The following is a 900,389-nucleotide window of genomic DNA, read 5'->3' as shown; positions in this document are numbered from 1 at the left end:
CGCAGCTCGGCCAGCGTGTCCTCGATGGGCTCGGTCCACACCTGCAGCTGCATCGCGAACCGGTAGCGGGACAGCGAGGTGAACGGCTCGTAGTCGCGGCTCTCGCCGACCCGCAGGATGTGCCGGCCGATCCGGGTGCCGGCCCGGTAGTCGCCGGTGTTCTGCAGCAGCATCATGCCGATCGAGGTCATCGTCGCGCCGAGCTGGGCCGACGGGCCGTAGCGGACCCACATCCGCCAGCTCTGGATCAGCACCCACGCGCCCATCAGCCGGTCGCCGAGCAGGAAGCACATCGGCATGAGCTTGCCGTAGACGCGGGTGCGGGCCAGCACCAGCGGGTCCCCGTCCTCGGGCCGGGACAGGTCGGCGGACAGGTCGAGGCGTTCGCTCCAGGCCAGCAGCTCACGGCTGAGCCCGGGGACCAGCCGGCCGAACTCGGGGCCCGGCAGCTCGTCACCGAGCCTGGTCAGCAGCTCCTTGCCCAGGTCGAGCGCCTCCTGCTGCCGGGACCGCTGGGCCAGGCTGCTGAGCTGGACTACGGTGACGGCGGTCAGGCGTACGGGATCCGTCTGGGCCCGGGCGATGCGGGCGTAGACGGCGTCACCCTCGTCGAGCCGCCCCAGCAGGTGCAGCGCCCGGTGCCGGCGGGCGTACGCGTCGAGCAGCGCCGGGTCGTCGTCGGCCACGCCCAGCCCCGCGTACGTCTCGATCGCGGTCGCCGCGAACCGCTCGGCGGCCTCGTGGTTGGCGGCCGCGGCGCCGCTCTCCGCCGCCACCCGGAACAGCGCCGCCATGACCCGGCCCTCGACGGGATCGGTGACCAGACCGGCCGCTTCCAGGTACTGCTCGGCCGCCAGCACCTCGGTGCCGGGCTCGGCGGCCAGGCGGCGGGCCATGTCGAGCCGCATCCGCCGCCGCTCGTCGTCGGACATCCCGGCCAGCACCGCCTGGCGGACCCGCTGGTGCCGGAAGACCGAGTGGGCCGGCGCCGCCGCGTTGCCCGGCGACGTCGCGATGACGACCAGGTCGTCCTCCAGCGCCGGGTACATGAGCGCCATCAGCGCTGCCGGTGGCAGGCCCGCGGCCAGGGCGAACACAGTATTGAGGAGCTCGTTGTCGGGCAGCAGGGCCAGCACCCGCAACACCCGCCGGGTCTCCGGTGGCAGGTTGTCGACGCGGTCCCGCAGCAGCCCGGTCACGTCGCTGCGGGACGCCTGCCGCCGGATCAGCTCGTCGTCCCAGCGCCAGCCGTCCTCGCCCAGCACCAGGGAGCCCCCGCGGCGCAGCGCGTTGACCAGCTCCAGGGTGTCCGACGGGTTGCCACCGGTCCACGGGTGCAGCAGTCCGGCCAGGCGGTCGGCGTCGTCGGCGGGCAGCCGCAGCATCTCGTGCAGCATCTCACCGGCCGCCGCGAGCGGCAGGTTGTCCAGACGCAGCAGCGGCACGTCGTCGCCCCAGCGGGTCACCGCCGCGGCGTCGGCCTCGTCCGGGCGGTAGGTGGCCACGACCAGCACGCCCTCCAGGCCGGGCTCGGTCAGCATGCCATCGAGCAGGTCGAACGACGTCGGGTCGGCCCACTGCAGGTCCTCGACGGCCATCAGCAGCGGCCGGCGGCGGCTCACGACGGTGGACAGCAGAGCCACCACGGCCTGCCGGAGCCGTACGCCGACCTCGGTGTCCTCGGCCCCGGCGGGCTCGGGGGCCGCGCTCCCGCCGAGCAACGTGCCGAACTCGGGCAGCGCGACCGCGATCAGCGCCGTGTTCGGGCCGAGCGCCGCCAGCAGCGACGTGCGCAGCGAGTCGAGGGCGTCCCGCGGCTCGGCCAGCAGCAACCGGCCCAGCCGGCGCAGCGCCCGCAGCACCGGTCCGGCCGCGGCGCCCTGGCGGACCGGGTCGGCGCGACCGGTCACGAACCAGCCGCCGCGCGTCGCCACCGGCCGGCGCAACGCGTTGATCAGGGCGGACTTGCCGGAGCCGGGCGGGCCGGCGACGAACAGGCCGCGCTTGCCGCCGAGCACCGCCTCCTCCCAGGCCGCCCGCAGCGCGACCACCTCGGTGTCCCGGCCGACCAGCAGCGAGGGTGCGGTCAGCCGCAGCGGGAAGTCGCGCTCGCCGAGCGGGAACGTGGTCTCCGGCCATTCGCGCATCCGGGCCAGGTCGTGGGCCAGGCCCTCGGCGCTCTGGTAGCGGCGGTCGGGCTCCTTCTCCAGCAGCCGGGCCACGATGGCCGACAGCATCGGCGGGGTCTCCGGGCGCACCTGGGTCAGCGGGACCGGCACGCGCAGCAGCAGATCGCGCACGAGCTGCAGGTCGTCGTCGTGGGGGAAGGGCGGGTGCCCGGCCACCAGCTCGTAGAGGGTCGCGCCGAGCGAGTACAGGTCGGCGCGGTGGTCGACCGGCAGCCCCGTACGCCCGGTCTGCTCCGGGGGCAGGTAGGCCAGCGTGCCGTCGATCTCCCGCAGGTCGCCGAACCCGGTCTGGTCCTCGCTGAACAGGCTGGCCACGTCGAAGTCGACGAGCACGGGCCGGCCGGTGTCGTCGAGCAGGATGTTGGCCGGGTTGATGTCCTTGTGCACCACTCCGCGCGAGTGCATGCCCGCGATGATCCGGGCCAGCCGGTGGGCCAGCCGCGGCACCTCGGTCAGGGCGATCTCGTGGGCCGCCGCGGCGTAGGCCAGGGTGCGGCCGCCCACGTCGACCAGCAGTTCGGCGTCGGGATGGGTCCAGGGCGCGAGCCCGCCGATACCCGGCAGCCCGGCCAGGCGCATCAGCAGCGCGTGCTCCCGCCGCCGGCGCATCGGGCCGGCGGCACCGCGGAACTCCTTCGAGATGACCGTCGTCTCGTCGTCGGCCAGGTAGATCCGCTTGACGCGGGTGCGGTCGGTCGAGGAGAGCACGGCGAAGTGCGCGTCGGCCGTGGGCAGCTCGGGCAGCTGTGGCCCCGTGCTCTCCACGCCCATCGTCACCGTCCGCCTCATCTGTCCCGCTCCGGCCGCGGGCTTCGCTATCCCCCTGTTCGGCCCGGAGCGGCGGTTCGTGAGGCAAACACCCTAGGGCTGCGGGCCCTCGCCCGGCTGCGCGGCCGGCTCCTCGGCCGGGGTGTGCTCGTCCTTCTTCCGACGGTGCAGGGTGTATGTCAGCACGACCACGATCAGGGCGCCCACGATCAGGCCCAGGACGGCGCTGAAGATCGTGTTGACCAGCCAGCCGACCACCCCGCCGAGCGGGCCGGTGGCGTCGTGGGCCGCCTCCTCCACGTGGTGCACGGTCTCGTAGAGGAAGTGCAGGCCCAGCTCGTCGGTGCCGACCAGCAGGATGTGCCCGCCGACCCAGAGCATGGCGGCCGTGCCGACCACGGTCAGGAAGGTGAGCACCTTGGGCATGGCCTTGACCAGCCCGCGGCCGAAGGCGGCGACCGCCCCCGGGCCGTCCGAGAGGCGCAGGCCGGCGTCGTCCATCTTCACGATCAGCGCGACCGCGCCGTAGACGACCACGGTCATCAGCAGCGCGACCACGGCCAGGATGGCCAGCCGCGACCAGAACGGCTCGTCGATGACCTCGTTGAGCGTGATGACCATGATCTCGGCCGACAGGATCAGGTCGGTGCGCACCGCGCCCGAGATCAGCGTCTTCTCGTCCTTGGCCGCCTCGTCACCGTGCCCGCCGTGGCCGGAGACCTTGGCCCAGACCTTCTCGGCGCCCTCGAAGCACAGGTAGGCGCCACCGAGCATCAGGATCGGCGTCAGCAGCCACGGCACGAACTGGCTGAGCAGCAGGATCACCGGCAGGATGATCAGGAACTTGTTGCGCAGCGAGCCGAGCGCGATGCGCTTGATGATCGGCAGCTCGCGCTCGGCGGCCAGGCCCCGCACGTACTGCGGCGTGACCGCGGCGTCGTCGATGACCACACCCGCGGCCTTGGCGCCGGCCTTCGCGGCGGCCACCCCGACGTCGTCGATGGAGGCCGCGGCCGCGCGGGCCAGCACCGCCACATCATCCAGCAGGGCTACGAGTCCACCGGCCAAGGCGGGCGTCCTTTCAAAGGTCGGTCAATGTCCGTGCCGGCTCATTGTCGCGTACCTTCCCGGGGAACGGCATGTCAGGTCGCGAAGCGTGCCTCCAGGGCAGGCTCCGAGAACGACGATCCCGCCGGTACGGACCGCGGGGGAGCCGGAAAGGAATCGGTAGGGTGAGCGGCATGCAGCCTCGCGTGGACCACGGTGTCGTGTCCGGCACATTCAGCCTCGACGGTCAGACCTTCGACGTGGACAACAACGTCTGGGTCGTCGGCGACGACACCGAGTGCGTGGTGATCGACGCGCCGCACGACGTCGACGCGATCCTGGCCGTGACCGGTGCCCGCACGGTTCGCGCCATCATCTGCACCCATGCCCACGACGACCACGTACGGGTGGCGCCCGCACTGCGCGACCGCACCGGCGCGCCGATCCTGCTGCACCCGGCCGAGCGCCCCCTGTGGGAACTGACCCACGGCGCCGGGGTGACGTGGGACCGTGACCTGACCGACGGCGAGCAGCTCCCGTTCGGCCTCACCGTGCTGCACACCCCCGGCCACGCCCCGGGTGCGGTCAGCCTGTACGCCCCCGCGCTGGGCTGCGTCTTCACCGGCGACACCCTGTTCCAGGGCGGCCCCGGCGCCACCGGCCGCTCCTACTCCGACGCCGAGGTGATCGTGGCGTCGATCCGGGCCAAGCTGTTCACCCTCCCCGACGACACGGTCGTGCACACCGGTCACGGCGACGACACCACGATCAAGGCCGAACGCGACGCTCTCGGCAGCTAGCGCCGGTCTCGTAACCGGGGCGGGGTCCGCATCGAGGCCGGGTCAAAAACTTGATCTGTTCCAGAAAAGGGGTCTAAGGTCTTCCCGTGACGTCCGACCTCGCAGCGCGTTTGCGGGCGGTATCGTTGCGCGTGACCCGGCCCCGGCTGGCGGTGCTCGCGGCGCTTCGTGACCACCCGCACGTCGACACCGAAACGGTGATCGCGCTGGTCCGGGCCGACCTTCCCACGGTCTCCCATCAGGCGGTCTACGACGTGCTCCGCGCGCTCACCGACGCCCGGCTGGTGCGGCGCATCGAGCCCGCCGGCGCGACCGCCCGTTACGAGACCCGGGTGGCGGACAACCACCATCACGTCGTGTGCCGCTCCTGCGGCGCGATCGCCGACGTCGACTGTGCGGCCGGCCACTCGCCCTGTCTTACCGCCTCGGACGCTCACGGCTTCGTGATCGACGAGGCGGAGGTCGTCTATTGGGGCACCTGTCCCGACTGTTCGGAAGGAAAATCATGAGCGACGCCCAACTCGGAGACGCGGCCGGCTGTCCGGTCGCCCACGACTCCGTGACCGCCCACGGCAGTGAGAGCGAGAACCCGGCGATCGATTCGCCGACCCCCAAGACCGGCGGCCGCCCCCGTACGAACCGGGACTGGTGGCCCAACCAGCTCGACCTGTCGGTGCTGCACGCCCACTCGTCGAAGGCCAACCCGCTCGGCCCGAGCTTCCAGTACGCGCAGGAGTTCGCCAAGCTCGACGTCGAAGCCCTCAAGGCCGACATCATCTCGGTGCTGACCACGTCGCAGGACTGGTGGCCGGCCGACTTCGGGCACTACGGCGGCCTGATGATCCGCATGTCCTGGCACGCCGCGGGCACCTACCGCATCCAGGACGGCCGCGGCGGCGCGGGTGACGGCGGGCAGCGTTTCGCCCCGCTCAACAGCTGGCCCGACAACGCCAACCTGGACAAGGCCCGCCGCCTGCTGTGGCCGGTCAAGGCCAAGTACGGTCAGAAGATCTCGTGGGCCGACCTGCTGGTGCTGGCGGGCAACGTGGCCATGGAGTCGATGGGCTTCAAGACCTTCGGCTTCGGCTTCGGCCGCGTCGACACGTGGGAGCCCGAGGAGATCTTCTGGGGTCCCGAGGACACGTGGCTGGGCGACGAGCGGTACGCCTCCGAGAAGACGATGTCCGAGGGCGTCGGCGCGACGGAGATGGGCCTCATCTACGTCAACCCCGAGGGCCCCAAGGGCAGCGCCGACCCGGTTGCGGCGGCTCACTTCATCCGTGAGACGTTCGCCCGCATGGCGATGAACGACGAGGAGACCGTCGCGCTGATCGCCGGCGGCCACACCTTCGGCAAGACCCACGGCGCGGGCGTCGCCGACGGCCACGTCGGCCCCGAGCCCGAGGGCGCGCCGATCGAGGCGCAGGGCCTGGGCTGGCTGAGCACGTACGAGAGCGGCAAGGGCAAGGACACCATCACGTCCGGCCTCGAGGTCACCTGGACCGACAAGCCCACCCAGTGGAGCAACCGCTTCTTCGAGATCCTCTTCGGGTACGAGTGGGAGCTCACCACGAGCCCCGGCGGCGCCAAGCAGTACGTCGCCAAGACCACCGACGAGATCATCCCGGACGCCTTCGACCCGGCCAAGAAGCACAAGCCGACCATGCTCACCACCGACCTGGCGCTGCGCATGGACCCGGCGTACGAGAAGATCTCGCGGCGCTTCCTGGAGAACCCGGACGAGTTCGCGCTGGCCTACGCCAAGGCCTGGTACAAGCTGCTGCACCGTGACATGGGCCCGGTCAGCCGCTTCCTCGGCCCGTGGGTGGCCGAGCCCCAGCTGTGGCAGGACCCGGTTCCCGCCGCGTCGGGCGCCCAGGTCAGCGAGGCCGACGTCACCGCGCTCAAGGCCAAGGTGCTCGACTCGGGCCTCACGGTGGCCCAGCTGGTGCAGACCGCGTGGGCCTCGGCCGCCTCGTTCCGCTCGACCGACAAGCGCGGCGGCGCCAACGGTGCCCGCATCGCCCTCGAGCCGCAGCGCAGCTGGGAGATCAACGCCTCCGCCGCGCCGGTGGTCGAGAAGCTCAAGGGCATCCAGCAGGAGTTCAACGCGGCCGGCGGCGCCCAGGTCTCGCTGGCCGACCTGATCGTGCTGGCCGGTTCGGCCGCGGTCGAGAAGGCCGCGCTGGACGCGGGCGTCAAGGTCACTGTGCCGTTCCACCCCGGCCGCGGTGACGCCACCCAGGAGCAGACCGACGTCGAGTCGTTCAAGGTGCTCGAGCCGCGGGCCGACGGCTTCCGCAACTACCTGCGCCCCGGCGAGAAGACCCAGCCCGAGATCCTGCTGGTCGACCGCGCCTACATGCTCAACCTGACCGCCCCCGAGATGACGGTCCTGGTCGGCGGTCTGCGCGCCCTCGGCAACAACTTCGGCGACGCGTCGCACGGCGTGCTCACCGACAAGCCGGGCGTGCTGTCCACGGACTTCTTCGTCAACCTGCTCTCCCCGGGCACCCGCTGGAAGGCCGCGGAGTCCGGCGAGCACGTCTACGAGATCCGTGACCTGGCCACCGACGAGGTGAAGTGGACCGCCACCGCGGTCGACCTCATCTTCGGCTCCAACTCGCAGCTGCGGGCCCTGGCCGAGGTCTACGCCAGCGCCGACGCCACCGAGAAGTTCGTCACCGACTTCGTCGCAGCGTGGACGAAGGTCATGGACGCGGACCGTTTCGACCTGGTCTGATCCACCAGAAAAAGACGGAGCAGTTCCCGTACGGGGGCTGCTCCGTTTTTCTTCCTGCTCGGCGTTCTTACTGCTCCCCCCAGGTGGCCGTCTCACCGCCGGCCAGGCACACGATGAGGAAGCCGTCGGGTGAGGTGACGGCCCACGACTCGACGTCGGCGTGCGGGCAGATCAGCAGTTCGGCGCCGCTCGTGAAGGTCAGCAGCAGCTCACCCACGTCGCCCGTGCGGGCCGCGACGACCTCGTCGCCCAGCAGGGTGGCCAGGGCGTCGGACGGGTGATCGCCCGGTTCGGCCACGATGCGCCCGGCGCCCGGCGTGGCCAGCTGGATCGCGGTCTCGGCCAGCACCTGCCCGCCCCCGGCGAAGCTCAGCACGAAGGCGTGCCCCAGGCGCACGTACTCCAGTCGCCGGCCCGCCAGCATCTCGAGCGACCGCCCCCGGCGCGGGTGCCGCCCCGCGCCCATGTCGGTGACCATGACCGGCAACATGCTGTACCTCCCCGGCTCGTCCGTCTGTCGAGCAGGAAACTAACCGGGGTTGTCATAACAGGGCCTTAAAGGTGTCGAAAAGATTCCTACCCGGCCGAGGCGCTGAGCAGGCCCTCCAGGCGGCGCAGCAACTCCTGCGGGTGGAACGGCTTGGTCAGGTAGTCGTCGGCCCCCGCGCCGAAGCCGGACTCGATGTCACTCTCGTTGACGCGGGCGCTGAGCATCAGCACCGGAATGGTGGCTGTGCCCCGCTCACTCCGCAGGTTCTGACACACTTCGAGCCCGTCCATGACCGGCATGGTGATGTCGAGGACGGCCGCGTCCGGCTGGTGCTCGGCCGCCAGCTCGACCGCGGTCCTGCCGTTGCCGGCGTGCAGCGTCCGGAATCCGGCCACTTCGAGCTTCCAGGCGATCAGGTCCCGGATGTCCTCGTCATCCTCGGCGATCAACACGACGGGGGCGTTGGCGGTGGCGTTCACTGGAACTCCTTGGTCGGGGGCGTCTCGCTACGCCCGGTAGATCGACGCCTCCCCGCCCCGGATCAGCCATCTCCCGGTTGCGGAAAAGGTGCTGCACTACACGTTCAGTAACGACTACGCAAGGTCACCAGAACTCGAAGCGTTCGTAAAGTTACGGACAGTCACTGCTTCGACACGGCAGGACCTGCAGACCCGACCGGCGCGACCACGGGCGTCGCGTTCGTACGTCACACCGGCGGGGACGGGTCCGGCTGGCAGAACGGGCACCACCACGTTTCCCGGTCGTACGGTCCGGGGCCGGCCGGGACGAACGCGACCGGGGTGGCGCAGCGGCGGCACGGGCGCCGGTACCGGCCGTACACCCAGTGCGTCCGGCCGCGGCGCAGGTCGCCGGTGGTGCTCTGCGAGCCGTTGCGCAGGCCCAGTCGCATCATCCGGCCGATCAGTTCGAGCACCCGGTCGGCGTCGACGGCGCCGGCCGGCGTGTGCGGCCACACCCCCGCCACGAACAGGCCCTCGACGGCCCACAGGTTGCCGATCCCGCACACGTTGCGCTGATCGAGCAACGCCTCGCGGATCCGCCGGCCGGGATCGGCGGCGACGGCGGTGGCCGCGGCCGGGCGCTGCCGGGGCCACTGCTCGGCGAGGATGTCCGGCCCGAGGTGGCCCACCGCCAGGTCCTCGCGGGCGGTGGGCAGCAGCTGCAGCACCGGCATGGCGTGCGCCGCGAGCACCCCGGCCGGGCCGAAGTCGAACCAGGCGCGGATCCGGTCGGTGGCCGGTCCGGGCCGCCAGCCCGGCCGGTGGATCCGCCACGATCCCTGCATGCGCAGGTGACTGTGTACGGTCTGGCCGCCGCTGAACCGCATCAGCAGGTGTTTGCCGGCGGCGGCGACGGTGAGCAGGCGGCCGCCCTCGAAGCCGCCCCGCCAGAACTGGGCGGCCACCACGTCACGCCCGCCGAGCGAGGCGTTCAGCCGCGCGGCGAGCCGCCGGATCGAGTCGCCCTCGGCCACATCTCATGATCGCAGCCATCGGGGACAACGCGGTGGTGGGGAGGCTGTGCGGGAGCCATGAAGGCTCCCGCACGACGTACGGGGGGTCAGGCCTTGGCGTCGGCCTCGGCGCCGGTGATCTCCTCGGCGCGGTGCCGGGCGGAGTTGCGGCGGCCGGTGGTGACCATGACGAGGCCGATGATGAGCAGCAGGGCGCCGAGGACCGCGAGGCCGATCGGCAGGTAGCGGCTGATCAGCAGGACGCTGCTCTTGGTCTCGCCGGCGGACTTCACGTTGTTCGCGACCGTCTCGTCGGTGTAGATGAAGTTGCCGTCGAGCAGGGCCGTGGGCGCGCCCGTCTCGGGGATCAGCGTCTTCTTCTGCTGCTCCTGCACCTTGATGAAGGTGCCGGAGACCGGCTCGACCCAGATGGTCCGGGTGTTGCTGTAGTTGACCTGGCCGCCGGCCGCGTCGGGGGCGAACGTGGCCAGCAGGCCCTTGAGCCGCTCCTCGGTGAAGTTCAGCGGGGTGTCGGGGATCGTCTGCTGGAACTTGTAGGTCTCCAGGCCGTCGATCTCCTCGGTGCCCTGGTACTGGATCGGCGCCGCCTTGCGCAAGTCACGGTCGAAGTACTCGTAGTCCTTCTTCTCCGTGCCGAACGGGAACTTGTAGAGCTGCCCGGCGAAGTTGACCTCGGACGGCGCGTCCTCACCGGCGTCCTGCAGGAACTGATCGGACCAGTCGACGGCGGCCGCGGTGTCCCGGTCGATGGCGAGGCCGGCCTTGTACTGGCTGACCATCTCGTCGGTCTCGACCCACTTGACCGTGCCGTAGCCGTTCCAGATGACCGTGTCGTCGTTCTTGATCTCCTCGGCGGTCAGGTCGACCTGGGGAGAGATCTCGGTGGTGGACCGCAGCGTGCCGGTCTGCACCGCGACGACCGGCGTGGGCACGTCCGGCCCGCCCTTGGTCTGCAGGAACTTGGCGTCCTTGGCCTCGGCGACGCTCGGACGCAGACAGTCCGACGACTGGTCCGGCTTGCACAGCGCCAAATCGTAAGGCAGACGCGCCACCGAAGGCGCGACGTAGAACGCACAACCAGCCGCAATGACCACGGCGAAGACGCCGATGCCGAACAGCACGGCACCCCAGCGAGCCCTCACTGAGCCCTCCCATCGTTATCAATCGGCCGGTATCCCCGCACGGCCCGATCACCCATAATGGGCGCAGGTTACTCGCCAGTTACATTGTTGCGCGACCCCCTGGGACGGTTTATGTCTGCGCCCGTTACGAACAGGTCCCTCCATCGACTCCCGCCACTGGATGCGGTACGGGTCGTGGGAGCGCTCGCGGTGGTCGCGCACCATGTGGGGTTCGCTACGGGGATCAATGTAGGCGATGGTCCCTGGGCCGGTTGGCTGGCCCGGCTGGACGTCGGGGTGGCCGTGTTCTTCGTGCTCTCCGGCTTCCTGCTCTACCGTCCGTGGGCGCACGCGCGGGCCACCGGGCAGCCGCTGCCGGGCGCCGGGATCTACCTGTGGCGGCGGGCTCTGCGCATCCTCCCGGCGTACTGGCTCACGGTGGTGGTCTGCCTGCTCGTCGTGCCGCGCAACGCCGACGCCACGGCGGGGGACTGGGCGCGTCACTTCACGCTGACGCAGATCTACGACGCGTACGGGCTGCGGCACGCCTTGGGGCACACGTGGAGCCTGGCCACCGAGGCCGTCTTCTACGTGCTGCTGCCGATCCTGGCCGTGCTCGCGCTGAGCGGCCGGCGGCGCGCGGGGCGGCCGGTGCTCATCCTCGCCGTGGCCGCCCTGATCACGGCCACGTGGGTCGCCTTGCTGAGTACGGGGGTGCTCTCGCTGAGCCGGCACACCACCTGGCTCCCCTCGTACGCGATCTGGTTCGGCGCCGGCATGGCGCTCGCCTCGGTGCACGTGTCGCTGAGCAACGGGCACCTGCCGCGCTGGCGGTTCCTGGACGACATGGGGCGTGCGCCGCTGGCCTGCTGGGGGACGGCGCTGGCGCTGCTGGGCGTGGCCACGACGTCGATCGCGGGGCCGCGCACGCTGGCCGAGCCGACCGCGGCCCAGTTCGGACTCAAGATCACCCTGTACGCGATGATCGCCGTGCTGGTGCTCGTTCCGCTCGCGTTCGGTCCGCAGACCCGGACGAAGGCGGCCTTCGGCTCCGGTTTCGCGCGCTGGCTCGGCCTCGTCTCGTACGGGCTGTTCCTCTGGCACCCCTTCGTGCTGGAGATGCTGTACGAGGTCACCGGCCGGCAGGAGTTCACCGGCGACCTGCTCGAGACGTACGCGATCACCGTGGCCGGCGGGCTGCTGCTCGCCTCGCTGAGCTATTACCTGGTCGAGAAGCCCTTACTGCGGCTCGGTCACTTGCGCCGGCGACGCCCGCCGGGGAACAGCACCGAGAGCCAGAGCGCGACCCCGGCGGCCACGGCGGCCAGCTGAGGCAGCGCCGCCGTGTGGCCGTTCCCCGCGGTCACCGAGGCCCAGCCGGCCAGCGCGAACAGGGCCGCCGGGAGCAGGAACCGGGCCCACCCCAGGGCCCCGCGCAGCCACTTGCGGTCGCGGCTGTCCAGATGCGGCCGCAGTGCGCGCAGGGCCACCACGACGGCCAGTCCCAGCGCGATCAGCCCGGCCGCGGTCACCCCGCCCACGATCAGCAACGCGGCCCCGCCCACCAGCGGCGGCAGCAGCCAGCGGCGCCGCCGCCGGACGGGCACCGCCGCGAGCACGGGCCGCCGGGAGGGGATCACGGCGGCCACGGCCACGCCGGTCAGCAGCACCGCGCCCGCGCCCAGGGCGATGCCGAAGGTCTGATCGGGCGCGAACCGCAGCGTCACGTCGCCGGCCGGGCCCGCGGGCACGATCCAGCCCTGCTGCCACCCATCGACGATCAGCGGTTGCAGCGCCTCCCCGCCCAGCGTCGCCGTCCACCCCGGATTGGTGTTCTCGCGCATGGCCAGCACCCGCTGCGACGGTGAGGCGTCCAGGTGCACGCGGCGCGTCGTCGAGGTCCACTCGTCGACCCGTACGGGGCTCTCGCGGCTCGCGGTCGTCTCGGTCTCGCCGCCGCCCTGGCCCGCCTCGGGCCCGCGCAACGGGGTCAGGTTGAGCCGCAACGGGTCGGCCGTCGACGAGGCGACCGCCACCACCCGGGCCGGGCCCGTCGCCACCCGCACCGGGCCGGTGCCGCCGGGGCCGCACAGCCGGGTCGCGACCTCGCGCCCCTCGACCAGTTCGCGCCGGCTGGCCACCAGGGCGGTCGAGCGCTGCACGCCGGCCACCGACACGGACGGGCCGGTGCCGCAGCGCAGATAGAGCTTGCGGTCGGGGTCGTTGCGGGCCGGCGGCGGATCGTCCAGCACGCTCAGTTCACTGACGCCGATGGGCAGCTCGCGCGTGGTGTCCCGGTAGGGGTCGAGCGAGCGGGACGGGAAGGCGTTGGCGAACAGCACCGTGAGCGTGCCGGTGCGCAGCGGCGGGTCGAACCGCAGCGAGCCGCCGTCGTCCAGGTAGCCGGTGCGCACGCCGGTGTCGCCGAGCACGGTGACCTGCCAGATGCGCGAGGCCGCGACCCCGTCCGCGAGCCGGACCCGGATGCCGTTGACCTGCCGCGGTTTGAGGAAACCGAGCCGCAGCCACGGATGGGAGTCCTCGTCGGAGGCGTACCAGGTGGTGGCCGGGTCGCCGTCGGCGACCGCACCGGGCCGCGCCGCGGGGTCGGGCACCGCGCTGCTGGAGGCGGTCACGCTGGGCACGATGCCGCTCGTGACCGAGGCGGTGCCGCCGGGGTCGAGCATCGCGTTGAGCGCCGCGCCGGGCTTGGGCCGGGCCCGCACCGAGACCGTGTAGAGCGCCGCCTGCGGCACCTCGGCGGTGCGGTCGATGTAGCCGCCGTCCTCGGAATCGCGCGCCTTGCCACCCGAACAGTACGGCCGGCCGTCGGCGAAGTAACAGGCCGGAGTGGACGGGGCGGCGCTGAAGACCATGCCCACGGGCCGCCCGGCGACCGGCGACGCGGGCACGGCCAGGGTGCGCTGGGCGACCACGCCGGGGATGCTGAGGTCGGTGAAGCCCACGCCGCCGTAGCCGAGCCGCACGTCGCGGACCGCGTCCACGGTGACCCGTACGGTGTCGGCCGGGATGTCGCCGGGCAGCGGGATCGTGAAGGTCGTGCCGAAGACGTCGCGGGTGATCGGCTCGTTCGGGCCCACCCGTACGGTGATGCGGGTCGGCACGGAGTCGGTGCCCTGGTCCAGGGTGAGCCCGATGCTGCTGATGACGCGCTTGCCGGGCAGTTCGACCTCGAGCCACTGCCCGGCCGAGGGCACGCCGGGGGCGGAGCGCCACGAGGTGGCCGGGTTGCCGTCGAGCGCCGCGAACGGCTGGTGCGCCGGGCGCGAACCGATCAGCGCGTTCGCCTCCGAGTACGCCGATGACGCGCGCACGGTCTTGATGCCCAGGTAACGCACGACGGTGTCCTGCTCGTCGCCCCAGGCCGGCAGGTAGTCGCGGGCGGGGGCGCCCAGCCGCCCGTCCTGGCCCGCCTCCAGCGTGGCCGAGGCCCGGTCGGCGGCCATGCCGAACGCGACCTCGCGGCGGCGCATGCCGTCGGTCAGCACCACCGGGCCGGGGCCCAGGTCGTCCGGCCGGTCGCCGGCCAGCACCGTGGGCCCGTCGGGCAGCTTGCCCGCCGCGGCCGCGTCGAGCAGCGACTCGGGCCCGCCGACGACGGTGGTCAGGCTGCTCGAGTCGTAGGCGGCGATCGCCTTGCCGGGCTCGTCGACCCGCCACACCTCGAGCGCGGGCACCTGCACGTCGAGGCCGTCGTCGATGAAGAAGCCGGGCAGCACGCCGCCCCCGACCGCGGGCCCGAACGTGGCCACCGGGGTCAGGCCGGGCGAGCGCAGCAGCGCCTGGCGGGCCACGATCGGTTCGGTGGCCTGGGCCCGGCCGTAGTTGAGGTCGGAGCGCAGCAGCAGGTAGCGCACGCCGGAGCGGGACAGCAGGGGCGCCAGGCCGGGCGAGCCGGAGCCGGTGGACAGCGCCTCCTCCACCGAGTCGAGCAGGCGGATGGTGCCCGGCGGGGTCAGCGGGATCGAGTTGCGCACGCCCCAGTTGCCCTTCATCAGGGCCTGGGTGATCTCGTCGCTGGGCCGGCCCCACAGGTACTGCGGGAACCGGGCGCCCGGCACCACCAGCACCTGCTCGTGGCCGAGGTTGCGGTCGAGCCAGGTGGCGGCCTGCCGCCAGTAGCCGGGCACCTCGGCGAAGCTGCCGGGCGGCACCACCCCGCCGGCCAGGGCGGGACTGGCCACCCCGGCCATCGCCACGAGGGCGGCGCCGGTGACCGTGGCCGCGCGCAGCCGGGCCGGCCGGCGGTCGCGCTCGTGGGCCGTGCGGGCGGAGCGCAGGGCCAGGCCGAGCAGGTGGGCCAGGCCGAGCACGAGCGGCAGGCGCAGCACGACGTCGAACTTGTGCACGTTGCGCAGCGGCGCGCCGGGGCCGTCGAGGAAGGCGCGCTGGGCGTCGGCGAACAGCCCGTCGATGGCGCCGACATGCCCCAGCCCGACCAGCGCGAGCCCGGCCAGCATGCCGCTGACCAGGAACCAGCGGTGCGGCACGCCGCGGCGGGACAACCCGGCCAGGCCGAGCCCGGCCACGACCAGGGTGGCCACGACGATCACGGTCTCGGTGGCCAGGCGCCACCCGGCCGGCCACAGCGGGCCGAACGCGCCGGTCAGGTAGGCGTGCCAGTGCGAGGCGCCGCGCAGCACGGTCGTGGTGTCGGTCGGCGCGGTGGTGACGGCGGCGGTCTCGATGTAGTCGAGGAAGGGCGGGCTGTACCGGCCGAGCAGCAGCAACGGCACCAGCCACCAGGCCGTGGCCGCGGCGACGGCGGCACCCCAGGCGACCAGCGCCCGCCAGCGCAGCCGGGCCGGGCGCAGACCGGCCAGCCACAGCACGGCCAGCGGCACGACGGCCAGCACGGCGGTCGCGTTGACGCCGCCCGCGCACGCCACGACCAGCGCCGACCGGGTCACCGCGCGGCGGATCGGCACCGGATGCCGCAGGCCGATCAGCGGGATCAGCACCCACGGGGCCAGGGCGGTGGGCCAGGCCTCGACCGAGATCGGGCCCAGCTCGGTGAGGATGCGCGGGGACAGCGCGAACGCGACGCCGGCGATGATCCGGGCCCACGGCGTGCCGATCCGCAGCCGCTCGGCCAGCAGCACCAGGCCGGTGAAGGCCAGGCTGAGCAGCAGCGCCCACCAGAGCCGCTGGACCACCCAGGCCGGGATGGCGAGCAGCTTGCCGAGGAGGAAGAACGGGCCCATCGGCCAGAGGTAGCCGTACGCCTGATTTTGCAATTGCCCGAAAGTGCCGGCCGGGTCCCACACGTGCAGCGCCCGGCTCAGCCAGCCCGCCGGGTCGATCACCAGGTCCACCTTGGTATCGATGGCGGTCGACCCGGGGCTCTGCAGGAAAGCGATGGCGGTCAACCCGGCGCAAACCGCCAGCAGGCGCAAACGCCAGACCGTACGCGGAACGCCATCGTCGACTGACGATTTCAGTGCCGGCGGCATGTCGCTCCCGATTGACCGTTGCGGAGTCGCCGGGCGACCCCATATCGTGACCCGACCGCGAATGCTACTCGCGAGTAGGGGTGATTGTGGACACTTTCGTCGCCGGGAACCGGCATGTGCTGTTCCTCAACTGGCGCGACACCCGGAACCCCCAGGGGGGCGGCTCCGAGGTGTACGTCGAACGCATCGCGGGCGAGCTCGTGCGGCGCGGTCACCGTGCGACGCTGCTCTGCGCGAAGCACGCGTTCGGGGCCGCCGAGGAGCGTACGGCCGATGGGGTGCGGGTGCTGCGCCGCGGTGGCCGGCACACGCTCTATCTGCGCGCGGCCCTGCTCTACCTGCTGGGATTCGTCGGCCTGGGCCCGCTCAGCCGCCGCCACGGCCGGCCCGATGTGATCGTCGACGTCGGCAACGGGCTGCCCTTCCTGGCCCCGCTGTGGGCCCGCTGCCCGGTCATCGCGCTCGTGCACCACGTGCACCGCGAGCAGTGGCCGGTCGTGCTGACCCCGCGGCTGGCCCGGTTCGGCTGGTGGATCGAGTCGTCGCTGGCGCCCCGCGTCTACCGCAACTGCCGCTACGTGACCGTCTCGGCCGCGACCCGCGACGAGCTCGCGGTGCTCGGCGTGGGCCCGGAACGGGTGTCGATCATTCACAACGGCACTCCGGACATGACGGTCACGGCTCCGGTGGCCCGTACGGCGCATCCGTCGCTCGTGGTGCTGGGTCGGCTCGTCCCGCACAAGCAGGTCGAGGTGGCGATCGACGCGGTGGCCGCGCTCGCCGGGGAACTGCCCGGGATCACGCTGACGGTGGCCGGGCAGGGCTGGTGGGAGCCCGCGCTCAAGGACTACGCGGCCGGTCTGGGCGTGGCCGGCCGGGTGCGCTTCGCCGGATTCGTGGACGAGCCGGAGAAGCGGCGGCTGCTCAGCGAGGCCTGGGTGGCGCTGACCCCGTCGCTCAAGGAGGGCTGGGGCCTGACCATCGTCGAGGCGGCCGCGGTGGGCACCCCCAACGTGGCCTTCGCCGGCGCCGGGGGAGTCGAGGAGTCCCTGGTCGACGGCCGGACCGGCCTGCTCGCGAACGACTGGTCCGACTACACCGAGAAGGTGCGCCGGCTGCTCACCGACGATGCTCTGCGCCTGGCCATGGGCGTCGCGGCCCGGGCCCACGCGGCACGGTTCACCTGGCCGGCGGCGGGCGAGCGCTTCGCCGCCCTCGTCGAGGGGGCCGCGCACGTCCCGGCGCCGGCCGAGGTGGACCGGACCTACCTGGTGCCGTAGACCCCGGGCACGACCGTCGTGTCGTCGGCGGTCTTGGCCGCCTCCGACGACGAGCCGGTCAGGGTCGAGGCGATCGCCACCGACCCGAGGGCGCCGAGGGCCAGGGCAATCACCCCGGCCAGGACCAGAGGAAGGGCCTTACGCATGTGGGGACTCCTTCTGAGCAGCGACATCGACTGGCTTGCGATGTGCGCGGGACGTTACCACCTAGTAACTTCTTTGCGAAGACCCGTTCTCGTACAACTGGAGGTCGGTTCCCGCATGCACCATTCTCAATCCGGCCAGCGCGCCGGGCGGGACCGGGGGCTCCCCGTCGACACGTTGGACCACGACCCACCGCATGCCCAGCGGGGCCAGCGGTTTCCCCAGCGCCAGAGCCGTACGGATCTCGTCGGCCCGCCGGTTCTCGCCCGCGATCACCTGATCGCCCACCAGCAGCCGGTCGTCCCGCACCACCTCGGCGTCCACGTAGCGGGGCAGCGGGTCGATCACAGTTCGGGAACGGTTCCAGGAGTACGTGTGGTAGCCGCGGAACGGCAGCGAGACGACCTCACCCGGCGACCGCTCGATCGTGCGCGCCACGACCTCGAAGTCGGCCGGATACTGCACCGGCACCAGCCGCCCCAGGGCCCCGTAGGCGAGATCGGGCATCACCACCAGCGGCAGCAGCAAGGCCCCGGCCAGCACCTCGCGCCGCCCGGTCCGCTCGGCGCCCAGGGCCACGCCCAGGCACAGCACCAGGGCGTACGGGATCAGGAACTTCTGCCCGTCGCGCAGCACCCCGGCCCCCGGCACCTCGGTCACCGCCCACTCCAGCAACGCCCGCCCGCCGGGCAGCACGGCCAGCGCGGCCAGCAGGAACCCACCCCCGGCCAGGATCAGCAGCCGGACCGCCGCACCGCCGGGCAGCCGGTCGCGCAGCAGCCGCCAGCCGAGGACGGCCAGCGCCAGCAGCAGCAGCGTGCCCACCGGGGCCAGCGGCGAGGTGCGGCTGGGCAGTGTCGTCTGCGCGTTCCAGACGCCGCCCGTGCCCAGCAGCGCGCCGATCGGCCCGGTCCAGTCGGCCCCGCGCGCGGCGAAGGCGGCCACCCCGCCCGGGTCGCTGCGCCCGTCCGCGCTGCTCAATGCGGTGGCCAGCAGCCAGGGGGCGTTGAGCAGGGCGGGCAGCCAGGCCTTGCGGGGCGCCAGCACGAGCACGCCGGCGAAGGCGATCAGCCCACCGGTCGGCGTCACGGCGGCCGGTGCGCAGGCAGCGAGCAGGCGCCACAGCGAGCCCCGGTCGCGCAGGCACGCCGTGACGATCCACGGCAGACTCCCGTACGCCAGCAGCAGCCCCCACTGCCCGAGCAGCAGACGCTCGGCCAGCAACGGCGTCCACGCGTAGGCGACCGCGGCGATCAACCGGGGCGCGAGCCGCTCGGTGGGCACCAGCCGGCCCGCGCCCAGGGCCGCCAGCAGCAGGATCGCGACCAGGGCGACGCGCTGGACCAGCCAGCCGGGCGCGATCACCGAGGCCAGCGAGACCAGTGCGTCCTGCGGGACGGCGCGGGGCAGGGTGGCGCTCGGGACGATCAGGTCGGCACGCAACGGCTGGTGCGGCACGAACACCATGTCGTACGAGAGGACATAGCCCGGCGCGGCGAGCGGCGCCAGCACGGCCGTGGCCACCAGGATGGCGGTCGCGGGCAGCGCCCAGCGCTTGACTCGGCGCACGGCCGACACTGTATGCGACGAACGGCGGGAAGCAACCCATGAGCAAGGGAACAGCCGGGATCGGGGTGGCGGGGCTCGCGGTGACCGCGGCCGGGGTGCTGACCAACCTGCTCGGCTACGTGGTGCCGCTGATCGGCGCCCGCAAGCTGAGCGCGGCCGACCTCGGCGCACTGGCCACCATCCTCGCCATCACCGCGATCGCCGGCGTGGCCAGCACGGGCCTGCAGATCGCGGTGGCCGTGCACCGGGCCCGCCACGGCGCCTCCTCGGTGACCCGCTCGGCGCTGCTGACGGTGCTGGTGATCGCGGGCGCGCTGGCCGTGGCCCTGCCGGTCGCCGTGCTGGTGCTGCACCTGCCCTTCCTGGCCACCGTGCTGGCCGGCGTCTCCACCGTGGGCGTGGTGGCGGCCGGGCGCTGGCTCGGCGAGATGCAGGGCGACCAGCGGTTCATGTCGCTCGCCGTGGGCCTGGCCGTGCTGGCCGGCGGCCGCTACGGCGGCGTGGTCATCGGCCTGGCCGCCGGGCTCGGGCTGACCACGGCCCTGCTGCTGGGCGCGGTCACCGCCGTGCTCGTGCTGCCCGTTCTGCACCTGCTGGCCCGCCGCCCCGGCGTGGTCGCGGCGGGGGAGCCGCTGGCCGCGCGGGCGGTGCTGACCGCGGGTGGCGCCACCCTGGCCATGCTCGTCGTCTCGTACGCCGACCTGCTCCTGGCCCGCCGGTTCCTGCCGGTCGACGCCTCCGGGGCCTACTCGGTCGGCACCGTGCTCACCAAGGGCGCGCTGTGGGCGCCGCAGGTCGTCACCATCCTGGCCCTGCCCCGGCTGGCCCAGTCCGACCGCCGCACCCTGCGGATCGCGCTGGCGCTGGTCACCGCGTGCGGGGTCGTGCTGGTGGCGGGGGCCGCGGTCGCCGGTGGGCTCGCGTTCCGGCTGGCCGGCGGCCCCGACTACGTCGAGCTGGGCCGGTACGCGCCGATCTTCGCGGCCACCGGGGCCGTCTACGGCGTGCTCTTCGTGCTGGTCAACGCGCAGGTCGCGGCGGGCGCCAAATGGCCCTCGGCGCCGCTGTGGGTCTGCGCCGCCGGGTTCGTCCTGGCCGCCTGGCTGGTGCTGCCGCACACGCTGCCCGGCATCGCGTGGGGCGCGCTGGGCACCGCGGTGATCTGCCTGGCCTCGACGTCCGTCCTGGTCGGACTGCGGCTGCGGACCGCCGTTACCGCGCCGCGACCCGAGCATGCAACGCTGTCGATCGATTGAACGGGTGGACGGGGGTCCCTGGGTGCGGTTCGCGATGCGGTGGCTGCTCGCCGCCTGGACGGTCGTGGTGCTGCTGGCGGTGGCGGCCGCGGCCGGCCCGCGGGTCGCGCCGGAGGATCCCGGCGGCACGTCCGCGGCCGGTCTGACGGCGCTGTTCCAGCGGTACGGCGACACCTCGGGCGACTGGCTCGGCGCCGACCGCACGGCCTCGGTGCCCCTGCCCGACGGTCGCCGGCTGTGGCTGTTCTCCGACACCTTCCTGGGCCGCCCCGATCCCGGCGGCGCCCGGCCGCGCTCGGCGTCGCTCGTGCACAACTCGGCTGTGGTGCAGGACGGCGGCAAGCTCACGACGCTCACCGGCGGCAGCCCGGGCCGCCCGGCATCGCTGTTCTCCACCGGCGACGACGGCGAATACCACTGGGTCGGCGACGCGTCGGTGCTCAGCGACCAGGTGCAGGTGCTGGTCAACCGGATCAAGCGAACCGGGCCGGGCCCGCTCGACCACGTGCTGGCCGCCACCGACCTGGCCACCCTGGCCCTGCCCACCTTCGCCGCCGGACGGGTGCGCCCGCTGCCGGTGGGCGACAAGGTCTCGTGGGGCTCCGAGGTGATGACCGACGGCGCCTACACCTACATCTACGGGTCCGAGGCGGCCGGTCAGATGAAGTTCGCCCATGTGGCCCGCGTGCGCGGCACCGACCTCGGGCAGCCGTGGGAGTTCTGGACCGGCCGGGCCTGGTCCGCGGCGGCCGGCGAGTCGGGGCGGCTGCTCAGCGGCGTCGGCACCAGCTTCGGCGTGCGTAAGGTGGGCGACCGGTACGTGCTGGTGACCCACGAGAACAACCTGATGTTCAGTGCGGACTTCGTGGCCTACACGGCCACCGCGCCGACCGGGCCGTTCGAGGGGCCGCACTACCTGTTCCGCGCGCCCGAGCCCGACGCCGGGCACATCGTCTACGACGCGGACCTGCACCTCGACCTGAGCCGGCCGGGCTCGCTGCTGGTGTCGTACAACGTCAACGACCTGGACGAGGCCGTCGCGTACGCCGACGCGTCGATCTACCGCCCCCGGTTCTTCGAGGTGCCGTGGCCGCCCCGCGTCGCCGGACAGCTGCCCCCGGCCCCGGCCGAGGTGGCCGCGGCCCCGGACGGTTCCGGGACGGCCCGGGTGACGTGGAAGACCGAGGGCGGGCGGGACTACCGGGTCTACCGGCGCGACGTGACGGCCGGGCAGACCCATTTCGTCCGGCTGCCGGGCAACGCCCCCGGCAAGTTCGAGTTCCTGACCAACGGTCACCGGTACGAGTTCGCGGTGTCCGCGGTGGACAAGCGTGGCGAGGGCGCGCTGTCCCCGGTGGCCGGCATGACCGCGACCGTGCCGCCACCCCCGGCGCCGGCGATGGTGCGGGCCGAACCGGACAACGCCGGCAAGGTGACGCTGCACTGGACCGAGGTGCCGTTCGTCCAGCTCTTCAAGCTCTACTACCGCGACCTGACCACCGGGCAGCGCGGTCGCACGGCGGCCGGCGCCTACCCGGGGCAGAGCGCCACGATCGGGCCGCTGCGGCACGGCCACGAGTACGAGTTCACCGCCGTGGCTGTGGGCGGCGGCGGGGACAGCGTGCACTCCAAGGGCGTACGGGCCACGGTCGTGGTGGCCACCCCGCCCGCGCCCGGGACGCCCAGCGCGCAGACCCGCCCGGACGGCACCGTGCTGCTGTCCTGGCCGCAGGTCGCGCCCGGGCTGGCGTACAAGATCTATCAGCGGGACGCGACCGCCGGCACCACCGACTGGGGTGTGCCCGGCATCTCCCGGACGACGCAGTTCCGGTCCCGGCCGCTCGAGCACGGGCGCGAGTACGAGTTCGTGGTGGCGGCGGTCAACGACGGCGGGGAGGGCACGCGGTCACCCGTCGTGCGGGTGCGGGCCCAGCTGGCGCCGCCCGGCGACGCGCCCACCCGGCTGCGGGCCGAGCCGCGCGGCACGGCCGTCGAGCTGAGCTGGCGGTCCCGGCAGACATGGCACTGGATCTACCGGCGCGACGTCACGGCGGGGGAGAAGGACTTCACCCGCGAGGAGGTCGGGGCGCAGGGGCGCGAGGCCACCCTGCGCAACCTCGTCGCCGGCCACGAGTACGAGCTCAAGGTGGCGGCCTTCAACCCCGGTGGGGCCGGTCCGCAGTCCTCGCCCGTACGGGTGCGGGTGGGTTCGGCCCTGCCGACCGGCCTCGCGGTGGTGGCCACCGGCCCCGGAACGGCCCGGCTGACGTGGCAGGAGATCCGCTCGGACGTGCTCTACCGGATTCAGGTGCGCGACGCGTCGGCGGGCGAGCAGTGGCGCACCGATCCCTATCCGGTCGACGGCAGCACCTACGAGGCCATCATGCTGATCGCCGGGCATCAGTACGAGTTCCGGGTGCAGCTCGACGACCTGACCACCGAACCGGTGTCGGTGACGGCCCGTTAGTTCTTGCGCAGGACGAGCGCGAGGTTCCAGGAGAGGACCTCGCGCGCGGCCGGGACCCGGAGGATCCACTGCGCCCACGAGGGGTGATAGCGGGCCAGGGCGTCGAGCTGGGTGGCCTGCCGGGTGGTGCGGGCCCACTTCAGGGCGGCGCCGACCGAGTACGGGTGCAGGCTGTGGCGGTACTTGTTCTTCGGCGGCTTGCCGTGGCGGCGCTCGTAACGGCGGGCCGCGTAGTGGCCGCCGAAATAGTGCCAGGGAGCCGTCTCGTGGCCGCCCCACGGCGAGAGCCACGGCGTGAACGAGGCGTAGATCAGCCCGCCGGGGCGCGTCACCCGGACCATCTCGTCGAGCATGCGCGGCGGGTCGGGCACGTGTTCGAGCACGTTCGAGGAGTAACAGACGTCGACCGATCCCGTACGGATGGGGAGCTCCATGCCGCTGGCCCGGAGCGCGCCGACCGCCGTGTCCTCGCCCCCGACGCCGGACGCCATGTCACCGGCGTCGGGCTCCAGCCGGACGTAGCGGGCGCCGGCCTTGCTGAACGCGTCGGCGAAGTAGCCGGGGCCGCCGCCCACGTCGAGCACGAGTTGATCCCGCAGCGGGCCGTACCGGCCGAGCTGGCCGACCGAGTCCCGGGCGAGCGCGGTGTAGAACCGGTCGGGGTCGGTCTGCTCGACGAGGAAGGCCTGGAAGAGCGTGATCGAGCGCTGGAGGGTGGCCTTGTGCGGCTCGGTCACCTGCGGTCTCCTCTGGTTGGCGGCTCACGCAATCTACCGGCGGGTAACTACGGTGACAACCGTCCGCGCCGACGAAAAGTCCACTGTTGACGGAAACGTCTGGCGGGACACACGGGCTCGGCCGGCGTGGGTAGGCTCCGGCGCCTCAAGTCGATCCCTGTCGTTCTGAAGGAGCCTCCCCACCGTGTCAACCGTTCGCCGTCTGCTCGGCCTGGCCTCGGCGGCCGCTCTTGCCGCCGCGCTCGTCCCGGCGCCCGCCCACGCCGCGCCGCCCACGGACCCCAACGCCATCCTGGCCGCCGGTCCTGCGCCCAAGACCTTCCAGGCCGAGGCGAACAAGTGGGTCAACGAGACGATGGAGGTGCGCAACGACGGTGACAAGCCGCTGAAGGTCGTGCTCCACGTCGAGACGCGGGGCCTCTGGTTCGCCTCGAGCTACATCACCTGCAAGTACACCGAGAGCATCCCCGGCGGCAAGATCCCGGACCTGACCGACACCGGGGAAGCGCTCTGCGAGGTGCCGAACCCGATCGAACCGGGCGGCTCGTACAAGCTCAGCGGGGGCTTCATCCGGGTCCACCCCAAGGCCCCGGCCGGCGCCGAGTACTCCTACCGCTTCACCTGGTACACCAGGGACTACGCGGACGCGCAGGGCCCGACGTGGCTCGGCCGCGACTAACTGACCCGGGCCGGCTTCCACACCCTGCCCATGATGGTGAAAGCGACCCCGGAGACGCCGTACACCGGCGACAACAGCAGCTCGGGCAAGGTCGTCGTCATCCCCACCGTCGAGACCCCGCCCACCACGCCGCCGGCCACCCCGACGCCGACGGCCACCCCGACGCCGACGGCCACTCCCACCACGACGGTCGCGCCGACCCTGCCGCCCGGCGACGGCGAGGAGGAGCCCGCGAACCCCACGCCGACGAGCAGCTCCCCGGCGGCTCCGACGGCTGTCCCGGCCACTCCGGCCCCGGGCGGCGCGGGCGGCGGTGACACCGGTGGCGGCCTGCCGCTGACCGGCACCAACGTGGCCTTCATGGGTGGCGCGGGTGCGCTGCTGCTGATCGGTGGCGCGGTGGCCTTCCTGCTGGCCCGTCGCCGCCGGACCTCGTTCTCGGCCTGACGTCGCTAAGATCGCCGGCCATGCGTCCTGAACGAATCCTGGCCGGCGTGGCGGCTCTGGCGGCTGTCCTCGGGTTGGCGGCGGTCACCCTCCCCGCGGGGGCGGAGACCGCCGCTGCCCCGTCCGCGGGGGTGGCGGCCGCCGCCGATCCCTACGTCTTCTCCCGAGCCGACGTCGGGTTCTCCGAGGGCGCGGCCACCACCGGGCTGGTCGGCCGGCTCGACGCCATGGACGCGTACGCCGGTGACCGCAAACCGGTGCTGCGGCTCGACCTCGACTGGTGGGGCGTGCAGGATTGTGCGACCTGCGCGCCCGACTTCGGCCGGCTCGATCCGATCGTCGACGCGGCGAACGCGCGGGACATGCGGGTGCTGCTCATCCTCGGCTACGCGCCGCCGTGGGCCAACGGCGGGCACGCCGGCGACAAATGGTTCCCGGTGGCCGACACGACGTGGCGGTCGATCGTCGACGCCACCGTGACCCACTTCGCGGGCCGGGTGCAGGCGTACGAGGTCTGGAACGAACCCAACCTCACGGACAAGGCCAACTACGGCGACGGCAGCGCCGCGGCCCGGCGCCTGCGGTACTGGCAGCTGACGAAAATCGCGTACGAGCAGGTGCAGGTGCGGTGCGCCTCCTGCACGGTGCTGGCCGGCGCGTCCGGTGGGGCCGGCGGGGCGGACGAGCCGGCGGCCTGGCTCGACTGGGCCTACGCCAACGGCTACGGCAAGACGTTCCACGCGGTCACCCACCACCCGTACCCGGCCTGGAGCAACGGCCGCAGCCCGTCCCGGCCCGAATGCGCGAACCGGTGGTGGGCCATGTTCGGGCCGCCCGACGAGAAATGCGGTGAGCTGGCCGCCGTCCGGGCCGTGATGGTCAAGCGCGGCGACGGCTCGAAGAAGATCTGGGGCACCGAGTACGGCTACCCCTCGAACGTCGTTCCGGCCGCTGACCGCCGGGATCACCTCGAGGAGGGCGTCCGGATGTGGCGTGCGCTCGACTACACCGGACCGCTGTTCGTCTACTCGTACGCCGACAGTCCCTCCTGCGCCGCGGGCTCGGCCGACCCCGAGTGCCACTTCGGCCTGACCGACACGGCCGGCCGGCCCCAGCAGCCCGCTTACGACGCCGTGAAGCTCGCCCTGACCGACAGTTTCCAGCGCACCCTGGCCCCCGGCCGGTCGCTGCACCGCCAGTCGGCCCTGCGCTCCAGCGACGGCCGCTTCCAGCTGTGGCTGCAGGGCGACGGCAACCTCGTGCTCTACCTGGGCAGCACGGTGCTCTGGTCGAAGACGGGCCTGAAGGCCATCCGCCTGACCAACCAGAACGACGGCAGCCTCGCCCTGTTCGACGGCGCCGGCACCAAGGTCTGGTCGACGCCCACGGCGGGCCGGGGCCCGTCCGACCTGAACCTGCAGAACGACGGCAACCTGGTCCTCTACCCCCGGTCGACCCCGCTGACGGCATCCTGGTCAACCGGCACGTGGGGGCACAAAGCCTGATCCATTGGCGCCGTGGCCGGCCGGTCGTTGACAGACGGCAGGCGCTGCCCGGGGCAGCCCGGTCGGTGAACGCGGTCAGGTGAGGGCCGGCGCCGGCTCGGATCTGCCGATCAGCTCCGCGGCCGTGCGGTCGGCAGTGGAGCGGGCCCAGCGTCCGGTCGTGAGCAGGCCCAGCGCGAGGACGGAAAGGCCGCAGCCGACGACGATCCACCAGCCTGCGTGGCTGGCCCGGGCGAACTCGTCGGCCACGGGCCCGGTGATGCCGGAGATCACGGCGGCGCCGATCACGGCAACGCCCAATGATCCGCCGACCTGGCGCGACGTCGACGCGATGGCGGCGGCCACCCCGGCCTGGGAACGCGGCATGCCGGACACCGCGGTGTTCGTGATGGGCGCGTTGACCAGGCCGAAACCGATGCCGAAGAACAGGTAGCAGCCGATCAGCAGGCCGGCGGGGGTGGTCTCGGTCAGCTGGGTCAGGGGCAGCATGGCCAGGGTCATCGCGGTGCCGGCCAGAATCAGCGGCAGCCGGGTGCCGCGGGTGCCGACCAGGCGGCCCGACAGGGGAGCGCAGACGGCGGTCATCGCGGCCATCGGCAAGGTGTAGAGGCCGGCGTGCAGGGCCGACAGACCCCGTACGTCCTGCAGGTAAAGGGTGTTCAGGAACAGGAAACCGGCCAGGGCCCCGAACGCGGAGACGGCGATCAGGGTGGCCCCGCTGAACGGGACGCTGCGGAAGAAGCGCAGATCGAGCAGCGGTTCGGCGCGGCGGGGCTCGTAGGCCAGCAGGCCGGCCAGGGCGGCCGCACCCACGGCGAAGCACGCGATGATCTCGGGCGAGCTCCAGCCCGCGCCGGGGCCCTCGATGATCCCGTACGTGACCGAGGCCAGCAGGATCAGCACGAGCGCCTGACCCAGCGGGTCGATGCGGCGCGGCTCGGGGGCGCGCGACTCGGGGACGAACAGGGCGGTCAGCGCGATCGCGGCGATGCCGACGGGGACGTTGAGCCAGAAGATCGAGCGCCAGCCCAGCGACTCGACCAGCACGCCGCCGACGAGCGGGCCGAGGGCCATGCTGAGGCCGACGACGCCGCCCCAGACCCCGATCGCGCGGGCCCGCTCGCGGGGCTCGGTGAACGTGTTCGTGATGATCGACATGGCGACCGGGTTGAGCATCGAGCCGCCGACCGCCTGCACCATGCGGAAGGCGATCAGCCAGCCCAGGCCGGGTGCGACGCTGCACAGCAGGGAACCGAGCGTGAACAGGGCCAGCCCGGTCTGGAACGTGCGCCGCCGGCCCACCCGGTCGGCCGTGCTGCCCGCGAGGATCAGCAGGCTGGCCAGCACGAGCGTGTACGCGTCGATCACCCACTGCAGGCCCGACACCGACGTGTCGAGATCGGTCCGCAACGCCGGCAGCGCGATGTTCACGATGGTGTTGTCCAGCCCGACGATGAACAGGCTCAGACAGCAAATGGCCAGAACAAGCGCACGGCGGCGAGGGCTGAGGTCGGGCACTCTGCATTACTACCGCTCAGCGGCCGCTTCCACCCCGAGCCTGGCAGGTACTTAACGTCACAATCTATTTCGCCGTACGGCCCGGACGGCCATGTAGACGAAGAAACCGCCCACCAGGAGGCCACCCACGCCGCCCTGACGGGCGTCGTCGTCGAGCGGGCCGCTCAGCACAAGGACGCCGCCCGCGAAACAGGCCAGGGCCAGCAGTGCCCACAGCGCGGCGACCAGGAGCTGGCGGCGGCGCTGCGGGGCCACGGTGGCCCGGCGGGGCTGCGGGATCGACCGGGGGTCGCGGGCGGGCATCGGGACGCGCAGGTGAGGCGGGACGTGATCGTCCAGGGCCCGGACGGCGTCGGCGCCGTTGCGGTAGAGAGTGGGCTCGAGCGTCACCGACGTGGCGTCCAGCCCCACGAACAGGCGGCGGCCGTCCGGCCAGGACAGCACGGCGGCGCAGGCGTCCAGCCGTACGGTCGCGGAACCGGAACGGCCCACCGCGCTGATACCCTCCGGCCCGGCCAGGATGGTCTCGGCGTGCCCGGCCCGGGCCCGGTACGACACCCCGGCCACGGGGGCGGGACTGGTCTCCACGGCGGGATAGACGCCGGTGGCGGCCCCGCCGTGCGCGTGCGGCGGCGTCATCAGCAGGCCGGTGCGCTCGGCGGCCTGGCCGCAGGCGACGACATCGGCGACAGTGACGGCGGCCAGACCGGCGGCCAGCTCGTCGGTGGTGCGCAGCGGGCGGCCGGTCAGCACCTCGCGGGCGAACCAGGGCAGCCGGGCCGCGTCGACGCCGGGGTGGCGCAGCGCCTCGAGGCGGCGGGCGACGGCACCGGTGACGTCGCCGGGCTCGATCCGCCCGGCTCGCACGGCCCGCAGCACCTGGGCGAAACCGCCCAGCACGGCGTCCTGCTTCTCGGGCAGCGCGTCGGCCAGCGCCGTGATCACCGCCCCGCCGTCGCCGCGCGGGCTGTACTCGGTGCGTACGGTGTAGGAAAGCCCGCTGTCGTGGCGCAGCTCGCGATACATCACCCGCTCGAGCGCGTCGCTGAAGACGGCCGCGGCGTCGCTCTCGGCGACCACGCTGTCCCACGCCACCGCGTCGGCCGCGCCGCCGTACGACGCCGGTGTCACGGGCAGGGCGGACGACGGCGTGGGCATCGGTTCCCGTACGCCGGAAGGAAGCCGCAACCGCAGGCCGCCCGGCACGTCACCCCCGGTCACCCAGAGCACAGCGTTGTCCCGCGTGAAGAAGCGGGCCGTCCACCGGCGCACGTCGTCCGCGGTGATCGCGTGCAGGCCCCACTCGGGCATGCCGGGCAGGCCGTAGTCGTGAGCGCCGTGCCGCCACACCGCCAGCGAGCCCAGGACACCGGTGCCGTGCGTCGCCGCCTCCGTACGGAGAACGCCCTTCTCCGCCTCCAGCCGGGCCAGCGGCGGCGCGGCCAGCGAGTCGCACACCGCGGTCAGGAAACGGGCCACCTCCTGCTCGCTGCCCTGCACGTGGAACGACGTGAAAGCCGCGGCCGTGCTGCCGTTGTGGTGGTAGTCGCCGTGGCCCAGCGGGTGCAGCACCAGATGCTCGATCAGGTGGGTGATGCCGCTGCGGGGCAGAGTCTCGTCGGCCTGCCCGACCCGGAAGACCAGCCCGGCCCGCACCGGCCCACCCGTCGCCGGGGCGACCACCGCCGGGATGCCGTCGACCTCGGTCCGCCGGATCATCGCCACGCCCCCGCACGCTTGCGGTACTTGCGGATCTGCCACGTGGGGACACCCAGGTACTCCCACGGCTGCGTGGTGGCGACGTTGCCGAGCAGGCCGAACAGATGCCCCGCGCCGCGGTCGTCGCCGAGCAGAGCGAACACCATCGCGAACGAGCTGGCCGCCCACTCCCAGCCGTACCACCGGCGGAACTCGGGACTCCACACCGAGCGCTGCGCGGCGTCGTACAACTCAGCCCGTACGGCCTCTTGCTGCAGATATTTGCGGAAGGCGCCCGCCGTCATCGCCTCGTGCTTGACGCCGGCGTAGCCGTGCTCGATGTGCGCGTCGGCCACCAGCCCCGCCTGCGGGAACCCGGGCGGCGCAGCCAGCATCTGCTCGCGGGCGAAGGAGTGCACCAGCTCCCACGAGCCGCCCCACTTCGGGCACAGCTGCTGCACCATCGACTGCTGGGCGGGCAGATGATGCGGGTCGGCCAGCCGGCACCGGTCGTAGCGCCGCAACACCTCGCTCCGACCCACCTGCAGGCCGCGGCCCGAGATCAGCAGCTCGTGCCACACCGCCGGGTCGCGCGGGTTGACCACCGACGCCTCCAGCAGCACGGCCTCGGCCTGGCGCAGCCACTCGTGGAACTTCGCGAACTGCCGCCGGCTGACCTGATCGGCCGAAGCCGCCGTACGGATCCGCCAGCCCACGACGATCAGATGCGCCCCCAGCATCGCGGCGGCCGTCGTGTCGGCCGGGTCCGCTCGGACCACGGCGGTCAGGAACTCGGCGTCCTGCTGCTCCTCGCCGCACGTGTGAATGATGCCGCTGCGCAGACCGGGCGGCGTCGCGTCGAGCAGCCGGCGCACGCCCGGCCAGTCGCGCGCCTGCATCGCGGCCCGCGCCGGGGCGAACTCCGGATAAGCCGCGCCCGGGTCGAGAAGAACTTCGGGCCCACCAGACACGGCGGCAGCATAATCGACGTCCGCCGATCATTGGGGGCACGTGTCTAGACTGCGGGCTCCTATGAAGATCCTCCCGCCCGAGTGGACCGGGCACCGCCGCCCCCGCCGCATGCTGTTCGGCGTCCTGTACCTCGGCGCGCTGGCCGCGCTGGCCCTGACCGCCGCCGGATGGCAACTGCTCTACGACGACGCCGGGCAGGCCGTCTTCTTCGGTGCCCTGGCCGTGTTCCTGGGGCATCTGGCCGCGCTGTGCCTCTTCGGCTACCGCGGCACCCGGCGCCGCCCCGGCACTTCCGGCATCCGGCGCACGGCCGCGGGCCTGATCTTCCCGTACGCCGGGGGAGCGACCTACCTCGTGGCCGCCACCCTGTTCCTGACCACGGCGGCCGCGGCCGGGTACGCGACCGTGGCCGCCCAGCGCGGCACCTGGCTGATCGCGGCCCTGTTCGGCGTGATCGCCCTACCACTGCTGGTGCTGCTGATCGTCATCCTGCGGATGGTCCCGGGCGAAGTCGTGATCGGACCGCGGGGCGTGCACCACCGCGGACTGACATTCACCCACTTCATCCCATGGATCGCCCTGACCTCGGCCACCCCGGTGTGGCGGCGCGGCCCGATGATCGCGGTCAGCTTCGTGGGTTCCCCGGACACCCGCTCCCGCGACTTCCTGGGCCGCCCCATGACAACCCCCGAAACCATCAGCGGGCGCTGGCTGGCGGCGGACCCCGGGATGGTGCTGGGGGCGTTGAAGCATTACATCGCACACCCGGAACATCGGTGGGAGCTGACGACCGACGCCGCCATGGAACGCATCACCGGCGAAGGCGAACAGCGGCCCTGACACGGCGCGCAGGGCCTGTACGGCGGTTCGCTCTTGCTCGTACGGTCCGGACTTGGCTCGCCCGGCCGGCGCTCCGATCGCACCGCCTCGCTCCGGTTGTGCAGTCAGCACGGGGCGCCCGGCCCGCGCTCTGCTCCGACGGTCCGCTCCGCTCCAACGGCGCCCTGGTCCGCTCGTCCGGTTCGCTCCGAGGGCGGTCCGCTCCGACAACGGTCCGCTCCGCTCCGACGGCGCTCCGCTCGTCCGGTTCGCTGCGATGGCGGTCCGGTCCGCTCGTCCGGTTCGCTGCGATGGCGGTCCGCTCCGACGACGGTCCGCTCTGTTCCGACGACGGTCCGCTCTGTCCCGACGACGGTCCGCTCCGGTTGCGTGGTCAGCGCTCTGTGGCGTAGTCCGCTCCGGTCGCATAGCCCGCCCTCCCAGGGGGCCACCGCCAGTCTCCATTGTTCCGGATGTTCGCGATCTTCGGGAGGACGTCTGATGCTCCTGTAAGTCAAGTTGTGGATAACTGGTGCGGGAGTGTTGTTTTTTGCAGGGCGTGGTGGCGCAGGGCTTGTTGGACGTGGGAGAACATGTCGCGGGCTATGTAGCGTTTGAGGCAGCGTTTGATGTCGCGTGGGCTCAGGCCTTGGGTGGTTCTGCGTTCGATGTAGGCGCGGGTGGCTGGGTGGTGCTGATACCGGCTCAGGGCGATGGTGTGTAAGGCCCGGTTGGCGTGGCGGTCTCCGCCGCGATTAAGGCGGTGCCGGTCGGTGCGTCCGCTGCTGGCGGGTAGGGGTGCGGCGCCGCAGAGCATCGCGAAAGCGGCTTCGGAGTGCAACCGTTGTGGGTTGTCTGCGGCGGTGATCAGTAGTTGCGCGGCGCTGACCGGACCGACTCCGGGCTGCTCGAGCATGCGTGGGGCGAGGTCACGCAGGATCAGTTGGAGGTCGAGGTCGGCCTCGCGGATCTCGGTCGCCAGGTGCTGGCAGCGGCGGGCCAGCCGGCGTAGCGCCAGGATGGCTCCGCTGGTGGGGTTGGTCATGTCGAAGCCGGGCTTCAGCGCAGCCGCCACGGTGATCAACCGGCCGATGGGTAGCCCGGTGAATTGGCTGCGTAACGGCTCGGGTGCGGTCCGGGACATGGCGATCAGCGCGTTCTTGGCCGCGGTGTGGGCGCGAACCGCGCCGGCACGGGTGACGGTGATCGCGCGCAGTGTCTCGACGATGCCGTTGCGAGTTTTCGCGATGGTGGTCGCGGTGCCGGCCAGCACTGATCGGGCGGCGGCCTCGGCGTCAACAGGGTCACTCTTGCCGCGCCGGCGGCGGGTCCTGCGGTCGCTGCGGTCGACGTCGAGCACGGTGACAGCTTCCTGGTGCAGGTGACGCGCCAAGCCTGCGCCGTAGCTGCCGGTGCCTTCGACGCCGACTGCCCGGATCGGTCCGTGGCTGCGCATCCAGGCCAGCAGTGTTTGATAGCCGGCCACATCGGCAGGGAACTGCTCACGGCCGAGCAGCCGCCCGGTCTGGTCGATCAGCGCGGCGGTGTGGGTGTCAGCATGGGTGTCGACACCACCGATGACCTCGATGGTTTGTTCTGGCATCGTGGATCCTGCTGCCCTTCATTGGTGTGAACCGGGTGGCACACCGCCGGGCAGGGGTGGACAGCACGTTGACGGGGCTTCTAGCCAAGCTCCTGTTAAGTCACATTCCCTGCCTGGTGGTGGCCTCGGCGACGGCCGACAGCTCAGCCGAAAGGCAGCCGTACGGACGCCTGGGGAACACGGGTCAGACCATCACCGAAGACCCACCCAGTTCTACCGCGGACGCCATGTGGACAACGAGTCAAGACCCGCCGCCGAGGCCCATCCAGCATCTCAACGTGGACAACCCGCCATTGTGGATAACCGCATGATCGGCCGGGCTCGGTCCACGCTGCCGATTCTGAAGCCAGGGGAGCGGTCGAGTACACGTGGGCGGGAGAGGGCAGGCGCAGCCCGGGGTCGCGCGCCCGCGATCGAGAACGGTCAGCGAGCCGCAGTCAGGCGCTGAGTCGACCGCAGGACGATTCGCCGAGCTGGCCGCGGCCGGGCAACCAGCGGCCAATCTGTCAGCCTAGCCTCCTAGGATGCCCAACACGCTGTGCGGAGTGCCGCTGCGAGCCGGGCCGCGGCAAGCAAACAGCTGATCTGATCGTCTGCGACAACCACTGCCGAGCGGCAAACCGGCCTCAGCAGCCCCCGAACTGAGGCTGCCGCCGGCGGGCCGCAGGTGAATCCGCGCAGCAGATCGGTGGGTGTGCGCGCCGGCCGAGGTCAGCGGTCGAGCAGCTGGGCCAGGTGGACCGCGGGGCGGTGGCGGAGGTCGGCGACCTGGGTGCGGCACGAGAAGCCGTCGGCCAGGACCAGGGCGTCGGGGGCGGCGTCCAGGGCGGGTAGCAGCTGTTGTCCGGCGACCGCTACGGAGACCTCGTAGTGACCGATCTCGACGCCGAAGTTGCCGGCCAGGCCGCAGCAGCCGGAGAGGCGTTTGATCCGGGCGCCGGAGGAGGCCAGCAGGTCGGCGTCGGCTTTCCAGCCCAGCACGGCGTGGTGGTGGCAGTGGGGCTGGGCGATCAGGGACACGTCGGAGAGGTCGGGCGGGGTCCAGCCGGGGGTTTCGGCGAGGAGTTCAGCCAGGGTGCGCACCGAGCCGGCCACGGCGGCGGCCGCGGGGTGGCCGGGCAGCAGCTCGTGGATGTCGGAGCGCAGGACGGCCGTGCACGAGGGTTCGATGCCGACGATGGGGATGCCGGCCCGGGCGTCGGGGGCCAGTGCATCGACCGTACGGGAAAGAATCTTTTTGGCCGAGTCCAGCTGGCCCGTGGTGATCCAGGTCAGGCCGCAGCAGACCTGGCCGGAGGGGAGGCGGGGTTCGTAGCCGGCGGCGCGCAGGACGCGGACCGTGGCCTCGGCGACCTCGGGGGAGAAGGCGTCGGAGAACGAGTCGGCGAACAGCACGACCGGGGTGCCGGTGCCGGCCGGCTTGAAGGTGCGGCGGAAGGGGCGCCGGGCGAAGGCGGGGACCGAGCGCCGTTTGTCGACGCCGGCCAGCCAGAGGGCGAGGCGGCGGACACCGGGCAGGCGGGTGCCCAGGTTGGCCAGGCGCGGGGTCCAGCCGGCCAGGCGGGACCAGAACGGCAGCCGGCCCAGCGTGTAGTGCGATCGGGGGCGCAGGCGGCCGCGGTATTTCTGGTGCAGGGCCTCGGATTTGTAGGTGGCCATGTCGATGCCGGTGGGGCAGTCGGAGGCGCAGCCCTTGCAGGACAGGCACAGGTCGAGCGAGTCGTGCACGGACGGGTGCGACCAGGGCAGCTCGCCGCGGACGACTTCTTGCAGCACGCGGGCGCGGCCGCGGGTGGAGTCCTTCTCCTCGCGGGTGGCCAGGTAGGACGGGCACATCACACCGCCCGCGGCCGAGTTGTCGGCGCGGCATTTGCCCACGCCGGTGCAGCGGTGCACGGCCTGCGCCAGGTCGCCGCCGTCGTGCGGGTAGGCCAGTGCCAAGCCCCGGAGCGGGTACGAGGCGGGGCGCACGGAGGCGTCGACCGGGTCGGGGTCGACCAGGACGCCGGGGTTGAGCAGGTTGCCGGGGTCGAACGCGTGCTTGATGCCGGCGAACAGGGCGATCGCGTCCGGCGAGTACATGTGCGGCAGCAGTTCGGAGCGGGCCCGGCCGTCGCCGTGCTCACCGGAGAGGGAGCCGCCGAACTCGCCGACCAGTTTGGCCGCGCCGACCAGGAACTCGCGCAGCACCTTGGTGCCGCCGGGCTGGTCGAGGGGGAAGTCGAGCCGCACATGCATGCAGCCGTCGCCGAAGTGGCCGAAAGGCGCCGAGCTCATCCCGTACGTGGCCACAAGCTCGTCGAAGCGGGACAGGTACGCGCCCAGCTTCTCGGGCGGGACGGCCGCGTCCTCCCAGCCGGGCCAGGCGGGACGGTCGGCGGGGGAGCGCCCGGCCAGGCCCGCGCCGTCCTCGCGGATGCGCCACAGCCGGGCCTGTGTGGCCGGGTCGGTGACGACCAGCGCGTCGTCGGCGATCCCGTCGGCCGCGAGCTTGCGCGCCCGCGCCTCGACCTCACCCAGGTCGTCGCCGGCCAGTTCGACGAAGAGCCAGGCGCCGCCGCGGGGCAGCGGGGGCACGGCGGCCGGGCCGCGCCGGGCGCGCAGCACGTCGAGAAGCCGCGAGTCGAGACCTTCGCACGAGGTGGGGCCGTGGGCCACGACGGCGGGGGAGGCCTCGCCGGCGGCCACGATGTCCGGGAAACCCAGGACCACCACGACCCGTACGGGGGAGTCGACGACCAGACGCACGGTGGCCCGGGTGATGACACCGAGCGTGCCTTCGGAGCCGACCAGGGCCTGGGTCAGGTCGAAGCGTTCGGGCAGCAGATGCTGGACGGCGTAACCCGAGACCTGGCGGCCGAACGTGTCGAACTCCGTGCGCGCGGTGGCCAGGTGTTTCTGCATCACGTCGCGGACGTTCTGCACGACGACGCCGTCCGGCTTCGTCGTGTCCAGCCGGTCACCCGCCGCGGTGAGCATCTCCAGCGCGACGACGTTGTCGGAGGTGCGCCCGTACGCCAGTGACCGCGACCCGCAGGCGTTGTTGCCGATCATGCCGCCGATCGTGCAGCGCGGGTGGGTCGACGGGTCGGGCCCGAACCGTACGCCGTGCGGGGTGGCCGCTTTCTGCAGCACAGCGTGCACGGTGCCCGGCTCGACCACCGCCGTGCGAGCAGCGGGGTCGATCTCGAGCACCCGGTTGAGGTGGCGGGAGAAGTCCAGCACGATGCCCGGCCCGATGGCGTTGCCCGCCACCGACGTACCCGCGCCGCGCGAGGTGAACGGGGTGCCGGTCTCGCGGGCGATCGCCAGCGCGGCGGCCACCTCGTCGACGTGCCGGGGGCGCACCACGGCCAGCGGCGGGATGCGGTAGAGCGAGGCGTCGGAGGCGTACATGCCCCGCGTGCCGGCGTCGGACCGCACTTCGAGCCCGGCCTTCTCCAGTGCACCCACCACGTCGCTCATAGGTAACATGTTACTCGTGCCGCAACTGAGCCTGCCGCCCGAGGTGCCGAGCCGGGCCGTGCCGCCCGAGGGACCGGGAAGCGGTGGGCCGGTGCAGGGCGTGCCGTCGGAGGGACCGGGAAGCGGTGGGCCGAGGCTGAGCCTGCCCGCCGGCGCCCCCTCCCTCGCCGACGCCGTCGCTAAGGCCGTGCGCGACGGGGTCGCCGCGGGTCAGCTCGTGCCCGACCGGACGTATTCGGTGTATCAGCTGGCCGACCTGCTCGGCGTCTCGCGCAGCCCGGTCCGCGAGGGCATGTTGCGGCTGGCCGAGGCGGGCCTGGTCGAGATCCGGCGCAACCGCGGCTTCCGGGTGCTGCGTCCGCGGGCCCACGACGTCGAGGAGATCGTCGAGATCAGGTTGGCCCTGGAGCCCGCCGCAGCCGCCAAGGCCGCCCTTTCCGGTACGGACGAGGAGCACGCGACGGTGCGGGAGGCGCTGGCCGCGATGGCGTCGGCGGTGGCCCGCGGGGATGAGGCCGCGTTCTGGCCGGCCGACCGGGCCCTGCACGACCTGCTGCTTCGTACGGCCGGGAACAACCGCTCGGCCGCGATCGTGGCTCAGCTGCGTTCGGCCACGGCGCTGCTCGGCCCGCCCACCACGGCCAGCGGCCGCACCCTGGCCGAGATCCACGCCGAGCACGAGCCGGTGGTGATGGCCGTGCTGCGCCGCGACGGGCCCGCGGCCGAGGCCGCCATGCGCGCCCACCTGGAGTCGACCGGCCGCCTGCTCGTCGCGCGCATCGGCAACGAGCCTCAGGGCGTGAGGTAGCCCCGGGAGAACGCGGCGGCCACCGCGGTCACCGCCTCCGCGCCGTCGCCGGCCTCGCCAGGTGCCGCCGCCGGGTCGCAGTACGGCAGGAGTTCGAGGACCGGCGTGGCCTTGCTCTCCCAGCGGTCGAACTCCTTGCGCAGTTCGGCCTCGATGCTCGCGGGTCCCCACTTCCCGGCGTCAGGAGCGGGGTCCCGTCATGGTGGCATGTGCGCCAGAATGAGGAATGCCTCGCCTGAACAAGAACATCCTGTCGTACAAGTCGAGCAATTCCGTTCTCAGCGCGTATTCCAAGGATTCCATTCTGTCGCTCGGCTCGTACGGGTCGATCCTCTCGGTGCTCTCGTACGCGTCGGTGCTGTCGGTCGCGTCGCTCGCATCGTTCGGGTCCGTGCTGGCCATCGGCTCGTTCGGCTCGGTGGTGGCGATCGGCACGGTCGGGGCGTTCCGGGCCACCGGCTCGTACACAGCGGCCGGGGTCGTCTTCGTGGTCGCGTCGGCCGTGGTGGTGCTGGTGGGCGCGATCATCCGGAGGCGCTGATCCGCGCGGTCAGGAACGCCGCGACGTCGGCGTCATCGGTGAGAGCGGCCGCTTCGCGGTAGGCGGCCGTGGCGTCGCGGCCCGCCCGGGCGAGCAGGTCGGCGCGGGCCGCCCAGTAGGGCTGGAACTGTCCGGCGCCGCCCGGCAGTGCGGCCAGGCCCGCCTCGGGGCCGTCGAGCCGGCCCACCACTGTGGCCGCCGCGACCCGCGCACCAAGGCTGGGTGCGACCGTGAGCAGGGCCGCGTACAGGGTGCGCAGGGCCGGCCAGTCGGTGCCGCCGGTCCGGCCGCGGTCACAGTGGACGGCCTGGATCGCCGCCTCCAGCTGGAAACGCCCGGGCGGGCCGCCGGGCCGAGCGCGCCGCAGGTAGGTCTCGGCCTCGCCGATCAGGGCCGCGTCCCAGTCGGCCGGGTTCTGCTGGTCGAGCGGCACGAACGAGGACCGGCGCCGGGCCAGTGTGAACGTGGTCAGCGCGGCCAGGCCCCACGCCTCGGCCTCGGCGCCCAGCAGCGCGGCCAGGGTGACCGCCAGGTACTGCGCCTCACCGATGTCACCGCGCCACGCGATGGCGGCGCAGCCGTAGACCGCCTCCAGCACCGGGGGCAGCCGCTCGGGCATGGCCCGCCGGTCGGGCACGGCGAACGGGATGCGGGCCTGTTTGATCCGCTTCTTGGCCCGGACCAGCCGTTGCGCCATCGTCGCGGGCGGCACGGCGTACGCGCGGGCGATCTCGGCGGCCTCGAAGCCGAGCACGGTCTGCAGCATCAGGGGGGTACGGGCGGGTTCCTCGATGGCCGGGTGCGCGCACACGAACAGCAGCTCGAGCCGCTTGTCGCCGATCGCGTACGGGTCGTGCTCCTCGAGCGGGCCGGTGAGCGAGCTGTCCTCGGTGAGCGGGGCAGTGGCGGGCTTGCGCCACGCGTCGCGCCGGCGGTTGCGGGCCACGGTGAGCAGCCATCCCTCCGGGTTGGCGGGCACGCCGGTCGCGGGCCACCGGCGCAGGGCCTGCTCGAACGCCGCGGCCAGCGCGTCCTCGGCCTGGGCGAGGTCGCCGTCGGGCGCGGCCAGCAGGGCGACGAGTTTGCCGTACGAGGCCCGTGCGGCCCGTTCCGCGGCGGCGCGCGCCTCGTCCGAGCTCACCTCCACACACCGTCCACGAGGTGGGTGGCACCGGGGCGGATCTCGACCGTGCCCCACTGCGCCTGCGGGGCCTGCCCGGCCCACGCGATCGCCGCGTCCAGGTCGGGCACGTCGATCACGATCGTGCCGCCGAGCTGCTCCTTGGTGTCGGCGAACGGCCCGTCCTGCACCTGCGTGACACCGTCCCGCACCCGTACGGTGGTGGAAAGCTCGGACGTGTGCAGCACCTCGCCGCCGAGCAGGACGCCCGCCGCGTGCAGGGTCGCCGCGTAGGCCGACATCGCCCGCTGCCCCTCGGCCAGGACCTCGGGGCCGAGCTCGTCGGCGGTCGCCTCCTGGTAGTGAAAAAGCAGCGTGTAGCGCATGTCGGCCCCTTTTCAGCGAACAGCGTACCGGGCGATGATCACGCCGGTGGTGGTCGGAATCGAGCGTTCCAGCGTCAGGTTCGCGGGCTCGCCGTCCGCGAACAGTTTCGTGCCCGAGCCCAGGACGATCGGGTGGATCTGCAGCACGTACGTGTCGATCATCCGCGCGGCGTGCAGAGCGCGGATCAGCTCCCCGCTGCCCATGATCGTCAGTCCGGTCTCCCGGTGCGCGGCCACGGTCTCGACGGCCTCGCCGACCAGCAGTTCGGTGCTGGGGTAGGCCGCGGTCGTGCCCGCCGAGCGGGTGACGACCAGCTTGCGCGCGCCGACCAGCACGTCGGTGAACGGGTTGGGCCGCTCGGTGCCGGTCCAGAAACCGAGCAGGTCCTCGTACGTGCGGCGGCCGAACAGCAGCGCCCCGTCCCGGCGGCTCATGCCCTCGGCCGCGAAGGACATCGACACCTCGTCGGCGTACCCGTCGGCCCACCCGCCGTGCGCGAAGCCGCCCCGGTCGTCCTCGCCTTTGCGGCCCGGCGCCTGCATCACGCCGTCGAGGGTGACGTTCTGAAAAACGGTGATCATGGGGTGTCCTCTCGTCGGTGCCGGGAGATGACGCATCCGCCCGCCGCCGATCGACAGGATCTACACACGAAGGTGTTCGAGCACTGCCTCGAGGTGTTCGGCGGGCATCGGGCGGGCCAGCAGGTCACCCTGCCCCAGCCGGCAGCCCGCGGTGCGCGCCGTGTCGAGATCCATCGCGTCCTCCAGGCCGTGCGCGATGACCTCCATGCCGAGCCGCCGCCCGAGCGTCACGGCCACGTCCATCACCGCGCCGGCCTGCCGGAACGTCTCGACCGGGTCGGCGAACACCGCACGGTCGATCTTCAGCAGGTCGATCGGCAGGATCCGCAGCCGGCTCAGCGACGTGGGCCCGGTGCCGAAGTTGTCGACCGCGGTTCGTACGCCGGCCGCGCGCAACCGGCCGAGCTGGGCGGCGATGTCCTCGACCGGTGGCTGGTGGGCGTCCTCCCGTACGTCGGACAGGTGTTGCTCGGCGATCTCGATGACCAGCGCGGAATGGGGCAGGTCGTGGTCCTCCAGGGTGGTGTCGAGGGTGGCCTGGAAGGCCGGGTCGACGAGCTGGCGCGGGCGCACGTTGACGGCCAGCCACAACGTGTCGTTGAACTGCCGCCACCGGGCCAGCAGCCGGCACGAGCGCTGCAGCACCGCCTGCTCGACCTGGCTGTGCAGTCCCAGATCCTCGGCCACGGCCTGCAACTCGTCGGCCGGCACCGCGCCGAGCTGGGGGTGCCGCCACGTGGGCAGGGCCTCCACCCCGACCGGGCGGCGCCCGTCCAGCTCGAGCACGGGCTGGTAGTGCACGTCGATCTCGCCCCGGTCGACCGCACCCGGCAGGTCCTGCTCCAGCGTCGAGCGGCGCAGCAGGCGCGTCTCCATCTCGGCCTCGTACCACTCCACGGCGCCGGGCGGCCCCGACCGTACGGACCGCAGCGCGAGCGCCGCCCGGCGGATCACCTCGTCGGAGTCGTGCTCGTCGCTCACGTCGGCCAGCCCGCCCCACGCGGACAGGTGCGACACCGTGCCGGCCGTCATGTAGGGCGCCGACAGCGCGTTGACCAGCTGACCGGCGAGCAGGTGGGCCCGTACGGCGCCGCTGTGGGTGAGCACCGCGAACCGGGTCTCGCCGATCCGGGCCGGGATGTCGGCCCCCGCCACCTGCAGGCGCAGTCGCCGGGCCGCCTCCACCAGCACCAGCTCGGCCAGGTCGCGGCCGCGCACGTCACCGATCGCGGTCAGCCCGCCCAGCTCGACGACGATCATCGCGCCGGCGTCGGGGATCAGCTCGGCCGCGCGGACCAGGCCGTCCCGGTTGGCCAGCCCCGTCTGGTGGTCGAGGTGCGCCGACTCGCGCAGTGCCTGTTCCAGGTCGCGCATGTTGGTGACGTCGCGGACGTGCACGACCAGCGTGTGCCCGGCCTCCGCGGGGTCGGCGCCGCTGGTCGTCCACTCGGTCTCGCGCCACCGGCCGAAACCGTCACGCAGCCGGACCGGGAGGCCGTCGTCGCCGTCGGACTCGGGGCCGGTCATCCGGGTCAGCAGGTACGCGTGCACGTCCTCGACCTGGTCCGGGTGCACCAGCGCGGACACCGCCCGGCCCAGCACCTCCTGATCGGACAGTCCGAACTGGCGCGCCGTGGCAGCCGACTGCCAGCGCACGGCCAGGTTGGAGTCGAGCACCAGGGCCACGTCGGCCGAGCCGAACATCAGGCTGCGCAGCCGGTTGCCCTGATCGGCGAGATGCCCGGCCTGGCGGCGCAGCGCCACCGACGACACCCACTCCCGTGCGGCCACGGCCGTGATCGCCACCGAGCCCAGCGCGATCGATGTCGCGTCCAGCCCGCCGCCCTGCAGCAGGTGATAGACGGTGACCAGGGCCGAGCCGAGCACCGGGAGCGCGAGCAGCGGGAAACCGGCCGACGGTTCGCTGCCCGGCGGCGGCAGCGGGCTCTCGTCGGGCGACAGTCGCACCGAGCCGTGCCAGAGCAGCACGGCGGCCACGTTGATGGCGGCCGCGGCGACCACGGCGGCGATTCCGGCGTTCGCCTCGTCCGGGTAGTCCATGCCGATGACCAGCGCGGTCAGACCGATCAGGGCCAGGGCCGCGGCCGGGCCGCACCACTGCAGGGCGGCCCGCTGCCGCAGCGCGTGCACGCCGTTGACCGCGGCCGTGGCGGCGGCGCTGCCCCCGCAGATCAACGCGGTGATCGAGGCCCCGCGGCGTTCGCCGTCGGAGTTGAACAGCAGCATCCACGACGCGAAGAGCAGGCAGCCCGCCACCGCCAGCACGTCCAGCCCGATCCGCAGCTGGGCCAGCGAGTCGCGGCGCTGGTGCGGCCGCAGGATCGCGGGCAGCAACGTGATCGCCACCAGGAACAACGCCACCAGCGGGATCTCGGCCGGCAGGGGCACCCCGCCCACCAGCACCCCGGGCGCCACGAGCGTGGCGACCCCACTGGCCGCACCGGCCACCGCGGTCAGGCCCAGCCCGCCGGCCAGGGCCAGCACACGCAGCCGGGGGCCGGCCGCCCGGCCCGTCCGGGCCGCGCGCACCATCACCGCGGCCGTCACGGCCACGCCGGCCGTGAGGAAACCGGCCACGGCGCGCGGTTCCAGCAGGATCAGCGCGGCGATCACCGACGCCGTGACCACGAGGGCGCCCGTGGCGAGCACCACCGGCCGGGATGCCATCAATGTCGTCCAGATAGTTCTCGGGGGTGAACTGGTCCGTACCCGCTCAACGAGCCGGCACCGAAGAGGTTACGGCCATCCTGTCACTCCCGTCCCGCGCGTCCTATCCCCCGTCCCGCCGACACGGGCGCACCCCATTGGCAACCCGTACGGCACTCAAACGCGGGGGCGGCAAGCCGATGGGTCCGGGCGTAGGACGCTTGACTCTTGGGGGGACACGAGCATGCATCACATCGCCGCATATATTCAGGCCCGGCTGCGCACCCGCGACGACGAGGGCGCCACCGCCGTCGAGTACGGCCTGCTGGTCACGCTCATCGCCATCGCGCTGATCGCCGGGGCCACGATCTTCGGCGGGAAGATCAGCGACCTGTTCACGACCGTCGGCAACAAACTGGTCGTGCCCTGACCCGTGCACCCTCAGCCGGTCGTCCTTCGGGGCGGCCGGTTTTCTCATCACCGATTGTGCAGATCGCCGAGAACGTCAACGCGGCCGCCATCGGCCTGGACGACGCCCCGCAGGGCTACCAGGACTTCGACCGGGGCGCGGCCAAGAAATACGTGCTGGACCCGCACGGCATGGTGCGCTCGCTGATCAGTTGCTGTAGACCCGGGTGGGGCCGAGCAGCACCGCCGTGCGCCGCTGCTCGGCCATCACCCGGTCGTACTCGTCCCAGTCCTCATGCGTGCCCCCGGCCGCCGTGAACACCTCCCGCAGCAGCAGCCGCACATCGACGCCGTCGACCGGGTCGTCCGGCCCGATCAGCTCGGCCTCACCCTCCACGGTGGCCCACTTCCACCCCGACCGCACCGACACGGCCAGCTGGGGGCGCGCCCGCAGGTTGCGCAGCTTCACCCGGCCATAGGTCACGAAGGCCAGACCCCGTACGCCGGTCAGCGGGTGCGCCAGCACGCCCGCGTTCACCAGCGACGCCTGAATGGTCCCGTCCGCCCGCAGCGTCGAGACGGTCACCAGCCCCTGCTCGGCCCGCGCCAGCTCCGCGAAGTCGTCCAACGTCGTCATACCGGAAACCTAGCCCGTCCGCGGACGAGCCGGTCGGTAGCTGGAACAGAGGCCCGCCCCACCGGGGGACCCCCGCCCTCGCCCATTTTATCGAGGCAGGGCGATCTTGGGACGCGGCGACGGCTCGGGCTGATGCTCCTGTAAGTCAAGTTGTGGATAACTGGTGCGGGAGTGTTGTTTTTTGCAGGGCGTGGTGGCGCAGGGCTTGTTGGACGTGGGAGAACATGTCGCGGGCTATGTAGCGTTTGAGGCAGCGTTTGATGTCGCGTGGGCTCAGGCCTTGGGTGGTTCTGCGTTCGATGTAGGCGCGGGTGGCTGGGTGGTGCTGATACCGGCTCAGGGCGATGGTGTGTAAGGCCCGGTTGGCGTGGCGGTCTCCGCCGCGATTAAGGCGGTGCCGGTCGGTGCGTCCGCTGCTGGCGGGTAGGGGTGCGGCGCCGCAGAGCATCGCGAAAGCGGCTTCGGAGTGCAACCGTTGTGGGTTGTCTGCGGCGGTGATCAGTAGTTGCGCGGCGCTGACCGGACCGACTCCGGGCTGCTCGAGCATGCGTGGGGCGAGGTCACGCAGGATCAGTTGGAGGTCGAGGTCGGCCTCGCGGATCTCGGTCGCCAGGTGCTGGCAGCGGCGGGCCAGCCGGCGTAGCGCCAGGATGGCTCCGCTGGTGGGGTTGGTCATGTCGAAGCCGGGCTTCAGCGCAGCCGCCACGGTGATCAACCGGCCGATGGGTAGCCCGGTGAATTGGCTGCGTAACGGCTCGGGTGCGGTCCGGGACATGGCGATCAGCGCGTTCTTGGCCGCGGTGTGGGCGCGAACCGCGCCGGCACGGGTGACGGTGATCGCGCGCAGTGTCTCGACGATGCCGTTGCGAGTTTTCGCGATGGTGGTCGCGGTGCCGGCCAGCACTGATCGGGCGGCGGCCTCGGCGTCAACAGGGTCACTCTTGCCGCGCCGGCGGCGGGTCCTGCGGTCGCTGCGGTCGACGTCGAGCACGGTGACAGCTTCCTGGTGCAGGTGACGCGCCAAGCCTGCGCCGTAGCTGCCGGTGCCTTCGACGCCGACTGCCCGGATCGGTCCGTGGCTGCGCATCCAGGCCAGCAGTGTTTGATAGCCGGCCACATCGGCAGGGAACTGCTCACGGCCGAGCAGCCGCCCGGTCTGGTCGATCAGCGCGGCGGTGTGGGTGTCAGCATGGGTGTCGACACCACCGATGACCTCGATGGTTTGTTCTGGCATCGTGGATCCTGCTGCCCTTCATTGGTGTGAACCGGGTGGCACACCGCCGGGCAGGGGTGGACAGCACGTTGACGGGGCTTCTAGCCAAGCTCCTGTTAAGTCACATTCCCTGCCTGGTGGTGGCCTCGGCGACGGCCGACAGCTCAGCCGAAAGGCAGCCGTACGGACGCCTGGGGAACACGGGTCAGACCATCACCGAAGACCCACCCAGTTCTACCGCGGACGCCATGTGGACAACGAGTCAAGACCCGCCGCTGAGGCCCATCCAGCATCTCAACGTGGACAAGCCTGGATTGTGGATAACCGCGGGGCGCCGCACGGGTTCGCCTATGCTGCCCGGACGACCGCGATCCGAGGGGGAGCAGATGCAGTTCACAGCGATCGGCATGGTGGCGGCCGCCGAGAAGCCGAGCGACAGTCCGGCCTGGTTCGTGGAGCACTTCGGGTTCCAGGTGGGCATCGACATCGGGTGGTATGTGAACACCCAGCACGCGGGGCATCAGAACGTGAGCCTCGACTTCGTGCAGCGCGACCACGAGTCGTGGCCCGAGGCGACGCGCGGCAAGGCCGTGGTGGGCACCCTGCTGGCCTTCGTCGTCGAGGATGTGGACGCCGAGTTCGCGCGCTTGAGTGACGCCGGTCTCGAGGTGGTCATGCCGCTGGTGACCGAGCCGTGGGGCCAGCGCCGGTTTCAGGTCGCCGGCCCCGGCGGGCTGCTGGTCGAGGTCCTGCAGCAGGTCGCGCCCGATCCGCAGTGGCTGGCCGACAACGGCTTCGGCGGCCAGTAGGGGGCGCCCGGGAGCGGGGAGCCGCCGGTGGAGGTGGCGCGATCGGCGAGTGAGGTGGCGTCTTCAGCTAGTGAACCGGCCCGCGCGGCTCCCTAGCGTGAGAGTCATGAAAACAGTGCTGGTGACCGGGGCCTCCTCCGGAATGGGCAAGGCCGCGGCCGTGAAACTGCTGGCCGAGGGGCACACCGTGTACGCGGTGGCCCGGCGGGTCGAACGCATGCGCGACCTCGAGCAGAAGGGCGCGGTGGTGGTGGCGGTCGACGTCACCCGGGACGAGGACGTGGTCCGCCTGGTCGAGCGGATCGAGGCCGAACACGGCGCGGTCGACGTGCTCGTCAACAACGCGGGTTTCGGCCTGTACGGCGCGGTCGAGGACATCACGCTCGACGAGGCCCGCCACCAGTTCGAGGTGAACCTGTTCGCCCTGGCCCGGCTGACCCAGCTCGTGCTGCCGGGCATGCGCAAACAGCGGTCGGGCACGATCGTCAACATGTCCTCGATGGGTGGCAAGGTCTACACCCCGCTCGGCGCCTGGTATCACGCCACCAAGCACGCCGTGGAGGGCTGGTCCGACTCGCTGCGCCTGGAGCTGGCGCCGCTGGGCGTGTCAGTGGTCGTCATCGAGCCCGGCATCATCGACACGGAGTTCGGCGACGTGGTCGCGGGCCCGATGCTGGAGCGTTCGGGCACCGGTGCGTACGCGGAGCTGGCCCGCAAAGTGGCCGACGGCACGAGCCGGAGCTACTCGCGGGGCGCCACGCCGCCGTCGGTGATCGCGGACGTGATCGCGCGGGCGATCGTGGCCCGGCGGCCGCGCACCCGCTACGTCGCCGGCCGGTACGCGAGGATGCTGATCACCATGCGTAAGTGGCTCGGCGACCGGGTCTACGACCGGGTGATGATGGGCCGGCTATGACCGCGGACCGCTTCACCGTCGGCCCGCCCGGGCGCGCGCTGCTGGCCGACCTCGGCGTCGACCTGGCCGCGGTGCTCGACCGTGCCCGCTTGCCGATGGTGGTCTACACCCACGAGACCGCCGAGCTGACCACGGCCGAGTTCTACGCGTTCTGGCGGGCGCTGGACGAACAGGCGGCCGACCCCCTGCTGCCGATCCGCATCGGCCGGCTGATCCGGGCCGAGATCTTCGACCCGCCGCTGTTCTCGGCGTTCTGCAGTCCCGACCTGAGCGCGGCCGCGGCCCGGCTGGGGACCTACAAGAAGCTGATCGGGCCGCTGCGGCTGGAGGTCGACGCGGGCGGCGGCGACACGACGATCGCGATGCACTGGCCGGACCCCGAGCACGCCCCGGCCGCCCTGATCCTGATGGAGCTGATCTTCTGGGTCGCGCTGGCCCGGATCGCCACCCGCGACGACGTACGCCCTCTGCGGTTCGCGGCGCCCGTGCGCCCCACACCGGAGCAGGCCGCGGCCTACCGTGATTATCTGGGCACACCCCTCGAACACGGCCCGGTTCCGGCAGTCACCTTTTCCCGTACGGACGCCGAACGCCCGTTCCTGACCGCGAACGACCGCATGTGGGAGTACTTCGAGCCCGGCCTGCGCCGGCGGCTCGACGACTTCGAGGCCGAGCCGTCGACCACCGAACTGGTGCACCAGGCCTTGCTGCGTTTGCTGCCCGCGGGTTCGGCCGCCGTCGACGCCGTGGCCCGCGAACTCGCCATGAGCGGCCGCACCCTGCAACGCCACCTGGGCGCGGAGGGCACCACCTTCCAGGCCGTGCTGCGCAACACCCGGGAGAACCTGGCCCGGCACTACTTGTCCACATCCCGGATGAGCGCAGGCGAGATCTCCTACCTCTTGGGCTACGACGACACGAACTCCTTCTACCGGGCGTTCCACTCCTGGACCGGCAACACCCCCGACCAGCTCCGCTCGACCACCTCCGCCTGACCAGGCCACCGGTCAATGACCGGCCCTTGGTCCCGAACCGGCCGCCTCCACGCACACGTAGAACGCATCCGGATCTCGACAGCGACCACATCACAGCCACATCCGCGATCGCGGCAGATCCGGATGTCTGCTGCTGCTATCTGCAGTCCTGTGAGCGTGCATGAGGATCGTCGCTGTCCGTGTCGTCGATGGACGGCGACTCCGGCTGTACGCAGACGTCGGCCGATCCGGAATTCTGTCATGTGCTGACGTACGTCCCGGCTCAAGATTTCTGGTCTCCGATGAACCCCGGCGGGCGCCGATCGGGCCGTTCACCTGAACTACTGCGCCGGCCATTCGCCAGGCCCTAGGTCGAGGACGGCGGACGGCCCGCCATTCGCGCTGACCCACGGCTGACGACGTATGCCGCCTAGAGGTACGGCCGATCGACGCTCTCGGCCTTACCGGTTCCTCAACACGCGTCAATGACCGGCCGCGACGATCAGCCCCGGGCTATAGATACCGCTATTGCTCTATACCCAACGCTGCCGCGAATCGTGGTCCGATCGCGGCCGCTGCTCCATGCCCAGGCAACCAGCTGCAAGCGATACCTACGGCAGCGACCCGCCCGGTGTTCACCAGAGACCTCAGCGCATTGGCGACCTCGGCGGCGGACGGGCCGCCAGGTGTCGGGAATCGCAGGCCCGGCAGGTCGGCCGGCCGGACGACGTCCATGTCGAGGTGAACGTACAGTGGCCCGTCCGGAAGTCGGCCGTCGATAAGGTCTGCGATTTCGCACTGGCGAATCTGCGCTCCGCTCAGGTAGGCCGCCTCGGGCGGATCCAGATCCCGCACGCCGGTCAGCACTATCTGCCGTTCCGCGACGGCTTTCAGGCCAAGCCGCTCAGCGATCAGCTCGGGCCGGTAGCCCGTCAGTATGCGCAGCGACATACCGGCCAGATAGCCGGACGTTGTCGTCTCCGGCGTCTGCACATCGCCGTGCGCGTCGAACCACACGATGCCCGGATCGATTCCCGCCCGTTGAAGACCCGCGACAGTTCCTAGCGCTGTGAGGCAGTCGCCCGCGGCGACCACAGGAGGAACCGCTCCGCCGCCCGTCTCAGCAGCGGTAGCTGACGCAGCCACCGCGGCGGCGACCGCCGAGTAAAGCGGGACCAGGCGCGCCCACAGGTCACCAACGGCGAGCTGCGCGTGCACAATCTCGCCAGGCGGCACCACAAAGTCCATGCCGGGCAGGTATTCGTCGAGGTGGTAAGGAACGCCGATCACCGACATGTCGATACCGTAACAACGGCCGTCCACCCCACGAATCGCAGCAGATCGCGGTTTCCGGGCCGGCGTCGCCGGCGGACGGTGCGCCTCTCAGGTGTCCGCGGACATGGTCGCCCAGCCTGGCTGCGCCGGGATCTTCAGGCCACCGCCGTCCACAAGGGAAGGTGCCTGTCGGCGTGCCACATGCAAACCACCCGGGCCCTTGGCTGAGGGGCGGCCAGGTTCTCGGCGCGCAACTTCTAGGGGTTCAGGATGGCGCCCGCTGCCCCGGGATGGTCGGGTAAACACTCCCTGCGGCGGCAGGATGGTCGCGAGACGCCCGCTGAGGCGCGGTAGCGGGATGGTCGGTCAGCGCGCGGAGCGGGTGGCGTGCAGGGCGGCCAGCAGTTGCAGGCGGTCGGCGTCGGGGGTGCCGGGCTCGGCGGTGAAGGCCAGCATCACCGGGCCGGGGCTGCCCGGCAGGGGATAGGTGTCCCAGGTCAGCATGATGTCGCCGACCTCGGGCACGTGGAACGTCTTGACGCCGCTGACCGATTCGCGGACGTCGTGGCGGGCCCACAACCGGCGGAACTCGGGGCTGCGGATGCTCAGTTCGCCCACCACGGCGGTGGCGCGGGGGTGGGTGGGGTCGGCGGCGACGGCGGCTCGCATCATGCCGATGTATTCCAGCGCCTGCCGCTCCCAGTCGGCGCACTGCCGTTCCTTCGTACGGTCGTCGTCGAACATCAGCATGAGCATGTTGAGGCGGTCGGGCGGGTAGTCGGCGGGGTCGCCCAGCAGCGCCTCGGCCATCGTGTTCCACGCCAGCACGTCGAGGTGCCGGCCCAGCACGACCGCCGGGGTGGCCATCACGGCCAGCAGCCGCCGGGTGCTCCCGGGCACCACCTCGGGCGCGCGCGGGACCCGGCCCGGGCCGGGGCGGCGGGCCGCGCGGGCCAGCGCGAACAGGTGCCGCCGTTCCTCCGCGCCCAGCTCGAGCGCGGCGGCCAGGGCGTCCAGCACGTCGTCGGACGGGCGCAGGTCGCGGCCCTGCTCCATCCGCTGGTAGTAGTCGGTGCTCAGGCCGGCCAGCAGGGCCAGCTCCTCGCGGCGCAACCCGCTCACGCGGCGCCGCCCGCCGGGCTCGAGGCCGACGTCGCGCGGGGTCAGCCGGCCGCGCCGGGCCCGCAGGAAATCGCCCAGCTCACGAGCGTACGGGGAACTCATGGCGTCCAGTCTGCCGCGCCCGCCGGGAATCAGGGTAGGTCTGCTGGACCTAGGTAACAGCGTGCGACGGAACCCCCGCAAAACGGTCCTAGCGTCGGTCGCATGACTACGAACCTGAACGGCCGCGTCGCCGTCGTCACCGGCGCCAACTCGGGCCTCGGCCGGGTCACCGCGACGGAACTGGCCCGGGCCGGCGCCCGCGTGATCCTGGCCGTGCGCAACACCACGGCGGGAGCCGAGGCCGCCCGTACGATCGGCGGCGACACGGAGGTGCGCGAGCTCGACCTGGCCTCGCTCGCCTCGGTGCGTGCCTTCGCGGGAAAGCTCAACGCCGACCACCCCGTCGTCGACCTGCTCGTCAACAACGCCGGCCTGGTGCTGCTGGGTGAGCGCCGCACCACCGCGGACGGCTTCGAGATGCATCTGGGCACCAACATGCTGGGCCACTTCGCGCTGACCGGGCTGCTGCTCGACGCCTTGGCCGCCGCGCCCGCGGCTCGCGTGGTCAGCCTCAGCTCGATCACCCACAAACCGGCCCACCTCGACTTCGGCGACCTGATGGCCGAGCGCAACTACAGCGCCAACCGCGCGTACGGGGCCTCGAAGCTGGCCACCACCGTCTTCGGGCTCGAACTGGACCGCCGTCTGAAGGCGGCCGGCTCGCCGATCGTCAGCACGCTCGCGCATCCCGGCATCACCCGCACCAACCTGACCCCGCGGGCGTGGGAGGACCGGGGCCGGTTGGGGCGGTTCGCGGCCCGGGCGGGCCTGCTGTTCACCCAGTCGGTCGAGCGCGGCACCGAGCCTCAGCTACGGGCGGCGACCGATCCGGCTCTGCGCGGCGGCGAGTTCTTCGGCCCGTCGGGCTTCCTGGAGATGCGCGGCCGGGTCGTGCCGGTCAAGCCGAGCCGTGAGGCCGCCGACCCGGCGGTGGGTCAGCGTCTGTGGTCGGCCGCCGAGAAGCTGACCGGTGTTCGCTACCTGTGAGGGTCGTGGGGCAGCGCCACCACCGGCTCGACGACCCGGCGGCCTCAGAACGGCGTTTCGAGCAGCGCGATCCGGTCGTAACGGACCACCAGCACGCGGCCGTCCTCGGAGACCGCGAGCAGCTGCGAGCGTTCGCCGTTGTCGTAGGCGTCCATGGGCACGCTGTCGCAGTGCCGGTCGCGGCAGCGCCACACGGTCTGCCGCCAGTGCGGGACGGACTCGCCGACGCTGAACCGGAAGCCGGCCGGGCCGTCGCCCGGCTGGGCCGCGGCCACGTACACCGACGAGCCGGCCACGGCGATCGCGGCGTGCCCGGCCGAGGAGCTGCCGGCCACCGAGGCGGTGGTCTCACCGTCGCGCAGCTCACCGCCGAACAGGACGACCGTCCGGTCACCGGCCACCGCCCACGCCGCGCCGGGCGGACCGGCATCAGGGGCCGACTGCTTCGGATTCGCGCACGTGACGGGCTCACAGCCGTACCGGAGGATCGAATACCCCAGCCAGAACGACGCCTCGGGCCTGCCGTCGGCCCCGATCGTCAACCGGGCCCGGCTTCCGTCGGGGTAGCCGTCCTGCGGTGTGCGCGCGACCGTCCCGACCTGATGCCGCTGCGGCGCGGCGCACGCGGGGTCGGCGCACCGGATCAGGGAGAACCGGTACTGCCCGTGCTCCCCGCCCGCGACCGGCACGGCCACGAAGAACCAGAGCGCGCCGTCGGGGGCGGCCGCGCCCGCCGCCTCCACCCGCGCGACCTCCAGGTCCAGCTTCTCGGCGGCCGATGCGCGCACCGGCAGCCAGGCCTGGCTGCAGCCGGCCCGGACGCACCGGCCCAAGTGCACGAACGGCCCACCGGTCGCCGGCCCGCCCCGCACCGCGGTCTTGACCACCGTCCCGTCGGCGCCGACCGTGGCCGCGCCGTAGCCCTCGACCGTCGCCGGTCCGCCGTTGACGTCGGTGAAGTCCCGGCACAGATCGTCGTCGCAGAACCGCACCCCGCCGTTGGTCACGATCACCGGATGCTGCCCGGCGGGCCAGGCCACCGCCATCGGACCCGCCGGGCCGGCGCCGTGGGTGCGCACGACCGGGGCGCCGTACGGGTTCGTCAGCACCACGCCCGCCGCCACCACAACGGCCGCGGCCAGGGCGGCGGCTCCGGGCCAGACCCGCGTCCTCCCGCTGCCGGCCGCTCGCGCATGCTTCCGCGTGGCCAGCCGCACCTGCAGCACCAGCGCCACGGCGAGCAGCACGACCTCGCTGCCCGGCAGGCCGGCCCGCGCCCAGCCGTACGCCGCCAGCACCGGCACGCCGGCCCCGCCCACCAGGAACAGGGCCGCCTCGCCCCATGCGGGCATCGGCCCCGCCCCGGTCCACTCCGAGATCCGGCTCACCTCCGCCGGCCGGTGCGCTCCGACGCTGCGGTTGATGCCGTTCAGCAGCAGACGGGCCGCAGCCAGCGCGACCGTGAGCAGGACACCGAGGACGAGCACGACTCCCGCGTCACCGCGCCCGATCCCGGCCGCCGCCCAGACCGCGAGGAACGCGCCCCCACCCACGGCGATCAGACCCACCCCGTACGAGGGAAGGCTTTTGACCCCCTCCCACAGCGCTTCGCGCGGCCCCGCCGCCCGCGTGACCGCCCACGCCCCGCCGACCAGCCCCACCACCCAGAACGCCACCGAGGCGACCGCTTTGAGCCCGGCCGGCAGGTCACCGCTCAGCGCCTGCGGCACCCCGTCGACGACCACGAGCCGTCCCGCGCCGAGGCCCACATCGAGCAGGGTCGAGACCAGCAGCAGGCCCGCCACGACCGGCAGCACGACCGCCAGCAGCCGCCGCCACTCTCCGCCGGAAACGTGGCCACCCAGCTCGTCACGCGAGCTCACCGCCAGGGTCGAGGACATCGCGCCAGGATAGGGCCCCGCAAGATCCCCGGCGACCCCGCCGCCGGTCACCTTGACAGGCCGCCACCCGGCACTATTCTGATTGCGAATTGCAACCGGTGTCACCAGGGGAGTCCGATGGGCCGATTCGCGTACTGGATGAACGTCTCCCTCGACCTGCGGATCGAGCACGAGCCGGGGGAGCAGGGCGGCGGCGACTGGATGCGCATCGACGACGAGGTGCACCGGGAGTTCAACGCCCGGGCCCGCGCGCTGTCGGCCCTCGTCCAGGGCCGGGTCATGTACGAGATCATGGAGTCCTACTGGCCGCAGGCCCGCCACGACGACTCGCTGCCGGACGTCGCACGTGAGTACGGCGAGATCTGGACCGGCCTGCCCAAGGTGCTGGTCTCCCACGTCCGCGACGAAGCCGCCCACAACACCCGGATCATCGGCGGGAAAGACGCCATCGAACAGCTCGCCGCGCTTCGGGCCTCGACGGAAGGCACCATCGGCGTGGGCGGGGCCACGCTGGCCACGCAGCTGCTCCGCGCCCGCCTGCTCGACGACCTGCTGCTCTTCGTCCACCCGGTGATCGCCGGCGCCGGCCGGCCGCTGTTCGACGAGCTCGATCACCCGCTCGAACTGGACCTGGCCGACCATCGGACGTTCACGAACGGCGTCGCCCTGCACCGCTACACCGTCCGGGGAGCGATCCCGTGCTGACCCAGGTCGCGGACGCCGTGTGGGTCCACGAGAGCGCCTTCCTCCGGAGCAACACCACCGTCGTGCAGGGCCCGTCCGGGGTGCTGCTCATCGACCCCGGCCTGCAGGAGCACGAGATGACCTGCCTGGCCGACGACCTCGCGGGCCGCCCCGTCGTCGCCGGCTTCTCCACCCACCCGCACTGGGACCACCTGCTCTGGCATCCCCGTTTCGGCGACGCCCCACGCCACGGCACCGCCCGCTGCGCCGCCGCGGCCCGGGAGCAGCTGACCCCCGAGGCCAAAGCCGAGATCATCGAACACCTGGAGCCCACCGGCATCGCCGAGCACGTCCCGCTCGACCTGTTCGGCCTGATCACCGCCCTCCCCGGCGACGCGACGCACATCCCGTGGGACGGCCCCCGCGCCCGGATCATCCCGCACGAGGCCCACGCCCCCGGCCACGCGGCGCTCCTCCTCGAAGACAGCGGCGTGCTCGTCGCCGGTGACATGCTCTCCGACGTACTCATCCCGATGGTCGGCCTCGCCGAGACGCCGGACCCCGTCGGCGGCTACCTGGCGGCGCTGCAGCTGCTGGAATCCACGGCCGGCGACGCCACCGCCGTCATCCCCGGCCACGGTTCGGCCGGCGGCCCCGGCGAGACCCGCGCCCGCATCAACCGTGACCGCGCGTATGTGCTCGCCCTGCGCGACGCCCGCACCCCCGACGACCCACGCATCGGCCCCGCCGCCGCGCCGGGCTGGGAGTGGGTCGCCGACGTGCACGCCGGCCAGGCTCACCGCCTCACCGAAGCATCCGGACGCGGCCCGAACTGACCTGCGCCGGGCCGCGACTTGCACCGCCCGGCCCGGCTGAGCTCGCCGTCGCCGGCCTCGCCGCGGGCACGGTCCCGCCGCGGACGAGATAGCGTGCCGGGTGTGGATCGAGATCTGAACGCCGCCCGGGACCTGGCCGCCGAGCTTGCCGTCCGCGCCGGTCAGCTGCAACTGGACAGGCGCAGCACGCTGAAGATGGGCGCGCCCAAGGCGCACGCCAACGACGTGGTCTCCGACGTCGACATCGCCAGCGAGGAGCTCATCGTTGACGCGATCCACGCCGCCTGGCCGGCCGACGCCGTGCAGGCCGAGGAGGGCCACGGCCGGGAAGGTTCCAGCGGGTGGAACTGGGTCGTGGACCCGCTCGACGGCACGCGCAACTACGTCAGCCGTACGGGGCCCTGGTCGGTCTGCATCGCCCTGTACGAGGGTGACCAGGCCCGCGTGGCCGTCGTGCACGAGCCCGTGGCGGGCGAGACGTTCAGCGCGGTCGCCGGCGGGGGAGCGTTTCTCAACGGCGAGCGGCTCCCGGTGCCGGCCGGCGCCACGCTGGACACGGCGCTGGTCGGCGTGAGCTTCCAGCCCAACCCGGCCACCAAGGAACGGGCAGCCCGGGTCGTCCGCGACCTGCTGCCGGTCACCGGTGACATCCGGCGCCTGCCCGCCGCCCTCAACCTGGTCCACCAGGCCGCCGGCCGGCTCGACGGCGGCTTCTGCCTCGACACGAACCTGTGGGACATCGCGGCCGGGGCCTTGATCGCCCGCGAGGCCGGCGTGGTCCTCGGCGGGCACGGGCCGGAGTTCACCACCGAGCTCACGATCGGGGCCGCGCCGGCCCTGTGGCCCGACCTGGCCGAACGGATCCGCACGGTCGGGATCGCGCACACTTAGGACGGACGGGTGGTCCGGTGTCAACGATCGAGCGCTTAGAGGTCCTGGTGACGTCGCCCGGCCGCACCTTCGTGACGGTGCGGATCACCACGTCCGACGGCGTGACCGCGACCCGGCCCGCATCAGGACACCTGGCCGTACTTCTACAAGGGCGCCGACTGGCGGCGCGGCCCGGTCACCATGACGGCGATCGCCGCCGTGGACGTGCGCTCGGTGGCGCGGCGCCTCGACGGCTCCGTGCACGACTGGTGACCACGTCCCGTCAACGGCCCGGGGGAGGTCCGGCCCCGAGGTGCTGATCGAAGAAACCGGCGACGTAGTCCCACGACAGCTGGACCGGGCGGTCCCGGCCCGCATGCCATTCGTGGGCGCCGGCGCTGATCGCCGGGTCCGTCAGGAAACCGTTCCACTGGGCGTGGTGGCCGTTCGGGAGCAGGACGAGGGTGGCGTCGTGGGCGGCCTCGTAGAGCAGACGGCCCTGCTGCCAGGGGACCAGCGTGTCCTGCCGGCCGTGCAGGATCAGGATCGGCGGGTCGGCCGGGGACACGTACGACAGGGGGCTGGCCTTGGCCACGAGGTCGGGGCGCTCGCCGATCGGGTGACCGAGCAGGCGTGACTCGGGGGAGCGGGCGTCGGCGTGGCAGCCGGTCAGGCCGAACGGCTCGTTGAACGGGCGGCAGTCGCCGAGCATCGCCTCGTCCATGCGCAGGAAATCGGTGGGCGGGTAGAAGGCGACCGCCGCGCCGACGCGGCTGGCCGGGTCGCCGGTGCCGGTGACCGCGGCCATCGCGGCCGTCCAGCCGCCCGACGACTCACCCATGATGCCGATCCGGGCCGGGTCGAGGTGGAAGCGGGCCGCGTTGGCGCGCAGGAACCGGATCGCGGCCTTGATGTCGTTGAGCTGGCCGGGGAACTGGGCGTGCGTACTGGACCGGATGGCCACCCCGGCCACCGCGTACCCACGCGGGTTGAGTTCGGCCGCCACCACGTCGGCGCCGTCGCGGCCGTTCTCGCTCAGCCAGCCCGACCCGTGCGACCAGATGATCAGCGGGGCCGGTTTCCCGGTCCTGCGGGGCAGATAGAGGTCGAGCAGGTGCCCCTTGCTCGCGGCGGGTTCGGCCGGCGCGTACGCGATCCGCTTGATCACCCGGCCCCCGCCGGCGGCCGGTCCGGGGGCCGCGACCAGCACCGACACGGCCAGGCCAAGCCCACCGACCACACCCAGGATTCGCCGCACGCCCTCATGGTGCGGTTCCCGCGCAAATCCGGAACATCCCCCGGAGCGGTGGACGCGCCTGCCTGAACGTCGCGTGACGGTCTCGTAACGGAGCGATCTCGGGCGTAGCTTGAGGACGGCAGGTCGTTCCCCAGCGGTGAGGAGCCACCATGAAGAAGCTCATCAACGATCCCGCGGACGTCATCTCCGACGCGCTGCACGGCTTCGCGGCCGCCCACCCGGAGCTGCGCGTCGACTTCGAGAACCGGGTCGTCGTGCGCGGCGATGCCCCCGTACGGGGAAAGGTCGGTCTGGTGTCGGGCGGCGGCTCGGGTCATGAGCCGTTGCACGGCGGCTTCGTCGGGCCGGGCATGCTCGATGCCGCCTGCGCCGGGGAGGTGTTCACCTCGCCCGTACCGGATCAGATGGTCGCGGCCACCCGGGCGGTCGACGGCGGCGCCGGGGTGCTGCACATCGTCAAGAACTACACCGGCGACATCATGAACTTCGAGCTGGCGGCGGAACTGGTCGCGGCCGAGCAGGGCACCGAGGTCGTCTCCGTGGTCGTCGACGACGACGTGGCCGTGCAGGACAGCCTCTACACGGCCGGGCGCCGCGGCGTCGGGGCCACCGTGCTGGTCGAGAAGATCGCCGGGGCCGCCGCCGAGCAGGGCCGGCCCCTGGCCGGGGTGGCGGACGTCGCGCGCAAGGTCAACTCGTCCGCCCGGAGCATGGGTCTGGCCCTGACCTCGTGCACCGTGCCCGCGGCCGGACGCCCGACCTTCGACCTGCCCGGCGACGAGATGGAGGTCGGCATCGGCATCCACGGCGAACCCGGCCGCCGTCGCGTGCCCGTCGCGCCCGCCCACGAGATCGCCGAGATGCTGGTCAGCCCCATCCTGACCGACCTCGACTTCACCGGCGGCGACGGGGTGATCGCCTTCGTCAACGGCATGGGCGCCACCCCGCTGATCGAGCTGTACGTGATGTTCCACGAGGTCGCCCAGCTGCTGGCCAAGAACGGCATCACCGTCGCGCGCTCGCTGGTCGGGCCGTACATCACGTCGCTCGACATGGCCGGCTGCTCGGTCACGCTGCTCAAGGCCGACGAGGAGCTGCTGCGATTGTGGGACGCCCCGGTCAGCACGCCGGCCCTGCGGCGCGGGGTCTGACGCCCATGGACGCGAAGGCTCTCAGCGCGTGGCTGCGGGAGTTCGCCCGGCTGGTCGCGGAGAACAAGGACGACCTCACCGCGCTCGACTCGGCCATCGGGGACGGCGACCACGGCACCAACATGGACCGCGGCCTGACGGCGGTGGTGGCGGCGCTCGACGCGGAACCGCCGGAGACGCCGTCGGCGCTGTTCAAGAAGGTCGGCATGACCCTGATCAGCAAGGTCGGCGGGGCCGGCGGGCCGCTCTACGGCACGGCGTTCCTGCGCATGGCCGCGGCGGCCGACTCGGTGCTCGACGGGCCCGGCTTCGCCAAGGTGCTGCGGGCCGGTCTGGACGGCGTCGTGGCCCGGGGCAAGGCGGCGCCCGGCGACAAGACGATGCTCGACGCGCTGGTCCCGGCCGTCGAGGCACTGGACTCGGCGCTGGCCGCCGGCGCGTCGTTCCCGGCCGCCCTGCGAGACGCCGCGGCCGCCGCCGACCGGGGCCGCGAGGCGACGATCCCGCTGGTCGCGCGCAAGGGCCGGGCCAGCTATCTGGGGGAGCGCAGCGCCGGGCACGCGGATCCGGGCGCGACCTCGGTGACCCTGCTGCTGCGGGCCGCGGAGTCGACGCTGGGCGCCGCCGGATGACCGTGGGGCTGGTGGTGGTCAGTCACAGCCGCCCGCTGGCCCGGGCCGCGGCCGCCCTCGCGTCCGAGATGACGCAGGGGCGGCCGGTGCCCATCGAGATCGCGGCCGGGCTGGACGAGACGACGTCCGGCACCGACGCGGTCGCGATCAGCGAGGCCATCGCGGCGGCCGACGGTGGTGACGGCGTGGTCGTGCTGATGGACCTGGGTAGCGCCGTGCTGTCGGCCGAGACAGCCCTGGAACTGCTGGACGACGACGTGCGCGAACGGGTCGTGCTGTGTCCGGGACCGCTGGTGGAGGGACTGGTCGCGGCCGCGGTCACGGCGGGCACGGGCGGTTCGCGTGAGGACGTGGCGGCCGAGGCGTTGTCGGGGCTGGCGGGCAAGACCGGCCATGTCGAACCGTCGGTTTCCCGTACGACGTCAGGGCCGTCCGCCGTCGTGCGGGTGCTCGATCCGCACGGGTTGCACGCGCGGCCGGCGGCTCGGCTGGTGAGTGAGATGCGGGGCTTCGATGCGCTGGTCGAGCTGCGCAACGAGAGCACGGGGTCGGGGTGGGTGCCCGCGTCGAGCCTGACCCGGGTGGCCACGCTGGGGGTGGTGGAGGGCCAGGAACTGGGCGTACGGGCTTCGGGGGCGCAGGCGCGGGAAGCCGTGGACCGGGTGGTGGCGCTCGCGGCCGACGCGTTCGGGGAGGCCTCACGCGGTCCGGGCCGGTCGGCGAACGCCGCCGCCTCCTCGCCCGGCATCGCCGTCGGCCCCGCGTTCCGCTTGCGCCGGGCGACGCTGGACGTCCCCGCCGAGCAGTTCCGGGGGAGCGCGGCGGAGCGGCGCCGCCTGGACGACGCCCTGGTCGCAGCCCGCCAGGCGATCGGCGGGCTGCGGGGCGACATCTTCGAGGCCCACCTCGTGCTGCTCGACGACGCCGACCTGCTCGGCGACGCCCGGACCCGGATCGACGCGGGCGCGACGGCCCCCGCGGCCTGGCGCGACGCCACCGACCGGGTGGCCGCCGAGTTCGACGCCCTCCCCGACGAGTATCTGCGGGCCCGAGCCGAGGACGTACGGGCGGTCGCGGCCCAGGTCCTGCGGGCGCTGCTGGGTGTGGCGGCCGCGACGATCGAGGGCGACGGCGTCCTGATCGCCGACGACCTGACCCCGGCCGAGGCGATCCTGCTCGATCCCGCGCGCGTGGCCGGTGTCGTGCTGGCGAACGGCAGCCCCACCTCGCACGCCGCGATCCTGCTGCGCACCCGGGGCATCCCCGCGGTGGTCGGCGCCGGTCACCTCGAAGCCACGGTGATCGCCCTGGACGGCGGCACCGGCGAGGTGGTGGCCGATCCGGCCCCGGAGGTCCTGGACGACTTCCGCGAGCGGGCCGAGCGGCAGAAGGCCGTCCGCGACGACGCTCGTGCCGTTGCGGCCGAACCGGCGGTGACGACGAAAGGCGTCACGATCCACGTGGGGGCCAACATCGGCTCCGTGGCCGAGGCCCGCGCCGCGGCGGCGAACGGCGCCGACCTCGCCGGTCTGGTCCGCACCGAGTTCCTCTTCCTCGATCGCGACGAGGCTCCCGGCGAGGACGAGCAGGTGGCCGTCTACCGCGCCATCGCCGACGCCCTCGGCGGCCGCCGCATCGTCCTGCGCACCCTCGACGCGGGCAGCGACAAACCACTGCCCTACCTGCCCGCGCCGCCCGAGGCCAACCCTTTCCTGGGTGTACGGGGGATCCGCCACTCGCTGGCCCACCGCGCGATGTTCGCCGAGCAGCTGCGGGCGATCGTCCGGGTCGCCCGCGAGACCCCGGTCAGCGTGATGTTCCCGATGATCACCAAGGTCGAGGAGTTGATCGAGGCGCGCCGGATGCTGGGCGACGCCGCGGGCCTGAGCGTCGGCATGATGGTCGAGGTCCCTGCGGCCGCGCTCCGGGCGTCCGACTTCATCCCGTACGTGGACTTCCTGAGCATCGGGACCAACGACCTCACCCAGTACACGCTGGCCGCCGAGCGCGGTAACGCCGGCCTGCTCACCCTCTCGGCCGGGCTCGACCCGGCGGTCGAGCAGCTCATCCAGCAGGTGTGCCGGGCCGCGGGAGATCGGGTGACAGTCGCGGTCTGCGGTGAGCTGGCCGCGGACGCGGCTGTTGTGCCGCGTCTGCTGGCCGCGGGCGTACGGGAGCTCAGCGTCGCCCCGGCCCTCGTGCCGCTGATCAAGCAGGCCGTCCGCGGCACGTGACCGAAGGCTCACCTCGGCGCCGCCGCTGGGAACTGTCGTACCCGTGAGAGAGGATGGGTGCAGGCTGTTGATCTGGAGGGTTTCATGACGTCACGCACCGAGGTCGTCGAAGATCTGATGGGGCGGTTCCCGCACGTGCCGCGGGAGGCTGTCATCAAGGAGGACCTGCTGCGCGGCGGGCTGTCCTTCGACGATTCGGCTCTGACCGACAACGAGCACGGCGACGTCAAACCCAAGTCGTATTTCATCTTCTCGTTCGACCACCGCACCCTGCCCGAGCTGGGCACGGCCGCGCTGCGCCGCCCGCCGGAGGAGATCGTGCTCACCGGCGGCCCGTACGAGCTGCGCCGGACGGTCGTGTCGGTCCGCACCAACCCGAGCTCGCCCTATCGGGTGAAGACCGGCGACGACGGCCGCATGCGGCTCTACCTCGACGACAAGCCGATCGCCGACGTCGGCCTGCCCCCGATGCCGGATTACTACCGGCACACGCTGGCCAACGGCAAGTCGGTCATGGAGGTCGCCCCGACGATCCAGTGGGGTTATCTGATCTACCTGACCGCATTCCGGGTCTGCCAGTACTTCGGCGCCAAGGAGGAGTGCCAGTACTGCGACATCAACCACAACTGGCGCCAGCACAAGGCGGCCGGGCGGCCCTACACGGGCGTCAAGCCGGTTGACGAGATCCTCGAGGCGCTGGAGATCATCGACAAGCACGACACCGCGCGCACGTCGCAGGCCTACACGCTGACCGGCGGCAGCATCACGTCGCACGTGCAGGGCAAGGCCGAGGCCGACTTCTACGGGCAGTACGCGCAGGCCATCGAGGAGCGCTTCCCCGGCCGCTGGATCGGCAAGGTCGTCGCGCAGGCGCTGCCCAAGGCCGACGTGCAGCGCTTCAAGGACTACGGCATCCAGATCTACCACCCCAACTACGAGGTGTGGGACAAGAAGCTGTTCGAGCTGTACTGCCCGGGCAAGGAGCGCTACGTGGGCCGCGAGGAGTGGCACCGCCGCATCCTCGACTCGGCCGAGATCTTCGGCCCGCGCAACGTCATCCCGAACTTCGTGGCCGGCGTCGAGATGGCCGCCCCGCACGGGTTCACCACCGTCGACGAGGCGATCGCGTCGACCGCCGAGGGCCTCGAATATTTCATGTCGCGCGGCATCACGCCCCGGTTCACCACGTGGTGCCCCGAGCCGACCACGCCGCTGGGCCGCAGCAACCCCGAGGGCGCCCCGCTGGAATACCACGTGCGCCTGCTCGAGACCTATCGCGCCGTCATGGAGGCCAACGGCCTGACCAGCCCGCCCGGGTACGGTCCGGCCGGCGCCGGGCGTGCGGTGTTCTCGGTCAGCTCGTTCATGGATTCGCTGGCCCCCAACGATGAGACCGTCAACGTCTAGAGACGGGTTCCCGCTCGCCGTCCGGACGAGCGGGCTCACCGACGGCCCGGTGCTGCTCCTGCTGTCCGGCCAGGCCAACTCGCACGACTGGTGGACGGGGCTGCGCGAGACGTTCGAGAACCAGTTCCGCGTGGTGACGTTCGACTACCGCGGCACGGGCGGCAGCCGGGGCCCGGTCGCCGAGTGGACGACGGAGACCTTCGCCGAGGACGCCGCCTTCGTTCTGCGCGAGGGCGGCGTCAGAGGAGCTGCCGTCTACGGCACGTCGATGGGCGGGCGGGTGGCGCAGCATCTGGCGGCGCGTCACCCCGAGCTGGTCGACCGGCTCGTGCTGGCCTGCACCTCACCCGGTGGCCCGCACGCGGTGGAGCGCTCACCGGCCGTGCGGCGCCGGCTCGCGGACGACGCGGAGCGTGGCCGGGCGCTGCGCGAACTCTTCTACACCGACGCGTGGAGCGGCGAGAGCCACCTCTTCGGCGACCCCACCATGACGGTCGAGGAGAGCCGCGCCCACCTGCGGGCCAGCAACCGGCACGACGCCTGGGACGTGCTGCCCCTGATCAAGGCGCCGACCCTTGTGCTGCACGGCACCGACGACCTGATGGTGCCCTCGGCCAACGCGCCGCTGCTGGCCCGGCGCATCCCCGGGGCCACCATGCACCTGCACGAGGGTGGCCGGCACGGCTTCTTCGACGAGTTCTCGGAGGACATCGCGCCCGTCCTCGACGCTTTCCTGGAGGCTTGAGGCTTTTGCGCTTTTGCGCTGCGTGTTGTAGACACGGAGTACTAGCCCCGGCGCGGTAGCCCTCAGTAATCGGCACAAGATCGTGACGAAGAGTCACCTCGGGGCGACAGCTCGCCTCTCGATTGCCCGGGCATCGCCGGTGTGACCTGCCGTTTCCGTAGGCAACGAGATCGTTTGTCGCCGAGCGCGGCCGAATACGTCCTGAGCTGCGGAAACAGGCGTCCCGGAACAAGTCAAGTGTGCATCCGTGCGCACGTACGGAGCGTGTTGACGGCCGCTGCAAGATGTGGGTCGTGGCAGCCGAATCACCTGACCTCACCCGACCGCGACGACGGCATCGGCACCTCCAGGCCTCCCCGCAGGGTCACCCGCCGTCATCACCGCGCCATTCGTACATGATCCCCGCCGAGGCCCCGCCCGCGGGCGCCGTACGCGGCGACGGCATCCAGGCCCTGAGCCACGACGTGCTGGTGCGGCGCTCGCTCGAGATCTCCCCGGGCGGCTTCATCACGATCGTCAGCATCATCCAGGGTGTCGCGCTGGCGCTGCTGGCCGAGAACACGTTCGAGAAGCCCAGCCTGCTCGCCGGTGTGCAGAGCATCGCCACCCTGCTGCTGTTCGTGGTCGTCTTCTACTGGTACCTGACGATGAGCGTGCTGCTGCGCTGGGCGCCGTCGTTCCTGGACTCGTTCCTGCCGTTCGCGATCGCCGGCCTGGAGATCCCGCCCGCGTTCTTCCTGGGTGACGCCCGCGCCTGGAACCTGTGGCTGGCCCTGTTCTGGTTCGGCACGATGACCGGCATGATGATCACCAAGAAGTGGTCTCCGCAGTCCCACTTCGGCGAGCACGTCGAAGCCCACCGGGTCCTGCACCGGCTGCTGCGCGAACTGCAGACGATGACCGGCATCACGGCGCTGGGCGTCGGCCTGTGCGGTCTGTTCGCCTTCCTCGACTGGACGAACCAGCTGTTCTGGGGCCTGAGCGGCGCCATCATCGTGCTGTTCACGGTCGGCATCATCGTGGCCCGTACGGAGGTCTGCTCGTCGCAGATCCACGCCCACTTCGGCGTGAACCGCCCACCGTTCAACTGATCTCCGTCGAAACGCGGGGTCCGCAGACAGGGTCTCGGGTTTTCATCAGCGGTTGTCGCCGCTGCCGCCCAGGACGCCGCGGCCCTGGCGGTCGGCCAGCTTGGCCAGGTTGGCCGAGGCGATGTCGTCGAGCGACAGGTCGAGGTAGTCGGCCAGCACGGCCACATACCAGAGCACGTCGCCCAGTTCCTTGGCGATGCCGTCCCGGTCGATGCGGGACTCGTCGCTGCCGAGGTCGCGCACCCACTTCTTGAACTTCTCGGCGACCTCGCCGGACTCGCCGACCAGCCCGAGCACCAGGTGCAGCAGCTCGTTCTTCGTGTCACGGGGCGCGGCGGTGCGCAGGGCGCCGCGCTGGTAGTCGTCGAACTCCATGGCAGGGATTATGCGGCCGAGGGGACAGCCTCCAGCGAGCGGCTGATGTGGGCGGCCGTGGTCCAGAGGGCGCGGACCACCTGCTGGTCGTCGTGGCGGCTCACGGCCAGGGTGGCCGAGACGGCCGCCACGACGTGCTGCGGGCCGTCCAGGGTGACCGGCACGGCGTACGACTTGTAGCCCTCGACGCACTCCTCGTACTCGGCCGACCAGCGCCGTTCGCGTACGGCTGCGAGCTGACCGCGCAGCTGGGCCGCGCTGCGCACGCTGTGCCGGGTGCGGGGCGCGGCCTCACGGTCGAGGGCGGCCACCAGGTCGTCGAGGTCGGGGCTGTGCGCCAGGAAGAGCTTGCCCGAGGCGGCGTACCAGAGCGGGATCCGGTTGCCGACCGCCGTGTGCAGGCGGGCGTCGCGCCGGCCGGCCAGACGCTCCAGATACAGGGTGTCCGGCCCGTGGGGGACGGCCAGGTGCACCGCGGCGCGGGTCGCCGAGTGCAGGTCCATCAGCGCGGGCCGGGCGACGTGGCGCAGGTTGGCCGGGCCGGGCACCAGTTGCCCCAGTTCGTACATGCGCCAGCCGAGCCGGTAACCGGACTCGGCCCGCTCCAGCAGGTTGAGGTCGACGAGCTCCTGGGCCAGCCGGTACGCGGTGGCCTTCGGGATGCCCGAGCGGCGGCTCAGGTCGGTCAGCCCGAGCGTGGTGCGGGCGCCGTCGAACGCGGAGAACAGCAGGAACGCCTTGCCCAGCACCGATGACGGATGGTCCTGCACGACCGGCCTCCCCTCGAATTGTCCACGTGGACAATTCACATTCTGTGGCCGCCGGACGTGACAAGTCCAGACCGCGCTGTAAATTCTGTGCAATGAGCGCTCCCGTACGCGATCGCCTGCTCGACGCGGCCATCCACATCGCCGGCGCCGAGGGCCACGACAAGGTCACCTACCGGTCGGTGGCGGCGCTCGCCGGCACCTCGCACAGCCTCGTGCGCTTCTACTTCGGCACCCGCGAGGCGCTGCTCACCGAGGCTTTCGAGCGCGCCGCCCGCCGGGACGCGGCCGAGGCCAAGCTGCGGGCGGGCACGGTGGAGGAGTTCGGGTCGAACCTCGTCCACCTGATCACCGAGGCCCGTGACCGGCAGCTGCTGCAGTACGACTTCCTGCTGCGCGCGGCCCGCGGCGACGGGGAGATGGCACCGGTGGCGCAGCTTTACGAGCACTACGTCGCCCAGGTCGCGGCCACCCTGTCCGCCCTCGGCATCGACGACCCCGGCGACTCCCGGGCCGCGCTCGTCTTCGCCGCGCTCGACGGGCTCGTGCTGCAGCATCTCGTTCACTCCTCGGCCGCCCGTACGGAGGAAACGCTTTTACGGCTGCGCGAGGTGCTGACCCTTTGGAAACCGGCCCACTGAGCGGACCGAAACCCGGAATCTCTTACGAAAAGCATGTTTCGCTGAGGTCTGCGAAAAGAAAGGACCTCACCCCATGCGCAACCCTTTGTTCGACTCCCTGACCGCGGACGAGATCCGCCGGGTCGCCGCGGTGATCCGGAGTGAGAGGATCGGCGGCGACCGTCCGGGCTTCAGTGCCGTGTTCACCCACGAGCCGGACAAGTACGCGCTGCGCGCCGGCGAGACGGTCACCCGCCGGGCCCGGGCCATGATCCTCGACCGCGACACCGCCCGGACGTACGACGTCGTTGTTGATCTCGAGGCGAACAAGCTGGTCACCTCGATCGAGATCACCGACGGCTCGGCCCCCGTGCTGCTCGAAGAGTTCGAGCTGGCGCCGACTCTGATCAAGCAGGACCCGCGCTATGTCGAGGCGCTGGCCAAGCGGGGCATCACCGACCTGCGCAAGGTGCAGATCGACCCGTGGGGCGTGGGCAACATGGCCGACGTGCCGGTCGACGGCCGGCGCATGTGCGGCTCGGTGTCCTACTACCGGGAGTTCCCCGACGACAACGGCTACGCCCACCCGATCGAGGGCGTCATCGCGATCGTCGACCTGACCAGCGGCGAGGTCGTCGACGTGCACGACTTCGGGGTGCGGCCGATGAACCCCGACCTGTGCAACTACACCGCCGACGCCAATCAGCCCATGCGTACCGACGTCGCGCCGCTGGAGATCACACAGCCCGAGGGGGTCGGCTTCACGCTCGACGGACCCGAACTGACGTGGCAGAAATGGCGCTTCCGGATCGGCATGCACCCGCTCGAGGGCCTGGTGCTGCACGCCGTGGAGTACCAGGACGGCGAGGACTACCGCTCGGTCATGCACCGCGGCTCACTGTCCGAGATGGTGGTCCCGTACGGGGATCCGTCCCCGGAGCATTTCTGGCGCAGCGCCTTCGACGTCGGCGAGTTCGGGCTGGGCAAGCTGGCCAACTCGCTGCGGCTGGGCTGCGACTGCCTCGGCGAGATCGTCTACATGGACGCTGTGCTGGCGGGCGAGGACGGCGAGCCGGCCACCATCGAGAACGCGATCTGCATCCACGAGGAGGACGACGGGATCCTCTGGAAGCACACCGACTGGGTCACCGGCCGGGTCGACGTGCGCCGCTCGCGCCGGCTGGTGGTCAGCTTCATCGCCACCGTCGGCAACTACCACTACGGCTTCTTCTGGTACTTCTACCAGGACGCGTCGATCCAGATGGAGATCAAGCTGCTCGGCATCGTGCAGACCCGCGCGGTCGAGGCCGGCCGGCCGGCTCCGCACGGTACCCCGATCAGCACCGACCTGGTCGGAACCTACCACCAGCACCTGTTCTCGTTCCGCCTCGACATGGAGGTCGACGGCTGGCAGAACACGGTGGTGCAGAACGACGCGTACGCCGTGCCGGTGGGCCCGGAGAACCCGCAGGGCAACGCCATCGGCGTGCGGAAGACCGTGATCGACCGGGAGAACGCGGGCGACTGGGTCACCAACACGCAGAGCTCGCGCAACTGGACCGTGGTCAACCGCGGCAAGACCAACGCGTGGGGGGTGCCGGTCGGCTACAAGTTTCTGCCCGGCTGGACCTCGGCCACCATGCTGGCCCAGCCGCCGTCGCTGATCGCGCAGCGGGCCGGCTTCGCCACCCGCAACATGTGGGTCACGCCGTACCGGCAGGACGAGATGCGCTCGGCGGGGGAGTACCCCAACCAGAGCCGCTCCGGCGACGGCCTGCCCCGCTGGACCGCCGCGGATCGGCCGACCGAGGACACGGACGTGGTGCTGTGGCACACGCTGGGCGTCACCCACATCCCGCGGGCGGAGGACTGGCCGGTCATGCCAGTCGAGAAGGCGGGCTTCCACCTGCTGCCGGTCAACTTCTTCGACAAGAACCCGGCCCTCGACGTGCCCGCCTCCGCGCCCTCGGCGGCGACGCATTGTCACTGATCGCGCGGGCCGCCGCCGCACTGGCGGCGGCCTGCCTCATCGTGCACGTCGCCCTGGTCGCGACGGCGGGCGCAGCGGCGGCCCCGATGCTGGCGGTCTCGATCGTCTGCGCGGTCTGCTCCCGGGACGGCTGGCGTGGCCGCACCGCACCCGGGGAGCGCGCGACGATGATCGCCCTGAGCTGCCTCATGCTCCTGCTGCACAACGGGAGCCATGCGAGTCACAGTGCCCTGATGCCGGCGCTCGCCGTCGGGCAGATCGTCCTGGCCCTGATTTCCGGACCACTCACCGGACCGGCCCATCGGCCCAGCTCAACCCGTCTGCCACGGTGACCGCATGGCGACCACCACGCATACTCCCGGCGCGCAGAACGAGGGTCTGGCCGGCGGCACCCTCGGCGCCGGCCACCTCGTCTTCATGGTGATGGCAGCGGTGGCCCCGGCCGCCGGCGCCGTCGCGCTCATCCCCCTGTCGATCGCGCTCGGCGTCGGCGTCGGCACCCCCGGCGTCTTCGTCATCGTCGCGCTGATTCTGCTGCTGTTCGCGGTCGGGTTCACGCGCATGGTCCCGTACGTGCGCAACGCCGGCGCCTTCTACGCCTTCATCACCAAGGGCCTCGGCCGCCTGGCCGGCCTGCCCGCCGCGTACGTGGCCCTGACCGCCTACCTCTGCGTCGGCACCGCCACCCTGGGCGCGCTCGGGTTCTTCGCCAACCTCACCCTCGATCAATTCTTCGGCATCGACGTGCCGTGGTGGCTGTGCTGCCTGATCGCCATGGTGGTCATCGGGCTGCTCGGCTACTTCCGGATCACCGTGGCGGCCGGGGTGCTCGGGGCCGCCCTCGTCGCCGAGGGTGCCGCCGTCCTCGTGCTCGACGTGGCCATCCTGATCCGTCAGGGTGCCGGCGCCTTCACCCTCGACGCGTTCGCGCCGTCGAGCGTGCTCACCACCGGCTCGCTCGGCGTCGCGCTCATCTACGGCTTCTCGTGCTTCCAGGGGTTCGAGGGCACCGCGATCTACGCCGAGGAGGCCCGCGACCCCGACCGTACGGTGCCCCGGGCCACCTACGGTGCGGTGCTCTGCGTCGGCTTGTTCTTCGTGCTCACGTCGTGGGCCTTGATCGCCGGCGGCACCGTCGAGCAGGTGGCCGCCGACCCCGGCACCTACGCGTTCACCCTGAGCACCGACTTCGTCGGGCCGCTGTGGACCGATCTGCTCCAGGTCCTGATCGTGACCAGCGCCTTCGCCGGTGTGCTGGCGTTCCACAACGCGGCTTCGCGCTACCTGTACGCCTTGGCCCGCGACGGCTTCATGCCCGGCCCGCTGACCCGCACCCACCCGCGCTTCAGGTCGCCGACCGTGGCCGGCCTGACCAGCTTCGGCGTGATGACGCTGGTGATGCTCGGGTTCGCCGTGGCCGGGCTGGACCCGCTGACCAACCTGTCGACGTCGCTGACCGGTGTCGGGGCCGTCGGCATCCTCACCCTGATCACCGTCACGTCGCTCGCCGTGTTCGTCTTCTTCCTGCGCCGCCGGCAGTACGGCTGGCGGTACACGGTCGCCCCCGCGCTGGCCACCCTCGGCGTCGGCAGCGCCACCGGGCTGGCCCTCTCGAACTACGAGGCCATCACCGGCACGACCTCGACGGTGATCAATTCGCTGCCGTGGATCCACCTCGTGGTCATCGCCGTCGCGGTGGGGCTCGGCCTGTGGACGCGCGCCCGCCGGCCCGACGTCTACGCGACCATGGGAACCACCCGCGTCGATTGACGCATACTCAGATCATCTTTATATTGCCTCGCATGGCGAAAGCGAAGGCGATGCGGGAGCCGACCTTCTGGATCCTGACCGCGCTGGTCAAGCAGGCCCGGCACGGTTACGGCATCATCCAGGAGGTCGCCGCTCTCTCCGAGGGTCAGGTCACCCTGCAGGCGGGCACGCTCTACGCCGCGCTCGACCGGCTGCACGCCGAGGGCCTCGTCGCGGTCGACCACGACGAGAAGGTCGGCGGCCGCGATCGCCGTTACTACTGCCTGACCGAGGGCGGGGTGGCCGCGCTGGAGGCCGAGACGGCCCGCCTGCAGCGCAACGTGCGGACGGCCTCGACCCAGCTCGCCACCCGGCCGGCGACGGCATGAGCCGGGGCTACCGCCTGCTCGTGCGGGCCTATCCGCCCGGCCGGCGCCGCGGCGAGCTGCTCGACACCTTCGCCGAGGCGGGCCGCGCCCGGCCGACGGCCCGCGAGGCGCTCAACCTGCTGCGGCACGGCCTGCGGGCCCGCCTGGGCCGCCCGGCCGGTCGCGGCGTGGTCGTCGTGGCCACCCTGGTCGCGCTGATCACCGGTTTCGTGGGCGCGGCCGTGGCGTCCCGCATCGCGTGGGAGTTCGCGTCCGCCTACCCGGGCGGCGCCCGCCTCGAGGCGATCGAGGAGTCGCTGTTCCCGGGGCTCCACCCGAGCTCCGAACGCACCGGCGAGGGGCTGTTCCACGACCCCCTGGGCCGGTCGTACGCGGAGGTTCTCCTGTTCGGCCACGACGAGGACTTCGGCTTCTCCACCATCTTGATCGCCCCCGAGGGCTCCTTCGTCAAGGGCGACTACCCGGCCTGGACCGCCGAGACCCAGCGGCGCCTGGTCGCCCAGGGCTGGCAGGTCGGCGAGGCCGAGGTCACCGGGGCCACGTGGATCGCCACCGGCGAGATCGACGACAGCGGCCGCGCGTTCTCGGCCACCCGTGGCGGGCTGGCCCTGAGCGTCCAGGCCCAGACCGACGTCGTCGACACCCCCGCCGGCTCCTTCTACGCCACCGCCGAACTCGACCGGCTCACCCCCGGCTGGGTCACCGCCGCCGCCCTGCCCGGCCTGCTGGTCTTCGGCCTGGCCGGCTGGCTGATCACCGGCTGGGCCTCGCGCCGCACCCAGGATGCCCGCGGCACCGTCCGCTCGCTGACCCGCGAACCCGCCGTGCTGGCGCTCGTCCTGCTGCTGCCGCAGGCCCTGCTCGGCCTGACCGGCATGGCTCTCGAACCGTTCGCCGGCGGGCCACCGGTCGCGCCGTTCTGGTCGCTCTCCCTCACGTACGGGTTCGGCTGCGGCCTCCTCGGCTTCCTGCTCTTCGCCGTCTCGCTCATCACCGCCGCCGTGGCCGGCCGTCCTGCCCGCGTGGAGGTGTCCGCATGAAGCTGATTGCCGTCGCTGCGGCCGGCCGCCCCGCCGGTGTGGAGGTGTCCGCGTGAAATACTTCCTGGCCCTGCTGGGTGCCGTCCTGTTCGGACTGCCGGGCGCCCTGCTCGCCCATACCGGCGCCGAGACCCGGCAAGCCGACCCCGATCCCCGCGCGGCGGCCGCGGTCGTCTATCCGGGGCAGGCGCTCGCCGTCGAGGAGGACCCGTTCCGCGTCGACCAGGCAGCCTGGTTGCGTTTCATGATGGCTCGCGAGACCCGCGCCCCCATGGTCGGCCCGGCCCCGCCCGCGACCGCCGACGTGGCCGCCGCCCGGGCCCGGGCCGACGCCGCGGGCTGGCACACCGCCGACGGGCCGCCCGACATGTACGACTTCGAGGCCACCAAGGGCGATGTCCGGCTGCTCGTTTACCGCGACTTCACCAATGTGGTCAAGCAGGACGCCTGGTGGGTCACCGCGCTCACCGTCCTGGGCGGCCTGGCCGGGGCCGCGCTCGGCGCCTGGCTCACCCTGGCGGCGTGGCGCTCGTCCCGGCGGAGAACCCCGCGTTCCCGTACGGTCATCCGCGAGACCGCCGTGGTCGGCGCCGCACTGCTGCTGCCGTTGCTGGCGCAGACGGGCCTGAAGCTGTTCAGCGTGACCGAGCCGGACCTGCCCTACTCGGCCCAGCTGCTGATCGAGCTGGCCCGCTGGCCTGCCGTCCTCGGTCTTCTGCTGCTGGCCGCGGCCGTGCTGACCCTGCGTTACGCCCCGGTGCGAAACGCGGCCCGATAGGTCTCCGGCCCCACCCCGCGGACCCGCCGGAACTGCCGCCGCAGGGTGTCGGCGCTGCCGAAACCGCAGCGCCGGGCCACCGTCGCGATCGTCGCGCCGTCGCGTTCGAGCAGCCGTTCGGCCTGGCGCACCCGTTCCGCCCGCACCCACGCGGCCGGGGTGGTGCCGGTGGCCGCGGCGAAGTGCCTGACGAACGAGCGGGCCGACATCGCAGCCCGGGTCGCCAGAGCCGGTACCGACAGGTCGTGGTCGAGGTGGTCGGCGGCCCAGTCGAGCAGCTCGGCCAGCCCGCCGTCGCGCCGCGGCGTCACCGGCTGCCGCGAGAACTGGGCCTGGCCGCCGCTGCGGTGGGCCGGCATCACCATCTCGCGGGCGACCCGGTTGGCCACGTCGGCGCCGTGCTCGCGGCGCACCAGGTGCAGGCAGAGGTCGATCGCCGCGGTGGCGCCGGCGCTGGTGGCGATCGAGTCGTCGGCCGTGTAGATGCGGTCCGCGTCCACGGTGAGCTGCGGATAGCGGGTGGCCAGCTCGTCCGCGTACGCCCAGTGGGTGGTCACCGTGCGGCCGTCGAGCAGACCGGCCGCGGCCAGGGTGAACACGCCGGTGCAGAGCGAGGCCAGGAACGCCCCGCGTGCGGCGGCCCGGCGCAGCCCTTCGACCAGCTCGGCCGGGGGCGGCGGCACCGGTGGCGCCGACCCGGTGACGATGATGAGGCCGGCCCGGTCGAGCCGGTCGAGGCCGTCGCTCGGTGTCATGTGGAAGCCGGTCGAGGTGCGCAACGGCCGGCCCGGCTCGGCGGCGCAGACCGCGTAGCCGAAACGGGGCAGCTCCGGGTCGGCCCGGCGCACGCCGAACACCTCGCTGGCGATGCCCAGCTCGAACGCGGGCACCGGCTCGGCCACGACGACGGCCACCTCGACGGTCACGACCCCAGCATGGCACGAAATGCCGGTGGAGTGGCAGAACTGCCAACGCGGAGCGGGTATGGCCAGATCGTGACGTTTCTCGGGCCGCTGCTGATCGTCTATGTCGTGTGGGGCTCCACCTATCTGGCGCAGAAAGTGGGCCTCGAAGGACTGCCCCCGCTGACCATGAACGCGATCCGCTTCCTGATCGCCGGCGCGCTGCTCTACGCGTACTGCCGATGGCGTCGGATGCCCCCGGTGACCCGGCCGCAGTGGCGCGCCGGGGCGATCCAGGGCCTGCTGCTGCCCGCGGCGGGCACGGGCGGCGCCGCCTGGGCCGAGCAGTGGCTGTCCTCCGGCATCACGGCGTTGTTCCTGGCCACCATTCCCCTGTGGATCGTCCTGGGCCGGCGGGTGGCCGATCACGAGCCGATCAGGTGGCCGGTCGCGCTGGGGCTGGCCGCGGGTTTCGCCGGTGTGGTGGTGCTGGCCCGGCCGTCGGGCGGCGGCGACGCGGTGGCGATCGCGGTCGCCCTGGGCGGGGCGATGTGCTGGGGCCTGGGCACGGTCTACGCCGGGCACGCGCCCCGACCGGCCTCGGCCCTGGCGGCCAGCGCCGTCGAGATGCTGTGCGCGGGGGCGATCCTGGTCGTGCTGTCCGGCGTCACGGGGGAGTGGACCCGCATCGACGTCACCGGCCGGTCGGTGATCGCGGTGGGCTATCTGGTCGTCTTCGGCAGCCTGATCGCCTACACCGCCTACACCTGGCTGCTCGACCACGCGCCGCCCCGCATCACCGGGACGTACGCCTTCGTCAACCCGGTGGTGGCTGTCCTGCTGGGCTGGTGGATCCTCGCCGAACCGCTCACCGTCCGCACTCTGCTCGCTACCGCCGTCATCGCCGTCGGCGTCGCCCTGATCGTCCTGGCCCCGGACGGCAGGCCCGGTGGCCCGGACACAAGCATGGCTTGCCAAGATCCGGGTATAGGGCCACCCGCCCGGAGGACGTCGGACCGCCGCGTGTTCAGTATCCTGCGGTGGGACAGGGAGCCGGGCCTGGTCAGCGGTCGGACGGAACGGGAGAGCTCGCACCATGGGTGGGGAGGAGACGGCCGCCGGCGCCGAGGTGTTCGCCGGAGGCGGTGACGTCGGGCGCGACCTGACGGCGGTGGATTGGGAGCGCACGCCCCTCGGCCCGCCCGCTCAGTGGCCGCAGAGTCTGCGCACCGCGGTCAGCATCCTGCTGTCCTCCCGGTTCCCGATGTGGATGGCCTGGGGCCCCGAGCTCACGTTCTTCTGCAACGCGGCCTACCGCGACGACACGCTGGGCAGCAAATATCCGTGGGCGCTGGGCCGCCCGGCCGGCGAGGTCTGGGCCGAGATCTGGGACGACATCGGCCCGCGCATCCTCAGCGTGCTCGACACCGGCCGCGCCACGTGGGACCAGGGCCTGCTGCTGTTCCTGGAACGCTCCGGTTACCGCGAGGAGACGTACCACACCTTCTCCTACAGCCCGCTGCGCGACGACGAGGGCGCCCTCGTGGGCATGCTCTGCGTCGTCAGCGAGGACACCGTACGGGTCATCGGTGAGCGTCGCATGGCCACGCTGCGCGACCTCGGCTCCGACCCCACCGTCATCCGCACCGAGGAGCAGGTGCTCGCCTTTGCCGGCACCCAGCTCGCCCGCAACCGCCACGACCTGCCGTTCACGCTCACCTACATGCTCGACGACGGCGTGGCCCGGCTGGCCGCCAGCACCGGCATCGACGCCGGGCACCCCGCCACCGACCCGGCGCGGTGGCCCACCGAGGCGGTCGCGGCGGGCGAGCCGGTAGTGGTCGAGCTGGACGGCGAGTTCCCGGCCGGCGACTGGCACGAACCCCCCACCCAGGCCCTGCTCGTGCCGCTGCTGCAACAGGGCGGCATCCCGTACGGGTTCATGGTGGCCGGCCTCAACCGGTTCCGCGCCCTCGACGACGGCTACCGCGGCTTCGTCGAGCTGGTCGCCGGGCACGTCGCCGCGGGCATCGGCAGTGCCCGCAGCTATCAGGCCCAGCAGCGCCGGGCCGAGGAACTGGCCGAACTGGACAGCGCCAAGACAGTGTTCTTCTCCAACATCAGCCACGAGTTCCGCACCCCGCTGACCCTGATCATGGGCCCGCTCGACGACCTGCGCAGCCGGCCCGACCTCGCCGGCGACGGCGTGCGGGCCGACCTCGACGTCATCCACCGCAACGGGCTGCGGCTGGGCAAACTGGTCAACACGCTGCTCGACTTCTCGCGCATCGAGGCCGGTCGCATGCAGGCCAGCTTCGCCCCGCTCGATCTCGCGGCCACCACGGCCGAGCTGGCCAGCGTCTTCCGCTCGGCGATCGAACGGGCCGGGCTGACGTTCGAGGTGGACTGCCCGCCGCTGCCCGAGCCGGTGTTCCTCGACCTCGGCATGTGGGAGAAGGTCGTCCTCAACCTGCTCAGCAACGCCCTCAAGTTCACCTTCACCGGCAGGGTGCGGGTGGCCGTACGGGCCGAGGCCGGCGCGGCCGTGGTCACCGTGACCGACACCGGGGTCGGCGTCTCCGCGCAGGAGCTGCCGCAGCTGTTCGAGCGTTTCCACCGCATCGAGAACACCCGGTCGCGCTCCAACGAGGGCAGCGGCATCGGTCTCGCGCTCGTCAAGGAGCTGGTCGAGCTGCACGGCGGCACGATCACGGCGGCCAGCACCCCGGGCCGGGGCACCACGTTCACGATCCGGCTGCGGTTCGGCGCCGAGCATCTGCCGCCGGAGTCGGTCACCGCCGCGGGCCGCCAGGCCGCGGTGTCATCGGCCGTCGACCCGTACGTCGAGGAGGCCCTGCGCTGGTTGCCCGGTGCCCCCGAGACGCCCGGCACCCCGGAGAACCCGGCGCCGGGACGGCCGGCCACGGTGCTGGTGGCCGACGACAACGCCGACATGCGCGACTACCTGACCCGGCTGCTGCGCTCGGCCGGTCACCGGGTGCAGGCGGTCGGCGACGGGCAGGCCGCGCTCGAGGCGGCCCGTGTGCGCAACCCCGACCTGATCGTCAGCGACGTGATGATGCCCCGGCTCGACGGGCTCCAACTGGTCGCCGCCCTGCGCGCCGATTCCCGTACGGCGGGAACTCCGGTTCTGCTGTTGTCGGCGCGCGCCGGGCAGGAAGCGTCGATCGAAGGCCTGGAGGCGGGCGCCGACGACTATCTGGTCAAGCCGTTCTCGTCGGCCGAGCTGCTGGCCCGCGTCCGCGCCAACGTGGAGCTGTCCCGGCTGCGCAACCACCACGCCCGCTGGCGCACGGCGCTGATCGACTCGTTGCAGGAGGCGTTCTTCGTCTGCGACGAGGACGGCGCAGTCATCGAGATCAACTCGACGTTCACCGACGTCATCGGCTACGGCCCGGAAGGGCTCCCGTACGCGCCGGTCCATCCGTGGTGGCCCGACCAGGAGTCCGACCCCGAGGGCTTCCAGCAGGTCACCGACGCCTTCGGGCAGCTCATCGAGCAGACCCACGGCACGTACACGATCCCGGTCAAGCACCGCGACGGGCACCGGCTGTGGGTGGCGGCGTCGTTCAACCAGGTCGCCGACCCGGACACCGGCCGCCGGGTCATCGTGGGCACGTTCCGCGACGTCACCGCCGAGCACTACGCCGTGCAGCGGGAAAGCGCCGTGGCCGCCCTGAGCGTGCGGTTGTCCCAGGCCGAGAGCGTGTCGGCCGCGCTCACCGGTGTGCTGCCCGCGCTGCAGGAGCTGTGGCAGGCCAAGCGGGTGTTCGCGACGGTCTTCAACGGCGGCGCCGACCCCACGGTCCTCACCACCAACGGCCCGGCCCGCTGGGAGGGGCTGAGCGAGAACCGCCGCCGGTCGCTGACCTCGCTGCGTGACGAGCCGCTGCTCACCCCGGTCGCCGAGCCGGCCGGTGGGGTCGGGATCGCGCTCGAGCACCCCGACGGCGCGATGGTGCTCTGGCTCGAACTGGCCGAGAAGCGGCCGTTCACCGAGCAGGACCAGACACTGCTGTCGTTGCTGGCCGGTCACCTGGGTCAGGGTCTGCACCGCATCCACCAGATCGACCAGCAGCGCGAGACCGCCCTGGCCCTGCAGCGGGCCATCCTCGGCCCGGCGCAGCTGCCGGCCGGCTTCGCCGTCCGCTACTCGCCCGCCACCCGGCCCCTCAAGGTCGGCGGCGACTGGTACGACACCGTCACCCTGCCCGACGGGCGCATCGGCATCGTCGTCGGCGACTGCGTCGGGCACGGGTTGCGGGCGGCCACGGTCATGGGCCAGCTGCGCAGCGCCTGCCGGGCCCTGCTGCTGCAGAACACCGACCCCGCGCAGACGCTGACCGCGCTCGACCGGTTCGCGGTCCAGCTGCCCGGCGCCATGTGCGCGACGGTCTTCTGCGGGGTGCTCGACCCGGCGTCGGGCGAACTCACCTACGCCAGCGCGGGCCACCCACCGGCAGTCGTCACCCGCTCCGGCGGTGAGACGGACCTGCTCGATCAGGGCCGGTCACGACCGCTGGGGGTACGCTCGGCGGCCGCCCGCCCCGAGGCCCGCTACGTGGTGCCGGCCCGGGCCACGCTGCTGCTCTACACCGACGGTCTGGTCGAACGCCGCCGGCAGCCGCTGACCGCCGGCATCCAGAAGGCCGTCGCCACCGTGCAGCACGCCCGGTCGGCCTCGCTGGAGGACCTGGCCTCCGTCGTGATGGACAGCATGGCCCCCGAGACCGGCTACGACGACGACGTGGCGCTGCTGCTCTACCGCCACCCCGGCCCGCTCGAGGTCGAGTTCCCGGCCGAGGCGACCCGGCTGGCCCCCGTACGGTCGATGCTGCGGGGCTGGCTGGCGCGCTGCGGCGTCGACCCCACCACCGCGCAGAACGTGCTGGTCGCGGTGGGCGAGGCGTGCGCCAACGCGATCGAGCACGGGCACCGCCAGCTGCCCGGCGGCCTGATCCGCCTGCGCGCCGCGGCCACGGCCCAGGACCTGCACCTGACCGTCACCGACAGCGGCCTGTGGAAGACTCCGCAACCCGACGCCAACCCGCACCGAGGCCGGGGATTCACGCTGATGCGGGCGATGATGACCGAAGTGACCGTGACGACCGGCGCCGCCGGCACCATCGTCGGCCTGCAAACGAGGATTCCCCGATGAGCACACCGCTGACCCTGACCCCCGGCCGCGATCCGGACGGCGCCGTCGTGCTCACGGCCGTCGGTGAGATCGACATGAGCAACTCGGCCACGTTCGCGGCCGCCCTGAGCGACACCCGGCGCGACGCCGACGGTCCGTTCACTGTGGACCTGACCGCGGTCGAGTACATCGACAGCGCGGGTCTGGCCGCCCTCTTCCCCCACGTCGATCACCTGCGCCTGCTCTCCAATCAGCTGCTGGCGCCGGTGCTGACGATCGCGGGCCTGGACGACATCACCACGTTCCCCGCGCAGTCATAGCGTCAGGTGCCCTGACAACGCTTCGAGGAAGCCGGGAGCGTCGAACGCCGCGCCGGCCGAGAGCACACCGGTGCCGCGGACCCGGCCGGTGAGAACGCGGTCGACGGCCTCCACCGCGAGCGGTGCGCTGACGGCGTAGATGTCCTGCCCGGTGGCGGTGATGCGGCGTTCCGAGCCGTCCCGGCGGACGATCACGTCGACGACGAACGTCTCGGGGGCGCCGCCCCGCTCGCCGCCCGCGGCGAGGTCGCTCGCCGCGCGGGAGGTCATGTAGGTGCGGACCTCCGGCACGGCCAGGTGGCTGGGGACAGTGACGACATCGGCCATGGTGAACTCGGCCAGCACGGTCCGGGGGCCCAGCGGGGCCGGGAACGGCCACTGCAGGGTGGGTTGCACGTCGTCGTGATACCGCAGCCGGCCACCGGTGAAGCGAACCCGCCGGCCCGCGCGCCGCTGCGCCGAGACCGCGCCCGCGGCGAGCGTGCCGGCGGTCGGGTGCCAACTGCTCAACCCGTACGCGATGTGGACCTCGTCGGCGGCTGTCCATTCGTCCATCACGGCGGTGACCAGCAGATCGCCCAGACCGCCGAAGAAAGCCATGGCCGGCACCACCACGGTGCTCGCGCCGGCGTAGCGCGTGAACGTGTCGGTGCAGGCCTCGATCTCGGCCGCCACGTCCACGTACGGGATCCGGGCCCGCAGGGCCGCCTCGATCACCGGGCCGGCGGTGACCGCGAACGGCCCGGCCGTGTTGATCACCGCGTCCGCCCCGTCGAGCGCCCGGTCGAGGTCGTCGAGCGTCGCCGCCCGTGCCTCGGGACCCAGGGCTCGCAGCTTCCGTTCGTCCCGGCCGAGCGGGATCGGGACGTGTCCGCGCTCCCGGAGCTCGGTGACCACGAACTGCCCGGTGTGCCCGTAGGCGCCGTAAACCGCGATGTCAGCCATGTCCATGATCGTGGTCGCTCCGGCGGACCACTGACAGCGTCCGGAACGACAACACCCGTACAATTTCCGACATGGCCGCTGCCCCGCATTCCGTCGCTTTCGCCGCCACCGACGGGATGCTGCACTTCGAGCTCGGTCTGGCGTACGAGGTCTTCGGCTCGGCCCCGGACGGCGTGCCCGGCCCCTGGTACGACGTCACCGTGTGCGGTTCCCGCCCCGTACGGGTGGGAAGGTTTCTGGTCGAGCCGGACGGTGATCTGGACCGGCTGACCCGGGCCGGCACGGTGATCGTGCCCGCCCTGGCCGACGTCGACGGACCCCCACCGGTCGATGTGGTCGGCGCGGTGCGGGCGGCTCACGCTGCGGGCGCGCGGATCGTCTCGCTGTGCACCGGGGTGTTCGTGCTCGCCGCCGCCGGCCTGCTGGACGGCCTGCGCGCGACCACCCACTGGGCCCACACCGGCCTGCTGGCGGCCCGCTACCCCCGGATCACGGTCGACCCCGACGTGCTCTATGTCGACAACGGCCAGGTGCTCACGTCGGCCGGTAAGTCGGCCGCGATGGACCTCTGTCTGCACCTGATCCGCCGCGACCACGGCTCGGCTGTCGCCAACCTCGCCGCCCGCCGCCTGGTCGTGCCACCCCATCGGGCCGGCGGTCAGGCCCAGTTCGTCACCACCCCGGTGCCCCCGGCCGACGACCACCCCCTGGCCGCCCTGCTGCCGTGGGTGATGCGGCGCCTCGACCAGCCGCTCACCGTGAACGACCTCGCCCGCCGGGCCCATCTGAGCAGCCGCCAGCTGACCCGGCTCTTTCACGCCGCGACCGGTACCACCCCGCTGCAGTGGCTCCTGGCCCAGCGCATCCGCCGTGCGCAGGAACTGCTCGAAACGACCGACGACGGCGTCGACACGATCGCCGCAGCCGCCGGCCTCGGCACCGCGACCACCCTCCGCCGCCACTTCCATCGCGCGCTCGGGGTGCCCCCGGACGCCTACCGGCGGACGTTCCGCGGAGAGAACAACGATCGCTAGCGCCGCTAGATATCGGCGCGAGGAGGCGCTAGCATTGAACACATTCCTAGCAGCGCTAGATTGGATGTGTCATGCTCACGGTCGCCGCCTACGGGCTCGCAGTTCTGCTCAACCTTTTCATCCTCTTCATCGGCTTCCGGTTCCTGCTCAGCCCGCAGCAGGCCGCGGCGGGCTACGGCGTCCCGTCCCCGGCCGGGGCCTATCTGACGGTCAAGGGCGACCGTGACGTCACGTTCGGCCTGGTCGGCCTGGCCGTGCTCGTCGGGGCGGGCCTGCCGGGTGGGGCCTGGTTCATGCTCGCGGCGGCAGTGGCTCCTTTGGGTGACATGCTGATCGTGCTGCGCCACGGCGGCTCCAGGGCCACCGCTTTCGGCGTCCACTTCGCCACCGCGCTGATCGTGCTGCTCAGCTCACTTCTGCTGTTCCTCGCCGCGGCCCGGTCGTGAGCGGGCGAAAGGGCGGGGTGTCGGCTGACCCGGCCGGTGCGGTTCAATGTGACGGCTGAGCGGCCGCGAGCGGGCGCCCGGCCTGGTGAAAGCACCTGGGCTTGACAGCGTGGGGTGAAATAGACGGGGCTCGTTTCCGGTGAAGCAGGCGAGGCACGGGTGGGTGGTTCGGTGAGTTCCTGGATCCGCAGGCGTGATCACAACATCTTCTTCAACGTGTTCGCGTTGCTCACGTGCGGGCTGGTGGCGGGGGTCGTGGTGGCCGCGGCGGCGTTCCCGGTGGCGGCCATGTCGGGGCTGACGGCCAAGGCGGGCGGCGACGCGTTCGCCGGCCTGCCCGGCGAGCTCAAGGATTTCGCGTCCCCGCAGATCACCCGGGTCTACGCGTCGGACAACAAGACGCAGATCGCGCAGTTCTACGACGAGTTCCGCAGCGACGTGAAGCTCAAGGACATCTCGAAGCACATGGTCGGCGCGATGATCGCCGCCGAGGACCGGGATTTCTACAACCACAACGGTGTCGACCTCAAGGGCGTCGCCCGTGCGGTGGTCAACAACAGCGGCAAGTCGGACTCCAAGCAGGGCGCCTCGACGATCACCATGCAGTGGGTGCGCATGTCGCTGGCCTATTCGGCGACCAGCCCGACCGAGGTGGTCAAGGCGACCGAGGACACGAACAAGCGCAAGGTCACCGAGATCAAGTACGCCATGCAGGTCGAGAAGAAGTACAGCAAGGACGAGATTCTCGAGCGTTACCTGAACATGGCGCCGTTCGGCAAGGCGACGTACGGGATCTTCGCCGCCAGCAAGGTCTACTTCAACAAGAAACCCAAGGAGCTCACGATCGGGCAGGCCGCCCTGCTGGCCGCGATCGTCCGGGCACCGTCCTTCTACGACCCGACGACCAAGAACGGGTACGAGGAGATCCGGCAACGCCGCAACAACTACGTCATCCCGGGCATGGTGGAGGCGGGCGCGATCACCGCGGCCCAGGGCGAGGCGGCCAAGAAGGAAGCCATCCCGCGCAAGGTGCAGACCGTCGGCAACGGGTGCGTCTCGGTGGCCAACAACAACTGGGGCTTCTTCTGCGACTTCTTCTACCGCTGGTGGATGGGCCGCCCCGAGTTCGGCGCCACCGAGTTCGACCGGGAGCGGCGGCTCAAGAGCGGTGGTTACCGGATCACCACCACGATCGACCTCAAGGCGACCAGCCAGGCCCGCGGCCGGATCGCCGACCTGATCAAGGAGAAGGACAAGAACGCCCTGCTCCTGGCGGCGGTCGAACCCCGTACGGGCAAGGTCAAGCTCTTGTCCACGAACCGTAAGTACACCCTCGACAACTCGAAGAACCCGCTGTCCTCCGACCCGGCCAAGAAACGCCAGAAGGTCAAGGCGACCTACCCCAACACGGTGAACCCGCTGCTCAGCGGCGGCGGCGACATCACCGGTTACCAGGCCGGCTCGGTCATGAAGATCTTCACGCTGATCGCGGCGCTGGAGAAGGGCTATCCGCTGCACTACACGATCAAGGCGGAGAAGTTCTTCCGGTCGAAGTACGTCGTCGAGCGCAGCAGCGACTCGGCCTGCCCGGGCACCCACTTCTGGTGCCCGCAGAACTCGGGCGGGGGCGGCGAGGGCGTCTACAACATGTGGACCGGGTTCGGCCGCTCGATCAACACGTATTTCGTGCCGCTCGAGGAGCGGGTCGGCGCGGACAAGGTGGTCGACGTGGCCAAGCGGTTCGGCGTCAAGTTCCGCGACCCGACCGACGCCCGGTACGCCTCGCCCGGCTACTCCCAGCAGTGGGGAGCGTTCACCCTGGGCGTCTCGGCCACCACCCCGCTCGACATGGCCAACGCGTACGCCACGCTGGCCGCCGACGGCATGTATTGCGAGCCCACCCCCATCGAGCAGATCACCACGCGCGACAACGAGAAACTCGACATCGGCAAGCCGAACTGCAACCAGGCCACCAGCGTCGACGTGGCCCGGGCGGCCGTCGACGCCGCGCGCTGCCCGGTGGGCGACCGGGCCCGTACGGGCAGCTGCGGCGGCGCCACGGCCCGGCAGGTGCGAGGCGTGGTCGACCGCCCGGTGTTCGGCAAGACCGGTACGACCGACCGCGACCGCACGGCCTCGCTGATCGCCGGCACGACGTCGCTGGTGGTGGCGGGCTACCTGGTCAACCCCGACTATCAGGCCCACAAGGACAGGCTGCGCCACGACCAGGTCAACCCGGCGGTCTACCGCACCCTGGCCGACTACATGGAGAGCCGGCCCTACGTGCAGTTCAAGCGGCCCGAGAACCGCAAGCTGGTCTACGGCGACCAGCGGCGCATCCCCGACGTCGAGTGCGACTCGCTGCGCAGCGCCCGTAACCGGCTCGAGAACGCGGGCTTCTACCCGGTGACCAGTTCGACCGAGGTCGAGTCGGAGTGTCCGAAGGGCACCGCGGCGGGCACCGAACCCAGCGGCCGCACCGTCAAGGGTGGTGTCGTGGTCATCAACGTCAGCAGCGGCAAGGGCGCCGAACCCCCGCCGGGCACCCCGGGCGCGCCGCCGCCGTCGGGGGCGCCGCAGCCGCCCCGGCGGTGAGCACGAGCCGGCGCACCGCCGCGGTCGTGGCGCTGGCCGCGCCGCTGCTCGCGGTGGCCGCCGGGCTCGACCAGGCCGTCCGCCACTTCGGCACGTTCGTGACGTTCGTGCTGGCCGTCGCGCTCGTCACCGGCGCCGTCTGGTACGCGCTGACCCGGCGCGGGCTGCTGCGCGGGCTGGCCCTGCTGGTCGCCGCGACCGGCATGCTGCTCGTCGTGCTGCTGGGCCTGTCGCTGTTCGTCACCCAGGCCGCGATGCTCGTGGTGTTCGCCGTGGCCGGCAGGTACGCGCTGGGCGAGCAGCGGGCCCTGGTCGCCGCCGGGCACGCGCCGCGGCGGGCCGAGCACGGCGTCCTGCTGATCAACCCCAGGTCCGGTGACGGCGTGGCCGAGCGGACGGGCCTGGCCGCGGCGGCCGCCGAGCGTGGCCTCGAAGTGGTGACGCTGCGGCCCGGCGACGACTTGACCGCGCTGGCCGAGCAGGCCGTGCGCGACGGCGCCGACGTGCTCGGCATGGCCGGTGGGGACGGCTCGCAGGCGCTGGTCGCGGCGACGGCGATGCGGCACGGGGTGGCGTTCGTCTGCGTGCCCGCGGGCACCCGCAACCATTTCGCGCTCGACCTGGGCCTGAACCGCGCGGACGTGGTGGGTGCGCTGGACGCCTTCACCGACGGTGTCGAGCGCGCGGTCGACCTGGGTCTGGTCAACGACCACGTGTTCGTCAACAACGCCTCGCTCGGGGTGTACGCCGAGGTCGTGCGGTCCAAGGGCTACCGCCGGGCCAAGCTGCAGACCTGGGGGCGGCTGCTGCCCGAGCTGCTGGGCCCGGCCGCCACGCCGCCCGACCTGTCGTTCGACAGCCCCGACGGGCGCGCCTTCAGCGGGTTGTCGCTGGTACTGGTGTCCAACAACCCGTACGACCTGTCGCGTGTGGGCCGGGCCGGCGGGCGGCCCCGGCTCGACACGGGCCGGCTCGGAATCATCACCGCGCAGGGGCCCCGGCCGGTGGGGGAGTGGACGGCGGCCGCGTTCGAGGTGCGTTCCGGCGGCGCCGTGCCGGTCGGGCTGGACGGGGAGGCGCTGCTGCTGACGCCGCCGTTGCGCTTCACCTCGTTGCCGGGGGCGTTACGCGTACGGGTGCCTCGGAATCTGCTGCCGCCCGAGCGGGGCGCTGCCCTCACCCGCAGCGACCTCGACGCCCTGGTCCGGGTGGCGTCAGGCCTGCCAGCCGTGGGCTGAGCGCCGCCACTCGACGGCGGAGCGCTCGCGGAACGCGCCGTCGTGCCACTCCCGGACGGTGAGCGTCAGCCGGTCGCCGGCCAAATCGACCACCGTGTACGACTGGCTCTCACCGGCCCGCACGCGCCACGAGCAGGCCGTCCCGCTGAGCACGCCGATCATGCCGCCGGGCAGGGCCGCCTGCGCCGCCACATGGTCGTGCCCGCACAGGATCAGATCGGTGCGTACCGTGGCCGCCGCGCGCAGGGCCGCCCCGGCCCCGTGCACCAGCGCCTCGTGCGGCCGCTGCGGCGACCGGAACACCGGGTGGTGCAGCATCAGCACCTTGAGCCGGGCCTCGGGAGCCAGGTCGGTCCCGATCCGGCGCACCTGGCCCGCGTCGAGCCGTCCCCCTTTCCACAGGTACGGCCGGGGCGAGCTCAGCCCGAGCAGCAGCAACCCGCCGTCGCGCACCACGGGCTCGGCCCGCTCGTCGATCAGGCGGCGATAAGAGTCCAGGCCCCCGTACGCGCGGGAGGGCCGATCGAGCGGCAGGTCGTGATTGCCCGGCACGCTCGTCCATGGCGTGCCGATCGTGTCGAGCAGGTCGCGGGCGGCGCTGAACTGCTCGTCGCGGGCCCGCATGGTCAGATCGCCCCCGACCAGCACCCGGTCCACCTCGCGGGCGGCCAGGTCCTGGCGCAGCCCCGCCACCACCTCAGGCGCCTCGGCCCCGAAATGCAGGTCGGTGACGTGGGCCAGGCGCATCACCCGAGCTTAGGTCAACGAACTGGCCCGAGAATTCGATCGTGCCCGCGGCCGGAGCGGGGATCGTCTCCCTCCGGTCGGTGGGCGAATACCTGATCGTGCGGATCGACGACCGTGGCGCCTTCGCCGATCCGCCGGCCGGTCGGGTGCCACCGGCCGTGCACATCCGCGGTGGGCGCGGGCTGGGGCTCGTCAACCACCTGTGCGACCTCGTACGCATGCACAGCCGGCGCGACGGCACCAGCATCCGCGTCCACCTGCACGGGGTTCAGCTGTAGCTGAGCGCGAAGCTGTTCGTCGTGAAGTTCGACCGGCCCGCGGTGCCCGTGATCTCGAAGCCGAACTGCAGCTCACCCACTGTCACGTCGCCCCACCAGTTGTTGCTGCGCAGCCAGTTCATGACGGCCAGCAGGTCGATCGTGCCCGAGCCGGTGTTGGTGCGGATGAACGAGAACACCGCGTTGGCGCCGTTCGAGCCGCGGTAGACGTTCCACGTGTGGCCGCCCACGGTCAGGTTCCGCACGTTCGGCACGGCCCCGTTCGCGTCGTACTGCTCGGCGATCGGACCCACCGCGCCGTGCTGATTGGTCCAGATCATGACCTCGTACGCGTGATTGTCGGCCCAGATGTCGTACGTGGTCGCATAGTCCCCGTCCGCGGGCACGGAGACGTTGAACGAGCTGGTCACGCGGGACAGCGAGCTCAGCCTGCGGTTGAGCGTCCGGCCGGTGTTCGGGTACGACTTCACGCCGCTGGTGCGCGGGTGGTCGGCCACCACACCCCAGTTCGTGCCGCTGCGGGCCCAGATCGTCTGCGAGCCCGCGCCCCCGCCCCAGATGTTGTTGTAGAGCGTGTAGCCGCTGTTCTGCCACGTCGCCCACTGCCCCGAGTTGACCCAGACGGCATCCGACGGCACGCCGCCACCGGAGGGCGGGGGAGTGGTCACCGGCGGCGTGGTGGGTGTCGCCGACCCGGTGCAGGCCGTCCCGTTCAGGGTGAAGGCCGTGGGCACGGAGTTGGTGCCGCTCGCCGAGGCGTTGAACCCGAACGACACGGTCCCGTTCGTGGCCAGCGAGCCGTTGTAGCCGGTGTTGCGAGCCGTGACGGTCGAGCCGCTCTGCGTGAGGCTCGTGTTCCAGGCCTGGGTGACCGACTGCCCGTTCCCGTACGACCAGACGAGCGTCCACGAGCTGAGCGGATCGCCCAGATTGGTGATCGTCACGTTGGCGCCGAACCCGCCCGGCCACGAGCTGCTGACCGCGTAGGCCACCCGGCACCCGGCCGCGGCCGACGCGGGCAGGGCGGTGAGGACGGCCGCCCCTCCGGTCACGGCTACGGTCGCGGCCAGCCCGGCCGCAAAACTACGTCTGCGCATGTCTTACCTCCGTCCGAACGGCCATCGAAGCGCTTCGACGGTGGCGCGAAGGCAGCGAAGGCCGTCAATGTCTGATGGCCGCGATGCTAGAACCCCCGACCGCCCGGGGCAACCTCACCACGGCCCGCGCATACGCGCTCGGCGAAGCCGCCTGGATCCCGCCGCCCAGCTCCTGTCGCTCGTCTACGCCGCTCGGATCCCGTCGCTCGCCTACGCCGCCCGGATCTCGCCGCCCGTCTACGCCACCCGGATCCATCGTCCGCCTACGCCCCTATCCCGTCGCTCGGGCGCGCCGCCCGTATTCGTCACCCGATTCGGACCTTTGTCGGCGAACGCGAAGAATCGCGCCGCGGCATGCGGCGGCCCCTCCGTCCTGGCCGGCGGGTCCACTCCAGCAGCACTGGGCGCAGGCCGTTCGCTCGCGGCCGCGCAACTCGTACGAGGTGCACGACGGGATCGACCACCCCGCCCGCGGTCCAGCGCCGCGCCGCCTCCGGCGACTCCTGCGCCACATAGGACAGACGTCGCTCCCCGGCGAGTCCGGCGCGTCGATCGCCAGCCACTTGCGCTCGGCGGAGCCCAGCGCGCGGGCCTTCCCGCGACACCGTCTCAGGGCGCGCACGTTCGGCGCGTACCGGATCGCCGGGTACGAACCGGTGTGCCGCTACTGGTCAGCCCGCCCTCCCCCCGCGGCGTGCAGCGGCACCGGATTGAGCAGGCCCAACGGAACCAGCGTGACCACCCGGGCCCGCGCGTATGTCAGGAGGGAGGGAGGCCGCCACACTGCCGGCCCGCAGCGTGCACAGCGCATCTCCGAAGTCGTCCCCGCCGCCCGGATCCCGCACAAGCCGCCCGTCAGCCTGCGCCGAGCCCGACCCCGAATCGTTGGCCGACCACCCGCTGGCCACGGCCGACCCGGCATCTCGGCGGTGGAGTGCGAGGGAGGGGGTAGGCCGTCCTGGCCGGGCCTGGCATTTCGGCGGTGGAGTGCGGGGGAGGGCGGTGGGCCGTCCTGGCCGGGCCTGGCGTCTGGGCGGTGGAGTGGGGGCGGTGGGCCGTCCTGGCCGGGCCTGGCGTCTGGGCGGTGGAGTGGGGGCGGTGGGCCGTCCTGGCCGGGCCTGCCATCCGGGCGGTGGAGTGGGGGTAGGCCGTCCTGGCCGGGCCTGGCATCTGGGCGGTGGAGTGCAGGGGAGGCCGTGGCCGCTCTGGCCGGGCCTGTCGTCTCGACGGCGGCAGGCGCCACTCAGCCGCCTTCGGCGCGTGCGGTGTGCGTAGTGCTCTTCTCGCCGGCTGTGAGATGGCGGCGCCTGACCGCGTACGGCGGGAGTTGACGGCAGCGTTGTTATCGTTAACACTACGGCGAAACATGTTGGCAAACTTCGATACAACGGGAGTGCGCCGACATGGTCACGGTCATACCCCCGGATGGAGTGACCCGCCGATGAGCTCCGTGTTTCGAAGACTTCTCGCCCTCTTGCTCGCGGTCGCCGTCGTGTTCGTGCCGGCCTTGCCCGCGAGCGCCGCCCCCGGCCGTACGTATGCGAACCCCGTCAAGCCGGTCAAGGGCGCCGACCCGTGGATCCAGTTCCACGACGGCAACTACTACATGATCTCGACGTCGTGGACCTCCGAACTGACCATGCGCAAATCGCCGACCCTGGCCGGGCTGGCCACCGCGCCCAGCATCCAGGTCTATCGCGAGACCGTGGCCGACCGCTGCTGCAACATCTGGGCGCCGGAGATGCACTTCCTCAACGGCCGCTGGTATCTCTACTACACGGCCGGCGCGGGCGGCTCCAACTACGACAGTCAGCGCCTGCACGTGCTGGAAAGCGCCGGCAGCGACCCCTTGGGGCCGTACACGTACAAGAACCGCATCCAGGGCGGCGGCGCGACCGGCTGGCTGATCGACGGCAGCATCCTCAAGGTCGGCAGCGCGCTCTACGTGATCGCCAGCGCGTTCACCACCGCGACGCAGAACCTGGTCATCGCCCCGTTGAGCAACCCGTACACGGTCAGCGGCTCCTTCACGACGATCTCGACGCCGACCCTGGGCTGGGAACGTCAGGGCGGCGACGTCAACGAGGGACCGGCCGCGCTCTACCGCAACGGCCGCACGATGATCGTGTATTCGGCCAGCGCCTGCTGGGGCCCCGACTACAAGCTGGGCCTGCTCACGCTGACCGGCTCGAACCCGCTGAGCGCGTCGTCGTGGACCAAGGGCGGTAACCCGGTCTTCCAGCGCAGCGACGCCAACAGCGTGTACGGCCCCGGCCACCACGGCATCTTCAGTTCGCCCGACGGCACCGAGAGCTGGATCGTCTATCACGCGAACGACGGTGTGGGTGAGGGCTGCGACAACAACCGCACGACGCGCGCGCAGAAGTTCACGTGGAACAGCGACAACACCCCGAATTTCGGTACGCCGATGCGTCTGGGCACCACCGCACCGGGTCCGGCGGGGGAGACGGCGAGCACGCCGGCCTCGTACCGGGTCGTCAACCGGAACAGCGGGAAGTGCCTGGACGTGGCCGACGGCAACGCCGCGGACGGCACGAACGTGCGGCAATGGGCCTGTAACGGCGCGGCCGCCCAGCACTGGCGGATAGAGGATCAGGGCGACGACACGAATCGCCTGGTCAACGTGGCCACCGGCAAGGCGCTGGACGTGGCCGACTGCTCGTCCGCCGACGGCGCCGACATCCGGCAGTGGACCTGGCTCAACAACACTTGTCAGCGGTTCCGGCTGGTCTACACGGCCACCGGGGGCTGGGTGCGGCTGGTCAACGCGGCCACCGGCAAGGTCGCCGACGTGGCCGCCTGCGGCACCGGCGACGGCGCCGACGTACGGCAGTGGTCGTGGCTTTCCAACACCTGCCAGCAGTGGCAGGTGGTGCCGGCATGAGGAAGCTGATCATCGCGGTCCTGGCGGTAGTCCTGCTGGTCCCGGCCGCACCGGCGGTCGCCGCGCCGCCGGTGGGCTACACCAACCCGATCGCCAGCCAGCGGGCCGACGCCCACATCTGGAAGCACACCGACGGCTACTACTACTTGACAGCCACGGTTCCGGAGTACGACCGCATCGTGCTGCGGCGCGCTACCACGATCCAGGGCCTGAGCAGCGCCGCCGAGACCGTGATCTGGCGCAAGCACACCAGCGGCGAGATGAGCGCGAACATCTGGGCCCCGGAGATCCACTTCATCGACGGCAAGTGGTACGTCTACTTCACGGCCGGGCGCGCCGACGACCGGTTCCGCATCCGCATGTACGTCCTGGAGAGCTCGGCGGCCAATCCGCTCACCGGCGCGTGGACCGAGCGCGGCCGGATCGTCACGCCGTGGGACACGTTCTCGCTCGACGAGACCACGTTCGTGCACAACGGCGTCCGCTATCTGGCCTGGGCGCAGCAGGAGCCGGGCATCGCGACCAACTCGAACCTCTACCTGGCCCGCCTGAGCAACCCCTGGACCATCACCGGCACCCCCGTACGCCTGTCCGTGCCCACCCTTGCCTGGGAGACCCGGGGCTACGCGGTCAACGAGGGCCCGGCCGTGATCGTGCGCAACGGACGCGTCTTCATGACGTACTCGGCCAGCGCCACCGACGCCAATTACTGCCTCGGCATGCTCACCGCCTCGGCCTCGGCCAACCTGCTCAGCGCGTCGTCGTGGACCAAGGCGGCCGGCCCGGTCTTCGCGACCAGCGCGGCCACCGGCCAGTACGGGCCGGGGCACAACTCGTTCACCGTGGCCGAGGACGGGCAGAGCGACCTGATCGTCTACCACGACCGCAGCTATCGGGACATCGCGGGCGACCCGCTCAACGACCCGAACCGGCGTACGCGGGTGCAGAAGTTCTACTGGATCGACGGAGCGCCCACCTTCGGCATCCCGATTCCTGACGGCCTTCATCCCGTACGGCTGAGGTCGCACAACGCCCCCGATCGGTACATCCGGCACTGGGAGTTCCGCGCCCGCCTCGACCCGGACGTGACGGTACTGGCCGACTCACAGTTCCGGATCGTGCCCGGCCTGGCCGGCAACGGCTCGGTGTCGCTCGAATCGACCAACTACCCCGGCTACTACTTGCGCCACCGCAACAACGAGGCCTGGGTCGACCGGTCCGACGGCTCCGCGCTGTTCAGGTCCGACGCCAGCTTCGTACGCCGGGCCGGGCTGGCCGACGCGGCCGGCGTGTCGTTCGAGTCGGTGAACTTCCCCGGCCGCTACCTGCGGCACGTCAACTACCTGCTACGACTCGAGACGGCCGCCGACGCCACGAGCCGCGCCGACGCCACCTTCCACCTGGAGTGAGACCCGGCTCCGGCTGCGGTTAGGCTTTCCTAACCTTGGGGGAACGGGGTGGGGGATGACGCAGCCGGAGTCACTCGCGCAGCTGCTCAACGGGCGGCGAGCCGCGATCGACGCGACCCTGCCCACGATCGGATTCGTCACGGGCTGGCTGGTCTTCGGCCAGTCCATCGGGGCCGGCGCGGTCGTGGCCGTGGTCCTGGCGCTCGGCCTGTCCCTGTGGCGGCTGCGCCAGGGCGACAAGCCCCGCGCGGTCGTGATCGGCCTGCTCGGCGTGTGCGTGGCCGCGCTGATCGCGCTCTACACCGGCCGCGCCGAGGACTTCTTCCTGATCCAGCTGTTCAGCAACGCGGCCAGCGCCCTGGCCTGGGCGGTCAGCATCGTCGTGCGGTGGCCGCTGCTCGGCCTCGTGGTCGGCGGCGTGCTCGGGCAGAAGACCCGGTGGCGGCGTGACCCGGCCTTGCTGCGCTCGTACGGGCTGGCCAGCTGGGTGTGGGTGCTGCAGTACGTCGTACGGGTGGCGGTCTTCCTGCCCCTCTACGCCGCCGGGCAGGTCTTCGCGCTGGGCGTGATGCGCGTGGCTCTGACCTGGCCGCTGGTCGCCGCGTGCCTGGCCGTGAGCTGGTGGGTCATCCGCCGCACCCTGCCGCCCGGCCACCCCGGCCTGCGCCACCCGGTGGCCCCCGCAGCGCCGGAAGCCGCCGGGGAGAAGTCGCACCCGGCGGTATGACTTGTCACACGGCGATCAATGATTGCCGTTCGGCAAGTACGGGTATCACATCATCGTTCGCACGACGATGTGGAGGCTGTCATGGCATTCGACGACAAGGTCGACAACAAGGCCGAAGAGGTCGGCGGCAAGGTCAAGGAGGGCGTCGGCCGGGCCACGGACGACGAGCAGCTCGAGGCCGAGGGCCGGGCCGACCAGGGCAAGTCGAAGCTCAAGCAGGCCGGCGAGAACATCAAGGACGCGTTCAAGTCCTGATCTCGCGAGAACGACGACCAGGCCCCGGCCCGCGATCACGCGGCCGGGGCCTCGTTCACGACGGTGTAGAGCTTGACGATCCGGTCGTTCTCGACGATCGAGATGTCGATCCCCGTGACGACCGGGGGTGCGCCTGCCGGGCCGAGCTGCCACGACAGCATCGCCAGGTTGCCCACCGTCCGCACCGGCCCGACGGGCTGGAAGACGAAGCCCGGGGCCTGGTCGAGCAGTTTCTGCGCCTTGGCGGCGAGCGCGTCGCGGCCGGTCAGTTCCTCCTCGGCGTCGGTGAAGACGACGTCCTCGGCGTAGGTCTCGGCGACGGCCGCGGCCCGCGCCCGCGGGTCACGCTCCCCGAACACGCGCAGCAGGTTGTCGGTGGCCAGTTCCTCGAGGCGACTAGTCATGCGGTGATCGTCGCAGCCTTCGCCTGATCGCGCCGTCGTCTGGATCACGGTCGAAGTGGTAGGTTACTTGCGAGTTACTTATGGCCTGTTTTGACCAGCGTAAATACAAGATCACCCGTTCGTACCACTCCGCGTGGGACAAACGGACCTCATTGATGCTCGTCGTGATCTGCCGGGGCCGGGGATCCGTGTTGGCGGGCGAAGGGGCGACGCTCAGCGCCCCCAAATGAGGAGATCTCATGCTTGACACGAAGCGTTCCCGGGTCCGCGCCGCCGCTGGGGCCGGCATGGTGGCTGTCGTGGCCACCATCGGCGCGGTGACCTTCAACGCCTCCGCCGCGGAGCAGGCGCCCGTCGCGCCGGCCGCCGTGGGTGCCGACGCCCGCGCGGTCTCCATCCCGGGCATCCCCGCGGCCATCAAGCCGCCCAAGGGCGCCAAGCCGATCGGCGCTTACATCGTCGCGAGCGGCACCCAGACGTACACCTGCAGCGCCAACCTCAAGTACGAGGGCGGCTCCACTCCCGAGGCGCAGCTGATCGGCACCGGCGGCCGCGTCCACCACTTCGGCGGCCCGAGCTGGCAGTCCACCCGCGACGGTTCCAAGGTCACGGCCAAGAAGGAGGCCGAGAGCCCGCGCGCCGGCACGATCCCGGAGCTGCTGCTCAAGGTCGACACCAGCACCGGCGGCGGCGTGCTCGGCAAGGCCACCTACATCAGCCGGCTGCTCACCTCGGGCGGCACCGCGCCCACCGAGGCCTGCACCGCGGGCCAGACCAAGGCCGTGAAGTACGGCGCGGTCTACGTGTTCTGGACCAACTGACCCAACGCGATTCTTCCCGGGGCGTCGGCCGAGAAGGCCGGCGCCCCGCGTTGTGAACCGAACGAGCGGGTGCGTGCTCATCGTCCTCACCGTTCCCGTGACGGCCGGCTTCCCGGCCGTCGAGGCCGCTGTGAGGGCGTGGACGACCGCCCGTGACTGCGGCTGGGAACACGGCAACGTCCACGACGAGGACGGCAAGCCGCTCGACTGGTGGGCCGGGGAAGCGGGCTGAGTGTCAAAGGCAGGGCGGCGTGTAACGGTCGACCTTCAGCCCGCGGAACTCCAGCTTGTTCGGTGTCTTGCCGACGAAGACGAAGCCGCGCGCCTCGCTCAGCGCCGTGGCGAACGTGTGGGCCGGGGTGCCCAGTTCGGTCACCGGGCCCCACGCGGACGGGCGGAAGCTGAAGAACCGCGTCACCGTGCGGCCGTGGGTGGACGGGACGCGGGTGGCCCACTGCGCGCCGCCGCTCCAGTGCGAGGCCGGGCGCAGCTGCAGGTAGACGTCGTCGGTGGCGCTGTACGTGAGGCGGAACCCGTGCGATCGGGACAGGTCCACCTGGGCCTCGAACTCGTTGGCCAGCCACAGCACCGCGACGTGCCACTCGTCGTTCAGGAAGTTGATCTTCGCTGCATAACCGGGACCGTGGCGGGCCGGGACGAGCATGCTGCCGGTGGCGGGCACGGTGGTGCCTTCGCCGCTCGCGATCCACTGCTGGTAACGGTCGATCGACGGGGTCGCGCACTCGCGAGGGGAGTGGCCGGCGGGCAACGGACTGGCCAGCATCACCACGGACAACAGCGCCGCAAGCATCGGAAACCCCCACGAGACGAATTAGTAAGTCTTGTTCAGAGTTACCGGAGGATCCGGCGGGCAGTCAAGTTCATCGATGGAATTGGCCCAGTCGATCACGCCCGGATTGGCGTGCCGGAAACTTCGCTCAGCAAGTACTTTGGGACCGTGACGAAAGTTGACTTCTACTTCGACCCGGCCTGCCCGTTCGCCTGGATCAGCTCCCGCTGGATCCTCGAGGTCGAGCAGCAGCGCGAACTCGACCTGCGCTTCCGCGTGATGAGCCTGTACGTGCTGAACGAGAAGCGCGACCTCGACGACTGGTACCGCGACCTGATCAACCGTGCCCTGGGCCCGGTCCGCGTGCTGACGGCCGCCGCCCAGCAGCACGGCGAGGGCGTCCTGCGCGACCTCTACACCGCCATGGGCACCCGCATCCACAACCAGCAGCAGAAGGACTTCGAGATCGTCGTACGGGAGGCGCTCGCCGAGGTCGGTCTGCCCGCCGAGCTGGCCGAGGCCGCGAACAGCGCCGACTACGACGAGGCGCTGCGCAAGAGCCACCACGAGGGCATGGACCCGGTGGGTGAGGACGTCGGCACCCCCACGATCCACATCGACGGCGTGGCGTTCTTCGGCCCGGTGCTCAACAGCATCCCGCGCGGCGACCAGGCCACCAAGATCTTCGACGGCGCGGTGGCCCTGGCCGGCTACCCCGACTTCTTCGAGCTCAAGCGCACCCGTACGGGCGACCTCAACTTCGACTGAGCCCGCGCAACCGGCGGGTGGCGGATGCGCTCCGGCCGGGGCGCATCCGCCCGCTGTCAGGCCGCGAAGCGGTTCACCTTCTCCGGGTGCAGCACGAGGCGGGTCATGCCGCCGGCCTTCCACTCCTCGACCAGCTGCTGATGGGCCGGGACGCTCATGTCGTAGTAGCGGTCGGCCAGCCGGGCCGCCAGCTCCGCGCCGCCGTCGTCGTGCAGCGTGACCGTGCCCTCGACCGACACCCAGTGTTCCGGTTCGCCGACCGGGGCGGTGACGACGACGGAGGCCCGGGGCTGGTCGCGCAGCTGCGCCAGTTTGGGTGCCCCGGGGTCGGAGAACATCTGCAGGGTGCCGTCCGGGGCGGCCTCGAACCACACCGGGCGGGGTGCGGGCCAGCGCTCGCCGCGCGGTGCGACGGTCAGCAGGGCGTAGAGCGGACGGGCCAGCAGTTTCAGATCCTCGTCGCGAAACATGTGATCAACAATGACACGGCGGCGGCCCGCCCACGCGTCGCGCGGAACGGGCCGCCGCCTCGTACGGGAACCGGGGTCAGGGTTTCTCGGCCGTGTGCAGGGCCGCGACCTCCTCGTCGCTCAGCGCCCGGTTGTAGGCGTGCACCTGGTCGACCGCGCCCGACCAGTAATCGGTGCGGTTGCCGGCGTATTTGGCCCGGCCCACCGCCAGCGGACCGGTGCTGACCACGTCGGGACCGGCCGGCACGGCGGCCGCCCGTTGCCCGTCGACGTAGAGCCGCACCTCACCGGTGGCGTGTTCGCGCACGCCGACCAGGTGGTACCAGCGGTTCAGCTCGGGCGTGACGGCCAGCCGGGCCCGGTTGCCGCCGGGGGTGCTGAAGGCGAACGCGCCCTGCCCGTACTGCAGGTAGAACGGGTTCTCGGTGACCCGGCCGTCCTGGCTCACCGCCGACGCGTAGTTGCCCGGCAGCTTGTCCAGCGTCACCCAGGCCGCCACCGTGTAGTCCTTCGTGGTGTCGAGCACGGGCCCGGCGGTGTCGGCCGAGTCGCCGTCACCGTCGAACGTCAGAGCCTTCCCCCGTACGCCGCCGGTCCAGGCGGTGTTCCCGGAGAGCGTCAGATCGGCCTTGCTCCCGCTGGTGTCGCGGGCCGTGCCGCCGCTGCCCTCGTCCAGGCTCCAGTCGCCGCGACCGGGGTACGACGCCTCGGTCACCGGGTTCGCGCCGGCCGCGACGACTTCGAGGTTGATCGCCCGTACCGGAGCGGGGTTGACCTTGATCTCCCGGCGGTCGTAGGTCCAGAGCCCGTTGAGCTCCGTCTCCAGGTCGGTGATCTGGGTGTAGACCGAACCGGAGAGCTCGGCGGCGGCCGCCTCCAGGTAGAAACGCCGGGTGTTGTCGACGTACTTGGCGGTCAGCGCGGCCTTGTCGGCGACGCCGCTGTAGATGACGGCCGGGGGGCCGGGCCACATGTGCCCCGGCGTGCGCAGCGTGAAGCCGCCGTGCTCGCCGTCCATCGCGATGCGGGTCGCGTCCGGGAAGGCCGGGTCGGTGTTGTTGTAGTCGTGGTGGTCGATGACTTCGCCCTTGCCCGAGTCACCCTTGGAGGCGCAGCAGTTGACGCCGCTGTGCGCGTTGAGGATGCGGGACGGGTCGGCCGCCTTCATCTGCTCGGCGATGCGGCCGGTCTCCTCCCGGTTCCACTCGCCCCAGCCCTCGTTGAACACGATCCAGCCGATGATCGACGGGTAGCTGTGCAGCTGCTTCATCATCTCCCGGCCCTGGCTCAGGAACGCCTCCTGCCCGGCCGTGGAGGTGATGTCGGACGAGACGAAGTCCTGCCAGACCAGCAGGCCCAGCTCGTCGGCGTGGCGGTAGAAGCGGGCCGACTCGACCTTGATGTGCTTGCGGACGGCGTTGAAGCCCAGCTTCTTCGTCTCCACCAGGTCGAACTTGAGCGCCGCGTCGCTGGGCTGGGTGTAGAGGCCGTCCGGCCAGAAGCCCTGGTCGAGCGTGGCCAGCGAGAAGATCGGCTTGCCGTTGAGCACCAGCTTCGGATACGCGCCGACCTTCTTGACCTCGACCGTGCGCAGACCGAAGTAGCTGCGGACCTTGTCGGTCTGGCCCAGCTCGACGTCGAGGTCGTACAGGTAGGGGTTGTCCGGGCTCCACAGCTGCGGGTTGCTGATCTTGACGGTGAGGTCGGTGCCGGCCACACCCTTAGCCTCGCCGGCCTTCTTGCCCTTCTTGTCGCGGGCGGTGACGGTCACCGGGCCGGCGGCGCTCGCGTTGACGCGCACGGTCACCGAGTTCAGCGTCGGGGTGGTGACCACCTCGGTGATCGCGGCCGGGGCCACCGGCTCCAGCCACACCGTCTGCCAGATGCCCGAGGAGGGCTCGTAGACGATGCCGCCCGGGTTGAGCGACTGCTTGCCCTTGGGCTGGTCGGGCCCGGTCACGTCGGTGACGGCGACGATGATCTCCTGTTGCCCGCTGCGTTTGAGGGCGTCGGTGATGTCGGCCGTGAAGGCGTTGTAGCCACCGGTGTGCTCGGTGACCAGCTTGCCGTTGACCCAGACCTTGGCCTGGTAGTCCACGGCGCCGAAGTTGAGCTTGACCCGCTTGTTCCGCCAGCCACCGGGCACGGTGACCAGCTTGCGGTAGAACATGTGGTCCTCGCGCCGCTCGAGGCCGGACAGCTGCGACTCCACCGGGAACGGCACGGTGATTTTCTCGGCCAGCTTCTTGCCGAAGACCGGCTGCTCACCCGCCTCGGCCCCGGCGAACTCCCACGGCCCGTTCAGGTTGAGCCAGTCCTTGCGGACCAGCTGGGGGCGTGGGTATTCGGGCAGCGGGTGCTTCTTGTCCAGCTTGTCGCCCCACGGGGTGGTCAGGCGGTGCGTGGAGTTGTTGGTGGCCGAGCGCTGGAACTCCGGGACGGTCTCGCCGCCGGCGATCAGGCCGCCGGTGCCGTCGTAGCTGACCCGTACGCGCTGATTCCTCTGGATGGTGGCGCCGAGCATCAGGACGAGCTTCTTGCCCTCGCGCCGCACCGATGTGATCGGGAACGGGGTGGTGTCGACCTCGACCCTGGCCTTGGCGGCGAACTGCCCGATCGTGTCGACGCGCCCGTCGAACTCCGCGGTCAGCTTCGTGCCGCTCTTGTCGACAGTGAAGGCGACCGGGAAGACCTGGAAGCCGTCCGGCGGGGTGAACGCGGACTCGGGCACGATCTGCTTGGCGATGCCGGCTCCCGCCCACCGCAGGAAGAGGTTCGCGCCGCCGACGTCCTGGAACATCTCGATCCGTACGGCGTGGGCCTCGCCGGCCACCAGCCGCACGGGGGCGCTGGTCTGCTCGACGTCCCAGTCGCCGACCCAGTGGTCGATCACCGGCTGGTCGTCGAGGTAGAAGCGGAACCCGTTGTCGCCGATCATCGAGAACGTGTAGTCGCCGGTGGCCGGGGCGGTCAGCTTGCCCGTCCAGCGGGCGGTCGTGTGCTCGGTGCGGCCGGTCAGCGACTCGAACGATCCGGCCAGGCCGGGCAGGTCGATGTTGGGGTCGAGCACGGTGCCGCCGAGCTCCGCGAAGTCGCGGGCGCCGGGCGCCGACATCCGGAAGTACTCGCCCTTGAGGCCGTTGACGGTCACGGCGGCCTGGGCGGAGGCGGGAACCGCGAGGACGGAAGCTATCAGGGCGAGGGCCAGGAGAAGTGGTCGCACGAGCGATCGCGGCATCGAGTGTGTTTCCTTTCGATCAACAGCGCGTTGCGACCACATTGAGGCATCGAAATATGTGATGTCAACAGAAGGCAACACGACCGGACACGTTCGTACGTGTGACCGGCGTCACATGATCTCGTGATCCGTGGCGGTGGTCCCCGTCGTCTGACCGGATGTGAGAGTGACCGAGCTGGACGAGGAGCATCTGCTGCGGCGCGTCGCGCGGGCCGATCGGGCCGCGTTCGACGAGCTGTACCGGCGCACGTCGCCCTGGCTCGCCGTACGGCTGCGGCGGCGCTGCGCCGACGACGGCATGGTGGCCGAGGTCATGCAGGACACGTACCTGGCGGTGTGGCGGGCCGCCGGCTCGTTCGCCGGGGTGCAGGGCGGGGGCAGCGCGGCCGGCTGGCTCTGGACCATCGCGGCCCGCCGCCTCGTCGACGCCATGCGCAAACGGGCCCGTCACCCGGAGACCCCGGCCGAGGAGCTTCCCGTACGCAGCACGCCCGCCGCGGAGGACGAGGCGCTCGCCGGCTCGATCGGCGACGAGGTCGGCGCCGCCCTGGCCCGCCTCGCCCCCGAACTGCGCGAGGTGCTGCACGCGATGGTGCTGGACGGCCTGACCGTACGGGAGACCTCGATCCTCCTCGGCCTGCCCGAGGGAACCGTGAAGAGCAGGGCCCGGCGCGCCCGGACCACCTTGAAGGAGGCCCTGTCGTGAGCAAGCACATCCCGGCCGCCTCGCTGGCCGCCTACACCGCCGGGGACCCGGCCCTGGACGACACCGCGGTCTGGACGATCGAGGTGCACCTGGAGAACTGCGGCGACTGCCGCGCCCGGCTGGCCGCGGCGGCCCCGCCCGCGCTGACCACCCTGCTCGACGACGTGCAAGTGATGATCGACAGGGGGGTGCGTACCGGACCCGAGCCGGTCCGGCGACGCGCCTGGCGTCACTTCGCGCACCGCTGGGCCATGTGGGAGCTCGTTCCGTGGCTGGCGACCATCGCGGTCGCGGTGGCTGCCGCCTTCTTCCTCGACCGCACGTTCCCGCAGCGGCCGTCGCTGGTGCTGCTGCTGGCGCCGATCGCCCCGCTCGCGGGCATGGCCGTCGCCTGGTCCCGGCGCCGCGACCCGGGCTGGGAGATCGTGGCCGGCACCGCCCGGGCGGGCCTGGAACTGATGCTGCGGCGCACCACGGTGATCCTCGCGGTCGTGCTCCCGCCGCTGGCCCTGGCCGGGTGGCGGCTGGGCATGTCACCGGCGCTGTGGTTGCTGCCCGCCCTGACCTTCACCGCGGCCACGTTGCTGCTGGGCGGCCGGATCGGGGTGGTGCGGGCGGCCGCGATCCTGGGCGGCGCCTGGTTCCTGGCCGTCGTGACCCCCGCCGTCATCACCGCCGACATCCCGGTCCTGATCGAGCCGGCCAGCGCCCCCGGATGGGCCGTGGCCGCCCTCGCCGGCACCGTTCTCGCAGTCTGGCGCGCCGGCGACTACCGGCACGCCAACCCCCGATAACTGGAGGAAACAGTGGTACGCATGGTGAGTGCGACGGAGTTGCGTCCGTCGACCAACGCCTGGCCCATCGAGGCCGACCGGTTGAGCGTCAAGGCCGGCAAGCACCTGGCCGTCGACGGGCTCGACCTCAAGCTCGGCGTCGGCGTGCACGGCCTGCTCGGCCCGAACGGCGCCGGCAAGACCACGCTGATGCGCGCGCTCTCGACCGTCGAGCGCCCGTCCGGCGGCCGGCTGCGGCTGCTCGGCGAGGACGCCACCGACGGCCGGGCGCTGCGCTCGCTGCGGGCCCGGCTCGGCTACCTGCCCCAGCATTTCGGCTTCTACCCGCGGTTCACCGTGCGCGAATACGTTGAATACGTGGCCTGGCTGCGCGAGATGCCCAAGGCCGGCATCCCCGAGGCCGTGCAGCGGGTGATCGAGCGGGTCGGGCTGGCCGACCGGGCCGACTCGCGGCTCAAGACGCTGTCCGGCGGCATGCTGCGCCGCGTCGGCGTGGCCCAGGCCATCGTCAACAGCCCCGACGTGCTGCTGCTGGACGAACCTACTGTCGGGCTCGACCCCGAGCAGCGCGTCGAGTTCCGCACGCTGCTGCGCGACCTCGGCACCGACAGCTGCGTGCTCGTCTCGACCCACCTCGTCGAGGACGTGGTCGCGGCCTGCTCCGACGTGGTCATGGTCAACCTGGGCAAGCTCGTCTGGCAGGGCGTGCCGGCCGAGCTGATCAGCCTCGGCGAGCACGGCGGCGTCGGCGACAGCCCGGCCGAGCGCGGTTACAGCACCATCCTGGCCGGCCACCGGAGCGCGGCATGAAGCGGATGATCGCCATCGAGCTGCGCCGCTCCAACGCGCTGACCCTGGTGCTGCTGCTGATCGCGGCCAGCCTGGCCGGTCTGCTGCTGTCCGGCAACGACTGGACCGCCACCTGGATCCGGTTCTCCTACCTGCACGGGACATCGTTGTTCCTGCTGCTCCCGCTGGCCCTGGCCGGGGGCGCGGTGCTCGGACGGCGCGAGAAGCGCACCCACGCCGACGAGCTGATCGCCAGCACCGGGCGGCCCAAGGCCCAGCGGCTGCTGCCCGGACTGCTCGCCGTCGGTCTCGCGGCCGGTCTCACCCACCTGGTGGTCTTCGCCGTGGCCGGGCTCATGCCCGCGATGACGGGCAGCTACGTCGGCCTGACGGCGCTGCTGTGGCCGCTGACCGGCACCCTCGCGCTGATCGGCGGCGTCTGGCTGGGCCTGGCGGCCGGCCGGGCGTGGGCCTCCCCGCTGGTGCCGCCCCTGGTCGCGGTGCTCGCGCTGGTCGCGCAGATCGGCCTGTCCGAGGTGGGCGGGCCCGGCGGGACGTCGGCGCTGCGCAACCTGTCACTGTTCAGCCAGCCGCCGAGCTACGACTGGGAGACCATCACGCCCCGGACCCTGATCGGCTGGACGCTGCTCGGGCTGGGCCTGGCCGGCGGCGGCTATCTGCTCGCCACGGGCCGCAGCTGGCTGCCCCGGGTGGCCGCCGTGGCGGTCATGGCAGTCGCCTTCGCCGGCGCCGCCGTGGTGCCGGGCACGAAGCAGACCGACCACTACCGTATCGACGCCGGCGCGCAGAAGCTGGTGTGCGCCGACGGCGCCCCGCAGGTGTGTGTGACCGCGGTCCACGCGTACGTCCTGGACGACGCCGCACCCCAGGTCCGCAAGGCGATGAAGCTGCTCGCGAAGCTGCCCGGCGCCCCGACCAAGGCCGCCGAGTGGCGCGCCGACGAGGTCTACGGCTTCGAGGACGCCAACTGGATGAACGGCGGCACGACCCGGCCCGAGCCCGGCACGCTCAACTTCGACCTGGTGCTGGACGACAACAAGATCAGCGAGCAGCTGGTCGAGAACATCGTCGTCGGCGCGGGCACCTACTGGAACGGGTGCCAGCAGGGCTGGGACGTCGTCGCCGGGCACGCGGCCGGGGCCTGGCTGATGGGCACCGACGAGCTCACCGGCGTCGACGACGGCAGCGACCGCTACCCCGACATGCAGCAGCAGATGAAGGAGGTCCTGGCCGCCCTGCGCGCCGCGCCCGAGAAGGAGCAGATCCGCCGGGTTGCGGCGATGCGCGACGCCGCGCTGAGCTGCGGCGACACCGATCAGGTGGCCATCCTCACCGGCAAGGCGTCCGCGTGATGCGCTGGCTCACCCTGTACGTGCGGTCCCGGCGCCTGCCGCTGGCACTGCTGGTGTCGGTGGGCGCGGTCGTGCTGGTGTGGGGCGGCTGGGGTTTGTTCACCGACCGGCGCGACATCAACGAGAGCCTGGCGTTGATGACCGTCCTGCTGGCCCTGGCCCCGCTGATCCCGACGATGGCCGGCGACGACGACTCGCTGGAGTCGGGCGCCGCCCTGAACTGGCCGCCGCGGCGGGCCCTGCACGTGATCGCCTTCGCCGCCCTGACGTCGGTGCCGCTGCTGGCCAGCGCGGCCACCGGCGCCTGGTTCGGCCCGCCGGGCACGGTGCTGCGCAACGTGGCCGCGCTGACCGGGCTGATCGCCCTGGGTGTCGCCCTCTTCGGCATCCGGGTGTCCTGGCAGCTGCCGTTGTGCTGGGCCGTCCTGCAGATCCTGCTCGGCGGCCTGTCCGAGCCGGGCTGGAAGGAAGCGCCGTTCCTGCTGATCCAGCCGGCCGGCAGCGAGACCGCCGCGGTCACCGCGATCGTGCTGTTCGTCGCCGGGGTGGTGGCCTACGCCTGGCGGGTCGGCCCCCGCGTCGCCCCGGCCGAGGTCGCCTTCGGTCAGTAGTCGCTTCCGGCCTCACTGTTTGCGGCGGATCGTGTAGTGCAGCGTGAGGAACGGCATCCCGTACAGGGAAAAGGAATGCTCGGCCCGGAGCTCCTGACTCTCCACGAAGACGTCGAGCTGTTCGGCGAACCCGTGCACGGCGAGAGTGGTGAGCTCGCGGCTCCCCGGGTCGATGAAGGTCAGGTAGTGGCCCGGGTGGGCGAGCTCGCTGCGGCTGGTCAGCACGAGCCCGCCACCCGGGCGGGGCAACGGCAGCAGGGTGGCCGTGAAACTGCCCTGCGGCACCGGGAACCCGACACTGACGAAGCCCCGGTCCTCGTGCCGGTAGGTCGTGTAGATGCCCACATAGATCGGCTCGTCGGTGTCGGCGAAGGACCGGATCCACCCCCGTACGCCGATCAGGTCCGCGCCGTCCGGGGTGATCGTGTCGATGCGGCTGCGCACCCCGCGCAGCGTCTCCCGCTGATTCATCGGCACGTTGGCCTGCCCCAGCGGCCGCGCCACGAGCGTGCGGTACAGCAGATAACCCGGCCGCACCCAGAGCTTCCACTCGGGCACGATGTCGAGCTGGAACCGGGTGGTGTGCTCGTAGAACTCACGCACCAGCGGATCGACCCGGCCGGGCGCGAACTGCGGGCCCGCCAGGTCGTCGAGCGAGGCCACGATCCCCACGTCCGCCGCGTCGGCCTGATACTTCCCGCCCAGCACCTCGGCCAGCCCGCGCACGTAGCCGGTGCCGACATAGCCCGTACGGGCCTCGAGCGGCACGACGAACGGCAACTCCGCGGCCGCGACCCGCTCGGCCAGCAGATCGATCTGCGCGTCACGGAACAACAGCGCCGACAACACCCGGAAACCGACCACGGCCGTCGCCGCCACCGCGGCCGGGTTGGCGTCCCGCCGCGCCCGCCAGGCCGCGCCGGCAACCGCCCCGACCACCGGGCCGAGCGCCACCTTCTGCGGCCGCAGACCGATCGCGCCGGCCGCCGCGCCCGCCACCAGACCCACCGGCAGCGGCCCGGCCTTGGTCACCCACCCGGTCTGCGCCGCCACCGCGCCGCTCATGACCACCCGCGACCACCAGGGCGGCACCTCGCCGGGGCGCGGGCGCGCCCGGGCCACCCCCTCGACCGCCGCCAGCACGGCCGCCCCGCCCAACGCCCCGGCCACCCGGCGCCGCCTCGCCAGCGCGGCCCCGGCCAACGCCCCCAAGCCGGCTGCGAACGCGATCCCCGCGGGTCTGCTCATGCGCGCATGGTAGTGCCGCCCCCTATCCCCGGAACGCCGCCTCCACCACCCAGCCCCCGCCCGCCACCGGCCCCGCCGAAAAGCTGCCCCCCACCTCCAGCACCCGTTCCCGCAGCCCGGACAGTCCCCGCCCACCACCCCCGAGCTCCAACGGTTCGCGCCCCGGCGCCCCGTTCTCCACCCGTACGGCCAACCCCCGCTCCACCCCCGTGACAACGACACGGACCGCGGTCCCGGGCGCGTGCCGCAACGCGTTGGTCAGCCCTTCCTGCACCACCCGGAAGGCGATGTGCGCAACCGGCGCCGCCACCCCGTCCCGGGCGCCCTCGAAGCGGCACGTCACGTCGAGCCCGTGGCGGGCCGCCCGGGTCACCACTTCCTCGATCAGCGACAGGTCGGGTGCACCCACCTCGGTGCCGCCGAGCAGGTCGATCAGGCGTTGCAGGTCGGCTCGTCCTTGCCGGGCCGATGCGGCGATCGCGTCGAACGCCGCGGCCGCCCGTTCGGGGTCGCGCCCGACGAGCCGTTGCCCGGCCGCGGCCTGAATGATCATGACGCTGATCGCGTGGCCGACGATGTCGTGCAGTTCGGCCGCGATCCGCGTGCGTTCGTGCCGCAGGGCCAGTTCGGCGAACAGTTCCCGTTCCTGTTCCAGCTCGCGCCCGCGCTCGGCGAGCTGCCGCGCGGCTTCCCGGCGCAGACGCAACACGGTGCCCGCCACGAAGGCCGGCACGCTGAACATGGCCAGCGCCACCCACGACGAGTCCACGATCGACCAGAGCAGCCCGAGGTACGCCACCAGGCCCGCGCCCGCCGCCCAGGCCGCCCGCCCACCGAACGCCAGCGCCGCCACCCCGGCCAGCATCGCCATGATGACCAGCGCCGGATCGGGGAACCAGCGGTCACCGGCCACCAGCGCCCCGGCCAGCCACAGCGTGCCCCCGGCCGCCGTGACCAGCCGCGGCCGTTCACGCCATCCGAGCAGGGTGAGGCCTGCCGCGACCAGCAGCACGGTCAGCGGGCTCCAGCGCCCCGCGATCGCCGTCGGCACCACGACCACCCCGGTCACCAGGACCGCGATCGCCGCCTTCTCCGGCATTCAGCTCAGCACCGGCAGTTGGGCCACGACCAGCACCCGGCCGCGGGCCACCTTCACGTCGACCGAGCCGCCGAGCAGCCGGGCCCGTTCCCGCGCCCGTGTCACCGCCGCGCGGACCTTCCCGCCCCGGCCGGCGGCGCCGTTCACCCGGATCTGCAGCGCCTCGTCGGAGAACCGGATCGCCACGTCGAGACCGTGCAACGCCCCGGCCAGGGATTCGACGATCCGGAAGGCCGACAACTCCACCGTGGCCGGCAGCGCCCGCGGATCCCCGGTGACCGTCAGGCGGGCATCCGCGGCCAGCAGCGCCTCCAGGTGGGCGAACGTCGGCGAGGGGGTGAGGTCGGCTTCGCCGCCCCGCAGCAGGCCCACCGCTTCGCGCATGTCGTCCATGGTTTGCCGGCTGTCCGCCTCGATCTGCTCGAGCAGTTCCCGGCTGCGGGCCGGTTCCAGACCGCCGGCCGACTCGGCGGCCCGGCCGATGCGGTCGAGCCGTTCCTGCAGCAGCCCGTCGAACTGCCGCGACAACCGGGCCCGGTCGTCGGCCACCACCAGCGCGGCCCGCTCGTCGCGCAACTGCCGCAGCTCCTCGTCGCGGCGCTGCAACTCCCGGTTGAGCGCGCTGCGGTGCCGGGCCGCCCGGCCCACACCGAACACGAGCAGCGCCACCGGCACGGCCAGGACCATGGTGCCGGGCCCGGCCGACGCGTCGACCACCAGGACGGCGTAACACAGCAGCACGGTGACGGCCAAGACGAACCAGGCCTTCGTACGGGGGTGGGAAAGCGCACCGAGGAACGTGAGCACGAACGCCAGGGGCAGCCCCGCGCCGCACCGGGTCACCCAGCCGAACAGCAGGTCGTGCAGCACCATCACGGCCAGCGCGATCACGCTGACGACCAGCACGCTGCGCCGCCACCACAGCATCGGGACCGTGGCGGCGGCGAACAACGGGACCATCCACACCGAGTGCGAGTCGAGCGTGTGGACCGCCGCACCGGCCGCCACCTCGCGGGCGAACGCCGCGTCGTCGGTCGTGACTCCGTAGCCCATGAGCACGACACCGAGCGCGGTCAGCACGCCCGCGACCAACCAGTCGACGGCCTTCATGGTTTCAGGCCACCGCAGGCACCGGCGCGTTGGCAACCCGTCGATCGGCCCGTTTCTGCACGTAGAACCCGATGCCGTAGAACAGTGCGGCGCCCGGCAGGGCTATCTCCAGGCCGCCCGGCAGCCCACCGATCGACGTGTCCTGCGCCAGCACGAGCAGGATCAGCGCGGCCACCCCGGCCGACCCGATCGCCTGGTTCCGCCGATTCCCGGCGAAGCGCGCCACCGCGTACGACAGGGCGAACGCCAACGGCAGCCCGACGCCGCACCGGGTGACCCAGCCGAACGCCACCAGGTGGACCGCCATCGCGGCCACCGACGCTCCGACGACGGCCAGGACGTTCCGCCGCCGCCCCAGGATCGGCGCGGTGGCCAGCAGGAACACCGGCAGCATGAACTACGATCGGCTCTCCGTCGGATGGGCCAGGGACTCCTCGTCGAGCCCGTTGACGTTGCCGGCCATGAGCAGCGCGCCGGCCGCGGTGAGCAGTGTCGCCAGTATCCAGTCGGTCTTCTTCATCGCTTGCTCCCTCGTCGTTTTCCCGAACGCTAGGGATCGGCGGGGGTAGCCTTCGTCGGCCTCGAGGACGAAGTCGGCGGACGGCATCCTCCGCAGGGATGACCCGTCGGCGCCCGCCGGTTCGGCACAATCGCAGGTGTGATCCGGGTGCTGATAGCCGACGACCAGACCCTGGTCCGTACGGGGTTCCGCGTCATCCTGGAAGCCGAAGGTGACATCACAGTGGTGGCCGAGGCCGGTACCGGCACCGAGGCGGTCCGGCAGGCCCAGCTCGCGGAGCCCGACGTGGTGCTGATGGACATCCGCATGCCCGAGCTCGACGGCCTGGGCGCCACGGAGGAGATCCTGCGCCGGCCCGACCCGCCCACGGTCGTCGTGCTGACCACCTTCGACCAGAACGAGTACGTCTACCGGGCGGTGCGCGCGGGGGCGGCCGGCTTCCTGCTCAAGGACGCACCGTCCAGCCGGCTGATCGCCGCGGTGCGCGCGGCGACCACGGGCGATTCGCTGATCGAGCCGTCCATCACGCGCCGGCTGGTCGAGCGGTTCGCCGCCCCGGCCGCGCCTGCGGGGCCACCGCCCGAACTGGCGGCGCTGACCGACCGCGAGCGCGATGTGCTGCGGGCCATGTCGCGGGGGTTGTCCAACGCGGAGATCGCGGCCGAACTGGTGGTGGCCGAGACGACGGTCAAGACGCACGTCGCCCGCATCCTGACCAAGCTTTCCCTGCGCGACCGGGTGCAGGCGGTGGTGCTCGCGTACGAGTCGGGCTTCGTGGCGCGCCGCGGCCGCTGACCGGCGTACGGGGAAGTAGTTGTTCATCACGTGTTCTGGTCTGTGGGCACGCTCCCGGCATAGCTTGAGGTGGCAAAGCACCAACCGCGAGGGGGAGTCCCATATGCCTTACGTGACGACGAACGACGGCGTCGAGATCTTCTACAAGGACTGGGGGAGCGGGCAGCCCATCGTCTTCAGTCACGGGTGGCCGCTGTCGGCCGACGACTGGGACGCGCAGCTGCTGTTCTTCGTGCAGAACGGCTACCGGGTCATCGCGCACGACCGCCGGGGGCACGGGCGGTCCACCCAGGTCAGCGACGGTCACGACATGGACCACTACGCCGACGACCTGGCCGCGCTGACCGCGCATCTCGACCTGCACGACGCGATTCACGTCGGGCATTCGACCGGTGGCGGCGAGGTCGCGCACTACATCGCCCGGCACGGTGAGAGCCGGGTGGCGCGGGGCGTGCTGATCAGCGCGGTGCCACCGCTGATGGTGCAGACCGAGAGCAACCCGGGCGGCCTGCCCAAGAGCGTCTTCGACGACCTGCAGGCGCAGCTGGCGGCGAACCGGTCGGAGTTCTACCGGGCGCTGCCGTCCGGCCCGTTCTACGGCTTCAACCGCGACGGTGTCGAGTCGTCCGAGGCCATCATCGAGAACTGGTGGCGGCAGGGCATGATGGGCGGCGCGAAGGCTCACTACGACGGCATCGTCGCGTTCAGCCAGACCGACTTCACCGAGGACCTCAAGAAGATCACGGTCCCGGTTCTGGTCATGCACGGCGACGACGACCAGATCGTCCCGTATGCCGACTCGGCTCCGCTTTCGGCGGCCCTGCTGAAGAACGGCACGCTCAAGACGTACGCCGGTTTCCCGCACGGCATGCCCACCACCCAGGCCGACACCATCAACGCCGACCTGCTGGAGTGGATCCGCTCCTGACCCCGCGCGACAGGATCAGCGCGGTCCGTAATTTGCGGTTTGTGACTACCCTCGTCAACGATGAAGTCGCCGATGAGATCGCTGTCGAGGGTCGTCGTCGCGCTGGTGGCCGCGGTGGGCGCCGGGGCGTGGGGCACGCCGGCCCACGCGATCGCCAACGGTGAGGACGTCGCCGACGGACAGTACGAGTTCGCGGTGAAGCTGACCGACATCGGCATCCCCACCAAGGACGGCGGCAAGCGGAACAGTTCCTGCTCGGGCGGGCTCATCTCGCCCCGCTGGGTGCTCACCGCGGGCCACTGCTTCAAGGACGAGAACGATCGCCGGGTGTCGCGCCCGGTCGCGGACCGCACGGTCGCCACGATCGGAAGAGCGGACCTATCCGGTACGGCGGGTTTCAGCGCGAATGTCGTCGAGGTGCGTCAGCACGGGGACGCCGACATCGCGCTGGCCCGCCTCGACCGGCCCGTCACAGGCATCCCGCTGATGCGGCTCAACCGGAAGAAACCCGTCAAGGGCCAAGTGGTGCGGCTCGTCGGTTTCGGCCTGACCGACGGCAAGGCCAAGCAGACGACCCTGCGCCTGCAGACCGGCCAGTTCAAGATCACGTCGACGTCGAAGCTCGAGATGGGCGTCATCGGCGAGGCCCCGCGCGACGACACCAGCGCCTGCGAGCACGACTCCGGCGGGCCCTACTTCACCGGCGGCCCGACCGGCGCCCCCACCGTCATCGGGGTGGTCAGCCGCGGCCCCGACTGCCCGCACACCGGCGCCGACACCTCGGCCCGGGTCGACGCGGTCGCCCCCTGGATCCTGTCGGTGATCGGCGCCGACCTGCGCGCCGCCGCGGCCAAACCGTCCACCAAGCCCGCCGAGGCGGCGCCGGCACCGGCCCGCCGGGCCGGGTCACGGGCGAACGAGCCCGCCGACGAGCCGGTCTCGCCGCTGCTGTGGGTGGCCGCGCTGCCCATCGTGCTGCTGATCGGCGCGCTCGTGATGTGGACGGCGAAACCCCGCAAGGGCTCACACCGCCGCCGTTAGCTGCGAGAACAGCGCCGTGTCAGGCCGTGTCAGCGCCATGTGCGTGCGCTGTCAGCGCCAGGCGCGAGTCTTTGCGCCGAGGGCAGCCGTCACACTGCGCTGCCCGCGACGGAGGGGACGGAACCATCATGAGCGATCTCGTGGTGCGCGCGGAGGGGCTGCGCAAGCGATTCGGCCGGACGCAGGCGCTCGACGGGGTGGACCTGGCGATGCGGCGCGGAACGGTGCTGGGTGTGCTCGGCCCGAACGGCGCCGGCAAAACCACAGCCGTACGCGTCCTGGCCACCTTGCTGCGGCCCGATGAGGGCTACGCCGAGGTGGCCGGCATCGACGTGCTCAAACAGCCGGCGCGGGTGCGCCGGCGGATCGGCCTGACCGGGCAGTACGCCAGCGTCGACGAGGACCTCACCGGCACCCAGAACCTGGTGCTGATCGGCCGGCTGCTCGACCTGCCGGCCAGGGACGCGCGCAAGCGTGCGGCCGAACTGCTCGAATGGTTCGACCTGGCCGAGGCGGCGGGACGGCCCGCCAAGACGTACTCCGGTGGCATGCGCCGCCGGCTCGACCTGGCAGCGAGCCTGGTCGGCCACCCCGAGGTGATCTTCCTCGACGAGCCGACCACCGGTCTCGACCCGGCCAAGCGCGAAGACATGTGGGGCGTCGTACGCGACCAGGTCGCGCAGGGCGCGAGCGTGCTGCTCACGACCCAGTACCTGGAGGAGGCGGACGCGCTGGCCGACGAGATCGTGGTCGTCAACCACGGCCGGGTCATCGCGCACGACAACTCCGACGGCCTCAAACGGCGCGTGGGTGGGCTGACCCTGCGCGTACGCCCGGCCGACCCGGCCCGCGTGCCCGACGCGCTGCGGATCCTCGACGCCGTGGCCGCACCCGGCACCACCGCGTCCGCCGACACGGCCGCCGGCGCCCGCCCCGGCGCGGTCAGCGTGCCGGTCAAGGACGACCTGGCCCTCGACGTGGTCGTGCCCGCGCTGCGTCAAGCCGGGGTCGAAGTCGTCGACCTCGGCCTGCACCTGCCCAGCCTCGACGAGGTCTTCCACTCGCTGACCGAGGGCACCCCGGCCGGCTCCACCGCCAAGGAAGGTGAGCTCGTATGACCACCCTCGACGTGCCCGTTCGCACCATCACCGGCGACATCGACAAGCCCCGCGGCGGCGCGCTGGCCGCCCTCGTGCGCCACAGCGTGGCCCTGGCCCGGCGCAGCCTGATCAAGACCATCCGTACGCCCGAAGCCCTGATCGACGTCACCCTGCAGCCGGTCATCTTCCTGCTGCTCTTCACGTACCTGTTCGGTGGCGCCCTGGCCGGCGGCAACCGCGGGGCCTACCTGCAGTTCCTGCTGCCCGGCCTGCTCGCGCAGTCACTGGCGATGGGCGGCATCGCGCTCGGCCAGAACCTCAACGCCGACATCGAGAAAGGCGTGTTCGACCGGTTCCGCTCCCTGCCGGTGTCCCGCTCGGCCCCGCTGGTGGGCGCGGTCGCGGCCGACATCGTGCGCTACCTGACCGTGTGCGCGGTCATGCTGGGCTTCGGCTACGTGATGGGCTTCCGCGTCGAAACCGGCTTCGTGCCCGCCGTGGCCGCGGTCGCCCTGGCCGTCGGTTTCGGCCTGTGCTTCTGCTGGATCTCGGTCTGGGTGGGCATGATCGTCCGTACGTCGGGAGCCGTCCAAGGCGTGATGTTCCTGCTGGTCTTCCCGCTCGGCTTCGGCAGCAACGTCTTCGTCGGCACCGACACGCTGCCCGGCTGGCTGCAGGCCTTCGTCCACGTCAACCCGATCACGCCGCTGGTCGCCTCGATCCGCGGCCTGCTGATCGGCGGCCCGGTGGCCCACCACCTGCTGCTCACCCTGGCCTGGATGGCCGGCCTGCTGATCGTCTTCGTGCCCCTGGCCCTGCGCGCCTACGCCCGCCGCGCCTGACCCCCGCAGTGGCACACCGGCCCGGTTCCGCCGGCCCGGTGTGCCGCACGTGCCGGACGCGGGCAGCTTTCGATGCGCGCCGAGCGTCCCCGGCACCGCCCGGGCGGAGCCGCCCGACACCCGCCGCCCCAGCCCACCGGCCTGACCCCAGCCGGTCAGCCTGCGCGACGAGAGCTCGGCCGATATGAACACGGCGGCCCCCGGCGCGGATTATGTTCAGCCCATGAGCGGCGCGTCGTTCTGCACCACTTGTGGCACGGGTCTGCCGGTTCAGGCCGCGTACTGCTCCCGCTGCGGCGCCCCCGCGCAGGCGGTCACCTACCCGGCGCACCCGAACCCCGGCCCGCCACCGCCGTACGGGAGCCCCGGCCCACCGTCGTCGCCGTATGCGCCCGCCGGCTCGGCCCCGCCGTACGGGACCTCCGTCCCGCCGCCGCTGTACGGGAGCTCCGTCCCGCCCCCGCCGTACGCGAGCACCGACCCCTCGTCGGCCTTGGCGAGCGCCGGTCCGCCATCGCCGTACGGGAACCCCGGTCCGGCGCCGTATGCGACCGCCGGGCCACCCCCGCCGTACCTGAGCCCCGGCCCGCCACCGCCGTATCCGGGCTTACCGCCCCCGAGTCCGAGCCGTTCGTCACCGGCGGCCCGTCCCGGGGTCGGTGCCACGCCGAACGATCCTGTGCACTGGCTACTGCCGACGGGCCGGAGCTGGCAGTCGATCGCGGCCGGCTATCTCGGCCTGGTCGGGCTGGTCGTGTGGGTGCTCGGCCCGTTCGCGCTCGGCCTCGGCATCTGGGCGGTCGTCCGGTCGGCCCGTGAGCCCGGGGTGCACGGCCGGGGCCGCGCCGTCTTCGGCATCGTCGCCGGGGCCATCGGCACGCTGATGACGCTGGTGGTCCTGCAGAGCGTCGCCGGCTGAAGCAAGGCCGCCGTCACGGGCCGGAGACAACGTGTCGATCCGGAGGCACGCCAATGAGCCGCCGGCTTGCCTGAGACGCGGGCTTGCCCGAGCCGCCGGCTTGCCTGAGACGCGGGCTTGCCCGAGACGCGGGCTTGCCTGAGACGCGGGCTTGCCCGAGACGCGGCGCGGCGCCTACCGAGACGTGGGGACTGCCGAGACGCCTGAAGTGCTCATTCAGCCCGAGGCCCCCGTTCAGCTCGAGGCCCCAGGTCGGCCTTTGCTTTGACCCGCTCGAGGCGTCCGGCCCGCCCGGACGCCCGGCCTGAGGCGCACGAGCCGCCTGTGACACAGGCCCTCCTGAAGCGTCCGAGCACTCGAGGCGTCCGGCCCGCTCATGACGCCGCCTCCGCCCGAGACGTTTCGCTTAAGACCGCCTACCCGCCCCAGACCGCCGACCCGCCCCAAACCGCCGACCGCCCAAGACCGCCGCCCCGCCCAAGACCGCCTGCCTGCCCAAGACCGCCTGCCTGCCCAAGACCGCCTGCCTGCCCAAGACGCGGGCTCGTCCCGGAAGCCTCGGCTGGCTGGGGACACCCGGCCCGGTCTGAAGGTGGGCGGGCGGGCGGAATATCGTTTCCGCGTGCGGAATGGGGATGACTCCCGGGTGCCGGATGGCGGCTTGGCGGACGATGTGCCGGAAAATGTCATGTTTCTCAGCCCGGAGCAATATGAGGCGCTGCAGAAGGCTCGTGAGGAACAGGGAAGCGACCTGACTCGGGAGCAATGGCAAGCCGTATTGAAGGCATTCGAGGTGGAGTCGGCGACTGAGATTCAGGGCCCGCGAAACGAAGAGAAATCGATGGAACAGTAAACTCAGGTATTGCGATGCGGGCCTCCTCAATGGACGTTGTGAGTGGCGTCTCAGGGAATTGGCCGAACGGACTACTCGCGAGCATCTTCGAGGCGGATTAGATGGGCCTCAAGACAGATGATCTTGGTCTTGGGCCAAGGATCATGCGCCATGTGATCAGTTCGTGAAAGAGTGCAATGTCGTATTCCAGTCCGCCGCCGAACGGTGATCCGGTCGGTCCTCAATACCCCTCGACGCCGTCGGACCACGGGTGGTCCCAGCCGCCGGGATATCAGCCGCCCGCGGCGTACGGTCAGCCCGTTCCGCCGCCGCCGGCCAAGAAGAAGAACGGGAAGGTCGTCCTGACCGTCGTCGGTGGCGTGCTCGGCCTCTGTTGTTTCGGCGGGGTCATCGCCGCCGCTTTCGGCGATGACGATGAGAAAGCCACAACCGGGGTCGCCGCGCCTGCGGCCACTCTCGCCGCCGAGCCCGAGTCAGTGCCCTCGTCCCCGGTCATTACCACGCCACCCGAGCCGGCCACCGTGACGACGCCGCCCAAGCCGGCCACCGTCACGACGCCGCCCGAGCCGGCCACCGTCACGACGCCGCCCAAGCCGGCCACCGCCACGGTGCCGAACCTGCGGGGCGAGAACGCCGCGGTGGCCGCCGACCGGCTCAAGCAGCTGGGTTTCACCCGCGTCGAGTTCGGCTCGGCCGACAAGGGCGACACCTGGGTGGTGCTGCCGCAGAACTGGACGGTCACGAAGCAGTCGGCGAAGGCCGGCACGAAGCTGGCCCTGGACACTTTGATCGTCCTCACCTGCACCAAGCAGGGCTGACCGTACGCATTCAGCGCAGTGGGGCGGGCTCCTCGTCGGCGGTGAGCCGCACGAGCCGGCGGGAGTCGTCCCACAGTTTCGCCGCGCGCTGTTCGTCGACGTCGGACGTGATCACGCCGATTCGTCCGGACACCGTTTTCGTTGCGGCGCTGGTCGGCAACCGCTGCACGGGCCGGGGCATTTCGCGAAGAAAACCGGTTTCCGGTACGGCCCCCGAGTCGTAAGCGACCGAGGAAATGGCGCTGCCGGCCTTGCGCAGCCGCCGATCCAGCCCGTACGCGTACATCGCCGTGCACAGTTTCGATGTCGAGTAGCGCTTACCGGCGGACAGCGTTCTCGCGTACGCCAAGGCGACGGCGCCCGGTTCGACAGTCTTGCCGGCGAGCCGCCCGTTCAGGGTGTCCGGGTCGTGGGTGCCGCTCGCGGTGAACACCACGCGGCCCCGGTCGGTGACCTGGGGCAGCAGCTGCACGAGCAGCAAGTGCCCGAGGTGAGCACGCACACCGGCACGTCGTGGAGGCGGGGCCGCCACGATCTCCTCGGACGGGTTGGCGCCGCGGCACTGCTCGAGGCACGCGTAGCAGTCGGTGGAGATGCTGGCCGGCTGGGCCACTTCGTCGCGGTGCAGGCCCGGTGTGCGCAGGCGGCTGCCGCCCGTGAGCCCGGCGTCGGCTGGGCGGAGCAGTTCGGTTGCTCGGGGTAGCGAGGCGATAGCCCTGAAGGAGGCCGGGATTGTCGGTTCCTGCCGCTGCCGGGGGCGTCCGGCCGAAGTGTCTTGGTGACCCGCAGTAACGGTGGTGGCAGGCGTACAGGTTGAGCAGGGCGCCGACCTCGGGCCGGCCGGAACCCCGGCGTGATCGCCCAGATTCGGCGTCTGTCGATGTTTTGTCCGGGCGCGTGCAGACGGTACCGTCTGCGGTCATGACCGAAAGCAACCAGCAGTCCGGCCGGCACGCCGCGAAGCCGGACGATCTCGGCGATCGTTCCACCGTCAACATCAAGAAGTATCTGTTGAAGGACGAGGAGCTGGAGCGGCGCGCGGCCGCCGAGACCAAGGGCCGGCACGCCGCGCCGGAGTCGCAGAGCTGACGCCGCACCTCCCCGGGTTGGGCGGACTCGGCCCGGCGCGGGAGGATCGACCATGTGGGTGAGCACGGGGACTCGGGCACGCGGCTGCGTGTGACGCTGCTCGGCGCCTTCGAGGTGCGGGTGGGCGACACCGTCGTGCCGGTGCCCGGGGCCCGGCTCCGAGGCCTTCTCGTACGGCTGGCGCTCGCCGGCGGCCGATCCGTCGAGCCCGCCGTCCTGGTCGGCGCGCTGTGGCCCGGCGCGGGGCCGTCCGACCCCGCCAACTCGCTGCAGTCGCTGGTCTCGCGGCTGCGCCGGGTGCTCGGGGCGGCCTCGCTGGTGGTGCAGAACGAGGCCGGCTACCGGCTCGACGTGATCCCGGACGACGTCGACGCGCTGCGGTTCGAGCGCCTCGCCGCCGACGGGCGGGTGTGCTTGCGGGCCGGCGACGTGCACCAGGCCGTACGGGTGCTCGGCCAAGCCGTCGAACTGTGGGCCGGTCCGCCGGTTCTGCCCGGGAAGGCGTGGCTGGAGACCATCCGGGCCGAGGCGACAGCCGACCTGGCCGAGGCCGAGCTCGCGCTGGGGCAACCGGCCGCGGCCGCCGCCCGCCTGACGGCCCTGCTGGCCGCGGATCCGGTGCACGAGCGGGCGGCCGCCCTGCTGATGGACGCGCTGGCCGCGCAGGGGCGGCAGGCCGAGGCCTTGGTCCTGTACGAGTCGGTGCGCGCGGCGCTGGCCGACCGGCTCGGCGCCGATCCGGGGGCCGCCCTGCGCGAACGGCACACGCGGCTGCTGCGGGCCGAACCGGCCGTGGGCGCGCGGGAACCCGTACGGGAGAAACGAAGCAACCTGCCCGAGCCGCTGACCAGCTTTGTCGGGCGCGACGACGACCTGGCCCGGATCGACGGGCTGCTCGCGGTCGGGCGCCTCGTCACGGTGCTGGGGCCGGGCGGTGCGGGCAAGACCCGGCTGGCGGTCGAGGCGGCCCGGCGCCGGCGGCACGAGTTCCGCGACGGCGTGTGGCTGGTCGACCTGGCCGCGGTCACCGAGCCCGCGAAGGTCGGTGCGGCCCTGCTGACCTCGGCCGGGCTGCGCGGGAGCGCTATGTTCGAGCCGGCGGCGCGGCTCCGGGTCGAGGCGGGCGACGTCGACCTGCTGGTCGAGCAGCTCGACGGGCGCGAGACACTGCTCGTGGTCGACAACTGCGAGCATCTGGTCGACGCGGTCGCCCACCTGATCGCCTCGCTGCTGCCGCGCTGCGCGGGCATGCGGGTGCTGGCCACCAGCCGCGAGCCGCTGGCCGTGGACGGCGAGGCGCTGGTGCCGCTGGGGCCGCTCGCGCTGCCGGGTCCGGACGACACCGTCGAACAGGCGCGGCGTACGGCGTCGGTGCGGCTCTTCACGGAACGGGCGGCCGCCGTGCGCCCCGGCTTCGACGTCGACGCGACCACCCTGGACGACGTCCGCCGGATCACCGTGGCGCTGGACGGCATGCCGCTGGCCCTCGAACTGGCCGCGGCCCGGCTGCGCACGATGTCGCTGCCCGAGCTGACCGCGGGCCTGTCCGACCGGTTCCGGCTGCTCACAACAGGTAACCGCACCGCCGCACCGCGCCACCGGACGTTACGTGGTGTGATCGCCTGGAGCTGGGATCTGCTCGGTGACCACGAGCGTACGGTGGCCGAAAGGGTCTCGGTGCTGCCCGGTGGTGTCACCCCGGCCACGGCGGTCGCGGTCTGCGAGGGCACCGACGTGCCCGCTGGTGACGTGCCCGACCTGCTGGCCGCGCTCGTCGACCGCTCCTTGCTGCAACTGGCTCCGGATGCCGGCCGGTACCGCATGCTGGAAACCCTTCGCGAGTACGGCACCGAACGCCTGTCCGAGCAGGGTGTCCTCGGCGAGGTGCGAGGGCTGGCCGCCCGGCACCTGGCCGCGCTGACCGCCCGGCTCGACCCCGAGCTGCGCGGCCCCGGCCAGGTCGGCGCGCTACGCGTGCTCGGCCCCGAGTACGACAACGTGCTGGCCGCCCTGCGCCACCTGTGCGACGTCGGGGACACCGGGGCCGCGCTCACCCTGGCCCTGGACCTGACCTGGTACTGGCAGATGTTCGGCCGGCACAACGAGGCCGCCTACTGGATCGGTGAGGCGCTGGCTCAGGCTCCCGCCCAGCCGTCCCCGCAACGCGACTGCGCCGAGGCGTTGCTGCTGCTCAACCGGATCAGCACCCGCTCGCTGATGACGGCCGACGAGATCCAGCAGCGCGAGGCCGAGATGCGCGCGCTGGCCGGACGGCTGTTGTCCTACACCGAGCTGCCCGGCCTGATGGGCGCGATGACCGGGATGACGCTGTTCTTCGTACGGGAGAACGACGCCGCGCTGACCGTGCTCAACCGCCTGGCTGAAGGCTCGGACGCGTGGGAGAGCGCTCTGGCCCACCTGATCCGGGCCCAGTTCGCCGAGAACGAGGGCAACCTGGAGCAGGTCCGCGTCGACCTGGCGGCCGCGATCGACCGGTTCGGCCGGGTCGGTGACCGCTGGGGCGTGGCCACCGCGCTGCCGATGCGGGCGTTGCTGCGCCAGTACGACGGCGACCTCGACGGCGCCCTGGACGACCTGAGCCAAGCCCGCGCGCTGGCCCGCGAATTCGGGTCGCTCAGCCTGACCGACGAGGTCTTCATCGATCTGCGCTGGATCGACCTGCACATGCGCCGCGGCGACGACGACCTGGCCGTCGCCATGCTCGACGCGACCCGCGAACGCATGGCCCGGTCGGCCTCGCCGGAACTGACCGTGCTGCTCAACGCGCTGGAGTCGGGCCTGTGGATCCGCTTCGGCCAGCTGGATCGGGCCGACCGGCTGCTCGACCGGGCCGAAGCCGAGATGGCCGCCCAGCCCGACCTCGGCGGCGACCACGGCCGGGCCATCGCCGGCGCCATGCGGGCCGCCCTCTTCGTCGAGCGGGGCGACGCCGAGGGCGCCGAGAAGGCCCTGGCCGCCGCGTACGCGGCCGGCCTGGAGACCCGCGACATGCCCATCCTGTCGCTGGTCGCGGTGACGGCGGCCGGGCTGGCCGAGATCCGCCACCGCCCCGCGGAGACCGCCCGCCTGCTCGGCGCCGCGGCCCGGCTCCGGGGCGCCCACGACCGCACGGACCCGCGCATCCGCGAGATGAGCGCCCGGGCCCGCGAGGTGCTGGGAGCGGACGGCTTCGACAAGGCGTACGGGCAAGGGTGGTCCCTGGACGGCAAGACCGCGTCCATCGAGGTCGGTCGCTTCGGCCCGCGCATCGGCCAGTGACCCGTCGCGACGGAGGTCATAGGACCGTCATGACGCTGCGCGGCCCGGTCGTCGTGGTGCGGGCCGGCGAGTCGTGAGGTCTGGTCCGGCGGCGCGGGCGGGCCTAGGCTCGGCGGATGACCGAGGCCTTTGACACGGGACGGCCGCATCCGGCGCGGGTTTACGACTATCTGCTGGGCGGCAAGGACAACTTCGCCGCGGACCGGGCCGCCGCTCAGCAGGGGGTCGCGGCCAATCCGAACGCCATCACCGCGCCCCGCCAGAACCGGGCGTTCCTGCAGCGTACGGTGCGCTGGCTGGCCTCCCGGCGCGGCGTGCGGCAGTTCCTCGACATCGGCACCGGGCTGCCCACCCGGCCCAATGTGCACGAGGTGGCGCAGAGCGTCGACCCGGCGGCCCGGGTGGTCTACGCCGACAACGACCCGATCGTGCTGGCCCACGCGCGGGCCCTGCTGACCGGCCGGCCCGAAGGGCGCACCGACTACGTACAGGCCGACCTGCGCGACCCCAAGAGCATCCTGGCCGCGCCGGAGGTGCGGGCCACCCTCGATCTCGACGAGCCGGTCGCGTTGCTGCTGTACGCGGTGCTGCACTTCGTGGAGGACGACCAGGACCCGTACGGGATCGTCCGGGAACTGCTGAGCGCGCTGCCCGGCGGCAGTTATCTCGTGATCTCGCACATCACGGCCGATCACGACCCGGAGTCGTGGGGCCGTTTCGCCGGCATCATGCGCGGCCAGGGCATCCCCACCCGGCTGCGCTCGCGCGAGGAGGTCGGACGGTTCTTCGACGGCCTCGAACTGGTGCAGCCGGGGGTCGTGCCGATCCTGCAGTGGCGGCCCGACCAGGAGGTCCCGTTCACCGACGCGCAGGTCGCGCTTTACGGCGGCGTCGCCCGCGTCTGATCGAGGCCGTCCAGAAGGCGTTGCAGACCGAAGTCGAGCAGGGTGTCCAGGTCGAAGGCGCGGTCCTCGGCGGAGATGAACCGGGCCATCAACGGCAGTTTCCCGGTGGCCAGCACGGCGGCCATCCGTTGCTGCTGGGCCCGCATCCACTGCTGATCGTCGAGTCCCGACTCCTGTTCGGCCCGGGCCTCCTCCTCGAGATTGACTGCGGTTCCCCGTACGTAGTTGGCCACCGTCACCGCCGCGCAGAACTGCGCGTTGTGGTCGAGTCCGAGACCCTCCAGCGCGCGCATCGTCCACTCGGTGTGCGCCATCGCGTGCGGCGCCAGCAGCGGGCGGGTGAACGAGACGGCCTGGGCCAGCCACGTGTGCCGGCGATACATCGACCACTGCAGGCGGGCCAGGGCCTCGACGCAGGCGCGCCAGCCGTCCCGTTCGGCCGACATGCCGGGCGGGGGAGGGTTGGCCGCCATCACCTTGTCCATCATGAGCAGCACGAGCTCTTCCTTGTCGGCCACATGCTTGTAGATCGACATGGTCGGCATGCTCAGTTCCCCGGCCAGGCGCCGCATCGACAGCCCGGTCAGGCCCTCGGCGTCGGCGATCGTGATGGCCGTGCGGACGAGCACGTCACGGCCGGGGGCGGAGCCGGCGGGCACGGCGCCGACCGCCACCACCGTGCCGACACCCGGCTTGGCCCGGACCAAACCCTCGTCGCGCAGGTGGGTGATCACCTTGGTCGCCGTGGCCATCGCCACCCCGTACTCCGCCATGATCTGACGGGTCGACATGATGCGCTGACCCGGGCCCGGTTCCCCGGCGGCGATGCGCGCGGCGAGCTCGTCGGCGATCCGGCGATAGACACTCATGCGACCCCCTCCTGGTGCACTAGAGCATGCCTGACCGGTGCACTAGCTGGATACGGGTGCTAGCACTACCGATTTCAGAATAGTGCGCTCGTACGGTGTATCCATGACCGACATCGTCAGGGTAGAAGAGCTTGACAAGACGTACGAGGGTGGCGTGGCCGCGCTGGACGGCGTCACCGCCGGGTTCGCCGCGGGCAGCTTCACGGCGGTGATGGGCCCGTCCGGCTCCGGCAAGAGCACCCTGCTGCAATGCGCGGCGGGGCTCGACCGGCCGACCGGCGGGCGGGTGTTCATCAACGGCACCGAGCTGACGGCCACGAAGGACACTGCGATGACCAAGTTCCGCCGGACCCGGGTCGGGTTCGTGTTCCAGGACTACAACCTGCTCCCGTCGCTCACCGTCGAGCAGAACACCGTGCTGTCGTTGCGGCTGGCCGGGCGGCGGCCCGACCGCGCGCGGGTGCACGCCGTGCTCGACCGGCTCGGTCTGGGCGACCGGCGGCACGACCTGCCCGAGCGCCTGTCGGGCGGCCAGCGGCAGCGCGTGGCCGTGGCCCGGGCCCTGGTCACCGAGCCCGCCGTGATCTTCGCCGACGAGCCGACCGGCGCGCTCGACCTGCGCAGTGCGCGCGAAGTGCTCACTTTGCTGCGCTCGATAGTGCACGAACACGGCCGTACGGTGGTCATGGTCACCCACGACCCGGTCGCCGCCGCGTACGCGGACTCGGTCGTCTTCCTGGCCGACGGCCGGCTCGCCGGGTCGCTGCGCGCGCCGACCGCCGACGCCGTGGCCGAGCGCCTGGCCCACCTCGGTGACCGGGTCGGCGGGGTGCTCGCATGATCGCCGTGGCCCTGCGCAACCTGCGCCACCGTCCCGGCGGCTTCGTCGCCACGTTCCTCACCGCCTTCCTGGGCGCGGCGCTGATCATGGCGTTCGCGTCGCTGCTCGACACCGCCTCCGGTGTGCCCACCGCCGACGGCAACGAGTCGCTGGTCACCACGGCCATGGTCGGCGGTGGCTGGTGCCTGGTCATCGTGGCGTTCGCGGTGACCTCGACGCTGAGCCTGGCCGTGCGGCAGCGCTCCGAGCAGATCGCCTTGCTGCGGCGGGCCGGCGCCACCGGACCGCAGATCCGGCGGATGGTGGTGGGGGAGGCCCTGGCGGTCGCCCTGCTCGCGTCGGCGGTCGCGGTGCCGGCCGGCTGGCTGCTCGGCCGCTTGCTGGTCTCCCTCCTCAAGGACACCGGGCAGGTCGTGCCCGCGGTGTCGCCCGCCTTCGGAGGGATCGCGCTGGCCCTGGGTTTCGGGGTCACCCTGCTCGGCTCGTCCGCGGCCGGGCTGGCCACCGCCCGGCGGATCCTGGCCTCCTCGGCGCGCCGCGAACGCCCCGTGCTGCGCCGGATCGCCGCCGTGTTCTTCCTGCTGGCCGGCGGTAACTGCGCGACGTTGACCGCGACGCTGATGGACGGCAAGGGCATCGACGCCATGCAGACCGCGGGGCAGGCCGGCATCTGGGCCTCGATCGGCCTGGCCCTGCTCGCCCCCGAACTGCTGCGCCTGGTCACGGTCGTGCTGGGCCCCCTCGTACGGGTCTTCGGCATCGCCGGTTCGCTGGCCGTGACGGGCGTCCATTCCCGTACGCGGCAGCTCGCGTCAGCGGTCATGCCCGTGCTGCTGTTCACCGGCATCGCCACCGGCACGGTCTACATGCAGGGCATCGAGGATCGGGCGGCGCAGGGCCGGATCCAGCCCGACTACGCGCGGGACATCCAGACCCTGAACTACGTGGTCGTCGGCATGATCACCCTGTTCGTGGCCGTCATGCTCGTCAACACGCTGGTCGCCGCCACCACCCACCGCCGCCGCGAGTTCGCCCAGCAACGCCTGGCCGGGGCGACGACGGGGCAGGTGCTGGCGATGGTCGCGCTGGAAGGCGTGCTGATCACGGTCACCGGCGTGCTCGGCGGGCTGGCCGCCTCGATGTTCACCATCCTGCCGTTCGGTTCGGCCCGCGCCGATCAGGTCTGGCCGTCCGCGTCACCGTGGGCGTTCGCGATCATCGCCTGCTCGGCCGTGGCCCTGACCGCGTTCGCCACGATCCAGACCACCAGCCGTACGGTCCGCGGCCCGGCCACCCCCGCCGTGCGCGCGTGACCCGGATCGAACGACGGGCCGCGAACGGGTACTGTTCGCGGCCCGTCGCCCGTCGCCCGTCGCCCGTCGCCCGTCGCCCGTCGCCCGTCGCCCGTCGCCCGTCGCCCGTCGCCCGTCGCCCGTCGCCCGTCGCCCGTCGCCCGTCGCCCGTCGCCCGTCGCCCGTCGCCCGTCGCCCGTCGCCCGTCGCCCGTCGCCCGTCGCCCGTGAGGAATACCTGTGACATCACCGAAGATCGTGTCCGTCGAGTGGGGCCACATCGAAGTGGAGGGCCTGGAGCCCGGCAAGGACTTCAAGCTCTACCCCGGCGGCGGCCGCGAATGGAACTGGTCGGAGACCGGCATGCGCCACAACCCCGGCATCCGGCCCGAAGACGTCGAGGAACTGCTCACCCACGGCGCAACGGTGGTGGTGCTCTCCCGCGGCATGGACCGGCAGCTCCAGGTCGACCCGGCCACGCTCGACCACCTCGAAGCCCGGGGCGTCGAGACCCACGTCGCCGAGACCACGCTGGCCGTCGAGCTCTACAACAAGCTGGCGGCGACTCAGCCGGTAGGCGGCCTGTTCCACTCCACCTGCTGACGCGTCGACGCCATCACGCGAGTGGGGCGATCGCGCCGGTTGGTCCACAGCTTGAACCGCCGGACCACGACGTCGTCGGAGCGCAGCCAGCAGTCGTACGGGCCGGACGCCTCGGACACCACGGACAAGTCACCGGCCTGCGCGTCGAGACGGCCACCGGCCCACGTCTCCAGCGCGCTGCCGCCGACGGGATGCCAGTCCGCGACTTCGTCCATCAGGGCGTGCCCCTCGATCAGGTGACAGATCGACGGACATGCCTCCAGGAACGCGCCACCGTCGGTCACCCCGAACCGTCCGTCGGTGTGCAGCACGTGCCGGACCGGGGACGACACCCCTTCACCGATCCACCCGAAGGTCCAGCCGTCCCGCTCCCGGCGGGTCCAGCCGTCCAGGTCGAACCGCCACTCCCGGGCGATGTCCCAGCGGTCGTGCCCTACCCGGGCACTTCGCCGCACGGTGTAGCGCAAGCCGCCGAACCGGGTGACGAAGTTCCGCCGGCGTACGGACAGTTCAAGCGGATCTCGTGCGCCGGTGCCGAGCCCCGTGTCGGCTGGTTCGCGCCGTGCCGTACGTGTCAGGAAGGCTCTTGCGCTGGGGGACAAGCCGTCGAGGTCGTCCAGGACGTGCACATGTGCTTCCCGCTGCCGGTGAGGCTCGCAGCCTAGCAGCCAGGGCCCGAGCCGGGTCGGTCACGCGGAGCCGGGCAGGAGTTCGATGTAGCCGTCGGTGCCGTGGACGCGGATGCGGCTGCCGTCGGGGATCAGGCGGGTGGCGTTGTCGACGCCGACCACCGCGGGCAGGCCGTACTCGCGGGCGATCACCGCCCCGTGGGTCATCTGGCCGCCGACCTCGGTGACCAGGCCCGCGACCGAGACGAACAGCGGGGACCAGCTGGGGTCGGTGTACGCGGTGACCAGGATGTCGCCCGCTTCGACGTCGGCCCGGGCCATGTCGAGGACGACCCGGGCCCGGCCCTCGATCGTGCCGGCCGAGACGGGCACCCCGACCAGCGCGCCCGGTGGCACGTCGTCGCGCCGGTACGCACCGTTGATGCCTTCGCCCTCCGACGTGAGGATGCGCGGGGCGGCCAGCGCGGCGTACGAGCGGAACTCCTCCTGCCGGTTGCGCACAAGTTGCTCGTCGACCGCCTGATGCCGTACGGCGTCGGAAAGCTCCTGGAACGTGAGGTAGAAGATGTCGTCGCGCGCCGGCAACGCGCCCGCCCGCACCAAACGATCAGCTTCGGCCAACAACGCGCACTTGTAGACGAAGTAGCGGCTGACGATGCCGTACTTGGGGAACTCGCGATAGCCGATGAAGGTGCGCACCCGATCGATCATGTGCTTGGTCTCGGTGGCCTTGGCCTCGCCGTCCGGCAGTGCGCGCAGGCGGGCGAGCACCTCCTGCTCCTTACGGGCGGCTGTCAGCCGGCCGTGCTCGAAACGCCGCGCCGCCTCACCGTGCTCGAAAGTGCGCACATTGTCGAGGATGAGCGGAACAAGCGTCGACGGTTGCTCACTCCAGCGCGGCCGGGTGATGTCGATCTCGCCCGCGCACCGCATGCCGTACCGCTCCAGATAGGACTCGATCGCCTCCCGGGCCTCGGCCCCACCCGCGAACCGCGGCAGCTCGTCGAGGAAGTCGTCGCCCACGCCGCGCTGCAGAAAGGCCACCACTTCGGTGTACGGGCGGATCACATCGGCGACGTCGAGAAGCGCGAGCCCCATCTCCGACGTGATGTTGCCGGGCGCGGACAGGGTGAGCGTGTCGGCCACGTTGCGTTCGCCCAGCCAATCGAGCAGGTGGTCGTTGAGCCACCAGGTGGCGCCCATGCCCGCCATCAGGGCTTGCATGCTGAGCGGGTCGGTGAGCAGACGTTTGTGCTCCTCGACAGCTTCGAGCAGAAACTCGAACAGGGCCGGCCCGCTCTTCGTGGCGATGTCACGCTTGAGGGCGGCCAGCGAGTCCTCCGTACGTCCGACCAGCTCGGCCACGATCTCCGGGTCGTTGGCGATCTCGTCGCCCTGCTGCCCACCCAGCGGCGGCGCGGCCGGGGCGGCCCGCGGATCGAGCGGCACGAAGTCGCGATCGAACACGGTCTGCAGCGCGTCGCCCACCAGCGGATCCGACTTGCCCGCCATGCCCTGCAGCCCGGCCCGGCCCGCGGGCGTGGCCAGCCGCGCGGTGACGTCGACGAACAGCCGCCCGCCGGCCGCGTGCATCGGGGCCAGCGCGGTCAGCTGCCACATGGAGATCCCGAGCGGTTTCATCGGGTCGGTCATCATCTGCTGATGCCCGACCGAGACGTAGACCCGGTTGCCCGGCCCGGCCGCCTCCGGGATCGGGAACAGCGTCGTGATCGGCCGGCTCTGCACGATCGCGAAGTCGTCGCCGGTCAGACACCATTCGATGTCCTGGGGGCGGCCCAGATGCGCCTCGATCGTGCGGCCCAGGGCGGCCAGCCGCACGACCTGGGCATCCGTCAGCGCGGGCAGCTCAGCCTGCTCGATCTCGACTTCTTCGGTACCGCCGGCGGGCAGTGCGCGAATGGCGCGCTTCTTGACCGAGATCGCGCGTTCGACGACAACCCCGTTGCGCACTTTGAACACATCCGGGTTGACCAGGCCCGACACCAGCGCCTCGCCGAGGCCGAAGCCGGCGTCGACCGTCGTGACATGCCGGTTACCGCTCACCGGGTCGGCCGTGAACAGGATGCCTGACGCCTCCGGAAACACCATGCGTTGGATCACGACAGCCATCAGCACCCGCCGGTGATCGAAGCCGTTGCGCAACCTGTACGTGACCGCCCGCTCGGTGAACAACGACGCCCAGCACCGGCGCACATGGTCGAGCACCGCGGCCGCCCCGAGCACGTTCAGATACGTGTCCTGCTGCCCCGCGAACGAGGCCGTCGGCAGATCCTCGGCCGTCGCACTCGATCGCACCGCGTAGGCGCCGTCGTGCAAAGCCCCCGTGATCGCCGTGGCCACGTCGGCGGGCACCGCGATCGCCTCGATCACCCGGCGGACCTCGGCGCTGACCGAGCCGACAGCCGCCCGGTCGGCCGGGTCCAACCCCGACAACCGGTCGAGCAACGCGGCCGGCACCTGCTCCAGCACCCGCCGGTAGGCGTCGGTGGTGACACAGAAACCCGCGGGCACCCGTACGCCGTCGATCCGCGACAACTCACCCAGGTGCGCGCCCTTGCCCCCGACAGCCGCCACCATCGTCCGGTCGATCTCGTCGAAGCCCGCAATCATGCGCAGAACCCTCCCGGTCAGTGGCCCGAGCCGACGATTTTGCGCCCCGGCCCCGGTCTTGCCGCAAGCCCCCGGGCGCGATATACGTTAGAAGCGGCAGGGAGACTTTTCTCCTTGCCTTTTGCATGTCACCCCTGCGGTGCGTCCCTCAGCCGGCCCAGATCACCGTTCCCGTTCCGAGATCGGGAAACTCCTGCTCAGGACCGACGGCAGAGCTCCCGGACGGCGCCGGCGAAGCCCTCATCCATTGGGGTGAGCTTGTAGTCGCCCCATGTGGTGTCGAGAGTCAGGCACGTGACTGACTGCCGGGCTTTCGCCGGCGGGCCTGGAAGCCCGGAGAATGATGGCGTTACCGCAGGTCTTCATGTCCTGCCGGCTCCGGGTGCTGTTGCGGGACAGGTCGTGGAACGCCGAGCCGCACGCCGGGTTCATGCACGACTTCGCTCGGCCCAAGGCGCCGGTGTGAGCGGCCGGCAGTGCCTCCAGCAGGGCCAGGGAGGCGGCAGCGGCAGGGCCTTCCCCGCGGGGCTCGTAGGTCAGCCGGCCGTCACGGAACAAGCCCGGCCCGGTCGCCACCGGACTGTTCACCCACATCCGCGCGGACGTTCTCGAGGCCGGCCGGGAGTCGTTCGCCGACGCCACTCTGCTGCAGGCCGAGAACAACGCCGGCAGATGCTGGTCCGGCCCGACGCCGGCCAGTGGTAGAGGAACTCGGCTGACACCGGCCGGCACCGCGCGCCGCTGGTCGGTGGATCAGTTCCGGGTGAAGATCGTGGGACGTCTGGTGCGGGGTGTCGGCCATACTGGGGCGATGACGCGGCGGTGGCTGTGGGCATCGATGACGATCGTCGGCTGTGGGGTGCTGCCGGCCGGGTGGATCGTGGTCCTGGCGCGCAACGAGCTCGACCGGGCCGACAAACTGTCCAGCATGGCCGGCGTCGTCGTGGCGGTAGTCCTCGGCCTGATCGGCGTGTGGACCTCGCTGCGCGCGGGCGGCGGCGGTTCCGGGCCGGTGCAGATCAACACCGCGTCCGGCCAGGCCACGGCGGACAACGTCCGGGGCGGCGACCTGAGGATCGGCGGGCCGGATGAGGCGTGAGGTCGCGCCTCAGCAGATCAACACCGCGGGCGAGGCCGCCACGCTGCTGGCCGTGCAGAACGGCGACCTGCACATCCACCAGCGGATCGGCACGCACTTCATCGACGAGCTGTCGTTCGGGGCCGTGGCCGTGCCGGACGGTGAAATGCCCAGCCGGCTGCTCAACGCGGGCAACCGGGTCGTCGACTTCACCGGCCGCACCCGCGAGCTGGCCGACCTGGCGGCGTGGCTCGAAGGCGGGGCGGCGATGGCGGTCCGGCTGCTGCACGGCGGCGCCGGGCAGGGCAAGACCCGGCTGGCGCACCGGTTCGCCGAGCTGGCCCACGGCGCCGGGTGGATCACCGTGCGGGCCCGGCACAGCCGCGACGCCGTGGTGCAACCGGTCGAGGTGGCCGCCGGCACCGCCCTCGTGGCGCAGAAACCACTGCTCGTCCTGGTCGACTACGCCGAACGCTGGCCGCTCTCCGACCTGCTGGCGTTGCTGCTCGACCGCCGGCTGCACACCGGCCGCGCGTTGCGCGTGCTGCTGCTGGCCCGGCCGCTGGGCAACTGGTGGGACTTGCTGACCTACCGGCTCTCGGACACGCTGGGCGTGCACGCCGACAGCCTCGAACTGGCCCCGGCCCAGGTCGGTGCGGCGGAAGTGTTCGAGGTTGCGCGAAGGTGTTTCGCGCGCGCCCTCGACGTGGCGGTGCCCGGTCATCCGGTGCCGGCGGTCGAGGGTTCGTTCCTGACCGTGCACATGGCGGCGCTGGCCCATGTGCTGGCCGTCCGGCACGGCGAGGAGCCACCGACCGACCCCGCCCAGTTGTCGGCCTACCTGTTGTCGCGCGAACGCCATCACTGGCAGTCGATGTACGACAACGACCGCCGCGTCGAGTCGCCCCCGCCGGTGATGGGCCGCGCGGTGTACGTGGCTGCGCTGATCCGGTCCCTCGACTACGCGTCCGCCCTGCCCGTGCTGCGGGCGTTGGCGGTCGTCGACGGGGTCGGCGACGCCGGCCGGCTGCTCGAGGACCATGCGATGTGCTACCCGCCGCTCGACCCCGACACCGTGCTGGAACCGCTCTACCCCGACCGGCTGGCCGAGGATTTCGTGGCCCTGCAGACCCCCGGTCACGACATCGGCGGGTTCCGGCCGGACCCCTGGGCCAAGGGCGCACTCGGCGAACTGCTCGCCCACGACGCGCGCAGTGCCGCCACGGCCCTGCCGATGCTGGTCGAGGCGGCCCGGCGCTGGCCCCACTTGGCGACCAGCCAGCTGGTGCCGGTGCTGCGGGAACGACCCGAGCTGGCCGTACGGGCCGGGTCGGCCGCGCTGTCGGCGATCGCCGGCGCCCCGGCCATGCCGCTGGACGTGCTGGCCGCGATCGAGTCCGCGTTCCCGCCCGAACCACCGGCCGACCTGCACGCGGGCATCGCCGCGATCACCGAGCGCCTGGCCCGCGAGCTGGCCGGCCACACCGACGATCCCGTACGGGCGGGGGCGCTCGCCGTCAAGCTGGGCTGGCGGCTCTGCGAATCGGGCCGGGTCCGCGACGGCATCAACCTGCTGCACGAGGCGGTCGGCCTGGCTCGGCGACCACCCGCCCGGGTTGCGCAACGGGAACTGGCGCTGCGCAGCCTCGGCCGGGCCTGTACCCGCGTCAAGGACTGGGCCGGGGCCGCGGACGCTCTCGGTGAGGCGGTCGAGCTGTGGGACGACGGTTGCACGCCGGCGGCCGAGGACATCGCCGGCTGCCTGGCCGACCTGAGCCTCGCGCTGTGGAACCAGGGCCGGGGCACGTCGTCGCTGTCGATCCGGCACCGGGCCATCGCCCAGCTGCGACGGCTGGTCGCGGTGGACGGGCGGCATCGGCTGACACTGATCCGGGTGCTGGTGCAGCAGGCCGAGCAACTGCGCCGCGGCGACCGCCGTCCGGACGCGCTCGAGGCCTTGACCGAGGCCTTGGACCTCCTGCAGGCGGTGGCCGGGAACGCGGGTGCGGGCCTCGAACGGGACTTCGCCGCGACGCTGCTCGGGCGGGCCATGACCGAGCATTCGCTGCGTCACGACCAGGAGGCCGCCTTCGCGGTGGCGAGCGCGGTGGCGGTGTACCGGCGACTGGCCGCGGTGAACGTCTGTTACGACAAGGAACTGGCTCAGGCACTCCAGACGGAGGCCCAGATCCTGGCCGATCAGATGCGGTGGCGAGAGGCGTTCGCGGCGCAGGCCGAGACCATCGCGATTCACCGGCGCCTGATCAGGATCAGCGCCGAACGCCACGAGCGCGACCTCGTGCAGGCACTGATCAAGTTCGCTCGGTTCTCGCTCCGGTCCGGGATGCACACCCAGGACGCGCTGGCGGCGCTGGACGAAGTGATCGAGAGAGCCCGCGCGTCTCGTTTCGACAGCGTTCGTGACCGGCTGATCCTGACCGCGCGCACACTCGGCGCCGAGATCCTCGACGTGGCCGGTAGTCAGACGGAGGCCAACGCGATGCGTGGTCAACGACGCCGGCCGGACCCGGCGCCACCCCGGCCTCCCTCGCCGCAGGCTTCGATCGATGTTGCGCAGACGGCCCGTTCGCTCATCAGCAAGCCGCCCTACACCGCTCGTTTCCGGCTGGAGAAGTTGTCTCCGGACGAGGCCGCCGCTGTCATCGTCGCGATGAGGCCTCAGCTCGACTGGTTCGAGCTGATGTTCAGCGGGTTCTATCCGGACCAGCGGCTCGCGATCGTCAGATGTCTCGTCGAGGACAACAAGCTGCTGGACAACACTGTGGTGGTGGGCTACATGGCACGCCTGATCCGGGACGCAGAGGTGGGTAACCTCGTGCGGATTCTGCGCTGGGCCACGCCGGAGGTCGCCGCGGTCGTTGTCGACTTCATCTCCCGGCCGAAGACCTACGAACCTGTCTACAGGGCGGAGATACGAACCCGGGAAGTTCTGCGGCGGCTCGGTTACGACCCACGCCGGGTCTGAGCCGTGGGAACAACGGCCCGGGCCACCCGCCGCGACTCGATGGCCAGCTGGCGCAGCATGCCGCCCAGGGTCACGTCGTAGCCCATGAAGTACAGCCCCGGCCGGGCCGCTGCACCTCCGTGCACGAGCGGCACTCCGGTCTCGTCGAACAGTGATGGGTCGTCGAACATCTCGCGCAATCCGGTGCCGTAGCCCGTGGCCGCCACCACGACGTCCGGCTCCGTGGTGGAACCGTCGGCCAGCAGCACGGAGGATTCCGTGAAGCCTTGCACTGCGGCGACCGGCTTCACCCGGCCGGACACGATGTCGCGGACGATTCCCACGTCTTGCAGCGGCACGTAGCGCTGCGTGCGCAGGCGCGTCTTGAGGCCCTCGGTGGGGCGTTCGAGCCCGTACGGGGAAAGGTTTGGCACCTCGGCTCTGGCCATGGTGGCGGCGATCGCGTTGAAGACCGGCTCGGGGAGGACGCCGCCCAGGAGCAGGCCGTTCAGCTGCGCCGGCCAGCCCGCGGTGGAGCGGCGGACGATGTGCGGTGGCGTGCGGATGGCCAGGCTGACCGAAGCGGCGCCGCCCTCGGCCAGGTCCGTGGCGATTTCGGCACCGCTGTTCCCGGGGCCGACCACGAGCACGTCGCGGCCCTGGAAGGGTTGCGCATTGCGGTATTCCGCGGAATGGATCAGCCGGCCCGTCCACGACGACAGGCCGGGCCATTGCGGCACCTCCGGCGTGTGCAGATAGCCGGTGGCGACGATCAATGTGCCCGTGACGTGTTCGCTGCCGTCGGCGAGTTGCAGCGACCAGCGGCCGTCGCCGGGTTTGATGTGTTCGACTGCCGTGCCGGTGCGCACGTCGAGACCGAAACGTTCCGCGTACGCCTCCAAGTAGCGCACCAAATCGTCGCGGCGCACCCAGCGGCCGTAGGCCCGGGGGATCGGCATGCCGGGCAGCCCGGACAGCCCGCGCACGGTGTGCAGGCGCAGCCGGTCGTAGCGGCCGCGCCAGCTGGTGGCCACCCCGGGGCCGCGCTCGAGCACGACGCAGCTGACGCCACGCCCCTTGAGCTGAGCCGCCACCGCGAGCCCCGCGGCCCCCGCACCGAGCACTGTCACGTCCGCCATGGGTGCAGTCTGCTGGATCGCGATCTCAGGCGGAACCCAGGATCCCCGCGGTGGCCAGGGAAACCCGGTGGCGCGCGCCCGCCTCGTCGTCGCGGAACCGGTCGACCGCCCACGACAGGGCCAGCACCAGCTCGTACACCTCGTCGGCGGTGACCGGCCCGGACGGCTGGGCCGCCGCGAGCAACTCGCCGGTCTTGACCAGCAGCGGGTCGGCGGCGGGCTTCATGGGGGAGTCGTCGTCGCAGTGCGCGGAGGCCAGGCAGTACGGCAGGTCGTGCCAGATGCGCAGCTGCCACGTGAGCCGGATCAGCCATTCGGCCAGCGCGTCGCGCGGGGTGCGGGTGCGGGCCAGCTCGTCGGCCTCGGCCAGCGCGTCGGCGATGCTCGACTGCATGACCGCGGCCAGCAAGTCGTCGCGGGTCGGAAAGTTGCGGTAGAGCGTGGCGTTGCCGACGCCGGCCCGCAGGGCGATGCCGTCGAGCGAGGCCAGCACGCCCTCGGCGTCGAACGTCGCGCGGGCCGCGGCCAGGATCGCGTCCCGGTTGCGCTGGGCGTCGGCGCGCAGCGGGCGGGCTGTAGCCATGAACACTCCTTCTTGACTATCTGGGGAGTGTCCCCACATAGTTCTTCCGGGGAAGCTCCCCACTTATTGAAGGAGTCTAGATGAACCAGGCACTCGACGGCCGTACGGTGCTCGTGACCGGGGCCAACGGCGGTCTCGGCGAGCACTTCGTGCGCCAGGCCGTCCAGCGCGGCGCGGCCAAGGTCTACGCCGCCGCCCGTACGGGGAAGGAATGGAATGACACGCGCATCGTGCCGCTCACCCTGGACCTGACCAGCCCCGACGACGCCGAGCGGGTGGCCGCGGAGGCGCGCGACGTCAACCTGCTGATCAACAACGCGGCCGTCGCGCCGGTGGGTGACTCCATCACCGGCCCGGAGGAGGCGCTGCGGCAGATCTTCGAGACCAACTTCTTCGGTACGGTCCGGCTCGCGCGCGCCTTCACGCCGGTGCTCGCGGCCCACGGCGGCGGCACGCTGCTCAACGTCCTGTCCTCGGCCGCCTGGGTGCCCGTCCCGACCGGTTACGGCGCCTCCAAGGCGGCCCTGTGGTCGGCCACCAACGCCCTGCGCTTCCAGTTGCGGGCCCAGGGGACCCAGGTCGTCGCCCTGCTCGTCGGCATGATCGACACTCCGATGTCGGCCCGCTGGGACGTGCCCAAGGTGAGCCCCGAAAGCGTGGTCGCGCAGGCCTACGACGCCGTGGCCGACGGCTCGATCGAGGTGCTGGCCGACGACCAGACCCGCTACCTCAAGTCGCGCCTCAACACCAAGGCCGAGGAGCTCTACCCGTGGCTCGGCGAGCAGCTGGCCGGCTTCGAGGCATAGCCACACAAAGGTGGGTACTAGGCGGCGGGCCGGCCAGAAGGTCACCGTCTGGAACCGCTCACCGGGCAAGGATCCGCACGGCATCGGCTACCTGGACGGCGCGTACGACATCGCGCTGCTCGACATCTTCTGGACCGCGATGGCCGGCTACGCCCACGCCCTGGCGGTGGCGCGGGCCGAGGGCATCACGGCCCGGGAGCTGGCGCCGTTCGCGGCCGGGATCGGCGCGATCCTGCCGCCGATCTTCCGGGACACCGCGGGGGAGGTCGACGACGGCACGTTCTCCGGCGCCGGCAACCCGATCACCTCGGCCGCCTCCCCGATGGCGCACCACCACCCTGCTCACTCCGGCTCCGGCGCGATGAGCGCGCCGACCACACGCCGGGTTGCTTACTCCGGCTCCCACGCGATGAGCCGGTCGACCACCCGCCGGTCGCCGTCGATCTTCACCGCGTCCGGGCCGATCCGGCCGTAACACAGCAACACCAGGTCGCTGGCCGAGCCGGTGACGGTGACGTCGGCCGGTTCGTCGCCGGGCGGCACCGCGCGGGCGCCATCGGCCGAGAAGGTGAGACGCCACGCGCCGCCCTCGGTGGCCCGGTAGTCGAGGACGGCGGGCTCGTGCGGCCACGGGCTCGTCGTCGCGACGCACGTGGTCACGAACTCGTCGACCCCGTCGAGCGCGACCGCCTCGGGCAGCGGTTGCGGGGCGCCCGCGGTGAGCTGGGCGTCGTACGTGTGCACGGCGATCTCCTGCAGCTGGTGCCGGGCGGCGGCCCCGGTGGTCTGCGGCGACTGCGAGTCACCCCACCACGTCCAGCAGGCCTTGTCCGGCCCGGCCGTCCGCAGCGCGTCCAGCAGTTCCCGGGTGGCCGGGGCCAGCGGACCGTCGCCCGCCCAGAGCTCGGCGGGCGGGGGAGCGTCGGCGGGGCCGGCCGCGACGATGACCGCCCACTTGCGCCGGCCCTCGGTCAGATGCCGCGACAGGTCGCTCAGCGTCCACCCGGGACAGCTCGGCACGGGCGCGTCGAGGCTCGGGGCGGAGGCGACGGCGGCGGTGAAGGCCGCCGACCGCTCGTCGATCAGGCGCAGCAGTTCAGGAAATTCCACCCGGGCTTTCTATCATCGTGGCCGGATCCCCGCCGCCCCCTTCAACCGTCAGCCGAAGGTGAAGACATACGCCCGGGCGCCCGGGGCGTGGAAGACGACCTCCAGGTGGCGTCCGGTGATCGCGCCGGGCTGCCGGATCAGCTGATACAGGCGGCCCTCGGTCACCGTGCCCAGGCCGTCGGGGCCGATGTCGGCGCCGTGGGCGTCGCCGGGCGGGCGGCCGTCCAGGAACACCCGGAACGGCACGGGGACATCGGCCGCCAGCACCAGGTTGGCGTCGCGGGCCTCGAAGCGGAACGCGACACTGCCGTCCTGGCGGTGCACGGCCGCGTATTCGCCGCTGCGCGTCCAGTCGCCGTCGAGCGCCCACTGGCCGGACTGCAGAAAAGCCGGATACCCGTACGCGTGGGAACCTCCGCCGGAGGCGAAGCGTTCACCCCGCGCGTAGCCCAGGTAGGTCTCCGGTGTCCTCAGGCGATCCCCGTCGGCCGGGGCCTCCACTCCCAGCGCCTCGGGCCGGGTCAGCGGTCGCGTCACGCCGAGCAGGCGCTGGATCGTGCGTTCGGACTCGGCGTACCGGCCCTCGCCGAAGTGGTGGTCGCGGATCACCCCGTCCCGGCCGGCCAGATAGAGCGCGGGCCAGTAGTGATTGTCGAACGACTTCCACACCGTGTAGTCGCTGTCGGCCACGACCGGATACGTGATGCCGCGCGCCGTCACGGCCCGGCGGATCAGCTCCGGGTCGTGCTCGAAGGCGAACTCGGGGGTGTGCACGCCCACCACGATCAGGCCGTCGTCGCGGTAGGCCTGCCACCAGGCCCGGCGCCAGGGTGCCGTGCGCAGCCAGTTGACGCAGGTCGACGTCCAGAAGTCGTACGCCACTACGTGCCCGTCGAGTGCGGGCGGCGCGGCGTCGAGCCACTCGGCGTCGTCCAGCGTGGGCGCCCTCACGAGCGACCCGGGGTCAGGAAGCCGGACAGGGCCGCCACCAGCGCCTCCGGGGCTCCTGTGTCTTCCGTGTCTTCCGTGGCGACGAACCGGCTGGTGAAGGTGCCGGCGAACCCCGCGGGGAGGTTCGGCGCACCGCGGACCGACAGCGGATCGGCGATGGTCATGGTGCTCCCTCCACGAAATGGTCGGAACCCGCCGAGCCAATAGCGCGGCGTCCCTTCGTGGCAAGCGTGCGAGGGATGAAAAACTACGCTCTGATTACTCTCGCTTACGTACTGGACCGGACCGGGAGGGCGGCGTAGCGTTTTCGGGCTGGCGCTCGGCGGGCAGCGCAGTGGGCTCCGGCCCGTGCCCGGTGGACGGCGGGGCGGGCGAGGCGCGCTCCGGCTCGTGCCCGGTGGACGGCGGGGCGGGCGGTGCCGGCTCCGGTGGGGCCGAGGGCAGCCGTCCGGGCCGGGGCGGTGACACCGGCCGCCGGCGGCGCAGCCGGGGCCAGCGCTTGCCGAGCAGCAGATAGGCCGCGTAGAGCACGGCGGCCACGGCCACCAGCAGCCCCCGCCAGCCCTCGTGGATGACCAGCGGCGGGGCGGTCGAGATCAGCGCCATCGCCAGCACCAGGCGGTGCGTGGGCAGGCGACCGGGACCACCGCCCGGACGCCTCGCCGATGATCTCGCGCCGTTACCCACCGACGCCAGGTTAGCCCCCGTCCCACCGGCCCCGGCACGTCGCCCCGGGCTCGGTACGGAACCCGGGGCGACACCGTTTCAGGCGGCGCGGCGGTACCCGGCCGGCCTCGTCGAGAAGGTCGCCCGGCCCCGTGTCCGGCTGCGCAGGTCGCTCGCGTAGCCGAACAGCTCGGCCAGCGGCACCACCGCCGTCACCGACTGTGACGTCGAGCCGGTGACCTGGCCCCGGCGGGCCGCGAGGTCGCCCAGCACCGCGCCCAGCGTGTCGGCGGGCGCGCTGACCGTCACGTCGGCCACGGGCTCCAGCCGCGCCATCGTGCACGCGGTCAGCGCCGCCCGCAGCCCGGCTCGGCCCGCCGTACGGAAGGCTGTCTCGGACGAGTCCTTCACGTGCGTGGCCCCGTCGACCAGCGTGACCCGCAGCCCCACCACGGGGTGGCCGTCGAGCGGGCCGTCGGTCAGCGCGTCGCGGCAGCCGGCTTCGACCGCCCGCACGTACTCGGCCGGCACCCGGCCGCCGGTCACCGCCGAGGCGAACACGAACCCGGTGCCCTCCAGCGGCTCCACGTCCAGCACCACGTGCGCGAACTGCCCGGCCCCGCCGTCCTGCTTGACGTGCCGGTGCACGAACCCGGTCACGCCCTGCAACACGGTCTCCCGGTACGCGACCCGGGGCCGGCCCACGTTCACGGCCACCCCGGCCTCGCGCAGCCTCGTCACGGCCACCTCCAGCTGCAACTCGCCCTGACCGGAGAGCAGAGTCTGCCCGTCGTCGTTCTCGACCCGCACGTTCAACTCCTCGGCCAGCGCGGCCAGCGCCCCGGGCAGCCGTTGCGCGTCGGCCCGCGTACGGGCCTCGACCGCCACCGACACCAGCGGAGCGGCCGCCCGCGGGGCTTCCAGCAGCACCGGATGCTCGCGGGTGGACAGCGTCGTCCCCGCCCGCGCGCTCCTGAGCCCGGCCAGCGCGACGATGTCACCGGCCACCGCCCGGTCCACGTCGGTGACCCGATCGGCCTGCACGCGCAGGATCCGGCCCGCGCGTCCGGTCCGCGCCGTGGCCGCGTCCCACACCGTGTCACCCTTGGTCAGCACGCCGTCGTAGACCCGTACGAAGGTCAGTCGCCCCTGCCGTGCCGTCTGCACCTTGAAGACCAGCGCCGACAGCGGGGCCGCAGGATCACCGGACGGCGCGGGCAGGTAGCCGACCACCGCGTCGAGCAGAGCCTGCACCCCCACGTCGCGGTAGGCCGCGCCGCCCAGCACGACCACCGCGGCGCCGCTGAGCGTGAGGTCACGCAACGCCGTACGGAGGGTGCCGTCCGACATGTGACCCAGCTCCTCCAGGGCGGCCGGGTGCAACTCGGCCACGGCTTCCTCGAGCCGCCGCCGGGCCGCGCGTACGTCGTCGCGATCGGGGCGCGGGCCGACCAGGTCGATCACGCCGCCGTCGACGGGGAGCTGCACGACCAGCGGGGTCACGCCCAGCCGTTCGCGCAACGACCGTACGGAGGCCTCGAAGTCCGCCCCGGCCCGGTCGAGCTTGTTGATGAAGGCGAGGCGCGGCACGCCGTACCGGTCGGCCTGCCGCCACACGGCCTCGCTCTGCGGCTCGACCCCGGCCACGCCGTCGAACACCACGACCGCGCCGTCGAGCACCCGCAGCGACCGTTCGACCTCGTCGGTGAAGTCGACGTGCCCCGGGGTGTCGATGAGGTTGAGCCGCTCGCCGCGCCAGTCGCAACTGACTGCGGCCGAGAAAATGGTGATGCCGCGCTCGCGTTCCTGCGGATCGAAATCGGTGACCGTGGTGCCGTGATGCACTTCGCCCTGTTTGTACGTGGCGCCGGTGGCGAAAAGGATGCGTTCGGTCAGGGTGGTCTTGCCCGCGTCGACGTGCGCGAGAATGCCGATGTTACGCATTTGCGATTGTCTTTCTCGACAGTTCTGAACGGTGGACTGCGCCGTTAGAAGGCACGTCCAGCCCCGGTGGCGCAGCCGAGGCTGGGCACACCGGACACGAGGAGCAGAGCGGTGCGGTGACGCATCACTGTCCTCCTCGTCAGGTCGTCGAGAAATCAAACTTTGTCGACCGTACGAGGGTCCGGTCGCTCTGTCGAAGCAATTTTTCCGGTCACGCCGATCAGGGCGACGGTGACCAGGCTGATGCACAGGTCGGAGAGCAGCGCCACGGCGGGCGTCGCAGGCGCGTAGGTCGGCACCAGATAGGCGATCGCCGCCGACACGACAAGTCCGGCGCCCCACCCGGCGAGCACGTGGGATTGCCGCCAGCCGTCTCGCCGGGACCACCGCACGACCGCGATCGTCACGAGCCCGGTCACCGCGATCTGCACGGCCAGCCCGGCCCAGCCCGCGACCAGGTCACCGCCGAGGTGGGGGAGGGCCGCCACCACGGCCACGACCGCCGCGTGCGGCACGCGGCCGGCGGATTCGCGCGGGCGCCGCGGAACGAGCGCCGCCGTGACCAGGACGAGCGCGACGACCACCGTGAACAGCACTTGCCGGGGCGCGGCGAAGAAGTGCTCGTCGGCGTACACGTCCCGGAAGATGAGCAGGCTGCCCAGCACGTAGACGACGGCCACCACGACCAGCCCCCGCGTGCGCAGCCAGGGGCCCGGACGGCGGGCGAGGGTCTCCACGACGGCGATCGGCGCGCAGATGCTCAGCGCGATGTGCCCACCGACGTACGAGAAAGCCTGTTGCGCACTGACATCCAGCCCCGGCACCCACGTCGCGCGGGCTGTCACGGCATCACCGGCGAACCCGGTGCCGTCGAGGAAGGCCGGGTTGAACAGCGACTGGTCGACCAGCCCGGCCTGCACGAACCCGAACGCGGCGGCCAGCAGCGCGATCGACGGCCACCCGCCACCGGTGCGGCGGGCCACCTCCCGGATCAGCACGGCCGCCCCGCCGTACTGCGGAGCCAGGAAGAGGAGCACGAACGGCCAGTCGACGACCGTGAAGCCACCCCAGACGCACTCGGCGGTCCAGGGCGCCAGCGCCATCAGCGCGAGAACAGCAGCCATGCCGTCGACGGTCGCGAAGCCACCCGGACGCGCGTAACGGCCGGTGGTCGGGGCCGCGACGACCAAAGTCTACGCTTGACGGCGTGCCGCCCCGCCGCCTCAACCGCGTCGCCGTGCTGGTGCTCGAGGGCGCCAAGCCGCTCGACGTGGGCATCCCGGCCCAGGTCTTCACCACCCGGGCCAGCATGCCGTACGAGGTGAGGGTCTGCGGTCCGGCGCCCGGCCTGGTGACCGGTGGGGACGGTCTGTCCTACCACGTGGCCGACGGGCTGGACGCGCTCGCCTGGGCCGACATCGTCTTCATCCCCGGCTATCGCCACCCCGACCGTGAGGACCCGCCGCCCGTCGTCGTGTCCGCGCTGATCGCCGCGCACGACCGCGGCGCCCGCCTCGCGGCCATCTCGACCGGCGCGTTCGCCCTCGCCGCGACGGGGCTGCTGGACGGCAAGCGGGCCACCACCCACTGGCACTACACGCGGCAGCTGGCCCGCAAACACCCGTCCGTGCTCGTCGACGAGAACGTGCTGTTCGTCGACGAGGGCCGCGTGCTCACCTCGGCCGGGGCCGCCTCCGGCATCGACCTGTGCCTGCACATTCTCCGCGGCGACCTGGGCATCGCGGCCTCCAACCACGCGGCCCGGCGGCTGGTGGCGGCCCCCTACCGCAGCGGCGGCCAGGCCCAGTACGTGCCGCGCAGCGTGCCCGAACCGCTGGGCGAACGGTTCGCGGCCACCCGGGAATGGGCCTTGCACCGGCTGGGCAAGCCGCTCACCCTGGAGATCCTGGCCCGGCACGCGGCCGTCTCCCCGCGCACGTTCTCCCGCCGGTTCGCCGAGGACACCGGCTACACCCCGATGCAGTGGGTCATGCGGGCCCGCATCGACATGGCCCGGGAACTGCTCGAACTGTCGCAGCTGCCGATCGAGCAGATCGCCGCCCGGGCCGGGCTGGGCACGGGCGCGAATCTGCGCCTGCACTTCCAGCGGATCCTCGGCACCACCCCGAGCCAGTACCGCCGTACGTTCGTGGCGTGATCCTTGCGAACGGTGGCGTGGCGGCCACTGTTTCCGGTGCCCGGCGTTGTTCAGGCTGGAGGCATGACACGCATCGCCATCAACGGATTCGGCCGGATCGGACGCAACGTGCTGCGCGCCCTGCTCGAACGCGACAGCAAGCTCGAAGTGGTGGCCGTCAACGACCTCGCCGAGCCGGCCGCGCTGGCCCGGCTCCTCGCCTTCGACACGACCTCGGGGCGGCTCGGCCGACCGGTCACCGCCTCCGCCGACGGGCTCGTCGTGGACGGGCAGCCGATCGCCGTGCTCGCCGAGAAGGACCCGGCCCGGCTGCCGTGGGCCGCGCTGGGGGTCGACATCGTGCTCGAGGCGACCGGGCGTTTCACTGCCGCCTCGGCGGCCCGCGCCCACATCGACGCCGGTGCGCGCAAGGTGCTGGTCGGCGCGCCCTCGGCCGGGGCCGACGTGACGCTGGCGCCGGGGGTCAACACCTCCGCGTACGACCCCCAGGCGCACACCGTCGTGTCGAACGCGTCGTGCACCACCAACGCGCTGGCCCCGCTGGCCAAGGTGCTGGACGAGCTGGCCGGCATCGAACACGGCTTCATGACCACGGTCCACGCCTACACGCAGGAGCAGAACCTGCAGGACGGCCCGCACCGCGACCCGCGCCGGGCCCGGGCGGCCGCGGTGAACATCGTGCCCACCACCACGGGAGCGGCCAAGGCGATCGGCCTGGTGCTGCCGCAGCTCGAAGGCAAACTGTCGGGCGACTCGATCCGGGTGCCGGTGCCGGTGGGCTCGATCGTGGAGCTCAACACGGTGGTGTCGCGGGACGTGACCCGCGAGGAGGTGCTGCAGGCCTACCGGACGGCGGCTTCCGGGCCGTTGGCGGGGATCCTGGAGTACTCGGAGGACGCGCTGGTGTCGTCGGACATCGTGGGGAACCCGGCGTCGTCCATCTTCGACTCCGCGCTGACCCGGGTCGACGGCCGGCATGTGAAGGTGGTCGCCTGGTACGACAACGAGTGGGGCTTCTCCAACCGCGTGATCGACACGCTGGAGCTGCTGGCCGCCTGAGCAAACGGTCGCCGGGGTGCGATCGACCGCACCCCGGCGAGGGCAGAACTCGATCGGGTTGTTCTCGACGCGGTCGCCCCGGGGGCCGCCGTGGAGGTCGGCCGAGGAGACGACGGCGTGGACGGTCGTCGTGACGTGGAGATACCAGCAGACGCTGCCTCAGGCGGTCAGAGCCTGGCCGGCGACGGCCGCGATCAGGCCTGCGACGACGCTGACGATCGCGTTGGTCAGGGCGAGAACCTTGGCTCCCGTACGGGCCAGGTGCACGGTCTCGTACGAGAAGGTCGAGTAGGTGCTGAGGGCGCCGCACAGGCCGGGCCCGATGAGGTGCGCGAGGGTGCCGGGGACGGCGGTGGACGCGCCTGTGAGCAGGCCCAGTACGGCGCACGCGGCGATGTTGACGGTGAAGGTGCCCCAGGGGAAGCCGATGTCGTGCCGCGATTGCACGGCCCGGTCGACCAGGTAGCGCAGGGGTGCGCCGACCCCTGCGCCCAGGGCGACCATGAGCCAGCTCATCGGCGCACCGCGACGCGGCGGGTCAGGGCGGCCGCGGCCTGTGTGGCGAGCAGCGCGGTGACGAGGGTGGCGACCAGGTAGAGCAGTGCGGTGACGAGCCGGCCCGCGTCCAGCAACTGCTGGGCGTCGACGATGTAGGTCGAGAAGGTCGTGTAGCCGCCGAGGACGCCGGTGCCCAGGAACGGGCGGACCAGCGGGTGCGGGGTCAGGATCTCGGTGGCGACGACCATGAGGACGCCCATGGCGGCGCAGCCGGTCACGTTGACCCAGAACGTCGTCCAGGGGAAGCCGCCGGCCGGGGTGGGCCACAGCAGGCTCGCGCCGTACCGCGCGCAGGCGCCGATGATGCCACCGAGGGCGATGGCGGCGATGATCCGGGTGCGCAAGGCCAAACAATACCGCGACCGCTCCGCCGGCACGGCATTGGCGACACATATCGACCTTGGTCGAAGTAGCGTAAAGTCTGGGGCCGGCTACTGATAGTGGAGGTCGACGGGGATGTTGCTGCCGGTGCCCGAGGAAGAAGTGCGGCCGTTCGATCCGCCGCCCGTGTACGCCGAGTTGCGCAAGGGGCCGCAAGTCGTGCGGGTGGCCTGCCCGACCGGCATCGACGCGTGGCTGGTCTCCGACTACGCGGGCGTGCGCGAGGTGCTCGGCGACGGCCGCCGCTTCTCGACCCGGCCGGGTCAGGCCGCCCACGTGCTGAGCGGGTTCGGGGCGGGTGACGGCGAACCGGTCGAGGGCAGCTTCGCCCAGACCGACGGCCCCGAGCACATCCGGATCCGGCGGAACTTCGCACCGCAGGTGTCGCACGCGCGCCGGCTGGCCGAGCTGCGGCCGATGGTCGAGCGGATCACCGACGAGGCGATCACCCGGATGCTCGCGTCGCCGCAGCCGTACCTGCTGCACAGCCAGTTCTCCACCGCGATCACCACCGCCGTGATCGCCGAGCTGATCGGCGTGCCGCCCGACCGCCATCACCTGCTGCACGACGCGGCCACGGCGTTGTTCACAACCTCCACCAAGCCGGGCGAGTTGCGGACCGCGCTGGAGCCGCTGTGGCGCTACCTGTACGAACTGATCGCCACGCGCCGTGCCCGGCCCGGTGACGACGTGCTCAGCCGCATGATCGAGCTGAGCGCGGACAGCGACCGCCCGCTGACCGACGCCGAACTGACCGCCATGAACGGTGCTCTGCTGATCGCCGGGTTCGACACCACAGCGTCCATGATCACGTACGGGCTGGTCTGTCTCTGGAACACCCCGGGGCAGTGGGAACGGTTGTGCGCCGAGCCCGGCCTGGCCGTGACCGCGACCGAGGAGCTGGTGCGCTATCTGGCCGCGGGCACCGGGCTGCTGCGTCAGGCGGTCGAGGACACGCAGGTGCACGGGCAGCCGATCCGGGCCGGTGACTACGTGGTGGTGGCCCTGCAGTCGGGCAACCGGGATCCGGGGCTGCACGCCGACGGCGACACCTTCGACGTGGCCCGCAAGCCCGGCCCGCACCTGGGTTTCGGGCACGGCGCGCACGCGTGCGTGGGCCAGCAGATCGCCCGCCTGGAGCTGACCGCGGTGCTGCGGGCGCTGGCCCGGCGGGTTCCCGCGCTGCACCCGGCCGTGCCGTTGGAGCAGCTGGAGTGGAAGAAGGACTCCGTCGTACGGGGGCCGGTCGAGCTGCCGGTGAGGTGGTCGTGAAGGTCGCCCTGGAGCGGGACTGGTGCATCGGCGCCGGGAACTGCGCGCTGACCGCACCCGCCGTCTTCGACCAGGACCCCGACGACGCGGTCGTGGTGCTGCTCGACGAGTCGCCGCCGGAGACCGAACGCGCGGCCGTCGAGCAGGCGATCGGCCGCTGCCCGGCCGCCGTGATCAGGTTGCTGAGTTGAACGCGGGCAGCCCGTCGATGCTGGTCTCGTTCTTCTTACGGCGATAGTCGGCCAGGTCGGCGTCGGAGCGGCGCTCGGTCCAGCGCAGCAGCACGTCGCGGTCACCCTCGTACGACATGAGCGGCACCGAATAGCCGCAGGAGTCGCTCACCCGCTCGACCGCGATGTCGATGACCGACCGTACGCCGTGGGTGTCGGGCGGCTCCGGGAACAGGCCGAGCAGGTCGGGGAACTCGGGGTCGGTGAGCGGCACCGACCGTCCCCGGCCGTGCAGCCGGACGATGTTGGGCGCGCCCTGGAACGAGCAGAACATGATCGTGATGCGCCCGTTCTCCCGCAGGTGGGCCATCGTCTCGGCGCCGCTGCCGTGATAGTCGAGGTAGGCGACCCGCAGCTCGTCGAGCACCAGGAACGTGCCGGACATGCCCTTGGGTGAGACGTTGACGTGCCCGCCCGGCCCGGTGGGCGCGGTGGCCACGAAGAACATCGGCTGCGCCTCGATGAAGCTACGCAGACGTCCATCGATGCGTTCATGTACCTTCATGCTCTGATGGTCGCACGCCCCGTCGCCGAGTCCGGTCCCCTCGCTCCGCTGCGCTACGGGCCGTTCCGCCTGCTCGCCGCGGGCCGCATGATCTCGATGCTGGGCAACGCCGTCGCCCCGATCGCGCTGGCCTTCGCCGTGCTCGACCTGACCGGCTCGGCCGGTGACCTCGGCCTGGTGGTCGGCGCCCGCTCACTCACCAACGTCGTGTTCCTGCTGCTGGGCGGGGTGATCGCCGACCGGTTGCCACGCCACCTGGTGATGGTCGGCTCGAGCGTCGTCGCCGCGCTCACCCAGGCCGCGGTGGCCGCCACCGTGCTGACCGGCACGGCCACCGTGCCCGTGCTGATGGTGTTGTCGGCGGTCAACGGCCTGGCCTGGGCGCTGGCCTGGCCCGCCGTCTCCGCGCTGCTGCCGCAGACCGTGCCCGAGGCCATCCGCAAGCAGGCCAACGCGATCAACCGGATCGGCGGCAACACCGCGATGATCCTCGGCGCCCCGGCCGGCGGCATCCTGGTCGCCACGGTCGGCCCCGGCTGGGGACTGGCCGCCGACGCGGTCTCGTTCGCGCTCAGCGGCCTGTGTTTCGCCCTCATCAGAGTGCCGGTTCTCTCCGTACGGAAACCGAGTGTGCTGGCCGGGCTGCGCGACGGCTGGAGCGAGTTCACCTCCCGCACGTGGCTGTGGGTGGTGGTGCTCGGCTTCATGTTCCTCAACGCGGCCTGGGCGGCCGCCATCGGCGTGCTGGGCCCGGTGGTCGCCGACGACACCATCGGCCGCCGCGCGTGGGGCTTCGTGCTGGCCGCCCAGACCGCGGGCATGATCGCCGGTGCGCTGCTGGCCATCCGGCTGAACGTGCGCCGGCTGCTGGCCTTCGGCGTCGTCGCGGTGGGCGGCCAGGCGCTGCTGCCGGCCGGGCTGGGCCTGGCCCCGGCGCTGTGGGTGCTGATGGTGTGCGCGTTCGCCGGCGGGGTGGCGTTCGACCAGTTCGGCATCGCGTGGGAGACGACGATGCAGGAGTACGTGCCGGCCGGCAAACTGGCCCGGGTCTACTCGTACGACATGCTCGGCTCGCTCGTCGCCATCCCGATCGGCCAGGTCGTCGCGGGCCCCGCCGCGCACGCCCTGGGCGCCCGGACGGCGCTGCTGATCGCCGCGGGCGTGATCGTGCTGGCCGTGGCGGGCATGCTGACGAGCCGCGACGTCCGCACCTTGGAACACCGTCCGGGCCGGGGTTGACACGTGCGTCCATAGTGGTCGGCGCAGGCGCTGCCGGCAGCTCGACCACGTCGCGATCGCGGCCGACTGCCGCAGCCCCGCCTCGGTCGCGAGACAGACCTGGGCCGGGGTCGGCTGCTCGACCGGCGCACGGAAACTCGTGGCGCGGGGGCCCCGACGGGACGCCCGGCGCCGCGCTCAGGAAAACAGCGATCTGCCGGGTGCTCGGTAGAATCTTGATCATGGACGTTGTCGTGGTCGGTGCAGGGATCGCCGGGCTGTCGTGTGCGCGCGCGTTGGCGGACGGCGGAGCCCGCGTGCGCGTCGTCGAGCGGGGCCGGGTCGTGGGCGGCCGGCTGGCCAGCAAGCGCTACGACGGCCGGTACGCCGATATCGGGGCCGCGTACCTGGTCGCCGACGACCCGGATTTCGCCGCGCAGGTCGCCGGGTGGGAGACCACCGGCCTGGCCCGGCCGTGGACCGACACCTTCCGGGTCTACCCGGGCGGCCGCGACGCCACCGGCCCGGTCCGCTGGGCGGCTCCCGGCGGTCTGCGCTCGCTGGCGGCCGACCTCGCCGCCGGGCTCGACGTGCGCCTGTCGGCCCCGCTCGACGCGGTGCCGGCGGACGCCGACGCGGTGGTGCTCGCCATGCCCGGCCCTCAGGCTCTGCGACTGGCCCCGCCGCCGGGGATCGCCGCGGCCGCGAAGGCGCAGGCCTGGCGTGCGGTGATCGCAGCCGTCCTCCGCTACCCGGTGCGCGAATGGAACGATCTGCGGGGCGCCTTCGTCAACGACCATCCCGTGCTCGCCACGATCTGCGACGACGGTGACCGGCGGGGCGACGGCGCCCCGGTTCTGGTCGCCCACTCGACCCCGGAGCTGGCCGGCCGCTACCTCGACGCTCCGGAGGCCGCCGGGCCGATCCTGGCCGGGGCCGTGGGCGAGGTGCTCGGCCTCTCCGCCCAGCCCGAGGTGCACGTGCACCGCTGGGCTTTCGCCCAGCCCGAGGGCGGCGACGACCCGTACGCCGTGGACGGCCGGGTCTGGCTCTGCGGTGACGCGTTCGGTCGTCCGCGGGTCCAGACCGCCTGGCTTTCCGGCCGCGCCGTGGCCCACGCCCTCCTCGGCTAGAACGGGCCTGACTGGTCGACCAGCGCCCGGAAGCGGTCGGCGCCGGGCGTCAGCCGCCGGTCCGAGCGCCAGGTCAGGCCGACGACACGCTCGGCGCCGGGGGCCGTGACGGGCAGGCCGTGCGTGCCGGTGGCGCCGACGAACTGGTCGGGGACCACCGCCACCCCCAGGCCCGCCCCGACCAGCCCCTCGACCGTGGCCAGGTCGCCGATCTCGAGCACGATGCGCACGGTCACGCCGGCCGCCGCGAACAGGTCGTCGACCAGCCGGCGGAACCCGAAACCGGCCGGAACGGTGATCAGATCCTGGCCGGCGACGTCGGCCAGCCGGGCGCGACGGCGAGCAGCCAGGCGGTGGCCTGGGGGCACGATCAGTGACAGGCCTTGCCGCTGCAGGGGCAGCCACCCGTACGGACCTTCGGGTTGCGGGGACACCAGAGCCAGCTCGGCCGTGCCGGAGTCGACGTCGCGCATGATCTCGTGGGCCGGCTCCTGCCGTAGCTCGACGCGCAGGTGCGGGGCCTGCCGCCGTACGGCGCGCAGGATTTTCGGCACCAGGGACGTCGCCATCGAGTCGAGGAACGCGAGCCGGACGGTGCCCGATTCGGGGTCGAGCAGCCCCGCGAGGTCACGCCGCAGCCGATCGTGACGACCGACGATGTCACGGGCCGCGGTCAAAACCATTTCCCCGTACGGGTTGGGATGCGCGCCGCGGGCGTCGCGCTCGAACAGCCGCGCCCCCAGTTCGCCCTCCACCCGGGCCAGCAGCCGGGACAACGTGGGCTGAGTCGTGCCGAGCGCGGCCGCCGCCTCGGTGACGTGTTCGTGCTCACCCAGCGCCAGCAGGGCCCGGAGATCCTCGATCTGCACGACCCGCATCATACGTTGGCCGTATCCGTTCGATGATTTCTATTCATTGGACGCATGGCTCAGCGCGGCGAACAGTGGGCCGCATGGAAACCGGATATCGGGCCGGGGAGGCGGGCTACCGCCGGGTCTGCCTGGCCCTGTTCGCGGCGGGCGTGGCCACCTTCGCCGCCCTCTACAGCACGCAGGCGCTGCTGCCCGAGCTGGCGACCGCCTTCGACGTCACCCCGGCGCAAAGCTCGTGGTCGCTGTCCGCGGCCACGATCGGCCTCGGCGCCACGCTGCTGATCACCGGGTCGTTGTCCGAGCGGATCGGCCGTACGCGTCTGATTCACCTGTCCTTGACCTTGTCGGCGCTGGTCGGCCTGGCCTGCGCGGCCGCGCCCGGCTGGCCTGCCCTGCTCGTCCTGCGCTTGCTGCAGGGTGTCGCGCTGGCCGGGCTGCCCGCCGTGGCCACCGCCTACCTGCGTGAGGAACTCGATCCCGGCGTCCAGGCCCGCGTGGCCGGTCTCTACATCGGCGGCACCGCGCTCGGCGGCATGTCCGGGCGCCTCGTCACCGGCGCGCTGTCGGACGCGTACGGGTGGCGGGTTGCCCTGGCGGCTGTCGCCGTGCTCGGGCTGCTCTGCGCCGCGCTCGCCGCCGTGCTGCTGCCCCGCTCGCGCAACTTCGTGCCGAGCCCGCCCACATTCGTCAGCCGCCGGGCGCTCACCGACCCCGCGCTGCTGAGCCTGTACGCGATCGGGGCCTGTTCGATGGGCGCCTTCATGGCCGTCTGCAACGCCATGGGTTTCCGCCTGACCGCCGACTTCGGCCTGGGCGTGGGGGCGGCCGGGGCCGTCTTCCTGGTGTACCCGGTCGGCTCGCTCAGCTCGACGTTCTCCGGGCGGCTGGCCGACCGGTACGGGCGCCGCGCCGTCATGCCGTTCGGCTGCCTGCTGACCGCGGCCGGTCTGCTGCTCACCCTGGCCGGTGCGCTGCCCGTCGTGGTGACTGGGCTGGCCGTGATGACCGCCGGGTTCTTCTGCGTCCACGGCGTAGCCAGCGGCTGGGTCCCGGTGCGGGCCCACGCCGCCGGCGTCGCCCCGGCCCAGGCGGCGTCGTTCTACCTGTTCGCCTACTACGCCGGGTCGTCGGTGCTGGGCAGCCTGGCCGGCGTCGCGTGGTCGGCGGGCGCGTGGCCCGCCGTGGTGCTGCTGTCCGCCCTGTTCGTGTCGGCCGGTGGCTACCTCGCCCTTCACCTGCGCCGGGTCCCCGTCCTGACCCGGACGAATGAGGTCCGCCCGGCTGGGTAAACGGTGATCTCGTGACAGAGCGCCGAATTGCCGTGGTGACCGGGGGAACCGCCGGAGTGGGCCGGGCCGTGGTCCGTGAGCTGGCCGGGAACGGCTGGGATGTGGCGGTGCTGGCCCGCGGCCACGCCGGGCTGGACGCGGCCACCGACGACGTGGCGGCCGCGGGCGGGCGGGCCCTGGGCATCGAGACCGACGTGGCCCGCCTCGACCAGGTGCGCCGGGCCGCCACCCGCGTCGAGCAGGAACTGGGACCGATCGACCTGTGGGTCAACGACGCGTTCTCGGGCGACCTGCGCTACTTCTGGGAGATCCCCGAGGACGAATACCGCCGGATCACCGACGTGACCTATCTGGGCCAGGTGCACGGCACCCGGGCCGCCCTGGAGCACATGCGCCCCCGCGACCGCGGCGTGATCGTGCAGATCGGCAGCGCGTTGTCGTTCCGCGGCATCCCGCTGCAGTCGGCCTACTGCGGGGCCAAGCACGCGGTCAAGGGCTTCACCGAGAGCGTGATCGCCGAGCTCAAGCACACCGGCAGCAACGTGCGGATCAGCATGCTGCAGCTGCCCGGCCTCAACACGGTGCAGTTCGACTGGAACGCCAGCGACTACGACCAGCACCCCCAGCCGGTGCCGCCGATCTTCCAGCCCGAGGTGGCCGCCCGCGCCGTACGTTTCCTGGCCGACCACCCGCGCCGCACGATGTGGGTCGGCTTCTCCACGGCCAAGACCATCCTGGGCAACCGGATCGCGCCCGGCTTCCTCGACTGGTACCTGGCCCGCAAGGTCGTGCAGGGCCAGCTCACCGACCAGCCCGGACCCCGCCACGGCAGCAACGTCTTCGAGCCCAAGGACGACACCGCCGACCGCGGCGCCCACGGCATGTTCGACGCCGAGGCCAAGTCGCGCGACGGCTGGTCCTGGGCCTCGATGCACCGCGTGGCGCTGACCGGAGCCGCCCTGGGCGCCGCCGCGGGCGCGGCCGTGCTGGGCTACCGGAGCCGCCGCTAGGGTCTCTCTCGTGACTGAGGTCGCCGCAGCCCCGCCTCAGTCACGAGACAGACCCTCGCCACGCCGGACCCAACACTTCGCACCCTCATCCGTAGTACAGGGTGAGAGGAGTGAGACAGATGATGGATGTGTATCTGCTCGCGACGGTGCGGATGAAGGAGTTGCAGCGCGAAGCCGCGCTCCGGCCGCGCTCGCCCCGCGACGAGAAGCCTCCGGTGGGCCGGCCCCGTATCGTGCTGGCACAGTGGCTGATGGCCGGGGCGCGGCGCTTGTGGCCGGAGGCCGGGCGCGACGTGGCGGGGGTGACGCGGTGACGGAGGAGCGGGGTGTCGTCGAGGAGCGGGCGGTCCTCGACCTGAGCCACCTGACCAGCCCCGACCAGCTGGCCGCGATCAGCCGGATCAGCGCGGTCGGCGCGGTCGTCCTACCCGAGGCGCTGGCCGGGGCGTACGCGGGAATCCCGGTCTCGGAGGTGGGGGCCACCATCTTCGTGCCGGACGGCCTGAAGGTCAGAGTGCACGTGGGGCCGCTGGTGGTCGGCGGGGACGGCATCGGGGCGGCCGGCGAGATGCTCGTCGTGGTCGGCGTCCTGGTCGTCACCGGCCTGGTCACCGGCGAGCTGCCGGGCCGGATCAGCGTCGTCGGCTCGGTGTTCGCGCCGCGGGGCAGCGAGGCGGCGCTGGGCCGGGTGCTCGGCGGCGGCGCCGGGACGGTCACCTACTACCGCTACCAGGAGGGCCAGTCCGGGCCGTACGTCAAGATGCTCAGCGGCCAGGTCCGGCTGACCGGGGCCGCGCTGGCCAACCCGGCCGGCGAGGCGACCGACATCCTGATCGTGGCGGGGCAGATCATCATCACCGGCGAGGTGGGGTCCGTCGGCTACGGCCAGATCTTCGCGGCCGGCCAGATCATCGCCCCCGAGGCGGCTCAGGCCGAGCTCGAGACCCGGATGGAGGCCCAGGGTCAGCTGATCTGGTACCGCTCCGGCGACCCCCGGGTGTTCTACGACGACACCGAGCTCGGCCCGGACTACTTCCGCCTGCTCGACCACCCGGTCAGCCTGATCGTGCTGGGCGACCTGACACTCGGCGCCGGGGTCACGCCCGGCCTGCTGCGGGAGAGCGTGACCGACATGGTCGTGCTGGGCGACGTGCACGCGCCGTCCGCGGCCGTGCCGGCCGTCCAGGTGCTGGCCACCGACCTGTACGGCGAGATCCGGGTCGCTGATGGACCGCGAGGGTGAGTTCCGCCGGATCTACGACGCGCACCGCGACGCCGTCCACGCCTATTTCACCGCGCGCACCGGCGACCGCTGGCAGGCCGCCGACCTCATGCAGGAGACCTTCCTGCGGGCGTGGCGCCGTTTCCCGCAGCTGACCGGGCTCTCCGCCGACGGGCAGCGGGCCTGGCTGTTCACTGTCGCGCGCAACCTCTCGATCGACGAGCACCGGCAGACCCGGACGCGGGCCGCCGCTGTTCGCCCCGAGCCGCCGGACGTGGCCGAGCCGGCGAGCACCTCCGTGATCGCCGCGGAACGGGTCGCCGTCGTGGCCGAAGCCATCAAACGCCTGCCCGAACAGCAACGGGTCACCCTCACCCTGGCCGCGGCCGGCGGGCTGACCAGCGCGGAGATAGCCACCGCGCTGGGCGTCCCGGCCGGCACGGTCCGCTACCGCCTGTCCCTGGCCCGCCGCACCCTGGCTGCGGCCCTGACCATCTACGACGACCTGGAGCAGCCATGAATCTGGACGACGCCTTGCAGGCGTGGGCGGCCCGGGAGGTCACCCTGCCCGCCCCGGCCGCCGACGGCATTTTCCGTCAGATAGTCGCCCCAACCGCCTCCGGCCTGGACCCGCGCTGGTGGACCCGCTTCTCCGGCCGCCTGGCGGCCACAGTGACAGCCAGCACCCGGGTGCCGCACAGACGGTTCGTCTAAGGCCTCCTCCGGGGTGCGCTGGGTTACTAGCATCGGCCGCAGTCTTCCGCCGGGGGGAATGATGGCGAGCGATGCGGCTGTGCCCGATCCGAGCGGCGCACGCGACCTTGACGACCTGGCCGCGGCGTTGCGGGCGTTGAAGGTGAGCGCGGGTAATCCGTCGTTCGACGAGATCACCAAGCGGGTCAACGCGGCCTGGACGGCCGCCGGGCGGCCGCCCGGGGAGCTGGCCCGGCGCGGAACCGTGGTGGACTGCTTCCACGACGGGCGCCGCCGCGTCAACAACGACCTCGTGCTGGCCGTGGTGCGGGCCCTGCACGACGACGCGGGATACGTGGCGCAGTGGCACCAGGTGCTCGGGGTGGTGCTGGCCGAGGTGGCCGCCGCGGGTCAGGTGCGCTGCCGGGACCATCTGCCGGACGACCTGACCGGGTTCACCGGGCGGGCCGGCGAGCTGGCCCGGCTGCGGGAGACGCTTGAGCCTCGCCGCGGGGCGGCGGTGGTCGTGACGATCGAGGGGATGGCCGGGGTCGGCAAGACGCGGCTGGCCGTGCACGCCGGGCATCTTCTGCACACCGAGCGGCCGTTCGATCAGGTGTTCTTCGCCGATCTGCGCGGCTTCCACCCCGATCCGGCGCAGCCACCGGTCGACCCGTCGGCGGTCCTCGACGGGTTCCTCCGGTTGCTGGCCGTTCCTGCGCAGCGCATCCCGTACGAGCGTGAGGCGAGGACGGCCCTGTTCCGCGCGCGGCTGGCCGGGCGGCGGGCCCTGGTCGTGCTGGACAACGCCGTCGATCTCGATCAAGTGGGGTCGCTGCTCCCGGCCGGTTCGGACACGACGACGCTGATCACCAGCCGGCGCCGGATCGCCGTGCCGGCCGCCGTCCACCTGACTCTGGGGTCGTACAGCACGGAAGAAGCCGTCGCGTATCTGACCCGGGCCGCCCCCGACGTGCCGGCCGGCCCCGACCCGCAGGCAGCCGCCCGGATCGCCGAGCGGTGCGGTCTGCTGCCGCTAGCCCTCGCGTTGGTCGCCGGGCATGTCCGCACGGCCACCGGCGCCTGGACCTTGACCGATCACGCCGACCGGCTCGATCGCCAGCACGCGGGGCAGCGCATGAACGCCGGTCTGGAAGTGGCGTTCGACCTGTCCTACCAGGATCTTCCCGAGCAGCAGCGCAGCCTGCTCCGGCGGTGCGCGCTGCATCCGGGTGCGGAGTTCGACGCCCATGCCGCGGCGGCGCTGCTCGACACCACTCCCGGCGCAGCGTCCGGCCTGCTCGAGGCGCTGCACGCCGAACACCTGGTCGTGCCGGCCGGTGGCGGCCGATACACACTGCACGACCTGGTCCGCACCTTCGCGGCGAACCAGGCTGAGGACGAGGAACCGCCGTCGGTCCTGCGGGCCGCGTCCGACCGGTTGGGTGACTACTACCTGGCTGCGGCGTCAACCGCCATGGACGCGCTGCACCCGGCGTACGCGGAGCTGCGTCCGCGGGTTGACGTGCCGGGTGTCCACGTGCCCGACGTGTCCGGTGCGGACACCGCGCTGGCCTGGCTCGACGCCGAGCGTCCGGCCCTGGTGGCGCTGGCCGCGCACGCCGTGGCGGCCGGCCGCCTGACGTACGTGACAGAACTGGCCGGCACGCTGGCGCGCTACCTCAACACGCACCCGGATGACGGCCTCACCGTGCACCGGCACGCCCTGCGTGCCGCCCAGCGCATGAACGACCTCGCCGGGCAGGCCGAGGCATTGGCCAACCTGGGCAACTTCCTCGGTCAGCTCGGCCGGTACCGGTCCGCGGGCGAACATCTGCAGCGGGCCCTGACAGTCTTCCGGCGGGCCGGCGACCCCCGAGGCGAAGGCCGCGCGCTGGCGAATCTCGGCGTCGTCGAGTCCCGGCTCGGCAACTACGAGAGGGCGATGGAGCGTTTCGTCGAGGCCTTGGCCCTCTACCGCCGCATCGGCTACCAGCTGGGCGAGGCCGCCATGCTGAACAACATCGGCGACACGGAGATCCAACTCGGCCGGTACGACGATGCGGAAGCCCACCTGACGGCGGCTCTTGAGCACCATCATCGGCTGGCCGATTCCGAGGGCATCGCCTGGGTGCGAGAGACCATGGCGATGCTGCACACGCGCCGCGGCTGCCCTCAGCGCGCCCTGGGGGAGCACGAGCAGGCCCTCATCCTCTTCCGGCGCGCCGGTGACCGGCAAGGTGAGGCGTGGGCGCTCAACGGCATGGGCGAGATCGCCACCGACCGGCAACCCCACGAGGCGGTGGACCGGCACGTGTCCGCGCTCGCCGCGGCGACCGAGATCGGTGACGTGGACCAGCAGGCCCGAGCTCAGGCGGGGCTCGGCCACGCCTACCGAACCCTCGGCGACGCCCCGGCGGCCCGGCGGCACCTGCAGCTCGCGGTCACGCTGTACACCGAGCTCGGTGCCCCGGAAGCCGGCGCGGTCCAGGAGCAACTCGCCGCCCTGGCGCCCGCGCGGAATTAGTAGATCCGCTTGTAGTCGCCGCAGGTCCACAGGCGAATGCCGCCACCCTTGCATTCCTTGACTTCCAGATGGGCCGCCTTGGTGGAGCTCAGGTCGACCGGGACGCTCTTTCCCACGCCCTTCTTGTTCGTGATGGCGTGGGCGCAGCACTCACCGCTGAAACGCACGATGATCTTGACCGCTTTGTCGTCGCCGGCGGTGTCCTTCACATTGCCGTAGAAATGCACACTGTTGCCGGTCCGGCTGTACTGCCCCTTGGCTTCGACGCCGCTGAGGCCCGAACTCACCCACGAAGGCCGGGCCGCCTGCGCGACACCCGGCAGCATCCCCACGGCGATCGTGGTCATCGCCACCGTGACTGCCAGCACTCTCTTCATTGTTCCCCCCGGTTCCCGGTTGTCGGCTGTCGACATCACTCTCTGCCGCCCGCCCACCCCGCGAGACGTTCCCAAACGATCCCGTACGACAGTTGCGGGTGGCAGTAATGATGTGCGGCATGAGACGCATATTGATCGCAATGATTTCGACGGTGGTGGCCCTGCTGGCCGCCACCGGACCGGCCGTGGCGGGCCCCCGGGGGATCCCCGACCGGTTCATGCTGCAACCGGCCGAGCTGGGCGGCGCGGTGCCGGGCCCCGTCGAGGCGGGCTTGGCGTGGTCGCTGCTGCCCCAGCCCTGCGCGGACCGGCCGATCCCGCGGCCGGTGGCGAGCCGGGCCCAGGCCGCCGACTACGACACCCGGTACCGCGTCTACCAGAACGTGACCCGCTTCCGGGGTGACGGCGCCCAGCGGTACCTCGCCGACCTGAAGGCCCAGCTGACCGACTGCGGTGCCGGCGGCGGCGACAACGGTTACGACCCGGTCGCCGAGGACCACCTCGGACCGGACACGGTGCTGTTCACCGGCAACTACGACCAGGGCGACCGCTGGGTCGCCTACGTGGCGGCGGCGGTGGGCCGCCACGTCGTGGTCATCATGGTCGCCGACTCCCGCCTCGGGGCCGGCGATCCGACCCTGGCCAACGGGCTCGCCCAGAGCGCCATGAACCGTCTCCGCTAGTCACCGTCCCTTAAGCTCGGCGTCATGCTGGACGCGGGGATCATCGGGAACGTCGTCGCCCAGCCCGGACTGCTGGCCGTCCTGGGCCTCACCGTCCTGCTCGCCTGGCCACTCGGCCGCCTGCTCGGCCGGGGCCCGTTCGGCACCGCGCTCATCGTCCTGGTGGGCGCGGTGCTGGCCGCAACCACGACGACGCGGACGCCGTACTACTCGCTCGACGGCATCGAGGTGTATCTGCGGGCCTTCGCCCACCCGGCCGACCTGCTGCACGGCTTCGCGAGCAGCCCCGAGAAACTGGCCAACATCGGCCTGTTCGCCCCACCCGCCACCCTCGCGGCGCTGCTGTGGCGACGTCCGGCCCTGATCGTGACCGCGGCCGCTTCGCTCAGCTTCCTGATCGAGGCCTGGCAGGCCTTCATCGGCCGCGGTGGCGATCCCGTCGACGTCGTCCACAACACAGCCGGCGCCCTGCTCGGCGCCTGCGCCGGCGTCGCCCTGCTCACCTTCCGCAACAGGCGGACCTTGGCGCCGATCGAGTGAAGACCTCCCAGGCGTCCGCGTCGATGTCGCTACCTTGTGGGGGTGGCCCGAACCAGAGTGTCGTATGTGGAAGCCGTCCGCCTCCTGCTCGGCGGGGCCGACGCCGTGACGATCGCCGGACGTGCCGGGGGAGGGCTGCTCCTGGCCGCCGCCCCGTTCGCCCCCGACGCGGTGCTCGGCCTCTTCGACGCCAAAGGTGAGGCCAACAACCTCCTGCGTGACCTGGTGGGCCGGGCGCCGGCCCGGATCCGCGCCGAACGCGGCAAGAGTCACCTCCAGCTGCTGGAATCTGCGCACGGGCTGCTCGTCCTCTCATCCTTCTTCGACGCGCTCGCCGAGAAGCACGGTGATCGCTTCGCCGCCTTGGAGCTGACCGACGACGAGAAACGCCGCATCGGCGACACGGTCGGGCTGCGCGCCCAGCTCCGCGAGGGCCAGGTCGCACCCATGCCCGGCGCGACCCGCGGCTTCGCCGAGAACGTGCCCGAAGTCGAGGCCTCCATGCGGGGGCTGGCCAAGGCTTTCGGCGGCTTCGTCTCGCAGCTCGCCGCCGGACGGGGCATGGAGGGCCTCGAGGCCAGCGCCGTGGACCGAGCTCTCGAGATCTACCGCGAGCGGTACACGCGCCTGGCGGCAGACGTTCCGGAGTTCGCCATCTGGAGCCAGCTCGACGAACACGCGGCGACCCGGGCGGAGATCCGGGACCAGAACCAGACGCTCGCCGACCTGTCCGAGACGCTGCGGCGCGTCGTGGACGCGCCGACACCGGCCACCGAGGCGGAACAGCGGCTCGCCAACCACGCGGCCGAAGTGCTCCGGCGGCCCATTTGGCAGGCGGAGAGCAGGGACATCACCTTCCCGACCGTCGAGCAGGGCTTCGTCAGCCCCCGATTCCGGCTGGCCGTTGTCGACGACAAATCCCAGCCGGCCGACGAGCAGTGGTGGGAGTCGCAGGAAGAACACGAGGACCTGGCCGGGTTCCTGACCGGCTATCTCACCGACCCGGCGAGCACCGAGCGGCCGCTGGTCATCCTGGGCAACCCGGGCGCCGGGAAATCGTTGCTCACCAAGGTGCTGGCTGCCCGTCTGCCGGCGGAAGTGTTCACCACGTTCCGCGTGCCGCTGCGGGCGGTCGACCCGGACGCCGACATCCATCAGCAGGTCGAAGCGGCAGCCGAGGAACTCATCCACGAACGGTTGCCGTGGGCCGACCTCTGCCGGGCCTCGGACACGACGAAGGTGGTAATGCTCGACGGTTTCGACGAACTGATCCAGGCCACCGGCGTCACCCAGTCCAACTACCTGCACCACACGGCCCGGTTCCAGCAACAGGAGTGGATCAACGGCCGCTCCGTCGCCGTGGTCGTCACCTCCCGCACCCTCGTCATGGACCGCACGGCGGTTCCTGACGGCACCCTGGTCATCAAGCTGGACCCGTTCGACGACAGGCAGATCGAGCACTGGGTCGAGGTCTGGAACGCCGCCAACGAGAGCCGGCCGACCGTGCGGCCGCTGACCGTCGAGGAACTGGAAGGTCACTCCGAGCTGGCCGAGCAGCCCCTGTTGTTGCTGATGCTGGCCATCTATGCCGCCTCCGGCGAGGCGCGGCTCGACGCCCAGCAACTGTCGACCGAGGACCTGTACGGACGGCTCCTGGACTCCTTCGTCCGCCGTCAGATCCGGGAAAAAGCCGAGGGCGAAGTGGATGAGGAGATCCTCGTCGCGCGCGAGACACAGAGCCGCCGCGACCTGGCGACCGTGGCCTTCGCGATGTTCAACCGGGGTCACCAATGGATCGGTGAGGCCGACCTGCAGGCGGATCTGCAAGCGCTGGAGCAGGGCGGTGGACCCGCCGGCACCGCCTCGAGCCGGTCGGTGACGTGGGCCCAGCGGACGATCACCAGTTTCTTCTTCGTCCACACCGCGCACACCGGCGACGAGACCCACGGGCCGGGACGCCGCACTTACGAATTCATGCACGCCACCTTCGGCGAATACCTCATCGCCGAGCAGACCGCCGCGCTGCTGGCCGACCTGGCGGAGGACTGGCGCCGGTCGCGCGGCCGGGCCTACGGATACACCCTGGACGACCGCGTCCTGCGGGCGCTCCTCTCGCACCAGCCACTGACGATTCGCGAGCAGATCATCCCCTTCGTGGGGGAGTTGATCGCCGACCTCGAACCCGGGGTGCGGCAGGACCTGCGCCACGCCTTGACCGCTCTGTATCGCGAGGCTCGCAGGACCGTTCAGGACGACCCGTATCGTCCGACGCCGTTCGACGCGGTCAGCCGTCTGGCGGCCTACACGGCAAATCTCGTATTGCTGGCCGTGCTTGTCGCGCGGCCGGACGGTCTGACTGTGACTGAATTGTCGGAGCCGGCAGATTCGCCCAACCTGGAGTCGACGGTCAAGCTGTGGCGGGCCGGCTTGGATGCGGAGGCGCAGCGCAGCCTTTTCGGGTGCCTTGTGCGCGACGACGATCGCTTCCGGGTGATGATCGGTAGCGAGCACGACTCGATCACCTTGTCGGAGGCACGACTGATCAGGGACCGTGGACAGGAAGTGGTGCAGATCACCGGAGAAATGCTCTCCCCTGCTTCCTATCCGAGCCAGGCCGCATCTGAATTCCAGATTGCATTTCACCGGGGCGTTCTCGGTATCATGGCGGCGAGATGGTCGACGCCATTGCTCGAACGTCTTATGCCTTATGACGAAAATTTGTATGTCAAGCTGGCCGAACTCATTGAGGGCGCAGGCGAGAACGCCCTGGTGGACAGCGCTTTTCTGCTGGTGCGCCTGCTGGTCGACGATGATTTACGGATCCCGGACAGCCTGCTTCACCGCCTCGTGGAGGCGGTCTTCGTCCCTGAATTGATCCCTCTCATGCAACCTCATATATCGGCTTTGGCCCTCCGCCGACCGGAGTTGCTCCGCCGGCAACCCGCGCTGCTGGAAGGCGCGAAAAACTGGGACCGGCCTGAATTCCTGTACGAGCTCGCTCGGTCCGCGCGCTCGGCGAATTCGCCCGACGTCGACAGCTTGCTCACCGTCCTGGCTGAACGGGTGACTGATGAGGAAGCCCCCAGCATCCTCGCGGTGGCGTCCATGGTGCGGAACCAAACCTTCGCGCCGCGCCTGCTTGCCGCCGCTGTCAGGGACCTGCGGCGCTATGGATCGCTGGCCTGGGAGCAGCTGCGCCCTTCGGAGATGCTCACCGCGTTGGAGACCATGGGAGACGACGAAGCAACCCGTGTTGTGGTGGCGCTCCGGGAGTATGTGGATTGCCGGTCGGGTGATGCCTTCGGCGAGGCCGACGCCCAGGCATTCGAGGAGCTTCAGAGACGATTTTCAGTTCAGGACGGGTCGGACGCGCGCCAGTCCGAAGCCGTCTAGGACCACGTCAGGCCCGAGCGGGTCTTCCAGTACTGGTCGGGCGGCTCGGCCAGGGCGGTGAGGCGGTCCAGCTGGGCCGGCGACAGTAACAGCTGGGCGGCCCGCAGGTTGGAGGCCAGTTGGGCCGAGGTGGCGGCGCCGGACAGGACGACGGGGGAGAAGGGCTGGTGCAGGGCCGCGGCCAGGGCGACCGCGTCCGGGGGGTGCGGAAGCTCGGTGTTCACCGTGGCCAGGCGGCCGTTGGCCAGGGCCTCCTTGACGATGACGGTGAGGCCCGCGGCGTGGGCCTCGGTCAGGGCCGGGCCGGCGCTGGTCTCCAGCAGGTTCCAGGTCGACTGGACGCTGCGGAACAGCCGTACGCCGTCGACCTCGATCGCCAGGGCGGCGCGGATCGTGTCGGCCTGGTGGGGGCCGCTGGTGGAGAAGCCGACGGGCACGTCCAGCGCGGCCAGGCGGTGGTGCAGCGCGCGGTCGGTGAGGGCGGGGCTGTCGGGGGTGACCGAGTGGACCTGGTAGAGGCCCAGGTGGTTGCCCAGCAGAGAGCGGGTTTCGGAGATCTGGTGGTCGAAGGTGGCGACGCTGTGATCTTTGACCTCGTGCACGTCGGCGGTGACGGACCAGCCGGCGGTGTAGGTGTAGCCCCATTTGCTGCCCACGAGCGCGCCGGAACGGCCGGGCAGCCACGAGGCCAGGAACTCCTCGGCGCGGCCGTAGGAGCGGGCCACGTCGAAGTAGCGGACGCCGGCCGTCCACGCGTCGGTGAGCAGGGCGTGGGCGCGGGAACGCATGGCTTCGACGGAACGGTCGGCGGGCAGGTCGGCCGCGCGGCCCAGGTTGATGTAGCCGGGGCGGCCCACGGCGGCCAGGCCGAGACCGATGCGGGCCACGCCGGACAGGTCGGCGAAGGGTTCCATGAGTCCTATCCAAGCAGGCCACGCCGGGCGTGCGGGGCCGGAGAGGCCCTCGATGGCGGCCGACGGTCTCTCCGGCGTGGGGAGCCCGCGCCCCGCCCACCGAACCGGCGGGCCGGGCGCGGACCCTGTGGGGAGGGTTCGTTCCCGGCCACCATGCTGGTGCGGGCCGATGGCGAACGCCCTCCGGGGATGTGACGGTTGGATGACGAAAGCCGGGTTTGGCAGCACATCCGTGTCGTCCGGGGTCCGGCGCGGCATCATGCGGATATGAGTGCCGTGCTGCTGATCGAGGATGATGACCGGATCCGGCTTTCGCTGGCCATGGCCCTGGAGGACGAGGGCTATGTGACCCATGCCGTGGCCACCGCCGAGGAGGGGCTCGAGCTGCAGCGCCGGCAGCCCGCGGACGCCGTGCTGGTCGACCTGATGCTGCCCGGCATGGACGGCTTCGAGTGCATCCGGCAGTTGCGCCGCACCGACGACGTTCCGGTGATCGTGGTCAGCGCCCGCGACGACACGCACGACATCGTGGCCGGGCTCGAGGCGGGCGCCGACGACTACGTGGTCAAGCCGGTCGCCGTGAAGGAGCTCGCGGCGCGGCTGCGGGCGCTGCGCCGGCGGGGGCGGTCCGCGCAGGCCGCCACCCCGGCCATGACCGTGCTGACCTTCGGCGACCTGGAGATCCGGCCCGAGGCGGGCGAGGTGCGGCTGCACGGCGAGCCGGTCGCGGTCACCCGGACGGAGTTCCGGCTGCTGTGCGAGCTGGCCGAGCACCCCGGCCAGGTGCTCTCGCGCCAGCAGCTGCTGAGCCGGGTCTGGGAGTACGAGATCGGCGACGAGCGCCTGGTCGACGTGCACGTGGGCCGGCTCCGGCACAAGATCGAGGACAACACCGGACGGCCGCGGCACCTGGTGACCGTGCGCGGTCTGGGCTACAAGCTGCAGCCGTGAGACGGGCCGGCCTGCGGACCAGGGTCAGCGCGGCGTTCGCGATCGGCGCACTGGCCCTGTCGGCCGGTGTGACGTTCGTGTCGTACGAGCTGATCAGCAACACGCTGTTCCGGGAGCGCGAGCGGGCGGCGGTCCGGGTCACCTACTTCGACGCCACGGTGATCAACGCGGGTCTGGGCGGCAGCGAGCCCGAGGTGGGCAATCTGCTGGAGTCGCTGGACATCGGGGCCGACCGGTACGTGCTGCTGTTCCGGCAGGGCCAGTGGTATTCGCGCACGGCGGGCGCCTCGGCCGACTCCGCGGTGCCGGAGAAGCTGCAGGAGCTGGCCGCGACCGGTCAGGCCGGCGCCCAGCGCATCCGCCGCGACGGCGAGGCCGCCCTGGTGGTCGCCGTGCCGGTGCAGGGCGGGTCGGTGTTCTACGAGATCGTGTCACTGGGCGAGCTGGAACGCACCTTGAACCTGCTCGCGCTGGTGCTGACGGCCGTGGCCATCATGGTGTCGGCCGGGGGCGCGGCGGTCGGCTGGTACGTCACCCGGCACGCCCTGCGCCCGCTGGCGGCCGTGGCCGAGGCGGCCAGCGGCATCGCCGACGGCGACCTGGACACCCGGCTCGACCCCGACGCCGAACCCGAGCTGGCCCGGCTCGCCGCCTCCTTCAACCACATGGCCGACGAGTTGTCGCGGCGCCTGCGGCGCGACCGCCGGTTCGCCGCCGACGTCAGCCACGAGCTGCGCTCACCCCTGCAGACCCTGGCCGCCGCGGTCAGTGTGCTCAACCGGCGCCGTGACGGCCTGGACGAGCGCTCGGCGGCGGCCGTGGGGCTGATCGCCGACGAGGTCGCCCGGTTCCAGGCCCTGGTCGACGACCTGCTCGAACTGGCCCGCAGTGACCAGCCGGTGCACCGCGAGCCGGCCGACATCGGGCTGCTGGCGGGGCGGGTGCTGCGCGACCGGGGGTTGCCGGCCGACCTGATCGAGCTGGTGCCGGGCACACCGGTGGACTGGCACGTCGACCGCCGCCGGGTCGAGCAGGCGCTGGGCAACCTGGTCGACAACGCCGTGCGCTACGGGGGCGGGCCGGTGGCCGTCCGTGTCGGCCCCGGGTTCCTCGAGGTCGACGACGCCGGGCCGGGGGTGCCGGCCGAGTCCCGCTCGACGATCTTCGACCGGTTCGTGCGGGGGCCGGCCGCGAACTCGCGGGGCGGCGGCGACGGCACCGGGCTCGGGCTGGCCATCGTGGCCGAGCACGCGGCGGCCCATGACGGCCGGATCGTGTTGCTAGACCGGCCCGGCGGGGGCGCCCGTTTCCGCCTCGAGCTGCCGGACGAGTAGCGCCGCGTCGACGTCGGGGTAGAGGGGGAAGACCGGGTGCAGCTTCATCGTGTGCAGCACCGTCACCACGTACCGGGAGGGCGCCGCCAGGCTCAGGGTGCCCCCGCGGGCCTTGGCGTCGTTGTGCGCGCGCACCAGCACGCTCAGCCCGGACGAGTCGATCGTCGGGGCCGCGCTCATGTCGACGATCACGTGCCGATGATCGTGGACGGCCACGGCCAGGGCCTCCCGCAGCAGGTCGCCGGACTCGGCGACGAGATCGTGGGACGGGGTGACGACCGCGACGTCGTGACGGACGGCAATCATCGCAGACCTCCCTTGTGCGCGGGGGAGTGACGATCGGGGTGGGAACGGCGGTCGGCGGTGGCCACCACGGCGGCGACCGCGGCCGCGGCGAGGAACACCTGCAGGCCGAACTCGGTGAGGCTGAACCCGGCGGGCAGGTCGGCCGCGATCCGGGCGACGGTCGTGGCGAACACGGCCGCGCCGACCCCGGCCGCCGGGGGCAGCCAGAACGGCACCCCGCGCCGGACGACCCAGCCCGCGGCGCCCAGGGCGACGCCGACGGCGACGGCGGTGACCAGGCTGGTGACCGTCATACGGATTGTCCTCACACGGGGTTGCTCGACCGGAACACCCCCAACGGTGCGCCCGCGAGTTGTCGGAAAATCCCCGGCTATGTGACAGTTCTGTGACGGACGCCGGAGGACGCCGGGGCGCGGGGCATCATTCGATGATGCGCTGGGCACGGGTGATCACGGCGACGGCCGCTTTCCTGCTGGGCGGCTGCGGGGTCGACGCCCAGGACGAGCCGCACGCCGTCAGCCTGCCCCGGCACGCGCTGACCAGCCCCGGCCCCGGCACGGCGGAACCGGTCGGCGAGGTGGCCCAGGTGATCTGCCTGGTCCGCGACGACAAGCTGGTGCAGCAGGTGCGCCGCACCCAGGCCTACCCCACGCCCCAGGCCCAGCTGAACAGCCTGGTCACCGGGCCCACCGCGCGGGAACGCAACGCGGGGCTGAGCACCCGGTGGTCCGGGCTGGTGCTCAGCGCGCGGGGGATCACCGGTTCGGCGGCCACGGTGGAGGTGCCCGACGCCGACGAGGACAGCGCCCGCAGCGGCGAGTCGCTCGCGTTCGGACAGATCGTCTGCACCCTGACCGCCCGCCCGGACGTCGCCGAGGTGCGGTTCGTCCGCGACGGGCAACCGCTCGACGTGCCCCTGCCGGACGGCACCCTCACCGGCGCCGCCCTGCGCAGCAGCGACTACGACGACATCATGCAGCCCGGCTAGCGGGCGCTGGCGGTCCGGGCCACGATCATCTGCTTGGCGGTGAGGGCGTCGCCGGGTGTGCGGCGCGGCTGCCGGCGCAGACCGCCGGCCTTCGTCCGGGCCGCGGCCAGCTCGGTGGTGTCGATCTTCGGGGCCTGCTCGCCGAGCGCCGGCCGGGCCAGCGCCGGGTGCCGCTTCTCCCACTCCTGCCGCACCTTGGCCGGCAGGTGCAGATGACGCCAGATCCGGCGCAGCACACCCGGGTTGAGCAGGTCGTTGATCTCGCAGCAGTCGGCCGCCCGGCACAGCACGGTCTGATAGGCCTGGCGCTGCTGGGCGGGATCCTCCAGGTCGAGCAGGCGGCGGCTGCGATGCCCGGTGGCCATGTGCCGGGGCAGTTCGAGCACGCCGACGCTGTGGCCGTGCAGGTCGTCGAGGCTGTCGGGGACGCTGGGGGCCCGGTCGGAGGGGCCGCGCTGCTGGCGGCCGTCCCGGGCGGCGACGTACGGCATGAGCCCAGGCTAGGCTCGCCGGGGCGCCCCGGTCGCCGGGTCGGCCGGAGAGGTGACCTGGGTGCCAAAAGGCCTTCTGAGGTGCCACGAGTGCTGCGAGGGAAACATGGACACACCGATGCTGCGGCGGCTGCGCGAGGGCTCGATCGGCACGGGCGCGACGCTCGACGGGCCGTACGGTCCGCGCCGGGTCACCTACGCCGACCAGACCGCGTCGGGGCAGGCGCTCGACTTCATCGAGGACTACATCCGCCGTACGGTCCTGACCGGCTACGCGAACACGCACACCGAGGCCTCCTCGACCGGGGCCCAGACCGGCGCGCTGCGTGAACAGGCCCGCGCGATCATCCACCGGGCGGTCGGCGGCGGCCCCGACGACGTGGTGCTCTTCTGCGGCTCCGGGTCGACCATGGCCGTCAACAAGCTGGTCGCGCTGCTCGGCCTGCGTATCCCGGAGAAGCTCGACGAGCGGTACGCGCTGACCGACCGGATCCCGCCGGCCGCGCGCCCTGTCGTGTTCGTCGGGCCCTACGAGCACCACTCCAACGTGCTGCCCTGGCGCGAATCGGTCGCCGACGTGGTCGAGATCGGCAGCGACGAGCGCGGCCACCCCGATCTCGGCGACCTGCGCCGCGCCCTGGAGGCGTACGGGAAAAGGCCTTTGCTGATCGGCAGCTTCAGTGCGGCCTCCAATGTGACCGGACTGATCACCGACGTCGCCGCGATCTCGGCGCTGCTGCGGGAGCACGGCGCTCTGTCCGTCTGGGACTACGCGGCGGGCGGGCCCTACCTGCCGATCAGCATGGCCGGCAAGGACGCGATCTTCCTGTCGCCGCACAAGTTCCCCGGCGGGCCGCAGACCCCCGGCGTGCTGGTCGTCGGCAAGCACCTGCTGGCCACCCGGGTGCCCACGGTCCCGGGCGGCGGCACGGTGGCCTTCGTCGACCCTGACAGCCACCGCTACCTCGACGACCCGGTGGCGCGCGAGGAGGGCGGCACCCCGGCCATCGTGGAGTCGATCCGGGCCGGTCTGGTGTTCGGGGTCAAGCAGACGGTCGGGGCCGAGACGATCGCGGCCCAGGAGCACCGGCTGTGGCAGCGGGCGCGCGAGCGCTGGGCGGGGGAGCCGCGCATCGAGATCCTGGGCGACCTCGAAAGCGACCGGCTGCCGATCGTGTCGTTCCAGATCCGGGCAGGCGAGCACTACCTGCATCACAACTTCGTGGTCGCGCTGCTCAACGACCTGTTCGGCATCCAGGCGCGCGGTGGCTGCTCCTGCGCCGGTCCGTACGGGCATCGCCTGCTCGGCATCGGGCCCGAGCTCTCGCGCCGGTTCTCCAGCGAGATCGAGGCCGGCTGGGAGGGCATCAAACCGGGCTGGTCCCGGCTCAACTTCGCGTATTTCCTCTCCGACGCGGTTGCCGACTACTTGACGTCGGCGGTGTCCCTCATCGCCGCCGGTGGCGCGCGCCTGCTCACCGACTACCGCTTCAACCCGATGACGGGCCAGTGGCGGCACCTGGCGGCCAAGGAGGCCCAGCCGTCCCTGGCCGACCTGCAGCTGGGCCACGACGGCACGGTCACCCAGCCCGGCGGCCCGGCCACGGTGGGGGAGGAGGCCCTGCCCGGCTACCTGGACCGTGCCCGCGAGCTGATGGCCTCGCGCCCCGAACCGGCCGACGGAGGCGCGCTGCTCCCCGAGAACTTCGAGAAGCTGCGCTGGTTCCTGCTCCCGTCCGAGTGCCTGAGCTAGTGCCGCCCCGACGATTTAGTTGACGAAACAAGTTTCCGGCGTACTCTAGGGAGAGCTTTAGGCTTCAACCTTTCTAGGAGCTCCCATGATCAGCACGACCTCGGCGGCCGACGCCCGGATCCCGGCCGCGCACCCGTTCGCGGCGCACGTTCGACGGGCGGTCGCGGCCGAGGCGGCCGACCCGCACCGCGAGTGGACCCCCGAGGACGGGGCGATGCCCAGCCTCTACGTCAGCCACGGCGGTGGCCCCATGCCGTTCGAGAGCCCCGAGTGGCTCAACCCGCTGCGCCGCTGGGCCCGGTCGCTGCCCAAGCCCAAGGCCATCCTCGTGGTCAGCGCGCACTGGGAGTCGGCCCCGCTGTCGGTCAGCGCCGCCCGCCCCGCCGAGCTGGTCTACGACTTCGGCGGCTTCAACCCGATCTACTACGACTTCCGCTACGACACCCCCGACGCGGGAGCGCTGGCCGCGCAGGTCATCGCGATGATGCCCGACCGCGAGCAGGTGCACGACCACAACAGCCGCGGCCTCGACCACGGCGCCTGGGTCCCCCTGAAGATCATGTACCCGCTCGCCGACGTCCCCGTGCTGCAGCTCAGCCTGCCCACCGAGAACCCCGACGAGCTGCTCGCCCTGGGCACCCGGCTGCGGCCCCTGCGCGACCAGGGCGTGCTGGTCATCGGCTCCGGCCACATGACGCACGGCCTGCCGTTCCTGACCCGCGAGATGTTCACCGAGAACAAGGTGCCCGGCTGGTCGGCCGACTTCGACGCGTGGGCCGCCGACGCCCTCGACCGCGGCGACGTGGCCGAACTGGCCCGCTTCCGCAGCGCCGCCCCGGGCATGCCGTTCTCGCACCCGACGGTGGAACACTTCACGCCCCTGTTCGTCACGCTGGGCGCGGCCACCGACCCGACCGCCCCGGTCATCACGAAGCTCGAGGCTACTCGGTCGGGCTGTCCCGCCGATCCTTTCAGGCGGCCTGAGCCGGAGTGACCGCTACTTCGTGGCGCGGCCGGTCAGCTTGTCGCGGAGCCGGTCGACCAGGCCGACGCCGGGGCCGACCAGCTTGTGGAAGAGCTCGCTGTTGGGCGCGCCCGGGTGGGGACGGGTCGGGGCCAGCCGCTTGGCCGTCTCGACCTTGCCCGCCAGCTCGACCATTTCCTCGCGCGGGATGTGCTTGCGCAGCTCGGGGAACTGGTCGGACTCCTCGTCCTGCACGTGGTCGGCCAGGACAGCCTCGAGCTCGCGCAGGGCCTCCTCGAAGGACGGACTCGACACCTCGGCGTTCTCGAGGCGCTTCATCAGCTCCTCCAGCTCCTTGTGCTCCTTGATGTCGTGCTCGACCGACTTCTCGCCGTCGGGCAGATGCTTGCGCATGGCGGGATAGACGTACATCTCCTCGGCCACCGCGTGCCGCACCAGCTCGCTGATGGCGGTGTCCATGAGATCGCGCCGGATCATCGGATCGGTGATCGTCCAGATCTCGCCGATCAGGGCGGTGACGTCGCGGTGGTCGGCGGTCAGGATGTCGACGACATCGGGTTCGGTGGCGCTGGTCATGACGGGCTCCTCGGGTGCATCGACACTGGCGGCGGGCCGGATACCCGGGGCCGGGCGATCTATGCGCCGTCAGTTCGCGACGTGCTCCAGAAACGCGTCGACCAGGGCCCGGGCTCGTTCGGCGGCCACGCCGCTCTGACCGCGGGTCTGCGCCAGCAACGCCTCGGGGTCGTGGCCGCGGGCCCGGGCGTCGGTGCCGGCGCCCTGAGCCAGCCAGCCCTGCAGCATGGCCGGGGTCAGTTCCGGGTGGAACTGCAGGGCCAGGTTGCGGCGCAGCACGAAGGCCTGTGACGCGGACGGGCTGCGGGCCACCTCGACCGCGCCCGGCGGCAGGGTCCAGCGGTCGTAGTGCCACTCGAACCAGGGGCCGGCCGGGATGAACGCGTCGGTCTCCAGCGTCGTCCAGCCGATCTCGGGCAGCGGGGAACGGGCCACCGCGCCGCCGTGGGCCGTGGCCAGGAGCTGGCCGCCGAAGCAGATGCCGAGCACGGGCACCCCGGCCGCGTCGGCCCGGCGCAGCTCCTCCAGCTCGGGTGTCACCCAGCTGCCGACCACGGAGTCGTACGTGGACCAGGGCGCACCCATCGCCACGACCGCGTCGAAGTCGGCGAACGGCGGGAACCGGCCGATCACGCCGGGGGAGTCGAACCGGGACGCGGGGACGACCGAGTGGTGGACGATCTCGTAGCCGTGCTCGGCGAAGCGGGCCGCCACCGGGCCGAGCGGGGAGACGTGGTCGTGCTGGACGACGAGCAATTTCACGGCGATGACTGTAGCTCGATCGTTCGGATCCAAACAGTCACTGATGCTGTGCGTACTCGCGGAACTCCCAATCGGTCACCCACCGGGAGAAACGCTCGAGCTCGTCGCGTTTGTAAGCCAGGAAAGCGGCCACGAAACGGGGCCCGAGCAGCTCCGTCAGCTCGGTGTCGGCCTCCAGCGCGGACAGCGCCGAACCCAGGTCACCCGGCAGGCGGGCCGCCTTCGTGACGTCGTAGCCGTAACCCTCGAGCTTGGCCGGCGGCTCCAGTTTGTCGCGCAGGCCCAGCGCGGCCGCGGCCAGCACTGCGGCGATTCCCACGTACGGGTTGGCCGACGCGTCGCCGAGGCGCAGCTCCAGCCGGGCGCCCCGCCCCCGCTCGGGCGGAATGCGCACGAGGGCACTGCGGTTGTCCAGCCCCCAGTCGATCAGCCAGGGCGCCAGCGTGCCCGGGCCGAACCGCTTGTACGAGGTGATCGTCGGGCTGAGCAGCGCGGCCAGCGCGGGCGCGTGAGCCAGCAGGCCCGCCACCGCCGACCGCGCGACCCCGGACAGCCCGTCCTCACCGGCCGGGTCGTCGAACAGCGCCTCCCCGCCGGGCGACCAGCACGAGAAGTGCACGTGGAAACCGGAGCCGCCCTCGTCATTGAACGGCTTCGCCATGAACGTGGCCCGCTTGCCGTCGCGCCGGGCCAGTTCCTGCACGGCCGTACGGAACCGGAACGTGCGGTCGGCCGCGTCCAGGGCGTCGGAGTGCCAGAGGTTGATCTCGAACTGGCCCGACGCGAACTCGTGGTTGGCCGACACCACTTCCAACCCGTACGCGTCGAGCTGGCGCAGCCAGTCGATCAGCAGGTTGTCCGGGTCGCCCCGGTAGCCGGCCGTGTAGACGTGGCCCGGGCCCTCGCCGTACCGCCGCCAGCCGCCCGGCGACTGCTCCAGCACGAAGAACTCGAGTTCGGGCCCCACCATCGGGCGCATCCCCAGCGTCGCGAACTCGTCGGCGACCCGCCGCAGCACGTGCCGCGGACTCTCCTCGCCAGGGCCGCCGCCGGGATCGGCGAGGTCGGCGATCATGTGCGCGGCGCCCGGTTCCCACGGGATCTCCCGTACGGTGGCCAGGTCGGGGATCGCCAGCATGTCCGGCAGCCCGGCGGACAGGCCGCCCTCGATGTCGACGACGTCGCCCAGCGGGGACGTGCCGTGGACCGACCGGCAGAACGCCACACCGTCGCCCGCCGTGCGCGCGAAATGCCGTACGAGAAGGTCTTTGCCTCTCTCGGCGCCGACGAGGTCGCTGTAACCGAGGCGCACCACGTCGATCTGCCGGGCCTGGAGCCGGGCCTGGGCCTCCTGCAAAGCCTGCGCGTCGACGGCCGGCATGGTTCGCTCCTCGATGGACGGCTGGGTCACGCCGATGGTAAGCAACCGGCAACAGGGGGCTCGTACCATCGTCGCCATGAAGGACCACCCGAACCTCGCCGAGACCGAGCAGGCCATGCGCCAGTACGTCGAGTCGCTCGGTCTCGACTTCGAGGCGGCCATGGCGGTGTCCAGCATCTACCGCGCCGCCAACGCCGTCCGGTCGTACGCGTCCAACGAGGTGCTCAGGCCGTACGACCTGACGTGGACCGGCTTCGTGGTGCTGTGGGTGGTGTGGATCTTCAATGGCATGGAGACCCGCCACGCGGCCGAGGCGGCGGCGATCTCCAAGGCCACGCTGACCGGGGTGGTGAAGACGCTGGAGGGCAAAGGCTGGATCCGCAAGCAGGGCCGCGAGGACGACCGGCGCCTCGTCGAGATCCACCTGACCGCTGCGGGCAGGCGACTGATGGAGGAGATCTACCCCCGCTTCAACGCGATGGAGGCCACACTGGTGGCCGGGCTGCCGCGCCCGAGCCAGGGCGAGATGACCGAGAGCCTGCGCGAGATCGTCAAGACCATCGAGCGCATCGAGCGCCCCTGACCATCCTTCTATGCCCTCGGGTATAGACCGTTCTCCGACCGCCGCCAGATCCGCCCGGGGCCCGTGAACGGCCAGACTTCAGGGCATGCAGAACGGATGGATCCGCCGCGTCGTCATCGGCCTCGCCTGCCTCCCTGTGGCCGCCGTCAGCATCCTGCACACGATGGGCCGCACCGGCGACTTCGGCGTCCTCGGCAAGTGGTACGTGATGCTCCCGCTGACCCTGCTCGGCGTGCTGGGCTGGCTGCTGCTGGAGAGGACGGTCACCGCTTCCGCGCCGTCGCAGGACGAGGACGTCCCGGACCGCACGAACGTCTGAGGCGGTGATGTCCTCGGTCATCGACCCGTAGCGGGCCACCGCTTCCCAGTCGTCGCCGGCCAGTTCCGCCACCTGGCCGGCCGTCCACGGGTGCGAGGCCACCACCTCGTCGACATGCCAAACCCCGTCAACCGCCATCCGTACGCGGGTCTGCTCGATTCCCGTACGCGGGTCGAAGGCGTCGCCCGGCACGCCCTATTGGGTGCGGACGGTCCGCCCGCCGGCCTCGACCGTCCAGTCGCGTCGGCCCGGGCGCACATGGCCGCCGACAGGTCGAGCGCCGTCGCGCCCGCCCCGCGCCGGGCGAACTCGCGGCTGTGGTCGCCGGGCCCGGCCGCGAGTTCCAGCACGGTCCCCGGACGGCCCCCGTGATGCCTCTCGAACCAGGTCAGCAGCGGGCCGACCTCGCGCGCGATGTCGCGATACCCGAACGCGGCCTCGTAAAGATCCGCGTACTCGAACAGCCCACTCATGGCCGATATTGTCGTGTCCGCCTGGGATGCTTTCGGGATGCAAGATGCGTTCGACGTTCTCCGCAGCGAGTTCGGCTCCGAGCCGGGCTCCTTCATGCTGGCTCTGTACGCGGATCGGGTCTGGGATCCGGGTGCGTTCAGCCGCCTGGAACAGGCCATGCGCGTCGCGTGCGAGGAGTGCGCGCAGCGGGAGTCGCTGGAGCGCTGGCTGGTCGAAGGCTTCCACTACGTCTCGACCTGGGTGCCCGACCACACCGGCCACCCCGCTTTCCCCCGGCCCGAGCCCGCGAGCTACTACGAGGCCTGCCTGATCCGGCTCACCGACCTGGCCGACTGGTTCTTCCACGGCTGGCACACCTACCAGGAGCCGCATTACTGGCAGCCGCTGTGAGCCCGTCGCGCCGGGCGGCGGTTTCGGCGGCACCGGGCCGGGTAGTCGTGCGCCCGTGGCTGAGCTGGATGAGGACACCCTCGCGTACGCGCATCGCATGTTCGACCTGGCCCGCTCCGGGGGCACCGAGGAGCTGGTCGGGAACGTGGTGGCGGGGCTGCCGGCCAACCTGACCAACGACAAGGGCGACACGCTGCTGATCCTCGCGGCCTACCACAATCACGTGGACACGGTGGCGGGGCTGCTGGAGCACGGGGCCGACCCGAACCGGGTCAACGATCGCGGGCAGTCGGCGTTGTCGGCCGCGGTGTTCCGGCAGAACGCGGCGACCGTGGAGACGCTGCTCGCGGCGGGGGCCGACCCGGACGGTGGCACGCCGTCGGCGCGGGCCACGGCCGAGTATTTCCAGCTTCCGGAGATGGCGGCCCTGCTCGGCGCGGCCTGAGCCGTCGCGCCCTGTTCGTCGCGGCCCCCGTCCGGCCGCCCCGGCGTACGGGCTTTGCCCTGGTCAAGGGATCTTTCATCGCGGGCAAGAAACACCGCCGAAACATTGACGCGATGCAGAATGCATTCTATGTTGTGGGCTAAGTCACGCACTGGTCACCGTTGGTGACGGAACACCATTGCCGTCCGGCGCCCCCGCCGGCACACCCCTCGGTCGTCCCCAGCCTCATCGCCGCCCCTCCCAATGTGAAGCGGGAGCGATGACCCGCGCCCGGAGGCGGCCATCAGCCAGGGAGCCAGCCCATGTCCCACAGCGTTCAGGAGACCGCCGAAGACCCTCGTAACGTGCCCCCCAGCGTCGACGCCGTCATCGTCGGCGCCGGCTTCTCCGGCCTGTACCTGCTGCACAAACTGCGTCAGCAAGGCCGCACCGCCGTCGTGTTCGAGGCCGGCGCCGGCGTCGGCGGCACCTGGTACTGGAACCGGTACCCGGGCGCCCGCGTCGACGTCGAGAGCCTCGCCTACTCGTACTCCTTCTCCGAGGACCTCGAGCAGGAGTACCCGTGGCAGGAGCGTTACCCCACGCAACCCGAGATCCTCAAGTACGCCAACCACGTCGCCGACCGCTTCGACCTGCGCAAAGACATCGTTTTCCGGACGCGGGTGACCGGCGCGACGTGGGACGACGACCAGAAGGTGTGGCTCGTGCGGACCGAGCACGAGGACGCCGTCACCGCCCGGTTCCTGGTCATGGCGACCGGCTGCCTGTCCTCGCCGAAGCTGCCCGAGATCCCCGGCATCGAGACGTTCAAGGGCACCTCCTACCAGACGTCGCGCTGGCCCCACGAGCAGATCACGTTCACCGGTCAGCGGGTCGGCATCATCGGTACGGGCTCCTCCGGCGTGCAGTCCATCCCGGTGATCGCCGAGACCGCCGCCGACCTGACCGTCTTCCAGCGCACCCCGTCGTACTCGCTGCCGGCCCGCAACCGGCGCCTGCGCGACGACGAGATCGCCGAGATGCGGGCGAACTACCGCGCGTACCGGAAAGCCCAGCGGGAATCGGGAGCCGGAGTACCGGTCGTGGTGCCCACGAAGTCGGCGCTCGAGGTCACGGCGGAGGAGCGGAACGCGGCCTTCGAGCAGGCCTGGGAGAGCGGCAGCCTGGTCAACCTGCTGTCCACGTTCACCGACTTCGCGACGAACCAGGACGCCAACGACACGGCCAAGGCCTGGATCCACGACAAGATCCGCGCGATCGTGCAGGACCCGCAGGTCGCCGAGGACCTGTGCCCGGACTACCCGGTCGGCACCAAACGGCCCTGCCTCGACACCGACTACTTCGAGACGTTCAACCGGCCCAATGTGCACCTGGTCAACCTGCGCCGGACCCCGCTGGTGGAGGTGACCGAGAAGGGCATCCGGACGTCCGAGCGGGAGTACGAGTTCGACGTCATCGTCTACGCCACCGGCTTCGACGCCATGACGGGCGCGCTGACCAACGTCGACATTCGCGGCCGCGACGGCATCTCGCTCAAGGAGACGTGGAGCGCCGGCCCCCGTACGTATCTGGGCATCGGCTCGGCCGGCTTCCCCAACCTGTTCATGATCACCGGACCGGGCAGCCCGTCCGTGCTGTCCAACATGCTCGTCTCGATCGAGCAGCACGTGGACTGGGTCGCCGACGCCGTCGAGCACCTCAGCCGCGAGGGCCTGCGCACGATCGAGCCGACCCCGGACGCGCAGGACGCCTGGGTCGACCACGTCAACGAGCTGGCCAGCTACACGCTCTACCCGCGGGCCGACAGCTGGTACATGGGGGCCAACGTGCCCGGCAAGACCCGCGTCTTCATGCCGTACTGCGGCGGCGTGGGCGAATACCGCAAGAAGTGCGACGACGTGGCCGCCCAGGGCTACGAGGGCTTTTCACTGGCTGCTTAGTTAGGAGATTTCCGTGTCCCGTCGTGAACTGATCGACCCCGAAGTCGCCGTCCCGCTCGACCAGCTGCTGGCGGCCCTGCCCGGCGGCTTCAACGCGGTGCCCGACATCGTGCAGCGCCGCGCCACCGTGCAGGCGATGCTGGCCGGCATCGAGATCCCCGAGAACCCGAACGTCGTCAAGGAGGACCGCACGGTTCCCGGCCCCGAGGGTGAGCCGGACATCACCGTACGGATCTACAAGCCCGCCCACGCCACCGGCACGCTGCCCGGCATCTACTACATCCACGGCGGCGGCATGATCCTGGGCAGCGTCGACGGTGAGGACCCGAACGCCACGTACATCTGCGACGAGGTGCAGGCCGTGGTCGTCTCGGTCGAGTACCGGCTGTCGCCCGAGCACCCGCACCCGGCCCCGGTCGAGGACTGCTACGCCGGGCTGGTGTGGATGGCCAAGAACGCGGCCGAGCTGGGCTACGACCCCCAGCGGCTCGCCGTCTACGGCGCGTCGGCGGGCGGCGGCCTGACCATCGCGACCGCGCTGCTGGCCCGCGACCGGGGCGGCCCGCAACTGACGTTCATGATGCCGATCTACCCGATGATCGACGACACCAACACGACCGCGTCCAGCCACGAGATCACCGACATCGGCATCTGGGACCGGTCCGGCAACATCGAGGCCTGGGCCTGGTACCTCGGCGGCAAACCGGCGGACCAGTACGCCGCCCCGGCCCGCGCCGAGGACCTGGCCGGGCTGCCGCCCGCGTTCATCGACGTCGGCACGGTCGACCTGTTCCGCGACGAGGACATCGCGTTCGCCAAGCGCCTGATGGCCGCCGGCGTGCCGACCGAACTGCACATCCACCCGGGCAGCTACCACGCGGCGGAGACGTTCGCGGGCGAGGCCGCCCTGTCCCGGCGGATCTGGGCGCTGCGCCTGGACGCGTTGCGGCGCGCCCTCACGTAGTTGGGCTGCCGCGGCGTCGACGGCTGTGAGCCCGCCGTACGTCAGTCGTAGTCGTACACGGTCGTGCCGATGCCGCGGGCGCACAGCTCGGCGACGATGAGGGGCTCGATCCGGCTCCACCGGCCCCCGGCGAGGCCGCAACCGATCCGCGGCATGTGGACGGTTGCGGCCAGCCGGTCGGCGTGCGCGGCCACCGTCCGCAGGCAGCGTTCGACGGCGTCGTAGCGGATCGGCGGACCGTTGCTGCCCGTGCGGGTGCCGCGCTGGCCGACCATGTTGGCCACCCAGACGTCCGGCCGCACCGGCACGACCTGGACGGCGCCCAGCCCGAAGTCGTTCGACGCGCGCTCGCGATGCCACTGCCGGTACGCTTTCTCCGGCTCGGGCCAGCGCCGCGACACGGCCAGCACGAAGCCCTTGCCCCAGCCGCCGAGGTCGTTGCACACGTGCGCGATCAGCTTCGGACCCTTGGTCTGCGGGCTCGTCGCATCCCCTTTGACGATCCGCAACGGCACCATGCCCACCATCGTGTCACCGCCGTCGAACGGTTTTAGACTGCCGCCGTGAATGTGGACGACTTCTGGACGTTTCTCGAGGCTTCCGGACGCGACGGGCGCGGGTGACGGGAGCGGGAGGCGTTCCTGGAGCACCGGCTCGCACGGATCGCGCGGGAGCATGTATTCGACTTCGCGCAACACCTGGCGGCCACCCGCGAGCCGGCCAACACCTACCGGCTGTGGACGGCGGCCGACATCATCATGGGCGGGTACTGCAGCGGCGACGCGTTCCACTACTTCCAGATGTGGCTCGTCGGGCTGGGCCGGGAGGCGTAAGAGAATGCGGTGGCCGACCCGGACAGCCTGGCCGGCCAGCCCGCCGTGCGCCGGCTGGCCGGTCTGCCCCGGCCCTGGGCCGACGACGACTATCCGATGTGGGAGTCGCTGGAATACGTGGCCGTGGCCGTGGGTGAGCAGCGGACCGACATCGGCGCGGACGTCCGCGAGGTGGGTGGCTTCTTCGCCCGTCAGGACCCGAATCCGGACGACGTCGACTGGGCCCGGCTGAGCCCCGCCGAGCAAGCGCGCCACTACCCCAGACTGACCGCGCTCTTCTAACCGACGTCGGCGCCGCTGCGGGCGGCGCGGGCGACGCCCCAGTCGTACAGGGCCTGCAGGACCGGGATCAGGGTGCGGCCCTCGTCGGTGAGCTCGTATTCGACGTGGGGTGGCGTCGTGCCCAGGTCGCGGCGGGTGATCAGGCCGTCGGACTCCAGTTCGCGCAGGCGCTGCGTCAGCATCTTCTCGCTGATGCCGGGCGTGCCGCGGCGCAACTCGCCGTAGCGGTGGACGCCGTCCTTGAGCCGGGCCAGCAGCACCGTGCGCCATCGTCCACCGACGACGTCGACGGTCAGTTCCACCGGGCAGCTGTATCGCTTGGGCACGCACAATTATGTGCGTACTTGCCGGTTCCGCGCGGCCCTGCTGAGCTGATCGACATGACACCGACGCTGTACGAGTGGGCCGGCGGCGCCGCGGCTTTCACACGGCTGACCGAGGCGTTCTACGCCCGCGTGGAGAAAGACGACCTGCTCGAGCCGCTGTTCGCCCACATGCCGCCTTCTCATGCCCGCCATGTGGCGACCTGGCTGGCCGAGGTGTTCGGCGGCCCGGCCGACTACACCGCCCACCACGGGGGCTATGCGCACATGCTCGGCAAACACCTGGGGATGGGCATCACCGAGCCGCAGCGCCGCCGCTGGGTCAACCTGATCCAGGACGCCGCCGACGAGGCCGGTCTGCCCGGCGACCCGGAGTTCCGCGCGGCGTTCCTCGCGTACGTCGAGTGGGGCACCCGCCTGGCCCGGCGCAACTCCCAGCCCGGCGCCGACGTGGTGCGCGAGGCCCCGGTGCCCCGCTGGGGGTGGGGCGAGGCGCCGCCGTACCAGCCCTAAGCTGGGGATCATGAGCTTCGACGTCGCCCGCATCCGGTCCGACTATCCCGCGCTGGCCGAGGGGTTCGTGCACTTCGACGGGGCCGGGGGCACCCAGCCCGCCGCGCCCGTGATCGAGGCGATCGCCGCGGCCATGCGGACGGCCGTGTCCAACCGCGGCACCGCGCACGAGCCGGCCCGCCGCTCCGGTGAGATCGCGGCGGCCGCCCGGTCCGCCGTGGCCGACCTGGTCGGCGGGGATCCGGCCGGGGTTGCGTTCGGGCCCAGCGCCACCGCCCTGACCTACCTGGTGGCCCGCACGCTGGCGCAGGGGTGGGGCCCCGGTGACGAGGTGGTGCTGTCCCGGCTCGACCACGACGCCAACGTGCGTCCGTGGGTGCAGACCGGAGCCACCGTACGGTGGGCCGACGTCGATCCGGCGACCGGTGAGCTGCCGGTCGCGCAGTACGCGGAGCTGATCGGGCCGCGCACCAGGCTCGTGGCGGTGACGGCGGCCAGCAACGCCGTGGGCACGGTGCCCGCCGTCCGCGAGATCGCCGACCTGGCCCATGCGGCGGGCGCCCAGGTCTACGTGGACGGGGTGCACGCCACCGCGCACCGGCCGACCGACGTGGCCGCGCTCGGCGCCGACTTCTACGTGACCAGCGCGTACAAGTGGTCGGGCCCGCACTACGCCGCGGTGATCGCCGACCCGGCCGTCTGGGAGCCGCTGCAACCGGTGAAGCTGATCCCGTCACCGTCCGTGGCGCCCGACCGGTTCGAGTACGGAACGTTGAGCTTCGAGCTGCTGGCCGGGGTGACCGCGGCGGTCGACCACCTGGCCTCGCTCGCGCCGTCCGGAGGCCCGCGGCGCGAGCGGGTGCTCGCGAGCATAGCGGCGGCCGAGGAACACGAGAACGGCCTGGCGGCGCGCCTGCTGACCGGGCTGCGGGCGAACGACAAGGTGACGCTCTGCCCGGCCGGCCGGGACCGGTGCCCGACGATCTCCTTCCGGGTCGCCGGCCAGACGCCCGCCGAGACCGCCCGCCTCCTGGGTGAGCAGGGCATCTGCGTCTCGCACGGCGACTACTACGCGGTCGAGTACTTCGAGGCGGCCGGGTTGCGCGCGACCGGGGGAGCGGTGCGGGCCAGCCTCTACCACTACAACACGGCGGAGGAGGTCGACCGGCTGCTGGCGGCGCTCGGCCGGTTGTGATGTCCAGCCGGCTGGTTGTGATGTCCAGCCGGCTGGTTGTGATGTCCAGCCGGCTGGTTGTGATGTCCAGCCGGCTCACCACTGCGGCCCGCGGGCCAGCCGGACCGGCCCGGTCGTCTCGGTCACGTCGACGTCAACACCCTTCTGCCGTACGGTGATGGTCCCCTCGCGGGCGAGCTCGGCCGCCACCTCGCGGGCGGTGCCCATCAGGTCGCGCCACTGCTCGCCCCCGGCGACCCGGGCCGCGTCGCTCGGGCAGATCGTCGACTCGGGTTTGCGGTGCCGCAGCAACGCCCGCATGGCCGAGGCCAGCCTGTGCTTCTGGCCGTCGGTCGTCGGCTCCCACCACGGGTCGCCGCGCTCGCCCAGGGCCACCTTGGCGTCCTGCACCCGGGGGCGGGCCGACTCGGGATCGGTGCGGACGAGCCGGCGGGCCGCCATGAGCTCGTCGACCAGTTCCTGACGCAGCTTCTCGGGAATGGCCGGATCGGTAGCCCGCCATTTGCGGCCGTTGACGACCAGGTAGCGGCCGTCCTCCGTCATCGTGCCCTTGTCGCCGGTGCCCATGCGGTGATGGTGCCCAGCCAGGCGGCTGCTATCCCTCAGACGCCCAGGTCACCGACGACAAGCATCAGCTGGAGGGCAGCTCCGGGTCGTCCTGGCCGGCCTCGACGACGATCCCGCGGTCACCGGCCCGCCAGAGGTCGATGTCGAAGAAGAAGTCCGTCATGTACCGGAACAGTGGCCCGCCCGGGTCGTCCAGCGAGCCGTCGCCGTCGAAGAAGTAGCGCCGGATGTCCCCTCTCCGCGGCGGCCCGTAACGGGCGGAGATCGCGCGGGCCAACGCGTCACGGTCGGCCCGGAACTCCGCCCATGCCCGCTGAAGATCCTGCTCAGCGGTCACGGTCTCGTCGTGGAACTGCCCCGGAAAGGGCTCACTCTCGCGCAGGTCGACGTGGTGGGGTTGCGGCCGGCCCGGCCCGTCCCGCTCGAACGGCTCGGCCAGCAACTCGTGGAGGGCTGTCATCCAGTGGTCCGTCAGGTGCGACGCCGCTTCCGGGGCACTTCGTCGCCGTCGGACCTGGCGCTCTTCTTGCCGATCGCGCCGTTGATCGGCAGCTGGTGGGTGCCGTCGCCGGGCGCCTCGAACGGGACCCCCGTCGACGGTGCCGGCCACCTCGACGAGGTCCCGCGTGCCGGAGATCTCGGCCGACCCGGGCCAGGTGTCACCCTCATCGAGTCTGCCCAGGGGGGCGGTAAAGGTGATGTCGAGCGATCGGGCTGTCATGGCTGCTCCTCTCCGCGCTCCCTCCCGACGGCCGTGGTATCACGGATCCGCCCGCGTCACCGCGTTATCCACAAACGCCACTTGTCCACAGGGCGGACGCGAGACGGCACCGAAGATCGACGAATTGCGCCACACTGCTGCGGGGTGGTGGCCCCCCGGGAGGGTGGGTCATACGGGGCGGATGATCAAGGCACACGCGCCTGGCCGGAATGTGGTGCGGTGCGAATCTGCGCCTTGCGGTGCGGGGTGGACCTGTGCGTTGCGGTGGGGTGCGGGGCCGTGCGGTGAGTTCGGGTGCGGTGCGGTGCGAGGCCGTGCCGTGCGGTTCGGTTCGAGGTAGTGCGGAGCGGGGTGTCGGTCTAGCGCTCTGGCACCCGCGGGCGCCCGCGGGTGCCAGACGTTCGGTGTGCGTCGGCGGGGTTGGGCGCGGGCGGCGGGCGTTCGGTGTGGGTCGGCGGGGTTGGGCGCGGGCGGCGGGCGTTCGGTGTGGGTCGGCGGGGTTGGGCGCGGGCGGCGGGCGTTCGGTGTGGGTCGGCGGGGCTGGGCGCGGGCGGCGGGCGTTCGGTGTGGGTCGGCGGGGCTGGGCGCGGGCGGCGGGCGTTCGGTGTGGGTCGGCGGGGCTGGGCGCGGGCGGCAGGTGTTCGGTGTGGGTCGGCGGGGCTGGGCGCGGCGGGAGTCGCCGGGGAGCGCGTGGTCAGGCCGATGTCAGGGCCGGCTCGGAGTGGGCCGCGGTCGTGCGGGGCAGGCGGTAAGCCAGCACGGCGGCGGCCGCGGCGAAGGCGAAGCCGACGTAAGCCTGCGCGGCCGGGTAGGCGAAGCCCGAGACGGTGAAGAGTGACAGCAGGATCCCGTACGCGATGCCGGGCGCCCGCAAGTCGTGGCGGGTGCGGGCTGTTGCGGTGCCGAGGGCGAGCGCGGCCACGATGAGGAGGACCGAGGCGGACAGGGCGGTTGCAATGAAAGCCGGGCCGTACGCGGTGTCGTTGTTGAGCGCGGGCATGCCGGGAACGCCGGCCAGGTGCGCTCGGCCCAGGCCGGGCTGCACGAAGGCGGCGCTGCCGAAGGTGGCGGCCAGGAAGACGTTGGCGATGACCGTCAGGACGTACGGGATCTTGCTCTTCAGGTGGGTGGTGGCGGCGGCTGTGCCCAGGATGGCCAGCGCGGCGCCGAAGATGCTGGCGGCCAGGTGGCTGAGCAGGAACGTGCCGGTCGTGACGTAGCGCGCGTACGCGTCGAAGTCGTCGATCGAGGGCTGGTGGGTGAGCGTGCTCAGCGCCAGCAGGATGCCGTAGGCGGGCAGGGCCCAGAGGCCGGACGTCATGACAGGAACTCCTTGGCGAGGTCGCGGGCCTGGGCGTGCGCGACGCGGCGGCCGGTGTCGGCGTCGGCGGTGGCCAGGTCGGGGCGGAAGTGGACGGTGCGGATGTCGTCGACGCCGGCCCAGCGCAGCCATCCCTCCACGTACGGGGCCTGGAAGTCGGCGCCGAAAGCCGGGCCGCGGCCGGGGCCGTAGACGGCGCTGGTGTAGATCACGGCGGCGCGTTTGCCGCGCAGCAGGCCGCGGTAGCCCTGCGCGGGGTCGAAGCCGAAGACCAGGCCGGGCTGGCTGATGACGTCGATGAACTGCTTGAGGATGTACGGGATCCCGGCGTTCCACATGGGCACGCTGAACACGTACCGGTCGGCGGCGTCGAAGCGGCGGAACGTGGCGATGGCGGCGTTCCAGGCGTCGGCGGCCGCGCCCTGGGGCTGTTCGCCGGCGAAGACGGCCATCTTGGCTGCGGCGGCGTCGGGGCCGAACGGGGGCAGGGTGCCGTCCCACAGGTCGTACGTCTCGATCGGGGTCGACGGCGAGACGTCGCGGATCGTGTCGAGGAATGTCGTCGCGATGGCGAGGGACTCGGAACGCGGGCCGCGGGGGGAGGCGGAGAGGTGCAGAACCTTGGTCATTGTCGTGCCCTTCGACGAAAGAATGCGTGCGCACGCACATTCTTACTCTGATGCGTGCGCACGCACAAGAGTTGGGTAGGATCGGGTGATGGGCGACACCGACACGGCCGCGTGGGCGGCGCTGCTCCGGGTGCACGCGGCGTTGGTGCCGCGCCTGGACCGTGAGCTCCAGCAGCAGTGCGGACTGCCGCTGACCTGGTACGACGTGCTGCTCGAGCTCAACTCGGCGCCGGATCGGCGGCTCAGCATGGGGGAGCTGGGCGAGGTCGCGGTCGTCTCCCGCACGCGGGTCAGCCGGGTCGTCGACCAGCTCGTGGCGGCGGGCCTGGTCGGCCGTGAGGTCAACCCCGAGGACAAGCGTTCCGCGTACGCGGTGATCACCGCGGAGGGGCGCAAGACGTTGCGCGCCGCGGCGCCCGTCTATCTGGGGGCGATCGAGCGCCACTTCACGTCGCACATGACCGCGACGGAGTCGCGCAGCGTGGCGACCGCCCTGGAGAAAGTGCTCAGTGCTGGGCGATGAAATCGCGGTCGTGATAGACGAGGCGGCCGCCCGGCGGGCCCAGCAGCACGTCGTGGATCTCGGCGATCACGACGGTGGAGGTGCCCACCGGGACCAGCTGCAACGGGGTGCCGCGCAGGGCGGCCAGCGCCGTCGTCAGGGCCGGCTCGCCGGTGGGCAGCACCTCCCAGCCCTGGCCGGGCGCGAAGCGGGGGCCGTGCGGGCCCGCGAACGTGCGGGCCAGCGCGGCCGAGGCCGGGCCGAGCAGGTTGACCACGAAGCTGGGCGCTCGCAGCAGGGCCTGGGCCGACGGCGAATCCATGACCGAGAACGACAGGGCCGGCGGCTCCAGCGACACCGAGGCGACGCTGGAGGCGGTCAGCCCGACCGGGCCGGCCGCGGTGATGATCGCTACGCCGGTGGGGTAGCGGCGGAAGGCGGCCTTGAACCCGGTGGTGACGCTCGTCTGCACGCCGGAACCGTAAAACCTCAACCTTGGTTCACGTCAACGTGTGCAAGATCGCAATGGTCACCAAGGCGGGCATGCAGGCCAGCGTGGAGAGGAAGACGGTGTCGCGGGCGAGCACCACGCCACGGCCGAAGGCCTGCGCGTACAGGAAGACGTTCTGCGCGGCCGGGAGCGCGGCGAGCACGGTGACCGCGTACGTCCCGGCGGGGTTCAGACGCAGGACCGACGCGAGCAGGAAGGCGATCGCGGGCATGACCGCGGCCTTGAGGACGACCGCGGCCAGCACGGGCACCCGGTCGGGGCCGGATTCGAGCAGGCGGCGGCCCGAGAGCGACATGCCGAACGCGACCAGCACCACCGGCGCGGCCGCGTCGCCCATCGCCGCGACCGGCTCGGTGAGCACTGACGGCAGCCGTACGCCGGTGACGGACACGACGATGCCCAGGAGCACGGCCACCGTGAGGGGGCTGCGCAGGGGCACGGTCAGTGACGTACGCCAGGAGGTGTGCCCGGTCGTGGCGATCTCCAGCAGCGTCACCGTGACCGGCATGAAGACGAGCAGTTGCAGCATGAAGATCGGCACGACGAGGGCGGTGTCGTCGAGCACGTACATCGCGATCGGGATCCCGATGAAGGCCGCGTTCACATAGCCCGCGCCGAGCGCGCCGACGATCCGGGTGCCGAGGTCACGGCCGCGCGTGGTCACCGTGTGCAGGGCGAAACAGAGGATCGCCGCGACGGCCGAGACGAGCAGCGGCTCCGTGAGGAGCGCGCCCGGGTCGGCCGCCGCGGCGCTGGTGAACAGCAGGCACGGGGAGAGGACCGTGTACGCGAGCTTGCCGGCCACGGACTCGGTCCCGGCGGGCAGCCGGCCCCAGCGGGCGGCCACCCATCCGGCGACCACGATCACGCCGATGACGGCGAAACCGGAAAGAGCCGACATCACCGCCCGTTACGAGCGCGGAGTGGCGAGCTCACGATCGATCGCGGCGGTCAGCTCGGCGTCGTCGGGCGTGACGCGCGGGGAGAAACGTCCCGCCACCTCGCCCGTACGGGAGATCAGGAACTTCTCGAAATTCCACTGGACGTCCTGGTCGCCGGCCAGCTCGTCGTAGAGCGGGTGCCGGTCGGGACCCAGCACCGAGATCTTCGAGAACATCGGGAACTGGATCGAATACGTGCTGCGGCAGAACTCGGCGATCTCCTCGTCGGTGCCGGGCTCCTGCCCCGCGAAGTCGTTGGCCGGGAACCCCAGCACGGCGAAGCCCTGACCGCTGAGCTGCTCGTGCAGCTTCTCCAGGCCCTCGTACTGCGGGGTGAGGCCGCACTTGGAGGCCACGTTGACCACCAGCAGCACCTGGCCCGCGTAGTCGCCGAGCGTCGCGTCCTCGCCGGTGATGGTCTTCAGCGGGATCTCTTGAATCGCCGTCATGTTCTGCCGCTCCTGTGGGAACCAAGTTCCGGACCTGGCAAACGGTACATCCGGCCTGGCCGGGGTACGTGCCGAGGGTGACCGACCTGAACGTCCCGCTGGCCCTCGACGAGATCGGGGCGCCGCACAGCGCCAGCGGCGAGGAGGTGTGGACGCACGACCTCAGCGGCGTCGCGCCACCGGCCCGGCCGGCCCGGCGCTGGACGCCCAAGCGCGTGGTGGCGACCCCGCCCGCCTACGACCACCCGCACGGCCTGCGGATCATGGCGCGGCTCGAAGCCCTGGGCCTCGAGGTCGAGCGGCTCAAGACGGCCCGGCTCACCGGCGTGCGCGGCGAGAACGACCGGCAGACGTACGCCCGGGCCAAGTCGACCCTGGCCGTCGTGGTCAGCCCGCCGTCGCGGCGCAAGCTGCAGCCGATCGCGCCGAGCGCGGACTGGCGCGTCGACCTGGCCGAGGGCTGCCCCGCCCACTGCCAGTACTGCTACCTGGCCGGCTCGCTGTCGGGCCCGCCGGTCACCCGCGTGTACGCCGACCTGGACGACATCCTCGACGGGCTCGCCGACTACGTCGGGCAGGGACGGGTCACCAGCCGCCGGGCGGCGCGCCGCGACGAGGGCACGACCTTCGAGGCGTCCTGCTACACCGACCCGCTGGCGCTGGACCACCTGACCGGCAGCTGGCAGCGGGCCGTCGAGCACTTCGGGGCCTGGGACGCGCCGGTGCAGCTGCGCTGGACGACGAAGTTCGGGGACGTGGACGCCTTCGCCGGGCTCGCGCACCACGGGCGTACGCGGGTGCGGTTGAGTGTGAACTGCCTGCCGGTGACCACGCGGATGGAGGGTGGCACCTCGCCCTTGGCGGAGCGGATCGCGGCGCTGCGCACGCTGGCGCTCGACGGTTACGCCGTAGGCCTGACCATCGCGCCGATCATGCCGGTGGACGGCTGGCGCGAGCACTACGGCGAACTGCTGGACGCGGTGGCGGCCGCCGTCGACGGGGTGCCGGGTCTGGACCTGACCGCCGAGCTGATCACGCACCGGTTCACCCCGGGCAGCAAGGAGGTGCTGCTCGGCTGGTATCCGCGGACCCGGCTGGAGATGGACGAGGAGACTCGCAGCCGCAAACGCGGCAAGTTCGGCGCGGTCAAGTACGTCTACCCGCCGGACGTGATGGCTTCCCTGCGCGGCTGGTTCTCCTCGGAGATCGCCGCGCGGCTCCCCGCCTGCCGGATCCTCTACTGGACCTAGCTGAACGCTCCGGAGTTGATACGGCCGCGGTGGCGAACCGCTGACCGGCACCCCGTCCGGGGGCGGAGGGCCTCGCCGAGCCGGTCAGCTCGGGGAGACCCTCCGTCGCGTCAGCTCGCGTACGTCTCGAACTCGGCCACCCGCGGCGCCGAGCTCGCGCTCGTGATCTCGAATGTGACCTTCTTGAGCGAGGTGGGCGTGAAGCTGATGACGCCCGCGCCCGAGCCGGTCTTGAGCACCGCGCCCGTGTCGCCGTTGAGCACCCGGTAGGCGGTGACCGCCGGTGACACCTCGCGGATGGAGATGCGGCCGACCGTGGTGGCCGCGCTCCACTTGATCGAGATGCTGCCGGTGGTCCCGCTGGGCGACCAGTACGTGCTCAGGCTGCCGTCCTTGACGTTGCCGTAGCTGGTGCCGCCGGCCTTGCTCGACCCGTCGGCGCCGCCGCTCAGGCTCAGGTTGGCGCCGCTGGGCTGGGTCGGTGTGGGCGCCGGGGTGGTCGGGGCCGGCGTGGTCGGGCCGGGTGTGGTCGGGACCGGCGTGGTGGGCTGCGGGCCCGTGGCGGAGCAGCTGCCGGTCGACGTGCGGATGCCGGTGCCGGCGCCCGCGGTCGAGCGAACGACGTCCGGGGTGCAGGAAGCGCCGTCCAGCCGGTACGAGTACGGGACGCTCACCGTGGTCGTCGAGGCCATGCCCGGGCCGGCCGGTTTGTGGTCGCTGCTCGTGGCCGACCACGTCACGTTGTCGAGGATGTTGCCCGCGGTCTGCCAGTAACCGGCGGCGTCGGTGTAGAACGTGCCCAGGACATCCTTGGAGTTCTGGAAGTAGTTGTTCTCGACCTTGGCCCGGGCGCCGGCGCGCGAGTTGATGCCCGATTCGTTCAGGCTGTAGTAGTAGTTGTTGTAGATGTGCGCGACGCCGCCGCGCAGCAACGGCGTACGGGAATCGATGTTCTGGTAGTAGTTGTGGTGGAACGTGACGAAGCCGTTGGACGTGTCGCTCTCGCTCGAACCGATCAGTCCGCCCCGGCCCGAGTTGCGCAGGATGCTGTAGGACAGGGTCACGTACTGCGTATTGTCCTTCATGTCGAACAGGCCGTCGTAGCCCTCCGACTCGCCGCCCGACGCTTCCAGCGTGACGTGGTCGACCCAGACGTTGCGGACCGTGCTCTCCATGCCGATCGCGTCGCCGCCGTTCGACGTGGGCGAGCCCGACTTCTTGACGTTCCGCACCGTCACGTTCTGGATGATGATGTTGCTGGAGTCCCGGATGTGGATGCCGAGCTGGTCAAAGACCGCGCCGCCACCCACCCCGATGATCGTGACGTTGCTGATCTCCTTGAGCTCGATCTTGTCGGCCGCGGTGTTGCAGCTGCTGCCGGAGACCTTGGTCGTGTTGCCGTGGTTGATCGTGCCCGAGACCTCGATCGTGATCGGGGTGCTGCTGCTGGCCCGGCCGCACAGGGCCTGGTGGATCTGGGTGCCGGTGGTGGCGCGCACGGTGGTGCCGCCGTTGCCGCCGGTCGTGCCGCCGTTGCCCGACGCGTAGCCGGTCGCGGAGCCCACCGCGGCCGCGCTCGCCTGGGGCAGGGGCAGGGCGACGACGATCGCCGCCCCCACGGCGCCGGTCGTCAGCGCCACCAGGGCGCTTTTGGCTGAACGTTTCATGGCTGTCTCGCTCCTCTTCGCATACCGGGCGCTGCCACTACGAACCGTTGTCTCAGGCCCGCTCGAGGCAGGCCGGCCACCCACGCCGACTTGGCGATCCGTATGCAGGAAAGCGCTTACCTCAGCGAGAATAGAAACAAGTCAATAGCCACGACAAGGGTTTGCAGTGGTTTGCATTACACCGATGCGCGGCGCCGCCGGTCGGCGCGGGAGCGCTCCCGTACGCGGAAGCGGCGGTCCGCGTCCATCATGGTGAGAGGGGCGCCCGGTTCGGCCTGCGACCGGCCACCGTGGACGACATTCGCACGCCGGCCGGCATCGACACGGCGCCCACGAAGGACCAGGGCCGCCGGCCCGCGATGACGCCGGCCGACGAGCAGGGGTGGCGGGAAGGTGGAAGCGCACCGCGGACCGCTCGAACGTCGCACCATCCGGCCGCAGCCGGAGCCGTCCGGTGTGCCGGGTAGAGGCGATACCGGCTCGGGCCCTTCCGCGTCGCTGATCAGGCGTCGCGAAGTTTGTCCCGGCCGAGCTCGTCCGCGCCCACGGCCTCACGCGGTCAGAGCAGGCTGCGGGCCACCTGCAGGTCGGTGATCAGGACGTTGACCCAGCCGCCGCGGACGGCGGCTCGGATGGCGTTGCTCTTGCGGAGGCCGCCGGCCACGGCGACGCGCCGGGGGACGCGCATGAGGGTGGCCGGGGCGATGCCCAGCACCCGCTCGTCGAAGGCCGATTCGATGTGGGCGCCGGCCGAGTCGAAGAAGCGCATGCACACGTCGCCGACCGCGCCCGCCGAGCGCAGGCCGGGCAGCTCGCTCTCGGCGAACGCGTTGCCGCTTTCGCGCAGCAGTGGCGACGGCTCGATGCTGCCCACGCCGACCAGTGCCATCGTCAGGTCGTCGCAGGCGCGCAGCACCGGTTCGATGCTGGGGTCGGTGATGAACATCTGCCGCATGTCACCCGACGCCAGCAGGCCGGGCGCGGGCAGGTAGACCGCCTGGGCGCCGGTCAGCGCGGCCAGGCGGCCCGTGATCCGGGTCGCCTGGGTCTGCGCGGTCACGTTGCCCACGCCGCCCAGCATCTGCACGACCTGGTCGGCCACCGGGGTGGGCCGGGGGTGCATGGCCTCCACCGTGGCCAGGATCGTCGAGCTCCACGACGACACGCCGATGCGTTCGCCGCCCATCAGGGTCGTCTCCAGGTAGACGGCCGCGGCCGAGCCGAGCGCCCGCATCACGTGGCTCTCGTCGGCGTGGTCGTCGGTGTCCGCCACGATCACCTCGGTCAGCCCGTACGCCTGCTCGATCTGCTCCTCGAGTTCCGCGTAGACGCCGCGCGGGGCGAGCACGGTCGTGCGGACGATCCCCAGTTCGACCGCGCGTTTGAGCAGCCGCGAGACGCGGGGCTGGGAGATGTGCAGCTGCTGCGCGATCTGCGGCTGTCGCATGCCCCGCTCGTGGTACATGCGCGCCACCTTGGTCAGCAGGCGGATCTGGTCGGTGGCGACCTCGTCCACCGCGTAACGCTCGGCCACTCCCAACCCCTCCCGACGACGTCAGCTTAGGAGAATATCCATTCACCGGCGCACGGTGAGTATCACCCGTTGGCAGCGCCTCACGACCACGTGAGAAACGCTCGCGAATAAAAATTCAAGCCTGGATCGGATGAAGTCGCACCGTAAACGGCCGGGTGGCGGGCCGTCAAGAACGACGATGCCCCGCGAAAACGCGCCCTGAAGCAACACCGGAACGACCCGTTGACAACACCGACATCCAGCATTCACAGTGTTGGCATGCCCAATCGCCTATGAATGGATATTCAACATGACGGTGATCACACGCCGATTGCTCGCGGCGGCGACGACGCTGGCGCTCGCCTCGGCGGTGACGGCCTGCTCCCGGGTGCCGGGCGTCTACGTCTACGAGAAGGACGGGCTGGCCGCCGCCGAGTCCAAGGCCACCGACCCGGCGACCTACGTGAACGACAACTGGGCGCAGAAGATCGTCCCGACCGTGCACGACAACGCCAAGGACGTCACCGAGGTCGCCGCCGCGATCCGGGCGGACCCGGCGAAGGCCGGCCAGGAGCTGGGCAAACAGGCCGGCACGGGCAGCCCGTACGCGTTCATGGTCAAGGGCGCGGGCACGGTCACCGAGGTCGACACGTCGGTCCCCACGGGCCCGGTCACCGTCGAGGTCCCGCAGGCGGGCGGCTCGCCGCTCAAGGTCACGATCGCGACCGGCCCGGTCATCGCCGGCACCGCGATCCGTGACGCTGTCGGCATCGCGTTCGGCGACTTCGTCAACCAGATCGACTACGCCGAGGTCGCCAACCAGATCAACGACAAGGTCAAGACCGAGGTCGTCGCCCAGGTCGACCGGGACGCGCTCAAGGGCAAGAAGCTCGAGTTCCACGGCGCGTTCTCGTCGCTCGCGCCCGGCACGATCTTCCTGGTGCCGACGGAACTGGCGGTGCAGTGATGCCGGAGATTCTCCAAGCGCGCAACATCAGCAAGAACTACGGCGGCGTACGGGCCCTCAAGGACGTCACCTTCACCGCGTACCGGGGCAAGGTCAACGTCCTCGTCGGCGAGAACGGCGCCGGCAAGTCGACGCTCATGAAGATCCTGTCCGGCTCCGAGCAGCCCACCAGCGGCGAGATCCTCCTCGAGGGCGAGCCCGTGCAGCTGGGCAGCCCCCGCGACGCGCAGGCCCGCGGGATCGGGATCATCCACCAGGAGCTCAGTCTCTTCCCGAACATGACCATCGCGGAGAACCTGTTCGCCGGGCGCGAGTTGCGCAAGGCCGGCCGGTTCGTCGACGCCGCCGGCCAGCGCAGCCGGGCTCGCGAGGTGCTCCAGCGGCTCGGGCAGGACCGGCTCGACCCCGGCACCCTCGTCGGCGACCTGCCCATCGGCCAGCAGCAGCTCGTCGAGATCGGGCGCGTGCTGCTGACCGACGTACGGGTCCTGATCATGGATGAGCCGACGTCGGCGCTCTCCAACCACGAGGTCGACGTGCTCTTCGACGTCATGGGTGACCTGCGCAAGGACGACGTCACGGTCATCTACATCTCGCACAAGCTGGACGAGTTCCGCCGCATCGGCGACTGGGTGACCGTGTTCCGCGACGGCAGCCTCGTCGCGCACGAGTCGATGAGCCGCACCGACACCGGCTGGATCGTGCGCCAGATGGTCGGCCGGGACCCCGATTCCCTGTACGTGCGGAACAGCTCCCCGGTCGGTGACGTGCTTCTGGACGTACGGGGTCTGACCGTTCCCGGCACCGTGAAGGTCGACGACGTCTCGCTGACCGTGCGCGCGGGCGAGGTGGTCGGCATCTACGGCCTGATGGGCGCGGGCCGCACCGAGCTGGTCGAGACGCTGATGGGCATGCGCAAGGCGAGCGCGGGCGAGATCTCGGTGCGCGGAACCCCGGAGCCCAAAGGCACGGTGCAGGCGCGGATGGCGGCCGGCCTGGCCCTGGTGCCGGAGGACCGGCAGCGCGACGGCCTCGTGCAGACCATGTCCGTACGGGAGAACATCCTGCTCGCGACCCTGGCCCGGATGACGCGTGGTGGGTTGCTCAACGGCGGCGCCGAGCAGCGCACGGCCAAGGACAAGGTCGGCGAGCTGGCCATCAAGATCCCCGGGCTGGGCGCGCTGGTCACCGCGCTCAGCGGCGGCAACCAGCAGAAGGTCGTGCTGGCCCGGGCCCTGCTGACCGACCCCGTCGTGCTGCTGCTGGACGAACCCACCCGCGGCATCGACGTCGGCGCCAAGTCGCAGATCGCGTCGCTGATGGCCGACCTGGCCGCGCAGGGCTTCGGGGTGCTGTTCATCTCGTCCGAGCTGGCCGAGGTGATGGCCATGGCCGACCGGGTCCTCGTGATGGCCCGCGGCCGTGTCACCGCCGAGTTCACCGCCGAGAACGTCACCGAGGAGGCCCTCGTGAGCGCCTCCGCATCCGACAGCGTCCTGGAGGCCGCGACATGACAGACACCCACGTGGCCCCGCCCCGGAAAGCCGCCGCCGCCCCTCAGCCCGACGAGCCGAAGAGCACCGCGCTCGCGAGGGCCGCGCTGCTGCTCCTGCGCGGCCGCACGCTGGTCGTCCTGGTCGTCCTCATCATCATCTTCAGCTCGATCTCGTCGGAGTACCTGACGCAGAGCAACCTGATCCTGATGACCAAGCACGTGGCCATCAACGCGATCCTGGCCATCGGGGTCACCTTCGTGATCCTGACCGGCGGCATCGACCTGTCGGTGGGCTCGATCGCGGGCCTGGCCAGCATGGTCGCGGGCGGCCTGCTGTTCAAGGGCTTCGACATGCCCGGCGGCACGGTCTTCTTCTCGGTGGCCGTGGTCATCCTGATCGGCATCGTGGTCGGCGCCCTGGTCGGCGCGGTCAACGGCGTGCTGATCACCCGGTTCAAGGTGGCGCCGTTCATCGCCACCCTCGGCATGCTCTACGTGGCCCGGGGCGTGGCCCAGCTGCACAGCGACGGCGGCACGTACCCCGACCTGGCCGGCACCGAGGCCCGCGGCAACACCGGCTTCGGCTTCATCGGCGTCGACAGCATCCTCGGCATCCCGGTCGCCGTCTGGATCATGGTGGTGGTCGCGGCGGCGGCGATCATCGTGACCACCAAGACCCCCTTCGGCAAGCGCATCTTCGCCGTGGGCGGCAACGAGCGGGCGGCGGTGCTCTCCGGCATCCGGGTCAACCGCATCAAGATCGCCGTGTACGTCATCTCGGGCGCCTGTGCCGCCCTGGCCGGTCTGCTGCTGACCTCCGAGCTGGGCGCCGCCTACCCCGACACCGCCACCACGTACGAGCTCAACGCGATCGCCGCCGCCGTGCTGGGCGGCACCGCGCTGGCCGGCGGCCGCGGCACGATCATCGGCACCGTGATGGGCGCCTTCGTCATCGGCTTCCTCAGCGACGGTCTGGTGCTCGTCGGCGTCTCCACCTTCTGGCAGTCGGTGGTCAAGGGCGCTGTCATCGTCTTCGCCGTCATCACCGAGCAGGCGCAGCAGCGTCTGCAGTCCAACCTGACCAAACGCACCGCCTAGTCAAAGCCCGTACGCACCCTCTCTCACCCGCACTGTCGCACGTGAAGGGACAAATCCTCATGAAATACCTCCCCTCCCGGAGAGCTCTTGTCGCCGTCGGCGCCGCTTCGGTCCTCGCCCTGGCCGCCTGCGGAGGCGGTGACGACGAAGGCTCGGCCGGCAGCGGCGAGAGCGCGGCCCCCGCCGCCTCCAAGCTGGTCGTGATCATCACGCCGTCGCCCGACAACGTGTTCTTCAAGGCCGAGCAGGACGCGGCCGCCGCCCAGGCCAAGAAGCTGGGCTACGAGACGCTGGTGCTCAGCCACGACGACGACCCGACCAAGCAGAGCCAGCAGTTCGACACGGCGATCAGCCGCAAGGCCGCCGCCATCATCCTGGACAACGCGGGCGCCGACGCCTCGGTGACCGCGATCCAGCGGGCCAAGGACGCCAACATCCCGACGTTCCTGATCGACCGGGAGATCAACAAGACCGGTGTCGCGGTGGCCCAGATCGTCTCCAACAACGCTCAGGGCGCCGGCCTCGGCGGCCAGGAGTTCGCCAAGCTGATGGGCAACAAGGGCGAATACGCCGAGCTCACCGGCAAGCCCACCGACACCAACGCCGGGGTCCGCTCGAAGGGCTACCACGGCATTCTCGACCAGTACCCGGACCTCAAGATGGTCGCCCAGCAGAGCGCCAACTGGGACCAGGCCGAGGCCCTGCAGAAGACCCAGACGATCCTGCAGGCGCACCCGAACATCAAAGGCATCATCGCCGGCAACGACACGATGGCCCTGGGCGCCTGGGCCGCGGTGCAGGCGGCCAAGAAGGACATCGTGGTCGTCGGCTTCGACGGCAGCCCCGACGTCGTCTCCTCGATCCAGAAGAAGGCGATCAAGGCGACCGTGCTCCAGCCCGCCAGCAAGATCGCGGAGATGGCCGTCGACCAGGCCGACGCCTACATCAAGGCGGGCGGCAAGACCGACCAGCCCGAGAAGCAGTCGATCGACTGCGTGCTCGTCAACCCCGACAACGCCGACTCGGTCAAGAACTTCGCCGTCGAGGGCTCCTGACCTGTTCCCCGGGCGGGCCCACAAGGCCCGCCCGGTCTGTCACCACCCGTAGAAAGGCACACCCATGCTGGTCGCCGACCCCCGTACCGCCGCCGCCTGGCGCCGATTCCGGCAGGAGTTCGCCGACGCCGGTCCCGAGCGCCGACGCGAGATGCTGCGGGAGCGGGCCAACCAGTCCCGCACCACCGACCTGCACATGATCGGCCGGGCCGGCCTGGGCCACGTAGGCGGCGACATGTCCGTCCTCGACATCCTGACCACCCTGTTCTTCGGCGTCCTGCGCGTGGACCCGGAGAAGCCCGACTGGGCCGACCGCGATCGGTTGGTGCTCAGCAAGGGCCACACCGCGGGCGCCCTCTACGCCACCCTGGCCGCGTCCGGCTTCTTCGCCGAGGCCGAGCTGGAAACGTTCGCCGGTCCGCTCTCCGCCCTCAACGGCCACCCCAACCGGGTCAAGGTGCCGGGCGTCGAGACCAACACCGGCCCCCTCGGCCACGGCCTGCCCGTCTCGGTCGGCATGGCCGTCGCGGCCAAACTCTCCAGCTCGTCGCGGCACGTCTACGTCGTGCTGGGCGACGGCGAGCTGCAGGAGGGCAGCAACTGGGAGGCCGCGATGACCGCCGGGCACCGCCGCCTGGACAACCTCACCGCGATCGTCGACCGCAACCGGCTGCAGCAGGGCGCGCGCACCGAGGAAACCAACACCCTCGACCCGCTGGACGACAAGTTCCGCGCCTTCGGCTGGGACGTCCTGGAGATCGACGGTCACGACCACCTTTCCCTGTACGACGCGTTCACCGCAGCCCGCGGCGAACGGCCCACCTGCGTCATCGCCAACACGACCAAGGGAAGAGGCGTCTCCTTCATGGAAGACCGCGTGGAGTGGCACCACAAGGTGCCCTCGGCCGAGCAGATCGTCACCGCGGCCGCGGAGCTGGCCCGATGAGCGCGCCCGTCGCCACCGAGACGTTCGACAACCGCGTCGCGTTCGCCGAGGAACTGATCGCCCTGGCCCGCGAGGACGAGCGCATCGTGGCCGTGTGCAACGACTCGGTCGGGTCGAGCAACCTCGTGCAGTTCCAGAAGGAGTTCCCGGACCGTCTGATCAACGTGGGCATCGCCGAGCAGGACATGGTCGGCGTGGGCGCCGGACTGGCGCTCAGCGGCTACGTCCCGTTCGTCTGCGGAGCCTCGCCGTTCCTGACCGGACGCGCGCTCGAGCAGATCAAAGCGGACGTCGCCTACAGCCAGTCGCCGGTCGTGCTGTGCGGCATGAGCCCCGGCATGGCGTACGGGGAACTCGGTCCCACCCACCACTCGATCGAGGACCTGTCGTGGCTGCGCGCGATCGCCGGACTCGATGTGGTCGTGCCGGCCGACCCCGCCGAGACCCGGTCCGCCGTGCGCTGGGCGGCCCACGCGGCCCGGCCCGTCTTCCTGCGCGTCGGCCGGTTCAAGGTGCCCGCCGTCACCGGTGACCGGCCGTTCACCTTCGGCGCGGCGACCACCCTGCGCGACGGCTCGGATGTCACGGTGGTGGCGGCCGGAACCATGGTCTCCCGCGCGCTGCAAGCCGCCGAGGAGGCCGCTGAGCAGGGAGTCTCCGTGCGAGTGCTGAACATGTCGACGATCGCGCCGCTCGACGAGGACGCGATCCGCCGCGCCATGGCCGAGACCCGCGGCATCGTGACCGCCGAGGAGGCCACCACCACCGGCGGCCTGGGTGCGGCCGTGGCGGCGGTCGTCGTCACCGAACGGGCCCCGGTGCCGATGCGGCTGCTCGGGATCCACCGCGAATTCGCGCCCACCGGCACCACCGCGTTCCTGCTCGAGCACTTCGGGCTGACCGCCGGCGACATCCGGCAGGCGGCGATCGGGCTGGCCCGCACCGATGCCTGACGACCTCGTTCTCGCGATCGACCAGGGCACCAGCTCCACCAAGTGCCTGCTGGTCGATCCGGCGGGGGCCGTGGTGGCCAGCGGGTCGGCGGCCGTGCCGATCCGGTACCCGCGGCCGGGCTGGGTCGAGCAGGACGCGGACGAGATCCTGGGCAGCGTGCTCACGGCGGCGGCCTCCTGTCTGGACGGCGTCGGCCGGGGGCGGGTCAAGGCGGTCGGACTCAGCACGCAACGCGAATCGGCGGTCGTCTGGGACAAGCGGACGGGCCGGCCGGCGGGGCCGGTGCTGGGGTGGCAGGACCAGCGGGCCCAGCCCGTCTGCGACGCCCTGCGGGCAAAAGGCCGGGCTTCCCGCGTACGGGACCTGAGTGGTCTGCCGCTCGACCCCATGTTCAGCGCGGCCAAGTTGCGGTGGCTGCTCGACCGTACGCCGGACGCGGCGGTGGGGACCGTGGACTCGTGGCTGGTGTTCGCGCTGACCGGCAGCCACCGGATCGAGTCGGGCAATGCCTCCCGCACGCAGCTGCTCGACGTACGAGCCGGGTCGTGGAGCCCGGAGCTGCTCGATCTGTTCGGGATCCCGTCGACCGCACTGCCGGAGGTCACGCCGTCTTCCGGGGACCTCGGGGTCATCTCCGAGCGTGGGGGAGTGCTGGCCGGGCTGCCGATCACGGCCGTGCTGGGGGACTCGCACGCGGCGCTCTACGCGCACGGCTCGCAGGCGGCTGGGGGCGTCAAGGTCACGTACGGGACCGGGTCCTCGGTCATGCGGCTGGGCGCGGTCGACGATCCCCGCGTCTGCCTGACCGTCGCCTGGAACGACTCGCTGGCCGCCGAGGGCAACATCCGGTCGTCCGGTGCGACCGTTGCTTGGCTCGCCGCCTTCTTGGGTTTGTCGGCCGGGCAGATCGGGCAGCTCGCGGCCGAGGCCTCCAGCGACGGCGTGTTCCTGGTGCCGGGTTTCGGCGGGCTGGCCGCGCCCTGGTGGGACGACACCGCGGTCGGCCTGATCAGCGGCCTCACCTTGGGCTCCACACCGGCCCAGGTCGCCCGGGCCGCCATCGAGTCGATCGCCCACCAGGTCACCGATGTCATCGACGTCATGGGCCCGGCCGACTGTCTGCTCGCCGACGGCGGCGCCGGCGGCAACGACGTGCTCATGCAGATCCAGGCCGACCTCACCGGCGTGCCCGTCCGGCGCGCCCGCACCACCAACCTGTCCGCCCTCGGCGTCGCGTTCCTGGCCGGGGGCCGCACACCGCCGATCTCGTACGACGAGTTCCGTCCCCAGCCGGGCGTGTTTTCTCACCAGCGGGACGCCTGGCGCTCCGCTGTCGCCCGGGCCCGCACCCCGCACGATGGGAGCATCGCATGACCGAGTACCCCCGCTTCGGCGCCGGACTGTGGCACTTCGCCACCTACGTCGACCGGTACGCCTCCGACGGCTACGGGCCGGCCCGCACCACCCTCGACGCGATCGAACTCGCCGGGCAGGTCGAGGACCTGTCAGTGGTCGACCTGAACTACCCGTTCACACCCGGCGTCGGCCTCGGCGAGGTCAAGGACGCCCTGGCCGCGCAGGGGCTGTCGGCCATCGGCATCACGCCCGAGATCTACCTGCGCAAGTTCAGCCGGGGCTCCTTCACCAACCCCGACCCCGGCGTACGGAAAGCCGCCCTCGACCTGATGCACGAGGCCGCGGGCATCGTGCGCGAACTGGGCGCCGACTACGTGAAGATCTGGCCCGGTCAGGACGGCTGGGACTACCCGTTCCAGGTCGACCACCGCACGCTGTGGAAGCTGGCCGTGGACGGGATGCGCGAACTGGCCGGGGCGCACCCCGACCTCAAGTTCGCCATCGAGTACAAGCCGCGCGAGCCCCGCGTGAAGATGACGTGGGACTCGGCCGCGCGGTCGCTGCTCGGAATCCAGGAGATCGGGCTCGACAACGTCGGCATCCTGCTCGACTTCGGCCACAGCCTCTACGGCGGCGAGTCCCCGGCCGACGCGGCCCAGCTGATCATCGACCACGGCCGTCTCTACGGCATGGACGTCAACGACAACCTGCGCGGCTGGGACGACGACCTGGTCGTGGGCACGGTTCACCTGACCGAGATCTTCGAGTTCTTCCACACCCTGCGCAAGAACAACTGGGACGGCGTGTGGCAGCTCGACCAGTTCCCGTTCCGCGAGGACAGCGTCGACGCGGCCAACACGGCGATCGGCACCCTCAAGCGGATCCACCGGGCCCTCGACCGGCTCGACACGGCGGCACTGGCCGAGGCTCAGGAACGCCAGGACGCGATGGCCGCCCAGCGCCTCGTCCAGAACGCCCTCTTCGGCGAGGTCCAGTGACATGCGTTTCCACCGTGCACTGACGAGCGCGGTCGCCGGCGTCGTGGCTGCCGTCACCGCTGCCGCGCCGGCTTCCGCCTCCTCCGGGCGCCACACCGACAAACCTCGTACGGTCGTCACCACCGACATGGAATCCGACGACATCGCCTCGCTCGTGCGCTACCTGCTCTACACGAACGAGCTCGACACCCAAGGCATCATCTACAGCAGCAGCAAATTCCACTGGGCCGGTGACGGTAAAGGCACCGAGTTCTTCCTGCCCGGCCGCGAATACAAGACCCCGCAGACGTCGTGGCGGTGGACCGGCTCGACGACAATCGAAACCCAGATCATCCCCGCGTACGCGAAGGTCTATCCCAACCTGCGCAAACACGACGCGGCCTACCCGTCGCCCGCGAAAATCAGATCGCTCGTGCGGCTCGGGAACATCGCCTTCGAAGGCGAGATGGCCTCGGACACGCCCGGATCGAACCTCATCCGGGATCTGCTGCTCGACCGGGACCGGCGACCGCTCTACCTGCAGGCGTGGGGCGGGACGAGCACCATCGCGCGGGCGCTCAAATCGATCGAGGAGCGCTATTCCGGTACTCCGCAATGGTCGTCGGTGCGTGCTGCGGTGTCGAAGAAGGCCGTTATTCTGGCCAGCGGGTTCCAGGACGAGACGTACGCGAACTACATCTCGAAGGCCTGGCCCGCGCTGCGCGTCGAGGAATTGTCGGCGGGCTATGCGACGTGGGGCTTCAACTGCAACAACGACGGCCAGGGCAACGTACGGGGGCTGCCCGCGGACCGGGCCTACTTCACCGGCGACTGGATCCGGCGGAACATCCAGATCGGGCCGTGGGGTTCGCTCTACCGCTCGTGGCTCGACGGGCAGACCACCCCCGGCGACCCGCTCGACGTGTTCGGCGACCCGGTCAAGGCGCCCGGCGGCTGGTGCAAACCGATGAGCCCGTACGACTTCCTGTCCGAAGGCGACAACGTCGTGTTCAACCAGCTTCTCCGTACGGGCCTGCAGAACCCGGCCGCCCCGGCGATCGGGGGCTGGGGCGGCCGGGCCTACCAGGTGTCGGCGTCGCCCGACCTGTGGCGGCTCGTCCCCACCGAGAAGGACGCGACCGGCGCCGACGTGGCCGACCTGACCACGCTGCGCTGGGCGGGCGCGGCCCAGAACGACTTCGCGGCCCGCATCCAGTGGACGCTGACGCCACGCTGGTCACGGGCCAACCACCCGCCGTCGGTGCGGATCGCCGCCGGTGACACGGTGCCAGCCCGGCCCGGAGCGACCGTGTCGCTGGGCGCGAAACTGTCCGACCCGGACGGCCGCAAGGTGACCGCCTCGTGGTGGCAGTACCGCGAGGAGGGCACCTATCCCGGGGCTGTCGCCGTGACGGGTCGGGGCTCGTCGGCGTCGGTCAAGATCCCGGCGGACGCGCGGCCCGGCCAGACGATCTCGGTGATCCTGCAGGGCACCGATAGCGGGACGTTCCCGCTGACCCGCTACGACCGGGTGGTCATCCGGGTGGTGTGAGCAGTGAATGTGGGTGCTGCCCCGGCTTTCCGGCCGGGGCAGCGCTGTGCCTACCAGCCGCCCTGGAAGAAGGCCAGCAGGGCGGGGGCGGGGTCGGCGGCCGTGGTCGCGTTGGCCGTGACCACCACCCCCATGACGAGGGCCAGGGTCAGCGTCACGCCCGCGATCACCTTGTGCCCGGCTCGGGAGGATCCGCGCGCTGGGTTGTGCCCGGCTGGCGACGACCCGCGCGCTGGTTTGTGCCCGGCTCGGGAGGGTCCGCGCCACAGCAGGACGCTCGTGGCCAGCAGGATCAGCACGGCGACGCCCGCGATGGGCACCATGACCGCGTGATACCAGCCGAAGTCGCTGACCATCGGCTCCAACGACGCCGGCATCGGAGCACCCGAACTGAGCACCGCGCTCAGCTCGCGCCCGGCCGCGGCCAACGTCGGCTCCCCGGCCATCGGCAGCAGCGACGACAGCGGCGCCAGCATGCCCTGCACGTTGGCCATCACGGCCGCCGCGGCCACCACGGCCAGCCCCGACACCCCCGCCGCGACCAGCTTGCGGCTGCGCCAGAGCGGAACGGCCAGGGCCACCAGCGTCCCCAGCAGCAGCGCCGAGATCACGCCCTTCACCACGTGGAAGGCGAACCAGTAGTCGACAAGCCGCTGCAGGCCCGCGTCGAGCTGCCCGCCACCGGCCCGCCAGTAGTCGGCGAACCCCTGTTGGGTGGCCTGCACAAGCTGCCCGTGACTGGTCGGGCCGGCACCCGTCCAGGCCGCCGCCACCACGGGCGGCAGCATCACAAAGGCCACCACCAGCGCGGCCGCGAGCACTCCGAGAAATCTTCTGTCCCACATCGCCGGCACGGTAGCCAGCGCGTTCACTAGGTCTTTCGGCTGCGCCTACGCCTTTCGGCCGGGCCGGCGCGTGTCGGTGAACCAAACCGCGAACGCCGCCCCCAGCAAGACGGCAGGCCACCCCACCACCCCGATCAGCACGATCAGCAGGGCGACAGCCAGGAACGCGGCCCTGACCACAACCACCGACGGAAGCCTCATCCACCCATCGTCCGCTGTCGACCGTTCGCCCGGCACCGAATCGTGACACCCCGCACGATGTGGTGCTTGTCGCTTTCCGCCCGGCTCCGATCAGGGCCGCTCGTAGCCGCACTCCTCGTGGAGCCAGCGGTCCAGGTAGGCGGCAACCGCACCCGGGACGGGGGAGCCGAGCACCTCGAGCCATTCGGTGGCGGCCCGGCGCATGTGCCGGACCGCGGCCGCGCCCTGGTCCGGTGCTCCGCGGCCGGGGGCGTCCATCTCGTCGGTGAGCGAACCCCAGATCCAGCTCAGGGCGGCCGGGAAGTCGGCGATGGGCTCGCCCGCCGGGGCCGCGCCCAAGGCCCGTCCGGCCAGCCCGGCGAAGTCCAAGCCGGCCTCGTACGTCGCGTCGGGGTCGCCGGCCGCCAGGACCAAGCGGGCCTGCGCGGCAGCGGCGGCCAGAAAGCCCGGCGGACCGGACTCCGGGTAGTAGCCGGCTTTCACGGCCGGGAGCCTGCCGTCGAGACGGGGGTGCGGCGCAGCTCCCAGACGCTGACCGGGGCCTCCGGTCCGGTCAGCGGGTGCCAGGCCCGGTGCATCGGCAGGGTGGCGGTGAGCACCCGGCGACGCGACACGGCCGGCACCGAGCGGATCGGCAGAGTGTCGGCGGCGGTGGTGCGTACGGTGGCCGCTCTGGTGTGCCTCAGCACGAGGCGCAGCGTGTCGAGGCCGTCGGCGCCACCACCCACGTGCAGGTGGCGCTGGTCGGGCTCGACCGCCTCCAGGGTGGACGCGGGGCGCTGCGGCGGATTGACGGCGAGCAGGTCGGCGTCGAGCTCGTCCAGCTCGCGGAAGTCGAGGCGAAGGACCTCCACGGGCTGCACACCCAGGGTCTCGGCCACGTTGCGCCGGGTCAGCTCGACCGCGGCGGGATCGGAGTCGATCGCGATCACGTGCCGGGCGCCGGCCCGCAACGCCGCGATGGTGATCAGGCCGGCGCCGCAGCCCGCATCGATCACCGTACGGTCGCCGCAGTCCTGCAACGCGGCCGCGAGCAGCGCCGAGAACCGGGAAGGCGCGTGGACGCCGGGCGCCAGGGGCAGCGTGCGGCCGAACTCGAACCAGGACCGCCAGTCCCTCATCGCGCTGAGTCCTTGCGCTGCCCCGTCCTGGCGGCCAGCCGTTGCCGCAGGTGGGCGCGGCAGGCGGGCCATTCCGGGGCGATGACCGAAAAGATCGCCGAGTCGCGCAACCGGCCCTCCTCACCCGGCACCCACGACCGTGACCAGCGGCGCAGGACGCCCTCGAAGGTCGCGCCGGTCGCCGCGATCGCCGCCCGGGAACGAACGTTGCGCGCGTCGGTCTTGAGATCGACCCGCTCGACGCGCCAGTTGTCGAAGGCGTTCGCGAACAGCAGCAGCTTCGCCTCGGTGTTGATGCCGGTGCCCTGCGCCGCGGCGGCCAGCCAGGTGAAGCCGACCTCGATCGCATACAGGTCACCGGTTTCGGGGCGGCGGCGCGGATCCCAGTACGCGGTGGCTCCGACGGCCCGGCCCGTGTCCAGCGCGATCTGCGCATACGGAGTCATGGTCCCCTGGGCCGCCCGCCCGAGCTGCTGGTCGATGTAGTCGTCCACCTCGCCGGGCTGCGGCACCCAGGTCCAGCCGAACGACCCACGATCACCGGCGGCCGCCGCGGCCAGGTCGGCCGCGTGCGCGGGGGTCAGCGGCTCGAGCCGTACGAGGGAACCTTCAAGGACAGGCCGGGGCAGAGTCACAGCGCACTCCCGAGTCGTGGTTTGCCCGGCACGCTGCGCGCCGGACCTGGTCATCACCCGGAGCACCCACCCACCACAGGGGGTTGCCGGCCAGCGAGCCGGGGCTTGACGCTGGCACTCGTGACCCGTCGGACCATAGCAGTCCCACGCCGACGCGAATATTCGGCCACCCGCCGACGAACCCACAATGCCCATAGGTTGGGTAGAGTGTGCGACCGTGACGTCTGAAACCCGGATCATCCCCGACGAGCTCCTCGACCTGCTGGAGCGGCCCCTGATCGGTCACCTCGCCACCGTGCGCGACAACGGTACGCCGCAGGTCAACCCGATGTGGTTCAGCTGGGACGGTCAGTTCCTGCGCTTCACGCACACCAACTTCCGCCGCAAGTTCCGCAACGTCACGGCCAACCCCGCCGTCTCCCTCTCGATCGTCGACCCGGCCGACCCGTATCGCTATATCGAAGTACGAGGCGTCGTGGAACGCATCGACCCCGACCCGAACGGCGACTTCTTCGTCGAGCTGGCCGAGCGTTACGACGCTCCGTTCGGCACCAAGCCCCCGACCGACGCCCCGGACCGCGTCATCTTCGTGGTCCGCCCAACAGCCATCGGAAAGCGCTGACGCCGGCTCGGTATCCGCCTGTGCCCCGCGCACCTGCCTGGCGCCGCTCGCACCCGCCCGCGCCAGGCGCACCCGCCCGGCACCCGGCGCACCCGCCCGCGCCAGGCGCGCCCGCCCGGCACCCGGCGCGCCCGCCCGGCACCCGGCGCGCCCGCCCGGCACCCGGCGCGCCCGCCCGCGCCAGGCGCGCCCGCCCGGTGCCGCTCGCACCCGCTGAGCCCGCGGCCCCACTCGGCCATCCGAGGTATCCGCTCAGTCGGCCTCCCCCGCCCAAGCCCGTCCTGCCAACGAGTCGTCGTCGCGGGCCTACCGGTCGGCGTTAATCAGGTCGCCCTGTCGGTGGCGGGGTGGATAGCGTCGCGGGGTGAGGCGCTATCGCTATGTGGGGCCGGCGGACATCCAGGAGTCGGCCGGCCGCGTGGAGCCGGTCCGTCTCGACGCCGCGGGACGGCTCCCGGACGAGCCGCTGACGTTCGTCGTCGGGGTCGACGGGTGGCTCAAACTGGCGCCGCGCCGGAGTGAACACGTCGTTCTGGCCGATGGGCAGGACGTGCTGGCGGCCGGTGAGATGACATTCGACGGCGAGCGGCGGGTGGTCGAGGTGTCGAACCAGTCGACCGGCTACTGCCCGGACCCGGACTGCTGGCCGGCCGTGGCCGCGGCACTCGACCGTCTCGGCACAGCCCACCCCGGCGGCTTCACTCATGAGCTGACCTTCCGGCGCTGCCCGGATTGCGGCGAGCGCAACATCGTGCGCGACGGTGACTTCACATGCGCGTTGTGCGGCGGCGATCTGCCGACGGCGTGGAATTTCAGTTCGGTGCCAGATCAACCGTGACATGCAGACCCCCGCCGATGCGGCGCTGTGGTGGGGCGCCGCGGCGCGACGCGGGGTGGCGCGAGGAGGGAGGCGGTCAGCGTTTGCGGCGGCGGAGCAGGACGTCGGCGGCCCAGGCCAGGAGGCCGACGCCGAAGAGGGCGGCCAGCCAGCCGGCTACCTCGATCAGGACGATGGTGGCCGTCACGGTCAGCATGACCATGCGAGCGACCACCGCGGCCGGGGAGCCGCGGCGGGTGCTGCGGGCCGGGGACGTGGCCAGGTGGGCTGCCAGCTCGCCGAACTGGCGGGCCTCGCGCAGACGGGTCTCACCGTCGGTGATGCGGAGGACGTCGCACAGGTCGCGCGGGCCGGCAACCTCGCGGACCGCCGAGATCAGGGCGTCGTGGACCTCGCGGCTCTCGACCCGGCCGGTCAGGATGGCCACGCCGTTCTGGACCTGGACGGCCACCGGCTGGCGGCGGAAGCGGTCGTCCGCCGCCAAGGACTCGGCTATGCGGCGGGCCAGGGCGGCGTCGGGTCCATCGGGTGGTGGCATGCCGAACAGCTCCATGCTGAACCCCCTCACCGTTTGTCGTCGGCGGTGCGGAGTTCGTCGACGACCAGCAGGTCCTCGCGGGCCAGTCCGGCGCGGTAGCCGGCGCGCCCGATCATGTGGGCCGCGACCGGGGCTGTGGCCATGCTGAACACGGCGACCAGCAGCAGCGTCGTGATGTCGACGGCGTCGCGCAGCCGCAGCGCGCAGCCGGTCAGCACCAGCAACAGGCCGAGCACTTGGGGCTTGGTGGCCGCATGCATGCGGGACAGCAGGTCGGGGAAGCGCATCAGGGCGACCCCGGCGGACAGGCCGAGCAGGGCGCCGACGATCAGGCAGACGCCGGCGGCGACGTCGAGGACGCCGTTCATCGGGAACCTCCTTCGCTGGTGCGCTCGACGGCCGTCAGATCGTCGCGACCGGCCGCGAGACCGTTGGGATCGACCCCGAGACCGTCGCGCCCGGAGGCGAGGCCGCTGAGAGCGTTGCGATCGGCCCGGCCGGAGCGGTCCGAGGGGTCGGAGCCGTCGGAGCCGTCGGTGCGGCCGGCGGCGTGCGACGCCCCGGCCTCAGCCGCCGGGTTACGCCGGATGGCGAAACGGGCCACACTGACCGCCCCCGTGAAGCCCAGAACGGACAGCACCGCGAGCACCGGCAGCACGGTGGCGTCGCGGGAGAAGGCCGCCTCCGTGGCCAGCGCCGACACGATGACGGCGAGCAGCACGTCGGTGGCGACGATCCGGTCGAGCACCGACGGCCCCCGCACGATGCGGATCAGCGTGAGCCCCGCACCGATGGCGAGCAGCGTGGTGACGATCACGGCGACGACTGTCATGCGGGGACCTCCGAGATGACGCGACGCTCAGCGGCCGAGCCGAACGCGCGGATGATCCGGCCCTCCAGTTCGAGCACGTCCTGCCGGAAGTGTTCGACGGAGGGCGGGTCGGAGACGCCCAGCACGTGCACGTAGAGGATGCCGCGTTTGCGGTCCACGTCGACGATCAGGCTTCCGGGCACGAGCGACAACGCCTCCGCGGTCAGGGTCAGGTTGAGGTCGGACGGGCAGCGCAGCGGCACGGCGATCACCGCGCTGCGTGGTGTGTGCCCGAAACGGAACGCCAGCGACGCCACTTGCGCGCTGGCCAGCACCATGTCGCGCAGGAAGCGCACGGTGAAGCGGAGGACGCCGTACGGGTGGATCCGCCCGGCGTAGGTGACGGGCGGCAACGGGAACACGATCAGCACCACGACCGCCACCACCAGACCGCCCACAAGGGTCAGCGGCGTGAACGAGCCCCACAGCAGCACCCAGATCACGGTCAGCCCGAGCGCCGCCACGCAGCGGTCGCGCCATCGGCCGTTGGTCACGGGTTCTCCCCTCCGAAGACGGACTGCACGTAGGCCGTGCGTTCCTGCAGTGACGCGGCGGCCTGGTCGCCCACCTCGAACAGCGGTCCGGCCACGAACGTCAGGGCGGCACCGAAGACGACCAGTGCCAGCGTGGGCGCCACCATCAGGGCCGGGAGCCGCCCGGACGGCATCGACGTGGGCGGTGTACGCCAGAACGCCAGGTTCCACACGCGCGCCACCGCGTACAGGGTCAGCAGGCTCGTCAGGATGCCGCCGGCGACGAGCATCCAGGCCAGCACGCCGCCGTCGGCCACGCCCGCCTGCACGAGGCCGAGTTTGCCGATGAACCCGGAGAACGGCGGGATGCCGGCCAGGTTGAGCGCGGGCACCAGGAACAGCACGGCGAGCACGGGGGAGAGCTTGGCCAGCCCGCCCAGCTTGTCCAGGGCGGTGCTGCCGCCGCGATGTTCGATCAGCCCGGCCGCCAGGAACAGCGTGGTCTGGATGGTGATGTGGTGGACCACGTAGAAGATCGCGCTGGACAACCCCAGCTGCGTGGTCAGTCCCACCCCGAACAGCAGGTACCCGATGTGGCTGATCAGCGTGAACGACAGCAACCGTTTGATGTCGGACTGTGCCACCGCGCCCAGGATGCCGATCACCATCGTCAGCAGTCCGGTGATCAGCAGCACGACCGCGGCCCTTCCACCCGGGAAAAGCAGCGTTTCGGTACGGATGATGGCGTACACGCCGACCTTAGTCAGCAGCCCCGCGAAGACCGCCGTGACCGGGGCGGGCGCGGTGGGGTAGCTGTCGGGCAGCCACGACGACAACGGGAACACGGCCGCCTTGATGCCGAACGCCAGCAGCAGCATGCCCTGCAGGATCAGCCGCAGGCCGTCGGGCAGCGCGTCCAGCCGCTCCACGAGTTGCGCGAGGTTCAGCGTTCCGGTGGCGGCGTAGATGAGCCCGATCGCGGTCAGGAAGATCACCGAGGACAGCAGGGAGACCACCACGTACGTCGATCCGGCCCGGATGCGGTTCTCGGTGCCCCCGATCGTCAGCAGCACGTAGCTCGCCACGAGCAGGATCTCGAACCCGACGTACAGGTTGAACAGGTCGCCGGCCAGGAACGCGTTGGTCACGCCGGCGGTGAGCACGAGGTACGTCGGGTGGTAGACCGACAGCGGCGTCTCCTCGTGCCCGTCGGCCATGCCCTGCCCGATCGAGTAGACGAGCACGCACAGGGTCACGGCGGACGAGACGACCAGCATCAGCGCGGCCAGTTGGTCGGCGATGAGCACGATGCCCAGCGGCGCCTCCCACCCGCCCACGGCCACGACCAGCGACCCGTCGGTGGTCGAGAAGTAGAGCAGCGCGCACGAGACGAGCAGCGTGGCGGTGAGCACGGTGAGGCTGACCGTCCGCTGCGCCCGCGGCTTGCCCGCCATCATCAGCGTCAGCGCCGCACCGAGCAGCGGCATCACGACGGGCAGCGGAACGAGGAAGGTCATCGAGCGGCCTCACGGTCGGGAAGGGGCGCAACCTCGGCCGGAGCCGGGACGTCGGTGTGGTCGGTGTCGTCGGTGCCGGAGCCTTCGTCGCGCTCGGCGAGTTGCATGATCCGGCGGTCCTCGACGTCGTCCTGCACCTCGTCGTGCCCGGACACGGCCCAGCTGCGGTAGGCCAGGGCGAGCAGGAAGGCGGTCATCCCCAGCGTGATCACGATCGCGGTCAGGATCATGATCTGGGGCAGCGGGTCGGCCATCTCCTCGTCCGGGCCGAGGCCCACGATCGGCGGCGTGCCCGCCTTGCCGCCCAGCAGGATGAGCAGGTTCACGCCGTTGCCGAGCAGGATCATGCCCATCAGCACACGGGTCAGGCTGCGTTCGAGCACCATCGAGACACCGGCTGCGAACAGCACGCCGATCACGACGATGTAGACCAGGTTCGGAGTCATTTACACCGGCTCCTTCTGTCGTTCGAGGGCCCGTCGTTCCTCCCGCGCCGCGGCGTCGTGCTGGCGGTCCAGCTCGGCGCCGAGGCTGCGCAGGATCTCGAGCACCAGCGCGACCACGATCAGGTAGACGCCGACGTCGAAGAACGCCGACGTGGCGAAGTGGAGGTGGCCGAGCACGGGAATGGTCAGATCGACGAGGGCGCTCTGCAGCACCTGCCCGCCCGCCAGCATCGCCGCCGCCCCGGTGCCGACCGCGATCAGCAGGCCCGCGCCCAGCAGCAGGCCGGCGTCGACCGGGGCCGCCGCGTTGAGCTCGCGCCGCCCCCCGGCCAGGTAACGCGTGACCAGCGCCAGCCCCGCGACCAGGCCGCCGGCGAAGCCACCGCCGGGCGCGTTGTGACCCGAGAACAGCAGATACACCGAGAACAGCACGATCGTGTGGAACAGCAGCCGGGCCACCACCTGCAGGATGATCGACTGCCGGCGCGCCTCCGGGTTGTCGGCCGCGCGCATCCACGAGCCGTGTTGCGACGTCGGCGCGCCCTGCTCCTTGCGCCGCCGTTGCAGCGCCTGCGAGCGGCGGAAGATCAGGCTGGCCACGCCGGTCGCGGCCACCACCAGCACCGAGATCTCGCCCATCGTGTCCCAGGCGCGGATGTCGACCAGCGCCACGTTGACGATGTTGTGCCCGCCGCCGTACGACACGGCCGGCTCGGCGAACTCGGTCGAGATCGGTGTCGCGACCCGGCCCCCGGCCGCCACGTAGGCCATGCCCGCGGCGACGACCCCGGTCGAGACGGCGATGACCGAGCGGATGATCCGGGTGGCCCGGATCGGGCGGGCCGAGAACCGTACCGGCAGCCGCCGCAGCACCAGCACGAACATGACGATCGTGACGGTCTCGACGAGGAACTGGGTGAGCGCCAGATCGGGCGCGCCGTGCAGCACGAACATGACGGCGATGCCGTAGCCGCAGATGCCGACCAGGATCATCGCGGTCAGCCGGCGCCGCGAGCGGGCCGCGACCAGGGCCGCCCCGACCACCACGGCCCCCACGACCAGCTGCAGCGGGGTGTCCCACAGCCGCAGCCCGGCCGGCCAGGGCGCGCCCGCCAGCAGCAGCGTGCTGGCCCCCACGATGACCAGCACGATCAGGATCACGCCGAGCGAGAACGGCAGCGAACCACGCTGGGTGGCCCCGGTGACCTCGACGGCGGCCCGGTCGACGGCGCTCATCAGCCGCGTGTAGACGTCAGCGGCCTGGGGCACCCGCTGCCGCGGCCACGCCCGGCCCCTCCGCTGACCCGCGAACACCAGCCCGCCGACCGCCGGCACCACTGCCGACAGCAGCAACGGCAGCCCGAAGCCGTGCCACAGCGCGAGGTGCTCGGCCGGGCCCTCGAAGAGCTCCGCGTACGGGGTGAGGACGCCGTCCAGCCACGACGCGCCGAGCCCGGCCGCGAGCCCCGTCACCGCCAGCAACGCGGCCGGCGCCACGAAACCCCAGCGCGGCGGCGCGAGCTCCACCGGGGCGACACCGGGCTTGGTGGCGAAGGCGCCCCACAGGAACCGCAGCCCGTACGCCACGGTCAGCGCGGAACCGGCGACCAGCGCGAGCAGCACCAGCCGGTCGGTCGCCCCGCCGTGCTCGAACGCCGCGAACAGCGACTCCTTGCCGACGAACCCGGCCAGCGGCGGCACGCCCATCATCGACGCCACGGCCAGCCCGGCGATCGCGGCCAGCCCCGGCGACCGCCGGGCCAGCCCGCTCAGGTCGCGCAGGTCCCGCGTACCGGTCTGGCGGTCGATGACGCCGACAATGAGGAATAGGGCCGCCTTGAACAGCGCGTGCGCGAGCAGCAGGGCCGCTCCGGCCAGCGCGGCCGTGCGCCCGGCGGCGCCGAACGCCACCGTCAGCAGGCCGAGCTGACTGACGGTGCCGTACGCCAGAAGCAGTTTGAGGTCGTGCTGACGCATCGCGGCCCAGCCGCCCAGCAGCAGGGTCAGCACGCCGGCGGTCACCGCGACCGGCCGCCACGGCTCGGCCTGGGCCAGCAGCGGACCCATCAGCCCGAGCAGGAACACGCCCGCCTTGACCATGGACGCCGCGTGCAGATAGGCCGAGGCCGGGGTGGGCGCGGCCATCGCGGCCGGCAGCCAGAAGCTGAACGGGAAGATGGCCGACTTGGACAGTGCACCGGCCAGGATGAGGATCGCGGCCACCGTGCTGCCCTCGGGCAACGGGCCCGCGGCGATCTCCGACCACCGGTACGTGCCCGCGCCGTGGCCCAGCATCACGAAGCCGACCAGCATGGCCAGCCCGCCCGCGGTCGTCACCACCAGGGCCTGCATCGCCGCGCGGCGCCCGGCCGCCTGCTCACCCTTGTGCCCGATGAGCAGGTACGAGAACACCGTCGTGAGCTCCCAGAACACGTACAGGAGCAAAAGGTCGTCGGCCACCACGAGGCCGGTCATGGCGGTGGCGAAGCCGAGAAAGGTGCCCGCGAAACGGCCCAGGGCCGGGTCACCCTGCTCGAAGTAGTGCGCGCAGTAGACGAGCACGATCGCGCCGATACCGCTCACGACGAGCAGCATCAGCCACGCCAGCGTGCCCAGGTGCAGCGCCAGGTCCAGGCCCAGGTGCGGCACCCACGGATACGTCTCCGCGCTGACCTCGCCCGTACGGGAAAGGGTCCACCCGAACGTCGACGCCGGCACCAGGGCCAGCAGGTAAAGGGCGCGGTTGCCGAGGGCCCGCACCAGGAACGGGGCCAGCAGCGCGGCCGCGGCGTGCAGGATCAGGACGGCGAGCATCACGGCTCGATCAGCCCCGCCCGGATGGCGTACCGGGTCAGTTCCTGCCGGTCCTTGAGGCCCAGTTTGGTCAGGATGTTGGAACGGTGACGTTCGACCGTCTTGACGCTGATGAACAGCATCTCGGCGATCTCGCGCGTCGAGTGGCCCTCGGCGACGAGCTTGAGCACCTCCTCCTCGCGCTCGGTGACGGCCCGTGCGGGGATCTCGGCGCCGTTGCTCGCCCGCTCCAAGTAGTCCCTGACCAGGGCGGTCTCGGCGCCGGGGTAGAGGAACGGCTCGTCGCGCATGGCGGCGTGGCAGGCCTCGACCAGGTCCCGGTCGGCCACCGACTTGAGCACGTAACCGGCCGCGCCGACCCGCAGGGCCTCGAAGAAGAACTGCTCGTTGTCGTACATGGTGAGGATCAGGATGCGAACTCCGGGGTGGGTGCGGCTGAGCTCGCGGGCGGCCTGCAGGCCGGTCATCCGCGGCATGGCGATGTCGAGCACGGCCAGGTCGGGTGGGTCGGCGGCCGCCAGGGCCAGCGCCTCCGCGCCGTCGGCGGCCTCACCGATGACTTCCAGGTCGGGCTCGCCGTCGAGGATCAGACGGACCCCCCGCCGTACGAGGGCATGGTCGTCGGCCAGCAGGATCCGGATCATGTGGGCACCCGCAGGTGTACCGAGGTGCCGCCGGTGGTCCCGGATTCGACCGTCAGACCGGCCCCGATCAGTAGTGCCCGTTCTCGCATGCCGCGGATCCCCGCTCCCTCCGCCGCGCCTCGCAGGCCGCGGCCGTCATCGCGTACGCACAAATGCAGTTCGTCGTTCTTCTGTGACAGCACCAGATCCACGTGCTGCGCCGCCGAGTGCCGGGCGGCGTTGGTCAGGCTCTCCTGGGCGACCCGGTAGACGACGAGCTCGACGTCCTTGGGCAGCACCGGCAGGTCGTTGCTGACCTGACGCCGTACGGACATGCCGGCCGTGGTGAACTCGCCCGCCAGCGCGCGCAAGGCGCTGCCCAGCCCCAGCTCGTCGAGCACGCCCGGCCGCAACCGGCGCGCGATCCGGCGGATCTCGTCGAGCGCGTTGCGGGTGCTCTCCTGCACCGCCAGCAGCTGGTCGCGCACCGCCTCGGGGGCCGTCTTGGCCACCCGCTTGAGGTCGAGCAGCACGGCCGTCAACGTCTGGCCGATCTCGTCGTGCAGCTCCTGCGCGATCCGGTGCCGCTCGGCCTCCTGCGCCGACAGGGCCCGCCCGGCGCTGGACGCCCGCTCGGTCTCCAGCCGCTCCAGCATCGAGTTGAACGCGGTGATCAGCGCGGCGATCTCGCCCTGACCGCTCGGGGCCAGCCGGGTGCCCGGTTTGAGCAGGTCGATCGTGGTCATCACGCGGGTCAGCCGGGCCAGCGGGGCCAGGCCGACGCGCAGCATGGCCGCGTTCGCGACCAGGGTGACCGCGGTGCCGGCCAGGATGATGAGCGCCTCGGCCAGCCGTGCGGTCGACGAGACGGTCACCGGGGCGAAGAGCAGCACGAGGGCCGCGACGGTCAGCACCGCCGCGTTCAACGAGAAGATCCGCCAGAACAGCGACACGCGGGATCACCCGACTCTCAGGAGAAAAACGCTTCCCCTTGACCCTGCCCGGCCCGGGGCGGGTCCGCATCGGGTCTGACCCCCACATCGGGCCGCGGACCTACGTGAGCCGCACCACCCGGGGCAGGGGAGACGCGTGCGGCGCGAGGGGCGGGCGGCGGCGATACTCCTGCGGGCTCACCCCGCGTTCCCGCTTGAACGCCGTGCTCAGGGCGAACGCGCTGCCGTAGCCGACGCGCCGGGCCACCGACTCCAGGGTGGCGTCGCCCTGCCGCAGCAGATCGGCGGCCAGGGTGAGCCGCCAGCTGGTCAGATACGCCATCGGGGACTCGCCCACGACCTCGGTGAACCGGCGCGCCAGCGAGGCCCGCGACACCCCGGTGCGGGCCGCCAGCGAAGCCACGGTCCACCCGTACGCCGGATCGTCGTGGATCACGCGCAGGGCCGGGCCGACCACGGGATCCGTCTGGGCCCGTTGCCAGCCCGGGGCGTCGTCGGCCGGCGTGGCCAGCCAGGACCGCAGCACACTGACCAGCACCAGGTCGAGCAGGCGGTCGAGCACCAGGTCCTGGGCCGGTTCGGTGCCGTTCATCTCGCGCACGAGCAGGTCGATCAGCGAACGGTCGCCCGCCTCGGCCGGCCGGATCAGCAGGCCCGGCAGCGCGTCGAGCATGCGCCGGCTGACCTCGCTGTGCATCTGATACGTCCCGCTGACCATCACCGTCGGCGCGTCGGGCCGGGTGCCCCACGTCCGTACGCCCTGGCCGGTCAGCGTCACCTCGGAACCGTCGGCCATCTGGCAGCGCTGCCCCGGATGGATGATCACCTGGGGGGCGGTGCCGGGCTCGTCGGCCACCACGTACGGCTCCACACCGTTGACGACGGCCACGTCCCCCGCGCCGATCCGGGCGGGCTCATGATCCGGCTTGAGGATCCAGGCGTCGCCGCGCACCATCGTGATCAGCGAGAGCGGCGAGCCGTCCTGGATCCGCAGCGACCACGGCGGATCCAGGACCGAGCGCAACAGGAACGCGCCGCGGGCCCGGGGCCCGTCCAGCAAGCCGGTCAGCGCGTCCATGCGGACAACCTACAGCGCTTTTCTCGCGTACGAGGAGAACGAAGTCGCCGGTCGTCCGAGCGCCCGCTGCACACCGTCAGCAGGCTTGCTGTTGCGGCCGTCGAGGATGCCGCGGAACATGTCGCCCAGCTCGACGGGCAGGCCGGCCTCGCGCAGCACGGACTCGTACTGCACGAAGCTGATCGGCGTGTAGGTGATCGTCCGTCCGGTGGCCTGGCTGAGCTCGTCCGCGACCTGCCCGAAGGTGAGCGCCGCGGGACCGGTCAGCTCGTAGTGCCGGCCCCGGTGGCGCGGGTCGGTCAGGGCCGCCGCCACCACGTCGGCGATGTCGTCGGCGTCGACGAACGGCTCGGCCACGTCGCCCGCGGGCAGCCGGATGTCGCCGGCGGCGACCGCGCCGGCCAAAAAGTCCTCGCTGAAGTTCTGGGCGAACCACGCGCAGGTCACGATCGTCCAGTCCGTGCCGGAGTCCTTCACGCGCTGCTCGGCCCGCTGCGCGAGAGGCTCGCCGCGACCCGACAGCAGGACCAGGTGCTCGACCCCGTTCGCGGCGGCCAGATCCGCGAACGCGCCGACCGTCTCGGCCGCGCCGGGCAGGCCGAGGTCGGGATAGAAGGTGATGTACACGGCCTTCTGGTCCTTGAGCGCCGGCAACCACGTCGTTTCGTCGTTCCAGTCGAACCGGGTCGCCGACGTGCGGGAAGCGATCGTCGCTGCGGCGCCGAGCCGCTCGGCCACGCGTCGTCCGGTCTTGCCCGTTCCACCGATGATGAGCGTCATGCCCTCCATTGGAGTCGCATCGAATGAGACTTTGAATGGCTCAGAGCCTCGATCGCATACGCGAAACGCTCAGCGCGGGACGGCCCGTCCGTGGTCATGGGACGCGTCCCGGCTCACGGTTTCCGGACCGCGCGGGGCAGGCCGTTGACCACGGCCAGCAGGATCACCAGCGCGCCCACCACCTTGTCGTTCCAGGCCACGCCGAGCTGATCGGCGAAACCCAGCGCATAGGGTGCGGCGATCAGCCAGGCGCCTGCCCCGGCCGCGGCGGCGCTCAACGCCAGCGAACGGCTCGGCAGCACGACCTGCGCGGCGGCCACGGCCATCAGCATGATCCCGGCCAGCACATCGGCGACCCACGGATAAACGCCATGGTCGATCACCACGGGTGTCACCACCAGCCAGACGCCGGCGACCCCGAGGAAAGCGCTCGGTGTGAGCACGAGGTCCCGGCCCAGCCGGCGGGCCACCCGCGTCCGTACGGCTTCGTCGGTAGTCATGAACCCACAGTCACCCCGGCGATTGGCGAGTCCTGCGCGGCTCCATGACGGTTGCGTGACGATCCCGGCGGCGTACAGTCGGAACACGTGACGATCTTGCCCGACGGCCTTCTCAAGCTGCTCAACCAGCCCAGCCCCTGCTTCATCGCGACCACCGACCCCGACGGCTCCCCGCAACTGACCGAGACCTGGGTCGGCACCGACGGCGAGCACATCGTGATCAACACGGTCGAGGGCTTCCGCAAAGTGCGCAACGTCGAACGCGACCCGCGCGTCTCGGTGATCGTGACCGACCCCGGCAACGCGTCCGACTACTACTCGGTCAAGGGCCACGTCGTGAGCGTGACCCCCGAGGGCGGCGCCGAACACATCGAGCAACTGGCCCGGAAATACCTCGGCGGCCCCTACCCGTGGTTCGGCGGCCGCGACCAGGTCCGCGTGATCATGACCATCGCCGTCGACAAGGTCATCCACGCCCCCTGGAGCTGACGTCAGCCGCGCGGGGCCCCGGGCGCTGCCGCCGATCGTGCGGCCCGGGGGCTCGCGCGGGATGCGTCGCGGCGACGGGGCCGGGTATACAGCGTCAGTGGACGATCTCCTGGCCGCCATCGGGCGCGCCTTCGGCACCAGCACCCTCGCGGGTCTGGCCCCGGGTCTGGTCGTGCCCGACCCCGACGGCTGGATTCCCGCCACCGACCTCACCGGCGCGGACATCACCCTGCTGGTGACCGCGGCCCGGCGCCGCTGGGACGCCCGCCCCCACGTGGCCGCCGCTCTGATGTGGAAGGCCTACTCCTACTGGCTGTCGCTGCCCGCCGCCTTCGGCTGGGTGGTGGCCCGCCGCGTCCCCCACCTGACGGCCGCCCAGGTGCTGGTGCGACTGGACGCGCCCGACGCGCCCGTCCGCATCGGCCTGCGTCCCGGCATCCCGTTCACCCACGACGACCCGTCGGCGCTGCGTCGCGTGCTGCTCGACGAACACGTCACCCCACTGCTCGACGCCTTCCAGCGCGAGGTGCGCATCGCCCGCCGCCCCCTGCTCGGCTCCCTCTCGGCCGGCCTGGCCCACGCCACCCGGCACGCCGTCCGCGCCGTGCCCGGCGCCTCCACCGACGACATCGACACCCTCCTGAAGGCGCTCGACCTGCAGGACCTGATCGAGTGGGAACACGGCCGGCTCCGCCGCAGGACGTGCTGCCTCGCCTTCACTCTCCCCGAGCCCCGAATCTGCTCGGACTGCTGCTACCGCCCCCACCCGAATTAGCCCCATGAGCTCCGGCCACCTCCACCAGCATTGCCGCTCACATGGTGCGCGTTTCGTTCGTATCTGGAGAGCGGCATTCGCGCGTTGTGTTCGCGCGCGACGGGCAGCGCTGTGCGTTGGGTTCGCACATTGCCTGGCGGGCGCGGTGTTCGCACGGTGCGGGAGCTGGCCGTAATCTGCGTGCCGCGTTGCGCAGTGTGGGTCGTGTTCGTGTCTTGAGAGCGGAGCCGCTCGAGGGCACGCCCGGAGTCAGCGCCGGCCACGATTCGAGCGGCCACGCCGGTGTACCCGAGGCGCCGTCGAGCCGCGACTGTGGACGGGTAGTGGACTTCACCGGGTTCGGGGTGGGCCGGCACGTCGGCAACCTCGATCGCGCGTCTGGCCGGGCGGAGAGGGACTGTGGGGCCGTGGGGAGGTCAGAGGGCGGGGACCGCCACAGGCCGGTGGGTGGAGATGCCGGCGGTGGTGGGGGAGGGCAGGTCGGCCGGGGCCGTGGCGAGCTCGGCCTCGTGCTGGAGGCTGCTGCTGGCCCGGCGGGCCAGATCGGCGTCGTGCCAGGCGGTGCGTTCGGCGGTGGCGGCCTGGTCGTAGCAGTGGCGGCGGTATGCGGCGGCGGCCTTGGCGATGACCAGTTCCTGGTCGACGGGGTGCAGGCGGGCGTCCCAGCCGTTGCGGCCGGCCTGGGCGTCGGTCAGGGCCTCGGCGGGCAGGTCGCCCCGGGCGCAGGCGGCGGCCACGGCCTGGTGCAGGAAGCGTTCGCGGGAGGCGTACTCGGCGCAGGTGGGGGCCGACCACGGGGTGCCCCAGCGGGCCGCGACGGTGACGGTGCGCAGGCGGGCGTCGGCTTCGAGCCAGGCGTCGTAGGCGGCGGCCATCGTGGTTTCGGCCTGCTCCCACAGGTCTCGCCAGCGCTGGGCGGCCACGGCGGCGCGGTCGGCGGCCACCCGCACTTCGGACGCCCACGCCGGCGAACAGGTCGAAGGGGAGGGGGCGGGGTGGCGGCGCAGAGCGGTGAGGACGTCGCGCAGCATGCGGCCGGGGTGGCGCATGGCTTCGGGGCTGCCCAGCACGAGCAGGGCCGGGAAGGTCAGCACGATCAGTGTGGCCCAGATGGCGGCCGGGGCCGGGTCGTTGAGCAGCATTTCCGCAACCACGTTCATGAGGGTGTCCGTCCGCGAGAAGGTCGTCGATGGCCACATGTGACCGTCGGAGGACGGTCAGGCGGACGCGACGGGAGGCGCGCGGGAGCCGCGGACAGCGGCGGCGAACTGCGAGAGCAGAACCGGCGCGGGGACCGGCACCGGGAGGGCGGCGACAGCGGTCCGGAACTCCACAGTGGGAGCGGTGCGCCTGATGAAGGACAGGATGAGCAGCAGCATCGCGCTGAGCAGCACACCCGTCACCATGTGTCCAACATAGCGACTGATCGGCGTACCGCCCAGCGCGCCACGCGATCAGACCCGGGAGACGGGGGTGTGGCAGGCACATCCGGCGGCCACCGGCAGCACTCCGGTTGCGGGTTTGGCCCGGACCGTGGCTTCGACGTCGGCCAGCATCCGCTTGCGGGCGGCCGGGCCGAGCAACCGGCCCCGTACGAGAACGCTGTCGATCCGGGAAGTGGCGGCGATGTCGCGCAGCGGGTCGGCGTCGAGCAGCACCAGGTCGGCGACGTGCCCGCGGGTCACCAGGCCCTGGTCGTGACGCCCCAGGCTGAGCGCCGGCTCCAGGGTGGCCGCCCGCAGCACCTGCGCCGCCGGGATGCCCGCCCGCACCAGCAAGCGCAGCTCGTCGTGCAGGCTGAAGCCGGGCATCAGGTAGGACGTGCCGAGGTCGGTGCCCGTCAGCAGCGGCACCCCGGCCCGGGCCATCTCGGCGGCCAGGCGCAGCCGCCGGGCGAACGTCTCCCGCCGCTCGGTGGTCTCCCGGGCCGAGCGTCCCTTGAGGTAGATCGTGTCGGTGCACCACTGCCAGTACGCCAGCATGTCGGCGCTGACGTAACGAAACCGCGGGTCGTCGTGCGGCACGTCCTGCGGGGTGTCGCAGGTCCGGTGCACGGTCAGCGTCGGCGTGACCCGGGTGCCGTTGCGGGCCAGCCGCTCGAACAGCCGGGCCGCCTTGTCCCGGTCGTGGCTGCGCGCGGCCGCGAATTCGACCGGATGCAGCTTCGTGAACCAGCCGGCGTACTCGCCCCCGGCCACCCGGATGCGCGCGATCTCGCGCCGCAGCCGTTCCTCGTCGCGCGACGTGTCGTAGAAGAACTCGAAGAGGTGTTCGACGGTGTGCAGCCCGGCGTCGCTGGCCTCGGTGACCGGCACGACGTCGGGGACGTGACCCAGGAACGGCAGGCCCACCCGGCGCGACTCGGCGGCGATCGCGTGGAACGACTCGCGGCTGAGCCGGCTGTACGTCTTGATGAACGCCGCCCCGGCCGCCGCCTGGGCCCGGACGGCCGCCCGGGCCTGGGCCGCGCCGGCCACCGCGACGTACGGCACGCCGAGGCCTTCCCACAGCGACGGTGAGCCGTCCACGATCGCGCTGCCGACGACCCAGCGCGGCCCCACCCGTACGCCGGACTCGATCTCCCGCTGCCAGCCGATGGCGGGCTCGTTGGCCGACATCTCGCGGGTGGTGGTGACGCCGTTGACCACATACAGCTCGGGGTCGGTGGGGTCGATGCCGGTGGCGTGGGAATGCATGTCGGCCAGGCCGGGGATCAGGTATTTCCGGCGGCCGTCGACCACGTGGGCGTCGTGCGGCACGCCGAGGCGGCCGGCGTCGAGGATGCGGCCGTCGCGCACCAGCACGGTCTGCCCCCGCCGGCGACCGGTCGCGTCGATCACGGTGACCCCGGTGATCGCCAGGGTGCCGGACGGGGCGGCCCCGGCGGCTACGGCCGGCGCGGCGACGGTGGCGGCGGCGGCGGAGGCCATCAGTGTGCGTCGTGTGATTCCCATGCCGACGATGCTCGTCGCTTGCCCCGGCCGGCACACGGGTACTGGGCCCCGGCTTGCGGTATACCTGGCACCACCGGGAAAAGCGCCTACGCTGGCGATCATGACTTCGAGGCCCGTCCGCGTCGGACTGCAGATCCAGCCCCAGCACGCCGACTACCAGACCATCCGTCGTGCCGTCCGCGAGGCCGAGGAGCTCGGCGTCGACATCCTGTTCAACTGGGATCACTTCTATCCGCTGCGCGGCGAGCCCGAGGGTCTGCACTTCGAGTGCTGGACGATGCTGGCCGCCTGGGCCGAGCAGACCTCCCGGGCCGAGATCGGCGCCCTGGTCACCTGTAACAGTTACCGCAACCCGGAGCTGCTGGCCGACATGGCCCGCACCGTCGACCACGTCAGCGAGGGCCGGCTCATCCTGGGCATCGGCTCGGGGTGGTTCGAGAAGGACTACCAGGAGTACGGCTACGAGTTCGGCACGGCCGGCGGCCGTCTGGACGCGCTGGCCGAGGCGCTGCCGCGGATCGAGTCGCGGTTCGCCAAGCTCAACCCCGCGCCCACCCGCAAGATCCCCGTGCTGATCGGCGGGGGCGGCGAGAAGAAGACCCTGCGCCTGGTGGCCCGGCACGCCGACATCTGGCACGGCTTCGGCGACGCCGAGACCGTCGAGCGCAAGGTCGGCATCCTCCGGCAGCACTGCGCCGACGTGGGCCGCGACCCGGCCGAGATCGAGATCTCCACCGCCGCCCAGGGCAAGCCCGCCGACGTCGGACCCACGCTGCTCAACCTGGGCGTCTCGCTGTTCACCGTGAGCGCCAGCGGCCCCGACTACGACCTCTCCGACCTGCGCGAATGGCTCGTCTGGCGAGACGCCGTGAACGGGTGACCGGGTTTGACGAAAGATCACGGGGGTAGGTGGGACGGGCATGAGTATTCCGTCTGACCCGGACAAATACCCGCCGCTCGACCCGGGGGCGCCGATCCCGGACGACCCGGGCGAGCTGGAGCCGGGCAGCCCGGACCCGCTGCCCCCGCCGCCGGCCGAGCCGTCGCCCGTTCCCGTGCCGGTGGAGCCGGTGCCCGCCGAGCCCGGCCCCGATCCGGGTGGGGTGCCCGAGCCGGCGTAGCCGGGCTGTCGGGAATCAGCCCGCGGATTCCCCCGTCACAAGCAGGTGACCTGCCCCGAGTGGCCTGAACGGCCGAGGGGCGGTCGCCTGTGAGTCCGCTGTGCGGCCCCTGTACCTTGGGCGCGCCACTGATCGGCACCAGTCGAGCGGGGCAACCGAACGGGGACGCAACCATGAAAAGCAGACTTGTCGGCGCGCTGGCCGGCCTGACCACGGCCGCGCTGCTGGCCACCGGCTGTGCCGGGCAGAAGGACGAGGGCGCGACGTTCGAGGAGCCCGCCGCGGCGCCCAAGGGCAACGGCGTCGAGGCCCTCGAGGGCGCGCAGATCCTCGAGAAGGCCAAGGCCGCCCTCGCGCAGTCCAAGTCGTTCCACCTCAAGGGCTCGATGAAGGCCGAGGAAGGCAAGATCGGCCTCGACTTCAAGGTCGCGGGGGAAGAGGTCCTGGGCACGATGTCGCTGGACGGGCCGCGGGTCAAGCTGCTGGCCGTCGACGGCAAGAAGTACATCAAGCCCGACGCGGCGTTCTGGAAGATGACCGGTGGCGAGCAGGGCCCCGCCGTCGCTCAGCTCATCGGCGACCGCTGGGTGCTGGTCAAGGCGAGCGACAAGAGCTTCGAGAGCATGTTCACCATCACCGACATCGGCGAGCTGCTCGACGCCGACGGCCCGGTCACCAAGGGCGCGACCAAGGACATCGACGGCAAGCCGGCCATCGGGCTGACCGACGGCGGTGCCGACAGCGACGGCACGCTCTACGTCGCCACCACCGGCGAGCCGCTCCCGCTGAAGCTGGAGGGCCCGACCCCGGCCGACGGCGCGCTGACCTTCTCCGAGTACGGCGAGACGTTCGCCGACATCAAGGCCCCCGCCGCGGCCGACGTGGTCGACCTGGACAAGCTCAAGAAGTGACGAGGATCGGGTAGGCGACAGCGCCGGCCGGGGGCCAGGTCCATAGTGTCCCGATGACAACGGGCACCAGGGTCCAGTGGCGCGAGGTCTACCTGGGCGGTTCGCCCGAGGCCGAGCGGCGGCTGTTCGAACGGATGGCTGTGCAGATCATGCGCACCCAGCTCAAGAACAGCCGCGGCGGCAAGCCGATCGTCGCCGGTTTTCAGGCCAAGGGCACGTACGCCGTGGACGACGCGGAGCTGCGGTTCCGTGACGACCTCCCGCCCGAGCTGCGCGTCGGGTTCGCGCAGCCGGGCGCGGTGTACCGTGCGGCGGTCCGGTTCAGCAACGCCGAGGGCCGCATCCTCGACGACCGCGAACCCGACCTGCGGGGCGCCGCGCTGCGGATCGCGGCGAGCGCGGACGAGCAGCACGATCTGCTGATGACCAACGCGCCGGTGTCGCACGCCCGCGACGCCCGCCAGTTCGCCGAGTTCGCGGTGGCCACCGCGGGCGGCGGACCGGGCCGCTACCTCGGCCTGGCCCGGCTCATGGTCGTGCTCGGGCCGGGCGAGACCATCCGGATGGCCCGTAACGTCCTGGCGGCCCGCCGCCGCATCGGCAGCGTGGCCACGGAGACCTACTGGAGCCGCATCCCGATCACCTGGGGCGGCGAACTGGCGGTGCAGTACCTTCTGCGGCCGCTGCCCGCCGAGGCGCCACCGCCACCGGACGGCCCCGACTTCCTGACCGCCGAGATGGGCGCGCGGCTGCAACGCGGCGATGTGCGATTCGAGCTGTGCGTGCAACGCTTCCGCAGCCCGCAGGAGACACCCATCGAGGACGCCGCCGTCGACTGGCGGTCGCCCCAGGCGCCGCCGGAACCCGTGGCCACGCTGACCATCCGTGCGGGTTCCTGTGACAACCCGGTCGTGCACGCGATGCGCTTCAACCCGTGGAACACCACCGGCGACTTCCGCCCGCTGGGCAACCTGAACCGGGTCCGCAAGGCCGCGTACGACGCCAGCGCCGCCCACCGCGATCGGCAGCGCTGGCTGACCGACGTGCCGATCCGCAACACGATCGCCAGTGCCGCGATGGTCAAGATCTTCGGGGTGGTCAACCGGTTCCGGCCCTGGCACCGGCTGCCCGACGCGCTCGCCCTGCTCAACCTGGCCGCCCTGCGCGACGTGCTGCGCCGCGACAACCTGATCGACACCGAGAACCGGGAGGCCCCGCCCCGCGTACGGGACGTGCCCGTGCCGCCGGCCGAGGAGGAACGCGTCTTCCGGACGCACGACGGCCGCTGGAACGACTTGTCGGCGCCCGGCATGGGCGCCGCCGGTGCCGCGTTCGGCCGCAACGTGCCCGCCCTGCCCCGCCCCGGCCTGGTCAACGAGCCCAACCCGATCCTGGTCAGCCGCGAGTTGCTGCGCCGCGACACGTTCCGGCCGGCCACGTCGCTCAACATCCTGGCCGCCGCGTGGATCCAATTCCAGGTGCACGACTGGGTCGTGCACGCCCGCCACCCGCTGGGCGGCCCGCACGACGTACGGGTGCCGCTCCCGCCCGGCATGGCGGGCTGGGCCAACACACCCGGCGGCCCGCTCGAACTCCAGATGCGCATCGGCGGCAACGTCGGCGGTGCGACGGGCGGCAACGTCGCCTCGCACTGGTGGGACGGCTCCGAGGTCTACGGCACCGGCACGGCCAAGGCCCGCGAACTGCGCGACGGCGCGAAGATCAGGCTCACGCCGGAGGGCTATCTGCCGGTCGACGTGGCCGGGTCGGAGCTCACCGGTTTCAACGAGGCCTGGTGGCTGGGCCTGAGCAGCATGCACACGCTGTTCGCACGCGAGCACAACCTCCTGTGCGATGCGCTGCGCGAGCGGAATCCGGAGTGGGACGACGAGCGGATCTACCAGACCGCCCGGCTCATCGTGGCGGCCCTGATCGCGAAGATCCACACGGTCGAGTGGACGCCCGCGATCCTCGCCACCGACGTGCTGCGACGCGGCATGAACGTCAACTGGAACGGTGTGCCGGCCAACGACCTGCTCAGCCGGATCGGGTTGTGGCTGACCGACGTGAACGCGCTGCACGGCATCCTGAAGACCACTCCCGACCATCACAGCGCGCCGTATTCGCTGACCGAGGACTTCGTCACGGTCTACCGCATGCACCCGTTGATCCCGGACGACTACGTCTTCTCCACCCCGGACGGTGAGTCGCTCGGGGCGCGGACGTTCCGGGACCTGCTGGGCGGACGTGCCGACGACGAACTGCGCGCGCTGGGCCTGGCCAACGTGCTGTACTCGTTCGGCACGGCCCACCCCGGCGCGATCACCCTGCACAACTACCCGTTGTCGCTGCTCGACCTGGAACGCGAGGGCGAACTGGTCGACCTGTCCGTGGTCGACCTGGTGCGCACGCGGATGCGCGGCGTGCCCCGGTACAACGACTTCCGGGCCGCCCTGCACATGCCCCGCATCACGCGCTGGGAGGACCTGACCGCCGACCCGGCCACCGTGGCCCGGCTGCGCTCGGTCTACCGCAGCATCGACGAGGTCGACACCATGGTCGGGCTGTTCGCCGAGACACCGCCCGAGGGGTTCGGCTTCTCCGACACGGCGTTCCGCGTGTTCATCCTGATGGCCTCGCGCCGCCTGCAGAGCGACCGCTTCCTGACCGCCGACTACCGCCCCGAGATCTACACCCAGTTCGGCCTCGACCGGATCGCGAACACGACGATGACCGACCTGATCCACCGCCACTGCCCGGACCTGGCGGCCGTCCTGCCCGCCGGGCACAACGCCTTCGCCCCCTGGCGCCGGCGACCTGCGGCGACGCAGCCGGCGGGAAAAGCGGATGTCGGTCCGGGGGCGGGCGGTTAGGGTGCCGGAATGCCTGCCCTGTTGCCCCGGTCGGCGCCGGCCGCGGCCGGTGTCTCGTCCCGCGCGCTCGGTGCGGTGCTCGATCGGCTCGAGGCGGAGTCGGCCGAGTGTCATTCGCTCATGGTCGTGCGGGGCGGGCACGTCGTGGCCGAGGGCTGGTGGGCCCCCTACACGGCCGAGCGGCCGCATCTGCTCTACTCGCTGACCAAGTCGTTCACCTCGGCGGCGGTCGGCCTGGCGATCGCGGACGGGCTGCTCGCACTGGGGGATCGGGTGGTCGACGTGCTGCCCGAGCACGTGCCGGCCGGCATCGCGGAGCAGGGCCGGCGGCTCACCGTGCACCACCTGTTGTCGATGACGGCCGGGCACGGCGACGACAGCCTGGCCGAGGCGTGGCAGCTGGAGCCGGGCGACCTGACCAGGGGTTTCCTGCGGGTTCCGTTCCCGTACGGCGAGGGCACCCGGCACACGTACGACAATGCGACCACCTACGTGCTGGCCCGGATGGTGGAGCGGGTGACCGGGCGGGGGCTCCCGGAGTTCCTGCAGGAGCGCCTCTTCACGCCCATGGGCATCGAGCCGCCCGACTGGGACCGCGTGGCCGGTGGGGCTGTCTTCGGGTTCCACGGGCTGCATCTGACCACCGAGGCCGTGGCCGCGTTCGGCGAGCTGCTGCGGCGCGACGGCGGCGGGCTGATCCCGTCGGAGTGGGTGCGGCTCGCCACCCGTCGCCACATCGACACGCTGCCGCTGGACGAGAGCGCGCACAACTCCGACTGGCTGCACGGCTACGGCTACCAGTTCTGGATGTCGCGGCACGGGTTCCGCGGGGACGGCGCGTACGGCCAGCTCTGCCTGGTCGTCCCGGAGCACGAGCTGGTGGTGGCGGCGACCGCGGCCATGACCGAGGCCCAGGTCATGTTCGACGCGCTCTGGGACTGCCTGTTGCCGGGCCTGGACCGGCCGGACGGCGCCGCCGACGACGACCGGCTCGCGGAACGGCTGCGCGGGCTGGCGTTGCCGATGGTGGCCGGGACGGCCGGGCCCGGGGCGACCGTCACGGCCACCGTCGACGGGAACGACGTGCTGCCCGGCCGGACGCCGGTCACGGTCGAGCCGGTGCGGGGCGGCTGGCGGCTGCGCTTCGGCTCGCTGTTCGTCATCGCGGCCGGGCACGGGCAGTGGCGGGAGAGCGCGCCGCTGGGCCGCCCGGTAATGGCGGCCGGCGCCTGGCAGGGTGACACCTTCGTGGCCGACCTGTGCGTCATCACCACCCCGCACCGGGTCCGGCTGACGGTGACCGCCGGGACGGCCACCGTCGCGTGGAACGTCGAACCGCTGACCGGCCCCCGCCTCGAGCTGCATCTGCGGGAGCCGTTGCTGACCCGGCCCGACGTCGCTTAGGGCCTGTCCTGCCGATCACGCCGCAGCCCCGCGTGATCGGCAGGACAGGGCCTAAACCTGGCTGGCCCCGCCGTCCGCGTAGATCTGCGCGCCGGTCATGTACGAGCTGGCCGGGGAGGCCAGGAAGAGCACGACGCCGGCGATCTCGTCGGGGGTGCCCAGGCGGTTCATCGGCACGCCGGCGGCCAGGCCCTTGAGCAGTTGCTCGGCCGCCTCCGGGTCGGGGGCCAGGCCGCTCAGCCCGGGGGTGGCGATCGGGCCGGGCGCGACGGTGTTGACCCGGATGCCCCGGTCGACCAGCTCGGCCGCCCAGCTGCGGGCGAAGGAGCGCAGCGCGGCCTTGCTGGCGGCGTAGACGCTGAACGCGGCCGCGCCCTTGACGTCGATGTTGGAGCCGGTCAGGATCACCGACGAGCCCCGGTTGAGCAGCGGCAGTGCCTTCTGCACGGTGAACAGGGTGCCGGCCACGTTGGTGCTGAACGTGTCGGCGTACTGCTGCCAGGTGATGTCGGGCAGCGCGGCGAACCCGCCCCCGCCGGCGTTCGCGAAGAGCACGTCGAGGCCCCGGCCGCGCGCGCCGACGGCCGCGGCGACGCGGTCCAGGTCGTCCAGGTCCGACACGTCGGCCCGTACGCCCGTCGCGTTCGCGCCGATTCCGGCCACCGCCTCGTCCAGCGCGTCCTGGCGCCGACCGGTGAGGAACACGTGCGCGCCCTCCGCGGCCAGCCGGCGGGCAGCGGCCAGGCCGATCCCGGAGGTGGCGCCGGTGACGAGGGCGGTCTTGTCGTCGAGCTGTCCCATGACTGCATCCCTTTTTTGTATCGCTCGGTATGTAAATGGGACGCTACCACCCCGGCCGCATTTTTGTACTCCTTGGTAAAGTAGGCTTCGTCACGGTGGGAGGCGGGAATGGGTGAGCGCGGGCGGCCCCGCAAGTTCGACGCGGAAGTGGCACTCGACCGGGCCATCGAGGTGTTCTGGCGGCACGGCTACGAGGCGGCGTCGCTGTCGGATCTGACCGGCGCCATGGGCATCAACCGGCCGAGCATGTACGCCACGTTCGGCAACAAGGAAGAACTGTTCCGGATGGCGGTCAAGCGCTACGCCGAGCAGGACATGGCGTACGCGCGCGAGGCCCTCGGGCAACCCACCGCGTACGGGGTGATCGAAACGTTCCTGCGGGCCAACGCGGACGCGCTGACCCGTCCCGACCGGCCCGCGGGATGCCTGTCGATCCAGGGCGGGCTCGCGTTCGGCAGCGACGACGGCACCGTCGCGGGCTTCCTGGCCGGCAGCCGCCGCGCAGGGGAGGAGGCGCTGGCCGACCGGCTGCGGCGCGCCCACGACGAGGGCGACCTGCCCGCGGGAACGGACCCGATCGCCCTGGCGCGCTACGTCATGACCGTCAGCGAGGGCAACGCCGTGCACGCCGCGGCCGGCGCCGATCGGGCCGCGCTGCATGCCACGGTCGATTTCGCCCTGCGGGCGGTGCCGTCGCCCGGATGACTACTTCACCAGCGGCCGGAGCGCCGCGCCGACCGCGCTGACCACGCCGGGGCGGTGGCCGTTGCGGATCAGGTTGATGCAGATGCCGTCGACGCCGGCGTCCAGGATTCTCTCCTGGATCTGCTCGGCCACCTGGTCGGGCGTGCCCAGGAAGGCCCGGTTGCGGCGGTCCTCGGGGATCGTCCGGCCCAGTTCCTCGGCCTCCCGCTCGGTCTCGCCGACCATGCCCATGATCAGGAAGCTGGTGGCCAGGGTGGCCGGGTCGCGGCCGATCTCCTCGCAGCGCTGCCGCAGGACCGAGATCTTGCGGGGCAGGTCGGCCAGGTCGCAGATGATGTTCATGTGGTCGGCGAACCGCGCGGCCAGCCGGAACGTCTTCTGCTCACCCGAGCCGCCCAGCATGATCGGGATGGTCGGGCGCACGCGCGGGTTGTTCATGGCGCCCCGGGCCACGTACCACTTCCCCTCGAACGTGGCCGCCTCGCCCTTGAGCATCGGGGCGATGATGGCCAGGGCCTCGCCGAGCCGCTCGAACCGCTCGGTGAACGTGCCGAACTCGTAGCCCAGGTCGTGGTGCTCGCGCTCGAACCAGCCGGCGCCGATGCCGAGCACGGCCCGGCCCTTGGAGACCACGTCGAGCGTCGTCACGGTCTTGGCCAGCATCGCCGGGTTGCGATACGTGTTGCCGGTGACCAGTGTTGACAGCTGAACCGTGGAGGTCGCCCCGGACAGGGCGCCCAGCGTGGTGTACGACTCCAGCATCGGCTGGTCGGGCGAGCCGATGCCGGGCAGTTGGTAGAAGTGGTCCATCACCAGCACCGTGTCGAAACCGGCGGCCTCGGCCTCGCGCGCCTGTGCAACGACCGTGCCGAACAGGTCCTCGTCGGGGACGCCGGGATAGCTGAAGTTCGGAATCTGATATCCGAGCCGGATGGTCACAGGTCCTCCACGGGCGGCGCTTGATGGAAGAGGGCTATCGCTTGTTAATGTAAGAGCCCTCTAACACGGGCGCAAGCGGGGAGGGCGGCGTGTCGTACCACCACGGCGATCTCCGGTCGGCGCTGCTCGCGGCCAGCTTCGAGCTGCTGGCCGAGGGTGGCCTGGCCAAGTTCTCGGTGGCCGCGGTCGCGCGCCGGCTCGGGGTGAGCTCCGCCGCCCCGTACCGGCACTTTCCCGACCGGGCCCACCTGCTGAGCGCGGTGTCGGCCGTGGCCGCGCGGGATCTGCGGGCCGCCATCCTGGCCGACCCGGCGGGCGGGCTGCTCGCGGTGGCCGGGGCCTATGTGCGTTCCGTCGTCCGTACCGGCGCCGGTTTCCCGGTCATCTTCGCCGCCGAGCTGTACGCCGTCCCGGACGACGAGCGCCGCGAACACACCCGGGCCCTGATCTCCACGCTGCTCGAGCTGGCCCCCGGCCCCACCCACACCGAGGCGTTCCGGCAGGTGGAGGCCACGATCGCCGTCGCCCAGGGCTACGTGACGCTCTATTGCGAGGGCTTCTTCGACAGCCGCTCGGTGCCGGTCGACGACCTCGTCGCCCGCGCGGTCGAGGCGGCCCGCGCGCTGACGCAACCGGGCCGCACCCCGCAGGGCACGGCGTAGCTACCGCCGCCCCGGAGTCTCTTCGGGGTGACGACACGACAGGAACTCCGACCGGATCCGACGATCCGCCGAGCCCGCCGGGCCATCACCCTCCCGATCGCGGCGCTGGCCCTCGGCCTGACCGCCCTCGCGGCGCCCGCGCCGGCCGAGGCCGCCCCGCCCGCGGTGGCCCAGACCTGGAACACGCTGATGTACCGCAGCCTGACCCGCCAGCAGACGGCCGCGACGATGCAGGCCGCCATCGCCACCCAGAAAGCCACCGTCGTGACCCGGGCCGGCGAGGTCACCAACGCCACCAACGCCGGCATCGTGGCCGAGTCCGCCCTGACCACGGCCACCACCGCCGACACCACCGCCAGGACCCGGGTCACCGCCGCGCAGACGGCCCTGACCACCGCCAAGCAGAACCTGACCAAGGCGAACAAGAAGCCGCGCAACAAAGCCGCCGTCACCAAGGCCAAGAACGCGGTGGTCGCCGCGACCAAGACGCTGACCACGCGTCAGGCCGAGGCCAAGCAGGCCGCCGCCGCGCTGACCACTGCCAGGACCAATGCCCGTACGGCCACCGCGACGCTCGGCACCGCCATCGCGAACCGGGACGCCGCCGCGGCCGCGGTCACGCTCAGCCAGCAGAAGCTGGCCCAGCTGCCGACCGCCTACTCGCTGGCCACCCAGGCCTCGGCGCTCAGCCGGGACGTGGTCACACAGTCCCGGGCCGGCTTCGTGGTCGCCGACACCGTGCAGGTCAACGGCATCACCGTGCACCGCAGCGTCGCGTACGCCTTCCGGCGGATGCTCGACGACGCCCGGGCCAACGGCATCGTGCTCTCCGGCGGCGGCTTCCGCACCAAGGAGCGCCAGATCGAGCTGCGCAAGTCCAACGGCTGCCCCGACGTGTGGACCGCGCCGTCCTCCTCGTGCCGGGTGCCGACGGCCATCCCGGGCCGGTCGCTGCACGAGCTGGGCATGGCCGTCGACATCAGCCAGAACGGCAGGACCCTGACCCGCAGCAGCACCGGCTACAAGTGGCTGGTGACCCACGCCAGGGCGTACGGGTTCATCAACCTGCCCTCGGAGCCGTGGCACTGGTCGATCACCGGCGGCTGACCGGCTCGGCGTAGACCAGCACATTGTGCGAGTACGACCCGTCGCGGAAGTCCCCGCCGCACGTGATCAGCACCAGCCGCGGTGACGTGGCGGTGCTGAACACGTCGGCGGGCAGCTGCCGCTTGACGAAGCTGCGCCGGGCCACGGCCCGGTACTCGTACGTGGTGCGGCCCGCCCGCACCTCGATGCGGGCGCCCATGGGCAGGGTCTCCAACGAGTAGAGCGCGCCCCGCCCGTCCTCGGCCGTGTCGACGTGACCGGCGATCAGGACCGTGCCGCGCGACACGCCGGGCCGGGCCGACCCGATCCACCAGCCCAGCCGGGCCGGGTCGGCGGGGATCCGCAGTTCGCCGCCGCGCTCCACGCCGGCCGGATCGACCGGGGCGTCGACCTTCAGGCCGGGGATCACGACGCGGCCGGGCATCTCGGGGACGGGCCCGGCGGGCTTCGGCGGTGCCGCCCGCGTCGCCGCCGATGAGAAGGAGACGCCCGGAACTGCCGATGAGGGCGAGACGCCCGGAACCGCCGAGGACGGCACCGCGCCCGGAACCGCCGAGGACGGCGAGACGCCCGGAAGGGCCCCCGCGGACGTGGGGACCCTCCCGGGCTCGTGCAGCGTCGCGACGCCGATCGCCAGCGCGGTCAGGCCCACCACCAGCGCGGCCAGGCCCGCCACCCGCCGACCGGCATCGCGCATCGTCATGCCCGTACGGTCCGGCGCCGCACCAGCAGCAGTCCGGCCGCGACGACGAGCAGGGCGCCGATCCCGATCAGACCGATCGCGGCCGTGCTCAGCCCGCCGTTGTCGGCGGTGCCGCCGGTGCCGCTGTCGACCCCGCTCGGCACGCCCACGGCCCGGGCCGCCGCGTTCAGCGCGTCGTGGTGCGACGCGATCACCGGCGCGGCGTCCTGCGCCACCTTCTTCGCCCGGGCGTCGCTGCCGTCGGCGATCTCGGTGCGGCCCAGGCTCATCGCCTTCATGTGGGCGTCCATCTGGGTGGAGACGTACAGGGCGTCGAAGTCGTCACCCGACGCGGCCTGGTAACGCTCGGCCAGCGCCTGCTGCTCCGAGTTGGGCGCCGACGGCAGGTCGACACCGAGACCCTCGGCGGTCTGGCGCAGGGCCGCGTCGAGCTTGGTGTGGTCGGCGATGAATCGCGCGCCCAGATTCTTGACCTGCTCCGTGGTGCCCTTCTGCTGGGCGATCTTGCCACCCGCGATCTCGGCCAGGTTGGACTGGTGGGCCGCCTTGAGATAGGTGGCGTCCTGGTCGGAGGGTGCGGCCAGGGCGGCCGTCCCGGACAGGGCGAACAGCCCGGTGGCGGCGATCAGGACCGCCAGACGTCGCATCAACATTGTGGTATCCCTTCGTCGGGTGCGGCGGGTACCCGGACCCGAAGTCCCCATGCGAGGCAAATCGACGCAACTCAAAGAATCTTGGATGTTTTTCCTGAGCAGGGACAAAAGATATCGACGCAACATGTCAGGTGAGGGCCTGGACGATGTAGAGCACGGCCAGGGCGGCGGCCAGGCCGCCGAGCAGGAACCGCAGCGCCCGCTCGGGCAGGTGCGGTTGCAGGTGGGCGCCGAGATAACCGCCGACGAGCCCACCCGCGCCGCAGAGCAGCCCGAGCCGCCAGTCCGGCGCGATGTCGCCGGTCGTGATCAGGGCCAGAACGCCGTAGCCGGCCGCCCCCACGACGGACGTCAGGAACGTGGAGGTCAGAACGGCCGGAGCGAGCTGGGCCATCGGGATACCGCGACCGGCCAGGATCGGGCCCAGCAGGGAACCGCCGCCGATGCCGTAGATGCCCCCGATGGCACCCGCGCCGACGCCGAGGACGACCACGAGCCGGTCGGGCAGCGGTCTCGCCGGTCCCGGGGCGGCCGCGGGGCGCGCGGCGCGGAGACAGAGCCAGACACCCAGCGGCAGCAGGACGGCCGCGACGACGAGGCGGAACACGCGCGGGCCGGGCACGGCGAACACGCGGATGATCGCGCCGAGGAGGACACCGGGCACGGTGCCGATCAGCAGCAGCCGGGTCAGGGGCCCGGCCCGGCCTCCGGTGCGCCGGAACCGCAGCAGCGCACCCGGACCGGCGACGACGTTGAACAACAGATTGGTCGGGGTGACGGCGGGGCTGGGGACGTGCAGGACGCTCAGTTGCACCGGAAGCAGAAAGACCGCGCCGGAGACGCCCACGGGGGTGGTGACGGTGGCGATCAGCAGGCCGGCGGCGAAGGCGAGCAGACCACTGATCACGGCCGGGACTCTATCGCCCGGCCGTCGCGGGCCGACGCGCCGCGGGTGGTCGCCCCGCAGCGAGGGCGCCCACCCGCGGTCAGTTCCGGTCGTCGACGATGCGCCGGGCCTTGCCGACGGAACGTTCCAGACCGTCCGGGGGCAGCACCTCGACGGCCGCCGTGACCCCGATGTTCTGCTTGATCAGGGCGGCCAGCTCACGGCCGTCAGAGCTGGCGCCGGGCCGGGACTCGACCCGTACGGTCAACTCGTCCATGCGGCCCGGACGCGTGAGCACGCACTGGTAGTGCGGAGCCAGCCCCGGCACGCGCAGGATCAGCTCCTCGATCTGGGTCGGGAAGACGTTGACGCCCCGCACGATCATCATGTCGTCGGTGCGGCCGGTGATCCGCTGCATGCGCCGCATCGTGCGGGCCGTGCCGGGCAGCAGCCGGCTCAGGTCGCGCGTGCGGTAGCGGATGATCGGCATGGCCTCCTTGGTGAGCGAGGTGAACAGCAGCTCGCCCTGCTCGCCGTCCGGCCGCACGGCACCGGTGCCCGGGTCGATGACCTCGGGATAGAAGTGGTCCTCCCACACGTGCAGGCCGTCCTTGGTCTCCACGCACTCGGCGGCCACCCCGGGCCCGATCACCTCGGACAGGCCGTAGATGTCGACCGCGTCGATGCCGAGCCGGCTCTCCATCTCGGCCCGCATGTCCTCGGTCCACGGCTCGGCCCCGAACACGCCCACCCGCAGCGTCGTCGCGTGCGGGTCGAGGCCCTGCCGCTCCATCTCGTCGACGATGGTCAGCATGTAGCTCGGGGTGACCATGATGATGTCCGGCTCGAAGTCGGCGATCAGGCGGACCTGCCGCTCGGTCATGCCGCCCGACACCGGGATCACCGTGCAGCCGAGCCGTTCGGCGCCGTAGTGCGCGCCCAGCCCGCCGGTGAAGAGACCGTAGCCGTACGCGACGTGCACCCGGTCGCCCGGACGGCCGCCTGCGGCCCGGATCGAGCGGGCCACCACATCCGCCCACATGTCGAGGTCGGCTCGGGTGTAACCGACCACGGTGGGGCGGCCGGTGGTGCCGCTCGACGCGTGGATGCGCGCGATCCGGTCGCGGGGCACGGCGAACATCCCGTACGGGTACGTCTCGCGCAGGTCCTGCTTGGTGGTGAAGGGGAACCGCGCGAGGTCCTCCAGCGAGCGGCAGTCCGACGGGCTGACCCCGGCGTCGTCGAACTTGCGCCGGTAGAGGGGCACGTTCTCGTACGCGTGCCGCAGGGTCCGCTGCAGCCGATCGAGTTGCAGGGACCGCAGCTCGTCGCGCGAGGCCGTCTCGATCGGCTCCAGCGCGGTCATGCCGGGCGCCGCTGCTGCGGTACGGCCGGGCGCAGCGCCCCGTCGCGGGCCAGTTCCGTCAGCACGGCATTGAGGTCGTCGACGTGCTGCTCGGTGTGCGCGGCGGTCAGCTGCACCCGGAAACCGATCTCGTCGCGCGGCACACCGGGGTAGGGCGCGAGCGTCACGTACTGCCCGGCCCGCCACAGCCGCTCGGACACGGCGATCAGGTCGTGCTCGGGCGAGATGGGGATCTCGACGACCGGTGTGTCGTGCACATTGAGAGTGTGCACGCCCATTCCCCGTACGTGGGAAAGCAGTTTTGCCGTCAGACGATAAAGGTGCCCTCGCAGCTCGTCGCCGCGCTTGTCGTTGACGTCGAGCCCGGCCATGACCGTGGCCAGCGAGGCCACCGGGGACGGACCCGAGTACAGGTAGGTCGGGGCGTCGACCTTGAGCTTGTTCTTCGCCGCGGTCGGCAGGGCCAGGAAGGCCAGCAGCGACGAGTACGCCTTGGAGAAGCCGCCGACGAGGATGACGTTGTCGTACGATTCGCCCGCGTGCTTGACGATGGCGTTGCCGCGCATGCCGTACGGGGAACTCTCGATCGGGCTGCGCTCACCGATGACACCCATGCCGTGCGCGTCGTCGACGTAGAGCACGGCGTCGTGCTCGCGGCAGAGCGCGGCGTACTTCGTCAGATCGGGGATGTCGCCGGTCATGCTGTTGACGCCGTCCATGCACACCATGACCGGGCGGGCCGTGGCCTCCTTGAGCAGGCGCTCCAGCTCCTCCAGGTCACCCGAGCGGAAGCGTTTCATGGTGGCGCCCTGGCCGCGCGCGAAGACGCAGCCGTCGTAGATCGTGCGGTGGGCGCGGCTCTCCATGATGAGCGTGCCCCGGCCGATCAGGGCCGGGATGACGCCCAGGTGGATCTGCGAGATCGTCGGCAGCAGCAGCACGTCCTCGGCGCCGAGCAGCTCGGTCAGCCGCTCCTCCAGCTGCGGATAGATCTGCGGGCTGCCCAGCATGCGCGACCAGCTGGGATGGGTGCCCCAGCGGCGCAGCTGCGGCTCGACGGCCTCGATGATCTCGGTGTCCAGGTCGAAGCCGAGGTAGTTGCAGGACGCCCAGTCCACGAGCCAGTCCTGGCCGATGCGGATGCGGCGGCCGTCGATCTCTTCGATGACGGCGTCGTACATCCGGCTGTTGACGCGGAGGTCTTCGATGTCATGGGTTTGGGCCGGCACGGGGCACCTCTTTCCTTACGTGATCAACGTGGCCGTACCCGGGAGATCGTCGATCAATCTGAATAGTCAGATCGATCGCATTCCCGCCAGCCGTTCGATCTTCTGCAGGGTGGGGACCGGCTTTGCGGGCGTACGGATCTTCGCTCGTTAACCGGGTGCCGCCGGTCCGCGCATCGACTACGGTCGGCGGTCATGACCTTCGTCACGGCCGGCCCGCTGCGCCTGTGGACCGAGCGGACCGGCGACCCCGACCGGCCCGCCGTCCTGCTGCTCATGGGGGCGTCCGCGCAGAGCCTGACCTGCCCCGACGCGCTGATCGAGCGGCTCGTCGGCCGGGGCGTGCAGGTGATCCGCTACGACTCCCGCGACACCGGGCGCTCCAGCCTCGTCGACTACGACCGATCCCCGTACGGGCTGGCCGGCCTGGCCGCGGACGCGCTGGCCGTGCTGGACGCGTACGGGCTGGACACAGCCCACATCGCCGGGTTCTCGATGGGCGGCATGGTCGCGCAGTGGCTGGGCGTGCACGCGCCGGCCCGCGTCCGGTCGCTGACACTGATCACGAGCACGCCGATGGACTACGACCCCGGGCCGCTCTGGCGCGGCGAGCCGTCCCCGACCCCGTTGCCGCCGCCCGCCCCCGCGTTCCTGCGCTACCTGGACGAGACGGCGGACAGCCCGCCCGGGGTGGAGACCGACGTCGCCCTGTTCCGGGTGATGAACGGCGACAAGCGCCCGCTGGACGAGGCGGCCACCCGGGCCATGCTCGAACGCTGCTGGGCCCGGGTCGTCGACCCCGAAGCGGCCGGTCACCACCAGCGGGCCGGCACGTGGCTGACCCCCGACCGGCTCGTGCCCCTGTCCACGATCACGGCCCCGGCGAGGATCGTCTCCGGCGACGCGGACCCGATCTACGCCCCGGCCCACGGCGAGGCCCTGGCCGCCGCCATCCCGCAGGCCGACCTGCACGTCGTGCCCGGAATGGGCCACGTCTGCTTCTCGCCGGGCCTGCCCGAGGAACTGGCCGACCTGATCCTGGTCAAGCCGTGACGATGCCGTCCGGTGTCTCGACGCGGCAGCAGGTGCCGTTCAGAATCTCCAGCAGCGTGTCCCGCACGCGGCTCACGTCCTGCGGGCCGAGCGCCAGGCGCAGTTCGTGCACGCGGGGAAAACCCAGTGCCTCGGCCGCCCGCCGGTTGTACTCGAAGGTCAGCACGTCACCGAGCAGGGTCCACGAGCTGACGGCACCGTGCGCCAGGGTGCCGTCGCCGTTGAACACTTCCTCGGCGTCCTCCCGGTCGTGCAGCCGCACCACTGTCCGGCCGCCCGCCAGCAGGGCCACCGACGTCCCGTCGTGCACGTGCACCTGATCGACGCGAATCATCTGCCTATAGTGCCGGGCATGCGGGTGGAGATGGACGGCGACCGGATCGCGAGCGAGGCCGACGTGCACCGGCAGCTGGCCGCGCTGCTCGACTTCGGGCCCTACTACGGCAAGAACCTGGACGCGTTGTGGGATCGGCTGACCACCGACGTGCCGAGGCCGGTGCATCTGGTCTGGACGGCGGCCGCGGCCAGCCGGGCGGCCATGGGGGCGTTCGCCTTCGAGCGCGTCGATCGGGTGCTGCGCCAGGTGGCCGAGCGGGACGCGCATCGTGAACCGGCGGATCGCTTCACCTACGAGCTGGGTGGACCCCAGCCGGCCTGAATCGCGCCGGGCGGGATACGGCCACCGTGATGGGAGCTGACCGGCCGGGTGTGCCAGGTCATCGCCGCCCGCGCCCAGGTCTCGGCATGGGCGGCGATGGCGTCCGGCAACGTCTCGAGCGCAAACTTCACGGCGCGACTATGACACCTGCACCGAGTGGGCCCGACCGGGTTCTGGACGCCTGGTGCGGCGCCGAAGTCGTGGCGGCACTGCAGCCGCCGGCGAGGCAAGCTGGGGGCATGGGCGAGCGGTGGAGCACGGACGACCTGAAAGCGATCGGGAGTGCCCAGGAGCTTGAGATCGCTGTGCGGCGCAGTGACGGCGGCTTGGGGCGCTGGACCCCGATCTGGGTCGTGTGCGCGGGCGGGGAGGTGTTCGTGCGGACCTGGCACCGGCGGGAGACCGGCTGGTACGGGGGTGTGCTGCGGACCGGGCGGGCCCGGGTGCGGGCCGGTGGGCTGGTGACCGACGTGCTGGTGGAGGACGTCGGGGAGACGGCGCGCAGCGAGGTCGACGCGGCCTACCGCGGCAAGTACACCGGTGGCGTCGCCGACATGGTCAGCGACAGCGCCGCGCTCTCCACGTTGCGGCTGCGGCCCGCGTCTTGAGGGTCAGAGGCTGCGCGCCTCCCAGACGAAGCCGAAGCCGGCCCGGCCGCCCTGTGCGCTGTCGTCGTCGGCCAGCACCGGCGTGAACCGGTAGGGGCGGGTCGCGGCGCTCCGGCCCGTCGGCTGCCACCGGCCCGGTCCGAGGCCGTTGACCCAGCCCGCGTTGCCGGCCAGGGTCCGCAGGGTGGCGTCGCCGACGGTGGTCCACGTGCCGGGGGCGGCGCACGACGAGCCCGAGCCGAGGTCGATCCGCATCCGCAGCAGGGAGCCCAGGTTCTGCCCGTGCTCGTCCAGGCCGGTCAGGGAGAGCCGCACCTCGGCCGCCACGTCACCGGTGTAGGTGACCTCGATGCAGCGCGGCGTGCCGGCACCGGGGGCCAGGTCGGCCGAGTCGAACAGGGCCCGGCCCGCGTCGTTGTCCGTCAGCGTCACGGCGCCGCTGGTCCACGTGTTGCCCGGGATCACGACGTCGTTGCTGAGGGCCGCGTCCGTGGCCTGCCAGACGACGGCCGACGCGGTGATCGCGCCGAGGACCGCCACGCCGAGCTTTCGCCGCCGCCGGGTGGTCACCGCGCCACCTCGGCCGGCCGGTCGACCGGCCCGGACGCGGCGAAGGCGACCCGGTTGCGGCCGGCCCGCTTCGACTCGTAGAGGGCGGCGTCGGCCGACGCGATCAGGGTCGCCGCGTCGGTGCCGTGTGCCGGGCACGACGCCACGCCCACGCTGGCCGTCACGGCGGTCACCGTGTCCACCGCGCCGATGGCCAGCCGGATCCGCTCGGCCGCGCTCAGGGCGGAGACGGCGTCGCGGCCCGGCATGACCACGGCGAACTCCTCGCCGCCGTACCGGGCCACCAGGTCGTTCTCGCCGATCGCGCCCGTGACCGCGGCGGCCACCAGGCGCAGCACCTCGTCGCCGGTCAAGTGCCCGTACGTGTCGTTGAGCCGTTTGAAGTGGTCGATGTCGACCAGCGCCAGGGCCAGGTCGGTCCCGCCCGCGGCGGCGTGCCGCAGCTCGGCCGCGAACGCCTCGTCGAAGCGTTTACGGTTGGCCACCCGGGTCAGGCCGTCGGTGTCCGCGGTGGCCCGGATGTGTTCGGTCAGCACGATCCGGTCCAGCGCCACCGAGGCGTGCAAAGTGGCCTGCAGGGCTGTCTCCAGCACCCGGCGCTCGAGGCGGTCCTTGCGCACCTCGACGACCAGCGCGCCGGCCACCTTGTCGATGGTGAACGGCAGCACCGCGACGTTGCGCGCATCCGGCAGCATCGCGGCCAGCCACGCATCCGCGTCGGGGTCGAGCCGGCGCAGCAGCAGCGGCCCCGACGCCATGGCCTGCCGGATCACCGAGCGCGGCCCCGGTTCGCTGTCCGCACCGAGCGCGCCGAGCCGGGTCGTCCGGGTCATCTCCACGTACGCGCCGATGGTGTGGCCACCCTCGCCTGCGGTGGGCGGCTGCACGTGGGCCAGCACCACGGCTTTACGGGCGGGCATTTCCTCGTACGCGAACTCGGCCAGAGCGGCGGCGACCGTGACGGCGTCGGGGGCGGTGGAGGTGCGCAAGCCGAACTGCCGCAGCTGCTCACTGTCGTGGCGCCGCCGCCGCAACTCGCGCTCGTTCATCGCGGCGAACCCGGCCGTGCTGGCCACGGCGGCCCACAGCACGCCGAAGAACGCCCACGGGGTCGGCGACGGGGTGCCGGGCAGCATCTCGAGCATCACGGCGTCGATGACGAGCACAGCGACGAAACAGTGCCAGACCGCCAGCCGTACGCCGGTGCGGAACGACGCCAGCAGCGTGACCGCCACGGCGTGCAGCACGATCAGGAACTCGACGACGTGCTGCTGGTCGCCCAGCGCCCACTTCGCCAGGGCCAGCAGCACACCGTCGCCCAGCAGGGACAGGGTCAGCGCGGCGCGGGCGATCCGCCGGCCCGCCCGCGGCGCGAGCATCGACAGCGCCGTCCCGGCCGGCCAGGCCAGCGCCAGACCGGCCCACGTGCTCCCCGTGCCCGCCGGGGCGTCGCTCCACCACCAGGTGGCCAGCACCGCGACGGCCAGGACGGCCCGCCAGCCCAGCATCCACTGGATCCGGTCGGCCACCGGCACCAGCTCACCCGGCTTGACCGGTCTAGTCTTTCGGTTCGCCACGGTCGACCTCGTTGTTGTCGGTGAATTCCAGGTACGGCTCGCGCAGCACGGGGGCCAGGGCCAGCTTGGGGTCGCGCCGGTCCGAGCGGTCCACGGCGAACAGCAGCAGCCACATCGCGGCCAGCGAGAACAGCAGGTGCCAGGGATGGCGCGCGGTGGCGTCGAGCAGCTGCCAGGCGCCCCGGACGACGGCGCCCAGCGACTCGCTCCACGGGCTGCGACCGGCCTCGCCGCCCGGCTCCGCGGCGACCCCGGGCGCGGGGGTCCCGGACCGGGCCGGGCCGACCGGGGTCACGGGCGGGACGCCGATCGAGGGGGTCACGGCCGGCTGCCCGGCCACGGGGGCACCCCGCGGGGGCGTGACGCTGCTCGTGGGTCCGGGGCTGGTGGGCGCAGGGCCGGTCGGGGTCCTCGGCGTGGCACCCGCGCCCGGGTTCAGCAGCCACCGCAACGTCGCCCCGCCGGACGTGTGCTGGAGGGTGTCGTCGCCGGCGACGTCCACGGTCAGCCGGTAGGTGCGGGACTCCGTGGTGGCCGGCGTCCACCCCGTGGCCACGCCACCGGCGACGGCCAGGCCGGTCAGCGGCCCCTCGTAGACGGTCGCGCCGGTGAAGCCCGAGCAGTCACCCAGCGTGCCGCCCGTGCCCAGCTCGACCCGCATCCGCAGGCCGGCCACGAGCGGCCCGCTCAGGTCGGCCGCCTGCAGGCGCACCTCCCGGCCGGCGTGGGTGATCCGCACACAGTTGCTGACCTCGTGCCCGGGCACCAGCTGCCGGGCCGAGAACAGCGCGCCGTCGCCCGCGGCCAGCGAGATCCGGGCGAGCTCGGGCGCGCCGCCGTCCCGCCCGCCCAGCGACCCGAGCACGAGGACCCCGGCCGCGGCGGCGGTGACGAGCGCAGCGGACGAGAAGCGCGCGGCGACTACCACGAGAGGGGCTATCGGCCGGGCGAACTCGCGCTTGAGGAGTCGTACGGGCTCAGCAGTCCGGGGAACACGCCGATCGGGACAGGTGATGCTCGGCGGAGAAATCACCGGTCGGCGCGTGCTCGAGCTGCTGCTCGACGTGCGCGACGCCCTGGTCGCCTGCCTGGTGGGCATGCTGCTGGTGGCGGTGGCGCCGATCGTGATCGGCTGGCGCAGCACCGTCGTCGTGAGCGGGTCGATGGAGCCGGTGATCAAGCCCGGTGACGTCGTGGCCGCCCGCCCCGTCGCGGCCGCCGACCGTACGGGCATCAGGCCCGGAACGGTCGTGCTGGTCGAGGATCCGGCCGAGCCCGGGCGCCTGCTGATGCACCGCCTGGTCCGCTACGACGAGCAGGGCCGGCTGATCCTCAAGGGCGACGCCAACCAGGCCGCCGACAGCACGCCCGTGCCGCCCGAGCGGCTGCGCGGGGTGGCCCGGATGCGGGTCCCGAAGGTCGGCCTGCCCTACCTGTGGGTGCAGCAGGACCGTTACCTGCCCGTCGTGGCGTTCGCCGTGCTGCTGGTGGCGCTGATCGCCTGGCAGCCCCGCGACCCCGACGACGGCACCGCACCCGGCTGGCCCCGGCGGAACAGTCCCCAGCCGCAACGCTCCTGGCGGCCCTTGGACAAGGCGGTTTACCGGGCAACCGTTTAGCAACCGGCCCATTACTGGTGCCTCCCCGTTCTGCGACCGAAAGAGACCCTCGACGGCCGCAGGACGCAGCCGTTCTTGACAGGACGTCTCTGAGGAGCACTCGTGGGCTGGACCGGACGAAAGTCGGCGGAACAAACGGACAACCGGCGCCGTCGGGGACGGGTGGCCGTCTTCGCCGGCCTGATCGCCGCCTCGGCGGTGGTGTGGCAGGCGTCGTACGCGGGCTTCACCGGCGTCACCAGCAACCCGGGCAACACCCTGGCCGCCGGTACGGTGTCGATCGCCGACAACGACGCCAACTCGGCCATGTTCACCGCGTCGAACGTCGCCCCCGGCGTCGCGGGTGTCGCCTGCATCGGCGTGCAGTACACCGGCTCCCTCACCCCGTCGGCGATCAAGCTGTACTTCACCGGGGCCGAGGAGTCGAACGCGGGCGGCGCCTACGCCCCGTGGGTGAGCCTGAACGACACCACGTCGGTGATGGACAACAACACCACGCTGCGCATCGAGGTCAGCAACACCGACCTGGTCAGCGACCCGCTCAACTCCTGCACGCCCACCGGCTACGGCGCCTACAGCGACGTCACCGCGGCCACCGGCATGAACACCCTGATCGACACCAACAAGACGTTCGCCACGGGCCTGCCGTCGAACTGGGGCACGGTCACGCCGAACCGCTGGCGGGTCTTCCGGTTCACGTACCTGCTGGACCCGGCCGTGACCGACGCGGCCCAGGGCGACGGCGTCAAGTTCAACGTCGTCTGGGAAGCCCGCAGCTGATGCTGGAGCCGGCTCCGGCGGTGTCCCCCCCACCGCCGGAGCCGGCTCTTTCGGCGTCCGGTGCGGGCTGTGCGGGTCAGGCCTCGTCCGCCCCTTGCGGGTGCCGGCGTCGGCCGAGCCGGGGACGCTGAGCCGGCGCCCGTCGGGCGGTCCAGGTCATCCGGAAGCGGGCAGACGCACCTCTCAACCTGTGATGACCGCGGCGATCAGGGGCGCGGCTGATCCCGGCCGTAGCGGGCGGTCAGCGCGAGAGCGCGGTCGTGCAGGGCCGTGCGGAGCCACTGCGGCTCGAGGACCTCGGCGCCGGGGGAGAGCTGCCACAGGGCCCACTCGGCGTGGCGCCCGTCCTGAAAGGTGACCTCCAGCGTGGGCCCGTCCTCGCTCAGGACGGCCAGCACGGTCCGGAGCAACTGCTCACGGGAGTCCGGGTCGAGCCGCACCCGTACGGTGACCTGGTGGTCGCCCGCCCGGAACCGGGTGCTGCGGTCCCGCCAGGCCCGGTCGAGGTCGACCCGGTCGGGACGCTCGGCCGGCTCGTCGAGCGCCTCGGCCGCCAGCACCCGTGACAACCGGTAGGTGCGGTCCTCGCCCGACCTGGCGGCCAGCAGATAGCCCTGATCGCGCACGGTCACCAGGCCGATCGGGTCGACGGTGCGCCACGCCGGCGCCTTGCCGTCCGGCGCGTAGCGGATGCGCACCTTGTGACCGGCCAAGACAGCGATGCGCAGCTCAGCCACGACCGCGTCGGGCAGTTCCTCGGTGACCAGCGGCCGCGACAGCAGGTCGGTCCGCGGGTCGACGAGCAGCCGCTGGGTCGCGCCCGCCGCGGCGACCCGGTGGCTGTCGGGCAACGCGTCGACCACCTTCAGCATGGCCGAGGCGAGAGCCGACCCCAGCCCGAACGTCTGCGCGCCGCGCCGCGACCCGGCGATCAGCAGGGCCAGGGCCTCGTCGTGGCTGAGCCCGGTGAGCTCGGTGCGGAATCCCGGCAGCAGCGCGAACCCGCCGTTGCGGCCGCGTTCGGCGTAGACCGGGACACCCGCCGCGGACAGCGCCTCGATGTCGCGCAGCACCGTGCGTGTCGAGACCTCGAGCTCGCGGGCCAGGGCGGCCGCCGAGAGCCGGCCCCGCTGACGGAGCAGCAACACCAGCGAGACCAGGCGGTCGGCGCGCACCCGCAGAAGCTAACAGCAATACATGACACAGGGTGTCGTGTATCGGCGGCCAGGCTGATTCCCGTTGGTTCTCGACGAAGGAGTGAATGTGGCGATGCAGCGCACGGCGGTCAACCCGGTGCAGTGGTCGGTGGCGATGGGATTCAACCAGGGGGAGCTGGTCACCGGCCAGACCCGCACCCTGTATCTGTCGGGTCAGACCGCGATGAGCGCGGAGGGCCGCCCCGCACACGACGGCGACCTCCCGGCCCAGCTGGCACTGAGCCTGGACAACGTGGAATCGGTGCTGGCCGGGGCGGGCATGGTCCTGACCCATCTGGTTCGCCTCACCGTCTACACCACCGACGTCGACCTGCTCCGGCAGCACTACGGGGTCCTGGCCGCCCGCCTGGCCGCGGCCGGGGCCGCCCCGGCCACCACGATGCTGGGCGTGACCCGCCTGGCCGTCCCGGGCCAGCTGGTCGAACTGGAAGGCACCGCCGTGGCCTGACGCCGATCAGCTGACGGCCGGCACCCTCGACGTGCCGGATGACGCGGCCAGCCGCCGGTGCACGGAGCCGACGTCCGCCACCGCCTCCCAGACCTGCGCGGCGGCCGCTTCGATGACAGCTTCGACCCGGACCGTTGCCATTGACAATCCTTCCCCCGTACGACCTAGCCGGCCCACGCGGGGCCCAGCGTGGTCAGTCTCGCGTCCAGGTCGTCCACCCACGACGCCGGGGTGCCCCCGCCGGGGAGGGGTGCGCCCGCCTCGGCCCGCCACAGGGCATCACCCAGCACCGCGCGCAGGTGCCAGGCCATGACCCGTTCGAGGTCGAGGGGGGCGCCGGCCAGCCGCTCGTACTCGGTCACGGTCTGCAGGAACAGCCCCGGGCCGCAGTCGGACGGCAGGCACCGCAGGTCGAACTCGGGCTCGCCGACCGCCGCCGACTCCCAGTCGATGACCAGGTGCAGGCGGCCGTCGAGCCAGAGGTGGTTGTCGCCGTGGAAGTCCCCGTGCACGAGCACCCGGCGGCCGGGGGTGGCCAGGATGCTGTCGGCTCGGTCGCACCAGGCGAGCACACGGTCGCGCTGCCCGGCCCGGATCAACGCCGGCAACCGGGCCCGCAGCGCGTTCATCGACGTGTGATCGGTTGCCGCCGGCAGCGTCGGAGCCGGGAGTGTTTCGACTGCCGCGCGGAGCGCCCGTGTGTCGTGGAGCGTGGCCAGTGCGGCTGCCAGGTCGCGGGCCGCGGTTGGCGTGTCGAGGTGGTGGCGCGCGTCGAAGAACGGCACCGCGGGGGAGCGCCGGGTCACCAGCAGGGCCGGGCTGTGCGAGACCGCGACAACGTGCGGGAGGGGCAGGTCCGGCGCCGCCGCGCGCAGCAACTCCAGGATCCGGGCCTGGTGCACGATGCGGCGGGCCGGTGGCTCGGCCCAGGCGAACTTCACCACGTAGCGGCCGTCGACCACCGCGGTCGATGCCCTCCACTCGGGCGGCGTGGACGGTGACAGGCCCTGCGGCGGGTCCGGTGTGGTCCGGCGCGGCACGATGGCGCCCTCGGCCAGGGCGGGCGCCACCGTGCGGAGCGCGGCTCTCAGGGCTTCGACGGAGGGGCCGGGCAGCCAGGTGATCACGGACCGATGATTACAGGCGGGCGATCGCCGAGGCCGGGTCCTCGATGGCGTCGGCCACGCTGCGCATGAAGCCGGCCGCCGTGCCACCGTCGCAGACGCGGTGGTCGAAGACGAAGCTCATCTGCGTGATCTTGCGGACGCGGATGGCTCCGTCGACCACCCACGGGCGATCCAGGATGCGGCCGAAGCCGAGGATCGCCACCTGTGGATGGTTGATGATGGCGGCGCTGCCGTCGACCCGGAAGCCGCCGTAGTTGTTGAGCGTGAACGTGCCGCTGCCGAGCACCGTGCCCTGCCGCGCGCTCTCCGTCACCCGCCGGATCTCCTTGTCGAGGCCCGCCGTGGTCAGGGCGCCCGCATCCGTGACCGCGGGCACGACCAGACCCCGATTTCCCTGTACGGCGAGGCCGAGGTCGATGCGCTCCAGCTCGACGATCTCCTGGCGCTCGGTGTCCACGCGCGAGTTGAGCACGGGGTATTCGCGCAGCGCGGCCACCGTGAAGCGCGCCAGGTAGGCCAGGATGCCCGGCCCGGGCCGCGTGGCCTCCCGCAACTCCCAGAGCCGGGTCGCGTCGACGTCGACCCAGACCGTGGCCTCCGGAATCTCCGCGCGACTGCGGGTGAGCGCGGCCGACACCGCCTTCCGGAACCCGCTCAGCGGAACCCGCCGTTCCCCCGGCACCCCCGTGACACCGGTGTCAGCACGCACGCGCCCAGCGACGCCGGCCGTGACACCGGTGCCAGCCGCTGTGCCCATGACGGCCGCCCCGGCAACACCGGTGTCACGGGCCTGTGCCGATAGTGCCCGCAGCACGTCGGCCCGGACGATCAGCCCGCCGGCCCCGCTGCCGGAGATCGATCCCAGGTCGACACCGGTGTCACGGGCCAGACGGCGCACCAACGGCGAGACCACTCGGCGCACGCGGCGACCGATCGCAGGCGACGGCTCGGTGGGCGGCGTGCTCTCACGTGTCACCGGTGTCGCGGGCGAAGGCTCCGTTGAGTGAGGCGAGGGCGGTGATGCCGGAACTTCGGGCGAGGGCGTGGGGGGAACCGTCGTAGGGGACGGGGAAGGAGCGGTGACAGCGGAGGGGGGAAGAGCCGCGGAAGCCGGCGGAGGCGCCGTGGTGGGCGACGGGGACGGGGTGGCTGCGGCGCGGGGGCGGCGACGGCGAGTCGGGGCTGCGGTGGTGCCGGGGGTGCCGTAGCCGATCAGGACGTTGCCGGAGCCGGCTCGTTCCTCCTCGCGGTACGTTTCGCCTGCCGGCTCCACGGCGGACACCGCGCCTACCGACTCCGCGCGGGACACGGTGAGCAGGGGCTTGCCCACCTCGAGGACCGAGCCCTCGGGGGCGTGGCGGGCGGCGACCTTGCCCGCGTACGGGGACGGAACCTCGACCAGGGACTTGGCGGTCTCGACCTCGACGACGGGCTGGTCCACCGTGACGGTTTCGCCCTCGGTGACGAGCCACCGCACGACCTCGGCCTCGGTCAGGCCCTCGCCCAGGTCGGGCAGGGTGAACACCTGGTCGCTCACGAGTCCTCCCACTGCAGGTCGTCGACGGCGTCCAGCACCCGGTCGACGCCGGGCAGGTGCAGGTGCTCGTATTTCGGGGGCGGGTAGGGGATGTCGAAGCCGGACACCCGGCGGATCGGGGCGGCCAGCGAGTGGAAGCAGCGCTCGGTGACCCGCGCGACGATCTCCGACGACACGCCGGCGAACCCGGATGCTTCGGTCACCACCACGGCGCGGCCGGTGGAGCGCACGGCCGCGCACACGGTCTCGTCGTCGAACGGCACGATCGAGCGCAGGTCGACCACCTGCAGGCTGCGGCCCTCGCGGTCGGCGACCTCGGCCGCCTCCAGGGCCACGGGCACGCTGGGCCCGTACGCGATGAGTGTGGCGTCGGTGCCCTCCCGCCGGATCACCGCGCGTCCCACCAGCGCGGCCGGGGTCAGCGCGACCTCCTCCTTGGCCCAGTACAGCTTCTTGGGCTCGAGGAACACGACCGGGTCGGGCGAGGCGATCGACTCCCGCAGCAGCCCGTACGCGTCCGCGGGGGTCGACGGCGTGACCACGTGCAGGCCGGGCGTGTGCGCGTAGTAGGCCTCGGACGAGTCGCAGTGGTGCTCGACGCCGCCGATCCCCCCGGCGTACGGGATCCGGATGACCATCGGCAGCGTCACCTTCCCCAGGGTGCGGTTGCGCATCTTGGCGACGTGGCTGACGATCTGCTCGAAGGCGGGGTAGGCGAACGCGTCGAACTGCATCTCGACGACGGGGCGCATCCCGTTCATGGCCATCCCGACCGCCACGCCGACGATCCCGGACTCGGCCAGCGGCGTGTCGAAACAGCGGTCCTGGCCGAACTGGGCGGTGAGCCCGTCGGTGACCCGGAAGACGCCGCCCAGCGGGCCCACGTCCTCGCCGAACACGACAACGGAGTCGTCCTCGGTCATCGCGTCGCGCAGGGCCCGGTTGAGCGCCTGCGCCATGGTCAGCTTCTCGTGCGTCATCCCACCGCTCCTTCCCGGGCGAGCTCGTCGGCGAGCAGGGCTTGCTGTTCCCGCAGCTGAGGCGTCGGCGTCGCGTAGACGTGCTCGAAGAGCCGAGCCGGTTCGGGCGTCATATCCGCGTTGAGGCCGTCTCGCAGGTGGGCGGCGATCCGGTCGGCCTCCGCCCGCATCTCCGACAAGTCAGCTTCGGGCAGGGCCAGGTGGAGCTCGAGGCGAGTGAGAGGGTCCCGCGCGGCCCAGGCGGAGACTTCCGCGGATGATCGATACCGCGTGGCGTCGTCGGCGTTGGTGTGCGCCTGCATCCGATACGTGTGCGCCTCGACGAGCTGCGGCCCCTCACCGCCGCGGGCCCGCGCGACTGCCTCGCCGAGCACGGTCAGCAGCGCGGCCACGTCGTTGCCGTCGACGCGCTCACCGGGGATGCCGTAACCGATTCCCTTGTACGCCAGGGACGGCGCCGCGGTCTGCCGCGCGAGCGGCACGCTGATCGCGTACTCGTTGTTCTGGATCAGGAACACCACCGGGGCCCGCAGCACCGCGGCGAAGTTGAGCGCCTCGTGGAAGTCGCCCTCGCTGGTGCCGCCGTCGCCGCACAGCGCCATCACCACTGTGGGCTCGCCGCGCAGCCGGGCCGCGTGGGCCACTCCGACGGCGTGCGGCAGCTGGGTGGCCAGGGGAGTGGCGTGCGGGGCGACCCGATGTTCGTACGGGTCCCAGCCGCAGTGCCAGTCGCCCTTGAGCAGGGTCAGCGCCTCGACCGGGTCGACGCCGCGGCCGACCACGGCCACGGTGTCGCGATAGGTCGGGAACAGCCAGTCGCCGTCGTCGAGCACCTGGGCCGCGGCGACCTGGCAGGCCTCCTGGCCGTGCGACGACGGGTAGACGGCCAGCCGGCCCTGCCGGACCAGCGCGTACGCCTGGTCGTTGAGCCGCCGGCCGGTGATCAGCGCGGCCAGGGCCCGGCGCAGCTCGGCGTCGGAGGGGAAGACGCGGCCCGAGTCGGCAACGGGGTGGCCGTCGGCGCCGATCAGGGTCACGGGGGTGCCCGAGGGCAGAAGGTGGTGTGCGTCACCTGTCATGGGGTCATGCTTGTAGCGTTGCCAATTGAACGCCAGAGCTGCGGGCGAACCGAGAAAATGTATGCCGGAGCGCGGCGGTGCGGGGCCGAACGTCCAGCGATCGCGGCGCCCGGGGCGGGGAGGTAAGACAAGTGGCCAACGCCCTCGACGACATCGATCGGCTGATCCTGGCCGAGCTCACCCGGGACGGGCGCCTGTCGATGCGTACCCTGGCCGAGCGGCTGCACATCTCGCGGGCCAACGCGTACGCCCGGGTCGAGCGACTTCGTACGGCCGAGGTGATCCGCGGCTTTCGCGCGGACGTAGACCCTGTTGCGGCGGGTCTCGGCACCACCGCGTACGTGACGGTGAACTTGAACCAGGCCGAGTGGCGGGACGTGGCCGAGCGGCTGCGCTCGCTGCCCGGCGTCGTGCACATCGCGCTGGTCGGCGGGGAGTTCGACGTGATCATGCTGGTCCGCGCCCAGGACAACGCGGCGCTGGGCCGGCTGGTGCTCGACGAGATCCAGGGTATGCCGGGGGTCGTCAACACGCGGACGCTGCTGGTCTTTGAAGAGGCGGAACCGGGGTAAGGAGCGTTGATGAGATCGTTCGTGCGGGTCGCGGTGGCGGCCGGTCTGCTGGCCGGGGTGGCCGCGTGTTCCGACGACGCGTCGAGCGGGGCGCCGAAGCAGACCGTGCCGGCGTCGGCCGCGGTCGACGTGCCGGCCCTGGTCGCGACGCGGGTGCAGGGTGGCGGCGACGATCCGATCCAGGCGCCTCCGGGCTGGACGGTCAGCGTGTGGGCCAAGGTGCCGGGCGCGCGCCTGCTGGCCTGGACGCCCGACAAGCGGCTGCTCGTGTCGCGGCCCGAGTCGGGTGACGTGCTCGTGCTCGATCAGCGGGGGCAGGCGAAGCCGCTGGTCGAGGGGCTGAACCAGCCGCACGGGCTGGCCTTCGACGGCGACACGCTGTACGTGGCCGAGAGCGATCAGGTCGACTCGTTCACCTACTCCGCCGGCGCGGTCAGCGGCAAGCAGGTCGTGATCGACAACCTGCCCGACGAGAAGAGCATGGAGCTGGGCGGCAAGTACGCGCACGCGCTCAAGAGCGTGGCCGTGGGCGGGGACGGGTCGATCTACGTCTCGATCGGCTCCACCGGCAACGTCTCCGAGGAGGACCGCGACGCCGAGCCGGAGCGGGCCGCGATTCTGCGCGCGAAGCCGGGTCAGCCGGCCGAGACCTTCGCCCGCGGTGTCCGCAACGGCACCGGGCTGGCGATCGACCCCGACGGCGGCTTGTGGACGGCCGTCAACAACCGCGACAACATCGCCAACCCGAAGAACGGCGACGTCGAGGAGTCGTACGTCAACGACCACCCCCTGGAGCCGCTGGCCCGGCTCACCGAGGGCCGCGACCTGGGCTGGCCGTACTGCAACCCCGACCCCGACCTGGCCGACGGGCAGATCAGCTACACCGACCGGCCCTTCGTCCGGGACGTGCAGACCAACCCGGACGGCGACAAGCTCGACTGCTCGCAGCTCAAGCCCTCGGAGCAGGGGATGGGCGCCCACTCGGCGCCGCTGGGCCTGGCCTTCGTCACCGGCGTCGCGGGCGGCTACGGCGACGGCGCACTGGCCGGCATCCACGGCTCGTGGAACCGGCAGCCGCCCCGCCCGCCCGAGGTCTCGTTCTTCGCCTGGCGCGACGGCACCCTCGGCCCGCAGCAGACCCTGCTCACCGGGTTCCAGCGCGAGGACGGCTCGCGGTGGGGCCGGCCGGTGATGGCGGTGAAGGGTCCGGACGGCGCGATCTACGTCAGCGACGATCAGGCCGGGGCGATCTACCGGGTCACCTCGTCCTGAACTGCGAGAACAAGGCCGGGCGCGGCATTTGCCCGGCCCTTCCGTTTGCTTCCCGACATTACTTAATGTAACCGTGAAGTTGATCACACGCTTGCTCGCACCCTCCTACTCATCGTTACTGTGCCACGTCTAGTTACCTTTGCGTTCGCTGTGAACGCTGGTCAGACGCCAGTAGAACGTTGCGGCGATGACACACGGTTATTACGGCCAGGTTGCCTGAAGGTGCCAGCCGCCATCACCGAGAGTCATTGTCGTTGAGAGGACGAGGAAGCACCGTGATCCCCGCGCCCCGGTACGACTACGACGCCTACAGCGGCCTCGCCGGCCCCGCTGTGCCTTCGCCGGACGAGCCGGGGCGGATCGGCATGCGCCGCCTGAGCGGCCGCCGGCCGGTCGGCAACCTGGCGATCACCCTGTTCGCCTTCGCGTTCGAGGCCACCTTCGTCGCCTGGCTGCTCAGCTCGGTCGCCGTGCCCGACCGTGCGCTGCACCCGACGCTGCACGCCGCGACCTGGTTCATGATCGTCGCCACCTTGCTGATCGAGGTGTTCCGCCTCGTCAACGTGATCACGCTGTGCCTGGCCACGATCTGGGCCCGCGATCCCCGGCCGCTCACGCCCGACCCCGGGCTGCGCGTCGCGTTCCTGACCACGATCGTGCCCGGCAAGGAGCCGATCGCCATGGTCGAGCGCACCCTGACCGCGGCCGTGCGGGTGCGCCATCCCGGCCCGTACGACGTCTGGTTGCTCGACGAGGGCGACGACGACGAGGTCAAGGCCATGTGTGAACGCCTCGGGGTGCATCACTTCACCCGCAAGGGCAACCCGCTCGACAACACCCCGGCCGGCGCGTTCAAGGAGAAGACCAAGCACGGCAACTACAACTCGTGGATCCGCAAGCACGGCCGCCAGTACGACGTCTTCGTCTCGGTCGACCCCGACCACGTGCCGCTGCCCAACTTCTGCGAGCGCCTGCTGGGCTACTTCCACGACCCCGAGGTCGCCTTCGTGGTCGGCCCGCAGATCTACGGCAACTACGACAACCTGGTCACCCGCTGGGCCGAGTCGCAGCAGTACCTGTTCCACTCGCTGCTGCAGCGGGCGGGCAACCGGTTCGGCGCGGCCATGCTCGTGGGCACCAACAACGCCGTACGGATCGAGGCCGTCCGGCAGATCGGCGGCCTGCAGGACTCGATCACCGAGGACATGGCGACCAGCCTGGCCCTGCACGCCGCCGGCTGGCGCTCGGTCTACACCCCCGACGTGCTGGCCGTGGGCGAGGGCCCGTCCTCCTGGACCGACTACTTCAGCCAGCAGTACCGCTGGTCGCGCGGCACCGACGAGGTCGCCGTGGCCACGTTCGCGCGGATGGTCCCGCGGCTCGGCGCGCGCCGCAGCCTGTTCTACGGCCTGCTCATGTCGTACTACCCGCTGACCGCGCTGGCCTGGATCCTGGGCGCGATCAACGCCACCTGCTACCTGGTCCTCGGGGCCAAGGGTGTGCAGGTCCCGCAGCAGGTCTGGCTGATGCTGTACGTCGACGCCGCGCTGTTCCAGTTCCTGCTCTACCTGTGGAACCGCCGCCACAACGTCAGCCCGCACGAGGAAGCCGGCTCGTCGGGCCTGGCCGGGATGCTCGTCTCGACGCTGTCGACCCCGGTCTACGTGTCCGCCTTCCTCTCGGCTCTGCTGCGCCGGCCGGCCCGCTTCGTGGTCACGCCCAAGGGTGAATCGGCCAGCCCCGACGGCGTCCGCACGTTCCGGCACGCGCTGCGGTGGGCCGCCTTCTACGCCGTGCTGCTGATCGCGGCGCCGTTCGCCGGGCACGTCGACGGGTTCATGTGGCTGTGGCCCGCCCTCAACGTCGTCATCTGCCTGACCCCGCTCACCGTGTGGCTCGTGGGCCGGAAACGCCGGCCCGCACCCGTCGCCCCCCTGGCCAGGATCGAAGAACCCGTGGAGACGTACGCATGACACCCCGCCCCCGCCCGACGCTCGCTCGACGCCTGGGCACCGGTCTGGTCGCGCTCGCCGTCCTGTCGGTGGTCGCGGTGGTGAACCGGCCCATGGTCGCGTTCGGCGCCGACGCCCTGCACACGTTCTCGATCAACCGGCAGTCCTACAAGGAGCGGTACGGCCACTGGGCCCGCGTGCCCGTGCCGGCCGGGTTCCAGGTCAACGCCATCCACGCCGCGCTGCTCAACACGGGCAAGGTGCTGATCATCGCGGGCAGCGGCAACAACCGCGAGAACTTCGAGGCCGGCACGTTCCGGACCATCCTGTACGACCCCCGGGGCGACACCTTCACCGAGGTGCCCACGCCGACCGACGTCTTCTGCGCCGGGCACACGTTTCTGCCCGACGGCAACCTGCTGATCGCGGGCGGCACCAAGAGCTACGAGGTGCTCGAGGGCGACATCACCAACGCGGCCGGCGTCATGAAGATCAAGAACGAGTCGGCCACGGCCGGTCCCCGTACGTTCCCCAAGGGCACCCGGCTCGAGTCGGCCACCGGGTTCGTCTACGAGACCCGCGCGGACGTGACCGTGCCCGCGGCGCACCAGATGGACCACGGCGGAATCCCGATGCAGCACGCCGGCGAGGCCGAGGTCTGGGTCGACGCGGTGCTGCCGGGCAACGCCGCGATCGCCGGCCGGCCCGCCCAGTACACGATCCAGGGGCTGACCGGCGTGGACCGGAACAACCTGTACGGCGTCTCCGACAAGATCACGCGGGAGAAGCAGGAGTACGGCGGCGACAACACCTCGTACGAGTTCGACCCGGTCGCCGAGAAGTACATCCGCACCGGCGACATGGTCAAGAGCCGCTGGTACCCGACCCTGGCCGAGCTGCCCGGCGGCGACGTCCTCGCGGTCTCCGGGCTCGACGAGTTCGGCCGCATCCTGCCCGGCGACAACGAGAAATACCTGCGGGCCGAACGGAAGTGGGTGGCCGCGCCCGAGCTGAAGCGCTACTTCCCGACCTATCCCGCGCTGCACCTGATGGCGGACGACCGGCTGTTCTTCTCCGGCTCCAACTCCGGCTACGGCAGCGACACCGAAGGCCGTACGCCCGGGCTCTGGAACCTCGAGGACAACAGCTTCGAGGTGGTTCCCGGCCTCGCGCAGCCCCGGCTGACCGAGACCAGCTCGTCGGTGCTGCTGGCCCCCGCCCAGGACCAGAAGGTCATGATCTTCGGCGGCGGTGAGGTGGGGGAGTCGCCGGTCTCGACCACCCGTACGGCCATCGCCGACCTCGACACCTCCAACCCGATCTACGAACCCGGGCCCGACCTGCCGGAACCGGTCCGCTACCTGAGCACGGTGCTGCTGCCCGACGACACGGTGTTCACCACGGGCGGCTCCTCCGGTTACCGCGGAGGCCCGTACGGGGGAAAGCCGCGCAGCGACCTGTTCACCTCGCAGATCTATCAGCCGGCGTCGAACTCGTTCGCGACCGCGGCCGAGTCCACGGTGGGGCGCAACTACCACTCCGAGGCCATCCTGCTGGCCGACGGGCGCGTCATCACGCTCGGCAGCGACCCGCTCTACGACGAGACCGGCAAGAACCCGGGCAGCTTCGAGAAGCGCATCGAGGTGTACAGCCCGCCGTACCTCTTCCAGGGTGAGCGGCCGGTCATCACCGGTGGGCCTGCCACGGTCAGGCGTGGTGCGACGGTAACGTTCGGTACCGACAGCAAGAACGTGCGGCGGGCCCGTCTGGTGCGGCCCAGCGCCGTGACCCACGTGGTCGACGTCGACCAGCGTTCGGTCGCCGTCGACATCACGCCGACGGAGGGCGGATTGGCCATCAGCATCCCGCAGCGCAAGGGCCTCGTGCCGTCCGGCTGGTACATGCTGTTCCTCGTCGACGACAAGGGCGTGCCCTCGGTCGCCCGGTGGGTGCAGGTCGCGTAGTGGCTGCCGTTCGCCGTCGGCGCGTCGTGTTCGTGCTGCTCGTGTCCGCGCTGGTCGTGGTGTTTTTCGTGCTGCTGGCCCTGCGGTACGTATCCGATCGTGACGGTCCGGCCGCCGCCCCGGCCGCCTCGGCGCCCCCCGTCCCGCCCACCCTGTACGTCGACCCCGCCGGCCCGGCCGTGGAGCAGGTCAAGACGTACGAGGCCGTGGGCCGGACGGCCGACGCCGCGCTGATCCGCAAGATCGCTGATCGGCCCGTGGCGGCCTGGTTCGCCGACGAGACAACCGATCCCGCCGTACGGGCCCGGACGCTCGTGACGGCGGCCGCCGCCGCGGGCCAGGTGCCGGTGCTGACGCTCTACCGCATCCCGCAGCGCGACTGCGGCAGCCACTCCGGCGGCGGCGCGGTCACCGCCGCCGAGTACCAGGCCTGGGTCGGCTCGATCGCGGCCGCCATCACCGGGCACCGGGCGATCGTCGTCGTCGAACCCGACGCGGTGGCCCAGGCCGTACAGGGCTGCCTCAGCAGTGCCGAACGCGCCGAACGTTACCGCCTGCTCGGCCACGCCATCGACACCCTGACGGCCAACCAGCAGCTCAAGGTCTACCTGGACGGCGGCAACCCGAGCTGGATCACCGACACGGCTCGGATGGGCGACGCCCTGAAGAAGGCCGGCGTCGAGCGTGCCGACGGTTTCGCGCTCAACGTGGCCAACTTCGAGACCACGACGGCCAACGTCACGTACGGCACCAAACTGTCGAAACACCTGGGCGGCGCCCACTTCGTCATCGACACCAGCCGCAACGGCAACGGCCCGGCCAAGAAGACCAGCGACTACGACGGCCACTGGTGCAACCCGCCGGGCCGCGCGCTGGGCGACACGCCCACCCTGCGAACCGGCCACAGACTGGTCGACGCCTACCTCTGGATCAAACGCCCCGGCGAGTCCGACGGCGCCTGCGGCAAGGGCGCCCCACCGGCCGGCCAGTGGTGGGCCGACTACGCCCTGGCGCTGGCCCGCGGCTGAACCGCCCGAGTGGGTCAGCCGATTCCCCCAACTCCGCCGATACCGGTTCCCGGATTGTGCCGGGGCGTGATGCCGGGGACCTGGCCGAAGTTGCCATGCCGGGCCGTATCGGGGCTCGCGGGTTCGACAACAATCTCCGGGACGTCCGGCATCGGGTGGGCCGGGGCGTCGCCGACCGGCCTGTCGAGGCCGCGGACGGTGGCGGTGCCGGCCCTCGTCCGTTGCTCGAAGGAGTTTTTCATCCGGTTGTTCTCGCCCACCGTGACTCCGTCGGAGCGGGCTATCAGAAGACTCTTACCAGGAGACTTGAACGAGGTCCCGAGCGCGCGGCCCACGTCGCTGGGCAAGGCGTTCAGGGCCTCCACGATCGTCTGCCGGACGTCGCCCAGGCCGGCGCGGCCTTTCCGGGGGCAGAGGTAGTCAGTGATCACCATGGCCAGCCTCGGGTTGTGGTGAAGCAAGGCGGCTGCGCTCGGCTCGCCTGTTACGACGTACCGGAAGGTGTTGTGCTGCTTGTTGTAGTCACCCACCTGCAAGCCTTGAGCGTCGAACGCCAGCAGCCGCTCCCAGAAGCCTGGCCCTTCGTAGCCGGCTTGCAGCACGAGCGGATCCGAGCGCACGTCCGCTTCGGAGACATGGCCAAGAGCGGCGATCAGTCGCCCGCGGAGGACGTCGTTCCGAGGCTCCGCGAGCAGGGCGGCCATCGCCTCCCGCACTTTTGGGTCGTCGAGAACCTGGCCGAAGTTCAGGGGGCGATCACGCCGTTCCACGATGAAACGGTTGACCTGCACGTTGTGGTGGCCGACCTGGGCGCCCCGGACGTCCTGAAACCTGATCTGCGCCAGCAGGGCCTGGCCGGGGCGCTGCAAGATCATGCCAGGCGTGGCGTCGGCGGCCGGGGAGAGCCGGGGAACGGTGCGGCGCCCGATCGTGTACTCACGGGGGCTTGCCGGTTCGGGACGGCTCTGCAGTGCACGAACCAAACCGAGCTGCTCGACGGCCGCCCGCAGGACCGGAAGAAAGTTGCCGGTCAACGCGTCCCGCCGCGACAGGTCCAGATCGCTGAACGCGGGCCGGACCACGCCGTTGTCGTCGCCATGCTCGGCGGACACGACCAGGAGGGCCGTGGTGGATTCCTCGACGTCGCCCAGAATCGCCGCTACGTCGCCGTTCTTACGGCACCGCTTGAGAATGAGCCGACGCGGCTCGGATCCCACTTCCACCACGTCGACCCTGAGTCCGAGCAGGAGTTCCGTCCACGCGGGGCTGTTCTGCAGGCAGGGCTCGACATCGACGAGGTTCAGCTCGGAAACAAGAGCAGATATCCAGAACTCGTCGAGCCGAGCCCCCCAGCCGTTGAGGGAGCGGTGCAGCACGATGCGGGTGCGCCCGTCGGTCCGAATAGCGTAGATGGTCAGTCTGACGTCCGGTCTCATGGGACGTCTCCCGATGGCCGCTCGTAGGACTCGCGTGAACTGTCTGAACTCGCCGACGAGGACATGGCGTCGCGGAAAAGGCGGAGGGTGGTGCGTCGTGCCTGCTCGATCCGAGCGTCGACCCGCTGCCCTTCCTTGGCGGTGTTGCCGGCCTGTTCCTGAACCTGACGCAGCGCCGTGGTCAGCTGAGCATTCACGCGTTCCATATCCTTGAGCCCCCACCACCAGACCGCCCCGGCAGTCAGCAGGGCTACTGTCGCGACGGCGATGGTGGCCCAGAACGGCCAGGCCGGGGCCGACGTGGACCGGACCTCGTGCACGACCACCGTCGGCACAGGCGCGGGCGTGACCGGCGCGCCCAGCAACAGCAGACCCTGAAGCGCGGCTTGATCACCCTTGTCCGTTCGCAGGGCGCTCTCGAAGAATGCCCTCGCCGCGGCCCGATCACCGCCACTCAGGGCGGCCTGGGCCCGGGCCACCTCCTTGGTGGCGGTCCGGCGCCGGTCGGCCACCTCGTCGGCGCCGTCGTCGGCGCAGTCGCCCTCCTCGGCGCGGGTCGCCGCCGCGTAGGCGTTGGCCGCCTCGGTCAGCCGGGCATCTTTGACCAGGCCGTCCGCGTATGCGCAAAGAGTGTGGTCGCGGGAACAGCCCGCCAGGGAAATCAGAACACCAAGAACAAGGACCAGAACACCGGCGCCGCGTCGTGCTCGCACTCAGACCTCCGGGAGATCTTTGTCGTCACGCTAACTCCCGGTGCTCTTCCCAGCAACGCCGCGTTGTGGCTGGTCTCCGAAGTAGTTGGTCTGAACGTTGTGATTGCCGTTCTGCACACCCCAGGCATTGGTGAAGTTGTTGTTGACCTTCGTTGCTTCGGAGATCCTGTCTCGCAGGTGCTCGACCGCGGCCATTACCTCGGGATCCATGTCGGCGCCGGAGGCGGTCAGCTCCTCGCCGATCCGGGCCGTCCAGACGTCCGGCTCGGTCTCGTCCGACTCCAACGCGGCTCGCGCATCGCCGCGCAGCCGCGGCTTCAAGAGACGCTTGAGCTGGTCGTAGGCGTCCTTCACGGCCGCGCCGGCCGCGTCCGAAACGCCGGCCGTGGCCCCTGCGGCCAGCGCCGCCGCGATGAGTTCGACGTTCATCAAGGTGCCCTTCTCTGCTCGGGCCTCCAGTGTGCTCCGGACGCGCCAGCTCGCCGTGCTCCGCGGCCCGCACGGCCATCCGCAACAGCGTCACCCCGACCGTCGTCATGAGATGGGAGCAGGCGGCCAGACCAGTCAAGCCAGTCGGGCCGGGCGGGCGGACCCGGAATAGGTGGCCTGAGTGTTCCGAATCGGACTACGAAGAGGCCTAACCGTGCGTGGGATCTGGAGGACCGAGCGTGCTTGCAGCAAGCTTCAACCACCGATCGCCACGGACGAAGGGAGCCCTCGGTGGGCACTGCGAATGCGCGTACGGTGCACCTCAACGTCAGCACCCAGCGCCGCCGTCCGCGTAACGGGGAAGCGCCGGGGCTGTACGTGTCGCGTTCGGCCTGGGCCGAGCCGGAACCGGTGGATCCCGAGCGGCGGCTGCGCGAGCTCGCGGCCACCGGGACGTTGACCGCGGCGGCCCGCGGGCCGGAACGGGCCGGGCTCACCAGCGCGGCCTACAACCTGGTGTGGCCGATCGTGTTCATGCGGATCACCCGCCGGTTCGAGCGGCAGCGCGGCCACGCCCACTGCGCGGCCGGCGTGGAGAACCTGGCCGACGAGTGCCTCGACCGGTTCCACGACGACGTCGAGGCGGTCGTGGACGACCTGCTGGCCCACGCCGACCGGCCGATCCGCCAGCTCGAGGCGTGGGTCGCGACCCGGGTCGGCGCGGCCACGGTCAACGCCCACCGGCGGCGGCGCGGCGAACGGGGCGCGCTGCAGCGGCCGCGGCTGCCCGGCTGGCTGGCCGACGGGCTGTGCCGCGACCGCTGGCTGACCACCCTGGCCGTCGACATCCTGGTCTGGGTCGGGGTCAGCGGCACCGCGGGCAGCGAGCTGTGGCCGCTGGAGTCGTGGGCCCAGGAACGCGCCGCCTGCACCGGCGACTGGCCGGGCAGCGACCCGGCCACCGTGCGCCGCGAGATCGACCAGGTGCTGACGGTCATGCGCAGCCGCCCCGAGTGGTTCGCGTCCTTCGTGGAACGCCCGCTCGGGGCCAAGCAGCCGCCCGTCATGGCGATGACCCTCGACCCGTACGGGGAACCGGTCGCCCCGCTCGGCCTGGGCGACCCCGACGACCGTGTCGAGTCGGAGCTGCGCCGCCTGGCCGCCGACGCCGTACGGGACATCGGCGACCGGATCGGCCGCGGGGAACCAGCCGAGGCGGCGGTGGCCGAGGTGGTCCGCACGGTCTTCGGTGGCGTCTTCACCGGCACCCTCGACCGGGCCCCGCACGGCGGCGGCGACCCGCTGGGCGGGGTGACCGGCGCGCTCTCCGACCGGCAGCGGCTCAACGCCATCGTCTCGGCCGCGCTGACCATCCTCGACGAACCCGAGTAGCGCGGGTCAGCGGTGCGACTCCATGGCGGGCTCCTTCGTCCGGCTGATCGGTAGCGGTCACTTCGGGACCTCGATCCGGACAACGACCTCGGCCGTGGTCCAGTCGTGGCCGGTGGGCCGGGCCGCGTCGCCCAGATCGCGGTACACGCCGCGCGGGCCGGACGTCTCGGCCAGCGCCGGCATCAGGAACGGCTCGACGCCGAACTGCCCCTCGGCGACGAACAGCTTCAGCCGGTCCCGGACGACCGCGCCCGGCACGACGGGCACGGCCGGCGGCAGGAACGCCTTGATCCGCCGGCCGTGCAGGCAGTCGCCGACGCCGCCCCCCGCGACGTAGTCGCCCGGGAACAGCGCCGGGTCCACCTTGAAGCGCGGCGTCAGGTCGAGCAGCGCGCAGAACAGGGTCCGGTCGCTGTGGTTGCGCAGCCGGAGGTGGAGCTCGGGCGGGTCGGCGCCCCGGTACCGCAGGACGTACTCGCCGGCCGAGTCCGGCTGCAGCAGCGTGCCGTCGGCCCCCAGCACCTCCACCCGTACGGGGGAACCCAGTGCGCTCGCCGGGTTGCGGCGCTGCCACACCTGCAGCCACCGGGCGATGTGCTCGACTGCCGCGGCCGCCTCGTCCGCAAGGTACCGCTGCCGCAGCAGCCGCTCGCCGTGCTGGTCGACGACGGTCAACTCGCCGTCCTCGTACCAGGCCCGCAGGTCGGGGACGCCGGTGCCGGCCACCCGTACGTCCAGGGAACGTGCCAGAGCCGCCCGCAGCTTCTCGTCGTCGACCGCCACTGTCGTGCGCGGCGCCGGCACCGACGTGACCACCATCGGATACAGCCGGCCGGGGTCGGCCCAGCCGCCGAGCGGCGCGACCCGGCTGTCCGCGGTCCGCACCTCGACCACCTCGGCCTGCTCGCCGGGGCGTCCGCCGCGCACCCCGACCCGCAGTCCGGCGCCGGCCGGCAGCCCGTGCACGGCCCCGGCGTCGATCACCCAGCCCGTCCGGCCGTGACGCATCCGGATGTCCCGGTCCGGCGGCGTCACCGCCCCGCCCAGGAACTGCTGGTTGAGCAGCGGGGACGTGCGCGGCCGGGCCTGGGGGGTCTGCCGGCAGGAGTGCATCTCGACCTCGGACCGGGTGGCCGCCAGCAGGTCGTTGTAGGTGGCGCCCGGCCCCAGCCGGGTCATGGCGCGCAGCAGCGACCAGGTGAAGACTCCCCGGCGCTCGCGCTCCAGGGTGCGTTCCTCGGCGGCCTCGAAGGAGCGGCAGGCGGCCAGCACGATGTGCTCGGCCGGGTGGTCCGCGCCCGACCGGGCCTCCAGCCGGGGGCGCAGATAGTCCAGATCAGGCGCCTCGCCCGGCGGCACCGAGCGGGTCCGGACGGCCGGTTCGCGGGCGGTCAGCTCACGGGTGGCGCCGTCGGAGTGGCAGCTGTCCAGCACCACGGTGACGTGCCCGGCCCGGTCGCTGACGTCGTCCAGCAGCAGCGACAACTCCTTGTCCCACAGATCTCCGACGGCGCCCGTCCGGCTGTCCGCGCAGACCAGGGTCTGGATCCGTCCCGTGGGTTCCCACCGCCGGGTCCAGCCGGGTGCGGGCCGGTCCGAGCCGTGACCGGCGAACCAGAACAACGCCACGTCGTCCGGCCCGGCCTGGCCCAGGTGTGTCGTGACGGCGTCGACCACGGCGGCCCGGGTGGCCTGCCCGTCCAGCAGCGTCAGCGGGACGAAGCGGGTGCCGGGGGTGAGCGTGGCCTCGAGGTGCTCCCGGGCATCCGTCACGTCGCGCACGCAACCGGTCAGGCCGGGCACCGCGGCGTACCGGTCGATGCCGACCAGCAGGGCGTACAGGTTTCGCATGCCTCTTTCTGACGGACCGCTCAGAGCGGAGGCGTCCAGGCGATCCCGTACGCGTGTCCCTCGTGCAGGCCCCGGAACGCGCGGAACACCTCGCCGTGCAGGTCCGGCTCCACTGTCGTGCGACGCGGGCGCCGGGCGTCCAGGTCGGGGTAGGCCACCTCGTCGAGCAGCCACACCTCCTCCGGCCGGCGGTCGGCGGCGAACCGCACCCGTACGCTTCCCGTCTCGCACGGGGCGAGCGGCACGATCGCGTAGTGCGGCCGGACCGGCTGGCCCGGCGGCAGGGCGACGTGCAGCCAGACCTCGTGGCTCTCGCCGGTGGCCAGGGGCCGCGCCAGGTCGAGGGTGATCAGGCGGCTGGGGCTGCCGTCGTCGTGCTCGACCTTGCGCAGGTGCGCGCCGAAGAGGGCGGTCACGACCGGCTCGCCGACGCCGGGCGGGGTGGGCGGCAGGGTGATCCGCACGACGAGCTCGGCGATCTCGCGGGTGGCCACGATCGTCCGCATCTCGTACAGCTCCGGGGTTGCGGTGTCCAGCCGGAACAGCGAGGACAACGAGGAGACCCGCCAGCCGCCGCCGTTGTCGTCGCCGGTGCCGGCCCGGTCGTGCTCGCCGCCGGGAAGTTCGTCGACCGCGGCCACGAGGGCCTCGAGTGCGGCGTCGGCCAGCCGCCGGGCCGTACGGGAGGAGACCTTCTGCAGGCCGGCCAGCTGTCCGATGCGCGCGTCCAGAGTGGCCAGCCGATGGCCGGCGTCCACGGCGAACGACACCAGCACCGCCTGCCGCTGGTCGGGGAGCAGGGTGTCGGCCAGCGCGGTCAGCCATTTCTCCACCGCGGCCCGGGTCCGGGCGTCGCTCTGCCTGCCGGTGAGCCCGCACAGCCGGCGGATCCGCAGCCCGAGGTGGTCGTAGAGCCCGGCCCGGCACACACCCTTGCGGCTGCGCAGGGCCTGCAGCTCCCGGGACAGAGCGGAATCGAAGGACATGAGACTCCCAGGTACCGTCCGTCGTCATGGCACTACCGAAAGAAACTAGCTCCGCGACCCGCGCCACCGCGACTGCCCGGTGGGAAACCGGTCAGCCGGACCGGTGAGTTATGTTCCCAAACGACTACATGGAGTAATGGTGATCTGGCCAGATCCGGGCCAGAAGAACGGCCACTGAGCGGCCTCGATCCGGCTAACGAGGCCGACATGATTACGCGATGTTCTGGGGGCAGACATATACGCTGGGTGACGCCTCGACTTCACCCGTCCATGACTCTTCACTCCGGCGGGGACAGTGGTGACGCGCGACGACCACGAGGTCCGGCTGCGCGAGCTGGCTCGGGCGGGCGAGCTGGGCCGGCTGTCCGAGGGCGAGCGTGACCTCCTGCGTCCGGCCGCCTACGACCTCGCTCACCCCGTCGTCTTCGATGCGGTCTACCGCCGCGTCGCGCACCACCGGGGTCATCACGCCTGCGCCCGCGGGTTCCGGCACTTGGGGGAGTGCTGTCTCGACGGGTTCCACGACGATCTGGAGGCGGTCGTCGGATCCCTGCTCACCACGGCCGAGCCCATCAAGGACGTGGAGGCCTGGATCGCCGCGCGAGCGCCCGGCATCGCCGTCGACGCCTACCGCCGGCGCCGGGGTGCGATCGGCGCCCTGCAGCGGCCCCGGATGACCAAGTGGCTGCGTGCGGCGCTGGGCGGTGACCCCTGGCTGTGCCGGCTCGCCCTGCGGATCCAGGAGTGGGCCGGGGTGCCCGGCGGGGCCGGCGCCACACTGTGGCCGGTCGACAGCTGGGCCGGCGAGCGCGGGATCAGCACGTCCGAGGCCCGGGCCGACGTGGAGAAGGTGCTGGTCGCCATGCAGGAACGGCCGAAGTGGTACCACGAGCACATCGAGATCCCGCTCGGTCACAAGGTCGCCCCGGTCGGCGGGTGTCCCGGCGAGGGGACGGGCGACCCGCGTCCACTGCCGGCGGCTGACCCCGGCGAACAGGACGAGGCGCGGGTGAGCGACCTGGCCGCGGTGGCCGTCGAGGCCATCCGGGCCGGGCTGGGGCGGGGCGAGGACGCCGCAGCCACGGTGGTGAGGGTGCTCGGGGAACTGTTCCTGCACGGGTCCGGCGCCGACGAGATGAGCCGGGCGCCCGGGGCCGCGACGTTCGGCGAGGAGCGGGTGTCAGCGTTGCTCGACGACCCCGTCGCCCTCGAGGTCCTCGTCGAGCGGGTCCTGGACATCGTGCGCGGACCGGCCGGCTAACCGTTCGAGGGCCCGGCGGCGTTCGGCGACCAGATCGGCCACCGCCGCCGGGTCGTGCCGCTGCGACGAGACGCGCAGCGCATCCCGCAATTCCTGCTCCAGCAGCCGCTGCAGCTGCTCCTGCTGGTCCGGCGTGAGCTCCACGGTGCGGCCTACCCCGCCGCTCGGCATCGCGCATCCCTCATGATCATGTTTCGATTATCAACCCGGCGCCGCGGTTCTGGTCGCATCACCGCCCCTTTCTCCTGCTGTCGAGGACTCACTGGAGAACTGGCGGACGGCGCGACCGGGGCGATCGCAGGACAATCGCGTGGTCAGCGCGGGGGGCAGCAGGGTGGCTCCGGGCCCGTCGCCGTCGCCGGGCCGGGCGAGCAGCCGCTCCACCGCCAGCCGGCCCAGCGCGGCCGCCGGCACCTCGACGTTCGTGACGTGCGGGGTGACCGCCAGCGCGACGTCGTCGGGGCAGATGGCCAGGACGGACACGTCCCCGGGCACGCTGCGGCCCAGCGTGCGCAGCGCCGTCAGCACGTGGTCGAGGGCGCTCTCGTTGTGCACGATCAGGGCGGTCGCGCCGCTGAGTTCCGCCAGCGCGGCCAGGACGGCGGGGAAGACCGGTTCCAGCGGTACGGCGTACGCCTCGACCCCGCACCGCGCCGCGGCCGCCCGTACGCCCTCGCGCGTACGGTGGGCGAACCCGGCCCCACGGTCGTAGACGGCCTGCGGCGCCCCCAGCAACGCCACCCGCCGGTGCCCGAGCGCGGCCAGATGCTCCACACACATCTCGCCCGCGCGGGTGAAGTCGAGGTCGACGCAGATCAGCCCGGCCGGGTCGGCGGGCAGCCCGATGAGCACGCTGGGCCGGTTCAGGTCGCGCAGCGCGGGCACCCGCTCGTCGTCGGTCTCGACGTCCATCAGGATCAGGCCGTCGGCCAGCGCGCTGCCCGCCACCCGGCGCAGGCCCGCCGCCCCCTCGTCCGCGGTCACCAGCAGCACGTCGTAGTCGCAGGACCGGGCCGCGTCGACCACCGCCGCCGCGAACCGCATGACGACGGGAACGTTCTGACCCGCGCGCAGCGGCAGGGCCAGCGCGATGATGTTCGACCGGTTGCCGGCCAGCGCCCGCGCCCCCGCGTGCGGGTGGAAGCCGAGCACCCGCACGCTGGCCAGCACCTTCTCGCGGGTCACGGCCGAGATGGCCCGCTTGCCGCTGAGCACGTAGGAGACCGTGCTGGCCGAGACCCCCGCGTGCCGGGCGACGTCGGCGATGGTGACCGGCGGGGGCGTCACGACCGGAACGTGATCGCGCTGACCCGGCTCCCGGCGTCCATGGCGAGGTAGAGGTCGTGCACGCCCTCGGTCTCGGGCACGGCGGCCGCCGACCCCGGTGTCACCAGGGCGAATTCCCCACCCGCGTACGGGTCGTCGAGGCGCAGCGTCACGGCCGGGCCGTCCCCCTCCACCGCCACCTCCCGTACGCCGGAAAGGTCCGTCCCGCTCAGACAGCACCACGCGCCGTCCTCGGTGGCGCGCACGGCCTCACCCCGCACGGGATCGCCTGTCGCCACCAACGTGATCCCGCTGTACTCGTCGTGGTCGCCGGCCCGGATCGTGCGGTCGGCGGCCTTCTGCGCCCCGACCCGGCTGCCCCGCACGGGCAGGGTGCCGGTGAGCCGGATATCGCTGGCCGAACGCCCGAGCAGGATCTTGTGGCGGGCGGTCTCGACCACGAACCGGTTCGACGTCACGTCCCAGAACGCCAGGTCGGCCACGTCGAGGTCGAAGCTGACCAGCCGCGACTCGCCCGGTCCGAGCCGGACCTTCGCGAACGCCCGCAATCGTCGCAGCGGCTGCTTCACCCGCGACACCTGCTGATGCGTGTAGAGCTGCACGACCTCGCGGCCGGCCCGCTTGCCGACGTTGGTGACCCAGGCCGTGACGGTGACCCGGTCGCCCACCGCCGCCGACGTGTGCGAGATGTCGAGGTTGGAGTAGTCGAACGACGCGTACGAGAGGCCGTGCCCGAAGGGGTAGAGCGGCGTGCCGCGGTAGTACTGGTAGGTCGCGTCGTTGGTGATGATGTCGTAGTCGAGGATGTCGGGCAGCTCGCAGGCGCTGCGATACCACGTCTGGGTCAGCCGGCCGCCCGGGTCGGCGCGCCCGGTGAGCACGTCGGCCAGCGCGTTGCCGAGCTCCTGCCCGCCGTGCGACATCCACAGCACCGCCGGCAGGTGCGTGTCGGCCCAGCCGATCGCGTACGGGTAACTCGAGATCAGCACGAGGCCGGTGTTGCGGTTGGCCGCGTACACCTCCCGCAGCAGCCGGTCCTGCGCCGGTGGCAGTTCCAGATCCGCACGGTCCTCGGTCTCGCGCCCGTTGACGAGCGGGTGGTTACCGATCACCACGATCACCGCGTCGGCCGTCGCTGCCAGGTCGGCCGCGTCGGCCGCGCCGTCGACGATCGTCCGCAGGGTGAAGCGGGCGGCGCGGGGGCCGAGGGTCAGCTGTGCGGTCACGGCGCCCCGGTCCGGGTTGCCAGGGGAGCTGTGGCTGCGCAGCGCGACCGTCCCGTCCGGGCGGCGCTCGAGCTTCCACATCTCGGTCACCACCCAGTCGCCCGGACCGTCCGAGTCGGCGGCCAGCCCGTCGTTCGTGACCCGCAGGAACTTGCCGTTCACAGTGGAGCGCAGGGTGACGACGCCGTTGCCCCAGTCGAACAGGTCGAACGCGGCCGGCTCCGGCGTCAGCCGCACCCCGTGCTCGTCGGCGGCCAGATGGAGCGCTCCCAACGTGAGCACGACACGATCCACGCCCTCGCTGTGCAGCACCTCCGGCATGACCCGGGCCAGGCCGTCGCGTGCCGTCACCACGTACGGGAAGGAACCGCTGTACCAATCGGTGAACGCACGATCGGCATGGGAGCCGACCACCGCGACCGTCCGGTGGCGCGCGGGATCGAGCGGGAGCAGGCAGCACTCCGACTTCAGCAGGGTGATCGACTCGCGGGCGGCCTCGCGGGCCAGATTCCGGTGGTCTTCCTCGTCGACAGTGGTGGCCGCATAGGGGTTGTGCTCGGCCGGATCGAACTCGCCGAGACGGACGCGGATCGTCAGGGCCCGGCGCACGGCCCGGTCGACGTCCTCCTCCTTGATCAGCTCGCGGCGCAGGGCCTCGGTGATCCGCTCGACAGTGACGTCGCTGCGCTGGTCGGCGTCGGTGAAGCTGTCGATGCCCGCCCGCAGGGCCGCGGCGTGGCTCTCCGCGTGATCGGGGAACCAGGCCTGCTGCGCCGGGTCGGCCAGGTTGCTCGGGGCGTAGGCGTCGGAGACCACGAAGATCTCGTCCCCGGTCCAGGTGCGCAGCTCGTCCTCGAGATAGGGGGAGACGTGCGCGGGACGGCCGTTGACCAGGTTGTACGACGCCATGACGGCCACCGCCGAGCCGCGCTCGATCGCCGGGCGGTAGGCCGGGAGCTCGTACTCGCGCAGCACCCGCGGGCTCAGGTTGCTCGATGTGAGGCAGCGGTCGGTCTCGTTGTTGTAGCCGAGGAAGTGCTTGAGCGTGGGCGCGGTGCGCAGGACCCGGGGGTGGTCGCCCGCCAGCCCGCGGGCGTAGGCGTCGCCCATCAGGCCGGTGAGGAACGGGTCCTCGGCGTAGCCCTCCTCGTTGCGGCCCCATCGGGGATCGCGCAGCGGGTTGACCACCGGGGCCCAGACGTTGAGGCCGGCCCCCCGGTCCGCCCTCTGGTGGGATGCCCGGACCTCGGTGCCGGTGGCTTCGCCGACCCTGCGCACGAGGTCGAGGTCCCAGCTCGTGGCGAGGCCGATCGCCTGCGGGAAGACCGTGGCCTCGCCCAGCCAGGCCAGGCCGTGCAGGGCTTCCGTGCCGGTGGTGAAGGCGCCGATGCCGAGGCGGTCGATCGCGGGCTGGTGCTGGTGCAGCATGGCCACCTTTTCGGGCAGCGTGAGCCGGGCGAGGAGGTCCTCGACGCGCTCGGCGAGCGGCGCGTCGTACCGGCGGAACAGCGGTGTCTCGCTCATGGGGTCACATCCGGTGATTCGCCGAAGCGCTTCAACGGGCGTCCCACGAGATCGGCTCCTGGTTGCGGCCGACCGGCCCTTCGAAGCGCTTCGACACGGGGCGGCGAAGATGTCGTCCGTGTTTCGGTGAATTGACGAACTGTCTACCCGAGCCGCGCCCGGCCCGTCAAGAGATCATCCTCGATCCCTGGTTTGCCGGTCCTGACTATGCTGCCGCCGTGATCACGACACGGGTGGCCGGTGCCCTGCTGCTGCTGGGGGCCGGGAGCCTCACCGGCTGCGGCGTGCTCGACTACGGGTGCAGCCAACGGGACAGGAACTTCTCGGTGACACTGGACGACGCCGCGATCCTCACCGTCCACCCCGCCCAGGCCGAGGAGATCGGGGCCGGCTCCGGCTGCGACGACGACGACGGCTTCGCCCACGCCAGCCGCGACTACCGCAGCCCCCTGAGCCGCGACGAGATCATCACGTTCCACCGGGAAGCCGCGGCCGCCGACGGCTGGCAGTGGCAGGGCGACGGCTCCCCGCGCGCCGGCGACGGCCTGATCGTCAGCGCCGCCGCCACGTGCCTGACCAAGGAGATCGACGGGACCACGGTCTACCTGTCGGTCTGGTTCCCCAGCGACTTCAACGGCCTGCCCGGCCAGCAACCCGAACCCGAAGACGTCTACGGCCTGACCCTGACCGGCTCCCACGACGGCGGCGCCTGGTGCTGACCGTCTCCGGTCTCCTGCGGCGCCCGGCCGGCCGCTTCGCGTGACCGCGGCGTCCGGTGCCGACCGGCGGGTCGGCCGGACTCGGCCGGTCGCTGGCGTTCGGCCGCCGACGTCTCCGCTGATGCCGGACCCCGTCGCCGTCGATCGGCTCCGCCGCGCGCTGCTGCTCCGGCGATGCGCCTCACTGCCGGGCCGGCGACAGGCCCCTGCTGCACCGATGTCAGCCGTCAGACTAGGTTCCTAGGATGCTGTAGGCAACTTGTGGGGTTCACCGCCGACTACGACCGGTCTGCAGCCGCCAAGCCGGCTCGCCCGCCCCGAGGTGGTGGGCGCCGGGTGAGGCGGACGGAAGATCGGGCAACGACCGAGAGGCGCGGGCTGCAGCGAACAGCGACGACAAGCCCAGGCGCCGCAGCCGTTGGTCAGAGCGGAGAAGGCGCCGTCTGAGGAGGCGGAAGAACGCCGGCGTCGATGGCGTCCAGCACCCGGGTGGCGCCACCGGCCGCGGCAGCGCTGGAGTCCAGGGCGGAGGCGACCAGCCGCGTCCCGCCGCAGTTGGCGGCGACCGAGCGGCTGGCCAGTTCGGCCGTGGCCGGGGGGATCAGCCACGGTGACAGCACCGTGAAGTAGCCGCCCAGGGCGACGCAAGCCGGGTTGATCAGGTTGGTCAGCAGCGACACCGCATGCCCCAGGTGGCGCCCCACGTCGGTCAGCGCGGCCAGCACCTGACCATCACCCGCCTTGGCCAGCCGGTGGATCTCGTCGACGTGCGGGCCGAACTCGGAGGGCGACAGCGCGGTCTCGATGCCCACGTCGGGCAGGGCGGCCCGGATGAGGGCGCCCAGTCCCGCGTACGCCTCCAGGCAGCCCCGCCGCCCGCAGGTGCACAGGGGGCCGGCCGGGTCGAGCGGCAGGTGGCCGAATTCGCCGGCGAAGCCGCGGGCGCCGCGCAGGGGGCGGCCGTCGCAGATGATGCCGGCGCCCAGGCTGGCCCCGCCGGTCAGGTAGACCAGGTCGGCGGTGAAGGACAGGCGTTGTTCGGCCAGCACGGCCAGGTTGGCGTCGTTCTCGACCATCAGCGGGTACGTGGGTTCGCCGAGGGCGGCCGTCAGTGACTTGCGCAGGTCGACCTGGTGCCAGCCCAGGCCCGCGGCCAGTTCGACGACCCCGTCCGCGTCGACCAGGCCGGGCACGGCGACGGTCAGGCCGAGCACTTGGCGGCCTTCGCGTTCCATTTTCGACACGGCGCGGCGGGCCAGGGCGGCCAGTGACGCTATGGCCTGGCCGGGCTGGCCGGGGGCGCCGGTGAAGGCGCGCCGCCAGGAGAGCAGGCGGACGCCGGCCAGGTCGAGGGCGACCGCGGTCAGGTAGTCGGTATTGATTTCCAGGCCGACGGCTGCGTAGGGGGAGCCGTCGAGGACCAGCATCATGGCGGGGCGGCCGATCCGGTTCTCGGTCATCCCGACCTCGCGCACGAGGCGCCGGTCGATCAGGTCGGTCACCAGCGACGACACGGTGGCTTTGTTGAGGCCGGTGGTGGCTGCGATGTCGGCCCGTGAGCAGGGCGCATGCGTGCGGACGTGGCGCAGCACCACGGCGAGATTCGTCGCTCGGACGTCGGCGAAGTCGGCCGGCTGCGGACCGCTGTCCCTAGTGATCACCAACGCCCCCAACCCACCCCCGCAGACTACGGCACCAGCCGGACCGGGGGCTTGTGGCCCCGGCATTAGTTCGTTTACCGTCCCAACTAAAGATTGCCACAGATGGAGCAGGACAGTGAACAACTTCGATAGACGGCGTTTCCTCGGGCTGGCCGGTCTCGGTGCCCTCTCGGTGGCGAGCGGTGGTCTGCTGTCCGCCTGCGGCGACGCCAAGACGTCCAGCGGCCCGGGCACGACGACGCAGGATCAACTGCAGAAACTGCTTCCCGCGTACGTGCCCAGCGAGCTCGTCAAGGCCGACATCCCCAGCGTGACCGGCGCCAACGGGTTCTTCAGCAGCCCGGCGTTCCTGCGGTATCCCGACAACCCCGTGGCCACGACCTCCGGCGTGCCGGGCAAGGGTGGCTCGTACACGACGATGACCCCGCTCTGGGGCGCCATCCCCTCGGCCAGCGGCAACGCGTACTACGAAGCCGTCAACAAGGCGATCGGCGCGAACCTGAAGCTGCAGCCGGCCGACGGCAGCAACTACGACAAGGTGCTGCCGACCCTGTTCGCCGGGGACAAGCTGCCCGACTGGGTGCAGATCCCGAGCTGGAACATGGGCAACCTGGGCTTCGCGGACGCGGTCAACAAGTTCGCCGACCTCGGGCCGTACCTGTCCGGTGACGCGATCAAGGCGTACCCGAACCTGGCCGCCATCCCGACCAGCGCCTGGCAGTGCTGCATCTGGAACGGCAAGCTGTTCGGCCTGCCCGTCTACTACAGCGGCGCCACCATCGCGGGCACGCTGTTCCACCGCAAGGACATCCTGGCCGCCGAGGGCATCAACCCCGACGACATCAAGACCCCGGACGACCTGGCCGCGCTGGGCCGGCAGCTCACCAGCGCCGCGGCCGGCCGGTGGGCGTTCGACGACGTCTTCGACTCGCTGGGCCAGATCTACAAGTTCCCGGTCGATCCCAACCGCTGGGTCATCGACGACGGCGGCAAGATCATTCACCGGTACGAGACCCCGGGCATCCTCGAGGCTCTGAACTGGTACCAGGCGCAGGCCAAGGCCGGCCACGTGCACCCGGACGCGCTGGCCGACAAGCGGGAGGACGCCAAGCAGCGCTTCTGGAGCGGCAAGGTGGCCATCACGGGCGACGGCCCCGGCGCGTGGAAGGGCGACGACGCCAAGAGCGGCAAGGCGGCCAACCCCTCGTACGACCGGCAGGCCTTCAAGCTCCTGTCGACCGACGGCAAGCCGGAGATCTGGATGAACCCCAGCGCCGGCATGTACAGCTTCCTCAACGCCAAGCTCAGCGGCGACCAGATCAAGGAGTGCCTGGCCATCGCGAACTACCTGGCCGCGCCGTACGGGTCGAAGGAGTACCTGACCGTCAACTTCGGGGTCGAGGGCACCGACTACACGATGGTCGACGGCAACCCGGTGCTGACCGAGCGGGGCAGCAAGGAGGTCGCCACCACGTACCAGTTCCTGATCACGCCGATCAGCCCGACCACCGTCATCGCCGGGCAGACGCAGGTGGTCAAGGACTACGCCGCGTGGGAGGCCGACATGGTCAAGTACGCGGCCAAGCCGGCCTTCTACGGCATGAACGTCACCGAGCCGGCCCAGTACGCGAGCATCAACCAGCCGATGGTCGACCTGGTCAAGGACATCCGGTACGGCCGCAAGCCCGTCTCGGCGTACCAGGAAGGGCTGAAGACCTGGAAGGCGCAGGGCGGCGATCAGTTGCGCGCATTCTACGAGGACATCCGCAGCAAGTACGGCACCGGCCAGTGACCGCTCTCCACGACGCGCCGCCGGCTCTTCGCGCACCGGAGGACCAGCCGGTCAAGAAGAGCCGGTTCCGCCGCGACCGTTCCCTGCTGCTCATGGTCGTCCCGGCGATCGTGCTGCTGATCGTGTTCAACTACGTGCCCATGTTCGGCACGGCGACGGCGTTCCAGCGGTACAGCATCTACGCCGGTTTCTGGCACAGCCCGTGGACGGGGCTGGAGACGTTCCGGCAGCTGTTCTCGGATCCGCTGTTCTGGAGCGCGCTGGGCAACACGCTCATACTCAGCCTGGTCCAGCTGATCTTCTACTTCCCGGTGCCGATCGCGCTGGCCCTGCTGCTGCACTCGATCATGAGCAACAAGGTCCGTACGATCGTGCAGTCCGTCGTCTACCTTCCGCACTTCTTCTCGTGGGTGCTGGCCGTGACGATCTTCCAGCAGATGCTGGGCGGGGCCGGCGCGCTCAACCAGTTCCTGCGCCAGAACGGCATCGGGACCTGGGACGTGATGACCGACCCGGACACGTTCGCGCTGCTCGTGACCTCCCAGGTGATCTGGAAGGAGGCCGGCTGGGGCATCATCGTGTTCCTGGCCGCGCTGGCCGCCATCGACACCCAGCTGTACGAGGCGGCCGCCGCCGACGGGGCCGGTCGCTGGCGGCGCCTGTGGCACATCACGCTGCCCGGCATCCGCGGGGTCATCGTGCTCATGCTCGTGCTGCGCCTGGGCAACGTGCTCACCGTCGGCTTCGAGCAGATGCTCATCCAGCGCGGCGCGGTCGGGCGGGACGCCGCCGAAGTGCTCGACACGTACGCCTACTACTACGGCGTCGTCAACGCGAACTTCAGCCTGGGCGCCGCCGCGTCGCTGTTCAAGGGCGTCCTGTCACTGCTCTTCCTGCTGGCCGCCAACAAGATCGCGCACCTGTTGGGCGAGGACGGACTGTATCGCCGATGACTGTCGTGACCCCCCTGGCGGACCCCAGCCGCCGCCGCAGCAACCGCCCCAACTGGGAGGAGCCGCCGACCGCGGCCGGGCAGACGGGCAAGGGCGTCGTGCTCGTGCTGGTCGTCGCGGTCGTGCTCATCCCGCTGTGGATGGTCGTGCTGACCAGCCTGTCCACCCAGACCGCGGTCAACAAGGCGGGCGGCATGGTGCTCGTGCCCGACGGCCTCACGCTCGCCGCGTACCAGCAGATCTTCACCAACCAGCTGGTCATGCACTCGCTGGCGGTCAGCCTCGGCATCACGATCGTGGGCACGCTCATCTCGATGGTGGTGACGATCCTGTGCGCTTACGGGCTGTCGCGGCACGGCTCGTTCGCGCACCGCCCGATCCTGCTCGTTCTGGTCGTCACCATGTTCTTCAGCGGCGGCCTGATCCCGACGTTCCTGGTCGTCTCGGCGCTCGGCGGGTACGACAGCTACTGGTCGATGATCCTGCCCACCGCCGTGAGCGTCTTCAACATCCTGGTCGTGCGGGCGTTCTTCTCGGCCACGTCGCAGGAGCTGATCGACGCGGCGGCCATCGACGGGGCGGGCGACTGGCGCACGTTGTGGTCGGTCGTGCTGCCCACCTCGCGCGCGGTCACCGCCGTGGTGGCCCTCTTCTACGCCGTCGGCTACTGGAACACGTTCTTCAACGCGCTGCTGTTCCTGCCGGACAACCAGAAGTGGCCGCTGCAGATGGTCATCTACACGTACACGTTGCAGGGCAACGCGATGCCGGGCAGCGGGCAGAACACGACGGGCCAGTATTTCGGCACGCAGGAGATCACGCCGCTGGCGATCCAGATGGCCGTGGTGACGCTGACGCTGATCCCGATCCTGCTCATCTACCCGTTCGTGCAGCGCCACTTCACCAAGGGCGTGCTGCTCGGGGCGATCAAGGGATGACGGTGTTCTTCGGCGGCGACTACAACCCCGAGCAGTGGCCGCCGGCGGTGTGGCGGGAGGACGTCGCCCTGATGCGGTCGGCCGGCGTCAACCTCGTGACCGTCGGCGTGTTCTCCTGGTCGCGGCTGCAGCCGGCCGCCGGCACCTACGAGTTCGGTTGGCTCGATGACGTGCTGGACCTGTTGCACGACAACGGCATCGGCGTGTGCCTGGCCACCCCGACCGCCTCGCCACCGCCGTGGTTCACTCGTGCGCACCCCGACGCCATGCCCGTGACCGCGGACGGGGTGCGGCTGACCCACGGCTCGCGCGACACGTACTGCGTCAACGCCCCCGCCTACCGGGCGGCTTCGCAGCGGATCGCGGGCGCGCTGGGGGAGCGCTACGGCCGGCACCCGGCGCTGCGCCTGTGGCACGTGCACAACGAATACGGCACGACCTGCTACTGCGACCACTGCGCGGCGGCGTTCCGGCGGTGGCTGGCCCGGACGTACGGGGGAACCGGTGTCCTGAACGACGCCTGGAGCACGGATTTCTGGTCGCAGCGTTACGGCCGCTTCGACGAGGTGCTGCCGCCGCGCGCCACCCAGTACCTGAGCAACCCCGCCCACGTGCTGGACTACCGCCGTTTCGTCTCGGACGCGATGCTCGCCCACTACACCGCCCAGCGTGACGTGCTGCGCGCCTCGGGGGTGCCGGTGACGACGAACTTCGTGCTCGGCGGGTGGGTGCCGGTCGACCATGCGCGGTGGGCGCGCGAGGTCGACGTGGTGGCGGTCGACGACTACCCGTCCTCACTGGACGCCCACCTGCAGGAGCGGGCGTTCGTGGCCGACCTGGCCCGCGGCTGGGCCGGTGGCGAACCGTGGATCCTCATGGAGCACGCCCCGGGCGCCGTCCGCGGGACCGACGGTGTCACTCGTGTCATGCCGCCGGGACAGGCGCGTGCCGCGGCTTCGGTCTACCTCGACGGTGGTGCCGGCGGTGTCCTGTACTTCCAGTGGCGGGCCGGCCGCGGCGGCGCCGAGCAGTGGCACCCGGCGATGGTGCCGCAGCTGGCCGAGCTCGCCCCGATCGGGCGGTCGGTCTCCACCCGTACGCCGGTCCGGGTCGACGCCACCCGCGCGCTCGTCTACGACGAGCCGTCGATGTGGGCGTGGCAGTCACCCCACCTGCCGACGCCGTTCATCGACTACACCGCCACCGCGCAGCGCTGGCACCGCGCCCTGGGACCACCCGTCGACGTCGTGCCGCTCGCAGCCGCACTGGACGGCTACCACCTCGTCGTGGCGCCCCTGCTGCATCTGGTCTCCGCGGCCGGCCACAAGGCGCTGCGCTCCTACGCCGAAAGCGGCGGAACCCTCGTCCTGACATTCGGCAGCGGCCTCGCCGACGAACACTGCCGCCTGACCCCCGGCGCGTTCGACGACCTCGCGGGCATCCGGCTCGTACGGCACCGCCCGGGGGAACTCGGTGTCTGGCTGGACGAGATCGACCCCCTGGACGCGACGGTCGTGCTGACCGCCGACGATCGTCCGGTGGTCACCGAGCACCGCTACGGCCGGGGGCTCGTCCGGTATGTCGCCGCCGACCTGCCCGACCTCGCACGCTGGGTACGGTCATGACCGCCTTGGGGGATGACGCCAGCACGACGCTGCGCTACCGCACCCCGGCGACCGAGTGGACGCAGGCGCTGCCGCTGGGCAACGGGCGGCTCGGCGCGATGTGCTTCGGCGGGGTGGTGGAGGACCGTTTCCAGCTCAACGAGAACACCTGCTGGAGCGGGACGCCGCAGAGCGCGTACGGGAGCCGCACTGTCACCGGCGGCCCGGAGCTGGTCGAGGCGGCCCGGGCGGCGCTGGCCCGGGGGGACGTGCGCGCCGCCGAGGAGGCCCTGCGGGGGCTGCAGGGCGGCAACAGCCAGGCGTTCCAGCCGCTGGCCGACCTGTGGATCACCCAGGCGGTCGCGGCGGAGCCGACCGTCTATCAGCGGCATCTCGACCTGCGTTCGGCGGTGGCGTCGCACACGTGGAGCGGGCCGGGCGGGCGGGTCAGCCAGGAGGCGTGGATCGGCCCGCAGGCGCTGGTGATCAGGCGCCGCCTGCCGGGTCCGTCCCGGCTGCGGGTCCGGCTGACCTCCCCGCACCCGACGGCCACGGCCGGACGGGCCGGTGACACGCTCGTCCTGACCGTGCGGATGCCCTCCGACGTGCCCGCGGAGCCGGAGCCGGTCGCGTACGGGCCCGGCTCGGTCACCGCCGTGGTCGGGCTGCGGGTGCTGGGCGCGGCCGGGGCCGGGCCGGAGGAGTTCGACATCGGTGACGAGCTGATCCTCGTGCTGGCCGCGGTGACCGACTACATCGACGCGTTCACGCCGCCGCACGGCCCGATCGCGCAACGGCTGCAGGCGCGCCTGGACGACGTGACCGCGGTGCTGCGGCAGACGGACGGCTACGCCACGCTGCGGGCCGCGCATGAGCGGGAGCACCGGCGGTTGTTCTCCCGGGCCGGCGTACGGCTGGGACCGCCGGAGGCCGTCGCCCGCCTCGACACCACCGCTCGCCTGCGCGCGCACGCGGCCGGGGCGGCCGATCCGGCGCTGGCCGCGCTGCAGTTCCAGTACGGCCGCTACCTGCTCATCGCCGCGTCCCGTCCGGGCGGGCTGCCCGCCGGTCTGCAGGGACTGTGGAACGACATGGTCCGGCCGCCCTGGAACGCCTGCTACACCACGAACATCAACCTCGAGATGAACTACTGGCCGGCCCTCATCACCAACCTGGCCGAGTGTCACCGGCCGCTGCTCGACTGGCTGACCCAGGCCTCCGTACGGGGTGCGGAGGTCGCGCGCACCCTCTACGGGCTGCCGGGCTGGACCCTGCACCACAACTCCGACGCCTGGTGCTTCGCGCGGCCGGCCGGGGTCGGCCAGGACGAGGTCCGCTGGTCGTTCTGGCCGCTCGCCGCGGCCTGGCTGGTCCGGCACGCGTGGGAGCACCACGAGTACACCGGTGATCCGGCCTACCTGCCGCTGCTGGACGGCGCGGCCGCGTTCTGCCGGGCCTGGCTGCGGGAGATGCCCGACGGCTCGCTCGGCACCTCGCCGTCCACGTCACCCGAGAACGCATACGTCGCGCCCGACGGCAGGCCTGCCGGCGCCGGGGTGTCCGCGACCGCCGACCTCGTCCTGATCCGGGCGCTGCTGGCCGCCGACCCGGCCGCCTCCCGCATCCCGCCCGAGCGGGTCGGCGCCGACGGCCGCCTCGCCGAGTGGTCCACCGATGTCACCGACGCCGAACCCGGGCACCGGCACACGTCGCATCTGGCCGGGCTCTTCCCGGGCTGCTCGGTCGACCCCGACGACACCCCGGACCTGGCCGCCGCGGCCCGCCGCACGCTCGACGCGCGGGGCCTCGACTCGACCGGCTGGGCCCTGGCCTGGCGGATCGCCCTGCGGGCGCGGCTGCGTGACGCCGCCGCCGCGCACGCGGCCGTGCGACGTTTCCTGCGCCCCGCCGCCGACAGCGCCGGAGTTTACGAGAACCTGTTCTGCGCCCACCCGCCGTTCCAGATCGACGGCAATTCCGGCTTCACCGCGGGCGTCGCCGAGATGCTGCTGCAGTCGCACCGCGACGAGATCCATCTGTTGCCGTGCCTGCCCGCCGCTTGGGCCGACGGCGCCTTCACCGGCTTGCGGGCCCGCGGCGGTGTCACCGTCGACACGGTCTGGTCCGCCGGGGTGCCCACCGAGGTGTGCCTGGTCAGCGATCGGGACCGGGCGGTCACCGTGCGGTTCGGCGAGCGCCGCACCGAGGTGGAACTGCGCGCCGGCGTCCCGCACCGGTTCCAGCCGGACTAATTAGCCCGATCGGCCAGAAACCCTCCGGAGATCGTTCCCGGGTCGCATTCCCCGATAGCGTCCGCGTCGTTCGATCCGTTCTATTCAAGGCGAATGCGTGACATCTTCAGAGCTGCCCGCCATCGAGATCAGCTTCTCCTCGTCCGAATCCGCGCAGACCGTCGAGCGCAACACCCGGGTGGTGAAGCGCGATCTGCGGGACCGGATCTCCGCGTACGGCGGCCGGGTCGTCGCCGCCACCGAGCCGGGCCCGCCGGGCAGCCGGTCGGCCGGCGTCGCCACCGTCGGGACGGTGCTGGCCCACGTGCCGGTCGCCCTGCAGGCCGTCGTGGACATGGTGAAGATCCTCAACGCCTGGGTCACCGAACGCGCCGGACGGCAGGTCGCGCTGGCCCTGCCCGACGGCACCACCCTGGAGATCGTCTACGGCGCCGCGACGACCGAGGCCACTCTGGTCTCCGCCGTTCTCGAGCGCCTCCCGGACTGAGCGGCGGGGATCGACAAGCGGGACCGGCAGCCGGCCGCTGGTACGGGCCCCTCTGGCTCCGGTGGGTCACCCCCGCCCGGCTTGGTCAGACGTTTAAGACACTAACGGGGTACTCCTGCCGAACTCCGCCCGGCTGTCCGATATGCGTGGTTCTCTGAGCAAGACACGTTATGTCGAGAGGGGAAAGAACTATGAATCGCGTAACCCGTCTTCTCGCCATCGCCGGCCTCGGGCTGGGCACGGTGGCGGTCGCGGCCGTCCCGGCCCAGGCCGCCACGGGCTCCGCGCAGGGCGCCTCCACCAGCTCGGCGTCGCAGACCCAGGCGCGCTGGGACGACGACGAGGTCGTCGGCTACTTCCGGTCGCTGCGGGCCTGCGAGCGGGTCGGCCGCATCGGTGAGCTCCGGGACCGCTGGGACGACTACGACTGCGACCGCGTTCGTGGCGGCTGGGGTCGTGGTGCCTGGGTCCTGACGGTCGACGACTGGAACGACGGCTGGGACAACGACAACTGGTACGGCGGCTGGTACAACGGCTACCGTGGCGGCGACTTCCACGGCGCCTGGTACCGCTGGCGTCACTGACCCACGCGCGACGGGGCCGCATCCGTACGGGTGCGGCCCTATTTTCTGGCCTCCAGCAGGTCGAGCGTCTGCCGCAGAGCGGCCATGGCCCGGCTGGCCCGGGACTTCACGGTCCCGGTCGAGCAGCCCAGTTCGGCCGCGATCTCCTGTTCGGAGAGACCGGCCCAGTAGCGCAGCACCAGCACGACCCGCTGCGCGGCCGGCAACGACCGCAATGCCGCCAGCACCACCGACGCGGTGGCGTGTTCCTCGTACGGGTCCCCGGGCGACACCTGCTCGGGCGGGGCCGCGGCCGGGATCTCCCGGCGCCACAACCGGCGCCCGGCCCGCCACGCCGCCCGCACCATCACCCGCCGCGTGTACGCCTCCGGGTCGCCCTGCTCGTGCAGCCGCCGCCAGGCCCGGAACGTCTTCACCAGGGCCTCCTGCGCCAGGTCCTCGCCGTGCCCGCGATCACCGGTGAGCAACGTGCCGTACCGGGTCAGCGCCGGATAGCGCGACGAGACGAACTCGGCGAACCCCGGTGGCGTGTCACTGCCGCTCATCGGGCCTCGATCCCGAACAGCCGGCTCAGCTCGCGCACGGTGCCGTCGCTGAGCCGCACCCGTCCACCCTGGTCGGAGAGCGCCTGCTGACAGTCGTCGTCGAGGGTCAGGTAGACGAACGCGTCGACGATCAGCAGCGCGCTGCGCTCGGCGGGCGCGGAGCAGGCATCCTCGTCGTCGACCACCTGGCGCTGCTCACGCAGGAGCGTCATCACCTTCTGTATCGTCGCCGCGTCGTCGATCCGGCCGTGGCCGGCGGCGGTGAACTTCCCCGAGGAGTCGCTCCGGGAGAACTCCGCGGAACGGACCGGGCCGGGCAGGTTGAGCCGCCCGGCGCCGAAGGGCTCGGTCGTGATGGATTCGGCGGCGGCCCGCGCGGCCGGTTCGTCGAGGAAGAAATCGACTGTCACCTTCGACCACAGCAGCACCAACGATCCGTTGCCGGTGTCGAAGCCCGAACCCACCAGCGCCGGCTCGCCGCCGCGCAGGATGCGCATCGGCGCCGGGGCTACGACGCTGCCGCCGCCGGGCGCCTCCACCAGCGAGGCGACAGGGTATTTCTTGCCTCGCCGAGCCGCCACCCTGATCGTGGACCGGGAACAGTCGGCCGCGTCGGCCCGATAGATCAGAACCGCGTCGTCCTCGAGGCCTCGGCAAGCGCCGCCGGAGTCAGGGGTGGCGACCCGCCAGCCGTCGGGGACGGGCAGGCGGAGCGCGCCGGCCACGATCACCCCGTCGATGACCTGCGGTGTCGGTGGGTCCGCGGGGACCGCACCGACCGGCGGCAACGGCCGGTTGGCGTCCTGCCGGTTCACCGCCAGCCCACCGGCGAGCGCGGCCACGGCCAGGACGCCCGCGACCGCCCCGGCCACGGCCTTACGGCGCCGCGCGGCCCGGCGACGGCCCAGGACGGCCGCCACCGGGTCGCGCGTGCCCGGTTCGATCCCGGCCACCGCGTGGTCCAGCAGCTCTCTGATGCGCTGTGTCATCGCGTTCCCCCGTAGCCGAGTGAACCTTCCTCACCCGTCCCAAAGGCACCGGGAGCGCCGATGGTTCCGTCATGGAGCAAACTGTTTCGGGCTGTCTCGTGCTCGACCATGCCCCCGGCCGCCGGCATCTGCAGGGCCTCGGGCACGGGCAGGCGGCTCGCCGGCTGCCGGGCGACCTCCTCCTGCCGCACCCGCTCGCCGGGCGTGAGGTGACCGATGCTCGGCGACGCGCTGAGTCGTGACAGTCATCGCGGGCCGGCCCGGCGTCCGCAGCTCAGGCATCAGCCCGTCAAGCTGAAACGAGGGGGTCGGTGAGTGGTCAGGCCCGCAACGCGGCGAAGGTGCGCGGTCCTGATGTCAGATCAAGGCTCACAAGGGGGCGGGCCCGGTCGATAAGTAGGGGACGCCCGCCGCTGAGACGTTGAGGAATCAAGCATGATGGCACCCGGCCGCCGCCGCTGGATCGGCTATGCGCTGGTGCTGGCCGTCGTGATCGGTGGGTCGGTGGCCTCGTGGTCGGCGATGATCGGCGTGACGGACGTGCAGCAACGGCACGCGGGGCTGCTGATGGATCACAACGCCGACGCCATCCAGCGCGCGGTGGCCAACGAGGCCGCCCGCTACACCGAGACCCTGTCCGACCTCAGCGCCGCGGCGGCCGCGCAGAACACCTTCACCTCCGCGGACTTCGAGGTGATGACCTCCCGGCTCAACCGCGAGCGCCTGCCCGGCGCGAGCGCGGTCAGTTTCGTCGTGGCGGCGCAGGCGAGCCAGGCGGCGACCGTCGAGTCGTACTGGCGCGAACGCGGCGCCCGGAACCTGCATCTGCGTACGGCCGGCCACGCCGACCAGCACTACTACCTGGTCTTCAGCCGGGCCCTGGACACCGTCACCCCGGACGTCGGGCGCGACCTCAGCGCCGCCGACGAGCCGTCCGGGGCGCTGCGGTCCGCGCGGGCCACCGGCGAGATCACCGCGAGCCACCCGTACGTGCTGCTCAAGGACCGCAAACTTCCCGCGGCCGAGCAGCAGCGGTCGTTCCTGCTGGCGGCCCCGGTCACCCGGGCCGCCGGCGCGTCCGGACCGGCTGCGTTCGCGGGCTGGGTGGTCCTGTCGATGCGGGGCAGAGACTTCGTCGACGAGACCCTGCACGCCTACGCCGGTGAACTGGTCAAGGTGACGCTGAGCGACGTGGCGGGCCGCTCCGCCACCGCGGTCGCCTCGACCACCGCGCCCGCCGCCTCCCTGCGCGATCCCGCCCTGCGCCGCATCCGCACGACGACCGTCGGCGAACGGCAGTGGCAGATCGACGTGCAGCCGACCGACCGTCTGCTCAGCGACACCGACCGCCGCCTGCCCGGCGCGACGCTGGCCATCGGGCTGTTCGTCACGTTCCTGGCCGGCGGTCTGGCCGACTCGCGGCGGCGCGCCCTGAAGAAGGTCGAGCACGCCACCGCGGTCATGCGCCGTGACATCGAGCGCCGCAAGGACGTCGAGGCCCGGCTGCGCGAGAGCGAGGACCAGCTGCGCCACCTGGCCCTGCACGACACACTGACCGAGCTGGCCAACCGTGCCCTGTTCAACGAGCGCCTCGCGCACGGCTTGCGGGCCCAAGCCCGTACGGGGGAAGCCTTGGCGGTTTTCTTCATCGACCTCGACGGCTTCAAGGCGGTCAACGACGGTCTCGGCCACGGCGCCGGCGACCTGCTGCTGGTCGAGGCGGCCCGGCGGCTGGAACAGTGCGCCCGGTCCAGCGACATCGTGGCGCGGCTCGGCGGCGACGAGTTCGCGATCCTGGCCGAAGGCCTGACCGGCGCGGACGACGCCGAGGTGATCGCCGGCCGGATCGTGCACAGCCTGCGGACGCCGTTCGACATCGACGGCCAGCCGGTCACGATCAGCTGCAGCGTCGGGGTGGCGATCCAGGAGAACGACGGCGACCGGGCCGGCCCGGACCAGCTCGTGCACACCGCCGACGAGGCCATGTACGAGGCCAAGACGTCCGGCAAGAACCAGTTCGTGACCAGCCGGTACAGGCATGTACCACCAGTGGAACAGGCCGGGCTACCGTCGGTGCCATGACACCACGCGCCACCGGTGATGCCGGGATCGGCGACCGGATCCGGTCGCGCCGCCTGACCCGCGGCTGGAGCGTGCGGTTCGCGGCCAGCCGGGCCGGCGTCTCCCACGCCACCTGGAGCCGGATCGAACGGGGGCTGCAGGCGGCCGGCAACCGGTTCACGCTGGCCGCGATGGCCAAGGCCCTGGAATGCTCGCCGGCCGAGCTCGCCGAGGCGCCCGTGCCCGCGGCCGACCTGCAGGTCCTGGCCGCGCTGGCGGGTGCGGGCGCGGTCCGGCAGGCCCTGATCGACATCGATCTGAGCGAGTCCGCCTACCGGGTCGCGCCGGCGCTGGACGAACTGGCCCGCACCGGTGACCTGGCCGAGTCGCTGCTGCACGCCTGCGACTACGCGGCGGTGGTCCGGCTGCTGCCCGCCCTGCTGCGCGATCTGCACGCCGAGACGGCCGGCCCGGAGCCGCTGCGGGCATTGCGGTTGTTGTGCGCCGCGGCGTGCACGGCGTCCTCGGTGCTGCGCAGTCTGGGCCTGCCCGCCGATGCCTGGCTGGCCGCCGAGCGTGCCCGCGAGGCCGCCGAAGGTGCCGGCGATCCCGTGCTGCTGGGTTACGCGGCCTTCGGGCGGGCCAGCTCGGCGGTGTCGGCCGGCTCCTATCAGCGGGCCTTGACCCTGGCCGAGCGGGCCGCCGACGACTTGCGCCGGCACGTCGCCCGGCCCGGTGGCGCCGAAGTGCTCGGGTCGTTGCAGCTGATGTGCGCGCTGGCCAGCCAGTGCACGTCCCGGCTGGACGACAGCCGGGCCTGGTCGGCGGAGGCGGCAGGGCTGGCCCGACGCACCGGGGAGACCGACGTGCTGGGCCTGTTCTTCGGGCCCACGAACGTCGACATCTGGCGGATCAGCATCGAGGTCGAGGGCGGCGATCCCGGCCTGGCCACGGAGATCGCGCGCCAGGTCAGTCCCGGGGCGATCCCCGTCGGTCTCCGGCAGGTCTTCCTGTACGCCGACACCGCGCGAGCCCTCACGAAACTGCGCGATCGTGACCGTGACGCCGTGCGGCTGCTCCTGACCGCCGAGCGGATCGCCCCCCAGCACGTGCACCGATCGGCCGACGTGCTCACGGCCGTGCACACCTTGCTCGAACGCTCACGAACGAACAACGGCGGGGCCGAACTGCGCGCACTCAGTGAACGTATGCAGCCGGCCTGACCCCGAGCAGCAGCCCCGTCCCGACCAGCCAGCAGACAGCGACGAACAACACCGCGCGCTCGACCAGTGCGCCGAGATCGCTGCGCCCCACGAACACCATGAGCAACCCGAGCACAGCGCCCAGCGGAACCATGACAGCCACGCACACCCCGGCCAGGCGGGTCACCGCCGTACGCAGGTCCGACCACCACACCAGCGCCATCGCCCCGGCCAGCACCACCAAGCCGAGCACGCTGGCCGCCGCGTGCACGACATCGGCCACCGTGGTCGGCTCGTACGGCGGCAACGGGCAGCGATCGGTGCACGCCACCAGCCCCGACACCGCCGCCAGCCCGGCCGCCACGAACAGCGCAGCCGAGGCCAGCTTGAGCGCGCGCAACGCCTGCCCGATCAGCGCGACCCCACATCCGAGCAGCACCAGGCCCAGCCGGTACGGGACCGCGTACGGCTGACCCGCCGTCCCCGCCTCGCTGACGTACCCGTCCCACCAGCTCCCCGCGGGCGCGACCAGGGCCACCAGCATGACCACGGCCCCCGCCGTCACCACTGCCGCACCACTGACCGCCGCAAACCTGCTCACCCCTCCCATCATGATCGATAAGGTCGAACCATGCCCCGCACGGTGGTTGTGACCGGCGCGAGCTCAGGCATCGGCCGGGCCGCGGCCGTGGCGCTGGCCCGCCACGGCGACCACGTCGTCCTGCTCGGCCGTGACCCCGGGCGGCTGGCCGATGCCGTCGACGCCGTCCGGGAGGCGGGCGGCCGCACCCCCGCCGCCTACCGCGCCGACTTCGCCGTGCTCGACGACGTGCGCGCGGCCGGCACGCGGATCGCCGCCGAACACGAGCACATTCATGTGCTCGCGAACAACGCCGGCCTACTGCCCGCCGTCCGCCCGCTGACGGCCGACGGCAACGACCCGGCCCTGCAGATCAACCACCTCGCCGGCTTCCTGCTGACCCATCTGCTGCTCGACCGCCTGCGAGCCGCCGCGACGCCGTCCGAGCCGGCCCGGATCATCACGACGTCGTCCGCCGCCGAGGCGTGGGGGACCCTCGACGTCGACGTGCCCGGCCGCCCCCAGCACCTGCGCTGGCTGGCCTACGGCGCGAGCAAGCAGGCCAACATCCTCTTCACCGTCGAGGCGGCCCGCCGCTGGACGGCCGAGCACATCGTGCCCACGTGCTACTTCCCGGGCCTGGTACGCAGCGGCTTCGGCAAGTCGAGCCCGTCCTTCCGCCTCGCCCGTGGCCTGTTCCTCACCCCCGAACAGGGCGCGGACACCCTCGTCTGGCTCGCCACCGACCCCGAAGCGCTGGTGCCGGGCGGCTACTTCGCATCACGCTCGCGCTTCCGCGCCACGCCGCGCTCAACTTCCTGGTCACGCGCAGTCCGCCTCTGGGCCGCAAGCCTCGCCGCCGTGCTCTGAAGCCACCGAGCACCACCCGGGCGTCTGCCGTCCTCTGGCGCCCCGGCCGCCGGACGGTGCCGCGCCGCACGAAGGTGCGCGCGGGCGCGGGTCGGTGCTGCGGTGAACGAGTGTGTGGCGAAATCATCTGTGGACGAGCCCATGCGTCGATGGAGGGACGGAAGGGTCAGCCCGGTGACGAGCGGCCCAGGCGCCAGTAGCCGAAGAACGAGATGTCGCGCTTGGGTACGGTGCGGTCTTTGACCAAGTGGCGGCGTACGGATGCGGCCAGCCGGGACTCGCCGGCGGTCCATGTGTAGAAACGGCCGGCTGGGAGCTCGGCGTTCCGCAGCGCGTTCAGCAGCAGGTTGTCGGGGCGTTGGCCGGTGCGGGCGAACCAGCGGATGCGCGGGTCGGGGCGGATGTCGGCCGTGGTGGCCACTTCCACGTACGCCGAAGTCGTCACGCCGGGCGGCGTGCCGTCGAGGATGGCCAGGATCGCGGGCAGGGCGGTCTCGTCGCCGACGAGCAGCTGGCTGTGGACGTCGTCGGGGCGCCGGTACATGGTGCCGATGTCGAAGATTCCGGCGTGACTGCCGGGCTCGGCCCGGCGCACCCAGGACGACATCGGTGAGTCCCCGTGCACGGCGAACTCGATGTCGATCTCGTCGTGGGCCGGGCGGACCCGCCGGACGGTCAGGTTGCGCACCCACGGGCGCACCGACTTGGGCAGCAGCAGGACCTGGGCCATCCAGGCCTCGTTCGAGATCGTCGGCATGCGCAGCCCGGCCTGGCCCTCGCGCGGGAAGAACAGCCGGACCGCCTGGTCGTTGCCGGCGACGTGCAGATCGCGGACGGCGGGGCCGCCGAGGGTGACGCTCGCGAAGCCCGGCGTCAGGAACTCACGACGGCGCACCTCGAGCGTGATCATGGTGCGGGAGGCCGGCCGTTGCCCCTTGGGGATCATGATCGGCTCTTGTCTTTGCAGCTCACAGCACTATTCTGAGTAATTGCTCAACTCTTTGGCTACTCGCTTTTCGTGCTCGGGAAGGACTCTCGGATGCCGTCGGCCGACCGCCGTCTTCAGCCACGTCGCAAGCCTCGCCAGGTGCGGGCCGAGCTCACCCGCGAGCGCATCCTGAACGCGGCTGCTCACATTTTCACCGAGCACGGGTACGCGGCCGGCACCACGAATCACATCGCCGAGCACGCTCGCGTCTCCATCGGCTCGCTCTATCAGTACTTCCCGAACAAGGACGCCATCCTGGCCGCGCTGCTGGTGCGGCACATCGACCGCGGCACCTGGACCGAGGCGGCTGATCTGGACCTGAGCGAGGGCAGCCTGCAGGACACCGTACGGGCGCTGGTGCGCGACGCGATCGACAACCACAGCGACGACCCCCGGCTGCTGCGCATCATGATCGAGGAGGCGTCGTTCTCGCAGGAACTGCTGGACGCGATCGACCGGCACGGCCGGCTGCGCATCGGTCAGGTCCGCGAGGTGCTGGCCCGGCATCCGGACGTACGGGTGACCGAGCTCGACACCGCGGCCGAGCTGATCCTGTTCACGGTCGAGATGAACACGCACAAGGTCATGGCCGATCCGCGGTCGGTCGCCGTGGCCACGTTCGAGACCGAGCTCGTCAACATGGTCACTCGCTACCTGCGCGGCGATCCGGGCCGGCCGTGAAGCGGTAGCCAGACCGGCCGTGAAGCGGCGATCGGAGCCGGCTGTGATGCGGCGATCGGAGCCGGCTGTAAAGCGATGATCCGAGCCGGCCGTGAAGCGGCGATCCGAGCCCGCCGTGCGACCAGGGTGTGACCGAATCCGGGCTCCACCCGGTCCAAGTGAGCAGAGGAACGAGCAGACAGCGAGGAAACCACCAGTGAATGCGCACTTGCGGGAGCAGTTCGATCAAGCGGTCAGTGCCGACCCCGGCGCCGACGCGGGCGTGATGGCCAGTGCCGCCATCGCCGAGGGGGGCCGGGTGCGACGGCGCCGCCACCGGCTGACCGCGGCCGGGGTGGCCGCCGGCGTGGTGCTGGCGGTGGGTGTCGGGGTGGGAGTGAACCTGAGATCGGAGGCGCCGCCACCGCCCCTGACGATTCCCGCGGCGATGATGCCGCTGGCCGCCCCGGGCTGCTCGGTCGGCGCGGTGCAGAGCGGCGCGACAGACGTGGCCATGTTCCTCACCCACGAGGCCACCGAGCAGCAACGGGCGGCGATCCGGTCGGCCCTCGACGGCGACGCGCGCGTCGAGTCGTTCTACTTCGAGAGCAGGCAGACCGCGTACGAGCGCTTCAAACAGCTCTGGAAGGACAGCCCCGACTTCGTCGCCTCCGTCGGCCCGGAGTCGCTGCCCGAGTCGTTCCGGGTGCGGCTGGCCGACCCCGCGCCTTCCACCGCTTTCGAGCAGCAGTACGCGGCCATGGCCGGCGTGCAGGACATCGTCGGGCGGACCTGCCCGGAGAGTGCCCCGGTCGGTGGGGTCAAGTGACGGACACGGTGGTGCCGCCCCGGTCGGCCGGCTGGATCCTGACCCGCCGCCGCGGCAAGGCCGCCCGCGACCAGGAGTTCACGGCTTTCGTCGAGTCCGCCGCCACCCGGCTGCGCCGCAGCGCGTACCTGATGTGCCGGGACTGGCATCTCGCGCAGGACCTGACCCAGCAGACCTTCACCAAGATGTACGCCTCCTGGGAGCGGCTCAGCAGCGGCACCAACCTCGACGCGTACAGCCGCCGGGTGCTCATGAACCTCGTCTTCGACCAGCACAAACGCCTCAAGGGCTCCGAGCTCGTGCTGGCCGAGATGCCCGACCGGCCGGACGCCCCGGGCACTCCCGAGCTGCGCCTGACGCTGGTGGAGGCGCTGGCCCGGCTGAGCGTGGAGGACCGGGCCGTGCTGGTGCTGCGGCACGCCGAGGACCACAGCGTCGACACGGTGGCGACGATCCTGGGTGTTTCCGCGTCGGTGGTCAAGATGCGCAACACCCGCGCGTTGACCAGGTTGCGTGCTTTGCTCGGCGAGGATTTCCTCGATCACGAGAGTTGACGGCGCCCGTTTAGATCGGGGGCATGAGCAAGCGGGTCATCGTCGCGGCCACCGATGGGATGCCGTGCGGCAGCGCGGCCGTCGAGTGGGCGGCCCGGCAGGCACAGCGGAGCGGTTGCGCGCTGCGGATCGTGCACGCATACGAGTGGGACTGGTACGGGACCCGGTATGCCGAGGTGGCCCGCGTTCTGGCCGCCGCCGTGGCCGATGACGCCTACGCGCGGGCGCGGCTGCTGGCGCCGGAGACCGACATCTGGACCGACACGCTGATCGGGCCCCTGCTGCCCCGGTTGCTCGAAGGTGCGCGGTTCGCCGAGATGCTCGTCGTCGGGCACGGGCGGCAGGGTCCGTCGTCGGTCGGGCGTGAGGTCGTCAGCAATGCGCCGTGCCCGGTCGTCGTCGTGCGCAACGAACGGCGGCCGCAGCCGGTCGCTTGACCGGGCCCGCGGCCGCGACGTCGGTGCTCCGTGGCAGGCTGGGGTGGTGAGTTCACCCGTCGAGGCCGACATCGTGCTCGTGGGCGGGGGTGGCGCGGCCTCGCTCGTGCTGGCCGAGCTGGGGCGCGAGCACCTGCCCGGCGTACGGGTGGCGGTGGTCGACCCGGTGCTCAAGCGCGGTCAGGACCGCACGTGGGCGTTCTGGGGTTCGCCCGGCTCCGCGCTCGACCCGCTGCTCAGCGCGAGCTGGGACGACGTCGACGTGGTGACCCCGGCCGGGCGGCGCGTGCTGTCGCTGCGCCCGCTGCGGTACGCGATGCTGCGCTCGGCGCCGCTGTACGAGCTGGCCGCCAAGACCGACGCCGTACGGATCACCGCGGCGGCGGGCACCGTGCTCGACGACGGGGAGCGGGTCGTCGTGTCGGATCCGGACGGGACCCCCCTCGTACGGGCGGCTTGGGCCCTTGACTCGCGGCCCCGGCCCCCGCGCCGGGCCGGGCGCACGAACTGGCTGCAGCACTTCCGCGGCTGGTGGCTGGAGGCCGACCGGCCGGTGTTCGACCCTGACCGCGCAGTGCTCATGGACTTCCGTACGCCGCAACCCGCGCGCGGTGTGTCGTTCGGTTACGTGCTGCCCGTGAGCGATCGGTTCGCGCTCGTCGAATACACCGAGTTCTCGCCGGCGCGCCTCACGTCGCCCGAATATGACCGTGCCTTGCGCGCTTATGCCGACCTGCTCAGGCTTAACGTGTCCGAGTTGCGCGTCCGTGAGGTCGAGGACGGCGTCATCCCGATGACCGACGGCCCGTTCGAGTCGCGGCCGTCCCCGCGCGTCGTCCGGCTCGGCACGGCGGGCGGCGCCACCCGCCCGTCGACCGGCTTCACGTTCTCGGCGATGTCCCGGCAGGCGGTCCAGGTCGCCCGCGCGGTCGCCGCCGGTCGCCCGCCGGTGCCCGATCCGCCCTATCCGGGCCGGCACCTGTGGATGGACGCTGTGCAGCTGCGCGCGCTCGATCGCGGGCTGGTGGACGGGGTGGCGTTCTTCGATCGGCTCTTCGAGCGCAACCCGGCCTCGCTCGTGCTGCGGTTCCTCGACGGCACGACCAGCGTGGGGGAGGACCTGCGACTGATGTCCTCCACCCCGCTGCTGCCGATGACGCGGGCCGCGGCCGGCGACGCTATCGCGCGTCTTCGCTCACGCTGACGAGCACCTTGCCGACCGCGCCGTTCTCGACCGCCACGTGCGCGCCGGCGGTGTCGCCGAGCGGGAAGCGGATCAGCGGCAGGCCGTGTTCTTCGCCCACTGGCAGCGCGCCGTCCGCCACCGCTGCCGACACGTCCTCGGCGCCCGCGGTCAGAGCCTGCTCGCCGACCGTGTACAGCACGAGGAACTGGTAGCGGGTGTTGATCGTCATGTTCTGCCGGACGTCGAGCTCGACGGTCTTGCCGCCGTCGTTGGCGTACGTGGCGATGGTGCCCCGGTTGCGCAGGACGGCCAGGTCGAGCGCCAGGTTCGCGCCCAGCGCGACCTCGGCGACGATGTCGACACCGTCCGGCGCGATCGCCCGGATCGCGGCCACCGGGTCGCCCTCGCGATAGTTGACCACGTGGTGGGCGCCCGCGGCGGTGGCCAGGCGAGCCTTCTCCGGTCCGCTGATCGTGCTGATCACGGTGGCGCCGGCCCAGCGGGCGAGCTGGATCGCCGCATGCCCGACCGCCCCGGCGCCGCCCGCGGCCAGGACGACCTTGCCGTCGAGGGCGCCCGGGGCCAGCCGCGAGGGGCCGTCCTCGGCCACGGTCAGCGCGCGGTGGGCCGTGAGCGCGGGCACGCCCAGCGTGGCGCCGAGGTCGAAGTCCGCATTGTCCGGCAACGGAATGGCCCGGTTCGCGGGCACGACGGTGTACTCGGCGGCGGTGCCGGTCGGGCGGCCCGCGGCGGCCATGAACACCCACACGCGCTGACCGGCCCGGCCCGGGTCGACGCCCGGACCGGTCGCGTCGATCACGCCGGCGCCGTCGAGATGCGGCGTGACCACGGGGAACTGTTTGGGGTTGGTGGCGCCCGCGCGGGTCTTCCAGTCGGTCGGGTTGACGCCCGAGACGGCGACCCGGACGCGGACCTCGCCCGGGCCCGGCTCGGGCGTGTCACGGTCGGCCAGCCGGAGCACTTCGGGGCCGCCGTTGTCGGTGTAGATGATGGCCTTCATGCGTCAATAATCGCTGGCTCCGGCCGGCGGCGCGCTGTTAGCTTGCGGTCGTTCCGATCACCTATCGAGGACGGACCGTTGTACACCAGCTGAGACATTCACCGCGCCGAGACCGCCGCTCCGATGCAGCGTGCCCGTTTCGTGCGCACTGACGTCCCGCACTGATCGAGCGAGTGCGGCGTGCCGTGGTGACATCCGGCCGCCCCTCGCTTCTCCGTCGTGCGCGGACATCTCCCGCGGAGCGTGGTCTCCGCCCGGAATGTCGCAGCAGATCGGTATGTCCACCGGTGATCGACCGCACCATGCAATGGCTCGTGTGCCCGACCAACCTTCCGCTCATCCGTCGTCGTTGCCTGCGCTGCCCGTCGGCGCGCTACCAGCCACACGGCAAGTTCCGCATCAACGCCAACCACAAGCTCCTCGACGTCTGGCTGCTCGCTCTGTGCGCCGGCTGCGGGGAGACCATCAAGCTGACCGTCCTGGAGAGAGCCAACGTCCGTACGATCGACCCGCCCACCCTCGGCCGTTTCCACGACAACGACGTCGACCTGGCGGCCGAACTGCTGATCGACCCGGGTCTGCAGCGCCGCAACAACGTGACGCTGGACTGGACCGGGGCATGGACCGTTCACAAGAGCGGGGACCACGCCGGCCCGCCGGCGGTCGTGCACACACGGGTGCGTTTCGCCCAGCCGATCCCGCTCAGGGTGACGACGCTGCTCGCGGCCGGTCTGGAGGTTTCGCGCTCCGAGATCCAGCGCCGGATCGCCGACGGCACCCTCTCGTCCCCGCACCGTCTGACCGGCCGGACCTCCACCGACTTCAGCTTCACCTCGCGCGGGCCGGGGAGGATTCCCGCCGCCGCAATGACCGAAAACCCGCTACCCGAGCGAAATCCGTCGATGTTAGGCTCCGTCGCCCCGCGCGTATGGCGCCGTGAGGGCAACGGGGAGAACATATGAATCGCACCCTGCGAGCGCTGCTGTCCGCGACGGCCGCCGCGCTCGTCACCGCCACCGTCCTGGTCGGGCTTCCGGCCGGCCCCGCACAGGCTCAGACGTACGGGAGCCTGCCGCTCAAGGCCTGGTCCTACATCGACAGGGCGCAGCCGGCCACGCCCAACCCGGACCCGTCCGGCGACTTCCTGATCGGCAGCCGCGACGAGCACACCGGCCGGGGCTACTTCACCTTCGACCTGACCCTGCTCCAGGACCAGGTGCTGCACCGGGTCAGCCTCTACACCAACGAGCGCACGGTGAACGACTGCTCCAAGCCGGCACCCATCGAGGTGTGGCGCACCAATCCGGTCACCGCCACCACGACCTGGCAGAACCCGCCCAAGGAGCTGGAACTGCTGGCCGAGCGCACGTACGGCAGCGGCGTGTTCTGCCCGGGGGCCCACCTCGAGGTCGACATGATCCCGGCCGTGCAGGCGGCGTTCGCCCGCGGCGACAAGACCCTGACGATCGGGGTGCGCATCAAGGCCGGCAGCGAGGCCGACACCACCGTCGGCCGGACGATGGTCCCGGCCCGGATGAGCTACGCGGCCAATCACGCACCCAAGGTGAGCGGGCTCAAGCTGAAGTATCCGGACGCGGGCTGCGGCACGCTCGCCAAGCATCCGACGGCCGGCTCGCTGATTCAGGCGCAGGCCACCGTCACCGACGCCGACCCCGGCGACCACCCCCGCGTCCGGTACGCCTCCTGGCCCGTCGATCACCCCGACCAGCGCCGCGAGTCCTCGTCGGCGGCCCTGAACCTCAGCGGTCTGGCCGACGGCACGGTCGTGGCCTGGACAGCGCGCGGTGAGGACAACGACGACGCCGGTGCGTGGGGCAAGACCTGCTACTTCACCGTCGACCAGACCGCTCCGGCGGCGACGCCGATCGTCTCGTCGAAGCAGTACCCCAGCCCGGACTTCCCGGGCACCGGAGGTCCCGGGGTGGCCGGCACCTTCGTGTTCGACGCAGCCGGCGACGCCGACGTGGTCGCTTTCGACTGGTCCGGGCTGAACGGCGGCCTCCTGCAGCGGGTCAAGGCGGGCCGGCCCGGTGGCCGGGGCAAGCTCACCATCACGCCCAGCCGATCCGGTCCCGGCGGCCTGCAGGTCGCCGCGGTCGACCGGGCCGGCAACCGTGGGCCGTGGGCCACCTACCGTTACCAGGTGCGCGATTCCGCGCCGATCGCCTCCTTCGAGGTGGCCGGCGTGGGACTGACCAGCCACATCACGCTCACGTCACGGCTGGCCGAGACCACCGCTTTCGGGTACGCCGTGGACGGTGGCACCGAGAAGCGGCTGCCCGCCGTCGACGGCAAGGCCACCGACGACCTGGTCTTCGCGAGCACCGGCACGAAGACCGTGGTGACCCGGGCGTACGCGGGAACGAAGTTGCTCGGCGCCGAGAGCACCCAGGTGTCGGTCAGCGACGCGCCGCTGATCGCCTCGGACGACTTCGACTGGAACAAGGACCCGATCGAGGGCAAGGCCGGAACGTTCACCTTCACCCCGCGCACGACCGGCGTGAAATCGTATTCGTACAGCTTCGGCGGCGGCGTGTGGACGAGCATCGACGCCGACGCTCAGGGCACGGCCGTGCTGACCTGGACCCCCACGAGCGGCGGTTATTTCGACCTGTACGTCTTCTCGGTGGACGCGGCGGGGAACCGTTCGCTCTCCAGTAACCGCCAGTTCTCGGTGCACGCATTGCTGCCGTCGGTGAGCGTTCGTGCGTACGGCGCTCATGTCGGCGACCCGATCCCGGTGACGGCCTGGTCCAACCGGCCGGACGTGACCGCGATCGTCTACAGCTTCGACGGCGGTCCGCAGCGCACGATCGACGGCTCGTACGTGGAGTTCGACGTGGTGGCGACGCGCGCCGGGGACAGCGTGCTGAAGGTGTGGGCGAAGCTGGCCGGCGGCTCGCTCACGCCGCCGGTGGAGGAAGTCGTCCATCTTGACTCGGCACCGCGGATCGTCTCGCGCGGTCCGTTCGGTCCCGAAGCGGTGATGCAACGGCCGGTGTCGTTCACCTTCACCGCCGCGCAGGAGGGCGCGACCACGGTCCGCTACGCGGTCGACGGCGGCCCGCAGCAGACGGTGCCGGTCGGTGAGCCCGTGACGTACGACGTCCCGGCCGGTGCGAGCTACGTCTCGGTCGAGGCCGTCACGCTCACCGCGGACGGCACGGCGTCGGACTCCAGCACGTTCTCGGTGGCCGTACGCAACCCGGGGGTCGACGTCAGCAACCCGTGGGCCGGCGGCGGGGGAGAGGTCGGCGTCCCCGGCCAGTTCGGCTTCTCGGCGTGGGACCTCAACGAGGTGACGACGAAGTACTTGTGGCACGTCGACGACGAGGCCGTGCAGGAGGTCGAGCTCGACCCGTGGTCGTGGGAGACGCCGGCCTCCTACACACCGGAACGGGCGGGCGAGCACACCCTGTCGGTGCAGCGTGAGTTCACCGACGGTTCGCGCTCGCCGGTGACGACGGTGCCCTTCACCATCGGCTGAACCAGCCCGACGGCGACGGCCCGGTCCTGGCGACCGGGCCGTCGTTCGTTCGGGGTGGCCGCTCGCATGAAAATGCGGGATGGTGCATAATCTCTTCCGTGACCAAGGTGCTCTCTTCTCTCCCGGTCGGCGAACGTGTCGGCATCGCGTTCTCCGGTGGCCTCGACACGTCGGTAGCGGTGGCGTGGATGCGCGAAAAGGGCGCCGTGCCCTGCGCCTACACCGCCGAGATCGGCCAGTACGACGAGCCCGACGTGACCTCCGTGCCCGAGCGGGCCATCGCCTACGGCGCCGAGCTCGGCCGCCTCGTCGACTGCCGGTCCGCGCTCGTCGAGGAGGGCCTGGCCGCCCTGGCCTGCGGCGCCTTCCACATCCGCTCCGGCGGCCGGACATATTTCAACACCACCCCCCTGGGCCGGGCCGTCACCGGCACGCTGCTCGTGCGGGCCATGCTGGAGGACCAGGTCCAGATCTGGGGCGACGGCTCGACGTTCAAGGGCAACGACATCGAGCGTTTCTACCGGTACGGGCTGCTGGCCAACCCGTCGCTGCGGATCTACAAGCCGTGGCTCGACAAGGACTTCGTGACCGAGCTCGGCGGGCGCAAGGAGATGAGCGAGTGGCTGGCCGCCCGCGACCTGCCCTACCGTGACTCCACCGAGAAGGCGTATTCGACCGACGCCAACATCTGGGGCGCCACCCACGAAGCCAAGTCGCTGGAGCACCTCGACAACGGCATCGAGCTCGTCGACCCCATCATGGGCGTGCGCTTCTGGGACCCCGAGGTGGCCATCGCGGCCGAGGACGTGACTGTCGGTTTCGCCGAGGGCCGCCCGGTGACGATCAACGGCAAGGAGTTCGGGTCGCCGGTCGACCTGGTGCTCGAGGCCAACGCGATCGGCGGGCGCCACGGCCTGGGCATGTCCGACCAGATCGAGAACCGGATCATCGAGGCCAAGAGCCGCGGCATCTACGAGGCGCCCGGCATGGCGCTGCTCTACATCGCATACGAGCGGCTGGTCAACGCCATCCACAACGAGGACACGGTGACCAGCTATCACAACGACGGCCGCAAGCTGGGCCGGCTGATGTACGAGGGCCGCTGGCTCGACCCGCAGGCGCTCATGCTGCGCGAGGCGCTGCAGCGCTGGGTCGGCAACGCCGTCACCGGTGAGGTCACCCTGCGCCTGCGCCGCGGCGACGACTACTCGGTGCTCAACACGACCGGCCCGGCGTTCAGCTACCACCCCGACAAGCTCTCGATGGAGCGCACCGAGACGCCGGCGTTCGCCCCGGCCGACCGGATCGGCCAGCTGACGATGCGCAACCTCGACATCGCGGACAGCCGGGCCAAGCTCGAGCAGTACGCGCAGCTCGGCATGGTCGGCAGCCCGCAGGGCCTGGTCGGCGCCCTGCCCGCGGGCGGCGCGGAGGAGATCGCCTCGCGCGGCGCGGCCGCTCCCGGCCACGATGACCTGCTCGACCAGGCCGCCATGGAGTCCGGCACCGACTGACCCCACTGCCCCGGCCCGCTGCGGCCACCGGCTTCCTGCGGCCACCGGCAGCGACCCCGCTGCGGCTCCCGGCTTGCTGCGGCCACCGGCAGCGACCCCGCTGCGGCCCCCGGCTTGCTGCGGCCACCGGCAGCGACCCCGCTGCGGCCCCCGGCTTGCTGCGGCCCCCGGCTTGCTGCGGCCACCGGCCCGCTTCCGCCCCCGGCCCGCTTCCGCCCCCGGCCCGCTTCCGCCCCCGGCCCGCTTCCGCCCCCGGGTCGCTGCGGTTCGGCGCCGCGGTCGGGGGCCGGCGGGAGCTGACTGCAGCTCAGGCGGTGGCGACGCCCGCGATCTGGGTGTTGAACGTGACGAAGGGGGAGTGGAGCCGGTAGGGCTCCACCTCCACTTGCGCGAATCCGGCCGCCCGAACGAGGGCGGCCAGATCGCGTTCGCACGAGCAGCCCTCGAAGGTCCACGCCCACGGCCGGCGCAACGCCCGCTGCAGGGCGCGGGTCGGCGTGCCCGCCGGGGCGGCGACGTGCTCGACGAACCGGAACGTGCCACCGGGGCGCAGGATCCGCCGCACCTCGGCCAGCACCCCGGCCGGGTCGCCCACCGTGCACAGCACGAGCGACGAGATCACGGTGTCGGCGCTGCTCTCCGGGAGCCCGGTGTCCTCGGCCCGGCGGGCGCGCAGGTCCAGCCGCACGCCACGGCGCTCGGCGGCGGCCCGCAAACGCCGGTGCATGGGCACGTTGGGTTCGATGGCGACGAGCGTCGAGCCGGCCTGCAGGTAACGCAGGTTGGCGCCCACCCCGGAGCCGAGCTCGACGACCGTACGGGGAAGGTCGTGGAACAGGCGGCGCTTGCGGTCGCGCACGTTGAACTCGATGTAGGGGCCCAGCACGCTGAAGAAGGCCGCATTGAGCGGCCCGCGCAGCCGGTGCACCTCGAAGTCGGACATGCCCTCATCGTGGCCGTTCGACGGGAGGCGAAGCAGGCGGGGAAACACCCCACTGTGCGGTGTGCCAGGCGGCGATCTGGGCGCGTGAGCGGAAGCCGAGACGCTGCAGGATCCGTTCGACGTGGCCTTCGGCCGAACGTTCATCGATGCCCAGACGCTGCGCGATCTCGCGGTTCGTGCAGCCTCGGCTGATTAGTTCGGCCACTTCGCGCTGCCGGGCGGTCAGCCCCTCGGCGCGGCGGCGGGGGACGGGCAGGCCCAGGAAGCGGCGGACGGTGCGCACCAGTTCGACGTGGTCACCGGCGTACGGGAGATGGGATCGTCCGGGCAGCAGCGTGAGCTGGGAATGCTCGATGCTGTCGGAAAGTGCTCGAGCCTGCGCGACCGGCGCCGCTCGATCGCCGGTGCGGTGCACGATGAGCGTCGGTGCGCGAACCTGCGTGAGGTGAGCACTGACGTCCAGCTCGTAACTGAGCGCCAACAGTGCGCGAGCGGTCGCGGCGCTCGAACATGCGCGCTGATAACGAGCATGCTCGGCCCGGAAAGCGCGATCGGCGTCCGGCGCGAAGATGTCGGTGAGAACGTCCGACCCGAGCCCCCAGTGCGCCTCGACCAACCCCAGGACGCTCTCCCGTACGGCCGGAGACGCCAGCTCGGCCCCGCGGACCCACCCGCCGTAGAGCACGAGCCGCCGTACGGTGCCCGGATGCGCGGCCGCCCACGCGACCGCCACCGGCGCGCCCATCGACGTCCCCACCAGATCGAACGGCTCGTCCAGCGTCGCCGCCACCGCGGCCAGGTGTTCCAGCTCGAACTCGAGCGAAGGTGTCCGCGCGGTGGCCGCCGACAACCCGCAGCCCGCGCGGTCGTAACGCACCAGCCGCGCACCTTCGGCCAGTGCCTCGTAGAAGCTCCGCTCGGCCGCGAACTCCCAGCTCAGCTGCAGATGCGTGAGCCAGCCCATCACGTACACGATCGGCCGTCCGGAACCCGCCGACGCGTACGCCACCGTGGTGCCGTCGGCCAGCGTCACCTGCCCGAGCCGCTGCCGCACCCGGGGATTGTCGCAAAGAGAACGCCGCCCCGGGCAGGCCCGGGGCGGCGTCGGAGGAGCAGGGTCAGACGAGACCGTTCTCGGTCAGCCAGCCCTTGGCCACCGCGGGGGTGTCCTGCTTGTCGACCTGAACCTTGGCCAGCGTGGTGGTCAGGTTCTCGGTGGTCAGCTTGGCCGAGACCGCGTTCAGGGTCTCGGTCACGGTCGGGTTGTTCGCCGTCGAACGGATCAGCGGGATGATGTTCTCGGCCAGGTACAGGTTCTTCGTGTCCTCGAGCACGACGAACTTGTTGACCGCGATCGACGAGTCGGTGGAGAAGATGTTGCCGACCTGGATCTGACCCTTGACCAGGGCATTAACGGTCAGCGGGCCACCGGCGTCGAGCGGCTTGAACTCCTTGAACTCGATGCCGTAGAGCTCCTTGAGGCCCTTGAGGCCCTGGTAGCGCTCCTGCCACTCGGGGCCGGCGCCGATCGTGAGGTCCTTGGCCACCGGCTTGAGGTCGTCGATCGTCTTGAGGTTGTACTTGGCCGCGGTCTCCGAGGTGACCGTGAGCGTGTCCTTGTCCTCGGCGGGGGACTGCTCGAGCACCTCGGTGCCCGACGGCAGCACCTTCTTGAGCGCGCCCAGCACGTCCTCGGGCTTGCTCACACCCTCGGGCGCGCCACCGCTGGACAGCGCGGCCAGCAGGGCGCCGTTGTACTCGGGGAGCAGGTCGATCGAGCCGTCCTGCAGCGCCTTGAGGTAGAGCTCGCGGGCGCCGATGTTGAACTGCCGCTTGACCGTCACACCCTTGGCCTCGAGGGACTGGGCGTAGATCTCGGCCAGCAGCTCGCTCTCGGCGAAGTTGGCCGAACCGATCGTGATGGTGCCCGGCGCCGAGCTGGCCCCGGTGTTGTCGTCGGCCAGCGGGTCGTCGCCCGAGCCGCACGCGGTCAGCGCCACGGCCATGGCGACGGCGGTGCCAACCGCGCTGAGTCGCTTAATGAGTTTCATGGAACGGACCTTTCACTTGGATGCCCGAAGACCGGGCGAGACGATCCAGCGCTGGGCGAACGCCAGCACCAGGTCGAGCAGAACGGCCAGCACCGCGACGACAATGGCGCCGGCCAGCACTCGGGAGTAGTCGTTGACGGCCAGGCCGTCGATCAGCAGGCGGCCCAGACCGCCGAGGCCGACCGCGGCGGCCACGGTCGCGGTGGCCACGACCTGCAGGGCGGCGCTGCGGAAGCCGCTCATCAGCACGGGCAGCGCCATCGGCAGTTCCACCCGGAACAGCACCTGCAAGGGCCGCATGCCGACACCCCGCGCGGCGTCCACCACCCCGGGGTCGAGGCTGCGGATGCCCGCGTACGCCGACGTCAGGATGGGCGGGATCACCAGCACCGTGAGCGCGATCAGCACCGGGAGCAGCCCCAGCCCGAGCAGGGTCACCATCAGCATGAGCAGGCCGAGCGTGGGCAGCGAGCGACCGGCGTTGCCCGCGTTGATGGCGATGAACGAACCGCGGCCGGTGTGCCCGATGTAGAGGCCCACCGGCAGCGCGATGACCGTGCCCAGCGCGAGCGCCAGCAACACGTACCAGAGGTGGGAAACGATCAGCTGCGGGATGCTGCCCGACGAGAAGTCCCAGTGGGCGGCGTCGAAGAGGTAGGTGAGATTCATGCCCGGCCCCTTTGCACGCGGGTCCACGGCGTGACCGCGCGCTGCACGAGCACGATGATCAGGTCGGCGATGCCGGCCAGCAGCACCGACAAGATGATGCCGACCAGGATCGGCTCGATGTAGAACAGCTGGAAGCCGCGGGTGAACAATTGCCCGAGGCCGCCGATGCCGATCAGGGCGCCCACGCTGACCAGGCTGATGTTGGAGACGGTGGCGACGCGCAGACCGGCCAGGATGACCGGCAGCGCCACCGGCAGCTCGACGTCGAAGAGCCGCCGCAGCCGCCGGTAGCCCATCGCGGTGGCCGACTCGACGACCAGGCGGTCGACGGAGCGAAGACCGTCAGCGACCGTACGGGCCATCAGCGCGACGGTGTAGATGGTGAGCGCGACCACGATGTTCAGCGGCGACAGGATCTTCGTGCCCAGCACCACCGGCAGGAACACGAACAGCGCGAGCGACGGGATCGAGTAGAGCACGCCGGCCACGTTGATCAGCGGGTGGTAGAGCCACGGGAACCGGACACCGAGGTAGCCGATCGGCAGCGCGATGAGGAAGCCGAGCAGCACCGGGATGAGCGCGAGCGTGATGTGCTGGCGCAGCGCGGCCAGCACCGTCTCGGAGTTGTTGGACAGATAAGTGATCATGAGGCGCGCCGGGCCGCCAGGTAGTCGGCAAGGTCGTGGTGGCGTACGACACCGTCGGCCTTGCCCTCGGCGTTGACCCGGACGGCGATGCCCACCGGCGAGCTGATGGCGAGGTCGGTCACCAGCCGCAGCGAGTCGCTCGCGGTGAAGGTGCCACCGGTCGGCAGCACCTGGCCGGACTCCATGTGCCAGCCCGCAGGCCGGCCGGCGTCGTCGAGCGCGAGGGTGCTCGGAGGGCCGGACACGGGCAGGTCGGCGGCGGAGTCGAAGGACAGGCTGCGGATGCCGCGGTCACGGCCGACGAACTCGGCCACGAAGTCGTCGGCGGGCGCGGTCAGCAGCTCCTGCGGGGTGCCGACCTGGGCCAGGATGCCACCCTGGCGGAACACCGCCACCACGTCGCCGAGCTTGATCGCCTCGTCGATGTCGTGCGTCACCATGGCGATCGTCTTGCCCAGGTCCTGCTGCAGGCGCAGGAACTCGCGGTGCAGGCCCTCGCGGACGACCGGGTCGACCGCGCTGAACGGCTCGTCCATCAGCATGATGGGCGGGTCGGCGGCGAGCGCGCGGGCCACGCCGACGCGCTGCTGCTGGCCGCCGGAGAGCTGCGCCGGGTAACGCTTGGCGAACTCCGGCGCCAGCCCGACCCGCTCGAGCAGGCTGAGGGCGGCGGCGCGGGCCTCGCGGCGGGTCTTGCCCAGCAGCACCGGCACGGTGGCCACGTTGTCGAGCACTGTGCGGTGCGGGAACAGCCCTGCGCTCTGGATCACGTAGCCGATGCCGCGGCGCAACAGGGCCTCGTCCTGCCCCGCGATGTCCTTGCCGTCGATCAACACGCGGCCGGATGTGGGGCTGATCATACGATTGATCATGCGGAGCGAGGTGGTCTTGCCGCAGCCGGACGGCCCGACCAGGACCGTCATCTTCCCGGTGGGCAGTTCGAGCGACACGTGGTCGACCGCGGTGCTGCCGCCGGGATAGACCTTCACGACGTCGTCGAATGTGATCATGGCACTCCTGCGGCAGCGGATGTATGAATACGGCTATTCATACTTCATGGGTAGTGAATAGAATGTCAACGGCCCCGGGGTGGCCTTTACGGTCTGGTAACACTGGTGATGGTGGCGCTATGCAGGCAGAACGGCTCGACGGGGCGAACCTGACGATCAGTGGTCTCGTGGCCATCGCTTCCGGTCGAAGTGGGGTCGAGGTCGAATCGGCGGCCCTGCATCGGGTCGGGGAAACCAACGCATTGATGCAGCGAGCCCGGGCGCATGGCGCAGTCTACGGGGCCAACACCGGGGTCGGCGCCAACAGGCACGAGCGCGCCGACGACGAGGAGCGCGGACTGCGCCTGTTGCGGAGTCACTGCGCCGCCGTCGGGCCGGTCGAGGACGACCTCACGGCGCGCGCGGCCATGGCCGTACGGCTCAATCAGATCCTCGCCGGGGGCTCGGGCATCTCCCCGCGGGTGGCCGAGGCGCTGGCCCAGGCGCTGGACGAGGGCGCGGTCCCGACCATCCACTCGTGGGGCGCCATCGGCACTGCCGACCTGGCCGCCCTGGCCGAGCTCGGGCTCACCCTGGCCGGCGAGCGACCCTGGCAGAACGGCAAGGGGCCGACCACGACGATCGACGCCACCGACGCGCTGCCGCTGATCAGCTCGAGCGCTCTCACCGTGGCCACGGCCGCGCTCGCGTTGCAACGGATGCAGAGCCAGCTGCGCGCGTCGATAGTCGTGGCGGCGCTGAGCTTCCTGGCGCTCCGGGGCAACCCGGAGGCGTACGACGTCGCCGTGCACCGCAACCGTGCGCATCCCGGCCAGATCGAAGTTGCGCGTTTGATGAGCCGGCTGGTGGCCGGGGCCGCGGCTCCCGTACGCATCCAGGACCCGTTCGGACTGCGCGTGCTGCCCCAGGTGTCGGCGCCGGCCATCCACGCCGCCCGCACCCTCGACGACGTGCTCAGCGAGGAGATCAACGCGGCCGTCGAGAACCCGCTGGTCACGTCCGAAGGTGTGTTGCATCACGGCCAGTTCCACACGGCGACGCTGGCCTCCAGCCTCGACGCCGCCCGCGGTGCGTTCCTGCCCGTGCTGTCGCTCTCGACCGCGCGGCTCGGACTGCTGATGCGGCCCGACCTGACCGGCCTGCGCGCGTTCCTGGCGGCCGGACCGGTGGGCAGTTCGGGCCTGATGATCAGCGAGTACGTCGTGCAGGACGTGCTGACCCAGATCCGTGTCGGCATGACCCCGACCGCGGCCGGCACGCTGAGCATCTCGCTGGGGCTGGAGGAACACGCCAGCTTCGCCACGCAGGGTGCGCGGGCCTTGCGCACCATGACGCGGCTCGCCCCCACGTTGCTGGCCGCCGAACTGGTGGCGGCGGTGCGTGCGCTGCGCATGGCGCCCGGCCGGCTCATCGTCGGCCCGCTGCGCGACGCCTTCCACCTGGCCGACGAGGCGCTCGACCCGTCCGAGGACGACCGGCCGCTCGGCATCGACCTGGAGCAGGGCGCCGAACTACTGCCGCGCCTCGGCGCCGTCCTCGACTACTCCTCGATGGGCCTCAGCGCGTAAGCACGTTGCTCAGACCTGCGCGTTCGCTCACTGTTCGATGGCGCGCGTTCGCTCGCTGTCCGCCGGTGCGCGTCCGCTTGCTGTCCGCCGGTGCGCGTCCGCTTGCTGTTCGATGGTGCGCGTCCGCTTGCTGTTCGATGGTGCGCGTCCGCTTGCTGTTCGATGGTGCGCGTCCGCTCGTTGTTCGACGGTGCCCGTCCGCTCGCTGTCCGCCGGTGTGCGGGCGCCGCTATTCGTCGATCGGGCGCAGCTCGTCGGCGTAGCTGACCGCCTTGCGACGCAGCACGCCGGCCGGGCTGATCGAGTACTGCCCCATGCGCCACAGCGGCGGCGAATACGCATGGATCGACACCGAGCCGTCGACCGCCCCGCCCATCCGGTGGATGTGGTCGGGCCCGAACGCGAACGCCCGCCCGGCATCGACCACCCTGGTCACCGGCTCGCCGCCCATCCGCGGGGTGGCCTCGGTGACCGCGCCCCGGGTCACGGCGACCGCCCCCGACGACGTGTCGTGGTCGTGCCAGCCGGTGTCGTCGACGACGTTCCAGCACAACACCCAGACGTCCACGTCGCTGTCGCGGTAGAGCGATGCGTAATGCCGGCTGCCCGTGTCGTGCTTGACCAAGTGCTCCCACAACTCGGGCCGCGCAGCCAGGTCGGCCACCCAGCTCTTGAGCTCGTGCAGATCGAGAACCCGACCGGGCAGGGCCGGCAGAACCGTCATCGCGCATCTCCTGTCAGAAAGTGGTGGGGGTTGGCGGTGAACAAGGCGTGCGTGAAAGCCGGGCCCAGTTGCGGGTCGGTGGCCTCCGCGTACGGGCGGTCGGATCCGGACACGATCGGGTCGACGCCGACCACGCGGACCAGGGCGTCGATGGCCCTGGTGCCGTACGACGAGGTCTCGTAGAAGACGTTGGCATTGAGCGCACCCAGCCGGCCGCCGCGCGCGGCCAGCCGTTCATGGTGCAGCGGGGCCAGCCCGGCCAGCGCGACAAAACCGATGCGCACCTCCGCGCGGCCCGCCACGTGCCAGGCGAGCCAGGCCTGGTGCATCTGGGACACGTACGGCACCAGGGCCGGCCACCAGGACGGCAGGTCCGGATCGCAGGCCGGCGCCGGGCCGGGATGCACGAGCACGGGCTTGTTCGCCTTGACCGCCTCGTCGAGCAGTGGCGCAACATGCTCGATGCCACGCGGGTCGGCCAGCGCGGTGGCCGGCAGCTGCAGCCCGGCCACGCGCTCCTCGCGCAGCACCTTGGCCAGGCCGTCGGGATCGGGCTCGGCCACCCCGGCGGCGGCCCAGACGTGGAAGGGATCGCCCAGTTCGAGCGCGCTCTCGTGCCAGATGTCGATCAGTTCGGCGCCGTCGTGCGCGGGCAGATGCTCGATGCCGAGCGGGCTGGAGAGCGAAACGAGCACCCGGTCGGCACGCTCAGTGCCGCGGCGGTGCTCGACGTTGTGCGCTTGCGGATCGACCTCGTACGGGCTCTCACCCGCCAGATGCAACGTCCAGCCCCGCATGAACGGGTAGGAGTGGCGGCGACGCAACGCCTCGACCAAGCGCTGGGGCCACAGATGCTGATGACAGTCGATCACCATCGTGACTCCTTGTGCGATAGGGAAGCGCTTCACTCGTAGGGAAAGTGAAGCGCTTCCCCCCGCAAAAGGCAATGTGTTCTCAGGCACCGGACTTTCGGATTGAGTAGCCGGCGTCCAAGCTCCGCCGCCGACGGACAAAGACGATCGCGAGAAGGTAATGCATCGCCGAACGCGGACTTCACGCACGGAACACCCGCACGGACCGCCCACGCCGCCGCAATGCGCCGGCGCGCAGAAGTGATCGAAGTCGGCGGTCTGCATGCGGGGTGTGCTGGATTGCGTCGGGTAGTGCGCACGTTTGGGGACGTGATGCCGGGCGGTTCAGGTCGTCGGCGTGTGCCGGCGGATTGTGCCTCGGGGTCTCGGTAAGTGCGCACGTGCTGAGGCACGATGCCAGCGGCTCAGTTCGCCGGCGCATGTCGGTGGTCAGTACCTCGGTTCTCCTGGATGCGTCAGTCAGTGCGCGCGGCAAGGAGCGCGATGCGAACGCTGCCGGGCGTCATTCCTCAGGTCGCCGGTGTGAAGAAGCGGACGATGTCGGTGGCGGCGGTGGGAGCGAGCATCATCGCCTGGACCCGTGCCGACATCTCGGCGACCGGGTGGATCCGGGCGAACATCGCTTCCTCGTACGCGCGGATTCCGTGCACTCCGTCGGCGGCCAGCGCGGTGGCCAGTTCGGCCGCGTCCAGCATCGCCTGGTTGGCGCCCTCACCGACCGGTGGCATGAGGTGCGCGGCGTCGCCGATCAGGGTCAGGCCCGGCCGGTGGGGCCAGCGTGTGCCGGTGGGCAGCGCCTCGATCCGCCGGACGACCGGTGGGCCGTCGGCCTCCTCGATGAGCGCGGTGAGGCCGGGACTCCACCCGTCGAACTGCTCGAGCAATGCGCGTTTGCTGCCGTAGCTGCGCGGTTGGCGCGAGCCGGGCGGCAGCGTGACGCCGACCCGGAGGCTGCCGTCACGCTGACGTTGTGCGGCCAGGATCCGGCTCGCGCCGACGCACCAGAGGTTGCCCGGCCCGACCAGCGCGGCCAGCTCCGGATGGCGGTGGTCGGCGTCGCCGATGGTGAGCTCGGCCAGGACGGCCACGGTGGCCAGCGGAGCGTCGGTCAGCAGCGGCCGGACGGCCGAGCGGGCGCCGTCCGCGCCGACGAGGACGTCGCAGTCCGCGCCGGTGCCGTCGCTGAACGCGAGCCAGAAGCCGCCGCCGGGCCGGGGTGCCGCCGCGGCGATCCGGTGCCCCCAGGTCACCGCATCGTCGGGGAGCGCGTCGAGCAGCAGATCGCGCAGCACGCCGCGGTCGATCTCGGGCCGTCCGTCGAACGAGCCGGGATCGGGACGGTGATGCACGAGGATGCTGCCCGACGGGTCGACGATGCGATGCTCCTCGCCCTCCGGCCGTGCCTCGGCCCGGAACTCGCCGGTCAGCCCGGCCTCCGCGAGGGCCCGCTGCCCCGACTCCGGGTGCAGGTCGAGCAGGCCGCCCTGCGATCGCGCGACGCGGCTCGCGTCGCGCTCGTACAGCGCCGCTTCGATGTCGTGACGGCGCAGGATCCGGGCCAGGGTGAGGCCGCCCAGCCCGCCACCCGCGATCGCAATGTGCATGACCGGTCCCCTTACCGTACGATGTACCTCGTGGATACGCCGTACGGTAGCGCGCCGCCGCCCGTCTGGGAACGCCCCGAGCCGCAACCCCGGGCGGCGCCGGTCGCGCTGAGCCGCGCGAAGATCGCCGCCACCGCCATCGGCCTGGCCGACTCCCACGGCCTCGACGGCGTGTCCGTACGCAAGATCGCCAACGAACTCGGCGTCGGGCCCATGCGCCTCTACGACTACGTGACTAACCGCTCGGAGTTGCTCGACCTGATGGTCGACGCCGTCTACGCCGAGATCGCCGTCACCGGTCCCGAGTCCGGCTGGCGGGCCACGCTCGTGGCGATCGCGCACCGCACCCGCACGGCCGCCCTCGACCACGAATGGTTCGCCGACCTGCTCGGGTCCCGGCCCCATCTCGGGCCGAACGCGCTGGCCGTGGGGGAGGCAACCGCCGCGGCGCTGAGCTCCGCGCCCGGCTTGGACGGTGTGGAGTCACTGCAGCAGGCCCTGGGCGTCCTCAACGCCTTCCTGATCGGGGCCCTCCGCGCGGAGATCACCGAACGGCAGGTCGCACGGGCCACCGGCACCGACGAGGCCGCCTGGCAGAGCGCCCTCGGCCCCTACCTGACCCGCATGCTCGAAACCGGCCGCTATCCGACAGTGGCCCGCCTCGTCCACGACGGCGCCCACCTCGAACCCGAGCAGACGTTCCACCGGAACCTGACGACCGTCCTGGACGGCATCACCACCTCCCGCCCGTGATGTCAGGCCTCTCCGGTCGACAGCCCGGACCTCGGCCGCCTGCTCTTCGGTGGCCCTCCGCGGCCTGGTGCCCGCGGAGGCTGGCTGCGTTTTCGTCCTCTTCGCGGCGGGACCGTGGGGGCGCAGCGGCAGTGTTACATTCGGCCGATGTCACGGCAGCAGGGGCGGCGGACCCTGCAGGATCTCGCCACCGCCGCGGGGCTGTCGCTGGCCGCGACCTCGTACGCGTTGCGCGGCATCCGAGGCTCGCCGGCCACCATTCTTCGCGTCCGTCAACTGGCCGACGAGATGGGCTATACGGTCGACCCGATCGCCCGTGCGCTGGCCAGCGGCCGTACGGGATGGGTCGGGGTTTCCGGTTCCCTGCGCGACCTCTGGCAGCAGGACTTTTCGGTGCTGCTCACCCGGGCCTTACGCGGTAAGGGCCGGTTCGCCACCATCGCGGACGCGGACGCCGACCCGGCGCTCGAACGGCGCATCATCGAGCAGTTCGCCGCCCAACGCGTCGACGGCGCGCTCGTCTCACCCGTCGACCCCACGGCCGACTACTGGCGGCTGCTCGGGCCCGAGGTCACGGTCGTCTCGATCGGGGACGCGCTCACCGCCCGGCCCGGCTCCGGCAGCGTGCTTTTCGACAACGCGTACGGGGTCCGGACGGCCTTCGCCCACCTGGTCGAGCTCGGCCATCGCCGGATCGGGCTGCTCGCGCCCGCCCTGCCGTCCACCCCCGGCCGCCCGGCCCAGCTGCTCGCGCCCGAGATCGCCGAGGCGCTCGGTGTCGACCTGGTCGCCATCTCGGCCCCCGCCGCCACCGACGAGGCCGTCGAGATCGTGGCCGGCCTGCTGTCCGGCTCGCACCGTCCGACCGGCGTGTTCTGCCTGAGCGACTCGCTGGCCTTCGCCGTCTACCGAGCCGCCCGCGAACAAGGTCTGCGCATCCCCGAGGACCTGTCGGTGATCGGCTACGACGACCACCAGCTCGCGGTTCTGGTCGAGCCCGGCCTGACCACGATGGCGTGGGACGAGGACGCCATCGTGCAGGCGGCGGTCAGCCAGCTGGAGGCGCCCGGGGGAGTGCCGCTGTTCCGCCCGGAGCTGATCGTGCGCGGCTCGACCTGCGCGATCTAGAGCGGGCCGCTCAGAGTTCCCGCAGCTTGCCGACGATCGTGTCGATGTCTCGTCCCCAGGGCCGGTCGGCGGTTCCCGGCGGCAGCAACCCGTCGAACTCCGGCAGAAGCGCCGTCCCGCTCAGCCGCCCGGCCTGCACGACCGCGAGCAGTTCGCACGCCAGCACCTCGCGCAGTCCCGTGATCACCTCGTCGAGGCATTCCGCGGCCTCCAGGGCGAAGCTCTGCACGTCCTCCTGACCGAGCGACGTCTCGATCGCGCCGGACAAGGCAGGAACGGCGAACCTGCGCAGCCGATGCGCAACGCCGACTGCACGTTTATGCACGGTTGCCATGCCCGCGTGCAGCCCAGGGGATTCGGAGAGCTGGCGATTGAGTCCGGTCAGGTTCGTGTCGAGCAGCCGATGCAGCCGTGCTGTGCCCAGTTCGGCCAGATGCATCAGCGCAGTGCTCAGGGCGGACATGGCCGCGGTGAGGTCGGTGCCGGCGAACCCGAACGTCCCCACGAACTCCCCGTCAAGATGCGCAGGAGAGTCCGTGACCGAAACGAGCGCGCGGTCGGCGGCCGCGTCGAGCGCGTCGATCGCTCGGCGGGCGACGGCCAGGGCGGGAGCGGTGACGCGGAACGACACCGGGGCCTGCAACGCTCCGGCCGGCCCCTCGCCGCGCAATGCGCGCACCTCGCGCAGGATCACGCGCAATTCGTCACTGTCGGCCAGCCCCGCGTGCAACGGGTCGCGGCTGGCCCGAACGACATCGTGCGAGGCAGCCAGGACACGGACGATCTGCGCAACAAGCGCGCGTGCGGCGTCGCCCGCCAGGATGGCCAGACCGGTCGATCCGGGCACGCCCTCCAGAAATGCGATGCCCTCCTTGAGGCCGAACGGCCGCGGAGAAAGCCCAGCCTCGAACAACGCATCGGCCGCGTCGAGCACCGACTCGCCGATCGGCGATGAGGCCGCAACGCACAACTTTCCGGTCGCCGCGCCGGAGGATGTCGCGTCGCGGGGTGGAGGTATGACAGTCGTAGGGGTGTTCAGGACGTGGCCCGTGCCGTTCAGGACTGCGCCGGCGTGGGCCAGGGGGATTATTTCGCCTGCTGCGCCGTTTCCGCGGGACGGAATCGCCGGGGTGATGCCGGCGTCGAGCAGCGCGGCCAGGGCCTGGCACAGGCCGGGGGAGACACCGGCGGACGGGTGCAGGAGTGTGCGCAGGCGAGCGGCGAGCAGTGCGCGAGCCTGATCGGTGCGCAACCAGGGGGCCGAGCCGACCGCGCGTCCGGTCATGAGCGTGTCCTGGTGCCGGGCCTGCGCGACAGGGTCCAGAAGCACGCCCGCCAGCGCGCCCATGCCCGTGTTGACGCCGTAGACAGTTCGGCCCTCGAGATCGTGCAGTGTGGCGCGGCGGCTGGTGGCCAGGGTGTCCAGCAGCTCCGGAGCGAGCACGATGCGACAACCACCGCGGGCGAGTTCGGCGATTACCGCGCGGTCGAGGTCCTGCGGCCGCGCGATGGGCACGAGCCTCATCGGTAGCGCAGCATCGTGCCCGCGTCGGCCGCCTCGGCGCGGGTCAGGATCAGATGGGCCAGGGCCACGTCGAGGATCGACAGGCCGCGGTGCCAGAACAGGATGCGCTCGCTGTCGGTCTCGCGGCCCGGCTTCTGACCGCTCACGATCGCGCCGATCTGCGCGTACAACGTCTGTTCGCTCAGCCGTCCCGTGTCGACATGAGCGCGCAACGCCCCGAACCGGCCGGACTGCGACTCGCGCCAGTCGTCGACGACCACCTTGTCCATCACGTCGAGCAGGTCGAGCTCCACCGCGCTGACGGTGCCGTAGGGGACGACGAACGCGCCGGGCCGGACCGCCGCCGTACGCAGAAGGGGGGTCGGCTTCTCCAGGCGGGAGGCTTCGACCAGGATGTCGGCGCCGTCGAACGCCTCGTCGGCGGTGGCCACCGCGCGCACGGGAGTGTCCGTGACTGCGCGCAATTGCTCAGCGAACGCCTCGCGCGACTCGGGCCGCCTGCTCGTCACCCGGATCTCGGTCAGCGGGAACAGGCTGTCGAGCATGGTGACGTTCGCGAACGCCGTGCCGCGCGCACCGACATGGCCGAGGATGCGCGAATCCGCGCGGGCCAGATACTTGGCGCCGACCGCGGTCATGGCCCCCGTGCGCACCTCGGTGATCCACGTGGCATCCATGATCGAGAGCGGGACGCCGGTGGTCGGGTCGTACACGTTCATCAGCGCCAGCTCGCTCGGCAGCCCCTTCCGGTAGTTCGGCACGAAGTCGCCGACCACCTTGACGCCGCTCAGCCCTTGCTCGCCGAGCGTGTCGACATGCCCCCGAAGCACGTTGAAGTGCCCGATGCCGCCGTTGTTGGGCACCAGGTGGGTGCGCGGCTCGAACACCGTCTCCCCGCGCCCGTGAGCGGCGACGACGTTCTCCACCGCCGCGATCACGTCGGCCGCCGTGATGGCCAGCGTGTCGATGTCGGCGGCGTTGAGAAACCGGATCCAAAGCGCCGCGGGAGAGTGAATCATGTAATGCACCCTATAACCTTGGTGTTTGGAAGTATTCAGCTCGCACGTATGGGCGGCCCTATGACGCTGGAGAAACGCCTGGATACCGGCCGTGCCGAGGACTGGTTGCTCGACCTCGCGCAGCGGCACCGGCTCTCGCCCACCCAGCGCCAGATCGTGCAGCGGATGCTCGGCATGTTCCCCGACGTGGCGTTCCTGTCGACGATTGAGATCGCCGAGCAGACCGGGGTGTCGCAGCCGACGGTCACCCGGCTGGCCACCGCGCTGGGCTTCGCCGGCTACCCCGAGTTCCGCGCGGCCATGCGCGAAGTTGTCCTTTCGCGCAATGCCGACATCCCCGACCGGCACAGCGCCGTCGACCTCGAAGTGGCGAACCTGGGCGCGCTGAAACGAGTGCTCGATGCTGATCGCATGGCCGCTGCCGTGCGGCTGCTGGCCGCCACCGCACCGCTCGGAGTTGTCGGTTTGCGCGCGTCGGCGGCCCTGGCCGACTACTTCGGCTATTTCGCGCGCCGTGTCCTGCCCGGCGTGCAGGTGGCGACCGACGCCGGCTGCCTGGACGACACCCTGCTCGAGTTACGTGACCAGGGCGCCTCGGCGGTGCTGTTCTTCGCGATGCCGCGCTACCCGGCGGCCACCGTCGAGGCGCTGCGGCTGGCCCGCCGGCTCGGCCTGGCCACCGTGGTCGTCACCGACAGCGCGCTGGTGCCGTTCGCCCCGGACGCGGACGTGCTGCTCGTGGCGCCCGTGGGCACCGGGCTGGTGTTCGATTCGCACGCGGCCGTGGTGGTGCTGGCGATCAGCCTGCTCGACGCGATCGCCGGCACCGACCCGGTACGTACACAGGAAAGGCTGGAAGCGCACGAGGCACTCGTGCAGCGATGGGCCTACTGAAGCTTGCACTCGTCCTTGAAGCCCTGGTCGCGCCAGGTCCGCTTGAACTTCCCGCCGATGTACTCGTAGCGGTAGAACAGGATCAGATCGGGGCACGCCTTGGCGCCCTTGGCGCTGGTTCCGTACGCCTTGATCTCGATGACGCCCTTGTTGTAGAGCACCTGCTCGACCACCGGCTGATCCATTTCAGCCACGTCCTCAAGCAGCGTCCCGATCCGCTCGGCGCCCCGGGGATCGGTCGTGTTCTTGAAGACCTCGATCGTGTTCGCCCAGTACGAGGTGGACGCCTCGCAACTGCGCGTCACCATCGTGTCCATGATCCCGTCCTTGGTGACGTCCTCATGGCCGCCGTCCAGGATCTCCACCTTCTGACCCCGGTACGGGCACGGCTTGACGGCCGCGGCCCAGTCCTTGAGCTGCGGCTCCCGGGTCTTCGTGGCCGTCGGCGCGGGCCTGGTCGCGGGCGGCGCCTCGGACTTGACCGGCTTGGGGGCCTCGGTGGTGACGGTCGTCGTCGGGCGCGGGCTGCCGCCGAAGCCGGTGTTCGCCGTCGCGGTAGTGGCGGATGCACCGGGCGCTGCCGTGGTCGGAGTGTCGCGCGGTGAGCAGGCGGCCGTGGCGGTGATCGCCAGGGCCAGAGCCGCCAGCAGGGTTCCCCGTGTGAATCGCATGCCGGTGACCCTACGTAGGGGATCGGCGACGGCGAATCCCCGGTTGATGCCATCAGTTCCAGCTCTAGCGCCAATAGGTTTGTCATGGAAACCTATTGGTATGAGAAGACGTTCGCTTCTTGCTGCCGTGCTCACGTCCGCTGTCGCGATGCCCCTCGGGGCGGCCAAGGCAACTGCCGCTCCCGTACGCCTTACCCTGCCCCGCCCGACCGGCCCGCACCCGATCGGCGTCGTCGACCTGCATCTGGCCGACCGGCGCCGATCGCGGGAGCTGATGGCCAGTGTCTGGTACCCGTCCACGCGCGACGCCAGGCGCCACCCGGTCGCCCCGTGGATGCCCGCCGCATCGTGGCACGCCCTGCTTGAATCGGTGGGCCTCGACGCCGCGGAGGCCCCCCGCACCGCCGGTCACGTGGGCGCCCCGGTGCTCGGCGGACGGCGGCCGATCGTGCTGTATTCGCACGGCAACGACACGTGCCGCGCGGAGACGACCATCGTCGTGCAGGAACTGGTCAGCCACGGATACGTCGTGGCCACCGTGGACCACACCGGCGACAGCTACAGCCAACTGCCGGACGGCCGGGTCCTCGTCCCGGGCGAAGACAGCTTCACGCCGTGGGACTCGGCCTACGACGTACGGCTGCTGCTCGATCACCTCGAGCGGAGGGCGACCGCCCGCCGTGGCTGGGGAGCGGCTCTCGACATGCGCCGCGTGGGCATGTTCGGCTGGTCGAAGGGAGCCACCTCGACCGCGCTGGTGATGAACACGGACCCACGCGTACGGGCGGGAATCGGTTTCGACGGTGAGATGCAGTCGCAACCCCCGGTGGACGGGCTCGACCGGCCGTTCCTGCTCCTGAGTGCGGACTTCGCCCGCAACACCGAGCCCAGCGTCGAAGAATTCTGGCAGAAGTTGCGCGGCTGGCGACTGAACGTGCACGCAGTTGGCGCCGCTCACGGGTCGTACAACGATCAGCAATGGCTCGTTCCGCAGATCGCACCGCTGATCGGCATGAGCGAGGCGGACTATCTCGACTGGTGCGGCACGCTCGACCCGGCCCGGGCCGTCAGGATCCAGCAGGCATACCCGCTCGCCTTCTTCGACCAGCATCTGCGCGACCGGCGGCAACCCTTGCTCGACGGGCCTTCGCCGGCGTTCCCGGAGGTCGAGTTTGTGAGATAGGCCCACCAGGGCGGCGTTCTCGGCGGTCGAGTTCCGACGTAGGGCCGGCTGTTGCCCGCGCCGCCGGAGCCCGGGGTCCGACGTAGGGCCGCTGTTGCCCGCGCCGCCGGAGCCCAGGGTCCGACGTACGGCGGCTGTGGCCCGCGCCGCCGGAGCCCGAGTTTCGGGGCGTAGGGTCGCTGTCGCCCACGTGGCCGGGGGTCGAGTTCCCGACGGAGGGCCGTTGCCGCCGGTGGACGGGCCTACCCTCGGCGCCATGGATGTGGCAGTCGCCGGCGCCGGCCCGACCGGCCTGTTCATGGCGGTCGCCCTGGCCCGCCGAGGCCATCGGGTGACGGTCGTCGACCGCGACGCGGGCCCGGCGCCCGACGGCAGCTGGGAACGTCGCGGCGTCATGCAGTTCCACCACCCGCACGGGTTCCGGCCGCAGGTCTGTCAGGCTCTGCAGGCCGAGATGCCCGAGGTGCTGACCGCCCTCGACGGGGCCGGCGCCGAACGGGTCGTGTTCCGCGGCGGCGACGGCCTCCCGGCGCCGTACGCAGCATTGCGCTGCCGGCGCGCACTTTTCGAGCAGGTGTTGCGCGACTTCGCACGCGCCGAGCCGGGCGTCACCATCGCTCAGGGCCACGTCGACGACGTGTTGCGCGAAGGTGACCGCGCGGCCGGGCTGCGCGTCGACGGCCGTGACGTCCGGGCCGCCCTGGTGATCAACGCATCGGGCCGGGCCGGGCGCATCGCCGCCGGCCTGCGCGCGCCGGCCGAGGGTGGCGACTGCGGCCTGGCCTACGTGTCCCGGCAGTACGAACTGCTTCCCGGGGCGGAGCGGGGGCCGATGAACGCGCCCGTGGGCATCATTCAGACCCTGACCGGCTATCTGATCGCGATCTTCCTGCACGACCGGGGCACCTTCTCGGCGCTGTTCATCAGGCCTGCCGACGACCGCCGCTTCGGCGCACTCCGCTTTCCCGAGGTGTTCCAGGCGGCCGCCCTCGCCGTCCCGGCCCTGGCCGCTTGGGTGTCGCCCGATCGCAGCAGGCCCATCACGCCGGTGCTGCCGGGTGGGCGGCTCTACAACACCTACCGGGGGCAGCTCGACGCCGACGGCCGGGTCGCGCTGCCCGGTCTGCTGCACGTGGGCGACGCGGTGTGCACCACCAACCCGTCGGCCGGGCGGGGGATCGCGGTCTCGCTGCGCCAGGCAGTGAGTCTGCTCGGGCTGCTCGACGAGCATCCGGGCGATCCGTCGGCGGTTGCGCTCGCCTTCGACGAGTGGTGCCTGACCACCGTACGGCCCTGGTACGAGGATCACGTCTACTGGGACACCGACATTCTGCGGCGCTGGGCCGGTGGCGACGTCGACGTGACCCGGCGCCTGCCCAGCGACCTGATCATGGAGGCCGCCGAGAAGGATCCGTCGCTGCTGCGCGTGGTCGGGCCGTACATGGCCATGGAGGCGCTGCCCTCCACGCTGGACGAGGTCGAGCCGCAGGCCCGCGCGCTGTTCGCCTCCGGCTGGCGGCCGGCACCGCACCCCGGCCCGACGCGCGACGAACTCGCCGCAACTTTCCCGGCAATCCCGTAAGCACTTCCGTCGGTTCGAGGCGTCTTTGTATATGAAGGCTCGCGAACACACGGGAGGGCGAGTGCACAGCGGATTCGAGGAGTACGTGAAGGTGCGGGGCGATTCGCTGCGCCGCTTCGCGTATCTGCTCTGCGGCGACCGCCACCTCGGCGAGGATCTCGTGCAGGAGGTGCTGGTCAAGGCATACAGACGATGGCCCAAGATCGAGCATGACCAGCCCGACCGGTATTTACGCACGGCCCTGGTCCGCTCGCACGTCTCCTGGCTGCGGCGGCGCTCCCACGCCGAGCAGCCGGAGCAGATCCAAGACGATTCCCCCGTACGGGGTGACTTCGCCGACGAGCAGGCCGTGCGCGACGACCTGTGGTCCCGGCTGGCCGGCCTGACCCGGGCCCAGCGCGCCGTCCTGGTGCTGCGCTACTACGAGGATCTGGGTGATCAGCAGATCGCCGACGTGCTGCGCTGCTCCGCCAGCACCGTCCGGGTGCACGCGTCCCGGGGCCTGGCCCGTCTGCGCGCCGACCTCTCGCCCGCTTCGTTGAAGGGAGTGCCGCTGTGACCCTCGAGGACGACCTCCGCACCACCCTGCAGGACAGGGCCGCCCGACCCGCCTCCCGCCCCGACCCCGACCTGTGGGAAAACGTCGCCGCCGGGGTGTGGCGCCGCCGACGCCGCCAGCGGGCGGGCGCGATAGGGGCCGCCGCGCTCGCGTTGACCGCCGTCGTCGTGGTGCCCCCGCTGCTGACCAAGAGCTCGGCCGCCCCCATCCCCGCCACCTCCGTCCCGCCCACCACCGACTGGGTGGCGCCGGCCTGGCCCCCCGTCGTGTTCCCGATGCGCCCGTCGTGGGTTCCGCCCGACCCGGGCACCCGCTCGGTGATGCTGATCGGCCCCAACCACCACCTGTCGTACGAGCGGGAGGGCTCGATCCTGTCGGCCGAGGTGGGTCCGGTGACCGGGTCGTGGGAGGTCGAGGCGGAAAGCACCCACCGGTCCACGGTCAACGGCCGCGCGGCGGAGGTCCACGTCTCCAGCACCTATGACGGGGCCGGCCCCGGTGACGAGTTCGTCGGCGTCCGCTGGCGCCTGTCCGACGGCCAGTGGGCCCAGGTGCTCAGCATGGGCCCGCGCAAGGAACCCGAGGTGCTGCGGTTCGCCCGTGGGCTGACGGCCGGCAGCGTGGCCGCGGCCCCGCCGTCGTTCAAGTTCGCCGCCGTGCCGCCCGGGTTCACGCTCCAGCACGAGAGCGACAACTACATGTGCGTGGCGCCCGCCGCTACCGTCTCGCGCGACGGAAGCCCTGGCGACGGTGTCTGCGTCCAGGTGCTCTCCGAACGGGAAACCCCCGCCGAACCGCCCATCGTCACCACGGTCAACGGCCGTCGCGCCGAGTTCAGCACGAGCACCCTGACGATCGAGCTCGGGAAGCACCGGTGGCTCGAACTGGCCTGGGAGCACGGCACGACACGACTGTCCAGCGACGACATCGTCCGCTTGGCGTCCGGCATCACAGTCCGGTCCTGAGACGACGCCGCGACGGAGGACGACGTTGGCACTGGGAAGCGCGCAACGACGTACGGAACGCCGGCCCCGCATCGAGGCGGCGTTCCCGGGCGCCCAGGTCGAGCCCGCACTCGACCTGCTCGACCTGGCCGACCGGGCGTGGCACGACGCTTACGGTCCCCGGGACCTGGCCGTGCCCGACGGCGTGCTCGACGACGTCCTGCTGCTGGCCGGGTCCGACCTGGCGGCGCTGGTCGTGATCGCTCGCCAGGCCGTCATCGACTTCCGGGACGTCCGCGTCGCCGCCGACGCCCGCCGCTCCGGCTGAGCCGACTTGGCGCGCCTCCGGTCGGGCTGAGCCGCCCTGGCGTGCGCGGCTCCGGTCGGGCTGGGCGGGCCTGGCGTGCGCGGCTCAGGTCGGGCTGAGCCGGTCTTGCTGGTGGCCACGGTGAGGCTGGCGGCGAGGAAGTACTGGCCGAGTTCGCGTCGGAACAGGTCGAATAAGGCGCGGCTGCAGCTAGGCGGGGGGCTGGGCCGGTCGGCGGAGCCGTTCCGGACCGGAGCAGAATGAGCGGCCGGAGCAGAACGGGCGGCCGGAGCAGCATGAGCGGCCGGAGCAGAACGAGCGGGCGAAGAACAACGAGCGGGCCGGGGGTGACGAGGCGGGGGTGGCCACGAACCTGAGCATCGTCGCGCAGGCCGTAGGTCTGTTCGCCGTCACCAACGTCGACGACATCCTGATCCTGGCGCTGTTCTTCGCCCAGGGCGCCGGGCATCGCCGCACCACCCGTAACGTGGCCGCCGGGCAGTATCTCGGGTTCGCGGGCATCCTCGTCGTCGCGGTCGCGGCCGCCTTCGGCGCGACTTTCCTGCCCGGCCGGGTCGTGCCCTATCTGGGGCTGCTGCCGCTCGCGCTGGGGATCAAGGCCGCCGTCCAGGCGTGGCGGCATCGCGGCGACGACGATGACGACGAGTCCGGAGCGCGATCCGGCGCTCCGGGCGTCCTGGCCGTGGCCGCGGTGACGTTCGCCAACGGCGGCGACAACATCGGCGTGTACGTTCCCGTCCTCACCACTGCCGGTCCGAGCGGCATGACCGTCTACGTGGTCGTCTTCCTGCTGCTGGTCGCCGTCTGGGTGGCGGCCGGCCGCTTCTTCGCCACTCGCCCGATCGTCGCCCGGGCGCTGAGCCGCTGGGGTCATGTCCTGCTCCCGGTCGTCCTGATCGGCATCGGAGTGCTCATCCTCGTCGAGGGCCTGTGACGCCGGGGCCGAGCACTCACAACCGGCGCCCGGTCGAAGTGAGCCGCCGGATGCTTGTTCGTCGTCCGGTGGGTACACCGTCGACATGCCGTCCCCTTCTACTGGTCCGGTGCCCGTGACTCAGCAGCGTCCGCCGGTGGCCGGCCTGGCCTGGGCCGACGCGTACGCCGCGGCCCGGGACCGGCCCACACCGCTTCCGGCCGAGACCTGCGCACCCGAGGACAGCCAGGGGCGGACACTGGCCGAGCCTGTGCTCGCCGTCGCGCCGGTGCCCGCCTTCGACGCGGCCGCGATGGACGGCTACGCGGTGGCGGGCGCCGGTCCGTGGCGCGTGGCGGGCCTGATCCTGGCCGGAGCCCCGGAGGCGGGCCTGATCGCGGCGGGCCGCGCCGCCGAGATCGCGACCGGTGCGCCCGTTCCCGCGAACACCGAGGCGGTGCTGCCTTACGAGGACTGCCACGTCGACGGTTCCCTGCTGCACGGCGCCCGCGGCCCGCGGACGCACATCCGCCGCGCCGGGGACGACGTCCGGCCCGGCACCCTGATCGTTCCCGCCGGCCGGGTCATGACGGCCACCCGGATCGCCGCGGTGGTGCAGGCGGGCGTCGAGCGGATCCGCGTACACCGCCGTCCCGAGGTCACGCTGCTGGTCACCGGGGACGAGGTCGTGCTGACCGGCCGCCCCGGCCCCGGCCAGGTGCGCGACAGTTTCACCGGCATCGTCGACGCCGTCACCATGCGCGCCGGCGGCACTCTGCACACCGCCCGGCTCGTCGGTGACCACCCGGCCGACCTGGGCGAGGCCCTCGACCGCGCGGCCACCGAGGTCGTCGTGGTGAGCGGCTCCTCGTCGGCGGGCGCGGCCGATCATCTGCACGCGCTGCTCGGTGAGCGCGGCGCCGAGTGGCACGTCCGGGGCGTGGCCTCCCGCCCGGGGCATCCGCAGGCCTTGGCGTCGCTGCCCGGCGGGCGGTGGGTCGTCAGTCTGCCCGGGAACCCGTACGCGGGAATGGTCTCGATCCTGACTTTGCTCGAACCCTTGCTGCGCACGCTGGCCGGACGCCCGCCCGCGACCCTGCCGAGGATGCCTGTGACGGGAACCGCCAGGCTGATGGCCGGTGGTGTGCGCATCGCCCCGCAGCGGGACGGTGTGCTGCTGCCACCCGGCGGCTCGGCGGGCCTGACCTCCGTGGCCGACGCCGACTCCCTGGCCGTGCTGCCCGACGACTGGGCGAGCGGCGACCCGGCGTGGCAGTTGACGGTGCCGTAGACGGGCGAGATCAGTGGCCGCGGAACGCCTCCTCCAGCCACCATGACGGCCGCCCCGCGGCGACCTTGGCGTCCACCACCATCGGCACGTCGCGCGGTCCGGCCAGCCACGACGCGACCGGCGCGAGGTCGGACGGGTGCCGCACGGTGACGGCGGCACAGCCGTACCCGCGGGCGATGGCGGCCAGATCGGTCTCGGGGAACGTCACCGTGGACAGCGGATGCCCGTGCGGCCCGAAGTGGTGCACCTCGGCCCCGTACGCCTCGTCGTTGTAGACCACGATCAGCATGCCCAGCCCGAGCCGCCGTACGGTCTCCAGCTCGGCGATGCTCATCAGGAATCCGCCGTCACCGCAGGCGGCCACCGGCACCCTCCCGGGTGAGGCCAGCGCCGCCCCGAGCGCGGAGGCCAGACCCAGCCCGACCGACTGGAACGCCTGCGTGAAGCAGAAGCCGCGCTGATCAGGAACGGACATGAACATCGACGGGTAGCCCATGAAATTGCCGGAGTCGACGGCCACCACCCGTTCGCGCGGGACCAGGTCGTCGAGCGCGATGCTGAACGTGCGCGGGTCGATGTGCTTCTCGTCCCCGTCGTCGTCGTACGCGACGTCGCGCCACCGCCCCCCGGCGACGATCCTTTCCTGGACGTCGGCGCTCCGGTAGCCGTAGTTGCGCCCGGGCAGGGCGGTGCGCACGGATCGCGCGGTGGTGCCGGCGTCGCCGACGATGCCCAGGTCGACGCGGTGGTGGGCGCCCAGCGCGGCCGGGTCCAGGTCGACCTGCACGACGGTCGCGGACGGGCCGACCAGCGCGCCGTGCCGGGTCGTCCACATGTTGAGCGACGCGCCCCAGCCGACCACCACGTCGGCCGCGCGGATCAGTTCGGCGGCCAGGGGAGTGGCGAACCCGCCGGACACGTCGAGGTTCCACGGGATGCCGTTGAACAGCCCTTTCGCGGCGGCCGAGGTGGCCAGCAGCGCCCCGCACGCCCCGGCCAGCGACGACAGCGGGTCGCGGGCGTGGATCGCGCCCCGCCCGGCGACGAACACGGGTCGTTCGGCCGCGGCCAGCAGGGCGGCCAACGCGGCGACCGCGTCGTCGTTGGCCTGCGGACGTTCGATCGCCACGGCGGCCAGCGGCTCGGTCATCGCGGCGTCGGCCGCCTGCACGTCCAGCGGCAGGTTGAGGACCACCGTACGCCGTTGGCTCGTGGCCAGCCGCCACGCCCGCACGGTGTCGGCGACCGCGGTGGCCGCGCCGTGGACCCGCTCGCTCGACGCCCCGACCGCCCGGGCCAGCGCGTCCTGGTCGACCCGGAAGTTCGACCGCAGCGCGGTGGCCGCGGGTTCGGCCGCGAGCACGAGCATCGGCGTACGGCTCTTGGCTGCCTCGGCGATCCCGGTCATCGCGTTGGTCAGCCCGCACCCCTGATGCACGGTGACCACCCCGACCCGGCCCGCAACCCGCCCGTAGGCGTCGGCCGCCGTGGCCGCCCCGGCCTCGTGCCGCGTCGGGACGAACCGGGCGCCGTGCTGGACCAGGGCGTTCGTGACGTGGAAGTTGCCGCTGCCGACCACGCCGAACACGTGCCGGGCGCCCAGCTTGGCCAGCGTCGCGCCGACCACCTCGGCGACAGTGGTCATCGTTCGACCAGCGCCAGCACGCGGGTGGGGCTGCCCGACCCGCCCACGATCGGCAGCGGCGCCGCGATCACCACCGCCCCGGTCGGCGGCAGCGTGGCCAGGTTCTGCAGCTGGGTCAGGCCGTACTTGCCCGCTCCGAGCACGTACGAGTGGCAGGGGAACGCCGGGTCGAAGCCGAACGCCTGCCCCGCGTCGGTGCCGACGGTCTCCACGCCGACGCCGATCACGGGCGCCTCCTCCGCAAGCCACTTCGCGCACTCGACGGAGATCCCGGGCGTGTGCGGGCCGGTGTCGTTCGCGTTGAGGTACGCCTCCTGATCGTTCGAGCGCGCATCCCAGCCCGTACGGACCAGCAGCCATCCGCCGTCGGGGAGCGGCCCGTGCTGCCCCTCCCACTGCCGTACGTCGTCCACTTCGAGCAGGAAGTCGTGGTCGTCGGCGACCCGCCCGGACACGTCGATGACGGCGGCCGGCGCGATCAGTTTGCCCGGCGCGATCTGCGCGACGTCCTCGCCGTCCTTGGCTGTCACCCAGTGCACCGGCGCGTCAAGATGCGTGCCGGTGTGCTCTCCGGTGTGAATGTTGTTCCAGTACCAGGCGGGCCCGCGGTCGTCGTACCGGCTGATCTCCTCGAGGCCGAACGTGATGGTGTCGGAGAACGGCGGCGGCAGCTTGAGGATGGGCGTCTCGCTGGACAGCGGCGCCGTCAGGTCGACCACCTCGACCGACCCGGAACGGATCCCCGCCACGAGGTCCTGCAGAACACTCATCGTCACTCCGCCCTGTGATCACCGCCACGTTGCACAGAGCCTACGGTGACGGGCAACACTCACGGGAGTGTCTATTCGGCCGGGTACGGGTTGCCGGCCAGCACCCGCGCCAGGTGGGCGGCCGTGCCGGCCAGCGACTTGACCGCGGCGCCGGTGGTGTCGGGCTTGGGGCCGGCGTCCTTGTAGTCGACCTTGCCCAGCGCCTCGCCGACCCAGTACGCCCCGCCGTTGGCCGGAATGGTGAACCCGACGTCGTTGAGCGCCTGGAGCACCTCGGCGATCACGTGGTGGGCGCCGTCCTCGTTGCCGACCACACCGACCACGGCCACCTTGTCCCACATGGACGGGCGGCCCCGCGAGTCGGTCTCCGACAGCTCGGCGTCGAGTCGTTCGAGCACCATCTTGGCCACGCTCGCGGGCTGGCCCATCCAGATCGGCGTCGCGATCACCAGGATGTCGGCGGCGAGGACCTTTTCCCGTACGGCGGGCCAGCCGTCACCGTCGCCCTCGTCGGTGCTCACCCCGAACTTGATGTTCTGGTCGACGACGCGCAGCGCCTCGCCTTCGACGTCGTGGTCGGCCAGCGCGTCCAGGATCTGCCGGCCCAGCAGCTCACTGCTGGACTCCTGCGAACCCGACTTCAGCGAACAGCCCAGCACCAGTGCTCGCAACGTACGGGAATCAGGCATTTCTACCACCTCTAGTTGATCTCTGAGTACCTGGTGGGGTGCCCGGAGCCTGCCGCCTGAAACGCCGGTACGGTTCGACCATGACCGACGCCGGCCGCCTCGACGACCCGGGCCGCCTGGATGCCATCGTCCGCACCGGGCTGGGCCCCAAGGCCGACCCGATGTTCGACCGTTTCACGGCGATGGTCCGCCATGTCCTGCACGTCCCGGTCGCCCTGGTCTCGCTGGTCGACGACCGCCGGCAGGTGTTCCCCGGCGCCGACGGCCTCGGCGAACCGTGGATGACGCAACGGCAGACCCCGCTCACGCACTCGTTCTGCCAGCACGTCGTCGTGAGCGCGCAGCCGCTCGTGATCACCGACGCACGTACCGACCCGCGGGTGGCCGGCAACCTGGCCATCACCGACCTGTCCGTCGTCGGCTACGCCGGCATGCCGCTGACCGACGCCGACGGCCGCGTGCTGGGCTCGCTCTGCGCGATCGACACCGAGCCCCGGCAGTGGACGACCACCGAGCTCGACCTGCTGGCCGACCTGGCCCTGGCCTGCTCGGACAGCCTGCGCCTGCGGATCGCCTCGCGGGCCGCCGACCGCCGCGAACACGTCGCCGGGGTCAACCTCGACCGCACCCGGCTGCTGTTGCGGGCCAGCGTCGCCCTGGCCGGCACGAGCACGGTCGACGACGTCACCGAAGCGGTGCGCAAACTCGTCGTCGGCACCCTCGATCCGGACTACGTCGGCATCTCCCTGTTCGACGCGGCCGGCCGGATCAGCCTGCGGTCGGGCGACTCGCTGCCGGCCGGGGTCGCGCGCCGCTGGCACCGGTACGGGCGGACAGCGCTCACCCCGTCCGCGCTGGCCGCCGTCACGGGCATCCCCGTCCTGCTGCCCGACCTGGCCGCGGTGCACGCGCTGGTCCCCGACGCCGCGGCGACGTTCCGCGAGATGGGCTGGCAGTCCGGCGCCAGCGTGCCCCTGCCCGGCCCGAACGGCCCGATCGGCGCGCTCACCTTCGTCTGGAAGCAGCCGTACGCCCTGGACGCCCTCGACCAGGCGGTGCTGGCCGCGCTGGGGGGCTACGTCGGGCAGGCCGTGCAGCGGGCCGACTACCTGTACTCGCGGGAGCGTGTCGCCGAACTGCTGCAGCAGGCGCTGCTCAGCGACCTGCCCCCGGTGGGCCCGCTGGAGCTGGCCGCCCGCTACGAGCCGGCGGCCCGGGGCGAGCACGTCGGCGGGGACTGGTACGACGCCGTACGCGTCGCCCCCGATCACCTGGCCCTGGCCGTCGGCGATGTGACCGGCCACGACATGCGGGCCGCGGCCCAGATGGGCCAGCTCCGCAGTATGCTGCGCGCCTTCGTCGTCGACCGCCGGGAGCCGCCGTCGGCGGTGCTGGGCCGGCTCGCCGACGCCATGCAGCTGCTGGGCGACACCACCCCGGCCACCGCGATCCTGGCCTACGTGCACTCGGACGACGCGGGTCACCGCTTGGAGTGGTCCAACGCAGGCCACCCCGCGCCCCTGCTGCTCGAGCCCGACGGCACGGTCAGCACCCTCACCGGTCACAACATCCTGCTGGGCGTGCAGGGCACGTGGCCGCGCACCGACCACACCCGGGCCCTGCCACCCGGCTCGACCGTGCTGTTCTACACCGACGGCCTCGTCGAGACCCGGACCACCGCCATCGACGAGCGCAAACGCCAGCTCCGCGAGGCCCTGAGCCCGCTCTCCGCAGCGCCCCTGCCCGACCTGTTGACCGCGGTCTTCACCCACCTGGCCGGCCACGACCACGAGGACGATGTGGCGCTGCTCGCACTTCGCGTCCCGCCCGCGTAGGGGAAATATCGCTGCCCCCGGCGAGGTTGTAGCGGTCGATCTCCTCGGGAGGACAGAGACATGAAGAACGGCATTCACCCCGACTACCACTCCGTCGTCTACCGTGACCGCAACGCCGACTACGCGTTCCTCACCCGGTCGACGGAGCGCAGCGACAAGACAGTCGAGTGGTCGGACGGCAAGACGTACCCGGTGATCGACGTGCAGATCTCGGCGGCCAGCCACCCGTTCTGGACCGGCCGGACGCGCGTGCTCGACACCGCCGGCCGCATCGAGAAGTTCCGCGCCAAGTACGCGAAGTACGCCAAGTAAGGACCCGAGACGCCCGGCCCTGTGGTTCACAGGGCCGGGCGTCTCTGTGTTCAGGGCAGGATCGCGTCCACGTAGCCGCCGTCGACCCGGACCGCGCCGCCGGTCGTGGCCGAGGCCAGCGGGGAGGACAGGTAGACGACCATGTTGGCGATCTCCGCCGGCTCGATCAGCCGTTGCAGCAGCGACTGCGGGCGGTGCCGGCGCATGAACTCGCGCTGCGCCTCGTCCCAGGGCAGGTCCTTGTCGACGAGGGAGTAGACGAAGTCCTCGACGCCGCCGGTGTGGGTCGGGCCCGCGATGACGCTGTTCACGGTGACCCCGGAGCCCGCTGCCTCCTTGGCGAAGCCACGGGCGACACCGAGCAGCGCGGTCTTGGAGACGCCGTAGTGGATCATCTCGGCCGGGATGACCACTGCCGAGTCGCTGGCGATGTAGAGCACCCGGCCCCAGCCCCGCGCCCGCATCCCCGGGAGCACCGAGCGGGTCAGGCGTACCGCGGCCAGCACGTTGACCTCGAAGTAGCGCCGCCAGTCGTCGTCGGTGATCTCCAGGGCGGGCCGGGCGCCGAAGATGCCCAGGTTGTTGACGAGGATGTCCACGTCACCGACCGCGTCCAGCGCGGCCGCGGCGCCCTCGGCGGTCGTCACGTCGGCGGGCGCGGGCACGAAGTCACCGTCGCCCAGCTCGGCGAGCGCGCGGCCGACCGATTCGGGGGAGCGGCCGTTGACGCCCACCCGTGCCCCGGCCGCCGCCAGCCCGGCCGCGATGGCTCGTCCGATGCCCTGGGTGGATCCGGTGACCAGGGCCGTCTTCCCATCAAGATCAAGGCGCATGGGTACGATTCTTCCCCGCGCCCGGCGCCATCGCACGAGGGAGCTCATGGAACGCACCACCACGCACCGCCGCCTGGCGCTGTTCGCCCTGTTCTTCCTGCCCGGCCTGGCCATCTCGTCGTGGGTGGCCCGCACGCCGGACATCCGCGACCAGCTCGGCGCGTCCACCGCCGAGATGGGCCTGGCGCTGTTCGGCCTGTCCGCCGGGTCGATGCTGGGCATCCTGAGCTCGGGCCGGTTCGTGTCGCGCTTCGGCACCCGCCCGGTCGTGGCCACCGGCATCCTCACCACCGTGGCCAGCATGCCGGTGGTCGGCCTGGGCGCCGGGCTGTCGCAGTTCTGGCTGGTCACCGCGGGCCTGCTCCTGTTCGGCCTGGGCATGGGCGGTGGCGAGGTGGCCATGAACATCGAGGGCGCCGACGTCGAGCGCCTGATGGGCCGGGCCGTGCTGCCGACCATGCACGGCTTCTTCAGCCTGGGCACGGTGGTCGGTGCGGGGATCGGCATCGGCCTGACCGCGGCCCGGTTCTCCGTCACCTGGCATCTGATCGCGATCGGCGTGGTCAGTGTGCCGGCCGCCCTGCTGGCCATCCAGCGCATTCCGGCCGGCGTCGGCATGGAGAACCCTCAATCGGACAAGTCGCCCGGAGAAGCGGTTTGGCGCGACAAGGTCCTCTGGCTCATCGGCATCGTCGTCCTGGCCATGGCCCTGGCCGAGGGCGCGGCCAACGACTGGCTCCCGCTCATCATGGTCGACGGCCACGGCCTCGACGCGGCCCTGGGCTCGGCCGTCTACACGGCGTTCGCGGCGGCCATGACGATCGGCCGGTTCGGCGGCGGCTGGTTCCTGACCCGGTTCGGCCGGCCCGCCGTGCTGGGCGCCAGCGCGCTCATCGGCGGCGCCGGCTTGCTGCTGGTCATCGTGGTCGACAACCAGTTCGTGGCGGGCGCGGCAGTGCTGCTCTGGGGCGTCGGGGCTGCGCTCGGCTTCCCGGTCGCCCTGTCGGCCGCGGCCGACTCCGGGGCCGACCCGGCCGCCCGGGTGTCACTGGTCGCCACCGCGGGCTACGTCGCGTTCCTGGTCGGCCCGCCCGCGCTGGGCTTCCTGGGCGAGCACTACGGCCTGCGCAACGCCATGATCGTCGTGCTGGTCCTGCTCGCCGCGGCCGCCGTGGTCACGCCCGCACTGCGCAAGGATGCCGTGCTCAGTCCACAGTGAGGACGACCTTGCCCTGGACGTGGCCCTGCTCGATCAGGCGGTGCGCCTCGGCCGCCTGTTCCAGCGGGAACTCCTTGGCCACCTGCACCCGCAGCCGCCCGCCGGCGGCCAGCGAGCCCAGCGTCTCCAGCTCGACGCCGTCGGGGCGGACGAAGACGTACCGGCCGCCCTGCTCCTTGACGGCCGGGTCGACCACCGACGCGTGCCGGATCGGGTGCCGGACCAGCCCCGCGATGGCCCTGAGGCCGTCGCCGCCGTGGAAGTCGACCGCCACGTCGACCCGGCCGTCCCCGCCGACCAGGTCGGCCAGTTGTTTGGGCAGTTCGTCGCCGTACTCGACCGGCTCCACGCCGAGCGAGCGCAGGAAGTCGTGGTTGGCGGGCGAGGCCGTGCCGATCACCCGGGTCACGCCGAGCGCCCGCGCGATCTGCACGGCGATGTGCCCGACGCCGCCCGCGGCCGCGTTCACCAGCAGCACGTCGCTGGGGCCGACACTGGCCGCGGTCAGCGCCTGCAGCCCGGTCAGCCCGGCCAGCGGCAGCCCGCCGGCCTCGGCGAACGAGATCGCGGCGGGCTTGTGCGCGCACGCGCGCTCGGTGACCGACACCAGTTCCGCGTACGTGCCGTGCTGAACGCTGTCCTTGCGGGCGTACGCCATGACCTCGTCGCCGACCCGGAACCGGGTCACCGCCGCGCCGATCTGGTCAACCACGCCCGCCACGTCCCAGCCCGGGATGAGCGGCAGGTGGTGCGGGTAGGCGCCCTGCAGATGCCCGGCCCGAATGAGGTGGTCGACCGGGTTCACCCCGGCCGCGCGCACCCGGATGCGCACCGTGTCCGGTCCTACCAGCGGATCGGGGAGCTCCCGCAGCGTCATGACGTCCGGGTCGCCGTACTCGTCCAGCGCAATTGCCCTCATGACACGCATATTTCCCTATCCGGCGCGTTCATTCGGCGGTTGCGCCGAAATCTCGATTGCCCCCCGATCGGCTGGGCTGTAAATTCCGCTGGCCGTCCGGCGGTACGGCGGCGTCACGGGGAGGAAAACCGCTGATGAATGCTGCCCTGCGCGCGGCACTGTCGGTCGCCATGCTGATCGGCTTCTACGTTCTCGGAGTGGTGCAGCTGGCCGTGGCCGGTTTCCTCCTGTACGAGATCTGGACGCACCTGAGCGGCACCGGCGCGGCCAAGCTGAGCTGGCTCGTGATCGCCGGGTTCGGTGCCGTCGCGGTCGGCCTGTGGCGGGCCCTGCGCACCAAGCCCGGCGAGCCCGAGGGATTGCTGCTGACGCGTGAGCACGCGCCCGACCTGTGGCGCCTGGTCGGCGACATGGCGGTGGCCGCGGGCACCCGGGCCCCCGACGAGATCCGGCTCGTGCCCGAGGTCAACGCGGCAGTCACCGAGGACACCAAGTGGCTCGGCCTGATCGAGGGCACCCGCCGGCTCTACCTGGGCGTACCCCTGCTGCAGACGTTCACTGTCGATCAGCTCAAGTCGGTGATCGGGCACGAGCTGGGGCACTATTCGGGGTCGCACACCCGGCTGGCCGCCATCACGTACCGGGGCCGCCTCGCGCTGCGGGAGACGTTGAGCCGCGTGGGCCGCTTCAACGTGGCGGGCTGGGTCTTCAAGGCGTACGGGTGGCTGTTCCTGATGGTCAGCAACGCGGTGACCCGCCGCCAGGAACTGGAGGCGGACGAGGTGTCGGTCCGCGTGGCCGGCGTCGAGGCGGCCACGTCGGCGATGCGTGAGATCCCCGTGGTGGCCGCGGCCTGGAACTTCTACTTCGGGCGCTACATCGCGTACGGCTGGGAGCAGGGTTTCGCCCCCGACGACGTGTTCGGCGGCTTCCGGCACCTCTACTACGCCCGCGCGGCCGAGCTGTCCCGGATGCGGGCCGAGGAGCCCGGCGGCGAGACCTCGCGCTGGGACACGCACCCGTCGACCGGCGAGCGCATCGCGGCCATGCGCGCGCTGCCGGCCATGCGCCACCCCGCCGACGACCGCTCGGCCACCGTCCTCTTCCCCGACCTGCACCGGGCCGGCCTGGCCCTGCAGGGGGAGGTGGTCGACTTCGGCGACCGTCAGGTGCTGCCGTGGCCACAGTTCACCGCGGCCGCCATGGGCAGGCAGATGCAGAACCGGGCCGACCGCGTCTTCCGCTCGGCCGCCCGGCTCACCGGCGTCCCCGAGACCGGGCTGTCCGAGATCTTCGGTTTGGTCGCGGCGGGCCGCCTGGGCGAGCTGGCCGTGGAGTTCTTCCCGCAGAACTCGCGGGCCGAGGCCCCGGCCCTGTTCGCCGACATCATGGAGGACCTGATCGCGCTGGCCGCCCTGCACAGCAACGTCGTGCACTGGCAGCACTCGTGGTCGGAGCCCGCGCGGCTGGTGGACAACTGGGGACACCCGGTCGACCTGGCCGAGGTGGCCAAGCTGGCCGTGGCGCCCGAGACGCTCGACCTGGCGCTGGCCCGCATCCACCACGCCGGCGTCGACATCCGGGCGGCCCGGGTGGTGGAGGCGAAGGCCACCGCGAGCGGCGCCGACGTGATCGGCCTGATGGCCAACGTGAAGGTCGACGGTCAGGAGACCGACCTGATCCTGCTCAGCCGCGGCTTCCTGTTCGTGCCCGCGCCCAAGGACAAGGACAAGGGGGAGGAGCGGATCAGCCGGATGCTCGCCTCGAACGACGTGGCCGAGCTGGCCCGGACGTACCGGTTCGTGCCGTTCGAGGAGGTCGTGGGCACGCAGGTGCACAAGGCGGTGCCCATCAACGCCGAGATCCGCCTGCACGGCGGGGCCATGGTGACGATGAAGGAGAGCTACACGGGCGACACCGTGGGCGACAGCCGCGACACGCTGACCGAGGTGCTGCGCAAGCTGGGGGAGCGCGCCAACCGCGCTTAGACGCGGCGGGGGCCGTGGATCTCGCGGTGCAGGCGTTCCATGCGGCGGTCGAGGCGGGCGGCGTCCTCGGCCGCGGCGGCCAACTCCTCACGCAGGGCGCCCGGCACGGCAGGGTCGTACTTGTAGTGGATCTTGTGTTCGAGGCTGGCCCAGAAGTCCATCGCCGCCGTGCGCAGCTGCACCTCGACCGGCACGTGGACGACGCGTTCGGACAGGAACACCGGCACCTCGACGATCAGGTGCAGGCTGCGATACCCGTTCGGCTTGGGCTTGGCCACGTAGTCCTTCGTCTGCAGCAGCGTGACGTCGGGCTGGCGGGTCAGCATGTCGGCCACGGTGTAGACGTCGGAGACGAAGCTGCACACGATCCGGATGCCCGCGATGTCGCGGATCCGTTTGCGCAGGTCGTCCAGGGTCAGCGGGCAGCCGATCCGTTGCGCCTTGGTCGTGATGCTGCTGGTGGTCTTGAGGCGGGGGCTGACGTGCTCGATCGGGTTGTGCCGGCCCCGATGGGTCAGCTCCTCGGCCAGGATGCTGATCTTGGTGCCGATCTCGGCCAGCCCGAACTTGTACACCAGCAAGAAATGGGACAGTTCCTCGCTGATGTCGCGAAACGGCTCGGGGAGGGGGTGCCCGCTCGCCCAACGCGTGATCTCGCGATCGGCGTCCTCGGTCGTCACTTTTCCCGTCTCCTGAGCCCGGTGTCCGCACCTAACCGTAGGCGCAGCGTGCCACCATCATCCCTAAGACGGGTGAAGTGGGCGGACCGGGGCCCGCCCACTTCGATCAGACTCTATTTCCCGTACGCCTGGAACTCCGCGACGCGCACGTTGAGCGCCTGCGGGCTGCCCGTGGCGCAGTCGGTGACCGCCCGCGGGTCGGCGTCCTGCTCACCGGCGTACTCGGGACCGCCGGTGCACTGGTTGGTCACGACCTCGAGGCGCAGGTGCGTGGCCGTCGTCGGCTTGATGGCGAACGACTTCACGACCAGGTCCTTGACCCGGGGCCGCGGCGCGCCGGCCGGGAAGGCGTCCGGCTTGCTCGTGTACACGGTCGTGAACTCGGCCGCGTTCGCGCAGGCCACCGTGGCGGTCGCGGTGCACGCCAGCACCTTGAACTGCCGCAGCGCCGTGTAGCGGTTCTGCGTGCCGGCGTCCACGTCCCCGGTGATCGCGGGCCGCAGCTGGGCGCTGACCTGCACCCGCCGTACGGTCTGGGCCCCGCCGGCCAGGTCGACCGTGACCTGCTTGCCGGCCACCGCGCTGCCCAGCGAGGCCCAGTTGGTGGCCTCGTCGTCGTCGGTGATGCGGGCCAGGTTGATGCCGTCGCCGCCGGCCACCGCGCCGGCCGAGCCCGAGGCCAGGTTGCGCGGCAGCTTCACGGTCAGCGTACGGGTCTGGCCCGCCTTGAACGACGTGTCGGCGACCCGGGCGTGGCCGTGGCCGGCCGCCTGGGCGATGAACCCGTACGAGCCTGCGACCAGGGGCACCTGGTCGGTGAGGGGTGTGGCGGGGTCGGTGTCGGCCACCGCGACCGCGCGGGCCTGGTAGTCACCCACGTACAGTTTCGCGTTGGGCACCGGCTGACCGTTCTCGTCCACCGGCTTGAACGTGACCGTCGCCTCGGTGGCTTCGGGCGAGGCGAAGCTGGGCGTCGGGTTGGCATCGCCCGCGCCGTTGCTGACCGCGCCCTCGCCGAGCCCGCGCTTGGCGAATGCGTTCCAGATGATGTCCTGGTTGGCCCCGCCGAAACGCACCTGGTCGGCCGCGAGCAGCGCGTTACGCGCGTCGACCTGGCTGTTCGCGCTGTTGGCGAGCAGCAGGAACGAGTCGACCACGAGCTGGATCCAGCGCCGGTTGCCCGGGCAGGCGGTGACGGCGCGCTTGCCGTTCGCGCACGCCTTGTTGACCGCGGCCGAACCCGAGCCGTAGCGCTTGAGGAACGCCTCGCGCACGTCGAAGTTCGTGGCGCTCCAGAGCTCACCGGAGGCGTGCACCTGCAGGCCGACGAAGTCGTAGTCGACGCTCGAGTAGTTGAGCGGGCTGTCGCTCATGTTGTAGTTGCGGATGCCCGCGACCGGGTCGGTCGTCACGTACTGACCGATCGTGTAGCCCTTCTTGCCCTTGGGCGCGTAGCCGTACTCCTGCAGGTACTCCATCGCGAGCAGGTCCGACCAGCTCTCGCTCATGCCCTGGGGCGAGCTCAGCCCGGCGTCCGGACCGGCGATCATGCGGTTGGTGATGGCGTGGGTGTACTCGTGCCCGATCACCGACATGTCGTAGTCGCCGTCGACGCACGCGCCGTAGAACGCGGCCGCGATCGGCTGCCACAGGTACATGTTGGTGATCGGCGCCTCGCCGTCGGGCGGGGTGATCTGGTTGGCGTTGTTGCGCGCCTCGAAGTTCGGCGGGCCGCCGCTGATGCCGCCGGCCTGCGCGTTGCCCTGCTCGTAGTCGTTGCCGAGGCCGCCCGCGGTGCCGTTGTCGTTCTGCATGTTCCAGGTCGCCTCGGTGAAGCCCAGGTGGTACGACCAGTCGTGCATGCGGTTGTGCATGCCGAACAGGTTCGCGCGGGCCGCGTCGATGTCGTTGCGCTGCGGCGTGGTGAACACGTCTGGTGAGCAGCGCTCGCGGTACCACTGATTCGTCCACTTGTAGTCGTACGCGCGATCCGGCTTGGGCGTCGCGGTCTCGGTGCCCACGGTGAACGCGTCGTTGGAGTTCCAGTTGTGCACGGCGATCGCGTTGTTGCCGCGCGTCGTGAACGTCGGCTCGTTGGTGGCCGGGTCGACGTCCCACGGCAGCTTGGAAGCGCTGGTCGCCACGACCTCGTCACAGCCCCGCAGCGGACCCCAGCACCAGGTGCGGCGGTCGTCGGAGCTGGAATAGTCGAGCGGCGGCGAGCTGGGGAAAACGTCCCACGAGGGGTCGTCCTCGCTGTGGTCGACGATGCTCTCGCGCACCAGCACGGCGCCGTCGCGGGCATCGACGTACGTGGTGAACGCCTCGGGGTCGGTGCCCTGCAGGTCGGCGCCGAAAGTGACCTGGTAGGCCGCGCGGGCGCCCTCGGTCGCGGTGGGCACGGCGACCAGCTTGTTGGCGATGACCGTCGGCGTGGCGATCCCGACGTCACGCGCGGCCAGCGCCACCGCCTGCTCGGCGGTCAGCGTGGCGGGCTGGGGCGCGGCCGCGTCGCGCGACAGCGACGAGCTGACATACCAGACCTTGCCGTCGCGCACGCCGACGCTGAGCAGTCCGTCGCGCCCGGCGATCAGGTCGCCGAACTTCTGCCGGAAGATCACTGCGGCGCCCTCACCCAGCTTGGCGGTGGTCAGCACCTCGAGCGCCTCCGCGCCGCGGGCGGTCAGCCCCAGCACATCCAGATTCCGGCCCACGTAGGCCTTGGCCGCCGCGACCGGGTCGGCCGGCAGCCCGGACTCGAGCGGCTGGGTGACCGCCGACAACGAGGCCGGCGTGCCCAGCGCGTTCCAGCGGGCCTCCGCACCCGCCGCGGCCGCTCGCTGGCCGCTCGTCGGGGCCAGCCGCCCCTTCCGGTTGTCGATCACATGGTCGTGATGGTCCTCGCCCTGAACTTTCGCCTGCTCGGCCTGAGCCGGGGCCGCCGGGGCCGCGTTGCCGCCGGATGCGGCGGACAACACGATCGCGGCGGCCAAGAACCCGGCAGCGGTTCCCGCCAACGCACGGGGTGGGGTGCGCACGGTACCTCCCTTGTGGAACGGCTGTTACCAGACAACATCCGATCGCACCCGGGACCTGCGCGACATAGTACAAACATCTAAATACATCTATAAGTCTGTGATGCTGTTTTACTGTGCTGGTGGAGACCCGTTTCGCCCGCACCGCCGACGGCGTCACGATCGGCTATCAGGTGCTGGGCCGCGGCCCCGCCCTGATCTGGATGCCGTCGCTGAGCAACGTCACCGCGCAATGGCGCATCCCCGCGCTACGGGCGGCCTATCTCGCTCTGGCCCGCGAATGCACGCTGGTGCTCTACGACGGCCGCGGCACGGGCACCTCCAGCCGCGACATCGACCTCGGCGACCTGGGCGTCGAAGCGCACCTGCGCGACCTGATCGCCGTGCTCGACGCCACCGGCCTGCGCCGTGCGACCCTGCTCGGCTACTACCACTCGGTCGCGACGGCCATCGCCTGCGCCGCCACCCAGCCCCGCCGCGTCGACCGGCTCGTCCTGTACGGCGGCGCCGCGCGCATGAGCGAGGCCATGCAGCCGGCCCAGACGCGCGCGCTGCTCTCGCTGGTCGACCAGGACTGGTCACTGTTCGCCGACGCCGCCGCCACGGCCTGGCTGGGCTGGGACGGCACCGAGTCGGGGCGCTGGACGGCCGAGGCCTTCCGGACGGCCACCACCCCGGCGATCGCCAAGGCCTGGTTTTCGGCCGCCCGCGACATCGACGTCACCCCGCTGCTGCCGGAGATCGAGGCGCCCACGCTGGTCGTGCACCGCCAGGGCGACCAGCAGATCCCCGTCGAGGTGTTCCGCCGTCTGACCACCGCGATCCCCGGCGCCCGCCTGGTCGAGCTGCCCGGCTCCACGCCCACCCTGTTCGTCGAGGACCCCGCGGCCGACCTGTCCCTGATCACCGGCTTCGCCACCGACGGCCGGATCAGCCGTACGGCGGTCACGGGCGCGCTCACCCGCCGCGAGCGCGAGGTGCTGCACCGCCTGGCAGCCGGTGACACCAACGCCGAGATCGGCGACCAGCTGGGCATCGCCGTGCACACGGTGGAGCGGCATCTGGCCAACATCTACCGCAAGCTGGGCGTCCGGGGCCGGACCGCCGCGGTGGCCTACGCGCTGCGGGGCGTGTAACGGATTTCCGGGAAGCGGGCCCGCCGCCGGCGTCCGACACTTCTCCCATGACCACCGACACGTCGTGGCGCTTCGCCCGTGCCACCACCCCGTTCGTCCGTTCCCTGGCCGGCCGCCGCTTTTCTCCGTGGGCCGTGGTGCGTCACCGGGGCCGGGTCTCGGGCCGCGACCTGGCCGTCCCGGTCGTCGTGATGGCGACCCCGGAGGAGTTCGTCATCAACCTGCCCTGGGGCGCCCGCACCAACTGGGTGCGCAACGTCCAGTCCGCGGGGAGCTGCACGATCCGCTGGAAGGGCGCCGACCACCGGGCCGGCCACCCGGCGATCCTCGACGAGGCGGCCGCCCGTCCGTATTACACGCGTACGACCTGGTGGATAGCCCGCCACCTGTTCCCGGCCGACGCCTGGCTCCTTCTGCGGCGCACCCCCTGATTCCTATTCGTCCTCGTCGTCCTCGTCCTCGTCGTCGTGCTTCTTGGGCTTGTCCTTCGCCTTGGGGCCGGCGGGCTCGGGAGCCTTCCCCGCGGCGGGCGGGGCGGGCCGGGCGGCCGGCATCGCCTGCACCGACATCTGCGCCTGGCAGGTCGTACCGTTCAGGCGGAAGCTCACGGGCAACGTGGCCACGTCGCCGTAGGACGTGGAGAAGCCGGTCGCCGCACTCGCCCCGGCGGGGAGCCGGCCGCCCGAGGCCACCACGGCCCGGCCGTCCTGCTTCCACGACGCCGACCAGCCCTTGATCAGCTTCTGGCCCGAGGGCAGCGCGAACGACAGCTTCCACGCCGGCACCGCGACCTCACCGGAATTATGGATCGTGACCTTGGCCGAGGCGCGGCCACCCGCGGCGCCCCGCAACGCGTAGCGCACGGTGCAGGCTCGAGGCTCGGCCGCCTTGTCGGCCACCGGCCGGGCCCCGGCCACCGGGGGAGCGGCGGCCGCCGCGGCGCCCCGCGTGGCTCCGTCACCCGGGCCCGCACCGGCCCAGACGGCCAGTCCACCGCCCACCAGAGCGGCCGCCGACAACGCACCCACAGCAACCCGGCCACGCCTGGCCTCAAGCAGGCGCGCCGATCCTGCCCGGCCCGTGCCGCGTGTCGGCAAGCCGATGCGGCGCAGGGACCGGCCCGCTCGTCCCTCGACGGCGGCGACATCCAGCGGCGGCGCCGCGGTCAGCCCCGCGACCTCGCCCAGCAGCGCCGCGACCTCGGCCGCGCTGGGGCGATCACCGGGCTTCTTGGCCAGGCAGCACCGCACCAGATCGACGACCGCCGCCGGCAACCCCATGACCGGCGGCAGCGCGGCCGGTTCCGCGTACACATGAGCCTTGAGCATCTGGGTCACGGTGGACGCACGCCACGGAGGAGAGCCGGCGAGAGCCAGATGAAGCAGCAACCCGAGCGCGTAGACATCGGTGGCCGGCCGCACCGGGCTGCCCGCGATCCGCTCCGGCGCCAGGTAGGCCGGAGTGCCCAGCATCTCGCCCGCCGGGTCGTCGGCCGCGCCCACCGTGGCCGAGATGCCGAAATCGACCAGCTTCGCCCCGCCCGGGGTGACCATAACGTTGGCCGGTTTGACGTCGCGGTGCACGAGCCCGCGCGCATGGGCCTCGGCCAGCGCCGCCGCCACCTGCGCGCCGATCGTCACCGCAGTCCGCCAGGGCAGGGCCCCGTCCTTCAGCAACGCGGCCAAGGAGCGCCCCTCGACCAGTTCCATCACCACGTACGCCGGGTCACTGCCCCCGTAGTCGTGCACCGCGACGATCCCCGGGTGCCGCAGGGCGGCCGCCGCGCGTGCCTCGTCGCGCAGCCGCCGCAGCACCGCCGGCTCGGCCGCCAGCTCCGGGGCCAGCAGCTTCACCGCCACGTCGCGGCCCAGCACCTCGTCGCAGGCGCGCCAGACCACCGACATCCCGCCGTGGCCGAGCCGCTCGCCCAGCCGGTAGCGCCCGCCGATCAGGGTCCCGGTGTCCATGACGAAGCCCGATGCCCGCGATCATGGGCGGCGAAACCGGTCAGGGGATGTAGTCCTCCAACCGGGCCGGGGTGAGCCCGGCCTTGTGGATGGCGTTGAGCACGGCCAGGAAGTCGTCGACGAACCGCGGCCGGAAGTGCATGAGGATGATGTCGCCGGGCCGCACGGTCGTGCCTTCCTGGAAGCGGACCTTGCCCTTGTGAGTGGTCTCCTTCCAGAAGAACGCCGCCTTCATCCCGCAGTCGTGGGCCGCCCGCAGCGTGGTGGCGTCGTGCGCACCGCCGGGCGGGCGGAACAGGGTGGGCCGTTTGCCGTAGAGCCGGCCCAGCTGGTCGGCGCCCCCGCAGATCTCGTGCTTCTGGAACGCGTACGACCGGCCCTTGAGCACCGGGTGGCTGATCGTGTGGTTCTGGATGGTCGCGCCCGTCGCCTGCAGTTCCCGGAAGTGTCCGGGGTTGTCGCTGATCGCGTTGACCTCGAGGAACAGTGCGATCGGCACATTCGCGGCCCGGAACAGCCGGGCCGCGAGCGGGTTCTTCTCCCAGCCGTCGTCGATCGTGATGAAGGCGACCTTCTGGTCGGTCGGGATCCGGCTGAACCACCCGGCGGTGCCGTTGGCCGGCAACGTCACCTTGGTCGCGGGCGGTGGCGGCGCGAAGCGTGGCATGCGGGCCCGCAGGTTCGCGGGCAGCGCGGCGCGGGGGTCGGCGGCGAGCGGCGCCGATTCGACCGTGGGGGAGGCGGAAGCGGACGGCGGCGGGGCCGAGGATGCTTGGGGCACCGGCGAGATGCGATTGCCGCAAGCAGCCGTCACCGACAGCAACACTGCCATCGTCGCTGTGCGATATGCCCTGCTCAGTCCCATGCGCCCACCTTTGCTGTCCGTGCACATCCCTATCAGGGACGCGCAAGCCGGACAGGTAGGTGGCAAATTCGGAGGGAACTGTGGCCCCCGTCACCGAGCGCGGTCTATTTCTGCAGGGCGTCCGTGACAATCGCGCACGCTTCGGCGGTGTGCATCGGGCCGATTCCGGCCGCCTTGTCAAGCAAGCGGCGGAAGAGTGCGCGTTCCTGTTCGTCGAGGGTGCCGAGCGCTGTCTGCTCGGCCTCGGCGACCTGTCCGCACAGCGCGGCCACGGCGTCCCGGCCCCGGTCGGTGGCGACGATCTGCCGCTGGCGGCGGTCGGCGGGATTCGGCTGACGCTCGACCAGGCCCGCTTCGACCAGATCGTCGATCAGATACGTCATCATGGTGCGGTCGATGCCGAGCTTGGCCGCGAGCACGGCCTGGCTGGGCGGCGTGCCTTGCACGACCTCGCACAGGGTCTGATAGCCGCGCTCACCCTGCGGGAAGTCCTTCAGTTTCGGGCCGACCACTTCCGCGTACGACCGCAGCAGGAGGCCGAGGGCCGCTCCGAAGTCCGCTGTCGTGTTGCTCACCGCGCCATCCTATCTGTTGGACAGATCGTCGTGCCAGAATACTATCTAGTCAGACGACGATCGTATCTGCGGAGGATTCGTTGATCACGGAACAGAAGATCGCGCTGGACCCCGCGACGTTCGCGGAGTCGGCCACCCATCCGGACAGCGCGGTGGTCCTGGAGGATCACGAGGGCGGGCTCGACCCCTGGACGGCGGCCGTCTGGCTGGCCGCCCGTAACGAAAAGGTACGGATCACCCTGCCCGCGGCCCCGGCGGCCGTGTCCGAGGAGATGGCCGACAAGGCCCTCGACACGCTGGCCGCCCTGGCCGGCCCGCGCGTGGCCCCACCCGGGCCGGCGAGCCGGTTCGACGACCTGCCCGCGTCGGTGGCCAAGCTCGAACCGGGCGATCCCGGCTACCGCGGCCGCAGCTCGACCTACATGCGCGGCGGCCGGCCGGCCCTGATCCTGCGCCCGCGCACGCCGGGCGAGGTGGCCGACGCCCTGGCCTTCGCCCGACGGCACCCCGAGCTGACCCTCGGTCTGCGCAGCGGCGGTCACGGCATCAGCGGGCGCTCCACCAACAACGGCGGGCTGATCATCGACGTCGGCGCCATGAACAGCATCGAGATGCTCGGCCACGGCCACGGCCACGTGCGGGTCGGGCCGGGCGCCACCTGGAAGCAGGTCGGCGCGTTCCTCGACCAGTACGACCTGGCGCTCGGCTCGGGCGACTACGGCGGGGTCGGCGTGGGCGGGCTGGCCACCGCGGGCGGCATCGGCTTCCTCTCCCGCGAGCAGGGCCTGACCATCGACCGCCTGCGCGCCGTCGAGCTCGTGCTGGCCGACGGCAGCCTGGTGCGGGCGAGCGCCGAGGAAAATCAAGACCTTTTCTGGGCCGTACGCGGGGCCGGCGCCAATTTCGGGGTCGCGACCGCGTTCGAGTTCGAGGCGGAGGAGGTCACCGAGGTCGGCTGGGCCCAGCTGGCCCTGGTCACCCAGGACCTCGCCGAGTCGCTGCGGCAGTACGGCGAAGCGGCTCGCGAGGCGCCCCGTGACACCACTGTCTTCTGGCTCACCGGTCAGCCCCGCCAGGGTCAGTCCGTGATCCAGATGTACGGGATGGTCGACTCCGGCGACCCCGACACGATCATCGAGCGGCTCACCCCGTTCGCCACCACCGCCCTGCTCGCTCAGCAGCAGGTGGTCGTGGCCCGCTACGCCGACGTGATGGCCCAGGCGGCCGACGTCGGGGCCGAAGGTCACCACGGCCGCGGCGAGCCCATTGCACGCTCCGGGTTCCTGCCCGAGCTCACCGAGGAGTTCGCGCGCGACGCCGTGCAGCTGCTGCGGTCCGGTCAGACGTTCTTCTTCCAGCTGCGGCACATGGGCGGAGCGATCACCGACACCCCGTCCGAAGCGACCGCCTTCGCGCACCGCACGCCGGAGTTCTCGGTGACGGCGATCGGCATGGACCGGCAAGGTCTCGACGCCGCCTGGGACTTGTTCATGGCCAAGCACTTCGACGGGCTCTACCTGAGTTTCGAGACCGACCGGCGACCCGAGCGCCTGCTCGACGCGTTCCCGCCCGAGACCCTCAGCCGGCTGCGCGAGCTCAAGCGCCGCTACGACCCGGCCGAGCTGTTCCGCGACAACTTCGCCATCTCCTTGGAGGCGTCATGACCCACTACGGGCACGATCTGCTCTTCGGCACCTTCGTCACGCCCAACGCGGGGGCCGTCGACCTGGCCGTCGCGGCCGACCGGGCGGGCCTCGACCTGGTGACGTTCCAGGATCATCCCTACCAGCCGGCTTTCCTCGACACGTGGACGCTGATGTCTTACGTGGCCGCCCGCACGTCCCGGATCCGGATCAGCGGCAACGTGCTCAATCTGCCCCTGCGCCCGCCGGCCGTGCTGGCCCGGGCCGCCGCGTCGCTCGACGTCCTCAGCGGCGGCCGGATCGAGCTGGGCCTCGGCGCGGGCGCCTTCCCCGACGGCGTCGCCGCGATGGGTGGCCGGCGGCTGACCCCCGGGCAGGGTATCGAGGCGCTGGGCGAGGCTATTGCGATCATCCGCGACCTGTGGAACACCGGCACCCGCGAACGGGTCGACCACAAGGGCAGGTACTACCAGGTCAGCGGGGCCAAGCGGGGGCCCGCGCCGGCGCACGACATCGGGATCTGGATCGGCGCCTACAAGCCGAAGATGCTCGCATTGACCGGCCGCCTGGGTGACGGCTGGCTGCCCTCGCTGTCGTACCTGCCGGACGGGGCCGCCTCCCTGACCGGCATGAACGCCCGCATCGACGAGGCCGCGGCCGAAGCCGGCCGGGCCCCTTCGAGCGTGCGGCGGCTGCTCAACCTGGGCCCGCAGGACGCGGGGGTCGAGCAGTTGGCCGACCTGGCCCTGACCTACGGAATCAGCGGCTTCATCGTGGCCTCGGACGACGCCGCCACCGCCGAACGCCTTGCGGCCGAGGTCGCGCCGGCGGTACGCGACTTGGTCAAGAGCGAGCGCGGCTGACGCTCCCGGTCATCGCCGGCGCCCCGGTTCGGCGCCGGCTGCGCGGCGGTCAGGCGCGGGTGCGGGCGGGGCCGCTGAGCGGGTGCCGGTGTTGCCCGCAACGGTGGCGGCCAGTGCCGGGGAGGCGGTGGCGAGACCGGCGAAACGGTTGGCCGGGCGACAGGACAGGTCCCGCCGCCCCAAACGGCCTGCCGCCCCCGGCCCGCAACGGCCTAGCGCCCTTGGCCCGCAACGGCCTGGCGGCCCCGGCCCGCAACGGCCTGGCGCCTCCGGCCCGCAACGGCCTGCCGCCCCCGGCCCCAGACGGCCGGCTGGCCTAAACGGCCTGCGGCCCCAATGGCCGGTCGTCAGTCCGACACGGGTACTACGTCGGGCGCGCCGAGCCGGGTGGCGTCGGCGGTCTCGTCGTCGGGCTGCTCCTGCGATCCACGTTCGGCCTCCACCCGTACGCGGTAGTTCTCCACCTCCCGCGCGGTCTGCTCGGCTGTCCATCCGAGCACCCCGGCCATCAGATCGGCCGTTTCCTGCGCACATTCCGTGCCCCGGTCGAACGTCTCGATCGAGATCCGCGTACGCCGGGTCAGGACGTCCTCCAGGTGGCGCGCACCTTCGTGCCCGGCGGCGTAGACGACCTCCGCCCGCAGGTAGTCGTCGGCTCCGGTGAGTGCCTGCCCCAGCGACTTGTCCGCCTCGATCAGTCCGAGCACCTCGTGCACAAGCGATCCGTACCGTCCGAGCAAGTGCTCGACGCGCGCAACGTGCAGCCCCGAACGGGAAGCGAGCACTCTCCGCTGATTCCACAGCGCGGGATAGCCGTCGGCCCCCAGCAGCGGCACCCTGTCCGTGCACGACGGCGGCACCGAACGGCCGAGACCGTGCACGCACGCGTCCACCGCGTCCTTGGCCATCACCCGGTACGTCGTGTACTTGCCGCCGGCCACCACGACCAGCCCCGGCACCGGGCTGCCCACCATGTGCTCACGCGACAACTGGGACGTCGCCTCCGACTCGCCGGACAACAACGGACGCAACCCGGCGTACACACCTTGCACGTCGGTGCGCGAAAGCGGCGTCGAGAGCACGGAGTTGACATGTTCGAGCAGATAGTCGATGTCCGTGCTGGACGCCGCCGGATGCGCCTTGTCGAGCGACCAATCGGTGTCGGTCGTCCCGACGATCCAGTGCCGCCCCCACGGGATCACGAACAGCACGCTCTTCTCGGTGCGCAGGATGAGCCCGGTCGACGACTGGATGCGGTCGCGCGGCACGACCAGGTGGATGCCCTTCGACGCGCGTACGTGGAACTGACCGCGCTCGCCGACCAGCGCCTGCGTGTCGTCCGTCCACACGCCGGTCGCATTGATCACCTGCTGCGCGCGCACCTCGAACGTACGGTCGAATTCCAGGTCTTTCACCCGTACGCCGGTGACGCGCTCACCTTCGCGCAGGAAACCGACAACTTCGGTGCGCGAGGCGACGTGCGCCCCGTAAGCCGCCGCCGTGCGGGCCAGGAACATGGTGTGCCGGGCGTCGTCCACTTGCGCGTCGTAGTACTGCAACGCACCGACCAGAGCATCCTTGCGCAACGCCGGACACACTCGTAGAGCGCCGGTGCGAGTCAGATGCCGGTGCCGCGGCATGCCGCCGCCCAGCGCCAACGTGTCGTAGAGCGTGATGCCGGTGGCCGTGTATGCGCGTTCCCAGGCGCGGTGCTTGAGCGGATAGAGGAACTTCACGGGCCGCGCCAGGTGCGGGGCCAGACGCGACAGGCTCAGGTCGCGTTCGTGCAGCGCCTCCCGCACCAGGCCGAAGTCGAGCATCTCGAGGTAGCGCAGGCCGCCGTGCAGCAGTTTGCTCGAACGGCTCGACGTGCCCGACGCGAGGTCGCGCGCCTCGACCAGGCCGGTGGACAGGCCCCGGGTGACGGCGTCCAGCGCCGCCCCGGAGCCGACCACTCCACCGCCCACCACCAGGACGTCGAGCTCGGCGCCGGCCAGCGCGGCCAGGGCCGAGGCCCGATACTGCGGGGAGAGAGCGACAGTCATGTCTCAGTCCACGTCCACCCAGTCCAGCGTCCGTTCGACGGCTTTCTTCCACTTACCGTAGCCCTCGGCGCGCTGCTCCTCGGACCACTGCGGCTGCCAGCGCTGCGACTCGTTCCAGTTCTCGCGCAGTTCGTCGGTGTTCTTCCAGAACCCGACGGCCAGCCCGGCCGCGTACGCGGCGCCGAGCGCGGTGGTCTCGGCCACGACCGGCCGGCTGACCGGCACCCCGAGCACGTCGGCCTGGATCTGCATGGCCAGGTTGTTGGCCGTGATGCCGCCGTCCACCTTGAGCACGTCGAGCGTCACGCCGGAGTCCTGGGCCATGGCGTCGACGACGTCGCGGCTCTGATAGCAGATGGACTCGAGCGTGGCCCGTGCGATGTGTGCGCTCGTGTTGAAGCGGGACAGCCCGACGATCGCCCCGCGCGCATCCGAACGCCAGTAAGGCGCGAACAGGCCGGAGAAGGCGGGCACGAAGAAGACGCCGCCGTTGTCCTGCACCTCGGACGCCAAACGCTCACTTTCGGCCGCGTCCTTGATGATGTGCAACTGGTCGCGCAACCACTGCACGGCCGACCCGGTGACCGCGATCGAACCCTCCAGTGCGTAGACCGGCGCGGCGTCGCCGAACTTGTAGCAAACCGTCGTGAGCAGGCCGTTCTCGCTGCGTACGAGCTCGTTGCCCGTGTTGAGGAGCATGAAGTTTCCAGTGCCGTACGTGTTCTTGGCCTCGCCGGGCGAGAAGCACACCTGCCCGACCGTGGCCGCCTGCTGGTCTCCGAGGTCACCGGTGAGCGGCACCTCGCCGCCGAGCGAACCGGGCCACCGCGCCACCCCGTACGTGTTGGGGTCGGACGACGGACGGATCTCGGGCAGCATCGAGCGCGGGATGTTGAAGAAACCGAGCAGCTCGTCGTCCCAGTCGAGCGTCTCCAGGTTCATCAGCATCGTGCGGCTGGCGTTGGTCACGTCGGTCAGGTGTTTGCCGCCGTCGACGCCGCCGGTCATGTTCCACAGCACCCAGCTGTCGGTGTTGCCGAAGATCGCGTCGCCGCGCTCGGCCGCCTCCCGGACCCCATCGACGTTCTCCAGAATCCACTGGATCTTGCCGCCGCTGAAGTACGTGGCGGGCGGCAGGCCGGCCTTGCGGCGGATCACGTCGCCGCGGCCGTCCCGATCGAGCGCCGAGGCGATCCGGTCGGTGCGCGTGTCCTGCCAGACGATCGCGTTGTAGTACGGCCGGCCGCTCGTGCGGTCCCATACCACCGCGGTCTCGCGCTGATTGGTCACGCCCAGCGCGGCCAGGTCGGTCGCGCCCAGGTTGGCCTTCTGCATCGCCGTGCGGATGACCGTGACCGTCCGCTCCCAGATCTCGGCCGGATTGTGCTCGACCCAGCCCGCCTGCGGCAGGATCTGCTCGTGTTCGAGCTGGTGGCGGGCCACCTCGTTGCCGCCGTGATCGAAGATCATGAAACGGGTGCTGGTCGTGCCCTGGTCGACGGCGCCGACGAAGTCAGCCATTACGTGCCTCCACGCTCTCTCGGGTCTCCTGCTCGGGCAGCCGTCCCGGTTCCGGTGCGCCGAGCCCGGGGAGGAATCGGCCGATCAGCCCCTGGTAGAGGCCGGCGCCGAGCACACCGCCGATGATGGGCGCCACGATCGGGATCCAGAAATAGAGATACCCCGTCTGGTCGCGCATTGCTCCGCCATAGCCTGTCAGGAAGCTGGCGAGTCGCGGGCCGAAGTCGCGCGCGGGGTTGATCGCGTAGCCGGCGTTGGTGCCCCAGGCCATGCCGATGGCCACCACGATCAGGCCGATGATGAACGGTGCCAGGTTGGCCTGCGGGGGAGTGCCGAGCGCGTCGGTGACCGCCAGGATCAGGAACAACAGGATGGCGGTGCCGATGATCTGGTCGCGGAACGCGCCCCACTCGCCGACCGGCAGCGCCCCGTTCCCGGGCAGCGTCGAGAAGACACCCTGCGTCTTGATGGTCAGGCCGGGGTCGGCCGCGTGCAGCACCTCGGTGTAGTTCCACCGGACGAGCAGCGCGGCGACGAACGCGCCCAGGAACTGAGCAATGCTGTACGGGAGCACCTTGCGCCACTCGAAGCCTTTGAAGACCGCCAGCGCGACGGTGACGGCGGGGTTGAGGTGCGCCCCGCTGATGCGCCCGGCGACGTACACACCGAGCACCACCCCCAGGCCCCACGCCCAGGCGATGCTGTCGTGATCTCCGATGCCGGCCCCGGCCACCTGGGCCACCACGCCGACACCGAACAGGATGAGGATCATGGTCCCGGCGAACTCCGCGGCCAGTTCGGCGAAGAGTCCTCCCGGGATCTTCAATCGTGCTGCCATGTGCCCTCCCGCTGGGGTAGCTACAGCTGTGACCCTTCAGGACGCTAGGTAGCCACATCAGCACGAACAATGAACGCCATTCGACAATGTCGAACGCTGGTCTCCGGGCATCGCTACTGATCGTCATAAGGTCGTTACGTGCCGGGAACAGTGCAGTCCATCGAGCGCGCCGCGGCCGTCCTGCGGTTGCTCGCGGGCGGCACCGGGCGGCTGTCCCTGGCCGAGATCTCCCGCTCGCTCGACCTGGCCAAGGGCACCGTGCACGGCATCCTGCAGACATTGCGCAAAGTGGGCTTCGTCGAGCAGGATCGCGCATCGGGCCACTATCAGCTCGGGGCGGCCATGCTGCGCCTGGGCACGGGCTATCTCGACGTCAACGAACTGCGCTCCCGCTCGATCAACTGGGCCGACCCGCTCGCCGCGCGCAGCGGGGAGGCCGTACGGATCGGCACCGTCCTGGAGGGGCAGGTGCTGGTCGTCCATCACGTCTTCCGGCCCGACGACACCTTTCAAACGCTCGACGTGGGCAGCCTGCTGCCGATCCACGCGACGGCGCTGGGCAAGGCGCTGATCGCGTACGGGGCCCCGGTGCCGAACCGCCTCGACCGCTTCACCAGCCGCACCCTCGTCAGCCACCGCGAGCTGGCCGGGGCACTGCGCGAGGTGCGCGAGGCCGGCTGGAGCTCCGACATCGAGGAACACACGCCCGGCGAGGCATCCATCGCCGCGCCGATCAGGGCGTACGGGGGACTGGTGGTCGGCGCCATCGGCATCTCCGGGCACGTCGAACGGCTCTGCGACAGCCGTTACCGTCCACGGCCCCCGCTGGTGGCCAACGTGCGCGACGCCGCCCGCGCGGTGTCACGTGATCTCGGAGCCACCCGACGCTGACCGATCTTCACTGTCGCGGCCGTCCGACGCTCAAACGACCTGGGGGAACCATGACCGAGCGCTACGTCGTCGCCATCGACCAGGGCACCACATCGACCCGGTGCATCGTGTTCGACCGGCGTGGCCAGCTCGTCTCCCTGGCCCAGCAGGAGCACAAGCAGTACTACCCGCGGCCCGGCTGGGTCGAGCACGACGCGGCCGAGATCTGGCGCAACGTGGAACGGCTCGGGCCCGAGGCGCTGCGCCGGGCCGGGGCCACGATCGACCAGGTGGCCGCGGTCGGCATCGCCAACCAGCGCGAGACCACCGTGATCTGGGACCGGGTCACCGGCAACCCGGTCGGGCACGCAGTGGTCTGGCAGGACACCCGCACCGACACGATGGTCGGCCGTCTCGAGGACGCGCCCGGCGCCGAGGGCGTACGACACCGGTCCGCCCTGCCGCTGGCCACGTACTTCTCGGGCCCACGGGTGCGGTGGATGCTCGACAACCACCCCGGACTGCGCGAACGCGCAGAACGGGGCGAAGTGCTGTTCGGCACGATGGAGACCTGGCTGATCTGGAAACTGACCGGTGGGCTGCATGTCACCGACGTGACGAACGCCAGTCGCACACTTCTGCTCGATGTGCACACTCTTGACTGGTCGCCCGAGTCGCTCGACTTCTTCGGCATCCCGCGCGCGATGCTGCCTGAGGTCCGCCCGTCGATCGGCGTCTTCGGCACGGCCACGGCGGCCTTCCCCGGCGTCCGGATCGGCGCGGCGCTCGGCGACCAGCAGGCGGCCCTATTCGGTCAGACCTGCTTCGCGCCCGGCGAGGCCAAATGCACCTACGGAACGGGCAGCTTCCTGCTGCTCAACACCGGCGCGGAACTGGTGCGCTCGACCCACGGCCTGCTCAGCACCGTCGCCTACCAGATCAAAGGAGAACCGGCCGCGTACGCCCTGGAAGGCTCGATCGCGATCACCGGCTCGCTGGTCCAATGGTTCCGCGACCAGCTCGAACTGATCGCCAGCGCGCCCGAGATCGAAACGCTGGCGCGGACAGTGTCGGACAACGGCGGTTGCTACATCGTGCCCGCCTTCTCCGGCCTCTACGCCCCCTACTGGCGCAGCGAGGCGCGCGGCGTGATCGTCGGTCTGACCTCGTACATCACCAAAGGCCACCTGGCCCGGGCCGTGCTCGAGGCGAGCGCCTGGCAGACGCGCGAGGTCGTCGACGCGATGAACGCCGACTCCGGCCTGGCCCTGTCCACCTTGCGCGTAGACGGCGGAATGACTGCCGACAACCTGCTCATGCAGTTCGTCGCGGACGTGCTCGACGTCCCCGTGGTGCGCCCCCTGGCCGCCGAGACCGTGTCGTTGGGTGCCGCTTACGGTGCCGGCTTGGCGGTCGGCTACTGGCCCGACCTCGAGGGCCTGCGCCGCAACTGGCACCGAGCCGCCCAGTGGCTCCCCACGATGGAGCCCACCAAGCGCGAAACCGAATACGGCAACTGGCAGCGCGCAGTCTCACGCACCTTCGACTGGATCCAGGCCTGACTGGCCCGGCTGCCGTCCTGGTCCGGCTGCCGTCCTCGCCTGTTCGCCGTCCTGGCATGGCTGCCGTTCTCACCCGGTCGCCGTCCTCGGTTCGTCCCGTGCCGCGCTCGTTCGCGTGATGGTCGCCGCCTGGACGCGCGTTGTCAGATGTGGTCCGCTCGGTCGCAGGCTGGGCCAGGACGGCCAGGTACTTGTCGGCGGCGCGGGCTCGCGGCAGGAAGGCCGCCGGCGCCGCGCGGTCGCCGGCCGCCTCCAGCGCCTGCACCAGGGCCAGTGCCTCGTGCGGGATCTCCTCCGGGCCGGGGCGGCGGTTCATGCTCATCAGCCGCTGGGTCAGGGAGCGAGCGAACGGCCGAGACGCCGGTCAACTTGGTCTTCTACGGGCAGCCGTAGGCCGATCGAGATGGCGACTTGACGCAACTGCTTGGTTGCCATACATTTATGGCAACCAAGCAGTTGCTATGAGGGAGATGGACATGGCATTCCCCGATCGCATCGAGCGGACGCTCGAGATCGCGCATCCGGTGAACAAGGTCTGGGCGGCTCTGACCACGGCCGAAGGGCTGGGCACCTGGTTCGGCAACACGGCCGAGGTCGACCTCCGCGTCGGCGGGCAGGCCAAGCTCACGTGGAGCAGCGGTGACACCGCGACACTGACGATCGAGCGGGTCGAGCCGACGACCGTGTTCGCCTACACCTGGCCCATCCACGGCCTGCCCGAGGGTGACCCGCGGCGAACCTATGTGGAGTTCACGCTGGCGTCGTCGGCCGGCGGCACTACGCTGACCATGGTCGAAACCGGCTTCGCGCAGATGCCTGAAGCCGAGCACAAGACCGCGTTCTCGGGCAACACCGAGGGCTGGACGAACGAACTGGGTGAGCTGGTCGCGTATCTCGATGGAAAACTCTGACCTGGAGTCGGTGGCGCAGGAGGTCTTCGCGGCCCTGGCCGACCCGAGCCGGCGGGCGATTCTCGCCGAGCTGGCGGCCGGGGGCCCCGCCACTGCAACCGACCTGGCGGCGAAGGTGCCGATCACACGGCAGGCCGTGGCCAAGCACTTGACGTTGCTGGCCGAGGCCGGCCTGGTGGTGGCCGAGCCGGGCGAGCGCCGTCGCGTCCGCTACCGCCTCGACTCGGCCCCCATGAAGGTGGCTCAGCAGTTTCTGGCCGCCCTGGCCCGCGACTGGGACGGCCCGTTGGCCGCGCTCCGTGATCACCTGGGTTGATCCCGCCGTGGGGTGCGGCGCGGGCCGATCGCCCACGAGCCCATCCCACGCGCAGTGTCCGCGGCCTTCGGCAATGCGGGCGGCTCGGGGGTGGAGCCGGGCCGGTAGGGCGGGGCGGGCACTTCGCGGTGCGCGTCGTGTGCCGAGGGAGCGGGGCATGGGCCGGGTGTCGCAGGTGGGGCGGTGACGCCACCGGGGTGGGTCAGAGGGCTGTGCTCTGGCGGATCTGCAGCTGGGCCGGGAAGACGCAGCGCCAGTGCTGGACGATCTGGCGGTTGATCAAGGCGCGGGTGGCCGCTGCGGCCATCTGTTCGACCGGCTGGTGCACCGACGACATGGGCGGATTGGCGCAGGCGGCGATCACGCTGTCGTCGAAGCCGACGACGGCGACGTCCTGCGGGATGCGGCGGCCGGCGTCGCTCAGTGCCTGCATCGCGCCGGTGGCCAGCAGGTCGCAGCCGGCGAAGATCGCGTCGAGGTCCGGGTTTTCGGCGAGGAGTCGTTGGGTCAGCTCGTAACCGGCCTCGCGCCGGAACTTGCCCGTCGCCGAGATGTCGGGGAGGTCGAGGTCTTTGACCGCGCGCCGGTAGCCCTCACGGCGGCCCTCGGCGCAGGAGTTGCCTTCCGGGCCGTGCAGCGCGGCGATCCGGCGGCGCCCGGTTTCATGCAGGTGCTGCACAGCAGCGTACGCACCCTCGGGGTTCTCCAGACCGACGAACGGGAGCCCGGGCACGGTCGGGCCCATCGTGACCACCCGGTCGCACCGGCGGTAGAACTCCTCGGCCAGCGCGCGGGGCACGTTGATCAGCAGGACGCCGAGGCTCACCGACGCCGCGATGCGATTGAGCAGCGCGGCAGTGCTCTGTTCGTCGACGACGTGCACCCGTAGTTGCGCATTGCTGCCCGCCAGCTCCTGCAGGATGCCGGCGGTGACACGGCCGTAGTAAGGGCTCGTGCCGAACACTGACGTCTCGTCGACGATGACGAGCTCTACCACGTCGCCGTGGCCGGACGCGAGCGCGCGAGCGACCGGATCAGGCCGATACTGAAGGTCGGAGATCACCTGGCGCACGTGCTCACGGGTCCGCGCGGACACTCCGGGCGCGTCGTTGATCACCCGGGAGACGGCCGCCTTGGACACGCCGGCTTCCGCTGCGACGTCCGCCAGCGTCGCTCTCCTCTGCGCCATCCGGCAAGTGTAGGGAGGGTGCGCGCGACAGCCATCAGGATTTCAGGTAGCCGATCACGTCCACCATGACATTTGCCGAGGTGGGAGCGTTGTTGACGACGGTCATCCGGCCGCCTGTGCCAAGCGTCACCCGGGTGGTCGCGTTGCCCGGCTGGTTGGGGCCGTGGGATGCGAGCACCGCGGTGCCCGCCGGGGTCAGCTTGAGACTTCCCGCGCTGGTCGCACCGTTGACGGACAGGTTGACCAGTACGGTCCTGGCCGATGCGGGCACTCCCGCCCGCCCCGCCACCGCGAAACTGATCGCACTGCGCGCTTTCATGCCGCGAGCGTTCAGTACGCGGGTGGGCGGCACCGGGAAGTAGGCGTTCGTGCGATACCAGCCGACCAGGTTGGCGGCGAGATGGGCGGAACCGTTCGACGCATTGCGCAAGGTGATCTGTCCGGTGCTGGTCAAGGGCACGACGATCCGCTGGGTCGCGGACTGTCCGGCGTTGTGCACGTTGGTGACCACGGCGGGCGGCCTCGTCCCCGCCGGGTAGGCCAGGACACCGCCGGGCGCTTGCCCACGTGCCACGGCGACGTCCAGCGCCACGGCGGAGGCGTTCGTGCCCCGGATGCTGAGGGTGACCTCCCGGTGGGGACCCACCCGGGTGGGCATGAGAAGGCGCGTCGAGGCGACCGGACTGTACGCGGGGACGGCAGTGGTGTGGAACAGCCGAACGGCGCTGGTCGCGTCGGCGGCGGACGCGAACGTGACGATCGTGCGGCCGCCGGACTGCGGCCCGCCGCTGCTGTGCCCTCGGGCCTGCTGCGTGCCCACCTGGTCCACGACGAGCTCACCGGCGTCTTTGCCGCTCACGGTCCAGCGCTGGACGTAGACCCGGCTCGCGCCGCAGTCGGCGTTGTGCCCGATCGCCGTGGCGCCGTTGCTCGTGGCGAACGCCCGGCGTGCGGTCGGCGTGCACTCGTGCGCGGCCCCGAGGGCCAGGCCGTCGACACCGAAGGCAGCATCGCGCGCGCCGGTCGGCAAGATCTTGACGATCGCCATTCTGTTCGCCGAGCGGCCGGTGATGAACGAGGCGCTCATCGAGGACGGCTCGAAGCCGGCGGGCAGCGTGTGCAATGCGAGTTCGGGCGTGCCCGCGGCCGTGTAACGAACGACGTTGGTGCTCGTCGCGGTGAGCAGGTTGTTGCCGGTGGCCGCGATCGTACGAATGTCGTCCGTCGTCTCGAGCAGCCCGTCGGTGTCCCACGAAGGATCGAGCGAGCCGTCCGGCTTGAGCGCGGCCAGCAAGTGGGTCGAAGGGTTCGTGTCCTGGTCGACGGCGTGCACGATGAGCGTGCCGTTCTGGCGGACGGTGACCGCTTGAACGACTTCGATCGTCCGGTTCGCGAGCGCAGTAGTCGTCGCGCCTCCCACGCGATGCACGCGAACGCCCGGTTGAGCGGCCGCGACAACCATGGTCGTGCTGTCCGCGCCGGTGGCCAGCAGCCCGGCGAACGGCAGGACGGACTCACGCTCCTTGGCGCCGTCCGGTGTGAGCGTGGTCAACCGTGTGATCCCATTGGCGTCCGTTGTCAGCAGATGAGTTCGGCCTGAGGAGTCCACTGCGGCGTCGACGGGCTTGCCCGCGACGGTGGCGACGCCGTCGGCCCCGAATCCGGCGTCGACGTTGGGTGTCGGCGCTGCCTGTGCCGGTCCGGCCGGTGCGATCGGGGTGAGCGCAACGACACTGATGGCCGCCAGGGCGGTCAGGAACCCCCGGCGCCGCTCCTGTCGAAGACCGCGGGGGGCCGGCTCGATGCCGGCCGCCACTCGCTGACGTGCGTCTCTGGCAAAAAGGGCATTCGGCATGCGCGCCAGGATGGGACATTTTCGCCCGCGACTCAACTTCCGGCTCGCCCTTGTCCCTCGCTTCAGCCATCCGTGCACGCTTCGGCCGTCCGAGGAGCGTCGGCCGCCGTTGAGCACTTGCGTGTGCGTCGCACACCGGGGATGAAGCAGCTACCAGGGGAAGGCGTCCAGGAGGGCGGTGACTCGGGGATCGTCGGTGGCCTCGGGCCGGTGGACAACGTGGTAGGTGACCGACGGCAGGTCCGTGACGGGCTTGGCGGTCAGGCCGCGGGGGACCGGGACGCAGCCGTTCACGATGGCCAGGCCGACGCCGAGAGTGACGAAGTGCGTGATCAGGGGCCAGCCCTCGGCCTCGACCGCCACCGTCCAGTCGGCGCCCGCCGATCGGAGGCCTTGTTCGAGCAGGATCCGCTGAGGACGGGGGGACGGCGGCACCACCAAGCTCTCGCCGGCCAGGTCCCGCATGGTGACCGAGCGGCGCCGGGCCAGGCGGTGGCCGGTGGGGACCAGCAGCACCTGCGGGAATGTAGCCAGCGGGGCCGCGGTGAGGTCGTCGGGCAGGACGTCCAGGACGCTCACGCCCACATGCGCGTGGCCGCTCCGGACGGCGGCGAGCATCTGGCGGTGATCGCAGTTGATCAGGCGCAGCCGGGTGCGCTCGCCGGCCGACATGGTGCGGATGGTGTCGCCGAGCAGGTAGAGGTAGGCGCCCTGGCCTGCGGCGAGAACGACCGGCCGGGTTCGTGCCGCCCCGCTGAACTCGCTCAGGAAGTGCGCGAGCCGCTCATCGTGTGCGCGTGCGAACCGGGCCACCGTTTCGCCGTCGGCGGTGAGCACCAACCGGCGGCCGTCCCGTCGATAGAGCGGACGGCCCAGCGATTCCGCGAGCTTGCGGACCTTCACGTGCAGAGCGGGCTGAGAGATGTGCAGTTGTTCGGCGGCGCGGGTGAAGTTGAGGTGCTCGGCGAAGACCGCGAACGAGGTGAGCGCATCGACCGACACATCCATAATCCGAAACTATAGTGTTCGCGCATTGACTAGTTCCGCATGAGTGATGCGCGGATCACGCTGATCGTATGAACGAGCGAATGACATCCCGGGAACGACACAACGCGCAGGAATCGGCGAGTGAGCGACATCGGCGGCTGGGTGTCGACATCGGCCGCGTCATCATCGAGGGTGCGAGCCCGGGCGGCGGAGACACCCAGTTCTTCAGCGGGAACACCGAGCGCATGCTGGCCACTCCTGCGGTGCCGGGAGCGTTCGAGGTCTTGGCCCGGCTCGTGCCCCAGTTCGACGAGGTGTGGCTGGTGTCGAAGTGCGGCGATCGTGTGCAACGCAGTACCCGGTCGTGGCTGGACCATCACGACTTCGCCGCGCGGACCGGCATCCACCGTGACAACGTGCGGTTCTGTTCACGGCGACCGGACAAGGCCGTGCACTGCGCAGAGCTCGGCATCACGCACTTCGTCGACGACAAGCTCGACGTGCATCAGGCGCTGCGCGGAGTCGTCCGCCACCGCTACCTCTTCGGCCCGCAGCGGACGCCGGCCCCGGCCTGGGTCGAACACACCCGGACGTGGCCGGAGGTCGAGGCGGCCATCGACCGGTCTCTTCGAGCCGCGGTCAGTCGTGGGGGTGGATGAGCACCTTCAGCCCGGTCCGGTCCGCCGCGGTGGTGAGGGCGGCGTTGACATCCTTGAGGGGGAAGACGTCGGTGGCCAGCGGCTTCAGATCGACCAGCCCCTGCGCGGTGAGGGCGATCGCGCGGGGGTAGACCTCGCCCATCCGGCGGGCCAGAACCAGGCTGAGGCCCTTGCGGCGGGCCACCGCAGCACTGAACGACGTGCGATCGCCGTCGGGGATGCCGACCAGGATCACCCGGGCGCCCGGCTTGGCCAGCCGCAACGCCGTGTCGACGGCCTCCTCGGAGCCGGACACCTCGAAAACCACATCGGCCGTCGCTTCGGACGGGTCGGCGCGCTCTGCTCCGAACCGCTCGGCGGCGGCCATTCGATGCGGCAACGGCTCGGCCGCCACGACGCGGGTGGCGCCGTGCCGCCGGGCCAGCTGGATGAGCAGCAGGCCGATCGGGCCGCACCCGACGACGGCGACCGTTGACGCCATGCGCAGATGAGAAAGGTCGAGCGCGTGCAGAGCAACGCCCAGCGGTTCGAGCAAAGCCCCCTCGTCGTCCGAGACCGTGTCGGGCAGCCGGTGCAGGCGGTGGGCCGGCCACGCCATGAACTGCCGCAGGCCGCCGTCGCAGGCGCCGTGCCCGGCGAAGACGATGTTCAGGCACAGGTTGACGTCGCCCTCGCGGCACGGCTCGCAACGCTCGCACGGAATGGCGGGATCGATCGCCACGCGTACGCCGTCGTCCGGTCCGCCGCGAATGATGCCCGCCATCTCGTGCCCGAGCACGAGCGGCCGCGCCACCGCCGCGTCGCCGATCGCACCCTCGGTGAACCAGTGCAGGTCGGAACCGCACACCCCGACCGCCGTGACCTCGACGAGCCGTTCGTCAGCTCCGTCCGGCACCGGGCGGTCCTCGTCGTGAAGGCGGACGTCTCCGGCGGCGTGCAGACGTGAAACGAGCATGATGCGACGCTAACACCGGTCGGGTCCGAGCACCGGCCGGCGCTGTCGCAGCGCGCGCGGGGTTCGATCACCGGCCGATGCGGGCCAGCGCCGCTTCGGCCTGTGCGGCGAGGTCGCCGACCAGGTCGGCGGCGGACGGCACGTCGGTGATGAGGTCTACACCCTCGCCCGCCCAGACCGGCATCGCCGGAATGACGCCTCGTGCAACGTCGTCCCGGTAGGCCCGTGCGGCTCGCGGATCGCCTTCGAGTTCGGACTCGCGGTCGCGCCAGCGATCCAGATACGGATGGCCGAGAGTGCGGGCACTCCACTGCGGCGGCCAGGCCGACTCGCGGGCGATATCGAGCACTCGGTTGCGTTCGGTCTGTTCGGTGCGGCCCTCCAGCAGGGCCCGGGTGGTGGACGGTTCGACCAGGGCCTCGACGGTGGCCTGGAAGCGGGTGCCGATCAGGGCGCCGTCGGCACCCAGCGCGAGGGCCGCCGCCACTCCGCGGCCGTCGGCGATGCCGCCCGCGGCCAGCACCGGGATCGGTGCCACCAGGTCGGCCACCACGGGCACGAACGGAAGGGTGGAGCGGCCTCGGCGCGCACCGTGACCACCGGCCTCGGTGCCCTGAGCGACGATGACGTCGGCACCCAGATCGGCGGCCCGCCGTGCCTCGTCGAGGTCGGTCACCTGCACGATGATGCGCGCTTGCACCGAGCGAACAAGGTCCACGTACGGGCTGGGGTCGCCGAACGAGAACATGAACGTCGTGGCGCCCAGTTCCAGCGCGTGGTGAACCGCCCCGGCATCGATCGCCCACGTCAAGAAGCCGACCGCGAACGGCCGCCCACTGCTGGCCGCGATCGGCAACTCACGGGCCAGCCACTCGCGATCGCGGTACGCGGCGCCCAGGATGCCGAGCCCGCCGCCACGCGAGACGGCCGCGGTCAGCGCCCCACCCGCCGAGCCGCCCATCGGGGCCAGCGCGATCGGGTGGCGTACCCGGAAAAGCTCGGTGAAACGCGTGGACAGCGTCATATGTGCATCATCGCGCACCCCGGCACGCGGCAGGACTCGCGCCCGTGGGTGGGCAACGCCGCACGAGGGCCGGCGACCGGGTTGGGACAAGGCCCGATATCGGAAAGGCCACGGTCAGCCTTTGAGGCCGGAGAACGTCATGGTGGCGATGAACCGTTTCTGGGCGAACAGGAAGGCGACGATCAGGGGCGCCGTGGCGAGGACGTTGCCGGCCATCAGCTGCGACCATTCCGTGCGTCGCATGCCCTGGAAGTTGGCCAGGCCGACCTGCAGGGTGAAGCGGTTGTCGTCGGAGATGGCGACCAGGGGCCAGAGCAGGTCGTTCCAGCTGGACAGCAGAGTGAACACGGCCAGCGTGGCCAATGCGGGCCGGGCCAGGGGCAGCACGATGCTCCGGAACGTGCGCCACGTGCCACAGCCGTCGATCCGCGCGGCCTCCTCCAGTTCGACCGGCAGGGCCAGGAAGAACTGGCGCATCAGGAAGATGCCGAACGCCGAGGCCAGCCACGGGACGAACGCGGCGGCCAGCGTGTCGACGATGCCGATCCGGGCGAACATCAGGTACGTCGGGATCATCAGCAGCTGGATCGGGATCATCACGGTGGCGATGATGACCAGGAAGGCGACGCCCCGGCCGGCGAACTTGAGCCGGGCGAAGCCGTAGCCGGCCATCGAGCAGAGCACCAGATGCGCGAGCACGGAGACGGCCGAGACGAGCACCGTGTTGGCGAACCAGCGCAGCGCCGGTGTCTCGGTGAGCAGAGCGCGGTAGCCCTCGATGTGCAGCGAGGTGGGCAGCAACTTGGGCGGGAACTGGTTGATCTCGGCGCTGCTCATGAAGGAGGTGAGCACCATCTGTACGAGCGGGAGCACGAACAACAAAGCCAGCGGCATGAGCAGCAGATGCCACGCACTGAACGGCAACCGGCGTTTGAAGGACTGCATCAGAACACCTCCGAACCGCGGCGACGGCTGTACCAGATGATGCCGAGGGTCAGCAGCAGGGTGACCGCGAACAGCAGATATGCGGCGGCGGCGCCGTAGCCCAGCCGCTGCGTCTGGAAGGCCAGCTCATAGATGTAGTAGACGACGGTCTGCGTGCTGTTGAGCGGCCCGCCGCGCGTGGTGGTGTAGATGAGGTCGAACAACTGCACGGCGGTGATCGTTTGCCAGACCGCGGCGAAGACGGTCACCGGCCGCAGCTCGGGCATCGTGACGTGGCGGAACACGCGCCAGCGGCTGGCCCCGTCCATGCGTGCGGCTTCGACCAGTTCCTTCGGGATGTCCTGCAGGGCAGCCAGATAGATCACGGTGGTGAAGCCGACCTCGCCCCACAACGCGATCACACAGATCACGTACAGGGCCTGGGTCGGGCTCTCGAGGAACTGTTGTTGCGGAATGCCCAAGTGGCGCAGCACGTCGTTGGCCGCACCGAACTGCGGGTTGAACACGAAGCCGGCCAGGATGCCGGTGGCCGCGGCGGACGCCACATAGGGAACGAAGATGCACGTCCGATAGAAACCGATCAGCCGGATGCGCTGGTTGAGGGCGATCGCGATGACGATGCCGAGCATGATGGACGACGGAACGAACAGGACGGTGAGCAGCAACGTGTGGCGCGCGGCGGCGAGCATGTCCGGGTCGCTCGCCAGCCGCTCGTAGTTGCTCCACCCGACCGGCACGCCGGGGGAGATGCCGTTCCAGCGGGCCCGCGAGATGAAGAACGCCCAGATCGCCGGGAACAGCGACAGGCCGACGACCAGGGCGGTGGCCGGGCCGGCGAAGGCCCAGCCGGTGAGGTTGCGGCGGACGGCCCGGCCGCGCGGCCGGGCCTGCCGGACGGTCGCGTGCGAGGACGCCGCGAACGTGATCGCCATCAGTTCACCACGGCGTCGGCCGACTTCTTGGCCGCCGCGTCCAGCGCGTCCTTCGCCGTCGCGCGACCCTGCAGGACCGACGCGATCGCGTCGCCCACATTGCGCGAGAGCACCTCGTAGCCGGGCACGGTCGGCCGGGCCTGCTTGGCGTTCGTGAGGTTGTCGAAGAACTTCTGCCCGCCCGGGTACTCCTTGACGTACGCGGCGAACTCGGGGGTGCTCTGCTCGGTGGAGCGCAGCGGCAGGTTGCCGACCTTCAGGTTCCACTTGGCGTCGGTCTGTGCGCTGGTCAGCCACTTCACGAAGTCGCGGGCAGCGCCGGCCCGGTTCGCGTCGTCATGGTCGAACAACACCCACAGGTCGGGCCCGGAGACGGTCTGGTGATCGCCGTTCACGCCCGGCAGGTTGCTGACCCCGTACGAGAGCTTGGCCTCTTTGATCTCGAGGAGCGCCCACGGCCCGGTCAGGATCATGGCGACCCGTCCGCTGTTGAACAACGGGTGGTACTTCTCGTCCGTCTGATCGAGGTACATGGACTTGTCGTCGACCGCCATCTGCCGCAGCGTCTCGAGCGCGGTCACCCCGGCGTCGGAGTTGAACGCGGGTTTCGTGCCGTCGAGGATCTTGCCGCCGTTCTGCCAGAGCAGCGGCCACAGGTGCCAGGTCGTGTCCTCGCTGCCTGAGACCGAATACGCGGTGCCGTACGTCTTGGTCGCCGGATCGGTCAGTTTCCTGGCCGCCTCGCGGAACTGCTCCCACGTCCAGTCGTCGGTGGGATAGTCGACGCCGGCCCGGTCGAAGATCGACTTGTTGTAGATGAGCGCGAGGTTGTCCACGAGTGCCGGAATGCCGATCACTTTGCCGTCGGCGGTGGCCACCGTACGCGCAGCTTCGGGCATCTCCGTCCATCCGAACGACGGATCCTGCACGTATGAGGTCAGATCCTGGGTCTTTCCGCTCGCGCCCAGGTCGCCGGCCCAGTTGCCGTACGCGTACGAGATGTCGGGATAGCTGCCCCCGGCGAAGCCCGCGGAGAGCTTGGTGAGCAGGTCGTCGGTGGTCGGCGCGCCGGGCGACGTCTTGATGGTGACGTTGGGATGGGCGGCGTGGTACTCGGCCGCGAGACCCTCGGCGACCTTCTCGGCCTCCTCGGTCTGCCCGGTCCACCAGGTCAGCTCGACGGTGGCGTTGGGGTCGTAGCCGGCGGCGGAGTCCTCGCCGTCATCGGTCGTGCCGCCCATGCAGGCGGAGAGGAGCAGGATTGCGCCGACGCCGCCGGCGAGCAGTCGAAATCGGGTGGTCATCTCGTGGCACCTCCGCTTGCGGGATTGTCGCGGTTCAGCTGAGGACGACGGATCTGGTGAGCAGTCGCGGGTTGTCCGGGTCGAGGCCGCGGTGGGCGGCCAGGGCCAGCGCGAAACGCTGGACGAGCAGGAGCTGAGCCAGAGGATCAAGAGCGTTCCGGTACGCGGTGGCGCCCGCGCCGCGTGCGACGTCGTCCAGTTCCGGCGGCACGTCGCCCAGCGACCAGACGAGGCTGCGCGGACCGGCCACCGCGACCGGGCCGTGCCGGAAATCCATGGCGGGGTAGGACTCGGAGTGGGCCTGAGCAGCCTCGCGCACCTTGAGCGCCGCCTCGTGAGCGAGCCCGACCGTCCAGCCGGTGCCCAGGAACACGAGGTGATCGATGTCGGCCGGGTGGGCCGGAAGGGGAAGGGTGAGCGCCCCGAGCCCGTCCGCGACGAGCGCATCCGGACGAAACTGCGCGGCTTTCTGCTGGGTGCCGCGGAAAGCGGCTCGGGCGAGGGTGAGCACTGTGGTCGGGAAGCGGGTCTGCACGACACTGCGCTCGTCGGCGAAGTCGAGCAGGATCCGCGTGTCGGTCAGGTCGTCGACGGGTTCGTTCTCGACCGCGGTGATCGCGACGCGGCGCGCGCCCGCCGGGACCTGCCGCAGCGCCGCGAGCACCTCGGTGGATGTTCCGGAGCGGGTCACCGCGACCACGCGGTCGTAGCGGCGGCGCGGCTGGTACTCGGAGGCGCAGACCGCGTCCGTCTCGCCGAGCCCCGCGCTCTCGCGCAACTCGGCCATGCTCTGCGCGACGAACCAGGAGGTGCCGCACCCGAGGATCAGCATGCGTTCGCCGGGTGCGGCGAGTTCTCCGGTCGCCGCGTCGGTCAGCTCCTCGGCGGCGCGGGCCCAGACATCGGGCTGGCTGGCAATCTCGGCCGACGTGGCATTCATGTCTGCGGATTATGCTCGTTTCTGATCGCTTAACAAGATCCGAGCATGAAACGAACATTCTGGAGTGCGCGTTTACGACGATCTATGCCGACGGCGACGCCAGAGTCCGGCGCAGCGGCGGGGGCAGCAGGTCGCCGTGGGCGGTGGTCAGGTCGTCGCACACCTGCCAGATCTGGTCCACGGTCAGGGTGGCCGCCGTGTTGGGGTCGACCATGGCGGCCTGGCGGACCATGCGCGGGTCGCCGGTCAGTGCGGCCTGAACGGTCAGCTGACCCACGCTGACGAAGGAGCGATTGAGCGCCGCGCACTGCACGGGGAGATCGCCCACGTGTTCGGGACGCACGCCCAGACGATCCACGACGCACGGGACCTCGACCGCGTAGTCGCTGGGCAGATTGGTGATCAGGCCCCGGTTCGGGACGTTGGCATGTACACGCCGCTGGGTGCCCGTGACGATGCTGTGGATAACTTGCGGCGCGTACTCCGTGGCCTCGCGCGTCAGGTCCAGCGGCTCACCGGCCAGCAGCGACCGCCGCGTCGAGTGGTACTCAGCCACGTTGTCCGCGCTGATCTGCAGATAGTCGCCGACGGGGATCCGCAGCCGCTCGATCTCCTCGTCGTGATGCAGATACCAGGGGACGTACTCGGAGGAGTGCTCGCTCGTCTCTGTCGGGAAGTAGCCAAGCCTCGCGTACATGTCCATCCGGACGCGTCGGCGGAGCTGTGGATAAGTCTCCAGCAGTTCGTCGAGACGCGGATACAGTGACGCCCCCCGGTGCTCGAAGCGCAGCAACCACGCCTGGTGGTTGACGCCCGCGCCGGTGTAGTCCACTTCGTCCAGCGGCACCCCGAGGAGCTCTGCCAGATCATGAACGGTCCAAAAAACCGAGTGACAAAGTCCGGCCACCCGAAGTCCCGGCGCGATCGCCGCCAGGTACGCGACGTTCATGGCCATCGGGTTGGTGTAGTTCAGCAACCACGCCTGTGGGCACTGCTCAAGCATGTCGGCCGCAATGCCGTCAAGTACTGGAAACGTGCGCAGCGCGCGAAAGATACCGCCTACGCCAAGCGTGTCCGCGATCGTCTGTCGAAGCCCGTACTTCGCCGGGATCTCGAAGTCCTTGACCGTCGCCGGGTACATCCCGACCTGGATCGCGTTGATCACGAAGTCGGCGCCGCCGAGGGCGGCCCGGCGGTCGAGGTGAGTGGTGATCTCGGGGGAGACGCCGAGTTGCTCGGCCGTACGGCGGGCGATCAGTTCGGCGGTGCCGAGTCGCTCGGGGTCGATGTCGTGCAGGGCCAGGGTGACGTCGTGGAGCTCGGGGAAGGACAGGATGTCGGCCAGCAGCTCGCGGGTGAAGACGACGCTGCCGGCCCCCAGAAACGTGATCACGGTCATGAGCGGATTGTTCGGCGGCGATCACATACGCACAAGACCGGCTGGCCAATCGACAATAAACGAACTATTTTGATTGCGCGTTTGATCAATCCGCCCTACCGGGGGAAGCGAATGTCTCTCCGCCGCGCCGACCGCATGTCGGCCATCGTCGATCACCTCGCCGCCGGTGACTCGGTCGACGTCGGGGAGCTTGCCGGCAAGTTCCAGGTGTCGCCCGCGACCATCCGGCGCGATCTGCAGGTGCTGGAGGACCAGCGGCTGCTGGCGCGCACCCACGGCGGGGCGGTCGCCATCGACGTCGCGTACGAGCTGCCGGTGCGCTATCGGGGCGGTCAGCACCGGGAGGAGAAGGCGATCATCGCCCGGGCGGTCGCGGCGATGCTCCCGCACGGCCCGCTGTCGCTCGGCCTGACCGGCGGGACGACCACGCACCTGCTGGCCCGCCTGCTCGCCGACCGGGTCGATCTCACCGTGGTGACCAACGCGCTCAACATCGCCCACGAGCTCGCCCTGCGCCCGCGGTTGAAGCTGATCATGACGGGCGGGGTCTCCCGTACCCAGTCCTACGAACTGGTCGGCCCGATCGCCGACCAGGCGCTGCACGGGCTCAATTTCGACATCGCGGTGGTCGGCGTCGACGGCCTCAACGCCCGGGGCGGCCTCACGACCCACGACGAGATCGAGGCGAACACCAACGCCACGATGATCAAGCGGGCCCGTACGGTGATCGTGGTGGCGGACGGCTCCAAGATCGGCAAGACCTGCCTGGCCGGCATCTGCCCGATCAACGGCATCGCGCGCCTGGTGACCGACGCGAGCGCCGACCCGGTGGAGCTCGAGGCCATCCGGCGCACAGGCGTCGAGGTGGTCGTCGTCAACGAGAAGACCGACGAGACGTGATCATCGTCAACTGAGCGTCCCCGGGCGTTGTGCCCGGGGACGGCGCGGTGGCAGCCTCGGGGCGTGCGGATTCCCTTTCCGGTCCAGATCGGGCTGTCGGCGGTCGCCGGGGTCGTCTCGTTCGTGATCGCGCGGGCGGTGGGGGAATTCGCAGTCGGCCACATCCACGCGATCCCGTTCGCGCTCGTGGTGCTGGCCGTCGTGCTGCTCGTCGCGCGCGCGGCGGGCATCCTGTTCGCGCTGCCCGTGGGCACTGCCGCCATCCTCGCGTACGACTGGTTCTTCCTGCCGCCCTTCCGTGACCTCAACGAGGCGGCGTTCACGCTCCTGGGCACGTTCCTCGGCATGGCCGTGATCGTCGGCGCGGTGACCACGGAGACCAGCCGGCGGGCGGTCGAGGCGGAACGGGCGCGCGGTGACATGGCCGAGGTGCAGGCCTCGCTGCGCCGTCTGGCCCTGCTCATCGCACAGGGGGAAGCGCCGCAGCGGGTGTTCGAGGCGGCCACGAGGGAGGTCCGGCGTCATCTGGGCAGCGACACGGCGGCGCTCATCCGGTACGAGCTGGACGGCTCGGCCACCGAGCTGGCCTGTGACGGCTCGAACACGGCCGCCGTCCCGCCGGGCCTGATCGCCCGCGTCCGCGAGACCGCGCACGCATCCCGGCTCGACGCCACCGCGGTCGGGGTTCCGATCGTCGTCAACGGGCGGTTGTGGGGAATGTTCGCGGTCGGGTCGGCCGTCGGCGGGCTGCCCGGCGACACCGAGACGCGCACGAGCGACTACACCGAGCTGGTGGCGACTGCTGTCGCCGACGCGCAAAGTCGTGCGGAACTGATCAGTTCCCGCGCACGGATCGTGGCGGCCGCGGACGAGGCCCGCCGCCGCATCGAGCGTGACCTGCACGACGGCGCGCAGCAACGCCTGGTCGCGCTCGCCCTGCGGCTGCGCACGGCCGCGCACGACGGCGAGAAGAGCGAGGAAGTGGCCGAGATCGGCGGTGACCTCATGACGGTCATCGAAGAGCTGCGCGAATTGTCCCGGGGCATCCACCCGGCTGTGCTGTCCGACAACGGGCTGCGGCCGGCTCTGCGGGCGCTGGCCCGCCGGTCGCCGCTGCCCGTCGAGGTGGACGTGGAGCTGGAGCACAGGCTGCCCCAACCCGTCGAGGTCGGCGCCTATTACGTCGTCTCCGAGGTGCTGACCAATGCGGTCAAGCACGCCGGGGCCGAAGTGGTCGACGTCTGGGCGCGCGTGCAGAACGGCAGTCTGCGGATCCGGGTGCACGACGACGGCGCGGGCGGGGCGAACTTCTCGGGCGGCACCGGGCTGCTCGGGCTCAAGGACCGGATCGAGGCCCTCGGCGGGTCCTTCGACGTGAGCAGCCCGGCCGGCGCCGGGACGACCGTGACGTGCCGGATTCCCCTGTAACGAGGGGAACGAGCTACAGCCAGACGGTGGCCAGCCAGGCGGTGACGGCGGCGAGCACGAGGAGCGCGATGTTGAGGCCGATCACCCGGGTCTCGCCGCGCGAGACGTGCACGACGATGCCGCCGACCTGCACGAGGACCAGGCCGATCGCGGCGGCCAGGGCCAGCGCGGGGGCGACGCCGGTCAGCGGGGGCAGGATCAGACCGAGCGCGCCCAGCACCTCGAGCACCCCGATGACGCGTACGAGGGGCATGGGGGTCTTGTCGATCCACCCCATCATCGGCAGCAACTGCTCGCGGCTGCGCAGCGCCTTGATGCCGCCCGAGTAGACGTAGAAGAGCGCCAGCAGCCCGCCGACGACCCAGTACGCGATTTCCATGGTGAGCCCCTATGGTTACTGATGGTAAGTAGCCACATCATGAGGTACTTTCGCGAGGCTTACAAAAGGCACAAGGGTGTGCCTGAGGCACAGGGAGGTGCCGTGTCGGAGTACGGGCACACGTGCATGATCCGCGGCGACGGCGGCAAGACGTTGCGCGCGATTCTCGACCAGATCTGCAACAAATGGACGCTTCTGGTCGTGGCTACGCTCGACCGCAGCCGGGTTCGCTTCACCGACCTGCAGCATCAGATCCCGGGCATCTCGCAACGAATGCTCACTCTGACCCTGCGCAACCTCGAGCGGGACGGGCTCATCTCGCGGACGGTCCACGCCGAGGTGCCGCCGCGGGTGGAATATGAGCTCACGCCGATGGGCCGGAGCCTGATCCCGCCCGCGCTCGCGCTGGCCGGCTGGGCGATCGAGAACGTGCCCGCGATCGAGGCCAGCCGGATCGCGTACGCGGAACGCTCCTGACCGACCGTGCGAGCGAAACGCGCACCCGGCAAACGCGAACGTGCACATGGGTTGCAGGGCGGGTACGGGCAGGTTCGCGCATGGCGTGGTGGGGATGGGCAGCTTGGCGCAAGGGGCGGTGAGCGAGACGAGCGTAGTGCGCGGTAGAGGTGGGCAGCTTCGCGCAATGGGATGACCATGGTGTGCGGTCAGGCGGCGAGGGGCTGCTGGGTGTGCGGCTTGCGGCGGCGCGTGTCGGTGGCGCGGCGGGCGTGAGCGCGGGTGCGCGTACGGGTGTGGTTGGTGCGCACGGGCATCTCGGTGACCGTCACCGTGGGCACCGGCTCCGGCTTCACGACCGCACCGAGCACGATCGCGCCGTTGCACAACATGCTCCAGCCCAGGTCCTCGTGGTGGACAAGCAACGCTGCGGTGTCCCAGCCCGGCTGGTCGATCGGCGGGCATTCGGGAGTGTGCGTACACATGCTCACAGCCTCGTGAAACTGCTCGCTTCGCACATCGAGGCCACCACCACCCTTCGCTACCGGCTAGCCGGTAGCCGCATAATTCCGCCATGACGGGGCTCAGGGTGGTTGTGGCCGAGGACGACGTTCTGCTGCGCGAGGGCATCGCCAGCCTGCTCGCGCGGGAGGGGCTGGAGGTGCTCGGGCAGGCCGGTGACGCCGCCGAACTGCTGAAGCTGGCCCGGGCGACGAAGCCGGACCTCGTCGTGGCCGACGTGCGCATGCCGCCGACCCACACCACCGAGGGCCTGCAGGCCGCCCGCGAGATCCGGGCCGAACTGCCCGGCACCGGCGTGCTCGTCCTCTCGGCGTACGCGGACGTCGATCAGGCCATGGAGCTGCTGGCCGGCGGGCGCAGCATCGGTTACCTGCTCAAGAGCCGGATCACCGACGTGCAGGAGTTCCTGAGCGCGGTGGAGCGGATCGCCGCCGGTGGCTCGGTGATCGACCCCGGTCTGGTCTCCGAGCTGGTCACGGCCCGGCGTCGCGACGACCCGCTGGCCGTGCTGAGCACCCGCGAGCGCGAGGTGCTGGCGCAGATGGCCGAGGGGCAGTCCAACTCCGGCATCGCCCGCCGACTGTGGATCACCGAGGGCACGGTGGAGAAGCACGTGCGCGCCGTACTGGCCAAGCTCAAGCTGCCCGAGACCGACGATCACCACCGCCGGGTGCTGGCCGTGCTCACTTTTCTGGAGGCCCGCTGAGGAGCAGCCGCACCGCGGCGCCCGAAAGATCCAGCTTCGAGAGGAATCCGAGGGCTGGGCTCTCCTCGACCAAATCGGCGTAGTCCTCGCCGGCGTGGGTGGAGATCATGATCACAGGGGTGGGGGAGAGGCGCCGGGCCAGCTCGAAACCACTCTCCGAGCCCAGGTTGACGTCGACCAGCGCCACGTCCGGGGTCAGGTCGCCGGCCCGGCCGAGCGCCCCCGCGATGTCGGAAGCCGTGCCCGCGACCTCCACCCCTTCGCGCTCCAGCAAGTCGCGCGCGGCGGCGAGGAAGTGGTCGTTGTCGTCGACGAGCAGGCAGCGGAGGGTCACACCGTCCAGGTTTCCAGGTATTCGCGCCGCACACATTCCTGCTAGCAGGAACCCCCGGCCGAAGGTCGTGTCCCTCACTTCGCGTCACCTGTAGTCTCCTGACGAAGCTTTTCCGAGGTGAGGTAGGGGCTCTTTCCGGTGTTCAGTCGCATTGCCATCGTCAACCGTGGTGAGGCCGCCATGCGGCTCATCCACGCCGTCCGTGAGCTGGCCGCGGAGACCGCGACCCCGATCGAGACGGTGGCGCTGTTCACCGACGTGGATCGAGGCTCGACATTCGTGCGGGAAGCCGACATCGCGTACGACCTGGGTCCCGCCGCGGCCCGGCCCTACCTCGACCTCAAGACCCTCGAGCGGGCGCTGATCGACTCCGGCGCCGACGCCGCGTGGGTCGGCTGGGGCTTCGTCGCCGAGGACCCGGCGTTCGCCGAGCTGTGCGAGCGCATCGGCATCACGTTCATCGGCCCCAGCCCCGACGCCATGCGCAAGCTCGGCGACAAGATCGGCGCGAAGCTGATCGCCGAGGAGGTCGGCGTCCCGGTGGCGCCGTGGAGCCGCGGCCCGGTCGAGACGCTCGAGGCCGCGCTGGCCGCCGCCGGCAACATCGGCTACCCGCTCATGCTCAAGGCGACCGCGGGCGGTGGCGGCCGGGGCATCCGCGTCGTGCGCGACCCCGACCAGCTGGTCGACGCCTATGAGCGCACCAGCCAGGAGGCCGCCCGCGCGTTCGGCAGCGGCATCGTCTTCCTGGAGCGCCTGGTCACCGGAGCCCGCCACGTCGAGGTCCAGGTGATCGCCGACGGCCAGGGCACGGCGTGGGCGCTGGGCGTGCGTGACTGCTCGGTGCAGCGTCGCAACCAGAAGGTCATCGAGGAGTCGGCGTCGCCGGTGCTGCCGCCCGAGCGGGCCCTCGAGCTCAAGCAGTCGGCCGAGCGCCTGGCCGTCGCGGTGGGCTACCGCGGCGCGGCGACTGTCGAGTTCCTCTACCACCCGGGCGACGACCTGCTGGCCTTCCTCGAGGTCAACACCCGCCTGCAGGTTGAGCACCCGATCACCGAGTCGACCACCGGGTTCGACCTGGTCAAGGCCCAGCTGCACGTCGCTTCGGGCAACCGGCTGACCGGCGAGCCGCCCCGCGAGCGCGGCCACGCCGTCGAGGCCCGGCTCAACGCGGAAGATCCTGACCGCGACTTCGCCCCGTCGCCCGGCCGCATCGCCCGGCTCGACCTGCCTGCCGGCCCCGGCATCCGCGTCGACACCGGCGTGAGCGAGGGCGACACGATCCCCGGCGACTTCGACTCGATGATCGCCAAGGTCATCGCGTACGGCAAGGATCGCGACGAGGCCCTGGGCCGCCTGCGCCGGGCGATGGCTGACACGACCGTCGTCATCGAGGGCGGGGCGACCAACAAGAGCTTCGTGCTCGACCTGCTCGACCAGCCCGAGGTGATCGACGGCTCGGCCGACACGGGCTGGATCGACCGCGTCCGCGAGCAGGGCCGGCTCGTCTCGCACAAGCACTCCGCCGTCGCGCTGGCCGCGGCCGCGATCGAAGCGTACGAGGAGGAGGAGCGCACCGAGCAGCAGCGGCTGTTGTCGACCGCGTTCGGCGGCCGTCCCCAGGTGCGCCACGAGAGCGGCACGCCCCTCGACCTGAAGCTGCGCGGCGCCACCTACCGCGTCCGGGTCGCCCGGATCGGCGCCCGCCGGTTCCGTGTCGGCATCGAGGCCGGTCACGAGGTGCGCACGGCCGACGTCGAACTCGAGCGTTTCGACAAGCACACCGGCCGGATCACGGTCAACGGCGAGCGCCATCGGCTGCTCACCGGCGCCCACGGCGCGATCCACCTGGTCGAGGTGGACGGCATCACCCACCGGATCAGCCGCGACGAGGGCGGCGTGCTCCGCTCCCCGATGCCGGCCCTGGTCATCGCCACCCCGCTCGAGGTCGGTGCCGAGGTCGAGTCGGGCGCGCCGGTGCTCGTGCTCGAGGCCATGAAGATGGAGGCCGTGCTGCGGGCGCCGTTCAAGGCGCGCGTGAAGGAGGTGCTGGTCACCGTCGGGGCCAAGGTTGACTCGGGGGCCGCGCTGCTGCGCCTGGAGCCGATCGGTGACGCCGAGGCCGAGCAGGACGCCGCCGCCGGTGACGTCGAGATCGACCTGCCCGCGGGCACGGCCGAAGTACCGGCCGGCCGGCGCGTCGTCCGGGGCCAGGAAGACCTGCGCAGCCTGCTGCTCGGGTTCGACGTCGACCCGCTCGACGAGCGCCGGGTGCTGGCCGACTACCTGACCGCCGCCGCGGCCGAGCCCCGCCGCCCGCTGGCCGGCGAGGTCGAGCTGATCGAGGTCTTCGCCGACCTGGCCGAGCTCAGCCGCAACCGCTCCGCGGGCGACGACGGCCCCGGCGACACCCACGTGCACAGCGCGCGCGAGTTCTTCCACACCTACCTGCAGAGCCTCGACGTCGAGCGGGCCGGGCTGCCCGAGTCGTTCCAGGCCCGGCTGTCCAAAGCGCTCGGCCACTACGGCGTCAACGACCTGGAGCGCACACCGGAGCTGGAGGCCGCGGTCTTCCGCATCTTCCTGGCCCAGCAGCGCGCGTCGGGCGACGCCGCGGTCATCGCCACCCTGCTGCGTGCCTGGCTGACGGCCTCCCCGCCGGACGACACACTGCGTGAGCCGGCCGGTCTGGCCCTCGAGCGGCTGATCGCGGCCACCCAGGTGCGGTATCCGGCCCTGGCCGACCTGGCCCGCGGCGTCGTGTTCGGCTGGTTCGGCCAGCCGCTGCTGCTGCGCAACCGGGCCCGCGTCTACACCGGCATCCGCAAGCACCTGCGCCACCTCGACGCCCAGCCGCAGTCGCCCGACCGCGGCGAGCGCATCGCCGAGATGGTCCGCAGCACCGAACCGCTGGTGCGCCTGCTCGGCCAGCGCCTCGTGCGCGACAACCTCGACAACTCGGTCATGCTGGAGGTGCTGACCCGCCGCTACTACGGCAACAAGGGCCTGACCGGCCTGCGGACGTCGGACAAGTTCGTCGTGGCCGAGCGGGCCGGCTCGTGGATCGTCTCGGCCGCCGTGCCGTTCGACGGCCTGGGCGCCGCCCTCGACGATCTGGCCGCGCTGGCCGGGGACGCGGCGATCGACGCCGACATCTACCTGTCGTGGGAGGGCCAGCCGGCCGACTCCGACGCGATGGCCGCCGCCCTGCACGAGGTCGTCAGCGCGCACCCGGTGCCCGCGCCGGTGCGCCGGCTCACCACCACGGTCGCCGGCCGCGGCGGCGCGGTGATGCACCACCACTTCACATGGCGTCCGTCGAGCACCGGCATGACCGAGGAACGGCTGATCCGCGGCCTGCACCCGTACATCGCGCAGCGCATGCAGCTGGAACGGCTGCGCAAGTTCGACCTGACCCGCCTGCCGTCCTCCGACGAGGAGGTCTACCTGTTCCGCGGGGTCGCGCGCGACAACCCGGGCGACGACCGGCTCATCGCGTTCGCCCAGGTGCGTGACCTGACCGAGCTGCGCGAGCACGACGGCCGGCTGGTGTCGCTGCCCACGGCGGAGGACACGATCGCGACCTGCCTCGACTCGATCCGCCGGGCCCAGGCGCAGCGGCCGTCCGACAAGAGGTTCAGCACCAACCGCATCGTCATCTACGTGTGGCCGGAGATCTCCATCACCCGCGAGGAGATGGGGATGATCGCCCGGCGCATTCTGCCGACGAGCGCGGGCGCGGGCCTCGAGGAAATCCTCTTCATCGGCCGTTACCGCGACCCGGCCTCGGGCACGCTGGCCAAGGTCGCCGTGCGCATCTCCAACGACGCGACCGGCGCTCCGGTGCTGACGGTCGGCGAACCCTCGGACGAGCCGGTCGAGCCGCTCGACAACTACCGCCTCAAGGTGCTGCGCGCCGCGGCCCGCAACACCGTCTACCCGTACGAGCTGACGTCGCTGCTCGGCGAGTTCCAGGAGTACGACCTCGACGAGTCGCACGCGCTGGTGCAGGTCGACCGGCCCAAGGGGCGCAACACGGCCGCCCTGGTGGCCGGGGTCGTGACCAGCCGCAGCGAGCGGCACCCGGAGGGCATCACCCGGGTCGTGCTGCTGGGCGACCCGACCAAGGCGCTGGGCGCGCTGTCCGAGCCCGAGTGCCGCCGCGTGATCGCCGCCCTCGACCTGGCCGACCGGCTACGGGTGCCGCTGGAGTGGTACGCCCTCTCGGCCGGCGCGAAGATCTCGATGGAGTCCGGCACCGAGAACATGGACTGGGTGGCGGCCGCGCTCAAGCGGATCGTCGAGTTCACCCAGGCCGGTGGTGAGATCAACATCGTGGTGGCGGGCATCAACGTGGGCGCCCAGCCGTACTGGAACGCCGAGGCCACGATGCTCATGCACACCAAGGGCATCCTGGTCATGACGCCCGACTCGGCGATGGTGCTCACGGGCAAGCAGTCGCTCGACTTCTCCGGTGGCGTGTCGGCCGAGGACAACTTCGGCATCGGCGGCTACGACCGGGTGATGGGCCCGAACGGGCAGGCGCAGTACTGGGCGCCCACCCTGGCCGCGGCGCGCGACGTGCTGATGGCGCATTACGACCACACGTACATCGTGCCCGGTGAGGCGTTCCCGCGGCGGGCCACGACGACCGACCCGGTCACCCGAGACATCTCGCCGTTCCCGCACACCGTGGCGGGCAGCGACTTCGCCACAGTGGGGGAGATCTTCTCGGCGGCGCACAATCCCGACCGCAAGAAGGCCTTCGACATCCGGACGGTGATGCGCGCGCTGTCCGACCAGGACCACCCCGTGCTGGAGCGGTGGGCCGGCATGGCCGACGCCGACACCGCCGTGGTGCAGGACGTGCACCTGGGTGGCATCCCGGTGTGTCTGCTCGGTATCGAGTCGAGGTCGGTGCCGCGGCGCGGGTTCCCGCCCACCGACGGCCCCGACACGTACACGGCGGGCACGCTGTTCCCGCGGTCGTCGAAGAAGGCGGCCCGCGCGATCAATGTGGCGTCGGGCAACCGGCCGCTGGTCGTGCTGGCCAACCTGTCGGGCTTCGACGGCTCACCCGAGTCGATGCGCAAGCTGCAGCTGGAGTACGGCGCGGAGATCGGCCGGGCGATCGTCAACTTCCGCGGCCCGATCGTCTTCACGGTGATCTCCCGCTACCACGGCGGCGCGTTCGTGGTCTTCTCCAAGATGCTCAACCCGAACATGACCGTGCTCGCCCTGGAGGGTTCGTTCGCCTCCGTGCTGGGTGGCGCCCCCGCGGCCGCGGTCGTCTTCACCGGCGACGTCAACCGGCGCACGGCCGCCGATCCGCGCGTCAAGGCGGCCGAGGAGCGTCTGGCCGCCGCTTCGGGCGCCGACCGGGGTGCGCTCGCGGCCGAGCTGGAGGAGCTGCGCAACTCCGTACGGACGGAGAAGCTGGGCGAGGTGGCCGCGGAGTTCGACCGGGTGCACAGCATCGAGCGCGCGGTCGAGGTCGGCTCGGTCGACGCCGTCATCAAGGCCGCCGAGATGCGGCCGCGCATCATCGAGGCCATCGACGCCGCGCTGCGCCGCCAGCAGCGCTGACACCCCGTAAGGCATGAACCAGCCCCGCCCCCGCGAACAGCGGGAGCGGGGCTGTTTCGCGCCGGCGTTCAGTCGCGTCGCATGCCGAAAAGCTCGCAGTTGACCATCGTGTCGCCCTCGGGGGCGATGCACCGGTCGCCGATCGAGCCGTGCGGGCCGCCGTCCAGCAGGTCGACGGCCGCGTTGGGCGCGCCTTCCCACTCCTCGCCGGCGGTCAGCACGTCGTCGCCCGCCTCGCCGTACACCTTGTCGGCGCCGTCGCCGCCGCCCACCTCGTCGTTCCCGGCACCCCCGCGGATCGTGTCGTTGCCGTTCAGACCCATGATCCGGTTGACGAGGGCGTTGCCGATCAGCACGTCGTCGCCCTTGCCGCCGTTGATGTTCTCCACGTCGGCTCCCAGCGTGTCCCGCTCGCCGGCCTCACCGTCGTCGCCGCTCACCCCGTCCAAGCTGACGTGCAACGGCTTGGTGCGGCCGAGGTAGGCCACGGTGTCCTCGTCGGGACCGCCCAGCATCACGTCGGGCGCCAGATCGGCCCCGCCGTCGAGGTGGTCCCGGCCGGGACCGCCCTCGATCCGGTCGCTGCCCGAGCCGGACTGCAGGGTGTCGTTGCCCGGCCCGCCGGACAGCTGGTCGTTGTTCGCCCCGCCGAGCAGGAAGTCGTCCCCGTTGCCGCCGTAGACCCGGTCGTGGCCGAGGCCCGGGTCGAAGCTGGTGGGCCAGTTGACCGAGTCGTTGCCGTCGCCGCCGGAGATCGCATCGTCGCCGCTGCCGCCGAAGAGTTTGTCGTCGCCGCCCAGGCCCCAGATGGCGTCGTTGCCGGAGCCGGCCGCGCCCAGCACGTCACCCATGATGTAGTCGGCGGCCGAGCCACCGGTGATGCGGTCGCTGCCGGGCCCGCCGTTCGCCGTCAGCGGCACGTTCGTGTCGTTGACGACCGTGTCGTTCCCGTCGTACGTGAACACGCGCACCTGGCCCGGCGTGCCCGTCGTGGTGCAGCGCACCTTCGTCGAGTCGCCCTTCACCGCCGCGCACCCCTTGCCCGCACGCACCGCGACCCGGTCGTCGATCGTGATCGTGCGGCCCGACCGGGTGATCACGACGTTGTTGACCACCTTGGACGCGGCCGCGTACTGCACCACGGTGCTCGACGTGACCGAGGCCAGCCCGGCCGTCGCCGCCTCGGCCGGCAGCGCGAACCACCCGGCCGCGCCGACCGCCACCACCGTCAGTCCCACACCCGGGATCCAGGCCCGTTTCATCGCTTCCGCCTCCCCCATGAGAACCGGAGCGCGATCGGCCCCGGCACGACGCGTCTGATGATAGAGGGACCGGGGTGTCAGGCCTCCTTGCTCGGCGCTGCTTGCCAGGAGGACCCGTCGAGGCCGCCCGGGATCGGAGCGGCCGGGTCGTAGGGGTGCCGGGTGAAGACGAAGGTGCCCACGTCGAGATGGGTGACCACGCCCTGCGGGTCGCGCTGCACCGTCAGGCGCTCGCCGGCGAAGTAGCCGTTCAGGCCGACCCACGCGCCGTCCCCCGCTGGGCGGAAACGAGCGCCGCGACCGCCGCCGCTCGTCAGCGGGCCCAGATCGAGGCCGCCGTCGGCGGTGGGCCGCAGGACGTGCGGGGCCGGACCCCAGTACCAGGGGCCGGCCAGATCCAGCACTGCCGGATCGACCTCGGCCAGGGGTGTCCAGGGGGCGGGGATGCGGGGCTCGCGCTCGGCCACGACGTCGAGCAGGTCGGCCGTCACCGTGCCGGCGGGCAGGCCCGCGGTCGTGTTGGCCAGCAGCACGGCGCCGAGTCCGTCGTCGGGGCTGACCCAGACCGTGGCGACGAAGCCGGGCACCGAACCGGTGTGACCCGACAGCAGCCGATCGCCCCGGCGCAGCAGCTGGGTGCCCAGACCGTACGAGGAATGCCAGACCGTGGCCTCGGGGGCCGAGGACGGGAAGCGCAACAGCGCACGCGACTCCGCGCCCAGCACGCGCTCGTCGCCGTCGAGCAGGAACACGGCGAACCGGCACAGGTCGTCGGCTGTGGACCACAGCTCGCCGGCCGGGCCCATCGGGCCGTAGTCCTGAACCGGCTCGGGCAGCAGCACGTCGGCCCACGGGTGCACGGCATAGCCCGACGCGTGCGGCGCCGACGGCCGCACACCCGTGCGGGTCATGCCCAGTGGCTCCAGGATTTCGCGCGCCAGCACCGCGGTCCACTCCTCGCCCCGTAGCCGCTCGACGAGAGCGCCGAGAACAGCGAAGCCCGGATTGGAGTAGTGGAAGCGGTCGCCGGGCGTGAAAACTCGAGGATCGTCCGGCAACACGTCGGCCGGCGAAGGGCGCAGCGAGCCGGGCGACCGTTCCCACCACGGGCCGGGCGGTTCGGCGGCGAGACCGGCGGTGTGGGCCAGCAGGGCGCCGATCGTGGCGTCACCGATGGCCGTGCCGGGCAGGTGCTCGTCGAGCCGGTCGGTGAGGGCGAGCCGGCCCTCGTCGCGCAGGCGCAGCACCAGCACGGTCACGAACGTCTTGGTGATCGAGCCGATCCGGTATTGCACGTCGCCGCCGGGGGTGACGCCGTCGACATCGCCCCAGCCCTCGACCCAGACGGGTCCGCCGTCGCGCACCACGGCGGCCACGACCGACGGCGCCCGCGCCGACACTTGGGCGGTGGCCAAGCGGTGGCGCAGGGCGCGGGCGGTCTCGGGCAGCAGATCCGGGCGGTTCGATGGCATGCGGCGAACTTACAAGGCCGCCCCGACACTTTCCGGCCCCTGTGGACAACTCGCCAGCGCGACGGCGATCCGGTCGAGCAACGGCGTGACTGACGGTGACAGCTGGTTGTTGACGATCGCGGAGAAGACCAGCGGACGGTGATCGGGGCCGGTCACATATCCGGACAGCGCCGAGGCGCCGGTGAGCGTGCCGGTCTTGGCGTGCACGTTGCCGGCGGCGGGCGTGCCGCGCATGCGCTCGCGGAGGGTGCCCCCGGCGAGCGGGCCGGGGCGGCCGGCCACGGGCAGGGCGTCGTACCAGAGCGGGAACCAGGGCTCGGACCGGACCGCCAGCAGGAATCGGGCGATCACGGCGGGCGGCACGAGGTTGCGCCGGGACAGGCCGGAACCGTCGACCAGTCGCATCGTGTCCGTGGCGACTCCCCGCCGGGCCAGGTAGGCGGCGACCGCGTTGGTGCCCGCAGGCCACGTGCCGGATCCGGCGGCCTGTGCTCCGATCGCCTTGACCAGCTGCTCCGCCATGGCGTTGTTGGACCGTTTGAGCAGCGGTTTCATCAGCTCCCGGAGCGGGCGTCCGGTGTGCCGTGCGAGCACCGGCGCCTGGGCCGGGGTGGCCTTCCCCGTCACGGTCCGGCCCTTGACCCGTACGCCGTGACGGGCCAGCGCCGTACGGAAGACGTCAGCCACCAGGGCGGCCGGGTCCCACACGGTGACCGCTGCGGTTACCGGCGGGGCGCCCCTCACGACCCGGCCGGTGACGGTGAGCACGTTCGTGCCGTGGCCACGCGTCACTTCGATGCCTGGCGCGTTGCCGGCCGTAGTCGTCCGGTTGACGACCCTCAGTAGCCGGCTCGGCGGGCTGACCGTGAGACGAGCCGGCTGGTTGTCCACAGACGCCGGAACGGCCTTGACGGCCACCGTTCCGGCCAGATAGTTGTCGTCCGGCGCGAGCGTGAGCGCCGAGATCGGGGCCGCACCGGGGTCCTTCTCGTCGTCCCACGCCCATTCCAGCCCGAGCCGTTGCGCGTCGAAGGAGGTGTCGTCGGCCACCAGGTCGCCGGTGATCTCGCGGAGCCCGGTCGCGGCCACGTCCCGGGCCAGCGTGTCGAGGTCGCCGGGGGAGAGCACCGGGTCGCCGCTGCCGCGCAGGTAGACGTCACCGGTGACGGAGCTGCCGCGCCGTACGCCGGAAGCCCTGGCCTCCGTCACGAACCGATGCCCGGGGCCGAGGACGTCCAGGGCCGCGGCCGAGGTGAACAGCTTCGCGTTGGACGCGGGCAGCAGGCGGCGCGTGCCTCGGCGGTCGACCAGCGTCGTGCCGGTCCGCGCGTCGGCCACCACGACACCGGCTTGCGAACCGGCGAGCACCGGGTCGGCCAGGACGTCATCAATTGTCTTCGCGATGCAGGTCGGCTCCCGGGGCAGATCGGGTGCGGCGAGAACGGGCGCGGGTGGCGTGAGGGCGGGCTGCGCCACCAGGGAGAGCGCCGCCGTGAGCGTGGCGGTGGCTCGTACGCGGATCATGCCTTGATCAACGAGCGGGAACCCGATCCGTGGCTCGGGACGTCTGCGTACGCGAACCGCCTTTCGCGCGACTTTCGGGCCCGGCGGCGAGTATCGACGGTAACGACGACGGAGGTTTCTCTTGCGAGCACTCCCCGCCCTGGTCGCGGTGCTGGCCCTGGCCGCCTGCGGCACCACCGCCGACCCGGCCGAACCCGGCCCGGCCCCCGCACCCCCGAGCGCCGCGGCGGAAGGCGGCCCGGACACGATCGCCACCGGCATCGACGTGCCGTGGGGTCTGGCCTTCCTCCCCGGCGGCGACGCCCTGATCGCCGAGCGTGACAGCGGGCGCATCCTGCGTGTCGCCGCGGGCGGCGGGCCACCCGAGCCCGTGTACGAGGTCCCGGGTGTCGCCGCCGGCGGTGAGGGCGGCCTGCTCGGCCTCGCGACCAGCGACGACTGGGTCTACGCGTACTTCACGGCGGCCGGTGACAACCGGATCGTCCGCTTCCGGCTGGAGGGCAGCGCCCAGCCCGAGGTGATCTTCGACGGAATCGCCAAGGCGGGCAACCACAACGGCGGCCGCATCGCGTTCGGCCCGGACGACATGCTCTACGTCGGCACCGGCGACGCGGGCGACACCAGCAGTTCGCAGAACGCCGACAGCCCCAACGGCAAGATCCTGCGGCTGACCCCGGAGGGCGAACCGGCGCCGGGCAACCCGACGGCCGGCTCCCCGGTCTACAGCCTCGGCCATCGCAACGTACAGGGTCTGGCCTGGGACAGTCGGGATCGGCTGTTCGCGACCGAGTTCGGGCAGAACGACGTCGACGAGGTCAACCTCATCGAGCCGGGCAAGAACTACGGCTGGCCCGACGTCGAGGGCGAGGGCGACACCGCGGGCGGCCGCTACACGAACCCGCTGGTCACCTGGCCGACCAGCGAGGCCTCCCCGTCGGGCCTGGCCATCGCGGGGAGCACGCTCTACGCGGCCGGGCTGCGCGGCGAGCGGCTGTGGACGATCCCGATCGAGGGCGCCGGCCTGGGCGAGCCGCGCGCGATCCTCGACGGCGAGCACGGCCGGCTCCGTACGGTCGAGGTCGCCCCGGACGGCTCGCTCTGGGTGACCACGTCGAACACGGACGGCCGGGGTGACGAGCGCGACGGCGACGACCGCATCCTGCGTCTCACGCCCGGGCAAAACGGAGCGTGACCGCCCATAAAGGGTGGGGGGCCGGGTTCGCGCCCGGCCCCCGCACCTCAGAGCCGCGCCGCCGCCTTGCGACCCAGTGACCGGCTCACCGACTCGTCAGGGTTGGGCTCGCTGAAGATCTCGGTCAGCACCTCGCCTTCACGCACGAGCACGATCTGCGTCACGAAGTCGTCGCCGTAGCGGAAGACCACCAGCAGCGACTCGTCACCGGCGAAGTTCCGGCCCGCGATGCGCACGGACTGCCCGGCCGGTGTCTCGCAGTTCGACACCCTTTCCCGTACGCCGTCCAAGTACGCACCGGCCCCGCCATCGGTGAACCGGGTCGTCTCCTGCAGGACGTACACGTCCGGTCCCTTGCGCAGCGCTCGTTCCCGCCCGGCGATCGCGTCCGGCTTCGATCCGGCCGGGCAGCCCAGCGCCGCCGCGTTGAACTCGAAACCCCAGTCGCCGTCCCCGCTGCCGTCGGCGGGCAGATAACCGGGGCCGACATCCGCAGGCTGCAGCATCATCGCCGGCGTGAGGTCGGCCGCCGGTGTCTCCTCAGGAGACGGCCGGGACGTCGAGGGAGGCGGCGCCGGGGACGTGGCCGACGCGGCCGGTGAGGGCTGCGGCGGACTGTCGTCCCAGCCGAGGGCGACCCCACCCGAGACCAGCCCGATCGCGACGACGGCGCCCACCACCCCGGCCCGCACAGTGCTGCGGCGGCGAGCCCGGCGGCGCACGTCCTCGACCGCTTCCCACGGGGTGTGCTCGGTCTCGGCGTACAGGGAATTGAAGGTGCGATCAGGCATGGTCGTACTCCTCGTCCAGCAGCCCGGCCAGCGCCCGCCGGCCACGCGCGAGCCGGGTCTTGACCGTGTTGACGGGAACGCCGGTCTGCGCCGCGACCTCGGCGACGGGCAAGTCCAGCAGGTGGTGCAGGATGATCGCTTGCCGTTCGCCCACGGTGAGCTGCTTGAGCGCCGTGATCAGGGCGACCGAGTCGGCGTGCGGCGGCGGCGCGTCGGCCGTGGGCCCGTGCCGTACGTACGCCCGGAGCCGGTTCTTCGCCTTGCGCCAATGATTCGCGCACAACCGGAACGCCACTGTGCGCAGCCACGCCTCGGGGTCGTCGTATCCGGACACCGTCGTCCATCGCTGCCACGCCCGGACGTACGCCTCCTGCGCCGCGTCCTGGGCCTCGGCGCGGTCGCCGGTCATCGCGTACAGGTAGGTCACGAGCCGATGGCGGGTGCCCGTGTAGAAATCCTCGAAGCCGCCGTGATCGGCCACCCCGCCCCCTTCCGGTGTCGTCATCGAGCAACACCCGCGGGCGGGCCGCCAGGTTTCACGAAATCTTGTCGATCAGTGCCGCCAGGGCGATGTCGGCCGCGCTCGTGAGCACCAGATCGGCCCGCCCGAACCGGTCGGCCGCGACGAACGCGTTCGGGACGGCCACGCAGCGCAGTCCGGCGGCCCGGGCTGCGGCGACGCCGTGCGGGGTGTCCTCGAACGCGAGCGCCCGGTCCGCTCCGAGGCCCAGGCGTTGCAGCGCCAGCAGGTAGACAGCCGGATCGGGCTTGTGCCCGGCCACCTCGTTGCCGCATGCCGTGACCTCGATCCGGCTCAGCAGCCCGGCCCGGGCGAGGTGGCCGTGCACCCATTGCTCGTCCGAACTGCTGGCTACCGCGAGCCGCAGCTCCAACTCCGCCGCCTGGTCGAACCAGTCGCGGATCCCCGGCGCCGGCGGCAGTGTCTCGTGCAGGCGCTGCCGGTACGCATTGCGTCGCTCATGGCTGGCCTGGCGGTCGTAGCCGGCGCCGACCGCCGCGGCCAGGGCCTCGTAGCGCTCCGGGACCGGCCCGCCGTGCGCCGCGAAGAAGCCCTCCGCGGGCAGCTCGAGCCCGTGCTGCCGCCACTCCCAGCGCCAGCTTTCGAGCAGTGTCGATTCGGTGTCCATGATCAGGCCGTCGAAGTCGAAGATCAGCGCATCGAGAGTCACCGGTCGATTATCGGCCTTGCCCGGACGGGGTCGGATGATCGGAGGAGGCGTACGGGCAGGCCGATCCGGTAGCGTTCCGCCGTCAACGGCTTGAACGGGGGAACTCATGGCGTTCGGGAAAGTCCGCGTCCGCGGCGCGATCATCGCAACGACGGCGGCCGCTCTGCTCGGCTCCGGAATGATCTACTTCGCCGCGCAGTCCTCGGCGGAGACCACCACGGGCGCGGCGCCGGTCCGGGCGCTGTTCACCCCGGCGCCCACGGTCGGGAAGGCGGTCACCTTCACCGTCACCGGCCAGGTGGGCGGGACGGCCCTCGTCGAGTGGTCCGAGGTCGAGGCCACTCCGGGCGCCACGTTCACCGGCTACACGGTGTGGTTCCAGGGCCACTACCTGCCGGCCAAGCCGATTCCGGGCCAGACCCCCGTGCCGTCGCCCACCCCGACGCCGGGACCGCCGAAGCCCGACGCGTTGCAGAGCCTGCCGATCACCGCCCGGTCGGCCACGTTCACCGGCCTCGACCCCGACCGTGAGTATTCGGTGTTCGTCGTGGCGCAGGGCCCGCAGGGGCAGACCCCGGCCGCGCCGGCCGCTCTGCACGTGCCGAACACGGGGTGGAACTCGGCGCCGGTGACGGTGGTGTACGGCTCCGCGGTGACCCTCAGCGGCACCACGCCGCGCGCCGGCGAGACCGTCGCGATCGAGCGCCGCGCCTCCGGCACCGCGGCCTGGACCAAGGTCGGGTCGGTCCGCAGCGACGCGAACCTTCGCTGGGGCCTGGCCACCAAGCCGGCCGAGACGACCGCCTACCGGGTGACGTACGCGGGTTCGCAGAACTATTGGGGCGCGACGATGACCAAGACGGTCACCGTGCGCTACCTGGTTTCGGTCAAGGTGAGCACCACCAAGCCGAAGCCGAACCAGAAGGTCACGATCAGCGGCGCCGTCCGCCCGATCAAGGCCGGCGTCAAGGTCAGCCTGCAGCGCAAGTCCGGCGCCACCTGGGTCACGATCGCCGGCAGCACCGTCAAGCCCGACGGCTCGTACGCGATCGGGAAGACCTTCGCCAAGGGCACCTGGCCCTTGCGCGTCATCGCCACCGGCGGCACGACTCTGGCCTACGGCACGAGCGGCCAGGTCACCCTCAGCGTCCGGTAAACCGGAGGCGCCCCGGATCTGGGCTCGCTACTTTAGGCGGGCCAAGATCTCGGGAGGAGTGACTGCTGTGGAGAAGATCAACGAGCGACTGGTGAACTGGGCCAGCCTGCTGGAAGCGGAGACGAAGGGACAGGCCGAGAAAGCCTCCCGTCTGCCCTTCATCTTCCCGCACATCGCCCTCATGCCGGACGCGCATCTGGGCAAGGGCGCAACGGTCGGTTCGGTCATTCCGACGCTCGGCGCGATCATCCCGGCCGCGGTCGGGGTCGACATCGGCTGCGGGATGGCCGCGGTGCGCACGCAGTACCACCGGGACGAGCTCAACCCGAACCTGGCCGACCTGCGCACGGCGATCGAGAACGCCGTGCCGCTCAGCGCAGGTTCGTACAACACGAGCGTGAGCGACACTGCACGTACGCGCATCGAAATGCTCAAGACCAAGGCGGAGAAGGCCGGTTTCGAGCCGGGCCGTTACGCCGGCAACTGGGAGCTGCAGCTGGGGACGCTCGGCTCGGGCAACCACTTCATCGAGGTCACCGCGGACGAGAACGGCCAGGTCTGGCTCTTCCTGCACTCGGGGTCGCGCGGCGTCGGCAACAAGATCGCCACGCATCACATCAAGGTGGCGCAGGAGTCGGCGAAGCGCTGGTGGATCGACCTGCCGGACCCGGACCTGGCCTACCTGGCCGAGGGCACCGACGAGTTCTGGGAGTACATCCGCCAGCTGCGCTGGGCTCAGGACTTCGCGCTGGCCAACCGGGACGAGATGATGGATCGCGTCGTGGACTGTTTCGCGCAGTTCGTGGACAGTGAAGTGCGCGAACTCGAGCGGGTGCAGTGCCACCACAACTACACGGAGCAGGAGACGCACTTCGGCAAGAAGGTGTGGCTTTCGCGCAAGGGTGCGATCAACGCCGAGAAGGGCCGGCCGGGCCTGATCCCGGGGTCGATGGGCGACGCCTCGTACGTGGTGGTCGGCAAGGGCAACCCGGTCGCGCTGAACTCGTCGCCGCACGGCGCGGGCCGGCAGCTGTCGCGGTCCAAGGCACGCAAGACGTTCACCCGTGAGCAGCTGCGGGAGGCGATGAAGGGCATCGAGTTCCGGGACACGGACGCGTTCCTGGACGAGATCCCGGGCGCCTACAAGCCGATCGACGTGGTCATGCAGGACGCGGACGACCTGGTCGAGGTGCGCCACACGCTGCGTCAGATCGTCAATGTGAAGGGCGACTGACCCGGCGGTCTCCCGGTTCTGCGACAGGTCATCGTCGTGTCCCGGCTCCGCGACAGGTCACCGTTGTCTCCCGGTTCTGCGGCGGCTCAGCGCAGGGCCGGGAAGACGGTGCCCGCGATCAGGGCGCCGACGAGCGTTCCGGCCACAACTTGCGCGAAGGTGTGCGCCGCCAGCACCAGCCGGGACCAGCCGACGAGCGGCACCAGCGGCACGGCGAGCAACGCGATCGGCCCGTAGACGGCGACCAGCACCGCCGCGGTCCCGGCGGCCACCCCGGAGTGGATCGACATCTTCCAGTACGCCGTCACGGCGCCGAACACGACCAGGCCGGTGATGCCCGCCGCGAGCAGGGCCAGCAGCTCGCGCGGCGCGCCCAGGGCGACCAGGGCGGCGGTGCCGATCGCGACCGACACCGCGCCGAAGACGAGCGGTCCGCGGCGGTGCTCGCGCTCGGGGATGTGATGGTTGGTCAGGCGGCCCCGGCGCACACCGCGGAACACGTACGCCATGGGGATGCCGGCGGCGAACACCGCGGCCGGCGCACCCCACCACCGGGAGACGCCCGGCTCGCCGCCCGCGTGAAAGCCGACGATCAGCAACAGCACGGCGACGAGCACTCCCGGCGCGAGCACCTCGGTGATCACGCGGGCGACCCGGATGCTCAATTTTGGTCCTGTGCCTTCCGGTAGGACGCCGGCGGCAGGCCGACCATGCTGGTGAAGTCGCGGGTCAGGTGGGCCTGGTCGCTGTAGCCGAGTTCGGCCGCGAGCGCGCCCAGGTCGACGGACGTGCCGGCCTGGATGCGGTCGGACGCCTCGTGCAGACGTGCGCGCCGGATAACCCACTTGGGGCTGACCCCGACGTACTCGGCGAACAGCCGCTGCAGGTGGCGCACGCTTACCGCGAATTCGCGGGCCAGGTCGTCCACGCGCGTGATGCCGGTGTCCTCGGCTGCCCGCGCGACCACGGCGGCGGTCAGCTCGGCGGCGGGCGATGGCTGCCCGGGCGCGCGCGCCGACAGGAAGGCGTCCATTTCCCGTACGGCATCCCGATCGTCGGCGCCCAGGATGCGCGCGGCCAGGTCGTCGCCGAACACCGTCGCGACCGGCACGTAGCGGCCGGTGATCGTGGCGACGGGAGCGCTCAGGAACGGCCGGAACCCGCCGGGCCGGAACCGCACGCCGAAGACCCGGCCCGCGCCCTCGAGCACCTCGTGGAACGGTCCGGTGATGACGCCGGCGACGCGGCAGCGGCCGGGCTTGAAGGTGACGTTGACCGCCGGGTAGGGCAGGACCCGCTGCTCGTACGGCTCCTGGCCGCGCAGGTCCCACGAGACGATCCAATAGTGCTCGACGTACGGGCTCAGCCCGGGGGCGGCGGCCGGCGCGCGGAAATCGAACTTCCGCCGGCCCCGGCCCGGGTTGAGGATCGCCGGCACGCCGGGAAGCCTAACAAGTCGCGTTTCTTCAAGAGCGCAGGTGACGGACGTTCCTAGGCTCCTGCGCATGAAACTACACGACATCATGGTCCGGGCCCTCACGACGTCGGCGGCGGTCGTCCGCGACGTCACACCCGAGCAGGCGGGCCTGTCCACGCCGTGCCACGAGTGGGACGTCCGGGCGCTCACGCATCATCTGCTGCTCGTGGTGGAGGCCCTCGAGATGGCCGGTCATGGTGAGCCGATCGCGGATGAGCATTGGGTGTCCCCGTCGGCGCGTTCGTTCGACGTGGGCGCCGCCGACGCGTGGCAGGGGCCCGAGCCCTGGCAGCGGCCGGTGCGCATGGGCGGTACGCCGATGCCGGCCGACATGGCCGTCGCGATGCTGGTCAGCGACGTGGCGATCCACGGGTGGGATCTTGCGCGGGCCACCGGCCAGGAGTATCGCGTGGACGACGGCGTGGCCGCGACGACGCTGCGGTTCGTCACGACGATGGGTGAGCAGGGCCGCGCGATGGGCATCTTCGCGCAACCGGTGACCGTTCCGGGCGACGTCTCGACGTTCGATCGTGCGCTCGCGTTGAGCGGTCGTAACCCCTTTCACTGATCGCGCGCTTCGCATGGCAGCATTGCGTGCTTATGAACGTCGTGGAGCTCGAGGACGTCACCTTCCGCCGTGAGGGCAAACAGATTCTGCACGGCATCAGCCTTGAAGTGCGCGAAGGTGAGCACTGGGCGTTGCTCGGCGCGAACGGGGCCGGCAAGAGCACGATCCTCGGGTTCTGCGGCGCGCTGACCCACCCGAGCTCGGGCGCGGTCAGCGTGCTGGGCCGCCGGCTCGGGCGCGTCGACCTGCAGGAACTACGCCGGGCGATCGGCCACGTCAACCCGCGGCACCCGTTGCGTTCGCCGTTGACCGTACGGGAGGTCGTGCTGACCGGTCTGCACGGTTCGATTGAGACGCCGCCGCGCCGCAAGGCCGAGCCCGAGGAGGTCGATCGGGCCGACGAGCTGATCGAGACGTTCGGGCTGACCCGCCGGGCCGAGGAGCGGTGGCCGACGTTGTCGCAAGGTGAACGCGGCCGGGTGCTCATCGCGCGCGCCCTGATCAGCCGCCCCCGCCTGCTGCTGCTCGACGAGCCGTCCACGGGGCTCGACATCGCCGCCCGCGAGCAACTGCTGGAGACGATCGACCTGCTCGACCGCACACATCCCCGGCTCGCTTCGATCGTGGTGACGCATCACCTGGAGGAACTGCCGGCCAGCACCACGCACGCGTTGCTGCTCAAGGAGGGTCGCGTGGTCGTGGCCGGACCCGCCACCGAAGTGCTCACCACCGCGCACGTCTCGGACGCCTTCGACCATCCGATCCGGGTGACGTTCGCCGACGGCCGCTGGGGTGCCAGGGCGGTCGCCCGCTCCGCGCGGTAGGTTGGCCCTCCGTGGCTGATCCTCTGCGCACTACCGACCCGCCGTTCGTCGGCCCTTACCGGCTGCTGTCGCGGCTCGGCGAGGGCGGCATGGGCTCGGTCTTCCTGGCTGAGGCGCCCGGCGGCCGGCTCGTCGCCGTCAAGGTGATCCGCGCCGAGTACGCGCACGAGGAACACTTTCGCGCACGTTTCCGCAGCGAGGTCAGCCGGGCCCGGCAGGTGCCGCCGTTCTGCACGGCCGAGGTGCTCGACGCCGACCCCGACCACGCGACGCCCTACCTGGTCGTCGAATACGTGGACGGGCCGACCTTGAGCGAGGTCGTCGCCGAGAACGGCCCGCTGACCGGCGGCAGCCTGCACGGCGTGGCCGTCGGGGTGGCCACGGCGCTGGCCGCGATCCACGGCGCCGGTGTGATCCACCGCGATCTCAAACCGCGCAACGTGCTGTTCGCCCTGGGCCAGCCCAAAGTGATCGACTTCGGCATCGCGCGGCCGCTCGAACCGACCAGCTTCCACACGCGTGCCGAGGAGGTCGTCGGCACGCTGGCCTACATGGCCCCCGAGCGCCTCGACCCCGACACGGACTGGCAGCTCACGCCGGCCGTCGACGTGTTCGCCTGGGGCGCGGTCGTGGCGTACGCGGGCAACGGCCGCACCCCGTTCGGCGGCGACACCCCCGCGGTCACCGCCGCCCGCATCCTGACCCAGCCACCCCGCGTCGAGAACCTGCCGCCGTACCTGGCCGAAATGGTCGACGCGGCGCTCGACAAGCAACCCGGGAACCGGCCCACCGCGGCCGAATTGCTCGACCGGCTGCTGGTCACGGGCGCGCCGAGCGGGCCGCCGCTGCCCGCCCCGCTGCAACGTTCGGCCGAGGCGGCCGCCCAGCAATCGGGTCGTTTCGCCACCACGTCGTCGCGGCGCCGCCGCCCCCGCCGGTCCGTCCTCCTGGCCGCGGCGGGTGCGACCGTGCTGGCCGCCCTGGCCGGCGTCGGGTTCCGGACCCTGTCACCGGCCGCAGCCCCGGCGCCCGCTCCCGCCTTGTCCTCGGCGGCACCGCCGGTCGTCCCGGGGCCGAGCATCTTCGACCCGCTGCGCAAGGAATCGATCTTTCAGAAGACCGGCTCCTGCACGTACCGCAACGGCCTGCGCGTGGAGGCGGCCAAGGCCTCGATGTGCGCGCCTTACACCGACACCGTGTTCCCGTCCAGCCAGAGCATCGCCGTCAAGGCCACGCTCGGTAACGCGCAATCCTGCGCGGCCATCTCGTTTCGCGCCGAGAACAAGGAGAACGACGAGGACGCCGACGGCTACCGGGCCGCGGTGTGCCCCGGCGTGGTGCGGCTGGCCAGCGTGATCGACGGTCTCGAGACGGTCATCGCCACCGCCCGGGTCGCGACCACGACCGGCACGGCGCACGACCTGCGGCTGGTCGCCGACGATCAGCAGGCCACGCTGACCGTCGACGGCAAGCAGGCCGTACGGGGTCCGCTCACCGAGTCGTCCCTGACCGGCGGCCGCGTGCTGCTCGGGGCCGTGTCGGCCGGCGCCGGACGAGCGGTCGTCACGTTCACCGATGCGCAGTTGCGCTCGGGCGACGCCACCGGCGTGCCGGCCTTCATGACCGGTGACGCGCAGCTCACGGCCGGGATGCACATGCTCTACGACCGGGGCCGGGTAGCGATCCTGGAGCCCGCCGAGTACGTGACCGGCACCGAGTACTGCGAGCGGTTCGCCCTGCCGCCGACGTCGCCGCAATGCGCCAAGAAGCTCGTGCCGGTGAACAGCGGAACCCGGGTCAGCCTGCCGATCGCCGCCGAGCCCCGCTACCTCGACTACCGCCACGACCCGGCCCAGTGCCTGGATCCGAAGACACATGCGGGCACGTGCGCGGTGTCTTTCGACACCTACGTGACGGTGTCGTCGGAGATCTCCCCGCGCCCGTCGCTGGTGACCATCCGGAACGGCCAGGTGGCCACGGTGGCCCGAGTCGACCTCGAGTGACCAGGCCGATCTCCGTCCCCGCTGTCGCGGCGCGCGCTATGTCGTTTGCGCCCGGAGTGCCGTACGGGAAGGCTCTCGGGCATGGAACCACCCGAGATGATCAATGCTGGTGAGCTCGTGCTCAAACGCTGGGAGCCGGCCTGGGCCCCCGAGGCCCTGGTCGCGATCAAGGAATCGCTGCCCGAGTTGCGCGAGTTCCTGCCCTGGGCCACCGAGGCCTACAACCTCGACGACGCGGTCGACTACATTACGCGGTCGCAGGAGGGCTGGGCTGAGGGCGATCAGTTCAACTACGCGATCTTCACCAGCGTGGGGGAGCTGGTCGGCTCGATCGGGCTGATGACCCGGATGGGGCCGGGTGTGCTCGAGATCGGCTATTGGATGCGTACGCCGTACGCGGGACGGGGTTTCATGACGGCGGCCGTGGACGCGCTGACCCGGGTGGCGCTGACCCTGCCCGGGATCGACCGGGTGGCCATCAAGCACGACGAGGCCAACCGGGCGTCCGCGGCCGTCGCCGTCAAGGCCGGGTTCACCGAGGTGAGCCGCGCGCCGCGGGAGGTCGAGGCGCCGGGGGAGAGCGGAACCACGATCGTCCGGGAAAGGCAACATTGACGTACACCACTCGATCGAAATAACTTACGGGGAACCTCCGGAAGTTACGGGAGCGAATTCACCGACGTTCCTCGAAGGAGTTCCACGTGAAGAGAGCAACTCGTGCCGTGGTGGCCGTCCTCGCCGCCACGGCAACTCTCGGTTTTGTCGTACAACCGGTCCAGGCCGGCGCCAAGGACCGGACGCTGCGATCGGTAACCCCGCGAGACTTGCGGATCGGCACCGCGGTCGCCGGCGGCGGTCACCACGTCGACCAGCCCTACCCGGACCCGTTCCCCAACGACCGGCCCTATCGGCGGGTGCTGGCCAAGGAGTTCAACTCCGTCTCGCCCGAGAACCAGATGAAGTGGGAGTTCATCCACCCGGAACGCACCAAGTACAACTTCGGGCCGGCCGACGCGATCGTGCGCTTCGCGCGCGCGAACGGGCAGGTCGTGCGGGGCCACACGCTGTTGTGGCACAGCCAGAACCCCACCTGGCTCTCCGAGGGCACGTTCACCAAGGCCGAGCTGCGGCAGATCCTCAAGAGCCACATCTTCACCGTGGTCGGCCGCTACCGGGGCCAGATCCAGCAGTGGGACGTGGCGAACGAGATCTTCAACGAGAACGGCGAGTACCGCCAGGAGAACATCTGGATCCGTGAGCTCGGCCCGGGCATCGTCGCGGACGCCTTCCGCTGGGCTCACCAGGCCGACCCCCGGGCGCAGCTGTTCCTCAACGACTACGGCGTCGAATGGCCGGGCGTGAAGGTCGACGCCTACGAGACGCTGGCCAAGCAGCTTCTCGCCGCGCGGGTGCCCCTGCACGGCTTCGCCTCGCAGGCCCACCTCAGCATGCGCTACGGCGCCCCCGACCAGCTCGCGGGCGTGCTCCAGCGCTTCGACGACCTCGGCCTCAAGACCGCGATCACCGAGCTCGACGTGCGCATGGACCTGCCCGAGGGCGGCGTGCCCACCGCCGAGCAGCTGGCCACCCAGGCCTCGTACTACAAGACCGTGCTGGATGCCTGCCTGGCGGTCGACGACTGCAACTCGTTCACGATCTGGGGCTTCACCGACAAGTACTCCTGGGTGCCGGTCTTCTTCCCGGCCGAGGGCGCCGCGACGGTGATGTGGGACGACTTCACGAAGAAGCCGGCCTACTACACGCTCCGCGACACGCTGGCCCGCGCCCGCCGCTGACCCGCTCGCTCGCCCGGGCCCCCGTCTGCCGGCCCCGGGCGAGCACCGGGCGTCACTTCGCCTCGAGCACCTCGCGCAGCTTGGCCGCGAAGTTGTCCGGGTCGCCCATCTGACCGAACTCCCCGCCCAGGAAGCCGCCGTGGTGGCTGGGGAACGTCACCGGCTCGACCCCGAGGCCGGCGGCCACACCTTCGCCGGCGCGGTGGGCGAGTTCGTCCTTCGACTCCTCGCCCACACCGACCACGATGCGCGTCGCCGCGGCGCGCAGCTTCGCGAAGTCGGGCTCGTAGTGCGTACAGGAGATGAGGTTCTGACTCAGGAGGATGTCGTCGCGGGAGCCGTCGTCCTGCGACGACATGCCGAAATCCTCGGGGCTGGGACCGGGCTGGTCGATCCACCCGGCCGGGATCTCGCCCTTGACGCTCGTGCTGAGGATGAACTTGACCATGGCCGGGCCCGCGCCCGACTTCTGGTAGAGGTCGTAGATGCCCTGAACGGCGGCCAGCGCATTCTCCCGATCGGGCAGCACCGGCAGGGCCGGCGGTTCGTGCGCGACCAGCGTGCGTACCTGCTCGGGATGCGCCGTGACCAGGGCGAGCCCGTTGACGGCGCCGCCGCTGCTGGCGAACACGTCGACCGGGCCATCGCCGACGGTGTCGATGAGGCGGCTCAGGTCGTCGGCGTGCTGCTCGGGTGTCGACGTGGTCTGACCGCCGGTGAGCTTGCTGCGGGAGATGCCGCGCGGGTCGTAGGTGACCACCTTGCGGTCGGGGAAATGGCTCGCCAGCGTGGCGAAGCCGCCGGCGTCCATCGGCGAGCCGATCAGCAGCAGGGTGGGGCCGTCGCCGGGCCGCACATCGTAAGTGATCTCGGCGCCGTCGGTGCTCAGGGTGTGCGTCTCAGCAGTCACTTCAAAGCCTCTCGTATCGTGTGGTGCCGGTAGGACCTGCCGTGCCGCCCGAACTCATCGGTGCCGCCGGAAGAAATTCTGACCCGCTCGGGCGAGGCGCGGAACGTCCTTCGGTACGGGTCGGTGGCAGTACCTGAGCATCAGCCGAAAGTTGGAGTCGGCCGGGTACGTTTCCGGCCCAGAGCCGATGCGAGAATCCCCCCGGCTCCGGGATTCTCTTACCGGAACCGACCACGGGAGGGTCACGATGACAATCGAGGACGACAACCGGCCGGCGCGGCAGCGGGTCGCCCTGACCGGCATCAGCTCGCGGGCCTGGGAGCATCCGGCCGACCGGGGCGCGTTGACGGCGCTGCGCGAACTGCGCGGCTTCGACGACGTCGTGCGCGGCCTCTTCGGCATGTGGAACGAGCGGGGGTTCCGCCTGTCGTACCTGGCCGGCGCGATCCGTGTCGACCACCGGCAATACCCGCGCGTGCACGGCCTGTTCGCCGAGGCCGCCGACGTGCTCGACGTCGCCGAGCGCCCGGAGCTGTACGTGAGCCAGCAGCCGATCATCAGCGGCAAGGCGATCGGCATGGACCGGCCGTTCATCGTGATCAGCACGGGTGCGGTCGAGAAACTGGACGACGAGGAGCTGCGGACGCTGCTCGGCCGCGAGATCGGCCACGTCCGCAGCGGCCACGCCGTCTACCAGACGATCATGACGATCCTGACCCGCTGGGTCACGAACATCAGCTGGGTGCCGGTGGGCGTGATCGCGATGCGGGCCATCATCGCGGCGATGTACGAGTGGTGGCGCAAGGCCGAGCTGTCGGCCGACCGGGCGGGCCTGCTTGCCGCGCAGGACCCGGCGGCCTCGCTGCGCCTGTTCATGAAGATGGCCGGTGGTGGCGACCTGTCGCAGATCGACACCGCGGCGTTCCTGGAGCAGGCCGCGGAGTACGAGGGCGGCGGCGACATCCGCGACAGCATCCACAAGATCGGCATGACTGCGTTCAGCGACCAGCCGGTGCCGGTGGCGCGCGCCGCCGAGCTGCAGAAATGGGTCGACTCGGGGGACTACGCCCGCATCCTGGGCGGTGACTACCCGCGCCGCGACGACGACCGTGACGCCTCGGTGACCGCCGACATCAAGGAGGCGGCGGCCAGCTACCGCGACACGCTGCGCGACACGCCTGACCCCCTGGTCACCTTCGCCCGCCGCGCTGCGGGCGGGGCGGCCGACCTGGTGGGATCGGCCGCGCGAGGGGCCCGCGACTGGGCTCGGGGCCGGGGCGACAGCAACGGCTCCTGATCGTGCGGGGGCGGCGCGGGTATCGAGGCCGCGCTGCCCCCGTCAACGCGCGTCGTGTTCGGCCATCACGTCCTGCCGGCTGGGCTCCTCGCGCAGGATCGCCGCGTTGAGCCACTCCTCGGGCACGGCGAAGGCGTCGACCAGCGTCGCCATGTGCGGGCGCAGCTGGCGGAGCAGGTCGTTGACCATGCCGGTGACCGCTTTGGAACGGGCCGGGGTGAGCCGCTGGTGCTCCAGATACCAGCCCTTGTGCGTCTCGATCGTGCTCAACGCGTACAAGTCGCACACCTTGGACAGCAGCGCCTTGACCTCGTCGTCGGCCGTACGGTCGATGCCGGCCACGAACGCCTCGAGCACGATCCGGTCGATGTGGGCGCGCGCCACTTCGAGCACGTGATCCTGCACGTCGTTGAAGATGTCGAACTGCCGATCCTTCTTCTGGGCCGCGCCGTTGCGCAGCCGCCGCACGGCGCCCTCAAGCAGATGCTTCTCGCGATCCTCGAAGAGGGCCAGGTGCCAGCCGCGGTGGGTCAGGGCGACCTCCTCGTCCCGGCCCGGCACCGCGTCGATCAGTCTCTGGATCAGACCGCGGGCCGCCGTCCGTTCGAGCACCATCGACCGCACCTGGTCGGCGACGAACGTGGCCCGGCCCCACCCGTCGAGCGAGCCGAACGCGTCGCGATAACCGGTGAGCAGGCCCTTGGCCACGAGCTGCAGCAGCACGGTGTTGTCACCCTCGAACGTGGTGAACACGTCGGTGTCCGCCTTGAGGCCGGGCAGCCTGTTCTCGGCCAGATAGCCGGCGCCGCCGCAGGCCTCGCGGGCGGCCTGGATCGCGCGGGTGGCGTGCCAGGTCTGGGCCGCCTTGAGGCCCGCCGCGCGTGACTCCAGCTCGCGCTGCCGGTGCTCGTCGACCGGGCCGTCGGCCGTCTGCACCTCGTGCAGCGCGTTGACCAGCTCGTCCTGGGCGAAATGCAAGGCGTACGCGGTGGCCAGGTTCGTCGTGAGGATGCGCTGGTGAGCCAAATAGTCGTTGAGGGTGATCTCGCGCTGCTCACCCGGCGCGCCGAACTGGCGACGGGATTCCCCATACCGTACGGCGATGGTGAGCGCGCTCTTGGCGGCGTTCGCGGCCGAACCGCCGACCACCACCCGCCCGCGCACCAGTGTGCCGAGCATGGTGAAGAAGCGGCGGACGTCGTTGTCGATCGAGCTCGTGTACGAGCCGTCGGGGGCGACCTGGCCGTAACGGTCGAGCAGCATCTCGCGCGGGACGGAGACGTGGTCGAACGAGAGGCGCCCGTTGTCGACGCCGAGCAGGCCGGCCTTGTGCCCGTCGTCGCCGATGGTCACGCCCGGCATCGGGTTGCCGTCCTCGTCACGGACGGGAACCAGCCAGGCGTGCACGCCGTAGCGCTTGCCGCCGGTGACGAGCTGCGCGAACACGACCGCCAGGCGGCCGTCGCGGGCGGCGTTGCCGATGTAGTCCTTGCGGGCTGCCTCGTGCGGGGTGTGCAGGTCGAACGTCTGCGTCGCGGGGTCGTACGTGGCGGTGGTGCGCAGTTGCTGCACGTCGGAGCCGTGGCCGGTCTCCGTCATCGCGAAACAGCCCAGCAGGTCGGCCGAGATGATGTCCCGCAGGTAGAGGTCGTGGTGATACTTCGTGCCCAGCGCGGTGACGGCGCCGCCGAACAGACCCCACTGCACGCCGGCCTTGACCATCAGCGACAGGTCGATCTGCGCGAGCATCTCGGCCGCGACCACCGAGCCGCCGGGGTCGGCCCGGCCCCCGTACTCGATCGGGAAGCCCGCCGCCACGCCCGGGTCGGACGGCAACTGACGCAACAGCCGGGTGACGCGCTCGCGCGCCTCGTCGATCGTCTCGCCGTACACGGTGACGAACTTGTCACCGGCCAGTTCGGTGCGCGCGGCCTTACGGACGTGCGCCCACCTGCCGTCGAGGACGTCCCGGAGTCGTTCGCTGAGCATGTCGCCTCCACCACTTGTTACTGGTGAGTAGCAACATTACCCCGGCTCCGGTGCGAACCAGCGGTGAAGCACGCCACGTCCCTTCAAGCCGCCAGGACCCAGCGCGACCCGTACAGATCCTCGACGACCTCGCGCGCCCAGCGCATGCGAGGAGCGGCCGACTCGGGATGGTCGCCGTACTCACCGGCGACGTCGGCCGCGCACCCGCGGACACCGCCACGCGTGCGCACAGCGTGACGGATCGCCTGCTCGACGGCGACGTAGGACGGCCTGCTGCCGGTAGGCAAATGGCTTGTGAACAGCGCTTCGGCGCGAGCAACGGTCAACATCGGGGCGGTGGTGGTCATGGGGATCTTCTCCTTCGGCTGACACTCTCCGTCGACAAGACCGGCGGCCCGTTGAGAACTCATCGCCAAGTTAGCCCGGCGGTACGACAATTTCTGCTGCGCGGCCGCGTCGTTAGCGCGCAGTCATGAGGTCGTCACACGAGTCAGCCGTAGGTCGGGTGCTGGGGCCAGCCCGCGGGGGAGTCCTCCCAGTCCTCCTGCCGCCCGTACGCGCTCAGGTCCTTCACGTTGTTCGAGAACAGCAGCCGGTCGACGCCGCGCCGAGTGGTGCTGTACGCCCGGAAGACGTCATCGCCGTCACGCAGGAACATGCTGAACAGAAACCCGCCCTCGGCCGGCGGGGTCATTCGTAGGCGAGGTGCAGCATCATGCCTGCGTCGGCATGGGGCAGGTTGTGGCAGTGATTGGCCCACATGCCCGGGTTGTCCGCCTCGAACGCCACCTCCCACACCTCGCCCGGGCGGACGTCGAACGAATCCAGCCAGAGCGGGCTTCCGGTTGCGGCCTGTCCGTTGCGCGCAAGGACGAGCACATGGTGGCCGTGCAAATGCCACGGATGGACGACCAGTGAGCGGTTGACGATCGTGAACTTCACGATGTCGCCGCGCCGGACGAACTGCACGGGGATGTCCGGGTCGGCCGCTCCGTTGACCGTGTGCGCATAACGTGGCAGCAAACCGCGCAAGTCCACGCCACGGTCGAGCACGAGCGTGAACGACCGATCGAACTGCGACCAAGAAGTGCGCGAGGGTGTGCCGTACGTGAGCGGATCGAACACCGGCCAGCGGTCGGTTGCGGCTGGTTGCGTCGCGGCCGACCGCGTTGCGTCCGGTTGTGCTTCCGCCGACCGCGTTGCGCCCGGGTGTGCATCCGCCGATCGTGCATCAGCCGGGAGTGTTGCGGACGGCGGCATCCCGGACACGGTCGTTTCAGCCGACCAGAGCCGGCGGCCATCGACAGAAAGCGCGGCCGCCGCTGTCGTGACCACGTCGTAGCGGCCACCGGCCGGGATGGACAGCGCCTCCCCGGCGAGCGGTGGCGGATCGCGCAAGTCCATCCCGTCGATCGCCGCGACGCGGAACGGGGCGCCCGTTACGGCGTACCGGTGGGTGATGCTGTCGGTGTTGATCAGGCGCAGCCGCACCGGGGCTCCGGGCCCGGCGGCGGTGACGAATGCAGCGGGCAGGTCATGCCCCGACAACCTGTGCACAGGGACGACCACGTCGACACCGGTCGCGGCGCGGGGACGGACGACGAGCACCCCGTACAGTCCCATCCGGACGCCCACGTCGGACGCCGAATGCGTGTGATACCAATACGTTCCCGCCTGGTCGGCGCGGAACCGGTACACGAACTGCTGCCCCGGCAGCACCGCGGCCTGTGTCACGTCCGGCACGCCGTCCTGGTCGTTCGGCACGTCATAGCCGTGCCAGTGCAACGTCACGCCTCGATCGATGTCGCGATTCCGCAATGTCACCTCGATGATGTCACCCACTGTGGCTGCGATCTCCGGGCCGGGCACCTGACCGTTGAACGCCCACGCCCGCACCTTCCGGCCGCCGGCGTCGACGGTCGTCCGCCCGGCCTCGAACGTGAACCGTTTCGTCGGCTCGCCCACCGCCGGCCCGGCCACCGGCACATGCCGATGCGGCGAGACCGGGGTGGCGCCGGCCGAGGCGGCCAGCCCGGTCCCGGCCACGAGCGCCGCGACCGCGACCGCGCCGGCCGTCCGCGACGCCCTCGGTGAAGACCGCGCTCCGAGAACACGCCACGTCACGGCTGTCGCCGCAGCGATGCCCGACACCGCGAACAACGCCACCCCGGCTGACACCGGATACCCGTGCAGGACAGTGACGAGCACCGCGGCTGTGGCTGCGTAACCCGCGAACATTAGCGCGACGGATTCTGCCCGCCTACGAAGCAGGGCGGCGACAGCGACGGCCATCCCGGCCGCGAGCAGCGGCCCGGCTATCAGCACTTTCTCGGCTCCGAACCACCACCCGGCGCGAACGAGCGCGACGATCGTCAGCGCGCGACCGGTAGTGGCCGTAAGGGCGAGAGCCGCCGATCCGAGCGCGATCGGACGGCGCCCGGCCGCCGCCGCCGCTCCGGCACCGAGCCATCCCGCGGCGATCAGCACCGCGACGACCAGATCGGCGGCCAGCAGCGAACCCGTCGTCATGCGACGTCCACCGGCGAGGCGACACCCGGACCCGGTGCAACGGCCGTCGGAGGTTGCGCGTGTCTGCTCGCTCCGCGCACGACGGCCACAACGATGTGCACCGCGATGATGCCGTTCACTGCGTGCAGACCGCCGATGATCAGGCCGGTGACCGTGCTGCCGCCCGACTCGTCGGTGAACGCGTTCGCCAGCGTGGCCAGCAACGCCTGCAGAACGGTCAGTCCGAGCGGCAGGATGCTCATTGCGATCAGCCGGCCGGTTGCCTTGGCCAGGAAAGCGAACAACGTCGTCAATAACGTGAGCACCGGGATGACCGCCATGCCGGTGAGGCTGTGCAGGGCGTACGAGGAATCGTCCCGGGGATCGGTGAAGGCGCCGACGGCAGCGAAGACGAACTGCAGGGCGAAGACGATCAGCAGGACGGTACTGGCGACGACGAAGGCCTTGCGCATGATGCGGTCCTAACGGTGAGCCGGGTCGAGGGCCCGGGCGACGTGGGCGGTGGCGGTGACCGCGCCGAAGGCGACCAGCCGGACGAGATCGGCGTCATCCGGGTGGGTGAGCTGCCACAAGCCGACGTCGCCCCGGCTGATCGCGTGCGGGGCGAAGGCGGCCAGCAGGGCGATGCGGGTGCCGACACGGTCTTTGGCGGGCAGTTCGCGTACCAGATCGGCGGCCCAGTCGGCGGGCCGTTGCGGATGCCGGCCGTCCTCCCAGCGCGCGGTGGCCACGACCGTCTCGCGGGCCGCCGTGCCCAGCAGGGCACCGCCGTCCACGGCGAAGTCGACGAGGGCCGCGTACGCCTTTCCGACCGGACTGCCGGCGGCCCACGCGGGTGGGGCCGAGGTCGCGGTGGGCAGGAGGGCCAGGCTGCGGCCGGGTTCCTTGGGGTCGCGGGCGTTGCGGGCGATGAGTCGTCCACCGGCCGCCCGCACCGCGGGGAGGCGCTGGAGCCCGCCGGGCAGCAGATCCGGGGTGAGCAGCGCCGACACGACCCGGTTGAGGAAATGGAACGCCAGCAGAGTGCCGGTCAGCTGAGGACCGTACGGGCTGCTCCAGGTTCTTGCCCGCGGCGTCCGGCTGGCCGTGGCCCAGGCGGCGAGCTCGGCGTGCCGCAGGCCGGGTGGTGGGTCGCCCCGGGCGATGATCTCGGCCAGGTCGCGCGCGCCGAGACTGTGCAACAACGTCACATGAGCGTCCACACAGAACCGGCAGCGGTTGGCGCGCGACACGACGGCCGCGACCAGCTCGCGGTCGACCCGATCGACGGGCGGATCGGCGTCGGCCAGCAGCGATTCGCGCATGAACGACCATGTCGCGGCCATCAGCCCGGGCACCGCGGCGAGGGCCTGGAATGCGGGCAGCGGACCGATGAAGTCCTCGCGGAGCTGGCGGTTGACCTCGGCGGCGAGGCCGGTGGGCCGGGGCGGGGCGGCGAAGAAGCGATAAGTCATGGTCCGATGCTGGGGCGGCGACGGCGCGGAGACGTCCCGCCGGCGCAGGCACCTGGCCCTCCCCGAATACTGCGTTCGCAGTACGCCAGAACTACCGCGCCGAGGGGATGCCCGTCGATGGGCCGCCGTCCTACAGTGCCAACGTGCGACTCGACCTGCCCTACCTCGCCGGTGGCGTCCTCCTGGGAGGGCTGCTGCTGGCCAACGCTGCCCTCGCGCCCGACGCCGCGCCGACCGGGGCGCCCGGTGTCCTGCTGATCGTCGTGATGGCCGCCGCGGTGGCTGTGAGCAGGCGCTTTCCGGTCGTCGCGCTCGCGGTCGTGACCGTCTCGATGCTGGCCCTGCATCTGCGGGTGCATGCCGGGGTGGCCGCCGCGTTCCCCGTGCTCGGCCTGGTCTATCTCACGGCCTGGCGCGGCCGGCGCTTGCCTGCGGCGTTGGCCAGTCTGCTGTTCCTCGGCGGCTTCCTCGCACGGGACATCTCGGCCGCTCCCGAGGGCGAGGCCGCGCAGCAACTGGTCGAACGCACGTCGTTGCTGCTGGGCTGGTTCGTGGCGGCCAACGTGGCCGGGGTGATCGGCCGTCAGCGCCGGGCCTATCTCGAACAGGTGGAGCAGCGAGCGGCCGAGGCCGAACGCACCCGGGAGGAGATGGCGTTGCGGCGTGCGGGGGAGGAGCGCTTGCGGATCGCGCGCGACCTGCACGACTCGCTCACGCACAGCATCTCGGTGATCAAAGTGCAGGCCGGGATAGCCGTCCATCTGGCCCGTAAACGCGGGGAGGAGCCGCCGGCCGCGCTGCTGGCGATCCAGGAAGCGGGCGGTGCGGCGATGCGCGAGCTGCGCGAGACGCTCGAGGTGCTGCGCACACCGTCCGACGTGGAGGGCGTCGGGCTGGCCTTGGTGGGAGAGCTGGCTGAGCGCACCAGAGCGTCCGGCTTCCCCGTACGGGTTGACGTCTCGGGCGATCCCGCCGAGCTGCCCTCCGAGGTCGACCAGGCCGGTTACCGCGTCGTGCAGGAGGCGCTGACGAACATCGCCCGGCACGCCGGTCCCGCCGCCGCCGACGTCCACATCGCCTACGGGCTCGGGTCTCTGACGATCTCCGTCACCGACGACGGCCTGGCGTCCCCTGACTGTCCCGTGACGCCCGGCGTGGGCCTGCGCGGCATGCGGGAACGGGTGACCGGCCTCGGCGGCACCCTCCAGGCGGCGCCCCGCGAGGCCGGCGGCTTCGCGGTGGTGGCGACCTTTCCTCTGGACGGCGCGGCTCGTAGCGGCGCTGCCGACGGTGACAGGGCGACGCGCGGCCGCGTGGCGACCGGCGGCGGTCCAGGTGACGGCGCCGTACGCGGCGGCATCGCACGCGCTGGCGTGAGTGTGAGGGCCCACTCAGAGAATGGCGGCGGAACGGGGGAGAGCGTTGTGCGTGGCGGGACAGGGGACGGCGCAGTACGGGGCACAGCGGGCCGAACCGGTGCGGCGGGGGATGCGGCAGGGTGATCCGGGTTCTGCTGGTCGACGACCAGGCGCTCATGCGGGCCGGCTTCCGGGCGCTGCTCGAGGCCGAGGACGGTCTCGAAGTGGTGGGGGAGGCCGCCGACGGGGCGGGCGCGGTGCAGCAGTGCCGGGTGCTGCGACCCGACGTTGTGCTGATGGACGTTCAGATGCCGGGGCTCGACGGGATCGACGCCACCCGGCGCATCGCCGCCGAGCCGGGTCTGGCCGGGGTCCGGGTGCTGATCCTCACCAACTTCGGGCTCGACTCCTACGTGTTCGCCGCGTTGCGGGCCGGGGCCAGCGGGTTCCTGCTCAAGGACGCCGACCCGGGCGACCTGCTGCGGGCCATCGGGGTCGTGGCCCGGGGTGACGCCCTGCTGGCGCCCGCTGTCACCCGCACGCTGATCAGCGAGTTCGTCACCGGTCCGCCGCCGCCCGACCCGGCAGCCGGGCGTGATGTGCTCACCGGCCGCGAACAGGAGATCGTCGAGCTGGTGGCGCGGGGACTGACCAACGACGAGATCGCCGCGCGCATGGTGATCAGTCCGCTGACTGCCAAGACGCACGTCAACCGGGCCATGACCAAGTTGCACTGCCGCGACCGCGCCCAGCTGGTCGTCTGGGCCTACGAGTCGGGGCTGATCGCTCCCCGGCGACGGTGAAGCTCGACGCGCGGGACTATCGTTGTCTGGCGGCGACCGGTCGCGACAGCGTCGTGATGACCCGGTCGATCTCCTCGAGGACGTAGGCGGCCAGGCGACGCTGAGCGGCGATCGCGTCCGGGTCTTTCTCCTCCAGATCACCGAGCACGACGATGTTCTCGTCGTTCAGGGTCGCGGCGGGCGCGGTGTAGTTGAAGCTGCCCACGATCACGAGCTGCTCGTCGATCACCATCAGCTTGTGGTGCACCTTGCGCACACCGTTGCCCGGCGTGTTCTCGAACAACTGGGCGCCCTTGTCCATGAGCGGGATGGTGGCCGCCCACGCTTGGCTGCCCTGGCCACGATCGAGCACTCCACGCACCGGAATGCCCGCCTTGAGCAACCAGAACATCGTGTCGTCGATGCCCGACGACTGAGCGAAGGTGAACATCGCGAAGTCGACCTTGTGTTCCGCCTTCAACATCTGCTTCATGATCTCCATCTCGGGCCCCTGGTGCGGCGCGAAGATGGGCTTGACGCGGATGCCGCCGAGCCGGAACTCGCGCGGCCGGGGCTCGCGGCGCTCCCGCAGCTCGCCGAACGTGCCACTGCGCAAACGCTCGAACTCGCGCACATACAGCCCCGTCGCGGTCTGGCCGCGGAGGACCAGAACGTGATTGAGGTTGTTCCCGTTGGCGTTCTTGCCGGTGTCGGTCAGCGTGAAGTTGGTCGAACCGGTCAGCACCGCCGCAGTGGGCGCGCCCGGGTCCCGCACGATGAACTTCTGGTGGAAAATCTTGGGGTTGAGGTCGGTGACCAGGTCGACGCCGGCCCGCAGCAGCGCCGAGTGAATGACCCGATTGTGCTCGTTGTCGCCGGAGAGGCTCCACGGGTCGGCGAGCGGCGGATCCTCGACCAGGTAGTCGCCTTCGAGAATGATCTGCACGCTGACCTTGCGTGCTTTGGCCGCGAGGATCGCCTCGGCGACCGCGCGTGAATCCAGCTCCTGCACGGCGATCAGCAACGTGTCGGTGGCGCCGGCGATGAACTCGCGGATCACCGCGTCGAGATCGTCGGGCCCACCGAGAGCGGACGGCCCCGCGTAGAACTCCACACTGCCCAGGTCCACACCCATGCGGTCAGTGTGGTCGCCGCGCGTGGGCGATGGTGTCGCCTGCCCGACCCGTTCATCCTTCCCAGTCGAGTTGTTGCTGGGGGACGCCCACGCCGAGGCCGTAGGCGACCGCGGCCTCGTGTGTCGCACGGTCGTCGGACGCGTAGCGGAACACCTTGTGCGCGAACACGACCACGTGGTCGTCGCCGTCCCGGAAGTCGGCGTACCGACCACTCTCGGCGTCGAGCGTCTCTCGGCCGGCGCGGCAGCGACCGCCTCGCCGTCGCCGGCCTTCCCGTCGATGATCGTCCAGAACCGGGGTCGGCCCGGCCCGGCCCGGCCCGGCCCGGCCGAGTTACCCACGTCGATCCGGAACACTTTGACTATCCGCGTCGGCGGCGGCGATTCGGCGCCGGCTCGCAGGCCGTCAGCGATCATGCGACCGGTGACTGTCAGGATGTTCGCGTCCTTCGGCGGGCGCTTCCCGGCCGGTGAGCTGATGCGCCCCTCCGGACTTCTCGCTCAAGCTGATCCCGGTGGTACGACGAAGCCCGCCCGGAGGCGCCAATCGGTCGGCGGTCTTCGCCGATCGCGGCTTCGGCGCCGACGCCGTCCGCCTGCGGACCGGGGCCGTGGACCTGATCGATGAACTGAATGACGTGCAGGGGAACGGGGGAGGTCGAATGACCTTGGTGACGTCCAGCGGAATTTCGGCGGTCGACGAGTCGTATCTGGAAAGGGCCGTGGCTCTGGCCTGGGACGCGCGCAAACGCGGGGATCATCCGTTCGGGGCGCTGCTCGTCGGGCCGGCGGGAAATGTGGCCGAGGCGATGAATTCGACGGTCACCCAGTCCGACCCGACGGGGCATGCGGAGACCAATCTCGTCCGGGTGGCCGGCAGCTGGGAATTGGCCGTGCTGAGCGAAAGCACGCTGTACACGAGCACCGAACCGTGCGCGATGTGCGCGGGTGCGATCTATTGGTCCGGGATCGGCCGTACGGTTTTCGCCTTCTCCTCCGACGAACTCGGCGCGATGGTCGACGAGGAGGACGGGGTGCCCCCGCTGCGGTTGTCGTCGCGGGAGGTCTTCGCCCGCGGCGGACGTCCGATCGTGGTCGACGGGCCGGCCGCGCTCGCCAGCGCCGCCGACGTGCATAGAGGCTTCTGGAAATAGGCCCCCGGACGGCCAAAGAGACCTGACCGGACGGACAGGTGTCCAGGCGCGTGAGGCGGTTTACGGCCACCTACACTCCATGATCCTGTACGAAGGCTGTCAATAGCGCGACCGTGGCGGAGGCCCGATCCATGTCTGCAAGTCCCGTCACTGCGGCGCCCGCTGCGCAGGAGAAGCCTCCCGCGCCGTCGTCGCGCAACCGCTACATCGACTCGCTGCGCGCGTTGGCGATCGTTCGCGTCGTCGTCTACCACGCGTTCGGCTGGGCCTGGCTCACCTACGTGCTGCCCGCGATGGGCGTGATGTTCGCCATTGCCGGTTCGCTCATGGCCGCGTCGCTCGCCAAGGGCGGTGCGCGCAAGGCGGTCTGGTCGCGCATCCGGCGGCTGCTGCCCGCGCTGTGGACGTTCGCCGCGGTCGCGTTGCCGCTGATGTTCTGGCACGGCTGGTCGACCAGCGACCCGGACCACCCGCTGCACAAGCTCAACCTGGTGTTCTGGCTGTTCCCGCTGGAGGACCCGCCGGGCAGCTCGTGGGGTGAGCCGTTCTGGGAGGTCCTGTGGTACCTCCGGGCGTACCTGATCTTCGTCCTGGTCTCGCCGATCCTGTACTTCGCCTACAAGAAGCTCGGCTGGGTCGTGGTGGCGTTGCCGCTCGTCGCCCTGGCCGTGTTGCACGTGACCGGTTTCCGCCTGCCTGACCCGATCGACGGCATCATGTGGGACTTCGTCACCTATGCCGCGTGCTGGATGGCCGGTTTCGCGCATCGTGACGGCCGGCTGCACAGGTTGCCCGTCGCGGTGTGGGCGGCCGTGACCGCGGTGATCGGCGGTGTCGGCCTGTACTGGCTGTTCACGCACCCGACGGCGTGGGGCTTCGACCTCAATGAGGAGCCCATCGCCCGTACGTTGTGGTCTCTTGCCTTTGTCCTGATCGTGCTGCGCTTCCGTCCCACGATGGCCGTTCTCGACAAGGTGAAATGGCTGTCCGAGTCCGTTCGTGTCATCAATGCGCGCGCCATCACGATCTACCTGTGGCACTTCCCGCTCATCACGGTCGGCGCGGCGGTGCTCGAGCACTACCAGGTGCCGTGGGCGACGTTCCAGTACGTCGTGTGGATGCTCGTGCTCGAGACGGTAATGGTGCTCGGCGCGGTGCTCGTCTTCGGCTGGGTCGAGGACGTCTCGGCCAAGCGCAAGGCGTCGCTGTGGCCGCGGATCGCCACTCCCGCGCTGGCGGGTGCGGGCGCTCCGGCCGCGCTGGCGGGTGCGGGCGCTCCGGCCGTCCCGCTCAACACCGAGATCAACCCCAGCCTCCGTACGGTGGCTCCGCAGCAAGCTGTTCCGCAGGCCGGCCCGGCTCGCCCGGCGGGGGGCACGGTGTACGGCTCGTCGGCGGCTCGCGGGGCTGCGCGTGTCGAGGGGTTCAACCCGGAGCAGCCGCCGCGGGCGGGCTGAGAACGCTCAACCGCCGCACACGAACAATCAGCCGGCTGACAGTCGTGTCAGCCGGCTGACGCCGTTCGGAGCTGGGTCGAGATCAGCCCTTGATGCCGTTGACCGGGGGCACGGTGAGCGTCCGCTTCTTCGCCGTGCCGCCGAGCACGATCTTGCGCACCGAGGTGTTGTTCGTGGTGCTCAGTTCGCTCAGCTTGCCGGCCGGGTTCGCCTTGACCTGGATGAAGTACGTGCCGTTGGGCAGCGACGTGACGTCGAACGACTGCCCCGGCCGGTCCTGCGTGTAGGTGTCGCCGTTACCGATGTCGAGCACCTCACGCACGCCCACCGAGTTCTTCTCGCCGCACGACGTCTCGAGGTCGGTGTTGAACGGGCGCCACTTCGCGAGCGGGATCGTGTAGTCGACCTGGTCGGTGTTGGCCAGGCAGAACGCCTCCTTGCCGCTGCGCGCGACCTGCTTCTGGTCGGACTTGAGCAGGTTGTACTGCGCGAAGTCGGTGAAGTGCCAGTGGTTGTGCCCCGCGCGTGGGTCCCACTGCATCGTCCCGGCCGGCACGGCGCCGACCTGGTTGCCCTGGGCGTCGAAGAAGTACTGGTAGGCGTCCATCAGGTCCTGCCCGTTGCGGCGGAACCCGTCGACCAGCAGCGGCGAGTCACCGGCGTTCCAGACCGTCGCGCCGAAGTTGACGTACCACTTGTTCTTGGCTTCCTTGCTGATCGAGATGCCCCAGGCGGGCAGCGAGCGCAGGTCCGGCCGCGGACCGGCCGCGGGCGCGGCCGCACGAGTGGTGGGGCGCTTGGCCGGCACCCGGTACTCGGAGTGGGTCACGGAGACCTGCTGGCCGTGCCGATGCGCGTTGGTGTGCGCTTCCTTCTCGACGGACTCCTTGGCCACGGTCAGGTTGAGCGCGACTGTCGCGTCCTTGGCGCTGAGGTTCAAGAGCTTCTGGTACGGGGGGTTGATGGTGACGCCGACCGAGTACTTGCCGGGCGGCAGGTCGAACGCCTTGCCGTGGGTGGGCACATCGCTGGTCTTGGCGTTCCATCCCGCCTGCACACCCCACACAGTGCCGAGCGTGAACGGGTTCCCGGAGGGACAGCCCATCGGGTACGGCGACTGGGCCGGCGCGTCGGGGCGGGTGCGCACCGAGTCGTACGAGTTGGGGCAGAAGTTCGTCCAGTAGCGCTTGACCACGGCGCCCTTGGCGTTCTTGATCGTCACCGTGGTGAACTGCTTGAGCGTGTACAGGTCGGTGGCGAGGGCCTTGGGCAGCGTCACGTTCCCCTTCTTCGTGACCAGCTGGGCCACGATCGGATCCGCGTACGACTTGCGGGTCGCCCGGATCTCGAGCGGCTCCTCACCCGCGATGACGTTGAGGCCGAGATCGAGGTCGACCGCGAAGCCGTTCCCCGTGTCGTACCGCTCGGCCTTGATGTTCTTGCCGCCCGAGACCAGTTTGACGCCATTGTTGGTGGCGGCGTCGGCCACCTGCATCCCGGTGAATGCCAGCGCCGCCGGCATGACTCCCGCCACGGCGGCGAGCCCCCATCTACGTGCCCGTCCCACAACAAACCCCCCAGTGCGCTCCGAAAGACGTTCGCTTATCGAAGCCGTTCGCCTGTGAGCCCGCTGTGAGCCGACGCGCGAACTTGGTCGAATCAGCCGTCAGTGTCTCCGACACGACAGACGTCGGCGGCTGTAGCGTGCCTCTGCCATGATCTGTCCGTGAGCGGCAGATGACCGGGCAAAGGTGGTCACCTCGGCGGTTCGTGCTCGCTTCGGCGGCCGTGGCGGTGTTGGCCGGCGTGCTGGGCTGGCTCGTGGCCGGTGCGTTCTACTCCGCCCTGTCCGGCCGATGGACCACGTCCTGGACCTTCGCGCTCGGCTACGTGGGCACCTTCACGCTTGTCTACTCACTCTTGTCGTTCCTGGCGACCCGCGAACGGCCGCCTTCGCTCACCTTCGCGCCGGATCGGGTCGAGCTGGTCGCGGCGCGCTGCGACGGCGTCGTGGTGCCGGCTGACGCAATAACGCGCATCCAGGTGCGCGCTTGGTGGCCGTTCGCACTGCTCGACCTGTTCGTCCGAGAGGCCGACGGTGCGCGCATCGTGTCCATCGACCGGACGGGGCGCCGCGCGCCCGCCAAGCGGCGGGGTGGCGAGCTGCGCTTCCGCATGCCGCTTGCGGGGTTGGACGTGGCGGCCGTCCGAGCCGAACTTTCGAAACGAGCGAACGGAGATGGCGTATGGCGTTCGGAGGACGCGACTGCCCGGACTGCCGGCGGCGGGTGAGGGAGCCTTTCCAGAAGACGGTGACAGGCCGTGAGGTCTGCCCGGACTGCGCGAACGCGCTCCTCCTGGGAACCGCGGCGGGTGTCACGACGGGGAACATCGGCTCGGGCTACGGCGTCCTGGCGATGCTCATGCGCAAGATTCGCCGCACCGAGCCGGACTGAGGCGTCGCTCCCGCGCAAGATTCGCCGCACCGAGCCGGACTGAGGCGTCGCTCCCGCGCAGGCTTCGCCGCACTGAGATCGACCGAAGCGTCGTTCTACGGTCCGCGGTGGCGGGCACGGCGATACAGAGCCAGGACCACTCCGGCCAGGAGCAGCGCCACCACAGCGATCAGGCCGACCACCACGGTGATGTAGTCGAACGGTGGTGGGTTCTCGGCCGCGACCGGGTCGGGGGTGGCGCCGGGCGGTGAGCCGGAGGCGGGGGTGGCGGCTGTGGTTGTGGGTGCCTCGGTGGTCGGGTCCGACGCGACGGCGGGGCGGTCGGGGAGGGCGTACCGGAGGATCTCGGGTTCGGCGGCGGCCCCGCCCGACGATTCGGAGACGGTGAGCAGGGAGCGGCCGTCGGCGCTATAGGTGATGGCCTCGCCCTGGGGCTCGTCGGGGAGGGCGATCTGGCGCGGTTGTCCAGTGGTCAGGGCGCGGATGACGTCGCCGCCGGGGACGTCGAACTCGAACGCGTCGGCATAGGTCCGCAGGACCACGTGGCGGCCGTCGGGCGACGTGGCGGCGCCGGTGACGACCGCGCGGCCCAGAAACGAGAACGGGTTGCTCGTCGTGCTCGTGGGCAGAGTCACTTCCCCGGCTTTGCGCAGCGGCGCCGTGGAATTGCGGCTCAGCGGGCCGGTCGGCACGTAGAGGCCGGCCGTTCCGCCCTCCTTGGAGACGACTACGGGCACATCGGCGGGCGTGACCAGAAGGGCCTCGGCGTCGCGGGCGCCATCGGGATACGACATGCGGAACAGGACCGGGCGCTTGGCGCCGGGGGCGAGTTTCCAGACCGCGATCGTGCTGCGGCTGCCGCTGTTGTCCCCGATGTCGGCGACCCAGAGGGTGCCGTCGGCGCCGCGAGCCAGGTCCTCGGTGTCTCGCGGCCGCGACGGATAGGCCACCGTTCTGGTCACCTTGCAGGTCGAGTCGAGGAAGAAGATCCTCCGGCGGTCGGCGAAATCGGAGCCGTCGTTGACCACGACGTAGCCCGACCCGGCGGCCACCATTCCGGAGAGCTCGTCCAAGCGGTCGTCCCGCACGGTGCAGACCGTCGCCGCCTGCATTTCCAGGGCGACGGGAACCGCCGGGACGGCCAGAAGAGCGGTGGAGGCGACAACATTGAGCACGCGCACGATGACTGATTCAACCTCCTGGACCCGAACCGCCCACCCGACTATGTCAGGGATCAACCACCCGGGTCGGGCGCGGGTCACGGCGGGGCTGTTTCGCCGGGGCCGGCGGATTTAACATCCTGGACATGAACCGCCCGACGATCTACGACGTGGCGCGCGAGGCGGGGGTGGCCGCCTCCACCGTTTCGCGCGCCTACGCGCGGCCCGGCCGGGTCAACGCCGACACCGCGCAGCGGATTTTCGAGGCGGCCGAAAAGCTCGGCTATCGCACGGGGGCGCAGGCCCGGCGGCCCGGCCCCGGAATTGTGCGGAATGCGATCGCTCTGGTCGTCGCCGACGTGACCAATCCGTTCTACGGCGACATCATCAAGGGCGCCTACGAGGCGGCCCGGGAGGCCGGTTATCAGCTGATCCTGTCGCACACGAACGAGTCGCCGAAGGTGGAGCGGCAGACCATCGAGCAGGAGTTGGCGCAGGTCGACGGGGTGGTCATCGCCAGTTCGCGGATGACCGATTCGGCGTTGCGGATGGTCGCCAAGCAGAAGGCCGTGGTGCTGCTCAATCGGATCATCCCGGAGGCGAACTGCGTGCTCAACGACGCCGAGCGGGGTATCCGGCGCGCGGTCGAGCATCTGGCGTCGCTCGGGCACGAGCGCATCACGTACGTGGCGGGGCCCGAGACGAGCTGGTCGGACGGTGTGCGGTGGCGGTCGCTGCGGCAGGCCGCGGCCGACTTCGGGCTGGAGGCACGCCGGCTCGGGCCCAACGAGCCGACGGTGCTGGCCGGGATCAGCGCGGCGCTGCGCGTGGCCGAGACGGACTCGACGGCCGTGCAGGCCTACAACGATCAGCTCGCGATCGGCATCGTCAAGGGGCTGAGCCGGCTCGGTGTGGCCGTGCCCGAGCAGGTCAGCGTGGTCGGCTTCGACAACATCATCTTCGACGAGCTGGTGGAGCCGCAGCTCACCACGATCGCGTCCCCGCTGTATCGGATGGGCTTCACCGGCATGCAGAACTGCATCGCGGTGGCTCAGGGCGCGAGGACGAGCGGTCGTCCGCTTGTGCTTCCCGTACGGCTGGTGGTGCGCAAGTCGACGGCCCCGCCGCGCGGCACCACGGCCGTGCCCCGCCCACGAGCAGCCCTGGGCAGCCGCCCGCGTTAGGGCGTCGTCCGGGGATCAGCGCAGCCGGAACAGGACCTCGCCGGCTCGGGGGACGACCAGGGTGTTCGGGTCGGTGGCGAACTCGGCGACGTCGATCGTTGCGGGATCGCGGTAGCCGAGGTTGACCGCGCGGCATACCTCCTCCGGGATGCCGGTGGCCAAAGTGACATCAACGCGCAGTTTCTCGATGCCTGTCCGCGCGTCGTAGGTGCCTGCGCCGCGCAGGTGCGTGGAGTGCGCCAGCACGCCCCAGTGCACATGCTTGAACGCGTCCCACTGCTGCACGAAGTAGTCGCGGCAGTGGTAGCCGATCTCGTGGATCTGCGGATGGCTGGTGGCGATCTCGCGGATGTGCGGCGCGTACAGGATGACTTCGCCGCCGTCGGCCACGATCGGTTCGACCTTGTAGAAGCCCTTGGCGCCGGTCCAGATCTCGTCGTACATCTGCGGGACGATCGACAGCACCCGCCGCCGGGGCCGATCGAGGTACGTGACATGGGTGGCCGCGCTGATCTCGGCTGCGCTGGACCAGGACGAGACGCAGTCGCCGAACGAGATCGAGTGCAGGGCGCTGCTCTTGTCGCTGTCCGTCCCGTCCGGCGGAAGCTCGGCTGTGACCACGCAGAACGCGTACTTCTCGGCGGGGATCAGCGCGGCGCCGTCGTTGATCAGAGCCCGTACGGGGGTCAGCCCGGTCGTTCCGATGATCTCGGCGGAGGTGATCAGCGCGCCCAGCCAGTGCGACACGTCGATGATCTGCTGGCCGGCCACGCCCGGGAAGAAGTACTTGTTGCCGCCGGACATGCCGACGACCTCGTGCGGCAGGACCGGACCGACGACGATCGCGATGTCGTGCTCGACGACTGCGCGATTGAGCAGGACCGGCACGTCCCCGCTCATCCGGCCGTCGGACAGTTCGGCGATGCGCTCACTCGGGATCGTGCCCAGGTGCGCGAAAGTCTCCGGCTTCCACCACTCGTGGTTGATCACTTCGGTGTCCGGATAGACGCCGACGTGTGCGGCAAGGGCCTCGTCCGTCATCGCACCGTGCGTGCCCAGGGCGATCAGAACTGTCAGCCGCGACACCCGTCCGTGCAGCGCGCGGTGCACGGCGCTGACGAGCAACGGCAGCGGGCACGTCCGGGTCGCGTCGGGCACGAGCACGCAGACGCTGCGCCCGTCCACGTCGAGCCCGCCCAGCTGATCGAGCACGAAGGCCGTGACCTCGTCCTCGGAGAGCACCCGATCGGCGCCGCCGAGCCGCGCCGCCTGTCCCGCCACCGTCGAAGTCATGACCTGGTCCTTCCGTAGCTCAGCATCGTTGCACGCCGGGTCCGGCCGCCGCTGTCACTCGGTGACCCTGCCCGCCAGGGCGCGCCGGGCCCAGGCGAACGACATCTCGTGCGACTCGAGCTTCGACTCGACCGACGGCTCGTCGACTTCGATCATGTAGTCGCCGTCGTAGTCGTCCGGGATCGCGGCGAGGACGGCGTCGAAGTCGACCACGCCCAGGCCGGGTTCGGCCCACAGCCGCTTGGACGCCGTGGCCTCGCGGTACGACAGCGTCGAACCTTCGAGGTGGTCGGGGAAGACGTCCTTGATGTGGATGCCGCCCAGCCGGTCGGCGTAGCGGCGGATGAAGGCGGCCGGTTCGATGCCGGCCCAGCGCAGATGCCCGGTGTCGGGTCCGAAGCCGATCACGTCCGGGCCGAGGTCGTCGAGCAGCCGGGTGATCTCGTGCTCGGTCTCGAACACCCCGCCGATGTGCGAATGGTGCAGCGGCCGCAGTCCCTCGGCCGTCAGCGCGCGGCACACCTCGCCGCACATGTCGATCGCCCGGCTCAGGCGTCCCTCGTCGAGCTCGGCGCCGACGGCTGGTTGCGCCAGACGCGCAGGAACGGCCATCGACGAGATCATCGTACGGTCGAGGCCGAGCGCGACCTGATCGGCGGCGAACCGTTTGGCCTTCTCCACCTCGCCGTCCACGGTGACCGTGTCGTCGAACGGCGAGTTGAACAGGCTGAGCGACGGCGACAGTCCGTACCCGCCGATCCATGCGAGATAGTCGTTCGCGGTCATGCCCTCGGGGACGTCCGCTTTGACCGCGGTGAACCCGATCGCGAGGAAGTCGGCGAACGCCTCGTCGAACACCTCCTTGGTCTTGCCCGCGGCTGCCCAGTAGGGGATCGGGTTGGCGGCGATCCTGCTCATCCGAGTGTCACCGGCTTCCCGGTTCGCGCGGACTCGTACGCCCCGGTGATGACCGCGATCGACTGCCGGTTCGTCTCCAGGTCGACGCGAAGGTGCGCGTTTCCGGCCAGGGCGTCGAGGAAGTTGAGGTACTGGAGGCGGTGCGCGTCCGACAGCATGCCCGGGTTGCTGCTCGCCGTGTCCGTCCCGCCGCCCGACATCGTCTGCGTTCTGCCCATCAACTTCTCCTCGATCGGCGCGCCGACCGGCGTGGAGTGGAAGAAGGCCAGCTGGTCGTTGTCGATGACTGCCGACCCGCGATCGCCGTGCACCTGCAACCGTGCGCTCAGCCCCGGGTACGCGGACGTCGAAGCGTGCAGGACGCCCAGCGCGCCCGACTCGAAACGAACAACTCCGGTCGCCACGTCCTCGACCTCGATGCGTTCGTGCGCGAGGGTGCCCGTATAGGCGAACACTTCGACCGGCTTGCCCAGCGCGGCCACGAGCAGGTCGACGGTGTGCACGCCCTGATTCATCAGCGCGCCGCCGCCGTCGAGCTCCCACGTGCCGCGCCAGTCCCCGGAGTCGTAGTAGCTCTGCCCGCGCCACCAGTCGATGGCCGCGATGCCCGAGCTGATCCGCCCGAACTCGCCGGCCCGGATGGCGTCCAGGGTCTGCTCGGTCGACGGGTCGAACCGGTGCTGCGAGATGACGGTCACGAGCGTGCCCGCCTTGTCCCGGGCCGCGATGATCTCGTCGGTGCGGGCCACGGTGGTCTCGGCCGGCTTCTCGATGATGACGTGCTTGCCCGCGCCGAGCGCCTCGATGGCCACCGGGCCGTGCAGTCCGGTCGGTGTGCACACGACAACGACGTCGATCTGCTCGGCGGCCAGCGCGTCGCCGAGTGACCCGTACGGCCGGCCGCCGCGCTCATCGGTGAGCGACCGCGCACGATCGAGCACCACGTCGACCACCGCGACCAGTTCCAGCCGGTCGGCCAGCTCGCTCATGACCCGGCCGTGGTGTTTGCCGATCACGCCCGCACCGACCAGGGCGAATCTTGGGCTCATGAGTACTCGATCTCCTCGATGTCGAGCAGGCCGGTGAAGGCCCGCCAGGCGGTCGTGAACAGCTCGGGCCCGGAGAATCCGCCGGTGGCGTGACCCGCGGCCAGGTGCGGTTCGAGCGAGAAGAACCCGTCGAACCCGTCGTGGCGCAGCGCGCGCATCGTGGCGGCCACCTCGCCGTCGCCCTGCCCGGCCGGTACCACAGTCCCGTCGGCCAGCAGCGCGTCCTTGATCTGCACGTACTCGACGTGCGGACGCAACTTCGCATACCCGTCCGTGTAGGGGCGCACGCCGACCTGCACGAAGTTGGCCGGATCCCAGGCCAGGCGCAGGTACGGCGAGCCGACCGAGCGGATCAGGTCCAGGCAGCGGCCGGGCACGTCACCGTAGATCTCCTTCTCGTTCTCGTGCAGCAGGATCAGGTCGGCGTCCTCGGCCACGCGCACCAATGCGCGCATCCGATCGATCACTTCCGCGCGATGGGTGGCCGGGTCGTCCCCGGCGGGCATGAAGAACGAGAAGATCCGGATGTACGGGGCCTCGAGCAGCTTGGCCACCTCGGCCGCGTGCTTCATCCGTTCCAGGTGCGGCGCGAAGTCCTCGGTGATCAGGATCTTGCCGATCGGTGAGCCGATCGAGGACACCTTCAACCCGTACGTGGAGAGGGTCTTCTTGATCGTGTCGAGCTGGTCGGGGGAGAGGTCGAGAATGTTGACGTCCCAGGCGCTGCGCACCTCGACGTACTTCATGCCGAGCCCCGAGACGACCTCGCACTGCTCGGTGAAGTCAGGGGAGATCTCGTCGGAGAATCCGGAGAGAGTCCACATGGGGGGTGCCTTCCTTGCAGCTCAGATGTGCTGGCGGTAGATCGCGTCGATCAGGTGCTGGCTCTTGAGTGCCTCCTCGAGTCCGATCCAGAACGGCTCGGGATCGTCCAGCGAGCGGTAGAAGTCGGCGATGAGCAGTTCGTGCGAGGCGCCCCAGTACGCGCGGCCGCCGCCCTCGGGGGCAGGCTCGGCGATCGTCTCGGCCCGGCCGTCGGAATGAGCCACCGTCAGATCGCCGCGAACGGTCAGGGTGCCGTGCTCGGCGGTGATCTCGATGGTGACCGGGGAGTCGACCGCGTTGGTGGTCGTGGCGAAGAAGACGCTGCGCGCGCCGCCCACATGGTCGAGCACCATGTGCGCAGTGTCCTCCACGTCCCCGGACACCCCGCCGTACTGCCCGGCGTGCCCGCGCACGGTGATGACGTCGCCGAGCAGCCACTGCACGAGATCGAGCGTGTGGATCGCCTGGTTGATGAGCACGCCCCCACCCGAACGTTCGCGCACACCCCGCCAAGGTCGCGCGGCGTAATACGCAGCATCGCGATGCCACAGGACGGACGCCGAGGCACCCCGCACCCTGCCCAACTCACCCGAGGCGAGCATCTCGTGCACGGCCCGGGAGGTCAGGTTGTAGCGGTTCTGCAGGCACACGCCCACCTTGAGCGTGGGGTGGTCCTTGGCCGCCGCGACGAGCAGATCGGCCTGCTCGATGGTGTTCGCGACCGGCTTCTCGAGCAGGACGTGCACACCACGGTCGAGCGCGGCCAGCGCGACTTGCACGTGCCGGTCATGCGGTGTGCAGATATGGACAACATCCGGCCGCACGTCGTCCAGGAGTGCGCGATAGTCGCCGCGCGAGTCGCACACTCCGGCGAGCGTGGCGCCGAGCTTCTCGATCGCCGCGAGGTGCACGACGGACACGTCGCCCAGGCCGACGACGGCGACCCGGGGACGGCCGGCCGGCCGGGCCGAAGCGCCCGGAGCGCCGGTGACCGTTGTCATTTCACGCCGCCCGCGGTCAGCCCGCCGACCAGGTAGCGCTGGAAGGCCAGGTAGAGGACGACGACCGGCGCCGCACAGATGAGCGAGGCGGCCATGACCTGCGAGTAGACCGGCAGTGCGCCGCCTTCTTGCGACGACCCGACGATCTGCAAGGCGACGGCGGCAGTGTGCGTTTCCGGGCGAGTGAGCACCGAAGCGAACAGGACGTCGTTCCAGCCGAGCAGGAACGCGAAGATCCCGGACACCACGATCGCCGGCAGGCTGAGCGGGAAGATGATCCGCCACAGGATGACCAGCGTGGACGCGCCGTCGGTGCGCGCCGCCTCCTCCAGTTCTCGCGGCAGACCGCGCAGGTAGGTGACCATCACCCAGGTCGAGAACGGAAGGGCGAACGTCAGGTACGCGATGAACAGGCCCCACCGGGTGCCGATGATCGTCACGCCGAGGTAGTTTCCGGCCGACGAGAACAGCACGAACACCGGCAGCAGCATGAGGGTGCCCGGGATGCTCTGCACACCGACCAGACCGCGCAGGATCGTCAGCCGGCCCAGGAACGTGTACCGGACGAGCACGTACGCGGTGCTGGTGCCCAGGACGGCCGACGCGACCGCGGTGAACGCGCACACGATCAGGCTGTTCACGATGCCCGTGGACAGGTCGGCGGTCGTCCAGATGCGGCGGTAGCTGTCCAGGCTCCACGAGCTCGGCCAGAATTCGCCGGACGCCACCCCCACGTCGCTGTTGAGCGAGGCGAGCACGATGTAGAGGACCGGAACGAGCACCAAAGCGACCAGTACCGCGGTCAGAACGAACAACATCCAGCGCGGCAGCAGCCGGGTGGCCTCGGCCGAAGCGGAAGCAGTGCTCACTTGCGGCCTCCTTCCTCATGCACGTCCAGCCGGACCGCGCGCAGGTAGACGAACAGCGGGATCGCGATCAGGACCAGCGACAGCACCGCCATCGCCGCGCTGAGCCCGAACCGCAGGCTCTGGAAGCTGGTGACGTAGACGATCATCGGCATCACGTTGACGTCCTCCGGGGCGGGCGCCCCGAACAGGACGAACGGCAACGTGAAGTTGTTGATGTGGTTGAGCGTCGCGAGCAGACAGGCCAGCAGCACGGGCCCGCGCAGGTAGGGCAGGATCACCCGGCGCAGCTTGGGCCACCACGTCACCCCGTCGACCGCCGACGCCTCGTGCACCTCGTGGTCGACCGACTGCAGGGCCGCCAGCGACATGAGATAGATGAACGGCCACGCCGCCCAGATCTCGACCAGGATCAGGGTCCAGTACGAGGTGGGGCCGCTGAGCCACAGTCCGCCGTCGATGCCCACTTTGGCCAGCCAGGCGTTGACGATGCCGTCCGGCTGCAACATCGTGCGCCACACCGACGCGACGACGAACGACGGAAGGACGTACGGGATCAGGAACACCGCCCGCACCAGCGCACGGCCGCGATACTTGTTCTGCGTGACCAGCGCCGCCGCGATGCCGATGGGAACCGTGGCGATCGTCGAGATGACGGCGAACGAGACACTGATCCAGATCGAGTTGAGCAGGCCCGAGCTGAACGACTCGACGAAGTTGTCCAGCCCGATGAACGGCGCCTCGACCCAGCGGCGCAACGTGTACTGGTCGAGGTCGATCAGCGAGATCCACAGGGCCAGAACCAGCGGCAGAACGATGACCACGGTCATCAGCACCCCGCCGGGGGTGAGCAGCCACAGCGGGCGCTGCTGCTCCGTCACCCCTTTGCGGCGGCGTACGCGCTCGGGTGGCGCTTTCTGTTCGGGCGGCGCGAGGGTGGCCATTTACTTGGCCCTGTCCAGCGAACTCTGCGCGGCTTTCTGCGCGTCGGCGATGCGCGAGTCGAGCTGCCCGGTGTTGATCGGGCCCTTGGTCAGATCGGGCAGGGTCTGCACGGCCACGTTCGTCAGCGCGAGCTGAATGTCGGCCCAGGCACCGGTGAACGGGGTCGCGACCGACTTCTTGGCCGCCTCGGTCACTGGTTCCAGCTTCTCGTCCGACGCGAGAGTCTGCAGCGCCGATGCGTTGGCCGGCAGGTTACCGAACTTCTTGTAGTAATCGAGCTGCGCGTCCGGCTCGGTGACCAGTTTGACGTACTCGAAGGCCAGGTCCTTGTTCTTGGAATAGTCCGCGACGAGCAGGTTGTCGCCGGAGAGGATGCTGGCGGCCTCCACTCCGTTGACGGGCCGGCTGGTGGCGCCGGGCGGCACGGTCGGCAGCAGCGCGAACTTCCACTTGCCCTTGACCGCTCCGGAGTCGAGCGAGTTCGTCGCGGTCGTCGTGGTGAGCAGGAAGTAGCCGGTCTTGCCCTTGGCGAATGCGGCCACGGCCTGCGGGTTCGTCCAGCCCACGGAGGCGGGGTCGACGACCTTGTCGTTGGCCAGCCAGCCGAAGTACGTCTGGTACGCCTTCTGCACGGCCGGGTCCTGCAGCTTCGCGGTCTTCCCGTCGACCAGCGGATTGCCGGCCTGGGTGGACATGCCCCAGACGAACTTCCACGGGTCGAAGTTGTCCTTGTAGGCGATCGCCAGACCGTACTGGTCGCCCTTGGTCAGCTGCTTGGCGTGCGCGGTCAGCTCGTCCCACGTCGTCGCGGGCTTGTCGATGCCGGCCGCCTTGAGCAGCTCGGTGTTGTAGGCCATCACGAACGGCCGGCTGACCCACGGAATGCCGACCTGGTTCTGCTCGTCCGGGCCGGAAATGCCCAGCGTGGCCGGGTTGAACTTGTCCTTGCCGCCGATCTTCTGCCATTCCTCGTCGCCCATCTTGACGAAAGCGCCGGTCGAATAGGCTGTCGGCGTGAAGGTCGTGCCGACCGCGTAGACATCGGGCCCGGAACCCGACACCACGGAGGTCTGGATCTTCGTCAGCTCGTCGTTGGCGCTGGCAAATGTCTCGAACTTCACCTCGGCGCCGGTCGCCGCCTTAAACTTTGCGCTGATGTCCTTCTGCCAGGCCTGGAATTCCTCGGGGTATTGAGTGTTCGCGCCGATCAGCACGTTGAGCGTTTTGCCGGCTCCCCCCTCGCCGCCCTCGTCGCCGCCGCCGCACGCGGCCACACCCAGCGCCAAAGCCGTCACCGCGGCCAGCGCAGTCAACCGTTTCGCATTCATGAAAGTTGTCTCCTCTGAGCCGCTCGCGGTAGGGAGTGATCGGGGTCACTGTGTGTCTCCCGTTAACCGGAGCGCAATCAGTTGCCAGTTGTTGCCGTGGTGCTCAGGCAACAAACGGCAACTGATTGCCTGCGGTCAATGTGGGCGAACAGGCTCGGGCGCATGGCTGCCCTGACGTTGCACCCCGATCGGCTGCTGCCGGCCGACCCGGGGGTCCGCTCGATCGCCCGTGCTCTCTACGAGCAGGTGAGGGCACTACCGATCATCAGTCCGCACGGGCACGTCGATCCACGGCTGATCCTCGACGACGAGCCCTTCGCCGACCCGGCCTCGCTGTTCATCCAGCCCGACCACTACGTGACCCGGCTGCTGCACTCCGGCGGGGTGCCGCTGACCGCGCTCGGGGTGGGGGAGGGGCCGCTCTCGCCGGAGCGGGCGCGCGAGGCCTGGCGGTTGTTCTGCGCGCATTGGCACCTGCTGCGCGGCACGCCGGTGCGCTACTGGTTCGAGTCGTCGCTGAGCGAGGTCTTCGGGGTGACCGAGCGCCCCAGCGCCGAGAACGCCGATTCCCTGTACGACGCGATCGCCGCCCAGCTCGGTCAGGCCAGCCACCGGCCGCGGGCGCTGCTGTCCCGGTTCACCATCGACTTCCTGGCGACGACCGACGACCCGGCCGACGATCTGGCCGCGCACCGCGCCCTGCGCGACGACCCCGCGGTCGGGACACGGATCGCGCCGACGTTCCGGCCCGACCGCTACCTCGAGCTGGGCCGCCCCGGCTGGCCCGAGCTCATCAAGGAGCTGCCGGGCGACGTCGGCAGCTATGCCGGATACATCGCGGCCCTGGAGGAACGGCGGCGCTACTTCATCTCGCTCGGCGCGGTGTCGGCCGACCACGGTCACTTCGACGCGGGAACCGAGCCCCTCGACGTGAGTGAAGCCGAGCGCATCTATCGATCCGCGCTGCAGGGAACGATCACCCCGGCCGAGGCGACCGCCTTCCGCCGGCACATGACGTTCGAGATGGCCCGCATGTCGTGCGACGACGGCCTCGTCATGACCCTGCACCCCGGCGTGTGGCGCAACCACCACCCGGCCACGCTGGCCGGCTTCGGCCCCGACACCGGGCACGACATTCCCGTGCAGGTGGAGCTGACCGCCGCGCTGCAGCCGCTGCTCGACCGGTTCGGCACCCACCCGAACCTGCACCTCGTGTTGTTCACGGTCGACCCGGACGTCTACAGCCGCGAGATCGCACCCCTGGCCGGCTTCTACCCGGCCGTCTACGCGGGCGCGCCCTGGTGGTTCCTCGACAACCCGAGCGAGATCCGCCACTACCAGCGGGCCGTCACCGAGGTCGCCGGGTTCAGCCGGATGTCCGGGTTCATCGACGACACCCGCGCGTTCTGCTCGATCCCCGCCCGGCACGACATGTCGCGCCGGCTCGACGCGGGTTTCCTGGCCGAACTCGTCGCCGCTCATCGCCTGGACGAGGACGAGGCGCTCGAGACGCTCACCGCGCTCGTCGTCGACCAGCCCCGGAAGGTGTTCAAGCTGTGAGGTCGATCCGCATCGTCCACCTGGGGCTCGGCGGGTTCTTCCGCGCCCACCAGGCCTGGTACACCGGCGCCGGCTCCGACCCCGGCGAGTGGGGGATCGCGGCGTTCACCGGCCGTTCGGCCACGCTCGCGGACGCGTTGAGTGCGCAGGACTGTCGCTACACGCTCGTGGTGCGCGGGCCGTCGTCGGACGACCTGCAGGTGCAGAAAACGCTCGTCTCCGCGCATCCGGGCAGTGACTCCGCCACGTGGCGGACGCTCATCTCCGCGCAGTCGACGGCACTCGTCACGATCACGATGACCGAGGCTGCCTATGCGCCGTCCGGGGTGGTGGCCGACCGGCTGGTGTCCGGCCTGGCCGCGCGCAGGCTGGCCGGCTCGGGTCCGCTGGCCGTCGTCTCCTGCGACAACCTGCCCGGCAACGGCGAGGTCACCGCGCGCGTGGTGCACGAGCTGGCGGCCCGCCTCGACCCCGCGCTCGACGAGTGGATCACCGCCAATGTCTCCTTCGTGACCACGATGGTCGACCGCATCACCCCCAAGACCACCCCTTCCGACGTACGCGACGTGGAGTCGGCCGGCGGGTGGGCCGACGCCGCGCCGGTCGTGACCGAGCCGTTCACCGAATGGGTGCTCAGCGGCGACTTCCCAGCCGGGCGGCCGGCGTGGGAGCGGGCCGGCGCCCGGTTCGTCGACGACGTCGTGCCCCACGAGACGCGCAAACTGTTGCTGCTCAACGGCGGTCATTCCCTGCTCGCGTACGCCGGCAGCGCGCTCGGCCACGAGACGGTGGCCGACGCCGTGGCCGACCCGGTCTGCCGCGGCTGGCTCGACGACTGGTGGGACGAGGCCTGCCGGCACGTGCCGCTGCCCACCGGCGAGCTGAGTGCTTATCGGTCGGCGCTTCTCGAGCGTTTCGCCAACCCGCGCATCCGGCACACGCTCGCGCAGATCGCTGCCGACGGTTCGCAGAAGATTCCGATCCGTGTGCTCCCGGTGTTGCGCGGCGAGCGCGCAGCCGGCCGGTTGCCGACCGGCGCCGTGCGCATCCTGGCCGCCTGGATCGACCACCTGCGCGGCCTCGGCGCACCGGTCTCGGACGCAGGCGCGCAGCCGTTCACCGACCGCGCACGCTCCGCGCGCGACGTCTTGTCGCTGCTGGCCCCCGACCTGGCCGCCGACGACGACCTGCTCAAGTCCGTCGAGTCCACCCTGCGCGGTTAGGCCACGCGGCGCGCACTCGTGGTCAGAGGGCGGCCAGCCACTCGTCGATAGGGGTGGTCACCTCGGCGGGCATGCGTCGGGCCCACGTGAAGTGGTTGACGCGGACGCCGTCGGCCGAGCGGATCCGCATGCGTTCGGCCTGAGCCGCGCGTTTGGCGAGCAGGGCCACCGCGCGCGGGTTGATCAGGTCGTCGCCCTCGATGTCGAGCATGAGACGCGGGGTCTTGAGTTCCGACAGGGCCGTCTCGTAGTCGAACGGGTCGCCGTGCAGGCGGAAGCGGCCATGGCTGGCCTCGTAAGCCCAGTCGCGCATGACCGTGCTGGGCTGGCGACCGCCGAAGCCGAGGCGGTGGCCGGGCCAGTAGCCGAGAGTGCGCGTCACCGTCCGGACCACGCGGATGCCCGCGTACCGCTGCACGCGGCGGCGGGCCCCGAACTCGGCGCTGCACCAGCTCGTGCCGGTCGCGATGGTGACCACGGCGTCCGGCGCCACCGTGCCCGCGGCCGTGGAGAGCAGGGCGAGGGCGCCGCCCATGCTGTGCCCGATCAGGATCGTCCGCTCGGCCCCGCGCACCTCGGGCAGCGCGAAGACGGCCGGCACATCGGCGCGGATGATGTCGCTGTAGCCGAACCGCCCGCGGCGGATCCCGGCGATCGGGCTCAGCGGCTGGCCGCGATGCTCGACCCCGACGACGGTGCGCCCGGCGCCGGCCCACACCTCGAACAGCCTGGAGTAGTACGACAGCGGCACCCCGAGGGCGGGCAGGAACACCACCGTCGTGCCCCGCTCGTCACCCGCGGCGGGCCGGTGGACCTCGTAGCCGATGGTGTGGCCGTCCGCGGCTCGCACGGTGCTGTTCATGGACGGAGCCTACTGCGCCGGGCGCAGGTTCTCCGGCAGGGCCGCCCCCACGAACAGGCCGGCGTCCCCGGCGGCGGCCAGCGCCTCCTGCAGCACGAGCCGTTCCGGCCGCTCCTGCCGGCGGGCCAGCGCGGCCACGTCGTCGAACTCGGGCATGACCTGGAGCACCACGCCGTCCCGATGCGCGACCTTGACCGGGATGCGGGTGTCGTCCACCGTCACGTCGACGAATGCGCGTTCGAGGGCCACCTTGCCGCGCGGGCTGTGCCGCACCCCGAGCGTGCTGGTGTCGCGGAAGATCTGATCACGCAACGTGCCGGCCATCGCGGGCGTGCACAAAACGCTCAACGTGTGCGCGGGACGGCCCTTCTTCATCACGATCGGCACCAGCCACGCATCGCTCGCACCGTTCGTGAGCAGGCTGGTCAGGATGCCCGGCCACAACCGGGGATCGAGGTCGTCGACGTTCGCCTCGAGCAGCACCGCACGCTCGCCGGACTCGCTCGGGGCGGGCGCCTCCGCTCGCTTGCCGGCGGGCTCGGACGCCTGCGCCCCGGTGCTGCCGATCATCACGCGCACGACGTTGGCGCGACCGGCCGGGTCGCGGGTGCCCGCGCCGACACCGACCACCTCCAAGGTCATCGGCGGCAACGGCTCACAGGCGCGGGCCAGGCTGCGCAGCAGGGCCAGCCCGGTCGGCGTGGCCAGCTCACCCTCGCCGCCCGCGGACACCTGCCAGCCCCTGGCCAGCTCGGCCACGGCGGGCGCGGGCACCGGCAACCGGCCGTGCCGGGTGCGGACCGAGCCCGACCCGAGCGCCACGGGGCCGGCCGACACGGTGGCGACTCCCAAGTCGGCCAGGGCCGCGCAGCAACCGACGACATCGGCGATCGCATCGAGCGCCCCGACCTCGTGGAAGTGCACATCGTCGGGCTTCGTGCCGTGCACCCGGCCCTCGACCTCGGCCAGGCAGCGGAACACCGCGGTGGCGGTCACGGTGTCCGTTCCCGCGCGTTCGAGCATCTCGCGCACATCGACCCAGGTGCGGTGGGGCGGGTCGTCGACGAGCGGTTCCACCTCGGCCTTGAGGGCGCGCAACCCGCCTCGGGTCACCTCTCGCCGGCGGACCCGCACGGTTCCGCCCGAGACGGCGTCAACCGCGTTCTGCACGACAGTGAGCGAGGCGCCGGCATCGAGCAACGCCCCGAGCAGCATGTCCCCGGCGATCCCGGCCGACGCGTCGACCCACGCGTGCCGTTTCACGCGCGCGGCTGTTCGCCGCTCGGCGCCCGGGAGGCGCTGCCGCGTTGGTCGGTCGTGGTCGTCCGGGAGCCTGCGCTGTGCTGTTCCCCGGTGGCCGTCTCGGTATCAGCGCCGGGCCGTTCGGGGGCCGCCGCTGCGGAGACCGCACTGGTGGGCGCGGTGATCTGGGCGGCCAGGTGGCCGGCGCCGTAACCGTTGTCGATGTTCACCACGGCCACCCCGGGGGCGCAGGCGTTCAGCATCGTCAGGAGGGCGGCCAGGCCCTCGAAGGCGGCGCCGTACCCGACCGACGTCGGCACGGCGATCACCGGCGCCGCGATGAGGCCCGCCACGACGCCGGGCAGGGCGCCGTCCATGCCGGCGACGACCACGACCGCGCGGGCGCGGCGCAGCGTGTCGACGTGGCCGAGAATCCGGTGCAGCCCGGCCACGCCGACGTCGACGATCAGGTCGGTCGTGCGGCCCAGATACTGCGCTGTCAGCGCCGCCTCGCGGGCGACGGGCAGGTCGGACGTGCCCGCGGCCACCACGACGACCCGTTCGCCCGTCGGCCGGGGCGGGCGCGGCGGCCAGGCGAGCAGACCGGCCGCCGGGTCGTGGAAGGCGCCCGGAAGCGTCGCGAGGATGGCGCGAGCATGTTCGTCTCCCGCGCGAGTGAACAACGTGACGCCGTCCGCGCTGTCCCGCAGGGCGGCGGCGATGCCCGCGACCTGCTCGGCTGTCTTGTGCGCGCAGTAGACGGCCTCGGGGTAGCCCCGCCGCCGGGTCCGGTCGCGATCCAGATGGGCGTAGGTGGCCAAGTCGTCGGTCATCGGCCGGTCCTGCCTGCCTTCGTGCTGTCCCGTTGTCGCATCATGGTTGCTCGGGTTGTCCATCAGTGCTCGGGGCGGCGTTCGCGGAGGCGGCCGAGTAGGCACCCGTGAACGCCCCTGATTGAATGCCGGCCAGGTCGAGCGCGACAAAACGGAAACCGGCCCCGGTCACCGCGCGCAGCACATGGTCGCGCAGCGGATCCTGCACGGCCCGGACGAGATCGCCGGCGGGCAACTCGACCCGGGCGACGTCGCCGTGGTGCCGTACGCGAAGGTCACCGAAACCCAGCCGGCGCAGCGCCGCCTCCGCCTGTTCGACCTCGCTCAACTTGCGCGGGCTGACGATCTGGAAGTGGGGGATGCGGGACGCCAGGCACGGCGCGGCGGGCTTGTCGGCGCACGGCAGCGCGAACGCGCGCGCGATCCGGCGTACGGCGGCCTTGTCCAGACCCGCGTCGGCCAGCGGAGTCAGCACCCGGTGGGCCGCGGCCGCTTTCGCCCCGGGCCGGTCGTGGCGGCGCACGTCGTCAGCGTTCTCCCCGTAGGCCACCGCGTCGAGCCCGTGCTGCGCGCTGACGGCCGCGTCGATGCGCGTGAACAGCTCGTCCTTGCAGTGGTAACAGCGATCGGGGCCGTTCGCGCGGTACGCCTCGCGCTCACCTTCGCGCGTCTCGACCTCGATCATCGGCACCCCGATGTGCGCGGCCACCTCGTGCGCGGCGGTCCGCTCGTCGGCGGCCAGGCTCGGCGACACCCCGAGGACGGCCAGCACCCTTTCCGGCCCGAGCGTGCGCGCGGCCAGCGAGAGCAGCACCGACGAGTCCACCCCGCCCGAGAACGCCACGCCGAGCCGCCCGATCCCGCGCAGCTGCTGCGCCATGTGGGTCAGCGCCCGCGCGACGTCGGGTGGTTCCGGATCTGTCACGCTGTCATTCACGCTGCCCACCTCGGTCACTAGCAAGCTGTTGCCATTAGTTGCGGTTGTGACATCACCGACGACGGTACCTGCGCCGTCGTCAGTGGTGGTGCGGCGTTCGCGCGGACGGCGACCGAAATCAGTGATGGCGCCGGCTCCGGACGTGAGGCCAGGCCTGTGGCATCCGGCGCGATCGATGCAGCAGGGCCCGCCCGGCCGAGTCGCCGAGCAGCACACGGGCGGCGCGGTGTTGGACAACGGTCACTCTCTCGGGCCGCCTGGCCGGCTCGAACGACGAAGGGCTGCCATTCTTGCGCGAGTCCGGGCGGTGCCGGGCGGAGCGCCTCCCCGGCACAGCTCCGGGAGCACGCCTGCCCGACGTCGCCGCCGGGCATTGACGGCCTGGTCGGCGACGAGACGGGGGCGCGGCGCGAAGGACCTCTTCGCCGAGTTCTCCATGCATCTTCCGCCGGGCGGCAACATGAGCACCGCGCTCGACGGGCCCGCCGCGCCGGCCTCGGCCGGCTTCGCCTGCATCGACCTGCCCGTACCCGACGGCCAAACGGGTCGCGCAAGTACTTCGACGATCTGCCGGCCAGGCGCCCGGTCGAGTCCCGCGCCCGGCTGCCCGACGACCTGAGCGGCCGTGATCGGATCGTTCTGCACCGGCCGCGCGTGGCTGTTCAACCATTGCCGGGGCCTCGGCCAAACGGAGTCCTGCCTATTCGGCAGGCTGCGAAAACGGTTCCGGCCGGCCCGGAAGGTCAGCGCGCCAGTTCGTCGAGCTCGAACTCGTTGCCCCGTACGCCGCTCAGGAAGGCCGTCCACTCCGCCCTGGTGAAAGCCAGCACCGGACCGCCCGGGTTCTTGGAGTCACGCACCCCGACGACCCCGTCGACCAGGGCCACCTCGACACAGTTCGTCTCGGAGCTGCTCCTGGACTTGCGCCACCGGGCCGACCGGAAATCAAGCCGCCGCATGACCGTCCACCTCCTCCAGATCGATTCGGTTTCCCCGACCCATCGTATGGAGTAAACGGAGTGGCGCTATGTCCAGCGACTGTCCGGTAGCCGACTGTCAATTAATCGCAGTCAATCACTTGTATTTGGCCAGAAGGGCGCGCGCGGCCGCCCGGCGCAGCTTGCCGGACGGCGTCTTCGGCAGCGATCCGGGCGGCAGGACGCACACCTCCGCGGGCCGCGCGTCGATCTCCGCGACCACCCGGGCCCGGACCTCCTTGGCGATCCGCTCCGCGGCCTGTTGGTCGCCGGCGTCGCGCGACTCGGCCAGCACCGCGAACGATTCACGAGCGAGTCCGTCCCCGGCGAGCAGGCGCACGGCGGCGACGTTGCCCTCCCGTACGCCGGGAACTGTCGCGGCCGCCCGCTCGATGTCGGTCGGGTAGATGTTGCGGCCGCCCATGATGATCACGTCTTTGCGCCGCCCGCACACCACGATCTGGCCGTCGGCCACGTAGCCCTCGTCGCCGATGTCGAGCCAGCCGTCGGCGTCGCGGGCCGGCTCGAACCCGCCGGGCGTGATGTAGCCGTCGGTCACCGACTCCCCGCGCAGCTGCAGGCGGCCGACCTGGCGCTCACCGAGGCTCGCGCCCTCGTCGTCGACGACGCGCACCTCGACGCTGGGGAACGGCCGGCCCAGCATGGGTATCTCGCGCGGACCCGGCTTGGCCAGGCGGTCGCGTTCGAGTGCGACGGGGTCGACCCGGTCGAGCGTCATCGGATCGGACACCTCGGACAGCGAGATCACCAGGGTGCTCTCCGCGGCGCCGTAACAGCAGTTCACCGCGCCGGGATCGAAGCCGAAGCGGGACGCGGCGGTGACGAACGCGCGCATCGTCGCCGGGTCGATCGGCTCCGCGCCGTTGCACGCGACGCGCAGCGCGGACAGATCGAGAGTGCCTGGTTCGACCCGCGCGAGCTGCCGGGTGAGCACCGCCCACGCGAAATTGGGCGCGGTGGTGATCGTCCCGCCGTACCGGCTCATCAGCTCGGCCCACAGCAGCGGCCGGCTCAGGAAGTCGGCCGGTGTGACGCTGACCAGCTCCAGGCCGCTGAGCATGGGCAGCGCCAGGCAGCCGATCATGCCCATGTCATGGAACATCGGCAGCCACGACACCATGACGCCGTCCTCGCCGCAGCGGAGGTGGTGGCTCGAGTCGGTCAGGTTGGCGAACAGGTTGCGGTGGGTGATCCGGACGGCCTTCGGCTCGGCCGTGGAGCCGCTGGTCAGCTGGAGCAGGGCGGGACTGTCCTCGCCGGCCTCGACCGGCGCGGCTTCGTCGCCGGCGGCCAGCTCGCCCGGGCTGACATTCGGGATCCCGTACCCGTCCAGGATCGGCGCCATCTGCTCGAACGGCGCGCCGACGACGACCAGCTGCGCGTCGATCATGCGCAGCACGCGCAAGGTGTCGTCGCGCCAGACGCTCAGATCGGTGCGCGGGGTGGGCTGGTGCACCATCGTCATGCTCCCGCCGGCCAGCCAGACACCCTGAGCCACCGGCGCGATCTCGACCGGCATCCCCGCCAGCACCGCCACCGCCTGCCCGGGCCGCAGCCCGTTGGCGATCAGCCCACCCGCGACGCGGCGGGCCTGACTGTGCAGCTCGGACCACGTGCGCCGGACGGCCTGCCCCGGTTCCCCGGTGACCATGCCGGTGCGGGCCCGCTCCGCGTTCGCGACCACACCCTCGACGAAACGACTCACGCGACCTCCCACGCTGGACGGCTCGGAACCGGGCCGTCACGACGGCTGTGGATCCGGCCCTCACGCTACGCGGCCGCCCTCAAGATCGCGTTCCGTTGTCCACGGGGCACGATGCGGCTTCTCAAATCTCCAGCTGCTGCTCGATGAGGCGCAGCCGATGGCGGGCCATGGCCAGGTTGGCGCGATCGCGATGCAGCGCCAGATAGACGAACAGGCCGCGCCCGTCCGGTGACGTGACCGGGCGGATCACGTGATATTGCGAGCCCAGCGTGACGAGAATGTCCTCGACCGATTCCTGCATTCCGAGCATTTCCAGCGTGCGCAGTTTCGCGCGCAGCACCTCCGTATTGGCGGCCGCCGCGACGGAGACGTCGAAGCCGAACCCGCCGCCCGCCGTCCCCAGTGCCATGCCGCTGGTCCAGTCCACGATCGCGACCGCGATCGCGCCGTCGACCTGCAACGCGTCCTTGAGTGCCACGTCCATCTCGGCCATGCCCCGTAAGTCCCTTCCGTTTGCCTGGGTTCCAGCATGGACCCCAGCGGCGCACGTCGATCGGACACCGCGTCCGTCGTGGCGGCGTGCGGGCGTTCCACAGTCATCATGTGCGGCGCTCGAATTGAAGACTTCTGCAATTCGGCAGATCACCAATTGCTGATCGTCGTGGCCTGGCCTTCCCGTCCGGGCCGTCCGGCGAATTCCGTACGATTGCCGCACGGATTCAGGTGGGAGACGTCGATGTCAGTGCCGCTCTACCAGGCGAAGGCGGAAATGTTCCGCACGCTGGGCCATCCCGTGCGGATCAGGGTGCTCGAACTGCTGCAGGCCGGGCCCCGCCCCGTACGGGAACTGCTGTCCGAGATCGACGTCGAGCCGTCCAATCTCTCGCAGCAGCTCGCGGTGCTGCGGCGTACGGGAGTGGTTGTCTCTTTCCGCGACGGCGCCTTGGTGATGTATGCGCTGAGCACGCCCGATGTGGCCGACCTGCTGGCCGCGGGCCGGCGCATCCTGGGCGCGGTGCTGGCCGACCGTGACGGGCTGCTGGCCGAGCTGAAGGCGCACACGCCCGCAGACTGATCGGCGGTCGCGCAGGGCACCACGTCGGTCGACGGTCAACGGGGCCGCCGCCACCCGATAGGGTGCTGCGATGGATCGCACCGCGCTGGTCACCGGCGCCTCGTCCGGCATCGGCCTGGCCACGGCGGCCGCACTCGTGGCCAGGGGCTACCGGGTTCTGGGCACGAGCCGGCACCCGGAAACGGTCGGCAAGCCGGCCGAGGGGGTCGAATACCTGCCGCTCGACCTCACCGATCCGGCCTCGATCGAGGCGCTCGCGGGGCGGCTGAAAACGGTCGACGTCCTCGTCAACAATGCCGGCGAGAGCCAGTCCGGTCCGTTCGAGGAGTTGCCCGGCGAGGCCTTGCGCCGCGTTTTCCAAGTCAATGTCCTGGGTCCCGTACGGCTGGCGCAGTTGACTCTGCCCGGAATGCGCGAGCGAGGTCACGGCCGGGTGGTGATGGTCGGCTCTATGCTCGCGTCGTTCCCGCTGGCGTACCGTTCGTCCTACGTCGCCACCAAAGCGGCCATCAAAGGGTTCGCCAACGGGGCCCGCCACGAGTACTCGCCGTACGGGGTCTGGCTGACCACGGTGGAACCGGGCGCGATCGCGACCGGCATCAGTCAGCGGCGCACAAGCTACATCGAGCCGGATTCGCCGCACCGCGCGCAGTACGAGCGCATGCTGGCCGCCCTCAATCGCAACGAGGCGGCCGGTGTCTCCGCGGAACGGGTCGCGGCCACCATTGTCCGCGCGATCGAGGCGAGCCGGCCCCGGCAGCGGTACGCCGTGGGCAGCAACGCCGCAGTGGTGTTCCCGCTACGACGGCTGGCCCCCATCGCTCTGGTCGAAAAACTCACCCACAAACGGCACGATCTCGCCCGCTGAGAATGTCAGGAACGAAGCGCGTCCCGCACGTTCTTCTGCACGGCGATGACCGCGAACAACGTCATGGCGAAGGCGAGCCCGTAGAAGCCCTTCTCGCTCAGCGCCATCGTGCTGTTGAAGAGCCCGACAGCCGGCAGCACCACGGAGAAGCCGACCACACCCCACGCAAGGCACAGATAAAGGCCGGAGACGGGAACGCCTTCGGCCCGGTCGCGCACCGATTTCTGCAACGAGACCGCACCGAACGCGCCGAGCACGAGCAGCACGGCGAAGAAGCCTTTTGCGGGCGGGGCGGCTACTCCGGGTGGCCGGCGAGTTCGTCACGCCGCTGACCGGAGCTCGGCGATGATGCGTCCGGCCTCGGCCTCGTCGGTGGTCTCCCGGCCGGCGTCGGCTGTGCCCAGTGAGACGCCGCCGGTGCCGGGCAGGGTGCGCTTGGCCGAGGCGTGCACGGCCGGGACACCGGTGCGCACGATGGCGGCGACGACCTCGGGTCGCACACCGCCGCCGGCCATGATCTCGATGCGGCCCGCCGCCTCGGTGACCAGGCGGGCCAGGGCGGGCAGGGCGTCGGCCACGCTGGTGGCCCCGGCCGAGGTCAGGATGCGCCGCACCCCCAGCTTGACCAGGTCGCCGATGGCCTCGGCGGGGTCGGCCAGGGTGTCGAAGGCGCGGTGGAAGGTAACGTCGGCGCCCGTGTCGACGATCCGGCTGACCAGGTCGGCGTCGACCCGTCCGTCCCGGACGCCGCCGATGACCACCCCGGAGGCGCCGGCGGCGAGCGCATGCCGCACGTCGGAGAGGGTCGTCGCCACCTCGGCGGAGGAGTAGTCGAAGCCGCCCGGGCGCGGCCGCACCAGCACGTGCACCGGCGGGATGCCCGGGGTCGCCACGGCCGCCTCGATGAACCCGAGCGACGGCGTGACCCCGCCCAGCGGCAGAGCGGAGCACAGTTCGATGCGGTCGACGCCGGGGCGTGCGGCGACGGCCAGCCCGTGCGCGTCCTGAACAGCCAACTCGAAGGCAACCATCAGGGCGCGATCTCCACTTGTCGAGGCGGGGCGGGACCGGCCCAGTATTTCATCGATCTCCCCGTACGGGTGTCAGGCCGTCGCGCGTCGCAGAAGTTCGCTGGTGGCGGCCCACAAGCGGCGCTCGCGGGCGCGGTCGTGGGCGACGGGCTCGACCGGGGCCAGGCGGTCGCGCACCACGAACGCACCATCGCGCAGGTTCGCCCACTTGGCGTCGAGCGCCATCGAGGCCAGCTGCGGCCCGGAGCTCTCGGGGGTGGCCACGCCGGGGATGCGGGCGATGCCGCGCGCAACTGCCCGAACGGCGGCGGGCGCGTCCCGGCCCAGGGCGGTGCCGGGCATCCAGCCGGGCTCGAACACCGACACGTTGATGCCGGCTGCGACGTGTCGTTGCAGTTCGTGCGCGTAGTAGAGAAGGGCCAGCTTGGCGTTGGAGTAGGCGACGCCGGACGAACCTTCCGCCGGTTGCGCGATGTCCATCGGATCGGTCCACTCCGCCGCGGGAACGTGCAACAAACGGCGCCAGAAGTTGGCGTGATAGGTGTTCGAGCCGAGCAGGATGATGCGCGCCGGCTGCTCGAGGACGTCCACGAGGTCGCCGATCAGCTGGGCGTGCGCGAGATAGTTCACGGCGAACGTCAGCTCGTACCCGTCGGCCGATGCCTTGCGCGTGTCGGCCGACATGGCGCCCGCGTTGGCGATGAGTGCGCGAAGCTGTCGCACCCTGCCCGTTTCCAGCATTTCCCGTACGGTCGTGGCCGCGGCGCGCACGTCGGCCAGGCGGGACAGGTCGGCCCCGATCTCGTGCACTGTCGCGCCCAGCGCGCGCGCCTCGGCCGCGACGTCGGTGAGCGCCCGCCCCGGACGACCCACCAGCAGCAGATCGGGACGCTCGGCCCGGGGCCGGCCCGCCAGGGCGAGGGTGGTGGAGCGGCCCAGACCGCGGGTCGGGCCGGTGATCAGAACGGTTGTCATGCACGGAGCGTGCGGCCGCCCGCACCCCCTCAGGCAGTCGTGCGGTTTTCGTAGGACCGGCAGGGCCAGGACACCCGCGCGCCCGGCGAGCACACTGGGACGCATGGAGACGTGGGAGTTCGGCCGCACGCTGCGCCGCTGGCGGGACCGGGTGACGCCCGAGGCCGTAGGTGTGCCCGCGGGCCGCCGGCGCCGGGCCAGCGGCCTGCGCCGGGAGGAGCTGGCCGGGCTGGCCGGTATCTCGGCCGACTACCTGACCCGGCTCGAGCAGGGCCGCGCGACCGCCCCTTCGGCCCAGGTCGTGGAGGCGCTGGCCCGGGCCTTGCGGCTCGCGGACGCCGAGCGTGACCTGCTCTACCAGCTGGCCGGGCACGCCACCCCCGGGCTCGACGTGGTGCCGTCGCGGGTCACGCCGAGCGTGCAGCGGCTGCTCCAACGGCTCGCGCACACCCCGGTGGTCGTCTATGACGCCACTTGGACGTTGGTGCTCGCGAACGCGCCGTACGACGCGCTGATGGGCGACACCACCGGCTGGCACGGCATCGAACGCAACGCGATCTGGCGCAACCTGCTCGGCCCGTCCTCACGCGTCGTGCACACACCGCGCGAGCACGCCGAGCACGTGGCGAGGTTGATCGCCGACCTGCGCCTGACCGCCTCGCGATATCCGGCCGACCGGGCGCTGCGCAAGCTGATCGGGGAGCTGGCCGAGGCCAGTCCGCGCTTCGCCGAGCTGTGGGAGAGCGACGCCGCGCCGCCCGCGCCCGGGGAGACGTCGAAACACAAGGTCATCGAGCACCCGGCGGTGGGCCGGATCGCGCTCGACTGCGACACGCTGGTCGTCTCGCTCGACGACCTGCGCATCATGATCTACACCGCCGAGCCCGGCACCGAGGACGCTGACCGGCTGGCCCTGGCCACCGTCCTCGGCACGCAGTCCTTGACCGCGGGGTGAGGCCCGTGATGCGCTCGGAGCCATGTCGGAACTCGTCGTTGACGTCAACCTGCTCATCCGCCGCCCGGCCGCCGAGGCGTACGAAGCCTTTGCCGACCCCGCCTCGATCCGCAAGTTCTGGCTGGCCGGCTCGTCCGGGCGGCTGGAGACCGGGGCCCGGGTCCACTGGGTCTTCAAGATCGCCGGTGCCGAGACCGACGTCGAGGTGGTCGCGGCCGAGCCGGGCAAGCTGCTCGACCTGCGCTGGGACGGCGGGCAGCCGGTGCGCTTCACGTTCGAGGCGCGCGACTCCGGCACGCTGGTCGGGGTGCTGGTGACCGGTTTCGACGGCGACGACGGGGCCGCGGTCGCCGTCGAGACCATGTCCGGGTTCACGCTGGTGCTGGCTTCGCTGAAGCAGTGGCTGGAGCACGGCGTCGAGGGCGACCTGATGTACGACAAGTTTCCCGACGCCGAGTACTCCGACCGCTGACCGTCAGTCGTTGCGGGCCACCTCGGGGCCGGTGATCTGGCGCAGCAGGGGCAGGGTGAGGCTGACCACGCCCAGCGACGCGGCGATGCCGGCCAGCACGACGGCGTAGAAGGCCACGCCGGGCGGCTGCAGCGACGTCTCCATCTGGGCCCGCAGGAACAGGTGCGCCGCGAGCAGGCCCGCGCACAAGGCGACAGCCGCGGCGGCCAGCAGCGGCGTCACGCTCTCCAGGGCCACGACCCGGCGCAGAGTGGCCAGCGGGACACCGGTCAGGCGCAGCATGCTGAACGGCCGTTGGCGTTCGCTCAGCCCGCCCGCGACGCTGACGGCCAGGCTGCACCCGGCGATGGCCAGGCTGGCCAGCACAACCACGTCGGCCAGGCGCTTCCAGCCGTTGAAGACCTTGGCGTCCTCGGTCCGGCCCTCGGCGTCGGTGTAGGGCGGCAGCGCGGCGGGGACGGCGTTCTCGATGATCGTGCGGGCCCGGGCCACCGTGGCCGGCGCACCGTCGGTGAGCGTGACGAACGAGTCCGCACGCAACGCCGGCAGGGCCGCGGCGGGGATGTCGGCGGTCGGCCACGTACCGTTCCAGCCCTCCGGTCCGCGCAGGTCGTGCCACGTCCAGGCTACCTCGGCACCCGGCGCACAGCGGCCGTTGGACGGCATCCGGGCGATGTCGGCGCAGGCGGCCAGAGTGGACGGGAAACCCCAGTCACCGATGTCGCCGCCGGGAACGGGCAGAGTGCCCGGCGGTTGCCGGGTCACGGCGATCTCCCGTACGCCGGGGGTGCCGGGCAGCGCGTCCGGAACCGGGTCGGTCAGCGTGCCGCGAATCATCGTGATCAGCATCGACCGGTCGGCGTCCCCGGCCGCGGGACCCCGGTCGGCGGCGATCGTGCCCATGATCCCGACGGCGACCGTGGTGACGAACAGGGCGATCACCAGGCCGCTGACCGAGCGGAAACCGGCCTTCGGGTTCGCGGCCAGGCGACGGGCGGCGATCAGGGCCGCGGCGCCGCGGGCCCGCCGCGCGACCAGGCGGGCGCCGGTCATCGTGAGCCACGGACCGGCCACGAGCAGCCCGATCATCGTGAGGAAGATGCCCGAGAGGTACGCGGCGATCTGCTCGTTCGTGGTGGGCGGGCGCCGGCCGATGAAGTAGGCCAGCTCGGCCAGCCCCAGAACGAGCGGAACGATCCGCCACGCCCGTGGTGGGCGCGGGCGCACCTGACGGGTCACGCCGAGCGGGGAGATCCGCACGCGCCGCAGGGCCAGCAGCGCCGCCACGACGGCCAGCGCGGGCACCCCGAGCGCGACCGCGAGCACGATCGGCGCCGTCAGCGCCAAGTCGCCGGGGAACATCGGCGCGCCGGTGAGCGGGATCGCCGCGACGGTGCCGCGCAGTGCGAAGAAGACCACGAAACCGCCGAGCGTGCCCGCGATCGCCGACACGGTGGCCTCGACCGCGGCGACCAGGGCGATCTGCCGGGGCGTGCCGCCGACCAGGCGCATGGCCGCGAACCGCTGCTCGCGCCGGGTGGCGGACAGCCGGGTGGTCGTCGCGATCAGGATGAACAGCGGGAAGATGAGCGCGGCGGCCACCACGGCCAGGATCAGCTTGACCCCGGCCGGGTCGACCCCGCTGAAGCACCACTCCCGGCAGTTGTCGGGCGGCGTCGAGAGAATCGTGCCGACCCGCGACACGTCGGGCCGCTGGGCCAGCTCGGCCGGGGAGTACCCGGCCACGGCGATCAGCGAGTCGGGGGCGGGCAGGGCGGCGTCGCCGACGAGACCCGCGAGCCGGCCCGGGAAACGGTCGCCCAGCTGGTCGGCCGGGGTCGCGGCGATGCGTTCGGCCAGGGCCGGGGACGCGAAGAACTCGCCGGGGGCGGGCAGGCGGTCGAGGCCGGGCGGGACCGGCGACCGCGGGCCCGTGGCGGCCAGGTCGATGCGGCCGGACACCTCGGTGCCGACTACGTCGGTGCGCAGCTGCCACCACAGCGGGTCCGGTCCTTGCGCCGCCGCGGGATCGTTGGCCGAGTTCAGCCACGCGTAACGATCGGCCTGCGCGGTGACGCCGCCGAGACCGGCCAGCGCGGTCAGCAGCATGCCGGCACCGAGCGCCATGGCCACCGAGATGACCACCAGCCGTACGAGCGCCTCACGTCCCCCCGCCAGCGTGAGACGCAACCCGAACCTGATCATCCGACCGGCTCCGCCGTGAGGGCCAGCACCTTGCCGTCGCGCACGACCACTTCCCGATCCGCGTACGCGGCCACGCGCGGCTCGTGCGTGACGAGCACGATGGTCGTACCCTCGTCGCGGGCCACCGTCACCATCAGGTCCATGACCTGTTCGCCGGTGAGCGAATCGAGCGCGCCGGTGGGCTCGTCGGCGAACAGCACGCGCGGCCGGGCGACCAGCCCGCGGACGAGGGCAACGCGCTGGGCCTGACCGCCCGAGAGTTCGCCGGAGGTGCGCCGGCCCAGGTCACCGAGCCCGAGCCGGTCGAGCCAGGCCCGCGCCTCGGTGAGCGCCTTCGTCCGGCGTACGCCCGCAAGCAGCAGCGGAAGCGCGACGTTCTCCTCGGCGCTGAGCTCGGGAACCAGCTGCCCGAACTGGAACACGAAACCGAACGTGTCGCGGCGCAAGCTGCTGCGCGCGGTCTCGCCCAGCCGGTCGACGCGGCGGCCGTCGAACAGGATCTCGCCCCGATCGGGCACGAGGATGCCGGCCAGGCAGTGCAGCAGCGTGGACTTGCCGGAGCCGCTCGGGCCCATGACGGCCAGGATCTCGCCCTCGTGCACGGCGATCCCGGCCCCGCGCAGGGCGGGCGTGGTGCCGAACGAGAGGTGGACGTCGTGGGCCTGCAACAGGGCGTTCGTCATCGGGCTCGGACCTCCTGGGCCAGCGCGTCGAGGCGGGCGGCGGTGAGGTCGATCCAGCGCAGGTCGGCCTCGATGTGGAACAGGGCATGGTCGGCCAGCAGCGAGTCGACCAGGCTGCCGGTGCGCTTGACCTGGGTCAGCTCGCGCATGCGTTGCATGTGGGCCGCGCGCTGGGTGTCCAGATACTGCTCGGCCGGGCGGTCGAGCAGCAGGGCCAGCGTGACCTTGGCGAACAGGACCGTCTGCAGATGCGGCTCGGGCGCGACCGGCTCGGTCAGCCACGCCCCGACCTCGGTGGCGCCGCGGTCGGTGATGACGTAGCGCTTGCGGTCGGGGCCGGCGCCCGCCTCCAGGTCGCTGATGACGACCTTGCCGTCGCGGGCAAGTCTGCTCAGCGTCGAGTAGACCTGCCCGAACGACAGGGGTTTGTCGCGGCCGAAGAACGCGTCGTAGTCGCGCTTGAGGTCGTAGCCGTGGCGCGGTTCACGCTCGAGCAGGCCGAGCAGGGTGAGGGGCACTGTCATGCCGAGCACTATACGCCCAGAGTATACGCTCGGAGTAGACCAATTATCGGCGCTCCATGCCGCGCAGGACTGAGTGCGCGCCGCGCCGAGCCGGGTCGTCGAGGAAGTGCCGGGAGTTGATAGCACCGCTGCGGTGACGACGTGCCAACGGCGTGTCGGCAGTGCGACTGAGCAATCAGGCCGGCTCTACGCGGTGATGGAAGAGGGGGGTCGTGATGGCCCTGCAGTCATGGCCGCAGGTCAAGAACGGTGACCCTGGATCAGCCGGTGATCAGGCTCGTGACGTCCTGGATGCGATGCCGGTCGCGGTCGGTCAGGGGCCGGCCCTTGAGGTCGGCCATGATCTCCAGGAGGCGGGATGCGGGCGACTCGTCGGCCTCGACGACCAGGAGCCGCAGACCGAGCGTCTCGGCCAGACGGTTCACGGCTGCGAGGGTCGGGTTGCCACGGCCGTTCTCCAGATTGGCGATGTAGGGCACCGAGAGGCCTGCCTGCGCCGCCACGGAGGCGATCGTGCGACCGTCGGCCACCCGCTTCCGCTTGAACATCACCCCGAGTTCCTCTATCTCCACGAGACACATATTGCCATGAAGTGTCTTGTGGGAATAGCTTCGGGTCATGGGGTTCCGGCGGTTGTGGGCGGCCACGACGATCGATTCGTTCGGGTCATGGTTGCTTGTGATGGCCGTGCCGCTGCAGGTGCACCGGCTGACCGGCTCGGCCCTGTCGACGGGGCTGGCCCTGGCCGTGCAGGCGGCGCCGGCCGTGCTGATCGGTCCGTGGGCCGGGGTGCTGATCGACCGCTGGCCGCGCCGGTCGGTGCTGGTGGGAGCCAACCTGGCGGGTGCGGCGGCGGTGGTCCTGATGCTGCCGCCGCACGTCGGCTTCCTGCTCGCCGGGCTGCTGGGCGAGAGCGTGGTCGTGTGTTTCCTGCGGCCGGCCCTGCGCGCCGTGCTGCCCGCGGTCGCCGACGACCTCGCCTCGGCCAACTCGCTCACGGCCCTCAGCGACAGCGCCCTGCGCATGATCGGCCCGGTGATCGGCACCTTCCTGACCGCGCGGGGGTGGTTCGAGCTCGTCGTCATCGTCGACGCCGTGAGCTACCTGGCCGCCGCGGCCATCATCGCGGGGCTCGCCTTGCGGCCGTCGGCTGTGGACGCTTCGCCGGCCGGGATGCGTGACGTCCTGGCGTCGCCGTTGCTGCGCGGGATGCTCGTGGCCAGCTGGGTCTACTGGACGGGGAACGCCGCCCTGACCGCCCTGCTCGTCCCGTTCACCGTGACCCGGCTGCACGGCTCCGGGGTGGAGCTCGGTTATCTGATCGCCGGCCTCGGCCTGGGTTACGTCGCCGGGTCCGCGGTCAGCGGCCGCGTCGTCCGCCGGTACGGGACCCGCGGCATCCTGACTGTCGCGTACACCTTGGTCGGTCTCTGCTTCCTGGTGATGGTCAACGCCACCACGATCGTCGTCGCTGTCGTGGCCGTGACGCTCGCCGGTGCGCCGGGTGTGATCGCGGGTGTCGCCATCACGTACGGGATGCAGGCGTCGACCCCGGATGCCCTGCTGGGCCGGGTCGCCGCCACCTTCTTCGTGAGTGATGCCGTGGCCGCGGTGGCCGGTGCGTTGCTGGCCGCGCTGGTGGTCACGGCAGCGACGTTGGAGGTGGCGCTCAACGCCTTCGGTGCGCTGGTGGTGTGCTGCGGCCTCCTCTGCGCCGTGCTGCTCGCCGGTCATCGCCCGTCGATCGCGGCCCGGGTCACGTCGTGAAGGCGTTGCTGGAAGCTGGGATCGAGGGCGAGCGGGTTCGGTGCGGCGGGGGAGCGCTCGTCGTAGTAGGTGCCGTTGTCGCCCTCGCGCGTGATGACGTGGACGAGAGTGGCCGCGGCGCGCTCGGCGGAGGCGCCCCGAACGGCGGGCCAAGTTGACGTCGTCGAGATGCGGGGTCGCCGACAGGTGTGTGGCCGAGGAGACGTTCACGACCCGGCCCGGCGCCCCGAGCCGCTCGGTGAGTAGGACTGCCGCCACGTAGTTGATCTGGAACGTGATCTCGTGGCCGTCGCCGGACAGGGTGCGCAGCTCGGGGCCCGGGCGCGCGGCGTTGTTGACGAGCACGTCGACGCGGCCCGCAGTGGCCCGGAGCCGCTCGGCCAGCTCGGTCACGGCGCGCAGCGAGCTGAAGCCGGCCCGGAAGTAGCTGACGTTGCCGCCCTCGGCCAGCGGTGACGACTCCTCGACGCCGTGCAGGATCAGCCGGCCCGCCCGCCCGGCCAGCGCATGCGCCGTGGCCAGGCCGATCCCGCTGGTGGCTCCGGTCAGCACGACGGTCTTGTCGTCGAGTTTCATCGCCGCAGCTTAGGGCTCGGCCGGCCGGGTCCCGCAGTTGTCCACAATGCAGGGTTGTCCACAGGCCGACCCCCGAAGATCGGTTCGCTGCGCCAGAATCGGCCCGCTCCGCGAGCCACGACGGAGCCGAAGCAGGGGGCCGGGGGACCCCCGGTGGGCGGGCCCCTGCCCTGAGGGAGGTACTAGATGATCACGCTATCCGGCCGCGGCGTAGGCGTTCGCCGGGCGGGTGGCCGCCTCGGGCGCGGAAAGCCGGCCCGCCTCCAGCAGCACGACCTGATCGGCGGGGGCGGCCGAGGGCAGCCGGCCGGCCGTGGCCAGCACCGTGACGTCGAGGGCGGCCAAGCCTTCCAGCACGCGCAGTTCGGTGGCCGCGTCCAGCCCGGTCGTGGCGTCGTCGAGGATCAGCAAGCGGGGCCGGCGCAGCACGGCGCGGGCCAGGGCGAGGCGGCAGCGCAGCGAGTCGTCGGCGAGCGACGTGTCCAGGCCGTCGGGCAGGGCGCGCACCTCCTCGTCGGCCGCGGCCACGCGCAGGGCGTCCCACAGGTCCGTTTCCGGATAGGTGGCGCCGAGCCCGAGGTTGTCGCGGATCGGCGCGGCGACCAGGAACGGCGTCGCGGTCACGACCGTCACGCCCGTGGGGTGCTGACCGCGTACGTCGATGCCGTCGAACTTGACCACGCCGCCGGTGGGCGCGAGCCCGGCCGCGAGGTCGAGAAGTGTGGTCTTGCCCGAGCCCGTGCTGCCGACCACGACGGTCAGCGTGCCCGGTTTCAGCGTGAGGGTGGCGCCGGCGAGGATGCGGTGGCCCGCCCTCGTGACCGAGGCCCGCTCGAAATCCACCCGCATCGGGGTAAACCCGTCGAGCTGCCGGTTCTTCCCGCCCATGCCGGACCCCTGTCCCGTCCCGTCCCCCCGCAACGCCCATCAAACTAGTAGGTATTGGGGCTGCGTGTCCACCGCCTCGTTGTGGTTCGATCATCCCCGTGCGCGGATCACGGGCGGCGACCCTCAACCGGACCGAGCGGTGGTTCGTGCGGGCCGCCCTGCCCCAGCTGATCGTGGGCTTCACCGCGCGCGATCAGGTCGTGCCCCGCATGTTGCCGTTCCTGACCGGCGCCTCGATCTACTGGCTGTTGCAGGCCGCGTCGGTCGGCACGTTCGTCGCGCTGGCCGTCCCGCTCCTCGCGACGGCCCTGGTCTGGCCGTTCACGGCGGGGCTGAACGGGCGCCGGCCGCCCCGGCTGGGGCGGGCCGGCACGATCGGGGCCGGCGTGTTCTTCGCGGCGGTGTTCATCGCCGGGGGCTCGCTGCTCTACCGGGTGCGCCCGGGCGCGTTCGGCCGCGAGGTCGCGGCGCAGGACCGCACCTGGCTGATCGTCGGGGTGGCCGGGCTGCTCGTCTTTGCGGCCACGTTCGCCGGCGGGTTTCTGGCCACCTCGTACGGGGTGGTGGCAGCTCTGCGCCACGCCGTCGGTGACCTGGCCAAAGGGCTGGCCGGCATTCCCCGCTCGTTCGGACGGTCGCTGCCGGTGGTCCTGTTCGGCACGGTGTTCCTGTTCTTCACCGGTGAGCTGTGGCAGCTGCTGGACCGCCTGCCCTGGCCGCGGGTGTGGCTCGTGCTGGCTCTGCTGACCGTCATCGTGGCCCTGGCCACCTGGCGGGTCGTGCGCGGCTACGACGAGGACCCGGTCGGCCCGCCGCCCACGCGGGAGGACCTGGCCGAAGCCTGCGCCGGCACCCCGCTGGCCGGTGTCGACGTCGAGGCGGTCGACGTGCGGCCGCTGGAGCAACGCCAGGCCCTCAACGTGCTCGTGCTGCTCACCGTCCGCCAGCTGGTGCAGGCCGCCGTCATCGGCTTCGGCCTGTTCCTGTTCTTCGCCACGCTGGGGCTGATCACCGTGCAGCAGGAGACGGCGGCCACCTGGATCGGGCACGACCCGGAACCGTCGGGCCTGCTCGGGCTCCCGATGGCCCTGTTCAAGCTGGCCGCCCTGCTGGCCTCGTTCGGCGGGGTCTCGTTCGCGACGACGTCGATGACGAATCTGGAATACCGCAAGGAGTTCTTCGAGCCGGTGCTGGAGAGCATCCGCCGCCCGATCCTCGTGCACGCCGTCTATCGGAAGCTGGCCGGCGAGACCCGTTAGTCCTCGCCGGAGAACCGTTCCCAGGCCGACTGCTTGGTGATGCCGAGCGCCTCGCCGATCGTCGTCCACGTCGTGCCCCGGCTGCGCAGCAAGCGGGCGATCCGCCCGACCGCCCGGTCGACCTGATGTTTCAGGGACGCGACCCGGACCATGGTCGCGATCAGCTCCTCGTCGGTCTGGTCCTCCCACAGGCGGACGCCTTCGAGCCGCTTGCCCGCGAGCACGTCGTTGCAGAGCCGCACGCACTCGTCGCAGATGGCGGGGCCGGGACCCGCGATCAGCTGGGCCACCTCCTCCTGTTTCTTGCCGCAGAAGGAGCACCGCATCTCGAGATCCATGATTACCTCCGCCTGTCGTCAGGTAGATCCTGACGTCAGGCTAAACCTGACGGTTCCGCGATCGCAAGCCCTTGCCCCTCACGTGACGTCATGGCGGATAGTCGAGCGCGTGGAAGAGCACCTCAGCGTGGGCCAGGTGGCCGAACTGGCCGGAGTCACCGTGCGCACCCTGCATCACTACGACGAGATCGGCCTGCTGCGACCGTCCGCGCGCACGAGCGCCGGTCATCGGGCGTACGCCGCGGGCGATGTGGAAAGGCTGCGCGAAGTGCTCGCGTACCGCCGCCTGGGTTTCGGTCTGCAGGAGATCGCCGGCCTGGTCGGCAACCCGGCCATCGATGCCGTCGCGCACCTGCGGCGGCTGCGCGGGCTGCTGGCGGATCAGCGCGACCGCGCGGCGGCGATGGTGAAGGCCCTCGACCACGAGCTGGCCGCGCGCACCCGAGGGATCGCGACGACACCGGAGGAGCAGTTGAGAATGCTGTACGACACGATCGGATCGGCCTACCCGGCGACCAGGCGCACCGAGCCGCGGATCGCTGCGCGGATCTGGTCCGCGCTGGGCGACGCGCGCACGGTCCTCAACGTCGGCGCCGGCACCGGCTCGTACGAGCCTGCCGACCGCGACGTCACGGCGGTCGAGCCGTCGGCCGTGATGCGCGCGCAGCGTCCGCCGGGCGCGGCGCCGTGCGTGTCCGCCGCGGCGGAGAGGCTGCCGTTCGCGGATCAGTCGTTCGACGCCGCGATGGCGGTCAGCACCGTCCACCATTGGCGCGATCCGATCGCGGGGTTGCGCGAGATGCGCCGGGTGGCCCGGCGCGTCGTCGTGCTCACCTACGAGGCGAGCACGAGCAGGTTCTGGCTCACCCGTGACTACCTTCCCGAGTTCGAGCAGCTCGCCGCCGCCCTGCCGCCCCTGGCCGACCTGACCGGCGCGATCGGCGGGCAGGCGGAACCCGTGTTGATCCCATGGGACTGTGCGGACGGCTTCTTCGAGGCGTACTGGCGCCGTCCGCAGGCCTATCTGGACAGTTCCGTCCGCCGCGCGGTGTCGGTGTGGACGCGGGTCGGTCCGGAGGCCGAGCGGCGGGCCGTCGAAGCCCTGCGCGACGACTTGGCGAGCGGACGATGGGCGGGCCGCAACCGCGACGTCGCCGCTCTGGACACGGCGGAACTGGGCCTTCGGCTGCTCGTAGCATGATGGGGACATGTCCGACGTGCAGAAGCCGTGGCTGGTCCGGAAAGGTCGTCACGAGCAGCGGCCGCGCGAGGTGGTGCACGACCTGATCGACGTCGCGGCCGGCTCCGCGTACGTCATCCTCTGGGAGACCCCGCACGGGCCGGTGCTCTACGTCGTGCCCCTCGGCCCCGTCGGCCACGCCGAGCACGAGGAGCTGACACGGCAGCTGATGACCCGGCTGGTGGCGCCCGGGCGCCACCCCGCCACCCTGATCCTCCAGCCGTCCACGGTCTCGCTCGACACGCTGGTGCTGGACCGCCAGACCGGCCCGTTCGTCTACCTGCGGCCGATCGGTGGCCGTCAGGGAGCTGCCAAGATCGGCCGGAATCTGGGCGCCGACCTCCCGATCTGGGTGAGCGGAACCACCACTGTGGAGACGGCTCGCGCGATGCTGGCCGAGCGCGGGCGGACGGTGCCGGTGCCGGACAGCACGAGCTGGGGGCGCAGCGAGGCCATGCTGCTGGTGGGGATGCGGGCCGGTCTGCCCGAGACCCATCCGCGCGCCTGGGGTGCCCTGGCCCGCGAGCACCGGGTCGTCCTGGAGCAGGTCCGGGCCGGTCACGCACGCCTGCCGGATCGTTCCGCGGGCTGGTACCTGGCCGCCCGGCCCCGTCCGCCCCAGCCGCCCGAGCCGTTGCGCACCCTGCTCGACGAGGCGGCCTTTCCCGCCGATCGGGGTGAGCGGGCCGCCGCCGAGATCATCACCCTGGAAGCGGCCGCGCGTGACATGGATCGCGACGACCCACGCATCGAGCCCTTCACCGCCGCCGCGAGCAAGCTGGCCTTCCTGATGGCGCAGGACAGGTCGTCGAGGATCATCGGTCACGAGCCGCCCACCCCGCATCTCGACCACGCCCGGGCCGCCGGTCTCATCGCGGCCGTCGCGCCCTGGTCCGGCGAGGTGGCCCGGACCTGGCGCCAGACCCTTTCCCCCGTACGGGATCAGCCTGCGGCGCTGCGTCGGCATCGGCTCACGGCCGCCGGGAAGCACGGCCGTCCCGAGGAGGTCTACCGTGATCGGGCGGGCCGATACGTGCTCGTGTTCGGCGACACGGTGTGGGCCGAGTGGCCGCGCGATCCCGCCGTCGCCGCCACGTGGACCGACGAGACGATCCTCGCGGCCGACGGTCCGAGCGGTCCGCTGCTCGCGTTCACCCCGGATCCGGGCGGGGTGGTCCGGGCCGATCCGCTGCCGGCCGCCCTGGTCGACGGGGGCCCGATGCGGTTCGACGACGACAAGCACGTCATGCGGCTGCTGCTGGGCCTGGCCCTCGTCCCCGCGGACGCCGAGTTCGCGGCGCGGGCGTTCGTCTTCGGGGTGCTGACCGAGGAGCCCGGCATGACGTTGTGGCCGGCCCTGACCGCGCGTGGCGACCGGTTGCGGCTGCCCTGGCCGACCGTACGGGCCGCGGCCGCGGCCGACGTCGCCCTCGCGCGCCGGCTGCTGGCTCCCGGGGCGCCGGCGCTCTATCAGTACTACGTCGTCACGGACGACATGACGCACCAGACCGTCCAGGTGGTGCGCCGTTCGGCCACGGCCAAGGGCGGGGAGCGCGACGAGTCGTTCACCGGTCGCGGCTGGAAGCGCACCCTCACCATCTTCGACATCAACCACGGCCACGGCGACAACTACGAATATCGCCGGCTGCGTGCGGAGGAGGTCGGGCCGGCGATCGAAGCCGAACGGAGGCGTCGGACGTAGCGGGACAACGAACTCGGCGAGGGCAACGCCTTCAGCCGCTACACCGAGCGGGCCCGCAAGGTCGTCGTGACCGCGCAGGAGCAAGCCCGTGCGCACAGCAGCGACCAGATCGGCCTCGGTCACCTGCTGCTCGGCCTGATCGCCGACCCGTCCGCGCTGGGGGCCCGGGTGATCGTCAGCCAGGGCGTACCGCTCGACGCCGTCCGTTCCGCGGTCACCCTGCCGCCGGCGGCCGCGTCGGTGCCCGCGCTCATCCCGTTCGACGCGCCGGCCAAGAAGGCCCTGGAGCTGACGTTCCGCGAGGCCCTGCGGATGAACCACACGTACGTGGGCACCGAGCACATCCTGCTGGCGTTGCTCGAACTCGAGGACGGCACCGGCGTGCTCTCCGGCCTCGGCCTCGGCAAAGCCGCCGCCGAGGCGGCCGTCAGCGCCGCTCTGGCCGCCAGTCCGGCTCCGGGCCGACCGGCAGACGCTGGGCGGGGACAGTCGGGCGACCGGTGAGCACGCCCTGGGCGATGCGGTGCAGGTCGTCGAGGAACCGACCGTCGGCGGCCTGGATGACGGAAGGGGACAGATCGGCCTCCTGAAGGCGGCGGGTGTGGTCGATGACCGCGCGGACTGTGGCCGGGCGGCCCCGATGGTCAGCTCTCCTGTCGCGTCGAGCTGGTGCGTTGTGCGGAATCCGGTCGGGCCAGGACGTCGCGGTAGTGCTGGTTGGCCATGACGCCGAGGACGTTGCCGAAGGGGTCCAGGACCGAGGCGGTGACGAAGCCGGGGCCGCGCTCGGTGGGCTTGTCGTGAGCGGTGGCGCCGAGCGTGAGCAGGCGCTGGTAGGCGGCCTCGACGTCGTCGACCGCCCAGTAGAGGATCGCGCCGCCGGGCTCGGGGGTGTGCGGGTGCGGGGCGTAGGCGGCGTTGAGGATGCCGAACTCGTGCTCGTAGTCGCCGACGCGCCACTCGAGGTAAGCGCCGTCCCGGACGTAGTAGGGCTCGAGCTCGAAGACGTGGGTGTACCAGTCGCGGGCGGCGTCGAGGTCGGCGGCGAAGAACGTCACGGTGGTGAAGCCACGAAGAGCAGTCATGACCACATTCTGCGCACTTAAGTGCTCACCTTCTGAGCACTTTATCGAGCAGAATTCGTCGTATGCGAGCCGAACGACTGGTGGCGGCCCTCCTGTTCATGCAGACGCGGGGCCGGGTGACCGCGGCCGAGCTGGCCCGCGAGCTGGAGATCTCGGTGGCCACCGCGCGCCGCGACCTGGAGGCGTTGTCGGCGGCCGGGATCCCGGTCTATCCGCAGCCCGGGCGGCACGGCGGCTGGCAGCTGGTGGGCGGAGCCCGCACGGACCTGAGCGGGCTCACGGCGCGCGAGGCGCAGGCGCTGTTCCTGCTGGCCGGGCCGTCGGCGGAGTCGTCGGAGGAGATCAAGGCGGCACTGCGCAAACTCGTGCGGGCGCTGCCGGAGACGTACCGGAGCTCGGTGCAGGCGGCCGCGGACGCCACACTGATCGATCCTGCGCGCTGGGGTGCGTTGTCGCGGGAGCGGCCGGACGAGGTGCGGCAGTTGCAGGCGGCGATCGTCGGGCGGCAGCGGGTGCGGTTCGACTACCGCGGTGCGTCGCGGTCGGCCGACCCGTGGGGGCTGATCGACAAGGACGGCGTCTGGTATCTGATCGCCGGCACCGCGCAGGGCCGGCGCACGTTCCGGCTCGACCGGCTGGGCGGGCTCGAGGTGACGGCGGAGACGTTCGAGCGGCCGGACGACTTCGACTTGGACACGGCGTGGGGCGAGGTGGTCGGCGCGATGGAGGAACGCCGATCGCGTACGTGGGCGACAGTGCTCATTCCCGCGCGCTTCGTGTGGGTGCTGCGCGACCACTTCGGCCGGCACTGCCATCCCGGTGCCGAGGCGGAGGACGGCCGGGTGCGTGTCCGGGTCGGCGCGGCCACGCCGCTCGACATCGCGCGAACGCTGTCCGGTTGGGGCGCGACGGTGGAAGTGCTCGAACCTTCCTCCGTACGGGCGGAACTGGCCGACATCGGGACGGAACTGCGCGCCTTGTACGCATCTGAGTGACGACCGTCACAGCGCGACTGCTCAACAACGAGTCCCGGCAGCCGATCTGCAACGTCCCCAGACCCGAACCGAACCCCCGCGGGACAGGACGAATGACTCGTAGCTTCGCCGGTGTAAAAGCCGCTCTTCCCCTCGGCATGGCAGCCGCCCTGCTCTGCGCCGGCCTGACCGGCTGCGCGAGCCTGAAGGAGGTCACCAGCAGCAGCAAGCCGCTTCTCCCCGGCGGCTCGGCCAGCAGCACCTCACCGTCCCCGTCGGCCTCGGCGTCGCCGCAGGCCCAGGCGGTCAAACTGCCTGCGCGGGCCAGCGGGCCGCTCGACACGGGCACCGTCACCCACACGATCAAGCAGGGCACGTTCTCGGTCGCGCTGACCTACTGGACGTCCGACAACGCGAAGCTCTACACCGCCGAGTCGCAGAAGACCATCAACGTCGCCGCGCACATCGAGGACACCGACAGCACCCACCGGGTCCGGCTCACCACGTTCCAGGTGACGCAGGACGACGGCACCAACCGGGCCGACGTCGCCACCGACAGCGGCAAGTTCGACGTCACCCCGCCGTACCCCTACAACACGGTCGTGACGTTGCCGGCGGCCACCGCGGGAGCGAAGACGCTCACGCTGACCATCCGGCTGGATCTCCTCGTGGAGACCGCACCCAAGTCGAACAGTTACTACCGCTCGACGGCCCTCGACACCCTGACCCTGCCGCTGCTCACGAATGGTGACACCCAGTGACCGACACCGTGCCCGGATTCCGCCGGGCCTCCGACCGCCAGATCCTGCTGCCCCGCAGCGCGAAGGCGGGACAGCTGGCCCTGCCGCCGGCCACCCCGCAGCTGACCGACCTGGAAACCGTCGAGACGGTGTCGGGGGAGCTGGCCGCCCGGGCCGCCAACGCGCCCCGGCACGCGACGATCAGCTGCATCATCCCCTGCTACAACGAGCAGGACACGATCGCCGACGTGCTCAAGAGCCTGCTGGCCCAGACCCGGCTGCCCGACGTCATCCACGTCATCATCAACAACACCGATGACGACACCCCGGAGATCGCGCGTACGTTCGAGGGCGAACACACCCGCACGGTCAAGGGTGAGGAGTTCACCACCCACATCCACGTGCACGACATGGGCGTCAACCCGGACAAGAAGGTCGGCGCGCTCAACTACGGCTACTTCCTGTCCCGCGGCTACGACTTCATCCTGGGCGTCGACGGCGACACCACGCTGGCACGCGACGCCGTCGAGCGGCTCGAACTGGAGATGACCGACGACCCGCGCATCGGCGGTCTGAGCGCCATCTACAGCATCGACAAGAACCGCTACAAGGGTCTGATGGCGCGGTTCCTGATCGCCGGGCAGCGCGCGCAGTTCGCCGCGTTCAACATGGACAACCTGCTGCGCGGCCGCAACATGGCCGTGCTCGGGGGCCAGTGCAGCCTGTTCAACGTGCGCGCGCTGGAAATGGTCATGGTGCGCCACCACCAGCAGGCGCCGTGGGTGCGCGACTCCGAGGTCGAGGACAGCAAGCTGTCCCTGCAGATCAAGGACGCCGGCTACAGCACGAAGATCAGCGCGACGGCCCGCGCGTTCGTAGGCCCGATGACCAACTTGCGCGCCCTGCACGGCCAGCAGGTCAAGTGGAACTTCGGCGCGATCGACCTGTTCTGGCCCGGTCAGCGCGGCGACAGCAAAGGCCAGCCGCTGCACCCCAACCTGCGGCTGCGCTGGTTCGAGAACATCTCGATGGCCTTCAACATCGCTTCCCGGCTGGGCTTCCTGCTGCTGCTCGTGGCGGCGCTGTCGATCGACGCCTTCGTCTTCAACCCGATCTGGCTGATCCCGCCGGCCATCGCCATCCTGCTCAACCTGCGCCTGGCCCTGGCCATGAAGGACAAGAGCGCCTCCGACCTGCTGTACGCCGCCCTGGCCATCCCGGCCGAGCTGTACATGTGGGTCAGGATGGGCCACTTCGTCTCGGCCTGGGCGCAGTTCCTGGCCAAGACCGACCAGGACAACTGGGCCGCGCAGGCCAACGCCGAGAAGGGCAAGGGCTCCGCCTACGTCATGCCGCTGGTGGTCCTGCTGGCCATCATGGGCGGCGCGGTCTTCGCCTGGACTCAGCAGAGTGTGGGCGTCCAGTCGGCGATCTTGTCGCTGGGCTGGCCGATCCTGTACATCGCGACGATCGCCCAGACGGTCTTCATGCTCCGCAAGCTGGTCCGCCGCCACCGCGGCTTCGCCGTCTGACCCCTGCATGCCCCACCCGCCCGGCCGATCGGTTGCGATCGGCCGGGCTACTTTTCTGCCCAAGTTCTGGCCTCGCTCACGCCCGGTCCCGACCCGCCTGGGCCTGACCCTCGACGCCCCGAAAGCCTTCCGGCCGCGCGGGCTCCGCTCAGTGACGAAGCTCGGCGAGGGTCGCGCCGGCCACGATGCGGGCGACGTTCCCGTCGGAATCATGATCAGCCAGTTGCCGGGCGAGGTCGTCCAGGTCGTCGAACTCGCCGTACTTCGCCTTCAGGAGCGCCCGGATCACCTCGACGCGGCCCCGTTCCAGACCCTGCTCCAGGCCTTGCTCCCGGTTCCGGCGAGCGATTTCACGGCCTGACTCCGTTTGTTCGAGAACGTCGTTCATGCGTCGAAGTCACGAACCGGCGCGGGTGCGCTTTCTGTCATGGCTTTCCCTTCGCGCGTGCCGTCGACGCGAGGACATCATGCGCTGCGGGAGACAACTAGTCAAGCGACGGGTGGTCGCGCGCCTAGGAGGCGACTTCGAGGTGGCCGGAGTGCAGGGGGAGCAGGTCGTCGGCGAGGTCGATGATGCGTTGGTCGTGGGTGGCGACCACGACCAGGGTGCCTTCAGCCACCGCGGTGGTCAGGGCGGTCAGGACCAGGGCCACGTGGTCGTCGTCCTGGTGGGCTGTGGGTTCGTCGAGCAGGGCCACCGCGGGGGTCAGGACCAGCGTGCGGGCGATGGCGGTGCGTTGTTGTTCGCCCAGGGACGTGTCGTGGGCGGGGCGGCCGGCCAGGGGGTCCAGGCCGAGGCGGGTGAGCAGGTCGGGGGGTGGGGTGCGGCCGCGCAGGCGGGCCGGGAGGTGGGCGTTCTCGGCGACCGTGAGCTCGGGGGCCAGGGCCGGACGCTGGGGGAGCAGAGCCACCCGGTCCCATTCGTGGTGGGCGACGGCGGGTTTCCCGTCGATCAGGACCGTGCCCGAGGTGGGGGGCATGACGCCGGCCATCAGGTGCAGCAGGGTGGACTTGCCCGAGCCGGAGCGGCCGGCCAGGACGGCCAGGCGGGCGGGCGGCAGGCTGAGCGAGATGTCGCTGAGCACGGTGGTCGCGCCGCGGACGTGGGTGACGGTGTCGAGGCGTACGAGATCAGCCGTTGTCACGGTAGGAGGCCTCCTCGGCGGAGCGGCTGGTGGTGAAGAACGCGGCCGGCAGAACGGCGGCCACGGTCACGGCGGCGGTGATGGCGAGGGCGGGTACGGTCAGGCCGAAGTGCAGGGGCGGAAGCCGGAGGGGCTCGTCGTCGAGCAGGCGGGTACCCAGGGGCAGCAACGCGGCCACGCCGGCGACGGCCCCGGCCAGGGCTGCGGCGGCCAGCAGGGCCAGTTCCAGCAGGCGGGCGCGCAGGGCCCGGCCTCGGCCGAGGCCGACCCGGATCAGCATGAGGTCGCTCGCGCGGCGGGCGGCGGCGGTGCGCTGGGCGTGCACGCACAGGGCGAGCACGGCCAGCAAGGCCAGGTAGGCGGCGACGGCGACCTGGTAGCCGCGGGCCCGGTTGGCCGCCACGTAGATGTCGCGCTGGCGGACGGCGGCGGCTGTGGTGACGCGTTCGGGGTCGACGTCGATCGCCTCGATGTCCCGGGAACTCCAGATCATCGTACGGACGAAGGCGCCGGCGCCGGTGGCGGAGTTGGGGTCGCGGGGGGCCAGGCGCGGGTCGGCCGCGCCGAGCTGGGCGAAGAAAGCCTTCTCCGACACCACGTACGTGGGTTTGGCGTCGAGCCCGGGGAAGGCTGCGACGTGCGCCCCGACGTCGAGCGTGCCCTTCCAGGAGCCGGTGTCGGCCGACACGCGGCTCTGGCCGGCCGCGGCCGGGTCGGCGACGGCGATCGCGGGGATCCGGCCGGCGTCCGGTGGGGCTTCGAGCAGACTGAGCGCGGAGCGGGCCCGGGCCAGGTCGGGGCCGCGGCCCCACAGGGCGAGTGCGCGGAAGGCGACCGGGTCGACCACGAGCAGGTGGCGCTGGGTGCCGTCGAGGTCGGAGGACACGTCGTAGCGCCAGACCAGCGTCGCGTACGGGGGCAGGGGCGGGGTCCGTACGCCGGGAACCGGATAGGGAGTCGGCTCTTGCGGCACCTCGGCGGCGCCGGGGTCGAGCTGGGCCGAGCCGCCGTCGAGGGCCGCCACGAACTCGGCGCCGGCCTGCACCGCGACCCGATCGTCGACAGTGGTGGACGCGGCCGTCATCGCGCACAAAGCGAACAGCAGCATGCCCAGCCCGGTGGTCATCACGGCCACCGCGAGCCGGCGTTCGCCGGAGTTGTCGGCCAGGCGCCGCCGGGTCAGCCAGCCGGCACCGCGCAGCCGGCCCGCGCGGAACGACCGGCGCAACCCCGTGAGCCGCGTCAGCAGCAGACCGACGAGCACCCCGGACGCCGCGAGCACCAGCAACGGCACCAGCAGATCGACATTGCGGACGCCCGCCGACTGCGAACCGGCCAGGCCGGCCCCCGCGAACAGCGCGACGACCAGCACCGGCAGCGCCCACGGCACCGGCCGGCGCGGAGTCGCCGGGGGCAGCGGGCGCACGAGACGGGCCGCGGCCAGCGCCGGCACCACGGCCGCGATCGTCAGCCCGGCCAGCGCTCCCAGACCGGCCGAACCCAGCGCGGGCAGCACGGAAAGCGACGTGACGGCACCGGGCGGACCGGCCCGGGTGACGAGCAACCAGGCCACACCCCAGCCGGCCGCCGACCCGAGCAGGGCGGGCAGCAGATGCTCGGCCAGCCACAACCCGCCCACGGCGGCAGGCCCGACGCCGGAGCCCACCGCGTGCCTGACCTCGACGGCGCGACGGCGCACCGACAGCAGCACCATCGCGAGCACGGTCACGAGCGCGACGGTGACGGCGGCCCACTCGATCGGCCGGGTACGTTGCCGTACGGTCTCCGAGGCCGCCCGCGCCTGCTCGGCGATGGCGCCGATGCCGCTCGCGAGCTGCCCTTCGACCGTGTCCTGGACGCCGTCGAAACCCTGCGCGGCCACCCGGCGGCGCAACTGGGCCACGCCGCGGCCGGCCTCGCGCGCCTCGGCCAGGGTCGCGCCCTCGTCGAGCGTGGCCTCGGCGGCCCACAGGATCTGGTCGTGGACCTCTTCGGCCAGGCGCTCGACCGTGGGCACGTCGCCGATGATCAGGTTGGCCTTGACCGAGCTCGATTTCGAGTCGAACGGCAGGTCACGGTCGCGCAGCGCCCACGACTGGCTGCCGGGCCGGTCGGCGGGGCGGCGTCCGCCCGGCACGACCGCGTAGAGGCCGGTCACCATGGCGGTGGCCCGCTTGTCGGCGACCGCGACGGTCACCGTCTCGCCCGGCCGGAAGCCCAGCGGCTCCGGCAGCCACACCCCGCCCGCGGGGCCGCTGCCGTCGGTCACCACCAGCTCGGTGGCCGGGTCGGTCACCGCGTAGAGCCGGGCCTGCTCGCGGCGGGAACCGGCCGAGACGGTGGACGACCACGGGCTCGACCAGGACAGCTCCTTGCCGGCCGAGCCGCCGTCGAACCGCGGCTCGGACAGGTGCGGGATCGTGCGCAGTTCGGTGAGCAGCCGTTGCTGACCGGCGCTGCGCGGCGAACGGGAGCCGGTCAGCCGGACCAGGGCGGCGTCCTCCTGCCGGGCCGTGCCGGGCACCGCGTCGCGGCCCGCCTGGAACGCCGCGTTACGCCCGGCCTCGGCGAACATGGCCGGGGCGGCGCAAGCCGTGCCGGCCACCACGAAGGCCAGGACGACCAGCACCGACCAGGAACCGGCACGAAACAGCGCACCGAAGGCGGCCCTCACCAGCATGCGAGCCATCCTGCCCTAATCAGCGCAGCGGCACGTGCCCCCAATCGATGTCCGAGGCGAGAGAGAAGCTCGGATACGAGGGCTGGTTGGAGGTTGTCTGCTGGCGCGCGACTTCCGCGCGATATTGCGCATCCTGTACGAGCGTGTACAGCTTGTGCGCCGTGACCTCGGTGCTCATGTAGGTGCGCAGAGCTGAGCTGTCCGTCGTGCGCAGGAGAAGTTCGTCGCGCCAATCACCGAACACGTCGGCCGCGCTGAGCGAATGAAAGCCCTGCGTCGTCAACGTCCCGGACTCGGGGTCGGTGCCGTCCCGCCAGTGCGGTGTGTCGTTGAACGGGTTCGTCATGGGGACCCAGCCGCTGTCCACGTAGGAGTTCTCGGTCAGCCGTCGTCCGCTCCACCCGTACGCCATGAGGGTCGAACGCGTGTATAGCCGCGCGCGAACACGGCGCTCGGGTGCCGGCCGTCCAAGTACGCAACTTCGGACAGGAAACGGTCGACGCGGTTGGCGGGCTCGATCCTCGGCATCGGGTAGTCGCCTCACAGCAGGCCGTCGTCGGTTCGGTCCGGCTTGTAGCGGACGGCTTGCAGCTCACGGCCGGTCGCGCCCTCGAAGACGGTCAGGTATTCGGGGCCATCGACGATGAAGCCCAGGAAAGTGCGCAATTGGTTGCGCGTGCTGCGCGAGGGTGCGTACACGTCGATGAAGTAGTCGGTGACGGCTTCCGCGGTGGGCGATGCCGAGGGCTTCTCCGGGGTGCCGGCCGTCTCTTCGCCACGACCTCGGGATGCCGGGGCCAGTTCCCGAACATCTCGACCACGTGCTGGTAGCAACCGGCCGGGCTGAGGCGATAAATGTCCATCGGTGGACATCGCTGGTCAAGGATGCGTTGCCGGGGTCGTCAGCCGCGTGTCGAAATGCAGGACCGAGCCCGACTCGAGGACCGCGTCGACCGTGAGCCGAGCATCCTGCTGACGTCTCAGCGCGGCGGCGGTCAGGGCCAGGCGGTTGCCGACCCGCAGGACCGGGAGCTCCGCGTCGACGCCCTCGCCCGCGGCTACCCGCCATTCGCGGACGCGACTCATGGACGGGCCTGCGCAAAGGTGGATGAGGGTGACGGGGCCCGGGTCGGCCCGCAGTCGCAACGCGTGCCCGGCGCTGGTGACGACTTGGGAGGTCCGGGACGGGCAGGGGTCGTCGGCTGTCGTGGTCCATGTTCCCGGGTGGGCGCCGAGCAGGGCGGTCACGCCAATCGCCAGCAGTACGACAGCTCCGGCGACGACCGCTGTGGCTGTGCTGGCCGGTTTGCTGCGCCTTGCTTGGAGTCGCCGACGAGTCCGCGAGCGTAGGACGGTCAGATCGCCACCGACGTGCCGGACCACCGGGCCGCCGCTGCCGTGCCTGCCGGTCACGGGCACCCGTCGCGTTCCCGCTCGCCGGCGGGGCGCGTGACACCGCTGCCGGGTGGATCGTTCGTCGCCGTCTTCCACACGTGGGTAGTCGTTCGCGGCGGCGGGGAAGTTCCAGGTCACCTGTCGTGTTGCTGGCGGCGCTCCCGGTAGGCGCGGGTCTTGTGCCGGTTGCCGCAGACACCCATCTCGCACCAGCGTCCACGGCCGTTGCGGGACGTGTCGTGGAACGCCCACCGGCAGTCGGGGGCCGCGCAGAGCTTGACCCTCTTCCAGTCGCCGCGGGCCACGCCGGCCGCCACCGTCTCGACGATGTCGTCCAACCAGGGCCGCCCGGTCGCGGCCGTCAGGCGCAGCTCACCGTCTTCGTGGCCGCGGGCGAGCCGCACGGGATAGCCGACCAGCGCGCTCGTGTCACCATCGAGCACTTTGCGCAGCGCCGTCCGCAGTTCAACGGTGGCCGCCAAGTCGTCGACGTCCAGTTCGACCGGCTGGTCCGCGTGACCGTCGCGCGCAACGACGGCCCCTGGTGCAGCTTCGCGCATTGCCGGACCGGCCTGGTCTGCTGCATGCGCACTTGCTGCGCGAGTTGGTTCGGTTCGCTGTGTGTTGGGGTTTGCTGCGTGGCTTGGTTCGGCTGGCTGTGTGTTGGCGTTTGCTGCGCGGCTTGGTTCGGCTGGCTGTGTGTTGGCGTTTGCTGCGCGAGTTGGTTCGGCTGCCTGCTCGTCGGTCGGCTCGGAGAAGTGCGCGTCACCGGCGGTTGTTGCCAGCCAGGCGGCGAGTGCCTGCGGGCTCGTCAGCATGTCGGTCACGACGTGGTTTTCGCCGTGTCTCCGGAACGTTCGTTCGTCGAGCGTGTTCAGGAAGGCCACTATCCGGTCCAAGCCAGTCACGACACCATCGTAGCGCTTCACTGGTGTTGACATCTCGCGACACCATTATTAGCGTTTGGTGGTGTCGACAAGTGATGAGGGAGGAACGATGTCTGTGCTGAGCGTTTCCGACGCCGACCTTGACGACCTGCGGGCCCGCCTGCGGGCGACCCGGTGGGCGCGGCAGTGGCCGACCGAGGGCTGGGCAGCCGGGTTCGAGGGTGCTGAGCTGCGCCGTCTGGTCGAGTACTGGGCGTCGGCCTATGACTGGCGCAAGCATGAGACTGCGATCAACGCCCTGCCGCACCAGTTCGCCGAGGTGGACGGGCTGCGGGTGCACTACCTGCGCTTCGACGCTGAGCGGGAAGGTGCGCTCCCGCTGCTGGTGGCGAACGGGTGGCCCAGTTCGTTCCTGGAGCTCATCGGGCTGGCCGAGCGGCTGTCGGCGCCGTCGCGGTTCGGTGGTGACCCGGCCGACGCGTTCACCGTGATCGTGCCGTCGCTGCCGGGCTTCGGTGTGGCCCCGCAACGGCCCGCGCACGACGGACCGCAAACGCACGACCTGTGGCACCGGTTGATGCGCGAAGTGCTCAGCTTCGAGCAGTACGGCGTGCACGGGTCGGACATCGGCGCGGGCGACGTGATCCGGCTCGCGCAGGCCTATCCGGACGCGCTGACCGGCATGCACGTACTGGACATCGCCGACCCGGCCGGGTGGGACGAGGCGTCGCTGACCGACGAGGAACGCGCGTATCTGGACAGGAAGCGACAGTGGCTGTCGGCCGAGGGCGGCTACTCGCACGAACAGGCGACCCGTCCGCTCACCCTCGCGCAAGGGCTGACCGATTCGCCGTCGGGGCTGCTCGCCTGGATCGGGGAGAAGTATCGGGCGTGGAGCGACGACCCGGCCACGTTCGGCGACGACTTCCTGCTCACCCAGGCTTCGCTCTACTGGTTCACCGGCGCGATCTCGACATCCTTCCGGCCCTATTACGAGCGTCGCCACGAGCTGGTGCCGCCGATCGAGCGGGTCGAGGTGCCGACAGCCCTGGCCCTGTTCCCCGCGGACATCCCGGGTGGACAACCGCGCAGCTGGGCCGAGCGGACGTACAACATCGCGCGTTATACGCCGATGCCGCGCGGGGGTCACTTCGCGGCGTACGAGGAACCCGAGCTTCTCGCCGAGGACATCACGGTGTTCTTCCGCACGCTGCGGTGACGGCGGGAACTCCGCGCCGGTGAGCGCCGACCACCACATGTGAAGACTCCGGTTGTGGTGGGTTCGGCCGCGGGGGCGGCCGGTGCGGTGCTGGTGGCGGCGCTTGCGCTCGGTGGCGCGGTGGATGTGGAGGCGCTGCCGGGCATCCCCTCGCCGGGGCCGGTGACCGAGTGGGCGCTGCCGGCGTTCACGCTGCTCGGTGAGGTGCTGGGTGTGCTCACCATCGGGCTGGCCGTCACGGCCGCGTTCCTGCTCCCGGGTGACGGACGCAGCGTCGCCGCGCACGGCTGGGTGCTGCTGCGCCGGGTCACCTGGCTGGCCCTGGCCTGGGCGTTCACCTCGGCCGCGACAGTGCTGCTGACCGTCTCGGACATCCTTGGCATCCCCGTCGCGGGTCTGAGCCGGCAGGTAGTCGTCAGCTTCGCGTTCTCCGTCTCGCAGGGCCAGGCGTTGCTGCTGCAGATCGGGCTCGCGCTGGCCGTCGCTTTCTGCTCGCGGGCCGGTCTCTCGCGGGGCGCGGCCGCGCTCACAGCCGGGCTGTCGATGGTGGCCCCGTTGCCGCCCGCGTTCACGGGGCACTCGGCCGGGGCCGGCAACCACCAGATCGCGGTGTCCAGTCTGGCCCTGCACGTGCTGGCCGCCGCGCTGTGGGTGGGTGGTCTCGCCGGTCTGCTCCTGGTGCGCCGGCATCGCCGTTTCGCCGAGACGGCCGCGCGCTACAGCCGGCTGGCCCTGGCGTGCTTCGCGGTCACGGCGATCAGCGGCTCCGTCAACGCCGGGATCCGGTTGGGCTCATGGCAGACGTTGTGGAGTTCCCCGTACGGGCTGATGGTCCTTTTGAAGGTCTTGGCTCTGCTCGCCGTGGGTGTGATCGGAGCCGTGCATCGAACGCGCACTTTGCGCGCATCGGCGACGCGCGGGTTCGTGCGGCTGGCCGCGGGGGAGCTGGTCGTGCTGGCCGCCGCGATCGGTCTGGCCGTGGCGCTGTCGCGCAGCCCCACGCCCGTACCGGAAAACGTGACCGAACCCGACCCGCTGGTCGAGCTGCTCGGCTTTGCGATGCCCGGGCCGCCGACTGCCCGCGCCGTGCTCACCGGGCCGCTGCCCGACATGTTCCTCCTGACGATCGTGGTCGTCGGTATCGCCGCTTACTTGAGCGGAGTTGCGCGTTTGCGCAGGGGTGGACACTCCTGGCCGATCGCGCGTACTGCGTCGTGGGTGGGCGGGCTGCTGCTGTTCGGCGCGATCACCGGTCTGGGGGTCGCGCGCTATGCGTACGTGTTGTTCAGCGTCCACATGGTGCAGCACATGGTGCTTTCGATGGCCGTGCCGATCCTGCTCGTCGGTGGCGCGCCCATAACGCTCGCTCTGCGCGCACTACGCCGCCCGGCCGACCCGCAAGTGCGCGGTGCGCGGGAGTGGCTGTTGTTGTTCGTGCACAGCCGTGCGGCCCGTTTCCTGAGCCATCCGATCGTCGCGCTGGCCATCTACGTCGCCAGCCTCTACGGGCTCTACCTGGGTGGGTTGCTGGGGACACTGATGCGCTACCACCTGGGTCACCTGGCCATGCTCGTGCACTTCGTGCTGGCCGGTTACCTGCTCTTCTGGGTGCTGATCGGCACCGACCCGGGCCGTCGCCGCGTACACCCCGCACTGCTCACTGTTGTTCATTTCCTGGCCATGGTCGCGCACGCGTTCTTCGGTTTCGTGCTGCTGCAGTCGACAACGGTGATCGCCGCCGGCTGGTACACCGCCGTGCATCCGCCGTGGGCCGAGTCCCTGCTGGCCGATCAGCGCCTCGGCGCCTCGCTGGCCTGGGCCTTCGGCGAGCTCCCGGCGGTGGTGGTGATGCTGGTCCTCGTACGGCAATGGATCCGCTCGGACGAACGCGAGCAGGGCCGTCTGGACCGCGCCGCCGACCGCGCCGACGCGTCGGGCGAAGAGGACGATCTGTCCCGCTACAACGCCTTCCTGGCCGCCGCGGCGCAGGACCCTGCCCACCGCGACTGAAGAGTTTGTCGAGACGCGAGCCTGAGCCAACGTCCCGGCATGACTGGAGCATGGCGAGCGCTCGGGTCAGGAAGACCCGTGCTGCCGCTGAGGACTGCGCGGGCGGGGGCGAGCGTCTGGTCAGGATGCGGCGTGTTGCCGAATTGGGGAACTTCGCGGACGAGGCGAGCGCCTGGTGAGTAAGCCGCGTATTTGCCCCTGGGTAACTGCGCGGACGAGGGCGAGCGTCTGGTCAGGAAGCGGCGTGTTGCCACTGAGGTACTGCGCGGACGGGGCAAGTGTCTGGCCAGGAAGCGACGTGTTGCCACTGGGGACTGCGCGGGCGGGGGGCGAGCGTCTGGTCAGGATGCGGCGTGTTGTGAGTGACGGTTTTGTGGGGGGACACGATCGGCTGGTTTGTGACGGGTGGGTGCTGGGTGGTGAGCGGGGGTCGAGGCGGGCCGACACTGAGGGGGACCGGTCTTTGGGGATCCTTTGGCGGCGCCGTCCAGCATTGTCGGCATGAAGATTCGAGTCGTTCTGGTGTCTTTGGTGGCCTCGCTTTCGCTTACCGGTTGTGCGAGTTTGTTCGATGACATTCCTGACGCCAACGATGCCATGCCTACTGCGACACCCGCTCCGAAGTGCGGTGACGACACCGTGAAGGCCGTCGCGCAGAAGATGACGGCGGAGGCCGTCGAGGTGGTCGAAGTGATCGGCGACTGCACCATCGTGTCGGTCGGGACGTCGTACGCGGGAACGGACCAGGCGAAAGCGCGCGAGGTGTGCGAGGCTGCGGCCGAGGTGGCGTACGTGGGAAAGATCTCGGCGATCAGCGTGAACGGGTCGGACGGCAGTGAGCTGGCCACGGGCCTCAAGGGGAAGCCCTGCGTCTGAGGACCGGCGGAAAAAGTCGAGCACGGGTGGGAACTTCCCGGGCCTCGATCGGGACCAAAGCATCGCAGTCCCCAACGAGGAACGGACATCATGCGAAACACTCTCATCGCGGTTGCGGCGCTGGCCGTGCTCGGGCTCACCGGCTGTGCGAACAGCGACGACACGGCCACCGCGGCCGGCGGGACACCGGCGCCGGCGCCCTCGGCGACCGCGGCCGCGGCCACGTTGACGATCAAGGATCCGTGGGTGAAGGCGGCCGCGGCGGGCACGATGACCGCCGCGTTCGGGACGCTGGTCAACGACACCGGCGCGGACATCACGATCACGGGGGCCGAGTCGCCGGCCTCGCCGCTGGAGCTGCACGAGATGGCGATGAAGGACGGCAAGATGGTCATGCAGCCCAAGGAGGGCGGCTTCGTGATCAAGGCCAAGGGCACGCACGAGCTGTCCCCGGGCGGCGACCACCTGATGCTGATGAAGCCGAAGGAGGCCATCGAGCCGGGCGACGAGGTGACCTTCACGCTCAAGCTGGCCGACGGTTCGACGGTGCCGTTCAGCGCGATCGCCAAGCCGTTCGCGGGGGCCGAGGAAAGCTACGAGCCGGGCGCGCACGGGGGATCGGGCATGCCGATGGGGAGCATGGCTCCGTGACGACGCGGCGCCATTTGCTCGCCGGGGGAGCGGCGGTGGCCGGTCTCGGCGTGGCGGCGGGCGCCGCGGTGGTCGCCACGACCGGCCGGGACGCCGCGCCCGCGCCCGTCGCCCGGACGGACGCCGCGCCGCTGACCACGGGCACGGCCACCGTGCCGTTCCACGGCCCGCGGCAGGCCGGTATCGCCGAGGATCCGCCCGCGCACGCCGCTTTCGTCGCGTTCACCCTGCCCGGTGGCACCGACCGGCGGGCTCTGGCCCGGATGATGCGGCTGCTCACCGACGACGTCGCCCGGCTCACCCAGGGCGTGCCGGCGCTCGGCGACACCGACGCGACCCTGGCCGTCCTGCCCGCCCGGCTGACCGTGACGTTCGGTTTCGGGCCGGGCCTGTATCGGGCCGCCGGTCTCGCCGCACCGATCGCCGACCTGCCCGCGTTCCGGATCGACCGGCTCGAGAGCCGCTGGTCGGGCGGTGATCTCCTGCTGCAGATCTGCGCCGACGATCCGCTGACCGTCGCGCACACGCAGCGGATGCTCATCAAGGACACCCGGCCGTTCGCGGCGGTGCGCTGGGTGCAGCAGGGTTTCCGGCGCAGCCCCGGCGTGCAGGCCCCCGAACACACGCAGCGCAACGTGCTCGGCCAGTTGGACGGCACCGCCAACCCGCGCGGCGCCGAGATCGATCCCGCGGTGTGGAACCCCGACGGCTCCAGCACGCTTGTCGTGCGCCGCATCCGGGCCGAGATGGAGACCTGGGACATCCTGGCCGCGAGCGACAAGGAGAACGCGGTCGGCCGGCGCCTGGAATCGGGGGCGCCGTTGAGCGGCACGCAGGAGCGCGACGAACCCGACTTCGCCCGGCTGGACGATTCCGGCCTGCCCGCGATGCCCGACTTCGCGCACGTCACGCGGGCCCGCGTGACCGATCCCAAGCTGAAGATCCTGCGCCGGCCGTACAACTACGACGGCGTCCCGAACGCGGCCGGGCATCCCGACTCGGGTCTCATCTTCGCGTCCTACCAGCGGTCGATCACCGAGCAGTACGTTCCCATCCAGCGGCGCCTGGCCGAGAAGGACCTGCTCAACGAGTGGATCACACCGATCGGGTCGGCCGTGTTCGCCGTGCCGCCCGGCTGCGACGAGGGCGGCTGGGTCGGCGAGCGGGTGCTCGGGTGAGACGGGTCCTGGCCGCCCTGGTCGTGGTCGTGGCGGTGCTTTCGCCGTCGTCGCCGGCGTGGGCGCACGCGCAGCTGCTGTCCTCGGTGCCCGCCGCCGGGGCCGTGCTCCCCGCCTCGCCGGGCCTGGTCACGCTGCGCTTCAGCGAGGAGCTCAATCCCTCGTTCACGACCGTCGTGGTCAGCGACGCGGCCCAGCGGCGGGTACCCGCGGGCCAGCCGGTGATCGCCGCCGCGACGGCCACCGTGGCGGTGGAGTCGCCGGTCGCGGACGGTGCCTACACGGTCGCCTACCGGGTGGTCTCGAAGGACGGGCACACTGTGCAGGGCTCGTACCCGTTCACGGTCGGCGCAGCGCCGCCGGCCGTGCCCCCGGCTCAGGCCGTCGCCGGAACCGGCTCGGGCGGTGTGCCGGCTGCGGTGCTCGCCGGTGTCGTCGTGGTGGGTGTGCTCCTTGTCGGGCTGGCCGCATACTTCCTGCTCACTGCGAGGCGGAGGGTGGGGCGGGTTCAAGGTCCGGGCGGTGTGTAGCCGGCGATCCGGCGCGCCTCGTCGAACAGGGCCGCGCGGACCACGGCGGCCGGGGCGGGCAGGGCGCCGATGCGGGCCAGCGCCATCGTGCGGCCCGTCCCGTGCGGATCGTCGACCTCCAGGCAGGTGACCTCGGCCGGCAGGGACTGGGCGGCCAGGCGGGGCACCGTGGTGATCCCGAGGCCGGCGGCCACGAACCCCAGCCGGGTCGACCAGTCGGCCAGGGTGGCCACCACCCGCGGCTCCGCCAGGCCGGGCCAGGGGCCGAACTGCGGCTCGCCGCGGGCACCACGGCCGGCGATCCAGTTCTCGGCGGCCAGCGCGGACACGGGTACGCGGTGCCGGCCGGCCAGGGCCAGCGGGTGCCGCACGCTCACGGCCACCAGCAGCGGGCCGCCCGGCAGTGTCTCCAGTTCGACGCCGGTCAGGTCCCAATCCGGCAGATCCGCGCCCACCCCGAGGATGGCCAGGTCGAGCCGGCCGGCCCGCAGGCGGCGGATCTGCACAGGGGTCGACGACTCCAGGAAGTCGACCTCGATGGCGGGATTCGTGAGCCGCACCCGGGCGATGGCTCGCGGCGCCAGGCGCATGGCGGTGGCGGGGAAGCCGCCCAGCGCCACCCGGCCGTCCAGGGGCGCGGACACCTCGGCCAGGTCGCGGGCGGCCGCGTCGAGCTGGTCGAGGATCGTGACCGCACGGGCCGCGAGCCGGGTCGCGGCCGGGGTCGGTTCCACCCCGCGCGGCCCCCGGCGGAACAGCCGGGTGCCCGCGGCGGCCTCCAGCGCGGCGATCTGCTTGGACAGAGCTGACTGCGTGAAGCCCAGGCGCTCGGACGCCGCGGTCAGCGAACCGGTCTCCAGCACCGCCCGCAAAGCTCGCAGCAGCTGCGGATGCACATCCAGACTCATGCCAACCAGGAATACCTGATCTGACGATCATTCGCTGGTGGCATGCCGGACGGTGAGCCAGGCTCGAAGCATGTCCAAGATCTGGTTCATCACCGGTACGTCCAGCGGGTTCGGCAAGTTGTGGGCCGAGGCGGCCCTCGAGCGCGGCGACCGGGTGGCCGCCACCGCCCGCACCGTCGAGGCGCTCGACGACCTCGTGGAACGTTTCCCGCAGACCGTGCTGCCGCTCGAACTCGACGTCACCGACCGCGACGGGGCGTTCGCCGCCGTCGCCGCCGCGGTGCAGCGCTTCGGGCGGCTCGACGTGGTGGTCAACAACGCCGGGTACGGCCACTTCGGCATGGTCGAGGAGCTCACCGAACGCGAACTGCGTCAGCAGATGGAGACGAACTTCTTCGGGGCCGTCTGGGTGACCCAGGCCGCCCTGCCCGTGCTGCGCCGGCAGCGGAGCGGGCATCTGCTGCAGGTGACGAGCGAGGGCGGCGTGCGGGCCTACCCGGGTATCGGCGCCTACCACGCCTCGAAGTGGGCTTTGGAGGGGCTGACCGAGGCCCTCGCCCAGGAGGTCGAGCCGTTCGGCATCCATGTCACGTGCGTCGAACCCGGCCCGTACGCCACGGATTGGCTGGACCGGGGCTCGCGGCGCAGCGCGGAACTCCCGGACTATGCCCCGGCCCGCCCCGAGTACGAGTTCGAGGTCGGCGACGCGGCGGCCACCAAACCGGCGATCCTCCAGCTGGTCGACGCGGAGCAGCCGCCCCGGCGGCTCATCCTGGGGCGGCTGTTCCCGGCCGTCGAAGCTCTCTACAACGAGCGGCTGCAGACCTGGCGCGACTGGCAGCCGGTCTCGGAGGCGGCGTTCGGTTAGGAGCCGGCGGGCGTGGAGAGGCTAACGGCCCGCGGGCGCCGGGGAGACCGGGATCTCCGGGGGGACCCGGCGCCCGCGCCACGCGCCGACCAGGACGTCGACGAGCAGGAACGCCGCGAGCGGGATGCCGAACAGTGGCACCACCCAGGCCAGCCCGAACACCAGTGGCACGCCGGCGACGATGCCCCACGCCGGCATCCGCAGCCAGGCGCCCCGGCGTGGCGGGGCCCCGGCGAGGGACCGGGTGGGCCGGCGTTGCCACCACATCCGGTAACCCCAGACGATCACCGTGAGCAGCCCGAGCGCGAGCAGGGCCAGCAGGATCTGGTTGGCCGGGCCGAACAGCTGACCCATGTGCGCGGAGACGCCGAGGCTGGTCGCCTGGGCCAGCAGGGGATAGTCGGCGAAGTCGCTGCGGTCGACCACGGTCCCGGAGGCGCTGTCGACGGCGATCCTGTCCTTGCGTACGGGAAGGGTGTCGTCGTTCTGCGCCACGGACCACGCCGTCGCGGCGTCGGCCGGCACGGTCAGCTCCAGCGGCCCGTCGAGCCCGTTGGCCCGCGCGACGCCGATCACGGAGTCCACTGTGGCCGGGTCGAAGGCGGCCGTTCCGGAGGCGCCGCCGTGGTGACCGCCGGCCGGAGCCGTGACACCGGTCGACAGCGTCGGTGTGCGCGAGTCGAGCGCGTCGAGGGCCGCGCTGAAGTTCTCGCCCGCGTAGCGCGACCACGTCAGCCCGGTCGCCGAAAGGAACAGCAGCCCCACGGTCAGCCACACGCCCGTCGCGGCGTGGAAACTGCGCGTTCGCCGTACGCCCTTGCGCGCTTTCAGCTCCGGACCGAGCATCCTGCGCGCGCTGCGTTGCCGCCGCCACCAGAGCGCGAGCCCGCCCAGCGCGATGATCGCCAGCCAGCTCGCCGCGAGCTCGGAGTAGTGCCGGCCGAGGTCGCCCAGCTGCAGGTTGCGGTGGAAGTCGTCGAACCAGGTCTGCAGGGGCGTGTACGAGAACCACGTGGTGAGCCGGCCCTTGACCTCGGCCGTGTACGGGTCGACGTAGACCGTGTGCTGCCGATCGTTTGCCAGGCCGGGCACGTCGAAGTCGAGCTGCGTGGTCGCGTCGCCCGTGCCGGGGCGGATCGTCGCGATCGTGCCGTCGGGGTGGGCGGCCCGGGCGGCGGTGATCTGCTCGGCGAGCGGCCTGGGGGTGCCGTCCGCGGCCGCCACGGTCAGCTCGTTGCCGTACACGAGCTGGTTGAGCTGCGGGGTGAGCGTGTACGCCAGGCCGGTCAGCGCGGCCACGAACAGGAACGGCGCGACGAAGATGCCCGCGTAGAAGTGCAGTCGTAACAGCAGCGGGCCGAAACTGCGCGTCTCGCGCGATCTCTGCGCGGGCCGGACGGTGGGCGGAGCGGCAGTCGACATGGGCCACCTCGGGGCGGGGACGGGAGCCGGGGGAACTCGGTCGCTGCGTTGGTCGCCCGCCGTCCGCGAAAAGTTCCCGCCCCGTCCCTAGGCCGGCCGGTCGTCGTGCGGTCCGGCGGTCTTGCGCTGATAGTGCCGGCGGGCTTTGAGCTTGTTGCCGCAGGAGGCCATCGAGCACCAGCGGGCGCTGTTCGATTTGCTGCGGTCGAGCAGGAACAGGGCGCATTCGGTGTTGGCGCACGGCCGCAACCGGCCGGGCCGGGTGCGTTCGAGCTCGTCCCAGGCGGCGATGGCCCGTACGAGCAGAGTTCGAGCGCTGGTTGCCTCGACAGTCCAGGTCAGCCGGCCGTTGTCGATCGACGGGTGGGACACCACGCCTCGCAGATACGGGGTGAGGGCGGCGGCGGGCCGGGCGCCGCGCACGACGTCCTGCAGCGTGTCCCGGCCGTCCCGCAGCAGAGCCTGGTCGTCGGCCTCCAGGTCGAGAGTGTCGGTGCGTACCCCGTCGACCATCGGAGTGCTGTTGAGCAGCGTGAGCAGCAGCACGTCGTCCATCTAACCCCCAATCACCGCTTGACAGGTTACACGATCACGAGGCAGGCTCTAACTATCAAAAGCTTTGATGGAGGTTAGAGCGATGGTGTTCCACCGGTACGCGACGGTCGACGGCAAACGGCTCTTCTACCGGGAGGCCGGCGACCCCGCCAAGCCCGCGATCGTGCTGCTGCACGGCTACCCGACCAGCTCGTTCATGTTCCGCGAGCTGATCCCGCGGCTGGCCGCCGACTTCCACGTGATCGCGCCCGACCATCTCGGGTTCGGGCTGTCCGACGCCCCGGCCGCCGACGAGTTCCGCTACACGTTCGACGCGCTGGCCGAGCTGACCGCTGGGCTGCTCGACCAGCTCGGGGTGCGGCGCTACGCGATCTACGTGCAGGACTACGGCGCACCGGTCGGCTGGCGGCTGGCCCTGCGCGACCCGTCGGCGATCACCGCCATCGTGACGCAGAACGGGAACGCGTACGAGGAAGGCTTCGTCCCGGAATTCTGGTCGGACGTGTTCGCCTTCCACCGCGATCGCAACGCGACCACCGAAGCGGCCGTGCGCGGGGCGCTGACCCTGGACGCGATCCGCTGGCAGTACGTGACCGGCGTGCCCGACGAGACGCTGGTCGACCCGACGACGTGGTGGCACGACTATCACCTGGTGTCGCGCCCCGGCAACGACGCCGTGCAGCTCGACCTGTTCTACGACTACGCCACCAACCGGCCGCTCTACCCGCGCCTGCACGAGTACTTCCGCACTCACCGCCCGCCGCTGCTGGCCGTCTGGGGCGAGGGTGACGAGATCTTCGGGCCGGCCGGCGCCCGCGCGTTCGCCACCGACCTGCCCGACGCGCAGATCCACCTGCTGCCCGGCGGCCACTTCCTGCTCGAGACCGCCGTCGACGAGGTGGGCGAGCTGATCAGGAAGTTCCTGCCCCGGCAGTGACGGCCGCGCCGGACCCGGGCCGGTGAGCCTCGGGTCCGGCGACGGGACGTCGGTCACGGGCGCCGGTCAGGCGGGGACGCAGGGCCAGGACGACGACCGCCCAGGCCGCACGGCTGACGCCGGCCACGGTCAGGCGGCCCGACGGGCCGGTGCCGCCGGTGCGGGCGGGGGCCGGGTCGACGGTGACGGGCATGTCGTTTGCCCTGTGGTCGAGCTGCGTCGTCGCCGGGGGGCACTGCGTCCGTGGCGCGTCCCGGGCGGGCAGGGCCGCGCGCCACGAGCCGGGTCCCGGCGTATGTCCCGGGTCACCCGGGACGGGGCGGCTCGACGCCGATCCGCGGGGTATGACTGGGGGCGAGTGTTCGAGAAAGGATCCTCCTGTGGCCAGAACCTGGTTCATCACCGGCACCTCGCGCGGCTTCGGACGCGAATGGGCCGAGGCCGCGCTGGAGCGGGGCGATCGTGTCGCGGCTACGGCGCGCGACGTGTCCTCGCTGGATGCGCTCGTCCAGACGTACGGGGAAAGGGTCCTGCCCCTGCCCCTGGACGTCACCGACCGCGGGGCCGTCGTCGCCGCGCTGGCCCGCGCGTACGAGAACTTCGGACGGCTCGACGTGATCGTCAACAACGCCGGGTACGGGCAGTTCGGCATGATCGAGGAGATCAGCGAGGACGAGGCCCGGCTGCAGTTCGAGACGAACGTCTTCGGGGCGCTGTGGGTCACCCAGGCCGCCCTGCCCTACCTGCGGGAGAGCGGCGGCGGCAACATCATCCAGGTGTCGTCGATCGGCGGGATCTCGGCGTTCCCCAACATCGGCATCTACAACGCCTCCAAGTGGGCCCTCGAAGGGTTCAGCCAGGCCCTGGCGCAGGAGGTCGCGCTGTTCGGCGTGAAGGTGACGCTGGTCGAGCCGGGCGGGTTCGACACCGACTGGGGCGGCTCGTCGGCCCGGCACGCGACGCGGCTGGGGGAGTACGACAAGGTGCGCGAGATCGCCGCCGAGGGGCGTCGCCGGCGGGTCTCGAACCCGGGCGACCCGAAGGCGACGCGGACGGCCATCCTCAAGATCGTGGACGCCGAGAACCCGCCGCTGCGCGTGTTCTTCGGCGAGGCGCCGCTGGGCATCGCGACCGCCGACTACGAGTCACGGCTGGCCGGCTGGCGCGAGTGGCAACCCCTGGCGGTCGAGGCCCAGGGCTAGGTTCCGTCCGGCGCTGGAGGCCGTCGGGGCCGACCTGAACGGTCCGCTCGACGGCCTCCGCGCCCGGACCTAGCCGACCTGGAACGTTCCGTGCAGGTCGGCTTCGGAACTGCCGCCGACCCACACGTCGAAGGTGGACGCGTCGAGCACCCAGTCGCGGGCGGCGGCGTTCCAGTAGCGGCGCTGCTCGGGACCGACCGTGAACTCGACCCGGCGGCTCGACCCGGCGGGCACGATCACCCGCTCGAAACCCTTGAGCTCCCGTACGGGCCGTGACGCGCTGCCGTGCCGCTGGTGCAGGTAGAGCTGGACGACCTCGGCCGCCTCACGATCGGACTCGTTGGACACCTCGACCGAGACGGTGACGGACCCGTCCCGTACGGGGGAGTGCTCCACGATCGTGAGGTCGTCGTAGGTGAACGTGGCGTAGCTCAGGCCGTGCCCGAACGCGAAGAGCGGCGTGCTGGCCTCGTCCCAGTAGCGGCGGGCCTGGTTGTCCGGCTCGTGCGACGTGGTGTGCGCGTAGGTCAGCGGGATCTGCCCGGCCGTACGGGGCCAGGTGAAGGGCAGCTTGCCGCCGGGGGAGACCGTGCCGAAGAGCAGATCGGCCACCGCGTGGCCGCCCTGCGTTCCCGGATACCAGATGTCCAGGATCGCCGGCACGTGCTCGGCGGCCCAGCGCAGGTCGAGCGGGCGGCCGTTCATGACCAGCGCCACGGTCGGGGTGCCGGTGGCCACCACGGCCTGCAGCAGCTCCAGCTGACGGCCGGGCAGCTCCAGCGACGAGCGCGACGCGGCCTCACCGATCATGTTCTGCCACTCGCCGACGACCACGACGGCGACGTCGGCCGCGGTGGCCACGTTGATCGCGCGCTGGAACTCGGCGCCGGGGTCGAAGCCCTCGGGGTCGGCGGGCCGGTTACGGCCGAACATGTCGAACATGGACGGGAACGTGCGCTGCGTGACCGGGATGCCCTGCGCGAAATCGACCCGTACGCCGTCACCGGCCGCGCGGCGGATGCCGTCGAGCACGGTGACCGTCTCGCCCAGGTCGAAATCGAACACCCACGGGCCGAGGATGTCGCGGCGGGAATCGGCCAGCGGGCCCACCACCGCGATCGAGCTCAGGGCGGCGGCGTCGAGGGGAAGCAGGCCGCCCTCGTTGCGCAGCAGCACGGCCGAACGCTGGGCGGCCACCCGGGCCGCGTCGCGGTGGGCCGGGTCGGCCAGGACCTCGCGGGCGGCGGCCTCATCCACGTACGGGTTGTCGAACAGGCCCAGCTTCTGCTTGGCCTCGAGCACCTTGCGGGCGCGCTCGTCGAGCACTTTGTCGTCGGCCACGCCGGCGATCGTGCCGTACGCGGGTTCGCTGATCGCCATCTCCATGTCGACGCCGGCCTCGACCGCCCGCTTGCCCGCCTCGGCCAGATCGCGCGCGTAGCCGTGGGTGACCAGGTTCTTCACGGCGTTGGCGTCGCTCACGACGAAACCGTCGAAACCCCAAGCGTCGCGCAGCACCTCGGTGAACAGCCAGCGGCTGCCCGAGGCGGGGATGCCGTTGAGGTCCATGTACGCGGTCATCACGTTGCCCGCGCCGGCGTCGATCGCGGCCTGGAACGGTGGGAAGTAGACGTTCCACAGCTCGTACTCGCTGATGTTGGCCTCGTCGTAGTCACGCCCGCCGGCCGCCGCCCCGTAACCCGCGAAATGCTTGGGGCCGGCGATGATGTGCTCCTGGAAACCGCGCACCTGGGCCGCGGCCACGGCGGCGCCCAGGAACGGGTCCTCCCCGGCGCCCTCGACGATGCGGCCCCAGCGCGGGTCCCGGGCGATGTCGACCATCGGGGCGAACGTCCAATGGATGCCGACGGCCCGCGCCTCCCGGCCCGCGACGGCCTGCCCGCGGGTGATGGTGTCGAGATCCCACGAGGCGGCCATGGCGATCGGCACCGGGAAGATCGTGCGCAGGCCGTGGATGACGTCGAAACCGAACAGCAGCGGGACGCCCTGCGGGTTGCCCTCGATCGCCTGACGCTGCAGCCTATTGATCTCGGCCGGGTCGGTGACGAACAGCAGCGACCCGGCACCGCCGCGGGCCAGGGCCTCCTCGACGCTGCGGGGCTGGGCATCGACCTCGACCCCGAGGGCCGGGTCGGGCTGGGCGTCGGCGGGCAGCTTGAAATAGAAGTACTGCGTCAGCTGCGCGGCCTTCTCCTCGGCCGACATGCGCGCCAGCAGTTCCTCGACGTTCGCCATGGGCGCTCTTCTCCTCGGTCTCCACCGGCCCGCGGGTCGGCCCGGCGAGGCGCGCATCGCGGCCGCAGCCGTTCTGCCCAGCATCGCCCGGCGGTCGGGATCGCGTCTGCCGTTCGGGGTGGCTTACACGTGTAAGCCGGAGCCTACTCGCTGCGGGCCCGGCTGCCCAGGGCGCCGCCACGCCGACCGGAGCGCGACGCCCACGGTGCGGGGCCGGCCGGCCGCGGCATGATCGAGGCATGCGACTTCGGATGGAGCTCTTCGTGCAAGACCTCGACACCAGCGCGGCGTTCTACACCGGCGTGCTGGGCTTCGAGCTGATCCGGCGCGAGGAGTTCTATGCGAGCCTGAGCCGCGGGGAGGTCACGCTGGGGCTGGGCCGGGTCGGCGGGTTGTCCGCGCGGGACGAGGCGGGGCCCGGACCGGCTTGGTGCGCACCGGACGCCGGCGGGAGTGCGGCACTCGACCACCACCGCGGCGCGGGTGTCGAGATCGTGCTCGAACTGGGCGGCCCGGACGAGGTGGCCGCTCTGCACGACCGCTGCCGGGCGCGGCAGCTGCGCATCGAGCCGCTGCGTGAGCAGCCGTGGGGGCTGCGCGACTTCAGGCTCTTCGACCCCGACGGCTACTACCTGCGCATCACGCACACGGCGGTCTGACCGTCAGCACGGCGATCGGGTCCGGCACGAGCCCGGCGGCGGCATGCCTGCCGACCAGGCACGCCGCTCGTGCTCGACCGGGCTGATCAGGCCGATCCGGGTGAGGAGGTGTCCGCTCGCAAGATCGGCGGGCGCCGAGACGGTTCGGGGTCGGTTCGGAGCCATGGCGGCTCGCGTATGCGGCAGCCCAGCCCTCAGCGGATCGGCCCCCGGGGTCAGCGGGTGGGCCTGCGGGGACAGCGGGTGGGCCGGCGGGGACAGCGGGACGGGGCGCGTGGCCGACGCGACGCTGGCCCGGGCCTGGCCGGGCTGGGCTCGGGCTGCCTGGCTGGGCTGGGCTGGGCTGGGCTGGGCTCAGGCTTGCTGGGCTGGGCTGGCTGGGCCGGACCGGGCTGGGCTGGGCCTGGGCTGGGCTGGCCTGGGCCTGGGCTGGGCTGGCCTGGGCCTGGGCTGGGCTGGGCTGGGCTGGCTGGGCCGGACCGGGCTGGGCTGGGCCTGGGCTGGGCTGGCCTGGGCCTGGGCTGGGCTGGCCTGGGCTGGGCTGGGCTGGGCTGGGCTGGGCTTGCTGGGCCGGGCCGGGCCAGACCGGGCTGGGCTGGGCTGGGCTCAGGCTTGCCGGGCTGGGCTGGCTTCGGACTGCCGGGCCGGGGTGGGCTCGGGCTACTGGGCTCGGGCTCGGGCTGCTGGGCTGGGCTCGGGCTCCCGGACCGGGCCGGGCCGACGGTCCAGTGGCGGCTGGCGGAGACCCGGCAGCGGCTCGACATCGCGCATCTGCCGGACGGGCCGCGTTGATGGCGGTCAGTGGTGGGGAGCTGGCGCGGGCGATGCTGGACGAGCCGGACGCGTTGTTGCCGCGCAGCAGTTGCCGGCCGGCACCCGGTGCCGGAACGGCAGATGGGGACCTGGCCCGGGGCCGGCTCCTCACTGCAGCAGCGGGCGCAGCGTGGTGCAGGCCCAGGACTCCAGCGTGGACGGGGTCGTGCTGACGAAGTCGCGCTTCTGGTCGGGCTCGAAGTCGTCGCGGGTGCCCGCTGTCATGCCGACGACGCCGGACGCGGCGGGCTCGCTCAGGCCCGCGCCGAGCAGGGCCGAGCGCAGGTCGTCGTCGGTGATCTGCTGGGCCTGCAGGGTGCGGCCGGTCGCCGTGGACAGGATCGAGGCGGCCTCGGCCCACGACAGGTCGGCCGGGCCGTGCACCGCCCCGACCGCGCTGCCGGACCAGCCGGCCAGCAGGCGGGCCGCGGCCACCTCGCCGACGTCGCGCGGGTCGACCCAGGACAGCGGCTGGTCGAGCGGCATCGTGGTGGTCAGCACCCCGGCCTTCATCGCGTCCAGCATGCCGAGCAGGTTGGTGAAGAAGTAGCCGCAGCGCAGGGTGAGCACGTCGGCGCCGGTGGCGCGCAGCTGTTCCTCGTTGCGGGCCAGGCCGTCGATCAGGCCCGCGCCGTGCCGGCGTTCGGCGCCGACGCTGCTGATCTGCAGCACCCGGCCGACTCCGGCGGCCCGGACGGCGGCTGCGGCGTGTGCGCCCATGGTGACCATGTCGGCCAGCGGGTCGGGCGCGGTGAACACCTCGGGGCTGGCCCAGAACAGTGCCTCGGCGCCCGTCAGGGCCTCGGTCACGAACGCGGCGTCGAGCAGGTCGCCCCGGGCCACGTCGACCAGCGGGCGCAGGCCGGGCGGGAGTTTGTCAGGGTCGCGCACCAGCACGCGCGGCCGCACGCCGGCCTGGACGAGCAGGCGGACGACGTGGGAGCCGACATGTCCGGTGGGTGTGGTCACGGCAATGGTCATGCCACCCATGCAACACCGGGGGTGTGACACTTTCCGGGCTCATCGCAGATGCGTGGCCACCGAGTCGCGGACCTTTCCCGCGTTGTCGCTCAGCCACGAGTTGAGGGCGACGGCCGCCCCGCCGCACAGAACCAGCAGCACGACGACCGTGATGATCAGCCATCGCCAGTCGCCGCGCCGGGTTCCGGGTTCGGCATCCGAGTCCTGATAAGGAACCAGCGGATCCTCATCAGGATCGGTCACCCCAGGAGTTTAGTCGTCAGCGGGAGCGGGGCAGGCAGCACTTCTTGTATTTGGTGCCCGAACCGCACCAGCAGGCCCCGTTGCGCTCCGGCGGCCAGGTGATCTGCCCCTCGCGGCCGGCCAGCTGCTGGGCGTAGCCGGAGCGGACCCGGGCGTCGGCCACGTCACCGTCGGCACCGGCAAAACCGGTCAGGCCGACGACCGTGCCGGGCAGCACGGTCAGGCCCGTGCGGCCGGTGCCGGTCAGGCGCACCAGCTCGCGCTCGAGGATCGCGCGGTGCTCGTCCCAGTCGGCGCCGAACACGGACGACAATGCCGGGAACTGCTCGAGCAGCTTGCCGAACTCGGCCTGCCGGAAGAACAGCAGGTCGACCGCCGGGCCGGCGGTGGCGCCCGCGTTGGCCAGCCGGGTCTCGAGCCGCTCGGCCAGGTTGTCGTGCGTGTCGTGCTGCAGGCCCAGCGCGTGGCGCAGCCGGTGCCGCTGCTGCAGCAGGAAGAACAGCACCCCGGCGTCCTCGGCCGACGACGGCTCGGTCGTGCTGCCGGAGGCGCCCAGGCCCTCCTGCACGGCCTCGGTCAGCCACTTCTCGGCCAGCCGGTGTTCCTGGCCCGCGCCCAGGGCGGCGGTGACGAAGGCGGCCGCGTCGGGATAGCGGGTGAGCAGTGGGCGCAGCGGCTCCAGCCGGGCCAGCGCCTCGTCGGAGCGGCCCAGCCGGAACAGGATGCGCGCGTGCAGGGCGCGGGCGGCGCCGGCCTGGCTGTCGTCCCTTTCCCCGTACGCCTCGACGGCGCGCTCGACGTAGCGCAGCGCGGCGTCGAGTTTCGCGCGGCTCTCCGCGATCTCGGCGGCGAGCGCGAGGGCGTAACCCGCGTCGTCCTTGTCCGCCAGACGGCCCGCCTCGGCGGCGTCGGCCAGGTCGGCGGCGATGCCGAGCGGGTCGGCCGCACCCAGGGCGGACTGCCGGATCTCACTCAGGTCGGAGCTGGTCAGCTCGGTTTTGAAAGCCACGCCGTCACCGTACTGCGCGGCGGGGCGCCTCGGCCATTGATCGACGGTCCGGCATGGCGGAGATCTCGCCCGCCCGCAACCGGCGCGCCGCGAACCAGATCAGCCCGGCCGCGCCCGCGGCGAAGACGGCGTTGCCGATCAGGTCGATCCACGCCTCGGCGGCGCCGGTCGGGGTCTCCACGAACGAGTGCCAGGCGTACGTGAGCAGCGCGCCTGCGCCGACGGCGAGCCGGTGCCGGTCGGCCCAGCCGGTGCGCGCCGACCAGCGGGCGATCAGGGTCAGGTAGACGGTCACGTCGGCGACCCACACGGTGATCGTCAGCCATGTCGGCAGCTCGGCCAGGGTGAGGCCCTGGAAGAACGCGCCCGCGAGAAGCGTGGTGGCCAGGACCGTACGGGCCCGGGGTGGTCTGCCGTCGCGGCCCCGGAACCGCAGCGGCAGCAGGCCGCCCGCGACGAGCAGGGCCAGGACGACACCGGTGCCGGCGAACTGGCCGGGCGTGGCGGTGTAGGGCCACATCGCCATGGTGATCGCGGTCGTGGTCGCGATGCCCGCTGCGAACAGCACCCCGGTCACGATCAGCCCGGTGCGGCCCAGCCAGGGAGTCGTGCGCCGGTCGCGGGCGATCGCCTCCGTCATCAGGATCGGCGCGCCGACGCTCCAGAAGACGTGCAGCCCGATCACGTACAGGGTCCACGGGACCGAGATGCCCAGCGCGGGTACGAACCCCTCGGTCAGCAGATGCTGGTCGGCATAGCCGGGGTTGAACAGCGACTGCGTGGTCAACCCCTCTTCCAGGACCCCGTACGCCACCCCGAGCACGAGGATGCTGGGCCAGCCCAGGCCGCGGCGGCGCACGAGTTCGCGGATGAGCAGCGCGCCCCCGCCGTACATCGGGGCCAGCGCGATCACCGCGGGCAGAAGGGTGATGGGCAGATTGCCGAGCAGGAACTCGGCCACGAGGGGGGCCAGGAAGAACAGCCCGAGGGCGGGAGCGATCCGGCGAGTCATGCCTACAGTGGACCGCTCCCGCGTCACCTGCCGGGGGGCCGAACGACCGGTTTCGGCCGTGACGGATGTCAGCCGATGCGCCGGCCGTAGACGTGCCCGACGACGAGCACCAGCAGCACGCGGCGGTCGGACACCATCACCCGGCGGTACTCGTCCCAGTCGGGGTGTTCGCCGGCGGCGCGGCGGTAGTAGTCGACCAGGGCCTCGACCTCGGGGCCGTGCGGGTCGGTGCCCGGCCCGATCAGCTCGACGGTGCCCTCGGCGGTGGCCCAGGAACGGCCGTCGGCGCTGGTCACCTCGAGGGCGGCGCGTGGGTCACGGCGTACGTTGGCCGTCTTGGCCCGGCCGTCGGTGACCGACACATAGATGCGTTCCGCGTCGCGGTCGTAGAACGGAGTGACGGGGGACAGCTGGGGCAGGCCGCTCGACTTGAGCGTGGCCAGCACCCCGAGGCGGCTTTCGGCGAGCAGCGCCCGCGGATCGAAGTCAGTCACCAGTCGATTCTGCCCCGGACCGGCGGTTCAGGACCGCCCGCCACTGCCGCCGCCGCTGGTCGTCGGGCGTCAGCACGCAGTCGCCGCAGGTGCCGCCGCCGGGGATCCGGTAGTACAAGCAGCAGTTGTGGCGCTCCAGGAACCAGCGCGCGTGCCGCTGATCGGGCCGGTGCAGCGTGGCCGTGCCGAGCAGGGGCGGCACGGCGAGCAACTCGGCCACGAGGGCGGCGCTGCGTTCCGCGGCCACCGGGTCACCCGCGTCGGCGATCATCCCGGCCGCCCCGCCCAGCGCCGACGCCACGTTGCCCCACAGCACCTGCGGCGACAGCACGAAATGCCGCTGGAAGACCTCGAGCAACGGCGCGACCAGTCTCCCGATCGCGACCCGGTGCAAAGACTCGTCCGTGACCCCCATTTCCCGGTACGAGAGGGGGAGGGGCCCACCCTCGACGGGCCGCCACCACAGCCGGGCCGGGTCGGCCGCCGGCACGACCCCGGTCAGCGCGGCCGTGGCCAGCAGCGGCGACACCAGCCGCGAGGCCAGCCCCAGGAAGATCGTGGACGCGACCACACGCTCGCCGAGCTGGTCGGGCCCCAGCCCCGACATGCGCCTGAGCACCCGCTGCCCGGCCGCGACGCGTTCGGCCGCGACGGCCGGATCGAGCAGGTCGGTCAGCGGTCGCCAGCCGGGCTCGTCGTCGCGGGGCTGCCACACGAAATAGGGACCGAACCGCGCGGCGGCCTCGAGCACTGGCACGCCGCCCACTCTACGACCGGCCGCCGACTACATTGAGGGGCATGTCGGCGCGCCGGGACCTTGCTGCTCACATGAACGAGGCGGCGCGGGCCTGGCTCGGCCTGCTCAGCGCGGAGCAGCGGGGGATCGCGGCCGGGGCGATGCCGGCGGACGATGCGAGCGACGACGAGCGACGGCGCTGGTTCTACACGCCGACCGACCACGGCGGCCTGACGTTTCATCAGCAGCGGCCGGCCCAGCAGCAGGCGGCCATGCGCCTGGTGGCGACCGGGCTGTCGCGGGCGGGTTACGTCACCGTGGCCACGACCATCGGGCTGGAGAACGTGCTCGATCACACCGAGGGCTTCGGGACCAGGTTCGACCGGGAGCGGGGCCGCGACCCGGGGCTGTACTACCTGCGCGTCTTCGGCGAACCCGGGCGGGGCACGTGGGGATGGCGTTTCGGCGGGCATCACGTGTCACTCAACTATCTGGTCGTGGACGGTGCGGTGGTCGCGACCACGCCGTGCTTCATGGGTGCCGACCCGGCCTCGTCCGAACTGCTGGGCGGGGCGGTCAACCGGCCCCTGGCCCGTGTCGAGGACCTGGCCCGCGAGCTGGTCCTGGCGCTGACGGACGAGCAGCGGCGCCGCGCGATCCTGTCCGCCCGGGCGCCCAGCGACCTGGTGACCGGCAACCGCAGCGTGATCGGTGCCGGCGATCGGGTGATCCCGCTGGCCGGGGTGTGGCGGGGCGACCGGTTCGCCGACCCGCACGAGCAGGACAAGTTGCAGGCGGCCAGCGACCGGATCGACGCCGCGGCCGGCCTGGGCGACGACGATCACCGTGCGCTCGAATACACCGTACGGGCGAAAGGGGTGGCGGGTTCCGACCTGTCGCCGGGCCGGCGGGACGTGCTGCGGGCGCTGCTGGCGACGTATTTCGACAGGGTTCCCGAGGCGGTCTCACCCCTGCCCGCGTACGAGGGGCCGGCGCTGGACGCCGTGCATTTCGCGTGGGCGGGCTCGGTCGAACCGGGCGCGCCCCACTACTACCGGGTGCAGGGCCCGCGCCTGCTGATCGAGTGGGACAACACCCAGCGCGGCGCCAACCACGCCCACTCCGTCTGGCGCGACCCGTCCAACGACTTCGGCCTGGACGTGCTGCGCGCCCACCGCCACGAGCATCCCCACTGAGATCCGGCCCCGCCGCCACCTGATCCTTCAGTGGGCGGCCGCGGTGCCGACTGTAGGCGGCATGCGTGCTCCGAGGACCCGGCACTGGCCGTGGATCGCCGTCGTGGTGGTGGCTGTGGCCGGGGCCGGGGGGTCGCTGGCGTACGGGCGGGGCGGGGACGGGCCGGCGAAGGCGGACACGGGTGTGGCCGGCCGGCCGGTGACCCGGGAGGGCATCTTCCAGTACACGGTGAACGCGGTCGACTGCACGACGACCTGCACCGTGCGGATCACGATCAAGAACCTGTCGGACGAGCCCCGCAAGCCGGGGATCGCCTTCGCCCGCGCGTTCGACCCGGACGGGGCCGTGCATCTGGCCGACGCCGTGGCCTCGGTGCGCCGGGGCACCCACCTGTTCGAGGACCTGGGACCGCGCTCCGAGGTGACCGACAACCTGTTCTACGCGATGCCCGAGATCAGGTATCTGGAGCTGCGCGAGACCAGCGAGTCGGCGGGCATCACGGTCACGCTCTGAAACCGAGGGTGTTGATCATTGATCCTCCTGGCTCAGCGGTCCGTATGCGCTAGGAGGGCGTGGGAGACCGGAGCCGCGTCCTGGCTATAGTGCGCCGGACGTTTGGGAGGTCCCCCTGGTGCGGAAGTCCGCTCTGCTGGCGGTCTGCTTGCTGGCCCTGGCCGGCTGGTGGCCGGCGCAACCGGCGTTTGCGCACGCCGTGCTCAGCGCGGCCAGTCCGCAGCAGGGTTCCGTGGTCCCGGCGGCGCCCGAGCGGGTGGTCCTCCGGTTCAGCGAGAACGTGCAGGTCGTGCCGGGCCGTTCGCAGGTGATCGGGCCCGACGGCAAACGGATCAGCGAGGGCGACCCCGAGATCACGGCCGAGGGCCTGGTGATCAAGGTCCGCCCGGCCGAGCGTCCCCTGGGCACGTATCTGGTCAGCTACCGCATCATCTCGGCCGACAGCCATCCCGTCTCGGGGGCGTACACGTTCTCGGTCGGCGCCCCCTCCGAGAACGCGCCGACCGCGCCCGTCGAGGAGGTGGCCCAGTCGGTGCAGACGGCGACGGCCGTCACCAAGTGGCTCGGTTACGCGGGCCTGTCCCTGGCCCTGGGCCCGGTCCTGGTGCTCGCGCTGTGGTGGCCGCGCCGGCTGTCCCGCGCCGGGCCGGTGCGCCTGGCCCGCGGCGGCCTGGCCCTGATCGCCGCGGCCACCCTGGCCGGGCTGTGGCTGCAGGCGCCGGCCAGCTCCGGGGCGGGCCTGTTCGACGTCGCCCCGGCCGAGTTGCGGCAGGTGCTGAGCAGCGACTTCGGCCTCACGCTGAGCGCCCGGCTGGCCCTGCTGGCGATCGCCGCCGCGCTGGTGGGCCGGTTGCGGCGCGCCGCCGGGGGGCGGCCGGCGCTGCTGCTGGCCGCGCTCACCGCAGGCATCCTCGTGACGTGGCCGCTGACCGGGCACCCGGCGGCCGGCCCGCAGGCGTGGCTGCTGATCGTGGCCGACACGGCGCACCTGGCCGCCATGAGCGTGTGGCTGGGCGGGCTCGTCGCGCTGGCCGTCTTCCTGCTGCGCCGGGCCGAGACCCGGGAGCTGCGGCTGATCCTGCCGGCCTGGTCGCGGTGGGCTGCCTTCGCCGTGTACTGGCTGGTCGCGGCGGGCGCGATCCAGGCCCTGATCCAGCTGGGCACGCTGGACGCGCTGTTCTCCTCCACGTACGGCCGGCTCATCCTGCTCAAGACCGGGCTGCTGGCGGTCGTGCTGGCCGTCGCGTTCGTGTCCCGGCGGCTCGTGCAGCGGGGGATCGCCGCGGCCACCCCGGCCCGGCTGCGGCGTGCCGTCGGCCTCGAACTGGCGATTACCGTGCTCGTGCTGGCGGCCAGCGCGGTGCTCGTGCAGACGACCACCGGCCGTACGGTGGACGTGGAGGCCGTGGCCGCCCAGAGGTCGCGCGGCTTCGTGGAGACCCTCAACAGCCGGCTGTACGCGGTGCAGTTCGAGATCTTCCCGGCCACGGTGGGTGAATACAACACGCTGCACGCGTTCGCGTACACCCCGGAGGGCAAGCCGCTCAAGGTGCTCGAGTGGAAGGTGTCGGTGTCGTTGCCGGCGCAGGGCGTCGAAGCGATCGACGCGCCGGTGGCCACCGTGGTCGACAACCAGGGCCTGGGCGCGGTCACGTTCCCGATCGCCGGGGACTGGCAGCTGTCCATGACGCTGCGGGTGTCCGAGATCGACCAGGCCACCGTGACGACGACGGTCCCCGTGCGGTGACTAGGCTCGCGGGGTGAAGATCTCGCACGTGACGACCGCCGCCGGGCAGCCGGTGACGCTGCTGTTCGAGGCCGACCGGGTGCAGGTGGTTCAGGTGTCGCAGCCCCGGCAGCGCGCCGTGCGGGCCGGCGCGGGCGGGCTGATCCTCGCGGCCGGGCTGGCCCTGGTCGCGGTCAACGCCGGCGACCGCGGGATTCCCGGCCTCGAGCTCGGGCTGTGGATCGCCGCCGGGGTGGCGGTCGTGGCCGCCCTGGCCGGTGTGGTCAGCTGGTTCGTGCTGACCCGGTGCGACCGCGGGGCCGACGCCGAGACCATCGCGGCCTCGTCGGTGGTCGGCGCGCGCAGCCGCACCGAGCCCCCGAAGGTGATCGTCTCGCTGACGCTGGCCGAGGGCGGCGAGCGTCAGTTCGAGGCGGTCGGTCATGCGGGGGCGTTGCTGTCGGCCGGCTTCGGGCGGCTGCTCTCCGTCTAGGGCGACGGTGTCCACCGGGGCACGGCGGGCCGGTTGAAGAAGTCGCGGGCGGCCCGTGGCACGAGCAGCGTGACGAACGCGGCGACGCCGGCCACCACGAGGCTCGCCCCGAACCACGGGAGGCCGCCGCCGGTCGCGGTGATGACCAGCATCAGCGCGCCGAACAGGAACGCGAACGGCAGCATGATCAGGCCGGCGATCCAGGCCCACATCCGCCCGCGGCGCACCTGATCGGCCAGCACCAGGAAGAAGGCCGCGAACACCAGCGAGATCCCGTTGAGCACCAGGAAGACACCCCGCGCGCCCGCCTCCCAGTCGTCCTGGGCCAGGTTGTCCACCACCCCGTAGGCGACCCGCGCGATCGTGATCACTCCGATCAGCGCGACCAGCGCGGCGCCGGCCTCCACCACCCGCGGCCGGACCTTCTCCTCGTACGACATTCCCGTCTCCCCGTCTCATCGAGCCCTGTCGCTCGGCCCGCATCCTAAAGTCATCGGACCGTCATACGGCGGCGGGCCCTCCGCGACATCCACCGGCCACGCTCGAGACCGACGGATGGGGGCACGACATGACCGCTGGCATGCACGCGGCCGGAGTCCGGCTGACCTGCGACGACTGCGCGACCACGGAGGTGGTCGGCCACGGCGGCGAACTCGGCGGCGCTGTCCGCAGCGCGGTGACCGGGTCGGGCTGGACCGGTTCCCCGTACGCCCGGGGCCGGCATCGCTGCCCGCGGTGCGGTCCGGGCGACAACCCGCCCCGGGAGCCGCCCACCGAGATGTCGATCGCGATCACCTCGCCCGCGGCCGTGGTGCGCGTGACCGGCGACATCGACCTGCCCGCCGTCCCCGACCTGCGCCGCACCCTGGACAACGCCGTGGCGCTGCACCCGTACGTCATCGTCGACCTCACCGCGGCCCGCGCGGTCGGCCCGGCCGGTCTGGGCGTGCTCCGCCGGGCCCGCGCCGCCGCCCGCCGCCGGCGCGGTGACCTGCTGCTGGCCACGGCCCCGGACGCCCGGCGCTGGACCAGGGAGTTCCGCACGTTCGCCACCGTGCCCGAGGCGATCACCGCGGCGGTCGGACGCCCCTGATGCGCCCCGCCCGCACGCCGCGGAACCCGGTGTGGCGGGGCCGGCGCCTGTTCACCAGCCTCCCTGAGCAGACCCGTCGCATCCCCGGCACGGTACAGCCCGGCCCGCGGGCCGCGTTCACTCAGCCGTGAGCCCGGCCTGCTGGGCCAGCAACCCGGCCTGGGTACGGTTGTCGCATCCCAGCTTGACCAGCAGGCGCGACACGTACCCCTTGACGGTCGCCTCGGACAGGTTGAGCCGCCGGGCGATGCGCAGGTTGGAGTCGCCGTTGGCCAGCCCGGCCAGCACCTCGGTCTCCCGTTCGGTCAGGCCGCGCACGAGGTCGCGCCCGCGCTGCCGGGGACCGGCCGCCCCGATCAGGCGCTGCGTGGCCACCGGGGACAGCACGGTGGCCCCGCCGGCCGCCGCCCGTACGAGCGAAACCAGGTCGTCGGGGGCCGTGGACTTGACCAGGAACCCGGCCGCCCCGGCCCGCAACGCCCGCAGCACGTAGTCGTCGTGGTCGAAAGTGGTCAGCACGACGACGCGGGGCGCCGCCGGCAGGGTCGCGATCCGGTCCAGCGCCGTCAGCCCGTCCACGCCGGGCATCCGCAGGTCCATCAGCACCAGGTCGGGCCGTAACCGCACCACGGCCTCGACCGCCTCGGCCCCGTCGTACGCCTCCCCGGCCACCTCGATCCCGGGGCCGGCCGACAGGATCGTGCGCAGGTGCGCGCAGACCATCCGCTCGTCGTCCACGAGCAACACCCGGATCATGACGGCACGTAGTCGGGCAGCCGTGCGCTGACCCGGAACCCGCCGTCGGCCGTCGGCCCGGCGTCGAACGACCCGCCGACCATCTCGACCCGGTACCGCAGCCCGGTCAGCCCGCTTCCGCCCGCGGGCAGCTCGCGGGGCCGGCCGGTCGGGCGCTGGTTCACCACTTCCACGTCGATGCCCTCCGCCTGATAACCCACCGTGACCGCCGTCGCGGCTCCCGGCGCGTGCTTGTGGACATTCGTCAACGCCTCCTGCACGACCCGGACGATGGTCCGCCGCACCGCGGGCGACGGCCGTCCCTCGTCCCCGCCCGCGGTCAGCCGCACCGGCAACCCGACCGCCCGCGACTGTTCGACCAGGGCGGCCACGTCCCCGCCGAGTTCGCCCGGGTCGTCGGCCCGCCGGATCGGGTCGTGACCGTCGCGCAGCACCCCGACCAGGTCGCGCAGCTCGGCCAGGGCCTGCACCCCGGCCTCGCGCAGCTCGTCGGCGGCCCGCCGGGTGGTCTCGTCGGCGGTGGTGGTGCGCAGCGCCCCGGCCTGCAGCACCATCAGGTTGATGCGGTGGGTCACCACGTCGTGCATCTCGCCGGCCAGCCGCACCCGTTCGTCGGCGCGGGCCTGTTCGGTCGCGCGCAGGGTCTCCTGGCCGGCCAGCCGGGCGCGGGCCCGGGCGTAGAGGCCGAGCAGCGCCGAGCACAGGATCACCACGGGCGCGGTGAAGGGGTCCTCGATCCGCCACGCGCGCGCTCCGATCAGGAACGTCACGGCCAGCAAGGCCACCACGGCCCACGTGCGCCGGCGGCCGAAGGCCGTCACCGCGTACGGGGCCAGCACGGTCGCCCACACCGGCACGAAGACGTTGAGCGCGGCGAGCACGAAGGCCACCCCGTACGGGTGGCGCCGCCGGAGCAGCAAGGTGGCCGCGCCGAGGATCTGCACGGCCACGGAAGGCAGGTGCGGCAGCTCCAGGACGGTGCCCATGACCGCGGCCACGAGCATCAGCACGACGTCGACCGTGGTGTCGAGAACCCGGCGGCGGCCCATGGTCCGAGCATACGAAAGTAGGTGCCGGTCGCGACTCGTGGCGCTACCGGCGGTCGATGAGGGTGGGAAAGCCTGGAACGCATGGCACGCCGCATCCATGAGCTGGACGCCCTGCGCGGACTCGCGCTGGCGGGCATCGTCGAGTTCAACATCGTCCAGATGACCGGCTTCCCGCGTCCCGAGGGCCCCGCGTCCGACCACCCCGGGGCGTACGTGTGGGAGGCGCTTTTCCTCCAGCGGCCGTTCCCGATCTTCTCGCTGCTCTTCGGGGTCAGCTTCGCCCTTTTCCTGCGTACGGCGGGCAACCGCACGGACAAGCCCCGGCTCGTGCTGCTGCGGCGCCTGCTGTGGCTGGGCGTCTTCTCCGCTCTGCACACGCTGCTGCAGCCGGGGGAGGTGCTCAAGTTCTACGCCGCGTTCGGCATCGTGGTGCTGCTGCCCGCGTCCTACCTGTCCCGCCGCTGGGTGCTGGGCCTGGGCGTTGTGCTCACCCTGGCCGCGAGCCTGACGTTCAACGGGCTGTTCATCATCCCGGGCCTGTTCCTGCTGGGCATGGCCGTCGCGCAGTACGGCATCCCGGACACCCTGGACCGGCGGGGCCGGCAACTCGGGATCGCGTTCGCCGTGACCGTGCCGCCGGCCGCGGCGATGCTGTGGCTGCAGTGGCGGGCCGGGGTCGGGCCCGCCGCCAACTACCGGATCCTTCCCGCCGGCACCGTCTGCGCGTTCCTGTTCACGGTCTCCTTCTTGCTGCTCATGCGTACGCCGTTGCGCCGCCCGCTGGACGCGGTGCTGGCGCCGATGGGCCGCATGGCGCTGACCAACTACGTCCTGGCGTCCGTGCTCATCCTGGCGGCCGACGCGTTGCTCGACCTCGGGCATGCCTCCGGTTTCGCCCCGATCGTCGCCACCGGCGCGGTCATCGGCGTCGTCCAGGCCCTGCTCAGCGTGCTGTGGCTGCGCTGGTTCCGCTACGGTCCCCTGGAGTGGCTGTGGCGCTGCCTGACCTGGTGGACGCCGGTGCCGATCCGCGCCGAGCCCGCCCGCGCGGACGAAGTCCGGGGTGCCGTAACGTCGAAGTAGGGGTTGGCAGCGGCCCACCCTTACCCGCTAAATGTGATTCGGGACGACGGAGGGCGGGGCATGGCCGAGAACCTGTCGCTGGGGGCGGACTTTCCCGCCGCGAGCGCCGAGCAGTGGCGCCGCCTGGCCCTGGCCGCGCTGCGCAGATCCGGGGCCGCCACCGAGGAGACGTCACCCGGCGAGGTCGAGGCGTTGCTGGCCACGACGACGTACGGCGGTCCGACGATCGCGGCGCTGCACACGGCGGGCCCCGAGTCCGGGCTGCCGGGCCGGCCGCCCTTCGTGCGGGGCACGGACCCCGCCGGCAGCGCGACCGGCGGGTGGGACGTGCGGCAGCGCTACGCCGACCCGGTGCCCAAGGAGACCCGCGAGGCCGTGCTGACCGACCTCGAGAACGGCGCGACCTCGCTGTGGCTGGTGCTCGGCGACGGCGCGCTGCCGCTGGACGCGTTGCCCGAGGCCCTGGACGGCGTCCATCTCGACCTGGCCGCCGTGGTGCTCGACGCGGGCGACGCCATCGGCCGGGCCGCCGGGGCCTGGTTCGACCTGCTGGCCGCCCGCGGCGTCGACCCGGGCCGGGTCACCGGCAACCTGGGCGCCGACCCGCTCGGCGGGCAGGCCCGCACGGGCGTGCCGGGCGACCCGGGCGAGGCGGCCGCGCTGGCCGTGCGCTGCGCCGCCGAGGCGCCGGGGTTGCGGGCCGTCACCGTGGACGCCACCGTCTACCACGATGCGGGCGGCTCCGAGGTGGAGGAACTGGGCGCGGCCGCGGCGACCGGGGTGGCCTATCTGCGCGCGCTGACCGGCGCCGGGCTGAGCGTGCCGGCCGCCCTGGGCCAGATCGAGTTCCGGTACGCGGCCACGGCCGACCAGTTCGCCACGATCGCCAAGCTGCGCGCGGCCCGCCGGATCTGGGCGAGGATCGCCGAGCTGTCCGGCGCGCCCGAGGCCGGGGGCCAGCGGCAGCACGCGGTCACGTCGGCCGCGATGCTGACCGCCCGCGACCCGTGGGTCAACCTGCTGCGCACGACGATCGCCGCGTTCGCGGCCGGGGTGGGCGGGGCCCGGGCGGTGACCGTGCTGCCGTTCGACCACCAGCTCGGCCGGCCCGACGCCCTGGCCCGGCGGCTGGCCCGCAACACGCAGACGATCCTGCTGGAGGAGGCGCACGTGGCCCGGGTGCTCGACCCGGCCGGTGGCTCCTACTACGTCGAGCAGTACACCGAACAGCTGGCCGGGGCGGGGTGGGAGTGGTTCACCCGCATCGAGCGCGAGGGCGGGCCGGCCGCCGCGCTGGGCAGCGGGCTGATCGCCGACCGGCTGGCCGAGGTCTGGGCGGCCCGCGAGACCAACCTGGCCCACCGCCGCGACCCGATCACCGGGGTGTCCGAGTTCCCGGACCTGGCCGAGCAGCTGCCCGAGCGGCGGCCCGCGGCCGGCCCACCGGGCGGGGGACTGCCGCGGCGGCGCTACGCCGAGGCGTACGAGCGGCTCCGCGACCGCAGCGACGCCCACCTGGCCGCCACCGGGGCCCGGCCCGCCGTACGTCTGGTCCTGCTCGGCTCGGCCGCCGCGCACGGGCCCCGGCTCACGTTCACGACCAACCTGTTCGCCGCCGGGGGCATCGCGGTCACCACCGAGGACACCTCGCCGGTGGTGGTGCTGTGCGGGCCCGACAAGGAGTACGCCGCGCACGCCGAGGCCGAGGCGGCGCGGGCCCGGGCCGGCGGGGCGACCCGGGTGCTGCTCGCGGGCCGGGGCGGCTACCCGGGCGTCGACGCGTACGTGCACGTGGGCGTGGACGCCGTGGCCGCGCTGACGAAGACGCTGGACGACCTGGGGGTGGCGCAGTGATTCCCGATTTCTCGACGGCCCGGCTGACGGCGCCGGCGGCGCGGGGCCCGGAGCCCGTACGGGAAGACGGCGGCCCGGTCTGGCACACACCCGAGGGCATCGCCGTGCCGTCGCTCTACACCGCGGCCGACCTCGACGGGCTCGACTTCCTCGGCACCTACCCCGGCATCGCGCCTTACCTGCGCGGGCCCTACCCGACCATGTACGTCAACCAGCCGTGGACCATCCGGCAGTACGCGGGGTTCTCCACGGCCGAGGAGTCCAACGCCTTCTACCGCCGCAACCTGGCCGCCGGGCAGAAGGGGCTGTCGGTCGCGTTCGACCTGCCCACCCATCGCGGCTACGACTCCGACCACCCGCGGGTGACCGGTGACGTCGGCATGGCCGGGGTGGCCATCGACTCCATCTACGACATGCGGCAGCTCTTCTCCGGCATCCCGCTCGACCGGATGAGCGTGTCGATGACCATGAACGGCGCCGTGCTGCCGGTGCTGGCGCTCTACATCATCGCGGCCGAGGAGCAGGGGGTCACGCCGGAGCAGCTGTCCGGCACGATTCAGAACGACATCCTCAAGGAGTTCATGGTCCGCAACACCTACATCTATCCGCCCGCGCCGTCGATGCGGATCATCTCCGACATCTTCTCGTTCACCTCGCAGCGGATGCCCCGCTTCAACTCGATCAGCATCTCCGGCTACCACATCCAGGAGGCCGGGGCCACGGCCGACCTGGAGCTGGCGTACACGCTGGCCGACGGCGTCGAGTACCTGCGGGCCGGACGGGCGGCCGGGCTCGGCATCGACGCGTTCGCGCCGCGGCTGTCGTTCTTCTGGGCCGTCGGGATGAACTTCTTCATGGAGGTGGCCAAGCTGCGGGCCGGGCGGCTGCTCTGGGCCAAGCTGGTGCGCGAGTTCGAGCCGAAGGACCCGCGCTCGCTCAGCCTGCGCGCGCACTGCCAGACATCGGGCTGGTCGCTGACCGCGCAGGACGTCTTCAACAACGTCATGCGGACTTGTGTGGAGGCGATGGCCGCCACGCAGGGGCACACGCAGTCGCTGCACACCAACGCGCTGGACGAGGCGCTGGCGCTGCCCACCGACTTCTCGGCCCGGATCGCCCGCAACACCCAGTTGCTGATCCAGCAGGAGTCCGGCACCACCCGCGCCATCGACCCGTGGGGCGGCAGCGCCTACGTCGAACGGCTCACCCACGATCTGGCCGCCCGCGCGTGGGAGCACATCACCGAGGTCGAAGCGGCCGGGGGCATGGCCAAGGCGATCGACGAGGGCATCCCCAAGATGCGCATCGAGGAGGCGGCCGCCCGCACGCAGGCCCGCATCGACTCGGGCCGCCAGCCGGTGATCGGCGTGAACAAGTACCGCCCGCAGGCCGACGAGCCGATCGACGTCCTCAAGGTGGACAACGCCGCCGTACGGGCCAATCAGGTCGACAAGCTGCGCCGGCTGCGCGCCGAGCGGGACGAAGGCGCGTGCGTCTCGGCGCTGGACGCGCTGACCCGGGCCGCGGCCGAGCCCGGCGGGGGCAACCTGCTGGCCCTGGCCGTCGACGCGGCCCGGGCCAAGGCGACCGTGGGCGAGATCTCCACGGCCCTGGAGAAGGTGTTCGGGCGGCACACGGCCCGGATCCGTACGATCTCGGGTGTGTATCGGCAGGAGGCGGGTCGCAGCGGGGACGTGGAGCGGGCCCGCGCCGCGGCCGCCGAGTTCGCCGAGCAGGAGGGCCGCCAGCCGCGCATCCTGGTCGCGAAGATGGGTCAGGACGGGCACGACCGCGGGCAGAAGGTGATCGCCACCGCGTTCGCCGACCTCGGCTTCGACGTCGACGTGGGCCCGCTGTTCGCGACGCCGGCCGAGGTGGCCCGGCAGGCGGTCGAGGCCGACGTGCACATAGTCGGCGTCAACTCGCTCGCCGCCGGTCATCTGACGCTGGTGCCCGCGCTGCGCGACGAGCTGGCCGCGCAGGGCCGCCCCGACATCATGATCATCGCGGGTGGGGTGATCCCGCCGCAGGACTACGACGCGCTGCGGGCGGCGGGGGCGGCCGCGATCTTCGCGCCCGGCACGGTGCTCACGGAGGCCGCGATCGAGCTGCTGGCCGAGCTGACCCGGCGGCGCGGTGACTGACCTCTCCGCGATGGCGGCCGGTGTCCGCGACCGGGCGCCCGCGTGGGTGGCGCGGGCCATCACCCTCGTCGAGTCGACCCGGCGCGACCATCAGGAACGGGCGCAGGAGCTGCTGACGGCCCTCTCCCCGTACGCGGGGAACTCGCACCGGATCGGCATCAGCGGGGTGCCCGGCGCGGGCAAGTCGACGTTCATCGACGCGCTGGGCAGCACGCTGACCGGGGCCGGGCACCGGGTGGCCGTGCTCGCCGTCGACCCCTCGTCGACACGCAGCCGCGGCAGCATCCTGGGCGACAAGACGCGCATGGCCCGCCTGGCCGCCGACCCGGACGCGTACGTGCGGCCGTCGCCCACCGCGGGCACGCTGGGCGGCGTGGCCAAGGCGACCCGCGAGGCGATCGTCGTGGTCGAGGCGGCCGGCTACGACGTGGTCATCGTCGAGACCGTCGGCGTGGGGCAGTCGGAGACCGCGGTGGCCCACATGGTCGACACGTTCCTGCTGCTCGCCCTGGCCCGTACGGGGGACCAGCTGCAGGGCATCAAGAAAGGCATCCTCGAACTGGCCGACGTGATCGCCGTCAACAAGGCGGACGGGCCGCATCGCGACGACGCCCAGCGGGCCGCGCGCGAGCTCTCCGGTGCGCTGCGGCTCCTGCGGACCCCTGACGACTGGACGACCCCGGTGCTGACCTGCAGCGCGCTCGAAGGCACGGGAGTGGACGAGGTGTGGGCGCAGGTGACCGCGCACCGGGCCCGGACCGACGTGGGCGCGCGCCGCCGCCACCAGCAGCTGGAGTGGATGTGGGCGATGGCCCGGGAGGCCGTGCTGAGCCGCTTCACCACCGACCCGTCCGTACGGGCCGCCGCCGAGCAGGCCCGGGAACGGATCCTCGACGGTTCGCTCATGCCGGCGCAGGCCGCCCAGCGGCTCCTGGCCGCCTACGACGCCCGGCCACGGTAATTCGCTGGACGCAACCGGGTCCCGCTTGTAGCGTCGCCCTGACTGTGACCCGTCCGAGGAGGTGAGACCCATGACCGTTGGTACGCCGTGGGTGCTCCCCGTCCCGTCACGGCCGGGCGACTGACGCAGGTGTCGCCGGGAGCGCCCCAGACTCCCGAAAGGCACCACCAGTGTTTGACGTGATCATTGCCGGCTGCGGCCCGACCGGCGCGATGCTGGCCGCCGAGCTGCGCCTGCACGACGTACGGGTGCTCGTCCTCGAGAAACAAGCCGAGCCCGCGCCGGAAGTCCGCATCGTCGGGCTGCACATCCGCAGCCTAGAACTGATGGCCATGCGGGGCCTGCTGGACCGCCTGCTCGCCCACGGCCGGCAGCGCCCGTCCGGCGGGCTCTTCGCCGCCATCCCCGCCCCCGCGCCCGCGGGCCTCGACACCTCACTCCCGTACATCCTGGGCATCCCGCAGCCGGTGATCGTCCGGCTCCTCACCGAACACGCCCTTGCTCTCGGCGCCGAGGTCAGGCGCGGCTGCGCGGTGACCGGCCTCGACCAGGACGACGACGGGGTGACCGCCTCCCTGAGCGACGGTGAGGTGCTGCGCACGCGCTACCTCGTCGGCTGCGACGGCGGACGCAGCTCGGTGCGCAAGCTGCTCGGCGTCGGCTTCCCCGGCGAGCCCGCGCGCCAGCAATGGATCATGGGCGAGGTCGAGCTGGACGGGCCGCCGGCCCCCACGGCCGACCCACGCTTCCACTACCGGCCCGCCGGCGCCGGGGCCTACCAGGTCGTGGTGCCCGCGGCGGGGCTCAGCGACCGGCCGCCCACCCTCGACGACCTGCGGCAGGAGCTGCGCACGGTCGCCGGGAGCGACCTCGGCGTGCGCTCGCCGCGCTGGCTGTCCCGTTTCGGCGACGCCACCAGACTGGCCGTCCGCTACCGGGTGGGGCGCGTCCTGCTGGCCGGCGACTCCGCGCACATCCACCCGCCGCTGGGCGGGCAAGGTCTCAACCTGGGCGTGCAGGACGCGGTCAACCTGGGCTGGAAACTGGCCGGAGAGGTCCGCGGCTGGGCGCCCGCCGGGCTGCTCGACACGTACGAGACCGAACGGCGCCCGGCCGCCGCGGACGTGCTCGACAACACCCGTGCCCAGATGGAGCTGCAGGCCCCCACGCCGGGCGCGCGGGCCGTCCGCCGGCTGCTCACCGAGCTGATGGACATCGACGAGGTCAACCGTCGTCTGATCGGCAAGCTCGCCGCGATCGACCTGCGCTACGACTTCGGCCCGGCGCCCGACCCGGTCGGCCGCCGCCAGCGCGACGTGGACCTCGCTCAGGGCACCCTCTACGACCGCCTGCACGCCGGTCGTGGCCTGTTGCTTGACCCCACGGGCGGCCTGACCGCGGGCGCCTGGTCGGACCGGGTCGGCCACCTGATCGACCCGGCCGTGCCCTCGGTGCTGCTGCGCCCGGACGGTCACGTGGCCTGGGCCGGTGACGACCAGGCGGAACTGGACCGGCAGCTGACGCGCTGGTTCGGCTGATCTTTCCGACGTCTCGGTGGCAGTAGGTGCCACTCCCTGGCACCTACTGCTGCGAGTCTCGTTCCAGCGCACCGGGGAACCCCGGACGCCCGAACGACGAGGAGCCCCACCATGGCGATCACCACCAACACCCACCTGAACTTCCGCGGCGACGCCCGGGCGGCCCTGGAGTTCTACCAGTCCGTGTTCGGCGGTCACCTGACGGTCGTCGCCTACCGCGACTTCGGGATGCCCGAGGACCTGCCCGACGCCGGGAACGTCGTCTTCGGCCAGGTCACCGCCGACAACGGCTTCACCATCCTGGCCTACGACATCCCCGGCCACGCCGTGGCCACCGCCCCGCTGACCCCCACCACCCGCGAGAACGGCCTCACCCTGACCGGCGAGCGGTTCTTCGTAGCCGTCGGCGGCGACACGGCCGACGAGGTAGGCGCCCTGTGGGACAAACTTGCCGCGGGCGCCGAGATCGTCGAGAAGTTCGGCCCGTCCCCGTTCAGCCCCGGCTTCGGCATGCTCACCGACCGCTTCGGCGTCACCTGGATCCTCCAGGTCAACACCACCCCCGCGGCCTGACTCAGCGGGTCATGCGGTCGACGGCGTCGCAGAGTTTGGCGGCTACGTCGGGGCCGGTCAGGGCCGGGTCGAGGGTGAAGCGCTCGGGCAGGGCATCGAGGGCGGAGCGGATGACGAGGGCCACCGTGCGCGGGTCGAAATCGCCGAAGTCGCCGGTGGCCTGGCCGTCGCGGAGCAGGTTCTCGACGAAGGTGATCAGTTGTTCGTTGTCGGCCGCGGTGTAACGCAAGGTGCCGTCGGGGCGGCGCAGGTTGCGGAAGATCTCGGCCACGGCGGTCAGGGCGTGCGCGTTGCCGGCGGCGAACAGCACCGCGATGCGCACGTAGGCGAGCAGGCGCGCGCGGGGGCCGGAGGCCGCGTCGAGGGCGGCCACGACGTCGGGGACCTGGCTCGCGTAGACCGACTCGACGACCGCCTCGAGCAGCGCCTGCTTGGAGCCGAAGTGGTAGACCACCACGCTCTTGGAGATCTGGGCCCGCTCGGCCACCGCGGCCAGCGACGTGCCGGCGAAGCCTGTTTCGTGCAGTGAGTCGAGCGCGCACTGCACGAACTGGCGCCGCCGGGCCTGCTCGATGAAGGAGGACCGCACGGTCGAAATTTAGCACGAGCGGTCGAAATCATGACCGTGAGCAGGGAAACTAACCCTCAAGTGGAGCTTCAGGGTGCGACGCAGACCCGGTCGCGGCCGGTCTGCTTGGCTTCGTAGAGCGCCCGGTCGGCCCGGCTCAGCAGGTGCCGCAGATCCGGGTCGGCGCCCTCGCCGCAGGCCAGCCCGACGCTGATCGTCACCGGCAGCGGGCCCGCGGCGGTCGGCACCGGCTCACCCGTCACCGCCCGGTGCAGCCGCGCCGCCACCTCGGTCGCGGCCGCCCGGTCCTGCGGCGTCACCACGGCGAACTCCTCGCCGCCGTAACGGCCCAGCACGCCGCCGGGGCCGAGGGCCTGCCGCAGCCGGGCCGCCACCACGCGGATCACCTCGTCGCCGACCGGATGCCCGTACGTGTCGTTGATCTTCTTGAAGTGATCGATGTCGACCATCACCGCGGCGACCGGGGTGCGCTGCGTCCGGGCCCGGCGCAGCTCCTCCTCGGCCTCGCCGAAGAAGTGGTTGCGGTTGTAGAGACCGGTCAGGCCGTCGACCGTGGCCAGCCGCCGCACCTGGCTGAACAGCCGGGCGTTCTCGTACGCGGTCATGCCCTGCCCGGCGATGGCCGCCGCGATCTGGGCCTGCGCCTCGCTGATGGGCTCGTGGCGGGCCGACCCGACCAGCAGGATGCCGAACGACTCCCCCCGCACAGCCACCGGGATCGCCCACCAGCTGCGCGGCGCCCCCAGCAGCGCGTCGACCGACTCCGCGCCGCTGCCCGCCGTACGGGTGCGCGGCCCGGTCAGGCCGAGCAGGTCGGCCGGCACCGTGAACCGCCGGCCCACCGCCGCCCCGTCGCCGTGCGAGGCCGCCACCACCAGCCCGTCGCCTTCGGTGCGGGTCAGCAGCACAGCCGAGCTGCCCCCGACCGTACGGACCAGGCTGCTCAGCAGGCGGCGCATCACCTCGTCGGGGTCGAGCGAGGAGCTCTGGTCGGCCATGGCCGCGCGCAGCGTCTCGGCCACGTCGCGCTGCCGGCTGGCCGTCTGCACCGCCACCTCGAGCTGGGCCGCGCGGGCGGTCTCGAGCGACACCGCGATGTGGTTGGCGATGGCTTTCAGGATCGCCACGTCGTCGCCGGTGAACACGCCCTTGGCGACCCGGCTGTCCAGGTAGACCACGCCGCGCAGCTGCCCGTCGAACGTGAGCGGCGCGATCAGGATGCTCCGGAGCCCGTGCGCCTGCATGCTGTGCGAGCCGAGCGCCACCCCCTCCTCGGACCCGGTCACGACCAGCGGCTCCCCGGTCTCCCGGACGCGGTCGACCAGCGTGGCGCTGTAACCGGTGAGCTGCCGGATGTCGTGGCTGGCGCCGTCCCGGCCGACGTGCGGCACGAGCTGGTTGAGGTCACGGTCGAGCAGGAACAGGAAGGCCCGTTCGGCCCCGAGGAACCGCAGGGTCTCGTCGAGCGCCACCCGGGCCAGTTCGCGCGGGTCGAGCAGGCTGGCCGAAGCCTGGCTGACCTGCTGCAGCGCCTCCAGCCGACGGCGGTAGAGGGCGGCCGCCCCGCCCTGGGCGGCGTGCCGGCCGCCGGTGGTGACCAGCGGCGCGGGGCTGGGCGGCTCGGGCCGCACCTCGCCGAATTCCTGCTCGGCCCAGCGCACCCGCTGCGGCCACCGCTGGTCCACGGCGATCGTGCGGGCCGCGGCGGCCTGCAGTGCCGCCGGGCCGGGCTGGCCGAGTGCCTGCAGCGCGCGGGCGTGCACGCGGGCCGCCTCGTACGCGATCAGCGGCGCGTCCATCGGCAGCAGGTCGAGCTCGACCCCGGCCAGGGTGCGCACCGCCTCCGCGGGCCGCCCGTCCAGCACCTCGAAGTCGGCCCGGGCGACCCGGTGGAACGCGCGCAGCGGCTTGCTGGTGGCCTTCTCGCCGAGCCGGTCGATGGCCTCCTGCGCCGCGGAGCGCATCTCGGGGCCACCCCCGGCGCGGCGGCAGCGGGTCAGCCGGCCCAGCGCCTCGAAGATGTAGATCACCCGCTGCTGGGGGACGATCGCGCCGGGTTTGATGCCGAGCCCGGCGAACTCGGCGGCCAGCCGGTCGAACTGCTCGCCCAGCTGGTCGCTCTCGACCAGCGCGATCATCCGGGCTCCGTACAGGTTGATCAGCTGCATCGGGTTGTCCGGGTTGGCCCGCAGGAACCGGCGCAGCGCCTCGATGTGCGCGGCGGCCTCGTCGAGCCGTCCCCGCTGGGCGGCGATGGCGGCCTCGACGGCCCGGATCGCGGCCCCCTCGGCCTCGGCGCCGGGACCGATGCGGGCCTTGGCCCGCCGCAGCCAGGCCTCGGCGTCGGCGGTGCGCCCGCGCTGGAAGTACTGCATGCACACGCCGCCGACCGCGGTCAGGTAGTCGCCGAGGTCGAGCCAGCGTTCGTGCTCGATCAGGGCCCGGCCCCAGACCTGCGAGTCGTCGTCGCGCCCGCCCAGGTGGCTGCCCGCCCCGCGTTTCCATTCGACGTAGCCGACCAGTTCGGGGTCGCCGATCTCGGCGGCCACGGCGGCCGAGCGGTCGTAGAGCCGGTTGGCCAGCGCGGGCCGGCCCGCCACGTCGGCGATGACGCCGAGGCCGGCCATGTGCTGGGCGTACTCGCGGCCCGGGCCGAGCCGGTTGATCGGGTAGAGCGCGCGCAGGCTCATCATGGCCCGCATCAGCCGGCGCATCCGCATCGACAGGGCGAACGTGCCCAGGTCGTACAGGATGGCCTGAAGCCGGTAGCGCTCGCGGGCGCGGTCGCGGGCGCTGCCGAACCCGAGGCGGGTGCGGCCGACGAACAGACCGAGCAGCACCGACACCAGCGTGGTGGCGATCAGCGCGAACTTCCCGCGGGGCAGCGGCCGGCCCAGTTCGGACAGACCGCGGCGGACGGCGTCGAAGGCCCGGTCCGGATTCCACGAGGCGTTGTGCACCTGGGCCACCAGCGCCCGGATCTCGGCCCGGCGCAGCTTGTCCGGCTCGTCGCGCAGCGCGTGGTCGAGGTGGCGCAGCGCCTCGGCGAACCGGCCGGACCGGGCGCAGCTGGTGCCGAGCGCGACGTAGAAGCCCGGCAGCGGGGTCAGGCCCGCGTTCTCGGCGGCCTGCTGCGCGGTCTCCAGGAACGTGCGGGCCTCGGCCGGGGCGTGCTCGGCCAGGGCCAGCCGGCCCGCGTTGAACCCGCTCAGATGCACCCGGTCGGGGCGGCGGTGCGGCTCGCCCAGCGCGTAGTGCCGGGCGGTCAGGTAGACGTAGCGCGGGTCGTCGAAGGTGGACGCATCGAGCATCTCGGCGATCCGCTGGTGCAGCCGGCGGGTGGCCGTGTCGTCCAGGCCGATCAGCAGCGCCTCGCGGATGCGGTCGTGCAGGAACCGGTATCCGCCCGTGCCGGCCGCGGTGACCAGCCGCCGCGACTCGGCCTCGGCCAGCAGCGTGCCCGCGTGCCGCGGGTCGATGCCGCAGACCGCCGCCACCAGCTCGGTCGGGAACCAGCGCCCGGCCGTCGCCCCGGCCATCAGCAGCGCCCGGCTCTCCTCGCCGAGGCCGTCGATGCGCTGCAGCACCAGGTCGACGGCGTCGCCGGACAGTTCGAGCCGGTCGAGCCCGGCCAGGTCGAGCGTCCACCCGCCCCACGAGGGGGTGACCAGCCCGGCGTCGAAGACCGCGCGCACGTACTCACCGACGATGAACGGGTTGCCGCCGGCCCGTTCGGCCAGCTCGGCGGCCTGGTCCCGGGGCAGCCGTACGCCGCCCAGATGCTCGTCGACCAGCTGCGCCACGGCGTCGGCGTCGAGCGGGCGCAGCGGCAGCCGCAGGTCGAGCGTGGCGTCCATGTCGGCGCCGAACCGGTCGAGCGCGGCCGCGCTGTCCGGGTCGTCCCGGCTGGTCGCGATGACCAGCAGCGGAGTGCCGGTGAGCCGGTTGGTGACCTGCTGCAGCACCCGCCGGGTGGGGCCGTCGAGCCACTGCACGTCGTCGATGTGCAGCACCGCGCCCTGGAACTCGTCGGCCAGCCCGACCAGGAACGCCGCGACCGCGTTGACGAACTGCTCCTGCCGGTTGAGTTCACCGATCTCGGGGGCCTGCATGAGGTCGGCCAGCAGCGGCGACAGGGTGCGCAGCAGGGGACCGCCGCGCCCCGCGGCCCGGTGCAACCGGCTCACGGCCTGGTCCCGTTCGCGGCCGGGCAGGCGTTCCACCGTACGGAGGTAACGCTCCACCGCGCCGCGCAGAGGAGCCAGCGGCACCGGGTCGTCGGGCACACACTTGCCGTACAGCACGAGGTCGCCGTCCGAGGCCACGGCGTTGGTCAGCTCGCGCACCAGCCGGGTCTTGCCCGCGCCGGCCGGGCCCTCCACCACCGCCGCTCCGCCCGCGCCGTCGCGCGCCCGCAGCCAGCGGTTGGCCAGCGCGATCACCTCCTGATCGCGGCCCACGAGCAGGGTGGGGCCGAGCGGCCGTACGCCCTGGCGGTCGGTGCCCGGCTCGAACCGCTCACCCGGCCGCTCGGTCAGCCGCCGCAAGTCGGTCAGCAGGCCCTCGCCGCTCTGATAGCGGTCGTCGGGGTCCTTGGCCATGAGCGTGGCCAGGATCGCGGCCAGGCCGGCGGAGACACCGGGGCGCAGCTCGCGCGCGTCGGGCACGGGCGCCGTGGCGTGCAGCCGGATCAGCTCGCCGACGTCGTCGGAGTAGTACGGCACCTGGCCGGTGACGCACTCGTGGAGCAGCACCCCCAGCGCGTACAGGTCGCTGCGGCCGTCGACCGGGCGCTTGAGCATGCCGGTCTGCTCGGGCGCGCTGTACGCCAGCGTGCCCGCCACCCCGTCCTCGTACGTGCCGTAGCGCCCGGCCAGGCCGAAGTCGATCAGGCGGGCCCGGCCGGTGCGCTCCACGATCACGTTGTCCGGCTTGACGTCGCGGTGCACCAGGCCCGCCCGGTGCGCGGCGGCCAGCGGGCCGACCAGGTCGACGGCCAGCCGCACCACGTCGTCCTCGTCGAGCGGGCCGCGCCGCAGCACCTGGGTCAGCGGGGCGCCGTCGATGTATTCGAGCACCAGGTAGGCGCCCGCGTCGGACCGGCCCACCTCGAAGATCCGCGGCAGCAGCGGATGCCCGACACAGCCGAGCAGCGCGGCCTCACGCCGGATGGCGTTGAGCGCGCGCCCCGAGTCGGCCGCCGCCAGCACCTTGAGCGCATAGTCCTCGCCGCGCCGCCGGACACGGTAGACCACCGTCTCGGCACCCCGGCCGAGCTGCGCGACCACTTCGAGATCGGCGATTGATCCCGGTGTGGCCCCAAAGATGGCGGTCAACGTTTCCTTCCCTGTCGGAGGGCTCACCGGACGGTACGCCCCGGTCCTGGTGGGATACCACCTCCGAGCGGAAATCGATCGCTTGTACGGGCACTCCGCTTATCGGCCGGTGGTCGCTGTTCGCGCCCCACCGCAAGGTGCCGCGCCTGCCGATTTCCGACTCACCGTGCAGCTCATGAGCGTGCGACGTGGCCGGCCATGCGTCCTCGTCGATGGTTCGTAGCCGCCACGCTCGTGCCGGCCGGGGCCGCGGTGCCCGCCACTCCGGCTGCCGCCGCGGTCACCCCGCTCGCCCAGGTCACCTTTCAGCCCGCCGCCTCCGCGGTGCCGACCGGCTGGACCGCCGACACCGGGGCTGCCTTCGACACCGGGCGCGGATCCGGCGCGGCCCGAACGAGCCGCTCGACCCGACCCGCAACACCCGCGACCGGGCCCGGTCCGGCGTGGACGCCCGGCTCAACACGGTGATCCACCTGCAGTACGGCGACGTCGGCGGGACGAGCGGCGTGGCCACCGAGGGCGCGTGGGAGTACGCGGTGGCCGACGGGACGTGCCGGGTGACGGAGTCGGCAGGCGACCAGCCCGCGTACGACAGCCGGCACACCGTACGGGTGGAAGGGGTGACCGCCGTCAACGGGTTCGTCTTCACCGCGGCGGCCGAGTTCCGGTCGGCCACCATGACCGTGCCGGCCGCCTGACCGTCGACGCGCTGGGCGGCACCAACACGAAACTGAACTCCGTCGAGATCAGCCGCGTCACCGCAGACTTCCCGCCGCTGAAGGTCGACTTCTCCGACGCCGCGAGCACGCCCGCGACCGGAGACGTCCGCGCCTCGGGCGGCGCCTTCACCACGGCCCGCGGCTACGGCTGGGTCGACCTGGGCGAGGGCCCGCCGGTCGGCCTCACCGGCAACGGCCGCGCCCGCAACCCCGCCGCCGGGCAGGCCGGCACGCGGCCGGCCCCCTTCATGCACGCGCAACTGCCCGCGGGCTCGGCCGGGGTGGCCACACCGGGCGCGCGGGAGGCCGCCGTGCCGTCCGGCCTCTACGCGGTGACGGTGGCTGTGGGGGACATCGTCGAGGACCTGCCGAGCAGTTCTGTGGTCTCAGGTCCTTGGTCCTGTTTCCTGACGACCGGCCCGGTGAGTTGATTCGTCAAGGTTGGTGGGGCGAATTCGTCGTTCCCAGGCCGGTCCAAGTCCAGCGGGGCAGGGCCAGGTTGGCGGGGACGTCGTCGGCTGTGGTGTGGTAGCGGTTCATTGAGGTGTTTGTGGACCAGGTGAAATAGTCGAGCAGGACCTGGCGTACGGGGCCGGTCAGGCCGGCGTCGGTCAGGGCCTGGGTGAAGCAGGTTATGGCTCGCCGGTTCATCTCTTCGTGGGGGCCGTTGCCGCTGTGCATGCGGACTACCTCGGACTCGTTCAGACCCGAGGGCGGGCCGCCGAGGGCTTCCGCCCAGTAGGCGGCCAGCCGGGCCGTGTGCTGGGGATGGTGGCCGTGGCTGAAGGCGTGGCTCACTACCGGGTCGGCCAGGACGCGGGTGTGCCAGGCCGCAGCCAGCCGGGTCAGGCCTTCGAGCCGGCCCGCTGCCTCGTAGACGCTCGTCATGGACGGTGAGAATGCCATCGGGCCGTGGTGCTGGCTTGGACGAAAGCGAAGTCGGGGTCGCGGCCCAGGCCGTAGATGGTGGGCACCTCGACCTGGCCGTTGGTGCTGGTGATGGGGGTGGTGGTGACGTCGCGGGCGTAGTACTTGTCGGAGCCGGAGACGTCCGAGGGCAGGGTGAAGCCGGGGAGGGCGCTCAGGGCCACGTTGGCGGCGCGGCCGATGCCGAATTCGTGCATGCCGCCGCACCAGACCGGCAGGCCGTGGTCCAGGGCGATGTTGTGGGCCCGCACGGCGGGGGTCAGCCCGGCCATCCGCGACACCTTGATGTTGAGGATGCGGCCGGCGCCCAGGCGCAGGGCCGTGATCAGGTCGTCGACCTCCTCGATCGACTCGTCCAGGCAGACGGGCGTGTCGAGCTGCGCCTGCAGGTCGGCCAGGTCGGTGAGGGCTCGGGGGGCGTACGGCTGCTCGATCATCAGCAGGCCGAGGGTGTCCAGTTCCTTCAGGGTGGCCACGTCCGAGGTCCCGTACGCACCGTTGGCGTCCACATGCAGCGGGACGTCGGGGAAAGCGGACCGCACCGCCCGTACGGGCTCGATGTCCCACCCCGGTGCGATCTTGAGTTTGACCCGGCGGTAGCCCTCGGCGACGCGCGGGGCGACCTGGGCCAGCAGGTCGTCGATGGTGGGTTCGAGGCCGAGGGAGACGCCCGCCTCGACGGTGCTGCGGGTGCCGCCGAGCGCGGAGGCGAGCGGGACGCCGTGCGCGGCGGACCACACCGACCAGGCGGCCATGTCGAAACCGGCCCGGGCGAAATGGTTGCCGCGCACCTTGGCCAGGGCGGCGGCCAGCGTGGCGGGATGGTCCCAGGTGGTGCGCAGCACGATGGGGGCCAGGTGGTCGCGGGCCACCGCCCAGCAGCTGTCGACGGTTTCGGCCGAATAGAACGGGCCGCTCGGCGAGGCGATCTCACCCCAGCCCACGGTGCCGTCGGTGGCGGTCAGTGCGACCAGGATGTGTTCCAGGAAACGCTTGGCGTGCGAGCTCGTGGTGAATTCGTGCAGCAGCGGGAGCCGTACGCGGAACATTTCGATGCCTTGGATGCGGGTCATGCCGGCTCCACGTAGAGGTCGAGTTCGGCGGCCAGGGCGTCCCGTTCGTGCAGGCGGCGGCCGGCCCCTTTGGAACTGGCGATGGTCAGCGTGGCCAGCAGGTGCAGAGCCAGCACGACCGAGGTCGGTGAGCTCGCGTACGAGGCCGTGTCCGCCCCGATGACGACGCGGGTGGACGCCTCGGCCGTGAGCGGCGCGTCCTCGGCGTCGGTGATCAGCACGAGTTCGCCGCCGTGGGCCACGTACGACTCCGCCACCGCCACCGTGTCCCGGCGGTAACGCGCCATCAGGATCGCCACCAGCAGGTCGCCTTGCCGGATGTCGCCGAGCACGTCCAGCGGCCGCAGGTTCGCCCCGTCGACCAGATGCACCCCGGACAGGCCCGCGCTGAGGTCGGCGTTGAGCATCGACGCGTAGCCGAGTGATTTGCCGTTGCCGAGCAGGTAGCGCCGCCGGGCCGACACGATGCGGGCCGCGGCCTGCTCGATGGCGTCGTGTTCGGCGGCCCAGGCCAGGGCCTTGCCGAACGCTTCCCGCTGCTGGTCGAGCACCCGTTGTTTGAGCACCCGGGCCGAACGCCGCTGCACGTTGCGGTCGAACCGCTCGGCGGGGCTGGTGGTCACTTCGCTGCCCTCTCGAACCGGTAGACGGCCTGATCACCGCTGGTCTCGACGGCGACCAGAACGCCGCCGTCCTGAAAGCGTGCCATGAGTGCGCCCCGGAGCCGGGCCCGTTCGGCGAGCGTGGGCGCGGCACGACGATGGTCGGCCCGGGCCGTCACGACGTCCGGGGAGCCGGAGATCCCGGCGCGTGGGGGCTGCGGTGGCGGCACGGGAGGGGCGCCGGTCGAGGGGCGGGACGGAAGCGAGCGAGGATCGGTCAGGTCCCACGAGACGAGCAGGCGATCCGAGGCGCCGTCGTCGTAGTAGTCGGGCAGGAACCGAACGGCGGTGGCGCCGAGCACCGACAGGTTGAAGTGCGCGTTGCGTAACGCGTACGGGTCGAAGGTCCACCGCATCGTGCGGGCCCCCGTGGCGCGGGCCGCCGCGGCCTGGGCGACCTTGAGCTTGCGCCCGACGCCCTGCCCCTGCGAGCGGGGCGCCACCGCCGCGGCCTGCGAGTAGTGGTAGATCTCGCCGCCGTCGACCGCCGTGAAGCCGTAGCAGAAGCCGACCAGCGCGGACCCGTCGAAGGCGCCGATCACCGAGCCCGAGTTCTCCTGCAGGGCGGCCAGCAGGCGCGGGCTGATCCCGAACTCGGGTTGGGTGTATCCGAAGACGGCACGGTAGAGCGCCGACGCCAGCGACCACTCGCCGAGCCCGGCCAGGTCGCGCACCTCGAGCCCCATGGCCACCTCCAGGATACGTTTCGTATGTTCGCCATCCTGCCCGCGTCTACTGCCGTTGACAACGTGCACACACGAACTTAGCGTCCGTATATGACACTCGACAGGCTGCGCCACTACACCGGGCTGGAGTCGCCGACCGGGGACGGCAAAGCGCTCGCCGCCCTGGCCGAGGTGCTCGAGGCCGACGCCGCCGCGGCCGGGTTCGCGACCACGCGCGAGGGTGACCACCTGCTCTGGACCCTGCCCGCCCGCGGCGTCACGGGCGGCGAGCTGCTGCTGCTCAGCCACTACGACACGGTCTGGCCGGTCGGCACGCTGGCCGGCATGCCGTTCACGGTCGAGGGTGACACCGTGCGCGGCCCGGGGGTCTACGACACCAAGGCCGGCCTCGTCGCGCTGCTCGCCGCCGCGACCCGCCTGCACGACCGAGGTCAAGACCGTCCCGAGGTACGGGTCATCGTGGTGGCGGACGAGGAGATCGGCTCACCCACCGCGGGTGACCTGGTGCGCGCCGAGGCGGCCCGGGCCACCGCCGTGCTCGGGCTGGAGCCCCCGCACCCGGGCGGCGACCTGAAGACGGGCCGCCGCGGCAGCACCCGGGCCCGCATCACGGTCACCGGCATCGAGGCCCACGCCGCCCTGGACCCCGGCGCGGGGGTGAACGCGATCGACGAGCTGGTCGACCAGCTGGTACGGGTGCGCGGGCTGGTCGAGGGGCGGCCGGTGCTGCTCAACGCGGGCACGATCACCGGGGGCGGCCGCACCAACGTGGTGGCCGGGCACGCGCACGCCGACCTGGGGCTGAGGTTCGTGTCGCTCGACGACGAGCGGGCCGTTCTGGGCGGCTTGGACGGGCTTTCCCCCGTACGGGAAAGGGCCGCTCTGGAAACGACGCTGCTCGCGCACCGGCCGACGTGGCGGGAGGACGAACCCACGACGGACCTGCTGGCCCGTATCGTCCGCGTGGCCGCCGGGATCGGCCAGCAGCTCGGCGGGCGCCCGGCCGACGGCGCCGCCGACACCAACACGACCGGCGCGATGGGCCGCCCCACCGTCGACGGCCTGGCCCCACCCGGCGGGGGAGCGCACGCCCGGCACGAATGGGTGTCCGCGCAAGGCATCGCCGACCGCACCGACCTCCTCGCGGCCCTGATGACAGGCTTGGCGGCGTGACGATCGCCCGGCTCGACCCCTCGGACCTTCTGGCCATGAGCCAGTGGTACGACCTGATGGCCACCGCGCCCGACTTTCTCGCGCCGAGCCGGCGGGACCACCTGGCCCGGTTCGAGCATCCGTGGCCCGGCACGACCGAGCAGGTGCTGCTGGCCCGCGACGGGGACCAGGTCGTCGGCGCCGCGTGCTGCTCGCTGCCCGGCAACGGCGCGGCGAGCACAGTCGGCCTGGAACTGGTCGTGCATCCGCAGTTCCGGCGGCGCGGCATCGGCTCCGGGCTGCTGGCGGAGGTCCGCGCACAGCACGCGAGCCTGATCGAGATCCAGACCGCGCACGGCGGGGCGGGCTACCAGCACCTCGTCCGCCGTGGTCACCGGCCCGGCATGACCAGCATCAGGTCCCGGTGCCGGGTGGCCGAGCGCCCGGAGCTGGACCTGACCGAGGCGTGGTCCCACGCGCGGGGATATTCGCTGGTGCAGTGGCGCGACGCTGCGCCCGGCGGGGTCGTCGAGGACGTGGCCGCGCTGCAGGGGCGGCTCATGCTCGACGCGCCCACCGGCGACCTGGCGGTGCAGCCGACGGCGTACGACGTGGCGCGGATCCGGGCCCAGGAGGCGACCGAGGCCGGCCGGGGCCACCGTTCGTTCTCGACCGCGGCCCGGCACGACGCCACCGGCCGGATCGTCGCCCGTACCAAACTGGCGTTCGAGTCGGACGACGACGCGTACGCGCGGCAGCGGATCACGATCGTCGAGCCCGCTCACCGCGGACGACGGCTCGGGCTGATCGTCAAGGCGGCCAACCACGCGTACGCACGTGACGGCGAGCCCGCCCTGCGGGTCGTCGAGGCCTGGAACGCCGAGGACAACACCCCCATGCGCGCGGTCAACGCGATGCTCGGGTTCGAGCCGGTCGACCGCTGGTCGGTGTTCCAGTTCTGACCGGCGACAGGCGGTGCGGCGCGGCCGCCGGCCGAGTGTCCGATGTGAGCGAACTCGCGCGACAGTTTGCCGACACGGAGGTGGTGCGAAGCGGTTCGGGAGCGAATTGTGTTCGGCATGACTGCCACGGCGTTCGATCGTGAGCTGGCGCGGGGCAGCGCCGAGCTGCTGCGCACCAAACGGCTGGAGTTGTCGGCGCTGGAGATCCCGGCCGGTCGCGGCTGGCATCCGCTGCGCGAGAAGGTGACCGAGCTGCTCGACGGGCATCCGCAGAGCATCGGGTCGGTCGTCACCCGGCTCGTGGCGTTGCAGGCCGTGCTGGACGAGCTGCCGCCCAGCCCGGCCAAGAACAGGGTGTCCGCGTTCAACGCGCTCTACCTCAAGATCACCCGGCGGGTGGAGCTCGCGATCCTGACCGGGGTCAACGAGCCCGATTTCCTCGAGCTGCTCGACATCGAGTTCGCCAAGCGCTATTTCGCCGCGCTCGAGGGGTGGAACAACGACGACGAGGAAACCCCCGACGTGTGGGAGGTCCTGTTCAAGCGGGCCGGCGACACGCGGATGAGCCGGCTGACCGCGGCCGTGCTCGGCGTCAACGCGCACATCAACCACGACCTGGCGCTGGCCCTGATCGGCACGTGGAACGAGACCGGTGCCCCCCTGGACGACACCGTCCACCCCGACTATCTGCTGGTCAACGAGATCTTCTACGAGGAGATCCCGCCCCTGCGCCGCGGCTTCTCCAGCAAGTGGCAGCTCGAGCTGGACGAGCTCGTCGGCCCGCTCGACGACTGGAGCCAGCGCGTGCTGGTCACCGTGACCCGGGCCCGGGCGTGGGACCAGGCCCGCGAGCTGTGGCTGCTGCGCCACGACGGCGAGGACTTCGAGCAGGCCCGCCGCACCATGGACAGGGCGGCCTCGCTGCTGGCCGAGTGGCTGATCGTCGGCGACCGGATCGTCACCGGGGCGGGCGGCGGGTGGCGCCGTTTCCGCCGGCGGTTCGCGGCCTGACAGCCGGTCAGTCCTCGATCAGCGTGGTCGTGCCGGGCGTCCAGCCGGAGACGTCGGCCAGCCGTCCCCGCCACAGCGATCCGCCGTCGCCGGAGTGCAGGCCCGGGCTGTGGACCCGCGCGTTGCGCAGGTGGATGTAGCGCGTCGGGGTCATCAGCGCCGTGTACTGCCGGTGCGTCACCTCGCCGCCCGTGTCCCGGATCTTGACCGCGTCGTGGGCCAGGTCGGACTGCTCCTTGACGTGCTCGGCCGTGCCCACGTAGAAGGCGTCCTCGTGGTCGTTGAGCTCGCTGACCTCGGCGAACCACTGCCACTGGGGGATCAGCTCGCCGCTGACGAGCAGCCCGTGCACGTTCAGGCTGAGCGGCACGCCGGGGTCGACGGGCTCGGTGAGCCGGTCCATCTGGGCCACGTACGTGCCCAGCACGGCGTCCGGCTCGGCCCAGTTGACCTGCGCCGAGCCGCCGTTGAGCATCGGATCCAGCATGTGCACGACTTTAGGTGTCAGCCTCGCGGCAACGGGGCGTTATCGCCCGTTTGTACCCTCGCGTTGATCGCGGACGCCAGGTAGCCGGCCTCGGTGACCGGGTTGATCGTCGCCCGGCCGGGGCGCAGCCCGCGCCGCACGACCAACTCCGGCCGTGCGTAACGCAGAAGGACCTCGTTGCGCCGCCCGGCGCTCGCGGAGCCCAGCGCCTCCCACGGCACGAACAAGCTCCCGAACGGCTGGCGGTCGTGCAGCCCGTCGGAACGCAGCCGTACGCCGTGCGGGCCGAGCGCGATGTACCACCAGAACGCGACCAGCACGATCCACATCACGGTGGACGGAAGGTCTCCCCACCACACGTCCCGGCCGGCGACGAGATCGCTCACCCCGTCGGAGACCAGGTTGGCCCCCAGGATCGTGAAGCCGGCCGCGCTCATCACCAGCCCCGGGTTGGCGCCGGGCTCGAGCGTCGCCGGGTGGTAGGTGAGGTGACCCGCCAGCGACCCGAACAGCAGGACGAAGAACAGCCCGAAACCCGCCAGTTGCAGCGCGGGGCTGAACTGCAGCACGATCGCCACGACGAGGGACGCCACCAGAAATCCGGCACGCCACCGGGAGATCGCCGCGAGGATCAGCACGCGCCCATAGTAGTCAGTGCCCGCGAGCCCGCCGCCCGGCTGCGGCGGTGCGTCTCGAAGGCGGGCCGGCCACACGTCCGCGACCCGAGCCGGGCCGTGGCCGGCGAGAGACACGACCAAAAGTCTCTTCCCCGTACGGGCTCCGGACGGCACGCTGATCGCCATGGGGAAGTCGGAGGTCCTCGCGCGCGTCGCGACGGATCTGGAACGGGGCCACACTCATCTCGCCCAGCAGCGCCTGGCCAGCCTGGCCGTCAACCATCCCGACGATCTGGACCTGCGGTTGCGCCGGGCCGCTGTGTATCGCCGGGTGGGGGACTGGACCCAGGCCGGTCGCTGGGGCTTCCTGGCCGAGGACGCGCCCGAGGCCGAGCTGGCGGCGTTCGAGCGGGCCTACCCCTCGCCGGTGGCCCGGCTGGGGGCGCTGCGTCTGACCAGGGAACCGCCCCGCGGGCTGGGACCGCGGGCGCTCGACCGCTATCTCGGCCTGGCGGAGCGGGCGCGGGCCGAACGCCGAGTTCCGCAGGACGACGACTCGGGCCTGCTGACCTGCTTCGTGGTCACCGGCGGGCTGCTGCTCGTGGCCCTCCTGCTCGGGGTGGGGCTGTGGACCTCGGTGGCTTTCGTGCTGGGCAAGGTGTTCTGAGCGGCTGTTGACGCTTACAGCGGGCCGGACGGCAGGAGCCGGAAGGCATCCGCGCAACCGGGGCGGTCCGTCCATGGTGCTTCGCCCGAGGCGGTCACTGGTGCGATCTCGTGAGCGGCTCCTGCGCCGGCTTGCGCGGACGGCTGCGCGACACGGCCACGCCGGCCAGGCACAACGCGCCGCCGGCGCAGGCCAGCGCGGTCGGCACCTCGTCCAGGATCAGCCACGACAGCAGGATCACCACGACCGGGACGGCGTAGGTCGTGGAGCCCATCTTGCCCGCGGTCGTGCGGGCCAGGGCGTAGGCCCACGTCGTGAAGGCCACCGCGGTGGGGAAGACACCCAGGTAGATCACGTTGAGGGTGGCCGGCAGCGGCGCGTCGGCCAGGTCGCCGAGCAGCTGCCCGGCGAAGGGCAGGCAGGCCAGCGCGCCGATCAGGCAGCCGAACGTGGTGGCCTGCAGCGCGGTCGCGTGCCGCAGGGCCGGCTTCTGAGCCACCACGCCGGAGGCGTACGTGACCGCGGCGACCAGGCACAGCAGCACGCCCAGGACGGACGCGCGGCCGCCGCCGGACATCGACAGGCCGACCACGACCGCGCCCGCGAACGAGACCGCGATGCCGGCCAGCAGGCGCGGCGGGAAGCCCTCGTGCAGCAGCCATCCGGCCAGCAGGGCCATCAGCGCCGGGCCGACGTTGACGACCATGGCCGCGGTGCCCGCGTCGACCAGTTCCTCGCCCCAGTTCAGGGCCACCATGTAGAGCCCGAACCACAGCACGCCGGACACGACGATGCCGGGCCAGGCGGCTCGCGGCGGCAGGCCCTGACGACGTACGGCCAGGAACAGCACCAGGACCACCGAGCCGGACAGCAGGCGGCCCAGGGCGAGCGAGCCCGGCGAGAAGTAGGGAGCCGCGGCCCGGATCCCGACGAAGGCCGAGGCCCAGAACACGACCGTGACGGACGCGGCGGCAACCGCGGCGCCCGGCACCCGGGGAGACGTCATAGCGACATCCCACCCCGCCGATCGTTCGGTCGCCAGCGAAAAACGGACGCGACCCTATGACTCCCCGCACCCCCGCTGACCCGGCTCGTCGTACCTCTCGTACACCGCGGCCCGCGCGCGTTCCGGGTCGAGGCGGTGCAGGACCGCGTCGGCGATGGCGGCCAGTTGCCCGACCTGCTCGGGGCTCAGGGCGTCGATGACGTTCTCCCGTACGGTCGTCACGTGGCCCGGCGCGGCCTCCTGCACCTTCTTCCAGCCCTGCTCGGTCAGCCGGGCGTTGGTGGCCCGCTTGTCCTCGGGGCAGGGGAAGCGTTCGAGCAGCCCGCGCGCCTCCAGCCGCTGCACGACGTGCGACAGGCGGGCCAGCGTCGCTGTCGTGTGGTCGGCCAGGGCCGTCATCCGCAGCGTGCGCCCGGGCGCCTCGCTCAGGATGGCCAGCACGAAGTAGTCGAAGTGGGTGAGCTGGGAGTCTCGCCGCAGCTGCGAGTCCAGGGCGGCCGGCAGAAGTTCGAGCACGGCGGCCAGGCGCACCCAGGCCGCCTTCTGCTGGTTGTCGAGCCATCGCGTGTCCACGGTCACAAGTGTCTCACGACTTTAGTTGTTGCTACAACCTCCGATCCGTGCAAAGGTTGTCGCAACAACCAATTGGCTTCGGAGGACATCATGGCAAACATCAGCATCCTCGGCACCGGCAACATGGGTCAGGCCATCGGCGGTCTCGTCGCCAAGGGCGGGAACACCGTCCAGCAGCTCAACACCTCCGGCGCCGACCAGCCCGTCACCGGCGACATCGTCATCCTCGCGGTGCCGCACGCCGCCCTGGCCGACATCGTCGCCACCCGCGGCGCCCAGCTCGCGGGCAAGGTCGTCGTCGACATCACCAACCCGGTCGACTTCGCCACCTTCGACGACCTGACCGTCCCGGCCGACGGATCCGCCGCCGCCGAACTGGCCCGGGCGCTGCCGCAGTCCCAGGTCGTCAAGGCCTTCAACACCAACTTCGCCGGCACCCTGGCCACCGGCTCGGTCGGCGCGGAGACCACCGCCGTGCTGATCGCGGGCGACGACGCCGGCGCCAAGGCGGCCCTGTCCGAGGTCGTCACCGCGGCCGGTCTGCGCGCCGTCGACGCCGGGTCGCTCAAGCGGGCCCGCGAGCTCGAATCGCTGGCCTTCCTGCAGATGACGCTGGCCGCCGGCGAGAAGCTGTCCTGGAACGGTGGCTTCGCGGCCGTCGCCTGACGCCATCGGGCGCCGGCCCAGCGGCCGGCGCCCGGCGCTGGTCAGCCCGTGTGATGCGACTCCTGCAGGCGGTAGACGGGAGTGGGCAGGCCCTCGTAGCGGGCCTTGAGCTGCAGGGCCAGGTAGAGCGAGTAGTGCCGCGACTGATGCAGGTTGCCGCCGTGGAACCACAGGTTCTCCTGCTGGGTGGGCTTCCACATGTTGCGCTGCTCGCCCTCCCACGGGCCGGGGTCCTTGGGGGTGTCCGAGCCCAGGCCCCACACCTTGCCCACCTTGGCCGCGGTCGGGGCGTCGACGAGGTCGGCCACCCAGCCGTTCATCGAGCCGTACCCGGTCGCGTAGACCACCAGGTCGGCGGGCAACTCGGTGCCGTCCTCGAGCACCACGGCGTCCTCGGTGAGCCGGTCGACCTGCCCGTGCGCGAGCTTGACCCGGCCGTCGGCGACCAGGTCGGCCGCGCCCACGTCGATGTAGTAGCCGGAGCCGCGTCGCAGATACTTCATGAACAGCCCCGACCCGTCGGCGCCCCAGTCGTGCCGGAAGCCGGCCTTCTCCAGACGCGCGTAGAAATCGGCGTCGCGTTCGGCCATCCGCTCGTACAGGGGAATCTGGAACTCGTGCATGATCCGATACGGGATCGACGCGAAGATCATGTCGGCCTTGTCGGTGGTGACCCCGCTCGCGACGGCCCGCTCGGAGTAGAGGTCGCCCAGCCCGATGTCCATCAGCGAGGCCGACTTCACGATGTGCGTCGACGAGCGCTGCACCATGGTCACATCCGCGCCGTGCTCCCACAGGGCGCCGCAGATGTCGAAAGCCGAGTTGTTCGACCCGACGACGACAACCTTCTTGCCCCCGTACGCCTCCGGGCCCGGATGTCCGCTCGAGTGCTGCTGCTCGCCGCGGAACACGTCCTGCCCCGCAAAGGTGGGCCAGTTCGGCTTGCCCGACATACCGGTCGCGAACACGACATGCGCCGGGGTCAGCTCGACCGTGCCGGCCGCGCGCTCCACGACGACGCTCCACCGGCCGTCCTCGAACCGCGCCGACCGTACGGTGGAAGAAGTCCAGTAGGGCACCTCCATCACGCGCGTGTACATCTCCAGCCAGTCGCCGATCTTGTCCTTGGGTGAGAACACCGGCCAGTTCGCGGGGAACGGCAGGTAGGGCAGGTGGTCGTACCAGACGGGGTCGTGCAGGCACAGACTCTTGTACCGGCCCCGCCACTGGTCGCCGGGCCGCGCGTTCTTGTCGATCACCAGCGCCGGCACGCCGAGCTGCCGCAGCCGGGCCCCGAGCGCGATGCCGCCCTGACCGCCGCCGATCACCACCACGTACGGCTGTTCGGTGAGCCCCAGAGTGGCGGCCTCCTCGTCACGCTTCTCCTTCCACGACTTGCGCCCCCGGGCCAGTGAGTGCTCGACGCCCTGAGGCCGCCGCTCGCCCTGGTTCTCCTCGAAGCCCTTGAGTTCGCGCAGCGTCGTGAGCAGCGTCCACGCGCCCTCCGACGTGAGCCGCAGATGCCCGGCGCCGCGCCCGGTGGCCGTCTCGAACCGGAACCACGCGTCGATCACGTCGCCCGCTTCGGTCGGCTCCTCGGTCAGCTCGAAACCGGACGGGCCGGTCGTCTCCAACGTGCTGGTCAGCAGGTCGGCGACGCCGTCGCGGCCCTCGACCGTGGTGATGTTCCAGGTGAAGGCGACCAGGTCGCGCCAGAAACAGGCGGGGGCGAACAGCGCGGCCGCGGCCGGCACGTCCCGGGCCCGCAGCGCCGCCTCGAAGGACGCGAGCCAGTCGTCCACGCGCTGCCGGAGGGAGAGCTCGGTTGTCTGCGTCATGCCTCCCACGAGACCGCGGCGACTCCGGTCCGCAACAGGGTTGCAACACATTGCACAGGCGGGCCATGCTCAGTCGTGGGCGATTTCCGCGCGGTGCGGCCCGGCACCGACCTGACGCGGCACGCCCGTGAGCTGCGCCGGGTGCACGACGCGGTGCTCGCCGGCGACCGGCCCCCGCACCGCCCGCGCGCGCTGGTCGAGCGTTCGTGGTCACGTGTCCTGGGGCTCGGCCTCGACCCGGCCCGGGCCAACGCGCGCGACCCCGTGCCGTTCGACGAGGTCGAGCGGCTGCGCCGGGAATCCCCGCTGGCCCTGGTGGCCGACGACCTGCTGCGGCTGGCCGACGGGTTCCTGCTGGTCATCACGGGCGCCGACGGCGTGATCCTGTGGCGGGCCGGGCCGTCCGGGCTGCTGCGCCGGGCCGACGGACTCGGGTTCGCCGAGGGCGCCGACTGGACGGAGGCGGCCGTCGGCACCAACGCCATCGGCACGGCCCTGGTCGAGGCGGCGCCCGTGCAGCTGTTCTCGGCCGAACACTTCGAGCAGGCTCAGCACGCCTGGTACTGCACGGCCCACCCGGTGCACGACCCGCGTACGGGTGACCTGCTGGGCATCGTCGACGTCAGCGGCCCCGCGCTCACCCTGCACCCGGCGATCGAGGCGCTGGTCGAGACCGGCGTACGGCTGGCCGAGGCGCAGCTGTGGCGCCACCACGCGGACCGGCTGGACCGGCTGCGGCGCTCGGCCGCGCACGTGGTGGCCACCGTGCACGGCCCGCTGCTGATCGTGGACGAACAGGGCTGGGTGGCCGCGGCCAGCGGGGTGGCGGCCCGCGACCGGATCGGCGCGCCCCGCGAGGGTGCGGCCCTCGGCGTGCCGGGAATGGGTCTCTGCCTGCCCGAACGGCTGCCCGAAGGCTGGCTGGTGCGCCCGGCCGGCCCGCAGGCGACGATCCGGGCCGTGCTCGACCTGCGCGCGGCCCCCGTGCTGGAGGTGCGCGCGGAGGCCGAGCCGTGGCGCACCCCGCTGACCCGCCGCCACGCCGAGATCCTGAGCCTGCTCGACGCGTGCGGACCGGCCGGGCTGACGGCCGCGCAACTGAGCCGCTTCCTGTACGGCGACGCCGAGCACGTGGTCACCGTCCGGGCCGAGGTGTCCCGCCTGCGGCGGGCGATCGGCGCCCTGGTCGCCACGAACCCCTATCGCCTCGCGACCGGCGTGGTGCTCTCGACCGTACGGGATTAGGGCTGCGCCCGCCGTTTCCCGATGGCTGATCGGCCCGTCAGCCCGTCAGTGCCTTGATCTCGACGGGGATGCCGTTGAGGACGCTGTTGCCGGACAGGGGATCGACTGTGGTCTCGTCGGTCAGGATGTTCGAGTTCACGCCGGGGTGGTCGGCCGCCACCGCCATCCGGGTGCCGGGCACGCCGTGGCCCCAGCCGTGGGGGAGGCTGACCACGCCCGGCATCACCGTGTCGGTCACCTCGACCCGCGCCGCCAGCCCGCCGGCCCGCGAGGTGACCTGGGCGTCGTCGCCGTCGCGCAGATCGAGCCGGTCGGCGTCGGCCGGGTGGATCTGCAGCGTGCACCGGTCGCGTCCCTTCACGAGGGCGGGCACGTTGTGCATCCAGCTGTTGTTGGAGCGCAGGTGGCGCCGGCCGATCAGCACCAGGCCGTCGCGCGGGCGGTCGAGCGCGGCCCGCAGCCGGTCGGTCTCGGCGGTCAGCCCGTCGAAGGCCAGCTCGATCCGGCCGCTCGGGGTGCGCAGCACTTCAGGGATCCGCGGCTGCAGCGGGCCCAGGTCCACGCCGTGCGGGTTCGCCAGCAGACGATCCAGGGACATTCCCTCGTACGCTCCGGCGCGCAGCGCGACGTCCAGCAGGCGTTCGGCGGGTGAGGATCCGGACGCCTCGCTCAGCCCGGCCCGGTCGAGGGCCTGGGCCAGCATCAGCTCGTGCACCTCGGTGACCGTGCCGGGCCGGCCGGACGCGATCAGCGCGAGGTGGGCCAGGATGTCGCATTCGTCGGGCGAGCCCGGCTCCGCGGCGACGACCGGCGGCGAGTACGCGGCGAAGTTGCGCACCGCCAGCGCCAGGAAGGAGAAGTCGTAATGCCCTTTCCGCAGCGCGTCCGGCGGTGGCAGCACGACGTCGGCGTGCCGGGTGGTCTCGTTGAGATACGGGTCCACGCTCACCATGAACGACAGCCCGGCCAGGGCCCGGTCCAGCCGCCCGCTGTTCGGCGTGGACAGCACGGGGTTGCCGGCCACGGTGATGAACGCGCGTACCTGCTCGGCGCCCGGCGTCTCGATCTCGTCGGCCAGCGTCGCCACCGGCAGTTCGCCCTTGACCTCGGGCAGGCCGCGCACCCGGCTGCGCCACCGCCCGACGCGGAACCCCTTGCCGGTGCCGCGGCCCTTCGACAGGTGCGCCGCGAGCGGGAACATCACGCCCCCGGCCCGGTCCAGGTGGCCGGTCAGCACGTTGATCACGTCGACCAGCCACGACGTCAGCGTGCCGAACTCGACCGTGCACGTGCCGATCCGGCCGTAGACGGCGGCGCGCTCGGCGGCCGCCAGCTCGTGGGCCAGCGACCGGATGCGTTCCGCGGGCACACCGCAGGCCGTGCTGACCCGGTCGGGGGCGAAACCGGCGGCCAGTTCGGCGACGGCGTCCACCCCGGTCACGTACGGCTCCAGGTGGCCCAGCGCGACCAGGCCGTCGGCGAACAGCGTGTGGACGATGCCGAACAGCAGGTACGCGTCGGTGCCGGGCCGGATGAACAGGTGCTCGTCGGCGTGCGCGGCCGTGCGGGTGCGGCGCGGGTCGACCACGACGAACCGGCCGCCGCGCTGCTGGATCGCCTTGAGCCGGCCCGGGAAGTCGGCCGCCGTGGCCAGGCTGCCGTTGGACTCCCACGGGTTGGCGCCCAGCATGAGCAGCAGGTCCGTACGGTCCAGATCGGGCACGGGAATCGTCAGCGGGCTGCCGAACAGGTAGCCGCTCGACACGTGCTTGGGCATCTGGTCGACGGTGCTGGCCGAGAACACGTTGCGGGTGCCCAGCGCCTTGACCAGCGGGGTGACGTAGAGGCCGCCCGCCATCGTGTGCACGTTGGGGTTGCCCAGGTAGAGCGCGACCGCGTGCGGCCCGTACGTGTCGAGGATCGGCCGCAGCCCGCGCGCGACCTCGGCGAACGCCTCGTCCCACTCCACCTCGACGTGCTGGCCGCCGCGCTTGACCAGGGGCCGCCGCAGCCGGTCGGGGTCGTCGTTGGCCTGCCCGAAGGTGGCGCCCTTGGGGCAGACGAAGCCGTGGCTGAACACGTGCTCGCGGTCGCCGCGGGCGGCAGTGACCCGGTCGCGGTCGAGCGTCAGCTCGAGACCGCACGCGGCTTCGCAGAACGGGCAGGTCCGGTACGCGGTGCGCGAGTCGGCCACGATGCCACCCACTTCCGTCCGAGGCAGTGGTTACCGGTCAGTATCCTGCCATGGGCGGCCCTATTTGGGCAGTCGCAGTCCCTGCATGCCGCCGTCCACGGCCAGCGCCACCCCGGTCGTGGCCGACGCGTCCGGCCCGGCCAGGTAGGCGATCGCGTGCGCGATCTCCCCGGCCGTGACCAGGCGCCCCGACGGCTGCCGGCCCTCCAGCGCGGCTCGTTCGGCGTCCGGGTCGGCGGCCGCGTCCAGCAGCCGCTGCACCCACGGGGTGTCCGCCGTACCCGGATTGACGCAATTGACGCGGATGCCCTCGCGCAGGTGGTCGGCCGCCATGGCCAAGGTCAGCGACAGCACGGCGCCCTTGGTCGCGCTGTACAGGGCCCGGCGCGGCAGGCCTGCGGTGGCGGCGACCGAGCACGTGTTGACGATCGAGGCGTGCGACGACCCGCGCAGATGGGGGAGCGCGGCCCGGCTGACCCGGACGATGCCCTGCACGTTGACGTCGAAGACCCGCGCCCACTCGGCGTCGTCGTTCTCCTCGACCGTGCCCTGGGCGCCGATCCCGGCGTTGTTGACCACGACGTCGAGCCCGCCGAACGCGGCCGCGGCCGCGGTCACCGCAGCCCGTACGGAGGAGTCGTCGCTGACGTCGCAGCGCAGCCCCAGCAGCGGATCCGGCACGCCGGCGGTGAGATCGAGGGTGGCCACCCGGTAGCCGCGCGCGGCCAGCAGGGTCGCGGTGGCCAGCCCGATCCCGGAGGCGCCGCCGGTGACGACCGCCCGCAGGCCGGTCATCGGGGGCCCACCACCTGCTGGCGGGCGCTGCCCAGGTGCTCGATGCCGAGCGTCATCACGTCCCCCGCCCGCAGATACACCGGCGGCTTGAGGCCCAGCCCGACCCCGGGCGGCGTCCCGGTGTTGATCAGATCGCCCGGCTCCAGCACCAGGAACTGGCTGAGGTAGTGCACGACGAAGAACGGATCGAAGATCATCGTCCGGGTGTTGCCGGTCTGGCGGCGCTCGCCGTTGACGTCGAGCCACATGGCCAGGTCGTTCACGTCCGGGATCTCGTCGGGGGTGGCCAGCCACGGGCCCGCCGGGTTGAACGTCTCGGCCGACTTGCCCTTCACCCACTGCCCGCCCCGCTCCATCTGGAAGGCGCGCTCGCTGACGTCGTTGACCAGCACGTATCCCGCGATCGCGGCGGCCGCGGCGTCGACCGACTCCAGATACGAGGTGCGGCGCCCGATCACGATGCCGAGCTCGACCTCCCAGTCGGTCTTGACCGAGCCGCGGGGCAGGCGCACGTCGTCGTCCGGGCCGACCAGCGTGTTGGGCGACTTGGTGAACAGGATCGGCTCGTCCGGCGCGGCCTGCCCCGTCTCGGCGGCGTGGTCGCTGTAGTTGAGCCCGATGCACAAAATCTGGTGCGGCCGCGCGATCGGGGCGCCGATGCGCTGCCCGCCGATCAGGCGCACGTCCCCGGCCGCGATCCGCTCGGCCACCGGCCCGGCGATCCGCTCGATCCCGCCGCTGCCGAAGAACTCCTCGTCGAAGTCCTTCACCAGGTCCGACACGTCGACGTAGTCGTTCTCGCCGGCGCGGACGGCGGGCTTCTCGGCGCCGGGGGCTCCGATACGCATGAGGAACACGGGTGGGACTCTCCGATCTCAGGGGATCCAGTACGGCGTACGCAGTCCTTTGGTGCCCACGTCGGCGGTGAACAGCCGGCCCGAGGCGGGTTGGCGGGTCAGCGCGGCCGGGCCGAGGTCCTGCGTGGCCGTGGTGATCACGAGGATGTCCAGGCCGGGCCCGGTGAACGCGCAGCTGGTGGGTTGCGGCGCGCCGACCTCGACCACGGCCAGCAGGTCACCGCCGGGGGAGCGGCACTCGATGCGGCCCCGGCCCCAGATGGCGATCCACAGGTTGCCGAGCGCGTCCACGGTCAGGCCGTCGGGCAGTCCGTCGGAAATGCCGAAGAGCTTGCGCCGTACGCCGTCGGGATAGTCCCGTCCGTAGACGACCCCGGGCACCGAGTCGATGCTGTAGAGCGTGCGGCCGTCGGGGCTCCAGGCCAGCCCGTTGGACAGGGTGAGATCGTCGTCGAGCACGGTCACGGTCTCCCCGTCGAGCCGGACCAGCCTCTGCGTGCCCCGTGACTCGTCCAGGGCCATGCTGCCCACGACGAACCGGCCCTGAGGGTCGACCGCGCCGTCGTTGAGCCGGCTGCCGGCCCGGCCGAGGCGCGCCAGCGGTGTCTCCCGCCCGACCCGGACGACGTCGTCGCGGGTGGCCACGAGCAGGTCACCGGCTTCGGAGACGGCCACCGCGCACGCGAGATCGTCGAACTGGAAGGTCTCCGTGACGGCGATGTGCTCGGAGCTGACCGTGCCGGCGTGCACTGTGCCACCGAGGATGTCGACCCAGAGCAGGCGTTGCCGCTCCGCGTCCCAGACCGGGCCCTCGCCCAAGGCGTAGGCCTGGTCGCCGGCGGGACGGGCGACGAAGCGGGCAGTCATGTTCCGGATGGTAGGCGCAAGGCACGCGCAGAAGAAGGATCTTCCCGACTTGCGGCACCGGGGTTACGGTCAGGACATGTCTGATCGGCGCAGCGCACAGTGGTACGGCGGCGACGACCGGAACAGCTACATCCACCGCGCGTGGATGCGGCGGGGCCTGCCCGCCGACGCGTTCGACGGTCGCCCGCACATCGCCATCGCCAACACCGCCAGCGACTTGACCCCCTGCAACGCGCACCTCGACGAGGTCGGGCGGAGCGTGGCCGACGGCATCCACCGGGCCGGCGGCATCGCGCTCAACCTGCCCGTCGTGTCGATCGGTGAGACGCAGGTGCGGCCGACCGCGATGCTGTGGCGCAACATGGCCGCGATGGCGATCGAGGAGATGCTGCGGGCCAACCCGATCGACGGCGTGGTGCTGCTCGGCGGCTGCGACAAGACGATCCCGGCGCTGCTCATGGCCGCCTCCTCGGTCGATCTGCCGGCCGTGGTGGTGCCGGGCGGCCCGATGCTCACCGGCACGTTCCGCGGGGTGCCGCTGGGCTGCGGGACCGACGTGTGGAAGCTGAGCGAGGAGGTGCGCGCGGGCACGCTGAGCGCGGACGAGTTCCAGCGCTCGGAATCGTCGATGATCCGCAGCCGCGGTCACTGCAACACCATGGGCACCGCCTCCACCATGGGGCTGCTGGCCGAGGTGCTGGGGATGACGCTGCCCGGCATCGCGGGCACGCCGGCCCCCGACAGCCGGCTGCTGGAAGCCGCGCACGCCACCGGGGTGCTCGCGGTCGACCTGGTCGAGCAGGACAGACGGCCCAGCGCGGTGATGACCCGGGCGTCCTTCCACAACGCGATCGTCGCGCTGGCCGCACTCGGCGGGTCGACCAACGCCGTGGTGCATCTGCTGGCCATCGCCGGGCGGCTCGGTGTCCCGCTCACCCAGGACGACTTCGACCGGATCGGGGCCGGGGTGCCCCTGCTGGCCGACCTCCAGCCCGCGGGCCGCTTCCTGATGGAGGACCTGTATCGGGCCGGCGGTCTGCACGCCGTGCTGGCCGAGGTGCAGGACCTGCTCGACCCGGCAGCGGTCAGCGTCGTCGGCGAGCCGTTCGTCTCCGTGCTCGATGCCGCGCGGGTCTACGACCGTGAGGTGATCCGGCCGCGCGCCGACCCGCTGCAGATGGAGGCGGGCATCGCCGTGCTCCACGGCAACCTCGCGCCCGACGGCGCCCTGGTCAAACCGGCCGCGGCCACCCCCGCCCTGCTGCAGCACCGGGGCCCGGCCGTCGTCTTCGACTCGGTGGAGGACCTGAAGGAACGGCTCGACGACCCCGCGCTCGAGGTCACCGCCGACTCGGTGCTGGTCCTGCGCGGCTGCGGCCCCAAGGGCTACCCCGGCATGCCCGAAGTGTCCAACATGCCGCTGCCCGCGAAGCTGCTGGCCGAGGGCGTCCGCGACATGGTGCGCATCTGCGACGGGCGGATGAGCGGCACCGCGTACGGGACGGTGGTTCTGCACGTCGCCCCCGAGGCCGCCGCCGGCGGGCCGCTGGCCAAGGTCCGTACGGGCGACATGATCGTGCTCGACCTGGAGAACCGGCGCCTCGACGTCGACCTGCCCGCCGACGAGTGGGCCGCCCGCGAGCCGTCGGCCGAGGCCGCCCGCGCGTACGCGGCCCCCGCCCGCGGCTGGGAGAAGCTCTACGTCGACACCGTGGGGCAGGCCGACACCGGCGCCGACCAGTCCTTCCTGCTCGGCGCGAGCGGGGACAAGGTGTCCCGCGAGTCGCACTGACTCAGGTGGTGGTCGAGGCGGGCTGACCGGCGGAGCAGGTGACCGTCATCGTGGTGAGCGTGCTGCCGTGCTTGAAGGTGACGGCCGGGGCGGAGGCCGGGCCCCGGTCGGCCGACTGGACCTTGAACGGTTTGCGGGCCTCGTAGGAGACGATCTCCGCGGTGCTGGGCGAGGCGCAGGTCGCGGTCAGGGTGCCCGCGTCGGACGACCAGGTGCGGGTGACCGGTTCGGCCCCCGGACCCGGGCCCGGGCCGGGCGGTGGCGTGACGGTCGTGCTGGTCGGGACGGGTTCGGTGGTCAGGGCCGGACCGGCCGTCGGGGCGGTGGTCGCGCCCGGTGCGGTGGTGCGGGCCAGGCCGGGGGCCGGCACGGCAGCCGCGGACGTCGGTCTTCTCGTCGCCGGCCCGGACACGGGGGCGGATACCGGTGCGGCCGATCGTCCGGCCCGGGGCGCGGCCGGTGGCGAGGCGGACGGGGCGGCGATCGGGGCCACCTCCGGGTCGCCGGGAATCAGAAGCCATCCGGCGGCGCCGGCCGCCAGCAGAAGCGCGGCCGCGATCGCCCAGCGGCCACGATGCCCGGTGCCGGCGGCCTTCGCTGGGCCGTCCGCTGCGGCGGCCTTCGCTGGGCCGTCCGCTCCGGCGGCCTTCGCTGTCCCGGCTGCTCCGGCTGGTGGCGTGTCGCGGGCCGGGTCTGTCGCGCCGAGGGCCATGGCCACCGCGGCGGCCGAGGCCGTGTCGACCGCGGCCGCTGCCGGGTTGCCGGCCCCTCGGCTGAGCAGGGCGGACACCTCGCGGGCGCTGGGCCGCCGGGACGGATCCTTGATCAGGCAGCGTTCGCACAGCTCGGCGATGAACGCGGGCACCCCGGTCACCGGGGGCAGCGGCGCGGGCTCCAGATAGATGTGCGCGGTCAGCATCTGGGTGGTGTCCTCGCTGGTCCACGGCGAATGCCCGCAGAGCAGGCGGTAAAGGACCACACCCAGCGCATAGACGTCGGAGGCCGGCTCCACGGCGTCGTCGATCAGCCGCTCCGGCGCCAGGTAGGCGGGGGTGCCCAGCACCTCGATGTCGAGCTCGCCGGTCCCGCTGGGCGCGGTGGCGGCGGCGATGCCGAAGTCGACGACCTTGGCCCCGGTGGGGCCGAGCATGACGTTGGCCGGCTTGATGTCGCGGTGCACCAGGCCCAAGGCGTGCGCGGCGGACAACGCGGCCGCGATCTCGGCGCAGATCCGCATGGCCACGCGCGGCGCCACCGGCCCCTGCGTCATGCGATCCCCGAGCGTGCCGCCCTCGACGAGCTCCATCACCACGTACGGGAAGACTCGCCCCTCGGCCGCCATCTCGCCGTAGTCGTGCACCTGGGCGATGTTCGGATGCGACAGGGCCGCCGCGGCCTGCGCCTCCCGCCTGATCCGATCCTGGTCACCCTGCTCCGCCGCCACGATCTTGACCGCGACGGTGCGGGCCAGCACGTGGTCCCGGGCCCGCCAGACCACTGCCATCCCACCGGCGCCGATCGGCTCGTGCAGCTCGTACCGGCCACCGAGGACGACACCGGCGAGGTCACTGCGTCCGTCCATTCGAGGCAGTCTGCCTTGATCGACGATCGTTCGCATCCTCCGCCCGGCCTGTCAGGCTGTGCACCTGGTCATGCTGCACCGCGCGGTCGCCCCGACGCCGAGGTCAAATGCCAGGCCCTCCCCGGTCACGCCGTCCCGGTCATCCTCACGCCGCCGAGGTGGGAGCGGTGACCGTCAGCGGCGTCCAGGCCCCGGCCCCTTGGGTGCCGGCTCGGACGCCCAGCTCGACCGGTGGCGGCAGAAATACCCCAAGGTCGCGCCCATCACGAACACGTGCCCGGCCGCACCGACAAGGTCCTCGCGCAACGCTCCCGGTCGGCCTCCCATGGTCGTCGGCCCCCGCACCCACGGCTACCAGGGCCTGATGCTCGGCTCCATCGGCAGTCGCCTGCTGCAACGCTCCGGCCGCCCGGAGCTGATCGCCCGCTGACCCACCCCGCGCACGACGTGCGGCTGGGGCGGTGTCGCGAGGCTATGATCAACGACCGTGACCTCCACGCCGCGTTACGTGCTCTTCCCCGGCCGGCATCATCTGCTCACTCAGTTCCAGGCCGATTACCTGCAACGTCTCGCGGACGAGGGAGCCGAAACGATCGTGTGGGCGGTGACGTCGGCGAACCACGAGAACACGAAGCGTAACCCGATCCCGTACCACCGGCGGGAAGCGGCCATCGAGCGGTTCAGCGTGGAGACGGGGCTGCGGTCGGTGGTCGTGCCGATCTTCGACACCGCGCCGACGGACAGGTTCGCGCAAGTGACGCTCAAAACCGTCACCGTGGCCACCGGGCTCGATCTCACTCCGGCCGACACCCTGGTCGCCTGTTCGACGCCGCAGGTCGCCGCGCTCTACGAGGACCTCGGCTTCCGGATCGCCCTGGTCGAGGCCGAACCGGACCTGCCCGCAGTACCCGAGCGGCCGTGGGACGTGCTGCTGCGCCTGGCCGCCGGTGACGACTCGTGGCGCAAACTCGCGCACCCGGCGACAGTCGACGTGTACGACCGCTACGGCCTGAGCACTGTCGTGCAGACGGTGGTGAACGATCCGGTCGTCGGCGACGAGGGCGGGTTGACCGCGACGCGCGACTACCGCACGTACGTGGAAGCCTTCGCCGACGCCGCCGCGCGCAAATGGACAGCTGTGCGCCAGTACGTGCAACCGGGCCGGATCGTGGACATCGGCTGCGGCGCCGGCGCGGTGCTCGAACTGGCCGACCGGGACGACGCGCTGCACGAGAGCGACTTGATCGGCGTCGAAGTCGCGCGCCACCTCTATCAGGAATGCGTGCACAAGAAGGCGCAGGGCGTCTTCGCCAACGCGAACGTCTACTTCTACCAGCGCAACGTCCTCGGCGGCGCGGTGCTGCCGGACCGCTCGGTCGACACGACGCTCACGTTCGCGCTCACCCACGAGATCTGGTCGTACGGCCGGCAACGCGCATCGTTGCTCCAGTTCGCGCGCCGCATCCACGACCACACCGTGCCCGGCGGCGTCTGGATCAACAGCGACGTCTGCGGCCCCGGCGACCGCACCCGCCCGGTGATCCTGCGCCTGACCGGCGACGACGGCGACAACCCGAGTTCCCCCCGTACGGACCTGGCCGGGCTGCCGTCGGCCGAAGTCGCCGCTTATGTGGGGTCGTTGTCGACGCGCGCCAAACTCGATCAGTTCGCGGTCGACTTCGCTTTCCCGTTCGAGTACGCGGCCCGGCCCGACGGCACCGTCCGGATCGCGCTGGGCCAGGCCATGGACTTCCTGACCCGCAAGGACTACACGGACAACTGGCTGTCGGAGACCCATGAGCAGTTCTGCGGCCTCGACTTCGCCGACTGGGTGTCGCTGCTGGCCGAGGCGGGTTTCGACCTCGACCCGGCGTCGCACCCGCTGCGCAACGACTGGGTGATCGACAACCGGATCGCCCCCGTGGCGTCGCTGGCCGACGAGGCCGGAAACCCGCTCGACTGGCCGGACACCCACGCCGTCATCGTGGCCCGCCGCCCTCACAACACCTGATCCCGGCCCGGTGGCGCTGCGACACCTGACTGTGGCCCGTCGGCGTCGCTGTGCTCGATCATGGCTCGTCGGCTTCGCTGTGCTCGATCATGGCTCGCCGGCGTCGCTGTCCTCGACCGTGGCCCGGTGGAGCCGCCATACCTGATGGTGGGCTGCTGGCGTCGCGACACCCGCGGTCCGGGCCGCCGGCGCCGACAGGCCTGATCACGAGAACGGCAGGTCGACCTCGTTCGACGCGACGCAGTCGTCGCACGGCGGCCTGACCCGCTCGGGGATCGGCGGCGACAGACCGTTCGACTTGAAGAACTGCAATCTCGCCGCGGTGGCCTCGTCCACCTCGTAGACAAGAACGCTCCGTGGCTGCCGAGGATCGGCGTCGTCGGGCACCCGGAAACGGTAGCTGTAGTTCTCTGGCTGCGCCGAAAGATCCTTGCTGGGCCAGTACTCGCTGTGCCCGTTCACGTTGTGAATGCGGACGACAGCCCAGAATCGCCGGCCCTCGCCGGCCGTCCGGCTCCGCGCGACGATGATCGTGACCTCCCGATCGGATTCCCCTTTCACCGTCACCCGCACCGGGTGCGGGCCGTCCACCCGATTCGGTTTCTGCCGGTGGCCGAAGAGAAATCCGATCACGCCACCGACGGTGACGACCAGAACAAGGGCCGCCGCTCGGACGGCGACCGCCCGCATGTGCTTGTAGAACATGACTCCGACGACCGCCGCGGTGACCACAGCCGTACCGACGCCGATGAACAAGAATCCGTTGCCGCCCGACGAGCCCAGAAATTGCGCAACGCCCGACAGGCCGCCCAGGACTACGGTCGCTCCGCTGAATATCGCCTTTTCGCTCGGGCTCGATGCGGGTGGTGCGCTACCGTCTGGTTCCGGCTCTTCGCGGGAATCGCGCGTCCGGGGCTCGGGTGTTCTCTCGCGGCGAGCCCGGTCGCCTCCGATGCGCGCGATCACGAGTACTTTTTCACCCTCTCGCGTGCGTCGTCGGACGGTTCATTCTAAAAAGAAACGGGGAAATTGACCGTCGCTCTTTGGGGCTACTGATGGCATCTGCCAGACGATCGACGCCGCTCGTTTGAGGGCTGACAATCGACGGGTCCTCGAAGAGCTGACAGCCCGCTTCACGCTCGCGCATCGCGGCCGCCTGCGCACCCCGGCGTGGGCAGTGGTCGGCTTCTGCGTGATGATGCTCGAACTGCTCGACATCCGTCCCCGCCTCGACCGTCCCGGCCGGCCGGTGTCGAAACGCCGCTCCACCTGGGCCTGCGGGTGCGCGGCGCGCACCACCTGACGCAGTCCGCTCAAGGTGACGTGAAGGTTGTTGCGCGCGGTCGTCCGTCGGCCGGAATCGTGGCTGTCCGCTCATCAGACGAGAAACCCGCCATTCAGCGACTCATGGTGCCGGGCCTGCTTGCACTGTCTTCTGCAGTCGTCATCGCAGTGTTCGTCGGCCGCCCTCCGGCGTCGTTCTCCGCCGGGTGGCGCTCGGCGGTCACGGGGTCAGCAGTCGGCCGATCTGGTCGCGTTGGGCCGGGTCGGCCAGGGCTGCGCCCGGAGCGACCAGCGCGTCGGCCGCCTTCCGGCGTCGTTCTCCGCCGGGTGGCGCTCGGCGGTCACGGGGTCAGCAGTCGGCCGATCTGGTCGCGTTGGGCCGGGTCGGCCAGGGCTGCGCCCAGAGCGACCACCCGGGCGCCGGCGTCGAGGAAGCGGGGAGCCGAGGCGATGGACAGGCCTCCGGTGGCTACGAAGCGCACCTCCGGGAACGGGCTGTGCAGGGCGGAGATCCAGCCCGGGCCGAGCGCGGCGGCCGGGAACGCCTTCAGCCAGCGGGCACCCGCCAGCCACGCCCGCTGCACCTCGGTGGCCGTTCCCACACCAGGCAGATGAGGCATCCCGGCCGCTTGGCTCGCCGCAAGGATGTCCAGGTCGAGCCCGGGCGCGACCGTATATTGCGCGTTCGCGTCCGAAGCTGCCCGCACCTGCTCGACCGTGATGACCGTTCCGGCACCGACGCGCAGTCCGCGCTCACCGGCAGCATCGGCCACCGCGCGCAAGGAGGCGACGGCATCGGTCGTCGCAATCGGCACTTCGAGCACGGTGACACCGGCGTCCCACAATGCAGTGGCGACCTCCACCGTTTTGCCCGGCTCCAGCCCGCGCAGGACAGCCATGACCCTGTGGCCGGCAAAGATGTCGTCGAACGTCATAGGATCTCCTCGACGGTGGCGGTCCTCAGCGCTGCCCGGCCGGCTGAGGTACGGCCCCAGTCCTTATCTTGTCGCAAACGGGTCGCCGGACTGATCGAGGGCACCGTGCCGGACGGTTGCCGGTCAAAGGCTCGCACCGGGCCTCCGAGTCCGGAGGGACCTCGGGCCCTTGCGCGGTTCACGGGCGCCAGAGCCAGCGGAGGGCGTCGGGGAGCAGCACACCGCCGTGGTTCGGGTTGTGGCCGCCGTCGCCGAGGACCAGGCGGAAGTCGTAGCCGGCCTCGGCCAGGGCGGCGGCCACGCGCAGGTTGGCGGCCAGCCAGTTGTCGTCCGGCTCGTTCCAGCCGAGGTCGCGGTGGCCGGCCTGGAGGAACAGCCGCAACGGCTTACGCGGTACAGCCGGGATCAGTCCGGGGTACGGGTTCCCGCCGGGCATCTGCGCGAAGCTGGACAGGAGGCAGATCGCCCGGTCGAACCGGTCGGGCCGCAACCAGGCGGTCGTGAACGCGCAGTTTCCGCCACTGCTGCCGCCGCAGATGGCCCAGCCGTCGCCGGTGATGCGGAACCGGTCGCTCACCAGGGGGACGACCTCGTCGATCAGAAATGAGCAGTATCGCTCGTCGAAGGCGTCGTACTCGACGTTCCGGTTCTTCCGGTCGCCGATGTGGCCGGGGTCGACGAACAGGCCGATCGTCATCGGGATGTCACCGCGATGCGTGAGGTTGTCCAGAACGATCGCCGCGCGCATCTCGCCGTCCGGGTCGAGATACCACCAGCCGTCCTGGAACACGATCAGCCGGGCCGGTGTGGCCGGGTCGTACCCGGCCGGCACGTGAATCCAGACCTTGCGCGTGGTCCCCGGGTAGATCGCACTGTCGTCCCAGCCGAGCTCGATCGTCCGGCCCTCGGCCACGCCGGCGCGCCGCGCCGAGTCGGGCCCGTGCTCGTACCGGACGTCCGCAGCCTCCGGGGCCAGGCCGCGAAAGGGCATCACGAAACTCATCGGCGCACGTTAGTCCCGCCCGCCGTCGCGCAGCCAGCCCTTTCGGCCTGACGGTCGGCGCTCGTCAGCGCTCGATCAGGTCGTTGGGTCCTTTGCTCATTTGTTGCCTCGCCATGGCGCTCGGTGTTCGTTCGCGCATGTTTGCCGATTGGGACAGTGCTTGCGGGCGCGGCGCGGATCACCGGCATGGCTGCTCAGGTGGCGGGGTCCTGGTCGTTGGTGCGCAGATGGTCGCGCAGGATGCGCTGGTTGCGCGTTCCCCACGTGCCGGCGGCGACGATGTGCAGGTGGTAGCCGGGTCGGCGGTAGAACAGCCGCCGCAGCGTGTTCGCTTCGACGTCTTCGTAGCCGATTCCGCTCAGCTCTCCCTCGGGATCGCGGACGGCGTCCGGCACGGTCGCCTCGCCCGCGCGTCGTCATCACGCGCCAGCGCCGGGGCGGTGGCCATCAGGTCGATGATGGGCTTGGCGGGCAGGCCGGGAACCGAGGTGCTGCCCACGTGCTCAGCGACGGTGACGGTTTCGCCCAAGGCAGTGGACTCCTCCGTCGAAGCGCGCGGCCAGCACGGGCCGGGTCGTGTAGGCGGGGATGTGCCGGCGTTCCGGGGTGCGGCCGGCCACGCGCATGGGCGAGTTGCTCAGTCACGACTCTCGATGGTCACCTTGCGTCGCTGACGAAGGGAACATGACGACCATGGCCACGCCGGGGTCCCGGGCCTCGGCGAACGCGTCGCCGCCGTGGGCTGCGGCCAGCTGCCGGACGATCCACAGGCCGAGGCCGGTGCCTTCGGCGCTGCCCACCGCGAACTGGCCGAACAAGCGGTCGCGCAGCTCCGCGGGAATGCCGGGACCGTGGTCGCGAACCTCCAGCCGATCGAGGCCGTTGCTGGACGTGACGGTCACGACCACAGGTGGCGAGCCGTAGCGCGCCGCGTTGGTGAGCAGGTTGACCAGGATCTGCTCGAAACGCTGCTTGTCCACGTGCAGGGCCTGCGCGTCGTCGATCTCCAGCGTCACGTCGGTGTCGGTACTGCGTACGTGGGTGAGCGTTTCCTTCACCAGGGCGCGCGCGGAGTGCTCCCGGCGGTCGAGTTGCAGGTGACCCTCGCTGTCGATGCGCTGCACGTCGAGCAGGCCCTCGGCGAGCCGGGTGATGCGGGCGGTCTGGCGCAGTGCGGCATCGAGCATTTCGGTGACCGGCGCGGGCGCCTCGACTTTCAGCTCCTCGAGCACCATGCGTACGGTGCTCAACGGACTGCGCACATCATGCGCGAGGGTGCTCATCATGGCCGAGCGCCATTGCTCGATGCGCTCGAGGCGTTCACGATCCTCGCGCAGATGGCGGGCCTGGGCCTCGATCAGCAGCGCGACGGCGATGGCGATCGGCATGAGGATGAACGCGCTGCTCAGAATGAGCGCCGGTTGGTGTGTGAGGACGAGCGGCACCAGATAAGCGAGCGTGGCCGGCACGGCATAGGCGAGCAGGATCCAGCGCGGGAAGTGCAGTGCCGCCCAGGCGTACAGCAGCACCAGGAAGGGGCCGGTGCCGCTGGCCGATCCGCCGAACGACCATGTCGACAGCCCGAGCACCCCGAAAGACGGCAGCCCCAGCCAGGCCGGCGTGTTCGGTCGGAGCCGGCCCCACCGCGGCAGCAGCGCCACGGAAGCGAGTCCGAAGTCGCACGCCGCGACCAGCAGCAACCGGTCGGCGTGGGCCGGGTCGTTGCCGATCCCCAGCAGCGCCAGCAGCCCCGCCAGAATCAGCAGCAGCCCGGCCTGCCGGGCCGCAGCGCGCGGCCCGGTCCCGAGGAGTCGAAAAAGTCCGGTATGAGCAATATTGTTAGTATACGGAAGAGTTCGGCCGTCAGTGCTCGGCCAGGATGCGCTCGACGTCCGCCGCTGCGTGCCCGACCACGGCGCCCGGACGAAACTCCTCGGGCAGATGCGGCAGTTGATCCTCGTTCGTGAGCATGACCGGGCCGCCGGGCAGCAACACGACGGCGTCGGCCGCGGCAGCGAACGCCATCAGCAGGTCGAGAACCGGGCCCGCGGAGAACCTGCTGATCATGACGCCGTCCGGACCCGGTTCGGCGATGTCGGCCTAGATCTCGGCCCCGCTGCCGTCGGTTACAGCCACGAAGGGCGCATTGTCCGCTGCGGGGGCCCGGCCGGCCGCGGTGCTCAGCCAGTCCTTGACCGCGCGCGCTACCCGCGCGGGATCGCGCCACCCGGCCACCCCGATGCTCAGGCGCGGCGCCAGTTCCGGCACGCCGTCGCGATCAGCGGGCTCGTGGGCCCGTACGGTGAACCGGTCCTCGTTCATGACGGCATCGTCGCAGCACAGACGGCCGCCGATAAAGGGTCAGAACGGCTTCTCCCACACCGGTACCGGGGGCAGGCCGACCGCGGCACGGGCCCGGTCGGTCAGCTCCTGGATCAGGTCGGTCTTGGCGGCGGTGTACGTGTGGGGGTGCGGCCTCGTCGCGGCGAGCGAGCGTTTGAGCGCGGCGTAGCGTTCGGCTTCTGCGGGGTGAGCGCGCAGGTAGTCACGCAGGAGGCGCTGATTGCGGGTGGGCCACGAGTCGAGCGTGACCACGTGCAGGATGTGCGTTCGCGCATCGTCGGCCCAGCGTGCGAACAGTAAACGATCAGTCATGCCGTTCAGGTGACGTTCGTAGTTGAGCGAACTGAACGAACGCGCATCAACGGACGACAGTGAAGGCACCGCGGCCATCAGGTCGATCGTCGGCTTGGCGGCCAGGCCCGGCACGGCGGTCGACCCGATGTGCTCGACGATCGGCAGCAGGGGGGACAGCTCGGCGATCGCCGCGGCGGCCATCGACGGCCAGCGGGCGTTGTACTCGGTGACGACGACCATGCCGTCAAGGTAGCCATCACCTCGGCAGGAGGTAGTCATTGGCATGACCGGATCGATTAGTGTCTATGCAAACCTGAGTGGCATCATTCCCCACCTGGAGGTCGCTCATGAGACGACGACGTACGGCGGTGGCCGCCCTGGCCCTCGCGATGCTGGGCGCCCTGATCTCCACGCCGGCCGCCGACGCGGCCCCGGCCGCCAGTGCCGAACCCGCGCAGTACGAGATCTACGACGTTCGCAACGCCGGGCAGCGCAACCAGATCGCGCGGACCGGTGCGGCCATCGACAGCGTCGAGCACGCCACGGTCACGATCACCGCTACCCCGGCCGAGGTGCGTGCCCTGCAACGTCAGGGCTTCGACGTGCAGCCACTGCTGGCCACCTTCGACTTCCCGCCGTCGGACGCGCCGTACCACAACTACAGTGAGATGGTCGCCGAGGTGAACCGGGTGGTGGCCGCCTATCCCGCGATCGCGAGCAAGCGCACGATCGGCCGGACGTACGAGGGCCGTGACATCGTCGCCGTGAAGATCTCCGACAACGTGGGCACTGACGAGAACGAACCCGAGGTGCTCTACGACGCCAACCACCATGCGCGCGAGCACCTGACCGTCGAGATGGCGCTCTACCTGCTCAACCTGTACACGAGCAACTATGCGACAGATTCGCGCATCCGCAACGTCGTGAACAGCCGCGAGCTGTGGATCATCCCGTCGGTCAACCCGGACGGCTCGGAGTACGACATCGCCACTGGCAGCTACCGTTCGTGGCGCAAGAACCGTCAACCCAACAGCGGCTCCTCGAACGTGGGCACCGACCTCAACCGCAACTACGGCTACCGCTGGGGCTGCTGCGGCGGCTCGTCGGGCAGCACGTCGTCGGCGACCTACCGGGGCCCGTCGGCGTTCTCGGCCCCCGAGACGCGCGCGGTGCGCGACTTCGTCACCAGCCGGGTGGTGGGCGGAAAACAGCAGATTCGCGCAGCCATGGACTTCCACACCTATTCGGAACTGGTTCTGTGGCCGTTCGGGCACACCACCGCCAACACGACCACCGGCATGACGACCGATGACTACAACACGTTCTCCACGTTCGGCCGCCAGATGGCCGCGACGAACAACTACACGCCGGAACAGTCGTCCGATCTGTACGTCACCGACGGGGACCTGCTCGACTGGCTCTGGGGCACGCACAAGATCTTCGCGTACACGTTCGAGATGTACCCGCGTACGGCGTCGGGTGGTGGCTTCTATCCGCCCGCGAGCGTGATCACGCGAGAGACCACGCGCAACCGGGAGGCCGCCGTGCTGCTGGCCGAGGTGGCAGACTGCCCGTACAAGGTGATCGGCAAGCAAACCACGTACTGTTCCTGACCGTTTCGCCGACGCCGCCCGGTGCGCATCGACCGGGCGGCGTTGCGTGTCCGACAGAGGTATTCGTGCAGTTCTTTGTGTACGGCCGTGACCGTCCCGGCGCGCTGCCGCTCAAAACGGAGCTCACCGAGCAGCATTGGACATTCCTCGACCCGTACGAGGATCGCCTGATCGCCCGGGGTCCGACGCTCGACGAACACGGCCACCCGACCGGCAGTCTGCACATCGTCGACCTGCCCGACGTCGAGGCCGCGCGCGCGTTCACGTACGAGGAGCCGTACTACCGGGGTGGCGTGTTCGAGTCGGTGATGCTGTGCCGCTACGTCAACCTGCTCGGCCGCGCGGTGGTGAGCGACACCGGCTACCTGGTCATCGCGGGCGGCGTCGCCCCGATCACCAGCAAACACCTTTTCGCGTACGGGGACCTGTTCGCTGTCGACGGCGCCGCGCACGCCGGCCGGGCCGCGCTGCTGCAAGCCCCGTCGCTCGAGGCCGCCCTGCGCACGGCGCCCGACGACGCCTCGGTCCACCCGTGGCGGCTCGGCGGCCGCCGCTGACCTCAGTCGCGCTGTCCAACGCGCAGAACGGTCAAGTAGCGGCGCACGGCGTGGTTGCTCATATGTGTGCGGATGCGCTCGGCGACGGCGTCGAGCAGCGGCTCGCGCACCCCAGCGGGCAGCCGTCGGTAGGGCGAGTTCGAGCGCAGGTGGTCGGCGAAGCCCTGACCGTCGAAGTGCTGCTCGGTCGGATACCAGCGCACGACCGTCGGCGCGAACAACTCGTGCAAAGACTGATCGGAGTTGCGCACTTGCTGCTCGACCGGCGGGTGGCCCCAGTCGGGATTGCCCGGGGAGTAGCGCTCGTGCAGGTCGGCTGTCTCGGCGTACACCTCGGGCTCGCCGGGCCGGCTGATCACCACGTGACCCAGCAGGGCCAGCCGGCCGCCAGGACGCAGCACGTCGTGCGCCTTGCGCCAGCCGACGGCCGGATCGACCCAGTGCCACGAGCTCGCGGCCACAACGGCGTCGAACCGCTGCGAGCCGGCTTCCCACTGCTCGAACGTGGACTCGGCCACCTCGGCGCCGGTGTTCGCGCGAGCCAGCGCGGCCATGTCCGGGCCGGGCTCCAGGGCCGTCACCGCATAACCCCGATCGAGCAGGGGACGGGTGGCCTGACCGGTGCCGGCGCCCACCTCGAGCACCGGCGAACCGGCGTGCAGGCCGGCCAATGCGGCCAGATCGTCGAACAGGGCGCCGGGATAACCGGGGCGGACCCGGTCGTACAGCTCCGGCACGTCGTTGAACACTCGACCCAGGTTCGCCATGCCGGGATTATCCCGTGCCGGCCCTGCGGCTCGGCCCGGCGCGTCGTCAATCCAGGCAGAACTCGTTGCCCTCGGGGTCGTTCATGACGATGAAACCGGCGCTCAGGGGGAGATCCGGCTCGGAGCGGCTGATCCGCTTCGCGCCCAGAGCCACAAGACGATCACACTCCTTCTCCAGGGCGGCCATCCGCTCGTCGCCGTCCAGGCCGGGCGCGGCCCGCAGGTCCAGGTGCAGGCGGTTCTTGGCCACCTTGTCCTCGGGGACCTGCTGGAAGAACAGGCGCGGGCCGGTGCCGTCGGGGTCCTCGAGGGCCGACGCGGCGTTGCGGCGCTCCGGGGACACGTTGTTGCGTTCGAGGAAATCGTCCCAGGCGTCCAACGGATCGGTGCCCGGCTCGACCGTGACGCCGGGCGGGCCGGGGTGCACGTAACCGAGCGCATCACGCCAGAAGATGGACAGCGTCCGGGGGTCGTGGGCGTCGAACGTGACCTGAATCGTGCGGCTCATCGGGTGGCCTTTCGGAGATGGAGGTCGCGCAGCAGGCAGACCTCGGACAGGTGATGGATCAGTTCACGGTGGATGTGCAGGACGAGCGTGGCCATCGGCGCGTCGGGGTAGGGTTCGGCCGGACCGCACGGTTCGCGCAGCCCATCTTGTTCGAGGTTGCGCACTCCGGCCAGCCACACGCCGATCTGCTCATCCAATTGCGCAAGGGCCTCGTCCGCAGTGGCGGCATAATCCCATTTCTCGTACGAGGCCTCGGGCGCCCCGAAGTGAGCGAAGTTGCGCACGGCGAGCACTCCGACGATGACGTGCCCGAGACGCCACGCGATGGTCGTGACCGGGGCCGGCTCGGGCTGCGGGAACGCGAAGTCGATCGTGTGGGCGCCGCTGCCCGCCTGCACCTGCGCGGTCGAGGTGCCGCGCAGCCGCACGTTCCACGCGGCGGGGACGGGCTCCCAGAAGTATTCGTCGTCGGTCAGTCCGTCCAGACGTGCGCGAAGCTGATTGTTCCAGTGCCACTCGAACTGCTCGCGCAGCGTCTGGTTCCAGTCGAATGCGTGCATGGGCCCACCCTGACATGGAACGAGGACAGGATCGGTCCGCAAACTCTGCAAGAGTGTGCGCGTGGACGACATGGGGACGACCGAGCGGGTGCTGGCCCTGCTCGGACTGCTGCAGCAGCGGCGGGTGTGGACCGGGCCCGAACTGGCCGAGCGGCTCGGTGTCACCACGCGCACGGTCCGGCGCGACGTCGAACGGTTGCGCGTCCTGGGTTATCCGGTGAACGCCGGGCAGGGGCCCGGGGGTGGTTATCAGCTCGGGGCCGGGCAGGAACTGCCGCCGTTGCTGCTCGACGACGAGGAGGCCATCGCGACCGCCGTCGCGCTGCTGGCCGGGGCGGAAAGTGGGGACGCGGCGCTGCGGGCGCTGACCAAACTGGACCGGGTGCTGCCGACCCGGCTGCGCCACGAGGTGCGGGCACTGGCCGGTTCGGTGTCGTCGTTCGGGGGAGGGCGGCCGGAGATCGACTCGGAAGCGCTCATGACCCTCGCGCGGGCCTGCCGCGACGCGGTCGCTGTGCGTTTCGCCTACCGGGACGCCGAGCGGCGGGTGGAGCCGTATCAGCTGGTCGCGTCGGACCGGCGGTGGTACCTGCTGGCCTTCGACCTCGGCCGGGAGGATTGGCGCACGTTCCGCCTCGACCGCATGTCCGGCATTGCGGAGCTGTCGTGGCGGTTCGTGCGGCGTGAGACGCCGGACGCTGCGGAGTTCGTGCAGGAGAGTGTGTCGAGCCGGGTCTACCGCTATCAAGGGCATTTTCTCGTACGGGCGGCTGCGGCCACCATCCGCGCCCTGATCCCGGCGTCGGCGGCGGTGGTGCGCGCGAAGACGGCCACCACGTGCGAAGTGACCAGCGGGGCGGCCGACCTCGACTTCATCCTCATGCACATGGTGCTGCTCGGCCACGACTTCGAGGTCCTCGACCCACCGGAACTGCGCGACCGCTGCTCGGTGCTGGCCGCCCGACTGCGCGCGGCCGGCAAGACCACATGACGCGCACACTCGATGCGCCTGCGATGAACGTGGTTGCGCAGTCGTGCGCAGTATGGCCGTGGCGTCAGGTGCACGTATGCGGCGATCGGACCCCGTGCGTTCAGTGGCGCTTGGTGCACGTATGCGGCGATCGGACCCGTGCGTTCAGTGGCGCTTGGTGCACGAAGGCGGCGGCGAGGACGGTCGGGTGTCCGTCGCCGGCAGTTGCGTGCAGGTGGCACCGCGACGTGAAGCGGTGCCGCCGTTTAGTGCGCGTAGATGGCGGCCGGCGGCGGCGCGGAGTTGGCGGTGGTTGCGCAATTGGCGCCGTGACTCAAAGCGATGTCGGCGTTCATAACGTGCAGGCGACGGCCTGCGCCCGCGCAAGTCGGCGGTTGTTGCCCGGTTGACGGCGGGCGGTCGTTTTGTCGACGGCATCTATTGCGCGCTAGCCGCCGGCGGCTGCGTGAAGTTGGCGGTTGTGCGCAACCGGCGGTCGGGGCGGTTGCTGTTGGCGTATTTGTGTGCGCAAGTAGGGCTGGCCGTTGCGTGAAGTTGGCGGTTGTGCGCAACCGGCGGTCGGGGCGGTTGCTGTGTTGGCGGTATTTGTGCGCGCAGGTAAGGGCTGGCGGTTGCGTGACGTTGGCGGTTATCGCGTCCGGCAGGGCAGCCCGTGCGCTTCAGGAAAGGGCAACCGGCGGTCGGGGCGGTTGCTGTGTTGGCGGTGTTGTTGCGCGTAGGTGGTGGCTGGTGGCTGGTGGCTGCCCGAGGTTGGTGGTTTTCCGCGGCCGGCGCCTGGCTTTGTGCGTCTGCTCGGGTACCAGTTGTCTGTGATCATGGGGCCCAGGGGCTATTGGCCATTTCTTGTGTCCGTCAGTTTCGGACCCACTCGGCCTGCGCGGTCCCGGGCGGAGGTTCGGCGCTGCCGGTGAAATCCGGCTTCACGTGCGAGGCTGGGCGGTGTGGCCGCGGCGTGCCGATGGTGCTCGTGGGGGTCGTGCTGGCTGATAGAGGAGGAACCGCGGTGGAGTTCACGCGGCTGGGCCGGACCGGGCTGAGGGTGAGCCGTATCGGGCTGGGGTGCATGAGTTACGGCCAGGCTGCGGCCGGCATGCATCAGTGGACCTTGGATGAGGAGGCCGCGGCGCCGTTCTTCCGACAGGCCGTCGAGTTGGGTGTGACATTCTGGGACACCGCGAACGTCTACCAGGGCGGCACCTCGGAGGAGTTCGTCGGGCGGGCGATCACCCGGTTCTCCCGGCGTGAGGAGATCGTGCTGGCCACCAAGGTCAGCGGGAAGATGCACGACGGCCCCGGCGGCAGCGGTCTGTCCCGCAAGGCGATCCTGGAGCAGGCCGAAGCGTCGCTGCGCCGTCTGGGCACCGACTACATCGATGTCTACTACATCCACCGGTTCGACCCGGAGACCCCGGTCGAGGAGACGATGCAGGCCCTCGACGACCTGGTCCGGGCCGGCAAGGTGCGCTATCTGGGTGCGTCATCGATGTGGGCGTGGCAGTTCGCGAAGGCGCAGTACGCCGCTGTGGTCAACGGGTGGACGACGTTCGCGGCGATGCAGGATCAGTACAACGTGCTCAAACGCGAGGAAGAGCGGGAAATGATCCCGATGTGTCTGGATCAGGGTGTCGGCCTGACGCCGTACTCGCCGCTGGCCAAGGGCCGGGCGACCCGGCCGTGGGGTCAGCAGACGGCCCGGTCGTCGTCGGACAACGTGGCCAAGGCGTTCGACCGTGACGTCGACGAGCCGGTGGTGCACGCGATCCAGAAAGTCGCGGAGGCGCGCGGCGTCGCAATGGCCCAGGTGGCGCTGGCCTGGCTGCTGTCCAAGCCGGTCGTGTCCTGCCCGATCGTGGGCGCCACCAAGCCGCATCATCTGCAGGACGCCGTCGCTGCTCTTGAGGTGCATCTGACGGAGAGCGAGATCGCCGATTTGGAGACCCCTTACCTGCCGCAGGACAACTACTGGTGGTGATCACCGTCGTCGAGCCGGATGCGGGGCGGGAAGGCCCATGAGCAGGGATTTGTCTCCCAGTTAGGGCCCACCTCGATCGGGTGGATTCGATGTTCGCCAGTTTCGGGCCCACCGTGACAGGCGGGAGCATCGGCTGGTCTGGACGGGAGCCCGCCGATGCCCGATGTCGAAGGTCGACCTGTTGCGGCGATTCGACGAGACTCCCGCGCTGGCATGACAGTGCGGGCACTCGCGCGCAAGTATGAGGTGAGCACCGGCCGGGGATCGTGATCACGAACAGCGGGCGGTGCTCGACGCCGTACGGGATGCCGCCAACCGCTGGGTGTTCCGCGACCTCGGCCTGGACAAGTGGGACGGCGTCAAGCAGGTGTGGGCGGGCGGATCGCCCCGGGCGCGGCACGGCGCCGACATCACCGGCACGTTCGAGCTGGGCGTGCGGTCGCTGCTGACGCACGACGCCTACCTGCGCGGACTCGGCTCTGGCGACTTCGACGCGGAGGAGTTCCTCGAAGGGTTCGCCCGTCAGACCGGCGCACGTATGGGCGTCAAGTACGCAACCGGCTTCGAGGTGTTCACCGTCTAGTAGGTGAGCTCCACGACGAACCATTCGCCCGGGCCGGTCAGCGTGAGCGGGCCGCCCGGGTGGTAGGCGGCCGCGCCGTCGCGGGCCAGTTCGGCGAGCACGTGCGGGCGGTCGCTCAGGTCGAGCTTGCGGGCCTCGTCCGCGCCGACCTCGACCGTCCACACGCTCACATGCGGGTGCGCGATCACCGGCAGCCGCCCGTCCGCGGTGGCCGGGCCCGGCCGCTGCCCCTCGACGCTGCGGTCACCGGCCCCGATGTCGTGCGGCTCGGGCCGGTTCTCGCCCAGGTCCTTGAGCTCGACCAGCCGATTCTGGTAGAACCGCTGCCCGATATTGGTCAGCCGGTGCACCGGCGAGAGCGGCCGGTAGACCGAGCCGCCGCGATACTCGTTCAGGAAACGCGGCTCGCTGCCGTCCAGCCAGTCCATGCGCGCCTCGGAACCCGAGATCGAGAGCACCACGTACGGGTTGTGGTGCAGGTGCCACGGATGGGTCTCACCGGGCGGCAGGGCGACGTCCCACACGCGGACCACGTCGTTGTCGAACAGCACCGCCTGCCCGACGTCGTCCAGAACGACACGCTCGCCGGTGGGAGAGTGCACCACTTGACCCTTCACGATCACCACCCCACCATCCGATGTAGTCGATGTCAAAGAAACGGAACGTCTGTGCTCCGGATGCAGCCCGTCATCGAGGTCCCGTACGCCGACCCCGCTACGCCGCCACCGTGGCCGGTCGCGTCGCTGCCGTCGTGGTCGTGGATGCCGCTCACGGGCGGCTGCACCGACGGTGAGGTGGCACTGTTCGCGTCCGTGCTCGACTTCTCGGCCGACAAGCTGATCGCCTGCGGCGGCGTCCGGCTGGAGGACACGGCCACGGGATCCGTGGTGGTCCCGGGCTGTTGTGCGGGCCTGGAGAGCTGGCGGGACGACTGGACGTCGGTGCTCGCGGGCGAGGGGCCGTGGATCGGGCACGACCCGGAGACCGCGTTCGCGTTCCAGGGAGCGGACGTGCTGGTCGAGCAGGGGGAGACGAGCATCGTGGTGCCGTTGGCGCGGCTGCCGGGCTTGCTGGAGGGCGTACGGGGGGGAGTTGATCGGCTTTCTCGGTGTGCTCGACGTCTGGGCGGCGCGGATGGGGAAGACCGGGCTGGTGGCGGCCGTCGACCGGGACTTCGCGATCACCGCTCCGCTGTCATGAGTCCTGGACGATGCGGGCCAGGGTGCGCAGGCCGGTGCGGGCCATGGCCGGGTTGGTCTCGGCGTAGTACCACGGAAGGCCCATCGCCTGGGCGAACGCCCACGCCTTGCCGCGTTGCCACTCCAGGTCGCTGGGGCCGAGGGCTTCGCGCAGCGTGCGGCGGGGGCCGGGCTCCAGGAGGTGCCAGGCGCCGACCAGTTCGAGGGCGGGGTCGGTGGCGGACAGGCCGCCGACGTCGAGGATGCCCGACAGCCGGGCCTGGGCGGTGCCCGGCCGGCGGCCCTCGGCGGTGAGCAGCACGTTGCCGGGGATCAGGTCGCCGTGGGTCATCGCGTCGGGGGTGTCGCCGCGGGGGAGTTCGCGCAGCTCGTGCCAGAGGGGGCGCAGCGACGGGTCGTGCCTTTCGAGGCAGATCTCCATCCACTCGTCCTGCGAGGTGAGCTCGCCGCCGCGGCCGCCGCCGGTGAAGGTGCGGCCGTGGGTGGGCAGCGACCGTACGGCGGACATGAACGCGGCCAGGTCGAGAGCGAAGTCGTCACCGAGAGACTGGTCGGTGACGACCACGCCGGGTAGCCACGTCTGGACCGACCACGGCAGCGGGTAACCGGGGCCGGGCTCACCCAGCGCGATCGGTTCCGGGGTGGCGAAAGGTGTGCGACCGAGCAGCTCCCGCGCCGCGGCGGCCTCGCGTACGAGCCACTCGCGGGCGCCGGGGCGAGGTTGCAGCGGGAAGCGGAGCGTGTAGGAGTCGCCCAGCCGGAAGATCGCGTTGACCGTGCCCTGCGTGTCGAGCTCGCGCAGCGGCAGGTCACGCCACTGCGGGAACTGGGCGTCGACGAGCGCGCGCACAGTCGCGGCCGGGATGTCGAGCTGATCGGCGTGCAAAGCGGGACCCTAGAGCTCGTCGCAGGTGTTGCGGACATCGGTGACCAGCTGAGCGATGCGATCCAGGTTGAAGGTCACGACGGCTTGCTGCACCTGCTGGGCCTGCGCGGCCAGCACCCGGTAGTCGTCGTCGGCCTGACCCGCCGACTGGGCCAGCGAGATGGCGCCGCCGAGCTGATACGTGGCCTGCTCGGTCAGCGTCTCGGGCTGCCAGGTGTCGGGCACCCGCTCGAAGACCCCGCACGCCGCGGCGGCGTCGGCCCGGGCGTCGTCGCCCCCGCCGCCGACGAAGGAACTGGCCGCCCAGAGGATGCCGACCACGAGCGCGCCGGCCAGCACACCGACGGCGCCGGCCAGAAGCAGCCGCCGGGAACCGTTGCCGGCCACCGGCGGGGCTTCGGCCGTGACCCCGACGCCCTGGCCGGGCCGGCTCGGGGCTGGAGCACCCGCGGCGGCCGGCGGATACGTCCCGTCCGCCGGCGGCGCGGCGTACGCGGCTTGCCCGTCGGGCTGAGGCTGAGTCGTGCCGGCCGACGGCGTCGCCGGCGTGAGGTGCGGCTCGGAAACGCCGGTTGGGGGTGGCGTCGGGCCTTGCCGTGGCTCCGTCGTGCCGGCGACCGGGTGGGCCGGGCCGGTCGGCGCCGGGGCGGGTTGTGGCTGGGGCAGGCCGGTCCGGGGTGGCGCTGGGTCCGGGTTGACCGGGCCAGTCGGGGGCTCGGCCGGCGCGGGTGGGGTCTGCGCGGCTTCGCCGGTGGGCCTGCGCCAAGGGGTGTCCGCCGCGGGTCCGGCCGGGTCGGGCGCCGGCGGGGGAACCGGTGCGGGCCGGGACTGCTCGGGCGGCTGCGGCGTGGTCATAGCCCGAAAGAATGGCATAACCCGCCGAACTCGGTCACTCCCGCACCGAAATGCCACCCCGGCGCTGTCGCTATGGTGAGCGTCCATGCCCGTTTGCCGGGGCGAACTACGGGACGTGATGGGGACGCTGCACAGTGGACGGCAGCGCGGCGGAGCTGACGGCGCGGCGCCGGGTCGTGGGTGGCGTCGGTGGGGCTGCTGTTGTGCTGGGTCTGATCGCGTTCGCGGCCGACTTCGTGGACGGCGCCGCCGGGCCGGTGCTGACGGCGCTCACCAGCAGCGGGTTCGCCTGGGGGATGGCCGGGTTCCTGGCCGGGTGGGCGCGTGGCGGGGGTGGCCGGCGGGGCGCGATCGGACGGGCCGTTGCGCTGCTGGTCTTGGCGACTCTCGTCTACTACCTGCTGATCCTCGTGGGCACCCGGCGCTGGCTGGCCAGTGGTGTGGTGGCGCAGGGGCTGATCGACGTCGGGGCCATGACGGCTTTCTGGCTGGCCGGTTCGGTCGTCGGCGGCACCGTGCTCGGCTACCTGGGCTGGCTGGTGCGACGCGGCTCGGCGGTCACGAGGGGCCCGGTGGTGGGGAGCGGCTCGGCGGTCACGAGGGGTCGGGTGGTGGGGAGCGGCTCGGCGGTCACGAGGGGTCGGGTGGTGGGGAGCGGCTCGGCGGTGGCGGCGGGCCAGGCGGTGGGGAGCGGCTCGGCGGCAGTGAGCGGCCCGGCGGTGGCGAGTGGCCCGGCGGTGGCGATCGGCACGGCGATGGCGAGCGGCCCGGCGGAAGGGGCCGGCTTGGCGAGGCCAAGCGGCCGGGCGATGACGGGCGGCTCGGAGGTGACAGAGGGCTTGGCCGCAGCGGGCGGCGCTGCGGCTGCGGGCGGCGCTGTGGGGGCGGGCGGCACTGCGGCTGCGGGCGGCGCTGTGGGGGCGGGCGGCGCTGTGGAGGCGGGCGGCGCTGTGGGGGCGAGGGGCGCTGCGGTGGGGGACGGGCCGGCGGTGCGCCGGGTTGGTGCGGCGGCTCTGGGGGTGGCGTGCGGCCTGCTCTCCGGGGACGGCTGGGCCAGGGCCTTCCCCGGTTTGCCGTGGGCGGTATGGCCGGGTGGGGGGCCTTTCAGCGGCTATGCCCTGGGGCGGTTGCTGATGGTGTGGCTGCCCGTCGTCGTGCTGGTGGGACTAGCTGTCGTGGGGCGGCTCTGGCGGCAGTGGCCGGTCATGGTCGGCGCGGCGGTGGTGTCGGGGGTGGTCAGTGCTGGTGGCTGGCTACTGTTTCAGCAGGTTGTCCAGTATGCGATCCAGGGCCTGACGGTCGGCCTCGGATAGGGCCAGCGTCTCGTCCACGGTGGTCGCCGCCGCGGTGGCCGCGTCCAGCAGGTGGCGGCCCGACGGGGTGAGGCGCAGGCTTTGGCGGCGGCGGTCGGCCGGGTCCCGTACGCGTTGGACGGCTCCTCGCTCCTCCAGGTGGTCGGCGAGCTGAACCACCAGGCTGGGCGCCACGCCGAGGGCCCCGGCCAGGGCCACCTGCGACTCCGCCCCGGCCGAGCGCAGCCGGCTGAGCAGGGTCACGTGTTTGGGCTTCAGGTCCAGTGTCGACAGTCGCGCGGCCAGGGCCGCCTCGTGGGCCGCGCCGAGCAGGGCCAGCCGGAACGACAACGTCTCCAGGGGAGTGCTTGCCATGCGGCTACCATAACCGCCGTCAATGATTCAGGCGGCCAACGATGGCGTCGACGAGGCGGTCACCGTCGGCGGGGGCGGCACGTGGACCTCGACGCCGTCGCCGCCGCGGCGCTTCGCGCGGTACATGGCCGCGTCGGCCAGTTCGACCACGGCGGGCAGGGTCGACGCCGGGCCGCCGGCCACGCCGATGCTCAGGGTGGCCGGGCCGTCGAGTCCGCGCACAGCTTCGGCCATCCGTTGCGCCACCTCGCGGCCCAGGGCGTTGCCGAGGCCGGGCAGCAGCACCGCGAACTCGTCGCCACCGAGCCGGGCCACCAGGTCGTCCGCGCGGACGAGCGCGGACAGCGAGTCGGCGATGGCCCGCAGCGCGGCGTCGCCGGCCGCGTGGCCGTCGGTGTCGTTGATCTGTTTGAACTTGTCGGTGTCGATGACCAGCACGGTCGCCCACATGTCGGCGCCGCCCTCGTAGTTGCTCACGGCCGCGTCGAACGCGCGCCGGTTGGCCAGTCCGGTCAGCGGGTCGATCCAGGCCTCGACGCGCAGCTGCTCCATCGAGCGGATCGTCTCGACCGAGTTGAGGGTGCGCAGCCGCTGCTGCCACAGGGCGACGGCCAGGGTCCGCCCGTACGCGGTGCCGGCCGCGGCCACCGACGAGCCCAGCGCGGCCAGCAGCAGCGCATGCGTGTGGTGGTGGGCGGCTGTCAGGACCACGCCCGTGTCGGGCGGCAACGCCGCGATGGCCTGTTCGATCACCTCGAGCGCCTCCTCGGGCTGGGCCGAGCGGCGCAGCGCCACCGCGTGGAACGGCCCGGCGAAGGCGAGCAGCAGCGCGCTGATCCCGCGGGCCCGGAGCCGGCCCAGGTAGTAGCCGATCTCGGTGGCGGCGGCGATCGGCAGCTGGCGGTCGGCTTTGGCGCAGGCCGCGGCGAGCAGCGCGTAGTCCGCCCACACCTCGGCGTCGGGGCCTTGCGCCTCCGCGGCGGCGCGTTCCCCGTACTCCTCGGCCCGGGTGGTGTGGCTCTCGGCGGTCGCGGCGTCGCCCACCTGGTAGAGCTCGAGCGCCCAGACGAGGTGCAGCTCGGCCAGGTTGATCAGCCACATGGCCCGGTTGCCGTTGCCCGGTTCGAGCTTGGCGCTCAGCGTGTAGGCGGCCTCGTAGTGCGGTCCGACCAGCTCGTACAGGCGCAGCTCGTAGAAGGCGATGGCGATCGCGACGCGGGCGTTCACGGCGGCCGCCGGCTCGGTCTCGTCCAGCACCAGCGACTCGGCCTTGACCAGGTCGTGCAGGACCCCGTCGAGGTCGTAGGGCGCAGCCTGGGCCTCACCGATGCGCGAGCGCAGGCCGGCCCGGGAGGCCAGCGCGGCGGCCCGCCAGCCCGGCGACGCCTCGGTCTGCAGCATCCGCTCGACGGCGTCCTCGAAGGCGGGGATGTCGCCCAGCACGTTGAAGGCGATGACGCGGACGAAGTGCAGGCAGGCGTGGTCGCCGTCGACGTTGCCGTCGTCGTCGACCTCGGCGTCGCCGAGCAGCGCGTCGGCACGGGCGATCGCCTCGACGGCCTGCCCGGCCTGCGCCTGCTCGAGCAGACGTACGACTTCCTGAACTGGCTGCATCCCGCCTCCTGGCTTCGACTATCGGCCGCGGGGCGCGCGTCTGCAGGAAAAGTCAGCGCTGGGCGAAGCGGTACTCGACCTCGGGCCGGCCCGGCCCGCCGTAGCGGGGACTGCGCCGGACCTGTCCGGTTTCGGCGAGATGTTCGAGGTAGCGACGTGCGGTGACGCGGGAGGCGCCCATCCGCGCGGCCACCTCGGCCGCCGACAGCCCGGCCGGCGTGTCCGTCCCGCCGGCCCGCAGCACACCCAGGATCAGGTCGAGGGTGCCCTGGTCGAGGCCTTTGGGCAGCGAGTCGGGGGAGGAGCCGCGCAGCGCCGCGAACGCGCGGTCGATCTCGTGCTGCGCGGCCACCTGCTCGGCCCCGAGCATCTGTGCGCGATAACGGGCGTATCCGAGCAATTTCTCCCGGAACGTGGCGAAGGTGAACGGTTTGAGCAGGTAGTGGGTCACGCCCAGCGACACCGCCGACCGCACCACCGCGAGGTCGCGGGCCGACGTCACGACCAGCACGTCCGTGCCGATCCCGGATGCGCGCAGGGCCCGGGTCAGCTCGAGGCCGTTCATGTCGGGCAGGTTGAGGTCGAGCAGCACCAGGTCGACCGGCGTCGCGCGCAGCGTGGCCATCGCCCGTTGCGCGGTGTGCGCCACACCGGCCACTTCAAAACCTTCGACCCGTCCGGCGTACGCCGCGTGAGCGTCGGCCAGGAGCGGCTCGTCCTCGACGACCAGGACGCGGATGGTGCTCACGGGACGACCGCCGGCAGGGGAAGCCGTACGGTGATCAGGGCGCCGCCGCCCGGTCCGGCGGTGACGCCGATGCTGCCCCCGTGCCGGTCGGACACCTGCTTGACCAGCGCCAGTCCCAGCCCGCGGCCCCGCGCCTTGGTCGACCAGCCCCGGGTGAACGCCCCCTCGGGCAGCCCCGGCCCGGTGTCGCCCACCCGCACCAGCACCTCACCGTCGGCCTCGCGCACCAGCACGGTCACCACCCGCGGCGGCCCGGTGCCGGCCACCGCCTCCAGCGCGTTGTCGACCAGGTTGCCCACCACCGTGATCAAGTCGCGGCTGGGCAGCGGCGTCGTGTCGCCGAGGCGGGAATCCTCGTCGATCACCAGTTGCGCGCCGCGCTCGGCGGCCTGGGCCGACTTGCCCAGCAGCAGCGCGGCCAGGGCGGGCTCGCTGACCGCCCCCACCACCTGGTCGGTCAGCTGCTGGGCCACGGCCAGTTCGGCGGTCGCCAGTTGCAGTGCCTCCTCGGTGCGGCCGAGCTCGACCATGGTCAGCACGGTGTGCAGCCGGTTCGCCGCCTCGTGGGCCTGCGACCGCAGCGCCTCGGTCAGACCGCGTACGGAATCCAGTTCGCCGGTGAGCGTACGCAGCTCGGTGTGGTCGCGAAGCGTCAGGACCGTGCCCACGGTCTGCCCCTCGGAGCGGATCACCCGCTGATTGGCCACGAGCACCCGGTCGCCGGCCAGCACGGGCTCGTCGGCGACCGTGGTCTTGGCCGCGAGCAGCTCGCTCACCTCGGGCGGCATGTCGAGCGAGTCGTCGGTCAGGCCCAGCAGGCGGCGGCCCTCGTCGTTGACCAGGGTCACCCGGCCCGCGCGGTCGGCCACGACCAGGCCCTCGCGCACGGAGTGCAGCACCGCGTCGTGGTATTCGTACATCCTGGTCATCTCGGCCGGGCCGAGGCCGTGGGTCTGCCGGCGCAACCGGCGGCTGAGCAGCCACGACCCGGCCGCCGCGATGAGCAGCGCCAGCGCGGTGGGCACGGCGACCGCCGGCGTACGGGAAAGCAGTTTCTGGTTGAGAGCGTGGGTCGTGATGCCGACCGAGACGAGCGCGACCACGGCGCCGCGCTCGGTCACCGGGACGACTGTGCGCACTGATTCGCCCAGCGTGCCGACGCTCTTCTCGACCACGGTGCCGCCGTGCAGGGCGTCGTCGATCGAGCCGATGAACGGACGGCCGATCAGCTCGGGGCTGGTGTGGGTGAAACGCGTGCGGTCGCGGGCCATGACGACGATGAAGGTGGTGTTCGTGGCCAGGCGCACGCTTTCCGTGTACGGCTGCAGGATCGCCGACGGATCCGGCTCGTGCAGCGCGTCGACGACCGTGGGCGAGTTGGCCACCGCGTACGCGATGCCGATCACCTGGTCGATGGCCGCCTGCTCGGTGTCCTCCTGGGCCAGCCGCACCGCGCCCGCCGTGCCGATCGCCACCAGTGTGGTCACGACCAGCACCTGGAGCACGAAGAGCTGCCGCGCGATGCTCCACCGTCTTGTGATCGGCATATTTCCGGTCCGGTTCCCTGCGGTAAACAGAATGAACGCAATGTCGCGCCCGGGGTGAGACGCAGGACACAGTCTGCGGCATGGAGACCCAAACCCCCACTCCGCGGGTCCGGCGGGACCGAACGCACTACCTTTACCTGGCGGTGATCGTCGCGGTCCTGGCCGGCATCGCGGTCGGTCTCGCGGCGCCCGACGTGGCCAAGGAACTGAAGCCGATCGGCACCGGCTTCGTGAACCTGATCAAGATGATGATCGCCCCGGTCATCTTCTGCACGATCGTGCTCGGCGTCGGCTCGATCCGGCAGGCGGCCAAGGTGGGCCGGGTCGGCGGCCTGGCCCTCGGTTACTTCCTGATCATGTCGACCGCGGCGCTGGCGATCGGCCTCGTCGTCGGCAACATCATCCACCCCGGCTCCGGCCTGCACCTGGACGCCGCGGCCGCCGCGGCCGGGCAGAAGCAGGTGGGCGAATCGGCCGACGAGGGCCTGGCCGACTTCGTGCTCGGCATCATCCCCAACAGCCTGCTCTCCTCGCTGACCGACGGCGAGGTGCTGGAGACCCTGCTCGTGGCGCTGCTGGTCGGTTTCGCCGTGCAGGGCATGGGCCGCCGCGGCGAGCCCGTGCTGCGCGCGATCACCGTGATCCAGCGGCTCGTCTTCAAGATCCTGGCCATGATCATGTGGCTGGCCCCGATCGGCGCGTTCGGCGCCATCGCGGCGGTGGTCGGCGAGACCGGCGTCGACGCGCTCAAGAGCCTGGCCCAGATCATGATCGCCTTCTACATCACCTGCGCGATCTTCGTGTTCCTCATCCTCGGCGCCCTGCTCTGGCTGTTCACCCGGATCAACCTGTTCTCGCTGCTCAAATACCTCGGCCGCGAGTTCCTGCTGATCCTGTCGACGTCGTCGTCGGAGTCGGCGCTGCCCCGGCTGATCGCCAAGATGGAACACCTGGGCGTCAGCAAGCCGGTCGTCGGCATCACCGTCCCGACCGGGTACTCCTTCAACCTCGACGGCACGGCGATCTACCTCACCATGGCCTCGCTGTTCATCGCCGAGGCGCTCGACCAGCCGCTCTCCATCGGCGAGCAGATCTCCCTGCTGGTCTTCATGGTCATCGCCTCCAAGGGCGCGGCCGGCATCACCGGCGCCGGCCTGGCCACCCTGGCCGGCGGCCTGCAGAGCCACCGCCCCGAACTGGTCGACGGCGTCGGCCTGATCGTCGGCATCGACCGGTTCATGTCCGAGGCGCGGGCCCTGACCAACTTCGCCGGCAACGCCGTCGCCACCGTGCTGGTCGGCACCTGGACCAACGAGATCGACCGCGACAAGACCCGGGCCGTGCTGGCCGGCGAGGACCCGTTCGACGAGGCCACCATGCTCGACGACGCCGAGGACGACACCCCGTCGCAGGATTCCGGCGCCGCCGCGGAACCGGCGCCGGCCGCCAAGGCCTGACCCAGCGGGCCTCCATCCGGTGCCACCTCGGCGGCCCGGCCTTCCGTCCCCCGTGCGGAAGGCCGGGCCGCTCTGTGCGTCGGGCCCCTCGCCGGCCGTGAGTAACATGATCGGGTGCTTGCCCCCGGAGCCATGCTCAGCGACCGCTACCGCCTGACCCGACGCCTCGCCGCAGGCGGCATGGGTGAGGTCTGGCGTGGCGAGGACGTCATGCTGCACCGCCAGGTCGCGATCAAGGTGATGCTTCCGGCGCTGCGCAACGACCGCGAGTTCGTCACCCGCTTCCGCACCGAGGCGCGCATGATGGCCGCGCTGCGCCACCCCGGCATCGTGCAGGTCTACGACTACGGCGAGACCGCCGACGGCGACTACCTGGTGATGGAGTTCGTCGAGGGCATCCCGCTGGCCAAACGGATCGAGCAGGCGGGCCGGCTCGGCCCCGCCGAGACCATGACGATCGTGGCCCAGGTGGCCGACGCGCTGCAGGTCGCGCACGAGGCGGGCATCGTGCACCGCGACGTCAAACCGGCCAACCTGCTCGTCCGCCCGGGCGGCGCGATCGTGCTGGTCGACTTCGGCGTCGCCCGCTCGGCCACCGCCAACGGCCTGACCGGCACCAACGTGGTGCTCGGCTCGGCCAACTACATGGCGCCCGAGCAGGCCGAGGGCAAGCCGATCGGCCCGCCCACCGACGTGTACGCGCTGGGCGCCGTCGCCTACTGCTGCCTCACCGGGCGCCCGCCCTACATCGGCGACAACCCGCTGCAGGTGATGACCCAACTGGTGTACGGGGACCTTCCCACCCTGCCGCCCGACGTGCCCCAGCCGGTGGCCGCGCTGGTGCTGCGCACCCTGGCCAAGGAGCCCTCGCACCGGTTCGCCAGCGCCGCCGAGCTGGCCGCGGCCGCCCGCGCGCCGGGCCGCATGCAGGGTGGCGGGGTCCCGCCGCAGACCCGGCCCTACCGTCCGAACGGCGGGCCGGGGCACACGGCGGCCGGTTTCCCCAGCTCGGGGCGGGCCCAGGTGGGGCCGCGGCAACCCGCGCAGACGGGCGGCTATCCGGCCGGGCCCGCGCCGACCCGGGTCGGCGGCTATGCCGGCGGACCGCAGAGCGGCTTCCCGTCCGGCGCTCCGGGCGGCTTCGGCAACGCCCCGCAGGGCGGCTTCCAGCAGGGCCGGGCCCAGGCCGGCCGCGCCCCGCAGGCCGGCTTCAACACGTCGGGCTCGGCGTCGGTGTCCGGCGCGGCCTCGGTCCCGCGGCCGGGCGCGGCGAGCGGCGGCATCGGTGGCAACGGTCGTTCGGCGTCCTACGACGCCGACCCGTCCGGCTCCGGGCCGGCCAAGCGGCGGATGACGATCGTCGCCGCGACCGTGGCGGCCCTGGTCGCCGTGGGCGGGGTCGGTCTCGCCGTGGCCTGGCCGTCGCTGTTCGGCGGGTCGGACGACTCCGGCGGCGACATCGTGGCGGCCGACGGGGCGACCACGGCGCCGGCCGCCAAGCCCGGCCGGACGGGCGGCACCAAGACGAAGGACCCCGAACCCGACAAGACCACGGACAAGGCGGAGCCCACCACCGAACCCACCACGACCAAACCGCAGGCTCAGCCGCAGGACCCGGTTGCGGCCTGCGGCGACGGGTTCGACGTGGCCGACCGCAAGAACCTCAAGGGCGGCGGCACCAGCGGCCGGGTCTACCTGCTCTACAACGAGGACAGCGACGAGAGCTGCGTGGTCACGGTCAAGCTGACCGGCATCGGGGAGAGCTCCGCCATGTCGGCCTACCTCGAGGTGCAGGGGCAGGGCCCGACGCAGGACAACACGTCGTCGATCGACTACGTCGGCCCCGTCAAGGCCGTGGCCGGCGAGGCCTGCTTCAAATGGGGCGGCTCGATCGGCGACCAGTCCTACTTCAGCGACTTCGACAACTGCGACTGAGACAGGATCGAGTCCACCGCCGCGCGAACGGCGTCCAGGCAGGGGCGCAGGGCGGCCAGCGCGTCGACCGCCGCGTCGAGGTCGCGGACGCGGGCCCGCTCCTCGAGCAGCCCGCACGCGTCGGCCGCCTCCCCGGCGCCGATGTTGGCCATGATGCCTTTGAGCTGGTGGGCCTCGTTGCGCAGCGTCTCCGCGTCGTCCAGGGCCAGGGCCTGGCTGATCGACTCGACGTGGCCCGGGATCCGCTCGACCATCGTGCGCAGCAGACGCTCGATGATCGGCGCGCTCCCGGCCGGGTCGGGGCCGCGCAACTGGTCGAGGCGCTGCTCGATCTGGGTGACGACCGACGGAGTGGCCCACTGGGCCAGCGCGGTGGCGACCTCGGCCGGCACGAGCGGCTTGGCGATGTGTTCGTCCATGCCCGCCTCCAGGCAGCGGGCCCGGTCCTCGGCCAGGGCGCTGGCGGTCAGCGCGACGATCGGGACGTGCCGGTCGGGCCCCTCCTGGCGGCGGATCTCGGCCGTGGCCGCATAACCGTCCATCTCGGGCATCAGGCAGTCCATGAAGATCAGCTGGTAGCGGTGCCGGCCGGCCATCGCCACCGCCTCGCGGCCGTTCGTGGCGACGTCGGCCGAGTAGCCCAGGTTGGCCAGGATGCCCAGGGCCACCGTCCGGTTGATGTCGTTGTCCTCGACCAGCAGCACGTGACCGGGGCCGGTGGCCGGGGCGGGCGGCGGTGACGCGGGCGGGTCGTCGCCCGCGAGCACGCCGACCAGCGCGTCGTAGAGCTGCGACTGACGCAGCGGCTTGGTGAACGCGGCCGACAGCACGGCCGGGTCGGGTTCCGAGGGCAGCTTCTCGTCGTCGTTGATCAGCAGGATGGTCTTGGGTGCGGGCGTGCCGGCCGGGGCCCGCTCGAAGGCGCCGTCGTGGATCACCAGGTCGATCGGGCGGCCGGTGGCGGCGGCGTCGCGCAGGATCTCCTCCGCCTCCTCGCCCCGCTGCACCCCCGTGGCCTGCATCGACCAGGCCGCCAACTGGTCGGAGAGCACGGCCCGGTCGTTCTCGTCCTGGTCGACGATCAGCACGCGCAGGCCGTCGAGGGCGTGGTTCTCGGACACGTCGACCCCGGCTCGGGCCGCCCGCAGGGTGACGGTGAACCAGAACGTGCTGCCCTGCCCGGGTTCGCTGTGCACGCCGATGCGCCCGCCCATCAGTTCGACCAGGTCGCGCGAGATGGCCAGGCCCAGGCCGGTGCCGCCGAACCGCCGGGTGGTGCCCGCGTCGGCCTGTGTGAACGGCTCGAACAGCTGCTCCTGCTGATGCCGGTCGATCCCGATGCCGGTGTCGCGCACCTCGAACCGTACGGGAACCGCATCAGGACCCGCCGACAGCGCGGTGTCGGGGGTGACGGTGATCGAGACCCGCCCGTACGGGGTGAACTTGATCGCGTTTCCGGCCAGGTTGAGCAGCACCTGGCGCAGCTTGGCGGCGTCACCGCTGACCGTGGCGGGCAGCCGCGGGTCGCACTCGCCGGCGATCGCCACGGAACTGGTCGTGCCGGGCGGGGCGGCCAGCGACACCACGTCGTCGACGAGCCGCCGCAGCTGGAAGTTGGTGTCCTCCAGCAGCACCTTGCCCGCCTCGAGCTTCGAGAAGTCGAGCACGTCGTTGATCACCGACAGCAGCGCCGAGCCGGCCGTGCTGATCCCCTCGGCGTACCGGCGCTGCTGATCGTCGAGTGTGGAGCCGAGCAGCAGGCGGGTCAGGCCGATGACGCCGTTCATGGGCGTGCGGATCTCGTGGCTCATCGACGCCAGGAACTGCGACTTGAGCCGGGCCGTCTCGATCGCCTGGTCGCGCGCCTGGGCCAGGGCCTGCTCGGTCTCCAGGCGGGCGCTGATGTCGCGGGCGAACGCGTGCAGATGCAGCAGGCCGTCGTGCTGGATCCGCCACATGGTCAGCTCCACGGGCACCTCGCGGCCGTCGTGGTGCAGGGCCACCAGCTCGGTGGGCCGGTCGAGCAGCCAGTCCCACCGCCCGTCGAGGAATCGGCGCAGGGCCGCTCGATACCGGCCGGGCAGCACCGTCTGGGCCACGTCACGGCCGATGATCTCGTGACGGGGCCAGCCGAACACCTGCTCGGCCTGGCGGTTCCACTCCAGCACCACGCCGTGCGAGTCCATGGTGAAGAACGGGTCCGCCGCCGCCTCCATGATCATTTCGAGCTGTTCCCGTTCGACCCGCAGCCGCTTCTCGGCCTGCACCCGCGCCGTGATGTCGTGCGCGACGGTCGACGCCCCGATGATGCGACCGTCGTCGTCGCGCATCGGGGCCATGCTCAACGAGACCTCGATGATGCGGCCGTCCTTACGCATCCGGCGCGTCTCGTGCTGCGGCACCGTCTCACCCTCGTTGACCCGGGCCAGCAGGTGCTTCTCCTCGTCGAGCCGGTCCGGCGGCAGCAGCCGCGTGACGTCGTGCCCGATCATCTCGGCCGCGGTGTAGCCGTAGAGCCGTTCGGCGCCCGAGTTCCACGTCTGGATCGTGCCGTCGAGCGCCTTGCTGACGATCGCGTCGTTGGACGACTCGACGATCGCGGCCAGCCGGGCGTTCGTGTGGGCCTGGAGCCGGCGCGCGGTGACGTCCTGGATCGCGGCCAGCACCATCGTCTTGCCCTCGGCCTGCACCGGCGACAGGCTTACGTCGACCGGGAACTCCGAACCGTCCTTGCGCTGCGCGGTCAGCAGCATGCCCTCGCCCATCGGACGGGCCGAGGGTGTGGCGAAATACCGGTTGCGATGCTGGACGTGCACTTTGCGGCTGGCGCCCGGCACGAGCGTCTCGATCGCCGCCCCGATCATCTCCTCGCGGGGGTAGCGGAACAGCTCGAGGGCCCGGGCGTTGGCGTGCACGATGTGCCCGTCGCTGTTGACGCAGACCATCGCCTCGGGGGACGCGTCGAGCAGGCTGCGGAACTTGCCCTCGGCCAGGCGCAGCTGGGTCACGTCGACGCCGGCCCCGAAGATCGCGTACGGGCGGCCGCGGCCGTCCCGCAGCGCGTGCAGGGTCGTCACGTACCAGCGGTCACCGCACTCCTCCTCGTACGCGACGGGGCCGGTGCCGGCCAGCACGTCGCGGTCGTGACGGGAGATCTCGGCCATCCGCTCCGGAGAGTGCACCTCGTGGTCGTAGCGGCCCGTCGCTTCGTGCAGGCCGTGCAGCTTCTCGTACGCCGGGCTGACGATCTGGTAGCGCCCGTCGAGCGATTTCACGAACGCGGGGGCGGCGGTCTCCTCGAGTATCGCGCCGAGGTGGATGTAGCGCTGCGTACGGCGGCGGTCGTAACGAAGGGCCAGCCGGCGCCAGGCCCAGGCCAGCCCGGCCACGGTGACCGCGGCGGAGGCGACGTGTCGGCTGCTCACGGTCATTAACCGTACAAGGGAAATAATGTGCTTTAGTCTTATAACGGACAGGATGAGATGAGGAGCCGCCGGTGGCGACGGTGATGGTCGTCGACGATGTCGCCGCGAACCGCGATATCGTCCGTTTGCTGCTCGGCTATCGCGGCCACGACGTGATCGAGGCCCACGACGGCGCCGACGCGCTGCGCCTGGCCCACGAGCACCACCCCGACGTCGTCGTCTCCGACGTGCTCATGCCCGGCATCGACGGTCTCGAACTCGTGCACCGGCTGCGGCACGACCCCGACGAGGTGGCCGCGCAAGCGCCCGTGATCTTCTACACGGCCAACTACCTCGAACCCGAGACCCGGCCCATCGCCGAGGCGTGCGGGGTCAGCCAGGTCGTGCTGCGCTCGCAGAGCCCCGACGAACTGCTCGACGCCGTCGACGCCGCCCTCGCCGAAGGCCCCGTCTCGATCGACGTGGTGCCCTCCGGGGACTTCGCCCAGGCCCACGTGCAGGCGGTCAACGCCAAGCTGATCGAGAAGGTGCGCGCGCTGCACCACACCGAGAAACGCTTCGAGGCGATGGCCGTGGCCTCACCGGTCGGCATCGCCCTGCTCGACGCGGACGGCGAGGCCGACTACATCAACCCGCGGCTGGCCGAGATCATGCACACGCCGATCGCGGCCCTGCTCGGCCGGGGCTGGCTGAACAGCCTCGACGCCGCCGACCGCCGATCCGCCCTCGACCTGCTGCGCGGCGGGGCGTCCGAGCGCCGGTTCACCCACTGCCTCGAACTGCCCGACGGCACGTCGCGCTACCTGCGCCTGCAACTGCGGCACATCCAGGACGACGAGGAGGCCGAACTGGCCGGCGGCGTCCTCATGGTGGACGACGTCTCCGACCTGGTGGCCGCCGAGGAACGTCTGCGCGACGAGAGCAAACGGCGGCAGGACGAGGCCCGGCGGCGCGACGCCGAACGGCTGGACAGCCTGCGCCGCATGGCCGGTGGGGCCGCGCACGACTTCAACAACATCCTCGGGGCGATCCTCGGCTACACCACCCTGGCCCTGGAATCCCTCGACGAAGCGGCGGACACCCTCCCGCCCGACCTGTCGGCTTCGCTGGCCGCCGACCTCGGGCAAGTGATCAAGGGCGGCGAACGGGCCAAGGCGCTGACCCAGCAGCTGCTGGCCTTCGGGCGGCGCGAAATCACCCAGCCGACCACGTTCGACCTCAACCGGCTGCTGCGCGACCTGGTCGGCCCGCTGCGCGACTCGGCCGGGACGGCTGCGGTGACCCTGCAGCCGGGACCGGGCCCGGCCGACGTGCGGGCCGACCCCCGGCAGATCAGCCAGGTGCTGGTCAACCTGGTCAGCAACAGCGCCGACGCGGGCGGCACGATCACCATCTCGACGGCGACCTCGCCTTCGGGGGACACAGTGGTCACGGTGCGCGACACCGGGCGCGGGATGCCGGCCGAGGTCCTGGAGCGCGCGTTCGAGCCGTTCTTCACGACCAAACGCTCGACCGGCACCGCGGGGCTGGGGTTGTCGACCGCGCACGGGATCGTCAGCCAGGCCGGCGGGCAGCTGACGCTGACCTCCGAGGAGGGCGCCGGCACGACGGCGACGATCACCCTTCCCGGCGTACGGGCGACGTCCGGCGTGGAGCCCGGCCCGGCCGCGGCCTCGGCTGCGCCGGCTGTTCCTCATGAGTCCGGCGTTCTCGCTGCGTCGGACGGTTCGCCGGCGCGCGCCGAGCCCGTGCCCGTCGCGCCGGTCCCACCGGTGGAGGGCGGGGGCGGCGGCGAGACGCTGCTGCTGGTCGACGACGAGGCCGACCTGCGCGAGGTCACCGCGCGGTTCCTCGGCGGAGCGGGCTACCGCGTGCTGTCGGCCGCCGACGCCGCCGAGGCGCTGAACCTGCTCGACCGGCACCACGACCCGATCGCCGCGATGATCACCGACGTGGTGATGCCCGGGATGAACGGCCGGCAGCTGGCCCGCGTGGCCAAACAGCGCCGGCCCGAGCTGCGGGTGGTCTTCGTGTCGGGCTTCGCCGAGGCCCTGATCGACGAGGCGGGCAACAACCTGGAACCGGACTCGATGATCGTGGCCAAGCCCTACACCCGCGACCAGTTGCTGGCCGGTGTCCAGTCGGTGCTGCGGCGGACCTGACTTGCAGGCTGCCGGTCATGCCGCCGGCCAAGATCGTTGATCAGCAGGGCCCGCCCTCCACCGGGGGCCCCCTCCTCGGACCATTTTATCGAGCCGGGCGGATCTTCGGGAGCGCCCTGTGGACAACCCGGAACTGTGGATGACGTCGCCGGTCGATTGACGGGCGCGGCCCTGGTCACGGCCGCGGTGCTGCTGGCCGCCGTCCCGGCGCCTCCGTGGCAGGTGCGGGCGCAGCCCGGCGCCGGCGACCCCTGCGGCGGCACGTGGGAGTGGGCGACCGGCCGGCTCGCGGGCGAACTCGGCAGCGCCGGCCCGACCCGGCTCGGCCAGCCGGGCCCCGGCAGCGGCGTAGGCGAGGGACGACCAGCCGGCGGACTGTATCCCGACAGCGGCGCGAGGAACGAGCCCGACGGGGCCGAGCGCGACGGCAGTGAGCTCTACGGGGCCGAGCGCGACGGCAGTGAGCTCTACGGGGCCGAGCGCGACGGCAGCGAGCTCTACGGGGCGAGCCGGACGGTAGCGAGCCGGACGGCAGCGAGCCCGACGGCAGCGAGCCCGACGGCAACGAGCCCGACGGGAACGAGCTGGGCAGCGGTACCGAGGCGTCGGAGCCCGGCGGTGACCGGGTCGTGGGCGAAGCCGGCAGCCATGCCGCGGCACCGTCCGAGCTGGACATCCTCGACGAGATCCGGTCCGGGGGCCCGCCGTCCACCTGCAGTGTCGCGGTCGTCTGCGGGGACGGGACGCCGGCGCCCGAACCGGTTGAGCCGAACTCGCCGTCCTTCCCCGGCCTGAAGGCCCCGGTTCCGTCGCGCCTGATCGTCGAGTTCGGCAACGACGACGTCGAACCCGAGTTCCGTACGGGCACGGACCGGTACCGGGCGGCTGTGGACCGCATCTCGGCGCAGCTGGGCGGGCCGGCCCACCCGCGGCTGAGCCTGCGCTGACAGGATCGGGGCATGGATCCGATCGCCGACGCGCGTGAGCTGGTGGCCGCGCGGTTTCCCGATGCCACGTGGGCCGTGCTGACCGGCAGTGTGCTCGGCCCGGCCCGTACGGCTGGGTCCGACCTCGACATCGTCGTGGTGCGGGACACCGATCCGGGCTTCCGGGAGAGTCTGCGGTTCCGGGGCTGGCCGATCGAGCTGTTCGTGCACACGCCCGCGCGGCTCGAACGCTTCCTGGCGAGCGAACTGGCCGCCCGCAAACCGACTTTGCACCGCATGGTCGCGACCGGTGTCCCGTTGACCGGGGACCCGGCGGAGGCCCGGCGAAGGTGCGCGAAGGTGCTCGCCGACGGCCCGGCGCCGCTCACGGAGGCCGAGCGGGACCGGCTCCGCTACGTCCTGACCGACTTGCTCGACGACTTCCGGCACGTCACCGACCCGGGCGAGCGGGCGGTGCTGGCGGCCGCCGTGTGGACGGAGACGGCACGGGCCCGGCTGCTGCTCGGCGGGGGCTGGGTCAGCCACGGCAAGTGGTTGCTGCGCGAACTGCGCGCCCACGATCCCGCGTTCGCCGAGCGGTGGCTCGCCGTCCGGGAGGACGCCGCTGACCTGGCCCGGGAGGTGCTGGGCGGTGCGGGTGGCCCGCTGTTCGAGGGTTACCGGGCGTGAGCTGTGGAGAGCAGGGGTCCGGTGCCGTTCATCGGGTTCGGGGGTTGGGACGACGTCGCCCATTCCAGGGAGTGCCGTGGCCCCACGGATCCTGCGCGGTGACCAGGGGACCGGCCCGGTACGAGTACCAGACGTTGTAGAGGAACGGCAGCGTGGCGGCGAGGACGAACGAGCCGATGGTGGAGACCGTGTTGAGCGTCGTGAAGCCGTCGCCGGGCAGGTAGTCGGCGTAGCGGCGGGGCCGCCGCCAGGAACGGGAAGGGTGACCTCCCTGCCCGGAGACGACCGTGACGCTACGCCGTTCGTCGCAAGACCACACCCGTCAGCGGGCGGGCGGCGTCCACGGGTCGGCGGGCAGGCAGGCCGGGCCGCGTTCGCCGTAGACGATCCGCCCGGACGGGTCGGTGTAGCAGTGCGGATAGTCGCCCGAGTAGCCGAACAGCGAGCGCCGGTCGATCTCGCGACCCGTACGGTCGTAGCTGACCAGCTCGGCGTTCGCGGCCACGTCGTCCGCGATCAAGCCGAACGCGCCCGCCTCGATCCGGGCCGTCGTCGTGTGCCCGTCGCCGTGCTCCAGCACGAGGCGGTCGACCCGGGCGCTCACCCGGCCCAGCGCCGACACCGAGCCACCGTCCTGCTCCGTCGAGGACAGGCTCAGCCGCTGCACCGGGCCGGGCAGCCAGTCGCGCTGCGGCCAGGCCTCACCGCCGACGGAGCTCGACCGGACCAGGCCGAACCGCACCGACATGTCACAGGCCATGTACCCGGTGCGGGTCAGGAACAGGACGACGATCCACTGGCCCCGCCGGGACGCGATGGTGACATCGGCCGCCGACACGGGAACGAAGGCAAGCGGCGGCAGTCCGTCGTCGCGCGGCTCCATCGCCTTGAGGCAACCCTGAACCGCGCGGCGCAGCGACGAGTCGAGCTCGCCGGCCCCCATGGCGAGGATCTGCGTGTCGTTGTCACGCGACAGCCCGAAGGCCACGGAGCCGGCCATCACGACGAGCACCGCCGCCGCCGCGACCAGCAGCCGGCGGCGTTGCCGGGGGCGCGGACCACGGGCTTCGGTCAGCAGCCGGGCGCGCATGCGGGCCGCCCGGTCCGGGGGCAGGTCACGTTCGGCGGGTGGCTGGATCAGGTCGTTCATCGCAGTTCCTCCGTACGGGTGGGGTCGAGCAGCTTGCTGAGACGGGCGCGGGCCCGGCTGACCCGGGAACGGACCGCGACCTCGGTGACGCCCAGGGCGGCGGCCGCCTCCGGATAGCCGATGCCGGACCACAGGCAGAGCGCCACGGCCTCCCGTTCGGCGCGGGGCAGCCGGCGCACGGCGTCCAGAACCCGGCCCATCGCGCGTTCGTCGTCGAGCCGGCCGGCCACGTCGTCGGCCGGGTCGGGGTGGTGCTCGGGCTGCACCCGCCCGAGCAGCGCGCGCACACGCCGGGCCGAACGCCCCTCGGTCCGCGCGCAGTTGCCCGCCACCACGAGCAGCCAGGGCAATGCCGTCCCGTACGTGAGGTCCACCGTGCCCCGTTTGCGCCAGGCGATCAGGAACGTGGTCTGGGTGATGTCCTCGGCGACACTCCACGAGCCGCAGAGCCGGAACGCATGGTTGTAGACCGCCCGCGAATGCCTGTCGAACAGCACGCCGAAGGCACCCTCCTCCCCGGCGGCCACCGCGGCCCAGAGGTCCCGATCGGTCGGCTCGGTCTGCATCGTCACACCCTGCTATGGCCACCCGGCCCGCACATGTTGCGGCGAATTCTGCCGGATCCGGGTGTCGTGATTCGCCGGTCGGTGGAGAGGCTGCACCTGACGTGCGCCGCCACGGGGCTCGAGCCGGGCCCGGCGGCCTTTGTCGATCAGGCGGCAGGCGGCGGGGGAGGGGTGGAACTCGTGCTCCGGTCAGATCAGGGGCGGCCCCGGCTGTAGTTGCGCCGAAGGTTAGGTTAGCCTCACCTGCATGAGTGGGGATGTGGCGCTCGCCGGGAGCGAGCTGACGCTGGCCTACGACGGGCGCACCGTCGTGCACGGCGCGGGCATCGAGCTGCGCGGCGGGCACGTCGTGGCGCTGGTCGGGCCGAACGGCTCGGGCAAGTCGACGCTGCTGCGCTCGCTCGCGCGCCTGCACGCGCCGCATTCGGGCCAGGTCACGCTGGACGGCGGGGGCGACGCCTTCGCGCTCAAGCCCAAGGACTTCGCCCGCCTGGTCACCCTGCTCACCCAGTCCCGTCCCACCCCGGGGGGCGTACGGGTGAAGGATGTCGTCGCCTACGGCCGCCACCCGTATCGGGGCCGCTTCGGCGCGGGCGACGCCGAGGGGCACGTCCACGTCGACAAGGCGATGCGGCTGACCGGGGTGGAGACGATGGCCGAACGCGCCGTCGACGAGCTGTCCGGCGGCGAGCTGCAGCGCGTCTGGCTGGCCACGTGCCTGGCCCAGGACACCGGCGTGGTGCTGCTCGACGAGCCCACCACCTTCCTCGACCTGCGCTACCAGGTCGAGATCCTCGACATCGTGCGCGAGCTCGCCGACGACCACCAGGTCGCGGTGGGCGTCGTGCTGCACGACCTCGACCAGGCCGCCGCGGTGGCCGACCGGGTCGTGCTCATGCACTCGGGCGTCGTGCGGGCCACCGGAACGCCCGCCGACGTGCTCACCGCGGACCTCCTCAGCGAGGTCTACGGCCTGCGGATCGAGGTGAGCGTCGGCGACGACGGTCACCTGCACACCCGCCTGATCGGCCGGCACACCAGCCGGCAACTCACCCCCTGAAAGGTCCTGCACAGATATGGTCATCACCCGCCGAGCCTTCGCCACCGGCACCGCGGCCGCCCTGACCGCGGTGCTGCTCGCGGCCTGCGGCACCACCGAGGAGCCGGCCGACGAGGCCGCCGCCGCCCCCGCCCCGTCGTCCGGCCCGGTCGAGCTCACCGACGAGCGCGGCACCGTCAAGCTCGACGCCCCCGCCAAGAACGTGGTCTCCCTCGAGTGGGGCCTGACCGAGAATCTGGTCGCGCTGGGCGTCAAGCCGGTCGGCCAGGCCGACGTCAAGGGTTACAACGCCTGGGACAAGAGCGCCCCGATCGACGCCTCCACCCCGGACGTCGGCACCCGCGGCGAGCCCAGCCTGGACGCGATCGCCGCGCTCAAGCCCGACCTCGTCGTCACCGTGACCGACCTGCCGGAGAACGTCATCGCGCAGATCGCCAAGACCGCCCCCGTGCTGGCCCTGCGCGGCTCGGACGGCAGCGACCCGATCGGCTACATGCGCAAGACCGTCACCACCCTGGCCCGGGCGACCGGCACCACGCCGCAGGGCGAGAAGCTGCTGGCCGACTTCGACGCCAAGGTCACCGCGGGCAAGGACGCCCTGGCCAAGGCGGGCAAGACCGGCGCGCCGTTCGTGATGACCGACGGCTGGGTCGAGTCGGGCAACGTCTCGCTGCGCATGTACACGCCGACCTCGTTCTTCGGCGGCATCGCCAAGGAGCTCGGCCTGACCAACCAGTGGCCCGACGGCGGCGACAAGGACTACGGCCTGGCCCAGAACGACGTGGAGGGCCTGACCAAGATCAAGGACGCTGGGACGACCTACATCTACGTGGCCAACGACGCCGACGGTGGCAACTTCACCGACAGCCTCAAGGACAACGCGGTCTGGAAGCAGCTGCCGTTCGTCAAGGCCGGCAACGTCAAGCGCATCCCCGACGGCATCTGGATGTTCGGCGGCCCGGCCTCGGCCAACGCCTACATCGACGCGCTCACGGCGGCGCTGACCGCATGAGTGCCGGCACGACCGCCCCGGCTCCCGTGACGCCGGCGCCCGTTCGCAGCGGTCCCAGGACGTACGGGATCGTCGCGGTCTTCGCCGTGGCGGTCGTGCTGCTGATCGTCCTGTCGGCGGTGCACCTCACGCAGGGCACCGCCGGCATCGGACTCGGCGAGCTGCTGCGCGCGCTGTGGCCCGGCGGCGAGCACGACGACGCCCGTACGCAGGCCGTCGCCGTGCTCGTGGACAGCCGCATGCCCCGCCTGTCCGCCGCCCTGCTGGTCGGCCTGGGCGTGGGCATCGCGGGCGCCGTGCTGCAGTCGGTGGCCCGCAACCCGCTCGCCTCGCCCGACACCCTGGCCGTCAACGCCGGCGCCTACGTCTCCGTGGTCGCCGTGGCCGCGTTCGGCATCTCGCTGCCCTTCCTGGCCGGCGGCACCGTCGCCTTCGCCGGTGGCCTGCTCGCCTCCGGCCTGGTGCTGCTCGTCTCCCGCGGCGGCGCGGCCGGCCCGACCCGGCTCGTGCTGGCCGGCTCGGCCGTGGCGCTCGCCCTCAACAGCCTGACCACCGTGCTGCTGATGCTGTTCCAGCAGAACACGATCGGCCTGTTCGCGTGGGGCAGCGGCACCACCGTCCAGAGCGGGAGCCAGAACGTCACGATGGCCGCGCCCGTGCTGGCCGTCGGCGTCGTCATCGCCGGGCTGCTGGCGAACCGCCTCGACGTGCTCGGCCTGGGCGACGACTCGGCCCGCGTCCTCGGCGTCGACGTCCGCCGCACCCGCGTGCTCGCGGTCGGCGTCGCCGTGCTCCTCTCCGCGACCGCCGTGACCGTGGCCGGCCCCATCGGCTTCGTCGGCCTCTGCGCGCCCGTCCTCGCCCGCCTGGTCGCCCGCAGAGTGCCCGGCCTCGGCGCGCACCTGCTGATGCTCCCGTTCGCGGGCCTCGCGGGCGCGCTCACCGTCGTGTCCGCCGACGTGCTGCTGCGGCTGGCCGTCCCGGCCGGCACGGCCATCTCGGTGCCCACCGGCGTCGTCACCACCCTGGCCGGGGCGGCCCTGCTCGTCTTGCTGGCCCGCCGGCTGCGCGACGGCGGCCCCGCGGCGGCGCCCGCGCGCGGCGGGCACGGCTCGGTCCGATCCCGTACGTGGGTGGTCGCGGTCAGCGTGATCATCGCGGTCGCGCTCGTCGCCGCCTTCGTGTCGGCGCTGCTGCTGGGCGACCGCCTGATCCTGCTGGGCGACGTGACGAACTGGCTCAGCGGCCACGCCGGCCGGCAGGTCTCGTTCGTCCTCGACCAGCGCTGGCCCCGCGTGCTGGCCGCCCTGCTCGGCGGGGCCGCGCTGGCCCTGGCCGGCATCATCGTGCAGGCCGTGTGCCGCAACCCCCTCGCCGAGCCCAGCCTGCTCGGCGTGACCCCCGGCGCCTCCGTCGGCGCCGTCGCGGTGGTGCTGCTCTTCCCCGGCGTGGGCGGCTGGCCCGTCATGGGCGTGGCCACCGTGTTCGCCCTCGGCACGTTCTTCCTGGTCTACCGCTTGGCCGCGGGGCGGGGCCTGTCGTCCGACCGCATCGTGCTCGTGGGCGTGGGTGTCAGCGCGGCCGCCACCGCCCTGACCACCCTGATCGTGGTCGTCGTCTCCCCGTGGAACGTGGGCACCGCACTGACCTGGCTGGCCGGATCCACGTACGGCCGGAGCCTGAGCCAGGTCGTCCCCGTGCTGCTGGTGCTGATCGTGGCGCTGCCGCTGACCCTGGCCGGCACCCGCACCCTGGACCTGGTCGCCCTGGACGAGGACGTGCCGCGGCTGCTGGGGGTGCCGCTCAACCGGGCGCGCCTGCTGCTGCTGGGGCTCGCGGCCGTGCTGACCGCGGCGGCGGCCACCGCGGTGGGAGCGCTGGCGTTCGTGGGGCTGGTCGCCCCGCATGCGGCGCGGGCCCTGGTGGGATCGGCCCACGCGCGGGCGGTGCCGGTGGCCGTGGGGCTGGGGGCGGTGCTGGTCTGCGTGGCCGACACCCTGGGGCGGACCGTGATCGCGCCCAGCCAGCTGGCCGCGGGGCTGGTCACCGCCCTGATCGGTGCACCGTATTTCGTCTGGCTGCTGTGGCGCAGCCGCGCCGCGTGAGCCGTCGGCGGCCGGCCGGACGCGGGGTTCTTCGCTGTCGTTCCTGCGCCCGGCGATGGGACTGCGTCGGCCCTGACGTCAACCGGCGACGGGTGCGGGCGCCGCACGCAACGTCCACGTGGAGCACTCGGCGTGCCATCGGGCGGGGACACCGGTGGTCTCGTCGACCCGGAAGCACAGGCGGGCCGTCGTCGCGGTGAACGGGTCGGTGCTGACCGGCCACGTGCCGGCGGGGTCGTAGACCGTGCGCATGGCCTCGTACAGGTTATGGGCCATCCTGGCGTAGCCGAAGTCGTTGGGGTGCAGGTCGTCGAAGAGGGCGAGCCCGCCGATCATCGACTGGTCGACCAGGTGCACGCGGGAGTCCTTGGCGGCCACCACGCCGGGGATCAGCGCGTCGTAGGCGGCGATCCGGGACCTGTCCGGCTCGTGGTGGGCCTGCACGATCTGCTGCACGAAGACGGCGGCGTCCGGGCGGGCGGCGCGGATCCGGTCGATCAGTGCGGACAGGCGGGCGGCCGTGGCGGCGGGGTCCCGGTGCTGGGCGATGTCGTTGGTGCCGGCGTGCAGCAGCACCACGTCGGGGCGATAGGTGGCCAGCCAGTCGTCGACGTGCGCGGCGAGCTGGTCGATGCGCCGCCCGGGGTGGCCCTCGTTGTCGCGGTCCGCGCCCGCGGGGCCGCCCCGCCGGGACCCGACGAAGTCCACGTCCAGGCCCGCGGTGGCCAGCCGGGTTCCCAGGTCGATGCGGTAGCCGCTGGTCGTAGGGGCGCCCGTGCGGTTGCCGATCCGGGAGTCGGCCGAGCCGCTGCCCCAGGTGATCGAGTCGCCGAGCGGCATGACCCTGAGCGGGGCGGTCGTCGGCGTGGCGGAGCCCGGAACGAGAACGGCGGGGACGACAGGGGCGGGCGCCGGGACGACAGGGGCGGGCGCCGGGACGGAGGAGGCGGACGCGGACCCGGTGGGGCCGCCGGCCAGCACCGCGGCGGCGAGAACGATGCCGCCGAGACGGGCAGCGATGCGAGGCGTCACGGACAACGGTTCGGCCGCCGCGGGTGCGCACCCGGTTGAGGTGCGGGTGCAACCCGGGTGCGGTCGGACCCCGGCCCGTACGCCTACAGTCGGTGCCGATGAACGACGTGTGGACCACCTCGCCCGCCGGCCGCGACGGACGCATCACGCTGACCCTGGTCGCCGGGCCGCCGCGGCCCCTGACCGCCTCGCTGACCGAGGCCGAACTGGCCGCCGCGGCCGGCATCCTGCGGACCACGGCCGATGCCGTGGGCCGGGGCGAGTTCAGCCGCGTGCAGCTCGGCCGGGGCTTCCGCGAGGCGATCGGCCGTGACCCGTTCCGCCAGGTGCGCCCCCGTACGGAGGACCGGTGGTGGCTCAACGTGGTGCACGTCTTCATCGGGCTGGCGTTCGCGTCGAGCGTCGACGCCGTCTGGCTGAAACTGGCCGGTTACGCCTTCGCGCTCGTCGCCCTCGGGTTGCTGCTGCACACCTGGCACCGGCGCCGCCGGGGCTGAGCACACGCCAGGTGGGACCGCTCTTGCTGTACTCCTATCGAAATGGTAGGCATGATGGGCGCGGTCAACCCCCACCGCCTGGACTGGAGCGACCATGAGGAAACTGATCCTCCTAGCCCTCGTCGGCCTCGGAGCGCAGCTCGTCGACGGCAGCCTCGGCATGGCGTACGGCGTCACGTCGACGACACTGCTGCTCGCCATCGGCACCAACCCGGCCGCCGCCTCGGCCACGGTGCACCTGGCCGAGATCGGGACCACGCTGGTCTCCGGCGTCTCGCACTGGAAGTTCGGCAACGTCGACTGGAAGGTCGTCCTCAAGATCGGTGTCCCGGGCGCCCTCGGCGCGTTCGCGGGGGCCACGTTCCTCTCCGGGCTCGACACCGAGGTCGCCGCGCCGCTGATGTCGGTCATCCTGCTGGCGCTCGGGCTGTACGTGTTCATCCGGTTCACCACGATGGGCCTGCCCAAGGGCCGCCTCGGCCTGCCGCTGCGCAAGCGGTTCCTGGCCCCGCTGGGCGTGGTCGCCGGCTTCGTCGACGCCACCGGGGGCGGCGGCTGGGGTCCCGTCGGCACGCCGGCGATCCTGGCCAGCGGCCGCCTCGAGCCGCGCAAGACGATCGGTTCCATCGACACCAGTGAGTTCCTGGTCGCGGTGGCGGCCAGCCTGGGCTTCCTGTTCGGGCTGGGCTCGGAGAACATCGACTTCGGGTGGGTGGCCGCGCTGCTCATCGGTGGCGTGATCGCCGCGCCGATCGCCGCCTGGCTGGTCCGGCACATCCCGCCGCGGGTGCTGGGCTCCGCGGTCGGCGGTGTCATCATCCTCACCAACACCCGCACGCTGCTGAAGTCGGACTGGATCGACGCCGGCGACACAACGCGGTACACGGTCTACGCGGTGATCTACGTCGTCTGGGCGGCCGCCCTGGCCTACTCGATCCGGGAGTACCGCCGCCACGCCGAGGAGGACCGCCGCATCATCGCCGAGGCCGAGGCCCGCGCGGAGAACCCCGGCCGCGACGAGCGGGAGCTCGACCCCGCCTGACCTTTCCGCCGCCCGGTGGCCGCGCCGATATCCGTCGGCGCGGCCACTGCTTTAGATTGGGCCGTCATGATGACCGAACTCGCCCGGCGCATCGCCGACGCGCTCAACGAAGCCATGGACCAGAAGGTCGCCACCGACTTCAACGTCGGTCACGTCGAGCGCGGCCTGGCCGACGGCGGCCCCGACGAGCCGATCATCGCGATGACCGTCGACGAGGTGGCCCGGATCGCCGCCCGCACCGCCCGGGACGTCGCGGAGGGCCGCTGAGCCTCGGGCCGGTTCGCGCTCGAGGCCCGGCCCACCCGAACGGTCCGGCGGGCCGGGATCAGCTGAACCGCCGGGCCGGCTCCCGGAACTCCGCGGCGGCCTGACGCGCCCCGTCCTGCAGGTCGAGCGCTGCCCGACGTGGGCGTGCAGGTCGGCGTCGAGCTGCGGGTACGGATCGAAACTGTCCGCCGTGCGAAGGTGTCACACCTTCCCGGCGCAGCGGGGGCAGCGCACCGGGCACGGGGTCGACGGCGCCGCCGCGGCCAGCCCGCTGTCGTGCAGGACGGTGGTGACGACCTGCTCGAAGCCCATCGAATCGGGCAGCACCCGCTCACCCCGTACGCGCAGCAGATCGTGCGGGTCGTACCACTCGCGCATCTGCTCGGCGGTGACCGGGATCGGCTCGGCCCGCCGACGGTGCCGCCGCACGGTCTCGTCGAACGACACCTCGAGGTGGAAGACCCGGCCGTCGTAGTCGTCGACCAGCCGCCGCAGCTCCTCGCCGTAGCGCCGGGAATGCAGGATCCCCTCCAGCACGACGTGATAGCCGGACCCGAGCGCGGCCCGCGCGATGCCGACGAGGAATCCGGGCGCCACGGCGTCGACCGCCCCGCTGTCGTGCTCGCGCAGCATCGTGCGCCGCACGTAGTCCTGCTCGATCAGCGCGCACCCGCGGCCGTAGCGGCGCCGGACCTCGCGCGCCGTCGTCGTCTTGCCGCTGCCGCTGTTGCCGCGGATCACCACGAGCGTCGGGGTCATGCCGGAAAGGTAGCGGCCCCGGCTAGGCTGTGCTGCGCGCGAGTGGTGTTGGGAGCGGGGACCTGCATGAACGACGAGTTGTTCAGCCCGACGATCCGGGATCAGGCGCCGCCGGCCAAGCGCCCGTGGCGGCCCGAGTCGATCGTCTACCCGGCGTTCTTCGGCGGGCCGCTCGCCGCCGCCACGCTGGGGGTGCTCAACGGGCGGCGGCTCGCCCTGCCGGTTCAGCAGTTGCTGCTCATCGCGGGCGCCGGGCTCGTCGGCTTCGCGGGGCGGGTGGTGGTGGCCCTGTCGGTCGACGGCACGTCAGCGATCCGGCTCGCCGGCACGATCGGCGGCATCGGAGTGTGGCTGGTCGTCCTGGCCTTCCAGCGCCGCGCCTTCCGGGTGGCCGTGCTGCGCGGCGTCGAGGCGAAAAGCCTGATCGTGCCCGGCCTGCTCGCCGCCGTCGGTCTCGGGTTGTCCGAGGCCATGATCCTGGCGGTGGTGCGATGACGCCGCCGGCCGGGGCGGTCGCGATGCCGCCGCCGGTGGGGACGCTGCGATGACGTCGCCGCAGCCGGTGCTGCACCGGGCGCAGGCCTTGCTGGCCACCGGCCGGGCCGAGCAGGCGCTGACCGAGCTGTCGGCGCTGCCCGCCAACGAGGTCACCGGCTCGATCGCGATGCAGCTGCGCTGCGCCGCCCTCAGCCAGCTCGACCGGTGGGCCGAAGTGGGCGAGGCGGCCCGGGCCGGGCTCGCGGCCAACGGGCCCGACCCCGACCTGCTGCTCTGGCTGGGCCGGGCCGAGCACGAGGCGGGGCGCGACGAGGCGGCCGAACGGGCCCTGCTCGACGGGCTGGCCCTGGCCCCGGACGACGCCGACCTGCTCTGCTCGTACGCGGACCTGTGCGTCGCCAACGGCCAGCTCGACAAGGCCGGCAAGCTGGTCGGCCTGGCCGCCGCGCAGGCGCCGCACGCCCCCGTGGTCTACGCGACGCGCATCCAGATCGCGCACGCCCGCGGCGACGACCGGGAGGCCCAGCGGATCAGCCGCGAGTTCGTCGGCGTGCACCCCGACAACCCGGTCGCGCACGCCCTGCTCGGCGGCACCAGCGCGGCCCGCGGGCACATCGACACCGCGTACGAGGGTTTCCGTCAGGCCGCCGCGGCCCGCCCCACCGAGCCGGTGTTCGCCGAGTCCGCACTGGAACTGCGCGTCGCCCGCCACCCGCTGATGCTGCCGCTGCGCCCGGTGCTGCGTTTCGGCGCCCTCAAGACGTGGCTCGTCGCGGTCGCGCTGATCCTGCTGCTGCGCGCGATCGGCCTGCCCGTGCTGGCCGGCGTGCTCGGCTTCACGTGGCTGCTGTTCTGCGTCTACTCGTGGGTCGTGCCGCCGCTGGTCCGCAAGTGGGTGCGGCGGGGCTGGAACTGAGCCGTGCCCTCGCTCGACGACTTCGCGACGTGGGCCGGCCTGGCCCGCCTGCTGACGGTGGGCAACCAGCAGACGCTGCTGGCCGACGGCGGCTTCGTGGCCGGCTCCGTCGCCGGGCGCACCTCCTCCTTCACCGGCCGGGTCGGTAACGGCTCCGCGGCCCACCATCAGGCCCAGGCCGAGGCGGTCGGATTGATCTCGGCCGCGCTGGCCGAGGCCGGGCGCGGCCACGTGGCGTTCGCATTGCGCGTCACCCCGGCCGGCCAGGCCACGCTCGACCTCTTCGACCACGGTCCGGCCGTGGAGCGGCTGCCGTCGGCCTACCCGGAGTCGATGATTCTGGTGGAAGGGGCTGTTCCGGAGCCGTGGCGCCGCGAGCCGGAGCCGACGCCGCACGCGACACCGGCCCCCACCGCGGACCCGGCCCGGCTGGAGCGCCTGCTGCGGGAACGGCTGCCCGGTGACACCGGAGCGACCGGCGAAGAACTCGCGGCCACCGAGGCCCGCCTCGGGGTCCCGCTCCCGGCCGAGCTGGCCACGCTGTACCGCGCGACCCGGGGCGGCGCGGACGACGACGAGCACGCCGGCGCGATCGGCTGCTACCTGCTGCCGCTCGACGAGCTGACCGTCGCCGACGCCCGGTGGCGCCGGCCGTCCTGGCGTTACGGCGCGGCCGAGGCGGTGCGGACACCTCCGCACGCCGTGGTGCAGGGCCTGCCCGGATCGCCCGGCTGGATCGTCTTCGCCTCCGACGGCGGCTCCGCCCGCTTCGCCGTCGACCTGACCCCCGGCCCGGCGGGCCACCTCGGCCAGATCATCGTGCTGGACGGCCCGGCGATCGGCGCCGACCTGGTCGCCGACTCCCTCACCGACATGGTCGAGCACGGCAGCCACCACTGGCGTCCCGGCCGCGCGGCCGAGTTCCCGGCCGTCGCCCGGATCAACGACGCCGGGTTCGCCACGGTCGAGGCGGCCGCCCACCCGGAGCTGGAGGTGCTGACCGTCGGGCGCCGGGACGGCGACCCGGTGCGCCTGGCCGCCGTGGCCGGCCTGCCCCGGCTGCGGACCGTGCAGGTCCAGCCGGGCCTGCTCGCCGACCCGCTCGAGGTCACCGGCCTCCCCGCCCTGGAGTACGTCGAGCTCGGCACCCGCGAGTGGCGGACCCTGCTGACGCGCGGCGCCGTACCGGACAGCCTCCTGGCGGCGGGGATCGCCGTCGAGCCCGGTGAACCGCCGGAGGACGTCGCGGCGCTCGCCAACGAGGTGCTCGCCCTCCGGGACCGCCCCCGGATCACCCGGACCACGATCCGGGGCGACCTGCTGTCGACCTGATCGGCCGGCCTCAGGTCAGCGGTGACCCGACCCGGTGCAGGGTGCCGTCGGGGTCGACGTAGGCGAACTCGCGCAGGCCCCACGGGGTGTCCTGCGGGTCGCCGAGGCGGCCCTCCACCTCGGAGCGCCACGAGGCGTGCACCGCGTCGGCGTCGGTGACGTACAGGTAGACCGAGGCCGCCGTGGTCAGCGGGTCGTGCCCGGCCCACTCGGTAAGGTGCAGCGAAACGGAGTCACGGTCGACGAAGCCGTAGCGCTGCGGCCCGTCGTAGGCGCGGGTGGCGAACCCGAGCCGGCGGTAACGGGCCAGGGCGGCGTCGAGGTCGCGGACGGGCACGATCGGGGCCACGGACTCGAACATGACCGGAGTGTAGTCAGGCGGAACGGGTCGGCCGGTCAGATGGTGCGGTCCGTTTGCCGGTGGCGCAAGGTTGGCTCGGGGAAGGAGCCTTACTGTGCGGGACGCGTACGCGGTGGACATCGTCTTCTGCCTGGATGTCACCGGGAGCATGTATCCGATCGTGGATCGGCTCAAGGAGGGTGTGCTCACCCTGCCCAAGCGGCTGGCCGAGGCGGCCGCGGTCGGTGACAAGGCCATCGGGGAGCTGCGGGTGCGGTTCGTGGCCTACCGCGACTTCCGCGACAACCCGGCCGACGCCCTGCAGGAGTCGCGCTTCTTCCGGATGCCCGCGCAGGCCGGTGAGCTGGAGACCGCCGTCCGGGACCTGGAGGCGGGCGGGGGCGGCGACGAACCGGAGTCGGGGCTGGAGGCGCTGGCCGTGGCGTTCGGTTCGGACTGGTGTGCAGGCGCCAACCGGCGGCATCTCGTGGTGGTGCTGACCGACGCCTCGGCCCATCCGCTCGGGGTCGGCCGGGCGGCCCCCGACTATCCGCCGGCCGCACCCGCCACCCTCGACGACCTGGCCGCGGTCTGGGTGGGCAGCAACCCGGAGGCGTCGCGGCTGCTGCTGTTCGCGCCGGCGACGACCCCGTGGGCGGGCATGACGGCCTGGCGCGACACCGTGCACGTGCCGTCGCGGCCGGGCAACGGTCTCAACGAGTACGCGCTGACCGAGATCGTCGACGCCATCGCGGCCCGGATCTGAGTGACAGCCGGAACGGTTCGTTGGTTCGGGGGAATCCCGTCGCGGGTGGGCGTGGCTACAGTCCCAGCCATGGACCCGTGGGACGACGAGACCGTGCAGGACGCCGTCGCGGTCCTGCAGCACCTGGTGATGTGGACGCACGGACCGCAGCGGTGGGAGGAAGTCGACCTGGCCATGGTCGAGCTGCGCGCGGCGTTCGAGGCCGGTGACGCCGACGCGGTGCGCGCGGCCATCGCCGAGCTCGACCGGCTCGGGCCCGACCGGATCCTGCGGATCGGCAGCCGGACGGCCACCGGGATCCCCACCCCGGTCCTCGACCGGCGCAACACCCTGGTGCACTGGCTGACCCGGCACCGGGAGGAGGACGACCGTGGCCGACGCCAGCCTCGTTGAGCCGGAGTTCGTCGCGCACGTGTTCGCCCCGCTCGACGGGCCCGACAGCGACGCCGCGCTGGCCCGGGTGGAATCGTTGTGGGCGAACTGCCGCGACCAGCTCGGCCTGCAACGGCCCATCCTGGAGATCGACCTGCCCGCGGCCCTGCCGCCGCGGCCGCGGGCCGGCTCGGACGGGCCGATCGCCGCCGCGGAGGACGTCGCGGCCCAGTTCCAGCTGATCGCGCGGGTGGAGCACGACCTGCTCAACGTGTCGTTCGCCGCCGCGTCGCTGGACGCCATGTCCCGTTCCCGGCCGTCGCTGGCCGCGTCCGCGCCGCTGGGCTGGCACGAGTTCAGCCGCTGGTGGGCCACGCTGGGCGGGGAGGCGCCGCTGCTGGGCACGACGGTCGTGCTGCTGGCCAAGACCGGCGACGTGGCCGGGGTGCGGGTGCGGGCCGAGGTGCCGGGCCGGGCCGGCGACGGTGACCGGTGGTGGGAGTCCCGGTTCGCGCTCGGCGGCTTCGCGGCCTGGGAGACCACCGCCCCGGGCCCGGCCGCGGCCCGCCGGCTGGTGCTGCTGGGCGCGCCCGACCAGGACGCCGAGCTGAGCCGGTTCGCGTGGAGCGACGGCGGCACGGGGTTGCCGCCGCTGGGCCGCTATCTGATGCACGCGGCGAAGCTGCGCTACCTGGCGCGCGTGCACGACAACGGCCGCCAGCTGGCCGACCTGCGTTCCCGGGTGACGGCGCGGCTCGACGAGGCCACCGCGCAGCTGCGGGCGGGCGGCGCCGGGCGGGGCGGTCAGCACGCCGCCGAGCTGGCGGCCGACGAGGCGGAGCTGGCCGGCTCCCTGGCCCAGGTCCGCACGATGAGCCGCAGCGTCGAGATCGCCCGGGCCAACATGGTCTCCGCCCTGGGGTCGCCGCTGCCGGCCGACACCGAACTGGGGCCCTGGCTGACCGCGCAACTGGCCGACGACACCGAGTTTCTGACGGCCGTCTACAACCAGGTGCGCGCGGTGCGAGACGTGTTGCCGGCGGTTCCCGCGCGGGTGCCCGTTCCGCCGCCGGAGAAGCACGACCCGGCCGAGGTGAGCGCGCCGGCCGGCGACGACGACTCCCGCCCGGTGAACCGGATCGCGTTCGGTGTCGACGTGGTCAATTACAGCTCCCGTACGACCCCGCAGCAGCGCGAGCTGCAGCGCCGGGTCGCGGGCATGGCCGAACGGGTGCTGGCCGGTCTCGGCTTGACCCTGCGCGACACCGACCGCCAGCCCGGCGGTGACGGCCTGATGGTGGTGCTGCCCCCGGGCGTCGAGGACGAGATCGCGTTGCCGAAGCTGCTGCACGGCTGGCGGGCGCAGGTGGTGGCCGACAACGCCGACCATCCCGGCGACCGGATCCGGATGCGGCTGTCGGTCGGCTCGGGCCGGTTCACGCAGGCGGCGCTGGGCTTCAGCGGAAGCACGATCATCGGCATCGGGCGCCTGCTCGACAGTTCCGCGATCCGCGCCGCCGTCCTCGACCATCCGGACGCCGACCTGGTGGCGATCGTCTCCGATCGGATCTTTCAGGACGTCGTCGGCGAGGGCTACGACGGCCTGTCCGCCGACGAGTTCGAGTGGACCGAGGCTGGGGCCAAGACGTACAAGGCGCCGGCCTGGCTGTGGACGGGGGCCGTGACCGGCCGGGAGGCGGCCCGCGGGCCGGACCGGCGGGCGCACCGGGACGTCTTCGTGATCCACGGCCGGGACAAGCAGACCAAGGACGCCGTGTTCGGGTTGCTGCGCGCGCTCGACCTGGCCCCGCTCGACTGGGAGGAGATGGTCGGCCGCACCGGCAAGGGGTCGCCGCAGCGTGACGAGGTGGTGCAGCAGGGCTTCGCGGCCGGGCCGGGCGCGCTGGTCGTGCTGACCCGCGACGACGTGCTGGGCGGGGCGACCGACGTGCTGTTCCGGGCCGGGCGGGCGATGGCCTTGCAACCGGACCGGACGATCCTGGTCGAGATCGGCGACGTGCCCCGGATCCCCGATCTGGACGGTCGCGAGAGTGTCCGCCTCGACGAGGACACCCCGGCGGCCCGCATCGTCTTCCAGCATCGGGTGGCCCACCGGCTCGGCCTGGTCGGCTATCCCGTCGACACCACCGGCGCGGACTGGCTCGACGGCGACCGCTTCGACGGCCTCCTGTGAGGCCGGGCCGGGGTGGGGAACGGCCAAGGCGGGGAGCGGGCCGGGATGAGGAGCGGGACCGGGCCGGTCACAGGGAGTCGAGGAAGGCCTGCAGCTCGGCCCGGTTGAGCCGGGCGAATTCGCCGGGCCGGACGACGATGCGCAGCCGCGTGGTGAGCAGGCGCTCACGGGAGGCGGCGACGAACGACAGCAGGATCAGCCGCAGCAGGGCCTCCCGGTCGAGCGCGTCGACGCGGGCCAGGGTGGCGCCGACGACCGGCATGGCCAGGGGCCGCTGCTGGCCGCGGTCGTGCAGTTCGGACCAGAGCCGGCTCAGGCTCAGCCACAGCTTGTCGGCCGACGACTGGGCGACCAGGCTCGGGCCCATTTCGCTGTACGCCACGCAGAAGAACAACCGGTCGGGTTCGCCCAGGGTGGCGATCGTCCCGACCGGGTAGCGGCGGCGCTTGCCGAGGGTCTTGCCCTCAGTGGTGAACGGCGTGCCGGCCAGCGCCTCGTCGAGGTCGGCGTCGAGCCCGGCCACGTCGCCGAGGTAGATCCGCCGCAGGAACTGGCCCTGCACGCTCGACTCCTGCACGATCCGGCCGTCGCCGACATCGGTGTCGAACACGTCGGTGAAGCCGATCACCAGGTGGGCGTCGGCCTGCTCGAACAGGTCGCCCGGCACGACCTCGACGCGGCAGCGCGGCCGGTCGAGGTCGCGGGTCACCGCGCGCGCGGGCCGGGCTCGCCACACCCCGTAGGCCAGGGACACGGCCGCCACGGCCAAGGCGACGGCCACGGCGTGACCCGCGAACAGCGCCCTGTCCCACACGGCCTGATAGGACTGGAGCAGCAGCGCGGCCACGCCGAACGCGGCGAAGCTGTGGGTCGCCGCCCGCCGGAGGCTGCGCCCGGTCAGAGCAGGCCCACGTGCGCGTCGATCACGGCGGTGAGCCGGGCGGCGGCCTGCGTGCCGGAGAGCCGGCCCCGGTGGATCACCGTCAGGTCCTCGACGGCGCAGGCCGGGGGAGTGAAGCCGATGGCCGCGGCCAGCGACCGGTGCCGGGTCGCCCACGTGATCAGGGCCGCGGTCAGCTCGGTCTCCATCAGCTCGGCCGACATGCCGGTGGTGATCGTGCGCAGCAGCTTCTGCCGGTAGGGCCAGAACGACCAGACCTTGGTCTCGTCGATGAGCTGCTCGACCGGGTCGCTGCGCAGGTAGCGCAGGGCGATCTGGATCGCGTCGGAGCCGCCGTCGTTGATCAGCTCGTCGACCATGCGGTGCCGGGCGTGCGCCCCGGCGACCTCGTAGAAGGTGCTGCGGCAGCCCTTGTCCGCCGCGGCGACGATGTTCTTCCAGTTCAGGGTGGGCCGGGGCACCGAATCGAGGACGCGGGTGGCGGCCTCGAAGTAGATCTCCTTGGTCTTCCAGTGGTTGCGGCGGGGTGAGGTGTTGCCGGAGAGGCGCTCCACCCATCGGGACACGGCGGTCTCGTCGAAGCCTTCGAAGGCCGGCGGCGCGGTCGGGGCCGTAGTCATCTCGCGGTGTCCTTTTCGATCGTCCGGCGCGGACGGGGAGGACCGCGCCTCAAGAGCGTCCCGGAAGGGCGTGGCGTCCACATCACGTAGACACGTGATCCTGAGCGCGATGCCCCGTGACGACGTCGAGGACGGCGTCCCAGTCGGCCGGCGAGCGGGGCGAGCGCCAGCTGACGTAGTGGTCGGGCCGCACCAGCACGAGCCGGCTGCGCCAGTCGGCCCGCAGCGCGTCGTCGTCGACCGGCAGGTGCGCGACCGGGATGCCGCGGGCCACCGCCGCCGCCACCAGCGACCGTCCGTCGTGGCCGCTGGTCAGGTCGATCAGCGTGAACTGCGGCCCGAGCAGGTCGAACAGGTGGTGCCCGCCGGTCGTGCGGACGGCCGGGAGCCGGGTGCCGGCCGGTTCCGGACCGTCGTGCCAGATCACCGGCGACGTGTCGTGCCGGCTGGCTGTGGCGCCGGCCGGGTCGACGGCGGGCGGCTGCCGGAGCACCAGGGTGGCCAGCCGGTCGTGGGAGGCGCCGGCCGCGGCCAGCCGCCCGAAGCGCAGCCGGGCCTCGATCGAGCGGGACAGTGTCTCGCGTTCCAGCATCGCCTGCCGCCGCCGTTCGCCCTCGTAGCTGCCCAGCAGGTGCGGCCCGCCCCAGCGCCGGACCGCGGCGGCCAGTTTCCAGCCCAGGTCGACGGCGTCGGCCAGGCAGGTGTCCACGGTGGCGCTGGGCGGGTGGAACCGGTGCGCGGACTCGCCGACCAGGTACGCCGTGCCGCGCCGGTAGGTGCCGGCCACCCCGAGCGCCTCCTGCCACGGCGTGACCCCGACGATCTCGTACGCCCGGGTCCCGAGCCGCCGGCTGAGCAGCGCGGCCGGGTTGGTCAGGTCGGCGTCGTCGGAGTCCAGGGGCAGGTGGCCGATCCACAGGTCGTGGCCGTCGCGGCGGATCAGTGCCATGCCGTCGGCGGTGATCGTCGACAGCGCCGGGTGCGGCGGCCGCAGGGTGTCGCTGCGGAACGAGACCGTGCAGTGCCGGGCCGGGGTGATCGCGTCGCGCAGCGGCACGCCCAGGCAGCGGCGCACGGTGCTCTGCGCCCCGTCGCAGCCGGCCAGGTAGCCGGCGTGGATCTCGTGGCGCACCCGGGCCGCGCCGTCGAGCACGGTGGCCACCGTACGGTCGGCGTCGAGCCGCAGGTCGGTGAAGGTCCAGCCTTCGCGCAGCTCGATCAGGGGGTTGCCGCGCACGGCGGCCCGCAGCCGGGTGGTCAGCCCGGCCCCGGTGAGCAGCACGTACGGTTCGGCGGGGGCGTCACCGGCGCCGCTGCCGGCGTACTGCCGGCGCAGCTCGTTGGCCGACGGCAGCGAGTTGACCAGCACCGGCTCCTCGCCGATGGCGCGGCTCCAGACCACGCGGGCCGGGGTGTCGGGGTCGGCGCCGACCGCGCGGACCGACTCGGCCAGCCCGAGCCGGCGCAGCAGTTCCATGCCGCGGCCGGTGACCAGGTTGGGTTCCGGGTGCCGTGGGGGCCGTGACGAGCGTTCGACGACGATGCTGGCCACGCCGTGGTGGGCGAGCTCGAGCGCGAGTACGCAACCGGCCAGGCCGGCCCCGACGACGAGCACGGGCGTGTGCGATGCGGACATGATGGCGGCTCCCGGATCCCCGTGTGGTGGTGTGGTGGCAACACCTACCGCCATGCTCGGGTGACGTGACCGGGGCCGGAATCACGTGTTTACGTGGCGCCCTCCCGGGTGACCACCCCGGCCAGTTCGACCCGGCTGTGGATCTGGAGTTTGTGGAACACCTTGCGCAGGTGACTGTCCACCGTGTGCGGCGAGAGGTGCAGCTGCCGGGCGGCCGCGATGTTGGTCATGCCGGTGGCGATCAGCAGGGCGACCTGCCGTTCGGCGGGGGAGAGCCGGTCCAGCGGGGACGGCCGGCGTTCGGCGACCGGTTCGGGCGGGGCGGCCGGGGTGCCCCGCCAGCCGCCCAGCTCGGCGATCAGCCGTTGTTGTGAGCCGGCTGCCCCGGCCCGGGCCAGCAGCTCGTTGGCCTCGTCGTAGTACTCCCGGGCGCCGGCCCGGTCGGCTTGGCGGGTCTGCGCCGCGGCGTCCTGCAGAGCGGTGGCCAGGGCGAGGGGCCGGTCGGTCTTTCGGAACTGGGCAATGGCGAGGTGCAGCCGGGCGGGTTCGCGGCGCAGCAGCCCGGCGGCGTGGGCGGCCGCGCCGGCCAGGGTGTGTGAGGAGGGGTTGCGGGCGGCCAGCCGGGCCGCGGCGCCGGTTACCCGGGTCGCGCGTTCGCGGTCGCCGACGGTCAGGGCCAGCCGGACGAGGGCCGGGGTGGCCGCCGGGTTCTGCGCGATCAGGGTGGGCCGGTCGTCGAGCCGGTCGTAGAGGCCGGCGATGAGTCCGACGGCCCGGCCGGGGTCGCCTTCGGCGGCCAGCAGCACGGCCAGGGGCCATTCCACGTCTTCCAGGGGCGCGGTGATGCCGGTGGCGATGAGCCCGGTCATCCGGTCGCGGTGTTCCGCCGCCTGGGCCGGGTCGCCGCGCAGCACGGCCAGCCGGATCAGGGTGCCCAGCAGGGGGACGGTCAGCTGGTACGCGGTGAGCTGCTCGGCCAGGGCCACCCCGGCGTCGGCCTCGGCGGCGGCGTCGTCGAGGCGGCCGCGGGCGATGAGCAGCTGGGCCGCGTAGTAGTGCAGCAGCGGCTGGGCCCACGCGGTGCCCAGGGCCTGGGCCTCCTGACGGCCGCGGCGCAGCGCCTTCTCGGCCTCGTCGAAGCGGTCGAGTGAGGTCAGCGCGTTGGCCAGCCAGATCCGCGGGTGCCGGTGCAGGGCCATGTCGGCGTGGCCGTCGGCCAGCTCGGTGGCGGTCGCGGCGTGCCCGTACGCGTCGCTCAGCCGCCCCTCGGCCTGCGCGACCAGGCTGCGGGCGGTCAGGCCGAACACGGCGGCGCCGGGCTCGTGCTCGCGGCCGATCCGCATCGCCTCGGCCCCGGCCCGGTCGGCGGTGGCGAAGTCGTCGAGGTAGAAGGTGGCGTGGGCGTGGATGGCGTGCAGCCGGGCCCGCACGGGCGCGGGGATGGCCGGCTGGCTCAGGCCGTCCTCGGCGTACTCGGCGGCCCGCCGGTTCTGCCCGGCGTGTTTGGACGCCTCGGCCAGTCCGAGCTGCAGCGACGCCTTGGTGCGGGGTTCGAGCCCGGCCTCCAGGGCCTGCTCGCCCAGCTTCTGGGCCTGGGTGACGCGGGCGGCCGAGGCCAGCAGCCCGACCGTGTCGGCGATCATCTCGGTGCGGCCCGGCTCGGCCTCGTCGACCGCGTGCAACGCCTGCAGCATCAGGTCGGCCGCCGCGCCGGGGGCACTCGTGGCGACCGTGGCCGCGTTGCCGCGCAGCATCTCGACCGCGGCCGCGGCGCCCCGGCGCCCGCTGTGCAGCAGGTGCGCGGCGATCTCCCCGGCCGGGCGGCCGTGCTCGCGGGCCAGCGCCGCGGCCTCGGCGTGCAGGTGCTGGGCCCGGGCCGCGCCCAGGGTGTTGCGCACGGCCTGGTGCACCAGGTCGTGGCGGAACGTCATGCCGTCCTTGTCCTCGACCAGGATGCCGGAGGCGATGGTCTCGTCGACCAGGTCGAACAGGTCGGCCGGCTCGCTGCCCATGAGGCGGGCCGCGGTCTCGATGTCGAACGGCCGGTCCAGCACCGAGGTGGCCTTGAGCAGCCATTGGGCCTGGTCGGAGAGGGCGCCCATGATGTCGCGGACGGTCGTCACGAAGCTCGACGGCAGGTCGTCGCCGACCACGGTGGCGGTGCCGTCGGCGATCACGATCTGCTCGGTGGCGCGCAGCGCGGTCAGCAGCTGCTCGATGCGCAGCGGGTTGCCGCCGCAGCCGGAGACCATGGCCAGCACCGTCGCGTCCACCTCGGCCCCGAGCACTTCGGCGCAGAGCCGTTCGGTGGCGTCGTCGTCGAGCACGTCGAGCAGGATCGGCGCCGACCGTTCGGCCAGCCAGTGCAGGGTCTGCCAGCCGGCGGCGTCGGTCTGCTTGGAGCGGCCGGCCAGCAGCCACCGCACCGGGGCCGAGGCCAGGGCGGGCACCAGTTCCCGGATCGCCAGCGCGCTGAGCTCGTCCATCCAGTGCGCGTCGTCGATCACGATCAGCAGCGGGCGCTGGGCGGCGTACCGTTCCAGCGACTCGCGCAGCCGGTAGATCCGGGCGTAGTTGCCCGCGTCGCCCACGTCGGCCTCGGCCATCCAGGCGAAGTCGGCGGCCGGCGGGCTGCACGCCTGCAACGCCCCGGCCAGCGTGACCAGCGGGGCGGCCATGTCGTGGCGGAAGGCCTCGCGGGCGGCCACCGCGATGTCGTGCTCAAACGCGTAGTCGCCCGCCGCGCGCAGCAGCTTGGACTTGCCGATGCCGGGTGGCCCCAGCATCACGTGACAGCCGCCCGTGCCGCGGGCGGTGTCGTCCAGCGCGCGGCGCAGCAGCTCGAGCTCGGAGTCACGGCCGACGATGCGCTCGGTCATGCGCGGCCTCCGCCACCGTCGTCGGCGGGTTCGTGCAGCAAGCCTGTCTCCCTCGCCAGAAGTCGCTCGTCTCGAGGGGTGCCGTCGATTGTGGTCCTCGGCGGCGACGACGTTAATACCCTTTGCGGGTTATCCCACCGTCTGTCCGGACGGGCTTTCCGACCGGCCGACCACCGAAGAACGGACGAGTCGTGACGCACTTTGCCGTAGGCGACCGCCCGAATCCAGTCGATCATTGGATGGCCCGGTCACGGTGCGGTCGTTCGTTTTCAAGATCTCGGGCCGTCCTCGCTGAGCAGTGATACCCCGTCGAACTGTATTGATCGGACCGTCGTAACCGTCAATGTCTGTATCAATTCCCTGGTCGCGTCGCGTGTCACCCGCACCGGGCCGGCGGCGGGCGGTGATGTCACCCGGTCGCGCTGCTCACCGCGGCGAAGCACCACCGTCCGAGGAGGTCTGTCAAGGACGATCCGTCGGCGGACGCCCCGCCAAGATTCACTCAATCGGGTGACGTGCAGGCCGGAGTGCGCGGCGACCGGGAGACCCCAGGGCCGATCCCCATGCCATAACGGCGCGACGGCAACTACCCGTCTGCGGGGCTGAATTCGCCGTCCGGCGCTGACCTGCGAATTCGATGAAATCCGGCGATCACCTACTCGTTCGAGCAGTGGGCCCGTCATCGGGGGGTGGCTAGCGTCGCCAAGCGAACAGGGCAGACGAATTGCGAGGTGACAACCGTGCACGCCAATGGATCCTTCGCCCGGCGGCTGCGACTGCGCCGGCTTCATCGGCACCGGTCCGGCCTGCTGGTGGTGCCGCTCGACCACGCCATCGGCGCCGGGCCGCTGGCCTACCGGGGCACCCTCGACGGCCTGCTGGCCCGCCTGACCGACGGCGGCGCCGACGCCGTGGTGCTGCACAAGGGGGCCGTGCGCCGGGTGCGGCCCGACCGGTTCCGCGAGATGTCGCTGATCCTGCACCTCAACGCCAGCACCGGCCTGGCCGCCGACCCCGACGCGAAATACCCGGTGGCCACCGTGGCCGAGGCGCTGCGGCTGGGCGCCGAGGCGGTCAGCGTGCACGTCAACGTCGGCTCGCGCACCGAGGACCGGCAGATCGCCCACCTGGCCGCCACCGCCGAGCAGTGCGACCGCTGGGGTGTGCCGCTGCTGGCCATGATGTATCTGCGCGGGCCCGGCATCACCGACGGCCGCGACCCCGACCTCGTCGCGCACGCCCTGATCGTCGCGGCCGAGCTCGGCGCCGACCTGGTCAAGACCGCGCTGCCGGACGACCCGGCGGCCATCGCCCGGATCACCGCGGCCTGCCCGGTGCCGGTGCTGGCGGCGGGCGGCGAGGCCGGCGACGGCGACGCCGCGCTGGCCCGGCTCGAGGCGGCCCTGCGGGCCGGGGCGGGCGGGGTGGCCGCCGGGCGCACCGTCTTCACGGCCGACGACCCGGGCGCGGTCACCGGCCGCCTGTCCGATCTGGTGCACGGCGGGCCCCGCGTACCGGTGGGAGCGCGATGACCGCCAAACTGTGCTGGCTCGACCTGCGCGCAGCGGGCGACACCAAGCGGATCGTGGCCGAGGAGGCCGTGCACCAGCGGTTCGACGCCGTGGTGGCCGCCGACCCGGCCGACCTGGCCGGGCTGCCCCCGACCGTCACCCGGGTGCTCGTGGCCGGCGGCAACCGGCTGCCCGACGACCTCGGTCCGGCCGACCTCGTGCTGGCCGGGCCGGGGACGCCGGTCGACGCCGGGCGGCACCCCGGTGTGCGCTTCGGCGAGTGGCACGACGTCACCGACCGGACGAGCCTCGACCGGGCCTGCGCCGCCGTCCGCGGCGACGGGGTGACGTTGCTGAGCTTCGCCGACCCGACCAACATCCCGATGGAGATCGTCCTCGCGGCGGCCGCCCGTACGGCGGGAACGATCATCACGGCGGCGGGTGGGGTCGACGACGCGCTGGTGCACCTGAGCGTGCTCGAGCACGGCCCGGACGGCGTGCTGCTGACCGCGCCGCGGCCCGGCGACGCGACCCGGCTGGCCGGGCTGGTGCGCGCCTCGTCGCCCAAGCTGGACCTGGTCACGGTGACGGTCACCGGCATCCGGCACGTCGGGGCGGGCGAGCGGGCCTGCGTCGACACGTGCAGCTACCTGCGGCCGGACGAGGGGATCCTGGTCGGGTCGTGGGCCAAGGCGCTCCTGCTGTGCGTCAGCGAGACCCACCCGCTGCCCTACATGCCGACCCGCCCGTTCCGGGTCAACGCGGGCGCGATCATGTCGTACACGCTGGCCGACGCCGAGCACACGCGCTACCTGAGCGAGCTGTCGGCGGGCGACACCGTGCTGGCGGTGGGGGCGGACGGACGTACGCGGAAGGTGACGGTGGGCCGCGTGAAGATCGAGACCCGGCCGCTGCTGGCGATCGACGCCACCGCCCCGGACGGCGAGCCGGTCAGCCTGATCGTGCAGGACGACTGGCACGTACGGGTGCTCGGGCCGGGCGCCGCGGTGCTGAACACGACCGCACTGCGGCCGGGCGACGAGATCCTCGGGCACCTGCCGGGCCGGGAACGCCACGTCGGCTACCCGATCGACGAACTGTGCCACGAGCGATGACGGTCGTCGACTTCCACGCGCGGCTCGTGCCGGGCGACGGTGAACCGGGACGGCTGCTGGCGGTGATGGACGCGGCCGGCATCGACCGGGCCGCGGTCTGCGCGGGCGGGCTGCTGCCCCTGGACCGGCTGGCCGCGCAGCTCAACGACGGCGGGCGCACCGAGACGACGGCCGACAACGAGGGCGTGCTGCGCGCGTGCGAGCGGTCTCGGGGTCGGCTGCTCCCGTTCTTCTTCGCCGACCCCGTCCAGGACGTGGCGGCGTACGGGAAACGCGCCTTCGACTTCCGCGGCCTGGAGATCTCGCCCGCCGTGCACGGGGCACGCCTGGACGACGAACGGGTGGCCGACCTGGTCGCGATCGCCGGCAGCGCGGGCCATCCGGTCTACGTGGTGACCGTGGCCCAGGCCGGCGCCCGGCCCGCCGACCTGGTGACGCTGGCGGCGAGGTTCCCGGCCGTCACCTTCGTGTGGGGCCACTGCGGGCACACCGGGCTCGACATCGCGGGCCTCAACGCCCTCAAGAACAGCCACAACGTGCTGGCCGAGCTCTCCGGCAGCCTGACCGTGACCGCGCGGCTGGCCGTGTCCCGGCTCGGCGCCGGCCGCGTGCTGTTCGGCACCGAGTATCCGCTGCAGCAGCCGGAGGTGGAGCTGTGCAAGATCGACGCGCTCGGACTCGGCCCGGCGGCCCGCGCGGCCGTGCTCGGCGCCAACGCGTGCCGGGTCCTGGCCGAGGAGACATCGTGGAAACAGTCCTGAAGGAACGCCTCGGCCCGACCCTGGAGGCGGCCGCGCGCTCACCCTTCTACGCCGCGCGCGGGGTGCCGGCCGGCCGGGACGAGCTGGCCGCCTACCCGCTCACGACCAAACAGGACCTGCGCGACGCTTACCCGTTCGGGCTGCTCGCCGTCGACCGGGCCGAGCTCGCCACCTATCACGAGTCGAGCGGCAGCAGCGGCGTGCCGACCGCGTCCTACTACACCCCCGCCGACTGGGAGGACCTGGTCGAGCGGTACGCCCGCAAGCACGTCGGGATCCGGCCGGACGACCTCTTCCTCGTACGGACCCCGTACGCGCTCATGATCACCGGCCATCTCGCGCACGCGGCCGCCCGGTCCCGCGGCGCGACCGTGGTGCCCGCCGACAATCGCTCCCTGGCCATGCCGTACGCGAAAGTGGTCAGGGTTCTGCACGACCTCGGTGTGACGCTGACGTGGTCGCTGGCCACCGACACGCTCATCTGGGCCGCCGCCGCGCGCCTGAAGGGACTGCGGCCCGAGAAGGACTTCCCGGCCCTGCGCGCGCTGTTCGTGGGCGGGGACCCGCTGGGGCCGGCCAAGAAGAAGCGGATCGCCGAGATCTGGGCCGCGCCGGTGGTCGAGGAGTACGGCGCGACCGAGACCGGCAGCCTGGCCGGCGAATGCCCGTACGGGAAACTGCACCTGTGGGCCGACCGCGCGCTGTTCGAGGTGCACGACCCGGTCACGGGACAGACCACACCCACCGGCCGCGGGCAGCTGGTCGTGACGCCGCTCTATCGCGAGGCCATGCCGCTGCTGCGCTACAACCTGGAGGACGCGGTCGAGGTGTCCACGCCCGGCTGCCCCTGCGGTTGGGAGCTGCCGGTGGTGCGGGTGCTCGGGCGCTCGGCCTGGACCGTGCGTGCCGGCGCGGCCGCCCTCAGCCAGGGCGACGTCGAGGACCTCGTGTTCGGGTTGCCCGCGGAGTACGGCGTGATGTTCTGGCGGGCGCGGGCCTCGGCCGGCTCGCTGCTCGTGCAGATCGAAGTGCCTTCCCCGTACGCCGGGAGGGCCGCGCGCGAGCTGCGGCAGGCGCTCGGGGACGCGTACGGGATCGAAACGGTCGTCGAACCGCTGCCACCCGGCACGCTCGTGCCGTCGCGGCTGCTCACGACCGAGCCCGAGGTGATGAAGCCGCGCGGGCTGTTCGGAGAGGGTGAGGACTGGAACAAGGCCCTGGAGTACTACTGATGGACGAGCCGGTCGTGATCGTCGGCGCGGGCATCGGCGGGCTCGCGGCCGCCGCCGTGCTGGCCCGCCGCGGCGTGCGGTGCATGGTGCTCGAACGCGCCCGCGGGGTCGCCGGCACGGGCGGGGGCATCCAGATCGCCCCGAACGGGTCGGCGGTGCTGCACCGGCTCGGGCTGGCGGAGAAGCTGGCTCGCGCGGGCCGGCCGGTCGAGCGGCAGATCCGGCGGTGGAGCAACGACGCGACGATCGGCACTGTCGAACTGGGGGCGGTGGCGGCCGATCGCTACGGCAGCCCGTACTACACACTGCGGCGCCCGTATCTGCACCGGATGCTGCTCGACCTGGTCGACGTGCGGTTCGGGGCCGCCTGCACCGGCGTCAACGACCGGGGGGACCACGTGGTGGTGTCGCTGGAGGACGGGAGCCGGCTGACCGCCTCGGTGGTGATCGGGGCGGACGGGCTGCGATCGGTGGTGCGCCGGGCCGTCGTCGCGGACCGGTTGCGGGCCAGCGGGTGGGTCGCCTATCGGGCCGTGGTGCCGGACTTTCCCGCCCATGGGAACCGGGTGATCGTGCGGCTCGGGCCGGGGCGGCATCTGGTGAGCTACCCGATGGGGGACGGCTACCTCACCATCGTCGCCGTCATGCCCGTCGCGTCCACCGCGCCGATGGTGGACGGCTGGAGCTCAGCGGCTCGCTCCCTCGTGGACCGTTGTCAGTTTGCCCGCTACGAGCTGTTCGATCGGCCGCGGGCGGCGTGGCGGCGCGGGCGGGTCGTGCTGATGGGCGACGCGGCGCACCCGCTGCTGCCGTTCGTGGCGCAGGGGGCGTGCCAGGCTTTGGAGGACGCGGAGGCGATCGCCGCGGGCGTGGAGAACTACCAGGCCGTACGGGCCTCCCGGGTGGCCCGCGTCGCGGCGGCCGGGCTGGCCGGGGCGCGCGAATACCACTTCGACGACGGGCCGGCCCAGCGGGCCCGCGACGACCGGCTGGCCGCGGCGGGACTGCCGGGTCAGGACTGGCTCTTCGGATACGGCTCATGAGCGTGGCGGCCCCACTGGGCGGCCAGCTCCACCCGGGACCCGATCCCGGCCTTCTGGAAGATCTGCCGCAAGTGGAAGTTGACGGTGTGCGGGCTGATGTTCGTGCGGTGCGCGATCTGCTGATTGGTCAGGCCCTGCCCGGCCAGTTCGGCCACCTCCCGCTCGCGGGGGCTCAGCCTCGACCAGTCCGCGGACGCGTTCCGTCTCGGCGCCCGGCGCGGCGCGGACCGGCGCGGCGCCTCCGGGCGCAGGGCGGCGGCCACCGGCCGGGGCAACGTCGACTCCACCGCGGCCCGCACCAGATCGTGCCCGAACGCCAGCAGCTCACCGTCCCCGCCCAGCAGCCCCGACTCCAGGGCCTCCTCCAGCGCGGGCAGCATCGTCACCGGCCCCACCCCCATCAGCCGGGCCAGCCGCACCAGCGGGAACGACACCCCCACGGTGGCCGCGGCCTGCAGCAGATGCCGGGCCGGGGCCGACACCGACGCGACCTGCCCGCGCAGATAGGCCTCGGTGCGGCGGGGCAGCCGGCTGACCCGCAACACGGCCCAGCCCCCGTCCAGCCGCACCAGGCCCTCCTCGTCCAGCCCGGCCAGCAGTTCGCGCAGCGCGCCGGGACGCCCGGCGGCCACCCGGCACAGATCCATCAGCAGCGGATCGGGCCGCCCGCCGGCCAGCCGCGCCACGAACTCGGCCTGCGCGGCCGGCGACAGCGGGGACACCTGCACCCGGTGCACATCGGCCGCGCGCAACCGGGCCCCCTCGGCCGGACCGGTCAGCGCGACCAGGGTCGGCGTGGTCTCGGCCAGCAGGTCGAGCACGGCCCAGGCCCGCGGGTCGACCCGGCGCGGGTGGTCGCCCAGGAACAGCAGCGGCCCCGGCTGGTCGCCCACCGTGCGCAGCACCTGCCGCGAACCGACCGCGCCGGCCCACTCCGGCTCGGCCAGCACGGTGAAGCCACGGCCGCCGGCGCGGGCCAGCCGTGCGGTCTCGTCGAGCAGCCGGGTGCGGCCGCTGCCCGCCGGACCCTCCAGGGCCAGCACGGTCAACCGCCCCGGACGCACCCCGTCGAGCACGGCGGCGATCCGCGTCAGCTCCTCGTCCCGTCCGATCAGCGCGTGCCCGGCGATGCGTGGGAACACGATCACCCCTCCTCGGTCGCTTCCGGAACGTGATCGCTTCCGGTACGCACGATCGTGGAGCCGATCTGGTGTGAAGACCGCCTACTGGTAGGGGATTGCGCCTTTCCGACCTCAGGGTTCCGCGGTCAGGCGGAGCCCGGCCATGTCGGTGATGACGATCCGCCGGTAACCCGTGGTGATCAGCCCCCGGTCGCGCAGCTCGTGCAGCGCTTTCTGCACGGTGGCCTGGGCGATCGCCACCATGGCGGCCAGGTCGGTCTGGCTCAGCGGCACCGGCAGCTCGACCGTGCCGTCCGGCCGTTCCCGCCCGCACACCTCGGCCATCTCGGACAACACCCGGGCCAGCCTGATGTGCGCCGGGTAGGCCGCGAAATCCGTGCGCCGCCGGTTGGCCCACCGCAACTGCCGGGCCACCGCCGCCGCCACCAGCGCCGAGGCGTCCGGCCGCTGCCGCAGGAAGGCCTCGAAGTCGCCGCGCTGCACCTGCCCCGCGACCAACGGCCCCGACGCGCTGACCGTCGCCGTGCGCGGCTCCCCGGTCAGCGCCCCGATCTCCCCGACCACCTCACCCGGCAGCCGGATCCCGAGCAGCGTCTCCACCCCGTCGACCGCGGTGGTCACCTTGACGAAACCGCTGAGCAGCAAGAACACGTGGGAGTCGCGGTCACCCTCGCGCAGCAGGATCCGCCCGCCCGCGAAGCTCCGCCGCACACTGCGGTCGACGAGCGCCCGTGCGACCTCACCGGGGAGACTGCCGAGAAACGTGCCCGCGGCCCACACGTAGTCGCGCACGAGCAACCCCTCGGCTCAGCCCCGTCCGATCCCAGGCCACCACTCAACCACGCGCCCGGTTCGCCCGCCAATGCGCAGCCGCGAGCGCTGCGACCGGCCCGCCACCGACCGGCCGGATCGAAAGGCGACGATATCCACAGTCTGGCTCCGTCCACAGCGCGGCAGGTTATGTGGGTGAGCTCGAGCGCCGGTTGCTAACGACGTTGAGCGCCAGCCGCTTCGGGCCGGAGGTCGTATCGGTGAGGTTCAGCGCCCCCCGGCGTCGATTGCCGCTGGTCTCTTCGTGAGGATGGCCGTGGGGCCTTTCGCGGCCCTGGCTACCTTGCTGCCGAAGCGGCTCGGACTTCTCTGCGGGGATCGGCTCGATAGACGGCTGCTCCGAGAAGCTCGGCGAGTGACGCGGCGGCGAGGAAGGCACCGCTTGCGGCGCCGCAGTCCGGGCTTGCGTGTTCCTGCAGCCAGATCGTCAGCGGTTCGGCGTCTCGGCCTATGAGCAGGTCCGCGACCTTGCGGGTCTCGCAGTCGATCAGCACGGTGCCGTCGTTGTGACCGCGCTTGATCGCGAAGCCGGCGACGCCAAGCCCAGAGGTGGCAGCGGCGGGCGGGTCGGGCAATCCACGCACCGGACGAAGGAGCCGATCACGGCCGGTTGGCATACCGGCCGTCGTGGCCGGCCGGGCACCTCGCTGGTCTCAGCACCGGCCAGATGAGGAAGGAACTGCTCGATGGCATCACACAGCCAGACAACGACACATCGCCCGACACCCATCACGCAGTTCGCGCCGGAGCCCGGTTCTCGCCGACATAATCACGCGGCCGTCGCGTGACCGCTGAGAACGTGATATCCCGGTCAGGTCGAGCCCGCTCGCGTGGGGCAAGAGGCGGCCTGCGCTGATCCGCGATCTCGGCGCGGCCCGGGAGGATCCGACGACGTCGGTGCGGCGGTGGATCTCCTTGGTCAGCCGTTCTTGCGGGTTGCCGGCCCGGATCTGCTTCCGCAGTTCTGTGGGAGGCGGTGAAGGCGAGCAGATCGTCGCGGCTGTCCGCGCTGTGCAGGATCTGCGCCCAGTCCGTCAGGCGTTCCCGTCCGCGGCCCCGGCGATCGCGTGACCGGGGACGGACTCGGCGGGCCCGATGTGGAGTGCTTCCGGTTGCCGGGCCGGCGGGGACGGTGGCCGGCCCGGCAACCGGGTCAGCGCGTCAGGCGGAAGCTCTGGGCTGCGGTGCCGTTGCAGGTGTACTGCACGAGTTGCACCCCGTCCGCGGTCGAGGCCGCGGGGACGTCCAGGCACTTGCCGCTGTTGCGGTTGACGAAGTGGTAGTGGCCGTCGCCCTCGCTCACCGGTCGCCACTGCTGGTTCGCTCCACCTCCGTACGCCCAGGTCTGAATCGGTGCGTTGTCGGCTGTGGACACGTTCGTCACGTCGAGCGCCTGGGTGGGGTTACCGCGGCCGTTGATGCGCACGTAGCCGTCGCTCGTCGGGGCCAGCTGGTACTGCTGGGCCGCGGAGCTGTTGCACGTGTACTGCTGGATCGCCGTGCCGTTGACCGTGCCGGCGGCCCGCGCGTCGACGCATTTGCCGCTGTTCTTGCTGACCAGCGGCTGCCAGTCGGCGGGCTGGGCTCCGGTCGAACCGGCCAGCCACAGGATGCTGTTGATCAGCCACTGGTTCTGCTGCGGGCCGGCGAACGTGGCCGACGTACGCGTGTTGGTCTCGTAGTTCATCGCGTTGTGCCCGAAGTTCGTGTAGATCATCTTGTAGTTCTTGTTGCTCCAGATCAGCGGGTAGAAGCCGCTGCGCCACTGCTGATTCGGGTCGGTGCCCACGGGGAAGCTGGCCGCGTCGACGGAGGCCAGGATGTCGATGGCCGGGTTCTGCCGCAGGTCCCGGCTCCACGAGTACCACTCGCTGACCGCCGACGGGATCGTCGCGGGCAGCCCGGCCGTGGTCGGGTGGGCCGCCAGGCGCAGCGTCTCCGCGGTCGGCCCCCACGTGTTCGTGGCGAAGTTCCCCGAGCCCAGGAACGTGTTGTAGTACCAGCTCCACTGGTTGGCGTCGGTCGTGAAGGCGCTCACGTGGAAGCCCAGCCACGCACCGCCGTTCTCCATGTACTGCTGGAACGCGGCCCGCCGCTCGGCCGGGGGCGCGTCGTCCAGAAACATGATCACTTTGTAGCCCGCCAGCCCGGAGGCGCTGAGCCGGCTCCAGTCGGTCGTCGCCTCCCAGGTGAAGCCGTTCTGGGCCCCGGCCTGCGGGAACCACTCGCGGGCCTCTTTGTCGAAGTCGATGTGGGCGGCGTCCCAGGTGCCGTTGTAGAACGCGAGCACTTTGAACGGTTCGGCCGCTTGGGCCGGAGCCGCGACGAAGCCGACCATGATCAGCGCCGCCACGAGGGCGCGTTCGAGCAGACGCATGGCGATACCTCAGGGGATGAGTGCGGGGATGGGGGAGCGGCGCCGCGAACCCATCCTGAAGCATCGACAGGTCTTAATACAAGCAATAGTTAATTCAATTTCCAGAAGACCTGTTCCCGTACGGGTCGTCCCCGTGCGGCAACCGCACCGGGACCGCCAGGGCGTACCCCGCGGCCTGAGCGAACCGGACGGCCGTAGCGCGCGACCGGGATGTTCCCGGTGGTTGCGCCCGGTCAGCGCAGACGCCGCGCCAGCTCCGCGCCGCGCTCCGCGAAGGCCGACCACTCCGCCGGCGTCAGCTCCAGATATCGCCGGGCCGAGGCCAGTGAGCTGTCCCGTTGCTCCCACCCGTCGACCCGCCCGCGCCGCATCCGGAACCGCACCAGCACCCCGCCGGCCCACCCGTAGACGTCGTGGTCGGCCCCCGCCACCAGCTGGGTCACCTTCTGCTCGGCCACGATCCAGTCGAGCGCCCCGAGTTCCTGCTGGATCCGCCCGGCCAGCTCGAACGCCAGGTTCGCGGACGCCCGGTCCCGCAGCAGGGCCAGTCCGTCCCGTACGGCTCGGGTCTGCTCGGCCCGGCGGCGCAGCACCGCCGCGACGGCCGTCAGGAAGGCGGGCCGGTCGAGCACGCTGACGCCCCGGACGCGGGCCAGGTCGCGCAGCCCGCCGTCGAGCCGCTCGCCCGTGTAGCGCACCGGGAAGATCCGGTCCAGCCCGGACACGGCGAGCCGCGCCTGCGCCCCGCCCAGGTAGGGCCCGAATTCCGCCGCGCCCGGGCTGTGCAGGTGCACCACGCGGGGCCCGGCCGCGTCGAGCTGGATGCCGACGGGCACCTCCAGCCCGCCCCGGATCCGGTTCCACCGCGGCTTGGACCGTTCGAGCAGGTTGCGTTCCAGCCACGCCGCCTCGTGCACGGAGTCGCACTCGACCGCCTCGACCCGCGCCACCTGCGGGACCATCCGCCGCAGATGCCGCCGGTCGCGCAGGTCGCCCCAGTAGGACCCGACGCGGCTGCGCAGGCTGGTGGCCCGCCCGATGTAGAGCACCCGCCCGCCCGCGTCCCGGAACCGGTACACCCCCGGCGCGGCGGGCAGTCGAGCGCTCAGTTCCCGGGACATGCGCGGAATCTACCCGCCCGCCGGCCCGGATCAGATGTACGCGCCGATCGGTGGCGCCTCCTCCTGACGTTGCAGGATCGCGTCCAGCAGGGCCTGCCGGGCCTCGGCTCCGTCGCTGCCGGGCGGCCAGTGGATGAACAGGTACGGCCGCAGGAAGACGGGCAGCGCCGTGCGGGCATGAGTTGAACGCTGCCCATGCCGACCGGTGTCACCCCTTGGGCAAGCCCGGGACGGCGGCGTGGTCAGTGGCGCGGCGGGGGTGCCGTGCTCGCCCGCTGGACGAGCGTGGTGGGGACCAGCACCGTGCCGGGGGTGCGGGTGTGGTGCCGGATCTGGTCGAGCAGACCCTGCACGCACTGCCGGCCGACCTCGGCGAAGTCCTGGTGGACCGTGGTCAGCGGGGGCAGGTAGGAGGCGGCGTCGGGGATGTCGTCGAAACCCGCCACGCTGACGTCCTGCGGCACGCGGCGGCCGCGTTCGTGCAGGGCGCGCAGCACGCCCAGGGCCATCTGGTCGTTGGCGCAGAAGATGGCCGTGCAGGTCGGCTCGGCGGCCAGGCGCAGGCCGGCCTCGTATCCGGACAGGGCCGACCAGTCGCCGCGCTGCACCGGTGGGACGACCCGGCCCGCGTCCTGAAGGACCGTGCGCCAGGCCAGTGCCCGGCGTTCGCTGGAGAAGGACTCGGCCGGGCCGGTGACGTGCCAGACCGTGTCGTGGCCGAGGTCGAGCAGGTGGCGCACGGCCTGGCGGGCGCCGTCGGTCTGGTCGGTGTCGACCACGGGGTACCGGTCGCCGGCGTCGGAGTCGACCACCACGACCTGCACGCCCGGTGGCAGCGTGAGGTTGGCCGCGTCCAGCAGGTGCACTTCCATGATCACGATGACGCCGTCGACGGCCAGCTCACCGAGGCGGGTGAAGGCGCCCAGCACGCCGTCCTGGGTCGGCATGGCCACCGGGATCAGAGTGATCGCGTATCCCTCGTGGGCGGCCTGGGCGGCGATCGCCTCGACCGTACGGCTGTTGCCCGTCGTCGCCAAGGTGAACAAAATGACGCCGATAGTACGAAACTCCCCCCGTTTCAAGGCGCGGGCGGCACTGTTGGGCCGATAACCCAGCTGTTGCATCGCGTTCAGAACCTGACGCCGCGTCGACTCGACCACACTCGTGTGGCCGTTGGCCACGCGGCTGACTGTCTGGGAGGAGACCCCAGCTAGGCGGGCCACGTCGGCCATCGAAACGCCCCGGGGGCGGTTGCTTGACGTTCCTTGCACGTGGTGAAACTATCACCCTCATGTTTACGCAAACATCACACCGGTGAACCTGACGAAACATTGTCGAACACACAGCTTGCTGTGTCATGTTTGCGTAAACACCCGGTTTGAGCCGCAAGACAGGATGACGGCAGATGGCAGTTCCACAGGTCGCGGCACCGCCGCCGGCGACACGGCCCGCGCGCCGCTCATACAAGGGCTGGCAGTTCGTCGGCCCCTTCATGATCGTGTTCGCGCTGGTCTTCCTGGCCCCGATCGCGTACTCGATCTATCTGAGCCTCTACCGCAACCGGCTCATCGGCGGTAACGCGTTCGTCGGCCTGGACAACTACACCCAGGCGCTGCAGGACTCGCAGTTCTGGTCAGGTGTCGGCCGGGTCGGGCTGTTCCTGGTCGTCCAGGTGCCGATCATGCTGTTCCTGGCCCTGCTGGTGGCGCTGGCGCTGGACAGCGGGCGGCTCTACGGCAAGAGCTTCTTCCGGGTGTCGATCTTCCTGCCGTACGCGGTGCCGGCCGTGGTGGCCGCGCTGATGTGGGGCTTCATCTACGGCTCGCAGTTCGGTCTGATCGGCAACCTCAACGACTCCCTCGGGCTCTCGCTGCCCGACCCGCTCAAGCCCAGCCTCATCCTGGCCTCGATCGGCAACATCACGACCTGGACGTTCATCGGCTACAACATGCTGATCTTCTACTCGGCCCTGCAGGTCGTGCCGAAGTCGCTGTACGAGTCGGCGGCGATCGACGGTGCCGGCCAGATCCGGATCATCCGGTCGATCAAGCTCCCGGCCATCCGGGGCGCGCTGGTCATCGCCACGATCTTCTCGATCATCGGCAGCTTCCAGCTCTTCAACGAGCCGGCCATCCTGCGCAACCTGGCGCCCAACGCGATCACCACGTACTTCACGCCGAACTTCTACGCGTACTCGCTGACCTTCTCGGGCCAGCAGATCAACTACTCAGCGGCGGTCGCGGTCATCATGGCCGTGATCACCATGATCGTCGCCTACGTGGTGCAGCTGCGCGGGACGAAGGACCTCTGATGACGACGACTTCGGTGCCGAAGACCCCCACCCGTACGGCGAAGCCGGTCACGCTGTCGTCGAAGAAGCCGCGCCGCCAGGGCAGCGTCGTGCTGACCGTGCTCACCGCGCTGGTCGCCCTGTACTCGCTGTTCCCGCTGATCTGGCTGCTGATCAACTCCACCAAGACGCAGGACGGGCTGTTCAGCTCGTTCGGGCTGTGGTTCGACGACGGCAAGTTCGCGCTGTTCAGCAACATCGCCGACACGTTCACGTACAACGACGGCATCTTCCTGCGCTGGCTCGGCAACACGCTGATCTACGTGGTGGCCGGCGCGGGCGGGGCGACGTTCCTGGCCCTGCTCGCGGGCTACGGCCTGGCCAAGTTCGACTTCGTGGGCAAGAAGGCGGTCTTCGCGATCGTCATCGGCGCGGTGGCCGTCCCGCCGACCGCGCTCGCCGTGCCGACGTTCCTGATGTTCAGCAAGATGGGCCTGACCAACACCCCCTGGGCCGTGATCATCCCGTCCCTGATCTCGCCGTTCGGCCTGTACCTGATGTGGACCTTCGCCGCCCAGGCCGTGCCGACCGAGATGCTCGAGGCGGCCCGCGTCGACGGGGCCGGCGAGTTCCGCACGCTGTTCCGCCTCAGCGTGCCGCTGCTCATGCCCGGCATCGTCACCACGCTGCTGTTCACCATGGTCGCGACCATGAACAACTACTTCCTGCCGCTGATCATGCTGAAGAACCCCGACTGGTATCCGCTGACCGTCGGCCTGAACTCGTGGAACGCGCAGGCCGCGACCGCGGGCGGCGAGGCCGTCTTCAACCTGGTCATCACGGGTTCGCTCATCACCGTCGTCCTGCTGCTGGCGGCGTTCCTATCGCTGCAGCGCTACTGGCAGTCCGGCCTGGCCGCCGGCTCCGTCAAGGAATAAATCACCCTCCCGCTCTGAAAGGGCAGCACATGTCCCGATTTCTGAAGGTGGCGGCCGTTGCCTCGGCCGCCGTCCTCGCCCTCGCCGCCTGTGGTGGTGGCGGCGACGACTCGTCCACCGGCTCGTCCGGCGGCTCAGGCGTCTCCGAGGCCGACGTCACCGCGGCCCTGGAGAAGGGCGGCACCCTGACGGTGTGGGCGTGGGAGCCCACGCTGAAGGACGTCGTCACGAAGTTCCAGGAGAAGTACCCGAACGTCAAGGTCGACCTGGTCAACGCGGGCACCGGCGACAAGCAATACACCGCCCTGCAGAACGCGATCGCCGCGGGCAAGGGTGTGCCGGACGTCGGGCAGATCGAGTACTACGCGCTGCCGCAGTTCGCCATCGGCAAGGCGCTGACCGACCTCAAGTCGTACGGCGCGGAGAGCCTCAAGGCCGACTTCAACCCCGGCCCGTGGAACTCGGTCAACTCCGGCGGCGGCGTCTACGGCCTGCCCATGGACTCCGGCCCGATGGCGCTGTACTACAACAAGGAAGTCTTCGACAAGTACAAGATCGAGGTCCCCAAGACGTGGACCGAGTACCTCGAGGCCGCCCGTAAGCTGCACGCCGCCGACCCCAAGGTCTACATCACCAACGACACCGGCGACGCGGGCCTGACCACCAGCCTCATCTGGCAGGCCGGCGGCAAGCCGTACCAGGTCGACGGCACCAACGTCACGATCAACTTCAACGACGCGGGCTCGCAGGAGTTCGTCAAGGTGTGGCAGGCCCTGATCAGCGAGAAGCTGCTGGCCCCGGTCAGCTCGTGGAGCGACCAGTGGTTCCAGGGCATGGGCAACGGCTCGATCGCCACCGTGGCCACCGGCGCCTGGATGCCCGCCAACTTCGTCACCAGCGCCCCGGCCGGTAAGGGCAAGTGGCGCGCGGCCGAGCTGCCGCAGTGGACCGCGGGCCAGACCGCGAGCGCCGAGAACGGCGGCAGCGCCCTGTCGATCATGGACAAGGGTGCCAACAAGGAGCTCGCGTACGGCTTCCTGAAGTTCGCCAACGACGGCGACGGCGTGCAGATCCGCGTCGACGGCGGCGCCTTCCCGGCCACCAGCAAGACCCTGGCCGACCCGGCCTGGCTGGGCGACGAGTTCGAGTACTTCGGCGGCCAGAAGGCCAACGAGATCTTCGCCAAGTCCGCGCAGAACGTCGTCACCGGCTGGTCGTACCTGCCCTTCCAGGTCTACTCGAACAGCGTCTTCAACGACACCGCGGGCAAGGCCTACGTCTCCGGCACCACCCTGGCCGACGGTCTCAAGGCCTGGCAGGACCAGTCCGCCAAGTACGGCAACGAGCAGGGCTTCACCGTCAAGTAACTGGAGTCAAAGTGTCAAACCCCCGTTGGCTGCGCCGCGCCGGTGAACCCCGGTTGGAGTACGGCGCGGATTACAACCCCGAGCAGTGGCCCCGCGAGGTCTGGGACGACGACGTGCGCGCCATGCGCGAGGCCGGCGTCACCATCGTCTCGCTCGGCATCTTCTCGTGGGCCAAGCTCGAGACCGCCGAGGGCCGGTACGACTTCGGCTGGCTCGACGAGGCGATCGACCTGTTGCACGCCAACGGGATCTCAGTCGATCTGGCCACGGCGACGGCCTCGCCGCCGCCGTGGCTGACGACCAAGCACCCCTCGATCCTCCCCGTGGACCGGCAGGGCAACGTCATCTGGCCGGGCGGCCGTCAGCAGTGGCGGCCGACCTCGCCGATCTTCCGGACGTACGCGTTGCGGCTGGTCCGGGCCATGGCCGAGCGCTACAAAGACCACCCGGCCGTCGTGGCCTGGCACGTCAGCAACGAGCTGGGGTGCCACAACGTCTACGACTACTCGGACGACGCCGCGGCCGCGTTCCGTACCTGGCTGCGCGACCGCTACACGACCGTCGACGCGCTCAACGAGGCGTGGGGCACCGCGTTCTGGTCGCAGTGGTACACCGACTTCGAGCAGATCCTGCCCCCTCGCCAGGCGGCGACGCACCCCAACCCGGGTCAGCAGCTCGACTTCAAGCGATTCTCGTCCGACGCGCTCAAGGACTACCTGCGCCTGGAGAAAGCGGCGCTGCGCGAGATCACGCCCGGCATCCCGGTCACGACCAACTTCATGGTCATGGGCGAGACCAAGGGCATGGACTACGCGGACTGGGCGGCCGAGGTCGACTTCGTGTCCAACGATCACTACCGCCTGCCCGGCCGGCAGACCCTGGACGAGCTGTCGTTCTCGGCCAACCTGACCGGCAACCTCGCCGGCGGGCAGCCGTGGTTCCTGATGGAGCACTCGACCAGCGCGGTCAACTGGCAGCCGATCAACCTGGCCAAGAAGCCCGGCGAGCTGGCCCGCGACGCGCTCACCCACGTGGCTCACGGCGCCGACGCGGTCTGCTTCTTCCAGTGGCGGCAGTCCCGGGCCGGGGCCGAGAAGTACCACTCGGCGATGGTTCCCCACGCGGGCACGTCCTCGCAGCTGTTCCGCGACGTGACCGAACTGGGCGCGACCCTGCGCTCGCTGGCCGACGTCGCGGGCGTCGCCCGTACGCCGGCGAAAGCGGCCATCCTGTTCGACTGGACCTCGTGGTGGGCGGTCGAGCAGGACTCGCACCCGTCGGCTTCGCTTCGGTACCGGCAGGAGGCGCTGGACTGGTACACGGCGTTCCTCGACCTGGGCGTACGGGCCGATGTCGTGCCCGTCGCGGCCGACCTGTCGCGCTACGACGTCGTGGTCGCGCCGGTGCTGCACGTGGTGCCGTCCGCGCTGGCCGCCCGTCTCGAGTCGTTCGTCGCCGCCGGCGGGCACCTGATCACCACGTACTTCTCGGGGATCGTGGACGAGCGCGACCACGCCTGGCTCGGCGGCTACCCCGGCGCGCTGCGCGACCTGCTCGGCATCCGCATCGAGGAGTTCGGCCCGCTGCTCGACGGCGACACGGCCGAACTCGACAACGGCCTGACCGGCACGCTGTGGACCGACCGGATCGACGTGGTCGCCGCCGACACGACCGTGCTGGCCACCTACAAGACCGGCGACCAGGCGGGCCGGGCCGCCATCACGCGGCGCTCCGCGGGCACCGGCTCGGCGGCGTACGTCTCCACCCGACTCGGCCCCGACGGGCTGGCCCCCGTGCTGGGCGACCTGCTGGCCCGGGCCGGCGTGACCAGCGAACTGCCCGAAAACCTGCGGGGCAGGGTTGAGCTCGCGGTCCGTGGGGACACCCGCTTCGTCGTCAACCGCACCGAGGATCCGGTCGACATCACCGCCCTGGGCGGGCCCGACCGCACTCTCACCGCCAGGGGAGTGGCGGTGCTCCGCGCCTGAGTCCCAGCTCAGGCGGGCTGGACGCCCCGGGAGCCTGCGCTGCTCCCGGGGCGTCCGGGTAACTCGGTGGCGTGCTGCCGATCGGCCCGGAACACTGGGCCGATGCCTGGCCTCCTCCGACCCCGGGCGCTGGCGCCGGGAGACCTGGTCGTCATCGCGGCGCTGTCCGGGCCGCTGTCGGCGGAGCACCGGTCCAACGTGGAGGAGACCGTCACGGTCTTCGAGCGGATGGGCTTCCGGGTGCGCCTGTCGCCGCTGGTCGAGCAGGGACGGCGGCGCTGGTGGAGTGCGGGCCGGCCCGGCGAGGTCGCCCACGAGCTGAACACACTCCTGCGCGACCCCTCGGTGCGCGCCGTGGTCGCGCTGGACGGCGGGCAGACGGTGCTGGGCTACCTCGACCTGATCGACTACGACGCGGTCGTCGCCGACCCCAAGCCGATCCTCGGGTACAGCGACATCTCGCTGCTGCATCTGGCGCTCTACGCCCGTACGGGGCTGGCCGGTTTTCATGGCGACATGGCCGTCCCCGGCTTCGGTGGCTACTGGCCGTCGCTGCCCGGCCGGGATGCGCTGTCGGCCGTCTACTCGACGCTGCTGACCAGTCCGGTCCCGTTCGGCCCGCTGCCACCGGGCTCGGCGTGGGAGTGCTGGCGTCCCGGCCGGGCCGAAGGCCCCCTCATCGGCGGCGTGATCAACCGCATCGCGCTGGTGCAGGCCACCCCGTACGGCCTGCCGCCCGACCGGTTCGACGGCGCGCTGCTGTTCTGGGAGGAGCTGGGCGGGCAGGCCTCGTACGTGTGGAGTTACCTGCACGTCCTGCGGCACAGCGGCATCCTGGACCGGATCGCCGGCATGGTCGTCGGCGTCCCGCAGGACATCAGCGGGCTCGACGAGACACCGCTGCGCACGATCGTTCTCGACGTGCTGGGTGACCGCGACATCGGTGTCCTGGGCAACGTCGACATCGGCCACGCCGGCGCCAACCTGCCGATGCCGGTCGGCGTCCGGGCCGCCCTGGACGCGGGGGAGCGCTCGCTGTCCCTGCTGGAAGCGGCGGTGCGTTAGACCCCGGCCCGGAAGACGACGAGATCGAGCCGTTCGACGATCGGCTCGTCGACGGCGTCCTGCCGCAGCTGCGCCAGCCCGGCCTGGAAGATCTGGTCGGGCAGGGCGGCCAGCGGGCTCAGCGACCGGGTGCTCGCCTTGCCGACGAGCTCGTCCGCGGTCTCCGCGAAGGTCTGCTCGACCTGGCGGTGCTCCACCATGACGAGACCGGCCTCGCCCAGCACGCCGGTGATCCGGTCCAGGCCCAGCCGCGCGGCGGTCCCGTCGGCCCAGGCCTGCGGGAACCAGCGGTACAACGGGATGTCCTGCACCGGCCCGAAACCGCCCCGGATCAGCAGGTGACCCTCCGGCCGCAGGATGCGGCGCAGCTCCGCCGCCAGGGCCGCCGGATCACCGACGTGATGGATCATCTGTGAGGCCCACACCGCGTCGAAGACATCGGCCGCGAACGGGGCCGCCTCGGCCACGCCGCCGACAGCCGGGGCGTGCGGAAGGTTCTCCCGCAGGACCGCGCGCATGGCCGCCGCCGGCTCACAGGCGACGACTCGCGCCCCGCTGATCCGCGTCAGGGCGGCGGTGAACCGGCCGGTGCCGGCCCCGAGGTCCAGGATCCACCCGTCGCCGGTCGGCAGGTAGGGCCGGGCCGCGACCATCCACCGCTCGACGTCCGCCGGGCGAAGGCCGCGCCCGCGGTCGTAGGCGGCCGCCATCGACGGGCCGTACGTCATCCGCTCGCTCCTCCACGCCTGCCTCGGGCGTCCCAGTCTTCCCTGGCGGGTGGCGCCGGCCAAGCCCTCGGCCGGGCCGGCCGTGGGTCAGCGGGGGCCGAGGGCGACGCCGTCGGCGGTGCCGTAGGCGGCGAAGAACTTGTCGCGGAACTCGTCCATGCGCCAGACCGGGGCGTCGCCCGGGCGCAGGCCGTCGGTCCAGCCCCAGGACGCGATGCGGTCGAGCACCGCGGGGTCCTTGGCGACGACCGAGACGGGGACGTCGTGGGCGGCGCCGCTGCCGGTGATGCGGGACATCGGCTGGTGGTCGCCGAACATGATCAGGACCAGGTCGTCGTCGCCGTAGGTGGCGGCCCACGAGGTGAGGCTGTCCACGGAGTAGGCGAGGGTCTTGGCGTACGCGGTCTGTGTGCCCACCTTGTCGGCCCACAGGGTCGAGCGGTCGGGGGCGTCGGCGACCTGCGGGCCGTAGATGCGGCCGTCGCCGACCGACTCCCACGGGACCATCGACGGGACGTGGGTCCACGGCTCGTGGCTGGAGGTCAGCGTGATCTCGGCCATCAGCGGCTTGGTGGCGGTCGCGTACACCTTCTTCTGGAACGTGGACAGCACGAACTGGTCAGGCATGCGTGACCAGCCCATCTTGGGGCCCTTGTAGCCCATGGTGCGGGCGTCGAAGACCTGGTCGTAGCCGTAGAACCCCGCCTCCGGCCAGTCCTTGGTGTTGCCGGGTTCCATGCCGGCCGTCTGCCAGCCCGCGTCCTTGAAGGCCCGCGTCAGCGTCAGGCGGTCGCCCTTGACCATGCCGTCGTAGCGCTGCTGGGTGGTGATCCACAGCCCGGACTGGAACGAGCCGTGCGCGAGCCAGCTGCCCCCGCCGTACGTGGAGGACGTCAACCAGCCCGTACGGGCGTGGAAGCCCTTCGCGGCCAGCCGGGCGGCCGACGCGTCCAGGGCCGGGTTGACGATCGCGGACATGCCGGGGTCGGTCAGCGCGCTGTGCCCGAGGCTCTCGACGACGCCGATGATCACGTCCTTGCCGCGCAGGCCCGAGACCAGGTCGGCCCGCGGGACCGAGCCGTACGGGTCGTGGCTGACCGCCGAGGCGAACTGGCGCTCGTCGCGGATCGTCTGCGGCACCTGCCGCGCGGTCGACTTGAGCAGCGCGATCGCCGAGTCGGAGGCGACCGGCGCGTTGGGGAACAGCGCGACCCCGGACAGGGCGAGCGCGAGCCAGACGGCGCTCAGCCCGGCCAGGACCCGCCGGCTGGGGAACGCGGAGACCAGGCGCGAGAGCCGCAGCGAGGCCAGGACCAGGGCCGCCAGGAGCAGCACAGTGCCGAGGACGGCGCCCACCACGTACAGGTTGGCCGTGGTCCTGCCGTCGGTCTCGGTCAGCGCGTTGTAACCGTCGCGCAGCAGCGGGGTGTCGACGACCGGGTCGAACCTGCGGCCCAGCACCGTGCGGAACCCCGCGTTGGCCACCTTGAGGATCACCAGCATGCCCACGCCGAGCCCGAACAGCACCGCGAACGGGCGGCGCCAGCGCGCGGGCAGGGCGAACACGATCGCGCCGAACAGGATGATCTCGATCGGGAACCGCAGGAACGCGCCGGGCAGGAACGCGCCCGGCCGGGGCCGCGCGATCGCCTCCGGCACGACCAGCGCGGCGACGATCAGCGCGGCGGCGAGGACGGTGAGGAGGACGGCGAGGGCACGGCGAAGACGAACGGGCACGCCCCGAGGTACGGATCGCGGCCGCCGCGGGTTCAGCGAGAATGGGGCCAATGACGTCCCAGTCGCTCGAGCGCGGGCTGCGCATCCTCACCGAGTTCGCCGAGAACGGGCCGGTGCTGGGCATCGCCGACCTGGCCCGCGCGGTCGGCCTGAACCGCAGCACCACCCACCGCTACGTGGCCACGCTGGCCGGGCTGGGTTTCCTGCAGCAGGACCCGGACACCCGCAAGTACTCGCTGGGCCCGCGCGTGGTCGACCTGGGCTTCGCCGCGATCAGCTCGATGGAGATCACCGGGGTGGCCGCGGCCCACCTGCAGACCCTGTCGGACGAGACGGGCTGTGCGGCCAGCATGGCGGTGCTCGACGGGACCGACATCGTCTACGTCGAGCGGCGCCGCAGCCGGCGCCAGACCGGTGTCGCGGTCGACCTCAACCTGCACGTGGGGTCGCGGCTGCCCGCCTACTGCACGTCGATGGGCAAGGTGCTGCTGGCCCATCGCGACCCGGTGGCGCTGCGGCCGCTGCTGGACCGCATGGACCTGACCCGCCGCGGTCCACGGACCATCACCGTACGGGATCAGCTCGTGACCGCCCTGGCCCAGGTGCGGCAGGCCGGCCTGGCCGTGAACGACGAGGAGCTCGCGCCGGGACTGCGCTCGCTGGCCGCGCCGATCCGCGACCGCTCGGGTCACGTGGTGGCGGCGATCAACCTGGCCGTGCACCTGACGACCTGGGCCACGTCGGTCGAGTCGATCGTCAGCCGGTTCTCCCCGCCGCTGCTGCGGACCGCGGCCGAGATCTCGCACCAGCTCGGATTTCGTTCGAGTATGTGAAACACCGTGTTGATCCGCGGGACACACCTGCCTATCGTCGGGCCACCTGCTTGAAGGGAGCCCCACGATGGCGCTGCTCGAACCGTCCCGCTGGCACGACCTGCTCTTCTCCGAGGGCGAATGGCGCGCCGGCAGCGGCGAGACCGTCGACGTGGTCGAGCCCGCCACCGGGGGCACCCTGGGCCGGGTCGCGCTGGCCACGCCGGCCGACGTGGAGGCCGCCGCGCGCGCCGCCGCCGAGGCGCAGCAGGAATGGGCCGCGCGGCCGCACTTCGCCCGGGCCGCCGTCCTGCGCAAGGCGGCCGCCCTGTGGGCCGAGCACGCCGAGGAGATCTCGTGGTGGAACATCCGCGAGGTCGGGGCCGTCCCCGGCATGGCCGGGTTCGCCGTGCACACCGCCGAGCAGGAGTGCTGGGAGGCCGCGTCGCTGCCCGGCCGCCCGTACGGGGAGCTGATCCCCTCGGGCGAGCCGCGCCTGTCCATGACCCGCCGCACGCCGGTCGGGGTGGTCGGCGTGATCGCGCCGTTCAACGTGCCGATCATTCTGGCCATCCGCTCCGTGGCGCCCGCGCTGGCCCTGGGCAACGCCGTGCTGCTGAAACCCGATCCCCGTACGGCGGTCACGGGCGGCCTCGTGCTGGCGCGCATCTTCCAGGAGGCCGGCCTGCCCGACGGGCTGCTGCAGGTGCTGCCGGGCGGCCGTGACGTCGGCGAGGCACTGGTCACCGACCCGCGGGTGCCGGTGCTCTCGTTCACCGGCTCCACCGAGGCCGGCCGCCGCGTCGGCGAGCTCGCGGGCCGACACCTCAAGCGGGCCCACCTCGAGCTGGGCGGCAACTCGGCGCTGGTGGTGCTGTCCGACGCCGACGTCGACAGCGCGGTCAACCTGGCCGCCTGGGGCAGCTGGTTCCACCAGGGCCAGATCTGCATGACCACCGGCCGCCACCTGGTGCACGAAAGCCTGTACGACGATTTCGTCGAACGCCTGGCCGACAAGGCCACCAAACTGCCGGTCGGCGACCCCGCCCGCGACGAGGTGGCACTGGGCCCGATCATCGACGCCGGGCAGCGCGACAAGATTCACAGCCTGGTCACCGGGAGCGTGGGCGGCGACGTCCGGCTGGCCGCGGGCGGCGAGTACGACCGGCTGTTCTACCGGCCGACGGTGCTGGCCGGCGTGACCGCGTCGACCCCGGCCTTCGCGCAGGAGATCTTCGGGCCGGTCGCGCCGGTGGCCAAGTTCAGCCGCCTCGACGAGGCCGTGGCCCTGGCCGGCGCGTCCGAGTACGGGCTGTCTCTGGGCATCGTCACGCGGGACGCGATGCGCGGCGTCGAGCTGGCCGACCGGATCCCGACCGGCATCGTCCACATCAACGACCAGACGGTCAACGACGAGGCCAACGCGCCCTTCGGCGGGGTCGCGGCGTCCGGCACGGGCTCGCGTTTCGGCGGCGCGGCGGCCAACATCGAGGCGTTCACGGAGACCCGCTGGATCACCGTACGGTCGCAGGCCGCCGCCTACCCGTTCTGAGTCCTGCCGCGGGCTCGCCCAGCCGGGAAACGGGGCTCAGGTCCAGAGCTTGAGCCCGCGGCGCACCTTGCGGGTGGCCCGGCGGCGCAGGCTCTCGCGGGGCCGGGGCAGCTGCAGATCGAGCTGCTCGGCGTGGCCGATCATACCGATGATGGTCTCGATGGCCGCGTCCAGCACCTGGTCGCGGTGGAGCTGGTCGGGGGTGGGCACCGGGGCGACGTCGACCGGGCGCAGCTCGGCCAGGTCGCCGACCACGTCGCACGGGTACTCGGCGAGCTCCTTGATCTGCTGCTCGGCCAAGTCGAGAACCCATGCGGCGCGGTCGGGGCCGACGCCGAAGCGGACCTCGTTCGTGCGCTGCTTGAGCACCGCGTCGACCAGGTGCCGCTGGACCACCCGCTGGTAGGGCGCCCGGTGCGGATAACGGTCGCCCAGGGCCCGGTTGACCCGGCGCAGCACCTCGACCTCGGCCGCGCCCAGCGACGTGTTGGCGCCGGCGGCCACGGTCAGGTCGCAGACGCCGTCGGGGATGCCGATGACGCCCGCGAACCGCCGCCACAGGGTGTCGCGCGGCATGCCCGGCCCGGGCACCGTGATCAGGTGGCGCTGCCCGGCCGGCACCAGGTCACCCCAGCGGCGCAGCATCCGGTTGGCCGTGTGGTGCTCCCAGAAGTCGTCGAAGGTGCCGCGCTCGACGGCGCGGATGAAGTCGGAGAAGCTCCACACGCCCCGGGCCCGGATGCTCTGCTGCCACATCGACGGGAAGGTGCGCCACAGGTCGCGCGCCGCCACCAGGATGTGCACCTCGGCCGGGCGCAGGCTGCGGACCGCGCGGGCGGCCTGCGCGTCGGTGGCGGCGCCCAGGCCCTCGTTGGTGATGACCACGTCGCCCGGCCACTCGCCCGCCGCGGCCGCCAGCCTATCCCACGACCACGCCGGGTTGGCGTGCCACGTCAGCTCGCGCAGGTCGGCCATCGCCTCGTCGTGCGCGGAGAATTTGCCCGGCAGCAGAATACCGGCCTCGCGCAACGCGTCCACATTGGTCCAGAACACGTTCTGCACGTACGTACTGCCCGTCTTCGGCGCGCCGACATGAATAAAGACGCGTCTCGCCATTGCCGCCTCCCGGTGCACCCCGCGCGCCTACGGGCCTGGCGCGGTCGGTTCGAGGGCTCAACGTGCCAAAACACCTTAGGTGTCGCCTGTGAATGCATTGTGCAACACCCGTGACGGTCCCGGCGGAGATTCCGTCCATATTGAGGTCACGCCTGCTCAGAGCGCTGCTACCGGCTTTCTTCGGTTCCGCTCCGAAATGGTTTCCGTTCACTCGAAAGGGGTGGTCGTCACTGCCATTCGCGAAGTATTTTCCGGGATTCGATGTCGGCCTGACGGGTTGGTTCCGGAATGCGATAGCGGCCGCTCAGCCGTAGCGTCAAGGAAATGCAGTCAGCAAGACCGATGCGATGCCCGGCCGAGACGAAGACGGGTTTCACCGCGGTCTGCGTGCGCACCACACTGCCGATCACCTCGCCGTCGTCGGTGAGGTCGGCGTGCGAGCCGCGAGCCTCGGCCGGGGGTGTGAACGCGCCGACGAAAGCGGTCTTGGCCACCCCGTACGAGGGGAGGTCGAGGACCACACCGAGGTGGCTGGCCAGGCCGAAGCGCTTCGGGTGGGCCAGGCCGTAACCGTCGCAGACGAGCAGGGCCGGCGGTGTCGCAAGCTTCTCGACGGCCGCCACGAGCAGGGGCACCTCCCGGAACGCGAGCAGACCGGGGACGTACGGGAAATCGGCCAGCCCCCGATGGATCGCGACCTCGGCCACGGCCAGCGACGCGACGTCGACCACGACGGCGGCGGCCACGGCCCGGTCCGAGCCCGTCTCGTAGGTGACATCGAGCCCGGTCACCGTCCGGGGCAGCGCGATCGGGGCCGACGTCCGGACCACGCGTTGTCTCAGCTCGTCCTGCAGCCGCTCGGCGTCCTGCACCGCAGTGGATCCCTCCGACCTTTTCCGGGCCACTTGTGTCCGCTGTGGAGATTCCGCGAGGCTGGCTCCGGAAGACGTCCACGGGGGGATGATCATGGCTCGACGATGGTATGCCCTTGTCCTCGCAGTCGCGCTGATCGGGATCGGAGTGCCGGCCCGGGCCGCCACCGCACGCCCCAATCCGGTTGTGCTGTGGAACAGCCACGCGCAACAGGCCATCTACGAGGTCGCCAAGCAGGCGCCGTACGTGGCCCCGCGCAGCTTCGCCATGGTGCACGGGGCGATCTACGACGCCGTCAACGCCATCGCCGGCACGCCCTACGAGCCGTACCTGACCGCGCCGCGCGGCCACCGGGGTGACTCGCTCGACGCCGCCGTGGCCTCGGCCGCCTACCGGGTGCTGCTGTCGCTGTTCCCCGCCCAAAGTGCCTCCCTCGACCAGATGTACGCCGACGCCCTGGCCACGATCCCGCCCGGCCGGGCCCGCAACGGCGGCATCCGGGCCGGCGCCGACGCGGCCGCGGCCATGATCGCCGCCCGGGCCGGGGACGGGGCGTTCGCCGGCAAGACCTGGAACGCGTCGGCCGCGCCCGGCCAATGGCGGCCCACCCCACCCACCCTGGCCGCCGACGGCGCCTGGGTCGGCGACATGCGCCCCTTCGTGATCCCGCGCGGCGACCTGTTCCGCACCGCCGGGCCGCCCGCCCTGACCAGTGCCGCCTGGGCCCGCGACCTGGCCGAGGTCAAAGCCCTGGGCGCAGTGGCGAGCACCGTACGGACGGCCGACCAGACGTCGGCCGCGATCTGGTGGCACGACCGGCGGCTGACCGAATGGGAGATCAAACGGCAGGTCGCCGACCGGCAGCACCTGAGCACCCTGGCCGCGGCGCGGTTCTTCGCCATGGCCGAGATCGCCAACGCGGACTCGCTGATCGCCTGCTTCAACGAGAAGAAACACTGGAACTTCTGGCGCCCGGTGACCGCGGTACAGGCGACATCCGACCCGTCGTGGCTGCCGCTGCTGGTGACGCCGCCGTTCCCCGACTACACGTCCGGCCACACGTGCTCCACCTCCACGATCATGTACACGATGCGCTCGTTCTTCGGCCGCGACGACATCCCGTTCAGTGCCTACAGCGCCGACGCCGGGACCACGCGGCACTTCCGCAGCTTCTCGTCCGCGCTGGACGAGGTCGTGGAGGCCCGCATCTGGGGCGGGGTGCACTACCGCAGCGCCGACGTGCAGGGCGCACGGATCGGGAACGGGGTGGCCAAGTACGTGCTGACCCACCAGTTCCGGCGCCGCTGAACGCGCGCTGGGCCCGACGTCCGGCTCGCTCAGGTCGAGCCGCGATCGCCGTGCCCGGCCTCGCCGCAGTGCGTCAGCTCGTCCGCGACGAAGTGATCATTGCCCGCCCTGAGCCGGCCGCGAGAACCGTCACGGCCCGCGGCAACCGGTGCCGCGTTGGTCACTCTCGGGCAGGTGGCCGACGGACGCCTGCACCGGCAACCAGCCACCGCGGACCCTGACGCGCCATGAGACTGGACCCGACCTTCCCGCGGGCGCGGACCGATGGTGTCGCGGCCCGGCGCAGGCCCTCTGCGGCCCGCCCTGGCGCATGGCCCGCCCTGGCGCATGGCCCGCCCTCCACCGGGGGTCCCCCGCCACCAGCCATTCTACCGAGATGCAGCGATCTTCACGGCGGGCCTGTGGACTGCCGGCCATTGTGGATAACTCGGGGCTGTCCCCCGAAGGCCTGTAGGGTCTGGGCTGCCTGCTTCGATCCCCGGTTTCGACCGCGCCGACGGGAGCTGAGCTCGAGGCGGGGGAGCCCGTTGTGGGCCGCGGTTGCGGTGGTCCGGGGCGGGCTCGCGGTGGGCCGAGCTTGGGGCAGGGCGGCCTGGGCAGGGCGGCCCGCGCGGGGCGGGTCTGCTCCGAGCGGGTCTGGGTTGGTGTGCGCTGGGCGGTGTCTGCGCCGGGCGGGGCCTGCGCCGCGTGGTCCCGCGCTCGACGGGTCCAGGGCTGGGAGGGCCTCGGGCCGGCGGTCTCGCGCTGGGGCGGTCTTGGGCCGGGGAGGCGCGGGCCGGCGGTCTCGCGCTGGGGCGGTCTTGAGCCGGGGAGGCGCGGGCCGGCGGTCTCGCGCTGGGGTGATCTTGCGCCCGGAGGGTCTTGCGCTGAGGGAGTCTCGCGCTTTGCAGGTGTGCGGTCGGGTGGGCTTGTGCCGGGAGTGGGCCTGCGCTCGGGTGGGCCTGTGCTGGGAGCGGCCGGTTGGGCCCGGACATGGTCGGTATCGCGCGAGCGGCCGCTCGCTACGGCGGCGCGGTGCGTCACGGCAAGGGGTGGGGGTCCTCCTGGCGTACGGGGCCGGGACTTGTCTTTTCCAGGACTGTGGTGAGCAGGCGGGTCAGGTCGGCTCCGGCCAGGGTGGGGTCCTGGGTGTGAGCCCACGTGAGAGCTTCCTGCTTGGAGCAGTACCGGCCGGTGGCGGCGAAATGCCAGATGCGGCACGCGGTCTGGCGCATGAAGCCGGCGTGGGCGGCGTCGTCGGTGCGGGTCAGCCAGGTGCGGAGCCAGTGGCGGCCGCGGGTGACTATCCAGGTGCCGGGGATGGGGGAGAGGACTTCGGGTGGGGTGGGGCCGAGCAGGGAGCGGCCCTGGGCGCGGGCCATGGAGAGTTCGGCGGGCAGGTCGGGGGCTTCGGGGACCCGGGTCTCGATCTCGATCGTGGCCTGGCGGCCGATGAAGAGGTCGAGCGGGGGAGCGGGGGTGGGGTTGCGGGCCACCGCGGTGGTGACGACGTGCAGGTCCAGGCCGGCCGCGTCGCCCAGGTCGGCGGTGCGGGCGTAGGACTCCAGGGCGGTGATCTGCTTGTCGGTCAACGGATCGTCGGTCACTACCAGCAGGTCGATGTCGCTGTGGCCGGGGCGGAAACCGCCGGCGGCCAGGGAGCCGTGCAGGATGACGGCGCGGGGGTGGGTCAGGCCGGCGATCGGGGCGATGTCGATCACGGGCGGTCCCGGGCGTCGCCGATGCCCGCCGCGCGGGCGATCTTCGCGCTGGTCACGGCCGCTCGTTTCGCCATGCACCCACGCTACGGAGTGAGGGCTCGCTCCTTCAACGCCGAAATGACGGCAGCCGCCCCGGGTAGGGCGACTGCCGTCATCGAGTCACTTCAGCTTGATCGTCACGTTGAACTTGGGGCTGGCGGCGAGCTTGCGGAACGCGGCGAGGCTCGACGGCGCGCTGTCGATGCTGATGTCGCGGTCGCCGAACGCGTCCTTCTTGGTGTCGAAGTACACGATCGCCTTGACCTTGGGGCGCTTGGCCAGCTCGGGCAGGACGCTGGTGAACTGCTTGCTCTTGTCGACGACCTTGCCGATGCGGTGGTAGGCGCCCCACTCGGCGACCATCTGCGGTTTCGACGGGTGCTTGGTGGCGGCCCAGTCGTAGAAGCCCTGGCCACCCTTGGCCTTGCGGTCGAGCAGGTCGGCGAACACCCCGGCGTGGTAGTAGTTCTGCTCGGCGCTCACGTACGAGTCCAGGCCGATCCAGTCGACGACGTCGTCACCGGGGTACAGGTCGTTCCACCAGGTCTGCGCCATCCACTTCTCGTTGCCCATGTAGGCCACCACGTTGATCATGTTGCTCAGGCCCTTGGCCTTGAGGCGCTTGATCACGTGGCGGTACGAGGAGGCGAAGTCCTTGGCCGTCATGCCCGAACCGGCGGCCGGGCGCACGTCGTCCTCGGGCTCGTGGTTGAGCACCAGGAAGAACTTCTCGGGCATGGTCGCCTTGACCCGGGCGGCGAACGCGTCGATCCGCGCGTCCAGCTTGCCGGAGGCGACGGCGGCCCAGGTCGACCCGTACTCGACGCGCCAGTTGAGCAGCAGCACCCGCGGCTTGGCGGGGTCACGCACCAGGGCGATCTCGGCAGCGGTGGGGAACTTCTCGTCGCCCTTGTGGTACGAGTGGAAGATGGTGGCGGTGCGGCCGCTGAGCTTCTCCCACGCCTTGTGCTCCTCGTCGCGCGGCTTGCCGGTGAAACCACCCGCCGCCGCGCCCCACAGCACGCCGCAGCTCGGAACCAGCTTCGCGTCCGTCACGCACTTCTGCACGGCCGGCTTGGCGGCCGGGGTCGTCGGCGTGGTGGCGGCGTGGGCCGTGGCCGGGCCGGTCACGAGCGCGCCGAACCCGGCGACGAGCGTGGCCAGCGAGTACACGGACTTACGAAGCATCTGATCTCCCCCTGTTGTCCGGCCGTTGTCAGCCGGGCATGGGAAAGAGATTCCAGGTCGTCAGGTGCGCGCCGAGTGCCCGTCCCGGTGCGCGACGGTTGCGCCGGAAAAGACCCCGGCACGTCGGCCCTGCGATCGGTCGCGGCAGGCGGGGGTTGAGCTTTCCAGGCACCCGTACGGGTCCTGGCGCGCACAGGCGAGGATCGTCCCGTGAGCGAGAACGTGTTCCCCGATGTGGTTCTGCGGACGGCCCGCCTGACGTTGCGGCCCCCGCGCGAGGACGACGCCGACGCGATCGCCGCCGCCGTGGCCGACCCGGAGACACAACGATGGCTGCCACTTCCGTCCCCGTACGGGCGGGAACAGGCCGTGACGTACGTGACCGGGCACGTGCCGGCGGTGCGAGCGAACGGCAGCGGCCTGATCCGCGCGATCGAGAGCGACGGGACGCTGGCCGGCCTGATCGACCTCAAGAAGACCGACTGGCGGCACCGGGCGACCGAGATCGGCTACTGGGCGGCGCCCGCGGCCCGCGCTCGCGGCCTGATCACCGAGGCGGTCGTGGCGCTGTCGCGCTGGGCGCTGACCGAAGCGGCCCTCGAACGGGTGGTCCTGCGCATCGCGCCCGGCAACCGAGCCTCGACCCGGGTCGCCGAAAAAGCGGGCTTCACGTACGAGGGAGTCGCCCGCAACGCGGGCATCGTCCATGCCGGGCGGGTCGACCTGGCGATCTACTCCCTCATCCCGGCCGACCTGCTCACAGACCGAACACGTGCCCCAGGCCGGTGACCTCGATGGCCTTGCGCACCGGCGGCGACGGCTCGGCCAGCGTCAGCGTCACACCCGAGGCGGCCGCGCTGTTACGGGCACTGACCAGGGCACCCAGCCCGTACGAATCGATGAAGTCGAGCCCGGCCACGTCGACCCGCAGATAACGGCAGGCGGGGTCGGAGGCGATCGCGGCCAGCCGATCCCGCACCACATCGGCCCGGTCGAGGTCGAGCTCCCCGCTGAGCGAGGCGACGACCAGGCCGTCGGCATCGGCCGGTTCGTGGTGAATCGTGGCGTCCGGTTGCATTGCTCGAATGCTACCCGCCACCGGCCACCCCAGCAGCGGACCGCCCGGCGGGCCCCGAGCGCGAGCACACCGGCCGATCCGGTAGAGTTCTGCCCGACGCGGACGTAGCGCAGCTGGTAGCGCATCACCTTGCCAAGGTGAGGGTCGCGGGTTCGAATCCCGTCGTCCGCTCGGAGCCGGGAGGCCCCTGTCCACAAGAAACGTGGACCGGGGCCTCCTCGTATTTTTGCCCTGGGGCCGAGCCCCAGACCCCACGGTGCGAGCGGTGGCGGCTGGGTGGGTGGGTGCTCTTGGGGCGGGGCGGCCTTCGGCCAGCCGCCCGGTGGGGCGGCCTTGCGGTGGTGGGCGGCCTTCGGCCAGCCGCCCGGTGGTGGGCGGCCTTTGGGTGGCCGTGGGTGTGGGCTTAGACGCGGAAGGCTGAGACTACGCTGCGTAGCTCTGAGGACATGCGGGCCAGTTCGGCCGTGGCTTCCTGGGTCTCGGCGACGCCCTGGCTGGTCAGGCGGGCCGCCTCGGCCACGCCGGTGATGTTGGCGGCGATCTCGCCCGAGCCGTGGGCGGCCTCGGTGACGCTGCGGTTCATCTCGGCGGTGGTGGCCGTCTGTTCCTCCACGGCCGAGGCGATCGTGGTCTGGAAGTCGCTGATCCGTTCGATCACGAGCGAGATCTCCTCGATCGCCATGACCGCGCCGCTCGTGTCGGCCTGAATGGCCTCGACCCGCTTCGAGATGTCCTCGGTGGCCCGTGCCGTCTCCTGGGCCAGGTCCTTGACCTCGGAGGCGACCACGGCGAAGCCCTTGCCCATCTCGCCGGCCCGGGCCGCCTCGATGGTGGCGTTGAGGGCGAGCAGGTTGGTCTGCTCGGCGATCGCGGTGATCGTCTTGATCACGTTGCCGATCTCGGCCGACGACTCGCCCAGCTTGCCCATGGTGGCCGACGTGGTGGCGGTGACGCTGACGGCTTCGGCCGCGACCCGGGCCGCCTCGGCCGCGTTCTGTGAGATCTCCCGGATCGACGCGCCCATCTGCTCGCCGCCCGCCGACACGCTGTCGACGCTGCGGGACACCTGCTCGGCGGCGGCCGACACGGCCTGGGCCTGCACCGAGGTCTCCTCGGCGGACGACGCGATCTGGGTGGCGGTGCCGGTCATCCGGTCGGACGCGCCGGCCAGCGAAGCCGCGGACGCCTCGATCGTCTGGACTGTCGTGCGCAGCCGGGCCATCGCGCTGTCGAGCGAGCGGCCCATCCGTCCCGGCTCGTCCGCGCTGGTCAGCCCGGAGGTGCGGGTCAGGTCGCCGTCGGCCAGCCCGTCGCAGACCACCGTGACCTTGCCCAGCGAGCCGACGATGCGCTGCGCCACCCAGAACCCCAGCGCGAGCGCCAGCAGCAGACCGACGACGAGCACACCGATCGACCAGGCCCGGTTGGACTCGAAGCCGGCCCGGGCCGCGGCGGCGTTCTTCGCGGCGTCCGCGTTCTCCGCCTTGTCCAGGACGTCCATGCTGGCGTAGGCCTGGTCGATCACCGGCATGACCTGGCTGTCGCGCGTCTGCGCCCACCTGGTGAGCTGGTTGGCCCGGCCGGCCGGGAGGAGCTCGGTCTCCACCAGGTTGACGTAGGTTTCCCACTGGCCCTGCAGCTTGTCGATGACGGCCGGATCCCCCGCCGGCATGCTGTTGCGGTAGGCCGTCAGCGCGGCCCCGAAGGCCTGCCGGTCCTCCTCGAACGCCTTCTCGAACTTCTCCGTGCCGGCCTGATCGACGGAGAGGGCCTGGTTGGCCGTGTCGAGCCGGGCCTCGGTGATCATCGCGCGGATCTGCCCCGCGGCCTTGATGCTGGCCACGTTGCTGGTGTAGATCAGCTGCGCGGAGTTGCTCGCGCTGCTCAGCGCGGTCAGCCCCATGATGCCGACGACCAACGCCACGAGGGCCGCGGTGGCCACCGCGGTCAGCACCTTCACCTTGACACTGAGATCGTCGAAGGAACGCCGGCTGGTCCCCGGCTGCGCCACCGGCTCGCTGAGCGCGAACACGCTCATATTGCTCTCCGTCCCGTGCGAAACCCGCTGTCCTCCTTACTATCGCGAACCGTTCTCGTGTAATGGGTGGATATCAGCAAGTTCGCGAACGATCAGAAGTATTGAGTGGCGAGGCGGGCCACCATCGCGACCACGACGACCACCAGCACCCCGCGGACGAAACCGGCGCCGCGCTTGAGGGCCGTGCCCGCTCCGAACCGGGCGCCGACGATGTTGCAGACGGCCATGGCCAGGCCCAGCTTCCACAGCACGTGACCGCCGGCCGCGAACACCAGCAACGCGCCCAGGTTCGTGCCGGCGTTCAGGATCTTGGCGGTGGCCGAGCTGGCCACGAAGTCCAGCCCGAGCAGCGCGGTGAACGTGATGATCAGGAACGTGCCCGTGCCGGGGCCGAGGATGCCGTCGTAGCAGGCGATCACCGTGCCGGCCAGCAGCACGGCGGCCGCCCGGCGGCGCCACGTGCGCGACGGCTCGGTCATCACCACGCCGAACGACGGCCGGGCCACCACGAAGGCCAGCACGAGCAGCAGCAACACCATGATGACGGGACGGAAGTACGACGCCGGGATGTGCGAGGCGGCCAGCGCCCCGAGGCCCGAGAAGACCACGGCCAGTCCCGCGGCCGGGCCGGCCGTCCGCCAATCGATCTTCGTACGGCGGGCGTACGTGATCGCCGCCGACGTCGTGCCGCAGATGCTGGCCACCTTGTTGGTGCCCAGCGCGGTCACCGGCGACATGCCCGGCAGCCCGAGCATCAGCGCGGGCACGAGCACGAGCCCGCCCCCGCCGACGACCGCGTCGACCCACCCGGCCGCAGCCGCGATCACCAGCAGCAGCGCGACGTGCTGCCATTCCAACCCGTACAGCCATTCCACGGCGACAACCCCTTCAAGATCGCCGCCTATCCTGCTGTAATGCCTTTATGCATCTCAACCCTTACGGCGAGGATGCCGTGCGGCTGGCCCTGTCGCTGATCACCGACCCGCCCTCCGACGACGCCGCGATGGTGGCCCGCTGCCGGGCTTACGACCTGGTCATCGAGCTGCCGGTCACGAAGGTGGACCGCCGGGCGACGGCCGAGTTCCTGGCCGAATGGCTCACCGTGATTGACGCCACCGACCACGCCGAACGGGCCACGCGGCTCAACGATCTGCTCAAGTTCGCGTCGGCCTACCCCCGGCTGACCAACCACGCCGGCGACGGGTGGCATCTTCACTACCGCGATCCGCAGCAGCCGCTGGCCTCGGTGCTGCGCACGCTGATCAGTGTCGGCACGGCCCTGCACCTGGCCGGCCGGGGCATGCATCGGCTGGGGCGCTGCGCCGCCGAGCACTGCGACAAGCCGTACGCGGACTTCAGCCGTACGGGAAAGCAGTCGTACTGCTCCCCGGCCTGCGCCAACCGCGACGCCGTCCGCCGGCACCGGGCCCGCGCCGCGTCCACCCGCTGACAGGGCTTCGTCATGGTCCTCGCCCGCGTCGGGGCAATCGGGTTGGGCGGGTGGGGTGGGTGCCGATGAGGCGGGCGAGCAGGTGCTGCCGGCCACGCGGAGCCGCGCCGATGCCGACGGCGTCCACGCCGTGGCCGAGGGGCCGGGCCCGTCGGTGGGCCGGGAATCGCGGGGGCCGGCGCGCGATGGGGTGGCGGCAGACGGGAGCCCTTGACATCGGGTCCGTGATGACGGCTAGTAGGGGGCACATGCCCCGCGGCGCTGCGTGGTCGCGGATCTCTGGACGGGAGAGGCGACGACATGCGGATCAGCGACATTCTCCGGGTCAAGGGCGAGCGAGTGGTGACGGTGTCACCCCAGACCGATGTGACGCAGCTGCTGGCCGTCCTGGCCGAGCACGGGATCGGCGCGGTGATCGTGGCGGGTGCCGGCGGCCGGGTCGAGGGCATCGTCAGTGAGCGCGACATCGTGCGGGCGCTGGCCGCGCGGGGTGCGGCGGTGCTGACCGAGCCGGTGTCGGCGATCGCGACCACGCAGGTGCGCTCGGTGGTGCGCGACGCGGCGCTGGAGGACGTGGAGCGGCTGATGACCGAGCGGCGGTTCCGTCACGTGCCGGTGATCGAGGACGACCGGCTGCAGGGCGTGGTCAGCATCGGCGACGTGGTCAAGTTCCGCATCGACGAGCTCGAGCACGAACGGTCGAGCCTGGAGGGATACATCACCGGCGAGCGGGCTTGACGGCGTCCAGCACGTCGTCGGCGGGGCAGCGTCCGCGCATGACGTAGCGCTCGGTGAACTCCGCGACCTGGTCCCGCAGGTCGCGGGACGCGCCGTGCCGGGCCAGGGTGCCGTACGCCTCGACGAAGCAGGCCCGTGCGGCGGCGGCCAGCACCGGGTCGCTCAGCGCGTCGTGGGCGGCCCGTTGCCAGAGGGCGGGTTCGGCGGCCAGCGGCGCGGTGATCTGCTCGGCCGCGGCCGCCGCCCGCGGGTCGTCCATCAGCACGGCCGTCACCGCGACCACCACGCGCCAGCCGTCGCGGGGCTGCCGGTCGGCCACGTCGATCTCGAGATGCCCGCGCGCGGCCACCGGCGGGCGCAGCGCGTCGACGTGCCGGGCCAGGCCGGCCAGCCCCGCCCCGGTGCGGCCGGGTTGTTCCAGCACGTACGCCGCCCAGGCCCGCCGGGGGTCGCTGATCGCGCGCAGCACCGGCAGCCCGCGGTGCCGGGCCTGGCGGGTGCTGCGCCGGCCGTCGGGCGCGGGGGAGTTCGCGAACGCCGCCGCCAGCACGGGGGCGAGCGTGCCGGCCAGGGCCCAGCGGCGGGTCAGCCCGAGCGGGCCGCCGCCTTCCAGGCCCGCCTCGAGCGCCACCCGGACGCCGCCCGGCCGGACCTCGCCGATCAGGGGTGTGGCGGCGTCGAGGTCGTCGGCCATGCGCGCGATGCTGGCCTCCAGGCCGGGGGAGGGTGGCCCGCTCAGCACGGCCGTGCGCGGGGAGCGCGGGCTGAGGAAGCCGTGCCGCAGGGTGTGCCGTTCGCCCAGCGCGGCCCGCAGCTCGACCGCGGCGCCGACGAAGCCGGGCGTGGCCGGCGCGAACGCGTGGTCAGCCAGAAGCAGGGCGGCGATCCGCTCGTCCAGGGGTGTCACAAGGCGCCTCGCTCCAGTGCGGTCCGGCCGGGAACCGCAGGAGCATAGCATTCCTATCTGCGCAGTAGGCATTGGCCGTTCGGCCGGAACGGCCGGTCCGTCAAGGTGTAGGGGGCGGTGCCGGGGGTATGCGGGCGCCTCCTGCACCGGAAGAGACGAGGAAACGGGTTGCCCAAGATTGTTGACCACGAGCGACGGCGGGCCGAGATCGTCGGCGCCTTCCTGACCGTGGTGGCCCGTGAGGGCCTCGCGGGGGCGGGCAGCCGGGCCATCGCGGCCGAACTCGGCGTGGGCGCGGGAGCTCTCTGGCACTACTTCGACAGCCTCGACGCGGTCGTCTCGGCGGCCTGCCAGCGTGTGCTCGAGGAGGTCGACACGCGCATCGCGGCCGCCGCGCAGGACCGGCGCGGGCTGGCCGCCCTGGACGCCACGCTGCGCGAGATCCTGCCGGTCAGCGGTCAGGCCCGCGACGAGGCCGAGGTGATGATCGGCTTCTGGGGCCGGCTCGCGGTCAGCCGCCGGCCCGGCCCGGCCGCCACCGAGGCCCTGGCCCGCTGGGGCGACGTGGTGCGCCGCCAGCTCACCGAGGCCGTCGAGGACGGCGAGTTGCGCCCCGGGGTGCCCGTGGCCGCCCTGGCCGACGTGCTGCTCTCGGTGGCGATCGGCCAGCAGGTGCACGCCGTGCTGGCCGCGCCCGCGACCGATCCGGAGGGCGCCTTGACCCTGGTCGAGCACTGCCTCAGCCCGTGGCGCCAGCTGCAGGAGGCCACCGCCCAGGGGCTGTCTCGTCACTGACCCGGCCGCAGCCCCGCCTCAGTTACGAGACAGACCCTGAGCCAGCACGACGCGGTTGCGGCCGGTCTCCTTGGCCTGGTAGAGCGCGTGGTCGGCCCGGGCCAGCACCTGGTCCAGCGTGTCCTGCGCGGCCAGGAGGGCCACGCCGACGCTGATCGTCACCGGGATCGGCCCAGCCCGTGTGGGCACGGGAGTCCCGGCCACGCCGGCCCGCATGCGCTCGGCCAGCTCCGCCGGGGAGTCGTCGCCGTGGTCGGGCAGCACCACCGCGAACTCCTCGCCGCCGTACCGGCCGAGCACGTCGGAGTGCCTGATGCCGGCCCGCACCCGGTTGGCCACCTCGCGGATCACCTCGTCGCCGACCCCGTGCCCGTACGTGTCGTTGATGCCCTTGAACTTGTCGATGTCGAGCATCACCGCCGCCAGCGACCGGCCGCCGCGCGCGGCCGCCTCGACCAGCGCGCCGGCGATGGCGTAGAAGTGGCGGCGGTTGTGCTGCCCGGTCAGCTCGTCGGTGGTGGCCAGCTCCTGCACCCGGCTGAACAGCCGCGCGTTGTCGTAGGCGGCCATGCCCTGGAAGGCCAGCGCCGCCGCCACCTTGCGCGCGGTGTCGTCGAAGCCGTCCCCGCCCAGCAGCGCCACCCCGGCCCGGCCCTCCCGGTGCTGCAGCGGAACCGCGAGCACCACCGCCGTACGGAGGTTCGCGTCGTCGACGAGCACCGGGGCCGGGCCCGGCACCGCCACGTCGGGCCTGGTGCCGAGCAGCTCAGCCGGTGCCGTCCCGGAGACGGCCATGATCCCCGTGTCGCCCGCGCCGAGCAGGCATCCGGCGGTCGCGCCGAGTTGCGTGCTGAGCGTCGCGAAGAGCTGCCGCAGCAGCTGGGCCGGGTCGTGGATGCTGCTCAGCTCGGCCAGGCTGGCCCGCAGCGTCTCGGCGAACGCCTGCTGCTGGCGGGCGGTCTGCACGGCCAGCTGCAGCTGGGCCGCGCGGGCGGTCTCCAGCGAGGTGGCCAGGTGGCTGCTCATCGCGATCAGCACCTCGACGTCGTCGGCGGTGAAGATGCCCCGCGCCATCCGGCTGTCCAGGTAGAGCACGCCCAGGGTCCGGCCCTTGAACCGCACCGGCACGACCAGGATGCTGCGCAGGCCGTGCACGACCGCGCTCTGCGAGCCCAAGGCGGCGCCCTGCTCGGTGCCGGTCAGCACCAGCGCCTCGCCCTCGTCGGCGACCCGGCGCACCAGCGTGGTGCCGTACGCGGTGGTCTCGGTCAGGTCGGCCCCGCTCGCGCCCCGCCCGGCGTACGGCACCGGCTCACCGGCCTCGTCGAGCAGGAAGAACAAGGCCCGCTCGGCGCCCAGGATCCGCAGCATCTCGTCCAGCGTGACCCGGGCCATCTGCCGCGGGTCGAGCACCGTGGCCGCGGCCGCGCCGACCTCCTGCAGCGCCTCGAGCCGGCGGCTGCGGCCCCCGTCGGAGCGCCGGCCGACCACCGTGCGCCGCCCGGTCGCGCCGCCGTCGTCGGCCCCGAACTCGGCCCGCACCTGCCGCCGGCGCAGCTCCCAGCCGTACTGCCCGGCCAGCGCGAGCGCCCAGCGGGCGTGGCGGTCGCTCTCGGCGGCCGGCCCGAGCTGCCGGAACGCGCGGGCGCGGAACCGGGCCACCTCGAAGTGCACGATCGGCGAGTCGAACCGGCGGGCGATCCGCTCGGCCTTGTCGGTCCACTCGATGCACGCGGCGGCGTCGCCCCGCATCAGGGCCAGGGCGGCCTCGCCGATCAGGTAGGAGCAGTTCAGCAGCGGCGAGCTGCGCCGCACCCGGCGCAGCTGGGCCACGGCGGCCCGGGCCCGGGCCAGCGCGGCCGGGCGCTGCTCGTCGGTGGCCAGGCGCAGCTGGGCCATCCGGCCGTGCGACTGGAACGCGTAGAACCACTTGTGGTGCTGCATCAGGTCGCGGTTGCGCAGCCCGAGAGCGTGGAACTCCGCGACGACGGCGTCGAACCGGTCGCCGAACTCGCCCTCCTCGACGGCGGCGCAGGCGGCCGCGACCACGACGTTGACCCGCTGCGCGACCGTGGCCGTCCCCGGCGGGCAGGCCGCGCGCATGTCGGCCAGCACCGTGGCGGCGTCGCCGGGCCGGCCCTGGATGGCCGGGATCAGCACCCCGAGCATGCTGAACGAGGTGCCCAGCGCGTCGGCCGGGTCGGCCAGCACGGACAGCCCCCGCTCGTACTCGGACCGGGCGTCCTGCACGTAGCCGCGCAGCACCCGCCGCAGGCCGATGGCGGAGTGGCCGACCAGCATCTGGGCCGGGCGGTACCAGCGCAGGTTGCGGCTGACCGTCTCGGCCCAGGCGGTGCCGTCGTCCTGGCCGCCGAACAGCATCGCGCAACCGCGCATCCACTCGACGTAGGCGCCCAGCCCGGGGTCACCCAGGCCGGCGGCCGTGCGCGCCGCCCGGTCCAGGCAGCGGCCGCCCACCCCGCGCAGCTTGACGACAGTGGTGACGTAGCCGGCCAGTGCGTACACCCGCACGTACTCGGGGCACGGGCCGAGCCGGTTCACCGCGTACAGGGCCCGCATCGTGAGCAGCAGCGCCTCGCGCAACCGGAGCCCGATCGCGGCGGCGTAGCCCCCGGCGTCGAGAACGGCGGCCAGCGCGGCGAGGTCCTCCCGGCGCCGGCCCGTGGCGGTTCCCGACCCCCGTCCCGTACGCCTGACGAACGCGCCCGCCAGCGCGATGCCCAGCGTGGTGAGCACCAGCGCCGGGCCGCGCGCGGGCAGCGGCCGGCGCAGCTCGCCGAGGGCCCGCGAGGCCGCGTTCAGGGCCTCCGTGTCGTGCCAGACGGTGTGGTGGGCCTCGATCTCGGTGGTGAGCAGCCGGGCCCGGGCCCGCCGGTCGGGTTCGCCCGCGATCGCCCGGCGGATGGTCGCAAGCGACTCGTCGATGCGTCCCGCGCGCAGGTAGGCCACGGCCAGCGGGTGCAGGACCGCGGTGGGCGGCGCCGGATCACCGTCGACGGCCTCGCGCAGATAGCTCAGCGCCTCCTGCGGGGCCTGGTCGTCGAGGGCGGCCAGCCCGGCCGCGAGCGCGCTGCGCCGGCGCCGCCCGGCCGGCACCCGGTCGCCGGCGCGCTGGTGGTGCCGGGCGACGGCGTAGACGTGCTCGGCGTCGCGCAGCGCCGCGGGCTGGGCCTCCAGCGCGTCGGCCACGGCGGCGTGCAGCCGCTGCTGCCGCTCGGCGGGCACCGTGGCCAGCAGCTGCTCGCGCAGCAGCGGGTGGATGAAGGCGTACGCGCCGCCGGTCCGGGTCTCCAGCACCCGCCGGTCGAGGGCGGCCGCCACCGCGGCGACCACCTGATCCTCGGCGAGCCCGGCCGCGATCAGCGTCTCGTTACGGAACCGGGCGCCGGCCACCGCGGCCGGCACGAGCACCTCGCGGACGTCGCCCGGCAGGTCGGCCAGCCGGCTCGCCAGCAGGTCGCGCACGTCCTCGGCGGCGGGCAGGGCGCGGGCGCCGGCCTCGTCGAACCACCATTCGCCCCACAGCGGGCTGAGCAGGCCGGCGTCGATCAGCCGCCACAGATACGCCACGACGGCGAACGGATTCCCGCCCGTACGGTCGGCGACGTGCCCGGTCAGCTCGGCCGTGACCCGGGCGCCGGGCAGCCGCGAGGCGATCAGCTCGTCCACCGCCGCCCGGCCCAGCGGCTCGCAGTCCAGCACGGTGTCGGCCGCCACGTCCGGGCCCGGTTCCCCGGCCGGCTCGGTCAGCACCACCAGCAGCGGCAGCCCCGGCAGGTCGGGCCCGAGCCGGTCGAGCACCTCGCGGGTGGCCGGGCTCAGCCAGTGCGCGTCGTCAAGGACGAGCACCAGGCCGCCCGCGCGCCGGGCCAGGTCGCCCAGGAAGGCGGCCGCGGCGGCCAGCACCAGCTCGTCGCGGCCCTCCTCGGGGACGGCCCCGATGATCTCGGCCAGCCTCGGGGAGAGCCGCGCGGCCAGCGCGGGCCCGGCCGCCGCGGCCGCCTCCCGCAGGTGCTGTTCGGCAGTCGCGCGGCCGGGTGCGGGCAGCCACCGTACGGACTGCAGGTAGCCGTCGATCGCCGACCGCAGCGCGGCCATCGGCAGCGGGGCGTCGGGGTCGGCCGCGGCGAACAGCACCGGGCAGCCGGCGGCCTGGTCGGCGACCTCCTCGGCCAGGCGGCTGCGGCCCGACCCGGCCGGACCCCGGATGCGCAGCACGCCACCGTGCCCGTCGCGGGCGCTGCGCCAGCGCCGGGCCAGCTGCTCGCGCTCGGTCTCCCGCCCGGCCAGCGGCCAGCGGGCGGCGGCGGGCCCGGCGGCGGCCGCACCACCGGGAGCGTTTCGCAGGTCGGCCAGCAGCGCCCCGGCGTCCGGGTAGCGGTCGTCGGGGTCCTTGGCCAGCAGCCGGTCGATCACGGCGATCAGGGCCGGGTCCGCGGCCGGGCACAGGACGGCGATGTCGGGCGGGGCCGCGACCGCGTGCCGGCGCAGCAGCTCACCCACGTCGGACGCCTCGAACGGCAGCCGCCCGGTGAGGCACTCGAACAGCACCACGCCCAGCGAGTACAGGTCGGAACGCCCGTCCACAGGCCGTTTGAGCATGCCCGATTGCTCGGGCGAGCTGTAGAGGAACGTGCCCACGGCCTGGTCGTGGGCGGCCCCGGCCCCGTCACCGAGCTGAGCCAGCCCGAAGTCGATCAGCTTGGCCGGGTGGCCCGGCGCGACCATGATGTTGCCCGGCTTGACGTCGCGGTGCACCAGCCCCACCCGGTGCGCGGCGGCCAGGCCCCGCGCCAGCTGGGCGCCCAGCTCGACCACCCGCTCCGGCCCGAGCGGGCCGCCGCCCAGCAGGTCGGCCAGCGAGCCGCCGGGCAGATGCTCGAGCACCAGCGCGGGATCGCCCCGGTAGCGCCCGGCCGCGAAGATGCGGGCCACGCCGGGGTCGTCGACGCAGGCCAGCAGGGCCGCCTCCCGCTGGAAGGAGACGAGCACGTCGTCGCCGGCGGGGCCGGTGGGGCGTTTGAGGGCGTACCGGCGGCCTTCGTGCTCGATCCGGTGCACGGTCGTGAAGGCGCCCCGGCCCAGCTCGGCCTGCACGTCGAACCCGGTCAGCGTGGCTGCCCGGCTTGCGGCCGTCCTCGTCACCCATCCCTGTTCGGCAGCCGTACCCGATTTCTGACCCACTCAGAAGTGCTCGTAGGCCGCCGATGGGGATCAGGGAGACAATCGGCGTCAGCGGGGGCGGACCATGACATTCGTACGGCGGCTGCGCATCCGGGCCCGGCTCGCGGCGTCCTTCGCGGTGGTGCTGGGGCTGCTCGGCGTGGTGGTCGGGATCGGCGTGGTCGCGTTGCACCGGCAGTCCGACTCGGCCCAGCGCCTGCGCGACTTGCAGGTCCTGATGCACCAGGTGGACGAGCAGAAGTTCCGCGACGCCGACATCTCGGGCTGGCAGGTCGCGTCCGCCTGGGACGCGTACCGGATCGGCGCGAAGAAGGCCGCCGACCCGGCCAGCGACAACCGGGCCGGCTTCCTGGCCTCGGCGGGCGAACTGCGCACCCTGCTCGGCGCCACCCGCACCGACCTGATGACCGACACCGAGCGGGCCCTGTTCGCGCAGATGACCGAGCAGTGGACGAAGTACTTCGAGGCCGACAACCAGGCGGTGGCCGCGTTCGCCGCGAACCGGATCGACGCCGGCAACGCGGTCGTCCTCGGCCCCGGCTACGAGATCTACTTCACGATCGTGCAGCTGACCGACGAACTCGTGAAGTCGGTGACCGCGCGCACCGACCGGACCGCCGTCGACGCCCAGAACTCCGCCTCCGCCGCCCGTACGGCCATGGTCGTCGGTCTGCTGCTGGCCGTGCTGGCCGCGGTGCTGCTGGTCGCGCTGGTCACCCGGAGCGTGACGGGGCCGATCGGGCGGGTCACGCACGCGCTGCGCGGCCTGGCCGAGGGTGATCTGGCGGTGCGGATCGGTGACACGGCGCCCGACGAGGTCGGCGACATGGCCCGTACGGCCGAGGCCGCCGCCGACGGTGTCCGGGCCACGGTCGTCACCATCAGCGACGACGCCCGCGCGCTGGCCGCCGCGGCCGACACCCTGTACCGGGTCAGCGGGCAGATCGACGGGGCCGTGCTGACCGCGTACGAGCAGGCCGACCGGGTGGCCGGCACCGCGGGTGGCGTCTCCGGCAACGTGCAGACCGTGGCGGCCGGCACCGAACAGATGGGCGCCTCGATCTCCGAGATCTCCCGCAACGCCGCCGACGCGGCCGGGGTGGCCGCCGGGGCGGTCAGCGCGGCCCGCGACACCAGCGCCACGATCAATCGGCTGGGCGACTCGTCGGCCGAGATCGGCAGCGTGATCGGCACGATCCAGGCCATCGCCGCCCAGACCAACCTGCTCGCCCTCAACGCCACCATCGAGGCGGCCCGGGCGGGCGAACTCGGCAAGGGCTTCGCGGTGGTGGCCAGCGAGGTCAAGGACCTGGCCCAGGAGACGGCCCGGGCCACCGAGGAGATCTCGCAGCGGATCGTGGCCATCCAGAACGACACCGGGGAGGCGGTCGCGGCCATCGACGGGATCAGCCAGATCATCCAGCAGATCAGCGACTACCAGACCACTATCGCCTCGGCCGTGGAGGAGCAGAGCGCCACCACGACCGAGATGAACCGGGGCGTCACCGAGGCCGCCGACGGCGCCAACGACATCGCCCGGGGCATCTCGGCCGTCGCGCAGAGCACCGCGGCCAGCCGGGAGTCGGTGGCCGAGGCGACGCGCGCGGCCGGCGAGGTGAACGCCCTCGCCGACCGCCTGCGGGCCGCGGTGAACCGGTTCTCCGTCTGATCAGAAGATTGACGCGGCCCACTCCGGGTGGTCGATGAACGGGTTGCGGTTGTGCTGGTAGCTCGCGTAGATCGTCTGGTTGCGGGCCCGCTCGGCGGCGTCCGGCGGGTCGGCGGCGTGCCAGGCCAGCAGGGCCGACAGCCGGCCCATGCGCGGGGCCGAGCCGCTGCTGGTGGCGTCGTCGGCCTCGAGGTCGGGGTAGGAGTCGCCGCCCTCGTAGCGCACGGCCATGTAGAAGATCATGCGGGCCACGTCGCCCTTGACCGCGGCCCGCGGCTCCCACGAGTTGCTGTCGGTGTAGTTGCCGGGCGCGCCCGATACTGCCGTGCCGCCGTTGTCGAAGTCCTTGTTGCCGCGGGCGCTGTTGACCGCGACGTCCTCGGGGCGCAGGTGGTGCAGGTCGGTGCCCGGCCCGGCGGCGGTGCCGAAGTCGCCGTGCGACTGCGCCCACACGTGCTCGCGGTTCCAGTCGCCCTGGTCGCCGCCGTTGAGCGACTTCGACCGGCTCAGGCCCGAGTAGAACAGTTTGACGTTGGCCGAGTTGGCCGGGTCCTGGTCGGTCACCTTGAGCGCGTTCCAGACCCCGTCGTAAGACAGTTTGGTCACGCCGCTGGAGATGATCTGGTGCAGCGCGGTCTTCAGGCTCTCGCCGGTCTTGCCGGCCGCGCCCGCGTAGTAGGAGTCGGTGCCGCCCGTGGGCGGGGGAGTGGCCGGCGGGGTCGTCGTGCCCCCCGCGGTCATCGCGGTCGGCGACTTCAGGCCCGGGTGCGAGAAGTACGCAGTGAGCGAGCCGGTCACGGTGATCGTGGTGCCGAGGCGGCCGGGGTTGCCGAGCAGGCCGAACGACGCCCGGTAGGAACTGGTGATCTGCACGTACACCATCCGCGCGGTCGAGGTCTCGGTGCGGCTGTCGGCCAGGGCGAGCGCGGTGTCGCCGGTGAACCCGCTGGTCCGTACGGTGCTGGTGGCGGTGGGCTCGCCGACCACGTAACCGGTCACCGTGCCGGTGCCGCTCTGGCTGCTGATCGCCTGCGCGACCGTCAGCGTGGCGGCGGCGCCCGCAGGCACCGTCAGGAATACGGCGGCGATGATCGGTGCCGCGAGAAGAGCAATACGCCGGTGGCGCTTCGGCTCTGACATAGGCGTCAGACTATGTGTTCCCCGGTGTCCGGACGGCCATATCGGAATTGTCATACGCCGAACGGGTCATGGCGCGGCGTTCAGCAGATCCAGCGCGCTGTGCTGACAGCTGTGGTTGGTGCTGCGCCACGGGCCGGCCCAGTGCGAGCCGTACGCGTCGAAGCTGTTGCGGTCGCCGGCGTAGGCACTGTCGGCGTTGCGCTGCAGGTAGGCGTTGTAGGCGCCCCCGGTCGCGGCGTTGAGCGCACCGAGACCCCGTACGGCGGCGCCCTTGAAGGACACCCCGTCACCCGAGCACGTGTCGGGCTCGTTGGGCTCGCGCAGGATCCCGCCCGGCGACAGATAGCCGCTGGTGGTCAGCGCGGTGCCGATCCGCCGGGCGGTGGCCAGGGCGTCCGCGTCCCCGGTCAGCTTGTGCAGCTGGACCAGCGCGTTGATCAGCACGCCCTGGTTGTAGGTCCACGTGACGTCGCCGTTGTTGCGGCACGTGGACATGTTGATACCGTCGTTGACCAGGTTCTCGGCGTTGAGCATGCCGGTCGACTTGAACCAGGTCCAGCCGGCCTGAGCGCGCTGCCGGTAGACGGTGTCGCCCGCGATCCGCTGGCTCAAGGCGGCGTTGAGCTGAATGTAAAGGCTGTTCTGGATCGCGTTCTTGCCGGCCCGGTCGGTCTTCCAGTAGATGCCGCCGCCGCAGCGCGTGTCCCAGTAACTGTGCATCCAGTCGGCGTCGGCGCGGGCGGTGTTCAGGTAGCGGCTGTCGCCGGTCACGTCGTACGCGTTGACCCAGGCCAGGCCCCACCAGCCGGTGTCGTCGAGGAACTCGTTGCGGAACTGGCCCTGCCGCGCGTTCACATTCTTGTCGTACGTGGCGGCGATCGCGTATTGGTAGCTGCGCATGCCGCTGCGCTTGATGGTGTCGACGAGCGCGGTCAGCGCGTTGGCGCCCGTCCACCAGCCGGTGGTGTCGAAGAGCCCGGTGCCGCGGTCGAACCGCATCATGAGCGCGGTGGCGGCGGCCGTGCGGCGGTCCCAAGCGTTCCAGTTACTGCGCGCCCAGGCCGTGCACGCGATCTCGGGCCGGTCGCCGGCCTTGCCGCAGGCGCGCAGCACGCCGACGCCGGTGGAGCCCCAGTCGTCGACGTTGAACTGCCCCGTACGCCACCCCGTCGAGCCGGCCGGAGTTGTCGTGGCGCCGAGCCGGCTGCCGTCACCCCAGCCGCGCCCGCCGTCGAACGAGCGGTCCAGCCACACCTCGTCGCCGGCCTGCCCGTTCTCGGCGGAAGCCCAGGCCATCGCATCTGTGTCGTTGACGTGCAGCCGGAACGACCGCCCGTACAGGGTCGTGCTGACCGGCACCCGATCGGCGGGGGCCAGCCCCGCGTCACGGCCGTCGCAGTAGCGATTGCAGATCGTGGCGGCCTGGGCCGCGGTGGTCGTCTGTACCTGCACGAGTGCCGTCGAGGCCAGGACCACCACGACTGCCAGCCGCCGGATCGTCATAGTGTTAACAAACCTGAAGTATTCACGTCAGTCAATGGCCGGCGGAAAGGCTGCCCCTTCGGGCAGCTTTGTAGGGTGTCGCCATGGAGCTGGAGTTCACGGGGGAGATCTACTACTGGCGCGGGCCCGCGCCGCACCACTTCGTGGCCGTGCCGGAACCGGAATGCGCCGCCCTCGAATCGGCCGCGGCCCTGGTCACGTACGGGTGGGGCATGATCCCGGCGACCGTGCACGTCGGCCGGACGGAGTTCACCACGTCGCTGTGGCCCAAGGACGGCGGCTACATCGTGCCGCTCAAGGCGGCCGTCCGGCGCAGCGAAGGCCTCGAACTCGGCGACACCGTGACGATCCGCCTCACCGTCGCCGCCCAGGGTCGCGTCCGGAAATGACAGCTCCCGGAAACCTCCGGCGTGCGCGTGGGCAGTAGGGTCGCCCGCGTGACCGAACGCCGCGAGATCGCCGGGCTGACCTGTGCCGACTGGAACCCGGAGGCGACCGGGCCGACAGTGCTCGCGTTGCACGGGCTGACCAACACCTCCGAGGTGTGGCGGGCGCTCGCCTCGTCGCGGCCGGACACCCGGGTCATCGCCCCCGACCTGCCCGGCCGCGGCGGCTCGCTGACCACGAAGGCCGGCCCCGGTCTGGCCGGGCACGCCGCCGAAGTGGTGCGCGTGGCCGACGAGTGCGGGCTCGACGACGTGATCCTCGTCGGGCACTCGATGGGCGGTTACCTCGCCCCCCTGGTCGCGGCGAAACTGGCCGGCCGCGTACGGGCCCTGGTGCTGCTGGACGGCGGGGTGCTGCCCGAGCCGCGCTGGACCACCCGCCGCCCGATCGTGCGCGCGCTGTGGACCCTGTGGACCCGGCCGCTGAGCCGCACGTTCCCCGACGCGTCCACGTTCGTCGACCAGGTCGAGGGCCGGGCCCTGGCGCTGCGGCCCGACCTGCGCCCCCGCCTCGAACAGTGGGCGGCCTACCTGCTCGACGAGACCGGCCGCCCCCGCGTCGACCTGCCCCGCCTGATCGACGACGCCGTCGACACCCTGGCCGGCCGCCCGACGTTGCCACTGCTGGCCGAGCTCGGCGTGCCCGTGCACGTGATCCTGGCCGAGCACGACGGCGACGACTCGGCCCGGCCCTTCATCAGCGACCGCGGCCTCGCGATCGGGCGGGACCAGCTGCCCCGGCTGACCGCCGAGCGGATCGCGGCCAACCACGTGACGATGCTCTTCCACCCGGCCGCCGGTAAAGCGATAGCGGGCCGCGAACCGCGCCCCTAGAGTGGCCGTTGCTCCTGGCCACGCTCCGAGAGGGTGCACCATCCCCGTGTCGAAACGGCAAGACCGGCGCCTCGTACGCACCGACGACTCCTGGCTGACGCTGCCCAACCCGTACGACGTGCCCGCCGAGATCTGCGCCGGGCCCGGCGTGCCGATCGAACCGGCCGCGGTCGACGAGCTGCTCACCGTGCTCGAGACGGCCCGCACGCTGGACACCCTGGCCGCGGCGACCCCCGGGCTCACGGTCACCCCGCGCGTCGACCGGGTGGTGGGCACCCCCGACTTCCACAAGGGAGCGGGCATCCCGATCGGCACGGTGCTGCGCACCGCCGGCGCCCTGGTCCCGCAGGCCGTGGGCAACGACATCAACTGCGGGATGCGGGTCGAGGTCACCTCGCTGACCGCCGACAGCGTGCGGCCCCGGCTGGACGAGCTGGAGACGCGCCTGCGGCACCTGTTCTTCGAAGGCGGCCGGCGCATCGGCCTGACCCCCGCCCACCGGGAGGGACTGCTCCGCCACGGGCTGCCCGGCCTGCTCGCCGAAGGCGTCCCGGCCGGCGCCGAAGGGGTGTGGCGCCAGGCCGGGCCCGGCGACACCGGCGGGCGGCTGCACTCCGCCGGACAACCGGCCACCTCCGCCGACGAGTTCCGCGACTGGATCGACAGCGGCGGCGGGACGAGCTACGACAGCATCATCGGCAGCGTGGGCGGCGGCAACCACTTCGCCGAACTGCAGTACGTCACCGCGATCCACGACAGCCGGACCGCGTACGAGTGGGGGTTGAGCCCCGGCCGGGTCGTGCTGATGGTGCACACCGGCTCGCTGTCGCTGGGCCACCAGGCCAACGCCACCGGGCTGACGCAGGCGCGGGCGGCGTGGCCGCGGGCGGTGCCGATGCCCGCCAACCGGATCCTGCCGATGCTGCTCGACGACCGGAACGCGGCCGGCCGCGAGCGGTATCTGACCGCCTTCACCAACGCGGCCAACTTCGCCGTCGGCAACCGCTTCTTCCTGGCCCTGATGCTGCGGGCCGGGCTGGCCGAAGCGGTCGGTGCGCTGAGCTCGCAGCTGATCTACGACGCGCCGCACAACCTGCTGTGGCCCGGCGAGGACGGGTCGGTGGTGCACCGCAAAGGCGCGACCCCGGCCGGCGCCGGGGAGCCGGTCATCGTGCCCGGCTCGATGGGCGCCGCCAGCTGTCTGCTGCGCGGGCTGGGCAACGGCCGCTCGCTGGAAAGCGCCTGCCACGGAGCGGGCCGCAGCATCCCCCGCGGCGCCACCGCCCGGGGTGGCGACGCCGAGCTGGACGCCTTCCTCCGTGACTTCCGGGTGGTCACGCCCCTCAACCACCGCGACCCCGCCCTCGCCGGGCGGCGCGACGTCCTCGACGCCTGGCGGCGTGACCTCAAACAGGAGGCGCCCTGGGCCTACAAGGAGGTCGGGCCGGTCGTCGGCAGCCTGCAGACGGCGGGCGTGGCCGATCCGGTGGCGGAACTCAAGCCGCTGCTGACAGTGAAAGGCTGACATCTCATGACGACATCGGAGCCGCTGCTGACCGTGGTGCAGCCGGGCGGCGGGCGCGAAGGCTCCCTCGGCGACATCGGCGTGCACTTCAAGCTGTGGGGTGAGGACACCGGCGGGGCGCTGGCGGTCGTCGAGCACCCGTTCCCGGTCGGCGCGCTGGTGGCGCCGCACCTGCACACCCGTGAGGACGAACATTCGATCGTCACCGAGGGCGAGATCGGCTTCCGCTCGGGCGACCGGGAAGTGGTTCTCGGGCCGGGCGGATACATCAGCAAACCGCGCGGTGAGCTGCACGCGATGTGGAACGCCGGCGCGGTGCCCGCCCGCATGATCGAGATCATCACCCCGGCGGGCTTCGAGCACTTCTTCCGCGAGGTGGCGGAGCTGATCGCGGCCGGCCCGGAGGCGATCCAGGAGGGCAACGACCTGGCCGAGCGCTACGGCCTGCGGTTCGGCGAACCGGAGTGGCTGCCCGGCATCATCGAACGCTACGGCTTGAAGGCCTGAGACCCGGTGGAGATCGTCGACTTCGGACCGGAGACCAGCCGGGGCGTCGAGGCCGACGGAAGCCGGGGCCTGACCGCCGAGGCCGTGGTGCGGGGACCGGGGAGGCCGCCGGCGCGCCGCTGGCGGGTCCGGTGTTCGGGGACGGCGCGGGCGGGATGTGGCTCAGGGCGACGCGGGACCGCCCGGTCGCGGGGTGCCGGTGGGGGATGCCGGCGGCGGGGAAGGGGCGCCGGCGGGAGTCGTCGCGGCTGGTTGTGATGGTGGGGCGGGGCGGGAGCGTTTCGCGGTCAGGTTGGTCAGAGCCGTCAGGAGGCGGTTGTGGGCGACGGGGGCCAGGCGGGCCAGCAGGTCGGGGATTTTGGCGCTGGAGGCGATGAGCAGGCGGGCCTTGCGGCGGGTCACCGCGTCGAGGATCTCGGCGGCGGCCTTCTCCGGTGGGTAGGTCAGCAGCGCCGCGAAGGTTTGCTGGTGGGGTTCGATCTCGGCCTCAGGGACTCCGCTGCCGATGCGGGCACTGGACGCGATGCCGGTGCGGATGCCGCCGGGGTGCACGGTGGTCACGCCGACGCCGTTCTCGGACAGTTCGGCCTGCAGGACCTGGCTGAGGCCGCGCAGGGCGAACTTCGAGGCCGCGTACGCGCTCTGGCCGTACGGGGCGATCAGGCCGAACAGGCTGGACACGTTGACCAGGTGGGAGCCGCGGGTCAGCGCGGGGAGCAGGGCGTGGGTGAGCAGCATGGGGGCGCGGAAGTTGACGTTCATGACGGTCTCGAACTCGTCCGTCGTGACCTGGTCGAAGCGGCCGCCCAGAGCGATGCCGGCGTTGTTGATCAGCAGGCCGATGGTGGGGTGGGTGCCGAGCACCCGGGTCGCCACCGACAGCACCTGGGACCGGTCGGCCAGGTCGGCCACCAGCGGCGTCACCGTCAGCGCGGGGTGGGCGGCCCGGATGCGGGAGACGACGGCGTCCAGCGGGGAGACGTCGACCAGCACCAGGTGGCTGCCCCGTGCGGCCAGGCCGTAGGTGAGTTGTTCGCCGATGCCGCCGGCGGCGCCGGTCAGGACGGCGGTGCGACCGGCGAACCGGTAGGGCGGGATCATCGGGCCTCCTCGAAGGTCATGTCGCGGGTGACGTCGGCCCGGGGCGTGGTGATCAGGTCGCGCAGGTAGTTCTGGCGCACGATCCACGGTGCCTTGTCGCCCTGACGCGGGAACAGGTCGAGCGCGCGCTGCACGTAGCCGGAGGACAGGTCGAGCAGGGGCCGGCCGGTGCCGCCGGGGCTGGTGGGTGTGGCCACGGCAAGGTGGTGCCGGTCCATGTGGCGCAGCAGCCGCATCACGTACCGGTGGGAGAGGTCGGCCCGCAACGTCCAGGACGCGTTCACATAGCCGATGCAGTAGGCCAGGTTCGGTACGCCGCTGAGCATGATCCCGCGGTAGGCCGCCCGGCGGCCGATCGTGACCGGTTCGCCGTCGATCGACACCTGCACGCCACCGATGGGCACGAGCGAGAGGCCGGTCGCCGAGACCACGATGTCGGCTTCGAGCAGGCGGCCACTTCGCAGAACGATGCCGCCGGGCACGAACCTCCGGATGTGGTCGGTCACCACCGACGCCCGCCCGGAGCGGATCTCGGCCCACAGGTCACCGCCCGGGATGACGCACAGCCGCTGGTCCCACGGGTCGTACGTGGGCTTGAAGTGCTCGTCGACGTAGTCCGCGTCGCCGATGCCCCGCACCGCCATCGTGCGCAGCACCTTGCGCACCCGCTCCGGCCGGCGCCGGGCGAGCTGGTAGAAACCCTGCGTGAGCAGCACGTTCTTGGCGCGGGTGGCGACGCTGGCGGCCCGCGGGGGCAGGGCCCGGCGCAGCGCGGCCGCCACGACGTCGCGTGGGGGCAGGGCGGTCAGGTAACTGGGGGAGCGCTGCACCATGGTCACGTGGGCGGCGGTCGGGGCCATGGCCGGCACCAGGGTCACCGCTGTCGCGCCGCTGCCGATGACGACCACGCGCTTGCCCGCGTAGTCCAGATCGGCGGGCCACGACTGCGGGTGGACGAGGCGTCCGGTGAAGTCGGGCAGGCCCGGGAAGTCGGGTTGGTAGCCACCCTCGTACGAGTAATAGCCCGCACAGGCGTACAGGAAACCGCAGGTCAGGGTCTTGCCGTCGCTCAGCCGCACGGTCCACCGGCCGGCCGACCAGTCGGCCGCGACCACGCGGGAACCGAAGCGGATGTGCGCGGTGATCCCGCCCTCGTCCGCGGTGTCCTGGATGTACTGCCGGATCTTGTCGCCCGAGGCCAGGGACTGCGTGCCGGTCCACGGCCGGAACGGGTAGCTGAGCGTGAACATGTCGGAGTCGGAACGCACGCCGGGGTAGCGGAACAGGTCCCAGGTGCCGCCGATCGTGTCGCGCGCCTCCAGGATCGCGTACGTCTTGGCCGGGAACGCCTCCTGCAGCCGCCACGCCGCGCCGATGCCGCTCAGCCCGGCCCCGATGATCAGAACGTCGTAGTGGCTCATCGGAACCACGGCGGTGTGCCCGTCCCCGACAGCCGGACGCCGCCCCAGGGATCCGGTTCGCTGAGCCGGACGCCGGAGGTCCGTTCGATGTGCAAACGGGCCTCGCGGCCGACGCACTGGGCCAGCGCCGGGTCGGCGGACGTGCGGCCCGCCCAGCGGAACCGGCCCTCGAGCGGCTCGAAGCGGGCCGACATGCGGATCCGCACGGGGTGCCGCTCGTCGCCGATCGTCAGGACCGCCGGCCCCCGATACTCCTCGTCGTTCACGTGGTCTCCCGTCTGAAAGCCGCCAGCCCGCCGGGGACGTCGGCCGCGTGCTGAATGCCCGCCACCCCGCCCCACAGGAAGGTCGTCAGGTAGTCGCCGAGCGCCTCCCGGCTGATCGGCTGCTGCTGCCGCAACCACCAGTCACCCACCGCCTGCACGTACCCGACTACCCCGTACGCCCACGGCAACGCGGCCCCCGAGTCGAGCCCGCGCGCCCGCAGCCGGTCGCCGAAGATCCGCGCGAGCCCGCTGGCCACGGTGTCGACCACGTCGGCCACCACGTCGCGGTGCCGGGCGATGTCGGGCTGGTGCACGACGAACTGGTAGAGGTTCGTGTCGGCGGCGATGTGGGTCAGGTAGGCGTCGATGGCCGCCCCGATCGCGGCGCGTTCCTCCCGTACGGCGGCCACGGCCGGGACGATGGCGTCGAGCACCAGGGCCCCGGAGCGCTGCCCGACCGCGAGCCACAGTTCCGACTTGTCGGCGAAGTAGCGGTAGAGCACCGGCTTGCTGATGCCCGCGTGGGCCGCGATCGCGTCCATGCCGAGCTCGGGCCCGTGCCGCCGGATGGCGTCGATGGCGGCCTCGGTCAGTTCGGCTCGCCGCTGCTCCCGATGGCCGGCCCAGCGGTCGCGCCGGGCATCGGTATTGACCGGCTTCTGGTCCGACTTCATAGTACTAGGAGTAACTGTTACCGCCGGTAACGTCAAGGAGGGTCCCGTGACCGATCGCGAGCGCACAGCCACCCGCCTGCTGCAATCCTCCGCGGCCCACTCGTACGACCCGCTGGTCGAGATCGACTGGGCGGCGCCCCTCGCGCCGGACAAGTTCTTCGTGCCGCCGCACCGGTCCTCGCTCTACGGCACCGCGATCTGGGAACGGCTCGACACCGAGCAGCGGATCACGCTGACCCGGCACGAGGCGGCCAGCCTGGCCGGGCTGGGCATCTGGTTCGAGACGATCCTCATGCAGCTGCTGATCCGGTCCTACTACGACCAGGATCCGACCTCGGCCCACGCGCAGTACGGGCTGACCGAGGTGGCCGACGAGTGCCGCCACTCGGTCATGTTCGGCAAGATGATCGAGAAGCTGGGCACGCCGGTCTACCGGCCCGAAGGCGTCAGCGCGTTCCTCGGCAAGTGGATCGGGGCCACGGGCAGCGGCCCGCGCATGTTCGCGGCCATCCTGATCTGCGAGGAGATCCTGGACACGCTGCAGCGTGAGGCCATGGCCGCCGAGGACGTGCAGCCCCTGGTCCGGATGGTGTCCCGCGTCCACGTCGTCGAGGAGGCCCGGCACGTCCGCTACGCCCGCGAGGAACTGGCCCGGCAGGTGCGGGCCGCGTCCCCGCGCCGTCTCGCGTTCGACAAACTGGTCATCGGCCGGTCCGCGTACCTGTGCGGCACCCGCCTCATCCATCCCGCGGTCTACAAGTCGATCGGCGTGCGGCCCGCCGACGGCCGGCGTGCGGCCCGCGCCAACCCGCACTTCCAGCGGACAATACGCTGGGCCGGAGAGCGCGTGGTGGCCTACCTGAACGACCTCGACCTGATCGACGGCCCCGGCCGGACGCTGTGGAAGAGGTCGGGCCTGCTGCCTACTGGCTGAGGGCGATCAGGGCCTCCGGAAGGTTGTGCCGCCAGTTGACGTAGTCGTGGCCGCCGTCGTATTCGGCGTAGGTGACGTGGCAGTGCCGGGCGCGCAGCGTGTCGCGCATCCGGCGGACCACTTCGAGCTGCGACGGGGCTTCGCCGGCGGTGGGGGCCGACTCCAGCCGGCCGACGTCGAGGAAGTAGCGGACGTCGGGGTGGGCCAGCCGTTCGGCGTCGCGGATCAGGCGGCCCGGTTCGCCGTCGGCCGGGGCGGGCCACCAGAAGCTGGCCGACTGCGCGATCACGCCGCGGAACAGGTCGGGGCGGCGCAGGCCGAGATGGGTGGCGACCAGGCCGCCGCGGGACTGGCCGGCCACGAGGTTGTCGCCGTACGGGGAACCGATGCCCCACGTCGTCTCGGCCCACGGCATCAGCTCGTCGATCAGCTCGTCCAGGGCCGGGCCGGGGGTCAGGTCGCGCAGGCGGTGCTCGTCGCGGCCCCGGACCAGCAGCGCGGCCATCGGCGGCACGCGGCCCTCGGCGATCAGGTTGTCGAGGATCGTCGGGACCCGGAGCACGGTCTGCGCGTTGTAGCCGTCGAACATCACGAGCACCGGCAGGCCGTCCGCTTCCACCCCGTACGGCAGGTAGGTCGTGACGGGCCGGCCGGCCCGGAACTCGTCGCTGCTCAGCCGGCCCGCCGGCACCTGCGGGCGCGGGGTCGTCCACGGTGAGCGCGGGGACGCGGGCAGGCGCAGCTCGGAGGCCCAGCAGCTGGAGTCGGTGGGGTCGGCCGGGTCGGCCTCGAAGTGGACCGCGAGCGGGTTGTCCCGGTCGAGCTGGGCCGGGCCGGTGTCGCCGGGGGTGCGCGGCAGCTCCTGGGTGTCGCCCTGCACGAGGGCGTAGAGGGTGCGCAGCGTGTCGGGGAACACCTCGGAGCCGTGCCAGATGTCGGTGCCGGGGATCCGGGTCAGCGCGACGTCGATGTTCCACCACGTCCGGACGCGTTCCGCCGCACCGCGCCACAGGAACGTGACCAGCGAGTGGCCGTCGTCCCAGGGTTCGACCAGCGGGGTGCCGGCGGCGGTGAGCTCGGCCCACAACCGGTCGGCGTCGGGTCTGCCGGTGGCCTCGAGCAGCCCGGCGAGGCGGGGGCTCCGCATGTCGATCCTGACCAACCCCTTAGCAACGTGGCGTCATCACCCCGCCACGCAGGGTTTCAGCCGCTCACCGGGCTGTCAAGCGATCGAGGTGAATGCCCAGTTCGATCTGCCATCGGGTCTTCATCCGTTCCGACCGCGGATCCGTCAGGTACATCTCGTAGCGGCCGCCGAACCGGTCACCCGCGGGATCCTCGTCGACGTCCATCGGCAGTCCCTTGGCCCGGATCCAGTCGATCAACGTGCCGTTGGCCCGGCGGCCGTGCCCGGCGAACCGCAGGACCGCGTAGTCGCCGGCGGGCAGCGTGCCCGGCTCGACCCGGCCGTCGCCGTCGACCGGCCCGTCGGTGAGCACGCCGACCTCGAGGTCCATGTCGCTCTCCATGGCCACCACGTGCAGCCGCAGGAACGTGCGGCCGTAGCCCAGGCCGCGCCCGTCGAGCCACGCGTACAGCTCGGTCATCAGTTTGTCGCGGACGGCGAACATGCCGCGGAACGGGGTGACGACGCGGATGCCGGCTGTGTGCCGCTCGGGGGCCGTTTCCACGACCGGTCCGGCAAGAATCTCCACGCCACTCACTCTCCGTCTACGACCGGCCACCGTACGTGCCCCGGGCGATGCATTTTTGTCCGAACGCGCTCTTGACCTCGAACTTTAGTGTTTCGGGCCGGGCGAATCGACCAGTGGGATTCCGAGCCCGCGCATGTGAGATTGGTTCGCGGTGTCTGCGCTCGAACGCGCGACAGGAGCGTTCGAGGAGGACTGATGGACAGCGCCGATTCTGCCCTGCGGGCGTACGACGAAGGCCGGGCCGACGGGGTGGCCGGGCGCAACGACCACGGACGCGGCGACGACCCCGACTACCGGGTCGGGCTGGCCGACGGTCAGCTCGCCGTCTTCGAGGCCGACCTGATCGCGGCCATCCGCAAGGCCATGGACGGCAAGAACTGACGATGGACGACGTTCTTCTCGCGTACGACACCGGGCGCCAGGACGGCATCGCGGGCCGCCGTGACCCTGTACGGGCCCAGCACCCGGCCACCGGCGCCGATTACCGGATGGGCTTCCTGGACGGCCGCATCGAGGTGTTCCACCTGCTGGCCGCCGTGCGCCGCATCCAGGACGAGAGCGCCTAACAAGATCGCCGGGCGAACTTGTGACATGCGCTTATCGGCCCCGAAACACGACAACGACGTTACCGAAACCGGCCCTGGTGACGCTGACATCGTGTCGATGACTGAGGGCGTGCTGACCGGTTTCACCGTCGCGGTGACCGCCGAGCGGCGGCGCGACGAGATGGCCGCGCTGCTCACCCGGCGCGGCGCCCGGGTCGTCACGGCGTCCGCGATCGCGATCGTCCCGCTGGCCGACGACGAGGCCCTGCACGCCGCGACCGCCGCCTGCATCGGGCTCGCCCCCGACCTGGTCGTGGCCACCACCGGGTTCGGCTTCCGGGGCTGGCTGGAGGCCGCCGAGGGCTGGGGCCTGGGCGACCAGCTGCGCGAGGTGCTGGGCCGGGCCCGCATCGTGGCGCGGGGGCCCAAACCGTGCGGGGCCATCCGCGCGGCCGGGCTGAGCGAGGAGTGGGCGGCCCGCACCGAGTCGACCGACGAGATCCTCCAACGCCTGCTGGCCGAGGGGGTGGCCGGCCTGCGCATCGTGGTGCAGGAGCACGGCGAGCCGCAGACGGCCTTCGTGAGCGCCCTGCGCGGGGCCGGGGCGGCCGTCGTGGAGGTGCCCGTCTACCGCTGGGTGCTGCCGCCGGACCTTTCCCCCGTACGGCGTCTGGCCGAGCAGATCACCGCCGGGCAGATCGACGCCGTGACGTTCACCAGCGCGCCCGCGGCCAAGGCGTTCCTGCAGGTGGCGGGGGAGTCGGCCCCGGCCGCCGTGGACCGTCTGGGCTCCGGGGCGGTGCTGGCCGCCTGCGTCGGTCCGGTGACCGCGGCCCCGCTGGCCGACCGGGGCATCCCGGTGGTCATGCCCGCCCGCTACCGGCTGGGGGCGCTCATCAAGACCGTCACCGACGAACTGCCGCGCCGCTCGGTCAAGCTGCGCGTGGCCGGGTCCACGCTGGAGATGCGCGGCCACGCCGTGCTGATCGACGGCGAGCCGCACACCCTGGCCCCGGCGGCCATGGCGATCCTGACGTCGCTGGCCGCCCGGCCCGGCGTGGTCGTCTCGAAGGACCAGCTGATCGCGGCGCTGCCCCGGGGCAACGACGGGCACGCGGTCGACGTGGCCGTGGCCCGGCTGCGGACGGCTCTGGGCTCGGGCCGCCACATCGAAACCGTGATCAAACGCGGCTACCGGCTGCGCCTCGACGAGCCGGCCGCCTGACCCGGCGGCGCCGCCCTGTCGCAACGTGGCGACGAACCGGACATGTCCATTTCAGGGAGCCGCATCATGCCCACGTTGATCGCCGTCGCGCACGGCACCCGCAGCCCCGCCGGTCAGGCCCAGATCCGCGACCTGGCCGCCCGCGTGGCCGCCCGCCGCCCCGGCCTGGACGTGCGTCTCTGCTACGCCGACGTGCAGGAACCCCGGGTCGCCGAGGTGGCCCCGCTCCTCCCGGACGCGGTCGTGGTCCCGCTGCTGCTGTCGGCCGGATACCACGTGCGCGTGGACATCGCCGACGCCGTGGCCGGCCTGCCCACGCCGGTGACCCGCCCGCTCGGACCGGACGACGTGCTCCGCGACAGCCTGCTGCGCCACCTCCCACCGGCCGACGCCGTCGTGCTGGCCGCGGCCGGTTCCTCGGACCTCGCCTGGCGCGCCGACGTCGAGGCCCTGGCCGCCGGCCTGGGCGGGCACGCCGGGTACGTTTCCGGTCCCGGCCCGCGCGTGCCCGACGTCGTCGCCGGCCTGCGCGCCCGCGGTGCGCGGCGGATCGCGATCGCGGCCTACCTGCTCGCCGACGGGCTGTTCTACCGCACCCTCACCCAGGCCGGCGCCGACCACGTGACCCCGCCGCTCTGCGCGGACCCCACGGTGACCGATCTCGTGCTGGAGCGCTACGACTCGGTCCTCACAACGGCGGCCGCCCGCTTGTAGGGTTTTCCGTACGTCGGCGCAACGGCAAAGGTCCCGTCGGTAAACAATCGCTGCCGAGTATTCGGGGTGTGACGGCGACCGATACGCACTGCCCCTACTGCGCCCTGCAGTGCGGCATGACGCTGACCCCCGAGATCCCCCGGGTCCGGCTGGAACCGCGCGACTTCGTGGTCAACAAGGGCGGCCTGTGCGCCAAGGGGTTCTCGGCCGCCGACCTGCTCGACCACTCCGACCGGCTGCTCACCCCACTGGTCCGCAAGGGTCAGGGCCTGCGCGAGGCGTCCTGGGACGAGGCGTTCGACCGGATCGTCGACGCGATCGAGTCGGCCCAGAAAGCGTACGGGCGCGACAGTGTGGGTGCGTTCGGCGGCGGCGGCCTGACCAACGAGAAGGCGTACGCGCTCGGGAAGTTCGTCCGGGTGTCGCTGAAGAGCTCGTCGATCGACTACAACGGCCGGTTCTGCATGTCGAGCGCGGCCACCGCGGCCAACCGGTCGCTGGGCGTCGACCGCGGCCTGCCGTTCCCGCTGGAGGACGTGGCGAGCGCGCGGACCGTGCTGATCGTGGGGGCCAACCCGGCCGAGGCGATGCCGCCGAGCATGCAGTACCTGGAGGGCACCCGCTTCATCGTCGCCGACCCGCGGCGCACCAAGACCGCCGCCGGCGCGTATCTGCATCTGCAGCCCCTGCCGGGCACGGATCTGGCCCTGGCCAACGGGTTGCTGCACATCGCGATCCGCGAGGGCTACGTCGACGAGGACTACGTCGCGCGGCGCACGACGGGGTTCGAGGCCGTCCGCAGCGCCACCAACGCGTACTGGCCGGAGCGGGTCGAGCGGATGACCGGCGTACCGGAGACGCAGTTGCGGCAGACCGTGCGCCTGCTGGCCACCGAGGGCCCGGCGATGATCCTGACCGCCCGCGGGGCCGAGCAGCACAGCAACGGCACCGACACGGCCCAGGCCTTCCTCAACCTGGCGCTGGCGCTCGGGCTGGTCGGCCGGCCCTTCTCCGGGTACGGCACGATCACCGGCCAGGGCAACGGGCAGGGCGGCCGCGAACACGGGCAGAAGGCCGACCAGCTGCCCGGCTACCGCAAACTCGACGACCCCGCGGCCCGGGCGCACGTCGCCGCGGTGTGGGGCATCGACCCGGACGAGTTGCCGGGGCCCGGCCGCAGCGCCTACGAGATGCTCACCGACGACCGCCTCAAAGTCCTGATGGTCCTGGCCAGCAACATCGCGGTCAGTGCGCCGAACAGCAACCGGGTGCTGCAGCAGCTGCGGAAGCTCGACTTCCTGGTCGTCTCCGACATCTTCCTCTCCGAGACCGCCGCCCTGGCCGACGTCGTGCTCCCGGCCGCCCAGTGGGCCGAGGAGGAGGGCACGATGACCAACCTCGAGGGCCGGGTGATCCGTCGCCGGCGCGCGCTGCCGCCGCCGCCCGACGTGCGGACCGACCTCGAGGTCCTGGCCGAGTTGTCGCGCCGGCTGGGCCGCGCGGAGTCCAGCGACCCCCGCACGGTCTTCGAGGAACTGCGCCGGGCCAGCGCGGGCGGGATCGCCGACTACGCCGGGATCACGTACGAGCGGATCGAGCAGGAGGACGGCGTCTTCTGGCCCTGCCCCGCCGAGGACCACCCGGGCACGCCACGCCTGTTCGCCGACACCTTCCCCACGCCGTCCGGCAAGGCGCGGCTCATCCCCGTCGTGCACCAGGACCCCGCGGAGATGCCCGACCGGAGCTTCCCGTACGTGCTGACGACCGGCCGCAACATGCAGCACTACCAGAGCGGCAACCAGACCCGGCGGGTGCGGGCGCTCACCGTGGCGCTGCCCGAACCCCGCGCCGAGATCCACCCCGACCTGGCCCGCCGGCACGGCATCGCCGACGGCGACCTGGTCGAGCTGCGCAGCCGCCGCGGCGCCGCGGTGCTGCGGGCCCGGCTCTCCGACGGCATCCGCCCGGACACCGTCTTCGCCCCGTTCCACTGGCCCGGCGCCAACGCGCTGACCAACCCCGCCCTCGACCCGCACTCGCGCATGCCCGCGTTCAAAGCCTGCGCGGTTGCCATTTCCCTGCACACGGAAGGAACCGAATAGGTGCACTCCACCCCGCGATTCCTGCAAGGCGTTTTCCCGTACGAGGGAAAGGGCCTGGACAATCCCGCTCCGATCGATCCGGTCCTGTCCTACGTGGTGCCCAGCGGGACGACCACGCAGGCGGTCTATTTCCGGGGCGGCAACGCGGCCGCCGAGCTGATCAGCGTCGTGCTCATGCGTGACGGCAGCCCGATGCGCTACTTCCCGATCGGGGCCAAGGGCGACGTGCACGTGCCGCTGCGGGTCGTCGAGGACCTGGCCGCGGGCACGGCCGTCGAGCTGTGGCTGGCCGCGCCGGCCGGCGTCGCCGGCACCGTGATCGTCGACCTCGGCCTGGTGGAGATCTGACATGCGGCAACGTCTGGTGGTCATCGGCAACGGCATGGCCGGCGCCCGTACGGTCGAGGAGATCCTGGCCCGCGGCGGCGACTTCGCCATCACCATGTTCGGCGACGAGCCGTACGGCAACTACAACCGGATCATGCTGTCCAACGTCCTGGCGGGCGTCGAGGACGAGTCCGGGATCTTCCTCAACGACCTTTCCTGGTACGCCGACAACGGCATCACGCTGCACACCGGCACGCGGATCGAGCGCATCGACCGGTTCGCGCGGATGGTCTACGCCACCGACGGCACGGCCACCCCGTACGACAAGCTGATCATCGCCACCGGCAGCCGCGCCTTCGTGCCGCCGATCCCCGGCCTCCACCGGCCCGGCCGCGGCTACCACCAGGGCGTGTTCGCGTTCCGCACGCTCGACGACACCCGGGCCATGATCCGCTACGCCAAGGAGCACGAGCGCGCGGTGGTCATCGGCGGCGGCCTGCTGGGCCTGGAGGCGGCCCGCGGCCTGCAGAACCACCTGCCGCACGTGACGCTGATCCACGCGGCCGGGCACCTGATGAACGCCCAGCTCAACGAGGTGGCGGGGGAGACCCTGCGGGCGACGATCGAGCGCAAGCTGGGCATCGAGGTCGTGGTCAGCGCGCAGACCACCGAGATCCTGGGCAAGCACGCGGTCACCGGCGTCAGACTGGCCGACGGCCGGGTCATCGGCTGCGACGTCGTCGTGGTGGCCGCGGGGATCCGGGCCAACGCCGAGATGGCCGCGGCCAGCGGGCTCGTCGTCGAGCGCGGCATCGTCGTCGACGACCAGATGCGCGCGCAGGACGAGGACGACATCTACGCGGTGGGGGAGTGCGCCCAGCACCGCGGGGAGACGTACGGGCTGGTCGCCCCGCTCTGGGACCAGGCCAAGGTCCTCGCCGACCATCTGACCGGGGTCAACCCGTTCGCCGAGTACCACGGCTCCCAGGTGGCCACCAAGCTCAAGGTGGCCGGGGTGGACGTGGCCTCGATGGGGCTCAAGGAGCCGGAACGCGACGACGACGAGTCGCTGACCTTCACCGAGCCCGGCAAGGGCGTCTACAAGAACGTCATCATCCGCGACGGCCGGCTCGTCGGCGCCACGATGGTGGGCGACGTCAAGAAGGTCGCCTTCCTGATGCAGGCCTTCGACCGCGGGCTCGCGCTGCCCGAGGAACGGGCCGAGCTGATGTTCGACCTGGGCGGCCCGGCGGGCGAGGTCAAGGTTGAGGACATGCCCGACGACGAGCAGGTCTGCAACTGCAACGGCGTCAGCAAGGGCGCGATCTGCTCGACCGTGCAGTCGGGCTGCAAGACGGTCAGCGGGGTCATGGACAAGACCCGCGCGGGCAAGGGCTGCGGCACCTGCAAACCGATCGTGCAGCGCATCGTCGAATGGGCGGCCGGGGGTGAGGTCGAGGAGGATCCGGCCGCCTCGTACTACGTGCCGGGCATCCCCATGCCCAAGCCGGAACTGATGAACGCGATCCGGCTCCACGACCTCAGGTCCGTCTCGTCGGTGTTCGCCACGCTGGGCGGCGAGGAGGACGCCAAGAGCAAGATGGGCCTGGCCTCCCTGCTCAAGATGATGTGGGGCGGCGACTACGTCGACGAGCGTGACGCCCGTTTCATCAACGACCGGGTGCACGCCAACATCCAGCGCGACGGCACCTTCTCGGTCGTGCCGCAGATGAAGGGCGGCGTCACCACCCCGGCCCAGCTGCGCCGGATCGCCGAGGTGGCCGAGAAGCACGAGGTGCCGATGGTCAAGCTGACCGGCGGCCAGCGCATCGACCTGCTGGGCATCCCCAAGGAGAAGCTGCCCGAGGTGTGGGCCGACCTCGACATGCCGTCGGGTTACGCGTACGGGAAGAGTTTCCGGACCGTGAAGACCTGCGTCGGTTCCGACTTCTGCCGGTTCGGCGTCGGCGACTCGACGGCCCTGGGGATCGCGCTGGAGGAGCGCTATCAGGGCATCGAGGGCCCCGGGAAGATGAAGCTCGCGGTCACCGGCTGCCCGCGCAACTGCGCCGAGGCGTACGTGAAGGACCTCGGGGTCGTCGCGATCGACGGTGGCAAGTGGGAGATCTACGTCGGTGGCGCCGCCGGGGCCCACATCCGCAAGGGCGACCTGCTCACGACCGTGGACAGCGCCGACGAGGTGATGGTGCTGACCGGGCGGTTCCTGCAGTACTACCGGGAGAACGCGAACTGGCTGGAGCGCACGTACGCCTTCGTGCCGCGCATCGGGATCGACCGCGTACGGGAGATCGTGGTCGACGACAAGGACGGCATCGCGGCCGGCCTCGACGCCGCCATGGAGGCCTCGGTCGCCGCCTACCGCGACCCGTGGAAGGACCGCGACCAACCGGCCACCCCGGGCCAGTTCCGGACGTCCCTGCCGCTGACGGTGCTGCCGCAGGTCCCGGTGCGCGCATGAGGGCCATCGGCACCGTCGACGAGATCCCGCCCGGCGAGGGCCGCACCTTCGCCGTGGACGGGCAGATGATCGCGGTCTTCCGGCTGCGCGACGGCTCGCTGCGCGCCACCCAGGCCGTCTGCCCGCACAAGGGCGGGCCCCTGGCCGACGGGCAGATCGACCGCAAGCAGGTGCTGTGCCCGCTGCACCTCAACGCCTGGGACCTGACCACCGGCTGCTCCCTGAGCGGCCAGCCCGACCTCGCTGTCTATCCCGTGCACGCCGACGACAACAAGATCATCTTGGGGGACGCATGACCGCCACCCTGCCCGCGGTTCGCTCCGCGGCCACCATCAAGGGCCACTGGATCGACGACTGGCGCCCCGAGGACCGCGAATTCTGGGACACCACCGGCGCGCCCATCGCGCGCCGTAACCTCATCTTCTCGATCACGTCCGAACACATCGGCTTCTCGGTGTGGTCGCTGTGGTCGGTGCTGGTGCTGTTCCTCGGCCCCGAATACGGCATCGACCCGGCCGGGAAATTCCTGCTCACCGCCGTGCCCACCCTGGTCGGGGCCGCGCTGCGGATCCCGTACAGCTTCGCCGTGGCCCGTTTCGGCGGCCGCAACTGGACCGTCTTCAGCGCCAGCCTGCTGCTCGTCCCGTCGCTGCTGGCCGCGTTCCTGATCCGCCCCGGCGTCGACTACTCCACCCTGCTGATCATCGCGGCCGTGGCCGGCGTCGGCGGCGGCAACTTCGCGTCCTCCATGACCAACATCAACGCCTACTACCCGGACCGTCTCAAAGGCTGGGCGCTCGGCATCAACGCGGGCGGCGGCAACCTCGGCGTGGCCGCCGTGCAACTCGTCGGCCTGTTCGTGCTGGCCGTCTTCGGCGCCGGCCACCCCGGCCTGGTCGCCGGCATCTACATCCCGCTGATCGTGCTGGCCGCCCTGGGCTCCGCGCTCTACATGGACAACCTGTCGCAGGCCCGCAACGAGAAACGCGGCATGCGCGACGCCGTCCGCGAACCCCACACCTGGGTGATGTCGCTGCTCTACATCGGCACGTTCGGCTCGTTCATCGGTTTCGGGTTCGCCTTCGGCCAGGTGCTGCAGGTGCAGTTCGCCGACGTGTTCAGCACCCCCGTCAAGGCGGCCTACCTGACCTTCCTGGGCCCGCTGCTGGGTTCGCTGATCCGCCCCGTCGGCGGTGCCCTGGCCGACCGCCTCGGCGGCGCACGCGTCACCTTCGTCACCTTCATCGCCATGGCCGTCGGCGCCACCACCGTGCTGATCGCCGCCCAGCTCCGGTCCCTGCCGCTCTACATCGTGGGGTTCATCGCCCTGTTCGTCCTCAGCGGCATCGGCAACGGCTCCACGTACAAAATGATCCCCGCCATCTTCCGCCGCAAGCACCCCACCGACCACCACGAGGCCCGCCGCCTCTCCGGCGCGGTGATCGGCATAGCCGGCGCCATCGGCGCCCTCGGCGGCGTCCTGGTCAACCTGGCCTTCCGCCAGTCCTTCCTGACCACCAAGGAAGCCGACGCGGCCTACCTGGCGTTCATCGCCTTCTACGCCCTGTGCGTCCTCGTCACGTGGGCGGTGTATCTGCGGCCGGCCCACCAACGCGTCTGAGAGATCCGAAGCCGTACGGGTCGTGCCCGTCCACAACCGCCTACCCGGCGAACGGGCGCGCACCGCGACCTGAGCGATGCTCCAGGCCGCAGCGCGCGACCGGGATGTCCCCGATGGCCGGGCACGACGCGTACGACCACCGCACCTCACCGGAGCCACCCGCCCGCCGCGCCTCTTGTCCGCGGCACCGGGCGGCCTTCCCCCGCCGCTCGGTGAAGCCCGAACGAGGCGACGATCAGCAGCACGGCCGGCCGCCAAGGGCAGCCACGGCGGACGACCGCCCGGCCTCGACAGGCAGCCCGACCGGCCGCGAAACGTCGGGGACGCTGCATCAACCGGCTCAAGCAAAGCGAGCACGACAGGTCCCGGAGAACCGCTCGTCGATCAGCCGATCCAGGCCCAGCTGACGGTGGCATCGATCAGCACGGCCGGGCGGCGGGGGTTCAGCTGCTTCGCCGGGCGCGCCGGGGTGAGCGCCTCGTATCGCGGAGCGAGCCGGACGCATAGGCTCGCGCTCATGACCGGCGCTGACTGGCGGGACGACGGGTTCCGGCGGCGCCGGCCCTCGGCGGAAACCCTCTCGTGGGTGGCGGCGTCGATGGGCCGGGGCAGTCGCGTCGTCGGCTGGCGCCGGTTGACCGGTGGGGTGTGCTCCGCCGTGCATCGGCTGACTGCCGAGCGACGTGGGACGCGGACGTTCGTCGTGTTGCGGCAGTACCCGTACGGGCTCGGTCTGCACGAGGCGCTGGTGAAGGAGATCGCCGACCTGGGTGTGGTGGCGGGCAGCGGGCTCCCGGTTCCGCGGGTTCTGGCCGCTGATGTGGCCGGCGCCGGGACTTCGGGCGCGCCGTCGGTGCTGATGACGCGGTTGCCGGGGCACGTCGATCTCGATCCGGTGGAGCCGGCGTCGTGGCTGACGAGCATCGCGGAGCTTGCGGTGTCCCTGCACTCCCTCGATCGTCCCGCGCCGGCGTTCCGGCCCTGGACGGATTCCTGGATCGCCCGCCCGGACCGGTTGGAGGTGCCGGCCGGCGCGCACGATGCGGCGTTGTGGAGGGCCGCGTTCGCTGTGATGGCAACGCCGCCGCCCGAGGACGATCCCGTCTTTCTGCACGGCGACTTCCTGCCGGTCAACCTGTTGTGGTCGCGCGGGCGGGTCACCGGGGTGACCGACTGGAACTCGCTGCACCGGGGGTCGCGGGCGATCGACGTCGGGCACTGCCGGCGGTTCCTGGCGGCGCCGGGCGCCGCCCCGTCGACGTGCCGGGCATGACTTCGCGGGTCGAGTCCGTCGTCGCGGCAACGCTGCGACGTCTGGGATGACGCGCCGGACGTTCCGCGCAGCCGTGGCCGTGTATGGCATGCTGCGTGACGGGCGGCGACTGCTGCTGATGCGCCGGGCGGGCACCGGCTACCGCGACGGGCTGCTCAGCCTGCCGGCCGGTCACCTCGACGGCGGGGAGGACGCCGTTTCCGGTCTGGTCCGGGAGCTGCGGGAGGAACTGGGCATCGAGGCCGACCCGCACGCCTGCGACCTGGCCCTGCTGATGCATTCCGCGGCCGAGGACGCCGACGATGCCGAATACCTCAATCTGTTCTTCGTCGTCGGCCGCTGGACCGGTGAGCCGCGGATCGCCGAGCCGGACAAATGCAGTGAGCTGCGATGGGTCGACGACCGGGAGCTCCCGGCCGACGTGGTGGACGAGGTGCGCGAGGCGTTGGCGGCCATCGGCCGGGGCGAGCGGCTGGCCCTCCACGGATGGCCGGTCAGGTGAGGCCGGGGAGCAGTTCGCGGATCACGTCGACGAAGAAGTCGACGTCGGACTCGGTGGTGCGCCAGTTGACGATGGCCGGCCGCAGCGCGACCTGGCCGTTGTAGACCGTCGTGCCGGCGTAGACGCGACCGTCGGCCAGCAGGGCGGCGCCCAGGCGGCGGTTCAGGTCGTCGAGGTCGGTGACGCCGGGCGGGGCCGCGCGGAAGCAGACGATGCACAGCGGCACCTCGGCCAGGCGTTGCAGGTCGGGCGCGGCGTCGACCCGGCGGGCCAGGTGCTGGGCCAGGTCGAGGTGTTTCTCGACCATGGCCCGATGACCTTCCTTCCCGTACGCGGCCAGGGTCGCCCAGATCGGCAGGGAACGCGCGCGCCGCGACGACTCGGGGCCGGACAGCGCGTAGCCGGCGGCCGGGTCGCCCGCGCCGGGCAGGTAGGCCGCGCCGGGCATGCCGAACGCCGCGGTCAGCCGGGCCGGGTCCTTGATCAGGGCGAAGCCGCTCTCGTAGGGGACGTTGAGCCATTTGTGGCCGTCGGCGGCGATCGAGTCGGCCCGTTCGATCCCGGCCACCAGCCCCGCCGTACGGGGGGAAAGGGCGGCGAACAGGCCGAACGCGCCGTCCACGTGCAACCAGCAGCCGAACTCCTCGGCCAGCGCGGCCAGCTCGGCGACGGGGTCGAAGTCGCCCGTGTTGACCTCGCCCGCGTTGGCGATGACGACCGCGGGCGCGCCGCGCAGCGACTCGAGGTGGCGGCGCATCAGGGGAAGGTCGACGCGGCCCACGTCGTCGCGGGCGCAGACCGTCACCGCGTTGCGGCCATGCCCGAGCATCTGCAACGCTTTGCGGGCGCTCGCGTGCACGTAGCCAGAGGACAGCACGGGGATGCGGGGCAGTTCGGCCAGCCCGTCGGCGGCCGTGTCGACCCCGTGCTGGAAGCCCCACCAGTGGGTCGCGCAGCCCAGCGCCGTGAAGTTGGCGAACGTGGCCGAGGCCACGAGCGCGCCGCCCCACGTCGCGGGCAGCCCGAACAGCTCACGCAGCCAGCCCAGCGCGACCGTCTCGACCTCGTGGGCGAACGGCGACGAGATCCGCGAGAACGCGTTCTGGTCGAGCAGGGCGGCCGTCCAGTCGGCGGCCAGCGCGGCCGGGGTCACGCCACCGGTGACGAAGTGGAAGAACCGCGGGCCGGACGACGTGGTGGCCGCGGCGGTGCCCACCGCGAGCAGCCGGTCGATCACCCGGGCCGGGTCCTCGCCCGCCGCGGGCAGCGGGCCGCCCAGCGAGGCCAGCAGGTCGAGCGCGTCGCCGTCCTGCACCGGCCGGGTCGCCAGCGACTCGAGATAGGGCCCCGCGGCCGCGTGCACCCGGCCCAGCAGATCCGTCATGGGTGCAGGCTACTGCGGCGCACTGCAGGACCGGCGAGCCACCGACGGCGGAAGGTGAGGCAGGCGCCGGCGCGGTCGGCACCACTGCCGAACCGGTAGCCGGCCGAGTTCGCCGTGGAGGACTTCCGTGTCCCACATTCCCGGGACAGGCGCCTCGTGTGCGTCAGGACCTGGGATTTCTAGCGTGAAGGCCTCGACAACCCCGACGTGGAGGCCTTCTCATGGGACACATGACCCGATCGACCGCGCTCAGGCTCGCGGCCGTGCTGTCGGTGCTGGTGGCGATCATCGGCATCGTGGCGTTCGACCTGCCCAACCTGACGCTGGGGGCGGACCGTGCCCGCGACCCGTTCGCGATCGTGCTGGGCAGTTTCACCTCCGACGTGGTGGCGCTCGTGGCCGCGTACGGGGCCTGGCGCCGGCAGAAGTGGGGCGCGGTGCTGCTGATCGCCGTCAACGCCTTCTGGATCGTCCAGGCGGTCGGGTCGCTGCTGTTCGACGCGGGTGCCGGGGCGATGGCGTTCGCGTCGGTCATGCTCGTGCACCACGTCGCGGTGATCTCGCTCTGCCTGTGGCGCGAACGGGTGGTCAGTGCGGTCTGAAGCGGCCGCCCGGCGGCTCTACCAGCTGCTCCTGCCGTTCCTGCTGATCTGGTACGCCTTCGTCGTGGCCGGGCTGACCGCGGTCGTGACCACGTGGCCGCAACGCCCGATCGGCTCGCTCGACGAGATCCCCTGGTGGTCCCACGCGATCGCGTTCGCCGTGGTCGCGGCCACCTGGGCGCCGGTGTCGGCCCACCTCGACCGGGGTGTGCACCAGCTCGCGTTCGGTCAGCGCGACAACGCGTACGAGGTGGCCGGTCACGTCTCCCGCCAGCTGCTGCCCACGGTGGCGGCCGCCCTGGCCGGCACGATGAGCCTGCCGTACGTCGAGATCGAGGCCGAGGGGCGCGTGGTGACCTCGCACGGCTCGGCTCCCGACGGGGCCGCGATCACCGCGATCCCCCTGCTGTTCCAGGGCCGTACGGTTGGCGTTCTGCGGGTCAGCGCGCGCCGCCGCCGGGACCGGTTGTCGGCCACCGACGTGCGGCTGCTGGAGGACCTGGCCCGGCAGGTCGCGATCACTGTGCACGCCGACGGCCTGTCGGCCGCCGTGCAGCGGTCGCGCGAACAGCTCGTGACGGCCCGCGAGGAGGAACGCCGCCGCATCCGCCGCGACCTGCACGACGGCCTCGGGCCCACGCTGGCGTCGCTGGCCCTGCGCCTCGGTGTCCTGCAACGCGGCATCGCCTCGGACCCGGCTGCCGCCACCGCGCTGGCGGCCGAGCTGCGCACCGACGTCCGGCGGGCCACCGCCGACATCCGCCGCCTGGTGTACGACCTGCGGCCGCCCATGCTCGACGAGTTCGGCCTGGCCGACGCGCTGCGCAACCTGAGCGGCCCACCCCGTACGGTGGTCGCCCCCGACCCGATGCCCGCGCTGCCGGCCGCCGTCGAGGTGGCCCTCTACCGGATCGCGGCCGAGGCGTTGCACAACGCGGCCCGGCACGCTCCCGGCGCCGGCTGCGCGGTCGAGGTGTCCGTCCACTCCGGCGAGGTCGCCCTGACCGTCACCGACGACGGCCCCGGGCTGCCCGGCGGGTATCTTGCCGGGGTGGGCCACCGCTCGATGCGCGAACGCAGCACCGAACTCGGTGGCACGCTGCACATCGGGCCCGGCCCGGCCGGCGGCACCCGGGTGGCCGCCACCTTCCCGCGGGACGTCCGATGATCACCGCGCTGATCGCCGACGACCACCCCCTGTTCCGCCGCGGCCTGCGGGCCCTGCTGGGCACGATGGGAGAAGTCGAGGTGGTGGGGGAGGCCACGAACGGCGCCGAGGCGGTGACCCTGGCCGCGTCGCTGCGCCCGCAGCTGATCCTGCTCGACCTGCACATGCCCGGCGGTGACGGCCTGACCGCGATCCGCCGCCTGACGGCCCTGCCGCAGCCGCCGCACATCCTGGTCGTCACCATGGTGTCCGACGACGACTCGGTTTTCGCGGCTCTGCGCGCCGGGGCCCGCGGCTACGTGCTCAAGGACGCCGACGAGCCGGACCTGATCCGGGCCGTCCTGGCCGTGGCGCACGGCGAGGCCCTGTTCAGCCCCGGTGTGGCCGCGCGGATCATGACGTTCTTCAGCGCCCGGCCCGCCACCGACCCGTTCCCGGGCCTGACCGCGAGCGAACGCAACGTGCTGCAGCTGATGTCGCGGGGGCTGTCCAACGAGGCGATCGCGGGTTCGCTGGGGTTGAGCGCGAAAACAGTCCGCAACTACGTCAGCAACGTCTTCGCCAAACTCCACGTGGCCAGCCGGGCCGAGGCGATCGCCCGGGCCCGCGACGCCGGCCTCTGAGCTCAGCGGATCACGAGGGGCCGTGGTTAGCTGGCCGTATGGGGCGTGAATGGCTGGCCGACGCGGTGCTGTACGAGATCTATCCCCAGTCGTTCGCCGACTCCGACGCGGACGGGGTGGGGGATCTGCGGGGCGTGATCGACCGCCTCGACCACATCGCGTCGCTCGGGGTGAACGTCATCTGGTTCAACCCGTGTTTCGCCTCGCCGTTCGTCGACGCGGGCTACGACGTGTCGGACTATCTGCGGATCGCGCCCCGCTACGGCACCAACGACGACCTGGCCGAGCTCGTCGTCAAGGCCCGCGAGCGGGGCATCCGGGTGCTGCTCGACCTGGTCGCGGGGCACACGTCGATCGAGCACCCGTGGTTCCGGCAGGAGCTCGCGGCCGGCGGACCGGCCCCCGAGGGTGATCGTTACATCTGGGCCGAGGAGCTTCCCGTACGGTCGTGGACGCGCGACGTGCCCGGCATCCCGGCCTGGGTGCGGTCGCCGGGGCCGCGCCCGGGCTACTACCTGAAGAACTTCTACGACGAGCAGCCCGCCCTCAACTTCGGCTGGGCCGGCGCCGGGCCGGACGAGCCGTGGCGCGACCCGATCGACGCGCCGGGGCCGATGCGCAACCGGCAGGCACTGCGCGACATCATCGCGTTCTGGCTGGATCTGGGCGTGGCCGGTTTCCGCGTCGACATGGCATTTTCGCTGGTCAAGGACGAGGAACTGACCCAGGGGTACGCCGAGACCGTGCAGCTGTGGCGCGAGCTGCGCACCTGGCTGGAGGCGGACTATCCCGACGCGGTGCTGATCCCCGAGGGTGGCGAACCCCGTACGGGCGGGCCGCTCGCCTTCGACGCCGACTTCTTCCTCGTGATCAAGGATGCGCACGCCAGCCTCTTCAACAACCAGTACGCGGGGCGGCTGCCGTTCCAGGAACCGCGCGAGCCCTTCTTCGACGCCGAGGGCAAGGGCAGCACCCGGCCCTTCCTCGACGCGTGGAACGCCGCCCGCGACGGCCACCCCGACCGGCCGATCATCCTGGCCACCGCCGACCACGACTTCGACCGGCTCTGCTGCGGCCCGCGCACGGCCGAGCAGCTCGGCACGGCGCTGATCTTCCTGTTCACCTGGGGCAGCGTGCCGTGCCTGTACTACGGCGACGAGATCGGCATGCGTTATCTGCCGGGGCTGCCCGACGTGGAGGGCTCGATCTGCAACCCCGGCTACAACCGGGCCGGCTGCCGCACCCCGATGCAGTGGGACGCCGGCCCCAACGCCGGCTTCTCGACCGCCGACCCGGCGCGGCTCTACCTGCCGATCGACCCCGCGCCCGACCGGCCGACGGTCGCCGCGCAGGAGAACGACCCGGATTCCACACTCGCCTTCGTGCGCAAACTGATCGCCTTGCGGCAGGCCACCCCGGCGCTCGGCACCCGGGCCTCCACCCGGGTGATCGCGGAGGGCTACCCCTTCGCCTACGTGCGCGGGGAGAGCCACCTGGTTGTGCTGAACCCGCGCCGCGAGCCGGCCACGCTGGCGGTCGGGGCGGGCGAGCCGATCTGGACCTCCGGGGTGACCGTGCGGGACGGCGCCCTGGAGATCGACGGTTTCGGCTACGGCATCTTCGCCGCTCAGCCCGGCGCCGCCTGACCCCGGGCCAGCGACGCGTAGCCGGCGAGATCACCCGCGTAGAAGGGCACGCCGGAGGCCTCGCTCCCACTCGGCCAGCGCTGCAACTCGTCGATCACGGGGGCCGGCACGTCGGGCCCCAGCAGCCGGGCCAGGGCAATGGCCGACGCACCGCGCAGCAGCGGCCGGGGACCGGCGAACGACGCCCCGAGCGCCTCCGCGGCCAGGCGGTGCACGTCGCCGACCAGGCCGAGCGACAACGCGGCGGTCGCGGCCACCGGCTCGTCGGCGTCGAGCAGCGCCCAGGCCAGCCCGGACACGCTGACGGCGCTGCGCGACGGGAACCAGCCCAGCGCGTAGGCCGCCAGCCGGCGGACGGCAGCGTCGTCGTTGTCGAGCAGCCGGGTGAACAGCGGCACCCCCGCGCCGACGGCGTCGTGCACCCGCTGGTCGAGCTCGCTGCCCGTCGGCGCGTAACCCTGCGGCAGCCAGGCCTTGTCGTCACCGACCGCCAGGGCGGCCAGCAGCTCGATCAGCTCCGCCCGCTCCGGCGTGGACGGCCAGGCCAGCATCTCGAGCAGGAACGGCACCGCGTGCAGGCTCGCCTCGTAACGCGTGCCCCGGTGGAAGAGGATGGCGTGGATGTCGTGCCGGGCCTTGCGGCGGACCTCGGCGTCGTCGGACAGCAACGCGCGCAGCTGGGCGGGCACGTCGCCGGCGGAACCATGAGCATGGTGGAGGGTGGACCAGGGCACGTCGTCGAGAGTTTCGAGCACGCGCAGAACCTATCGCCCGGGTACGACATTTTCCGGGACCGGGTCCGGCCTGCCCGGACGCGCGGCGAGGGGCATCCGGCATCACTCGATCGGATATCGAGCGTGTGCGGGCGATCCCGAATGTGCTTACGGTACGTCGATGGACGCTCGCACAGCGCAGTCGCGGCGGCTCCGGGGGAACCTGCCCGCCGAGCTGTCCAGTTTCGTCGGCCGTCATCGCGAGCGCGCCGAGCTCAAGCGTCTGTTGTCGACCTCGCGGATGGTCACGATCACCGGGATCGGCGGGGTGGGCAAGACCCGTACGGCGATCCGGGTCGCCGCCGAGGTGCAGCGCGCCTTCCCCGACGGGGTGTGGCTCGTCGACCTGTCCGCGATCGCCGACCCGTGCCTGATCGCCGAGGCCGTCGGGCAGGCCCTCGGCGTCCAGGATCAATCGGCCCGCCCGCAGGAGGACGGGCTGGCCGGTTACCTCGCTTCGCGCCGGCTGCTGCTGGTGCTCGACACGTGCGAGCACGTCGTCGGGGCGTGCTCCGCCCTGGTGGAGACGCTGCTGCGGGCCGCGCCGGGGATGCAGGTGCTGGCCACCAGCCGCCAGCCGATCGGGGTGGACGGTGAACACGTCTTCCTGCTGCCGCCGCTGCCCGTGCCCGACCCCGCCGCCTCACCCGCCGACCGTGAGGTCGACGCCGCGGTCATGCTGTTCGCCGAGCGGGCCGCCGCGGCCGCCCCCGGCTTCGCGCTCACCGAAGCCAACCAGGACGCCGTGGCCCGGCTGTGCCGCCGGCTGGACGGCATCCCGCTCGGCATCGAACTGGCCGCCGTGCGCACCCGCGCCCTGCCCGTCGAGCGGATCGCCGAGCTGGTCGAAGGCTGGTACGCCGACGAGTCGGGCCTGCTCAGCCGGGCCGGCGGCGGACGCCACGAATCCCTGCGCAAAGCCGTCGACGGCAGCTACGAGCTGTGCACCGCGGGCGAGCGGATGGTCTGGGCGCGGGCCTCGGTCTTCGCCGACGGGTTCGACCTCGAAGCCGTCCACGAGGTCTGCGGCGACAAACTCGACCTGGTGGCCGGGCTCGTCGACAAGTCGGTCCTGGTGCTCGACGGCTCCGGACCGGCCGGTCGCTACCGGATGCTCGACACCCTTCGCGAGTACGGTGCGGAGATCCTGCGGGCGTCCGGTGAGGAACACGCCGTACGGCAACGGCATCGCGACCACTACCTGCGGCTGGCCCGGCGGTTCGACGCCGAGTGGTGCGGCCCCCGGCAGGCGGCCTGGTTCCGCCGGCTCACCCTCGAGCATCCCAACCTGCGTGCGGCGCTGGACTTCTGCCTCTCCGACCCCGGCGAGCACCACGCCGGCCTGGAACTGGCCGCTTCGCTCACCTACTTCTGGTTCGCGTGCGGGCACCCCCGCGAAGGCCGCCACTACCTCGAACGCGCGATGGCCCTGGCCCCCGAGCCGGGACCGGCGCGCACCCACGCGCTCTGGGCGTGCGCGTGGATCTGCGCCATGCAGGGCGACCAGGTCAAAGTGGCCGAGTACGTGGAGGAGTGCCGCCCGTACGCCGACGTGGTGGCCCAGGGCTGGAGCACGTTCCTCGTCGGCGTCTCGGCCGCGCTGCGGGGCGAACCCTCCATGGGGGTCGCCTGCCTGCAGGAGTCGGTGCGGCTGCACGGCGACGGCGGCGACCCCGGCCTGGGCCGGCTGATGGCGATGTCGGCCCAGGCCATCGCGCTGGCCTTCCTCGGCGAGTACGACCAGGCGGCGGCGGTCACCGAGCAACACTTCGCGATCTGCGACCGTACGGGGGAGCAATGGGCCCGCTCGTACGCGGAATACGTGCGCTCGGTGGTCGAGCTCAACCGCGACCGGCCCGAGGCCGCGGTCGTGCACGCCCGGGCCGCCCTGCGGATCAAACGGCAGGTCAGCGACCTGGGTGGCAACGCGATGGCGATGGACTCGCTGGCCTGCGCGGCGGCCGTGCTGGGGGACCCGGAACGCGCGGCCCGGCTGTTCGGCATCGCGCACCGGCACTGGGAGTCGGTCGGGCTGCCCCAGATGGGCTCGCCCGACCTGAGCGCGAGCCGGGTCTGGGCCGAGAAACAGGCCCGCGACGTGCTCGGCGACCAGCGCTTCGAGGTACTGCTGACCGAGGGGCTGGGGTTCGACTTCGAGGCCGGGGTCGCGTACGCGCTGGAGGAACAGCCCGCCCCCGCCGCGGCGTCCCCCACCGACTGGGCGCCCCTCACCCGGCGCGAACGCGAGGTGGCCGAACTGGTCGCGGCGGGCAAGACCAACCAGCAGATCGCCGACCGCCTGGTGATCAGCCGGCGCACCGCCAACACCCACCTCGAACACATCCTGACCAAGCTGGACTTCAACGCCCGGGCCCAGATCGCGGCCTGGGTGGCGGCCCGCCGCGGCTGACTCAAATCGGTAACCTGACCGATTCCCCGCGCTGGTGCCGCCGCGACAATCGGAGACATGACCGTCGAGAACATGCCTGCCCTGCTGCACGTGCGCACCACGTCCGCCGGCGCCGCCGCGGTGAGCGTCAGCGTCACCGGAGAACTGGACGTGAGCAACAGCGCCTGGCTGCGCGGCTGGATCGTCGACACGGTGGACCGCTGGCAGCCGGCCGGGCTCACCCTCGACCTCGGTGGCACCCACTTCATCGACGTGGCCGGCGTACGCACCCTGTACGAAGTGCACGCCGCGGCCCGGGCCCGCGGCTTCCTGCTCGACGTGACCGTGGCCCACCCGGCCGTCCGCCTCACCCTGGACCGGCTCGGCCTCAACCCGGAGTTCCTCACCCGGCCCGGCGAAAGCGCCATCCGCCGCTGCGCCTGAGTCAGGACCCGCCTCTGCCGGCTTGCGCCACGGCACCCTCAGCGCTCGGCACCACCGCGGCGTCCATGGTGGCGAGCACGGCCGCTGGACGCGATGACCCGGTGGCGGTGCCGGATCCACGGGTCGGCGCTCCCCTCCGCCCCGGTTCGGCAGGGCCTAGAGTCGGAGCGCGCCGGCAGCCGTGGCCGGGACCGTGGGGTGGTGGGGCGCGATCGGGGAGAGACGTTCGTAGGCGGCGCCCAGGGGTGGGCGCGGGTCGGGGGTGTCGATGTTGGGCCAGAGGGAGAGGGCGCGTTCGGCCATCGCGGTGATCGTGAGCGACGGGTTGACGCCGAGGTTGGCGGCCACCGCCGAGCCGTCGACGACGTGCAGGCCGGGGTGGCCGAAAAGGCGGTGGTAGGGGTCTATGACGCCCGTGTCCGGGGTGGTGCCGATGGCGTAGCCGCCGAGGAAGTGGCCGGTGACCGGGCGGCCGATCAGTTCGGTGACCGCGCCCAGGGGCACGCCGTCGACCTCGTCGGCCAGCGAGCGGGCCACGCGGTGGGCGGCCGGCACCCAGTCGGGGTTGGGTGCGCCCACGCCCTGGCTGGTGCGCAGGCGGCCGCGGCGGCGGCTGACGGTGATCGAGTTGTCGAGCGACTGCATGGCCAGCAGCACGATGGTCTGTTCCGACCAGTGGCGCGGCCAGGCCAGCAGGCGCAGGTGGCGGCGGTCGCGCACGATCTCACGCAGCCCGGCCTTCCAGCGGGCGCCGGGTGTGTCGTCGACGAGCACGGTGGCCAGCAGGGCCAGCAGGTTGCTGCCGCGGCCGTATCGGACGGGCTCGATGTGGGTGTCGGCGTCGACGTGCACGGAGGAGGTGATGGCCACGCCCCGGCTGTAGTCGGCGTCGCGGCGGCGGGTGCGGGCGCCCAGGATCGACTCGGAGTTGGTGCGGCTCAGTTCGCCGAGCCGAGGGGAGATGTGCGGCAGGCTGCCCTGGTCGCGCAGCCGGTGCAGCAGTCGCTGGGTGCCGAGCGCGCCCGCGGCGAAGACGACCTGCCCGGCGGTGTACGTGCGGCGGCGGACCCCACCCGTACGGTGGGTGCGCACCTCGTAGCCGCCGGCGGCGCGGGGGCGTACGTCGTCGACGGTGGTCAGCGGGTGGATCGTCGCGCCGGCCTGCTCGGCGAGGTGCAGGTAGTTCTTGACGAGCGTGTTCTTGGCGCCGACCCGGCACCCGGTCATGCACGACCCGCAGAAGGTGCAGGCCGCGCGGTGCGGGCCGGCCCCGCCGAAGTAGGGGTCGCCGGGCGGGCCGAAGTGGACCCCGACGGGCGTACGGCGGAAGGTGCTTTCGACGCCGAGGCGCCGGGCGACTGCGTGCAGGGCGAGGTCGGAGGGCGTCCCGACCGGGTTGGCGGCCACCCCCAGCATGCGCTTGGCCTGGTCGTACGCGGTGGTCAGCTCGGCTTGCCAATCGGTGATGCCGGCCCAGCGCGGGTCGTCGAAGAAGCGGGCGGGCGGCTCGTAGAGCGTGTTCGCGTAGCCGAGGGAGCCGCCGCCCACGCCCGCGCCCGACATGATCAGCACGTTGTCGAGCAGGGTCAGCCGGAGGATGCCGAAGCAGCGCAGCGCAGGAGCGTACAGGTAGCGGCGCAGGCGCCACGAGGTGCGCGGGAACTGGTCGTCGGCGAACCGGCGGCCCGCCTCGAGGACTGCCACCCGGTAACCCTTCTCGGTCAGGCGCAGCGCGGTGACGCTGCCGCCGAAACCGGACCCGACGACGAGGACGTCGTAGTCGTACGCCATGGCGTACGGTGACATCGTTGTTGACACGATGTCAATAAGGATGGGCCATGCGATTCCACCGGGAAGGTTCGGGCAGTCCGCTCGTGCTGGTGCACGGACTCGGCAGCAGGTGGCAGGTGTGGAAGCCGGTGCTGCCCGCGCTGGCCGGGCACTTCGACGTGATAGCGGTCGACCTGCCGGGGTTCGGGGAGTCGCCGCCCGACGGGGGCCGGGGCGACGTCCCGCACTTCGCCGATCGGGTCGCCGGACTGCTCGACGAGCTGGGTGTGCCGGCGCCGGCCGTGGGTGGCAGCTCGCTGGGCGGGGGAGTGGCGCTCGAACTGGGCCGGCGGGGGATCGCGCGCTCGGTCACCGCGTTCTCGCCGGTCGGGTTCTACGGAGCGGCGGGCGCGAAGTGGTGCCAGGCGGTGGTCGGCCTGGCCCGGCGGGGTGGGGCCGCCCTCGGGCCGGCTCTGCCCGGTTTGCTGCGGACCCGGGCCGGGCGTGCCGCGCTGTGTGGCATCTTCTACGCGAAGCCGCTGCGCCTGGCACCCGCGGACGGGCTGGCCGACGCGCGGGCCCTGGTGGCCGCACCCGGCTTCGCGGAGGCCTGCCGTGAACTCGGCCGCTGGCGATACCCGGGCGGCGGGCCGGACGGCGACGCGGGCGGCGGCGTCCCGGTGACGATCGCCTGGGGCACCCGCGACATCGTGCTGTCCTGCCGTCAGGCCGCCAGGGCCCGGCGCTTGCTGCCCCGCGCCCGGCACGTGAGCCTGCCCGGTTGCGGCCATCTGCCGTTCAGCGACGACCCGGACGCCTGCGCCCGGCTGCTGATCGAGGCGGCCTGAGCCGTATTGGCACACCGCCAACAGGCTGCTACCTTCGGGCGAACGTCCCCGGGCTAAGGCGGTCAGCCATGAGCCAGGAAACACCGTCCACGATGGTCGCCGCGTTCCGGCGCACCGTCGCCGAACGCCCCCACGAGATCGCGCTCCGCACCGCGGGCGGCGGCCCCTCCTACACCTGGTCCCAGTACGCCGAGCGGGTTGCCCGCATCGCCGGCGGGCTCGCCGCGGCGGGCGTGCGGCACGGCGACCCGGTCGCGCTGCTGCTCACCAACCGCCCCGAGTTCCACTTCTTCGACACCGCGGCCCAGCATCTCGGCGCCGTCCCGTTCTCCTGCTACAACACCTCGTCGCCGGAGCAGGTCGAATATCTGCTGGCGGCGTCGGGCGCCACGGTCGCCGTCACCGAGCACCGGCTGGCCCCCGCCTTCGCCACGAGCAAGCCGCAGCATCTGATCCTGGCCGACGAGGACTTCGGCGGTCCCGGCCTCGACCTGAGCCGCGTCGAAGTGGCCCCGGGCGACCTGCTCACCCTGGTCTACACGTCGGGTACGACCGGCCGGCCCAAGGGCGTCGAGATCACCCACGCCAACATGGTCGCGATGGTCGGCACGACGGTCCCGCTGCTCGACATCTGCCCCGGCGACCGCATGATCTCGTTCCTGCCCGCCGCGCACATCGCCGATCGCTGGGCCTCGCACTACACGCACCTGTGGGCGGGCACCGAACTGACCACCCTGGACGATCACCGGCAGATCGTGGCCGCGCTCACCGAGGTGCGGCCGACCCTGTTCGGCGGGGTGCCGCAGGTGTGGCTGCGCCTGGTGGCCGGCATCCGCGGAATCCCCGAGCTGGCCCCGGCGCTCGACCTCGCGGTGCGCAGCGTGCGGGCCCACGGCGCGGTGCCGCCGGAACTGGAGCAGGGCGTCCTCGCCCCGTTGCGCGTGCGGCTCGGCCTCGACCAGGTCCGCGTCGCGGTCACCGCCGCCGCCCCGGCCCCGCCCGAGATCATCGAGCTGGTCAACGCCATCGGTGTCCCGCTGATCGAGGGCTGGGGCATGTCCGAGGTCGCGGGCCTGGGCACCCTGGTGCCGCCGGGCGAGGTCCGCACCGGCACGATCGGCCTGCCCCTGCCCGGCCTCGAGACCCGCCTGCTCGACGACGGCGAACTGCTCGTCCGCGGCCCGACCGTCACCCGCGGCTACCGCGACCTGCCCGACGAGACGGCGGCCGCCCTCGACGCCGACGGCTGGCTGCACACCGGCGACGTGGCCCGCCAGGACCCCGACGGCTACCTGCGCATCATCGACCGCAAGAAGGAACTTCTCATCACGACCGGCGGCAAGAACATCGCCCCCTCCGCGATCGAGCTCACCCTGCGCACCGCCTGCCCCCTGATCGCGCAGGCGGTGGTCGTCGGCGACGGCCGCGAGTACCTGACCGCGCTCGTCGTGATCGATCCGGAGACCGGGGCCGACCCGGCCGACCCGGCTGTCGTGCAGGCGGTGGCCGACGCGGTCGCGGCGACCAACGCCACGGTGTCGCGGCCCGAGCAGATCAAGGCGTACGAGATCCTGCCCGACGTGTGGATCCCCGGCGGCGATATGGTGACGCCGACCATGAAAGTGCGCCGCCACGCCGTCCTGCAGCGCTACGCGGCCGAGGTGGAAGCGCTGTACGCCCGGTGAAGCCGCGCATCGTCGTCATCGGGGCCGGCTTCGGCGGGATCGCGGCCGCGGCCGCCCTGCTCGAGGCCGGCTTCGACGACGTGACCCTGCTCGAACGGGCGGCGTCGATCGGCGGTGTGTGGCGCGACAACACCTACCCCGGGTGCGCCTGCGACGTGCCCGCGCCGCTGTACTCGTACTCGTTCGCGCCCAACCCGCGCTGGTCCCGGCGCTTCCCCGCGCACGACGAGATCCTGGCCTACCTGCGCCGCACCGCCGGCTCGCGGGGGATCACCCGGCGGGTCGTGCTCAACGCGGCCGTCACGTCGGCCACCTGGACCGAGGGCCGCTGGCTGATCGAGACCGCCGACGGCACCCCGTACGAGGCGGACGTGCTCGTGCCCGCCTGCGGGCAACTCGGCAACCCGGTGCCGCCGCCCCTGCCGGGCACGTTCGCCGGCCCCGTCGTGCACACCGCGCAATGGCGTGACGACCTGCCGGTGGACGGCGCGCGGATCGGTGTCATCGGCACCGGCGCCAGCGCGATCCAGCTCGTCCCGGCCATCGCCGGGCGGGCCGCGCACATCACCGTCTTCCAGCGCACCGCCCCCTGGACGTTGCCGCGCCCCGATCGCCGCTACGGCGCCGGACGGCGTTACGCGTACGGGAAACTGCCGGGGCTGATGGTGCTGCCGCGGGCCGGGGTGTGGGCGATGACCGTGGTGACCGGGCGCGCCATCACCGGCGGCCGGGTGGCGGGCGCGCTCATCCGCGGCGTGTCACGGCTCCAGCGCCGCCTGCAGGTGCGCGATCCGGAGCTGCGCCGGCGGGTCACGCCGGACGACCCGCTGGGCTGCAAGCGGGTCCTGTTCACCAACGCCTGGCTGCCCGCGCTGGGCCGCCCCGACGTCTCGCTGGTCACCGAGAAGATCGTCGAGACCACCCCGGCCGGCGTGCGGACGGCGGACGGCACCGTGCACGAATGTGACCTGCTCGTACACGCCACCGGGTTCGCCGCGACCGACTTCCTGGCCGGCATCCGGATCACCGGCCGCGACGGGCGGGCCCTGAGTGACGAATGGGCGGCCGGGGCATACGCACACCTGGGGATGACGGTTCCCGATTTCCCCAACCTGTTCCTCATCTACGGCCCCAACACCAACACGGGCAACACGTCGGTGCTGTACTTCATCGAGCACCAGGCGGCCTACCTGGTGCAGGCGGTGCGCCGGCTGGCCGCGGGGTCAAAACCTCTCGTCGTGCGCCGGGAGGTCGCCGCGGCGTACGACGAGGAGATCCAGCGGCGGCTCCGGCGCAGCGTGTGGACGTCCTGCCGGAGCTGGTACCGCAACGCGGCCGGCCGGGTCGTCACCAACTGGCCCGGCATGGCCGCGGAGTACCGCAAGCGGATCGCCCGCCTGCGGCCCTCGGACTTCGACTAGCGCTTGCCCTTCTTGCCCTCGGGCGGCGGGGTGGGCAGCTTCGGCGCGCTCTTGGCGTAGTCGACCACGATCGGCTTGGCCACCTGCACCAGCTCACGCGCCCGGCGGCGCACGTCGTCGGCGCTGGTGTGCCGGCCCGACGGGACGTGGATCGCCACGTTGCCGACGAAGCGGAGCAGGTCGTCGACCGTACCCGGGAAGATGTTGCACAGCTCGGCCGCGGCCAGCAGCTGCGACTCGGCCACCCCGGCGACGTGGTCCGACATGCCCGCGTCCCACGCCTTGGCGTGCACCAGGTAGCCGGCCGGGAGTGAACCGGGTCCACCGAGCTCGCGCAGGGCCTGTGCCCGGTCGGCCTGGACCGGTCGGGCGGCGTTCACCATCCACAGGAAGCCGCCCGCACCCAGTAATCCACAGGTGAGGAGGGCGGCCTGCGCCGACTCGGTGCCCTTGAACACGACGATGAACAGGATGACCAGTATCAGCGCGCCCGCCATCATCTCGGCGGTGCCGTCGCGGGCTTCGGAGTCCTCGGAGTGGTCGACGGCCCGGGCGATCAGGCCGTCGTAGATCCGGTCCTCCGGCTGCCACCGGTCTTCACGGACCGGCAGAGTCCGTTGCGGCATGGGCGGGTCCCTTCCGTGGGTGTGGTGACCCTGCAATCGGTCGCCGCCCCGCCCGCTTTACACCTCCACGCAGAATTCGTTGCCCTCCGGGTCCCGCAGCACGGTCAGGCCGTTGGCCTCCCAGGCGTAGGTCGCGCCCAGCCCCTTGAGCCGCTCGACCTCGGCGGGGATGTCGCCGCCGGGCGCCCGCAGGTCGAAGTGCATGCGGATCTTGCCCTGCTTGGGCTCGGGCACGCGCTGGAACCACAGGTTCGGCCCGCCCCAGCCGGGCGCCTCGACGAACGCCTTCTCCGGCGTCGAGTCCTCGTCGAACTCCCCGCCCAGCGCGGCCGCCCAGAACCGCGCCACCACGACGGCGTCCCGGCAGTCGATGGTGATGCTCTTGATGTACGTCATGACGCCGTGTACCGATCGAAGAAGACGACCTCCTCCAGCGGCCGCCGCTTCGGCTGCGCCCACCGGCCGCGCTCCGGATAGCCCAGCGGGACCAGGGCCATGGTCAGCGCGTCCTCGGGCAGACCCAGAAGCTCCCGTACGTCGTCCTCGTGCTCCGAGTAAAGCGTGGTCAGCGTGGAACCGATGCCGTACGCGCGGGCGGCCAGCATGAGCTGCTGCACGGCGCCGTAGATGGAGGAACCCAGCCGGGGGTTGCTGGACCGCTTCGCCCCCAGCAGCACCGGGAAGATCCAGACGGGCGCGTGCTCGAGGCCGGCGGCCAGGTGGTCGGCGGCCCGGAAGGTGGCCGCGCTCATGCCGCCGTCGGCAGCCCCGCCGAGGATCTGCTCGCGCCGCGACCCGTAGTTCTTCTCCCAGCCCTCCCGGTACCACTCGGCGATCTGGTGCTTGATCTGCGGATCCCGTACGACGATCCAGGCCCAGCGCTGGCTGTTGCCGCCGCTCGGCCCGCGCACGGCGGCGTCGAGGAGCGCGGTGATGATCTCGTCGGCGATCGGCTCGGTGGAGAGGTAACGCCGGGCGGGGGTGGAGTGCAGGCCCTCGAGCAGGGACAGACTGTGCGGATCTTCGGTCGGCATGCCCGGACCCTACCCCCTGCTGCGCGGGGCCTCGCCCGCGTACTCGCCGGACGGCCGGAACCGCGACGGCCGGTCGGCGTACTCCTCCAACGCGTGCGCGATCCACCCCGCCGTCCGCGCGACGGCGAAAATCGTCTCCCCCGCGTCGGGCGGCATCTGATATTCCAGGGTCAGCGCGGCCAGGGCCAGATCGACGTTCGGCCGTACGCCGGACCGGGCGCCCACGACCTCCGCCAGGCGCCCGGCAGCATCCCCCGCCCGCGTGTCACCCAGCATGTCCAGCAGGGCGCGGGCCCGGGGATCGCCGTCCGGGTAGAGCCGGTGCCCGAACCCCGGGACGGGCTCACCGGCCCGCAGCCGATCGGCGACGGCGTCCACCGGGTCGGACTTGTCGAGCACGTCGGCCAGCAGGTGATGGGCGAGGCTGCTGGCGGCCCCGTGCAGCGGCCCGTCGAGCGCGGCCAGACCCGCGCCCACCACCGCGTACGGGTGCGCCCGGGTCGACGCGGCCACGCGCGCGGCCAGTGTGGACGCTGCTATGTCGTGGTCGGCCAGCAGAATCAGGGCGGCTTCGAGCAGATTGTGCTCCCGCGGCGTGGCCTCGCGGGCGGTCAGCCGCTCCCACAGCACCTCGGCCAGGCGCGGCCCACCCACGTCGCCGTCCGCACCGTGCCGTCCACCGTCCGCGCCGCCCACCTTGCCCCACCCGCAGTCTGCGCCGTCCGCGCCGTCCCGCGCGCCGTCCGCACGATGCCATCCACCGTCCGCGCCGTCCCGCGCGCCGTCCGCCTCGCCTTGCCCGCCATCCGCGCCGTCCGCGCCGTCCCGCGCGCCGTCCGCCTCGCCCCGCCCGCTTTCCGCGCCGCCCCACCTGCTGTCCGCGCCACCCCACCTGCTGTCCGCGCCGCCCCACCTGCTGTCCGCGCCGTCCCCCCTCGCGTTCAGGTCGTCCTGTCCACCGTCCGCGCGGTCGCTCCAGCTGTTTCGCTCGCTGTCCCGCCTCCTGGCTGTGCCCGGGACGTCGAGCACGGTCGAATCGGGGTCTCCGAGGGGGTGCGAGTCCATGTGGGTCCGCCGGAGCGCATCCTTCTGCCTTCTCCGGGCCGCGGGGCCGGTTGCGGCGGGTAAGGCGGCGACCATCGTGGCCAGCAGGGAACGGGCGGTGGCGGTCACCGCGGCCGGGCTCGTGTCGAAGCGCAGCGGGTCGCCGGCGGCGGCTGCGGCGACGATGACGCGCAGCCGGTCGGTGTGCCGCGCGGTGCGGGGGAGCGGGGCGGTCACGGCCTCGGCCAGGCGGCGCAGCCGGGGGTCGGGCGCGAACGTCTCGTAGCGCCGGGTGCCTGTCCACAGCAGGGCCACGACCTCCTCGAAGCTCGCTACCCTGGCCAGCGCGACGGCGTCGTGGCCACGGTAGCGGAGGGAGCCGTCGCTGATCAGCGTGATGCCGGTCCTGATGCCGGGTGTGGTGGGGCGCCGGCGCGAGGCCAGGAACGCGTCGACCTCCCGCCGGTCGAAGAGGCTGTTCTTGCCGTCGGCGTTGCGTCGGCTGCCGAGCAGTCCGCGGCTCACGTAGGCGTAGACGGTCGCCGGTTTGACCCCGAGCAGGCGGGCGACGTCGGCGGTGGTGAGCGGCGAAGGTGAAGCGGCGGCGGGCATGTGCAGATGCTCTCATATTGACTGGATCAATGTTGACGTCAATATGTACGCGCTCGCATGGTGAGGACATGGTGACTGTCAATTCAGGGCTGGCCGGTGTCGTAGCGTTCGACACCGAGATCGCCGAGCCCGACCGCGACGGCGGTGCCCTGCGCTATCGAGGTGTCGACATCCGCTCCCTGGCCGGAGCGGTCTCGTTCGCCGACGTCTACGGCCTCCTGGCCGACGGCACGTTCGACGCGCCGCTGCCCGCAGCCGTTCTGCCGCCCGTGGCTGTGCGCAGCGGGGATGTGCGTGTGGACGTCCAGGCGGCCGCGGCGGCGCTGGCGCCCTTGCTCGGGTGGCGACCGTTGATCGATATCGACGACGCGACGGCACGAGGTGACGTGGCCGGGGCCTCCGCGGCCATGCTGGCCGTCGTCGCGGCCTCGGCGCGGGGCGAGGCGCTGCCGCCGGTGCCGGAGCGGACGGTTGCGGAGGGGAAGGACGCCACGGCGCAGTTCATGATCCGGTGGCGGGGCGAGCCCGACCCGCGTCATGTGGCAGCGATCGACCGCTACTGGGTCTGCGCCGCCGAGCACGGACTGAACGCGTCCACCTTCACCGCACGCGTCGTGGCGAGCACCGGCGCCGACGTCGGTGCGTGCCTGTCCGCCGCGGTGGCTGCTCTCTCGGGACCGTTGCACGGCGGCGCGCCCGCCCGCGCGCTCGGCATGGTCGAGGACGTCGAGAGGAGCGGGGATGCCCGGGCGTACGTGAAAAAGGTGCTGGACAGCGGCCGGCGGCTGATGGGCTTCGGGCACGCCGTCTATCGCGCCGAGGACCCGCGCGCCCGCATCCTGCGTGACACCGCGCGCGAGCTGGGCGCGCCGCGCTACGAGGTGGCGCTCGAACTGGAGAAGGCCGCCCTGGCCGAACTGCGTGAACGCAAGCCGGACCGGGTGCTGGAGACCAATGTGGAGTTCTGGGCGGCCATCGTGCTCGACTTCGCCGAGGTCCCGGTCGACATGCTGGCCGCCCTGTTCACCTGTGCCCGGACGGCCGGTTGGAGCGCCCACATCCTCGAGCAGAAGCGCCTGGCGAAAATCATCCGCCCGTCGGCCGACTACGTCGGCCCACCCGAACGCCGCGCCGCCGACCTGCCCGGCTGGGAGTCCGCGATCAAACGCCACGCCGCTTCCGCCGGGTGACCCCGGGCTCGCTGCACGCCGTTCTCCGCTGCATCCCGGGTCCACCACGGCCGGCCCGCTTGTCCCTGCCGGGCCCTGTTCGCTGCTCCGCCGTGGCCGGCCCGCTTGTCCCCGCTGGGCTCGGCTCGCTGGTCCGCTGACCGCTGCTTCCGGCTCGGCCCTTGACCTTAGAGGGCGACAGGCGCCCGGACGCATGGATGAACTTGATGTTGCCTTGCGCCGGCGGGAGCGAGGTTTGTCCGCGAGCGGGGGCGGGCAGGTCAAAGGGGACATCGAATGATCGCGAGAGGAGTCCTCATGTCCGGCAACGAGCACGACGTCCACCGCAGCGCCAAGAGCGGCCGGTTCGTCAAGGAGAGCACCGCCGAGCGCAACCCGCGTGAGACCACGACCGAGCACGTCGGCGGCGACAAGGGCGGCGACCGCGAGGTGCACCGCAGCGCGTCGACGGGCAAGTTCGTCACGGAGACCACCGCCGAGCTGCACCAGTCCACCACCGAGTCGCAGCGCGTCTGACGCCCGCGGCGTAAATCGGTCGCGTCGGCCCGGCGGCGGGGCAACCATGGACCGGTGGCAGGTGCACCGGAGGGTTTCACGTATCGGGTCCGTAAGAACGGCGACGTCGAGCTGCTTCATCACGGGCAGCCGGCGGGAGTGCTGCGCGGGGCGACCGCCGCGCGGTTTCTCGCCGACGTGGAGGAGAGCGACCCGCAGGAGCTGATGGCCCGCCTCACCGGCAACTACCGCCACGGCAACGAGCGGGTCGCCCGCAACCATCCCCGAAACCGCCGCCGCTGACTTCTTCCTCGTGTCGCCGCAGCAGAGCCGGCGTCCGGCGGTCGCCGTAGCGTTCGCGCACCATCCCACCCCAGGTTCGGGCCGCCCTCCGCGCGCTACCCGTCCAACCGCTCACCACGCCGGCTTCTGGGCGCAACCATTCACGCAGGTCGCCCGGGTGGGTTTCGTGTTCTGGACGCGCCGGCGGCCGGCGAAGCCCACCCGGGTCCCCGCGGGAGCGACGGCCCGTACCCACCGCCCCGCGAGGACATCTGCTTACGATTTTTCAGTATCGGCACCGCAGGACAACCAACGTATGCCCCATCACTTCGAGTTGGGATGCCGCCTTCGCGGTTTTGCGGCGCACCGCCAGCAACGGATCGGCGGTGTTCACCACGATCTCCCACGTACGCCCGAAACTGCGATCGGGCAGCGTGAATTCGACGTTCTCGCCCAGCGGATTGAACAGCAGCAGGAACGAGTCGTCGGTGATGACCTCCCCGAGCGCGTCTCGTTCCGGGATGCCGTGCCCGTTGAGGAACACCGTCATCGTCATGCCGCTGCGGGTGTTCCAGTCGGCTTCGGTCATCGGTTGGCCGTCGCGGCGCAGCCAGGCGATGTCGGGCACCTTGTCGTCGCCGATCGGTTCGCCGGTGAAGAAGCGGCGCCGCCGGAAAATGGGGTGCTTGGCCCGCAGTTCGGTGAGCCGGCGCGTGAATCCGGTCAGCACGTCCTGATTGCGGGCGTCGGTCCAGTCGACCCAGCTGATCTCGTTGTCCTGGCAATAGACGTTGTTGTTGCCGCCCTGGGTGCGCCCGAGTTCATCGCCGTGCGAAATCATCGGTACGCCCTGCGACAACAGCAGGGTGGCCAGGAAGTTGCGTTTCTGCCGTTCCCGCAGGGCCACGATGTCCGGGTCGTCGGTCGGTCCTTCGACACCCACGTTCCACGAACGGTTGTGGCTTTCGCCGTCGCGGTTGTCCTCGCCGTTGGCGTCGTTGTGCTTCTCGTTGTACGACACCAGGTCGTTGAGTGTGAAGCCGTCGTGCGCGGTGACGAAGTTGATCGACGCGATGGGGCGCCGCCCGTCGATCTCGTACAGGTCGGAACTGCCGGTGAACCGTGACGCGAATTCACCCAGGGAGGCCGGCTCACCTCGCCAGAAGTCACGGACCGAGTCGCGGTAGCGCCCGTTCCATTCGGTCCACAGGGGAGGGAATCCGCCGACCTGGTAACCGCCGTCCCCGACGTCCCACGGCTCGGCGATCAGCTTGACCTGCGACACGATCGGGTCCTGGTTGACCAGGTCGAAGAACGCGGCCAGCCGGTCGACGGCGTGGAATTCGCGGGCCAGCGCGGCCGCCAGGTCGAACCGGAAACCGTCGACGTGCATCTCGGTGACCCAGTAGCGCAGCGAGTCCATGATGAGCCGCAGCGATTCGTGGTGGCGCACGTTGAGGCTGTTCCCGGTGCCGGTGGTGTCGTAGTAGTACTGCTTGTCGTCGTCGACGAGCCGGTAGTAGGCGGGATTGTCGATGCCGCGGAACGACAGGGTCGGCCCGAGGTGGTTGCCTTCCGCGGTGTGGTTGTAGACCACGTCGAGAATCACTTCGATGCCGGCCTGGTGCAGCGTTTTGACCATCGATTTGAATTCCTGCACCTGCCCGCCGTGCCCGCCGAACGAGGCGTATCCGTTGTGCGGCGCGAAGAAGCCGATGGTGTTGTAGCCCCAGTAATTGGTCAGGCCGCGGTCGATGAGGGTGCTGTCGTGCACGAACTGGTGCACCGGCATCAACTCGACCGCGGTCACCCCGAGGTTCTTGAAGTGCTTGATCATCGCGGGGTGGGCCAGGCCGGAGTACGTGCCCCGGACGTCGTCGGGAATGTCCGGGTGCCGTTCGGTCATGCCTTTGACGTGCGCCTCGTAGATGACCGTCTGGTGGAACGGAATGCGCAGCGGCCGGTCGTTTCCCCAGTCGAAGAACGGGTTGATGACGACCGACTTCTGCGCGTACGGGGCGGAATCGTCCTCGTTGCGGGAACCGGGGTCGCCGAACCGGTACGCGAACAGCGCCTCGTTCCAGTCGTTACGCCCGTCGATGGCCTTGGCGTACGGGTCGAGCAGCAGTTTGCTGGGGTTGCAGCGCAGCCCGCGCGACGGGTCGTAGGGCCCGTGAACGCGGTAGCCGTAGCGCTGGCCCGGCACGATCCGGGGCAGGTAGCCGTGCCAGACGAGCGCCTCCCGCTCGGGCAGGTCGATTCGTGTCTCGTTGCCGTCTTCGTCGAACAGACACAGTTCGACCCGCTCGGCGAGCTCCGAGAAAAGGGCGAAGTTCGTCCCCCCACCGTCGTAGGTCGCACCCAGCGGGTAGGGGTTCCCGGGCCAGATCTTCATGCGGGCGTTGCTTCCCACTAACCACTCCCGTCAATCCGCGCGGTCAACTGTCTCTGGCACTAGGTTGTGACGCAGGGGGTGCGCATGAGTACAGATTTACCGGGCTGGGTGCCGGTCGAACATCGGTGGCTCGGCCTGGATCGGCGCCGGCTCAAGCCCGCGATCTTCGTGCTGGCCGTCGCGTTGCTGCTGATCTACGGCTGGCCCGCCGTCAACGCCGTGGTCCCCTGGGACAACCCGATCAAGGCCGGTGACGTGCTCGACCTGGGTGGCGGCGCGACCGCCGTGCCCCCGGTGGGCTGGCAGCTCGAGGACGGCACGCTGGTCAGCGACGACACCGGCGTGAGCCCGTCGCGCGAGACGGTCAAGCTGGCCAAGGCGGGTGCGGTCATCAACATGACAGGGGCGGCGTTCGACGGCACGGCCGCCCAGTTCCTCGACCAGGTGCTCACGTCGCAGGACGCGAACGCCGACATCTCGGGCGCACCCGGCACCTTCACCACCACCTCCGGCCTGGCCGGTGTGGTCCGTACGGCCAGCGGACCGGCGGGCGACGAACTGCTCGCGGCGTTCAAGATGTCCGAGACGTCACCGGCCACCGCTCCCGCGCTGCTGGTCGAGGTCAGTACCGCCCCCAATTCCTTCCAGGAGTACTCGGGCGAGATCGAGGCCCTGCTGCGCAGCGTCACCCCCGGGAGCACCGCATGACCCTGACCGGCTCGCCCGCCAAGGACGCCCAGCTCAGCGCCATCGACCAGTCGGGCTGGGGCGCGCCGTACCGGCTCTTCCAGCCGCACAACGCCGCGTTCTGGGTGTGGCTGATCGGCGTCGGCATCGGCTCCGTCGGCATCGTGAAGTTCTTCGGCGCCGGCTTCGGGACGTACCGGCTCGCCGTGACCAGCGGCATCGTGTTCTTCGGCATCTACCTGATCCCGTGGCTGATCTTCCTGCGCCACCAGAACCGCTACACCGCGCAGCCCGGCGCGTTGCTGGCGACCGGTTTCGCCTGGGGGTTCTGTGCGGCGGCGTTCTGGATCGCGCTGCCCGCCAACACCGCGATGCTGGAGATCTGGACCAAGCTGCTCGGGCCGGCCGGGGCCAGCACCTGGGGCGCCGGGCTGACCGCGCCGATCAACGAGGAGTGGGGCAAGGGCCTGGGCCTGATCCTGCTCATCGGGCTGGCCCCGCGGCTGGTCCGCAGCGGCTACGACGGCTTCATCATCGGGGCGTTCATCGGCCTCGGCTTCCAGGTGTCCGAGGACATCCTGTACGCCTACAACAACGCCACCGCGACGTTCGGCGTGGGGCAGGTGGAGTCGTCGCTCTACATCCTCGCGCTGCGCGGGTTCGTCGGCATCACCTCGCACGCCCTGTTCAGCGCCGTCTTCTGCGCCGGCGTCATGTGGATCCTGGGCCGCGCGCCGGGCGAACGGCACGTGGGTCGCGGGCTGGCGGCGTGCCTGGCCGCGATGGTCCTGCACTTCGCGTGGGACGACGCCGGCGGGCTGTTCGCCTGGAACGACTTCCTGCTCCTGGCCGCGCCCTACCTGCTGCTGATGCCGCTGGCGATCGTGGTGCTGCTGGTCGTGCGGAGGCTGGCCTCGCGCACCGAGCGGATGTGGATGCGTGAACTGCTCGCCCCCGAGGTGGAGGCCGGGGTTGTGGACAACGAGCTGCTGGCCGCGGTGAGCGGTCTGCACAAGGACCGCCGGCACTTCCGCAAGCTTGTCCGCAACCGCCGCCGGGCCGACCTGCTGATCGAGAGCGCCGGGGATCTGGCCCAGGAGATCGCGGCGGCCGGCGGCGCGGAGACCCCGCGGGTCGCCCACGCCCGGCGGGAGCTGCTGCGCCTGCGCGGAGCCGCGGCATGAGCCTCACGTACGCCGAGGTGGGCGCGACGCGCGACGAGCCGATGCCCGCCGGCTACGGCCACGTCGAGCGGGACGAACTGATCGGGCACGGGCGGGCGGCGTTCGACCGGGCTGTGGACAGCTTGCTCGACTGGCGTATGCACAGGGCGGCCGGGTTCCGGATCGTCCGCGGCGGGCAACGGGCCGCCGAGGGCGCGGATATCGTGCTGCGCTTCTTCGGCATGACGGTGCCGTGCCGGGTCGTCTACGTCGTGGACGAGCCGGACCGGCGGGGCTTCGGCTACGGCACCCTGCCCGGTCATCCCGAGCGCGGTGAGGAGGCGTTCCTCGTCGTCCTGACCGCCGGCGACGAGGTCCGCTTCCGGATCCGGGCCTTCAGCCGGCCGGCCACGGCGCTGGCCCGGCTCGGTGGGCCGATCACCCGGCTGGGCCAGCGCTACGCGACCGATCGTTACGTCAAGGCGTTGCGCCGGCTGACCCGGTCTCAGTGATCGAGCACCCGCGCCAGCCGGGTCAGCGCATCGCGGCGGCCGGGCTCGGCCGGGATCAGCACGACGCTGGTGGCGCCGGCGGCGTGCCGGGCCGCGATCTGAGCCCGTACGTCGTCGGCCGTTCCCGCCAGGGAAAGCTCGCGGACCCACTCGTCGGGCATCGTGGCCGCGAAATCCTCCGGGCCCGACGCGGCCCGCCGATGCCGGGCGAGGTCGTCCGCGAACGGCATGGACACCAGGTGCGGCGCCCAGTCCGGCTCCCCGATCCAGGCCAGGCCGGGGCGCACCAGGTCCCGGGCGGCCCGGCCGTCGTCGCCGACCACCGCCGCGTCGTACGTGATGACTTCGAGGCCCGTCCCCATCCTCCGCACCGAGGAGGCGACGTACGGCGGCGCGGCCGGCTCGGCCAGCAGCACACCGTCGGACACCCGCCCGGCCAACGCGATCGACCTGGGGCCGCGCACCCCCAGCACGACCGGTGGCACGACCTGCGGCGCCTCGCCGATCACGACACCCTCGACGGCGACGTACCGTCCGGCCGCCGGCCCGGGTTCCCCGCGCAGCAGCGTGCGCACCGCGACCGTGTACTCCTCGAGCAGCGTCAGCGGGCTCGCCGGCCACGCGCCGACCTGCCGCATCCAGTCCGGCATGCCGTGCCCGATGCCCGCGATCAGCCGGCCCGGGAACAGCTGGGCCAGGGTCGCCAGCTCCATCGCCGCGAACGCCGCGTTCCGGGCGCCCGCGGGCAGGATCCCGATCCCCACCGTGATCCGCGACGTGCGGGCCAGCACCGCGCCGGCCTGGGCCACCCCGCCCCGGAACCCGAGGTCCTCGACCACCCACAGCTCGTCGAAGCCGAGCTCGTCGGCCCGCTGGGCATAACTCAGGACCTCGTCCACCGGCAGATCCCGCGGCAGCATGACCCCGACACGCGACATGACCCGACCCCTTTCCCCGTACGCGACCCTCGGTTGATCTTACGAACCGCCGGTGAAGCCGGTCTTGTCCGCGTCGGTGATCTCGCGCAGCACCCGGGCCGGACTGCCCGCGGCGATGACGCCCGCCGGCACCGACCGGGTCACCACGCTGCCCGACCCCACGATCGACCCCGTGCCGATGGTCACGCCCTGGTTGATCGTCACATCACCACCGATCCAGACCCGGTCCCCGATCACGACCGGTTTCGCGTAGCAGCCCCCGGCGGCCCGCTCGAACGGATCGATCGCGTGGTTGCTCGTGTAGATCCCGACGCGGGGTCCGAACAGCACGTCATCACCGATCGTGATGCCGCCGCCGTCCAGCATCACGCAGTCGAAGTTCGCGTAGAACCGGTCGCCCACGCGGATGTTGAAACCGAACTCGCACCGGAACGTCGGCTCGAAGTGACACCCCTCGCCCACTTCGCGCAGCAGCCGCCGCAGGATCGCCTCCCGCACGTCCTGCTCCTGCCCGAAGCTGGCGTTGTACTCGCTCGTCAGGAACACCGTCCGCTGCCGCGCCGCCAGCAGTTCGGGAGTCAGGTCGTCGTACATCGATCCCGTCGCCATGTGCCGGCGCTGCTCCTCCAGGGTCACCCGGTCCTCCTCGCGCACCATGCTCCTGTGGACGACCCACCGAAGATCAACCCAGTATCGCCGCGTTCTATGATCGGGCGGTGTCGATCACCGACGGGGAACTGGCGACAGCGGCCGCGGCCGCCGGGGCGACGGTCGTGCGGGAACGGTACGGCACCGAGCTGGCCCGGTTCGGCAAGGCGCCCGGAGACTTCGCCACCGAGGCGGACCTCGCGGCGGAAGAGGCCGTCCTCGAGGTGCTGCGGACCGCCCGGCCGGAGGACTCCCTCGTGGGGGAGGAGAGCGGACGCAGCGGCGGCGCCGGCGGCGGACGCGAATGGCTGGTCGACCCGCTGTGCGGGACCCTCAACTACGCCGCGACGACGATGCTCGTCTCGGTCAACGTGGCGCTGCGCGACGGCGACCGATGCCTGGCCGCCGCCTCGGCCGACCCGTTCACCGGCGAAATCTTCTGGACCGACGGTGCGCGGGCCCTCGTACGGAAGACCGGGGTCGAGGACGACGAGCTGCGGCCGGACGGCTCCAGCGGCCTCGTCGATCTGAACCCCGACGCGCCGTTCCCGAACGCGCCGAGGTTCCGGGCGGCGCGGCTGCTGATGGACGACCGGTTCGTCGAGCGCTTCCGGCCGCGGGTGGTGTCGAGCACGCTCGCCGTGGCGTGGGTGGCGGCCGGGCGGCGCGCGGCGTACGTCACCGACGGGAATCTGCGTGACAGCGTGCATTTCGCCGCCGGGATCGCCCTGTGCCAGGCCGCGGGCTGCGTGGTGACCGCCCTGGACGGTGGGCCCCTGCACACCGGGCGGCAGGGTCTGCTCGCCGCCGCTGACCCCGCCACGCACGCGGCGCTGCTCGGCATGGTGGCGACACAGCTCCACGGGTGAGGACGACTCCTCAGCTGCGGGGCAGGGTCAGCCGCATCGCCGGGTCGGCAGTGCGGGCGAAACCCTGGGACGTGTAGAGGGGTTCCGCGTCCGGGGTGGCTCTCAGGTCGACTGTGTACGCGCCTTCGGCGGTGAACCAGGCTAGCAGCGCCGCGGTGCAGGCGCGGGCGTAGCCGTGACGGCGATGGGCCGGGTCGGTGGCCACGTTGAACATGTAACCGACCAGGCCGTGGGGATTGCCCGGGCCGCCCAGCCGTTCCTCGACGATGCCGACCGCGGAGGCGGCCAACCGGCCGGTGGTGTCAGGTGACTGGTCCACGACGAAGCCGGCCATCGTCGGTGACGGCGCGGTCAGCCTGCGGACCAGGATCAGCCGTGACGCCTCGCGCCACCCGTCCTGGTCGGAGTCGTCGGGGAGGCCGAACAGCACTCCCCGCAGCCGCACCAGCTCCGGCGCGTCCTCCGCGGTGGCCCGCCGCACGTTGGTCATGCGGTGACCCTATGACTGCCGCCGCGGCGACGGCAGTCATATCCGGGCCGGTGACCGGTCAGGGGACGAGGCCGAGGCCGCGGCGGCCCGTCGTGTTCAGGTCGGCCTCGGTGAAGCGGTTCCGCCAGTCGCGCTCGTAGTGTTCGGCGGGGAAGTCGGACGGGCTCGAGCCGGTGCGGAAAGCCTCGCGGACCGAGGACGCGTACGCCTCGTTGCGCGGGCACCACGGGGCGGCGGGGATGTACATGACGTTGCCCCAGCCCTTCTGGTCCTGCACGGGCGCGACGCTGTGGATCATGTCGCAGTGCCACCAGACGGAGTCGCCCGCCTGCACGTCGGGGATGCCGGCCAGCGCCTCCATCAGCAGGCCGTGCCACTTGTCGGTGGCCGGGAAGACCTGGTTGACGGTCACGCCGCACATGTCGTCGTCGGGGACGTCGTTGAGCAGGGGTCGCAACATCAGGTACGCCATCGCGCCCGGGATCGGCACGGTGTGCAGGACTCCCTGGTCGTGGGCCATGTCGGAGAGCGCCGTCCAGCCCTGGAAGGTGCGGAAGGCCGAGCACATCGTGGACCCCGGATACTGCGGGCCGGACGTGCGGTAGGCGGCGTCCCACGGGTCGTACTGCTCCACCGACCCGTCGAACAGGTGCCGGAAGGCCTGCTGGTAGGCCTGCGTCATCCACAGGTCGAGCGTGCCCGGGTCGAGGTGCGTGCCCAGACCGGCCGAGTCGGCGCCCTCGGGCCGGCGGCGGATGCGATCGGGGTAGAGCGAGTCACGTTCCGGGTCGAACCACTGGGTGCCGTCGTCCGAGGTGTGTTTCCACTGGCTGTTGAGGAACGCCTGGACCCGCGCCATCCGGTCGCTCTGCCGGGCCTCCATCTGCGCGTGCGACCAGTAGATCGGGTAGATCTCGGGCTTGGAGCCGACACTGCCGAAGAAGTCGTCGCCGGGGCCACGGTAGTTCTCGAAGAACGCGTTCTCCTCGACGTACTGAACGATCCCGGTGTCCCAGCCGAGGGCCTGCTCACGCGGGAAGTGGCCGCGCACCACCGAACAGCCGCGCTTGCGCAGCCGGGCGACGTCGGCGGTGCTGACCGTGCCGGCCTCGATGTCGGCGTAGGAGATGACCGGCCACACCGTCTCGCCCCGGGCCTTGGCCGCGGCGATCTCGGCGACCTCGGCCGCGACGTCCCGCTCGACCACGGCGAAAACCTCTTCCACCGTACGGCCGGAGGCGGCGATCTGCGCTCGCAGCGCGGCCTTGATCTCACGGATCGCGCCGGTCAGGTCGGTGGGCGTCTCCTCCCAGTGGGGGAGCGGCATGGCGGCCTCCTTCTAGTCATGTCCCTTAACTAGAAACGACGGTAAGGCCCCGCGACCCTTCTAGGCAAGAGCCCTGACTAGAATGGCATCGTGGATCCGGCCCGCCCCTCGCAGGACATCCTGCGATCGCTCACCGACGAGCACGTGCTGCGCGCCTTGATGCGTCATCGACTGCTGACACGTGCCGAGTTGTCCACAGAGACGGGCATCTCCAAACCCACAGCCGGCGAGAGCGTGCGCCGCTTGACCGAGGCCGGCCTGGTGGTGGACACCGGCCGCCGCACCCCGGGCGGCCGCGGCAAGGGCCGGGTCGGCACCTACTACTCGCTGGCCCCCGGCGCCGGGACGGCGCTGGCCGTGAGCATCGCCCCCGAAGGTGTCGTGGCCGAGCAGATCGACGCGTACGGGGATCTGCTGGCCCGTGCCGAGGCGCGGATCGGCCGTCCCGCCCGCCCCGACGACGTCGCCCGGGCCCTGGCCGCCGCGGTGGACGACGCGTGCGCCCGCGCCCGCGACCGTGCCGGCCGCGCCGCCGCCGACGCCGACGCCGCGAGCTCAGGTGGCCCCAGCGCGGACGGTGGCGCCGGGCCGGGGCGGCCGCGGCTGGCTGTGGTGAGTGCGGCGGATCCGGTGGACCGGCACAGCGGGCGGCTGCTGCAGTTGCCGGACGCGCCGTTCCTGCTGGGGGAGATCGATCCGGTGGCGGTGCTGGCGGATCGTGTTGACGGGCCCGTTCATGTTGATAACGACGTCAACTGGGCCGCGCAGGCCGAACGCACGGCCAACCCGCGGGACGACTTCGCCTACGTGTATCTCGACGAGGGGCTGGGCTGCGCGATCGTCAGCGACGGCGAGGTGCGGCGCGGGCATCGAGGCCTCGCCGGGGAGGTGGCACACCTGATCACGGTGGGCCCGGGCGGGGTGGCGATGCCGTTGATCGAGGTGTTCGGGGAGCTCGGGCTGCGGCGCTCCGGCGGCTCGACGGCCATCGACGTCGGATTGCTGCTCGACAAGCGCCCGCCGGAGGTCGTGTCCGCGGTCGGTGGACTGCTCGCGGCGCTGGCCACCCTGATCGATCCGGAAGTGATCGTCGTCGGCGGGCGCTGGGGCATCGCGCTGATCGACGCCGTCGCGCGGGAGACGACGCGGCTGCCCCGGCACGTCGAGGTCCGGGCGGCCGCTGTGGACAACGAGCCGTCGCTCTGCGGTGCGCGGGCCGATGCCCTCCACCGGCTGCGCGAACGCGTTCTGGGCCGCTGAGCGGGACGCCCGGAAGCGCCCGGTGCGGGTTCAGGCGGCGATCAGCTCGGGGATGCGGCCGAAGAGTTGCGTCGTGTAGTTGACCATCTCGTGGAGCATCCAGTTGCCCGAGAAGAGCAGGGCGGCGCAGACGGCGGCGGCCTTCGGGACGAAGGACAACGTGGCTTCCTGGATCTGGGTCACCGACTGGAACAGCGAGATGGCGAAACCGACTGCCAGCGCCGTGAGCAGGACCGGGGCGCACATCTTGGCCGCGATCGTCATGGCGCCCAGACCCAGTTCGATAATCATCGTGTCGGTCATATCCCCCTCTTCGGGCGAGACGCGACGCGACGGAGTGCAGGACGGTTGCAGTTCGGTGAGACCGCGCGGAAAGCCTCAGGTTCTACACGACAGTGAACTTCTCGGGCAGGCCCGCCCGGCCGGTGAGCGCCCGCAGCACCGCCGAGCCGTCACCCAGGGCCACGGCGATCCTCGCGGCCAGCACCGTCGACTCGGCCACGGCGGCCGGGTCGAACTCGACCGGAACACCGGCCGCGGCCGCCACATCGGTCCCGTGCACCACCAGCTCGAACGTCCGGGTGGGAAGCCAGTCCCGCACCCGCATGCCGCCGACGGGTGTGGCCACCACGTCGTCGTCGCCGACCGCCGCCAGGGCCTGCGTCGCCCGGCCGGCCAGGGACCCGGCGGCGTCGATCGAGGCGGCCGATTCCCGGGCGTCCACGTCGCAAGCAGCGAGCGCGGCGGCGTAAACGTCAGCGGGAACGTCCCGTACGAAAGCGAAATAGCCCTCCGCGGCGGCGACGTTGACCGGCGTCGCAGGAGTGCCCAGTACCGACGGGACCTGGATCAGCGCCGAGCTCAGCGTGTGCCCGATCAAGGCCCGCAGCGTCCAGTCGCCGAGGCCGGGGCCGTCGAGACGGCCGGCGGGCACCCGGCCCACGAGGTCGACGAAGGTGACGGCGGCGGAGCGGTACGTCCGGCGGTAGTCCACCCCGACACCCTAGCCACGCTCAGGACTCCCCGTCGGCGCGGTGCCGCCCGCCCGTGTAGTCGTGATGCGCCGTCTCCGCCGAGGGTGTCCCGTGCCGCGCCCGGTAGGCCCGTTCGTCGTCGTCGGCCGAGGCCGCCGTCGGTTCCGCGTGCGAAGCCGGCGCGGCGTGCTGACCGGCGGGCCGGGCGTGCGCTCCCGGCGCGGCGGGTCCGGGTGCGGCATGCGCCGGTGGCGGCTCGGCCACCGCGGGCCGCAGCTGCGGCAACCCGGACGGCCGCGGCGGCCGCGGCGTGGCCCCGGCCGGCGCCTGCCCGGCCGGGGCCTCCTTGGGCAGCCCGGACGGCATGGCCGGTGAGGCCACCCCGGTCGACTTGCCGCCATCGGGGGTGGCCGCCTCCGGCTTGCGCTTCGCCGCGGGCGCCGACGGGTCGAGCGGCGCCGGCGGCGACGGATAGGGTTGCCGCTCCGTGGTGACTGCCGCTTCCTGCCCTGCGTACGGCTTGGCGCTGTGCTCTTCCTCGAGCCGCCTGAGCCGGGCCCGGGCGCGCCGCCGTGCGGTCAGCGCGACCACCAGCCCGGCCGCCGGCGTGAGGTGGACCAGCCACGTCATGAACGGCTCGTCGGGCGCGGCCACCATCAGGTAGCCCGCGTACCCGAGGAAGGCCAGGCCCAGCAGCACGTCGAGCACGCGCAGCACCAGGCCTTGGCCCAGCCCGAACACGGCGAGGATCAGGAACAGCAGACCCGCGACGGCCAGTGACCCGGCGTACCCGAGAAACTCGGCTTCCGACATCAGGTCATTCTCGTCGCTTTTGCGGGGTTATCGGTGCCATTTCTGGTTGAGCCACCCGTTGCAGTCCCAAACCTGCACCTTCGTCCCGTTCCGGGTGCCGCCGGCGATGTCCTCGTCGAGGCAGCGGCCGTCGTGCCGGTTGGTGATCGTGCCGTCGGCGTGGACGTCCCACTTCTGGTTCAGCCAGCCGTTGCACGCCCACAGCTGCACCTTCGTGCCGTTGCGAACACCGCCCGCGATGTCCTCGTCGAGGCAGCGCCCGTCCCACAGGCTGCGGATCGTGCCGTCGCTGTAGTGCCGCCAGCGCTGGTTGCGGTTGCCGTCGATGCACTGCCACGCCTGCACTTTGGTGCCGTCGTGGGTAGCGGTCGAGATGTCGGCGTCGAGGCAGCGGCCGTCGTGGCTGCTGATGAACTGCAAGGCCGGTGCCGCCTGAGCCGGGGCGGCCGGTCCGGCGAGCGCCGCCACCAGGGCGAAGACGGAGAATACCGCGCGCATGAGAGCCTTCTTCCACGAAGATGCGGGCGGGGGGTCGACTCACACTAGGCGGGTTTGCGCAGGCCCGGGGCGGGAACGGAAAACGGCATGAGTCTTCACCGGTTCGTGCAGGCCCAGGAAGGCGTCCACGCCGCCGCGAAGGCCGAGCTGACGGCGGGGCGCAAGCGCACGCACTGGATGTGGTTCGTCTTCCCGCAGCTCACCGGCCTCGGTTCCAGCCCCACAGCCCAGGCGTACGCGATCAAGGACCTCGCCGAGGCCAAGGCGTACCTGGATCACCCGGTGCTGGGCCCGCGACTCCGTGAGCTGGCCGGCATCCTGACGAGGACGGACAAGAGCGCGGCCGACGTCTTCGGTCATCCCGATGACCTCAAGCTGCGCTCGTCGATGACCCTGTTCGCCGCGGCAGCCGGCGACCCGGCACCGTTCCAGCAGGTCATCGACCACTTCTTCGACGGCCCCGACCAGCGCACCCTCGAGCTGTTGAAAGCCTGACTAGGCTCGTCCGGGTGCCCCTCCTGACGACCCACGAAGAAGCCGTCGCCGCCGCCGCGGACCTCGCCGCCGCCCTCGCCCCCGGCGCCGCCGAGCGCGACCGCAACGGCGCCGACGTCATCCCGACCGAGGCCCTCGGCCTGCTCGACCGCTCCGGGCTGCTCGCCATCACGGTGCCCGAGGAGGACGGCGGTCCCGGCCTCGGCCCGTCCACACTGGCCGAGGTCACCCGCCTGATCGCCGCCGCCGACCCCGCCGTCGCGCAGGTCCCGCAGGCCCATTACCTGCTGGTCGACATCCTGGCCGTGCACGCCGGCCACGACCTCCGCAAGCGCCTGTTCGCCGACGTGCTGGCCGGGCGCCGCATCGGCAACGCCCTCGCCGAGCGCGGCGGCAAACACGCCCAGGACCTCAGGACCCGCCTCGCCGGCGGCCGGCTCGACGGCGTCAAGTACTACACCACCGGCGCCTTGACCAGCGCGTGGATCGCCGTCAGCGCGCTCGGCGAGGACGGCCGGCTCGTGCTCGCCTTCGTCGCGCGCGACGCCGCCGGGGTCACCGTCGACACCGACTGGGACGTCATCGGCCAGCGGGCCACCATCAGCGGCACCGCGACCTTCACCGACGTGCCCGTCGCGTACTCGTTCGACTACACCAGCGCGTACGAGGTGCCCCAGCAGCTCGGCGCCCGCGCCCAGCTCGTGCACGCCGCGATCGAGGTCGGCATCGCCGGCGGGGCCCTGGCCGACGCCCGCGCCTACCTGCGCGACAAGGCACGGCCGTCCACCGAGGCCGTACGGGCCGGTGCCGGCAAGGCGGTCGAGGACCCGCACGTCATGTACCGCTACGGCCGCCTCGCCACCCGCGTCCGCGCCGCCGAGGCCCTGCTCAAAGAGGCCGCCCGCACCCTCGACGGGATCGGCCGCGTGCCCGCCGACGCCGCCACCGCCGCCGAAGGGTCGCTCGCCGTGGCCGCCGCGAAGGCGTTCGGCAGCGAGGTCGCCGTCGAAGCCGGCTCGGAACTCTTCGCGCTCTGCGGCACCAGCTCGGCCGCCGCCAAATACGACCTGGACCGGCACTGGCGCAACGCCCGCACCCACAGCGTGCACGACCCGGTCGACTGGAAATACCATCACCTGGCCGCGTGGGAACTCAGCGACGTCCAGCCGCCCAACCACGGTCAGCTGTAGCCGCGACCTCCTCCGCGGGCAGCGACCGCGACCGGAAGGTCGTGGTCCCGTGGTCGAGCAGTTCCCGGGCGGCGTCACGCAGCGCCCCGTACGCCGCCCGGGCCAACGCGCCGCCGGTCGACACCCGCCGCACACCCAGCCTCGCCAGCTCGGCCACCGGCGGCGCCCCCACCACAGCCAGCACATTCACGGGCGCGTCGACCTCGGCCACCACCCGCGCGATGTCCGCTGGCTCACGCAGCCCCGGCGCGTACACCACGTCGGCACCCGCCTCCCGGTACGCCCGCAACCGCCGGATCGTGTCGTCCAGATCGTCGCGCCCGTAGAGCAGATTCTCCGCCCGCGCCGTCAACACCACCCCGGACCGCGCGCAAGCCTCCTTGGCCGTGGCCACCCGCCCCGCGCCCGCTTCGACCGTCTCGATCGTGTCCGCGGCCGGGTCGTAGTCCTCGATGGAGATCCCCGCCGCGCCCGCCGCCGCAAGCAGCTCGACGGTCTCGGCCACATCGTCGAAACAACGCTCGGCATCGACATTGACCGGAACGGTGATCGCACTCGTCAACGCCTCCACATGCGCGACCAGCTCGTCCCGCGTCACCTGTTGATCGGCTTTGCCCAGCGACGCCGCCAGCCCGGACGACGTAGTGGCCAGTGCGACGAAACCGAGGCCCTCAAGGATCCGAGCCGACCCGACGTCCCACGGATTCGGCATGACGAATGTCCCGGCCTCGTGCAGGGAACGGAACCGATCGCTCATGCTGCGATCCTAGGGGTGTCGCTCCCGCCTCCCGGGCCGCAGATCAGGCGAGGGAGGGATCTCCGGGGCCTCGGCCGGCGGATTTTTCCCGCTCCGCCAAACCTCTGACGACGGCTGGCTCGGCGGCGGGCTGACCCGGGCCGGCATTCCACCTCAGGGCCGGCCGCTTGGCAAAAGCGTAACCGGTAGGTTACGTTTCCGGCCGTGGACGAGGTGGCGGCGGCGATCGCGGATCCGGTGCGGCGCGCGATCCTGGAGGCGCTGCGCGAGGGGCCGCTGCCCGCGCGGCGCATCGCGGAGCGGTTCCCGATCAGCCGGCCCGCCGTGAGCCGCCATCTGCGAGTGCTGCGCGAGTCCGGTCTCGTGCACGACACGCGGGCCGGTCGCGAGCGGGTGTACCGCCTGGACCGGCAGCCGCTCACCGCGGTCGGCGACTGGATCGCCGGCTTCGCGCCGGCCGCCGCGTTCCTGAGTCAGCGGCTCGACGCGCTCGAGACCGAGGTGCACCGCACACGCCGCGACCGCCGCACCGAAGAAGCCGAAGTGCGTCGCCTTCGCCGGGGGCGGCGGGAGGACGTGAACAACCGACAGGAGGGCACGGCATGACCAATCCGCCGAGTGGACGGCTCGAGCAGACGAACCGGGGGCCCGATCTGGTGCTGAGCCGGGTGTTCAGGGCGGGCATCGAGGACGTGTGGGCCGGCGTGACCGAGCCGGAGCGCAGCGCGCGGTGGTTCGGGCGGTGGACGGGGGAGGACCCGGGGCCGGGGCGCACGATCAAGGTGCAGATGGCGTACGAGGAAGGTGCGCCGTGGATGGAGATGCGGATCGACGCCTGTGAACCGCCGCGTCGGCTGGCCGTGGTGAGCCTGGGTGAGGGCGACGACGCGGGCTGGCACCTGGAGGTGGTGCTGACCGAGGCGGGCGGCCGTACCGAGTTGCGGCTCGTCCATCACCTGGCGACCACCGAGGGGATCGGTGAGGTCGGGCCCGGCTGGGAGTACTACCTGGACATGCTGGTCGCGGCGCGGGAGGGTGCGGGGCAGCCGGTGTTCGACGACTACTACCCGTCGATGAAGGCCTACTACGAGGGGCTGCGTCCCTGAGACGTCACGGGCTGGACGCATGCGTTACGGTGCAGCGTCGAGCGTCGCCATGGTCCGGTGACGGTGGCGGGCTCTGGGGAGGGCGGGCTGACCATGGTCGATCTGGAGGCGGGCGAGGCGCGGGGTCACCGCATCGACGCCGTCGCGGCGGCCGCCATCGTGCTCACGGTCGACGCCGTGCTGCTGCTCGTGGTGGCCGTGATCGGTGTGCCGTTCCTGATGTTCGTGTTCGGTGACGAGGACGGAACGTGGCAGCGCCTCTGGCCGTTCGCCGCGGGCTGGGTGCTCGCCGTGCTGCTGGCCGCCGCCTGCGCCGCCGCGGTGATCCGGCTGTCCGGTTTCGGCAGCTATTCGATCCGCCGGGCGGGCACATTGGCCGCGCTGAGCACGGCGGTCGCCGCGGCCGTGCTGGCTGTCGTGTCGATCCGCACCTCGCCCAGCCTCGTCGTGATCGGCCTGCCGTTCGCCGTGGCCAACCTGGGCGCGGCGCTGGTGCTGGCCGGCCCGGAACGGGCCCTGGCCATGACCGACCGGTTCACCATCTTCCAGGCCGCCGAGGCGCCCGAGCCGGTGGCCGGGGAAGTCGCCGTCTACGAGGAGGAGGACGAGTCGGCCTACGCCCAGCGGCCGGAGCCCGACCCGACCCGCCAGCGCGACACGATCGACCTGCTCGCCTACAGCGACGCCCGCGGCGACGCCCGCACCCGGCCCGGCGCGCGCACCCGGCCCCGGCGCTCCCGGGGCCCCGCCGCGCTGCGCACCCTGTCCGGTGTCACGCTCCCGCCCCGGGCCCGCCGCCCGCGGACGGCTCGGTGAAGCCGTCCCCGGGCCCGGCTCCCGCGGACGGCTCGACAGGCCGTACCCACCGCGCCGCGCCGGCCGGTCAGACGCTGCGGGCCACGTCCTCGAGCCGGTTGCGGTAGTCCACCCACCACTGGGCGTCGGCCTCGGGCATGTTGCTGTTCTTGTCGCTCAGCCCGGCCGCCCCGTCGATCAGTTCGCGCACCACGTCGGCGTGTCCGGCGTGCCGCTGCACCTCGGCCGTGACGTGCACCAGCACCCGGTGCAGGGGAACCTCCCGGCTCTCGGCCGGCCACCACGGCACCGCGCCCTTCCCGTCCAGCGGCACCGCCGCGAACGTCTCGGCCGCGTGCGCCTGCACCCGCCGGTAGAGCGCCACGATGTCCTCGCGGGTCTCGGACGCCGTCGCCCACATGTCGGCGTTGGGCTCGGCGTCGTCGTCGTCGATCCACGGCATCGGCTCGGGGTAGGGCCGCCCGAACGTGGCGCCGAAGTACCCCGCCTCGATGCTCGCGCAGTGTTTGATCAGGCCGAGCAGGTTGGTGCCGGTGGGCACGAGGGGCCGCCGTACGTCGTATTCGGACAGCCCGTCGAGTTTCCAGATCAGCGCGTCCCGCGCGTACTGCAGGTAGTTCACCAGGTCGGCCTTGACCGCTGCCTCGTCAATCATGCGCGCCAGCATGCCACGCGCGGTCAGACCCGGCGGTACGCCCCGAACACCACCTCGTGGTCGACCTGGAAGCCGAGCCGCTCGTAGAGCCGCACGGCGGCCGCGTTTTCCGCCGCCACGTGCAGGAACGGCAGGTCGCCGCGTTCGAGGATGCCGGCCGCGACCGCCATCGTCAGGCGCGCGGCCAGGCCTTGCCCGCGGAAGGCGGGGTCGGTGCAGACGGCGCTGACCTCGGTCCACCCCGGCAGCCGGAACCGCTCGCCCGCCATCGCGACCAATCGGCCCTCGTGCCGCAGGCCCACGTACCGGCCGAGTTCGACGGTGCGTTTGCCGAACGGGCCGGGCTGGGCCCGCTCGACCAGGTCGAGCATCTCGGGCACGTCGGTCTCGCTCAGCTCGACGGTCTCGGGGTCGTGCACGCCGGTCATGGTGTGACCGGCCATCTGCACGCCCGCCGTCACCGACACGGCCTCCCAGCCGGCCGGTGCGTGGATCGCCGGGGCCGACATCAGCGCACGGTCGGTCAGCTCGGCGAGGTCAGCCCACGCCTTGCGGTCACGGACATCGGCGACGGCGCACCAGGGACCGACGTCGGACTGAAAACGGGCGGCGTCACCGGACGCCTCGGCGAAGCAGGCCTGGGGCCCGGAGAGGGCGGCCCACACGGGATTCTCCAGCACCCCTCCGACCCTGCCGCCTGAGGCCCATGACCGCCAGTGAATAACCCGAAATTCAGGCTGCGGAGAGATCGGAGAGTTCGGGGCCGGTGTGCCGGCGGGCCACGATCTCGTGCGCCCACACGGGCTTGGAGAACAGATAACCCTGCCCGTACGGGCAACCCATCGCGGCCAGTTCGGCCCGCTGTCCTTCGTCCTCGATACCCTCGGCCACCACGGCCAGGTCGAGGTTGCGGGCCAGCGTGACGATGGCGTCGACCAGCGCCCGCTGCTGCTCGCTGCCGAGGATGTCGTCGATGAACGACTTGTCGACCTTGAGCACGTCGACGGGCATCTGCCGCAGGTAGCTCAGCGACGAGTAGCCGGTGCCGAAGTCGTCGATCGCGATCCGCACACCCAGTGCCCGCAGTTCCTCCAGGTCGCTCCAGACCTGGTCGGCGTCGCGCAGCAGCAGGCTCTCGGTGATCTCCAGCAGCAGCCATTCCGGGCGCGCGCCGCTGTCGGCCAGCGCCTCGCGCACCAGGTCGACGAAGCCGGGTGTGCGGAACTGGCGGGCCGAGACGTTGACGCTGACGTAGCGCAGCGTGCTCTCGGCGTCGGCGGCGCGCAGGCCGGCGAACTCGGTCAGCGCCGCGCGCAGCACCCACCGGCCGATCTCGACGATCGCGCCGCTCTCCTCGGCGACCTCGATGAAGTGGTAGGGGCCGAGCAGGCCGCGGGTGGGGTGCTGCCAGCGCACCAGCGCCTCCACCCCGACGGTGTCGGCGGTGCCGATGTCGACGATGGGCTGATACATGACGGCGAACTGCTCGTTGTCGATCGCCTCGTGCAACGCGGCCCGGGTCTCCAGGCGCTGCACCATAGCGGTGTGCAGGTCGCTCTGGTAGCGCTGCCAGGTGCCCTTGGCTTCGCCCTTGGCCTGGTAGAGGGCCAGGTCGGCGTGGCGCAGCAGCTCGGTGGCGGAGCCGGCGTCGCGGTTGGTGGCCACACCGACGCTGGCCGCGCCGCTGACGATGTGGCTGCCGCCGATGCCGTCGGACACCTCCACCGGTACGGCCAGGGCCTGCACGATGCGTCCGGCGAGTTCCTCGGCCCGGCCGGCGTCGGGACTCTGCTCGATCAGGATGGCGAACTCGTCGCCGCCCATCCGCGCGGCTGTGTCGGCCACCCCGATCACCTGCGAGATCCGCTCACCCACGCTGACCAGCAGCTGGTCGCCGACGGCGTGCCCGAGGGTGTCGTTGACGTCCTTGAAGTCGTCGAGGTCGACGAAGAGCACGGCGATGATCTCGTCGTCGCGTTCGGCCACGGTGTACGCCTGTTCCAGGCGGTTGCGGAACAGCACGCGGTTGGCCAGCCCGGTCAGGCCGTCGTGGAAGGCCAGATGGGACAGGTCCTCCTCGAGGCGGCGGCGCTCGGTCACGTCGCGCATGGTCAGGACCAGGCCCCGGACGGTGGGGTCGTCGCGCAGGTCGCGGCCGGTGCATTCGATCTGCAGCAGCCGGCCGTCGCCGCACAGCACGGCCAGGTCGGTCGCGTCGGCCTGGTCGCGCCCGGTACGCACAGCGGCCAGCGCCTCGCTCAGCGCGGTGTGGTGGCTGACCGCGATCAGGGCGGACAGCGGCGTTCCGGTCAGGTCGGGGTGGCCGAGCACGGTGTCGGCCGACGGGGACGCGTACGAGATGGTGTCGTCGGCGTCGACGATCAGGATGACGTCCGACGCGTTCTGGATCAGCGTGCGGAAGTAGGCCTCGCTGTTGCGCCGGTTGACCTCGCCGGTCAGGCCGATGCGCTGCAGCACGACTTCGAGCTGGCCCAGCAGGGCCTCGAGCGTCGGCTTCATCTCGCGCAGCACCGCGACCGGGCCGCCGAGCTGCCCGGCGGCGACGCGGCCCTCGCCGGGCAGCGGCATCGTGGCGTACAGGAAGTGCTCGAAGTCTCCGGAGCGCGCGCCCTCGGGCAGCTCGCCCGCCGTGAGCAGGCGCAGGCCGGGCTGGTGGGGCAGGCCGGCGGTGGCGGTGATGCTGAGGCGGAAGGGCTGGCCGGGCGGCATCAGCTTGGTCACGGCGTCGCGGACTGCCTGCGCGGCCTCGGCCTCGGTGGTGGCCGCGAACACGGCCGCGCCCGCCTGGTGCAGCGCCCGCTCGCGGGCCCGGGCGTGGCGCTGGGCCACCGCCAGCCCGTTGACCCGGCCCAGCACGAGCAGGAACATCAGCGCCGCGGCGCCCGCGATGACCGGCGCGTCCACGACGCCGCCGCGAGCCGACTCGATCTCCTTGCCGTTGATCCATTCGACGTAGAGCACGGCCGGGGCGATCAGGGCGGCCGTGGCCATCAGGGCCAGCCGGCCGGTGCGCAGGTCGGTCCCGGCGGCCTGGGGCAGCTTCTCGGTGAGCAGCGTCATCGAGGGCATGAGGGCGGTCCAGGCCATCACGGCGTAGAAGATGATCCAGCCCAGGTCGACCGGGCCGCCCAGCGACCAGGCGCTGTTGAGCTGGCTCTGCCCGTAGAAGATGTCGCTGACGAGCAGGCCGGCCATCGCGACGACGAGGGCGATCAGCGCCCGCGGTTTGCGGCCGGGGCTGGTCAGCATGCGTAGCGTCAGGGCCAGGGTGAGCACGTCGCCGAACGGGTAGCCGATCGAGACGAGCTTCTCCAGGAAGCTGAGCTCGTGCGAGCGGGTGAACGGCGCGATCCAGTACACCCACGAGAGCAGGCCCAGGCCGACGGTGGGGACGAGCGCGTCGAGCAGGGCGGCGCGGTTGCTGGCGCCGCCGCGAGCCCGCACGAACAGCAGGAAGGCGGCCGTCAGGAACACGTAGACGGCCAGGTAGAGCAGGTCGGTGGGGCCGGGGAAGGCCGGTTCGCGGCCCAGGAAGAGGATGAAGTTGTAGAGCGAGTCGCCGGTCGTGAAGAACACCAGCGCGACCGCGATCAGATACCACGGCAGCCGGCGTGACGGGCGATGGAGCCGCACGCCGACCAGCACCATCGCGGCGCTGGAGTAGCCGAGCAGCGCCCACGTGAACAGGTGCGCGTCGGGGAAGGCGTAGTAGAACGCGGAAATCACCACGATCCACGCGCCGAACGCGGCGCGAACAGCTCGCGTCGTCATCGGCCCCCCTCCGGTCGTGGCTCGGGCTGTCCCGTTTTTTCATCGGGCGGCCGGGTCCCGGCCTGAGTGAATGGTCGGATCTACCGCCAGATCGGTGTGGGGATCGTCACGGTACGGTCGGTATCAGCCGATTCCTCGACGGCGAGCGCGATCCGGTGATCGTGCGCGCCGTCGGCCAGAGGATAGGGCGGCGGGCCGTCCCCGCGCACCCAGTCGGCCATGCGCCGCAACAACGTGGCGATCGCGATCTCCTCGTCGTTGAACCGGCGGCCCGGGAACGGGTTGCGGAACAGCACCCGGTCGCCCAGCGTGATCGTGTCGGTGTCGAAGTCGTCCAGGTCGAGGTCGTAACCGGTCTGCCGGCGCACGAGGGGCGAGCGCACGATCGTGCGGGGCTCGGTGAGCCGCACGACCTCGTCGTCACGCAGCTCGCCGTGCGTGCCGCGGACCACGATCCGGCGGAACCGCAGCTGGTTGTGCCACTGATTGTCGGTGAAGTCGTAGAGCCCGGAAAGCCCGTCGCCGAAGTCGATGGTGGCGATCGTCGTGGTGGCCGGTCTGGGCTCGGGGTCGTCGGTCCAGCCGTCGCGGGTCAGCGGGTCGACCAGCGGGGCCGTGCTGCGGGAGGCCCGCACGGTCACCGGGCCGCGTCCGGCGCCCAGGAAGCCGCGCATCATCGAGACCGCGTGATACATGTGCGTCGACGACACCTGCACCTGCGTCGGCGTGCCGATCACCTGAGCCCGTACGGCGGCCAGGCGCGCGGCGTGCGCCGGCACCAGCAGGTACTGCTCGGCCACCTGGACCAGCCCGGTGTCGCCGGTGCGCTGCCAGAGCTCGGTCAGCCCGTCGGCGCCGGGCGCGGGCGGCGTCTCGGCCAGCACCGGCAGCCCGCGGTCAACCGCTTCGACGATCACCGACGGGTTGGCCGCCCAGGGCACCGCGGTGACCACGAAGTCGGGCCGGATGTCGTCGAGCGAGGAGAACGTGGGCACCGGCAGATCGCGCGGCGTGCGCACGACCGCGCCCACGCACTCGACGTCGGGCAGAGCCGCCGCCAGCCGCCAGAACATCTCGGCCCGCCACCCGGACCCCACCACCGCGAACGACGTCATGCGGCACACATTAGATCGCGGGTTAGCCGCCGATCGAGCGGGGAATCGGTCGGACCGTGACACCCGAACAGTCCACGCGCTGGAAAGCGCTCACCGTTGCCCTGGTCGCGGGCTTCATGACCCTGCTCGATGTGAGCATCGTCAACGTCGCCCTGCCGTCGATCCGTGACGAGCTCCAGTTGAGCTCGGCCGAGCTGCAATGGGTGCTGTCCGGGTACGCGCTGACGTTCGGGCTGCTGCTCGTGCCGGCCGGCCGGTTCGGCGACGCCCGCGGCCGGCGCAACGCCTTCGTCGTCGGGCTGATCCTGTTCACGCTGGCCAGCGCGGCCGCCGGCCTGGCCCAGTCGGCCCTGTGGCTGGTCGTGGCCCGGCTCGTGCAGGGCGCCGCCGCGGGCATCGTCAACCCGCAGGTCTCCGGGCTCATCCAGCAGATGTTCGAGCCCAAGGAGCGGGGCAAACCGTTCGGGCTGCTCGGCGCCACCATCGGTGTCTCCACAGCGGTCGGCCCGCTGCTCGGTGGCCTGCTCATCGCGCTGCTCGGCCCGAGCGAGGGCTGGCGCTGGATCTTCTACCTCAACGTGCCGATCGGCATCGTGGCCGTGATCCTCGGGATGCGCTGGATCCCCCTGGCGCAGGGCGGCAAGCGGCGGGAGAGCCTCGACCCGGTCGGTGTGGCCCTGCTCGGCCTGGGCGTGGTGCTGGTGCTGCTGCCCCTCGTGCAGGAACGCGAGTGGACCGGTGCCTGGAAGTGGCTGCTGGTGGTGGCGGGAGCCGCGGTGCTGGCGGTGTTCTGGTGGTGGGAGCGGCGGTTCCGGGGCACCGCGCTCGTCGAGCTGAGCCTGTTCAAGGTCCGCTCGTACGGTCTGGGTGCCCTCATCGGCCTGCTGTACTTCGCCGGATTCACCACGATCTTCTTCATCTACACGCTCTACCTGCAGAGCGGCCTGGGCTACAGCGCCCTGGAGGCGGGCCTGGCCATCACCCCGTTCGCGGTCGGCTCGGCCGTGGCGTCCGCGGTGGGCGGCCGGTTCGTGCAGCGGTTCGGCCGGCACATGGTCGTCGGCGGCCTGATCGCGGTCATCGTGGGGCTGGCCGCGGCCGACATCGCGCTGCGGCTGGTGCCCGGCTCGGGCGGCGGCTGGGCGGCCGCGCTCCCGCTGCTGGTGGCCGGGCTGGGCAGCGGCTTCGTGATCAGCCCGAACCAGACGCTGACCCTCTCCGAGGTGCCGGTGGAAAGGGCGGGCAGTGCCGGCGCGGTGCTGCAGACCGGTCAGCGCATCGGCACGGCCATGGGGATCGCCGCGGTGGGTTCCTTCTTCTTCAACCGTCTGGCCGCCGGTCAGGGCGACTGGGGCGGCGCGTTCCGCGGCTCGCTGTGGCTCACCGTCAGCTTCGTGACGGTGGCCCTGCTCGCCGCGCTGGCCGACGTACTCTCGGGCCGCCGCCACCGTGCGGAGGGCGGCGCTGACCGCGACGGCGGCGCTGACCGCGACGGCAGCGCGGATCGACGTGATCGGACAGAGCCGGCGTCCGGTGGGCATCGGCCGTAGTCAGGACGACGGGGAAGCCGCCGACAACGCGTGGCGCACGCCGGACGTGACGCGGTCGACGTCGCCGGTGGCCAGGAGGTCGAGCAGAGCGCCGCGCAGCACGGCCAGCACCGCCGTACGCTGGGCCGGGCTCGATCCGGGGTCGGCGCGGGCCAGGACGTCGAGCCAGTCGGCCACGGTCTCGGCCGCGAAACCCGCCCACGGCCCGTCGGTGGCGCCGAGCGAGCGCGCGTAGGCCTCGGCCCACAGGCGCAACAGCGAGGCGTGGCCCGGATCGGCCAGCCACTCCCACACGGCCAGCCCGGCCGCGCCGGCGCCGGCGCCGTGGGGGAGGGTGCCCCGCAAGGCCGACAGCTCGTCCTCCCGGGCCCGGGCCAGCAGGGCGCGGATCAGGCCGTCCTTGCTCTCGAACAGGAACAGCAGCACCCGCGGGCTCGACCCGATCGCCGCCGCCAGCGGCCGGAGGGACATGTCGGAGAGGCCGGACGCGCGGACGTAGGCGTACGCCTTGTCCAGAAGTTCGTCCCGCCGCCCCTGCGCCACGAGGGGATAGTATCCCCGCTGAAACGACTGTTTCAGTGGCGGCGGGAGGCAGTGATGATCAGGGAACTGGGCCGGCCCGGCGATCTGGGCTGGGTGATCCAGGCGCACGGTGAGCTCTACGCGTCGGAGTGGGGCTGGGACGCTTCTTTCGAGACGCTCGTGGCGCGGATCGTCGCCGGCTACGCGGGCGGGCACGACCCCGTACGGGAGAACGCTTGGATCGCCGAACGCCAGGACGGTCGCCGTGCCGGCTCCGTCTTCTGCGTGGACGGCGGCGACGACACGGCCGTGCTGCGGGTGCTGCTGGTGGTCCCGGAGGCGCGCGGGCACGGATTCGGCGCGCGGCTGGTGGACACCTGCCTGGACTTCGCGCGCAGAAGTGGATATCGCCGAACGAGATTGTGGACCACCGATCAGCAAGCCACGGCCGGCCGCCTCTACGTGTCGCGCGGTTTCGAGCTGGTCGAGGAGGAGCCGCACGTCGGTTTCGGCGCGGGCCAGGTCAAGGGCCAGACGTACGTGCTGACGTTCTAGGCCGCGAGCGCGTCCACCAGGCGCTTGGCCGAGTTGGCCAGGTTCCACCGCTCGGCCAGGGCGATCAGCGCGTCCGGATCCCGGGGGGAGCGCGGAACGGCCGGATCGAAATCGGGCAGCTTCACGTCCAGGGCCACCTTGCACACCGGCAGCGCCGCCGCCAGATAGTCGCGTGAGGCGTCGAGTTTGGTGCGCACCCCCGGCGCGAACCCGGCGTCGGGATCGTCCAGCGCGGCCAGGATCTGCTCGACCCCGCCGTAACGCATGACCAGCCGGGCCGCCGTCTTCTCGCCCACGCCGGGCACGCCGGGCAGGCCGTCGCTGGCGTCGCCGCGCATGGCCGCGAAGTCCGCGTACCACTTCGCGGGCACCCCGTACTTGCTTTCGACCAGCGCGTTGTCGGCGTCCTCGAGCTTGGCCACGCCGCGCCCGCAGTAGAGCAGCCTCGTGCCGCGGTCGTCGTCGACCAGCTGGAACAGGTCGCGGTCGCCCGAGACCACCTCGACCGGCGCGGGTTGCGTGGCGGCCAGCGTGCCCAGCACGTCGTCGGCCTCGTAGCCGTCCACTCCGAACGCCGGGATGCCCACCGCCGCGAGCACCTCGAGCAAGACGGGAACCTGCTTCTCCAGGGCGGGCGGCACCACCTCGACGTCGCCGTGCGCGACCCGGTGCTTCTTGTACGACGGCACCAGCTCGACCCGCCAGGCCGGCCGCCAGCTGGCGTCGAGCGCGCAGACCACCCGATCGGGCCTCCGGGTGCGCACCAGCTGAGCGATCATGTCCAGGAAGCCGCGGATCGCGTTGACCGGCTCGCCCGCGCTGGTCCGGGCCGCCTTCTCGGGGATGCCGTGGAAGGCGCGGAAATAGAGGCTGGGAGCGTCGACGGCGAGCAGCGGCTGTGCGGTCACCGTGCCACCTTAACGGCAGCCTGTCGCATCGCGACCCAAACGACCGTTAAGCTAAGCGTCGTGACGGTTGATCGGATGCTCCCCACCGCCGAAGCCCATGACCTGCTCGACCTGACCCGTGAGCTGTGCGCCCGTGAGCTGGCCCCGAAGGCCGCCGGTTTCGAGGCGCGCGGCGAGTTCCCCCGTGAGGTGGTGCGCACGGTCGGACGGTCCGGCCTGCTGGGCCTGCCCTATCCGGAGGCCGACGGCGGGGCCGCCCAGCCGTACGAGGTCTATCTGCAGGTGCTCGAGACCCTCGCGGGCACCTGGCTGGCCATCGCCGAGGCGGTCAGCGTGCACACCCTGGCCTGCTATCCGGTCTTCGCCCACGGCAGCGAGAAGCTGCGCAAGCTGCTGCCCGACATGCTCGGTGGCGAACTGCTGGGGGCGTACTGCCTCTCCGAACCGCAGGGCGGCAGCGACGCCGCGTCGTTGCAGACGAAGGCCGGGTGCGACGGCGACGGCCGCTGGGTCGTCAACGGCACCAAGGCGTGGATCACCCACGGGCGCGACGCCGACTTCTACAACATCTTCGCCCGTACGGGGGGACCGGGCGCCCGTGGCATCTCGTGCCTGCTCGCCGACGCGGGCACCCCCGGGCTCCGGCCGCAGAAGGCCGAGAAGGTGATGGGCCTGCGCTCGTCGGCCCCCGCCCAGATCGTCTTCGATGACTGCAAGCTCGACGCCGACCGGCTGGTGGGCGCCGAGGGCATCGGCTTCACCATCGCCATGGAGGCGCTCGACGCGGGCCGGCTCGGCATCGCCGCCTGCGCCGTCGGGCTGGCCCAGGCCGCCCTGGACTACGCGGTCGGTTACGCCCGCGAGCGCGAGCAGTTCGGCCGGGCCGTCGCCGACTTCCAGGGCGTGGGCTTCCTGCTGGCCGACATGGCGACCCAGATCTCCGCCGCCCGCGCCCTGCTGCTGTCCGCGGCCCGCCTCAAGGACGCCGGCCGCCCGTTCTCGACCGAGGCGGCCCAGGCCAAGCTGTTCGCCACCGACACCGCGATGCGCGTGACCACCGACGCCGTCCAGGTGCTGGGCGGCGCGGGTTACGTCAGCGACCATCCCGTCGAGCGCTGGTTCCGCGAGGCCAAGGTGCTGCAGATCGTCGAGGGCACCAACCAGATCCAGCGTCTGGTGATCAGCCGGTCCCTCGTCAGGGGGGTTTGAGCGGGCCGATCTTCGGCAAAGCTGTCGGGCATGAACGACATCGAGACCGTCACCGTGGCCGTCGCCGGCTCCCAGATCGAGGCCGACCTGATCGTCGGGCTGCTGCAGAGCAACGGGCTGAAAGCGATCGCGCTGGCCGACGACGCGGGCGGGCTCGACCCCGCCCTGGCCGTCACCGACGGCGTGCCGGTGCTGGTCAACGCCACCGACGAGGCGCAGGCCCGGGCCGTGCTGGCCGAGGCCGAGAAGAACGCCTTGTAACAGGTAGGGTGTCGCCCGTGGAAGAGATCGACCGGGCGATCGTGGGCGCCCTCACCGCTGACGGCCGCCTGTCGTACACGGATCTGGCCGAGCGGGTCGGCCTGAGCGTCTCGGCCGTGCACCAGCGGGTGCGGCGGCTCGAGCAGCGCGGCGTGATCGCGGGTTACACGGCCAAGGTGTCGTACGAGGCCTTGGAACTGCCGTTGACGGCCTTCGTGGCGATCCGCCCGTTCGACCCGTCGCAGCCCGACGACGCGCCCGACCGGCTGGCCCACCTGTCCGAGATCGACTCGTGCTACTCCGTCGCCGGGGAGGACTTCTACATGCTCCTCGTCCGCGTCGGCAGCCCGGCCGACCTCGAGCGCCTGCTGCAGGAGATCCGCACCGCGGCCAACGTCACCACCCGCACGACGGTGGTGCTCTCCACCCCGTACGAGAATCGCCCCCCGCGCATCACAGCAGAGCTGTCCGAGCGCACTCCGTGATGTAGGGCAGCCGGAACTCGGTGCGCCCGACCAGGTCGGGGTGGGTCGCGATCAGCCGGCGCACCTCCATCAGCAGGGCCGCCCGCTCGTCCGGCTCCAGCAGGATGACGTAGCTGCGCGACGCGACCATGTCGATCAGCCGCTCCGGGCCCAGCGTCTCGGTCCACTCGAAGTGCGCGATCTCCACCGGCCCGAACGGCGGCCCCACGACGGTGTCGCGTTCGGACTCCTGGCTGCCGATGATCTCGCCCAGCCGCCGCACCCAGTCGGCCCGCTCGTCGCGCAGATTCCACAGCAGCCCGAGCCGCCCGCCCGGGGTCAGCACCCGCGCGATCTCCGGCGCCGCCTGCGCGGGGTCGACCCAGTGCCAGGCCTGCGCCAACAGCACCGCGTCGGCCGAGGAGTCCGGCAGCGGGATTTGCTCGGCGCGGCCCAGATGAGCCGGCACGCCGGGCACCGACCGCTTGAGCTGCTCGAGCATGCCCTCCGCGGGCTCGACGGCGGTGACCTCGAGGCCGCGGTCGCGGATCTGCCGGGTCAGCTTCCCGGTGCCCGCCCCGAGGTCGAGCACACGCGGCGTGCCCGCCGGCAGCAGCCAGTCGAGGGCCGCGGGCGGATAGGACGGCCGCCCCCGCTCGTAGATCTCGGCGGCGGGACCGAACGAGTTGGCGTGTGCGGCGCGGTCGTTCACATTCACGATCTTATCGATGCGGGACTTCGAGTGCCCAGCTCACGAAGCGCAGTCGCGGCGTGAACCCGGCCTTCTCGTAGACGTTGATCGCGCCGAAGGGGTTCTGCGAGTCCGCCTCCACCAGGGCCCTGTCGTATCCCTGGCCGGCCGCGGTCCGCAGGGCGTGCCCGATGAGGGCGGCCGCGACGCCTCGCCTGCGGTACGCCTCCTGGGTCGCGACGAACAGGAAGCGCGCGTCGCGGATGCCGGTGGCCGCCGTGTCCGCGTCCCACGACATCGTCACCAGCATGCCCGCGGGGGCTCCGGTGGCTTCGTCGCGCAGCAGGAAGCTGACCGTGGGCCGGAAACTCTGATTGGTGATCTTGCTGGTCCAGGACTCCGCGGTCATGGGGGCCCGGAGCCGGTCCGTTTTGAACGCCTCGTTGCGGATCAGGCGGAAGTCCTCGTCGTTGGCGGCCGACCACGGCTCGAGGCGCAGCCCGGTGGGGACCGGGGCGGCCGGGATCGCGTCGCCGAGCGCGTGTTCGAGATGCTGGTAGTAGCTGACCTGTGTGAAGCCGTGGGCGCGGACGAGTTCGGCCAGGCCGGCCATGCTCTCGGGCTTGTGGATGTCCACGGCGAGATGGAGCGCCGGGTGGTGCAGCGCGTGCAGTTCCCCGGCCGCGGCCACCCCGGCCTTGAGCAGCCGGGTGCCGAGGCCCTGGCGCCGGTAGGCGGGGGCCACGCCGCCGTCCATGGTGATCCGGTGGACCCCGTCGGGGGTCGCCTGGTATCGAGTCTTCATGAAGCCGGCCATCACGTCGCCGTCGAAGGCGGCCAGGCTGCCGCGCTCCAGATCCGTGTACGGGTCGACGAGCTCCTGGAGGGTGTCCCGCTCGTCGTAGAACTCACCCACCTGGTCGGCGGCCTCCATGGCGTTGAGCAGGTCGGCCGACGTCCTGGCGTCGCCGCGGGTGAGCGGGCGCCAGATGAGATCTTCACGCATCCGGCGGACGGTAGTTCCCCGGCGGGCGGCTGTCGCTCCCTTTTCGGCACCAGGGGACCAATCGAACCAGGATCCTAGGACGCTACAGAGGGTGTTTCGCGCACCGGGTCAGTGGGCATCTGAACGGCGAGCCACTTACCACGGAGGTTTTCAGCGATGAGCTTCACCGACAAGGTCAAGAACGAGGCCGAGGAACTGACCGGCAAGGCCAAGCAGGCCGTGGGACGGGCCACCGACAACGAGCGTCTGGTCGCCGAGGGGCAGGCGCAGGAGACCGCCGCGCACGCCAAGCAGGCCGGCGAGCACGTCAAGGACGCCGGCAAGGACGTGCGCGACGCCTTCAGCTGACCGGCGCCGCACCGAGCTTCCGAGCGCGAGCAGGACACGGCCATCGGCCGGCGCGAGGAATCCAAAGAAAAGACGAAGTGGCCGGCCTCCGCACATGGGGCCGGCCACTTCGCCGTGTCACGCCGTGGCGGCGGCTTCCTGCTTGCGCCACCAGTCCTGGCCGGTCTGGGGGAGGGTGTCGATCGGGTCGTAGTAGGCGTGCAGCTTGGACAACGCCTCGTCGTCGTTCTGCTCGATCGACGTGCGGTAGTTCTTGGTCCAGTACGAGATGCCGTGCTCGCGGTCGTACTCGGCGACCATGTGCACCCAGCGCTTGCCGACGAACGGCACGTCGCAGACGATCCGCGGGGTCGCGTACCCGGGCAGGTAGCCCATCATGTCGTGCTGCAGCTGCTGGGCGTGCCACACCGGGACCCGCCAGTGCTCGGCGTTGGGGATCATGTCGCACATGTAGAAGTAGTACGGCAGGATGCCGGCCTCACCCTGCAGCCCGAAGCACAGGTCGAGCAGGTCGGCCGTGGTCGCGTTGACGCCGCGCATGAGCACGCCCTGGTTGCGCACGTCGCGCACGCCCACTTCGAGCAGCGTCTGCGCGGCCTTGGCGACCAGCGGGGTCAGTGAGTTCACATGGTTGACGTGGGTGTGCACGGCCAGGTTGACCCCGCGCCGCTGGGCCGTGATGGCCACCCGGTGCAGACCCTCCACGACGTCGGGCTGCAGCCAGTGCTGGGGCAGGCCCATGAGCGCCTTGGTGGCCAGCCGGATGTCGCGCACCGTGGGCACCGAGAGCAGGCCCATCAGGTACGCCTCGAGCTGCTTCCACGGCACGTTGGCCACGTCGCCCCCGCTGACCACCACATCCCGTACGCCGGGGTGGGCCTTCAGGTAGGTCAGGTGCGCGTCGTAGCGGTCGACCGGCTTGAGCGACAGTTTCAGCTTGTCGACCGTGGGGGTGCTGTTGCCGACCAGGTCCATCCGGGTGCAGTGCCCGCAGTACTGGGGGCAGGTCGAGAGCAGCTCGGCCAGGACCTTGGTGGGGTAGCGGTGGGTGAGGCCCTCGGCGACCCACATGTCGTGCTCGTGGAGGGAGTCGCGGGTGGCGTGCGGGTGCGACGGCCAGTCGAGGTGGCGGTCGGTGGCCACCGGCAGCATGTAGCGCCGGATCGGGTCGGCGTAGAACGACTCCGTATCGGGGGTCCGGTCGGGCACCATCGTGTTGAGCATCTGCGGCGGGAGCAGCATCGACATCGTGGCCAGGCGCTGCTGGTCGGTCTCGAGGTCGGTGTAGAAGCTCTCGTCGAGCAGGTCGCCCATGGCGGCGCGCAGCTGCTTGACGTTCTTGACGCAGTTGACCCGCTGCCACTGGGCGGACTGCCACTGCGCCTCGGTCACGTCGCGCCACCCGGGGAAGCGGGTCCAGTCCGGTTCGACCAGGGTGCGGCGGCGGTACTCGTACGGCTGTCCGGCGGGCTGGGTCACGAAGCCTCCCTGATCGATCGTTCGGACCGGATCCACGCTACTGGAGGATTTCCGGTCTGGTAAACAGTGGGCCGAAGGATTTACGGTTTGGATACGCGCTGGGGTCCTTGATTTCTTGTTAGGGGTGGGGTTAATGGCGTCTTCTGCCGGACTTGACCGGGTGCTGGAGCCCGTCGGGGTGCTGCCTCAGGCGGCCTGGCGGCTGGACGCGAGCCCGGAGATCTCCGACGACGAGATCCGCGTACGGGTGGAGCGCCTCAACCTGGACGCCGCGAGCTACCGGCAGCTGGCCGAGAAGCACGGCGGGGACGGTGCCGCCATCCGCGCCGAGGTGCTCGAGATCGTGGCGGCGCGCGGCAAGATGCACAACCCGGTCACCGGCTCGGGCGGCATGCTGATCGGTGTCGTCGACGAGGTGGGCCCGCGCTCGCCGCTCGGTGTGAAGGAGGGCGACCGGGTGGCCACGCTGGTGTCGCTGACTCTGACCCCGCTCCGGATCACCGACGGGCTCGCGGGCTGGGACGGCTTGTCCGAGCAGGTCCCGGCCGAGGGCACCGCGATCCTGTTCGGCCGCTCGATCGTCGGCGTCCTCCCCGATGATCTCGCGCCCGAGTTGTCGCTGGCGGTGTACGACGTCTGCGGCGCACCCGCGCTCACCGACCGCGTTGTCCGCAGCTATCCGGACGCGCGCGTGGCCGTTCTCGGCGGCGCCGGCAAGAGCGGCTCTCTCGCCCTGGCCGCCGCACGCATGGCCGGCGCCCGCACCATCGGCATCGTCCGGAACGAGCAGGAGGCGGCGAGCCTTCGCGGCGCCGGGGTGGCCGACGAGGTGGCGATCGCCGACGCCCGCAACCCGGTGGAGGTCGCGGCCGCGGTCGGCGAGCCGGCCACGATCACGGTCGTCTGCGTGGACGTGCCCGGGTGTGAGCACGGCGCGATCCTGGCCACGGCCCCCGGCGGCACAGTGATCTTCTTCTCGATGGCGACCAGTTTCCCGGCCGCCGCCCTGGGCGCGGAGGGCCTGGCCGCCGACGTCACGATGCTGATCGGCAACGGTTTCGTGCCCGGGCACGCCGCGTTCGCTGTCGATCTTCTGCGACGCGTCCCGGCGGTCCGGTCGCTCTTCGAGGCGCGAATCGCGGGACACTGACGCCTATGACTGAGGTGCTCTACACCCACGGCCGCTTCTACTCCGCCGCCGACCCGCGGGCCACCGCCATGCTGGTGCGCGACGGACGGATCGCCTGGCTCGGCGACTCCGCGGACACCCCCGCCGCCGACCGGACCGTCGACCTCGGCAACGGTCTGGTCACCCCCGCTTTCGTCGACGCCCACGTGCACACCACCGACACCGGCCTCGCCCTCGACGGCCTCGATCTGGGATCCGCCCGCTCGAAGGCGGACTTGCTGGACGCCGTCGCGGCCTTCGCCGGCACCCGGGCCGCCGACGGCCTCGTGCACGGTCACGGCTGGGACGAGTCGACCTGGGCCGACCAGAGCGTGCCGAGCGCCGCCGAGCTGGACCGGGCCGCCGGGGGCCGCCGGGTCTACCTGTCGCAGGCCTCGGTGCACTCCGCCCTGGCGTCGCCGGCGCTGCTCGCGGCGGCCGGGCTGCCCACCGGTGAGAGCCTCGTCAAAGAGGCCGACCATCACGCCGTACGGGCTCTGGCGCTCAACGACCTGACCCCGGCGCAGCGGACCGCGGCGCAGCGGACCGCGCTGACCCGGATGGCGTCGCTGGGGATCGCGGCCGTGCACGAGTGCGGCGGCCCGGGCACCTCCAGCGAGGCCGACCTCACGTCGGTCCTCGCGCTGAGCGGGCAGGGGCTGCCGCAGGTGTTCGGCTACTGGGGTGAGCTCGGCGGCGCCCTCAAGGCCAAGGAGCTGGGCGCGGTCGGCGCGGCCGGCGACCTGTACGCGGACGGCGCGCTCGGCTCCCGCACGGCCAGCGTCCGGGAGCCCTTCCGCGACGGCCATCGGGGGTGCGGCGAGGCGTTCGTGAGCGCGGAGCAGGCCGCCGAGCACCTGCTCGACTGCGTCACCGTCGGTGTGCAGGGCGGGTTCCACGCGATCGGTGACGCCGCCATCGAGACCGTGCTCGAAGGGTTCGCGCTGGCCGCCAAGTCGGTCGGGGTCGACGCCGTCCGGGCCGGGCGGCACCGCGTGGAGCACGTCGAGCTGATCGACAAGGCGATGATCGCGCGGATGGTCGAGTTCGGGGTGCTGGGCTCGGTGCAGCCGGTGTTCGACGCGCTGTGGGGCGGCCCGGACCGGATGTACGCGCAACGCCTCGGCGTCGAGCGGGCGATGGCGTCGAACCCGATCGGCGCGATGCACGCGACCGGGGTGCAGCTGGCGTTCGGGTCGGACTCGCCGGTGACGGCGCTCGACCCGTGGGCGGTGGTGGTGGCGGCCGCGGCCCCGCGCAACCCGGTGTACCGGATGAGCGTGCGGGCGGCGTTCGCGGCCTCGACCCGCGGCGGGTGGAAAGCGGCGCTGGTCGACGATGCGGGCGTGCTCGCGCCGGGGCAGGCGGGCACGTTCGCGGTCTGGGACACCCCCGGTGGCGTACGGGAAGGGCTGCCGGCTCTGCTGCCCGGCGTCGACGGCGTGGTCCCGGACCGCCCGGTCTGCCGGCGCACGGTTCTGCAGGGCGAAACGATCTACGAGGCGTAGGCGAGGAGCGCAAGTGGCGGGGAAGCTTGATCTGGACCCGCGGGTGGTGCGCACGGCGCGCCGGCTCGCGGCCAAGGCGGGGCGGCCGGTGGTCGACCTGGCCCGCTCGCACACCACGGTGTCGGTGGAGCGGGCGGTGCTGCGGCTGGCCGGGGTGCGCGGGGCCGACCCCGACGGCATCCCCTGGGTGAACCGGCTGGTCGACGCCGTGCGGGCCGACGTCGGCCTGGGCCACGGCGTGGCGGTCCCGGTGTTCCACGCGATGCGGAGCACCGGGGTCGACGACATCACCGTGCTCGCGCAGAAGGCCGCCGCGGGCGCCGTCCGGTTCGACCTGCCCGGTGGCGCCGAAGCCGCCGCGGCTCGCCGCTCCGCCAAGAAACACACCGGGGCCGGGCTCAAGATCGTGGATCGGCGGCGGGCCGAACGCGAGCGGCTGATCAAACGGCACGGCGACCCCCGGCAGCGCCCGTGGATCTACCTGATCGTGGCCACCGGCGACATCTACGAGGACATTCCGCAGGCGCAGGCGGCCGCGCGGGCCGGCGCCGACGTGATCGCGGTGATCCGTTCGACCGGGCAGTCGCTGCTCGACTACGTGCCCGAGGGCGCCACCCGCGAGGGCTTCGCGGGCACGTACGCGACGCAGGAGAACTTCCGGCTGATGCGGGCCGCGCTGGACGAGACGTCCAAGGAGCTGGGACGGTACGTGCGGCTGACCAACTATGCGTCCGGGTTGTGCATGCCCGAGATCGCCGCGCTGGCCGGCCTGGAACGGCTCGACATGATGCTCAACGACAGCATGTACGGCATCCTGTTCCGCGACATCAACCCCATCCGTACGTTCGTCGACCAGCGCTTCTCCCGCCAGGTCCACGCCCGCGCGGGCATCATCATCAACACCGGCGAGGACAACTACCTGACCACCGCGGACGCGGTCGAGGCGGCCCACACGGTGACGGTGTCGCAGCTGCTCAACGAGTACTTCGCGCACGAGGCCGGCCTGCAGGACTGGCAGCTCGGCCTGGGCCACGCCTTCGAGATCAACCCCGACCTGCCGGAGTCGTTCCGGCTCGAGCTGGCGCACGCGCTGCTGGCCCGCGAGCTGTTCCCGGACGCGCCGCTCAAGTGGATGCCGCCGACCAAGCACATGACCGGCGACGTGTTCCGCGGCAACCTGCTCGACGGGTTCTTCAACCTGGCCGGGGCGCTCACCGGCCAGGGCATCCTGCTGGTCGGCATGATGACCGAGGCCGTCGTCACGCCGTGGCTCAGCGACCGCGACATCGCCCTGCAGAACGTCCGGTACGTGCTGACCGGCGCCGGGAAGCTGCACGAGGACTTCGTCCCGGCTCGGGGCGGCTTCATCCAGAGCCGGGCCCACGAGGTGCTGGGCGAGGCGGTCGACCTGCTCGAGAGGATCGTCGGCGAGTCGCTGCTCGACGCGATCGCCGACGGCACGTTCGGGATCATGAAGCGGCCCGCCGACCGGGGCAAGGGCCTCGACGGCGTGGCGAAACACGACGAGGACTACTACAACCCGGTGACGGAGGCCCTCGAGGCATGAGCATCGTTCGCCCGTACGGGGACACCACCGGCGACGGCATGGTGCAGCTGTCCTTCACCCTGCCCCTGCCGCACGACAAACGCGCCGAGGGCGCCGCGATCCAGCTGGCCAACAAGATGGGCATGGACCCGGCCCTGCTCGTGCACGCCAAGCCGATGGGCGACCTCACGTTCTTCGTCGTCTACGGCCGGGTCAACCACCTCGTCGACACCGAGAAGGTGCAGGTCGTCGAGCGCGACTTCCCGCTGCTGAGCGCCAAGGAGGTCAACGCCGTCATCAAACGCACCCTGCGGCGGCGGCTCAACGTGGTGGGCGCCTGCATCGGCACCGACGCGCACACCGTCGGCATCGACGCCATCCTCAACCTCAAGGGCATCGCCGGGGAGAAGGGCCTGGAGTACTACAGCGAGCTGTCCGTGACCAACATGGGTGCCCAGGTCTCCGTGCCGGACCTGGTCGAGACCGCCCGCGAACGCAAGGCCGACGCCGTGCTGGTCTCGCAGGTCGTCACCCAGCGCGACGCGCACCTGCAGAACACCCGGGCCATGTCGGCCGCGTTCCGCGAGGCCCTGCCGGCCGGGAAGCGTCCGCTTCTGATCGTCGGCGGGCCCCGCTTCGACGAGCTGATGGCGGCCGACCTGGGCGTCGACCGGATCTTCACGCGCGGGACGACCCCGCGCGAAGTCGCCTCTTATCTTGTCCACGCACTGGCCCGGAGCCGCTCATGATCACCGTGACCCATCGCAGGTACGTCCCCTATTCGCACGCGCACTATGCGGGCAACCTGGTCGACGGGGCCTATTCGCTCGCGCTGTTCGGCGACGTGGCCACCGAGGTGTGCATCCAGCTCGACGGCGACGAAGGGCTGTTCGCGTCGTACGACGACGTGCAGTTCAAGGCGCCCGTGCAGGCCGGCGACGTGCTCGAGGTGGTGGCCACGGTCGTGCACATGGGCACCCGCTCCCGCCGGATCGAGTTCCAGTCGCGGGTGGTGTGCCGGGGGACGGGCTCGTCGGCGGCGTCCGTTCTCGACGAGCCGATCGTCGCGGTGACCGCCACGGGCACGGTCGTCGTCCCCGCCCGGCCGTGACGACCGCGGTGTGCGTGGACGTCGGGTCCACGTACACGAAAGCGGCTCTGATCGACCTGGGCGCCGGGGAACTGGTGCGCCGGGCCGAGGTGCCGACCACGGCGGGCAGCGACGTGCTGACCGGTCTGGATCAGGCGGTGGCGCAGGTCGGCGGGGGCGACGAGCTGTACGTGTGCTCGTCGGCCGGTGGCGGGCTGCGGCTGGCCGTCGTCGGGTACGAGTCGCTGGTCACCGCGGAGGCCGGGCACCGGGTCGGGCTGTCCGCGGGAGCCCGGGTCGTGCACGTGGCCACCGGGCCGCTGGACGGCCGTGGCGTCACCGCGCTGCGCGAGTCGCGTCCGGACGTGATCCTGCTCGTCGGCGGCACCGACGGCGGCGACGGCGAGGTGCTGCTGCACAACGCGCACCGGCTCGCCACCTCCCGGCTGCGGGTGCCGGTCGTGGTGGCGGGCAACGCCGACGTGCGGGAGGAGGCGGCGGCCCGGCTGACCGAACGCCGCGTGCCGGTGACCGTCACGGGCAACGTGCTGCCCCGCATCGGCGTGCTCGACCCCGGACCGGCACGGACCGCGATCCGGGAGGTGTTCCTGCGGCACGTGATCGGCGGCAAGAGGCTGTCGAAAGGCCCCCGGTTCGCCTCGCTGGTGCGCGCGGCCACCCCGGACGCCGTGCTGGCCGCGGTCGAGCTCCTGGCCGATCGGACGGGCGCCGGCGTGCTCGTCGTGGACGTGGGCGGCGCCACCACCGACGTCTACTCGGCGCTGGTGCCCGACGCGGAGGCGGAGTCCGGGCCGCGGCGCGACGTCGCGGGCACCCTGTGGCGGTCGCGGACCGTGGAGGGTGATCTCGGCGTCGCTGTCGGCGCCGACGGCACGCGCGCCGCCGCGGCCGCCGAGAAATTGGCACTTCCGGAAATCGGACAGCCGCCGGGTGACGTTGCGTTAGCCGCGGCGGCGGCCACGGTGGCGCTGCGTCGGCACGCCCGCGGTCACGCGTCCGCTCCTGGTCAGCCCCGCACGGGCGGCCGCGACCTGCGCGACGTGCGGCTCGTGGTGGGCTCGGGCGGGGTGCTGCGGCACGGCGGCGGCGCGTATGTGCTGGACGCGGTGCTGTCGGATCATGCCGGCGGCTGGGCCGGGCCCGCGCGGGCCCGTACGGTGATCGACTCGCGGTACGTCCTGGCCGCCGCGGGCATGTTGTCCATTGATCATCGTGACGCCGCCACGGCCCTGGTGAACAGCCTGTAGCCCGAACGGGTACCCGGCATGACACGCCGACGAACGCGACACGCCCGGACGAGGGGGTGGCAGTTGACAGGACCGCGGGGGACGGACGTACCGTCGTCCCATCCTGAGCACGGCGAGCGACTCTGTTCGCTCCGTTCTCCCGCCCACTGGCCCGCAGTCCTCGCAGGGGTCGCGCGTTCAGCCAGGTCCAGGGGGTGGGGGTCGGCGGGGCGGCGCGGACCGGTCGCGCCCGCGGTGAGCCCGAGGATCGAACGACGCCAGTAGACAACGGCGTGACCCGCGCAGCCGGCGCGGAGCACTCCGGTCCGAAGGCGCTCGCGACATCCGTACGGTCCACCGGCCGTGCCCGGGAGACGTGGAAGCAAACGAGAGGCGCGGTCCGCGAGGGCCGCGCCTCTCCTGCTCCCGGAATCGTTCTGCTTTCGATGCGGGCCCGCGCCAAGACTGTCCGTTGGTGAGCGGGGCCCGGCAGGTAGCCTTCCGCGAGTGGAAACGACGTTGCAGCCTCCCGTCTCGCCGCAGGTCACGGCGGCGTGTCCGGACCACCGGCCGCTGCCGCTGAAGGTGGCCCTGCCGCTGGCCGTGCTGGCCGGGCTGGCGCTGCTCGTCGCCCTCCCGCCGTACGGGCTGTGGTGGCTCGCCCCGGCCGGGGTGGCGCTGTTCGCCGCGGCCGTGCACCGCCGCCGCCTGCGGGCCGGGTTCTGGCTCGGCGCCCTGGCCGGGCTGGTGCTGTTCGTGCCGCTGCTGGTGTGGACCAGCTTCGCCGCCGGGTGGCTGCCCTGGATGCTGCTGTCGTTCGCCCAAGCGACGTTCATGGGGCTGATGGGGCTGGCCTTCGCCTGGACGTCGCCGCTGATCGACCGGTGGCGCTGGACGTGGCCGCTCGTGGCCGGGCTGCTCTGGGTCGCGATGGAGGCCGGCCGCGACCGGGCCCCGTTCGGCGGGTTCCCGTGGGGGCGGCTCGCGTTCAGCCAGGACGACGCGCCCGCGCTGCGCCTGGCCGCGTACGGGGGCGCCCCGCTCGTCACGTTCGCGGTGGCCGCCGCCGGTGGCGCCCTGGTCGCGCTGGCCTGGCGCGCGTGGCGGCCCGTGCCCCGCGTCCGGCGCCCGCTCGGCCCGGTGCTGGGCTTCGCGCTCGTGGCGGCCGCGCTGATCGCCGGTCCGCTGCTGGCGCCGATCGCGCAGCCGGGCGGCGAGACGGCCACGGTCGCGATCGTCCAGGGCAACGTGCCGCGCCTCGGGCTCGACTTCAACGCCCAGCGCCGGGCCGTGCTCGACAACCACGTCGCCGGCACCGAGCGGCTGGCCGCCGAGGTCGCCGCGGGCCGGCAGAAACAGCCCGACCTCGTCGTCTGGCCCGAGAACTCCAGCGACATCGACCCGCTGCGCAACACCGACGCGGCCTCGGTCATCTCCCGCGCGGCCGACCTGATCAAGGCGCCGATCCTGGTCGGCACCGTGCTGCGCACCGACAAACCGGGCGACATCGAGAACGCCGGCATCCTGTGGAACCCCGTCACCGGCCCCGACGTCGCCCAGAAATACGTCAAGCAGCACCCGGTGCCGTTCGCCGAGTACATGCCGCTGCGCCCGGTCGCCCGGCTCGTCACCGACAAGGTCGACCTGGTGCGCAACATGCTGGCCGGCGACCACCCCGGCATCCTGCGCACCGACCGGCTCGCCGTCGGCGACGTGATCTGCTTCGAGGTGGCGTACGACGACATCGTCCGCGACACTGTGAAGTCAGGGGCACAGGTGTTCGCGGTGCAGACCAACAACGCGACCTTCAACGAGGCCGAAGCCCGTCAGCAGCTGGCCATGGTGCGGTTGCGGGCGGTCGAGCACGGCCGGGAAGCCCTGATGGCGTCCACCGTCGGGGTCTCCGGATTCGCCGGCACGGACGGCCGGGTGCACGACGCGAGCGGCTTCAACGTCGCCGCGGTGATGGTGCGTGACATGCGCCTCGGCGGTACGACTACGCTGGCGACTCGTTTGGGCCATTGGCCCGAGGTGGCGATGGTCGCATCGGCGGTCGCCGCCATGGCCGGTGCGCTACCGCTGCGTCGCCGCCGGCGCACCACACAGCAGGTCGGCCCGCAGGCCGGCGACGACGGGACGACGGAGGCACGGTGAGCGAGGCGGAAGGCTACCCGGGGGTGGGACGGGTCCTGGTGGTGATCCCGACCTACAACGAGGCGGACAACATCCGCCTGATCACCGAGCGGGTCCGCCGCGCGGTGCCCGAGGTCGACATCCTCGTGGCCGACGACAACTCGCCCGACGGCACCGGCCGGATCGCCGACGAGCTGTCCGAGGCCGACGACCACATCTTCGTCCTGCACCGTGCGGGCAAGGAGGGGCTCGGGGCGGCCTACAAGGCCGGTTTCGCCTGGGCCAAGAACAAGGGCTACGACGCCGTCGTCGAGATGGACGCCGACGGCTCGCACGCCCCCGAGGAACTGCCCAAGCTGCTCGACGCGCTGGGCGACACCGACGCGGTGCTGGGCACCCGCTACATCCCCGGCGGCAGCGTGCACAACTGGCCGGTGCACCGGCTGCTGCTCTCCCGCGGCGGCAACATCTACATCCGGATGGCCCTGCGGATGCCGTTCAGGGACGCCACCGGCGGCTACCGGGCCTACCGGATGCCCGTCCTCGACGAGATCAACTTCGAGACGGTGGCCTCGACCGGCTATTCGTTCCAGGTCGAGCTGGCCTGGCGGGCCTACCAGGCGGGCTTCCGGATCGCCGAGGTGCCGATCACGTTCACCGAGCGCGAACACGGCGTCAGCAAGATGAGCGGCAACATCTTCAAGGAACAGCTGCTCAGAGTCACCTTGTGGGGTGTGCAGGCCCGGCGTGAGGCGGTCCGCAAGCGCTTCGGCAAGCGGGCCGCGGAGGGTTCCACCTGGCCGTGATCCCGTCAAGCCGTGTCATGCTGGGGAAGGTCAACCTGACACGGAGGGACCACATGCGTCGTCGAGGGCTCGCCCTGCTACCCCTGGCACTACCGCTGCTGGCGTTCGCCGAGATCGTCGCCTTCATCTCGGTGGCCCACGCCATCGGGTTCGGCTGGGCGATCCTGCTCGGCGGCACGGCCAGCATCGCCGGCATGGTGCTGCTGCGCCGCGAGGGCATCAAGGGGTGGCGCCGCTTTCAGGCCGCCGCCGCCGAAGGCCGGCCGCCCGGCAAGCAGGTCTCCCACTCCCTGGTCGGCCTGCTGGGCGCGCTGCTGCTGGCCGTGCCGGGCTTCGTGACCGCCGTCGCCGGGCTGCTGCTGGTGCTGCCCCCGGGCCGCCAGCTGGCCCGCCGGCAGGTCGAGCGTTACACCGAGCGCCGCGTGGGCGGAGCTGTGGCCGGCGACCTGTTCGGCGCCCGCCACGTGCGCGTCGACACGGGCGAACCGGTCGTCGTGATCGACGAGGAGCCGTCCGTCTCGCGGCCGGCCCAGCGCACCCCGGCCGCCGCCATCGAGGGCGAGGTCGTCGAGGGCGAAGTCATCCGCTGACCCACCCGCCGCTCGGCACTGCGCCCGCCCCACGCCGCCGGCTCACCCCACGCCGCCCGCCGCCGCGTCGCCGGCCCCGCCCTGCGCCGCCGCTCCGCCCGCTCGGGAGTGCGTGCTCCGTGGACATGCGAAAAGGCCGCCCCCGTCGCTGGGGGCGGCCTTTCTCGTTGTGGTGGCCGGACCGGGTCAGCGGCCCCGGCGGGTCCGGACCTCTTGGAGCCGCTCGTTGAGGATGTCCTCCAGCTCCGAGATCGATCGCCGCTCGAGGAGCATGTCCCAGTGCGTACGCGGCGGCTTGGCCTTCTTCTGCTCCGGCTCGCTGCCGTCGACCAGTCGGGCGACGCTGCCGTCGAACTTGCACTCCCAGGTGGTGGGCACCTCGGCGTCGACGGCGAACGGCACCTCGAACTGGTGACCCTTCACGCACAGGTACTCTCGGGTCTGCCGGGGCGCCAGCTCGGTGTTGCGGTCGGACTCGTAGCTGACTGCGCCAAGACGGCTGCCGCGCAGCATGCGTTCGCCCATGGTGGCTTCCCCTCGCTCGTGGTGCTGCTCTCGTTGGTGTAACGAAAGGGGCGGCCGTGGGATTCCTACGGTCGCCGAGACTCTGTCCAGCCGTTGTGACGGCGTTGTTAACGCTACGAGCGTAACCGCCCGCAGCCCTTACCCGGCACCGCGCACCCCCGTCGAAGTGGACCTTGGTCCACTTTACGGGGTTATGCGAGTTCTCCAGCTGATGCGATCTCGGTCACTCGGTCGAGTAAGCACCCATTTCGCCGGCCTGTTCGGCTCCGTGCCGAGTGTTGTTCGTCCACCGGACGCCGAAGTTGAGGACAATCACGCGCCCTCGAGTGTCATGCGCCGGTGTGCTCGGTGCGCCAGCCCCCGGGCGGGACGGGTTCCGGCCCGCCCGGCGCGGGCGCACGGTGATCACCGCGCAGCTTGTCGGCCTTGGCCACGGCGCGGGCGGCCATGGCGCGGAAACCGTCGAGCCGGGCCTGGTTCCCCCGTACGGCGTCGGCCTGCCCGGCGGCGAGCACGACGCTCAACGTCCGCGTGAACGCGACCTGGTCCTTGCACCCCACGTCGGCCCGCGCGACGCGCCGTTCGTCCGCTGACGGCCGTGTTGAGCCGCTCCAGCGGGCGTCGGTCGCGGCGTCGGCCGGACGGGCGTACGGGAAACCGGTCCTGGTCATGCACGAGCTCCAGCGGGCCGTCACCTCGCTCGCGCGAGGATCGGCGAACGCCTGTTCGAGAGTGCGGTCGTAGAGCTGCCGGAGCCAGGCGAACTCGGCCGGCACCCAGCCCAGCGTTTTCGCCGCCTCGCTGGCGCATCCGTTCAGATGGCGCCGCACCTGCGGGCTCGGCGGGGGCGGCGGGGCGGCGTCCCCGTGGTAGCCGAAGCTCGCGGCCAGGCCCTCGTCGGCCAGGCCGAACCGGTTGGCGCGGTCGCCCAGCAGGTCGAACTCGTTGCGGCCGTCACCCTGCCACGGCTGGCCGGCGCGACGCATGCAGGCGACGGTGAGGCGGTCGAGCACGACGTCCAGATCGTTGGCCGCGGCCGGCTGCAACAGGTAACCGTCGAGCGGGAAGGTGGCCGCGGCGGCCGCGAGCGGCGGGGGAGCGGTGACCGCGGGCGCGGGCGGCCGGGCCGGCGTGCAGCCGGCGGCCAGCCCGGCGACCAGCGCTGCCAGCAAGGTGAGACGCACCCGTTCCTCCTCGGATCCGCGGCCGGGCTGCTGCCGAGCAATGTACCGGCGCGCGGACGCCGGGGAATCCCACCGAAGGGTGATGTGGACGGTCGCCCGTCAGGGTGAATCCGTGGTCCTCGGCTCCGGCGCCTGCTCGCTTCTCGGGGCGGGCGCCGGCCGGGTCGTGCCCAGGCTGGCCAGGGCCGAGGCGAGGTCACTGACCTGCGACGACAGTTGCGCGGCGCGGGTCTGGGCGGCCTCGGCCTCCGCCTGCGCGGCGGCCAGCCGGCGTTCCAGGTCGGCCCGGTCACGGTGGGCGCGTTCCAGCTCTTCCCGCGTACGCAGCAGGCCGTCGCGTTCGGACACCGCCGCCGCCAGGTCGCGGGTGGCCCGGTCCGCCTCGGTCCGGGCCGCGTCACGCTGTTCGGCCAGCTCAGCCTGCTTGCTGCGGGCCTCCTCCAGGCTCCTGCGGGCCTCGTCGCGGCTCTGCTGGGCTTGTTCGCGGGCCGCGTCCCGTTCGCTGCGCAGCTCCTCGTTGCGGGCCGCCACCGCCTCCGCGTCCCGCAGCGCCGACGCCAGCTCACGTTCCGTCGATTCCCGATCCCGCCGTACGTCGAGGATTTCCGCCCGCGCCGTCGCGAGCTCGTCGCGGGCGGTGTCCCGGTCGGCCTCGGCCCGCTCCTTGAGGGCCGCCGCAGCGGTCGCCGCGCGCTGCGCCTCATCCCGTACGGCCTGCGCCTCCTCCGCCCGCGCGGCGGCCTGCTGGGCGGCCCGCTCGGCCTCCTCGGCCCGGTGCAGGGCCTCCTCCCGCTCCGCGTCGGCCGCGTCAGCCAGCTGCTGGGCCGTAGCCGCCTCCGCCGCCGACCGCTCCGCGTCACGACGGGCATCATCACGTTCGGTGTGCGCCGCCGCGATCCGCCCCGACGTCTCCGCCCGGATCTCGGCCACCTGCCGCTCCACCCCGGTCGGCGACAACTCGGAGTGCAAGGCCTCGGTCAGCGACCCGACCAGCTGATCGAGCCGGTCCACCACCTCCCACGTACGGGCCACCTGCCCCGCCAGCCCCGGCGACGACCGATGCCGCATCCGCACATTCCGCGAGGCGCGCTGACATTCCCCGTCGTTGTCCCGGCAGTACCGAAAGGGCCGCCCCGCAGAGTTCCGCTGCGGAACCGGTCGTCCACAGTGCGCACAGGGCCTGGTCTCGGTGGTGACGTCGTTCTCGCTCATCGCAACGAACCCTAGGCGCGCACCCACGGTTTTCCCCGCCACGACACGATCCCTTCCATGCCGCCGCTTCCGCCGAGCCGTTCGGCGCCAGCCCCGCCGCGCCGGCTGAGGCGACCCCTCCGTCCGAGCCGTTTCGGGACATCGCCGCATACCCGCCACCTGCAGCCCGCACCGTATGCCGTCGCTTCTCCAGCGCCACCCCGCGCGGCCCGCCTGTTCCGGCCGTTGCGGAGCGCGTCAGTGCGTCCTGGGGTCCCCTTCCCCAGCGCCACCCCGCGCGGGCCGCCCTGTTCCGGCCGTTGCGGAGCGCGTCAGTGCGTCCTGGGATTCCCTTCCCCAGCGCCCGAGTCCCCCTGTGCCCCGGCCATCGCAGCGTAATTCGCTGCGTTCCATGAGAGCTCAGGCTGAGCGCCGCTCTCCGCCGAACCACGCCCGTCGTGTCGATCGGACTGTTGCCCCGTTTGCTGCTCGGTGGCTCCCGCCTGCCCATCGCAGGGCGTGGTCGGCAGGCCCATGCTGCTGGTTCCCTCCGCCGGCCTGCGCCGCTATCCAACCAACCTAGAATCCTAGGATGCCTTAGCGGCGGTGCGGCAGCTCCCGGGACGAGGAAAGGTCAAAACAAAAGGAATCAACGGCCCCACATTGGAAAAGCGGATGTGGCGTCGCTGTTGAGGGCCGGGAACCGGATGCGGCGTCGCCCCCGAAGACCGGAGATCGGATGCGGCCTCGCCCTCGAAGCCCTGGGATCGGCGAGGGTGGCTGCGTGCGGGTTCAGCGGGATTCTGTGGCCAGGCGTACTCCGAAGCCGACGATGACCAGGCCGGTGATGCGGTCGAGCAGGCGGCGGGCTCGGGGGCGGCGCAGCAGGGCGCGCATGCGGCGGGCCGTGCTGACCAGCACGGCGGACCAGGCGAGGCCGAGCACGACGTGGATGGCGGCGAAGAGGGTTCCGTACAGGAGGGGAGTTGCGCCGGCGGGGATGAACTGGGGGAGCAAGGCCACGTAGAAGGCGCCCATCTTGGGGTTGAGCAAATTGGTCAGCAGTCCGCGCCGCCACGCCGGCAGGAAGCCGGTGCGGGCGCCGGTAGCCGGACCTTCGGCCGTCGCGGCCGGACCGTCGATCGCGACGGGGGCGGCCGGGCCGCCGGTGGTCGGGGCGAGGGTGGCCGGGGGTTCGGTGGGGTGGCGCCACGTGGACCGGACCATGCGGGCGCCGATCCAGAGCAGATAAGCGACGCCTGTCCAGCGGACCGCCTCGTAGGCGATGTGGGAGGCGGTGAGCAGGGCGGTGATGCCGGCTGAGGCGAGGATGCCCCAGATCAGGGTGCCGGTCTGGATGCCGAGGACCACGCCCCAGGCGCTGCGGGCTGACTGGATCGTGGCGGTGCGCAGGATCAGGGCGGTGTCCAGGCCGGGGGTCAGGGTGAGCAGACCCACGACCAGGATAAAGGACCACAGCGTGGCTGGTGTCGTCATGGGCGTAGCTTAGGTTTGGGCCTGACCGGGGGGTGCGGCGGTTTCCCGCGGCGTGGGACTCGGTCAGCCGGCCAGGTAGGACTTGATCGCGGGGGCCAGGGCGGCGGCCTTGATGATGTGGGTCTGGCCGGGGATCGTGCGGTATTCGCCCTTGGGCAGGGCCTCGCTGAGGGCGCGGGCGGCGTTGCGCATGTATTGCGGGCTTTTGCCGCCGTCCATGACCAGGGCGGGCGCGGTGACCGAGGACCATCTCGTGGCGTCGAGGGGCACGCCGCGGCTGGTGTTGCCGAGGATGTGCAGGTCGTACGGGAGGGTGTGGGTCAGGCCCTTGAGTTTTCCCCAGTGGGGCGTGAGCTTCATGATCGCTACGACGGGGGCGGGCACGCCGACGTCGCGGAAGAAGGTCTTGAGGGCGGCGGACTCGTCGCCGCGGGCCAGCATGGCTTCGATGTCGCTGGTGAACGTGGCCGGGCGCGGGTCGCGGGTGTGGTCGACGATGAACGGCGGCTCGTAGAGGGCGAGGCGGGTGAAGCCGGGCAGGCGGTTGGCGGCGTCGGCCGCCAGCACCGCGCCCGAGGAGGCGCCGAACAGGAGGGCTTCGCCGCCGGCGGCCTCGAGCAGGGCGGCCAGGTCGTCGATCTCGCGGTCGGCCGACCACGGCGGGGTGTTGCCGCTCTCGCCGCGGTGACGCCGGTCGTACAGGTGGACGGTGAACGTGTCGGACAGGTGGCCGGCGAGGTCGCGGGCGGGGCCGAACCCGCGGTGGCACAGGCTGCCGTCGACCAGGACGAGGGCCGGGCCGCGGCCGGTGGTCTCGTAGGCGATGGTGGTGCCGTCGGCGGAGGTCACGGTGGGCATCGAAGGGCTCCTCAGCGGGCGTGCAGTGAGTGCAGGAAGGTTTCCCAGCGGCCGGGGTCGGCGTCGGCGGGCGGGAAGATGACGTGGGCGGCGACCATGGTGCCGTGGAAGCCTCGGATGTAGCGGAACAGACCTTCGGGCGTACGCAATCCGAGGGTGTGGGGGTTGACGTGGAAGACCACGCCGCCGTCGCGGGTGGTGTCGCCCGGTGCCGGGGAGGAGCCGAGGCCGAGTGCGTCGTGCAGGGTGTCCCACGCGGCGGGCCAGTCGGTGATCGGCGGGCCGAAGGCGGTGACCGGGGCGCCGGTGCGGCCGGTGAAGTGGGTCAGGCAGGCGATCAGCGTGGCGTGGAACAGCGCGAGGCCGTGGCCCATCGCCTCGAACTCGTCGGCCCAGTCGTCGCCGGGCAGGAAACCGCTGGTGGTGGCGCGCAGCACGGTGGCTGAGCGGTCGCGGCCCTCGATCAGGAACTCGAAGGCTTGGAAGCGGCCGTCGGAGGCGGTCTCGGTGCGGTGGGCGAAGTGGCCGGGGTGGTCGTCGGCGGTGACCGTGGACTCGGGGAACGGGGTCCCGCCGAAGGCCGTGCGCACGGTGGAGCCGGTGACGTCGGTGCGGCCGATGTACCAGGAGGAGACGCCGGCGCCGGTGGTGATGGCGTCCCAGACCTGGTCGGGGCCGGCCGGGACGGTGGCCTCGATGCCCACTTCGTAGTCCTTGCCCATGCTCAGTGCCCTTCGGTGGGGGAAGCGGCGGAGTCGAGGGCGGGGTGGACCGCTACGACCAGGCGGTGTTTGCGGCCCGTTTCGCTGTGGTAGCGGGCGACCAGGTCGCTGACCGCGGCGGTGAGGTCCTCGGCGAAGGCGGCGCGGTCGGCGGGGGAGGCGAAGCGGATCTCGCCGTCGAGGGCGAACGTGGCGACCCGCTGCTGGGCGCGGGCGCCGCCGGTGATCAGGGATCCGACCTCGCGCACGAGGCGGGCGGCCAGGGCGAGCAGCCAGCGGGCGGAGAGCCGGTCGGGGGCGCGGTCGGGGTCGGGGGCCACCGCGGCCATGGCGTTGGGTGAGATGACGTACGACGCGGCGGTGGCCTGCATCATCCGCTCGGTGACGTTGCCCTTGCGGCGTTCCTCGACCAGCTCGACCAGGCCGTGCTGCTCGAGGGCGCGCAGGTGGTAGTTGACCTTCTGCCGGGGCAGGCCGACCTTGCCGGCGAGCATGGTGGCCGAGCCGGGGCGGGCCAGCTCGGCGAGCAGGCGGCTGCGGATCGGGTCGAGTAAGATCTCGGCCGCGGCGGGGTCTTCGATGACGGCGACTTCCTCCATGGGCACACCCTCCCACCGAAAAGAAAAGTTGTCCAGAGCGGGATCATGGTCGGCGTGGGGCGTGGGGCGTGGGGCGTGGGGCGTGGGGCGTGGGGCGTGGGGCGTGGGGCGTGGGGCGTGGGGCGTGGGGCGTGGGGCGTGGGGCGTGGGGCGTGGGGCGTGGGGCGTGGGGCGTGGGGGTGGAGGCGTGGGTCTGGGTTCCCGGGAGCCGTCGCGGGACGAACACATCACCACCGCGATCCCGCAGCCCCGCGATCAGATCGCTCACCGACTGCCCAAGGCCGTCACGGCGGCCGGGCACCCGCGTTCACCTGACCGTTTACAAGCGGCGTAGCGGGGTCGGACGTGGCTTCGACCCGGCGCAAGCACTGGCGCGGCCTGGCCACCCGCTACGACAAGCTCGGCGTCCATTTCCCAGCCACCTCGACCTCGTCGGATGCTCGACTGGCTCCGCGCCGTACCCGACGGCCTTGGTCAACGAGACGGAGCTCAGGGGGACTGGCCGGCGGCGGCTGTCACTGCGCGGCACATCGCAGGGTTGCCCAGGAGGGGGACGCTGTCGGTGAGCTGGTCGATGGAGCCGGTGAGGGGGCGGGCGCGCAGGCCGGGGTCGGTGATGGCGGTGCGGAGGGCTTCGGCGAAGCGGGCGGCGCCGATCACCGGGTAGCCGCGGTCGAAGAACTCGCGGCGGTTCGGGGGTAGTTCGGCGGCCAGGCCGAGCTCGTTCTGGGTCTCGGCCAGGATCTCGAGCGTCGTGCACAGTGCGTCGGATCGGTCGTGAGCGGTGCCGGCGCGCAGGGCGCTGGTCAGGTGCCAGGTGGCCGGGCCGGCGGGCAGGGCGGCGAGCAGCCACTTCGGGTAGAGCGGCCAGTGGCGGGTCAGCAGCAGCTGCAGGCGGGCGGTCTCACGGACGAGGCGGGCCGTGAGCACCTGGGCGCCGTGTTCGTCGCCGGCTTCGGCGGCGCGCGGCGGGAACGACTCCTCCTCGGCTATGCGCTGCCACTGACTGGCCAGCACGTAACGCCAGACGTCGGCGGGATACCAGCGCAGGCTTTCGCGTACGCGGGAAAGGGTTTGATCGGGGTCGTGGAAGACGGCGCCGCCGGTGAGCTCGGCCAGGCGTTGCCATGGGGTGCACAGCCAGTCCGTCGTCGTGAGGCCGCCGGCCGGGTCGAAGCCGAGCATGCGGCGGCACCAGCCGGGGAACGGGCTGATGGTGATGTAGTGGTCGACCGGCCCGTCGGTGTCGGCCATCGAGCGCACCCGGGCGCCGGGCGGCTCGAAGTGGGTCGGCCAGCCGCGGAACCGTTTGGGCAGCCGTTCGCTGAGCATGGTGTGCAGCGGGCCGATGTCGGTGTCGGCGAAGAGCTCGAGGCGTGGACCCCAGTCGTGGTCGGTGGATCGGGGCGTGTCGAGGCCGAGCACGTCGGAGCCGGGGCCGAGGCGCGCGGCCGCGTGCGGGAGGTCGCCGAGCAGGGGGCGGACGGCCTCGGTGTAGAAGAGGCGGGACAGTTCGAGGCCGGGCCGGAATGCGGTCATGCGCGAGAAGGTAGCGGTCCGCACCGACAGTTCCCGGCCGATATCGTCGGGCTGTGGAAAACCTGCTCCGTCCCGAGTGGACAGCTGAAGAACTTGTCCACAGCACGGCGAACGAGGTGACGGGAGGTGTCTGGCGGGTCCATCGTGACGGCGGCTCGGCGATCCTGAAGGTGGCGACGCCGAGGCGGGAGGGCGCCGCCGCGCATCTGGCGGCCAGTGCCGATCCGGGTCACTTCAACTATTGGCGGCGCGAGCCCGAGGCGTATGCGTCGGGGCTTGTCGCCACGGGTCTGCCCGGCCTGCCCGGGCCCGTGTCGTACGAGCAGGTCGAGCGGGCCGACGGGTCGGTGGCGATGTGGCTGGAGGACGTGGCCGGTGCGGCCGGCACGACGGCGGGTGTGGCCGACCTCGGTGAGGTGGCGTTCCGGCTGGGTGGCGCGCAGGCGCAGTGGCTGGGGCGGCCGCCGGCCGAGCCGTGGCTGGCCCGTGACTGGCTGCGGGACTACACGATGGCCAACGCGTTCCACACCGACCTGGACTGGGAGCATCCGGTGGTGGCGGCGGTGTGGGAGCCGGCGCTGCGCGACAGCTTGCGCCGGTTGTGGGAGCGGCGGGCGGAGATTCTCGCGGCTGCCGACACCCTTCCCCGTACGCTGTGCCACCACGACGTCTGGCCGATGAACCTGGTGTTCGCGGCGAACGGACCGGTGCTGCTCGACTGGGCGTACTGCGGGCCGGGGGCTGTCGGTGAGGATCCGGCCAACCTGGCGCTGGACACGTTCTTCGACGGGCTGATCCCGATCGGGCTGCTGGACGACGTGCTCGCGGAGGTGGCTGAGCAGTATCGCCGTGGCCTGGACGGTGCGGTCGACGACGACACCGTCCGCCGGGCCGTCATGACCTGCGGCGCGGCCAAGTACTTCTGGCTGGCCCCGCGGATGGTGACGGCGGCGGCGCAGGGGTCGAGCCGGAGGGCCGGCTACGACCAGCGCGGTCTGGAGGACATGCTGGCCGGCCGGGCCCCGGTGTTGCGTGTCGTGGCCCGCTGGGCCGACACCGTCCTGTGAACGGCGCCGGCGCAGCGATCGGTCAGGCGGCGGCCACGGTTTCCGGCCGGGGTGCCGGCGTGCGGGCGACCAGGGCGCCGAAGGCCAGGCCGAGCACGGTCCAGAGCACCACCTGTGTGCCCAGCGAAGTCAGCCGGAACGACCACAGCAGATCCGGTGGGAACGTGGACGGGACCTCGTTGATGTTCGGCAGCAGGGCGTAGCCGATCACGACGACCACCACGAACCCGAGCACCGCGGCCGCACCCCGGCGCCACTCGGTGGGCTGGGTGCGCTGGGCCACGACCGCCGCCCACACGGCGACCAGGCCGATCACGACGATCGCGAGGTAGCTGATCGTGCGCTGGTTGATCGTGCCGGGGTCGCCCACGGCGGGTGGGTTGGGCGGATATTTCACGTACGGGATTCCGACGATGCCCAGCAGCGCGGCGCCGGCCAGGCTCCACGCGGCCCGCACATCGCTCGGCGTGCGCAAGCGACGGCGCAGCAAGGTGTATCCGGTGGCGAAAATGCCGCCCAGGGCGATGCCGTAGAGGCCGGTGGCCAGGAACAGGCCGCCCTTCTGGCCGTCGCGCGAGACCAGGGGCTCCTCCTGCGCCGCCGACGACTCCGCGGGCAGTGCCGCCTGCGAGGCTGCCTCTTCGACGGCGATCGCCGCGTCCACCTTGGGCTCGCCGAAGGTGAACGCGAACAGGCCTGCCAGCAGACCGGCGACGAGACCTGCGAGCAGGCCCCGCAGCAGCAGAGCGCCGTACGTCGGCGCGGAGGGACCCGTGCTCAGTGGCACGGAACGCCGAGCAGGTGGCGGCCGTCGTGCATCAGCTCGTGCAGATACATGCCGCTGCGCGAGACGGCGCCCTGGTCGAAGGCGACCAGGTAGGTGACGAGCAGCATGAGCGCGACGACGGCGAGGGCCGTCCAGAGCAGCCGCGCCGAAACGGCGGGCGTGCTCAGGGAACCGGCGGTGGTGGCCTTGGGCATGGTGCGGAACCTCCTTGCGGGATGACGCGTCCCGTCCGACAGGCTGCGACGCGTGAGCGTCCTGACTCACGGGCACCGAGGCCCGTTCACAGTGGCGCGACCGCACCGGAATCTCACCGGTTTCCCTCACGACGCCGCAGATGGTTCCCACAACCTAGCTGTGTGGTCCCTGGACGCACAACCGGAGTTGTCGCACCCGGCCGATACCATCCACCCGAATCGTCGATACGGGGGTCGTGATGACAGGGCGTCGGCTGGTGGCGGTGGCCGCGGTGGCGGCCGCGGTGCTGACGGTGCCCGCGCCCGCCCGGGCCAAGGTGGTCTGCCAGAGTGTCGCCCAGGCCAAACCGGTCGTCTCCGGGGTGCCGCTCGAGGACCGGATGTACGACCCGAAGCGGCTCGCGCCGTTCGCCACCGGCGCCGGCATCCGCGTCGCCGTGATCGACTCCGGGGTCGACGCCACCCACCCCCAGCTGCGCGGACACGTCAGCCAGGGCGCCGACTTCCTGCACGGGGAACGCTCCGGCCGGCAGGACTGCAACGGGCACGGCACGGCGGTGGCCAGCATCATCGGGGCCGTCCCGGCCGACGGCACGGGCTTTCAGGGCCTGGCCCCCGAGGCGGTCATCGTGCCGGTGCGGATCAGTGAGCAGCAGGAGATCGACGGCAAGGCGGTGGGCGATCGCGGCACCCCGGCCCAGTTCGCCGAGGCGATCGACTGGGCGGCCGGCCAGGGCCGCGCCGACGTGATCAACCTCTCGCTCGTGATGACCGACGACAACGACGCCGTACGGCGGGCGGTGGCGCGCGCCGTGGCCCGCGGTGTCGTGGTGGTCGCCGCCGCGGGCAACAAGGCCCAGAGCGGCAACCCCACCCCGTTCCCGGCGCAGTACGACGGGGTGATCGGGGTCGGGGCGATCACCCCTGAAGGGGTGCGCGCGCCGTTCTCGCAGCGCGGCGACTACGTCGACATCGTGGCGATGGGTGCCCCCGTGACCGCGGCCGGCCTGGTCGGCGGGCACGACTCGGTGCAGGGCACCAGTTTCTCGGCGCCGTTCGTGGCGGCCACGGCCGCCCTCATCAAACAGCGCTTCCCCACCATCAGCCCGCTGGGCGTCGAGCGCCGGCTGACCGCCACGGCCGACCCGGCCCCGGGTGGCGGGCCCCGCAGTCCCGACTACGGCTTCGGGGCGCTCAACCCGTATCGGGCGCTGACGGCGAACCTGGCCCCGGCGGCCGGTCCGGCTCCGCCGCCCGAGGTGGTCGACCTCAACGACCCGGCCGCGGCGGCGCTGGAGGCCCGGCGGGACCGCTCACGCGACCAGGCGCTGATCTTCGCGGGCGTCGGCATCGGCCTGGTGCTGCTGCTCGGTGTGGTCGCGGCCGTCGTCCGGCAGGGCCGCCGCCGCGGCTGGCGCCCGGCCGCAGGCGGCCACACCGACTGACCGGCTCCCCGAGCACGGTCGGCGTGGTCCGAGCGGCGGGAGCCGGCTGAGGTCCAGGACGGGCGCCGCGCCGGGCGGGCTGGGACGGGGGCGGCGGCCTCATGGGCGTCGATCTTGTCGGTAGAGTGCGGCCATGACGGTCAAGTACGCGGCGGGGCTGCCGACCGTGGGTGAGTTCGGCGACGTCCGCAAGCTGGTCGAGCTGGGTGTCAGCGCGGAGCGCAGCGGCTGGGACGGGGTGCACCTCTGGGATCACCTGCTCTACCACGACGCGACCTGGCCGGTGACGAACTCCGTGGTGGCGGCGTCGGCCATCGCGGCGGCGACCGAGCGGGTGCGGATCATCCTGACCGTGGTGCTGCCCCGGCGGCAGGCGCAGGACGTGGCGCAGGAGAGCGCCGCCCTCGACGCGTTGTCGGGTGGGCGGCTCACCCTGGTGCCGATCATCGGGTCGGTCGACCGGGAGTTCACCGACTTCGGGCTGGACGCGAGCCTCCGCGGCCGGCTGACGGCGCTGGAGGACCGTATCCGGCGCATGCACGAGCTGTGGGAGCAGTGGGGGACACCGCGGATCCCGATCTGGGGCGGTGGGATGTGGCCCAATCAGGCGGGGTTGCGCCGGGCGGCGCGTCATGAGGGCGCGATGCCGATCTTCCGGAACCAGCGGGAACGGAACGTGCCGGTCGAGGAGTTCGCGCAAGTAGTCGATTTCGTGCGGGCCGAAGGTGCCGGGGAGGGGTTCGATCTGGTGCTGGAGGGGGCAACCGAGCCGGCGACGGCCGTCGAGCTGACCCGCCCGTACGGGGAACGGGGTCTGACCTGGTGGATCGAGGCGCTGGGTTATTGGCGCGGCGGTGCCGGTTTCGCCGAGGAGCGGATCCGGCGGGGCCCGGCGGCGGTTTGAGGGGAGGGCGGGATGCGGCCACTGCGGCACGGCTACACGAACGACACCCGCGGGGACGGGGCCGTGGTCGTGAAGCGGTATCAGGGCGGCATCGACGAGGCGCTGCGGCGCGGCACCGAGCTGGCCGCGCTGGAGAAACTGCCGCCGGGGTTCCCGGTGCCGCGGGTGCTGGGCGCGCCGGACGGGGCGTTGCGGCTGGAGCAGCTGGGTGGCCTGCACGGGCAGGACCTGATCGACGAAGGGCTGGCCGGCCCGGTGCTGCGCAGCTGCGGCGCGTTGCTGCGCCGGCTGCAGCAGGTGGATGTGAGCGCGGTCTTCCCCGACACGGCGGCCGGCACGGGCTGGGTGGTGGTGCACGGTGATTACGGGCCCAACAACATGCTGTTCGATCAGGACACGTTCCGGGTGACGGCGCTGCTGGACTGGGAGTTCGCGCACCCGGGGGACCGGATCGAGGACCTCGCCTGGTGCGAGTGGATCGTGCGGCGGCACCACCCGCGGCAGGTGGACGCCTTGGACGACCTGTTCACGGGGTACGGCGTGCGGCCGTCGTGGGCGCGGCGCCGGCAGGCGGCCGCGGCCAAGTGCGAAGCCATGGTCGAGCGGTTCCGCAACGGCCCGGCCGCCGCCCGCAAGAAGTGGCAGGAGAATCTGACGCTCACCCTGGCGTGGCGGGAGTGAGCGTCACGTGTCCGCCGGGTCCTGCCGCACCACGTCGGGCCACCCGTGACCTACCACGAGACGCGGGCGGTCCCGGCCGAGGTGACGTGGCTGCAGCCGCGGCGCACCTACGGCCGCGTGCCCGGCGAAACCGCGTACGCGCCTGTTCGCGGTGTTCGGACTGCCCGCGGACTGGTACCGATGAGGTTCCGGTGCCGCTACCGTCTCTATGACCATGGCGAAACTTCTGTACTCCGCGACGATGTCCCTCGACGGCTTCATCGCCGGCCCCGGCGGTGACATGCACTGGATGGCCCGGCTGCCCGACACCGGCCCCCACGAAGTGGCCGACGGCCTCTGGAAGCAGATCGGTTCCCTGCTGGTCGGCGCGCACACCTACGGCGGCGACGACCCCAATGCCGGCACCGACGCCGAAGGCGCCTTCGGCGGCCTGTGGTCGGGACCGCAGTTCGTGCTCACCCACAATCCGCCGGCCCGCCCGGTGCCCGGCGTCACGTTCGTGACCGACCTGCGCACCGGCGTGGACGCCGCCCTGGCCGCCGCGGGTGACCGCTACACGAACGTGCTCGGCGCCGATGTGGCCGCCCAATGCCTGCAAGCCGGGCTGCTCGACGAGATCCTGGTGTTCGTGGCCCCGGTGCTGCTGGGGGACGGCACACCCCTGTTCCGTAAGGCGGGCGGCACGTTCGCGGAACTGGAGGAGATCTCGTCGGCCACCGGCCCGTCGCCGGCGATCTGGTACCGCGTCCGCAAGTAGCGCCGGCCGCTCGTCAGGCGGGCACCGCTTCCAGTGCCGCGGCCAGGGATGGCGTCCCAGCCGGCAGCAGGGGCAGGCGCACGTCCGGCGTCGGGATGCGGCCCTGGGCGTGCAGCACTGCCTTGATCACGGTCGGGTTGGGTTCGGCGAACAGGGCCGCCGACAGCCGGGCCAAGCGGTGACCGAGGGCGGGCTCCCACGAGGTCACCAGGCCGGCGTACGACCCCGTGGCCACGTGGGCGGAGGCCAGGATCGCGCCGTGGGCGCCCAGCGCGAGCAGCGGTGAGATCACGACGTCGTCGCCGCCCAGGACGGTGAAGCCGGGCGGCGGGTCGGCCATCAGGGCGATCACGTCGGCGTCGATGCCGCCCGTGGCCAGTTTGATCCCGGCCACCCCGTCGATCGCGGCGATCCGGTGCAGCGCGGTCACGGACAGCGGCTGCGCCGTGCGGTACGGAACGTGGTAGACCACCAGCGGCACGGGGCTGCGGGCGGCCACCGCCGTCAGGTGGGCCACCACACCGTCCTCACCGGGCCGTAAGAACGGCGGCACCAGGGTGAGCGCCGCCGTGGCCGTGCCGGGAACGGCCGGCCCGCCGACGATCAGCTGGGCCGACCGGTCACGGGTGACGTTCGTGAGCAGGTCGAGCACTGTCGACCGTTCCGTGCCGGTCAGCGCGGACGGTTCAGCGGTGGTGCCCAGCGCGACCAGCCCGGCCGCGCCCGCGTCGAGCGCGTCGTGGGCGAGCTGGTGCAGGGCCGCCACCGCCACCGAACCGTCGGACGCAAACGGGGTGATCAAGGGTACGTACAGGCCACCAAGAGTCATGGCGGTCACGGTGGCACCCCGTACGGATAAGGTCTATTTAATTCCGCTCGGCCACAGTTAAGCGGCACTGAAGTATGCCGCGCACGCGAGGTTGTCGGCGGCCCCGGCGTCGCGGGCCGCGGCGATCAACCGGTCGACGGCTTCCCGCGGCTCGGCTTCGAGGGCTTCGCGCAGGGCGGCCCGGGGCACGGTGGTGTGCAGTCCGTCCGAGCAGAACAGGTAACGGTCGCCGGGCAGCACCGTGCGCAGAGCCAGGTCGGCCTCCACGCCGTCACCCCACCCGAGGGCCCGTACGAGCAGGGCCCGCTCGGGGTGGGTGGTCACGGCCGCGGCATCCAGCTTGCCCTGGTCGACCTGCCCCTGCACCCACGTGTGATCCTGGGTGAGCAGCGTCAGGCCGCCGTTGCGGAGCAGGTAGGCGCGGGTGTCGCCGATGTGCACCAGCACCAGCCGCGTCCCGTGGCGCACCAGCGCGGTCAGCGTCGTGACCGCGCCGGACAGGCCGCGGATCGCCCGGTCGGCCGCCCCGAGCGCGTCGGTCACCTCCCCGAGCGACGTGTCCGAGACGGCCCGCAGCGCGTCGATGGCCGCGTCGGCCGCCGCCCCGCCGTACGGGCCGCGGGTGCCGTCGGCCACGGCGACCAGGCCGGCGTCGGCGTACGCCCGGTCCTCGTTGCTGTCGCGTACGGTGCCGGGGTCGGTGGCCGCCGCGAAACGGAAGTCGTCCATGCTCGTGTCCTTTCCGGACAGGTGCTGAACGAGGTCGGACGTCAACCGGGCCCGGGCCGCCGTGTCCGCGCGGACCCGCTGTCCGAACGCGGCGACAGCCTCGGCCGCTTGCGGCGCGGGCAGCGAGCACACCGACCGGATCTCGGTCAGCGGCATCCCGATCCCGCGCAGCCGCCCGATCAGCCGGGCGTGCGCCAGCTGGGCCTCGGCGTAATACCGGTAGCCCGACTCGGCGTCCACGGCGGCCGGTGTGAGCAGCCCCGACTCGTCGTAGAGGCGCAGCGCCTTGGCGGTCAGCCCGGTCGCCCGCGCGAACGCCCCGATGGTCAGCAGACCCACAGCGACATCCTCCTCGTGCCGGTCACCGCGACCGGCACGACCCACGCTGGGCGTTGCCCCACGGTCAAGGTCAAGACCGGTTCCCCGTACGGGCGTGCAGCCGCGCCGCCCGCAGGGTCAGGTAGCGCTGCTCGGGTTCGCTCGTGGCTGCCGCGGCGGCCCGTCTGTACTGCTCGGCCGCCGCGGTGTCGTCGCCCGCGAGTTCGAGCAGGTGCGCGCGGGTGGCCGGAACCCGGTGGTGCCCGGGCAGCCGCTGCTGCACGGCGTCGACCAGGGCCAGCCCGGCCGCGGGCCCGTCCACCAGGGCGACCGCGACGGCCCGGTTCAACGCGACCACCGGCTGCCGGTGATGCGTTCCAGAATCTCGTACAGGGCCTGGATCTGCGGCCAGTCCGTCTGCGCGACCGACGCGGCCCGGTCGTGCAGGGCCGCGATCGCCGCCTGCAGCTGGTACTCGCCGACCTGCCCGCGCCGGAACGCCGCGTCCAGGATCGCGGTGCCCTCCCGGATCAGTCCGGCGTCCCAGCGGGAGCGGTCCTGCTCGGTCAGCGGCACCAGCTCACCCGAGGTCCCCGTACGGGCGGGCCGGCGCGCGTCGGTGAGCAGCATCAGGGCCAGCAGCCCGGCCACCTCGCTGTCTTCCGGCCGCCGGGCGGCCACCATCCGGGTGAGCCGGATCGCCTCGGCCGACAGCTCGACCCGGTGCACGGCGTCGCCGCTGCTCGCGTAGCCCTCGTTGAAGATCAGGTACAGGACGCGCAGGGCGGCCGGCCGGAACGACGAGTCGAACGGCACCCCATGGATCCGCTGCTTGGCCCGGCTGATCCGGCGGCCCATGGTCGCCTCGGGCACCAGGAACGCCCGGGCGATCTCGGCCGTGGTCAGACCGCCCACCGCGCGCAGGGTCAGCGCGACCGCGGCCGCGTCGTCCAGCGCCGGATGGCAGCACAGCAGCAGCACGTCGAGGGTGTCGTCGCGGTCGTAGGCGGGCCCGGCCCGTTCGCGCAGCGAGGCCTCGGTCTCGCGCCGGCGCCGGGCCCGGTCGCCGCGCAGCTGGTCGAGCAGTTTGCGCGAGGCCGTCTGGATCAGCCAGCCGCGCGGCTTCTCGGGCACACCGTGCGCGGTCCAGTGGGTGTGCGCGGCGATCAGCGCCTCCTGCACGGCGTCCTCGGCCGCCGCGAAGTCGCCGAACCGATGCGTGAGCACGCCCACGACCTGCGGCGCGAGGGTGCGCAGCAGGTCGTGGGGCGCGGCCTCCGCGGTCACAGCCCGGGCTGCATCCGCTCGAAGTCGGCCGCGTCCATCACCCGGCGCACCCCGATGGGCTGCTGCAGCGGCACCCCGCCCGGCCCCGGCACAGCCGACATCCTGGCCGCGATCTCGAAGGCTCGCCGCTCGTCGGCGACCTCGACGAGCTGGAAGCCGGCCAGGAACTCCTTGGACTCGGGGAACACCCCGTCGGTGACCACGGGAGGCCCGCCGTCGCTGGTGACCTCCTTGGCGTGCTCGGGCCCGGTGAGCGCGTGCTGGTCGACGAGTTCGCCGCTGTCGAGCAGTTCCTGCCGCAGCGCCCCGTAGTAGTTCATGTGCGCCTGCACGTCGTCGGGGTGCCACTCGTCCATGGGGGTCTGCACGGCGCCGGGACGGTGGTCGACGATCAGGAGGTACCTCGGCATGTTGCGCTCCACTGCTCGTTCGGTCGGGTCACCACAGGAACGGAGCCGGCCCACGGATCCGGACAGGTTTCCGGCCCCGTGTTGTCGATGACCACGTCCGCCCTGCTCATCGGGTCACAGGCGGCGAAGTAGAGCCGCTGCCCGCCCACGTAACGGGCCTGGCTGGGGTGTCCCGGGTCGGGATGACTGCCGTCGCGGGCCGCCATCCGCGCCACCGTCACCTCGAACGGGGCGTGCAGGAAGACGGTGAACTCCCAGCAGCCGCGCAACTCGTCGCGGTGCAGGAACAGGCCGTCGACGATCAGGACGGCGTCCTCGGGGGCGGTTTCCCGGGGCAGGTCAAGTGCTCGGTCCGTACGCAGGTCGTGCGCGGCCCGGCGGAAGCGGCGGTCGCCGCCGGGGCCCAGGGGCAGCAGCACGTCGCTCAGCAGCGCGCCATAGTTGTAGCTGTCGAGCCAGAACCCCTCGGGTGACCGGCGGCCGCGCCGGTGGCGCACGGAAGCCGGGTTGAGGAAGTCGTCGGCCGAGATGTGCACGACGGGGCGGCCGCGGTCGCGCAGCGTGCGGGCCAGGGCGCGGGCGAAGGTGGTCTTGCCGACACCGTCCACGCCGTCGATCGCCACCCGCGGCGCGCCGGCGGGCAGCAGTCCGGCGACGTGCTCAGTCGTAGTAGAAATCGGCGGCCTCGCCCGTACGGGACGGCTTCTTGATTCCCGCGGACTGGCCGTGCCCGGTGAACTTGGTGGTCATCTTGACCGTCTCGTCCGCGGTGACCTTGGCGTTGATGACCGTGACCCAGCCGTTGGCGTCGGTGGTAGCGCTGAAGTCGGCGTCCGGGCCGAGGATGCTGAACACGACGATGCTGGGTGCGCCGAGCGGCAGGAACTCGTCGGTGTCGGCCGGGTTGGGGTCGAACGTGCCTGCCCACTTGTTCGGGCCGGTCTGCCGGACGGTCTTGATCGCGCCGCTGAACGCGGCCAGCCCCACCGGGTCGGCCAGGCTGACCTGCATGGTGGATTTGTACTTCTTGAGTTTGGCCATGTTCAGGTGCACCCAGCGGCTGTCGCCGGGCTGCTTCTGGTAGAGGTGGTTGCCGATCACGACGGACTGGGTCGTGTGCGGGTTGATACCGCCGGTGTATTTCAGGTTGGTCTGCAGCTTCTTGCCGGCCCGGTCGAACGTGCCGGTGCCGGTGACGCGGGCCTTGTCGGGCAGGTCGCTGCTCACACTGAACTTGTAGGTGGCGGCGTGGGTCTTGCGCAGGGCGGCCCTGAACGTGTCGATCGCCGCGGTGCCCGGCGAGGCCTGCGGAGCGGGGGAGGCGGACCCCTCGGCCCGCGGGGCCCCGGCGCCGCCCGCGGCGCGGATGCCCACCGTCGGGGCGCAGCCGGCCAGCAGGACGGTCACAGCGATCAAGGCCGGTGCGTAGCGCTTCAACGTTCCCCCCGTTTACGTGCAGCCCGGACACCTTAAACGATCTCCGGGCCCCGTGCGGACCCCCGTACGCACGGCGAGGCCCGCGCTCACCTCCGCATGACCCAGATGGGGAGGGGGTCGGTCAGTTCGGTGACGACCCGCCAGCCCGCTCTGCGGTAGAAACCGACGTTGGCGGGTTGGCTGGTCTCGAGCACGGCGGGCAGCCCGTCGGCCTCGGCCCGGTCGAGCCCGGCGTGCATGACCGCCTGCGCCCAGCGCCGCCCCGTGAAGCCGGGATGAGTGCCGAGCACCCCCAGATACCAGAACGGGCCCGGTGGCAGGGCGGCCTGCACGGCCTCGTCGTACGCGCGGAGCCGTTTGAGCATGTCGTCGGGCACCTCGCCGGTCAGGTCGCCGCCGGGGTGCGCGGTGTCCGGCGGTTCCCAGATCGCGGTGGCCGCCCCGTCGTGGATCGTCCAGATCGAACGCTGGTGGACACGCTTGTCGAAGCAGAACCCGAAGAACACGGCGGCGTACTGCGCGTAGGTGTCGTCGTCGGGGAACACGTACCGCAGCGCGGGGTCGCCCGCGAACGCGGTCACCAGCGTGTCGACGACGGCCTGACGGTCCTCGGGCCGGGCAACTGTGATCACAGAGTCACACCTTAGACACGGACGGCGGCCAACTGGGTCGCCTGGGCCACGAGCGTGTCGGCCGCGTCCCACACCTCGACGATCTCGTCCATCCGGCCCGAGGTGATCTCGCTGGAGCGCATGGCGAAGCGCAGCGGGCCCGGGGCGGGCAGGCGCCGCACGTACGCGGTCAGGCTCAGCGTCGGCGCCCAGCCCGTCAGGCCCAGGGTGAGCGAGATCGGGGGAGCGGGATCGGTCGCGATCAGCAGGCTCAGCGGATCCCAGTCGGCGCCGTCGGCGAACCGCAGCCAGCCGGCGGTCTGCCCGTCCGGCGACGGCTGCCCCGCGGCGAACCCGAGGACGGCCGGGTCGAGCCGGTGCTCCACGAGGTCGAGCAGCGGCACCGGGAACGGCGAGCCGGGGGCCTGCGCGGGCAGCCGGACACATTCGTCCTCGGCGGGCAGCGCGGGCGGTTTGGCCCGGCCCCACCAGGGCTGCGACCGGTCGAGCAGGCCCTGGGTCACGAGCGCCTCCGCGCACGGTTGCCCGTCCTGCTCCAGCCGGGCCCGGTACTGGCCCGCGGTGCGCCCGGCCCGCAGCAGCTCCACGGTCACCCGGGCCCGGCCCGCGGCCGGTGGGCGCAGGAACGTCGTGGTCATCGAGACCAGGTGCGGATGCTCGGCCGTCGTGGCGACCGCGCGCCCGAGGATCGCCATCAGGTAGCCGCCGTGCAGCTTGTCGCCGATCGCCCACCCGGCGTCGAGGTCGGCCTCCAGGGCCCCGTCCGCGGCGACCACGGCGGTCGCCTCCGTGAAGGTCTTCATGCGCTTCACCGTGCCTCAGGAGCGGGTGCTCCACAAAGCGATTCGGCTTGATGCGTCGGCCACATCTGCCGGACCGGCACCCCGGCCCTGTCCCTTCCGGCCCCTTGGTCGGCCGGGCCGGCCGTTCGCACGACCGGGGTCCATCCCGCACCGGCGCCGCGCCGGGCTGCTCCACCCGCTCTTGCCCCCATCGACCGATGCGCACAGCCGACGGTCAAGCTCGCGGTCAGCTCTAACTTCCTATCTTCCTAGGATGCCTTACACGCAGAGATCAACGACATAACGGAAGAGCGACCCTTCGGGCCGCCCTCGCCCCGAACCCAGAACTGAGACAGGCGGGTCCCGTACGGGAAAAGGATTGCCCGGTGCCGGTGCCGGTGCCGGTGCCGGCCGCATGGTGGACAAGGAGATCCTCGACTACTACCGGCGGGGCGGCGAGCGGGATGGGCCGGCGGCCGGGGCGGGGCGGCTGGAGTTCCTGCGGACGTGGGATGTGCTGGTGCGGACTTTGCCGCCGGCGCCCACGGTGGTGCTGGACGTGGGTGGGGCGACCGGGTCTCCGCGCAGCCGCTGGCCGCGGCGGGCTATCGGGTCCCCTGTGGTGGATCCGGTCGCCGAGCACGCGGTCGTGGCGGGTTCACTCGACGGGGTCGAGGCTGTGCAGGGGGATGCGCGGGAGTGTTGCTGCTGGGTCCGCTCTATCACTCGCAGCGGCGGGCCGATCGGGTCGCCGCGCGGGTGGTGCGGCCGGGTGGGTTGGTGGTGGCCGCGACTATCAGCCCGTTCGCGTCGTTGTTCGACGGTTTCGTGAAGGGTTACGTCCGGGATCCGGAGTTCCGGCCGATGGTGGAGCGGACTGTGGCGGACGGCGGCACGGGAGTCCTGGTGCGGGTTCGCGGTGGTTCACGAGTGCGTATTTTCACCGGCCGTCTCCTCCGGCCGGTGAGGTGGGCGAGGCGGGTTTGCCGGTGGCGGCTGGTGTCGGTGGAGGGTCCGTTGTGGATGAGCGGGCCGGCGCGGGCGGGGTTCTTGGCGGGGTCTGCGGTGTTGTTGGAGATGGTGCGGGAGGTGGAGGGGGAGCGGAGTCTGCTGGGGGCGAGCAGTCCTGTGGTGACGGTGGCCGTGCGCTGAGGGTGTCGGGGGGCTGTGGCAAACTCCCGGCCGTGGCTGACGACAAGGGTGGGCTGGAGGCCTGCGCTCTGGTTGCGGGTGGGGACGGTGTCTGGTCGGGGCTGCTGTTCGACAATCCGGTGGTGGGGTTGCCGGCGGCGTTGACGTGGACGTGTGTGGTGCCGTTGGCGCCGGTCGAGGGTGAGCCGGTGGTGCTCGATCTGGATTGGTTGCCGTGGGCGGTGGCGGATTGGCGGTCGGTGGCGGGGCTCGAGGTGGTGTGCGGGTCGTTCGCGGAGCCGGTGGAGGCTTCGGTGCGGTGGCGTGGTCATCATCGTTACGACCGGGTTTCCGTACGGGTGGTGGAGCAGCGGGGTGCTCGGGTACGGGTGGCCGCCACCCTGTCGGGTGATCTTGACGGGTTGGGGCCGGACGAGTTCTCGGTGGAGTCGTGGCTGGTTTTTTCGGGTGTCACGGTGCAGCTCAGTGAGGTGGGGTCGGCGGGGGCGGCGTTGGCCCGGCTGGGGGAGTTCGTCGAGGTGTCGGGGTTGGTGGAGGTTGCCGATCCGCGGGGCATCGCTTTCCGGTTCGCGCCCGGTTAGCGTCTGCGCATGGCCGATGCTGTGGTGGTTCCGGGGAGCAGGTTCGGCAGTGCCGCGGGCTTGTTGATGTATGCGGGGGATGTGCCGGCGTTCCGGGGTGCGACGGTGCACCGTCACGATTGGACGGGTGCGCCTCCGGCGGAGTTGTTCGAGCCGCGGGTGGAGTCGTGGGTGTGTTCGCAGGTGCGGCCGGTGCTTGATGCTCTGCCGGGGCAGCCTTTGCTGATCGGGAAGTCGTTGGGGTCGTTCGCGGCGGGGTTGGCGGCGGAGCGGAGTTTGCCGGCGGTGTGGTTGACGCCGTTTTTGACGGTGCCGTGGGTGCCGGCGGCGCTGGAGCGGGCGACGGCACCGTTTCTGCTGGTGGGTGGCACGGCTGACACGTTCTGGGATCGGGCTTTGGCGCGGCGGTTGTCGCCTTATGTGGTGGAGGTGCCGGCGGCTGATGATGCGATGTTCGTGCCGGGGCCGTTGACGGACACGATTGCGGTGCTGGCGCGGGTCGTGGTGGCGGTCGACGAGTTTCTGGATGAGGTGGGCTGGCCGTGATAAACGGGTTTCGTTGGGGTGGTGCGGGGTTGATACTGGCCGTCGGCATCGTCGCGGCGAAGGGGTAGATGATCATGGGGCGGGCTGTCCGGGTGACTGTGCGGGGCAGTTTCGGCAAGCTGAGCGCGGAGCAGGTGGCTGCGCTGGTGGCGGCGTCGGCTGAGCACGATTTCATGAATACGCAGTACACGCCCGAGGGTTATCTGGCTTATGACGTGCCGGCGCGGCCGTTCTTCACGTTCCGGTTCGCCGAGGAGGTGGGCGGGGCCGACGAGGTGCCGCAGGCGGCGGTGCGGGCGCAGATCAAGGCGGAGGAGTGGATGGCCGGGCACGGTTATCCGATCAAGAATGTGACGGTGCAGGCCGTGGACATGGCGGAGGTGCCGTTGGGCAAGCGGGGCCGCCGGGAGGCCGCCCGTAACGCCTGATCGCCCGGGTGCCGGCCGGGTCAGGCGGTGGCGGGGCGGTAGGTGAGGCCGTGCGGGCCTGGGGTGAGGACGGCGGCCCAGCCTCCGGCGATGGACTGGTCGTCGAGCTCGAAGCCGATGAGTGCGCGTTGCAGCGGCACGTCGGTGTGCACGGCGCCGGCGGTCCCGTGTGGCGCGCCAGGCCAGTGAGGCCGGGCCGCCGCCGGGGCCGAACGGGAAGCCGCCGACCCGGTTGTCCGTGCGGGCCGGCGAGCCCGTCGGCAGGTAGAGCTCGAGCTCGTCGGTGCCTTGGCCGGCCCAGCGGGTGAGGAAGGAACCGCACACGGCGCGGGCGCCGCGGGCAGGGTCAGGGTGCCGCGCAGGTGGCCGTGTTCGTGCAGGGGGGCCGCGTTCAGGGCGGGTTCGCGGCGGCCGGTGTGATCCCGGCACCCCGGCGGCTGGCCACAGTGCTCGCAGGGCCCGGTCGTCGCAGGGCCCCAGTTCCAGGGTCAGTTCGTGGAAGCCGCCGGCCCAGTTGTCGGCGCGTTTCACCACCGGGATTGTGCCGGATGTGGGGTGGCGCCGGCCGGGGTGGTGGGTCGGGCCGGTCAGGCGGGTGGGTGGAGGTTGTCGAGGTGTGCGCGGATCTCGGCGGCTTTCGGCAGGCCCAGGTCGGCGTACAGCTGGGCGGCTGCGGTGAAGTGGTGTTCGGCGCGGGCGGTGTCGCCGAGGTCGTGGTGGGCGTGTCCGAGTCCGGCGTGGGCGCGGGCCTGCTGGTCGCGTTGGCCGAGTGTGCCGGCGGTGGTGAGGGCGGTGCTGTGGTGGGTGACTGCCTCGGCCGGGTGGCCGGCGGCGTGGGCGGCTTCGCCGAGACCGTTGTGGGAGTCGGCTTCGCCGTGGCGTTCGCCGATGTCGGCCAGGATGGCCAGGGCTTGGCGGTGGGCGGTGGTGGCCGCGTCGGGGTGGCCGCGGCGGGTGTGCAGGGTGCCCAGGCTGTCCAGGCAGGAGGCTTCGCCGGTGCGGTTGCCGAGGCGGCGGTACAGGGCGAGGGCTTGTTCGATGTGGTCGGCGGCGGGTCCGTACCGGCCGATGCGTCCTTCTACGAGGCTGAGGCTGTTGAGGGCGGCGGCTTGCCCGGCGGGGTGGCCGAGCCGCTGGAACAGGATGTGGGCTTGCGTCAGGTACTCGGCGGCGGTTTCGTTCTGGTCGAGGTTTTCGTGGATGGAGCCCAGGGTGAGCAGCGATGCGGCTTCACCGATGTCGTCGGCGGCTCGGTGGTAGAGCTCGAAGGCGTGCCGGACGTGGCCGGCGGCTTGGGCGTAGCGGCCTTGTCGTTGGTCGATGATGCCGAGGTTGGCCAGGGCGCGGGCCTGGCCGGCGGGGTTGCCGGCTTGTTGGTGCAGCTGGGCGGCGCGGTGCAGGTGGTCGGCGGCGGGTTCGGGGCGGCCGAGTTGCAGGTGGGCGACGCCCAGGCCGAGGCGGGCGTCGGCGTGGGCGGCCACGTCGCCGGTGTGCTGGGCGGCTCGGCAGGCCAGGTCGTGCAGGGTCAGCGCGGCGTAGGGGTAGCCGCCGCTGAGGTAGCGGTACAGGGTGGCCGACAGGTGGGTGGTGTGGGTGGGCCAGCCGTGTTCGGTGGCGTGACCGGCGACGGCCAGCAGCGCGGGTAGTTCGTTGTCGATCCAGGCGTGGGCGGCTGCGGGTTGCTGCAGCGTGGGGTTGGTCACGGCGGGGGCGGCGATGCGGGGGCGGCGGGCTGCTTCGGCCGGGAACAGGGTGTCCATGGCCGTGGCGGCGGTGGTCAGGTAGTGGTCGAACAGGCGGGTCAGGGCGGCGCGGCGCTGCGGTGGTGGGTCCTCGTCGACGGCGCGGCTGGTGGCGTGGGCGCGGACCAGGTCGTGCAGGGTGTAGCGGCCGGGGCTGGGGTGTTGCAGCAGGTGGTCGCGGTGCAGGTGGAGCAGCAGGTCGCCGGCCTCGGTGAGGTCGTGGCCGGTGAGGGCGGCCACCGCGTACGGGTCGAGGTCGGGCCCGGGGTGCAGGGCGAGCAGGCGCAGCGCCCGCTGCCGGTCGGCTGGGAGGTGCTGGTAGGACAGATCGAGGGCGAGTTCGACGCCGGTGTCGAGGCGGCGGTGGCGGTGCCGTTCGTCGAGCCGGTCGGCGTGGTCGGTCAGGGTCCAGCCGGGCTGGGCGCGCATGTGGCCGGTGACCAGTTCCAGGGCCAGGGGCAGGTAGCCGCAGCGTTGGGCGATGCGGGCTGCGGCGGCCGGGTCACCGCTGGGGGCGGTGCGGGTGAGCAGGGTGATCGCGTCGCCGGGGTCGAACACGTCGAGCACGATGTGCTCGGTGGTGGGCAGGGTGGTCAGGCCGCGCCGGCTGGTGATGAGGGTGACGCTGCCCGGGGTGTCCGGCAGCAGCGGCAGGACTTGTTCGGCGTCGGCGGCGTTGTCCAGCACCACGAGGGCCCGGTGGTCGGTGAGGTGGTGGCGCAGCAAAGCGGAGCGGGCTGTGAGGTCGTACGGGATGGTGGGGCCGGGCACGCCGAGCAGCCGCAGGAATCCGTCGAGGGTGGCGGCGGGGCTGGCTGGGGGCAGGGCCGGGTCGGGGTGGAATCCGCGCAGGTCGACGTACAGGGTGGTGTCGAACTGGTGCTGGGCGGTGAGGCGGTGCGCGGCGTGCACGGCCAGCTGGGTTTTGCCGACGCCGGGCATGCCTTCGATCGTGACGACGGCCGGTCCGCCGGTGCCGGCGGCGTGGGTGATGCGCTGCAGTTCGGTGGTGCGGGCGGTGAAGGTGGCGAGGTCGCCGGGCAGGGTGTTCTGGACGCGGACTTGCGAGGCGGCTTGGGTTTGCCCACCGATCACGCGCAGTGTTTGCCGCCACCGGGCGGCGTATGCGGGGTCCGGGTGCAGGGTTTCGACGACGGCGACGAGCAGGTCGGCGTTGATGCGGCGCCGGCCGGGCCGGAAGCAGTCGGCCACGGTGTTCTTGCGTGCGGGGTCGGTGGCCGGGCGGGTCTGGTTGAGCCGGGCGGTGATGGTCTCGTACGAGGGGTCCCCGGCCCATCGTTTCAGGGCCCGCAGCTGTCCGGCGAGGGCGTCGAGGGTGCCCGCCTCCTCCGGTTCCGGCAACACGGTCGCGGCATCGACGGTTCTCGGTTGCTGCGGCACGGCCCCAGGTTATCCCGGCGGGGCACGGCGGGCGGGGCTGTGGCAGCGTGGGTGCATGCCGATTTCTGCTTACATCACCGGGCTGCGCGCCCATGTCGGTCATGATCTGTTGCTGCTGCCGGGGGCGAGCGGGGTCGTGCGTGATGCCGACGGGCGGATCCTGCTGCTGAAGCGGTCCGACAACGGGCAGTGGTCGCTGCCCGCCGGCATGATCGATCCGGGGGAGCAACCGGCCGACGCGGCGTTGCGGGAGATTTTCGAGGAGACCGGGGTGGTCGCGGAGATCGAACGGCTGGGTGGGGTGGCCATGCACGGCGCGCAGTACCCGAACGGTGACCGGTGTGAATATCTGGCGGTCTGGTTCCGGTGCCGGGCTGTCGGGGGTGAGGCCCGCCCGGACGGTGACGAGTCGCTGGAGGTGGGCTGGTTCGCGCCGGACGAGCTGCCCGAGGTGGGCGAGTTGACGAAGCTGCGGATCGAGACCACGGCCGACCCGGATTCCCCGCCGTGGTTCGCTCAGCCGGGTGAGGCGCCCGCCGCGCTGGGCCACAAGCACGGGCTTTAACGTTGCAGGGCCGCCCGGACCAGCGCCAGCGCCGTTTCGGGCGGCACCCCCAGCGCTTTGACCTTGTCCGCGTACGCGGTGGCGGCCTGGACGGCCTGGGCGGAGGTGCCGGCCGCGCGGGCGGTGACGACTGTGCCGAGCCGGCCGCGGGTCTGCACGAGGCCGGCCGATTCGAGTTCCCGGTAGGCGCGGGCCACCGTGTTGGCGGCCAGGCCCAGTTCGGCGGCCAGGGCCCGTACGGGGGGAAGTTTGTGACCGGCCGGCAGGTGCCCGTCCGCGGCCAGTTCGGCGATGCGCAGCCGCACCTGCTCGTAGGGCGGGATCGCCGAGCCGGGGTCGATGCTGATGTTCATCAGATCAGTGTGGGGGGTGTGTTGCCGGCGGCGGTGATGGCGCGGCGGATCGGCACGAGGGCGAGCAGGATGCCACCGACGACGAAGAACACGACCAGGCTGATGATGCCGAGCCGGTAGCTGTCGGTGAGCTGGAAGATCAGGCCGAACAGCAGCGGGCCGAGCCAGCTGGTGCCTTTGTCGCTGATCTCGTAGAAGCCGTAGTATTCGCCTTCCTTGCCGTCGGGGATGAGCTGGGAGAACAGGCTGCGGCTGAGGGCTTGGCTGCCGCCCAGGACGATGCCGATGCCCGCGCCGAGCAGCATGAACGGCAGCGGCTTCCCGGCGGGCAGCCAGTAGGCGGCGGCGATGACGACCAGCCACAGGGCCAGGCTGAGCAGCACCGTTTTGCGGGCGCCGATGCGGGTGGCCAGCGCCCCCAGCGCCAGGGCGCCGCCGAACGCGAGGAACTGCACGATCAGGATGGTGACGATCAGGGTGGACTGGGTGAGGTCGAGTTCCTCGCTGCCGAACTGCGCGGCCAGGGCGATCACGGTCTGGATGCCGTCGTTGTAGATCAGGTAGGCCAGCAGGAAGAACAGGGTCAGCGGGTACGCCCGCAGGGTGCGCAGGGTGTGCCCGAGCTGTTTGAACCCGTCGGTCAGCACGTTGCCGCGCGTGTTGCCGGTGGCGCCGGTGGCGGGGTGTTCGCGCAGCCAGCGCAGCGGGATGAGGGTGAACACGGCCCACCACAGGCCGGCGCTCACGATGCAGAACCGGGCGATGTCCATGGTGCGCTGGTCGTCGCCGTCGACCGACAGCAGCACCACGGCGACCAGGTTGGCTGCGAGCAGCAGCCCGCCGCCCAGGTAGCCCAGCGCCCAGCCGCGGCTGGAGACCTTGTCGCGTTCGTCGGGGCCGGCCAGTTGCGGCAGGAACGAGTTGTAGACGACCACGGCGGCGCCGAACGCGATGTTGGCGATCAGGAACAGCAGCCCGCCCAGCAGGTAACGGTCACCGGTCACGAACACCATGGCGACGGTGGCGCCGGCGCCGAGGAACGCGGCCCCGGCCAGCAGCGGCTTCTTGCGGGGTGCGCGGTCGGCGACGGCCCCCATGACGGGCAGGACGAACACGGTCAGCAGAACCGACAGTGAGACCACGTACGGGTAGAAGGAGCCCGCGGCGATGGTGAGCCCGAACGGGTGGACCCGGCCGGTGCAGTCGTCGGTGCCCAGGGGGCAGCCGGCGGCGATCTCGGCGGTGGTGGTCAGGAACGGGCCGAGGAACACGGTCAGGACCGTGGTGGAGAAGGCCGAGTTGGCCCAGTCGTAGAAGTACCAGCCCGTACGCTCCCGGCGCGCGGTGGCGGGAGGCAGGGCGGTGCCGGGTGCGGCCATGTGGTCGGCTCCAGGTCTCGTTGCGGGGCGAGACGGAACTATGCCATCTGGGTCCGGCACGACGGGAGAGGCCGGGTACTCAGTTTTCCTGCCACCAGCGGGCCAGGCTGCTCGTGGCCGGGTCCTCGGCGTCGGCCAGGGCGGCCCACGGGTCCTGGGCCGGGGGCAGGTCGACGCCGGCGTACTCGGCGAGTTCCTCCGGCCGGACGGGCTCGGGGGTGCCGGTCAGCGCCTGGGCGGGCACGACGCCGAGGCTGCCGGTGTCGATCCAGGGGAAGCCGTCGACGGGTTCGGGCAGGTCACCGACGTCGAGCGCCGGGGGGAACACGTCGAGCGGGTCGTCGGCGGGCAGGTCGAGCGCCGCGGGCTGCTCGTCGGGGACCGCGTCGTCGGCGTTCACCGGCTCGTGGTGGTGCACCTCGGGCACGTCGTAGTCGGGTGTGTCGAAGTGCTGGTCCTCGTAGGACACGGGGTCGACCAGATGACTGAAGTCGTCGTGGGTGTCGTGCCCACCGGGCGTGTCGAAGATCGGGAGCTCTTCGTGGTGGTCGCCGAAGTCGTGGTGGTCGCTCATCGGTTCTCCTCGTCGTACGGCACGGGCGTCAACGCCCGGGCCTTGGCCAGAACCGCATCGGCGGCGCGTAGCTTCGCGCGGACCGCGTCGAGTTCCTGCTGGGCGGTGGCGCGCCGCCGGGACCGTCCGGCCGCGTCCTCGGCGGCGGCCGCGTCGATCTCGGCGATGTGCGCGTCCAGGTCCTTGATCCGTTTTTCGACGGCGTCGTCGACGGCGACGGACAGGGCGTACTGCAGATCGGTGAAACGGTTGGCGATCTCGTCGGCCAGCGCGGCCCGGGCCTCGCCGAGGACGTCGCGCAGCCAGATCCGGGCCTGCTGCCGGTCGGTCTGCACCCGCCGCCGGTACAGCACGTACCCGCCGGCGGCCAGGCCCAGCCCGATCCCGGCCACCGGCACCAGCAGACCGCCGCCGACGGCGAGCACGGACGCGCCGAGCATGGCGCCGCGGCCGGCCATGAAGGCGATGCCGCCGGCGGACAGGGCGATCAGCAGGTTGTCGGCGGAGCCGTCGCGGGGCGCGGCGGCGTCCATGGTGTGGCGCAGGCTCGCGTTGAGCCGGCTCAGCATCGCGGCGCGTTCGGATTCGTCGAACACCGACGCCAGGACTTTCTCCCCGACGGCGGCGAACGTGGTTTCGAGCTGTTCGGACAGGTGCACGGCGACGGCTTGCAGTTCGGTGTCGAGTTGCTCGGGCATCGTGGCCAGGGTGTCGCCGCGGCCTTTGTCGATGCGTTCGCTGAAGTCCTGCTGCACGGCGGCGATGCGGGTGCGCAGCTGCCCCACCGTCTCCACCCGGGCCCGCTGGGTCTCGGTGGACAGCAGCAGCGTCCACTGCCGTGACTCGGTGCGTTTGCGGGCGGCCAGCGCGGCCCGTTCGGCCCGGATCTGCGCGGTGCGTACCGGGTCGGCTTCGACCGCCCGTACGGAATCGGCCGCTGCCGCCTCCAGGCGGGTGAGGTCGCCGCGGGCTGCCCGCAGCACGTTGGCCAGCTGCAGCTGATGCCCGCGGCCGGCCAGTTCGACCAGGGCGTGCTGCAGTTCGGCGATCTTCGACGCCTCCACCAGGGCGGCCTGGTCGTCGGGGCCGGCCTGCACGGCCAGTTCGGCCAGGGTGGACGACACCGCGAACCAGGACGCGTCGGCGAACCGGGGGGCGTGCGCGCGCAGCAGGGCCTGGTTGTCGTCGAGGATGCGCCGCCACCCCGCAAACCCGTCGATCTTGGTGAGGGCGAAGACGACCGCGTCGACCCGGACGCTCGCGGCGACCAGGAAGTCGAGTTCGGGCTGGGACAGGGGCGCGGACGCGTCGGCGACGAACAGCAGCGCCGTGGCCCGTTCCACGGCGGCCAGGGCGACGGCGGTGTGCGCCGGGTCGAGCCCGCCCACGCCGGGGGTGTCGAGCAGACTCACGTAGCGCAGCATCGGCGCCGGGTGGGTGACCTCGATGCGGCGGGCCCGCTGGGCGCCGGTGGCCCACTCGGCCAGGTCGCCGATGACGATCGGGTCGGCCGATCCGGGCAGCCACGCCCGCGCGCCCAGCTGCTCACCCGGCACGAACTGCAGGTAGGTGGCGGTGGCGACGGCGGCGTCGACGGGGGACAGGCCGGGCACCCCGAGCAGCGCGTTGATCAGTGAGCTCTTGCCGCGTTTGGTCTCGCCGACCACCACCACCTCGGGGCGGGTGAGCCGGCGGCGGCGCAGCTCGGCCAGTTCGGCCCCGGCGTCGGGATCGTGGGTGCGCACGTACGCGAGGGTGTCCTTGACGGTTTTGTCGAGCAGCGGGGTCAGATCTGCGCTCATGGCCGCACCTGCTGGGCCAGGATGTGGAATCCGCGCTGGGCGACCTGCGCGACGCGGGACTGGGCGGGCCCGGCCCCGGCGACCGCGTAGACACGCCACCGGTTGGCCGCGGCGACGGCGGCGGTGGCCAGTTCGTCGAGGCCGGCGTCGGGCAGCCGCAGAATCCACCGCGGGTCCTCGGACGTGGCCAGCCGGGTCAGTTCCTGCTCCCATTGCACCGGCAGCGGCACCGCGCCGGTGGCGACCCGCTGGGCGGCGTCGAGCAGCCGCAACCGGTGATAGGCGGGGTTGCGCAGCAGCCGTTCCACCCCGTCGCGCAGTTTCTCCCGGTCCCGTTCGTCACGGGTGTGCCCGGCGAGGCGTTCGAGCCGCGACAACGCCCACCCGGCCTTGATCGCGTCGGAACGCCACCGGAACGTCTCCGTCAGGGTGTGCTGCAGCCGCGGGAACCCGGACGCGGCGACCAGCCGGCGCACCAGCTCCCCGGTCGACACGCCCGGCTCGGCGGTCAGCTGGGCCAGGGCGAAGCCGATGCCGTACAGGTCGAGCAGTTGCAGCAGCCGCTCCCGGTGGGCGGGGCCGACGGGGGCGGGCCGGCTGCGGAACAGGTCGACGGAGGCCAGCATGATCTGCAGCTGGGCGGCGGGCAGCCCGGCCAGCTGCTGCAACGCGTCACGGTCGGCCGCGGTGAGCCGCCCCGACTCGCCGGTCTCGGCCAGCAACCCCACCACCGGTACGACGTCGGAGACCGTCCGGGCCAGCAGCGCGGCCTGCTGCTCGGCCAGCGGAGCCGCCACCGGCCACGGGTCACCGGCCCCACCCACCAGCGTGTCGGCCTTGCCGAACACGCCGAGCGCGTTGATCGGGGTCGACGCGAGCCGGGCCGACGCGTCACGGAAAGCCTCCAGGGCCCGTACGTCGTCGGCCCGCACGGCCTGGGTGAACACGTAGACCACGGCCTCGGCCGCGGCGACCTCCCCGGCCGAGTCGGCGTCGATGTCGGCGTCGAACGGGGCGGTCGAGGTGCCCACGGCCTGTTCGGCGCGGGCGCTGACCACCGCGTCGGTCGAGGCCAGGCCGGGCGTGTCGACCACGGTCAGGTCACGCAGTTTCTCACTGGTGAGGGTGACATCGACGTACGCGACCCGGGACGCGGGCACCCCGAGCCGCTGCGGGATCATCCCGTCGTCGTCCAGCGGCAGGCTTCTGCGTTCGCCGTCGCGGCACACCACATCGACCCGGTCGGCCGGCCCGTAGCGGAAGCGGGTGACCACCCGGGTGCACTCCCCGACCGCGGTCGGGGCCACCCGGCGCCCGATCAACGCGTTGACGAGTGTCGACTTTCCGGCTTTCAACCGCCCGGCGATCGCTACGCGTAACGGCTCGCCGAGACGGTCACGGATCTGAATGAGCTGGCCACCGGCCTCCGAACCGACACGCGCGGCCATTTCGTCACAGAGCGTCGCTACGCTGGCGCTCAGCGGGCCGCTCACCATGACTCGTCAGCCGGGCACACTGTCGGGGAGAATGTGCTGACCACGGCCGGTGTCACTGAGACCCTCCCCATCGTGAAAAGGGGCGGGCCTCAAGGTCACCCGCCGCGGGTCCAGCCTACGGACAGCGCACGAGCAGGGGATCCCGTGTTCGTGCCACGCACACCGAAGTGATCTCGGGGGAAGGGGACCAGGTGGCGGAAGCGCTGCATCAGGCCGCCGCCATGCTGCACCGTCCCGGTCTTGTCGTGCTGACCGGCCCGCCCGGCTGCGGGCGCAGCACGGCGCTGCGCGAGCTCGCGGCGGCCGTGCCCGGCCCGGTGCACAGCGGCGGCGGGCTGGCGATGCTGCAGACCGTGCCCGCGCTGGCGTTGTCGCGGGCCGTGCGGGCCCGGCTGCCCGCCCACGACGTGCACCTGCTGGCCGAGGCGGTGCGCTCGCGGGTGCGGGCCGGGCTGCTGGTCCTCGACGACATCCAGTACGCGGACCCGGCCACCCTGGCCGCGCTGCCGCTGCTGGCCGCCCACTGCCGGGTGATGGTGGCGCTGCGCACCCCGCACCGGCTGCCCGGCGACGTGCAGGACGCCGTGCGGGCCGCGGCGAACACCTGGGTGGAGGTGCCGCCGCTGACCCGGCAGGCCGCGCTCGACCTGGCTAGGCGCAGCGCCGGCCACCTGGACCAGGGTGTGCTGGACGCGGTGGTGGACCGGGCCGGTGGCAACCCGCTGGCGGTCACCGCGCTGGCCCGGCAGGCGGCCACGGCCAAACCGCCCGCGGGGCAGGGCATCGACCAGGTGGCGTACGCGATCGCCACCGCCCTGGCCGACCTGACCCGACCGGCCCGTACGGCGCTGGCCGCCCTCGGGTTGCTGGGACGGCCCGCCCCGGCAGCGCTGCTGGGGCCGGGCGCCGCCGATCTGCTGGCGGCCGGGCTGGTCACCGTCCTTCCCGCCGGCGCCGGTGTCTCCGCCGCTGCGGCCGGCGGGGATGAGCTGGTGCCGGTGTCGACGTATGTGGCCGAGACGGCAGCCGGGCTGCTCGACGCGCCCGCGCGGACCGAACTGCACACCCGGCTGGCCGAGCTGACCCCGCCCGCCGAGGCGGCCCGGCACCTGGCCGCGGCCGGTGACCTGGCCGGGGCGCACCGGCGGGCCCTGGTGGCGGCGGATCAGACCGCGGGCGGGGACCGGGCGGCGTTGCTGCTGTTCGCCTGCGAACTGGACGTGGCGGTCGACCCCCGGGTGCGGCTGGCCGCGGCCGACGCGTTGCTGAGCGCGGGGCGGGCCGGGGCGGCGGCGCGGGTGCTGGTGGCGCCGGAACCGCTGGGGCCCGAAGCTGACGTGCTGCGCGGTGAGGCGTTGCTGCAGGCCGGTGACTACCCGGCGGCCCGCGCGGCCGTACGGGCGGTGCCCGACGCGGCGACCGGGCCGGTGCTGGCCGGGCGGGACCGGGTGTTGCTGCTGGCCGAACTGGCGGCGGATCCGTCAGGTGCGCAGGACCTCGCGGGCAAAGTCGCCGCGCGGCACCCGCAGCCGTCACCCGGGGTGGCGGCCGCGCTCGCCGCGGTGCAGGCCCGGTTACGTACGCCGGGATGGGACACGGCGCTGGCCGAGGCTGCGCGGTCGGCGGACCCGCTGATCGGGCGGTGGGCGGCGTGGCTGCTGGTGGAACAGCTGGCCGCGGACGGGCGGCTGGGTGAATCGGCCGACGTGGCGCTGGCGGCGGCGCGGGAGAGCGCGCAGGCCCTCGCGTACGGGTGGCAGACCCGGTTCACCGCCGCGGCCGACTGGGCTCTGGCTCTGCGCGGGTCGATCGACGGTGACGTGGTGACGCCCGCCCCGCCCGGAGCTGCTGCTTCAGCCGAGGGCGCCGACGGTGTGGTGCGCCGGGCCGCCAACCTGGCCGACCGGGCCCTGCCCGACGAGGCCCGCGGCTACGCGATCGCGGCGACCGCGCTGATCGAGGCCGACACCGGGCTGCTCGCCGCCGCCCGCGCCCACCTCGGCGCCGCGCCGGCACACCCGGCCGCGGCGTGGGTGGCGCAGGAGACGGCATGGCTCGACGGGCAACCCGACCGGGCCCGCGACGCCACGCCCGGCGTCGACGGTCTGCTGGCCGGGTTGCACGCCATCACCGCCCGGTGGGCCACGCACGACCTGGGTGAGCAGTCGGCGCCGCCGATTCCGGGCGGGCTGCCCGCAGCCGCCCGGCGTACGCTGACCGCCTGGGCCACCGGCACCGGCTTCACCGCGGCCGCCGAGGGCTGGAAGACGATCGCCCTGCGCGAGCGCATCCGCTGCCTGATCGCCGCCGGGGTGACCGACACCGACGCGGCGCGGGCCGTCGCGGCGCTGCTGTCGGCCGAGCAACTGGCCGACGCGGCCGGGCTGACCGTGCTGGCCGGCCGGGCCCGCCGCGGGTTGCGCCGCCACAACGTGCACCGCGACACCCGCAGTCCCCGCTCCGGGCAGCACCTGACCCGCCGCGAGACCGACGTCCTGCGGCTGGTCGCGGCGGGGGAACCCACCCGCCGGATCGCCGGGCAGCTCGGCATCTCCGCCGAGACTGTCGACACCCACATCCGCGCCGGCATGCGCAAGCTCGGCGCCCGGACCCGAACGGAAGCCGCCGCCCTGGCCTTCACCCAGCTCTCACCCGATGACATGTCTGACACGTTCAAGGATGGCCGGTGACCAGACAGCCCGACGCTCCCCGACACGTCGTCGCCAGTCCCGGCGACGCCGACACCGTGCTGCGCCGACTCACCCGCGACGGCTGGGTGGCCCGCGACGGCTTCGCCCTGCCCGACCCGGCCTGGGACGTCACCGGCAGCCGCCTGGTGCTGCACGGCCGGATCGGTGACACCGACACCCTGCAACTGGCGGTGCTGGCCGCGGCCCGCGGCGCCGGGATCGTCGCCGTGTGCGACGTCGAGTCGCCGCTGGGCCGGGCGCTGCTGGACGACCTGGCCCGGCTCGGCCCGGTGCAGCACGGCGCGGCCGAACCGGCCCCCGACGGCGGTGACGCCGTGGCCGACCTGGTGCCCGAGCAGCGGGCCCTGCTCGACCGGCTGGCCGCCGGTGACACCATCGCCGCGGCCGCCGCGGCCGAATTCCTGTCCCTGCGCACCGCGAACCGGCGCATCGCCGAGGCGCGGGCCCTGTTCGGGGTGCGCACCACCCGGGAGGCCGTCCTGGCCTACCTGCGTCAGCGCGGCGCCCCGCCCCGCTCCCACTGAGCTCCCACTGATCCGGCTGTCCGGCTCGGCCGCCACCGAGCCCGTCCGGCTGATCCCCGCGCGGCACGCCACGCCGGTGACCGACCCGGCCGGGGCCGCACCCTTCCCCGCGGCGCCCATCTGATCGCCGGCCGCGGACCCCGGGCCGGCTCGGCGCTGCCCTTCGACCGGTCGCTTGCTTTCAACCGGTCGCTTGCTTTCGACCGGTCGCTGCCGCAGCACCCAGGCTTCGACGTGGTGTTGCGCCCGCACGAGCGGGGCGGCGACTCACGCGTTCCCGGACGCCGACGAGCCGTTCGGCTTCTCGGAAGTAAGCGGGCCGCTGGGCTTCTCGGGGGTCAGCGGGCTGCTCGGCTCTTCGGGCGTCAACGAGCGGTGAGGCCGGCCCGGCGGAGCATGTCGACGATGACGGCGCTCTTGGCGTGCACGTACCGAGCCATCGACATCGGATGGGCGGCCGCCGCGGCGTGCTTGGCGGCCGCGTACCGGTCACGGTCGGCGGGGTGGGTGCGCAGCCAGTCCCGCAGGATCAGGTGCCGCAGATGCTCGTCGCAGCCGGGGCCGAACACGTGCAGGGTGACGTGGTGCCCGGCGTCCCACAGGCCCCGATGCTCGTACCAGTGCGGTTCCCGGGTACGCAGCGTGAACCCGGCCCCGGCCAGGGCGGGCACGTAAGCGTCCTCGTCGGTGGGGTCGGCCACGATCAGGTCGATGTCGACACGGTCCTTGGCGGGCAGCCCCGGCACGGCGGTCGACCCGATGTGCTCGACGGCCAGCGCGCGGGCCCCGAGCGCGGCCCGGATCGCCGCCGCCGCGGTCGCGTAACGGGTGGGCCAGCGAGGATCGTACGGGCTGATCGTGATCGGCTGGGTGACCTCGGCGGGCCGGTCACCGACCACGCGGGCCGTCATCTGCTCAGCGGTGAGCGGCGGCGCCGGGGCGGGCAGAGGTGGCAGACGCATGCCAGCATGATCGCTTATGGACGCACGTTGGAAGCGCCTGCTCGGGCCGTGGCCGCCCCGCCCGCCGCTCGAGCCGCGGGTGCTGCAGACCGTGGACTGCGGCCCGTACCGGCGGGAGAAAGTCGTCTACGCGGGCATCCCGGCCTACGTGTGCGTGCCGAAAGGGCTGACCGGGCCGGCGCCCGCGGTGTTCTGCCATCACCAGCACGCCCAGCAGTTCGACCTCGGCAAAAGCGAAGTGGTGGGGCTGCGCGGGCACCCCGGCCAGGCGTACGCGGCGGAACTGGCGCAGCGCGGGTTCGTCACGATCGCACCCGACGCCATCGGGTTCGAGGAACGCAACTGGAGCCCCGACGGCGCAGCCAACGTGACCTGGTGGGAACTGTCGACCCGGCTCGTGCGCGGGCAGACCCTGCTCGCGGCCTGCCTGCGCGACATCGTGACGGCCCTGGACTACCTGGTCACCCGGCCCGAGGTCGACGCGGCCCGGATCGGCTTCATCGGCCACTCCTACGGCGGGCGGATGGCCCTGTGGGCGCCCGCCTTCGACCCGCGGATCGTCGCGTCGGTGTCGAACTGCGGGTGCATCCCGTTCCGGCTGTCGAGCACCCACGACACCGGGGTGCAGGCCGAAACGGTGGTGCCCGGCTTCGCCGCCGCCCACGACCTGGAAGACGTCATCGCCGCCTACCCCGCCACCACGGCCCTGCTGATCTCGGCCACCACCGGCGACAAGTGGAGCCGCGGGGCCCGTGACGTCGCCGGGGAACGCGCCGAACTCGCCCTCCACGACGGTGGGCACGTGTTCACCCCGGCCATGCGGGCCCACGCCTACGACTTCCTCACCGCTAGAACGTGAGCAGCGCACCCCGCTCGTCGAAGGTGGCGGCGCCCTGCCACGCGATCTCCCACCGGTTGCCCTCGGGGTCGGCGACATAGCCCGAGCGGCCACCCCACGCCCGGTCGACCGGCTCGGCCACCGGTGTGGCGCCCGCGTCGACGGCGGCCCGGAACGCGGGGTCGACGTCGTCGCGGGAATCGACGTTGCAGGCCAGGGTGATGCCGTTCCACACGCCCGGCTCACCCGGCGGGCCGGGCACGGCCTCGGCGGCCAGCTCGCCGAGCGGGTAGAGCGCCAGCAACACCCCGCCCAGCACGAACGAGGAGAACTCGTCGCTGGAACCCGCCCGCTCGGGCCAGCCCAGCCGGGCGTAGAAGGCCCGCAGGCTCGGAAGGTCACGGGCGCCGAGGGTCACGACGGTCAGTCGCGCGGGGATGCCGGTCATGCCGGTGATCCTGCCGCAGCGGTACGACACTTTTCCCGCGCCCCGTACCGTCGGTCACGTGCAACCCACCGCCGACGGCCGGTCACATCCGGCGCACGTTGCCCGCAGGGGACTCGACGGGGTGTTCTGGATCGGTGGTGGCAGCGGTGCGGGTAAAAGTACCGTCGCGCGGACGCTGGCCGGCCGGTACGGGCTGGGCCTGTACGACACCGACGCCGTCATGAGCGACCACGCCCGGCGCGCCGACCCGCGGCGGTGCCCCTACCTCGCGGCTTTCCTGACCATGAGCATGGACGAGCGGTGGCTGCGACCGCCTCCGACCATGCTGGAAACCTTCCACTGGTTCCGCGGCGAAGGCTTCGACCTGATCCTCGACGACCTCGCCGCCCACCCCAAACCGGTGCTGGCCGAAGGGTTCCGGCTGCTGCCCACCCTGGTCCCGCAACCCGCGAACGCGGTCTGGCTGCTGCCCACACCCGAGTTCCGGCGGGCCGCGTTCGACACGCGCGGCTCCACCTGGCAGATCGCCGGCCGCACGAGCGACCCGCCGCGGGCCCTGGCCGGGCTCCTCGAACGCGACCGGCTGTTCACCGAGCGGCTGCGCGCCGAAACCCGCGAACACCACCTGCCGTCGATCACCGTCGACCTCGGCGTGACCGAAACCGATCTGCTGACCCGGGTCGCCCGGCAGCTCGGGCTGACGGATGGCTGACACCACAGGATGACCCGGAAGCGGTAGGGTCGGCGCGCTATGCGAATGCCGTCACCGGGCGGGGGCCGAAGTGACTGAAGCCGTCCGCCGCGCCTGGCCACGGCCGGCCCGCCTGGACGCCGCGCTGATCCTCGAACGCATCGCCGAGATCACCGGGGTCCGGCTGGTGCTCGAAGGCCCCGCCCCCGGCGGTGAGGCCGGCGCCGCCTACGTGCGCTGGCCCGACGGCCGCCGCTCCGTGCTCACCGAAGGCCGTTCCCGCAGCGGGCCCCTGGCCGACCGGGCCCGCCGGGCCGGGGTGCCCACCGCCCGCCACGAACTGGCCGCCCACGTCGACGGCCGCCGCGTCATCGTGCAGCAACGCCTGCCCGGCCGGCCACCGCGCACCACCGGCCTGCCCCTCGTACGGCAAATGATCGCCCTCAACGACCGGCTCGCCGGGCTGCTGGCCGACGAACCCGCCCCGCAACCCGCCGAACTGCACCTGACCACCGACGGCCCCGGGTTCTGCCTGCACCAGCCCCTGGCCGGCCACAGCCCCCGCACCGCCGCCCTGCTCACCCGCATCCACGACATCGGCGCCGCCGGCACCGTCATGGCCGGCGACGACCTGGTCCACCACGACTTCCACCCCGGCAACGTCCTCGTCGACGACCACGGCCGCATCACCGGCCTGATCGACTGGGACGGCGCCACCCGCGGCGACCGCCTGTTCGACCTGGTCACCCTGCGTTTCGTGCTCACCGGCAGCCACCCCGCCCTGCTCGGCCCGATCGACGAACGCCTGACCACGATGCCCGCCCACCGATACAACGCCTACTGGGCACACATGAGCCTGCGCATGGTCGACTGGTCGATCCGCCACCACGACACCGCCACCGTCGACCACTGGCTCACCGTCGCCGAGTCCGGCTTGCGCTGACCGCTCTGCTCGACCGGCACGACGGCGTTGCCGCCACCGGCGGCCGGCGCGAGACCGGTCGCAGGAGGATGCCCCAGCAGGAAGGGCCGTCGTGATGCCGACCTTCACGTGCGTGTGCTGCGGCTACTGACCATGGCCGAGTCTCCCGGTTCGTATGAGATCTGCCCGGTGTGCATCTGGGAGGACGACCTCGTGCAGTTGCGCTGGCCTGACTTCACAGGTGGCGCCAACCGGCCGTCACTGATCGGGGCACAGGCGAATGTCAAGAAGTTCGGGGCGTGCGAGCAGCGGTCCGTGGCCCATGTCCGGCCGCCTCGTGATGACGAGCCGCTGGACCCGGACTGGCGTCCCATCGACCCGGAGCGCGACCACTTCGAGTCCCTTGACGAGCATGAGGCGCCGTGGCCTGACGATCGAACTGTCCTGTACTGGTGGCGTCACCACGACGCCGGATTCTGGCGTCGCGGTGGTCAGGACCGGTCAGCTGGCCTGTTCGTCGCGTCGGGTCAGGAGTCGGTCGAAGATCTGCTCCCGGGCGGCTTGCCCCGTCGCTGCCGCGTCGTCTCGCTGGCGTTCCAGCGTGGGCCGGCACCCGATGGTGGTGACCGAAGAAGGTGCAGGATTCGCAGACGGACCGTGCGGCGGATGTGCGCGCTCTGATCCCGGAGGACCTTGCCCGGATGGTGGCAGAATAACGTGTGATCGATCGAGTGTTACCGCAGGACGCCGAGCTCTTCGAGCGAGCTGTCCGCAGGTTTCGGGGGACATCCGGTGGCGGCCTGGCATATCTGAGGAGCCCCGGCGCGTCCGCTTTCGTCTCCCACCGCGGGCATGAGGTCGTCGGATGGTGCTGGGGTTACCACTTGCCTCGGCCAGATGGTTTCTCGATGCTTTACCTCCATCAACTGGAGGTGGTGGAAAGTCACCGGCGGCAAGGCATCGGCCGGGCGCTCCTGGTGGCTTTCATGCGAGCCGGCGCGCAGGCCGGTGCAACGACAATGTTCCTGACTACGGGTGAGGCGAACACCGCCGCCCGGGCACTGTACGACTCGCTGGGCGGCGGCTTGGCCACACAGGGACCTACGGTCAACTACTGGTTCCGGTTGAATCGGTAAAGCGGACACCCGCCTGCGTCCGGCAGGCACCGAACACCGCAGGAGCGCGTGTGCACCGAGCTCTGCTTCTCACCGGGACCGCCGGAGTCGGTAAGTCGACGGTGGCGGACGCGCTCGGGCAGGTCCTGACCGCCCGAGGGTGCGTCACTGCCGTCATCGACACGGACATGCTGGCGCAGTTCGGGCCGCCTCCGAAACCGAACCCCGGACCCGTGCGGTTCTATGACCAGCTCAAGTGCGCCAACCTGGCAGCGGTGTGGGCCAACTTCAAGGCCGCCGGGGCGCAGTTCGTCGTCGTCTCCGCAGGCATCGACAGCCTGACGCTACGGCAGTCCTACGTGCACAGCCTTGCGGATTGCGAAGTCCGTCTGGTCAGGTTGACTGCTGACGACGACATCGTCCGCAGCCGCCTGCGGCAGCGGGACACCGGCCCCAGGCTCGAGCAGCATCTCAGGGCGTCAAGCGGAGATAGGCGCACACCAACCGACATCGAGGATTTCACCGTCACCAATGACAGGGCCGCCGCCGATGCCGCGCAAAGGATTCTGGTGCTAGCGGGCTGGTCGGACCACCTTGGGTAACCCACAACTCCCGCTCAGAACCAGCAGGGGTTCGCTGAACGGCACCCCGAGCCCGCGTCGACGAAGGAGCTTTCATGCAGATCGCCGTCCTGCTGTTCGAGCGGCTCACCGCCCTGGACGCGGTCGGACCGTACGAGGTGCTGGCTCACCTGCCCGGCGCCGACGTCGTGTTCGTCGGGGAACGCCGCGGGCCCGTGCGTACCGAGGTCGGCAGCCTGGCCCTGACCGCCGACGCCACCCTGGCCGAGGTGAGCAACCCCGACATCGTGGTGGTGCCCGGCGGTCCGGGGCAACGCGCGCACATGGACGGCGGCCCGATCCTCGACTGGCTGCGCACCGCCGACGCCGGCAGCGCGTGGACCACGTCGGTGTGCACCGGTTCGCTGCTGCTGGCCGCGGCGGGGCTGCTCACCGGCCGCCGCGCCACCACCCACTGGCTGGCCCACGACCAGCTCGCCCCGCTCGGCGCCGTACCCGTGGCCGAACGCGTGGTCACCGACGGCAAATACCTCACCGCGGCGGGGGTGTCGGCCGGACTCGACATGGCTTTCACGCTGGCCGGCCGGCTCGCCGGGGACACGGTCGCCCAATGCGTGCAACTCGCCCACGAGTACGACCCGCAGCCGCCGTACCGGGCCGGCTCACCGGACACGGCGCCGCCCGCGGTGCTGGCCGCCGTCCGCGCCCGCCGGGACCTCATCCTCAACCGGCCCTGACACACCGCCGCGCCCCGGCCGCGACCAGGGGGATGCCGTAGACGCGACGCGGCACCCGGCGGTGAACGGGTGCCGCCGGAGACCGGCCGGTCGGATGATCCGTGGTCCCGGCCCGGCCATGCGATCATTAGCGACCTTATGGAAAGCCCTTCTCAGCCGGCACCGTGGATGTGGCGGTTCATGCTCGTGCTGGCCCGCATCGTGGTGTTCCCGCTGTGCCGGCTGCGGATCTCCGGTGACATCCCGGCCGGCCTGCGCCGCGGGCCGCTGATCCTGGCGGCCAACCATGTCAGCCCGTTCGACCCGATCGTGATGACCGCCGCCTGCCACAAAGCCCGCATCGCACCGCGAATCATGGCCACGGGCGGGTTGTTCGACGCCCCCGTCGTCGGGGCCGCCATGCGCCGCGCCGGGCACATCCGGGTCAGCCGGGGCAGCGCCCAGGTCGCCGATGCCCTGCCCGAAGCGATCAGCGCCCTCAAGGACGGCGCGCTCGTGCTCGTCTACCCGGAGGGCCGCATCGGCCTCGACCCGTGGATGTGGCCCGAACGCGGCAAGACCGGCGTGGCCCGCATGGCCGCCGCGTCGGGCGCGCCCGTGCTGCCGGTCGCCCAGTGGGGCACCCACGCCGTGCTGCCCTACACCACCCCGAAACACCTGCTGCGTTCGCTGCTGCGCGCGCTCGTGCGCCGCCCGGTCGTGCACGTACGGTTCGGCACCCCCGTCGACCTGTCCTCCCTGTCGGGCACGGCAGGCGCCCAAGCCATGAAAAGCACCCGCCTGATCATGGACGGCATCCACGACACCCTGGTGCCGCTGCGCACCGGCGAGATGCAGACCCCGCGGTTCGTCGACACCACCCGCACCCACGACATGACCCGGGTGCGGCCCCGCCGCCCCGCCGACGACCACGCCACCCGGTAAACCACCGCGACGCTCTACGGTTTCTCGCCCAGCTCGGCCAGCCGCGCCTCCACCTCGGCCAACTGCTCCCGCAGCTTACGGGCCTGCTCCTCGGCCTCCGACCGTTCCGCCGCCATGATCTGCTCGACGGCCTCGTGCACCCCCGGCACGTCGACCAGCGCCACCATCCGCAACGCCTCGGCCGGACGGATCACGTACGGCTTGGCCAAAGCCTTGGAACCCTGCGACGCGGCCACCGTCCACTCACCCTCGCCGTAGGCCAGCGTCACCGTCAACGCCGGCAACGGCTTCGGTTTGGCCGAGCGCGCCGCCGGTTTCCGCGGCGCCGTCACGTCATCCCCACCCTTTCGCGGCGCCGGCGCAGCCACCTTGTCCTCGCCGGCCGCGACGGGCTTACCGTTACGGGCGGCCTTCGCCGGAGCCGGCTGATCGAGCACGAACGCGGGACCCGCCGGGACGACCGGCTCGGGCACCGGCGGCGGCGCAGCCACCTTCTTCGCGACGGCCCCCCGCGGCGCCACCCGCAGATCACCGGGGGAGAAGGGCAACTCGTCACGCCCGAACCGCACCGTCACCCACTCGTCGGACCCGGCCGGATCACCCAACGCGATCACCTGCCCGATCTGCCCCGCCATCTGCCCCGCCGCCTCGGTGAACTGCACCCGCGGCTTACGCCCCGCGGCCAGCCCATCCTTGATCACCTGGAGCTCGTCGGTGCTCAACCCCGCCATCGGTCACCCCTCCACCCACGCCTTCGAACATTTGTATGACTCTTCTACCAGGTGGCCCCGACAAAACCCGCACGGGGCCCACCCTGACGGCCTGTTGCACACCCACCACTACGGCACCGGCCCCGCCATCGTGGCGCTGCACGGTCTCACAGCCCACGGCCGCCGCTTCCACCGACTCGCCAGCACGGCCTGCACATCCACGCCCCGACCTGCGCGGCCACGGCCACTCGACCACCCACCCGCCCTGGACCCTCGAACAACACGCCCACGACGTCATCGAAACCCTCGACGCCCCCGTCGTGCTCGTCGGCCACTCCTTCGGCGCCACCGTCGCCGTCCACGTCACCCGGCTCGCCCCGCACCTGGTCCACCACGTCGTCCTGCTCGATCCCGGCCACGGCCTGCCACCCGCCCTGGACGAACACCTCGCCACCGCCGCGCACGTACGCCACACTCGAACAAGCCGCCCACGACCGCGCCACACCATGGCCCGCCCAGGCCCACGACCTCATCGACGACGAAGTCCGCGACCACCTCGTACGCGAAAACGGGGCCTGGAGATGGCGATACAGCGCCCCCGCCACCGTCGCGCCCACCCCTCGCCCCCACCCGCCGGCACCCCGACGACCCTGGTCAAAGCCCGCCGCCGCCAAGCCGTGCCGCCCGGCTACGCCGACCAATGCGCAGTGGCCGCCATCGACATCGACAGCGGCCACCACGTACACCTCGAACAACCCGCCGAAACCGCCCGGATCATCCCCGACACGGTCAGTGGAACACCTTGAGCCCGATCACCCCGGCCACCACCAGCAGCAACGACACGATCCGCAGCACACTGGCGGACTCGCCGAGAAACACCATCCCGGCCACGGCCGTGCCGACCGCGCCGATACCCACCCACACGGCGTAACCCGTACCGACGGGAATGCTCTTCAAGCTGTAAGCCAACCCGACCATGCTGAGCACCAGCGCCACCCCGAAAACCACACTCGGGATCAGACGAGTGAAACCCTGCGAACGCCCCAAAGCGATCGCCCACACGGACTCCAGCACACCGGAAACGACAAGAACAACCCAGGCCACGGCGACGCACCACCTTCACGCGGTCGTCTTTGCCTGCCGGGTACGACACGTCCTCGTCCGGGACAACCGCGGCTGCGGCGCCACCACCGACCCTAGCAAACCCACGGCGACCGGCCAGTGACGCAATACTCCCGGCCAGAAGGATCACGCAACGTCGTCCACTCACCGGGCACCCGCCGCACCACAACCGCCCCCAGCCCCACATGCCGCCGCACCTCGGCAGCCACATCCGTACAGGCCAAATCCACATGCATCCCCGCCCCACCCGACTCCGTACGCTGCACCAACAGCTTCAACGGCAGGCCCGCCCCACGCACCAGATGCTCGAACTGCGGCAGATCCGACGGCGCCCGCCGCCACCCCGTCACCGCCGACCAGAACCCCACCTCACGATCAAAAACGTCCCCCCGTACGTCCACACACAGCTGATCAACCGCACTGACGTGCCCACCCGGCCACGTCACCGGCCGCGGCCGCACCGCCTCCCCATGCCAAGACACCAGGCAGAACACCACACCGGCGGGGGAGCGCAGCACCACCAGACCATCACCCTGCGCCAACACCACCCGCGCACCCAGCTCGACCGCCTCGACCGCCGCCGCGCCCACATCGCCGACGTGCAGATCCACATGCGTACGAGGGGGAGAACCCCGCAAGACCTGCACCCGCAAATACGCATCACCGTCCACCGGCACCAACGTCGCGAAATCACCCCGCCGCGGCGACAACACCGACCCCGTCACCGCCGACCAGAAACCCTCGGCATCGCGCCCCGGCGCATCCAGAAACCCGGTGATCCACCGCACCTTCACGATCTGCTCCCTTGCGAAAACGACACCGTTGGGAAGGCTAAGACCATGCCCCCCGCCCTCAAATGGCCCGCCCTGGCCGCCGCGATCAGCTCCGAAGTCAGCGCCAGCCTCGCCCTGCGCGCCGCCGTCGACCACCCCGCCTGGTACACCCTCGTCGTCGCCGGCTACAGCCTGTCCTTCGTGCTCATCTCCGTCGTCCTGCGCCTCGGCATGCCCATCGGCGTCGCCTACGGCATCTGGGCCGCCACCGGCGTCGCCCTCACCGCCCTGCTCGCCGCACTCCTCTTCGACGACCCCCTCACCTGGATGATGGGCGCCGGCTTCGTCGCCATCATCGGCGGCGTCCTCATGATCGAACTCGGCTCCCGGCAGGAGTCCACACCGTGAAATGGCTCTTCCTGGCCCTCGCCATCACCCTCGAGATCAGTGCCACCATGGCCCTGCGCGTCTCCGAAGGCCTGCGCATCAAAAAATGGGCAGCCCCGATCCTGGCCGGCTACATCCTGTCCTTCACCATGCTGTCGTTCAGCCTGCAAAACGGCATGCCCATCGGCATCGCCTACGGCATCTGGTCAGCCATCGGCATCGCCGGCACCGCCATCATCGCTCGCGCCGCCTTCAACGACCCCCTCACCAAAACGATGGGCGGCGGCATCGTCCTCGTCATCACCGGCGTCCTGCTCGTCGAACTCGGCAGCCACTGACCCCCTACCGCAACACCAGCAGATCCAACACGTCGATCACCGGACCCCGCTGTGTCCCGGCCGCCTCCGCCAACCGGGCCACCCCGGCCGCGTACGCCTCATCACTGATCAGCTGCAGGGGAGTGTGCGCCGCCCGCTGCAACCCAGCCGCCAATTCCACCAGCGACAACGCCGTCACCTGCGGCACCGGCTCGACAGCGGCCGACACAAAACCGGCCGCAGCGAACACGGACTCCACGCCGGCAACGCTCGGATACCGGTCCAGCACAGCCACAGCCTCCGGAAACCAGCGGAACAAACTGATCGAACCGTGCCGGCCGGCGAACGCGGAACGAATCAGCACCGGCGCACCCGGCCGCAGCACCCGGCGGATCTCACGGGCCGCCGCGGCCAGGTCAGGAATGTGATGAACGACCGTGGACAACCAGACACCGTCGAGACTCGCATCCCCGAAAGGGATCTCAGCGGCCGAACCGGGGACCACCGGCTGGAAAACCGACCGCTCGCGCATCGCCGCCGACGGCTCGACCGCCACGATCTCAGCCTCCGGCCACCACGCACGGAACGCCCGCGCCCAACTGCCCGTGCCGCTACCGAGATCCAGCAACCGCAGGCCGGGGAAAGGCTCGAGCCGGCGGCCGAGCACCGCCCGCCACGCCGCCAAGTCGCCGTCACGCAAATGCCGGGTCGCCTCGAACGACCGCGCATCGGAATCGTCGTACGCGATGAGAGCCACCCACCGACTCAACGCCGCCGCACCGGGGGCGGACAAGGGGGAGTGGAGCGCCTCACATCGATAATGACGCTCATGAAGATCCGACAGGCCGTCGCCGCCGACGTGCCGGCCATCAACCACATCGGGCACGAGACGTGGCCGGCGACGTACGCGTTCGCGGGACCGGAGTTCATCCAGCACGGACTCACCACATTCATGGTGGTCACCGCAAGCCACCGAACGGATACTGCATTCCACATCGGTGCTGATCGCGCACGACGACACCGGGCCGGTGGGCGTCGGCAACATCGACCTGCGCCGCGCCGAAGCAGCCGTCGTGTGGAAGCTGTACGTCATTCCACGCGCCCAAGGAACCGGCGTGGGCTCGGCGCTGCTGCGGGAACTGATCACGCTGGCCGGCGACAAGCCCGTACGGCTGGCGTACGCCGACGGCAACGAGCGCGCGGCCCGGTTCTACGCGGCGCACGGCTTCCACGAGATCAGGCGCGACCCCAGCGATCACCCTGGATGGCCCGCCGACGTCTGGCTCGAACGCCCCATCGACAAAATATCAGGTCGATAATCTACATTCTGTCAACTAACTAAGGGAGCGGAGGTAGGCGGCACACCTTCGAGAATCTCCGGCTGGTCTCGCGGTGCCGATCGTTCGGTTGCACGTAGAGCACAGCAGCCCGCAAATTCGTCCCGTCACATGACAGTGATCGACCTGTAGCGCAAATGGAGTTGCCCTCGTGCCGTCGCGGCGCGGCCGGCCGCTGCGGGAGACGTCGATTTCGCTCTCGTGAGCGCCACAGGTTCATCCGCCGCACGGAAGCCGCGTCTCTGGGTTTCGGTTTCGAAACGGCGCATTGGCGACAGATCCGTGTCTCGATGTTCGGCAGCGGCCCGTCAACCGAGTTGTATCTGGTCATGCGCCATCTTGAAACATACCGACGTACCTACGTAACCACGTTTGCCAATGCTGCATACTATCTCATATGCATGAGAACCAGAATTTTCCGGTTAAAGCCCTCATCGAGGACTTTTTGGCCGCCCGGGCCACGCGGAAGCCGTCCGTGCACACCTTGAAGGCGTACGAGCGGGATCTGACCTTGGTCGTGGGCCTGATCGGCGACGGTCCCGTCACCCTCAGTGACCTCTCCCCCAGGGTGCTGCGTTCGGCCTTTGCCCGTTTTGCGAGCACCCGCGCCCCCGCGTCGGTGGCCCGGGCGTGGACGAGCTGGAACGCGTTCTTCACGTTTCTGGTGACCGAGCAGGTGGTGGCGGGCAATCCCATGTCGGCTGTCGACAAGCCGCGGCTGGCGTCCCACTCCCCTAAGCCGTTGCGGGGTGAGGACACTCCGGAGCAGTTGCTGGAGGCGGTGAGCAAGCGGGATGACCGGCAGCGTGACCCGTGGCCGGAGCGTGACGTCGCGGTGCTGGCGCTGGCCTTGTGTGCGGGTTTGCGGTTGTCGGAGTTGCTGGCGTTGCGGGTCGGTTCGTTTCTGGGTCGTCCTGGTGAGCGCCGGGTGGAGGTGGCCGGTAAGGGTGGTCGTCCGCGGACGGTGCCGATCGAGCCGGAGCTGGATGCGGTGGTGGAGCGGTATGTGGACAGCCGGCGGGTGCGGTTCGGGCGGGCGCGGCCGGATGAGGCGTTGATGGTGGACCGCAGGGGTGCTCCTCTGCAGCGTGGTGGTCTGCAGTATTTGGTGAGTTCGTGTTTCCGGCGGGCCGGTGTCAATGATCGGGTGCCGAAGGGTGCGCAGTTGCATGCGTTGCGGCACACGTTCGCGACGCGGTTGGCGGAGGACGGGGCCAATGCGAGCGAGATCATGCGGTTGCTGGGGCATGCGAGTTTGGCGACGTCGCAGAACTACATCGAGGTGACGGCGGAGCAGCAACGCGCGGCTGTACGGGCGAACCGTACGAACCGCGCGTTGGGCAAGCTTGCGTGAGGGGGTCAGGCGACGGCGAGTTTGACCTCGATGTTGCCGCGGGTGGCGTTGCTGTAGGGGCAGACTTGGTGGGCGGCTTCGAGCAGCTGCAGGGCTTTGTCGTCGTCGACGCCGGCGAGTTCGGCTTCGATGGTGGCGGCGAGCTGGAAGCCGGGGGTGCCGTCGGTTTTGGGGTTGATGCTGACGTCGACGGTGATGGCGGTGTCGGTGAGGTCGATTTTCTCGTTGCGGGCGACGAGTTTGAGGGCGCTGTGGAAGCAGGCGGCGTAGCCGGCGGCGAAGAGTTGTTCGGGGTTGCTGTGGGCGCCGCCGGGGCCGCCCATTTCCTTGGGGACGGCGAGGTCGAAGTCGAGGACGCCGTCGCTGGAGCGGACGTGGCCGTTGCGGCCGTCGCCGCTGGCGGTGGCGGAGGCGGTGTAGAGCGCGGACATGTGGTGGTCCTTTCGTGATGGGCTAGTGGGTGGCGCCGCGGACGCGGCTGAGCAGGTCGATGAGCTGGCGGAATTCGGTTTCGGTGAGGTCGACGGCGCAGGCGATGCGGGTGGGGATGTCGGACAGGGTGTCGCGCAGTGCGTGGCCGGTGTCGGTGAGGGTGACCAGGACGGTGCGTTCGTCGGCGCTGCCTCGGGTGCGGGTGACGTGGCCTGCGGTTTCGAGGCGTTTGAGCAGGGGTGAGAGGGTGCCGCTGTCGAGGTGCAGGTGCTGGCCGAGGTCGCGGACGGTGGTGGGTCCGTTGTCCCAGAGGGCGACCAGGACGAGCAGTTGGGGGTAGGTCAGCCCGTGGGGTTCGAGGATGGGCCGGTAGATGCCGGTCATGGCGCGGCTGGCGGCGTAGAGCTGGAAGCAGACCATCTGGTCGAGCGCGCTGGGGTTGACCATGCCGAGAACGGTAGTAGGCAATTTAGTTGTGCGCAACCGATGTGTGGCATTGCTCGCAACTCTGTGTGATCCTTGCCGCGTGCCGGATATCCGTTTCGTGCAGCTCTCCCCCGTCGCGCTGGCGGCGTTGATCGCTGGTGATCTGGCCGCGGCGAGTGCGGCCGCGGGCACCCCGTTGAGCCCGTACCTGGTGGATGAGGCCTGGTTGTGGCGGGTCCGGCTGGCTGAGGTGCAGGCCGATCCGCGGGCGGCGGAGTGGATCGCGCGGGCCGCGGTGGCCGAACCGGAGGGTGTAACTGTCGGTCACGGAGGGTTTCATGGGCCGCCCGATGCGGACGGGGTGGTCGAGGTCGCCTACTCGGTGGATCCGGCGCATCGGCGGCGCGGCTACGCCAAGGCGATGCTGCGTTCGCTGCTGGCGCGGGCCGACGCCGATCCGCGGGTGACGGCCGTACGGGCGAGTATCCGCCCCGACAATGTGGGGTCGCGGGCGACGATCGCCGGGCTGGGGTTCCGCAAGATCGGCGAGCAGTGGGATCCCGAGGACGGTTTGGAGGACGTGTTCCTGCGCCGCAAGAAACAGCGTTAACGGTCGAGCTGGACGAGCAGGGGCAGGTGGTCGGAGACCGGGGGCCGGGCGGTGGCGACCTGCACGACGCGGCCGAGCTGGTCGATGCCGCGGGGGTCGGCCAGGATGTGGTCGAGTTGCGCGCGGGGCATGGGGCTGGGGAAGGTCGCCGCACGGCCGAGGGGACGCCAGCCGGTGACGGCTCGTACGGGCCGGGCCGGCATGTTGAGGTCGCCGAGCAGCACCCGGGGCGCGGGCAACCCCCGCAGGGCCCGTACGGCGTGGCGCAGTTGCCGCAGGTTCCAGCCGGGCACGAAGGACAGGTGGGTGGTGGCCACGGTGAGCGGGCCGCGCGGGGTGTCCAGGACGGCGGCCAGCAGCACGCGGGGTTCGTCCTTGAGCAGCCGCAGCCCGTTGTCGGGGTCGTAGATGGGTGAGCGCATGGGGGCGCCGGGCAGGGTGGTGATCTGCCAGCGGGTCACCGGGTAGCGGCTGACCAGGGCGATGCCGTACAGGGGGTGCTGGTTGTCGTCGTCGCTGCGCCAGGGCTGCCAGGTCTCGCCCGGTGTGCCGACGACGGCGGCGGCGAACCGGTGGACCTGGGCGCCGAGGGCGTCGGCGGCGATGGCGGTGAGGTCGAGCAGGCCGCTGCGGGGCTGGGCCTTGTCGACCTCCTGCAGGCCGAGGACGTCGGCGTCGAGGTCGGCGATCGCCGCAGCGACCCGGTCGGCGTGTACCGTGCCGTCGGACAGTGATCGTCCGTGCAGCAGGTTGAAGGTGGCCAGGCGCACGAGATACGACCTTAGCCAAGTTGGGGGCGGCGATGTTCATCAAGATGCTGTGCTGCTCGGTGCTGATCTTCGTTGCGGTGGCCTCGTTGGGTATCTGGCTGCAGCGCCGCCGCGGCAAGTGACCATAATGCCGTCATGACTGAAGAGCTGATCGCCGAGCTGGAGGCTCAGGAGGCCGAGCTCGAGCTGACCCGTTTCGACAACGCGGACGCGTGGCGGCTGGGCAGCCTGCTGGTGGAGCTGGCGGGGCAGCGGTCGCTGCCGGTGGCGATCGACATCCGGCGGGGGGCGCAGCAGCTGTTCCACGCCGCGCTGGCGGGCAGTGTGGCCGACAACGACCGGTGGATCGAGCGCAAGGTGCGCGTGGTGGAGCGTTACGGGGCGTCGTCGTTCCTGGTGGGCCGCCGGCTGGCCGCGAAGGGTCAGCAGCTGGACGCGGGCATGGGTGTGGACCCGGCCGACTATGCCGCGCACGGCGGGGCGTTTCCCGTCCGGATCCGTGATGTCGGGGTGGTGGGGGTGGTGACGGTGTCGGGGCTGCCGCAGGCCGAGGATCACGCGCTGGTCGTGGAGGCGTTGCGGGCGTTTCGCTCGTAGCGAGAAAACCTTTCCCTCCCCGTACGGGCCGGGGCAGTGTCGCGGCATGAGAGTGCTGATCCTGGGCGGGTCCGGTTTCGTGGGCCGTTCGGTGGCTGACGAGGCTGTGCGCCGCGGCTACGACGTGACCGTGTTCAACCGGGGCCGCCGGGCCGCCCCGGCCGGGGTGAGCGCGCTGACCGGGGACCGGCTGGGGGATCTGAGCGCGCTGGAGCCGGGCACGTGGGACGCGGTGGTGGACACGTGGTCGGCGCAGGGTGAGGCGGTGCGGCGCACGGCGCAGCTGCTCAGCGGCCGGGCCGGGCATTACGCGTACGTGTCGAGCCGCTCGGTGTACGCGGGCACCGAGCCGGCCAGGGCTGAGGACGCTCCCCTGGTCGGCGTCGAGGACGAGGGGTATGCCGGGGACAAGCTGCGCGGGGAGCTGGGGGCGGCCGCGTTCGACGGTCCGGTGCTGCTGGGGCGGGCCGGGCTGATCCTGGGCCCGTACGAGGACATCGGCCGGTTGCCGTGGTGGCTCAACCGGCTGGCGCGGGGCGGTCCGACGCTGGCGCCGGGGCCGCGGGAGCTGGGGTTGCAGTACATCGACGTCCGCGACCTGGCGGTTTTCCTGCTCGACGCGGCGCTGAGCCGGACCGCGGGCGCGTTCGATCTGGTCAGCGTGCCCGGGCACACCACCATGGGTGAGTTGCTGGACACGGCGAACGAGGTCACCGGTGGGCGGGCGCGGTTGCGGTGGGTGGAGCCGGCGGTGATCGCGGCGGCCGGGATCGAGCCGTGGTCGCAGCTGCCGATCTACCTGCCGCCCGGTGAGCTGCACACGTTCCTGCACGAGGGTGACGTGTCCAAGGCGTACGGGCAGGGTCTGGTGTGCCGGCCGGTGCGGGAGACGGTCGCGGACACGTGGGCGTGGATGCGGGGGCTGCCCGGTGCGGTGCCGCAGCGGGCCGACCGGCCGCGGGTGGGGTTGGACCCGGCGGTGGAGGCGCGGGTGTTAGGCGAGTAGCTCGGCCCGGCGGGCCGCGCCGACGTTGCCCCCGGAGAGGATCACCCCGGTGAGCAGGGCGGCCCGGCCGGTGGCGCCGGCCGTTAAGTGTTTCCCCTCGTTGCCGTGGCCGCGTAGCGTGCGCGTCGATGACGCTATCGCATGATTCCCACGGTTCCGGCCCGACGATTCTGCTGCTGCATTCGACGGTGTGTGACCGCCGCATGTGGGACCCGTTGACCTTCCCCGGTCGTCGCGTCGTGCGGGTCGACCTTCCCGGGTACGGCGACTCCCCCGTCGCGTCGTCCCCGGCCGATGTGGCGGCGCAGGTACTCGAGCCGGCCGGCGACGGGCCGGTCGCGCTGGTCGGGTCGTCGGGCGGCGGGATGGTGGCGCTGGAGATCGCCGCGCGGTGGCCGGGCCGGGTGACGTCGCTGGCCCTGCTGTGCACGGCGGCGCCGGCGCTGCAGCCCACGGCACGGCTGCGGGCCGTCTGGGACGAGGAGAACGCGCTGCTGCAGGCGGGTGACGTCGAGGGCGCGACGGCGTTGAACGTGCGCACCTGGGTGGGTCCGCGGGCTTCCGGCGCCGTACGGGACCTGGTCTTCGAGATGCAGCGGCACGCGTTCGAGGTGCAACTGGCCGCGGGCGACGCCGAGGAGCTCGAGACGGACTGGTCGCTGGACACGATCACCGCCCCGGCGCTGCTGGTGTCGGGCGCCTACGACCTGCCGGAGTTCCGTACGGTGGCCGCCGACCTGGCCGGCCGGCTGCCCGGGGCCCGGCACGTGGAGCTGGAGTGGGCCGGGCATCTGCCCAGCCTGGAGGACCCGCCGGTGGTCAACGAGCTGCTGCTGGACTTCCTGCGGGCCTGATCACAGGTTCCATTCGGCGCTGCCCTGCGGCACGGTGATGTGCAGGCGGGTGAGCCGGGCCTGGGCCGGCACGGTGAACACGATCGGCCGGTCGACCTGCCAGTCCGGGTCGAGCCGCCAGGCGGGATTCACGACGGGGTCGGCGCTGCCGCTGGGGGCGTCCCCGGCGGACAGTGACAGCATGCCGTTGGCCCGGTGGGTGACGCCGTGCTCGTCCATCACCCACGCGTCGGCGTCGAGGCGGCTGCCCACCTGGCCCCGGCCGGTGTTGTGCAGGTGAACGGTGACCATGACGTGTCGTTGCTCCCCGAGCTGCTGGTAGCCGGTGAGCGGGTCGGTGATGTCCTTGACGGCGAGGTGCAGGCGGGTGCCGTCCACGCCGGTCAGGGCGACGGTCTGGTCCCGGGCGGCAGGGCCGGGGACGGTGACGATCCGGTAGGTGCCGTCCGGGCCGGGGCTGGGGGTGCTCACCAGCCGCGGCGCGGCGACGCGGCCGCCGCCGTCGGTGCCGGGCCGGGTGAGCACGACGACGAGGATCGACAGGACGACGGCGAGCGCCCCGCCCACCGCCATCCGCCGGAGATGCCGCTCGGGCCCGGACGCCGCGGGCCGGACCGGTCCTGTCACCGGCGCCGGCGTCCCCCGCACCCGGCTCCGCCGGCGCCGGGCGACTACGACGGCCCCGACGGCGAGGGCGGCCACGGCGAACAACGTCAGCCGCCTTGCACGGCGGCGGGCCGGCGCGGGCATCGTCACGCCCTGCCTATCGGCACCTGGGGCCCGGACCTGCGGGTAACGCGCCGGCGGACCGGTGCTCAGGTGGGGCGGCTGCCGGCCGACTCGATGGTTTCCGGAGCCTCACCGGTCTGGGTGGTGTCGACGGGCTCGGCGTGGTCGTGCGGCACCGGCGGCGGATGCTCGTCGAGGTGGCGGGCCAGTTTCTCGCCTTCCACGTCGACGTCGGGCAGGATCCGGTCGAGCCAGCGGGGCAGCCACCACGCGGCCCGCCCGATCAGCAGCATCACCGCCGGGACACCGATCATGCGGACCACGACGGCGTCGAACAGGATGGCCACGCCCAGCCCGAACCCGACGGACTTGATGATGGCTTCGGGGCCGAGCATGAACCCGAAGAACACACTCATCATGATCAGCGCGGCGGCGGTGACGACGCGGGCGCCGTGACCGAAGCCGGAGACGACCGCCTGGCGGGCCGGGGCGCCGTGCACGTAGTCCTCACGCATGCGGGTCACCAGGAACACCTGGTAGTCCATGGCGAGGCCGAAGACGATGCCGATGAGCAGGATCGGCAGGAAACTGATGATCGGGCCGGTCTGGGTGATGCCGAGCAGGAACGCCTGCCACCCCCACTGGAACACCGCGACCAGCGCGCCGAAGGTGGCCGCGACCGACAGCAGGAACCCGAGGGTGGCCTTGAGCGGCACGAGCACCGATCGGAACACCAGGGCCAGCAGCACGAACGCCAGCCCCACGACCAGCGCCAGATACGGCAGCAGGGCGTCGGACAGTTTCTCGCTCACGTCGACGTTGATCGCGGTTGCGCCGGTCACCCCGAGGACCCCGTACGCCTGGCGCAGCCGGTGCACGAGGTCCTCGGTGGCGCGGTCCTCGGGCCCGGTGGTGGGGATGACGGTCAGGATCGTGGTGTCGCCGGCCTCGTTGGTGGCCGACGGGATCACCATGGCCACCCCGGCCTGGCCTTCGACGGAGGTGCCGGGGGTGGCCACGACGGTCAGGGGCCCGTTGAAACCCGGCCCGAAACCGTCGGAGAGCAGGTCGTACGCGCGGCGGGGGCTGGTGTCGGCGGCCGCGCTGCCGTCGGTGGGCAGGCCCAGGCGCAGGTCGTACGCGGGGATGGCGACCACGCCGAGACCGATCACCACGGCCAGCAGGGCCACGACGGGGCGGCGGGCGATCAGCCGCACCCACCACACCCCGAACGCCGGCTTGCCGAACCGATCCCGTACGGGCGCCGGGTTGATCCTCGTGCCGGCCACGGCGAGCAGCGCCGGCAGCAGAGTCAGCGCGATCAGCACGGCCACGGCCACGGTTCCCGCGGCGGCCACCCCCATCTGGGTCAGGAACGGGATCCCGGCCACGGCCAGCCCGGCCAGCGCGATGATCACGGTGAGGCCGGCGAACACCACGGCGTTGCCCGCGGTGCCGGCCGCCCGCCCGGCCGCGTCCAGCCGGTCGCGGCCCAGCGCCAGCTCGATGCGGTAGCGCGACACGATGAACAGGGCGTAGTCGATGGCCACGGCCAGGCCCAGCATCATCGCCAGCGAGCTCGTGGTGCCGGACAGCTCGGTGAAGTGGGTGGCGATGCCGATCCCGGCGTAGCCCAGCGCCACCCCGGCGATCGCGGTCAGCAGCGGCAGCCCGGCCGCGGCGGGGGAACGGAACGTGACGATCAGGACCAGGGCGGCCACGATCAGGCCGACGACCTCACCGACCGGGGCGTGCCCGGAGGCCTGCACCGCGTCCCCGCCCACCTCGGCGATCAGCCCGTCCGCGCGGGCGAACATGATCACGTCGTCCATGCCCTGGCGGGCCGCGCCGGTCAGGTCACCCGCGGGCACGCTGTAGGTGACCTGCACGTAGGCGACCGTGCCGTCGGCGTTGGGGGCCAGGTCGCTGACCGCGGCCACCAGCGGGACGGCCTTGAGCGCGTTGACCGCCCGCTGCACGGCGTCCTGGTTCAGCTTGTTGTTGCCGGGCTGGGAGAACACGACCCGCGCGGACGCCCCGCCCGGACCGCCCATCTGCGGGAACCGCTCGCGCAGCAGGTCGATCGTCTGCTGCGCGGGGGTGCCCGGGATGCTGAACGAGGCGGTGGTCGGCTTCTGCAGCAGCACCATCGAGGTCATGGCGGCCACCAGCACCCCGGCCCAGGCCAGCAGCACCGCCCAGCGGCGACGAAAACAGAACCGGCCCACCCGGTAGAGGAACGTAGCCATGCCCTCACGTTCCTCGGGTTTGCCGCCGCTCACGTCGTTTTCGCCGGTTTCGGTGCCGCCCGCGGCCGGACGGTGTGGTGCCGGCGCCGGTCATGCGGGCGAACAGCAGTTCCGCTGCACCCAGCCGGTGGTGGTGCTTCGCGCCGCCGTGCCCCGCGTCTTCGGAGCCGTCAAAGGGTGGCGGCGGCGTTGGCCGCGAACCGGGTGTTGAGGGCGTCGGCGCGGTCCTGATCGATCACGTCGGCGTCCTGCTCCCACAGCCGCGGCAACTCCACCGACACGCCGTGGTGGCGGGCCGCCCACGACGCCGTGGCGAACACCGACCCGGGCACACCCTCGAACCCCTCCTGGATCTTGGGGAGGGTGGCGGTCTGGAACTGCACCGGATGCCCCGCCGCGGCCGCCGTGCTCATGTGGTCGTACATCGGCTGGTAGTCGGGCCGGTTCTGCACCGGCTCCCCGCCCACCCAGCGCGCACTGAGCGAATTGTTGGCCCACACCCCGTACCGGCCCATGGTGGTTCTCTGATGCTCCATGAGCGCGACGGTCGTGTCCGGGCACACCTTCACCGCGCCGGCGTCATCGAGGGTCTGCCACGGGTTGTACGCCACCGACGACGTGATCCCCAGCGGCGTGAAATGCCTGTCGTGCGCGGCCATCGCCCACATGAGGGCAGCCTGATCCTTGGCGTCGGTGTACCCGGCGGCGATCGCCTTGTCCCGGTTGTCCTTCACCCCGAGCTGCTTGACGCACGGCTCCGCGAACAACGTGCACGTCGCCGACACCGTCACCTCGGCCCACCGCGGCCGGTCCCGCAGGACGCCGGCCACCCCGGTCAGCAGACCCTCGTACGCGGTGAGGAACTCGCCTTTCCACCACTGCGGGACGGTGTACTTCTTGCCGTCCTCCGGATCCACCCACTGCTCCAACGGCCCGTCGCCCAGCCGCAGCGCCCAATCCGGCGACTCCTTGCCGGCCACCAGACGCACCTTTAGGAACGGGTAGTCCGCGGCCGCTTCCGCCGCCTTGACCAGATCGAGGGCCGCGGCGCTGAACGCCACGTCCGGGGTGGGCTGCACGTCCTTCCAGTCCAGCCGCAGCACCAGCCCCCGCAACCGCTTACGGTTGGCCGGCCGCACCAGATGATCCTCCCGCGCGAGCAACCCGGCCACCCGCCCCCGCGGCGGCCCTGCCGCCGCCCTCGCCGGCGCGGCCCCCACCCCCGCAGCCGCAAACGGCAACCCAGCAGCCAGCACCAGCACCCCACGACGACGCATGCCCGGACGCTACCAGTCCACTACGGACGGTCGCTGCCCCCGGAAACTGTCGGCAGGGCTGACTAACCTCACCCGATGAGATGCCCCCGCTGCCGACAGGACAGACCACCCGAGCAATTCCTGTCCACCGCCGGGCGGGCCACCCGATCATGCGGGGTGTGCCGCGAGCGCAGCCGCCTGACGAACCGCCGGCGCCGTGACAGCCTGGGAGCCGAGGGGCGGCGGGCCGACAACCTGCGCCAGAAGTACGGCCTGACACCGGCGGAGTACGACGCCCTGCGGGCTGAGCAGGACTATCGGTGTGCCGTCTGCCGTGTCCACGAGAGCGAGCTCAAAGTGGTCGCCGTGGGTCGTCCCCGCGCCGACGGCAGCCCCGCCACGGCGGCGTTCCGCCTGGTGGTCGACCACTGTCATGCCACCGGCCGGATCCGCGGCCTGCTGTGCGGCGCCTGCAACTCGCTGATCGGCCACGCACGCGACTCCCCGCAGGTCATGCACGCCGCGGCCGAGTACGTCAGCCGCGCCCTGGCAGCGTCCCCGGTCACCCGGATGGCACTGACCCGTCTACACATTCTCGACGCGCAAGAACCGGGCCGGCCCGCACAGACCTTCCAGTTCCGCGGTGCCGTCACCGTCCTCATCGATGGCTACGAGCTCCATCTGCCGGAAGGTTCCGCGAGAACGGTGGTCTCCGCCACCGGAGTTTTCCGGTTGCTGTAACCGGCCATCCGGCTCAGCAGAAGCGCGGTTACACCATAGCAGTGATTATGGTGTAACCGCGTCTCGATCAATCTCCGCATTACTGGATTGCTGTTATTGGTAATCCAATAATTAACACAGGCGGGTGCGGAGCTGAGTAGGCGGCGCATGTGCAGCCGGTCGGTGTTGTCGGGCAGTGATCGGGCAGGTCGTGGCGCGCTAGGGGACGTGAGCGGTTCTGGGGCCGACTCGCTCAGTGATGACGAGCTGATCGGTCAGAGCGACGGATCCGGGGCACTGACGGTCTCCACCCGGAGCCCGTCGCGGCCCCCGACCGCATACTCGCCCCCACTGTCATGGGCGCACTCGGCGGCCGGACCGGGTCGCCGGGTTTCCGGCCGGCCTGCTGCAGGCGAGGAGGACGGGCTGAGCCAGGGTGGACTGTGCTCAGGCCAGCAGCCAGCCGTTCTCGACGGCCAGGCGGACGGCTTCGGCGCGGGTGCGGGCGCCGGTTTTGCCGATGGCTGCCGACAAGTGGTTGCGGACCGTGCCTTCGGAGAGGTGCAGTTCGCGGGCTATGTCGGCGACTGTGCCGCCGTCGCGGGCGGCGCGCAGGACACCAGTTTCGCGGTCCGTCAGGGGGGAGTCGCCTTGGGCCAGGGACTGGGCGGCCAGGGCGGGGTCGACCACGCGCAGGCCGTCGTGGACGCGGCGGACGGCGTCGGCGAGCTGGCGGGCGGGGGTGTCCTTGACGACGAAACCGGCGGCGCCGGCGGCCATGGCCTGGCGCAGGTAGCCGGCGCGGCCGAACGTGGTGACCATCAGGACGCGGACGGCGGGCTGGGTGGTGAGCAGGGCGCGGGCGGCGGCGACCCCGTCCAGGCCGGGCATTTCCACGTCGAGCAGGGCGACGTCGGGTCGGGTGGCCAGCGCGGCGGGCACGACCTCGTCGCCGCGGCCCACTTCGGCCACTACTGTGAGGTCGGGTTCCATGTCGAGCAGGGCGGCCATGGCTCCGCGGACCAGGGCCTGGTCGTCGGCGAGCAGCAGTTTGATCATGTCGGTACCTCCACGCGGACCCGGAAGCCGGGCTGGTCGGTGCGGGTGCCCGCGGTGAACAGGCCGCCGGCGGCTTCGGCGCGGCGGCGTAACCCGGCCAGGCCTTGCCCGGTCGTGGGGGTGGCGGGGCCGGCGCCGTCGTCGACGATTTCGACGCTGCCGGGGGTCAGTGACACCCGGACGTGGCGGGCGCCGCTGTGCCGCACGACGTTGGTGACGGCTTCGCGGATGGTCCAGGCGAACAGTTCCCGGTTGCGGCTGGGCACGTCGTCGGCCGCGCCGGGCAGGTCGGCTTCGACGTCGGCCGCGGTCAGGGCTTCCCGGGCGGCGGCGATCTCACCGGGCAGCGAGATCCCCCGGACGCCCATGGCGGTGGCCCGGACGTCGGCCAGCGCGTCACGGGCCAGGCTTTCGAGGTCGTGGAGTTCTGTGCGGGCCCGGTCGAGGTCGACGTCGAGCAGCCGCTGGGCGAGTTCGGCTTTGACGGTGACGACGGTGAGCGAGTGGCCCAGGATGTCGTGCAGGTCGGCGGCGATGCGGGCGCGTTCGTCGGCCACGGCGCGGTCACTGAGTTCTTTCTGGGCGATGACCAGGCGGGCCTGGCGTTCGGAGGCGGCCCGGAACCCGTACGAGGCCAGGGAGCCCAGCAGCACGGCGAGCCCGTAGCCGCCGTCGGCCCACCCGTCGACCAGCGGCGGCAGGGCTTCGGCGGTGCCGAACAGGACCAGCGCCAGGGGCGCGGCCTGGGCCAGGGGCAGGCTCACCATGGCGAGCGCGGCGATGAAGACCAGGCAGGTCAGGGCCTGATCACCGGCGCCGGGCACCTGCAGCCCGAACAGGGCCAGCAGCGCCGCGATGCCGAGCCAGGTCCGCAGCACGGGCCGGGCCGGGCGGTGGCCGCGGCGCAGGTGCCGGGCCCGGGCCACCAGGTACAGGTAGCCGGCGGCGAACCCGGCCACCGCGGCCAGCCCGGCCACCCGCCAGTACAGGTTGGGCTGATCGAGCAGGGCTTGGACGTTACCGCCGAGGTAGAACAGCCACAGCCCGGCGAACAGCCACCCGTATCGTGGGGGGCCGCCCGCCGCTGTCGTCATGGTGTTGAACCTACGGCTCATACGCGGGCGGTGTCGCGGCGGAACCGCCACATCGCGCCCGCCGCGAACAGGCCGGTCCACACGATCACGTTGAGCACGGCCGGCCACAGGGCGCCGTCGTGGGTCAGCGGGTACCGGGCGATCTCCCCCACCCCGTACACGGGGGTGAACGTGGCGATCGTGGAGAAGGTGGACCCGAGCTCGTCCAGCGGCACGAACAGCCCCCCGGCGAACGACAGCACGGCCAGCACCGGGCCGAGGATCTGCATGACGTTCTCGCTGGGCAGCAGGTAGCCCATGAACAGGCCGAACGCGGCGAACACGAGCGCGCACACCCAGGCCAGCAAGCCGCACAGGATCCAGGCGGACGCCGGCAGCTGCGCCCCCGCGAACGCGCCGACCACGAACGCGACGGCCACCGACACCGCACCGATGATCATGGCGAGGACCAGTTTCACGGCGATGTAGGCGGCCGGGCGCAGCGGGGTCAGCCGCAGCTGCCGGCTCCACCCGGCGGCGCGTTCGATCGAGACCATCGCACCGCCGCTGGTGGTGGCCAGCATCGCGCCGTACACGGCCATGCTGACCAGGATGTAGCCGGTGACGTTGCCGCCGCCGGCCCGTTCGGTCTTGTAGTCACCGCCGGTGCCGAACAGCAGGAAGAACACGGCCGGCATGACGAGGGTGAAGACGACGGTGCGTTTGTTGCGGACCATGCGGCGCAGCTCGAGCCGGATCATGCCGGGGCTGAAGCCGCCGAACCGGGGCAGGTTCCTCTTCGGCAGGACAGCGGTGGTCATCGCGGGGTCTCCTCGTCGGCGGTGAGGGCCAGGAAGGCGTCCTCCAGGTTCCGGCTGGTGATCTCCAGATCCTTGGCGGGGGTGCTGGTGAGCAGGTGCCGGGCTATCGCGTCGGTGTCGCGGCCGTGCAGGTAGACGGTGTCGCCGCGGACCTCGGCCTGGTCCACCCCGGCGATCGCGGCCAGCGTGGTCTCGGTGGCGCCGGGCAGGGTGGCCCGTACGGTGCGCCCGGCCGCGAGGGCTTTGACCTCGGCGGCGGTGCCGTCGGCGACGATGCGCCCGCGCCGCACGAACACGACCCGGTCGGCGTACGCGTCGGCTTCCTCCAGGTAGTGGGTGGCGAAGATGACGGTGCGGCCGCGGGCGGCGTCGTCGCGGATCGCCGACCAGAACTCGTGCCGCCCGGCGACGTCCATGCCGGTGGTGGGTTCGTCGAGGATCAGCAGTTCGGGGTCGGGCAGCAGGGCCATCGCGAACCGCAGCCGCTGCTGCTGCCCGCCGGAGCACTTGCCGACCAGCCGGTTGCCGATGTCGGTGAGCCCGGCCCGGCGCAGCGCCTCGTCGACGGCGGTGCGGGGCCGGCCGAACAGCACCGCGGTCAGCCGGACGGTTTCGGCGACCATGTAGTCCTTGAGCAGCCCGCCGGTCTGCATGACGGCCGAGACCAGCCCGAGGGCGATCGCGTCGGCGGGGCTGCGGCCGTAGACGGCGACGTTGCCCCGATCGGGTTGCGACAGGCCGAGCAGCATGTCGACGGTGGTGGTCTTGCCGGCGCCGTTGGGGCCGAGCAACGCCACCACCTCGCCGGGGCGGATCTTCAGGGTGATGCCGTCGACGGCGGTCACCGCGCCGAAGCGCTTGACCACGCCGTCCAGGTCGACCGCGGCCGTACCGGTGCCCGGTGCGGTGGTGGCCCCGGGAGCAGTGGTGAGGGTCATGCGTTCATCGTGGGCCCGGTCCCGGCGTCGCTCTGCTGTCACGCGTCACGAGGCGGCCATGACATTCGTCAGGGGCCATAATCCTCGGATGGAACCGACTCACAGCGCGCTGATCGTGGCGGTGGCCGAGGCCGAGCCGGTCGTGGCGGCCCACCGTGACCGGTTCGACCGGGCCGCGGCGTGGGGGGTGCCCGCACACATCACGGTGCTGTTCCCTTTTCTGCCCCCGGCCGATCTGGACGAGCACGTGCTGGCCCGGGTGGGGCAGGCCGCCGCGAGCGTGCCCGCGTTCTGGTGCACGTTGGCCACGGTCGGCTGGTTCGGCGATCGGGTGGTGTGGCTGGCCCCGCAGCCGGCCGGCCCGTTCGTGGCGCTGACCGCCGCGGTGACGTCCCGGTTCCCTTCCGTACGGCCCTACGAGGGAGCGTTCGACGAGGTCGTCCCGCACCTCACGATCGGCCACGACCATCCGCGGGCCCAGCTGCAGGCGGCCGCGGACGCGGTCGGCCCGCAGCTGCCGATCCACGCCCGCGTCACCTCGTTGCGGCTGATCACCGGCCGGCCCGAGCCGGGCCCGTCCTGGTCGACCCGGCACGAGTTCGCCCTGGGTTAGCGCAGGGCCAGTTCCTTGGGTTCGCCGGTTCCGGCGGCGGCCAGGTGGCGAGTCAGTTTCTCGCCTTCCACGTCGACGTCGGGCAGGATCCGGTCGAGCCAGCGGGGCAGCCACCAGGCGGAGCGGCCGAGCAGGGTCATCACCGCGGGCACCAGGATCATCCGGACCACGACGGCGTCGAACAGGATGGCCACGCCCAGCCCGAACCCGACGGACTTGATGATGGCTTCGGGGCCGAGCATGAACCCGAAGAACACACTCATCATGATCAGCGCGGCCGCGGTGACCACCCGGGCGCCGTGCCCGAACCCGCTGACCACGGCCGCGCGGGCGTCCGCGCCGTGCACGTAGTCCTCACGCATCCGGGTCACCAGGAACACCTGGTAGTCCATGGCCAGGCCGAAGACGATGCCGATGAGCAGGATCGGCAGGAAACTGATGATCGGGCCGGTCTGCGAGACCCCGAACATGTCGGCCAGCCAGCCCCACTGGAACACCGCGACCAGCGCCCCGAACGTGGCCGTCACCGACAGCAGGAACCCCAGGGTCGCCTTCAACGGCACGAGCACCGACCGGAACACCAGGGCCAGCAGCACGAACGCCAGCCCCACGACCAGCGCCAGGTACGGCAGCAGGGCGTCGGACAGTTTCTCGCTGATGTCGAGGTTGACGGCGGTGGTGCCGGTGACGCCGAGGGTGCCGTCGACGTCGCGGATGGCGTGGACCAGGTCCTCGGTGCCGGCGTTGTCGGGGGCACCGGCGGGGATCACGCTGAGGATCGCGGTGTCGCCGGCCTGGTTGGTGACCGGCGGGCTGACCAGTGCGACGTCGCCGAGCCCGGTGATCTGCTGCGACACCCGGGTCGCGTCCGGGGCGTCGGTCACCACCGTGAGGGGGCCGTTGAAGCCGGGCCCGAAGCCGGCGGCCAGCAGGTCGTAGGCCTTGCGCTGGGTGGTGTCGGGGGCGGAGCTGCCCTCGGTGGGCAGGCCCAGCCGCAGCGACGCGGCGGGCAGCGCGACCACGCCCAACCCGACCACGGCGGCCAGCAGGAACACCACGGGGCGGCGGGCGACGGTGCGGGCCCAGCGGATCCCGAGCGCGGGCCGGGCGGCTTGATCCCGTACGGGGGAAGGTTTGATCCGGCCGCCGGAGATCGCCAGCAGGGCCGGCAGCAGGGTGAGCGCGATCAGCACGGACACGGCCACGGTGCCCGCGGCGGCCACCCCCATCTGCGTGAGGAACGGGATGCCGGCCACGGCCAGCCCGGCCAGCGCGATGATCACGGTGAGGCCGGCGAACACCACGGCGGACCCGGCCGTGCCCGCCGCCCGCCCGGCCGCCTCGGCGCGGGGGTGCCCGGCGCCCAGTTCGTGCCGGTAGCGCGACACGATGAACAGCGCGTAGTCGATGGCCACGGCCAGCCCCAGCATCATGGCCAGGGTCGACGTGGACGCGGACAGGTCGGTGAAGCGGGTGGCGATGCCGATCCCCGCGGCCCCGATACCCACTCCGATCAGCGCGGTCAGCAGCGGCAGCCCGGCCGCCACCAGCGACCCGAACGTGATCAGCAGGACCACGGCGGCCACGACGATGCCGATCACCTCGGCGATCGGGGTGTGCCCGCCGGGGGTCAGCGCGTCCCCGCCGATCTCCACGGTCAGCCCGGCGTCGCGGCCCACCTGGGCCGCGGCGACCAGGGCGTCCTGGTCGGCCGGGCTCAGGTCGGTGGCCGGCACCCGGTAGGTGACCTGGGTGTAGGCGATGGTGCCGCCGGCGTTGGAGGTGAGCTCACCGACCGCGGCGACCTGCGGGGCGCCGCGCAGCGCGGCCAGGGTGCGGTCCACGGCGGCCCGGTCGAGCTGAGTGTCGCCGGCGAACACGACGCGGGCCGACGCGGTGGTGCCGGCGGCCTGGGGGAAGCGTTCCGAGAGCAGGTCGATCGTCTGCTGCGCGGGGGTGCCGGGGATGCTGAACGCCGCCGTCGTCGGTTTCTGCAGCAGCGCCATCCCGGCCACCGCGGCGATCAGCACCGCCACCCACGCGAGCGCCACCGTCCAGCGGCGGCGGAACGAGAACCGGCCCAGCCGGTAGAGGAACGTAGCCATGCCCACCACGGTCGCGGCGATGATCGTCCGGGGCGTCGTCCAGCCGCGGTCGGCGGCTACTGCGTCCGCGGTACTTCTGACCCGCGGGCACTACTGCGACCGGACGACGGCGTACCGGGCCGGCACCGCATACGGTCGGGGGGTGTTCAAGAAGAGGTGGCTGGCCGACCTGGTCGTGATCGCGCTGTTCGTGGCCACCGTGATCAGCGACGAGATCCGGTCGGGGGCGACCCGCCCGGCTGTGGTCATCGTGTGCGGTGTCGTGGCGGTGCTGGCCCGGCACCGGTGGCCGGTGGCGGCCCTGGTGCTGGCAGGCGGCGGACTGATCGTCAGCATCGTGCTGCACGCGCCCGCCCAGTCGCTGCTGCTGTTGCTGGGTTTCCTCATGTACGCGTTCACCCTGCGGACGTCGCTGCGCCGGCCGTGGCTGTGCTCGCTGGGCGCGGCCACGGTGGTGTTCGCCGTCGGGATGATCGCCGACCCGGCCCAGTGGTGGTCGCTGAACTCGCTGGGCCTGTATGCCTGGATCGGTGGTGGCGGCGCGGTCGGTGAGGCGGTGCGCAACCGGCGCGCGTACCTGGCCGAGCTGACCGAGCGGGTCCGCCAGGCCGAGCAGTTCAGCGAGCAGCAGGCCCACCGCCGGGTCATGGACGAGCGGTTACGCATCGCCCGGGAGCTGCACGACGTGGTGGCCCACCACATCGCGGTGATCAACGTGCAGGCCGGCGCGGCCGCGCACGTCGTCAAGCAGCACCCCGAGCAGGCCGGTCCGGCGCTGGAGGTGATCCGGCAGTCCTCCGACAGCGTCCTGCAGGAGATCAAATCGGTGATCGGGGTGCTGCGGGACCCGGCCGAGGCGGGCTCGACCGAACCCAGCCCCGGCCTGTCCCGGGTGCCGGCCCTGCTCGACGGGCTCGTCGGTTTCGACGTGGCGTTCACGCAGATCGGGCAGCCGCGGGAGCTGCCCGCCATCGCCGACCTGGCCGCGTACCGGATCGTGCAGGAGGCTTTGACCAACGCGCACCGTTACGGCGACACTTCGGCCACGCTCGTCATCACGTACGCCGAGAACGACGTGACGATCGAGGTGACCAACCGGATCGCCGGGCACGGCGACGGCACCGGGTTCGGGCTGATCGGGATGCGGGAACGGGCGGCCGCGGCGGGCGGTAGCGTCACCGCCGGGCCCGCCGGCCACGAGTTCCGTGTGCACGCCGGCCTGCCCGCCCCCAGCTACGCCCTGGAGACCAGCTCGTGACGACAAGGGTCCTGCTCGCCGACGATCAGGCACTGATCCGCGCCGGCTTCAAAATGATCATCGATGCGGAGCCGGGCATGCAGGTGGTGGCCGAGGCCTCCGACGGCCGGGAGGCTCTGGAACGGGCCCGCACCCAGCGCGCCGACGTGGTGCTGATGGACATCCGCATGCCGGTCATGGACGGCTTGGAGGCCACCCGGCGCCTCTCGGCCGACGACAACCTGGCCGGCGTACGGGTCCTGATCGTCACCACGTTCGAGGACGACGACAACGTGCTGCTGGCCCTGCAGGCGGGGGCGAGCGGCTTCGTCGGCAAGAACGTCGCCCCGGCCGACCTGCTGCAGGCCATCCGCGTGGTCGCCACCGGGGAGGCGCTGCTGTCACCGGCCGCCACCCGCGGCCTGATCGGCCGGTTCCTGCAAAATCTGCGCCCGCCGGCCACCACCGGGGCGCTCAAGGTGCTCACCGACCGGGAACGCGAAGTGCTGACGCTGGTGGCGCACGGGCTGAGCAACGACGAGATCGCGGCCCGGCTGTTCCTGTCCCCGCTGACCGCGAAGACCCACGTCAACCGGGCCATGGCCAAGCTGGAGGTGCGCGACCGGGCCCAGCTGGTGGTGCTGGCCTACCAGAGCGGGCTGGTCAGCCCGGGCGACCAGTTGCCGGGCGGATAGGGTCGGGATCATGACCGAGTGGCTGCCGGAACACCTCGCCGCCGCCGAACGGGAGGCCGGCACCCCGTTCGACCTGACGGCGTGCGTGCGTGAGCCGATCCACCGGCTCGGCGGCGTCCAGTCGTACGGGGCCCTGATCGCCGTGAAGGCCGGGCGGATCACGGTGGCCAGCGAGAACGCGGCGGCGGTGCTGGGTTTCGACCTTCCGCCCGACGACTCGTTCCTGACCGGCGAGCAGTGGGCCATGCTGTGGTCCCTGGTCGACGCGGACACCGGGCAGACCGCGACGATGCCGGTCCAGCTGCACGACCGGCGCTTCGATGTCACGGTGCACCTGGCCGACGGTCATGTGGTGCTCGAGTTCGAGCCCACCCCCGGTTCGCCCGAGGTCGTGACCATGTACGCGCCGGTCCGCCGGGCCCTGACCCGGCTGCAACGCGCGGGCACCGTCGGTGACGCGTGCCGGGCCGCCGTACGGGAGATCCGCGAGATCACCGGCTACGACCGGGTGGTGGCGTACCGGTTCGAGTCGGCCGACGGGCCCGGCGAGGTGATCGCGGAGGAGGTCGTGGACGACTGGGAGCCGTGGCTGGGGTTGTGGTTCCCCGCCACCGACATCCCGCCGCAGGCCCGCCGCCTGTACGAACAGAACTGGATCCGGGTGATCGCCGACGTCGATGACACCACCGCCCGGCTCGTCCCGGCGGTGCTGCCCGGCACGGGTGAACCGCTGGACCTGTCGTTGTCGGTGCTGCGCACCGTGTCGCCGTTCCACCTGGAATACCTGCGCAACATCGGCGTCACCGCGTCGATGTCGGTGTCGCTGCTCGACGGCGGCCGGTTGTGGGGGCTGATCGCCTGCCACGGCCGTGCCCCCAAGGCGCTGAGCCCGCAGACCCGGGCCGCGTGCGAGTTCTTCGGGGTGGCGTTGTCGCTGCACCTGGCCGCGCTGCGCGAACGTGACGAGGCGGCCGCCCGCGACAGGTCCCGCGAGGTGATCGCGCGGCTGCTGGAACGGTACTCGACCGACCTGCCGGCGCGCTGGTCGCAGAACCCGGCCGGGCTGGACCAGGTGATCGGCTGCGACGCCGTGGTGGTGCGCATCGACGGCGTGGTGTCCCCGCACGGTGTCGACGCCGAGCAGGCCGGCCGGGTGCTGGCCGGGTTGAGTGTGCCCGCGCCGGGCGAGGTGTGGCACAGCGACACCGTGGACGGGCCGTTCCCCGGCGCGCTGGTGCTGCCGTTCGGCGCCGACGGTGACTGCATCGTGTGGCTGCGCCGCGAACGGACGGTGACCCGCCGGTGGGCGGCCGACCCGAGCACGCCGGTGGTGCTGGGCCCGCACGGGCAGCGGCTGACCCCGCGCGGGTCCACGGCGGTGTTCCTGGCCTCCGTACGGGGGCGCAGCGCCGGCTGGACCACCACCGACCTGGTCATGGCGGTCGAGCTGGGCCGCGCGGTCATGGGGGTGGCGGTGGCCCAGGCCCGGCAGCTGGCCCTGCTCAACGTCGACCTCGACTCGTTCGCCCACGCGGCCGCGCACGACCTGAAGGAGCCGTTGCGGGGCATCGCGAACACGTCGACGTTCATCATCGAGGACGCCGCCGACGGCATGGACCCGGTCACGCTGCGCCGCCTGGAATCCATCCAGCGGCTGGCCACGCGCATGGACGAGTTGCTCAACGCGTTGCTCGACTACTCCCGCCTGGGGCGTACGGAGCTGGACCGCTCGCCGGTTCTGCTCTCCGACGCCGTCGCGCGGGCCCTGGAAGTGGCCGGGCCGCGCCTGTCCGAAGCCGCTGTCACCGTCGACATCGCCGACACGTCGGTTTCGCTGACCGCGGACCCGGTGCTGCTGGAACAGGTGCTGGTGAACTTACTGGTCAACGCGGGCAAATACGCCCGGCCGGGCGGAGGCACGGTCACCGTCGGTCTGTCCGGCGACGCCCTGTTCGTGCGCGACGACGGGATCGGGATGCCGGCCCACCTGCGCGAACAGGCGTTCCAGCTGTTCCGGCGGCTGCACCCCGAGGCCGGACGGGACGGCTCCGGCGCGGGCCTGGCGATCGTCCGGCGCATCGCCGAACGGCACGGCGGTCAGGCCTGGGCCGGTGAGTCCCCCGGCGGCGGCACCACCGTCTGGGTCACGTTCGGCTCCCGCGACCGCCAGTAGTCAAGGGTCTGGCTGAGCACGCCGCGGAACAGGGCGAAGTTGATCGGCTTGTAGATGTAGCTGTCGGCCCCGGCGGCGTAGCAGGCCTCGGCCTCGGCCTGGTTCTCCGAGGAGGTGAACACCACCAGCCGCAGCCCGTCGAACTCGCCACGCGCGCGGACCTGCCGGATCACGTCGAGGCCGCCCTCGCCGGGCATGTTCAGGTCGAGCAGCACGATCCGGGGCCGTTCCGCGGCGCCGGTCAGCCGGGGCAGCACCCCCGACCCGGAGCGCAGGAACTCCAGCCGCACGTCGGGGTGGGAACGGCCGATGGCCCGGTCGATCGCCTCGATGTCCTCGTCGGAGTCCTCGACGACCAGCACCAGATCACTCATGCGTTCTCCGCTTCACGGCCAGCAGGGCGATGTCGTCGGTGGCCTCGGCGGCGTTGCTGAGTTCGTCGACAAGACGTTGCGGGGGTGCCTCACGCAGCCGGTCGAGGGCGGCGGCCAGGGCCTGCTCCTCGAACATGCGCCCGTCGGCGTCGCGGCTCTCGGTCAGCCCGTCGGTGAACATCAGCAACGCGTCGCCGCGGCCCAGCTCGAACCGGCTCTGCGCCAGCCGCGGGGTGTCCAGGACCCCCAGCGGCACCCCGCCGCCGGTCCCGCGCCGCGCCTGCTCACCGGCCGGCAGCACCACCGGTGCCGGGTGCCCGGCCGACGTCCACTCGACGCTGCCGTCCGGGCTGATCAGGGCCACCGCGGCGGTGATGAACCGCCACGACCCGTCCAGCCGCAGCCGGGCGTTGAGCCGGGTCAGGGCCCGGGCCGGGGACAGACCCTCGTGCAGCAGCGCGGCCAGGGTGTGCCGGGCCATGCCGGTCAGCGCAGCCGCGTCGACCCCGCGCCCGCACACGTCCCCGATGACCGCCGCCAGCTCACCGTGGCCGCGCACCACGACGTCGTAGAAGTCCCCGCCGACCTCCAGCACCCGATCACCCACCGTGTAGGAGGCGGCCAGCTCGAAGCCGTCGGCGTGCGGCAGCCGGGTCGGCAGCAGATGCTGCTGCATCCGCACGACCTCCTGCCGGCGCTGCTCGTACAGGGTGCCGTTGTCGATCGCCAGGGCGGCCCGCACGGCCAGGTCACGCAGGAACGAGACGGGCGGGATCCGGTCGGGGGCCCGGTCGAACAGGAACACCAGCAGCCCGATGACCCGGCCCCGGGCCCGCAGCACCTGCGCATGCTCGCCCGGGGTGGCCAGCCGTTGCACCGCGCCGGGTTCACGCAGCATCGCGTCGAGCCGGCGCATGTCCACGTGCACGGCGCTGCGCAGCACCGGTTTGCCGTCCTCGTACACGAACACCAGGCAGCCCTCGGCGACCGCGGGCACGGCCATCCGCGGCACCCGGTACATCGTCTGGGTGGTGTCGAGCACCGCGTCCATCTGCAGCGACGCCTCGGCCAGCAACGCGTCGCGCATCAGGGCCTGCTGCTCGTCGCGGATGGTGGCCAGCCGCCGCACGGCCTCCCGGGTGACCTCGACCACCTGCAGCAGGCAGCCGCCCACGAACCCGGTGTCGGCGCTGTCGTCGACCCCCACCATGATCGTGCCCGCGGCCTGGCCGGGCTGGTCGAACCGGGCGATCACCATCGTCGTGATCGGGTACAGGTCGACCCGGACGACCTGCACGGGCCCGGCCTGTTGCGGGGCGAGCCCGGCGGCCAGTTCCTGCAGCTCGCCGGCGAGGGGAACACCCGTCCACCGGTAGGCCAGCACGGCGTCGCCGGTCTCGGCGTGCCGCAGCCCCCACACGGCGTGCACGCCGGGCAGTTCCTGCAGCGGTGGCAGCACCAGCTCGGCCAGCTGCTCCCGCGAAACGATGGCGACGGCGGCGCTCCACAGGCGGTGCAGAGCCTTGGCCCACCACGCGTCGACGTCCGACAACCTTTCACCCCCAGCGGCGGCCAGTATCCACCGGTTGGTTGCCCAGCAGCAACTATGCGGCCGGGCCGGGCCGAATCGTTGTCTTTCTCATGGCTGCTTCACCGTCAGGCTGCCCAGCGCCTGCGCGACCTCCGGCAGCGCCCCGCCCTTCAGGAAAGCGGTGCTGACCTGCTGGATCACCGCCACCAGGGCCGGGTTCTCGTCGGTGGTCTCGGTCACCCCGTACCCGGTGATCCCGCCGAGCGAGTGCTCCGCGCCGCGCAGGGTGAGCAGGGCCCGCGCCCCCGGGCTGTCGTAGTAGGCGTCGGTGAACCAGTCCGGCCCGCGCGTCGCCGTCAGGGCGGACTGGTCGGCGTCGCCCGCCACGACCAGGGTGGGCACGTCCAGGGAGCTGAAGTCGGGGCTCATGAACGGGAAATGGGTGGCCGCGAACTCCGACAGGTTGTCCCCGCCGCGCCCGGTCGCCGCCAGCAGCACCCCGGCCGTGATGCGCGGGTCGCGGTAGTTGTCGTCGAGCCCGGCGACCCGGGCGCCCAGCAGCATGCCGGCGGTCTGGGCCCCGTACGAGTGGCCGGCCACCGCGATCCGGGAACGGTCGAAGGTGCCGGGCACGACGTTCTGCAGGGTGCCGAGCGAGTCCAGCACGCGGATGACGTCCTTGACCCGCAGCCGCCAGATCTCCGGCGTACGGGGGTCGTCGGGAGCCAGGCCGATGCTGCGCGAGTCGAGGTGGGTGGGCTGCACGACGGCGAAGCCCTGCCCGGCCCAGTGCTCGGCCAGTGGCGCGTAGCCGTCGAGGGACTGCCCGTACCCGTGCGAGAAGACGATCACCGGGTGCTCGGCGGCGGCAGCCGGCGCGGTGACGCGGACGTGCAGGCCGTCGAGGTCGACCGGCTTGACGGACATGATCATGACTTACCTCCCGGTTGGCCCCGCCAGGAAGCGGAGCGTTGTTCCGGAAGCAAAGATACGGAGCGTTGTTCCGTTTGACAACCCTGTCATGCTGGACCGGTGAACGAGAAGGTCAAACGGGCGGACGCGCGGCGTAACGAGGAGACGCTGCTCGACGCGGCCGCCGCCGTGTTCGTCGCGGCCGGCGTGGAGGCCCCCGTCCGCGACATCGCCGCCAAGGCCGGTGTGGGCATGGGCACCATCTACCGCCACTTCCCCACCCGCGCCGACCTGATCATCGCCGTCTACCGGCACCAGGTGGAAGCCCTGGCCGCCGCCGGGCCCGCCCTGCTGGGCACCTGCCCCACCCCGCACGAAGCTCTGGCCCGCTGGATCGGCCAGTTCGTCGACTTCCTCGTCACCAAACACGGCCTGGCCGCCGCCCTGCGCAGCGACCAAGCCGGCTTCGAGACCCTGCACGGCTACTTCATCGAACGGCTCCTGCCCGTCTGTGCCGACCTGCTGCACGCCGCCGCCGGCCACGGCCAGATCCGCGCCGACGTGCAAGCGCTCACCCTGATGCGCGGCGTCGGCAACCTGTGCATCGGCGCCGAGACCGACGACAGCTACAACGCCCGCCAAATGGTCGACGTGCTGATCGCCGGCCTGCGCGTCACAGCCGCATGACGCTCACCACCAGCGCCGCGACCTCGGTGACGAAGAAAACCGCCCAGCCGGCCAGGTTCCGCGAACCGACCCGCAGATGCGCCACCAACGCCCCGCTGAAGTAAAGCACCAGCCCACCCGCCGCCAGCACACCCACGACCGGCACGACGAGCCCGGCCGGCAGCCCGAGCGCACCCGAAGCCAGCAGCGACCCCAGCACCGGCACCCACGAACGCGGGATCCGCTTCATGTCGGCCTGCGCCCGGGGATACTCGTGCCCGACCAAGTAGGTGACGGCGGCCGCACCGGTGAACACAGCAGCGACGATCGTGACGATGATGTCCATACCGGCAGGACGAATCACCCGGTCACGGCGTGACACCCCGCAGCACAAGAATGTGCCACACGTACTTCAGCAACTGCAGCACCTCAACCGGGCCGCCGAACGACGACCAGCGCGCCGGTTCGTGCGTGGCCCGCCCGAGCACCGCCGCATCCAGCACGTCCACACCGTAATGATCGGCCACGGCCCGGGCCAGCACCGGCACCTGCGGGCCCTTCAGATCCGCCGGGACCTCGTCCGCGGGCAGCACGAACCCCGGCGACCACCGCACCTGCGGGGCCAGCCCCCGCAGCAGTGCCTCCACCGGCGTACCACGGAAAGAAGGGTCCGCCACGACCGCCGTGACATCCTCGCTCAGCGTCAGCCCGCCATGAACCTGAGCTTCCACGTAATGGTCCAGAGCCCGCCCCGGACCCGTACGCGGCTCAGCCAGCGCGGCCACCCACGCATCCGGTGAGACCGCCGACAGGTTCAGAGCCGACCCCGTACGGGCCACCTCGTCCAGCAACGCCTGCCACACCGCACCGAACGTGGCCGCCGTACCGAACACCGTCGGCTCGGTGAAACTGTCCCCGTGACTGAACGTGGCCCGCGCCAGCACCGACGCACCCAGCACCAGATGACACGACCCGAACCGCGGAGACGCCCCGTCCGCAAACCCGGCCAGGTTCAGCCCGCCGTAGATCGGCCGGCCCGCCGCGCCCGCATACACCCCGGGGAACATCCGCTGCTCCCACCGGTCGCGCTCACCCCCGGCGTACGCGGTCAACCCACCGTTGGAAATCCGGGTCTCGAACTGGCTGCGGTACACCCCGTCCGCCGCCAGATGCTCCGCCACCGTCAACCCGTCAGCCAGCAACCGGTCCGGATGAAAATTGACCGTGATCGGCGCGGTGACCGCAACCGGCCCGGCACCGGGAAACAACTCCCGCACGTACGCCAAAGCCCGCTCGGCCCGCACACTCACTTCGGCTCGATCACGTTGAAACTCAGCAGCAGCATCAACACGACACCCAGCGCCACCCGGTAATAGATGAAGACGCTGTACGAATGCCGCGACACGAACTTCAGCAGCCACGTCACACTGAAATACGCCACCACGAAACTGACCACCGTCGCGACCAAGGTGTTCACCCAGCCCACCCCGTCGGCGATGTTGCCCGCCTCCTGATAACCCTGCAGCACCGACGCGCCCAGCAGCGCCGGGATCGACAGGAAGAACGACAACTTCGTCACCGTCACCCGATCGAAGTCCCGCAGCAGACCCGCCGACATCGTCGCCCCCGACCGCGACACACCCGGGATCAGCGCCAGACACTGCACCAAACCGATGATCAGCGAATCCTTCCAGGTGACGTCGTCCTCGTGCTTGATCTGCGTGGCCGCGTGATCCGCGAACGCCATCACCCCCGACCACAGGATCAGCGCGCCCGCCACGAACCACAGGCTGCGCAACGTCGTCTCCACCTGATCCTTGAACAGCAACGCCACGATCACGATGGGAATCGCACCGATCAGCACCGCCCACCCGAACCGGTAATCCGCGTTGTCCCGCTTGGCCCGGCTGAACAACCCGGCCACAAACGCCGGCACCACCCGGGCGATGTCCTTCCACAAAAAGATGATCGTGGCCAGCACCGCACCCGACTGAATGATCACCGTGAACGCGGTGATGTCCGGATCGTCGATCCGATAGCCCAGCAACTTCTCCAGGATCGTCAGGTGGCCGGTGCTCGACACGGGCAGGAACTCGGTAAAGCCCTCAACCGCGCCCAGCAGCACCGCTTCGAAGATGTTCAAACCCGACCGCCTTTTTGATCCGCTTTTTACCGCGGACGAGCATAGGGGGCGCCGTCACTGCTGGGCGCGGCGGGCGCGCGCCGCGGCCAGGGTGTAGGAAGGATCACGATCCAAGTTGTGCCGATCCCGGTCGTAGCGCCGCGTCGTCCGCGGGTCCGCGTGCCCCATCGCGTCCTGCACATCCTCCAACGGCACCCCCTCGGCCCGCGCCGCCGTCGCGAACGCATGCCGCAACGAGTGCGGCGACAACCGGTCCGCGGCCGCGATCCCGGCCTCCGCGGCCAGCCGCCGGATCAACCGGAAAATCGCATGCCGATCCAGCCGCGCCCCCGTCGACGTCTGGAACAACGGACCCTCATCAGCACCCCGCAACTCCAGATAGGCGTCCAAAGCCTCCGCCGCGGCCGGGGTAAGGGCACGCCGGCGGGCCTTGTTGCCCTTGCCCACGAACCGGACCGTACGGTGGCCCCGCTCCCACCCGACGTCGTCCAGGTTCAGACTCACCAGCTCACCGACCCGAAGACCCAGGTCAGCCAGCAACGTCATCACCGCGTGATGCCGGCGCCCGCTCTCCGCGGCCCGCCCCAGAAGCGCGTCGACCTCCTGCGGGGTCAGACCGACAGTGGCCGAATGATCGCGGGAAACGTTCGGCCGGTCCGCGCCGGCCACCGGGTTCGCATCAATCGCCCGGATCTTGATGAGGAAGTCGTACCAACTGGACAACCCGGACAGCTTACGGGCCACGGTCGACGGGGCCAGCCGCTGATCCTCCAACCCGCGCGCATACGCGTTCACATCCAAGAACGACGCCTTCAGCGGATCCTTCTCCCACGACGCGCACCACCGCAGCCACGCATGAACATCACGCCGATACGCCGCCCGGGTGTGCTCCGACAACCGACGGTTCGCCAGCCACACCTCCGTGACCTGCTCGGCCGCCCCCACCTCGGCGAGCTCCCCGCCACCCTGCCTCGGCACCAGCTGCATGACACCATCGTGTCAGCTCTCGATCACCACACCGTCCACGACATGCCAACGCCGCCCGAACCCGATCTTCTCCGCGAAATACCGGTCATGCGTCACCACCAGCAACGTCCCCCGGTACCGGCGCAACGCCTCCTCGACCACATCCAGCGCGTCCAGATCCAGGAAGTTCGTCGGCTCATCAAGCAGCAACACCCGCGCCGGACTGTTCACCAGCACCGCCAGCAGCAACCGCCGCAACTCCCCGGCCGACAAACTCCGCAACGACACATCCCACTGATCCGGGCCGAACTGATGCCCGAGCAACAACCTCTCCGCATCATCGAGATACACCGGCACCCGCGACCGGAAGAACTCCATCACCGACTGCTTCGTCCGCAACCCATCAGTCGTCTGCGGCAACACCGCCGTGTCATCGGACGCCAAAGCGTTCAACAACGACGTCTTCCCCGCCCCGTTCCGCCCCGTGACCAACACCCGATCCCCGCGACGCACCTCCAGATCGACGTGCTCCAGCAGCACCTTCGGCCCCGCCGCCACCGTCAGATCCCGCGCCTCGAGCACCACCTCACCCGGATCGGCCTGATCCGCCGGAAACGCCAACGTCAACGGCGGACGCGTCCGCGGCTGCGCGATCCACCGAACCGACTCCATCTGCCGCCGCAGCCGCCGCTCCCGGACCTTCGCCTTACGCGCCACCAGCCGCGCCACCCGCCGCAAATGCGGACCGGCCACCCCCAGCCCCTTCGCGTTCTCCACCCCGAGCGAAAACTGCTTCGTCCGCTCGATGTCAGCCTCCCACCGCCGGCGGTCCTTCTCCTGCGCCTCGAAATCCAGCAACAACCGCTCCCACCGCCGCTGCTTCTCCGCCCGGAACGCCGTGTAACCACCACCCGGATAGTCCTGCACCTCGGTGTCGATGCCGTCGAGCTCCAACACCCGCGACACCACCGCATCCAAAAACGCCCGATCGTGACTGACCGTCAGAACCGCGCCCCCGTACGAGGTCAGCCAGCCCTGCAACCACCCCACACCCTCGGCGTCCAAGTGATTGGTCGGCTCATCCAGCAACAACACGTCCGGCTCGTCCAGCAACGCCCGCGCCAGCAACAACCGCGCCTGCTCGCCACCACTGACCGCACCCAACGCCAACCCGTCCGGCAGATGCGCGATGTCAAGCCGCTGCCGGATCTCCGCCAGCCGGTTCTCCGCGTTCCACCCCTGAAGGGCAGTCCACCGCTCCTGCACCGCCGCGAACTCGGCCAGCACATCCTCGTGACCCTCGAGCCGCCGCTCCAGCTCCCGCAACTCAGCCGTCACCCCGGCCAGCTCCCCCAGCCCACCGGCCAGAAACGCCCCGACCGTGCCCTCCGGATCCGGCATCTGCTGCGCCACATAACCCACCCGCGTGGCCGGCCCGCACGTGACCGCGCCCGTCTCCGGCCGCAACTCGCCCGCCAGCACCCGCAGCAACGTCGACTTACCGGCCCCGTTAGGGCCCACGATCCCGACCCGATCCCCGTCGTGGAGCACCAGATCAAACCCGGCGAACAACGGGTCCCCGTCATAGGAACAGCTGAGATTGACACACTTCAACAAGGGCCACACTCCAAGGGGCACACCGACAGGACACCACCCCGCACACGGGGGCGCACTCACACAGGTCGGGTCGCTCTCACATGGAGAAAGGCACTCCTCACTTCCGGCACCAGGTCCGCGGGCCACTCTGCCCCGCACCGGCCACCGGCGCAACCGATTTACGCCGCCCCACCAACGGGCTCAGCGATCACCGGGGTCTCAACCAGCCGGACAACCGAGCCGTACGTCTGCGGAGCCCGCCTCGACGGTGCCGAGCAGCATCCCGTCGACGTAGGCGTCCACCGAATCGGCAACGGCCACCGAGGCGGCGAAACTGCCACCCGCCGCAACCGAACCGCTCGCGACCACCGTGCCGGCGCGACGGAACTCGACCTTGGCCTGCGCGTCGCCGGCCGCGGTGCACACCTCGACGGTGCGTTCCGGAGTGACCGGTTCCTGGCCGCCGCACCCGGACGCGAGCAGCACCAGACCGAGCCCAGCCGCGATCCGTCCCCAGGTCAGCACGTGTTCACTGAACCACATCACGTCACGCCGCCCCCGAACGCCGTCACACGCCTCCGGAGGCGGCCGGGACCTGGAGCCGGCACAGCCCGCCTGCTCACGCCCGTCGGTGTCGGCCCCTCGCCGTCAGGCCGACACCACGTGGGCTTCCGCGACCGCGCCGACGTGCTCACACGGATCCGCCTGCTTCGCCGGCGTGCTCACCGGCTGAAGAGCTGCGCCCACGCGCTCACACCGACCCTGTGTGCTGCGCCGACGCGGGGCGCAGCAGGCGCGGGCTGGCCACAGTCGCCTCGAAGGGCCACAGCTGGGGCCGCCCGCTATCGGCAAGCTGAGGCTGATGCGTGCGATCCCGCCGATCCCGCCGAGTTCGTCGGCTCGACCGGTCGACCGCCCCGCGCAGACCCTCGCGCGCCCATCGGCCCGCAGGCAGGACCCTCCCGGCGCCTGGGCCGGCCAAGTTTTTTCGGGGATGCCGTTGATTCCTTTTGGTTTGGGGTTCGGTGCGCCTGTTCCTGGGCGCATATTCTGTAATGCATCCTAGGATGGTGGTTTGGTTACTGCGTTCTCGCTCACCCTGGACCGCCCCGCGTGGATCTTGTGGGGGCTGTGCGGAGAATGAGGTTCGTGCCGCGATCTCCCGGAACCGCCCACACCGCCGGTCCCCTTCGGACGCGGGCCGAACTGGCGTCCCTGCGTCCCGATCTGGTCGCGGGTTTCGACGCCGAGCTGCCCGGGGCACGGGCCGCTGTCCTGTCCCGACTGCTGGGCGCCGTGGCCAGGGAACGCCTCCCCGGGCTGCTCTCCCGGCAACCGGGCTCGGCCACGTTCGCCGCGGGCCGGCAACAGGCCCGCTCGGACGACGCGGACCCAGCCGGGGAGTACCGCGACGAGGACCCGGCAACCGGCCGACCGGCCGTCACTGTCACGAGTGAAACCGTCAGCCGGCCGCAGGACCCCGCGCCGGTGACACTTCGTTACCCCACCGACGCCGCGCTCCCCTTCGCGCGACCCGGAGACGGCCTGAGCGTCACCGCCGGACCGGCCTCGATCACCGACCCCGCCGAGCTCGTCCGCCTGCTGTGGGGCGACGTCCCCCTTGCGGCCGAGATCGACAACAGCGTCGCCAACCTGGCCCTGGCCCGCGCCGACCGCCCCACCACCGGCCGGCCCGAACCGGGCGACCCGGACGCCCTGGGCCGCATCGAGCAGCTCGTCACCGACGGCCATCCGCTGCACCCGTGCTGCCGCACCCGCGGCGGCATGACCGTGGCCGACGTCCTCGCGTACGGGCCGGAACACTCCCCCGTCATCCGCCTCCAACGGCTCCGCGTGCCCGACGGCCGCTGGTACGGCTCCGCCGCCCCGATCCTCTACGCCCACCCGTGGCAGGCCCGCCGCCTGCTCGACCGGCATCCGTGGCTGCGGCCCGACGGGCAGACCGAACCCGTACGTCCCCTGATGTCGCTGCGCACCGTCGCGCCCGTCAACGGCGGCCCGCACATCAAAACCGCCGTCGACGTGCAGATGACCAGCGCCGTACGCACCGTCTCCCCGGCCGCCGTCCACAACGGCCCGGTCCTGTCCGCGCTGCTGCGCCGCCTCGTCGCCGATCAGCCCATCGACATCCTGGCCGAGATCGCCGCGGGCGCCGTCATCGTCGACGGGCACCCCCAGCGTCACCTGGCCCACGTCATCCGCGAAGCCCCCCAGCTGCACCCGGGTGAGCTCGCCGTACCCCTCGCCGCCATCGGCACCGTCGACGTCGACGACCCGTACGAGTGGATGACCGCCCTCGCCGACGTGTTCTTCGCCCCCGTCACCTGCGTGCTGGCCCGCGGCGTGGCCCTGGAGGCACACGGCCAGAACACCCTGGTCGTGCTGCGCGACGGCCGCCCCCGCCGCATCCTCTACCGCGACCTCGGCGGTGTGCGGGTCAGCCCCCGCCGGCTGCGCAACGCCTGCGTCGAACCCCCGCCCCTGCGCGGTGACCTGACCAGCGACGACCCGGGCGAGCTGCGCACCAAACTGGCCGCCGCCGCGTTCGGCACCGTCGCCGCCGAAGTGGTCGCCACGCTCACCCGCACCCGCGGCGCCGACCCCGACCGGCTGTGGGCGATCGTGGCCCGCGCCGTGCGCGCCACCGGCACCGAGGACGTCCCCTCCCTGCTCAAGGAACCCCTGCCCGTCAAGGCCACCACCGCGATGCGGCTCGCCACCGACCCGCTCCACGACCAGTGGGCCCTGATCGACAACCCGATGACGGGACACGCATGAACAAGACCTTGCGCCCGGAACGGATCGCGCACACCGAGGCCGCCCTGGCCGTGCACGCCCCCGACCTGGTCCCCGGTTTCCTGGCCGCGCTGCCCGAGGCGGCCGACACGGTGGGGCGGCGGCTGCGCGGCGCCCTCGTACGGGAAGGCCTCAAAGACATGGGGCCCGGGACCCGGCACGGCTTCGGGCGCGTCGAATACGCCACCGCCGGTGTCGACGACCCCCTCGACATGCTCGACGGCCTGGACGCCCCCGGCTTCGCCGCCGAGATCCGCAACGCCGTCATGAACCTCGCGATCGCCCTGGCCCGCCCCCACCCCGTGCCCGGCGACCACCCCGACGAGCAGATCATCGCGCTGGAACGCCTGGCCGTGGCCGGGCACAACCTGCACCCGTGCGGCCGCACCCGGCTGGGCTGGGACACCGGTGACGTGCTGGCCCACGACCTGGAAGCCGGCCGCACCCGGATCGGTTTCGTGGCCGTGCGGGCCGACCTGCACATCGGCGACGACGTCTACCCCGAGATCGGCAAACCGTCCGGGTACGCGGTGCAGCCCGTGCACGCGTGGCAACGCGACAACGTCCTGCCCGTCCGCTACGCCGACCTGCTGCGCACGAAAGCCCTGGTCGTCCTGGACGACGAACGGGAGGCCGTGCCCACCGCGGCGCTGCGCACCCTGCTGCTGCCCGGCACCGGAGACTACCTGAAGGTGTCACTGGACATCCAGGTCACCTCGACCCGGCGCAGCATCAGCGTCGCCAGCACCCGCAACGGGCCCGCCGTGTCGAAACTGCTGCACGACCTCGTCGACGACGACCGGCTGCTGCTCATGGCCGAGACCGCGGGCGCCGCCGTCCCCGCCGGTTCCGGCCGTGACCTGTCGGCCATCCGCCGCGACGGGCTCGGCCCCCGCCTGCAGCCCGGCGAACGCGCGATCCCCGGCGGCGCGCTGCCCCTGCTGCTCGGCGAACTGGTCACCGGGGATCCCGCCGACTGGCTCCGGGCGTACGGGGAACTGGTCGTCCCCCCACTGATGAGGCTCACCGCCCAGGGCGTCGCGCTCGAGGCCCACCTGCAGAACTGCCTGCCCACCTTCGTCGGCGGCCGCCCCCACCGGCTGGCCCTGCGCGACTTCGCCGGGCTACGCCTGCACCGGCCCCGCCTGGCCGCGGCCGGGCACACCGTCGACCTGTGGCCGGGCTCGGTGGTCGGCACCGACGACCTCGACGTGTTCCGCGCCAAGATCGGATACACGTTGTTCCAGGCCCACCTGGGCGAACTCGTGCTGCGCCTGCCCATGGACGAGGCCGACGCGTGGCGCATCATCCGCCGCATCGTCGACGAGCACGTCACCGGCGAGGACCACGCCGCCTTCACCGCCCCTCAGGTGCCGCACAAAGCCCTCGTCCGGATGCGGCTGGCCGGCCACGGCGACCTCTACGTGCCCGTGCACAATCCGCTGCATGCACCCGCCTGACCACGTCGTCCAGGCCCTGCGCACGCTCGAGCGCCCGGTCTGCGCCTACGTCTACGACACCGCCGCGCTGCGCAGCCGGGCCACGACGGTCCGCCGGCACCTGCCGGCCAAGGCTTCCCTGCTGTACGCGGTGAAAGCCAACGGTCACCCGTCGGTGCTCACCACCCTGGCCGCCGAGTGCGACGGCCTCGAAGTCGCCTCCGGCGGCGAACTCGACCGGGCCCGCCAGGCCGGCGCCCGGCGCATCGTGTTCGGCGGCCCGGCCAAGACCGACGCCGAGCTCACGGCCGCCCTCGACGCGGGCGCCCAGATCAACGCGGAAAGCATCCACGAACTGCACCGCATCGCCGCCCTGCGCCCCGGCGCCGAAGTCGTGCTGCGCGTCAACCGGGCCGGCCCCGCACTGACCGGCAGCCACACCATGACCGGCACCCCCACCCCGTTCGGCGTCGACGAAACGCAGCTGGGTCAAGCCCTCGCGGTCCCCGGCGTCCAGATCATCGGGTTCCACCTGCACGCCGTGTCGAACAACCTCGACGGCCACGCCCACGCCGCGTTCGTCCGGTCCGCGCTCGACTGGGCCCTGGCCACCGGCATCCACCCACGCGTGGTCAACGTGGGCGGCGGCTTCGGCGTCGACTACCTCAGCGACACCCACATCGACCTGACCCCGCTGCGCGGCATCGACGTGCCGCCCGGTGTCGACCTGGTCTTCGAGCCCGGACGGCTGCTGGCCGCCGACGCCGGCTGGTACGCCACCGAAGTGATCGACGTGAAAACCACCCACGGCCGCACCTTCGCCGTCCTGCGCGGCGGCACCCACCACTTCCGCCTGCCCGCCGCCTGGGGCTACTCCCACCCGTTCACCGTCATCGACGTCGACGACTGGCCCCACCCGTACGCCCGGCCGGTCCACACCGACGGCGAGATCGACGCCGTCGGGGAACTGTGCACCCCGCGCGACGTCCTCAGCCGCGGCCGGCACGTCACCCGCGTGCGCGCCGGCGACCTGCTCGTCTTCGGGCGTACGGGCGCCTACGGCTGGGACATCTCCCACCACGACTTCCTGCGCCACCCGCCACCGGAATTCGTGATTCTCTGAGCGGCATGACCCCCGACGAATTGATCCGGGCCGCGCTCGACGTGGCCGAGGACGGCCTGGCCCACGGCGAGATGCCGATCGGCGCCGTGGTCGAACTGAACGGCGAGATCATCGCCCGGGCCCACACCCGCGACACCGGCCTGGGCCGCCGCCTCGTGCACGCCGACCTGCTGGCCATGACCGCCGCCGACGAGGCGCTGGGCTGGCGGAAACGCCCCGGCCCGCTGCGTCTGGCCGTCAACCTCGAACCGTGCCTGATGTGCATGGGCGCCGCCATGGCCCTGGTCGTCGCCGACGTCTACTACGGCCTGGAAAGCCCCGCCGACGGCGGCACCGCCGCGGTCACCGGCCGGCCCGTCGACCCCGCCCTGCCCTGGTACCGCCCACCCGCCATCACCGGCGGCCTGCGCCGCGACGAAACCCGCGACCAGTTCCGCCGCTACGCCGACGCCGGCCCCGACAACAGCTTCCGCCGCTGGGCCCGCACCATGGCGGCCGCGTGAACGTCCGCCACGCCGTCCGCGCGCTCATCCTCGACGAGACCGACCGCCTCCTTCTCGTACGCCACCGGCTGCACGACACCACCGTCTGGGCCCCACCCGGCGGCCGGATCGAACCCGGCGAGACCCCACTGGCGGCCCTGCGCCGCGAACTCGCCGAGGAAGTCGGCCTCACCCTGCACGGCACCCCGCCGCACGTCTGGCACCGCGAAGTGCCCGCCCCGCCCTACCTGCCCGGCTACGACGTGGCCGTCAACGACTACTACCTCGTACGCACCCCCGCCTTCGACCCCCGCGGCAGCCTCACCGACGAGCAACTGGCCGCCGAGAACACGTACGGCGCCCGCTGGTGGCCCCCGGACGACCTCCGCACGTACGCCGGACCCGACCTCTTCGGCCCCCACGACCTGCCCAGCCGAACGGCCGCCCTGCGCACCGACGGCCCGCCCCCCGAACCGATCGGACTGCACCGATGACCACCCGCGACGCGCTGCTCACCCACCTCGTCCACGCCGTGCAATCCCTCACCCACCCGGCCCGCGTCGCCGTCGACGGGCCCCCGGCCGCGGGGAAGACCACCCTCGCCGACGAACTGGCCGCCCTGCTGCGCGGCCGGGGCCACCCCGTCGTCCGCGCGACGATCGACGACTACCTGCACCCGCCGGCCCGGCGCTACGCGCGCGGTGAGTTCACCGCGGAGAGCTGCTACTTCGACACCCACGACCACCGCCGGCTGTCCCGGGAGGTGCTCGACCCGCTGCGGCCGGGCGACGGCGTCCTCATCGTCGACGGGGTCTTCCTCCTGCGCCCCGAACTGGTCGACCGGTGGGACCTGAGCATCTTCGTATCGGTCGGCCTCGACCGGACTGTGGAACGGGCCGTCGTACGGGAGAGCCCCACCTCCACCCGGGCCGACGTCGAACGGCGCTGGCGCGAACGCTACCTCCCGGCCCAACGGCTGTACTTCACCCGCGACGCCCCCACCGAGCGCGCCCACATCGTCGTGCACAACGACGACCCCCGGCACCCGGCCTGGACCTACAGGAACGGCGCGAGCAGCCGCCCGCACCGCACGGGATCCTCCGTCAACCCGGCCGACAGCCCCCACAACCAGTAGTCGACCGTGCGGTACACCACCCAGTCCCGGCCGTGGTCACGCCCGACGCCGGCCGCCTGCACCACCGCCCCGAAATGCCGCAGGATGTCGTCGTCGCCCATCTCGTCGACCCGCGTCCACAAAACCCGGGCCAGGTCGTACGCCGGGTCACCGCGCATCAGCACCGGGTCGACGGCCAGCCACGGCTCCCGCCCACCCCGCAGCACCTGACCCGAATGCAGGTCCGCGTCGACCGCCAGCCCCGGCTCGGCCCGCGCCAGCCGGCCCCCGGCTCGCGCCGACCAGCCGCACCGTGCCCCGCCCGTCCCAGAACCGCAACGCCGCCACCTGCTCCCCCACATCCGCCCCCGGCGGCGTCAACCGCAGCACGAACGGCTCCCCGGCCCGCACGACCGGCACGACCAGGGCGTTGGAGCCGTGCATCACGGCACCGTCCACGGCCAGGCCCCACCGCCGGCCGTAGTGCTGAACAAGCCGGGGCAGCCCCGCCAGCCACTCCGACCCGCCGCCCCACCATCGCGGCATGTCCAGAAAACTGCGCGGCACGGCGATGAGATCGTCCATCGCGGCACGCTAACCGGTCGGCACCCAGAAACGCAGCTTGTCCCCGGATCACACTTCGCGCAGCGCTACTGGCGATCTATCCGTGTCGGCGCGGCCAGGGGCGCTTCAACGGTGTTCGCGGACGCGCTCGACGGTCCAGCCGATGAACTCGGCGATGTCTTCGTCGGGGGTCGATTCGTCGACGACCCACTCCTGAAGTGCCTGCTGCAAAGAGAGGGGCACTCCCGGAGTGGTGATGTCGAAGGTGTAATGACCTTCGTACTGGCCGCCGTTGATGCGGCGGGCCTCGTCCGCCAGAAAGGGTGCCCGCAAGTACAGCCGGACGTGGACCTGGCAGCAGCCATCACCGTGATTGTCCTGGGCCCCGATTGCCATTATCGGAGATCTCCCGTCGTTCATCGTTTCCTTGTCCTGCCCAGGATCGGGCCGGCCCGAGGCGCGGTAGCGCTTTCCGCTGGACGGCCGCGGCCGGAATATCCGCGCCTCAGCACGGCTCATCGCAGAAGAAATTCGTTACGTTTCTGAATCTCGTCCTCGGTGGCCGGGAAGAAAGTTGCCAGCCCGAAGCTGACAACGTCCGCCTGAACGTCCTCAACGAACGGACGCAGACTTCGGTCGTACTCCTTGAAGGCAGCGTCGATGTCCGTCCCGTGCTGTTCGAGTGCGTCGCCCAGTGCTGTGGCGCCGATGATGGCGAGGGACCCACCCATGCCGGCCGCAGGAGAGGCGCAGTAGGCGGCGTCGCCGACCAAAGCGGTCCGCCCGTCCGACCATCGGGGCATTCTGACCTGGCACAGCTTGTCGAAGTAGAAATTGTCCGCCGACGCCAGATCTTCGAGCAGGGCCGCCGACCGCCATCCGTGGTCTTTGAAGCGATCGATGAGGATCTGCCGCTGCTCGTCCTGGTTTCTGTAGTGGTAGGAGATCTCGGTCTCGGAGCGGAAGAGGAAGCAGATGTCCGTCTTGTTCTCGTACGAGTTCAGCATGACCGTCCTGCCGGGGACGGAATTGATCTCGGTGGTGTTTGGCTCGATGACGCCCTTGTCCACGATCGAGATCGCGAAGTAGGCGCCGAGGAAGTGGCTGAACTCAGACTCGGATCCGAAGCGGAGCTTCCGGACGAGAGAGTGGTTGCCGTCGCATCCGAACACCATGGCGAAGTCTCGGTCCGGACCGACACGAAACGTTGCCCGCACACCGCCGGGCACATCGGTGAGCGTGGTGATGGAATCACCGAAGATCACTTCGACGTCGTCCTTGATGGTGTCGAAGAGAATCCGGAGCAGGTCGTCGCGGGGGACCTCGTACCGGCCCTGATCGCCGTCGTCATCGAGGGGGTCCGCCTCCATACGCGCCTCGACGGTGTCGTCGACCCGCTTGAACACCGTTGACCGGGGCGGCAAGGCGTGCGCCCGCACCTCGTCGAAGAGGTTCATACGCTTCACGATGTCGACCGTCTTGCCGACGATGTCGACCGGCGTGCCGCCCTTCTTCAGCCCTTCGGCGACTTCCACCAGGGTGACCCGGTATCCGTTTCTGTTCAGCCAGTAAGCGGTGGTGAGGCCGGCGAAGCCGGCTCCTGAAACGAGGACGTTCTTGCTCACGATGGTTCCCTTGCTCGAGTAAGGGGAAAGTGGCCTGGGCTCAGCTCGACGACGCACCCAGATCCGCTGCGAGTCAGGCCGAACTTCCGTCCGGCCCGGCAAGTCCGGCGATGCCGGCGGAGGAGATGCGATGAGGACTGGGGACGTTTCTGGGGAAGGGCTCGTCAGGAGCCGTTCGTCATGGTGCGGAAGGTCCGGTCGAGATCATCGAACGCCGTAGCCGCGGCCTGTGTCATGTCGGCTGCCAGGGCGTCCGTGGGACCTGAGTTCAGAAGGCTGGCGCCGATCTGGTCGGTGATTGTCTGGACGACACTGATGAGTGCGGCCGCGTGGGCCCGGGCGACTATAGGTTCCAGGGCTGGGCAGGTACTGAGGATCGATGCCGCCACCGTGTCGACCTGCCGCTCCCGAAATTCCAGGGCGAAACGCCGCAATACAGGGCTCTCGACGCATTGTGCTGGGAACTCGCCGCGCGCCAGCCGCGGGTCGGCGTGACGGTAGCGGTCGATGTCAGCCTCGACGAGCGGGCGCAGGGCAGCTGCGGGACTCACCCCTTCGGCCCGTTCGAGCACGGCGTGCCGATACAGCTCGAGGAACTCATCGACCCGGTCGAGCACGAGGTCCTGCTTGGCGGGGAAATAGTTGTACACGGTCTGATCCGACACGTTCGCCGCGCGCGCCACATCCATGACGGACACCGCGTCGTAGTCACGCTCGGCAAACAGGCCGGCAGCCACGTCAGCGATCCGCTCCCGTGTCTGCGCCTTCTTGCGGTCCCGCAAACCCTGTTCTCGCCGCATGCTCCGAAGGTAGCAGGAATTTTGGCTGCTCCAAACTTTTGTGCTAACCAAAATTAGCGAGAGGCGTCACCATCGCGAAGCAGTCGCCTTGAGGGGCCGGGCACATTTTCGCCGCGCGACGATCCGGGACCGGGCCCGCCGCCACGGACTCGCCCGCATCCCGCCCGGCCGACCGGCAACGGCCTCGGTCCGCGCACCTTGCCGGCCTGAAGCGGTGCAGACGTCAGGGGTGTTCTCTCGGCGGAGAACGGGAGCGGCCCGAAGGGTCGGTCCTCCGCTGTGACTCTGGTAGTTGCGTCTAGAGCATCCTAGGATGCTAGCTTGTTCGCTTCGTGGGCCGGCTCGACAGACCCCGGAGGCCGCGGCCGACTCGGCGTCTGTTCGATCGGCGCCGAGCACGTTCGTGTAGCGGTCGAGCAGCTGGGCGCGCGGGCGTGGCTGCCCGGTTCGGCCGAACCGATCGCCATCGGCGACGGCGACGGCGATGCCCGCCACGACCAGGGCCACCTCGGCCAGGGACGGCCACTGGGCCAGCATGAGCCGGTCACCATGGGCAGCAGCGACACCATCAGGGGCCGCCCGTAGCTTTCAGACCAGAAACAACGGTAAGTAGTTGATCTAGGGCGTCACCTGGGGCGACTTCCTCGAAGCGGGCGGTTTGCCGTAGGCCGATCGCCGTTTTCCCCGATCCCGGTACGTGGGCCGCGTGGTCAGCGTCGGTGCCGCCGGTGGTGCTCGTCGTTCTCGGCGGTGATGCGGGCGGAGGTCTCCTCGCCGAGCCGGACGTAGATGCCAGGGTGGCACGGGATTCTGTGTCATAAAGGCGGGGTGTAGCGGCGCCTGTCTGACCGCCGTAGCCGCGGGGTGTGGCAGTCGAATTCGCATGTGCCGCAGTACGGGCGGGTCGTCGGGGTGATGTAGGCGCGGGAGCTGGTTCGCCGCGTCGCGCACGGGCCGCCGGGCGTAGGTTGATGGCAACGGTGGTGCCCGGCTTCGCCGCCGCCCACGACCGTACGGAATGACCGATGAACACACCCCCACCCCGAACGGCAGGGCCGGCCCGGCGGCGATGAGCATGGCCAGGGCCTGCGCGTCGATGCCGGCGGCGGCGGCCATGCGGTGGTTCAGGACGATGGAGAGGGCGAACAGAATCGCGTCGGCCACGGCGAGGCGACCAAGCGGACGTCGGTCAGCAGATACACCCCGCCTGCCGCCACGATCAGGGCGGCCAGGGTGCGCCGGGTGCGGGCGGCGCAGGCGGCCAGCACGACGACGGGCAGGAACTCGATCGCGGCCACCGTGCCCAGCGTCAACTGGTCGACGGCCAGGTCGAAGACGCTGTTCCTGGCGGCCGGCAGCGCCGCCCAGCCGAGCAGGGTCCGGGTGACGGGCACGTGCCAGGTGCGGCGCCACGCGACGAGCACGACGGCCGCGGTGGCGATGCGGGTTCGGCAACCCGGGCGGAGTTCGACGACACGAATCGACGGTTGCCGGCCACGCTGCAGGACGATCCGCGGGCGAGCATTGCCGAGCTGGCGCGTCGGACCGGGATGTCACCCCCGGCCGTACGGGAAAGGTTGGCGCGGCTGGAGCGCAGCGGTGTGATCCGCGGGTATCGCGTGGACATCGACCCGGCCGCTTCGAGGGCTGCCCGTGGCGGCTTGGGTGCGGATCCGCCTGACGCACGGCCAGACCACCAGCTCCTTCGTGGTCGCCACTCCCGCGCCGCCCCGCTCCCCGGGGATCTAGGCGCGCGGGAGGCGGCGCACCTCGCGCAGGGCCTGGCGGCGCACGTCGCCGGTGAGGGTGTCGATGTAGAGCGTGCCGTTGAGGTGGTCGGTCTCGTGCTGCAGGGCGCGGGCCAGGAAACCGGTGCCGTGGATGACCAGCGGCTCGCCGTGGCGGTCGAAGCCGGTGGCGGTGACGGTCAGCGCGCGCTTGGTCGGGAAGTACAGGCCGGGGATGGACAGGCAGCCCTCGTCGTCGTCCTGCTCGCCGTCGAACGCCGACAGCACCGGGTTGACCATGTGGCCGACCACGTCGTCGACGTTGTAGGAGAAGACGCGGGCGCTGACGCCGATCTGCGGCGCGGCGACCCCGGCGCGGCCGGGTTCGCGGACGGTGTCCTCCAGGTCGTCGATGAGCGCGCGCAACTCCGCGTCGAAGGTCGTTACCGGGTCGCACTCGGTGCGCAGCACCGCGTCACCGATGATCCTGATGGGCCGGACTGTCATGGTCGAAAGGCTATCGGCTCGTTACCCGGTCAGCCGAACAGGGCCAGTTGTTCCTCCGCGAGCAGTTCCCGCAGTTTCGCCAGCGACCGGCGGGTCTGGCTCTTGACCACGCTGACCGGCAGTTCGAGCACGTCGGCGACCCGGTCCACGCTGTAGTCCTCGAAGTAGCGCAGGATCACGATGGCCCGGTCCCGTTCGGGCAGGCATCCCAGCGCGTCCAGCATCGTCAGCCGCAGTTCGTGACTTTCCCGGTACGCCGGTTCGAGCAGCACGTCGCTGGCCGACTCCGACGACGAGCGGCGCCGGCGGTGGTCGAGGAAGACCCGGAGCAGGATCTTCTGCGCGTACGCCATCAGGTTGTCGCTCTGCGCGGCCCGCCGCCACGACAGGAACAGCTTCGTCAGCGCGTTCTGGGTGAGGTCCTGCGCGAGGTGCCAGTCGCGGCACAGCATGAACGCGGTGGTCCGCAACCGCTCGGCGTGCGCGTTGGCGAACTCGACGAATTGTTCTTCGTCGGTCATGAGGCGAACACCGGCACCTTGCCGAACCGCTCGTTGCCCCGGTCGACCAGGTCGGCGTCCATGTCCAGGCCCCAGCGGGGGTCGGCCACGACCGCGACGGCCTCGTCGGGGGTGAGCGCCTCGGGGCCGGCCGGTGTGTCGCCGGCCAGGCAGGAGGCGACGTCGAGCTGCACCGACGTGCCGTCGGGCCACCGGGAGACCGCCACGTAGCTCTGCGCGCAGTTGTCGGGGACCGGAATGATCGAGACGGTCGCGGTGCCGCCGCGGGGGCCGCCGGCCGGCAGCTGACCCATGGTCATCCGGAGCATGCCCGGCCCGTCGCCGCGATCGAGGTAGATCTGCACGTGCAGATCTTCGTCGGCCGCCACGGCGGCGTGGCTCGTCCGTCCGGGCGGCAGTAGTTCGGTCAAAAGGTGAAGCATGGCCCCCGTTGTCGCTTTCTTCCGCGGTCCGGCGGCGCGTTCGATGCCGCTGTGGACCGCCAAACTACGCTCCGGGGCCATCGTCGCGGGGGGCGTTGGGGTGACTGGCACAGATCCGGGAGACTTCTGCGCCGCCCGCGCCGGCGCGGACACGCTCGGCGAGGGGGCCGCTGCGGGCAGTGCCGGCTCGGCCAGCACCGGCCGGCGCGGCTCGGAATGCGCGGCGATCCCCCCGAACAGCACGACGGCCACCAGCCCGGCCACGCCCGCGCCGACCGTGCCCAGCCGTCGCCGGCGCCGCCGGATCCGCCGCCCGTCGCGCACAGCCGCACCCACCACGTCACCCAGCGGCGGCGGCCGCTCACTGTTCAGCTCGGCCCGCATCAACGCCCGGAGGTCCTCGGTCACAGACGAAACCCTTTCCGCACCCATCTGCTGCAAAGACGAGTCGGCCCGCCCGTTGCGTGACCACCGACAACCCCCGACGCCAAAGCGTGACCTATAGTGCCCGGTCCGCCCGGATTCGACCACTCAGCGCCCGGCCAGGGCCGCCTTGATCGGGGCCAGCTTGGCGGCGGCCTCGGCCACCTCGGCCCCGGGGTCGCTGTCCCAGACGATGCCGCCACCGGCCCAGGCGTGCAGGCGCTCACCGTCGGCGGCGACCGTGCGGATGGTCAGGCCCAGGTCGACGTGGCCGGGGCCGACCCAGCCGACCGCGGCCATGCTCACCCCGCGGCCGACCGGTTCCAGACGGGCGATCTCGGCCAGCGCGGCCCGCTTGGGGGCGCCGGTGACCGAGCCGCCGGGCACCAGGGCGCGCAGCAGGTCGGGCAGGCCGAGCGGGCCCGTCACGGGGGCCGAGACGACCGACTCGGCCTGCCACAGGTGCGACCACCGCCGTACGGCGAAAAGCTCGTCGACAGTCACCGGGCCCACGCCGGGCAGGCGGGACAGGTCGTTGCGGGACAGGTCGACGATCATCACGTGCTCGGACCGTTCCTTGACGGAGGCCAGCAGCTCGCGGCGGCCCTCGGCGGTGGCCGGGCGGGTGCCCTTGATCGGCCGCGTGATCACCCGGCCTCCGCGCACCTCGACCAGCGTCTCGGGCGAGGCCGTGGCCAGCGCCCAGCCGGGGCCGGTGAGCACGCCGCCGTAGCGGGCGCCGGGCAGCGCGGCCACCCGGTGCAGGGCCGCCAGCGGCGAACCCGTGTACGGGGCGCTGGTGTGGCCGACGACGTTGACCTGATAGACGTCGCCGCGCCCGATGGCTTCGCGGACCGACGACACGGCGGCGGCGTGCTCGGCCGGCGTCCAGGACGGGGTCCACTCCCCCAGCGCGAAGTCGCCCGCCGCGAGATCCCCCGAAGCCCCGTGTTCGTAGACGACCGCGTACACGTCGGGAATGCCGGGCACCGGTGTCCGGGCGCCGGGCGCTCCTCCGGACATTACGGATCCGGCATCGGCCGACACATACAGTGCGGCCCCGCAGATCGAGCCAGCGCCGGTCGGGCAGACCTGCTCATCCGTTCGGCCAATGTTTCGCACGCGCAGTCCGTTGCCGGCGAGGTAGTCGGAGACAAGCTCTGCGGGGTCGCCGCCGTCATTCCTGAACCACTGGAACGAAGTTGACGCAACGTGACGGCCCTGGCAGGACGCCGGACGGCCCGGAGGCAAGACGGAAGGCGGTGTCGGATAGTGGCCGATCGACCGGCTTCCGTGGACCATCGGAAGCGAGGATTCTGTCAATGGAGACACCGTCACCCGCTCGAGCCGTTCTCGTTCGATTTGAGGTAACGTCCGTCACCGTCGTTGTGAGTCATCACACAACCCCCCGACCGGAGCAACACACAATGTGCCAGCACCAGACCCCCTGTCCCAGCGCAGACGCCGTCGACCGTGAGGCGGCCCGCACCGTTTCGACGTGCCGAGAGCAAGGCTGGAGCCTGCTCTGCAACGGCGTCATCGTCTTCGAGGACACCGGCGAGATCCTGCCCGACGGCACCATGATCGAGCCACACCGGGGACCCGCCCGCCACGCCCTCGCGGCCTGATCCTCAACGGCTTCTGGAAAGCCGCTGAAGATCCGTTGGGAGCGCGTCCACTCCCGTTTGGTCCCATTACACAGGGTAATCGAACGATCCCCATCCGAACCGGCCCGGCCCGCGTGAGCGACGACGATTCGCGCGGCGGACGGTGCGGCGCGCCCGGAAACCGGACGCGCCTCGGCCCGCTCAGTCCTCGAACGCCTCCGGCGCGGGGCAGGAGCAGACCAGGTTCCGATCCCCGTACGCCCCGTCGATGCGGCGCACCGGCGGCCAGTACTTCGCCGTACGGTCCACGCCCTCGGGGAACCCGGCCACCGACCGCGGGTACGGGTGCTCCCACTCGTCGGCCGTGACCGCCGAGGCGGTGTGCGGCGCGTTGGCCAGCGGGTTGTCCCTGGCCGGCCACACCCCCGCCGCCACCTGGTCGATCTCGCCCTTGATGGCGATCATCGCGGCGACGAACCGGTCCAGTTCCGCCAGGTCCTCGCTCTCGGTGGGCTCGACCATCAGCGTGCCGGCCACCGGGAACGACATCGTCGGGGCGTGGAAGCCGTAGTCGATGAGCCGCTTGGCCACGTCGTCGACCGTGACGCCGGTGGCCTTGGTGATCGGCCGCAGGTCGAGGATGCACTCGTGCGCGACCAGGCCGTTGTTGCCCGCGTAGAGCACCGGGTAGTGCTCACGCAGCCGGGCCGCCACGTAGTTGGCCGTCAGCACGGCCGTGCCGGTCGCCGCGACCAGCCCGTCCGGGCCCATCATCCGCAAGTAGGCCCACGAGATGGGCAGGATGCCGGCCGAGCCGTGCGCCGCCGCCGACACCGCGTGGTGCTCGCCCGGCTCCAGGGGGTCGCCCGGCAGGAACTCGGCCAGGTGCGCGCGCACCGCGACCGGGCCCACGCCGGGGCCGCCGCCGCCGTGCGGGATGCAGAACGTCTTGTGCAGGTTGAGGTGCGACACGTCGGCGCCGAACGCGCCGGGCCGGGCGAACCCGACCAGCGCGTTGAGGTTGGCCCCGTCGACGTAGACCTGGCCGCCCGCCTCGTGCACGGCCGCGCACAGATCGGCGATCGACGTCTCGTACACGCCGTGGGTCGACGGGTACGTCACCATGATCGCCGCGAGCGAGTCCGCGTGCTTCTCGATCTTCGCGTGCAGATCGGTCATGTCCACGTTGCCCAGCTCGTCGCAGGCCACCACGACCACGCGCATGCCGGCCATCACGGCGCTGGCCGCGTTCGTGCCGTGCGCGCTCGACGGGATCAGGCACACGTCGCGGTGGGCCTCCCCCCGCGACCGGTGATAGCCGCGGATGGCCAGCAGACCGGCCAGTTCACCCTGCGAACCCGCGTTGGGCTGCACGCTCACCGCGTCGTACCCGGTGATCTCGGCCAGCCACGCCTCCAGCGTCGCCACCAGCTTCTCGTAGCCCGCCGTGTTGCCGGCCGGGGCGTAAGGGTGGATGTTCGCGAACTCGGGCCAGGTGACCGGCTCCATCTCGGTGGTCGCGTTGAGCTTCATCGTGCACGAACCCAGCGGGATCATGCCGCGGTCCAGCGCGTAGTCACGGTCCGAGAGTTTGCGCAGGTAACGCAGCATGCTCGTCTCGGAGTGGTGCGAACTGAACACCGGGTGGGTCAGGTACTGCGTCGTGCGCGCCAGCGGCTTCGCCCCGCATTCGGCGGGCGCGGCCTCCCGTACGCCGAAAGCTCGCAGGACCGCGGAGACATGCGCGGCGGTCGTCGTCTCGTCGGTGGCGATCGACACCCGGTCGGCGTCCACGAACCGCAGGTCGACGCCGTCGGCCGCGGCGGCCGCCACCACGTCGGCCGCCCGGCCCGGAACGACCGCGGTGACCGTGTCGAAGAACGCGTGGTGCGCCACCTCGACGCCGCCCGCGGTGAGGCTGCCGGCCAGGGTCAGCGCGTGGTCGTGGACCCGCTTCGCGATGTCGCGCAGGCCGGCCGGGCCGTGATAGACGGCGTACATGCTGGCCATGACGGCGAGCAGGACCTGAGCCGTACAGATGTTGCTGGTCGCCTTCTCCCGGCGGATGTGCTGCTCACGCGTCTGCAGCGCGAGCCGGTACGCGGGGGCGCCGTCCGCGTCCTTGGACACGCCCACGAGCCGGCCCGGCAGCGACCGCTCCAGACCGGCCCGCACAGCCAGGTAACCGGCGTGCGGACCGCCGAAGCCGAGCGGCACCCCGAAGCGCTGGGTGGTGCCGGCCGCGATGTCCGCCCCGATCTCGCCCGGCGCGCGCAGCAGCGTCAACGCGAGCAGGTCGGCGGCCACCGTCACCAGAGCGCCCTGCGCGTGCGCCGCCTCGATCACCGAGGCGTGATCCCGTACGGCACCGGAGGCACCCGGATATTGCAGGTGCAGGCCGAAGTACTCATCGGGCAGCTCGGGAGCTTCCAGGTCGACCAGCTGCAGCTGGATGCCGAGCGGCTCGGCCCGGGTGCGCAGGACGGCGAGCGTCTGCGGCAGCGTGTCGGCGTCCACCACGTACGTCCGGGACTTGCTCTTGGAAGCGCGCTTGGCCAGCGTCATGGCCTCGGCGACCGCGGTGCCCTCGTCCAGCATCGACGCGTTGGCGGTGGTCAGCCCGGTGAGGTCGGTCACCATCGTCTGGAAGTTGAGCAGCGCCTCCAGGCGGCCCTGGCTGATCTCCGGCTGGTACGGGGTGTACGCCGTGTACCAGGCCGGGTTCTCCAGCACGTTCCGCTTGATCACGGCCGGGGTGTGCGTGCCGTAGTAGCCCAGGCCGATCATCGAGGTCGTCACCGTGTTCTGCGACGCAATGGCGCGCAGCTCGGCGATCGTCTCCTCCTCCGAGGCGGCCTCGGGCAGGTCGAGCGAGGAATGCCAGCGGATCACCTCGGGGATCGCGGCGTCCATCAGGGCGTCCAGCGACGCGTACCCGATGGCCTTGAGCATGTGAGTCTGCTCGTCGGTGTCCGGCCCGATGTGCCGGTTCGCGAACGTCATGAGACGGCTCCTGACAGAGAGGTCGACAAGGCGGCCTCCCCCTCTGTCACCGTCTTCGAGGAAGACATGCTTCAGAGTCGCGAGCCCACGCGGTCCTTTTGCCTGAGAGGTTCCGGGGAGGATTTGCCCCTTCGGCGCCGAGGTCAACCCTCGGTCTCTCCCGCGTGGCTGGCCCCCAACCTACCAGCGATCATGGTCGGGGCCGCTATCTCTAGGGTGGGGGTGTGACCTACACCCCCGCGGGCGACCGCTACGACACCATGCCCTACCGGCGGACCGGGCGCAGCGGGCTCAAGCTGCCCGTCATCTCGCTCGGACTGTGGCACAACTTCGGCCACGAACGGCCCTGGCAGCGCCAGCGCGACATCGTGCGCCGCGCCTTCGACCTCGGCGTCACCCACTTCGACCTGGCCAACAACTACGGCCCGCCGCCCGGCAGCGCCGAGGAGAACTTCGGCCGCATCCTCGCCACCGACCTCAAGGGCTACCGCGACCAGATCGTCGTGTCGACCAAGGCCGGCTACGACATGTGGCCCGGCCCGTACGGCGACTTCGGGTCGCGCAAATACCTGGTCAGCTCGCTCGACCAGTCGCTGACCCGGCTCGGCCTCGACTACGTCGACATCTTCTACCACCACCGGCCCGACCCGGAGACCCCGCTCGAGGAGACGATGGGCGCGCTCGACGCGATCGTGCGCGCGGGCAAGGCCCAATACGTCGGCCTGTCGAACTACAACTCGCAGCAGACCGCGGCCGCGGCCGCCATCCTGCGGGACCTCGGCACCCCGCTGCTGATCCACCAGCCGTCGTACTCGATCCTCAACCGCTGGATCGAGAAGGACAACCTGCTCGACACGCTCGCCGAGGCCGGAGCCGGCTGCATCGCGTTCAGCCCCCTGCAGCAGGGCCTGCTGACCGACCGCTACCTCAACGGCATCCCCGACGACTCCCGCGTCCGCACGAGCCGGTTCCTCAACGAGGACGCGCTCGACACCCGGACCCTGGGCCGGCTGCACGCGCTCAACGACATCGCCGCGAGACGCGGGCAGTCGCTGGCGCAGATGGCCCTGGCCTGGGCTCTGCGCGACCAGCGGATGACCAGCCTGATCATCGGCGCCAGCAGCGTCGAACAGCTCGAGAACAACGTCGCCACCGTCACCGATCTGGCCCTGTCCGAGGCCGAGCTGGGCGACATCGACGGCACCGTCCTCGACCTCTAAACCGGCTGCTTCTTTCGCCCGCCGCCGCTAGTTTCGCTGCATGACGGAACTGGTTCTCGGGGTCGTGGTCGGATCGCGCGCCTACGGATTGTCCGGGCCCGCATCCGACCATGACCGCCGCGGCGTGTTCGTCGCCCCGACCCGCTCCTTCTGGACGCTGGACAAGCCGCCGACCCACATCGACGGGCCGCTCGACGAACAGTTCTCGTGGGAGATCGAACGGTTCTGCACGCTCGCCCTGCAGGCCAACCCGACCGTGCTCGAAGTGCTCTGGTCCCCCGTCGTCGAAACCGTCACCTGGGCCGGCACCGAACTGCTGTCGGCGCGCGACGCCTTCCTGTCGCAGAAAGTCGCTTCCACGTACGGCCAATACGCGCGCGACCAACTGAAAAAGGTCGCCTCCCGGCGGGAACGCACCGGCGAGACCAACTGGAAACAGGCCATGCACATGGTGCGCCTGCTCCTGGCGGGCGCGCACGTCCTGCGTACGGGATCGGTCCTGGTCGACGTGACCCCGTTCCGATCGTCGTTGCTCGACATCAAGAACGGGTCGGTCCCCTGGGACGTGGTGACCGCGCAAGCCGCCGCTCTGCAAACCGACCTCGCCGCCGCCCTGTCGGCCACCGACCTGCCCGAGTCACCCGACCGCACCGCCGTCAACCACCTGCTTTCCCGCGTACGCGAAAGGGCGCTCACATGACCACGACAGTCCCGTCCTGGTCGGCCTCAGTGGTCGCCGAACTGCCGTACCCCGTGGTCTTCGCCACCGTCAGCGGCGCCCACCTCTACGGCTTCGCCTCCGTCGACTCGGACCTGGACCTGCGCGCCGCCCACCTGCTGCCGGCCACCCAGGTGCTCGGATTGCGGACCGGCCCCGAAACGGTGCAGACCGCCGGCGTACGGGACGGTGTGGAACTGGACGTCGTCTCCCACGACCTGCTCAAATTCGCCCGCCTGCTGAACAGCCGCAACGGCTACGTCCTGGAACAACTGCTGTCGCCGCTGGTCGTCGCCACCACTCCCCTGCACCGTTCGCTGGTCGAACTGGCCCCGTCGTTCATCACGTCCGGCCACGCACACCACTACTTGGGTTTCGCGACCTCACAGGAGAAGCTGTTCAACCGGACGGGCCGGCTCAAGGCCGCCCTGTACTGGCTGCGCGTCCTGCTGACCGGCATCCACTTGATGCGCACGGGCACACTCGAAACGGACCTGAACGTGCTCGGCACCCGTTTGGCGTATGTGCCCGCGCTGATCGACCAGAAGCGCACCGCCGAGAAGGGTCCGTTCCCGGCCGGCTTGGAAGCACAGCTGCGCGCCGACGCGGCCGACCTGAGAGCCGAACTCGAATCCGCACGCGACACCTCCGAGTTGCCGCAACAGGTGCCGCCCGCCGCGGTCGAGTCGCTGCACGACCTCGTCGTTAAGGCACGCCTCACCACGGTGTGACGCTGGATCACGCCCTGGCCCCTGACCCAACTCGGGCCGCCCCCCTGGGGCAACGCGCCTTGCCCAGCGGGGCCTGGCCGGGCCAGGCCGGGCCAGGCCGGGTTCAGCGGGCCAGGCCGGGTTCAGCGGGCCTGGCCTGGCCTGGCTAGGCCTGGCCGGGTTCAGCGGGCCTGGCCTTTTTGGCCTCGCTGGACCCAGGGCCTCGCTGGACCCGGGCCTCGCCTACCGGGCCTCGGCTACGCGGGCCTCCGCTCACCGAGCTTCGCTCAACCACGCCCACGTCCACCGAGGGCCTCACCCATGCGGACCTTCGCCCACCGGGGCTCTCCCCTGTCCGGGCCCTCGGCCAACCGAGCCTTCGCCCAACCGGGGCGAGCCCGCCGACGGCCGGCTCGCCCCGGAAACGCTTCATCGCGCCGAGCCACCGAGCCACCGAGCTAATGCGATCGCGACACCGTCGCGGATTGCACGGGCAATGCGGCTTGTTGGTGAGGTCGCCGAAGGCGTCGCTTCTGCTTTCCCGGTCTCCCGCTCTACGGCGTCCTAGGAAGCTAGGAATTGTGTTCCCACCGGGGTGTCGGTTTACGCTGATCACATGTCCGCGGCTGCTCACGTTGCTGTTCACCTCTCCCGGCCCCATCGGACGGTGCTGGTGGCGGGAACTCTGGGCGAACTGAAAGGGCCCACCCACGGCCTTGTCGAGTTGCCGTTGCGACTGTGGTGGGGCCCGCAAAGCGCGTTCGATCTGTCCGAACCGACGATGCTCGCGTGGATGTACGAAAACGTTCTCCGCGAAGCCATTCGGGTCGAGGAACTGCGTTCGTTTCTGCACGGTCCCACCCTCGTCCGGGTGTGGCCGGAGCTGAACCTCCCCCGCGGCGTCCGCGCGGCCTGGGAAACGCGGCACCCCCGGCTCCGGCTGGCCGGCACGCGCCAGACCACCGATCAGCTCGTCGGCGCATTCTGACCGCCGCGCTCCGGCTACCCGCGCAACGCGACCATCGGTGTGCGGGGCCTGCGAGCCCACGCAACGGCGCCCTCGACCTGCCGGTCGATCGCTTCCGGACGTCAGCGAGACGCGATCCTGAAGCCTCGGTCTGTCCGAGAACCGAGGTGGACGTCTACCGATGCTCGCCGCGGTCCGATCCTCAGGGGTCCCCCGCCCGGCATAGCGCGCTGGTCGGCTGTTCGGCCAGGCCGACGTGGCACAGCCAAATGCCGGATGAAGGGGCGGCAACCGCCGGCGGGCGACTCACAGCAACCGAGGCGCTGGCCGGCCGGGCGAAGCACCAGACGACCTCCGGGCCGGCCGCGCCTCGGGGACGCCCACCCCGGTCAGCCCGGCGGCGGCGGAACCGGCGAGCACGACAGCCACGACCACGTACGCCATTAACATGGTTCTCCCCACATGGTCAGTGCGGCGAAATCGTTGGAACACCACAACGGTTTGGCTGGGGTGACCATCCGTTAGGGTGCAGCGATGACGACTCAGCTCGGGGTGCTGCTCGCCGGGGCCGGGTTGACCATGCGTTCGGCGTTCACGCCGGGCCCCCTGGCCGGTGGTCCGGTCAATCAGCAGGCGCTGATCGATCTGCTCGGGGTGGACCCGAGCGCCCTCGTCACGGTGCTCAACGAGCTGGAGGGCGCGGGCCTGGTCTCCCGGCAGCGCGACCCGGCCGACCGCGGGCGGCACATCGTCGTCATCACCGCGCGGGGGTCCCGCGTGCTCGAGGAGGCGGAGAAGGTGCTCGACAAGGCCGGCGCCGCCTTGTTCGCCGCGCTCGACGCGGCCGGGCGCGACCAGCTGCAGCGGCTGCTGTCCAAGGTCGCCGACTCCGGCTCCCGCGCCGGGAAGTGCTGATGGCCGACGACTTCTACGCGGACGTCGCGCGCATCGCGCTGGCCGTCGCGACCAAGCACGGCTTCGTGCTCGGCGGCGGGTTCGCCTGGCTGGTCAACGGGCTGGTCGAGCGGCCCACCGAGGACGTCGACCTGTTCACCGACACGGCCGGGGGCGTCGCCGCGGCGGCCGGGGAGGTGAGCGCCGCGCTGCGTACGGCCGGCTATCGGGTCGTACGGGAAGAGGGTGACGAGCTCTTCGAGGGGATGGACGAGGATCTGCAGGAGTTCCTCGTCGCCGGGGAGCACAAGGCGTTGCGGCTGACCCTGTGCCGGCTCGACCGCCACCGCACCCCGGTCGTGATGGAGGTCGGGCCCGTGATGCACCTCGACGATCTGGTCGCCACCAAGGTCGCGGCGCTGGTCAACCGGCGCGAGGTGCGCGACTACATCGACGTCGCGGCCGCGCTCGAACGCTACTCCCTCCCTGAGCTGCTGGAGCTGGGGCGGCGGGCCGACCCGGCGCTCGACCCGGAGGACGTGGCCGACGCCGGTCGCTACCTGGACCGGCTGCACGACGCCCGGTTCACGCTCTACGGGCTGAGCCCGGAGCAGATCGCGGAGCTGCGGCAAAGCCTCGCGCAATGGCCGCGCAGCTGATCCATATAGTTGAGGCATCATGACGCTCACTGACCGCCTCCCCGGTACCAATGATCCCGACGCCGTGTTCGACGCCTTCCAGAAATGGGCGACCGAGCAGGGCCTGGCCCTCTACACCCATCAGGAAGAGGCGCTGATCGAGATCGCCACCGGGGCGAACGTCATCCTCAACACCCCCACGGGCTCGGGCAAGAGCCTGGTCGCGACCGGGGCCCACTTCGTGGCGCTGGCCGACGGGCGCACCACCTTCTACACCGCGCCGATCAAGGCTCTGGTCAGCGAGAAGTTCTTCGCCCTGTGCGCGGTCTTCGGCGCGCACAACGTGGGCATGCTGACCGGCGACGCCAGCGTCAACGCGGACGCCCCGATCATCTGCTGCACGGCCGAGGTGCTGGCCAATCTGGCCCTGCGCGAGGGGGCGGACGCCGACGTCGGCCAGGTCGTGATGGACGAGTTCCACTTCTACGCCGAGCCCGACCGCGGGTGGGCGTGGCAGGTGCCGCTGATCGAACTGCCGCAGGCGCAGTTCATCCTCATGTCGGCGACGCTGGGCGACACCACGCGTTTCGTGGACGATCTCTCCCGCCGTACGGGCAGGGAAACCGCCGTCGTGGCGAGCGTGGAGCGGCCGGTCCCGTTGATCTTCTCGTACGCGATGACGCCGTTGCACGAAACGATCGAGGAGCTGCTGCAGACCAAGCAGGCGCCGGTCTACATCGTGCACTTCACGCAGGCGGCCGCCCTGGAACGGGCGCAGTCGCTGATGAGCATCAACATGGCCACCCGCGAGGAGAAGGACAAGATCGCGGCGGCCATCGGCAACTTCCGGTTCACGGCCGGCTTCGGCAAGGCGCTGTCGCGGCTCGTGCGGCACGGCATCGGCGTGCATCACGCGGGCATGCTGCCCAAATACCGCCGCCTGGTCGAGACCCTGGCCCAGGCGGGCCTGCTCAAGGTCATCTGTGGCACCGACACGTTGGGCGTCGGCATCAACGTGCCCATCCGCACGGTGCTGTTCACCGGCCTGTCCAAGTACGACGGGGTCAAGACCCGCCTGCTCAAGGCGCGCGAGTTCCACCAGATCGCCGGGCGCGCGGGCCGGGCCGGGTTCGACACCCTCGGCACGGTGATCGTGCAGGCCCCCGAGCACGTGATCGACAACGAGCGGGCCCTGGCCAAGGCAGGCGACGACCCCAAGAAGCGGCGCAAGGTCGTGCGCAAGAAGCCGCCGGAGGGCACGATCGGCTGGGGCCAGCCCACCTTCGACCGGCTCGTGGCGGCCGACCCCGAGCCGCTGACCAGCTCGTTCCAGGTGTCGCACGCGATGCTGCTCAACGTCATCTCGCGTGGCGGCGACCCGTTCGCGGCGATGCGGCACCTGCTGACCGACAACCACGAGGAGCCCACCGCGCAGCGCCGGCACATCCGGCGGGCCATCGGTATCGCGCGCGCGTTGATGGCGGGTGGGGTGATCGAGCGTACGGCGGAAGGAACCTATCGCCTCACCGAGGACCTGCAGCTCGACTTCGCGCTGAACCAGGCCCTGTCGCCGTTCGCGCTGGCCAGCCTGGAACTGCTGGACCGGGAGGCGCCGGACTACCCGCTGGACGTGGTGTCGGTGATCGAGTCGACGCTGGAGGATCCGCGGCAGGTGCTCTCGGCGCAGCGGCAGAAGGCTCGGGGCGAGGCCGTGAACGCGATGAAGGCCGAGGGCATCGAGTACGAGGAGCGGATGACGCTGCTCGAGGACGTGACCCACCCGCGGCCGCTGCTCGAGCTGCTCGAGGCCGCGTACGAGACGTACCGCCAGGGCCACCCGTGGGTCGCCGACTACGAGCTGAAGCCCAAGAGCGTCGTCCGGGACATGTACGAGCGGGCGATGACGTTCACCGAGTACGTGTCGTTCTACGGGCTGTCGCGCTCGGAAGGCCTCGTGCTGCGCTACTTGGCCGACGCGTTCCGGGCGTTGCGGCAGACAGTGCCCGAGGACGCCCGTACGGAGGAACTGACCGACCTCATCGAATGGCTCGGCGAACTCGTGCGCCAGGTCGACTCGAGCCTGCTCGACGAGTGGGAGCGGCTGCGCAACCCGGGTGAGCAGGTCGAAGAGGTCCGCATCGACGACAAGCCGCCCGCGGTCACCCGCAACACCCGGGCGTTCCGGGTGCTCGTGCGCAACGCGATGTTCCGCCGGGTCGAGCTGGCCGCGCTGCGCCGCTGGGACCTGCTGGGCGAGATGGACGCCGAGTCGGGCTGGACGGCCGACCGGTGGGAGGACGCCATCCTCGACTACTTCGACGAGTACACGTCGCTGGGCACCGGACCCGCCGCCCGCGGCCCGGCGTTCCTGCACATCGAGACCGGCCCCACGGCGTGGGTCGTGCGGCAGGTCTTCGAGGACCCGGAGGGCGACCACGACTGGGGCATCGAGGCCACCGTCGACCTGGCCGCGTCGGACGAGGCGGGCGCGGCGGCCATCGTCGTCACCGCGGTCGGCCCGCACTCCGGATGACCCGGGGGCGGGTCGCCGCCGGCTTCCTGCTGACGGTGATGCTGCTGCCGGCGCTGACCGTGGTGGCCCACGCCGCCGGGCTGGAGCTGGCCGACGGGGTGCTGCTTTTCCTGGCCGTGGTGGTCGGGGTGGCGCTGCTGGGCGGGCTGTGGCCCGCGCTGCTGGCCGCCGTGGGCGGGTTTCTGCTGCTCAACTACTTCTTCACGGCCCCCGTACGCAGTCTCGACGTCAACACCGGCCAGGGTGCTCTCGCGCTGGCCGTCTTCGTGCTGATCGCTCTGTCCGTGTCGTGGATCGTCGACCTGGCCGCGCGCCGGCTGCGCCGGGCCGACGCCGCCGCCGCGGAGGCGCACGTGCTCGCCGCCGTGGCCGGGGGCGTGCTGGCCGGCCCCGACCCGCTCGCGGGCTTGCTCTCCGAGCTGCGCGAGCTCTTCGGCCTGTCCTCGGTGTCCCTGCGCGAAGGTACTCCCGACGGCCCCCGCCTGGTCGCCCGCATACCGGACAAGTCGGATTCACGTGAAACATCCGATCTTGCTGCAGGTACGGCCACCACCTCCCCCGCCCACCCGGGTGCCATGGACCCTAGCGGCTCCGCAAGTCGCGCGGCCGCCCGTCCACAGACCGCGACTTCTCCACAGACTGCTCCGGGCCCGCTTGACACCCGCGCCGGCGAAACTGTGCTGCCCCTGGCCGAGGACGGCCTCGTGCTCGTCCTCGAGGGCCGCGAGCTCGACGCCAACGAGCAGCGCATCGCCGCCGCCTTCGGGGCCCAGGCCGCCGTCGCCCTGCGCCAGCAACGCCTGACCACCGCGGCCGAAGGTGACCGGGTCCGCAGCGCCCTGCTCACCGCGGTCAGCCACGACCTGCGCACCCCCCTGGCCGCGGCCAAGGCCGCCGTGGGCAGCCTGCGCAGCGACGACGTGCACTTCGACGAGGACGACCGCCGCGAGCTGCTCGAAACCGCCGACGTGTCCCTCGACCGGCTCGCCGCGCTGCTGGCCAACCTGCTCGACATGAGCCGCCTGCGGGCCGGCGCCCTGGCCGTGCACCCCGTCGACATCGACCTCGAGGACGTGGTGTCGCCCGTGCTCGACGAGCTGGGCTGTGAAGTGCCCGTACAGCTGTCCGGTGACGCCGTACGGGCCGATCCCGGGCTGCTGCAGCGGGTGCTGGTCAACGTCGTCGGCAACGCGCTGCGCTACGGGCCCGTCGAGATCACCGCCGCCGCCGCGGGTGAGCACGTCGAGCTGCGCGTCGTCGACCACGGCCCGGGCATCGCGGCGGGCGACCGCGACCGCGTCTTCCAGGCCTTCCAGCGGCTCGGCGACCACGACAACCACACCGGCGTCGGTCTCGGGCTGGCCCTGTCGCGCGGGCTGACCGAGGCGATGTCGGGCACCCTGACCCCCGAGGACACACCCGGAGGAGGCCTCACCATGGTCCTGCGCCTGCCGAAGGGCACATCGTGACGCGCATCCTCGTCGTCGACGACGACCCGCAGATCCTCCGGGCGTTGCGGATCAACCTGCGCGCCCGCGACTACGACGTGGAGGTGGCGGCCGACGGCGCGAGCGCGCTGCAGGCGGCCGCCGCCCACACCCCCGACCTGGTCGTGCTGGACCTGGGGCTGCCCGACCTGGACGGCACCGAGGTGATCCGCGGGCTGCGCGGCTGGAGCAGCGTGCCCATCATCGTGCTGTCGGGGCGGGCCGAGGGCACCGACAAGGTGGACGCGCTGGACGCCGGGGCCGACGACTACGTGACCAAACCGTTCGGGGTGGACGAACTGATGGCCCGGATCCGCGCGGTCACCCGGCGCGTGCAGCCGGGGGACGCCGCGCCCGGCCCCGTACGGGTCGGGAAGTACACGATCGACCTGGCCGGCCACACGATCACCCCGGAGCAGCGGCTCACCCCGACCGAGTGGCAGCTGCTGGAACGCCTGCTGCGCAACCCCGGCAAGCTGATCACCCAGCGCAGCCTGCTGCACGACGTCTGGGGTCCCCGGTACGACACCGAGACCAACTATCTGCGCCAATACATGGCCCGGCTGCGGCGTAAGCTCGAAGACGATCCGGCCCGCCCCGCGCATCTGATCACCGAGCCCGGAATGGGTTACCGGTTCCAACCGTAAGAGGCACCTTTCGCAACACCCGGCTGGTGCCGCCCACCGATACTGGTCTCGACGCCCCGGCGTCAGTAACGTGACCACTCGGTTGACGGTGGCCCCGAGGAGTGACCGTGTCGTACAGCGACGTGCACACAGGCGGACGGCGCCTGCGCTACGAGGTGTCGGGTGCCCCCGACGGCGTTCCCGTCTTCCTGCTCCACGGCACCCCCGGCAGCCGGGTCGGCCCCAAACCGCGGGCCGGCGTGCTCTACCGGCTCGGCATCCGGCTGATCAGCTACGACCGCCCCGGTTACGGCGGCTCCGACCGGCATCGCGGCCGCTCGGTGGCCGACTGTGCGGGCGACATCGCCGCGATCGCCGACGACCTCGGCATCGGCAAGTTCACCGTGGTCGGTCGTTCCGGCGGCGGCCCGCACGCGCTGGCCGCGGCCGCGCTGCTGCCCAGGCGTGTCACCCGGGCCGCGGTGCTGGTCAGCCTGGCCCCGCACGACGCCGAGATCGACTGGTTCGGCGGCATGATGCCGTCCAACGCCCAGGAATTCGGCACCCCCGCCCAGGACGAGTCGCGCCTGGTCGAAAGCCTGCGGTTACAGGCCGATCGCACCCGGCGCAGCCCGGTCAGCCTGCTCGAGTCGCTGCGGCAGGAGATCGCCGGCCCCGACCTGCCGGTCGTGCGCGACCTGATGATGCAGCAACTGCTCGTCGAGACGTACGCCGAGGCCATGCGCGGCGGGCCCTACGGGTGGATCGACGACGTGCTCGCCACCCGCCGCGACTGGGGATTCCGGCTCAAGACGATTTCCCAGCCCGTACGGGTGTGGCACGGCGCCGAGGACAACTGCGTGCCGCCCGCCCATGCCCGCTGGCTGGCCGAACGCATCCCCAACGCCGAGCTGACGGTCCAGCCGGGCACGGCCCACTTCGGCGCCGTGGAGATCCTGCCCGAGATCCTGTCCTGGCTGGCCCAGCCGTCCGCGGTCCTCGTCGGATGAGCACGTTCGTTCTCGTGCCCGGGCCCTGGCACGGCGGCTGGTGGTACGAGCCGCTGGCCGCCGAGCTGACGAAGCTCGGGCACACCGCCGAGTGTGTGACGCTCGCGGGGTTGTGGCCGGGCGACGATCTCACGCGGCGGCCGGTCAACCTCACCAGCCACGTCGAGCAGGTCACCGAGCTGGTGGCCGACCTGACCGCGGGCGGCGGTCAGGTCGTGCTGGTCGGCCACAGCTACGCCGGCCAGGTCATCAACGGGGTCGCCGACCGGCACCCGGCCCGGGTGAGCGCGCTCGTGCACCTCGACACGGACGTGACCGAGGACGGCGAGTCGTGCTGGGACGTGACCACCGACGACAACCGCGCCTACTTCCTCGACGCGGTCGGCGGTGACGGGCTGGGTCTGGCCCCGATGCCGTTCTTCGACGAGCGGACCCGGCCGCACCCGTTCGCCACGCTGCTCGAGAAAAGCCGGCTCACCGGCGCGTGGCGGCAGGTCCCGATCAAGCGGTACGCGGCGGCGCTGGACACCCCGGGCGGTCTGCAGGCGCCGGTGACGATGGACCGGCTGCGCCACGACCCCGACTGGCACTACGAGGAGTGGCCCGTCACCCACAACGTCCTGCGCGACGGCCCGGAACGGGTGCTGGGGTTGCTGCGCGACCTGTGAGGGCTCACGGGCGGGCCAGGTCAGGTCGCCCGTCTCTGCTCGAGCCGGGGCGGCGCGAGCTCGGCGGCCAGCAGGCGGCCGAACGGGGTGAGCCGGTAGAGATGCCGCGGCGGGCGGCCGGTGGGCACGTCGGTGTCCCAGGTCGTGTCGAGGAAGCCGCGGCCGGCCAGGCGGGTCAGGATCGGGTAGAGCGAGCCCGCCTTGAGGCCCAGCTGCTTGCCCAGGTCGTAGCCGTAGCGCCAGGCGGCTGGCTCGGCGGCCAGTTCGAGCAGCACCGCGGTGGTCTGGGCGGACGGACGTCGAGCACGCGTCACCAGGCAACTCTATATAGGTAGAGTTAGTTTCGGCTACTGTGCGGTCATGTCCGGCGCCACCATCGAGAACAAGTCGACTCTCGTTTACTTCGGCGACGACTCGTTCGCGTACGCCGGGCGGCACGTGCACGAGGACGAGATGCGGGTGCACACGCACAGCTTCGTCGAGGTCGCGATCGTGGCCGGCGGCCGCGGCGTGCACCACAGCCTCAACGGCCGGCAGGCGCTCGAGGTGGGCGACACAGTGCTGCTGCGCCCCGGCGTCTGGCACGGCTACGAGGAGTGCCGCGGGCTGGAGCTCTACAACTTCTGCTTCTCGGCCGAGCTGCTGCGCCGGGAACTGGCCTGGACCCGCGACGACCCGCTGCTGGGGCACCTGCTGTGGACGGGCCCGTACGCGGAACGCCGCCGGGGCATCCTCTCGACGCACCTGGGCGGGCCCGAACGGGCCGCCTGCTTCGCCCACCTGGACGCCCTGGCCGCGCTGCGGTCGCGGCCCGTGCACCTGCACCGGGCCGACCAGATCGCCCAGGTCGTGCTGGCGCTGGGCTGCGTGGCCCGGGCCGTGGGGGCCGACGTGCGTTCCGAGCCGCAGCACCCGGCCGTGGTGGAGGTGATGCGGCGCATCGAGAGCGACCCGGCCCGCAACTGGACACTGGCCGAGCTGTCCGACGGCCTGCACCTGGCCCCGGGCTACCTGGTGCGCCGGTTCAAGTCGGTCACCGGCCTGCCCCCGGTGGCCTTCCTGGCCCGTCACCGGGTCGAGCTGGCGGCCGAGATGCTGCTGCACACCGACCGGACGGTCCGCGCGATCGCCGAGAGCGTCGGCTGGCCCGACCAGAACTATTTCGCCCGCCGCTTCCGCGCCCACTACGGCCTGACCGCCACCGACTACCGCACCCGTTTCACCAGCGGCAAGGCAATCGGCAGCCCGGTCGCCACCGACGACCCCTAAAAAGGGTGCGGGTCGAGGGTGCGGTGCAGGTAGCGGCCGTCGCGCAGGGCTTCGACTGCGGGGTGGGTGTCGCCCAGGGAGTCGCGCAGGCGGCGCAGCGCGTCGCGTTCGGCGCCCGCGTTGCGGCCCTCCATGTCGGCGCGGATCAGGGTCAGGTTGGCCACCGCGCGGGCGGTGTCGGGGTGCTGAGCGCCCAGCACCTGTTCGATGCGGTCGGCCACAGGCACGATCATCGCGTACGCGTCGGGCACCGCGCCCCATTCGGCGGTGAAGATGGCCTGGTTCATCCGGGCCGCCAGCGTGTACGGGTGGTCGGCGCCCAGCCGGCGTTCGAAGCCTTCGGCCGCCTCGCCGGCCAGGCGCCGCGCGGTGCCCAGGTCGCCCGTCGCGCGGGCCACCGTGGAGCGGTTGCTCAGGCAGGTCAGGGTGTGCGGGTGGGACGCGCCGAGGCTGGTCCGGTACGACCGTTCGACCCGGGCCATCTCGTCGGCCGCCGTGTCGGGTTCGCCGATGGCGGCCAGGCTGACCGCGCGGCTGAGCCGGCAGGCCAGGGTCTCGGGGCTGTCCGGGCCGAGCAGCCGGTTCAGGTTGTCGTAGGCGGTGTCGAGCCGGGCCGCCGCTTCGCGGGTGCGCCCGGCGCTGCGTTCGGAGACCGCCAGATTGGCCATCACGCTGTACGTGCGGGGTGAGTTGTCGCCGAACGCCTGCCGGTTGCGGTTGAGGATGTCCTGCAGCAGCGCGATCGACTCCAGGTACTCGCCGGCTTCGCGCAGGTCGCGGCCCAGGTTGGAGCCGACCGACAGGGTCTGGGTGTGGTGTTCGCCCAGCACCAGCGTGCACCGCTCGTACAGGTGCCGTTCGCGGTCGCGGGCCTCGCGCACCCGCCCGGACAGCCGCAGCGAGCTGGCCAGGTTGTTCATCGCCATCATGGTGCGCAGCACGTCCTCGCCGAAGATCTCGGTCCAGGCCGCGGTGGTGCGTTCGTCCAGGCGCAGCGCGTCGGCGTACAGGCCCAGCGCCCGCAAGGAGGCGCCGAGCCCGCCCGCGGTCGTCAGCGTGTTGGGGTGGTAGTCGCCGAGCAGTTCGCGCTGTTCGGCCAGGACTTTCTCGTCGAGCGCGCGGGCCTCGGCGAAGTCGGCCCGGTCGCGCAGGATGTTGGCCAGGTGGAACTGCAGTTGCAGCAGCTGGCGGCTCAGTGACGCGCGGGCGAAGTCGTCGGCCAGTTCGTCGCGCAGCTCGGTCCAGCGGCGCACGTACTCCTCGGCCAGGCGGCGGCCGTCGTTGTAGCCGCCGGACTGCCACACGTACCGGACCCGGTCGATGATCAGCCGGCGCACGGATTCCTCGTGCGACTCGTAGGCCCGGGACACCTCCAGGTGCGGCCACAACTGCCGGAACCGGGCCCAGGTGGCCGGGTCGTCGACCTCGCCGGTGGGCCGGGCCGCGGCCAGCACCAGGTGCACCTGCCGGCGTGCCTCGTCGAGCTGCTCGGGGGCCAGCCGCTGCCGCACGACGTGCTGCACGATCCGGTGCACGTGGATCTGCCCGCCACCGACGTCGAGCTTGAGCAGGGCGAGCCGGTTGATCTGCTGGACGAGGGCGCCGCGGTACATGGCGTCGGTGACCATCGGGTCGAGCGGGCTGAGCAGCTCGGCCATCCGGTCGCTGTAGACCAGGTCGAGGGCGATCTGCGGTGCCAGCACCGAGCACAGGGTGAGCAGCCGGTACGCCGCCGCGGAGCGTTCCTCGAGGCGTTTGAGCGACAGGTCCCACACCGATTCCAGGTTGGCCGGGCCGAACCGTTCGATGTGCTCGAGGTAGTCGTCGATCGGGGCGCCGGTGTCGGCCAGCCAGGCCCCGGCCGCGGCGACCGCGATGGGCAGGTCGCCCAGCAGCTCGGCCAGCCGGGCCGCGTCCTCGCCGCGCAGGCTGGGCACCCGCCGGCGCAGATGGGCCACGCTCTCCCGGCGGTCGAACACGTCGACCTGCACGACCTGGGCCCGCTCGCCCCACGCGGCGTCGCGGGAAGTCACGACGACGTGGCCGCCGGGGCCGCTGGGCAGGAACCGGCTGACCGCCGCGATGTCTTCCGCGTTGTCGAAGATGATCAGCCAGCGGCTCAGGGTGCGGCCCCGGCGCAGGGCGCCCAGCACGGCCTGGGCCTGGTCGGCGATGCCGCCGTCGGGGGCCAGGCCGAGCTCGCGGGCCAGGTCGGAGAGCTGGGTGTCGACGAACGTGACGGGGTCGGCGTCGATCCACCAGACGAAGTCGTACGCGTTGCGGAAGCGGTGGGCGTACTCCATCGCGACCTGGGTCTTGCCGATGCCGCCCATGCCCTGCAGCGCCACCGGGGAGGCGCCCGACAGCACCACCGGGCTGCCGCTGCTCTGCAGCTGGGAGCGCAGGTCGAGCAGGTCCTTCTCGCGCCCGGTGAACTGCACGTTGCGGATCGGCGCGTTGAACAGCACGGTCGAGCGGCCGGGGAAACGCAGGCCGATGCGGGCCCGGTCGAAGTCGTCGGACGGGTGGCCGACCAGGCGCAGCAGCCGGGCCACGGCCACCTCCTCGGGCTGCCCGACCAGGAACGTGGCGTCGCGCTCGTTGTGCCCGCGCAGCGCGCTGACGTCGGAGACGTAGACGACCAGGGGCGTCCGGGGGTCGCGGCCGGACGGCACCCGGGCCTGCTCGGCCAGCGCGTTGGAGCCGGACACGACGGTCAGCGAGCGCCCCTCGGGGGTGGGCACGTTGTCGGCGTCCGGGTCGACCGCCACCACGTTGACGGTGACACCGGCCGATTCGAGCACCTTGGCGATCCATTCGGCCCAGAGCCGGTCGTCGGGCGCGTAGCGCAGCGCGATCGTCGGCTCGGGCAGGACGGCCGGGCGCACGAACCGGGCCGCCGTGCGTTCGCGCAGCGACTCCTCCATCGGTGGCAGGGACGAGATCTCGCCGCCGGTGACGTAGTGCGCGATGGTCTCGTAGGCAGCCAGCATCGAGCTGCGCGAGCCGGGCCGGTCGCCGAAGGTGGCCAGTGTTTCCTCGTACGCGTAGAACGGCACGTAGGGCACCTCGACGGTCGACCAGTACGCGTCGCGTTCGCGGGCCGGCATGCCCGCCGGCAGCCCGGTGAAGCGTTGCCGGGCGGCGAGCCGGCCCGCGTCGGCGCGCTGCAACTCGGCCAGGTCGACGCGCATGGGCACGGGCAGGATGCGGATCTGCCGGCGGCCCTGCTGCGCGGAGACGTTGGCGGCCACCGTGGCGGCGCCGTCGATGCCCTGCTCGCTGAAGGTGAAGCAGTCGACCAGCACGTCCGGCATGTGCACCGTGCAGATGCCCGCGACGTCGCTCCAGCCCGTACGGGAATCGATGAGCGCGTAGTCGTAGCGCTTCTTCATGTCCTCGCGCAGCGCGTCGAACAGCTGCCCGCCGCCCAGCCGCTCGTAGAACTCGTCCCAGTCGCGCTCGTAGACGCTGCGCGCGTAGTCCTGGTTCTGGCTGCCCGCGCCCAGGAAGTCGAGGGTGCCGCCCTCGGGGAAATGATCCCAGTCGATCGTGAAGGCGTGCCGGCTGACCCGGGCGTAGTCGCGGTGCCAGTCGTCGTCGCGTTCCACGTCCTGCAGGGTGGCCTGCTCGTAGCCGCGGACCAGTTCGATCACGCCGCCCGAGTCGGCCAGGGCCTGCGGGGCGATGAACGGCCGGAAGAAGCGGTGCAGGCCGGGCGATTCCAGGTCCCAGTCGGCCACCAGCACCCGTTTGCCGTTGGCGGCCAGGATCCAGGCCACGTTGGCCAGCGCCATGGTGCGGCCGGTGCCGCCCTTGTAGGAGTAGAACGTGACGACTTTCCCGTCACGGTTCTCGGTCATCGGTGCTCCCCGTGAGCTTGGGCAGGGTCGAGTCGGCGCCCTTGGGCAGGAACACCGGTGCGGTCCGCCGGTACGCCGTGCAGGCCTGGTCGATGATGGACGGCATCCGCTCGACCAGCCGGTCGGCGTCGCGCAGCAGCGTGATGCGGTTGCGGGCGATCCCGGCGGCGATCAGGGTATCGGCCACGGTGGCGTGCAGGGTGGCGCCGCGCGCGGCGTACTCGGGGTCGGAGCGGTCGGCCACCAGCAGCACGGTCGCCCATTCGGGGATCCGGCCGGCCAGCCCGCTGAGCCGTTCCAGACCGTCGGGGGTGGCCGCCACCCACGGGTCGATCAGCACCAGCGCCGCCCCCTGGGCCAGCACGCCCAGCTCGCCGGGCCGGTCGACGATGCGGGCGGGCTGCCCGAGCCGTTCGGCCACGTTGGCCACGTATTCGGCGACGGGGAACTGGTGCAGGTCCCGGTACGGGGTCCAGGCGCGCGGCGCCGTGCCGTAGGAGCCGGGCGAGCGGCCGGTGGGCATCTCGGCGCGCTGCGGGGCCAGCACCGCCACCGTGAACAGGATGTCGGTGGGGGCGGTGGGCTCGGCCGTGACCTCGTCGATCGCGACGGCCAGGGGCGCCGGTTTCGGGGCCTCGGCGGCCAGGGTGACGATCCGGTAGGCCAGGCGGCGCACGAGCGTGCGGTACTGCTTCTTGTACAGCGCGAGCCGGGACATGGCCTGCAGGCCCTCCTCGGCGTACTCGGGGATGCCGGCGCCCAGGCGCAGCGCGGCGGCCCGCTCGGCCTCGTGCTCCCACGGCGGCCAGGGCACCCACAGCACCGGCAGCAGGAAGTGGTCGGCCATCTCGGGGTCGGCGTAGCGGCTGGCGAACGAGGCCCGCTCGCGCAGCGGCCACGACTTGTTGAAGTAGCCCGGCGAGTACAGCGCGACGAAGACGTCGGTGCTGCTCAGCACGCCGGCCAGCGCGGCCTTCCAGTCGGTCAGCGGCTGCACCAGGTCGTCGTAGTAGCCGACCTGGGTGCGACGGTCGGCCCCGACGAGCCGTGCCACCTCGGCCGACAGCTCGGTGAACAGCTGCCCGGCCCAGTGGTCGGTGTCGGGCCGGTCACCGGGTCGCAGCCGCACCGAGTGGCCGTAGCTGAGGTAGAAGTAGTAGCGCGTCACGCGTTCTCCCCCCGCTCGAAATCGGTGCGCAGCTCGTGCGAGCCGGGCAGGCGCATCGGCTCGACCCAGTAGTTGTGGCGGATGTCGACGACGCGCTGGGCGATGCGCCACACCACCGTGTCGAAAACGACCTGTTGCCCCGTACGCAGCAGGCCGAGCAGCCCCTCGGCCTGGTATTCGGCGCGGTAGTCGTCGCGCAGCCGGGTCGGCACGAAGATGTTGACGTCGGACACCACCGGCGGCAGCGGGGAGCTCAGCGGGGTCCACAGCACCGGCACCACCGCCGTCTCGTACGGCTGGGCGAAGTCGTGGCGGGGGTGCACCTGGCGCCGGGTGAACAGGTCCCACTCGCGGGCGCACCACTCGCTGCCGGTCAGGTAGGGCGTGGAGAGCAGGCTGATGAAGACCTGGCAGGTGCCCGCCGCGTGCAGCAGCTGCCGTTCCCACAGCTCTCCACCGCCGCGGGCCACGTCGAGGAAGCCGGGGTCGCGCCCGGGCATCGAGCCGATCAGATTGTTGACGTTCTCGCTGAGCTCGTCGAAGAACTGCATGACGAACCGGTTGGGCTCGCGCGGCTGTCCGGCGCCCTGCCTGGGCGGGTCGGGCCGCCAGTAGCTCAGGAAGAACACCGGGGCCGACGGATCGTCGCGCCCCGCCGCCTCGGATGTGCCGTCGTCCTCTGCCACAGGACGCTCAGTCAACCACGCGATCGCAACCTCCACGCAGGACGGTCGGGCCCGGAACGGGGCTAAGCCGTCCAGGCGCCGACGGTGTCGGCCATCCGGCCCACGAACCGCGCACCCGCCGGGGTCAGCCGGTCGCCGGTGCGCAGCCCGTCGATGGCCGCGGCCGTCCAGTCGCGATACCGGCGGAACCGCTCGCGGCTGGGGTCGTCGCCGGCCCGCTCGGCGCGGCGCCGCCACACGTCGGCCACGGCCAGATGCGCGTACGCCCCCTGCAGGGCCGCCTCGACCGGGCGGGGGTCGGGCCGCCAGCCCACCCGCAGCCGGTCGTCGCCCGCGTCGTCGGGCACCAGGTCGATCAGGTCGAGCACCGCGCCCAGCTTGGTGTGCTGGAACTCGTGCACCAGCAGCACGGCCAGTTCCGGCGCGTCCGTCCGGGCGACGCCCAGCGCCCCGAACGCGTGCCGGGAGGTGGCGCTGCGCAGCGTGCCGTCGGGCGCGGGCGCCAGCGGCACGATCGCCCGCAGCCCCTCGCGCAGACCGCCGAGCTGGCCCGGCGCGTCCCGGCCGAGCACCTCCCACGCCCCGGTCAGCGCGGCCGACCAGCCCCCGGCCGCGGTGGCGTCGAGGTGACCGGCCGCGGCGTGCGGCAGGCGGTCACGGTACGGGTCGGCGTCCTCGAGCAGGATCCGGACGCCGTCCACGTCGACCCAGCGGGCGGCGTGCCAGCCGCGCGCGTCGTCCCCGCCCGCGATCGTGGCCCGGCCCCCCGGCCAGCGCAGCGTGAACGAGCCCGGCCCGGCGGCCACGGTGACCTCGGCCGCGGGGGCCGCGAAGAACCCGACGGTGGGCAGGTGGATACGTCCGCCGTGGGCCCGCACCGGCACCTCGGCGCCCAGCCCGGCCCGCACGGCGACCGCGGCGGCGATCGCGGCCGCCCAGTCCGGGTCGCAGTCGCGGCCGCCGTCGAGACAACTGACCGCCCACGACCGCACGAACGGGTGCCGCAGCACCTCGTCGAAGACCTCGGGCGCCTGCCGTTCCAGCTCGGCCAGCAGCCGGCTGCCGGCCGCGGTCTCCCCCGCCACCTCGGACACCAGGGCCCGGTTGACCGCCAGCTCGGCCTCGGCCAGCAGGGCGATCGCGGCGGCGTCGCCGTAGCCGTAGCCGAGGCCGTCGAAGGCGTCCGCCGGGAGCGCGCCGAGGTCGCCCGTGACCGGACCGGGATGCTCGTTGATCGTGATGATGAGCTCCTTCAGGTCGTCGCAGTACACGGAGGGGTTGTCGAAACCGGCGGCCCGCGACCAGCGGTGCGCGGTCAGGCCGCCGCCGCACTGGCGCACCACCGCGCAGGCGCGGCAGGTGGCCGACAGCGCGGACAGCCCGGCCCGGCGGCGGCGCATGGCGGGCAGGCCGGTGACGTCGTCGGCCGAGGCGTCGAACACGGTCAGCCCGGTCGCGCCGCCGCCCGGCGCGGTGGTCTTCATCGAGTCGGGCTCCTCCCACGCCCCGTCCGTCTCGATCACCACGACGTCGCCGGCGTCGACACCGACGGCCTCGGTCTGCGTGGGGCCGCCCAGCCCGAGGGAGCGCACGGAGTCGAAAAGGCGTACGGCGAAGGGCTGCCCGTCGGCTGCCCACCGGTCGTGGAAGGCGGTCAGCCAGCCGCCGAGCGGCTGGAGCGGCGGGGTGTCCCAGGTGGCGTGGGGCAGCAGCAGGTCGATCCGGGGCGGCTCCTCCGCCCGCAGGGCCTCGTAGACGGCGATCGGGTCGTTGGCCGCGTCGACCGTGCACAACAGCCCGGCGTACAGCGGCCGGTATCGGGGTTCGCGCAGCCGGCGCAGGGCCGCGCGGACCCGGTCGTGGCTGGAGGCGCCGTTGCGGTAGCGCCGGTGCCGGTCGTTCTCGGCGCGGCCACCGTCGAGCGACACCCCGACCTTGACGCCGAACTCGAGCAGCAGCTCACAGGTGGTCTCGTCCAGCCGTACGGCGTTGGTCTGCAGGCGCAGGTCGAGCTCGCAGACCCGGGTGATCGCCGGCCGCAGCTCCGCCAGCACCGCACGCAGCCGCCGCGGGCCGAGCAGCAGCGGCTCACCGCCGTGCAGCACCACCCCCACCGAGGGCAGGCCGTGCCGGGCGGCGTGCTGGGCGATGCGACCCGCCGCGGACCGGACGGTCTCCGGCGCCATCGCGACCGGCCGGTCCCGCCACGACTGGTCGGCGTGCTCGTAGATGTAGCAGTGGTCGCAGGCGAGGTCGCAGCGGCTGTGAACCTTCAGGACGAAGTGGCGCAGCGGGCGCCACGGGGTCTCCACCCCGGCTCAGATGCCCGATGTGAAGGGGGTGACGTCGGATCGGTCCCGCGTCCGTTCGTGGCGGACGATGCGGCGGACGATCGTCGCGGACGCCGTCCGTTCGATCCGGTCGATGGGGCTCCGGCGAGCCTCGTCGAGCGGGCGCGGAGCGGGTGATTTCGCGGTAGGCAACGGCACGACGATTCCCCCAGATCCCGGTCAAGGCACCTGGAAGCATAGACAACACTTGAGGTCATGTCACGGGCACGCTGAGTGCTCGCCCTAGTGCCGATTCGTGCCGATGACCCGGTACACCCGGGTCTGTTCGAGCAGGCGGGGCTCCTCCACGTCGCCGTCGCAGAGCAGCGCGACGGGCTGCCGGGGCAGACCGGAAACCTTGTCCGGCAGCCAGCCCACGACCAGCCACACCTTGTCGTCGCCGGGGGTGGCGCCCGGCTCGCGCAGATAGAGCGGAAAGTGCTGCGGGATCACAGCATCCGACGCTACGCGGTGACCGGGCGCCCGCGCCGGGCTTTCACGGACTGACCAGCGGCTCCATCCGGCCGCGGCGCTCGTTGAACACCTCGCCGGGCACCTTGACCGCCTCGTCACCGGCGGCGATGCGGTCGATCAGGTCGCGGTCGACGGCCTCGCCGGGGCCGGGCATCGGGTCCCACGAGTCCCACGGGAGCACCTCGACGTCGGCCCGGTCGCGGATGACGTTGCCGGCGACGAACCACTCCCCCGCCATGTTCGCCGGCGGGTGGCCGAACAGCTCCGGGTCGGCCCGGCCCGCGCGCACCAGCCGCCACGCGTCCGGGCCGGGCAGGAACTTGTCGCGCGGCACGTCGAGCGGGTCGAAATCGAGCTTCAGCGCCTCGGCCTGCACCGCGTCGATCTGCGCGTCGACCAGGCGGCCGCCCACCTCGACCACCCAGTGGTCGTCGTAGCGGCCGGGCGTGAAGTAGGCCCCGAACCCGGCCCGCGAGCGCGCGTCGAAGCCGTGGGCCCGCAGCATCGCCACGGTGAGCACGGTGAAGCTGCGGCACATCGTGGGCACCCGGTCGCCGGGTTCGCGGGCCTCGCTCAGCGGACGGTCCCCCGCCGCGTCCAGGAGCTGTTCGGCCCGCCGCAGGTGCACTGTCGGCGGGTCGTCCAGTTCCACCCCGTACGAGCCGGCCCAGCCCTCATGGATCAGCAGGCCCTGCACCGTCCGCACGATGGCGGCGACATCGGGCGGGAGCGCTTTCACGGCGGCCGCGTGCCGCCCTGGATCGGTCATGGTCATGCTGTCCAGGGTGGACGCTGACACTGTGTGAGGGTCAAGCCGTGCGGCGGAGTTTGACGGTGTTGTCGGTGCGGTGATGCGCCACGCCGTCGATCACGTGCTCGCGCGGGTGCTCCTCGGCCAGCAGGACCTCCCACTCGTCGCCCAGCGCGAGGCTCTTGACCACCTCGTCCGGACCGGGCAGCGGCGGCATGTCGTCGTGCTCGGGGCGGTGCACCGGCCCGGTGTCCATGTGCCCCTCGATCAGCAGCACTCCGCCCGGCGCCACGGCGGCCGCCGCCCGGCGCAAAATCCCCTCCCGGTCGAACGCGCCCCAGTGGTGCAGGAACTGCGCGCTGACCAGGTCGTACCGGCCGTCGGGGAACTCGGCCGTCAGGTCGCGCCGCTGAAAGTCGATCGTGGGCACGCCCCGCTCGGCGGCGTGCTCACGCGCCCGTTGCAGCGCCACCCCGGAGATGTCGACCGCGGTGACCTGCCAGCCCCGCTCGGCCAGCCAGATCGCGTCGCCGCCCTCGCCGCAGCCCAGATCCAGGGCCCGGCCGGCGGGCAGGTCGCTCACCTCGCGCACCAGCACCACGTTCGGCCGGCCGCTCCAGATCCGGTCGCTCCCGGCGTACCGGGCGTCCCACGCTTGTTCGTTGTTCATGCGCCCAGCCTGCGGCAGCGGCGGTCGCACCGCCTACAAAGTTTGCCGGAACCGCAAACGCCTAACTGCACAGCATCGCGGCGACGTAGGCGGGCCAGGGCCGCCCGTCGAAGTCCGGCAGCTCGACCTGAACCGGCTGGTCCTCCACCGACACCATGAGCCAGTCGAGGTCGGCCGGGCGCGGGGTGCAGCGCAGGCGGCCGGCCACGGTGAGCTGGGCGACCGCGCCCGGGTCGAGGGGCACCGCACGGGCGGCGGCCGCGGCGACCTCGTCGTAGGAGACCTCCGCGCCGGTCGCGAACCCGGGCATCACGGCGACGGCCAGGCGAGCGAAGGCGGGATCCCGGTCCGGCATCGCCATGCCGCGGACCCGGGCCGGGCTCTGGTTGTGGTTCTGCAGGGACACCTGGAGCACGAAGTCCTTCGCGGTGTTCTCGAACGCCGAGCCCTGCGTCGGCTCGTCGGCCAGACGCACCCGGCCCGGCTCGAACGGCAACGACGAGACAGCCGGCTGCGGCGCCGCCCGGTGCTCGCGGCTCTCCCGCCGCTGGAACTCGCTGACCGCGATCCCGGCCACCGCGGCCACGGCCAGCACGGCGATCAAGGCCTTGCCGGGCGGGCGGGAGAAGAACCCGCGGCGTTCGCCGCCCTGTTCGAGAACGTCAGCCGGCACGCTTGCGGGCCCGGCGGGCCGCCAGTTCGTCGCCCGCCGACGGCTGCGGATCGGACCCCACCGGGACCGGGCCGGCGGCCGGTTCGGCCGGCAGGTTGGTCAGTGAACCCTGGATCTCCTTGAAGGCGCCGCCGATGGCGATGCCGAACACGCCCTGGCCGCCCTGCAGCAGGTCGACCACCTCCTCCGGGGAGCGGCACTCGTAGACCGTCGTGCCGTCGGAGATGAGGGTGATGCCGGCCAGGTCCTCCACGCCGCGCGAGCGCAGCGTCTCGATCGCCCGGCGGATGTTCTGCAACGACACGCCCGCGTCGAGCAGGCGCTTGACCACCTTGAGGACCACCAGGTCGCGGAACGAGTAGAGCCGCTGGGTGCCCGAGCCGGACGCGTCACGGATGCTGGGCACGACCAGAGTCGTGCGCGCCCAGTAGTCGAGCTGGCGGTAGCTGATGCCGACCGCCTGGCACGCCGTCACCCCGCGATAACCGACCGAGCCGTCCTCGCCGACGAGGGGACCCTCATGTTCAAGGGGCTGCTCGTGCACGCGACCACCTCCCCGCTGCGCGGTGCCGCCGCTTCACCTGGACTTCACGAGCGTATATCTCAGGGCCCGCCGAAACAGCTAGGTAACGCGACGACACGCCGCGCACGGGCGAGGCCGTTGTCGATCTTTCCCTCGCGCCGGGGACGCCTCAGGGGGACGCTCAGCCGGCGAAATCCTCCGGGCGGACCTGGTCGAGGAACTCGCGGAACTTCTCGACCTCGTCCTCCTGCTCGTCGGGGATGACGATCCCGGCCTCGGTGAGCACCTCGTCGGCGCAGCGGATCGGCGCGCCGACCCGCAGGGCGAGGGCGATCGAGTCGCTGGGCCGGGCCGAGACCCGCACCCCGTCCTCACCGATCAGCAGATCGGCGTAGAAGACGTTGTCCTTCAGCTCGGTGATCTCGACCGCGGTCAACGGCGCCTCGAGGGCGGCCAGGATGTCGCGCAGCAGATCGTGGGTCAGCGGACGGGCGGGTTTGACACCCTGCTGCTCGTACGCGATGGCGGTCGCCTCGACCGCACCGATCCAGATCGGCAGATACCGATCACCGTCAACTTCTCGCAGCAGGACGATCGGCTGGTTGCTCGGCAGCTCCACCCGAACTCCGACCACGCTCAGCTCGCGCACCGCCCGCCTCCGTGTCGTTTTCGCGCCGCCCGCAACGGCTGCCCCTATCCTGCACGGTACACGCACGCCGTCCGGATCCCACCGGTGCCGCATACCCTTGGAAAGCCTAGGCGAACCGGCCTCAGCGACCGAGTTCGCCGCGCAGCCCGGCCCGGACCAATGCAGCATGCAGACGCTGTGAGAGCGCCTGCAGATCCCGGGCCGTCTCATTGGCCCGGGCCCGTGCGGCCGGGTCGCTCTGGCGCACCAGCGGCGCCAGGAGCTGCGTGAACAGGCCTACCTCACGATCCGCGGCGGCCCGGAACCCGCGCAGATGACGCACTTCCAACCCGTACTTCGTGAGACCCACCACGGCCTCGACGATGACCACGGCATCGCCGTCGTACCACCCCGGCGGCCGCGCGGTGACCAGGCCCATGCGCTCGAGCTCGTCGAGCAGCTCGGCCGGGGCGCCCGTGCGCTCCATCACATCCTCCCGGGGGACCCGGGTGTCGGACGGATCAGCCGCCTTCTCGGCCCCCACGGCGACCAGGGCCGGGCGGCTCGGCGCCACCGGCTCCTCGGACTCCATGCGGTCGAGCTGCTCGCGGATCACCCGCAGCGGAAGATACTGATCGCGTTGCGCGGTGAGGACGAACCTCAGCCGCGCCACGTCGTTCCACGAGTACTTCCTGTACCCGGAGGCGGTGCGCTGAGGATCGACCAGCCCCTCCGCCTCCAGGAACCGCAACTTGGAGATCGTGGTGTCGGGGAACTCGGTGCGCAGATGGGCCAGCACCTCCCCGATGCTCATCAGCGCAGGCTCACGCCCGCCCTGGGGACGCGAGGCCCCCGGGTCGCGCGCGGCCGCCCCCGACACAGACACCCCTAGCTGCCCTCGGCCTCGGGCCGCGGACCAGCGATGAACACCAGCCGGAACTTGCCGATCTGGACCTCGTCGCCGTTGCTGAGCGTGGCCGCCTCGACCCGCTCCCGGTTGACGTAGGTGCCGTTGAGCGAACCCACGTCGCGCACCGTGAACGTGCCGCCGTCGCGGTGGAACTCGGCGTGGCGGCGCGAGACCGTCACGTCGTCGAGGAAGATGTCACTGTCGGGGTGACGTCCACTGGTCGTCACGTCGTGGTCCAGCAGGAAGCGGGCGCCCGCGTTGGGACCCCGGCGCACCACCAGCAGCGCCATCCCGGGCGGGAGCGAGGCCGACATGCGGCTCGGCACCACGTCGGTGTCGGGACCCTCGAGCACCTCGTCGAGGGCGCCGAGGTTCAGCGTGGACGTGACGTCGAGTGGGGGGAACTCGTCGTCTGGGCGCGTCATCGGACCACCTCACGGATCAGTTGGTCGTGGCGTGCGGCAAAGGTCTCCCCCGGCCGCGCCGTAAGGCTTGGACGCACGACTATCGGTTTCAAAGAGATAACAAGGTTGTGCCCCGCAACCCTAGTCAGGGCCAATATCGCGGGGCAACCGGACACACTGACGGGAATCAGTTCTCCGTCAAGGCTTTATAGGCATCGGCGTCGAGCAACTGCGCCACCGCGCCGGAATCGGCCGGCGCGATCTCGACCAGCCAGCCCGCCGCGTAGGGCTCGGCGTTGATCAACTCGGGCTCGTCGGTCAGCGAGGCGTTCTTGGCAACGATCGTGCCCGCCAGCGGGGCGTAGATCTCCGACACGCTCTTGGTCGACTCGATCTCGCCGAGCGAGTCGCCCGCCGCCACCTCGGTGCCCTCGTCGGGCAGCTGCACGAACACGATGTCGCCCAGTGCATCCTGCGCGAAATGAGTGATGCCCACCCGCACGGGCCCGCTGCCGTCGCCGGCCACCCACTCGTGTTCCGCCGTGTACCGCAGGTCCTCAGGAATCACGCGTTCTCTCCCGTTGTCACGATTCCCGGCGCCCTCATCAGGAGGCCGGACGTGCGTATTGCATGGTCTTGGCGTCCCGGATCGCGGTCACTTCGACCAAGGTCCGTTGTTCCAACGTCACGCTACCGCCGTCACTGTTCACCGACGCCACCACCCCGCCCGGGATCTGCAGCGCCGTCTGCATGACCGACGGCTGCCCGATCACGGTCAGCACGTACGGCCCGGACAGGCCCTGACCGTCGGCCACGATGCCGCCGCCCTCGGCGTCGACGAAATAGCTCGACGCCACGATCCGTACGGGCCGGCCGCCCGCCCCGGCGATCTGCATCACCTCACCACCGGCGCCGCGCAACTCCTGCACCGTGTTGAGGATCGCGCCGGCCTTGACCCCGTCGATCACGATCCGCAGACCCGGACCGCGCCCGGCCAGGGTGCCCGCCAGCAGGCCCAGCTCGTCGGAACGCTTCTGCGCCTCGGCCAGCGCCGCCTGCCGGCCCGCCACGCCCGAGGTGAGCTGACGCTGGCTGGTCTCCAGGGCGCTGATCTCGCTCTGCAGGCGGCTGTCGCGCGCCTCCAGGTCGCTCAGGATGCGCACCAGGTCCTCCTGACGCGCGCCGGCCAGGCCCTCGTCGCTGTCGTTGCTCTTGAGCTGCACCGCCAGCGTGAACCCGAACAACGCCAGCAGCACCAGGATCAGCGCTCCGGCCGAGCTGGGCCGCTTCTGGAAGAGCCCGCGGGCACCGGGAGGAGCTTCTTGCCGTACGGGCTCGGACCGCTCCTCGACCGGGGCCGGCTCAGGGTCCGGTTCGGGCGCCTTGACCGGCGGTTCGAGCACCCGCGTGGTCTCGCCCGGATCGGGTTGTGCCGACTGCTCCGGTGTCACTGGATCGGGTGACGGCACCGGCGGCGTCTCGCGCGGCACGGACAGCGGCCGCGTCGGCCCGTCCAGCTCGACGGTCCGGGAGTCCATGGCGGCCGGCGCCGGCCGCACCTCCGTCGGTTCCTCGTCGCCGGGCGGCGGTTTGCGACCCGCGGCCGGCATGCCCGGCTCGGGCTCGTTCTGGTCGGTCATCACTCCCCCGATCAGGCCCGGAACAGGTGCCGGCGGATCGCCGCCACATTGCCGAAGATGCGCACGCCGAGGACGACCACGACGCCCGTGGAGAGCTGGGTGCCCACGCCGAGCTGGTCGCCGAGATACACGATCAGCGCGGCCACCAGCACGTTCGAGATGAACGAGACGACGAACTGCTTGTCGTCGAAGATGCCGTCGAGCCGCGCCCGCACCCCGCCGAACACCGCGTCCAGCGCCGCCACCACCGCGATCGGCAAATAGGGCTGCAGGACCACCGGCACGGTGGGATCGAACACGATGCCCAGGGCGACACCGGCGATCAGGGCGAGTACGGCGATCATCGGCCGCCTTCCGACGTCGAGCGGGACGGCTCGGCCGGGGAGGAGGCCGAACCGGGAGAAGTCAGGGTCGAGAGGGCGGGCGGCGGCGTGGAGGGCTGAGCCACCCGCAGCTTGAGCTCGGTCGCCGCGTCGAGCCGCACATCGGTGGTCTCGCGGGCGTCGAAGGACATGCCGTACTTGGCCGACAGCTGGTCGAAGAACCGGCCCGCGTAGCCCGACCGGAAATCGCGGGCCAGGTCGCCGGGGCCGAGTGCGACCACCTCGTACGGGGTGGTGACCGGCCGCAGGTCGACCAGGATCGCCTCGCCGGCCTGCCGGATCGTCGACGTCGCGGTCAGCCGCTGCCCGTTGATGGCGATCGCCTCGGCCCCCAGCGACCACAACGCGTTCGCGGCCAGCTGCAGGTCGGAGTCCTTGACCCGGGCCACCGTGTTGCGCTCACCGGTGACCGGGTCGACCGGCGTGGGGCCGTCGCCCACCGTGATCGTGGCGCCCGAGCCGCGCACCGCGGCCAGACCGGTCGCTGCCTCGGTGTCGCGCAGCCGCTGCACCTCGTCGTCGGTGAGCTCGGCCTCGCGCAGGTCGGACACCTCGTCGGCCAGCTTGTCGGCCCGGTCCTGCAGCTCGGCGGTCGTCTCCCGGCGGTTCTGCACCTGCTGGACCAGTTCGGCGCGGGCCGTCGTCCGGGCCGGCTCGTCCTTGACCGTCTGCTTGTACGCCATCACCAGCAGGACACCCAGCGCGACCAGGGTCACCGCGAGCGCGCCGCTGGACAGCTTCTTGCGCACGCCGGTCGGTTCGCCGTCGCGCTGCTTGCGGGCGGCCGCGTCGGCGTAGCCGGGGTCGAGCGGATTACGGAACAGCTCCGTCAGGAAGTCGGGCTGGAAGGTCCGCTTCGAGGGCTGCTCGTCGGCGTCCGGCATCACGGGGCCGTCCGGGAGGACCGCAGCAATTGCACGGTCTGCGCCAGATAGAGGACACCGGCCGCCCAGTAGAGCCCAAGTGCCCACCAGGCCAGGCCCCACCCGATCGGGCCGGCCCAGGAGTCGATCGACGGCACGGCCGCGGCCAGCAGGATCACCGGGAACGCCGCCAGCAGCACGAACGTGCCGGTCTTGCCCACGTAGTGCACGGGCGGCGGGCCGAACCCGTGCCGGCGCAGCCCCAGCAGGGCCACGGCCAGCACGGCCTCCCGCAGCAGCAGGGCACCGGTCAGCCAGTACGGCACGACGCCGCGCACGGTGAAGCCGATCAGCGTGGCCAGGATGTAGAGGCGGTCGGCGAACGGGTCGAGCAGCTCACCGAGCCGGCTCACCGAATTCATCCGCCGGGCCACGTAGCCGTCGACCCAGTCGGTGGTGCCGCCCACGGCCAGCACGATCACCGCGGCCACGTCGTGCTGCGGACCGAGCAGAAGGTACAGGAAGAGCGGCACGCCGAGCAGGCGGATGAAGCTGATGACGTTCGGGATCGTCCAGATCCGGTTGGACGGGGCAGCGACGGACGGCGCAGGCTGCTGCGACATCGCGACTTCCTCTCCCCCTCCGGAGCCGGGCAACGACCCGGCCTGACCCCGGCATACGCCGGCCCGGATGCACGCGTCCCCCGACGCCCGGGCCCCCCACCGGCCACTCGCCGAGCAACTATAACGAGCTTCAGAATCCGAGTCGCGGACCCGTCACGTGTCGCACATCGTGTCCGCCATCCTAGGAACCTAGTTTTATCGGTGCGACGCGGGGTGCGGAAAGACGGACACCGGCTGTCAGGTTTTGGCGGAAGAGTCGGCGGCATGGCAGAACAACCATTGACCGGCAAGATCGCACTCGTGGCCGGGGCCACCCGCGGCGCCGGGCGGCAGATCGCGGTGCAGCTGGGGGCGGCCGGGGCGACCGTGTACGCGACCGGGCGCAGCACCCGCGGGCAGCGCTCCGAGATGAACCGGCCCGAGACGATCGAGGAGACCGCGGACCTGGTCACCGCGGCCGGCGGCACGGGCATCGCGGTCGCCGTCGACCACCTCGTCCCCTCCCGGGTGGCCGACCTCGTGCAGCGGATCGACGACGAGCAGGGGCGGCTCGACGTGCTGGTCAACGACGTGTGGGGCGGAGACCCCCTGGCGACCTGGAACAAACCCGTCTGGGAGCAGTCGCTCGACAACGGCTTCCGGCTGCTGCGCCTGGCCGTCGACACGCACATCACGACCGCGCACTTCGCGATGCCGCTGCTGATCCGCAACCCGGGCGGTCTCGTCGTCGAGATGGGCGACGGCACCACGGCCTACAACGAGGCCAACTACCGGCTGTCGGTCTTCTACGACCTGGCCAAGACGGCGGTGAACCGGCTCGCGTTCGCCTGGGCGCAGGAACTCGCCCCGCACGGCGGCACGTCGGTCGCGCTCACCCCGGGCTGGCTGCGCTCCGAGATGATGCTCGACCACTTCGGCGTGACCGAGGACAACTGGCTTGACGGTGCCGCGCGGGAACCCCACTTCGCGATCTCGGAATCCCCCGCGTACGTGGGCCGGGCCGTGGCCGCCCTGGCCGCCGACCCCGGCCGGGCACGCTGGAACGGCAAGTCCACCTCGAGCGGTGAGCTGGCCCGGGTGTACGGCTTCACCGACCTCGACGGGAGCCGGCCCGACGCCTGGCGCTACCTCGTCGAGGTGCAGGACCCCGGCAAGCCCGCCGACGTAACCGGCTACCGGTAGAGGTCCATGGTTCTTTGCGCTGCCTCGGCCGTCCGCGTGCGCAGCGCTTGGGGTTCGAGCACCTCCACGTGCGGGCCGAGCCGCAGCATGTACGAGTAGGCGACGTCGAGCGACTCCACCCGCAGCCGGGTCCGCACCCACCCCTGCGGATCCGGCCGGTCCGCCTCCACCATCGCCTCGTCGTACGCGATCGTCTCGGCCACGAACCGCAGCACCCGTACGCCGTCCGGGCTGAGCCGGATCGTGATGACCTCACGCAGCATCTGCCGCACGAACGCGACGGCCCGCTCGGCCCAGAACTCCTGGAGCGCGAAGGCCGCGTCCCGCTCGAACCGCCGCCCGGTCGGCTCGGCCCCGGTGATCCGGTCGGCGCGATAGGTGCGCAGGTCCTCCCCCACCTGGCCGACGAGATACCAGACGCCGTTCTTGAGGACCAGCCCGTACGGCGAGACCGTACGGGTCACCTCGTCGTGCCGCTGATAGGTGATCGCCAGTTCCTGGTCGTGCCACACGGCCTGCGCCAGTCCCGCCAGCACCGGCGGCGTCTGCGGATCGTGGAACCAGCCCGGCGCGTCCAGGTGGAACCGCTGCCCGGCCCGCTCCGACGCCTCCTGCAGCCCCGCCGGCAACGCCGCCAGGATCTTGAGCCGGGCCGTCTCCGCCGCCTCGGTCATGCCCATCTCGCGGGCCGGTCCGGGCAGCCCCGCCAGGAACAACGCCTCCGCCTCGGCCCGCGACAAACCGGTCAGCCGGGTCCGGTAGCCGTCCACGAGCCGATACCCACCGACCCGGCCCTGCTGGGCGTAGACCGGCACACCCGCCGCCGACAGCGCGACGACGTCCCGATAGACCGTGCGCTCCGAAACTTCGAGCTCAGCCGCCAGCTCGGCCGCGGTCATCGTCCCCCGCGCCTGCAACAGAAGCACCAGATTGATCAGCCGGGCCGCCCGCATCCCCGCATTGTGCCCGGGGCCCCTCCGGTGCCACCAATCCCGCGCACGGTTCTCGAGCGCAACCACTCACTCACGTCGCCCGGCCGGCTCGAGCGTTCCGGGCGCGCCAGCGCCCTGCTCGGGCCGGCCGGGTCCTCGCGGGAGCGACGGTTCGTACCCCCCACCCCGCGAGGACATCGGCTTTCGGCTTTTGATCGTCAGCGTCTCCCCCGGCGCGCCCGCACGTAGTCGTCAACGACATAACGCCCCAGCTCTTCGGCGTCCGGGCTGAAGACGCGGCCGCCGTTGCGTTCGGCGACCTTGGCCACGAAGCGTTGCAGGCCCGGGTCCTCGCCCAGCATGAAGAAGTTGAGCGTGGCCCCGTACCGCGTCAGGTGATCGACCTCGTGGACGGTGGCGCGGATCGTCTCGGGCAGCGGCGGCCACCAGAACCTGGCCTCGCCGTCCTCGAGGTGCGCCGTCGGTTCGCCGTCGGTGACGACCAGCACGACCGGTTCGGCTCCGGGGTGCCGCCGCAGGTGCCGGCCGGCCAGGTTGAGGGCGTGCTGCAGGTTGGTGCCCTTCTCCATCGACGGCTCGATCGCGGCGAGCTGGCCCTGCGACAGGGTCGACGCGTACGGGCCGAAGCCGATGATCTGCAGCGAGTCCTGCGGGAACTGGGTCTCGACGAGGTGGGACAGCGCGAGCGCGGTCTGTTTCATCGGGCCCCAGCGGCCGTCGGCGAACATCGAGTAGGACAGGTCGACCAGCAGTGCGACCGCGGCCGAGGCGCGCCGCTCGGTCTCGGCGACCTCGAAGTCGTCGGGTTCGAGCCGGACGGGCAGCACGCCCACCCCGCCGGCTCCGGCCCGCCGCCGGACCGCGTTGCCGATGGTGCGCACCACGTCGAGGGGCTGCTCGTCACCGAACTCCCAGCGCCGCGACGAGCCGATCAGGTCGCCCGCCGCTCCGGCGTCGCGCAGGTCGTGCTGCCCCTGCTTGCGGCCCGACAGGTCGTCGAAGACCTGCGCCAACGCCGTACGCCCGAGCCGGCGCAGCGCCTTGGGCGAGAGCGTGAGGCCCTCGGCGTCGCGGGTCACCCAGCCCTGACGGGTCAGCTCCCGTTCCAGCTCCCGCAGCCGCCGGACGTCGTCGGCCGCGCCCCGGCCCAGCTGGCGTTCGACCATGTCGACGTCCACGTCGTCGAGCGTGGCCCCCGGATGTTCCTGCCCGAGCTGGTCGAGCAGTTCGTCCAGTTCGCCGATCTCGCCCAGGGCCGAGGCCGCGTCGCCGTAGCCCAGGTCGTTGGGGCCGCGCACCCGTTCGCCGCGACCCCAGTTCAGGTTGGGCCGCAGCGCGCGCAGGTTGTCGGTCATCCGGCCCAGCTGGCCCCGCAGCGGGCCGTCGCCCAGGGCCTGGTCCATCAGCCGGGACAGTTCCTCCTGCTGCTGCGGGCTGAGCGAACGCATGAGCCGCTCGGCCGCCGCGGCCCGCCGGGCCAGGGAGTCGACGAGCTCCTCGACGTTCTGCGGATTTTCCGGGAAGAACTGGCCGTGCTTGGCCATGAACTGCTGGAACGCGTCGCCGGTGTCCTCGCCGCGGGCGTGCTTCTCGAGCAGGTCGTTGAGGTCGGACACCATCTCGTTGACGCCGTCGAAGTCGCCCTGTTCGAGGGCCTGCTTCATGCCCGCGAACCGCTGCTCGACCACCTCGCGGCGCAACCCGTCGAGGATCTGCTGGTAGAGCCGGCGGGCCTCGTCGGACGCCCAGTTGTAGTCGGAGAGTTCCTCGACCGCCCGCGACGTGGACCGGGGCAGGTTGTCGAGCACCGCCTCGGCGAAGCGGGACCCGTCGTCGTCGCGGGCCCGCAGCTCGTCGCGCTCGGTGGCCACGGCCTGGTCGAGCAGCTGCTGGGCCCGGGTGACGGCGCCGTCCAGGTTGCCCCGGCGCAGGGCGTCGCGGCGCATCCGGCGGGCGCGGTCGCGCAGCGAGTCGAGCCCGCGGCCGTCCCGCGGCCCGCGGCGGATCAGGTCGCGGAGCACGTCGCGCAGGTTGTCGCCCTCGAGGACGCGTTCGCCGACCTCGTCGACGGCGGCGCGCACGTCGTACGGCGGGGCGAGCGGGTCGGGCCCGTCCCGCCACGCGCCATAACGGAACCGATTGCCGGCCATGTCAGCTCCCGTACAGGGTGCGGCCGTCGTCGGTGAGCTCCTTGGCCAGCCGTCTGGTCAGATGCAGCCCCTCGAGCACGAACTCGATGCCGGATGCGGCCTGCCCCGGGCTGGGGGCGTCGCCCAGGCCGAGCCGGTCGAGCACCTTGGCCAGGCCGGGCACGGTGCCGATCTGGCCCAGCAGCTCCTCCGCGCTGACCAGGTCGCCGGTCTCGATGATGGCGCCCTCGGCGACCAGCTCGGTGAAACCGGACAGGTCGAGCCCGCCCAGCCGGTCCCGGAACGTCTCGGCGGTGGCGACCCGCAGCAGGTGGCTGAGCACCTCGGTCTCGCGGCCCTCCTCGCCGCTCTCGAACTCGACCTTGCCCCGGAGCGTCGAGGTGACCGACACGGTGTCACCGATGCGGGCCACGGCCTCACGTTCCTGCCGCAGGCCGCTGCGCCGCAGGGCGCTGGCCGCGACCGTCTCGGCGGCGGCGATGGCGAACCGGGCCGAGATGCCCGAGCGGGCGTCGACCGACGGCGACTCGCGGACCGCGCGGGTGTAGCGGGCCAGCACGTCGAGCAGGTGCTCGGGCACGGCCGCGACCAGGTCGGCCTCCTGCCGGATGAGCTCGGTCTCCAGCGCCAGGTCGACCGGGTAGTGCGTGCGGATCTCGGCGCCGAACCTGTCCTTGAGCGGCGTGATGATGCGGCCGCGGTTGGTGTAGTCCTCCGGGTTGGCCGACGCCACGAGCAGCAGGTCGAGCGGGAGCCGCAGCTGGTAGCCGCGGACCTGGATGTCCCGCTCCTCCAGCACGTTGAGCAGCGACACCTGGATGCGTTCGGCCAGGTCGGGCAGCTCGTTGACGGCGAAGATGCCCCTGTTGGTGCGGGGGACCAGCCCGAAGTGAATCGTGTCGGGGTCGCCCAGGGCGCGGCCCTCGGCCACCTTGATCGGGTCGACGTCGCCGATCAGGTCGCCCACGCTGGTGTCGGGGGTGGCCAGCTTCTCGCCGTACCGCTCGGAACGGTGCAGCCACGAGATCGGCAACAGGTCACCGGTCTCCTGCACGAGCCGGCGGCTGGCCGGGGTCAGCGGGTGATACGGGTGTTCGTGCAGCTCGGAGCCGGTGATGACCGGAGTCCACTCGTCGAGCAGGCCGATCAGCCCACGGATGAGCCGGGTCTTGCCCTGGCCCCGTTCGCCGAGCAGAACCATGTCGTGCCCGGCCAGCAAGGCCCGCTCGACCTCGGGCAGGACGGTGTCGTCGTAGCCCACGATGCCGGGGAAGCGGGGCCCGCCGTCGCGCAGGCGGGCCAGCAGGTTGTCGCGCAGCTCCTGCTTCACGGTCTTGAACTCGTGACCCGAGGCTTTCAGTTCGCCCAGAGTGCGCGGAAGGTCGGATGGGGGTGTGATCGCGGTTGGTGCGTCTGTCACCGCAAGAACGCTACTCCGAGGTTGTGACAACTTGCCGCCCGTCGCTTCCTCAGCTTCGCGGCCGCCCCGCCGATCCGGCGGGGCTGTGACGGAGAAGTACCCCTGGCTGCGGGCGGCGACCGCCGTGGTCGTCATCGCCGTGGCCGCCGGCGGCCTCGCTCATGCGGTCGACCGGATCGCGCCGCCGGAGGACTACGCCGGCGCGCGGCGGCCCTACATCGAGCGGGTCCCGCTCTTCGAGCCGTACGTCAATCCGCTCGAGCCGCTCATGCCCGTCATCGGTCCGGTTCCGCTCTCCAGCCCGGTGTCGCTCGGGGGCGAGCCCGACCTCTCCGTCCAGCTCCGGGCAGACCTCGGCCCCGACCCGGCGACGTTCACCGTTCGCGTGCGCAACGTCGGCACCAAGCCGATCGACGGCTCGTTCGCGGACGGGGGCGCCGCCCTGCTGGACACCGACCGGGCCGGCCGGCTCAAGCCCGCGCGCGTCGAGCTGCTGTCGCCGCGCGGCGCCCGTCCCTCGGAGGTCGGCCCGGGGTCGGAGATCGTGCTCGCCATGACCTTCGACGTGCCGCCCGGCGCCCGGCCGGCGTTGCTGACGCTGTCGGTGAAACTCGGCCAGTCCTTCCCGTCGGGGCAGTGGGTGCTGTCCCCGCAAAGCCCGGCGCCTCGCTGACCCGTGGCCGGGCCTCAACGTGCGTGAGCCCGCCAGCGCACATTGATGTAACCCTTACTTTCCGGACTGCGACGCCTGGATGGCGCTGGTTCCCGGAAGTCGAGCTCAAAGCGATCGGCCGCGATACTGCTGGTCGGGGCACCTAGAACAGCGTCAGCAACATCCGCGACTACCTGGTCCGTGGTAATTAAACGTTCTTTCGAACTCCTTGAAATCAACAAGAAGTTGAAGCGCCATCTCTGCGATATCCAATGTCAGTGTCAGATATCGCACGGAACTCGCCGCCAGCATCCTGAAATATTGATTCGCGTGCACATGGGCCGCCTTGGGCAACGCCACCCGGGCGTGCGCCGCGAAAATACGCAGGGCGGGTTCCGGCTGGAACGCACTGAGCGAGCAAGCGGCAGACAGCACCGTGGCAGACCGTCGGATGATCTTGCCCGAAATACATGATCAAGCGATCACTGTGCGGTTTCCGCCGTAAGGCTCTCCAGGTCGCCCAACTCTTGTCCCTCAGCATGCCAGCATGCGCCCAGAGCTGATCCTCAGTCCGGATAACGGGGAGATAGAAGCGGTTCCTCCTGTTCTCACCGCACTGCATCCCGACAATTTCTTGAAGCGTCGTCGAGGCGACCGAGAAGCAGAGAGGCGAGTCCTTCTCCCGAAGGGCCGCCGATGCCAGCTGAGTATCAAGCATCACCATTGAGACCTCCACCCTCAGCTGACCGGATGTTACTTCGTTCGGGCCGGCCGTTGTGCCGTTGCGCTGTCACCAAGCCGATTGCCTGCCGCTATCGGACCCCTGCCCTTCACGAGCCGCAATCTTTCTCGAACAGGCCGGACACCCAGCCGGGCCCCGGTATCGGGGTTGCGGAATGGGGCTGGCGCCCGGAACCGGAGCAGGGCAGTCTTGCCGCCATGGCGACCATCGAGCGTTACGCGGCCTTCACCGACGACCCCCGCGGCGGCAACCCGGCCGGGGTGGTGCGGGACGCGGGCGGCCTGGACGACGCGGCGATGCAGAAGATCGCGGCCGACGTCGGCTACTCCGAGACCGCGTTCATCACCGCCGACCACGGCGACGGGCACTTCCGCGTGCGGTATTTCAGCCCGCTGGCCGAGGTCCCCTTCTGCGGGCATGCGACGGTGGCCACGGCGGTCGCGCTCGGGCCGGGGCAACACCGGTTCACGACCAATGCCGGTGAGGTGCCGGTCACGGTCGACGAGCGCGGGCGGGCCACGTTGACCAGCGTGCCTGCGTCGATCAGGGACCTGCCCGCCCTGGATGCCCTGCTGACCGCGTTGGGGTGGAGCGCTGACGATCTCGATCCGGCGTTGCCGCCGCGGGTGGCCTACGCGGGGGCGCACCACCCGGTGCTGGCCGCGCGCACGCGGGAGCGGCTGGCCGACCTCGCGTACGACTTCGAGGCGCTCAAGGGTTTGATGCTGGCGCAGGGCTGGACGACCGTCCAGCTGATCTTCCGTTCCGGGCAGACGAGCTTCGACGTGCGCAATCCGTTCCCGGTCGGGGGTGTGGTGGAGGACCCGGCGACCGGGGCGGCGGCGGCCGCGCTGGGTGGCTATCTGCGGGCGCTCGGCCTGGTGCCCGAGGCCGCGACCCTCGAGGTGCGGCAGGGCGACGACATGGGGCGGCCCAGCCGGCTCACGGTGCAGCTGGTGCCGGGCGATTCCCAGGTGCGGGTCAGCGGCAACGCGGTCCCGATGGCGACGGCGTAGAACGCGGTGCCGATGGTCGCGCGGAAACGGCGAACTTCTAGGATTGCGGCGAGATGAGCGCCACTGTGATTGCCCGTGAGCTCGCCGCTGGGCACGGCGACCGCGTCCTGTTCTCCGGGCTCGACCTGGTGGTCGCGCCGGGCGACGTGATCGGCCTGGTCGGCGTGAACGGGGCGGGCAAGACGACGCTGCTGCGCACGCTGGCCGGGCTGGTGCCGGTGGAGAGCGGCACGGTGTCGCTGAGCCCGCCCACGGCGACTGTGGGCTACCTGCCGCAGGAGCGGGAGCGCCGCGAGGGTGAGACGGTCCGCGACTTCCTGGCTCGCCGCACGGGTGTGGGCCCGGCCCAGCAGCAGCTCGACGTCGCGACCGAGCGGCTGACCGCGGGGGCCCGGGGCGCCGACGACGAGTACGCGACGGCCCTGGAACGCTGGCTGGACCTGGGCGGCGCCGACCTCGACGAGCGGGCCGAGCAGGTCGCCGCCGAGCTGGGTCTGGCCGTGGGGCTCGACCACCCGATGACCGCGCTCTCGGGGGGTCAGGCGGCCCGCGCGGGCATGGCGTCGCTGCTGCTCAGCCGGTATGACATCTATCTGCTGGACGAGCCGACCAACGACCTCGACCTGGACGGGCTGCGCCGCCTGGAAGCGTTCGTCGAGCGCATCAAGAAGGGCACTTTGCTGGTCAGCCACGACCGCGAGTTCCTCACCCGTACGGTCACCAAGGTCCTCGAACTCGATCTGGCGCAGCAGCAGGTCACGCTGTACGGCGGCGGCTACGCGTCCTACCTGGAGGAGCGCGACCGGGCGCGGCGGCAGGCCCGGCAGGACTTCGAGGAGTACGCCGACAAGAAGGACGACCTGCTGGAACGGGCGCGGATGCAGCGGGCCTGGATGGACAAGGGCGTCAAGAACGCGCGGCGCAAGTCGACCGACAACGACAAGATCGGCAAGGCGTACCGGGCCGAGTCGAGCGAGAAGCAGGCGGCCAAGGCCCGGCAGACCGAGAAGATGATCGAGCGGCTGGAGGTGGTCGAGGAGCCGCGCAAGGAGTGGGAGCTGCGGATGGAGATCGCCGCGGCGCCCCGCTCGGGTGCGGTCGTGGCCACCCTGCGCGACGCGGTCGTGCGGCGTGGGGACTTCCAGCTGGGGCCGGTCACGCTGCAGATCGACTGGGCCGACCGGGTCGCGATCACGGGCGCCAACGGGTCCGGCAAGTCGACGCTGCTGGCGGCGCTCCTGCAGAGAATCGGTCTCGACGAGGGTGACGCCCATCTGGGCTCGGGCGTGGTCGTCGGCGAGATCGATCAGGCGCGCGGGCTCTTCCTGGGCGACCGGCCGCTGATGGCGGCCTTCGGCGCGGCCGTGCCCGAGATGAGCGACGCCGACGTGCGCACGCTGCTGGCCAAGTTCGGGCTGCGGTCCGCGCACGTGCCCCGGCCCGCCGCGAGCCTGTCCCCCGGTGAACGCACCCGGGCCGCCCTGGCCCTGCTGCAGGCCCGCGGCGTCAACCTGCTCGTGCTCGACGAACCCACCAACCACCTCGACCTGCCCGCCATCGAGCAGCTGGAGTCGGCGCTGGCCTCCTACGCGGGAACGCTTCTGCTGGTCACGCACGACCGCCGGATGCTGGAGGCGGTCACCACCACCAGGCATCTGCAGGTGGCCGACGGCAAGGTGACCGGCTAGGGCTCGAGGGGGATCGTGGCGCGCACGCCGGCCAGGCCCACGGCGGGCCACGACACCACCAGGTCGAGCACCTGGCCGGGCGGGCGGGGCAGGACGAACTCGCCGGACGCGAAGTGGTCGCCGGCCTCCCCCTCGTACGGGTCGAGGACCACCGCGTCCCGGTCGCGCAGCACGGCGATCGTGGCCCCCCACGGCCCGATGGTGCCGACCGGCAACCGGACCCGGCTGTGACTCTCCACGGCCATCGACAGGACGCCGCCGACCTCGGTGAGCCGGGTCAGCACCACCACACCGTCCTGTTCGCGGGCCAGCACCCGGGGCCGGGCGCAGATCCGGCCGTTCTCCAGCGGCGGGGTGTCGAGGAACCCGGCGGCGGGCCGGCGGCGGACCCCGGCCGGCACGGGGGCCATGAACACCGGCGCCTGCCAGACCGAGGCGCAGCCGCGTTCGACCTCGTCGCGGCCGGGCAGCGGGAGCACCGTCGTGAACTCCGCGAAGCCGATCTCGGGCCAGGCCAGCACCAGCTCGAACTGGTCGTACGTGGTGGGGAACCGGGTCCGGGTGCGCCATGTCGCGCCGTCGGAGGCCACCGAGCCGTACTCCCAGCGCGCGCGGCCGGTGTCGTCGAGCCGGCCCACGCGCAGGTCGACCCCTTCGTCGTACGGGGGGAGCAAGTGCCGGGCCGCGGGTGGGCCGGGAACGCCGCGCCGGGCGATCAGCTCGACGTCCAGACCGGACGGACGCGCAATGATCTGGACCACGCCCACGGTCAGGGCCGGCTGACGTACCAGCAGCCCACCGCGGTGCGCCGGCACCCCCACGCTCGCCTCTGGCAGCATGCGCACACCGTAGTCCCTGCCGAGCGGTTCATGTTCCGCCGACTTGGGGAACTACCGTCGGCAAGGTAGCTGTGGTGAGGAGAAGCCGATGGCGGCGAAGCGCCTGTTCGTGTCCGCGCTGGTCGCGGTGGTGGGGCTGACCGGGTGCAGCATCGTGCCCCTGGAGGAGGACCGGCCGACGCGCCGCACCACCAGCGGCGACACGGTCACCGCGGCACTGAGCGATGTGGAACGCTTCTGGACGGCCGAGTTCGGCAGCGTCTCCGGCGGCGACAAGTTCACCAAGGTGCAGGGCGGCTACTTCCCATACTCGAAGGCCGACCCGCCGCCGTCGTGCGGGGGCCAGCAGGCCTCGTACGAGCCGAACGCCTTCTACTGCCCACCCGACGACTTCATCGCGTGGGACGCCCAGCAGCTCATCCCCGAGCTGGAGAACGACTACGGCCCGCTGCTGGTCGGCGTGGTGATCGCCCACGAGTACGGGCACGCCATCCAGACCCGGCTCGGCGACACCACCGGCCAGCCCACCGTCGTGCTCGAGCAGCAGGCCGACTGTTACGCCGGGGCCTGGCTGTCCGACGTGCTGGCCGGCAAGTCGACCGGCTTCAAGGACGTGACGCCGGCGCAGCTCGACGACGCCGTGGCCGGTGTGCTGACCCTGCGCGACCAGCCGGGCACCCCGGCGCAGGCCGAGGGCGCGCACGGCAACGCCTTCGACCGCATCCGCGCGTTGCAGGACGGTGTCGAGGAGGGCGTGCGCACCTGCGCCGGCTACAACCGGCAGAACCTGCCGGTGACCGAGGTGCCCTTCACCACCCGCGAGGACGCCGAGAGCGGCGGCAACCTGGCGTACGACCAGGCGGTGTCGTTGCTGGCCGACGACGCCCAGGCGTACTGGCAGCGCACCTACCCCCAGCTGAGCGGGGGCGCGCAGTGGGCCGACCTGCCGATCCAGCCGTTCCGCGCGGGCAACCCGCCGGACTGCCCGCAGCCGGACGCCTCGGCCGAGGGCCGCGCGTTCTACTGCCCCGACGGCGACTTCGTGGCGTTCGACAGCACCGGGCTGGGCCCGGCCCTGCACCAGCGGATCGGCGACTTCGCGCTGGGCATGCTGATGGGCGACTTGTTCGCCCGGGCCGCGCAGGACCGCCGGGGCGAGCCGACCCGCACCGAGCCGGGCCAGCTGACCGTCGACTGCCTGGCCGGCTCGTGGACCAACGACCTGCTCACCCGCGGCCGGGACAGCAAGGTCACCCTCTCCCCCGGCGACCTCGACGAGGCCGTGCAGGCGCTGCTGGCCTTCGGCCGGGCCGGCGAGGGCGAGGGCCCCACCGCGTTCGACCGGATTGCCGCCTACCGGGAGGGCACCCTCAAGGGCCTGCAGGCGTGCACGTCCTAAGCTGGGCCGGTGCCGGAGATCGTGGAGCTGCTCGCGTCGCCGATCCACCGGTTCTCCGGCCGGCCGGCGGCGGGTCCCGCGCCCGCGCCGCCCGGTGAGCTGGTCGACGTGATCGAGGTGCGGGCCGGGCTGGGGGTCGTGGGCGACCGCTACTTCGCCCAGCCGGCGCACCGCGACGCGAGCGTCACCGTGATCAGCCGGGAGTCGCTGCCCGCGGGCGCGGGCCTGATCGCCGTGCGGCGCAACATCCTGCTGGCCGGCGTGCCCGTGGACGACCTGGTCGGCTCGGTGCTGACCCTCGACTCCGGCGACGGGCCGGTGCGCCTGCAGGTCAACCGCAGGGCCCACCCGTGCGCGTGGATGGAGGTGACCGTCGGGCCCGGCGCGTGGAAGGCTCTGCGCGGCAAGGGCGGCATCCGCTGCACACCGCTCGACGACGGCTTCCTGCGCGCCGGCCCGGTGACGGTGTCCTAGATCAGGGCGGCCAGGGCGTCGGCCACGTCGCCCAGGCCCTCGTGGGGGTCGCCCGCGGGTTCGGTCATGTACGTGTCGCGGCGGATCTCCACCATGAGGGCCGACACCGCCTCGTCGCGGCCGTAGTGGGTCAGCGGGACGTAGGCGCCGGCGAACGGGGTGTTGATCGCGACCTCGTAGGCCCCGAAGGCGGCGCGGGCCGCGGCCACCAGGTCGTCCGGGGTGTGGAAGTCGTCGGTGCCCAGGCAGATCTGCGGGCGGGGGCCGTCGCCGTGCAGCTCGTAAGGCAGCGCCCGCCGGGGGTAGGAGTGCACGTCGATGATCACGGCCCGTCCGGTGGCGGCCAGCCGCTCGGTCACCAGGTCGGTGAACCCTTGCGCGTACGGATGGAAATGCTCGTCGAGCAGCTCCCCGCCCGCGAACTCGGCCGCCCGCAGCCGCCGGCCCGCGTAGCCGTGGGTGTAGACCGCCCCCATGCCGACGGCGCGCATCTCCTCGCGCTCGTCGGGGAACCGCTCGGGGTCCACGACCAGGCGCGACAGCCCGTTGGCGAAGATCCACGGCCGTACCGGCGCGGTGTCGGCGGCCCGCAGCGCGATCAGGTCGGTGTGCGCGTCGGTCAGATGATCGAGCTCGTCGGTCAGCCCCGCCTCGTCGAGCAGCAGGCCGGCCCGGGCCCGCTCGGTGAGCTCTCGTGACGCGTGCGGCACGTGGAGGATCACCGGCGAGCCCGGGTCGCCGGGCAGCACGTGGAACACGGGGACCTACTCGGCCAGGGCCGAGCACACCGTGTTGACGATCAGGCGGGTCACGACGTACGGGTCGCAGTTGGCGTTGGGCCGGCGGTCCTCGATGTAACCCTTGCCGTCCTTCTCCACCTGCCACGGGATGCGCACCGAGGCGCCGCGGTCGGAGACGCCGTAGCTGTACTTGCTCCAGGGGGCGGTCTCGTGCATGCCGGTCAGGCGGTGCTCGATGTCGGCGCCGTACCCGGCCACGTGCTCCTCCACCTTGCCCTCGGCGCCCATCGACTCGGCGGCCTTGATGATCGCCTCGTAGTTCGAGCGCATGGCGTTGGTGGAGAAGTTGGTGTGCGCGCCGGCGCCGTTCCAGTCGCCCTTGACCGGCTTGGGGTCGAGGGTGGCGGAGACGTTGTAGTCCTCGGCGACGCGGTAGAGCAGCCACCGGGCGATCCACAGCTCGTCGGCCACGGCCGGCGCGCCGACCGGGCCGATCTGGAACTCCCACTGGCCGGGCATGACCTCGGCGTTGATGCCGGACAGGTGCAGGCCGGCCTCGAGGCACAGGTCCATGTGGGCCTCGACGATCGCGCGGCCGAAGACCTCGTCGGAGCCGACGCCGCAGTAGTAGCCGCCCTGCGGGGCCGGGTAGCCGCCGCCGATCGGGAAGCCCAGCGGGCGGCCGTCCTTGAAGAACGTGTACTCCTGCTCGATGCCGAAGATCGGCTCCTGGTCGGCGAACTTGGCCGCCACCTCGGCGCACGCGGCGCGGGTGTTGGTCGGGTGCGGCGTGCCGTCGATCAGCAGCACCTCGCACATGACCAGCACGTTCTTGCCCCCGCGGATCGGGTCGGGGCAGGTGAAGACGGGCTTGAGCACGCAGTCGGACTTGTCGCCGGGCGCCTGGTTGGTGCTGGAGCCGTCGAAGCCCCAGATCGGCAGCTCCGCGCCGTCCTCGACGATCTTGGTCTTCGAGCGCAGCTTGGCGGTCGGCTGCGTGCCGTCGACCCAGATGTATTCAGCCTTGAACGGCAAAGCGATCTCCTTATCAGGGGGTTCCGGACTCGCAGAAGGCTACCGACGCTTGATCACTCTCAGTGGTCCCGGCGCGTGAGAGGATCACCACGCTCCGCGTTAACACGGGGGAAACACTGGGCGTTTCGCGGTTCTTCATCCGGATAGGGACGGGACGCCTTAGCTTCGGAGCGTGCGGTTCTTGAGCAGTGTCGGAATCGGTGCGCGCCTCGCGGGCGCCTTCAGCGGGGTGTGCCTGTGCATGGTGGCCGCCCTCGGGATCGGGCTCTGGGGTCAGCACAGCGCTGCGGATGCCGCCGAGCGACTGGCGGGGGCGAGCGAGGTGCGCGCCGGGGCGATCACTGCCGAGTTCCGCACGGCCGACCTCAACGGGTGGCAGAACGGGTATGCCTTCGACATCCTGCGCGGCGTGCCCGACGCGACCTCCGACACCGCCGGGCAGCGCAAGAAGTTCCTTGCGGCCGCACAGATGTTTGAGCAGAGCCTGTCCGCGCTGCGCGACGCCGACCTCTCCGCCGATCAGGACGCCGCCCTCGCTACCGCCGAGGGGACGTTCAAGCAGTTCGTCACCGTCGACGACGAGGTGATCCGGCTGTTCCGTGCGGGCACGCCGAGTGCTGTCCGGCAGGCCGGCAACCTGGTCGCGGACGAGGCGACCGCGCAGATGCAGGCCATGATCGCGGCCATCGACACACTGACGAAGCTGGCGAACGACCAGGCCTCCGCGGCCCGTGAGGACGCCCGGTCCGCCGCCGCCACCGCGCGCGACTTCATGATCGTGGCCGGTCTGCTCGCGCTGGCGCTGGCCGCCGTGCTGGCCTGGCTGGTCACCCACAGCATCACCGGGCCGCTCGGGGCCACCGTCGCGACGCTGCGGCAGGTCGCGGACAAGAACCTGACCGTACGGGCTCCGGACGGCGGCCGCGACGAACTGGGGGTGATGGGCCGGGCGCTCAACAGCACGCTCGAGGTGCTGTTGCACGCATTCAACCGGATCAGCGACCACAGCCGCACGCTCTCCGGCGCGTCCAGCGAGCTCAGCACCACCTCGACCCGGATCGCCGGCGCCGCCGCGGACGCGTCGGGCCAGTCCGACCGGGTGGCGTCGTCGGCCGAGGAGGTCTCGCGCAGCGTGCAGACCGTGGCCGCGGGCACCGAGCAGATGAACGCGGCCATCCGCGAGATCTCGGGCAGCGCCAGCCAGGCCGCCGCGGTCGCGGCCGGTGGCGTGGACAGCGCCCGCGAGGCCGGCGAGACCATCGGTCAGCTCGGCCGCTCCAGCGCCGAGATCGGCGAGGTCGTCAAGCTGATCACCGCGATCGCCGAGCAGACCAACCTGCTGGCCCTCAACGCCACCATCGAGGCGGCCCGGGCGGGCGAGGCCGGCAAGGGCTTCGCGGTCGTGGCCAGCGAGGTCAAGGACCTGGCGCAGGAGACGGCCAAGGCCACCGAGGACATCGCGGCCCGGGTGCAGGCCATCCAGCACGACACCACCGCCGCGATCTCGGCCATCGACCGGATCAGCGGCATCATCGGCGCGGTCAACGAGCACTCGACGACGATCGCCGCCGCCGTGGAGGAGCAGACCGCGACCACGGCCGAGATGAGCCGCAACATCGTCGAGGCGGCCACGGGCTCCGGCGCGATCGCCCGGAACGTCTCCGGTGTGGCCACGGCGGCCCAGGTCACCTCGGACGGCGTGACCGAGGCGCAGGAGACTGCCGAACGCCTCGAGCGGATGTCGCACGAACTGCGCGAGATCGTCGGCCAGTTCCAGCTGACCCGCTAATCGTGGCCGTAGCCGACGCCGTCCAGCGCCTCGTGGTGTGAGGCGATGACGGGGACGGCGGCCGCGGCGACCTCCCGGACCCGGGCGTCGCCGGCGTTCACGGCCGCCTGGCGGGCGCGGGCCAGGGACGTGGCGTGCCCGGCCGCCTGCGTGGAGACGTAGAGGGGGTCGAACAGGCTGGGCGGCGTCACCTCGTACCGCGCGCCGAGCGCCTGTTGCTTCTTGCTGGGCTCGTCGGGCAGCCGCACCTGCACGAGGGCCGCCACCCGGATCACCTCGGCGTCCATCGCCATGTGGTCCCGCACGAGCCGGGCCGCCAGGGCGCGCACGCCGGGGCTGGGCGACTTCTGAGCGGCCAGCCGGCCGCCGGCGATCTCGGCCAGGTTGGTCTGATGGGCGACACGCAGGAACGTGGCGTCCCGGTCGGCGACATCGGCCAGGGCCGCGGCCGGGGCGGGCAGTAACGCCCCCACCAGCGCGGCGGCGGCCACAGTGCTGCTGAACAATTCGGGCCTCCCTCACATATCGGATACCGGGTTACCCGGGGCCTGGTCCCATATGCGCGTACGGGGAGATTTTGTGGCGCTCCGCAACGAGGTGATCACGTGGCACTATGCCAGGCATGACGTTGTCGGCGCGGGGCTGGCGGGTCGGGATCAGCATCGGATCCGCCGCCACGGTGGCGATGCTGCGCGCACCGGGCATGCGCCCGCGGCCGATCCTGGCCGGCAGTGCGCCGCGCCTGCCGTCGTCGGCCGACCCGGTTTATCCCGGTCACCGCGACCCGTTGCTGGCCGGCTCGATGCTGCCGCAGCACCTGGCGCGGATCGCCCACGAGGTGCACCGGGCCGCGGGCGCCGAGTTCGTCGAGACCACGGTGGCCTGCCCGCCCGAGTGGGGAGACTCGCGGCGGACGGCGCTGGCCGAGGTCGTGACCCGGGCCGGCCTGGGCGGGGTCGAGGTGGTCGCCGAGACCGTGGCCGCCGCGGCGTGCCTGACCGATCTCGACGACGGCGCGGTCGCGCCCGGCGGTCTGCTGCTGGTCTTCGACGCCGGGGCCAGCAGCTGCGACGCCGGTCTGCTGCGCCGCACGCCGGGCGGGTTCGAGACGGTGGCCTTCGAGACGGTGGCCGACACCGGCGGCATCCGCTTCGACACCGACCTGGTCGAGTTCATCGGCGCCCGCATCGCCGGCGAGAACAGAGCGGTCTGGCAGCGCCTGAAGGATCCGCTGACCCCGGTCGACCGGGCCGCCCGCCTGCTGCTGTGGGAGGAGGTGCGCGCGCTCAAGGAACGGCTGTCCGACCAGCACGAGACGACCCTGACCGTGCCCCTGGCCGACACCGTCCTCACGGTGACCCGCGAGGAGTTCGAGACGCTGGCCCGGCCGGTGCTCGACCGGGCCCTGCGCGCGACCCGCGACCTGCTCGACGGCGCGAGTGCGGCCGCGGTGTTCCTGATCGGCGGGTCGAGCCGCATCCCGCTCGTCGGCCGGCTGCTGACCGAGCTCACCGGTCGCGAGCCGATCACCGTGAAGGATCCCGACCTCGTGGTGGCCGAGGGCTGCACGCTGCTGGAGCGCAAGCAGGCCCCACTGATCGACGACGACGTGCAGTTCACCGTCTACCGCCCGCTGCGGCTGCCGCCCAACCGGTGGGAGTCGATGCTCGTCTTCGCGCACAAGTCGGGCCCGGTCGTCGATCCGGTCATCGGGCCGGTCGACCCGATCCGGGAGGTGCGGGCCCGGGCCGAGCGCTTCTTCGGCGGCGGTGCCGACCCTTCCCCCCGTACGGTCGACGCGCACCGGCCGCTCCCCCGCGGCGCGCGGCTGCGGATCGTGCCGGAACTGCCCGGAGTGGAGTGCAACCCGCCCGAACACGTCCTGGACTGGCAGGAGCCCGTGCACGAGCTGGCCTTCCGGCTGCGGGTGGCCCCGACCGCGCCCGAGGTGGTGCGCGGTTTCGTCCGGGTCTGGTGCGGCCCGATCGTGATCGGCGAGGTCTCGCTCGCGCTGCCGATCACCCTGGGCGACGTGCCGGTGGAGCGCACGCCCGAGCCGATCCGCCGCTACCGCAAGATCTTCCCGTCGTACTCGCGCCGTGACGCAGCCGTGGTCGAGGAGTTCGCCACGGCCGCCCGCGCCCTGGGCGATCAGTATCTGCAGGACGTGGTCACCCTGCGGTCCGGTGAACAGTGGAGCCCGCGGCTGCTCGAACTGATCGAGGAAGCCGACGTCTTCCAGCTTTTCTGGTCGAGCAATTCCATGCTCTCCGATTACTGCCGCGCGGAGTGGGAATGCGCGCTGGGCCTGGGACGGCCGTCGTTCGTCCGGCCGCTCTACTGGGAGGATCCGTTGCCCGAGGCGCCCCGTCTGGGGTTGCCCCCGGCCGACCTGCGCCGCCTGCACTTCGCGAGAGTGCCCATCGCCGTGGCGGCCACCGATCCGGCCCGGACCGCTGAGAGCGGGCCCGCGCCGGCCGCCCCGGGCGCCCCGGCGTGGAGCCCACCAAGCCCCGCCGCGCCGCGATCGCCCGCGCCGGCCCCCGTCCCGGCGCCGGCGGCGTCTCTGCGGGTGATCCCGGCCGCCGGCGAACCAGTGCTGTACGGGCTGCCCCGCCAACGCGCCACGATCATCGGGACCGCCGTCAACGCGGACCTGCGGCTGACCGACTCCTACGCGAGCCGCCGCCACGCCGAGATCACCCCGTCCGGCGGGCGGTTCCTGGTCGACGATCTGGGCAGCACGAACGGCACCACGCTCAACGGCCACCGGGTCAACGGGCGCGAGCCGCTGCGGCCGGGCGACGTGATCGGCATCGGCAAGACCAGCCTCGAGTTCACCGAGCCGGTGGCCGCCGCTTCCCCGCCGAGGTCGGCGCCGGCCTCCACCAAGGGCGCCGAGGAGCCGCGCCGGGTCTCGATCGGGCTCGTCGCGACGGGTGCGGCGCTCGCGGTCGCGGGCACGGGGTGGTGGCTTCTCTCCCCGTACGCGGGAATGCTCGTCGGTCTGTGCGGCCTGGCCGCCGGGCTCATCCTGCTCGTCGCCGGCCTCACCCGAAGGGCGTGATCCTCGGTCATGAAGGTGCGGCTCGCCGCGGGGACGCACGACGCTTCCCTCGTACGGGATCTGGTTGATCACGCCTTCACGCCCTACATCGCGCGGATCGGGATGAAGCCGCGGCCGATGACCGCCGACTACGACGCGATCGTGGCCGCCGGGCGCTGCTGGGTCGCCGTCGACGCGGACACGATCGTCGGCATGATCCACCTCGAGACGCAGTCCGATCACCTGGAGGTCGAGACCATCGCCGTCTCCCCCGCCGCCCAGGGCCGGGGCGTCGGCGCGCGGCTGCTGGCCTTCGCCGACCAGCGCGCCCGCGAGCTGGGGCTGCCCGAGGTGCGGCTGTGCACCAACGTCGCCATGGTCGAGAACATCGCCTACTACCCGCGGCGCGGCTATGTGGAGACCCACCGGCAGCGGGAGGACGGCTTCAGCCGGGTCTTCTTCACGAAGGTGCTGTGATCAGTCGCTGCCGAAGTTGATGGCGAACGTGCCCGCCTCGACCCGCGCGATCAGCTCACTCACGTCGGCGGTCTGGCCGAACGTCGTCTCCCAGCCCTCACTGGCCAGGTCGGCCAGCAGCACCGGGGCCGGGTCCTGCCGCAGGTCGAGCACCAGCTGCTCGCGTGAACCGTCACCGCCGATGATCGCGATGCCCGGGTGCGCCTCCACCGTGTCCCGCCAGGCGTCGTGCAGCTCGACCATCTCACGCGGCGAGTGCAGCGAGATGTAGGTGCCGCTCTTGTCCAGCCAGCCGCTGTGCAGCCAGGAGTCGCCCTGCAGGTAGTCGCGCCAGGCCGCGGGCAGCGGATGCCCCAGCGCGGCCTCGGCCTCGGCGAACTCGTCGTCGCTGATCGGGCCGCGGAAGTCGGCCTCCTCGTTGATCGCGCCGGCCAGGCCGCCGTGCGACCTGTCGACCTCGACGCGGGTCACGTAGCCGACACCCTCCGCGGGCACGAGCGACTCGCGGACGATCCGGGTGGCCTCGTCCCGGCCGACGAGCGGGCGCTCGCCGAGATCGGACGGCCAGGAACGCCAGCCGGCCCCGGCCACGAGGTCGAGTTCGGTCTGAGTGGTGGGACGCCAAAGCGTGACGGTGTCGATAGCCCGACATTACCGGCGGATCGGGTGGTTGTTCTGAAAAGCCAGTCGTTCGTCGGCTTCGTCACCGAGAGCCGTCAGCCGGTCGTCCAGGCCCAGGAACACCTCCCACGGCTCGCGCCCCGAGGCGCGAGCCAGCCGGTCCACGATCAGCCGCTCCAGGTCGTCCACGCGCTGGGCCTTCCAGACTTTGTCGGCCAGGCTGACCAGCAGATCCTCCAGCTCCACGCCCTCGGCCGACCACGAGCCGTGCGTCCCGGCGAACCGGGCCAGGCGCTCGGGCACGCCGCGGGACAGCAGGAGCCGGTGGCCCGCCGCCTCGTGCCGGGTGCCCGGCGCCGACAGCTCCTCGACGTGCACGGTCTTGCCGATGTCGTGGGTGGCCGCCCCGAACAGCACCGCCTCGCGGTCCACGACCAGCTCCGGATGGTTGTCGCCGAGCCAGTCCACGATCGAGGCCGCCACGTCGTGCACCAGGCGCAGGTGGGCGACCAGCCGTCGCGGCGCGCCGAGGCCGGCGAGCAGAGCGGTCGCCTCGGGCGGCAGGGGCAGCATCCGGGCCACGCTAGCCGGGACGCGCCACCTCGGCGGCGACCCGGGGTCGGCCCTCCGGGCGGTGGCGCGGTTAGATGGACCCCGAGCCGATACCTGAGGGGGTACACCGTGCCGACGCCGTTCACCGTCGCACGCGCCGAGACCGGGCTGCTGGCCCACTTTCCCGACGTCGTGCGGCTGCCCGACGGCCGCCTGCTCGCCACCTACCGGGAGGGTGCGGGCCACGTCCGCTCGACCGGGCGGATCAGCCTGGTCGAGAGCACCGACGGCGGCGCGACGTGGTCGCCGCCGTGGGTGGCGGTCGACGGCGAGTTCGACGACCGCGACCCGAAACTGGGCCTGCTCGCCGACGGCACCGTGCTGCTGAGCTACTTCGTGATCGACTGGAGCACGACGCCGCTGCACACCACCCACGGCACGTACGTGCATCGCAGCACCGACGGCGGCCGCACGTGGAGCGAGCCGATCCCGGTGGGCACGGCCATGATCGACGAGGGCGGGCGGTTCACCCCGGCCGTGCCGACCTGGGCCGCCTCCCACGGGGGCGCGGCCGCCCTGCCCAACGGCGACGTGCTGCTCCCCCTGTACGGCCGGCTGCCCGGTGAGAAGTGGCAGCAGGCGACGGTGGTGCGCAGCACCGACGGCGGCCGCACGTGGCCCGCCTCCTCGGAGGTGCTGCTGGCCGCCGGCCCCGGCGTGCACTACCAGGAGCCGACGCTGACGGTGCTGGACGACGGCACGGTGGTCGCCCTGATCCGCACCACCGCCGACCAGGCCTGGATGTGCCGCTCCACCGACGACGGGCACACGTGGAGCGAGCCCCAGCCGACCGACATGCCGGCCTCCTCCCACCACGCGCTGCCGCTGAGCACCGGCGAGGTCCTGGTCACGTACGGGGATCTCTCGAAGCGCTTCTCGGACCATCGCGACACCGTGGGCAGGCTGGTGCGCGACCCCGCGAAGACGTGGGACGGCTACCCCGACGTGCAGCTCTACGACTCGGGGCACCCCGACCAGGCCAACCCGTCCAGCGTCGAGGTGGCGCCGGGCAGGTTCCTCACCCTGAGCTTCGACGTGCGGGAGGCCACGGTCGTCGGCGTCTTCACCACGACCGCCGACTATCCGGGCTGAGTCCTCACGCCATCCGCAACCGGAGCACGCCCACCGGCGGCCGGGCCGGCCGCGCTCTGCCGAACCCCGCGGCAAAGCGGGCGGAGGCGGCCCCGGGCTTCGGGGCATCCCTCAACTGCGAACCGGCGCGGCCGATTCTGAGGGCCATGATCGTGCTGTGGGTCCTGCTCGCCGCGGCTGTGGCCGGTGGAGCGTACGTGCTCGGCTCGGCCCGGCGCCGGCGGCGCCACCAGCGGGAGCTCGACGAGATGCGCCTGACCTCCGGCGCGCTGGTCGCGGAACGGGACCGGGAGATCGAGCAGCTGCGCGCCGAGCGCGAGCACCAGCTGCTCGACGCGCAGCAGGAACAGCGCAAGAACAACCACCGGTTGCGGCGCCGGGCCCGCGAGGCCATCGACGAGTCCGGGGCGGTGATCACCGAGCGCCTGCAGGACGTGGTCGAGCAGGTCGGCGCGGCCCGCGAGGCGGCCACCGCCACGCACGGCCGGGTCGCCGAGACCAGCGCCGCGGCCGCGGTGATGGTGAGCCGGGCCCGCTCCGCCGACGAGGCCGCGGCCAAGCTCAACGCCAGCCTGCACCAGGTGGCCGGGATCGCCGGCGTGATCACCGAGATCGCCGCGCAGACCCGGATGCTGGCGTTGAACGCCACGATCGAGGCGGCCCGGGCCGGTGCGGCCGGCAAGGGTTTCGCGGTGGTCGCCGCCGAGGTGAAGAACCTGGCCGACACGACCGCCGAGTCGACCGAGCAGATCGCGGCCACGGTGGCGGCGCTCGAGGCCGACGTGGCCGGGATGGGCGGCACGCTGTCGGCCATCGTGGGCGGGATCGGCGAGATCGAGGGGGCGATGGGCCTGCTCGGCGGGATCGCCGACGACCAGCACCAGATCGTGGAACGGCTCAACAGCACCGTCGGCGCCACGATCGAGCAGATCCAGGACCTGTCCGAGGTGGCCGACCGGCTGGAGCGCCGCCGCAACGAGCGGATGGCCGCGGCCGGGCCGTTGACCGTACGGGTGGCCGGTCGGTCCCCGGTGACCGGGCACCTGGTCGACCTCAGCTCGGACGGCCTCGGATGCCTGGTGCCGCCGCACGCCGCGATTTCGGTCGGCGACAAGGTCAGCGCCGAGATCGGCCTGTCCGGCACGACGGTCACGGTGGGCGGCGAGGTCGTCCGCCGGGCCGACCGCAACGACGGGCGCGAGCTGGGCCTGCAGTTGACGTCGGTCGACCCGGCCGCCCGGCGCCACATCGAGACCTACGTGACGGCGGCGCTGGCCGCGGGCTAGGAACCGCCGAGACAGACGAACCCGGTGCCCGCGGCGGCACCGGCCAGCGCGGCAGCCGCCGACTGCCCGGCACGTAACGCCTGGTGGAAGCGGACCATCACGGCTCGCGCCTCCTCGTCGGCGACCCGGGCCACGCTGGCCACCACGGTGGCGGTGCCCGCCGCGAGCAGCGCCGACGCCATCCCGAACGACTCGTCGCCCGGACGCACCTCGCTCAGGCCCAGCTCGCAGCTCGACAGCACCACCAGGGCGGGTGGCCGGTCCAGTCGCTGCAGGTCGTAGCCGAGCACCGGGCCGCCCGCCAGTTCCAGCGCCGAGAACAGAGCGTTCTCCGCCTCGTGCCGCCCGTGTGCGGCGATGTGGGCCAGCCCGGCCCCGTCGAGCGCCCGCAACGTGGCCGCCGGCCCGGCGTCGTCGGCGGTGAGGACCGTGGCCCCGGGATACAGCGCCGCGATCGAGCCGATCTCGTCGGCACCGCGCTCGTTGCCCGGCCCCGCGACCAGAGTCACCGGTCCGCCGCCCGTACGGTGGCGGGCCAGCCAGGACGTGGCCGAGGGGGCGACGGTGACGGGCCGCCCCGCGCAGGACGGCAGCAGGGCCCACGGCGCGGTCATCAGCACCCCGGTCGGGACCACCACCAGGTCCCGGTGGCCGATCAGGCCGGCCAGGGGGTCGAGCACCGCGGCCTGCAACGCGCGGGCGTCACGCCGGGTCGCCTCGGCCACGGCGACGCTCAGGCGTTCCGGCAGGGCTCGCCCGGCCGCCGTGTCCAGGTCGGCGCGCAGCCGCAGCACCGCCTCCTCGGCCGCCGCCCACTCCCCCAGCCGGGCCAGGCCGGCGCGGTCCCGGGTCACGACGAGTGCTCGCAGCTCCCCTTGATGGCGCACGTACGCCACCAGCGCCGCCTCGCCCAGCCCCGCCCGCACCGCCCCCAGGGTCGCCACCGCACCGCCACCACCCCCGGCACCCCGCAGCGACCAGGCGCTCTCCCGGACCCGCCGTTCCAGCTCACCGGCCCGGGCCCGCAACGCCACCGCGGGCCGCCCCGCCAGCTCGGCCGCCCGCAACGCGAACCGGGTTTGCCGCAGGTCCTCCAGGTCAGCCGCCAGGGCCGGGTCGTCGGGTGGCCGCACCGGGGACAGCAGCAGCGCCTGGGCCCGGGACCGTTCCGACCACCGGTGCACGGCCGCCACCGAGCCGCTCTCCAGCGCCGCCGTCAGCCCGGCCGCGGCCAGGTCGTGCCCGTGCGCGGAGGCGCCGGTCTGCAGGTCGAGGCATCCGAACCGGGCCCGGTGCCGGTGCAGCGTGGCCATCCCCGCCGCCAGCTCCCGCCCGGCCTCCCGCGGGCGACCGGCCGCGCGGGCCAGCTCGGCCCGGGCGAGCCGCCCGAGCAGCCGGGTGTCGAGCCGGTCGTGGCGCCCCGGCCGTCCGTACCGGGCAAGCAACCGCTCGGCGGCCCGGAGAGCCGCCCGCCCGGCGGCCGGCGTGGGTGGCACGAGCCCTGGCCCGGACGGCGTGGACCCAGCGGAGGCGGCGCGGACCAGGGCCCGCACGGCGGTCAGGGCCGCCACCCGCGCGTCCTCGCTCAGCCCCAGCCGCCGCAGTGCTGCGGCCAGTCTTCGGGCCTGCGCAGCGGTGGCCGGCGAGAACGGCGTGGCCCGCAGGCCGAGGAGGGCCGCCGGCGCCGCCCGTCGTGGGTTGCCGCGACGGACGAATGCCGCCCGCGCCTCGGCGGCCCAGGACGCCGCCGCCGTGGCCCGGCCCGCCAGCAGGGCGGCCTCCGCCCGGACGTGCAGGGCCTCGGCCACCGTGTTGTCCTGCCCCTGCGCCCGGGCCTGTTCGACCGCGAGGGCCAGCTCCCGGTCCGCCGCCCCGAACAGCCCGGCCGCGACCAGCGCGCGGGCCCGTTCGACGGCCAGGGTCGGCAGCCGCCCCGGCACCACCCGCGCGTAGGTGGCCCGCGACGCCGCGAACGCCCCCAGCGCGGCCGGCAGGTCCCCGCGGACGACGTCCAGGCAGGCCAGGTTGACCTCCAGCAACGCGGTGCCGAGGTCGAGGCCGTGGCGGCGGCACAGGCGCAGCGCCCGGGTCATGTCGTCGCGAGCCGGCCCGGCCCGGCCCGCGTCGAGGTGCAGCATGCCGCGGTTGTTGAGGGCTTTGGCCAGGTCGAGCGGGTCGGTCAGGCCGGCCACGGCCCGGTCGAACCACGGCATCGCGCGGTCGGCGCGCCCGTTGCGGTTGAACAGCGCGGCCCGCTGGGCGTGCAGCACGGCGAGGCCGTCGGGCGGGGTCAGCGGTTCGGCCTCGTCGAGCAGGCGGTGCCCGAGGTCGACGCGGCCGCGTTCGGCCTCGGCCCAGGCCAGCGTGACCAGCACCCGGCCGCGGGAGGCGGGCTCGCCGGTCAGGCGCAGGGCGGCCCGCAGGCGGCGCACGGCCAGGGCGGGCCGGCCGTCGTCACTGGCGGCCAGCCCGGCCGCGAACAGCTCCCCCGCGCGTCCGCTCAGAGCACCAGCGATGGCGTCACCACCCGGCCGGTTCCGTCCGCGCCCTCCACGAGCAGCTGGGCCAGGCCGTGCGGGACCTCGTCGAAGACGAACCGGCCGGCGGGGTCGGCCACGACCGTACGGGATCCCGTGGGTTCGGGCAGGCGCAGCTCGACCCGCAGGGCGCCGCCGGGGGCGAGCCAGCCGTCGATCCGGACGAGGTTGTCGGACCGCTCGACCACCGTGATCATGACCGTTCGGCTGTCCGCCTCGAACGTGATCGTGCGGGTGCGTTCGGCCGCACGGGCGCCCGACCCGGCGTACGCGGTCGCGGTCAGCCGGGCCACCTCGGCGTCGGCCTGGTCGAGTTCGATGGCGAAGAGCACCCGCTCGTCGAGGTCGGGCGGCGCGGGGTCGAGCCGGGCGATGCGCCGGAGGATGTCGGCGTCCACAGGGTCATCCATGACTCCCCCAGCCGGGGTCGGCGAGCAGCATCGAGCGCAGTTTGGCCAGGCAGCGGGCGCGGGTGGGGCCGATGCTGCCGTGCGGCATGCCCAGGCCGGCCGCGATGGCCGCGTAGTCGGGGCGGCGCACCTCGGCCACGATGCTCAGCAGTTCCCGGCAGCGCTCGGACAGCCGCGCGAAGTGTTCCCACAGCACCCGGTCGCGTTCGTCGGTGAGCACCCGCTGGTCGGGGGCCGGAGCCGGATCGACGGCGGCGTCGAGCACGGCCCCCGAGTCGGGCACGTCGCGGCGGCCGCGCTGCTGCCGGTGCCACGACTCGCGCCGGGTGGCGGTGATCAGCCAGGCCGTCACGGCCCGCGGCGTACGGATCTCGTGGATGCGGCGCAGCAGTTCGAGCCACGTCGTCTGGACCACGTCGGCCGCGTCCTCGGCCGACAGGCCCTGCCCCCGGGCCACCCGCCACAGCACCGGGTTGAGCTCGTGCACGAGTTCGCGCAGGGACTCCCGGTCGCCGTCGCGGGCCCGTTCCAGCAGGGCGCCGAGGTGCGGGTCAGCGGACATGAGGCCGGGCCAGGTCGCCGGCGAAGTTGGCCGCCGCGAACGACGTCCCGCTCCACCGGGCGAGCTTGTCGCCGGGCAGGGGCCCGACCACGTCCACGCCGTCGCGATAGCGGTCGACCCAGTCGCCGTAGTTGCTGAACTCGGCGTGGTAGCGACCGAAACCGGCGCCGACACCGGTGACGAACTCGAAGGCAGCCGGGTAGATCGGCGAGCTGGTCTGGTGGTCGTTGCCGGCCGAGGCGACCAGCGGGATCCCCAGTCCGGCCAGTCGTTCCAGCGCCTTGCGCAGCAGTTCCACGGTGTCGACGGCGTCGTCCTCGCGGCCGAAGGCCATGCAGACCACGTCGACCGGGCGTTCCCGGCGGTCGTAGTAGCTCGCGAGCCACTCCAGCGCCTCGATCACGGTGTGTTCCTCGACCCGGCCCTGGTCGTCCATGACGCGCAGCGACAGGACCTGGGCGCTGGGGGCGGCCTGCCGGATCAGCCCGGCGATGAAGGTGCCGTGCCCGGTGGCCGACACGTCGCCGGAGTGGATCTCGTGTACGCGGCCGTTCCACGGTCGGGGGGCCGGGAGGTCCTCGGGCAGCAGCAGGAACGGGTCGCCGTCGTCGGCGGCGAACCACTCGTGTTTCTGCACCCCGGTGTCGAGCAGGGCGACGACCGGGCGGCGCAGGCTGCCTCCGGGGGCGGTGGCGGCGAAGGCCGGGGGCCGCAGGTCGGGCGGCTCGCCGGTCAGCTCGGACCACGAGGTGCCGTGGCCCCAGTGCCGGCCCAGCAGCTTGAACGTCCCGCCCAGGAGCAGCGGGACCCGCCTGCTCCCGGCACCGGGCCGCTGCGCCTGCAGGGTGTCGCAGACGTCCCTGGCGTCGGTGCCCGCGCGCACTTCGACCACGGCCCGGCCCCCGGCGCGGCGCCCGGTGTGCACCAGGGGGCCGTCGCGGCCCGGACTGAGCAGTTCGTTGAGGTCGCCCACCTCGGCCGCCGTGAGCCCGGGCTCGAAGGTGAGAGTGTCCACGCTGTACCGTTCCGCATCCATGTCTGACTCCGCCGTGCAGTCCGATCGTCACCGGTGATGGGTCCACGTGAAGCGCGCAGATACCTCATCGTGGCCATCGGCGGCACGGAACACGCTCCCCCGAACGGACGAGCGGCGCGGCTAAGCGTCCCGGAAAACCTGCTCCACCATGGTCAGGAGGGTGGCGGCGAGCAGCCGGTGCACCTGGGCCCGGGTCAGCACGCCCCGTTGCAGCCATTCGCGGGCGGTCGAGACGGCCAGCCCCACGTACGAGCGGGCCATCGCGTGCCGGGCCGGGCCGGCCGCGCCCTGGCCGACGGCGGTCAGCACGGCGTCGGCGGCGGCGTCGATGGCCTCGGCGATCACCCGGTCGACGTCGGTGTCGCCGGCCATGCCCCCGGCGGTGATCGCGGCCAGCCAGGAGCGGCTGTGCCGGGAGACGACGTCGAGGAACCAGCCGACGATCGCGTCGACGCGGGTGGGCAGGTCACCCTCGGGCAGCCCGGCGATGGCCACGCCGGGCACGGTCAGCATCACCCGGATGACCTCCAGGTAGAGCTCTTTCTTGGTGCCGAAGTAGTGGTTGACCAGCCCGCGGGCGACGCCGGCGGCCCGGGCCACGTCGGTGGTCGACACGTCGGCGTAGCCGCGCTCGCCGAACAGCCGGACGGCCTCCGCCAGGATCTGCGCACGCCGGGCGTCGGGTTCGAGGCGCCGGCGCGGTCCGGCCTCCACACTCATCGTGTGGACCTTACGCCACACCGTTGTTGACAGCCCGCCAATAACTCGAAAAGGTAAGACCATGCCCACCCCAGGACTGGACGGGTACGCCCCGGCGTGGCTCAAGCCCGAGCACGACGACCTCGCCGCGCTGGCCCGCAACTTCTTCACCCGAGAGGTGCTGCCCCACGCGGCCCGGCACGAGCAGCAAGGTCACCCCGATCGCCAGCACTACCGGCAGGCCGGCGCGCTCGGGCTGCTGGGACTGAGCGTTCCCGAGCCGTACGGGGGCGGGGGCGGCGACTTCACCCATGAGGCGGTCATGCTGCACGAGCAGCAGGCCGTGGGCGAGGGCAGCCTCGGCCTGGCCGTGCACAGCGGCATCGTGACGGGCTACCTGGTGGCGTACGGGAACGAGGAGCAGAAGAGGCGGTGGCTGCCCGGACTGTGCTCGGGCGACCTGGTCGGCGCGATCGGCATGACCGAGCCCGGCGGCGGCTCCGACCTGCAGGAGATCACGACCCGCGCGATCCGCGACGGCGACGACTACGTGATCAGCGGGTCGAAGACCTTCATCACCAACGGCGGCCTGGCCGACCTGCTGATCCTCGCGGTCAAGACCGACCCGGCGCAGAAGGCGGCCGGGATGAGCCTAATCGTCTGCGAGCTCAGCGACGACGCCCCCGGGTTCCGGCGCGGGCGCCTCCTGGAGAAGATCGGGCTGCACGCCAACGACACCGCCGAGCTGTTCTTCGACGAGTTCCGGGTGCCCGCGGCCAACCTGCTCGCCGGCGAGGGCCAGGGGTTCTTCCAGATGATGCGGCAACTCCCCCAGGAACGCCTGGTGATCGGCGTGGGCGCGGTGGCCGCGATGCAGCGGGCCGTCGAGCTGACCACCGCGTACGCGAAAGAGCGGACCGCTTTCGGCAAGCCGCTCATCGGCCACCAGCACACCCGCATGGTGCTGGCCGAGTGCGCCACCCGTACGCGGGTCGCCCGGGTCTTCCTGGACGACTGCATCGAGCGGCACGTCCGCGGCGAGCTCGACGTGGCCACCGCGGCCATGGCCAAGGCGTGGCTGACCGAGGGACAGTGCGAGGTGGTGGACCGCTGCCTGCAGATCTTCGGCGGCTACGGCTACACCACGGAGTATCCGATCGCGCGGATGTACGCCGACGCCCGCGTGCAGAAGATCTACGGCGGCACCAACGAGATCATGAAGGAGCTGATCGCCCGTGTCCTCTGAGGCCTTCGTGTACGACGCGGTGCGCACCCCGCGCGGCCGCGGCAAGGAGAACGGCGCGCTGCACGGGGTCAAACCGATCTCGTTGGTCACCGGCCTGCTCGACGCGCTGCGGGCCCGGCTGCCGGGCCTCGACCCGGCCCGCGTCGACGACCTCGTCCTGGGCATCGTCACCCCGGTCGGCGAGCAGGGCGGCGACCTCGCCCGCGCCGCCGCGCTGCTGGCGGGGCTGCCCGACACGGTGGCCGGGGTGCAGCTCAACCGCTTCTGCGGCTCAGGCCTGGAGGCGGTCAACCAAGCCGCCGCGCGCATCCGGTCGGGCTGGGAGCACCTGATCGTCGCGGGTGGCGTGGAGTCGATGTCGCGCAACCCGATGGGCTCGGACGGCGGGGCCTGGTTCTCCGACCCCGAGACGTCGTTCGCCACCGACTTCGTGCCCCAGGGCATCAGCGCCGACCTGATCGCGACGCTGGAGGGCTTCACCCGCGCAGACGTCGACACGTACGCGGTGCGGTCGCAGGACAGGGCGGCCAAGGCGTGGGCCGGCGGCCACTTCGCGCGTTCGATCGTGCCCGTGCGCGACGCCAACGGCCTCGACATCCTGACCACCGACGAACATCCCCGCCCCGACACGACGGTCGAAGGGCTGGGCCGGCTGCGTCCCTCCTTCGCCCGTACGCCCTTCTTCGACGCCGTGGCTCTGCGCAAGTTCCACTGGCTGGAACGTCTGGACCACGTGCACCACGCGGGCAACTCGTCGGGCATCGTGGACGGTGCCGGCCTCGTGCTCATCGGCTCGGCGGCAGCAGGCGAGGAACTGGGCCTGACCCCGCGCGCCCGCATCGCCGGGGCGGCCGTCACGGGCGCCGACCCGACCCTGATGCTCACCGGCCCCGCCCCCGCGACACGCAAGGCCCTGGCCGCGGCAGGACTGACCGTCGGCGACATCGACCTGTTCGAGATCAATGAGGCGTTCGCCGCCGTGGTCCTCAAATACATCCGTGACCTCGAGCTCGACCCCGACACGGTCAACGTCAACGGCGGCGCGATCGCCTTCGGCCACCCGCTCGGCGCGACCGGCGCGATGCTGCTCGGCACCGCGCTCGACGAGCTGGAACGCCGCGACCAGCGCCGGGCCGTGGTCACCCTGTGCATCGGCGGCGGCATGGGCGTCGCGACAGTCCTGGAGAGGCTCTGATGATCGACTACTCCCGCGGCGACGACGGCATCGTCACGCTCACCCTGGACGACCCGGCGCAGTCGGCCAACACCATGAACGAGACGTACGTGGCGGCCATGTCGGCCGCCGTGGACCGCCTGTACGCCGAGCGTGAGCAGGTCACCGGCGTGATCGTGACCAGCGCCAAGAAGACGTTCTTCGCGGGCGGCGACCTGCCCTCGATGGCCCGCGCCACCACCGGCGACGCGCCCGCACTGTTCACGCTGCTCAGTAGGATCAAGCAGGACTTCCGGCGCCTGGAGACGTACGGACGGCCGGTCGTGGCCGCGGTGAACGGGGCCGCGCTGGGCGGCGGGCTCGAGGTGGCCCTGGCCTGCCACCACCGGATCGCACTGGACCGGCCGTCCACCCGGCTCGGCTTCCCCGAGGTCACCCTGGGGCTGCTGCCCGGCGCGGGCGGCGTCACCCGCACGGTCCGGATGCTCGGCCTGGCCCCCGCGCTGACGACCTGGTTGCTCAGCGGCCGTCGCCTGCGCCCGGCCGACGCCCTGGCCCACGGCCTCGTGGACGCGCTCGCGGCGACCCCGGCCGAGCTGCTCGCGCAGGCCCGCGAGTGGATCCGGGCCAACCCCGGCGCGGCCCAGCCCTGGGACCGCGACGGCTACCGCCTGCCCGGCGGCCTGCCCGCGGCGCACCTGCCCGCCTTCCCGGCCACCCTGCGCCAGCAACTCAAGGGGGCCTCGCTGCCCGCGCCCGAGGCGATCCTGGCCACCGCGGTGGAGGGAGCCCAGGTCGACTTCGCCACGGCCCAGGTGATCGAGACCCGGCACCTGATCACCCTGCTCACCGGGCAGATCGCCAAGAACATGATCGGCGCCCTCTTCTTCGACATGCGCGCGGTCAACGGCGGCCTGGCCCGCCCGTCCGTCGAGGTGAGCGAGCCACGCCGGGTGGCCGTGCTGGGTGCGGGCATGATGGGCGCCGGCATCGCGCAGGCCTGCGCCCGGGCCGGGCTCGAGGTCGTGGTCAAGGACGTCACCCCGCAACTGGCGGCGCGGGCGGCCGGGCCCGGCATCACCACCACGGCCGACGTGGCCGCGCTGACCGGCTGCGACGTGGTCATCGAGGCTGTCTTCGAGGACCCGGAGCTCAAGCGGCAGGTCTTCGCCGAGGTGCTGCCGGTGCTGGCCCCGGACGCGCTGCTCGCCTCCAACACGTCGACGCTGCCGATCACCGGGCTGGCCACGGGGGTGGAACGGCCGGGCGACTTCATCGGCATGCACTTCTTCTCGCCCGTCGCCAAGATGCCGCTGCTGGAGATCGTCGTCGGGGCGCAGACGTCGGACGCCGCCGTGGCCCGCGCCTTCGACCTGGGCCGGCTGATCGGCAAGACCCCGATCGTGGTCAACGACGGGCGCGGGTTCTTCACCAGCCGGGTCATCGGCACCTTCCTCGACGAGGCCATCGGAATGCTGGCCGAGGGGGTGCCGGCGCCGTCGATCGAGCACGCCGCGCTGCAGGCCGGCTATCCGACCGGTCCCCTCGCGCTCGCCGACGAGGTCAGCCTGACCCTCGCGCAGCGGATCGCGGCTTCCGCACCCGTACGGCTGCCGTCGCACGACGTGATCGACGCGATGGTCGACCGGCACGACCGGCCGGGCCGTTCCGCCGGGCGCGGCTTCTACACGTACGAATCGGCCAAGTCGCTGTGGGAAGGGCTCGCCGGCATGGCCACGCCCGAGGGCCGCGCCGTGCCGCTGGCCGATCTGAAGGACCGGTTCCTGTTCGTCGAAGCCCTCGACGCGCGGCGCTGCCTGGCCGAAGGGGTGTTGCGCACGGCCGAGGACGGCAACGTCGGCTCGATCCTGGGCATCGGCTACCCGGCCTGGACGGGCGGGGTGCTGCGCTTCGCCGACCAGCACGAGGACTTCGCGGGGCGGGCCCGCGAGCTGGCGGCCCGGTACGGCACGCGATTCGAGCCCGCGTGACGGCGCTGACCGGCGTGCGGGTGCTCGAACTGGCCGGCCTGGCGCCAGGGCCGTTCGGCTGCATGCTGCTGGCCGACCTGGGCGCCGACGTGGTGCGGGTGGACCGTCCCGGCGGCTCCGGACTGCCGCCGGGACCGCTCGACCGCAACCGCCGGACGCTCACGCTCGACCTCAAGAACCCGGCCGACGTGGCCTCGTTCATCCGCCTGGCCGAGCGGGCCGACGTGCTCGTGGAAGGCTACCGGCCCGGTGTCGCCGAGCGGCTGGGCATCGGACCGGCCCACTGCCACCAGGTCAACCCCGGTCTGGTGTACGCCCGGATGACCGGCTGGGGCCAGGACGGGCCGCTGGCCGCGCGGGCCGGCCACGACATCGACTACCTGGCCGTGGCGGGCGCCCTGGAACCCCTCGGCCGGGCCGGGCAGCGGCCGCACGCGCCGATCAACCTGCTGGCCGACTTCGCCGGGGGCGGGATGCTGCTCGCCGTGGGGGTCCTGGCGGCGCTCGTGGAACGCTCCCGGTCCGGGCTGGGCCAGGTGGTGGACGCGGCCATGGTCGACGGCTCGGCGCTGCTCACCACATTCCTGCACGGCATGATCGCGGGCGGGGCGTGGGCCGGCGGACGCGGCGCGAACCTGCTCGACGGCGGTGCGCCCTTCTACGACACGTACGAGACGTCCGACGGCGGGTTCATGGCCGTGGGGGCCATCGAGCCGCCGTTCTACCGGGCCCTGCTGGGCGGGCTCGGCCTCGGCGAGCAAGACCTTCCGGCCCCGTACGACCCCTCGGGCTGGGCTGCCCTGCGATCGCTTTTCGCCGCGCGCTTCCGCACCCGTACGCGGGACGAATGGACGGCCGTATTCGAAGGGCTGGACGCCTGTGTCGCCCCGGTGCTCTCCCCCACCGAGGCCCCCACGCACCCGCACAACCGGGCCCGCTCGACGTTCGTCGACGTGTCCGGGCTCACGCAGCCCGCACCCGCCCCGCGATTCGGTCGTACGGCGGCCAAGACCCCGGAACCGCCCGCCGCCACGACCGTCGCGGAGATCCTGGCCGGCTGGCCCCTCAGGAGCCCGTGAGCCAGCGCGCCGCGGCCGCGTACGTGTCGTCCGGCGTGTTGCTGAAGGCGATCGCCGCGCCCGGAGCGTGCCGGTGCACCAGGTTGATGACCCGCTCGAACAACTCGACGTCGCCGCGCACACCCCCGCCCACCACGACAACTTCCCACGCCCGCTCCCGCAGTGCCGCGCTCACCACGGCCTCGATGTCGTCGCTGCCGTCCAACCCGACCAGACAGGCGCGCGCGGGCACCCCCGCCTCCTCGAAGCGGGCCATCCCGGCCGCGATCCCCTCCGCGACCGGCGTGGGATCCCAGGGGCCGGGCACCCGGTACGGGTCGAGGCCGATCACCAGAACTCGTGGGTCGCCGTCCATGCCAGGATGATCCCATGCTGTACGGATATCAGGGTTCCATGAAGACCAGGCCCGGCCACCGCGACGAGGTGGCCACCATCCTGACCAGCGGCGCCGACGGTTTGAAAGCGGCGGGCTGCCACCTCTACGTGGTCGGGTTGGACGCCACGGACGACGTCACGATCTGGGTGACCGAGGCCTGGGACTCCAAGGAGGCCCACGACGCCTCCCTCCTTCTGCCCGAGACGCGCGCCTTCATCGCCCGCGCCATGCCGCTGCTGACCGGCGAGTTCACCAGCCGGGAAACCCGTATCGCGGGCGGTCTCGGGGTCTAGCGGAACAGCCGCCCGGCAACCCGGCTCGCCCGGCGGCGCTTGCTCCCCCGTGGAGCAGGCGCCGCCGCAAGGTTTCGGCCGGGATGGTCAGCGCGCGAGGCGCGCCGGCTCAGTAGCCCAGCGAGCCCAAGCAGGCACTGCCCGCGCTTTGCAGAATCATGTAGTAGTTGTAGCCGTACACGCCCTCGATGTATCCGCCGCCGTAGGCCTTGGACGGTCCGACCTGCCGGCCGGTGTCGTTGTCGTAGATTTTCCCCCACCCGCACGGCGCGATGCTGTAGTGAAGCCAGTTGCCCGACGCGGCCCGGACGAAATCCGTCCGGCAGCTCCCGAAGGGGAGCGTGAAACAACTTGACGTCAGGGCGGAGGCATTGGCCGCCTGCGCGGTCCCCGCCAGCAACGTAACGGTTGACGCCACCGCCACCAGGCCCGTCCTGACGGTCCTCGATACAGCAGACTTCGTGGTCCGCCCGCCCGGCTTCACGATTCGCGCCCCCGCGGAATGCCGCGCGAGCAATCTGGAAATCGACGCGCCGCCGGCCTTCTTCCCGTTTCGGCTCACCACCGGTCCTCCCCCGTCAAAGGCATTTCCCCGGCCTTTCCGGCCGCACCAGTCATCGTAGGAGCCGGGCCGATCACGGCTCAGAGCCAATTCGGTGGCGGTTTGACGGATCCACTTAGGATCTTGCGTATGGAAGTAGCCGTCCGGCTGGACCCGGCCGGGAGCCTCGCGGAACAGATCTACCGGCAGTTGCGCGACGCCGTCCTGGACGGCCGGCTGCGCCGGGAGGAGGCACTGCCCTCGAGCCGCGACCTGGCCGGGCAACTCAAGGTTTCGCGCAACACGGTGACAGCCGCCTACGAACGGCTCATAGCCGAGGGCTACCTGGTCGGTCGCGGCGGCGCCGGAACGTTCGTCAACGCGATGCCCGTCGCGTTGCCGGATGCGCCGCAGCTGCCCTCCGGCTCGCTCGTGCCCCGCGCGGTGTGGCCGCGAATGCCGATTCCGCCCGACTACAGCGAGACACCGGAGTTCGACTTCCGGGTCGGCGCGCCCGACACCCGGCTGTTCCCGTACACCGCCTGGCGCCGGTTGCTGACCAGCCAATTCCGGCAGTCGGCGGTCGGCACGGGGATGCCCGTCGAGCCGGCCGGCCACCTCGGGCTCCGCACGCTGCTCGCCGGTCATCTGCGCACCGCCCGGACCATCGAGACACATCCGCGGGACGTGCTGATCACCAGCGGTGCGCAGCAGGCGCTCGACCTGATCGGGCGGGTGCTGCTCGAACCCGGCGCCACCGCGGTGGTCGAGGAACCCGGTTACGCGCCCCCGAAACTCGTGTGGGAGGCGCAGGGCGCCACGGTGATCGGCGTCCCGGTCGACGAGCAGGGCCTGATCGTCGAGGCGCTGCCACCCGGCGCCCGGGTGGTCTACGTGACGCCCTCCCACCAGTACCCCACCGGCGTGGCAATGACCTTGCGACGCCGCGTCGAGCTGCTCGCCTGGGCCCAGCGGCACGACGCAGCCATCGTCGAGGACGACTACGACAGCGAGTTCCGCTACACCGAGCAGCAGCTGGAGCCGCTGCACAGCCTCGACCGCAGCGGCCGGGTCCTCTACATCGGATCGTTCTCCAAAGTCCTTCTGCCCACGCTGCGGCTGGGCTACTTGATCCACCCGACATCGCTTCGGCACGCCCTGCACGCCGCAAAATTCCTCGCCGACTGGCACACCAGCCTGCCCCCGCAAGCCGCCATGGCGGACTTCCTGGCGCAGGGCTTGTACGCGCGGCACCTGCGACGGGTCCGCCGGGTGTACCGGCAACGCCACGACCGCATCACGGCGGCACTGGCCGGCCCGCTGGCGGCCCATCTGACCGTCGTGCCGTCGTCAGCCGGCCTGCACCTGAGCGCGCTGCCGCGCGGCGCTCCGACCGACGACGTGCTGACCCGGGCCCGGGCCGCCGGCCTCGGCCTGGCCAGTTATCCGGAGATAGCCGCCGCGGCCCCCGGCCAGCCGGGCATAGTGCTCGGGTACGGCATGATCGATGCGCATCGCATCACGGAGGGCCTGACCCGGCTTCGGCAGTGCCTGGACGCCTGCTGACCGCCGCGTTCACCAGCCGGGAGACCCGCATCGCCGGCGGCTTGAGGGGCTAGCTGAAGAGCCGTCCCCGGTATGGGTGGGTGCGGCCCCACTTCTCCTCCCACCGCAGCAAGTTGGCCTGCCACTCCGGGAGATCGGGACGATATTCCCGTACGACGTCGCGTTCCGGCTGAGCGACCAGGAATCGCCAGTAGTCCTCGATCGCCGCCCGGGCCACGTCGGCCGGGAACTCGCCCTCGGCCCCCGGCACCCACAAGTTGCGGATCGAGAGGGCCGCCGGCGTGAACGACACCGCGTAGTTCTCGCTGCTCCACTCATCGAACGGCGGCTCACTTCGGGACACATCGTCGGCCATCGCCAACGCGTCCAGGGCGACCAGAAAGAACGTGCCGATATCAGTGGTCAGCCATTCGCCCAGCAGGTCGTATCGCTGATCCTCGACCTGATATACCGGCCGCCGGAACCTGGGATCGATCCGTAAGCTGACAACACTCACCGCGAGCCTCTCGGGGCGCTAGGGAACGGGCCAGCCGTGCGTGAAGCCGCCGGACTGGTTGTAAAAGCCTTCAATGGTGACGCCATTGTAGGTACCGACCCATCTGTTCGGAGCGACCTGCGTCGAGTTCTTGAAGGCGCCGGTGACCGCGTTGTCCACCTGCGCCGGCGTCCAGTCGTCGGGGAAGAAGGTGCTGACACCGCGATTACCAGCCTTCGGCTTCCAGGCGCCAGCCGGCGGATTCAGGGTCGGGTCGAAGAACTCGGGTTCCGCCTCGTACACGCCGTTCGAGTGCGTGACCCTGGAGCCGGGCACAAGGCGGCGATCGGGAAAGTCCTCGCCGCCGGGACGGTAGTGATAGCCGGACCCGCGGGGCTGACCCGGCCGCACGTGGCCGCCACCGATGGTGTGGTTCGTGAAGTGCGGATCCATGCGATCCGGGCGGGCCCGCTTACGGGTCTTGCGCAGGAACCGCAGGGCGGCCCGCATGAGTGTGCCGGAGCCCCTGGCCATCCCCGGTCACCCGTTCAGCAACTTGACCATGGCGTCCTCCACGAGATTCCCGACGATCGTCCGGCTCAGCTGCTGAAAGAGGGGGATCTCGAGCAGACTCGCGCCGAACGTCGGCGCCGCCGTCGCCACCGCCTGCGCGATCTGCAATGCCAGCAGGGCCAGCTGGGCGATCATCGCCACCTTGAGGGCGAGCACGATACCGCCGCAGATCATCAGTCCGGTGCCGGTCAGCGTGGCCGCGTTCGCGCCGTCCAGCAGCGACTGGGCCGGGCTGTCCTGGCGCGCCCACCAGGCCTGGAACGCGGCGAAGCTCTCACCCTCGTGCTCGGTCCACACCTCGGCGGCGGTCGACGACGCGTCCGCCACGATGCCCTCCAGCCGGTCCGAGAACGCGATCCACGCCTGGCCCATCTCGACCAGCGCGGTCTCGTCGGCCTCCGGCCAGGTGAAGCCGAGGATGCCGAGCAGCGACCGCAGCTCGGCCGGAATCTCCATGCCCACCGGTCAGCGCCCCAGCTCGCCGAGCAGCCCCTGGAACCGGCGGCCCACGTTCTCGTCCACTTCCACGTGCTGCACGCTGATCTCCACCACGTCGGCACCCGCCGCGGCCATCTCGTCCAGGGCGTCCTGATAGCACTCGAAGGCCCACGCCGACACCTCGTCGTGGGCGGCCCCGATCAGTGCTCCAATGTCGTCGTTGCCCCAGGGAGCACCGAAACCGGCCAGCTCGGACCGGAACGACGCCAGCTCCGACGAGAGCCGTGAGGCCACGTTCTGCAGGGCCGACCCGGAAGCCGAGAGCCGCGCGGGATCGACCGTGAAGCCGCTCATCGCTCGCCGGCCCGGCGAGTGAGCTGCTCCTGCGCCTCGACCAGCGACGCCGTCAGCTTCGCGAACTGCCGCTCGGCGTTGAACTGAATGTCCTTGACTGATCGGCGAGCGCACCGAGGTCACCCGAACCCGCGGTGACCACGGCCTGTCTCCGCAGGTCGGCCAGCGCGGCGTTGACGGCCGACTCGATCTCCCGGGCCAGAGCGTCGCCGCCGATCCGCAGCATCGACGGTTCCAGCTCGAGCCCCTCGATCCGGCAGGGCAGAACCGCCCGCACCCGAACCCGCCCGTCAGCGGCCTCCCCGATCCCGGCCGGCGATTCCTGCTCGCCACCCGGCGGTCGGGCTCGCCCGAGCGCAGCCACCACGTCAGCGAGCGCACCGCCCAGACCGGACGGATCGATCGGGCCGGTCATCCTGAACCCCCTCGCGAAAGGACACTCACAACCGAACCGCGACCGTACCGAAGCCTGTCCAGGCGGCAAGCGGGAGAGTGACCTCATGCGACTGTGGGGCGCCGCCAACCCCCACGGAACACCGCCTCGCGTCTACCATACGAGAATGGTTGAACGCGTTCAAACAGCCGGGTTGAAGTGGTGGACGCCGGCGACCGTGCTTGTCGCCGTGGTCGTCCGGGTTCTGGGTGCGGTCTGGACCGGGGCCCTGGCTGGGCCGCTGCTGGGCCTGGCCTGGTTGCCGGCCTTGCTCGTCGTCGGTTACCTCGCGCCGCTGATCGACTGGCTCCTCGCGGCGGTTGCGGCGGTCACCGGGCTGGTGATCGGGTTGCAGGCCGACGACGGCCGGCCGGGGCCGGTGCGCCGCGCCCGCGGGCTGGGGGTCTTCCTCATCGCTGACACTGTTCTCTATCTTTTGTCGCTTCTCGTCGGAGCGGCGGCTCTCGACCTCGACGTCGAGCACGCGGTGCTCATCGTGGCCGCCAATCTCGTCGTCCTCGCCGGGGCGGTCGCTGTCGTGCGGAGCGCGAACGCGGCCACTCTCCGGCGCTTACTCCTGCCCTACTCCTATGTCCGCAAGCCGCCCGTCGAACGACAATCATGGCGATAAATACAGGTCAGCAGCCTCCTGAACGATTCCTCCGAAAGCCTCAAGATCAACGACTGAACGTCTCCCGCGCGTCGCTTCCGGGATGCTTTTTCTTCGTCAAGCAACTTCATGCTCTCCCAGCGCCCACCGGCTCGGTGTGCGTAGAGAGAGGAACCACGGTGCGTCACATCACCCGCACGATCGCCGTCACCCTGGCGGCCACCGCCGTTGCCGGGGTCGCGGCCTGCTCGCCGCCCGAGAAGAAGGCCGAGGCCTCGAGCTCGGGCGCCGCGAGCGCGACCAGCGCGGCCGACCTGGGCGGGATCGACAAGCTCGTCGAGGCGGCCAAGGCCGAGGGGCAGCTCAACGTCATCGCGCTGCCCCCCAACTGGGCCAACTACGGCGAGATCATCAAGACCTTCGGCGACAAGTACGGCATCAAGGTCAACTCGGCCCAGCCCGACGCGTCGAGCCAGGACGAGATCAACGCGGCCAACCAGCTCAAGGGCCAGGACGGCGCCCCCGACGTGTTCGACCTCGGCGCCTCGGTCGCCGCGGCCAACACCACCATGTTCGCGCCGTACCAGGTCGCGACCTTCGGCGACGTCCCGGACAACCTCAAGGACGCCAACGGCACCTGGGTCAACGACTACGGCGGCTACATGTCGATCGGCTACGACAGCGCCAAGGTGCCCGCCCCGACCAGCCTGGCCGACCTGCTCAAGCCCGAGTACAAGGGCAAGGTCGCGCTCAACGGCGACCCCACCCAGGCCGGTTCCGCGTTCGGGGCCGTGCAGGCCGCGTCGCTCGGCAACGGCGGCACCGTCGCCGACATCGCCCCCGGCGTCGACTACTTCGGCCGGCTCAAGAAGGCAGGCAACCTGCTGCCCGTCGACCCCGACTCGGCCACCATCCAGTCCGGCCAGACCCCGGTCGTCTTCGACTGGGACTACCTCAACGCGGCCGAGGCCACCAAGCTCAAGACCTGGAAGACGTTCGTGCCCAGTGGCTCGGTGCTGGGGTCGTACTACGTACAGGCCATCAACAAGGACGCCCCGCACCCGGCCGCCGCGCGCCTGTGGCAGGAGTTCCTCTACTCCGACGAGGGCCAGAACCTGTGGCTCGCCGGCGGCGCCCGCCCCGTACGGCAGGACGCCATGGCCAAGGCCGGCACGATCGACAAGGCTCTGTTCGACGCCCTGCCCAAGGTCGAGGGCACCCCGGTCGTCCCGACCGAGGAGGAGACCGGCCAGGCCAAGGAGTACCTGTCGGCGAACTGGGCCAAGACCGTTGGCTGAGGTAGCCGTCGCCGCCCCGCAGCGTGTGGCCCGGCGGCCGCGCCTGCGGGGCGTCACCTCCCTGCTCGGTACGGTGCCGTTCTTCGCGTACGTGACGATCTTCCTGCTCATCCCGGCGCTGGTCGTCGTGGCCGGGGCCTTCGCGGGCAACGACGGCGGCGTCACCCTGGCCAACCTCGAGGCGCTGGGTACCGGGGTCGTGCTGGACGCGTTCGGCCGCAGCATCGCGCTTTCGGCCATCAGCGCGCTGACCGGCGCCGTCCTGGGAGCTCTGCTCGCGTACGCCTTGACGACCGCGAAGCCGGAAGGCGTGCTGCGGCGGACCGTGACCGCGGCCGCCGGCGTCCTGGCCCAGTTCGGCGGCGTCACCCTGGCGTTCGCGTTCCTGGCCACGATCGGCTTGTCCGGCTTCCTCACCGTCTGGTTGCAGGACACGTTCGACGTCGACATCTTCGACAACGGCGTGTGGCTGTTCGAGTTGCCGGGCCTGGCCCTGGTCTACACGTACTTCCAGATCCCGCTCATGGTGATCGTCTTCCTGCCCGCGCTCGACGGCATCCGCCCGCAGTGGCGCGAGGCGACCGAAAGCCTGGGCGGCACGACCTGGCAGTACTGGACGCGCGTGGCCGGCCCGCTGCTGGCCCCGGCGTTCCTCGGCTCGGCCCTGTTGCTCTTCGCCAACAGCTTTTCCGCGTACGCGACCGCGGCCGCACTGGTCAGCCAGGGCAGCCCGCTCGTCCCCCTGCAGATCCGCGGCGCGCTGACCAGCGAAGTGCTGCTGGGCCAGCAGAACGTGGGCAAGGCGATGGCACTCGGCATGGTCGTCGTCGTGGCCGTGGTGATGGCGCTCTACTCGCTGCTGCAGAACCGGACGTCCAAGTGGCTGGGGTGATCGCTCGCCGAGCGCGCAAACAACGCGCATTCCGCTGGACGATCCTGATCGTTCTCGGCGTCTTCTTCGTGCTGCCGTTCGTGGCGATGGTCGAGTTCTCCACGCGCGACGGCGAAACGTGGCCGTTGCTGGTCGATTGGCCGTCGCTCAGTGAGCGCTACCCGGCGCTGGCCGAGGGCATCACCACCTCGCTGCTGCAGGCCGCGCTCACCGCCGGGCTGATGCTCGTGTTGCTCGTACCGACGGCGGTCTGGGTCCGGCTGCGGCTGCCCCAGCTGCGCCGGCTGGTCGAGTTCATCTGCCTGCTGCCCCTGACGATCCCGGCCATCGTGCTGGTCGTCGGGCTGGCGCCGGTGTACGCCTGGGTCACCTACTTCCTGGGCGGCTCCTCGCTGACGCTCGTCTTCGCGTACACGGTGCTCGTTCTGCCGTACGCGTATCGCGCGATCGACGCCGGCCTGTCCGCGATCGACGTGCAGACGCTGGCCGAGGCGGCGCGGTCGCTGGGCGCCGGCTGGGGCACGGTGATGTGGCGAGTCGTGCTGCCCAACATCCGTACGGCCGTGCTCTCCGCGGCCTTCCTGACCGTGGCCCTGGTGCTCGGCGAGTTCACCGTCGCGTCCCTGCTCAACCGCACGAACCTGCAGGTCGCGATTAACCTCCTGGGCAAGAGCAGCGCCACCGTGTCGGTGGCCGTGTCGCTCACCGCGCTGCTGCTCGCCTTCGTCCTGCTGCTGCTTCTGTCCCTGCTCGGCGGGCGTCGCCGGGCCGTCAAGGAGACCTCATGACCGGCGTCGCCGTCCATCTGAAGGGGTTGCGCCGCTCGTTCGGCCCCACGCTCGCCCTGGACCTCCTCGACCTGGCCATCGAGCCCGGCGAGTTCATCGCGCTGCTCGGCCCGTCCGGCTGCGGCAAGACCACGGCGCTGCGCGTGCTGGCCGGCCTGGAGGACGCCGACAGCGGTGCGGTGCTCGTCGGCGGCAAGGACGTGACCGCGCTGCCCGCCAACCGGCGCGACATGGGCATGGTCTTCCAGGCGTACAGCCTCTTCCCGCACCTGACGGCCCTGGACAACGTGTCGTTCGGGTTGTCGCTGCGCGGCCGGTCCAGGAACGTCGCCCGCGCCCGGGAGATGCTCGACCTGGTCGGGATCGGGCCGCTCGGCGCCCGCTACCCGCATCAGCTCTCCGGCGGTCAGCAGCAGCGGGTCGCCCTGGCCCGCGCCCTCGCGATCGAGCCCAGCGTGCTGCTGCTCGACGAGCCGCTGTCGGCGCTCGACGCCAAGGTGCGCGTGCAGCTGCGCGACGAGATCCGCCGCATCCAGACCGAGGTCGGCACGACGACGCTGTTCGTCACGCACGACCAGGAGGAGGCCCTCGCCGTCGCCGACCGGGTCGGCGTGATGCGGGCCGGCAAGCTCGAACAACTGGCCGCGCCCGCGGATATTTATCTCGCCCCGGCCACGCCGTTCGTGGCCGAATTCGTGGGTCTCAGCAACCGCCTCCCCGGCACGGTCACCGGCGACGAGGTCGAGGTTCTCGGTACCCGGCTGCCGCTGCTCGCGCCGGCCTCCCCGGGGTCGGTCACGGCCCTCATCCGGCCGGAGTCCGTGCAGGTCACGCCGGACGCGGGCGGCACCGGGACGGTCCTCACGACCAGCTTCGGAGGGCCGATCAGCAAGGTCACCGTGACGGTCGGCGAGCAGCTCGTGGTGGCCCAGGTCGCCACCGGCCGTCTGACGGCTCTGGCCCCCGGCACGCCCGTACGGGTAACGCTGTCGCCCGGTCCCGTTGCGCTGGCCTGATTTTCGCGTTTCGCTGCGACCCGCCCGGGACGCTTCGTACGGTCTGTAGCCGTGCGCAAACGTCTGATCGCCGTCGTCACCGCCCTGCTGCTCCTGCCGGTACTCGCCCCCGCACCGGCGGGAGCAGCAGGCACGGTGTGGCACGTGGTGCGCCCGGCCGAGACGCTGGCCTACATCGCCGCCCTGCGCGGGGTCACCATGCAGCAACTGGCCGCCTGGAACGGCATCCCCGCCGACACCCCCGTGCAGGTCGACGCGGTGCTGCGACTCAACGCCCCCGCCGTCGCGTTACCGGCCTTCCGTACGCGCATCGAGACCGTCACGGCGGCCTCGGTCAACTGGCAGCCCCTCAAACGCTGCCCCGTGCTGCCCGTCAACCTGCGCCGCGTCTGGGTCTCCTACATCGACTTCAACGGCGCCTACCACGACGGCAGCGTGATCGTCCGCAAGGACGTGGCCGCCCGCGCCCAGCAGGTCTTCGGCACCCTGTACCGCTGGCGTTTCCGCATCATGGGCATGGCCCCCATGAAGGTCAACAACCCCACCGAGTCGAACATGGCCACGGTGACGGCCGGCTACAACTGCCGCGCGGTCGGCGGCACCAACGTCTGGTCGGAACACGCCACCGGCACCGCCATCGACATCAACCCGTTCCAGAACCCGATGATCCGAGGCCGCTCGATCTCCCCGGCCGGCAGCCAGTTCTACCTCGAACGCAGCCGCTACCTGATCGGCATGCTGCACCCCGAAGGCGCGGCCCGGGCCTTCACGTGGAACGACTTCCACTGGGGCGGCCGCTGGACGTCGCTCAAGGACTACATGCACTTCAGCCTGACCAACAAATGACCGGTCCAGCCATTGATGAATCAGACCGTCATCTCGTCACGACGTGGCTGGTCAGCTGCCCTCTGGATTGTCGCCACTCGTATGCAACGACTCGCCACCAGGCGGCCGTCCCGCCTCGGTACGGCGTTCCGCAGTTCGCCGTTCGCTCTCACGCTCGAAGATCCGATTGAACGGACCAATCTCCGCTACGCCCTGCTGCCTCAACTCCGCCATGCGGACCTGCCAGAGCCGCATGGCTACTCCACTGCGAAACATGTTGTCGGCAAACTCTGCTCGAATATTCGCTTCGTCGAAAATTCCGATCTCATAGCCTTGCGGGCAGTAACCGAGCCAGAGAGTTGTGAAGAGATACTGGCGGGCCTCCTCATCGTATGACCGGCGGCGGCTCAGTCCGAGTCGTTGCGTCCGGTGAGCGCGGCGGTCGCCCAGATCCGGCTCGTCCACATGCTGCGGGCGCACGCCGAGGCTGGGGGGTGCACCGGCCGGCTGCGCTGGGCGACAACGGCGTCGGCGTGGCGCTACGGGCCGTGCACGTCGGCGTCGCACACCGGTGGCCCTCGGCGAGCTGGACGGACTCAGCCGGATGTCGCGTTCGGCGTTCGCGGCCGCCTTCAAGTGCCAGATTGGCACGGCCGCGATGGACTACCTGATCGAATGGTGGATGAGCCTGGCCGCGACGCCCTGCGCCGCTAACGCTGCTCCGGCACCAGACGACCCACTCCGTACGTGGAACCGGCCTGGTCCCTCTCCAACCAGCCCGTTTCGACCAGCATGCGGCGTGTCGCGGCGACGTCGTCGGTGACCTCGGCCAGCCGGTGGTTGATCTCGTGCTCGGTGTGCAGGCCTTCGAGCGCGAGAAAGCGGGACAGCAGCTCGCCCAGCATCGTGTAGCGCTCGCTCATCGTGGGCGGCATGGTCGACAGGCGGCCGTGGGTGAAGTTGCCCCGCAGCTGCGGATAGTCGGCGAGATAGGACGCGATCGGCTGCACGCGGTCGATCGCTTGGGCGGCTTCGCGCAACTCGCCGCCCGAGGCGCGGTAGACGCCGTTGCCCGTGCCGGTGGCCAGTCCGGCGCCGACGAGGCGGGCCAGGGTCTCGCCCGCGGTCTGCACGGGCACGTCGAGAATGTACGCGAGCTCGGCGATCGTGGCGCCTTCCTGGCCGCGGTGGACCAGTTCCGCGTACGCCCGGAGGCGCAACGGGGTGGCGAGCTGGCTCAGAATCTCGGCGGCGCGGGCGGCTTCGGCAGACACGACGTCAACCTAAGCGCACCCGCGCCGTCGAGGCGACCCGTTTTACAGGGCCGCCACGTAAGCCGCGATCCACGCCAGCGGCGCGTTCCAGTTGATCGTCAGCTCGTTCGTGGACCAGGACTGGATGTCGTCGATGTAGCAGAACTGCCCGACGCAGCCGGTGAGCTTGCTCTGGGCGTACGGGTCCTGGATCGACGAGTTGGCGCCGCCCGCGAGGGTGCCCACCGGCGGGTTGGGCAGGGCGGGGTCGAGCTGCTTGGCGTACCAGCGGCTGTGCTGGTTGTGCGAGCTGACCTCGCCGTAGCCGGTCACGTAGGAGATGTTGAGCGCGTTGCGGCCGAAGATGTAGTCGAGCCCGGTCAGCACGCCGTCGCGGTACCGGTCACGGCCGGTCAGTTCGTGCGCGGCCGCGATGACGACCATGTTGTTGAGGATGATGCTGTTCGAGCCCCAGTCCCACGAGTTGTTCGCGGGCGCGTACGGGACCCCGTACGGGTGCTGCTTCTGGATCGCCAGGTACTTGTCGGCGCCCGCGACGACCGAGGCCTTCACCTTGGCCAGGCCGGGCAGACGGTTCGGCACCAGCGCCAGGTCGAGGCGGCCCGCGGCGGCCGTGTTGCCCCAGTCGAAGGCGCCGGCGCCGAACACGTCGGCGGTGTGCTCGGGCGACGCGAGCACGTCCGCGGAGTACTGCTTCTCCCCCGTGGTGAGGAACAGCTCGGCGGCCGCCCAGTAGAAGTCGTCGCTCACCTTGGCGTCGTTGTAGGCGCCACCGCCCACACCGTCGGACTCGGGAGCCAGCAGGGCCGGGTTGGCCTTGGCGGCCGCGTACGCCGTACGCGCGGCGGTGAGCGCTTTCTGCGCGAACGCGCGGTCGTACTTGGAGTAGATGCGCGCGGCCTGCGCGGCAGTGGCGGCCAGGTTGAGCGTGGCGGCCGTGGACACCGGGTGCAGCTCGCGCGGCTGCGGGTCCAGGTGCGGCAGCAGCGGCAGCCCGGTCCAGTTCTGGTCGTGGATCTTGTGGTGGGCCATGCCCGCGTACGGCTTACCCGCCGGCACCTGCATCTTGAGCAGGAAGTCGAGCTCCCAGCGGACCTCGTTGAGCAGGTCGGGCGTGCCGTTGCCGCTCTCCGGGATGTTCAGGCCGACCTTGCGCAGGCCGGGGGTGCGCTCGTACGCGTTGAGCAGCTCCCACACCGAGATGCCGCCGTTGACGACGTACTTGCCGTGGTCGCCCGCGTCGTACCAGCCACCGCGCACGTCCAGGTTGTAGTCGCACACGCCGGCCTGGCAGGGAACGTTGCCGTCACCCTGGTTGGGGGCGACGTCGACGTGACCGGCCGGGCGGCCGTAGCCGGGGCGCAGGGCCTCGTCGATCGCGATGCCGCTGCGCTGGGTGTAGTAGAACTTCAGGGCGTCGGTGCGCAGTTTCGCGTACGCATCGGCGGTGATGTCGAAGGGGCGGCTGGTCTCGCCGTCCGCCGTCAGGGTAAAGCCGGTGCCCTTGGCCTTCACGGCGCTGAAGTCGATCGTGTGGACGTTCTCTCCGCTCGACACGTCCACGCCGCGCGGCTTGCTCTGGCCCTCAGCGCGTGTTCTGCCGGATTTGTCGGCGAGCCGCCACGCGACCGGCGTCGTCTTGCCGGTGACGAGTGTCGCCACCTTGGGCCCGCTCGGCAGGTAGGCGACCTGGTTGACGCGCACCCGCGGCCCGGTGTCGGGCTCGTACACCTCGGGCGGCACCCCGCCGACCAGGGACACGTTGTCCACGCAGAACCTCCACGGGTCCGGGCTGCCGCCGAGCTGGAAGGCCACCTGCCCCTGCGCGGTGCTGGCCGCGGCGGTGAACGTCCACTCGTAGTGCTGCGTCTCGCCCAGCACCGGCGACTGCTCGAAGTAGGTGTCGTACGGGTCCACGGCCAGCCCGACCACCGCACGTACGGACTTGGCCGCACTGCCACTGGCGTCGAACGCGAACCGGTAGTTCTCCCCCGCCACCAGGTCGATGTCGTTCTGCCCGAGGATGGCGTCCCACTTGTTCGCGGTGCCGCCCGGCACGTCGACGCAGCCGCGGCCGTCGTCCAGCGCGAGCGTCATCCCTCCGTTGGCCCAGAACGGCGCCGTGCCGTCGGCGAAGCCGCCGTTGACCACCTGTTCGACCTCCGCCGCCTGGGCCGGCACCGCCAACCCCGTACCGACCAGCACTGCCGCCCCGATCACGGCCACGTTTCGGGAGCGCTCCCATAGAGACATGGAGACATATTGATAGCTGCGGTTACGCCCTGTCAACGCACCTGAAACAATAAGTCCCGAGGTTCTGGACGCGCGCGTCTATCGTCACGGTCATGAACCGGCGCCGCGCAGTCGCGCTCCTCGCGGCTCTGGCCGTCCTCGGCCTCGCGTTCGGCATCCGCCTGCTGGCGGGCAGCGACGTCCTCGACAGCTCCGGCCGGCTCGCCGGCCACTCCGGCACCGCCCTGTACGCCACCATGATCTTCGCCGGCGTCTACGTGCTCTTCCCCGCCGTGCGCGCCGTCGTGGCCGGAGCCGCCGCCCTGCTGTTCTGCTGGGCCGTCGAACTGTTCCAGCTGACCGGCATCCCCGCCGGCCTCTCCGCCCGCAGCGTCCTGGCCCGGCTGGCCCTCGGCGTCCAGTTCGACCCGGCCGACCTGGCCTGGTACGCCGCCGGGATCGCCCCACCGGTCATCCTCATGACCGTTGCCGCGCGGAACCGGGCCCCGCGTCCGCGGTTGAGGCCCCTGACCGGCAGCCCCGTCAGCGTACGGCGACGGAGTCGTCGGCCGACGCGCCCCGGGCCTTCGTCGGGACGGCGTTGACCAGGCGTTGCGCCCGCTGGTCGAGGTAATGCGTGAACAGCTGCTGGGCGAAGCCGAACACCAGGGCGTACGCGAGAATTTGAATCGGCTTGTCGATCGCGCTGAAACCGGGCACGAACTCGCCGGCCAGCAGAATGATGCCGGCCAGGGCGGTCAGCGCGCCCGCCGGGAGTTTGAGCAGGGCCAGCGGCACGGTCACGTTGTACGGGGTCGCGTTCGCGTAGAGGTCGCGGATGAACAGGGCCGACGACAGGGCGCCGCCCAGCAGGCCGAGAGCCGCCACCACCGCGAAGTCCCACGAACCGGCCGCGGTGTGCAGCAACGCCAGATCGTCGACGCGCGTGGCCCGCACCGGGCAGGCCACGTTGGGCTCATTCGCGGGCACCGCGTCCTGCACGAAACACAGCGGCACCAGGTCGGGCCAGAACGCGGCCACGACAACGATCACCACAACGAGCACGGCGGTGACGGTCATGCCGGTGGTCAGCACGTTGCGAAAGGTACGCAGCCGGGCCCGCTGCCGGTCGGCCGCGGCATGCCCGGCCTCGATCACCTTGGACAGATCACCGAGGTTGATGGCGGCGCCCTCCTTGCGGGCCTCGGCGAGCTCGCACGCCAGATCGTGCACCGGCGTGCCCCGCGGCAGCGACTCGTTGGCCCGCCGCACCGCCTCGGGCGTCTCCGCCCGCGCCTCGTCCTGGTTGTAGAGCAGAGCCAGCAGCCCCTCGGCGTTGTGCAGGTTGCGGAACGCGGCCTCGACACAGTTGCCCGACCACCAGCTGTACACCGGCCGATACACCGGATCCCGCCCGTGCGCCGCCTTGCGCGCACACTCCAGCAACCGGTGCACCGCCGTGACGGTCACCTGACGCTCGGCCGCCGGTTGCGGCTGCAGCAAACCCACCCGCGTGGCCGCGATGTCCAGGCGCGCTTGGAAGAGCCGCACCTCAGCCATGGCGTCCTGCGCCCACAACCTGCGGAGCGGCACCTCGCCGTTATCCGACATTCATGCATTACACGGCCGTATCGCAGGCCGTCCCACCGTCCTACCGGCCGAGATGGCTGCCGAGACGGCCCAGCCGTTCCGGCTCAGAGGGATTCGTAGAACGTGACGTGGCGGCGGGCGGCTGCTTCCCACGTGTGGGCGGCCGCCAAGGCGCGGCCGGCGGCCTGCCGGGCCGGGTCCGGCTCCTTGACCGCCCGGGTCAGGGCCGCGGCCAGCGAGGGCGGGTCGGTTCCGTAGAGGACGGTGTCGCCGAAAACCTCGCGGAGGACGGGCAGGTCGCGGGTCACCACGGGGACGCCGGCGGCCAGGGCCTCCATGGCGGCCAGGCCGAAGCCTTCCTTCGTGGACGGGAACGCGAACGCGGCGGCGCCCGCCATCAGGGACGGGAGGCCGGCGTGGGCGACCGGGCCCAGCACTTCCGGGGTGACCTGCAGGGTGGCGGCCAGCCGGTCCCATTCGGCGCGGTAGTCGCGGTAGTCGAACAGGGTTTCGCCGCCCGCGACGACCAGACGTACGGGCGTGTCCATCAACGCGTACGAGCGCAGCAGGTCCAGGGAACCCTTGCGCGGTTCGATGCCGCCGACCGACAGGACGTACGGGCCGGCGGTCAGCAGCGGGGCGGCCGTGGCGAAGCGTTCGTGGTCGACGCCGTTGGGGATCACGGTGGCGGTCAGGCCCCAGCCGTCCTGAAGTTCCGCGGCCACGGCCGAGGAGACACAGATATGCGCGTACGGGCGGGTCAGCGCGCGTTCGTGGCAGGCGACCAGTTCCGGTGTCGTGAACTGGTCGAGGTGGTGCACGGTGCGCACGCAACGGTCCACGGCGTTGGCGCTGATGCAGTCCTGGGCGTGCACCACGTCGTACCGGGAAGGGTCGAAAGCCTCTCGGAGCAGGGCGATCGACCGCAGGATGCGCGGACCCACCGGCTCCCCGCCGACGTCGGGGAACGGGACCACGGCGAGGCGCACGCGCGGGTCGACGGGGCGGAAGAAGCCACCGCCGCGGCCCAGGGTCCACACGGTGACGTCGTGGCCGAGCGCGGCCAGGGCCTCGGCCAGGGCCAGCGTGTGCACGACCCCGCCGCGCGGCCGGGTCGAGTAGGTCAGCAGCGCGATCCTCATCGGTACACCTCGGGGCGCAGTTCGTCCAGGTGGCTGAGCACGCGGCGGGCGGCCGCGATCTCCCGCTCGACATCCAGGTCGGCGACCGCCAGCCCGGCTTTGGCCCACGTCCGGGCCAGGATGTTGCCGGCCGGGCCGACCACTTTGGCCTGGCCCAGGAAGCGCATGCCGCCGGCCGCGCCGGTCTGGTTGGACGACACGACGACGACCTGGTTCTCGGCCGCGCGGGCACAGTCGTACAGGTCGAAGAGCCGGGACTGGCGGTCCTGCGACATTTTCGGCGCGGCGTTGGTGATGCTGGCGGGCCAGGCCGACAGGCAGGCCACGATCTGCGCGCCGTCACGGGCCAGGGTGCGGGCCGACTCGGGGAACGTCTTGTCGTAGTCGATCAGCATGCCGATCCGGCCCACGGGCGTGTCGAACGCCGCGAACGTGTCGCCGGCCCGGTACGCGATGCCCTCGGCCGCGGGCAGGTGGACCTTGCGGTGCCGGCCGAGCACACCGTCGCCGGTCAGGCAGACCGCCGCGTTGTAGCGGTCGTCGCCGTCGGCCTCGCAGAAACCGACGCAGACCACCATGTCGCGGGCCTCCGCCGTGATCCGCTCGAAGACCGGGTCGTCCGGTTTGAGCGCGGGCGGGAACGCGGCCGGGTCGGGGTGGCGCAGGTCGGCCAGGTAGCCGCCGAGGGCCGCGTCGGGCAGCACGAGCAGCCCGGCCCCGGCCGTACGGGCGTCGCCGATCAGTTTGCCGATCCGCCCCAGGTCGTGGTCGAGGTCGCGCCCGAAGTGCGCCGCGACGGCCGCGATCCGCGCCATCAGAGGTAGGCGGCCGGTCGGCGATCGCGCAGGTGACCCATGTAGCGGCGCGCGGCGGCCAGGGATCCCTCGACGTCCACGGCGGCCACGGCCATGCCGGGCGCGCAGCCGGTGGTGGCCAGCACGTCCCCGCCCGGGTCGACGATCTTGGCGCTGCACACGAACCGCAGCGACCCGAACGTGCCGGCCTGGTTCGCCGACAGCCACACGACCTGGTTCTCCAGCGCGCGGGCCCGGTCGAACAGGTCGAACCGGCGCGTCCAGCGGTCCTCGGCCAGGTCGTCGGGCGCGTTCGTGCGCGAGCCCGGCCACGCCGACACGCAGACGACGATCTCGGCGCCGTCCAGGGCGAGCGTGCGCGCCGACTCCGGGAACGCCTTGTCGTAGCAGATCATCAGCCCGACCCGCCCGACCGGTGTGTCGAACGCCGCGAACGACTCCCCCGACGCGTAGCTGGCGTTCTCGCGCAGCGGCTGGTGCACCTTGCGGTGGTTGCCGAGCACGCGCCCGTCGCCGACGCAGACCACGCTGTTGTAGCGGGTGCCGTCGCCGCCGTCCTCGCAGTAGCCGGCGCAGACCACCATGTCGTCGGCCAGTTCGATCAGCCGGGCGATCTCGGGACCGTCCAGCGCCAGGGCCGGGGGCAGTTCGGCGTGGCCGTCGAGGTCGGCCAGATAACCGCCCAGGCAGGCCTCGGGCAGGGCCAGCAGCCGTACGCCCTCCGCGCGCGCGGCCGCGATCAACTTCTCGATGCGGGCGAAGTCCTCGTCGAGATCGCGGTCGAAAGCCTCCGCGACCGCAGCCACCTTGATCATGCCACTGCCCCCATTCCTGTCACCCCGCCCGTGATGGCGGTGGTGGTGTCGCCGTCCGGCCAGCGCAGGACGACTCCGCTCCCGGCCACCAGTTCGCCGCACTCCGCGGTGACGGCCGGTCCGGCCGGCGCCGAGTGCTGCGGGCCCGCTGTGAGCATGGCGAACCCGGGGAAGCACGTGAGCCAGTCGCCCATGGTGGCCGCCGCGGGGCGGGGCACCGACGCCACGTCCAGCACGGCCCCGCAGCCGCCGGCCTCGGCGAGCATGCCCAGCGTCCCGGCGATCCCCGCCATCGATACGTCCTTGGCCGCCGCGGGCCGCGCCGCCGCCACGAAGCCCTGCATCTGCCGCAGGTCGTCCGGGGTGCGCCACGAGGTGGAGTCCCACTGCCGACCCTGATAGCCGGGCCGCCAGCCGCCGCCCACGTCGGCCGTCAGCCGGATGCGATGGCCCGAACGGCCGCCCCCGCCCGGCACCGGGTGCGCGGCCCGCCCCAGAGCGGTCGCCGAGAGCGCGGCCGGGACCCCGAGCTGCGTGTGTCCTCCGAGAACCGGGATCCCGTACGCTTCGGCGCCCGCCCGCAGCCCCGCCAGCACCGCGGCGGCCGCCGTCGCGTCCCGGGCCCCGACCGCGTTGAGCAGTCCCACCGGTGCGGCCCCCATGGCGGCCAGGTCGTTCACGTTGACCAGCACCGCGCACCAGCCCGCCCAGCGCGGGTCGCGTTCGACCATCGACGGCAGGATCGCGTCGCAGGCGGCGATGAGATCGGTTCCCGGTACGGGTGCCCCGTCGTCCCCGACGAAGCCGGCCCCGCCGGGGTTGAGCCCGTCCAGCAGGCCGCCCAGCGGGTTCTTGGTCGCCGCGGCCAGCGCCGCGATCCGCCCGATCGGCCAGCGCATCAGGTGGTGCGGCCGCCCCGCGACGGTCACCGGCCGGACGGCGTCCCAGCCGAGCCGCTCGAACATGCGCTTGTACCGGGTTTGCACTGTCGCGTCGAAGCGCAGGGCTCCCGCCTGTTCGGCGGCCGCACAGGCGGCCCGGACGAGCGCGGGCCCGATCCGCTGCGCCCCGCGCACACCCGGGTCGACGACCAGGCGCCCGCCCTGCCACCAGCCGATGTCCGGCCCGTCCGTCGCCGGCCCGAGCCGCACGCCACCGAGCAACTGCCCGTCCGGGTCGCGCGCTTCGAGCACGATCGTGCGCGGATCGGCATCCCGGTCGTCCACATCGCTCACTGCGAACAACGCCTGCTCATCAACGAACACTCGCCGCCGCAGCCGGTGGTAGTCGATGCGCGTACGCGCAGGTTCGATCAGAAAACGCGGCGCCCCGAGCAACGCCGGCACCAGATCCGTCATGCGCCACCCCCACCCGTCGGACCCACCCGCTCGCGCACCAATGAGCACCTTCGAGCAATCGGCGCACCGCGAGCAGTCAGCCCACCGCGAGCGAACAGCCCACCGCGAGCAATCAGCGCACCGCGACCAATCAGCCCACCGCGACCAATCAGCCCACCGCGAGCGAACAGTCCACCGCGAGCAATCGGCGCACCGCGAGCGAACAGCCCACCGCGAGCGAACAGCCCACCGCGAGCAATCGGCGCACCGCGAGCGATCAGGCAAACGAGCACGGTCGGCCAAACGAGCACGATCAGCCGGGCAACAACGCTCAGGCGGACAACAACACTCGGCCGCGCAACAGCGAACGGCCGCGCAACAACACTCGACCACGCAACAGCGAACAGCCGCGCAACAACACTCGACCACGCAACAGCGAACAGCCGCGCAACAACGATCGGCCGCGCAACAGCGAACGGCCGCGCAACAGCGAACGGCCGCGCAACAACACTCGGCCGGGGAACAGCGATCGGGCGCGCAACAGCGATCGGCCGAGCAAGCTCGCCAGGGTGCGCGTTGGTGGTCATCCGCCGGCCGCCTGGAGGATGCCGCACGCGCCGCAGGCGGCGCAGCCCGCGGACTGGTCGGCGCCGAGCATTCCGGCCTCGCGCAGCAGGGCCGCGACCCGCGCCGAGACGTCGCGCACCAGCGACGGCGCAGGCCCCGGAACGCCTTCGCGGCGCGCGAGCGTGCCCGCCATCGGCCGGAACGGCACCACGAACGGATACACGCCACGATCGATCAGCTTGCGACACCCGTCGACCAGGTCGTCGGGGTCCTCGCCCAGACCGATCAGCAGATACGTCGACACCTGGTTGCGGCCGAACACCGACACCGCGTGGTCCCACGCCGCCTCGTACTCCGCCATCGGCACCGAGCCCTTGCCCGGCATCCACTTCAGCCGGATCTCGTCGTCCAGCGCCTCGGCGTGGATGCCGATCGACACCGCGCCCGCCGACCGCAGGTCGCTGATGACGCTCAGGTCCCCCGGCGGCTCGATCTGCACCTGAATGGGCAGCCCGGGCACCCGATCGAGCACTGCGCGCACCGAACGCACAAGGTTGCGCGCACCCCGATCAGGCCCGGCTGTCGTCCCGGTCGTCATGACCATCTGCCGCACGCCGTCGAGCGAGACCGCCGCCGCCGCGACCTCGGCCAGTTGTGCGGGCGTCTTGGCGGCCACGGTCGCCCCGGCCCGCAGCGACTCCTCGATCGTGCAGAACCGGCAGCGCTGATCCTCGTCGTACCGGATACAGGTCTGCACGACTGTAGTGGCGAGGACATCTTTGCCGTGCAGACGCGCGATCTTCTCGTACGGGACGCCGTCGGCGGTCGTCAGGTCGTAGAACCGCGGCCGTCGCACCACCGACAGCGACAACCCCGTGTCCGACTCGCCGAGCCACACCTTGTCGTCCCGTACGGAATAGGGACTCTGCGGGTTGATCGGCAGGGCGGCGTTGCCTCCGTCGATCACCAGGTGGCCGTCGTCGCTGGGACCGGCGCCCGCCGGGCGGCGCACGGGTGTGGGCACCCGCACGCCGCGCACAGCGAGGTCGGCTCGCACGTCGATCGACATGTCAGAGCTGGTACGTCGAGTTGATGATCGCGCCCTTGCGCGCGTAGTGGATGAGCGCGTCCTGCACGTCGAGCGGGTGTGTGGGGATGACCCCTTCGATCAGGTCTTCCTCGCGCGCGCCGTGCAGCGACAGCCCGAACCGGCAGCAGTAGACCTTGCCGCCCTCGGCCATGAACGTCTTGAGCGAGTTGTTGATGTTGTGCTCGCCCGGGAACGCGCTGGTGCCGGTGGTCGGGAAGCCCCGCGTGGCCAGGCAGTTGAGGGAGCCGGGGCCGTAGAAGTAGATGGCCGCCTCGAAACCCTTGCGCAGCGCCCGGGTGGCCTGCAGCACGGCCACGAAGCTGACCGACGATTCGTGCGCGATGCCGTGCACGAGCGTGAAGTAGCTCTGCCCCTCCTCGGCCTTGTAGTCGGGGAACACCTTGGTGCCGCCGTAGATGCTCGACCCCTCGGCCAGCGCCGGGTGCGGGATCTCGTTGAGGCTCTTCTGCTCGAGGTCGGTCAGGTCGGTCATGGTGATCTCCTTCTGGTGGACGAACTCAGTCGTAGAGCTTGGAGAAGGTGGTCCGGAAGACGGCTTCGCTCAGTTCGCGCCCGGCCGCCGCGGCCCGCAGGCGGGCCAGTTCGCCGGCGTGGTCCCCCCACGGCTCGTCGCTGGCGAACAGCACCCGGTCGTGGCCGATCCCGCGCCGGTCGATCTCGTCGGCCAGCCAGCGCGGGGCGAAGCCGATCGCCCACGACAGGTCGGTGTAGACCTGTTTGCCCGCGGCGATCCAGTCGAAGAAGCGGCCGCTGACGAGCTTGATGTGTCCGCTCATCCCGCCGCCGAAGTGGACGAGGTGGATGCGCACGTCGTCGCCGTACCGGTCGACCAGCTGCCCGACCTTGTCGATGTCGGACGCCGCGCCGGGCGAGGTGTGCACATGCACGACCAGGTTGTGCTCGCGGGCCGCGGCGAAGATGGGCGTCAGCCCGGGGTCGTCGATGCTCCCGCCGAGCAGGAAACTGATCTTCAGGGCGCGTACGCCGGGTTCGCCGGCCAGCTTCAGGGCCTGCGCCGTGCGGGCGCGGTCGCTCTCCAGCGCGCTCACCCACAACCCGCAGCGCAACCGGTCGTCGCGCTGGGTGGCCTCGACCACGAGGTCGTTGAAGCCGAACGCCACGTCCGGGTCGGGCACCCCGTAGTTGGGCAGGATCAGGGCCCGTGCGGTTCCCTCCCGGTCGAGGTCGGCGATCAGACCGGCGATCGTGGAGCGTGCGGTCACGTCCGGTTTGACCGGCGGCCCGCCGTAGAACGGATAGGCCGGCAGCACGCCGAGGTGCCGGTGGGCGTCGAAGATCATGCCGCCCACTCCAGGTCCGGGTAGGTCTCGGTGGGTGTGCCGGCCAGCCAGCTGACGCCCTCGGCGACCTGCCGCTGCCGGGCCCGGGTGATCTGCGTGCACAGGTGCTCGGCGTCCCGGGCCACCCCGGCGAACCGGCCCGAGCCCCACGTGTGCTGCCACGGCAGCCCGAGGAAGTACAGCCCCGGGCAGCTGGTCACGCCGCGGTCGTGCGTCGGATAGCCACGGCCGTCGAAGACCGGCACCTCTACCCAACGGTGATCGCGGTGGAACCCGGTGGCCCACACGACCGAGCCGATGCGGGACAGCGGCAGCTCCGGGACCGGCACGCCGGGCGTCCACACCGGCTCGTATCGGCTCTCCGCAGGCGCCACGATCCCGGCCCGGGCGATGTAGGCGTCGATCGCGTCCTTGATCCCTTCGGCCACCGCGTCGGCGTGGTCGAGGTTGCGCGCCAGGTCCTGCGCGAACGTGATCGTGTCGCCGTCGACGCTCAGCAACCGGCCATGAAGCTGCATGCCCTCACGGGCGAACCGCCGCAGGTCGATGTCGCGGCCCCCGTCCCGCCCGGTCATGTAGTGGTTCGCGCGCAGCCGCACCTCGTCGGCGTCACCGAATTCGTGCACGCTCCTGTCGTAGTGCCCCATCTCGGACAGCCACGCGAGCGTGTCCCGCCCCCGGTAACGCCGGGCCGCCCGCGGCGCGCTGCCCACCGCGAGATGCACCTGCCGCCCGGCCAGATGCAGGTCCTCGGCGATCTGGCAGCCCGACTGCCCCGTCCCGACCACCAGCACGTCACCGGCCGGCAGCTGGTCCGCGCGGCGGTACTGCGACGAGTGCACCTGCGTCACCCGCGCCGGCAGTTTCTCGGCCAGCCGCGGCATCGCCGGCCGGTGATAACCCCCGGTCGCGATCACCACCTGGTCCGCGGTCAGCGTCCCGTCGCTCGTGCGCAACTCGAAGACGTTTCCCGTACGCCGGAGCCGGGTCACCTCCACCCCCTGGTGCAGCGGCGGGTCGAAACCGGCCGCGTACTTCTCGAGGAACGTGACCACCTCGGAGCCGGTCATGAACCCGTCGGGGTCGTCCCCGCTGTACTCGTAGCCGGGCAGGCGGCACTGCCAGTTCGGCGTGACCAGGCAGAACGAGTCCCACCGGCGGTCGCGCCACTCGTGGCCGACCCGGTCCCGTTCGAGCACCACGTGGTCGGTGCCGCGCCGGCGCAGATACCAGCTGATGCTGAGCCCGGCCTGCCCGCCGCCGATCACGGCCACCCCGGTGTGCCGTCCGGCCGGAGTCACGACTCGATCCCTTCGACCAGGACGTCACCGGACGGCTGGGCCGCGGCGCGGGACTCGACGAGGGCCAGGCTGCGGGCGGCGTTGCCGCAGGGGAACCCGTACGTCTGCCGCACGCGCTCGCTGGCCTCGGTCAGGGCCTGCCGGCTGGTGGCGACGAAGTCGGCGACCGGCATCCGCTGCCCCGCCGAGAAGAAGTCCTCGACCACTGTCGAGGGTGAGTAGATCCGTTGCGCCACGCCGTCCGGCCAGCGCACCAACACGTACCGTTCCGGCATGGCGTTACCCCTGATCCGGCCCGTCCGCCCAGGTAGAGCGGCTGGTGACGGGTCTCAGTCAAGGAACGGAGGGTTTCGCCGAGGTTTCATCCGGAACAAGCAGCCGTTAGATGGTCCTCACTTCGGCGGCACATGTCCGGCCTGTTACCACGGAAAGACGAGCAGTCCCGCGCCGTGATCGGGGCAGGCGACTGCGCGGGCACGATGACCGGTCCCGCGCCGCGACTGGGGCAGGCGGCGCGGGACCGGAGCCCGGGTTCGACCGGCCTGCCAGGGCGCCGCGACGACCCCCTGACCCCCGTGACCGGTGACGCCACGGAGACGATTGTGCGGGCCGGACCGGCCGGACGACCGAACTCTGGACGATTTTGGACGGCGGAGCCCGTACGTCCTAGCCTCTGCTCTTCTGTCCACGATCACGGGAGCCGGCCATGCCGTTGACGCAGCTGCCCGACCCGGCCGGCGCCGGGTCGATCGACGAGCTCGTCGAGTGTCTGCGCCGGCTCAAGGTGTGGGCGGGCGACCCCTCGTACGAGACGCTCAAGGAGAGGGTGAACGCCGCGTGGACGGCCGAGGGTCGTCCGGCCGCCGACCTGACCCGTCGTTCCACCGTGGCCAACGCCTTCACGACCGGGCGGCGACGCCTCAACAACGACCTGGTGCTCGCGGTCGTGCGGGCGCTGCACCCCGAGGACGGCTACGTCGGCCAGTGGCGGCAGGCCCTGCGCGTGGTGGCGGGTGAGCTCGAGGCGGTCGCGCAGGTGCGGGTGCTGGCGGGCCTGCCGCCGGACACGACCGGCTTCACCGGGCGGGCCGCGGAGCTGGCCACGCTGAGCGGCGGCGGCGCGTTCCTGATCTCGGCGATCGAGGGGATGGCCGGCGTCGGCAAGACCCAGCTGGCGGTGCACGCCGCGCACCGGCTGCTCGAACGTGATCGGTTCGAGCACGTCCTGTTCGTGAATCTGCGCGGTTTCCACCCCGACCCGGCGCAGCCCCCGGTCGATCCGGCCGCGGTGCTCGACGGGTTCCTGCGCGTGCTCGGGGTGCCCGCGCACCGGATCCCGCACGGCCTGCCGGCGCTGACCGCGGCCTACCGGCAGGAGCTTTCCCGCGTACGGGCGCTGGTCGTGCTGGACAACGCCGCGAGCGCCGAGCAGGTCCGCCCTCTGCTGCCGGAGGCGCCCGGCGGCGTCACCCTGATCACCAGCCGGCGGCACCTGGGCGATCTGCCGTCCGTGACGACTGTGGCCGTCGACGTGTTCACCCCCGAGGAGTCGGTCGATTTTCTGGCTCGGACGCTCCCGGACGTGCCGGTCGGCCCCGAGCCGCTGGCCCTGACGCTGATCGCCCGCGCCTGCGGTCATCTGCCCCTGGCGTTGAGCCTGATCGCTGGGCACATCCGCAACACGCCCGGCTGGAGCCTGACCGACCACGCCGACCGGTTGGACGAGCGGCACCGCGAACGCCGGCTCGACTCGGGGGTGGAGCTTGCGCTCGACGTGTCGTACCGGAATCTGCCCGCCGGGCAGCGCCGGGTGCTGCGGATGGTCGCCCTGCACCCGGGTCAGGACGTCGACCCGTACGCGGTGGCCGCGCTGACCGGCGACGACCTGGCCGAGACCCGGGACCGGCTGGTCGCGTTGCGCACCGACCACCTGCTCCAGGAGCCCAGCCCCGGCCGCTACACCCTGCACGACCTCGTCCGGGCCTTCGCCGTGGCCCGGGCCCACGACGAGGACCGCCGCTCCGACCGGCACGCCGCGCTGACCCGGTTCTTCGACTACTGCCTGAACGCGGCCGCGGCCGCCATGGACAGTCTGCACCCGGTGGAGTTCGCACAGCTGCGCGCCCGCATCCCGCAGATCACGTCGCCGCTGCCCGCCCTGGCCGACCCCGGGGCCGCGGTGGCCTGGCTGGACGCCGAACGGCCGACGCTGATCGCCGTGGCCGCGCACACCGCGACCGAGGGCTGGCCCGGCCACACCACTCTGCTGGTGCGCACCCTCGCCCGCTACCTGCACAGCGGCCATCAAGGGGACGCACTGCACGTCTACGGTCACGCCGTCCGGGCGGCCCGCGACAGCGATGATCTCGAGGGTCTGGCGTTCGCGCTGACCGGGCTGGGCGACCTGGAGGCGCAGCTCGGCCTGCCTGGCCCGGCCGACGCGCACGTGCGCGAGGCGCTCGAGCTGTTCCGCCGGCTGGGTGACTCCGACGGTCAGGCGACGGCGCTGTACAACCTGGGCCGGCTCGCCGAGAAGAAGGGCGACTATCAGACGTCGATCGATTTCAAGCTGCAGTCGCTCGCCCTCGACCGGGCCTCCGGCAACCGGATCGGCGAGGTGGGTGACCTGGCTGGTCTGGGCTCGGCGATGGAACGGGCCGGGCGTTACGCCGAGGCGACCACCTACTACCAGCAGGCGCTGGATCTGGCGGTGGAGACCGGCGACTCGTGGGGACGGGGCTACGCCCTGAGCGGACTGGGCGAGTTGGGGGTGCACGCCGGCGACTTCGCGGCCGCCGGTGGGTACCTGCGGGAGGCGCTCGACGTGTTCCGGCAGATCGGCAACCTGTCCGGCTCGGCCGGCGTGCTCGACAGCCTGGGCCTGCTGCACACCCGGCTCGCGGAGTTCGACCAGGCGCTCGCCTGCCACGAGGAGGCACTGGCGATCTTCCGGGACGAGCGCAACGACCTGTACGAGGCGGTCGCGCTCAACGGCCTGGGCGAGGCGCTGCACGCCGCCGGGCGCGACGCCGAGGCGCTGGAGCGGCACACGGCCGCGCTGCGCCTGGCCGTCACGAGCGGGAACCCCCACCAGCAGGCCCGCGCCGAGCACGGCATCGGGCAGGCCGTGACCGAGCCCGGCCGGGCCCGCGTCCATCTGCAGCGCGCCCTCGATCTCTACGTCGGGCTCGGCGTGGCCCCGGAGGTGGCCGAGGTCCGCTCGCACCTGGCGTCGCTGTCCTGACCCGGGCCGGGCCGCCCCTCGGGGGACGGCCCGGCCCGGTCCTCGTCACGGCTGCGAGCGCGGCCCGTCGAGGGTGTCGATGAACTCGTGCGGGCTCGTCAAGTCGGCCTTCTTACGCTCGGCGGAGGCCTCCGCGGCCATCGCCTTCGCGGCCGAGGACGGGTCGACGCCCGCCTTCCGGGCGCCGGCGACGACCTTGCCGTACGCCGTGTCGGCCAGCGCGTACGCCGCCCGGTACTCGTGCTGGGCGAAGGCCGCCTTGGCCAGCCCCAGCAGCGCGTCGGCGGCGGCCAGGTCACCGCGGGCCTTGCCGTTCGGGATCGTCGCGGCCAGCCGGTTCGCGGCCTCCCAGTACGCGGCGGTCAGGAAGCGGTCGCTGTTGTCCCGGTCGAACTGCGAGAAGTCCCAGTTGACGTCGATGTAGCTCATCATCGAGTTGCTCTCGTCGCCCGCCCAGGCGAAGAACGTCGAGCCGCTCGGGCCGTAGTCGACGCCCGTCTCGCTGTCGTAGCCGTCGTGCGGGTGCGACATGCCCAGGTGGTGGCCCACCTCGTGGATCGTCGTGGTGGTCAGGCCGTAGCCGCTGTCCACGATGCTCTGCGACAGGAAGTTGAACACGTACGACTGGTCGCCGGTGGCCCAGTCGTCGTCGGCGAACCCGAGCAGCGACGGGTCGACGTCGGGCGGCAGCACGTAGTTGAAGACGGGCAGCTCGTAGTCGACCTTGCCGCCGTCGTCCTTCGTGCGGGCCAGGTTCTCCCGGTTGTAGAGGAACAGGTTGGCGTCCGACGGCAGGCCGCTCTCGGGGTAGCAGCTCTCGCCGGACTCGAAGCCGTCGTAGCAGGCCCTGTTCTTGGCGTCGAGCGCGAAGTCCTGGTTGTCGAAGTCGAGCTTGTTGCGCCAGCGCAGCTCGTTGAGCTCCTTGACCACCAGCTTGGGCTGGATGTAGCGCGCGGAGGCGTCGACGCCCGGCCAGCCCTCGTACGTGTTGCTGTCGATGTTGATGGATCGCGGCGGCTCGGCCGTCGGCAGCTCGACCGGATACAGCGGCGAGGTCGTCATCAGCAGGTTCAGCGCCACGTACCGGGTGATCTTGCCGAGGTCGCCGGCCAGCGCGGCCGGCGCCCGGTTGCCGCCCGCCGCGTACTCCCAGATCGGGGGCATGCGGTAGTCGGCCTCACCGTCACCGTCGACGTCGGCGTTGGTCACGTCGTAGTTGGCGGTCTTGGCCTCGGGGCCGGCCGACAGGTCGTGGAACCACACGCGACGGGTGGCGCCGAGACCGGTCTCCTCGTCGTCGGCGGTCGTGCCGCCCCAGGCGATCATCTTGCGGCTGTCGCGGTTGGCCCCGAAGTCGTAGCCGGTGTCGGGGTCGGGCTCGCCCGTCTTGGTGTAGACGTGGAACTTGAAGTCGGACCGGCCGTACCAATTGATGAAGTAGACCGTGTTGCGCCGCGTGTCGATGCCCGACGGCGGGTGGAACGCCAGGTACTTCTCCACGCTGGGGGCGTCGATCGTGTGGTTGGCCGTGATGTCGAGGACGCCGGCCTGTTCGTTGTAGGACGTCTGATACTGCGTCAGCGGCGCGGGCTTGGCCAGCCGGCCCAGCTGCTTGAAGAACTTGTCCTCGTACGCACTGTCGGCGTACTTGAGCTTGTAGTCGTATTTGTAGGTGATGCCGAGCTTCTCGACCACGTCGTACGTCAGACGGGAACGGACCACCGGCTCGTACTTCTCGGGCAGCTCGCCGGTGAAGGCGGCCTTGCCGACCCGGCCGGGCTCGTAGCCGACGAAGACCACGTTGACCGGCACCGTCTCGGTGAGCTTGGGCTGACCGCCGGGCGTGAGGAACTGATATCGGTACGCGGGAGCCGCCGCGCCGGCCGGGGTTGCGGAGGCCCCGACCAGAGCGGCGACCAACAGGGCGATGAAGGCGCCTCTCGGTCTCATGCGCACACGAAACCATCAGCGACCGCCGATGGGAAGTCCCCTGTGGATAAACTCCATCGATACCGTTCAATTGTGGACAACACCGCCGGACCGGGCGAAGCCGCTACGGTGCCGGGCCCGTCTGTCGTCACTCGTTCGATTGATGCGACCAGGTTCCGGAACGGCCCCCAGCTCCGCCGCAAACTTGTCCGGACCGCGCTTGACCTGGAAATACACCCTTTCCTCGGGTACGCCCTCAGGGCCGTCCACCTCCGCGCGGCGGCTATAACCCATGTCGTAAGGCGTACGCGCATCCCACCGCCGAGGAGGTTGCCGTCATGGGGGCGCCCGACTCTGTCCCGCTCGCCGAGCCCGGACCGACCACCCCATCCACCGCCGTCGTCCCTTCCCCGCGGCCCGCCGCCGACCCTGCGCCCGGCGCCGTCGCGTCTTCCCCGCGGCCCGATCGGCACGACCCCGGGGACATCGAAGGCGCCCTCGAGACGCTGGGCGAGCGTCATCCGGCGGCCGCGCAGCTGCTGTGCCTGTGCGCCGTGCTGCACCCGGCCCCGGTGCCGGTCGACGTCTTCACGAGATCGCTGCCGATCCTGCCGCGGCCGCTCGGCGGGGTGGCTCCGCTGCAGTTCAACGGGCTGGTGGCGGCGCTCGTGGAGGCCGGCCTGATGCACCGGGGCCACCAGGGTCTGCGGGTGCCGGAACCGGTGCGCGCCGCGGTCCGCGACGACCTGGGCGACGAGGCGGCCGGGGTGTGCCGGGCCTACGCGGGCATCCTGGTCGCCGCGGCCGTCCCCGACCAGGTGGCCGAGCCGTCGACCTGGCCCCGCTGGGCCGCCCTGGCCCCGCACCTGATCGCCTCGGGCGCCGCGCACAGCACCGACCCTGTGCTGCGGGCCGCCGCCTGCAGCCTCGTGGCCAGCCTGCTGCACCGCGGGAAGGCCCGTCCCGCCCGCACGATAGCCACCGAACTGCACACCGGCTGGCGCGAGACCCTCGGTCCCGACCACCCCGACACCCTGCGCTGCGCCCACGAGCTGGCCCGTTCCCTGGTCGCCGCGGGCGCCCTGCTGCCCGCCCGCAAGCTGCTCGACGACACGGTCCACCGCCTGGTCGGCACCCTGGGCACCACCCACCCGCAGACCCGCGTCGCCGCCGAGACCCGCCGTGGCGTGCTGCTCCGCATGGGCGGCATGCCCCGCCCCGACCCGTCCCGCGCCAAGGCCGCCCACCGCCGCCGGAAACAACCCTGACCTCGCACCGCCGCTGGTGCGGCCGACCCGGTCACCAACAACCGGTCAGCATTCGATGACGTTGACGGCCAGGCCGCCGCGCGCCGTCTCCTTGTATTTGACCTTCATGTCGGCGCCCGTCTCCTTCATCGTCTTGATGACCTTGTCGAGGGAGACGTGATGCCGGCCGTCGCCGCGCAGGGCCATCCGGGCCGCCGTGACCGCCTTGACCGCGGCCATGCCATTGCGTTCGATGCACGGGATCTGCACCAGCCCGCCGACCGGGTCGCAGGTCAGGCCCAGGTTGTGCTCCATGCCGATCTCGGCCGCGTTCTCCACCTGCTCGGGTGTGCCGCCCAGCACCTCGGCCAGCCCGGCCGCGGCCATCGCGCACGCGCTGCCGACTTCGCCCTGGCAGCCCACCTCGGCGCCCGAGATGGAGGCGTTCTCCTTGAACAGCAGGCCGATCGCGCCCGCGGCGAGCAGGAACCGGACCACACCCTCGTCGTCGGCGCCCGGCACGAAGGTGACGTAGTAGTGCAGGACCGCGGGGATGATGCCGGCCGCGCCGTTGGTGGGCGCGGTGACGACCCGGCCGCCGGCCGCGTTCTCCTCGTTCACGGCCATCGCGTACACGGTCAGCCATTCCATCGCGTGCTCGACCGGGTTTCCGGCCGCGCGCAGCTGCCGGGCTGTGGCCGCGGCCCGCCGCCGCACCTTGAGGCCGCCGGGGAGCACACCTTCGGCTTCGAGCCCGGCCGTCACGCACTCGCGCATGACCCGCCAGATCGCCAGGAGCCCCGTACGGGTCTCGGCCGCGGAACGCCACGCGGTCTCGTTGTCCAGCATCAGCCGTGAGATCGACAACCCGGTCGCCGAGGTCAGCCCGAGCAGGTCGGCGCCGCTCGCGAACGGGTGCTTCAGCGCGGTGGTGTCGGCGCGCACCAGGCCGGTCTCGTCGAGCACGAACCCGCCGCCCACCGAGAAGTAGGTCTTGCGCAGCAGCTCCGTGCCGTCGGCGGCGTACCCGGTGAAGGTCATGCCGTTGGGGTGCCCGGGCAAGGTGCGGCGCCGGTGCAGCACGAGGTCGACGCCGACGCGACGGCCGCCCAGGTCGAAGCCGCCTTGCGCGTGGATCGCCGCGGCCCGCGCGTCGGCCGTCGTGACGTCGACGGTCTCGGGGTCGGAGCCTTCGAGCCCGAGCAGAACCGCCTTCGGAGTGCCGTGCCCGTGACCGGTGGCGCCGAGCGACCCGAACAGTTCGGCCCGCACCAGTGCGACACGGCTGTCGAGCAGGCCGGCGAACATGCCTGCGGCGCGCATCGGGCCAACCGTGTGGGAACTGGACGGGCCGATGCCGATCGAGAACAGGTCGAAGACGGACACGGCCATCGGGAAGCTCCTCATCAGGACGAACGGACAGGCGAGCGGTCGGGCCGACCGGCGGGCGAACGCCGGCACGGCTCCTCCCTCGCTCTGTCATCGGGCCTGAGAGCTTCACCGCCAGGAAAATGGCGGTTTGCACCTTGGGCGCGGGCGGACATCACCCGGCTTTCCAGAGTTGCCGGCCGCGGCGGTACGGGTGCCTGAGAGATTCTGAGGGAGAAGTTGCTCCTTCGGCGCCCCGGGAACGGGGACTCTCCCGCCGCGGCCACAGCGATGTGCAGTTGTGGGGAGGCGGGACAGGCCCGCCTCCCCACAGGTTAGCCGGTCAGCAGCGGCCGAGGTCCTGCCACTGCTGGGTCCAGCCCGGTTCGGAGCCTTGGGTCCAGTAGCGGGCACGCCACAGGTGCACGCCCTCACCGGACTTGGGGCCGTTCGGGTCGCCGTACTTGCTCTTCTCGTGCTTGACCAGGTTGCCGCCGGTGTAGGCCTGGCTGAACGCCCAGTTCGGCGCGTCGGCGCAGCCCGTGCCGGGCGGCGGGGTGGTCGGCGGTGACGTCGGCGGTGTGGTGGGCGGGGTCGTCGGCGGCGTGGTCGGCGGGTTGGTGGTGCAGCCGCCGGTCGAGGCCACCGTGTCGACGAACCGGCTGCCCGCCGTCCGGTAGCCCGAGGTCTGCGACGTCACCTGGGCGGGCGAGAGCACCTGGTTCTTGGCGAACAGCACCCAGTCCACCTGCTCGATGTAGGTCGAGAGGCCGCCCGTGTGGGTCGCCGTGTCGATGAACCACAGGTTCCAGTTGATGGTCATGGTCTGGCGCGGGAAGTACTTGCCGCCGTGATCGCCGACCTGCACGCCGTCGATGTAGTAGACGACGTGACCGTTGGCCACCTGCGCCACCAGGTCGTGCCAGCCGTCCAGCGAGCTGCGCTGCTCGGAGTGCAGGTTGTCGGCGTACCAGGGGTCGGCCCGGTAGGTGTACCAGGTCGTCTGGTAGTTGATCGGCCCCTGCTCGCCCCAGCCGCCGTTGGGCAGGTATTCGCTGATGTCGAGCTCGCTGTAGGTGGGGTCCATGTCCCCGTTGAGCGGGCTGATGGTGAAGAACGTCTGGTTGATGTGGTCGCCGTCGTTGCCGCTGACGGGGGTGTCGGTGAAGCGCACCCGGCTGGCGTAGGTGCCTTCCAGGTAGCGCTTCTGGGTCGAGTACAGCTCGGCGTGGTTGGTGCCGGCGCCGGTGCCGTCGGTGGAGGCGGTCAGCTGCAGCACTTTCTGGCCACCGCTGGTCGGGAACGAGATGTTGTCGGGCGACCAGTTGGCGCCGGGCACGCCCGGCCCGCCCTGATAGCTGCGCGGGGTCCACCCGTTGGCGGTCAGCGCGGGGTCGGCCGATGAGTTGTAGTGGAAGTCGTCGAACAGGTAGCCGCAGTCGGCGGCGGAGGCCGGTTCCGAGGAGAGGGCAACGGCGCCCGCCCCCGCGAGAACGGCGACCAGAGCGGCCGCGAATTTACGTCTGTCGATCTTCACGAGCAGACTCCTCCCAAAGAGGAATGGGGATGGGGGTGTTACTTGACCGCGCCGGCGGTCATTCCGGCGCGGATGTGGCGCTGGAACGCGACGTAGGCGATCAGCACCGGCAGCATGGCGATGGTCAAGCCGGCGAACAGACCGCTCCAGTCGCTGCGATACCCCTGGCTGACCGACAGGGCGGCCAGACCCTGCGCCAGGACGTACCGGTCCGGGTCGGGATTGAGAACCAGAGGCAGCAGATACTGGTTCCAGAGCCCGAGGAAATTGAAGATGCCGACCGCGAACAGGCCGGGGCGGGCCAGCGGCAGCATCACGCGGAAGAAGACCGCGCCGTGCGAGCAGCCGTCGAGGAACGCGGCCTCGGCGATCTCGCCGGGCAGCGTACGGAAGAAGGAATGCAGGAAGAAGACCGTGAAAGGCACCGCGTACGCCGTGTAGACGAGGATCAGCCCGGGATAGGTGCCGAGCAGTCCCAGCTGCTGCACGACGAAGAAGAGCGGAACCAGGGCCAGGAACACGGGGAAGAACATCGCGGCCACGAACACGTAGTAAATGACCCGGTTGCCGCGGAACTCGTACCGGGCCAGCGCGTACGCCACCAGCGAACCGAGCAGCATCGTCAGGATCAGCGCGCCCCCGACGACGATCAGGCTGTTGAGGAAGTAGCGCCCGATGCTGGCCTCGTTCCAGGCCCGCGCCCAGTTCTCGAAGTGCAGCGCCGACGGCGGCGACCACGGCTCGTTGAGGATCTCGTTGTCGGACTTGAACGAGCTGACGACGGCCCAGAGCAACGGCAACGCGGTGACGACAGCCCAGCAGAACATCGCCAGCTGCGGCAGAGGATTTCGAAACGTCCGAGTCGGTGCCGAAGGCGGCGACAGGCGGGTGGCCGGACGATCCTGCAGCAGAGTCATGCCAGCTCCAACCGTTCCCGACGACCGGCCCGCAGGGCGAGCACAGCCAGCGTCAGAGTGGCGAAGAACAGCGCCACCCCCATGGCCGACGCGTAGCCGAATTTCCCGTACGAGAAAGCGGTCCGGTACAGCGACATCCCGATCACCTCGGTGGCCCCGTCCGGCCCGCCCGGCCCCACCGTCATGATCTGCACGACGGCGAAGGCGTCCAGCGCCGCGATCCCCAGGTAGACGAACGCGACCTGCACCGACTCGCGCACCAGGGGCAGCGTCACCTTCCAGAAGGTCGCCCACCGCCCGGCCCCGTCCAGCTTCGCCGCCTCGAAGAGCTCCACCGGGATGCCCTCGATGGCCGCGCTGAACAGCACCACGTAGAAGCCGACCGACGACCACACCAGCACCGCCATCACGGCGCCCAGGGCCCAGGCCGGCTCGGCCAGCCACGACCGGGCCAGCCCGTCCAGCCCGATCGCGCGCAGCCCCGAGTTGAGCAGCCCGGTGTTCGGGTTGTAGACGAAGCTCCACAGCACGGCGATCACGACGAGCGACAGCAGCTGCGGAAAGAAGTACACGATCCGGTAGCCCTGCCCGATCCGCGCCGGGGAGTGCCGCAGCATCGAGGCCAGGAACAGCCCGATCCCGATCGTCACCAGCGGCACCACGGCCAGCAGCACCAGGTTGTTGCGGACGGCGTCGAGGAACAGGGAGTCGCCGCCGAGGCGGACGTAGTTGTCCACCCCGACGAACGACGCCTGGCCGGCCACCCCGGTCCAGTCGGTCAGCGACAGGTAGAAGGCCTGCGCGTACGGCGACAGCACGAAGACGACGTGCAGCACCAGGGCCGGCACCAGCGCGCCGAGCAGGAACCGCCAGCGGCCGTGCCGCATCAGCGCGTGTACTTCGTGACGGTGGTGTCCTTGGCCAGCGCGTCGGCCGCCTTCTGGATGCGCGTCGACCAGTCGGCGGGCGAGATGCGCTTGTTGACCAGCTCACCGGTGGCGTCGTCCACGGCCTTGGCGAGCGGGCCGTACCACGTACGGAATTTGTAGCTGAACGTGTCGGTCCCGGCCGCCGTCACCGCGTCGCGCACCGAGCCCAGCCCGGAGGACAGGGTGAGCCCGTCGGTCGCCCCTTCCACGGCCGGCAGCGTGCTGTTGGCCTGGGCGAACGCGGTGGCCGACTCCTTGGAGAACAGGTGGCGCAGGTATTCCTTGCCGCCGGCCACGTTCTTGGCCTTGGCCGGCACCACGTACGACTCGCTGCTGGCGGCCTGCACGGCGGTCACCGGGAGCCGGTCGGAGGACGACAACGCGGGCACGGTGCCCATCACCATGTCGAACCCGGCCGGGGCGACACCCTTCTGCTCGGCCTCGAGCCACGATCCGCAGGGGATGAAGGCGGCCTTCTTCTGGCACCACGCGGCCTGTGCCTCGGTGTGCGACAGCGCCTCGGAGCCGCTCATCAGGTAGCCCTGCCCGGCCAGCTCGGCGAACGCGGTCGCGGCCTGGACGAGGCCCTCCTGCTTCCAGGCGCCGGGCTGCAGGTTGTCGACCGCCTTGACCAGGTCGAGCCCGCCCGCCTTGGCCGCCATGGTGAGCAGCGGGTCGTTGATGTACTCCGGGTATTTGCCCTGGTACGTCCAGGGGGCCACGCCGGCCTTCTTGATCTCGGCGTTGAGCGCCGTCATCTCGGCCCACGTCTTCGGGAAGGTCCAGCCGCGCTCGGCGAACAGCGACTTGGAGTACCAAAGACCCCAGACCGTGTACGTGAAATTGAGCGCCACGGTCTTGCCGGCGAAGGTGCCGTCGTCGATCACGCCCGGCAGCAGCGTGTCGCGGACCTTCTTGCCGGGCTGGTCGAGGCTGGGCGCGTCGAGCAGGTCGGCCAGGTCGCTCACCTGGCCCGCGCTGACCAGGGTGCCGATGTCGAGGCGGCCCGCGCCGGTGTTGTCGACCACGTCGGGCGGGTTGCCGCCGACGAAGCGGGGCTGCATGGCCTCGCCGACCTTCTGCAGGCCCTTGTGGTCGATCTTGGCCTGCGGGTATCTCGCGGTGTAGGCCGCCTCCGCCTTGATCGCGTAGTCGTCGCCGTAGCCGCCCTTGAAGACGACCACCTCGAGCGGAGCGTCGGCCTTCACACCGAGCGGATTGTCGGTGGTCTTCTCGGCGCCCTCGGCCGGCTCCCCCGAGGAGTCCTTGCCGGACGTGACGCAGCCGGCCAGGGCGGGGACGGTGACCGCGGCCACCGCGGCCGTACGGAGCAGTGCCCGCCGGGTGGGATATCGTGTGAGCTGGGAATCAGGGTTCATCACAGGGCTCTCTTCCTATGCGGTGCGCCGGATGCGCCCGGCGTACCGCGCCTCGATCTCTGCGTTGTGTTCCTTGCCGCCGGGCACGTTGTCCGACAGGTAGACGGGCGGGGTGATCCCCGCCGCGAGCAGCCGCGCCACGACCTCGGTGACGAGCTGCTGGGCCAGCAGTGCCGCGGTGATCGACGAGACCGCGCCGACCGCTCCCCCACCGGGCAGCGCGATCGCGGCGTCGCCGTACGGGGCGCCGTTGTCGAGCACCACGTCGGCGATCTCGCCGAGTTTGCGCCCGCTGGGGTGCCGCGACGACACGCCCGCCGAGTGCGCGGCCGAGGTGATCGCGACCAGCTTGTGGCCGCGCTCCTTGACCAGCAGCGCCATCTCGACGACGGCGCCGTTGATCCCGGAGTTGGAGGCGATGACGAACGCGTCGTCGGGTTTGATCGGCGCCAGCTCGTAGAGCCGGTGCGCGATCTCGGTGCGCCGCTCGACACCGGGGTCGGCCAGCTCCGACAGGGGCGCGCCGCCGTACAGGACGATGTCGCGCAGGGCGATCCGGTTGGTCGGCACCAGACCCCCCGCGCGGCCGGCGATCTCCATGGCCAGGGCCTCGGAGTGCCCGCAGCCGAAGGCCTGGATCACTCCCCCGTTGCGCACGGCCTCGGCCAGGATGTCGGCGGCGGCCCGTTTGGCCTCGTGCTGCCCGCCGCCGACGCGGCCGACCACTTCCTGCACGACCGTCAGATACTCGCTGCTGGTGATACTCACGACTGTCCTTTCGAACGCCCGCGCTTGCGGGAGGGGATCTTCTCGGGCAGCCGGTGGGCGTCGACCGCGCGCACGGTCAGCTCCAGCGCGTCGGCCGTGCGCTCGAAGGTGCGCTGCGCGACCGCGACGTAGATCAGGTCGAGGATCAGCAGCTGCGAGTGCAGGGCGGACAGCGCGGCCAGCCGGAACGTGGTCTCCTGCACGGCGGTGGTGAACACGACGTCGGCCACCTCGGCCAGCGGCGAGCGGCTGAAGCTCGTCACGGCCACGGTCAGCGCGCCGTGGTCGGCCGCCTCGGCCAGGGTCTCGATGACTTCCCGCGTACGGCCGGAGTGACTGAGCCCGATGGCCACGTCCCCCGGCAGCGTCAGCGCGGCGTTGGTGAGCGCGGTGTGCGAGTCGGTGCGGAACCAGACCGGCACCCGGATGCGTTCGAGCCGGAACGCCATCTCGCGGGCGGCCGTGCCGCTGGAGCCGAGCCCGAAGATCTCGACCCGCTTGGCGCCGGCGATCGCCTCGGCCACCCGCTCCACCGCGGTCACGTCGAGCCCGGCCGCGGTGCCCTGGATGGCCCGGGTGTCGGCCGCGGTGACCACGCCGAGCACGTCGGTCAGCGGGTCGCCGGGGGCGATGTCGCCGCTGATGTCGGTCTCCCAGCGGGCCTGCTCGGCCCGGCCGGTCTCGGTGGCGATGGCGACCCGCAGGTTGGCGTAGCCCTTGAACCCGAGCGTGCGGCTGAACCGGGTGACCGTGGCGGTCGAGGTGCCGGAGCGCTCGGCCAGGTCGACGATGCTGGCGTGGGCCGAGGTCTCGGGGTCGGCCAGAATGGTCTCGGCGATCCGGGCCAGGGCCTCCGGCATCTGCGGGCCCTCCATGCGCAGGCGGCCGAGCAGGCCTCCGCTCTCACCGGTCACGTCGGACATCCTTTTCATCGAGTGCTGTTGCCGATGAAAATTACGACCGTCTCTGCCCCTAGTCAATAACTGTTGCCTATGTTTCGATTCCACCATGGACCTCGTCGTGGGCTTGGACGCGGGCGGCACGGCTTCCAAGGCCGTCGTCTCGACCGTGGACGGCGTGATCGTCGGCCGTGGATCGGCGGGCGCGGGCAACCCGCTGTCGACCGGCGCCCCCGCCGCGGCCGCCATGGCCTCGGAAGCGCTGCGGGCGGCCCTCGGCCGCGCGCAGCCGTCCAGTGTGGTGCGCGGCGTGCTCGGCGTGGCCGGGGCCAGTGCGCTGGCCGGTGGGGACGGGCTCGCGGCGTACGAAAAGGTCTGGCGGGAACTGGGACTGACCTGCCCGATGGTGGTGGTCGGGGACGCGGTGACGGCCTTCGCCGCGGGCAGCCCGGCACCGGCCGGCGTGGTGCTGATCGCGGGCACGGGCGCGATCGCCGCCCAGGTCAGGGGCGAACAGGTCGTCCGCACGGCCGACGGCCACGGCTGGCTGCTGGGCGACGTCGGCTCGGGCCGCTGGATCGGACTGGCCGCATTGCGCACCGCCGTACGGGAATGGTCGTCGCCTTTCGCCGCCGCGATCGCCGCGCACGTCGGCTCCGGAAGCGCCGACGAGATGATCCGCTGGGCCCAGGACCTGCCGTTCGCCGAGATCGACGCCCTCGCGCCGCTGGTCTGCGCCCTGGCCCGGCAGGCCGACCCGCACGCCCGGGCGATCACCGCCGAGGCCGCCGCCGAGCTGATCAGCACACTGGACGGGCTGGGTGCAGCCGGCCCGGTCGTCCTGGCCGGCGGGTTGCTGGCGGCCGACACCCCGGTCCGCGACGGGGTACGGGCGATCCTGCGGGGGCGCCGGGTCGAACCGGTTCCCAGCCGTGACCCGGCGGCCGCTGCGGCCTGGCTCGCCGCCCGCCCGTTGTCCGGCCGCCCGGCCACGGCCTTGCACGCCAGGTTCCTGAGCGATCAGGCGGCGCCGCACAGCACCGATCGGTAGAGCGCGCGTAACGGCGCGCTCGGCTCCACCCCCAGCTCGTCGGCCAGCATGCGGCGCAGCCGGTGATATTCGAGCAGGGCGGCCGCGGCGTCGCCGGCCTCGTAGAGCGCCCGCAGCAGCAGAGCGTGCACGCTCTCCCGGCGCGGGTGCTCGGCCACCAGCTGACGCAGCTCACCGATCAGGCTCGCGGGCTCGGCGGCGGCAGCCAGCCGCGCGTACGCCAGCAGGCGCAGCTCCTCGAAGCGGCGGGCCAGCCCTTCCGCCGTGACCGACCGCTCGCGCATCGCCGGGGTGATCGGATTGCCCTGCCACAGTTCGAGCGCCTCCCGCAGGGCGACGGGGTCGCCGCTCATGGCCAGCGCGGCGAACGACGCCAGATCACAGCGGCCGGCGAGCAGCCGGTAGCTGCCGCCGGTGTGCACCAGCCGCGCGCCGTCGTCGAGCACGGCGCGCACCCGGGAGGCGTACGTGTGCAGATTGGCCGCCGCCGACCGGGGCGGCCGGTCACCCCAGAGCACCTCGGTGATCGTGTGCACGGCGACCGGACGCTCCTGGCCCGCGACGAGCAGGCGCAGCAGCTCGGCCGCCTTGCCCCGCAGCGGACCGCCGGTGAGCCGCAGCTCGCCCAGGACGTCGATGCTCATGAGAAATCCCCCTGGTTCGGTCGTGTGATCGTGTCCTCGTGCGGTCGGGTGGCCGACAGCAGCGGCGCGGACCGGCTGACAGGCTCAGGACAGCCGTCCGGCCGGGTGTCGGGGGCACATCCCGGACGGTCCACGGACACCGGAGGCCGAGGTGGACGACGAGCGTCCCGACCCGATCCGCACGTTCGCCGAGCGCCTGCGCGCGTTGCAGGTCGAATCGGGCGGACCCTCCGTGCGCGAGCTGGTGCGGCTGACCGAGAAGGCGGGCACGCCGTACACGCGCGGCACGATCCACGACAAGCTGGCCGGGCGCTCGGCCGCGCCGTGGGAGTTCGTCGCCGCCTTCGTGCGGGCTTGCGCCGTGCACCGGGGCGAGTCGGGGCCGCCCGACCTGAGCCGCTGGCGGGCCTGGCACGCCACGATGGAACAAGAGCTGGCCGCCGTACGGACCCGGAGGCGGCCGGCCCGCACCGACGTCTGCCCGTACCGCGGCCTGGAGACGTTCACGGCCGAGCACGCCGCCTGGTTCCACGGCCGGGCCGCTGCCGTCCGCGAGGTGCTGTCGGCCCTGGCCGTCCATCGGCGCGGGCTGCTGCTGCTCGGGCCCTCCGGCTCCGGCAAGTCCTCGCTGATCCAAGCCGGGGTGCTGCCCGCGCTGGCCCGGGGCGCGCTGCCCGGCAGCGACCGCTGGCGGACGGTGGTCGTGCGCCCCGGCAAGGACCTCACCGCCGAGGTGGCCCGGGCCGGGCTGGAGGAGATCCCCGCCGGGACCCGTGTCCTGCTGGTGATCGACCAGTTCGAGGAGTTGCTGACCGAGTCCGGGTCCGAGCCGCCCGAGCTCGGCGAGCCCGGTCTGACCGTGGTCGTGGTGATGCGCGACGACTTCTATCCGCGGCTGGCCGCCCACGCGCCGGATCTGCTCCGCGCGCTCACCCCGGGCCTGGTCAACGTCCCGGCCGGGCTGAGCGCGGACGACCTGCGCGACATCGTCGTCAAGCCGGCCGCGGCGGTCGGCCTCGAGCTGCAGGAGGGGCTGGCCGAGCGGATCGTCACCGACTTGCTGCCCGCGGGGTCCGCCGCCGCACCGGTCACGGTCCTGCCGCTGCTCGAGCTGACCCTGCACCAGCTGTGGCACCGCCGCGAGCAGGGCCGCCTGACCCACGCCGCCTACCAGCGCATCGGCGGCGTCACCGGCGCGGTCACCTCCTGGTGCGACACGGCGGTGGACGAGCTGACCGGCGAACGCCGCCTGGTCGCACAGCGCCTGCTGACCGCGCTCGTACGCCCGGCCGACACCCGGCACGACGTGCCCGCCGTACGGCAGCAGGTCGCCCTGCCCGACCTGCGCGCGCTGGCCGGACCCGGCGCGGACGAGGTGCTGGCCGTCCTCACCGAGCGACGGATCGTCACCACGCGCACGACCGGGGCGCCGGCCACACCGGTGGCCGAACTCGTCCACGAGGCCCTGATCCGGGACTGGGCCACGCTGCGGGACTGGGTCGAACAGGATCATCGGTTCCAGGACTGGCTGCGCCGGGCCGGCGACCGGGAGCACCGCTGGTCGCAGCGCCGGCAGCCGGCCGACCTGCTGCTCGGCACCGACCTGGCGGAGGCCTTGACCTGGTCGTCGCGGCGTCACCTGCCCGACCGGCTCGACGGGTTCGTGACCGCGAGCCACCGGCACGACCAGGCCGCGCGCCGGCGCACCCGGCGGGTCATCGCGGTGCTGGCCGGCCTGCTCGCGACGGCGCTGATCGCGACGGGCGTCGCCGGGTGGCAGCGGCGGACCGCCGTCGAGGCCGGACGGACGGCCCTGTCCCGCCAGCTCGCCGCGCAGTCGGGCGCGCAGCTGAGCAGCGACCCCGACACGGCGGGGACCCTGGCCGTCCGGGCCTACCGGGAGAGCCCGACCGCCGAGGCCGCCGCCGCTGTGCACGCCGCGGCCGCGCTGCCCCTGCGACGCCGCCTCACCGGGCACACCGCCCCGGTGTACGCCGTGGCCGTCGACCCGGCCGGGCGGCTGCTGGCCACGGGCGGCGACGACCGGACCGTACGGCTGTGGGACCTGGCCACCGGGGCGCTCCGAGCCACCCTGACCGGGCACGACGCCCCGGTGCAGACCCTCGGGTTCAGCCCGGACGGCCACATGGTCGCCACCGGCGGCGTGAACGGGCGGATCCGGCTCTACGACATCCCTTCCGGACGGGCCGGCCGGACCTGGACCGACCCCTCGCTCGCGGTGACCGCTCTCGCCTTCAGCCCCGACGGCCGCACCGTCGCCACCGGCGGAGGCGACCGGAACGTGCGACTGTGGGACCCGGTCACCGGACGGCTGCGGGCGAGCCGGGCCGTGGGCGGGGACATCACGACCGTGGCGATCAGCCCGGACGGCCGGACGCTGGCCGTCGGCGGGCTGCCGGGCCTGGCCGAGCTCTGGACCGGTGCCGTGCGCCGCAAGCTGGCCGGGCAACCGGGCGACGTGACCTCGGCCGGGTTCAGCCCGGACGGTCGCACGGTGGCGACCGCGGGCACCGACAGCAAGGTCAGGCTGTGGGACACCGGGACCGGACGCCTGCGGTCCACCCTGGCCGGCAACACGAACGCCGTGCTCGGCGTGGTGTTCGGGCCGGACGGCGGCACACTCGCGACCGCGGGCGGGGACGGGCTGGCCCGGGTGTTCGACGCCGCGACCGGACGGATCCGCACCACGCTGACGGGGCACTCCGGGTCCGTGACGACGGTCGCCTTCACCCCCGACGGGCGCACCCTGGCCACCGGCAGCACCGATCACACGGCCCGGCTCTGGGACGTGAGCACCGGGCAGGTCAGGGCGACGCTCACGGGCCGGACGGGCGAGGGCACGACGGTGGCGTTCAGCCCCGACGGGCGGCTGCTGGCCACCGGCAGCCGGGACGGGTCGGCACGGCTGTGGGACTCGGCCACCGGGCGGGTCCGCCGCCGGCTGACCGGGCACACCGGCGCGGTCCGGGAGGCCGCGTTCAGCCCGGACGGCCGGACGCTGGCCACGGGCAGCCTGGACGGGACCGTACGGCTCTGGGACGTCGGCTCCGGGCGCACGCTGACGACCTTGGGCACACCCGGCGAGGAGATCTTCGCCCTCGCCTACAGCCCGGACGGCCGCACCGTGGCCACCGGCATCCGCGGCCGGCCGATCCGCCTCTACGACGTCAGCACGGGCCAGGTGCGGCAGGTGCTCGATTCGGAGTTCGTGTACGCGCTGGCGTTCAGCCCCGACGGCACGATGCTGGCCGAGGGGCACGGCGACAACACGTGGCGGGTCTGGGACACGAGCAGCGGCCGGGTGGTCTCGGCGGGCACCGGCCGGTTCGTCTACACCGTCGCGTTCAGCCCGGACGGGCGCACCCTGGCCACCGCGGGCGACGACCACACCGTACGACTGTGGGACGCGCCCACCGGCCGGGCCCGGGCCACGCTCACCGGGCACACCGAGGCCGTCTACGACCTGGACTTCAGTGAGGACGGCGCGACACTGGTCAGCGGTGGGGAGGACGGCACCGTACGGCTGTGGGACGTGGCCGCCGGGCAGCAGCGCTCGATGCTGCCCGGCCGCACCGAATCGGTCGACTCGGTCGCGCTCAGCCCCGACGGCCGCACCTTGGCCGCGGGTGACACCGAGGACCTGAACACCGTCCGGCTGTGGGACGTGGCGCCGCCGCTCACCATGGACGCGGCCGTCGCCCACATCTGTGCCACTACGCAATCCTGCTGATACCGCGGAATTGCTTCTTCCCCGATTCTGAAGTCAGCCGAACAGAAAGGGGAAAGACAATGCCGGTGGTTGTGGACAAGTTCCTGACGGTGACCGAGCACGACAACGACAAGGACACCGGAATCGAGGTGCGTAACGGTGACTGGATCGACATCAGCGCCAGCGGGAGGATCTGGGCCGGGGTGTGGTTCACCTCCGAGAACGGGCCCAACGGGTGGACCGGATGGGCCGCCGGCGAGGACAAGCCGCTGCCCGGGGCGCCGCCGTTCAGCCTCATCGGCAAGATGGCCGACGGCGAGTACTTCTACATCGGCGCCGGGCTGCGCCGGACCTACCAGAACGCCACGCTCGGCCCCGGCGCGACGCGGCTCTACCTGACCGTCAACGACGACAAGCACGGCAACGGGACGGGCGCTTTCACCGTCCGCATCCAGGTCTGGCGCTGACGGGACAGCGGTGGCGGCGCACCCCTGGCGCACCGCCACCGCCCCGGTCAGGGCAGAATCCGTAAACGCTGGGCGGTCAGCACGGTGACCAGACGATCGCTGGTCCCGAGCTTGCGATAGACGTTCTGCAGATGCTTCGACACGGTGGCCGGGGCAACCCCGAGCCGCCGCGCCATGGCCCGGGCCGTGAAGCCCTGAGCCAGCAGCTCGAGGATGGCGTGCTCGCGCGGGGTCAGCCGCGGCCGGTCACTCGTGCCGCTGGCTGGCACGGGCCGCACCGGCGATCGTGACGACCGGCAGCAGGAAGAGCCAGATCGGAAAATACCATGTGCCCGAGTCCTGATTGAGCACGTACAGACCGTAAACGGCGAACCCGGCGCCACCGATGATGCCGAAGGCGCGGCGGCCCGCGGTCAATCCGGGGAGAAAGCTGACGAGAACAGCGAGCAGACCGGTGATGACGGCAGCAATTTCCATGATTATTGTTTCCTCTCGGCCAGAATGGCGAATTGCTTGATGAGGGCCGACCGGCTGCGCCGGGCGCGGCGCAGGGCGGCGACGCCGTGCACGAACGTGATCGAGTTGCCGACGTGCCCGCCCACGCCGAGCACGTCGCCGAACACGCCGAGGTCGGCCACCAGGCCAGCCAGCCCGGCGAGGTCACCGGTCGTCGTCAGGTGGCCCGCGATGCTGCGGACCGCGTCCCGGCTCAGCCGCGGCGAGCCGTCGGTGGGCGGGGCCAGATAGATGCGGTAGGTCGCGCCGAGCGTGTGCAGCTCGCACCGCCCGGGGAGCCGCGACCAGGTGACCCGCAGGCCGGCCGGGCCCGCCTCGAACTCGAGACGGGCCGGGCTCGCGAAGGCCACCCCGGTGTCGCAGGCGACGAGGACGCCGCAGACGATCGTGTCGTCGTCGAAGATGACTTTCCTGGCCTGGGGGTCCCACCAGGCCGGGACCACGACGGGGGTCATGGCGGTCAGACGGAGGTCGGGACGAACACGCCCGGCGCGAACCAGCTCATGCTCACGTAGATGCCGTTGCCGCGGTCGATCGCGCGCAGCGCCCCGTGCAGGGCGGCCACGAACGGCGCCAGCAGCTTGATCCAGGGCGCGGCCGGGCTCGGCACGGTGCCGCCGATCGCCGCCACAGTCGCGTTGACCTTGTCCGCGGCGTCCAGGATGCTCACCACGTCCTCGTGGCTGAACTGCACGTGGAAGCCCCACCAGAAGGCGCGGACGACAGTGCTTCCGGAGAACAGGGCGGCGGACTCGCCGGGTGCCGGTTCACCGAAGAAGGCCGCGGCGGCCGTCGTGGAGGCCGCGGAGATCATCCCCGGCTCACCCCCGACGATGGCCGCGAGCTCCTTGCGGACGTCGTCCCAGTTGCCCGTCAGGTCGTTCGTGGTGTCGCTCATGGCGTGTCCTTTCCGTCCTCGCCGGACGTTCCGGCGGTTCGGGACCCACGTTCGGAGCCGGCGCCACACGGCCACTACACAGCCGCTAAATGGGATGCGCGGGACGGGCGGAGCGAGCATCATCCCGGGCAGTCGACAACGAAAGGAGGGTTCAGATGCTCACGTCACGCTCATCGGTGCCCACATGGAGGCTTCGTTGTTGTTCCGCACCATGGCCGAGTCCGATCTCGGCCTTGTCCTGACCTGCCTGTCCGAACCGTCGGTCAACACGACGACCGACGACCGTTTCCGCGAGCACCTCGCCGCGCACAGCTATCGCCACGAGTGGACGTGGCTGGCCTTCGACGGCGACACCCTGGCCGGCCTGGCCGTCTGGTGGGGCTTCCCCGCCGGTGACCGGCCCCTGGCCCTCGACGCCCTGTGGGCGAGCCCGGCGGCCGGCGATCCCGTGCCGATGTGGGCCGAGCTGATCCGGCGGGTGTCGCCGCCGGCGGAGTATCACATCTTCACGATCCCCGAGCACCGCGACGATCCCGAGATCGCGCTGCGCCTGCGGGCCGCGGCCGAGGCCGGGCTGACCACCCTCAACGAGCGTTTCCGGTACGAGTGGACGAGCGCGTCGCCGCTGCCGGACCGCCCGGCCCGCCTGCGGTACGTGCCCGCCACGGACGAGGAGTTCGCCGACGCCTTCGAGCGCGTCTCGGTGGGCAGCCTCGACGTGGCCACCCGCGAGGGCGTCGCCCGGCACGGCGCCCGGGCCCAGGCCCTGGCGGATGTCGAGGACTACAAGATGATGCCCGGTCCCCGCGAACGGTGGCGGCTCGCGTACGACGCCGGCAAGAACCTGGTCGGGGTGGCGCTGCCGTCGGCCAACGCGGGCGGGCCGGTCGTCGGCTACGTGGCCGTGGTGCCGGAGCAGCGCGGGCACGGCTACGCGGCCGACCTGCTGGCCGAGATCACGTGGATGCTGGCCGCCGACGGCGCGACGGTGATCCGGGCCGACACCGACAGCACGAACACGCCTATGGTGGCAACCTTCGAACGGCTCGGATATCGTCGCTTCGCGTTGAGACTGGTCGCCTCGTAATACGATTTGTTTACCGGGTATTGGCCGCGGTCGGTGAGCTGCAATACTTTTCTCCGGCCGCGGCCAATGGTCCGACCATTTCGATTCTCCATTATGGAGCAGGTCGGTAACACGCCGGACTCAATGGTTCGGCGGATCGGCCCGTTGCGCCTCGATCCCTTGTGCGGTACGGCTTGCCGGCGACCGATGAGCCGGGAAGGACCGGACATGCCCGAATCGGCATTGCGCCTTTGTTTCTGAACGGCTAACCCTTTCCGGCGCGCTGTAAAACCCCCGACAGTCCACTTGATACGTACGAGTCGAACCCGGTTAGGGTCTTTCCGTGGGGCGGGAGTAGGGCCCGCCGGAGACCTCGGGAAGAGGCCATGACATTGGCTGCCGTAATCATGATTCTCGTATCCCTGGTGCTGGCCGCATTCGCCGCGGTCACGCTGTGGTGGACCATGCACGCCTGGCGCACGCCGGAGACCCTGGCCGGCACGCGGTTCGCC

The 900,389-nt window shown here is 71.8% G+C and carries 882 protein-coding genes, 1 tRNA gene, 11 pseudogenes and 6 riboswitches (2 of these 900 running past the window's edge); of the genes and pseudogenes, 431 read left to right on the top strand and 463 right to left on the bottom strand.

Annotation, left to right across the window (positions count from 1 at the left end):
* A protein-coding gene (locus BKA14_RS13310) for a diguanylate cyclase (RefSeq protein ID WP_184951240.1) crosses the window boundary here: on the bottom strand, positions 1–2,978 show its 5' portion. It extends 1,969 nt beyond the left edge of the window; the window shows 2,978 of its 4,947 coding nt (coding positions 1–2,978); its start codon is at positions 2,976–2,978; the stop codon falls past the left edge of the window.
* Between the two features lie 72 nt (positions 2,979–3,050).
* Positions 3,051–4,025 (bottom strand): DUF808 domain-containing protein, encoded by a 975-nt coding sequence (locus BKA14_RS13305; protein ID WP_184951239.1) that lies wholly within the window; start codon positions 4,023–4,025, stop codon positions 3,051–3,053.
* A gap of 173 nt (positions 4,026–4,198) precedes the next feature.
* Here BKA14_RS13305 and BKA14_RS13300 point away from each other — a divergent pair, with 173 nt between their 5' ends.
* From BKA14_RS13300 to katG, 3 genes are all read left to right on the top strand, one after another.
* Positions 4,199–4,804 (top strand): MBL fold metallo-hydrolase, encoded by a 606-nt coding sequence (locus BKA14_RS13300; protein WP_184951238.1) that lies wholly within the window; start codon positions 4,199–4,201, stop codon positions 4,802–4,804.
* A gap of 86 nt (positions 4,805–4,890) precedes the next feature.
* The gene (locus BKA14_RS13295) at positions 4,891–5,313 is read left to right on the top strand and encodes a Fur family transcriptional regulator (RefSeq protein WP_184951237.1); all 423 of its coding nucleotides are present in this window, start codon (positions 4,891–4,893) and stop codon (positions 5,311–5,313) included.
* Entirely contained in the window at positions 5,310–7,547 is a 2,238-nt protein-coding gene (katG, locus tag BKA14_RS13290) for a catalase/peroxidase HPI (protein WP_184951236.1), read from the top strand. Before BKA14_RS13295 ends, katG begins: the two co-directional genes overlap by 4 nt.
* A gap of 67 nt (positions 7,548–7,614) precedes the next feature.
* Here katG and BKA14_RS13285 read toward each other — a convergent pair whose 3' ends face one another.
* The 4 genes from BKA14_RS13285 to pgfA form a co-directional block, all read right to left on the bottom strand.
* On the bottom strand, positions 7,615–8,037 hold the full coding sequence (locus BKA14_RS13285) for a DUF6188 family protein (RefSeq protein ID WP_184951235.1): 423 nt from the start codon (positions 8,035–8,037) through the stop codon (positions 7,615–7,617).
* Positions 8,038–8,123: 86 nt separating this feature from the next.
* On the bottom strand, positions 8,124–8,516 hold the full coding sequence (locus tag BKA14_RS13280) for a response regulator transcription factor (RefSeq protein ID WP_184951234.1): 393 nt from the start codon (positions 8,514–8,516) through the stop codon (positions 8,124–8,126).
* 227 nt (positions 8,517–8,743) lie between these two features.
* Positions 8,744–9,532, bottom strand: a complete 789-nt coding sequence (locus BKA14_RS45015) for a DNA-formamidopyrimidine glycosylase family protein (RefSeq protein WP_184951233.1) — start codon at positions 9,530–9,532, stop codon at positions 8,744–8,746.
* Positions 9,533–9,618: 86 nt separating this feature from the next.
* Entirely contained in the window at positions 9,619–10,674 is a 1,056-nt protein-coding gene (pgfA, locus tag BKA14_RS13270) for a cell envelope lipid trafficking protein PgfA (RefSeq protein ID WP_184951232.1), read from the bottom strand.
* Positions 10,675–10,785: 111 nt separating this feature from the next.
* Here pgfA and BKA14_RS13265 point away from each other — a divergent pair, with 111 nt between their 5' ends.
* Complete coding sequence (locus BKA14_RS13265) at positions 10,786–11,985, top strand: acyltransferase family protein (RefSeq protein WP_184951231.1); 1,200 nt, start codon at positions 10,786–10,788, stop codon at positions 11,983–11,985.
* On the opposite strand, the gene BKA14_RS13260 is transcribed toward BKA14_RS13265, so the two are convergent.
* A complete protein-coding gene (locus tag BKA14_RS13260) occupies positions 11,907–16,070 on the bottom strand; it encodes an alpha-(1->3)-arabinofuranosyltransferase (RefSeq protein ID WP_184951230.1) in 4,164 nt (1,387 codons plus the stop codon). The genes BKA14_RS13265 and BKA14_RS13260 overlap by 79 nt on opposite strands.
* 143 nt (positions 16,071–16,213) lie before the next feature.
* On the opposite strand from BKA14_RS13260, the gene BKA14_RS13255 reads away from it, so the two are divergent.
* Positions 16,214–17,407: a glycosyltransferase family 4 protein gene (locus tag BKA14_RS13255; protein WP_239093315.1), complete on the top strand. Its 1,194-nt coding sequence runs from the start codon at positions 16,214–16,216 to the stop codon at positions 17,405–17,407.
* On the opposite strand, the gene BKA14_RS13250 is transcribed toward BKA14_RS13255, so the two are convergent.
* Together BKA14_RS13250 and BKA14_RS13245 are read right to left on the bottom strand one after the other, a co-directional pair.
* The gene (locus BKA14_RS13250; RefSeq protein ID WP_184951229.1) at positions 17,392–17,553 is read right to left on the bottom strand and encodes a hypothetical protein; all 162 of its coding nucleotides are present in this window, start codon (positions 17,551–17,553) and stop codon (positions 17,392–17,394) included. The genes BKA14_RS13255 and BKA14_RS13250 overlap by 16 nt on opposite strands.
* Before the next feature lie 85 nt (positions 17,554–17,638).
* A pseudogene (locus BKA14_RS13245) lies at positions 17,639–19,120 on the bottom strand (MmpA family trehalose lipid delivery protein); the annotation flags it as partial.
* Between the two features lie 38 nt (positions 19,121–19,158).
* On the opposite strand from BKA14_RS13245, the gene BKA14_RS13240 reads away from it, so the two are divergent.
* Complete coding sequence (locus BKA14_RS13240; RefSeq protein WP_184951227.1) at positions 19,159–20,376, top strand: polysaccharide biosynthesis protein; 1,218 nt, start codon at positions 19,159–19,161, stop codon at positions 20,374–20,376.
* 4 nt (positions 20,377–20,380) lie between these two features.
* Positions 20,381–22,843 (top strand): DUF5005 domain-containing protein, encoded by a 2,463-nt coding sequence (locus BKA14_RS43180; protein WP_203722632.1) that lies wholly within the window; start codon positions 20,381–20,383, stop codon positions 22,841–22,843.
* On the opposite strand, the gene BKA14_RS13230 is transcribed toward BKA14_RS43180, so the two are convergent.
* Entirely contained in the window at positions 22,840–23,580 is a 741-nt protein-coding gene (locus BKA14_RS13230) for a class I SAM-dependent methyltransferase (RefSeq protein ID WP_203722634.1), read from the bottom strand. The two genes, BKA14_RS43180 and BKA14_RS13230, sit on opposite strands and share 4 nt — an antisense overlap.
* A gap of 184 nt (positions 23,581–23,764) precedes the next feature.
* On the opposite strand from BKA14_RS13230, the gene BKA14_RS13225 reads away from it, so the two are divergent.
* Genes BKA14_RS13225 through BKA14_RS13215 form a run of 3 tightly spaced genes read left to right on the top strand, consistent with a single transcriptional unit; the run spans position 23,765 to position 26,211 of the window.
* Entirely contained in the window at positions 23,765–24,259 is a 495-nt protein-coding gene (locus BKA14_RS13225; protein WP_184951226.1) for a hypothetical protein, read from the top strand.
* A 30-nt stretch (positions 24,260–24,289) separates the two neighbouring features.
* Positions 24,290–24,706, top strand: a complete 417-nt coding sequence (locus tag BKA14_RS13220; protein ID WP_184951225.1) for an LPXTG cell wall anchor domain-containing protein — start codon at positions 24,290–24,292, stop codon at positions 24,704–24,706.
* Positions 24,707–24,726: 20 nt separating this feature from the next.
* Positions 24,727–26,211, top strand: a complete 1,485-nt coding sequence (locus BKA14_RS13215; protein ID WP_184951224.1) for a hypothetical protein — start codon at positions 24,727–24,729, stop codon at positions 26,209–26,211.
* A gap of 75 nt (positions 26,212–26,286) precedes the next feature.
* On the opposite strand, the gene BKA14_RS13210 is transcribed toward BKA14_RS13215, so the two are convergent.
* Genes BKA14_RS13210 through BKA14_RS13200 form a run of 3 tightly spaced genes read right to left on the bottom strand, consistent with a single transcriptional unit; the run spans position 26,287 to position 30,398 of the window.
* The gene (locus BKA14_RS13210) at positions 26,287–27,729 is read right to left on the bottom strand and encodes an MFS transporter (protein ID WP_184951223.1); all 1,443 of its coding nucleotides are present in this window, start codon (positions 27,727–27,729) and stop codon (positions 26,287–26,289) included.
* 57 nt (positions 27,730–27,786) lie between these two features.
* Positions 27,787–29,454, bottom strand: coding sequence for a peptidase M16 family protein (locus tag BKA14_RS13205; RefSeq protein ID WP_184951222.1), 1,668 nt, complete (start codon positions 29,452–29,454; stop codon positions 27,787–27,789).
* A complete protein-coding gene (locus BKA14_RS13200) occupies positions 29,445–30,398 on the bottom strand; it encodes a hypothetical protein (protein ID WP_184951221.1) in 954 nt (317 codons plus the stop codon). Before BKA14_RS13200 ends, BKA14_RS13205 begins: the two co-directional genes overlap by 10 nt.
* A 61-nt stretch (positions 30,399–30,459) precedes the next feature.
* Here BKA14_RS13200 and BKA14_RS13195 point away from each other — a divergent pair, with 61 nt between their 5' ends.
* Positions 30,460–31,239: a hypothetical protein gene (locus tag BKA14_RS13195; RefSeq protein WP_184951220.1), complete on the top strand. Its 780-nt coding sequence runs from the start codon at positions 30,460–30,462 to the stop codon at positions 31,237–31,239.
* A 493-nt stretch (positions 31,240–31,732) separates the two neighbouring features.
* Here the strand turns inward: BKA14_RS13195 and BKA14_RS13190 are convergent, their stop codons facing one another.
* Both BKA14_RS13190 and BKA14_RS13185 read right to left on the bottom strand, forming a co-directional pair.
* Entirely contained in the window at positions 31,733–32,821 is a 1,089-nt protein-coding gene (locus BKA14_RS13190) for an IS110 family RNA-guided transposase (RefSeq protein WP_184951210.1), read from the bottom strand.
* Positions 32,822–33,532: 711 nt separating this feature from the next.
* On the bottom strand, positions 33,533–36,286 hold the full coding sequence (locus tag BKA14_RS13185; RefSeq protein ID WP_239093769.1) for an FAD-binding and (Fe-S)-binding domain-containing protein: 2,754 nt from the start codon (positions 36,284–36,286) through the stop codon (positions 33,533–33,535).
* Positions 36,287–36,302: 16 nt separating this feature from the next.
* On the opposite strand from BKA14_RS13185, the gene BKA14_RS13180 reads away from it, so the two are divergent.
* Positions 36,303–37,094 (top strand): GntR family transcriptional regulator, encoded by a 792-nt coding sequence (locus BKA14_RS13180; protein WP_239093770.1) that lies wholly within the window; start codon positions 36,303–36,305, stop codon positions 37,092–37,094.
* Positions 37,095–37,320: 226 nt separating this feature from the next.
* Positions 37,321–37,635, top strand: a complete 315-nt coding sequence (locus tag BKA14_RS13175; RefSeq protein ID WP_184951217.1) for a hypothetical protein — start codon at positions 37,321–37,323, stop codon at positions 37,633–37,635.
* Here BKA14_RS13175 and BKA14_RS13170 read toward each other — a convergent pair.
* From BKA14_RS13170 to BKA14_RS13155, 4 genes are read right to left on the bottom strand one after another with little or no spacing between them, the layout of a single operon-like run.
* The gene (locus BKA14_RS13170) at positions 37,619–38,776 is read right to left on the bottom strand and encodes an RNA polymerase sigma factor (RefSeq protein WP_184951216.1); all 1,158 of its coding nucleotides are present in this window, start codon (positions 38,774–38,776) and stop codon (positions 37,619–37,621) included. The genes BKA14_RS13175 and BKA14_RS13170 overlap by 17 nt on opposite strands.
* Positions 38,773–39,141 carry a YciI family protein gene (locus BKA14_RS13165; RefSeq protein WP_184951215.1) on the bottom strand — a complete coding sequence of 123 codons (369 nt, stop codon included), beginning with the start codon at positions 39,139–39,141 and terminating at the stop codon, positions 38,773–38,775. Before BKA14_RS13165 ends, BKA14_RS13170 begins: the two co-directional genes overlap by 4 nt.
* 12 nt (positions 39,142–39,153) lie before the next feature.
* Positions 39,154–39,723 carry a dihydrofolate reductase family protein gene (locus BKA14_RS13160; protein WP_184951214.1) on the bottom strand — a complete coding sequence of 190 codons (570 nt, stop codon included), beginning with the start codon at positions 39,721–39,723 and terminating at the stop codon, positions 39,154–39,156.
* A 60-nt stretch (positions 39,724–39,783) separates the two neighbouring features.
* Entirely contained in the window at positions 39,784–42,411 is a 2,628-nt protein-coding gene (locus tag BKA14_RS13155; protein WP_184951213.1) for a putative bifunctional diguanylate cyclase/phosphodiesterase, read from the bottom strand.
* A 223-nt stretch (positions 42,412–42,634) separates the two neighbouring features.
* Between BKA14_RS13155 and BKA14_RS13150 the strand changes: the two genes are divergently transcribed.
* On the top strand, positions 42,635–42,820 hold the full coding sequence (locus BKA14_RS13150) for a Flp family type IVb pilin (RefSeq protein WP_184951212.1): 186 nt from the start codon (positions 42,635–42,637) through the stop codon (positions 42,818–42,820).
* Positions 42,821–43,006: 186 nt separating this feature from the next.
* On the opposite strand, the gene BKA14_RS13145 is transcribed toward BKA14_RS13150, so the two are convergent.
* Positions 43,007–43,435, bottom strand: coding sequence for a TIGR03618 family F420-dependent PPOX class oxidoreductase (locus tag BKA14_RS13145; protein ID WP_184951211.1), 429 nt, complete (start codon positions 43,433–43,435; stop codon positions 43,007–43,009).
* 145 nt (positions 43,436–43,580) lie between these two features.
* Positions 43,581–44,669, bottom strand: coding sequence for an IS110 family RNA-guided transposase (locus BKA14_RS13140; RefSeq protein ID WP_184951210.1), 1,089 nt, complete (start codon positions 44,667–44,669; stop codon positions 43,581–43,583).
* 365 nt (positions 44,670–45,034) lie between these two features.
* On the opposite strand from BKA14_RS13140, the gene BKA14_RS13135 reads away from it, so the two are divergent.
* The 3 genes from BKA14_RS13135 (at position 45,035) to BKA14_RS13125 (ending at position 47,368) form a co-directional block, all read left to right on the top strand.
* Positions 45,035–45,457 carry a VOC family protein gene (locus BKA14_RS13135; RefSeq protein WP_184951209.1) on the top strand — a complete coding sequence of 141 codons (423 nt, stop codon included), beginning with the start codon at positions 45,035–45,037 and terminating at the stop codon, positions 45,455–45,457.
* 106 nt (positions 45,458–45,563) lie between these two features.
* Entirely contained in the window at positions 45,564–46,373 is an 810-nt protein-coding gene (locus BKA14_RS13130; RefSeq protein ID WP_184951208.1) for an oxidoreductase, read from the top strand.
* The gene (locus tag BKA14_RS13125; RefSeq protein ID WP_184951207.1) at positions 46,370–47,368 is read left to right on the top strand and encodes an AraC family transcriptional regulator; all 999 of its coding nucleotides are present in this window, start codon (positions 46,370–46,372) and stop codon (positions 47,366–47,368) included. The genes BKA14_RS13130 and BKA14_RS13125 overlap by 4 nt, the downstream gene beginning before the upstream one ends.
* A 504-nt stretch (positions 47,369–47,872) precedes the next feature.
* Here BKA14_RS13125 and BKA14_RS13120 read toward each other — a convergent pair.
* A complete protein-coding gene (locus BKA14_RS13120) occupies positions 47,873–48,643 on the bottom strand; it encodes an arginase family protein (RefSeq protein ID WP_184951206.1) in 771 nt (256 codons plus the stop codon).
* Between the two features lie 345 nt (positions 48,644–48,988).
* Positions 48,989–49,846 (bottom strand): helix-turn-helix transcriptional regulator, encoded by an 858-nt coding sequence (locus tag BKA14_RS13115; RefSeq protein ID WP_184951205.1) that lies wholly within the window; start codon positions 49,844–49,846, stop codon positions 48,989–48,991.
* Positions 49,847–49,948: 102 nt separating this feature from the next.
* Between BKA14_RS13115 and BKA14_RS13110 the strand changes: the two genes are divergently transcribed.
* Positions 49,949–50,833 carry an oxidoreductase gene (locus tag BKA14_RS13110; RefSeq protein ID WP_184951204.1) on the top strand — a complete coding sequence of 295 codons (885 nt, stop codon included), beginning with the start codon at positions 49,949–49,951 and terminating at the stop codon, positions 50,831–50,833.
* A 44-nt stretch (positions 50,834–50,877) separates the two neighbouring features.
* Here the strand turns inward: BKA14_RS13110 and BKA14_RS13105 are convergent, their stop codons facing one another.
* A complete protein-coding gene (locus tag BKA14_RS13105; protein ID WP_184951203.1) occupies positions 50,878–52,734 on the bottom strand; it encodes a hypothetical protein in 1,857 nt (618 codons plus the stop codon).
* Positions 52,735–52,851: 117 nt separating this feature from the next.
* Between BKA14_RS13105 and BKA14_RS13100 the strand changes: the two genes are divergently transcribed.
* The 3 genes from BKA14_RS13100 to BKA14_RS13090 all read left to right on the top strand — a co-directional run bounded on the left by BKA14_RS13100 (position 52,852) and on the right by BKA14_RS13090 (position 55,145).
* Positions 52,852–53,439, top strand: a complete 588-nt coding sequence (locus tag BKA14_RS13100; protein ID WP_184951202.1) for a dihydrofolate reductase family protein — start codon at positions 52,852–52,854, stop codon at positions 53,437–53,439.
* Complete coding sequence (locus BKA14_RS13095) at positions 53,433–54,254, top strand: MBL fold metallo-hydrolase (protein ID WP_184951201.1); 822 nt, start codon at positions 53,433–53,435, stop codon at positions 54,252–54,254. Before BKA14_RS13100 ends, BKA14_RS13095 begins: the two co-directional genes overlap by 7 nt.
* Before the next feature lie 102 nt (positions 54,255–54,356).
* On the top strand, positions 54,357–55,145 hold the full coding sequence (locus BKA14_RS13090; RefSeq protein ID WP_184951200.1) for an inositol monophosphatase family protein: 789 nt from the start codon (positions 54,357–54,359) through the stop codon (positions 55,143–55,145).
* A gap of 262 nt (positions 55,146–55,407) precedes the next feature.
* Here BKA14_RS13090 and BKA14_RS13085 read toward each other — a convergent pair whose 3' ends face one another.
* Entirely contained in the window at positions 55,408–56,382 is a 975-nt protein-coding gene (locus BKA14_RS13085; RefSeq protein WP_203722763.1) for an alpha/beta hydrolase, read from the bottom strand.
* A gap of 149 nt (positions 56,383–56,531) precedes the next feature.
* On the opposite strand from BKA14_RS13085, the gene dhaK reads away from it, so the two are divergent.
* The 6 genes from dhaK to BKA14_RS13055 all read left to right on the top strand — a co-directional run bounded on the left by dhaK (position 56,532) and on the right by BKA14_RS13055 (position 63,642).
* On the top strand, positions 56,532–57,533 hold the full coding sequence (gene dhaK / locus BKA14_RS13080) for a dihydroxyacetone kinase subunit DhaK (RefSeq protein ID WP_184951199.1): 1,002 nt from the start codon (positions 56,532–56,534) through the stop codon (positions 57,531–57,533).
* Positions 57,534–57,538: 5 nt separating this feature from the next.
* On the top strand, positions 57,539–58,165 hold the full coding sequence (dhaL, locus tag BKA14_RS13075; protein ID WP_184951198.1) for a dihydroxyacetone kinase subunit DhaL: 627 nt from the start codon (positions 57,539–57,541) through the stop codon (positions 58,163–58,165).
* Positions 58,162–60,399, top strand: coding sequence for a phosphoenolpyruvate--protein phosphotransferase (gene ptsP, locus BKA14_RS13070; protein WP_184951197.1), 2,238 nt, complete (start codon positions 58,162–58,164; stop codon positions 60,397–60,399). The genes dhaL and ptsP overlap by 4 nt, the downstream gene beginning before the upstream one ends.
* Before the next feature lie 84 nt (positions 60,400–60,483).
* On the top strand, positions 60,484–61,806 hold the full coding sequence (locus BKA14_RS13065) for a radical SAM protein (RefSeq protein WP_184951196.1): 1,323 nt from the start codon (positions 60,484–60,486) through the stop codon (positions 61,804–61,806).
* The gene (locus BKA14_RS13060) at positions 61,787–62,551 is read left to right on the top strand and encodes an alpha/beta fold hydrolase (RefSeq protein ID WP_184951195.1); all 765 of its coding nucleotides are present in this window, start codon (positions 61,787–61,789) and stop codon (positions 62,549–62,551) included. The genes BKA14_RS13065 and BKA14_RS13060 overlap by 20 nt, the downstream gene beginning before the upstream one ends.
* 395 nt (positions 62,552–62,946) lie before the next feature.
* Positions 62,947–63,642, top strand: a complete 696-nt coding sequence (locus tag BKA14_RS13055; RefSeq protein ID WP_184951194.1) for a hypothetical protein — start codon at positions 62,947–62,949, stop codon at positions 63,640–63,642.
* A gap of 45 nt (positions 63,643–63,687) precedes the next feature.
* Here BKA14_RS13055 and BKA14_RS13050 read toward each other — a convergent pair whose 3' ends face one another.
* Positions 63,688–64,017: a nucleoside triphosphate pyrophosphohydrolase family protein gene (locus BKA14_RS13050; RefSeq protein ID WP_184951193.1), complete on the bottom strand. Its 330-nt coding sequence runs from the start codon at positions 64,015–64,017 to the stop codon at positions 63,688–63,690.
* Positions 64,018–64,025: 8 nt separating this feature from the next.
* On the bottom strand, positions 64,026–64,787 hold the full coding sequence (locus BKA14_RS13045; protein ID WP_184951192.1) for an IclR family transcriptional regulator: 762 nt from the start codon (positions 64,785–64,787) through the stop codon (positions 64,026–64,028).
* A 92-nt stretch (positions 64,788–64,879) separates the two neighbouring features.
* Here BKA14_RS13045 and BKA14_RS13040 point away from each other — a divergent pair, with 92 nt between their 5' ends.
* The 7 genes from BKA14_RS13040 to BKA14_RS13010 all read left to right on the top strand — a co-directional run bounded on the left by BKA14_RS13040 (position 64,880) and on the right by BKA14_RS13010 (position 71,350).
* Complete coding sequence (locus BKA14_RS13040; RefSeq protein WP_184951191.1) at positions 64,880–65,425, top strand: TetR/AcrR family transcriptional regulator; 546 nt, start codon at positions 64,880–64,882, stop codon at positions 65,423–65,425.
* A 73-nt stretch (positions 65,426–65,498) separates the two neighbouring features.
* On the top strand, positions 65,499–67,394 hold the full coding sequence (locus tag BKA14_RS13035; RefSeq protein ID WP_184951190.1) for a primary-amine oxidase: 1,896 nt from the start codon (positions 65,499–65,501) through the stop codon (positions 67,392–67,394).
* Positions 67,385–67,726: a hypothetical protein gene (locus BKA14_RS13030; RefSeq protein ID WP_184951189.1), complete on the top strand. Its 342-nt coding sequence runs from the start codon at positions 67,385–67,387 to the stop codon at positions 67,724–67,726. The genes BKA14_RS13035 and BKA14_RS13030 overlap by 10 nt, the downstream gene beginning before the upstream one ends.
* 4 nt (positions 67,727–67,730) lie before the next feature.
* Complete coding sequence (locus tag BKA14_RS13025; RefSeq protein WP_184951188.1) at positions 67,731–69,164, top strand: APC family permease; 1,434 nt, start codon at positions 67,731–67,733, stop codon at positions 69,162–69,164.
* 32 nt (positions 69,165–69,196) lie between these two features.
* Positions 69,197–69,532 carry a PadR family transcriptional regulator gene (locus BKA14_RS13020; RefSeq protein ID WP_239093543.1) on the top strand — a complete coding sequence of 112 codons (336 nt, stop codon included), beginning with the start codon at positions 69,197–69,199 and terminating at the stop codon, positions 69,530–69,532.
* Positions 69,529–70,572 carry a hypothetical protein gene (locus BKA14_RS13015; RefSeq protein ID WP_184951187.1) on the top strand — a complete coding sequence of 348 codons (1,044 nt, stop codon included), beginning with the start codon at positions 69,529–69,531 and terminating at the stop codon, positions 70,570–70,572. Before BKA14_RS13020 ends, BKA14_RS13015 begins: the two co-directional genes overlap by 4 nt.
* Positions 70,573–70,624: 52 nt before the next feature.
* The gene (locus BKA14_RS13010; RefSeq protein WP_184951186.1) at positions 70,625–71,350 is read left to right on the top strand and encodes a hypothetical protein; all 726 of its coding nucleotides are present in this window, start codon (positions 70,625–70,627) and stop codon (positions 71,348–71,350) included.
* Here the strand turns inward: BKA14_RS13010 and BKA14_RS13005 are convergent.
* Positions 71,320–72,276: a helix-turn-helix domain-containing protein gene (locus BKA14_RS13005; RefSeq protein WP_184951185.1), complete on the bottom strand. Its 957-nt coding sequence runs from the start codon at positions 72,274–72,276 to the stop codon at positions 71,320–71,322. The genes BKA14_RS13010 and BKA14_RS13005 overlap by 31 nt on opposite strands.
* A gap of 69 nt (positions 72,277–72,345) precedes the next feature.
* On the opposite strand from BKA14_RS13005, the gene BKA14_RS13000 reads away from it, so the two are divergent.
* The 3 genes from BKA14_RS13000 to BKA14_RS12990 are packed head-to-tail and all read left to right on the top strand — an operon-like array spanning position 72,346 to position 77,730.
* Entirely contained in the window at positions 72,346–73,401 is a 1,056-nt protein-coding gene (locus tag BKA14_RS13000) for an EamA family transporter (protein ID WP_184951184.1), read from the top strand.
* Positions 73,349–77,431 (top strand): SpoIIE family protein phosphatase, encoded by a 4,083-nt coding sequence (locus tag BKA14_RS12995; RefSeq protein WP_184951183.1) that lies wholly within the window; start codon positions 73,349–73,351, stop codon positions 77,429–77,431. The genes BKA14_RS13000 and BKA14_RS12995 overlap by 53 nt, the downstream gene beginning before the upstream one ends.
* Entirely contained in the window at positions 77,428–77,730 is a 303-nt protein-coding gene (locus BKA14_RS12990) for an STAS domain-containing protein (protein WP_184951182.1), read from the top strand. Before BKA14_RS12995 ends, BKA14_RS12990 begins: the two co-directional genes overlap by 4 nt.
* Here BKA14_RS12990 and BKA14_RS12985 read toward each other — a convergent pair.
* Complete coding sequence (locus BKA14_RS12985) at positions 77,725–78,675, bottom strand: saccharopine dehydrogenase NADP-binding domain-containing protein (RefSeq protein WP_203722772.1); 951 nt, start codon at positions 78,673–78,675, stop codon at positions 77,725–77,727. The two genes, BKA14_RS12990 and BKA14_RS12985, sit on opposite strands and share 6 nt — an antisense overlap.
* Positions 78,676–78,746: 71 nt before the next feature.
* Here BKA14_RS12985 and BKA14_RS12980 point away from each other — a divergent pair, with 71 nt between their 5' ends.
* The 4 genes from BKA14_RS12980 (at position 78,747) to BKA14_RS12965 (ending at position 83,988) form a co-directional block, all read left to right on the top strand.
* The gene (locus tag BKA14_RS12980) at positions 78,747–79,709 is read left to right on the top strand and encodes a helix-turn-helix domain-containing protein (RefSeq protein WP_184951180.1); all 963 of its coding nucleotides are present in this window, start codon (positions 78,747–78,749) and stop codon (positions 79,707–79,709) included.
* A gap of 71 nt (positions 79,710–79,780) precedes the next feature.
* Positions 79,781–80,155 carry a DUF4267 domain-containing protein gene (locus tag BKA14_RS12975; RefSeq protein WP_184951179.1) on the top strand — a complete coding sequence of 125 codons (375 nt, stop codon included), beginning with the start codon at positions 79,781–79,783 and terminating at the stop codon, positions 80,153–80,155.
* Between the two features lie 171 nt (positions 80,156–80,326).
* Complete coding sequence (locus BKA14_RS12970; RefSeq protein WP_184951178.1) at positions 80,327–82,750, top strand: penicillin-binding protein; 2,424 nt, start codon at positions 80,327–80,329, stop codon at positions 82,748–82,750.
* Positions 82,747–83,988, top strand: a complete 1,242-nt coding sequence (locus tag BKA14_RS12965) for a diacylglycerol/lipid kinase family protein (protein ID WP_184951177.1) — start codon at positions 82,747–82,749, stop codon at positions 83,986–83,988. The genes BKA14_RS12970 and BKA14_RS12965 overlap by 4 nt, the downstream gene beginning before the upstream one ends.
* Here the strand turns inward: BKA14_RS12965 and BKA14_RS12960 are convergent.
* Positions 83,965–84,735, bottom strand: coding sequence for a metallophosphoesterase family protein (locus BKA14_RS12960; RefSeq protein ID WP_184951176.1), 771 nt, complete (start codon positions 84,733–84,735; stop codon positions 83,965–83,967). The genes BKA14_RS12965 and BKA14_RS12960 overlap by 24 nt on opposite strands.
* A 41-nt stretch (positions 84,736–84,776) precedes the next feature.
* Here BKA14_RS12960 and BKA14_RS12955 point away from each other — a divergent pair, with 41 nt between their 5' ends.
* On the top strand, positions 84,777–85,013 hold the full coding sequence (locus tag BKA14_RS12955) for an ATP-binding protein (protein WP_184951175.1): 237 nt from the start codon (positions 84,777–84,779) through the stop codon (positions 85,011–85,013).
* On the opposite strand, the gene BKA14_RS12950 is transcribed toward BKA14_RS12955, so the two are convergent.
* On the bottom strand, positions 85,004–86,110 hold the full coding sequence (locus tag BKA14_RS12950) for a glycoside hydrolase family 12 protein (protein WP_184951174.1): 1,107 nt from the start codon (positions 86,108–86,110) through the stop codon (positions 85,004–85,006). The genes BKA14_RS12955 and BKA14_RS12950 overlap by 10 nt on opposite strands.
* A 1,441-nt stretch (positions 86,111–87,551) precedes the next feature.
* On the opposite strand from BKA14_RS12950, the gene BKA14_RS12945 reads away from it, so the two are divergent.
* The 4 genes from BKA14_RS12945 (at position 87,552) to BKA14_RS12930 (ending at position 91,406) form a co-directional block, all read left to right on the top strand.
* Positions 87,552–89,015, top strand: a complete 1,464-nt coding sequence (locus BKA14_RS12945; protein WP_184951173.1) for a family 43 glycosylhydrolase — start codon at positions 87,552–87,554, stop codon at positions 89,013–89,015.
* Positions 89,012–90,424, top strand: a complete 1,413-nt coding sequence (locus BKA14_RS12940) for a family 43 glycosylhydrolase (RefSeq protein ID WP_184951172.1) — start codon at positions 89,012–89,014, stop codon at positions 90,422–90,424. The genes BKA14_RS12945 and BKA14_RS12940 overlap by 4 nt, the downstream gene beginning before the upstream one ends.
* 55 nt (positions 90,425–90,479) lie before the next feature.
* The gene (locus BKA14_RS12935) at positions 90,480–91,151 is read left to right on the top strand and encodes a DUF3159 domain-containing protein (protein ID WP_184951171.1); all 672 of its coding nucleotides are present in this window, start codon (positions 90,480–90,482) and stop codon (positions 91,149–91,151) included.
* Between the two features lie 81 nt (positions 91,152–91,232).
* A complete protein-coding gene (locus BKA14_RS12930; RefSeq protein ID WP_184951170.1) occupies positions 91,233–91,406 on the top strand; it encodes a CsbD family protein in 174 nt (57 codons plus the stop codon).
* 35 nt (positions 91,407–91,441) lie between these two features.
* Here the strand turns inward: BKA14_RS12930 and BKA14_RS12925 are convergent, their stop codons facing one another.
* Positions 91,442–91,810 carry a nuclear transport factor 2 family protein gene (locus tag BKA14_RS12925; protein ID WP_184951169.1) on the bottom strand — a complete coding sequence of 123 codons (369 nt, stop codon included), beginning with the start codon at positions 91,808–91,810 and terminating at the stop codon, positions 91,442–91,444.
* 239 nt (positions 91,811–92,049) lie between these two features.
* Here BKA14_RS12925 and BKA14_RS12920 point away from each other — a divergent pair, with 239 nt between their 5' ends.
* Both BKA14_RS12920 and BKA14_RS12915 read left to right on the top strand, forming a co-directional pair.
* A complete protein-coding gene (locus tag BKA14_RS12920; RefSeq protein ID WP_184951168.1) occupies positions 92,050–92,631 on the top strand; it encodes a DUF3455 domain-containing protein in 582 nt (193 codons plus the stop codon).
* A 73-nt stretch (positions 92,632–92,704) separates the two neighbouring features.
* Entirely contained in the window at positions 92,705–92,863 is a 159-nt protein-coding gene (locus tag BKA14_RS12915; protein ID WP_184951167.1) for a hypothetical protein, read from the top strand.
* 3 nt (positions 92,864–92,866) lie between these two features.
* Here BKA14_RS12915 and BKA14_RS12910 read toward each other — a convergent pair whose 3' ends face one another.
* The gene (locus BKA14_RS12910) at positions 92,867–93,442 is read right to left on the bottom strand and encodes a hypothetical protein (protein ID WP_184951166.1); all 576 of its coding nucleotides are present in this window, start codon (positions 93,440–93,442) and stop codon (positions 92,867–92,869) included.
* Positions 93,443–93,589: 147 nt separating this feature from the next.
* Between BKA14_RS12910 and BKA14_RS12905 the strand changes: the two genes are divergently transcribed.
* Positions 93,590–94,189, top strand: a complete 600-nt coding sequence (locus tag BKA14_RS12905) for a mycothiol-dependent nitroreductase Rv2466c family protein (RefSeq protein WP_184951165.1) — start codon at positions 93,590–93,592, stop codon at positions 94,187–94,189.
* Positions 94,190–94,245: 56 nt separating this feature from the next.
* Here BKA14_RS12905 and BKA14_RS12900 read toward each other — a convergent pair whose 3' ends face one another.
* Together BKA14_RS12900 and BKA14_RS12895 are read right to left on the bottom strand one after the other, a co-directional pair.
* On the bottom strand, positions 94,246–94,659 hold the full coding sequence (locus tag BKA14_RS12900; protein ID WP_184951164.1) for a pyridoxamine 5'-phosphate oxidase family protein: 414 nt from the start codon (positions 94,657–94,659) through the stop codon (positions 94,246–94,248).
* A gap of 76 nt (positions 94,660–94,735) precedes the next feature.
* Complete coding sequence (locus BKA14_RS12895; protein WP_184951163.1) at positions 94,736–97,897, bottom strand: LamG-like jellyroll fold domain-containing protein; 3,162 nt, start codon at positions 97,895–97,897, stop codon at positions 94,736–94,738.
* A 166-nt stretch (positions 97,898–98,063) separates the two neighbouring features.
* Here BKA14_RS12895 and BKA14_RS12890 point away from each other — a divergent pair, with 166 nt between their 5' ends.
* Genes BKA14_RS12890 through BKA14_RS12870 form a run of 5 tightly spaced genes read left to right on the top strand, consistent with a single transcriptional unit; the run spans position 98,064 to position 102,170 of the window.
* Positions 98,064–98,603 (top strand): RNA polymerase sigma factor, encoded by a 540-nt coding sequence (locus BKA14_RS12890; protein ID WP_203722781.1) that lies wholly within the window; start codon positions 98,064–98,066, stop codon positions 98,601–98,603.
* Positions 98,600–99,397, top strand: coding sequence for a zf-HC2 domain-containing protein (locus BKA14_RS12885; protein WP_184951161.1), 798 nt, complete (start codon positions 98,600–98,602; stop codon positions 99,395–99,397). Before BKA14_RS12890 ends, BKA14_RS12885 begins: the two co-directional genes overlap by 4 nt.
* 21 nt (positions 99,398–99,418) lie before the next feature.
* Complete coding sequence (locus tag BKA14_RS12880; RefSeq protein WP_221477260.1) at positions 99,419–100,207, top strand: ABC transporter ATP-binding protein; 789 nt, start codon at positions 99,419–99,421, stop codon at positions 100,205–100,207.
* Entirely contained in the window at positions 100,204–101,559 is a 1,356-nt protein-coding gene (locus tag BKA14_RS12875) for a hypothetical protein (RefSeq protein WP_184951159.1), read from the top strand. The genes BKA14_RS12880 and BKA14_RS12875 overlap by 4 nt, the downstream gene beginning before the upstream one ends.
* Positions 101,556–102,170 (top strand): hypothetical protein, encoded by a 615-nt coding sequence (locus BKA14_RS12870; protein WP_184951158.1) that lies wholly within the window; start codon positions 101,556–101,558, stop codon positions 102,168–102,170. Before BKA14_RS12875 ends, BKA14_RS12870 begins: the two co-directional genes overlap by 4 nt.
* A 12-nt stretch (positions 102,171–102,182) precedes the next feature.
* On the opposite strand, the gene BKA14_RS12865 is transcribed toward BKA14_RS12870, so the two are convergent.
* From BKA14_RS12865 to BKA14_RS43845, 5 genes are read right to left on the bottom strand one after another with little or no spacing between them, the layout of a single operon-like run.
* Positions 102,183–103,418, bottom strand: a complete 1,236-nt coding sequence (locus tag BKA14_RS12865; protein ID WP_184951157.1) for a hypothetical protein — start codon at positions 103,416–103,418, stop codon at positions 102,183–102,185.
* A 22-nt stretch (positions 103,419–103,440) separates the two neighbouring features.
* The gene (locus tag BKA14_RS12860) at positions 103,441–104,517 is read right to left on the bottom strand and encodes a sensor histidine kinase (protein ID WP_184951156.1); all 1,077 of its coding nucleotides are present in this window, start codon (positions 104,515–104,517) and stop codon (positions 103,441–103,443) included.
* Positions 104,518–105,627 carry a sensor histidine kinase gene (locus BKA14_RS12855; protein ID WP_184951155.1) on the bottom strand — a complete coding sequence of 370 codons (1,110 nt, stop codon included), beginning with the start codon at positions 105,625–105,627 and terminating at the stop codon, positions 104,518–104,520.
* Positions 105,628–105,631: 4 nt separating this feature from the next.
* The gene (locus BKA14_RS12850; protein ID WP_184951154.1) at positions 105,632–106,021 is read right to left on the bottom strand and encodes a hypothetical protein; all 390 of its coding nucleotides are present in this window, start codon (positions 106,019–106,021) and stop codon (positions 105,632–105,634) included.
* Between the two features lie 3 nt (positions 106,022–106,024).
* Complete coding sequence (locus BKA14_RS43845; RefSeq protein ID WP_260416503.1) at positions 106,025–106,147, bottom strand: hypothetical protein; 123 nt, start codon at positions 106,145–106,147, stop codon at positions 106,025–106,027.
* 138 nt (positions 106,148–106,285) lie between these two features.
* On the opposite strand from BKA14_RS43845, the gene BKA14_RS12845 reads away from it, so the two are divergent.
* The 5 genes from BKA14_RS12845 to BKA14_RS12825 all read left to right on the top strand — a co-directional run bounded on the left by BKA14_RS12845 (position 106,286) and on the right by BKA14_RS12825 (position 110,853).
* Complete coding sequence (locus tag BKA14_RS12845) at positions 106,286–106,942, top strand: response regulator transcription factor (RefSeq protein WP_184951153.1); 657 nt, start codon at positions 106,286–106,288, stop codon at positions 106,940–106,942.
* Positions 106,943–107,045: 103 nt separating this feature from the next.
* A complete protein-coding gene (locus BKA14_RS12840) occupies positions 107,046–107,870 on the top strand; it encodes an alpha/beta fold hydrolase (protein ID WP_184951152.1) in 825 nt (274 codons plus the stop codon).
* A gap of 72 nt (positions 107,871–107,942) precedes the next feature.
* Positions 107,943–108,911: a S1 family peptidase gene (locus tag BKA14_RS12835; protein ID WP_184951151.1), complete on the top strand. Its 969-nt coding sequence runs from the start codon at positions 107,943–107,945 to the stop codon at positions 108,909–108,911.
* 128 nt (positions 108,912–109,039) lie between these two features.
* Complete coding sequence (locus BKA14_RS12830; RefSeq protein WP_184951150.1) at positions 109,040–110,029, top strand: ATP-binding cassette domain-containing protein; 990 nt, start codon at positions 109,040–109,042, stop codon at positions 110,027–110,029.
* Positions 110,026–110,853, top strand: a complete 828-nt coding sequence (locus tag BKA14_RS12825; RefSeq protein WP_184951149.1) for an ABC transporter permease — start codon at positions 110,026–110,028, stop codon at positions 110,851–110,853. Before BKA14_RS12830 ends, BKA14_RS12825 begins: the two co-directional genes overlap by 4 nt.
* 318 nt (positions 110,854–111,171) lie before the next feature.
* On the opposite strand, the gene BKA14_RS12820 is transcribed toward BKA14_RS12825, so the two are convergent.
* Positions 111,172–111,519, bottom strand: a complete 348-nt coding sequence (locus BKA14_RS12820; RefSeq protein WP_184951148.1) for a hypothetical protein — start codon at positions 111,517–111,519, stop codon at positions 111,172–111,174.
* A gap of 13 nt (positions 111,520–111,532) precedes the next feature.
* Here BKA14_RS12820 and BKA14_RS12815 point away from each other — a divergent pair, with 13 nt between their 5' ends.
* The 3 genes from BKA14_RS12815 (at position 111,533) to BKA14_RS12805 (ending at position 113,443) form a co-directional block, all read left to right on the top strand.
* Positions 111,533–111,772 (top strand): DUF4190 domain-containing protein, encoded by a 240-nt coding sequence (locus tag BKA14_RS12815; RefSeq protein ID WP_184951147.1) that lies wholly within the window; start codon positions 111,533–111,535, stop codon positions 111,770–111,772.
* 622 nt (positions 111,773–112,394) lie between these two features.
* Entirely contained in the window at positions 112,395–112,625 is a 231-nt protein-coding gene (locus BKA14_RS12810; RefSeq protein WP_184951146.1) for a hypothetical protein, read from the top strand.
* A gap of 176 nt (positions 112,626–112,801) precedes the next feature.
* Entirely contained in the window at positions 112,802–113,443 is a 642-nt protein-coding gene (locus tag BKA14_RS12805) for a PASTA domain-containing protein (protein ID WP_184951145.1), read from the top strand.
* A gap of 10 nt (positions 113,444–113,453) precedes the next feature.
* Here the strand turns inward: BKA14_RS12805 and BKA14_RS12800 are convergent, their stop codons facing one another.
* Positions 113,454–114,056, bottom strand: a complete 603-nt coding sequence (locus BKA14_RS12800) for a Rossmann-fold NAD(P)-binding domain-containing protein (protein ID WP_184951144.1) — start codon at positions 114,054–114,056, stop codon at positions 113,454–113,456.
* 308 nt (positions 114,057–114,364) lie between these two features.
* Here BKA14_RS12800 and BKA14_RS12795 point away from each other — a divergent pair, with 308 nt between their 5' ends.
* From BKA14_RS12795 to BKA14_RS12785, 3 genes are all read left to right on the top strand, one after another.
* Positions 114,365–114,532 (top strand): hypothetical protein, encoded by a 168-nt coding sequence (locus BKA14_RS12795; RefSeq protein WP_184951143.1) that lies wholly within the window; start codon positions 114,365–114,367, stop codon positions 114,530–114,532.
* 54 nt (positions 114,533–114,586) lie between these two features.
* Positions 114,587–117,811, top strand: a complete 3,225-nt coding sequence (locus tag BKA14_RS12790) for an ATP-binding protein (RefSeq protein ID WP_184951142.1) — start codon at positions 114,587–114,589, stop codon at positions 117,809–117,811.
* A gap of 116 nt (positions 117,812–117,927) precedes the next feature.
* On the top strand, positions 117,928–118,716 hold the full coding sequence (locus BKA14_RS12785; RefSeq protein ID WP_184951141.1) for an SAM-dependent methyltransferase: 789 nt from the start codon (positions 117,928–117,930) through the stop codon (positions 118,714–118,716).
* Here BKA14_RS12785 and BKA14_RS12780 read toward each other — a convergent pair.
* A complete protein-coding gene (locus BKA14_RS12780) occupies positions 118,692–119,585 on the bottom strand; it encodes a TetR/AcrR family transcriptional regulator C-terminal domain-containing protein (protein WP_184951140.1) in 894 nt (297 codons plus the stop codon). The two genes, BKA14_RS12785 and BKA14_RS12780, sit on opposite strands and share 25 nt — an antisense overlap.
* 103 nt (positions 119,586–119,688) lie before the next feature.
* Between BKA14_RS12780 and BKA14_RS12775 the strand changes: the two genes are divergently transcribed.
* From BKA14_RS12775 to BKA14_RS12765, 3 genes are all read left to right on the top strand, one after another.
* On the top strand, positions 119,689–120,426 hold the full coding sequence (locus BKA14_RS12775) for an ABC transporter ATP-binding protein (RefSeq protein ID WP_184951139.1): 738 nt from the start codon (positions 119,689–119,691) through the stop codon (positions 120,424–120,426).
* A complete protein-coding gene (locus tag BKA14_RS12770) occupies positions 120,423–121,739 on the top strand; it encodes an FtsX-like permease family protein (protein ID WP_184951138.1) in 1,317 nt (438 codons plus the stop codon). Before BKA14_RS12775 ends, BKA14_RS12770 begins: the two co-directional genes overlap by 4 nt.
* Positions 121,740–121,957: 218 nt before the next feature.
* On the top strand, positions 121,958–122,320 hold the full coding sequence (locus BKA14_RS12765) for an Mth938-like domain-containing protein (protein WP_184951137.1): 363 nt from the start codon (positions 121,958–121,960) through the stop codon (positions 122,318–122,320).
* Here the strand turns inward: BKA14_RS12765 and BKA14_RS12760 are convergent.
* The 3 genes from BKA14_RS12760 to BKA14_RS45540 all read right to left on the bottom strand — a co-directional run bounded on the left by BKA14_RS12760 (position 122,284) and on the right by BKA14_RS45540 (position 125,979).
* The gene (locus BKA14_RS12760; protein ID WP_184951136.1) at positions 122,284–122,949 is read right to left on the bottom strand and encodes a hypothetical protein; all 666 of its coding nucleotides are present in this window, start codon (positions 122,947–122,949) and stop codon (positions 122,284–122,286) included. The two genes, BKA14_RS12765 and BKA14_RS12760, sit on opposite strands and share 37 nt — an antisense overlap.
* Positions 122,950–123,009: 60 nt before the next feature.
* The gene (rph, locus tag BKA14_RS12755) at positions 123,010–125,580 is read right to left on the bottom strand and encodes a rifamycin-inactivating phosphotransferase (RefSeq protein WP_184951135.1); all 2,571 of its coding nucleotides are present in this window, start codon (positions 125,578–125,580) and stop codon (positions 123,010–123,012) included.
* A 240-nt stretch (positions 125,581–125,820) separates the two neighbouring features.
* On the bottom strand, positions 125,821–125,979 hold the full coding sequence (locus BKA14_RS45540) for a hypothetical protein (protein WP_369076730.1): 159 nt from the start codon (positions 125,977–125,979) through the stop codon (positions 125,821–125,823).
* Between the two features lie 412 nt (positions 125,980–126,391).
* Between BKA14_RS45540 and BKA14_RS12745 the strand changes: the two genes are divergently transcribed.
* Positions 126,392–126,679 (top strand): hypothetical protein, encoded by a 288-nt coding sequence (locus BKA14_RS12745; RefSeq protein ID WP_184951133.1) that lies wholly within the window; start codon positions 126,392–126,394, stop codon positions 126,677–126,679.
* On the top strand, positions 126,669–129,644 hold the full coding sequence (locus tag BKA14_RS12740) for an ATP-binding protein (protein ID WP_184951132.1): 2,976 nt from the start codon (positions 126,669–126,671) through the stop codon (positions 129,642–129,644). Before BKA14_RS12745 ends, BKA14_RS12740 begins: the two co-directional genes overlap by 11 nt.
* Here BKA14_RS12740 and BKA14_RS12735 read toward each other — a convergent pair.
* Both BKA14_RS12735 and BKA14_RS12730 read right to left on the bottom strand, forming a co-directional pair.
* Complete coding sequence (locus BKA14_RS12735; protein ID WP_184951131.1) at positions 129,623–130,762, bottom strand: flavin-containing monooxygenase; 1,140 nt, start codon at positions 130,760–130,762, stop codon at positions 129,623–129,625. The genes BKA14_RS12740 and BKA14_RS12735 overlap by 22 nt on opposite strands.
* Positions 130,763–130,787: 25 nt before the next feature.
* Positions 130,788–131,345 carry a TetR/AcrR family transcriptional regulator gene (locus tag BKA14_RS12730; protein WP_184951130.1) on the bottom strand — a complete coding sequence of 186 codons (558 nt, stop codon included), beginning with the start codon at positions 131,343–131,345 and terminating at the stop codon, positions 130,788–130,790.
* 80 nt (positions 131,346–131,425) lie between these two features.
* Here BKA14_RS12730 and BKA14_RS12725 point away from each other — a divergent pair, with 80 nt between their 5' ends.
* Positions 131,426–132,151, top strand: a complete 726-nt coding sequence (locus tag BKA14_RS12725) for an SDR family oxidoreductase (RefSeq protein ID WP_184951129.1) — start codon at positions 131,426–131,428, stop codon at positions 132,149–132,151.
* A gap of 10 nt (positions 132,152–132,161) precedes the next feature.
* Positions 132,162–132,626 carry an imine reductase family protein gene (locus tag BKA14_RS43840; RefSeq protein ID WP_239093546.1) on the top strand — a complete coding sequence of 155 codons (465 nt, stop codon included), beginning with the start codon at positions 132,162–132,164 and terminating at the stop codon, positions 132,624–132,626.
* Here BKA14_RS43840 and BKA14_RS12715 read toward each other — a convergent pair.
* The 6 genes from BKA14_RS12715 to BKA14_RS12690 form a co-directional block, all read right to left on the bottom strand.
* Positions 132,542–133,261 (bottom strand): maleylpyruvate isomerase family mycothiol-dependent enzyme, encoded by a 720-nt coding sequence (locus BKA14_RS12715; RefSeq protein ID WP_184951128.1) that lies wholly within the window; start codon positions 133,259–133,261, stop codon positions 132,542–132,544. The genes BKA14_RS43840 and BKA14_RS12715 overlap by 85 nt on opposite strands.
* Before the next feature lie 48 nt (positions 133,262–133,309).
* Positions 133,310–134,212, bottom strand: a complete 903-nt coding sequence (locus BKA14_RS12710; protein ID WP_184951127.1) for a thioredoxin family protein — start codon at positions 134,210–134,212, stop codon at positions 133,310–133,312.
* Positions 134,209–134,376, bottom strand: coding sequence for a hypothetical protein (locus BKA14_RS12705; RefSeq protein WP_184951126.1), 168 nt, complete (start codon positions 134,374–134,376; stop codon positions 134,209–134,211). Before BKA14_RS12705 ends, BKA14_RS12710 begins: the two co-directional genes overlap by 4 nt.
* Positions 134,377–134,470: 94 nt before the next feature.
* Complete coding sequence (locus BKA14_RS12700) at positions 134,471–134,899, bottom strand: hypothetical protein (protein ID WP_184951125.1); 429 nt, start codon at positions 134,897–134,899, stop codon at positions 134,471–134,473.
* A gap of 78 nt (positions 134,900–134,977) precedes the next feature.
* Entirely contained in the window at positions 134,978–136,822 is a 1,845-nt protein-coding gene (locus BKA14_RS12695; RefSeq protein ID WP_184951124.1) for an elongation factor G, read from the bottom strand.
* Between the two features lie 155 nt (positions 136,823–136,977).
* Entirely contained in the window at positions 136,978–137,946 is a 969-nt protein-coding gene (locus BKA14_RS12690) for a hypothetical protein (protein WP_184951123.1), read from the bottom strand.
* Between the two features lie 83 nt (positions 137,947–138,029).
* On the opposite strand from BKA14_RS12690, the gene BKA14_RS12685 reads away from it, so the two are divergent.
* Complete coding sequence (locus BKA14_RS12685; protein WP_184951122.1) at positions 138,030–138,980, top strand: GlxA family transcriptional regulator; 951 nt, start codon at positions 138,030–138,032, stop codon at positions 138,978–138,980.
* A gap of 63 nt (positions 138,981–139,043) precedes the next feature.
* Positions 139,044–140,039 carry a type I glyceraldehyde-3-phosphate dehydrogenase gene (gene gap / locus BKA14_RS12680; protein WP_184951121.1) on the top strand — a complete coding sequence of 332 codons (996 nt, stop codon included), beginning with the start codon at positions 139,044–139,046 and terminating at the stop codon, positions 140,037–140,039.
* Between the two features lie 159 nt (positions 140,040–140,198).
* Here the strand turns inward: gap and crcB (BKA14_RS12675) are convergent, their stop codons facing one another.
* Both crcB (BKA14_RS12675) and crcB (BKA14_RS12670) read right to left on the bottom strand, forming a co-directional pair.
* The gene (crcB, locus tag BKA14_RS12675) at positions 140,199–140,555 is read right to left on the bottom strand and encodes a fluoride efflux transporter CrcB (protein WP_184951120.1); all 357 of its coding nucleotides are present in this window, start codon (positions 140,553–140,555) and stop codon (positions 140,199–140,201) included.
* Entirely contained in the window at positions 140,552–140,941 is a 390-nt protein-coding gene (gene crcB, locus BKA14_RS12670) for a fluoride efflux transporter CrcB (RefSeq protein ID WP_239093548.1), read from the bottom strand. The genes crcB (BKA14_RS12675) and crcB (BKA14_RS12670) overlap by 4 nt, the downstream gene beginning before the upstream one ends.
* A 112-nt stretch (positions 140,942–141,053) precedes the next feature.
* Here crcB (BKA14_RS12670) and BKA14_RS12665 point away from each other — a divergent pair, with 112 nt between their 5' ends.
* Positions 141,054–142,250 (top strand): cytochrome P450, encoded by a 1,197-nt coding sequence (locus BKA14_RS12665; protein ID WP_184951119.1) that lies wholly within the window; start codon positions 141,054–141,056, stop codon positions 142,248–142,250.
* Positions 142,247–142,441: a ferredoxin gene (locus BKA14_RS12660; RefSeq protein ID WP_184951118.1), complete on the top strand. Its 195-nt coding sequence runs from the start codon at positions 142,247–142,249 to the stop codon at positions 142,439–142,441. Before BKA14_RS12665 ends, BKA14_RS12660 begins: the two co-directional genes overlap by 4 nt.
* Here BKA14_RS12660 and BKA14_RS12655 read toward each other — a convergent pair.
* On the bottom strand, positions 142,425–142,985 hold the full coding sequence (locus BKA14_RS12655; RefSeq protein WP_184951117.1) for a pyridoxamine 5'-phosphate oxidase family protein: 561 nt from the start codon (positions 142,983–142,985) through the stop codon (positions 142,425–142,427). The genes BKA14_RS12660 and BKA14_RS12655 overlap by 17 nt on opposite strands.
* Positions 142,986–142,991: 6 nt before the next feature.
* Here BKA14_RS12655 and BKA14_RS12650 point away from each other — a divergent pair, with 6 nt between their 5' ends.
* Positions 142,992–144,224: an MFS transporter gene (locus tag BKA14_RS12650; RefSeq protein ID WP_184951116.1), complete on the top strand. Its 1,233-nt coding sequence runs from the start codon at positions 142,992–142,994 to the stop codon at positions 144,222–144,224.
* A 221-nt stretch (positions 144,225–144,445) separates the two neighbouring features.
* Positions 144,446–145,336: an NAD(P)/FAD-dependent oxidoreductase gene (locus BKA14_RS12645; protein WP_184951115.1), complete on the top strand. Its 891-nt coding sequence runs from the start codon at positions 144,446–144,448 to the stop codon at positions 145,334–145,336.
* Here the strand turns inward: BKA14_RS12645 and BKA14_RS12640 are convergent.
* Entirely contained in the window at positions 145,333–146,205 is an 873-nt protein-coding gene (locus BKA14_RS12640; protein WP_184951114.1) for a LysR family transcriptional regulator, read from the bottom strand. The two genes, BKA14_RS12645 and BKA14_RS12640, sit on opposite strands and share 4 nt — an antisense overlap.
* 83 nt (positions 146,206–146,288) lie before the next feature.
* Between BKA14_RS12640 and BKA14_RS12635 the strand changes: the two genes are divergently transcribed.
* From BKA14_RS12635 to BKA14_RS12605, 7 genes are all read left to right on the top strand, one after another.
* Positions 146,289–147,497 (top strand): MFS transporter, encoded by a 1,209-nt coding sequence (locus tag BKA14_RS12635; RefSeq protein ID WP_184951113.1) that lies wholly within the window; start codon positions 146,289–146,291, stop codon positions 147,495–147,497.
* An 11-nt stretch (positions 147,498–147,508) separates the two neighbouring features.
* A complete protein-coding gene (locus tag BKA14_RS12630) occupies positions 147,509–148,507 on the top strand; it encodes an SDR family oxidoreductase (RefSeq protein WP_184951112.1) in 999 nt (332 codons plus the stop codon).
* Positions 148,508–148,617: 110 nt separating this feature from the next.
* A complete protein-coding gene (locus tag BKA14_RS12625) occupies positions 148,618–148,821 on the top strand; it encodes a hypothetical protein (RefSeq protein ID WP_184951111.1) in 204 nt (67 codons plus the stop codon).
* Complete coding sequence (locus BKA14_RS12620) at positions 148,818–149,750, top strand: hypothetical protein (protein WP_184951110.1); 933 nt, start codon at positions 148,818–148,820, stop codon at positions 149,748–149,750. The genes BKA14_RS12625 and BKA14_RS12620 overlap by 4 nt, the downstream gene beginning before the upstream one ends.
* Positions 149,734–150,249: an RNA polymerase sigma factor gene (locus BKA14_RS12615; RefSeq protein WP_184951109.1), complete on the top strand. Its 516-nt coding sequence runs from the start codon at positions 149,734–149,736 to the stop codon at positions 150,247–150,249. The genes BKA14_RS12620 and BKA14_RS12615 overlap by 17 nt, the downstream gene beginning before the upstream one ends.
* A complete protein-coding gene (locus BKA14_RS12610) occupies positions 150,246–150,443 on the top strand; it encodes a hypothetical protein (RefSeq protein ID WP_184951108.1) in 198 nt (65 codons plus the stop codon). Before BKA14_RS12615 ends, BKA14_RS12610 begins: the two co-directional genes overlap by 4 nt.
* Before the next feature lie 79 nt (positions 150,444–150,522).
* Positions 150,523–152,949 (top strand): tetratricopeptide repeat protein, encoded by a 2,427-nt coding sequence (locus BKA14_RS12605; protein ID WP_239093550.1) that lies wholly within the window; start codon positions 150,523–150,525, stop codon positions 152,947–152,949.
* Here the strand turns inward: BKA14_RS12605 and BKA14_RS12600 are convergent.
* Positions 152,946–153,317: a hypothetical protein gene (locus tag BKA14_RS12600; protein ID WP_184951106.1), complete on the bottom strand. Its 372-nt coding sequence runs from the start codon at positions 153,315–153,317 to the stop codon at positions 152,946–152,948. The two genes, BKA14_RS12605 and BKA14_RS12600, sit on opposite strands and share 4 nt — an antisense overlap.
* A gap of 128 nt (positions 153,318–153,445) precedes the next feature.
* Between BKA14_RS12600 and BKA14_RS12595 the strand changes: the two genes are divergently transcribed.
* From BKA14_RS12595 to BKA14_RS12585, 3 genes are read left to right on the top strand one after another with little or no spacing between them, the layout of a single operon-like run.
* Positions 153,446–154,009, top strand: a complete 564-nt coding sequence (locus BKA14_RS12595; protein WP_184951105.1) for a hypothetical protein — start codon at positions 153,446–153,448, stop codon at positions 154,007–154,009.
* A gap of 24 nt (positions 154,010–154,033) precedes the next feature.
* Positions 154,034–154,549, top strand: a complete 516-nt coding sequence (locus BKA14_RS12590; protein ID WP_184951104.1) for a VanZ family protein — start codon at positions 154,034–154,036, stop codon at positions 154,547–154,549.
* 36 nt (positions 154,550–154,585) lie between these two features.
* Positions 154,586–157,942, top strand: coding sequence for an NACHT domain-containing protein (locus BKA14_RS12585; protein WP_438861883.1), 3,357 nt, complete (start codon positions 154,586–154,588; stop codon positions 157,940–157,942).
* Here BKA14_RS12585 and BKA14_RS12580 read toward each other — a convergent pair.
* Positions 157,939–158,856 (bottom strand): aldo/keto reductase, encoded by a 918-nt coding sequence (locus tag BKA14_RS12580; protein WP_184951102.1) that lies wholly within the window; start codon positions 158,854–158,856, stop codon positions 157,939–157,941. The genes BKA14_RS12585 and BKA14_RS12580 overlap by 4 nt on opposite strands.
* 267 nt (positions 158,857–159,123) lie before the next feature.
* Between BKA14_RS12580 and BKA14_RS12575 the strand changes: the two genes are divergently transcribed.
* Positions 159,124–159,807: a response regulator transcription factor gene (locus BKA14_RS12575; protein ID WP_184951101.1), complete on the top strand. Its 684-nt coding sequence runs from the start codon at positions 159,124–159,126 to the stop codon at positions 159,805–159,807.
* Positions 159,804–161,141, top strand: a complete 1,338-nt coding sequence (locus BKA14_RS12570; RefSeq protein WP_184951100.1) for a sensor histidine kinase — start codon at positions 159,804–159,806, stop codon at positions 161,139–161,141. The genes BKA14_RS12575 and BKA14_RS12570 overlap by 4 nt, the downstream gene beginning before the upstream one ends.
* On the opposite strand, the gene BKA14_RS12565 is transcribed toward BKA14_RS12570, so the two are convergent.
* Positions 161,088–161,447 (bottom strand): STAS domain-containing protein, encoded by a 360-nt coding sequence (locus BKA14_RS12565; RefSeq protein ID WP_184951099.1) that lies wholly within the window; start codon positions 161,445–161,447, stop codon positions 161,088–161,090. The genes BKA14_RS12570 and BKA14_RS12565 overlap by 54 nt on opposite strands.
* Positions 161,444–161,740 (bottom strand): GlsB/YeaQ/YmgE family stress response membrane protein, encoded by a 297-nt coding sequence (locus tag BKA14_RS12560; RefSeq protein WP_184951098.1) that lies wholly within the window; start codon positions 161,738–161,740, stop codon positions 161,444–161,446. The genes BKA14_RS12565 and BKA14_RS12560 overlap by 4 nt, the downstream gene beginning before the upstream one ends.
* A 137-nt stretch (positions 161,741–161,877) precedes the next feature.
* On the opposite strand from BKA14_RS12560, the gene BKA14_RS12555 reads away from it, so the two are divergent.
* Positions 161,878–162,435, top strand: a complete 558-nt coding sequence (locus tag BKA14_RS12555) for a GerMN domain-containing protein (RefSeq protein WP_239093552.1) — start codon at positions 161,878–161,880, stop codon at positions 162,433–162,435.
* Here the strand turns inward: BKA14_RS12555 and BKA14_RS12550 are convergent.
* Positions 162,432–162,926 (bottom strand): hypothetical protein, encoded by a 495-nt coding sequence (locus BKA14_RS12550; protein ID WP_184951096.1) that lies wholly within the window; start codon positions 162,924–162,926, stop codon positions 162,432–162,434. The genes BKA14_RS12555 and BKA14_RS12550 overlap by 4 nt on opposite strands.
* 106 nt (positions 162,927–163,032) lie before the next feature.
* Here BKA14_RS12550 and BKA14_RS12545 point away from each other — a divergent pair, with 106 nt between their 5' ends.
* Both BKA14_RS12545 and BKA14_RS12540 read left to right on the top strand, forming a co-directional pair.
* On the top strand, positions 163,033–164,679 hold the full coding sequence (locus BKA14_RS12545; RefSeq protein ID WP_184951095.1) for an aminotransferase class V-fold PLP-dependent enzyme: 1,647 nt from the start codon (positions 163,033–163,035) through the stop codon (positions 164,677–164,679).
* An 85-nt stretch (positions 164,680–164,764) separates the two neighbouring features.
* Complete coding sequence (locus tag BKA14_RS12540; protein ID WP_239093554.1) at positions 164,765–165,673, top strand: dioxygenase family protein; 909 nt, start codon at positions 164,765–164,767, stop codon at positions 165,671–165,673.
* Between the two features lie 3 nt (positions 165,674–165,676).
* On the opposite strand, the gene BKA14_RS12535 is transcribed toward BKA14_RS12540, so the two are convergent.
* The 3 genes from BKA14_RS12535 to BKA14_RS12525 all read right to left on the bottom strand — a co-directional run bounded on the left by BKA14_RS12535 (position 165,677) and on the right by BKA14_RS12525 (position 168,413).
* Positions 165,677–166,240 carry a hemerythrin domain-containing protein gene (locus BKA14_RS12535; protein WP_184951094.1) on the bottom strand — a complete coding sequence of 188 codons (564 nt, stop codon included), beginning with the start codon at positions 166,238–166,240 and terminating at the stop codon, positions 165,677–165,679.
* 69 nt (positions 166,241–166,309) lie between these two features.
* Positions 166,310–167,002, bottom strand: a complete 693-nt coding sequence (locus BKA14_RS12530) for a type 1 glutamine amidotransferase (RefSeq protein ID WP_184951093.1) — start codon at positions 167,000–167,002, stop codon at positions 166,310–166,312.
* Positions 167,003–167,039: 37 nt separating this feature from the next.
* Positions 167,040–168,413 (bottom strand): glutamine synthetase family protein, encoded by a 1,374-nt coding sequence (locus BKA14_RS12525; RefSeq protein WP_239093556.1) that lies wholly within the window; start codon positions 168,411–168,413, stop codon positions 167,040–167,042.
* Between the two features lie 46 nt (positions 168,414–168,459).
* On the opposite strand from BKA14_RS12525, the gene BKA14_RS12520 reads away from it, so the two are divergent.
* The 7 genes from BKA14_RS12520 to BKA14_RS12490 all read left to right on the top strand — a co-directional run bounded on the left by BKA14_RS12520 (position 168,460) and on the right by BKA14_RS12490 (position 173,498).
* Positions 168,460–168,966 carry a MarR family winged helix-turn-helix transcriptional regulator gene (locus tag BKA14_RS12520; RefSeq protein WP_184951092.1) on the top strand — a complete coding sequence of 169 codons (507 nt, stop codon included), beginning with the start codon at positions 168,460–168,462 and terminating at the stop codon, positions 168,964–168,966.
* An 85-nt stretch (positions 168,967–169,051) separates the two neighbouring features.
* Positions 169,052–169,285: a hypothetical protein gene (locus tag BKA14_RS12515; RefSeq protein WP_184951091.1), complete on the top strand. Its 234-nt coding sequence runs from the start codon at positions 169,052–169,054 to the stop codon at positions 169,283–169,285.
* Positions 169,286–169,399: 114 nt separating this feature from the next.
* Complete coding sequence (locus BKA14_RS12510) at positions 169,400–169,657, top strand: hypothetical protein (RefSeq protein WP_184951090.1); 258 nt, start codon at positions 169,400–169,402, stop codon at positions 169,655–169,657.
* 138 nt (positions 169,658–169,795) lie between these two features.
* Positions 169,796–170,149, top strand: a complete 354-nt coding sequence (locus tag BKA14_RS12505; protein WP_184951089.1) for a hypothetical protein — start codon at positions 169,796–169,798, stop codon at positions 170,147–170,149.
* A 55-nt stretch (positions 170,150–170,204) separates the two neighbouring features.
* Positions 170,205–170,594, top strand: coding sequence for an ankyrin repeat domain-containing protein (locus BKA14_RS12500; protein ID WP_203722787.1), 390 nt, complete (start codon positions 170,205–170,207; stop codon positions 170,592–170,594).
* A gap of 302 nt (positions 170,595–170,896) precedes the next feature.
* Complete coding sequence (locus tag BKA14_RS12495; RefSeq protein WP_184951088.1) at positions 170,897–172,534, top strand: flavin-containing monooxygenase; 1,638 nt, start codon at positions 170,897–170,899, stop codon at positions 172,532–172,534.
* Positions 172,535–172,547: 13 nt separating this feature from the next.
* Entirely contained in the window at positions 172,548–173,498 is a 951-nt protein-coding gene (locus tag BKA14_RS12490; RefSeq protein WP_184951087.1) for an alpha/beta hydrolase, read from the top strand.
* A gap of 41 nt (positions 173,499–173,539) precedes the next feature.
* On the opposite strand, the gene BKA14_RS12485 is transcribed toward BKA14_RS12490, so the two are convergent.
* The gene (locus tag BKA14_RS12485) at positions 173,540–174,025 is read right to left on the bottom strand and encodes a macro domain-containing protein (RefSeq protein ID WP_239093558.1); all 486 of its coding nucleotides are present in this window, start codon (positions 174,023–174,025) and stop codon (positions 173,540–173,542) included.
* A 114-nt stretch (positions 174,026–174,139) separates the two neighbouring features.
* On the opposite strand from BKA14_RS12485, the gene BKA14_RS45535 reads away from it, so the two are divergent.
* Both BKA14_RS45535 and BKA14_RS12475 read left to right on the top strand, forming a co-directional pair.
* Complete coding sequence (locus BKA14_RS45535; protein ID WP_184956716.1) at positions 174,140–174,331, top strand: DUF4240 domain-containing protein; 192 nt, start codon at positions 174,140–174,142, stop codon at positions 174,329–174,331.
* A 9-nt stretch (positions 174,332–174,340) separates the two neighbouring features.
* Positions 174,341–174,613 carry a hypothetical protein gene (locus BKA14_RS12475; RefSeq protein WP_184951086.1) on the top strand — a complete coding sequence of 91 codons (273 nt, stop codon included), beginning with the start codon at positions 174,341–174,343 and terminating at the stop codon, positions 174,611–174,613.
* Here BKA14_RS12475 and BKA14_RS12470 read toward each other — a convergent pair.
* A complete protein-coding gene (locus BKA14_RS12470; protein WP_184951085.1) occupies positions 174,610–174,939 on the bottom strand; it encodes a winged helix-turn-helix transcriptional regulator in 330 nt (109 codons plus the stop codon). The two genes, BKA14_RS12475 and BKA14_RS12470, sit on opposite strands and share 4 nt — an antisense overlap.
* Positions 174,940–174,993: 54 nt before the next feature.
* On the opposite strand from BKA14_RS12470, the gene BKA14_RS12465 reads away from it, so the two are divergent.
* On the top strand, positions 174,994–175,449 hold the full coding sequence (locus tag BKA14_RS12465; RefSeq protein ID WP_184951084.1) for a group II truncated hemoglobin: 456 nt from the start codon (positions 174,994–174,996) through the stop codon (positions 175,447–175,449).
* A gap of 10 nt (positions 175,450–175,459) precedes the next feature.
* The gene (locus BKA14_RS12460) at positions 175,460–176,644 is read left to right on the top strand and encodes a cysteine desulfurase-like protein (protein WP_184951083.1); all 1,185 of its coding nucleotides are present in this window, start codon (positions 175,460–175,462) and stop codon (positions 176,642–176,644) included.
* A gap of 75 nt (positions 176,645–176,719) precedes the next feature.
* Here the strand turns inward: BKA14_RS12460 and BKA14_RS12455 are convergent, their stop codons facing one another.
* From BKA14_RS12455 to BKA14_RS12440, 4 genes are all read right to left on the bottom strand, one after another.
* Entirely contained in the window at positions 176,720–177,211 is a 492-nt protein-coding gene (locus tag BKA14_RS12455) for a DUF3253 domain-containing protein (RefSeq protein ID WP_184951082.1), read from the bottom strand.
* A 64-nt stretch (positions 177,212–177,275) separates the two neighbouring features.
* A complete protein-coding gene (locus BKA14_RS12450) occupies positions 177,276–177,671 on the bottom strand; it encodes a hypothetical protein (RefSeq protein ID WP_184951081.1) in 396 nt (131 codons plus the stop codon).
* Positions 177,672–178,626: 955 nt separating this feature from the next.
* Positions 178,627–179,253 (bottom strand): hypothetical protein, encoded by a 627-nt coding sequence (locus BKA14_RS12445; protein WP_184951080.1) that lies wholly within the window; start codon positions 179,251–179,253, stop codon positions 178,627–178,629.
* The gene (locus tag BKA14_RS12440; RefSeq protein WP_184951079.1) at positions 179,250–179,882 is read right to left on the bottom strand and encodes an FMN-dependent NADH-azoreductase; all 633 of its coding nucleotides are present in this window, start codon (positions 179,880–179,882) and stop codon (positions 179,250–179,252) included. Before BKA14_RS12440 ends, BKA14_RS12445 begins: the two co-directional genes overlap by 4 nt.
* An 88-nt stretch (positions 179,883–179,970) precedes the next feature.
* Here BKA14_RS12440 and BKA14_RS12435 point away from each other — a divergent pair, with 88 nt between their 5' ends.
* Positions 179,971–180,405, top strand: coding sequence for a MarR family winged helix-turn-helix transcriptional regulator (locus BKA14_RS12435; RefSeq protein WP_184951078.1), 435 nt, complete (start codon positions 179,971–179,973; stop codon positions 180,403–180,405).
* Here the strand turns inward: BKA14_RS12435 and BKA14_RS12430 are convergent.
* From BKA14_RS12430 to BKA14_RS12420, 3 genes are read right to left on the bottom strand one after another with little or no spacing between them, the layout of a single operon-like run.
* Positions 180,389–180,856: a flavin reductase family protein gene (locus BKA14_RS12430; protein WP_184951077.1), complete on the bottom strand. Its 468-nt coding sequence runs from the start codon at positions 180,854–180,856 to the stop codon at positions 180,389–180,391. The genes BKA14_RS12435 and BKA14_RS12430 overlap by 17 nt on opposite strands.
* A gap of 28 nt (positions 180,857–180,884) precedes the next feature.
* Positions 180,885–181,796, bottom strand: a complete 912-nt coding sequence (locus BKA14_RS12425) for an AEC family transporter (RefSeq protein ID WP_221477256.1) — start codon at positions 181,794–181,796, stop codon at positions 180,885–180,887.
* 9 nt (positions 181,797–181,805) lie between these two features.
* Positions 181,806–182,285, bottom strand: coding sequence for a glutathione peroxidase (locus tag BKA14_RS12420; protein ID WP_184951075.1), 480 nt, complete (start codon positions 182,283–182,285; stop codon positions 181,806–181,808).
* A 77-nt stretch (positions 182,286–182,362) separates the two neighbouring features.
* Between BKA14_RS12420 and BKA14_RS12415 the strand changes: the two genes are divergently transcribed.
* A complete protein-coding gene (locus BKA14_RS12415) occupies positions 182,363–183,535 on the top strand; it encodes a spore photoproduct lyase family protein (protein WP_203722794.1) in 1,173 nt (390 codons plus the stop codon).
* A 110-nt stretch (positions 183,536–183,645) separates the two neighbouring features.
* On the opposite strand, the gene BKA14_RS12410 is transcribed toward BKA14_RS12415, so the two are convergent.
* Complete coding sequence (locus BKA14_RS12410; RefSeq protein ID WP_184951074.1) at positions 183,646–185,202, bottom strand: pectate lyase family protein; 1,557 nt, start codon at positions 185,200–185,202, stop codon at positions 183,646–183,648.
* A 559-nt stretch (positions 185,203–185,761) separates the two neighbouring features.
* A complete protein-coding gene (locus BKA14_RS12405; protein ID WP_239093561.1) occupies positions 185,762–186,736 on the bottom strand; it encodes a sugar-binding transcriptional regulator in 975 nt (324 codons plus the stop codon).
* Between the two features lie 289 nt (positions 186,737–187,025).
* Here BKA14_RS12405 and BKA14_RS12400 point away from each other — a divergent pair, with 289 nt between their 5' ends.
* From BKA14_RS12400 to BKA14_RS12360, 9 genes are all read left to right on the top strand, one after another.
* A complete protein-coding gene (locus BKA14_RS12400; protein WP_184951073.1) occupies positions 187,026–187,682 on the top strand; it encodes a DUF2291 family protein in 657 nt (218 codons plus the stop codon).
* On the top strand, positions 187,682–189,196 hold the full coding sequence (locus BKA14_RS12395) for a sugar ABC transporter ATP-binding protein (RefSeq protein ID WP_184951072.1): 1,515 nt from the start codon (positions 187,682–187,684) through the stop codon (positions 189,194–189,196). The genes BKA14_RS12400 and BKA14_RS12395 overlap by 1 nt, the downstream gene beginning before the upstream one ends.
* On the top strand, positions 189,193–190,275 hold the full coding sequence (locus tag BKA14_RS12390; RefSeq protein WP_184951071.1) for an ABC transporter permease: 1,083 nt from the start codon (positions 189,193–189,195) through the stop codon (positions 190,273–190,275). The genes BKA14_RS12395 and BKA14_RS12390 overlap by 4 nt, the downstream gene beginning before the upstream one ends.
* Positions 190,276–190,334: 59 nt before the next feature.
* Complete coding sequence (locus BKA14_RS12385; protein WP_184951070.1) at positions 190,335–191,330, top strand: D-ribose ABC transporter substrate-binding protein; 996 nt, start codon at positions 190,335–190,337, stop codon at positions 191,328–191,330.
* Between the two features lie 64 nt (positions 191,331–191,394).
* Positions 191,395–192,276: a transketolase gene (locus tag BKA14_RS12380; RefSeq protein WP_184951069.1), complete on the top strand. Its 882-nt coding sequence runs from the start codon at positions 191,395–191,397 to the stop codon at positions 192,274–192,276.
* Positions 192,273–193,229, top strand: a complete 957-nt coding sequence (locus tag BKA14_RS12375) for a transketolase family protein (RefSeq protein ID WP_184951068.1) — start codon at positions 192,273–192,275, stop codon at positions 193,227–193,229. The genes BKA14_RS12380 and BKA14_RS12375 overlap by 4 nt, the downstream gene beginning before the upstream one ends.
* Positions 193,222–194,604: an FGGY family carbohydrate kinase gene (locus tag BKA14_RS12370; protein WP_184951067.1), complete on the top strand. Its 1,383-nt coding sequence runs from the start codon at positions 193,222–193,224 to the stop codon at positions 194,602–194,604. The genes BKA14_RS12375 and BKA14_RS12370 overlap by 8 nt, the downstream gene beginning before the upstream one ends.
* Positions 194,601–195,584 (top strand): TIM barrel protein, encoded by a 984-nt coding sequence (locus tag BKA14_RS12365; RefSeq protein WP_184951066.1) that lies wholly within the window; start codon positions 194,601–194,603, stop codon positions 195,582–195,584. The genes BKA14_RS12370 and BKA14_RS12365 overlap by 4 nt, the downstream gene beginning before the upstream one ends.
* Position 195,585: 1 nt before the next feature.
* Positions 195,586–197,115, top strand: a complete 1,530-nt coding sequence (locus BKA14_RS12360) for a DUF1593 domain-containing protein (protein ID WP_184951065.1) — start codon at positions 195,586–195,588, stop codon at positions 197,113–197,115.
* A 50-nt stretch (positions 197,116–197,165) separates the two neighbouring features.
* On the opposite strand, the gene BKA14_RS12355 is transcribed toward BKA14_RS12360, so the two are convergent.
* The 5 genes from BKA14_RS12355 to BKA14_RS12335 form a co-directional block, all read right to left on the bottom strand.
* On the bottom strand, positions 197,166–197,960 hold the full coding sequence (locus BKA14_RS12355; protein WP_184951064.1) for a hypothetical protein: 795 nt from the start codon (positions 197,958–197,960) through the stop codon (positions 197,166–197,168).
* Between the two features lie 45 nt (positions 197,961–198,005).
* Positions 198,006–198,161 carry a hypothetical protein gene (locus BKA14_RS12350; protein ID WP_184951063.1) on the bottom strand — a complete coding sequence of 52 codons (156 nt, stop codon included), beginning with the start codon at positions 198,159–198,161 and terminating at the stop codon, positions 198,006–198,008.
* A 90-nt stretch (positions 198,162–198,251) separates the two neighbouring features.
* Complete coding sequence (locus BKA14_RS12345; RefSeq protein ID WP_184951062.1) at positions 198,252–198,644, bottom strand: hypothetical protein; 393 nt, start codon at positions 198,642–198,644, stop codon at positions 198,252–198,254.
* Entirely contained in the window at positions 198,641–199,282 is a 642-nt protein-coding gene (locus BKA14_RS12340) for a 50S ribosomal protein L11 methyltransferase (RefSeq protein WP_184951061.1), read from the bottom strand. The genes BKA14_RS12345 and BKA14_RS12340 overlap by 4 nt, the downstream gene beginning before the upstream one ends.
* A complete protein-coding gene (locus BKA14_RS12335) occupies positions 199,279–199,917 on the bottom strand; it encodes a GNAT family N-acetyltransferase (RefSeq protein ID WP_203722796.1) in 639 nt (212 codons plus the stop codon). The genes BKA14_RS12340 and BKA14_RS12335 overlap by 4 nt, the downstream gene beginning before the upstream one ends.
* Before the next feature lie 12 nt (positions 199,918–199,929).
* Positions 199,930–200,043, bottom strand: a riboswitch (SAM riboswitch).
* 91 nt (positions 200,044–200,134) lie between these two features.
* Here BKA14_RS12335 and BKA14_RS12330 point away from each other — a divergent pair.
* Together BKA14_RS12330 and BKA14_RS12325 are read left to right on the top strand one after the other, a co-directional pair.
* Positions 200,135–200,539, top strand: a complete 405-nt coding sequence (locus tag BKA14_RS12330) for a PPOX class F420-dependent oxidoreductase (protein WP_203722798.1) — start codon at positions 200,135–200,137, stop codon at positions 200,537–200,539.
* Between the two features lie 364 nt (positions 200,540–200,903).
* Entirely contained in the window at positions 200,904–201,377 is a 474-nt protein-coding gene (locus BKA14_RS12325) for a TFIIB-type zinc ribbon-containing protein (RefSeq protein ID WP_184951059.1), read from the top strand.
* A gap of 76 nt (positions 201,378–201,453) precedes the next feature.
* On the opposite strand, the gene BKA14_RS12320 is transcribed toward BKA14_RS12325, so the two are convergent.
* The 12 genes from BKA14_RS12320 to BKA14_RS12265 form a co-directional block, all read right to left on the bottom strand.
* Positions 201,454–201,930, bottom strand: a complete 477-nt coding sequence (locus BKA14_RS12320) for a BON domain-containing protein (protein ID WP_184951058.1) — start codon at positions 201,928–201,930, stop codon at positions 201,454–201,456.
* An 11-nt stretch (positions 201,931–201,941) separates the two neighbouring features.
* Complete coding sequence (mnhG, locus tag BKA14_RS12315; RefSeq protein ID WP_184951057.1) at positions 201,942–202,283, bottom strand: monovalent cation/H(+) antiporter subunit G; 342 nt, start codon at positions 202,281–202,283, stop codon at positions 201,942–201,944.
* Positions 202,280–202,747, bottom strand: a complete 468-nt coding sequence (locus tag BKA14_RS45010) for an MrpF/PhaF family protein (protein ID WP_203722799.1) — start codon at positions 202,745–202,747, stop codon at positions 202,280–202,282. Before BKA14_RS45010 ends, mnhG begins: the two co-directional genes overlap by 4 nt.
* A complete protein-coding gene (locus tag BKA14_RS12305; protein WP_184951056.1) occupies positions 202,744–203,280 on the bottom strand; it encodes a Na+/H+ antiporter subunit E in 537 nt (178 codons plus the stop codon). Before BKA14_RS12305 ends, BKA14_RS45010 begins: the two co-directional genes overlap by 4 nt.
* Positions 203,277–204,776, bottom strand: a complete 1,500-nt coding sequence (locus tag BKA14_RS12300) for a Na+/H+ antiporter subunit D (protein WP_184951055.1) — start codon at positions 204,774–204,776, stop codon at positions 203,277–203,279. Before BKA14_RS12300 ends, BKA14_RS12305 begins: the two co-directional genes overlap by 4 nt.
* Positions 204,773–205,222 carry a Na(+)/H(+) antiporter subunit C gene (locus BKA14_RS12295; RefSeq protein ID WP_184951054.1) on the bottom strand — a complete coding sequence of 150 codons (450 nt, stop codon included), beginning with the start codon at positions 205,220–205,222 and terminating at the stop codon, positions 204,773–204,775. The genes BKA14_RS12300 and BKA14_RS12295 overlap by 4 nt, the downstream gene beginning before the upstream one ends.
* The gene (locus tag BKA14_RS12290; protein ID WP_184951053.1) at positions 205,223–208,036 is read right to left on the bottom strand and encodes a Na+/H+ antiporter subunit A; all 2,814 of its coding nucleotides are present in this window, start codon (positions 208,034–208,036) and stop codon (positions 205,223–205,225) included.
* The gene (locus BKA14_RS12285; protein ID WP_184951052.1) at positions 208,036–208,680 is read right to left on the bottom strand and encodes a response regulator; all 645 of its coding nucleotides are present in this window, start codon (positions 208,678–208,680) and stop codon (positions 208,036–208,038) included. Before BKA14_RS12285 ends, BKA14_RS12290 begins: the two co-directional genes overlap by 1 nt.
* A complete protein-coding gene (locus BKA14_RS12280; RefSeq protein ID WP_184951051.1) occupies positions 208,677–209,612 on the bottom strand; it encodes a sensor histidine kinase in 936 nt (311 codons plus the stop codon). Before BKA14_RS12280 ends, BKA14_RS12285 begins: the two co-directional genes overlap by 4 nt.
* A gap of 100 nt (positions 209,613–209,712) precedes the next feature.
* Positions 209,713–210,690: an AraC family transcriptional regulator gene (locus BKA14_RS12275; RefSeq protein WP_184951050.1), complete on the bottom strand. Its 978-nt coding sequence runs from the start codon at positions 210,688–210,690 to the stop codon at positions 209,713–209,715.
* A gap of 9 nt (positions 210,691–210,699) precedes the next feature.
* The gene (locus BKA14_RS12270; protein ID WP_239093562.1) at positions 210,700–211,470 is read right to left on the bottom strand and encodes an NmrA family NAD(P)-binding protein; all 771 of its coding nucleotides are present in this window, start codon (positions 211,468–211,470) and stop codon (positions 210,700–210,702) included.
* 113 nt (positions 211,471–211,583) lie between these two features.
* On the bottom strand, positions 211,584–211,970 hold the full coding sequence (locus tag BKA14_RS12265) for an SPW repeat domain-containing protein (RefSeq protein WP_184951048.1): 387 nt from the start codon (positions 211,968–211,970) through the stop codon (positions 211,584–211,586).
* 87 nt (positions 211,971–212,057) lie between these two features.
* Between BKA14_RS12265 and BKA14_RS12260 the strand changes: the two genes are divergently transcribed.
* Positions 212,058–212,459 carry a PPOX class F420-dependent oxidoreductase gene (locus BKA14_RS12260; RefSeq protein ID WP_184951047.1) on the top strand — a complete coding sequence of 134 codons (402 nt, stop codon included), beginning with the start codon at positions 212,058–212,060 and terminating at the stop codon, positions 212,457–212,459.
* Positions 212,460–212,556: 97 nt separating this feature from the next.
* On the top strand, positions 212,557–213,234 hold the full coding sequence (locus BKA14_RS12255; RefSeq protein ID WP_184951046.1) for a hypothetical protein: 678 nt from the start codon (positions 212,557–212,559) through the stop codon (positions 213,232–213,234).
* A gap of 416 nt (positions 213,235–213,650) precedes the next feature.
* On the opposite strand, the gene BKA14_RS12250 is transcribed toward BKA14_RS12255, so the two are convergent.
* From BKA14_RS12250 to BKA14_RS12240, 3 genes are read right to left on the bottom strand one after another with little or no spacing between them, the layout of a single operon-like run.
* Positions 213,651–214,394 carry a hypothetical protein gene (locus BKA14_RS12250; RefSeq protein ID WP_184951045.1) on the bottom strand — a complete coding sequence of 248 codons (744 nt, stop codon included), beginning with the start codon at positions 214,392–214,394 and terminating at the stop codon, positions 213,651–213,653.
* Positions 214,395–214,451: 57 nt separating this feature from the next.
* The gene (locus BKA14_RS12245; protein WP_184951044.1) at positions 214,452–214,640 is read right to left on the bottom strand and encodes a hypothetical protein; all 189 of its coding nucleotides are present in this window, start codon (positions 214,638–214,640) and stop codon (positions 214,452–214,454) included.
* A gap of 48 nt (positions 214,641–214,688) precedes the next feature.
* Complete coding sequence (locus BKA14_RS12240) at positions 214,689–216,188, bottom strand: amidohydrolase family protein (RefSeq protein ID WP_184951043.1); 1,500 nt, start codon at positions 216,186–216,188, stop codon at positions 214,689–214,691.
* Between the two features lie 100 nt (positions 216,189–216,288).
* Between BKA14_RS12240 and BKA14_RS12235 the strand changes: the two genes are divergently transcribed.
* The 5 genes from BKA14_RS12235 to BKA14_RS12215 all read left to right on the top strand — a co-directional run bounded on the left by BKA14_RS12235 (position 216,289) and on the right by BKA14_RS12215 (position 222,497).
* Entirely contained in the window at positions 216,289–217,068 is a 780-nt protein-coding gene (locus BKA14_RS12235; protein WP_184951042.1) for an LLM class F420-dependent oxidoreductase, read from the top strand.
* 40 nt (positions 217,069–217,108) lie between these two features.
* Complete coding sequence (locus tag BKA14_RS12230) at positions 217,109–217,309, top strand: hypothetical protein (RefSeq protein ID WP_184951041.1); 201 nt, start codon at positions 217,109–217,111, stop codon at positions 217,307–217,309.
* A 173-nt stretch (positions 217,310–217,482) separates the two neighbouring features.
* Positions 217,483–218,220 carry a hypothetical protein gene (locus tag BKA14_RS12225; protein ID WP_184951040.1) on the top strand — a complete coding sequence of 246 codons (738 nt, stop codon included), beginning with the start codon at positions 217,483–217,485 and terminating at the stop codon, positions 218,218–218,220.
* 53 nt (positions 218,221–218,273) lie between these two features.
* Entirely contained in the window at positions 218,274–221,093 is a 2,820-nt protein-coding gene (locus tag BKA14_RS12220; RefSeq protein ID WP_184951039.1) for a peroxidase family protein, read from the top strand.
* 9 nt (positions 221,094–221,102) lie between these two features.
* Positions 221,103–222,497, top strand: coding sequence for a serine hydrolase domain-containing protein (locus BKA14_RS12215; RefSeq protein WP_184951038.1), 1,395 nt, complete (start codon positions 221,103–221,105; stop codon positions 222,495–222,497).
* 51 nt (positions 222,498–222,548) lie between these two features.
* Here BKA14_RS12215 and BKA14_RS12210 read toward each other — a convergent pair whose 3' ends face one another.
* On the bottom strand, positions 222,549–223,298 hold the full coding sequence (locus BKA14_RS12210) for an SDR family oxidoreductase (RefSeq protein ID WP_184951037.1): 750 nt from the start codon (positions 223,296–223,298) through the stop codon (positions 222,549–222,551).
* Positions 223,299–223,406: 108 nt separating this feature from the next.
* On the opposite strand from BKA14_RS12210, the gene BKA14_RS12205 reads away from it, so the two are divergent.
* On the top strand, positions 223,407–224,003 hold the full coding sequence (locus BKA14_RS12205) for a TetR/AcrR family transcriptional regulator (protein WP_184951036.1): 597 nt from the start codon (positions 223,407–223,409) through the stop codon (positions 224,001–224,003).
* Here BKA14_RS12205 and BKA14_RS12200 read toward each other — a convergent pair whose 3' ends face one another.
* A complete protein-coding gene (locus BKA14_RS12200; protein ID WP_184951035.1) occupies positions 224,004–224,942 on the bottom strand; it encodes an LLM class F420-dependent oxidoreductase in 939 nt (312 codons plus the stop codon). It lies immediately after the preceding gene.
* Between the two features lie 89 nt (positions 224,943–225,031).
* Between BKA14_RS12200 and BKA14_RS12195 the strand changes: the two genes are divergently transcribed.
* Both BKA14_RS12195 and BKA14_RS12190 read left to right on the top strand, forming a co-directional pair.
* The gene (locus BKA14_RS12195; protein WP_184951034.1) at positions 225,032–225,604 is read left to right on the top strand and encodes a TetR/AcrR family transcriptional regulator; all 573 of its coding nucleotides are present in this window, start codon (positions 225,032–225,034) and stop codon (positions 225,602–225,604) included.
* Between the two features lie 27 nt (positions 225,605–225,631).
* The gene (locus BKA14_RS12190; RefSeq protein ID WP_239093564.1) at positions 225,632–226,711 is read left to right on the top strand and encodes a M15 family metallopeptidase; all 1,080 of its coding nucleotides are present in this window, start codon (positions 225,632–225,634) and stop codon (positions 226,709–226,711) included.
* Here the strand turns inward: BKA14_RS12190 and BKA14_RS12185 are convergent.
* The 5 genes from BKA14_RS12185 to BKA14_RS12165 form a co-directional block, all read right to left on the bottom strand.
* Positions 226,698–227,414 carry a class F sortase gene (locus BKA14_RS12185; RefSeq protein ID WP_184951033.1) on the bottom strand — a complete coding sequence of 239 codons (717 nt, stop codon included), beginning with the start codon at positions 227,412–227,414 and terminating at the stop codon, positions 226,698–226,700. The genes BKA14_RS12190 and BKA14_RS12185 overlap by 14 nt on opposite strands.
* Positions 227,411–228,067: a DUF4142 domain-containing protein gene (locus tag BKA14_RS12180; protein ID WP_184951032.1), complete on the bottom strand. Its 657-nt coding sequence runs from the start codon at positions 228,065–228,067 to the stop codon at positions 227,411–227,413. Before BKA14_RS12180 ends, BKA14_RS12185 begins: the two co-directional genes overlap by 4 nt.
* 127 nt (positions 228,068–228,194) lie before the next feature.
* On the bottom strand, positions 228,195–228,974 hold the full coding sequence (locus tag BKA14_RS12175; RefSeq protein ID WP_184951031.1) for a sulfite exporter TauE/SafE family protein: 780 nt from the start codon (positions 228,972–228,974) through the stop codon (positions 228,195–228,197).
* Between the two features lie 79 nt (positions 228,975–229,053).
* The gene (gene paaK / locus BKA14_RS12170) at positions 229,054–230,319 is read right to left on the bottom strand and encodes a phenylacetate--CoA ligase PaaK (RefSeq protein WP_184951030.1); all 1,266 of its coding nucleotides are present in this window, start codon (positions 230,317–230,319) and stop codon (positions 229,054–229,056) included.
* Positions 230,316–231,548, bottom strand: coding sequence for an aminotransferase class I/II-fold pyridoxal phosphate-dependent enzyme (locus BKA14_RS12165; RefSeq protein WP_239093566.1), 1,233 nt, complete (start codon positions 231,546–231,548; stop codon positions 230,316–230,318). Before BKA14_RS12165 ends, paaK begins: the two co-directional genes overlap by 4 nt.
* A 192-nt stretch (positions 231,549–231,740) precedes the next feature.
* Here BKA14_RS12165 and BKA14_RS12160 point away from each other — a divergent pair, with 192 nt between their 5' ends.
* A complete protein-coding gene (locus BKA14_RS12160; protein ID WP_184951029.1) occupies positions 231,741–232,598 on the top strand; it encodes an alpha/beta fold hydrolase in 858 nt (285 codons plus the stop codon).
* Here BKA14_RS12160 and BKA14_RS12155 read toward each other — a convergent pair.
* Positions 232,588–232,932, bottom strand: a complete 345-nt coding sequence (locus tag BKA14_RS12155) for a hypothetical protein (RefSeq protein ID WP_184951028.1) — start codon at positions 232,930–232,932, stop codon at positions 232,588–232,590. The genes BKA14_RS12160 and BKA14_RS12155 overlap by 11 nt on opposite strands.
* Positions 232,933–232,950: 18 nt before the next feature.
* On the opposite strand from BKA14_RS12155, the gene BKA14_RS12150 reads away from it, so the two are divergent.
* Positions 232,951–233,256, top strand: coding sequence for a barstar family protein (locus BKA14_RS12150; RefSeq protein ID WP_184951027.1), 306 nt, complete (start codon positions 232,951–232,953; stop codon positions 233,254–233,256).
* Here the strand turns inward: BKA14_RS12150 and BKA14_RS12145 are convergent.
* A complete protein-coding gene (locus BKA14_RS12145; protein WP_184951026.1) occupies positions 233,226–233,387 on the bottom strand; it encodes a hypothetical protein in 162 nt (53 codons plus the stop codon). The genes BKA14_RS12150 and BKA14_RS12145 overlap by 31 nt on opposite strands.
* Before the next feature lie 108 nt (positions 233,388–233,495).
* On the opposite strand from BKA14_RS12145, the gene BKA14_RS12140 reads away from it, so the two are divergent.
* The gene (locus tag BKA14_RS12140) at positions 233,496–233,864 is read left to right on the top strand and encodes a DUF2255 family protein (RefSeq protein ID WP_184951025.1); all 369 of its coding nucleotides are present in this window, start codon (positions 233,496–233,498) and stop codon (positions 233,862–233,864) included.
* 3 nt (positions 233,865–233,867) lie between these two features.
* On the opposite strand, the gene BKA14_RS12135 is transcribed toward BKA14_RS12140, so the two are convergent.
* Genes BKA14_RS12135 through BKA14_RS12125 form a run of 3 tightly spaced genes read right to left on the bottom strand, consistent with a single transcriptional unit; the run spans position 233,868 to position 236,939 of the window.
* Positions 233,868–234,434: a hypothetical protein gene (locus tag BKA14_RS12135; RefSeq protein ID WP_184951024.1), complete on the bottom strand. Its 567-nt coding sequence runs from the start codon at positions 234,432–234,434 to the stop codon at positions 233,868–233,870.
* A complete protein-coding gene (locus BKA14_RS45005; protein ID WP_184951023.1) occupies positions 234,431–236,011 on the bottom strand; it encodes a GGDEF domain-containing protein in 1,581 nt (526 codons plus the stop codon). Before BKA14_RS45005 ends, BKA14_RS12135 begins: the two co-directional genes overlap by 4 nt.
* Positions 235,992–236,939, bottom strand: a complete 948-nt coding sequence (locus BKA14_RS12125) for a hypothetical protein (protein ID WP_184951022.1) — start codon at positions 236,937–236,939, stop codon at positions 235,992–235,994. The genes BKA14_RS45005 and BKA14_RS12125 overlap by 20 nt, the downstream gene beginning before the upstream one ends.
* Before the next feature lie 85 nt (positions 236,940–237,024).
* Between BKA14_RS12125 and BKA14_RS12120 the strand changes: the two genes are divergently transcribed.
* Complete coding sequence (locus BKA14_RS12120; RefSeq protein ID WP_184951021.1) at positions 237,025–237,630, top strand: signal peptidase I; 606 nt, start codon at positions 237,025–237,027, stop codon at positions 237,628–237,630.
* A 162-nt stretch (positions 237,631–237,792) separates the two neighbouring features.
* A complete protein-coding gene (locus tag BKA14_RS12115; RefSeq protein WP_184951020.1) occupies positions 237,793–238,410 on the top strand; it encodes a hypothetical protein in 618 nt (205 codons plus the stop codon).
* A 206-nt stretch (positions 238,411–238,616) separates the two neighbouring features.
* On the opposite strand, the gene BKA14_RS12110 is transcribed toward BKA14_RS12115, so the two are convergent.
* Positions 238,617–239,585 carry a helix-turn-helix transcriptional regulator gene (locus BKA14_RS12110; RefSeq protein ID WP_184951019.1) on the bottom strand — a complete coding sequence of 323 codons (969 nt, stop codon included), beginning with the start codon at positions 239,583–239,585 and terminating at the stop codon, positions 238,617–238,619.
* A 94-nt stretch (positions 239,586–239,679) separates the two neighbouring features.
* On the opposite strand from BKA14_RS12110, the gene BKA14_RS12105 reads away from it, so the two are divergent.
* Positions 239,680–240,075, top strand: a complete 396-nt coding sequence (locus BKA14_RS12105; RefSeq protein ID WP_184956710.1) for a RidA family protein — start codon at positions 239,680–239,682, stop codon at positions 240,073–240,075.
* A 6-nt stretch (positions 240,076–240,081) separates the two neighbouring features.
* Here BKA14_RS12105 and BKA14_RS43825 read toward each other — a convergent pair whose 3' ends face one another.
* The 5 genes from BKA14_RS43825 to BKA14_RS12085 are packed head-to-tail and all read right to left on the bottom strand — an operon-like array spanning position 240,082 to position 244,798.
* Positions 240,082–240,216, bottom strand: coding sequence for a hypothetical protein (locus tag BKA14_RS43825; protein WP_260416502.1), 135 nt, complete (start codon positions 240,214–240,216; stop codon positions 240,082–240,084).
* A gap of 23 nt (positions 240,217–240,239) precedes the next feature.
* Complete coding sequence (locus BKA14_RS12100) at positions 240,240–241,202, bottom strand: phosphotransferase (protein WP_184951018.1); 963 nt, start codon at positions 241,200–241,202, stop codon at positions 240,240–240,242.
* A gap of 10 nt (positions 241,203–241,212) precedes the next feature.
* Complete coding sequence (locus BKA14_RS12095) at positions 241,213–242,739, bottom strand: dihydrolipoamide acetyltransferase family protein (RefSeq protein WP_184951017.1); 1,527 nt, start codon at positions 242,737–242,739, stop codon at positions 241,213–241,215.
* Positions 242,736–243,719 (bottom strand): alpha-ketoacid dehydrogenase subunit beta, encoded by a 984-nt coding sequence (locus BKA14_RS12090; RefSeq protein WP_184951016.1) that lies wholly within the window; start codon positions 243,717–243,719, stop codon positions 242,736–242,738. The genes BKA14_RS12095 and BKA14_RS12090 overlap by 4 nt, the downstream gene beginning before the upstream one ends.
* Entirely contained in the window at positions 243,716–244,798 is a 1,083-nt protein-coding gene (locus tag BKA14_RS12085; protein WP_184951015.1) for a thiamine pyrophosphate-dependent dehydrogenase E1 component subunit alpha, read from the bottom strand. Before BKA14_RS12085 ends, BKA14_RS12090 begins: the two co-directional genes overlap by 4 nt.
* Positions 244,799–244,929: 131 nt before the next feature.
* On the opposite strand from BKA14_RS12085, the gene BKA14_RS12080 reads away from it, so the two are divergent.
* The 5 genes from BKA14_RS12080 to BKA14_RS12060 all read left to right on the top strand — a co-directional run bounded on the left by BKA14_RS12080 (position 244,930) and on the right by BKA14_RS12060 (position 251,586).
* Positions 244,930–245,370, top strand: coding sequence for an Lrp/AsnC family transcriptional regulator (locus BKA14_RS12080; protein WP_184951014.1), 441 nt, complete (start codon positions 244,930–244,932; stop codon positions 245,368–245,370).
* A gap of 9 nt (positions 245,371–245,379) precedes the next feature.
* Positions 245,380–246,642: a PQQ-dependent sugar dehydrogenase gene (locus tag BKA14_RS12075; RefSeq protein ID WP_184951013.1), complete on the top strand. Its 1,263-nt coding sequence runs from the start codon at positions 245,380–245,382 to the stop codon at positions 246,640–246,642.
* Between the two features lie 275 nt (positions 246,643–246,917).
* Positions 246,918–248,615 (top strand): glycosyltransferase family 2 protein, encoded by a 1,698-nt coding sequence (locus tag BKA14_RS12070; protein ID WP_239093568.1) that lies wholly within the window; start codon positions 246,918–246,920, stop codon positions 248,613–248,615.
* The gene (gene glxA / locus BKA14_RS12065; protein ID WP_184951012.1) at positions 248,612–250,558 is read left to right on the top strand and encodes a radical copper oxidase GlxA; all 1,947 of its coding nucleotides are present in this window, start codon (positions 248,612–248,614) and stop codon (positions 250,556–250,558) included. Before BKA14_RS12070 ends, glxA begins: the two co-directional genes overlap by 4 nt.
* Entirely contained in the window at positions 250,558–251,586 is a 1,029-nt protein-coding gene (locus BKA14_RS12060; RefSeq protein WP_239093570.1) for a glycoside hydrolase family 6 protein, read from the top strand. Before glxA ends, BKA14_RS12060 begins: the two co-directional genes overlap by 1 nt.
* Before the next feature lie 14 nt (positions 251,587–251,600).
* Here the strand turns inward: BKA14_RS12060 and BKA14_RS12055 are convergent, their stop codons facing one another.
* Genes BKA14_RS12055 through BKA14_RS12045 form a run of 3 tightly spaced genes read right to left on the bottom strand, consistent with a single transcriptional unit; the run spans position 251,601 to position 254,164 of the window.
* Complete coding sequence (locus tag BKA14_RS12055; RefSeq protein WP_184951011.1) at positions 251,601–253,022, bottom strand: RIP homotypic interaction motif-containing protein; 1,422 nt, start codon at positions 253,020–253,022, stop codon at positions 251,601–251,603.
* Positions 253,019–253,735, bottom strand: a complete 717-nt coding sequence (locus tag BKA14_RS12050; protein ID WP_184951010.1) for a hypothetical protein — start codon at positions 253,733–253,735, stop codon at positions 253,019–253,021. Before BKA14_RS12050 ends, BKA14_RS12055 begins: the two co-directional genes overlap by 4 nt.
* A 30-nt stretch (positions 253,736–253,765) precedes the next feature.
* Entirely contained in the window at positions 253,766–254,164 is a 399-nt protein-coding gene (locus tag BKA14_RS12045) for a Het-E N-terminal domain-containing protein (protein WP_184951009.1), read from the bottom strand.
* 291 nt (positions 254,165–254,455) lie between these two features.
* Here BKA14_RS12045 and BKA14_RS12040 point away from each other — a divergent pair, with 291 nt between their 5' ends.
* Positions 254,456–255,556 (top strand): hypothetical protein, encoded by a 1,101-nt coding sequence (locus BKA14_RS12040; RefSeq protein WP_203722803.1) that lies wholly within the window; start codon positions 254,456–254,458, stop codon positions 255,554–255,556.
* Between the two features lie 57 nt (positions 255,557–255,613).
* Here BKA14_RS12040 and BKA14_RS12035 read toward each other — a convergent pair whose 3' ends face one another.
* Both BKA14_RS12035 and BKA14_RS12030 read right to left on the bottom strand, forming a co-directional pair.
* Positions 255,614–257,407, bottom strand: coding sequence for a caspase family protein (locus BKA14_RS12035; protein WP_184951008.1), 1,794 nt, complete (start codon positions 257,405–257,407; stop codon positions 255,614–255,616).
* A 20-nt stretch (positions 257,408–257,427) separates the two neighbouring features.
* On the bottom strand, positions 257,428–258,393 hold the full coding sequence (locus BKA14_RS12030) for a hypothetical protein (protein ID WP_184951007.1): 966 nt from the start codon (positions 258,391–258,393) through the stop codon (positions 257,428–257,430).
* Between the two features lie 298 nt (positions 258,394–258,691).
* Here BKA14_RS12030 and BKA14_RS12025 point away from each other — a divergent pair, with 298 nt between their 5' ends.
* Complete coding sequence (locus tag BKA14_RS12025) at positions 258,692–259,654, top strand: hypothetical protein (RefSeq protein WP_184951006.1); 963 nt, start codon at positions 258,692–258,694, stop codon at positions 259,652–259,654.
* On the opposite strand, the gene BKA14_RS12020 is transcribed toward BKA14_RS12025, so the two are convergent.
* The 3 genes from BKA14_RS12020 to BKA14_RS12010 are packed head-to-tail and all read right to left on the bottom strand — an operon-like array spanning position 259,574 to position 263,691.
* Positions 259,574–259,825 carry a hypothetical protein gene (locus tag BKA14_RS12020; protein ID WP_184951005.1) on the bottom strand — a complete coding sequence of 84 codons (252 nt, stop codon included), beginning with the start codon at positions 259,823–259,825 and terminating at the stop codon, positions 259,574–259,576. The genes BKA14_RS12025 and BKA14_RS12020 overlap by 81 nt on opposite strands.
* A 30-nt stretch (positions 259,826–259,855) precedes the next feature.
* Entirely contained in the window at positions 259,856–260,941 is a 1,086-nt protein-coding gene (locus tag BKA14_RS12015; RefSeq protein ID WP_184951004.1) for a LacI family DNA-binding transcriptional regulator, read from the bottom strand.
* Positions 260,938–263,691: a glycoside hydrolase family 3 protein gene (locus tag BKA14_RS12010; protein WP_184951003.1), complete on the bottom strand. Its 2,754-nt coding sequence runs from the start codon at positions 263,689–263,691 to the stop codon at positions 260,938–260,940. Before BKA14_RS12010 ends, BKA14_RS12015 begins: the two co-directional genes overlap by 4 nt.
* 218 nt (positions 263,692–263,909) lie before the next feature.
* Here BKA14_RS12010 and BKA14_RS12005 point away from each other — a divergent pair, with 218 nt between their 5' ends.
* Positions 263,910–264,410, top strand: coding sequence for a hypothetical protein (locus tag BKA14_RS12005; RefSeq protein WP_184951002.1), 501 nt, complete (start codon positions 263,910–263,912; stop codon positions 264,408–264,410).
* Positions 264,411–264,832: 422 nt separating this feature from the next.
* Here the strand turns inward: BKA14_RS12005 and BKA14_RS12000 are convergent, their stop codons facing one another.
* A complete protein-coding gene (locus BKA14_RS12000; protein WP_239093572.1) occupies positions 264,833–266,071 on the bottom strand; it encodes an ROK family transcriptional regulator in 1,239 nt (412 codons plus the stop codon).
* A 115-nt stretch (positions 266,072–266,186) separates the two neighbouring features.
* Between BKA14_RS12000 and BKA14_RS11995 the strand changes: the two genes are divergently transcribed.
* The 7 genes from BKA14_RS11995 to BKA14_RS11965 all read left to right on the top strand — a co-directional run bounded on the left by BKA14_RS11995 (position 266,187) and on the right by BKA14_RS11965 (position 274,681).
* Positions 266,187–267,863, top strand: a complete 1,677-nt coding sequence (locus BKA14_RS11995) for a type 2 periplasmic-binding domain-containing protein (RefSeq protein ID WP_184951001.1) — start codon at positions 266,187–266,189, stop codon at positions 267,861–267,863.
* Entirely contained in the window at positions 267,860–268,816 is a 957-nt protein-coding gene (locus BKA14_RS11990; protein WP_239093574.1) for an ABC transporter permease, read from the top strand. Before BKA14_RS11995 ends, BKA14_RS11990 begins: the two co-directional genes overlap by 4 nt.
* A complete protein-coding gene (locus tag BKA14_RS11985; RefSeq protein WP_184951000.1) occupies positions 268,813–269,754 on the top strand; it encodes a carbohydrate ABC transporter permease in 942 nt (313 codons plus the stop codon). Before BKA14_RS11990 ends, BKA14_RS11985 begins: the two co-directional genes overlap by 4 nt.
* Positions 269,751–271,379: a beta-galactosidase gene (locus BKA14_RS11980; RefSeq protein ID WP_184950999.1), complete on the top strand. Its 1,629-nt coding sequence runs from the start codon at positions 269,751–269,753 to the stop codon at positions 271,377–271,379. Before BKA14_RS11985 ends, BKA14_RS11980 begins: the two co-directional genes overlap by 4 nt.
* Positions 271,376–273,610: a glycoside hydrolase family 95 protein gene (locus BKA14_RS11975; protein ID WP_184950998.1), complete on the top strand. Its 2,235-nt coding sequence runs from the start codon at positions 271,376–271,378 to the stop codon at positions 273,608–273,610. The genes BKA14_RS11980 and BKA14_RS11975 overlap by 4 nt, the downstream gene beginning before the upstream one ends.
* Positions 273,611–273,707: 97 nt before the next feature.
* The gene (locus tag BKA14_RS11970) at positions 273,708–274,097 is read left to right on the top strand and encodes a hypothetical protein (RefSeq protein WP_184950997.1); all 390 of its coding nucleotides are present in this window, start codon (positions 273,708–273,710) and stop codon (positions 274,095–274,097) included.
* A 191-nt stretch (positions 274,098–274,288) separates the two neighbouring features.
* On the top strand, positions 274,289–274,681 hold the full coding sequence (locus tag BKA14_RS11965; RefSeq protein ID WP_184950996.1) for a hypothetical protein: 393 nt from the start codon (positions 274,289–274,291) through the stop codon (positions 274,679–274,681).
* 38 nt (positions 274,682–274,719) lie between these two features.
* On the opposite strand, the gene BKA14_RS11960 is transcribed toward BKA14_RS11965, so the two are convergent.
* Entirely contained in the window at positions 274,720–275,226 is a 507-nt protein-coding gene (locus BKA14_RS11960) for a SigE family RNA polymerase sigma factor (RefSeq protein ID WP_184950995.1), read from the bottom strand.
* On the bottom strand, positions 275,223–276,215 hold the full coding sequence (locus tag BKA14_RS11955) for a hypothetical protein (RefSeq protein WP_184950994.1): 993 nt from the start codon (positions 276,213–276,215) through the stop codon (positions 275,223–275,225). The genes BKA14_RS11960 and BKA14_RS11955 overlap by 4 nt, the downstream gene beginning before the upstream one ends.
* A 71-nt stretch (positions 276,216–276,286) precedes the next feature.
* On the opposite strand from BKA14_RS11955, the gene BKA14_RS11950 reads away from it, so the two are divergent.
* From BKA14_RS11950 to BKA14_RS11940, 3 genes are all read left to right on the top strand, one after another.
* Positions 276,287–276,457 (top strand): hypothetical protein, encoded by a 171-nt coding sequence (locus BKA14_RS11950; protein WP_184950993.1) that lies wholly within the window; start codon positions 276,287–276,289, stop codon positions 276,455–276,457.
* A 193-nt stretch (positions 276,458–276,650) separates the two neighbouring features.
* On the top strand, positions 276,651–278,297 hold the full coding sequence (locus BKA14_RS11945) for a sensor domain-containing diguanylate cyclase (RefSeq protein WP_184950992.1): 1,647 nt from the start codon (positions 276,651–276,653) through the stop codon (positions 278,295–278,297).
* On the top strand, positions 278,294–279,499 hold the full coding sequence (locus BKA14_RS11940) for a helix-turn-helix domain-containing protein (RefSeq protein WP_184950991.1): 1,206 nt from the start codon (positions 278,294–278,296) through the stop codon (positions 279,497–279,499). Before BKA14_RS11945 ends, BKA14_RS11940 begins: the two co-directional genes overlap by 4 nt.
* On the opposite strand, the gene BKA14_RS11935 is transcribed toward BKA14_RS11940, so the two are convergent.
* Entirely contained in the window at positions 279,474–280,079 is a 606-nt protein-coding gene (locus BKA14_RS11935) for a DUF998 domain-containing protein (RefSeq protein WP_184950990.1), read from the bottom strand. The two genes, BKA14_RS11940 and BKA14_RS11935, sit on opposite strands and share 26 nt — an antisense overlap.
* A gap of 30 nt (positions 280,080–280,109) precedes the next feature.
* Here BKA14_RS11935 and BKA14_RS11930 point away from each other — a divergent pair, with 30 nt between their 5' ends.
* A complete protein-coding gene (locus tag BKA14_RS11930) occupies positions 280,110–280,928 on the top strand; it encodes an SDR family NAD(P)-dependent oxidoreductase (protein ID WP_221477253.1) in 819 nt (272 codons plus the stop codon).
* Between the two features lie 166 nt (positions 280,929–281,094).
* Here the strand turns inward: BKA14_RS11930 and BKA14_RS11925 are convergent, their stop codons facing one another.
* Positions 281,095–281,874 (bottom strand): siderophore-interacting protein, encoded by a 780-nt coding sequence (locus BKA14_RS11925; RefSeq protein ID WP_184950989.1) that lies wholly within the window; start codon positions 281,872–281,874, stop codon positions 281,095–281,097.
* 141 nt (positions 281,875–282,015) lie between these two features.
* Here BKA14_RS11925 and BKA14_RS11920 point away from each other — a divergent pair, with 141 nt between their 5' ends.
* The 5 genes from BKA14_RS11920 to BKA14_RS11900 all read left to right on the top strand — a co-directional run bounded on the left by BKA14_RS11920 (position 282,016) and on the right by BKA14_RS11900 (position 285,600).
* Complete coding sequence (locus BKA14_RS11920) at positions 282,016–282,597, top strand: TetR/AcrR family transcriptional regulator (protein ID WP_239093577.1); 582 nt, start codon at positions 282,016–282,018, stop codon at positions 282,595–282,597.
* A 196-nt stretch (positions 282,598–282,793) separates the two neighbouring features.
* Positions 282,794–283,405, top strand: coding sequence for a permease-like cell division protein FtsX (locus tag BKA14_RS45000; RefSeq protein WP_184950987.1), 612 nt, complete (start codon positions 282,794–282,796; stop codon positions 283,403–283,405).
* On the top strand, positions 283,402–283,959 hold the full coding sequence (locus BKA14_RS11910; RefSeq protein ID WP_239093579.1) for a SigE family RNA polymerase sigma factor: 558 nt from the start codon (positions 283,402–283,404) through the stop codon (positions 283,957–283,959). Before BKA14_RS45000 ends, BKA14_RS11910 begins: the two co-directional genes overlap by 4 nt.
* A 23-nt stretch (positions 283,960–283,982) precedes the next feature.
* On the top strand, positions 283,983–284,396 hold the full coding sequence (locus BKA14_RS11905; RefSeq protein ID WP_184950986.1) for a universal stress protein: 414 nt from the start codon (positions 283,983–283,985) through the stop codon (positions 284,394–284,396).
* A complete protein-coding gene (locus tag BKA14_RS11900) occupies positions 284,338–285,600 on the top strand; it encodes a lycopene cyclase family protein (RefSeq protein WP_184950985.1) in 1,263 nt (420 codons plus the stop codon). Before BKA14_RS11905 ends, BKA14_RS11900 begins: the two co-directional genes overlap by 59 nt.
* On the opposite strand, the gene BKA14_RS11895 is transcribed toward BKA14_RS11900, so the two are convergent.
* Entirely contained in the window at positions 285,575–286,603 is a 1,029-nt protein-coding gene (locus BKA14_RS11895; RefSeq protein ID WP_184950984.1) for an NADPH:quinone reductase, read from the bottom strand. The genes BKA14_RS11900 and BKA14_RS11895 overlap by 26 nt on opposite strands.
* 287 nt (positions 286,604–286,890) lie before the next feature.
* Here BKA14_RS11895 and BKA14_RS11890 point away from each other — a divergent pair, with 287 nt between their 5' ends.
* The 3 genes from BKA14_RS11890 to argG all read left to right on the top strand — a co-directional run bounded on the left by BKA14_RS11890 (position 286,891) and on the right by argG (position 291,625).
* Positions 286,891–287,565: a DUF1062 domain-containing protein gene (locus BKA14_RS11890; protein ID WP_239093582.1), complete on the top strand. Its 675-nt coding sequence runs from the start codon at positions 286,891–286,893 to the stop codon at positions 287,563–287,565.
* On the top strand, positions 287,562–290,111 hold the full coding sequence (locus tag BKA14_RS11885; protein WP_184950983.1) for a hypothetical protein: 2,550 nt from the start codon (positions 287,562–287,564) through the stop codon (positions 290,109–290,111). Before BKA14_RS11890 ends, BKA14_RS11885 begins: the two co-directional genes overlap by 4 nt.
* Before the next feature lie 98 nt (positions 290,112–290,209).
* Entirely contained in the window at positions 290,210–291,625 is a 1,416-nt protein-coding gene (gene argG, locus BKA14_RS11880; RefSeq protein WP_184950982.1) for an argininosuccinate synthase, read from the top strand.
* Between the two features lie 307 nt (positions 291,626–291,932).
* Here the strand turns inward: argG and BKA14_RS11875 are convergent, their stop codons facing one another.
* From BKA14_RS11875 to BKA14_RS11850, 6 genes are all read right to left on the bottom strand, one after another.
* The gene (locus BKA14_RS11875; RefSeq protein WP_184950981.1) at positions 291,933–292,568 is read right to left on the bottom strand and encodes a class I SAM-dependent methyltransferase; all 636 of its coding nucleotides are present in this window, start codon (positions 292,566–292,568) and stop codon (positions 291,933–291,935) included.
* Between the two features lie 4 nt (positions 292,569–292,572).
* Entirely contained in the window at positions 292,573–293,622 is a 1,050-nt protein-coding gene (locus BKA14_RS11870) for an alpha/beta fold hydrolase (protein WP_184950980.1), read from the bottom strand.
* A gap of 64 nt (positions 293,623–293,686) precedes the next feature.
* A complete protein-coding gene (locus BKA14_RS11865; protein WP_184950979.1) occupies positions 293,687–294,619 on the bottom strand; it encodes an ABC transporter substrate-binding protein in 933 nt (310 codons plus the stop codon).
* Between the two features lie 12 nt (positions 294,620–294,631).
* On the bottom strand, positions 294,632–295,288 hold the full coding sequence (locus BKA14_RS11860; protein WP_184950978.1) for an ABC transporter permease: 657 nt from the start codon (positions 295,286–295,288) through the stop codon (positions 294,632–294,634).
* Positions 295,285–295,935: an ABC transporter permease gene (locus BKA14_RS11855; RefSeq protein ID WP_184950977.1), complete on the bottom strand. Its 651-nt coding sequence runs from the start codon at positions 295,933–295,935 to the stop codon at positions 295,285–295,287. Before BKA14_RS11855 ends, BKA14_RS11860 begins: the two co-directional genes overlap by 4 nt.
* Positions 295,932–296,945, bottom strand: coding sequence for an ABC transporter ATP-binding protein (locus tag BKA14_RS11850; protein ID WP_184950976.1), 1,014 nt, complete (start codon positions 296,943–296,945; stop codon positions 295,932–295,934). Before BKA14_RS11850 ends, BKA14_RS11855 begins: the two co-directional genes overlap by 4 nt.
* 119 nt (positions 296,946–297,064) lie before the next feature.
* Between BKA14_RS11850 and BKA14_RS11845 the strand changes: the two genes are divergently transcribed.
* Positions 297,065–298,513 (top strand): aromatic amino acid lyase, encoded by a 1,449-nt coding sequence (locus tag BKA14_RS11845; protein WP_184950975.1) that lies wholly within the window; start codon positions 297,065–297,067, stop codon positions 298,511–298,513.
* Positions 298,514–298,742: 229 nt separating this feature from the next.
* Here BKA14_RS11845 and BKA14_RS11840 read toward each other — a convergent pair whose 3' ends face one another.
* The 3 genes from BKA14_RS11840 to BKA14_RS11830 all read right to left on the bottom strand — a co-directional run bounded on the left by BKA14_RS11840 (position 298,743) and on the right by BKA14_RS11830 (position 301,713).
* Positions 298,743–299,237: a cysteine dioxygenase gene (locus BKA14_RS11840; RefSeq protein WP_184950974.1), complete on the bottom strand. Its 495-nt coding sequence runs from the start codon at positions 299,235–299,237 to the stop codon at positions 298,743–298,745.
* Positions 299,234–300,112: an amidohydrolase family protein gene (locus tag BKA14_RS11835; RefSeq protein ID WP_184950973.1), complete on the bottom strand. Its 879-nt coding sequence runs from the start codon at positions 300,110–300,112 to the stop codon at positions 299,234–299,236. Before BKA14_RS11835 ends, BKA14_RS11840 begins: the two co-directional genes overlap by 4 nt.
* A 506-nt stretch (positions 300,113–300,618) precedes the next feature.
* Positions 300,619–301,713 (bottom strand): FAD-dependent oxidoreductase, encoded by a 1,095-nt coding sequence (locus BKA14_RS11830; RefSeq protein WP_184950972.1) that lies wholly within the window; start codon positions 301,711–301,713, stop codon positions 300,619–300,621.
* A 21-nt stretch (positions 301,714–301,734) separates the two neighbouring features.
* Between BKA14_RS11830 and BKA14_RS11825 the strand changes: the two genes are divergently transcribed.
* Both BKA14_RS11825 and BKA14_RS11820 read left to right on the top strand, forming a co-directional pair.
* Positions 301,735–302,466, top strand: a complete 732-nt coding sequence (locus BKA14_RS11825; protein WP_184950971.1) for a TetR/AcrR family transcriptional regulator — start codon at positions 301,735–301,737, stop codon at positions 302,464–302,466.
* A 147-nt stretch (positions 302,467–302,613) separates the two neighbouring features.
* On the top strand, positions 302,614–303,594 hold the full coding sequence (locus BKA14_RS11820; protein WP_184950970.1) for a LacI family DNA-binding transcriptional regulator: 981 nt from the start codon (positions 302,614–302,616) through the stop codon (positions 303,592–303,594).
* 10 nt (positions 303,595–303,604) lie between these two features.
* On the opposite strand, the gene BKA14_RS11815 is transcribed toward BKA14_RS11820, so the two are convergent.
* Entirely contained in the window at positions 303,605–305,119 is a 1,515-nt protein-coding gene (locus BKA14_RS11815; RefSeq protein WP_184950969.1) for an aromatic amino acid lyase, read from the bottom strand.
* The gene (locus BKA14_RS11810) at positions 305,116–306,138 is read right to left on the bottom strand and encodes an ornithine cyclodeaminase family protein (protein WP_184950968.1); all 1,023 of its coding nucleotides are present in this window, start codon (positions 306,136–306,138) and stop codon (positions 305,116–305,118) included. The genes BKA14_RS11815 and BKA14_RS11810 overlap by 4 nt, the downstream gene beginning before the upstream one ends.
* A gap of 60 nt (positions 306,139–306,198) precedes the next feature.
* Here BKA14_RS11810 and BKA14_RS11805 point away from each other — a divergent pair, with 60 nt between their 5' ends.
* A complete protein-coding gene (locus BKA14_RS11805) occupies positions 306,199–307,032 on the top strand; it encodes a MurR/RpiR family transcriptional regulator (protein ID WP_184950967.1) in 834 nt (277 codons plus the stop codon).
* On the opposite strand, the gene BKA14_RS11800 is transcribed toward BKA14_RS11805, so the two are convergent.
* The gene (locus BKA14_RS11800; protein WP_184950966.1) at positions 307,026–307,703 is read right to left on the bottom strand and encodes a hypothetical protein; all 678 of its coding nucleotides are present in this window, start codon (positions 307,701–307,703) and stop codon (positions 307,026–307,028) included. The two genes, BKA14_RS11805 and BKA14_RS11800, sit on opposite strands and share 7 nt — an antisense overlap.
* A gap of 100 nt (positions 307,704–307,803) precedes the next feature.
* On the opposite strand from BKA14_RS11800, the gene BKA14_RS11795 reads away from it, so the two are divergent.
* The 7 genes from BKA14_RS11795 to BKA14_RS11765 all read left to right on the top strand — a co-directional run bounded on the left by BKA14_RS11795 (position 307,804) and on the right by BKA14_RS11765 (position 314,503).
* Positions 307,804–308,886 carry an alpha/beta hydrolase family protein gene (locus BKA14_RS11795; RefSeq protein ID WP_203722805.1) on the top strand — a complete coding sequence of 361 codons (1,083 nt, stop codon included), beginning with the start codon at positions 307,804–307,806 and terminating at the stop codon, positions 308,884–308,886.
* A gap of 256 nt (positions 308,887–309,142) precedes the next feature.
* Positions 309,143–310,468 carry an FAD-dependent oxidoreductase gene (locus BKA14_RS11790; RefSeq protein ID WP_184950965.1) on the top strand — a complete coding sequence of 442 codons (1,326 nt, stop codon included), beginning with the start codon at positions 309,143–309,145 and terminating at the stop codon, positions 310,466–310,468.
* Positions 310,469–310,529: 61 nt separating this feature from the next.
* The gene (locus BKA14_RS11785) at positions 310,530–311,027 is read left to right on the top strand and encodes a SigE family RNA polymerase sigma factor (RefSeq protein WP_184950964.1); all 498 of its coding nucleotides are present in this window, start codon (positions 310,530–310,532) and stop codon (positions 311,025–311,027) included.
* Positions 311,024–311,992 (top strand): hypothetical protein, encoded by a 969-nt coding sequence (locus BKA14_RS11780; protein WP_184950963.1) that lies wholly within the window; start codon positions 311,024–311,026, stop codon positions 311,990–311,992. The genes BKA14_RS11785 and BKA14_RS11780 overlap by 4 nt, the downstream gene beginning before the upstream one ends.
* 25 nt (positions 311,993–312,017) lie before the next feature.
* On the top strand, positions 312,018–312,299 hold the full coding sequence (locus BKA14_RS11775) for a hypothetical protein (protein WP_184950962.1): 282 nt from the start codon (positions 312,018–312,020) through the stop codon (positions 312,297–312,299).
* A gap of 340 nt (positions 312,300–312,639) precedes the next feature.
* Entirely contained in the window at positions 312,640–313,233 is a 594-nt protein-coding gene (locus tag BKA14_RS11770; protein WP_239093584.1) for a cadmium resistance transporter, read from the top strand.
* Positions 313,234–313,342: 109 nt separating this feature from the next.
* Positions 313,343–314,503, top strand: a complete 1,161-nt coding sequence (locus BKA14_RS11765) for a molybdopterin molybdotransferase MoeA (protein WP_184950961.1) — start codon at positions 313,343–313,345, stop codon at positions 314,501–314,503.
* A gap of 10 nt (positions 314,504–314,513) precedes the next feature.
* Here BKA14_RS11765 and BKA14_RS11760 read toward each other — a convergent pair whose 3' ends face one another.
* The 3 genes from BKA14_RS11760 to BKA14_RS11750 all read right to left on the bottom strand — a co-directional run bounded on the left by BKA14_RS11760 (position 314,514) and on the right by BKA14_RS11750 (position 317,607).
* Positions 314,514–316,148, bottom strand: a complete 1,635-nt coding sequence (locus BKA14_RS11760) for a thiamine pyrophosphate-binding protein (RefSeq protein WP_184950960.1) — start codon at positions 316,146–316,148, stop codon at positions 314,514–314,516.
* Positions 316,145–316,918 (bottom strand): cyclase family protein, encoded by a 774-nt coding sequence (locus BKA14_RS11755; RefSeq protein WP_184950959.1) that lies wholly within the window; start codon positions 316,916–316,918, stop codon positions 316,145–316,147. The genes BKA14_RS11760 and BKA14_RS11755 overlap by 4 nt, the downstream gene beginning before the upstream one ends.
* Before the next feature lie 71 nt (positions 316,919–316,989).
* Positions 316,990–317,607: a flavodoxin family protein gene (locus BKA14_RS11750; RefSeq protein ID WP_184950958.1), complete on the bottom strand. Its 618-nt coding sequence runs from the start codon at positions 317,605–317,607 to the stop codon at positions 316,990–316,992.
* A gap of 80 nt (positions 317,608–317,687) precedes the next feature.
* On the opposite strand from BKA14_RS11750, the gene BKA14_RS11745 reads away from it, so the two are divergent.
* Both BKA14_RS11745 and BKA14_RS11740 read left to right on the top strand, forming a co-directional pair.
* Positions 317,688–319,442 (top strand): GAF domain-containing SpoIIE family protein phosphatase, encoded by a 1,755-nt coding sequence (locus tag BKA14_RS11745; RefSeq protein ID WP_184950957.1) that lies wholly within the window; start codon positions 317,688–317,690, stop codon positions 319,440–319,442.
* A gap of 60 nt (positions 319,443–319,502) precedes the next feature.
* Complete coding sequence (locus BKA14_RS11740; protein WP_184950956.1) at positions 319,503–319,754, top strand: type B 50S ribosomal protein L31; 252 nt, start codon at positions 319,503–319,505, stop codon at positions 319,752–319,754.
* 50 nt (positions 319,755–319,804) lie between these two features.
* On the opposite strand, the gene BKA14_RS11735 is transcribed toward BKA14_RS11740, so the two are convergent.
* The gene (locus tag BKA14_RS11735; protein WP_184950955.1) at positions 319,805–320,587 is read right to left on the bottom strand and encodes an SDR family NAD(P)-dependent oxidoreductase; all 783 of its coding nucleotides are present in this window, start codon (positions 320,585–320,587) and stop codon (positions 319,805–319,807) included.
* A 46-nt stretch (positions 320,588–320,633) separates the two neighbouring features.
* Here BKA14_RS11735 and BKA14_RS11730 point away from each other — a divergent pair, with 46 nt between their 5' ends.
* Positions 320,634–321,806 carry an MFS transporter gene (locus tag BKA14_RS11730; protein WP_184950954.1) on the top strand — a complete coding sequence of 391 codons (1,173 nt, stop codon included), beginning with the start codon at positions 320,634–320,636 and terminating at the stop codon, positions 321,804–321,806.
* Here the strand turns inward: BKA14_RS11730 and BKA14_RS11725 are convergent.
* On the bottom strand, positions 321,793–322,725 hold the full coding sequence (locus BKA14_RS11725; protein ID WP_184950953.1) for an NADP-dependent oxidoreductase: 933 nt from the start codon (positions 322,723–322,725) through the stop codon (positions 321,793–321,795). The genes BKA14_RS11730 and BKA14_RS11725 overlap by 14 nt on opposite strands.
* Positions 322,726–322,859: 134 nt before the next feature.
* Between BKA14_RS11725 and BKA14_RS11720 the strand changes: the two genes are divergently transcribed.
* Entirely contained in the window at positions 322,860–324,713 is a 1,854-nt protein-coding gene (locus BKA14_RS11720; protein ID WP_184950952.1) for a M48 family metallopeptidase, read from the top strand.
* On the opposite strand, the gene BKA14_RS11715 is transcribed toward BKA14_RS11720, so the two are convergent.
* Positions 324,710–325,393, bottom strand: a complete 684-nt coding sequence (locus tag BKA14_RS11715; protein WP_203722807.1) for a GTP pyrophosphokinase — start codon at positions 325,391–325,393, stop codon at positions 324,710–324,712. The genes BKA14_RS11720 and BKA14_RS11715 overlap by 4 nt on opposite strands.
* A gap of 113 nt (positions 325,394–325,506) precedes the next feature.
* Positions 325,507–328,431 carry a M36 family metallopeptidase gene (locus BKA14_RS11710; RefSeq protein WP_184950951.1) on the bottom strand — a complete coding sequence of 975 codons (2,925 nt, stop codon included), beginning with the start codon at positions 328,429–328,431 and terminating at the stop codon, positions 325,507–325,509.
* A 119-nt stretch (positions 328,432–328,550) separates the two neighbouring features.
* On the opposite strand from BKA14_RS11710, the gene BKA14_RS11705 reads away from it, so the two are divergent.
* The gene (locus BKA14_RS11705; protein WP_239093586.1) at positions 328,551–329,564 is read left to right on the top strand and encodes an alpha/beta fold hydrolase; all 1,014 of its coding nucleotides are present in this window, start codon (positions 328,551–328,553) and stop codon (positions 329,562–329,564) included.
* Between the two features lie 47 nt (positions 329,565–329,611).
* The gene (locus BKA14_RS11700; protein WP_184950950.1) at positions 329,612–329,995 is read left to right on the top strand and encodes a hypothetical protein; all 384 of its coding nucleotides are present in this window, start codon (positions 329,612–329,614) and stop codon (positions 329,993–329,995) included.
* Positions 329,996–329,998: 3 nt separating this feature from the next.
* Here BKA14_RS11700 and BKA14_RS11695 read toward each other — a convergent pair whose 3' ends face one another.
* The 3 genes from BKA14_RS11695 to BKA14_RS11685 all read right to left on the bottom strand — a co-directional run bounded on the left by BKA14_RS11695 (position 329,999) and on the right by BKA14_RS11685 (position 332,971).
* Positions 329,999–331,531: a serine/threonine-protein kinase gene (locus tag BKA14_RS11695; protein WP_184950949.1), complete on the bottom strand. Its 1,533-nt coding sequence runs from the start codon at positions 331,529–331,531 to the stop codon at positions 329,999–330,001.
* Positions 331,532–331,571: 40 nt separating this feature from the next.
* Positions 331,572–332,396, bottom strand: a complete 825-nt coding sequence (locus BKA14_RS11690; protein WP_239093588.1) for a polysaccharide deacetylase family protein — start codon at positions 332,394–332,396, stop codon at positions 331,572–331,574.
* Between the two features lie 104 nt (positions 332,397–332,500).
* On the bottom strand, positions 332,501–332,971 hold the full coding sequence (locus BKA14_RS11685) for a MarR family winged helix-turn-helix transcriptional regulator (RefSeq protein ID WP_184950948.1): 471 nt from the start codon (positions 332,969–332,971) through the stop codon (positions 332,501–332,503).
* Positions 332,972–333,051: 80 nt separating this feature from the next.
* On the opposite strand from BKA14_RS11685, the gene BKA14_RS11680 reads away from it, so the two are divergent.
* Entirely contained in the window at positions 333,052–334,635 is a 1,584-nt protein-coding gene (locus BKA14_RS11680) for an FAD-binding oxidoreductase (protein WP_239093590.1), read from the top strand.
* Complete coding sequence (locus tag BKA14_RS11675) at positions 334,632–335,477, top strand: LLM class flavin-dependent oxidoreductase (RefSeq protein WP_184950947.1); 846 nt, start codon at positions 334,632–334,634, stop codon at positions 335,475–335,477. Before BKA14_RS11680 ends, BKA14_RS11675 begins: the two co-directional genes overlap by 4 nt.
* 347 nt (positions 335,478–335,824) lie before the next feature.
* Here BKA14_RS11675 and BKA14_RS11670 read toward each other — a convergent pair whose 3' ends face one another.
* The 3 genes from BKA14_RS11670 to BKA14_RS11660 are packed head-to-tail and all read right to left on the bottom strand — an operon-like array spanning position 335,825 to position 339,881.
* Positions 335,825–337,522, bottom strand: coding sequence for a glycerol-3-phosphate dehydrogenase/oxidase (locus tag BKA14_RS11670; protein ID WP_184950946.1), 1,698 nt, complete (start codon positions 337,520–337,522; stop codon positions 335,825–335,827).
* Positions 337,523–337,525: 3 nt separating this feature from the next.
* Positions 337,526–339,043, bottom strand: a complete 1,518-nt coding sequence (glpK, locus tag BKA14_RS11665; protein ID WP_184950945.1) for a glycerol kinase GlpK — start codon at positions 339,041–339,043, stop codon at positions 337,526–337,528.
* Entirely contained in the window at positions 339,036–339,881 is an 846-nt protein-coding gene (locus BKA14_RS11660; protein ID WP_184950944.1) for an MIP/aquaporin family protein, read from the bottom strand. Before BKA14_RS11660 ends, glpK (BKA14_RS11665) begins: the two co-directional genes overlap by 8 nt.
* 138 nt (positions 339,882–340,019) lie before the next feature.
* Between BKA14_RS11660 and BKA14_RS11655 the strand changes: the two genes are divergently transcribed.
* From BKA14_RS11655 to BKA14_RS11640, 4 genes are all read left to right on the top strand, one after another.
* Positions 340,020–340,772: an IclR family transcriptional regulator gene (locus tag BKA14_RS11655; protein WP_184950943.1), complete on the top strand. Its 753-nt coding sequence runs from the start codon at positions 340,020–340,022 to the stop codon at positions 340,770–340,772.
* 50 nt (positions 340,773–340,822) lie between these two features.
* On the top strand, positions 340,823–342,313 hold the full coding sequence (glpK, locus tag BKA14_RS11650) for a glycerol kinase GlpK (protein ID WP_184950942.1): 1,491 nt from the start codon (positions 340,823–340,825) through the stop codon (positions 342,311–342,313).
* A gap of 476 nt (positions 342,314–342,789) precedes the next feature.
* On the top strand, positions 342,790–343,224 hold the full coding sequence (locus tag BKA14_RS11645; RefSeq protein WP_184950941.1) for an SRPBCC domain-containing protein: 435 nt from the start codon (positions 342,790–342,792) through the stop codon (positions 343,222–343,224).
* Positions 343,211–343,540, top strand: a complete 330-nt coding sequence (locus BKA14_RS11640) for an ArsR/SmtB family transcription factor (protein ID WP_184950940.1) — start codon at positions 343,211–343,213, stop codon at positions 343,538–343,540. The genes BKA14_RS11645 and BKA14_RS11640 overlap by 14 nt, the downstream gene beginning before the upstream one ends.
* Before the next feature lie 202 nt (positions 343,541–343,742).
* On the opposite strand, the gene BKA14_RS11635 is transcribed toward BKA14_RS11640, so the two are convergent.
* Genes BKA14_RS11635 through BKA14_RS11625 form a run of 3 tightly spaced genes read right to left on the bottom strand, consistent with a single transcriptional unit; the run spans position 343,743 to position 347,592 of the window.
* On the bottom strand, positions 343,743–344,729 hold the full coding sequence (locus BKA14_RS11635; protein ID WP_184950939.1) for a LacI family DNA-binding transcriptional regulator: 987 nt from the start codon (positions 344,727–344,729) through the stop codon (positions 343,743–343,745).
* A gap of 34 nt (positions 344,730–344,763) precedes the next feature.
* Positions 344,764–346,701, bottom strand: coding sequence for a hypothetical protein (locus tag BKA14_RS11630; RefSeq protein WP_184950938.1), 1,938 nt, complete (start codon positions 346,699–346,701; stop codon positions 344,764–344,766).
* Positions 346,702–346,734: 33 nt separating this feature from the next.
* A complete protein-coding gene (locus tag BKA14_RS11625) occupies positions 346,735–347,592 on the bottom strand; it encodes a LysR family transcriptional regulator (protein ID WP_184950937.1) in 858 nt (285 codons plus the stop codon).
* 68 nt (positions 347,593–347,660) lie between these two features.
* Between BKA14_RS11625 and BKA14_RS11620 the strand changes: the two genes are divergently transcribed.
* Positions 347,661–348,230 (top strand): hypothetical protein, encoded by a 570-nt coding sequence (locus tag BKA14_RS11620; RefSeq protein WP_239093592.1) that lies wholly within the window; start codon positions 347,661–347,663, stop codon positions 348,228–348,230.
* Here BKA14_RS11620 and BKA14_RS11615 read toward each other — a convergent pair.
* The 7 genes from BKA14_RS11615 to BKA14_RS11585 all read right to left on the bottom strand — a co-directional run bounded on the left by BKA14_RS11615 (position 348,211) and on the right by BKA14_RS11585 (position 355,729).
* A complete protein-coding gene (locus tag BKA14_RS11615; RefSeq protein WP_184950936.1) occupies positions 348,211–349,185 on the bottom strand; it encodes a zinc-dependent alcohol dehydrogenase in 975 nt (324 codons plus the stop codon). The two genes, BKA14_RS11620 and BKA14_RS11615, sit on opposite strands and share 20 nt — an antisense overlap.
* A 67-nt stretch (positions 349,186–349,252) precedes the next feature.
* Positions 349,253–350,209: an NAD(P)H-dependent flavin oxidoreductase gene (locus tag BKA14_RS11610; RefSeq protein WP_184950935.1), complete on the bottom strand. Its 957-nt coding sequence runs from the start codon at positions 350,207–350,209 to the stop codon at positions 349,253–349,255.
* Positions 350,210–350,323: 114 nt separating this feature from the next.
* Positions 350,324–351,154, bottom strand: a complete 831-nt coding sequence (locus BKA14_RS11605) for a carbohydrate ABC transporter permease (protein ID WP_184950934.1) — start codon at positions 351,152–351,154, stop codon at positions 350,324–350,326.
* On the bottom strand, positions 351,154–352,086 hold the full coding sequence (locus BKA14_RS11600) for a carbohydrate ABC transporter permease (RefSeq protein ID WP_184950933.1): 933 nt from the start codon (positions 352,084–352,086) through the stop codon (positions 351,154–351,156). The genes BKA14_RS11605 and BKA14_RS11600 overlap by 1 nt, the downstream gene beginning before the upstream one ends.
* A complete protein-coding gene (locus BKA14_RS11595; protein ID WP_184950932.1) occupies positions 352,086–353,390 on the bottom strand; it encodes an ABC transporter substrate-binding protein in 1,305 nt (434 codons plus the stop codon). The genes BKA14_RS11600 and BKA14_RS11595 overlap by 1 nt, the downstream gene beginning before the upstream one ends.
* A gap of 34 nt (positions 353,391–353,424) precedes the next feature.
* Positions 353,425–354,330 (bottom strand): SIS domain-containing protein, encoded by a 906-nt coding sequence (locus BKA14_RS11590; protein ID WP_184950931.1) that lies wholly within the window; start codon positions 354,328–354,330, stop codon positions 353,425–353,427.
* An 82-nt stretch (positions 354,331–354,412) separates the two neighbouring features.
* Complete coding sequence (locus BKA14_RS11585; RefSeq protein WP_184950930.1) at positions 354,413–355,729, bottom strand: alpha-glucosidase/alpha-galactosidase; 1,317 nt, start codon at positions 355,727–355,729, stop codon at positions 354,413–354,415.
* 111 nt (positions 355,730–355,840) lie between these two features.
* Here BKA14_RS11585 and BKA14_RS11580 point away from each other — a divergent pair, with 111 nt between their 5' ends.
* On the top strand, positions 355,841–356,629 hold the full coding sequence (locus BKA14_RS11580) for a DeoR/GlpR family DNA-binding transcription regulator (protein ID WP_184950929.1): 789 nt from the start codon (positions 355,841–355,843) through the stop codon (positions 356,627–356,629).
* Positions 356,630–356,692: 63 nt separating this feature from the next.
* On the top strand, positions 356,693–358,057 hold the full coding sequence (locus BKA14_RS11575) for an ATP-binding protein (RefSeq protein WP_184950928.1): 1,365 nt from the start codon (positions 356,693–356,695) through the stop codon (positions 358,055–358,057).
* Positions 358,058–358,070: 13 nt separating this feature from the next.
* On the opposite strand, the gene BKA14_RS11570 is transcribed toward BKA14_RS11575, so the two are convergent.
* Positions 358,071–358,436 carry a DoxX family protein gene (locus BKA14_RS11570; RefSeq protein WP_184950927.1) on the bottom strand — a complete coding sequence of 122 codons (366 nt, stop codon included), beginning with the start codon at positions 358,434–358,436 and terminating at the stop codon, positions 358,071–358,073.
* Between the two features lie 102 nt (positions 358,437–358,538).
* Here BKA14_RS11570 and BKA14_RS11565 point away from each other — a divergent pair, with 102 nt between their 5' ends.
* Positions 358,539–358,913 (top strand): winged helix-turn-helix transcriptional regulator, encoded by a 375-nt coding sequence (locus BKA14_RS11565; protein WP_239093594.1) that lies wholly within the window; start codon positions 358,539–358,541, stop codon positions 358,911–358,913.
* A 188-nt stretch (positions 358,914–359,101) separates the two neighbouring features.
* On the opposite strand, the gene BKA14_RS11560 is transcribed toward BKA14_RS11565, so the two are convergent.
* On the bottom strand, positions 359,102–359,377 hold the full coding sequence (locus tag BKA14_RS11560; protein WP_184950926.1) for a DUF5999 family protein: 276 nt from the start codon (positions 359,375–359,377) through the stop codon (positions 359,102–359,104).
* Between the two features lie 89 nt (positions 359,378–359,466).
* Between BKA14_RS11560 and BKA14_RS11555 the strand changes: the two genes are divergently transcribed.
* Positions 359,467–360,120, top strand: a complete 654-nt coding sequence (locus BKA14_RS11555; RefSeq protein WP_184950925.1) for a response regulator transcription factor — start codon at positions 359,467–359,469, stop codon at positions 360,118–360,120.
* Here the strand turns inward: BKA14_RS11555 and BKA14_RS11550 are convergent.
* Positions 360,098–360,454: a response regulator gene (locus BKA14_RS11550; protein ID WP_239093596.1), complete on the bottom strand. Its 357-nt coding sequence runs from the start codon at positions 360,452–360,454 to the stop codon at positions 360,098–360,100. The two genes, BKA14_RS11555 and BKA14_RS11550, sit on opposite strands and share 23 nt — an antisense overlap.
* A gap of 138 nt (positions 360,455–360,592) precedes the next feature.
* Here BKA14_RS11550 and BKA14_RS11545 point away from each other — a divergent pair, with 138 nt between their 5' ends.
* Positions 360,593–366,040 (top strand): ATP-binding protein, encoded by a 5,448-nt coding sequence (locus tag BKA14_RS11545; protein ID WP_184950924.1) that lies wholly within the window; start codon positions 360,593–360,595, stop codon positions 366,038–366,040.
* A 68-nt stretch (positions 366,041–366,108) separates the two neighbouring features.
* Here BKA14_RS11545 and BKA14_RS11540 read toward each other — a convergent pair whose 3' ends face one another.
* The 3 genes from BKA14_RS11540 to dacB all read right to left on the bottom strand — a co-directional run bounded on the left by BKA14_RS11540 (position 366,109) and on the right by dacB (position 370,298).
* A complete protein-coding gene (locus tag BKA14_RS11540) occupies positions 366,109–367,302 on the bottom strand; it encodes a calcium-binding protein (protein WP_184950923.1) in 1,194 nt (397 codons plus the stop codon).
* Between the two features lie 77 nt (positions 367,303–367,379).
* Entirely contained in the window at positions 367,380–368,774 is a 1,395-nt protein-coding gene (locus BKA14_RS11535) for a serine hydrolase domain-containing protein (RefSeq protein WP_184950922.1), read from the bottom strand.
* Between the two features lie 9 nt (positions 368,775–368,783).
* On the bottom strand, positions 368,784–370,298 hold the full coding sequence (dacB, locus tag BKA14_RS11530) for a D-alanyl-D-alanine carboxypeptidase/D-alanyl-D-alanine endopeptidase (protein ID WP_184950921.1): 1,515 nt from the start codon (positions 370,296–370,298) through the stop codon (positions 368,784–368,786).
* 121 nt (positions 370,299–370,419) lie between these two features.
* On the opposite strand from dacB, the gene BKA14_RS11525 reads away from it, so the two are divergent.
* Positions 370,420–371,490, top strand: a complete 1,071-nt coding sequence (locus BKA14_RS11525) for a PQQ-dependent sugar dehydrogenase (RefSeq protein ID WP_184950920.1) — start codon at positions 370,420–370,422, stop codon at positions 371,488–371,490.
* Between the two features lie 47 nt (positions 371,491–371,537).
* Here the strand turns inward: BKA14_RS11525 and BKA14_RS11520 are convergent, their stop codons facing one another.
* From BKA14_RS11520 to BKA14_RS11510, 3 genes are read right to left on the bottom strand one after another with little or no spacing between them, the layout of a single operon-like run.
* A complete protein-coding gene (locus BKA14_RS11520) occupies positions 371,538–372,281 on the bottom strand; it encodes a hypothetical protein (protein WP_184950919.1) in 744 nt (247 codons plus the stop codon).
* On the bottom strand, positions 372,274–372,762 hold the full coding sequence (locus tag BKA14_RS11515) for a sigma-70 family RNA polymerase sigma factor (RefSeq protein ID WP_184956692.1): 489 nt from the start codon (positions 372,760–372,762) through the stop codon (positions 372,274–372,276). The genes BKA14_RS11520 and BKA14_RS11515 overlap by 8 nt, the downstream gene beginning before the upstream one ends.
* A 55-nt stretch (positions 372,763–372,817) precedes the next feature.
* Positions 372,818–373,471 (bottom strand): HAD family hydrolase, encoded by a 654-nt coding sequence (locus BKA14_RS11510; RefSeq protein WP_184950918.1) that lies wholly within the window; start codon positions 373,469–373,471, stop codon positions 372,818–372,820.
* 106 nt (positions 373,472–373,577) lie between these two features.
* Here BKA14_RS11510 and BKA14_RS11505 point away from each other — a divergent pair, with 106 nt between their 5' ends.
* Complete coding sequence (locus tag BKA14_RS11505; RefSeq protein ID WP_184950917.1) at positions 373,578–374,627, top strand: fibronectin type III domain-containing protein; 1,050 nt, start codon at positions 373,578–373,580, stop codon at positions 374,625–374,627.
* Between the two features lie 67 nt (positions 374,628–374,694).
* Complete coding sequence (locus tag BKA14_RS11500; protein WP_184950916.1) at positions 374,695–375,861, top strand: RtcB family protein; 1,167 nt, start codon at positions 374,695–374,697, stop codon at positions 375,859–375,861.
* Positions 375,862–375,947: 86 nt separating this feature from the next.
* Here the strand turns inward: BKA14_RS11500 and BKA14_RS11495 are convergent, their stop codons facing one another.
* Together BKA14_RS11495 and BKA14_RS11490 are read right to left on the bottom strand one after the other, a co-directional pair.
* Positions 375,948–376,526, bottom strand: coding sequence for a phosphatase PAP2 family protein (locus BKA14_RS11495; protein WP_221477248.1), 579 nt, complete (start codon positions 376,524–376,526; stop codon positions 375,948–375,950).
* On the bottom strand, positions 376,523–377,299 hold the full coding sequence (locus tag BKA14_RS11490; protein ID WP_239092343.1) for an AraC family transcriptional regulator: 777 nt from the start codon (positions 377,297–377,299) through the stop codon (positions 376,523–376,525). Before BKA14_RS11490 ends, BKA14_RS11495 begins: the two co-directional genes overlap by 4 nt.
* Positions 377,300–377,366: 67 nt before the next feature.
* Here BKA14_RS11490 and BKA14_RS11485 point away from each other — a divergent pair, with 67 nt between their 5' ends.
* From BKA14_RS11485 to BKA14_RS11465, 5 genes are all read left to right on the top strand, one after another.
* Complete coding sequence (locus BKA14_RS11485) at positions 377,367–377,906, top strand: TIGR03086 family metal-binding protein (protein WP_184950914.1); 540 nt, start codon at positions 377,367–377,369, stop codon at positions 377,904–377,906.
* Between the two features lie 32 nt (positions 377,907–377,938).
* The gene (locus BKA14_RS11480; protein WP_184950913.1) at positions 377,939–378,730 is read left to right on the top strand and encodes an ABC transporter ATP-binding protein; all 792 of its coding nucleotides are present in this window, start codon (positions 377,939–377,941) and stop codon (positions 378,728–378,730) included.
* A gap of 11 nt (positions 378,731–378,741) precedes the next feature.
* The gene (locus BKA14_RS11475) at positions 378,742–380,733 is read left to right on the top strand and encodes a serine/threonine-protein kinase (protein WP_184950912.1); all 1,992 of its coding nucleotides are present in this window, start codon (positions 378,742–378,744) and stop codon (positions 380,731–380,733) included.
* A gap of 81 nt (positions 380,734–380,814) precedes the next feature.
* The gene (locus BKA14_RS11470; protein ID WP_184950911.1) at positions 380,815–381,348 is read left to right on the top strand and encodes a GNAT family N-acetyltransferase; all 534 of its coding nucleotides are present in this window, start codon (positions 380,815–380,817) and stop codon (positions 381,346–381,348) included.
* An 86-nt stretch (positions 381,349–381,434) separates the two neighbouring features.
* Positions 381,435–382,529 carry an endo-1,4-beta-xylanase gene (locus BKA14_RS11465; RefSeq protein ID WP_184950910.1) on the top strand — a complete coding sequence of 365 codons (1,095 nt, stop codon included), beginning with the start codon at positions 381,435–381,437 and terminating at the stop codon, positions 382,527–382,529.
* A 52-nt stretch (positions 382,530–382,581) separates the two neighbouring features.
* Here BKA14_RS11465 and BKA14_RS11460 read toward each other — a convergent pair whose 3' ends face one another.
* Positions 382,582–383,439 carry an alpha/beta fold hydrolase gene (locus BKA14_RS11460; RefSeq protein ID WP_239092344.1) on the bottom strand — a complete coding sequence of 286 codons (858 nt, stop codon included), beginning with the start codon at positions 383,437–383,439 and terminating at the stop codon, positions 382,582–382,584.
* A gap of 247 nt (positions 383,440–383,686) precedes the next feature.
* Here BKA14_RS11460 and BKA14_RS11455 point away from each other — a divergent pair, with 247 nt between their 5' ends.
* Entirely contained in the window at positions 383,687–384,736 is a 1,050-nt protein-coding gene (locus BKA14_RS11455; RefSeq protein ID WP_184950909.1) for a M48 family metallopeptidase, read from the top strand.
* A gap of 42 nt (positions 384,737–384,778) precedes the next feature.
* Here BKA14_RS11455 and BKA14_RS11450 read toward each other — a convergent pair whose 3' ends face one another.
* From BKA14_RS11450 to BKA14_RS11425, 6 genes are all read right to left on the bottom strand, one after another.
* A complete protein-coding gene (locus BKA14_RS11450) occupies positions 384,779–386,725 on the bottom strand; it encodes an acyl-CoA dehydrogenase family protein (protein ID WP_184950908.1) in 1,947 nt (648 codons plus the stop codon).
* Between the two features lie 83 nt (positions 386,726–386,808).
* Positions 386,809–387,072, bottom strand: a complete 264-nt coding sequence (locus BKA14_RS11445; protein WP_239092345.1) for a hypothetical protein — start codon at positions 387,070–387,072, stop codon at positions 386,809–386,811.
* Positions 387,073–387,215: 143 nt separating this feature from the next.
* Positions 387,216–387,419 carry a DUF899 family protein gene (locus BKA14_RS11440; RefSeq protein WP_184950907.1) on the bottom strand — a complete coding sequence of 68 codons (204 nt, stop codon included), beginning with the start codon at positions 387,417–387,419 and terminating at the stop codon, positions 387,216–387,218.
* On the bottom strand, positions 387,416–389,254 hold the full coding sequence (locus BKA14_RS11435; RefSeq protein WP_184950906.1) for a multicopper oxidase family protein: 1,839 nt from the start codon (positions 389,252–389,254) through the stop codon (positions 387,416–387,418). The genes BKA14_RS11440 and BKA14_RS11435 overlap by 4 nt, the downstream gene beginning before the upstream one ends.
* Positions 389,251–389,706, bottom strand: coding sequence for a DUF6220 domain-containing protein (locus BKA14_RS11430; RefSeq protein WP_221477247.1), 456 nt, complete (start codon positions 389,704–389,706; stop codon positions 389,251–389,253). The genes BKA14_RS11435 and BKA14_RS11430 overlap by 4 nt, the downstream gene beginning before the upstream one ends.
* Before the next feature lie 9 nt (positions 389,707–389,715).
* On the bottom strand, positions 389,716–390,708 hold the full coding sequence (locus BKA14_RS11425) for a carboxymuconolactone decarboxylase family protein (protein WP_184950905.1): 993 nt from the start codon (positions 390,706–390,708) through the stop codon (positions 389,716–389,718).
* Positions 390,709–390,851: 143 nt separating this feature from the next.
* Here BKA14_RS11425 and BKA14_RS44995 point away from each other — a divergent pair, with 143 nt between their 5' ends.
* Together BKA14_RS44995 and BKA14_RS11415 are read left to right on the top strand one after the other, a co-directional pair.
* Positions 390,852–392,210 carry a sensor histidine kinase gene (locus BKA14_RS44995; protein ID WP_239092347.1) on the top strand — a complete coding sequence of 453 codons (1,359 nt, stop codon included), beginning with the start codon at positions 390,852–390,854 and terminating at the stop codon, positions 392,208–392,210.
* On the top strand, positions 392,207–392,869 hold the full coding sequence (locus tag BKA14_RS11415; protein WP_184950903.1) for a response regulator: 663 nt from the start codon (positions 392,207–392,209) through the stop codon (positions 392,867–392,869). The genes BKA14_RS44995 and BKA14_RS11415 overlap by 4 nt, the downstream gene beginning before the upstream one ends.
* 16 nt (positions 392,870–392,885) lie before the next feature.
* Here BKA14_RS11415 and BKA14_RS11410 read toward each other — a convergent pair whose 3' ends face one another.
* The gene (locus BKA14_RS11410) at positions 392,886–393,983 is read right to left on the bottom strand and encodes a phospholipase D-like domain-containing protein (RefSeq protein WP_184950902.1); all 1,098 of its coding nucleotides are present in this window, start codon (positions 393,981–393,983) and stop codon (positions 392,886–392,888) included.
* Between the two features lie 52 nt (positions 393,984–394,035).
* Positions 394,036–394,158 carry a hypothetical protein gene (locus BKA14_RS43805; protein ID WP_260416499.1) on the bottom strand — a complete coding sequence of 41 codons (123 nt, stop codon included), beginning with the start codon at positions 394,156–394,158 and terminating at the stop codon, positions 394,036–394,038.
* A 487-nt stretch (positions 394,159–394,645) separates the two neighbouring features.
* Between BKA14_RS43805 and BKA14_RS11405 the strand changes: the two genes are divergently transcribed.
* The gene (locus BKA14_RS11405; protein ID WP_184950901.1) at positions 394,646–395,137 is read left to right on the top strand and encodes a nucleoside deaminase; all 492 of its coding nucleotides are present in this window, start codon (positions 394,646–394,648) and stop codon (positions 395,135–395,137) included.
* Positions 395,138–395,268: 131 nt separating this feature from the next.
* Positions 395,269–396,594 (top strand): acyltransferase family protein, encoded by a 1,326-nt coding sequence (locus tag BKA14_RS11400; RefSeq protein WP_184950900.1) that lies wholly within the window; start codon positions 395,269–395,271, stop codon positions 396,592–396,594.
* Positions 396,595–396,676: 82 nt separating this feature from the next.
* Here BKA14_RS11400 and BKA14_RS11395 read toward each other — a convergent pair whose 3' ends face one another.
* Positions 396,677–398,128: a lysyl oxidase family protein gene (locus BKA14_RS11395; protein ID WP_311776106.1), complete on the bottom strand. Its 1,452-nt coding sequence runs from the start codon at positions 398,126–398,128 to the stop codon at positions 396,677–396,679.
* Positions 398,129–398,382: 254 nt separating this feature from the next.
* On the opposite strand from BKA14_RS11395, the gene BKA14_RS11390 reads away from it, so the two are divergent.
* On the top strand, positions 398,383–398,886 hold the full coding sequence (locus tag BKA14_RS11390) for a hypothetical protein (RefSeq protein ID WP_184950899.1): 504 nt from the start codon (positions 398,383–398,385) through the stop codon (positions 398,884–398,886).
* A gap of 259 nt (positions 398,887–399,145) precedes the next feature.
* Here BKA14_RS11390 and BKA14_RS11385 read toward each other — a convergent pair whose 3' ends face one another.
* A complete protein-coding gene (locus BKA14_RS11385; protein WP_239092348.1) occupies positions 399,146–400,231 on the bottom strand; it encodes a hypothetical protein in 1,086 nt (361 codons plus the stop codon).
* Between the two features lie 125 nt (positions 400,232–400,356).
* Between BKA14_RS11385 and BKA14_RS11380 the strand changes: the two genes are divergently transcribed.
* A complete protein-coding gene (locus tag BKA14_RS11380; protein WP_184950898.1) occupies positions 400,357–401,394 on the top strand; it encodes a LacI family DNA-binding transcriptional regulator in 1,038 nt (345 codons plus the stop codon).
* Between the two features lie 15 nt (positions 401,395–401,409).
* Here BKA14_RS11380 and BKA14_RS11375 read toward each other — a convergent pair whose 3' ends face one another.
* The 8 genes from BKA14_RS11375 to BKA14_RS11340 are packed head-to-tail and all read right to left on the bottom strand — an operon-like array spanning position 401,410 to position 409,619.
* A complete protein-coding gene (locus BKA14_RS11375) occupies positions 401,410–402,687 on the bottom strand; it encodes a lactate racemase domain-containing protein (protein WP_184950897.1) in 1,278 nt (425 codons plus the stop codon).
* 54 nt (positions 402,688–402,741) lie between these two features.
* Positions 402,742–403,605: a sugar phosphate isomerase/epimerase family protein gene (locus BKA14_RS11370; RefSeq protein ID WP_184950896.1), complete on the bottom strand. Its 864-nt coding sequence runs from the start codon at positions 403,603–403,605 to the stop codon at positions 402,742–402,744.
* Positions 403,602–404,654, bottom strand: coding sequence for a Gfo/Idh/MocA family protein (locus tag BKA14_RS11365; protein WP_184950895.1), 1,053 nt, complete (start codon positions 404,652–404,654; stop codon positions 403,602–403,604). Before BKA14_RS11365 ends, BKA14_RS11370 begins: the two co-directional genes overlap by 4 nt.
* Entirely contained in the window at positions 404,651–405,478 is an 828-nt protein-coding gene (locus BKA14_RS11360; RefSeq protein WP_184950894.1) for a sugar phosphate isomerase/epimerase family protein, read from the bottom strand. The genes BKA14_RS11365 and BKA14_RS11360 overlap by 4 nt, the downstream gene beginning before the upstream one ends.
* A 21-nt stretch (positions 405,479–405,499) precedes the next feature.
* Positions 405,500–406,480 carry a Gfo/Idh/MocA family protein gene (locus BKA14_RS11355; protein ID WP_184950893.1) on the bottom strand — a complete coding sequence of 327 codons (981 nt, stop codon included), beginning with the start codon at positions 406,478–406,480 and terminating at the stop codon, positions 405,500–405,502.
* Entirely contained in the window at positions 406,477–407,349 is an 873-nt protein-coding gene (locus tag BKA14_RS11350) for a carbohydrate ABC transporter permease (protein ID WP_239092349.1), read from the bottom strand. The genes BKA14_RS11355 and BKA14_RS11350 overlap by 4 nt, the downstream gene beginning before the upstream one ends.
* Positions 407,346–408,290: a carbohydrate ABC transporter permease gene (locus tag BKA14_RS11345; protein WP_184950892.1), complete on the bottom strand. Its 945-nt coding sequence runs from the start codon at positions 408,288–408,290 to the stop codon at positions 407,346–407,348. The genes BKA14_RS11350 and BKA14_RS11345 overlap by 4 nt, the downstream gene beginning before the upstream one ends.
* A complete protein-coding gene (locus BKA14_RS11340; RefSeq protein WP_184950891.1) occupies positions 408,291–409,619 on the bottom strand; it encodes an extracellular solute-binding protein in 1,329 nt (442 codons plus the stop codon).
* A gap of 162 nt (positions 409,620–409,781) precedes the next feature.
* Between BKA14_RS11340 and uxaC the strand changes: the two genes are divergently transcribed.
* Both uxaC and BKA14_RS11330 read left to right on the top strand, forming a co-directional pair.
* Positions 409,782–411,179 (top strand): glucuronate isomerase, encoded by a 1,398-nt coding sequence (uxaC, locus tag BKA14_RS11335; protein WP_184950890.1) that lies wholly within the window; start codon positions 409,782–409,784, stop codon positions 411,177–411,179.
* Complete coding sequence (locus BKA14_RS11330; RefSeq protein ID WP_239092350.1) at positions 411,176–412,402, top strand: mannitol dehydrogenase family protein; 1,227 nt, start codon at positions 411,176–411,178, stop codon at positions 412,400–412,402. Before uxaC ends, BKA14_RS11330 begins: the two co-directional genes overlap by 4 nt.
* A gap of 22 nt (positions 412,403–412,424) precedes the next feature.
* On the opposite strand, the gene BKA14_RS11325 is transcribed toward BKA14_RS11330, so the two are convergent.
* The 7 genes from BKA14_RS11325 to BKA14_RS11295 all read right to left on the bottom strand — a co-directional run bounded on the left by BKA14_RS11325 (position 412,425) and on the right by BKA14_RS11295 (position 419,472).
* Positions 412,425–413,264, bottom strand: coding sequence for an alpha/beta fold hydrolase (locus BKA14_RS11325; protein ID WP_184950889.1), 840 nt, complete (start codon positions 413,262–413,264; stop codon positions 412,425–412,427).
* A gap of 9 nt (positions 413,265–413,273) precedes the next feature.
* Positions 413,274–414,527 carry a nickel pincer cofactor biosynthesis protein LarC gene (gene larC / locus BKA14_RS11320; protein ID WP_239092351.1) on the bottom strand — a complete coding sequence of 418 codons (1,254 nt, stop codon included), beginning with the start codon at positions 414,525–414,527 and terminating at the stop codon, positions 413,274–413,276.
* Positions 414,524–415,339 (bottom strand): nickel pincer cofactor biosynthesis protein LarB, encoded by an 816-nt coding sequence (larB, locus tag BKA14_RS11315; protein ID WP_184950888.1) that lies wholly within the window; start codon positions 415,337–415,339, stop codon positions 414,524–414,526. Before larB ends, larC begins: the two co-directional genes overlap by 4 nt.
* A gap of 40 nt (positions 415,340–415,379) precedes the next feature.
* Positions 415,380–416,276 (bottom strand): ATP-dependent sacrificial sulfur transferase LarE, encoded by an 897-nt coding sequence (larE, locus tag BKA14_RS11310; protein ID WP_239092352.1) that lies wholly within the window; start codon positions 416,274–416,276, stop codon positions 415,380–415,382.
* A 743-nt stretch (positions 416,277–417,019) separates the two neighbouring features.
* Positions 417,020–417,235, bottom strand: coding sequence for a DUF397 domain-containing protein (locus BKA14_RS11305; protein ID WP_184950887.1), 216 nt, complete (start codon positions 417,233–417,235; stop codon positions 417,020–417,022).
* A gap of 115 nt (positions 417,236–417,350) precedes the next feature.
* Complete coding sequence (locus BKA14_RS11300; RefSeq protein WP_184950886.1) at positions 417,351–418,979, bottom strand: fatty acyl-AMP ligase; 1,629 nt, start codon at positions 418,977–418,979, stop codon at positions 417,351–417,353.
* A 121-nt stretch (positions 418,980–419,100) separates the two neighbouring features.
* Positions 419,101–419,472 (bottom strand): hypothetical protein, encoded by a 372-nt coding sequence (locus BKA14_RS11295; RefSeq protein ID WP_184950885.1) that lies wholly within the window; start codon positions 419,470–419,472, stop codon positions 419,101–419,103.
* A gap of 243 nt (positions 419,473–419,715) precedes the next feature.
* Here BKA14_RS11295 and BKA14_RS11290 point away from each other — a divergent pair, with 243 nt between their 5' ends.
* Both BKA14_RS11290 and BKA14_RS11285 read left to right on the top strand, forming a co-directional pair.
* Positions 419,716–420,054 (top strand): ArsR/SmtB family transcription factor, encoded by a 339-nt coding sequence (locus tag BKA14_RS11290; RefSeq protein ID WP_184950884.1) that lies wholly within the window; start codon positions 419,716–419,718, stop codon positions 420,052–420,054.
* A 70-nt stretch (positions 420,055–420,124) separates the two neighbouring features.
* A complete protein-coding gene (locus BKA14_RS11285; RefSeq protein ID WP_184950883.1) occupies positions 420,125–420,922 on the top strand; it encodes an SDR family oxidoreductase in 798 nt (265 codons plus the stop codon).
* Between the two features lie 5 nt (positions 420,923–420,927).
* On the opposite strand, the gene BKA14_RS11280 is transcribed toward BKA14_RS11285, so the two are convergent.
* From BKA14_RS11280 to BKA14_RS11270, 4 genes and pseudogenes are all read right to left on the bottom strand, one after another.
* On the bottom strand, positions 420,928–421,140 hold the full coding sequence (locus BKA14_RS11280) for a YiaA/YiaB family inner membrane protein (protein ID WP_311776123.1): 213 nt from the start codon (positions 421,138–421,140) through the stop codon (positions 420,928–420,930).
* Positions 421,141–421,197: pseudogene (locus BKA14_RS43800) on the bottom strand (hypothetical protein); the annotation flags it as partial.
* A gap of 45 nt (positions 421,198–421,242) precedes the next feature.
* Positions 421,243–421,953 (bottom strand): copper homeostasis protein CutC, encoded by a 711-nt coding sequence (locus BKA14_RS11275; protein ID WP_184950881.1) that lies wholly within the window; start codon positions 421,951–421,953, stop codon positions 421,243–421,245.
* A 72-nt stretch (positions 421,954–422,025) separates the two neighbouring features.
* Positions 422,026–422,928 carry an SDR family NAD(P)-dependent oxidoreductase gene (locus tag BKA14_RS11270; protein ID WP_184950880.1) on the bottom strand — a complete coding sequence of 301 codons (903 nt, stop codon included), beginning with the start codon at positions 422,926–422,928 and terminating at the stop codon, positions 422,026–422,028.
* Positions 422,929–423,031: 103 nt separating this feature from the next.
* Here BKA14_RS11270 and BKA14_RS11265 point away from each other — a divergent pair, with 103 nt between their 5' ends.
* Both BKA14_RS11265 and BKA14_RS11260 read left to right on the top strand, forming a co-directional pair.
* Positions 423,032–423,883 (top strand): helix-turn-helix transcriptional regulator, encoded by an 852-nt coding sequence (locus BKA14_RS11265; protein WP_184950879.1) that lies wholly within the window; start codon positions 423,032–423,034, stop codon positions 423,881–423,883.
* Between the two features lie 22 nt (positions 423,884–423,905).
* Positions 423,906–424,355, top strand: coding sequence for an SRPBCC domain-containing protein (locus tag BKA14_RS11260; protein WP_184950878.1), 450 nt, complete (start codon positions 423,906–423,908; stop codon positions 424,353–424,355).
* A 3-nt stretch (positions 424,356–424,358) separates the two neighbouring features.
* Here the strand turns inward: BKA14_RS11260 and BKA14_RS11255 are convergent, their stop codons facing one another.
* The 4 genes from BKA14_RS11255 to BKA14_RS11240 form a co-directional block, all read right to left on the bottom strand.
* Positions 424,359–426,560: an FtsX-like permease family protein gene (locus BKA14_RS11255; protein ID WP_184950877.1), complete on the bottom strand. Its 2,202-nt coding sequence runs from the start codon at positions 426,558–426,560 to the stop codon at positions 424,359–424,361.
* Positions 426,557–427,243: an ABC transporter ATP-binding protein gene (locus tag BKA14_RS11250; protein ID WP_184950876.1), complete on the bottom strand. Its 687-nt coding sequence runs from the start codon at positions 427,241–427,243 to the stop codon at positions 426,557–426,559. The genes BKA14_RS11255 and BKA14_RS11250 overlap by 4 nt, the downstream gene beginning before the upstream one ends.
* Positions 427,240–427,767: a PadR family transcriptional regulator gene (locus BKA14_RS11245; protein WP_184950875.1), complete on the bottom strand. Its 528-nt coding sequence runs from the start codon at positions 427,765–427,767 to the stop codon at positions 427,240–427,242. Before BKA14_RS11245 ends, BKA14_RS11250 begins: the two co-directional genes overlap by 4 nt.
* Positions 427,768–428,027: 260 nt before the next feature.
* Positions 428,028–428,339 (bottom strand): helix-turn-helix domain-containing protein, encoded by a 312-nt coding sequence (locus BKA14_RS11240; RefSeq protein WP_184950874.1) that lies wholly within the window; start codon positions 428,337–428,339, stop codon positions 428,028–428,030.
* A gap of 46 nt (positions 428,340–428,385) precedes the next feature.
* On the opposite strand from BKA14_RS11240, the gene BKA14_RS11235 reads away from it, so the two are divergent.
* Entirely contained in the window at positions 428,386–429,534 is a 1,149-nt protein-coding gene (locus tag BKA14_RS11235) for an MFS transporter (RefSeq protein ID WP_184950873.1), read from the top strand.
* A gap of 171 nt (positions 429,535–429,705) precedes the next feature.
* Here the strand turns inward: BKA14_RS11235 and BKA14_RS45530 are convergent.
* Together BKA14_RS45530 and BKA14_RS11225 are read right to left on the bottom strand one after the other, a co-directional pair.
* Positions 429,706–430,110, bottom strand: a pseudogene (locus tag BKA14_RS45530) (SDR family NAD(P)-dependent oxidoreductase); the annotation flags it as partial.
* Positions 430,111–430,305: 195 nt separating this feature from the next.
* Positions 430,306–430,998, bottom strand: coding sequence for an ATP-binding cassette domain-containing protein (locus tag BKA14_RS11225; protein WP_184950872.1), 693 nt, complete (start codon positions 430,996–430,998; stop codon positions 430,306–430,308).
* A 98-nt stretch (positions 430,999–431,096) separates the two neighbouring features.
* Between BKA14_RS11225 and BKA14_RS11220 the strand changes: the two genes are divergently transcribed.
* Positions 431,097–432,257, top strand: coding sequence for a hypothetical protein (locus BKA14_RS11220; protein ID WP_184950871.1), 1,161 nt, complete (start codon positions 431,097–431,099; stop codon positions 432,255–432,257).
* Here the strand turns inward: BKA14_RS11220 and BKA14_RS45695 are convergent.
* Positions 432,254–432,595: a ClpX C4-type zinc finger protein gene (locus BKA14_RS45695; RefSeq protein WP_184950870.1), complete on the bottom strand. Its 342-nt coding sequence runs from the start codon at positions 432,593–432,595 to the stop codon at positions 432,254–432,256. The two genes, BKA14_RS11220 and BKA14_RS45695, sit on opposite strands and share 4 nt — an antisense overlap.
* Before the next feature lie 109 nt (positions 432,596–432,704).
* Here BKA14_RS45695 and BKA14_RS11210 point away from each other — a divergent pair, with 109 nt between their 5' ends.
* The 3 genes and pseudogenes from BKA14_RS11210 to BKA14_RS11200 all read left to right on the top strand — a co-directional run.
* Complete coding sequence (locus tag BKA14_RS11210; RefSeq protein ID WP_184950869.1) at positions 432,705–433,796, top strand: MerR family transcriptional regulator; 1,092 nt, start codon at positions 432,705–432,707, stop codon at positions 433,794–433,796.
* Positions 433,797–433,803: 7 nt separating this feature from the next.
* Positions 433,804–435,537: a hypothetical protein gene (locus tag BKA14_RS11205; RefSeq protein WP_184950868.1), complete on the top strand. Its 1,734-nt coding sequence runs from the start codon at positions 433,804–433,806 to the stop codon at positions 435,535–435,537.
* A 12-nt stretch (positions 435,538–435,549) separates the two neighbouring features.
* Positions 435,550–436,041 (top strand): annotated as a pseudogene (locus BKA14_RS11200) (Clp protease N-terminal domain-containing protein); the annotation flags it as partial.
* 140 nt (positions 436,042–436,181) lie between these two features.
* Here the strand turns inward: BKA14_RS11200 and BKA14_RS11195 are convergent.
* Positions 436,182–436,622: a VOC family protein gene (locus BKA14_RS11195; protein WP_184950866.1), complete on the bottom strand. Its 441-nt coding sequence runs from the start codon at positions 436,620–436,622 to the stop codon at positions 436,182–436,184.
* A 62-nt stretch (positions 436,623–436,684) separates the two neighbouring features.
* On the opposite strand from BKA14_RS11195, the gene BKA14_RS11190 reads away from it, so the two are divergent.
* From BKA14_RS11190 to BKA14_RS11180, 3 genes are all read left to right on the top strand, one after another.
* The gene (locus tag BKA14_RS11190) at positions 436,685–437,617 is read left to right on the top strand and encodes a helix-turn-helix transcriptional regulator (protein WP_184950865.1); all 933 of its coding nucleotides are present in this window, start codon (positions 436,685–436,687) and stop codon (positions 437,615–437,617) included.
* A gap of 137 nt (positions 437,618–437,754) precedes the next feature.
* Complete coding sequence (locus tag BKA14_RS11185; RefSeq protein WP_184950864.1) at positions 437,755–438,357, top strand: hypothetical protein; 603 nt, start codon at positions 437,755–437,757, stop codon at positions 438,355–438,357.
* On the top strand, positions 438,354–439,868 hold the full coding sequence (locus BKA14_RS11180; RefSeq protein ID WP_184950863.1) for a glycosyltransferase family 2 protein: 1,515 nt from the start codon (positions 438,354–438,356) through the stop codon (positions 439,866–439,868). The genes BKA14_RS11185 and BKA14_RS11180 overlap by 4 nt, the downstream gene beginning before the upstream one ends.
* Before the next feature lie 148 nt (positions 439,869–440,016).
* Here BKA14_RS11180 and BKA14_RS11175 read toward each other — a convergent pair whose 3' ends face one another.
* The 7 genes and pseudogenes from BKA14_RS11175 to BKA14_RS43790 form a co-directional block, all read right to left on the bottom strand.
* Positions 440,017–440,256 (bottom strand): hypothetical protein, encoded by a 240-nt coding sequence (locus tag BKA14_RS11175; RefSeq protein ID WP_184950862.1) that lies wholly within the window; start codon positions 440,254–440,256, stop codon positions 440,017–440,019.
* Between the two features lie 124 nt (positions 440,257–440,380).
* Positions 440,381–441,013, bottom strand: a complete 633-nt coding sequence (locus tag BKA14_RS11170) for an ATP-binding cassette domain-containing protein (protein ID WP_184950861.1) — start codon at positions 441,011–441,013, stop codon at positions 440,381–440,383.
* Positions 441,000–443,693 (bottom strand): hypothetical protein, encoded by a 2,694-nt coding sequence (locus tag BKA14_RS11165; RefSeq protein ID WP_184950860.1) that lies wholly within the window; start codon positions 443,691–443,693, stop codon positions 441,000–441,002. The genes BKA14_RS11170 and BKA14_RS11165 overlap by 14 nt, the downstream gene beginning before the upstream one ends.
* A 19-nt stretch (positions 443,694–443,712) precedes the next feature.
* Positions 443,713–444,039, bottom strand: a complete 327-nt coding sequence (locus BKA14_RS43170) for a rhamnogalacturonan lyase family protein (protein ID WP_203721847.1) — start codon at positions 444,037–444,039, stop codon at positions 443,713–443,715.
* 35 nt (positions 444,040–444,074) lie between these two features.
* Positions 444,075–444,566, bottom strand: a pseudogene (locus BKA14_RS43165) (rhamnogalacturonan lyase family protein).
* Positions 444,567–444,572: 6 nt separating this feature from the next.
* Entirely contained in the window at positions 444,573–444,779 is a 207-nt protein-coding gene (locus tag BKA14_RS11155; protein WP_184950859.1) for a hypothetical protein, read from the bottom strand.
* Between the two features lie 443 nt (positions 444,780–445,222).
* A complete protein-coding gene (locus BKA14_RS43790; protein WP_239092353.1) occupies positions 445,223–445,996 on the bottom strand; it encodes a CGNR zinc finger domain-containing protein in 774 nt (257 codons plus the stop codon).
* Positions 445,997–446,084: 88 nt separating this feature from the next.
* Between BKA14_RS43790 and BKA14_RS11145 the strand changes: the two genes are divergently transcribed.
* From BKA14_RS11145 to BKA14_RS11120, 6 genes are all read left to right on the top strand, one after another.
* Complete coding sequence (locus BKA14_RS11145) at positions 446,085–447,194, top strand: epoxide hydrolase family protein (protein ID WP_184950858.1); 1,110 nt, start codon at positions 446,085–446,087, stop codon at positions 447,192–447,194.
* Between the two features lie 39 nt (positions 447,195–447,233).
* On the top strand, positions 447,234–449,204 hold the full coding sequence (locus BKA14_RS11140; protein ID WP_184950857.1) for a bifunctional copper resistance protein CopD/cytochrome c oxidase assembly protein: 1,971 nt from the start codon (positions 447,234–447,236) through the stop codon (positions 449,202–449,204).
* Positions 449,205–449,705: 501 nt separating this feature from the next.
* Entirely contained in the window at positions 449,706–450,080 is a 375-nt protein-coding gene (locus BKA14_RS11135; protein ID WP_184950856.1) for a hypothetical protein, read from the top strand.
* 90 nt (positions 450,081–450,170) lie between these two features.
* Positions 450,171–450,731, top strand: coding sequence for a copper chaperone PCu(A)C (locus tag BKA14_RS11130; RefSeq protein ID WP_184950855.1), 561 nt, complete (start codon positions 450,171–450,173; stop codon positions 450,729–450,731).
* Complete coding sequence (locus tag BKA14_RS11125) at positions 450,728–451,909, top strand: Dyp-type peroxidase (RefSeq protein WP_184950854.1); 1,182 nt, start codon at positions 450,728–450,730, stop codon at positions 451,907–451,909. The genes BKA14_RS11130 and BKA14_RS11125 overlap by 4 nt, the downstream gene beginning before the upstream one ends.
* Positions 451,906–452,439, top strand: a complete 534-nt coding sequence (locus BKA14_RS11120) for a copper resistance CopC family protein (RefSeq protein WP_184950853.1) — start codon at positions 451,906–451,908, stop codon at positions 452,437–452,439. Before BKA14_RS11125 ends, BKA14_RS11120 begins: the two co-directional genes overlap by 4 nt.
* Here BKA14_RS11120 and BKA14_RS11115 read toward each other — a convergent pair.
* Positions 452,418–453,347, bottom strand: coding sequence for a LysR family transcriptional regulator (locus BKA14_RS11115; protein ID WP_184950852.1), 930 nt, complete (start codon positions 453,345–453,347; stop codon positions 452,418–452,420). The two genes, BKA14_RS11120 and BKA14_RS11115, sit on opposite strands and share 22 nt — an antisense overlap.
* Positions 453,348–453,417: 70 nt before the next feature.
* Here BKA14_RS11115 and BKA14_RS11110 point away from each other — a divergent pair, with 70 nt between their 5' ends.
* Positions 453,418–454,215 (top strand): SDR family NAD(P)-dependent oxidoreductase, encoded by a 798-nt coding sequence (locus BKA14_RS11110; RefSeq protein WP_184950851.1) that lies wholly within the window; start codon positions 453,418–453,420, stop codon positions 454,213–454,215.
* Positions 454,216–454,236: 21 nt separating this feature from the next.
* Here BKA14_RS11110 and BKA14_RS11105 read toward each other — a convergent pair whose 3' ends face one another.
* Positions 454,237–455,637, bottom strand: coding sequence for a PepSY-associated TM helix domain-containing protein (locus BKA14_RS11105; protein ID WP_184950850.1), 1,401 nt, complete (start codon positions 455,635–455,637; stop codon positions 454,237–454,239).
* A gap of 87 nt (positions 455,638–455,724) precedes the next feature.
* Entirely contained in the window at positions 455,725–456,192 is a 468-nt protein-coding gene (locus BKA14_RS11100) for a CGNR zinc finger domain-containing protein (protein ID WP_184950849.1), read from the bottom strand.
* Positions 456,193–456,274: 82 nt separating this feature from the next.
* Between BKA14_RS11100 and BKA14_RS11095 the strand changes: the two genes are divergently transcribed.
* Complete coding sequence (locus BKA14_RS11095; RefSeq protein ID WP_203721851.1) at positions 456,275–457,129, top strand: alpha/beta fold hydrolase; 855 nt, start codon at positions 456,275–456,277, stop codon at positions 457,127–457,129.
* On the opposite strand, the gene BKA14_RS11090 is transcribed toward BKA14_RS11095, so the two are convergent.
* A complete protein-coding gene (locus BKA14_RS11090; RefSeq protein ID WP_184950847.1) occupies positions 457,104–457,322 on the bottom strand; it encodes a hypothetical protein in 219 nt (72 codons plus the stop codon). The genes BKA14_RS11095 and BKA14_RS11090 overlap by 26 nt on opposite strands.
* Before the next feature lie 187 nt (positions 457,323–457,509).
* Between BKA14_RS11090 and BKA14_RS11085 the strand changes: the two genes are divergently transcribed.
* Positions 457,510–458,331, top strand: a complete 822-nt coding sequence (locus BKA14_RS11085) for an SDR family oxidoreductase (RefSeq protein WP_203721853.1) — start codon at positions 457,510–457,512, stop codon at positions 458,329–458,331.
* A 69-nt stretch (positions 458,332–458,400) separates the two neighbouring features.
* Here the strand turns inward: BKA14_RS11085 and BKA14_RS11080 are convergent, their stop codons facing one another.
* Positions 458,401–460,587 carry a glycoside hydrolase family 3 N-terminal domain-containing protein gene (locus tag BKA14_RS11080; protein WP_203721855.1) on the bottom strand — a complete coding sequence of 729 codons (2,187 nt, stop codon included), beginning with the start codon at positions 460,585–460,587 and terminating at the stop codon, positions 458,401–458,403.
* Positions 460,588–460,826: 239 nt separating this feature from the next.
* Between BKA14_RS11080 and BKA14_RS11075 the strand changes: the two genes are divergently transcribed.
* Entirely contained in the window at positions 460,827–461,246 is a 420-nt protein-coding gene (locus BKA14_RS11075; RefSeq protein WP_184950845.1) for a VOC family protein, read from the top strand.
* Between the two features lie 921 nt (positions 461,247–462,167).
* Here the strand turns inward: BKA14_RS11075 and BKA14_RS11070 are convergent.
* From BKA14_RS11070 to BKA14_RS44990, 6 genes are all read right to left on the bottom strand, one after another.
* Positions 462,168–463,040 (bottom strand): NmrA family NAD(P)-binding protein, encoded by an 873-nt coding sequence (locus tag BKA14_RS11070; protein ID WP_184950844.1) that lies wholly within the window; start codon positions 463,038–463,040, stop codon positions 462,168–462,170.
* 39 nt (positions 463,041–463,079) lie between these two features.
* Positions 463,080–463,283 carry a hypothetical protein gene (locus BKA14_RS11065; RefSeq protein WP_184950843.1) on the bottom strand — a complete coding sequence of 68 codons (204 nt, stop codon included), beginning with the start codon at positions 463,281–463,283 and terminating at the stop codon, positions 463,080–463,082.
* Between the two features lie 16 nt (positions 463,284–463,299).
* Positions 463,300–464,292, bottom strand: a complete 993-nt coding sequence (locus BKA14_RS11060) for an SEC-C domain-containing protein (RefSeq protein ID WP_184950842.1) — start codon at positions 464,290–464,292, stop codon at positions 463,300–463,302.
* A gap of 4 nt (positions 464,293–464,296) precedes the next feature.
* Positions 464,297–465,304, bottom strand: a complete 1,008-nt coding sequence (locus tag BKA14_RS11055) for an AF_0692 family protein (RefSeq protein ID WP_184950841.1) — start codon at positions 465,302–465,304, stop codon at positions 464,297–464,299.
* A gap of 68 nt (positions 465,305–465,372) precedes the next feature.
* A complete protein-coding gene (locus BKA14_RS11050) occupies positions 465,373–465,801 on the bottom strand; it encodes a PPOX class F420-dependent oxidoreductase (protein WP_203721861.1) in 429 nt (142 codons plus the stop codon).
* The gene (locus BKA14_RS44990; protein ID WP_184950839.1) at positions 465,791–466,555 is read right to left on the bottom strand and encodes a (2Fe-2S)-binding protein; all 765 of its coding nucleotides are present in this window, start codon (positions 466,553–466,555) and stop codon (positions 465,791–465,793) included. Before BKA14_RS44990 ends, BKA14_RS11050 begins: the two co-directional genes overlap by 11 nt.
* A gap of 41 nt (positions 466,556–466,596) precedes the next feature.
* Here BKA14_RS44990 and BKA14_RS11040 point away from each other — a divergent pair, with 41 nt between their 5' ends.
* From BKA14_RS11040 to BKA14_RS11025, 4 genes are all read left to right on the top strand, one after another.
* Positions 466,597–467,730, top strand: coding sequence for a DUF3500 domain-containing protein (locus BKA14_RS11040; protein ID WP_184950838.1), 1,134 nt, complete (start codon positions 466,597–466,599; stop codon positions 467,728–467,730).
* A 61-nt stretch (positions 467,731–467,791) separates the two neighbouring features.
* Positions 467,792–468,244, top strand: coding sequence for a DUF4352 domain-containing protein (locus tag BKA14_RS11035; RefSeq protein ID WP_184950837.1), 453 nt, complete (start codon positions 467,792–467,794; stop codon positions 468,242–468,244).
* Between the two features lie 118 nt (positions 468,245–468,362).
* Positions 468,363–469,991, top strand: coding sequence for a copper resistance CopC/CopD family protein (locus BKA14_RS11030; RefSeq protein ID WP_239092354.1), 1,629 nt, complete (start codon positions 468,363–468,365; stop codon positions 469,989–469,991).
* A gap of 13 nt (positions 469,992–470,004) precedes the next feature.
* Positions 470,005–470,463: a hypothetical protein gene (locus BKA14_RS11025; RefSeq protein ID WP_184950836.1), complete on the top strand. Its 459-nt coding sequence runs from the start codon at positions 470,005–470,007 to the stop codon at positions 470,461–470,463.
* Here the strand turns inward: BKA14_RS11025 and BKA14_RS11020 are convergent.
* Complete coding sequence (locus BKA14_RS11020; RefSeq protein WP_184950835.1) at positions 470,460–470,903, bottom strand: hypothetical protein; 444 nt, start codon at positions 470,901–470,903, stop codon at positions 470,460–470,462. The genes BKA14_RS11025 and BKA14_RS11020 overlap by 4 nt on opposite strands.
* Before the next feature lie 128 nt (positions 470,904–471,031).
* Between BKA14_RS11020 and BKA14_RS11015 the strand changes: the two genes are divergently transcribed.
* A complete protein-coding gene (locus BKA14_RS11015) occupies positions 471,032–471,556 on the top strand; it encodes an STAS domain-containing protein (RefSeq protein ID WP_184950834.1) in 525 nt (174 codons plus the stop codon).
* Positions 471,557–471,673: 117 nt separating this feature from the next.
* Here the strand turns inward: BKA14_RS11015 and BKA14_RS11010 are convergent, their stop codons facing one another.
* Together BKA14_RS11010 and BKA14_RS11005 are read right to left on the bottom strand one after the other, a co-directional pair.
* Positions 471,674–472,312 (bottom strand): response regulator, encoded by a 639-nt coding sequence (locus tag BKA14_RS11010; RefSeq protein WP_184950833.1) that lies wholly within the window; start codon positions 472,310–472,312, stop codon positions 471,674–471,676.
* Positions 472,309–473,361 carry a sensor histidine kinase gene (locus BKA14_RS11005; RefSeq protein ID WP_184950832.1) on the bottom strand — a complete coding sequence of 351 codons (1,053 nt, stop codon included), beginning with the start codon at positions 473,359–473,361 and terminating at the stop codon, positions 472,309–472,311. Before BKA14_RS11005 ends, BKA14_RS11010 begins: the two co-directional genes overlap by 4 nt.
* Positions 473,362–473,442: 81 nt before the next feature.
* Between BKA14_RS11005 and BKA14_RS11000 the strand changes: the two genes are divergently transcribed.
* From BKA14_RS11000 to BKA14_RS10975, 6 genes are all read left to right on the top strand, one after another.
* Positions 473,443–474,444, top strand: a complete 1,002-nt coding sequence (locus BKA14_RS11000) for a DUF418 domain-containing protein (RefSeq protein ID WP_184950831.1) — start codon at positions 473,443–473,445, stop codon at positions 474,442–474,444.
* Between the two features lie 60 nt (positions 474,445–474,504).
* Positions 474,505–476,298: a methylmalonyl-CoA mutase subunit beta gene (locus BKA14_RS10995; RefSeq protein ID WP_184950830.1), complete on the top strand. Its 1,794-nt coding sequence runs from the start codon at positions 474,505–474,507 to the stop codon at positions 476,296–476,298.
* Complete coding sequence (gene scpA / locus BKA14_RS10990) at positions 476,295–478,442, top strand: methylmalonyl-CoA mutase (RefSeq protein WP_184950829.1); 2,148 nt, start codon at positions 476,295–476,297, stop codon at positions 478,440–478,442. The genes BKA14_RS10995 and scpA overlap by 4 nt, the downstream gene beginning before the upstream one ends.
* Positions 478,435–479,403: a methylmalonyl Co-A mutase-associated GTPase MeaB gene (meaB, locus tag BKA14_RS10985; RefSeq protein ID WP_221477245.1), complete on the top strand. Its 969-nt coding sequence runs from the start codon at positions 478,435–478,437 to the stop codon at positions 479,401–479,403. Before scpA ends, meaB begins: the two co-directional genes overlap by 8 nt.
* A 170-nt stretch (positions 479,404–479,573) precedes the next feature.
* On the top strand, positions 479,574–480,941 hold the full coding sequence (locus BKA14_RS10980) for an FAD-dependent monooxygenase (protein ID WP_203721857.1): 1,368 nt from the start codon (positions 479,574–479,576) through the stop codon (positions 480,939–480,941).
* A gap of 111 nt (positions 480,942–481,052) precedes the next feature.
* Entirely contained in the window at positions 481,053–481,514 is a 462-nt protein-coding gene (locus BKA14_RS10975; RefSeq protein WP_184950828.1) for a VOC family protein, read from the top strand.
* 1 nt (position 481,515) lies between these two features.
* Here BKA14_RS10975 and BKA14_RS10970 read toward each other — a convergent pair whose 3' ends face one another.
* Together BKA14_RS10970 and BKA14_RS10965 are read right to left on the bottom strand one after the other, a co-directional pair.
* Positions 481,516–482,103: a TetR/AcrR family transcriptional regulator gene (locus BKA14_RS10970; protein WP_184950827.1), complete on the bottom strand. Its 588-nt coding sequence runs from the start codon at positions 482,101–482,103 to the stop codon at positions 481,516–481,518.
* Between the two features lie 68 nt (positions 482,104–482,171).
* Positions 482,172–487,439: a diguanylate cyclase gene (locus BKA14_RS10965; protein WP_184950826.1), complete on the bottom strand. Its 5,268-nt coding sequence runs from the start codon at positions 487,437–487,439 to the stop codon at positions 482,172–482,174.
* A 550-nt stretch (positions 487,440–487,989) separates the two neighbouring features.
* Between BKA14_RS10965 and BKA14_RS43780 the strand changes: the two genes are divergently transcribed.
* Positions 487,990–488,589, top strand: coding sequence for a hypothetical protein (locus BKA14_RS43780; protein ID WP_260416491.1), 600 nt, complete (start codon positions 487,990–487,992; stop codon positions 488,587–488,589).
* A gap of 4 nt (positions 488,590–488,593) precedes the next feature.
* Here BKA14_RS43780 and BKA14_RS10955 read toward each other — a convergent pair whose 3' ends face one another.
* From BKA14_RS10955 to BKA14_RS10940, 4 genes are read right to left on the bottom strand one after another with little or no spacing between them, the layout of a single operon-like run.
* Entirely contained in the window at positions 488,594–489,046 is a 453-nt protein-coding gene (locus BKA14_RS10955; protein ID WP_184950825.1) for a globin domain-containing protein, read from the bottom strand.
* Positions 489,043–490,158, bottom strand: a complete 1,116-nt coding sequence (menC, locus tag BKA14_RS10950; RefSeq protein ID WP_184950824.1) for an o-succinylbenzoate synthase — start codon at positions 490,156–490,158, stop codon at positions 489,043–489,045. Before menC ends, BKA14_RS10955 begins: the two co-directional genes overlap by 4 nt.
* Positions 490,155–490,781 (bottom strand): MurR/RpiR family transcriptional regulator, encoded by a 627-nt coding sequence (locus BKA14_RS10945; RefSeq protein WP_184950823.1) that lies wholly within the window; start codon positions 490,779–490,781, stop codon positions 490,155–490,157. The genes menC and BKA14_RS10945 overlap by 4 nt, the downstream gene beginning before the upstream one ends.
* Entirely contained in the window at positions 490,778–491,506 is a 729-nt protein-coding gene (locus BKA14_RS10940; protein WP_184950822.1) for a GNAT family N-acetyltransferase, read from the bottom strand. Before BKA14_RS10940 ends, BKA14_RS10945 begins: the two co-directional genes overlap by 4 nt.
* Before the next feature lie 90 nt (positions 491,507–491,596).
* Between BKA14_RS10940 and BKA14_RS10935 the strand changes: the two genes are divergently transcribed.
* The 3 genes from BKA14_RS10935 (at position 491,597) to BKA14_RS10925 (ending at position 494,631) form a co-directional block, all read left to right on the top strand.
* Positions 491,597–492,679 carry a M20/M25/M40 family metallo-hydrolase gene (locus tag BKA14_RS10935; RefSeq protein WP_184950821.1) on the top strand — a complete coding sequence of 361 codons (1,083 nt, stop codon included), beginning with the start codon at positions 491,597–491,599 and terminating at the stop codon, positions 492,677–492,679.
* Positions 492,676–493,620, top strand: coding sequence for a GNAT family N-acetyltransferase (locus BKA14_RS10930; RefSeq protein WP_184950820.1), 945 nt, complete (start codon positions 492,676–492,678; stop codon positions 493,618–493,620). Before BKA14_RS10935 ends, BKA14_RS10930 begins: the two co-directional genes overlap by 4 nt.
* A 117-nt stretch (positions 493,621–493,737) precedes the next feature.
* Positions 493,738–494,631, top strand: a complete 894-nt coding sequence (locus tag BKA14_RS10925) for a DUF5995 family protein (protein ID WP_184950819.1) — start codon at positions 493,738–493,740, stop codon at positions 494,629–494,631.
* A 7-nt stretch (positions 494,632–494,638) separates the two neighbouring features.
* Here BKA14_RS10925 and BKA14_RS10920 read toward each other — a convergent pair whose 3' ends face one another.
* Both BKA14_RS10920 and BKA14_RS10915 read right to left on the bottom strand, forming a co-directional pair.
* Complete coding sequence (locus tag BKA14_RS10920) at positions 494,639–495,118, bottom strand: GvpU-like protein (RefSeq protein ID WP_184950818.1); 480 nt, start codon at positions 495,116–495,118, stop codon at positions 494,639–494,641.
* A 17-nt stretch (positions 495,119–495,135) separates the two neighbouring features.
* Positions 495,136–495,756: a hypothetical protein gene (locus BKA14_RS10915; RefSeq protein WP_184950817.1), complete on the bottom strand. Its 621-nt coding sequence runs from the start codon at positions 495,754–495,756 to the stop codon at positions 495,136–495,138.
* Between the two features lie 163 nt (positions 495,757–495,919).
* Here BKA14_RS10915 and BKA14_RS10910 point away from each other — a divergent pair, with 163 nt between their 5' ends.
* Entirely contained in the window at positions 495,920–496,402 is a 483-nt protein-coding gene (locus BKA14_RS10910) for a DUF6584 family protein (RefSeq protein ID WP_184950816.1), read from the top strand.
* 94 nt (positions 496,403–496,496) lie between these two features.
* Here the strand turns inward: BKA14_RS10910 and BKA14_RS10905 are convergent, their stop codons facing one another.
* Positions 496,497–497,408 (bottom strand): DMT family transporter, encoded by a 912-nt coding sequence (locus tag BKA14_RS10905; RefSeq protein WP_184950815.1) that lies wholly within the window; start codon positions 497,406–497,408, stop codon positions 496,497–496,499.
* Positions 497,409–497,462: 54 nt separating this feature from the next.
* Positions 497,463–497,981, bottom strand: a complete 519-nt coding sequence (locus BKA14_RS10900; protein WP_184950814.1) for a MarR family winged helix-turn-helix transcriptional regulator — start codon at positions 497,979–497,981, stop codon at positions 497,463–497,465.
* A 90-nt stretch (positions 497,982–498,071) separates the two neighbouring features.
* Here BKA14_RS10900 and BKA14_RS10895 point away from each other — a divergent pair, with 90 nt between their 5' ends.
* A complete protein-coding gene (locus BKA14_RS10895; protein WP_184950813.1) occupies positions 498,072–498,647 on the top strand; it encodes an NADPH-dependent F420 reductase in 576 nt (191 codons plus the stop codon).
* Between the two features lie 41 nt (positions 498,648–498,688).
* Here the strand turns inward: BKA14_RS10895 and BKA14_RS10890 are convergent, their stop codons facing one another.
* Positions 498,689–500,485: a flavin-containing monooxygenase gene (locus BKA14_RS10890; protein WP_184950812.1), complete on the bottom strand. Its 1,797-nt coding sequence runs from the start codon at positions 500,483–500,485 to the stop codon at positions 498,689–498,691.
* 75 nt (positions 500,486–500,560) lie between these two features.
* On the opposite strand from BKA14_RS10890, the gene BKA14_RS10885 reads away from it, so the two are divergent.
* On the top strand, positions 500,561–501,730 hold the full coding sequence (locus tag BKA14_RS10885) for a GAF domain-containing protein (protein WP_184950811.1): 1,170 nt from the start codon (positions 500,561–500,563) through the stop codon (positions 501,728–501,730).
* A 37-nt stretch (positions 501,731–501,767) separates the two neighbouring features.
* Here the strand turns inward: BKA14_RS10885 and BKA14_RS10880 are convergent, their stop codons facing one another.
* The 4 genes from BKA14_RS10880 to BKA14_RS10865 are packed head-to-tail and all read right to left on the bottom strand — an operon-like array spanning position 501,768 to position 506,443.
* Positions 501,768–503,924: a molybdopterin-dependent oxidoreductase gene (locus BKA14_RS10880; RefSeq protein WP_184950810.1), complete on the bottom strand. Its 2,157-nt coding sequence runs from the start codon at positions 503,922–503,924 to the stop codon at positions 501,768–501,770.
* A 60-nt stretch (positions 503,925–503,984) separates the two neighbouring features.
* Positions 503,985–504,719 carry an SDR family NAD(P)-dependent oxidoreductase gene (locus BKA14_RS10875; protein ID WP_184950809.1) on the bottom strand — a complete coding sequence of 245 codons (735 nt, stop codon included), beginning with the start codon at positions 504,717–504,719 and terminating at the stop codon, positions 503,985–503,987.
* Positions 504,716–505,567 carry a fumarylacetoacetate hydrolase family protein gene (locus tag BKA14_RS10870; protein ID WP_221477696.1) on the bottom strand — a complete coding sequence of 284 codons (852 nt, stop codon included), beginning with the start codon at positions 505,565–505,567 and terminating at the stop codon, positions 504,716–504,718. The genes BKA14_RS10875 and BKA14_RS10870 overlap by 4 nt, the downstream gene beginning before the upstream one ends.
* Before the next feature lie 27 nt (positions 505,568–505,594).
* Positions 505,595–506,443 carry an SMP-30/gluconolactonase/LRE family protein gene (locus tag BKA14_RS10865; RefSeq protein WP_184950807.1) on the bottom strand — a complete coding sequence of 283 codons (849 nt, stop codon included), beginning with the start codon at positions 506,441–506,443 and terminating at the stop codon, positions 505,595–505,597.
* 76 nt (positions 506,444–506,519) lie between these two features.
* Here BKA14_RS10865 and BKA14_RS10860 point away from each other — a divergent pair, with 76 nt between their 5' ends.
* Positions 506,520–508,235, top strand: coding sequence for a dihydroxy-acid dehydratase (locus tag BKA14_RS10860; protein WP_184950806.1), 1,716 nt, complete (start codon positions 506,520–506,522; stop codon positions 508,233–508,235).
* A 1-nt stretch (position 508,236) separates the two neighbouring features.
* On the opposite strand, the gene BKA14_RS10855 is transcribed toward BKA14_RS10860, so the two are convergent.
* Positions 508,237–509,817 carry a serine/threonine-protein kinase gene (locus BKA14_RS10855; protein ID WP_184950805.1) on the bottom strand — a complete coding sequence of 527 codons (1,581 nt, stop codon included), beginning with the start codon at positions 509,815–509,817 and terminating at the stop codon, positions 508,237–508,239.
* Between the two features lie 487 nt (positions 509,818–510,304).
* On the opposite strand from BKA14_RS10855, the gene BKA14_RS10850 reads away from it, so the two are divergent.
* Complete coding sequence (locus BKA14_RS10850) at positions 510,305–511,828, top strand: class I SAM-dependent methyltransferase (protein WP_184950804.1); 1,524 nt, start codon at positions 510,305–510,307, stop codon at positions 511,826–511,828.
* 204 nt (positions 511,829–512,032) lie between these two features.
* Here the strand turns inward: BKA14_RS10850 and BKA14_RS10845 are convergent, their stop codons facing one another.
* The gene (locus BKA14_RS10845) at positions 512,033–512,794 is read right to left on the bottom strand and encodes a hypothetical protein (protein WP_184950803.1); all 762 of its coding nucleotides are present in this window, start codon (positions 512,792–512,794) and stop codon (positions 512,033–512,035) included.
* Positions 512,795–512,915: 121 nt separating this feature from the next.
* Between BKA14_RS10845 and BKA14_RS10840 the strand changes: the two genes are divergently transcribed.
* On the top strand, positions 512,916–513,131 hold the full coding sequence (locus tag BKA14_RS10840; protein WP_184950802.1) for a hypothetical protein: 216 nt from the start codon (positions 512,916–512,918) through the stop codon (positions 513,129–513,131).
* 322 nt (positions 513,132–513,453) lie between these two features.
* Here BKA14_RS10840 and BKA14_RS10835 read toward each other — a convergent pair whose 3' ends face one another.
* From BKA14_RS10835 to BKA14_RS10800, 8 genes and pseudogenes are all read right to left on the bottom strand, one after another.
* A complete protein-coding gene (locus tag BKA14_RS10835) occupies positions 513,454–514,047 on the bottom strand; it encodes a bifunctional 4-hydroxy-2-oxoglutarate aldolase/2-dehydro-3-deoxy-phosphogluconate aldolase (protein ID WP_184950801.1) in 594 nt (197 codons plus the stop codon).
* 178 nt (positions 514,048–514,225) lie between these two features.
* Positions 514,226–515,050 carry an alpha/beta hydrolase gene (locus BKA14_RS10830; protein ID WP_184950800.1) on the bottom strand — a complete coding sequence of 275 codons (825 nt, stop codon included), beginning with the start codon at positions 515,048–515,050 and terminating at the stop codon, positions 514,226–514,228.
* A gap of 194 nt (positions 515,051–515,244) precedes the next feature.
* Positions 515,245–515,445, bottom strand: a complete 201-nt coding sequence (locus BKA14_RS10825; RefSeq protein ID WP_184950799.1) for a GrpB family protein — start codon at positions 515,443–515,445, stop codon at positions 515,245–515,247.
* Positions 515,409–515,609: pseudogene (locus BKA14_RS45525) on the bottom strand (GrpB family protein); the annotation flags it as partial. The pseudogene BKA14_RS45525 and the gene BKA14_RS10825, both read right to left, overlap by 37 nt.
* An 82-nt stretch (positions 515,610–515,691) precedes the next feature.
* Positions 515,692–516,711 carry a sensor histidine kinase gene (locus tag BKA14_RS10815; RefSeq protein WP_239092357.1) on the bottom strand — a complete coding sequence of 340 codons (1,020 nt, stop codon included), beginning with the start codon at positions 516,709–516,711 and terminating at the stop codon, positions 515,692–515,694.
* Between the two features lie 202 nt (positions 516,712–516,913).
* Positions 516,914–517,117 carry a hypothetical protein gene (locus BKA14_RS10810; protein WP_184950797.1) on the bottom strand — a complete coding sequence of 68 codons (204 nt, stop codon included), beginning with the start codon at positions 517,115–517,117 and terminating at the stop codon, positions 516,914–516,916.
* 33 nt (positions 517,118–517,150) lie between these two features.
* The gene (locus tag BKA14_RS10805) at positions 517,151–517,372 is read right to left on the bottom strand and encodes a hypothetical protein (RefSeq protein ID WP_184950796.1); all 222 of its coding nucleotides are present in this window, start codon (positions 517,370–517,372) and stop codon (positions 517,151–517,153) included.
* A gap of 39 nt (positions 517,373–517,411) precedes the next feature.
* Positions 517,412–517,927 (bottom strand): GrpB family protein, encoded by a 516-nt coding sequence (locus BKA14_RS10800; protein WP_203721860.1) that lies wholly within the window; start codon positions 517,925–517,927, stop codon positions 517,412–517,414.
* Positions 517,928–518,034: 107 nt separating this feature from the next.
* Between BKA14_RS10800 and BKA14_RS10795 the strand changes: the two are divergent.
* Positions 518,035–519,294, top strand: a pseudogene (locus BKA14_RS10795) (M14 family metallopeptidase); the annotation flags it as partial.
* 71 nt (positions 519,295–519,365) lie between these two features.
* Positions 519,366–519,857 carry a YciI family protein gene (locus BKA14_RS10790; RefSeq protein WP_184950793.1) on the top strand — a complete coding sequence of 164 codons (492 nt, stop codon included), beginning with the start codon at positions 519,366–519,368 and terminating at the stop codon, positions 519,855–519,857.
* Between the two features lie 2 nt (positions 519,858–519,859).
* Here the strand turns inward: BKA14_RS10790 and BKA14_RS10785 are convergent, their stop codons facing one another.
* From BKA14_RS10785 to BKA14_RS10775, 3 genes are read right to left on the bottom strand one after another with little or no spacing between them, the layout of a single operon-like run.
* Positions 519,860–520,624, bottom strand: coding sequence for a class I SAM-dependent methyltransferase (locus BKA14_RS10785; RefSeq protein WP_184950792.1), 765 nt, complete (start codon positions 520,622–520,624; stop codon positions 519,860–519,862).
* 46 nt (positions 520,625–520,670) lie between these two features.
* The gene (locus BKA14_RS10780; RefSeq protein WP_184950791.1) at positions 520,671–521,132 is read right to left on the bottom strand and encodes a VOC family protein; all 462 of its coding nucleotides are present in this window, start codon (positions 521,130–521,132) and stop codon (positions 520,671–520,673) included.
* Entirely contained in the window at positions 521,129–521,692 is a 564-nt protein-coding gene (locus BKA14_RS10775) for a DinB family protein (RefSeq protein WP_184950790.1), read from the bottom strand. Before BKA14_RS10775 ends, BKA14_RS10780 begins: the two co-directional genes overlap by 4 nt.
* A 70-nt stretch (positions 521,693–521,762) precedes the next feature.
* On the opposite strand from BKA14_RS10775, the gene BKA14_RS10770 reads away from it, so the two are divergent.
* From BKA14_RS10770 to BKA14_RS10760, 3 genes are all read left to right on the top strand, one after another.
* The gene (locus BKA14_RS10770; protein WP_184956676.1) at positions 521,763–522,683 is read left to right on the top strand and encodes a helix-turn-helix transcriptional regulator; all 921 of its coding nucleotides are present in this window, start codon (positions 521,763–521,765) and stop codon (positions 522,681–522,683) included.
* Between the two features lie 1,003 nt (positions 522,684–523,686).
* Entirely contained in the window at positions 523,687–524,655 is a 969-nt protein-coding gene (locus tag BKA14_RS10765) for an aldo/keto reductase (protein ID WP_184950789.1), read from the top strand.
* Positions 524,656–524,941: 286 nt separating this feature from the next.
* A complete protein-coding gene (locus BKA14_RS10760) occupies positions 524,942–525,238 on the top strand; it encodes a hypothetical protein (protein WP_184950788.1) in 297 nt (98 codons plus the stop codon).
* Here the strand turns inward: BKA14_RS10760 and BKA14_RS43775 are convergent.
* From BKA14_RS43775 to BKA14_RS10740, 4 genes are all read right to left on the bottom strand, one after another.
* Positions 525,235–525,840, bottom strand: a complete 606-nt coding sequence (locus BKA14_RS43775) for a cupin domain-containing protein (RefSeq protein WP_184950787.1) — start codon at positions 525,838–525,840, stop codon at positions 525,235–525,237. The two genes, BKA14_RS10760 and BKA14_RS43775, sit on opposite strands and share 4 nt — an antisense overlap.
* A 47-nt stretch (positions 525,841–525,887) precedes the next feature.
* Positions 525,888–526,277, bottom strand: a complete 390-nt coding sequence (locus BKA14_RS10750; RefSeq protein ID WP_184950786.1) for a hypothetical protein — start codon at positions 526,275–526,277, stop codon at positions 525,888–525,890.
* Between the two features lie 155 nt (positions 526,278–526,432).
* On the bottom strand, positions 526,433–527,323 hold the full coding sequence (locus BKA14_RS10745) for a phosphotransferase (RefSeq protein ID WP_184950785.1): 891 nt from the start codon (positions 527,321–527,323) through the stop codon (positions 526,433–526,435).
* Positions 527,324–527,332: 9 nt separating this feature from the next.
* Positions 527,333–528,178 (bottom strand): hypothetical protein, encoded by an 846-nt coding sequence (locus BKA14_RS10740; RefSeq protein ID WP_184950784.1) that lies wholly within the window; start codon positions 528,176–528,178, stop codon positions 527,333–527,335.
* A gap of 134 nt (positions 528,179–528,312) precedes the next feature.
* Here BKA14_RS10740 and BKA14_RS10735 point away from each other — a divergent pair, with 134 nt between their 5' ends.
* Entirely contained in the window at positions 528,313–529,491 is a 1,179-nt protein-coding gene (locus BKA14_RS10735; protein WP_184950783.1) for a hypothetical protein, read from the top strand.
* Here BKA14_RS10735 and BKA14_RS10730 read toward each other — a convergent pair.
* Genes BKA14_RS10730 through BKA14_RS10715 form a run of 4 tightly spaced genes read right to left on the bottom strand, consistent with a single transcriptional unit; the run spans position 529,432 to position 533,754 of the window.
* Positions 529,432–529,845, bottom strand: a complete 414-nt coding sequence (locus BKA14_RS10730; RefSeq protein ID WP_184950782.1) for a MarR family winged helix-turn-helix transcriptional regulator — start codon at positions 529,843–529,845, stop codon at positions 529,432–529,434. The two genes, BKA14_RS10735 and BKA14_RS10730, sit on opposite strands and share 60 nt — an antisense overlap.
* Positions 529,846–529,872: 27 nt before the next feature.
* A complete protein-coding gene (locus tag BKA14_RS10725) occupies positions 529,873–531,459 on the bottom strand; it encodes a GGDEF domain-containing protein (protein ID WP_184950781.1) in 1,587 nt (528 codons plus the stop codon).
* A 52-nt stretch (positions 531,460–531,511) separates the two neighbouring features.
* Positions 531,512–532,207, bottom strand: a complete 696-nt coding sequence (locus BKA14_RS10720) for a response regulator (RefSeq protein ID WP_184950780.1) — start codon at positions 532,205–532,207, stop codon at positions 531,512–531,514.
* The gene (locus tag BKA14_RS10715) at positions 532,204–533,754 is read right to left on the bottom strand and encodes a sensor histidine kinase (protein ID WP_184950779.1); all 1,551 of its coding nucleotides are present in this window, start codon (positions 533,752–533,754) and stop codon (positions 532,204–532,206) included. Before BKA14_RS10715 ends, BKA14_RS10720 begins: the two co-directional genes overlap by 4 nt.
* Positions 533,755–533,834: 80 nt before the next feature.
* Between BKA14_RS10715 and BKA14_RS10710 the strand changes: the two genes are divergently transcribed.
* Positions 533,835–535,211 carry a cation:dicarboxylate symporter family transporter gene (locus BKA14_RS10710; RefSeq protein ID WP_184950778.1) on the top strand — a complete coding sequence of 459 codons (1,377 nt, stop codon included), beginning with the start codon at positions 533,835–533,837 and terminating at the stop codon, positions 535,209–535,211.
* A gap of 114 nt (positions 535,212–535,325) precedes the next feature.
* On the top strand, positions 535,326–537,146 hold the full coding sequence (locus tag BKA14_RS10705; protein ID WP_239092359.1) for a serine/threonine-protein kinase: 1,821 nt from the start codon (positions 535,326–535,328) through the stop codon (positions 537,144–537,146).
* Here the strand turns inward: BKA14_RS10705 and BKA14_RS10700 are convergent.
* Entirely contained in the window at positions 537,116–540,571 is a 3,456-nt protein-coding gene (locus tag BKA14_RS10700) for a PAS domain S-box protein (RefSeq protein WP_184950777.1), read from the bottom strand. The two genes, BKA14_RS10705 and BKA14_RS10700, sit on opposite strands and share 31 nt — an antisense overlap.
* A gap of 71 nt (positions 540,572–540,642) precedes the next feature.
* Between BKA14_RS10700 and BKA14_RS10695 the strand changes: the two genes are divergently transcribed.
* The 3 genes from BKA14_RS10695 (at position 540,643) to BKA14_RS10685 (ending at position 544,349) form a co-directional block, all read left to right on the top strand.
* On the top strand, positions 540,643–542,733 hold the full coding sequence (locus BKA14_RS10695) for a response regulator (protein WP_239092360.1): 2,091 nt from the start codon (positions 540,643–540,645) through the stop codon (positions 542,731–542,733).
* Between the two features lie 629 nt (positions 542,734–543,362).
* Entirely contained in the window at positions 543,363–543,680 is a 318-nt protein-coding gene (locus BKA14_RS10690; protein WP_184950776.1) for a hypothetical protein, read from the top strand.
* 12 nt (positions 543,681–543,692) lie between these two features.
* Positions 543,693–544,349, top strand: coding sequence for a nucleotidyltransferase domain-containing protein (locus BKA14_RS10685; RefSeq protein WP_184950775.1), 657 nt, complete (start codon positions 543,693–543,695; stop codon positions 544,347–544,349).
* A 28-nt stretch (positions 544,350–544,377) separates the two neighbouring features.
* On the opposite strand, the gene BKA14_RS10680 is transcribed toward BKA14_RS10685, so the two are convergent.
* The 3 genes from BKA14_RS10680 to BKA14_RS10670 are packed head-to-tail and all read right to left on the bottom strand — an operon-like array spanning position 544,378 to position 546,065.
* Positions 544,378–544,668, bottom strand: a complete 291-nt coding sequence (locus tag BKA14_RS10680) for a hypothetical protein (protein ID WP_438861882.1) — start codon at positions 544,666–544,668, stop codon at positions 544,378–544,380.
* Positions 544,669–544,671: 3 nt separating this feature from the next.
* Entirely contained in the window at positions 544,672–545,499 is an 828-nt protein-coding gene (locus BKA14_RS10675) for a hypothetical protein (protein ID WP_184950774.1), read from the bottom strand.
* A complete protein-coding gene (locus BKA14_RS10670; RefSeq protein WP_221477244.1) occupies positions 545,496–546,065 on the bottom strand; it encodes an RNA polymerase sigma factor in 570 nt (189 codons plus the stop codon). Before BKA14_RS10670 ends, BKA14_RS10675 begins: the two co-directional genes overlap by 4 nt.
* A 247-nt stretch (positions 546,066–546,312) precedes the next feature.
* Between BKA14_RS10670 and BKA14_RS10665 the strand changes: the two genes are divergently transcribed.
* From BKA14_RS10665 to BKA14_RS10655, 3 genes are read left to right on the top strand one after another with little or no spacing between them, the layout of a single operon-like run.
* Positions 546,313–547,125, top strand: coding sequence for an ABC transporter ATP-binding protein (locus tag BKA14_RS10665; protein ID WP_184950772.1), 813 nt, complete (start codon positions 546,313–546,315; stop codon positions 547,123–547,125).
* Between the two features lie 16 nt (positions 547,126–547,141).
* Positions 547,142–548,137 (top strand): ABC transporter substrate-binding protein, encoded by a 996-nt coding sequence (locus BKA14_RS10660; RefSeq protein ID WP_184950771.1) that lies wholly within the window; start codon positions 547,142–547,144, stop codon positions 548,135–548,137.
* Positions 548,134–550,242, top strand: a complete 2,109-nt coding sequence (locus BKA14_RS10655; RefSeq protein ID WP_184950770.1) for an iron ABC transporter permease — start codon at positions 548,134–548,136, stop codon at positions 550,240–550,242. Before BKA14_RS10660 ends, BKA14_RS10655 begins: the two co-directional genes overlap by 4 nt.
* 78 nt (positions 550,243–550,320) lie before the next feature.
* Here BKA14_RS10655 and BKA14_RS10650 read toward each other — a convergent pair whose 3' ends face one another.
* Positions 550,321–551,274, bottom strand: coding sequence for an SGNH/GDSL hydrolase family protein (locus BKA14_RS10650; protein ID WP_184950769.1), 954 nt, complete (start codon positions 551,272–551,274; stop codon positions 550,321–550,323).
* A 98-nt stretch (positions 551,275–551,372) separates the two neighbouring features.
* Between BKA14_RS10650 and BKA14_RS10645 the strand changes: the two genes are divergently transcribed.
* From BKA14_RS10645 to BKA14_RS10635, 3 genes are all read left to right on the top strand, one after another.
* Positions 551,373–551,771: a hypothetical protein gene (locus BKA14_RS10645; RefSeq protein WP_184950768.1), complete on the top strand. Its 399-nt coding sequence runs from the start codon at positions 551,373–551,375 to the stop codon at positions 551,769–551,771.
* A gap of 94 nt (positions 551,772–551,865) precedes the next feature.
* Positions 551,866–552,813: a sulfite exporter TauE/SafE family protein gene (locus BKA14_RS10640; protein WP_184950767.1), complete on the top strand. Its 948-nt coding sequence runs from the start codon at positions 551,866–551,868 to the stop codon at positions 552,811–552,813.
* 66 nt (positions 552,814–552,879) lie between these two features.
* Positions 552,880–553,080 carry a hypothetical protein gene (locus BKA14_RS10635; RefSeq protein ID WP_184950766.1) on the top strand — a complete coding sequence of 67 codons (201 nt, stop codon included), beginning with the start codon at positions 552,880–552,882 and terminating at the stop codon, positions 553,078–553,080.
* A gap of 201 nt (positions 553,081–553,281) precedes the next feature.
* On the opposite strand, the gene BKA14_RS10630 is transcribed toward BKA14_RS10635, so the two are convergent.
* On the bottom strand, positions 553,282–553,839 hold the full coding sequence (locus tag BKA14_RS10630; protein ID WP_184950765.1) for an AAA family ATPase: 558 nt from the start codon (positions 553,837–553,839) through the stop codon (positions 553,282–553,284).
* Positions 553,840–553,905: 66 nt separating this feature from the next.
* Between BKA14_RS10630 and BKA14_RS10625 the strand changes: the two genes are divergently transcribed.
* The 3 genes from BKA14_RS10625 to BKA14_RS10615 are packed head-to-tail and all read left to right on the top strand — an operon-like array spanning position 553,906 to position 556,585.
* Positions 553,906–554,334, top strand: coding sequence for a hypothetical protein (locus BKA14_RS10625; RefSeq protein WP_184950764.1), 429 nt, complete (start codon positions 553,906–553,908; stop codon positions 554,332–554,334).
* Positions 554,335–554,383: 49 nt separating this feature from the next.
* Positions 554,384–555,253: a tetratricopeptide repeat protein gene (locus tag BKA14_RS10620; RefSeq protein WP_184950763.1), complete on the top strand. Its 870-nt coding sequence runs from the start codon at positions 554,384–554,386 to the stop codon at positions 555,251–555,253.
* A 3-nt stretch (positions 555,254–555,256) separates the two neighbouring features.
* A complete protein-coding gene (locus BKA14_RS10615) occupies positions 555,257–556,585 on the top strand; it encodes an SMI1/KNR4 family protein (protein ID WP_184950762.1) in 1,329 nt (442 codons plus the stop codon).
* 10 nt (positions 556,586–556,595) lie between these two features.
* Here the strand turns inward: BKA14_RS10615 and BKA14_RS10610 are convergent, their stop codons facing one another.
* Positions 556,596–556,946, bottom strand: coding sequence for a bleomycin resistance protein (locus BKA14_RS10610; RefSeq protein ID WP_184950761.1), 351 nt, complete (start codon positions 556,944–556,946; stop codon positions 556,596–556,598).
* 94 nt (positions 556,947–557,040) lie between these two features.
* Here BKA14_RS10610 and BKA14_RS10605 point away from each other — a divergent pair, with 94 nt between their 5' ends.
* The 3 genes from BKA14_RS10605 (at position 557,041) to BKA14_RS10595 (ending at position 560,257) form a co-directional block, all read left to right on the top strand.
* Entirely contained in the window at positions 557,041–557,691 is a 651-nt protein-coding gene (locus BKA14_RS10605; protein ID WP_184950760.1) for a vWA domain-containing protein, read from the top strand.
* A 69-nt stretch (positions 557,692–557,760) separates the two neighbouring features.
* A complete protein-coding gene (locus tag BKA14_RS10600; RefSeq protein WP_184950759.1) occupies positions 557,761–558,084 on the top strand; it encodes a CATRA system-associated protein in 324 nt (107 codons plus the stop codon).
* Complete coding sequence (locus BKA14_RS10595) at positions 558,062–560,257, top strand: CATRA conflict system CASPASE/TPR repeat-associated protein (protein ID WP_184950758.1); 2,196 nt, start codon at positions 558,062–558,064, stop codon at positions 560,255–560,257. The genes BKA14_RS10600 and BKA14_RS10595 overlap by 23 nt, the downstream gene beginning before the upstream one ends.
* A gap of 67 nt (positions 560,258–560,324) precedes the next feature.
* Here BKA14_RS10595 and BKA14_RS10590 read toward each other — a convergent pair whose 3' ends face one another.
* The 4 genes from BKA14_RS10590 to BKA14_RS10575 all read right to left on the bottom strand — a co-directional run bounded on the left by BKA14_RS10590 (position 560,325) and on the right by BKA14_RS10575 (position 566,293).
* On the bottom strand, positions 560,325–561,104 hold the full coding sequence (locus BKA14_RS10590; protein WP_184950757.1) for a macro domain-containing protein: 780 nt from the start codon (positions 561,102–561,104) through the stop codon (positions 560,325–560,327).
* Between the two features lie 50 nt (positions 561,105–561,154).
* Positions 561,155–561,778, bottom strand: a complete 624-nt coding sequence (locus tag BKA14_RS10585) for a hypothetical protein (protein ID WP_184950756.1) — start codon at positions 561,776–561,778, stop codon at positions 561,155–561,157.
* Between the two features lie 82 nt (positions 561,779–561,860).
* Positions 561,861–563,414: an FAD-dependent monooxygenase gene (locus BKA14_RS10580; RefSeq protein WP_221477243.1), complete on the bottom strand. Its 1,554-nt coding sequence runs from the start codon at positions 563,412–563,414 to the stop codon at positions 561,861–561,863.
* Positions 563,415–563,503: 89 nt separating this feature from the next.
* Positions 563,504–566,293 carry a helix-turn-helix transcriptional regulator gene (locus tag BKA14_RS10575; protein ID WP_184950755.1) on the bottom strand — a complete coding sequence of 930 codons (2,790 nt, stop codon included), beginning with the start codon at positions 566,291–566,293 and terminating at the stop codon, positions 563,504–563,506.
* Positions 566,294–567,033: 740 nt separating this feature from the next.
* Here BKA14_RS10575 and BKA14_RS10570 point away from each other — a divergent pair.
* Genes BKA14_RS10570 through BKA14_RS10550 form a run of 5 tightly spaced genes read left to right on the top strand, consistent with a single transcriptional unit; the run spans position 567,034 to position 571,955 of the window.
* Positions 567,034–567,825 carry a 2-amino-3,7-dideoxy-D-threo-hept-6-ulosonate synthase gene (locus BKA14_RS10570; RefSeq protein ID WP_184950754.1) on the top strand — a complete coding sequence of 264 codons (792 nt, stop codon included), beginning with the start codon at positions 567,034–567,036 and terminating at the stop codon, positions 567,823–567,825.
* Positions 567,822–568,919, top strand: coding sequence for a 3-dehydroquinate synthase II family protein (locus tag BKA14_RS10565; protein ID WP_184950753.1), 1,098 nt, complete (start codon positions 567,822–567,824; stop codon positions 568,917–568,919). Before BKA14_RS10570 ends, BKA14_RS10565 begins: the two co-directional genes overlap by 4 nt.
* Positions 568,916–569,680, top strand: a complete 765-nt coding sequence (locus BKA14_RS10560) for an amidohydrolase family protein (protein WP_184950752.1) — start codon at positions 568,916–568,918, stop codon at positions 569,678–569,680. Before BKA14_RS10565 ends, BKA14_RS10560 begins: the two co-directional genes overlap by 4 nt.
* Complete coding sequence (locus BKA14_RS10555; RefSeq protein WP_184950751.1) at positions 569,665–570,912, top strand: phenylacetate--CoA ligase family protein; 1,248 nt, start codon at positions 569,665–569,667, stop codon at positions 570,910–570,912. Before BKA14_RS10560 ends, BKA14_RS10555 begins: the two co-directional genes overlap by 16 nt.
* Positions 570,912–571,955, top strand: a complete 1,044-nt coding sequence (locus BKA14_RS10550; RefSeq protein ID WP_184950749.1) for an FAD-dependent monooxygenase — start codon at positions 570,912–570,914, stop codon at positions 571,953–571,955. The genes BKA14_RS10555 and BKA14_RS10550 overlap by 1 nt, the downstream gene beginning before the upstream one ends.
* Here the strand turns inward: BKA14_RS10550 and BKA14_RS45690 are convergent.
* The 7 genes and pseudogenes from BKA14_RS45690 to BKA14_RS10515 all read right to left on the bottom strand — a co-directional run.
* A pseudogene (locus BKA14_RS45690) lies at positions 571,925–572,125 on the bottom strand (response regulator transcription factor); the annotation flags it as partial. The gene BKA14_RS10550 and the pseudogene BKA14_RS45690 overlap by 31 nt on opposite strands.
* A 693-nt stretch (positions 572,126–572,818) precedes the next feature.
* A pseudogene (locus BKA14_RS45685) lies at positions 572,819–573,097 on the bottom strand (ATP-binding protein); the annotation flags it as partial.
* Between the two features lie 111 nt (positions 573,098–573,208).
* Positions 573,209–573,889 carry a Crp/Fnr family transcriptional regulator gene (locus BKA14_RS10540; protein WP_184950745.1) on the bottom strand — a complete coding sequence of 227 codons (681 nt, stop codon included), beginning with the start codon at positions 573,887–573,889 and terminating at the stop codon, positions 573,209–573,211.
* Positions 573,890–574,206: 317 nt separating this feature from the next.
* Positions 574,207–574,503, bottom strand: coding sequence for a hypothetical protein (locus tag BKA14_RS10535; RefSeq protein ID WP_184950743.1), 297 nt, complete (start codon positions 574,501–574,503; stop codon positions 574,207–574,209).
* Positions 574,504–575,081: 578 nt separating this feature from the next.
* Positions 575,082–576,305, bottom strand: a complete 1,224-nt coding sequence (locus tag BKA14_RS10525; RefSeq protein ID WP_184950741.1) for an RICIN domain-containing protein — start codon at positions 576,303–576,305, stop codon at positions 575,082–575,084.
* A gap of 233 nt (positions 576,306–576,538) precedes the next feature.
* Complete coding sequence (locus BKA14_RS10520) at positions 576,539–577,426, bottom strand: GIY-YIG nuclease family protein (protein ID WP_184950739.1); 888 nt, start codon at positions 577,424–577,426, stop codon at positions 576,539–576,541.
* A 242-nt stretch (positions 577,427–577,668) separates the two neighbouring features.
* The gene (locus tag BKA14_RS10515) at positions 577,669–578,658 is read right to left on the bottom strand and encodes a LacI family DNA-binding transcriptional regulator (RefSeq protein ID WP_184956672.1); all 990 of its coding nucleotides are present in this window, start codon (positions 578,656–578,658) and stop codon (positions 577,669–577,671) included.
* A 173-nt stretch (positions 578,659–578,831) separates the two neighbouring features.
* On the opposite strand from BKA14_RS10515, the gene BKA14_RS10510 reads away from it, so the two are divergent.
* From BKA14_RS10510 to BKA14_RS10490, 5 genes are all read left to right on the top strand, one after another.
* Positions 578,832–579,737 carry a carbohydrate ABC transporter permease gene (locus BKA14_RS10510; protein ID WP_184950738.1) on the top strand — a complete coding sequence of 302 codons (906 nt, stop codon included), beginning with the start codon at positions 578,832–578,834 and terminating at the stop codon, positions 579,735–579,737.
* Positions 579,737–580,654 carry a carbohydrate ABC transporter permease gene (locus BKA14_RS10505; RefSeq protein WP_184950736.1) on the top strand — a complete coding sequence of 306 codons (918 nt, stop codon included), beginning with the start codon at positions 579,737–579,739 and terminating at the stop codon, positions 580,652–580,654. Before BKA14_RS10510 ends, BKA14_RS10505 begins: the two co-directional genes overlap by 1 nt.
* A gap of 29 nt (positions 580,655–580,683) precedes the next feature.
* Complete coding sequence (locus BKA14_RS10500) at positions 580,684–582,021, top strand: ABC transporter substrate-binding protein (RefSeq protein WP_184950734.1); 1,338 nt, start codon at positions 580,684–580,686, stop codon at positions 582,019–582,021.
* A gap of 11 nt (positions 582,022–582,032) precedes the next feature.
* Positions 582,033–584,009: a beta-galactosidase gene (locus BKA14_RS10495; protein ID WP_184950732.1), complete on the top strand. Its 1,977-nt coding sequence runs from the start codon at positions 582,033–582,035 to the stop codon at positions 584,007–584,009.
* A 102-nt stretch (positions 584,010–584,111) separates the two neighbouring features.
* The gene (locus tag BKA14_RS10490; RefSeq protein ID WP_184950730.1) at positions 584,112–585,074 is read left to right on the top strand and encodes a S66 peptidase family protein; all 963 of its coding nucleotides are present in this window, start codon (positions 584,112–584,114) and stop codon (positions 585,072–585,074) included.
* On the opposite strand, the gene BKA14_RS10485 is transcribed toward BKA14_RS10490, so the two are convergent.
* Both BKA14_RS10485 and BKA14_RS10480 read right to left on the bottom strand, forming a co-directional pair.
* A complete protein-coding gene (locus BKA14_RS10485; RefSeq protein WP_184950729.1) occupies positions 585,071–585,802 on the bottom strand; it encodes a class I SAM-dependent methyltransferase in 732 nt (243 codons plus the stop codon). The genes BKA14_RS10490 and BKA14_RS10485 overlap by 4 nt on opposite strands.
* Positions 585,803–585,889: 87 nt before the next feature.
* Positions 585,890–587,539, bottom strand: a complete 1,650-nt coding sequence (locus BKA14_RS10480; protein WP_184950728.1) for an LTA synthase family protein — start codon at positions 587,537–587,539, stop codon at positions 585,890–585,892.
* A 50-nt stretch (positions 587,540–587,589) separates the two neighbouring features.
* Here BKA14_RS10480 and BKA14_RS10475 point away from each other — a divergent pair, with 50 nt between their 5' ends.
* Positions 587,590–588,372, top strand: a complete 783-nt coding sequence (locus BKA14_RS10475) for an IclR family transcriptional regulator (RefSeq protein ID WP_203721880.1) — start codon at positions 587,590–587,592, stop codon at positions 588,370–588,372.
* A 67-nt stretch (positions 588,373–588,439) separates the two neighbouring features.
* Positions 588,440–589,903 (top strand): benzaldehyde dehydrogenase, encoded by a 1,464-nt coding sequence (locus tag BKA14_RS10470; RefSeq protein WP_184950724.1) that lies wholly within the window; start codon positions 588,440–588,442, stop codon positions 589,901–589,903.
* A gap of 36 nt (positions 589,904–589,939) precedes the next feature.
* Here the strand turns inward: BKA14_RS10470 and BKA14_RS10465 are convergent, their stop codons facing one another.
* A complete protein-coding gene (locus tag BKA14_RS10465) occupies positions 589,940–591,019 on the bottom strand; it encodes a hypothetical protein (protein WP_184950723.1) in 1,080 nt (359 codons plus the stop codon).
* A 227-nt stretch (positions 591,020–591,246) separates the two neighbouring features.
* Positions 591,247–591,861: an endonuclease V gene (locus BKA14_RS10460; RefSeq protein WP_260416954.1), complete on the bottom strand. Its 615-nt coding sequence runs from the start codon at positions 591,859–591,861 to the stop codon at positions 591,247–591,249.
* Between the two features lie 124 nt (positions 591,862–591,985).
* Here BKA14_RS10460 and BKA14_RS10455 point away from each other — a divergent pair, with 124 nt between their 5' ends.
* Positions 591,986–593,200, top strand: coding sequence for a vanadium-dependent haloperoxidase (locus tag BKA14_RS10455; protein WP_239092362.1), 1,215 nt, complete (start codon positions 591,986–591,988; stop codon positions 593,198–593,200).
* A gap of 1,019 nt (positions 593,201–594,219) precedes the next feature.
* On the opposite strand, the gene BKA14_RS10450 is transcribed toward BKA14_RS10455, so the two are convergent.
* Together BKA14_RS10450 and BKA14_RS10445 are read right to left on the bottom strand one after the other, a co-directional pair.
* Complete coding sequence (locus BKA14_RS10450; RefSeq protein ID WP_184950718.1) at positions 594,220–594,900, bottom strand: nucleotidyltransferase domain-containing protein; 681 nt, start codon at positions 594,898–594,900, stop codon at positions 594,220–594,222.
* 159 nt (positions 594,901–595,059) lie between these two features.
* Positions 595,060–596,127 carry a glycoside hydrolase family 26 protein gene (locus tag BKA14_RS10445; protein ID WP_184950716.1) on the bottom strand — a complete coding sequence of 356 codons (1,068 nt, stop codon included), beginning with the start codon at positions 596,125–596,127 and terminating at the stop codon, positions 595,060–595,062.
* A 210-nt stretch (positions 596,128–596,337) separates the two neighbouring features.
* Between BKA14_RS10445 and BKA14_RS10440 the strand changes: the two genes are divergently transcribed.
* Positions 596,338–596,916, top strand: coding sequence for a GNAT family N-acetyltransferase (locus BKA14_RS10440; protein WP_184950714.1), 579 nt, complete (start codon positions 596,338–596,340; stop codon positions 596,914–596,916).
* On the opposite strand, the gene BKA14_RS10435 is transcribed toward BKA14_RS10440, so the two are convergent.
* On the bottom strand, positions 596,885–597,205 hold the full coding sequence (locus BKA14_RS10435; RefSeq protein ID WP_184950712.1) for an STAS domain-containing protein: 321 nt from the start codon (positions 597,203–597,205) through the stop codon (positions 596,885–596,887). The two genes, BKA14_RS10440 and BKA14_RS10435, sit on opposite strands and share 32 nt — an antisense overlap.
* 98 nt (positions 597,206–597,303) lie before the next feature.
* On the opposite strand from BKA14_RS10435, the gene BKA14_RS10430 reads away from it, so the two are divergent.
* Positions 597,304–597,376, top strand: a tRNA-Gly gene (locus BKA14_RS10430).
* Between the two features lie 232 nt (positions 597,377–597,608).
* On the opposite strand, the gene BKA14_RS10425 is transcribed toward BKA14_RS10430, so the two are convergent.
* Positions 597,609–599,243, bottom strand: coding sequence for a methyl-accepting chemotaxis protein (locus BKA14_RS10425; RefSeq protein WP_184950711.1), 1,635 nt, complete (start codon positions 599,241–599,243; stop codon positions 597,609–597,611).
* A 92-nt stretch (positions 599,244–599,335) separates the two neighbouring features.
* Positions 599,336–600,118: a sulfite exporter TauE/SafE family protein gene (locus BKA14_RS10420; protein ID WP_438861881.1), complete on the bottom strand. Its 783-nt coding sequence runs from the start codon at positions 600,116–600,118 to the stop codon at positions 599,336–599,338.
* Between the two features lie 47 nt (positions 600,119–600,165).
* On the opposite strand from BKA14_RS10420, the gene BKA14_RS10415 reads away from it, so the two are divergent.
* Both BKA14_RS10415 and BKA14_RS10410 read left to right on the top strand, forming a co-directional pair.
* The gene (locus BKA14_RS10415; RefSeq protein ID WP_184950709.1) at positions 600,166–600,693 is read left to right on the top strand and encodes a CGNR zinc finger domain-containing protein; all 528 of its coding nucleotides are present in this window, start codon (positions 600,166–600,168) and stop codon (positions 600,691–600,693) included.
* A 300-nt stretch (positions 600,694–600,993) separates the two neighbouring features.
* Positions 600,994–601,431, top strand: a complete 438-nt coding sequence (locus tag BKA14_RS10410; RefSeq protein WP_184950707.1) for a CBS domain-containing protein — start codon at positions 600,994–600,996, stop codon at positions 601,429–601,431.
* On the opposite strand, the gene BKA14_RS10405 is transcribed toward BKA14_RS10410, so the two are convergent.
* Positions 601,412–602,338 carry a glutamate-cysteine ligase family protein gene (locus BKA14_RS10405; RefSeq protein ID WP_239092364.1) on the bottom strand — a complete coding sequence of 309 codons (927 nt, stop codon included), beginning with the start codon at positions 602,336–602,338 and terminating at the stop codon, positions 601,412–601,414. The genes BKA14_RS10410 and BKA14_RS10405 overlap by 20 nt on opposite strands.
* A 168-nt stretch (positions 602,339–602,506) precedes the next feature.
* Between BKA14_RS10405 and BKA14_RS10400 the strand changes: the two genes are divergently transcribed.
* Positions 602,507–603,133, top strand: coding sequence for a TetR/AcrR family transcriptional regulator (locus BKA14_RS10400; protein WP_184950704.1), 627 nt, complete (start codon positions 602,507–602,509; stop codon positions 603,131–603,133).
* An 18-nt stretch (positions 603,134–603,151) separates the two neighbouring features.
* Here the strand turns inward: BKA14_RS10400 and BKA14_RS10395 are convergent, their stop codons facing one another.
* Positions 603,152–608,299, bottom strand: a complete 5,148-nt coding sequence (locus BKA14_RS10395; protein WP_184950703.1) for a diguanylate cyclase — start codon at positions 608,297–608,299, stop codon at positions 603,152–603,154.
* Positions 608,300–608,402: 103 nt separating this feature from the next.
* Here BKA14_RS10395 and BKA14_RS10390 point away from each other — a divergent pair, with 103 nt between their 5' ends.
* A complete protein-coding gene (locus BKA14_RS10390; RefSeq protein ID WP_184950702.1) occupies positions 608,403–610,007 on the top strand; it encodes a methyl-accepting chemotaxis protein in 1,605 nt (534 codons plus the stop codon).
* Here the strand turns inward: BKA14_RS10390 and BKA14_RS10385 are convergent, their stop codons facing one another.
* Both BKA14_RS10385 and BKA14_RS10380 read right to left on the bottom strand, forming a co-directional pair.
* Entirely contained in the window at positions 610,008–611,147 is a 1,140-nt protein-coding gene (locus BKA14_RS10385; RefSeq protein WP_184950701.1) for an endonuclease, read from the bottom strand.
* A 66-nt stretch (positions 611,148–611,213) separates the two neighbouring features.
* The gene (locus BKA14_RS10380) at positions 611,214–612,650 is read right to left on the bottom strand and encodes a glycoside hydrolase family 76 protein (RefSeq protein WP_184950700.1); all 1,437 of its coding nucleotides are present in this window, start codon (positions 612,648–612,650) and stop codon (positions 611,214–611,216) included.
* Positions 612,651–612,733: 83 nt separating this feature from the next.
* On the opposite strand from BKA14_RS10380, the gene BKA14_RS10375 reads away from it, so the two are divergent.
* From BKA14_RS10375 to BKA14_RS10360, 4 genes are read left to right on the top strand one after another with little or no spacing between them, the layout of a single operon-like run.
* A complete protein-coding gene (locus BKA14_RS10375) occupies positions 612,734–613,039 on the top strand; it encodes a DUF1905 domain-containing protein (protein WP_184950699.1) in 306 nt (101 codons plus the stop codon).
* A gap of 48 nt (positions 613,040–613,087) precedes the next feature.
* The gene (locus tag BKA14_RS10370; RefSeq protein ID WP_184950698.1) at positions 613,088–613,930 is read left to right on the top strand and encodes an alpha/beta fold hydrolase; all 843 of its coding nucleotides are present in this window, start codon (positions 613,088–613,090) and stop codon (positions 613,928–613,930) included.
* A gap of 46 nt (positions 613,931–613,976) precedes the next feature.
* The gene (locus tag BKA14_RS10365) at positions 613,977–615,455 is read left to right on the top strand and encodes an RtcB family protein (protein WP_184950697.1); all 1,479 of its coding nucleotides are present in this window, start codon (positions 613,977–613,979) and stop codon (positions 615,453–615,455) included.
* Positions 615,456–615,461: 6 nt separating this feature from the next.
* On the top strand, positions 615,462–615,962 hold the full coding sequence (locus BKA14_RS10360; RefSeq protein ID WP_184950696.1) for a cupin domain-containing protein: 501 nt from the start codon (positions 615,462–615,464) through the stop codon (positions 615,960–615,962).
* 162 nt (positions 615,963–616,124) lie between these two features.
* On the opposite strand, the gene BKA14_RS10355 is transcribed toward BKA14_RS10360, so the two are convergent.
* The 4 genes from BKA14_RS10355 to BKA14_RS10340 are packed head-to-tail and all read right to left on the bottom strand — an operon-like array spanning position 616,125 to position 619,424.
* Positions 616,125–617,060 carry an SDR family NAD(P)-dependent oxidoreductase gene (locus tag BKA14_RS10355; RefSeq protein WP_438861942.1) on the bottom strand — a complete coding sequence of 312 codons (936 nt, stop codon included), beginning with the start codon at positions 617,058–617,060 and terminating at the stop codon, positions 616,125–616,127.
* Complete coding sequence (locus BKA14_RS10350) at positions 617,060–618,493, bottom strand: flavin-containing monooxygenase (protein ID WP_438861880.1); 1,434 nt, start codon at positions 618,491–618,493, stop codon at positions 617,060–617,062. Before BKA14_RS10350 ends, BKA14_RS10355 begins: the two co-directional genes overlap by 1 nt.
* Positions 618,481–618,750, bottom strand: a complete 270-nt coding sequence (locus BKA14_RS10345; protein ID WP_184950693.1) for a DUF4873 domain-containing protein — start codon at positions 618,748–618,750, stop codon at positions 618,481–618,483. Before BKA14_RS10345 ends, BKA14_RS10350 begins: the two co-directional genes overlap by 13 nt.
* Entirely contained in the window at positions 618,747–619,424 is a 678-nt protein-coding gene (locus tag BKA14_RS10340) for a TetR/AcrR family transcriptional regulator (protein WP_184950692.1), read from the bottom strand. Before BKA14_RS10340 ends, BKA14_RS10345 begins: the two co-directional genes overlap by 4 nt.
* Before the next feature lie 46 nt (positions 619,425–619,470).
* Between BKA14_RS10340 and BKA14_RS10335 the strand changes: the two genes are divergently transcribed.
* A complete protein-coding gene (locus BKA14_RS10335; RefSeq protein WP_239092365.1) occupies positions 619,471–620,358 on the top strand; it encodes an AurF N-oxygenase family protein in 888 nt (295 codons plus the stop codon).
* Here BKA14_RS10335 and BKA14_RS10330 read toward each other — a convergent pair.
* A complete protein-coding gene (locus BKA14_RS10330) occupies positions 620,348–621,505 on the bottom strand; it encodes an alpha/beta hydrolase-fold protein (protein ID WP_184950690.1) in 1,158 nt (385 codons plus the stop codon). The genes BKA14_RS10335 and BKA14_RS10330 overlap by 11 nt on opposite strands.
* A 64-nt stretch (positions 621,506–621,569) precedes the next feature.
* The gene (locus tag BKA14_RS10325; RefSeq protein WP_184950689.1) at positions 621,570–622,073 is read right to left on the bottom strand and encodes a GyrI-like domain-containing protein; all 504 of its coding nucleotides are present in this window, start codon (positions 622,071–622,073) and stop codon (positions 621,570–621,572) included.
* 195 nt (positions 622,074–622,268) lie between these two features.
* Here BKA14_RS10325 and BKA14_RS10320 point away from each other — a divergent pair, with 195 nt between their 5' ends.
* From BKA14_RS10320 to BKA14_RS10280, 9 genes are all read left to right on the top strand, one after another.
* Positions 622,269–622,454: a hypothetical protein gene (locus BKA14_RS10320; protein ID WP_184950688.1), complete on the top strand. Its 186-nt coding sequence runs from the start codon at positions 622,269–622,271 to the stop codon at positions 622,452–622,454.
* Positions 622,455–622,456: 2 nt separating this feature from the next.
* A complete protein-coding gene (locus BKA14_RS10315; protein WP_184950687.1) occupies positions 622,457–622,639 on the top strand; it encodes a hypothetical protein in 183 nt (60 codons plus the stop codon).
* A 97-nt stretch (positions 622,640–622,736) separates the two neighbouring features.
* The gene (locus tag BKA14_RS10310) at positions 622,737–623,843 is read left to right on the top strand and encodes a uroporphyrinogen-III synthase (protein WP_184956670.1); all 1,107 of its coding nucleotides are present in this window, start codon (positions 622,737–622,739) and stop codon (positions 623,841–623,843) included.
* 66 nt (positions 623,844–623,909) lie between these two features.
* A complete protein-coding gene (locus BKA14_RS10305) occupies positions 623,910–624,557 on the top strand; it encodes a sirohydrochlorin chelatase (RefSeq protein ID WP_184950686.1) in 648 nt (215 codons plus the stop codon).
* Positions 624,558–624,625: 68 nt separating this feature from the next.
* A complete protein-coding gene (locus tag BKA14_RS10300) occupies positions 624,626–626,659 on the top strand; it encodes a molybdopterin oxidoreductase family protein (RefSeq protein ID WP_184950685.1) in 2,034 nt (677 codons plus the stop codon).
* The gene (locus BKA14_RS10295; RefSeq protein ID WP_184950684.1) at positions 626,660–627,007 is read left to right on the top strand and encodes a molybdopterin oxidoreductase; all 348 of its coding nucleotides are present in this window, start codon (positions 626,660–626,662) and stop codon (positions 627,005–627,007) included.
* Between the two features lies 1 nt (position 627,008).
* Positions 627,009–629,465 carry a nitrite reductase large subunit NirB gene (nirB, locus tag BKA14_RS10290; RefSeq protein WP_184950683.1) on the top strand — a complete coding sequence of 819 codons (2,457 nt, stop codon included), beginning with the start codon at positions 627,009–627,011 and terminating at the stop codon, positions 629,463–629,465.
* Positions 629,462–629,761 carry a Rieske (2Fe-2S) protein gene (locus BKA14_RS10285; RefSeq protein ID WP_184950682.1) on the top strand — a complete coding sequence of 100 codons (300 nt, stop codon included), beginning with the start codon at positions 629,462–629,464 and terminating at the stop codon, positions 629,759–629,761. The genes nirB and BKA14_RS10285 overlap by 4 nt, the downstream gene beginning before the upstream one ends.
* Entirely contained in the window at positions 629,758–631,086 is a 1,329-nt protein-coding gene (locus BKA14_RS10280) for a nitrate/nitrite transporter (protein WP_184950681.1), read from the top strand. The genes BKA14_RS10285 and BKA14_RS10280 overlap by 4 nt, the downstream gene beginning before the upstream one ends.
* A 384-nt stretch (positions 631,087–631,470) precedes the next feature.
* Here BKA14_RS10280 and BKA14_RS43770 read toward each other — a convergent pair whose 3' ends face one another.
* Positions 631,471–631,605: a hypothetical protein gene (locus BKA14_RS43770; RefSeq protein ID WP_260416476.1), complete on the bottom strand. Its 135-nt coding sequence runs from the start codon at positions 631,603–631,605 to the stop codon at positions 631,471–631,473.
* Between BKA14_RS43770 and BKA14_RS10275 the strand changes: the two genes are divergently transcribed.
* Together BKA14_RS10275 and BKA14_RS10270 are read left to right on the top strand one after the other, a co-directional pair.
* A complete protein-coding gene (locus BKA14_RS10275) occupies positions 631,604–632,359 on the top strand; it encodes a phosphotransferase family protein (RefSeq protein WP_184950680.1) in 756 nt (251 codons plus the stop codon). The genes BKA14_RS43770 and BKA14_RS10275 overlap by 2 nt on opposite strands.
* 46 nt (positions 632,360–632,405) lie before the next feature.
* On the top strand, positions 632,406–632,861 hold the full coding sequence (locus tag BKA14_RS10270) for an NUDIX hydrolase (protein WP_184950679.1): 456 nt from the start codon (positions 632,406–632,408) through the stop codon (positions 632,859–632,861).
* Here BKA14_RS10270 and BKA14_RS10265 read toward each other — a convergent pair.
* Positions 632,854–634,245 (bottom strand): pyridoxal phosphate-dependent decarboxylase family protein, encoded by a 1,392-nt coding sequence (locus BKA14_RS10265; RefSeq protein WP_184950678.1) that lies wholly within the window; start codon positions 634,243–634,245, stop codon positions 632,854–632,856. The genes BKA14_RS10270 and BKA14_RS10265 overlap by 8 nt on opposite strands.
* A gap of 230 nt (positions 634,246–634,475) precedes the next feature.
* On the opposite strand from BKA14_RS10265, the gene BKA14_RS10260 reads away from it, so the two are divergent.
* Genes BKA14_RS10260 through BKA14_RS10245 form a run of 4 tightly spaced genes read left to right on the top strand, consistent with a single transcriptional unit; the run spans position 634,476 to position 638,284 of the window.
* Positions 634,476–634,847, top strand: coding sequence for a hypothetical protein (locus BKA14_RS10260; protein WP_184950677.1), 372 nt, complete (start codon positions 634,476–634,478; stop codon positions 634,845–634,847).
* Complete coding sequence (locus BKA14_RS10255) at positions 634,837–636,015, top strand: GAF domain-containing sensor histidine kinase (protein ID WP_184950676.1); 1,179 nt, start codon at positions 634,837–634,839, stop codon at positions 636,013–636,015. Before BKA14_RS10260 ends, BKA14_RS10255 begins: the two co-directional genes overlap by 11 nt.
* On the top strand, positions 636,012–636,638 hold the full coding sequence (locus BKA14_RS10250; protein ID WP_184950675.1) for a response regulator: 627 nt from the start codon (positions 636,012–636,014) through the stop codon (positions 636,636–636,638). The genes BKA14_RS10255 and BKA14_RS10250 overlap by 4 nt, the downstream gene beginning before the upstream one ends.
* Positions 636,639–636,676: 38 nt before the next feature.
* Positions 636,677–638,284 carry an alpha-amylase family glycosyl hydrolase gene (locus tag BKA14_RS10245; RefSeq protein WP_184950674.1) on the top strand — a complete coding sequence of 536 codons (1,608 nt, stop codon included), beginning with the start codon at positions 636,677–636,679 and terminating at the stop codon, positions 638,282–638,284.
* On the opposite strand, the gene BKA14_RS10240 is transcribed toward BKA14_RS10245, so the two are convergent.
* Positions 638,266–639,039 (bottom strand): HEAT repeat domain-containing protein, encoded by a 774-nt coding sequence (locus BKA14_RS10240; RefSeq protein ID WP_184950673.1) that lies wholly within the window; start codon positions 639,037–639,039, stop codon positions 638,266–638,268. The genes BKA14_RS10245 and BKA14_RS10240 overlap by 19 nt on opposite strands.
* 139 nt (positions 639,040–639,178) lie before the next feature.
* Here BKA14_RS10240 and BKA14_RS10235 point away from each other — a divergent pair, with 139 nt between their 5' ends.
* Both BKA14_RS10235 and BKA14_RS10230 read left to right on the top strand, forming a co-directional pair.
* Complete coding sequence (locus tag BKA14_RS10235; protein ID WP_184950672.1) at positions 639,179–641,467, top strand: ATP-binding protein; 2,289 nt, start codon at positions 639,179–639,181, stop codon at positions 641,465–641,467.
* Positions 641,468–641,524: 57 nt separating this feature from the next.
* A complete protein-coding gene (locus BKA14_RS10230) occupies positions 641,525–641,890 on the top strand; it encodes an STAS domain-containing protein (RefSeq protein WP_184950671.1) in 366 nt (121 codons plus the stop codon).
* Between the two features lie 156 nt (positions 641,891–642,046).
* Here the strand turns inward: BKA14_RS10230 and BKA14_RS10225 are convergent, their stop codons facing one another.
* Positions 642,047–643,696, bottom strand: a complete 1,650-nt coding sequence (locus tag BKA14_RS10225) for a GMC oxidoreductase (RefSeq protein ID WP_275412364.1) — start codon at positions 643,694–643,696, stop codon at positions 642,047–642,049.
* Positions 643,697–643,728: 32 nt separating this feature from the next.
* Between BKA14_RS10225 and BKA14_RS10220 the strand changes: the two genes are divergently transcribed.
* The 3 genes from BKA14_RS10220 (at position 643,729) to BKA14_RS10210 (ending at position 647,614) form a co-directional block, all read left to right on the top strand.
* On the top strand, positions 643,729–644,508 hold the full coding sequence (locus tag BKA14_RS10220) for an alpha/beta fold hydrolase (protein ID WP_184950670.1): 780 nt from the start codon (positions 643,729–643,731) through the stop codon (positions 644,506–644,508).
* Between the two features lie 68 nt (positions 644,509–644,576).
* Positions 644,577–646,193 (top strand): AMP-dependent synthetase/ligase, encoded by a 1,617-nt coding sequence (locus BKA14_RS43765; protein WP_184950669.1) that lies wholly within the window; start codon positions 644,577–644,579, stop codon positions 646,191–646,193.
* Complete coding sequence (locus tag BKA14_RS10210) at positions 646,190–647,614, top strand: flavin-containing monooxygenase (RefSeq protein WP_184950668.1); 1,425 nt, start codon at positions 646,190–646,192, stop codon at positions 647,612–647,614. Before BKA14_RS43765 ends, BKA14_RS10210 begins: the two co-directional genes overlap by 4 nt.
* On the opposite strand, the gene BKA14_RS10205 is transcribed toward BKA14_RS10210, so the two are convergent.
* The 4 genes from BKA14_RS10205 to BKA14_RS10190 are packed head-to-tail and all read right to left on the bottom strand — an operon-like array spanning position 647,611 to position 650,930.
* The gene (locus tag BKA14_RS10205) at positions 647,611–648,240 is read right to left on the bottom strand and encodes a hypothetical protein (protein ID WP_184950667.1); all 630 of its coding nucleotides are present in this window, start codon (positions 648,238–648,240) and stop codon (positions 647,611–647,613) included. The two genes, BKA14_RS10210 and BKA14_RS10205, sit on opposite strands and share 4 nt — an antisense overlap.
* Before the next feature lie 57 nt (positions 648,241–648,297).
* Positions 648,298–648,636, bottom strand: coding sequence for a VOC family protein (locus BKA14_RS10200; RefSeq protein WP_184950666.1), 339 nt, complete (start codon positions 648,634–648,636; stop codon positions 648,298–648,300).
* A complete protein-coding gene (locus BKA14_RS10195) occupies positions 648,633–649,274 on the bottom strand; it encodes a nitroreductase family protein (RefSeq protein WP_184950665.1) in 642 nt (213 codons plus the stop codon). The genes BKA14_RS10200 and BKA14_RS10195 overlap by 4 nt, the downstream gene beginning before the upstream one ends.
* A gap of 9 nt (positions 649,275–649,283) precedes the next feature.
* Positions 649,284–650,930 carry a citrate synthase gene (locus tag BKA14_RS10190; RefSeq protein ID WP_239092367.1) on the bottom strand — a complete coding sequence of 549 codons (1,647 nt, stop codon included), beginning with the start codon at positions 650,928–650,930 and terminating at the stop codon, positions 649,284–649,286.
* 68 nt (positions 650,931–650,998) lie between these two features.
* On the opposite strand from BKA14_RS10190, the gene BKA14_RS10180 reads away from it, so the two are divergent.
* The 3 genes from BKA14_RS10180 to BKA14_RS10170 all read left to right on the top strand — a co-directional run bounded on the left by BKA14_RS10180 (position 650,999) and on the right by BKA14_RS10170 (position 652,918).
* Positions 650,999–652,120 carry a citrate synthase 2 gene (locus BKA14_RS10180; RefSeq protein WP_184950664.1) on the top strand — a complete coding sequence of 374 codons (1,122 nt, stop codon included), beginning with the start codon at positions 650,999–651,001 and terminating at the stop codon, positions 652,118–652,120.
* 297 nt (positions 652,121–652,417) lie between these two features.
* A complete protein-coding gene (locus tag BKA14_RS10175; protein ID WP_184950663.1) occupies positions 652,418–652,636 on the top strand; it encodes a hypothetical protein in 219 nt (72 codons plus the stop codon).
* Between the two features lie 54 nt (positions 652,637–652,690).
* Positions 652,691–652,918, top strand: coding sequence for a hypothetical protein (locus BKA14_RS10170; RefSeq protein ID WP_184950662.1), 228 nt, complete (start codon positions 652,691–652,693; stop codon positions 652,916–652,918).
* A gap of 265 nt (positions 652,919–653,183) precedes the next feature.
* On the opposite strand, the gene glgX is transcribed toward BKA14_RS10170, so the two are convergent.
* Positions 653,184–655,292: a glycogen debranching protein GlgX gene (gene glgX, locus BKA14_RS10165; RefSeq protein WP_184950661.1), complete on the bottom strand. Its 2,109-nt coding sequence runs from the start codon at positions 655,290–655,292 to the stop codon at positions 653,184–653,186.
* Between the two features lie 84 nt (positions 655,293–655,376).
* Between glgX and BKA14_RS10160 the strand changes: the two genes are divergently transcribed.
* The 3 genes from BKA14_RS10160 to BKA14_RS10150 are packed head-to-tail and all read left to right on the top strand — an operon-like array spanning position 655,377 to position 657,654.
* Positions 655,377–656,000, top strand: a complete 624-nt coding sequence (locus BKA14_RS10160; protein WP_184950660.1) for a hypothetical protein — start codon at positions 655,377–655,379, stop codon at positions 655,998–656,000.
* Positions 655,997–657,163 (top strand): PrsW family intramembrane metalloprotease, encoded by a 1,167-nt coding sequence (locus BKA14_RS10155; protein WP_184950659.1) that lies wholly within the window; start codon positions 655,997–655,999, stop codon positions 657,161–657,163. Before BKA14_RS10160 ends, BKA14_RS10155 begins: the two co-directional genes overlap by 4 nt.
* Positions 657,160–657,654 (top strand): DUF1990 domain-containing protein, encoded by a 495-nt coding sequence (locus BKA14_RS10150; RefSeq protein ID WP_184950658.1) that lies wholly within the window; start codon positions 657,160–657,162, stop codon positions 657,652–657,654. The genes BKA14_RS10155 and BKA14_RS10150 overlap by 4 nt, the downstream gene beginning before the upstream one ends.
* Here the strand turns inward: BKA14_RS10150 and BKA14_RS10145 are convergent.
* Both BKA14_RS10145 and BKA14_RS10140 read right to left on the bottom strand, forming a co-directional pair.
* On the bottom strand, positions 657,648–658,592 hold the full coding sequence (locus BKA14_RS10145; protein ID WP_184950657.1) for an LLM class flavin-dependent oxidoreductase: 945 nt from the start codon (positions 658,590–658,592) through the stop codon (positions 657,648–657,650). The two genes, BKA14_RS10150 and BKA14_RS10145, sit on opposite strands and share 7 nt — an antisense overlap.
* 39 nt (positions 658,593–658,631) lie before the next feature.
* A complete protein-coding gene (locus BKA14_RS10140; protein ID WP_184950656.1) occupies positions 658,632–659,228 on the bottom strand; it encodes a sugar O-acetyltransferase in 597 nt (198 codons plus the stop codon).
* 80 nt (positions 659,229–659,308) lie between these two features.
* Between BKA14_RS10140 and BKA14_RS10135 the strand changes: the two genes are divergently transcribed.
* Positions 659,309–660,109 (top strand): inositol monophosphatase family protein, encoded by an 801-nt coding sequence (locus BKA14_RS10135; protein WP_184950655.1) that lies wholly within the window; start codon positions 659,309–659,311, stop codon positions 660,107–660,109.
* Positions 660,110–660,119: 10 nt separating this feature from the next.
* On the opposite strand, the gene BKA14_RS10130 is transcribed toward BKA14_RS10135, so the two are convergent.
* Together BKA14_RS10130 and BKA14_RS10125 are read right to left on the bottom strand one after the other, a co-directional pair.
* On the bottom strand, positions 660,120–660,599 hold the full coding sequence (locus tag BKA14_RS10130) for a GNAT family N-acetyltransferase (RefSeq protein ID WP_184950654.1): 480 nt from the start codon (positions 660,597–660,599) through the stop codon (positions 660,120–660,122).
* Positions 660,600–660,657: 58 nt separating this feature from the next.
* On the bottom strand, positions 660,658–661,926 hold the full coding sequence (locus BKA14_RS10125; protein ID WP_184950653.1) for a YbiU family protein: 1,269 nt from the start codon (positions 661,924–661,926) through the stop codon (positions 660,658–660,660).
* 90 nt (positions 661,927–662,016) lie between these two features.
* On the opposite strand from BKA14_RS10125, the gene BKA14_RS10120 reads away from it, so the two are divergent.
* Positions 662,017–663,186: an ROK family transcriptional regulator gene (locus BKA14_RS10120; protein ID WP_184950652.1), complete on the top strand. Its 1,170-nt coding sequence runs from the start codon at positions 662,017–662,019 to the stop codon at positions 663,184–663,186.
* A gap of 30 nt (positions 663,187–663,216) precedes the next feature.
* Here the strand turns inward: BKA14_RS10120 and fliQ are convergent, their stop codons facing one another.
* The 4 genes from fliQ to BKA14_RS10100 form a co-directional block, all read right to left on the bottom strand.
* Entirely contained in the window at positions 663,217–663,489 is a 273-nt protein-coding gene (gene fliQ / locus BKA14_RS10115; protein WP_184950651.1) for a flagellar biosynthesis protein FliQ, read from the bottom strand.
* A gap of 82 nt (positions 663,490–663,571) precedes the next feature.
* Positions 663,572–664,180, bottom strand: a complete 609-nt coding sequence (locus BKA14_RS10110; RefSeq protein WP_184950650.1) for a maleylpyruvate isomerase N-terminal domain-containing protein — start codon at positions 664,178–664,180, stop codon at positions 663,572–663,574.
* A gap of 19 nt (positions 664,181–664,199) precedes the next feature.
* A complete protein-coding gene (locus BKA14_RS10105; RefSeq protein WP_184950649.1) occupies positions 664,200–664,973 on the bottom strand; it encodes a hypothetical protein in 774 nt (257 codons plus the stop codon).
* A 27-nt stretch (positions 664,974–665,000) separates the two neighbouring features.
* Positions 665,001–665,471 (bottom strand): ricin-type beta-trefoil lectin domain protein, encoded by a 471-nt coding sequence (locus BKA14_RS10100; RefSeq protein ID WP_184950648.1) that lies wholly within the window; start codon positions 665,469–665,471, stop codon positions 665,001–665,003.
* Between the two features lie 87 nt (positions 665,472–665,558).
* On the opposite strand from BKA14_RS10100, the gene BKA14_RS10095 reads away from it, so the two are divergent.
* Positions 665,559–665,966 (top strand): DUF1810 domain-containing protein, encoded by a 408-nt coding sequence (locus BKA14_RS10095; protein WP_184950647.1) that lies wholly within the window; start codon positions 665,559–665,561, stop codon positions 665,964–665,966.
* Positions 665,967–665,980: 14 nt separating this feature from the next.
* A complete protein-coding gene (locus BKA14_RS10090; RefSeq protein WP_184950646.1) occupies positions 665,981–667,156 on the top strand; it encodes an acyl-CoA dehydrogenase family protein in 1,176 nt (391 codons plus the stop codon).
* Here the strand turns inward: BKA14_RS10090 and BKA14_RS10085 are convergent.
* A complete protein-coding gene (locus BKA14_RS10085; protein ID WP_184950645.1) occupies positions 667,119–667,913 on the bottom strand; it encodes an isocitrate lyase/PEP mutase family protein in 795 nt (264 codons plus the stop codon). The genes BKA14_RS10090 and BKA14_RS10085 overlap by 38 nt on opposite strands.
* 204 nt (positions 667,914–668,117) lie before the next feature.
* Between BKA14_RS10085 and BKA14_RS10080 the strand changes: the two genes are divergently transcribed.
* The 3 genes from BKA14_RS10080 (at position 668,118) to BKA14_RS10070 (ending at position 669,835) form a co-directional block, all read left to right on the top strand.
* Complete coding sequence (locus BKA14_RS10080; RefSeq protein ID WP_184950644.1) at positions 668,118–668,519, top strand: ArsR/SmtB family transcription factor; 402 nt, start codon at positions 668,118–668,120, stop codon at positions 668,517–668,519.
* Positions 668,516–669,019: an SRPBCC family protein gene (locus BKA14_RS10075; protein WP_184950643.1), complete on the top strand. Its 504-nt coding sequence runs from the start codon at positions 668,516–668,518 to the stop codon at positions 669,017–669,019. Before BKA14_RS10080 ends, BKA14_RS10075 begins: the two co-directional genes overlap by 4 nt.
* Before the next feature lie 63 nt (positions 669,020–669,082).
* Positions 669,083–669,835: a hypothetical protein gene (locus tag BKA14_RS10070; RefSeq protein ID WP_184950642.1), complete on the top strand. Its 753-nt coding sequence runs from the start codon at positions 669,083–669,085 to the stop codon at positions 669,833–669,835.
* 67 nt (positions 669,836–669,902) lie between these two features.
* On the opposite strand, the gene BKA14_RS10065 is transcribed toward BKA14_RS10070, so the two are convergent.
* The 4 genes from BKA14_RS10065 to BKA14_RS10050 form a co-directional block, all read right to left on the bottom strand.
* A complete protein-coding gene (locus BKA14_RS10065; protein ID WP_184950641.1) occupies positions 669,903–670,490 on the bottom strand; it encodes a DinB family protein in 588 nt (195 codons plus the stop codon).
* A gap of 23 nt (positions 670,491–670,513) precedes the next feature.
* Positions 670,514–671,170 (bottom strand): GNAT family N-acetyltransferase, encoded by a 657-nt coding sequence (locus BKA14_RS10060; RefSeq protein WP_184950640.1) that lies wholly within the window; start codon positions 671,168–671,170, stop codon positions 670,514–670,516.
* Positions 671,171–671,222: 52 nt separating this feature from the next.
* A complete protein-coding gene (locus BKA14_RS10055; RefSeq protein ID WP_184950639.1) occupies positions 671,223–674,282 on the bottom strand; it encodes a putative bifunctional diguanylate cyclase/phosphodiesterase in 3,060 nt (1,019 codons plus the stop codon).
* Positions 674,283–674,362: 80 nt separating this feature from the next.
* On the bottom strand, positions 674,363–675,397 hold the full coding sequence (locus BKA14_RS10050) for a Gfo/Idh/MocA family protein (RefSeq protein WP_184950638.1): 1,035 nt from the start codon (positions 675,395–675,397) through the stop codon (positions 674,363–674,365).
* A 56-nt stretch (positions 675,398–675,453) separates the two neighbouring features.
* Here BKA14_RS10050 and BKA14_RS10045 point away from each other — a divergent pair, with 56 nt between their 5' ends.
* Complete coding sequence (locus BKA14_RS10045) at positions 675,454–676,947, top strand: MFS transporter (protein WP_275412365.1); 1,494 nt, start codon at positions 675,454–675,456, stop codon at positions 676,945–676,947.
* On the opposite strand, the gene BKA14_RS10040 is transcribed toward BKA14_RS10045, so the two are convergent.
* Entirely contained in the window at positions 676,948–677,490 is a 543-nt protein-coding gene (locus BKA14_RS10040) for a TetR/AcrR family transcriptional regulator (RefSeq protein ID WP_184950637.1), read from the bottom strand.
* 54 nt (positions 677,491–677,544) lie between these two features.
* On the opposite strand from BKA14_RS10040, the gene BKA14_RS10035 reads away from it, so the two are divergent.
* On the top strand, positions 677,545–678,024 hold the full coding sequence (locus BKA14_RS10035) for a GNAT family N-acetyltransferase (protein WP_184950636.1): 480 nt from the start codon (positions 677,545–677,547) through the stop codon (positions 678,022–678,024).
* On the opposite strand, the gene BKA14_RS10030 is transcribed toward BKA14_RS10035, so the two are convergent.
* Positions 678,021–678,932, bottom strand: a complete 912-nt coding sequence (locus BKA14_RS10030; RefSeq protein WP_239092368.1) for a 5'-3' exonuclease — start codon at positions 678,930–678,932, stop codon at positions 678,021–678,023. The two genes, BKA14_RS10035 and BKA14_RS10030, sit on opposite strands and share 4 nt — an antisense overlap.
* A 60-nt stretch (positions 678,933–678,992) precedes the next feature.
* On the opposite strand from BKA14_RS10030, the gene BKA14_RS10025 reads away from it, so the two are divergent.
* The 3 genes from BKA14_RS10025 to BKA14_RS10015 are packed head-to-tail and all read left to right on the top strand — an operon-like array spanning position 678,993 to position 680,887.
* Positions 678,993–680,141 (top strand): acyl-CoA dehydrogenase family protein, encoded by a 1,149-nt coding sequence (locus tag BKA14_RS10025; RefSeq protein ID WP_184950635.1) that lies wholly within the window; start codon positions 678,993–678,995, stop codon positions 680,139–680,141.
* Between the two features lie 30 nt (positions 680,142–680,171).
* Positions 680,172–680,402, top strand: coding sequence for a putative signal transducing protein (locus BKA14_RS10020; RefSeq protein WP_184950634.1), 231 nt, complete (start codon positions 680,172–680,174; stop codon positions 680,400–680,402).
* Positions 680,403–680,419: 17 nt separating this feature from the next.
* Positions 680,420–680,887, top strand: a complete 468-nt coding sequence (locus BKA14_RS10015; RefSeq protein ID WP_184950633.1) for an Lrp/AsnC family transcriptional regulator — start codon at positions 680,420–680,422, stop codon at positions 680,885–680,887.
* Here the strand turns inward: BKA14_RS10015 and BKA14_RS10010 are convergent.
* A complete protein-coding gene (locus BKA14_RS10010) occupies positions 680,856–681,578 on the bottom strand; it encodes a class I SAM-dependent methyltransferase (protein WP_239092369.1) in 723 nt (240 codons plus the stop codon). The two genes, BKA14_RS10015 and BKA14_RS10010, sit on opposite strands and share 32 nt — an antisense overlap.
* Before the next feature lie 10 nt (positions 681,579–681,588).
* A complete protein-coding gene (locus BKA14_RS10005; protein ID WP_184950631.1) occupies positions 681,589–682,563 on the bottom strand; it encodes a GNAT family N-acetyltransferase in 975 nt (324 codons plus the stop codon).
* 156 nt (positions 682,564–682,719) lie between these two features.
* Between BKA14_RS10005 and BKA14_RS10000 the strand changes: the two genes are divergently transcribed.
* Positions 682,720–682,911 carry a CsbD family protein gene (locus BKA14_RS10000; protein ID WP_184950630.1) on the top strand — a complete coding sequence of 64 codons (192 nt, stop codon included), beginning with the start codon at positions 682,720–682,722 and terminating at the stop codon, positions 682,909–682,911.
* A gap of 117 nt (positions 682,912–683,028) precedes the next feature.
* On the opposite strand, the gene BKA14_RS09995 is transcribed toward BKA14_RS10000, so the two are convergent.
* A complete protein-coding gene (locus BKA14_RS09995) occupies positions 683,029–684,390 on the bottom strand; it encodes a KamA family radical SAM protein (protein ID WP_184950629.1) in 1,362 nt (453 codons plus the stop codon).
* Between the two features lie 133 nt (positions 684,391–684,523).
* Here BKA14_RS09995 and kdd point away from each other — a divergent pair, with 133 nt between their 5' ends.
* From kdd to BKA14_RS09950, 9 genes are all read left to right on the top strand, one after another.
* Positions 684,524–685,540 carry an L-erythro-3,5-diaminohexanoate dehydrogenase gene (gene kdd, locus BKA14_RS09990; RefSeq protein ID WP_184950628.1) on the top strand — a complete coding sequence of 339 codons (1,017 nt, stop codon included), beginning with the start codon at positions 684,524–684,526 and terminating at the stop codon, positions 685,538–685,540.
* A 5-nt stretch (positions 685,541–685,545) separates the two neighbouring features.
* Positions 685,546–687,066: an amidohydrolase gene (locus BKA14_RS09985; protein ID WP_184950627.1), complete on the top strand. Its 1,521-nt coding sequence runs from the start codon at positions 685,546–685,548 to the stop codon at positions 687,064–687,066.
* A gap of 13 nt (positions 687,067–687,079) precedes the next feature.
* A complete protein-coding gene (gene kamD, locus BKA14_RS09980; protein WP_184950626.1) occupies positions 687,080–688,633 on the top strand; it encodes a lysine 5,6-aminomutase subunit alpha in 1,554 nt (517 codons plus the stop codon).
* A complete protein-coding gene (gene kamE, locus BKA14_RS09975) occupies positions 688,630–689,361 on the top strand; it encodes a lysine 5,6-aminomutase subunit beta (protein WP_184950625.1) in 732 nt (243 codons plus the stop codon). The genes kamD and kamE overlap by 4 nt, the downstream gene beginning before the upstream one ends.
* Positions 689,358–689,723 (top strand): 3-aminobutyryl-CoA ammonia lyase, encoded by a 366-nt coding sequence (gene kal, locus BKA14_RS09970; RefSeq protein WP_184950624.1) that lies wholly within the window; start codon positions 689,358–689,360, stop codon positions 689,721–689,723. Before kamE ends, kal begins: the two co-directional genes overlap by 4 nt.
* A complete protein-coding gene (locus BKA14_RS09965) occupies positions 689,720–690,970 on the top strand; it encodes a glutamate mutase L (protein ID WP_184950623.1) in 1,251 nt (416 codons plus the stop codon). Before kal ends, BKA14_RS09965 begins: the two co-directional genes overlap by 4 nt.
* A 486-nt stretch (positions 690,971–691,456) precedes the next feature.
* Complete coding sequence (lnt, locus tag BKA14_RS09960; protein ID WP_184950622.1) at positions 691,457–693,103, top strand: apolipoprotein N-acyltransferase; 1,647 nt, start codon at positions 691,457–691,459, stop codon at positions 693,101–693,103.
* A complete protein-coding gene (locus BKA14_RS09955; protein WP_184950621.1) occupies positions 693,100–693,888 on the top strand; it encodes a polyprenol monophosphomannose synthase in 789 nt (262 codons plus the stop codon). The genes lnt and BKA14_RS09955 overlap by 4 nt, the downstream gene beginning before the upstream one ends.
* A 53-nt stretch (positions 693,889–693,941) precedes the next feature.
* The gene (locus BKA14_RS09950) at positions 693,942–694,478 is read left to right on the top strand and encodes an FxsA family protein (RefSeq protein WP_184950620.1); all 537 of its coding nucleotides are present in this window, start codon (positions 693,942–693,944) and stop codon (positions 694,476–694,478) included.
* 186 nt (positions 694,479–694,664) lie between these two features.
* On the opposite strand, the gene BKA14_RS09945 is transcribed toward BKA14_RS09950, so the two are convergent.
* The 8 genes from BKA14_RS09945 to BKA14_RS09910 form a co-directional block, all read right to left on the bottom strand.
* Positions 694,665–695,003 (bottom strand): RNA polymerase-binding protein RbpA, encoded by a 339-nt coding sequence (locus BKA14_RS09945; protein WP_020517072.1) that lies wholly within the window; start codon positions 695,001–695,003, stop codon positions 694,665–694,667.
* 329 nt (positions 695,004–695,332) lie between these two features.
* On the bottom strand, positions 695,333–696,187 hold the full coding sequence (locus BKA14_RS09940; RefSeq protein WP_184950619.1) for a hypothetical protein: 855 nt from the start codon (positions 696,185–696,187) through the stop codon (positions 695,333–695,335).
* 99 nt (positions 696,188–696,286) lie between these two features.
* The gene (locus BKA14_RS09935; RefSeq protein ID WP_438861879.1) at positions 696,287–697,255 is read right to left on the bottom strand and encodes a coiled-coil domain-containing protein; all 969 of its coding nucleotides are present in this window, start codon (positions 697,253–697,255) and stop codon (positions 696,287–696,289) included.
* Between the two features lie 915 nt (positions 697,256–698,170).
* Complete coding sequence (locus BKA14_RS09930; protein WP_184950617.1) at positions 698,171–698,875, bottom strand: LysE family translocator; 705 nt, start codon at positions 698,873–698,875, stop codon at positions 698,171–698,173.
* Positions 698,876–698,938: 63 nt separating this feature from the next.
* Positions 698,939–699,733 carry an alpha/beta fold hydrolase gene (locus tag BKA14_RS09925; protein WP_184950616.1) on the bottom strand — a complete coding sequence of 265 codons (795 nt, stop codon included), beginning with the start codon at positions 699,731–699,733 and terminating at the stop codon, positions 698,939–698,941.
* A gap of 11 nt (positions 699,734–699,744) precedes the next feature.
* On the bottom strand, positions 699,745–700,455 hold the full coding sequence (locus BKA14_RS09920) for an SRPBCC family protein (RefSeq protein WP_184950615.1): 711 nt from the start codon (positions 700,453–700,455) through the stop codon (positions 699,745–699,747).
* 2 nt (positions 700,456–700,457) lie between these two features.
* On the bottom strand, positions 700,458–701,054 hold the full coding sequence (locus BKA14_RS09915) for an ArsR/SmtB family transcription factor (protein WP_184950614.1): 597 nt from the start codon (positions 701,052–701,054) through the stop codon (positions 700,458–700,460).
* Positions 701,055–701,543: 489 nt separating this feature from the next.
* Entirely contained in the window at positions 701,544–702,593 is a 1,050-nt protein-coding gene (locus BKA14_RS09910) for a DUF4037 domain-containing protein (protein ID WP_184950613.1), read from the bottom strand.
* 53 nt (positions 702,594–702,646) lie between these two features.
* On the opposite strand from BKA14_RS09910, the gene BKA14_RS09905 reads away from it, so the two are divergent.
* Entirely contained in the window at positions 702,647–703,660 is a 1,014-nt protein-coding gene (locus BKA14_RS09905) for a phosphotransferase (protein WP_239092370.1), read from the top strand.
* A gap of 22 nt (positions 703,661–703,682) precedes the next feature.
* Here BKA14_RS09905 and BKA14_RS09900 read toward each other — a convergent pair whose 3' ends face one another.
* Together BKA14_RS09900 and BKA14_RS09895 are read right to left on the bottom strand one after the other, a co-directional pair.
* On the bottom strand, positions 703,683–704,447 hold the full coding sequence (locus tag BKA14_RS09900) for a CbtA family protein (RefSeq protein WP_184950612.1): 765 nt from the start codon (positions 704,445–704,447) through the stop codon (positions 703,683–703,685).
* Positions 704,438–704,641, bottom strand: coding sequence for a CbtB domain-containing protein (locus tag BKA14_RS09895; protein ID WP_184950611.1), 204 nt, complete (start codon positions 704,639–704,641; stop codon positions 704,438–704,440). Before BKA14_RS09895 ends, BKA14_RS09900 begins: the two co-directional genes overlap by 10 nt.
* A 6-nt stretch (positions 704,642–704,647) precedes the next feature.
* Positions 704,648–704,794, bottom strand: a riboswitch (adenosylcobalamin (AdoCbl) riboswitch).
* An 83-nt stretch (positions 704,795–704,877) separates the two neighbouring features.
* Here BKA14_RS09895 and mycP point away from each other — a divergent pair.
* From mycP to BKA14_RS09875, 4 genes are all read left to right on the top strand, one after another.
* Complete coding sequence (mycP, locus tag BKA14_RS09890; protein ID WP_438861878.1) at positions 704,878–706,086, top strand: type VII secretion-associated serine protease mycosin; 1,209 nt, start codon at positions 704,878–704,880, stop codon at positions 706,084–706,086.
* A 133-nt stretch (positions 706,087–706,219) separates the two neighbouring features.
* On the top strand, positions 706,220–706,990 hold the full coding sequence (locus BKA14_RS09885) for an LLM class flavin-dependent oxidoreductase (protein ID WP_184950609.1): 771 nt from the start codon (positions 706,220–706,222) through the stop codon (positions 706,988–706,990).
* Positions 706,991–707,002: 12 nt separating this feature from the next.
* Positions 707,003–707,671 (top strand): phosphotransferase family protein, encoded by a 669-nt coding sequence (locus BKA14_RS09880; protein WP_184950608.1) that lies wholly within the window; start codon positions 707,003–707,005, stop codon positions 707,669–707,671.
* A 214-nt stretch (positions 707,672–707,885) separates the two neighbouring features.
* Positions 707,886–708,428 carry a dihydrofolate reductase family protein gene (locus BKA14_RS09875; RefSeq protein WP_184950607.1) on the top strand — a complete coding sequence of 181 codons (543 nt, stop codon included), beginning with the start codon at positions 707,886–707,888 and terminating at the stop codon, positions 708,426–708,428.
* Between the two features lie 13 nt (positions 708,429–708,441).
* On the opposite strand, the gene BKA14_RS09870 is transcribed toward BKA14_RS09875, so the two are convergent.
* The 9 genes from BKA14_RS09870 to BKA14_RS09835 all read right to left on the bottom strand — a co-directional run bounded on the left by BKA14_RS09870 (position 708,442) and on the right by BKA14_RS09835 (position 714,873).
* Positions 708,442–709,257 (bottom strand): dihydrodipicolinate synthase family protein, encoded by an 816-nt coding sequence (locus BKA14_RS09870; RefSeq protein WP_184950606.1) that lies wholly within the window; start codon positions 709,255–709,257, stop codon positions 708,442–708,444.
* Between the two features lie 57 nt (positions 709,258–709,314).
* Complete coding sequence (locus BKA14_RS09865; RefSeq protein WP_184950605.1) at positions 709,315–710,325, bottom strand: MerR family transcriptional regulator; 1,011 nt, start codon at positions 710,323–710,325, stop codon at positions 709,315–709,317.
* Positions 710,326–710,395: 70 nt separating this feature from the next.
* On the bottom strand, positions 710,396–710,662 hold the full coding sequence (locus BKA14_RS45680; protein WP_438861877.1) for a hypothetical protein: 267 nt from the start codon (positions 710,660–710,662) through the stop codon (positions 710,396–710,398).
* Entirely contained in the window at positions 710,650–711,591 is a 942-nt protein-coding gene (locus BKA14_RS09860; RefSeq protein WP_438861876.1) for an RNA polymerase sigma factor, read from the bottom strand. The genes BKA14_RS45680 and BKA14_RS09860 overlap by 13 nt, the downstream gene beginning before the upstream one ends.
* Entirely contained in the window at positions 711,588–712,001 is a 414-nt protein-coding gene (locus BKA14_RS09855; RefSeq protein ID WP_184950604.1) for a YciI family protein, read from the bottom strand. Before BKA14_RS09855 ends, BKA14_RS09860 begins: the two co-directional genes overlap by 4 nt.
* Positions 711,983–712,624, bottom strand: a complete 642-nt coding sequence (locus BKA14_RS09850; protein ID WP_203721882.1) for a nucleoside/nucleotide kinase family protein — start codon at positions 712,622–712,624, stop codon at positions 711,983–711,985. The genes BKA14_RS09855 and BKA14_RS09850 overlap by 19 nt, the downstream gene beginning before the upstream one ends.
* Before the next feature lie 37 nt (positions 712,625–712,661).
* Positions 712,662–713,417: a hypothetical protein gene (locus tag BKA14_RS09845; protein WP_184950603.1), complete on the bottom strand. Its 756-nt coding sequence runs from the start codon at positions 713,415–713,417 to the stop codon at positions 712,662–712,664.
* A gap of 107 nt (positions 713,418–713,524) precedes the next feature.
* A complete protein-coding gene (locus BKA14_RS09840) occupies positions 713,525–714,070 on the bottom strand; it encodes a GNAT family N-acetyltransferase (protein WP_184950602.1) in 546 nt (181 codons plus the stop codon).
* Positions 714,071–714,081: 11 nt separating this feature from the next.
* Positions 714,082–714,873, bottom strand: a complete 792-nt coding sequence (locus BKA14_RS09835) for a thioesterase family protein (RefSeq protein ID WP_184950601.1) — start codon at positions 714,871–714,873, stop codon at positions 714,082–714,084.
* A 678-nt stretch (positions 714,874–715,551) separates the two neighbouring features.
* On the opposite strand from BKA14_RS09835, the gene BKA14_RS43760 reads away from it, so the two are divergent.
* The 4 genes from BKA14_RS43760 (at position 715,552) to BKA14_RS09815 (ending at position 717,559) form a co-directional block, all read left to right on the top strand.
* Positions 715,552–716,004 carry a hypothetical protein gene (locus tag BKA14_RS43760; RefSeq protein ID WP_239092389.1) on the top strand — a complete coding sequence of 151 codons (453 nt, stop codon included), beginning with the start codon at positions 715,552–715,554 and terminating at the stop codon, positions 716,002–716,004.
* Positions 716,005–716,036: 32 nt separating this feature from the next.
* Positions 716,037–716,585, top strand: coding sequence for a hypothetical protein (locus tag BKA14_RS09825; protein WP_184950600.1), 549 nt, complete (start codon positions 716,037–716,039; stop codon positions 716,583–716,585).
* Between the two features lie 9 nt (positions 716,586–716,594).
* Positions 716,595–717,131 (top strand): alpha/beta fold hydrolase, encoded by a 537-nt coding sequence (locus BKA14_RS09820; protein ID WP_184950599.1) that lies wholly within the window; start codon positions 716,595–716,597, stop codon positions 717,129–717,131.
* A gap of 74 nt (positions 717,132–717,205) precedes the next feature.
* Positions 717,206–717,559, top strand: a complete 354-nt coding sequence (locus tag BKA14_RS09815; RefSeq protein ID WP_239092371.1) for a DUF6204 family protein — start codon at positions 717,206–717,208, stop codon at positions 717,557–717,559.
* A gap of 20 nt (positions 717,560–717,579) precedes the next feature.
* On the opposite strand, the gene BKA14_RS43755 is transcribed toward BKA14_RS09815, so the two are convergent.
* Entirely contained in the window at positions 717,580–717,711 is a 132-nt protein-coding gene (locus tag BKA14_RS43755) for a hypothetical protein (protein ID WP_260416473.1), read from the bottom strand.
* A gap of 435 nt (positions 717,712–718,146) precedes the next feature.
* Complete coding sequence (locus BKA14_RS44985) at positions 718,147–720,702, bottom strand: tetratricopeptide repeat protein (protein WP_184950597.1); 2,556 nt, start codon at positions 720,700–720,702, stop codon at positions 718,147–718,149.
* Positions 720,703–720,757: 55 nt separating this feature from the next.
* On the opposite strand from BKA14_RS44985, the gene BKA14_RS09805 reads away from it, so the two are divergent.
* A complete protein-coding gene (locus tag BKA14_RS09805) occupies positions 720,758–721,267 on the top strand; it encodes an NUDIX hydrolase (protein ID WP_184950596.1) in 510 nt (169 codons plus the stop codon).
* On the opposite strand, the gene BKA14_RS09800 is transcribed toward BKA14_RS09805, so the two are convergent.
* The 5 genes from BKA14_RS09800 to BKA14_RS09780 form a co-directional block, all read right to left on the bottom strand.
* Positions 721,264–721,620, bottom strand: a complete 357-nt coding sequence (locus BKA14_RS09800; RefSeq protein ID WP_184950595.1) for a GntR family transcriptional regulator — start codon at positions 721,618–721,620, stop codon at positions 721,264–721,266. The two genes, BKA14_RS09805 and BKA14_RS09800, sit on opposite strands and share 4 nt — an antisense overlap.
* Positions 721,620–722,999 (bottom strand): MFS transporter, encoded by a 1,380-nt coding sequence (locus BKA14_RS09795; protein ID WP_184950594.1) that lies wholly within the window; start codon positions 722,997–722,999, stop codon positions 721,620–721,622. Before BKA14_RS09795 ends, BKA14_RS09800 begins: the two co-directional genes overlap by 1 nt.
* A 79-nt stretch (positions 723,000–723,078) precedes the next feature.
* Positions 723,079–723,573: a hypothetical protein gene (locus BKA14_RS09790; RefSeq protein ID WP_184950593.1), complete on the bottom strand. Its 495-nt coding sequence runs from the start codon at positions 723,571–723,573 to the stop codon at positions 723,079–723,081.
* Positions 723,570–725,375, bottom strand: coding sequence for a dynamin family protein (locus tag BKA14_RS09785; RefSeq protein WP_184950592.1), 1,806 nt, complete (start codon positions 725,373–725,375; stop codon positions 723,570–723,572). The genes BKA14_RS09790 and BKA14_RS09785 overlap by 4 nt, the downstream gene beginning before the upstream one ends.
* A complete protein-coding gene (locus BKA14_RS09780) occupies positions 725,372–726,823 on the bottom strand; it encodes a dynamin family protein (protein WP_239092373.1) in 1,452 nt (483 codons plus the stop codon). The genes BKA14_RS09785 and BKA14_RS09780 overlap by 4 nt, the downstream gene beginning before the upstream one ends.
* Before the next feature lie 239 nt (positions 726,824–727,062).
* On the opposite strand from BKA14_RS09780, the gene BKA14_RS09775 reads away from it, so the two are divergent.
* Positions 727,063–729,561, top strand: coding sequence for a LuxR C-terminal-related transcriptional regulator (locus BKA14_RS09775; RefSeq protein ID WP_239092374.1), 2,499 nt, complete (start codon positions 727,063–727,065; stop codon positions 729,559–729,561).
* Positions 729,558–730,106, top strand: coding sequence for a LuxR family transcriptional regulator (locus BKA14_RS09770; RefSeq protein WP_184950590.1), 549 nt, complete (start codon positions 729,558–729,560; stop codon positions 730,104–730,106). Before BKA14_RS09775 ends, BKA14_RS09770 begins: the two co-directional genes overlap by 4 nt.
* Before the next feature lie 365 nt (positions 730,107–730,471).
* On the opposite strand, the gene BKA14_RS09765 is transcribed toward BKA14_RS09770, so the two are convergent.
* Complete coding sequence (locus BKA14_RS09765; protein WP_203721883.1) at positions 730,472–731,068, bottom strand: GrpB family protein; 597 nt, start codon at positions 731,066–731,068, stop codon at positions 730,472–730,474.
* A 16-nt stretch (positions 731,069–731,084) separates the two neighbouring features.
* Between BKA14_RS09765 and BKA14_RS09760 the strand changes: the two genes are divergently transcribed.
* Positions 731,085–731,927 (top strand): dienelactone hydrolase family protein, encoded by an 843-nt coding sequence (locus BKA14_RS09760; RefSeq protein WP_184950589.1) that lies wholly within the window; start codon positions 731,085–731,087, stop codon positions 731,925–731,927.
* On the opposite strand, the gene BKA14_RS09755 is transcribed toward BKA14_RS09760, so the two are convergent.
* Positions 731,917–732,354, bottom strand: a complete 438-nt coding sequence (locus BKA14_RS09755; RefSeq protein WP_184950588.1) for a VOC family protein — start codon at positions 732,352–732,354, stop codon at positions 731,917–731,919. The genes BKA14_RS09760 and BKA14_RS09755 overlap by 11 nt on opposite strands.
* Here BKA14_RS09755 and BKA14_RS09750 point away from each other — a divergent pair.
* The 7 genes from BKA14_RS09750 to BKA14_RS09720 all read left to right on the top strand — a co-directional run bounded on the left by BKA14_RS09750 (position 732,353) and on the right by BKA14_RS09720 (position 737,324).
* The gene (locus BKA14_RS09750; RefSeq protein WP_184950587.1) at positions 732,353–733,066 is read left to right on the top strand and encodes a hypothetical protein; all 714 of its coding nucleotides are present in this window, start codon (positions 732,353–732,355) and stop codon (positions 733,064–733,066) included. The genes BKA14_RS09755 and BKA14_RS09750 overlap by 2 nt on opposite strands.
* 70 nt (positions 733,067–733,136) lie before the next feature.
* Positions 733,137–733,988: a phosphotransferase gene (locus tag BKA14_RS09745; protein WP_203721884.1), complete on the top strand. Its 852-nt coding sequence runs from the start codon at positions 733,137–733,139 to the stop codon at positions 733,986–733,988.
* A 108-nt stretch (positions 733,989–734,096) separates the two neighbouring features.
* A complete protein-coding gene (locus BKA14_RS43155) occupies positions 734,097–734,648 on the top strand; it encodes a CPCC family cysteine-rich protein (protein ID WP_203721885.1) in 552 nt (183 codons plus the stop codon).
* Between the two features lie 38 nt (positions 734,649–734,686).
* A complete protein-coding gene (locus BKA14_RS45520) occupies positions 734,687–735,103 on the top strand; it encodes a GNAT family N-acetyltransferase (protein ID WP_203721887.1) in 417 nt (138 codons plus the stop codon).
* Positions 735,104–735,153: 50 nt separating this feature from the next.
* Positions 735,154–735,684, top strand: coding sequence for an AAA family ATPase (locus tag BKA14_RS09730; RefSeq protein ID WP_275412366.1), 531 nt, complete (start codon positions 735,154–735,156; stop codon positions 735,682–735,684).
* A gap of 74 nt (positions 735,685–735,758) precedes the next feature.
* Complete coding sequence (locus tag BKA14_RS09725; protein ID WP_184950585.1) at positions 735,759–736,400, top strand: DJ-1/PfpI family protein; 642 nt, start codon at positions 735,759–735,761, stop codon at positions 736,398–736,400.
* A gap of 180 nt (positions 736,401–736,580) precedes the next feature.
* A complete protein-coding gene (locus tag BKA14_RS09720) occupies positions 736,581–737,324 on the top strand; it encodes a lysophospholipid acyltransferase family protein (protein ID WP_438861875.1) in 744 nt (247 codons plus the stop codon).
* Positions 737,325–737,338: 14 nt separating this feature from the next.
* On the opposite strand, the gene BKA14_RS09715 is transcribed toward BKA14_RS09720, so the two are convergent.
* A complete protein-coding gene (locus BKA14_RS09715) occupies positions 737,339–738,055 on the bottom strand; it encodes a hypothetical protein (RefSeq protein ID WP_184950583.1) in 717 nt (238 codons plus the stop codon).
* A gap of 35 nt (positions 738,056–738,090) precedes the next feature.
* Between BKA14_RS09715 and BKA14_RS09710 the strand changes: the two genes are divergently transcribed.
* Positions 738,091–738,840, top strand: a complete 750-nt coding sequence (locus BKA14_RS09710) for an alpha/beta fold hydrolase (RefSeq protein ID WP_184950582.1) — start codon at positions 738,091–738,093, stop codon at positions 738,838–738,840.
* Here the strand turns inward: BKA14_RS09710 and sugE are convergent.
* Positions 738,824–739,138 (bottom strand): quaternary ammonium compound efflux SMR transporter SugE, encoded by a 315-nt coding sequence (sugE, locus tag BKA14_RS09705; RefSeq protein WP_184950581.1) that lies wholly within the window; start codon positions 739,136–739,138, stop codon positions 738,824–738,826. The two genes, BKA14_RS09710 and sugE, sit on opposite strands and share 17 nt — an antisense overlap.
* A 17-nt stretch (positions 739,139–739,155) precedes the next feature.
* Positions 739,156–739,222, bottom strand: a riboswitch (guanidine-III (ykkC-III) riboswitch).
* A gap of 8 nt (positions 739,223–739,230) precedes the next feature.
* The gene (locus BKA14_RS09700; RefSeq protein WP_184950580.1) at positions 739,231–739,950 is read right to left on the bottom strand and encodes a VOC family protein; all 720 of its coding nucleotides are present in this window, start codon (positions 739,948–739,950) and stop codon (positions 739,231–739,233) included.
* A 45-nt stretch (positions 739,951–739,995) separates the two neighbouring features.
* Between BKA14_RS09700 and BKA14_RS09695 the strand changes: the two genes are divergently transcribed.
* A complete protein-coding gene (locus BKA14_RS09695) occupies positions 739,996–740,337 on the top strand; it encodes a DMT family transporter (protein ID WP_184950579.1) in 342 nt (113 codons plus the stop codon).
* Positions 740,334–740,654 (top strand): DMT family transporter, encoded by a 321-nt coding sequence (locus BKA14_RS09690; RefSeq protein ID WP_184950578.1) that lies wholly within the window; start codon positions 740,334–740,336, stop codon positions 740,652–740,654. The genes BKA14_RS09695 and BKA14_RS09690 overlap by 4 nt, the downstream gene beginning before the upstream one ends.
* A gap of 4 nt (positions 740,655–740,658) precedes the next feature.
* On the opposite strand, the gene BKA14_RS09685 is transcribed toward BKA14_RS09690, so the two are convergent.
* Positions 740,659–741,390: a class I SAM-dependent methyltransferase gene (locus BKA14_RS09685; RefSeq protein ID WP_184956657.1), complete on the bottom strand. Its 732-nt coding sequence runs from the start codon at positions 741,388–741,390 to the stop codon at positions 740,659–740,661.
* A 241-nt stretch (positions 741,391–741,631) separates the two neighbouring features.
* Between BKA14_RS09685 and BKA14_RS09680 the strand changes: the two genes are divergently transcribed.
* Complete coding sequence (locus tag BKA14_RS09680; protein ID WP_184950577.1) at positions 741,632–741,952, top strand: GNAT family N-acetyltransferase; 321 nt, start codon at positions 741,632–741,634, stop codon at positions 741,950–741,952.
* Between the two features lie 15 nt (positions 741,953–741,967).
* Here BKA14_RS09680 and BKA14_RS45515 read toward each other — a convergent pair whose 3' ends face one another.
* Positions 741,968–742,162, bottom strand: a complete 195-nt coding sequence (locus BKA14_RS45515) for an endonuclease domain-containing protein (protein ID WP_369076706.1) — start codon at positions 742,160–742,162, stop codon at positions 741,968–741,970.
* A 205-nt stretch (positions 742,163–742,367) separates the two neighbouring features.
* On the opposite strand from BKA14_RS45515, the gene BKA14_RS09670 reads away from it, so the two are divergent.
* Positions 742,368–743,324 (top strand): tyrosine-type recombinase/integrase, encoded by a 957-nt coding sequence (locus BKA14_RS09670; RefSeq protein ID WP_184950575.1) that lies wholly within the window; start codon positions 742,368–742,370, stop codon positions 743,322–743,324.
* Positions 743,325–743,329: 5 nt separating this feature from the next.
* Here BKA14_RS09670 and BKA14_RS09665 read toward each other — a convergent pair whose 3' ends face one another.
* Positions 743,330–743,755, bottom strand: a complete 426-nt coding sequence (locus tag BKA14_RS09665; protein ID WP_184950574.1) for an organic hydroperoxide resistance protein — start codon at positions 743,753–743,755, stop codon at positions 743,330–743,332.
* Between the two features lie 22 nt (positions 743,756–743,777).
* Positions 743,778–744,203, bottom strand: coding sequence for a MarR family winged helix-turn-helix transcriptional regulator (locus BKA14_RS09660; RefSeq protein WP_184950573.1), 426 nt, complete (start codon positions 744,201–744,203; stop codon positions 743,778–743,780).
* A 79-nt stretch (positions 744,204–744,282) separates the two neighbouring features.
* Between BKA14_RS09660 and BKA14_RS09655 the strand changes: the two genes are divergently transcribed.
* Positions 744,283–744,792, top strand: coding sequence for a GNAT family N-acetyltransferase (locus BKA14_RS09655; RefSeq protein ID WP_203721889.1), 510 nt, complete (start codon positions 744,283–744,285; stop codon positions 744,790–744,792).
* Here the strand turns inward: BKA14_RS09655 and BKA14_RS09650 are convergent.
* The gene (locus tag BKA14_RS09650; protein WP_184950571.1) at positions 744,789–745,562 is read right to left on the bottom strand and encodes an endonuclease/exonuclease/phosphatase family protein; all 774 of its coding nucleotides are present in this window, start codon (positions 745,560–745,562) and stop codon (positions 744,789–744,791) included. The two genes, BKA14_RS09655 and BKA14_RS09650, sit on opposite strands and share 4 nt — an antisense overlap.
* Before the next feature lie 135 nt (positions 745,563–745,697).
* Between BKA14_RS09650 and BKA14_RS09645 the strand changes: the two genes are divergently transcribed.
* The 3 genes from BKA14_RS09645 (at position 745,698) to BKA14_RS09635 (ending at position 748,019) form a co-directional block, all read left to right on the top strand.
* On the top strand, positions 745,698–746,159 hold the full coding sequence (locus tag BKA14_RS09645; protein ID WP_184950570.1) for a heme-degrading domain-containing protein: 462 nt from the start codon (positions 745,698–745,700) through the stop codon (positions 746,157–746,159).
* Between the two features lie 46 nt (positions 746,160–746,205).
* Positions 746,206–747,165, top strand: coding sequence for an NAD-dependent epimerase/dehydratase family protein (locus BKA14_RS09640; RefSeq protein WP_184950569.1), 960 nt, complete (start codon positions 746,206–746,208; stop codon positions 747,163–747,165).
* Positions 747,166–747,293: 128 nt separating this feature from the next.
* Positions 747,294–748,019 carry an alpha/beta fold hydrolase gene (locus BKA14_RS09635; RefSeq protein WP_184950568.1) on the top strand — a complete coding sequence of 242 codons (726 nt, stop codon included), beginning with the start codon at positions 747,294–747,296 and terminating at the stop codon, positions 748,017–748,019.
* Here BKA14_RS09635 and BKA14_RS09630 read toward each other — a convergent pair whose 3' ends face one another.
* The 3 genes from BKA14_RS09630 to BKA14_RS09620 form a co-directional block, all read right to left on the bottom strand.
* Positions 748,020–748,646: a hypothetical protein gene (locus tag BKA14_RS09630; RefSeq protein ID WP_184950567.1), complete on the bottom strand. Its 627-nt coding sequence runs from the start codon at positions 748,644–748,646 to the stop codon at positions 748,020–748,022.
* 188 nt (positions 748,647–748,834) lie between these two features.
* Positions 748,835–750,997 (bottom strand): MMPL family transporter, encoded by a 2,163-nt coding sequence (locus tag BKA14_RS09625; protein ID WP_184950566.1) that lies wholly within the window; start codon positions 750,995–750,997, stop codon positions 748,835–748,837.
* A 170-nt stretch (positions 750,998–751,167) separates the two neighbouring features.
* A complete protein-coding gene (locus BKA14_RS09620) occupies positions 751,168–752,274 on the bottom strand; it encodes a hypothetical protein (protein ID WP_184950565.1) in 1,107 nt (368 codons plus the stop codon).
* Positions 752,275–752,349: 75 nt separating this feature from the next.
* Here BKA14_RS09620 and BKA14_RS09615 point away from each other — a divergent pair, with 75 nt between their 5' ends.
* The gene (locus BKA14_RS09615) at positions 752,350–752,994 is read left to right on the top strand and encodes an endonuclease VII domain-containing protein (protein ID WP_184950564.1); all 645 of its coding nucleotides are present in this window, start codon (positions 752,350–752,352) and stop codon (positions 752,992–752,994) included.
* 426 nt (positions 752,995–753,420) lie between these two features.
* Here the strand turns inward: BKA14_RS09615 and BKA14_RS09610 are convergent, their stop codons facing one another.
* Genes BKA14_RS09610 through BKA14_RS09595 form a run of 4 tightly spaced genes read right to left on the bottom strand, consistent with a single transcriptional unit; the run spans position 753,421 to position 756,864 of the window.
* The gene (locus tag BKA14_RS09610) at positions 753,421–754,032 is read right to left on the bottom strand and encodes a response regulator transcription factor (protein WP_184950563.1); all 612 of its coding nucleotides are present in this window, start codon (positions 754,030–754,032) and stop codon (positions 753,421–753,423) included.
* Complete coding sequence (locus BKA14_RS09605; protein WP_184950562.1) at positions 754,029–755,126, bottom strand: sensor histidine kinase; 1,098 nt, start codon at positions 755,124–755,126, stop codon at positions 754,029–754,031. The genes BKA14_RS09610 and BKA14_RS09605 overlap by 4 nt, the downstream gene beginning before the upstream one ends.
* 17 nt (positions 755,127–755,143) lie before the next feature.
* Complete coding sequence (locus BKA14_RS09600; RefSeq protein WP_184950561.1) at positions 755,144–755,926, bottom strand: ABC transporter permease; 783 nt, start codon at positions 755,924–755,926, stop codon at positions 755,144–755,146.
* A complete protein-coding gene (locus BKA14_RS09595; protein ID WP_184950560.1) occupies positions 755,923–756,864 on the bottom strand; it encodes an ABC transporter ATP-binding protein in 942 nt (313 codons plus the stop codon). The genes BKA14_RS09600 and BKA14_RS09595 overlap by 4 nt, the downstream gene beginning before the upstream one ends.
* Before the next feature lie 88 nt (positions 756,865–756,952).
* Between BKA14_RS09595 and BKA14_RS09590 the strand changes: the two genes are divergently transcribed.
* Positions 756,953–757,477 (top strand): 2'-5' RNA ligase family protein, encoded by a 525-nt coding sequence (locus BKA14_RS09590; protein ID WP_184950559.1) that lies wholly within the window; start codon positions 756,953–756,955, stop codon positions 757,475–757,477.
* Here BKA14_RS09590 and BKA14_RS09585 read toward each other — a convergent pair.
* Positions 757,474–759,582, bottom strand: a complete 2,109-nt coding sequence (locus tag BKA14_RS09585; RefSeq protein WP_184950558.1) for an MMPL family transporter — start codon at positions 759,580–759,582, stop codon at positions 757,474–757,476. The genes BKA14_RS09590 and BKA14_RS09585 overlap by 4 nt on opposite strands.
* Here BKA14_RS09585 and BKA14_RS09580 point away from each other — a divergent pair.
* The 3 genes from BKA14_RS09580 to BKA14_RS09570 are packed head-to-tail and all read left to right on the top strand — an operon-like array spanning position 759,581 to position 763,687.
* Complete coding sequence (locus tag BKA14_RS09580) at positions 759,581–760,840, top strand: sensor histidine kinase (RefSeq protein ID WP_184950557.1); 1,260 nt, start codon at positions 759,581–759,583, stop codon at positions 760,838–760,840. The two genes, BKA14_RS09585 and BKA14_RS09580, sit on opposite strands and share 2 nt — an antisense overlap.
* Positions 760,837–761,514: a response regulator gene (locus BKA14_RS09575; protein ID WP_184950556.1), complete on the top strand. Its 678-nt coding sequence runs from the start codon at positions 760,837–760,839 to the stop codon at positions 761,512–761,514. Before BKA14_RS09580 ends, BKA14_RS09575 begins: the two co-directional genes overlap by 4 nt.
* Before the next feature lie 10 nt (positions 761,515–761,524).
* On the top strand, positions 761,525–763,687 hold the full coding sequence (locus BKA14_RS09570) for an ATP-binding protein (protein ID WP_184950555.1): 2,163 nt from the start codon (positions 761,525–761,527) through the stop codon (positions 763,685–763,687).
* Here BKA14_RS09570 and BKA14_RS09565 read toward each other — a convergent pair.
* The 3 genes from BKA14_RS09565 to BKA14_RS09555 form a co-directional block, all read right to left on the bottom strand.
* Complete coding sequence (locus tag BKA14_RS09565; protein WP_184950554.1) at positions 763,612–764,061, bottom strand: response regulator; 450 nt, start codon at positions 764,059–764,061, stop codon at positions 763,612–763,614. The genes BKA14_RS09570 and BKA14_RS09565 overlap by 76 nt on opposite strands.
* The gene (locus BKA14_RS09560) at positions 764,054–765,613 is read right to left on the bottom strand and encodes a PP2C family protein-serine/threonine phosphatase (protein ID WP_184950553.1); all 1,560 of its coding nucleotides are present in this window, start codon (positions 765,611–765,613) and stop codon (positions 764,054–764,056) included. Before BKA14_RS09560 ends, BKA14_RS09565 begins: the two co-directional genes overlap by 8 nt.
* 87 nt (positions 765,614–765,700) lie before the next feature.
* Positions 765,701–766,525: an alpha/beta hydrolase family protein gene (locus BKA14_RS09555; RefSeq protein WP_184950552.1), complete on the bottom strand. Its 825-nt coding sequence runs from the start codon at positions 766,523–766,525 to the stop codon at positions 765,701–765,703.
* A gap of 99 nt (positions 766,526–766,624) precedes the next feature.
* Between BKA14_RS09555 and BKA14_RS09550 the strand changes: the two genes are divergently transcribed.
* Complete coding sequence (locus BKA14_RS09550; RefSeq protein WP_184950551.1) at positions 766,625–767,191, top strand: TetR/AcrR family transcriptional regulator; 567 nt, start codon at positions 766,625–766,627, stop codon at positions 767,189–767,191.
* On the opposite strand, the gene BKA14_RS09545 is transcribed toward BKA14_RS09550, so the two are convergent.
* The 6 genes from BKA14_RS09545 to BKA14_RS09520 all read right to left on the bottom strand — a co-directional run bounded on the left by BKA14_RS09545 (position 767,178) and on the right by BKA14_RS09520 (position 772,400).
* On the bottom strand, positions 767,178–767,516 hold the full coding sequence (locus tag BKA14_RS09545; RefSeq protein WP_184950550.1) for a DoxX family protein: 339 nt from the start codon (positions 767,514–767,516) through the stop codon (positions 767,178–767,180). The two genes, BKA14_RS09550 and BKA14_RS09545, sit on opposite strands and share 14 nt — an antisense overlap.
* Positions 767,517–767,538: 22 nt before the next feature.
* On the bottom strand, positions 767,539–768,480 hold the full coding sequence (locus BKA14_RS09540) for a DUF3626 domain-containing protein (RefSeq protein ID WP_184950549.1): 942 nt from the start codon (positions 768,478–768,480) through the stop codon (positions 767,539–767,541).
* Positions 768,477–769,313, bottom strand: coding sequence for an undecaprenyl-diphosphate phosphatase (locus BKA14_RS09535; RefSeq protein WP_184950548.1), 837 nt, complete (start codon positions 769,311–769,313; stop codon positions 768,477–768,479). Before BKA14_RS09535 ends, BKA14_RS09540 begins: the two co-directional genes overlap by 4 nt.
* Positions 769,314–769,367: 54 nt before the next feature.
* Complete coding sequence (locus BKA14_RS09530) at positions 769,368–770,300, bottom strand: tyrosine-type recombinase/integrase (RefSeq protein ID WP_184950547.1); 933 nt, start codon at positions 770,298–770,300, stop codon at positions 769,368–769,370.
* A 12-nt stretch (positions 770,301–770,312) separates the two neighbouring features.
* Positions 770,313–771,830 (bottom strand): ABC-F family ATP-binding cassette domain-containing protein, encoded by a 1,518-nt coding sequence (locus tag BKA14_RS09525; protein WP_311776122.1) that lies wholly within the window; start codon positions 771,828–771,830, stop codon positions 770,313–770,315.
* Positions 771,831–772,094: 264 nt separating this feature from the next.
* Positions 772,095–772,400: a hypothetical protein gene (locus BKA14_RS09520; protein ID WP_184950546.1), complete on the bottom strand. Its 306-nt coding sequence runs from the start codon at positions 772,398–772,400 to the stop codon at positions 772,095–772,097.
* Between the two features lie 624 nt (positions 772,401–773,024).
* On the opposite strand from BKA14_RS09520, the gene BKA14_RS09515 reads away from it, so the two are divergent.
* Genes BKA14_RS09515 through BKA14_RS09490 form a run of 6 tightly spaced genes read left to right on the top strand, consistent with a single transcriptional unit; the run spans position 773,025 to position 778,871 of the window.
* Entirely contained in the window at positions 773,025–774,674 is a 1,650-nt protein-coding gene (locus tag BKA14_RS09515) for an IucA/IucC family protein (protein ID WP_239092375.1), read from the top strand.
* On the top strand, positions 774,671–776,152 hold the full coding sequence (locus BKA14_RS09510) for an IucA/IucC family protein (RefSeq protein WP_184950544.1): 1,482 nt from the start codon (positions 774,671–774,673) through the stop codon (positions 776,150–776,152). The genes BKA14_RS09515 and BKA14_RS09510 overlap by 4 nt, the downstream gene beginning before the upstream one ends.
* The gene (locus BKA14_RS09505; RefSeq protein ID WP_184950543.1) at positions 776,139–777,254 is read left to right on the top strand and encodes an alanine racemase; all 1,116 of its coding nucleotides are present in this window, start codon (positions 776,139–776,141) and stop codon (positions 777,252–777,254) included. The genes BKA14_RS09510 and BKA14_RS09505 overlap by 14 nt, the downstream gene beginning before the upstream one ends.
* Positions 777,255–777,259: 5 nt before the next feature.
* Complete coding sequence (locus BKA14_RS09500) at positions 777,260–777,757, top strand: nucleoside deaminase (RefSeq protein ID WP_184950542.1); 498 nt, start codon at positions 777,260–777,262, stop codon at positions 777,755–777,757.
* A complete protein-coding gene (locus BKA14_RS09495; protein ID WP_184950541.1) occupies positions 777,754–778,230 on the top strand; it encodes an NUDIX domain-containing protein in 477 nt (158 codons plus the stop codon). The genes BKA14_RS09500 and BKA14_RS09495 overlap by 4 nt, the downstream gene beginning before the upstream one ends.
* Positions 778,227–778,871 carry a nucleoside/nucleotide kinase family protein gene (locus BKA14_RS09490; RefSeq protein WP_239092376.1) on the top strand — a complete coding sequence of 215 codons (645 nt, stop codon included), beginning with the start codon at positions 778,227–778,229 and terminating at the stop codon, positions 778,869–778,871. Before BKA14_RS09495 ends, BKA14_RS09490 begins: the two co-directional genes overlap by 4 nt.
* Here the strand turns inward: BKA14_RS09490 and BKA14_RS43150 are convergent.
* From BKA14_RS43150 to BKA14_RS09470, 5 genes are all read right to left on the bottom strand, one after another.
* Positions 778,793–779,077: an aminoglycoside phosphotransferase family protein gene (locus BKA14_RS43150; RefSeq protein ID WP_203721891.1), complete on the bottom strand. Its 285-nt coding sequence runs from the start codon at positions 779,075–779,077 to the stop codon at positions 778,793–778,795. The two genes, BKA14_RS09490 and BKA14_RS43150, sit on opposite strands and share 79 nt — an antisense overlap.
* On the bottom strand, positions 779,019–779,396 hold the full coding sequence (locus tag BKA14_RS45510; RefSeq protein ID WP_369076897.1) for an aminoglycoside phosphotransferase family protein: 378 nt from the start codon (positions 779,394–779,396) through the stop codon (positions 779,019–779,021). The genes BKA14_RS43150 and BKA14_RS45510 overlap by 59 nt, the downstream gene beginning before the upstream one ends.
* Before the next feature lie 144 nt (positions 779,397–779,540).
* Positions 779,541–779,933: a hypothetical protein gene (locus BKA14_RS09480; protein WP_184950540.1), complete on the bottom strand. Its 393-nt coding sequence runs from the start codon at positions 779,931–779,933 to the stop codon at positions 779,541–779,543.
* Complete coding sequence (locus tag BKA14_RS09475) at positions 779,930–781,039, bottom strand: FAD-dependent monooxygenase (protein WP_184950539.1); 1,110 nt, start codon at positions 781,037–781,039, stop codon at positions 779,930–779,932. Before BKA14_RS09475 ends, BKA14_RS09480 begins: the two co-directional genes overlap by 4 nt.
* Positions 781,040–781,203: 164 nt before the next feature.
* Positions 781,204–781,839, bottom strand: coding sequence for a TetR/AcrR family transcriptional regulator (locus BKA14_RS09470; protein WP_184950538.1), 636 nt, complete (start codon positions 781,837–781,839; stop codon positions 781,204–781,206).
* Between the two features lie 321 nt (positions 781,840–782,160).
* Here BKA14_RS09470 and BKA14_RS09465 point away from each other — a divergent pair, with 321 nt between their 5' ends.
* A complete protein-coding gene (locus BKA14_RS09465) occupies positions 782,161–782,424 on the top strand; it encodes a hypothetical protein (protein WP_184950537.1) in 264 nt (87 codons plus the stop codon).
* Between the two features lie 426 nt (positions 782,425–782,850).
* Here the strand turns inward: BKA14_RS09465 and BKA14_RS09460 are convergent.
* A pseudogene (locus BKA14_RS09460) lies at positions 782,851–783,284 on the bottom strand (DMT family transporter); the annotation flags it as partial.
* 42 nt (positions 783,285–783,326) lie between these two features.
* Between BKA14_RS09460 and BKA14_RS09455 the strand changes: the two are divergent.
* Positions 783,327–783,588, top strand: a pseudogene (locus BKA14_RS09455) (Lrp/AsnC family transcriptional regulator).
* Here BKA14_RS09455 and BKA14_RS09450 read toward each other — a convergent pair.
* The 4 genes from BKA14_RS09450 to BKA14_RS09435 form a co-directional block, all read right to left on the bottom strand.
* Positions 783,585–784,073 (bottom strand): peptide deformylase, encoded by a 489-nt coding sequence (locus BKA14_RS09450; protein WP_184950536.1) that lies wholly within the window; start codon positions 784,071–784,073, stop codon positions 783,585–783,587. The pseudogene BKA14_RS09455 and the gene BKA14_RS09450 overlap by 4 nt on opposite strands.
* Before the next feature lie 29 nt (positions 784,074–784,102).
* Positions 784,103–784,594 carry a sigma-70 family RNA polymerase sigma factor gene (locus BKA14_RS09445; RefSeq protein WP_184950535.1) on the bottom strand — a complete coding sequence of 164 codons (492 nt, stop codon included), beginning with the start codon at positions 784,592–784,594 and terminating at the stop codon, positions 784,103–784,105.
* Positions 784,591–785,424, bottom strand: coding sequence for a hypothetical protein (locus BKA14_RS09440; protein WP_184950534.1), 834 nt, complete (start codon positions 785,422–785,424; stop codon positions 784,591–784,593). The genes BKA14_RS09445 and BKA14_RS09440 overlap by 4 nt, the downstream gene beginning before the upstream one ends.
* Positions 785,425–785,547: 123 nt before the next feature.
* Entirely contained in the window at positions 785,548–786,741 is a 1,194-nt protein-coding gene (locus BKA14_RS09435) for a chorismate-binding protein (RefSeq protein WP_184950533.1), read from the bottom strand.
* 125 nt (positions 786,742–786,866) lie between these two features.
* On the opposite strand from BKA14_RS09435, the gene BKA14_RS09430 reads away from it, so the two are divergent.
* Positions 786,867–787,067 carry a DUF5999 family protein gene (locus tag BKA14_RS09430; protein ID WP_184950532.1) on the top strand — a complete coding sequence of 67 codons (201 nt, stop codon included), beginning with the start codon at positions 786,867–786,869 and terminating at the stop codon, positions 787,065–787,067.
* Positions 787,068–787,247: 180 nt separating this feature from the next.
* Here the strand turns inward: BKA14_RS09430 and gcvP are convergent, their stop codons facing one another.
* Positions 787,248–790,049, bottom strand: a complete 2,802-nt coding sequence (gene gcvP / locus BKA14_RS09425; protein WP_184950531.1) for an aminomethyl-transferring glycine dehydrogenase — start codon at positions 790,047–790,049, stop codon at positions 787,248–787,250.
* Positions 790,050–790,129: 80 nt separating this feature from the next.
* Positions 790,130–790,222: riboswitch (glycine riboswitch) on the bottom strand.
* A 51-nt stretch (positions 790,223–790,273) separates the two neighbouring features.
* Here gcvP and mgrA point away from each other — a divergent pair.
* The 11 genes from mgrA to BKA14_RS09370 all read left to right on the top strand — a co-directional run bounded on the left by mgrA (position 790,274) and on the right by BKA14_RS09370 (position 801,520).
* A complete protein-coding gene (gene mgrA / locus BKA14_RS09420) occupies positions 790,274–791,269 on the top strand; it encodes an L-glyceraldehyde 3-phosphate reductase (protein WP_184950530.1) in 996 nt (331 codons plus the stop codon).
* 40 nt (positions 791,270–791,309) lie between these two features.
* Positions 791,310–791,969, top strand: a complete 660-nt coding sequence (locus BKA14_RS09415; protein ID WP_184950529.1) for a nucleotidyltransferase domain-containing protein — start codon at positions 791,310–791,312, stop codon at positions 791,967–791,969.
* A complete protein-coding gene (locus tag BKA14_RS09410; protein WP_184950528.1) occupies positions 791,966–792,718 on the top strand; it encodes a nucleotidyltransferase domain-containing protein in 753 nt (250 codons plus the stop codon). Before BKA14_RS09415 ends, BKA14_RS09410 begins: the two co-directional genes overlap by 4 nt.
* Positions 792,719–793,313: 595 nt before the next feature.
* Positions 793,314–793,685: a hypothetical protein gene (locus BKA14_RS09405; protein WP_184950527.1), complete on the top strand. Its 372-nt coding sequence runs from the start codon at positions 793,314–793,316 to the stop codon at positions 793,683–793,685.
* Between the two features lie 513 nt (positions 793,686–794,198).
* Positions 794,199–794,579 carry a MarR family winged helix-turn-helix transcriptional regulator gene (locus tag BKA14_RS09400; RefSeq protein ID WP_184950526.1) on the top strand — a complete coding sequence of 127 codons (381 nt, stop codon included), beginning with the start codon at positions 794,199–794,201 and terminating at the stop codon, positions 794,577–794,579.
* Positions 794,579–795,217 carry a nucleotidyl transferase AbiEii/AbiGii toxin family protein gene (locus tag BKA14_RS09395; protein WP_184950525.1) on the top strand — a complete coding sequence of 213 codons (639 nt, stop codon included), beginning with the start codon at positions 794,579–794,581 and terminating at the stop codon, positions 795,215–795,217. Before BKA14_RS09400 ends, BKA14_RS09395 begins: the two co-directional genes overlap by 1 nt.
* A 19-nt stretch (positions 795,218–795,236) precedes the next feature.
* The gene (locus tag BKA14_RS09390) at positions 795,237–797,729 is read left to right on the top strand and encodes a DEAD/DEAH box helicase (protein ID WP_184950524.1); all 2,493 of its coding nucleotides are present in this window, start codon (positions 795,237–795,239) and stop codon (positions 797,727–797,729) included.
* Complete coding sequence (locus BKA14_RS09385; protein ID WP_184950523.1) at positions 797,726–799,198, top strand: sensor histidine kinase; 1,473 nt, start codon at positions 797,726–797,728, stop codon at positions 799,196–799,198. Before BKA14_RS09390 ends, BKA14_RS09385 begins: the two co-directional genes overlap by 4 nt.
* Complete coding sequence (locus BKA14_RS09380) at positions 799,195–799,863, top strand: response regulator (RefSeq protein WP_184950522.1); 669 nt, start codon at positions 799,195–799,197, stop codon at positions 799,861–799,863. The genes BKA14_RS09385 and BKA14_RS09380 overlap by 4 nt, the downstream gene beginning before the upstream one ends.
* A gap of 107 nt (positions 799,864–799,970) precedes the next feature.
* On the top strand, positions 799,971–800,852 hold the full coding sequence (locus BKA14_RS09375; RefSeq protein ID WP_239092378.1) for an alpha/beta fold hydrolase: 882 nt from the start codon (positions 799,971–799,973) through the stop codon (positions 800,850–800,852).
* Positions 800,849–801,520 carry an alpha/beta fold hydrolase gene (locus BKA14_RS09370; protein ID WP_184950520.1) on the top strand — a complete coding sequence of 224 codons (672 nt, stop codon included), beginning with the start codon at positions 800,849–800,851 and terminating at the stop codon, positions 801,518–801,520. The genes BKA14_RS09375 and BKA14_RS09370 overlap by 4 nt, the downstream gene beginning before the upstream one ends.
* 20 nt (positions 801,521–801,540) lie before the next feature.
* Here BKA14_RS09370 and BKA14_RS09365 read toward each other — a convergent pair whose 3' ends face one another.
* Positions 801,541–801,834 (bottom strand): PadR family transcriptional regulator, encoded by a 294-nt coding sequence (locus tag BKA14_RS09365; RefSeq protein WP_184950519.1) that lies wholly within the window; start codon positions 801,832–801,834, stop codon positions 801,541–801,543.
* A gap of 46 nt (positions 801,835–801,880) precedes the next feature.
* Between BKA14_RS09365 and BKA14_RS09360 the strand changes: the two genes are divergently transcribed.
* The gene (locus BKA14_RS09360; RefSeq protein ID WP_184950518.1) at positions 801,881–802,789 is read left to right on the top strand and encodes a helix-turn-helix transcriptional regulator; all 909 of its coding nucleotides are present in this window, start codon (positions 801,881–801,883) and stop codon (positions 802,787–802,789) included.
* Here BKA14_RS09360 and fxsT read toward each other — a convergent pair.
* From fxsT to clsA, 17 genes are all read right to left on the bottom strand, one after another.
* Entirely contained in the window at positions 802,786–806,652 is a 3,867-nt protein-coding gene (gene fxsT, locus BKA14_RS09355) for an FxSxx-COOH system tetratricopeptide repeat protein (RefSeq protein WP_184950517.1), read from the bottom strand. The two genes, BKA14_RS09360 and fxsT, sit on opposite strands and share 4 nt — an antisense overlap.
* Complete coding sequence (fsxC, locus tag BKA14_RS44980; RefSeq protein ID WP_184950516.1) at positions 806,636–807,820, bottom strand: FxsC protein; 1,185 nt, start codon at positions 807,818–807,820, stop codon at positions 806,636–806,638. Before fsxC ends, fxsT begins: the two co-directional genes overlap by 17 nt.
* Positions 807,817–808,506 (bottom strand): TIR-like protein FxsC, encoded by a 690-nt coding sequence (locus tag BKA14_RS09345; RefSeq protein WP_184950515.1) that lies wholly within the window; start codon positions 808,504–808,506, stop codon positions 807,817–807,819. Before BKA14_RS09345 ends, fsxC begins: the two co-directional genes overlap by 4 nt.
* A gap of 62 nt (positions 808,507–808,568) precedes the next feature.
* A complete protein-coding gene (locus BKA14_RS09340; protein WP_203721895.1) occupies positions 808,569–810,818 on the bottom strand; it encodes an FxsB family cyclophane-forming radical SAM/SPASM peptide maturase in 2,250 nt (749 codons plus the stop codon).
* Positions 810,819–811,079: 261 nt separating this feature from the next.
* Complete coding sequence (locus BKA14_RS09335; RefSeq protein ID WP_184950514.1) at positions 811,080–811,289, bottom strand: hypothetical protein; 210 nt, start codon at positions 811,287–811,289, stop codon at positions 811,080–811,082.
* Between the two features lie 43 nt (positions 811,290–811,332).
* On the bottom strand, positions 811,333–812,109 hold the full coding sequence (locus BKA14_RS09330) for a transglutaminase-like domain-containing protein (protein WP_184950513.1): 777 nt from the start codon (positions 812,107–812,109) through the stop codon (positions 811,333–811,335).
* Positions 812,110–812,119: 10 nt separating this feature from the next.
* Entirely contained in the window at positions 812,120–812,731 is a 612-nt protein-coding gene (locus BKA14_RS09325; RefSeq protein WP_184950512.1) for a class I SAM-dependent methyltransferase, read from the bottom strand.
* Between the two features lie 61 nt (positions 812,732–812,792).
* Complete coding sequence (locus BKA14_RS09320; protein ID WP_184950511.1) at positions 812,793–813,404, bottom strand: hypothetical protein; 612 nt, start codon at positions 813,402–813,404, stop codon at positions 812,793–812,795.
* Positions 813,394–813,948: a MerR family transcriptional regulator gene (locus BKA14_RS09315; protein ID WP_184950510.1), complete on the bottom strand. Its 555-nt coding sequence runs from the start codon at positions 813,946–813,948 to the stop codon at positions 813,394–813,396. The genes BKA14_RS09320 and BKA14_RS09315 overlap by 11 nt, the downstream gene beginning before the upstream one ends.
* Before the next feature lie 160 nt (positions 813,949–814,108).
* Positions 814,109–814,576 carry a bifunctional nuclease family protein gene (locus tag BKA14_RS09310; RefSeq protein WP_184950509.1) on the bottom strand — a complete coding sequence of 156 codons (468 nt, stop codon included), beginning with the start codon at positions 814,574–814,576 and terminating at the stop codon, positions 814,109–814,111.
* Between the two features lie 121 nt (positions 814,577–814,697).
* Positions 814,698–815,369, bottom strand: coding sequence for a transcriptional regulator FtsR (gene ftsR, locus BKA14_RS09305; RefSeq protein ID WP_184950508.1), 672 nt, complete (start codon positions 815,367–815,369; stop codon positions 814,698–814,700).
* A 74-nt stretch (positions 815,370–815,443) separates the two neighbouring features.
* On the bottom strand, positions 815,444–815,890 hold the full coding sequence (gene odhI, locus BKA14_RS09300) for an oxoglutarate dehydrogenase inhibitor Odhl (RefSeq protein ID WP_184950507.1): 447 nt from the start codon (positions 815,888–815,890) through the stop codon (positions 815,444–815,446).
* 166 nt (positions 815,891–816,056) lie between these two features.
* The gene (gcvH, locus tag BKA14_RS09295) at positions 816,057–816,437 is read right to left on the bottom strand and encodes a glycine cleavage system protein GcvH (protein WP_184950506.1); all 381 of its coding nucleotides are present in this window, start codon (positions 816,435–816,437) and stop codon (positions 816,057–816,059) included.
* A 37-nt stretch (positions 816,438–816,474) separates the two neighbouring features.
* Positions 816,475–817,407, bottom strand: a complete 933-nt coding sequence (locus tag BKA14_RS09290) for a DUF881 domain-containing protein (protein WP_438861940.1) — start codon at positions 817,405–817,407, stop codon at positions 816,475–816,477.
* 113 nt (positions 817,408–817,520) lie between these two features.
* Positions 817,521–817,853: a small basic family protein gene (locus BKA14_RS09285; protein WP_184950504.1), complete on the bottom strand. Its 333-nt coding sequence runs from the start codon at positions 817,851–817,853 to the stop codon at positions 817,521–817,523.
* Positions 817,850–818,776, bottom strand: a complete 927-nt coding sequence (locus tag BKA14_RS09280) for a DUF881 domain-containing protein (RefSeq protein WP_184950503.1) — start codon at positions 818,774–818,776, stop codon at positions 817,850–817,852. Before BKA14_RS09280 ends, BKA14_RS09285 begins: the two co-directional genes overlap by 4 nt.
* Positions 818,776–819,378, bottom strand: a complete 603-nt coding sequence (gene clsA / locus BKA14_RS09275; protein WP_184950502.1) for a cardiolipin synthase ClsA — start codon at positions 819,376–819,378, stop codon at positions 818,776–818,778. Before clsA ends, BKA14_RS09280 begins: the two co-directional genes overlap by 1 nt.
* A 264-nt stretch (positions 819,379–819,642) precedes the next feature.
* On the opposite strand from clsA, the gene BKA14_RS09270 reads away from it, so the two are divergent.
* Positions 819,643–820,560 (top strand): SDR family oxidoreductase, encoded by a 918-nt coding sequence (locus BKA14_RS09270; protein WP_184950501.1) that lies wholly within the window; start codon positions 819,643–819,645, stop codon positions 820,558–820,560.
* Here BKA14_RS09270 and BKA14_RS09265 read toward each other — a convergent pair.
* The 3 genes from BKA14_RS09265 to BKA14_RS09255 all read right to left on the bottom strand — a co-directional run bounded on the left by BKA14_RS09265 (position 820,551) and on the right by BKA14_RS09255 (position 825,083).
* Positions 820,551–821,513, bottom strand: a complete 963-nt coding sequence (locus tag BKA14_RS09265; RefSeq protein ID WP_184950500.1) for a helix-turn-helix transcriptional regulator — start codon at positions 821,511–821,513, stop codon at positions 820,551–820,553. The two genes, BKA14_RS09270 and BKA14_RS09265, sit on opposite strands and share 10 nt — an antisense overlap.
* 197 nt (positions 821,514–821,710) lie before the next feature.
* A complete protein-coding gene (locus BKA14_RS09260; RefSeq protein ID WP_184950499.1) occupies positions 821,711–823,663 on the bottom strand; it encodes a vWA domain-containing protein in 1,953 nt (650 codons plus the stop codon).
* A gap of 1 nt (position 823,664) precedes the next feature.
* Positions 823,665–825,083, bottom strand: coding sequence for a sigma 54-interacting transcriptional regulator (locus BKA14_RS09255; protein ID WP_184950498.1), 1,419 nt, complete (start codon positions 825,081–825,083; stop codon positions 823,665–823,667).
* An 85-nt stretch (positions 825,084–825,168) separates the two neighbouring features.
* On the opposite strand from BKA14_RS09255, the gene BKA14_RS09250 reads away from it, so the two are divergent.
* The 3 genes from BKA14_RS09250 (at position 825,169) to BKA14_RS09240 (ending at position 829,181) form a co-directional block, all read left to right on the top strand.
* Positions 825,169–825,756, top strand: a complete 588-nt coding sequence (locus tag BKA14_RS09250; protein WP_184950497.1) for a COG1361 family protein — start codon at positions 825,169–825,171, stop codon at positions 825,754–825,756.
* Positions 825,757–826,674: 918 nt separating this feature from the next.
* The gene (locus BKA14_RS09245; RefSeq protein WP_184950496.1) at positions 826,675–827,493 is read left to right on the top strand and encodes a PhzF family phenazine biosynthesis protein; all 819 of its coding nucleotides are present in this window, start codon (positions 826,675–826,677) and stop codon (positions 827,491–827,493) included.
* A gap of 53 nt (positions 827,494–827,546) precedes the next feature.
* Entirely contained in the window at positions 827,547–829,181 is a 1,635-nt protein-coding gene (locus tag BKA14_RS09240; RefSeq protein WP_184950495.1) for an ABC-F family ATP-binding cassette domain-containing protein, read from the top strand.
* On the opposite strand, the gene BKA14_RS09235 is transcribed toward BKA14_RS09240, so the two are convergent.
* Positions 829,178–830,020, bottom strand: coding sequence for a hypothetical protein (locus tag BKA14_RS09235; protein WP_184950494.1), 843 nt, complete (start codon positions 830,018–830,020; stop codon positions 829,178–829,180). The two genes, BKA14_RS09240 and BKA14_RS09235, sit on opposite strands and share 4 nt — an antisense overlap.
* 88 nt (positions 830,021–830,108) lie before the next feature.
* Here BKA14_RS09235 and BKA14_RS09230 point away from each other — a divergent pair, with 88 nt between their 5' ends.
* Both BKA14_RS09230 and BKA14_RS09225 read left to right on the top strand, forming a co-directional pair.
* Positions 830,109–831,419 carry a neutral zinc metallopeptidase gene (locus tag BKA14_RS09230; protein ID WP_184950493.1) on the top strand — a complete coding sequence of 437 codons (1,311 nt, stop codon included), beginning with the start codon at positions 830,109–830,111 and terminating at the stop codon, positions 831,417–831,419.
* Between the two features lie 9 nt (positions 831,420–831,428).
* On the top strand, positions 831,429–831,893 hold the full coding sequence (locus BKA14_RS09225; protein ID WP_184950492.1) for a molybdenum cofactor biosysynthesis protein: 465 nt from the start codon (positions 831,429–831,431) through the stop codon (positions 831,891–831,893).
* Here BKA14_RS09225 and BKA14_RS09220 read toward each other — a convergent pair.
* A complete protein-coding gene (locus tag BKA14_RS09220) occupies positions 831,890–832,651 on the bottom strand; it encodes an N-formylglutamate amidohydrolase (RefSeq protein ID WP_184950491.1) in 762 nt (253 codons plus the stop codon). The genes BKA14_RS09225 and BKA14_RS09220 overlap by 4 nt on opposite strands.
* A 6-nt stretch (positions 832,652–832,657) precedes the next feature.
* Positions 832,658–833,668: a glutamine synthetase gene (gene glnII, locus BKA14_RS09215; protein WP_184950490.1), complete on the bottom strand. Its 1,011-nt coding sequence runs from the start codon at positions 833,666–833,668 to the stop codon at positions 832,658–832,660.
* A gap of 172 nt (positions 833,669–833,840) precedes the next feature.
* On the opposite strand from glnII, the gene BKA14_RS09210 reads away from it, so the two are divergent.
* On the top strand, positions 833,841–835,457 hold the full coding sequence (locus tag BKA14_RS09210) for a methyl-accepting chemotaxis protein (protein WP_184950489.1): 1,617 nt from the start codon (positions 833,841–833,843) through the stop codon (positions 835,455–835,457).
* Here the strand turns inward: BKA14_RS09210 and BKA14_RS09205 are convergent.
* Entirely contained in the window at positions 835,454–835,963 is a 510-nt protein-coding gene (locus BKA14_RS09205; protein ID WP_184950488.1) for a DUF4142 domain-containing protein, read from the bottom strand. The two genes, BKA14_RS09210 and BKA14_RS09205, sit on opposite strands and share 4 nt — an antisense overlap.
* A gap of 116 nt (positions 835,964–836,079) precedes the next feature.
* Here BKA14_RS09205 and BKA14_RS09200 point away from each other — a divergent pair, with 116 nt between their 5' ends.
* Positions 836,080–838,524 carry an Hsp70 family protein gene (locus BKA14_RS09200; RefSeq protein ID WP_184950487.1) on the top strand — a complete coding sequence of 815 codons (2,445 nt, stop codon included), beginning with the start codon at positions 836,080–836,082 and terminating at the stop codon, positions 838,522–838,524.
* A gap of 9 nt (positions 838,525–838,533) precedes the next feature.
* On the top strand, positions 838,534–838,980 hold the full coding sequence (locus BKA14_RS09195) for a GNAT family N-acetyltransferase (protein WP_184950486.1): 447 nt from the start codon (positions 838,534–838,536) through the stop codon (positions 838,978–838,980).
* Here BKA14_RS09195 and BKA14_RS09190 read toward each other — a convergent pair whose 3' ends face one another.
* Together BKA14_RS09190 and BKA14_RS09185 are read right to left on the bottom strand one after the other, a co-directional pair.
* Positions 838,981–839,571, bottom strand: coding sequence for an SMI1/KNR4 family protein (locus tag BKA14_RS09190; RefSeq protein ID WP_184950485.1), 591 nt, complete (start codon positions 839,569–839,571; stop codon positions 838,981–838,983).
* 60 nt (positions 839,572–839,631) lie between these two features.
* Positions 839,632–840,174 (bottom strand): HD domain-containing protein, encoded by a 543-nt coding sequence (locus BKA14_RS09185; protein ID WP_184950484.1) that lies wholly within the window; start codon positions 840,172–840,174, stop codon positions 839,632–839,634.
* A 108-nt stretch (positions 840,175–840,282) separates the two neighbouring features.
* Here BKA14_RS09185 and BKA14_RS09180 point away from each other — a divergent pair, with 108 nt between their 5' ends.
* Complete coding sequence (locus BKA14_RS09180) at positions 840,283–841,305, top strand: sialidase family protein (RefSeq protein WP_184950483.1); 1,023 nt, start codon at positions 840,283–840,285, stop codon at positions 841,303–841,305.
* A gap of 146 nt (positions 841,306–841,451) precedes the next feature.
* Complete coding sequence (locus BKA14_RS09175) at positions 841,452–842,591, top strand: methyl-accepting chemotaxis protein (protein ID WP_184950482.1); 1,140 nt, start codon at positions 841,452–841,454, stop codon at positions 842,589–842,591.
* Here the strand turns inward: BKA14_RS09175 and BKA14_RS09170 are convergent.
* The 5 genes from BKA14_RS09170 to BKA14_RS09150 all read right to left on the bottom strand — a co-directional run bounded on the left by BKA14_RS09170 (position 842,588) and on the right by BKA14_RS09150 (position 847,856).
* Positions 842,588–845,023 (bottom strand): CHAT domain-containing protein, encoded by a 2,436-nt coding sequence (locus BKA14_RS09170; protein WP_184950481.1) that lies wholly within the window; start codon positions 845,021–845,023, stop codon positions 842,588–842,590. The two genes, BKA14_RS09175 and BKA14_RS09170, sit on opposite strands and share 4 nt — an antisense overlap.
* A gap of 68 nt (positions 845,024–845,091) precedes the next feature.
* Positions 845,092–845,538, bottom strand: a complete 447-nt coding sequence (locus tag BKA14_RS09165) for a carboxypeptidase regulatory-like domain-containing protein (RefSeq protein ID WP_203721898.1) — start codon at positions 845,536–845,538, stop codon at positions 845,092–845,094.
* Positions 845,531–846,100: an RNA polymerase sigma factor gene (locus BKA14_RS09160; protein WP_184950480.1), complete on the bottom strand. Its 570-nt coding sequence runs from the start codon at positions 846,098–846,100 to the stop codon at positions 845,531–845,533. The genes BKA14_RS09165 and BKA14_RS09160 overlap by 8 nt, the downstream gene beginning before the upstream one ends.
* Positions 846,090–847,136 (bottom strand): S8 family peptidase, encoded by a 1,047-nt coding sequence (locus BKA14_RS09155; protein WP_184950479.1) that lies wholly within the window; start codon positions 847,134–847,136, stop codon positions 846,090–846,092. The genes BKA14_RS09160 and BKA14_RS09155 overlap by 11 nt, the downstream gene beginning before the upstream one ends.
* A 120-nt stretch (positions 847,137–847,256) precedes the next feature.
* Positions 847,257–847,856, bottom strand: a complete 600-nt coding sequence (locus BKA14_RS09150) for a TetR/AcrR family transcriptional regulator (RefSeq protein ID WP_184950478.1) — start codon at positions 847,854–847,856, stop codon at positions 847,257–847,259.
* A gap of 61 nt (positions 847,857–847,917) precedes the next feature.
* Here BKA14_RS09150 and BKA14_RS09145 point away from each other — a divergent pair, with 61 nt between their 5' ends.
* From BKA14_RS09145 to BKA14_RS09130, 4 genes are read left to right on the top strand one after another with little or no spacing between them, the layout of a single operon-like run.
* Positions 847,918–849,081: an acyl-CoA dehydrogenase family protein gene (locus BKA14_RS09145; protein WP_184950477.1), complete on the top strand. Its 1,164-nt coding sequence runs from the start codon at positions 847,918–847,920 to the stop codon at positions 849,079–849,081.
* Positions 849,071–850,276, top strand: coding sequence for an acetyl-CoA C-acetyltransferase (locus BKA14_RS09140; RefSeq protein WP_184950476.1), 1,206 nt, complete (start codon positions 849,071–849,073; stop codon positions 850,274–850,276). Before BKA14_RS09145 ends, BKA14_RS09140 begins: the two co-directional genes overlap by 11 nt.
* Positions 850,276–852,246 carry a 3-hydroxyacyl-CoA dehydrogenase NAD-binding domain-containing protein gene (locus tag BKA14_RS09135; RefSeq protein WP_184950475.1) on the top strand — a complete coding sequence of 657 codons (1,971 nt, stop codon included), beginning with the start codon at positions 850,276–850,278 and terminating at the stop codon, positions 852,244–852,246. The genes BKA14_RS09140 and BKA14_RS09135 overlap by 1 nt, the downstream gene beginning before the upstream one ends.
* Positions 852,243–853,325 carry a CaiB/BaiF CoA transferase family protein gene (locus BKA14_RS09130; RefSeq protein ID WP_184950474.1) on the top strand — a complete coding sequence of 361 codons (1,083 nt, stop codon included), beginning with the start codon at positions 852,243–852,245 and terminating at the stop codon, positions 853,323–853,325. Before BKA14_RS09135 ends, BKA14_RS09130 begins: the two co-directional genes overlap by 4 nt.
* Here the strand turns inward: BKA14_RS09130 and BKA14_RS09125 are convergent.
* Positions 853,312–853,680, bottom strand: a complete 369-nt coding sequence (locus tag BKA14_RS09125; RefSeq protein WP_184950473.1) for a hypothetical protein — start codon at positions 853,678–853,680, stop codon at positions 853,312–853,314. The two genes, BKA14_RS09130 and BKA14_RS09125, sit on opposite strands and share 14 nt — an antisense overlap.
* Before the next feature lie 14 nt (positions 853,681–853,694).
* Here BKA14_RS09125 and BKA14_RS09120 point away from each other — a divergent pair, with 14 nt between their 5' ends.
* A complete protein-coding gene (locus tag BKA14_RS09120; RefSeq protein WP_184950472.1) occupies positions 853,695–853,994 on the top strand; it encodes a putative quinol monooxygenase in 300 nt (99 codons plus the stop codon).
* Positions 853,995–854,103: 109 nt separating this feature from the next.
* On the opposite strand, the gene BKA14_RS09115 is transcribed toward BKA14_RS09120, so the two are convergent.
* The gene (locus BKA14_RS09115) at positions 854,104–854,559 is read right to left on the bottom strand and encodes a hypothetical protein (protein ID WP_184950471.1); all 456 of its coding nucleotides are present in this window, start codon (positions 854,557–854,559) and stop codon (positions 854,104–854,106) included.
* Positions 854,560–854,685: 126 nt separating this feature from the next.
* Between BKA14_RS09115 and pdxR the strand changes: the two genes are divergently transcribed.
* Positions 854,686–856,101: a MocR-like pyridoxine biosynthesis transcription factor PdxR gene (gene pdxR, locus BKA14_RS09110; RefSeq protein ID WP_184950470.1), complete on the top strand. Its 1,416-nt coding sequence runs from the start codon at positions 854,686–854,688 to the stop codon at positions 856,099–856,101.
* 49 nt (positions 856,102–856,150) lie between these two features.
* Here the strand turns inward: pdxR and BKA14_RS09105 are convergent, their stop codons facing one another.
* The 5 genes from BKA14_RS09105 to BKA14_RS09085 are packed head-to-tail and all read right to left on the bottom strand — an operon-like array spanning position 856,151 to position 858,356.
* On the bottom strand, positions 856,151–856,597 hold the full coding sequence (locus BKA14_RS09105) for a hypothetical protein (RefSeq protein ID WP_184950469.1): 447 nt from the start codon (positions 856,595–856,597) through the stop codon (positions 856,151–856,153).
* A gap of 18 nt (positions 856,598–856,615) precedes the next feature.
* A complete protein-coding gene (locus BKA14_RS09100; RefSeq protein WP_184950468.1) occupies positions 856,616–857,086 on the bottom strand; it encodes an EndoU domain-containing protein in 471 nt (156 codons plus the stop codon).
* 30 nt (positions 857,087–857,116) lie between these two features.
* Positions 857,117–857,605 (bottom strand): WXG100-like domain-containing protein, encoded by a 489-nt coding sequence (locus tag BKA14_RS09095; protein ID WP_221477237.1) that lies wholly within the window; start codon positions 857,603–857,605, stop codon positions 857,117–857,119.
* 9 nt (positions 857,606–857,614) lie between these two features.
* On the bottom strand, positions 857,615–857,941 hold the full coding sequence (locus BKA14_RS09090; RefSeq protein WP_184950466.1) for a hypothetical protein: 327 nt from the start codon (positions 857,939–857,941) through the stop codon (positions 857,615–857,617).
* Between the two features lie 52 nt (positions 857,942–857,993).
* The gene (locus BKA14_RS09085; protein ID WP_184950465.1) at positions 857,994–858,356 is read right to left on the bottom strand and encodes a YbaB/EbfC family DNA-binding protein; all 363 of its coding nucleotides are present in this window, start codon (positions 858,354–858,356) and stop codon (positions 857,994–857,996) included.
* 145 nt (positions 858,357–858,501) lie between these two features.
* Here BKA14_RS09085 and BKA14_RS09080 point away from each other — a divergent pair, with 145 nt between their 5' ends.
* From BKA14_RS09080 to BKA14_RS09055, 6 genes are all read left to right on the top strand, one after another.
* A complete protein-coding gene (locus BKA14_RS09080) occupies positions 858,502–859,005 on the top strand; it encodes a hypothetical protein (protein WP_184950464.1) in 504 nt (167 codons plus the stop codon).
* A 158-nt stretch (positions 859,006–859,163) separates the two neighbouring features.
* A complete protein-coding gene (locus BKA14_RS09075) occupies positions 859,164–860,282 on the top strand; it encodes an ABC transporter substrate-binding protein (RefSeq protein ID WP_239092379.1) in 1,119 nt (372 codons plus the stop codon).
* Positions 860,275–861,174, top strand: a complete 900-nt coding sequence (locus BKA14_RS09070; protein WP_184950462.1) for an ABC transporter permease — start codon at positions 860,275–860,277, stop codon at positions 861,172–861,174. The genes BKA14_RS09075 and BKA14_RS09070 overlap by 8 nt, the downstream gene beginning before the upstream one ends.
* Positions 861,171–861,962, top strand: coding sequence for an ABC transporter permease (locus tag BKA14_RS09065; RefSeq protein WP_239092380.1), 792 nt, complete (start codon positions 861,171–861,173; stop codon positions 861,960–861,962). Before BKA14_RS09070 ends, BKA14_RS09065 begins: the two co-directional genes overlap by 4 nt.
* The gene (locus BKA14_RS09060; protein ID WP_184950461.1) at positions 861,959–862,978 is read left to right on the top strand and encodes an ABC transporter ATP-binding protein; all 1,020 of its coding nucleotides are present in this window, start codon (positions 861,959–861,961) and stop codon (positions 862,976–862,978) included. Before BKA14_RS09065 ends, BKA14_RS09060 begins: the two co-directional genes overlap by 4 nt.
* Positions 862,979–863,029: 51 nt before the next feature.
* Positions 863,030–863,824 (top strand): M15 family metallopeptidase, encoded by a 795-nt coding sequence (locus BKA14_RS09055; protein WP_184950460.1) that lies wholly within the window; start codon positions 863,030–863,032, stop codon positions 863,822–863,824.
* A gap of 51 nt (positions 863,825–863,875) precedes the next feature.
* On the opposite strand, the gene BKA14_RS09050 is transcribed toward BKA14_RS09055, so the two are convergent.
* The 3 genes from BKA14_RS09050 to BKA14_RS09040 all read right to left on the bottom strand — a co-directional run bounded on the left by BKA14_RS09050 (position 863,876) and on the right by BKA14_RS09040 (position 867,330).
* On the bottom strand, positions 863,876–864,283 hold the full coding sequence (locus tag BKA14_RS09050) for a DUF6082 family protein (RefSeq protein ID WP_184950459.1): 408 nt from the start codon (positions 864,281–864,283) through the stop codon (positions 863,876–863,878).
* A gap of 230 nt (positions 864,284–864,513) precedes the next feature.
* The gene (locus BKA14_RS09045) at positions 864,514–865,077 is read right to left on the bottom strand and encodes a DUF2087 domain-containing protein (RefSeq protein ID WP_184950458.1); all 564 of its coding nucleotides are present in this window, start codon (positions 865,075–865,077) and stop codon (positions 864,514–864,516) included.
* 42 nt (positions 865,078–865,119) lie between these two features.
* The gene (locus tag BKA14_RS09040) at positions 865,120–867,330 is read right to left on the bottom strand and encodes a glycoside hydrolase family 9 protein (protein WP_184950457.1); all 2,211 of its coding nucleotides are present in this window, start codon (positions 867,328–867,330) and stop codon (positions 865,120–865,122) included.
* A 92-nt stretch (positions 867,331–867,422) separates the two neighbouring features.
* Here BKA14_RS09040 and BKA14_RS09035 point away from each other — a divergent pair, with 92 nt between their 5' ends.
* The gene (locus tag BKA14_RS09035; protein ID WP_184950456.1) at positions 867,423–867,914 is read left to right on the top strand and encodes a ribosomal maturation YjgA family protein; all 492 of its coding nucleotides are present in this window, start codon (positions 867,423–867,425) and stop codon (positions 867,912–867,914) included.
* On the opposite strand, the gene BKA14_RS09030 is transcribed toward BKA14_RS09035, so the two are convergent.
* The 10 genes from BKA14_RS09030 to BKA14_RS08985 form a co-directional block, all read right to left on the bottom strand.
* A complete protein-coding gene (locus BKA14_RS09030; protein WP_184950455.1) occupies positions 867,853–868,920 on the bottom strand; it encodes a hypothetical protein in 1,068 nt (355 codons plus the stop codon). The two genes, BKA14_RS09035 and BKA14_RS09030, sit on opposite strands and share 62 nt — an antisense overlap.
* 83 nt (positions 868,921–869,003) lie before the next feature.
* Positions 869,004–870,041, bottom strand: coding sequence for an MSMEG_0565 family glycosyltransferase (locus tag BKA14_RS09025; protein WP_184950454.1), 1,038 nt, complete (start codon positions 870,039–870,041; stop codon positions 869,004–869,006).
* The gene (locus BKA14_RS09020; protein WP_184950453.1) at positions 870,038–870,856 is read right to left on the bottom strand and encodes a carbon-nitrogen hydrolase family protein; all 819 of its coding nucleotides are present in this window, start codon (positions 870,854–870,856) and stop codon (positions 870,038–870,040) included. Before BKA14_RS09020 ends, BKA14_RS09025 begins: the two co-directional genes overlap by 4 nt.
* Entirely contained in the window at positions 870,856–871,671 is an 816-nt protein-coding gene (locus BKA14_RS09015) for a carbon-nitrogen hydrolase family protein (protein WP_184950452.1), read from the bottom strand. The genes BKA14_RS09020 and BKA14_RS09015 overlap by 1 nt, the downstream gene beginning before the upstream one ends.
* Positions 871,668–873,029 (bottom strand): MSMEG_0567/sll0787 family protein, encoded by a 1,362-nt coding sequence (locus BKA14_RS09010; RefSeq protein WP_184950451.1) that lies wholly within the window; start codon positions 873,027–873,029, stop codon positions 871,668–871,670. The genes BKA14_RS09015 and BKA14_RS09010 overlap by 4 nt, the downstream gene beginning before the upstream one ends.
* Positions 873,030–873,591: 562 nt before the next feature.
* Positions 873,592–874,644, bottom strand: a complete 1,053-nt coding sequence (locus BKA14_RS09005; protein WP_184950450.1) for an MSMEG_0568 family radical SAM protein — start codon at positions 874,642–874,644, stop codon at positions 873,592–873,594.
* Position 874,645: 1 nt separating this feature from the next.
* Positions 874,646–875,158 (bottom strand): MSMEG_0572/Sll0783 family nitrogen starvation response protein, encoded by a 513-nt coding sequence (locus tag BKA14_RS09000; RefSeq protein WP_184950449.1) that lies wholly within the window; start codon positions 875,156–875,158, stop codon positions 874,646–874,648.
* Positions 875,159–875,183: 25 nt separating this feature from the next.
* Positions 875,184–875,987, bottom strand: coding sequence for an amidohydrolase family protein (locus BKA14_RS08995; RefSeq protein WP_184950448.1), 804 nt, complete (start codon positions 875,985–875,987; stop codon positions 875,184–875,186).
* The gene (locus BKA14_RS08990; protein ID WP_184950447.1) at positions 875,984–877,288 is read right to left on the bottom strand and encodes an MSMEG_0569 family flavin-dependent oxidoreductase; all 1,305 of its coding nucleotides are present in this window, start codon (positions 877,286–877,288) and stop codon (positions 875,984–875,986) included. Before BKA14_RS08990 ends, BKA14_RS08995 begins: the two co-directional genes overlap by 4 nt.
* On the bottom strand, positions 877,285–877,563 hold the full coding sequence (locus tag BKA14_RS08985; protein WP_184950446.1) for an MSMEG_0570 family nitrogen starvation response protein: 279 nt from the start codon (positions 877,561–877,563) through the stop codon (positions 877,285–877,287). Before BKA14_RS08985 ends, BKA14_RS08990 begins: the two co-directional genes overlap by 4 nt.
* A 431-nt stretch (positions 877,564–877,994) precedes the next feature.
* On the opposite strand from BKA14_RS08985, the gene BKA14_RS08980 reads away from it, so the two are divergent.
* A complete protein-coding gene (locus BKA14_RS08980; protein ID WP_184950445.1) occupies positions 877,995–880,532 on the top strand; it encodes a tetratricopeptide repeat protein in 2,538 nt (845 codons plus the stop codon).
* 45 nt (positions 880,533–880,577) lie between these two features.
* On the opposite strand, the gene BKA14_RS08975 is transcribed toward BKA14_RS08980, so the two are convergent.
* Positions 880,578–882,482: a zinc metalloprotease gene (locus tag BKA14_RS08975; protein ID WP_184950444.1), complete on the bottom strand. Its 1,905-nt coding sequence runs from the start codon at positions 882,480–882,482 to the stop codon at positions 880,578–880,580.
* Positions 882,483–882,799: 317 nt separating this feature from the next.
* Between BKA14_RS08975 and BKA14_RS08970 the strand changes: the two genes are divergently transcribed.
* Entirely contained in the window at positions 882,800–883,729 is a 930-nt protein-coding gene (locus BKA14_RS08970; protein WP_184950443.1) for a tetratricopeptide repeat protein, read from the top strand.
* 45 nt (positions 883,730–883,774) lie between these two features.
* On the opposite strand, the gene BKA14_RS08965 is transcribed toward BKA14_RS08970, so the two are convergent.
* The 7 genes from BKA14_RS08965 to BKA14_RS08935 all read right to left on the bottom strand — a co-directional run bounded on the left by BKA14_RS08965 (position 883,775) and on the right by BKA14_RS08935 (position 891,529).
* Complete coding sequence (locus BKA14_RS08965) at positions 883,775–885,100, bottom strand: L-serine ammonia-lyase (RefSeq protein ID WP_184950442.1); 1,326 nt, start codon at positions 885,098–885,100, stop codon at positions 883,775–883,777.
* An 82-nt stretch (positions 885,101–885,182) separates the two neighbouring features.
* Positions 885,183–885,269, bottom strand: a riboswitch (glycine riboswitch).
* Between the two features lie 3 nt (positions 885,270–885,272).
* Positions 885,273–885,363, bottom strand: a riboswitch (glycine riboswitch).
* 56 nt (positions 885,364–885,419) lie between these two features.
* Positions 885,420–886,613, bottom strand: a complete 1,194-nt coding sequence (locus tag BKA14_RS08960; protein WP_184950441.1) for a glycosyl hydrolase — start codon at positions 886,611–886,613, stop codon at positions 885,420–885,422.
* A gap of 38 nt (positions 886,614–886,651) precedes the next feature.
* On the bottom strand, positions 886,652–887,440 hold the full coding sequence (locus BKA14_RS08955; protein WP_260416457.1) for a carbohydrate ABC transporter permease: 789 nt from the start codon (positions 887,438–887,440) through the stop codon (positions 886,652–886,654).
* Between the two features lie 86 nt (positions 887,441–887,526).
* Positions 887,527–888,417 (bottom strand): carbohydrate ABC transporter permease, encoded by an 891-nt coding sequence (locus BKA14_RS08950; RefSeq protein ID WP_184950439.1) that lies wholly within the window; start codon positions 888,415–888,417, stop codon positions 887,527–887,529.
* On the bottom strand, positions 888,417–889,838 hold the full coding sequence (ngcE, locus tag BKA14_RS08945) for an N-acetylglucosamine/diacetylchitobiose ABC transporter substrate-binding protein (RefSeq protein ID WP_184950438.1): 1,422 nt from the start codon (positions 889,836–889,838) through the stop codon (positions 888,417–888,419). The genes BKA14_RS08950 and ngcE overlap by 1 nt, the downstream gene beginning before the upstream one ends.
* A gap of 15 nt (positions 889,839–889,853) precedes the next feature.
* Entirely contained in the window at positions 889,854–890,606 is a 753-nt protein-coding gene (locus BKA14_RS08940; protein WP_184950437.1) for a sugar isomerase domain-containing protein, read from the bottom strand.
* Complete coding sequence (locus tag BKA14_RS08935; protein WP_260416456.1) at positions 890,603–891,529, bottom strand: MurR/RpiR family transcriptional regulator; 927 nt, start codon at positions 891,527–891,529, stop codon at positions 890,603–890,605. Before BKA14_RS08935 ends, BKA14_RS08940 begins: the two co-directional genes overlap by 4 nt.
* Before the next feature lie 85 nt (positions 891,530–891,614).
* Here BKA14_RS08935 and BKA14_RS08930 point away from each other — a divergent pair, with 85 nt between their 5' ends.
* The gene (locus tag BKA14_RS08930) at positions 891,615–892,556 is read left to right on the top strand and encodes an N-acetylglucosamine kinase (protein WP_184950435.1); all 942 of its coding nucleotides are present in this window, start codon (positions 891,615–891,617) and stop codon (positions 892,554–892,556) included.
* Here BKA14_RS08930 and BKA14_RS08925 read toward each other — a convergent pair.
* Entirely contained in the window at positions 892,526–893,200 is a 675-nt protein-coding gene (locus tag BKA14_RS08925; protein ID WP_184950434.1) for an AfsR/SARP family transcriptional regulator, read from the bottom strand. The genes BKA14_RS08930 and BKA14_RS08925 overlap by 31 nt on opposite strands.
* A 151-nt stretch (positions 893,201–893,351) precedes the next feature.
* On the opposite strand from BKA14_RS08925, the gene BKA14_RS08920 reads away from it, so the two are divergent.
* Positions 893,352–896,951, top strand: coding sequence for a WD40 repeat domain-containing protein (locus tag BKA14_RS08920; RefSeq protein WP_184950433.1), 3,600 nt, complete (start codon positions 893,352–893,354; stop codon positions 896,949–896,951).
* Between the two features lie 59 nt (positions 896,952–897,010).
* Positions 897,011–897,397 (top strand): hypothetical protein, encoded by a 387-nt coding sequence (locus BKA14_RS08915; protein ID WP_184950432.1) that lies wholly within the window; start codon positions 897,011–897,013, stop codon positions 897,395–897,397.
* Between the two features lie 47 nt (positions 897,398–897,444).
* Here the strand turns inward: BKA14_RS08915 and BKA14_RS08910 are convergent, their stop codons facing one another.
* The 4 genes from BKA14_RS08910 to BKA14_RS08900 are packed head-to-tail and all read right to left on the bottom strand — an operon-like array spanning position 897,445 to position 898,811.
* Positions 897,445–897,666, bottom strand: coding sequence for a helix-turn-helix domain-containing protein (locus BKA14_RS08910; RefSeq protein ID WP_203721899.1), 222 nt, complete (start codon positions 897,664–897,666; stop codon positions 897,445–897,447).
* Complete coding sequence (locus tag BKA14_RS43140) at positions 897,644–897,874, bottom strand: hypothetical protein (protein WP_203721900.1); 231 nt, start codon at positions 897,872–897,874, stop codon at positions 897,644–897,646. Before BKA14_RS43140 ends, BKA14_RS08910 begins: the two co-directional genes overlap by 23 nt.
* Before the next feature lie 2 nt (positions 897,875–897,876).
* Positions 897,877–898,368: a hypothetical protein gene (locus tag BKA14_RS08905; RefSeq protein ID WP_184950430.1), complete on the bottom strand. Its 492-nt coding sequence runs from the start codon at positions 898,366–898,368 to the stop codon at positions 897,877–897,879.
* A 5-nt stretch (positions 898,369–898,373) separates the two neighbouring features.
* Positions 898,374–898,811, bottom strand: coding sequence for a hypothetical protein (locus BKA14_RS08900; RefSeq protein WP_184950429.1), 438 nt, complete (start codon positions 898,809–898,811; stop codon positions 898,374–898,376).
* Between the two features lie 184 nt (positions 898,812–898,995).
* Here BKA14_RS08900 and BKA14_RS08895 point away from each other — a divergent pair, with 184 nt between their 5' ends.
* Both BKA14_RS08895 and BKA14_RS08890 read left to right on the top strand, forming a co-directional pair.
* Entirely contained in the window at positions 898,996–899,898 is a 903-nt protein-coding gene (locus tag BKA14_RS08895) for a GNAT family N-acetyltransferase (RefSeq protein WP_203721901.1), read from the top strand.
* A 386-nt stretch (positions 899,899–900,284) separates the two neighbouring features.
* Positions 900,285–900,389 carry the start of a glycosyltransferase gene (locus tag BKA14_RS08890; RefSeq protein WP_184950428.1) on the top strand. 1,140 nt of this gene lie beyond the right edge of the window, so the window shows 105 of its 1,245 coding nt (coding positions 1–105); the start codon lies at positions 900,285–900,287; the stop codon falls past the right edge of the window.

It is taken from the genome of Paractinoplanes abujensis, assembly GCF_014204895.1.
Lineage (GTDB): Bacteria > Actinomycetota > Actinomycetes > Mycobacteriales > Micromonosporaceae > Actinoplanes > Actinoplanes abujensis.
Note: the sequence above shows the minus strand (reverse complement) of the source record. Positions and strands in the feature narration are given on the sequence as shown.

Excerpts from the sequence above, each read along its gene's own strand:
- BKA14_RS13300 (WP_184951238.1), top strand. The coding sequence starts at position 4,199 with ATGCAGCCTCGCGTGGACCACGGTGTCGTGTCCGGCACATTCAGCCTC.
- katG (WP_184951236.1), top strand. The coding sequence starts at position 5,310 with ATGAGCGACGCCCAACTCGGAGACGCGGCCGGCTGTCCGGTCGCCCAC.
- BKA14_RS13285 (WP_184951235.1), bottom strand. The coding sequence starts at position 8,037 with ATGTTGCCGGTCATGGTCACCGACATGGGCGCGGGGCGGCACCCGCGC.
- BKA14_RS13265 (WP_184951231.1), top strand. The coding sequence starts at position 10,786 with ATGTCTGCGCCCGTTACGAACAGGTCCCTCCATCGACTCCCGCCACTG.
- BKA14_RS13250 (WP_184951229.1), bottom strand. The coding sequence starts at position 17,553 with ATGCGTAAGGCCCTTCCTCTGGTCCTGGCCGGGGTGATTGCCCTGGCC.
- BKA14_RS13240 (WP_184951227.1), top strand. The coding sequence starts at position 19,159 with ATGAGCAAGGGAACAGCCGGGATCGGGGTGGCGGGGCTCGCGGTGACC.
- BKA14_RS13220 (WP_184951225.1), top strand. The coding sequence starts at position 24,290 with ATGATGGTGAAAGCGACCCCGGAGACGCCGTACACCGGCGACAACAGC.
- BKA14_RS13215 (WP_184951224.1), top strand. The coding sequence starts at position 24,727 with ATGCGTCCTGAACGAATCCTGGCCGGCGTGGCGGCTCTGGCGGCTGTC.
- BKA14_RS13195 (WP_184951220.1), top strand. The coding sequence starts at position 30,460 with ATGAAGATCCTCCCGCCCGAGTGGACCGGGCACCGCCGCCCCCGCCGC.
- BKA14_RS13190 (WP_184951210.1), bottom strand. The coding sequence starts at position 32,821 with ATGCCAGAACAAACCATCGAGGTCATCGGTGGTGTCGACACCCATGCT.
- BKA14_RS13185 (WP_239093769.1), bottom strand. The coding sequence starts at position 36,286 with ATGAGCGACGTGGTGGGTGCACTGGAGAAGGCCGGGCTCGAAGTGCGG.
- BKA14_RS13175 (WP_184951217.1), top strand. The coding sequence starts at position 37,321 with ATGCCTCGCCTGAACAAGAACATCCTGTCGTACAAGTCGAGCAATTCC.
- BKA14_RS13165 (WP_184951215.1), bottom strand. The coding sequence starts at position 39,141 with ATGCGCTACACGCTGCTTTTTCACTACCAGGAGGCGACCGCCGACGAG.
- BKA14_RS13160 (WP_184951214.1), bottom strand. The coding sequence starts at position 39,723 with ATGATCACCGTTTTTCAGAACGTCACCCTCGACGGCGTGATGCAGGCG.
- BKA14_RS13155 (WP_184951213.1), bottom strand. The coding sequence starts at position 42,411 with ATGGCATCCCGGCCGGTGGTGCTCGCCACGGGCGCCCTCGTGGTCACG.
- BKA14_RS13150 (WP_184951212.1), top strand. The coding sequence starts at position 42,635 with ATGCATCACATCGCCGCATATATTCAGGCCCGGCTGCGCACCCGCGAC.
- BKA14_RS13145 (WP_184951211.1), bottom strand. The coding sequence starts at position 43,435 with ATGACGACGTTGGACGACTTCGCGGAGCTGGCGCGGGCCGAGCAGGGG.
- BKA14_RS13140 (WP_184951210.1), bottom strand. The coding sequence starts at position 44,669 with ATGCCAGAACAAACCATCGAGGTCATCGGTGGTGTCGACACCCATGCT.
- BKA14_RS13135 (WP_184951209.1), top strand. The coding sequence starts at position 45,035 with ATGCAGTTCACAGCGATCGGCATGGTGGCGGCCGCCGAGAAGCCGAGC.
- BKA14_RS13130 (WP_184951208.1), top strand. The coding sequence starts at position 45,564 with ATGAAAACAGTGCTGGTGACCGGGGCCTCCTCCGGAATGGGCAAGGCC.
- BKA14_RS13125 (WP_184951207.1), top strand. The coding sequence starts at position 46,370 with ATGACCGCGGACCGCTTCACCGTCGGCCCGCCCGGGCGCGCGCTGCTG.
- BKA14_RS13120 (WP_184951206.1), bottom strand. The coding sequence starts at position 48,643 with ATGTCGGTGATCGGCGTTCCTTACCACCTCGACGAATACCTGCCCGGC.
- BKA14_RS13115 (WP_184951205.1), bottom strand. The coding sequence starts at position 49,846 with ATGAGTTCCCCGTACGCTCGTGAGCTGGGCGATTTCCTGCGGGCCCGG.
- BKA14_RS13110 (WP_184951204.1), top strand. The coding sequence starts at position 49,949 with ATGACTACGAACCTGAACGGCCGCGTCGCCGTCGTCACCGGCGCCAAC.
- BKA14_RS13105 (WP_184951203.1), bottom strand. The coding sequence starts at position 52,734 with ATGTCCTCGACCCTGGCGGTGAGCTCGCGTGACGAGCTGGGTGGCCAC.
- BKA14_RS13100 (WP_184951202.1), top strand. The coding sequence starts at position 52,852 with ATGGGCCGATTCGCGTACTGGATGAACGTCTCCCTCGACCTGCGGATC.
- dhaK (WP_184951199.1), top strand. The coding sequence starts at position 56,532 with ATGAAGAAGCTCATCAACGATCCCGCGGACGTCATCTCCGACGCGCTG.
- dhaL (WP_184951198.1), top strand. The coding sequence starts at position 57,539 with ATGGACGCGAAGGCTCTCAGCGCGTGGCTGCGGGAGTTCGCCCGGCTG.
- ptsP (WP_184951197.1), top strand. The coding sequence starts at position 58,162 with ATGACCGTGGGGCTGGTGGTGGTCAGTCACAGCCGCCCGCTGGCCCGG.
- BKA14_RS13065 (WP_184951196.1), top strand. The coding sequence starts at position 60,484 with ATGACGTCACGCACCGAGGTCGTCGAAGATCTGATGGGGCGGTTCCCG.
- BKA14_RS13060 (WP_184951195.1), top strand. The coding sequence starts at position 61,787 with ATGAGACCGTCAACGTCTAGAGACGGGTTCCCGCTCGCCGTCCGGACG.
- BKA14_RS13055 (WP_184951194.1), top strand. The coding sequence starts at position 62,947 with ATGATCCCCGCCGAGGCCCCGCCCGCGGGCGCCGTACGCGGCGACGGC.
- BKA14_RS13050 (WP_184951193.1), bottom strand. The coding sequence starts at position 64,017 with ATGGAGTTCGACGACTACCAGCGCGGCGCCCTGCGCACCGCCGCGCCC.
- BKA14_RS13040 (WP_184951191.1), top strand. The coding sequence starts at position 64,880 with ATGAGCGCTCCCGTACGCGATCGCCTGCTCGACGCGGCCATCCACATC.
- BKA14_RS13035 (WP_184951190.1), top strand. The coding sequence starts at position 65,499 with ATGCGCAACCCTTTGTTCGACTCCCTGACCGCGGACGAGATCCGCCGG.
- BKA14_RS13025 (WP_184951188.1), top strand. The coding sequence starts at position 67,731 with ATGGCGACCACCACGCATACTCCCGGCGCGCAGAACGAGGGTCTGGCC.
- BKA14_RS13020 (WP_239093543.1), top strand. The coding sequence starts at position 69,197 with ATGGCGAAAGCGAAGGCGATGCGGGAGCCGACCTTCTGGATCCTGACC.
- BKA14_RS13015 (WP_184951187.1), top strand. The coding sequence starts at position 69,529 with ATGAGCCGGGGCTACCGCCTGCTCGTGCGGGCCTATCCGCCCGGCCGG.
- BKA14_RS12995 (WP_184951183.1), top strand. The coding sequence starts at position 73,349 with ATGGGTGGGGAGGAGACGGCCGCCGGCGCCGAGGTGTTCGCCGGAGGC.
- BKA14_RS12990 (WP_184951182.1), top strand. The coding sequence starts at position 77,428 with ATGAGCACACCGCTGACCCTGACCCCCGGCCGCGATCCGGACGGCGCC.
- BKA14_RS12985 (WP_203722772.1), bottom strand. The coding sequence starts at position 78,675 with ATGGCTGACATCGCGGTTTACGGCGCCTACGGGCACACCGGGCAGTTC.
- BKA14_RS12980 (WP_184951180.1), top strand. The coding sequence starts at position 78,747 with ATGGCCGCTGCCCCGCATTCCGTCGCTTTCGCCGCCACCGACGGGATG.
- BKA14_RS12975 (WP_184951179.1), top strand. The coding sequence starts at position 79,781 with ATGCTCACGGTCGCCGCCTACGGGCTCGCAGTTCTGCTCAACCTTTTC.
- BKA14_RS12960 (WP_184951176.1), bottom strand. The coding sequence starts at position 84,735 with ATGCGCCTGGCCCACGTCACCGACCTGCATTTCGGGGCCGAGGCGCCT.
- BKA14_RS12950 (WP_184951174.1), bottom strand. The coding sequence starts at position 86,110 with ATGCGCAGACGTAGTTTTGCGGCCGGGCTGGCCGCGACCGTAGCCGTG.
- BKA14_RS12945 (WP_184951173.1), top strand. The coding sequence starts at position 87,552 with ATGAGCTCCGTGTTTCGAAGACTTCTCGCCCTCTTGCTCGCGGTCGCC.
- BKA14_RS12940 (WP_184951172.1), top strand. The coding sequence starts at position 89,012 with ATGAGGAAGCTGATCATCGCGGTCCTGGCGGTAGTCCTGCTGGTCCCG.
- BKA14_RS12935 (WP_184951171.1), top strand. The coding sequence starts at position 90,480 with ATGACGCAGCCGGAGTCACTCGCGCAGCTGCTCAACGGGCGGCGAGCC.
- BKA14_RS12930 (WP_184951170.1), top strand. The coding sequence starts at position 91,233 with ATGGCATTCGACGACAAGGTCGACAACAAGGCCGAAGAGGTCGGCGGC.
- BKA14_RS12925 (WP_184951169.1), bottom strand. The coding sequence starts at position 91,810 with ATGACTAGTCGCCTCGAGGAACTGGCCACCGACAACCTGCTGCGCGTG.
- BKA14_RS12920 (WP_184951168.1), top strand. The coding sequence starts at position 92,050 with ATGCTTGACACGAAGCGTTCCCGGGTCCGCGCCGCCGCTGGGGCCGGC.
- BKA14_RS12910 (WP_184951166.1), bottom strand. The coding sequence starts at position 93,442 with ATGCTTGCGGCGCTGTTGTCCGTGGTGATGCTGGCCAGTCCGTTGCCC.
- BKA14_RS12900 (WP_184951164.1), bottom strand. The coding sequence starts at position 94,659 with ATGTTTCGCGACGAGGATCTGAAACTGCTGGCCCGTCCGCTCTACGCC.
- BKA14_RS12895 (WP_184951163.1), bottom strand. The coding sequence starts at position 97,897 with ATGCCGCGATCGCTCGTGCGACCACTTCTCCTGGCCCTCGCCCTGATA.
- BKA14_RS12880 (WP_221477260.1), top strand. The coding sequence starts at position 99,419 with ATGGTGAGTGCGACGGAGTTGCGTCCGTCGACCAACGCCTGGCCCATC.
- BKA14_RS12875 (WP_184951159.1), top strand. The coding sequence starts at position 100,204 with ATGAAGCGGATGATCGCCATCGAGCTGCGCCGCTCCAACGCGCTGACC.
- BKA14_RS12865 (WP_184951157.1), bottom strand. The coding sequence starts at position 103,418 with ATGAGCAGACCCGCGGGGATCGCGTTCGCAGCCGGCTTGGGGGCGTTG.
- BKA14_RS12860 (WP_184951156.1), bottom strand. The coding sequence starts at position 104,517 with ATGCCGGAGAAGGCGGCGATCGCGGTCCTGGTGACCGGGGTGGTCGTG.
- BKA14_RS12855 (WP_184951155.1), bottom strand. The coding sequence starts at position 105,627 with ATGAAGGCCGTCGACTGGTTGGTCGCGGGCGTGCTGACCGCGCTCGGT.
- BKA14_RS12850 (WP_184951154.1), bottom strand. The coding sequence starts at position 106,021 with ATGCTGCCGGTGTTCCTGCTGGCCACCGCGCCGATCCTGGGGCGGCGG.
- BKA14_RS43845 (WP_260416503.1), bottom strand. The coding sequence starts at position 106,147 with ATGAAGAAGACCGACTGGATACTGGCGACACTGCTCACCGCGGCCGGC.
- BKA14_RS12840 (WP_184951152.1), top strand. The coding sequence starts at position 107,046 with ATGCCTTACGTGACGACGAACGACGGCGTCGAGATCTTCTACAAGGAC.
- BKA14_RS12835 (WP_184951151.1), top strand. The coding sequence starts at position 107,943 with ATGAGATCGCTGTCGAGGGTCGTCGTCGCGCTGGTGGCCGCGGTGGGC.
- BKA14_RS12830 (WP_184951150.1), top strand. The coding sequence starts at position 109,040 with ATGAGCGATCTCGTGGTGCGCGCGGAGGGGCTGCGCAAGCGATTCGGC.
- BKA14_RS12825 (WP_184951149.1), top strand. The coding sequence starts at position 110,026 with ATGACCACCCTCGACGTGCCCGTTCGCACCATCACCGGCGACATCGAC.
- BKA14_RS12805 (WP_184951145.1), top strand. The coding sequence starts at position 112,802 with ATGTCGTATTCCAGTCCGCCGCCGAACGGTGATCCGGTCGGTCCTCAA.
- BKA14_RS12795 (WP_184951143.1), top strand. The coding sequence starts at position 114,365 with ATGACCGAAAGCAACCAGCAGTCCGGCCGGCACGCCGCGAAGCCGGAC.
- BKA14_RS12785 (WP_184951141.1), top strand. The coding sequence starts at position 117,928 with ATGACCGAGGCCTTTGACACGGGACGGCCGCATCCGGCGCGGGTTTAC.
- BKA14_RS12780 (WP_184951140.1), bottom strand. The coding sequence starts at position 119,585 with ATGAGTGTCTATCGCCGGATCGCCGACGAGCTCGCCGCGCGCATCGCC.
- BKA14_RS12775 (WP_184951139.1), top strand. The coding sequence starts at position 119,689 with ATGACCGACATCGTCAGGGTAGAAGAGCTTGACAAGACGTACGAGGGT.
- BKA14_RS12770 (WP_184951138.1), top strand. The coding sequence starts at position 120,423 with ATGATCGCCGTGGCCCTGCGCAACCTGCGCCACCGTCCCGGCGGCTTC.
- rph (WP_184951135.1), bottom strand. The coding sequence starts at position 125,580 with ATGATTGCGGGCTTCGACGAGATCGACCGGACGATGGTGGCGGCTGTC.
- BKA14_RS12745 (WP_184951133.1), top strand. The coding sequence starts at position 126,392 with ATGACGCGGCGGTGGCTGTGGGCATCGATGACGATCGTCGGCTGTGGG.
- BKA14_RS12740 (WP_184951132.1), top strand. The coding sequence starts at position 126,669 with ATGAGGCGTGAGGTCGCGCCTCAGCAGATCAACACCGCGGGCGAGGCC.
- BKA14_RS12735 (WP_184951131.1), bottom strand. The coding sequence starts at position 130,762 with ATGGCGGACGTGACAGTGCTCGGTGCGGGGGCCGCGGGGCTCGCGGTG.
- BKA14_RS12730 (WP_184951130.1), bottom strand. The coding sequence starts at position 131,345 with ATGGCTACAGCCCGCCCGCTGCGCGCCGACGCCCAGCGCAACCGGGAC.
- BKA14_RS12725 (WP_184951129.1), top strand. The coding sequence starts at position 131,426 with ATGAACCAGGCACTCGACGGCCGTACGGTGCTCGTGACCGGGGCCAAC.
- BKA14_RS12705 (WP_184951126.1), bottom strand. The coding sequence starts at position 134,376 with ATGACCATCGCCGATCCGCTGTCGGTCCGCGGTGCGCCGAACCTCCCC.
- BKA14_RS12695 (WP_184951124.1), bottom strand. The coding sequence starts at position 136,822 with ATGCGTAACATCGGCATTCTCGCGCACGTCGACGCGGGCAAGACCACC.
- BKA14_RS12690 (WP_184951123.1), bottom strand. The coding sequence starts at position 137,946 with ATGGCTGCTGTTCTCGCGCTGATGGCGCTGGCGCCCTGGACCGCCGAG.
- gap (WP_184951121.1), top strand. The coding sequence starts at position 139,044 with ATGACACGCATCGCCATCAACGGATTCGGCCGGATCGGACGCAACGTG.
- crcB (WP_184951120.1), bottom strand. The coding sequence starts at position 140,555 with ATGAGCTGGCTCATGGTCGCCCTGGGCGCAGGGGTCGGCGCACCCCTG.
- BKA14_RS12665 (WP_184951119.1), top strand. The coding sequence starts at position 141,054 with ATGTTGCTGCCGGTGCCCGAGGAAGAAGTGCGGCCGTTCGATCCGCCG.
- BKA14_RS12655 (WP_184951117.1), bottom strand. The coding sequence starts at position 142,985 with ATGAAGGTACATGAACGCATCGATGGACGTCTGCGTAGCTTCATCGAG.
- BKA14_RS12650 (WP_184951116.1), top strand. The coding sequence starts at position 142,992 with ATGGTCGCACGCCCCGTCGCCGAGTCCGGTCCCCTCGCTCCGCTGCGC.
- BKA14_RS12645 (WP_184951115.1), top strand. The coding sequence starts at position 144,446 with ATGGACGTTGTCGTGGTCGGTGCAGGGATCGCCGGGCTGTCGTGTGCG.
- BKA14_RS12635 (WP_184951113.1), top strand. The coding sequence starts at position 146,289 with ATGGAAACCGGATATCGGGCCGGGGAGGCGGGCTACCGCCGGGTCTGC.
- BKA14_RS12615 (WP_184951109.1), top strand. The coding sequence starts at position 149,734 with ATGGACCGCGAGGGTGAGTTCCGCCGGATCTACGACGCGCACCGCGAC.
- BKA14_RS12610 (WP_184951108.1), top strand. The coding sequence starts at position 150,246 with ATGAATCTGGACGACGCCTTGCAGGCGTGGGCGGCCCGGGAGGTCACC.
- BKA14_RS12595 (WP_184951105.1), top strand. The coding sequence starts at position 153,446 with ATGAGACGCATATTGATCGCAATGATTTCGACGGTGGTGGCCCTGCTG.
- BKA14_RS12590 (WP_184951104.1), top strand. The coding sequence starts at position 154,034 with ATGCTGGACGCGGGGATCATCGGGAACGTCGTCGCCCAGCCCGGACTG.
- BKA14_RS12580 (WP_184951102.1), bottom strand. The coding sequence starts at position 158,856 with ATGGAACCCTTCGCCGACCTGTCCGGCGTGGCCCGCATCGGTCTCGGC.
- BKA14_RS12575 (WP_184951101.1), top strand. The coding sequence starts at position 159,124 with ATGAGTGCCGTGCTGCTGATCGAGGATGATGACCGGATCCGGCTTTCG.
- BKA14_RS12565 (WP_184951099.1), bottom strand. The coding sequence starts at position 161,447 with ATGATTGCCGTCCGTCACGACGTCGCGGTCGTCACCCCGTCCCACGAT.
- BKA14_RS12560 (WP_184951098.1), bottom strand. The coding sequence starts at position 161,740 with ATGACGGTCACCAGCCTGGTCACCGCCGTCGCCGTCGGCGTCGCCCTG.
- BKA14_RS12555 (WP_239093552.1), top strand. The coding sequence starts at position 161,878 with ATGCGCTGGGCACGGGTGATCACGGCGACGGCCGCTTTCCTGCTGGGC.
- BKA14_RS12550 (WP_184951096.1), bottom strand. The coding sequence starts at position 162,926 with ATGCCGTACGTCGCCGCCCGGGACGGCCGCCAGCAGCGCGGCCCCTCC.
- BKA14_RS12545 (WP_184951095.1), top strand. The coding sequence starts at position 163,033 with ATGGACACACCGATGCTGCGGCGGCTGCGCGAGGGCTCGATCGGCACG.
- BKA14_RS12540 (WP_239093554.1), top strand. The coding sequence starts at position 164,765 with ATGATCAGCACGACCTCGGCGGCCGACGCCCGGATCCCGGCCGCGCAC.
- BKA14_RS12535 (WP_184951094.1), bottom strand. The coding sequence starts at position 166,240 with ATGACCAGCGCCACCGAACCCGATGTCGTCGACATCCTGACCGCCGAC.
- BKA14_RS12520 (WP_184951092.1), top strand. The coding sequence starts at position 168,460 with ATGAAGGACCACCCGAACCTCGCCGAGACCGAGCAGGCCATGCGCCAG.
- BKA14_RS12515 (WP_184951091.1), top strand. The coding sequence starts at position 169,052 with ATGCAGAACGGATGGATCCGCCGCGTCGTCATCGGCCTCGCCTGCCTC.
- BKA14_RS12510 (WP_184951090.1), top strand. The coding sequence starts at position 169,400 with ATGCCAAACCCCGTCAACCGCCATCCGTACGCGGGTCTGCTCGATTCC.
- BKA14_RS12505 (WP_184951089.1), top strand. The coding sequence starts at position 169,796 with ATGCAAGATGCGTTCGACGTTCTCCGCAGCGAGTTCGGCTCCGAGCCG.
- BKA14_RS12495 (WP_184951088.1), top strand. The coding sequence starts at position 170,897 with ATGTCCCACAGCGTTCAGGAGACCGCCGAAGACCCTCGTAACGTGCCC.
- BKA14_RS12485 (WP_239093558.1), bottom strand. The coding sequence starts at position 174,025 with ATGGTGGGCATGGTGCCGTTGCGGATCGTCAAAGGGGATGCGACGAGC.
- BKA14_RS12465 (WP_184951084.1), top strand. The coding sequence starts at position 174,994 with ATGACACCGACGCTGTACGAGTGGGCCGGCGGCGCCGCGGCTTTCACA.
- BKA14_RS12460 (WP_184951083.1), top strand. The coding sequence starts at position 175,460 with ATGAGCTTCGACGTCGCCCGCATCCGGTCCGACTATCCCGCGCTGGCC.
- BKA14_RS12455 (WP_184951082.1), bottom strand. The coding sequence starts at position 177,211 with ATGGGCACCGGCGACAAGGGCACGATGACGGAGGACGGCCGCTACCTG.
- BKA14_RS12450 (WP_184951081.1), bottom strand. The coding sequence starts at position 177,671 with ATGACAGCCCTCCACGAGTTGCTGGCCGAGCCGTTCGAGCGGGACGGG.
- BKA14_RS12445 (WP_184951080.1), bottom strand. The coding sequence starts at position 179,253 with ATGACGTCCGGCCTCTGGGCCCTGCCCGCCTACGGCATCCTGCTGGCG.
- BKA14_RS12440 (WP_184951079.1), bottom strand. The coding sequence starts at position 179,882 with ATGACCAAGGTTCTGCACCTCTCCGCCTCCCCCCGCGGCCCGCGTTCC.
- BKA14_RS12435 (WP_184951078.1), top strand. The coding sequence starts at position 179,971 with ATGGGCGACACCGACACGGCCGCGTGGGCGGCGCTGCTCCGGGTGCAC.
- BKA14_RS12425 (WP_221477256.1), bottom strand. The coding sequence starts at position 181,796 with ATGTCGGCTCTTTCCGGTTTCGCCGTCATCGGCGTGATCGTGGTCGCC.
- BKA14_RS12420 (WP_184951075.1), bottom strand. The coding sequence starts at position 182,285 with ATGACGGCGATTCAAGAGATCCCGCTGAAGACCATCACCGGCGAGGAC.
- BKA14_RS12410 (WP_184951074.1), bottom strand. The coding sequence starts at position 185,202 with ATGAAACGTTCAGCCAAAAGCGCCCTGGTGGCGCTGACGACCGGCGCC.
- BKA14_RS12400 (WP_184951073.1), top strand. The coding sequence starts at position 187,026 with ATGACGGTGATCACACGCCGATTGCTCGCGGCGGCGACGACGCTGGCG.
- BKA14_RS12395 (WP_184951072.1), top strand. The coding sequence starts at position 187,682 with ATGCCGGAGATTCTCCAAGCGCGCAACATCAGCAAGAACTACGGCGGC.
- BKA14_RS12390 (WP_184951071.1), top strand. The coding sequence starts at position 189,193 with ATGACAGACACCCACGTGGCCCCGCCCCGGAAAGCCGCCGCCGCCCCT.
- BKA14_RS12385 (WP_184951070.1), top strand. The coding sequence starts at position 190,335 with ATGAAATACCTCCCCTCCCGGAGAGCTCTTGTCGCCGTCGGCGCCGCT.
- BKA14_RS12380 (WP_184951069.1), top strand. The coding sequence starts at position 191,395 with ATGCTGGTCGCCGACCCCCGTACCGCCGCCGCCTGGCGCCGATTCCGG.
- BKA14_RS12375 (WP_184951068.1), top strand. The coding sequence starts at position 192,273 with ATGAGCGCGCCCGTCGCCACCGAGACGTTCGACAACCGCGTCGCGTTC.
- BKA14_RS12370 (WP_184951067.1), top strand. The coding sequence starts at position 193,222 with ATGCCTGACGACCTCGTTCTCGCGATCGACCAGGGCACCAGCTCCACC.
- BKA14_RS12365 (WP_184951066.1), top strand. The coding sequence starts at position 194,601 with ATGACCGAGTACCCCCGCTTCGGCGCCGGACTGTGGCACTTCGCCACC.
- BKA14_RS12360 (WP_184951065.1), top strand. The coding sequence starts at position 195,586 with ATGCGTTTCCACCGTGCACTGACGAGCGCGGTCGCCGGCGTCGTGGCT.
- BKA14_RS12355 (WP_184951064.1), bottom strand. The coding sequence starts at position 197,960 with ATGTGGGACAGAAGATTTCTCGGAGTGCTCGCGGCCGCGCTGGTGGTG.
- BKA14_RS12350 (WP_184951063.1), bottom strand. The coding sequence starts at position 198,161 with ATGAGGCTTCCGTCGGTGGTTGTGGTCAGGGCCGCGTTCCTGGCTGTC.
- BKA14_RS12340 (WP_184951061.1), bottom strand. The coding sequence starts at position 199,282 with ATGAGGGACTGGCGGTCCTGGTTCGAGTTCGGCCGCACGCTGCCCCTG.
- BKA14_RS12320 (WP_184951058.1), bottom strand. The coding sequence starts at position 201,930 with ATGGAGCTGTTCGGCATGCCACCACCCGATGGACCCGACGCCGCCCTG.
- mnhG (WP_184951057.1), bottom strand. The coding sequence starts at position 202,283 with ATGAACGGCGTCCTCGACGTCGCCGCCGGCGTCTGCCTGATCGTCGGC.
- BKA14_RS45010 (WP_203722799.1), bottom strand. The coding sequence starts at position 202,747 with ATGACAGTCGTCGCCGTGATCGTCACCACGCTGCTCGCCATCGGTGCG.
- BKA14_RS12300 (WP_184951055.1), bottom strand. The coding sequence starts at position 204,776 with ATGACCTTCCTCGTTCCGCTGCCCGTCGTGATGCCGCTGCTCGGTGCG.
- BKA14_RS12295 (WP_184951054.1), bottom strand. The coding sequence starts at position 205,222 with ATGACTCCGAACCTGGTCTACATCGTCGTGATCGGCGTGCTGTTCGCA.
- BKA14_RS12290 (WP_184951053.1), bottom strand. The coding sequence starts at position 208,036 with ATGCTCGCCGTCCTGATCCTGCACGCCGCGGCCGCGCTGCTGGCCCCG.
- BKA14_RS12285 (WP_184951052.1), bottom strand. The coding sequence starts at position 208,680 with ATGATCCGGATCCTGCTGGCCGACGACCATGCCCTCGTACGGCGGGGG.
- BKA14_RS12275 (WP_184951050.1), bottom strand. The coding sequence starts at position 210,690 with ATGGACGCGCTGACCGGCTTGCTGGACGGGCCCCGGGCCCGCGGCGCG.
- BKA14_RS12270 (WP_239093562.1), bottom strand. The coding sequence starts at position 211,470 with ATGACGCTCATCATCGGTGGAACGGGCAAGACCGGACGACGCGTGGCC.
- BKA14_RS12265 (WP_184951048.1), bottom strand. The coding sequence starts at position 211,970 with ATGACTACCGACGAAGCCGTACGGACGCGGGTGGCCCGCCGGCTGGGC.
- BKA14_RS12250 (WP_184951045.1), bottom strand. The coding sequence starts at position 214,394 with ATGAACGTGGTTGCGGAAATGCTGCTCAACGACCCGGCCCCGGCCGCC.
- BKA14_RS12245 (WP_184951044.1), bottom strand. The coding sequence starts at position 214,640 with ATGGTGACGGGTGTGCTGCTCAGCGCGATGCTGCTGCTCATCCTGTCC.
- BKA14_RS12240 (WP_184951043.1), bottom strand. The coding sequence starts at position 216,188 with ATGGGAATCACACGACGCACACTGATGGCCTCCGCCGCCGCCGCCACC.
- BKA14_RS12235 (WP_184951042.1), top strand. The coding sequence starts at position 216,289 with ATGACTTCGAGGCCCGTCCGCGTCGGACTGCAGATCCAGCCCCAGCAC.
- BKA14_RS12230 (WP_184951041.1), top strand. The coding sequence starts at position 217,109 with ATGAGTATTCCGTCTGACCCGGACAAATACCCGCCGCTCGACCCGGGG.
- BKA14_RS12225 (WP_184951040.1), top strand. The coding sequence starts at position 217,483 with ATGAAAAGCAGACTTGTCGGCGCGCTGGCCGGCCTGACCACGGCCGCG.
- BKA14_RS12220 (WP_184951039.1), top strand. The coding sequence starts at position 218,274 with ATGACAACGGGCACCAGGGTCCAGTGGCGCGAGGTCTACCTGGGCGGT.
- BKA14_RS12215 (WP_184951038.1), top strand. The coding sequence starts at position 221,103 with ATGCCTGCCCTGTTGCCCCGGTCGGCGCCGGCCGCGGCCGGTGTCTCG.
- BKA14_RS12210 (WP_184951037.1), bottom strand. The coding sequence starts at position 223,298 with ATGGGACAGCTCGACGACAAGACCGCCCTCGTCACCGGCGCCACCTCC.
- BKA14_RS12205 (WP_184951036.1), top strand. The coding sequence starts at position 223,407 with ATGGGTGAGCGCGGGCGGCCCCGCAAGTTCGACGCGGAAGTGGCACTC.
- BKA14_RS12185 (WP_184951033.1), bottom strand. The coding sequence starts at position 227,414 with ATGACGATGCGCGATGCCGGTCGGCGGGTGGCGGGCCTGGCCGCGCTG.
- BKA14_RS12180 (WP_184951032.1), bottom strand. The coding sequence starts at position 228,067 with ATGTTGATGCGACGTCTGGCGGTCCTGATCGCCGCCACCGGGCTGTTC.
- paaK (WP_184951030.1), bottom strand. The coding sequence starts at position 230,319 with ATGACCGCGCTGGAGCCGATCGAGACGGCCTCGCGCGACGAGCTGCGG.
- BKA14_RS12160 (WP_184951029.1), top strand. The coding sequence starts at position 231,741 with ATGACCTTCGTCACGGCCGGCCCGCTGCGCCTGTGGACCGAGCGGACC.
- BKA14_RS12155 (WP_184951028.1), bottom strand. The coding sequence starts at position 232,932 with ATGATTCGCGTCGATCAGGTGCACGTGCACGACGGGACGTCGGTGGCC.
- BKA14_RS12150 (WP_184951027.1), top strand. The coding sequence starts at position 232,951 with ATGCGGGTGGAGATGGACGGCGACCGGATCGCGAGCGAGGCCGACGTG.
- BKA14_RS12140 (WP_184951025.1), top strand. The coding sequence starts at position 233,496 with ATGGGCGAGCGGTGGAGCACGGACGACCTGAAAGCGATCGGGAGTGCC.
- BKA14_RS12120 (WP_184951021.1), top strand. The coding sequence starts at position 237,025 with ATGCTCGGCGGAGAAATCACCGGTCGGCGCGTGCTCGAGCTGCTGCTC.
- BKA14_RS12105 (WP_184956710.1), top strand. The coding sequence starts at position 239,680 with ATGCAGCGCACGGCGGTCAACCCGGTGCAGTGGTCGGTGGCGATGGGA.
- BKA14_RS43825 (WP_260416502.1), bottom strand. The coding sequence starts at position 240,216 with ATGGCAACGGTCCGGGTCGAAGCTGTCATCGAAGCGGCCGCCGCGCAG.
- BKA14_RS12090 (WP_184951016.1), bottom strand. The coding sequence starts at position 243,719 with ATGACGCACGAGAAGCTGACCATGGCGCAGGCGCTCAACCGGGCCCTG.
- BKA14_RS12085 (WP_184951015.1), bottom strand. The coding sequence starts at position 244,798 with ATGACAGGTGACGCACACCACCTTCTGCCCTCGGGCACCCCCGTGACC.
- BKA14_RS12075 (WP_184951013.1), top strand. The coding sequence starts at position 245,380 with ATGAGATCGTTCGTGCGGGTCGCGGTGGCGGCCGGTCTGCTGGCCGGG.
- glxA (WP_184951012.1), top strand. The coding sequence starts at position 248,612 with ATGACACCCCGCCCCCGCCCGACGCTCGCTCGACGCCTGGGCACCGGT.
- BKA14_RS12055 (WP_184951011.1), bottom strand. The coding sequence starts at position 253,022 with ATGAGACCGGACGTCAGACTGACCATCTACGCTATTCGGACCGACGGG.
- BKA14_RS12045 (WP_184951009.1), bottom strand. The coding sequence starts at position 254,164 with ATGAACGTCGAACTCATCGCGGCGGCGCTGGCCGCAGGGGCCACGGCC.
- BKA14_RS12035 (WP_184951008.1), bottom strand. The coding sequence starts at position 257,407 with ATGCGAAACCTGTACGCCCTGCTGGTCGGCATCGACCGGTACGCCGCG.
- BKA14_RS12030 (WP_184951007.1), bottom strand. The coding sequence starts at position 258,393 with ATGTCCTTCGATTCCGCTCTGTCCCGGGAGCTGCAGGCCCTGCGCAGC.
- BKA14_RS12020 (WP_184951005.1), bottom strand. The coding sequence starts at position 259,825 with ATGCCGAGCGGCGGGGTAGGCCGCACCGTGGAGCTCACGCCGGACCAG.
- BKA14_RS12010 (WP_184951003.1), bottom strand. The coding sequence starts at position 263,691 with ATGAGCGAGACACCGCTGTTCCGCCGGTACGACGCGCCGCTCGCCGAG.
- BKA14_RS11985 (WP_184951000.1), top strand. The coding sequence starts at position 268,813 with ATGACTGTCGTGACCCCCCTGGCGGACCCCAGCCGCCGCCGCAGCAAC.
- BKA14_RS11980 (WP_184950999.1), top strand. The coding sequence starts at position 269,751 with ATGACGGTGTTCTTCGGCGGCGACTACAACCCCGAGCAGTGGCCGCCG.
- BKA14_RS11975 (WP_184950998.1), top strand. The coding sequence starts at position 271,376 with ATGACCGCCTTGGGGGATGACGCCAGCACGACGCTGCGCTACCGCACC.
- BKA14_RS11965 (WP_184950996.1), top strand. The coding sequence starts at position 274,289 with ATGAATCGCGTAACCCGTCTTCTCGCCATCGCCGGCCTCGGGCTGGGC.
- BKA14_RS11960 (WP_184950995.1), bottom strand. The coding sequence starts at position 275,226 with ATGAGCGGCAGTGACACGCCACCGGGGTTCGCCGAGTTCGTCTCGTCG.
- BKA14_RS11955 (WP_184950994.1), bottom strand. The coding sequence starts at position 276,215 with ATGACACAGCGCATCAGAGAGCTGCTGGACCACGCGGTGGCCGGGATC.
- BKA14_RS11950 (WP_184950993.1), top strand. The coding sequence starts at position 276,287 with ATGGAGCAAACTGTTTCGGGCTGTCTCGTGCTCGACCATGCCCCCGGC.
- BKA14_RS11945 (WP_184950992.1), top strand. The coding sequence starts at position 276,651 with ATGATGGCACCCGGCCGCCGCCGCTGGATCGGCTATGCGCTGGTGCTG.
- BKA14_RS11940 (WP_184950991.1), top strand. The coding sequence starts at position 278,294 with ATGACACCACGCGCCACCGGTGATGCCGGGATCGGCGACCGGATCCGG.
- BKA14_RS11930 (WP_221477253.1), top strand. The coding sequence starts at position 280,110 with ATGCCCCGCACGGTGGTTGTGACCGGCGCGAGCTCAGGCATCGGCCGG.
- BKA14_RS11925 (WP_184950989.1), bottom strand. The coding sequence starts at position 281,874 with ATGATCCCCAAGGGGCAACGGCCGGCCTCCCGCACCATGATCACGCTC.
- BKA14_RS11905 (WP_184950986.1), top strand. The coding sequence starts at position 283,983 with ATGAGCAAGCGGGTCATCGTCGCGGCCACCGATGGGATGCCGTGCGGC.
- BKA14_RS11900 (WP_184950985.1), top strand. The coding sequence starts at position 284,338 with ATGCGCCGTGCCCGGTCGTCGTCGTGCGCAACGAACGGCGGCCGCAGC.
- BKA14_RS11895 (WP_184950984.1), bottom strand. The coding sequence starts at position 286,603 with ATGAAGGCCATCATCTACACCGACAACGGCGGCCCCGAAGTGCTCCGG.
- BKA14_RS11885 (WP_184950983.1), top strand. The coding sequence starts at position 287,562 with ATGAATCGCACCCTGCGAGCGCTGCTGTCCGCGACGGCCGCCGCGCTC.
- BKA14_RS11875 (WP_184950981.1), bottom strand. The coding sequence starts at position 292,568 with ATGTCCGACTTCGAGGTGCACCGGCTGCGCGGGCCGCTCAATGCGGCC.
- BKA14_RS11865 (WP_184950979.1), bottom strand. The coding sequence starts at position 294,619 with ATGAAACTCATTAAGCGACTCAGCGCGGTTGGCACCGCCGTCGCCATG.
- BKA14_RS11860 (WP_184950978.1), bottom strand. The coding sequence starts at position 295,288 with ATGAATCTCACCTACCTCTTCGACGCCGCCCACTGGGACTTCTCGTCG.
- BKA14_RS11855 (WP_184950977.1), bottom strand. The coding sequence starts at position 295,935 with ATGATCACTTATCTGTCCAACAACTCCGAGACGGTGCTGGCCGCGCTG.
- BKA14_RS11850 (WP_184950976.1), bottom strand. The coding sequence starts at position 296,945 with ATGATCACATTCGACGACGTCGTGAAGGTCTATCCCGGCGGCAGCACC.
- BKA14_RS11845 (WP_184950975.1), top strand. The coding sequence starts at position 297,065 with ATGCAGGCAGAACGGCTCGACGGGGCGAACCTGACGATCAGTGGTCTC.
- BKA14_RS11840 (WP_184950974.1), bottom strand. The coding sequence starts at position 299,237 with ATGACGGTTCTGCCGGCCCTGCCCGGTCGGGTTCTCGATCTGCACGAG.
- BKA14_RS11835 (WP_184950973.1), bottom strand. The coding sequence starts at position 300,112 with ATGGTGATCGACTGTCATCAGCATCTGTGGCCCCAGCGCTTGGTCGAG.
- BKA14_RS11830 (WP_184950972.1), bottom strand. The coding sequence starts at position 301,713 with ATGCACATTGCGATCGCGGGTGGCGGGCTGGGCGGCCTCACCCTGGCC.
- BKA14_RS11825 (WP_184950971.1), top strand. The coding sequence starts at position 301,735 with ATGTACCTCGTGGATACGCCGTACGGTAGCGCGCCGCCGCCCGTCTGG.
- BKA14_RS11820 (WP_184950970.1), top strand. The coding sequence starts at position 302,614 with ATGTCACGGCAGCAGGGGCGGCGGACCCTGCAGGATCTCGCCACCGCC.
- BKA14_RS11815 (WP_184950969.1), bottom strand. The coding sequence starts at position 305,119 with ATGAGGCTCGTGCCCATCGCGCGGCCGCAGGACCTCGACCGCGCGGTA.
- BKA14_RS11810 (WP_184950968.1), bottom strand. The coding sequence starts at position 306,138 with ATGATTCACTCTCCCGCGGCGCTTTGGATCCGGTTTCTCAACGCCGCC.
- BKA14_RS11805 (WP_184950967.1), top strand. The coding sequence starts at position 306,199 with ATGACGCTGGAGAAACGCCTGGATACCGGCCGTGCCGAGGACTGGTTG.
- BKA14_RS11800 (WP_184950966.1), bottom strand. The coding sequence starts at position 307,703 with ATGCGATTCACACGGGGAACCCTGCTGGCGGCTCTGGCCCTGGCGATC.
- BKA14_RS11795 (WP_203722805.1), top strand. The coding sequence starts at position 307,804 with ATGAGAAGACGTTCGCTTCTTGCTGCCGTGCTCACGTCCGCTGTCGCG.
- BKA14_RS11790 (WP_184950965.1), top strand. The coding sequence starts at position 309,143 with ATGGATGTGGCAGTCGCCGGCGCCGGCCCGACCGGCCTGTTCATGGCG.
- BKA14_RS11760 (WP_184950960.1), bottom strand. The coding sequence starts at position 316,148 with ATGACCACTGTCGCCGAGGTGGTCGGCGCGACGCTGGCCAAGCTGGGC.
- BKA14_RS11755 (WP_184950959.1), bottom strand. The coding sequence starts at position 316,918 with ATGAGTGTTCTGCAGGACCTCGTGGCGGGGATCCGTTCCGGGTCGGTC.
- BKA14_RS11750 (WP_184950958.1), bottom strand. The coding sequence starts at position 317,607 with ATGCCTGATTCCCGTACGTTGCGAGCACTGGTGCTGGGCTGTTCGCTG.
- BKA14_RS11745 (WP_184950957.1), top strand. The coding sequence starts at position 317,688 with ATGACCGACGCCGGCCGCCTCGACGACCCGGGCCGCCTGGATGCCATC.
- BKA14_RS11740 (WP_184950956.1), top strand. The coding sequence starts at position 319,503 with ATGAAGAACGGCATTCACCCCGACTACCACTCCGTCGTCTACCGTGAC.
- BKA14_RS11735 (WP_184950955.1), bottom strand. The coding sequence starts at position 320,587 with ATGCGCCTTGATCTTGATGGGAAGACGGCCCTGGTCACCGGATCCACC.
- BKA14_RS11730 (WP_184950954.1), top strand. The coding sequence starts at position 320,634 with ATGGAACGCACCACCACGCACCGCCGCCTGGCGCTGTTCGCCCTGTTC.
- BKA14_RS11725 (WP_184950953.1), bottom strand. The coding sequence starts at position 322,725 with ATGAGGGCAATTGCGCTGGACGAGTACGGCGACCCGGACGTCATGACG.
- BKA14_RS11720 (WP_184950952.1), top strand. The coding sequence starts at position 322,860 with ATGAATGCTGCCCTGCGCGCGGCACTGTCGGTCGCCATGCTGATCGGC.
- BKA14_RS11700 (WP_184950950.1), top strand. The coding sequence starts at position 329,612 with ATGACCACCGACACGTCGTGGCGCTTCGCCCGTGCCACCACCCCGTTC.
- BKA14_RS11695 (WP_184950949.1), bottom strand. The coding sequence starts at position 331,531 with ATGGACACCGGGACCCTGATCGGCGGGCGCTACCGGCTGGGCGAGCGG.
- BKA14_RS11690 (WP_239093588.1), bottom strand. The coding sequence starts at position 332,396 with ATGGGACTGAGCAGGGCATATCGCACAGCGACGATGGCAGTGTTGCTG.
- BKA14_RS11675 (WP_184950947.1), top strand. The coding sequence starts at position 334,632 with ATGACCCACTACGGGCACGATCTGCTCTTCGGCACCTTCGTCACGCCC.
- BKA14_RS11670 (WP_184950946.1), bottom strand. The coding sequence starts at position 337,522 with ATGACTGTCGCTCTCTCCCCGCAGTATCGGGCCTCGGCCCTGGCCGCG.
- glpK (WP_184950945.1), bottom strand. The coding sequence starts at position 339,043 with ATGGCTGACTTCGTCGGCGCCGTCGACCAGGGCACGACCAGCACCCGT.
- BKA14_RS11660 (WP_184950944.1), bottom strand. The coding sequence starts at position 339,881 with ATGGCAGCACGATTGAAGATCCCGGGAGGACTCTTCGCCGAACTGGCC.
- glpK (WP_184950942.1), top strand. The coding sequence starts at position 340,823 with ATGACCGAGCGCTACGTCGTCGCCATCGACCAGGGCACCACATCGACC.
- BKA14_RS11645 (WP_184950941.1), top strand. The coding sequence starts at position 342,790 with ATGGCATTCCCCGATCGCATCGAGCGGACGCTCGAGATCGCGCATCCG.
- BKA14_RS11640 (WP_184950940.1), top strand. The coding sequence starts at position 343,211 with ATGGAAAACTCTGACCTGGAGTCGGTGGCGCAGGAGGTCTTCGCGGCC.
- BKA14_RS11635 (WP_184950939.1), bottom strand. The coding sequence starts at position 344,729 with ATGGCGCAGAGGAGAGCGACGCTGGCGGACGTCGCAGCGGAAGCCGGC.
- BKA14_RS11625 (WP_184950937.1), bottom strand. The coding sequence starts at position 347,592 with ATGGATGTGTCGGTCGATGCGCTCACCTCGTTCGCGGTCTTCGCCGAG.
- BKA14_RS11620 (WP_239093592.1), top strand. The coding sequence starts at position 347,661 with ATGAACGAGCGAATGACATCCCGGGAACGACACAACGCGCAGGAATCG.
- BKA14_RS11615 (WP_184950936.1), bottom strand. The coding sequence starts at position 349,185 with ATGCTCGTTTCACGTCTGCACGCCGCCGGAGACGTCCGCCTTCACGAC.
- BKA14_RS11610 (WP_184950935.1), bottom strand. The coding sequence starts at position 350,209 with ATGACGCTGTCCACGCGTTTCACCGAGCTTTTCCGGGTACGCCACCCG.
- BKA14_RS11605 (WP_184950934.1), bottom strand. The coding sequence starts at position 351,154 with ATGCAGTCCTTCAAACGCCGGTTGCCGTTCAGTGCGTGGCATCTGCTG.
- BKA14_RS11600 (WP_184950933.1), bottom strand. The coding sequence starts at position 352,086 with ATGGCGATCACGTTCGCGGCGTCCTCGCACGCGACCGTCCGGCAGGCC.
- BKA14_RS11595 (WP_184950932.1), bottom strand. The coding sequence starts at position 353,390 with ATGACCACCCGATTTCGACTGCTCGCCGGCGGCGTCGGCGCAATCCTG.
- BKA14_RS11590 (WP_184950931.1), bottom strand. The coding sequence starts at position 354,330 with ATGAATGCCACGTCGGCCGAGATTGCCAGCCAGCCCGATGTCTGGGCC.
- BKA14_RS11585 (WP_184950930.1), bottom strand. The coding sequence starts at position 355,729 with ATGACCGTGATCACGTTTCTGGGGGCCGGCAGCGTCGTCTTCACCCGC.
- BKA14_RS11580 (WP_184950929.1), top strand. The coding sequence starts at position 355,841 with ATGTCTCTCCGCCGCGCCGACCGCATGTCGGCCATCGTCGATCACCTC.
- BKA14_RS11570 (WP_184950927.1), bottom strand. The coding sequence starts at position 358,436 with ATGGAAATCGCGTACTGGGTCGTCGGCGGGCTGCTGGCGCTCTTCTAC.
- BKA14_RS11560 (WP_184950926.1), bottom strand. The coding sequence starts at position 359,377 with ATGTGTACGCACACTCCCGAATGCCCGCCGATCGACCAGCCGGGCTGG.
- BKA14_RS11555 (WP_184950925.1), top strand. The coding sequence starts at position 359,467 with ATGACGGGGCTCAGGGTGGTTGTGGCCGAGGACGACGTTCTGCTGCGC.
- BKA14_RS11540 (WP_184950923.1), bottom strand. The coding sequence starts at position 367,302 with ATGAAACGGGCCTGGATCCCGGGTGTGGGACTGACGGTGGTGGCGGTC.
- BKA14_RS11535 (WP_184950922.1), bottom strand. The coding sequence starts at position 368,774 with ATGCCATCGAACCGCCCGGATCTGCTGCCCGAGACCGCCCGCGCCCTG.
- dacB (WP_184950921.1), bottom strand. The coding sequence starts at position 370,298 with ATGATCCGCGTACGAGCCACCGCCACGCTCACGGCGGCGCTCTCCCTG.
- BKA14_RS11520 (WP_184950919.1), bottom strand. The coding sequence starts at position 372,281 with ATGCCTGATCGCACCTTCAATTCCCTGTACGCCGAGACCGAGCACACC.
- BKA14_RS11505 (WP_184950917.1), top strand. The coding sequence starts at position 373,578 with ATGGCGTTCGGGAAAGTCCGCGTCCGCGGCGCGATCATCGCAACGACG.
- BKA14_RS11485 (WP_184950914.1), top strand. The coding sequence starts at position 377,367 with ATGAAACTACACGACATCATGGTCCGGGCCCTCACGACGTCGGCGGCG.
- BKA14_RS11480 (WP_184950913.1), top strand. The coding sequence starts at position 377,939 with ATGAACGTCGTGGAGCTCGAGGACGTCACCTTCCGCCGTGAGGGCAAA.
- BKA14_RS11470 (WP_184950911.1), top strand. The coding sequence starts at position 380,815 with ATGGAACCACCCGAGATGATCAATGCTGGTGAGCTCGTGCTCAAACGC.
- BKA14_RS11455 (WP_184950909.1), top strand. The coding sequence starts at position 383,687 with ATGACAATCGAGGACGACAACCGGCCGGCGCGGCAGCGGGTCGCCCTG.
- BKA14_RS11450 (WP_184950908.1), bottom strand. The coding sequence starts at position 386,725 with ATGCTCAGCGAACGACTCCGGGACGTCCTCGACGGCAGGTGGGCGCAC.
- BKA14_RS11445 (WP_239092345.1), bottom strand. The coding sequence starts at position 387,072 with ATGACCACCACCGCCCCGATGTTGACCGTTGCTCGCGCCGAAGCGCTG.
- BKA14_RS11440 (WP_184950907.1), bottom strand. The coding sequence starts at position 387,419 with ATGACCCCGCCGGCCGAGGGCGGGTTTCTGTTCAGCATGTTCCTGCGT.
- BKA14_RS11435 (WP_184950906.1), bottom strand. The coding sequence starts at position 389,254 with ATGACGACGGGTTCGCTGCTGGCCGCCGATCTGGTCGTCGCGGTGCTG.
- BKA14_RS11430 (WP_221477247.1), bottom strand. The coding sequence starts at position 389,706 with ATGCGCAAGGCCTTCGTCGTCGCCAGTACCGTCCTGCTGATCGTCTTC.
- BKA14_RS11425 (WP_184950905.1), bottom strand. The coding sequence starts at position 390,708 with ATGACTTATCGCTTCTTCGCCGCCCCGCCCCGGCCCACCGGCCTCGCC.
- BKA14_RS11410 (WP_184950902.1), bottom strand. The coding sequence starts at position 393,983 with ATGGGTGTGGACCTGGGCAGTGTGGAGTTCTACGCGGGGCCGTCCGCT.
- BKA14_RS11405 (WP_184950901.1), top strand. The coding sequence starts at position 394,646 with ATGACCTTGGTGACGTCCAGCGGAATTTCGGCGGTCGACGAGTCGTAT.
- BKA14_RS11400 (WP_184950900.1), top strand. The coding sequence starts at position 395,269 with ATGTCTGCAAGTCCCGTCACTGCGGCGCCCGCTGCGCAGGAGAAGCCT.
- BKA14_RS11380 (WP_184950898.1), top strand. The coding sequence starts at position 400,357 with ATGAACCGCCCGACGATCTACGACGTGGCGCGCGAGGCGGGGGTGGCC.
- BKA14_RS11375 (WP_184950897.1), bottom strand. The coding sequence starts at position 402,687 with ATGACTTCGACGGTGGCGGGACAGGCGGCGCGGCTCGGCGGCGCCGAT.
- BKA14_RS11370 (WP_184950896.1), bottom strand. The coding sequence starts at position 403,605 with ATGAGCAGGATCGCCGCCAACCCGATCCCCTACTGGGCAGCCGCGGGC.
- BKA14_RS11365 (WP_184950895.1), bottom strand. The coding sequence starts at position 404,654 with ATGAGCCCAAGATTCGCCCTGGTCGGTGCGGGCGTGATCGGCAAACAC.
- BKA14_RS11360 (WP_184950894.1), bottom strand. The coding sequence starts at position 405,478 with ATGTGGACTCTCTCCGGATTCTCCGACGAGATCTCCCCTGACTTCACC.
- BKA14_RS11355 (WP_184950893.1), bottom strand. The coding sequence starts at position 406,480 with ATGACAACGGTCACCGGCGCTCCGGGCGCTTCGGCCCGGCCGGCCGGC.
- BKA14_RS11345 (WP_184950892.1), bottom strand. The coding sequence starts at position 408,290 with ATGGCCACCCTCGCGCCGCCCGAACAGAAAGCGCCACCCGAGCGCGTA.
- BKA14_RS11340 (WP_184950891.1), bottom strand. The coding sequence starts at position 409,619 with ATGAATGCGAAACGGTTGACTGCGCTGGCCGCGGTGACGGCTTTGGCG.
- uxaC (WP_184950890.1), top strand. The coding sequence starts at position 409,782 with ATGGCTGCCCTGACGTTGCACCCCGATCGGCTGCTGCCGGCCGACCCG.
- BKA14_RS11325 (WP_184950889.1), bottom strand. The coding sequence starts at position 413,264 with ATGAACAGCACCGTGCGAGCCGCGGACGGCCACACCATCGGCTACGAG.
- larB (WP_184950888.1), bottom strand. The coding sequence starts at position 415,339 with ATGACCGACGACTTGGCCACCTACGCCCATCTGGATCGCGACCGGACC.
- BKA14_RS11305 (WP_184950887.1), bottom strand. The coding sequence starts at position 417,235 with ATGCGGCGGCTTGATTTCCGGTCGGCCCGGTGGCGCAAGTCCAGGAGC.
- BKA14_RS11295 (WP_184950885.1), bottom strand. The coding sequence starts at position 419,472 with ATGGCCGAGATGGACGTGGCACTCAAGGACGCGTTGCAGGTCGACGGC.
- BKA14_RS11290 (WP_184950884.1), top strand. The coding sequence starts at position 419,716 with ATGTCAGTGCCGCTCTACCAGGCGAAGGCGGAAATGTTCCGCACGCTG.
- BKA14_RS11285 (WP_184950883.1), top strand. The coding sequence starts at position 420,125 with ATGGATCGCACCGCGCTGGTCACCGGCGCCTCGTCCGGCATCGGCCTG.
- BKA14_RS11275 (WP_184950881.1), bottom strand. The coding sequence starts at position 421,953 with ATGGTTGCCTTCGAGTTGGCTGTTCAGGACGCGCACGGGCTGGCCGTC.
- BKA14_RS11270 (WP_184950880.1), bottom strand. The coding sequence starts at position 422,928 with ATGACAACCGTTCTGATCACCGGCCCGACCCGCGGTCTGGGCCGCTCC.
- BKA14_RS11265 (WP_184950879.1), top strand. The coding sequence starts at position 423,032 with ATGGAGACGTGGGAGTTCGGCCGCACGCTGCGCCGCTGGCGGGACCGG.
- BKA14_RS11260 (WP_184950878.1), top strand. The coding sequence starts at position 423,906 with ATGTCGGAACTCGTCGTTGACGTCAACCTGCTCATCCGCCGCCCGGCC.
- BKA14_RS11255 (WP_184950877.1), bottom strand. The coding sequence starts at position 426,560 with ATGATCAGGTTCGGGTTGCGTCTCACGCTGGCGGGGGGACGTGAGGCG.
- BKA14_RS11250 (WP_184950876.1), bottom strand. The coding sequence starts at position 427,243 with ATGACGAACGCCCTGTTGCAGGCCCACGACGTCCACCTCTCGTTCGGC.
- BKA14_RS11245 (WP_184950875.1), bottom strand. The coding sequence starts at position 427,767 with ATGACAGTGCCCCTCACCCTGCTCGGCCTGCTCGAGCGTGAACCGCGC.
- BKA14_RS11235 (WP_184950873.1), top strand. The coding sequence starts at position 428,386 with ATGGGGTTCCGGCGGTTGTGGGCGGCCACGACGATCGATTCGTTCGGG.
- BKA14_RS11225 (WP_184950872.1), bottom strand. The coding sequence starts at position 430,998 with ATGGGCGGGAAGAACCGGCAGCTCGACGGGTTTACCCCGATGCGGGTG.
- BKA14_RS45695 (WP_184950870.1), bottom strand. The coding sequence starts at position 432,595 with ATGGATCTCGAGATGCGGTGCTCCTTCTGCGGCAAGAAACAGGAGGAG.
- BKA14_RS11205 (WP_184950868.1), top strand. The coding sequence starts at position 433,804 with ATGTCCGACGTGCAGAAGCCGTGGCTGGTCCGGAAAGGTCGTCACGAG.
- BKA14_RS11195 (WP_184950866.1), bottom strand. The coding sequence starts at position 436,622 with ATGACTGCTCTTCGTGGCTTCACCACCGTGACGTTCTTCGCCGCCGAC.
- BKA14_RS11190 (WP_184950865.1), top strand. The coding sequence starts at position 436,685 with ATGCGAGCCGAACGACTGGTGGCGGCCCTCCTGTTCATGCAGACGCGG.
- BKA14_RS11185 (WP_184950864.1), top strand. The coding sequence starts at position 437,755 with ATGGCAGCCGCCCTGCTCTGCGCCGGCCTGACCGGCTGCGCGAGCCTG.
- BKA14_RS11175 (WP_184950862.1), bottom strand. The coding sequence starts at position 440,256 with ATGAACGACGTTCTCGAACAAACGGAGTCAGGCCGTGAAATCGCTCGC.
- BKA14_RS11165 (WP_184950860.1), bottom strand. The coding sequence starts at position 443,693 with ATGCTGGTGAGGGCCGCCTTCGGTGCGCTGTTTCGTGCCGGTTCCTGG.
- BKA14_RS43170 (WP_203721847.1), bottom strand. The coding sequence starts at position 444,039 with ATGACGAACCCGTTCAACGACACACCGCACTGGCGGGACGGCACCGAC.
- BKA14_RS11155 (WP_184950859.1), bottom strand. The coding sequence starts at position 444,779 with ATGAGTCGCGTCCGCGAATGGCGGGTAGCCGCGGGCGAGGGCGTCGAC.
- BKA14_RS11145 (WP_184950858.1), top strand. The coding sequence starts at position 446,085 with ATGTCTGTGCTGAGCGTTTCCGACGCCGACCTTGACGACCTGCGGGCC.
- BKA14_RS11135 (WP_184950856.1), top strand. The coding sequence starts at position 449,706 with ATGAAGATTCGAGTCGTTCTGGTGTCTTTGGTGGCCTCGCTTTCGCTT.
- BKA14_RS11130 (WP_184950855.1), top strand. The coding sequence starts at position 450,171 with ATGCGAAACACTCTCATCGCGGTTGCGGCGCTGGCCGTGCTCGGGCTC.
- BKA14_RS11115 (WP_184950852.1), bottom strand. The coding sequence starts at position 453,347 with ATGAGTCTGGATGTGCATCCGCAGCTGCTGCGAGCTTTGCGGGCGGTG.
- BKA14_RS11110 (WP_184950851.1), top strand. The coding sequence starts at position 453,418 with ATGTCCAAGATCTGGTTCATCACCGGTACGTCCAGCGGGTTCGGCAAG.
- BKA14_RS11105 (WP_184950850.1), bottom strand. The coding sequence starts at position 455,637 with ATGTCGACTGCCGCTCCGCCCACCGTCCGGCCCGCGCAGAGATCGCGC.
- BKA14_RS11100 (WP_184950849.1), bottom strand. The coding sequence starts at position 456,192 with ATGGACGACGTGCTGCTGCTCACGCTGCTCAACAGCACTCCGATGGTC.
- BKA14_RS11095 (WP_203721851.1), top strand. The coding sequence starts at position 456,275 with ATGGTGTTCCACCGGTACGCGACGGTCGACGGCAAACGGCTCTTCTAC.
- BKA14_RS11090 (WP_184950847.1), bottom strand. The coding sequence starts at position 457,322 with ATGCCCGTCACCGTCGACCCGGCCCCCGCCCGCACCGGCGGCACCGGC.
- BKA14_RS11080 (WP_203721855.1), bottom strand. The coding sequence starts at position 460,587 with ATGGCGAACGTCGAGGAACTGCTGGCGCGCATGTCGGCCGAGGAGAAG.
- BKA14_RS11075 (WP_184950845.1), top strand. The coding sequence starts at position 460,827 with ATGCGACTTCGGATGGAGCTCTTCGTGCAAGACCTCGACACCAGCGCG.
- BKA14_RS11070 (WP_184950844.1), bottom strand. The coding sequence starts at position 463,040 with ATGACCATTGCCGTGACCACACCCACCGGACATGTCGGCTCCCACGTC.
- BKA14_RS11055 (WP_184950841.1), bottom strand. The coding sequence starts at position 465,304 with ATGACTCGCCGGATCGCTCCCGCCCTCGGGCTGTTCTTCCTGGCCCCC.
- BKA14_RS11040 (WP_184950838.1), top strand. The coding sequence starts at position 466,597 with ATGTCGGCGCGCCGGGACCTTGCTGCTCACATGAACGAGGCGGCGCGG.
- BKA14_RS11035 (WP_184950837.1), top strand. The coding sequence starts at position 467,792 with ATGCGTGCTCCGAGGACCCGGCACTGGCCGTGGATCGCCGTCGTGGTG.
- BKA14_RS11020 (WP_184950835.1), bottom strand. The coding sequence starts at position 470,903 with ATGTCGTACGAGGAGAAGGTCCGGCCGCGGGTGGTGGAGGCCGGCGCC.
- BKA14_RS11015 (WP_184950834.1), top strand. The coding sequence starts at position 471,032 with ATGACCGCTGGCATGCACGCGGCCGGAGTCCGGCTGACCTGCGACGAC.
- BKA14_RS11010 (WP_184950833.1), bottom strand. The coding sequence starts at position 472,312 with ATGATCCGGGTGTTGCTCGTGGACGACGAGCGGATGGTCTGCGCGCAC.
- BKA14_RS11005 (WP_184950832.1), bottom strand. The coding sequence starts at position 473,361 with ATGGGCCGCCGCCGGGTTCTCGACACCACGGTCGACGTCGTGCTGATG.
- BKA14_RS11000 (WP_184950831.1), top strand. The coding sequence starts at position 473,443 with ATGGCACGCCGCATCCATGAGCTGGACGCCCTGCGCGGACTCGCGCTG.
- BKA14_RS10995 (WP_184950830.1), top strand. The coding sequence starts at position 474,505 with ATGGCCGAGAACCTGTCGCTGGGGGCGGACTTTCCCGCCGCGAGCGCC.
- BKA14_RS10975 (WP_184950828.1), top strand. The coding sequence starts at position 481,053 with ATGGCGATCACCACCAACACCCACCTGAACTTCCGCGGCGACGCCCGG.
- BKA14_RS10955 (WP_184950825.1), bottom strand. The coding sequence starts at position 489,046 with ATGACGAGCGTCTACGAGGCAGCGGGCCGGCTCGAAGGCCTGACCCGG.
- menC (WP_184950824.1), bottom strand. The coding sequence starts at position 490,158 with ATGACCCGCATCCAAGGCATCGAAATGTTCCGCGTACGGCTCCCGCTG.
- BKA14_RS10940 (WP_184950822.1), bottom strand. The coding sequence starts at position 491,506 with ATGGGGCTCGAGGTGCGCGACCTGGCCGGGCTCGGCGAGTGGTCGCTG.
- BKA14_RS10935 (WP_184950821.1), top strand. The coding sequence starts at position 491,597 with ATGACACTCGACAGGCTGCGCCACTACACCGGGCTGGAGTCGCCGACC.
- BKA14_RS10925 (WP_184950819.1), top strand. The coding sequence starts at position 493,738 with ATGACTGCCACGGCGTTCGATCGTGAGCTGGCGCGGGGCAGCGCCGAG.
- BKA14_RS10920 (WP_184950818.1), bottom strand. The coding sequence starts at position 495,118 with ATGCTGGATCCGATGCTCAACGGCGGCTCGGCGCAGGTCAACTGGGCC.
- BKA14_RS10910 (WP_184950816.1), top strand. The coding sequence starts at position 495,920 with ATGGGGAAGTCGGAGGTCCTCGCGCGCGTCGCGACGGATCTGGAACGG.
- BKA14_RS10905 (WP_184950815.1), bottom strand. The coding sequence starts at position 497,408 with ATGACGTCTCCCCGGGTGCCGGGCGCCGCGGTTGCCGCCGCGTCCGTC.
- BKA14_RS10895 (WP_184950813.1), top strand. The coding sequence starts at position 498,072 with ATGGCAAACATCAGCATCCTCGGCACCGGCAACATGGGTCAGGCCATC.
- BKA14_RS10890 (WP_184950812.1), bottom strand. The coding sequence starts at position 500,485 with ATGACGCAGACAACCGAGCTCTCCCTCCGGCAGCGCGTGGACGACTGG.
- BKA14_RS10875 (WP_184950809.1), bottom strand. The coding sequence starts at position 504,719 with ATGACCGGCCTGCGGGCGGTCGTCACCGGCGGCGCCTCCGGGATCGGG.
- BKA14_RS10870 (WP_221477696.1), bottom strand. The coding sequence starts at position 505,567 with ATGCGTATCGGAGCCCCCGGCGCCGAGAAGCCCGCCGTCCGCGCCGGC.
- BKA14_RS10865 (WP_184950807.1), bottom strand. The coding sequence starts at position 506,443 with ATGACTGCCCGCTTCGTCGCCCGTCCCGCCGGCGACCAGGCCTACGCC.
- BKA14_RS10860 (WP_184950806.1), top strand. The coding sequence starts at position 506,520 with ATGTCTGATCGGCGCAGCGCACAGTGGTACGGCGGCGACGACCGGAAC.
- BKA14_RS10855 (WP_184950805.1), bottom strand. The coding sequence starts at position 509,817 with ATGGACGGACGCAGTGACCTCGCCGGTGTCGTCCTCGGTGGCCGGTAC.
- BKA14_RS10835 (WP_184950801.1), bottom strand. The coding sequence starts at position 514,047 with ATGACGTTCGACGACATCTTTGCCGGCCACAGGGTCATGGCTGTCCTG.
- BKA14_RS10830 (WP_184950800.1), bottom strand. The coding sequence starts at position 515,050 with ATGAGTTTCGTGATGCCCTTTCGCGGCCTGGCCCCGGAGGCTGCGGAC.
- BKA14_RS10810 (WP_184950797.1), bottom strand. The coding sequence starts at position 517,117 with ATGATCAGCAGGTTCTCCGCGGGCCCGGTTCTCGACCTGCTGATGGCG.
- BKA14_RS10805 (WP_184950796.1), bottom strand. The coding sequence starts at position 517,372 with ATGAACGAGGACCGGTTCACCGTACGGGCCCACGAGCCCGCTGATCGC.
- BKA14_RS10800 (WP_203721860.1), bottom strand. The coding sequence starts at position 517,927 with ATGGTCGTCGTCACCGAGTACAACGCCCGCTGGCCGTCGATGGCCGCC.
- BKA14_RS10785 (WP_184950792.1), bottom strand. The coding sequence starts at position 520,624 with ATGGCGAACCTGGGTCGAGTGTTCAACGACGTGCCGGAGCTGTACGAC.
- BKA14_RS10780 (WP_184950791.1), bottom strand. The coding sequence starts at position 521,132 with ATGAGCCGCACGATTCAGGTCACGTTCGACGCCCACGACCCCCGGACG.
- BKA14_RS10775 (WP_184950790.1), bottom strand. The coding sequence starts at position 521,692 with ATGCACGCATTCGACTGGAACCAGACGCTGCGCGAGCAGTTCGAGTGG.
- BKA14_RS10770 (WP_184956676.1), top strand. The coding sequence starts at position 521,763 with ATGGGGACGACCGAGCGGGTGCTGGCCCTGCTCGGACTGCTGCAGCAG.
- BKA14_RS10750 (WP_184950786.1), bottom strand. The coding sequence starts at position 526,277 with ATGCTCGTCTCCCCCTGCTCGACCAGCACGTCCGCTCCCTGGAACGCG.
- BKA14_RS10740 (WP_184950784.1), bottom strand. The coding sequence starts at position 528,178 with ATGACCACGCCGCAGCCGCCCGAGCAGTCCCGGCCCGCACCGGTTCCC.
- BKA14_RS10730 (WP_184950782.1), bottom strand. The coding sequence starts at position 529,845 with ATGGCAAGCACTCCCCTGGAGACGTTGTCGTTCCGGCTGGCCCTGCTC.
- BKA14_RS10725 (WP_184950781.1), bottom strand. The coding sequence starts at position 531,459 with ATGCAGCCAGTTCAGGAAGTCGTACGTCTGCTCGAGCAGGCGCAGGCC.
- BKA14_RS10715 (WP_184950779.1), bottom strand. The coding sequence starts at position 533,754 with ATGCCGATCACAAGACGGTGGAGCATCGCGCGGCAGCTCTTCGTGCTC.
- BKA14_RS10710 (WP_184950778.1), top strand. The coding sequence starts at position 533,835 with ATGGAGACCCAAACCCCCACTCCGCGGGTCCGGCGGGACCGAACGCAC.
- BKA14_RS10685 (WP_184950775.1), top strand. The coding sequence starts at position 543,693 with ATGGATCCGATCGCCGACGCGCGTGAGCTGGTGGCCGCGCGGTTTCCC.
- BKA14_RS10675 (WP_184950774.1), bottom strand. The coding sequence starts at position 545,499 with ATGAACGACCTGATCCAGCCACCCGCCGAACGTGACCTGCCCCCGGAC.
- BKA14_RS10670 (WP_221477244.1), bottom strand. The coding sequence starts at position 546,065 with ATGCAGACCGAGCCGACCGATCGGGACCTCTGGGCCGCGGTGGCCGCC.
- BKA14_RS10665 (WP_184950772.1), top strand. The coding sequence starts at position 546,313 with ATGAGTGGGGATGTGGCGCTCGCCGGGAGCGAGCTGACGCTGGCCTAC.
- BKA14_RS10660 (WP_184950771.1), top strand. The coding sequence starts at position 547,142 with ATGGTCATCACCCGCCGAGCCTTCGCCACCGGCACCGCGGCCGCCCTG.
- BKA14_RS10655 (WP_184950770.1), top strand. The coding sequence starts at position 548,134 with ATGAGTGCCGGCACGACCGCCCCGGCTCCCGTGACGCCGGCGCCCGTT.
- BKA14_RS10645 (WP_184950768.1), top strand. The coding sequence starts at position 551,373 with ATGAACGACGTGTGGACCACCTCGCCCGCCGGCCGCGACGGACGCATC.
- BKA14_RS10640 (WP_184950767.1), top strand. The coding sequence starts at position 551,866 with ATGAGGAAACTGATCCTCCTAGCCCTCGTCGGCCTCGGAGCGCAGCTC.
- BKA14_RS10635 (WP_184950766.1), top strand. The coding sequence starts at position 552,880 with ATGATGACCGAACTCGCCCGGCGCATCGCCGACGCGCTCAACGAAGCC.
- BKA14_RS10630 (WP_184950765.1), bottom strand. The coding sequence starts at position 553,839 with ATGACCCCGACGCTCGTGGTGATCCGCGGCAACAGCGGCAGCGGCAAG.
- BKA14_RS10625 (WP_184950764.1), top strand. The coding sequence starts at position 553,906 with ATGAACGACGAGTTGTTCAGCCCGACGATCCGGGATCAGGCGCCGCCG.
- BKA14_RS10620 (WP_184950763.1), top strand. The coding sequence starts at position 554,384 with ATGACGTCGCCGCAGCCGGTGCTGCACCGGGCGCAGGCCTTGCTGGCC.
- BKA14_RS10610 (WP_184950761.1), bottom strand. The coding sequence starts at position 556,946 with ATGTTCGAGTCCGTGGCCCCGATCGTGCCCGTCCGCGACCTCGACGCC.
- BKA14_RS10600 (WP_184950759.1), top strand. The coding sequence starts at position 557,761 with ATGGACCCGTGGGACGACGAGACCGTGCAGGACGCCGTCGCGGTCCTG.
- BKA14_RS10585 (WP_184950756.1), bottom strand. The coding sequence starts at position 561,778 with ATGACTACGGCCCCGACCGCGCCGCCGGCCTTCGAAGGCTTCGACGAG.
- BKA14_RS10580 (WP_221477243.1), bottom strand. The coding sequence starts at position 563,414 with ATGTCCGCATCGCACACGCCCGTGCTCGTCGTCGGGGCCGGCCTGGCC.
- BKA14_RS10575 (WP_184950755.1), bottom strand. The coding sequence starts at position 566,293 with ATGACCGAGCGCATCGTCGGCCGTGACTCCGAGCTCGAGCTGCTGCGC.
- BKA14_RS10565 (WP_184950753.1), top strand. The coding sequence starts at position 567,822 with ATGACCGCCAAACTGTGCTGGCTCGACCTGCGCGCAGCGGGCGACACC.
- BKA14_RS10560 (WP_184950752.1), top strand. The coding sequence starts at position 568,916 with ATGACGGTCGTCGACTTCCACGCGCGGCTCGTGCCGGGCGACGGTGAA.
- BKA14_RS10550 (WP_184950749.1), top strand. The coding sequence starts at position 570,912 with ATGGACGAGCCGGTCGTGATCGTCGGCGCGGGCATCGGCGGGCTCGCG.
- BKA14_RS10525 (WP_184950741.1), bottom strand. The coding sequence starts at position 576,305 with ATGCGTCTGCTCGAACGCGCCCTCGTGGCGGCGCTGATCATGGTCGGC.
- BKA14_RS10520 (WP_184950739.1), bottom strand. The coding sequence starts at position 577,426 with ATGTCCCGGGAACTGAGCGCTCGACTGCCCGCCGCGCCGGGGGTGTAC.
- BKA14_RS10515 (WP_184956672.1), bottom strand. The coding sequence starts at position 578,658 with ATGGCCGACGTGGCCCGCCTAGCTGGGGTCTCCTCCCAGACAGTCAGC.
- BKA14_RS10510 (WP_184950738.1), top strand. The coding sequence starts at position 578,832 with ATGGCAGTTCCACAGGTCGCGGCACCGCCGCCGGCGACACGGCCCGCG.
- BKA14_RS10505 (WP_184950736.1), top strand. The coding sequence starts at position 579,737 with ATGACGACGACTTCGGTGCCGAAGACCCCCACCCGTACGGCGAAGCCG.
- BKA14_RS10500 (WP_184950734.1), top strand. The coding sequence starts at position 580,684 with ATGTCCCGATTTCTGAAGGTGGCGGCCGTTGCCTCGGCCGCCGTCCTC.
- BKA14_RS10490 (WP_184950730.1), top strand. The coding sequence starts at position 584,112 with ATGCCTGGCCTCCTCCGACCCCGGGCGCTGGCGCCGGGAGACCTGGTC.
- BKA14_RS10485 (WP_184950729.1), bottom strand. The coding sequence starts at position 585,802 with ATGACGTACGGCCCGTCGATGGCGGCCGCCTACGACCGCGGGCGCGGC.
- BKA14_RS10475 (WP_203721880.1), top strand. The coding sequence starts at position 587,590 with ATGACGTCCCAGTCGCTCGAGCGCGGGCTGCGCATCCTCACCGAGTTC.
- BKA14_RS10470 (WP_184950724.1), top strand. The coding sequence starts at position 588,440 with ATGGCGCTGCTCGAACCGTCCCGCTGGCACGACCTGCTCTTCTCCGAG.
- BKA14_RS10465 (WP_184950723.1), bottom strand. The coding sequence starts at position 591,019 with ATGGCGAGACGCGTCTTTATTCATGTCGGCGCGCCGAAGACGGGCAGT.
- BKA14_RS10455 (WP_239092362.1), top strand. The coding sequence starts at position 591,986 with ATGGCTCGACGATGGTATGCCCTTGTCCTCGCAGTCGCGCTGATCGGG.
- BKA14_RS10445 (WP_184950716.1), bottom strand. The coding sequence starts at position 596,127 with ATGCTTCGTAAGTCCGTGTACTCGCTGGCCACGCTCGTCGCCGGGTTC.
- BKA14_RS10435 (WP_184950712.1), bottom strand. The coding sequence starts at position 597,205 with ATGCAACCGGACGCCACGATTCACCACGAACCGGCCGATGCCGACGGC.
- BKA14_RS10425 (WP_184950711.1), bottom strand. The coding sequence starts at position 599,243 with ATGAGCGTGTTCGCGCTCAGCGAGCCGGTGGCGCAGCCGGGGACCAGC.
- BKA14_RS10415 (WP_184950709.1), top strand. The coding sequence starts at position 600,166 with ATGCATCTCAACCCTTACGGCGAGGATGCCGTGCGGCTGGCCCTGTCG.
- BKA14_RS10410 (WP_184950707.1), top strand. The coding sequence starts at position 600,994 with ATGCGGATCAGCGACATTCTCCGGGTCAAGGGCGAGCGAGTGGTGACG.
- BKA14_RS10390 (WP_184950702.1), top strand. The coding sequence starts at position 608,403 with ATGACATTCGTACGGCGGCTGCGCATCCGGGCCCGGCTCGCGGCGTCC.
- BKA14_RS10385 (WP_184950701.1), bottom strand. The coding sequence starts at position 611,147 with ATGTCAGAGCCGAAGCGCCACCGGCGTATTGCTCTTCTCGCGGCACCG.
- BKA14_RS10380 (WP_184950700.1), bottom strand. The coding sequence starts at position 612,650 with ATGACGATCCGGCGGCTGGCAGTCGTGGTGGTCCTGGCCTCGACGGCA.
- BKA14_RS10375 (WP_184950699.1), top strand. The coding sequence starts at position 612,734 with ATGGAGCTGGAGTTCACGGGGGAGATCTACTACTGGCGCGGGCCCGCG.
- BKA14_RS10360 (WP_184950696.1), top strand. The coding sequence starts at position 615,462 with ATGACGACATCGGAGCCGCTGCTGACCGTGGTGCAGCCGGGCGGCGGG.
- BKA14_RS10340 (WP_184950692.1), bottom strand. The coding sequence starts at position 619,424 with ATGAAGTCGGACCAGAAGCCGGTCAATACCGATGCCCGGCGCGACCGC.
- BKA14_RS10330 (WP_184950690.1), bottom strand. The coding sequence starts at position 621,505 with ATGCGGAGCCCCCGCCTCGCCGGGCTGCTCGAGGCCACCGGCAGACCC.
- BKA14_RS10320 (WP_184950688.1), top strand. The coding sequence starts at position 622,269 with ATGGACAGCGCCGATTCTGCCCTGCGGGCGTACGACGAAGGCCGGGCC.
- BKA14_RS10315 (WP_184950687.1), top strand. The coding sequence starts at position 622,457 with ATGGACGACGTTCTTCTCGCGTACGACACCGGGCGCCAGGACGGCATC.
- BKA14_RS10310 (WP_184956670.1), top strand. The coding sequence starts at position 622,737 with ATGACTGAGGGCGTGCTGACCGGTTTCACCGTCGCGGTGACCGCCGAG.
- BKA14_RS10305 (WP_184950686.1), top strand. The coding sequence starts at position 623,910 with ATGCCCACGTTGATCGCCGTCGCGCACGGCACCCGCAGCCCCGCCGGT.
- nirB (WP_184950683.1), top strand. The coding sequence starts at position 627,009 with ATGCGGCAACGTCTGGTGGTCATCGGCAACGGCATGGCCGGCGCCCGT.
- BKA14_RS10285 (WP_184950682.1), top strand. The coding sequence starts at position 629,462 with ATGAGGGCCATCGGCACCGTCGACGAGATCCCGCCCGGCGAGGGCCGC.
- BKA14_RS10280 (WP_184950681.1), top strand. The coding sequence starts at position 629,758 with ATGACCGCCACCCTGCCCGCGGTTCGCTCCGCGGCCACCATCAAGGGC.
- BKA14_RS10275 (WP_184950680.1), top strand. The coding sequence starts at position 631,604 with ATGACCGGCGCTGACTGGCGGGACGACGGGTTCCGGCGGCGCCGGCCC.
- BKA14_RS43770 (WP_260416476.1), bottom strand. The coding sequence starts at position 631,605 with ATGAGCGCGAGCCTATGCGTCCGGCTCGCTCCGCGATACGAGGCGCTC.
- BKA14_RS10270 (WP_184950679.1), top strand. The coding sequence starts at position 632,406 with ATGACGCGCCGGACGTTCCGCGCAGCCGTGGCCGTGTATGGCATGCTG.
- BKA14_RS10265 (WP_184950678.1), bottom strand. The coding sequence starts at position 634,245 with ATGACGGATCTGCTGGGCCGGGTGCACGCGGCCGCGGGGCCCTATCTC.
- BKA14_RS10260 (WP_184950677.1), top strand. The coding sequence starts at position 634,476 with ATGACCCGATCGACCGCGCTCAGGCTCGCGGCCGTGCTGTCGGTGCTG.
- BKA14_RS10250 (WP_184950675.1), top strand. The coding sequence starts at position 636,012 with ATGATCACCGCGCTGATCGCCGACGACCACCCCCTGTTCCGCCGCGGC.
- BKA14_RS10245 (WP_184950674.1), top strand. The coding sequence starts at position 636,677 with ATGGGGCGTGAATGGCTGGCCGACGCGGTGCTGTACGAGATCTATCCC.
- BKA14_RS10235 (WP_184950672.1), top strand. The coding sequence starts at position 639,179 with ATGGACGCTCGCACAGCGCAGTCGCGGCGGCTCCGGGGGAACCTGCCC.
- BKA14_RS10230 (WP_184950671.1), top strand. The coding sequence starts at position 641,525 with ATGACCGTCGAGAACATGCCTGCCCTGCTGCACGTGCGCACCACGTCC.
- BKA14_RS10225 (WP_275412364.1), bottom strand. The coding sequence starts at position 643,696 with ATGTCACCGTACGCCATGGCGTACGACTACGACGTCCTCGTCGTCGGG.
- BKA14_RS10220 (WP_184950670.1), top strand. The coding sequence starts at position 643,729 with ATGCGATTCCACCGGGAAGGTTCGGGCAGTCCGCTCGTGCTGGTGCAC.
- BKA14_RS43765 (WP_184950669.1), top strand. The coding sequence starts at position 644,577 with ATGAGCCAGGAAACACCGTCCACGATGGTCGCCGCGTTCCGGCGCACC.
- BKA14_RS10205 (WP_184950667.1), bottom strand. The coding sequence starts at position 648,240 with ATGCCGCAACGGACTCTGCCGGTCCGTGAAGACCGGTGGCAGCCGGAG.
- BKA14_RS10200 (WP_184950666.1), bottom strand. The coding sequence starts at position 648,636 with ATGACGTACATCAAGAGCATCACCATCGACTGCCGGGACGCCGTCGTG.
- BKA14_RS10195 (WP_184950665.1), bottom strand. The coding sequence starts at position 649,274 with ATGCCGACCGAAGATCCGCACAGTCTGTCCCTGCTCGAGGGCCTGCAC.
- BKA14_RS10190 (WP_239092367.1), bottom strand. The coding sequence starts at position 650,930 with ATGCCCGCCGCCGCTTCACCTTCGCCGCTCACCACCGCCGACGTCGCC.
- BKA14_RS10180 (WP_184950664.1), top strand. The coding sequence starts at position 650,999 with ATGGTGACTGTCAATTCAGGGCTGGCCGGTGTCGTAGCGTTCGACACC.
- BKA14_RS10175 (WP_184950663.1), top strand. The coding sequence starts at position 652,418 with ATGTCCGGCAACGAGCACGACGTCCACCGCAGCGCCAAGAGCGGCCGG.
- glgX (WP_184950661.1), bottom strand. The coding sequence starts at position 655,292 with ATGAAGATCTGGCCCGGGAACCCCTACCCGCTGGGTGCGACCTACGAC.
- BKA14_RS10160 (WP_184950660.1), top strand. The coding sequence starts at position 655,377 with ATGAGTACAGATTTACCGGGCTGGGTGCCGGTCGAACATCGGTGGCTC.
- BKA14_RS10155 (WP_184950659.1), top strand. The coding sequence starts at position 655,997 with ATGACCCTGACCGGCTCGCCCGCCAAGGACGCCCAGCTCAGCGCCATC.
- BKA14_RS10150 (WP_184950658.1), top strand. The coding sequence starts at position 657,160 with ATGAGCCTCACGTACGCCGAGGTGGGCGCGACGCGCGACGAGCCGATG.
- BKA14_RS10145 (WP_184950657.1), bottom strand. The coding sequence starts at position 658,592 with ATGTCGCGTGTCGGGGTCATGCTGCCGCGGGATCTGCCGGTGGACGAG.
- BKA14_RS10130 (WP_184950654.1), bottom strand. The coding sequence starts at position 660,599 with ATGACCAACGTGCGGCGGGCCACCGCGGAGGACGCGCCGGAGCTGGTG.
- BKA14_RS10125 (WP_184950653.1), bottom strand. The coding sequence starts at position 661,926 with ATGCCGCTCCCCCACTGGGAGGAGACGCCCACCGACCTGACCGGCGCG.
- fliQ (WP_184950651.1), bottom strand. The coding sequence starts at position 663,489 with ATGACCGACACGATGATTATCGAACTGGGTCTGGGCGCCATGACGATC.
- BKA14_RS10105 (WP_184950649.1), bottom strand. The coding sequence starts at position 664,973 with ATGTCGGAAGCCGAGTTTCTCGGGTACGCCGGGTCACTGGCCGTCGCG.
- BKA14_RS10100 (WP_184950648.1), bottom strand. The coding sequence starts at position 665,471 with ATGCGCGCGGTATTCTCCGTCTTCGCCCTGGTGGCGGCGCTCGCCGGA.
- BKA14_RS10095 (WP_184950647.1), top strand. The coding sequence starts at position 665,559 with ATGAGTCTTCACCGGTTCGTGCAGGCCCAGGAAGGCGTCCACGCCGCC.
- BKA14_RS10085 (WP_184950645.1), bottom strand. The coding sequence starts at position 667,913 with ATGAGCGATCGGTTCCGTTCCCTGCACGAGGCCGGGACATTCGTCATG.
- BKA14_RS10075 (WP_184950643.1), top strand. The coding sequence starts at position 668,516 with ATGACCAATCCGCCGAGTGGACGGCTCGAGCAGACGAACCGGGGGCCC.
- BKA14_RS10065 (WP_184950641.1), bottom strand. The coding sequence starts at position 670,490 with ATGATTGACGAGGCAGCGGTCAAGGCCGACCTGGTGAACTACCTGCAG.
- BKA14_RS10055 (WP_184950639.1), bottom strand. The coding sequence starts at position 674,282 with ATGACGACGCGAGCTGTTCGCGCCGCGTTCGGCGCGTGGATCGTGGTG.
- BKA14_RS10050 (WP_184950638.1), bottom strand. The coding sequence starts at position 675,397 with ATGACGTCGTTCGCGGTGGTGGGGTCCGGGTGGCGGGCCGAGATGTTC.
- BKA14_RS10035 (WP_184950636.1), top strand. The coding sequence starts at position 677,545 with ATGATCAGGGAACTGGGCCGGCCCGGCGATCTGGGCTGGGTGATCCAG.
- BKA14_RS10020 (WP_184950634.1), top strand. The coding sequence starts at position 680,172 with ATGAACGACATCGAGACCGTCACCGTGGCCGTCGCCGGCTCCCAGATC.
- BKA14_RS10005 (WP_184950631.1), bottom strand. The coding sequence starts at position 682,563 with ATGCGTGAAGATCTCATCTGGCGCCCGCTCACCCGCGGCGACGCCAGG.
- BKA14_RS10000 (WP_184950630.1), top strand. The coding sequence starts at position 682,720 with ATGAGCTTCACCGACAAGGTCAAGAACGAGGCCGAGGAACTGACCGGC.
- kdd (WP_184950628.1), top strand. The coding sequence starts at position 684,524 with ATGGCGTCTTCTGCCGGACTTGACCGGGTGCTGGAGCCCGTCGGGGTG.
- BKA14_RS09985 (WP_184950627.1), top strand. The coding sequence starts at position 685,546 with ATGACTGAGGTGCTCTACACCCACGGCCGCTTCTACTCCGCCGCCGAC.
- kamE (WP_184950625.1), top strand. The coding sequence starts at position 688,630 with ATGAGCATCGTTCGCCCGTACGGGGACACCACCGGCGACGGCATGGTG.
- kal (WP_184950624.1), top strand. The coding sequence starts at position 689,358 with ATGATCACCGTGACCCATCGCAGGTACGTCCCCTATTCGCACGCGCAC.
- BKA14_RS09950 (WP_184950620.1), top strand. The coding sequence starts at position 693,942 with ATGCGTCGTCGAGGGCTCGCCCTGCTACCCCTGGCACTACCGCTGCTG.
- BKA14_RS09945 (WP_020517072.1), bottom strand. The coding sequence starts at position 695,003 with ATGGGCGAACGCATGCTGCGCGGCAGCCGTCTTGGCGCAGTCAGCTAC.
- BKA14_RS09935 (WP_438861879.1), bottom strand. The coding sequence starts at position 697,255 with ATGCGGCATCGGTCGTCGCCGGGGCTGGCGGGGCAGGTGGCCCGTACG.
- BKA14_RS09930 (WP_184950617.1), bottom strand. The coding sequence starts at position 698,875 with ATGACGACACCAGCCACGCTGTGGTCCTTTATCCTGGTCGTGGGTCTG.
- BKA14_RS09925 (WP_184950616.1), bottom strand. The coding sequence starts at position 699,733 with ATGCCCACCGTGACCTCCGCCGACGGCACCACCATCGCCTACGAGACC.
- BKA14_RS09920 (WP_184950615.1), bottom strand. The coding sequence starts at position 700,455 with ATGGGCAAGGACTACGAAGTGGGCATCGAGGCCACCGTCCCGGCCGGC.
- BKA14_RS09915 (WP_184950614.1), bottom strand. The coding sequence starts at position 701,054 with ATGGAGGAAGTCGCCGTCATCGAAGACCCCGCCGCGGCCGAGATCTTA.
- BKA14_RS09910 (WP_184950613.1), bottom strand. The coding sequence starts at position 702,593 with ATGACCGCATTCCGGCCCGGCCTCGAACTGTCCCGCCTCTTCTACACC.
- BKA14_RS09895 (WP_184950611.1), bottom strand. The coding sequence starts at position 704,641 with ATGCCCAAGGCCACCACCGCCGGTTCCCTGAGCACGCCCGCCGTTTCG.
- BKA14_RS09885 (WP_184950609.1), top strand. The coding sequence starts at position 706,220 with ATGACGGTCAAGTACGCGGCGGGGCTGCCGACCGTGGGTGAGTTCGGC.
- BKA14_RS09880 (WP_184950608.1), top strand. The coding sequence starts at position 707,003 with ATGCGGCCACTGCGGCACGGCTACACGAACGACACCCGCGGGGACGGG.
- BKA14_RS09875 (WP_184950607.1), top strand. The coding sequence starts at position 707,886 with ATGGCGAAACTTCTGTACTCCGCGACGATGTCCCTCGACGGCTTCATC.
- BKA14_RS09870 (WP_184950606.1), bottom strand. The coding sequence starts at position 709,257 with ATGACTCTTGGTGGCCTGTACGTACCCTTGATCACCCCGTTTGCGTCC.
- BKA14_RS09855 (WP_184950604.1), bottom strand. The coding sequence starts at position 712,001 with ATGCCGAGGTACCTCCTGATCGTCGACCACCGTCCCGGCGCCGTGCAG.
- BKA14_RS09835 (WP_184950601.1), bottom strand. The coding sequence starts at position 714,873 with ATGAAGACCTTCACGGAGGCGACCGCCGTGGTCGCCGCGGACGGGGCC.
- BKA14_RS09820 (WP_184950599.1), top strand. The coding sequence starts at position 716,595 with ATGGCCGATGCTGTGGTGGTTCCGGGGAGCAGGTTCGGCAGTGCCGCG.
- BKA14_RS09815 (WP_239092371.1), top strand. The coding sequence starts at position 717,206 with ATGGGGCGGGCTGTCCGGGTGACTGTGCGGGGCAGTTTCGGCAAGCTG.
- BKA14_RS09805 (WP_184950596.1), top strand. The coding sequence starts at position 720,758 with ATGCCGATTTCTGCTTACATCACCGGGCTGCGCGCCCATGTCGGTCAT.
- BKA14_RS09800 (WP_184950595.1), bottom strand. The coding sequence starts at position 721,620 with ATGAACATCAGCATCGACCCCGGCTCGGCGATCCCGCCCTACGAGCAG.
- BKA14_RS09795 (WP_184950594.1), bottom strand. The coding sequence starts at position 722,999 with ATGGCCGCACCCGGCACCGCCCTGCCTCCCGCCACCGCGCGCCGGGAG.
- BKA14_RS09790 (WP_184950593.1), bottom strand. The coding sequence starts at position 723,573 with ATGAGCGACCACCACGACTTCGGCGACCACCACGAAGAGCTCCCGATC.
- BKA14_RS09785 (WP_184950592.1), bottom strand. The coding sequence starts at position 725,375 with ATGAGCGCAGATCTGACCCCGCTGCTCGACAAAACCGTCAAGGACACC.
- BKA14_RS09780 (WP_239092373.1), bottom strand. The coding sequence starts at position 726,823 with ATGGCCGCGCGTGTCGGTTCGGAGGCCGGTGGCCAGCTCATTCAGATC.
- BKA14_RS09765 (WP_203721883.1), bottom strand. The coding sequence starts at position 731,068 with ATGCGTCTGCCACCTCTGCCCGCCCCGGCGCCGCCGCTCACCGCTGAG.
- BKA14_RS09760 (WP_184950589.1), top strand. The coding sequence starts at position 731,085 with ATGGACGCACGTTGGAAGCGCCTGCTCGGGCCGTGGCCGCCCCGCCCG.
- BKA14_RS09750 (WP_184950587.1), top strand. The coding sequence starts at position 732,353 with ATGCCGGTGATCCTGCCGCAGCGGTACGACACTTTTCCCGCGCCCCGT.
- BKA14_RS09755 (WP_184950588.1), bottom strand. The coding sequence starts at position 732,354 with ATGACCGGCATCCCCGCGCGACTGACCGTCGTGACCCTCGGCGCCCGT.
- BKA14_RS09725 (WP_184950585.1), top strand. The coding sequence starts at position 735,759 with ATGCAGATCGCCGTCCTGCTGTTCGAGCGGCTCACCGCCCTGGACGCG.
- BKA14_RS09720 (WP_438861875.1), top strand. The coding sequence starts at position 736,581 with ATGCTCGTGCTGGCCCGCATCGTGGTGTTCCCGCTGTGCCGGCTGCGG.
- BKA14_RS09715 (WP_184950583.1), bottom strand. The coding sequence starts at position 738,055 with ATGGCGGGGTTGAGCACCGACGAGCTCCAGGTGATCAAGGATGGGCTG.
- BKA14_RS09710 (WP_184950582.1), top strand. The coding sequence starts at position 738,091 with ATGACTCTTCTACCAGGTGGCCCCGACAAAACCCGCACGGGGCCCACC.
- BKA14_RS09695 (WP_184950579.1), top strand. The coding sequence starts at position 739,996 with ATGCCCCCCGCCCTCAAATGGCCCGCCCTGGCCGCCGCGATCAGCTCC.
- BKA14_RS09670 (WP_184950575.1), top strand. The coding sequence starts at position 742,368 with ATGCATGAGAACCAGAATTTTCCGGTTAAAGCCCTCATCGAGGACTTT.
- BKA14_RS09665 (WP_184950574.1), bottom strand. The coding sequence starts at position 743,755 with ATGTCCGCGCTCTACACCGCCTCCGCCACCGCCAGCGGCGACGGCCGC.
- BKA14_RS09660 (WP_184950573.1), bottom strand. The coding sequence starts at position 744,203 with ATGGTCAACCCCAGCGCGCTCGACCAGATGGTCTGCTTCCAGCTCTAC.
- BKA14_RS09645 (WP_184950570.1), top strand. The coding sequence starts at position 745,698 with ATGACTGAAGAGCTGATCGCCGAGCTGGAGGCTCAGGAGGCCGAGCTC.
- BKA14_RS09640 (WP_184950569.1), top strand. The coding sequence starts at position 746,206 with ATGAGAGTGCTGATCCTGGGCGGGTCCGGTTTCGTGGGCCGTTCGGTG.
- BKA14_RS09635 (WP_184950568.1), top strand. The coding sequence starts at position 747,294 with ATGACGCTATCGCATGATTCCCACGGTTCCGGCCCGACGATTCTGCTG.
- BKA14_RS09625 (WP_184950566.1), bottom strand. The coding sequence starts at position 750,997 with ATGGCTACGTTCCTCTACCGGGTGGGCCGGTTCTGTTTTCGTCGCCGC.
- BKA14_RS09620 (WP_184950565.1), bottom strand. The coding sequence starts at position 752,274 with ATGCGTCGTCGTGGGGTGCTGGTGCTGGCTGCTGGGTTGCCGTTTGCG.
- BKA14_RS09615 (WP_184950564.1), top strand. The coding sequence starts at position 752,350 with ATGAGATGCCCCCGCTGCCGACAGGACAGACCACCCGAGCAATTCCTG.
- BKA14_RS09610 (WP_184950563.1), bottom strand. The coding sequence starts at position 754,032 with ATGATCAAACTGCTGCTCGCCGACGACCAGGCCCTGGTCCGCGGAGCC.
- BKA14_RS09605 (WP_184950562.1), bottom strand. The coding sequence starts at position 755,126 with ATGACGACAGCGGCGGGCGGCCCCCCACGATACGGGTGGCTGTTCGCC.
- BKA14_RS09600 (WP_184950561.1), bottom strand. The coding sequence starts at position 755,926 with ATGACCACCGCTGTCCTGCCGAAGAGGAACCTGCCCCGGTTCGGCGGC.
- BKA14_RS09595 (WP_184950560.1), bottom strand. The coding sequence starts at position 756,864 with ATGACCCTCACCACTGCTCCCGGGGCCACCACCGCACCGGGCACCGGT.
- BKA14_RS09590 (WP_184950559.1), top strand. The coding sequence starts at position 756,953 with ATGGAACCGACTCACAGCGCGCTGATCGTGGCGGTGGCCGAGGCCGAG.
- BKA14_RS09580 (WP_184950557.1), top strand. The coding sequence starts at position 759,581 with ATGCCCACCACGGTCGCGGCGATGATCGTCCGGGGCGTCGTCCAGCCG.
- BKA14_RS09585 (WP_184950558.1), bottom strand. The coding sequence starts at position 759,582 with ATGGCTACGTTCCTCTACCGGCTGGGCCGGTTCTCGTTCCGCCGCCGC.
- BKA14_RS09570 (WP_184950555.1), top strand. The coding sequence starts at position 761,525 with ATGACCGAGTGGCTGCCGGAACACCTCGCCGCCGCCGAACGGGAGGCC.
- BKA14_RS09565 (WP_184950554.1), bottom strand. The coding sequence starts at position 764,061 with ATGAGTGATCTGGTGCTGGTCGTCGAGGACTCCGACGAGGACATCGAG.
- BKA14_RS09555 (WP_184950552.1), bottom strand. The coding sequence starts at position 766,525 with ATGATCATGTCCGTCAAGCCGGTCGACCTCGACGGCCTGCACGTCCGC.
- BKA14_RS09545 (WP_184950550.1), bottom strand. The coding sequence starts at position 767,516 with ATGGACATCATCGTCACGATCGTCGCTGCTGTGTTCACCGGTGCGGCC.
- BKA14_RS09530 (WP_184950547.1), bottom strand. The coding sequence starts at position 770,300 with ATGCAGCTGGTGCCGAGGCAGGGTGGCGGGGAGCTCGCCGAGGTGGGG.
- BKA14_RS09510 (WP_184950544.1), top strand. The coding sequence starts at position 774,671 with ATGAACAAGACCTTGCGCCCGGAACGGATCGCGCACACCGAGGCCGCC.
- BKA14_RS09505 (WP_184950543.1), top strand. The coding sequence starts at position 776,139 with ATGCACCCGCCTGACCACGTCGTCCAGGCCCTGCGCACGCTCGAGCGC.
- BKA14_RS09500 (WP_184950542.1), top strand. The coding sequence starts at position 777,260 with ATGACCCCCGACGAATTGATCCGGGCCGCGCTCGACGTGGCCGAGGAC.
- BKA14_RS09490 (WP_239092376.1), top strand. The coding sequence starts at position 778,227 with ATGACCACCCGCGACGCGCTGCTCACCCACCTCGTCCACGCCGTGCAA.
- BKA14_RS45510 (WP_369076897.1), bottom strand. The coding sequence starts at position 779,396 with ATGCCGCGATGGTGGGGCGGCGGGTCGGAGTGGCTGGCGGGGCTGCCC.
- BKA14_RS09480 (WP_184950540.1), bottom strand. The coding sequence starts at position 779,933 with ATGAGCCGTGCTGAGGCGCGGATATTCCGGCCGCGGCCGTCCAGCGGA.
- BKA14_RS09470 (WP_184950538.1), bottom strand. The coding sequence starts at position 781,839 with ATGCGGCGAGAACAGGGTTTGCGGGACCGCAAGAAGGCGCAGACACGG.
- BKA14_RS09450 (WP_184950536.1), bottom strand. The coding sequence starts at position 784,073 with ATGACAGTCCGGCCCATCAGGATCATCGGTGACGCGGTGCTGCGCACC.
- BKA14_RS09445 (WP_184950535.1), bottom strand. The coding sequence starts at position 784,594 with ATGACCGACGAAGAACAATTCGTCGAGTTCGCCAACGCGCACGCCGAG.
- BKA14_RS09435 (WP_184950533.1), bottom strand. The coding sequence starts at position 786,741 with ATGGTCCACGGAAGCCGGTCGATCGGCCACTATCCGACACCGCCTTCC.
- BKA14_RS09430 (WP_184950532.1), top strand. The coding sequence starts at position 786,867 with ATGTGCCAGCACCAGACCCCCTGTCCCAGCGCAGACGCCGTCGACCGT.
- gcvP (WP_184950531.1), bottom strand. The coding sequence starts at position 790,049 with ATGACGTTCGCGAACCGGCACATCGGGCCGGACACCGACGAGCAGACT.
- BKA14_RS09415 (WP_184950529.1), top strand. The coding sequence starts at position 791,310 with ATGACGGAACTGGTTCTCGGGGTCGTGGTCGGATCGCGCGCCTACGGA.
- BKA14_RS09410 (WP_184950528.1), top strand. The coding sequence starts at position 791,966 with ATGACCACGACAGTCCCGTCCTGGTCGGCCTCAGTGGTCGCCGAACTG.
- BKA14_RS09405 (WP_184950527.1), top strand. The coding sequence starts at position 793,314 with ATGTCCGCGGCTGCTCACGTTGCTGTTCACCTCTCCCGGCCCCATCGG.
- BKA14_RS09400 (WP_184950526.1), top strand. The coding sequence starts at position 794,199 with ATGACGACTCAGCTCGGGGTGCTGCTCGCCGGGGCCGGGTTGACCATG.
- BKA14_RS09395 (WP_184950525.1), top strand. The coding sequence starts at position 794,579 with ATGGCCGACGACTTCTACGCGGACGTCGCGCGCATCGCGCTGGCCGTC.
- BKA14_RS09390 (WP_184950524.1), top strand. The coding sequence starts at position 795,237 with ATGACGCTCACTGACCGCCTCCCCGGTACCAATGATCCCGACGCCGTG.
- BKA14_RS09385 (WP_184950523.1), top strand. The coding sequence starts at position 797,726 with ATGACCCGGGGGCGGGTCGCCGCCGGCTTCCTGCTGACGGTGATGCTG.
- BKA14_RS09370 (WP_184950520.1), top strand. The coding sequence starts at position 800,849 with ATGAGCACGTTCGTTCTCGTGCCCGGGCCCTGGCACGGCGGCTGGTGG.
- BKA14_RS09360 (WP_184950518.1), top strand. The coding sequence starts at position 801,881 with ATGTCCGGCGCCACCATCGAGAACAAGTCGACTCTCGTTTACTTCGGC.
- fxsT (WP_184950517.1), bottom strand. The coding sequence starts at position 806,652 with ATGACCGAGAACCGTGACGGGAAAGTCGTCACGTTCTACTCCTACAAG.
- BKA14_RS09325 (WP_184950512.1), bottom strand. The coding sequence starts at position 812,731 with ATGAACAACGAACAAGCGTGGGACGCCCGGTACGCCGGGAGCGACCGG.
- ftsR (WP_184950508.1), bottom strand. The coding sequence starts at position 815,369 with ATGAGCATCGGGGAGGTGCTGGCCCATCTGCGCACCGAGTTCCCCGAC.
- odhI (WP_184950507.1), bottom strand. The coding sequence starts at position 815,890 with ATGACGCGCCCAGACGACGAGTTCCCCCCACTCGACGTCACGTCCACG.
- BKA14_RS09290 (WP_438861940.1), bottom strand. The coding sequence starts at position 817,407 with ATGGACTCCCGGACCGTCGAGCTGGACGGGCCGACGCGGCCGCTGTCC.
- BKA14_RS09285 (WP_184950504.1), bottom strand. The coding sequence starts at position 817,853 with ATGATCGCCGTACTCGCCCTGATCGCCGGTGTCGCCCTGGGCATCGTG.
- BKA14_RS09280 (WP_184950503.1), bottom strand. The coding sequence starts at position 818,776 with ATGCCGGACGCCGACGAGCAGCCCTCGAAGCGGACCTTCCAGCCCGAC.
- clsA (WP_184950502.1), bottom strand. The coding sequence starts at position 819,378 with ATGTCGCAGCAGCCTGCGCCGTCCGTCGCTGCCCCGTCCAACCGGATC.
- BKA14_RS09270 (WP_184950501.1), top strand. The coding sequence starts at position 819,643 with ATGGCAGAACAACCATTGACCGGCAAGATCGCACTCGTGGCCGGGGCC.
- BKA14_RS09265 (WP_184950500.1), bottom strand. The coding sequence starts at position 821,513 with ATGCGGGCGGCCCGGCTGATCAATCTGGTGCTTCTGTTGCAGGCGCGG.
- BKA14_RS09260 (WP_184950499.1), bottom strand. The coding sequence starts at position 823,663 with ATGGCCGGCAATCGGTTCCGTTATGGCGCGTGGCGGGACGGGCCCGAC.
- BKA14_RS09245 (WP_184950496.1), top strand. The coding sequence starts at position 826,675 with ATGGCGACCATCGAGCGTTACGCGGCCTTCACCGACGACCCCCGCGGC.
- BKA14_RS09240 (WP_184950495.1), top strand. The coding sequence starts at position 827,547 with ATGAGCGCCACTGTGATTGCCCGTGAGCTCGCCGCTGGGCACGGCGAC.
- BKA14_RS09235 (WP_184950494.1), bottom strand. The coding sequence starts at position 830,020 with ATGCTGCCAGAGGCGAGCGTGGGGGTGCCGGCGCACCGCGGTGGGCTG.
- BKA14_RS09230 (WP_184950493.1), top strand. The coding sequence starts at position 830,109 with ATGGCGGCGAAGCGCCTGTTCGTGTCCGCGCTGGTCGCGGTGGTGGGG.
- BKA14_RS09200 (WP_184950487.1), top strand. The coding sequence starts at position 836,080 with ATGACGTTGTCGGCGCGGGGCTGGCGGGTCGGGATCAGCATCGGATCC.
- BKA14_RS09195 (WP_184950486.1), top strand. The coding sequence starts at position 838,534 with ATGAAGGTGCGGCTCGCCGCGGGGACGCACGACGCTTCCCTCGTACGG.
- BKA14_RS09185 (WP_184950484.1), bottom strand. The coding sequence starts at position 840,174 with ATGCTGCCCCTGCCGCCCGAGGCGACCGCTCTGCTCGCCGGCCTCGGC.
- BKA14_RS09175 (WP_184950482.1), top strand. The coding sequence starts at position 841,452 with ATGATCGTGCTGTGGGTCCTGCTCGCCGCGGCTGTGGCCGGTGGAGCG.
- BKA14_RS09165 (WP_203721898.1), bottom strand. The coding sequence starts at position 845,538 with ATGGATGACCCTGTGGACGCCGACATCCTCCGGCGCATCGCCCGGCTC.
- BKA14_RS09160 (WP_184950480.1), bottom strand. The coding sequence starts at position 846,100 with ATGTCCGCTGACCCGCACCTCGGCGCCCTGCTGGAACGGGCCCGCGAC.
- BKA14_RS09155 (WP_184950479.1), bottom strand. The coding sequence starts at position 847,136 with ATGGATGCGGAACGGTACAGCGTGGACACTCTCACCTTCGAGCCCGGG.
- BKA14_RS09150 (WP_184950478.1), bottom strand. The coding sequence starts at position 847,856 with ATGAGTGTGGAGGCCGGACCGCGCCGGCGCCTCGAACCCGACGCCCGG.
- BKA14_RS09145 (WP_184950477.1), top strand. The coding sequence starts at position 847,918 with ATGCCCACCCCAGGACTGGACGGGTACGCCCCGGCGTGGCTCAAGCCC.
- BKA14_RS09135 (WP_184950475.1), top strand. The coding sequence starts at position 850,276 with ATGATCGACTACTCCCGCGGCGACGACGGCATCGTCACGCTCACCCTG.
- BKA14_RS09125 (WP_184950473.1), bottom strand. The coding sequence starts at position 853,680 with ATGGACGGCGACCCACGAGTTCTGGTGATCGGCCTCGACCCGTACCGG.
- BKA14_RS09120 (WP_184950472.1), top strand. The coding sequence starts at position 853,695 with ATGCTGTACGGATATCAGGGTTCCATGAAGACCAGGCCCGGCCACCGC.
- pdxR (WP_184950470.1), top strand. The coding sequence starts at position 854,686 with ATGGAAGTAGCCGTCCGGCTGGACCCGGCCGGGAGCCTCGCGGAACAG.
- BKA14_RS09100 (WP_184950468.1), bottom strand. The coding sequence starts at position 857,086 with ATGCGGGCCGCCCTGCGGTTCCTGCGCAAGACCCGTAAGCGGGCCCGC.
- BKA14_RS09095 (WP_221477237.1), bottom strand. The coding sequence starts at position 857,605 with ATGGAGATTCCGGCCGAGCTGCGGTCGCTGCTCGGCATCCTCGGCTTC.
- BKA14_RS09090 (WP_184950466.1), bottom strand. The coding sequence starts at position 857,941 with ATGAGCGGCTTCACGGTCGATCCCGCGCGGCTCTCGGCTTCCGGGTCG.
- BKA14_RS09085 (WP_184950465.1), bottom strand. The coding sequence starts at position 858,356 with ATGACCGGCCCGATCGATCCGTCCGGTCTGGGCGGTGCGCTCGCTGAC.
- BKA14_RS09080 (WP_184950464.1), top strand. The coding sequence starts at position 858,502 with ATGGTTGAACGCGTTCAAACAGCCGGGTTGAAGTGGTGGACGCCGGCG.
- BKA14_RS09060 (WP_184950461.1), top strand. The coding sequence starts at position 861,959 with ATGACCGGCGTCGCCGTCCATCTGAAGGGGTTGCGCCGCTCGTTCGGC.
- BKA14_RS09040 (WP_184950457.1), bottom strand. The coding sequence starts at position 867,330 with ATGTCTCTATGGGAGCGCTCCCGAAACGTGGCCGTGATCGGGGCGGCA.
- BKA14_RS09035 (WP_184950456.1), top strand. The coding sequence starts at position 867,423 with ATGAACCGGCGCCGCGCAGTCGCGCTCCTCGCGGCTCTGGCCGTCCTC.
- BKA14_RS09030 (WP_184950455.1), bottom strand. The coding sequence starts at position 868,920 with ATGTCGGATAACGGCGAGGTGCCGCTCCGCAGGTTGTGGGCGCAGGAC.
- BKA14_RS09025 (WP_184950454.1), bottom strand. The coding sequence starts at position 870,041 with ATGAGGATCGCGCTGCTGACCTACTCGACCCGGCCGCGCGGCGGGGTC.
- BKA14_RS09020 (WP_184950453.1), bottom strand. The coding sequence starts at position 870,856 with ATGGCGCGGATCGCGGCCGTCGCGGCGCACTTCGGGCGCGACCTCGAC.
- BKA14_RS09015 (WP_184950452.1), bottom strand. The coding sequence starts at position 871,671 with ATGATCAAGGTGGCTGCGGTCGCGGAGGCTTTCGACCGCGATCTCGAC.
- BKA14_RS09010 (WP_184950451.1), bottom strand. The coding sequence starts at position 873,029 with ATGACGGATCTGGTGCCGGCGTTGCTCGGGGCGCCGCGTTTTCTGATC.
- BKA14_RS09005 (WP_184950450.1), bottom strand. The coding sequence starts at position 874,644 with ATGTCGATCGACGTGCGAGCCGACCTCGCTGTGCGCGGCGTGCGGGTG.
- BKA14_RS09000 (WP_184950449.1), bottom strand. The coding sequence starts at position 875,158 with ATGACCGACCTGACCGACCTCGAGCAGAAGAGCCTCAACGAGATCCCG.
- BKA14_RS08995 (WP_184950448.1), bottom strand. The coding sequence starts at position 875,987 with ATGATCTTCGACGCCCACCGGCACCTCGGCGTGCTGCCGGCCTATCCG.
- BKA14_RS08985 (WP_184950446.1), bottom strand. The coding sequence starts at position 877,563 with ATGCCGGAACGGTACGTGTTGGTGCGCTGGCCGGACGGCGTGGCGCAA.
- BKA14_RS08980 (WP_184950445.1), top strand. The coding sequence starts at position 877,995 with ATGCCGTTGACGCAGCTGCCCGACCCGGCCGGCGCCGGGTCGATCGAC.
- BKA14_RS08975 (WP_184950444.1), bottom strand. The coding sequence starts at position 882,482 with ATGAGACCGAGAGGCGCCTTCATCGCCCTGTTGGTCGCCGCTCTGGTC.
- BKA14_RS08970 (WP_184950443.1), top strand. The coding sequence starts at position 882,800 with ATGGGGGCGCCCGACTCTGTCCCGCTCGCCGAGCCCGGACCGACCACC.
- BKA14_RS08965 (WP_184950442.1), bottom strand. The coding sequence starts at position 885,100 with ATGGCCGTGTCCGTCTTCGACCTGTTCTCGATCGGCATCGGCCCGTCC.
- BKA14_RS08955 (WP_260416457.1), bottom strand. The coding sequence starts at position 887,440 with ATGTTCTGCTGGGCTGTCGTCACCGCGTTGCCGTTGCTCTGGGCCGTC.
- BKA14_RS08950 (WP_184950439.1), bottom strand. The coding sequence starts at position 888,417 with ATGCGGCACGGCCGCTGGCGGTTCCTGCTCGGCGCGCTGGTGCCGGCC.
- ngcE (WP_184950438.1), bottom strand. The coding sequence starts at position 889,838 with ATGAACCCTGATTCCCAGCTCACACGATATCCCACCCGGCGGGCACTG.
- BKA14_RS08935 (WP_260416456.1), bottom strand. The coding sequence starts at position 891,529 with ATGTCCGACGTGACCGGTGAGAGCGGAGGCCTGCTCGGCCGCCTGCGC.
- BKA14_RS08930 (WP_184950435.1), top strand. The coding sequence starts at position 891,615 with ATGGACCTCGTCGTGGGCTTGGACGCGGGCGGCACGGCTTCCAAGGCC.
- BKA14_RS08925 (WP_184950434.1), bottom strand. The coding sequence starts at position 893,200 with ATGAGCATCGACGTCCTGGGCGAGCTGCGGCTCACCGGCGGTCCGCTG.
- BKA14_RS08915 (WP_184950432.1), top strand. The coding sequence starts at position 897,011 with ATGCCGGTGGTTGTGGACAAGTTCCTGACGGTGACCGAGCACGACAAC.
- BKA14_RS43140 (WP_203721900.1), bottom strand. The coding sequence starts at position 897,874 with ATGGAAATTGCTGCCGTCATCACCGGTCTGCTCGCTGTTCTCGTCAGC.
- BKA14_RS08905 (WP_184950430.1), bottom strand. The coding sequence starts at position 898,368 with ATGACCCCCGTCGTGGTCCCGGCCTGGTGGGACCCCCAGGCCAGGAAA.
- BKA14_RS08900 (WP_184950429.1), bottom strand. The coding sequence starts at position 898,811 with ATGAGCGACACCACGAACGACCTGACGGGCAACTGGGACGACGTCCGC.
- BKA14_RS08895 (WP_203721901.1), top strand. The coding sequence starts at position 898,996 with ATGGAGGCTTCGTTGTTGTTCCGCACCATGGCCGAGTCCGATCTCGGC.